813 protein-coding genes, 5 tRNA genes, 2 other RNA genes, 8 pseudogenes and 7 riboswitches (2 of these 835 running past the window's edge) are annotated in these 904,669 nt (G+C 69.5%); of the genes and pseudogenes, 426 read left to right on the top strand and 402 right to left on the bottom strand.

The window, feature by feature from the left end; translation table 11 throughout:
- On the top strand, positions 1 to 752 hold the final stretch of the coding sequence (locus QQA12_RS15365; RefSeq protein ID WP_056930940.1) for a DUF885 domain-containing protein. 1,039 nt of this gene lie to the left of the window's left edge; the window shows 752 of its 1,791 coding nt (coding positions 1,040-1,791); its start codon lies off the left edge, out of view; it ends in the stop codon at positions 750 to 752.
- Positions 753 to 853: 101 nt separating this feature from the next.
- Here QQA12_RS15365 and QQA12_RS15360 read toward each other — a convergent pair whose 3' ends face one another.
- A complete protein-coding gene (locus QQA12_RS15360; protein ID WP_226049770.1) occupies positions 854 to 1,276 on the bottom strand; it encodes a hypothetical protein in 423 nt (140 codons plus the stop codon).
- 131 nt (positions 1,277 to 1,407) lie between these two features.
- Here QQA12_RS15360 and QQA12_RS15355 point away from each other — a divergent pair, with 131 nt between their 5' ends.
- The 4 genes from QQA12_RS15355 to QQA12_RS15340 all read left to right on the top strand — a co-directional run bounded on the left by QQA12_RS15355 (position 1,408) and on the right by QQA12_RS15340 (position 3,970).
- Positions 1,408 to 1,656: a hypothetical protein gene (locus tag QQA12_RS15355; protein ID WP_054668252.1), complete on the top strand. Its 249-nt coding sequence runs from the start codon at positions 1,408 to 1,410 to the stop codon at positions 1,654 to 1,656.
- Between the two features lie 79 nt (positions 1,657 to 1,735).
- The gene (locus QQA12_RS15350) at positions 1,736 to 2,650 is read left to right on the top strand and encodes a bestrophin family protein (protein WP_226049769.1); all 915 of its coding nucleotides are present in this window, start codon (positions 1,736 to 1,738) and stop codon (positions 2,648 to 2,650) included.
- A gap of 26 nt (positions 2,651 to 2,676) precedes the next feature.
- Positions 2,677 to 3,666, top strand: a complete 990-nt coding sequence (gene hemB, locus QQA12_RS15345; RefSeq protein WP_056930937.1) for a porphobilinogen synthase — start codon at positions 2,677 to 2,679, stop codon at positions 3,664 to 3,666.
- 1 nt (position 3,667) lies between these two features.
- The gene (locus tag QQA12_RS15340; RefSeq protein ID WP_226049768.1) at positions 3,668 to 3,970 is read left to right on the top strand and encodes an SHOCT domain-containing protein; all 303 of its coding nucleotides are present in this window, start codon (positions 3,668 to 3,670) and stop codon (positions 3,968 to 3,970) included.
- Between the two features lie 178 nt (positions 3,971 to 4,148).
- On the opposite strand, the gene QQA12_RS15335 is transcribed toward QQA12_RS15340, so the two are convergent.
- Positions 4,149 to 5,030, bottom strand: coding sequence for a TolB-like protein (locus QQA12_RS15335; protein ID WP_226049767.1), 882 nt, complete (start codon positions 5,028 to 5,030; stop codon positions 4,149 to 4,151).
- Between the two features lie 53 nt (positions 5,031 to 5,083).
- Here QQA12_RS15335 and aroE point away from each other — a divergent pair, with 53 nt between their 5' ends.
- The 3 genes from aroE to dinG all read left to right on the top strand — a co-directional run bounded on the left by aroE (position 5,084) and on the right by dinG (position 8,464).
- Positions 5,084 to 5,932: a shikimate dehydrogenase gene (aroE, locus tag QQA12_RS15330; protein WP_054668819.1), complete on the top strand. Its 849-nt coding sequence runs from the start codon at positions 5,084 to 5,086 to the stop codon at positions 5,930 to 5,932.
- A 5-nt stretch (positions 5,933 to 5,937) separates the two neighbouring features.
- Complete coding sequence (locus QQA12_RS15325) at positions 5,938 to 6,291, top strand: hypothetical protein (RefSeq protein WP_226049766.1); 354 nt, start codon at positions 5,938 to 5,940, stop codon at positions 6,289 to 6,291.
- A 73-nt stretch (positions 6,292 to 6,364) separates the two neighbouring features.
- Complete coding sequence (dinG, locus tag QQA12_RS15320; RefSeq protein ID WP_226049765.1) at positions 6,365 to 8,464, top strand: ATP-dependent DNA helicase DinG; 2,100 nt, start codon at positions 6,365 to 6,367, stop codon at positions 8,462 to 8,464.
- A 63-nt stretch (positions 8,465 to 8,527) separates the two neighbouring features.
- Here the strand turns inward: dinG and QQA12_RS15315 are convergent, their stop codons facing one another.
- Both QQA12_RS15315 and QQA12_RS15310 read right to left on the bottom strand, forming a co-directional pair.
- Positions 8,528 to 8,791 carry a hypothetical protein gene (locus tag QQA12_RS15315; RefSeq protein WP_054668240.1) on the bottom strand — a complete coding sequence of 88 codons (264 nt, stop codon included), beginning with the start codon at positions 8,789 to 8,791 and terminating at the stop codon, positions 8,528 to 8,530.
- Positions 8,792 to 9,312: 521 nt separating this feature from the next.
- Positions 9,313 to 10,692 carry an amino acid permease gene (locus QQA12_RS15310; RefSeq protein WP_054668238.1) on the bottom strand — a complete coding sequence of 460 codons (1,380 nt, stop codon included), beginning with the start codon at positions 10,690 to 10,692 and terminating at the stop codon, positions 9,313 to 9,315.
- 245 nt (positions 10,693 to 10,937) lie between these two features.
- Here QQA12_RS15310 and QQA12_RS15305 point away from each other — a divergent pair, with 245 nt between their 5' ends.
- The gene (locus QQA12_RS15305) at positions 10,938 to 12,110 is read left to right on the top strand and encodes an acyl-CoA dehydrogenase family protein (protein WP_226049764.1); all 1,173 of its coding nucleotides are present in this window, start codon (positions 10,938 to 10,940) and stop codon (positions 12,108 to 12,110) included.
- A gap of 67 nt (positions 12,111 to 12,177) precedes the next feature.
- Positions 12,178 to 13,407, top strand: coding sequence for a CoA transferase (locus QQA12_RS15300; protein ID WP_226049763.1), 1,230 nt, complete (start codon positions 12,178 to 12,180; stop codon positions 13,405 to 13,407).
- Positions 13,408 to 13,425: 18 nt separating this feature from the next.
- On the opposite strand, the gene QQA12_RS15295 is transcribed toward QQA12_RS15300, so the two are convergent.
- The 3 genes from QQA12_RS15295 to QQA12_RS15285 all read right to left on the bottom strand — a co-directional run bounded on the left by QQA12_RS15295 (position 13,426) and on the right by QQA12_RS15285 (position 14,983).
- Positions 13,426 to 13,893 (bottom strand): hypothetical protein, encoded by a 468-nt coding sequence (locus QQA12_RS15295; RefSeq protein WP_226049762.1) that lies wholly within the window; start codon positions 13,891 to 13,893, stop codon positions 13,426 to 13,428.
- Positions 13,894 to 13,981: 88 nt separating this feature from the next.
- Complete coding sequence (locus QQA12_RS15290; protein WP_054668229.1) at positions 13,982 to 14,461, bottom strand: tRNA (cytidine(34)-2'-O)-methyltransferase; 480 nt, start codon at positions 14,459 to 14,461, stop codon at positions 13,982 to 13,984.
- 126 nt (positions 14,462 to 14,587) lie between these two features.
- Positions 14,588 to 14,983 (bottom strand): hypothetical protein, encoded by a 396-nt coding sequence (locus tag QQA12_RS15285; protein ID WP_056930930.1) that lies wholly within the window; start codon positions 14,981 to 14,983, stop codon positions 14,588 to 14,590.
- A 427-nt stretch (positions 14,984 to 15,410) separates the two neighbouring features.
- Between QQA12_RS15285 and QQA12_RS15280 the strand changes: the two genes are divergently transcribed.
- From QQA12_RS15280 to QQA12_RS15270, 3 genes are all read left to right on the top strand, one after another.
- Positions 15,411 to 18,269 carry a pitrilysin family protein gene (locus tag QQA12_RS15280; RefSeq protein WP_226049761.1) on the top strand — a complete coding sequence of 953 codons (2,859 nt, stop codon included), beginning with the start codon at positions 15,411 to 15,413 and terminating at the stop codon, positions 18,267 to 18,269.
- Positions 18,270 to 18,371: 102 nt separating this feature from the next.
- Complete coding sequence (locus QQA12_RS15275) at positions 18,372 to 18,683, top strand: DUF4156 domain-containing protein (protein WP_054668222.1); 312 nt, start codon at positions 18,372 to 18,374, stop codon at positions 18,681 to 18,683.
- A 217-nt stretch (positions 18,684 to 18,900) separates the two neighbouring features.
- The gene (locus QQA12_RS15270; protein WP_054668221.1) at positions 18,901 to 19,917 is read left to right on the top strand and encodes a 3-oxoacyl-ACP synthase III; all 1,017 of its coding nucleotides are present in this window, start codon (positions 18,901 to 18,903) and stop codon (positions 19,915 to 19,917) included.
- Between the two features lie 319 nt (positions 19,918 to 20,236).
- Here QQA12_RS15270 and QQA12_RS15265 read toward each other — a convergent pair whose 3' ends face one another.
- A complete protein-coding gene (locus QQA12_RS15265) occupies positions 20,237 to 20,965 on the bottom strand; it encodes a UPF0149 family protein (RefSeq protein ID WP_226049760.1) in 729 nt (242 codons plus the stop codon).
- Between the two features lie 149 nt (positions 20,966 to 21,114).
- The gene (locus QQA12_RS15260) at positions 21,115 to 21,681 is read right to left on the bottom strand and encodes a uracil-DNA glycosylase family protein (protein ID WP_054668818.1); all 567 of its coding nucleotides are present in this window, start codon (positions 21,679 to 21,681) and stop codon (positions 21,115 to 21,117) included.
- Positions 21,682 to 21,813: 132 nt separating this feature from the next.
- Here QQA12_RS15260 and QQA12_RS15255 point away from each other — a divergent pair, with 132 nt between their 5' ends.
- Positions 21,814 to 22,704, top strand: a complete 891-nt coding sequence (locus QQA12_RS15255) for an alpha/beta fold hydrolase (protein ID WP_226049759.1) — start codon at positions 21,814 to 21,816, stop codon at positions 22,702 to 22,704.
- Between the two features lie 165 nt (positions 22,705 to 22,869).
- Here the strand turns inward: QQA12_RS15255 and QQA12_RS15250 are convergent, their stop codons facing one another.
- Positions 22,870 to 23,301 (bottom strand): YkgJ family cysteine cluster protein, encoded by a 432-nt coding sequence (locus QQA12_RS15250; protein WP_054668215.1) that lies wholly within the window; start codon positions 23,299 to 23,301, stop codon positions 22,870 to 22,872.
- Positions 23,302 to 23,404: 103 nt separating this feature from the next.
- Between QQA12_RS15250 and oleC the strand changes: the two genes are divergently transcribed.
- The 3 genes from oleC to QQA12_RS15235 all read left to right on the top strand — a co-directional run bounded on the left by oleC (position 23,405) and on the right by QQA12_RS15235 (position 26,310).
- Positions 23,405 to 25,057, top strand: coding sequence for an olefin beta-lactone synthetase (gene oleC / locus QQA12_RS15245; RefSeq protein ID WP_226049758.1), 1,653 nt, complete (start codon positions 23,405 to 23,407; stop codon positions 25,055 to 25,057).
- On the top strand, positions 25,054 to 26,052 hold the full coding sequence (oleD, locus tag QQA12_RS15240; RefSeq protein ID WP_226049757.1) for a 2-alkyl-3-oxoalkanoate reductase: 999 nt from the start codon (positions 25,054 to 25,056) through the stop codon (positions 26,050 to 26,052). Before oleC ends, oleD begins: the two co-directional genes overlap by 4 nt.
- A gap of 102 nt (positions 26,053 to 26,154) precedes the next feature.
- Positions 26,155 to 26,310, top strand: a complete 156-nt coding sequence (locus tag QQA12_RS15235) for a DUF1328 domain-containing protein (protein ID WP_082394334.1) — start codon at positions 26,155 to 26,157, stop codon at positions 26,308 to 26,310.
- Positions 26,311 to 26,340: 30 nt separating this feature from the next.
- Here QQA12_RS15235 and QQA12_RS15230 read toward each other — a convergent pair whose 3' ends face one another.
- On the bottom strand, positions 26,341 to 27,552 hold the full coding sequence (locus QQA12_RS15230) for an MFS transporter (RefSeq protein WP_226049756.1): 1,212 nt from the start codon (positions 27,550 to 27,552) through the stop codon (positions 26,341 to 26,343).
- A gap of 62 nt (positions 27,553 to 27,614) precedes the next feature.
- Complete coding sequence (ddlA, locus tag QQA12_RS15225) at positions 27,615 to 28,718, bottom strand: D-alanine--D-alanine ligase (RefSeq protein WP_054668209.1); 1,104 nt, start codon at positions 28,716 to 28,718, stop codon at positions 27,615 to 27,617.
- A 169-nt stretch (positions 28,719 to 28,887) separates the two neighbouring features.
- Between ddlA and QQA12_RS15220 the strand changes: the two genes are divergently transcribed.
- From QQA12_RS15220 to QQA12_RS15205, 4 genes are all read left to right on the top strand, one after another.
- Positions 28,888 to 29,535, top strand: a complete 648-nt coding sequence (locus QQA12_RS15220) for an SCP2 sterol-binding domain-containing protein (RefSeq protein WP_226049755.1) — start codon at positions 28,888 to 28,890, stop codon at positions 29,533 to 29,535.
- On the top strand, positions 29,532 to 31,199 hold the full coding sequence (ubiB, locus tag QQA12_RS15215) for a ubiquinone biosynthesis regulatory protein kinase UbiB (protein ID WP_056930924.1): 1,668 nt from the start codon (positions 29,532 to 29,534) through the stop codon (positions 31,197 to 31,199). Before QQA12_RS15220 ends, ubiB begins: the two co-directional genes overlap by 4 nt.
- On the top strand, positions 31,196 to 31,870 hold the full coding sequence (locus QQA12_RS15210) for a Qnr family pentapeptide repeat protein (protein ID WP_226049754.1): 675 nt from the start codon (positions 31,196 to 31,198) through the stop codon (positions 31,868 to 31,870). The genes ubiB and QQA12_RS15210 overlap by 4 nt, the downstream gene beginning before the upstream one ends.
- Positions 31,871 to 31,988: 118 nt before the next feature.
- Entirely contained in the window at positions 31,989 to 32,729 is a 741-nt protein-coding gene (locus QQA12_RS15205; RefSeq protein WP_226049966.1) for a pseudouridine synthase, read from the top strand.
- A 111-nt stretch (positions 32,730 to 32,840) separates the two neighbouring features.
- Here QQA12_RS15205 and QQA12_RS15200 read toward each other — a convergent pair whose 3' ends face one another.
- Entirely contained in the window at positions 32,841 to 33,230 is a 390-nt protein-coding gene (locus tag QQA12_RS15200; protein ID WP_054668203.1) for an MAPEG family protein, read from the bottom strand.
- A 66-nt stretch (positions 33,231 to 33,296) separates the two neighbouring features.
- Positions 33,297 to 34,280 carry a tetratricopeptide repeat protein gene (locus QQA12_RS15195; protein WP_226049753.1) on the bottom strand — a complete coding sequence of 328 codons (984 nt, stop codon included), beginning with the start codon at positions 34,278 to 34,280 and terminating at the stop codon, positions 33,297 to 33,299.
- Positions 34,281 to 34,428: 148 nt separating this feature from the next.
- On the opposite strand from QQA12_RS15195, the gene QQA12_RS15190 reads away from it, so the two are divergent.
- The 9 genes from QQA12_RS15190 to dcp all read left to right on the top strand — a co-directional run bounded on the left by QQA12_RS15190 (position 34,429) and on the right by dcp (position 46,439).
- Positions 34,429 to 35,490 (top strand): HEAT repeat domain-containing protein, encoded by a 1,062-nt coding sequence (locus tag QQA12_RS15190; protein ID WP_226049752.1) that lies wholly within the window; start codon positions 34,429 to 34,431, stop codon positions 35,488 to 35,490.
- Positions 35,487 to 37,013, top strand: a complete 1,527-nt coding sequence (locus QQA12_RS15185) for a glycosyltransferase (RefSeq protein WP_226049751.1) — start codon at positions 35,487 to 35,489, stop codon at positions 37,011 to 37,013. Before QQA12_RS15190 ends, QQA12_RS15185 begins: the two co-directional genes overlap by 4 nt.
- A 17-nt stretch (positions 37,014 to 37,030) precedes the next feature.
- Positions 37,031 to 38,311 (top strand): YaiO family outer membrane beta-barrel protein, encoded by a 1,281-nt coding sequence (locus QQA12_RS15180; protein ID WP_226049750.1) that lies wholly within the window; start codon positions 37,031 to 37,033, stop codon positions 38,309 to 38,311.
- A 13-nt stretch (positions 38,312 to 38,324) separates the two neighbouring features.
- Entirely contained in the window at positions 38,325 to 40,703 is a 2,379-nt protein-coding gene (locus QQA12_RS15175) for an LTA synthase family protein (RefSeq protein WP_226049749.1), read from the top strand.
- Positions 40,700 to 41,644 carry a hypothetical protein gene (locus QQA12_RS15170; RefSeq protein ID WP_226049748.1) on the top strand — a complete coding sequence of 315 codons (945 nt, stop codon included), beginning with the start codon at positions 40,700 to 40,702 and terminating at the stop codon, positions 41,642 to 41,644. The genes QQA12_RS15175 and QQA12_RS15170 overlap by 4 nt, the downstream gene beginning before the upstream one ends.
- 34 nt (positions 41,645 to 41,678) lie before the next feature.
- Complete coding sequence (gene arfB, locus QQA12_RS15165) at positions 41,679 to 42,110, top strand: alternative ribosome rescue aminoacyl-tRNA hydrolase ArfB (protein ID WP_054668193.1); 432 nt, start codon at positions 41,679 to 41,681, stop codon at positions 42,108 to 42,110.
- 60 nt (positions 42,111 to 42,170) lie between these two features.
- A complete protein-coding gene (locus tag QQA12_RS15160; protein WP_082394210.1) occupies positions 42,171 to 42,731 on the top strand; it encodes a 1-acyl-sn-glycerol-3-phosphate acyltransferase in 561 nt (186 codons plus the stop codon).
- Between the two features lie 2 nt (positions 42,732 to 42,733).
- Positions 42,734 to 44,170 (top strand): deoxyribodipyrimidine photo-lyase, encoded by a 1,437-nt coding sequence (locus tag QQA12_RS15155; RefSeq protein WP_226049747.1) that lies wholly within the window; start codon positions 42,734 to 42,736, stop codon positions 44,168 to 44,170.
- A gap of 112 nt (positions 44,171 to 44,282) precedes the next feature.
- Complete coding sequence (gene dcp, locus QQA12_RS15150; RefSeq protein WP_226049746.1) at positions 44,283 to 46,439, top strand: peptidyl-dipeptidase Dcp; 2,157 nt, start codon at positions 44,283 to 44,285, stop codon at positions 46,437 to 46,439.
- 91 nt (positions 46,440 to 46,530) lie between these two features.
- Here dcp and QQA12_RS15145 read toward each other — a convergent pair whose 3' ends face one another.
- A complete protein-coding gene (locus tag QQA12_RS15145; protein ID WP_054668187.1) occupies positions 46,531 to 46,758 on the bottom strand; it encodes a hypothetical protein in 228 nt (75 codons plus the stop codon).
- The gene (locus tag QQA12_RS15140) at positions 46,745 to 47,242 is read right to left on the bottom strand and encodes a hypothetical protein (protein WP_056932859.1); all 498 of its coding nucleotides are present in this window, start codon (positions 47,240 to 47,242) and stop codon (positions 46,745 to 46,747) included. Before QQA12_RS15140 ends, QQA12_RS15145 begins: the two co-directional genes overlap by 14 nt.
- A gap of 165 nt (positions 47,243 to 47,407) precedes the next feature.
- Between QQA12_RS15140 and lepB the strand changes: the two genes are divergently transcribed.
- The 5 genes from lepB to dld all read left to right on the top strand — a co-directional run bounded on the left by lepB (position 47,408) and on the right by dld (position 53,522).
- Positions 47,408 to 48,037 carry a signal peptidase I gene (lepB, locus tag QQA12_RS15135; protein WP_226049745.1) on the top strand — a complete coding sequence of 210 codons (630 nt, stop codon included), beginning with the start codon at positions 47,408 to 47,410 and terminating at the stop codon, positions 48,035 to 48,037.
- 194 nt (positions 48,038 to 48,231) lie between these two features.
- Positions 48,232 to 49,890: an L-lactate permease gene (gene lldP, locus QQA12_RS15130; protein ID WP_226049744.1), complete on the top strand. Its 1,659-nt coding sequence runs from the start codon at positions 48,232 to 48,234 to the stop codon at positions 49,888 to 49,890.
- Between the two features lie 16 nt (positions 49,891 to 49,906).
- Positions 49,907 to 50,692, top strand: coding sequence for a transcriptional regulator LldR (gene lldR / locus QQA12_RS15125; protein ID WP_267913953.1), 786 nt, complete (start codon positions 49,907 to 49,909; stop codon positions 50,690 to 50,692).
- Positions 50,689 to 51,828: an FMN-dependent L-lactate dehydrogenase LldD gene (lldD, locus tag QQA12_RS15120; RefSeq protein WP_226049742.1), complete on the top strand. Its 1,140-nt coding sequence runs from the start codon at positions 50,689 to 50,691 to the stop codon at positions 51,826 to 51,828. The genes lldR and lldD overlap by 4 nt, the downstream gene beginning before the upstream one ends.
- Entirely contained in the window at positions 51,825 to 53,522 is a 1,698-nt protein-coding gene (gene dld / locus QQA12_RS15115; RefSeq protein ID WP_226049741.1) for a D-lactate dehydrogenase, read from the top strand. Before lldD ends, dld begins: the two co-directional genes overlap by 4 nt.
- Before the next feature lie 79 nt (positions 53,523 to 53,601).
- On the opposite strand, the gene QQA12_RS15110 is transcribed toward dld, so the two are convergent.
- The gene (locus tag QQA12_RS15110; RefSeq protein WP_226049740.1) at positions 53,602 to 55,668 is read right to left on the bottom strand and encodes a S9 family peptidase; all 2,067 of its coding nucleotides are present in this window, start codon (positions 55,666 to 55,668) and stop codon (positions 53,602 to 53,604) included.
- Between the two features lie 83 nt (positions 55,669 to 55,751).
- Entirely contained in the window at positions 55,752 to 56,720 is a 969-nt protein-coding gene (locus tag QQA12_RS15105) for a LysR family transcriptional regulator (protein ID WP_182335534.1), read from the bottom strand.
- 108 nt (positions 56,721 to 56,828) lie between these two features.
- On the opposite strand from QQA12_RS15105, the gene aceB reads away from it, so the two are divergent.
- The 4 genes from aceB to QQA12_RS15085 all read left to right on the top strand — a co-directional run bounded on the left by aceB (position 56,829) and on the right by QQA12_RS15085 (position 63,602).
- On the top strand, positions 56,829 to 58,469 hold the full coding sequence (gene aceB, locus QQA12_RS15100) for a malate synthase A (RefSeq protein WP_226049739.1): 1,641 nt from the start codon (positions 56,829 to 56,831) through the stop codon (positions 58,467 to 58,469).
- Positions 58,470 to 58,523: 54 nt separating this feature from the next.
- Positions 58,524 to 59,855, top strand: a complete 1,332-nt coding sequence (aceA, locus tag QQA12_RS15095) for an isocitrate lyase (RefSeq protein ID WP_226049738.1) — start codon at positions 58,524 to 58,526, stop codon at positions 59,853 to 59,855.
- Between the two features lie 182 nt (positions 59,856 to 60,037).
- Positions 60,038 to 61,084 carry a GGDEF domain-containing protein gene (locus QQA12_RS15090; RefSeq protein ID WP_226049737.1) on the top strand — a complete coding sequence of 349 codons (1,047 nt, stop codon included), beginning with the start codon at positions 60,038 to 60,040 and terminating at the stop codon, positions 61,082 to 61,084.
- 1 nt (position 61,085) lies between these two features.
- On the top strand, positions 61,086 to 63,602 hold the full coding sequence (locus QQA12_RS15085) for a putative peptide modification system cyclase (protein WP_289211191.1): 2,517 nt from the start codon (positions 61,086 to 61,088) through the stop codon (positions 63,600 to 63,602).
- A gap of 6 nt (positions 63,603 to 63,608) precedes the next feature.
- Here QQA12_RS15085 and QQA12_RS15080 read toward each other — a convergent pair whose 3' ends face one another.
- Complete coding sequence (locus tag QQA12_RS15080) at positions 63,609 to 63,896, bottom strand: NHLP-related RiPP peptide (RefSeq protein ID WP_226049736.1); 288 nt, start codon at positions 63,894 to 63,896, stop codon at positions 63,609 to 63,611.
- A 175-nt stretch (positions 63,897 to 64,071) separates the two neighbouring features.
- On the opposite strand from QQA12_RS15080, the gene QQA12_RS15075 reads away from it, so the two are divergent.
- Positions 64,072 to 65,229, top strand: a complete 1,158-nt coding sequence (locus QQA12_RS15075) for a putative peptide maturation dehydrogenase (protein WP_226049964.1) — start codon at positions 64,072 to 64,074, stop codon at positions 65,227 to 65,229.
- Here QQA12_RS15075 and QQA12_RS15070 read toward each other — a convergent pair whose 3' ends face one another.
- From QQA12_RS15070 to QQA12_RS15060, 3 genes are all read right to left on the bottom strand, one after another.
- The gene (locus QQA12_RS15070; protein ID WP_226049735.1) at positions 65,230 to 67,200 is read right to left on the bottom strand and encodes an acetyl/propionyl/methylcrotonyl-CoA carboxylase subunit alpha; all 1,971 of its coding nucleotides are present in this window, start codon (positions 67,198 to 67,200) and stop codon (positions 65,230 to 65,232) included.
- Positions 67,201 to 67,554: 354 nt separating this feature from the next.
- A complete protein-coding gene (locus QQA12_RS15065; protein ID WP_226049734.1) occupies positions 67,555 to 69,165 on the bottom strand; it encodes a carboxyl transferase domain-containing protein in 1,611 nt (536 codons plus the stop codon).
- A 160-nt stretch (positions 69,166 to 69,325) separates the two neighbouring features.
- A complete protein-coding gene (locus tag QQA12_RS15060) occupies positions 69,326 to 70,489 on the bottom strand; it encodes an isovaleryl-CoA dehydrogenase (protein ID WP_056932719.1) in 1,164 nt (387 codons plus the stop codon).
- Between the two features lie 145 nt (positions 70,490 to 70,634).
- On the opposite strand from QQA12_RS15060, the gene QQA12_RS15055 reads away from it, so the two are divergent.
- The 3 genes from QQA12_RS15055 (at position 70,635) to QQA12_RS15045 (ending at position 73,687) form a co-directional block, all read left to right on the top strand.
- Positions 70,635 to 71,261 (top strand): TetR/AcrR family transcriptional regulator, encoded by a 627-nt coding sequence (locus QQA12_RS15055; RefSeq protein ID WP_054668152.1) that lies wholly within the window; start codon positions 70,635 to 70,637, stop codon positions 71,259 to 71,261.
- Positions 71,262 to 71,362: 101 nt separating this feature from the next.
- The gene (locus tag QQA12_RS15050; protein WP_054668150.1) at positions 71,363 to 71,884 is read left to right on the top strand and encodes a c-type cytochrome; all 522 of its coding nucleotides are present in this window, start codon (positions 71,363 to 71,365) and stop codon (positions 71,882 to 71,884) included.
- A 75-nt stretch (positions 71,885 to 71,959) separates the two neighbouring features.
- Complete coding sequence (locus tag QQA12_RS15045) at positions 71,960 to 73,687, top strand: ExeM/NucH family extracellular endonuclease (RefSeq protein ID WP_226049733.1); 1,728 nt, start codon at positions 71,960 to 71,962, stop codon at positions 73,685 to 73,687.
- A gap of 47 nt (positions 73,688 to 73,734) precedes the next feature.
- On the opposite strand, the gene QQA12_RS15040 is transcribed toward QQA12_RS15045, so the two are convergent.
- Together QQA12_RS15040 and QQA12_RS15035 are read right to left on the bottom strand one after the other, a co-directional pair.
- The gene (locus QQA12_RS15040; RefSeq protein WP_226049732.1) at positions 73,735 to 74,106 is read right to left on the bottom strand and encodes a MerC family mercury resistance protein; all 372 of its coding nucleotides are present in this window, start codon (positions 74,104 to 74,106) and stop codon (positions 73,735 to 73,737) included.
- 81 nt (positions 74,107 to 74,187) lie between these two features.
- Positions 74,188 to 75,051: an EamA family transporter gene (locus QQA12_RS15035; RefSeq protein WP_226049731.1), complete on the bottom strand. Its 864-nt coding sequence runs from the start codon at positions 75,049 to 75,051 to the stop codon at positions 74,188 to 74,190.
- A gap of 62 nt (positions 75,052 to 75,113) precedes the next feature.
- On the opposite strand from QQA12_RS15035, the gene QQA12_RS15030 reads away from it, so the two are divergent.
- From QQA12_RS15030 to QQA12_RS15020, 3 genes are all read left to right on the top strand, one after another.
- Positions 75,114 to 75,785, top strand: a complete 672-nt coding sequence (locus tag QQA12_RS15030) for an alpha/beta hydrolase (protein WP_056932714.1) — start codon at positions 75,114 to 75,116, stop codon at positions 75,783 to 75,785.
- Positions 75,786 to 75,787: 2 nt separating this feature from the next.
- A complete protein-coding gene (gene zapE / locus QQA12_RS15025) occupies positions 75,788 to 76,882 on the top strand; it encodes a cell division protein ZapE (RefSeq protein WP_056932713.1) in 1,095 nt (364 codons plus the stop codon).
- Positions 76,883 to 77,011: 129 nt separating this feature from the next.
- Positions 77,012 to 78,490 carry a VWA domain-containing protein gene (locus tag QQA12_RS15020; protein ID WP_226049730.1) on the top strand — a complete coding sequence of 493 codons (1,479 nt, stop codon included), beginning with the start codon at positions 77,012 to 77,014 and terminating at the stop codon, positions 78,488 to 78,490.
- A gap of 55 nt (positions 78,491 to 78,545) precedes the next feature.
- Here QQA12_RS15020 and QQA12_RS15015 read toward each other — a convergent pair whose 3' ends face one another.
- A complete protein-coding gene (locus QQA12_RS15015) occupies positions 78,546 to 79,373 on the bottom strand; it encodes a DUF2884 family protein (RefSeq protein WP_226049729.1) in 828 nt (275 codons plus the stop codon).
- 281 nt (positions 79,374 to 79,654) lie between these two features.
- A riboswitch (cobalamin riboswitch) is annotated at positions 79,655 to 79,879 on the top strand.
- A gap of 188 nt (positions 79,880 to 80,067) precedes the next feature.
- Here QQA12_RS15015 and QQA12_RS15010 point away from each other — a divergent pair.
- The 6 genes from QQA12_RS15010 (at position 80,068) to purU (ending at position 87,161) form a co-directional block, all read left to right on the top strand.
- Positions 80,068 to 82,452, top strand: a complete 2,385-nt coding sequence (locus QQA12_RS15010; protein ID WP_226049728.1) for a ribonucleoside-diphosphate reductase subunit alpha — start codon at positions 80,068 to 80,070, stop codon at positions 82,450 to 82,452.
- Between the two features lie 146 nt (positions 82,453 to 82,598).
- The gene (locus tag QQA12_RS15005; protein ID WP_054668133.1) at positions 82,599 to 83,618 is read left to right on the top strand and encodes a ribonucleotide-diphosphate reductase subunit beta; all 1,020 of its coding nucleotides are present in this window, start codon (positions 82,599 to 82,601) and stop codon (positions 83,616 to 83,618) included.
- 101 nt (positions 83,619 to 83,719) lie between these two features.
- Positions 83,720 to 84,124, top strand: a complete 405-nt coding sequence (locus QQA12_RS15000; protein WP_054668132.1) for an acyl-CoA thioesterase — start codon at positions 83,720 to 83,722, stop codon at positions 84,122 to 84,124.
- Positions 84,125 to 84,139: 15 nt separating this feature from the next.
- Complete coding sequence (locus QQA12_RS14995) at positions 84,140 to 85,015, top strand: NAD-dependent protein deacetylase (RefSeq protein ID WP_226049727.1); 876 nt, start codon at positions 84,140 to 84,142, stop codon at positions 85,013 to 85,015.
- Positions 85,016 to 85,089: 74 nt separating this feature from the next.
- The gene (locus QQA12_RS14990) at positions 85,090 to 86,184 is read left to right on the top strand and encodes an NADH:flavin oxidoreductase/NADH oxidase (protein ID WP_226049726.1); all 1,095 of its coding nucleotides are present in this window, start codon (positions 85,090 to 85,092) and stop codon (positions 86,182 to 86,184) included.
- A 125-nt stretch (positions 86,185 to 86,309) separates the two neighbouring features.
- Positions 86,310 to 87,161 carry a formyltetrahydrofolate deformylase gene (gene purU / locus QQA12_RS14985; protein ID WP_226049725.1) on the top strand — a complete coding sequence of 284 codons (852 nt, stop codon included), beginning with the start codon at positions 86,310 to 86,312 and terminating at the stop codon, positions 87,159 to 87,161.
- A 9-nt stretch (positions 87,162 to 87,170) separates the two neighbouring features.
- Here the strand turns inward: purU and pncA are convergent, their stop codons facing one another.
- Entirely contained in the window at positions 87,171 to 87,794 is a 624-nt protein-coding gene (pncA, locus tag QQA12_RS14980; protein ID WP_226049724.1) for a bifunctional nicotinamidase/pyrazinamidase, read from the bottom strand.
- 131 nt (positions 87,795 to 87,925) lie between these two features.
- On the opposite strand from pncA, the gene QQA12_RS14975 reads away from it, so the two are divergent.
- Positions 87,926 to 89,194 (top strand): autotransporter domain-containing protein, encoded by a 1,269-nt coding sequence (locus QQA12_RS14975; protein WP_233324876.1) that lies wholly within the window; start codon positions 87,926 to 87,928, stop codon positions 89,192 to 89,194.
- Positions 89,195 to 89,571: 377 nt separating this feature from the next.
- Here the strand turns inward: QQA12_RS14975 and metE are convergent, their stop codons facing one another.
- Both metE and QQA12_RS14965 read right to left on the bottom strand, forming a co-directional pair.
- The gene (gene metE, locus QQA12_RS14970) at positions 89,572 to 91,860 is read right to left on the bottom strand and encodes a 5-methyltetrahydropteroyltriglutamate--homocysteine S-methyltransferase (protein ID WP_226049722.1); all 2,289 of its coding nucleotides are present in this window, start codon (positions 91,858 to 91,860) and stop codon (positions 89,572 to 89,574) included.
- Positions 91,861 to 92,065: 205 nt separating this feature from the next.
- Positions 92,066 to 92,304, bottom strand: a riboswitch (cobalamin riboswitch).
- 69 nt (positions 92,305 to 92,373) lie between these two features.
- Positions 92,374 to 92,706 carry an SMR family transporter gene (locus tag QQA12_RS14965; RefSeq protein ID WP_226049721.1) on the bottom strand — a complete coding sequence of 111 codons (333 nt, stop codon included), beginning with the start codon at positions 92,704 to 92,706 and terminating at the stop codon, positions 92,374 to 92,376.
- A gap of 217 nt (positions 92,707 to 92,923) precedes the next feature.
- On the opposite strand from QQA12_RS14965, the gene dusA reads away from it, so the two are divergent.
- The 4 genes from dusA (at position 92,924) to QQA12_RS14945 (ending at position 96,634) form a co-directional block, all read left to right on the top strand.
- Entirely contained in the window at positions 92,924 to 93,871 is a 948-nt protein-coding gene (gene dusA, locus QQA12_RS14960) for a tRNA dihydrouridine(20/20a) synthase DusA (protein ID WP_233324878.1), read from the top strand.
- Between the two features lie 253 nt (positions 93,872 to 94,124).
- Entirely contained in the window at positions 94,125 to 94,430 is a 306-nt protein-coding gene (locus tag QQA12_RS14955; RefSeq protein WP_313213372.1) for a hypothetical protein, read from the top strand.
- Positions 94,431 to 94,501: 71 nt separating this feature from the next.
- Positions 94,502 to 95,185: a response regulator transcription factor gene (locus QQA12_RS14950; protein WP_004136763.1), complete on the top strand. Its 684-nt coding sequence runs from the start codon at positions 94,502 to 94,504 to the stop codon at positions 95,183 to 95,185.
- A 24-nt stretch (positions 95,186 to 95,209) separates the two neighbouring features.
- Positions 95,210 to 96,634, top strand: coding sequence for an ATP-binding protein (locus tag QQA12_RS14945; protein ID WP_182212927.1), 1,425 nt, complete (start codon positions 95,210 to 95,212; stop codon positions 96,632 to 96,634).
- Positions 96,635 to 96,722: 88 nt separating this feature from the next.
- Here the strand turns inward: QQA12_RS14945 and QQA12_RS14940 are convergent, their stop codons facing one another.
- Together QQA12_RS14940 and QQA12_RS14935 are read right to left on the bottom strand one after the other, a co-directional pair.
- Entirely contained in the window at positions 96,723 to 97,526 is an 804-nt protein-coding gene (locus tag QQA12_RS14940) for a M90 family metallopeptidase (protein ID WP_226049719.1), read from the bottom strand.
- Positions 97,493 to 97,780, bottom strand: a complete 288-nt coding sequence (locus QQA12_RS14935; RefSeq protein ID WP_225546648.1) for a hypothetical protein — start codon at positions 97,778 to 97,780, stop codon at positions 97,493 to 97,495. Before QQA12_RS14935 ends, QQA12_RS14940 begins: the two co-directional genes overlap by 34 nt.
- A gap of 128 nt (positions 97,781 to 97,908) precedes the next feature.
- Here QQA12_RS14935 and birA point away from each other — a divergent pair, with 128 nt between their 5' ends.
- The 4 genes from birA (at position 97,909) to QQA12_RS14915 (ending at position 100,500) form a co-directional block, all read left to right on the top strand.
- Positions 97,909 to 98,874, top strand: a complete 966-nt coding sequence (birA, locus tag QQA12_RS14930) for a bifunctional biotin--[acetyl-CoA-carboxylase] ligase/biotin operon repressor BirA (protein ID WP_226049718.1) — start codon at positions 97,909 to 97,911, stop codon at positions 98,872 to 98,874.
- Positions 98,871 to 99,608 carry a type III pantothenate kinase gene (locus tag QQA12_RS14925; RefSeq protein WP_226049717.1) on the top strand — a complete coding sequence of 246 codons (738 nt, stop codon included), beginning with the start codon at positions 98,871 to 98,873 and terminating at the stop codon, positions 99,606 to 99,608. Before birA ends, QQA12_RS14925 begins: the two co-directional genes overlap by 4 nt.
- Before the next feature lie 9 nt (positions 99,609 to 99,617).
- Positions 99,618 to 100,382, top strand: coding sequence for an SPOR domain-containing protein (locus tag QQA12_RS14920; protein ID WP_226049716.1), 765 nt, complete (start codon positions 99,618 to 99,620; stop codon positions 100,380 to 100,382).
- Between the two features lie 42 nt (positions 100,383 to 100,424).
- Positions 100,425 to 100,500, top strand: a tRNA-Thr gene (locus QQA12_RS14915).
- Positions 100,501 to 100,797: 297 nt separating this feature from the next.
- Here QQA12_RS14915 and QQA12_RS14910 read toward each other — a convergent pair.
- The 12 genes from QQA12_RS14910 to QQA12_RS14855 all read right to left on the bottom strand — a co-directional run bounded on the left by QQA12_RS14910 (position 100,798) and on the right by QQA12_RS14855 (position 120,068).
- Positions 100,798 to 101,184 carry a hypothetical protein gene (locus QQA12_RS14910; RefSeq protein WP_226049715.1) on the bottom strand — a complete coding sequence of 129 codons (387 nt, stop codon included), beginning with the start codon at positions 101,182 to 101,184 and terminating at the stop codon, positions 100,798 to 100,800.
- A 404-nt stretch (positions 101,185 to 101,588) separates the two neighbouring features.
- Entirely contained in the window at positions 101,589 to 101,927 is a 339-nt protein-coding gene (locus QQA12_RS14905) for a hypothetical protein (protein ID WP_226049714.1), read from the bottom strand.
- Positions 101,928 to 102,339: 412 nt separating this feature from the next.
- On the bottom strand, positions 102,340 to 105,951 hold the full coding sequence (locus QQA12_RS14900; protein WP_226049713.1) for a DUF4573 domain-containing protein: 3,612 nt from the start codon (positions 105,949 to 105,951) through the stop codon (positions 102,340 to 102,342).
- 261 nt (positions 105,952 to 106,212) lie between these two features.
- Positions 106,213 to 106,854 (bottom strand): response regulator, encoded by a 642-nt coding sequence (locus tag QQA12_RS14895; protein WP_054668019.1) that lies wholly within the window; start codon positions 106,852 to 106,854, stop codon positions 106,213 to 106,215.
- Complete coding sequence (locus QQA12_RS14890; protein WP_226049963.1) at positions 106,851 to 110,009, bottom strand: ATP-binding protein; 3,159 nt, start codon at positions 110,007 to 110,009, stop codon at positions 106,851 to 106,853. Before QQA12_RS14890 ends, QQA12_RS14895 begins: the two co-directional genes overlap by 4 nt.
- A 190-nt stretch (positions 110,010 to 110,199) precedes the next feature.
- Complete coding sequence (locus tag QQA12_RS14885) at positions 110,200 to 111,420, bottom strand: EAL domain-containing response regulator (RefSeq protein ID WP_226049712.1); 1,221 nt, start codon at positions 111,418 to 111,420, stop codon at positions 110,200 to 110,202.
- Positions 111,417 to 114,188, bottom strand: a complete 2,772-nt coding sequence (locus tag QQA12_RS14880) for a response regulator (protein WP_233324875.1) — start codon at positions 114,186 to 114,188, stop codon at positions 111,417 to 111,419. The genes QQA12_RS14885 and QQA12_RS14880 overlap by 4 nt, the downstream gene beginning before the upstream one ends.
- A 347-nt stretch (positions 114,189 to 114,535) precedes the next feature.
- Positions 114,536 to 115,534: a prolyl oligopeptidase family serine peptidase gene (locus tag QQA12_RS14875; protein ID WP_226049710.1), complete on the bottom strand. Its 999-nt coding sequence runs from the start codon at positions 115,532 to 115,534 to the stop codon at positions 114,536 to 114,538.
- Positions 115,535 to 115,592: 58 nt separating this feature from the next.
- Positions 115,593 to 115,814 (bottom strand): helix-turn-helix transcriptional regulator, encoded by a 222-nt coding sequence (locus QQA12_RS14870; RefSeq protein ID WP_056932395.1) that lies wholly within the window; start codon positions 115,812 to 115,814, stop codon positions 115,593 to 115,595.
- A 1-nt stretch (position 115,815) separates the two neighbouring features.
- Positions 115,816 to 116,328, bottom strand: a complete 513-nt coding sequence (locus tag QQA12_RS14865) for a DUF2975 domain-containing protein (RefSeq protein ID WP_161809425.1) — start codon at positions 116,326 to 116,328, stop codon at positions 115,816 to 115,818.
- A gap of 531 nt (positions 116,329 to 116,859) precedes the next feature.
- Positions 116,860 to 118,014 carry a PepSY-associated TM helix domain-containing protein gene (locus QQA12_RS14860; protein WP_233324874.1) on the bottom strand — a complete coding sequence of 385 codons (1,155 nt, stop codon included), beginning with the start codon at positions 118,012 to 118,014 and terminating at the stop codon, positions 116,860 to 116,862.
- A gap of 5 nt (positions 118,015 to 118,019) precedes the next feature.
- The gene (locus QQA12_RS14855; RefSeq protein WP_226049708.1) at positions 118,020 to 120,068 is read right to left on the bottom strand and encodes a TonB-dependent siderophore receptor; all 2,049 of its coding nucleotides are present in this window, start codon (positions 120,066 to 120,068) and stop codon (positions 118,020 to 118,022) included.
- A gap of 1,197 nt (positions 120,069 to 121,265) precedes the next feature.
- On the opposite strand from QQA12_RS14855, the gene QQA12_RS14850 reads away from it, so the two are divergent.
- The 3 genes from QQA12_RS14850 to QQA12_RS14840 all read left to right on the top strand — a co-directional run bounded on the left by QQA12_RS14850 (position 121,266) and on the right by QQA12_RS14840 (position 125,227).
- Positions 121,266 to 122,639, top strand: coding sequence for an EAL domain-containing protein (locus QQA12_RS14850; RefSeq protein ID WP_226049707.1), 1,374 nt, complete (start codon positions 121,266 to 121,268; stop codon positions 122,637 to 122,639).
- 271 nt (positions 122,640 to 122,910) lie between these two features.
- Positions 122,911 to 124,107 carry a hypothetical protein gene (locus QQA12_RS14845; protein ID WP_226049706.1) on the top strand — a complete coding sequence of 399 codons (1,197 nt, stop codon included), beginning with the start codon at positions 122,911 to 122,913 and terminating at the stop codon, positions 124,105 to 124,107.
- Positions 124,108 to 124,666: 559 nt separating this feature from the next.
- The gene (locus QQA12_RS14840) at positions 124,667 to 125,227 is read left to right on the top strand and encodes a cytochrome b (protein ID WP_056932839.1); all 561 of its coding nucleotides are present in this window, start codon (positions 124,667 to 124,669) and stop codon (positions 125,225 to 125,227) included.
- A gap of 245 nt (positions 125,228 to 125,472) precedes the next feature.
- On the opposite strand, the gene QQA12_RS14835 is transcribed toward QQA12_RS14840, so the two are convergent.
- The 8 genes from QQA12_RS14835 to QQA12_RS14800 all read right to left on the bottom strand — a co-directional run bounded on the left by QQA12_RS14835 (position 125,473) and on the right by QQA12_RS14800 (position 133,752).
- On the bottom strand, positions 125,473 to 126,069 hold the full coding sequence (locus QQA12_RS14835) for an SCO family protein (protein ID WP_054668003.1): 597 nt from the start codon (positions 126,067 to 126,069) through the stop codon (positions 125,473 to 125,475).
- On the bottom strand, positions 126,066 to 126,833 hold the full coding sequence (locus QQA12_RS14830; RefSeq protein WP_226049705.1) for a formylglycine-generating enzyme family protein: 768 nt from the start codon (positions 126,831 to 126,833) through the stop codon (positions 126,066 to 126,068). The genes QQA12_RS14835 and QQA12_RS14830 overlap by 4 nt, the downstream gene beginning before the upstream one ends.
- A 14-nt stretch (positions 126,834 to 126,847) precedes the next feature.
- On the bottom strand, positions 126,848 to 127,921 hold the full coding sequence (nirK, locus tag QQA12_RS14825; protein WP_054667998.1) for a copper-containing nitrite reductase: 1,074 nt from the start codon (positions 127,919 to 127,921) through the stop codon (positions 126,848 to 126,850).
- Positions 127,922 to 128,106: 185 nt separating this feature from the next.
- Positions 128,107 to 129,333, bottom strand: a complete 1,227-nt coding sequence (locus QQA12_RS14820; RefSeq protein ID WP_226049704.1) for a hypothetical protein — start codon at positions 129,331 to 129,333, stop codon at positions 128,107 to 128,109.
- On the bottom strand, positions 129,330 to 129,581 hold the full coding sequence (locus tag QQA12_RS14815) for a DUF2249 domain-containing protein (RefSeq protein WP_182212675.1): 252 nt from the start codon (positions 129,579 to 129,581) through the stop codon (positions 129,330 to 129,332). The genes QQA12_RS14820 and QQA12_RS14815 overlap by 4 nt, the downstream gene beginning before the upstream one ends.
- Before the next feature lie 5 nt (positions 129,582 to 129,586).
- Complete coding sequence (locus QQA12_RS14810) at positions 129,587 to 129,997, bottom strand: SirB2 family protein (RefSeq protein WP_325167385.1); 411 nt, start codon at positions 129,995 to 129,997, stop codon at positions 129,587 to 129,589.
- The gene (locus QQA12_RS14805; RefSeq protein ID WP_226049703.1) at positions 129,994 to 131,223 is read right to left on the bottom strand and encodes an NnrS family protein; all 1,230 of its coding nucleotides are present in this window, start codon (positions 131,221 to 131,223) and stop codon (positions 129,994 to 129,996) included. Before QQA12_RS14805 ends, QQA12_RS14810 begins: the two co-directional genes overlap by 4 nt.
- A 252-nt stretch (positions 131,224 to 131,475) precedes the next feature.
- Positions 131,476 to 133,752, bottom strand: a complete 2,277-nt coding sequence (locus QQA12_RS14800) for a nitric-oxide reductase large subunit (RefSeq protein WP_226049702.1) — start codon at positions 133,750 to 133,752, stop codon at positions 131,476 to 131,478.
- A gap of 56 nt (positions 133,753 to 133,808) precedes the next feature.
- On the opposite strand from QQA12_RS14800, the gene QQA12_RS14795 reads away from it, so the two are divergent.
- Positions 133,809 to 133,985, top strand: coding sequence for a hypothetical protein (locus QQA12_RS14795; protein WP_226049701.1), 177 nt, complete (start codon positions 133,809 to 133,811; stop codon positions 133,983 to 133,985).
- A gap of 740 nt (positions 133,986 to 134,725) precedes the next feature.
- Here the strand turns inward: QQA12_RS14795 and QQA12_RS14790 are convergent.
- Complete coding sequence (locus tag QQA12_RS14790; protein ID WP_056932454.1) at positions 134,726 to 135,481, bottom strand: helix-turn-helix domain-containing protein; 756 nt, start codon at positions 135,479 to 135,481, stop codon at positions 134,726 to 134,728.
- Positions 135,482 to 135,500: 19 nt separating this feature from the next.
- Positions 135,501 to 136,898: an oxygen-independent coproporphyrinogen III oxidase gene (hemN, locus tag QQA12_RS14785; protein ID WP_226049700.1), complete on the bottom strand. Its 1,398-nt coding sequence runs from the start codon at positions 136,896 to 136,898 to the stop codon at positions 135,501 to 135,503.
- Positions 136,899 to 137,112: 214 nt separating this feature from the next.
- Between hemN and rocF the strand changes: the two genes are divergently transcribed.
- From rocF to QQA12_RS14765, 4 genes are all read left to right on the top strand, one after another.
- Positions 137,113 to 138,033 carry an arginase gene (rocF, locus tag QQA12_RS14780; protein WP_226049699.1) on the top strand — a complete coding sequence of 307 codons (921 nt, stop codon included), beginning with the start codon at positions 137,113 to 137,115 and terminating at the stop codon, positions 138,031 to 138,033.
- Positions 138,034 to 138,160: 127 nt separating this feature from the next.
- Positions 138,161 to 138,313: an entericidin A/B family lipoprotein gene (locus tag QQA12_RS14775; RefSeq protein ID WP_056932451.1), complete on the top strand. Its 153-nt coding sequence runs from the start codon at positions 138,161 to 138,163 to the stop codon at positions 138,311 to 138,313.
- A gap of 56 nt (positions 138,314 to 138,369) precedes the next feature.
- Entirely contained in the window at positions 138,370 to 138,504 is a 135-nt protein-coding gene (locus QQA12_RS14770) for an entericidin A/B family lipoprotein (protein WP_056932450.1), read from the top strand.
- A 192-nt stretch (positions 138,505 to 138,696) separates the two neighbouring features.
- Positions 138,697 to 138,918, top strand: a complete 222-nt coding sequence (locus QQA12_RS14765; RefSeq protein ID WP_054667983.1) for a CsbD family protein — start codon at positions 138,697 to 138,699, stop codon at positions 138,916 to 138,918.
- Between the two features lie 70 nt (positions 138,919 to 138,988).
- Here QQA12_RS14765 and QQA12_RS14760 read toward each other — a convergent pair whose 3' ends face one another.
- A complete protein-coding gene (locus QQA12_RS14760) occupies positions 138,989 to 139,771 on the bottom strand; it encodes a hypothetical protein (RefSeq protein WP_226049698.1) in 783 nt (260 codons plus the stop codon).
- 109 nt (positions 139,772 to 139,880) lie between these two features.
- On the opposite strand from QQA12_RS14760, the gene QQA12_RS14755 reads away from it, so the two are divergent.
- The 6 genes from QQA12_RS14755 to rarD all read left to right on the top strand — a co-directional run bounded on the left by QQA12_RS14755 (position 139,881) and on the right by rarD (position 146,552).
- Complete coding sequence (locus tag QQA12_RS14755; protein WP_226049697.1) at positions 139,881 to 141,173, top strand: tryptophan--tRNA ligase; 1,293 nt, start codon at positions 139,881 to 139,883, stop codon at positions 141,171 to 141,173.
- Between the two features lie 64 nt (positions 141,174 to 141,237).
- A complete protein-coding gene (locus QQA12_RS14750) occupies positions 141,238 to 141,537 on the top strand; it encodes a hypothetical protein (RefSeq protein WP_182212679.1) in 300 nt (99 codons plus the stop codon).
- 125 nt (positions 141,538 to 141,662) lie between these two features.
- Positions 141,663 to 142,661 carry an MBL fold metallo-hydrolase gene (locus tag QQA12_RS14745; RefSeq protein ID WP_226049696.1) on the top strand — a complete coding sequence of 333 codons (999 nt, stop codon included), beginning with the start codon at positions 141,663 to 141,665 and terminating at the stop codon, positions 142,659 to 142,661.
- Positions 142,662 to 142,745: 84 nt separating this feature from the next.
- Positions 142,746 to 144,398 (top strand): M28 family metallopeptidase, encoded by a 1,653-nt coding sequence (locus QQA12_RS14740; protein ID WP_226049961.1) that lies wholly within the window; start codon positions 142,746 to 142,748, stop codon positions 144,396 to 144,398.
- Between the two features lie 346 nt (positions 144,399 to 144,744).
- Positions 144,745 to 145,644 (top strand): drug/metabolite exporter YedA, encoded by a 900-nt coding sequence (yedA, locus tag QQA12_RS14735; RefSeq protein WP_054667974.1) that lies wholly within the window; start codon positions 144,745 to 144,747, stop codon positions 145,642 to 145,644.
- Entirely contained in the window at positions 145,641 to 146,552 is a 912-nt protein-coding gene (gene rarD / locus QQA12_RS14730; RefSeq protein ID WP_182212682.1) for an EamA family transporter RarD, read from the top strand. The genes yedA and rarD overlap by 4 nt, the downstream gene beginning before the upstream one ends.
- 43 nt (positions 146,553 to 146,595) lie before the next feature.
- On the opposite strand, the gene QQA12_RS14725 is transcribed toward rarD, so the two are convergent.
- The 6 genes from QQA12_RS14725 to QQA12_RS14700 form a co-directional block, all read right to left on the bottom strand.
- The gene (locus tag QQA12_RS14725) at positions 146,596 to 147,717 is read right to left on the bottom strand and encodes an alpha/beta fold hydrolase (RefSeq protein WP_226049695.1); all 1,122 of its coding nucleotides are present in this window, start codon (positions 147,715 to 147,717) and stop codon (positions 146,596 to 146,598) included.
- Between the two features lie 182 nt (positions 147,718 to 147,899).
- Positions 147,900 to 150,755, bottom strand: coding sequence for a TonB-dependent receptor (locus QQA12_RS14720; RefSeq protein WP_226049694.1), 2,856 nt, complete (start codon positions 150,753 to 150,755; stop codon positions 147,900 to 147,902).
- Positions 150,756 to 150,993: 238 nt separating this feature from the next.
- Positions 150,994 to 152,475, bottom strand: coding sequence for an ABC transporter permease (locus QQA12_RS14715; protein ID WP_226049693.1), 1,482 nt, complete (start codon positions 152,473 to 152,475; stop codon positions 150,994 to 150,996).
- Positions 152,476 to 152,485: 10 nt separating this feature from the next.
- Positions 152,486 to 153,646, bottom strand: coding sequence for an FtsX-like permease family protein (locus QQA12_RS14710; RefSeq protein ID WP_226049692.1), 1,161 nt, complete (start codon positions 153,644 to 153,646; stop codon positions 152,486 to 152,488).
- Positions 153,647 to 153,728: 82 nt separating this feature from the next.
- Positions 153,729 to 154,415, bottom strand: coding sequence for an ABC transporter ATP-binding protein (locus tag QQA12_RS14705; RefSeq protein WP_104939792.1), 687 nt, complete (start codon positions 154,413 to 154,415; stop codon positions 153,729 to 153,731).
- A 944-nt stretch (positions 154,416 to 155,359) separates the two neighbouring features.
- Positions 155,360 to 156,610 (bottom strand): efflux RND transporter periplasmic adaptor subunit, encoded by a 1,251-nt coding sequence (locus QQA12_RS14700; protein WP_226049691.1) that lies wholly within the window; start codon positions 156,608 to 156,610, stop codon positions 155,360 to 155,362.
- A gap of 203 nt (positions 156,611 to 156,813) precedes the next feature.
- On the opposite strand from QQA12_RS14700, the gene QQA12_RS14695 reads away from it, so the two are divergent.
- Genes QQA12_RS14695 through QQA12_RS14680 form a run of 4 tightly spaced genes read left to right on the top strand, consistent with a single transcriptional unit; the run spans position 156,814 to position 160,354 of the window.
- A complete protein-coding gene (locus QQA12_RS14695) occupies positions 156,814 to 157,740 on the top strand; it encodes an ABC transporter ATP-binding protein (RefSeq protein ID WP_226049690.1) in 927 nt (308 codons plus the stop codon).
- Entirely contained in the window at positions 157,740 to 158,528 is a 789-nt protein-coding gene (locus QQA12_RS14690; RefSeq protein ID WP_226049689.1) for an ABC transporter permease, read from the top strand. The genes QQA12_RS14695 and QQA12_RS14690 overlap by 1 nt, the downstream gene beginning before the upstream one ends.
- 36 nt (positions 158,529 to 158,564) lie before the next feature.
- Positions 158,565 to 159,755: a sensor histidine kinase gene (locus QQA12_RS14685; RefSeq protein WP_226049688.1), complete on the top strand. Its 1,191-nt coding sequence runs from the start codon at positions 158,565 to 158,567 to the stop codon at positions 159,753 to 159,755.
- Positions 159,752 to 160,354 (top strand): response regulator transcription factor, encoded by a 603-nt coding sequence (locus QQA12_RS14680; RefSeq protein WP_054667956.1) that lies wholly within the window; start codon positions 159,752 to 159,754, stop codon positions 160,352 to 160,354. The genes QQA12_RS14685 and QQA12_RS14680 overlap by 4 nt, the downstream gene beginning before the upstream one ends.
- 16 nt (positions 160,355 to 160,370) lie before the next feature.
- On the opposite strand, the gene QQA12_RS14675 is transcribed toward QQA12_RS14680, so the two are convergent.
- The 9 genes from QQA12_RS14675 to QQA12_RS14635 all read right to left on the bottom strand — a co-directional run bounded on the left by QQA12_RS14675 (position 160,371) and on the right by QQA12_RS14635 (position 168,258).
- Positions 160,371 to 160,907 carry a cytochrome b gene (locus tag QQA12_RS14675; protein WP_226049687.1) on the bottom strand — a complete coding sequence of 179 codons (537 nt, stop codon included), beginning with the start codon at positions 160,905 to 160,907 and terminating at the stop codon, positions 160,371 to 160,373.
- On the bottom strand, positions 160,904 to 162,010 hold the full coding sequence (locus QQA12_RS14670) for a catalase family peroxidase (protein ID WP_226049686.1): 1,107 nt from the start codon (positions 162,008 to 162,010) through the stop codon (positions 160,904 to 160,906). Before QQA12_RS14670 ends, QQA12_RS14675 begins: the two co-directional genes overlap by 4 nt.
- A 141-nt stretch (positions 162,011 to 162,151) precedes the next feature.
- Complete coding sequence (locus QQA12_RS14665; RefSeq protein WP_226049685.1) at positions 162,152 to 163,519, bottom strand: leucyl aminopeptidase family protein; 1,368 nt, start codon at positions 163,517 to 163,519, stop codon at positions 162,152 to 162,154.
- 13 nt (positions 163,520 to 163,532) lie between these two features.
- Positions 163,533 to 164,261 (bottom strand): HAD-IA family hydrolase, encoded by a 729-nt coding sequence (locus QQA12_RS14660; protein WP_226049684.1) that lies wholly within the window; start codon positions 164,259 to 164,261, stop codon positions 163,533 to 163,535.
- A 38-nt stretch (positions 164,262 to 164,299) separates the two neighbouring features.
- Positions 164,300 to 165,394, bottom strand: coding sequence for an AI-2E family transporter (locus tag QQA12_RS14655; protein ID WP_226049683.1), 1,095 nt, complete (start codon positions 165,392 to 165,394; stop codon positions 164,300 to 164,302).
- 47 nt (positions 165,395 to 165,441) lie between these two features.
- Positions 165,442 to 165,876, bottom strand: coding sequence for a protein sip-5 (locus QQA12_RS14650; protein ID WP_226049682.1), 435 nt, complete (start codon positions 165,874 to 165,876; stop codon positions 165,442 to 165,444).
- Positions 165,873 to 166,298, bottom strand: a complete 426-nt coding sequence (locus QQA12_RS14645) for a phage holin family protein (RefSeq protein ID WP_225546763.1) — start codon at positions 166,296 to 166,298, stop codon at positions 165,873 to 165,875. The genes QQA12_RS14650 and QQA12_RS14645 overlap by 4 nt, the downstream gene beginning before the upstream one ends.
- A 79-nt stretch (positions 166,299 to 166,377) precedes the next feature.
- On the bottom strand, positions 166,378 to 166,737 hold the full coding sequence (locus tag QQA12_RS14640; RefSeq protein WP_054667940.1) for a hypothetical protein: 360 nt from the start codon (positions 166,735 to 166,737) through the stop codon (positions 166,378 to 166,380).
- Positions 166,738 to 166,833: 96 nt separating this feature from the next.
- Positions 166,834 to 168,258, bottom strand: a complete 1,425-nt coding sequence (locus QQA12_RS14635) for a Do family serine endopeptidase (RefSeq protein WP_054667938.1) — start codon at positions 168,256 to 168,258, stop codon at positions 166,834 to 166,836.
- 462 nt (positions 168,259 to 168,720) lie between these two features.
- On the opposite strand from QQA12_RS14635, the gene QQA12_RS14630 reads away from it, so the two are divergent.
- From QQA12_RS14630 to QQA12_RS14570, 13 genes and pseudogenes are all read left to right on the top strand, one after another.
- Entirely contained in the window at positions 168,721 to 170,874 is a 2,154-nt protein-coding gene (locus QQA12_RS14630) for an adenosylcobalamin-dependent ribonucleoside-diphosphate reductase (protein ID WP_054667936.1), read from the top strand.
- Positions 170,875 to 171,015: 141 nt separating this feature from the next.
- Positions 171,016 to 171,735, top strand: a complete 720-nt coding sequence (locus QQA12_RS14625) for a hypothetical protein (protein WP_226049681.1) — start codon at positions 171,016 to 171,018, stop codon at positions 171,733 to 171,735.
- A 76-nt stretch (positions 171,736 to 171,811) separates the two neighbouring features.
- Positions 171,812 to 172,576: an NrdJb gene (locus QQA12_RS14620; protein WP_054667934.1), complete on the top strand. Its 765-nt coding sequence runs from the start codon at positions 171,812 to 171,814 to the stop codon at positions 172,574 to 172,576.
- Between the two features lie 34 nt (positions 172,577 to 172,610).
- A complete protein-coding gene (locus QQA12_RS14615; protein ID WP_226049680.1) occupies positions 172,611 to 173,636 on the top strand; it encodes a hypothetical protein in 1,026 nt (341 codons plus the stop codon).
- Positions 173,637 to 174,070: 434 nt separating this feature from the next.
- Positions 174,071 to 175,194 (top strand): annotated as a pseudogene (locus QQA12_RS14610) (IS3 family transposase).
- A gap of 55 nt (positions 175,195 to 175,249) precedes the next feature.
- Positions 175,250 to 175,480: a hypothetical protein gene (locus QQA12_RS14605; protein ID WP_226049679.1), complete on the top strand. Its 231-nt coding sequence runs from the start codon at positions 175,250 to 175,252 to the stop codon at positions 175,478 to 175,480.
- Positions 175,481 to 175,563: 83 nt separating this feature from the next.
- The gene (locus QQA12_RS14600) at positions 175,564 to 176,688 is read left to right on the top strand and encodes an alpha/beta fold hydrolase (RefSeq protein WP_226049678.1); all 1,125 of its coding nucleotides are present in this window, start codon (positions 175,564 to 175,566) and stop codon (positions 176,686 to 176,688) included.
- 81 nt (positions 176,689 to 176,769) lie between these two features.
- Complete coding sequence (locus QQA12_RS14595) at positions 176,770 to 177,243, top strand: hypothetical protein (protein WP_152984932.1); 474 nt, start codon at positions 176,770 to 176,772, stop codon at positions 177,241 to 177,243.
- Positions 177,244 to 177,475: 232 nt separating this feature from the next.
- Positions 177,476 to 177,748 (top strand): hypothetical protein, encoded by a 273-nt coding sequence (locus QQA12_RS14590; RefSeq protein WP_054667926.1) that lies wholly within the window; start codon positions 177,476 to 177,478, stop codon positions 177,746 to 177,748.
- 34 nt (positions 177,749 to 177,782) lie between these two features.
- On the top strand, positions 177,783 to 178,352 hold the full coding sequence (locus tag QQA12_RS14585; protein WP_226049677.1) for a DinB family protein: 570 nt from the start codon (positions 177,783 to 177,785) through the stop codon (positions 178,350 to 178,352).
- A gap of 45 nt (positions 178,353 to 178,397) precedes the next feature.
- Positions 178,398 to 179,690 carry an adenosylmethionine--8-amino-7-oxononanoate transaminase gene (gene bioA, locus QQA12_RS14580; protein ID WP_226049676.1) on the top strand — a complete coding sequence of 431 codons (1,293 nt, stop codon included), beginning with the start codon at positions 178,398 to 178,400 and terminating at the stop codon, positions 179,688 to 179,690.
- On the top strand, positions 179,687 to 180,337 hold the full coding sequence (gene bioD / locus QQA12_RS14575; protein WP_056931028.1) for a dethiobiotin synthase: 651 nt from the start codon (positions 179,687 to 179,689) through the stop codon (positions 180,335 to 180,337). The genes bioA and bioD overlap by 4 nt, the downstream gene beginning before the upstream one ends.
- Positions 180,338 to 180,460: 123 nt before the next feature.
- Positions 180,461 to 180,589, top strand: a complete 129-nt coding sequence (locus tag QQA12_RS14570) for a hypothetical protein (RefSeq protein ID WP_256363880.1) — start codon at positions 180,461 to 180,463, stop codon at positions 180,587 to 180,589.
- Between the two features lie 76 nt (positions 180,590 to 180,665).
- Here the strand turns inward: QQA12_RS14570 and QQA12_RS14565 are convergent, their stop codons facing one another.
- Positions 180,666 to 181,055, bottom strand: a complete 390-nt coding sequence (locus QQA12_RS14565; RefSeq protein WP_226049959.1) for a DUF6165 family protein — start codon at positions 181,053 to 181,055, stop codon at positions 180,666 to 180,668.
- 147 nt (positions 181,056 to 181,202) lie between these two features.
- Here QQA12_RS14565 and QQA12_RS14560 point away from each other — a divergent pair, with 147 nt between their 5' ends.
- Positions 181,203 to 181,634 carry a hypothetical protein gene (locus QQA12_RS14560; protein WP_162486466.1) on the top strand — a complete coding sequence of 144 codons (432 nt, stop codon included), beginning with the start codon at positions 181,203 to 181,205 and terminating at the stop codon, positions 181,632 to 181,634.
- 24 nt (positions 181,635 to 181,658) lie between these two features.
- Here QQA12_RS14560 and QQA12_RS14555 read toward each other — a convergent pair whose 3' ends face one another.
- Positions 181,659 to 181,859 carry a heavy-metal-associated domain-containing protein gene (locus tag QQA12_RS14555; RefSeq protein WP_226049675.1) on the bottom strand — a complete coding sequence of 67 codons (201 nt, stop codon included), beginning with the start codon at positions 181,857 to 181,859 and terminating at the stop codon, positions 181,659 to 181,661.
- 146 nt (positions 181,860 to 182,005) lie between these two features.
- Here QQA12_RS14555 and QQA12_RS14550 point away from each other — a divergent pair, with 146 nt between their 5' ends.
- From QQA12_RS14550 to QQA12_RS14540, 3 genes are all read left to right on the top strand, one after another.
- On the top strand, positions 182,006 to 184,480 hold the full coding sequence (locus QQA12_RS14550) for a heavy metal translocating P-type ATPase (RefSeq protein ID WP_226049674.1): 2,475 nt from the start codon (positions 182,006 to 182,008) through the stop codon (positions 184,478 to 184,480).
- Between the two features lie 40 nt (positions 184,481 to 184,520).
- The gene (gene cueR / locus QQA12_RS14545; protein WP_226049958.1) at positions 184,521 to 184,991 is read left to right on the top strand and encodes a Cu(I)-responsive transcriptional regulator; all 471 of its coding nucleotides are present in this window, start codon (positions 184,521 to 184,523) and stop codon (positions 184,989 to 184,991) included.
- A 138-nt stretch (positions 184,992 to 185,129) separates the two neighbouring features.
- On the top strand, positions 185,130 to 185,705 hold the full coding sequence (locus QQA12_RS14540; RefSeq protein ID WP_182335445.1) for an Ax21 family protein: 576 nt from the start codon (positions 185,130 to 185,132) through the stop codon (positions 185,703 to 185,705).
- Positions 185,706 to 185,793: 88 nt separating this feature from the next.
- On the opposite strand, the gene QQA12_RS14535 is transcribed toward QQA12_RS14540, so the two are convergent.
- Positions 185,794 to 186,264, bottom strand: a complete 471-nt coding sequence (locus QQA12_RS14535; protein ID WP_054667913.1) for a DUF1456 family protein — start codon at positions 186,262 to 186,264, stop codon at positions 185,794 to 185,796.
- Positions 186,265 to 186,505: 241 nt separating this feature from the next.
- On the opposite strand from QQA12_RS14535, the gene QQA12_RS14530 reads away from it, so the two are divergent.
- Positions 186,506 to 186,829, top strand: a complete 324-nt coding sequence (locus QQA12_RS14530) for a DUF6122 family protein (RefSeq protein ID WP_054667911.1) — start codon at positions 186,506 to 186,508, stop codon at positions 186,827 to 186,829.
- A 27-nt stretch (positions 186,830 to 186,856) separates the two neighbouring features.
- Here QQA12_RS14530 and QQA12_RS14525 read toward each other — a convergent pair whose 3' ends face one another.
- The 3 genes from QQA12_RS14525 to QQA12_RS14515 all read right to left on the bottom strand — a co-directional run bounded on the left by QQA12_RS14525 (position 186,857) and on the right by QQA12_RS14515 (position 189,117).
- Entirely contained in the window at positions 186,857 to 187,291 is a 435-nt protein-coding gene (locus QQA12_RS14525) for a hypothetical protein (RefSeq protein WP_056931022.1), read from the bottom strand.
- Between the two features lie 98 nt (positions 187,292 to 187,389).
- A complete protein-coding gene (locus QQA12_RS14520) occupies positions 187,390 to 188,601 on the bottom strand; it encodes an FAD-dependent oxidoreductase (protein WP_226049673.1) in 1,212 nt (403 codons plus the stop codon).
- A gap of 24 nt (positions 188,602 to 188,625) precedes the next feature.
- Positions 188,626 to 189,117 (bottom strand): lipocalin family protein, encoded by a 492-nt coding sequence (locus tag QQA12_RS14515; protein ID WP_226049672.1) that lies wholly within the window; start codon positions 189,115 to 189,117, stop codon positions 188,626 to 188,628.
- 131 nt (positions 189,118 to 189,248) lie between these two features.
- Between QQA12_RS14515 and QQA12_RS14510 the strand changes: the two genes are divergently transcribed.
- Positions 189,249 to 189,497, top strand: coding sequence for a hypothetical protein (locus QQA12_RS14510; protein WP_056931020.1), 249 nt, complete (start codon positions 189,249 to 189,251; stop codon positions 189,495 to 189,497).
- Positions 189,498 to 189,603: 106 nt separating this feature from the next.
- A complete protein-coding gene (locus tag QQA12_RS14505) occupies positions 189,604 to 192,051 on the top strand; it encodes a DUF3772 domain-containing protein (RefSeq protein ID WP_226049671.1) in 2,448 nt (815 codons plus the stop codon).
- 82 nt (positions 192,052 to 192,133) lie between these two features.
- Here QQA12_RS14505 and QQA12_RS14500 read toward each other — a convergent pair whose 3' ends face one another.
- A complete protein-coding gene (locus QQA12_RS14500) occupies positions 192,134 to 194,236 on the bottom strand; it encodes a phosphoglycerol transferase I (RefSeq protein WP_226049670.1) in 2,103 nt (700 codons plus the stop codon).
- Between the two features lie 327 nt (positions 194,237 to 194,563).
- Complete coding sequence (locus QQA12_RS14495) at positions 194,564 to 196,216, bottom strand: AarF/UbiB family protein (RefSeq protein ID WP_082594954.1); 1,653 nt, start codon at positions 196,214 to 196,216, stop codon at positions 194,564 to 194,566.
- A gap of 179 nt (positions 196,217 to 196,395) precedes the next feature.
- Between QQA12_RS14495 and QQA12_RS14490 the strand changes: the two genes are divergently transcribed.
- Positions 196,396 to 197,304, top strand: a complete 909-nt coding sequence (locus tag QQA12_RS14490; protein ID WP_056931018.1) for a DUF808 domain-containing protein — start codon at positions 196,396 to 196,398, stop codon at positions 197,302 to 197,304.
- A gap of 56 nt (positions 197,305 to 197,360) precedes the next feature.
- On the opposite strand, the gene QQA12_RS14485 is transcribed toward QQA12_RS14490, so the two are convergent.
- The gene (locus tag QQA12_RS14485) at positions 197,361 to 197,759 is read right to left on the bottom strand and encodes a helix-turn-helix transcriptional regulator (protein ID WP_226049669.1); all 399 of its coding nucleotides are present in this window, start codon (positions 197,757 to 197,759) and stop codon (positions 197,361 to 197,363) included.
- 252 nt (positions 197,760 to 198,011) lie between these two features.
- Between QQA12_RS14485 and QQA12_RS14480 the strand changes: the two are divergent.
- The 3 genes and pseudogenes from QQA12_RS14480 to QQA12_RS14470 all read left to right on the top strand — a co-directional run.
- Positions 198,012 to 198,410: pseudogene (locus tag QQA12_RS14480) on the top strand (hemolysin D); the annotation flags it as partial.
- Between the two features lie 64 nt (positions 198,411 to 198,474).
- A pseudogene (locus QQA12_RS14475) lies at positions 198,475 to 199,035 on the top strand (ATP-binding cassette domain-containing protein); the annotation flags it as partial.
- 294 nt (positions 199,036 to 199,329) lie between these two features.
- A complete protein-coding gene (locus QQA12_RS14470) occupies positions 199,330 to 202,047 on the top strand; it encodes a pitrilysin family protein (RefSeq protein WP_226049668.1) in 2,718 nt (905 codons plus the stop codon).
- A gap of 80 nt (positions 202,048 to 202,127) precedes the next feature.
- Here QQA12_RS14470 and QQA12_RS14465 read toward each other — a convergent pair whose 3' ends face one another.
- Positions 202,128 to 203,678 (bottom strand): GGDEF domain-containing protein, encoded by a 1,551-nt coding sequence (locus QQA12_RS14465; protein ID WP_054667896.1) that lies wholly within the window; start codon positions 203,676 to 203,678, stop codon positions 202,128 to 202,130.
- A 101-nt stretch (positions 203,679 to 203,779) separates the two neighbouring features.
- Here QQA12_RS14465 and QQA12_RS14460 point away from each other — a divergent pair, with 101 nt between their 5' ends.
- Positions 203,780 to 204,412, top strand: a complete 633-nt coding sequence (locus QQA12_RS14460) for an NAD-dependent dehydratase (RefSeq protein WP_226049667.1) — start codon at positions 203,780 to 203,782, stop codon at positions 204,410 to 204,412.
- Positions 204,413 to 204,438: 26 nt separating this feature from the next.
- Here QQA12_RS14460 and QQA12_RS14455 read toward each other — a convergent pair whose 3' ends face one another.
- From QQA12_RS14455 to pdhA, 8 genes are all read right to left on the bottom strand, one after another.
- Positions 204,439 to 205,197, bottom strand: a complete 759-nt coding sequence (locus QQA12_RS14455) for an SDR family NAD(P)-dependent oxidoreductase (RefSeq protein WP_226049666.1) — start codon at positions 205,195 to 205,197, stop codon at positions 204,439 to 204,441.
- A 52-nt stretch (positions 205,198 to 205,249) separates the two neighbouring features.
- A complete protein-coding gene (locus QQA12_RS14450) occupies positions 205,250 to 205,636 on the bottom strand; it encodes a VOC family protein (RefSeq protein WP_226049665.1) in 387 nt (128 codons plus the stop codon).
- A 30-nt stretch (positions 205,637 to 205,666) separates the two neighbouring features.
- The gene (locus QQA12_RS14445) at positions 205,667 to 206,299 is read right to left on the bottom strand and encodes a DUF998 domain-containing protein (RefSeq protein ID WP_226049664.1); all 633 of its coding nucleotides are present in this window, start codon (positions 206,297 to 206,299) and stop codon (positions 205,667 to 205,669) included.
- Between the two features lie 30 nt (positions 206,300 to 206,329).
- The gene (locus QQA12_RS14440; RefSeq protein WP_226049663.1) at positions 206,330 to 206,668 is read right to left on the bottom strand and encodes a hypothetical protein; all 339 of its coding nucleotides are present in this window, start codon (positions 206,666 to 206,668) and stop codon (positions 206,330 to 206,332) included.
- 201 nt (positions 206,669 to 206,869) lie between these two features.
- On the bottom strand, positions 206,870 to 208,222 hold the full coding sequence (locus tag QQA12_RS14435; protein ID WP_226049662.1) for a dihydrolipoamide acetyltransferase family protein: 1,353 nt from the start codon (positions 208,220 to 208,222) through the stop codon (positions 206,870 to 206,872).
- 1 nt (position 208,223) lies between these two features.
- Positions 208,224 to 208,574, bottom strand: a complete 351-nt coding sequence (locus QQA12_RS14430) for an SH3 domain-containing protein (RefSeq protein WP_054667884.1) — start codon at positions 208,572 to 208,574, stop codon at positions 208,224 to 208,226.
- Position 208,575: 1 nt separating this feature from the next.
- Positions 208,576 to 209,562 carry an alpha-ketoacid dehydrogenase subunit beta gene (locus tag QQA12_RS14425; RefSeq protein ID WP_226049957.1) on the bottom strand — a complete coding sequence of 329 codons (987 nt, stop codon included), beginning with the start codon at positions 209,560 to 209,562 and terminating at the stop codon, positions 208,576 to 208,578.
- 82 nt (positions 209,563 to 209,644) lie between these two features.
- Complete coding sequence (gene pdhA / locus QQA12_RS14420; protein WP_054667881.1) at positions 209,645 to 210,733, bottom strand: pyruvate dehydrogenase (acetyl-transferring) E1 component subunit alpha; 1,089 nt, start codon at positions 210,731 to 210,733, stop codon at positions 209,645 to 209,647.
- 277 nt (positions 210,734 to 211,010) lie between these two features.
- On the opposite strand from pdhA, the gene QQA12_RS14415 reads away from it, so the two are divergent.
- The 4 genes from QQA12_RS14415 to QQA12_RS14400 all read left to right on the top strand — a co-directional run bounded on the left by QQA12_RS14415 (position 211,011) and on the right by QQA12_RS14400 (position 215,430).
- Positions 211,011 to 211,892, top strand: a complete 882-nt coding sequence (locus tag QQA12_RS14415; protein ID WP_056932829.1) for a tryptophan 2,3-dioxygenase family protein — start codon at positions 211,011 to 211,013, stop codon at positions 211,890 to 211,892.
- A gap of 199 nt (positions 211,893 to 212,091) precedes the next feature.
- On the top strand, positions 212,092 to 213,582 hold the full coding sequence (locus QQA12_RS14410) for an oligopeptide:H+ symporter (protein WP_054667877.1): 1,491 nt from the start codon (positions 212,092 to 212,094) through the stop codon (positions 213,580 to 213,582).
- Between the two features lie 52 nt (positions 213,583 to 213,634).
- A complete protein-coding gene (locus QQA12_RS14405; protein WP_225546762.1) occupies positions 213,635 to 214,189 on the top strand; it encodes a thioredoxin family protein in 555 nt (184 codons plus the stop codon).
- A 119-nt stretch (positions 214,190 to 214,308) separates the two neighbouring features.
- Positions 214,309 to 215,430, top strand: a complete 1,122-nt coding sequence (locus QQA12_RS14400) for a hypothetical protein (protein ID WP_226049661.1) — start codon at positions 214,309 to 214,311, stop codon at positions 215,428 to 215,430.
- A 22-nt stretch (positions 215,431 to 215,452) separates the two neighbouring features.
- Here QQA12_RS14400 and QQA12_RS14395 read toward each other — a convergent pair whose 3' ends face one another.
- Positions 215,453 to 215,947: a MarR family winged helix-turn-helix transcriptional regulator gene (locus QQA12_RS14395; protein ID WP_056932825.1), complete on the bottom strand. Its 495-nt coding sequence runs from the start codon at positions 215,945 to 215,947 to the stop codon at positions 215,453 to 215,455.
- 126 nt (positions 215,948 to 216,073) lie between these two features.
- On the opposite strand from QQA12_RS14395, the gene hppD reads away from it, so the two are divergent.
- Together hppD and hmgA are read left to right on the top strand one after the other, a co-directional pair.
- Complete coding sequence (gene hppD / locus QQA12_RS14390) at positions 216,074 to 217,189, top strand: 4-hydroxyphenylpyruvate dioxygenase (RefSeq protein WP_054667871.1); 1,116 nt, start codon at positions 216,074 to 216,076, stop codon at positions 217,187 to 217,189.
- Positions 217,190 to 217,257: 68 nt separating this feature from the next.
- Entirely contained in the window at positions 217,258 to 218,556 is a 1,299-nt protein-coding gene (gene hmgA, locus QQA12_RS14385; RefSeq protein ID WP_226049660.1) for a homogentisate 1,2-dioxygenase, read from the top strand.
- A 1-nt stretch (position 218,557) separates the two neighbouring features.
- Here hmgA and QQA12_RS14380 read toward each other — a convergent pair whose 3' ends face one another.
- The 7 genes from QQA12_RS14380 to QQA12_RS14350 all read right to left on the bottom strand — a co-directional run bounded on the left by QQA12_RS14380 (position 218,558) and on the right by QQA12_RS14350 (position 225,051).
- Positions 218,558 to 219,058 carry a hypothetical protein gene (locus QQA12_RS14380; protein ID WP_226049659.1) on the bottom strand — a complete coding sequence of 167 codons (501 nt, stop codon included), beginning with the start codon at positions 219,056 to 219,058 and terminating at the stop codon, positions 218,558 to 218,560.
- Between the two features lie 97 nt (positions 219,059 to 219,155).
- Positions 219,156 to 219,527, bottom strand: a complete 372-nt coding sequence (locus QQA12_RS14375; RefSeq protein WP_054667865.1) for a Na+/H+ antiporter subunit G — start codon at positions 219,525 to 219,527, stop codon at positions 219,156 to 219,158.
- Complete coding sequence (locus QQA12_RS14370; RefSeq protein WP_054667864.1) at positions 219,524 to 219,808, bottom strand: K+/H+ antiporter subunit F; 285 nt, start codon at positions 219,806 to 219,808, stop codon at positions 219,524 to 219,526. The genes QQA12_RS14375 and QQA12_RS14370 overlap by 4 nt, the downstream gene beginning before the upstream one ends.
- Entirely contained in the window at positions 219,805 to 220,311 is a 507-nt protein-coding gene (locus QQA12_RS14365) for a Na+/H+ antiporter subunit E (RefSeq protein WP_226049658.1), read from the bottom strand. Before QQA12_RS14365 ends, QQA12_RS14370 begins: the two co-directional genes overlap by 4 nt.
- The gene (locus QQA12_RS14360; RefSeq protein ID WP_226049657.1) at positions 220,308 to 221,852 is read right to left on the bottom strand and encodes a monovalent cation/H+ antiporter subunit D; all 1,545 of its coding nucleotides are present in this window, start codon (positions 221,850 to 221,852) and stop codon (positions 220,308 to 220,310) included. Before QQA12_RS14360 ends, QQA12_RS14365 begins: the two co-directional genes overlap by 4 nt.
- Positions 221,849 to 222,223, bottom strand: a complete 375-nt coding sequence (locus QQA12_RS14355; RefSeq protein ID WP_054667859.1) for a Na+/H+ antiporter subunit C — start codon at positions 222,221 to 222,223, stop codon at positions 221,849 to 221,851. The genes QQA12_RS14360 and QQA12_RS14355 overlap by 4 nt, the downstream gene beginning before the upstream one ends.
- Positions 222,223 to 225,051, bottom strand: coding sequence for a monovalent cation/H+ antiporter subunit A (locus QQA12_RS14350; RefSeq protein WP_056932823.1), 2,829 nt, complete (start codon positions 225,049 to 225,051; stop codon positions 222,223 to 222,225). Before QQA12_RS14350 ends, QQA12_RS14355 begins: the two co-directional genes overlap by 1 nt.
- 244 nt (positions 225,052 to 225,295) lie before the next feature.
- Between QQA12_RS14350 and QQA12_RS14345 the strand changes: the two genes are divergently transcribed.
- Entirely contained in the window at positions 225,296 to 226,183 is an 888-nt protein-coding gene (locus tag QQA12_RS14345; protein WP_054667856.1) for an NAD-dependent epimerase/dehydratase family protein, read from the top strand.
- Between the two features lie 48 nt (positions 226,184 to 226,231).
- Here the strand turns inward: QQA12_RS14345 and QQA12_RS14340 are convergent, their stop codons facing one another.
- Both QQA12_RS14340 and QQA12_RS14335 read right to left on the bottom strand, forming a co-directional pair.
- On the bottom strand, positions 226,232 to 226,711 hold the full coding sequence (locus tag QQA12_RS14340; protein ID WP_054667855.1) for an Mpo1-like protein: 480 nt from the start codon (positions 226,709 to 226,711) through the stop codon (positions 226,232 to 226,234).
- Positions 226,712 to 226,767: 56 nt separating this feature from the next.
- Complete coding sequence (locus QQA12_RS14335; protein ID WP_056932821.1) at positions 226,768 to 227,694, bottom strand: phosphoribosylaminoimidazolesuccinocarboxamide synthase; 927 nt, start codon at positions 227,692 to 227,694, stop codon at positions 226,768 to 226,770.
- A 144-nt stretch (positions 227,695 to 227,838) separates the two neighbouring features.
- Between QQA12_RS14335 and QQA12_RS14330 the strand changes: the two genes are divergently transcribed.
- From QQA12_RS14330 to QQA12_RS14265, 14 genes are all read left to right on the top strand, one after another.
- On the top strand, positions 227,839 to 228,168 hold the full coding sequence (locus QQA12_RS14330; RefSeq protein WP_054667851.1) for a DnaJ domain-containing protein: 330 nt from the start codon (positions 227,839 to 227,841) through the stop codon (positions 228,166 to 228,168).
- Positions 228,169 to 228,179: 11 nt separating this feature from the next.
- Complete coding sequence (gene rpe, locus QQA12_RS14325) at positions 228,180 to 228,854, top strand: ribulose-phosphate 3-epimerase (RefSeq protein ID WP_054667849.1); 675 nt, start codon at positions 228,180 to 228,182, stop codon at positions 228,852 to 228,854.
- A 2-nt stretch (positions 228,855 to 228,856) separates the two neighbouring features.
- Positions 228,857 to 229,342, top strand: coding sequence for a GNAT family N-acetyltransferase (locus QQA12_RS14320; RefSeq protein ID WP_226049956.1), 486 nt, complete (start codon positions 228,857 to 228,859; stop codon positions 229,340 to 229,342).
- Between the two features lie 325 nt (positions 229,343 to 229,667).
- On the top strand, positions 229,668 to 229,913 hold the full coding sequence (locus QQA12_RS14315; RefSeq protein ID WP_226049656.1) for a hypothetical protein: 246 nt from the start codon (positions 229,668 to 229,670) through the stop codon (positions 229,911 to 229,913).
- 87 nt (positions 229,914 to 230,000) lie between these two features.
- A complete protein-coding gene (locus QQA12_RS14310) occupies positions 230,001 to 230,237 on the top strand; it encodes a hypothetical protein (RefSeq protein ID WP_226049655.1) in 237 nt (78 codons plus the stop codon).
- 77 nt (positions 230,238 to 230,314) lie between these two features.
- Entirely contained in the window at positions 230,315 to 230,995 is a 681-nt protein-coding gene (locus QQA12_RS14305; protein ID WP_056932818.1) for a response regulator transcription factor, read from the top strand.
- On the top strand, positions 230,995 to 232,386 hold the full coding sequence (locus tag QQA12_RS14300) for a HAMP domain-containing sensor histidine kinase (protein WP_226049654.1): 1,392 nt from the start codon (positions 230,995 to 230,997) through the stop codon (positions 232,384 to 232,386). Before QQA12_RS14305 ends, QQA12_RS14300 begins: the two co-directional genes overlap by 1 nt.
- Before the next feature lie 224 nt (positions 232,387 to 232,610).
- Positions 232,611 to 234,101 carry an anthranilate synthase component I gene (trpE, locus tag QQA12_RS14295; protein WP_054667840.1) on the top strand — a complete coding sequence of 497 codons (1,491 nt, stop codon included), beginning with the start codon at positions 232,611 to 232,613 and terminating at the stop codon, positions 234,099 to 234,101.
- 49 nt (positions 234,102 to 234,150) lie between these two features.
- On the top strand, positions 234,151 to 234,924 hold the full coding sequence (locus QQA12_RS14290) for an SIMPL domain-containing protein (RefSeq protein WP_226049653.1): 774 nt from the start codon (positions 234,151 to 234,153) through the stop codon (positions 234,922 to 234,924).
- Positions 234,925 to 234,934: 10 nt separating this feature from the next.
- Positions 234,935 to 235,519 carry an aminodeoxychorismate/anthranilate synthase component II gene (locus tag QQA12_RS14285; protein WP_056932814.1) on the top strand — a complete coding sequence of 195 codons (585 nt, stop codon included), beginning with the start codon at positions 234,935 to 234,937 and terminating at the stop codon, positions 235,517 to 235,519.
- Entirely contained in the window at positions 235,513 to 236,031 is a 519-nt protein-coding gene (locus QQA12_RS14280; RefSeq protein ID WP_225546643.1) for a DUF1543 domain-containing protein, read from the top strand. Before QQA12_RS14285 ends, QQA12_RS14280 begins: the two co-directional genes overlap by 7 nt.
- Before the next feature lie 13 nt (positions 236,032 to 236,044).
- Positions 236,045 to 237,076: an anthranilate phosphoribosyltransferase gene (gene trpD / locus QQA12_RS14275; protein WP_182212695.1), complete on the top strand. Its 1,032-nt coding sequence runs from the start codon at positions 236,045 to 236,047 to the stop codon at positions 237,074 to 237,076.
- A 52-nt stretch (positions 237,077 to 237,128) separates the two neighbouring features.
- Positions 237,129 to 237,923, top strand: a complete 795-nt coding sequence (gene trpC, locus QQA12_RS14270) for an indole-3-glycerol phosphate synthase TrpC (protein WP_056932812.1) — start codon at positions 237,129 to 237,131, stop codon at positions 237,921 to 237,923.
- The gene (locus tag QQA12_RS14265; protein ID WP_226049652.1) at positions 237,920 to 238,636 is read left to right on the top strand and encodes a haloacid dehalogenase-like hydrolase; all 717 of its coding nucleotides are present in this window, start codon (positions 237,920 to 237,922) and stop codon (positions 238,634 to 238,636) included. The genes trpC and QQA12_RS14265 overlap by 4 nt, the downstream gene beginning before the upstream one ends.
- Positions 238,637 to 238,678: 42 nt before the next feature.
- On the opposite strand, the gene QQA12_RS14260 is transcribed toward QQA12_RS14265, so the two are convergent.
- Both QQA12_RS14260 and crp read right to left on the bottom strand, forming a co-directional pair.
- Positions 238,679 to 239,437, bottom strand: coding sequence for a sulfite exporter TauE/SafE family protein (locus tag QQA12_RS14260; protein WP_054667808.1), 759 nt, complete (start codon positions 239,435 to 239,437; stop codon positions 238,679 to 238,681).
- Positions 239,438 to 239,651: 214 nt separating this feature from the next.
- The gene (crp, locus tag QQA12_RS14255; RefSeq protein ID WP_054668795.1) at positions 239,652 to 240,341 is read right to left on the bottom strand and encodes a cAMP-activated global transcriptional regulator CRP; all 690 of its coding nucleotides are present in this window, start codon (positions 240,339 to 240,341) and stop codon (positions 239,652 to 239,654) included.
- A 156-nt stretch (positions 240,342 to 240,497) separates the two neighbouring features.
- On the opposite strand from crp, the gene speD reads away from it, so the two are divergent.
- Both speD and sugE read left to right on the top strand, forming a co-directional pair.
- Complete coding sequence (speD, locus tag QQA12_RS14250) at positions 240,498 to 241,292, top strand: adenosylmethionine decarboxylase (protein ID WP_054667806.1); 795 nt, start codon at positions 240,498 to 240,500, stop codon at positions 241,290 to 241,292.
- A 166-nt stretch (positions 241,293 to 241,458) separates the two neighbouring features.
- A complete protein-coding gene (sugE, locus tag QQA12_RS14245) occupies positions 241,459 to 241,773 on the top strand; it encodes a quaternary ammonium compound efflux SMR transporter SugE (RefSeq protein ID WP_226049651.1) in 315 nt (104 codons plus the stop codon).
- 167 nt (positions 241,774 to 241,940) lie between these two features.
- On the opposite strand, the gene coq7 is transcribed toward sugE, so the two are convergent.
- The gene (coq7, locus tag QQA12_RS14240; protein WP_054667802.1) at positions 241,941 to 242,585 is read right to left on the bottom strand and encodes a 2-polyprenyl-3-methyl-6-methoxy-1,4-benzoquinone monooxygenase; all 645 of its coding nucleotides are present in this window, start codon (positions 242,583 to 242,585) and stop codon (positions 241,941 to 241,943) included.
- A gap of 193 nt (positions 242,586 to 242,778) precedes the next feature.
- On the opposite strand from coq7, the gene rplM reads away from it, so the two are divergent.
- Together rplM and rpsI are read left to right on the top strand one after the other, a co-directional pair.
- Positions 242,779 to 243,207, top strand: coding sequence for a 50S ribosomal protein L13 (gene rplM, locus QQA12_RS14235; RefSeq protein WP_056932810.1), 429 nt, complete (start codon positions 242,779 to 242,781; stop codon positions 243,205 to 243,207).
- 2 nt (positions 243,208 to 243,209) lie between these two features.
- Entirely contained in the window at positions 243,210 to 243,602 is a 393-nt protein-coding gene (gene rpsI, locus QQA12_RS14230) for a 30S ribosomal protein S9 (protein ID WP_054667799.1), read from the top strand.
- Between the two features lie 170 nt (positions 243,603 to 243,772).
- Here the strand turns inward: rpsI and QQA12_RS14225 are convergent.
- From QQA12_RS14225 to QQA12_RS14215, 3 genes are all read right to left on the bottom strand, one after another.
- A tRNA-Gln gene (locus tag QQA12_RS14225) sits at positions 243,773 to 243,847 on the bottom strand.
- A 113-nt stretch (positions 243,848 to 243,960) separates the two neighbouring features.
- Positions 243,961 to 244,035 (bottom strand) — tRNA-Gln (locus tag QQA12_RS14220).
- 31 nt (positions 244,036 to 244,066) lie between these two features.
- A tRNA-Met gene (locus QQA12_RS14215) sits at positions 244,067 to 244,143 on the bottom strand.
- Positions 244,144 to 244,263: 120 nt separating this feature from the next.
- Here QQA12_RS14215 and QQA12_RS14210 point away from each other — a divergent pair.
- The 3 genes from QQA12_RS14210 to bfr all read left to right on the top strand — a co-directional run bounded on the left by QQA12_RS14210 (position 244,264) and on the right by bfr (position 245,816).
- Entirely contained in the window at positions 244,264 to 244,884 is a 621-nt protein-coding gene (locus tag QQA12_RS14210) for an RNA pyrophosphohydrolase (protein WP_056932809.1), read from the top strand.
- Between the two features lie 106 nt (positions 244,885 to 244,990).
- Positions 244,991 to 245,200, top strand: a complete 210-nt coding sequence (locus QQA12_RS14205; RefSeq protein ID WP_054668794.1) for a bacterioferritin-associated ferredoxin — start codon at positions 244,991 to 244,993, stop codon at positions 245,198 to 245,200.
- Between the two features lie 145 nt (positions 245,201 to 245,345).
- Positions 245,346 to 245,816, top strand: a complete 471-nt coding sequence (bfr, locus tag QQA12_RS14200; protein ID WP_054667795.1) for a bacterioferritin — start codon at positions 245,346 to 245,348, stop codon at positions 245,814 to 245,816.
- Between the two features lie 169 nt (positions 245,817 to 245,985).
- Here bfr and QQA12_RS14195 read toward each other — a convergent pair whose 3' ends face one another.
- Genes QQA12_RS14195 through QQA12_RS14185 form a run of 3 tightly spaced genes read right to left on the bottom strand, consistent with a single transcriptional unit; the run spans position 245,986 to position 250,757 of the window.
- Entirely contained in the window at positions 245,986 to 248,247 is a 2,262-nt protein-coding gene (locus QQA12_RS14195; protein ID WP_226049955.1) for a hybrid sensor histidine kinase/response regulator, read from the bottom strand.
- A gap of 25 nt (positions 248,248 to 248,272) precedes the next feature.
- The gene (locus QQA12_RS14190; protein ID WP_226049650.1) at positions 248,273 to 250,087 is read right to left on the bottom strand and encodes an EAL domain-containing response regulator; all 1,815 of its coding nucleotides are present in this window, start codon (positions 250,085 to 250,087) and stop codon (positions 248,273 to 248,275) included.
- A gap of 31 nt (positions 250,088 to 250,118) precedes the next feature.
- Positions 250,119 to 250,757, bottom strand: coding sequence for a DUF4126 domain-containing protein (locus tag QQA12_RS14185; protein ID WP_226049649.1), 639 nt, complete (start codon positions 250,755 to 250,757; stop codon positions 250,119 to 250,121).
- Positions 250,758 to 250,926: 169 nt separating this feature from the next.
- On the opposite strand from QQA12_RS14185, the gene QQA12_RS14180 reads away from it, so the two are divergent.
- From QQA12_RS14180 to ampE, 5 genes are all read left to right on the top strand, one after another.
- Entirely contained in the window at positions 250,927 to 251,667 is a 741-nt protein-coding gene (locus QQA12_RS14180; protein WP_226049648.1) for a DUF6776 family protein, read from the top strand.
- Positions 251,667 to 252,095: a polymer-forming cytoskeletal protein gene (locus QQA12_RS14175; RefSeq protein WP_056932807.1), complete on the top strand. Its 429-nt coding sequence runs from the start codon at positions 251,667 to 251,669 to the stop codon at positions 252,093 to 252,095. Before QQA12_RS14180 ends, QQA12_RS14175 begins: the two co-directional genes overlap by 1 nt.
- Positions 252,096 to 252,126: 31 nt before the next feature.
- Positions 252,127 to 252,513, top strand: coding sequence for an iron-sulfur cluster insertion protein ErpA (erpA, locus tag QQA12_RS14170; RefSeq protein WP_054667784.1), 387 nt, complete (start codon positions 252,127 to 252,129; stop codon positions 252,511 to 252,513).
- Positions 252,514 to 252,599: 86 nt separating this feature from the next.
- Positions 252,600 to 253,505, top strand: coding sequence for an NAD(+) diphosphatase (gene nudC, locus QQA12_RS14165; RefSeq protein WP_054667781.1), 906 nt, complete (start codon positions 252,600 to 252,602; stop codon positions 253,503 to 253,505).
- Positions 253,506 to 253,581: 76 nt separating this feature from the next.
- Entirely contained in the window at positions 253,582 to 254,469 is an 888-nt protein-coding gene (ampE, locus tag QQA12_RS14160; protein WP_226049647.1) for a regulatory signaling modulator protein AmpE, read from the top strand.
- A gap of 114 nt (positions 254,470 to 254,583) precedes the next feature.
- On the opposite strand, the gene QQA12_RS14155 is transcribed toward ampE, so the two are convergent.
- The 5 genes from QQA12_RS14155 to QQA12_RS14135 form a co-directional block, all read right to left on the bottom strand.
- Positions 254,584 to 254,994 (bottom strand): DUF2752 domain-containing protein, encoded by a 411-nt coding sequence (locus QQA12_RS14155; RefSeq protein ID WP_054668792.1) that lies wholly within the window; start codon positions 254,992 to 254,994, stop codon positions 254,584 to 254,586.
- A 9-nt stretch (positions 254,995 to 255,003) separates the two neighbouring features.
- A complete protein-coding gene (locus tag QQA12_RS14150) occupies positions 255,004 to 255,312 on the bottom strand; it encodes a CD225/dispanin family protein (protein ID WP_054667776.1) in 309 nt (102 codons plus the stop codon).
- Positions 255,313 to 255,334: 22 nt separating this feature from the next.
- Positions 255,335 to 255,652, bottom strand: coding sequence for a hypothetical protein (locus QQA12_RS14145; protein WP_056932805.1), 318 nt, complete (start codon positions 255,650 to 255,652; stop codon positions 255,335 to 255,337).
- Positions 255,653 to 255,742: 90 nt separating this feature from the next.
- Positions 255,743 to 257,632, bottom strand: coding sequence for an MFS transporter (locus QQA12_RS14140; protein ID WP_226049646.1), 1,890 nt, complete (start codon positions 257,630 to 257,632; stop codon positions 255,743 to 255,745).
- Positions 257,619 to 258,554, bottom strand: coding sequence for a LysR family transcriptional regulator (locus QQA12_RS14135; protein ID WP_054667771.1), 936 nt, complete (start codon positions 258,552 to 258,554; stop codon positions 257,619 to 257,621). Before QQA12_RS14135 ends, QQA12_RS14140 begins: the two co-directional genes overlap by 14 nt.
- A 98-nt stretch (positions 258,555 to 258,652) precedes the next feature.
- Between QQA12_RS14135 and QQA12_RS14130 the strand changes: the two genes are divergently transcribed.
- Both QQA12_RS14130 and QQA12_RS14125 read left to right on the top strand, forming a co-directional pair.
- The gene (locus QQA12_RS14130) at positions 258,653 to 259,834 is read left to right on the top strand and encodes an MFS transporter (protein ID WP_226049645.1); all 1,182 of its coding nucleotides are present in this window, start codon (positions 258,653 to 258,655) and stop codon (positions 259,832 to 259,834) included.
- Between the two features lie 84 nt (positions 259,835 to 259,918).
- Complete coding sequence (locus QQA12_RS14125) at positions 259,919 to 260,863, top strand: IS481 family transposase (protein ID WP_226049644.1); 945 nt, start codon at positions 259,919 to 259,921, stop codon at positions 260,861 to 260,863.
- Here QQA12_RS14125 and yccS read toward each other — a convergent pair.
- Entirely contained in the window at positions 260,860 to 263,058 is a 2,199-nt protein-coding gene (gene yccS, locus QQA12_RS14120) for a YccS family putative transporter (RefSeq protein ID WP_226049643.1), read from the bottom strand. The two genes, QQA12_RS14125 and yccS, sit on opposite strands and share 4 nt — an antisense overlap.
- Positions 263,059 to 263,157: 99 nt before the next feature.
- A complete protein-coding gene (locus QQA12_RS14115; protein WP_056932801.1) occupies positions 263,158 to 264,078 on the bottom strand; it encodes a LysR family transcriptional regulator in 921 nt (306 codons plus the stop codon).
- 76 nt (positions 264,079 to 264,154) lie between these two features.
- On the opposite strand from QQA12_RS14115, the gene QQA12_RS14110 reads away from it, so the two are divergent.
- Positions 264,155 to 265,150 (top strand): aldo/keto reductase, encoded by a 996-nt coding sequence (locus tag QQA12_RS14110; RefSeq protein ID WP_226049642.1) that lies wholly within the window; start codon positions 264,155 to 264,157, stop codon positions 265,148 to 265,150.
- Between the two features lie 140 nt (positions 265,151 to 265,290).
- Here the strand turns inward: QQA12_RS14110 and purD are convergent, their stop codons facing one another.
- The 13 genes from purD to cutA all read right to left on the bottom strand — a co-directional run bounded on the left by purD (position 265,291) and on the right by cutA (position 277,605).
- On the bottom strand, positions 265,291 to 266,577 hold the full coding sequence (gene purD / locus QQA12_RS14105) for a phosphoribosylamine--glycine ligase (protein WP_226049641.1): 1,287 nt from the start codon (positions 266,575 to 266,577) through the stop codon (positions 265,291 to 265,293).
- A 23-nt stretch (positions 266,578 to 266,600) separates the two neighbouring features.
- The gene (locus QQA12_RS14100) at positions 266,601 to 267,008 is read right to left on the bottom strand and encodes a hypothetical protein (RefSeq protein ID WP_226049640.1); all 408 of its coding nucleotides are present in this window, start codon (positions 267,006 to 267,008) and stop codon (positions 266,601 to 266,603) included.
- Positions 267,008 to 267,826: a hypothetical protein gene (locus tag QQA12_RS14095; protein ID WP_233324919.1), complete on the bottom strand. Its 819-nt coding sequence runs from the start codon at positions 267,824 to 267,826 to the stop codon at positions 267,008 to 267,010. The genes QQA12_RS14100 and QQA12_RS14095 overlap by 1 nt, the downstream gene beginning before the upstream one ends.
- A 10-nt stretch (positions 267,827 to 267,836) precedes the next feature.
- A complete protein-coding gene (gene purH / locus QQA12_RS14090; protein WP_226049638.1) occupies positions 267,837 to 269,420 on the bottom strand; it encodes a bifunctional phosphoribosylaminoimidazolecarboxamide formyltransferase/IMP cyclohydrolase in 1,584 nt (527 codons plus the stop codon).
- An 89-nt stretch (positions 269,421 to 269,509) separates the two neighbouring features.
- Complete coding sequence (gene fis, locus QQA12_RS14085) at positions 269,510 to 269,782, bottom strand: DNA-binding transcriptional regulator Fis (RefSeq protein WP_054667755.1); 273 nt, start codon at positions 269,780 to 269,782, stop codon at positions 269,510 to 269,512.
- Between the two features lie 98 nt (positions 269,783 to 269,880).
- Positions 269,881 to 270,642 carry a DUF3426 domain-containing protein gene (locus QQA12_RS14080; RefSeq protein ID WP_082394166.1) on the bottom strand — a complete coding sequence of 254 codons (762 nt, stop codon included), beginning with the start codon at positions 270,640 to 270,642 and terminating at the stop codon, positions 269,881 to 269,883.
- A 29-nt stretch (positions 270,643 to 270,671) separates the two neighbouring features.
- Positions 270,672 to 271,586, bottom strand: a complete 915-nt coding sequence (gene prmA, locus QQA12_RS14075; protein ID WP_054667753.1) for a 50S ribosomal protein L11 methyltransferase — start codon at positions 271,584 to 271,586, stop codon at positions 270,672 to 270,674.
- Between the two features lie 177 nt (positions 271,587 to 271,763).
- Positions 271,764 to 273,131 (bottom strand): acetyl-CoA carboxylase biotin carboxylase subunit, encoded by a 1,368-nt coding sequence (gene accC, locus QQA12_RS14070; RefSeq protein WP_104939698.1) that lies wholly within the window; start codon positions 273,129 to 273,131, stop codon positions 271,764 to 271,766.
- 10 nt (positions 273,132 to 273,141) lie between these two features.
- Positions 273,142 to 273,630, bottom strand: coding sequence for an acetyl-CoA carboxylase biotin carboxyl carrier protein (gene accB, locus QQA12_RS14065; RefSeq protein WP_054667750.1), 489 nt, complete (start codon positions 273,628 to 273,630; stop codon positions 273,142 to 273,144).
- 61 nt (positions 273,631 to 273,691) lie between these two features.
- Positions 273,692 to 274,126, bottom strand: a complete 435-nt coding sequence (aroQ, locus tag QQA12_RS14060) for a type II 3-dehydroquinate dehydratase (RefSeq protein ID WP_054667749.1) — start codon at positions 274,124 to 274,126, stop codon at positions 273,692 to 273,694.
- Positions 274,127 to 274,348: 222 nt separating this feature from the next.
- Positions 274,349 to 274,930, bottom strand: coding sequence for a TlpA disulfide reductase family protein (locus QQA12_RS14055; protein WP_226049637.1), 582 nt, complete (start codon positions 274,928 to 274,930; stop codon positions 274,349 to 274,351).
- Position 274,931: 1 nt separating this feature from the next.
- Positions 274,932 to 277,265 carry a protein-disulfide reductase DsbD gene (locus QQA12_RS14050; protein WP_226049954.1) on the bottom strand — a complete coding sequence of 778 codons (2,334 nt, stop codon included), beginning with the start codon at positions 277,263 to 277,265 and terminating at the stop codon, positions 274,932 to 274,934.
- Positions 277,266 to 277,272: 7 nt separating this feature from the next.
- Entirely contained in the window at positions 277,273 to 277,605 is a 333-nt protein-coding gene (cutA, locus tag QQA12_RS14045) for a divalent-cation tolerance protein CutA (RefSeq protein ID WP_226049636.1), read from the bottom strand.
- Positions 277,606 to 277,814: 209 nt separating this feature from the next.
- Between cutA and QQA12_RS14040 the strand changes: the two genes are divergently transcribed.
- Complete coding sequence (locus tag QQA12_RS14040) at positions 277,815 to 278,102, top strand: co-chaperone GroES (protein WP_054667743.1); 288 nt, start codon at positions 277,815 to 277,817, stop codon at positions 278,100 to 278,102.
- A 58-nt stretch (positions 278,103 to 278,160) separates the two neighbouring features.
- On the top strand, positions 278,161 to 279,804 hold the full coding sequence (groL, locus tag QQA12_RS14035; RefSeq protein ID WP_054667742.1) for a chaperonin GroEL: 1,644 nt from the start codon (positions 278,161 to 278,163) through the stop codon (positions 279,802 to 279,804).
- An 81-nt stretch (positions 279,805 to 279,885) separates the two neighbouring features.
- Here groL and trxC read toward each other — a convergent pair whose 3' ends face one another.
- Complete coding sequence (gene trxC, locus QQA12_RS14030; protein WP_226049635.1) at positions 279,886 to 280,332, bottom strand: thioredoxin TrxC; 447 nt, start codon at positions 280,330 to 280,332, stop codon at positions 279,886 to 279,888.
- 306 nt (positions 280,333 to 280,638) lie between these two features.
- Here trxC and QQA12_RS14025 point away from each other — a divergent pair, with 306 nt between their 5' ends.
- From QQA12_RS14025 to QQA12_RS14010, 4 genes are all read left to right on the top strand, one after another.
- A complete protein-coding gene (locus QQA12_RS14025; RefSeq protein WP_056932484.1) occupies positions 280,639 to 281,712 on the top strand; it encodes a 3-deoxy-7-phosphoheptulonate synthase in 1,074 nt (357 codons plus the stop codon).
- Positions 281,713 to 281,859: 147 nt separating this feature from the next.
- Positions 281,860 to 282,303: a hypothetical protein gene (locus tag QQA12_RS14020; protein WP_152985094.1), complete on the top strand. Its 444-nt coding sequence runs from the start codon at positions 281,860 to 281,862 to the stop codon at positions 282,301 to 282,303.
- Positions 282,304 to 282,321: 18 nt separating this feature from the next.
- Positions 282,322 to 282,582 (top strand): GIY-YIG nuclease family protein, encoded by a 261-nt coding sequence (locus tag QQA12_RS14015; RefSeq protein ID WP_054667736.1) that lies wholly within the window; start codon positions 282,322 to 282,324, stop codon positions 282,580 to 282,582.
- A gap of 132 nt (positions 282,583 to 282,714) precedes the next feature.
- Positions 282,715 to 283,053, top strand: coding sequence for a YegP family protein (locus tag QQA12_RS14010; RefSeq protein WP_054667735.1), 339 nt, complete (start codon positions 282,715 to 282,717; stop codon positions 283,051 to 283,053).
- A 69-nt stretch (positions 283,054 to 283,122) separates the two neighbouring features.
- On the opposite strand, the gene QQA12_RS14005 is transcribed toward QQA12_RS14010, so the two are convergent.
- The 3 genes from QQA12_RS14005 to QQA12_RS13995 form a co-directional block, all read right to left on the bottom strand.
- Positions 283,123 to 284,637: an acetyl-CoA hydrolase/transferase family protein gene (locus QQA12_RS14005; RefSeq protein ID WP_056932486.1), complete on the bottom strand. Its 1,515-nt coding sequence runs from the start codon at positions 284,635 to 284,637 to the stop codon at positions 283,123 to 283,125.
- A gap of 304 nt (positions 284,638 to 284,941) precedes the next feature.
- Positions 284,942 to 285,370: a TA system VapC family ribonuclease toxin gene (locus tag QQA12_RS14000; protein WP_226049634.1), complete on the bottom strand. Its 429-nt coding sequence runs from the start codon at positions 285,368 to 285,370 to the stop codon at positions 284,942 to 284,944.
- Positions 285,370 to 285,723, bottom strand: coding sequence for a hypothetical protein (locus QQA12_RS13995; protein ID WP_198421471.1), 354 nt, complete (start codon positions 285,721 to 285,723; stop codon positions 285,370 to 285,372). The genes QQA12_RS14000 and QQA12_RS13995 overlap by 1 nt, the downstream gene beginning before the upstream one ends.
- On the opposite strand from QQA12_RS13995, the gene glnE reads away from it, so the two are divergent.
- Complete coding sequence (gene glnE / locus QQA12_RS13990; protein ID WP_226049633.1) at positions 285,722 to 288,541, top strand: bifunctional [glutamate--ammonia ligase]-adenylyl-L-tyrosine phosphorylase/[glutamate--ammonia-ligase] adenylyltransferase; 2,820 nt, start codon at positions 285,722 to 285,724, stop codon at positions 288,539 to 288,541. The genes QQA12_RS13995 and glnE overlap by 2 nt on opposite strands.
- A gap of 24 nt (positions 288,542 to 288,565) precedes the next feature.
- On the opposite strand, the gene QQA12_RS13985 is transcribed toward glnE, so the two are convergent.
- From QQA12_RS13985 to QQA12_RS13970, 4 genes are all read right to left on the bottom strand, one after another.
- Entirely contained in the window at positions 288,566 to 289,120 is a 555-nt protein-coding gene (locus QQA12_RS13985; protein WP_226049632.1) for a queuosine precursor transporter, read from the bottom strand.
- Positions 289,121 to 289,280: 160 nt separating this feature from the next.
- Positions 289,281 to 289,799 carry a hypothetical protein gene (locus QQA12_RS13980; protein WP_226049631.1) on the bottom strand — a complete coding sequence of 173 codons (519 nt, stop codon included), beginning with the start codon at positions 289,797 to 289,799 and terminating at the stop codon, positions 289,281 to 289,283.
- A gap of 16 nt (positions 289,800 to 289,815) precedes the next feature.
- Positions 289,816 to 290,664, bottom strand: a complete 849-nt coding sequence (locus QQA12_RS13975; protein WP_226049630.1) for a DUF2145 domain-containing protein — start codon at positions 290,662 to 290,664, stop codon at positions 289,816 to 289,818.
- Positions 290,665 to 290,700: 36 nt separating this feature from the next.
- Positions 290,701 to 291,675 carry a mitochondrial fission ELM1 family protein gene (locus QQA12_RS13970; RefSeq protein WP_226049629.1) on the bottom strand — a complete coding sequence of 325 codons (975 nt, stop codon included), beginning with the start codon at positions 291,673 to 291,675 and terminating at the stop codon, positions 290,701 to 290,703.
- A gap of 130 nt (positions 291,676 to 291,805) precedes the next feature.
- Here QQA12_RS13970 and QQA12_RS13965 point away from each other — a divergent pair, with 130 nt between their 5' ends.
- Positions 291,806 to 292,396 (top strand): malonic semialdehyde reductase, encoded by a 591-nt coding sequence (locus QQA12_RS13965; protein WP_056932846.1) that lies wholly within the window; start codon positions 291,806 to 291,808, stop codon positions 292,394 to 292,396.
- A gap of 86 nt (positions 292,397 to 292,482) precedes the next feature.
- A complete protein-coding gene (locus QQA12_RS13960; protein ID WP_226049628.1) occupies positions 292,483 to 293,172 on the top strand; it encodes a YceI family protein in 690 nt (229 codons plus the stop codon).
- A 110-nt stretch (positions 293,173 to 293,282) separates the two neighbouring features.
- Here the strand turns inward: QQA12_RS13960 and QQA12_RS13955 are convergent, their stop codons facing one another.
- The 4 genes from QQA12_RS13955 to QQA12_RS13940 form a co-directional block, all read right to left on the bottom strand.
- The gene (locus QQA12_RS13955) at positions 293,283 to 293,684 is read right to left on the bottom strand and encodes a hypothetical protein (protein ID WP_226049627.1); all 402 of its coding nucleotides are present in this window, start codon (positions 293,682 to 293,684) and stop codon (positions 293,283 to 293,285) included.
- 117 nt (positions 293,685 to 293,801) lie between these two features.
- Complete coding sequence (locus tag QQA12_RS13950) at positions 293,802 to 294,113, bottom strand: hypothetical protein (RefSeq protein ID WP_226049626.1); 312 nt, start codon at positions 294,111 to 294,113, stop codon at positions 293,802 to 293,804.
- Between the two features lie 70 nt (positions 294,114 to 294,183).
- Positions 294,184 to 294,975, bottom strand: coding sequence for a siderophore-interacting protein (locus QQA12_RS13945; RefSeq protein WP_226049625.1), 792 nt, complete (start codon positions 294,973 to 294,975; stop codon positions 294,184 to 294,186).
- Between the two features lie 32 nt (positions 294,976 to 295,007).
- On the bottom strand, positions 295,008 to 295,517 hold the full coding sequence (locus QQA12_RS13940; protein ID WP_226049624.1) for a PadR family transcriptional regulator: 510 nt from the start codon (positions 295,515 to 295,517) through the stop codon (positions 295,008 to 295,010).
- Positions 295,518 to 295,950: 433 nt separating this feature from the next.
- Between QQA12_RS13940 and aceE the strand changes: the two genes are divergently transcribed.
- The 4 genes from aceE to QQA12_RS13920 all read left to right on the top strand — a co-directional run bounded on the left by aceE (position 295,951) and on the right by QQA12_RS13920 (position 301,626).
- The gene (gene aceE, locus QQA12_RS13935) at positions 295,951 to 298,638 is read left to right on the top strand and encodes a pyruvate dehydrogenase (acetyl-transferring), homodimeric type (RefSeq protein WP_226049623.1); all 2,688 of its coding nucleotides are present in this window, start codon (positions 295,951 to 295,953) and stop codon (positions 298,636 to 298,638) included.
- Between the two features lie 79 nt (positions 298,639 to 298,717).
- Positions 298,718 to 300,493: a DUF262 domain-containing protein gene (locus tag QQA12_RS13930; RefSeq protein WP_226049622.1), complete on the top strand. Its 1,776-nt coding sequence runs from the start codon at positions 298,718 to 298,720 to the stop codon at positions 300,491 to 300,493.
- Between the two features lie 507 nt (positions 300,494 to 301,000).
- Complete coding sequence (locus tag QQA12_RS13925; protein WP_226049621.1) at positions 301,001 to 301,273, top strand: hypothetical protein; 273 nt, start codon at positions 301,001 to 301,003, stop codon at positions 301,271 to 301,273.
- Positions 301,270 to 301,626: a SymE family type I addiction module toxin gene (locus QQA12_RS13920; RefSeq protein ID WP_226049620.1), complete on the top strand. Its 357-nt coding sequence runs from the start codon at positions 301,270 to 301,272 to the stop codon at positions 301,624 to 301,626. Before QQA12_RS13925 ends, QQA12_RS13920 begins: the two co-directional genes overlap by 4 nt.
- 54 nt (positions 301,627 to 301,680) lie before the next feature.
- Here QQA12_RS13920 and QQA12_RS13915 read toward each other — a convergent pair whose 3' ends face one another.
- The 8 genes from QQA12_RS13915 to QQA12_RS13880 form a co-directional block, all read right to left on the bottom strand.
- Complete coding sequence (locus tag QQA12_RS13915) at positions 301,681 to 302,112, bottom strand: hypothetical protein (protein WP_226049619.1); 432 nt, start codon at positions 302,110 to 302,112, stop codon at positions 301,681 to 301,683.
- A 34-nt stretch (positions 302,113 to 302,146) separates the two neighbouring features.
- A complete protein-coding gene (locus QQA12_RS13910; RefSeq protein WP_226049618.1) occupies positions 302,147 to 302,953 on the bottom strand; it encodes an HNH endonuclease in 807 nt (268 codons plus the stop codon).
- Between the two features lie 87 nt (positions 302,954 to 303,040).
- Positions 303,041 to 304,438 carry a type II toxin-antitoxin system HipA family toxin YjjJ gene (gene yjjJ / locus QQA12_RS13905; RefSeq protein ID WP_226049617.1) on the bottom strand — a complete coding sequence of 466 codons (1,398 nt, stop codon included), beginning with the start codon at positions 304,436 to 304,438 and terminating at the stop codon, positions 303,041 to 303,043.
- Between the two features lie 149 nt (positions 304,439 to 304,587).
- Positions 304,588 to 305,178 carry a nicotinamide riboside transporter PnuC gene (gene pnuC / locus QQA12_RS13900; protein ID WP_226049616.1) on the bottom strand — a complete coding sequence of 197 codons (591 nt, stop codon included), beginning with the start codon at positions 305,176 to 305,178 and terminating at the stop codon, positions 304,588 to 304,590.
- Entirely contained in the window at positions 305,175 to 307,343 is a 2,169-nt protein-coding gene (locus QQA12_RS13895; protein ID WP_226049615.1) for a TonB-dependent siderophore receptor, read from the bottom strand. Before QQA12_RS13895 ends, pnuC begins: the two co-directional genes overlap by 4 nt.
- Before the next feature lie 70 nt (positions 307,344 to 307,413).
- Positions 307,414 to 307,510, bottom strand: a riboswitch (TPP riboswitch).
- A 313-nt stretch (positions 307,511 to 307,823) separates the two neighbouring features.
- The gene (locus tag QQA12_RS13890) at positions 307,824 to 308,117 is read right to left on the bottom strand and encodes a hypothetical protein (protein ID WP_226049614.1); all 294 of its coding nucleotides are present in this window, start codon (positions 308,115 to 308,117) and stop codon (positions 307,824 to 307,826) included.
- A 67-nt stretch (positions 308,118 to 308,184) separates the two neighbouring features.
- Entirely contained in the window at positions 308,185 to 308,574 is a 390-nt protein-coding gene (locus tag QQA12_RS13885) for a hypothetical protein (RefSeq protein WP_226049613.1), read from the bottom strand.
- A gap of 335 nt (positions 308,575 to 308,909) precedes the next feature.
- Entirely contained in the window at positions 308,910 to 309,647 is a 738-nt protein-coding gene (locus QQA12_RS13880) for a DUF6794 domain-containing protein (protein ID WP_226049612.1), read from the bottom strand.
- A gap of 439 nt (positions 309,648 to 310,086) precedes the next feature.
- Here QQA12_RS13880 and QQA12_RS13875 point away from each other — a divergent pair, with 439 nt between their 5' ends.
- Both QQA12_RS13875 and QQA12_RS13870 read left to right on the top strand, forming a co-directional pair.
- Positions 310,087 to 310,641: a hypothetical protein gene (locus tag QQA12_RS13875; protein ID WP_226049611.1), complete on the top strand. Its 555-nt coding sequence runs from the start codon at positions 310,087 to 310,089 to the stop codon at positions 310,639 to 310,641.
- Positions 310,641 to 311,546, top strand: a complete 906-nt coding sequence (locus QQA12_RS13870; RefSeq protein ID WP_226049610.1) for a hypothetical protein — start codon at positions 310,641 to 310,643, stop codon at positions 311,544 to 311,546. The genes QQA12_RS13875 and QQA12_RS13870 overlap by 1 nt, the downstream gene beginning before the upstream one ends.
- Before the next feature lie 379 nt (positions 311,547 to 311,925).
- Here the strand turns inward: QQA12_RS13870 and QQA12_RS13865 are convergent, their stop codons facing one another.
- Positions 311,926 to 313,050 (bottom strand): phosphotransferase, encoded by a 1,125-nt coding sequence (locus QQA12_RS13865; RefSeq protein WP_226049609.1) that lies wholly within the window; start codon positions 313,048 to 313,050, stop codon positions 311,926 to 311,928.
- A gap of 190 nt (positions 313,051 to 313,240) precedes the next feature.
- Positions 313,241 to 313,525 carry a helix-turn-helix transcriptional regulator gene (locus tag QQA12_RS13860; RefSeq protein ID WP_054667693.1) on the bottom strand — a complete coding sequence of 95 codons (285 nt, stop codon included), beginning with the start codon at positions 313,523 to 313,525 and terminating at the stop codon, positions 313,241 to 313,243.
- A 398-nt stretch (positions 313,526 to 313,923) separates the two neighbouring features.
- Here QQA12_RS13860 and QQA12_RS13855 point away from each other — a divergent pair, with 398 nt between their 5' ends.
- Positions 313,924 to 316,338 (top strand): TonB-dependent receptor, encoded by a 2,415-nt coding sequence (locus QQA12_RS13855; protein ID WP_226049608.1) that lies wholly within the window; start codon positions 313,924 to 313,926, stop codon positions 316,336 to 316,338.
- Positions 316,339 to 316,375: 37 nt separating this feature from the next.
- A complete protein-coding gene (locus QQA12_RS13850) occupies positions 316,376 to 318,466 on the top strand; it encodes an Atxe2 family lasso peptide isopeptidase (protein ID WP_226049607.1) in 2,091 nt (696 codons plus the stop codon).
- On the opposite strand, the gene QQA12_RS13845 is transcribed toward QQA12_RS13850, so the two are convergent.
- From QQA12_RS13845 to QQA12_RS13830, 4 genes are all read right to left on the bottom strand, one after another.
- Positions 318,463 to 320,205 (bottom strand): lasso peptide isopeptide bond-forming cyclase, encoded by a 1,743-nt coding sequence (locus QQA12_RS13845; protein WP_226049606.1) that lies wholly within the window; start codon positions 320,203 to 320,205, stop codon positions 318,463 to 318,465. The genes QQA12_RS13850 and QQA12_RS13845 overlap by 4 nt on opposite strands.
- Positions 320,205 to 320,891: a lasso peptide biosynthesis B2 protein gene (locus QQA12_RS13840; RefSeq protein WP_226049605.1), complete on the bottom strand. Its 687-nt coding sequence runs from the start codon at positions 320,889 to 320,891 to the stop codon at positions 320,205 to 320,207. The genes QQA12_RS13845 and QQA12_RS13840 overlap by 1 nt, the downstream gene beginning before the upstream one ends.
- Positions 320,892 to 320,942: 51 nt before the next feature.
- Positions 320,943 to 321,080, bottom strand: a complete 138-nt coding sequence (gene stcA / locus QQA12_RS13835; protein ID WP_103055248.1) for a lasso peptide StcA — start codon at positions 321,078 to 321,080, stop codon at positions 320,943 to 320,945.
- 231 nt (positions 321,081 to 321,311) lie between these two features.
- On the bottom strand, positions 321,312 to 321,947 hold the full coding sequence (locus tag QQA12_RS13830) for a GntR family transcriptional regulator (protein WP_226049604.1): 636 nt from the start codon (positions 321,945 to 321,947) through the stop codon (positions 321,312 to 321,314).
- Between the two features lie 138 nt (positions 321,948 to 322,085).
- Here QQA12_RS13830 and QQA12_RS13825 point away from each other — a divergent pair, with 138 nt between their 5' ends.
- Together QQA12_RS13825 and QQA12_RS13820 are read left to right on the top strand one after the other, a co-directional pair.
- Complete coding sequence (locus tag QQA12_RS13825; RefSeq protein ID WP_054667684.1) at positions 322,086 to 323,177, top strand: crosslink repair DNA glycosylase YcaQ family protein; 1,092 nt, start codon at positions 322,086 to 322,088, stop codon at positions 323,175 to 323,177.
- A 254-nt stretch (positions 323,178 to 323,431) separates the two neighbouring features.
- A complete protein-coding gene (locus QQA12_RS13820; RefSeq protein ID WP_226049603.1) occupies positions 323,432 to 324,628 on the top strand; it encodes a serine hydrolase domain-containing protein in 1,197 nt (398 codons plus the stop codon).
- A gap of 22 nt (positions 324,629 to 324,650) precedes the next feature.
- Here QQA12_RS13820 and QQA12_RS13815 read toward each other — a convergent pair whose 3' ends face one another.
- Complete coding sequence (locus tag QQA12_RS13815) at positions 324,651 to 324,968, bottom strand: hypothetical protein (protein ID WP_226049602.1); 318 nt, start codon at positions 324,966 to 324,968, stop codon at positions 324,651 to 324,653.
- Between the two features lie 250 nt (positions 324,969 to 325,218).
- Between QQA12_RS13815 and map the strand changes: the two genes are divergently transcribed.
- Positions 325,219 to 325,965, top strand: a complete 747-nt coding sequence (gene map / locus QQA12_RS13810) for a type I methionyl aminopeptidase (protein WP_226049601.1) — start codon at positions 325,219 to 325,221, stop codon at positions 325,963 to 325,965.
- Positions 325,966 to 326,050: 85 nt separating this feature from the next.
- Complete coding sequence (locus QQA12_RS13805; protein ID WP_226049600.1) at positions 326,051 to 326,398, top strand: hypothetical protein; 348 nt, start codon at positions 326,051 to 326,053, stop codon at positions 326,396 to 326,398.
- A 36-nt stretch (positions 326,399 to 326,434) separates the two neighbouring features.
- Here the strand turns inward: QQA12_RS13805 and QQA12_RS13800 are convergent, their stop codons facing one another.
- From QQA12_RS13800 to QQA12_RS13785, 4 genes are read right to left on the bottom strand one after another with little or no spacing between them, the layout of a single operon-like run.
- Positions 326,435 to 327,079 (bottom strand): ABC-type transport auxiliary lipoprotein family protein, encoded by a 645-nt coding sequence (locus tag QQA12_RS13800; protein WP_056931129.1) that lies wholly within the window; start codon positions 327,077 to 327,079, stop codon positions 326,435 to 326,437.
- Entirely contained in the window at positions 327,076 to 328,002 is a 927-nt protein-coding gene (locus tag QQA12_RS13795) for an MlaD family protein (protein WP_056931130.1), read from the bottom strand. Before QQA12_RS13795 ends, QQA12_RS13800 begins: the two co-directional genes overlap by 4 nt.
- Before the next feature lie 3 nt (positions 328,003 to 328,005).
- Positions 328,006 to 328,815: an ABC transporter ATP-binding protein gene (locus QQA12_RS13790; RefSeq protein ID WP_054667673.1), complete on the bottom strand. Its 810-nt coding sequence runs from the start codon at positions 328,813 to 328,815 to the stop codon at positions 328,006 to 328,008.
- Between the two features lie 12 nt (positions 328,816 to 328,827).
- Entirely contained in the window at positions 328,828 to 329,940 is a 1,113-nt protein-coding gene (locus tag QQA12_RS13785) for an ABC transporter permease (protein WP_056931131.1), read from the bottom strand.
- Between the two features lie 90 nt (positions 329,941 to 330,030).
- On the opposite strand from QQA12_RS13785, the gene QQA12_RS13780 reads away from it, so the two are divergent.
- Complete coding sequence (locus QQA12_RS13780; protein WP_054668786.1) at positions 330,031 to 331,299, top strand: threonine/serine exporter family protein; 1,269 nt, start codon at positions 330,031 to 330,033, stop codon at positions 331,297 to 331,299.
- A 136-nt stretch (positions 331,300 to 331,435) separates the two neighbouring features.
- Here the strand turns inward: QQA12_RS13780 and QQA12_RS13775 are convergent.
- The 3 genes and pseudogenes from QQA12_RS13775 to QQA12_RS13765 form a co-directional block, all read right to left on the bottom strand.
- Positions 331,436 to 331,804, bottom strand: a pseudogene (locus tag QQA12_RS13775) (H-NS histone family protein); the annotation flags it as partial.
- 222 nt (positions 331,805 to 332,026) lie between these two features.
- Complete coding sequence (locus QQA12_RS13770) at positions 332,027 to 333,721, bottom strand: proline--tRNA ligase (protein ID WP_054667668.1); 1,695 nt, start codon at positions 333,719 to 333,721, stop codon at positions 332,027 to 332,029.
- 72 nt (positions 333,722 to 333,793) lie between these two features.
- Positions 333,794 to 334,177 carry a DUF4124 domain-containing protein gene (locus QQA12_RS13765; RefSeq protein ID WP_054667667.1) on the bottom strand — a complete coding sequence of 128 codons (384 nt, stop codon included), beginning with the start codon at positions 334,175 to 334,177 and terminating at the stop codon, positions 333,794 to 333,796.
- Positions 334,178 to 334,257: 80 nt separating this feature from the next.
- Between QQA12_RS13765 and pssA the strand changes: the two genes are divergently transcribed.
- Genes pssA through rimI form a run of 3 tightly spaced genes read left to right on the top strand, consistent with a single transcriptional unit; the run spans position 334,258 to position 335,980 of the window.
- A complete protein-coding gene (gene pssA / locus QQA12_RS13760) occupies positions 334,258 to 335,037 on the top strand; it encodes a CDP-diacylglycerol--serine O-phosphatidyltransferase (protein WP_054667666.1) in 780 nt (259 codons plus the stop codon).
- A 56-nt stretch (positions 335,038 to 335,093) separates the two neighbouring features.
- Positions 335,094 to 335,486 (top strand): alanine acetyltransferase, encoded by a 393-nt coding sequence (locus QQA12_RS13755; RefSeq protein ID WP_226049953.1) that lies wholly within the window; start codon positions 335,094 to 335,096, stop codon positions 335,484 to 335,486.
- Complete coding sequence (gene rimI / locus QQA12_RS13750; RefSeq protein ID WP_056931135.1) at positions 335,483 to 335,980, top strand: ribosomal protein S18-alanine N-acetyltransferase; 498 nt, start codon at positions 335,483 to 335,485, stop codon at positions 335,978 to 335,980. The genes QQA12_RS13755 and rimI overlap by 4 nt, the downstream gene beginning before the upstream one ends.
- Before the next feature lie 9 nt (positions 335,981 to 335,989).
- Here the strand turns inward: rimI and QQA12_RS13745 are convergent, their stop codons facing one another.
- The 5 genes from QQA12_RS13745 to QQA12_RS13725 all read right to left on the bottom strand — a co-directional run bounded on the left by QQA12_RS13745 (position 335,990) and on the right by QQA12_RS13725 (position 341,996).
- Positions 335,990 to 336,814, bottom strand: a complete 825-nt coding sequence (locus tag QQA12_RS13745) for an EamA family transporter (RefSeq protein WP_226049599.1) — start codon at positions 336,812 to 336,814, stop codon at positions 335,990 to 335,992.
- Between the two features lie 118 nt (positions 336,815 to 336,932).
- Positions 336,933 to 339,773, bottom strand: coding sequence for a valine--tRNA ligase (locus tag QQA12_RS13740; protein WP_226049598.1), 2,841 nt, complete (start codon positions 339,771 to 339,773; stop codon positions 336,933 to 336,935).
- A 32-nt stretch (positions 339,774 to 339,805) separates the two neighbouring features.
- On the bottom strand, positions 339,806 to 340,006 hold the full coding sequence (locus QQA12_RS13735; protein WP_056931138.1) for a YqaE/Pmp3 family membrane protein: 201 nt from the start codon (positions 340,004 to 340,006) through the stop codon (positions 339,806 to 339,808).
- 9 nt (positions 340,007 to 340,015) lie between these two features.
- Positions 340,016 to 340,441 carry a DNA polymerase III subunit chi gene (locus tag QQA12_RS13730; protein WP_054667657.1) on the bottom strand — a complete coding sequence of 142 codons (426 nt, stop codon included), beginning with the start codon at positions 340,439 to 340,441 and terminating at the stop codon, positions 340,016 to 340,018.
- Positions 340,442 to 340,523: 82 nt separating this feature from the next.
- Positions 340,524 to 341,996, bottom strand: coding sequence for a leucyl aminopeptidase (locus QQA12_RS13725; RefSeq protein WP_226049597.1), 1,473 nt, complete (start codon positions 341,994 to 341,996; stop codon positions 340,524 to 340,526).
- 105 nt (positions 341,997 to 342,101) lie between these two features.
- Here QQA12_RS13725 and lptF point away from each other — a divergent pair, with 105 nt between their 5' ends.
- Both lptF and lptG read left to right on the top strand, forming a co-directional pair.
- Positions 342,102 to 343,184 carry an LPS export ABC transporter permease LptF gene (gene lptF / locus QQA12_RS13720; RefSeq protein ID WP_054667653.1) on the top strand — a complete coding sequence of 361 codons (1,083 nt, stop codon included), beginning with the start codon at positions 342,102 to 342,104 and terminating at the stop codon, positions 343,182 to 343,184.
- Positions 343,181 to 344,287: an LPS export ABC transporter permease LptG gene (gene lptG, locus QQA12_RS13715; RefSeq protein ID WP_226049596.1), complete on the top strand. Its 1,107-nt coding sequence runs from the start codon at positions 343,181 to 343,183 to the stop codon at positions 344,285 to 344,287. Before lptF ends, lptG begins: the two co-directional genes overlap by 4 nt.
- Before the next feature lie 227 nt (positions 344,288 to 344,514).
- Here the strand turns inward: lptG and QQA12_RS13710 are convergent, their stop codons facing one another.
- Complete coding sequence (locus QQA12_RS13710) at positions 344,515 to 344,982, bottom strand: RDD family protein (RefSeq protein ID WP_226049595.1); 468 nt, start codon at positions 344,980 to 344,982, stop codon at positions 344,515 to 344,517.
- Positions 344,983 to 345,053: 71 nt separating this feature from the next.
- Between QQA12_RS13710 and xerD the strand changes: the two genes are divergently transcribed.
- The 23 genes from xerD (at position 345,054) to QQA12_RS13595 (ending at position 381,431) form a co-directional block, all read left to right on the top strand.
- A complete protein-coding gene (gene xerD, locus QQA12_RS13705; RefSeq protein WP_226049952.1) occupies positions 345,054 to 346,064 on the top strand; it encodes a site-specific tyrosine recombinase XerD in 1,011 nt (336 codons plus the stop codon).
- Positions 346,065 to 346,768: 704 nt separating this feature from the next.
- Positions 346,769 to 347,548 (top strand): DsbC family protein, encoded by a 780-nt coding sequence (locus tag QQA12_RS13700; RefSeq protein ID WP_054667648.1) that lies wholly within the window; start codon positions 346,769 to 346,771, stop codon positions 347,546 to 347,548.
- 23 nt (positions 347,549 to 347,571) lie between these two features.
- On the top strand, positions 347,572 to 348,075 hold the full coding sequence (locus QQA12_RS13695) for a hypothetical protein (RefSeq protein WP_226049594.1): 504 nt from the start codon (positions 347,572 to 347,574) through the stop codon (positions 348,073 to 348,075).
- A gap of 105 nt (positions 348,076 to 348,180) precedes the next feature.
- The gene (purL, locus tag QQA12_RS13690) at positions 348,181 to 352,062 is read left to right on the top strand and encodes a phosphoribosylformylglycinamidine synthase (RefSeq protein ID WP_226049593.1); all 3,882 of its coding nucleotides are present in this window, start codon (positions 348,181 to 348,183) and stop codon (positions 352,060 to 352,062) included.
- Positions 352,063 to 352,253: 191 nt separating this feature from the next.
- Entirely contained in the window at positions 352,254 to 353,123 is an 870-nt protein-coding gene (locus QQA12_RS13685; protein ID WP_226049592.1) for a glycosyltransferase, read from the top strand.
- Positions 353,120 to 353,956, top strand: a complete 837-nt coding sequence (locus QQA12_RS13680; RefSeq protein WP_226049591.1) for a glycosyltransferase family 2 protein — start codon at positions 353,120 to 353,122, stop codon at positions 353,954 to 353,956. Before QQA12_RS13685 ends, QQA12_RS13680 begins: the two co-directional genes overlap by 4 nt.
- 357 nt (positions 353,957 to 354,313) lie before the next feature.
- Positions 354,314 to 354,694: a cellulose biosynthesis protein BcsD gene (gene bcsD / locus QQA12_RS13675; RefSeq protein ID WP_152984948.1), complete on the top strand. Its 381-nt coding sequence runs from the start codon at positions 354,314 to 354,316 to the stop codon at positions 354,692 to 354,694.
- A gap of 16 nt (positions 354,695 to 354,710) precedes the next feature.
- Positions 354,711 to 355,025, top strand: coding sequence for a hypothetical protein (locus tag QQA12_RS13670; RefSeq protein WP_161809398.1), 315 nt, complete (start codon positions 354,711 to 354,713; stop codon positions 355,023 to 355,025).
- A gap of 88 nt (positions 355,026 to 355,113) precedes the next feature.
- On the top strand, positions 355,114 to 357,264 hold the full coding sequence (gene bcsA, locus QQA12_RS13665) for a UDP-forming cellulose synthase catalytic subunit (RefSeq protein WP_226049590.1): 2,151 nt from the start codon (positions 355,114 to 355,116) through the stop codon (positions 357,262 to 357,264).
- Positions 357,261 to 359,579, top strand: a complete 2,319-nt coding sequence (gene bcsB / locus QQA12_RS13660; protein WP_226049589.1) for a cellulose biosynthesis cyclic di-GMP-binding regulatory protein BcsB — start codon at positions 357,261 to 357,263, stop codon at positions 359,577 to 359,579. Before bcsA (QQA12_RS13665) ends, bcsB (QQA12_RS13660) begins: the two co-directional genes overlap by 4 nt.
- 2 nt (positions 359,580 to 359,581) lie before the next feature.
- Positions 359,582 to 360,748, top strand: a complete 1,167-nt coding sequence (gene bcsZ / locus QQA12_RS13655) for a cellulose synthase complex periplasmic endoglucanase BcsZ (RefSeq protein WP_226049588.1) — start codon at positions 359,582 to 359,584, stop codon at positions 360,746 to 360,748.
- Positions 360,730 to 365,154 carry a cellulose biosynthesis protein BcsC gene (locus QQA12_RS13650; RefSeq protein WP_226049587.1) on the top strand — a complete coding sequence of 1,475 codons (4,425 nt, stop codon included), beginning with the start codon at positions 360,730 to 360,732 and terminating at the stop codon, positions 365,152 to 365,154. Before bcsZ (QQA12_RS13655) ends, QQA12_RS13650 begins: the two co-directional genes overlap by 19 nt.
- A gap of 103 nt (positions 365,155 to 365,257) precedes the next feature.
- A complete protein-coding gene (pncB, locus tag QQA12_RS13645) occupies positions 365,258 to 366,436 on the top strand; it encodes a nicotinate phosphoribosyltransferase (protein ID WP_054667635.1) in 1,179 nt (392 codons plus the stop codon).
- A 207-nt stretch (positions 366,437 to 366,643) separates the two neighbouring features.
- Complete coding sequence (bcsE, locus tag QQA12_RS13640) at positions 366,644 to 368,170, top strand: cellulose biosynthesis protein BcsE (RefSeq protein ID WP_226049586.1); 1,527 nt, start codon at positions 366,644 to 366,646, stop codon at positions 368,168 to 368,170.
- Entirely contained in the window at positions 368,167 to 368,349 is a 183-nt protein-coding gene (gene bcsF, locus QQA12_RS13635) for a cellulose biosynthesis protein BcsF (RefSeq protein ID WP_054667632.1), read from the top strand. Before bcsE ends, bcsF begins: the two co-directional genes overlap by 4 nt.
- Positions 368,346 to 369,992: a cellulose biosynthesis protein BcsG gene (gene bcsG / locus QQA12_RS13630; protein WP_226049585.1), complete on the top strand. Its 1,647-nt coding sequence runs from the start codon at positions 368,346 to 368,348 to the stop codon at positions 369,990 to 369,992. Before bcsF ends, bcsG begins: the two co-directional genes overlap by 4 nt.
- On the top strand, positions 369,989 to 370,168 hold the full coding sequence (gene bcsR, locus QQA12_RS13625; RefSeq protein WP_152984947.1) for a cellulose biosynthesis protein BcsR: 180 nt from the start codon (positions 369,989 to 369,991) through the stop codon (positions 370,166 to 370,168). Before bcsG ends, bcsR begins: the two co-directional genes overlap by 4 nt.
- The gene (bcsQ, locus tag QQA12_RS13620) at positions 370,165 to 370,920 is read left to right on the top strand and encodes a cellulose biosynthesis protein BcsQ (RefSeq protein WP_226049584.1); all 756 of its coding nucleotides are present in this window, start codon (positions 370,165 to 370,167) and stop codon (positions 370,918 to 370,920) included. The genes bcsR and bcsQ overlap by 4 nt, the downstream gene beginning before the upstream one ends.
- Positions 370,917 to 373,550, top strand: a complete 2,634-nt coding sequence (gene bcsA, locus QQA12_RS13615) for a UDP-forming cellulose synthase catalytic subunit (protein ID WP_226049583.1) — start codon at positions 370,917 to 370,919, stop codon at positions 373,548 to 373,550. Before bcsQ ends, bcsA (QQA12_RS13615) begins: the two co-directional genes overlap by 4 nt.
- Positions 373,547 to 375,886, top strand: a complete 2,340-nt coding sequence (gene bcsB / locus QQA12_RS13610) for a cellulose biosynthesis cyclic di-GMP-binding regulatory protein BcsB (RefSeq protein ID WP_054667627.1) — start codon at positions 373,547 to 373,549, stop codon at positions 375,884 to 375,886. The genes bcsA (QQA12_RS13615) and bcsB (QQA12_RS13610) overlap by 4 nt, the downstream gene beginning before the upstream one ends.
- Positions 375,886 to 379,455, top strand: coding sequence for a cellulose synthase complex outer membrane protein BcsC (bcsC, locus tag QQA12_RS13605; RefSeq protein WP_226049582.1), 3,570 nt, complete (start codon positions 375,886 to 375,888; stop codon positions 379,453 to 379,455). Before bcsB (QQA12_RS13610) ends, bcsC begins: the two co-directional genes overlap by 1 nt.
- Entirely contained in the window at positions 379,439 to 380,572 is a 1,134-nt protein-coding gene (gene bcsZ, locus QQA12_RS13600; RefSeq protein ID WP_226049581.1) for a cellulose synthase complex periplasmic endoglucanase BcsZ, read from the top strand. The genes bcsC and bcsZ (QQA12_RS13600) overlap by 17 nt, the downstream gene beginning before the upstream one ends.
- 67 nt (positions 380,573 to 380,639) lie before the next feature.
- Positions 380,640 to 381,431 (top strand): DUF3667 domain-containing protein, encoded by a 792-nt coding sequence (locus QQA12_RS13595; protein WP_226049580.1) that lies wholly within the window; start codon positions 380,640 to 380,642, stop codon positions 381,429 to 381,431.
- Positions 381,432 to 381,470: 39 nt separating this feature from the next.
- Here QQA12_RS13595 and QQA12_RS13590 read toward each other — a convergent pair whose 3' ends face one another.
- Together QQA12_RS13590 and ettA are read right to left on the bottom strand one after the other, a co-directional pair.
- Positions 381,471 to 382,787 carry an NCS2 family permease gene (locus QQA12_RS13590; protein ID WP_226049579.1) on the bottom strand — a complete coding sequence of 439 codons (1,317 nt, stop codon included), beginning with the start codon at positions 382,785 to 382,787 and terminating at the stop codon, positions 381,471 to 381,473.
- Positions 382,788 to 382,980: 193 nt separating this feature from the next.
- Positions 382,981 to 384,645 (bottom strand): energy-dependent translational throttle protein EttA, encoded by a 1,665-nt coding sequence (ettA, locus tag QQA12_RS13585; RefSeq protein ID WP_054667623.1) that lies wholly within the window; start codon positions 384,643 to 384,645, stop codon positions 382,981 to 382,983.
- A gap of 216 nt (positions 384,646 to 384,861) precedes the next feature.
- On the opposite strand from ettA, the gene QQA12_RS13580 reads away from it, so the two are divergent.
- The 10 genes from QQA12_RS13580 (at position 384,862) to thiL (ending at position 393,306) form a co-directional block, all read left to right on the top strand.
- Positions 384,862 to 385,335, top strand: coding sequence for an RcnB family protein (locus QQA12_RS13580; RefSeq protein ID WP_226049578.1), 474 nt, complete (start codon positions 384,862 to 384,864; stop codon positions 385,333 to 385,335).
- A 136-nt stretch (positions 385,336 to 385,471) separates the two neighbouring features.
- Positions 385,472 to 386,725: a serine hydroxymethyltransferase gene (gene glyA / locus QQA12_RS13575; protein WP_054667621.1), complete on the top strand. Its 1,254-nt coding sequence runs from the start codon at positions 385,472 to 385,474 to the stop codon at positions 386,723 to 386,725.
- 168 nt (positions 386,726 to 386,893) lie between these two features.
- The gene (nrdR, locus tag QQA12_RS13570) at positions 386,894 to 387,421 is read left to right on the top strand and encodes a transcriptional regulator NrdR (RefSeq protein ID WP_054667620.1); all 528 of its coding nucleotides are present in this window, start codon (positions 386,894 to 386,896) and stop codon (positions 387,419 to 387,421) included.
- The gene (locus QQA12_RS13565) at positions 387,418 to 387,894 is read left to right on the top strand and encodes a GNAT family N-acetyltransferase (RefSeq protein ID WP_226049951.1); all 477 of its coding nucleotides are present in this window, start codon (positions 387,418 to 387,420) and stop codon (positions 387,892 to 387,894) included. The genes nrdR and QQA12_RS13565 overlap by 4 nt, the downstream gene beginning before the upstream one ends.
- Before the next feature lie 34 nt (positions 387,895 to 387,928).
- A complete protein-coding gene (gene ribD / locus QQA12_RS13560) occupies positions 387,929 to 389,023 on the top strand; it encodes a bifunctional diaminohydroxyphosphoribosylaminopyrimidine deaminase/5-amino-6-(5-phosphoribosylamino)uracil reductase RibD (protein ID WP_226049577.1) in 1,095 nt (364 codons plus the stop codon).
- A gap of 459 nt (positions 389,024 to 389,482) precedes the next feature.
- Positions 389,483 to 390,085 carry a riboflavin synthase gene (locus tag QQA12_RS13555; protein ID WP_054667617.1) on the top strand — a complete coding sequence of 201 codons (603 nt, stop codon included), beginning with the start codon at positions 389,483 to 389,485 and terminating at the stop codon, positions 390,083 to 390,085.
- A complete protein-coding gene (ribB, locus tag QQA12_RS13550) occupies positions 390,082 to 391,182 on the top strand; it encodes a 3,4-dihydroxy-2-butanone-4-phosphate synthase (RefSeq protein ID WP_054667616.1) in 1,101 nt (366 codons plus the stop codon). Before QQA12_RS13555 ends, ribB begins: the two co-directional genes overlap by 4 nt.
- A gap of 112 nt (positions 391,183 to 391,294) precedes the next feature.
- Positions 391,295 to 391,762, top strand: a complete 468-nt coding sequence (gene ribH / locus QQA12_RS13545; protein WP_056932299.1) for a 6,7-dimethyl-8-ribityllumazine synthase — start codon at positions 391,295 to 391,297, stop codon at positions 391,760 to 391,762.
- A complete protein-coding gene (gene nusB / locus QQA12_RS13540) occupies positions 391,759 to 392,238 on the top strand; it encodes a transcription antitermination factor NusB (RefSeq protein WP_054667614.1) in 480 nt (159 codons plus the stop codon). The genes ribH and nusB overlap by 4 nt, the downstream gene beginning before the upstream one ends.
- 96 nt (positions 392,239 to 392,334) lie before the next feature.
- Entirely contained in the window at positions 392,335 to 393,306 is a 972-nt protein-coding gene (gene thiL, locus QQA12_RS13535) for a thiamine-phosphate kinase (RefSeq protein ID WP_226049576.1), read from the top strand.
- Between the two features lie 165 nt (positions 393,307 to 393,471).
- On the opposite strand, the gene QQA12_RS13530 is transcribed toward thiL, so the two are convergent.
- The 4 genes from QQA12_RS13530 to QQA12_RS13515 are packed head-to-tail and all read right to left on the bottom strand — an operon-like array spanning position 393,472 to position 397,496.
- On the bottom strand, positions 393,472 to 394,866 hold the full coding sequence (locus tag QQA12_RS13530) for an FAD-linked oxidase C-terminal domain-containing protein (protein ID WP_226049575.1): 1,395 nt from the start codon (positions 394,864 to 394,866) through the stop codon (positions 393,472 to 393,474).
- Positions 394,863 to 395,405: a metal-dependent hydrolase gene (locus QQA12_RS13525; protein ID WP_056932303.1), complete on the bottom strand. Its 543-nt coding sequence runs from the start codon at positions 395,403 to 395,405 to the stop codon at positions 394,863 to 394,865. Before QQA12_RS13525 ends, QQA12_RS13530 begins: the two co-directional genes overlap by 4 nt.
- Positions 395,405 to 395,779 carry a YraN family protein gene (locus QQA12_RS13520; protein ID WP_054667610.1) on the bottom strand — a complete coding sequence of 125 codons (375 nt, stop codon included), beginning with the start codon at positions 395,777 to 395,779 and terminating at the stop codon, positions 395,405 to 395,407. Before QQA12_RS13520 ends, QQA12_RS13525 begins: the two co-directional genes overlap by 1 nt.
- Positions 395,769 to 397,496 carry a penicillin-binding protein activator gene (locus tag QQA12_RS13515; RefSeq protein ID WP_226049574.1) on the bottom strand — a complete coding sequence of 576 codons (1,728 nt, stop codon included), beginning with the start codon at positions 397,494 to 397,496 and terminating at the stop codon, positions 395,769 to 395,771. The genes QQA12_RS13520 and QQA12_RS13515 overlap by 11 nt, the downstream gene beginning before the upstream one ends.
- 81 nt (positions 397,497 to 397,577) lie before the next feature.
- Here QQA12_RS13515 and rsmI point away from each other — a divergent pair, with 81 nt between their 5' ends.
- Both rsmI and rnpB read left to right on the top strand, forming a co-directional pair.
- Positions 397,578 to 398,402 (top strand): 16S rRNA (cytidine(1402)-2'-O)-methyltransferase, encoded by an 825-nt coding sequence (rsmI, locus tag QQA12_RS13510; RefSeq protein WP_226049573.1) that lies wholly within the window; start codon positions 397,578 to 397,580, stop codon positions 398,400 to 398,402.
- Between the two features lie 200 nt (positions 398,403 to 398,602).
- An RNA gene (gene rnpB / locus QQA12_RS13505) (RNase P RNA component class A) lies at positions 398,603 to 398,954 on the top strand.
- Positions 398,955 to 399,160: 206 nt separating this feature from the next.
- Here the strand turns inward: rnpB and QQA12_RS13500 are convergent.
- Positions 399,161 to 399,925: an NRDE family protein gene (locus QQA12_RS13500; protein ID WP_226049572.1), complete on the bottom strand. Its 765-nt coding sequence runs from the start codon at positions 399,923 to 399,925 to the stop codon at positions 399,161 to 399,163.
- A 375-nt stretch (positions 399,926 to 400,300) separates the two neighbouring features.
- On the opposite strand from QQA12_RS13500, the gene QQA12_RS13495 reads away from it, so the two are divergent.
- The 14 genes from QQA12_RS13495 (at position 400,301) to lpxC (ending at position 416,520) form a co-directional block, all read left to right on the top strand.
- Positions 400,301 to 400,702 (top strand): division/cell wall cluster transcriptional repressor MraZ, encoded by a 402-nt coding sequence (locus QQA12_RS13495; RefSeq protein ID WP_232528718.1) that lies wholly within the window; start codon positions 400,301 to 400,303, stop codon positions 400,700 to 400,702.
- A gap of 14 nt (positions 400,703 to 400,716) precedes the next feature.
- Positions 400,717 to 401,703: a 16S rRNA (cytosine(1402)-N(4))-methyltransferase RsmH gene (rsmH, locus tag QQA12_RS13490; protein ID WP_226049950.1), complete on the top strand. Its 987-nt coding sequence runs from the start codon at positions 400,717 to 400,719 to the stop codon at positions 401,701 to 401,703.
- The gene (ftsL, locus tag QQA12_RS13485) at positions 401,700 to 401,963 is read left to right on the top strand and encodes a cell division protein FtsL (RefSeq protein WP_054667605.1); all 264 of its coding nucleotides are present in this window, start codon (positions 401,700 to 401,702) and stop codon (positions 401,961 to 401,963) included. The genes rsmH and ftsL overlap by 4 nt, the downstream gene beginning before the upstream one ends.
- Before the next feature lie 115 nt (positions 401,964 to 402,078).
- Positions 402,079 to 403,938 (top strand): penicillin-binding protein 2, encoded by a 1,860-nt coding sequence (locus tag QQA12_RS13480; RefSeq protein WP_054667604.1) that lies wholly within the window; start codon positions 402,079 to 402,081, stop codon positions 403,936 to 403,938.
- Positions 403,935 to 405,503 (top strand): UDP-N-acetylmuramoyl-L-alanyl-D-glutamate--2,6-diaminopimelate ligase, encoded by a 1,569-nt coding sequence (locus QQA12_RS13475; protein WP_226049571.1) that lies wholly within the window; start codon positions 403,935 to 403,937, stop codon positions 405,501 to 405,503. The genes QQA12_RS13480 and QQA12_RS13475 overlap by 4 nt, the downstream gene beginning before the upstream one ends.
- A complete protein-coding gene (gene murF / locus QQA12_RS13470) occupies positions 405,500 to 406,882 on the top strand; it encodes a UDP-N-acetylmuramoyl-tripeptide--D-alanyl-D-alanine ligase (protein ID WP_226049570.1) in 1,383 nt (460 codons plus the stop codon). The genes QQA12_RS13475 and murF overlap by 4 nt, the downstream gene beginning before the upstream one ends.
- A complete protein-coding gene (gene mraY / locus QQA12_RS13465; RefSeq protein ID WP_054667601.1) occupies positions 406,872 to 407,957 on the top strand; it encodes a phospho-N-acetylmuramoyl-pentapeptide-transferase in 1,086 nt (361 codons plus the stop codon). Before murF ends, mraY begins: the two co-directional genes overlap by 11 nt.
- The gene (ftsW, locus tag QQA12_RS13460; RefSeq protein ID WP_054667600.1) at positions 407,957 to 409,264 is read left to right on the top strand and encodes a putative lipid II flippase FtsW; all 1,308 of its coding nucleotides are present in this window, start codon (positions 407,957 to 407,959) and stop codon (positions 409,262 to 409,264) included. Before mraY ends, ftsW begins: the two co-directional genes overlap by 1 nt.
- A gap of 83 nt (positions 409,265 to 409,347) precedes the next feature.
- Positions 409,348 to 410,397 carry an undecaprenyldiphospho-muramoylpentapeptide beta-N-acetylglucosaminyltransferase gene (gene murG / locus QQA12_RS13455; RefSeq protein WP_233324893.1) on the top strand — a complete coding sequence of 350 codons (1,050 nt, stop codon included), beginning with the start codon at positions 409,348 to 409,350 and terminating at the stop codon, positions 410,395 to 410,397.
- A gap of 43 nt (positions 410,398 to 410,440) precedes the next feature.
- Entirely contained in the window at positions 410,441 to 411,877 is a 1,437-nt protein-coding gene (murC, locus tag QQA12_RS13450; protein ID WP_054667598.1) for a UDP-N-acetylmuramate--L-alanine ligase, read from the top strand.
- 100 nt (positions 411,878 to 411,977) lie between these two features.
- The gene (locus QQA12_RS13445) at positions 411,978 to 412,706 is read left to right on the top strand and encodes a cell division protein FtsQ/DivIB (RefSeq protein ID WP_054667597.1); all 729 of its coding nucleotides are present in this window, start codon (positions 411,978 to 411,980) and stop codon (positions 412,704 to 412,706) included.
- Positions 412,703 to 413,938, top strand: a complete 1,236-nt coding sequence (gene ftsA, locus QQA12_RS13440) for a cell division protein FtsA (RefSeq protein WP_054667596.1) — start codon at positions 412,703 to 412,705, stop codon at positions 413,936 to 413,938. The genes QQA12_RS13445 and ftsA overlap by 4 nt, the downstream gene beginning before the upstream one ends.
- Before the next feature lie 175 nt (positions 413,939 to 414,113).
- Entirely contained in the window at positions 414,114 to 415,343 is a 1,230-nt protein-coding gene (gene ftsZ, locus QQA12_RS13435) for a cell division protein FtsZ (RefSeq protein ID WP_104939595.1), read from the top strand.
- 265 nt (positions 415,344 to 415,608) lie between these two features.
- A complete protein-coding gene (lpxC, locus tag QQA12_RS13430; protein WP_226049568.1) occupies positions 415,609 to 416,520 on the top strand; it encodes a UDP-3-O-acyl-N-acetylglucosamine deacetylase in 912 nt (303 codons plus the stop codon).
- A gap of 180 nt (positions 416,521 to 416,700) precedes the next feature.
- Here lpxC and QQA12_RS13425 read toward each other — a convergent pair whose 3' ends face one another.
- Positions 416,701 to 417,138 carry a DciA family protein gene (locus tag QQA12_RS13425; RefSeq protein WP_226049567.1) on the bottom strand — a complete coding sequence of 146 codons (438 nt, stop codon included), beginning with the start codon at positions 417,136 to 417,138 and terminating at the stop codon, positions 416,701 to 416,703.
- 12 nt (positions 417,139 to 417,150) lie between these two features.
- Between QQA12_RS13425 and QQA12_RS13420 the strand changes: the two genes are divergently transcribed.
- From QQA12_RS13420 to QQA12_RS13410, 3 genes are all read left to right on the top strand, one after another.
- Positions 417,151 to 418,101 (top strand): M23 family metallopeptidase, encoded by a 951-nt coding sequence (locus QQA12_RS13420; protein WP_054667593.1) that lies wholly within the window; start codon positions 417,151 to 417,153, stop codon positions 418,099 to 418,101.
- Positions 418,102 to 418,258: 157 nt separating this feature from the next.
- Positions 418,259 to 420,970 (top strand): preprotein translocase subunit SecA, encoded by a 2,712-nt coding sequence (gene secA / locus QQA12_RS13415; RefSeq protein WP_054667592.1) that lies wholly within the window; start codon positions 418,259 to 418,261, stop codon positions 420,968 to 420,970.
- Positions 420,971 to 421,551: 581 nt separating this feature from the next.
- Positions 421,552 to 422,505 (top strand): Nudix family hydrolase, encoded by a 954-nt coding sequence (locus QQA12_RS13410; protein WP_054667591.1) that lies wholly within the window; start codon positions 421,552 to 421,554, stop codon positions 422,503 to 422,505.
- Here QQA12_RS13410 and QQA12_RS13405 read toward each other — a convergent pair.
- From QQA12_RS13405 to QQA12_RS13395, 3 genes are all read right to left on the bottom strand, one after another.
- On the bottom strand, positions 422,495 to 423,070 hold the full coding sequence (locus QQA12_RS13405; protein ID WP_056932315.1) for a DUF4124 domain-containing protein: 576 nt from the start codon (positions 423,068 to 423,070) through the stop codon (positions 422,495 to 422,497). The two genes, QQA12_RS13410 and QQA12_RS13405, sit on opposite strands and share 11 nt — an antisense overlap.
- Positions 423,071 to 423,125: 55 nt before the next feature.
- Positions 423,126 to 423,956 (bottom strand): methylenetetrahydrofolate reductase [NAD(P)H], encoded by an 831-nt coding sequence (metF, locus tag QQA12_RS13400; protein ID WP_054667589.1) that lies wholly within the window; start codon positions 423,954 to 423,956, stop codon positions 423,126 to 423,128.
- A gap of 94 nt (positions 423,957 to 424,050) precedes the next feature.
- Positions 424,051 to 424,809 carry a hypothetical protein gene (locus QQA12_RS13395; RefSeq protein WP_226049566.1) on the bottom strand — a complete coding sequence of 253 codons (759 nt, stop codon included), beginning with the start codon at positions 424,807 to 424,809 and terminating at the stop codon, positions 424,051 to 424,053.
- Between the two features lie 231 nt (positions 424,810 to 425,040).
- On the opposite strand from QQA12_RS13395, the gene QQA12_RS13390 reads away from it, so the two are divergent.
- The gene (locus tag QQA12_RS13390) at positions 425,041 to 425,595 is read left to right on the top strand and encodes a DUF3228 family protein (RefSeq protein WP_054667588.1); all 555 of its coding nucleotides are present in this window, start codon (positions 425,041 to 425,043) and stop codon (positions 425,593 to 425,595) included.
- 6 nt (positions 425,596 to 425,601) lie between these two features.
- Here QQA12_RS13390 and QQA12_RS13385 read toward each other — a convergent pair whose 3' ends face one another.
- The 3 genes from QQA12_RS13385 to ahcY all read right to left on the bottom strand — a co-directional run bounded on the left by QQA12_RS13385 (position 425,602) and on the right by ahcY (position 428,602).
- Entirely contained in the window at positions 425,602 to 426,066 is a 465-nt protein-coding gene (locus QQA12_RS13385) for a GNAT family N-acetyltransferase (RefSeq protein WP_226049565.1), read from the bottom strand.
- 105 nt (positions 426,067 to 426,171) lie between these two features.
- Positions 426,172 to 426,990 carry an alpha/beta hydrolase-fold protein gene (locus QQA12_RS13380; RefSeq protein ID WP_233324892.1) on the bottom strand — a complete coding sequence of 273 codons (819 nt, stop codon included), beginning with the start codon at positions 426,988 to 426,990 and terminating at the stop codon, positions 426,172 to 426,174.
- 166 nt (positions 426,991 to 427,156) lie between these two features.
- On the bottom strand, positions 427,157 to 428,602 hold the full coding sequence (ahcY, locus tag QQA12_RS13375) for an adenosylhomocysteinase (RefSeq protein WP_056932317.1): 1,446 nt from the start codon (positions 428,600 to 428,602) through the stop codon (positions 427,157 to 427,159).
- Positions 428,603 to 428,634: 32 nt separating this feature from the next.
- Positions 428,635 to 428,741: riboswitch (S-adenosyl-L-homocysteine riboswitch) on the bottom strand.
- Positions 428,742 to 428,852: 111 nt separating this feature from the next.
- Between ahcY and QQA12_RS13370 the strand changes: the two genes are divergently transcribed.
- The 3 genes from QQA12_RS13370 (at position 428,853) to QQA12_RS13360 (ending at position 437,370) form a co-directional block, all read left to right on the top strand.
- On the top strand, positions 428,853 to 431,351 hold the full coding sequence (locus tag QQA12_RS13370) for a prolyl oligopeptidase family serine peptidase (protein WP_226049563.1): 2,499 nt from the start codon (positions 428,853 to 428,855) through the stop codon (positions 431,349 to 431,351).
- A 337-nt stretch (positions 431,352 to 431,688) separates the two neighbouring features.
- On the top strand, positions 431,689 to 434,400 hold the full coding sequence (gene ppc / locus QQA12_RS13365; RefSeq protein WP_226049562.1) for a phosphoenolpyruvate carboxylase: 2,712 nt from the start codon (positions 431,689 to 431,691) through the stop codon (positions 434,398 to 434,400).
- Between the two features lie 42 nt (positions 434,401 to 434,442).
- Positions 434,443 to 437,370 carry a serine/threonine-protein kinase gene (locus QQA12_RS13360; RefSeq protein WP_226049561.1) on the top strand — a complete coding sequence of 976 codons (2,928 nt, stop codon included), beginning with the start codon at positions 434,443 to 434,445 and terminating at the stop codon, positions 437,368 to 437,370.
- A 99-nt stretch (positions 437,371 to 437,469) separates the two neighbouring features.
- On the opposite strand, the gene QQA12_RS13355 is transcribed toward QQA12_RS13360, so the two are convergent.
- Both QQA12_RS13355 and metK read right to left on the bottom strand, forming a co-directional pair.
- Entirely contained in the window at positions 437,470 to 437,985 is a 516-nt protein-coding gene (locus QQA12_RS13355; RefSeq protein ID WP_226049560.1) for an acyl-CoA thioesterase, read from the bottom strand.
- 133 nt (positions 437,986 to 438,118) lie between these two features.
- Positions 438,119 to 439,354, bottom strand: a complete 1,236-nt coding sequence (gene metK, locus QQA12_RS13350) for a methionine adenosyltransferase (protein ID WP_054668775.1) — start codon at positions 439,352 to 439,354, stop codon at positions 438,119 to 438,121.
- 221 nt (positions 439,355 to 439,575) lie between these two features.
- Between metK and QQA12_RS13345 the strand changes: the two genes are divergently transcribed.
- The 8 genes from QQA12_RS13345 (at position 439,576) to QQA12_RS13310 (ending at position 448,803) form a co-directional block, all read left to right on the top strand.
- Positions 439,576 to 441,288: a GNAT family N-acyltransferase gene (locus QQA12_RS13345; RefSeq protein ID WP_226049559.1), complete on the top strand. Its 1,713-nt coding sequence runs from the start codon at positions 439,576 to 439,578 to the stop codon at positions 441,286 to 441,288.
- Positions 441,285 to 442,199, top strand: coding sequence for a UDP-2,3-diacylglucosamine diphosphatase (locus QQA12_RS13340; protein ID WP_226049558.1), 915 nt, complete (start codon positions 441,285 to 441,287; stop codon positions 442,197 to 442,199). The genes QQA12_RS13345 and QQA12_RS13340 overlap by 4 nt, the downstream gene beginning before the upstream one ends.
- Before the next feature lie 108 nt (positions 442,200 to 442,307).
- A complete protein-coding gene (locus QQA12_RS13335) occupies positions 442,308 to 443,672 on the top strand; it encodes a TolC family protein (RefSeq protein WP_226049949.1) in 1,365 nt (454 codons plus the stop codon).
- Positions 443,669 to 444,679, top strand: coding sequence for an efflux RND transporter periplasmic adaptor subunit (locus tag QQA12_RS13330; protein WP_054667578.1), 1,011 nt, complete (start codon positions 443,669 to 443,671; stop codon positions 444,677 to 444,679). The genes QQA12_RS13335 and QQA12_RS13330 overlap by 4 nt, the downstream gene beginning before the upstream one ends.
- On the top strand, positions 444,664 to 445,842 hold the full coding sequence (locus tag QQA12_RS13325; protein ID WP_226049557.1) for an ABC transporter permease: 1,179 nt from the start codon (positions 444,664 to 444,666) through the stop codon (positions 445,840 to 445,842). The genes QQA12_RS13330 and QQA12_RS13325 overlap by 16 nt, the downstream gene beginning before the upstream one ends.
- A complete protein-coding gene (locus QQA12_RS13320) occupies positions 445,839 to 446,957 on the top strand; it encodes an ABC transporter permease (protein WP_226049556.1) in 1,119 nt (372 codons plus the stop codon). The genes QQA12_RS13325 and QQA12_RS13320 overlap by 4 nt, the downstream gene beginning before the upstream one ends.
- Before the next feature lie 37 nt (positions 446,958 to 446,994).
- Positions 446,995 to 448,056 carry a metal-dependent hydrolase gene (locus QQA12_RS13315; RefSeq protein WP_226049555.1) on the top strand — a complete coding sequence of 354 codons (1,062 nt, stop codon included), beginning with the start codon at positions 446,995 to 446,997 and terminating at the stop codon, positions 448,054 to 448,056.
- A gap of 147 nt (positions 448,057 to 448,203) precedes the next feature.
- The gene (locus QQA12_RS13310) at positions 448,204 to 448,803 is read left to right on the top strand and encodes a nitroreductase family protein (RefSeq protein ID WP_056932327.1); all 600 of its coding nucleotides are present in this window, start codon (positions 448,204 to 448,206) and stop codon (positions 448,801 to 448,803) included.
- Positions 448,804 to 448,924: 121 nt separating this feature from the next.
- Here QQA12_RS13310 and dusB read toward each other — a convergent pair whose 3' ends face one another.
- The 3 genes from dusB to QQA12_RS13295 form a co-directional block, all read right to left on the bottom strand.
- Positions 448,925 to 449,929 carry a tRNA dihydrouridine synthase DusB gene (gene dusB, locus QQA12_RS13305; RefSeq protein WP_226049948.1) on the bottom strand — a complete coding sequence of 335 codons (1,005 nt, stop codon included), beginning with the start codon at positions 449,927 to 449,929 and terminating at the stop codon, positions 448,925 to 448,927.
- A 154-nt stretch (positions 449,930 to 450,083) separates the two neighbouring features.
- On the bottom strand, positions 450,084 to 451,037 hold the full coding sequence (locus tag QQA12_RS13300) for a ribokinase (RefSeq protein WP_054667573.1): 954 nt from the start codon (positions 451,035 to 451,037) through the stop codon (positions 450,084 to 450,086).
- Positions 451,038 to 451,091: 54 nt separating this feature from the next.
- Positions 451,092 to 452,390: a nucleoside transporter C-terminal domain-containing protein gene (locus tag QQA12_RS13295; RefSeq protein ID WP_054667572.1), complete on the bottom strand. Its 1,299-nt coding sequence runs from the start codon at positions 452,388 to 452,390 to the stop codon at positions 451,092 to 451,094.
- A 200-nt stretch (positions 452,391 to 452,590) separates the two neighbouring features.
- Here QQA12_RS13295 and QQA12_RS13290 point away from each other — a divergent pair, with 200 nt between their 5' ends.
- From QQA12_RS13290 to QQA12_RS13275, 4 genes are all read left to right on the top strand, one after another.
- Positions 452,591 to 453,562: an aldo/keto reductase gene (locus tag QQA12_RS13290; RefSeq protein ID WP_226049554.1), complete on the top strand. Its 972-nt coding sequence runs from the start codon at positions 452,591 to 452,593 to the stop codon at positions 453,560 to 453,562.
- Positions 453,563 to 453,703: 141 nt separating this feature from the next.
- On the top strand, positions 453,704 to 453,901 hold the full coding sequence (locus QQA12_RS13285) for a hemin uptake protein HemP (RefSeq protein WP_054667571.1): 198 nt from the start codon (positions 453,704 to 453,706) through the stop codon (positions 453,899 to 453,901).
- Positions 453,902 to 454,133: 232 nt separating this feature from the next.
- Positions 454,134 to 456,227, top strand: a complete 2,094-nt coding sequence (locus QQA12_RS13280) for a TonB-dependent hemoglobin/transferrin/lactoferrin family receptor (protein WP_226049947.1) — start codon at positions 454,134 to 454,136, stop codon at positions 456,225 to 456,227.
- 76 nt (positions 456,228 to 456,303) lie between these two features.
- Positions 456,304 to 457,239 carry a DUF6607 family protein gene (locus tag QQA12_RS13275; RefSeq protein ID WP_226049553.1) on the top strand — a complete coding sequence of 312 codons (936 nt, stop codon included), beginning with the start codon at positions 456,304 to 456,306 and terminating at the stop codon, positions 457,237 to 457,239.
- A gap of 49 nt (positions 457,240 to 457,288) precedes the next feature.
- On the opposite strand, the gene QQA12_RS13270 is transcribed toward QQA12_RS13275, so the two are convergent.
- Positions 457,289 to 457,642 (bottom strand): DMT family protein, encoded by a 354-nt coding sequence (locus tag QQA12_RS13270; protein ID WP_054667569.1) that lies wholly within the window; start codon positions 457,640 to 457,642, stop codon positions 457,289 to 457,291.
- 138 nt (positions 457,643 to 457,780) lie between these two features.
- On the opposite strand from QQA12_RS13270, the gene QQA12_RS13265 reads away from it, so the two are divergent.
- The 11 genes from QQA12_RS13265 to QQA12_RS13215 all read left to right on the top strand — a co-directional run bounded on the left by QQA12_RS13265 (position 457,781) and on the right by QQA12_RS13215 (position 466,275).
- Positions 457,781 to 458,494: a response regulator transcription factor gene (locus QQA12_RS13265; protein WP_054667567.1), complete on the top strand. Its 714-nt coding sequence runs from the start codon at positions 457,781 to 457,783 to the stop codon at positions 458,492 to 458,494.
- 102 nt (positions 458,495 to 458,596) lie between these two features.
- Complete coding sequence (locus QQA12_RS13260) at positions 458,597 to 459,916, top strand: HAMP domain-containing sensor histidine kinase (RefSeq protein ID WP_182212714.1); 1,320 nt, start codon at positions 458,597 to 458,599, stop codon at positions 459,914 to 459,916.
- A gap of 229 nt (positions 459,917 to 460,145) precedes the next feature.
- Positions 460,146 to 460,526: a diacylglycerol kinase gene (locus QQA12_RS13255; protein WP_054667563.1), complete on the top strand. Its 381-nt coding sequence runs from the start codon at positions 460,146 to 460,148 to the stop codon at positions 460,524 to 460,526.
- A gap of 50 nt (positions 460,527 to 460,576) precedes the next feature.
- Positions 460,577 to 461,326 carry a TerC family protein gene (locus tag QQA12_RS13250; protein ID WP_054667561.1) on the top strand — a complete coding sequence of 250 codons (750 nt, stop codon included), beginning with the start codon at positions 460,577 to 460,579 and terminating at the stop codon, positions 461,324 to 461,326.
- Positions 461,327 to 461,459: 133 nt separating this feature from the next.
- A complete protein-coding gene (locus QQA12_RS13245; RefSeq protein ID WP_182212716.1) occupies positions 461,460 to 462,095 on the top strand; it encodes a LemA family protein in 636 nt (211 codons plus the stop codon).
- Between the two features lie 4 nt (positions 462,096 to 462,099).
- A complete protein-coding gene (locus tag QQA12_RS13240; protein WP_082394142.1) occupies positions 462,100 to 462,969 on the top strand; it encodes a TPM domain-containing protein in 870 nt (289 codons plus the stop codon).
- On the top strand, positions 462,969 to 463,460 hold the full coding sequence (locus tag QQA12_RS13235; RefSeq protein WP_226049552.1) for a TPM domain-containing protein: 492 nt from the start codon (positions 462,969 to 462,971) through the stop codon (positions 463,458 to 463,460). Before QQA12_RS13240 ends, QQA12_RS13235 begins: the two co-directional genes overlap by 1 nt.
- Positions 463,461 to 463,524: 64 nt before the next feature.
- Positions 463,525 to 464,430 carry a prolipoprotein diacylglyceryl transferase gene (gene lgt, locus QQA12_RS13230; protein ID WP_056932930.1) on the top strand — a complete coding sequence of 302 codons (906 nt, stop codon included), beginning with the start codon at positions 463,525 to 463,527 and terminating at the stop codon, positions 464,428 to 464,430.
- Between the two features lie 22 nt (positions 464,431 to 464,452).
- Entirely contained in the window at positions 464,453 to 465,247 is a 795-nt protein-coding gene (locus QQA12_RS13225) for a thymidylate synthase (RefSeq protein WP_054667554.1), read from the top strand.
- Complete coding sequence (locus QQA12_RS13220) at positions 465,247 to 465,744, top strand: dihydrofolate reductase (protein WP_226049551.1); 498 nt, start codon at positions 465,247 to 465,249, stop codon at positions 465,742 to 465,744. The genes QQA12_RS13225 and QQA12_RS13220 overlap by 1 nt, the downstream gene beginning before the upstream one ends.
- A 153-nt stretch (positions 465,745 to 465,897) precedes the next feature.
- Positions 465,898 to 466,275, top strand: coding sequence for a VOC family protein (locus QQA12_RS13215; RefSeq protein ID WP_226049550.1), 378 nt, complete (start codon positions 465,898 to 465,900; stop codon positions 466,273 to 466,275).
- Between the two features lie 3 nt (positions 466,276 to 466,278).
- Here QQA12_RS13215 and QQA12_RS13210 read toward each other — a convergent pair whose 3' ends face one another.
- The 9 genes from QQA12_RS13210 to QQA12_RS13170 form a co-directional block, all read right to left on the bottom strand.
- Entirely contained in the window at positions 466,279 to 467,316 is a 1,038-nt protein-coding gene (locus tag QQA12_RS13210; protein ID WP_226049549.1) for a symmetrical bis(5'-nucleosyl)-tetraphosphatase, read from the bottom strand.
- Complete coding sequence (apaG, locus tag QQA12_RS13205; RefSeq protein ID WP_054667547.1) at positions 467,316 to 467,699, bottom strand: Co2+/Mg2+ efflux protein ApaG; 384 nt, start codon at positions 467,697 to 467,699, stop codon at positions 467,316 to 467,318. Before apaG ends, QQA12_RS13210 begins: the two co-directional genes overlap by 1 nt.
- 36 nt (positions 467,700 to 467,735) lie before the next feature.
- Positions 467,736 to 468,554, bottom strand: coding sequence for a 16S rRNA (adenine(1518)-N(6)/adenine(1519)-N(6))-dimethyltransferase RsmA (gene rsmA / locus QQA12_RS13200; protein ID WP_054667546.1), 819 nt, complete (start codon positions 468,552 to 468,554; stop codon positions 467,736 to 467,738).
- The gene (gene pdxA / locus QQA12_RS13195; protein ID WP_226049548.1) at positions 468,551 to 469,531 is read right to left on the bottom strand and encodes a 4-hydroxythreonine-4-phosphate dehydrogenase PdxA; all 981 of its coding nucleotides are present in this window, start codon (positions 469,529 to 469,531) and stop codon (positions 468,551 to 468,553) included. The genes rsmA and pdxA overlap by 4 nt, the downstream gene beginning before the upstream one ends.
- Positions 469,532 to 469,535: 4 nt before the next feature.
- Positions 469,536 to 470,894, bottom strand: coding sequence for a peptidylprolyl isomerase (locus tag QQA12_RS13190; protein WP_226049547.1), 1,359 nt, complete (start codon positions 470,892 to 470,894; stop codon positions 469,536 to 469,538).
- A complete protein-coding gene (gene lptD, locus QQA12_RS13185) occupies positions 470,891 to 473,323 on the bottom strand; it encodes an LPS-assembly protein LptD (protein ID WP_226049546.1) in 2,433 nt (810 codons plus the stop codon). The genes QQA12_RS13190 and lptD overlap by 4 nt, the downstream gene beginning before the upstream one ends.
- Before the next feature lie 99 nt (positions 473,324 to 473,422).
- Positions 473,423 to 474,340: a histone deacetylase family protein gene (locus tag QQA12_RS13180; RefSeq protein ID WP_054667537.1), complete on the bottom strand. Its 918-nt coding sequence runs from the start codon at positions 474,338 to 474,340 to the stop codon at positions 473,423 to 473,425.
- Between the two features lie 51 nt (positions 474,341 to 474,391).
- The gene (locus QQA12_RS13175) at positions 474,392 to 474,946 is read right to left on the bottom strand and encodes a cob(I)yrinic acid a,c-diamide adenosyltransferase (RefSeq protein WP_054668770.1); all 555 of its coding nucleotides are present in this window, start codon (positions 474,944 to 474,946) and stop codon (positions 474,392 to 474,394) included.
- Between the two features lie 13 nt (positions 474,947 to 474,959).
- The gene (locus tag QQA12_RS13170) at positions 474,960 to 475,541 is read right to left on the bottom strand and encodes a hypothetical protein (protein WP_226049545.1); all 582 of its coding nucleotides are present in this window, start codon (positions 475,539 to 475,541) and stop codon (positions 474,960 to 474,962) included.
- Between the two features lie 117 nt (positions 475,542 to 475,658).
- Here QQA12_RS13170 and ubiH point away from each other — a divergent pair, with 117 nt between their 5' ends.
- On the top strand, positions 475,659 to 476,870 hold the full coding sequence (ubiH, locus tag QQA12_RS13165) for a 2-octaprenyl-6-methoxyphenyl hydroxylase (protein WP_226049544.1): 1,212 nt from the start codon (positions 475,659 to 475,661) through the stop codon (positions 476,868 to 476,870).
- Positions 476,867 to 478,045 (top strand): UbiH/UbiF family hydroxylase, encoded by a 1,179-nt coding sequence (locus QQA12_RS13160; protein WP_226049543.1) that lies wholly within the window; start codon positions 476,867 to 476,869, stop codon positions 478,043 to 478,045. The genes ubiH and QQA12_RS13160 overlap by 4 nt, the downstream gene beginning before the upstream one ends.
- Before the next feature lie 6 nt (positions 478,046 to 478,051).
- Here QQA12_RS13160 and QQA12_RS13155 read toward each other — a convergent pair whose 3' ends face one another.
- From QQA12_RS13155 to QQA12_RS13125, 7 genes are all read right to left on the bottom strand, one after another.
- The gene (locus tag QQA12_RS13155) at positions 478,052 to 478,456 is read right to left on the bottom strand and encodes an EF-hand domain-containing protein (RefSeq protein WP_225546640.1); all 405 of its coding nucleotides are present in this window, start codon (positions 478,454 to 478,456) and stop codon (positions 478,052 to 478,054) included.
- A 50-nt stretch (positions 478,457 to 478,506) separates the two neighbouring features.
- Complete coding sequence (locus QQA12_RS13150) at positions 478,507 to 478,818, bottom strand: hypothetical protein (RefSeq protein ID WP_226049542.1); 312 nt, start codon at positions 478,816 to 478,818, stop codon at positions 478,507 to 478,509.
- Positions 478,819 to 478,944: 126 nt separating this feature from the next.
- A complete protein-coding gene (locus QQA12_RS13145) occupies positions 478,945 to 479,667 on the bottom strand; it encodes a hypothetical protein (protein WP_054667523.1) in 723 nt (240 codons plus the stop codon).
- An 81-nt stretch (positions 479,668 to 479,748) separates the two neighbouring features.
- Positions 479,749 to 480,627, bottom strand: coding sequence for an SMP-30/gluconolactonase/LRE family protein (locus QQA12_RS13140; protein WP_226049541.1), 879 nt, complete (start codon positions 480,625 to 480,627; stop codon positions 479,749 to 479,751).
- A 128-nt stretch (positions 480,628 to 480,755) separates the two neighbouring features.
- A complete protein-coding gene (gene rlmM, locus QQA12_RS13135; protein WP_056932943.1) occupies positions 480,756 to 481,805 on the bottom strand; it encodes a 23S rRNA (cytidine(2498)-2'-O)-methyltransferase RlmM in 1,050 nt (349 codons plus the stop codon).
- Between the two features lie 58 nt (positions 481,806 to 481,863).
- Positions 481,864 to 482,424, bottom strand: coding sequence for a nucleoside deaminase (locus QQA12_RS13130; RefSeq protein ID WP_054667519.1), 561 nt, complete (start codon positions 482,422 to 482,424; stop codon positions 481,864 to 481,866).
- 173 nt (positions 482,425 to 482,597) lie between these two features.
- The gene (locus tag QQA12_RS13125) at positions 482,598 to 484,349 is read right to left on the bottom strand and encodes a glutamine--tRNA ligase/YqeY domain fusion protein (protein WP_226049540.1); all 1,752 of its coding nucleotides are present in this window, start codon (positions 484,347 to 484,349) and stop codon (positions 482,598 to 482,600) included.
- A gap of 99 nt (positions 484,350 to 484,448) precedes the next feature.
- On the opposite strand from QQA12_RS13125, the gene QQA12_RS13120 reads away from it, so the two are divergent.
- From QQA12_RS13120 to QQA12_RS13105, 4 genes are read left to right on the top strand one after another with little or no spacing between them, the layout of a single operon-like run.
- The gene (locus tag QQA12_RS13120) at positions 484,449 to 485,117 is read left to right on the top strand and encodes a glutathione S-transferase (RefSeq protein ID WP_104939544.1); all 669 of its coding nucleotides are present in this window, start codon (positions 484,449 to 484,451) and stop codon (positions 485,115 to 485,117) included.
- Positions 485,118 to 485,142: 25 nt separating this feature from the next.
- Positions 485,143 to 485,409 (top strand): DUF2007 domain-containing protein, encoded by a 267-nt coding sequence (locus tag QQA12_RS13115; protein ID WP_104939543.1) that lies wholly within the window; start codon positions 485,143 to 485,145, stop codon positions 485,407 to 485,409.
- Positions 485,410 to 485,419: 10 nt separating this feature from the next.
- The gene (gene msrA, locus QQA12_RS13110) at positions 485,420 to 486,091 is read left to right on the top strand and encodes a peptide-methionine (S)-S-oxide reductase MsrA (RefSeq protein ID WP_161613847.1); all 672 of its coding nucleotides are present in this window, start codon (positions 485,420 to 485,422) and stop codon (positions 486,089 to 486,091) included.
- A 1-nt stretch (position 486,092) separates the two neighbouring features.
- Positions 486,093 to 486,605: an NAD(P)H-dependent oxidoreductase gene (locus QQA12_RS13105; protein WP_226049539.1), complete on the top strand. Its 513-nt coding sequence runs from the start codon at positions 486,093 to 486,095 to the stop codon at positions 486,603 to 486,605.
- A 314-nt stretch (positions 486,606 to 486,919) separates the two neighbouring features.
- Here QQA12_RS13105 and QQA12_RS13100 read toward each other — a convergent pair whose 3' ends face one another.
- From QQA12_RS13100 to ahpC, 5 genes are all read right to left on the bottom strand, one after another.
- Positions 486,920 to 487,879 (bottom strand): transaldolase, encoded by a 960-nt coding sequence (locus QQA12_RS13100; protein ID WP_226049538.1) that lies wholly within the window; start codon positions 487,877 to 487,879, stop codon positions 486,920 to 486,922.
- 34 nt (positions 487,880 to 487,913) lie between these two features.
- Positions 487,914 to 488,339, bottom strand: a complete 426-nt coding sequence (rnk, locus tag QQA12_RS13095) for a nucleoside diphosphate kinase regulator (RefSeq protein WP_054667508.1) — start codon at positions 488,337 to 488,339, stop codon at positions 487,914 to 487,916.
- A gap of 334 nt (positions 488,340 to 488,673) precedes the next feature.
- Positions 488,674 to 489,579, bottom strand: a complete 906-nt coding sequence (locus tag QQA12_RS13090) for a LysR substrate-binding domain-containing protein (RefSeq protein ID WP_226049537.1) — start codon at positions 489,577 to 489,579, stop codon at positions 488,674 to 488,676.
- 311 nt (positions 489,580 to 489,890) lie between these two features.
- Positions 489,891 to 491,483 (bottom strand): alkyl hydroperoxide reductase subunit F, encoded by a 1,593-nt coding sequence (gene ahpF / locus QQA12_RS13085; protein ID WP_226049536.1) that lies wholly within the window; start codon positions 491,481 to 491,483, stop codon positions 489,891 to 489,893.
- Positions 491,484 to 491,706: 223 nt separating this feature from the next.
- Positions 491,707 to 492,270 (bottom strand): alkyl hydroperoxide reductase subunit C, encoded by a 564-nt coding sequence (ahpC, locus tag QQA12_RS13080; RefSeq protein WP_104939538.1) that lies wholly within the window; start codon positions 492,268 to 492,270, stop codon positions 491,707 to 491,709.
- Between the two features lie 305 nt (positions 492,271 to 492,575).
- Here ahpC and prmC point away from each other — a divergent pair, with 305 nt between their 5' ends.
- A complete protein-coding gene (prmC, locus tag QQA12_RS13075) occupies positions 492,576 to 493,424 on the top strand; it encodes a peptide chain release factor N(5)-glutamine methyltransferase (protein WP_289211190.1) in 849 nt (282 codons plus the stop codon).
- A gap of 245 nt (positions 493,425 to 493,669) precedes the next feature.
- Positions 493,670 to 493,891 carry a SymE family type I addiction module toxin gene (locus QQA12_RS13070; protein WP_226049535.1) on the top strand — a complete coding sequence of 74 codons (222 nt, stop codon included), beginning with the start codon at positions 493,670 to 493,672 and terminating at the stop codon, positions 493,889 to 493,891.
- A gap of 122 nt (positions 493,892 to 494,013) precedes the next feature.
- Here the strand turns inward: QQA12_RS13070 and QQA12_RS13065 are convergent, their stop codons facing one another.
- The 13 genes from QQA12_RS13065 to ilvC form a co-directional block, all read right to left on the bottom strand.
- Positions 494,014 to 494,754: a toll/interleukin-1 receptor domain-containing protein gene (locus QQA12_RS13065; RefSeq protein ID WP_226049534.1), complete on the bottom strand. Its 741-nt coding sequence runs from the start codon at positions 494,752 to 494,754 to the stop codon at positions 494,014 to 494,016.
- Positions 494,755 to 495,366: 612 nt separating this feature from the next.
- Entirely contained in the window at positions 495,367 to 495,717 is a 351-nt protein-coding gene (locus tag QQA12_RS13060; RefSeq protein ID WP_226049532.1) for a hypothetical protein, read from the bottom strand.
- Positions 495,718 to 495,802: 85 nt separating this feature from the next.
- Complete coding sequence (locus tag QQA12_RS13055; RefSeq protein ID WP_226049531.1) at positions 495,803 to 496,504, bottom strand: hypothetical protein; 702 nt, start codon at positions 496,502 to 496,504, stop codon at positions 495,803 to 495,805.
- A 74-nt stretch (positions 496,505 to 496,578) separates the two neighbouring features.
- Positions 496,579 to 497,283: a DUF4145 domain-containing protein gene (locus QQA12_RS13050; protein WP_226049530.1), complete on the bottom strand. Its 705-nt coding sequence runs from the start codon at positions 497,281 to 497,283 to the stop codon at positions 496,579 to 496,581.
- Between the two features lie 296 nt (positions 497,284 to 497,579).
- Positions 497,580 to 498,929, bottom strand: coding sequence for an NADP-specific glutamate dehydrogenase (gene gdhA / locus QQA12_RS13045; RefSeq protein ID WP_226049529.1), 1,350 nt, complete (start codon positions 498,927 to 498,929; stop codon positions 497,580 to 497,582).
- Between the two features lie 75 nt (positions 498,930 to 499,004).
- Positions 499,005 to 500,066 (bottom strand): 3-isopropylmalate dehydrogenase, encoded by a 1,062-nt coding sequence (gene leuB, locus QQA12_RS13040; RefSeq protein ID WP_226049528.1) that lies wholly within the window; start codon positions 500,064 to 500,066, stop codon positions 499,005 to 499,007.
- A 72-nt stretch (positions 500,067 to 500,138) separates the two neighbouring features.
- Positions 500,139 to 500,717, bottom strand: coding sequence for a 3-isopropylmalate dehydratase small subunit (gene leuD / locus QQA12_RS13035; RefSeq protein ID WP_226049527.1), 579 nt, complete (start codon positions 500,715 to 500,717; stop codon positions 500,139 to 500,141).
- Entirely contained in the window at positions 500,717 to 502,135 is a 1,419-nt protein-coding gene (gene leuC, locus QQA12_RS13030) for a 3-isopropylmalate dehydratase large subunit (protein WP_226049526.1), read from the bottom strand. The genes leuD and leuC overlap by 1 nt, the downstream gene beginning before the upstream one ends.
- Before the next feature lie 38 nt (positions 502,136 to 502,173).
- Positions 502,174 to 503,730, bottom strand: a complete 1,557-nt coding sequence (locus QQA12_RS13025) for a 2-isopropylmalate synthase (RefSeq protein WP_226049945.1) — start codon at positions 503,728 to 503,730, stop codon at positions 502,174 to 502,176.
- Positions 503,724 to 504,773 carry a threonine dehydratase gene (locus QQA12_RS13020; protein ID WP_233324917.1) on the bottom strand — a complete coding sequence of 350 codons (1,050 nt, stop codon included), beginning with the start codon at positions 504,771 to 504,773 and terminating at the stop codon, positions 503,724 to 503,726. Before QQA12_RS13020 ends, QQA12_RS13025 begins: the two co-directional genes overlap by 7 nt.
- Before the next feature lie 159 nt (positions 504,774 to 504,932).
- The gene (locus tag QQA12_RS13015; protein WP_054667479.1) at positions 504,933 to 505,190 is read right to left on the bottom strand and encodes an ACT domain-containing protein; all 258 of its coding nucleotides are present in this window, start codon (positions 505,188 to 505,190) and stop codon (positions 504,933 to 504,935) included.
- Positions 505,174 to 506,901, bottom strand: a complete 1,728-nt coding sequence (gene ilvG / locus QQA12_RS13010; RefSeq protein WP_226049524.1) for an acetolactate synthase 2 catalytic subunit — start codon at positions 506,899 to 506,901, stop codon at positions 505,174 to 505,176. Before ilvG ends, QQA12_RS13015 begins: the two co-directional genes overlap by 17 nt.
- Before the next feature lie 45 nt (positions 506,902 to 506,946).
- Complete coding sequence (gene ilvC / locus QQA12_RS13005; RefSeq protein WP_054667475.1) at positions 506,947 to 507,921, bottom strand: ketol-acid reductoisomerase; 975 nt, start codon at positions 507,919 to 507,921, stop codon at positions 506,947 to 506,949.
- Between the two features lie 91 nt (positions 507,922 to 508,012).
- Between ilvC and QQA12_RS13000 the strand changes: the two genes are divergently transcribed.
- A complete protein-coding gene (locus QQA12_RS13000) occupies positions 508,013 to 508,339 on the top strand; it encodes a hypothetical protein (protein ID WP_226049523.1) in 327 nt (108 codons plus the stop codon).
- A 409-nt stretch (positions 508,340 to 508,748) separates the two neighbouring features.
- Complete coding sequence (locus QQA12_RS12995) at positions 508,749 to 509,567, top strand: BTAD domain-containing putative transcriptional regulator (RefSeq protein WP_226049522.1); 819 nt, start codon at positions 508,749 to 508,751, stop codon at positions 509,565 to 509,567.
- A gap of 195 nt (positions 509,568 to 509,762) precedes the next feature.
- On the opposite strand, the gene QQA12_RS12990 is transcribed toward QQA12_RS12995, so the two are convergent.
- The 15 genes from QQA12_RS12990 to QQA12_RS12920 are packed head-to-tail and all read right to left on the bottom strand — an operon-like array spanning position 509,763 to position 528,034.
- On the bottom strand, positions 509,763 to 511,097 hold the full coding sequence (locus QQA12_RS12990; protein WP_233324916.1) for a type II secretion system protein: 1,335 nt from the start codon (positions 511,095 to 511,097) through the stop codon (positions 509,763 to 509,765).
- Positions 511,097 to 512,197, bottom strand: a complete 1,101-nt coding sequence (locus tag QQA12_RS12985) for a prepilin-type N-terminal cleavage/methylation domain-containing protein (protein WP_226049520.1) — start codon at positions 512,195 to 512,197, stop codon at positions 511,097 to 511,099. Before QQA12_RS12985 ends, QQA12_RS12990 begins: the two co-directional genes overlap by 1 nt.
- Entirely contained in the window at positions 512,194 to 515,403 is a 3,210-nt protein-coding gene (locus tag QQA12_RS12980; RefSeq protein ID WP_226049519.1) for a hypothetical protein, read from the bottom strand. Before QQA12_RS12980 ends, QQA12_RS12985 begins: the two co-directional genes overlap by 4 nt.
- Positions 515,404 to 515,459: 56 nt before the next feature.
- Complete coding sequence (locus QQA12_RS12975) at positions 515,460 to 516,212, bottom strand: prepilin-type N-terminal cleavage/methylation domain-containing protein (protein ID WP_226049518.1); 753 nt, start codon at positions 516,210 to 516,212, stop codon at positions 515,460 to 515,462.
- An 11-nt stretch (positions 516,213 to 516,223) separates the two neighbouring features.
- Complete coding sequence (locus QQA12_RS12970; protein ID WP_226049517.1) at positions 516,224 to 517,480, bottom strand: type II secretion system F family protein; 1,257 nt, start codon at positions 517,478 to 517,480, stop codon at positions 516,224 to 516,226.
- Positions 517,477 to 519,183 (bottom strand): GspE/PulE family protein, encoded by a 1,707-nt coding sequence (locus tag QQA12_RS12965; protein ID WP_198421472.1) that lies wholly within the window; start codon positions 519,181 to 519,183, stop codon positions 517,477 to 517,479. Before QQA12_RS12965 ends, QQA12_RS12970 begins: the two co-directional genes overlap by 4 nt.
- Entirely contained in the window at positions 519,170 to 520,606 is a 1,437-nt protein-coding gene (locus QQA12_RS12960; RefSeq protein ID WP_226049516.1) for an AAA family ATPase, read from the bottom strand. The genes QQA12_RS12965 and QQA12_RS12960 overlap by 14 nt, the downstream gene beginning before the upstream one ends.
- Complete coding sequence (locus QQA12_RS12955) at positions 520,603 to 521,553, bottom strand: tetratricopeptide repeat protein (RefSeq protein ID WP_226049515.1); 951 nt, start codon at positions 521,551 to 521,553, stop codon at positions 520,603 to 520,605. The genes QQA12_RS12960 and QQA12_RS12955 overlap by 4 nt, the downstream gene beginning before the upstream one ends.
- Positions 521,550 to 523,304, bottom strand: a complete 1,755-nt coding sequence (gene mshL, locus QQA12_RS12950; protein WP_082394131.1) for a pilus (MSHA type) biogenesis protein MshL — start codon at positions 523,302 to 523,304, stop codon at positions 521,550 to 521,552. The genes QQA12_RS12955 and mshL overlap by 4 nt, the downstream gene beginning before the upstream one ends.
- A gap of 54 nt (positions 523,305 to 523,358) precedes the next feature.
- Positions 523,359 to 524,147, bottom strand: a complete 789-nt coding sequence (locus QQA12_RS12945; protein ID WP_226049514.1) for a prepilin-type N-terminal cleavage/methylation domain-containing protein — start codon at positions 524,145 to 524,147, stop codon at positions 523,359 to 523,361.
- A 1-nt stretch (position 524,148) separates the two neighbouring features.
- Entirely contained in the window at positions 524,149 to 524,757 is a 609-nt protein-coding gene (locus tag QQA12_RS12940; protein ID WP_226049513.1) for a hypothetical protein, read from the bottom strand.
- Complete coding sequence (locus QQA12_RS12935) at positions 524,754 to 525,272, bottom strand: hypothetical protein (protein WP_054667458.1); 519 nt, start codon at positions 525,270 to 525,272, stop codon at positions 524,754 to 524,756. The genes QQA12_RS12940 and QQA12_RS12935 overlap by 4 nt, the downstream gene beginning before the upstream one ends.
- On the bottom strand, positions 525,269 to 526,669 hold the full coding sequence (locus tag QQA12_RS12930) for a hypothetical protein (RefSeq protein WP_226049512.1): 1,401 nt from the start codon (positions 526,667 to 526,669) through the stop codon (positions 525,269 to 525,271). The genes QQA12_RS12935 and QQA12_RS12930 overlap by 4 nt, the downstream gene beginning before the upstream one ends.
- The gene (locus QQA12_RS12925) at positions 526,666 to 527,205 is read right to left on the bottom strand and encodes a hypothetical protein (protein WP_054667455.1); all 540 of its coding nucleotides are present in this window, start codon (positions 527,203 to 527,205) and stop codon (positions 526,666 to 526,668) included. Before QQA12_RS12925 ends, QQA12_RS12930 begins: the two co-directional genes overlap by 4 nt.
- 4 nt (positions 527,206 to 527,209) lie before the next feature.
- Positions 527,210 to 528,034, bottom strand: a complete 825-nt coding sequence (locus tag QQA12_RS12920) for a prepilin-type N-terminal cleavage/methylation domain-containing protein (protein WP_054667453.1) — start codon at positions 528,032 to 528,034, stop codon at positions 527,210 to 527,212.
- Between the two features lie 271 nt (positions 528,035 to 528,305).
- Here QQA12_RS12920 and ggt point away from each other — a divergent pair, with 271 nt between their 5' ends.
- A complete protein-coding gene (gene ggt, locus QQA12_RS12915; protein WP_226049511.1) occupies positions 528,306 to 530,009 on the top strand; it encodes a gamma-glutamyltransferase in 1,704 nt (567 codons plus the stop codon).
- Between the two features lie 33 nt (positions 530,010 to 530,042).
- On the opposite strand, the gene QQA12_RS12910 is transcribed toward ggt, so the two are convergent.
- Entirely contained in the window at positions 530,043 to 531,617 is a 1,575-nt protein-coding gene (locus QQA12_RS12910; RefSeq protein ID WP_226049510.1) for a BCCT family transporter, read from the bottom strand.
- Between the two features lie 244 nt (positions 531,618 to 531,861).
- A riboswitch (TPP riboswitch) is annotated at positions 531,862 to 531,963 on the top strand.
- Between the two features lie 102 nt (positions 531,964 to 532,065).
- Between QQA12_RS12910 and thiC the strand changes: the two genes are divergently transcribed.
- The 4 genes from thiC to QQA12_RS12890 all read left to right on the top strand — a co-directional run bounded on the left by thiC (position 532,066) and on the right by QQA12_RS12890 (position 540,697).
- Positions 532,066 to 533,943, top strand: coding sequence for a phosphomethylpyrimidine synthase ThiC (thiC, locus tag QQA12_RS12905; RefSeq protein WP_226049509.1), 1,878 nt, complete (start codon positions 532,066 to 532,068; stop codon positions 533,941 to 533,943).
- 506 nt (positions 533,944 to 534,449) lie between these two features.
- A complete protein-coding gene (locus QQA12_RS12900) occupies positions 534,450 to 536,777 on the top strand; it encodes a winged helix-turn-helix domain-containing protein (RefSeq protein WP_226049508.1) in 2,328 nt (775 codons plus the stop codon).
- A gap of 112 nt (positions 536,778 to 536,889) precedes the next feature.
- The gene (locus tag QQA12_RS12895) at positions 536,890 to 537,795 is read left to right on the top strand and encodes an AraC family transcriptional regulator (protein ID WP_056932692.1); all 906 of its coding nucleotides are present in this window, start codon (positions 536,890 to 536,892) and stop codon (positions 537,793 to 537,795) included.
- A gap of 46 nt (positions 537,796 to 537,841) precedes the next feature.
- Complete coding sequence (locus QQA12_RS12890; RefSeq protein ID WP_226049507.1) at positions 537,842 to 540,697, top strand: TonB-dependent receptor; 2,856 nt, start codon at positions 537,842 to 537,844, stop codon at positions 540,695 to 540,697.
- A gap of 255 nt (positions 540,698 to 540,952) precedes the next feature.
- Here QQA12_RS12890 and QQA12_RS12885 read toward each other — a convergent pair whose 3' ends face one another.
- The 3 genes from QQA12_RS12885 to QQA12_RS12875 form a co-directional block, all read right to left on the bottom strand.
- Positions 540,953 to 542,068: an HDOD domain-containing protein gene (locus tag QQA12_RS12885; RefSeq protein ID WP_226049506.1), complete on the bottom strand. Its 1,116-nt coding sequence runs from the start codon at positions 542,066 to 542,068 to the stop codon at positions 540,953 to 540,955.
- 159 nt (positions 542,069 to 542,227) lie between these two features.
- Positions 542,228 to 542,764: an inorganic diphosphatase gene (gene ppa / locus QQA12_RS12880; protein WP_226049505.1), complete on the bottom strand. Its 537-nt coding sequence runs from the start codon at positions 542,762 to 542,764 to the stop codon at positions 542,228 to 542,230.
- 303 nt (positions 542,765 to 543,067) lie between these two features.
- Positions 543,068 to 545,113, bottom strand: coding sequence for a sodium-translocating pyrophosphatase (locus QQA12_RS12875; RefSeq protein WP_054668765.1), 2,046 nt, complete (start codon positions 545,111 to 545,113; stop codon positions 543,068 to 543,070).
- A 261-nt stretch (positions 545,114 to 545,374) separates the two neighbouring features.
- On the opposite strand from QQA12_RS12875, the gene QQA12_RS12870 reads away from it, so the two are divergent.
- Positions 545,375 to 545,878, top strand: a complete 504-nt coding sequence (locus QQA12_RS12870; RefSeq protein WP_226049504.1) for a hypothetical protein — start codon at positions 545,375 to 545,377, stop codon at positions 545,876 to 545,878.
- Positions 545,879 to 545,939: 61 nt separating this feature from the next.
- Here the strand turns inward: QQA12_RS12870 and QQA12_RS12865 are convergent, their stop codons facing one another.
- The 3 genes from QQA12_RS12865 to QQA12_RS12855 form a co-directional block, all read right to left on the bottom strand.
- A complete protein-coding gene (locus QQA12_RS12865) occupies positions 545,940 to 546,479 on the bottom strand; it encodes a DUF2846 domain-containing protein (protein WP_226049503.1) in 540 nt (179 codons plus the stop codon).
- Between the two features lie 4 nt (positions 546,480 to 546,483).
- Positions 546,484 to 547,185, bottom strand: a complete 702-nt coding sequence (locus QQA12_RS12860; RefSeq protein ID WP_226049502.1) for a hypothetical protein — start codon at positions 547,183 to 547,185, stop codon at positions 546,484 to 546,486.
- A 224-nt stretch (positions 547,186 to 547,409) separates the two neighbouring features.
- On the bottom strand, positions 547,410 to 548,666 hold the full coding sequence (locus QQA12_RS12855) for a 6-phosphofructokinase (protein WP_226049501.1): 1,257 nt from the start codon (positions 548,664 to 548,666) through the stop codon (positions 547,410 to 547,412).
- Between the two features lie 149 nt (positions 548,667 to 548,815).
- Between QQA12_RS12855 and QQA12_RS12850 the strand changes: the two genes are divergently transcribed.
- The 3 genes from QQA12_RS12850 to QQA12_RS12840 all read left to right on the top strand — a co-directional run bounded on the left by QQA12_RS12850 (position 548,816) and on the right by QQA12_RS12840 (position 551,736).
- Positions 548,816 to 549,379, top strand: coding sequence for an adenylate kinase (locus QQA12_RS12850; RefSeq protein ID WP_054667432.1), 564 nt, complete (start codon positions 548,816 to 548,818; stop codon positions 549,377 to 549,379).
- A gap of 298 nt (positions 549,380 to 549,677) precedes the next feature.
- Positions 549,678 to 551,039, top strand: a complete 1,362-nt coding sequence (mpl, locus tag QQA12_RS12845; protein ID WP_226049500.1) for a UDP-N-acetylmuramate:L-alanyl-gamma-D-glutamyl-meso-diaminopimelate ligase — start codon at positions 549,678 to 549,680, stop codon at positions 551,037 to 551,039.
- A gap of 88 nt (positions 551,040 to 551,127) precedes the next feature.
- On the top strand, positions 551,128 to 551,736 hold the full coding sequence (locus QQA12_RS12840) for an LON peptidase substrate-binding domain-containing protein (RefSeq protein ID WP_226049499.1): 609 nt from the start codon (positions 551,128 to 551,130) through the stop codon (positions 551,734 to 551,736).
- Between the two features lie 48 nt (positions 551,737 to 551,784).
- On the opposite strand, the gene QQA12_RS12835 is transcribed toward QQA12_RS12840, so the two are convergent.
- Entirely contained in the window at positions 551,785 to 553,788 is a 2,004-nt protein-coding gene (locus tag QQA12_RS12835) for a bifunctional DedA family/phosphatase PAP2 family protein (protein WP_056932700.1), read from the bottom strand.
- Between the two features lie 139 nt (positions 553,789 to 553,927).
- Here QQA12_RS12835 and QQA12_RS12830 point away from each other — a divergent pair, with 139 nt between their 5' ends.
- Positions 553,928 to 554,590, top strand: coding sequence for a phosphotransferase (locus QQA12_RS12830; RefSeq protein ID WP_226049498.1), 663 nt, complete (start codon positions 553,928 to 553,930; stop codon positions 554,588 to 554,590).
- Between the two features lie 241 nt (positions 554,591 to 554,831).
- Here QQA12_RS12830 and QQA12_RS12825 read toward each other — a convergent pair whose 3' ends face one another.
- Complete coding sequence (locus QQA12_RS12825) at positions 554,832 to 555,521, bottom strand: hypothetical protein (protein WP_054667422.1); 690 nt, start codon at positions 555,519 to 555,521, stop codon at positions 554,832 to 554,834.
- A gap of 140 nt (positions 555,522 to 555,661) precedes the next feature.
- Here QQA12_RS12825 and QQA12_RS12820 point away from each other — a divergent pair, with 140 nt between their 5' ends.
- On the top strand, positions 555,662 to 556,480 hold the full coding sequence (locus QQA12_RS12820) for an NAD(P)-dependent oxidoreductase (RefSeq protein ID WP_226049497.1): 819 nt from the start codon (positions 555,662 to 555,664) through the stop codon (positions 556,478 to 556,480).
- 53 nt (positions 556,481 to 556,533) lie between these two features.
- Here the strand turns inward: QQA12_RS12820 and QQA12_RS12815 are convergent, their stop codons facing one another.
- Positions 556,534 to 557,409, bottom strand: a complete 876-nt coding sequence (locus tag QQA12_RS12815) for an ion transporter (protein WP_182335167.1) — start codon at positions 557,407 to 557,409, stop codon at positions 556,534 to 556,536.
- A gap of 68 nt (positions 557,410 to 557,477) precedes the next feature.
- Here QQA12_RS12815 and QQA12_RS12810 point away from each other — a divergent pair, with 68 nt between their 5' ends.
- Positions 557,478 to 558,704 (top strand): acetylornithine transaminase, encoded by a 1,227-nt coding sequence (locus QQA12_RS12810; RefSeq protein ID WP_054668763.1) that lies wholly within the window; start codon positions 557,478 to 557,480, stop codon positions 558,702 to 558,704.
- Complete coding sequence (locus QQA12_RS12805; RefSeq protein ID WP_054667419.1) at positions 558,704 to 559,168, top strand: HIT family protein; 465 nt, start codon at positions 558,704 to 558,706, stop codon at positions 559,166 to 559,168. The genes QQA12_RS12810 and QQA12_RS12805 overlap by 1 nt, the downstream gene beginning before the upstream one ends.
- On the opposite strand, the gene QQA12_RS12800 is transcribed toward QQA12_RS12805, so the two are convergent.
- Entirely contained in the window at positions 559,130 to 559,726 is a 597-nt protein-coding gene (locus QQA12_RS12800) for an HAD family phosphatase (RefSeq protein ID WP_226049496.1), read from the bottom strand. The genes QQA12_RS12805 and QQA12_RS12800 overlap by 39 nt on opposite strands.
- Before the next feature lie 106 nt (positions 559,727 to 559,832).
- Positions 559,833 to 561,125 carry a glutamate-1-semialdehyde 2,1-aminomutase gene (hemL, locus tag QQA12_RS12795; RefSeq protein ID WP_056931333.1) on the bottom strand — a complete coding sequence of 431 codons (1,293 nt, stop codon included), beginning with the start codon at positions 561,123 to 561,125 and terminating at the stop codon, positions 559,833 to 559,835.
- 170 nt (positions 561,126 to 561,295) lie between these two features.
- Here hemL and QQA12_RS12790 point away from each other — a divergent pair, with 170 nt between their 5' ends.
- Positions 561,296 to 562,558, top strand: coding sequence for a dipeptidase (locus tag QQA12_RS12790; RefSeq protein ID WP_056931334.1), 1,263 nt, complete (start codon positions 561,296 to 561,298; stop codon positions 562,556 to 562,558).
- A 128-nt stretch (positions 562,559 to 562,686) separates the two neighbouring features.
- Here QQA12_RS12790 and thiE read toward each other — a convergent pair whose 3' ends face one another.
- Complete coding sequence (gene thiE, locus QQA12_RS12785; RefSeq protein ID WP_226049495.1) at positions 562,687 to 563,319, bottom strand: thiamine phosphate synthase; 633 nt, start codon at positions 563,317 to 563,319, stop codon at positions 562,687 to 562,689.
- Positions 563,320 to 563,388: 69 nt separating this feature from the next.
- Here thiE and QQA12_RS12780 point away from each other — a divergent pair, with 69 nt between their 5' ends.
- Positions 563,389 to 563,580 carry a rubredoxin gene (locus QQA12_RS12780; protein ID WP_054667413.1) on the top strand — a complete coding sequence of 64 codons (192 nt, stop codon included), beginning with the start codon at positions 563,389 to 563,391 and terminating at the stop codon, positions 563,578 to 563,580.
- 42 nt (positions 563,581 to 563,622) lie between these two features.
- Here the strand turns inward: QQA12_RS12780 and QQA12_RS12775 are convergent, their stop codons facing one another.
- The 3 genes from QQA12_RS12775 to QQA12_RS12765 form a co-directional block, all read right to left on the bottom strand.
- Positions 563,623 to 564,471 (bottom strand): tetratricopeptide repeat protein, encoded by an 849-nt coding sequence (locus tag QQA12_RS12775; RefSeq protein ID WP_054667412.1) that lies wholly within the window; start codon positions 564,469 to 564,471, stop codon positions 563,623 to 563,625.
- Positions 564,472 to 564,536: 65 nt separating this feature from the next.
- Positions 564,537 to 564,989, bottom strand: a complete 453-nt coding sequence (locus tag QQA12_RS12770) for a DUF192 domain-containing protein (protein ID WP_226049494.1) — start codon at positions 564,987 to 564,989, stop codon at positions 564,537 to 564,539.
- Between the two features lie 59 nt (positions 564,990 to 565,048).
- On the bottom strand, positions 565,049 to 565,570 hold the full coding sequence (locus QQA12_RS12765) for a hypothetical protein (RefSeq protein WP_226049493.1): 522 nt from the start codon (positions 565,568 to 565,570) through the stop codon (positions 565,049 to 565,051).
- A gap of 134 nt (positions 565,571 to 565,704) precedes the next feature.
- Between QQA12_RS12765 and QQA12_RS12760 the strand changes: the two genes are divergently transcribed.
- Both QQA12_RS12760 and QQA12_RS12755 read left to right on the top strand, forming a co-directional pair.
- Complete coding sequence (locus QQA12_RS12760; protein WP_226049492.1) at positions 565,705 to 566,100, top strand: helix-turn-helix domain-containing protein; 396 nt, start codon at positions 565,705 to 565,707, stop codon at positions 566,098 to 566,100.
- Between the two features lie 81 nt (positions 566,101 to 566,181).
- Positions 566,182 to 567,159: a hypothetical protein gene (locus QQA12_RS12755; protein ID WP_226049491.1), complete on the top strand. Its 978-nt coding sequence runs from the start codon at positions 566,182 to 566,184 to the stop codon at positions 567,157 to 567,159.
- 33 nt (positions 567,160 to 567,192) lie between these two features.
- Here QQA12_RS12755 and rpiA read toward each other — a convergent pair whose 3' ends face one another.
- From rpiA to QQA12_RS12725, 6 genes are all read right to left on the bottom strand, one after another.
- Complete coding sequence (gene rpiA, locus QQA12_RS12750; protein ID WP_054667406.1) at positions 567,193 to 567,840, bottom strand: ribose-5-phosphate isomerase RpiA; 648 nt, start codon at positions 567,838 to 567,840, stop codon at positions 567,193 to 567,195.
- Between the two features lie 104 nt (positions 567,841 to 567,944).
- On the bottom strand, positions 567,945 to 568,430 hold the full coding sequence (locus QQA12_RS12745; RefSeq protein ID WP_182212726.1) for an EVE domain-containing protein: 486 nt from the start codon (positions 568,428 to 568,430) through the stop codon (positions 567,945 to 567,947).
- Positions 568,427 to 569,017 carry a 5-formyltetrahydrofolate cyclo-ligase gene (locus tag QQA12_RS12740; RefSeq protein WP_226049490.1) on the bottom strand — a complete coding sequence of 197 codons (591 nt, stop codon included), beginning with the start codon at positions 569,015 to 569,017 and terminating at the stop codon, positions 568,427 to 568,429. Before QQA12_RS12740 ends, QQA12_RS12745 begins: the two co-directional genes overlap by 4 nt.
- Before the next feature lie 104 nt (positions 569,018 to 569,121).
- A non-coding RNA gene (ssrS, locus tag QQA12_RS12735) (6S RNA) lies at positions 569,122 to 569,306 on the bottom strand.
- A gap of 86 nt (positions 569,307 to 569,392) precedes the next feature.
- Positions 569,393 to 569,692, bottom strand: coding sequence for a cell division protein ZapA (locus tag QQA12_RS12730; protein WP_054667402.1), 300 nt, complete (start codon positions 569,690 to 569,692; stop codon positions 569,393 to 569,395).
- Complete coding sequence (locus tag QQA12_RS12725) at positions 569,689 to 569,910, bottom strand: TIGR02449 family protein (protein ID WP_054667400.1); 222 nt, start codon at positions 569,908 to 569,910, stop codon at positions 569,689 to 569,691. Before QQA12_RS12725 ends, QQA12_RS12730 begins: the two co-directional genes overlap by 4 nt.
- 126 nt (positions 569,911 to 570,036) lie before the next feature.
- Between QQA12_RS12725 and QQA12_RS12720 the strand changes: the two genes are divergently transcribed.
- Both QQA12_RS12720 and pepP read left to right on the top strand, forming a co-directional pair.
- Entirely contained in the window at positions 570,037 to 570,582 is a 546-nt protein-coding gene (locus QQA12_RS12720) for a YecA family protein (RefSeq protein ID WP_054667398.1), read from the top strand.
- A 7-nt stretch (positions 570,583 to 570,589) separates the two neighbouring features.
- Positions 570,590 to 571,915, top strand: a complete 1,326-nt coding sequence (gene pepP, locus QQA12_RS12715) for a Xaa-Pro aminopeptidase (RefSeq protein WP_226049489.1) — start codon at positions 570,590 to 570,592, stop codon at positions 571,913 to 571,915.
- 573 nt (positions 571,916 to 572,488) lie between these two features.
- Here pepP and pepQ read toward each other — a convergent pair.
- The 7 genes from pepQ to rph form a co-directional block, all read right to left on the bottom strand.
- Complete coding sequence (pepQ, locus tag QQA12_RS12710; protein ID WP_226049488.1) at positions 572,489 to 573,817, bottom strand: Xaa-Pro dipeptidase; 1,329 nt, start codon at positions 573,815 to 573,817, stop codon at positions 572,489 to 572,491.
- Positions 573,818 to 573,896: 79 nt separating this feature from the next.
- Positions 573,897 to 574,244 (bottom strand): PilZ domain-containing protein, encoded by a 348-nt coding sequence (locus tag QQA12_RS12705; protein ID WP_182335155.1) that lies wholly within the window; start codon positions 574,242 to 574,244, stop codon positions 573,897 to 573,899.
- On the bottom strand, positions 574,241 to 576,739 hold the full coding sequence (locus QQA12_RS12700; RefSeq protein WP_226049487.1) for a DUF1631 domain-containing protein: 2,499 nt from the start codon (positions 576,737 to 576,739) through the stop codon (positions 574,241 to 574,243). Before QQA12_RS12700 ends, QQA12_RS12705 begins: the two co-directional genes overlap by 4 nt.
- 80 nt (positions 576,740 to 576,819) lie before the next feature.
- Positions 576,820 to 578,046 (bottom strand): radical SAM family heme chaperone HemW, encoded by a 1,227-nt coding sequence (gene hemW / locus QQA12_RS12695; protein WP_226049486.1) that lies wholly within the window; start codon positions 578,044 to 578,046, stop codon positions 576,820 to 576,822.
- Between the two features lie 26 nt (positions 578,047 to 578,072).
- The gene (rdgB, locus tag QQA12_RS12690; RefSeq protein ID WP_054667388.1) at positions 578,073 to 578,669 is read right to left on the bottom strand and encodes an RdgB/HAM1 family non-canonical purine NTP pyrophosphatase; all 597 of its coding nucleotides are present in this window, start codon (positions 578,667 to 578,669) and stop codon (positions 578,073 to 578,075) included.
- Entirely contained in the window at positions 578,666 to 579,055 is a 390-nt protein-coding gene (locus QQA12_RS12685) for a VOC family protein (protein WP_054667386.1), read from the bottom strand. The genes rdgB and QQA12_RS12685 overlap by 4 nt, the downstream gene beginning before the upstream one ends.
- Positions 579,052 to 579,780, bottom strand: coding sequence for a ribonuclease PH (rph, locus tag QQA12_RS12680; RefSeq protein ID WP_054667385.1), 729 nt, complete (start codon positions 579,778 to 579,780; stop codon positions 579,052 to 579,054). Before rph ends, QQA12_RS12685 begins: the two co-directional genes overlap by 4 nt.
- 113 nt (positions 579,781 to 579,893) lie before the next feature.
- Between rph and QQA12_RS12675 the strand changes: the two genes are divergently transcribed.
- The 10 genes from QQA12_RS12675 (at position 579,894) to QQA12_RS12630 (ending at position 591,694) form a co-directional block, all read left to right on the top strand.
- Complete coding sequence (locus QQA12_RS12675; RefSeq protein ID WP_226049485.1) at positions 579,894 to 580,754, top strand: YicC/YloC family endoribonuclease; 861 nt, start codon at positions 579,894 to 579,896, stop codon at positions 580,752 to 580,754.
- Positions 580,755 to 581,013: 259 nt separating this feature from the next.
- Positions 581,014 to 582,276, top strand: coding sequence for a serine hydrolase domain-containing protein (locus QQA12_RS12670; protein WP_161809400.1), 1,263 nt, complete (start codon positions 581,014 to 581,016; stop codon positions 582,274 to 582,276).
- Positions 582,277 to 582,399: 123 nt separating this feature from the next.
- Positions 582,400 to 583,011: a guanylate kinase gene (gene gmk, locus QQA12_RS12665; protein ID WP_054667380.1), complete on the top strand. Its 612-nt coding sequence runs from the start codon at positions 582,400 to 582,402 to the stop codon at positions 583,009 to 583,011.
- Between the two features lie 191 nt (positions 583,012 to 583,202).
- Positions 583,203 to 583,502 (top strand): DNA-directed RNA polymerase subunit omega, encoded by a 300-nt coding sequence (rpoZ, locus tag QQA12_RS12660; RefSeq protein ID WP_054667378.1) that lies wholly within the window; start codon positions 583,203 to 583,205, stop codon positions 583,500 to 583,502.
- A gap of 259 nt (positions 583,503 to 583,761) precedes the next feature.
- Positions 583,762 to 585,921 (top strand): bifunctional (p)ppGpp synthetase/guanosine-3',5'-bis(diphosphate) 3'-pyrophosphohydrolase, encoded by a 2,160-nt coding sequence (locus QQA12_RS12655; RefSeq protein WP_054667376.1) that lies wholly within the window; start codon positions 583,762 to 583,764, stop codon positions 585,919 to 585,921.
- Between the two features lie 250 nt (positions 585,922 to 586,171).
- Positions 586,172 to 586,555 carry a RidA family protein gene (locus QQA12_RS12650; protein WP_054667374.1) on the top strand — a complete coding sequence of 128 codons (384 nt, stop codon included), beginning with the start codon at positions 586,172 to 586,174 and terminating at the stop codon, positions 586,553 to 586,555.
- A 9-nt stretch (positions 586,556 to 586,564) separates the two neighbouring features.
- Positions 586,565 to 588,709 carry an ATP-dependent DNA helicase RecG gene (gene recG, locus QQA12_RS12645; RefSeq protein ID WP_056931180.1) on the top strand — a complete coding sequence of 715 codons (2,145 nt, stop codon included), beginning with the start codon at positions 586,565 to 586,567 and terminating at the stop codon, positions 588,707 to 588,709.
- A 65-nt stretch (positions 588,710 to 588,774) separates the two neighbouring features.
- Positions 588,775 to 589,716 carry a nucleoside hydrolase gene (locus tag QQA12_RS12640; protein ID WP_054667370.1) on the top strand — a complete coding sequence of 314 codons (942 nt, stop codon included), beginning with the start codon at positions 588,775 to 588,777 and terminating at the stop codon, positions 589,714 to 589,716.
- A gap of 83 nt (positions 589,717 to 589,799) precedes the next feature.
- Complete coding sequence (locus tag QQA12_RS12635) at positions 589,800 to 590,042, top strand: type B 50S ribosomal protein L31 (RefSeq protein ID WP_056931181.1); 243 nt, start codon at positions 589,800 to 589,802, stop codon at positions 590,040 to 590,042.
- A 377-nt stretch (positions 590,043 to 590,419) separates the two neighbouring features.
- Positions 590,420 to 591,694 carry a citrate synthase gene (locus QQA12_RS12630; RefSeq protein WP_054667365.1) on the top strand — a complete coding sequence of 425 codons (1,275 nt, stop codon included), beginning with the start codon at positions 590,420 to 590,422 and terminating at the stop codon, positions 591,692 to 591,694.
- Between the two features lie 381 nt (positions 591,695 to 592,075).
- Here QQA12_RS12630 and QQA12_RS12625 read toward each other — a convergent pair whose 3' ends face one another.
- Entirely contained in the window at positions 592,076 to 592,702 is a 627-nt protein-coding gene (locus tag QQA12_RS12625; protein ID WP_056931182.1) for a hypothetical protein, read from the bottom strand.
- 78 nt (positions 592,703 to 592,780) lie between these two features.
- Positions 592,781 to 595,213 carry a penicillin-binding protein 1A gene (locus QQA12_RS12620; protein WP_226049484.1) on the bottom strand — a complete coding sequence of 811 codons (2,433 nt, stop codon included), beginning with the start codon at positions 595,211 to 595,213 and terminating at the stop codon, positions 592,781 to 592,783.
- Positions 595,214 to 595,430: 217 nt separating this feature from the next.
- Here QQA12_RS12620 and QQA12_RS12615 point away from each other — a divergent pair, with 217 nt between their 5' ends.
- The 15 genes and pseudogenes from QQA12_RS12615 (at position 595,431) to QQA12_RS12545 (ending at position 612,856) form a co-directional block, all read left to right on the top strand.
- Positions 595,431 to 596,489 carry a pilus assembly protein PilM gene (locus QQA12_RS12615; protein WP_054668759.1) on the top strand — a complete coding sequence of 353 codons (1,059 nt, stop codon included), beginning with the start codon at positions 595,431 to 595,433 and terminating at the stop codon, positions 596,487 to 596,489.
- A pseudogene (locus QQA12_RS12610) lies at positions 596,489 to 597,049 on the top strand (PilN domain-containing protein); the annotation flags it as partial. The gene QQA12_RS12615 and the pseudogene QQA12_RS12610, both read left to right, overlap by 1 nt.
- 95 nt (positions 597,050 to 597,144) lie before the next feature.
- Positions 597,145 to 597,822, top strand: a complete 678-nt coding sequence (pilO, locus tag QQA12_RS12605; RefSeq protein WP_226049483.1) for a type 4a pilus biogenesis protein PilO — start codon at positions 597,145 to 597,147, stop codon at positions 597,820 to 597,822.
- Entirely contained in the window at positions 597,822 to 598,358 is a 537-nt protein-coding gene (locus QQA12_RS12600; RefSeq protein WP_054667353.1) for a pilus assembly protein PilP, read from the top strand. The genes pilO and QQA12_RS12600 overlap by 1 nt, the downstream gene beginning before the upstream one ends.
- Positions 598,359 to 598,379: 21 nt before the next feature.
- Positions 598,380 to 600,278, top strand: coding sequence for a type IV pilus secretin PilQ family protein (locus QQA12_RS12595; protein ID WP_226049482.1), 1,899 nt, complete (start codon positions 598,380 to 598,382; stop codon positions 600,276 to 600,278).
- Between the two features lie 1,119 nt (positions 600,279 to 601,397).
- Positions 601,398 to 602,372 (top strand): MoxR family ATPase, encoded by a 975-nt coding sequence (locus QQA12_RS12590; RefSeq protein ID WP_226049481.1) that lies wholly within the window; start codon positions 601,398 to 601,400, stop codon positions 602,370 to 602,372.
- Positions 602,373 to 602,410: 38 nt separating this feature from the next.
- Positions 602,411 to 603,343: a DUF58 domain-containing protein gene (locus QQA12_RS12585; protein ID WP_056931189.1), complete on the top strand. Its 933-nt coding sequence runs from the start codon at positions 602,411 to 602,413 to the stop codon at positions 603,341 to 603,343.
- On the top strand, positions 603,340 to 603,795 hold the full coding sequence (locus tag QQA12_RS12580; RefSeq protein WP_182212729.1) for a DUF4381 family protein: 456 nt from the start codon (positions 603,340 to 603,342) through the stop codon (positions 603,793 to 603,795). Before QQA12_RS12585 ends, QQA12_RS12580 begins: the two co-directional genes overlap by 4 nt.
- Positions 603,796 to 603,878: 83 nt before the next feature.
- Positions 603,879 to 604,790 (top strand): VWA domain-containing protein, encoded by a 912-nt coding sequence (locus QQA12_RS12575; RefSeq protein ID WP_225546758.1) that lies wholly within the window; start codon positions 603,879 to 603,881, stop codon positions 604,788 to 604,790.
- On the top strand, positions 604,787 to 606,550 hold the full coding sequence (locus QQA12_RS12570) for a tetratricopeptide repeat protein (protein ID WP_226049480.1): 1,764 nt from the start codon (positions 604,787 to 604,789) through the stop codon (positions 606,548 to 606,550). Before QQA12_RS12575 ends, QQA12_RS12570 begins: the two co-directional genes overlap by 4 nt.
- Entirely contained in the window at positions 606,547 to 608,214 is a 1,668-nt protein-coding gene (locus tag QQA12_RS12565) for a BatD family protein (RefSeq protein ID WP_226049479.1), read from the top strand. The genes QQA12_RS12570 and QQA12_RS12565 overlap by 4 nt, the downstream gene beginning before the upstream one ends.
- Positions 608,215 to 608,405: 191 nt before the next feature.
- Positions 608,406 to 609,728 carry a dicarboxylate/amino acid:cation symporter gene (locus QQA12_RS12560; protein ID WP_226049478.1) on the top strand — a complete coding sequence of 441 codons (1,323 nt, stop codon included), beginning with the start codon at positions 608,406 to 608,408 and terminating at the stop codon, positions 609,726 to 609,728.
- A 212-nt stretch (positions 609,729 to 609,940) separates the two neighbouring features.
- Positions 609,941 to 611,947 (top strand): transketolase, encoded by a 2,007-nt coding sequence (gene tkt, locus QQA12_RS12555; RefSeq protein ID WP_054667336.1) that lies wholly within the window; start codon positions 609,941 to 609,943, stop codon positions 611,945 to 611,947.
- A 170-nt stretch (positions 611,948 to 612,117) separates the two neighbouring features.
- Positions 612,118 to 612,498: a VOC family protein gene (locus QQA12_RS12550; protein ID WP_226049477.1), complete on the top strand. Its 381-nt coding sequence runs from the start codon at positions 612,118 to 612,120 to the stop codon at positions 612,496 to 612,498.
- Positions 612,499 to 612,522: 24 nt separating this feature from the next.
- Positions 612,523 to 612,856 (top strand): annotated as a pseudogene (locus QQA12_RS12545) (VOC family protein).
- Positions 612,857 to 612,873: 17 nt separating this feature from the next.
- On the opposite strand, the gene QQA12_RS12540 reads toward QQA12_RS12545, so the two are convergent.
- Positions 612,874 to 614,829: an acetyl-CoA hydrolase/transferase C-terminal domain-containing protein gene (locus QQA12_RS12540; RefSeq protein ID WP_226049476.1), complete on the bottom strand. Its 1,956-nt coding sequence runs from the start codon at positions 614,827 to 614,829 to the stop codon at positions 612,874 to 612,876.
- Positions 614,830 to 614,948: 119 nt separating this feature from the next.
- On the opposite strand from QQA12_RS12540, the gene QQA12_RS12535 reads away from it, so the two are divergent.
- From QQA12_RS12535 to QQA12_RS12525, 3 genes are read left to right on the top strand one after another with little or no spacing between them, the layout of a single operon-like run.
- Complete coding sequence (locus QQA12_RS12535) at positions 614,949 to 615,323, top strand: BlaI/MecI/CopY family transcriptional regulator (RefSeq protein ID WP_054667330.1); 375 nt, start codon at positions 614,949 to 614,951, stop codon at positions 615,321 to 615,323.
- Positions 615,310 to 616,566: a TonB family protein gene (locus QQA12_RS12530; protein ID WP_162486452.1), complete on the top strand. Its 1,257-nt coding sequence runs from the start codon at positions 615,310 to 615,312 to the stop codon at positions 616,564 to 616,566. Before QQA12_RS12535 ends, QQA12_RS12530 begins: the two co-directional genes overlap by 14 nt.
- Before the next feature lie 11 nt (positions 616,567 to 616,577).
- Entirely contained in the window at positions 616,578 to 617,144 is a 567-nt protein-coding gene (locus QQA12_RS12525) for a hypothetical protein (protein ID WP_056931197.1), read from the top strand.
- Positions 617,145 to 617,171: 27 nt separating this feature from the next.
- Here QQA12_RS12525 and QQA12_RS12520 read toward each other — a convergent pair whose 3' ends face one another.
- On the bottom strand, positions 617,172 to 618,008 hold the full coding sequence (locus QQA12_RS12520; protein WP_054667324.1) for a S1/P1 nuclease: 837 nt from the start codon (positions 618,006 to 618,008) through the stop codon (positions 617,172 to 617,174).
- 145 nt (positions 618,009 to 618,153) lie between these two features.
- Entirely contained in the window at positions 618,154 to 618,798 is a 645-nt protein-coding gene (locus QQA12_RS12515; RefSeq protein WP_054668757.1) for an OmpW family outer membrane protein, read from the bottom strand.
- 243 nt (positions 618,799 to 619,041) lie between these two features.
- Between QQA12_RS12515 and gap the strand changes: the two genes are divergently transcribed.
- The 3 genes from gap (at position 619,042) to QQA12_RS12500 (ending at position 624,305) form a co-directional block, all read left to right on the top strand.
- Positions 619,042 to 620,043 (top strand): type I glyceraldehyde-3-phosphate dehydrogenase, encoded by a 1,002-nt coding sequence (gene gap, locus QQA12_RS12510; RefSeq protein WP_054668756.1) that lies wholly within the window; start codon positions 619,042 to 619,044, stop codon positions 620,041 to 620,043.
- 168 nt (positions 620,044 to 620,211) lie between these two features.
- Positions 620,212 to 622,929 (top strand): DUF2339 domain-containing protein, encoded by a 2,718-nt coding sequence (locus tag QQA12_RS12505; RefSeq protein ID WP_226049475.1) that lies wholly within the window; start codon positions 620,212 to 620,214, stop codon positions 622,927 to 622,929.
- Complete coding sequence (locus QQA12_RS12500; protein WP_182212734.1) at positions 622,926 to 624,305, top strand: DUF3999 domain-containing protein; 1,380 nt, start codon at positions 622,926 to 622,928, stop codon at positions 624,303 to 624,305. The genes QQA12_RS12505 and QQA12_RS12500 overlap by 4 nt, the downstream gene beginning before the upstream one ends.
- A 38-nt stretch (positions 624,306 to 624,343) precedes the next feature.
- Here the strand turns inward: QQA12_RS12500 and QQA12_RS12495 are convergent, their stop codons facing one another.
- A complete protein-coding gene (locus QQA12_RS12495) occupies positions 624,344 to 624,943 on the bottom strand; it encodes a GNAT family protein (RefSeq protein WP_226049474.1) in 600 nt (199 codons plus the stop codon).
- Positions 624,944 to 625,222: 279 nt separating this feature from the next.
- On the opposite strand from QQA12_RS12495, the gene QQA12_RS12490 reads away from it, so the two are divergent.
- The 4 genes from QQA12_RS12490 (at position 625,223) to QQA12_RS12475 (ending at position 630,023) form a co-directional block, all read left to right on the top strand.
- Positions 625,223 to 626,401, top strand: a complete 1,179-nt coding sequence (locus QQA12_RS12490) for a phosphoglycerate kinase (RefSeq protein WP_226049473.1) — start codon at positions 625,223 to 625,225, stop codon at positions 626,399 to 626,401.
- Positions 626,398 to 627,042 (top strand): HAD hydrolase-like protein, encoded by a 645-nt coding sequence (locus tag QQA12_RS12485; protein ID WP_226049472.1) that lies wholly within the window; start codon positions 626,398 to 626,400, stop codon positions 627,040 to 627,042. Before QQA12_RS12490 ends, QQA12_RS12485 begins: the two co-directional genes overlap by 4 nt.
- Before the next feature lie 345 nt (positions 627,043 to 627,387).
- Complete coding sequence (gene pyk / locus QQA12_RS12480; protein ID WP_226049471.1) at positions 627,388 to 628,854, top strand: pyruvate kinase; 1,467 nt, start codon at positions 627,388 to 627,390, stop codon at positions 628,852 to 628,854.
- 164 nt (positions 628,855 to 629,018) lie between these two features.
- Positions 629,019 to 630,023 carry a class I fructose-bisphosphate aldolase gene (locus QQA12_RS12475; protein WP_056931203.1) on the top strand — a complete coding sequence of 335 codons (1,005 nt, stop codon included), beginning with the start codon at positions 629,019 to 629,021 and terminating at the stop codon, positions 630,021 to 630,023.
- 94 nt (positions 630,024 to 630,117) lie between these two features.
- Here QQA12_RS12475 and QQA12_RS12470 read toward each other — a convergent pair whose 3' ends face one another.
- The 3 genes from QQA12_RS12470 to cysG form a co-directional block, all read right to left on the bottom strand.
- Complete coding sequence (locus QQA12_RS12470; protein ID WP_182212737.1) at positions 630,118 to 630,699, bottom strand: O-acetyl-ADP-ribose deacetylase; 582 nt, start codon at positions 630,697 to 630,699, stop codon at positions 630,118 to 630,120.
- 178 nt (positions 630,700 to 630,877) lie between these two features.
- Positions 630,878 to 631,837, bottom strand: coding sequence for a cysteine synthase A (gene cysK, locus QQA12_RS12465; protein WP_054667306.1), 960 nt, complete (start codon positions 631,835 to 631,837; stop codon positions 630,878 to 630,880).
- Positions 631,838 to 631,856: 19 nt separating this feature from the next.
- Positions 631,857 to 633,320: a siroheme synthase CysG gene (cysG, locus tag QQA12_RS12460; RefSeq protein ID WP_226049470.1), complete on the bottom strand. Its 1,464-nt coding sequence runs from the start codon at positions 633,318 to 633,320 to the stop codon at positions 631,857 to 631,859.
- Between the two features lie 163 nt (positions 633,321 to 633,483).
- Here cysG and QQA12_RS12455 point away from each other — a divergent pair, with 163 nt between their 5' ends.
- The 4 genes from QQA12_RS12455 to QQA12_RS12440 all read left to right on the top strand — a co-directional run bounded on the left by QQA12_RS12455 (position 633,484) and on the right by QQA12_RS12440 (position 637,777).
- Complete coding sequence (locus QQA12_RS12455) at positions 633,484 to 634,467, top strand: LysR family transcriptional regulator (RefSeq protein ID WP_056931204.1); 984 nt, start codon at positions 633,484 to 633,486, stop codon at positions 634,465 to 634,467.
- Positions 634,468 to 634,747: 280 nt separating this feature from the next.
- Complete coding sequence (locus QQA12_RS12450; protein ID WP_233324883.1) at positions 634,748 to 635,122, top strand: DUF2946 family protein; 375 nt, start codon at positions 634,748 to 634,750, stop codon at positions 635,120 to 635,122.
- 69 nt (positions 635,123 to 635,191) lie between these two features.
- Positions 635,192 to 637,252, top strand: coding sequence for a TonB-dependent copper receptor (locus QQA12_RS12445; protein ID WP_182212741.1), 2,061 nt, complete (start codon positions 635,192 to 635,194; stop codon positions 637,250 to 637,252).
- A gap of 84 nt (positions 637,253 to 637,336) precedes the next feature.
- Positions 637,337 to 637,777 (top strand): BLUF domain-containing protein, encoded by a 441-nt coding sequence (locus QQA12_RS12440; RefSeq protein WP_226049469.1) that lies wholly within the window; start codon positions 637,337 to 637,339, stop codon positions 637,775 to 637,777.
- A gap of 79 nt (positions 637,778 to 637,856) precedes the next feature.
- Here the strand turns inward: QQA12_RS12440 and QQA12_RS12435 are convergent, their stop codons facing one another.
- From QQA12_RS12435 to QQA12_RS12425, 3 genes are read right to left on the bottom strand one after another with little or no spacing between them, the layout of a single operon-like run.
- Positions 637,857 to 638,588 carry a phosphoadenylyl-sulfate reductase gene (locus QQA12_RS12435; RefSeq protein ID WP_226049468.1) on the bottom strand — a complete coding sequence of 244 codons (732 nt, stop codon included), beginning with the start codon at positions 638,586 to 638,588 and terminating at the stop codon, positions 637,857 to 637,859.
- Positions 638,585 to 640,291, bottom strand: coding sequence for an assimilatory sulfite reductase (NADPH) hemoprotein subunit (cysI, locus tag QQA12_RS12430; RefSeq protein WP_226049467.1), 1,707 nt, complete (start codon positions 640,289 to 640,291; stop codon positions 638,585 to 638,587). Before cysI ends, QQA12_RS12435 begins: the two co-directional genes overlap by 4 nt.
- A gap of 37 nt (positions 640,292 to 640,328) precedes the next feature.
- On the bottom strand, positions 640,329 to 642,218 hold the full coding sequence (locus QQA12_RS12425; protein WP_054667293.1) for an assimilatory sulfite reductase (NADPH) flavoprotein subunit: 1,890 nt from the start codon (positions 642,216 to 642,218) through the stop codon (positions 640,329 to 640,331).
- Positions 642,219 to 642,424: 206 nt separating this feature from the next.
- Here QQA12_RS12425 and cysD point away from each other — a divergent pair, with 206 nt between their 5' ends.
- The 7 genes from cysD to QQA12_RS12390 all read left to right on the top strand — a co-directional run bounded on the left by cysD (position 642,425) and on the right by QQA12_RS12390 (position 652,779).
- The gene (cysD, locus tag QQA12_RS12420; RefSeq protein WP_233324881.1) at positions 642,425 to 643,336 is read left to right on the top strand and encodes a sulfate adenylyltransferase subunit CysD; all 912 of its coding nucleotides are present in this window, start codon (positions 642,425 to 642,427) and stop codon (positions 643,334 to 643,336) included.
- Positions 643,336 to 645,216, top strand: a complete 1,881-nt coding sequence (gene cysN, locus QQA12_RS12415; RefSeq protein ID WP_226049466.1) for a sulfate adenylyltransferase subunit CysN — start codon at positions 643,336 to 643,338, stop codon at positions 645,214 to 645,216. Before cysD ends, cysN begins: the two co-directional genes overlap by 1 nt.
- 443 nt (positions 645,217 to 645,659) lie before the next feature.
- The gene (locus QQA12_RS12410) at positions 645,660 to 646,682 is read left to right on the top strand and encodes an efflux RND transporter periplasmic adaptor subunit (protein WP_226049942.1); all 1,023 of its coding nucleotides are present in this window, start codon (positions 645,660 to 645,662) and stop codon (positions 646,680 to 646,682) included.
- Positions 646,679 to 649,804, top strand: a complete 3,126-nt coding sequence (locus QQA12_RS12405) for an efflux RND transporter permease subunit (protein ID WP_054667287.1) — start codon at positions 646,679 to 646,681, stop codon at positions 649,802 to 649,804. The genes QQA12_RS12410 and QQA12_RS12405 overlap by 4 nt, the downstream gene beginning before the upstream one ends.
- Positions 649,797 to 650,333, top strand: a complete 537-nt coding sequence (locus QQA12_RS12400; protein ID WP_226049465.1) for a GNAT family protein — start codon at positions 649,797 to 649,799, stop codon at positions 650,331 to 650,333. The genes QQA12_RS12405 and QQA12_RS12400 overlap by 8 nt, the downstream gene beginning before the upstream one ends.
- A gap of 88 nt (positions 650,334 to 650,421) precedes the next feature.
- Complete coding sequence (locus QQA12_RS12395) at positions 650,422 to 651,924, top strand: alanine/glycine:cation symporter family protein (RefSeq protein ID WP_054667283.1); 1,503 nt, start codon at positions 650,422 to 650,424, stop codon at positions 651,922 to 651,924.
- Between the two features lie 15 nt (positions 651,925 to 651,939).
- The gene (locus QQA12_RS12390; RefSeq protein WP_226049464.1) at positions 651,940 to 652,779 is read left to right on the top strand and encodes a TrmH family RNA methyltransferase; all 840 of its coding nucleotides are present in this window, start codon (positions 651,940 to 651,942) and stop codon (positions 652,777 to 652,779) included.
- Positions 652,780 to 652,905: 126 nt separating this feature from the next.
- Here QQA12_RS12390 and QQA12_RS12385 read toward each other — a convergent pair whose 3' ends face one another.
- The 5 genes from QQA12_RS12385 to QQA12_RS12365 form a co-directional block, all read right to left on the bottom strand.
- Positions 652,906 to 654,543: an NAD+ synthase gene (locus tag QQA12_RS12385; protein WP_054668753.1), complete on the bottom strand. Its 1,638-nt coding sequence runs from the start codon at positions 654,541 to 654,543 to the stop codon at positions 652,906 to 652,908.
- A 184-nt stretch (positions 654,544 to 654,727) separates the two neighbouring features.
- Positions 654,728 to 656,143, bottom strand: coding sequence for a M28 family peptidase (locus tag QQA12_RS12380; protein ID WP_182212752.1), 1,416 nt, complete (start codon positions 656,141 to 656,143; stop codon positions 654,728 to 654,730).
- A gap of 132 nt (positions 656,144 to 656,275) precedes the next feature.
- Complete coding sequence (gene mscL / locus QQA12_RS12375; RefSeq protein ID WP_056931216.1) at positions 656,276 to 656,689, bottom strand: large-conductance mechanosensitive channel protein MscL; 414 nt, start codon at positions 656,687 to 656,689, stop codon at positions 656,276 to 656,278.
- A gap of 55 nt (positions 656,690 to 656,744) precedes the next feature.
- Positions 656,745 to 657,452, bottom strand: a complete 708-nt coding sequence (locus QQA12_RS12370; protein WP_182212753.1) for a fumarylacetoacetate hydrolase family protein — start codon at positions 657,450 to 657,452, stop codon at positions 656,745 to 656,747.
- Between the two features lie 192 nt (positions 657,453 to 657,644).
- Positions 657,645 to 657,926 (bottom strand): hypothetical protein, encoded by a 282-nt coding sequence (locus QQA12_RS12365; RefSeq protein WP_054667274.1) that lies wholly within the window; start codon positions 657,924 to 657,926, stop codon positions 657,645 to 657,647.
- Between the two features lie 170 nt (positions 657,927 to 658,096).
- Here QQA12_RS12365 and QQA12_RS12360 point away from each other — a divergent pair, with 170 nt between their 5' ends.
- The gene (locus QQA12_RS12360; protein WP_054668752.1) at positions 658,097 to 658,438 is read left to right on the top strand and encodes a Rieske (2Fe-2S) protein; all 342 of its coding nucleotides are present in this window, start codon (positions 658,097 to 658,099) and stop codon (positions 658,436 to 658,438) included.
- Between the two features lie 33 nt (positions 658,439 to 658,471).
- Here the strand turns inward: QQA12_RS12360 and QQA12_RS12355 are convergent, their stop codons facing one another.
- The 4 genes from QQA12_RS12355 to thiS all read right to left on the bottom strand — a co-directional run bounded on the left by QQA12_RS12355 (position 658,472) and on the right by thiS (position 662,217).
- The gene (locus QQA12_RS12355) at positions 658,472 to 660,319 is read right to left on the bottom strand and encodes an SLC13 family permease (RefSeq protein WP_056931218.1); all 1,848 of its coding nucleotides are present in this window, start codon (positions 660,317 to 660,319) and stop codon (positions 658,472 to 658,474) included.
- Positions 660,320 to 660,344: 25 nt separating this feature from the next.
- Complete coding sequence (gene trmB / locus QQA12_RS12350) at positions 660,345 to 661,079, bottom strand: tRNA (guanosine(46)-N7)-methyltransferase TrmB (RefSeq protein ID WP_054667272.1); 735 nt, start codon at positions 661,077 to 661,079, stop codon at positions 660,345 to 660,347.
- On the bottom strand, positions 661,079 to 661,873 hold the full coding sequence (locus QQA12_RS12345; protein ID WP_226049463.1) for a thiazole synthase: 795 nt from the start codon (positions 661,871 to 661,873) through the stop codon (positions 661,079 to 661,081). The genes trmB and QQA12_RS12345 overlap by 1 nt, the downstream gene beginning before the upstream one ends.
- A 143-nt stretch (positions 661,874 to 662,016) precedes the next feature.
- Positions 662,017 to 662,217, bottom strand: a complete 201-nt coding sequence (gene thiS / locus QQA12_RS12340) for a sulfur carrier protein ThiS (protein WP_056931221.1) — start codon at positions 662,215 to 662,217, stop codon at positions 662,017 to 662,019.
- 138 nt (positions 662,218 to 662,355) lie between these two features.
- On the opposite strand from thiS, the gene QQA12_RS12335 reads away from it, so the two are divergent.
- From QQA12_RS12335 to QQA12_RS12310, 6 genes are all read left to right on the top strand, one after another.
- Positions 662,356 to 664,197: an autotransporter domain-containing protein gene (locus QQA12_RS12335; RefSeq protein WP_226049462.1), complete on the top strand. Its 1,842-nt coding sequence runs from the start codon at positions 662,356 to 662,358 to the stop codon at positions 664,195 to 664,197.
- 131 nt (positions 664,198 to 664,328) lie between these two features.
- Positions 664,329 to 664,402 (top strand) — tRNA-Gly (locus QQA12_RS12330).
- Positions 664,403 to 664,481: 79 nt separating this feature from the next.
- Positions 664,482 to 665,357 (top strand): 30S ribosomal protein S6--L-glutamate ligase, encoded by an 876-nt coding sequence (gene rimK, locus QQA12_RS12325; protein WP_056931223.1) that lies wholly within the window; start codon positions 664,482 to 664,484, stop codon positions 665,355 to 665,357.
- Positions 665,358 to 665,540: 183 nt separating this feature from the next.
- On the top strand, positions 665,541 to 666,005 hold the full coding sequence (locus QQA12_RS12320) for a hypothetical protein (RefSeq protein WP_226049461.1): 465 nt from the start codon (positions 665,541 to 665,543) through the stop codon (positions 666,003 to 666,005).
- A gap of 129 nt (positions 666,006 to 666,134) precedes the next feature.
- Complete coding sequence (locus QQA12_RS12315) at positions 666,135 to 666,812, top strand: response regulator transcription factor (protein ID WP_054667261.1); 678 nt, start codon at positions 666,135 to 666,137, stop codon at positions 666,810 to 666,812.
- Positions 666,805 to 668,142: a HAMP domain-containing sensor histidine kinase gene (locus QQA12_RS12310; RefSeq protein ID WP_226049460.1), complete on the top strand. Its 1,338-nt coding sequence runs from the start codon at positions 666,805 to 666,807 to the stop codon at positions 668,140 to 668,142. The genes QQA12_RS12315 and QQA12_RS12310 overlap by 8 nt, the downstream gene beginning before the upstream one ends.
- A 30-nt stretch (positions 668,143 to 668,172) precedes the next feature.
- Here QQA12_RS12310 and coaE read toward each other — a convergent pair whose 3' ends face one another.
- Genes coaE through QQA12_RS12295 form a run of 3 tightly spaced genes read right to left on the bottom strand, consistent with a single transcriptional unit; the run spans position 668,173 to position 670,973 of the window.
- A complete protein-coding gene (gene coaE, locus QQA12_RS12305) occupies positions 668,173 to 668,796 on the bottom strand; it encodes a dephospho-CoA kinase (protein WP_182212757.1) in 624 nt (207 codons plus the stop codon).
- 46 nt (positions 668,797 to 668,842) lie between these two features.
- Entirely contained in the window at positions 668,843 to 669,706 is an 864-nt protein-coding gene (locus QQA12_RS12300; protein WP_054667255.1) for an A24 family peptidase, read from the bottom strand.
- A gap of 7 nt (positions 669,707 to 669,713) precedes the next feature.
- Positions 669,714 to 670,973 carry a type II secretion system F family protein gene (locus tag QQA12_RS12295; RefSeq protein ID WP_226049459.1) on the bottom strand — a complete coding sequence of 420 codons (1,260 nt, stop codon included), beginning with the start codon at positions 670,971 to 670,973 and terminating at the stop codon, positions 669,714 to 669,716.
- Positions 670,974 to 671,385: 412 nt separating this feature from the next.
- On the opposite strand from QQA12_RS12295, the pseudogene QQA12_RS12290 reads away from it, so the two are divergent.
- From QQA12_RS12290 to QQA12_RS12225, 14 genes and pseudogenes are all read left to right on the top strand, one after another.
- Positions 671,386 to 671,478, top strand: a pseudogene (locus QQA12_RS12290) (prepilin-type N-terminal cleavage/methylation domain-containing protein); the annotation flags it as partial.
- A gap of 461 nt (positions 671,479 to 671,939) precedes the next feature.
- On the top strand, positions 671,940 to 672,266 hold the full coding sequence (locus QQA12_RS12285) for a prepilin-type N-terminal cleavage/methylation domain-containing protein (RefSeq protein ID WP_289211189.1): 327 nt from the start codon (positions 671,940 to 671,942) through the stop codon (positions 672,264 to 672,266).
- Positions 672,267 to 672,376: 110 nt separating this feature from the next.
- Complete coding sequence (locus QQA12_RS12280) at positions 672,377 to 674,302, top strand: hypothetical protein (protein ID WP_226049458.1); 1,926 nt, start codon at positions 672,377 to 672,379, stop codon at positions 674,300 to 674,302.
- A gap of 4 nt (positions 674,303 to 674,306) precedes the next feature.
- The gene (gene gmd, locus QQA12_RS12275; protein ID WP_226049457.1) at positions 674,307 to 675,425 is read left to right on the top strand and encodes a GDP-mannose 4,6-dehydratase; all 1,119 of its coding nucleotides are present in this window, start codon (positions 674,307 to 674,309) and stop codon (positions 675,423 to 675,425) included.
- Positions 675,426 to 675,430: 5 nt separating this feature from the next.
- On the top strand, positions 675,431 to 676,360 hold the full coding sequence (locus QQA12_RS12270) for an NAD-dependent epimerase/dehydratase family protein (protein WP_226049456.1): 930 nt from the start codon (positions 675,431 to 675,433) through the stop codon (positions 676,358 to 676,360).
- The gene (locus QQA12_RS12265; RefSeq protein ID WP_226049455.1) at positions 676,320 to 677,681 is read left to right on the top strand and encodes a flippase; all 1,362 of its coding nucleotides are present in this window, start codon (positions 676,320 to 676,322) and stop codon (positions 677,679 to 677,681) included. The genes QQA12_RS12270 and QQA12_RS12265 overlap by 41 nt, the downstream gene beginning before the upstream one ends.
- Positions 677,678 to 678,346, top strand: a complete 669-nt coding sequence (locus QQA12_RS12260) for a class I SAM-dependent methyltransferase (RefSeq protein ID WP_226049454.1) — start codon at positions 677,678 to 677,680, stop codon at positions 678,344 to 678,346. Before QQA12_RS12265 ends, QQA12_RS12260 begins: the two co-directional genes overlap by 4 nt.
- Positions 678,343 to 679,065 carry a hypothetical protein gene (locus tag QQA12_RS12255; protein ID WP_226049453.1) on the top strand — a complete coding sequence of 241 codons (723 nt, stop codon included), beginning with the start codon at positions 678,343 to 678,345 and terminating at the stop codon, positions 679,063 to 679,065. Before QQA12_RS12260 ends, QQA12_RS12255 begins: the two co-directional genes overlap by 4 nt.
- Positions 679,066 to 679,083: 18 nt before the next feature.
- The gene (locus tag QQA12_RS12250) at positions 679,084 to 679,890 is read left to right on the top strand and encodes a methyltransferase, TIGR04325 family (RefSeq protein WP_226049452.1); all 807 of its coding nucleotides are present in this window, start codon (positions 679,084 to 679,086) and stop codon (positions 679,888 to 679,890) included.
- A 5-nt stretch (positions 679,891 to 679,895) separates the two neighbouring features.
- Positions 679,896 to 680,588: a methyltransferase domain-containing protein gene (locus tag QQA12_RS12245; protein WP_226049451.1), complete on the top strand. Its 693-nt coding sequence runs from the start codon at positions 679,896 to 679,898 to the stop codon at positions 680,586 to 680,588.
- Entirely contained in the window at positions 680,585 to 681,568 is a 984-nt protein-coding gene (locus tag QQA12_RS12240; RefSeq protein WP_226049450.1) for an NAD-dependent epimerase/dehydratase family protein, read from the top strand. The genes QQA12_RS12245 and QQA12_RS12240 overlap by 4 nt, the downstream gene beginning before the upstream one ends.
- 1 nt (position 681,569) lies before the next feature.
- Positions 681,570 to 682,691, top strand: coding sequence for a DegT/DnrJ/EryC1/StrS family aminotransferase (locus tag QQA12_RS12235; protein ID WP_226049449.1), 1,122 nt, complete (start codon positions 681,570 to 681,572; stop codon positions 682,689 to 682,691).
- Positions 682,688 to 683,686, top strand: coding sequence for a hypothetical protein (locus tag QQA12_RS12230; protein ID WP_226049448.1), 999 nt, complete (start codon positions 682,688 to 682,690; stop codon positions 683,684 to 683,686). Before QQA12_RS12235 ends, QQA12_RS12230 begins: the two co-directional genes overlap by 4 nt.
- Positions 683,683 to 684,759 carry a glycosyltransferase family 4 protein gene (locus QQA12_RS12225; RefSeq protein WP_233324880.1) on the top strand — a complete coding sequence of 359 codons (1,077 nt, stop codon included), beginning with the start codon at positions 683,683 to 683,685 and terminating at the stop codon, positions 684,757 to 684,759. Before QQA12_RS12230 ends, QQA12_RS12225 begins: the two co-directional genes overlap by 4 nt.
- A 160-nt stretch (positions 684,760 to 684,919) precedes the next feature.
- Here the strand turns inward: QQA12_RS12225 and QQA12_RS12220 are convergent, their stop codons facing one another.
- The 3 genes from QQA12_RS12220 to QQA12_RS12210 form a co-directional block, all read right to left on the bottom strand.
- A complete protein-coding gene (locus QQA12_RS12220; RefSeq protein WP_226049446.1) occupies positions 684,920 to 686,053 on the bottom strand; it encodes a glycosyltransferase family 4 protein in 1,134 nt (377 codons plus the stop codon).
- The gene (locus QQA12_RS12215; protein ID WP_226049445.1) at positions 686,054 to 688,021 is read right to left on the bottom strand and encodes an acyltransferase family protein; all 1,968 of its coding nucleotides are present in this window, start codon (positions 688,019 to 688,021) and stop codon (positions 686,054 to 686,056) included.
- A 123-nt stretch (positions 688,022 to 688,144) separates the two neighbouring features.
- Positions 688,145 to 689,002 carry a glycosyltransferase family 2 protein gene (locus QQA12_RS12210; RefSeq protein ID WP_226049444.1) on the bottom strand — a complete coding sequence of 286 codons (858 nt, stop codon included), beginning with the start codon at positions 689,000 to 689,002 and terminating at the stop codon, positions 688,145 to 688,147.
- Between the two features lie 138 nt (positions 689,003 to 689,140).
- Here QQA12_RS12210 and galE point away from each other — a divergent pair, with 138 nt between their 5' ends.
- From galE to QQA12_RS12190, 4 genes are all read left to right on the top strand, one after another.
- Complete coding sequence (gene galE / locus QQA12_RS12205) at positions 689,141 to 690,115, top strand: UDP-glucose 4-epimerase GalE (protein ID WP_226049443.1); 975 nt, start codon at positions 689,141 to 689,143, stop codon at positions 690,113 to 690,115.
- A 223-nt stretch (positions 690,116 to 690,338) separates the two neighbouring features.
- Positions 690,339 to 692,069 (top strand): type IV-A pilus assembly ATPase PilB, encoded by a 1,731-nt coding sequence (pilB, locus tag QQA12_RS12200; protein ID WP_054667226.1) that lies wholly within the window; start codon positions 690,339 to 690,341, stop codon positions 692,067 to 692,069.
- Positions 692,070 to 692,355: 286 nt separating this feature from the next.
- Complete coding sequence (locus tag QQA12_RS12195) at positions 692,356 to 694,548, top strand: EAL domain-containing protein (RefSeq protein WP_233324879.1); 2,193 nt, start codon at positions 692,356 to 692,358, stop codon at positions 694,546 to 694,548.
- A 2-nt stretch (positions 694,549 to 694,550) separates the two neighbouring features.
- Positions 694,551 to 696,479 (top strand): ATP-binding protein, encoded by a 1,929-nt coding sequence (locus QQA12_RS12190; protein ID WP_226049441.1) that lies wholly within the window; start codon positions 694,551 to 694,553, stop codon positions 696,477 to 696,479.
- Between the two features lie 177 nt (positions 696,480 to 696,656).
- Here the strand turns inward: QQA12_RS12190 and QQA12_RS12185 are convergent, their stop codons facing one another.
- Positions 696,657 to 698,024, bottom strand: a complete 1,368-nt coding sequence (locus tag QQA12_RS12185) for a sigma-54 dependent transcriptional regulator (RefSeq protein WP_054667220.1) — start codon at positions 698,022 to 698,024, stop codon at positions 696,657 to 696,659.
- Positions 698,025 to 698,087: 63 nt separating this feature from the next.
- Positions 698,088 to 699,701, bottom strand: a complete 1,614-nt coding sequence (locus tag QQA12_RS12180; RefSeq protein WP_226049440.1) for an ATP-binding protein — start codon at positions 699,699 to 699,701, stop codon at positions 698,088 to 698,090.
- Positions 699,702 to 699,961: 260 nt separating this feature from the next.
- On the opposite strand from QQA12_RS12180, the gene sucC reads away from it, so the two are divergent.
- Together sucC and sucD are read left to right on the top strand one after the other, a co-directional pair.
- Complete coding sequence (gene sucC / locus QQA12_RS12175; protein ID WP_054667218.1) at positions 699,962 to 701,134, top strand: ADP-forming succinate--CoA ligase subunit beta; 1,173 nt, start codon at positions 699,962 to 699,964, stop codon at positions 701,132 to 701,134.
- A 24-nt stretch (positions 701,135 to 701,158) separates the two neighbouring features.
- Complete coding sequence (gene sucD, locus QQA12_RS12170) at positions 701,159 to 702,034, top strand: succinate--CoA ligase subunit alpha (protein WP_054667217.1); 876 nt, start codon at positions 701,159 to 701,161, stop codon at positions 702,032 to 702,034.
- 76 nt (positions 702,035 to 702,110) lie between these two features.
- Here the strand turns inward: sucD and QQA12_RS12165 are convergent, their stop codons facing one another.
- The 6 genes from QQA12_RS12165 to purM all read right to left on the bottom strand — a co-directional run bounded on the left by QQA12_RS12165 (position 702,111) and on the right by purM (position 706,464).
- Complete coding sequence (locus QQA12_RS12165; RefSeq protein ID WP_054667215.1) at positions 702,111 to 702,794, bottom strand: DUF3108 domain-containing protein; 684 nt, start codon at positions 702,792 to 702,794, stop codon at positions 702,111 to 702,113.
- Positions 702,795 to 702,796: 2 nt separating this feature from the next.
- The gene (locus QQA12_RS12160) at positions 702,797 to 703,528 is read right to left on the bottom strand and encodes a DUF3108 domain-containing protein (protein WP_331252872.1); all 732 of its coding nucleotides are present in this window, start codon (positions 703,526 to 703,528) and stop codon (positions 702,797 to 702,799) included.
- A 101-nt stretch (positions 703,529 to 703,629) separates the two neighbouring features.
- Complete coding sequence (purN, locus tag QQA12_RS12155) at positions 703,630 to 704,289, bottom strand: phosphoribosylglycinamide formyltransferase (RefSeq protein WP_226049439.1); 660 nt, start codon at positions 704,287 to 704,289, stop codon at positions 703,630 to 703,632.
- Positions 704,286 to 704,894, bottom strand: coding sequence for a DUF2238 domain-containing protein (locus QQA12_RS12150; protein WP_054667213.1), 609 nt, complete (start codon positions 704,892 to 704,894; stop codon positions 704,286 to 704,288). The genes purN and QQA12_RS12150 overlap by 4 nt, the downstream gene beginning before the upstream one ends.
- A gap of 43 nt (positions 704,895 to 704,937) precedes the next feature.
- On the bottom strand, positions 704,938 to 705,381 hold the full coding sequence (locus QQA12_RS12145) for a hypothetical protein (protein ID WP_054667212.1): 444 nt from the start codon (positions 705,379 to 705,381) through the stop codon (positions 704,938 to 704,940).
- A 24-nt stretch (positions 705,382 to 705,405) separates the two neighbouring features.
- Complete coding sequence (gene purM / locus QQA12_RS12140; RefSeq protein ID WP_226049438.1) at positions 705,406 to 706,464, bottom strand: phosphoribosylformylglycinamidine cyclo-ligase; 1,059 nt, start codon at positions 706,462 to 706,464, stop codon at positions 705,406 to 705,408.
- Between the two features lie 97 nt (positions 706,465 to 706,561).
- On the opposite strand from purM, the gene QQA12_RS12135 reads away from it, so the two are divergent.
- From QQA12_RS12135 to hda, 3 genes are read left to right on the top strand one after another with little or no spacing between them, the layout of a single operon-like run.
- Complete coding sequence (locus tag QQA12_RS12135; protein ID WP_226049437.1) at positions 706,562 to 707,671, top strand: DUF2066 domain-containing protein; 1,110 nt, start codon at positions 706,562 to 706,564, stop codon at positions 707,669 to 707,671.
- Positions 707,668 to 708,837: an AI-2E family transporter gene (locus QQA12_RS12130; protein WP_054667210.1), complete on the top strand. Its 1,170-nt coding sequence runs from the start codon at positions 707,668 to 707,670 to the stop codon at positions 708,835 to 708,837. The genes QQA12_RS12135 and QQA12_RS12130 overlap by 4 nt, the downstream gene beginning before the upstream one ends.
- Positions 708,834 to 709,529 (top strand): DnaA regulatory inactivator Hda, encoded by a 696-nt coding sequence (gene hda, locus QQA12_RS12125; protein ID WP_226049436.1) that lies wholly within the window; start codon positions 708,834 to 708,836, stop codon positions 709,527 to 709,529. The genes QQA12_RS12130 and hda overlap by 4 nt, the downstream gene beginning before the upstream one ends.
- Positions 709,530 to 709,584: 55 nt before the next feature.
- Here hda and murU read toward each other — a convergent pair whose 3' ends face one another.
- The 4 genes from murU to QQA12_RS12105 form a co-directional block, all read right to left on the bottom strand.
- The gene (gene murU / locus QQA12_RS12120) at positions 709,585 to 710,313 is read right to left on the bottom strand and encodes an N-acetylmuramate alpha-1-phosphate uridylyltransferase MurU (RefSeq protein ID WP_182212772.1); all 729 of its coding nucleotides are present in this window, start codon (positions 710,311 to 710,313) and stop codon (positions 709,585 to 709,587) included.
- The gene (locus tag QQA12_RS12115) at positions 710,313 to 711,323 is read right to left on the bottom strand and encodes a phosphotransferase (protein WP_226049435.1); all 1,011 of its coding nucleotides are present in this window, start codon (positions 711,321 to 711,323) and stop codon (positions 710,313 to 710,315) included. The genes murU and QQA12_RS12115 overlap by 1 nt, the downstream gene beginning before the upstream one ends.
- Before the next feature lie 89 nt (positions 711,324 to 711,412).
- Positions 711,413 to 711,682: a GlsB/YeaQ/YmgE family stress response membrane protein gene (locus tag QQA12_RS12110; RefSeq protein ID WP_182212774.1), complete on the bottom strand. Its 270-nt coding sequence runs from the start codon at positions 711,680 to 711,682 to the stop codon at positions 711,413 to 711,415.
- Positions 711,683 to 711,746: 64 nt separating this feature from the next.
- Positions 711,747 to 713,240: a M20 family metallopeptidase gene (locus tag QQA12_RS12105; protein WP_182212775.1), complete on the bottom strand. Its 1,494-nt coding sequence runs from the start codon at positions 713,238 to 713,240 to the stop codon at positions 711,747 to 711,749.
- A gap of 128 nt (positions 713,241 to 713,368) precedes the next feature.
- On the opposite strand from QQA12_RS12105, the gene QQA12_RS12100 reads away from it, so the two are divergent.
- Entirely contained in the window at positions 713,369 to 713,773 is a 405-nt protein-coding gene (locus QQA12_RS12100) for a ComEA family DNA-binding protein (RefSeq protein WP_182212776.1), read from the top strand.
- Between the two features lie 563 nt (positions 713,774 to 714,336).
- Here QQA12_RS12100 and QQA12_RS12095 read toward each other — a convergent pair.
- Positions 714,337 to 715,743 carry a GntP family permease gene (locus QQA12_RS12095; protein ID WP_054667202.1) on the bottom strand — a complete coding sequence of 469 codons (1,407 nt, stop codon included), beginning with the start codon at positions 715,741 to 715,743 and terminating at the stop codon, positions 714,337 to 714,339.
- 164 nt (positions 715,744 to 715,907) lie between these two features.
- Here QQA12_RS12095 and QQA12_RS12090 point away from each other — a divergent pair, with 164 nt between their 5' ends.
- Together QQA12_RS12090 and QQA12_RS12085 are read left to right on the top strand one after the other, a co-directional pair.
- Entirely contained in the window at positions 715,908 to 718,145 is a 2,238-nt protein-coding gene (locus tag QQA12_RS12090) for a TonB-dependent receptor (RefSeq protein WP_226049434.1), read from the top strand.
- A 241-nt stretch (positions 718,146 to 718,386) separates the two neighbouring features.
- Complete coding sequence (locus QQA12_RS12085) at positions 718,387 to 721,737, top strand: PAS-domain containing protein (RefSeq protein ID WP_226049433.1); 3,351 nt, start codon at positions 718,387 to 718,389, stop codon at positions 721,735 to 721,737.
- Between the two features lie 19 nt (positions 721,738 to 721,756).
- Here the strand turns inward: QQA12_RS12085 and QQA12_RS12080 are convergent, their stop codons facing one another.
- From QQA12_RS12080 to QQA12_RS12065, 4 genes are all read right to left on the bottom strand, one after another.
- Positions 721,757 to 722,113, bottom strand: a complete 357-nt coding sequence (locus QQA12_RS12080; protein ID WP_054667199.1) for a carboxymuconolactone decarboxylase family protein — start codon at positions 722,111 to 722,113, stop codon at positions 721,757 to 721,759.
- A 62-nt stretch (positions 722,114 to 722,175) separates the two neighbouring features.
- Positions 722,176 to 722,547: a rhodanese-like domain-containing protein gene (locus tag QQA12_RS12075; RefSeq protein WP_152984955.1), complete on the bottom strand. Its 372-nt coding sequence runs from the start codon at positions 722,545 to 722,547 to the stop codon at positions 722,176 to 722,178.
- Positions 722,544 to 722,897, bottom strand: a complete 354-nt coding sequence (locus QQA12_RS12070) for a metalloregulator ArsR/SmtB family transcription factor (RefSeq protein ID WP_226049432.1) — start codon at positions 722,895 to 722,897, stop codon at positions 722,544 to 722,546. The genes QQA12_RS12075 and QQA12_RS12070 overlap by 4 nt, the downstream gene beginning before the upstream one ends.
- 2 nt (positions 722,898 to 722,899) lie before the next feature.
- Positions 722,900 to 723,289, bottom strand: coding sequence for a rhodanese-like domain-containing protein (locus QQA12_RS12065; RefSeq protein ID WP_226049431.1), 390 nt, complete (start codon positions 723,287 to 723,289; stop codon positions 722,900 to 722,902).
- A gap of 97 nt (positions 723,290 to 723,386) precedes the next feature.
- Between QQA12_RS12065 and QQA12_RS12060 the strand changes: the two genes are divergently transcribed.
- From QQA12_RS12060 to QQA12_RS12050, 3 genes are read left to right on the top strand one after another with little or no spacing between them, the layout of a single operon-like run.
- Entirely contained in the window at positions 723,387 to 723,590 is a 204-nt protein-coding gene (locus QQA12_RS12060; protein WP_056931262.1) for a DUF2892 domain-containing protein, read from the top strand.
- A 9-nt stretch (positions 723,591 to 723,599) separates the two neighbouring features.
- A complete protein-coding gene (locus QQA12_RS12055; protein ID WP_226049430.1) occupies positions 723,600 to 724,673 on the top strand; it encodes an efflux RND transporter periplasmic adaptor subunit in 1,074 nt (357 codons plus the stop codon).
- Position 724,674: 1 nt separating this feature from the next.
- Positions 724,675 to 727,950: an efflux RND transporter permease subunit gene (locus tag QQA12_RS12050; RefSeq protein WP_226049429.1), complete on the top strand. Its 3,276-nt coding sequence runs from the start codon at positions 724,675 to 724,677 to the stop codon at positions 727,948 to 727,950.
- Between the two features lie 33 nt (positions 727,951 to 727,983).
- Here the strand turns inward: QQA12_RS12050 and QQA12_RS12045 are convergent, their stop codons facing one another.
- Positions 727,984 to 728,649 carry a response regulator transcription factor gene (locus tag QQA12_RS12045; RefSeq protein ID WP_226049428.1) on the bottom strand — a complete coding sequence of 222 codons (666 nt, stop codon included), beginning with the start codon at positions 728,647 to 728,649 and terminating at the stop codon, positions 727,984 to 727,986.
- A gap of 120 nt (positions 728,650 to 728,769) precedes the next feature.
- Positions 728,770 to 729,567 (bottom strand): 3-hydroxybutyrate dehydrogenase, encoded by a 798-nt coding sequence (locus tag QQA12_RS12040; protein ID WP_226049427.1) that lies wholly within the window; start codon positions 729,565 to 729,567, stop codon positions 728,770 to 728,772.
- A gap of 112 nt (positions 729,568 to 729,679) precedes the next feature.
- On the opposite strand from QQA12_RS12040, the gene QQA12_RS12035 reads away from it, so the two are divergent.
- The 3 genes from QQA12_RS12035 (at position 729,680) to QQA12_RS12025 (ending at position 732,641) form a co-directional block, all read left to right on the top strand.
- Positions 729,680 to 731,512, top strand: coding sequence for a 3-hydroxybutyrate oligomer hydrolase family protein (locus QQA12_RS12035; protein ID WP_082394098.1), 1,833 nt, complete (start codon positions 729,680 to 729,682; stop codon positions 731,510 to 731,512).
- A 68-nt stretch (positions 731,513 to 731,580) separates the two neighbouring features.
- Positions 731,581 to 732,180 (top strand): HutD family protein, encoded by a 600-nt coding sequence (locus QQA12_RS12030; RefSeq protein ID WP_226049426.1) that lies wholly within the window; start codon positions 731,581 to 731,583, stop codon positions 732,178 to 732,180.
- Positions 732,181 to 732,254: 74 nt separating this feature from the next.
- Complete coding sequence (locus QQA12_RS12025; protein WP_226049425.1) at positions 732,255 to 732,641, top strand: DUF1801 domain-containing protein; 387 nt, start codon at positions 732,255 to 732,257, stop codon at positions 732,639 to 732,641.
- Positions 732,642 to 732,678: 37 nt separating this feature from the next.
- Here the strand turns inward: QQA12_RS12025 and QQA12_RS12020 are convergent, their stop codons facing one another.
- From QQA12_RS12020 to QQA12_RS11935, 18 genes are all read right to left on the bottom strand, one after another.
- A complete protein-coding gene (locus QQA12_RS12020; protein ID WP_226049424.1) occupies positions 732,679 to 734,286 on the bottom strand; it encodes a flavodoxin domain-containing protein in 1,608 nt (535 codons plus the stop codon).
- Positions 734,283 to 735,251, bottom strand: coding sequence for an FAD:protein FMN transferase (locus QQA12_RS12015; protein ID WP_226049423.1), 969 nt, complete (start codon positions 735,249 to 735,251; stop codon positions 734,283 to 734,285). Before QQA12_RS12015 ends, QQA12_RS12020 begins: the two co-directional genes overlap by 4 nt.
- Positions 735,252 to 735,366: 115 nt before the next feature.
- The gene (locus QQA12_RS12010; RefSeq protein WP_226049422.1) at positions 735,367 to 736,221 is read right to left on the bottom strand and encodes a DUF4198 domain-containing protein; all 855 of its coding nucleotides are present in this window, start codon (positions 736,219 to 736,221) and stop codon (positions 735,367 to 735,369) included.
- A gap of 24 nt (positions 736,222 to 736,245) precedes the next feature.
- Complete coding sequence (locus QQA12_RS12005) at positions 736,246 to 736,764, bottom strand: DUF2271 domain-containing protein (protein WP_054667181.1); 519 nt, start codon at positions 736,762 to 736,764, stop codon at positions 736,246 to 736,248.
- Between the two features lie 28 nt (positions 736,765 to 736,792).
- Positions 736,793 to 737,437 (bottom strand): PepSY-associated TM helix domain-containing protein, encoded by a 645-nt coding sequence (locus QQA12_RS12000; RefSeq protein ID WP_226049421.1) that lies wholly within the window; start codon positions 737,435 to 737,437, stop codon positions 736,793 to 736,795.
- Positions 737,438 to 737,552: 115 nt separating this feature from the next.
- Positions 737,553 to 739,979, bottom strand: a complete 2,427-nt coding sequence (locus QQA12_RS11995) for a TonB-dependent receptor (protein ID WP_056931271.1) — start codon at positions 739,977 to 739,979, stop codon at positions 737,553 to 737,555.
- 117 nt (positions 739,980 to 740,096) lie between these two features.
- Positions 740,097 to 740,504, bottom strand: coding sequence for a hypothetical protein (locus tag QQA12_RS11990; RefSeq protein WP_226049420.1), 408 nt, complete (start codon positions 740,502 to 740,504; stop codon positions 740,097 to 740,099).
- 148 nt (positions 740,505 to 740,652) lie between these two features.
- Positions 740,653 to 741,330, bottom strand: a complete 678-nt coding sequence (locus tag QQA12_RS11985) for a Fe2+-dependent dioxygenase (RefSeq protein ID WP_054667175.1) — start codon at positions 741,328 to 741,330, stop codon at positions 740,653 to 740,655.
- Positions 741,331 to 741,339: 9 nt separating this feature from the next.
- The gene (locus QQA12_RS11980; protein ID WP_054667174.1) at positions 741,340 to 742,065 is read right to left on the bottom strand and encodes a tetratricopeptide repeat protein; all 726 of its coding nucleotides are present in this window, start codon (positions 742,063 to 742,065) and stop codon (positions 741,340 to 741,342) included.
- A gap of 90 nt (positions 742,066 to 742,155) precedes the next feature.
- A complete protein-coding gene (locus QQA12_RS11975; RefSeq protein ID WP_226049419.1) occupies positions 742,156 to 744,438 on the bottom strand; it encodes a TonB-dependent receptor in 2,283 nt (760 codons plus the stop codon).
- A 647-nt stretch (positions 744,439 to 745,085) separates the two neighbouring features.
- Positions 745,086 to 745,418: a non-heme iron oxygenase ferredoxin subunit gene (locus QQA12_RS11970; protein ID WP_054667170.1), complete on the bottom strand. Its 333-nt coding sequence runs from the start codon at positions 745,416 to 745,418 to the stop codon at positions 745,086 to 745,088.
- Positions 745,415 to 745,951, bottom strand: a complete 537-nt coding sequence (locus QQA12_RS11965) for a GNAT family N-acetyltransferase (protein WP_054668747.1) — start codon at positions 745,949 to 745,951, stop codon at positions 745,415 to 745,417. Before QQA12_RS11965 ends, QQA12_RS11970 begins: the two co-directional genes overlap by 4 nt.
- A gap of 43 nt (positions 745,952 to 745,994) precedes the next feature.
- Positions 745,995 to 747,251: a cysteine desulfurase gene (locus QQA12_RS11960; protein WP_226049417.1), complete on the bottom strand. Its 1,257-nt coding sequence runs from the start codon at positions 747,249 to 747,251 to the stop codon at positions 745,995 to 745,997.
- Positions 747,248 to 748,549, bottom strand: a complete 1,302-nt coding sequence (gene sufD, locus QQA12_RS11955) for a Fe-S cluster assembly protein SufD (RefSeq protein WP_056931276.1) — start codon at positions 748,547 to 748,549, stop codon at positions 747,248 to 747,250. Before sufD ends, QQA12_RS11960 begins: the two co-directional genes overlap by 4 nt.
- Positions 748,549 to 749,313: a Fe-S cluster assembly ATPase SufC gene (gene sufC, locus QQA12_RS11950; protein ID WP_054667165.1), complete on the bottom strand. Its 765-nt coding sequence runs from the start codon at positions 749,311 to 749,313 to the stop codon at positions 748,549 to 748,551. Before sufC ends, sufD begins: the two co-directional genes overlap by 1 nt.
- Positions 749,314 to 749,352: 39 nt before the next feature.
- Positions 749,353 to 749,811 (bottom strand): lysozyme inhibitor LprI family protein, encoded by a 459-nt coding sequence (locus QQA12_RS11945; protein ID WP_226049416.1) that lies wholly within the window; start codon positions 749,809 to 749,811, stop codon positions 749,353 to 749,355.
- Entirely contained in the window at positions 749,808 to 751,283 is a 1,476-nt protein-coding gene (gene sufB, locus QQA12_RS11940) for a Fe-S cluster assembly protein SufB (RefSeq protein WP_056931278.1), read from the bottom strand. The genes QQA12_RS11945 and sufB overlap by 4 nt, the downstream gene beginning before the upstream one ends.
- Before the next feature lie 17 nt (positions 751,284 to 751,300).
- Positions 751,301 to 751,747, bottom strand: a complete 447-nt coding sequence (locus QQA12_RS11935) for an SUF system Fe-S cluster assembly regulator (RefSeq protein ID WP_054667161.1) — start codon at positions 751,745 to 751,747, stop codon at positions 751,301 to 751,303.
- A gap of 177 nt (positions 751,748 to 751,924) precedes the next feature.
- Here QQA12_RS11935 and QQA12_RS11930 point away from each other — a divergent pair, with 177 nt between their 5' ends.
- On the top strand, positions 751,925 to 752,392 hold the full coding sequence (locus QQA12_RS11930) for an SET domain-containing protein-lysine N-methyltransferase (RefSeq protein WP_226049415.1): 468 nt from the start codon (positions 751,925 to 751,927) through the stop codon (positions 752,390 to 752,392).
- A gap of 70 nt (positions 752,393 to 752,462) precedes the next feature.
- Here QQA12_RS11930 and QQA12_RS11925 read toward each other — a convergent pair whose 3' ends face one another.
- The 3 genes from QQA12_RS11925 to QQA12_RS11915 all read right to left on the bottom strand — a co-directional run bounded on the left by QQA12_RS11925 (position 752,463) and on the right by QQA12_RS11915 (position 754,348).
- A complete protein-coding gene (locus QQA12_RS11925) occupies positions 752,463 to 753,050 on the bottom strand; it encodes a DUF1439 domain-containing protein (protein WP_226049414.1) in 588 nt (195 codons plus the stop codon).
- Positions 753,051 to 753,143: 93 nt separating this feature from the next.
- Positions 753,144 to 753,449, bottom strand: coding sequence for a DUF3861 family protein (locus QQA12_RS11920; protein ID WP_054667157.1), 306 nt, complete (start codon positions 753,447 to 753,449; stop codon positions 753,144 to 753,146).
- A gap of 500 nt (positions 753,450 to 753,949) precedes the next feature.
- Positions 753,950 to 754,348 (bottom strand): HU family DNA-binding protein, encoded by a 399-nt coding sequence (locus QQA12_RS11915; RefSeq protein ID WP_054667155.1) that lies wholly within the window; start codon positions 754,346 to 754,348, stop codon positions 753,950 to 753,952.
- A 325-nt stretch (positions 754,349 to 754,673) separates the two neighbouring features.
- Between QQA12_RS11915 and QQA12_RS11910 the strand changes: the two genes are divergently transcribed.
- The 6 genes from QQA12_RS11910 (at position 754,674) to QQA12_RS11885 (ending at position 762,883) form a co-directional block, all read left to right on the top strand.
- A complete protein-coding gene (locus QQA12_RS11910) occupies positions 754,674 to 755,108 on the top strand; it encodes an OsmC family protein (protein ID WP_226049413.1) in 435 nt (144 codons plus the stop codon).
- Positions 755,109 to 755,220: 112 nt separating this feature from the next.
- Entirely contained in the window at positions 755,221 to 755,907 is a 687-nt protein-coding gene (locus tag QQA12_RS11905; protein ID WP_226049412.1) for a glycine zipper 2TM domain-containing protein, read from the top strand.
- A gap of 124 nt (positions 755,908 to 756,031) precedes the next feature.
- A complete protein-coding gene (locus QQA12_RS11900) occupies positions 756,032 to 757,726 on the top strand; it encodes an amidohydrolase (protein ID WP_226049411.1) in 1,695 nt (564 codons plus the stop codon).
- A gap of 487 nt (positions 757,727 to 758,213) precedes the next feature.
- Complete coding sequence (locus QQA12_RS11895) at positions 758,214 to 759,197, top strand: TonB-dependent receptor plug domain-containing protein (protein WP_226049410.1); 984 nt, start codon at positions 758,214 to 758,216, stop codon at positions 759,195 to 759,197.
- 15 nt (positions 759,198 to 759,212) lie between these two features.
- Positions 759,213 to 760,904, top strand: a complete 1,692-nt coding sequence (locus QQA12_RS11890; protein ID WP_233324863.1) for a TonB-dependent receptor — start codon at positions 759,213 to 759,215, stop codon at positions 760,902 to 760,904.
- 32 nt (positions 760,905 to 760,936) lie between these two features.
- Positions 760,937 to 762,883, top strand: a complete 1,947-nt coding sequence (locus QQA12_RS11885; protein WP_226049408.1) for a prolyl oligopeptidase family serine peptidase — start codon at positions 760,937 to 760,939, stop codon at positions 762,881 to 762,883.
- A 39-nt stretch (positions 762,884 to 762,922) separates the two neighbouring features.
- Here the strand turns inward: QQA12_RS11885 and QQA12_RS11880 are convergent, their stop codons facing one another.
- Together QQA12_RS11880 and gshB are read right to left on the bottom strand one after the other, a co-directional pair.
- Entirely contained in the window at positions 762,923 to 763,813 is an 891-nt protein-coding gene (locus tag QQA12_RS11880) for an energy transducer TonB (RefSeq protein ID WP_054667146.1), read from the bottom strand.
- Positions 763,810 to 764,760 (bottom strand): glutathione synthase, encoded by a 951-nt coding sequence (gene gshB, locus QQA12_RS11875; protein WP_226049941.1) that lies wholly within the window; start codon positions 764,758 to 764,760, stop codon positions 763,810 to 763,812. Before gshB ends, QQA12_RS11880 begins: the two co-directional genes overlap by 4 nt.
- A 247-nt stretch (positions 764,761 to 765,007) precedes the next feature.
- Here gshB and pilG point away from each other — a divergent pair, with 247 nt between their 5' ends.
- The 7 genes from pilG to QQA12_RS11840 all read left to right on the top strand — a co-directional run bounded on the left by pilG (position 765,008) and on the right by QQA12_RS11840 (position 776,765).
- Positions 765,008 to 765,409 carry a twitching motility response regulator PilG gene (pilG, locus tag QQA12_RS11870; protein WP_054667142.1) on the top strand — a complete coding sequence of 134 codons (402 nt, stop codon included), beginning with the start codon at positions 765,008 to 765,010 and terminating at the stop codon, positions 765,407 to 765,409.
- A gap of 16 nt (positions 765,410 to 765,425) precedes the next feature.
- The gene (locus tag QQA12_RS11865; protein WP_054667141.1) at positions 765,426 to 765,788 is read left to right on the top strand and encodes a response regulator; all 363 of its coding nucleotides are present in this window, start codon (positions 765,426 to 765,428) and stop codon (positions 765,786 to 765,788) included.
- Positions 765,788 to 766,318: a chemotaxis protein CheW gene (locus QQA12_RS11860; RefSeq protein ID WP_054667139.1), complete on the top strand. Its 531-nt coding sequence runs from the start codon at positions 765,788 to 765,790 to the stop codon at positions 766,316 to 766,318. Before QQA12_RS11865 ends, QQA12_RS11860 begins: the two co-directional genes overlap by 1 nt.
- Before the next feature lie 41 nt (positions 766,319 to 766,359).
- The gene (locus QQA12_RS11855; protein WP_054667137.1) at positions 766,360 to 768,396 is read left to right on the top strand and encodes a methyl-accepting chemotaxis protein; all 2,037 of its coding nucleotides are present in this window, start codon (positions 766,360 to 766,362) and stop codon (positions 768,394 to 768,396) included.
- Between the two features lie 108 nt (positions 768,397 to 768,504).
- Positions 768,505 to 774,930, top strand: coding sequence for an Hpt domain-containing protein (locus QQA12_RS11850; protein ID WP_226049407.1), 6,426 nt, complete (start codon positions 768,505 to 768,507; stop codon positions 774,928 to 774,930).
- Entirely contained in the window at positions 774,917 to 776,269 is a 1,353-nt protein-coding gene (locus QQA12_RS11845; RefSeq protein WP_056931288.1) for a chemotaxis protein CheB, read from the top strand. The genes QQA12_RS11850 and QQA12_RS11845 overlap by 14 nt, the downstream gene beginning before the upstream one ends.
- 25 nt (positions 776,270 to 776,294) lie before the next feature.
- Entirely contained in the window at positions 776,295 to 776,765 is a 471-nt protein-coding gene (locus QQA12_RS11840) for a chemotaxis protein CheW (protein WP_054667132.1), read from the top strand.
- Between the two features lie 95 nt (positions 776,766 to 776,860).
- On the opposite strand, the gene QQA12_RS11835 is transcribed toward QQA12_RS11840, so the two are convergent.
- Positions 776,861 to 777,595: a 16S rRNA (uracil(1498)-N(3))-methyltransferase gene (locus tag QQA12_RS11835; protein WP_226049406.1), complete on the bottom strand. Its 735-nt coding sequence runs from the start codon at positions 777,593 to 777,595 to the stop codon at positions 776,861 to 776,863.
- 124 nt (positions 777,596 to 777,719) lie between these two features.
- Here QQA12_RS11835 and nudE point away from each other — a divergent pair, with 124 nt between their 5' ends.
- The 11 genes and pseudogenes from nudE to QQA12_RS11780 all read left to right on the top strand — a co-directional run bounded on the left by nudE (position 777,720) and on the right by QQA12_RS11780 (position 785,064).
- Entirely contained in the window at positions 777,720 to 778,268 is a 549-nt protein-coding gene (gene nudE, locus QQA12_RS11830; protein ID WP_226049405.1) for an ADP compounds hydrolase NudE, read from the top strand.
- Positions 778,265 to 779,071: a 3'(2'),5'-bisphosphate nucleotidase CysQ gene (gene cysQ / locus QQA12_RS11825; RefSeq protein ID WP_226049404.1), complete on the top strand. Its 807-nt coding sequence runs from the start codon at positions 778,265 to 778,267 to the stop codon at positions 779,069 to 779,071. Before nudE ends, cysQ begins: the two co-directional genes overlap by 4 nt.
- A 53-nt stretch (positions 779,072 to 779,124) precedes the next feature.
- A complete protein-coding gene (gene mazG, locus QQA12_RS11820) occupies positions 779,125 to 779,901 on the top strand; it encodes a nucleoside triphosphate pyrophosphohydrolase (RefSeq protein ID WP_233324866.1) in 777 nt (258 codons plus the stop codon).
- Entirely contained in the window at positions 779,901 to 780,230 is a 330-nt protein-coding gene (locus QQA12_RS11815; RefSeq protein ID WP_226049940.1) for a YnfA family protein, read from the top strand. The genes mazG and QQA12_RS11815 overlap by 1 nt, the downstream gene beginning before the upstream one ends.
- 39 nt (positions 780,231 to 780,269) lie before the next feature.
- Positions 780,270 to 780,550, top strand: a pseudogene (locus QQA12_RS11810) (DUF962 domain-containing protein); the annotation flags it as partial.
- Between the two features lie 71 nt (positions 780,551 to 780,621).
- Positions 780,622 to 781,590, top strand: a complete 969-nt coding sequence (locus QQA12_RS11805; protein WP_054667125.1) for an SPFH domain-containing protein — start codon at positions 780,622 to 780,624, stop codon at positions 781,588 to 781,590.
- 3 nt (positions 781,591 to 781,593) lie between these two features.
- Positions 781,594 to 782,025, top strand: coding sequence for an NfeD family protein (locus QQA12_RS11800; RefSeq protein WP_054667123.1), 432 nt, complete (start codon positions 781,594 to 781,596; stop codon positions 782,023 to 782,025).
- An 85-nt stretch (positions 782,026 to 782,110) separates the two neighbouring features.
- Positions 782,111 to 783,217 (top strand): glycine cleavage system aminomethyltransferase GcvT, encoded by a 1,107-nt coding sequence (gene gcvT / locus QQA12_RS11795; protein WP_226049402.1) that lies wholly within the window; start codon positions 782,111 to 782,113, stop codon positions 783,215 to 783,217.
- A gap of 86 nt (positions 783,218 to 783,303) precedes the next feature.
- Positions 783,304 to 783,699 carry a glycine cleavage system protein GcvH gene (gene gcvH / locus QQA12_RS11790; RefSeq protein WP_054667120.1) on the top strand — a complete coding sequence of 132 codons (396 nt, stop codon included), beginning with the start codon at positions 783,304 to 783,306 and terminating at the stop codon, positions 783,697 to 783,699.
- Entirely contained in the window at positions 783,644 to 784,129 is a 486-nt protein-coding gene (locus QQA12_RS11785) for a hypothetical protein (protein ID WP_226049401.1), read from the top strand. Before gcvH ends, QQA12_RS11785 begins: the two co-directional genes overlap by 56 nt.
- A 455-nt stretch (positions 784,130 to 784,584) precedes the next feature.
- Entirely contained in the window at positions 784,585 to 785,064 is a 480-nt protein-coding gene (locus tag QQA12_RS11780; RefSeq protein WP_054667118.1) for a hypothetical protein, read from the top strand.
- A gap of 344 nt (positions 785,065 to 785,408) precedes the next feature.
- On the opposite strand, the gene QQA12_RS11775 is transcribed toward QQA12_RS11780, so the two are convergent.
- Positions 785,409 to 786,821 (bottom strand): serine hydrolase domain-containing protein, encoded by a 1,413-nt coding sequence (locus QQA12_RS11775; protein WP_226049400.1) that lies wholly within the window; start codon positions 786,819 to 786,821, stop codon positions 785,409 to 785,411.
- A gap of 118 nt (positions 786,822 to 786,939) precedes the next feature.
- Complete coding sequence (locus QQA12_RS11770) at positions 786,940 to 788,550, bottom strand: choline dehydrogenase (RefSeq protein ID WP_226049399.1); 1,611 nt, start codon at positions 788,548 to 788,550, stop codon at positions 786,940 to 786,942.
- Between the two features lie 109 nt (positions 788,551 to 788,659).
- Here QQA12_RS11770 and QQA12_RS11765 point away from each other — a divergent pair, with 109 nt between their 5' ends.
- Positions 788,660 to 789,961, top strand: a complete 1,302-nt coding sequence (locus QQA12_RS11765; protein ID WP_054667113.1) for an MFS transporter — start codon at positions 788,660 to 788,662, stop codon at positions 789,959 to 789,961.
- A 36-nt stretch (positions 789,962 to 789,997) separates the two neighbouring features.
- Here QQA12_RS11765 and QQA12_RS11760 read toward each other — a convergent pair whose 3' ends face one another.
- The 4 genes from QQA12_RS11760 to QQA12_RS11745 form a co-directional block, all read right to left on the bottom strand.
- Positions 789,998 to 790,381 carry a hypothetical protein gene (locus QQA12_RS11760; protein ID WP_056931294.1) on the bottom strand — a complete coding sequence of 128 codons (384 nt, stop codon included), beginning with the start codon at positions 790,379 to 790,381 and terminating at the stop codon, positions 789,998 to 790,000.
- A gap of 3 nt (positions 790,382 to 790,384) precedes the next feature.
- Positions 790,385 to 790,861, bottom strand: a complete 477-nt coding sequence (locus QQA12_RS11755; RefSeq protein ID WP_056931295.1) for a hotdog fold domain-containing protein — start codon at positions 790,859 to 790,861, stop codon at positions 790,385 to 790,387.
- A gap of 67 nt (positions 790,862 to 790,928) precedes the next feature.
- Entirely contained in the window at positions 790,929 to 793,400 is a 2,472-nt protein-coding gene (locus tag QQA12_RS11750) for an acyl-CoA dehydrogenase (protein ID WP_226049398.1), read from the bottom strand.
- Entirely contained in the window at positions 793,397 to 794,287 is an 891-nt protein-coding gene (locus QQA12_RS11745) for an alpha/beta hydrolase (protein ID WP_226049397.1), read from the bottom strand. Before QQA12_RS11745 ends, QQA12_RS11750 begins: the two co-directional genes overlap by 4 nt.
- A 182-nt stretch (positions 794,288 to 794,469) precedes the next feature.
- On the opposite strand from QQA12_RS11745, the gene QQA12_RS11740 reads away from it, so the two are divergent.
- On the top strand, positions 794,470 to 795,072 hold the full coding sequence (locus tag QQA12_RS11740; protein WP_054667106.1) for a TetR/AcrR family transcriptional regulator: 603 nt from the start codon (positions 794,470 to 794,472) through the stop codon (positions 795,070 to 795,072).
- Positions 795,073 to 795,204: 132 nt separating this feature from the next.
- On the opposite strand, the gene QQA12_RS11735 is transcribed toward QQA12_RS11740, so the two are convergent.
- From QQA12_RS11735 to QQA12_RS11725, 3 genes are all read right to left on the bottom strand, one after another.
- A complete protein-coding gene (locus tag QQA12_RS11735; protein WP_226049396.1) occupies positions 795,205 to 798,045 on the bottom strand; it encodes a TonB-dependent receptor in 2,841 nt (946 codons plus the stop codon).
- A 247-nt stretch (positions 798,046 to 798,292) separates the two neighbouring features.
- Positions 798,293 to 799,159: a hypothetical protein gene (locus tag QQA12_RS11730; protein ID WP_054667103.1), complete on the bottom strand. Its 867-nt coding sequence runs from the start codon at positions 799,157 to 799,159 to the stop codon at positions 798,293 to 798,295.
- 119 nt (positions 799,160 to 799,278) lie between these two features.
- Positions 799,279 to 800,172: an Hsp33 family molecular chaperone HslO gene (locus QQA12_RS11725; RefSeq protein WP_226049395.1), complete on the bottom strand. Its 894-nt coding sequence runs from the start codon at positions 800,170 to 800,172 to the stop codon at positions 799,279 to 799,281.
- 74 nt (positions 800,173 to 800,246) lie between these two features.
- Between QQA12_RS11725 and mtgA the strand changes: the two genes are divergently transcribed.
- From mtgA to QQA12_RS11710, 3 genes are read left to right on the top strand one after another with little or no spacing between them, the layout of a single operon-like run.
- On the top strand, positions 800,247 to 800,978 hold the full coding sequence (mtgA, locus tag QQA12_RS11720) for a monofunctional biosynthetic peptidoglycan transglycosylase (protein WP_226049939.1): 732 nt from the start codon (positions 800,247 to 800,249) through the stop codon (positions 800,976 to 800,978).
- Positions 800,979 to 801,033: 55 nt separating this feature from the next.
- Entirely contained in the window at positions 801,034 to 802,053 is a 1,020-nt protein-coding gene (locus tag QQA12_RS11715) for a glycosyltransferase family 2 protein (RefSeq protein ID WP_054667096.1), read from the top strand.
- Positions 802,013 to 802,444 (top strand): CBS domain-containing protein, encoded by a 432-nt coding sequence (locus QQA12_RS11710; protein WP_226049394.1) that lies wholly within the window; start codon positions 802,013 to 802,015, stop codon positions 802,442 to 802,444. The genes QQA12_RS11715 and QQA12_RS11710 overlap by 41 nt, the downstream gene beginning before the upstream one ends.
- 16 nt (positions 802,445 to 802,460) lie before the next feature.
- Here QQA12_RS11710 and QQA12_RS11705 read toward each other — a convergent pair whose 3' ends face one another.
- The 4 genes from QQA12_RS11705 to QQA12_RS11690 form a co-directional block, all read right to left on the bottom strand.
- The gene (locus QQA12_RS11705) at positions 802,461 to 804,434 is read right to left on the bottom strand and encodes an AsmA family protein (RefSeq protein WP_226049393.1); all 1,974 of its coding nucleotides are present in this window, start codon (positions 804,432 to 804,434) and stop codon (positions 802,461 to 802,463) included.
- Between the two features lie 99 nt (positions 804,435 to 804,533).
- Positions 804,534 to 805,187, bottom strand: coding sequence for a hemolysin III family protein (locus QQA12_RS11700; RefSeq protein WP_226049392.1), 654 nt, complete (start codon positions 805,185 to 805,187; stop codon positions 804,534 to 804,536).
- Positions 805,188 to 805,301: 114 nt separating this feature from the next.
- Positions 805,302 to 806,906 carry a peptide chain release factor 3 gene (locus QQA12_RS11695; protein ID WP_182334956.1) on the bottom strand — a complete coding sequence of 535 codons (1,605 nt, stop codon included), beginning with the start codon at positions 806,904 to 806,906 and terminating at the stop codon, positions 805,302 to 805,304.
- A 58-nt stretch (positions 806,907 to 806,964) separates the two neighbouring features.
- A complete protein-coding gene (locus tag QQA12_RS11690) occupies positions 806,965 to 807,759 on the bottom strand; it encodes a M23 family metallopeptidase (protein WP_226049391.1) in 795 nt (264 codons plus the stop codon).
- A 146-nt stretch (positions 807,760 to 807,905) separates the two neighbouring features.
- Positions 807,906 to 808,025: riboswitch (SAM riboswitch) on the top strand.
- A gap of 67 nt (positions 808,026 to 808,092) precedes the next feature.
- Between QQA12_RS11690 and QQA12_RS11685 the strand changes: the two genes are divergently transcribed.
- The 3 genes from QQA12_RS11685 to QQA12_RS11675 are packed head-to-tail and all read left to right on the top strand — an operon-like array spanning position 808,093 to position 811,423.
- On the top strand, positions 808,093 to 809,121 hold the full coding sequence (locus QQA12_RS11685; protein ID WP_054667087.1) for a homoserine O-succinyltransferase: 1,029 nt from the start codon (positions 808,093 to 808,095) through the stop codon (positions 809,119 to 809,121).
- Positions 809,118 to 810,362, top strand: coding sequence for an O-succinylhomoserine (thiol)-lyase (locus QQA12_RS11680; RefSeq protein ID WP_226049390.1), 1,245 nt, complete (start codon positions 809,118 to 809,120; stop codon positions 810,360 to 810,362). The genes QQA12_RS11685 and QQA12_RS11680 overlap by 4 nt, the downstream gene beginning before the upstream one ends.
- Positions 810,359 to 811,423 (top strand): homoserine dehydrogenase, encoded by a 1,065-nt coding sequence (locus QQA12_RS11675; RefSeq protein ID WP_226049389.1) that lies wholly within the window; start codon positions 810,359 to 810,361, stop codon positions 811,421 to 811,423. Before QQA12_RS11680 ends, QQA12_RS11675 begins: the two co-directional genes overlap by 4 nt.
- Before the next feature lie 18 nt (positions 811,424 to 811,441).
- Here the strand turns inward: QQA12_RS11675 and QQA12_RS11670 are convergent, their stop codons facing one another.
- The 3 genes from QQA12_RS11670 to QQA12_RS11660 all read right to left on the bottom strand — a co-directional run bounded on the left by QQA12_RS11670 (position 811,442) and on the right by QQA12_RS11660 (position 816,966).
- On the bottom strand, positions 811,442 to 812,281 hold the full coding sequence (locus QQA12_RS11670; protein ID WP_226049388.1) for a hypothetical protein: 840 nt from the start codon (positions 812,279 to 812,281) through the stop codon (positions 811,442 to 811,444).
- Positions 812,282 to 812,408: 127 nt separating this feature from the next.
- Positions 812,409 to 815,432, bottom strand: coding sequence for a ligand-binding sensor domain-containing diguanylate cyclase (locus QQA12_RS11665; RefSeq protein ID WP_226049387.1), 3,024 nt, complete (start codon positions 815,430 to 815,432; stop codon positions 812,409 to 812,411).
- Between the two features lie 151 nt (positions 815,433 to 815,583).
- Positions 815,584 to 816,966, bottom strand: coding sequence for an L-serine ammonia-lyase (locus QQA12_RS11660; protein ID WP_056931307.1), 1,383 nt, complete (start codon positions 816,964 to 816,966; stop codon positions 815,584 to 815,586).
- A gap of 98 nt (positions 816,967 to 817,064) precedes the next feature.
- On the opposite strand from QQA12_RS11660, the gene QQA12_RS11655 reads away from it, so the two are divergent.
- The gene (locus QQA12_RS11655; RefSeq protein WP_054667076.1) at positions 817,065 to 817,289 is read left to right on the top strand and encodes a glutaredoxin family protein; all 225 of its coding nucleotides are present in this window, start codon (positions 817,065 to 817,067) and stop codon (positions 817,287 to 817,289) included.
- Positions 817,286 to 817,756: a hypothetical protein gene (locus tag QQA12_RS11650; RefSeq protein WP_054667074.1), complete on the top strand. Its 471-nt coding sequence runs from the start codon at positions 817,286 to 817,288 to the stop codon at positions 817,754 to 817,756. The genes QQA12_RS11655 and QQA12_RS11650 overlap by 4 nt, the downstream gene beginning before the upstream one ends.
- A gap of 24 nt (positions 817,757 to 817,780) precedes the next feature.
- Here the strand turns inward: QQA12_RS11650 and QQA12_RS11645 are convergent, their stop codons facing one another.
- Genes QQA12_RS11645 through QQA12_RS11635 form a run of 3 tightly spaced genes read right to left on the bottom strand, consistent with a single transcriptional unit; the run spans position 817,781 to position 819,599 of the window.
- Positions 817,781 to 818,347: a YceI family protein gene (locus QQA12_RS11645; RefSeq protein ID WP_226049386.1), complete on the bottom strand. Its 567-nt coding sequence runs from the start codon at positions 818,345 to 818,347 to the stop codon at positions 817,781 to 817,783.
- A complete protein-coding gene (locus tag QQA12_RS11640; RefSeq protein ID WP_226049385.1) occupies positions 818,344 to 818,922 on the bottom strand; it encodes a cytochrome b in 579 nt (192 codons plus the stop codon). The genes QQA12_RS11645 and QQA12_RS11640 overlap by 4 nt, the downstream gene beginning before the upstream one ends.
- Positions 818,919 to 819,599 carry a YceI family protein gene (locus QQA12_RS11635; protein ID WP_226049384.1) on the bottom strand — a complete coding sequence of 227 codons (681 nt, stop codon included), beginning with the start codon at positions 819,597 to 819,599 and terminating at the stop codon, positions 818,919 to 818,921. The genes QQA12_RS11640 and QQA12_RS11635 overlap by 4 nt, the downstream gene beginning before the upstream one ends.
- A gap of 313 nt (positions 819,600 to 819,912) precedes the next feature.
- Here QQA12_RS11635 and QQA12_RS11630 point away from each other — a divergent pair, with 313 nt between their 5' ends.
- Entirely contained in the window at positions 819,913 to 823,470 is a 3,558-nt protein-coding gene (locus QQA12_RS11630; RefSeq protein ID WP_226049383.1) for an ATP-binding protein, read from the top strand.
- Here the strand turns inward: QQA12_RS11630 and mdtD are convergent, their stop codons facing one another.
- The 5 genes from mdtD to QQA12_RS11605 form a co-directional block, all read right to left on the bottom strand.
- Positions 823,471 to 824,892: a multidrug transporter subunit MdtD gene (gene mdtD / locus QQA12_RS11625; RefSeq protein WP_226049382.1), complete on the bottom strand. Its 1,422-nt coding sequence runs from the start codon at positions 824,890 to 824,892 to the stop codon at positions 823,471 to 823,473.
- Between the two features lie 142 nt (positions 824,893 to 825,034).
- Positions 825,035 to 826,153 carry a uroporphyrinogen decarboxylase gene (gene hemE, locus QQA12_RS11620; RefSeq protein ID WP_226049381.1) on the bottom strand — a complete coding sequence of 373 codons (1,119 nt, stop codon included), beginning with the start codon at positions 826,151 to 826,153 and terminating at the stop codon, positions 825,035 to 825,037.
- A 14-nt stretch (positions 826,154 to 826,167) separates the two neighbouring features.
- A complete protein-coding gene (locus tag QQA12_RS11615) occupies positions 826,168 to 826,419 on the bottom strand; it encodes a WGR domain-containing protein (protein WP_054667062.1) in 252 nt (83 codons plus the stop codon).
- Positions 826,420 to 826,490: 71 nt separating this feature from the next.
- Positions 826,491 to 827,600, bottom strand: coding sequence for a 3-dehydroquinate synthase (gene aroB, locus QQA12_RS11610; protein WP_226049380.1), 1,110 nt, complete (start codon positions 827,598 to 827,600; stop codon positions 826,491 to 826,493).
- On the bottom strand, positions 827,597 to 828,139 hold the full coding sequence (locus QQA12_RS11605; protein ID WP_226049379.1) for a shikimate kinase: 543 nt from the start codon (positions 828,137 to 828,139) through the stop codon (positions 827,597 to 827,599). The genes aroB and QQA12_RS11605 overlap by 4 nt, the downstream gene beginning before the upstream one ends.
- A 98-nt stretch (positions 828,140 to 828,237) precedes the next feature.
- On the opposite strand from QQA12_RS11605, the gene QQA12_RS11600 reads away from it, so the two are divergent.
- Complete coding sequence (locus QQA12_RS11600; protein ID WP_054667057.1) at positions 828,238 to 828,441, top strand: dodecin domain-containing protein; 204 nt, start codon at positions 828,238 to 828,240, stop codon at positions 828,439 to 828,441.
- A gap of 6 nt (positions 828,442 to 828,447) precedes the next feature.
- Here the strand turns inward: QQA12_RS11600 and QQA12_RS11595 are convergent, their stop codons facing one another.
- A complete protein-coding gene (locus QQA12_RS11595; protein WP_226049378.1) occupies positions 828,448 to 829,263 on the bottom strand; it encodes a kinase in 816 nt (271 codons plus the stop codon).
- A gap of 42 nt (positions 829,264 to 829,305) precedes the next feature.
- Here QQA12_RS11595 and pdxH point away from each other — a divergent pair, with 42 nt between their 5' ends.
- From pdxH to QQA12_RS11580, 3 genes are read left to right on the top strand one after another with little or no spacing between them, the layout of a single operon-like run.
- The gene (pdxH, locus tag QQA12_RS11590) at positions 829,306 to 829,905 is read left to right on the top strand and encodes a pyridoxamine 5'-phosphate oxidase (RefSeq protein ID WP_054667053.1); all 600 of its coding nucleotides are present in this window, start codon (positions 829,306 to 829,308) and stop codon (positions 829,903 to 829,905) included.
- On the top strand, positions 829,902 to 830,267 hold the full coding sequence (locus tag QQA12_RS11585; protein WP_225546637.1) for a hypothetical protein: 366 nt from the start codon (positions 829,902 to 829,904) through the stop codon (positions 830,265 to 830,267). Before pdxH ends, QQA12_RS11585 begins: the two co-directional genes overlap by 4 nt.
- Entirely contained in the window at positions 830,264 to 831,055 is a 792-nt protein-coding gene (locus QQA12_RS11580; RefSeq protein ID WP_226049377.1) for a cobalamin-binding protein, read from the top strand. Before QQA12_RS11585 ends, QQA12_RS11580 begins: the two co-directional genes overlap by 4 nt.
- Before the next feature lie 135 nt (positions 831,056 to 831,190).
- Here the strand turns inward: QQA12_RS11580 and bla are convergent, their stop codons facing one another.
- Together bla and QQA12_RS11570 are read right to left on the bottom strand one after the other, a co-directional pair.
- Entirely contained in the window at positions 831,191 to 832,054 is an 864-nt protein-coding gene (bla, locus tag QQA12_RS11575; RefSeq protein ID WP_233324865.1) for a subclass B3 metallo-beta-lactamase, read from the bottom strand.
- 230 nt (positions 832,055 to 832,284) lie between these two features.
- Positions 832,285 to 833,508, bottom strand: a complete 1,224-nt coding sequence (locus tag QQA12_RS11570) for a citrate synthase family protein (protein ID WP_056931318.1) — start codon at positions 833,506 to 833,508, stop codon at positions 832,285 to 832,287.
- Between the two features lie 113 nt (positions 833,509 to 833,621).
- Here QQA12_RS11570 and prpB point away from each other — a divergent pair, with 113 nt between their 5' ends.
- From prpB to pbpC, 7 genes are all read left to right on the top strand, one after another.
- Positions 833,622 to 834,509 (top strand): methylisocitrate lyase, encoded by an 888-nt coding sequence (gene prpB / locus QQA12_RS11565; protein ID WP_054667048.1) that lies wholly within the window; start codon positions 833,622 to 833,624, stop codon positions 834,507 to 834,509.
- A gap of 31 nt (positions 834,510 to 834,540) precedes the next feature.
- Complete coding sequence (locus tag QQA12_RS11560) at positions 834,541 to 835,140, top strand: DUF1003 domain-containing protein (protein WP_056931319.1); 600 nt, start codon at positions 834,541 to 834,543, stop codon at positions 835,138 to 835,140.
- Between the two features lie 25 nt (positions 835,141 to 835,165).
- Positions 835,166 to 836,326 (top strand): 2-methylcitrate synthase, encoded by a 1,161-nt coding sequence (gene prpC, locus QQA12_RS11555; RefSeq protein ID WP_054667045.1) that lies wholly within the window; start codon positions 835,166 to 835,168, stop codon positions 836,324 to 836,326.
- A 154-nt stretch (positions 836,327 to 836,480) separates the two neighbouring features.
- The gene (acnD, locus tag QQA12_RS11550) at positions 836,481 to 839,099 is read left to right on the top strand and encodes a Fe/S-dependent 2-methylisocitrate dehydratase AcnD (RefSeq protein WP_226049375.1); all 2,619 of its coding nucleotides are present in this window, start codon (positions 836,481 to 836,483) and stop codon (positions 839,097 to 839,099) included.
- 51 nt (positions 839,100 to 839,150) lie between these two features.
- Positions 839,151 to 840,338 (top strand): 2-methylaconitate cis-trans isomerase PrpF, encoded by a 1,188-nt coding sequence (gene prpF, locus QQA12_RS11545; protein WP_226049374.1) that lies wholly within the window; start codon positions 839,151 to 839,153, stop codon positions 840,336 to 840,338.
- Between the two features lie 124 nt (positions 840,339 to 840,462).
- On the top strand, positions 840,463 to 845,358 hold the full coding sequence (locus QQA12_RS11540; RefSeq protein WP_226049938.1) for an alpha-2-macroglobulin: 4,896 nt from the start codon (positions 840,463 to 840,465) through the stop codon (positions 845,356 to 845,358).
- Positions 845,359 to 845,511: 153 nt separating this feature from the next.
- Positions 845,512 to 847,881 (top strand): penicillin-binding protein 1C, encoded by a 2,370-nt coding sequence (pbpC, locus tag QQA12_RS11535; RefSeq protein ID WP_226049373.1) that lies wholly within the window; start codon positions 845,512 to 845,514, stop codon positions 847,879 to 847,881.
- Positions 847,882 to 848,004: 123 nt separating this feature from the next.
- Here the strand turns inward: pbpC and QQA12_RS11530 are convergent, their stop codons facing one another.
- Positions 848,005 to 848,580 (bottom strand): ferritin-like domain-containing protein, encoded by a 576-nt coding sequence (locus tag QQA12_RS11530; protein ID WP_226049372.1) that lies wholly within the window; start codon positions 848,578 to 848,580, stop codon positions 848,005 to 848,007.
- A 31-nt stretch (positions 848,581 to 848,611) separates the two neighbouring features.
- Positions 848,612 to 849,094, bottom strand: a complete 483-nt coding sequence (locus QQA12_RS11525; protein WP_056931324.1) for a peroxiredoxin — start codon at positions 849,092 to 849,094, stop codon at positions 848,612 to 848,614.
- Between the two features lie 151 nt (positions 849,095 to 849,245).
- Between QQA12_RS11525 and QQA12_RS11520 the strand changes: the two genes are divergently transcribed.
- Positions 849,246 to 849,686 carry an Hsp20/alpha crystallin family protein gene (locus QQA12_RS11520; RefSeq protein ID WP_056931349.1) on the top strand — a complete coding sequence of 147 codons (441 nt, stop codon included), beginning with the start codon at positions 849,246 to 849,248 and terminating at the stop codon, positions 849,684 to 849,686.
- 125 nt (positions 849,687 to 849,811) lie between these two features.
- Entirely contained in the window at positions 849,812 to 850,711 is a 900-nt protein-coding gene (locus QQA12_RS11515) for a DnaJ C-terminal domain-containing protein (RefSeq protein ID WP_056931325.1), read from the top strand.
- 51 nt (positions 850,712 to 850,762) lie between these two features.
- Here QQA12_RS11515 and pilH read toward each other — a convergent pair whose 3' ends face one another.
- Together pilH and QQA12_RS11505 are read right to left on the bottom strand one after the other, a co-directional pair.
- Complete coding sequence (gene pilH / locus QQA12_RS11510) at positions 850,763 to 851,149, bottom strand: twitching motility response regulator PilH (protein ID WP_056931350.1); 387 nt, start codon at positions 851,147 to 851,149, stop codon at positions 850,763 to 850,765.
- Positions 851,150 to 851,234: 85 nt separating this feature from the next.
- The gene (locus QQA12_RS11505; RefSeq protein ID WP_226049371.1) at positions 851,235 to 852,230 is read right to left on the bottom strand and encodes a YhdH/YhfP family quinone oxidoreductase; all 996 of its coding nucleotides are present in this window, start codon (positions 852,228 to 852,230) and stop codon (positions 851,235 to 851,237) included.
- Between the two features lie 146 nt (positions 852,231 to 852,376).
- Between QQA12_RS11505 and hflK the strand changes: the two genes are divergently transcribed.
- The 4 genes from hflK to QQA12_RS11485 all read left to right on the top strand — a co-directional run bounded on the left by hflK (position 852,377) and on the right by QQA12_RS11485 (position 856,195).
- Positions 852,377 to 853,486, top strand: a complete 1,110-nt coding sequence (hflK, locus tag QQA12_RS11500; protein WP_226049370.1) for an FtsH protease activity modulator HflK — start codon at positions 852,377 to 852,379, stop codon at positions 853,484 to 853,486.
- A complete protein-coding gene (locus QQA12_RS11495; protein ID WP_056931328.1) occupies positions 853,483 to 854,346 on the top strand; it encodes a protease modulator HflC in 864 nt (287 codons plus the stop codon). The genes hflK and QQA12_RS11495 overlap by 4 nt, the downstream gene beginning before the upstream one ends.
- 139 nt (positions 854,347 to 854,485) lie before the next feature.
- A complete protein-coding gene (locus QQA12_RS11490) occupies positions 854,486 to 854,671 on the top strand; it encodes a DUF2065 family protein (protein ID WP_226049369.1) in 186 nt (61 codons plus the stop codon).
- A gap of 231 nt (positions 854,672 to 854,902) precedes the next feature.
- Positions 854,903 to 856,195: an adenylosuccinate synthase gene (locus QQA12_RS11485; protein WP_056931330.1), complete on the top strand. Its 1,293-nt coding sequence runs from the start codon at positions 854,903 to 854,905 to the stop codon at positions 856,193 to 856,195.
- Positions 856,196 to 856,498: 303 nt separating this feature from the next.
- Here the strand turns inward: QQA12_RS11485 and QQA12_RS11480 are convergent, their stop codons facing one another.
- The 3 genes from QQA12_RS11480 to QQA12_RS11470 all read right to left on the bottom strand — a co-directional run bounded on the left by QQA12_RS11480 (position 856,499) and on the right by QQA12_RS11470 (position 863,892).
- Complete coding sequence (locus tag QQA12_RS11480) at positions 856,499 to 861,409, bottom strand: hypothetical protein (protein WP_226049368.1); 4,911 nt, start codon at positions 861,407 to 861,409, stop codon at positions 856,499 to 856,501.
- Positions 861,410 to 861,655: 246 nt separating this feature from the next.
- The gene (locus QQA12_RS11475; RefSeq protein ID WP_226049367.1) at positions 861,656 to 863,509 is read right to left on the bottom strand and encodes a DUF2075 domain-containing protein; all 1,854 of its coding nucleotides are present in this window, start codon (positions 863,507 to 863,509) and stop codon (positions 861,656 to 861,658) included.
- Positions 863,506 to 863,892 (bottom strand): nucleotide pyrophosphohydrolase, encoded by a 387-nt coding sequence (locus QQA12_RS11470; RefSeq protein WP_226049366.1) that lies wholly within the window; start codon positions 863,890 to 863,892, stop codon positions 863,506 to 863,508. Before QQA12_RS11470 ends, QQA12_RS11475 begins: the two co-directional genes overlap by 4 nt.
- A gap of 304 nt (positions 863,893 to 864,196) precedes the next feature.
- Between QQA12_RS11470 and QQA12_RS11465 the strand changes: the two genes are divergently transcribed.
- Positions 864,197 to 864,823, top strand: a complete 627-nt coding sequence (locus QQA12_RS11465) for a hypothetical protein (protein WP_226049365.1) — start codon at positions 864,197 to 864,199, stop codon at positions 864,821 to 864,823.
- Between the two features lie 53 nt (positions 864,824 to 864,876).
- On the opposite strand, the gene QQA12_RS11460 is transcribed toward QQA12_RS11465, so the two are convergent.
- Genes QQA12_RS11460 through QQA12_RS11450 form a run of 3 tightly spaced genes read right to left on the bottom strand, consistent with a single transcriptional unit; the run spans position 864,877 to position 866,498 of the window.
- Positions 864,877 to 865,215, bottom strand: a complete 339-nt coding sequence (locus QQA12_RS11460) for a DUF6616 family protein (RefSeq protein WP_182334915.1) — start codon at positions 865,213 to 865,215, stop codon at positions 864,877 to 864,879.
- Between the two features lie 12 nt (positions 865,216 to 865,227).
- Positions 865,228 to 866,001: a HEAT repeat domain-containing protein gene (locus QQA12_RS11455; RefSeq protein ID WP_226049364.1), complete on the bottom strand. Its 774-nt coding sequence runs from the start codon at positions 865,999 to 866,001 to the stop codon at positions 865,228 to 865,230.
- Positions 865,998 to 866,498: a MarR family transcriptional regulator gene (locus QQA12_RS11450; protein WP_226049363.1), complete on the bottom strand. Its 501-nt coding sequence runs from the start codon at positions 866,496 to 866,498 to the stop codon at positions 865,998 to 866,000. The genes QQA12_RS11455 and QQA12_RS11450 overlap by 4 nt, the downstream gene beginning before the upstream one ends.
- Before the next feature lie 165 nt (positions 866,499 to 866,663).
- Here QQA12_RS11450 and QQA12_RS11445 point away from each other — a divergent pair, with 165 nt between their 5' ends.
- Positions 866,664 to 867,452 carry a hypothetical protein gene (locus tag QQA12_RS11445; RefSeq protein WP_226049362.1) on the top strand — a complete coding sequence of 263 codons (789 nt, stop codon included), beginning with the start codon at positions 866,664 to 866,666 and terminating at the stop codon, positions 867,450 to 867,452.
- A gap of 66 nt (positions 867,453 to 867,518) precedes the next feature.
- Here QQA12_RS11445 and QQA12_RS11440 read toward each other — a convergent pair whose 3' ends face one another.
- Positions 867,519 to 867,710: a hypothetical protein gene (locus QQA12_RS11440; protein WP_226049361.1), complete on the bottom strand. Its 192-nt coding sequence runs from the start codon at positions 867,708 to 867,710 to the stop codon at positions 867,519 to 867,521.
- A 155-nt stretch (positions 867,711 to 867,865) separates the two neighbouring features.
- On the opposite strand from QQA12_RS11440, the gene QQA12_RS11435 reads away from it, so the two are divergent.
- Positions 867,866 to 868,594, top strand: coding sequence for an AraC family transcriptional regulator (locus tag QQA12_RS11435; protein ID WP_226049360.1), 729 nt, complete (start codon positions 867,866 to 867,868; stop codon positions 868,592 to 868,594).
- 157 nt (positions 868,595 to 868,751) lie between these two features.
- On the opposite strand, the gene QQA12_RS11430 is transcribed toward QQA12_RS11435, so the two are convergent.
- From QQA12_RS11430 to gcvP, 3 genes are all read right to left on the bottom strand, one after another.
- Positions 868,752 to 869,180, bottom strand: a complete 429-nt coding sequence (locus QQA12_RS11430) for a type II toxin-antitoxin system death-on-curing family toxin (protein ID WP_226049359.1) — start codon at positions 869,178 to 869,180, stop codon at positions 868,752 to 868,754.
- Between the two features lie 7 nt (positions 869,181 to 869,187).
- Positions 869,188 to 869,409: an AbrB/MazE/SpoVT family DNA-binding domain-containing protein gene (locus QQA12_RS11425; protein WP_226049358.1), complete on the bottom strand. Its 222-nt coding sequence runs from the start codon at positions 869,407 to 869,409 to the stop codon at positions 869,188 to 869,190.
- A gap of 184 nt (positions 869,410 to 869,593) precedes the next feature.
- Positions 869,594 to 872,479, bottom strand: a complete 2,886-nt coding sequence (gene gcvP / locus QQA12_RS11420) for an aminomethyl-transferring glycine dehydrogenase (protein WP_226049357.1) — start codon at positions 872,477 to 872,479, stop codon at positions 869,594 to 869,596.
- Between the two features lie 105 nt (positions 872,480 to 872,584).
- A riboswitch (glycine riboswitch) is annotated at positions 872,585 to 872,693 on the bottom strand.
- Between the two features lie 280 nt (positions 872,694 to 872,973).
- On the opposite strand from gcvP, the gene QQA12_RS11415 reads away from it, so the two are divergent.
- Positions 872,974 to 874,197, top strand: a complete 1,224-nt coding sequence (locus QQA12_RS11415; RefSeq protein ID WP_226049356.1) for a multidrug effflux MFS transporter — start codon at positions 872,974 to 872,976, stop codon at positions 874,195 to 874,197.
- An 83-nt stretch (positions 874,198 to 874,280) separates the two neighbouring features.
- Positions 874,281 to 874,697, top strand: coding sequence for a hypothetical protein (locus QQA12_RS11410; protein ID WP_054667001.1), 417 nt, complete (start codon positions 874,281 to 874,283; stop codon positions 874,695 to 874,697).
- A 216-nt stretch (positions 874,698 to 874,913) separates the two neighbouring features.
- On the opposite strand, the gene QQA12_RS11405 is transcribed toward QQA12_RS11410, so the two are convergent.
- From QQA12_RS11405 to QQA12_RS11335, 15 genes are all read right to left on the bottom strand, one after another.
- Positions 874,914 to 875,279: a DUF4440 domain-containing protein gene (locus tag QQA12_RS11405; RefSeq protein WP_226049355.1), complete on the bottom strand. Its 366-nt coding sequence runs from the start codon at positions 875,277 to 875,279 to the stop codon at positions 874,914 to 874,916.
- 233 nt (positions 875,280 to 875,512) lie between these two features.
- On the bottom strand, positions 875,513 to 876,061 hold the full coding sequence (locus QQA12_RS11400; protein WP_226049354.1) for a hypothetical protein: 549 nt from the start codon (positions 876,059 to 876,061) through the stop codon (positions 875,513 to 875,515).
- Between the two features lie 102 nt (positions 876,062 to 876,163).
- Positions 876,164 to 876,475 (bottom strand): hypothetical protein, encoded by a 312-nt coding sequence (locus QQA12_RS11395; protein ID WP_054666997.1) that lies wholly within the window; start codon positions 876,473 to 876,475, stop codon positions 876,164 to 876,166.
- Between the two features lie 285 nt (positions 876,476 to 876,760).
- Positions 876,761 to 877,318: a dihydrofolate reductase family protein gene (locus QQA12_RS11390; RefSeq protein ID WP_226049353.1), complete on the bottom strand. Its 558-nt coding sequence runs from the start codon at positions 877,316 to 877,318 to the stop codon at positions 876,761 to 876,763.
- A 135-nt stretch (positions 877,319 to 877,453) separates the two neighbouring features.
- Positions 877,454 to 877,921, bottom strand: a complete 468-nt coding sequence (locus QQA12_RS11385) for a hypothetical protein (protein ID WP_226049352.1) — start codon at positions 877,919 to 877,921, stop codon at positions 877,454 to 877,456.
- Positions 877,922 to 878,174: 253 nt separating this feature from the next.
- Positions 878,175 to 878,939, bottom strand: a complete 765-nt coding sequence (locus tag QQA12_RS11380) for a class I SAM-dependent methyltransferase (RefSeq protein WP_226049351.1) — start codon at positions 878,937 to 878,939, stop codon at positions 878,175 to 878,177.
- A gap of 95 nt (positions 878,940 to 879,034) precedes the next feature.
- Positions 879,035 to 879,550, bottom strand: a complete 516-nt coding sequence (locus QQA12_RS11375; protein ID WP_226049350.1) for a hypothetical protein — start codon at positions 879,548 to 879,550, stop codon at positions 879,035 to 879,037.
- Positions 879,551 to 879,964: 414 nt separating this feature from the next.
- Complete coding sequence (locus QQA12_RS11370) at positions 879,965 to 880,429, bottom strand: RDD family protein (protein WP_226049349.1); 465 nt, start codon at positions 880,427 to 880,429, stop codon at positions 879,965 to 879,967.
- Between the two features lie 30 nt (positions 880,430 to 880,459).
- Positions 880,460 to 881,050 (bottom strand): hypothetical protein, encoded by a 591-nt coding sequence (locus QQA12_RS11365; protein ID WP_226049348.1) that lies wholly within the window; start codon positions 881,048 to 881,050, stop codon positions 880,460 to 880,462.
- 283 nt (positions 881,051 to 881,333) lie between these two features.
- Positions 881,334 to 881,666, bottom strand: coding sequence for a hypothetical protein (locus QQA12_RS11360; RefSeq protein ID WP_233324886.1), 333 nt, complete (start codon positions 881,664 to 881,666; stop codon positions 881,334 to 881,336).
- A 181-nt stretch (positions 881,667 to 881,847) separates the two neighbouring features.
- Positions 881,848 to 883,845, bottom strand: a complete 1,998-nt coding sequence (locus QQA12_RS11355; RefSeq protein WP_226049346.1) for a M2 family metallopeptidase — start codon at positions 883,843 to 883,845, stop codon at positions 881,848 to 881,850.
- Positions 883,846 to 883,912: 67 nt separating this feature from the next.
- Positions 883,913 to 884,347 (bottom strand): EamA family transporter, encoded by a 435-nt coding sequence (locus QQA12_RS11350; protein WP_054666983.1) that lies wholly within the window; start codon positions 884,345 to 884,347, stop codon positions 883,913 to 883,915.
- An 85-nt stretch (positions 884,348 to 884,432) separates the two neighbouring features.
- Positions 884,433 to 886,088 carry a phosphoethanolamine--lipid A transferase gene (locus QQA12_RS11345; protein ID WP_226049345.1) on the bottom strand — a complete coding sequence of 552 codons (1,656 nt, stop codon included), beginning with the start codon at positions 886,086 to 886,088 and terminating at the stop codon, positions 884,433 to 884,435.
- A complete protein-coding gene (locus QQA12_RS11340) occupies positions 886,085 to 886,852 on the bottom strand; it encodes a phosphatase PAP2 family protein (protein WP_226049344.1) in 768 nt (255 codons plus the stop codon). Before QQA12_RS11340 ends, QQA12_RS11345 begins: the two co-directional genes overlap by 4 nt.
- Before the next feature lie 101 nt (positions 886,853 to 886,953).
- Positions 886,954 to 888,600 carry a glycosyltransferase family 39 protein gene (locus QQA12_RS11335; protein WP_082394317.1) on the bottom strand — a complete coding sequence of 549 codons (1,647 nt, stop codon included), beginning with the start codon at positions 888,598 to 888,600 and terminating at the stop codon, positions 886,954 to 886,956.
- A 268-nt stretch (positions 888,601 to 888,868) separates the two neighbouring features.
- Between QQA12_RS11335 and QQA12_RS11330 the strand changes: the two genes are divergently transcribed.
- Together QQA12_RS11330 and QQA12_RS11325 are read left to right on the top strand one after the other, a co-directional pair.
- Complete coding sequence (locus QQA12_RS11330; RefSeq protein WP_054666978.1) at positions 888,869 to 889,585, top strand: response regulator transcription factor; 717 nt, start codon at positions 888,869 to 888,871, stop codon at positions 889,583 to 889,585.
- Positions 889,582 to 890,859: a HAMP domain-containing sensor histidine kinase gene (locus QQA12_RS11325; RefSeq protein WP_226049343.1), complete on the top strand. Its 1,278-nt coding sequence runs from the start codon at positions 889,582 to 889,584 to the stop codon at positions 890,857 to 890,859. Before QQA12_RS11330 ends, QQA12_RS11325 begins: the two co-directional genes overlap by 4 nt.
- 91 nt (positions 890,860 to 890,950) lie before the next feature.
- Here the strand turns inward: QQA12_RS11325 and QQA12_RS11320 are convergent, their stop codons facing one another.
- Genes QQA12_RS11320 through QQA12_RS11300 form a run of 5 tightly spaced genes read right to left on the bottom strand, consistent with a single transcriptional unit; the run spans position 890,951 to position 893,942 of the window.
- Complete coding sequence (locus QQA12_RS11320) at positions 890,951 to 891,436, bottom strand: hypothetical protein (RefSeq protein WP_226049342.1); 486 nt, start codon at positions 891,434 to 891,436, stop codon at positions 890,951 to 890,953.
- Positions 891,437 to 891,482: 46 nt separating this feature from the next.
- The gene (gene minE / locus QQA12_RS11315) at positions 891,483 to 891,740 is read right to left on the bottom strand and encodes a cell division topological specificity factor MinE (RefSeq protein WP_054666973.1); all 258 of its coding nucleotides are present in this window, start codon (positions 891,738 to 891,740) and stop codon (positions 891,483 to 891,485) included.
- A 2-nt stretch (positions 891,741 to 891,742) separates the two neighbouring features.
- The gene (gene minD / locus QQA12_RS11310; RefSeq protein WP_054666972.1) at positions 891,743 to 892,552 is read right to left on the bottom strand and encodes a septum site-determining protein MinD; all 810 of its coding nucleotides are present in this window, start codon (positions 892,550 to 892,552) and stop codon (positions 891,743 to 891,745) included.
- A gap of 36 nt (positions 892,553 to 892,588) precedes the next feature.
- Complete coding sequence (minC, locus tag QQA12_RS11305) at positions 892,589 to 893,350, bottom strand: septum site-determining protein MinC (RefSeq protein ID WP_226049341.1); 762 nt, start codon at positions 893,348 to 893,350, stop codon at positions 892,589 to 892,591.
- A 1-nt stretch (position 893,351) separates the two neighbouring features.
- On the bottom strand, positions 893,352 to 893,942 hold the full coding sequence (locus QQA12_RS11300) for a GNAT family N-acetyltransferase (RefSeq protein WP_054666968.1): 591 nt from the start codon (positions 893,940 to 893,942) through the stop codon (positions 893,352 to 893,354).
- Between the two features lie 148 nt (positions 893,943 to 894,090).
- On the opposite strand from QQA12_RS11300, the gene QQA12_RS11295 reads away from it, so the two are divergent.
- From QQA12_RS11295 to QQA12_RS11275, 5 genes are all read left to right on the top strand, one after another.
- Complete coding sequence (locus QQA12_RS11295) at positions 894,091 to 895,290, top strand: sensor histidine kinase (RefSeq protein ID WP_054666966.1); 1,200 nt, start codon at positions 894,091 to 894,093, stop codon at positions 895,288 to 895,290.
- The gene (locus QQA12_RS11290; protein ID WP_054666964.1) at positions 895,290 to 895,931 is read left to right on the top strand and encodes a response regulator transcription factor; all 642 of its coding nucleotides are present in this window, start codon (positions 895,290 to 895,292) and stop codon (positions 895,929 to 895,931) included. Before QQA12_RS11295 ends, QQA12_RS11290 begins: the two co-directional genes overlap by 1 nt.
- A gap of 367 nt (positions 895,932 to 896,298) precedes the next feature.
- Positions 896,299 to 897,429, top strand: coding sequence for an SRPBCC family protein (locus QQA12_RS11285; protein ID WP_226049340.1), 1,131 nt, complete (start codon positions 896,299 to 896,301; stop codon positions 897,427 to 897,429).
- A 172-nt stretch (positions 897,430 to 897,601) separates the two neighbouring features.
- Complete coding sequence (locus QQA12_RS11280; protein ID WP_054668735.1) at positions 897,602 to 897,973, top strand: DUF423 domain-containing protein; 372 nt, start codon at positions 897,602 to 897,604, stop codon at positions 897,971 to 897,973.
- Entirely contained in the window at positions 897,970 to 898,653 is a 684-nt protein-coding gene (locus QQA12_RS11275; RefSeq protein ID WP_226049937.1) for a DNA-3-methyladenine glycosylase, read from the top strand. Before QQA12_RS11280 ends, QQA12_RS11275 begins: the two co-directional genes overlap by 4 nt.
- Before the next feature lie 75 nt (positions 898,654 to 898,728).
- On the opposite strand, the gene QQA12_RS11270 is transcribed toward QQA12_RS11275, so the two are convergent.
- From QQA12_RS11270 to QQA12_RS11240, 7 genes are all read right to left on the bottom strand, one after another.
- Entirely contained in the window at positions 898,729 to 899,529 is an 801-nt protein-coding gene (locus QQA12_RS11270) for a M15 family metallopeptidase (protein WP_226049339.1), read from the bottom strand.
- Between the two features lie 112 nt (positions 899,530 to 899,641).
- Positions 899,642 to 900,202, bottom strand: coding sequence for a PH domain-containing protein (locus QQA12_RS11265; protein WP_226049338.1), 561 nt, complete (start codon positions 900,200 to 900,202; stop codon positions 899,642 to 899,644).
- Between the two features lie 94 nt (positions 900,203 to 900,296).
- Entirely contained in the window at positions 900,297 to 901,598 is a 1,302-nt protein-coding gene (locus tag QQA12_RS11260) for an alpha/beta fold hydrolase (protein ID WP_226049337.1), read from the bottom strand.
- A 1-nt stretch (position 901,599) separates the two neighbouring features.
- Positions 901,600 to 901,782 carry a DUF4177 domain-containing protein gene (locus QQA12_RS11255; RefSeq protein ID WP_182212789.1) on the bottom strand — a complete coding sequence of 61 codons (183 nt, stop codon included), beginning with the start codon at positions 901,780 to 901,782 and terminating at the stop codon, positions 901,600 to 901,602.
- Positions 901,779 to 901,961, bottom strand: coding sequence for a hypothetical protein (locus QQA12_RS11250; RefSeq protein WP_054666948.1), 183 nt, complete (start codon positions 901,959 to 901,961; stop codon positions 901,779 to 901,781). The genes QQA12_RS11255 and QQA12_RS11250 overlap by 4 nt, the downstream gene beginning before the upstream one ends.
- Positions 901,958 to 902,245, bottom strand: a complete 288-nt coding sequence (locus QQA12_RS11245) for a hypothetical protein (RefSeq protein WP_182212790.1) — start codon at positions 902,243 to 902,245, stop codon at positions 901,958 to 901,960. Before QQA12_RS11245 ends, QQA12_RS11250 begins: the two co-directional genes overlap by 4 nt.
- Before the next feature lie 10 nt (positions 902,246 to 902,255).
- The gene (locus tag QQA12_RS11240) at positions 902,256 to 903,137 is read right to left on the bottom strand and encodes an SPFH domain-containing protein (protein WP_226049336.1); all 882 of its coding nucleotides are present in this window, start codon (positions 903,135 to 903,137) and stop codon (positions 902,256 to 902,258) included.
- A 118-nt stretch (positions 903,138 to 903,255) separates the two neighbouring features.
- Here QQA12_RS11240 and purT point away from each other — a divergent pair, with 118 nt between their 5' ends.
- Positions 903,256 to 904,455: a formate-dependent phosphoribosylglycinamide formyltransferase gene (gene purT / locus QQA12_RS11235; protein WP_226049335.1), complete on the top strand. Its 1,200-nt coding sequence runs from the start codon at positions 903,256 to 903,258 to the stop codon at positions 904,453 to 904,455.
- Positions 904,456 to 904,533: 78 nt separating this feature from the next.
- Here purT and QQA12_RS11230 read toward each other — a convergent pair whose 3' ends face one another.
- A protein-coding gene (locus tag QQA12_RS11230; protein WP_325167387.1) for an endonuclease/exonuclease/phosphatase family protein crosses the window boundary here: on the bottom strand, positions 904,534 to 904,669 show its 3' portion. Its footprint extends 1,067 nt past the window's final position; the window shows 136 of its 1,203 coding nt (coding positions 1,068-1,203); the start codon falls outside the window, past its right edge — the gene reads right to left on this strand; the stop codon is at positions 904,534 to 904,536.

The following is a 904,669-nucleotide window of genomic DNA, read 5'->3' as shown; positions in this document are numbered from 1 at the left end:
TCATCCGCCGCCAGCGCATCGTCGACGTGCCACAGCGCCCGCTGCAGATGCGCCTGGGCAGCGAGGCTGAAAGCGCCGCGTCGCCGGCGCCGCATTACCTGCCGCCGCCGCTGGTCGGCAACACCGGGCAGCAGGGCACCTTCGTGCTGCCGCTGGGCAACCCGGCCTCGGGCGGCAAGGCGCAGTACGACGATTTCAACTTCGGTTCGGCGGCGTGGACGCTGAGCGCGCACGAAGGCCGCCCGGGCCACGACCTGCAGTTCGCGGCGATGGTCGAGCGCGGCATCTCGCTGGCGCGCACGCTGTTCGCGTTCAACTCGGTCAACGTCGAAGGCTGGGCGCTGTACGCCGAGGCCGAGCTGGTGCCGTTCGAGCCGCTGGACGGGCAGATGATCGCGCTGCAGTTCCGCCTGCTGCGCGCCGCCCGCGCCATGCTCGACCCGATGCTCAACCTCGGCCTGACCGACCGCGAGCAGGCGCGCAAGGTGCTGGTGGAAGGCGTCGGCCTGTCCGAGGCCATGGCCACCCAGGAACTGGACCGCTACACCGTGCGGGCTCCGGGCCAGGCCTGCAGCTACTTCTACGGCTATACCCGGATCATGGAACTGCGCATGCGCACCGAGCTGGCGCTGGGCGACCGCTTCGACCGCCTGGCCTTCAACAACTTCCTGCTCGACCAGGGGCTGCTGCCGCCGGACCAGCTGGCCACCGCGGTGGACGAGGTTTTCATCCCGGCGCAGCGCCGCAGGTGACGCCGCGGGCACCGGGTGGCGCCCGTGCCGGGCGGCCCCGGCCGCGAATGAGGGCGGGGCACGGCATGCCGCCGCCCGCGCCACGAGGGACGTGGCCGGACTTACCTGGCCGCGCCCGGCGGTACCCAGATCGCCACGCCGGCGGCGCGCTTCTGCTGGGTCGGGATGCCCACGCTCAGGCCACCGCCACCATGCCGGCCGTAGCTGCCGGCGCCGACCGACATGCCCACCGGCGAGCCGCCGGCGCCCACGCCCATCAGGATCACGCCGTTGGCGCCGAGCGCCGCGGCCTCGCGCTTGAGCCGGGCAATGGCCGCATCGGTCTGGCCCTGGGTGCCGAAGCCGACCGCGCTGGAGGCTTCCAGCTGGGCGATCTCCACCGCGCCCGCCGGTGGCGTGGAATAGATCTGCACGCTGGCCGGGTCCACCGGCGCGCGCGGCTGGCCGAGCATGACCCGGGAGGTACTGGCGCAGCCGCCGGTGGCCAGGGCCAGGCCCAAAGCGATGGCGAGCGGGAATTTCATGGGTTCACTCCCGGGTGGGTGATGGCTGGATCATCGGTGTGCGTGCGTGAATCGGCCGCGAACCGCGTGGAACATTTGATCGCGGGGATTTCCGGGCTATCTTGCGCGCATCAACCAGCGGAGGGAACGACATGGGACTGATCAGCCTGGTCTGGGGCATCGTGGCGCTGCTGTGGATGGTGTTGGCCTTCATCCCGCTGCTGGGCTGGGGCAACTGGTTCCTGATCCCGTTCGCCGCGGTCGGTGCGGTCATCGCCGCCATCGGCCTGCTGTTCACCCGCGAGGGCAACCGCGGCCGCGCCAAGGCCGGGCTGCTGCTCAACGTGGCGGTGATCGTGGTCGGCGTGATCCGCCTCGGCCTGGGTGGCGGTTTCGTCTGACCGGCAGGCGTAGAATTGCGGGCCCTGCCGGCACCCGGGCCCGGCGCACGGGGACCGCCGCCGGCGCGACCTTCCACCGATGATCATCCGACCCCGCCCCCGCGGCTGGCAGCTGCTGTACATCCTGCGCGGTTCGATCGTGCCTGCCATCGCCCCGCGGGTGCTGGCGATCGGCATGCTGGCGGTGGCCGTGGCGCTGCTGGCCAAGCTGCATCATCCGTTCGCCGCCGATGGCCTGGCGGTGGCGCCGTTCACCCTGCTGGGGCTGGTGCTGTCGATCTTCCTGAGCTTCCGCAACAACGCCTGCCACGAGCGCTGGTGGGAAGGCCGCAAGCTGTGGGGCCAGGTGCTGATCGAGACCCGCAGCTTCGTGCGCCAGGGCAACGCGCTGCTGGCCGACGATGCGCCGCTGCGCCGACGGGTGTCGCGGCTGCTGGTCGGTTTCGCCCACGCGCTGGCCGCGCGCCTGCGCGGTCGCGACGAGGCCGCCGCGGCCGCGCCGTGGCTGGCGCCGGGGCAGCAGGCGCTGCTGCAGCGGCAGAACATCCCCGACGGCCTGCTGGCGCTGGTCGCCGCCGAACTGGCGGTGCCGCTGCGCGGCGGCCGCCTCGACCCTTACCTGTACGCCTGTTTCGAACAGCGCCTGCATGCGCTGTCCTCGGTGCAGGCGGCGTGCGAGCGCATCGCCGGCACGCCGCTGCCGTTCGCCTACACCCTGCTGCTGCACCGCTGCGCGTGGCTGTTCTGCGTGCTGCTGCCGTTCGGCCTGGCCGGCGCGCTGGGCTGGGCCACGCCGGTGGTATCGATGCTGCTTGCCTACGCGTTCTTCGGCCTGGACCAGCTGGGCGAGGAGCTCGAGGAGCCGTTCGGCCTGGAACCCAACGACCTGCCGCTGGACGCCATGGTGCGCACCCTCGAGATCGACGTACTCGACGCACTGGGCGAGCACCCGCTGCCCGAACCGCTGCAACCGCAGGGCTACCTGCTGCAATAGCCATTCCCCCCATCCGGAGTCCCACCATGTTCCACCCCCGTTACCGCCCGCGCCGCATGCGCCACGATGCCTTCTCGCGCCGGCTGATGCGCGAGAACACGTTCACCGCCGACGACCTGATCTGGCCGGTGTTCGTGCACGAGCTGGCCGGCCGCGCGCCGGTGGCATCGATGCCGGGCGTGGAGCGCCTGTCCATCGACGAACTGCTGCGCGAGGCCGAGCAGGCGCTGGAACTGGGCGTGCCGGTGATCGACCTGTTCCCCGTGGTCGACCCGTCGTGCAAGTCGCTCGACGCCGCCGAGGCCTGGAACCCCGACGGGCTGGCGCAGCGTGCGGTGCGCGCGCTCAAGCAGCGCTTCCCGGAGCTGGGGGTGATGACCGACGTGGCCCTGGACCCGTTCACCGTGCACGGCCAGGACGGCATCATCGACGACCGCGGCTACGTGCTCAACGACGTCACCGTCGATGCCCTGGTGAAGCAGTCGCTGTCGCATGCAGAGGCCGGCGTGGACATCGTCTCGCCCTCGGACATGATGGACGGGCGCATCGGCGCGATCCGCCAGGCGCTGGACGACGCCGGCCACATCCACACCCGCATCATGGCCTATTCGGCCAAGTACGCCTCGGCCTTCTACGGCCCGTTCCGCGATGCGCTGGGCAGCGCCGGCAACCTCGGCAAGGCCGACAAGCACACCTACCAGATGGACCCGGCCAACAGCGACGAGGCGCTGCGCGAGATCGCGCTGGACCTGGACGAAGGCGCGGACATGGTGATGGTCAAGCCGGGCATGCCGTACCTGGACGTGGTGTACCGGGTGAAGCAGGAGTTCGGCGTGCCGACCTTCGCGTACCACGTCAGCGGCGAATACGCGATGCTCAAGGCGGCTGCGGCCAATGGCTGGCTGGACGAGCGCCGCTGCGTGATGGAAACCATGATCGGCTTCAAGCGCGCCGGCGCCGACGGCGTGCTGACCTATTACGCGCCGCAGATCGCGCGCTGGCTGCGGGAAGGCTGAGATGGACGCACCCGGCATGCAGCCCTGGCAATGGGCGGTGTGGGTGGTCGGCGTGACCGCGTTCGCGGTGGTGATCGGGCTGGTGATCGCCGCCGCCGTCCGCGCCGCACGGCGTCCGCCGGAACTGCCCTCGGCCGCGCAGCGGCTGCAACGGCAGTCGCCGCCGTCGCCGGAGGTCGAGGCGCAGCTGCGCGAACTGGCCGGCCTGCAGCAGGCCGGGCGGATCGGCGAAGTCGAGTACGAGCGGCGGCGTGCCGAGGTACTGGCCGGCAACCCGGCTCCCGGTAACGACCCCCAACCGTAGATGCGGTGCCCGCCCCGCATGTGGCCGTCCCGGTGAAGCCCGTGCCGGGCGAGCCCGGTACCTACGGGGCCTGCTGCCACAACCCATGCACTCCGTAGATGCGGGGCTCGCCCCGCATGGACCTTGACCGCCCTCACCGTCGCACGTCGCACGCGCGGTGCCGGGGCGTTGGCTCCCGCTAGCGGCAGTCGCCGCTGCCGTCGCTGGCCGGCGCGCGCATCCGGTACAGGTCGAAGCCACCGGCACGCGGCGCGCGCGCATGGCCGCTGACCAGCAGTTCGCCCGGGGTGCTGGCATCGACCAGCGGCGCCCGGGTATCGCCCTCGGCGCTGTTGAACGACAGCGCCAGCGGTTGCGCCGCACTCCAGCGGCCATGGCGGCAATGCGACAGCTGCAGCTGCGCGCCGCCGTTGCCGTTGCCGCGCGCGAACACCACCGCGCGCCCGCCGGCCAGCCAGGCGCCATCGAATTCGTCGCCGGCATCGTTGAGGCCGGTCATCGGCCGCGGCGCGGTGAAACCGTCGCCGGTACGGTGCGCGCGCCACAGGTCCCAGCCGCCGGCCCCGCCAGCGCGGTCGCTGGCCAGCAGCAGGCTGCCGTCCTGGTCGTGCACGGCCGGCGAGCGTTCGTGGTCGGCGCCATTGATGGCCGGGCCCAGGTTCTGCGCAGGGCCGAAGCCGCCGTCGTCCCGCAGCGCCGCCCGGTACAGGTCGAAGCCGCCATGGCCGCCCTTGCGGTTGGAGGCGAAGTACAGCCAGCGACCGTCGGCATCCAGGAACGGATCGAGCTCGTCGGCGGCGGTGTCCAGCGGCAGCGGGCGCGGGTCGCTCCAGCGCGCGTCCTGCCAGGTGGCCTGCCACAGGTCCCAGCCGCCGGCGCCGCCGTCGCGGTTGCTGGCCCAGACCAGGCGCCGGCCATCGGCCGAGCGCGTGGCGCGCAGTTCGTCGGCACGGGTGGATACCACGCCGATGCCTTCGATGCCGAACTCCGCCAGTGCCGTCACCCGCGGTGCAAAGAGTAGACTCATGGACAGCGCGAGCAGCAGCGATCGGGTCCGCATGGAGGTTCCGCAAGCCAGGGATCGCGCCAGTCTAGGTCATGCAGAGGATCACCATGAGCGTTGCCCGCTACGCCGTCTTTGGCCACCCCATCGCCCATTCGCAGTCGCCGCGCATCCAGGCCGCCTTCGCCAAGGCACAGGGAATCGAGATCGATTACCGCGCCATCGACGCCACGCCGCAGGATTTCGCCGCGGCACTGGACGCCTTCGCCGCCGACGGCGGGGTGGGCGCCAACGTCACCCTGCCGCACAAGGAAGCGGCGTTCGCGCTGTGCGCCACCACCACCTCGCGCGCGCAGCGTGCCGGCGCGGTCAACACCCTGCTGCGCAAGGGCGAACGCTGGCACGGCGACAACACCGACGGCATCGGCCTGGTGCGCGACCTCACCGGCCGCAACGGACTGGACCTGCGCGGCCGCCGCGTGCTGCTGCTCGGCGCCGGTGGCGCCGCGCGCGGCGTGGCCCCGGCGCTGCTCGACGCCGGCATCCTCGAACTGGTGGTGGCCAACCGTACGCCGGAGCGTGCCGACGCCCTGGTCGATGCGATGAGCGAGCCGGGCCGCGTCATCTCGGCCTATTGGGACGCGCTGCGCGAGCAGGGCGACTTCGAGCTGATCATCAACGCCACTTCCGCCGGTCGTGGCGACGGTGCGGTTTTCAGCCTGCCGCTGTCGCTGGTCAACAGCCTGACCACCGCGGTGGACCTGAACTACGGCGAGGCGGCGATCCCGTTCCTGGCCTGGGCGCGCGCGGCCGGGTGCCGCAATGAGTTCGACGGGCTGGGCATGCTGGTCGAACAGGCCGCCGAGAGCTTCCAGCAGTGGCATGGCGTGCGTCCTGAAACCGACGCGGTCTACGCCGCGCTGCGCGAACGCGCCGCCACCCTGGTCACCGCGGACTGAGCGGCATGGACCAGGCGCAACTGCTGAGCTCGCTGCTGGTATCGGTCGGCTACCGCCTGCCGGTGATGATCGCGCTGGGCGTGGCGCTGGTACTGCTGTTGGGGGCGCCGAAGGCGGTGGCGCGCAGCGCCGCGCTGTGGGCGCTGGCGATCCTGATGGCGACGACGCTGTTCGGGGCGGTGCTGGCGGTGTTGCCGCTGCTGTTGATCGCGGCGGGCAACTTCGATGGCATCGCCGCGCTCAATACCGCCCTGGGCATCGGCCACTTCGCGTTGTCGCTGCTGGAAGCCGGCGGCTTCGTGCTGCTGGCCTGGGCGCTGGCCCGGGCGCTGCGCGCGAACGCCGCCGCGCCCGGCTGAACCGGCGCGGTTCGGCGTCCGCGCGCCGGTATGGGAAAATGCCGGCCATGAACGGAGCAGGCGGCAGGTCGGCGTGACGGAGAAAGTGGAAGCGCCGCGTGCGTTGACCGAGGAAGTGAAGACGGCCATCCGCGACGCCTACGCGAAGCTGCAGGCCAACACGCCCGGATTCAGCACGCGGCGCTCGCAGAGCCAGATGATCGGGGTGGTCTCGCGCGCGCTGGCCAGCGGCGGCGTGGGCGTGGTCGAGGCACCGACCGGGGTCGGCAAGAGCCTGGGTTACCTGACCGCCGGCGTGCCCATCGCGCTGGCCTCGAAGAAGAAGCTGGTGATCAGCACCGGCACGGTGGCGCTGCAGTCGCAGCTGGTCGAACGCGACATCCCCAATTTCCTCAAGGCTACCGGCCTGCAGGCCACGGTGGCGCTGGCCAAGGGCCGCACCCGCTACCTGTGCACGCGCAATGCCGCCGAAGCGCAGGGCGAGGGCGCGCAGGAGAGCATGTTCGGCGACGAAGTACTGCTCTACGAGCGGCCGCTGGCGCCGATCGAGATGGACGTGGCCGGCAAGCTGATGCGCGCCTTCACCGAAGGCCGCTGGAACGGCGACCTGGACAATGCGCCCGAAGCGGTCACGCCGGGCCTGCGCCCGCGCATCACCACCCCGGCCTCGGGCTGCGCCGGGCGCCGCTGCGCCTATTCCACCCAGTGCCCGGTGCTGCGCGCGCGCAACGAGGTGCGCGAGGCGCAGATCGTGGTGACCAACCACGCGCTGCTGCTGTCGGCGCTGTCCATCGGTGAGTCCGACAACGGCCAGCCGCTGATCGCCGCGCCCGCCGACATGCTGCTGGTGCTGGACGAAGGCCATCACATCGGCAACGTCGCCATCGACCAGGGCGCGGCCAGCCTGCCGCTGGACGACATGGCGCGGCGCACCGGGCGCCTGCAGATCATCATTGCCGGTGCGTATCGCGCGGTGGACAAGGACAAGATCGGCAACCTGCTGCCGAACGAGGCCATCGACGCCGCGGCGCGCGTGGCCAAGCTGCTCAAGGCATTCGCCGACGGCATCGCGCAGGTGTGGACGCCGGCGCCGGACGAACGCGAGCCGCTGTGGCGCGCCGCCAATGGCCGCCTGCCCGAGGCATGGCGGCAGCCGATCGAGGAACTGGCCGACGAGACACGCACCCTGCTGAACTGGGCCACGGCCGCCGCCGCGCAGGTGGCCAAGGGCAAGCCCGAGGATGCCGGCCACGAGCGCCTGCAGCGCAGCCTGGGCATGGCGCTGGAGATGATCCAGCAGCAGTACGACCTGTGGGCCGGCTGGCGCCGCGAGGACAAGGAAGGCCAGCCGCCGATGGCGCGCTGGATCACCCTGACCCGCGACGGCGAGCACGTGCTGCACTGCTCCCCGGTGTCGGCGGCGATGGTGCTGCGCAAGCTGCTGTGGGACGAGGTGGATTCGGTGGTGATGACCTCGGCCACGCTCACCGGCGGCGGCGACTTCCAGGCACTGGCCATCGACAACGGCATCCCCGAAGAGGCGGAGATGGTGTCGCTGGCCTCGCCGTTCGACCTGCCCAACCAGGCGCAGCTGGTGGTGCCGCCGTTCCCGGTGACGCCCGACGACCGCGAGCGCCACCCGAAGGAGGTGGCGAAGTACCTGGCCGCCGAACTGGACTGGGACAAGGGCAGCATCGTGCTGTTCACTTCGCGCTGGAAGATGGAGAAGGTGGCCGAACTGATGCCGGCCACGCAGCGCAGGAAGGTGCTGGTACAGGGCGAGGGCGCCAAGCAGAAGATGATCGACGAGCACCTGCGCCGCACCGCCGCCGGCGAGGGCTCGGTGCTGTTCGGGCTCAATTCGTTCGGCGAGGGCCTGGACCTGCCGGGCGAGGCCTGCACCACGGTGGTCATCACCCAGGTGCCGTTCGCGGTGCCGACCGATCCGCAGACCTCGACGTTGAGCGAGTGGTTCGAGAGCCGCGGGCTGAATTCCTTCAACCTGATCGCGATCCCGCATGCGCTGCGCACGCTGACCCAGTTCGCCGGGCGCCTGATCCGCACCTCCACCGATACCGGCCGCGTCGTCATTCTCGATTCGCGGCTGCTCACCCGCCGCTACGGCAGGCGCATCATCAACGCGCTGCCGCCGTTCAGGCGGGTGATCGGCTGACGTCGCCGGCCGCGTGCGGGCGCCGCTCCGGCGGCACCGGCGCGGCGCCGCGAACGGTGCGCCTCATTCCTCGCGCTTGTTCAGCGCCGAGGTCACCGCCGCGGCATCTTCGCGCGACAGGAACAGGTATTCCAGCTCGCAGCCGCCGAACTTGTCCTCCAGTTCCTGCATGCGCACGGGATGGCTGCCGAACCGGTAGTGCTGGCTGTCGTTGTCGGTGTCCTGCACCAGGTAGACACCGAAGGAAGGGGGATTGGTGAGGGTGCCTTCCAGCTTGACGGATGAAGGGTCGATGGCGCGCTGGATGAGGTCTTCGAGGTCGGTCATGGCGTTGCGTGGGGGCGTCGTGTCGTACTTTCGGGGGCAAGTGGAATCGTTGGCGGGGCCGGCGTCAATGCCTTTCGCGCTTCCGCTGTCCGCGCGTGCCCCGGACCAGCCATCCGATGGCCTGGTGAAGCGCTGCCGGCGGCATGGGTAGCGGCGGCCGCGGGCCACGCTTGAGGGCTGGCGCACCACCCCCCGGTGCGTTGCGTGGCCTGGCGCGGCCGGGCGTACAGGCCAATGCCCTGGCCGGTGCCGCGCGCGCTGAACGCGCGGCTACGCGCCGGGCGCGGCGTGCGCGCTGAGCGGGAGGGTCGGCCGCCCCCGCCGGGTCGCCTGTCGCGCCAGCGGGACAGGCCGCGTGCACGTGCTGGCGGATCCGGCGCAGGATCGGCTCGGCGCTGCCGGCCTCGACCCGGGATCGGGCGTGGGCCTGGCGGGGCCCCGGATGCGCGGAGCCCGCCGCTACCCGTGCGCCGATACACGCCCGCCGCCAGGCCGGCCGCGGGTGGCCGGCGAGGGCGTCCTCAGCCGCGACGGAAGCGCCGCGCCAGCCCGCTCACCACGGCGATGGCGGCGGTCAGCGCGGCCATCGACAGGAACTGCAGGCGGGTCTCGGGTGCGGACAGCAGCAGCGCGAAGATCAGCACCAGGATCGCCAGCGCCAGCACCGTCAGGTAGGGGAATCCGGCCATGCGGAACGGCAACGGCGTGCCCAGGCGTTCGGCGCGGCGGCGCAGTACCAGCTGCGAGACCAGGGTGATGGTCCACACCAGCAGGCAGGTCGAGCCGACCACGTTCAGCAGCACCGGCAGCACGCGGTCCGGATACAGCAGTTCCAGCACGGTGGCGGCGAAGCCGAACAGCACGCTGGCCAGCACCGCCAGCACCGGTACCTGGCGGCTGCTGATACGCGCCAGCCCGCGTGGCGCTTCGCCGCGCGCGGCCAGCGAGTGGATCATGCGCGAGGCGCCGTAGAGATTGGCGTTGAGCGCCGACAGCAGGGCGATCACCGCGATCAGGGTGATGGCGGTGGCCGCGCCGGGGATGTTGGCGACCTGCAGCACCGCCGCGAACGGCGATTTCAGCGATTCGCTGGTCCACGGCACCACCGCGATGATCACCCCGATCGAGCCGATGTAGAACACCAGGATGCGCCAGGCCACGGTGCGGATCGCGCGTGCCAGGCTGCGTTCGGGGTCCTGGGTCTCGGCCGCGGCCACCGCCACGATCTCGGTGCCGCCGAAGGCGAACACCACCACCAGCAGCGCCGCGCCGACGCCGGCCAGGCCATTGGGCGCGAAGCCGCCATGCTCGAACAGGTTGGACAGGCCCGGCGAGGGCACGCCCGGCAGCAGCCCGCACAGCAGCGCGATGCCGACGGCGATGAAGGCGATGATCGCCGCGACCTTGAGGATGGCGAACCAGAACTCGAACTCGCCGTAGTTGCGAACCCCCATCAGGTTGATGACGGTGAACACCACCATGAACGCCAGCGAGGTCAGCGGCACCGACAGCTGTGGCCACAGCGTCGCCAGCAGGCCGGCCGCGCCGACCGACTCGGCCGCGATCACGATCACCAGCTGCACCCACCACAGCCAGCCGATGGTGGCGCCGGCGGTGGCGCCCAGCGCATCGGCGGCGTAGACCGAGAACGCGCCGCTGGCCGGGCGTGCGGCGGCCATCTCGCCCATGGCATGCATCATGATGATCACCAGCGTGCCGGCGACCAGGTAGGACAGCAGTACCGCCGGGCCGGCGGCGTGGATGCCCACGCCCGAGCCCAGGAACAGGCCGGCGCCGATCGCGCTGCCCAGGCCCATCATGATCAGCTGGCGCGGTTTGAGCGCGCGTTCCAGTTTCTGCGACGGCGGAGCCGGGGCGGCGACGGACGGGTTGGCGGGCATCGGCGGGCTTCGGAGGGCGGAAAGGGCGACACCATACCGCGTCGGCCGCGTCCCGTGCCTGTTCCGTTGGTTGGGCCTGCCGCCCCCGGCTGCGGGGGGCGCGACCGCCGGTCAGGGGGCCTCCGGGGCAAGGGTCGGACCCGCTGCCGGTCTGTCAACGTGCGGCCGCAGCAACTTTCCCGGCGCGGATGCACTACCTTATTCATCCACCCTCCCGGCCGTGATGGCAGCTTTCCGAGACAGCAATGACTTTGAAGACCCTCAACCCCTTCGACCTGTTCGATGTGCGTTCGCTGCTGAGCGAGGAAGAGCGCGCCGTGCAGGACTCCGTTGCCCGCTTCACCGACGAACGCGTACTGCCGATCATCGGCGACTGTTTCGACCAGGGCCGCTTCCCCGACGAGCTGATCCCCGAGATCGCCGACATGGGCCTGCTGGGCAGCACCCTGCCGGAGCAGTACGGCGGCGCCGGCCTCAATGGCGTCAGCTACGGCCTGATCTGCCAGGAACTGGAGCGCGGCGATTCGGGCCTGCGCAGCTTCGTCTCGGTGCAGAGCTCGCTGTGCATGTACCCGATCTATGCCTACGGCTCGGAAGAGCAGCGCATGCGCTGGCTGCCGGACATGGCGCGCGGCAAGGTCATCGGCTGCTTCGGCCTGACCGAGGCGCACGGCGGCTCGGACCCGGCCAGCATGAAGACCCGCGCGGTCAAGGACGGCGGTGACTGGGTCATCAACGGCTCCAAGATGTGGATCACCAACGGCTCGGTGGCCGACATCGCCATCGTCTGGGCCAACACCGACGAGGGCGTGCAGGGCTTCGTGGTCGAGAAGGGCACCCCGGGCTTCACCGCGCAGGAGATCAAGCACAAGATGAGCCTGCGCGCCTCGGTGACCGGCGCGCTGTTCTTCGACAACGTGCGCGTGCCCGACGCCAACCGGCTGCCCAACGTCAAGGGGCTGAAGGGCCCGCTGGGCTGCCTGACCCAGGCCCGCTACGGCATCACCTGGGGCCCGATCGGCGCGGCCATCGCCTGCCTGGACGAAGTGCTGGCCTACACCAAGGAGCGCATCCTGTTCGGTCGCCCGGTCGCGGCGACCCAGAGCGCGCAGATCAAGATGGCCGACATGGCCCGCCGCATCACCGCCGGCCAGCTGCTGGTGCTGCAGCTGGGTCGCCTGAAGGACGCCGGGGAAATGCAGCCGCAGCAGGTGTCGCTGGCCAAGTGGAACAATTGCCGCCTGGCCATCGACATCGCCCGCGAATGCCGCGACCTGCTGGGGGGGGCCGGCATCACCACCGAGCACTCCGCCATCCGCCACGCGCTGAACCTGGAGTCGGTGATCACCTATGAAGGCACCGAGACCGTGCACCAGCTGGTGGTCGGCCGCGAACTGACCGGCATCAACGCGTTCTGAGTGCGATCGGCATGAGCGCGGGACGCCCCGGAAGCCGCGCCTCCGGGGCGCAAGGGGGAACACCACGATGAACCTGCTCGACGGCGTGCGCGTACTTGACCTGTCGCGCATCCTGGCCGGGCCGTGGGCCACCCAGGTGCTGGCCGATTTCGGCGCCGACGTGATCAAGGTCGAGCGTCCGGGGGCGGGCGACGACACCCGCGGCTGGGGGCCGCCGTTCCTCAAGGACGCCGACGGCACCGACACTGCCGAGTCGGCGTACTACCTGTGCGCCAACCGCGGCAAGCGCTCGGTCGCCATCGACTTCACCCTGCCGCAAGGGCAGGCGCTGATCCGCGCGCTGGCCGCGCGCTGCCAGGTGCTGGTGGAAAACTACAAGGTCGGCGGGCTGGCGAAGTACGGGCTGGATTACCCCAGCCTGCGTGCGCTCAACCCGGCGCTGGTGTACTGCTCGATCACCGGTTACGGCCAGGATGGACCCTACGCGCGGCGCGCCGGCTACGACGCCGCCATCCAGGCCATCGGCGGGCTGATGAGCGTGACCGGCGAACCCGACGGCGTGCCCGGTGGTGGCCCGCAGAAAGTGGGCGTTGCGGCGACCGACCTGATGACCGGCATGTACGCGGCCACCGCGATCCTGGCGGCGCTGCGCCATGCCGAACGCACCGGCCAGGGCCAGCAGATCGACCTGGCCCTGCTGGACACGCAGGTGGCCTGGCTGGCCAACCAGGCCTCCAACTGGCTGGTCGGCGGCCAGGTGCCGGGCCGCCAGGGCACCGCGCATCCGAACATCGTGCCCTACCAGGTGATGCCCGCGGCCGATGGCCATTTCATGCTGGCGGTCGGCAACGACGCGCAGTTCGCGCGCCTGTGCGAGGTGATCGACGAGCCGTGGCTGGCGGCCGATGCCCGTTATGCGACCAACAATTGCCGGGTGGCGCACCGTGCCGAACTGGTGCCGCTGCTGCAGCAGCGGCTGCGCACGCGCACGGTCGCCGAATGGCTGCAGCGGCTGGAACGGGCGCTGGTACCGGCCAGCCCGGTCAACCGCATCGACCAGGTGTTCGACGATCCGCAGGTGCGCGCGCGCGGATTGCGCATCGACCTGCCGCACGCCAGCGGCGATACGGTGCCGGCGGTACGCAATCCACTGCGGTTCTCGGCCACGCCGCTGCAGTACCAGCACGCCGCGCCGTTGCTGGGGCAGCACACCGCGCAGGTGCTGGAACAGGTGCTGTCGCTGGATGCCGACCGCCTGCGGGAGTTGCAGGCGGCCGGCGTGGTCGGCGGCGCGTGAGCCCGCCGCCCCGCAGGATCAGGGAATAATTTCCGGCCGGCTGATGCCGGTCTTGCGCATCGTGTCCATGCTGCGCTCGCGTGCCGCGGCGCGTTCGGCGACCGTCATGCAGATGGTCTGCGGGCGGTTGCTGCCGGTCGGCATTTCGCGGCGGCAGACCAGGCGGCTGTCGGCCCTGGCCTTGGCAAGCAGGGTGTTGACCAGCTCCTGGTCGTTGACCACGTCCACCTGCGCAGCCGGATGCAGGCTGGACAGGACGCCGTCGCTGCCCAGTTTTTCCTGGATCCGCGACAGCGCATTTACCACCTGCGCGTGGTCGGCCGGTTTCAATTCGCTGTAGGTCTTGTGCCCGGCCAGTTCGGCCTGGATGCGCTCGATCTGCGGAGCAGTCGGCCGGGTGGTGTCGATGACCGGGGTGGTCGAGGCGTGGAGTTGGCCGATGGCCATGAAACCGATCAGCCCGACGGCGATTGCGATGCGCTGCATTGTCCTTCCATTGATTGGCGCATGGGTATGCGGAACCCTCAAGCATACCGGGCCGGCGCAGTCGCTTTGCATGTCCTGGCCGCCTTTTTTACTGGCCGCCGACAAAGCCATGCTGGCGCCAGGCTTCGAACACCACCACGGCGACCGAGTTGGACAGATTGAGGCTGCGGTTGTCCGGCTGCATCGGCAGGCGCAGGCGATGGCCGGCGGGCAGGGCGTCGAGCAGTTCCTGCGGCAGGCCGCGCGTTTCCGGGCCGAACAGGAAGGCGTCGCCGTCGGCAAAGCGCACGCTGTCGTAGCGCACGCTGGCGCGGGTGCTCATGGCGAACAGGCGGCTGGGCGCGATGCGCGCCAGCGCGGTGTCCAGGTCCGGATGGACCTGCATGCGCGCGTATTCGTGATAGTCCAGGCCGGCCCGCTTGAGCTGCCTGTCGCTGAGGTCGAAGCCGAGCGGTTCGATCAGGTGGAGCCGGGCGCCGGTGTTGGCGCAGAGCCGGATCACGTTGCCGGTGTTGGGCGGGATCTCGGGCTGGTACAGCAGTACATGGAAAACGGGAGGCGCGGTCATCGGCGCAGTTTACGCCGTGGGTGTCCGGCTAGGACCTGCCCGCGCCGCTGCAGCCTGCTGCGGGCGAAGGGAGGGCACGTGCCCGGCATGGCTGCGGCACGGACAGGTCCGGATGGTTGCGACGACTCACTTGGCGACCATCCCGTTGGCGACCTGGCCCAGGGTATCGGTGGCCAGCTCGGTGGCCAGCGCCTTGACCTGCTGGGCATCGGGACGAACGGTGATGGCCGGCAGCGAGACCATCCACTGGCCGATGCTGGCGCCGATCGCCACCGGCGTATGGGTGGCCAGCTGGGCGGCGGCCTGCTCGGCAGCGAGTTCGACGATCTGGCCGGCGGTCGGGCGCACCTGGACCGACGACAGGGTCGGGATGGTGCTGGAGCGCTCGCGTTCGGCCTGGACCAGCTGATCGGCGGACGGACGCACCTGCACGGTTTCCAGGGTGACGATGTTGGACGCATGCGCTGAGGCGGAGAAGCCGGCGACGAGGGCGATGGCGATGGCGAAGGACTTGGTGTTCATGGCGGGCCTGTTTGGTGTGTGTGAACGGTGGTGTGGTAGTAAAGTAGTACACCAAATCTCAGGATGCAAGGAATTCTTTGCATTTCTTTGATTTGTTCAGCATCCAGTCATGTTTCGTTGGATCCTGGTCTGCTGCGGGTATCCAGTAAGCAGAATGCGTGCCACATTCATGACATTGATTTAAAAGGATATTTTTGATTCTTGAGTGTCCGCTGTCCGGACGCTGCGGCCTGTGGCCGCCGTCCGCGGACATCCATGCACTGGTGGACGCAGGGCGGTTCACCGCCCGCCAGGCAGCGCGGTGGTGTGCAGGTCACCCGTCAACGGACCGCACGCGTGCCCTGCCACCCATGACCCATGGCGTATGCGGCTGGCCAGCACGCCCGGTTAGGATCGGCTTTCACATTCATTGCTCAAGGAAAGCGGGATGAACGCAGCAACTCCCCGGACCGCCCTTCTCGCCACCGCGCTGGGCCTCGCCCTGGGCGGGTTCGCCGGCATGCCACTGCCTGCCGCTGCCAAGGCCCCGGCCGCGGCCACCTCGGTGGACATTCCGTTCGAGGAATTCACCCTGCCCAACGGCCTGCGCGTGGTGGTGCACACCGACCGCAAGGCGCCGATCGTGGCGGTCAACATCTGGTACCACGTCGGTGCCAAGGACGAGCCGTCCGGGCGCACCGGCTTCGCCCACCTGTTCGAGCACCTGATGTTCCAGGGCAGCGAGAACCACAGCGGCGAGTTCTTCGAGCCGTTCAAGCAGGTCGGCGCCACCGACCAGAACGGCACTACCAACACCGACCGCACCAATTACTTCCAGAACGTGCCCACCACCGCGCTGGACATGGCGCTGTGGATGGAATCGGACCGCATGGGCCACCTGCTCGGTGCGATCGACCAGGCCGCGCTCGACGAACAGCGCGGCGTGGTGCAGAACGAGAAGCGCCAGGGCGAGAACCAGCCCTATGGCCAGGTGTGGGACAAGCTGACCCGCGCGCTGTACCCGGCCGGGCATCCGTACCACCACGGCGTGATCGGCTCGATGAACGACCTCAACGCCGCCTCGCTGGAAGACGTCAAGACCTGGTTCCGCACCTGGTACGGCCCGAACAACGCGGTGCTGGTGCTGGCCGGCGACATCGACGTGGCCACCGCCAAGGAAAAGGTCGCCCGCTACTTCGGCGACATCCCGGCCGGCCCGACCATGGCCCAGCCGAAGGTGGACGTCGCCCAGCGCGCCGCCTCCACCCGCGAGGTGATGACCGACAAGGTGCCGCAGGCGCGCATCTACCGTGCCTGGAACGTGGCCCAGGTCGGCACCACCGACATCGACCAGCTGCAGTTGTTCGCGCAGGTGCTGGGCGGTGCCAAGTCCTCGCGCCTGGACCAGCGGCTGCTGCACCAGGACAAGCTGGTGGACAACATCGGCACCATGGTCGGCCCGTCGCAGCTGGGTTCGAACTTCATCATCATGGCCACGGTCAAGCAGGGCGTGGACCCGGCCAAGGTCGAGGCGGTCATCGATGAAGAGCTGAAGCGGCTGGTGGCCGAAGGCCCCAGCGCGGAGGAGCTGGCACGCGCCAAGACCGCGTTCCGCGCCGGCTTCATCCGCGGCATCGAGCGCATCGGTGGCTTCGGCGGCAAGGCCGATGCGCTGGCCGAATGCGCCGTGTACGAGGGCGACCCGGGCTGCTTCCGCACCTCGCTGTCCAACATCCGCGACGCCAGCGTCGCCGACGTCAAGGCGGTCGGCGCCAAGTGGCTGGGCGTGGGCGACCACACCCTGGTGGTGGAGCCGGGCGAGCGCGTGGCGCTGGCCGAGCTGCCGTCCGGCAAGCCCGCGCCGTTCAACGTGCCGGCGGTCGACGCCAGGTACCGTGTGCTGCCCTCGCAGGTGGACCGCAGCGCCGGCGTGCCGCAGACCGCGACCTTCCCGGAGCTGAAGTTCCCGCAGCTGCAGCGCGCCACGCTGAAGAACGGCACGCGGGTGGTGCTGGCCGAACGCCATGACATCCCGGTGGTGCAGTTCAGCTACGAGTTCCAGGGCGGCTTCACCGCCGACCAGGGCCGCAAGCCGGGTACCGCCAACTTCACCATGGGCATGCTCGATGAGGGCGCAGGCAAGCTCGGCTCGCTGGCCTTCGCCGATGCCGCCGACGCGCTGGGCGCACGCATCGCCGCCGGCGCCTCGCTCGACGGCGCCAATGTCTACCTGTCGGCGCTGAAGGAGAACCTGGCGCCGTCGCTGGCGCTGTATGCCGACGCGCTGCGCGCGCCGCGCTTCGACCAGGGCGAGATCGACCGCATCAAGGCCACCTGGATCGCGGGCATCAAGCAGGAGAAGGTCAGCCCGAACGCGGTGGCGATGCGCGTGCTGCCGCCGCTGCTGTACGGCAAGGGCCACCCGTACGCGATCCCGTTCACCGGCAGCGGCGACGAGGCGGCGATCCAGGCGCTGGGCCGCGACGACCTGCTGTCCTTCCACAAGGACTGGGTGCGCCCGGAGAACGCGACCCTGATCGTGGTCGGCGACACCACGCTGAAGGAGATCGTGCCGCTGCTGGACCGCCAGCTCGGCGACTGGAAGGGCGAGGGCGCGGCACCCGCGGTGGGCGCGCCGTCGGCGGTCGCGCGCCCGGACAAGGCCCGCGTGTACCTGATCGACCAGCCCGGCGCGGTGCAGGCCAACCTGTTCGCCGGCCAGGTCGTGCCTTCCACCATGGACGCGGGGGCGACCCGCTTCGACATCGCCAATGGCGTGCTGGGCGGTGACTTCACCTCGCGCCTGAACATGAACCTGCGCGAGGACAAGCACTGGTCCTACGGTGCCCGTTCCAGCGCCAGCGGTGCGCTGGGGCAGCGGCCGTGGATGGCGGTGGCGCCGGTGCAGATCGACAAGACCAGCGACGCGATGAAGGAAATGCAGGCAGAGATCAGCCAGTTCGCCAGCGGCCAGCGGCCGCCGACGACGGACGAAGTCACCCGCATCCGCAACATCCAGACGCTGAGCCTGCCGGGCGCCTACGAGACCGCCTCGGCGGTGATGAACACCATCGGCGGCATCGTGCGCTACCAGCGCCCGGACGACTACGTGTTCAAGCGCAAGGCCGAGATCGAGGCGATGACCCCGGCCCAGGTGGCCGAAGCGGCCAGGACGCTGGACCCGGCCAGGCTGACCTGGGTGGTGGTGGGCGACCTCAAGCAGACCGAGGCGCCGGTGCGTGCGCTGGGCCTGGGCGAAGTGGTCGTGGTCGACAGCGACGGCAACCCGGTGCCGGCCGCCAAGTGATGTAGTACCGTCGCGGCCCGCTCCCCCGGGAGCGGGCCGCGGATCATCACCGATTCATCCACACCCGGCACAATCCGTTCCGATTCCAACAAGGACCTGTCCATGCGCGCTCTGATCCTTACCGCCCTGATTGCCAGCACGGCCGCCTGCACCTGGGTGCCGATCGAGAGCGGTGGCAAGGCGGTGCGCGTGCTGCCGGCCGGCCCGGTGGCGCCGGGCTGCGTGGCCAAGGGCGAGATCGTGGTCTCGGTCAAGAGCAAGGTCGGTTTCTACAACCGCAATCCGCTGCGGGTGCAGGAAGAACTGGAAACCCTGGCGCGCAACGAGGCGCCCAGTGCCGGCGCCAATGCCATCCAGGCCCTGGCCGCGCCGGCCGATGGCAGCCAGCGCTACAGCGCCTGGCAGTGCCGCTGACGCGCCGCGCGCGGAGCTGTGACGCTGGCGCCCGGGCGGGTGGGGTAACGCCGACACGCGGGCGCTGCCCACTGTAAAACGTGCCTGGCGCGGGGCATTCGGCCGCTGGCCTGCACGCCCGGTCCCCATACGCAACGGCCGCAAACCGTTAAAGATGCGTCAAACACGGGCAGCCGCTAGAATGGCGCCCCCTTCGCCTGAGTCCTGGCGCCTTCCGATGCCCTTCCAGAATGTCTCCATCGCGGGACTGGCGCATGTCGACGCGCCGCATACCCTGACCTCCAAGGAAATCAACGAGCGTCTGCAGCCGACGCTGGACCGTCTGGGCATCCGTGCGGACATGCTGGGCGATGTCGCCGGCATCCATGCGCGCCGCCTGTGGGACCCGGGTACGCAGGCGTCCGACGCGGCCACCATGGCCGGGCGCAAGGCCCTCGAGGACGCGGGCGTGTCGCCCGACCGCATCGGCCTGCTGGTCAACACCTCGGTCAGCCGCGATTACCTGGAGCCATCCACCGCCTCCATCGTCTCGGGCAACCTGGGCATCGGCGAGGACTGCGTCACCTTCGACATCGCCAACGCCTGCCTGGCCTTCATCAACGGCATGGACGTGGCCGCGCGCATGATCGAGCGCGGCGACATCGACTATGCGCTGATCGTCGACGGCGAAAGCTCCAACCTGGTCTATGAAAAGACCCTGGAGCGGATGAGCGCGCCGGACGTCACCGCGCAGCAGCTGCGCGACGAGTTCGCCGCACTGACCACCGGTTCGGGCGCCGCCGCCATGGTCCTGGCCCGCGCCGAGCTGGTGCCCGACGCGCCGCGCTACAAGGGCGGCGTGACCCGCGCGGCCAACCAGTGGAACAAGCTGTGCGTGGGCAACCTGGACCGCATGGTCACCGATACCCGCCTGCTGCTGATCGAAGGCATCAAGCTGGCCTCCAAGACCTTCGAGGCCACCCGCCAGGCGCTGGGCTGGGCGGTGGACGAGATCGACCAGTTCGTCATCCACCAGGTCAGCCAGCCGCATACCAACGCGTTCATCAAGGCGTTCGGCATCGACCCGAAGAAGGTGATGACCATCTTCGGCGAGCACGGCAACGTCGGCCCGGCCTCGGTGCCGATCGTACTGAGCAAGCTGCGCCAGCTGGGCAAGCTCAAGAAGGGCGACCGCGTGGCGCTGATGGGCATCGGCTCGGGCCTGAACTGCACCATGGCCGAGGTGGTCTGGTAAGCCAGCGGCTGCGCTGCCGCAATGGCCCGCCCGGCCGGTACGGGCGTGAACCCCTGAAACGCCCGCAAGCCGCACTTGCGGGCGTTTTGCGTGACAGCCCCGCCTCGCACGCCGCTGCCGATCAGGTGCCTGGCGGGGGCGGGGCTTGCCCCGCACGGTCTCTAGCGGGGCGGGAGCGCGTGGCGCGATCCCGGGACCTGTGCCCGGTCGCAGAGGCCGGGGGTGCATCCCCGGCCCGGTGTCCCGGGTTCGGGCTGGCCGTGGCTCCGTTGCCCGGCATCGCCGGGCTGGGCAGGCTGGGCAGGCTTGCCCGGCCGGCTCAGTTCAGCCCGCAGCATTTCTTGTATTTCTTCCCGCTGCCGCAGGGGCAGTCGTCGTTGCGGCCGGGTCCGGCGTCGCGGCGGATCGGCACGCGCGGGGTCAGGGCATCCACGCGGTGGTGGTTGAGGTCGGCCAGCATCGCCGGCAGCTCCATGCAGATATCCAGGCGTTCGCGATAGCTGACCCTGGCCGGCGGGGTGTCGGGGTTCTCCGGATCGATCCGTTCGCCGCTGGCCAGCTGGTCGAGCAGGTCGAAGATCTCCTCGATCCATGCGTGTTCGTCCAGCCACGTGTCCCACTCCGCTTCATGCAGCATGACCGCGGTGAAGAAGCCCATCGCCCAGTCCCGGCCGACATCGAGCTCGGACTCGTCCAGGGCTTCCTCGGCCTGCTCCGGGTCTTCCGGCAGCCACATCAGCGGGGCGAGGTGGTCGGGCAGGTCTTCGCCTTCGAACCGCGCACGCGCGGCGCACATGTTCCAGTGACCCATCAGCAGGTTCTGCACCTGGAGGGCTTCGTCCTCGTTGTTCCAGCGCGGCGGCTGGCCGCCCCAGACCTGCGGCTGCCATTGATCGGGCGGCGCAGGTACCGGCGCAACCACCAGCGCCGAGAGGAAGCCGTCCAGCGCTTCGAGGTTGAGGCCCTTGAACGGCACCGCGCGCTGCTCAAGCAGGCTGGACAGCCGTTCGATCTGGTTGTCGTCGAGGAAGGAGGGAGGCGTGGACATGGCGGCCGCTGGGTGGGGTGGGCGTGCATGGTAGTCGCTGCGGGGCCGGATCCCGCATCCGGGCGCGGGCAACGGACCGGACGGCCGCGACGTTCGGCTTCTGCATCGTCCGGCGCTGGCCAGCCCGGGAGTCGCGGCGTGCCGCCGGCTCAGCCGGCCAGCGCGTCCGCCACCCGCGCCCGCAGTACCGGCAGCAGGTCGCGCTCGAACCACGGGTTGCGGGCGAGCCACAGCCGGTTGCGCGGGCTGGGGTGGGGCAGCGGCAGCACGCCACGCTGCAGGTGCTGCCGCCACGCCTGCACGGTTTCGGTGAGCGTGCGCCCGCGCTGTTCGCCGAGCAGGCCGGCCTGCGCGTACTGGCCGATCGCCAGCGTCAGCCGCAGCCGTTCCAGTCGTGGCAGCAGCCGTGGATGCCAGGTGGGGGCGCATTCCGGGCGCGGCGGCAGGTCACCGTTGCGGCCGGTGCCCGGGAAGCAGAAGCCCATCGGCACGATGGCGACCCGGGCGGCGTCATGGAACACCGCACTGTCGATCCCCAGCCAGCCGCGCAGGCGTTCGCCGCTGGGGTCGTCGAAGGGGATGCCGGTCTCGTGCACCCGGCGCCCGGGCGCCTGGCTGACGATCAGCAGGCGCGCGCGCGGCGATGCCTGCAGCACCGGGCGGCAACCCAGCGGAAGCCGGCTCTCGCACAGGCGGCAGGCGCGGATGCGCGCCATCAGGGCATCGAAGGGTGCGTTCACGGTGGCTCGGTCTTCGGCCGCCCCATTGTGCCGCCATCGGCCGCAGGAGGGCCGGCCGGCGCATTGGCCTACAATGCGCGCCCTGTCCGCGATTGCGTGAAGCCGCCGATGCAGTTCCCCGGTTACCCCGCCACCCGCCACCGTTTCGATGTCCGCCCCGGCCTGTCGATGAACTACATCGACGAAGGCCCGCGCGACGGCGAGGTGGTCGTCATGCTGCACGGCAACCCGTCGTGGAGCTACCTGTGGCGGCACCTGGTCAACGGCCTGAGCGGCAGCTACCGCTGCATCGTGCCCGACCATATCGGCATGGGCCTGTCCGACAAGCCGGACGACAGCCGCTACGACTACACCCTGCAGTCGCGGGTGGACGACCTCACCGCGCTGCTCGACCACCTCGGCATCAGCGGCCCGGTGACGCTGGCCGTGCACGACTGGGGCGGCATGATCGGTTTTGGCTGGGCGCTGGCGCACCATGCCCAGGTCAAGCGGCTGGTCATCACCAACACCGCGGCCTTCCCGCTGCCTGCCGAGAAGCCGATGCCGTGGCAGATCGCCATGGGCCGGCACTGGAAGCCGGGCGAGTGGTTCATCCGCACCTTCAACGCGTTCTCGGCCGGTGCCTCGTGGCTGGGCGTGAGCCGGCGCATGCCGGCCGCGGTGCGCCGCGCCTACGTGGCGCCGTACGACAGCTGGGACAACCGCATCGCCACCATCCGCTTCATGCAGGACATCCCGCTGTCGCCGGCCGACAAGGCCTGGCCGCTGCTGGAGCGCGCCGCCGCGGCGCTGCCGTCCTTCGCCGACCGGCCCGCGTTCATCGCCTGGGGCCTGCGCGACATCTGCTTCGACCATCATTTCCTCGCCGGCTTCCGCAAGGCGTTGCCGCAGGCCGAGGTGATGGCCTTCGAGGACGCCAACCACTACGTGCTCGAAGACAAGCACGAAGTCATCGTGCCGGCGGTGCGGGCCTTCCTGGAGCGCAACCCGATCCGCTGATGCCGGGCCGAACGCGCGGGGACACGGCCATGGCCTGGCTCCGGTGAGACGTCCCCCTTGCGTCAAAGGGGCGCGCGCGGACAGGCACGGGCGACGTGCGCAGCGATACGCCGGGTGCCCGCGATCTGCCCGGCAAACCGTGGGGCGGCATGGCGCGGACCGCGCTTACGCCGCCACAGGCGTGTTCGGTGGCGAGGACGGGCTGTTGCCGCTGTCGTCCGGATGGTCGTCGTCGTTGTCGGCGCCATCGCGCCAGCGCCAGTCGGCCAGCGTCAGCGGCGCCATGCCATGGGCGATGCGCGCGCGGTCGCACTGCGAACTGGCCTTGCCGTACTCCCACGACGCGTCGACCTCGCGGCACACGCTGGGCCGGTTGGGATGGATGCTGCAGCGCGAATACACGCCGATCTCCGAATCCAGCGCCACGCAGCGGATCGGGTCCGAATAGGTGCCGCGCATGCACAGGCGGTGCGCATCCAGGCGTTCGGTCAGTTGGTGCGGCACACCACCGTCGGTGACCTCGTCCGACTCCATCCAGTGGAAGGCGACGCGGTACTGGGTGCAGCAGGCGCCGCAGGTGAGGCAGGGATGGAGCATGGCGGCCGGCCTTCGGGCGGCGGTGCGGGGGTGAGGGAGGCGGAAAATTTTCCACGCGCCCGGGCCGCGCGCAAGAATTTTCTTCAGCGGCGACAATAGGAAGATGAACGAACCGTGCAACATCGCCGCGCGCCTGCCGCAACTGGCGCGCGAACGGCCCGACCAGATCGCCATCCGCTGCCCCGGCCGGCCCGGCCCCGGCGGCATGGCCGCCTACGACGTCGCCCTGGACTACCGCAGCCTGGACACCCGCAGCGATGCCATCGCCGCCGGCCTGGCCGCCCATGGCATCGGCCGCGGCGTGCGTACGGTGGTGATGGTGCGCCCGGGCCCGGCGTTCTTCCTGCTGATGTTCGCCCTGTTCAAGATCGGCGCGGTGCCGGTGCTGGTCGACCCCGGCATCGACCGCCGCGCGCTGCGCCAGTGCCTGGACGAGGCGCAGCCGCAGGCGTTCGTCGGCATCGGCCTGGCGCACGTGGCGCGGCTGCTGCTGGGCTGGGCGAAATCGGCCACGCGGCTGGTCACGGTCGGCACCCGCTGGGGCTGGGGCGGCACCACCCTGGCCAGGATCGAGGCCGCCGGGGCCGGCGCCGGCAGCCAGCTGGCGGACACCGCGCCCGACGACGTCGCCGCGATCCTGTTCACCAGCGGCTCCACCGGCGTGCCCAAGGGCGTGGTCTACCGCCACCGCCACTTCCTCGGCCAGGTCGAGCTGCTGCGCAACGCCTTCGGCATCGAGGCCGGCGGCGTGGACCTGCCGACCTTCCCACCGTTCGCGTTGTTCGACCCGGCGCTGGGGCTGACCAGCGTGATTCCGGACATGGACCCGACCCGGCCGGGCAGCGCCGACCCGCGCCGGCTGCATGACGCCATCGCCCGCTTCGGCGTGACCCAGCTGTTCGGCTCGCCGGCGCTGATGCGGGTGCTGGCCGAGCACGGGCAGCCGCTGCCCACGGTGACCCGGGTGACCTCGGCCGGCGCGCCGGTACCGCCGCAGATCGTGGCGAAGATGCGCGGACTGCTGCCGGCGCACGCGCAGTTCTGGACGCCCTACGGCGCCACCGAATGCCTGCCGGTGGCGGTGATCGAAGGCCGCGAGCTGGAGGACACCCGCGAGGCGACCGAAGCCGGCGCCGGCACCTGCGTCGGCCGCGTGGTGGCGCCGAACGTGGTGCGCATCATCGCCATCGACGACGCGCCGATCCCGGACTGGGGCGACGTACGCGAACTGCCCGCCGGCCAGGTGGGCGAGATCACCGTCGCCGGCCCCACCACCACCGACAGCTATTACAACCGCCCGCAGGCCACCGCCGCGGCCAAGATCCGCGAGGTGCTGGCCGGTGGCGGCGAGCGCATCGTGCACCGCATGGGCGATGTCGGCTGGTTCGACGACCAGGGCCGGCTGTGGTTCTGCGGGCGCAAGACCCAGCGCGTGGAAACCGCCACCGGGCCGCTGTACACCGAACAGGCCGAGCCGGTGTTCAACACCGTGCCCGGCGTGCGCCGCACCGCGCTGGTCGGCGTCGGCGAGTTCGGCAGGCAGGTGCCGGTGCTGTGCTACGAACTGCTGCCCGGCACCGATGCGGCGGCGGTCGAGCCGCAGCTGCGCGCGCTGGCCGCGCGCCATCCGCACCTGGCCGGCATCGGCCACTACCTGCGCCACCCCGCCTTCCCTGTCGACATCCGCCACAACGCCAAGATCGGCCGCGAGAAACTCGCCGCCTGGGCCGCCACGCAACTGAAGGAGCACGCATGAAGATCCTGGTCACCGGCGGTGGCGGTTTCCTCGGCCAGGCGCTGTGCCGCGGGCTGGTCGAGCGGGGCCATGAGGTGCTCAGCTTCAACCGCGGCCATTACCCCGCGCTCGCTGCCTTGGGCGTGGGCCAGATCCGCGGCGACCTGGCCGATGCCAATGCGGTGCGCCATGCCGCCGCCGGCGTGGACGCGGTGTTCCACAACGCCGCCAAGGCCGGGGCCTGGGGCAGCTACGACAGTTATTTCCAGGCCAACGTGGTGGGCACCCGCAACGTGCTCGACGCCTGCCGCGCGCACGGCATCGGCCGGCTGGTGTACACCTCCACGCCCAGCGTGACCCACCGCGCCACCCATCCGGTGGAAGGACTGGGCGCGGACGAGGTGCCCTATGGCGAGGATTTCCAGGCGCCGTATGCGGCCACCAAGGCCATCGCGGAACAGGAAGTGCTGGCCGCCAACGGCCCGGAGCTGGCGACCGTGGCGCTGCGCCCGCGGCTGATCTGGGGCCCGGGCGACAACCAGCTGGTGCCGCGCCTGGCCGAGCGCGCCCGCGCCGGGCGCCTGCGCCTGGTCGGCGACGGCCTGAACAAGGTCGACACCACCTACATCGACAACGCCGCGCAGGCGCACTTCGACGCCTTCGACCACCTGGTGGCGGGCGCGGCCTGCGCCGGCAAGGCCTATTTCATTTCCAACGGCGAGCCGTTGCCGATGCGCGACCTGCTCAACCGGCTGCTCGCGGCCATGGGCGCACCGGCGGTGGAGAAGTCGATCTCGTTCAAAGCGGCCTACCGCATCGGTGCGGTCTGCGAAACGCTGTGGCCGCTGCTGCGCCTGCGCGGCGAACCGCCGATGACGCGCTTCCTCGCCGAGCAGCTGTGCACGCCGCACTGGTATTCGATGGAACCGGCACGGCGCGACTTCGGCTATGTGCCACGGGTGTCGATCGAGGAGGGCCTGCGCCGGCTGCGCGACAGCGTACGGGCGGCCGGCTGAGGCGCGCCGGCGCCCATCATCTGGCGATCACGTCCCCGTCACCGTACCGCCACCGCGGTTTGCAGAGGATGGTGCCCGGGTTCTCACACAAGGGAGATGCTGATGCTCCACTACGCCGTCGTGTTCTTCGTCATCGCCATCATCGCCGCGCTGCTGGGCTTCTCCGGCATTGCCGGTGCCGCCAGCAACATCGCCTGGATCCTGTTCGTGGTGTTCCTGATCCTGGCGGTGATCTCGCTGTTCCGCAGGAAGGGATGACCGCCGCAGGCGCAAGGCAATGGCCCCCGCTCAAGGCGTGGGGCCTGTTTTCCCCGGCATGGCGCGGCCGATGACCGGCAGGCCGGCAAGGCACAGGGCCGCGAACACGCCGCCGGCCCAGAAGGTCGCCGAGGGGCCCCAGACATCCCACAGCGCGCCGGCGATGAGGCTGGCCGCGAGCAGGGCGATGCCGCTGACCAGGTTGAACATGCCATAGGCGGTGCCGCGCAGGTCGGGCGGCGCGGTGTTGGCGACCATCACCGACAACAGCCCCTGGGTCATGCCCATGTGGATGCCCCACACCGCGACGCCGGCGATCACCATGCCCCAGTGCCGCGCCGTGGCCAGCAGCACGTCGGACACGATGAGCACGGCCAGGCCCGCGCCCAGCAGATGGATATGGCTCAGGCGGTCGGACAGCTTGCCGAACGGATAGGCGCTGGCGGCGTAGACCAGGTTCATCGCCACCATCACCAGCGGCACCAGCGCCACCGCGATGCCGGCCTGCTGCGCGCGCAGTACCAGGAAGGCTTCGCTGAAGCGTGCCAGGGTGAAGACCGCGCCCAGCGCCACCACCCACCAGTACGTCCTGTCCAGCCGGCGTAGATTGTCGCGCCGGATCGGATTGCCGGGGCGCCCCGCTTTGCCCGGAGCCGGTTCGCGCACGCCCAGCAGCAGTACCAGCACGGCCAGGACCCCGGGAATCACCGCCACCCAGAACACCGCGCGGAAATCATTGGCCCACGCCAGCATCAGCGCGACGGCCAGCAACGGCCCGACGAAGGCGCCGACGGTGTCGAGCGATTGCCGCAGTCCGAAGGCGGCGCCGCGGATCGCGGCCGGGGTGATGTCGGCGATCAGGGCGTCGCGCGGCGCGCCGCGGATGCCCTTGCCCACCCGGTCGGTGAGGCGCGCGGCCACGATGAGCCCGGCGCCGGGGGCGAGCGCGAACAGCGGTTTGCTGAAGGCGCCCAGCGCGTAGCCCAGCAGCGCCAGTCCCTTGCGCCGGCCCAGCCAGTCGCTGAGCATGCCCGAGAACACCTTGACGACCAGTGCGGTGGCCTCGGCCAGCCCTTCTATCAGGCCGACCGCCAACGCGGTCAGGCCCAGCGTGCCGACCATGAACATCGGCAGCAGGCTGTGGATCATCTCCGAGGAGATGTCGGTGAGCAGGCTGACCAGGCCCAGCGCCCAGACCATGGCCGGGATGCGCGGCAATGGGCGTGGGGGCCGGGCAGCCATGCGTGCAACTGCTCCCGGTCAGGTCCGCGGCGCGCGATGACGGGCGACGCGGGCGGCCATCATCAGGCGCCGGTGATCGAGCTGCGCAGCGCCTTGTCGGCGGCGTGGCGCTCCAGCGCCAGTTCCACCAGGCGGGTGATCAGCGCCGTGTAGTCCAGGCCGCTGGCGCCCCACAGCTTGGGATACATGCTGATGCGGGTGAAGCCGGGCAGGGTGTTGATCTCGTTGATGACCACCTCGCCGGCCGGGGTCAGGAACACGTCCACCCGGGCCATGCCGGCGCAGTCCAGCGCCTGGTAGGCGCGGATGGCGATGCCGCGGATGCGCTCCTGCGCCTCGGCCGGGATGTCGGCCGGGATCACCGTCTCGGCGCCGTTGGCGCTGATGTACTTGGTGTCGTAGGCGTAGAAGTCGTCGTGCACCACCACCTCGCCGCAGACGCTGGCCTCGGGGTGGTCGTTGCCCAGCACCGCGCACTCGATCTCGCGGCCGACGATGGCCGATTCCACCAGCACCTTGTGGTCGAAGGACAGCGCCAGCGCCATCGCCCGGGCGAACTCGCCGGCATCGCGCACCTTGCTCACGCCCACCGACGAGCCCTGGTTGGCCGGCTTGACGAACAGCGGCGTGCCCAGCTGCGCGACCAGTGCCGCGTAGTCGGCGCTGGCCGCGGTGGCGCGGCTGAAGCACACGAACGGCGCCACCGGCAGGCCGGCATCGCGCAGCAGGCGCTTGGCCACGTCCTTGTCCATCGCCACCGCCGAGCCGAGCACCCCGGAGCCGACGAACGGCAGGTTGGCCATGCGCAGCAGGCCCTGCAGCGAACCATCCTCGCCCAGCGTGCCGTGCACGATCGGGAACACCACGTCGATCTGCGCCAGCGCCGTGGCCGGGTCGCTGGGCACCAGCTGCGCCTGTTCGCGGCCGGGCAGCACCGCCAGCGCGTTGCCGGAGCGGTTCAACGCGATCTTCGCCGGGTCGCCGGGGTTGAGCAGGAACTGCTGCGGATCGCTCAGGTGCCAGTGGCCCTGTTTGTCGATGCCGATCAGGCTGACGTCGAAGCGCTCCTTGTCCAGCGCGTCGAGGATGTTCTTCGCCGACTGCAGCGAGACCTCGTGTTCGGCCGAACGACCGCCGAAGATGATGCCGACCCGGGTCTTGCCCATTGCCTGTAGCTCCTGCGCTTGCATTGATGCGCATAGCATGGGGGGAAAGCCGGCAATGGGGAACAGGCAGGCGCCGGCGCCGGTTTGCCGGGCGTCAGCCGCGGCCGTTGCGGCGCCCGCGCCCGCGGCAATGCCGTTGCCGGTTCCGCGCTTCGGTAGAATGCCGCGCATGCCTGCTTCCCCCTTCAAGTTCATCAAGCCGCTGGCCGGCCGCGCGCTGGAAACGGCGCTCAACCGTGCGCTGGCGATGGATCCGGACACCCGCGCCGCACTGGTGCCGCTGGATGGCCAGCGCATCGCCCTGACCCTGGAGTCGCCCGCGCTGGCGCTGCAGATCGGGGTGGCCGGGCAGCGCCTCACGGTCGGGCCGGTGGACACCGCGCAGGAGCCGGACCTGGCCGTGCGCAGCACCCTGGGCGGGGTGCTGGCGCAGCTGCCGTTCCTGGCCAACGCGCGGCGCAGCCCGGGCGCGGCCCCGGCCGGGCGGGTGAAGGTGTCCGGCGATGCCGAACTGGCGCGGCGCCTGCAGCAGCTGGCCACGCGCTTCGATCCGGACTGGCAGCAGCCGTTCGTGGCGGTGTTCGGCGAGGTGCTGGGGGTGCAGGTGGCGCAGACCCTGCGCGCGGCACTGGCGCAGGCCCGCCGCAGCACCGCCGACCTGGCCCGGACCGCGGCCGAGTACGTGACCGAGGAGTCGCGCGACGTGGTGCCGCGGGCCGAGCTGGACGCTTTCCACGACGATGTCGATGCGATCCGCGACGACGTCGAACGCCTGGCCGCGCGCGTGGCCAGGCTGCGCAGCGGGGGCCGGGCATGAGGACGACCCGCGCGATGTTCCGCGCCAGCCGCATCGGCCGGGTGATGCTGCGCTACCGGCTCGACGACCTGTTCGACGGCACCCCGGCCGAACGCTGGCTGCGCATCGCCAGGCCGTTCGTGCCGCGCGCCCGCGGCGACATCGCCTCGCTGCCGCGTGGCGCGCGCCTGCGCCTGGCGCTGCAGGAACTGGGGCCGATCTTCGTCAAGTTCGGGCAGATCCTGTCCACCCGCCGCGACCTGGTGCCGCCGGACGTGGCGGTCGAGCTGACCCTGCTGCAGGACCGGGTGCAGCCGTTCGACGGCGAGCGCGCGCGGCAGATCGTCGAGCAGGCGCTGGGCCGGCCGGTCGCCGAGGCGTTCGCCAGCTTCGACACCGTGCCGCTGGCGTCGGCCTCGATCGCGCAGGTGCATGCGGCGACGCTGCCCGGTGGCCGCCAGGTGGTGGTCAAGGTGCTGCGCCCGGATATCGAGCGGCAGATCGACGCCGACATCGCGCTGCTCCGGTCGCTGGCCGCACTGGTCGAGCGCACCCATCCGCGCGCGGAAAAAATCCGTCCACGCGAGGTGGTGGCGGAAATCGAGACCACCCTGGCCGCTGAGCTGGACCTGCAGCGCGAGGGCGCCAACGCCAGCGTGCTGCGCCGCTTCTGGCAGGACTCGGACGACCTCTACGTGCCCGAGGTGATCTGGAGCCACACCGCCGAGCGCGCGCTGACCCTGGAGCGGGTCTGGGGCATTCCCTCGGACGACATCGCCGCGCTGGACGCGGCCGGCATCGACCGCAGCGCGCTGGCCGCCAAGGGCGTGCGCGTGTTCTACACGCAGGTGTTCCGCGACAACTTCTTCCATGCCGACGCGCACGCCGGCAACATCTGGGTCGACACCGACCCGGCGCGGCGCGACAACCCGCGCTTCATCGCGCTCGACTTCGGCATCATGGGCCAGCTCTCTGAAGAGGACCAGTACTACCTGGCCGAGAACTTCATGGCCATCTTCAACCGCGACTACCGGCGCATCGCCGAACTGCACGTGCAGGCGCGGTGGATGCCGGCCAGCGTACGCATCGACGACCTGGAGGCGGCGGTGCGCGCGGTGTGCGAGCCGTACTTCACCCGCCCGCTGTCGCAGATCTCGCTGGCCGAAGTGCTGCTCAAGCTGTTCCGCACCGCGCAGCGCTACCAGCTGACCCTGCAGCCGCAGCTGATCCTGCTGCAGAAGACCCTGCTCAACATCGAGGGCGTGGGCCGCCAGCTCGACCCGCAGATCGACATCTGGGCGGTGGCCAGGCCGGTGCTGGAGCGCATCCTGCGCGAGCGCTACAGCCCGCGCCGCGCGCTGCGGGAACTGCGCCGCCGGCTGCCGGAGATCATGACCCGCACCCCGGACATGCCGGTGCTGGTGCATGCCTGGCTGCGCCAGCAGGTCGAGGGCCAGCACCAGCTGTCGATGCGCTCGCGCGACATCGTCAACCTCGACCAGACCCTGCAGCGCATGCAGCGGCGCGTGGTCACCGCCGTGGCCGGTGCCGGCCTGCTGGTGGTGGCGGCGCTGCTGCACGGCCTGCATGCCGGCGGCCCGCAGTGGGCCACGGTGCCGCTGTGGTCGTGGATCAGCGGCGGCGTGGGCGCGCTGGCGCTGGCCTCGGCATGGCTGCGGCGATGAACACCGGTGCCGTCGCGGCGCCGGCCATCGTCAGCAACGAGCGGATCGGCAGGGAGCGTTTCACCGGCGCCACGGTCGCCAACACGCATTTCCGCAACTGCGATTTCTCCGGCGCCGACCTGACCGGCACGACGTTCGTGAACTGCGTCTTCTACGATGCCGACACCCAGGCCGGTTGCCGCTTCAACGGCGCCCAGCTCAAGGAAGCCCGTTTCCACCAGTGCGACCTGAGCATGTGCGGTTTCGCCTTCGCCAAGGCGCTCGGGCTGGAGATCGTGGAATGCCGGGCGCAGGGCGCGGATTTTTCCAATGTCAGCTTCATGAACCAGATCACCGCGCGCAGCTGGTTCTGCAGCGCGGTGATCCGCCAGTCCAATCTTGCCTATGCCGACTTTTCCGGCGTGACGCTGGAAAAATGCGAACTGCCGGACAACCGCTGGACCGGCGCCAGCGTCGCCGGTGCGAGCTTCAGCGGTTCGGACATGTCCGGCGGGGATTTCTCTTCGCTGGACTGGCGTTCGGCCAACTTCACCCATTGCGACCTGAGCGGCTCGGAGCTGGGCGACCTGGACCTGCGCGTGGTCGACCTTGAGGGCGTCCGGCTCGATGCCCTGCAGGTCGCGCAGCTGATGCTGCAGCTGGGCATCACGGTCGGGCCGGTGAAGGCCTGACCCCGTTCCCGGCGCGGCCGGAGCGACCGCCCCGCCGCTCGCGGGGCATCCACGAAACGGGCCGCGCGGCGTGCCCTAGCAGGTGTGCCGAACCATGGATCACGACACCACGACATCGATGCCCGCGCGGGCGTTGCCGGTGCTGTACGCCGACGACTGGCTGGCCGTGGTCGACAAGCCGGCCGGGCTGATGGTCCACGACAGCAAGCTGGCGCGCGGCGAGGACGATTTCCTGGCCGACCGCCTGCGCGAGCAGCTGGGCCGGCCGATCTTCCTGATCCATCGCCTGGACCGCGCCACCAGCGGTTGCCTGCTGCTGGCCTTCGACCGCGAAACCGCCAGCGCGCTGGGCAAGGCGCTGATGGGCGGGGATGTCGGCAAGGACTACCTGGCCGTGTGCCGCGGCTGGCCGGCGGAGGATGCCTTCAGCGTCGACCACGACCTCGACGGCGGGCCGGGCAAGCCGCTGAAGAAGCCGGCCGTCACCCACTTCCAGAAGCTGCTGACCGGCGAACTGCCGGTGCCGTCCAACGGCTTCCCGACCTCGCGTTACGCCCTGCTGCGATGCCAGCCGCAGACCGGGCGGTTCCGCCAGATCCGCCGCCACCTCAAGCACGTGTTCCATCACCTGATCGGCGACACCAGCCATGGCGACGGCCGCCACAACCGCACGTTCCGCATGCACGGCGTGCACCGCATGCTGCTGCATGCGGTGCGGCTGTCGTTCCCGCACCCGCACGACGGGCGTCGCATCGAGGTGAGCGCGCCGCTGGATGCGGAGTTCCGCAAGGCATTCGCGCTGCTGGGCTGGGACGCCGACGTGCCGACCGGCGACGCACCGTCCCAGGGGCACGGCTGATCCAGCAACTGGCCGGCCGGCCCCACCCGCAACCGACGCGCCGGGGTGTGGCCCCGGGGCGGCAGCTGGGTTCCCTCCGCCTGCGGCGGGCCGTCCCTGCGCCGGCGGGAATCAGCGGCCGGCGGCCTGCGCGGCCAGCACGATCAGCGCCACGCTGCAGGCGAAACCGCCGAGCCACGCCAGGCTGCGCGGCAACGGCTTGTCGCCGACATACAGCACGCCATGCAGGACGCGGAACACCACGAAGGCGATGGCCAGCGGGTTGACCGTCGCCGGGTCCACGCCGGCCAGCTGCGCCAGGACCACGCCGGCGGCGAACGGCGCGAAGTTCTCGAACGCGTTCAGGTGTGCCGCATTGGCGCGCTGCACGACGTAGTTGTCGCTCCTGGCGACCCAGGCGCGCGGATTGCGGTTGTTGTAGCCGGGCCGCATCTTGGCCACGGCCACCCACACGTAAGGCAGGATCGCGGCGATCAACACACACCAGTAAGCGGTCGACATGGGCTGCTCCGTCCGGAAAAGGTGGAGCCTAGCCGATGCCGCCGTCACGCGCCGTCAGCGGCCGGCTCAGCGTGGCGCGTCCGCCGGCTGTTTCAGGCGCTCCAGCAGCGCGTTGACCTCGGCGTTGTCCGGCGACTCGGCGTGCAGGCGTTCGAGCAGGGCGCGTGCCTGTTGCGTCCGGTCCTGCCGGTAGAGCACCTGCGCCATGCCCAGCATCGCGTCGTTGTCGTCGGGCGAGAGCCTGAGCGCGTGCTCGAACGCGGTGGACGCACCTTCCAGGTCATCCAGGCGCAGCAGCGCGAAGCCCAGCCCGCCCCAGGCGTCGGCCTTTGCATCGGCCATCAGCGTCGCCCGCCGGAACGCATCGCGCGCCAGCACGTTGTCGCCGAGGCGCAGCTGGATCCAGCCGGTGAGCACGTGCGCGGCGTAGTCCAGCGGCTGCACGGTGGCCAGTTCGCGCAGTGCGCCCGCGTAGTCGTCCTGCTCGTACAGGCCCTGTGCGCGTTCGTTGGCGAGCTGGCGCTGGCTGCGGCCGTGTTCGAGCGAACCGTCGAACTCGCGGGTGGCGACCTGGCCCGCGTGCTGCTCCAGGTAGTCGCGCACGCTGGCGGCGCGGTGCAGGCCGAGGTAACAGTGGATGTAGACCGTGCCCGGGCTGGCGATGGCCGCCTCGGCCGCGGCGCGCGAGTTGCGCTCGTAGTCGGCCCCGAAGCGTTGTCCGAGGATGCTGCCCATCGGGAAGTTCAGGACCCGCATGCCCAGGCGCGCGGCACGTTCCTTCTCGTCCTCGAGCAACGATGCCTCGTAGGGAAGCTGCGGATTGAGCAGGCTGATGATGGTGGTGATGCCCTCGGCCTTGAGCCGGTGCATGTCCGCGTCCACCGGGTAGGGGCCGAACACGAAGCGCGCACCGGTGACCGACTGCTGCGCGCGCCACGGCTGCACCACGAAACTGGCCGGATGCAGCAGCACCCAGACCCCGGCGGCGGCGCCGAGCAGCGCCACGCACGCACCGATGGCCAGCCACTTGTTTCTTAACGATTTATTCATTTCCCCACTCCCGATGCAGTTGCACGTTGGTGAGCATGTGTGATTATTGTGACGCAAATCACAAAAACTTTGCACCTTTTTACCGGTATTAGCCCTAGAGATATTTCAACGCGGACATGGATGCCGCTTCAGCGACAGGGAGACCAGCATGGACAGTCTTTTGCACGGTTCGCCGGTAGTGGTGATTGCCTTCTGGGTTGCGGTGCTGACCATCACGATGTCCTGTCTCCTGCTGGCCGGGGTCGTGCTGCTGAGAATGCGCGCGTTGCGGCGGGAAAGGCGGGACTTGCGCGAGCGCGAGCATTGGACGCAGGTACTGAAGCAGGAGCTGGCCGGCGCGTCTCCCCCGGTGCGCAGGCTCGATGCGCGCCAGGCGCATGGTTTCATCGAGGCGTGGAACACGGTCCATGAATCGCTGCCGGAGGCCGATTCGCGCCGGCTGGCCGCGCTGGGCGAGCGGGTCGGCCTGGTCGACGCCGCGCGCCGGCAACTCGATGGACGCTACCACGACCGGGCGATGGCGATCATCGCGCTCGGCCACCTGCGCGATCCGCAGCTGTTCGACGAGCTGTCCGGCTTCCTCGAGAACCCCAGCCCGATCGTTTCGCTGTGCGCCGCACGCGCGCTGGCGCAGATCGACCCGCCGCGGGCGATGGCACTGTTCGTGCCGATGATCGCCTCGCGCGAGGACTGGTTCCCGGGCAGCGTGGCGCGGATCCTCACCGACAACCACGACGGCAGCGCGGCGCGCGAGCTGTCCAGCGTACTGATGCGCGCCAACACCGACACCGCCGCGACGCTGGTGCGCCTGCTGGCGCGCGTCGCCCCGGCGCAGGCCGCCGGCGTGGTGCGGCAACTGCTCGACGCGAAGGTGGACGACCACGTCATCTCGGTGTGCCTGCAGCTGCTCGATGACCCGCAGGACCGCGAGCGGGCCAGGCGCTTTCTCGATTCGCCACGCTGGCACGTGCGCATGCATGCGGCCGCGGCGCTGGGCCGCATGGGCGATCCGGGCGACCGCAGCCTGCTGGAACCGCTGCTGTCGGACAGCGTCTGGTGGGTGCGCTACCGGACCGCGCAGGCATTGCTGGTGCTGCCCGGCATGGGCGCGCAGGCGCTGCTGCAGATCAAGGAGCGGCTGGCCGACGCCTACGGCCGCGACATCATCGACCACGTGCTGTCCGAGCACCGCCTGGGGATCACGTCATGAACACCTTCTGGCAGCTGGTCCTCGATCATTTCTACCAGGTGCCGTGGGTGCACCTGATGATCTCGCTGCAATGGTTCTTCATGGCCTACTTCGTGGCCATCAACCTGGCCTACCTGGCGCTGAACTACATCTCCGCGTACCAGATCGTGCGCTACATGCGCGAGCACCGCGCCAACTACCTGCCCGAGGCGCTGCGCGAGTACCAGCCGCCGGTGAGCGTGCTGCTGCCTGCGCACAACGAGGAGAAGTCGGTGGTGTCCTCGGTGCGCTCGCTGCTCAAGACCAGCTACCCCGACTACGAGATCGTGGTGGTCAACGACGGCTCCACCGACGGCACCCGCGAGGCGCTGATCGCGGCGTTCGGCCTGGTGATGGTGCCCGAGGCCTACCGCGCGCGGTTGAAGACCGAGATGGTGAAGGGGGTCTATGCATCGGCGACCCACCCGCGCGTGCGCATGGTGGACAAGGCCAATGGCGGCAAGGCCGATGCGATCAACGCCGGCATCAACTGCGCACGCTATCCGCTGTTCTGCGTGATGGACGCCGACAGCATCCTGCAGCCGGAAAGCCTGTCGCGGGTGGTGCGGCCGTTCCTGGAGGACCGCCGGGTGGTGGCCAGCGGCGGCGTGGTGCGCGTGCTCAACGGCTGCACCGTCAGCGACGGGCAGCTGTCCAAAATCGGCCTGCCCGACCACTGGCTGCCCAGCTTCCAGCTGGTCGAGTACCTGCGCGCGTTCCTGTTCGGGCGCGTGGGCTGGTCGCCGATGAACGCCCTGCTGATCATCTCCGGCGCGTTCGGCGTGTTCTACAAGGAACGCGTGGTCGCCATCGGCGGATACCGCGCCGATACGGTGGGCGAGGACATGGACCTGGTGGTGCGCATGCACAGCAGCCTGCGCCGGGAACGCCGCGACTACCGCATCGTGTTCGTACCCGACCCGGTGTGCTGGACCGAAGTGCCGACCGACCTGAAGTCGCTGCGCAGCCAGCGCATGCGCTGGCAGTACGGCCTGGCCGAAAGCCTGTGGTCGAACCTGTCGCTGGTGTTCAACCGCCGCGGCGGTGCCGCCGGCTGGCTCGCATTCCCGTTCATGCTGCTGTTCGAGTTCTTCGGGCCGGCGATCGAAGTCATCGGCTACGTGGCGATGATCTCGCTGGCGATCCTCGGCCTGGTGCCGCTGGACGTGTTCCTGGTGTTCCTGGTCGCGGCGGTGGGCATGGGCGTGCTGCTGTCGGTCAATGCCATGCTGCTGGAGGAGCTCTCCTTCGGCCTGTACGCGCGCCCGCGTCAGCAGCTGCGGCTGTTCGTGGTGGCGGTGCTGGAGAACTTCGGCTATCGCCAGATCAATTCGCTCTGGCGCCTGGCCGGCACCGTCAACTGGCTGCTGCGGCCGCGCCGGCGCCACGGCTGGGGGCGCATCCAGCGCGATGGCTCCTGGCAGCAGGTGCCGGAAGAAGACATGCCGCCGGCCGCGGTGCCGGCCCACCCCCTCCGCCCGGACAGCGGCGGCCCCCTCCCGTGACCAACAGGAATCCTCCCGTGGCCGAGTCATCGCGTTTCCAATCCACCCACCGGTTGCTGGCGCAGTGCCTGGCACTGGCGTTGGCCGTCATGGCCGGGCCGGCGCTGGCGCAGGACGCCGCGCCCGACAGCCTGGCCGCGCAGATGGCGCAGATCCGTGGCCTGGCCACCGGCGGGCAGCGCGCCGAGGCGATCGAACGCTACACCGCGCTGCTGGCCGAGCACCCGGACAACGGCGACCTGCTGCTGGCACGTGGCCGCACCTATGCCTGGGATGGCCAGTACGCGGCCGCCGAGGCGGACCTGGGCGCGGTGGTGCGCAACAGCCCCGGCTACGCCGATGCCTGGTCGGCGCTGGGCGACCTGTACCGCTGGAGCGACCGCCCGCAGCAGGCCGTCGACGCCTATTCGCACTGGGTGGAACTGGCGCCGCAGGACCCGCAGGCGCGGATCGCGCGTGGCCGCGCGCAGCGCGACGCCGGCCAGGCCACCGCCGCGCGGGCCGACTTCGATGCCGCGCTGGCCATGGGCGCCGACCCGGCCGAGGTCGATTCGCTGCGGCAGAGCCTGTTGCCGCGCACGGCCAACCCCGACGCGATGATCGCCGGCGGCTACCGGTGGGGTGCCAACGTCGGCTGGGACCACACCGGCTTCAGCGGCGGGCGGCAGAGCTGGAACGATGCCAACCTGACGCTGCGCCGCTATTTCGAGCGTGGCTCGCTGGGGCTGGAACTGCTGCGCGCCGATCATTTCGGCCGCAGCGACACGGCCTGGGCCCTGGACGGCTACGCGCCGCTGTGGACGCGCGCCTACGCCAACCTGCGCTACCAGCGGGGGCCATCGTCGGGCCTGCTGCCGAAGTACGCCTGGCGCGCCGAGGTGTTCCAGGGCGTGGGCAGCGGCTGGGAACTGTCGGCCAGCGTCGATCACCTGCGCTTCTCCAGCGACACCGAGTTCTATGGCGTGGGCGTGGGCCGCTACGTCGGCAACTGGTACGGCCGCTACAAGCTGCAGCACGTCCCCGGGGCAGGGTCGGGCAGCTGGAGCCACCGCGTGCTGTTGCGCAACTACTACCGCGGCGATGCCGACGACTACTGGGAAGTGAGCGCCGGCACCGGTCGCAGCACCGACATGGACCGCTTCGGCACCGTGGTGCGCAACAGCAATGCCGCGGTCGGCGTGGCCTGGATGCACTATTTCGCGCCGCACTGGGGCCTCAAGCTCGGCGCCGGCTATTCCGACGACGATGCCGGCTTCGCCGAGAAGCGGGTATCGCTGTCGGTCTATTCGCGCTGGTAACCGGGACGCATCGATGAGCACGGAGCAGCCGGGCAGTGCCTACCAGCGGTTCTCCTCCGGCTTCAGGGCCCTGCTGCTGGCGCAGTCGGCGCTGGTCGCCGGCGCCGTGATCGGCGGCAGTGCCGGCATGGCGTGGAGCGGCGGCGAGAAGTGGACGGTCGCCGGCGTTGCGCTGGCGCAGGCGCTGCTGGTGCTGCTGCGCGCGGTGCCGGTGCTGCTGCTGCTGTCGCTGCCGCTGCTGGCACTGAAACGACCCTTGCTGCGCGCCGTGGCCGTGGCCGTGCCATGGTCGCTGCTGATCATCGCGCAGGGCATGCTCGACCAGTACTACCAGGTGGCGCGCGTGCCGCTGGGTGCCGACCTGTTCGGCTACAGCCTGGCCGAGATCCGTACCGCGCTGGGCGACGGTGCGCCGCTCGATGCCGGCAGCCTGCTGGCGATGAGCCTGCCGCTGCTGGTGCTGTGGGCCGGACTGTGGTGGTGGGTGCGGCGCGATGCGCGCGGCTCGGTGCTGTGGACCAGCTTGCTGCTGGTGACCGGGCTGCTGGCCTGGCTGGTGCCGTTGCCTGCCGGCGCCGCGACCCTGAAGGACGAATCGGCGCGCGGCCTGGCCAGCAACAAGCTGGCCTGGTTCGGTGCCGACGTATGGCGCTGGCGGGGCGGCGACGCGCCGGCGGCCGGGGTGGCCGATACCGGCGCGGCGCCGGCCGACCCCGGCGAGCCGGCGCTGGATCCGCATTACCCGTTCCTGCACGAGGAGCGCACGCCGGACGCGCTCGGCCCGTGGTTCTCGGCGACCGCCGATGGCCGCCCGCCGAACGTGGTGGTCATCGTGGTCGAGGGGCTGGGGCGCTCGTTCTCCGGGCCGCAGGCCCCGCTGGGCAGCTTCACGCCGTTCCTCGACGAACTGGCGACCCGCAGCCTGTACTTCGACAACTTCCTGGCCAACCAGGGCCGCACCTTCGGCGTGCTGCCCAGCCTGCTGGGCTCGGCGCCGTTCGCCGACCAGGGGTTCACCGCACTGGGCGCGCGCATGCCGCCGCATCCGGGGCTGTTCAGCGTGCTCGGCCAGCAGGGTTACCACACCGCCTTCTACAACGGCACCGATACCGGCTTCGACAACGAGGGCGGTTACATGCGCCTGCAGCAGGTGCAGACGCTGGTGGACATGAACAGCTTCGGTCCCGGCTACCAGCGCAACCCGCTCAGCACCTGGGGCTATCCCGACAGGGAACTGGTGTCGCGGGTACTGGCCGACAGCAGTCGCCTGCAGCCGCCGTTCCTGCTGGCGATCCAGACCATTTCCATGCACACCAGCTACCGCTTCCCCGGGCAGGACGCCTACCTTGCGCAGTTCGCCCGGCGCCTGGGCGAGTTGCGGATTCCCGAGGCGCAGCTGCCGTCCTACCAGGCGCAGGCGGACGTCTACAGCAGCATCCTCTACACCGACGACCAGCTGCGTCGCTACTTCGAAGCGGTGGCCAGGACGCCGTGGTACGCCAATACCGTGTTCGTCATCACCGGCGACCATCGCCTGCCGGAGATCCCGATGGGCGAGCACGTCGACCGCTACCACGTGCCGCTGATCATCTTCTCGCCGCTGCTCAAGCGCGCCGCGCGCATCCGTGCCGTGTCGTCGCAGCTGGATGTCACGCCGTCGCTGCTGGCCCTGCTGTCGAACACCTACGGGCTGAAGCGGCCGGCGCGGACGCCGTGGCTCGGTACCGGCCTGGACATGGCCGACGCGTTCCGCAACATCCACGCGCTGCCGCTGAAGCAGACCAAGACCAGCGCCCCGGAGTACCTGGCCGAACGCTGGTGGCTGCACGACGGAAAGCTCTACCAGCTGCAGGAGGGCATGCACCTGGCCGAAGTCGACGATGCGGCGCTGCTGGCGTGGGCCAACGCGCGCCAGCAGCGCTACGCGCAGGCCAATGCGATCTTCATGCAGCAGCAGGCGCTGGACCCGGACGCGGCCAGGCCGGCGCTGGTGGCCTACCAGGCCGCGCCGCAGATGCAGGTGCATGCGCCGGCGGGCCCGGCCATGGCCGGGCTTTCCATGGAGTCGGCGCAGGTGGCGGCCGCGGACGGCGGCCTGCGCCTGTCGGTGGTGTTCGGCAATGGCGACGGCGCGCCCAGCCGCAAGTTCGTGCCGCTGGCGGTGCTGACCGCCGCCGACGGCAGCGAACTGCAGGAGGTGTACGGCCAGGCGCTGGAACTGCCGGCGCGCGGGCGGCAGCAGGTGGAACTGCAGCTGCCGCGGCCCGGCGCCTGCAACGAGCGCTGCTACGTTTCCGTGTTTCCGTCCGACCCTGACACCGGCAAGGCCATCGGGCAGGGGCGCTACCGCCTGCCGGTGGATGCGGTCAATGCAACAGGAACCTCGCCGTGACACACCTGCGCATGAGCCTGGGCCTGCTGTTGGTGCTGTGCGTCCTGCCGCTGGCGGCATCCGCCGGCGCCAGCCGCGCCATCTGGACCTGGGAGGCGGAGTCCTACGCGATGGTCGAGGATCCGGCGGTGGCCGATGAGGCGGTGGCCTACCTGAAGTCGCAGCACATCGACACGGTGTACCTGTACGCCGACGCGTACCGCGGCCGCAACCTGATCGTCGACCGGCCACAGCTGTACCGGGCCTTCATCGAGCGCCTGCACGGGCAGTGCATGAAGGTATACGCGCTGCTGGGCTCGGCCTATCTCAACACCGAGAACTACGTGCTGCCGGCGTACCGCGCCGAGGCCGAGGCGATGTTCCGGCGGGTGGTCGAGTACAACGCCGCGGCGCCGGCGGCGGCGCGCTTCGACGGCGTCAACCTCGATATCGAACCGCACATCCTCGACGAGTGGAACGACCAGACGCGCGAGCGCCTGCTGGTCGGCTTCCTGGACATGAGCGATGCGCTGATGCGGATCAAGCGCACGGCCGGCGCGGACCTGCAGGTGGGGCCGGCCATCCCGTTCTGGCTGGACGGCATCACCCTGGAATGGAAGGGCAGGGTGCGCCCGGTCAGCGAGCATGCCATCGACACCTACGACTACGTCGCGCTGATGGACTACCGCGACCGCGCCGAGGGCCGCGACAGCATCCTCTCGCATGCCGCCGAGGAGATCGCCTACGCCAACCGCGTCGGCAAGAAGGTGGTGATCGGGCTGGAGGTGTCCTCCAACGACATCAACAAGGTCACCTTCCACGAGGAAGGCCCGAAGGTGTTCGAGCGCGAGGTGCGCAAGGTCGAGCAGGCACTGCGCGCGGAGCCGTCGTTCGCCGGTTTCGCCATCCACCACTACCGCGCCTACCGGCGCTGGGCCGCCCGCGACTGGCCGGAGCCGTAGCCGGGGCGGCGGTCGGCGCGCTTACAATGCGCCGATGGTCAGTGAAGCCCTCCATGTCTCGGCGCGGCTGGCGATTCCGGAAGCGGAGATCGTCGAGCGTTTCGTGCGCGCCAGCGGCGCCGGCGGGCAGAACGTGAACAAGGTCTCCAGCGCGGTCGAGCTGCGTTTCGACGTGGCCGGTTCGCCGTCGCTGCCGGAGCCGCTGCGCGCGCGCCTGCTGGCGCAGCGCGACCGGCGCCTCACCGACGGCGGCGTGCTGGTGATCGACGCGCAGCGCTTCCGTACCCAGGAACGCAACCGCGCCGACGCGCGCGAGCGCCTGGCCGACTTCATCCGTGCCGGGATGGTGGTGCCCAAGGCCCGGGTCGCGACCAAGCCCACCCACGGCTCCAGGATGCGCCGGCTGGAACAGAAGAAGGAGCGCGCGCAGGTCAAGCGCGGCCGCTCGCAACGCAACTGGGAGTAACGCTTGGACAACACCGCTTCGCCGGCCCGGGGGCCGGTGGTTCCGCCCGTTCCCGCGAACGTGCCGCACGTTCGCGGCAGCGGTTTCGTCCGCTGGCTGGGGCGCACGGTCCTGCGCCTGGGCGGCTGGCGCGTGCTCGGGCCGATTCCCGACCTGGGCAGGGCAGTGGTCATCGCCGCGCCACATTCGTCCAACTGGGACGGCCTGTGGGGGCTGGCGGCGAAGATGGCGCTGGGCATCGAGGCGCGCATCCTCGGCAAGGACAAGCTGTTCTGGTGGCCGCTGGGCGCGGTGCTGCGGCGGCTGGGCGTGGTGCCGCTGGACCGCAGTTCGCCGCAGGGCACGGTGGGACAGGCGGTGGCGATGATCCAGGGCAGCGAGCGCATCTGGTTCGCGCTGGCGCCGGAAGGCACGCGCAAGCCGGTGAAGGAATGGAAGAGCGGCTTCATCCGCATCGCGCGCATGGCGCAGGTGCCGATCGTGCCGGCCTATTTCCACTACCCGGACAAGGTCATCGGCTTCGGCGCGCCGTTCCACACCAGTGGCGATGATGCCGCGGACATGGCGGCGGTGCGCCGCTGGTACCGGCCGTGGATCGGCCGCAACCGCGGCACGGTGTAGCCATGGGCGTCGCACTGGTCTGGTTGCGCGACGATCTGCGCCTGGATGACCACCCGGCCCTGCGCGCGGCGCTGGACCGCGGCCTGCGGCCGCTGCCGGTCTACATCCACGCCCCGGAAGAGGAAGGCGACTGGGCACCGGGCGCGGCGTCGCGTGCGTGGCGCCGGCGCGCCCTGGCGGCGCTTGCCGAAGCGCTGCAGCGGCGCGGTTCGCGGCTGCTGCTGGCGCGCGGGCCGACGCTCGCCACGCTGCAGGCGCTGGCCGCGCGCACCGGCGCCGAGGCGGTGCTGTGGACCCGCCGCTACGAGCCGGCGGTCGAACAGCGCGACGCGCACATCAAGCGCAGCCTGCGCCAGGCCGGCCTGCACGCGGAGAGCTTCAACGGCGCACTGTTGTTCGAACCATGGGAGCTGGCGACCCGGCAGGGCGACCCGTACCGCGTGTTCACGCCGTTCTGGAAATCGGCGCGTGCGCACTGGCGGGCCCTTTCGACCTGGGATGCGCCGGAACGGCTGCCCGCGCTGGACGCGCTCGACCTGCCCGCCGGCGAGCGCCTGGACGATCTGCTGCCGGCGCCGTCCCCGGCGTGGGATGGGGGTTTCTGGCCGCACTTCACGCCCGGCGAGGACGGTGCCCGCGCGGCGATGCAGGCCTTCCTCGACGGCGCCGTGCATGGCTATGCGCAGGGCCGCGACTTCGCCGCCGAAGCCGGCACCTCGCGGCTGTCGCCGCACCTGCACCACGGCGAGCTGTCGGTGCGGCGCATCGCCGCAGCGGTGCTGGCCGCCGGCGACACCATCGCCGAACCCGACCGCGACCGCTTCCTCGCCGAACTGGGCTGGCGCGAGTTCGCCCACCACGTGCTGCACCACTATCCGCGGGTACCCGACCACAACCTCGACCCGCGCTTCGACGACTTCCCGTGGGCGGCGGCCGACGAGCCGCGGCTGGAGGCATGGCGACGCGGGCGCACCGGGGTGCCGATCGTCGATGCCGGCATGCGCGAGTTGTGGCATACCGGCTGGATGCACAACCGCGTGCGCATGGTGGTGGCCAGCTGGCTGACCAAGCACCTGCGCCAGCACTGGCTGCACGGTGCGCGCTGGTTCTGGGACACGCTGCTGGATGCCAACCTGGCCAACAACACCCAGGGCTGGCAGTGGACCGCCGGCACCGGCGCCGACGCGGCACCGTATTTCCGCGTGTTCAACCCGGTCAGCCAGGCGCGCCGGTTCGACCCGGAGGGCGCCTATATCGCGCGCTGGGTGCCGGAGCTGGCGCGGCTGCCGCTGCCGGCGCGTTTCGCGCCCTGGGAGCACCCGGAACTGGCCCGGCGGGTCGCGCCGGGCTACCCGGCGCGGCCGCAGGTGGACCTGGCCGCGGGCCGGGCCGCGGCGCTGGCCGCGTTCGCCGCGCTGCGCGGCGGGCGGGCCGGCTGAGCAGGCGACAGCCGCCGCACACCCAGGCGCCACCACCGGCACATGCCAGCGTACGGCCGAGGGAGTAGGGTGCGTGATCGCACGCATCCCCCGTCCCGCAGGAGCACGTTACATGTCGCGCACCCTCATTCTGGCCGCCGCCATCAGCCTTGCGCTGGCGGCCTGTTCCGGCAAGGAGTCCACTGCCCCCGTGACCACCGAGACCGCCCCCGCCGGCCAGCCCGCCGACGCTTCGACCAATCCGTTCATGACCGCCAGCACGCTGCCGTTCCAGGCGCCGGCGTTCGACCGGATCAAGGACGGCGACTACCTGCCGGCGTTCGAGGAAGGCATGCGCCAGCAACTGGCCGAGATCGCCCGGATCACCGCCAACGCCGAGCCGGCCAGCTTCGACAACACCCTGCTGCCGCTGGAGAAATCCGGCGCCATGCTCGACCGCACCAGCCGCGTGTTCTTCGGCGTGGTGCAGGCCGACACCAATCCGGAACGGCAGAAGATCCAGGAACAGGTGATCCCGAAGCTGGCCGCGCACAGCGACGCCATCCACCTGGACCCCAGGCTGTTCGAGCGGGTGAAGGCGGTCTATGACGCCCGCGCCGGCGCCGGGCTCGATCCGGAGCAGCTGCGCGTGGTCGAGGAAACCTACAAGGGCTTCGTCAAGGCCGGCGCCCAGCTCAGCGATACCGACAAGGAAACGCTCAAGCGCTACAACGCCGAGGAAGCCACGCTCGCCAACGACTTCCACAACAAGCTGGTCGCGGCTACCGCCGCCGGCGCGGTGGTGGTGGAGGACAAGGACACGCTGGCCGGGTTGTCCGATGGCGACATCGCCGCGGCGGCCGAAGCGGCCAAGGACCGCAAGCTCGACGGCAAGTGGGTGCTGGCGCTGCAGAACACCACCCAGCAGCCGGTGCTGGCCTCGCTGCGCGACCGCGCGCTGCGCGCCCGGGTGCTGCAGGCTTCGGAGACCCGCACCGAGCAGGGCGACGGCAACGACACGCGCGCGATCATCCAGCGCCTGGCGCAGCTGCGCGCGGCCAAGGCCAAGCTGCTGGGCTTCCCGAACTACGCCGCCTACAACCTCACCGACCAGATGGCCCAGACCCCGGCCAACGCGCTGAAACTGCTGACCGACACCGTGCCGGCCGCCACCGCCAAGGCGCGCGGCGAACTGGCCGAGATCCAGAAGGTCATCGATGCCCAGAATGGCGGCTTCAAGGCCACGGCGTCGGACTGGGATTTCTATGCCGAGCAGGTACGCAAGGCGAAGTACGACCTGGACGAGGCGCAGATCAAGCCGTACTTCGAGCTCGACAACGTGCTGCAGAACGGCGTGTTCTTCGCCGCCAACCAGCTCTACGGGGTGACGTTCAAGGAGCGCAAGGACATCCCGGTCTACCACCCGGACGTGCGCGTGTTCGAGGTCACCGACGCCGACGGCAAGCCGCTGGCGCTGTTCTACGCCGATTTCTTCAAGCGCGACAGCAAGTCCGGCGGTGCATGGATGGACGTGTTCGTCGAACAGGACGGCCTGGCCGGCACCCGGCCGGTGGTCTACAACGTGTGCAACTTCACCAAGCCCGCGGCCGGCCAGCCGGCGTTGCTGAGCTGGGACGACGTCACCACGATGTTCCATGAGTTCGGCCACGCCCTGCACGGCATGTTCTCCAACACCCGCTACCCGAGCGTGGCCGGTACCGGCGTGCCGCGCGACTTCGTCGAGTTCCCGTCGCAGTTCAACGAGCACTGGGCATCGGACCCGAAGGTGTTCGCCAATTATGCGAAGCACTACCAGAGCAGGGAGCCGATGCCGCAGGCGCTGGTGGACAGGATCGCCAAGGCCAGGACCTTCAACCAGGGCTATGCCACCACCGAATACCTGGCCGCGGCGCTGCTCGACCTGGCCTGGCACACGCAGGGCGCCGACGCGCCGCAGCAGGACGTGGGCACGTTCGAAGCCGCGGCGCTGAAGCAGTACCGCGTCGACCTGGCGCAGGTGCCGCCGCGTTACCGCAGCAGCTACTTCGACCACATCTGGGGCGGCGGCTATTCGGCCGGCTACTACGCCTATTTCTGGGCCGAGATGATCGACCACGATGCCTTCGAGTGGTTCAAGGAGCATGGCGGCCTGACCCGCGAGAACGGCCAGGTGTTCCGCGACAGGATCCTGTCCATCGGCAACACCCGCGACCTGGCCACCGCCTATCGCGAGTTCCGCGGCAAGGATCCGAGCGTGGAGCCGTTGCTGAAGAACCGCGGGCTGAAGTAAGCGATCCGGCCCGCGCCGGCAGCGCGCACGGCAGGGGCGACCCTGCCGTGCGCACGTGCATGACCGGCGGCACTGCCGGCGCCGGGAGCGCTCACAGGCGCACGAGCATCAACAGGCGCACCTGTGCCGGCGTCGCCTCGTGCCTGCGCGCCGCCAGCACGCAGATGTGCTGCAGCAGGGCCTGCGGATCGTCGCCCGGCGGATCGCCGACGCCGCTGCCGACGCTGACGGCGAGCTGCCCCCACCAGCGTGGATGGCCGTCGGCGAGGATCTCGTAACCGGCGGCGTAGTGGCGGATGCCACCATCAGGTGCCGACATGCACCCGCTCACCGGCCTCACTGCAGGCCAGGTGCTCCAATGCCACCTCCAGCGCCAGCACGTAGCTCTGCGCGCCGCACCCGTGGGCGACCGCAAGGCGGTGGCCCGCGTTCTCCGGCAGCTGCGCCGGGTTGGCATCGGCGGCGGTGTCATGTACTTCGACATAGGCGTTGCGCAGGCGCGGCAACAGCCGCCGCAGCCGCTCGCTGGAGACGCAGGCGCCGGGCGCCAGCAGCACGACGTCGGCCGGGTCGTGGTCGGCAACGCACAGGGCCTCGATGAGTTCCTGTTCGGAGCGGCAGTCGCGCAGGGCCAGCGTGGTGTCGGCCTCGAGCGCACGGCTGACCACCGACTGCAGCACCGCGGCGGGCAGCGGGGCGGGCATGTGGGGCGCGTTGCCGGGCAGGTCGGGCCCGCGCAGCAGGAAGACCGACTGCGGCCTGTGGGCCGGCGCGGGGGTGGGGTGCAGGCAGGGACGAGGCATGATGGCTGGATGTCAGGCGCGGGAAGCGCGGTGACGCCACGATGCGCCGCCGGCGCGTAAAACCGCCATGCCACCAGGCCGCTGGCGGCGTAAACAATGCGTAGCTTCGGGAACTTGCCGGCCGCCGCCGGGGTCGCATGCGGCAGTACCCGTAGGGAGCGCGCCATGCATGTCGATTCGTCCACCCGTCCCGGCCGCGTGCCACGGAGGCCGTGGCAGTGGCTCCGCAGGGAGGCGCCGCCGCTGGCGCTGATGCTGCTGTTGCTGTGCGCGGCGCGCGACACGCTGGCCAATCACTACCAGGTGCCCAGCGGCTCGATGCAGCCCACGCTGCAGCCCGGCGACCGCATCGTGGTGGACATGCGCTCCTATGGCCTGCGCCTTCCGTTCAGCAGCATCCAGTTGCTCGATACCGGCCATCCGCGGCGCGGCGATGTCGCCGTGTTCGACTCGCCGGCCGACGGCACGCGGCTGGTCAAGCGCGTGGTGGCGGTGGCCGGCGACCGGGTGGAACTGCACGATGGCTACCTGCGCATCAACGGCCGGCCGCTGAGCCGGATGCCCCGGCAGGAGGCTTTCGGCACCCGCCAGGTGACGCTGGACCTGGACGCCGGCGGTGGACCGGACATCGACGGCATCACCGTGCCCACGGGCAAGCTGCTGGTACTGGGCGACCATCGCGGCAACAGTTTCGACGGGCGCTTCTTTGGCCTGGTCGATGCCGACAAGGTGTATGGCAGGGCGCGGGCGGTGTACTGGCGGCGGGGCGAGGGACTCGCCTGGCGGCCGCTGTAGCGCTGGCCCCGCCGGGGGCTTCGGAAAATTGGTCGGTCCAATATCCTGCGGAAACCTGTGATTTAATGCGCGCTCCGCGGTGCGCACGCTTGCATCAGTGCCCGTCGGGCCACAAGCCATGCATTGGTCATACCAATTGTGGTGCCGTGGGATGCCTGCCGTGTGCAGGCGCCACCCCTCCATCGGGAGTCGACATGCAGCCCTGGCAACAACTGTACGACCCGGCCGGCAACATCTGGCTGTCCAGTCTGATCGCGCTGTTGCCCATCGCCTTCTTCTTCGTCGCGCTGGCGGTGCTGCGCATGAAGGGCTGGCTGGCCGGCACGCTCACCGTCGCCATCGCCCTGGGCGTGGCGCTGCTGTTCTACCGGATGCCGCCGCTGCAGGCGCTGGGCGCGGCGCTGTACGGCTTCGTCTACGGCCTGTGGCCGATCGCCTGGATCATTCTCGGCGCGGTGTTCCTGTACAAGGTCTCGGTCCGGACCGGCCAGTTCGACATCATCCGCGCCTCGATCCTGTCGGTGACCGCGGACCAGCGCCTGCAGATGCTGATGGTCGGGTTCGCCTTCGGCGCGTTCCTGGAAGGCGCGGCCGGGTTCGGCGCACCGGTGGCGATCACCGCCGCACTGCTGGTCGGGCTGGGCTTCAAGCCGCTGTACGCGGCGGGCCTGTGCCTGATCGCCAACACCGCGCCGGTGGCGTTCGGGGCGATGGGCATCCCGATCATCGTCGCCGGCCAGGTGACCGGGCTGGACGCGTTCGAGATCGGGCAGATGGCCGGCCGCCAGCTGCCGTTCCTGACCCTGGTCGTGCTGTTCTGGATCATGGCGATCATGGATGGCTGGCGCGGCATCCGCGAAACCTGGCCGGCGGTGCTGGTGGCCGGCGGCGCATTCGCCCTGGCGCAGTACCTGACCTCCAACTTCCTCGGCCCGGAACTGCCGGACATCACCGCGTCGCTGGCGTCGCTGGTGTGCCTGACCCTGTTCCTGCGCCGCTGGCAGCCGCGGCGCATCTTCCGCTTCGACGATGCCGGTGATGCAAGCGCCACTGCCCCGATGGTGGAAGTGCCGCGCTACAGCGCCGGCCGCATCATCCGCGCGTGGTCGCCGTTCCTGATCCTCACCGCGCTGGTCACGCTGTGGAGCATCAAACCGTTCAAGGCGCTGTTCGCCGCCGGGGGGCCGTTGCAGCACTGGGTACTGAAGCTGCCGGTACCGGGGCTGGACGGGCAGGTGAGCAAGATGCCGCCGATCGTCGACGCGCCTACCGCCTACGACGCCGTGTACAAGTTCGACTGGTTCTCGGCCACCGGGACCTCGATCCTGCTCGCGGCGCTGATCGCCATCGTCGTGCTGCGGATGCCGGCCCGGGCCGCGCTGTCCACCTTCGGCGAGACCGTGCGCGAACTGCGCACGCCCATCTACTCGATCGGCATGGTGCTGGCGTTCGCCTTCATCGCCAACTATTCGGGGTTGTCGGCGACGTTGGCCCTGGCGCTGGCGCATACCGGCGATGCGTTCACGTTCTTCTCGCCGTTCCTGGGCTGGCTGGGCGTGTTCCTGACCGGCTCGGACACGTCCTCCAACGCGCTGTTCTCGGCGCTGCAGGCCACCACCGCGCAGCAGATCGGCGTGTCCGACGTGCTGCTGGTGGCGGCCAACACCACCGGCGGCGTCACCGGCAAGATGATCTCGCCGCAGTCCATCGCCATCGCCTGCGCGGCGGTGGGGCTGGCCGGCAGGGAGGCCGACCTGTTCCGGTTCACCATCAAGCACAGCCTGGCGTTCACGGTGATGGTCGGGGTGATCACCAGCGCACAGGCATGGTGGCTGACGTGGATGATTCCCTGAGCGGCACAATGGCGGCATGAACATGCATCAGCAAACACCGCAGCGGGTATCGGACCGGGTCGCCACGCAACTGCGCGCGCTGGTGGAAGAGCGGCAGCTGCAGCCAGGCGAGCGCCTGCCCGCCGAGCGCACCCTGGCGGTGCAGCTGGGGGTGTCGCGCACCGCGCTGCGCGAGGCCATCGCCCAGTTGAGCAGCCAGGGCCTGCTGGTCGCGCGCGTGGGTGGCGGTACCTTCGTGGCCGAACCGGCGGCACGCGCGCGGCAGGCCATCGAAGAGCCGCTGGCGCCCTACCTGCCGCTGTTCCAGGGCGACCCGGAATACCGCTTCGACGTGCTGGAGATCCGCCATGCGCTGGAAGGCGCCGCGGCCTGGCATGCCGCGCTGCGTGCCACCGCCGAGGACCGCGCGCGCATCGCCCGCGCCTTCGCCACCATGATGGATGCGCACGGCAAGGACGACCCCGCCGGCGAAGCCAGCGCCGATGCCGACTTCCACCTGTCCATCGCCGAAGCCTCGCACAATCTGGTGCTGCTGCAGGTGATGCGCGGCCTGTTCGACCTGCTGCAGACCAACATCTCGCAGAGCCGCGAGCGGCTGTACACCTCGCCGCGCACCTTCTCGCCGCTGTCCGAGCAGCACCGCGAGATGATGGACGCGGTGCTGGCCGGTGACCCGCAACGCGCGCGCGCCGCCGCGCTGTCCCACCTGGAGTTCGTGCACACCACGCTGCGCACGCTCGACGAAAACGAGGCCCGGCGCGCACGGGCCTCGCGCCTGCCTTCCGCCACGGCCGACCCATGATCATCTCCGCTTCCACCGACTACCGCGCGGCCGCAAAGCGTCGCCTGCCGCCGTTCCTGTTCCATTACATCGACGGCGGCGCCTACGCCGAGCACACGCTGCGCCGCAACGTATCGGACCTGGCCGACATCGCCCTGCGCCAGCGCGTGCTGCGCGACATGGCCGACCTGAGCCTGGACACCACGTTGTTCGGCGAACGCCTGGCGATGCCGGTGGCGCTGGCGCCGGTCGGGTTGACCGGCATGTACGCGCGCCGCGGCGAGGTGCAGGCCGCGCGCGCGGCCGACAGCCGCGGCGTGCCTTTCACCCTGTCCACCGTGTCGGTGTGTCCGATCGAGGAAGTGGCGCCGGCGCTCCGGCGGCCGATGTGGTTCCAGCTGTACGTGCTGCGCGACCGGGGCTTCATGCGCAATGCGCTGGAGCGCGCGCAGGCGGCGGGCGTGAGCACCCTGGTGTTCACCGTGGACATGCCGGTGCCGGGCGCGCGCTACCGCGACGCGCATTCGGGCATGAGCGGGCCCAACGCGGCGCTGCGCCGCTATGCGCAGGCGCTGGCCCACCCGCGCTGGGCGTTCGACGTGGGCCTGCGCGGGCGTCCGCACGACCTGGGCAACATCTCCGCCTACCGTGGCCACCCGACCGGGCTGGAGGACTACATCGGCTGGCTCGGCAGCAATTTCGATCCGTCGATCTCGTGGAAGGACCTGGAGTGGATCCGTGCGTTCTGGAAGGGGCCGATGCTGATCAAGGGCATCCTCGACCCGGACGACGCGCGTGACGCGGTCAGGTTCGGCGCCGACGGCATCGTCGTTTCCAACCACGGCGGGCGCCAGCTCGACGGCGTGCCGTCCACCGCGCGCGCGCTGCCGGCAATCGCCGATGCGGTGCAGGGCGAACTGAAGATCCTGGCCGATTCGGGCATCCGTACCGGCCTGGACGTGGTGCGCATGCTCGCCCTCGGCGCCGATGCGGTGCTGCTGGGCCGCGCCTTCGTCTATGCGCTGGCGGCGCGCGGCGAAGCCGGCGTCGCCCATCTGCTGGACCTGGTCGCCAGCGAGATGCGGGTGGCGATGACCCTGACCGGCGCGCGCCGCATTGCCGACATCGGCCGCGATTCGCTGGTGCGGCGGCGGTGAGCGCCGCGCTGCTGGGGCGCCTGCGCGAAGCGGTCGGCCGGCGCCATGTGCTGACCGGCGACAAGGCCACGCGCCGCTTTCGCAGGGGCTACCGCTTCGGCGAGGGCCCGGTGCTGGCGGTGGTGCGGCCGGGCACGCTGCTGGAGTTGTGGCAGGTGCTGCAGGCGGCGGTGCAGGCGGGTGCGGCGATCATCCTGCAGGCGGCCAACACCGGGCTCACCGGTGGCTCCACGCCCGATGGCGATGACTATGGCCGTCCCGTGGTGCTGGTCAGCACGCTGCGCCTGGAAGGCATCCAACTGCTGGACGGCGGCCGCCAGGTGCTGTGCCTGCCGGGCGCCACCCTCGACCGGCTGGAGCAGGTGCTGGCGCCGCTCGGGCGCGAGCCGCATTCGGTGATCGGCTCCTCGTGCATCGGCGCCTCGGTGCTGGGCGGCATCTGCAACAACTCCGGCGGGGCGCTGGTGCGCCGCGGGCCGGCGTATACCGAACTGGCGCTGTTCGCGCAGGTCGATGCCGATGGCCGGCTGCACCTGGTCAATCACCTTGGCATCGCGCTGGGCGACAGTCCGGAGGAGATCCTCACGCGCCTGCAGGCCGGCGATTACCGCGCGGCCGACGTCGGCAGTGGCGGGGGCCGCGCCGCCTCCGACCCGCACTACGCCGCGCAGGTGCGGCAGGTGGATGCGGGCACGCCGGCGCGGTTCAACGCCGACCCGGCGCGGCTGCACGAGGCATCGGGCTCGGCCGGCAAGCTGGCGGTGTTCGCGGTTCGCCTGGATACCTTCGAGAAGGAGCCGGCCGAGGTCTTCTACATCGGCAGCAACCGCACCGACAGCCTCACCGCGCTGCGGCGCCAGCTGCTCACCGGCTTCGAGCGGCTGCCGATTTCCGGCGAATACATCCACCGTGATGCCTATGACATCGGCGAGCGTTACGGCAAGGACGTGTTCCTGCTGATCGACCGGCTCGGCACCGCACGCGTGCCGGCCGCGTTCGCCTGGAAGAGCCGCATCGATGGCTGGTTCGAGCAGTGGGGCCTGCGCGGGACCAGCGACCGGGTGCTGCAGGCGCTGGCCGGCCTGCTGCCCGCGCACCTGCCGCCGCGCATGCGCCAGTTCCGCCAGCGCTACGAGCACCACCTGCTGCTGAAGGTCTCCGCGCGCGACGCGGCGGAGACCGAGGCCTGGCTGCGCGGCTTCTTCGACGGCCATGAAGGCGGCTTCTTCCGCTGCACCGCGGACGAGGGACGCAAGGCGTTCCTGCACCGTTTCGCGGTGGCCAGCGCCGCGGTGCGCTACCGCGAGGTGCACCGCGACCGGGTGCAGGACATCGTCGCCCTGGACATCGCGTTGCGCCGCGACGACCGCGACTGGTTCGAGCGGCTGCCGGCCGAGCTCGACGCGCGCCTGCTGCACAAGCTGTACTACGGGCACTTCCTGTGCCACGTGTTCCACCAGGACTACATCGCGCGCAAGGGCGAGGACCCGCTGGCGATCGAGCACGCGATGTGGGCGCTGCTGGACGCGCGTGGTGCCGAGTACCCGGCCGAGCACAACGTCGGCCACCTGTATCCGGCCAAGCCGGCGCTTGCCGCGTTCTACCAGCGGCTGGATCCCGCCAATACCTTCAACCCCGGCATCGGCCAGACCAGCAAGCGGGCCGGCTGGCAGGGCTGCGACTGCACGCACTGAACGCCCGCCCGGCGCAGCCATGCCGATGCAGTGCGGGCGGCCCGCTCCGGTGGAGTGGGCCGCCCGTGCCGCGCCCGCCTCAGCGGCGGATGTCCTGTACGTGGGTGCCGATCGCCTCGGCCAGGCCCGGCACCCCGTCCGCACCGGTCGGCACGGTGATGCTGGAACCGTTGAAATCACCGCCGATGGGCTGCGCCCGTCCACCCAGGCACTGCGCCAGGAAGCCTTCGGCCACGGCGTTGAACGCCTTGCTGTTCTCGGGGCGCGCGAAGCCATGGCCCTCGTCCGGGAACAGCACGTAGGTGACCGGGATGTGCTTGTCGGTCATCGCCTTGACGATCTGGTCGCTCTCGGCCTGGCGCACGCGCGGGTCGTTGGCGCCCTGGCCGATCAGCAGCGGCCGGGTGATGGCGGCGACCCGGGTCAGCGGCGAGCGTTCGGCCAGCAGCTGCTTGCCGGCCGCGGTGCGGGGGTCGCCCACGCGCCGGGCGAACTGCTCGAAGAACGCGGCCCAGTAGGGCGGAATGGTGGACAGCAGGGTATCGAGGTTGGAGGGGCCGACGATGTCCACGCCGCACTTGAACGCGTCGGGGGTGAAGGTGAGCCCGACCAGGGTGGCGTAGCCACCGTAGCTGCCGCCCATGATCGCGACCTGCTCACGCGTCGTCACGCCGTTCTTCACCGCCCAGTCCACCGCGTCGATCAGGTCGTCGTGCATCTTGCCGGCCCATTCGCCGTCACCGGCATTGGTGAAGGCCTTGCCGAAGCCGGTGGAGCCGCGGTAGTTGACCGACAGGACCGCATAGCCCCGGTTGGCCAGCCACTGGTGGTAGGCGTCGTAGCCATAGATGTCGCGCGCCCACGGCCCGCCGTGCACCAGCAGCACCATCGGCACCGGCGCGTCGGCCTTGCCGTCGCCATTGGCGTCGGCGGTGCGCGGCAGGGTGAGGTAGCTGACCAGGGTCAGCCCGTCGCGCGAGCGGATTTCCTGCGGCCACTGCGCCGCCAGCGCCTTGCCTTCCAGCGCCGGTCGCGCGGAGAACAGTTTCTCCGGGGTGCCGCCACGGGCATAGCGGTAATAGGTGACCGGCGACTCGGCGGCGGAGTAGGCGACGATCCAGGTTTTGTCGTCCAGGGTGCGCGAGGTGACGCTGAAGCTGCCCGGGCCGATGGCCTTGAGCGTGTCCAGGTCCGGTGCGATGGCCGGGTCGACCGCCTTCCACTCGTTCTTCAGGTAATTGACCGCCACCGCCTGCGCGCGCTGGGTCATCGGGTGGTCGAGGGCGTCGTCGATGTCGGCGCGCGCGTCCTCGTGGACCAGCGTCTTCGCCCCCGTGCCGGCGTCGATGGCATACAGCGCCGCGGTATCGCGGCCGCGCGAGTCGAAGAAGTAGCGGGTCTTGCCGTCGCTGGTGTAGCCGCCCGGGAAGCTGGTCAGGGAGTCGGCGAACGGGATCTCGCCGGTGACCTTCCAGCCGCCCTTGCCATCGGGTTCGAGCAGGTCGTTGCCGCCGTCCTCGCGCGCGCGGCTGGCCATCCTGACCTTGAAGTCCGGGTCGGCGATGTAGCCGGCGATCCGCCCGGTGTTCTTCTCCAGCAGCGTGCGCTGGCCGCTGGCCAGGTCCACCCGGTACAGGTCGTGCCACTTCGGGTCGCGGTCGTTCATCGCCACCAGCACCGATTCCGGATGCAGGTGGCTGACCCCGACGACCTCGGCGCGGGTGGCCGGGAAGTCGCTCAGGTCGCGCGCCTGCCCGCTGGCCAGGTCCACCGAGAACAGGTGGAAGTTCTCGTCGCCGCCGGTATCGCGCAGGTACAGCAGGGTGTCGGGGCGGTGGCTCCAGACGTACTGGCGGATGCCGCGCGCCTTGTCCGCGGTGACCGCGCGTGCCTTGCCGATGTCGTCGGCCGGGGCGACCCAGACGTTCAGCACGCCGTCGACCGCGGCGACCCAGCCCAGGTACCGGCCGTCGGGGCTGATCTGCACGTTGGCGCGTTCGGGGTTGCCGAACAGGGCGTCGCGCGGGATCAGTTCGGGTGGGGCGGCCGACGCGGCCGGCGTTGCGCTGCCGGCAGGCGTGCGGTTGCAGGCGGAAAGGGACAGGGCGAGGGCGAGGCTGACAGCGAACAGCAGCGTGCGATCCATGGCAGAACTCCGGTATGCCGCGCTGGCGGGTGCGGCAACGCTAGCGCGGAACCCGGGGCGCTGCGTTAAGCCCGGCAGCGCCCCTACCGCTCCGAATGCCCGGTGTCGTCGTACTGCCGCGGAGCGAACAGGTCGGGCCGGATCAGCGCGATGAAGGCGCGCGCCTGCGGCGACAGCACCTTGCCGCGGCGCACCGTCACCCCGTAGCTGCGGGTGGGGAAGTAGCGCGCCATCGGGCGGATCGCCAGCCGCTCGCGGTCGGCGTCGTTGAGGCACAGCGCGGTCACGATGGAGATGCCCATGCCCATTGCCACGTACTGCTTGATCACCTCCCAGCCGCCGACTTCCAGTGCCACGGTGTAGGGCACGCGGTGACGCTGGAACACCAGGTCGACCAGCCGCCAGGTGATCTGCCGCTTCGGCGGCAGGATCAGCGGGAAGGCGGAGAGGTCGTCCAGGGTCAGTTCGCGCTTGCCGGCCAGCGGGTGCCCGCGCGGGGTGATCAGCACCTGCTCGAAATCGTAGACCGGCGCGTAGCTCAGGTCGCCCGGTACATCCAGCATCGAGCCCACGGCGAGGTCGGCGGCGTCGCCACGCAGCAGTTCGGTGCCGTCGGCGCTGATCGCGTCCTGCAATACCAGCCGCACGTCGGGGTGGCGCTGGCGGAACGCTTCGACGATCTTCGGCAGCAGGTACAGGATCGTCGAGGTATTGGCGGCCACGGTCAGCTCGCCCGCGTCCAGCCCGCGGACCTTGTCGCGGAAGCTGGCTTCCAGCCCGTCCAGACTCTCCACCAGCGGCTGCGCCATCTCGTACAGCAACTGGCCCTCGCGGCTGGGCACCAGGCGCCGGCCGCTGCGTTCGAACAGCACCACCCCCAGCTCCCGTTCCAGCGCCTGCAGCTGCAGGCTCACCGCCGGCTGGCTGACGAACAGCGCCTCCGAGGCACGCGACACCGAGCCCAGGCGGACCGTCTGGCAGAACGCGCGCAGCGGCTTGAGCCGGTCGGACTTGTAGGAAAAACGCGGGTTTACGGGCTTCTTCGTCGCCATCCAGCCTGATTATTAGCACAACTTATGTTGGGTATTGCAAAAACTGTTTTGATAAATAAGTGATCGCGGCGGCACGGTGGAGTCCCCCGACACACGCAGGATTCCGCCATGTCCGCCGTCGCCACCTCCGTTCCGTCCACGCCCACCCGCCCGACCCCGGGCATCACCGTGGCCGCCCGGCTCGCCGGCCAGGCGGAGCTGCTGCCGGCCGGGGTGCTGGCGCTGCTGGTGTCGCTGCACCGGGCGGTGGAGCCGGAGCGGCAGGCGCGGCTGGCCGCGCGGCGCCAGCGCCAGGCCTTCTTCGACCAGGGGGGGCTGCCGGACTTCCGCACCGACACCGCGCACATCCGCCAGGGCGACTGGACGGTGGCGCCGATCCCGGCTGCCCTGCAGGACCGTCGCGTCGAGATCACCGGCCCGACCGATCCGAAGATGGTCATCAACGCGCTGAACTCCGGCGCGCGGGTGTTCATGGCCGATTTCGAGGATTCGACCTCGCCGACCTGGCGCAACCTCCTGGCCGGCCAGCAGGCGCTGATCGGCGCGGTGCGCGGCGACCTGGAGTACACCGCGCCGGCGGCGGCCGATGGCGCGCCCGGCAAGCACTACACGCTGCGGCCGTTCGCCGAGCAGGCGGTGCTGATCGTGCGCCCGCGTGGCTGGCACCTGGACGAGAAGCACGTGCTGGTCGACGGCCAGCCGATCGCCGGCGGCCTGTTCGACGCGGCGCTGTTCGCCTTCCATAACGCCCGCGCGCTGATGCGCCGTGACCGCGGCCCTTATTTCTACCTGCCCAAGCTGCAGTCGATGGAAGAGGCGGCGCTGTGGGAAACCGCGCTGGCGCACATCGAGGGCATGCTCGGCCTGCCGCACGGGCAGATCAAGGTCACCGTGCTGATCGAGACGCTGCCGGCGGTGTTCGAGATGGACGAGATCCTGCACGCGCTGCGCGGGCGCATCGTCGGCCTGAACTGCGGCCGCTGGGACTACATCTTCTCCTACCTGAAGACCTTCCGCCGGCATGCCGACAAGGTGCTGCCCGAGCGTGGCCAGGTGACCATGACCCAGCCGTTCCTGAAGGCATATTCGGAGCTGCTGATCCAGACCTGCCACCGCCGCGGCGCGCATGCGATGGGCGGCATGGCCGCGCAGATCCCGATCAACCACGACCCGGCCGCCAACGAGCAGGCCATGGCGCGGGTGCGCGCGGACAAGCTGCGCGAGGTCAGTGCCGGCCACGACGGCACCTGGGTGGCGCACCCGGCGTTGATCCCGGTGGCGCGCGCGATCTTCGACGAGCACATGCCGGGCCCCAATCAGCACCACGTGCTGCGCCGCGACGTGCACGTCACCCGCGATGACCTGGTGGCCCCCTGCGCCGGCACCATCACCCGCGCCGGCTTCGACAACAGCGTGGAAGTGTGTGTGCGCTACATGGCCGCGTGGCTGGACGGCAACGGCTGCGTGCCGATCCACAACCTGATGGAGGACGCGGCCACCGCCGAGATCAGCCGCAGCCAGATCTGGCAGTGGCTGCATGCCGGCAACCAGCACCTGGACGACGGCACCGCCATCGACGGCGCGCTGCTCGACGCCACCCTGCGCGCGCTGCCGGCGCGCCTGGGCGACACCGCCGCGCTGCCCGGCGGCGACCGCATCGCCCAGGCCATCGAACTGCTCGGCACGCTCAGCCACGCCGACGAACTGGCCGAGTTCCTGACCCTGCCGGCGTACCGGCAGATCGACTGAGCCCTGCCACTGGCCGCCCCCTACTGCACGCCCCGCCCCCCAAGGAGTTCCACCATGAGCACCTACACGCAACAGATCGACGCCCTGCAGCACGACTGGGACAGCAACCCGCGCTGGGCCGGCATCCGCCGCCCGTACAGCGCCGCCGACGTGGTGCGCCTGCGCGGCACCGTGCAGCCCGAGCACACCCTGGCCCGGCGCGGCGCCGAGCGGCTGTGGAAGCTGCTCAACGGCGAGGCCAGGAAGGGCTACGTCAACGCCTTCGGCGCGATCAGCGCCGGCCAGGCGATGCAGCAGGCCAAGGCCGGGCTGGAGGCGGTGTACCTGTCCGGCTGGCAGGTGGCCGCCGACGGCAATACCTCCGAGACCATGTACCCGGACCAGTCGCTGTACGCCTACGACTCGGTGCCGACCATGGTCCGCCGCATCAACAACACCTTCCAGCGCGCCGACGAGATCCAGTGGAAGAACATCATCGACGGCAAGCTGAAGGCCGAGGAGGCCATCGACTTCTTCCTGCCGGTCGTGGCCGACGGCGAGGCCGGCTTCGGCGGCGTGCTCAATGCCTACGAGCTGATGAAGAACATGATCGTCGCCGGTGCCGCGGGGGTGCACTTCGAGGACCAGCTGGCGGCGGTGAAGAAGTGCGGCCACATGGGCGGCAAGGTACTGGTGCCGACCCAGGAGGCGATCCAGAAGCTGGTGGCCGCGCGCCTGGCCGCCGACGTGCTGGGGGTGCCGACGATCGTCCTGGCACGGACCGACGCCGAGGCCGCCAACCTGCTGACCAGCGACTTCGACCCCAATGACGCGCCTTTCGTCACCGGCGAGCGCACCGCCGAGGGCTTCTACCGGGTGCGCAACGGGCTGGAGCAGTCGATCAGCCGCGGCGTGGCTTACGGGCCGTATGCCGATCTGGTGTGGTGCGAGACCGGCACCCCGGACCTGGGCTTCGCCCGCGAGTTCGCCCAGGCGGTGCACGCGGCCAGCCCGGGCAAGCTGCTGTCCTACAACTGCTCGCCATCGTTCAACTGGAAGAAGAACCTGGACGACCGCACCATCGCCCGCTTCCAGGACGAACTGTCGGCACTGGGCTACAAGTACCAGTTCATCACCCTGGCCGGCATCCACATCAACTGGTTCAACACCTTCAAGTTCGCCCACGACTACGCCCGTGGCGAGGGCATGCGCCACTACGTGGAGCAGGTCCAGGAGCCGGAGTTCGCCGCGCGCGGGCAGGGCTACACCTTCGTTTCCCACCAGCAGGAAGTGGGGGCGGGCTACTTCGACGACGTCACCACGGTGATCCAGGGCGGCGCCTCCAGCGTCACCGCGCTGACCGGCTCCACCGAGGAGGCGCAGTTCCAGGCCGGCAGGGCCGCCTGAAGGCCCTGGTTTCGATACTTTTACCGTTACTTGGGTATGGAGCAGGGGCGGCCGCGACGGCCGCCCTTTCTTTCATATGGCTGAATGCGATGGGCGCCGGTTTGCGACCTGCTCCACGCTTTGTGCCGGTGCTATCCTTCCGCGCTAGCCCCCGGGGACGAAGGGGCGGTGGGGCTGAGGGAATGACCAGCGAAAGTGCTGCAATCATGGCCGATGAGCGCGAACCGGGTGTCGCCCACATGGCGATGGCCGAAATCGTGCATCCCGTCCTGTCGCCCGACGAATTCGCGCTGTTCTCGCGGTTCGCACGGCAGCGCCAGGTCGCCGCCGGCGAGGTCCTGTTCCGCCGCGGGGATTCGGGCGACGCCATGTTCGTCATCGTCAGTGGCATCGTCGATCTCAACTTCGGCGAGGACCTGGTGGTCAAGTACCTGGGCCCGGGGGAGTTCTTCGGCGAGCTGGGCCTGCTGATCGGCGACCATCGCCGCGGCGCCGATGCCCGTGCCTCGACCGAGCTGTCCCTGCTCGAACTCGGGCATCCCGATTTCCAGAAGCTGGTGGACCACGATCCGGGCCGGGTCGCCTTTTTCCTGCGCCGCACGATCATGCGCGTGGTCTCCAACGAACAGATGCTGATCCGGCAGCTGCGCCGTCGCAACCACGACCTGGAAGCGGCGCTGGACAATCTCTACACCACCACCCACCAGCTCAGCCATACCGAGGAACTGGTGCGGACCGACGAATTGACCGGCCTGTACAACCGCCGTGGCCTGACCCTCTACCTGCAGGAGTGCCGGCAGCCGTCGCGGAACCCGCCGCAGGGGCTGCTGCTGATCGACTGCGACCGCTTCAAGCGCATCAACGACGAACATGGCCACCTGGTCGGCGACCGCGTGCTGCAGGCGGTGGCCAACATCCTGCGCTCGGTGGTGCAGCCGGGCGGGCTGGCCTGCCGCCTGGGCGGCGACGAATTCTGCCTGCTGGTGCAGGAGGCAGACGCCGAGGCGCTCGAACACGTGGCCGGCTTCATCCTGCATGCCGTGCACGGCCTGCTGGAACGGTCGCAGCCGGTGCCGCGGGTGTGCCCGGTGAGCATCGGCGTCAGCCTGCTCGACCCGTCGCGCGACTGGAACGACTGGTACGCGCATGCCGACAGTGCGCTGTACGAGGCCAAGCGGCGTGGCGGCAACCGGCTGCAATGGCCGGTGGACTGGCTGGGGGCCGGCTGACATGCAGCAGGTGCCCGCCACACCGGACATGGATGCAACGGCGGGTGCCCCCGCCCCCCGCGTGCACACGCTGCTGCTGACCGACCTGTGCGACTCGGTCGCGCTGGTGGAGCGGCTGGGCGACACCGCGGCCGCGGAACTGTTCCAGGAGCACGACCGGCTGGTGCTGCGCCTGCAGCAGCAGTGGAAGGGACGCATGATCGACCGCTCCGACGGCCTGCTGCTGCTGTTCGAGCGGCCGGTCAACGGGCTGGGTTTCGCGCTGGACTACCGGCAGGGCCTGGAGCAGCTGGGCCAGCTGCGCGGCATCGGCCTGCAGGCGCGTACCGGCATGCATGTCGGCGAGGTGCTGACCTGGCACAACAGCGTCGAGGCGGTGCAGGCCGGTGCCAAGCCACTGGAAGTCGAGGGCCTGGCCAAGCCGCTGGCCGCGCGCCTGATGGCGTTGGCGCGGCCCGGGCAGATCCTGCTGTCGGCGGTGGCCGAGTCGCTGGCGCACCGTTCCGCCCGCGAGCTGGGCGCGCGCAGCGAGCACCTGCTGTGGAGATCGCACGGGCGCTGGCACTTCAAGGGCGTGCCGACCACGCAGGAAGTGTTCGAGGTCGGCGAGCCGGGGTTCGCCCCGCTGCGCATGCCGCGCAGCACGCCCAAGGCCTGGCGCGACCTGCCGCTGTGGCGGCGCCCGATGGCGCTGGTCGCCGAAGCGACATTGCTGGTGGCGCTGGGCGTCGGCGCCTGGTTCATCGCGCGGCCGGAGCCGGCCATCGCCTTCGCCGAGCGCGACTGGGTGGTGCTGGCCGACGTGATCAACGGTACCGATGAAGCGATCTTCGATGCGTCGGTCCGGCGGGCGATCATGCTTGGCCTGGATCAGTCGCGGCATGTGAATGTGCTGTCTGACGGCAAGATCCGTGAAAGCCTGGAAATGGCGAGGAAGCCCGCCGATGCGATGCTCGACCGTGCGCTGGCAGTGGACATCGCGGTACGCGAGGGCGCGCGCGCTGTCCTGTTGCCGACGATCACGCGGGATGGCACGGGCTATCGGGTAGCCGTCAGCCTGGTGGCTCCCGGTACCGATGCCACGGTGCAGACGTACCATGCGGTGGCCAGTGGCACCGACAAGATCACCACGGCGGTGGACGATGTCGTGAAACAACTCCGCGAGGGGTTGGGGGAATCGGTCGCCGAGCTGCGCAGGTCGCTCCCCCTGTCGCAGGCTTCCACCAGCAGCCTGCGTGCGCTGCGCTCTTATGCCCTGGCCGAAACCGCGATCGGACAGCGTCGCTTCGAGGAAGCGCGCAATCTCTACCAGGCTGCGGTGGAAATCGATCCCGAGTTCGCACTGGCCTACGCGGGCCTGGCCAAACTGCATGCCCGCACCGGGGACATGCAGCCGGCGCGCGAGCAACTGCAGCGCGCGCTTGCGTTCACATCGCAGTTGCCGCATCGCGAACGGCTGTATCTCAAGGCCTGGCAGGCCGAGCTGGAGCCCCATGGCTGGCCGCTGGAAGACTGGCGTGCCCTGGCCAGGCTGTATCCGGACTCATTTGCCGGTCTTTCCAATACCTCCTGGTACCTGTTCCAGGACAACCGTTTTGGCGAAGCCGAGCCTTTTGCCCGTGCGGCGTCGGTGCCGCAGGACTACCTTCGGGTCTACCCGATGGTGCAGCTTGGGCAGATCCAGATCGCGCTGAACCAACCCGAGCTTGCCCTGCAGACCCTCAGGCAGGCGCACGAGCTGCAGGGCGGGAGCAGCGCGGGTGATGCCCAGATCGACGCGCTCGTCGCCATGCGTCGTCATGCGGAGGCCGAACAGATGCTGGCCAGGTTCGACAACGGGGGGGAGTCACTGCAGGGACTCATGGGCCTTCGCGCGCGTTTGCTGGTTGCGGCCGACCAGGGCGATTGCGGTGCGATGAAGACCGCACTGCGCGCGGACGCGGCCAAGCCGGTCGTGGCCTACCAGCGCATCCACCAGGCACTGCAGCATGTCGTCGTCGGGGTCGTGTGTGACCAGAAGGGAGACCTCGGCCTGTCCACCGTGGCCGCGGAGCTTTCCCCCTTGCTGCGCAGGACCGACGATCCTGCATGGCGCGATCACAGCCTGCAGATGCTTGCGCTGATCTACCTGGCACAACGGCAGCATCAAACGCCCCTTTCCTCGCGCCTGCTGCGCGAGAACGCGCAGGTGTTCGAATCCCAGCGCAGTCCGGTCGTGGCCAAATGGCATCGTCTCGTGCAGGCGATGGAACACCTGCAGGAAGGCAGGGCGGATGCCGCGGTGGCGGCAATCCAGCCGATGCTCGATGGGAGCGAGCCGTTGCAGGCGCATGTGGTTCTGCTCGAGGCGCACCGCCTGCTGGGCGATGCCGCCGCGGCCGGGCGCGAGCAGCGATGGCTGGCCGACCATCGCGGCCAGGCGATTGCCGAACTGATGGCGATGCAGGTGCTGCAACCGCTCAACGTGCATGACGTTGCCGGGGCAGGGGCGCCGGCGGTCGCCGCCGGCGCGGGGTGAGAGCGGTCAGCCGATGGCGTCGCCGACCTTGCCGGCCTCGAAACAGAAGACCACCGTCATCGGCATGGTGCACTCGGAAGTCAGGTAGGCCTCCAGTTCGCTGCGTACCAGCTGCAGTTCTTCCGGCGATGCCAGCGCATCCACTTCCAGGCACTCGCTGTGGTCGACACTGATGCCGATGGAGGCCAGTGCAGCGACCGGATCGGTGACGAACAATGCGCGGAACACGTTATCGCCGATCAGATGGTCCAGTAGATTGGACGCTTCGGCAGGGGTCAGCTTGCTTGTGGACATGGCGGCTCTTCCAGAGGGGAGATCAGTCACCTGTATCGGCTGCAAACCGGCCGAGTTGAGCGCCCTGCGACGCGTGGTGGCCAGGCGGTGCGGGCGGCGGCAGGTCAGGGGGCTACTTGCCGGCCATGAATGCGGCGATCATGGCGTGGTCCGAGAGATATGAGCCGTGAATCCCATGCGTGTCCGTCGTTGTATGCATCTCCTGCTGGAGCCCAGCGAACGTGTTTCGTTCGGATTCGCCGCGATCCTGCGGGGCAAGGTTGAGGTGGAAAGCGAGGTGAGCTGGGTCGCGTTGGCCGCCCACCTTGGGCAGGCCGTGGTGGTGGACGCCGCCGAGCGTGCCCTGCTTTGCGCCACCAGCGCCCACCGGTGGCATGAGCCCAGCCCCGAGCAGCTCGGCTCGGCGGCCTGCATGCGCCTGCTGGAGCTGGGTTTGCTGGTCGGCGACCAGCCCGAGCATGCGGACCACCGGGCGCGGGACCAGGCCGTCCGCGACGCGCACTGGTGGTTGCCCGCGGCGATCATGCACGGGCATTCGCGTTGGCAAGGCGTGGACAGCGTCGACGAAATGCACTCACAGGGGCTTGTCACCGCAGCTGACCTGAGGCGCAGCTTTGGTCCGCCGCCGCCTGCGGTGCGCTCACATGAAGGCATTTACGCCCCCTTGCCCAGGGAAGCGGGAACCGCGTTCGACGCGATGCTCGAACGCCGGGCCACCTGCCGGAACTTCGATACCGGCCGCGCCTTGCCCCTGCCCCTGCTCGGACAGCTCCTGCAGCGCTCGGTGATGGCGCAGGCAACGCTCGAGGCCGCGCCGGACACCGTGTTCCTGAAGAAGAATGTCCCATCCGGTGGCGGCCTGCATCCGGTCGAGGCCTACCTGCTGGTGCAGAATGTGGAAGGACTGGTGCCGGGCCTTTACCACTATCATCCGCTGGAACACGGGCTGCTTGCGCTGCCATCGCCTCCGCCGCCGGACATGCGCGAGTTGGCGCGGCGGCTGCTCTCCGGCCAGGACTGGTTCGCCGACGCCCCGGCGATGGTCATTCTTGCGCCGCGTTTCGAGCGTTGCTTCTGGAAGTACCGCAACCACGCCAAGGCCTACCGTGCCATCGTCCTCGACGTCGGGCACCTGTCGCAGATGCTCTACACATGCGCCACCGAGGCGGGCCTGGGCGCGTTCGTGACCGCGGCGATCAACGAGATCGATATCGATCGGGCACTGGGACTGGATGGTGTCCAGCAGGGCGCGATGGCGGTTTTCGGTCTCGGTTGGCGCGCATCACAACAGGCGACCACCGAGTTCGATCCAGCCCACCGCGTATGGGCGTGATCAGCCCGCCTCGAAATCCACCAGCACCGCACCGTCGCCCACCTGGTCGCCGCCGCGCACGCGGTAGCCGTTGACCACGCCGTCGGCAGGCGCCTGCAGGGTGTGCTCCATCTTCATCGCTTCCATCACCAGCAGCGGGGTGCCGCGGGCGACCCTGCTGCCCGGCTCGACCAGCAGGGCGATGACCCGGCCGGGCATAGGCGCCAGCAGGCTGCCGCCATGATCGCTGCCGCCGTCGGCCTCGGCGACGGGGTCGTGCAGGGTGAAGCGGCGCTGGCTCCCGTCGGCGAAGACATGCAGCACATTGCCGTCGCGCACGACGTCGCCGCGGTGCAGCCGGTCGTCGATCTGCACGGCATAGCCGTCCGCGCGCACCCGCCCGCGCAGCCGCAGCGGGTCGCCGTCGCCATCCACCTGCCAGCCGTCCGCGTGGCGCCGTACCCGCAGCGTGCGTTGCTGCTGCTGGTGTTCCAGTGTCACCGCGCGCGCGGCGGGACCGGCCGTGCGCCAGCCATCGGCGATGGCCCAGGGCGAGGCGTCGGCCGCCGCTGTGGCGCCGTCGTCGATGGCGAGCACCGCGGCCAGTGCCCAGTCGGCCGCGCTTGCGGGATGGTGGCGCACGTCCAGTGCGTCGTGCTCGCGCTCGATCAGCGCGGTGTCGAGATCGGCCTGGCGGAACGAACCGGTCGCCACCAGCCGGTGCAGGAAGCCGGCATTGGTGGTGACGCCGACCGCCCGGCACTGCGCCAGCGCCTGCCGCATGCGCCGCAGCGCGCTGTCGCGGTCCACGTCATGCACGATCAGCTTGGCGATCATCGGGTCGTAGTACGGGGTGATGGCATCGCCCTGTTCGACGCCGGCATCCACCCGCACGTGGGCATCGGGCCGCGGCAGGCGCAGGTGGCGCAGGGTGCCGGTGGAGGGCAGGAACCCACGGTCGGCATCCTCGGCGTACAGCCGTGCCTCGATGGCGTGGCCGTGGATGGCCAGCTGCGCCTGGGTCTTCGGCAACGGCTGCCCGGCGGCGACGCGCAGCTGCCACTCCACCAGGTCGGTGCCGGTGATCAGTTCGGTCACCGGGTGCTCGACCTGCAGGCGGGTGTTCATTTCCATGAACCAGAATTCGCCCGAAGGCGAGGCGATGAATTCCACCGTGCCGGCGCCGACGTAGCCGACCGCACGCGCCGCGTCGGTGGCGGCCTTGCCCATCGCCGCGCGGCGTTCGGGCGTCATGCCCGGCGCCGGGGCTTCCTCCAGCACCTTCTGGTGGCGGCGCTGCACCGAGCAGTCGCGCTCGAACAGATGCACCACGTTGCCGTGGCCGTCGCCGAACACCTGGATCTCGATATGCCGCGGCCGCTCGATGTACTTCTCCACCAGCACGTGCGCATTGCCGAACGCCGACTGCGCCTCGCGCTGGCAACTGGCCAGGGCGGCGTCGAAATCCGCGCTGGCCTCGACCCTGCGCATGCCCTTGCCGCCGCCGCCGGCGCTGGCCTTGATCAGCACCGGATAGCCGATCGCGTCGGCCTGCGCGCGCAGGAAGGCCGGCTCCTGGCGCTCGCCGTGGTAGCCGGGAGTCAGCGGCACGCCGGCCTGCTGCATCAGCGCCTTGGCCGCGCTCTTGTCGCCCATCGCGTCGATGGCGCTGGCCGGCGGGCCGATGAACACCACGCCGGCATCGGCGCAGGCGCGGGCGAAACCGGCGTTCTCGGACAGGAAGCCGTAGCCGGGGTGGATCGCCTGCGCGCCGCTGCGGCGCGCGGCGTCGAGGATGGCCGCGCCGCGCAGGTAGCTGTCCGCCGCCGGCGCCGGGCCGATGTGGATGGCCTCGTCGGCCAGCCGCACATGCCGTGCGTCGCGGTCGGCGTCCGAGTACACCGCCACGGTGGCGATGCCCAGGCGGCGGCAGGTGGCGATGACGCGGCAGGCGATTTCGCCGCGGTTGGCGATCAGGATCTTGTCGAACATGGCGTATTCCATGACGTGCTGCGCGGTGGCAGCTTGAAGTATTGAAGAGCTTTCACTCCCCTGCCGGGGAGCGAGCTACTTTTCTTTGCCCGTGCAAAGAAAAGGTAGCCAAAAGAAAGCACGCCCTGCCTCCGCGCCCAACGCGCTGCGCGCGCCGGGTCCACTCCGCCGCCGGGATTTTTCGACACGACATCCGTGTCGTGTCGAAAAACGACGTGCATCCATGCACGTCGCCCTCGGGGTCCTCTCCGTCGGCTGCGTCGCTGCGGAAGGGAACCCGGGACAGCGAAGGCAACCGCAAGAGCCAGAGCACAAGCGCAGGCTTCCGGCTCGATGCGTGTCATGCCGACGGCCTCACATCCGGAACACGCCGAAGCGCGTGTCCTGCGCCGGCGCGTTGAGGCTGGCGGCCAGCGCCAGGCCCAGGACGCGGCGGGTGTCGGCGGGGTCGATCACGCCGTCGTCCCACAGCCGCGCGCTGGCGTAATAGGGGTGGCCCTGGCGCTCGAACTGCTCGCGGATGGGCGCCTTGAACGCCTCCTCCTCGTCGGCCGGCCACTGCCCGCCCTTGCCCTCGATGCCGTCGCGCTTGACCGTGGCCAGCACGCTGGCGGCCTGTTCGCCGCCCATCACCCCGATGCGTGCATTCGGCCACATCCACAGGAAATGCGGCGAATAGGCGCGGCCGCACATGCCGTAGTTGCCGGCGCCGAACGAGCCGCCGATCACCACCGTGTACTTGGGCACGCGCGCGTTGGCCACCGCCATCACCAGCTTGGCGCCGTCCTTGGCGATGCCGCCGTGTTCGTACTTGCGGCCGACCATGAAGCCGGTGATGTTCTGCAGGAACAGCAGCGGGATGCCGCGCTGGCAGCACAGTTCGATGAAGTGCGCGCCCTTGAGCGCCGATTCGGAGAACAGGATGCCGTTGTTGGCGATGATGCCGACGGGATGGCCATGCACATGGGCGAAGCCGGTGACCAGGGTGTTGCCGTAGCGCGGCTTGAACTCGTCGAAGCGCGAGCCGTCGACGATGCGCATGATCACTTCGCGCACGTCGTAGGGCTTGCGCGTGTCGCCGGGGATCACGCCATACAGTTCGTGCGCATCGAACAGCGGCGCCTCGCCGGGCTGCAGCGCGACGCGCGGCTCCGGCCTGCGCCAGTTGAGGCTGGCGATGATGGCGCGCACCCGCGCCAGCGCCTGCAGGTCGTTGTCGGCCATGTGGTCGGCGACGCCGGAAATGCGCGTGTGCACGTCGGCACCGCCCAGTTCCTCGGCGCTGACCACTTCGCCGGTCGCGGCCTTCACCAGCGGCGGGCCGCCGAGGAAGATGGTGCCCTGTTCGCGGACGATGACCGTCTCGTCGCTCATCGCCGGCACGTAGGCGCCGCCGGCGGTGCAGCTGCCCATCACGCAGGCGATCTGCGGAATGCCCTGCGCGGACAGGTTGGCCTGGTTGTAGAAGATGCGGCCGAAGTGGTCGCGGTCGGGGAATACCTCGTCCTGCAGCGGCAGGAACGCACCGCCCGAGTCGACCAGGTAGATGCACGGCAGGCGGTTCTGCTGCGCGATCTCCTGCGCGCGCAGGTGCTTCTTGACCGTCACCGGGTAGTAGGTGCCGCCCTTGACCGTGGCGTCGTTGGCGACGATCAGGCATTCCACGCCGGAGACGCGGCCGATGCCGGCGACCATGCCGGCGCCCGGCACCGGGTCGTCGTACATGCCGTGCGCGGCCAGCGGCGCGATCTCGAGGAACGCGCTGCCGGGATCGAGCAGCGCGTCGATGCGCTCGCGCACCAGCAGCTTGCCGCGCGCGGTGTGCTTGGCCCGCGCCGCATCGCTGCCGCCGCGCGCGGTGCGCTCCAGGGTCGCGCGCAGGTCGTCGACCAGCGCCTGCATCGCCGCGCGGTTGGCCTCGAATGTCTCGCTGCCGGGCTGCAGCTGGGTTTTCAGTACGCTCATGGCGGTGGTTCCTGCGGTTGCCTGTGTGCCGTCGGCGGAGGGGGGGCCGAAGGGCGGACGCGCGGCGCGTGGGGTCCATGATGCGGGAACCCCGCCGTTGCCGTTGCCCTTCACCTGCCGGCGCCCTCCAGGGAGAGGCCCGGCGATTGCCGGGCCTGGATCACGCGGTGCGCTGGAACAGCTCGCGCCCGATCAGCATGCGCCGGATCTCCGAGGTGCCGGCGCCGATCTCGTACAGCTTGGCGTCGCGCCACAGGCGGCCCGCCGGGTACTCGTTGATGTAGCCGTTGCCGCCGAGGATCTGGATCGCCTCGCCGGCGGCCCAGGTGGCCTTCTCGGCCGAATACAGGATCGCGCCGGCCGCGTCCTGGCGGGTGGTGCGGCCCTGGTCGCAGGCCCTGGCCACCGCATACACATATGCGCGGCACGCGTTGAGGCCCACGTACATGTCCGCGAGCTTGGCCTGGATCAGCTGGAAGGTGCCGATCGCTTCGCCGAACTGCTTGCGCTCGTGCACGTACGGCAGCACCACGTCCAGCGCCGCGGCCATCAACCCGAGCGGACCGCCGGACAGCACCACGCGCTCGTAGTCCAGGCCGGACATCAGCACCTTGACGCCACCGCCGACCTCGCCGAGCACGTTCTCCACCGGCACCTCGCAGTCCTGGAACACCAGTTCGCAGGTGTTGGAGGCGCGCATGCCCAGCTTGTCCAGCTTCTGCGCGGTGGAGAATCCCTTCATGCCCTTCTCGACGATGAAGGCGGTGATGCCGCGCGAGCCGGCGTCCGGGTCGGTCTTGGCGTAGACCACCAGCACGTCGGCGTCCGGGCCGTTGGTGATCCACATCTTGTTGCCGTTGAGCAGGTAGTGGTCGCCGCGCCGCTCCGCGCGCAGCTTCATCGACACCACGTCCGAGCCGGCGCCCGGTTCGCTCATCGCCAGCGCGCCGACGTGCTCGCCGCTGCACAGCCTGGGCAGGTACCTGTGCTTCTGCGCCTCGCTGGCGTTCTTGCGCAGCTGGTTCAGGCACAGGTTCGAATGCGCGCCGTAGGACAGGCCGATGCCGCCGGAGGCACGCGAGATTTCCTCCATCGCCACCACGTGGGCGAGATACCCCATGCCGCTGCCGCCGTATTCTTCCTCCACGGTCATGCCGAGCAGGCCCTGTTCGCCCAGCTGGCGCCAGAGCGTGTTGGGGAACTGGTTGCCGGCGTCGGCGTCGGCGGCCAGCGGCGCGATGTGCGCGGCCGCGAACTGGGCCACGCTCCCGCGCAGCATGTCGATCTCTTCGCCGAGATCGAAGGAAAGGGTGGGGACGTGCATGGGGGCGGCTCCGGTACGGCGGGACGGGTGGGCGCTCCGGGAGGGGAATGACGGACTGGCCGTCAGCACGGGCGTTCGCGCGCAGCCTAGCCGGTCTCCATGAAAAAGTGAATACAAATTCAAAAATTGAATCTAGAATCAATCCATGGCCTACAAACGTTCGGAACTGATGGAAAAGCGCCTTGCCGGCAACCGCGAGGCGATCCTGGCAGCGGCCCGGCGGCTGGTTGCCGCGGGCGGGTACCGCAACGCGCCGATCACCGCGGTGGCGGCCGAGGCCGGGGTATCCACCGGCCTGATCTACCGCCATTTCCCGTCCAAGGCCGACCTCTTCGTGGAGGTGCTCACCGCCGCGGTCGAGCATGAGCTGGACATCCTTTCGGCGATCGCCGACGGGCCACAGCCGGCGGCCGTGCGCCTGCAGCAGGCGGTGGCCTCCTTCGTGCGCCGCGCGCTGGCCGGGCCGGCACTGGCCTATGCCTTCATCGCCGAACCAGTGGATCCGGAGGTCGAGGCTGAGCGCATCCGCTGTCGCCGCCTGTTCGGCGACGTGTTCAAGCGCATCCTCGGCGACGGCGTCCGCAGCGGCGAATTCCCGGCGCAGGACCTGGACGTGGGTGCGGCCTGCATCGTCGGTGCGTTCACCGAGGCGCTGGTCGGACCGACCGCGCCCAGCCGCGACGGCCTGCGCGGCGGTGAGCCGCTGGTCGAGGCGATCGGCGCGTTGTGCCTGCGCGCGGCCGGTGCCGGCATGGCCGCGCACGGGGGATGAGGCCGCCGTCCGGCCGCTGCCCGTTGCCGGTGGGTGGGGGCGCTGGTCTATACTCCGCCGGTAGCTGTGGTCCACCGACTACTTGCCAGGGGTGTTGATACGTGCGGAATTACGACCTGCAGTTCCTGAAACGCTTCTCCATCGTGATCGCCATCTTGGCTGTCGTCACGGTCGGGCTGATCATCTTCGCGTCGTTCCTGCAGCGCGCGATTCCCACCGAAGCCTCCCCGCAGGCGGTCGCGCGCGTCGAGCAGCGCATCGCCCCGGCCGGTGCGGTCTACGCGGGCAGCACCGGTGCCGCGGCGCAGGCTGCGGCGGCCGAAGCCGCGGCTGCCCAGGCGGCTGCCGCAGGCGGCGCCTACGGCGGCACCCTGGACGGCAAGGTGATCTTCGACAAGCTGTGCACCGCTTGCCACCTGACCGGCGTGGGCATGGCACCGACCCTGGACCACGCGCATTGGGACAAGCGCATCGCCCAGGGGACCGAGACGCTCTACAAGCACGCCATCGAGGGCTACACCGGCCCGGACGGCGGGGTGATGCCGCCCAAGGGCGGCAATGCCGGCCTGAGCGACGAGCAGATCCATGCCACCGTCGACTGGATGCTGGCAAACCTGAAATAAAACGTGCCCATCATGGACACGCGGCGCCGCCCTCCCGGGCGGCGCTTTGCTTTCCGCCGTTCCGGAGTCCACCCCATGCGTCATCTCCCCGCGCTGCTCGCCCTCTCGCTGTCCGTCGCCCTTGCGCCGCAGGCGGTCGCCAGGACGCCGGCCGTCCTCGCCATCGGCCAGGTGCAGGGCAGTGGCCCGCGCAGCCCGCTGGAAGGACGCCTGGTCACCATCGAGGGGTTCGTCAGCGCCGACCTGCGCGCCGGTCTCGGCGGCGTCTTCCTGCAGGACGCGGGAGATCGCGATCCGGCCACGTCCGATGCGCTGTTCGTGCAGCTGGACCCGGCGCGCGCGCTGCCCGCGGGACAGTGGCTGCGCGTCACCGGCACGGTGCAGGAACTGGCGGCCGGCAAGGGCGGCCAGACCCTGACCGCGCTGCAGGCCGAAACGGTGGCGGCGGCCCGCGCCCGCCCCGCGCCCGGGATCACCGTGCTGGAGGCCGTGCCCGCCAGCTGGGAAGCGCTGGAAGGGATGAAGGTGCGCATCGCCGCACCGCTGACGCTGGCCGGGCAGGACCAGCTGGCGCGTCACGGCGAGCTGACCGTCGCCTTCGACGGGCGGCTGTGGCAGCCGACCGAACTGGCCGCCGCCGGCACCGCGGAGAACGCGGCGCTGGGGGCCGACAACGCGCGCCGCCGCCTGCGCCTGGACGATGGCAGCAGCCAGCGCGATCCGGGCCGCGTGTCCTACCTGCCCGAGGCCGCGCAGCTGCGCACCGGCATGGTGTTCCGCGGCGTCGAGGGCGTGGTCGACCAGCGCTACGACGGCGACTACCGGCTGCAGCTGACCGCCGCGCTGCCGGTACCGGCGATCGAGCGGCCGCAGCCGCCGGCGGTGGCCGGGGCGCTGCGCATCGCCGCGTTCAACCTGGAGAACTATTTCAACGGCGATGGCCACGGTGGGGGCTTCCCGACCCTGCGTGGGGCCAAGACGTTCGCGCAGTTCCAGGCACAGCAGGCCAAGCTGGTCGCCACCATCCGCGGCCTCGACGCCGACGTGGCCGCGCTGATGGAGCTGGAGAACGACGGTTACGGCCCGGACTCGGCGATCGCCGGGCTGGTGCGCGCGCTCAACGAAGGGCAGGACAAGGAGCGCCACTGGGCGTTCGTCGACGCCGGCAAGGGGCCGGGCGACAACCCCATCCGGGTTGGCATCATCTACCGTGCGGCACGGGTGGCGCCGGTGGGCAGGCCGGCGGTGCTGGAGCGCGAACCGTTCGGCGAGCGCAGCCGGGTACCGCTGGCGCAGGCCTTCCGCATGGGCCGCACGGGCCGGCCGTTCGTGGTCGTGGCCAACCACTTCAAGTCCAAGGGCTGCAGCGAGGCCAGCGGCGCCGACGCCGACCAGAACGACGGCCAGGGCTGCTGGACCGCCACCCGGGTGGCATCGGCGCGGCTGCTGCACCAGTGGCTGCAGCGCGATCCGACCGGCAGTGGCGGTGGCGATGCGGTGCTGCTGGGCGACTTCAATGCCTATGCGATGGAAGACCCGATCCGCCAGCTGCAGGCAGATGGCTGGCGCGACGCGTTCAAGGTCGCCGGCGTGTCCCGGCCCTACAGCTACGTCTACAACGGTTTGACCGGGCGCCTGGACCACGCGCTGCTCAACCCGGGCATGGCGGCGCGGTTGAAGGGCGCGGCCGAATGGCACATCAATGCCGATGAAGCCGACGACGCCGGCTACCAGGGGCGCAACGTGCCCGGCCCGTGGCGCAGCTCGGACCACGACCCGCTGCTGCTGGGTTTCGATCCCTGAGCCCGGGCGAAGAGGTGCCGGCGCCGTGCTCCTGACGCCGGCGACCCCTAGCGCGCGTGCCGCCGCGCCGCGTTCCACAGATGGGTGCTGGCCAGTGCCAGGCTGCCGGCGACGGTAAGCGGCGTTTCGGCCCGCTCGCCCAGGCCGCCGGACGCACCGGCCAGCAGCAGCGCCAGCCCGGTGCCCGCCAGCAGCCACAGCGCGGCGGGCAGCGGGCGATGCCGATGCGCGCGCCACAGCGCGTAGCTGGTCAGTGGCACGGCGATCAGCACGAACACCCCGTGCACCCATTCGGCCTCGCTCCAGGTGCCGAACAGCGGCAGCAGCGCGGCCAGCAGTGGCAGCGCCAGGCAGTGCAGCAGGCACAGGCCGGACAGGGCGATGGCGGAGACATCGAACAGGGCAGCTGCATTTTTCATCGGGTCGGCTCCATTTTGTTATAAAGTAACATTAAAGGAGGTGTGGATCACCCCGTTGGGCAAGGAAGCCGTGCTGGAACTTCAGCCCTGCGCGCCGCGCGCGATCAGGGCGATCGCCACCACCGCCAGGCCCAGGCCCACGCGGTTCCAGGCGCTGGTCTTCTCGCCGAAGACCAGCACGCCGACCAGCGCGCCCAGGCACACCACGCCGATGTTCATGCCGGCGAAGATGGTGGCCGGGCTGTGCGGCAACGCCTGGTGCGCGCGCACGTAGAACAGGATGTTGCCGAAGTTGATGGCACCCAGCAGCAGGCCGAAGCCAAGGTTGCGCGCCTGCAGCCGCTGGCGGCCGCTGTAGTGGCGCAGCAGCTGCCAGGCCAGCATCAGCACGAAGGCGATGGCGAAGCTGGCCAGCAGCGCGGCGGTGGCCGGGGTGCCGGCCAGCGCCACCTGCTTGAGCAGGATGTCGATCAGCGCGAAGCCGGCCCACACCGCCAGCAGCCAGCGCCAGCTCGATGCCGTGCCGGCGCCGCGCCCGCCGCTGCGCGCACTGACGCCGACGATGGCCAGCAGGCCCAGCCCCAGCCCGGCCAGTTTCCAGCCATTGGCGTGCTCGCCGAACAGTACGAACGCCGCGCCCAGCGACAGCAGCAGCGACAGCCGCTGCGCCACGTCGCTGCGCACGATGCCGGCTTCGCGCACGGCACGCGCCAGCACCAGGAAGATGCCCGGCAGGGCCAGCGCCAGCCCAAGCAGTGCCGGCCACGGCGCGTGTCCGTCGCGCAGCGACTGCAGCGAGGGCCTGAGCAGCAGCAGCGACAGCACGCTGGCGGCCAGGTAGTTCCAGGTCACCGCCTGGGCGATGTCGATGCCGCGCCGCGGCGCCAGCTTCAGCAGGACCGAGACCAGCACGCTGCAGATCACGCTCAGGATCAGGAAGTGCATCGCATTCGTTGCCGTGCGGTGGTGGCGGTGAAGCCGCTGGATGGGGCCGCTATTATGGCGCCATGAGCAATCCTTCCTTTCCCCGCGAACCGGCGGTGCTGATGCTCGAGGGCCCCTGCGGGCCGCTCGAGGTCGCGGTCGATCCGCCCGAGGGCGATGTCGCCGCGCGGCCGGTCGTCGCCGTCATCTGCCACCCGCTGTCCACCGAAGGCGGCAGCATGCACAACAAGGTGGTGACGATGGCCGCGCGCGCGCTGCGCGAACTGGGCATCACCACCGTGCGCTTCAATTTCCGCAGTGTCGGCGCTTCCGCCGGCAGCTACGACAACGGCGAGGGCGAGCAGGACGACCTGCGCGCGGTGGTGGCATGGGTGCGCGCCCAGCGCCCGGACTGCGCGCTGTGGCTGGCCGGTTTCAGCTTCGGCGCCTACGTATCGCTGCGCGCCAGTGGCGCGCTGGCGCCGCAGGCGCTGATCTCGATCGCGCCCCCGGTCGGTCGCCGCACCTGGGATTTCGACGCGCTGCAGCCGCCGGCGCAGTGGCTGGTGGTGCAGGGCGACGCCGACGAGGTGGTCGACGCGCAGGCCGTCTATGCGTGGCTGGAGACGCTGGCCGACCCGCCGCAGCTGGTGCGCATGCCCGATACCAGCCATTTCTTCCATCGCAAGCTGATCGACCTGCGCGGCGCGATCCAGCACGAAGTGCGGCGCTGGCTGCCCGACGGCAGTTGCTGAGCATGGATGCGACGACCCCCTCGCAGCGCTACGCCGCCGGCGTGGCCCGTGGCGACTGGCGCGACGATCCGGCCCAGCATGCGGCACTGGCCGAGCTCGACCGCATCCACGAGGCCATCGTCGATTCGGCGCAGGACGGCTGGCTCGACCGGCTGTCGGCCTTCTGGAAGAAGCCCGAGCCGGTCAAGGGCCTGTATTTCTGGGGCGGCGTCGGCCGCGGCAAGACGTTCCTGGTCGACCTGTTCTACGACGGCCTGCCGATCGAGCAGAAGTACCGCACCCACTTCCACCGCTTCATGCGCGGCATCCACGAGCGGCTGCGCGAACACCAGGGCCAGAGCGACCCGCTGGCGAAGATCGCCCAGGAATGGCGCAGCAGACTGCGGGTGCTGGTGCTGGACGAGTTCTTCGTCACCGATATCGGCGACGCGATGCTGCTGGCGCGCCTGCTCGAACGGCTGTTCGCCGAAGGCGTGACCCTGGTGACCACCTCCAACACCGCGGTGGAGAACCTGTACCTCAACGGCCTGCAGCGCGACAGTTTCCTGCCGGCCATCGCCCTGCTGCAGAAGTACTGCGTGGAGCTGTACGCCGAAGGCACCGAGGACTACCGCATGCGCGCGCTGACCCGCTCGCCGGTGTACCGGGCGCCGCTGGAAGGCGACAGCGATGCCTGGCTGGAGCGGCGCTGGAAGGAGCTGAGCGGCGGCCAGGACGCGCGCGCCGGCAACATCCAGATCGAGGGCCGCAAGATTCCGGTGCGCGGGCGTGGCAAGAGCATCGTCTGGTTCGACTTCGCTGCACTGTGCGAAGGCCCGCGCGGTCCCTCGGACTACATCGAGATCGCGCGCGAGTTCAATACCGTGCTGCTGGGCGGCATCCCGCACTTCGACCGCCTGAACGAGGATGCCGCGCGGCGCTTCGTCAACCTGATCGACGAGCTCTACGACCGCCAGGTCAACCTGGTGTGCACCGCGCAGGACCCGCCGCCGCTGCTCTACTCCGGCACCCGCCTGGCCGGCGCGTTCGAGCGCACCGCCAGCCGCCTGATCGAGATGCAGAGCGCCGAGTACCTGGGAACCGCCCACCGCCTGTAGCCCGCTGGCCGCGTGCCGGGGCTGACCCCCGGCCGCGGTGTGCGCCGCCAACCCCGTTCTTTGCCACCATCCGTTCTGTTCCGTGCCTGCCGCCGCGGCGGCCCACCCCGCAAGCAACGGAGTACGCAGATGAAGCACGCAAGCATGGTCTTCCGGCGCCCGCCGGTACGTTCGATGGCGTTCGCGTTGACGCTGCTGGCCGGCCTGCCGGCACTCGCCGGCGAGCCGCGGTGGCCGCAACCGGCGCCCGCACCCGCCGTGCAGCCGGACATGCAGGCGCCCGTGTCCACGCGCCGGCGCCAGACCACCGCGGATTTCCGCGCGCCGGCAGCCAGCGTGTGCAGCGACATGCCGCGGATGCGCGAGGTGCCGGACCCGGACCCGCAGCCGCCGGAGCGGGTGCGCGAGATCCCCACCCTGGTCGGCAAGGTTCCGCATCGCATGGAGTTGCGCGAGATGGCGCCACCGCCGCCTCCACCGGCGCCGATGATCGCTGCCGACGCGGTGGCGGCGAGGGCATCGGAGGTGCGGGACGCGCCCGCTGCGTCGTCGCCGCCGGCGGTGCGGCGCCCGGCCACGCCGGTGACCGCCGGCGTGGTCGATGACAACGCCGATTTCGGCGGCTTCCGGCAGTTCCTGCAGCGCCACCCCGAGGCGGCGCGGCTGGGGCGCGACGTGTCGGTGCGCCAGCGGCTGCGGGTGGTCGACGCGCAGGGCCGGCCGGTACCCGATGCCGAAGTCGCGGTCTCCGCGGCCAATGGCGCGCGCATGTGGGCGCGCACCGATGCCGGCGGCCAGGCCTGGCTGCACCTGAATGCCTTCGACGACCGCGATTCGGCCAGCTACCGGGTCGACGTGCGCCGTGCCGGGCAGCAGGCCCAGGCGCAGTTGCGGCGCGGGCAGAAGGACGCGCTGGAAGTCCGCCTGCCCGCCGCCGCGGCGACCCCGCGCGCGCGCCTGGACCTGGTGTTCATGGTCGATGCCACCGGCTCGATGGGCGACGAGATCGACAAGCTGCGCGCCTCGCTGCGGGACATCGTGCGCGGCATCGAGCAGCTGCCGTCGCGCCCGGACGTCTGCCTCGGCCTGGTCACCTATCGCGACCGCGGCGACGCGTATTTCGTGCGCAGCTGGGACCTCACCGGCAACGTCGCCGCGTTCCAGCAGGTGCTCGACGGGGTGCGTGCCGGCGGTGGCGGCGACATGCCCGAGGCGATGAACGAAGCCTTCGCGCATGCGGTGCAGGCGCTGGACTGGCGCGGACCGGCCACCACGCGGCTGCTGGTGTCGCTGGCCGACGCGCCGCCGCACATGGACTATCCGCCGCCGCACTACGACCAGACCATGCTCGCGGCGCTGGGCAAGGGCATCAAGGTGTTCAGCGTGGCCGCGTCGGGACAGGACACCACCGGCGAGATCGTGCAGCGACAGATCGCCCAGTACACCGGCGGGCGCTTCATCTTCCTCACCTACAAGGATGGGTCCGATCCGGGTAGCGGGCCCGGCCGCGAGACCGTGCACGACGTGGCCGGCTACTCGGTGGATACGCTGGACGCGCTGGTGCTGCGGCTGGTGCGCGAGGAACTGGCGCAGCTGCCCGGGGGATGAGCGCCGGTTCCGGCGAGCGGCCCGTCGCCGCCCGGTCCCGGACGCGGCGCGTGGATCAGGGGTGTCCGGGCAGGGCGATGCGGTTGTCCGGGCCCTGTTCCTTCGCCACCGGCGTCGCTGGCGGCGCCTGGCCGTTGTCGCCGCTGACGCTCATCATCCGCAGCGGCTGGCCGTCGTAGCGGAACTCCAGCGCCGACTGCAGCCGGTCCAGCGCCAGGACCTGGGTGCACAGGGACTGCGCATGCTGTTCCAGGGCGCGTGCGCGCGCTTCGATCTTCGGCTCGAGTTCGGCTTCGATCTTCTCGGTGCGTTTCTCGATGCGCTCCTCGCTGCCGGTGAGCAGGGTCCACAGCAGGCCGCGGGCGATGGAGCCCTTGAGCGATTCGGCCGCGTCCTGCACGCGCTGGTCGAAGCCCTCGCCGAACAGGTCCTGCTCCCAGCGTCCGCGGCCGATGGTCGAGGCGACGAAGCGCTCGGCGTCCCTGCGCAGCGCGCGCACCTTGCGCGAATCGAAATTGCCGGTCAGCGAGCCGTAGACGACGTCCAGCACATCGAAGCTGATCCCCACCGATTCATTGGCGATCCCGGTGACCGCCGGCATCAGCTGGCGCACCCCGGCCTCGAGCACGCGCAGGCGCTGCGCGTCGTCGGCGCTGACCGCCTGCATGCGCCCGTCGATGCTCAGCTGGCCGTCGTGGAACACGATCTCGCGCGGCGTGGCGTCGTGCTGGCGCAGCCAGATGCCGCCGCCATCGACCAGCACGTCGTAGTCGGTGCTGACCCCGCACTGGGTGGAGGACAGGGTCGGTGACTTCATCGTGCCGGCCTGCGCGGCGAGCGCCGGCAGGACGAGCAGGGCGGCAGCGAGGGCCAGGCGGCGCATGCGCGGAATCCATTCGGAGGACCCACAGGATCGCCGGCCGTGCCGGATCGGGCCTCCGCCGGAAGTCATGGCGGCGCATCGGGCATTGGATCGCATCGGGCTTTGGATTATGAATGCGTGCGGCGTTTTCCTACCCGCCAACCAGTCTCCCAAGGCTTGACTGCGCAGCCTCGATAGGCTGGTTGCGGTGGCCCCGCCGGGCACCGGCGACGGGATCGCTTGTGCCGCAAGGGAAATGCGATCACCCACAAGATTTGGCGTTGACCGGGTCGTTTACCCCCACTATCTTGTGTCCCGTCGGTTCTGGCGGGTTGCTCCCCGCCGGATTGAAAGGGAAGCCGGTGACGCCTTCGATGGCCAGTCCGGCACTGCCCCGCAGCGGTAATTGGGAACGAACCCGCCACCAAGCACTGAGGCCCGATGCCTTGGGAAGCGGCGGAAGTAGGAGGAGGCCCCCGCCTCCGCGCCCATGAGTCCGAAGACCTGCCGACAGCCGCGCGAAGCACAGCGCGCGGTGCCGGCTGCGGAGTCTTCGAGGGGAAGACGGCTGGCGACGCGGCAGCGCCGGTGGCGACCTCGGGTCGTGTCCGTCGCGGATGCTGCGACGCCGTCCTTCCATGCTTGTCGCCCGCCACCGGCCCTGGTTCCTGCGAGGGCAGGCGCCGCGTGCACCACGCCATGAGGACGCATTGCCGTGACCGCCACCGATACCGCCGTTGTCCCGACCGAGACCGGCTTCGAACTGACCCCGCCGCCGACCGCCACCGCCATGAGCGTGACCAAGCGCAATGGCGGCACCGAGCCGGTGGACCTGAACAAGATCGTCCGCGCCATCCAGCGTTGCTGCGACGGCCTGCATGCGGTCGATCCGATGCGCGTGGCCACGCGCACCATCTCCGGGCTGTACAACGGCGCCACCACCCAGGAGCTGGACGAACTGTCGATCCGCACCGCGGCGCTGCTGATCGGCGAGGAGCCCGAGTACGGCCGCCTGGCCGCGCGCCTGCTGGCCAACTTCATCGCCAAGGAGGTATCCGGCCAGGAGATCCACGCGTTCTCGCAGTCGGTGGGCCGCGGCCACGAAGTGGGTCTGATCAACGAGCGCCTGCTCAACTTCGTCCAGGTCAACGCGCGCAAGCTCAACGATGCGGTCAACCCCGACTACGATCTCAACTTCGACTACTTCGGCCTGCGCACGCTGTACGACCGCTACCTGCTGCGCCACCCGCACACCCGCAAGGTGATCGAAACCCCGCAGCAGTTCTTCCTGCGCATCGCCAGCGCGCTGTCCGAGGACGTGCCCGAGGCGCTGGCGCTGTACCAGCGGCTGGGCAACCTGGACTACCTGCCGTCCAGCCCGACCCTGTTCAACGCCGGCACCAGCCACGAGCAGCTGTCGTCGTGCTTCCTGCTGGATTCGCCGCAGGATTCGCTCGAGTCGATCTACGCCCGTTACGGCGACATCGCGCAGCTGTCCAAGTTCAGCGGCGGCATCGGCGTGAGCTACACCCGGGTGCGTTCGCGCGGCTCGCTGATCCGGTCCACCAACGGCCATTCCAACGGCATCGTGCCGTGGCTGAAGACGCTCGACTCCTCGGTCGCGGCGGTCAACCAGGGCGGCAAGCGCAAGGGTGCGGCCTGCGTCTACCTGGAGACCTGGCATGCCGACATCGAGGACTTCCTGGAACTGCGCGACAACGCCGGCGACGATGCCCGCCGTACCCACAACCTCAACCTCGCCAACTGGGTGCCGGACCTGTTCATGCAGCGGGTGGAGGCCGACCAGCCATGGTCGCTGTTCGATCCGCGCGTGGTGCCGGAGTTCACCGACCTGTACGGCGAGGCGTTCGAGCGCGCCTACGTGCAGGCCGAGGCCCAGGGCAAGGCGGTCAAGGCGGTGCCGGCGCGCAAGCTGTATGCGCGCATGATGCGCACCCTGGCCGAGACCGGCAACGGCTGGATGACGTTCAAGGACAAGTGCAACAAGGCCAGCAACCAGACCCTGCGCGCCGGCAACGTCATCCACCTGTCCAACCTGTGCACCGAGATCCTCGAGATCACCTCGGCCGAGGAGACGGCGGTGTGCAACCTGGGCTCGATCAACCTCGGCAACCACCTGGATGCACACGGCGATTTCGATTTCGACAAGCTCGCCGAGACCGTGCGCCTGGCCGTGCGCCAGCTCGACCGGGTGATCGACCTGAACTTCTACCCGATCGAGACCGCGCGCGGCGGCAACCTGCGCTGGCGCCCGGTCGGCCTGGGCTGCATGGGCCTGCAGGACGTGTTCTTCCGCAAGCGCCTGCCGTTCGACTCGGACGCCGCGCGCGCGCTGTCGGCGAAGATCGCCGAGGCGATCTACTACCACGCGCTGGAAACCTCGTGCGAGCTGGCGCAGGAGCGCGGCCGGCATCCCTCGTTCGCCGATACCCGCGCCGCCAGCGGCGAACTGCAGTTCGACGCGTGGGGCGTGGTGCCAGCCGATGGCGCGCGCTGGGAAGCGCTGCGCGGGCGCATCGTCCAGCACGGCCTGCGCAACTCGCTGATGATCGCCATCGCCCCGACCGCGACCATCGCCTCGATCGCCGGCTGCTACGAATGCGTGGAACCGCAGGTGTCCAACCTGTTCAAGCGCGAGACCCTGTCCGGCGACTTCCTGCAGGTCAACCGCTACCTGGTCGGCGAGCTCAAGCAGCTGGGGCTGTGGACACCGGAGATGCGCGACGCGATCAAGCTGGCCGACGGCTCGATCCAGAACCTGCCGCAGATTCCCGAGGCGCTGCGCACCGTGTACCGCACCGCGTGGGAACTGCCGATGCGCTCGCTGATCGACATGGCCGCCGACCGCGGCGCGTTCATCGACCAGTCCGCCTCGCTCAACCTGTTCATGGAGAGCCCGAACATCGGCGCGATGTCGTCCATGTACATGTACGCCTGGAAGAAGGGCGTCAAGACCACCTACTACCTGCGCTCGCGCCCGGCCACCCGGATCGCCAAGACCACGGTCAGCAGCTACACCCCGGCCGAGGCCGTCGCCTGCTCGCTGGAGAACCCGGAAGCCTGCGAGGCCTGCCAGTAACCGCCCGCGCCCCGCCCCCGCCAGGGCAGGGGCCGCGACGGGGCAGGACGAAGCCGGCTTCGCCACCCCGCCCAATTCCCGCCCGGCGCCATGCGCCGCCAGCTCCCGGGGCACCTGTTCCCCGGGGGCCAGAAATGGAGTCAACCATGTCCGCACAACCCCGCCAGATGCTGCTCGACCCGGGCTTCGAACTGACCCTGCGCCCGATGCGCTATCCGCAGTTCTATGACATGTATCGCGACGCGATCAAGAACAGCTGGACGGTGGACGAGATCAACTTCCAGATCGACATCACCGACCTGCACCACAAGATGACGCCGGCCGACCGCCACCTGATCCACCGCCTGGTCGCCTTCTTCGCCACCGGCGACTCGATCGTCTCCAACAACCTGGTGCTGAACCTGTACCAGCACCTCAACGCGCCGGAAGCGCGCATGTACCTGTCGCGCCAGCTGTATGAGGAAGCGCTGCACGTGCAGTTCTACCTGACCCTGCTGGACAACTACCTGCCCGACCCGGAGGAGCGCTTCAGGGCCTTCGCCGCGGTGGAGAACATCGCCTCGATCAAGAAGAAGGCCGATTTCTGCTTCAAGTGGATCGACTCGATCCAGGGGCTCAAGCGCATCGAGAGCCGCGAGCAGCGGCGCCAGTTCCTGCTCAACCAGATCTGCTTCGCCGCCTGCATCGAGGGCCTGTTCTTCTTCGCCGCCTTCGCCTACGTGTACTACTTCCGTTCGCGCGGGCTGCTGCCGGGCCTGGCCTCGGGCACCAACTGGGTGTTCCGCGACGAGAGCTGCCACATGGAGTTCGCCTTCGAGTGCGTGCGCACCATCCGCGCCGAGGAGCCGGAGCTGTTCGACGCGGCGATGGAGCGGCAGGTCTACGAGATGCTGGCCGAGGCCATCGAGTGCGAGGTGCAGTTCGCCGAGGACGTGCTGTCCGGCGGCGTGGCCGGCATCTCCACCCGCGACATGCGCCAGTACCTGCAGCACTGCGCCGACAACCACTTCGTCAAGCTGGGCATGGCCAGGCAGTACAACGTGCGCAACCCGCTGCCGTTCATGGAGCTGCAGGACGTGCAGGAGCTGACCAACTTCTTCGAGCGCCGGGTCTCGGCCTACCAGGTCGGCGTGCAGGGCGAGGTCGCCTTCGACATGAACTTCTGAGCCCGTCCGCCGGCGCGGGGATGGCGTGGCGCAGGCGTCACGCCGCCCGCGCCCGGCGCTGCGTATCATCCGCTCCTGCCCCCGCTGCCGCGACCGTCGCCATGAATGCCCTGCCCCCCGTCGTCCCGCCCACCGAAGTACGCATGGTGGAAATCGTCTTCCCCAACCACACCAACCACCTGGGCACCCTGTTCGGTGGCCAGGCGATGGCGTGGATGGACAAGGCGGCGTTCCTGGCCGCCGCGCGCTACTCGCGGCGCACCGTGGTCACCGCGCATTCGGACCAGGTGGACTTCAAGCTGCCGATCCGCATCGGCGAGATGGTCGAGACCGTCGGCCGGGTGGTCGAGGTCGGGCGCAGCTCGATGACGGTGCAGGTCGAACTGATTGCCGAGGACCTGCACAGCGGCGAGCGCAAGCTGTGCACGCGCGGCCACTTCGTGATGGTGGCGCTGGATGCCGACGGCCGCCCGACCTCGGTGCCGCCGCTGCCGCCGCAGGCCTGAGCCGGGGCGCGCGCCATGGCGCTACGACCGGACGATGCGGGCCTCCACGCCCATGCGGCAACGGACCCGCGGCTGGCGGCGTTCATCGCCGGCCACCGCCGCCTGCTGCTGCTGACCGGCGCCGGCTGCAGCACCGATTCGGGCATTCCCGATTACCGCGACGCCGACGGCCAGTGGAAACGCACCCCGCCGGTGGACTACCGCGCGTTCATGGCCGATGCCGCGGTGCGCCGGCGTTACTGGGCGCGCAGCCTGGTCGGCTGGCCGCACATCGGCCGTGCCCGGCCCAACGCCACCCATCATGCGCTGGCCGCGCTGGAGGCCGTCGGCCGGGTCGAGCTGCTGTTGACCCAGAACGTGGATGGCCTGCACCAGCGCGCCGGCAGCCGCCAGGTGATCGACCTGCATGGCCGCCTGGACGCGGTGCGCTGCATGGACTGTGGCGCGCACTCGCCGCGCGAGGCGCTGCAGCAGCGGATGCTCGATGCCAACCCGGGGTGGGTGGCGCTGCAGGCGGTCCAGGCCCCCGATGGCGATGCCGACCTGGAGCGCGACTTCAGCCGGTTCGTGGTGCCCGGCTGCACGGCCTGCGGTGGCCTGCTCAAGCCGGACGTGGTGTTCTTCGGCGAGAACGTGCCGCGCGAACGGGTTGCCAGCGTGCACGCGCATCTGGAGCGCGCCGACGCGGTGCTGGTGGTGGGCTCGTCGCTGATGGTCTATTCCGGCTTCCGTTTCGTCGATGCCGCGGCCCGGGCCGGCCTGCCGGTGGCGGCGGTCAACCTCGGCCGTACCCGCGCCGATGCCCTGTTGTCGCTGAAGATCGAACAGCCCTGCGCGCAGGCGCTGGGGTTCCTGCTCGACGGCGCATGGGCGGCGGCCAAGACGCAGTGATCCATCACGCCGGTTGAATCGCCCCGCCGCGCGGGAGTGCAATGGGCACCCCCCACAAAGCGGATCACCCCCACGTGAGCCATCTGTTCTCGCCGCTGTCGCTCGGCCCGTTGTCCCTGTCCAACCGCATCGTCATCGCGCCGATGTGCCAGTACTCGGCCGATGACGGCCGTGCGTCCGACTGGCATGCCCAGCACCTGGGCACGCTGTCGCAGTCCGGCGCCGGACTGCTGATCCTGGAGGCCACCGCGGTGGAACCCCGGGGCCGCATCAGCTGGGCCGACCTGGGGCTGTGGGACGACGCCACCGAAGCGGCGCTGGGCGTGGTGCTGGCCTCGGTACGGCGCTGGTCGAAGATGCCCATCGGCATCCAGCTGGCGCACGCCGGGCGCAAGGCGTCCACCGCGCGGCCCTGGGACGGCGGTGGCGCCATAGCGCCCGGCCAGGCGCATGGCTGGCAGGTGCTGGCGCCGTCGGCGCTGCCGTTCAACGCCGGCGATCCGGTCCCGCAGGCGCTGGACGCGGCCGGCATCGACGCGGTGGTGGAGGCGTTCGCCGCGGCCGCACGGCGCGCGGCGCGGCTGGGCCTGGAGCTGATCGAGATCCATGCCGCGCATGGCTACCTGCTGCATCAGTTCCTGTCGCCGCTGAGCAACCGCCGCGACGACGACTACGGCGGCTCGCTGGACAACCGCATGCGCCTGCTGCTGCGGGTGTTCGATGCGGTACGCGCAGCGGCACCCGCCCATGTCGCGGTGGGCGTGCGGATCTCCGCGACCGACTGGGTGGAGGGCGGCTGGGACGTGGCGCAGAGCATCGCGCTGGCCGGCGCGCTGGAGGCGCGCGGCAGCGACTTCATCCACGTTTCCAGCGGTGGGCTGGACCCGCGCCAGCAGATTCCGGTGGGGCCGGGCTACCAGGTACCGCTGGCCAGCGCGATCAAGGCGCAGGTCGCCACGCCGGTGATCGCGGTGGGGCTGATCACCGAGCCGCGCCAGGCCGAAGCGATCCTGGCCGCGGGCCAGGCCGATGCCATCGGCATCGCCCGCGGCATCCTCTACGACCCGCGCTGGCCCTGGCATGCGGCCGCCGAACTCGGCGCACGGGTGCAGGCCGCGCCGCAGTACCTGCGCTGCCAGCCACACGGGCTGCGCGACCTGTTCGGCTGATCGCGGCACCGGCGGCGCTCGCGTCGCCGGTGACTGCAGCGCAGGCGTCGCCGTGGCCGCCGCAGCGACCTGCGAGGGCAGTAAAGGTTTCCCCGGAAAATGTCGTCCGTCGCTAGACTCCGTCGATGCGACCCGATTACATCCTCACCCTTTCCTGCCCGGACCGTACCGGCATCGTCTACCGCGTTTCCGGCCTGTTGTTCGAGGCCGGCTGCAACATCCTCGACGCCCAGCAGTTCGGCGACGAGGAAAGCGGCCGTTTCTTCCTGCGCGTGCACTTCGACATGGCCGCGGCCGGCGAGGCGGCCGCGCTGCGCGGGCGCCTGGGGCAGCTGGGCGCGGAATACGCGATGGACTGGCAACTGCACGACGCGCGCCGCCGCGCGCGGCTGCTGGTGCTGGTCAGCAAGCAGGGGCATTGCCTGAACGACCTGCTGTTCCGCGCGCACAGCGGCCACCTGCGGGTGGACATCGCCGCGGTGGCTTCCAACCACCCGGACTTCGCCACGCTGGCCGGTTCCTACGGCGTGCCGTTCCACCACCTGCCGGTGGATGCGGCCAACCGCGCGCAGCAGGAACGGCAACTGCTCGACCTGGTCGAGCGCGAGCGCATCGACCTGGTGGTGCTGGCGCGCTACATGCAGATCCTCTCGCCGCAGCTGTGCCAGGCGCTGGCCGGCCGCGCGATCAACATCCACCACAGCTTCTTGCCCAGTTTCAAGGGCGCCCAGCCGTACCACCAGGCGCACGCGCGCGGGGTCAAGATCATCGGCGCCACCGCGCACTACGTCACCAGCGACCTGGACGAAGGCCCGATCATCGAGCAGGACGTGGCCCGCGTGGACCATGCCATGACGCCACGCGACCTGGTGCGGCTGGGCAGCGACACCGAATCGCTGGTGCTGGCCCGCGCGGTGCGCCGCCACGTCGAGCACCGCATCCTGCTCAACGGCCACCGCACCGTGGTGTTCCGCTGAGCGGCGGCATCACGCCGCGATGTCGATCCCGCCTTCGATCAGCGCGATGCGGGTGGCTTCGTCGCCGTCGGGCGATACCGGCCGCGTCAGCTCCCACAGCACGCGCACGCGGAAGCCGCTGATCGCCGCGTCCTGCGCGCTCCACAACACGCAGTAGTCGCGTGCCAGCCCGCATACGTGCACCTCGGTGATGCCGCGTTCGTGCAGCCAGCCGGCCAGGCCGGTGGCCGGGCGGTCGCCCCGGGGGCCATGGTTCTCGCGGAACGCGCTGTACGAATCGACCTGGCGGTGGGTGCCCTTGCGCAGGATCAGGTCGGCGTTGTTCCAGTCCACCTGCGGGTGCAGCGCCGCGCCCGCGGAACCCTGCACGCAGTGGTCCGGCCACAGCGTCTGCGCATGCCCGTGCAGCTGGATCGACTCGAACGGCCTGCGGCCGGCATGCTGGCTTGCGAACGATGCATGGTCGGCCGGGTGCCAGTCCTGGGTGGCCACGACGGTGGCGTAGTGGCGCCGCGCCAGCAGCGCGGCGATGCCCGGCACGATGGCGTCGCCCTGGTGGCAGGGCAGCGCACCGCCGGGCATGAAGTCGGGTTGCAGGTCGATCACCAGCAGGGCGGTGTCATTGCCGTACATCGCAGGTTCCGGTGCGGGGAACCTTGGAGTGTAACGCCGCAATGGATGGTGCCGGCCGGCGGCGTCCACCGCGCGGCGCGGGCACCGCGCCCTACACCTATGCGATCGGCACGGGCGCGCTGCCCACGGGCATGAGCCTGGCTGCCAACGGTGTCCTCAGCGGCACGCCGAACGTGGCGGGCGCCTACGCGTTCACCGTGCAGGTGACCGACGCGCTGGGCTTCAGTGGTACCCGTGCCTACACGGTCAACATCAATGCGCGCCCCGATCCCAGCCAGGACCCGGAGGTCCGTGGACTGATCGAAGCCCAGCAGGCCACCAGCCGCCGGTTCGCCGAGGCGCAGACGATGAACGTCCTGCGTCGCATGGAAAGCCTGCACCGGCAAACGGACGGGCATGGCTTTACCAATCAGCTGAGCATGTCCTTTACCCGGGCCTGCGTCCGCGACCTGCAGAATCCGGACGAGCGCGGCTGCGCGGCGATGCCGGTTGGCGGGCCCTCGGGCACGTACGATCCCTCGGGTACGGCGATGCAGGGAACCGCGAACGCCCGCGAACGCGGAGGCAAGGGCGGGCTGGCGCTGGGAGCCTGGGTCGGTGGCAGCGTGCGTTCGGGCAACGTGGATGCGCGCACCGGACGCGATGCGCTGGATTTCGAAACCGACGGCCTCAGCGCAGGCGTGGACTACCGGTTCTGGCCGTCGCTCGCGGCGGGTGCCGGCGTGGGCTACGGCCGCGACCGTACCGACGTCGGCAATGACGGGGCACGCCTGGATGCCAAGGCCAAGGTGGCGTTCATGTATGCCAGCTACCACCCGGGGCAGGTGTACTACCTGGATGGCATGGTCGGCTTCCAGCAGCTGGACTACCGGATGGCGCGTGCAGCCGTCAGTGGTGGCAACCTGCATGGCCAGCGCGATGGCAGCCAATGGTTCGGGTCGCTGACCTTCAGTGGCGAATTCGGTGGCGATGCCCTGCTGTTCTCCCCGTATGGACGGCTGGACCTGGCCCGTACCGCACTGGATGCCTATGCCGAGCAGGGCGATGCGGTCTACGCACTGCGCTACGACAGCATGGACTTCGACAGCAACACCGGTACGCTCGGCCTGAGGGTGGAGTTCCGCAGGCCGACCACGTGGGGCGTGCTGCAGCCGCAGCTGCGGGTGGAGTACCAGCACGACTTCAGCGCCGACAGCTTTGCCATGCTGCAGTACGCAGACGGCTTCGGGCCGGTTTACCGGGCGGATTTCACCGGGTTCGACCGCAATCGCCTGGTGATCAACCTGGGGAGCGTGTTCCGCACCGATCATGGCTGGAGCACCCGCCTGGAGTACAGCGGGATGTATGGCAGCGACGGCAAGGACCACGGGGTGTCGATGAACGTCGAGAAGGCGTTCTGACGCCGGCGCGGGCGGCATCCAGGTGCCGCCCGCCCTGCCCGCATCGTCGTTGCCGCAATCCCGCAGGGGATGGCCTTGCCCGCGCATTGATGGCCGGGCCGTATCCGCCCGCTGCATTGGCACGGCAAACGCGTGGAGCGGCGCCCGACCGGGATTGGCAGGTCGACCCGAGTGCATCGTGGCGGGTGCATCGCCCGCCGGATTGCCGGGCCCCGGCACCGCGGGCCGGGTGCCCGCCCGTATCGCGCTTCGGCCGTCATCCGCGGCGTACCGCGCGGTGAAGTGCCCATGGCTTCGCCCTCCCGTGGACCGTGGGCCGAAGCGGCGCCGGGCAAGATAGTGCGTCCTGGCCCGGCGCCGCGCCGCCATGGCGTCCGTCAGGCGGCGGAGAGTTCGGCGCGCAGCATCTGCGCCGCGTCGACCATCGCCTCCAGCGCGGCGCGGGTCTCCGGCCAGGCGCGGGTCTTCAGGCCGCAGTCCGGGTTCACCCACAGCTTTTCCGCCGGCAGCACCTCGCTGGCTCTGCGCAGCAGCTCGACCATCTCGGTGCGGTCGGGCACGCGCGGGGAATGGATGTCGTACACGCCCGGGCCGACCTGGTTGGGGTAGTCGAAGCGCGCGAACGCATCCAGCAGTTCCATGCGCGAGCGCGAGGTCTCGATCGAAATCACGTCGGCGTCCAGCGCCGCCACCGAATCGATGATGTCGTTGAACTGCGCGTAGCACATGTGGGTATGGATCTGGGTGGCGTCGGCCACGCCGCTGGCGGCGATGCGGAAGGCTTCCACCGCCCATTCCAGATACCGCCGCCGCTGCGCATTGCGCAACGGCAGGCCCTCGCGCAGCGCCGGCTCGTCGATCTGGATGGCGGCGATGCCGGCCGCTTCCAGGTCGGTTACTTCATCGCGCAGCGCCAGCGCGATCTGCCGGCAGGTCTGCGCACGCTCCTGGTCGTCGCGCACGAACGACCATTGCAGCATCGTTACCGGGCCGGTGAGCATGCCCTTCATCGGCCGGCGGGTCAGCGACTGCGCGTACCGCGACCAGCGCACCGTCATCGGCGCGGGACGGCTGATGTCGCCGTAGATCACCGGCGGCTTCACGCAGCGCGAGCCGTAGCTCTGCACCCAGCCGTTGCCGGTGAAGGCGAAGCCGTCGAGCTGTTCGCCGAAGTACTCGACCATGTCGTTGCGCTCGAACTCGCCGTGCACCAGCACATCCAGCCCGATCTGCTCCTGTACGCGCACGCACTGCTCGGTCTGCACGGCGAGGAAGGCCTCGTAGTCGGCGTCGGAGAGCCTGCCCGACTTGTTGCGGGCGCGGGCCTCGCGCACGTCCCGGGTCTGCGGGAAAGACCCGATGGTGGTGGTGGGGAAGGGGGGCAGGCGCAGCGCCGCGGTCTGCAGCGGCAGGCGCCGTGCATGCGGCGTGGCGCGGGCGGTGTCGGCGGCGGTGAGCGCGGCCATGCGCGCCTTGACCGCGGCGTTGTGCACGCGCGACGAGCGCCGCCGCGCATCGGCCGCTTCGCGCGCTGGCGCCAGCGCCGCCTCGGCGCCAGCGCGCCCATCGAGCGCGTCGGCCAGCAGCCGCAGTTCCTCCAGCTTCTGCCGCGAGAACGCCAGCCAGCCACGCAGTTCGGCGTCAAGCTTCTTCTCCAGCGCCAGGTCGACCGGGCAATGCAGCAGTGAACACGACGGTGCCAGCCAAAGTGGATCGTCGCCGCGATGGCCGCGCGCATAGCGAGCAAGGATCAGCGCGTTGTCCAGCGGGTTGCGCCAGATGTTGCGGCCGTCCACCAGCCCCAGCGACAGCACGCGCCCTCCCGGCAGCGCGCGCAGCACGGCGTCGAGCTGTTCGGGTGCGCGCACCAGGTCCACGTGCAGCCCCTGCACCGGCAGCGACGCGGCCAGGGCGAGGTTGTCGTCGAGCGCGCCGAAGTAGGTGGCCAGCAGGATGTCCGGATGTGGGCCATCGGCAAGGCGGGCATAGGCCTGCCTGAAGGCGGCGCGGGCGGCATCGTCCAGATCCTGCACCAGCACGGGCTCGTCCAGCTGCACCCACCGCGCACCTTCGGCCTTCAGGGCTTCGAGCAACTGCGCATACACCGGCAGCAGGGTGTCGAGCAGGTCCAGCGGTTCGCTGCCGTCGGTGGTCTTTGACAGCCGCAGGAAGCTCACCGGCCCCAGCAGGACCGGCCGCGTCTCGATGCCCAGCGCCTTCGCCTCGCGGTATTCGGCCAGGGGCTTGTCGCCGCGCAGCGCGAAGCGCTGGCCGGCCTGCAGTTCCGGCACCAGGTAGTGGTAGTTGGTATCGAACCACTTGGTCATTTCCAGCGCATGCAGGTCGATGCCGGGACGTTGCAGGCCGCGTGCCATCGCGAAGTAGGCCGCCAGCGGGGCGCATACGGCCAGCGTGCGGTAGCGTTCGGGTATCGCGTCGAACAGGAACGCGGTGTCGAGCACGTGGTCGTACAGCGAAAAGTCGTTGCTTGGCGGCAGGTCAACGCCGGCCTCGCGTTGCAGCTTCCAGTGGCGCACGCGCAGCTCGGCGGCGGTGGCCTGCAACTGCGCGGCATCGCTCTCGCCGTGCCAGTAGCTTTCCAGCGCGCGCTTGAGTTCGCGGCGCGCGCCGATGCGGGGAAACCCCAGGTTGGTAACGATCGTCATGAAACTTTCCTCATTGCGTGTGCATTGAGGAACGAAGGAACCGCACGGTGCCGCGCCGGCCCTCCGGGCAGGCCTCCACCATGCCAGCGACCTCCGCCCCCGCGGGCGAACCGGGTCCCTTGACGGAGGCAGGCGGCACCGCCACGCCGATGCGCGGACGGTTCCGGCCGCCTCCCCGCGGAGACGCCAGGTCGAAACAGGAGGCGACGCGCCTCCCGGCCCAGGCCGGTGTTCGGGCTGATGGACATGGACGCGGCTGCGTCCGCCTAGTGGCCGTCGCTTCCCGGGCCTCGGCCCAGTGCTCGATGACGGCGGTCGTTTCCATTCACCGCTGCGGGGCAGCTCCGGAATGGCGGGCCTTGCAGGCGCGCTTCACCGGATTCCCATTTAATCCCATCCCTTCATGCGAATGAAGCGATGAATACCTTTGGCGAGCACACGATAGGCGGGCGCGCGCTGCCGGTCAAGCGACGGCCGGGCATGGATCCGGAAAGCGGACGGGGATGCCGCGGCTCAGGGCGCGGTCGAACGCGAGAACACGTTGATCACCACCACGCCGGCGCAGATCAGCGCGATGCCGATCAGCGCCGGCAGGTCGAGTTTCTGCCGGAACACGAACAGGCCGATCAGCGAGATCAGCACGATGCCCACCCCGGACCAGATCGCATAGGCGATCCCGGTGGGTATCGATTTCATCACCATCGACAGCAGCCAGAAGCACAGGCCGTAGCCGACCAGCGAACCGAGCGTCGGCCACAGCCGGCTCATCCCGTCGGAGGCCTTGAGCAGCGAGGTGGCGATGACTTCCAGGACGATGGCGCAGGCGAGCAGGAGGTAGGCGTTCATCGGCCCATTCTCGCCCGGCGTGGCGGCGCGCGTTGGCGCGTGCGCCCGCATCCCCGGCTACGGGGAACGGCCCCGTTCAGGCGCTTCGTTTACCCTTGGCATCCCCTGCATCGCCCTCGGGCCGCAGGCGGAACCGATTCAACGCCCGGAAGAGTCCGTTTTGCAGCCGAACCACGACCCGCGCCATGCCGCCTCCCTGCGCCTGTCCGTCGCCCCGATGATGGACTGGACGGACACCCATTGCCGGGTATTCCACCGCATCCTCGCACCCGGTGCACGGCTGTATACCGAGATGGTCCACGCCAATGCGGTCATCCACGGCGACCGCCAGCGGCTGCTCGGTTTCGACGCCAGCGAGCATCCGCTGGCACTGCAGCTGGGCGGCAGTGACCCGGCGCTGCTGGCGCAGGCCGCGCGCATCGCCGCGGACTGGGGCTACGACGAGGTCAACCTCAATTGCGGCTGCCCGTCCGACCGGGTGCAGGCCGGGCGCTTCGGCGCCTGCCTGATGCGCGAGCCGGAACTGGTGGGCGAGTGCGTGGCGGCGATGGTCGCCGCGGTGGACATCCCGGTCACGGTGAAATGCCGGCTGGGCGTGGACCAGGACAACGATTACGCGGCGTTCGCCGGTTTCGTCGACCGCCAGGTGCAGGCCGGTGCGGCGATGGTCGTCGTGCATGCGCGCAATGCCTGGCTGCAGGGGCTGTCGCCCAAGGAAAACCGCGAGGTCCCGCCGCTGCGCTATGACTGGGCCTACCGGCTCAAGGCCGAGCGCCCGGCATTGCCGGTGGTGCTCAACGGTGGCCTGGCCACGGTCGAGGCGGCGCAGGCGCAGCTGGCGCACGTTGACGGAGTCATGCTGGGCCGGGCGGCCTACCACGACCCCTACGTCCTGCACCTGCTCGAAGCGGCGCAGACCGGCGCGCCGCTGCGCAGCCGCGAGGAGCTGCTGCAGCAGATGCGCCCCTATGTCGAATCGCAACTGCAGGCAGGGCTGGCGCTCAAGCACATCACCCGCCACCTGCTCGGCCTGTACCACGGCCAGCCCGGTGGCCGCGGCTTCCGCAAGGTGCTCAGCGAGGGTGCCCACCGGCCTGGTGCCGACTGGGCGCTGGTCGAGCAGGCGGTGCAGGTCACCCGCGACCAGGCGGAGCGTGCGGCGTAAGGCCTGGGCACGCATTCATTTTGCTCATGTAACTGAACGGGGCAGTTGTGGGGCGGGGAGGGTTCAGACCGGATTCACCCCTAAAAATCAAGAATTTGCCTCGATTTCGTAAGTCTCGTGAAAAATTCCGTGGGTCTTTTTTTTCACGGATTTTGAACGATCCGCCGCAGTCCGATAGGATCACGCCATGCTTCCGGTTCCGCGTCATATTCTTGCCTTCGCTGCCGCGGCCGTCTTCGCGGCCGGTACGCCGATGGCACAGGCCTGGGCGCAGGATGGCCGGCAGCAGCACATGCATGGCGGCGAGCGCGACATCCCACGCCCGCGCATGCGCGACAACGCCGGTTCGCTTTCCGATGCGGTGCGGCGCGTCCAGCGCGAGACCGGCGGCCGCATCCTCGGTGCCGAGCGCGTGCCTTACGACGGCCGCGACATCAACCGGGTGAAGTACATGGACGACCGCGGCCGGGTGCGCTACATGGACGACGCGCCGCCGTCGCCCCGGGCTCCCCGCGGGCCGCGCCAGGTCGAGCAGCCACCACGCGGCGATAACCCCTGAACAGCGATAGTTGTCCCGCAATCCGCTTACCCATGCCGGTGAATGGCCGGCCAAGCAACTAGGGAGAGTTCATGCGTATCCTTCTGGTCGAAGACGAAGCCCCGCTGCGCGAGACCCTGGCAGCCCGGCTCAAGCGTGAAGGCTTTGCCGTCGATGCCGCGCAGGACGGAGAGGAAGGCCTGTACATGGGACGTGAGGTGCCGTTCGATGTCGGCATCATCGATCTGGGCCTGCCCAAGATGTCGGGCATGGAGCTGATCAAGGCGCTGCGCGACGAGGGCAAGAAGTTCCCGGTGCTGATCCTGACCGCCCGCTCCAGCTGGCAGGACAAGGTCGAGGGCCTGAAGCAGGGCGCCGACGACTACCTGGTCAAGCCGTTCCACGTCGAAGAGCTGCTGGCCCGCGTCAACGCGCTGCTGCGCCGCGCCGCCGGCTGGTCCAAGCCGACGCTGGAGTGCGGCCCGGTGGCGCTGGACCTGGCCGCGCAGACGGTCAGCGTGGCCGGCAGCAACGTCGACCTGACCAGCTACGAATACAAGGTGCTCGAGTACCTGATGATGCATGCCGGTGAGCTGGTCTCGAAGGCCGACCTCACCGAGCACATCTACCAGCAGGACTTCGACCGCGATTCGAACGTGCTGGAAGTGTTCATCGGCCGCCTGCGCAAGAAGCTGGACCCGGACGGCGAGCTGAAGCCGATCGAAACCGTGCGCGGCCGTGGTTACCGCTTCGCCATTCCGCGCAACGAGGGCTGATCCGCCGCGCGCGGTACGGGCATGATCTACGGCCGTCTGTGGTTCTTCCGGCGCTGGCGGCCGCGTTCATTGCAGGCGCGCCAGCTGCTGGCCGCCTCGATAGGCCTGGTGGCCTTCCTGGCGCTGGCCGGCTATGCGCTGGACGCCGCCTTCGCCGGCACCGCCCGCGCCAACCTTTCCGAGCGGCTGAAGAACTACGCCACTTCCTACGCGGCCGGCATCGACTTCACCCGTGACCGCTCGCTCTACATCCGCGAACAACCGCCGGACCCGCGGTTCGACGTGCCCGGCAGCGGCCTGTACCTGCAGGTGGTGATGCCGGGCCACTCCGGCAACTCCATGTCCGCCGAGGGGCCGATCCTGCCCGACGTCAGCGCGCGCATGCTCGAACCGCGCGAGGAGACGTTCGAGGGCCCGCTGCCGATCACCCAGATCGACGGTACGCCCGGCGAGGTCTACCGCTACGGCATGGGCCTGGTCTGGGGCGGTGACGGCAGCCCGGAGAGCGAGTTTCCCTACACCATCTACGTGCTCGAGGATTCGCGCGCGCTGGGCAAGCAGCTGCGCGTGTTCCGCAGTGCGGTGTGGTTCTGGCTCGGCGTGACCGGCCTGATCCTGCTGCTGCTGCAGACCCTGGTGCTGCAGTGGAGCCTGCGCCCGCTCAAGCGCGTGATCAACGAACTGACCCGGGTGCAGCGCGGCGAGCGCGAGCGCATGAGCGAGATGCACCCGCGCGAGCTGGAGCCGCTGACCGACAGCATCAACGCCTTCATCGAGAGCGAGCGCGAGAACCTCGAGCGCCAGCGCAATACCCTGGCCGACCTCGCGCACAGCCTGAAGACGCCGATCGCGGTGCTGCGCACGCAACTGGACAGCGGTGCCGGCGACGGTGCGCTGCGCGAGGAGCTGGACGTACAGCTGCAGCGCATGAACAACCTGGTGTCCTACCAGCTGGCGCGGGCGGCCTCGTCCGGGCACAAGCTGTTCTCCGCGCCGGTGCCGATCGAGGCCAGCGCCGAGGAGATCGTGCGCGGGCTGGAGAAGGTCTACGCCAGCAAGGGCGTGCTGTGCGAGTTCGAGATCGAGCCGGGCGTCAATTTCTACGGCGAGCCCGGCGACCTGCAGGAACTGCTTGGCAACCTGCTGGAGAACGCGTTCAAGTGGGCCCGGCGCCGGGTGCTGCTCACGGTCCGCTCCATTCCCTCCGCGCCCGGGCGGCGCGCGGGCCTGGAAATGGCGGTGGACGACGACGGACCGGGCATCGCCGAGGACAACATCGCCAAGGTCCTGCAGCGTGGCGTGCGCGGCGACGAACGCGTGCAGGGCCATGGCATCGGCCTGTCGATCGTGCAGGACCTGATCAAGGACTACCGCGGCGAACTGCAGGTCAAGCGCTCGCCCGAACTGGGTGGCGCGCGTTTCGAAGTGACCCTGCCGCCGGGGCTGTGACCCGGCCCGGCCGGCCGCCCGTGGGCGCTGCATCGTGGCGGTCCGCGGCGTTGGCCAGCCCGGCCATGCCGGCGTCGCGCCGTACTGCCTATGGCTGTTGCAGCGTCTGGCCGGCGAACGGCGAGGGCCCGTAGAAGCGGCGCAGGTGCGCGGCCACCTCCGGCATGTCCCGCTCCAGCAGGTGCGGGGCGGAGAAGTGGTACTCGGTGGCGACCGCGAAGAATTCTTCAGGCGCTTCGGCCGCGTACGGGTCGATCGCGGTATCGCGGCCGGCATCCACCCGTGCGCAGAAGGCGTCGTAGCTGCGCTGGAAATCGCGTGCCCATTGCCGCTGCCAGTCGCGCGGCAGCGGCGGCGTGCCGTCCAGCGCGCCATCGAGCACGTCGATCTTGTGCGCCATCTCGTGCACCGCCACGCAGAAGCCCGCCTGCGGGTCGGCGATGTCGGCCTGTACGTCGGCCCATGACAGCAGCAGCGGGCCGCTGTCCCAGGCTTCGCCGATCAGTTCATCGTCCCATTCATGCAGCACGCCGGCAGCGTCCACGTGGTTGCGGCGTACCCGGAACGCATCCGGGTACACCACCAGTTCCGACCACCCAAGCAGGCCCTGCTCACCGAACTCCAGCAGCGGCAGGCAGCACAGTGCGGCCAGCACCAGGCGCTGGCCTTCGTCCAGCACCAGGCCGGCTACCGGGGTGATGGCCTTGCGGTGCAGGAAATGCGCCGCAAGCCCGCGCAGCCGCTCCTGGCGCGTGGCATCCAGGGCATGCAGCCACGGGCATGCCTGGCACGTGCTGCGCCAGAGGGCTTCGTCAATGGAAGGCGGCGGGCGCCGCCAGCGGCGCAGAAACGACTGGATCAGCGGAACATACCGGGCAGCAGGCGGTGCCATTTCGGTGCGCGCAGCCGCGGGATGATCTCCTCGTCGCTGCCGCCGCCGGCCTGTTGCGGTGCCGGCACCGTGTGCTTGGGTTGCGACGGCGGAACGGCGTTGGCCAGGCTCACCGATGCGGCCGGTGCCGCCACGCGCTCCACTTCGCCCGGGGCATAGGTGCAGCCGCTGCGGGCCGGGGTGTCGATCGCCTCCGCGGCATGCGCGGCCACCGGGGCCAGCAGCAGGATCAGGCAATGGGCGGTACGGCGCATCGTCGACATCCGGGGGCGGTTGAGCTCCCGATTCTAGCCTGCTTTCCCGGCGGGATTGGAAGCCCCCATGGGCGGTCCGGGTGCCTTCACGCATAATCGGGCGATCTGTTGCGATCAGAAGATCCATCGTGGACGACCGAGAATTGCTGGCCAAGCTGGGCGAGGGCGCCTTTTCCGGCGACGCCCTGGCCCGTGAACTCGGCCAGACCCGCGCCGCCGTGTGGAAGCGTATCCAGGGGTTGCGGGCAGCCGGCGTGGCGATCGACGGCCGTGCCGGCGACGGCTACCGACTGGCCCAGCCGCTGGAACTGCTGGATCGCGCGCGCATCCTGGAGCAGCTGGCGCCCGGGGTGGCGGGCTCCGTCGCGGCGCTGGAAATCGGCTGGACGGTAGGGTCCACCAATAGCGAATTGCTGCGACGCAGCGCGCCTTTGCGCGGCGTCGAGGTGCTGCTGGCCGAGCGCCAGACCGGCGGCCGCGGCCGTCGTGGCCGGCACTGGGCTTCGCCGCTGGCGGCCAATATCTATCTGTCGGTGTCGCGGTCCTTTGCCGGTGGCCTGTCGCGCATGGGCGGGCTGAGCCTGGCCGCCGGGGTGGCGGTGGGCGAAGCGCTGCATGCGCTCGGCTTTGCCGCGGCCGGCCTGAAATGGCCCAACGACGTGCTGGTCGATGGCCGCAAGCTCGGTGGCCTGCTGGTGGAAGGTGGCGGCGAGTTCGCCGGCCCAGCGCGCGCGGTGATCGGGCTCGGCCTGAACGTGCGCATGCCCGCCGGCATCGCCGCGGACATCACCCAGCCCTGGGCCGACCTGGACACGCTCGCCGGAGCGCCGGTATCGCGCAACCGGGTGGTTGCGGCCGTGCTGTCGCAGCTGCTGCCGGCGCTGGACCTGTTCGAGCAGCAGGGGCTGGGCCCGTTCCTGCCGCGGTATGCGGCGATGGACGTGCTGGCCGGGCGGCCGGTATGCGTGGAGGAGGCGGGTACCCTGTACGAGGGCGTCGCCCGCGGCCTGGCCGAGGACGGTGCCCTGCGCCTGTCCATCGGTGGCGGCGAGCGTCATTTCCATGCCGGCGAAGTCAGCGTGAGGGCGCAATGAGCGACTGGCTGTTCGACCTGGGCAATTCGCGTTTCAAGTTCGCACCGCTCGACGGTGCCACCGCCGGCAGTGTGCAGGCGTGGGCACACGGTGCCGAGGCCATGACCGCGGCCGCGCTGGACGCCCTGCCACGCGGGGACACCGCCTGGGTGGCCAGCGTCGCGGCGCCGGCATTGACCGCGACGGTGATGGAACTGCTGCATGCCCGCTTCGCACGCGTGCAGGTGGCGCGGACGCTGCCGGCATGCGCCGGCGTCACCATCGGCTATGCACGCCCGGAGAAGCTCGGCGTCGATCGTTTCCTGGCCCTGCTCGCCGCGGCCACCGGCCAGCGGCCGGTGCTGGTGGTGGGGGTGGGCACGGCGCTGACCATCGACCTGATGGATGCCGGCGGCCGCCACCTGGGTGGCCGCATCGGCGCCTCGCCCACGGTCATGCGCGAGGCCCTGCACGCGCGCGCGGCGCAGCTGCCGGCCAGCGGTGGCGACTATGCGGAGTTCGCCAATGACACCGCCGACGCGCTGGCGTCCGGGTGCGACGGCGCCGCGGTGGCGCTGGTCGAACGCAGCCTGCGGCATGGCGCCGACCTGCTAGGGACCGCGCCGTCCCTGCTGGTGCACGGCGGCGGCGCGGTCCCGCTGTTGCCGCTGCTGCCCGGCGCCGAGTACCGGCCAGCCCTGGTGCTGGACGGGCTGGCCCGCTGGGCCGTGCACGCGCAGGCGCCGGGGCGCTAGGATCGCGCCATGCTGATTCGTTTCCTGATCGTCGCACTGGCCATCCTCAACCTTGGCGTGGCGCTGTGGTGGATGACGCCGCGGCCGGCACCGGCCGCCGCGCCCGAAGTCCGCGAAACCGGCGTTGCGACGCTGGAACTCGTGCCCATGGATGCGGTGGATGCAGGCGCGCCGGCCGTACCGGCGCCAGCCGCCGTTGCCGCGGCGCCGGCACCGGCCGCGTTGCAGGACGCAGCCAAGGCCACCGCCACGAGCGCGGTGGCCACGCCAGCCCCCGCCACCCCGGAGCCCACCGCGGCCGCGCCGTCGCGGCCATTGCAGTGTTCGAGTTTCGGACCGTTCCAGAGCCGCGAGCAGGCGCAGGCCGCCGCGGCCGCGCTGGGAGCGGATCTGTCCCGCTCGCAGCTGCGCGAGGTGCAGCCCAAGGCGGCCAGCTACCGCGTGCTGACATCGCAGGCCGCGAGCCGCGAGGAGGCACAGGCCATGGCCAGGCGCATCGTGGAGGCGGGCTTCAGCGACTACTTCATCATCGCCCAGGGCGACGACGCCAACGCGGTGGCGCTGGGCCAGTACCGCAACCGCGAGGGCGCCGAGCGGCGCATGGCCGCACTGGCGGCAGCGGGCTTCCCGGTACGGATTGTCGGCAACGGCGTGGAAGCCGGCGCCAGTTGGTGGCTGGACGTGGCCCATGCCGCTACCGTCGCCGCGGACGATCTGCACAGGCGCAGCGGTGCCGCGCAGCGGCAAGCGCTGGAGTGCGCGCGCCTGCGCTAGAATGCCGCCCGGGCGCATCGCGAGTGCGCCGCGTGAAGCCTTGCCGCTTTAGCTCAGTCGGTAGAGCAACTGTCTTGTAAACAGTAGGTCATCCGTTCGATTCGGATAAGCGGCACCATTAACTCTTTGAATTCAAATTACTTGCTGGCGAATCGATAGCGCCAGAAAGTAGGTTTGCCGGCAATAATGCCGGTAAAAATAATCAAGAGTTCATGTCCCACGAAGCCCTGAACACTGGCAGCACCAAGGCTTTTTGGGCTTGTGATGATTGGCAGGCCAACTGTCTATTCATCGCACCTATCAGGCATCAGGGCTATGCCCAAGCTCTTGCCCTGCGACTGCTGTCGGCCAGGAGCGGACGTTCACTGCTCAGAGGTTATGCCGCGGCGCGAGGCGGCTCGGCTTGAATGAATTGTCAGGTTGCGGCTGTATTTTTTGTGCGGTGAATCGCCTGTGCTTGACCAATATATGCGCCCGCAACAGTCGCCAAGCCGGAGAACAAGAAGGCCACCCAGTTGTGCTGGGCGATTGAAGAGACAGTGGCATGACCGGTAGGCGCCGCGATTAGGTACAGCATGTAGCCAATTGCTGCCCAGAGTACCGCCCAGACCCCCAGAGCGATGAGGATGAAGCGCTCGCGTGCGATGAAACCTCCGGCAAAACTCGCGAGGAAGGAAATCACGATGGGTTGGACGGTGATTGCGGTGATAGTTTGAGGCACGATTGCAGTAGCCAGGTTGTTAAGTGCGACATTGACCGCGATCAACGAAGCAAATCCAAGCCACAAGTTCTTGCGAGACATGCGCACATCCTCCTTGAGCAACCTAAACACCTGAATTAAGCCGACCCGCGAAGCGGGTTCGGCTTGAATGAACTGCTAGGCCGCTTGGCCAAGATAGCTGGTGGCCAGACTTTGAGCAGACTCCAAAGTATCAGTGATGGATGCTGCACCATGCTCAAGCCACCACTCTCCCTGCCACTGAGGCTCCATCTTGCCACGATAGTGACGTTGTACGCGGAACCCGCCCAAAGTCTGATAGATGCAAGCGAGCCGTTGAGAATCCGTTGATGCTTGGACGGACACGCGCTCCCAACTCCTTGGAACGGATAGGAGCAGATTGGCGCCTCCGACATCGATTGCTTCCATAGAGGCCTAACGCCGGAATTAAGCCGCGTGGCGATAGTAACGTCGGCTTGAATGAACTGTCAGGCGCCATCCGACGAACTGCGGGCAGCAACCTCTGCAAGATTACGATACGACTTAAACAAGAGAGCAGTGCCCAAGACGGCGAGTAGAGCACTCATAGCGCCGACAAGTGCTCCAATCGCAGTGACGGACACCAGCATGGATGCGTCCAAGGGAACGATGTACGGGATGCCCATAAGACATGCATAGATCAGTCCCAGGACACTGGCTATGCAAAGTATGAGAAAGCTCTTGTGGCCATGCCTCCGGTATGCGGCAGATTGCAAACCAAGCATTGTGAGTTGCACGAACAATGCAAAGGCCGCAATCCCGGCGCCGAGCGAGTAATAAGTATCCATGATGTCCCCCCCTGTGGTGCCTAACTACCTAATAGACGAACCCACGGGTCCGGTTATGTGACTTGTCTACAAAGCACCGTATGGCGAGCTTCTCCCTTGCGATAGCTCGATCTTAGGGCGGCTTGGTCAGGCTAACAAGCCAGCATATAGCCGGACCCAGCGATAGGCCCGCCCACGCGCCAATGTCCGCTATGGGGCGGAAGTAGCCGCTCGAAGTACAGTCTTCTCTTTCCCAAAGAGGGTGCGGGTGCCCAATCCATTTGGAGCCACTGCCCAGATCCTCCTCTGCGCACGCCCGTGCGGCTTCTCCACGTGAGGTGAGTTGGCCGCTGCAAGAGCTGCGCTGTGACGGGCATGCAGATCTGCGCTGGGCTCGCGCAGCTCCCACCGGGTTTTTGGCGCGGGGTTGCATTCACCATCTGTACTGGACGCCCATCTGTGCGTTGACGTCGCGGAAGCCCATGCCACCGCTCTGTCGGCTCAGTTCACCCCAACCGCGCCAGCCGGCGGACAGTCCCATCTGCACGCCCGCCTTGGCTTCGTAGATGTCGTGCGGCAGCTGTCGCCGCAACCGCTCGCCGTCCATCGCCAGGCCTGCGCCATTGCCGCCGGACCACCAGTTCACCACCACATAGGGATGTACCTGGCCCTGCGCCGGGCTCAACCCACGGCTGTACAGGCGCAGGCCGAGACGGGTGCTGGTTTCGCCATTGCCGCGATCTTCGACCACCGTGCCGTTGGCCTCGACCACCCGCTCGCTGTCATAGCGGCTGTGCACCAACTGCAGTTGGGGTTCCAGGTAGATGCCACGTTGCGCGCTGTGCCGCAGCGGCAGCACGTAGCCGGCCTCGGTCGAAGCACTCCAGCTGCGGGCGCCATAGCGTTCCTTCTGCAGGCCTTCGCCCTGCACGCTGTTGCGGAAACGGCCGTACTGCAGCCAGCCATCCACATAGGCGCCGCCTTCCATGCGTGCGTCCTGCAGCCAGGTCGCGTACGCGCCAACGCTCGTGCCGGTGACCACGCCACGTGCGGTGTAGCCGGTCACCTTCGAACGGCTGTCATTGCGTGCACGGCCATGGCCGACCATCGCGCCGGCCTGCAGTTCGCCGCCGCCCGCCTCGAATCGACGCCCCACGCCCAGGAGCATGCTGCTGATCTGCGCATCGACCTGGACCTGCCGTCCTTGGTCATGGCTGTCGGGCTGCGCGTTGCGAAGATGCAGCCAGCCCACGACTTCACTGCTGCTGCTGTCGATTCCGGTGGCGGGGTCACCGGCACGGTCGTGCAGGCCATGCCGGAACATGCCCAGCGCAGCGGCACGGTTGGCCAGGTAGACCGCCGGCTCGGGACGTTCCACTTTGGGACGCGGCGGATCCACCGGGTCCACGGGATCCACAGGGTCCACAGGGTCCACTGGGTCCACGGGATCCACGGGATCTACCGGATCCACAGGGTCCACCGGGTCCACGGGATCCACAGGGTCCACGGGATCCACAGGATCTACCGGGTCCACGGGATCCACAGGATCTACAGGATCCACGGGATCCACTGGGTCCACAGGATCCACTGGGTCAACCGGGTCCACCGGGTCCACCGGGTCAACGGGATCTACCGGGTCAACGGGATCCACCGGGTCAACGGGATCCACCGGGTCAACCGGGTCAACCGGGTCCACGGGATCCACCGGATCCACCGGATCCACCGGGTCCACCGGGTCCACCGGGTCCACGGGGTCCACGGGGTCCACGGGATCCACCGGATCCACGGGATCCACCGGGTCTACGGGATCCACGGGATCCACGGGGTCCACAGGGTCCACAGGATCCACCGGGTCTACGGGATCGACCGGATCCACAGGATCCACGGGAGGCACATACTCCGAGCGTAGGTACCAGTTGCCGTCGTCCGGGCTCGACACGCCTCCCTTGAACAGGAAGTAGTCGTACGCACCGGCCACGGCGCGGCCCTGCAGAACAAACTGCGCATCCGACTGGCCACCGACGGTGATCAGGCGGATACCCTCTTGGGTCAGGGCGCCGGCACCGCCGGCATTGCGCACGCTCACGCTGGCGGTGCCGCTGCTGTTGCCGTTGATCACCAGCCGATCGCCCGGGGATGTGTCATCGCCCAGCGCGCGGTTGAAGATCCACGCGCCGCCATTGCCCACGTAGTCGCCACTGACAGTGACGGTCTTGAAGTCGCCCGCCGCCCCCGTATCGAAGGCGATGGTGCCGGCATGTTCGAGCATGCCGACGCTGGAGTCGGCGCGTACGTTCCATTGGCTGCTGCCATCCATCGTCAACCGTGCGACCTGGTGGCCGGAGTCGTCGCGCAGCGCGCCGCCGAACGTGGTGCCGTTGCGCAGCATCATGTGTACGTCAGCCGTCGCGCTGTCGACCACCACGTCACCGTGCAGCGTGCTGGCATCGGCAGTGAACTCGATGCGGCTGGTCGCCACGCTGCTGCCATCGGAAAACACGGTATCGCTGACCCGCAGCAGGCGGCCGCTACCGTCGCCTGCGGTGACGTTGCCGCCATTGACGGTCAGCGCATGGTTGCTGCCCTGCAGCCAGAACGCGGTACCGTTGGTGGTCTCGATGTGGCTGTCGTTGAATACGGCGCGGTTCCAGTACGCGCCGAACGCGGTCAGGTAGGAGCGGTAGCCGACGCTGTTGCTGCCGCTCATGCGGATGTCCAGGCGGTCGGCCTGGGACAGTCGTGCCGTGTTCATCTGCACGATGCCGAACACATTCTCACCGTCGCCGCGGATCGTGACGTTGTCGAGCAGTGCGCTTGCGGCGGAGCCGCCGAGAAACACGCCGCCACCCCCGTTGCCGCGTACTTCGATCACATTGCCGGTGGCTTCGATGCGGCTGGCGGTCGAGCCGGTGGAGCCGGTCACGCGTATGCCATACGTCGAATCGCCGTGCGTGGTGATCCGGCCGCCCTGCACGGTGGCGACGCCACCGGCGATCTCCACGCCGTAGCCGTAGATGTCCGTCCAGGTGTCGACGGTGCTGTCGATCAGCTGCAGGCGCGACTCATCGCTGGACAGCCAGAATCCGGAGTTGCCTGCGCGGACATCGAACGCCGCGTCGCGGGCGGTCAGCTTGCCCCAGCTGTTGATGTTCACGCCGTAGCCGCCGACGGTATGGAAGCTGCCGCCGTTGATCACCGCGCTGGAATAGGTCTTGTCGAGGCTGCTGCCCAGCAGGCGCATGCTGCCACCCACCGAATGTGCCTCCACGTTCTCCAGAAGGATGCTGCCGCCGCTGTCGATGTCGAACAAGCCACCTTCCAGGAAGGTGTCGTAGAGCTCGGCACGACTGCCCACTCCATCGACGGCGATGCCGGCGAGGATGCCACCGGGGGCTATGCTGATCCGGCTGCTGCGGATTGTCAGGATGCCGGCGCGGTCGGCGCGCAGGCTGCCGCCCTTGCCGGCACTCATCACAAGATCGGACATATGCAGCTCGCTGCCACTGCCCGATGCACCGGCCAGCGTTCCGCCACCGGTCGTCGCCAGGCGGCCCCCGGTGTAGCGGATGATGCCGCCGTTGTACGCTTGGACGCTGCCGTACCCACTGCCGTTTCGCGTGGCATCGATCTCGACGTCGTGTGCTTCGATCACGCTGCCAGCGCCGTTGGCGTACAACGCATAGAAGCCCGTGCCGGTGGCTGGCGCTATCGACAGCGTCGCACCGCGCAGTTGTACATGGCCGCCATTGGCAGCGGAGACGGCGCTGCCATTGCCGGTCACGTTGATGCGGCTGCCATCGATCAGTGCATTGCTGCCGGCACCGGTGACGGTCAACGCGAAGCTTCCCGCGGCCTGGGTCAGCACGTCATCCTCACCGAGCTGGAGGCTGTTGCCGTCGCTGACCTGCACGGGACCGGTGAGTTCGGCAGCGTGGACCGGCAGCGCCGCCCACAGGGAGGTGGCCAGCATGCTCGGAAGGAGCGGGGCAGGCGCGAGGCGCGCGCGTCCGGGCGCACGGTGGCGCCGTGTGGGGGAGGCGTACATGCTGATGTGCTTCCTGTGGCTGTGCGCAGCACGGCTGCGCGAACGGGTGCGGCTGGGCCGGGTCGCCGCGCAGGCCCCTGGTGGTGGTGGCAGCGCGCAGGCGCCCCCGGCACCCCACCCTCCGGTGGCATGGCGACGGAGGGCAGGCGCAGCGTGGCGGGATACGCCCAGACTAGGAATCGGCACCGCCGGATGGAATCAGGCGTTTCCTAAAGCCTCCGCAGGGCCGCCAGCGGAGGCAGGTTCAACCCGTAGCGGGGCTCAGGCGAACAGCGAGGCCTGCAGGCAGTACTCAATCAGCGCCTGGTCGCTTTCCACGCCAAGCTTGCGCATGGCGCTGATCTTCTGCGTACTGACCGTCTTGGCGCTGCGCTGCAGCTGGCGTGCGATGTCGCCCACGCTCATGCCGCCGGTGAACAGCCGGATCACTTCCAGCTCGCGGGGCGACAGGCGCGCACGGACCGCATCGGCATCAGCCGGCTCGCCAGCAGCCAGCGGCAGCAGCCCCGGGGGGCGATAGGCGCGGTCGGCCAGCACCACGCGCAGGGCCTGCACCAGCTTGCCCAGGCCATGGCTCTTGAGTACCACGCCGCCGGCACCGGCGGCATACATCGCGGCCACCAGCGATGGGTTGGACACCATGGTCAGCACCAGCAGGCGTGTGTCCGGGAAACTGCGGCGCAGGAACGAGATCAGCTTGATGCCATCGCCGAAATGGTCGCCACCGGGCATGCTGTAGTCGGTGATCACGGCCTGTGGCCGGGTCCGTGTCATCAGCTCGATCAACGTGGCCGGATCGGCGGCCTCGCCCACGATTTCCAGATCCAGTTCCCCGGCCAGCACATCGCGGATGCCGGCGAGCACGATCGGGTGGTCGTCGGCGATGAGGATCCGTGTGGTCATGGCGGGGTCGTGTCGTCAGGAGAGGATGGCATCGCGTCGTCGAGCAGGGGAGCCAGCAGCCGCAGCAGCCCGTGCTGGAATCCATCCAGGCGACCGGCCAGCGCAGCCAGTCCGTCACCCTGTGCGATGCGCTGCTCGATATGCAGGCCGCTGTCCACCAGCGCGGGTGCGCCGACGATGACCAGTGCGCCGCGGATGCGGTGCAGCACCTGCGCCACGCGGCCTGGATCAGCCGCGTTGATGGCGTCCCGCAGGCTGTCCAGATCGGCCTGCATGGTCTGCACGAACAGCGCCTGCATCTTCGGATTTACCTGGAGCGGAGGATTGGCGTCGTTCGCGATGACGTGCGCGGGCTGCGCCTGATGGTCTGCAACCGGTGGCTGGCCGTTCGTGATCCGGGTCAGCAGGCGCTGCAGCGCCTCCAGGGTGATCGGCTTGACCAGCACGCCCTGCATGCCGGCCTCCTCGCAGCGCTGCCGTTCGGCCGGGTCGGCATTGGCGGTAGCGCCGTGGATCGGCACGCTGACGCCGCGCGCGCGCAGTGCCCGGGCCAGGCCGTAGCCGTCCAGCCCGGGCATGTTGATATCGGTCAGCACCAGCGCGAACGCGCCCTGCTGCCAGTAGCCCAGCGCTTCGTTGCCATCGCAGGCGACCACCGCATGGCAGCCAAGTTGTTCCAGCTGGTCACGCAGGATCGCCTGGTTGATCGGATTGTCCTCGGCCACCAGTACCTGCAGGCCGAAGCGCCGGGTCGGTGGCAGGCGTCCCGCGGCATCGGTCGTCGACGGTTGCCCGCTGGCCGCGGCCAAGGCCATCACGATGGCATCGAGCCGATGCAGGCCGACCTGCCAGGTACCGTCGATCAGCTGCGGTTGCGTGCCGCCCTCGCGGCAGGCCGCCACGCGCGGGCTGCTTCCCTCCCACGCAGGCAGTGGGCCGTCCAGCACGAGATCGAGCAGCACCGCCGTCGGTGCCATGCCGGCCGCGGTGTCCTCCCGGTACATGCTGGCATGCGCGCCGCGTTGCTGCAGGCGCTCGCAAAGCGACTGCACCATTTCGCGCACGGCACCGCGTACCTGCACCTGCAGCTGCGGTGGCAGCCGCGGCGGCGGTGATTGCTGTGGATCCGGCTGCGCGGGTGGCAGCGGCAGGTCGACGCTGAAGCTGCTGCCCAGGCCGCTCTCGCTGACCACGCGCAGGTGGCCGTCCATCAGTGCCACGAGGTGCGCGCAGATGGCCAGGCCCAGGCCCGTGCCACGCATGGCGTCGGTCCCCGGGTTGGCCTGGAAGAACGGCTCGAACAGGTGCGCCTGGTGTTCACTGGCGATGCCGATGCCGGTATCGGCCACCTGCCACTGCAGCCAGCAGCGTTCGTCCTGCCAGCGTGCGGACAGACGTACCACCACGCGGCCGCTGTCGGTGAACTTCAGCGCATTGCTGAGCAGATTGTTGAGCACCTGGCGGATCCGAGCCGCATCGCCGCACACCGCATCCGGCACATCGGCGTCGATGCAGGCGTAGAACTGCAACCCGCTGTTGGCGGCTACGGCGGCGTACGAGTCCAGTGCATCCTCGGTCAGCCGCACCGGATCGAACGGGCTGGGCTCCAGGCTCAACTGGCCGGCCTCGGCCTTGCTCACATCCAGGATGTCGCTGATCAGCTGCATCAGGGTCGAGGACGAGCGCTGGATCGTGGCCAGGTAGTCCTGCTGCTTCGCGTCCAGTGGCGTCAGGCCCAGCAGTTCAAGCGTGCCGAGCACGCCGTACAGCGGGGTGCGGATCTCATGGCTCATCGTTGCCAGGAACTGGCTCTTGGCGCGGTTGGCCTGGTCAGCGGCACGCCGCGCCTGCTGCAGAACCTGCTCGGCTTCGTGCTGGCTGCTGAGGTCGATGAACAGGCACAGCACCGCGGGCTCGCTGCGATACCGCGCCTGTGTGGCGGTCACCAGCAGGTGGCGGCCTTCCGGCGTGGTGTAGGCCACGCCATCGCCGGCCGTGGTACCACCGGCGGCCAGCACGCTGCGGCGCCATGGGCCGTGCCAGCCGTCCGCGTTATGGTCTTCGCCCAGCCAACGGCGGGCGAGGGTGTTGTCCAGCAGGACATCGCCATCGGCACGCCGCAGCAGGCACAGCCCGATCGGTGCGTTGTCCAGGATGGTACGGCTGAAGGCCTCGCTTTCCAGCAGGCGTTCGTGGTTGCTGCGCAGCGGTTCGATGACCGACTGCCTATACGCGCGAAGGACCAGCGTGCCGCCCAGCGCCAGCAGCAGAGCGACAAGCGTCGCGCCCAGCAGCGGCCCCTGCGGATGCTGGAATATCTGTTGCCAACCGACGTGGTAGACCGCCAGCCAGCCGCGCTCGCTGCGCATGCGGAAGCGCAGGCCGTGGGCATTGGCCTGCCAGGACGTGCCGGCGTCGCTGGCATCGGCGGCATCTCCCAGAAGGCGCTGGCCGGCGGGGTCGAACAGCGACAGCCGCTCGAAAACCGGAACGCCCAGTACCTGCTGGTAGTCATCGACACGGGAGGGATCGAGCAGGCACGCCAGTGCCGCCAGCGAGCCGTCGTCGTCGTCGCTCCACAGGCGTGCATCCTGCGGCGCATGGGCGACGGCCAGCAGGCGGGTCTGGCCATCGCGCCAGGGCACGGGCATCCAGGCGATGCCGCCGCGCTGCAGGGCGGGTTGGTCGATCAGCGCCCGGTGGATGTCGCCGATCTGCGGGCGCAGGTGGTGCGGACTGTTCGGGCTGAGATCGGTATCGGTCATCTGCATCGGCGCCAGCAGGCCACGCGTGCCCTGACCATCGACCAGCAGGCATTGCGGCGGCGGAAAGTGCGAGGCCGACCAGAACGTGCCGTAGAAGCGCACGAAGCGATCCCCGAGTTCGGTCTGGGACGGGGTGATGTTCCTGTTGTTCCCGATCAGCACGAAGTTGGCGAACAGCGGGCCGCGTTGCTGCCCCATGCTGCCATCCGCCACCGGCTGCCCCTGGGTGCCGACATCGTGCAGGCGCCATTGCTGCAGGAAGCGTTCCTGCTCGCGCAGCGTGCCGTCCAGGCGGCGGAAGTGGAACTCGATCTTGCTGCGCTCGTCATTGAACAGCCGCGCGCCCACCGACAGCAGCAGCCCGGCCTGCAGCGTGGCCAGCACCACCACTGCGATCAACAGGGCATGGACGCGCAGTGAGCGGCGCGCGAGTCGGCGTACGGGAGCGGCCTCGGCCGGCATGGCAGGTCTCGGAGCAGTGGGCGGTCAGTGGCAACCGACGGCGCCCGGTGGGCGCCGCAGCACAGACAGGATCGTCAATGTCGCTTGACGGCTCCGTGAAGCCGGCATGCAGCCCACCTCAACGCAGGGCCGCCTGCGCCGCCTCGTCGGCGCGCGGCGCTTCATCGTCCAGCAGGCGGGTGAACTCCTCCGGGGGCAGCGCCTGGGAGATCAGGAACCCCTGCACCTGGCTGCAGCCGAGCTGGCGCAGCACCGCCAGGTCGGCATCGCTTTCCACACCTTCGGCCACGATGACCAGGCCCAGCTGATTGGCCAGCGCGATGATGGTCGCCAGGGTCAGATGCAGGGCCAGATCACGGGCACAGCCGCTGACCAGGGCCCGGTCGATCTTGACCTCGGTGAAGGGTGTGTTGACCAGGTTGTGGACCGAGCTCAGGCCCTGCCCGAAATCGTCCTGCGCCAGGCCGAAGCCCTTCATGCGCAGGCGGCAGGCACCGGCGTAGAAGTCGCTGACGTGCCGCGTGGTGCTGTTTTCCATCAGTTCGAAACACAGTTCGCCCGGCGTGCCGCCCAGTGCCAGGGTCATCGCCAGCAGCTCATCGGGCAGGTCGGACTGCTCCAGCAGATGCGGCGGAAGGTTGATCGAAACCGGCACCCGGAAGCCCTGCCTGCGCCAGCGTGCCTGCGCCTTGATGCTGGCCTCGAGCATCATCCGCAACAGCTCACCCTCGAGCCCGTGGCGGCATATCGCCGGCAGGAAGCTGCCCGCGGTGAGCGTACCCAGCTGCGGATGGCGCCAGCGTACCAGGGCTTCGGCAGCCACCACGCGGCCGGACTGCAGCGACTTCTTGGGCTGGAACCAGGCCGTGAGACTGCCGTCGACCATCGCCTGGCGCAGTTGCCGGGCGTCGGGCTCGGGCAGCACCGCGGCCTGCGCCGGCTTGGCATCCGTCGACGGTCGCGCCTGTGCCAGGGCTTCAAGCAGGCCCTCGACGTCGGCCGCCGCGACCGGCTTGGACACCACGCCGAGCACCTCCAGACCGAGCGACTCGGCCATCAGGCGTGCCGAAGCCATCATCCGCCGGGATGCCGTGCTGGCCACGGCCAGGCGTGGGGGTCGCGGTTGCGCGGCCAGTGCCTGGATGAACTGGATTCCGTCCTGGCCAGGCATCAGCAGGTCGCTCACCACCAGATCGTAGGAATGGCAGGCGCACAACGCGATCGCCGCCTCGACGTCCTCGCAGGCGTCGACCTGCACGCCGCCGCGGCTGCCGAATAGGTTGGCGAGGTAGCCGCGCTGGAATGGCTGGTCTTCCAGGATCAGGACACGCTGGGTCATGCGGGGTCTCCTTGGCATAGGGCGGTGATCGCCTTGCGCAGGCGGGCAATGTCGATGGGTTTGCTCAAGTAGCCCTGCATGCCACTGGCCAGGTAGCGCTCGCGTTCTTCGGCGGTGGCATTGGCAGAGGCACCGATCACCGGCACCGTATTGCCCTCATCGCGCAGCTGCCGGGTCAGTGCGTGGCCATCCATGCGCGGCATGTTGATGTCGGTGACCACCAGGTCGAAGGCCTGCTCGCGGCACCGCTGCAGTGCTTCCGCGCCGTCCTGGGCCAGGTCCACCTCGCAGCCCAGGGTCTGCAGCTGTTCGGCCAGGATCACCCGGTTGATCGGGTTGTCCTCGACCGCCAGCACCCGCATGCGCAGCGGCATGAGCGGTGCGGTGCCGTTGCTTTCCGGCAGCTCGGTACGTCGTTGCTGGAGGCTGGCCAGGGCGTTGCCGATCGCCGCCATGCAATGCAGGGACACCACCAGTCTGCCGTCGGCCGCCACCGTCGGCTGGTCACCGCCATCGATCGATGCCACCACCCGGGGGCCCGACCACGCCAGCGGCGGGGCCGCCTCGCCTTCCACCAGGATTGCGCCATCGTGGTCGAGCAGGGCCGGATCGCCCAGCAGCGGCTGCGCGTTGGCGCCCCACCGCTGCAGCCAGCCGCAGGCACAGTCGACCAGTTCGCGATCACGGCCACGTACCAGGATCGGAGGTTCCGGCTGCAGCGAAGGGCCATCGTCGGCCACCGGCAGCACCGGCAGCGGCAGGCGTACGCTGAAGCTGCTGCCCAGCCCGGGTTCGCTGACCACCTGCAGTTCGCCACTCATCAGCCGTACCAGGTGATCGCTGATGGAAAGGCCCAGGCCGGTGCCCTGCGCGCTGGCCGCGCCGCGTACCTGGCGAAACGGTTCGAACAACCGCGCCTGCTCCTCGGCGGGGATGCCCACGCCGGTGTCGGTCACCTGCCAGACCAGGATGCTGGACTCGGCTTCACGCTGTACCTGGCGCACGCGCAGCATCACACGGCCATGCTCGGTGAACTTGATCGCGTTGCTGAGCAGGTTGCCCAGCACCTGGCGGATCCTGTCGGCATCGCCGAGCACGCGCGTGGGCACGCCCGGATCGGTGCATACCAGGATCTGCAGCCCCTTGCAGGTGGCAGAAGCCGCGAAGCTGCGCAGCACGCTCTCGGTCAGCTCGCGCGGCGAGAAGGAAGTTGGCTCCAGGCTGAGCTGGCCCGACTCGATCTTGGTGACATCCAGCACGTCGCTGATCAGCTGCAGCAGCACCGAGGAGGAACTCTCGATGGTGCGCAGGTACTGCGACTGTCGTGCATCCAGTGCGGTGTGGCCAAGCAGTTCGAGCGTGCCCAGTACGCCGTACAGCGGCGTGCGGATCTCGTGGCTCATGGTGGCCAGGAAGGCGCTCTTGGCCTGGTTCGCGGCGTCGGCCGCCTGCCGTGCCGACGACAGCGCCGCTTGCGCCTGGCGATGCCGCGAGATGTCGTGGAAGGCACACAGCAGCACGTCATCGCCCTGGTAGCGGCAGGCGGCATGCAGTACATGCAGCTGCCGGCCGTCACGCGTGGTGAACTCCAGGCCGCGTCCACGCTCGCCGGCATGGCTGCGCCACGGTGCCTGCCAGTCGCTGTCCTGGCCATCCTCGCCAAGCCAGTCACGCAGCAGCTGGTTGGAGAGCAGCAGGTGGCGGTCATTGCGGCGCAGCACGCAGATGCCGACAGGTGCCATGTCGATCACCGTCGAATTGAAGTCCAGGTTCTCCAGCAGTTGGCGATGCTGCTGCAATGCCGGCTGGATGAGCGTGCGATCGACGCGATGGCGCAGCAGTCGCAGCGCGACGCAGGCCGGCAGCAGCAGAAGCGCGCAGAACAGCAGGGGCACGGCCAGGTCGCCCAGCAGCTGCCCGGGCAGCAGGTGGTAGACCAGCCGCCAGCCATCATTGCCGACGCGTTTCACCAGTGCCACGCCACGCGGCAGCCCGCCGCTCCACACCATGCCGACGCTGTCGTCCTGGCGCTCCGAGAGTGTCTTCCAGCCCGCGCTGTCCAGCCGCGGCGCCTGGCTCGACAGCGCGGGCCGCCCGCCATCGTCCAGCAGCGTGTAGCCGCCGATGCCGGGGCCATCGATCACGTCCGCCGTAGCGTCGCCATCGAGCAGCAGCATCAGCCACTGCATCGGATGGGGGCCGGCCTGTATCGGCTGGGCCAGTGCGATGCCACTGTCACCTGCGCGCAGCCAGTACACCGGGTCGGCACCCTCGAGGCTGCCGCCGCGCGCCTGCAGCACGCGCAGTGACGGCATGCGCGCCAGGTCGACGTCGGCGTCGCCTCCGGCAAGCCAATGCACGCCCATTGCATCGACCAGCAGCAGGCGCGTCTGCAGCGCCTGCAGCCTGTGCTCCATGCGGGCTGACAGCAGAAGTCGCTGGCCGGGCTGGCCGCCAGCCGCATCGAGTGGCAGCGGGCGCGTGCCCTCACTGTCCGCCGTGGATTCGTCCGGGTTGCCTGCCAGCACCGAATCGCCCAGGTGCCGCAGCAGGGCTTCGCGCTGGTCGAAGTAGTTATTTGCCTTGTGTGCGGCGGTGCCCGCTTCCTGGAGCCGCGTTGAGACGCTCGCCGTCCCCCTGATGAGGACATAGGACGAACATGCCAGGATGAACAGGAGAAATACAAGAATGGTCAGCAGGCGAGTGCACCTTGCCGCAAGTGTCAGCACTTCGGCACGTCCGTGACTCTGGCAATCACCCTTCAGCATCGTTGCAGCCTAGAGTGCAACTGCTCATGCCCACATCAGACGTTTCCTAAAGTCCGCCCATGTCTCTTCGCCCCAGTCAGTGAAATGCCCGGGAAGCGTCGAGCATGCCCTGGATGCTGCCTTTTCCAGGTGCACGGGACGGCCGGTCGACGCCGAGGAAGCCCATGCAGGGGTCCACGCCCTGTGCGGCGCAGTGGGCCATACAGGCGCACGCGGAGATCCTCGCGGCCGGTGCAGGGAATCGAAATTACGTCGTTCAATCCGGCGCGAACGGGTGCCTGCGGCAAGGCGTGGGCCCGTCGGTGCTGCCGCCAACGTTGCCGCGGCAGTCCGTCAATCCGGCTGCATCAGCGCGTCCCGCGCGGATGGGTTCCGGCGCCTTTGAACCACTCCAGAATCTCCGCGTGGGCACTGCGCCAGCTACCCCGGAGTCCATGGTCATCACCCGGGTAGACGACCAGCCTGTGGGGACGGCCAAGTTGCTGCAGCCGGGCAGCCATTGCGATCGGGTCCTGGACGCTGACGCGATCATCGGCTTCGCCGTGCAGCAGCAGCACCGGCATGCCGGCGGGTAGCTGCTCCGCCCAGTGAAACGCGGAGCGGGCTGCCAGCGCGGCCTGCCGATCATCTTCGTAACCGGGAATGCGGGCGCTGTACACGCGCTCCATCTCCGGACGGGAGGCCAGTCCGGCGAGCAGATCCGAGACCCCGCCTATCGTTGCCATGGCGGTGATGTCGCTCCGTTGGCGCGCGACCAGGTAACTCATCATCGCCCCGCGGCTTTGTCCCAGAAGAAAGATGCGCTGGGCATCCACACCGGGCATCTCCAGTGAAAGATCGATCAGGCGCATGACATCGTTGACGTCGTTCCCCCCGAACTCGTCCGCATCCCGGTACTGGCTCGCCACCACCATGAAGCCCGACTTCGCAAGAGGCAGGAGTTTCATGAACACCTGGAGAGGATCGAGCTTGCCGTAATTGCCGTTTCCGCCGCGGTTGTAGACCAGCAGCGGCAGCTTCCCGGAGGCGTCCATCATGCGTGGCCGGATGACATAGGCGAGGACGATCTGGCCATCGCTCGAGTACGAGACAATGCGGCAGTCGAACGCGGAACGCGCGAAGGAGAATGCCCTGGCCGGGACCAGGGACTGCAGCAGTGCCTTGGGTATCGGCTTGTCCCCGGCGTTTTTGTGGACCGAATCCAGCCAGCTTTCATGGTCCGGCGTGGACGCAAAGCAGTCGGTTTGCGACAGGAAGGTGGGCGAGGTTGCGACCGGACTGCCGGCAGCCGTGGGCACGGCAAGGACCAGCGTCGCCGCGAGCACGGCAATCAAAGTGCGAAACATGCGGGGTTCCCCGTTGGAAATGGAAGCGGCGGAAGCTGGCGGCTGCCAGTGCGCCGCGTCAGTCGTCAGTGGTGAGCGAGGGGTCGTGGACGAGAAGATCGCCAGGCTGGCAGTCCAATGCCGTGCAGATCGCTTCCAGGGTGGAGAATCGAATGGCCTTGGCCTTGCCCGTCTTCAGGATCGACAGGTTCGCCAGCGTGATGTCGACGCGTGCGGCAAGCTCGGTGAGGGTCATTCGACGGGCGTGCAGGAGTTCGTCGAGGCGCACGACTATGGCCATGTCAGATGGTCCCTTCGAGATCCGTGCGCATGCGTGCTCCGTGCGTGAACACGCCGGACAGCACGAACAGAAGCAGCACGGCAAGCCACGGCGTCGGCGATAGACCGTCCATTTTCCCCGGTATCGAAGCGAACTTGGTGATGGCAAGCACTGCCAGCCGGAGCAGCTCGATGGCCAGCACGCTCCAGGCGATGGCACTGAGCCGCTGCGCGTTGGGCAGTATGAAGGCTTCGCCGCCGCGTACGCTGTCGACGATCGCAAGCAGGCGCCGCAGGATCGTATGCACTATTGCAGCGCCGACGATGCCAACGAGCATGATCGCGCGCATGCCGAGTGGCGCCCGGGGGTCCATCGTGGCGAGGTCGAAGCCCAGTGGCTTCCACGGCCAGCCTTCAATGAAGAAGCTCGCGCAGAGCAGGCAGAGAATGGACACGGCATAGAGCAGGTTGAGGACGGTGAGCCCGAGGATGATGGGGCGGGTCACGGCCAGGGCTCTGGCGGGCATGCGATTCATGGCGGGCTCCGTGCGATGTGTTGTTAAACGATATGTGAGATATCGTATATCAATAAATATGCAGGAAGTCATGCCTGTACACAACGGCCAGGATCGCTGTTCCACGGAGGACCGGCGGCACGCCGGCACCCGGAGCTCGCAGGTCGCAGGTGGAGCCGGCTCCGGCGGTTCCATCCTGCGGCGGCCGCCGCCTGCCCGGCAGTGCCTGTTCTGTCTGTGGCAACAGCCGGAGCATTACGGGGAACGGACTGCCCGGTCCGTTGCGGTTCGCGCATGGACACAACGGACGCCGTGCAAGGGCATGGCCGCAGTGCCCGGCGACGTCGGGCACCGCGTGTCGCAAGCGTCACCTGGGCGGTCGAGAGCCATTTCCTGGCGCACCGGTCATCCCGCGCACTGCGGGACCCGCCGGCGGACGGTGACTATTTCATCGCTTCGAGCGGAATCAGCGCGAGCCAGGCCAATGCAAGGGCGAGCCACAGCCATCGCCATGCACCCATGCCGCGCCAGGCAAGCCGCCAGGGACCGTGCTCAGGTTTCATGACTTCTCCGCTTGCGTGCCGAACGGAACGCGTCCGCCACCCGCAGCCCGTACAGATAGACCCCCGTAAAGCTGAGCGCGGTGAGCGCCGTTCCCGCCAGGAACCAGAGCAGGCGCACCGGCCACCCGCCGAATGAGCCGAAATGCAGCGGGTCGGCCATCTCGGCGATACGCTGGTGGAGGTCCAGGGTGCGGCCGTCCTGGATCCCGAGCAGGCGGCCATCGCGCAGATCGAAGCCGGCCACGTTGGCGCGATCGCGCACGAGCCAGGCCTGTGCCTGTCCATCGATGAGCAGGCCGGTCCCTGCCGTGCCGGGCTGCATGCCGGCCACGCGCAGTTCCGGCCAGTGTTGCCGCAGCAGGGCCACGGCGCGGTCGATGGCTGCCGGGTCGGCCGGTGCGGATGCCGCGCTCCCGTCGTTGCCAGGCAGGGAGATCTTCGGGGGCGGTGCGGCCTTGCCGCCCAGCGATTCGACGAGATACCACCCGCCCGTCAGCGCGATCAGTGCCACGAACCAGAGGCTCCACACGCCACACAGGCGGTGGATGTCGCCCCACAGGCGGCGTGGCCGGTCCGCGCGCGGCCAGCTGAAGAAGCCACGCCACCAGCGCTTGTAGATGAAAAGACTGCTGACCAGCGAAAGCAGCAACGGGATCGCCAATGCCGCCACCAGGGGCACGCCGTACTTGACGGGCAGCATGAGGTGGCGGTGGGTGTTGCGCAGCAGACGGTGGACGTTGAACCAGTGCGTATCGCCGGTCACCTTGCCGCTGTACGGATCGACCCAGACGAAGCGCAGCCGGCCGTCATCGGTACGCATCTGCGCGCGTGCGGCGAAGCGTGAGGCATGCGGCGCGCTGAGTCCCTGCAGTGTCCAGGTGGGATGGGCACGCTGCACGGCGTCCACCATCGTGCCCCAGCTCGCACGCTGGCCGCCCGGCGTGACGCGCATTTCCGCGTGCAGCAGCCAGTCCAGTTCCTGGGCGAACACGGCCAGCGTTCCGGTGAAGCAGACAAAGCCCATGAACAGGCACAGTTTGAGTCCGATCCAGCTGTGCAGATCAAACCAACGGCGCCTGCCGGCCGCTTTGCGGGGCGGCTCGGGCATGGACGGAAACGCGCTTGCTGGCGATGGCTGGCGCATGCGGTTCAGAACGCGTACGCCGCCTGCAGGTAGAGCCGTCGCGGCTCGCCCGGGAAGTGGCCATTGCGCTTGATGAAGCCACTGGCCGCATAGACCCTGTCGAACAGGTTCTTGATGTTGGCCTGGAACTTCCAGTCGCGCCATTGCGTCTGCCAGCTCAGGTCGAAGACCGCGTAGGACTTGACCCGCTGCCCGTCCAGGCTGACGCGCTCGCCGGTGTAGTCGGCGCCGAAGCCCAGGGCCGATGCAAGCGCGGGAATGTCATAGCGCGTCCACAACCCCAGCTTGTTGCGTGGCGCGTTGGCGAAGCGGTCGCCCGATGCATTGGTGATGCCATTGCTGCCCGCATCGACCACGCGCGCGTCGTTGTAGGCGTAGGCCAGGTTGACGACCCAGCGATCGGTCACGTCCGCCAGCAGGTCGACCTCCAGTCCTTCGCTGCGTACCAGGCCCAGCGTCGCCAGCTGGTTGACGCCGCCCACCACCTCGCCGGTGGCCTGGACGATGTTGCTGCGCTCGATCCGGTACAGCGCCGTGTTGAGCGTCAGCCGTCCCCCGGCCAGCAGTGTCTTCAGGCCGACTTCCCACTGCCGGCTCTGTTCGGCATCGAACGGTCCGCCCGCGGCCGGGTCCTGGTTGCCGGTGGCCTGCGGCACGAAACCACTGGCCACGCTGGCGTAAGCGTTCAGGCCTTCGCGCAGGACGAAAGTGCTGCCCAGGCGCCAGCTGAGATCGTGGCCATCCACGCGGGTGCCGGCGATCAGGTCTTCGTCGCGGAAGCCGTCCCAGCGCAGCCCGGCCAGCACGTACCAGCGCGGCGTCAGCGTCACCTCGTCCTGCAGGTAGCCGCCGTAGCGCAGGCCGCGGGCACGCGTCTGGCGCCAGGGCAGGGCGTCCAGGCCGTAGTCGTTGTGGGAGGTGACACCGTAGGCCGGGTCGAACAGGCCGATGCCCGGCACCGGGCCGGCATTGCGCGGCAGATCCGCGCTGTTGGCCGTCTGTGCGCGGAAGTCGGCGTCGGCGCGATAGTAGTCGGCACCGAACAGCAGTTTGTGCTCGGCGCCGCCGGCGGAAAAGCGCCAGACCGCATTGCCGTTGGCGGCATAGGCATCATTGTCGCGGTACTGGTTGCGCAACTGGCGCGTCATCCACTCGGCCGTGCCGTCGCCGTCGCGGTCAATCAGTCCCATCGGTTCGTGGTAGATCTGGTGCTCGCTGTTCTCGAACCAGCGGGCGGCGAAGTCCACATCCCACGCCGGCGCTGGCGAGAACCGGTATTGCGCGAGCACCACCTTGGCCTGCATGTCGAGGAAGTCGGTCGCCTCGTTGTGGTTCCAGCGGCGGCTGGCAAGGAAATCGCCGCTGTCGTTCACCGGAACGCCGCGCAGCCGGTTGCCGCCCAGGGTCTGCGTGATGTCGGTGTACTGCAGCGTCAGCTCGCCCGTCCCGCCGACCTCGAACGCGACCGAGGCGTCGCCGATCACACTCTGGCTGTCCGCATTCCAGCGCACGCCTTGTTCACCGTCGGCATAGGCGCCAAGCCGGTAGCGCACGCTGCCGGACGCGGTGATCGGACCGGTTGCCTCCAGCGACCCGGCGGCGAAGTTCTCGTTGCCGACCTGGATCTCCGCCCGCCGCTGTGCCTGGGCCTGCGGCTTGCGGGTGACGTAGTTGATCACGCCGCCTGCATCGCCGCCGCCATACAGGGCGCCGGCCGGGCCCTTGAGTACTTCCACGCGTTCGATGTTGAACAGTTGGGGCACCGAGAAGCCGGCATAGGGATCGCCGCGCAGGCCGTCATAGAGCACGTTCTCCTGGCGGAAGCCGCGCAGGGTGACGCCGGCATAGCTGAAGAAGCTGATGCCGCTGATGCTGCGGTAGAGGTCGGTGACCTGGCGGGCCGCCTGGTCGTCGATCAGTTCCCGCGGCATGACCTGCACCGACTGCGGTACCAGCGCGAGAGGCGTGTCGGTCCGGGTAGCGACCACCGCATCATCCGTCTTGTACAGGGTCAGCGCCCGACCCAGCACCCGGACCGAATCCAGCTCCGTCACATCTGGGGCCGGCGCATCCACGGGGGCCGACTGGGCATGCACCTGGAAAAGGGCCAGGGAAAGCGACGCGGCCAGCAGGGCGCGCGGAAAGGGGCGGTGTTGCATTGGGGAATAATAATGCGAATGATTATCAAGACTATCAGTCTAGCACCTGTCCCTGCCGATGGCAGCAACGACAGCCCAAAAGATGGCGCCGGCCCGGGCGGATGCACCCCGACGGGCAGCCAATGCCGCCGTTCCCACACCGCCAGAACCGGAGGATCGGCATGTCTGCCGGCGACCAGGAGTACCCACCCGCCAACGCGTGCGCCGAGGCGCACGGCGACGCAGCGTCGACTCCGGTGGGGATGCTGTGCATCGCTGCAGCCAGCCTGGCCATCGAGCGCCTGCGGAAGACGCCGGCGGTCTTGAGCGTGCCCATGGGGGAGCGGCCATGCATCGGGGGAACGTGACGAAGCCATCACCGCTGGCGATACCGCCCGGTCGGTTGTTGGCGCCGGCTCGAGGCCGCGATGGAGAACTGTGCGGCGCGGGTCGCAGATTGCCCGCGCCCGGCCATGCGCCGGACCAGGCATGGCTGCGGCCTGCGGCCCGTCTGCGGGGGCCGGTAGTGCGGTATGCCACAGCCGCAGCTGTCGGCAGCCTAGAGCCGGGAAGCGGCTCTTTGCGCGCATGGCCCCTACGCTGCTGTGGAGTGGCTGCAGGCGCGGCGTCCTGCGCGCGCCACGAGCGTCCGCCCCCTGTTGTCCGGCAACGCTCTGGCCCTCTCTTGCCGGGAGCGGCATTGCCAGCGTGCGATGGCTCCGGTGCCTGGCGCCGGAGCCATCCAGCCCGCCGAGATCCACGTCGCGCCGACACTGCTGATGCAGGACCGCGGAACGGCGCCTGCATCGAAGTGCCAACAGCGATCCTTCCCGGCACAGCGATGGCCTGTCCGTCGCAAGAACGCTTCCTCGTATCCATCGCGGATCTCGATGCGGACCCTGCCCAGGCCGGGTCGACCATGAGAACCGTGGCGACCCGGCGCGCCGCATGCAGGCAGCACTTCGACCATGGTTGGGCGTGGCTTTCGTAATGCCATTGCCGTGTCCTGGCCTGTCGCCGCGTGTCGCGTGGGGACATCCATCGCGCGGGAAAACAAACTGTCCGTTCGTGACGCGGACGTAAAATGGAAGGCGATTCCAGAAGGATTTGGTTGTGCTCCAGATACCGCCGTCCCGCACCAGTTCACGTCGATCAATGCGGCAGGAAAGGACCAGGACCATCCTGTCCATTGCGGGGGGAACCTGCATCAGCCTGGGACTGGCGTGGACGTTCTGCTATCTCCACTTCGGGCGTGGCGACCTGTCGCTGGTGTTCGTTGGATTGATCGCAGTCGGGATATTCGCCCTCCATCGCGTTCCGCGCAGTGACACGACATCGCTGCTGATCGTCGCCAACGGCATATTCCTGGTGGTCTGCGTGATCTCGTTGATCGATGCCCCGGTCGCGTGGGTGCCGCGCTCGGCCCACTTGTTCCTTCTGCCGCTTGCCGCCGGGGCGGCGTCCACGTTTGACGCGCGCGAAAGGTATGGCTCGCTCTTCTTCCCGCTGGCATGCCTGGGCATGTTCTCGGCGTTCGCGATCGGGGCACTCGACCCGCTTGCACCTGGCGTGTCTCCTCCGCTGGAAGTGCGCGCCTGGGGCGCCAGGCTCAACACGGCGTTCTCGATGGCACTGCTGGTGGTGGTCTTTGCCATCTATCGGAACGACATAGGCAGGCGGCTGCGTCTGGAGCGCGAACTTGCGCGTGCCGTCCGGAAAGGGGAGTTCGAAGTCCACTATCAGCCGCAGCTGCTCAGTAGCGGTGCCATTACCGGCGCGGAAGCACTGGTACGCTGGCGTCATCCCTCCGGCACCCTGCTTGCACCCGATTCATTCATCCCGGTGGCGGAGGACAGTTCCCTGATCTGTGACCTTGGGCTGGAAGTCCTGCGTCAGGGCTGCGAGACCTTGAATGACTGGTCGCGCGACCCGGCAACCCGCGGGTTGAAGCTGGCGGTGAATGTCAGTCCCATGCAACTGCTGGACGATGAGTTCCTGGCCGCGGGGGCCGCGCTCATACGCTCTTCCGGCATCAACCCCGGGCTCCTGGAACTCGAGCTGACCGAGTCGGCACTGTCGGCGGATGCCACATTGGTGGCCAGCAGGATGACCGCGTTCGAAAAGATGGGCGTTACCTGGGCCCTGGACGATTTCGGGACGGGATATTCCTCCTTGTCCACGTTGCGCGCGCTGCCGGTCCGGAAGCTCAAGATCGACAGGCGATTCGTCGATGAAGCGGTCAAGCAGGAGGGCGCGCGGCGGCTGCTGGGCAAGATAGTCGAGATATCGCAGGTGATGGGCATGGATGCGCTGGCCGAGGGCGTGGAGACCATCGAGCAGCGTGACCTGCTGGTCAGTCTCGGCTGCACGCACTTCCAGGGCTATCTCTTTGCCCGCCCCATGCCGGGTTCCGCCTTCAGGCAGTGGCTGGTCGAACACCAGCCCCTGCATCGAACGGCGGGTGCGGAGTATGCGGCGGCGGAGTGACCCGGCAGCGCCGCACCGTCCATGATCGCCGCGCGCGTGGAGCGCCGAGGTGCGCGTGAAAGCCGCCAGAGCGCATGTACCCCGGGGATCGGACGGTATGGCCGGCAGGCCTGCGCACGCACGGTGCGGCAGCGTCGCCAGGAAACGGGGAGCCGCCCTGTTCCATCGGTCCAGACGGCAGCGCCATCAGGGGTGACTACAACCAATGGCACGGTTGGGTGACACGCCTGTCTCCTAGACTGCTGATGCTTGCAGAATGGAAGGACACGCCATGGGTCAATCACGATGGATATCCGCGGCGATGCTGTGCACGGCGTTCGTCGCTGCGGCCGCTGCCAACGACGCGAAAACGAAGGTCATCGTTCTCGGGGTCGATCATGCAGCCCAGCTTGTGGCCCCGGCCGACAGCCCGGCGCACCTGGCCGCGTTCCTCGCACGTGCCGATCCTGACGCGATCTGCATCGAGCGGTCTCCCGACGAGTTCGCCCGGAACAGCTATTACGAGTTCACCTATGAGGTGCAGGACGTGGCGGTCCCGTTCGCCAGGGAGCATGGGGTGGCGCTGTGCCCGGTTGACTGGCAGCCATCGGCGGAGGATGCCCGGCTGGGGTTCGACCTGGATCTGTCATCGATCCCCGAAATACGGCCGAGCTCCGGCTACCAGCAGTTCCTTTCCTTCCCACAGCCCGCTCAGCTGAAACGCACCCTGTTCCATGCCGACGACCCCGGCAACACGCAGCGGATCGCAGACTGGGCCGCCACGCCCGCGGCAAAGGCCGAGCACGACATGCCCCGGAGGATGTACCTGTACCGGACATTCCTGCAGGCCAGGCGCCTGGCGAGTGCGGCCAAGGCACGCCCCGGATCGACCGTGGTGCTCATCGTCGGTGAGTTCCACAAGCGCGACATAGAGAATGTCCTGTCCGCCGATGCGGGGATCGAGATCGTCCAGCCATCGACCGTTGGAAATCCGACCGCGGACGAACTGGCGGCCGCGTCGCGGCGTGAGTTCCATGCCGCGATCGCCACGTTCAACCTGCTCGGTGTGCAGGCGGATACGGGGAACATGGACCATGCCTACGTGGCCAGCGCCCTGGAGTCACTGGCAGAGCATGGGCAGACGCACGAGACGCGGTTGCTGGAGACGCGCTTTGCCCTCCTGGCCGGACGCATGAGTGCGCGCGAAGCGATAGAGGCGTATCAGCGGGTGGCGGACCAGGCGGGCGCCGAGGCCTTTACCTGGACAGGGGTCCAGGACCATACCCGGTTGGATTCCTACTTCGACCCGTTTGGAAACCTGACCGTTCGGCAACGTGCCCTGCTGGAGATCGCACGTGAGCGGGCCTGGCTGGGGATGCCGGACCAGGGCAAGACGATGAGACAGCTCGGCAGTGAACTCGGCGCGCGCAAGGCGATCCAGCTGGCTGCCTACTGGGATCGGCACATCGCTCAGCCGGCGCGGAACTGAGGCGAGGGCGTTCGACCCTGGTGCCCGTCACCCGGGTTTACGGCCAGCCTGCATGAGCAGGCCGGGGCGTGGGCCGCCGGCAACCGAGGGGCCGGGGATGCATCCCCGATGACGGGAATATCGCGGTGACCGGGCCGGCCGTGCCCGCGTCCACTGGAATCGGCGCGCCCCGACGGCACGATGCATGCGCCGGGCCAGCTGACCCTCGCGGTTGGGCGGCTGCCCACGTGCGTGGACGCGGCCGGCTGCATGCAGCGGCGGGCCGCCGCCGCCGTCCAGCGGGGCGGGCACGATGGGCGTATCGTGTCCGGGTAGATGCACGGTCGTGCGCGTGCAACCGGTGGCTGTCAGTGCCAGTGGCGTGCCGCGCGCTCGGCTGTGAGGGGGGTCAACGGCGGGGACGGCCGCATGACCATGAAGGCGGTGTCCGGCGCGGATGGCCGGCATCGTGACGCATGCAGCACGGGGAGCGCCGGGCGTGGCGCCGGTCTGGCGCGTGGCGCCGCTTCCCGGGGCGATGGCCTTGGCAGAACCGCAACAGACACAGGAGCCGGAATCCATGAAACACGAAACCTACAACCGCTGGTCGATCGGGCTGCATTGGCTGATGCTGCTGCTGTTCGTGCTGGCGTATGCCTCCATCGAACTGCGCGGGATCTTCGAGAAGGGCACCGCGCAGCGCGAGCTGATGAAGAGCGCGCATTTCTCGATGGGCCTGGCGATCCTCGCGCTGGTGTGGGTGCGGATGATCGCGCGCATGCTGACCACCACGCCGCCCATCGTCCCGGCACCGCCGGCCTGGCAGCGCTGGGCGGCCACGGCGGTCCACCTGCTGCTGTATGTCTTCATGATCGCCCAGCCGCTGCTGGGCTGGCTGGTGCTGAGCGCTGCGGGCAAGCCGGTACCGTTCTTCGGCCTGACCCTGCCGCCGCTGGTGGCGACGGATACCACGCTGGCCGGCACCCTCAAGGAACTGCACGAGACCCTCGGTAGCGTCGGCTATTGGCTGATCGGCATCCACGCGCTGGCTGCGCTGCTGCACCACTACGTGATGAAGGACAACACGCTGCGGCGGATGATGCCGTCCGCTGGGCGACACGCCGGCGCACACCGCGCCTAGGCCGGGAATCCGGATGGAGCGGCGGCCTGACCGGTCCCGCTCCACCGCTTGCCACCGGGCGCGGCCGCAACCCAGGCTTGTTCTTCCGGGCGGTCCTGCGGCAGGCGCATGCCGCGGACGACACCCGGTGCCGCCCGTTGCGCGGCAGGCCATGTCGGCTGCGGGGTGGTCGGTGTACCCCGCAAGGGGAGAAATGCGCCGGCGCGGCACCGGCAGCATCGAAGAATGCGACGGGATGACGGGTGTCAGCGCCCGTCGAGTACGGCGCTGATGGCGGCCACCATTTCCGGGTCGGCGGCCACGCCCTGCACTTCGCTGCGCGCGCGTACGCGGCCTTCCGCGTCGAGCAGCACCAGCACGCTGGTGTGGTTGATGCTGCCGTCGTCGCGGAAGCGGTAGCGCACGTCCAGCAGGTTGGCGAGGGCGCGTACGTCGCCCTCGGCCGGGCGCAGGAAGCGCCACTCGTCGGGCGCGCGGTGGCGCTGCGCGATCTCGGCCAGCGCGGCGGGGGTGTCGCGTACCGGATCGAGGGTCAGCATGTCCACGTCCAGGCGCGTGCGCTGGTCTGCCGGCAGTTGTTTCTGCACCGCCTTGGCGCTCTCGATGATGAGTGGGCACATCAGGTGGCAGTTGCCGTAGAACATGGATACCAGTTGCGGACGGCCGCGCAGCGACGCCCACGGCACGGACGTCCCGTGCTGGTCGGTGAGCGTGACCTGCAGGTGGTACAGCGACTGGCCGGGCAGGCTGGCCGCCGGCGCAACCGGCGCGTCGGCGGCGTTGAGCACGGGCGACACGCCCAGCGCCAGGCCGAGCAGCAGGAATGCGATGGATCTGTTCATGGCTGGCTCCTTGCGCAGCGGAAACCGAGATTGCCCAGGGTGGCCCCGGGTTGAAGCGCCGACAGCAACACGAAGCGCTTGACCACGCCATAGTCGCCCGGATCGTTGAAAGCCATGGCGCTGGCGCCGCAATAGCGCAGCGCATCGCCATCGGCCTGGCCACGGCGGTCGCCGCCGGCCAGCAGCGAGGCGAAATCCTCGCTCCACTCCCAGTGCGCGCCGTGCAGGGCATGGATGCCATGGACGTTGGCCGGTGCGCCGGCGGCGGCATCGGGGGCGCGTGGGGTTCCGTCGTTGACCTGGCGCAGGCGCCAGGCGCGGTCGCCACGCGCATCAGCGCGGGTGGCGTCGGCGGCCGCTGCGTACTCCCATTCGAGGAAAGTCGGCAGGCGCGCCTGGTCGGCACGGCAATAGGCGTCGGCCGCGTACCAGTTCACGTGGGTGACCGGCGCCTGTGGGTCGAGCGCGTCGCCGGGCGCATCCGGGTGCGCCCAGTGGCCGAGGTAGCCGGGACTGGAGAACACCGCTGGAACCTGGTCGCGCCGCCACTGCGGGTTGCGCGCCAGGAATGCGGCGAACTGCGCGTTGCTGACCGGGCGTGCCATCAGCGAGAAGTCCGCCACGACGCGCGTGGCGGAGGTCTCCTCGAACCGCACGGAGGAACGGAACGGACCGCCGGCAACGTTGCGGTAGCCGTCATCGGCCTCCACGGCAGCGGCGGTGGCCGATGCCAGGAGCAACACCAGGAAGAGCGTCCGTTCCATGTGCGTGGTCCTGTTTACTTGTGCTGGCTGCCCTGCGGCACGCCTTCCTTGTAGTCGATGTCGTGCTGCTGGCCGGTGTAGATCTCCGGGTTCTTCTCGCCCTCGACCTTGAGGATGCCCAGCGAGCCCTTGTGGAAGGTGCGGAAGATGCTGTGGTCGACCAGCACGAAGTTGCCGGGTACGTCGGCCTTGAACTCGACGATGGCCGAACCACCGGCCGGGACCAGCGTGGTCTGCACGTTCTCCTGGTACTTCGAGCCGCCCTCGGTATAGACCTTGTCGAAGATCTCGCCGATGACGTGGAAGCTCGACACCAGGTTCGGGCCGCCGTTGCCGACGAAGATGCGGATCTTCTCGCCGGCCTTGGCGGTCAGTGCCTTGTCGCCCTGCAGCGAATCGACCGAACCGTTGAACACCACGTAGGTCGGGTGTTCCTCGATGGCCTTCTCCAGGCTGAAGGGCTGCAGGCCCGGCTCACCGTGCGCGCCTTCGGTGTAGAAGTCGCCCTGCACCACGTAGAACTCCTTGTCCACCGGCTCCATGCCTTCCTCCGGCTCGACCAGGATCAGGCCGTACATGCCGTTGGCGATGTGCATGCCCACCGGCGCCATCGCGCAGTGGTAGATGTACAGGCCAGGATTGAGCGCCTTGAAGGTGAACTGCGTCTCCTTGCCCGGCAGCGTGAACGTGGCCTCGGCGCCACCGCCCTGGCCGGTGACCGCATGCAGGTCGATGTTGTGCGAGAAGTGCGAGCTGTGGTGGTTCTTCAGCTTGAACTCCACCGTATCGCCCTTGCGCACGCGGATGAAGCTGCCCGGCACCGTGCCGCCGAAGGTCCAGTAGTTGTAGGTCACGCCATCGGCCATGCGCATGTCCTTCTCGACCATTTCCAGGTCGACGACGACATGGGCCGGCGTCTTGCGGGTGATCGGTGGCGGTGCGAACGGCGGCGCGGTCAACACGGCCTGGATCGTTTCCAGTGGTGCTTCGGCGACGTCTTTCTTTGCTGCGAAGGCATTGCCGGCGAAGGCGGCGGCGATGGCGCCAGCGAGTGCGCAGGCGACGAATGGGTGGTGCAGGCGCTTCATGTTGTTACCCCGTGAATGGCCTCAGGCCGATGGGTCCATGTTCCCGGCGCGGACTGCCCCGCAGCGTTGATCCGGATCAATCCAGCCCCGCCGGAAAGCCGCGAAATAGGCCCAATCACACGCGACTTGACCAAGGTCAAAAGCCCGGCCGATCGCGCCTCCATGCAGTCCCGCCAACGCCGTGCTCAGGCCTGCCAGGTCGATGCCGAACGCCAGCAGCGCCACAGCGCATGGGCGGCGCCCAGCCATGCCAGCAACAGCAGGGCGCCGGCCACGCGCGCCAGTCCCGGCAGCACGCAGGCCACGGCCAGCGACAGCGACGCGGCCGCATGCAGCCACCACACCCGTCGCTTGTGCCGCTCGTCGAACAGGCTGCCGACGCCGGGGACGCGGGTGCCGCGTGGCATGCGCCGGCGCAGCTCGATCCAGGCGAGGAAGCCGGTGATTTCCATCGCCATGCCCAGCACGAGTGCGGGAAAGCCCACCGCCACCACCAGCGTGCCGGCAAGCACGTCCCGGCCCGGCAGCCACATCGCCAATGCGCCGCAGCCGAGCGCCACGCCGCCCAGCGCCCAGAACCGCCGCAGCACGGTACCGCGGCGATGCGGCGCGCGCAGTTGCAGCACGATCACCGTGGTGGCGAACAGCAGCAACGGCAATGTGGCCAGGGCGCGCGCCGCTGCCGCGGGCAGCGTGGCGCCGAGTCCATCGGCCGCCGCGGCCAGCATCACCCCGGCCAGCAGCACCAGCCACGCCCACAGCCATGCCGGCGCGATGCAACGCACGCCCTGCAGCATCGGCATGACCATGCTGCCCACTGCGGCCAGCAGTCCCAGCACCCAGCCCAGCAGGCCGAATCCGGCATGTGCAGCGGTCAGTGGCCTGGCCGGAGCCAGCCACCCCAGCCGCATCGACAGCAGCGCGGCACCCAGCACGAGCGCCGCCAGCAGAGACGCCGCGGCCAGGCCGATGCCGATACGTACCGCGCGTGCACCGCTGCCGCGCACCACCGCGACCAGTACCGCGCCTGCTGAAAGTGCCAGCGTGCCCAGCAGCAGCGGCGCTGCGAGCATGCCGCACAGGATCGAATGCGTGGCGATCGCCGGCAGCAGCAACACCACGCCCAGGTTGAACGTGGCGTGCAGCGGTGCGACGCCGCGCGCCACCGGCAGCGGACTGGCTGCGGCCACCGGCAGGAACTGCACCAGGCTGCCGAGCATCGCGTTGCCCAGCAGGCCCAGGGTGAACACATGCACCAGCGCGATGGTGGCCGGTGCATGCACGGACAGCAGCAGGGCGTCGCCCCCGGCCAGCAGCCAGGCGCCGGCCAGTGCGCCCCAGAGCAGCGAGGTGGCGAGGAAGCGCAGCGGGTACGACGGCGGCGGCGCCTGGGCGAATGCCAGGCCGCTCATGGTGCCGGCGGCGCGTCCAGAAGGTGTCGGTCGGCTGCGTGGCAGACCACCAGGCAGGCGCCGTCCGTTGTGGTATGCGCATCCCAGGCGAAGCCCATCTGCTCGAGCATCGGCAGCAGTGGCGCGGGATACATCGGCGTCAGCGCCACCAGCCGTTGCCCCGGAGGCAGTGTATGCAGGCAGGTGATGATGCGCTCCATCGGCTGCGGAGCCGGCAGGCCGCGCAGGTCCAGGCGCGGTGCCGTCACCGTGTTCAACCGCCCAGCCACAGCAGCCAGCCCAGCGGGTGATGTGTCCGCGCGATGCCGTAGATCTGCAGGAAGCACAGTGCCGCCGCAGTCACCAGCACGGCGCGCGCGCGCGCGTTGCGTCCACGCCGGAACGCGGCCATGCCCAGCCCGACATAGGCCACCAGGAAGGCGAGCTTGGTCCACAGCCAGCCGTTGGCGAACAGGGCCGAAGGCAGCAGGGTCAGCAGCATCATCGCCGCGGTCAGCAGCACGGTGTCGATGGTGTAGCTCAGGTAGCGCACCGCGGCCAGCCGCGGCCAGCGCATGCCGGCCATCAGCGCCAGTGCGCGCAGCGCGAACAGGGTGCCGCTGCTCATCGCGGCGCTGATATGGACAAGCTTGATGTCCGGGTAGAAGACCAGCATCGCGCTCATCCGGGGCGCCCGTCCGCACGCGGTGCCAGGTAGATCCGGCCGATGCGCGTGACCCACGGCGCCAGTGCCAGCAGCCAGCCGAAGGCGGCCGCAGCCTGCCACGCCAGCGCGTCGGGCGCGATGTCGGCGACGATGCGCATCACCGCCACCACCTGCAGCAGGCCGAACGCGAACCACGCGACCTTCGGCATCACCAGCGGCCGCCCGGAGTGGCCCTGGGTCACCCGCGTCACCATCGCCACCAGCAGGCTGCCGAAGAAGCCGATGAACAGCGCATGCATCGGTGCGCGGCCGAGGATGAAATCGCCGCTCGCCAGGTACGTCACGCTCTGCACGACGTACAGCGCGAAGGTCACCGGCAGCCAAGCGGTGCCGACGAACAGCACCGCCAGCAGGCCGGGCATGCGCCGCCGCGGCCACCAGCGCCATACCGCCCAGCCGGTCAGCAGCAGCAGCGGCGCATCGGCCAGCCACAGCCAGGCATAGCCGTGCACCAGTTCCAGTCCAAGGTGCACCAGCAGCAGCACCCATACCGCGCCCAGCCACGGCAGCGGCCGCCACGGCTGGTAGCCCGGCACGATGTTGCTGGCGAAGAACGGGAACATGCGGTGCGCCACGGTCACGTACACCGGCAGCAGCAGGCCCATGCCGCCGATCTTGATGCTGGCGAAGGCCCAGGCAGGCGAGGCGCCGAGCACGAAGGCGATGAACATCGCCAACCCCAGCCAGCCCAGCACCAGCCCGGCGAAGCATGAGCGCGCATGCCAGGTGCGGCCCTTCTCGTCGGCCAGCAGGCGGCCCAGGGTGAACAGCGCCGAGGTCCAGCCGGCCAGCGCCATCCACAGGCCCACGGTCAGCCCCGCCTGCCATCCCGCCGCGCCGAGCAGGATGGCCAGCTGCCCGCCCATCAGGCCCAGGCCCACCGGCACATAGCGCCAGCGTTCCAGCTCGCGCAGGCCCATCCAGCGCGGGAACACGGTCAGCAGGAAACCGAAGATGAAGCTGGGCAGCACCAGGTACTGCATCACGAAGGCATGCAGCCAGCCGGCGGGTACCGCCATCTCGGGCATCGTCCAGCCGCCCCAGCGCGCCGCCGCCAGCCACAATGCCCACCACGCCATCGCCAGCAGGACGTTGCCGGCACCGACGAAGAACATCAGCCGGTGCGGTGCATGGCCGAGCCAGGCGGGAGACAGGCGGGGGGGCGGCGGGGCGTGGTTTTCCATGGGCGCAGCTTGCTACCGGGGGGCGGGTGGTGCCTTGACGTGGGTCAGGTTTGGGGGTGGTCGCGGGCCGGGAGGCCCGGCTGCCGATGCCCCAGGCCCTGGCTTCGGCGCCGCTTGAGCAGCGACGGGCCGCAGGTCGAAAGCGGAAAAGGAAGGATCACGGCAACAACGACGGGCTTCCGGATCGCCGTGCACAAAAAGGAAGAGCCGCATGCGCGGCTCTTCCCCGGTTGCATCATGCGATGCGTCGGCTCAGGCCTGGTCGGCCTCGCCCACCGGCAGTGCCGCCGCCTTGCGCGGCGCCACCCACAGGCGGAACACGAACCAGGCCAGCGCCAGCGCGCCAACACTGAACAGCGTATCGGCCGGGACGCGCATCCACACCAGCATGTCCACGATCGGCTGCTGCATGAACTCGGCCGAGCGCGCATACCAGTAGCCGTGCTTGAGCGCGGCGCTGAGCTGCAGGATGCCCAGCGGCAGCAGCGTGAAGGCGGCCATGCCGGCCAGGCCCAGGTTCAGTGCCCAGAAGCTGGCCTTGAGCAGCTTTTCGTTCCAGACGACGTCCGGCTTGAGCCCGCGCAGGCAGAACAGCATCAGGCCGATGCCGAGCATGCCGTACACGCCGAACAGCGCGGTGTGGCCGTGGGTCGGGGTCAGGTTCAGGCCCTGCATGTAGTACAGCGACAGCGGCGGGTTGATCAGGAAGCCGAACAGGCCGGCACCGACCAGGTTCCAGAACGAGACCGCGATGAAGAACAGGATCGGCCACTTGTACTTGGCCATCCACGGCGTGGCCTTGCCCATGCGGTAGTTGTGGTACGCCTCGAAGCCCACGTAGGCCAGCGGCACCACTTCCAGCGCGCTGAAGCTGGCGCCCAGCGCGATGACCGCGGTCGGGGTGCCGGTGAAGTACAGGTGGTGCAGGGTGCCGAGCACGCCACCGGCCATGAACACGATGGTGGCGAACAGCACGGCCACGGTGGCCGACTTCACCTGCAGCATGCCCAGGCGGGTGAACAGGAAGGCGATGACCGCCACCGCGAAGACCTCGAAGAAGCCTTCCACCCACAGGTGCACCACCCACCAGCGCCAGTATTCGACCATCGACAGGTGCGTATGCTCGCCCCACATCAGGCCGGCCGCATAGAACAGGCCGATGGCGACCACCGACAGGAACAGCAGGCTGACGATCGACTTGGACTCGCCCCCGTTCCTGATCGCCGGCCACAGCGCACGGCCGACCAGGGTCAGCCACAGCACCAGGCCGATGAACAGGAACCATTGCCAGAAGCGGCCCAGGTCCACGTATTCCCAGCCCTGGTGGCCGAACCAGAAGTTGTGCTTCAGGCCCAGCTTCTGCATGACCGCGAACCACTGCCCGGCGAACGAGCCGACCACGATCACGATCAGACAGATCCACAGGAAGTTCACCCCCAGCCGCTGGAACTTCGGCTCGTGGCCGGAGATGGCCGGTGCGATGTACAGGCCCATGCCCAGCCACGCGGTGGCGATCCACAACACCGCCAGCTGCGTGTGCCAGGTGCGGGTGAGCGAATACGGCAGCACGTCGGCGATGGCGAAGCCGTAGGCCTGCTGGCCTTCGACCTGGTAGTGCGCGGTGATGGCACCGAGCAGGATCTGGGTGAGGAACAGCGCGATCACCACCCAGAAGTACTTGGCGGTGGCGCGCATCGACGGGGTTACCTTGATCGCGGCCAGCGGGTCGGTCTTCGGCAGCACCGGGGCCATCTCATCACCGTGGTTGACCGCGTAGTGCCAGCCAAGCAGGGCGATGCCGGCGATCAGGAACAGCACGCTGAACACCGTCCAGATGAAAGTACTTGGCGGCGCGGTGTTGCCGACCAGGCTGTCGGCCGGCCAGTTGGCCGTATAGGTGATGTCCGAGCCGGGGCGTTCGGTCACCGACGCCCAGGCCGCCCACCAGTAGAAGGCGGTCAGCTGGCGGCGATGCTCGGCGTCGGGCACCGTGTCGTTGCGCATGGCATAGGCTTCGCGCAGCTCGCCGGTGGCCGGATCGGCCGAGAACAGGCTCTCGTAATGCGCAGCCACCGTGGCGATCGCCGCGGCGCGGTCGTTGTCGACGATGATCGCGCCGTCCGCGGCGTCGTAGGTGTTGGGCCGCAGCAGGCTCTGCACGCGCTTGGTGTAGGCGGCCTGGGTGGCGGCGTCGAGCTGCTTGTAGTTCTCGGCGCCGGCCTCGCGCCGGGCCCAGATGTCCAGCACGGCCTCGGCTTCGCGATGCAGCCAGTCCGCGCCCCAGTCCGGGGCGACGTAGCCGCCGTGGCCCCAGATCGAGCCCAGCTGCTGGCCACCGATCGATTGCCAGACCTGGCGACCGGTCTCGATGTCCTTGCGGGTGAAGATGACCCGGCCGTCCTCGGTCACGACCTTTTCGGGCAGAGGGGGGGCCTGGCGATGGACCTCGCTGCCGACCCATAGCAGGACGGCGAACGAGGCGATGAGCAGGGCCGCCAGCCCTACCCATAGCTTGCGTGTGGAATTCATGTTGCGGCTCTCCTGAGGATACCGGCGCATCATCGGCGTGGCCGCCAGGGGGCTCCATGACGCAGGTCAAGCACCGCGGCAATTGCATCGGGGCGCCGCGGGCGGTGTTTCATGCGGGTGCGGTGAGCGCGCATTTTCCGGCTTGTTTCCTGCGTCCTGCGGCGTCCGGCGACGGTGCATCGAGCCGTGCAGCGCTGCCGCCGAAGGGCGACGTGGAGCACGCGTCCGGGTGACGCGGGGTGTACGCCGTGCACGCGCCGCGAGACCCGCGCAGGGAGCCGGCGCACGCAGCCCGACCGTTCGCGTGCGGGTCAGTGCCTGTCCGTGTCCAATGCTCTTCGCGCGCGCACGGACACGTCTTTCGAAACCGTATGGCGGATCAGGGTGACCCGTCACCTGCCCAATGATGGAATCCCTGACCCTGCTTCTGCTGTCGTACGGGCTGTACAGGGCAAACCACGGCACCGCCATGACCGCTCACGCGAACAGGGGATTCGGTGCTGTCGGCCGGAACGGAATGCCTGTTCCTTCGCGTGCATGGAGAAGCCGCCGGGCGCGCGATGCGCCGTTCGCAGCACAACGCGGGGTCACGCGCGCAGCGGCTCTGCAGCCGCGGTACGACGTGCCGCCAGCCGCCAGCCGCCAGCCGCCAGCCGCCAGTGGCATCTACTACGCGTGCCGATGGCGAGGCGGCGAGGGAGGCGGCAGTTGCCTGGCGGCGTCGGCCCACTCACCGCGGCGAAGCCGCGCGTCGGCGCCTTCCGGTCCGTTGTTGTTGCCTGGAAGAGCGGCGTGCATCGTCCCGCGCTGCCTTCGGGTTCATACCCCCGGCTCCGGTGCGGAACGAGCAGCCCGCGCAGCAAATACCGGGCACGATCACCGTTGCCGCACGCGTGATGGCGTAAGCAGGCGAGCGCCCGCGCGGGGGTGGGCTCCAGGGGTTGGGTTGTACTGAAACGCGCCGCCAGTGGACTCAGTCGCGCAGGACCGTCAGCGCCATTGCCTCCAGGCGCGGCAGGTCGAGGATCTCCACGTCGCGCTGCTTGATGTGCAGCAGGCCTTCCTGCTCGAAGCGGCGCAGCACCCGGCTCACCGTCTCCGGCGCCTGCCGCAGGTAGTTGGCGATATCGGTGCGGGCCATGGTCAGCTGGAACCGGCGCGGCGAGAAGCCGCGTGCGGCCAGGCGCCGCGACAGGCCGATCAGGAATGCCGCCATGCGCTCGTCGGCACTGTTGTCGCGCGCGAACAGCGACGCCACGCCGATGTCGCGGCTCATCAGCTTGAACAGGTGCTGCTGCAGGTTGGGCAGGCGCGTGGCCAGCAGGGCGATGCGCGGGAACGAGAAGCGGCACAGCATCACCGTATCCAGCGCCACCGCGTTGCACGGGTAACGGTCGCCGTGGATCGCATTCAGACCGATCACCTCGCCCGGCAGGTGGAAACCCAGTACCTGCTCGTGGCCATTGCGGTCGGTCTGGTAGGTCTTGACCGTGCCGGCGCGGACCGCGGCGATCGCGCTGAACGAGTCGCCCTCGCGGAACACGTGCTCGCCGGCACGCAGCGGACCGACGTGTTCGACCAGTACGTGCAGGTCGGCCAGCGCGCCCTTGTCCATGCCTTCGGACAGGCATGCCTGCGAAAACGCGCAGGTGGAACAGAACGTCAGGGCGTCGCCGTCGTCGGCGACGATGCGCGCATCGGTGCGCGGGAAGACCAGCGGGGAACTCATTCGGGCACTCCCGTCGGGGTCACACCGTACGCGAGAAGCACGGTGTTGCTGCGGCGGCGGTGGGCAGGTGGCGATCGAAGCACATGGCGATGATACGCAACAGCAGCCGTCCCCGCGAGGTGGCCGCCAGCCCATCGCCCGAAAGCTCCACCAGCCCGTCCTCCTGCAGTGCCTGCAGGCGCTCCAGCGCCGTGGCGAAGTAAGTTGAGAAGTCGATCACATGCCGCTGCTCGATGTCGCGGAAATCCAGGGTGCCATGGCACATCAGGCGCTGGATCACATCGGCGCGGATCACGTCGTCCTCCTCGAGGCGCAGGCCGCGCCATACCGGCAGGTGGCCGCGGTCGATGGCCTGCTCCCAGCTGCCGAGGTCGCGCGGGTTCTGGCTGAAGCTGGGGCCGATATGGCTGATGGCGCTAACGCCCAGGCCGATCAGGTCACTTTCGGCGTGGGTGGTGTAGCCCATGAAGTTGCGGTGCAGGCTGCCGTTGCGCTGGGCCACGGCCAGGCTGTCGTCGGGCAGGGCGAAGTGGTCCATGCCGATGTAGACGTAGCCGGCCTGGCCGAGCTTGTCGATTGCGCATTGCAGCAGCGCGAGCTTGGCTTCCGGTGCGGGCAGTTCGCTGGCGTCGATGCGCTGCTGCGGGCGGAACATCGAAGGCAGGTGCGCATAGCCGTAGATCGCCAGCCGCTCCGGCCGCGCCTGCAGGGTGATGTCCAGGGTGCGCGAGAAGCCTTCCAGCGTCTGCCGCGGCAGGCCGTAGATCAGGTCCACGTTGACCGAGCGCAGGCCATGCTGGCGGCAGGCGTCGATGATCGCCAGGGTCTGCTCCACGCTCTGGATGCGGTTGACCGCGCGCTGCACCTCGGGGTCGAAGTCCTGCACGCCGAGGCTGGCGCGGTTGAAGCCGGCGGCGGCCAGCTCGCCGATCTGTTCGGGGCTGATGAAGCGCGGGTCCAGTTCGATCGAGCAGTCCAGGCGCGCGGCCGGGGCGAAGGAGAAATGCCGGCGCAGCACGTCCATGGCCTCGGCGATCTGCGCCGGGGTGAGGAAGTTGGGGGTGCCGCCACCGAAGTGGACCTGCTCGACGTCGCGGTCGCGGTCGAACAGCGCGGACATCATCGCCATCTCGCGGTACAGCCGGGTCAGGTAGGCGGCGCCGCGCGCGGTGTCGCGGGTGATGATGCGGTTGCAGCCGCAATAGAAGCAGGGGCTGGCGCAGAACGGGATGTGCAGGTACAGCGACAGGGGGCGCGGGATCGGGTCACCGTTGCTGGTTGCCGCCATCTCGACAAGGTCGGCCTCCTGGAACCCGGGAGTGAACTGCGGGGCGGTCGGATAGGAGGTATAGCGCGGCCCAGGTGCGTCATAGCGCCGCAGCAGCTCGGGGTCGAACAGGGGGGGCGGAGTGGCCATTGCGGCAGCCTAGCAGGCGCCGCGGGCTTGTCCTTGACGTGCGTCAATCGCCGCCCTGCGCCTTGCCCGGGCTGGGTTGCGGAGCCTGGAAACCGCCGTGCGTCCGGGCTGTCAGGCAGGGGCGCGAGCCCCGCCAGGGGACCGTGCTGTTGCGTTGCCGCGGGCGGCCGCACCCGCCGCTCGCTAGACTGCATCGCTTTGCTCCGGAGGAATCATGGCCACTCATCGTCCCGTTTCGCTGATCGGCGTGCCCACCGACGTCGGTGCCGGCCACCGCGGCGCGCGCCTGGGACCGGAGGCGCTGCGCATCGCCGGCCTGCCCGAGGCGCTGGCCGCGCGTGGCGTGGACGTGCGCGACATCGGCAACCTGCAGGGGCCGCGCAACCCGTGGACCGGGCCGGTGGACGGCTACCGGCACCTGGACGAAGTGGTCGCGTGGAACCATGCGCTGATGGAGGCGACCCTGGTCGAGCTGGGCGATGGCCGCCTGCCGATCATGCTGGGCGGCGACCACTGCCTGGGCATCGGTTCGATCACCGCGGTGGCGCGCTGGTGCCGCGGGCAGGGCAAGCAGCTGCGGGTGCTGTGGCTGGACGCGCATTCGGATTTCAACACCTCCGAAGTCACCCCTTCGGGCAACATCCACGGCATGCCGGTGGCGTGCCTGTGCGGGCTCGGCCCGGACGCGCTGACCCGGCTCGGCGGCGACGCGCCGGCGATCTCGCCGCAGCAGGTGCGGCAGATCGGCATCCGCTCGGTGGACCAGGACGAGAAGCGCCTGATCAAGCAGCACCACGTGGATGTGTACGACATGCGCTACATCGACGAGAGCGGCATGAAGCGGGCCATGGAGGCCGCGCTCGAAGGCATCGACGCCAATACCCACCTGCACGTCAGTTTCGACGTGGACTTCCTCGACCCGAGCATCGCCCCGGGCGTGGGTACCACGGTGCCGGGCGGGGTCAACTACCGCGAGGCGCAGCTGGTGATGGAGATGATCGCCGACACCGGGCTGATGGGCTCGCTGGACATCGTCGAGCTCAACCCGCTGCTGGACCGCCGCAACCGCACCGCCAAGCTGGCGGTGGACCTGGTCGAAAGCCTGTTCGGCAAATCCACCCTGATGCGCGATTGACGGCGGCACCACCTCGCTGAACCTGCGCCGGTGGCGTTCACGCGCGCTGCACGTGAATGCCGCCAGATTCCTCTCCACACGCGGCGTCGCCACCCGGCGGCCGCCAGTCGAGCAGAGGAGAAACCTGATGAAGCGAGTACTGATGCTGGCCCTGCTGGCGGTGTTTTCGGCGGGGATGCTCAGCGCCTGCAACACCGTCGCCGGCGCCGGCAAGGACATGCAGAAGGCCGGCGAGAAGGTCGAGGACAAGGCCCACGACTGCAGCGACGGCAAGTGTTGACCCCCGCCGCGGCCCGCAGCGGGCCGCGCCATCCAAGAGCCATCCAGGAGATAGACATGAAGCGCACGGTTGCCCTGATGATGCTGTCGTTGTTCTCGATCGCGGTGCTGTCCGGCTGCAATACCGTTGCCGGTGCCGGCAAGGACGTGCAGAAGGCCGGCGAGAAGGTGGAGGACGCAGCCAAGCGCTGATGCCCGGCGACTGGCAGACGCGGAAAAGGCCGGCTACATGCCGGCCTTTTTCGTTGTCTCGGCCGGTGCAAGCTGAAGCGCCGTTCAAGAACGTCGTCGCTTGCATACAAATCGTCGATCTCCTGCCAACATCCGCGCCGGCATGCTGTTCGTGCGGCGGAGCTGCCGCCAATCCCCCGAAAGGAGACACGCATGAACAAAGACATCATTTCCGGCAAGTGGAGCCAGCTCAAGGGCAAGGCGCAGGCCAAGTGGGGCGACCTGACCGACGACGACTTCAAGGTGGCCGAAGGCAATGCGGAGTACCTCGCCGGGCGCCTGCAGGAGCGTTATGGCTGGGCCAAGGATCGCGCCGAGAAGGAAGTGCGCGATTTCCAGGATACGCTGCACCGCGACCACCCCGACTGGCGCTGAGCCACAGCACGCTCCCCCTGGGCTGTATCCGGACGGGCCGCATCATGCGGCCCGTCTGCTGTCTGCGCCATCAGCGCCAGCGCGGTGGCGGATCGGGTACGAAACCGCCCGGGAACGCGCGTGGCGCGGGGTCGCTGCGCTGGCCCGGCACGATACCCATCGCCGCCAGGCGCGAACGGGTGTCGTAGCGGATCTGGCTGACCTGTACCGGCGTGCGGCTGGCGCGCTCGAAGCCGGTGGCATGGCTGGCCGATGCCTCGCGCCCGCCATGGCCGGTGCCCAGTTGCTGGCGCTCGGCACCCGCGGCTCGTGCTGCCGATGCGTCCATCGCGCGGTCGGCGCCTGCCTCCTGCGCGCGCAATGGCGCCGGTCGTGGCGCCGGTGCCGGGGCGATCGACAGCGGCCGCGCCTCGCCGAACACGGCGATGCCGACCACGCCCACGTTGGCCGGGCGGCCGGTGCGGCTGGCATAGCTGTCGCCCGGGTCGGTGAACACGAACTGCGCCACCTCCGCCGACGATTTGCGCCAGCCGGTGATGTCGCTCTCCTGCCAGGGCTCGAGCACGTAGCCGGCCTGGTCCGGCACCGCGGTCTGGCCGCTGATGGCGTTGACCCCGTCCACCGACAGCACCACCAGCACGCGCTCGCCGCTGAGGTTGCGCAGGCGCACGGCATAGCGGTGGCCCGGGGTGCCGGCGACCCACTGCTGCCCGCGATGCAGGTATGCGGTGGCTTCATCGCCGCTTTCGCGGTCGACCAGCGACAGCGCCACCGGCGTGGGTGGAAGGGGCGGCGCCGGGCGGAAGCCGCACAGGGCCAGGAGGGGCAGCAGGCAGGCGAGGAAACGGTACATGGCGGGCTCCGTGGCGGGGGACGGGGCCATGAACGGATGGATGCGGGCGGCGGGGTTGGCGCGTGGCGGTTACACTGGGCCGGTTAATCCGTCCGTCACGTTTGCGTTCATGACTACCCGCGTCCTTACCGGCATCACCCCCTCCGGCACCCCCCACCTAGGCAACTACGTCGGCGCCATCCGCCCGGCCATCGCTGCCAGCCGCGCGCCCGGGATCGAGAGCTTCTTCTTCCTGGCCGACCTGCACAGCCTGATCAAGTCGCAGGAGCCCGAGCGTACCCAGCGTTCGACCCTGGAGATCGCCGCCAGCTGGCTGGCCTGCGGCCTGGACCCGGACACGGTGTGGTTCTACCGGCAGAGCGACATCCCGGAAACCACCGAACTGATGTGGTTCCTGACCGTGGTCGCCGGCAAGGGCATCCTCAACCGCGCCCACGCCTACAAGGCGGCGGTGGACAAGAACCGCGAGGAACAGCTGGACGACGATGCCGGCATCACCGCCGGGCTGTTCATGTACCCGGTACTGATGGCCGCCGACATCCTGATCTTCAATGCCGACAAGGTGCCGGTCGGCCGCGACCAGATCCAGCACATCGAGATGGCGCGCGATTTTGCCCAGCGCTTCAACCACATCTATGGCAAGGAGTATTTCGCCCTGCCGGAAGTGATCATCGACGAGCAGGTGGCGACGCTGGCCGGCCTGGACGGCCGCAAGATGAGCAAGAGCTACCACAACACCATCCCGCTGTTCGCCCCGCGCGAGGAGCTCAAGAAGCTGGTGTTCTCCATCGTCACCGACTCGCGCGCGCCGGGCGAGCCGAAGGACACCGAGGGCTCGGCGCTGTTCCAGATGTACCAGGCCTTCGCCACCGCGGAGCAGACCGCGGCGTTCGCCGCGGCGTTTGCCGCCGGCATCGGCTGGGGCGATGCCAAGCAGCAGCTGTTCGAGCGCATCGACAGCGAGCTGGCGCCGCTGCGCGAGCGCTACAACGCGCTGATGGCCGAGCCGGAGAAGATCGAGGCGATCCTGCGCAGGCGCGGCCAGCAGCTGCGCGAGCAGTTCGCCATCCCGCTGTTGAAGGAACTGCGCCACGCCGTGGGCCTGCGCGACCTGTCCAGCGCCGGTGACGCGCCGAAGGCCGTGGCCGCGGCCAAGGCCGCGCTGCCGCTGTTCAAGCAGTACCGCGAGAAGGACGGACGTTTCTACTTCAAGCTGCTCGACGGCGAGGGCACGCTGCTGGTGCAGAGCGAAGGCTTCGACTCGCCGCGCGATGCCGGCCAGTTGATCGCCGTGCTCAAGCAGGCCGAGCAGGGCGACGCGCTGCAGAGTGAGTTGTTCCGCCTGGAGGCCAGCGTCGACGCGGTGCTGGCGGCATTGCGCCAACTGCGCGAAACGGACTGATACGGCGCGCTGCGCCGCCTGCCACGGCGCGCGCCATGCCGGTGTGCGCCCAACGGAGCTGACGATGGCCTGGTTGTCGTTGTTGCTGTTCCTGCCCTGGTTCGCGGTGGTGGCCGCGCTGTACTGGTGGTTCCCGCGGCAACCGCGGCACCGCGCGCGCAGCGTGTACGACGCCACGATGCTGCTGCTGGCGCTGCTGGTCAGCATCGGCTTTATGCATTGGGGGTACCGCATCGGTGCGGCCGAAGTCGATGCGGACAGCCTGTGGCGGCAGATCCTGGCGGTGCTCTACGCCTATGGCGGATTCCTGGCGATGATGGTGCTGGCGCTGCTGCTGCGGCCGCGCGTGCTGTACCGCGCCTGACATGACATGACGTGGCCGCGGGCACGACGACGGTCGCGATCCGCGGGTTCCGGCGCGACGAAAGCCGTATTGCCGTGCAGTCCATGCCAATGACAGCATCGGGTGTGCATCCAGGGAGCCAGCGCATGCGTGCCGAACACGATATCCATGTCATCGACACCGCCTTCCAGCGCGATCATTTCGATGCCGCCTACCTGTTGGTCGGCAATGGTCGCGGTGCCTTCATCGACTGCGGTACCAGCCACGCGCTGCCGCGCCTGCTGGGCGCCATCGCCGACGCCGGGCTCGGCGTGGACGCCATCGACTGGGTGATCCTGACCCACGTCCACCTGGACCACGCCGGCGGGGCCGGTGCGCTGATGCGGCAACTGCCCAACGCACGGCTGCTGGTCCACCCGCGCGGCGCGCCGCACATGATCGACCCGGCACGGCTGGTGGCCGGTGCCACCGCGGTCTATGGCGAGCAGGAAATGGCGCGCAGCTACGGGCAGATCGTGCCGGTGGCGGCCGCGCGCGTGGTGGTGGCCGCCGATGGCCACCGCCTTTCCCTGGGCGGGCGCGAGCTGTCATGCATCGATACGCCGGGCCATGCCCGCCACCACCTGTGCGTCTGGGATGCGGCCAGCCACAGCTGGTTCACCGGCGATACGTTCGGCCTGTCCTACCGCGAACTGGACAGCGCCCGCGGGGCGTTCATCATTCCCACCACCTCGCCGGTGCAGTTCGAGCCCGATGCCCTGCATGCCTCGATCGAGCGGCTGATGGCGCGGGCCCCGCAGGCGATGTACCTGACCCACTACGGCCGCGTGCAGGACGCCGCGCGGCTGGCGGCCGACCTGCACGCGCAGATCGACGCGATGACCGCCATCGCGCGTGCCTGCGATGGTCGCGGCGACCGCCACGATGCACTGGTGGCGGCGCTGGGCGCGCTGTACCTGGAGCGCGCCCGCGCGCATGGCTGCCGGCTCGACGACGCCGGCGTGCTGCGGGTGCTCGACATGGACATCGAACTCAACGCACAGGGGCTGGCGTGCTGGCTGGACCGCGGGCGCAGCCAGGCACGTGGCGAGGGCGTGCAGGCGGCGCCTTCGACGATGCCGGGAGCCGGGATGGGCGGCGCGTGAACCGCAGCACAGGCGTGCGCGCCACGCTGCGCTGCTGCGGGTAAAATCGCGGCTTTCCCCGCTGTTGGTACCGCCGTGAACCCGATGCGCATGCTGTTGTTGTCGTCCTGCCTGTTCGTCGGCGGCATCGCCAGTGCGGCCAACGACCTGCCTGGCGGCGGCATCGATCCGGAGGCGCTGTCGCGGCATGTGCGGGTGCTGGCGTCGGACGAATTCGAGGGCCGCGCGCCGGCCACCGCCGGCGAGCAGCGCACCGTCGACTACCTGGTCGAGCAGTTCCGCAAGGCCGGGCTGCAGCCCGGTGGCAAGGACGGCAGCTGGGTGCAGGAAGTGCCGCTGGTGCGCGCGCAGGTGGACGGCGAGGTCGAGGCCTGGCTGCAGCTGGGCACGCAGCGCACGCGTCTGGTCAACGGGCAGGACGTGACCCTGCAGAGCCTCAGTCCGCAGGGCGTGGTCGACAGGCAGGACCTGCCGCTGGTGTTCGTCGGCTACGGCATCCACGCGCCGGAACGGCACTGGGACGACTACAAGGACGTGGACCTGGCCGGAAAGATCGCCGTGGTGCTGATCAACGACGCCGACTTCGAGGCCGACGCGCCCGGCGCGTTCGACGGCAAGGCGGTGACCTACTACGGCCGCTGGACCTACAAGTTCGAGGAAGCCGCGCGGCGCGGCGCCGATGGCGTGCTGATCGTGCACGAGACCGCGCCGGCAGCCTACCCGTGGGCGACGGTGAAGGCCTCGGGCACCTCGCCGCTGTTCGACATCCAGCGCAGCGAGGCCGATGCGCGCGCGCTGCACACCCCGCTGCGCGGCTGGATGCAGCGTACGCTGGCCGAGCGGATCTTCGCCGCCGCCGGGCTGGATTTCGAGACGGAGAAGCGCAAGGCGATGCGCGCGGACTTCCGCCCGGTGCCACTGGGCGATGCCCGCCTGTCGGCCAGTTTCTGGATCAAGCGCGAGCCGGTGGTGACCCGCAACGTGGTGGCGAAGCTGGAAGGGGCCGCGCACCCGGACGAGTCGGTGATCTTCTCCGCGCACTGGGATGCGTTCGGCATCGGCCAGCCCGACGCCAACGGCGAGCGCGTGCGCCACGGCGCCATCGACAACGCCACCGGCGTGGCTTCGGTGCTGGAACTGGCGCGGGTGTTCGCCGCCGGCCCGCGCCCGCAGCGCACGCTGTACTTCATCGCCCTGACCGCCGAGGAGAAGGGACTGCTGGGCGCCAGTTACTACGCCGAGCACCCGCTGGCGCCGCTGGAGACCACGGCCGCGGTGCTGAACATCGAGATGTTCAGTCCCGACGGCGAGACCGCCGATATCGCCACCTGGGGCAAGGGCCGCGTTTCGCTGGAAGCGGACGTGGACCGCGTCGCGCGGGCGCGCGGCCGCCGCTGGTCGCCGGATCCGAACCTGGAGGCAGGCTTCTTCTACCGCGCCGACCACTTCGCCTTCGCCCGCAAGGGCGTGCCGGCGATCACCCTCGGCGCCGGCCTGGACAAGCGCGACGGCGGCATCGCCGCCGGCCGCGCGCTGCGCGATGCCTATTTCGCCCGCTGCTACCACCAGGCCTGCGACGCGTGGTCGCCGCAGTGGGACGCGCGCGGTCTGGCCGCCGACACGCTGCTGGTCTACGACCTGGGCCTGGAACTGGCCAACAGCCGGCACTGGCCGGCCTGGGACAAGGGTGCGGAGTTCGAGGCCGCGCGCGAGGCGAGCGACACCGCCAGGCGTTGACCGCAGCACGCCCGGCGCGTGCCATCGCGTGCCTCGCGGTTTCGTCTGCGAGGCGGAACGCGCGGTCGGCTGGCACGCACCGCGCATGCGCTCAGATACGGTGGCACGTCTCGATCCGCAGGCGGGCATGCCGCCGGGTGCGTTGCCGGTGGAGCGTGGCAACGTGCCGTGCCGCGCCGTGTGCGGAGACGGAGACGGAGGCGGAAATGCGCATGCCGGAAGGTGGCCGCGGGGGTGACGCATGCGCGGGGCCGGCCACGGCGGATACAGCATGCCGTTTTTCGGGCTGATCGCCGGCGCCGCGGTGTCCTAGAATCCGCATTCCCCGGATGGCGGTACCTGCCCCATGTCTGCGCCCCCCACCACGTCGGCTGCTCCACGGAGCGGCCTTGTCGTACTGGCCCTGCTCCTCGTGTACGTGGTCTGGGGCTCGACCTATCTCGGCATCCACCTGGCGCTGGAAGGCGGCATGCCGCCGCTTTCGGTGATTTCCGGTACCCGCTTCGTGATCGCCGGCGGCGTGCTGTACGCGCTGCTGCGCTGGCGCGGCGTGCCCGCGCCGACCCGCGCGCAGTGGCCGACCCTGGCGGTGATGGGCTTCAGCCTGTTGTTCCTGGGCAACGGCATGGTGGTGATGGCCGAGCGCGACGTGTCGTCCGGGCTGGCCGCGGTGGCGGTGGCCTCGGTGCCGTTGTGGATGGCGCTGTTCTCGGCATTCCGCGGACAGAAGGTGGCCGGTGGCGAATGGCTGGGCATCGCGGTCGGTTTCGCCGGCGTGCTGTGGCTCAACGCCGGCAGCAGCCTGACCGCCACGCCGGCCGGGCTGGTGTTCCTGCTGGTGGCGCCGCTGGGCTGGGCCGCCGGTTCGATCTGGTCGCGCGGGCGCGACCTGCCGTCGCCGTTCATGACCGCCGCCGGGCAGATGCTGTGCGGTGGTGCGATCCTGGTGGTGGCCGGCCTGCTGCGCGGTGAGCGCATGGACGGGCCGCCATCGCTGCAGGGCGTGCTGGCGGTGGGCTACCTGACCGTGTTCGGTTCGATCGTCGCCTTCACCGCCTATGTGTGGCTGCTGCACAACGTGCGCCCGGTGCTGGCCAGCAGCTACGCCTACGTCAACCCGGTGATCGCGGTGGCGCTGGGCGCGTGGATCGCGCACGAGCGCTTCAGCGCCGCCGACATCGGCGCGATGGCGGTGATCCTGGCCGGCGTCGTGGTCATCACCCTGGCCCGGCTGCGCCGCGCATGACGCCCGCCCGCGAGCACCGCAACGGCCTGCTGGCCACCACCCTGGCGTTCGTCATCTGGGGCCTGTTCCCGCTGTACTGGCGGTTGCTGATCGAGGTGCCGTCGTTCCTGATCATCGCCCACCGGGTGATCTGGAGCGCGGTGCTGCTGATCGGCGGCCTGGCCATCGTGCGCGGCTGGGGCTGGCTGCGCGAGGTGTGGGCCACGCCGCGGCGGTTCTGGCTGCTGGGCCTGTCGAGCCTGCTGATCGGTGCCAACTGGAGCCTGTACATCTGGGCGGTGAACGCCGGCCACGTGGTCGAGACCAGCCTGGGCTATTTCATCAACCCGCTGCTGAGCGTGGTGCTGGGCGTGGTGGTGCTGCGCGAGCGCCTGGGCCGCCTGCAATGGCTGGCGGTGGCGCTGGCGGCGCTGGGCGTGGCCTGGCTGACCTGGCAGAGCGGGCGCGCGCCGTGGATCGCGATCGGCCTGTCCATCACCTTCGGCCTGTACGGACTGCTGCGCAAGCTGGTGGTGGTCGAGGCGGTGACCGGGCTGGGCGTGGAAAGCCTGTTCATGGTGGCACCGGCGCTGGCCTATGCGCTGTGGGCCGAGAACGGCCATGGCGGCGGCTTCATTTCCGGCTGGGGCTGGCGCAACGACGCGCTGCTGGTGATGGCGGGCGTGGTCAGCGCGGTGCCGCTGATCGCCTTCGCCTACGGCGTGCGCCGCATCCCGCTGTCGGTGGTCGGGTTGCTGCAGTACATCGGCCCGACGTTGCAGTTCCTGATCGGCGTGCTGGTCCTGCACGAACCGTTCGCGTCCTCGCAGCTGGTCGGCTTCGGCCTGATCTGGGCCGGGCTGGCGGTGTTCGCCGTCGCCGGCGTGCGCGCGGCCGCGCGCTCACGCCAGCGGGCGGCCGCGGCCTAGGCGCCCCCCGGTCGCGACGCGCCGGCCACGCGACCGGCCGCGATCATCGATGCCGCTCCGGCGGAGTCGTTGCCGCCATGCGCGTCGGCCCCGGCGCGGTGGGCAGCGGGCAGGGCGCGTCATTGTTGCCGGCGCGTGCGAACCAGTCCTGGACCACGCCGCCAAGGCGATCCAGCCGCAGCGGCAGGGTCAGGTGGTCCTCGCCCTGCAGCTCCAGGTAGCGCGCGCGTGGCGCGGCGGCGGCCAGCGCGCGGCCCTGCGCGACCGGGATGTGGGCATCGTCGCGGCCGTGCAGCAGCAGCACGCAGGCCGGCACCTGCGCCAGCGCCTGGCCCACGTCCACGCGGTCCAGGTCGAGGCCGAGCCGGCGGTCGGCGGCGGCGATGGCCGCGTCCAGTCCACTGCCGCCGTACTGCCAGCGGGCCAGTGGCAGCGCGAGGTAGTCGCCCAGGCGCTCGGGCGGCCGCGACAGCATGTGCGGGACCATCGCGCGGATCGCCTGGCCGGCGTTGTCGAAGGATTCCATCGCCACCACGCTGCGCAGCCGCGGGCCGAGCTCGCGCGCGGCGAAGATGGCCGTGGCTGCGCCGTAGGACACGCCGAGCAGGTGCACCGGGCCGCTGATCTCGCCGCGGGCGTCGAGCGCGCGCAGCGCGGCGGCCACATCCTCGCCCTCGCGAGTGCCGTAGCCGGACGGCGCCTGCCCGGAGCGGCCATGGTTGCGCAGGTCCAGGGCGATGGTGCGGTAGCCGCCCTGCGCCAGCTGCAGCGCCCACGGCAGCAGCGAGCCGCCGTCCATCATCCAGCCGTGCAGCAGGATCACCGTGCCGCGCGGTGCGGCCGGTGCCACGTCGGCCGCCGGTGCGCTGGCCTGCATCGAGAACTCGGGGAAGCGCTCGCCCTGGCCGAGATAGCGGTAACGCAGGCGGTAGTCGCCGGGATCGAAGGCGAGCCAGTGCAGGGCCACGCCACCGCTGCCGGCGACCATGCCCTGGCGGTGCGGCAGGCGCGCGAGCAGGGCGTCGATGCGTGCGCTGGGCACCATCGGCGAAGTGCCGCCGGGCGCGGCCAGGCGCGCGCTGAGCGACAGGGGGGGCATAGGCGAGGACAGGGCGAAGCCGGCCAGCATCACGCAGACGCCGGCCAGCGCCAGCGAACGCAGCATGGCGGAGATCCGGAAAGGGGAGGGCCGCCACGGTAGCGCCTGCGTCGCGGCGGCTCTACCGCGCGTCGATGACAGGTGCATGACCGTTGTGTGGTGTTTGGTTTCGCGCCGCGCCGGGCGCCGGAAAAAGCAAAGGCACCTTGCGGTGCCTTTGCTAGATGCAACGGGTCGGGATCCGGGGATCAGAAGCGCTGCTGGTACTTCATGTACATGAAGCGGCCGATGTCGAAGCCGCCGTAGTAGGTGAAGCTGCTGTTGGGCTGGCTGTACATCACCGGGCCGACGTGCTTGAAGACGTTGTTCACGCCCAGCGACACGGTGCCGTTCCACGGCAGGCTGTAGCGCACCTGCAGGTCATGGAAGGTGTTGGCGCCGACCTTGCGGCTGGGCTGCACGTCGGTGTACGGGGAACGGAAGTCCGGCAGGTTGCACTCCGGGCCGCCATCCAGGTCGTACGAGCACTTCTCCTTCATGCCCGAGTAGTAGCGCGTGGTCCAGCCGATGCCCAGGTCGCCGTACTGCCAGTCGAGGTTGAGGTTGGAGCGCACGCGGAAGTTGCCACCCCAGCCGGTGAACTCCTCGACCGGGGTGCTGTCCACGTTGTCGCTCTTGCGCGACAGGTAGTCGACGTAGGTCGTGTTCCAGCTGACCGCGAAGCGGCCGATGGCCAGTTCCGGCAGGCGGTAGCGCACGCCGAGGTCGTAGCCGGCGGTTTCCTGGTAGCCGGCGTTGTTGAGCGAGCGGTTCATGCCGCTGACCTGGCCCTTGTTGCTGCCGGAGGTGTAGCGGGTGAAGCGCGAGCATGCCGAGGCGATGCCCTGCACATAGCACTGGTTGAGGATGTCGGTGGCCGATTCGCCGACGATGACGTTGTCGATGCGGATCTTCCACCAGTCCAGGCTCAGGTCCAGGCCGCTGACGAAGTCCGGGCTGTAGACCACGCCCACCGTCCAGGTCTTGGCGGTCTCGGGCTTCAGTTCCGGGTTGGAGCCGGAGGTGAAGTCGGTCACCGCCTGCACGCCGGAGGTGCTGGCCAGTTCGCCGTCGCCGGTCTTCTGGCGGAAGCCGGCGCCCAGGCCGGCGGCGGTGCAGCGTGCGGCCACTTCGGCATTGCGCGCGGCGGCGCCGAACGAGCGGTCGCACGGGTCGGTGATGCGGTCGCGGGTGGTCACGGTGCCGCCGTACAGGTCATCCACAGTGGGCGCGCGGAAGCCGGTGCCGTAGGTGGCGCGGACCAGCAGGTCGTCGACCGGCTTCCACTTCAGGCCGAACTTGCCGTTGGTGGTGCCGCCGAAGTTGTCGTAGTCCGAATAGCGCCCGGCCACCTCCAGCGACAGCTCGCGTGCGAACGGCAGGTCGGCCAGCAGCGGCACCTGCAGTTCCAGGTAGACCTCGTCCAGCGTGTAGTCGCCGCGGGTCGGCTGGCCGCTGGTGCCGGCGATCTCGCCGTTCTGCACCATCAGGTCCGGGGTATAGCTGGCTTCCTCGCTGCGGTGCTCCACGCCCATCGCGGCCATGATGTCGCCAGCCGGCAGGCTGAACAGCGAGCCGGAGATGTTGGCGCTGACCACCTTGGTGGTGCTCTGGATGTCATCGACGAAGCTGCGGAACAGGTAATCGCGCACGGCCGGGTCGCCGCTGAGCGAGCCGGGGCTGTTGCTGCCCATCGGCGCCAGCGGGTTCCACGGCACGCAGCCCTGGATCACGTTGTCCGGGGTGCCGCAGCGGGCCACGCCATTGGCATCGATGAAGGACGCGCCCACCGCCTTGTTGACGTTGGGCTGGTACATGCTCTGCAGCGTGCGGCGCTCGCCCTCGTTGCGGTTGAACATGTAGCCCACGTTCCAGTCCCAGAAGCGCGAGCCGGTCTCGAAGCTGCCTTCCAGGCCCACGCTGGCGCGCTTGGTGGTCAGGCTGTTGTTGGTCGCGCGCGGGAATTCCTCGGTGCGGTGCGAGAACAGCACGTCCTTGCCCCAGTGGTTGAACGCGCTGTCCTTGGACAGCATCGCCCGGGTGCCGCTGGCCGCCTGCGCCGAAGACACCGAGTAGGGGTAGCCCGCCAGCTGCTTGACCGATTCGCGCTCGCTGTACAGCACGTCGGCGACCACGCGCAGGTCGTCGGTGATCTGGAAGCCGCCGTTGGCGAAGGCCGAGCGGCGCTCCAGGCCCGACAGCAGCGTCATGTTGGTCTTGGTGTTGGCGTAGGCCGAACGGTCGAGCGGCTTGAAGTCCTCCACCTTCGACGGGTCGCCGCCGGGGCCGACGCTGAGCACCTTGCCATCGACCGTGACCGAGCCCCATGCGGTGGTGCCGTTGAGGCCATCGGCGGGGTGGTAGGGGCCGTTCGGATAGGCGGTGAACTCGCGTGCGCCGCCCAGCACCGGGTCTTCCTTCACCTTCTCGGCGCCGAGCGTGACCCAGCCGCGCTCGAAGGTCTTGCCCCAGGTGGCGCTGTAGGCGCGCTTCTGGCCGTCGCCTTCGCCGTACTGGCCGACGTAGGCATTGGCCTGGCCGCCGTCGAAGTTCTTGCGGGTGATGATGTTGACCACGCCGGCGATGGCGTCCGAGCCGTACAGCGCCGATGCACCGTCGGTCAGCACTTCCACGCGCTCGACGATCGCCGACGGGATCGAGCCCACGTCGGAGTAGCCGCCGGCGCTCACGCCCATGCGGCGGCCGTCGACCAGCACCAGGCTGCGCTCGGGGCCCAGGTTGCGCAGGCTGACGAACATGCCGCCGTAGTCGCGCGCCGAGGACAGTGCCGATGCACGGCTCAGCGCCGGCGCGCCGGCGGCGGTGACGTCCTGCAGGATGTCGGCGACGTTGACGTAGCCCTTCTTCTCGATCTCGGCGCGGCTCAGCGCGATGACCGGCTTGGCGCTCTCGACGCTGGCCTGGCGGATGCGCGAGCCGGTGATCTCGACGCGGTCCAGGGTGGTGGTGCCGTCATTGCCGGACTGCGCCAAGGCGGGGGCGCTGCATGCGGTGGCCAGGGCCAGCGCGATGGCGGAACGAAGCGGGGTCGACTTCAGGTACATCGGTTTTCCTTTACTGACTACGAAAAAAAAGCGCCCGTGAAGGGCGCCCTGAACAGATGCGATCACCGTTGGGGGAGGGACGCGGCATCCGTGCCATGCAGCTGCGCTGCCCACCGGCTTCCCGGCGGGCGCGCATCATGGACCAAACGGATCGATGCGTGAAGGGGGAGATTCCGCCATTGCCGGCCGGTCGTCGTCACCCAAGTGGGCGGTGCGCGCGCACCGCCCCCCTTGGCCGTCAGGTCTCGCGCAACGCGGTGGTGATCGGCAGCCGCGCCGCGCGCAGTGCCGGGAACAGGCCGCCGACCAGGCCGATGCCCAGCGCCCACTTCAGGCCGCTCCACAGCAGCTCGGGCGAGACGTGGAACTTGAACACCACCGCGCTGAAGTTGCTGCCGATGGTGGACACGCTGTAGCCGTTGAACACCAGCCACGCCACCGTGCAGCCGAGCAGGCCGCCGACCAGCGCCAGCAGCATGGTCTCGAGCATCACCGCGGTCACCACCGGCAGCCCGCGGAAGCCGATCGCGCGCATGGTGGCGATCTCGCGGGCCCGGGTGGCCACGGCCGCGTACATGGTGTTGAGCGCGCCGAACACCGCACCGATGGCCATGATCGCGCCGATCACCGTGCCGAGGATGCTGATCAGGGTGTTCAACCCGCCGCCCTGCTTGCGGTAGTAGGCACGGGTGGTCTCCACGTCCAGCTTCAGGCGCGGGTCGGCCGCCACCGCCGCCTTGAACTGCTCGAAGCCGGGCTTGCCCTCGGTACGCACGCTGATCGACTGGTAGGCGCCGCGCTGGTAGGTGGTGGCCAGCGTCTGCACGTCGGTCCACAACTCCGAATCGTGCGCGTCGCCGGAGGCGAACACGCCCACCACCGTCCACGTCTGGTTGCCCAGGGTGAGGGTCTTGCCCACCTCCATGTCGCGGAACTGGCCCTGCGCGCCTTCGCCGACCACGATCTCGCGCAGGCCCGGCTTGAACTGCCGGCCCTTCACGATCCTGACCTTGTCGTGCACCGCCCAGCCCATGTCGCCGACGCCGCGGAACTGCGCGTTGACGTCGGTGCCGTCGGCGCGCGACACCAGGTTGACCACCTGCGACAGCTCGGCCGACAGCAGCGGCCGGCCCTGCGCGTCGCGCGCCACCCCCGGCAGCGTGCCCAGCAGCGGCACCTGGTCGCGGGTGATGACCGAATTGGTCTCGGCCTGCGAGCCGCCGCGCAGCACGATGGCGGTGGTGTCGTCGCCGGTGCTGTTGAGCGTGGCCTGGAAGCCTTCGCCCATCGCCAGCATCGCCACCAGCACGCCGACCACGCCGGCGATGCCGACCACGATCACCGACGACGCGCCCCAGCGCTGCGGCAGGCTGGAAATGCCGATGCGGGTGGCGGCCAGCGCCAGCCGCCCGCTGCGGGTGAGCGGCAGCCACAGCGCGATGAGCACGGCCACGGCGGCGACGCCGAACCAGGGCAGTGCGATCCAGGCGCCCAGGCCGATGGCGAGCAGCAGGATGGTCAGCAGGTTCCAAAGCCAGTTCCGCGAACGTTGCCGCGGCTGCCGCGGCCTGGGCTTGCGCAGCAGCTTCCATGCGCCGAGGGCGGAGGCGACCAGCAGGGCGATGCCGAGCAGGTGCAGCGATCTGTGCGTGCCGAACTGCAGCAGCGCGAAACCGAGCAACGCGATCAGGCCAGGGACCCACTTCAGTTTGTTCTTCATGGTCTGCTCCTCAGCGTCCGGCCAGCGCGTCGACGATCTTCAGCCGCTTGGCGCGCAGCGCCGGCAGCACGCCCACGACCAGGCCGATCAGCACGATCAGGCCCAGCCCCATCAGCCAGGTCTGCAGCGGTACCTGCGGCGGCAGCATGCCCATGGTCTTGGGGGCCATCAGCGGCAGCGCCAGCGCCGCCAGGCCCAGGCCGAGGGCGCCGCCCAGGCCGACCAGCAGCACCGATTCGACCATCACCAGCATCAGCACCGTACCGTCCTTGAAGCCGAGCGTCTTGAGCGTGGCCAGCTCCGGGATGCGCTCGCGCACCGCCTGCGCCATGGTGTTGCCGGTCAGCAGCAGCAGGGTGAAGAACACCGCGCCCATGATCGAGGTGACGATCATGCCGATGTCGGCGAACTGCTTGATGAAGGCCTGCTGGAACGCCGACTCGGTCTGGCTCTTGGTCTCGTGGTCGGAGTTGGCCGAGATCGCGTCGATCGCCTGGGCCACGCGCGAGGCGTGGTCGGCGTTGTCCAGCGTCACCGTGTACCAGCTCACCTGGTTCTTGATGTAGTCGTTGGATTCGTCGAAGTACTTCCAGTTCATCATCAACTGGCGCTCGTCGTTGGCCGCGGTGGCGGTGTTCTTCGAGTGGAACACGCCCACCAGCTGCAACGGCCAGTCGTTGCTGCCGCCACGCGGGAAGATCGTGGCCTGCAGCGGGATGGTGTCGCCGATCTTCCAGCCGAACTGATTGGCCAGGCTGGCGCCGACGATGGCGCCGGTGCGGGTGTTGTGGAATGCGTCCAGCTGCTCCTTCGGGATCTCGAACTCGCGGTAGACGTCGAAATAGTTGGGCGCCACCGAGAAGTTGGGGAAGAAGTTCTTCGGGTCCTGGTAGATGCCGCCGAACCACATGCCGTAGGTGACATCGCGCACGCCCTGTACCTGGCGGATCTGCGATTCCAGGCGGATCGGCAGCGACTGGGTGATCGACAGCCGCGAGGCGACGACCAGGCGGTTGGCGCCGGCCACGCTGCTGCCGCCGCTGCTGAAGGCCACGCGGACCGAATCGAGCATGCCGAACAGCAGGAATGCGGTGACCACCGACAGCAGCGTGAACAGGGTGCGGGTGCGGCTGCGGAACAACTGCGCCCAGATCAGCGAGAAGTACTTCATGACGCACCTCCCTGTGCGCCGCGCTGCGGGCGGCTTTGCGGTGAAGGGCCGCGATCGTGTTGTCTGTTCATGGCCGCGCTCCTCAGTGCACCGGGGCGTCGACCAGCTCGCCCTTGTCCAGATGCACGGTATGGGTGGCGTACTCGGCCGCCTTCGGGTCGTGGGTGACCATGATGATGGTCTTGCCGTGCTCGCGGTTGAGCAGCTGCAGCAGGCCGAGCACCTCCTCGGCGCTCTGCCGGTCGAGGTCGCCGGTCGGCTCGTCGCAGATCAGGAACATCGGGTCGGAGACGATGGCGCGGGCGATGGCCACGCGCTGCTGCTGGCCGCCGGACAGCTCGTTGGGGCGATGGTCGCGGCGGTCGGCCAGGCCGACCAGGGCCAGCGCGATCTGCGCACGGCGCCTGCGTTCGCCGGCCGACAGGTTGGTCAGCAGCAGCGGCAGCTCCACGTTCTTCTGCGCGGTGAGCATCGGCATCAGGTTGTAGAACTGGAACACGAAGCCGACGTGGTGGCTGCGCCAGGTCGAAAGCTGGCCGGCGCCGAGCTGGTCGATGCGCTGCCCTTCGATGGCGATCTCGCCGCCGCTGGGCGTGTCCAGTCCGCCGATCAGGTTGAGCAGGGTGGTCTTGCCGGAACCGGACGGGCCCATCAGCGCGACGAAATCGCCGCGGTCGATGTCCAGGTCGATGCCGTGCAGCACCTGCACCTTCTCGGGGCCGCGCTGGTAGGTCTTGGTGATGTTGCGGAGGGTGACGAGGGCGGTCATGGGTGGTCCTCTGCGCTGGTGCGGTGGGTGGCGCTGCCGCGCCGTTCTACTTTTTTCTCCCGCCTGGGGCGGGAGCGGGTGAATGGGGGCGATGCTGCGGCGGTTGCGGTTGCGGTTGCGGTTGCGGTTGCGGTTGTTGCTTTTGCTTCCTGCTTCTGACTTCCCCGGCCGTAGAGCGGGCCGAGCACCGCAGCGGGACAGGGAGCGTAGAGGCGCACGTGTCTGAGCGAAGCGAGTTGTGCGCCGCCCCCTGGCCCGCGAGGAGCGCAGGGAACCGGCGGGCGCAGCCCGGCGGATCGCGTCCCGGCCCGTGTTTCTCTTGGTTACTTCTCTTTGCACGGGCAAAGAGAAGTAACTCGCGCCCCGCAGGGGAGCGAAAGCTCTTGATCCTGCCCTTGCCGTTGCTTCAGCTTTCCAGAACTACACGACAACAGCCAAGACGCAGAGCCAAAGCGGGAGCCTGAAAGCAGAGCTTTCACTCCTGCTACGCAGGAGCGAGCCACCTTTCTTTGCTCGTGCAAAGAAAGGTGGCCCAAAGAAAGCACGCCCTGCCTCCGCGCCCGACGCGCTACGCGCGCCGGGTTCACTCCGCCGGCGGGATTTTTCGACGAGACATCCCTGTCTCGTCGAAAAACGACGTGCATCCATGCACGTCGCCCCTTGCGGGGTCCTGTCCGTCGGCTCCGTCGCTGCGGAAGGGAACCGGAAATCAAAAGCGAGAGCAGAGTCACGAGCAACAGCAACAGCAACAGCAGAAATTCAGTTTTCAGGCCCCTCTCCCCTCCGGGGGAGAAGGCACGGCCTGCGCGCCACTGGCGCGCGTGCCTTGGAGCGCCCACGCCGCCAGCGTGGGCCGGGGCGCGGAGCGGGGGTGCGGTGAGGAACGATGGAGCCCGGACGGATCAGCCATCCCCGGCGCCATGCGTCCTCATCCGGGCGCCCGGTCACTGCGCCGCGTCGCCGGCCAGCGTCACCTTGTCGCCGTCCTTCAACGCCGGCGGCGGGTTCACCACCACCGTCTGTCCCGCCGACAGGCCCGACAGCACCTGCCGGTCCTTGCCCATTTCCATGCCGGTCTTCAGCGCCTGCGCCTGCACCGTGTCGTCGCCGTTGACCACGAACGCCACCGCGTCCTGCCCGCGCTGCACGATCGCCGTTGCCGGCACGCGCACGCCCTCGGGCTTCTTCTCACCGGCGGCCGCCGGCTTTTCCAGGAAGCTCACCCGCACGCCCATCTCCGGCACGATGCGCGGGTCCTTCACCTTCAGCGCCACGCGTACCTTGACCGTGGCCTTGCCGCGGTCGGCGGTGGGGATGATGGCGATCACCTCGGCCGGGATCTTCCAGTCCGGATAGGCGTTGAGCACCGCTTCCACCGGCATCTTCGGCTGCACCCGGCCGATGTAGGCCTCGCCGACCTCGACTTCGATCTCCAGCGAGTCCATGTCGACGATGGTGCCGATGCCGGTGCGGGTGAAGCCGCCGCCGGCCGACAGCGGCGAGACGATCTCGCCCGGCTGCGCCGCCTTGGCGGTGACCACGCCGGCGAACGGTGCGCGCACCACGTTGTTGTCCACGCCCAGGTCGGCGATGGCCAGCGCGTCGCGGGCGACGCTGGTGTTGTGGCGGGCGGTGGCCAGCTGCGCGCGCAGGCTGTCGCGCTGGGCCACGGACTGGTCGTACTGCGAGCGCGACACCAGCTGCCGGCCCACCAGCTGCTGCAGGCGCTGGGCGTCGGCCTCGGCCTGGCGCAACTGCGCCTGCAGGCCTTCGACCTGGCTGCGCGCGGCGTCGAGCTGGGCAGCGTTGAGCGCGCGCTGCGCGTTGGCGTCGATCGGGTCGAGGGTGGCCATGACCTGGCCCTCCTCCACGCGCATGCCTTCCTCGATCATCACCTCGCGCACCTTGCCGGTGATCTTGGCCGACACGGTGGCCATGCGCCGCGCCACCACGTAGCCGCTGGCGTCGAGCACCGAGGTGCTGGCGCTGTCCTGGCCGATGGCGACCACCGGCGCGGTCTCCACCACCACCGGCTTGCCGCGGCTGAAGAAGATGCCGGCGACGATCGCGAGCACCAGCAGCGCCAGCAGTCCAAGCACCCACCACAGCCAGCGGCGCGGGGCGGATGGGCCGGTCGGCGGCGGGGCCGAGCGGTCGATGCGGAGTTCCTTGAGCAGGTCGGCGGAGGTGTTCATCGGTACCGGAACGGGAGGCGGGAAGAAGTGACGGAAGGTAACCCAAACCGGCCCTGGCGGGCTGCCGGTGGCGGGGACCGATTCTAGGTGGCGCGCTTCCACCGCGCAGGTGACGGGTGTCACCCGCCTGGCCTGACCGCCGCCACTGCGGAACCGCGACGCGGCTGGATACCGTGGCGCCATCGATCACGGGAGGCGAGCGGATGGACGCGAGCGGTGAAGTACTGGCGAGCCTGCGCGGGGTGCGCAAGCGCTATGGCGCGCTGCAGGCGCTGGACGGCGTGGACCTGGACCTGCATGCCGGGCAGGTGCTGGCCCTGCTTGGGCCCAACGGCGCCGGCAAGACCACCACCATCGGCCTGTTGCTGGGCCTGCTGCGCGCCGACGCCGGCCAGGTACGCCTGTTCGGGCAGGATCCGCAGCAGGTGGCGCCACGTCGCGGCATCGGCGTGATGCTGCAGGACGCGGCGCTGCCGCCGACGCTGAAGGTCGGCGAGCTGCTGCGGCTGACCGCCAGCTACTACCCGGCACCGCGTCCGCTTGCCGACAGCGCGGCGTTGGCGGGGATCGGCGATCTGCTCGGGCGGCCCTACGGCAAGCTGTCCGGCGGGCAGCAGCGGCGCGTGCAGTTCGCCATCGCCCTGTGTGGACGCCCGCGCCTGCTGTTCCTGGACGAACCCACGGTGGGCCTGGACCTGCCGGCGCGGCAGCGCCTGTGGGCCACCGTGCGCGCGTTGGCCGGCGAGGGCGTGGCGGTGGTGCTGACCACCCACTACCTCGAAGAGGCCGCGCAGCTGGCCGACCGCGTCTGCGTGCTGGTGCGCGGGCGCATCGTCAGCGACGGCAGTGTCGATGCGCTGCGCGCACGGGTGGAAACCCGGCGGGTGCGTTGCCGGTCCGCGCTCGAGTCCGCGGCGGTGGCCACCTGGCCGGGGGTACGCCAGGTACACCGCGACGGCGCCTGGCTGCAGCTCGCCAGCGACCAGGTGGAGATGGTGGTGCGGCGACTGCTCGAGGCCGATCCGGCACTGGCCGGCCTGGAAGTGCAGGCCGCCGGCCTGGACGAGGCGTTCTGCGACCTGACCCGCGACCAAGCCGTCGCTTCCTTCGACCCGCGCGAGGCGGCCTGATGGATACCCTGCGATCCTCCTTCACCGGCGCGCTGGCGCCCATGCCGCGCGGCCGGGTGTTCGCCGCCTACCTGCAGGAAACACGCGCCGAATGCCTGCGCTATCTGCGCAGCCCGTCGTTCCTGCTGCCGACGCTGCTGTTCCCGGCGGTGTTCTTCGTGATGTTCGGGGTGGTGCTCGGCGGGCACGGCCCGGCGGAGGCGCCGCGCTACCTGCTGGCGTCGTACTCCAGCTTCGGGGTGATGGCGCCGGGCCTGTTCGGCTTCGGCATGTCGCTGGCGCTGGAACGCGACAACGGCCTGCTCACCCTCAAGCGCGCGCTGCCGATGCCGCCGGCCGCGTACCTGGCCGGCAAGATGGTGATGGCGATGCTGATGGCCGCGCTGATCAGCGCCGTGCTGCAGGCGCTGGGGCTGGCCCTGGCGCACGTGCAGCTGCAGGTCGCGCAGATGCTCCAGCTGGGCCTGGTCTGCGTCCTGGGCGCGATCCCGTTCTGCGCACTGGGGCTGCTGCTGGGCACCCTGGTCAAGGGCCATGGCGCGCCGGCCGTGGTCAACCTGCTGTACCTGCCGATGGCGTTCCTGTCCGGGTTGTGGTTCCCGCTGCAGATGCTGCCGCCGCTGGTGCGCGCGCAGGCCCCGCTGTGGCCCAGCTACCACCTCAATGCGCTGGCGCAGTCGGCGCTCGGCTTCGATACCGGCAGCGCCTGGCCGCACGTGCTGTGGCTGGCCGTGTTCACCGCCGGGGTGCTGGCCATCGCCGTGCGCCGCCTGCGCCGCCATGGCTGATGGCATGATCGACGCCTGCGCGACAGGAACCGCCCCGTGAACCACCGCCATATCCCCGCCTGGCTGAAGCCCGCCCCCGATTCGGTGGTGGCCGACAACCTCAAGCTCGGCAAGTGGCCCTGGATCGACGCCGTGCACCTGTTGTGGACGGTGTGGGTGTTCCTGACCCCGATGTTCGGCGCGGGCTTCACCCTGCACTGGGCGCTGATCACGTTGTGGTCGTATCCGCTGTTCATCGTGCTGTTCGTGATGACCCTGGTGGCGTCGCGGCGCAACGCACCGCTGTTCGCACTGGCGATGATCGTGCTGTCGATGGCACTGCTGCGCAGCTATCCATCGGGCATGAACTACTTCGTGTTCGGATGCGTGATGCTGCGCTCCAACCGCTGCATCAGCGTGCGCCGGTACCTGCTGGAGCTGGCGCTGCTCAACGCCGGCTTCGTCGCGCTGGCCGCGTGGATCGGCTATCCATGGCAGGTCGTGGCCTGGATCCCGGCGCTGACGGTGATCATCGGCCTGATCGTCAACGTCGAGCGCGCCAGCAACGAGAAGGACGCCGCGCTGCGCTTGTCGCACGAGGAGGTGCGGCGGCTGGCGGCCACGGCCGAACGCGAGCGCATCGGCCGCGACCTGCACGACCTGCTCGGGCATACGCTGTCGCTGATCACGCTGAAGATGGAGCTGTCGCGCAAGCTGTTCGAGCGCGACCCGGTGCGTTCGCGCCGTGAGCTGGCCGAGGCCGAGCAGATCGCGCGCGATGCGCTGGCCCAGGTGCGCAGCGCGGTGACCGGCTTCCGCGCCGCCGACATGGCTGCCGAGCTGGCGTCGGCGCACCTGCTGCTTGAGTCCTCGCACGTGCACCTGCGGCATGCGCCGCCACCACCGATGCCGGCCTGGATCGAATGCGGGCTGGCGATGGTGCTGCGCGAGGCGGTCACCAACATCGCCCGCCACGCGCAGGCCAGCGAGGCGATGATCGCACTGCGGGTCGAGGCCGGCACGGTGCTGCTGGACGTGACCGACAATGGCCGTGGCGGCGTATCGGCCAACGGCAATGGCCTGGCCGGCATGCACGAGCGGGTGGCGGCGCTGGGCGGCACCCTGCGCATCGATTCGCCGCGCGGTGGCGGCACCCGCCTGACGGTGGCCGTACCGATCGGGGAGGCCGTGGCCGCGCCTGCCGCCAGCGACATGCCGGGACCGCCGGCGCTGGAGGCGCGCGCATGATCCGCATCCTGCTGGCGGAGGACCAGGCGATGGTGCGCGGCGCGTTGTCCGCGCTGCTGGGCCTGGAGCCCGACCTCGAGGTGGTGGGGACCGCCGCCGATGGCGAGGCGGCGTGGCGCGAGCTGCAGCGGCTGGGCCCGGACGTGCTGGTCACCGACATCGAGATGCCGGGGCTGACCGGGCTGGAGCTGGCCCAGCGCGTGCAGCGCCACGGGCTGGCGGTGAAGGTGGTGATCGTCACCACCTTCGCCCGCGGTGGCTTCCTGCGCCGCGCCCTGGATGCCGGCGTGCAGGGCTACCTGCTCAAGGACGCGCCGGCGGAAAAACTGGCCGATGCGCTGCGCCAGGTGCATCGCGGCGGCCGCGCCATCGATCCGCAGCTGGCGGTGGAGGCCTGGTCGGAGGCCGATCCGCTCAACGACCGCGAGCGCCAGGTGCTGCGGCTGGCCGGCGAGGGCCGTTCGGCCAACGAGATCGCCGAACAGCTGGGCCTGTCGCACGGCACCGTGCGCAACTACCTGTCCGAGTGCATCGGCAAGCTGGGCGTGGCCAACCGCATCGAGGCACACCGGCTGGCACGGCAGAAAGGCTGGCTGTAGCCGCGGCCGCGTGCGTTCAGTCGCGGCCGCGCGCCATCGCCTGGAACACGCCGTCGCGGCGCACCCACAGGTGGAACAGCGCCGCGCCGACGTGCGCCAGCACGGTGGCGAACAGCACGTAGGCCAGCAGGCCATGCGCGCCACGCAGCGCCGCGTACAGCGCCGGGGTATGCGGCACGATCGCCGGCAGGTGCACGCCACCCCACAGCACGATGGGATAGCCGCCGGCCGAGAGCATGGCCCAGCCGATCAGCGGCATCGCCAGCATCAGCGCGTACAGCATCGCGTGCGAGGCCCGTGCCGCCCGTGCCTGCCACGCCGGCAGGTCGGCCGGCAGCGGTGGCGGGCGGTGGCGCAGCCGGTTGTACAGGCGCAGCAGTGCCAGCACGCCGATGGCGATGCCCAGCGGGCGGTGCAGGTCGATCAGCAGCGGCCGCAGGTGCAGCGAGGCGACCATGGTCACGCCGATGAACAGCATGGCGACGATCATCACCGCCATGGACCAGTGCAGCACCCGCGCCAGCAGGTTGAAATGGCCGTTGCCGGTGCTCATCGCGTGGCCTCCTGCGGCTGCGCCGGGGCGCCGGCGGCGCGTTCGCGCTCGCGGCGGTTGAACGACTGCGAATAGATCGCCGAGCGCGCCGCCAGCACCGGGTCATCGCTGCCGCGCATGCCGTCGGGCAGGATCAGCGGATCGAAGTTCAGTTCGCCGCAGGCGCCCTGTTCCTGCGACTGCATGCGGTCCAGGCTGAGCACGCCGGCCATCACTTCCGTGCGCGATGCCGGCCAGGGAACCGAGGGATCGTCGATCGCATCGCCGGGGCCGGCGAGGCTGACCACCAGGTTCCAGCGCAGTGGCCCGGCAGCCAGCCGGCGCTGCAGGTCCTGGCTGAGGAAATCCGCGTCGACGCGCCCGCGCGCCGCGGCGTCGAGCTCGACCACCGGTGCCTGCGGCTGCCAGCGCCAGCGCACCGCGCGCTTCTGGCCCTGCGCATTGGTGAACCAGAAGCTGTTGATGCCGTTGAACGTGGTGTTGGCCCAGCTGTCGGTCCACGGCGCGGTCCGCGCCCATTGCTGGAACGCCTGCGCGCTGGGGTACTTCGCCAGCACCGTGGCCATCTTCGCCGGATCGGGCTTGCCGGTGGCAGGATCCGGCACCTGCGCGCGGGTCTGTTCGAAGAAGGCCTCGGGCGTGGGTACCGCGAAGAACGGGAAGCTGTTCATCGCCATCCGCCATTCCTGGCCATCGTCGCCGACCAGCTGCAGGGCGATGCTGCGCACCCGCGCATTGCCGTCGGCGCCATGTGGGTCGCCGCCGCCGATCGACAGGCGGCCGAGCACCGGCACCCGCGGCTGCGCGAACACGCGCGCACGCGACAGCGACGGCGCCTGCGCGCTGGGTTCGAACCAGCCGCCCACGCACACGCCCTTGCTGTGCGCGCGGCGGAAGCCGGGATGGGCCGCGCCGGTCGCCTCGATGGTGTCGGTGAAGCGTTGCGCGGTCAGCCGCTCGCGGCCGATCCAGCCGGCCAGCCAGGCGAAGGCCAGGGCGATGGCGCCCAGGATCAGCGCGATCAGCGCGATCCAGGGCAACGGCGTGTGCCGGCGCGGGGCCGGCGGCTGGCGGCCGGCGCGGGTGTAGGGGAACAGTGGCATGTCGCGGTCCTGCCTGGGTCGAGCATGGGAAGGGCCCGCACATCGTCGCAGAACCGGGCAGCCGGAAAAATTCAATTTTTCGTCAGATCTTCCCCACTCCGGGCAGCAGCGGCCGGACCACGCCGGCCGGCAATGCCGGCGTCAGCCGTAACGCGCCTTGAGCATCGCCCACGCCGAGCGCAGCGCCAGCGCTTCGCCACCGGCCGGGCGGCCCGGGCGGTCGCTGTCGTTCCAGGCGTAGACGTCCAGGTGCGCCCAGGTCCGGCCTTCGTCGACGAAGCGTTCCAGGTACAGCGCGGCGGTGACGCTGCCGGCCATGCGCGAACCGGCATTGGCCATGTCGGCGATGCCACTGTTGAGGTAGCGCTGGTAGGGGCGCCACAACGGCATGCGCCACACCGGGTCGCGGGTCTGTTCGCCGGCGTCCAGCCACTGCCGGGCGAGCGTGTCGTCGTTGGCGAACAGCGCCGGCAGGTCCGGCCCCAGGGCGATGCGCGCGGCACCGGTGAGAGTGGCGAAATCGATGATCGCGTCGGGTTGCATCTCGCTGGCGTATGCCAGTGCGTCGCACAGGATCAGGCGGCCCTCGGCGTCGGTGTTGTCGATCTCCACCGTAAGGCCCTTGCGCGTGGTGATGACCTCGCCCGGACGGAACGCATCGGGGCCGACCGCGTTCTCCACCGCCGGCACCACCAGGGTGAGCCGCACCGGCAGCTGCCGGGCCATGACCAGCCCGGCCAGCGCCAGCGCGTGCGCGGCGCCGCCCATGTCCTTCTTCATGTTGCGCATGCCGTCGGCCGGCTTCAGGTCCAGTCCGCCGGTGTCGAAGCACACGCCCTTGCCGACCAGCGCCAGGTGCGGGGCGGTTTCCTCGCCCCAGCGCAGCACGATCAGCCGCGGTGCGCGGTGCGAGGCGCGGCCGACGGCATGGATGGTGGGAAAATTCATCTCCAGCAGCTCGTCGCCGGCGATCACTTCCAGCGTGCCGCCGTGGGCTTCGGCCAGTGCGCGCGCGGCGTCTTCCAGCTGCTGCGGGCCCATGTCCTCGGTCGGGGTGTTGACCCAGTCGCGCACGCGCAGGCAGGCGGCGAGCACGTCCAGCACTTCCGGCGACGGCGTGGCGGCCAGCTGCGCCGGCAGCCGCGCCGGCTTGCGGTAGCGGGCGAAGCGGTAGCTGCCCAGGCCCCAGCCCAGGTGCAGGTTGGCGAGCTCGGCGGCATCGAGCGTGTTGGCCAGCTGCCAGCGGCTGCCGGCCGGCAGTGCGAACGGGGCGTGCGCGTAGGCATGGGCATCGGCGCGGTCGCCGACGCCCAGCACCGCGCCGGCCAGTCCGTCGCTCCCGGGCAGCAGCGCCACGCTGCCGGGCGCGGCGGCGAACTGCTGGCTCCTCAGCCACGCCTGCGTGGCGGCCGGCTGGGCGTCCAGCCATGCAGCGAAGGTCGCCTTGTCGAGCACGTGCAGCGGCAGGGCACCGGCGGAATCGGAGGTGAAGGCGTTGATGGGGGTCATGGCAGGTCTCGTATCAGGCGCCGGGGCCGGCGGGGAGCGGCGGCAGCGGTGCGTTGCCGTCCAGCCAGTCGGCCAGTCCGGTGAGGGTGTCGAACTGCAGGTCCGGCTGCAGGCCGGCGTGGGTCCAGGGGTGGGAGTCGCGGTTGATCCAGCAGCCGCGCAGGCCGGCGCGCATGGCCCCGGCCACGTCCATCTCGGCGTGGTCGCCGACGTGCAGGACATGGGCATGGTCCACGCCCAGCCGCGCGCAGGCGGCGTGGAAGATGCCCGGGTCCGGCTTGGCCGCGCCGAATTCGCGCGAGCCCAGCTGGAAGGCGAACAAGCCGCCGATGCCGATGCGCTGCAGGTCGGCGTTGCCGTTGCTGACCGCCGCGACCGGTACCCGCGCGGCGATGCGGTGCAGGGCATCCAGGGCGTCGGGGTAGAACTCCACCTGGTTGCGCGCGGCGTAGAACGCCTCGTAGGCCGGCTCCAGCAGATCCAGGCCGGCACCGCTGTTCTCCAGCGCCTCGGCCAGGGTCAGCCGGCGCAGCGCGCTCAGGTCATGGTGCAGGTGCGGGTTGTCGTCGAAGGTGCGCACGCGCAGCTCGCGCATGGCTTCCACCGGGTACATCGCCGCCGTGGCCGGGCTGTGGACGCGCATCCAGTCGTGCAGCACCTGGTCGATGCGGGCGCCGATGGGAGCGAACGGCCACAGCGTGTCGTCCAGGTCGAGGGTGATGGCTAGGACAGGAAAGTTCACCGGCCCATTTTACGGCAGCGCGGCGGGCGGCGCCTTGCCTATTCCAGCAGCCGGGCCCAGCCCTGCATGCCGTCCAGCCGCGCCAGCACCAGCTTGGCGCAGACCAGCAGCGGTACCGCCAGCAACAGGCCGACGATGCCCCACAGCCAGCCGAACAGCATCAGCGCCAGCACCAGCATCAACGGCGAGATCGCCATGCGCCGGCCCAGCACGATCGGCGTGACCAGCTGCCCCTCCAGGGTGTGCAGGGCCAGGTAGGCCAGCGCCGGCGCCGCCACCGCCAGCGGCTCGCGGAACTGGGTCAGGCCGACCAGCAGCATCAGCGCGATGCCGATCAGCGGGCCCACGTACGGCGCGAAGTTCAGCAGCATGGCGACCGTGCCCCACAGCAGCGCCTCGGGCGCGGCGATGCCCAGCAGCACCAGCACCCCGGCCAGGGCCAGCCCGACCAGCGCATTGATGATGGTGATGGTCAGCACGTAGCGCGAGACCTCGCGTTCCATCGCGCGCAGGATGTCGGTGGTGAAGCGCTTCTGCTGGCGGTTGGGCAGCAGCGCGATCACGTGCCGCTGCAGGGTTTCGCCGTAGATCATGAAGAACAGGGTCAGCAGCACCACCGCCAGTGCCGAGGCGGCCAGCCGCGGCGTGCGCACCAGCACCTTGTAGGGGTCGTCGAGGCGGGTGCGGATCACTTCCACCTTGCGGTTGTCCTCGCCGCCGGCGGCGCGGGCGAAGCTCTCGGCGGCCTGGTTGGCCTGCTGCACCGGGCGTACCAGGTCGCGGACCTTGCGCGAGACCTCGCGCAGCTGCTGCGGCGTCTCGGCGAACCAGTCGGCGGCCGGCCCGGCCAGCTGCACCGCCAGCGCGCCGGCGCTGGCCAGGCCCAGTGCCAGTACCAGCAATGCGGCCAGGAAGCGCGGCAGGCGCAGTTTCTGCAGCAGGCGGATGATCGGGTTGCCGACCAGGGCGAAGAACATCGCCAGCAGCACCGGCAGGATCACGTCCTGCGCCGCCCACAGCGTCGCACCCACCGCCAGCGTGGCCAGCACCAGCAGGGCGGTGGACGCGCGCGGGCGCGGCGCGGGTGGGGCCAGGTCGGGTGCCGTGGACGTGTCGGGCGACAGGGCGGACATCGGGCGGCACTCCGGGGCGGTAGGGGCGCGGCCGCTGGCCGCGCGGATCAGGGTTCGGACAGTTCGGTGGCGGCCGCGGCCGCCTGCGGCGGCGTGCCGGGCGCCGGTTGCGGCTGCGCAGGCTGCGCGGGTGCCGGCTCGTCCGGGTGCGTGGCGTCATCGCTGGCCGCTTCCGCGGTCGCCGCGGCAGCCGCGGCCAGCCCCGCTTCCTGCAGGGCGGCGATCGACGCCTGCGCCGATGCCACCAGCCCGGAGACCGAGCCGATCATCTGCAGCCAGCGAGCGCCGCTGAAGGCGCCGCCGGGTTCCAGCTTGCCGGCGACGAAACCGCCGGCCAGCCCGGCGATGACGATGCGGCCGGGCGTCCAGCTGCGGCGCCAGGTCGCCTGCAGCGTGTCCCATTGCTGCACGGTTTCGTCCATGCGCACCTGCACGACGGCTTCGGTGCGGCGCACGCGGCGCTGCAGGGCCTCGAAGTTCATGGTGTCCGCTCCCCGGGTACCTCGACGTCGGCGTCCGGGTCGTCCTCGGCCGGTTCGTCGAACAGGCCCAGCCGCGACAGCTGCCGGCGGGTGGCGTGCATGCCGGTGTGGTGGAAGAAATAGGTGACCCGCCAGATCGCGTAGCCGGTGACCGCCAGGCTGGTCAGCGAGGTGACCAGCAGCGACACGAACCAGGACAACCCCAGGGAATGCAGCAGGGCGATCAGCGTGGCCGCCAGCAGCAGCCACGCCGAGGCGCCGAACACGATGGCCACGCCGCTCCAGGCCAGGCCGCGGCCGAAGGCGCTGCGGGCCAGGGCGAAATCGGCCGAGGCCAGTCGCCGCAGCGAGCGCAGCGTGTGGGTCGCCGAGTCCAGCGTCTGCCGGCCGGCGCTGCCGACCTGGCGGATGCTCTCCTCCAGCCCCGGCGCCGTGTTGCCGGCCTCGTCGTTGCCGTTTCCGGTGGCGCCGGATGGTGGCGCGTTGTCGCCCACGCCCGCGTCAGTCGTTGCTGCGGGCGAGCTTGGCGATGATCCAGCCGGCGGCGAAGGCCACGCCGAACGAGGCCAGCGGGCGCTCGCGGATCAGGTCGGCGGCGCTGTCGATCAGGTCCTTGCCCTTGTCCATCAGCGCGTCCATCTGCTCCTTGGCGGCGGCGCCGGACAGCTCGGCGGCTGCCAGCCCGGACAGGGCGCTGTCGGACAGCTCGGCCTTGACGTTGGCCTTGCCCAGGCGCAGTTCGTCGCCGGCCAGGCCGGCCGCGTCCTTGACCGCCGAGCCGGCGGCGCGCGCGGCCGATTTCAGGTGCGATCCGGCGTCGCCCAGATGGTCCTTCATGGTGTCGGTGTTGGTGGGGCTCATTGTTTCGTCTCCTTCGGTTCGGGGGGACGCCAGCGTGGGGCGCAGGGAAAGCAATACCAGCGGCCGGGTGTAAGGAACGTTACGGGCGCCGGCCGATCATCGCATCACCAGCTGTCCCTGCGTGTTGCCGCGCACGATGCTCAGCACCAGCTGCGGCGGGCGCGGGCTGAAACTCGCGCGCCAGCTGGCCAGATCGACGAACTCGCCGCTGCTCGCGGCAAGCACGATATCGCCACCGGCCAGCCCGGACTGCGCGGCGCGGCTGCCGCGCGCCACCTCGCTGACCAGTACGCCGTTGAGGCCGGACTGGCGTGCCGATTCGGGCAGGTCGACGAACGTGGCGCCGGACAGGCGCGGGTCCAGCGTATCACCGGTCACCGCGCGCGGCTGTTCCTTGAGCGTGGCCTTGAGCTGCAGCGGCTTGCCGTCGCGGCGCACGTCGAGCTCGACGACCCGGCCCACCGGCTGCAGGCCCTCGAAGTTGTGCAGTGCCTGGGCGTTGTCCACGCGCTGACCGTTGATCGCGGTGACCACGTCGCCGGCGCGCAGCCCGGCGGCCGCCGCGGCCGAGCCGGCCAGCACCCGCGTGACCAGCGCGCCGCGCGCTTCGGCCAGGCCCAGCCCCTGCGCGATCTGCGGACTCAGGTTCTGGGTTTCCACGCCCAGCGTGCCGCGCACCACCACGCCCTTGGTGATCAGCTGCTCGACCACGTCGCGGGCGAGGTTGGAGGGAATGGCCAGGCCCAGGCCGATGTTGCCGGCCATGCTGCCCTGCGGGTTGAAGCTGGCGGTGTTGATGCCGACCAGCTGGCCGGCCAGGTTGACCAGCGCGCCGCCGGAATTGCCCGGGTTGATCGAGGCGTCGGTCTGGATGAAGTTCTGGTAGCCCAGCCCGCGGATGCCGCTGCGGCCCACCGCCGAGACGATGCCCGAGGTCACCGTCTGGCTGAAGCCGAACGGGTTGCCGATGGCCACCACGAAGTCGCCGGTGCGCAGCTGGTCGCTGTCGCCCAGCGGCAGCGCGGTGAGCTTCTCCGCGGGGATGCGGATCAGCGCGATGTCGGTGTCGCGGTCCGAACCCAGGAACTCGGCCTTGACCGTGCGCCCGTCGGCCAGCGTCACCTGCACGTCGTCGGCGTTCTCGATCACGTGGTGGTTGGTCAGCACGTAGCCCCTGGCCGCGTCGATGATCACGCCCGAGCCCAGCGACTCGTTGATGCGCTCCTGCGGTACCTGCGGGAACAGGCGGCGGAAGAACGGGTCGTCGAAGAACGGGTTGCGCACCCGTACCACCTGCTTGGTGTTGACGCTGACCACCGCCGGCATCACCCGTTCCAGCATCGGCGCCAGCGACGGCACCGGCTGCCCGGCGACGGAGGCCGGCAACGCCGCGGTGGCGGGCAGCATGGCACCGGTGGACGCCTGGGCGCGGTTGTCCAGGTGGGCGTTGATGGCGCTGGCGGTGAAACCACCGAAGGCGGCGGCCAGGGCGAGGGTGAGCAGGGTCGGGAGCGGTCGCATAAGGGCCGGGGTTCCATGCGGGGACGCCGCGCGGGGCGTCCGGGTGGGGCGGGAGTGGCTGAATGGAGTGTGGCGGCAGCGACCTAAATCGACAATGAAACATTCCGCAGCGCCGCAATCGCAGGGACGCCAAGCCCTGCGCGGATTGCAAGATCCCGGGGGCAGATTTTTCGTTTGACATCACCCATGCGGTGGGTAAGCTTGGCATCGCCATCAGCCACTAGATGTTGGGTTGATGTGAAATGCGTCCCCAAGAAGTAGGGTTGAGGCCCGGGGTGCAGGCACCCCATAGGAAGGCGTGCAATGACGACGGAAGCGATGCAGACCCCCGGCCCTCGCCGGACCAATCCCCGCCCGCCCGCAGGCGCGTGACCACGCGCCGGCATCGTCGTCGTTGCAGCCCCGCCCGACCGGGGAAACGGTAAACGCACCGCAAGGTGCACAAGGAGAGTTTCCACCATCATGAGCACGGTGCGTCTGGAAGTGGTCAGCAACCCAACCCGATCGGACCTTATCCCCCTGCAGCCCGCCTCGCAGGACATCTGGGACAAGAAGTACCGCCTCAAGACCAAGGCCGGGCAGGCGCTGGATGCCGATATCGACGGCACCTACCAGCGCGTGGCCCGTGCCCTGGCCGACGCCGAGGGCAGCGACGAGAAGCGTGCCTACTGGTACGAGCGCTTCGTCTGGGCGCTGCGCCGTGGCGCGATCCCGGCCGGCCGCATCACCTCCAACGCCGGCGCGCAGGAACACAAGCCGGCCACCAGCACCATCAACTGCACCGTGTCGGGCACCATCACCGACTCGATGGATGGCATCCTGGAGAAGGTCCACGAAGCCGGCCTGACCCTGAAGGCCGGCTGCGGCATCGGCTACGAGTTCAGCACCCTGCGCCCGCGCGGTGCGTTCGTCGCCGGCGCCGGCGCCTACACCTCCGGGCCGATGTCCTTCATGGATATCTACGACAAGATGTGCTTCACCGTGTCCTCGGCCGGTGGCCGCCGCGGCGCGCAGATGGGCACCTTCGACGTGTCGCACCCGGACGTGAAGGACTTCATCCGCGCCAAGCGCGAGGACGGCCGCCTGCGCCAGTTCAACCTGTCGCTGCTGATCACCGACGGCTTCATGGAGGCGGTGGACAAGGACGCCGACTGGCCGCTGGTGTTCCCGATCAACACCAAGGAGCAGGCCGAGCTGGATCCGGCCAGCGGCGAGGAAGTGGTCTGGCGCGAATGGCCGACCCACGAGAACTACATCGTCCGCGACGACGGCCTGGTGGCCTGCAAGGTGTACGGCCACATCCGTGCCCGCCACCTGTGGGACATGATCATGGTCTCGACGTACGACTACGCCGAGCCGGGCTTCATCCTGATCGACCGCGTCAACGAGATGAACAACAACTGGTGGTGCGAGAGCATCCGCGCCACCAACCCCTGCGGCGAGCAGCCGCTGCCGCCGTACGGCGCCTGCCTGCTGGGCTCGGTCAACCTGACCAAGTTCGTGCGCGACCCGTTCACCGACAAGGCCTCGTTCGACTGGGACGAGTACAAGGAAGTCGTGCGCGTGTTCACCCGCATGCTCGACAACGTGGTCGAGGTCAACGGCCTGCCGCTGGAACAGCAGCGCAACGAGATCATGCGCAAGCGCCGCCACGGCATGGGCTTCCTCGGCCTGGGCAGCACCCTGACCATGCTGCGCATGAAGTACGGTTCGCCGGAGTCGTGCGAGTTCACCGAAGCCATCGCCCGCGACATGGCCGTGGCCGGCTGGGAAACCGGTCTGGAACTGGCTCGCGAGAAGGGCCCGGCGCCGATCATGGAGGAGGCCTTCGAGGTCACCGCGGCGATGCTGCGGCAGCGTCCGGAGATGCGCAAGGACGGCTGGAAGGTCGGCCAGAAGATCCAGGGCAAGGTGCTGCACGCGCGCTACAGCCGTTACATGCAGCGTATCGCCTCGGTCGCCCCGGAACTGGTGGACGAACTGGCCGAGACCGGCGCGCGCTTCACCCACCACAGCTCCATCGCGCCGACCGGCACCATCAGCCTGTCGCTGGCCAACAACGCCTCCAACGGCATCGAGCCCTCGTTCGCGCACCACTACAGCCGCAACGTGATCCGCGAAGGCAAGAAGAGCAAGGAGAAGGTGGACGTGTTCTCCTTCGAACTGCTGGCCTACCGCGAACTGGTCAACGCCAAGGCCATGCCGTTCGCCGAGGACGCCGAATCGCGCCTGCCGGACTACTTCATCGCCGCCGATGACATCTCGCCGAAGGAGCACGTCGACGTGCAGGCCGCCGCGCAGAAGTGGGTGGACAGCTCGATCTCCAAGACCGCCAACGTCCCCACCGACTATCCGTACGAGCAGTTCAAGGACATCTACCGCTACGCCCACCAGCAGGGCCTGAAGGGCTGCACCACGTTCCGCTTCAACCCGGCCGCCTTCCAGGGCGTGCTGGTCAAGGAAGCGGACCTGGAGAACACCACCTACCGCTTCGAACTGGAAGACGGCCAGGTGGTGGAGGTCAAGGGCAACGAGCAGATCGAGTACGACGGCGAAATGCACACCGCCGCCAACCTGTTCGACGCCCTCAAGGAAGGCTACTACGGCAAGTTCTGAAGTCGCCTTCGCACGCCGTCCCGTCGCAGCGCGGGGCGGCGACGGTGGCCGCCGCCACCGGGCTGTCGCGCTGCTTCGTGTTGCACCGGCTTCAACCCAGCATCGCCAACGTTACCGATTCAATGCCCCCAGGAGGGCTTTATGAGCAATGGCAATGGTGTGACGGCGACCGTGTCCCAGGTCGCCGAGAACGTGAAGGAGAGCGCAGCCAGCCTGGGTGACGCCATGGCCGCCACCGCCGGCGATGCCGTTGCCGCGGTCAAGACCCGCGCGCGCAAGGTCGAGGCGGGCGCCACCCGGCAGGTCGCCAAGGTGAAGAAGGCGGTCAAGAAGGCCGAGAAGGTCGTCGCCAAGAAGGCCGCCGCCGCGAAGAAGGAGGTCGGCAAGACCGTTTCCCGCGTGCGCCGCAAGCTGGAAGCCGCCAAGGCCAGCGCCAAGGCCGAGGCCGTGGCCCTGAAGAAGAAGGGTGCCGGCAAGAAGGCCGCCGCCAAGAAGGCCGTCGCCGCCGCCGAGAAGAAGGCGGTCAAGAAGGTCGCCTCGGCCAGGAAGACGGTGAAGGCCGCCGAAAAGAAGGTGGCCAAGGCCGTCGCCAAGAAGACCGCCGCGGTGAAGAAGGCCGTCGACAAGGCCGGCAAGAAGGTCGCCAAGAAAGTCGCCAGCCGCACCGCCGCCGCCAGGAAGGCGGTGAAGAAGGTCGAGAAGAAGGTGGCCGGCAAGGCGGCCTCGGCCAGCAGGACGGTGGCCAGGAAGACCGCTTCCGCAAAGAAGACGGTGGCGAAGAAAGCCGCTTCGGCGCGCAAGACGGCCGTGAAGAAGACCGCGACCGTGAAGAAGGCGGTCAAGAAGGCCGCCCGCAAGTAAGCCGCACCCGCGTCCCCGCCCGCAGCGGGCGGGGACGCTGCAACCCGCATCACAACGCATAACCAGGACCCGCACCATGGCCGTCAAGATCGACAAGAAAATCAAGGGTTATTCCGTCATCACCCCGGACGACAAGGCCCGGGAAGCGACGGCCAAGGCTCCGGTCGCACAGGCGCAGGACGATGCCCAGGACAGCAACATCGTGCACATGCACGAGCGCATCGAGCGCCCCGACGTGCTGATCGGCAGCACCTACAAGATCAAGTCGCCGCTGGTGGAGCACGCCTTCTACGTGACCATCAACGACATCGTGCTCAACGCCGGCACCGAGCACGAACTGCGCCGTCCGTTCGAGATCTTCATCAACTCCAAGTCGATGGAGCACTTCCAGTGGATCGTGGCGCTGACCCGCATCATGTCCGCGGTGTTCCGCAAGGGCGGCGACGTCACTTTCATCGTCGACGAGATGAAGGCCGTGTTCGACCCCAAGGGCGGCTATTTCAAGGCCGGCGGCGTGTACATGCCGTCGCTGGTCGCCGAACTGGGCTCCATCGTCGAGGACCACATGAAGTCGATCGGGCTGCTGCACGATCCGGAAATGAGCGCCCACCAGCGCGCGCTGATCGCCGAGAAGCGCAAGCAGTTCGAGGACCGCTCAAAAAAAAACACTGACGCCGTAGTCGCCGCCCCAGCCGGGCGCGATGAGGACGTCCAGGTCACCGGCGAAGGCACCAGCTTCCCGCCCAGCGCCACCATGTGCCACAAGTGCAGCACCAAGGCGCTGGTGGTGATGGACGGGTGCGCCACCTGCCTGAATTGCGGCTACAGCAAGTGCGGTTGAGGAAGTAGGTATCAACTATAAGGAGAGGGGTGGTATGGCTGTAGAGGTAACGTTTATTGAGCAAAATGCTCCGGTGGATGAGCGTGGGCGCGCAATGTATGCGATTGCGAGATCAATTATTAGGGCTCATATCGATTCTCTCACAGAAGAGGATCTTCGCGACCTCAATACACCTCTTAAAAAAGTGACAATGCGGCAATTGGCGAAACTCGCGCGAATTGAGAGGGATAAAGGTATAAGAGGTGATGGGTTTGAATGGGCGGTGCATGAGGCCATTGTTGGTGGTGAGCCGACAGTGACAAACTCCGTGGCCGCGGCATTAAAGAAGGCATCGCGATCAGTAAAAGATGATGCCCCTGCTTCAATCCTTTTCGGTCAAGAGAGGGCGAAGTTTCTTGGTTTTCTTGATGCTGTTGTCACCGAGGCTGGTGAAGATTCTTATCTCTTGCCGCAGGGAAATGGGCGACCATTTGGATTTGGCAAGTGGGTATCAGTAGCAGCCAAGGGGCATGTTGCAGAGCCCGAGCTTCAGGAGCGAATTAAGAAGATATGGAAAACGGATCTTTTTCTTTCAGCTAAGGGGGATGTTCGTCACTTTGCTGCAACGATCAAGTCGAATTACGGTCTTTTGGAAGGTGGTAAGGGGTTGCGAGTCGGTATTGTTCCGGAGTCCAAAGATCGCGCGAATGCAAAGCGGATTGAGTGGGATGCGAATAAGCAACTTTGGGTAGTAACGCTGGCGGATCCCTCCGGATTTATGGGCTTATATAATGATGCTTATCATGCTGTTTCACGGGCTATCATTCGTATAGGCAAGCATCAATTGCCTCCTTATTTTCTAAAGCCAACCCCGATGGCGCAGAGAATTGAAGATCAATTGGTAAAGTATGAATCGGCGTCTGCGCTAGATATTGAGTATGAGCTCGATAGGGCTGCGCAGCAGGACCTTGTGAAACAAACGCATTCGTTGTTGAGCGTCAACCCGCCGGATTGGCTTCATGTGAAAGAAATGGCGACAAAGGTTATTTCGCCAAAGCCAAGGTTTGAGCGCTTGGATTAACAGGGTGGGGCTGGGTCAATTGCTTGCTTTGGTCTTATCGTGTATGGCTCTTTGACATTTTGAGTCGGACCTTTCTACGTTGATTCCCATTTGTTTCTTTGATGCAGCGAGTTGGTGTGGCGGGGCTGTGCGGCACGTTACGCGCAGGAGCTCGAAACTACTTTGGTATTAATTAATCGCTCGTTTGATGTGAGTGAAACTGACTCAGGCCCTCTGCGAATACACGATGAGGGTGCACGACTAGTCGCCGTTTACCCCAGTAGGAAGCGCGAGCATGTGGTGTGCGACGAGTCTACGGGTGTTCGCTCAATGGATATATCGTTCGACGGCGATGCTGCGTCAGCCTGGGCCGGTGTGTTGAATCACGGATGTCGGTGCCTAGGCGACGTCCCCCCCTATTTTGAGTAGTGCGGTGATTTGGAGTTCAATCCCCAATGATACGGAGATTGGACGTGAAGAAGCGCTTTCCCGAAGAAAAGATCATTGGCTTCCTGTGTGAGGCAGCGGCCGGCATGGCGGTGAAGGAGCTGTGCCGCCGACACGGGTTCAGTGATGCGTCCTGCTACCTGTGGCGCAGCAAATTCGGCGGCATGAGTGTGCCGTAGGCCAAGCGGCTCAAGGGGCTGGAGGCGGAGAATGCCCAGCTGAAGAAGTTCCTGTCCGAGCAGTTGCTGGAGAGCGACGTCATCAAGGACGCCCTGCGAAAAAAGTGGTGAGCGCACCGGTGCGCAGGACGCTGGTGCGACATTTGATGGAGCGCGGGCTCACAGAGCGGCGGGCACTAGTCGCGGTACGGGTTAGCTCAAACGGACTGCTCAATGCCCGCGCCCAGATCGCAATATCGAACTTCGCGAAAGGATCCTGGTGCTGGCACAGCGACACAGGCGTTACGGCGTTGGGATGATCTACCTGAAGCTGCGGAAGGAACAGTGGCCGGTGAATTGCAAGCGGGTGGAACGCTTGTATCAGGATGCCAAGTTGCAGGTGCGTCGGCGCAAGCGGAAGAGAGTTCTGCTGGGCGAGCGTCAACCGTTGCTGCGGCCGGAGGCAGCCAAGCAGGTCTGGTCAATGGAGTTCGTGTTCGATCGCACCGCCGAGGGGCGTGTAATCAAGGCGCTGACTATCGTCGACGATGCCACACATGAGGCGGTAGCGATTGATGTGGAGCGGGCGATCTCCGGCTACGGTGTGGCACGGTGCTGGACCGGCTGGCACTGACCCGAGGCCTGCCGCGGGTGATCCGGACCGACAACGGCAAGGAGTTCTGCGGCAAGACGATGGTGACGTGGGCCTACGAGCGAGGCATGCAGTTGCGCTTGATCCAGCCAGGAGAGCTCAATCAGAGCGCCTACATCGAGAGTTTCAACGGCCGCCTACGCGACGAATGCCTCAACGAGCACTGGTTTTTCCCACACTGCTGCACGCCCGTACCGAGATCGAAACCTGGCGACGGGAATACAACGAGAAACGACCTAATAAGATACTGGGAGGTCTGACGCCGGCCGCCTATGCCCAACAACTCGCGGCCAAAGCCGCTACGATTAAATCTAGACTCTAAAGGGCCCCGCTACTGAAAGCGGGGGGACGTCGACTCTATCGGACAGACGTCGCCGTTGGGCAGCGACTACACGGTGCGTGCGGTGTATGACTACCAGGGCACGCCGGTCAGCGGCATGATACCCACCGGTTACGCGATTGCCGACGGCGGCAGCACGCTCGCCGTGGTCGACGTGCTCAACCGCGGCCGCGTGCACCTGGACCGCCGGCTCGACGATGACCAGCGTGTGTACTTCGCCGCAGCCGCCGCCGCGCTCCTGTTGCTGGATCCGGAACTGGGCGAATGATCCGGCGCCGCCGTCACTGCGATGGTGCTGTAGGACCGTCGCTTTCCGGCGCTGCCACCAAGCCGGCGTGGAGGCCGACCACGATGATCGAATACAGCCGCCGCATGCTGGCCGTGCTCATGTTGGCCGTGGCGCCCCTGGCGGCTGCCGCGCAGGATGCCTGCCCGGACCGCTCCAGCTACGCGCCAGCGCGCGGGATCATCGCCGACCTGGGGCGCATCGTCGCGCCCAGCGGCGTGCAGGAGGATTACGCGGCGCAGATCGGCGGCATCGCGCAATGGGTGAACGTGCGCGGCCAGGACCGCGACAACCCGCTGCTGCTGTTCGTGCACGGCGGGCCGGCGTCGCCGCTGATCCCGACGCTGTGGCAGTTCCAGCGGCCGCTGGAGGAGTACTTCACGGTGGTCAATTACGACCAGCGCGGGGCTGGCCGGACGCTGCTGCTGAATCCACGGGAGGAGGTGGCCGGCACGCTGCGCATCCAGCGCTACGTGGACGATGCCATCGAGCTGGCCGACTACCTGCGCAGGCGCCATCACAAGCGCAAGGTCGTGCTGGTCGGCCACAGCTGGGGCACGGTGGTGGCGATGCAGGCGGCATTGCAGCGCCCGGACCTGTTCCATGCCTATGTCGGCATCGGCCAGGTGATCGACGTGCGCACCAACGAGCGGGTCAGTTTCGATTACGGCCTGCGCACCGCGCGCGAGCGCGGCAATGCCGAAGCGGTACGCGAGATGGAGGCCATCGCACCCTATCCGGGCGACGCGCCGATCACCCGCGAGCGGATCGTCGTGGCCCGCAAATGGCCGCAGTACTACGGCGGCCTGAGCGCGTTCCGCAGCGAGTCGGATTACTTCTTCCAGGGGCCGCGGTTGTCGCCCGACTATGACGATGCGGCGCGCTGCGCGATCAATGCCGGCAGCGAATTCACCCTCGGGCGGCTGCTCGATGAGTTCCTGCAGGTGGACTACCGCGGGGTGAAGCGGTTCCCCATCCCGGTGCTGATGTTCATGGGGCGCCACGACTACACCACGCCTTCGGAACCGACCGCGGCCTGGCTGGCGCAGGTGCGCGCGCCATACAAGCGCGGCGTCTGGTTCGAGCATTCCGCGCACATGATCCCGTGGGAGGAACCGGGCAGGACCCTGGTCAGCCTGATGGAGCAGGTGCGGCCACTGGCGCTGCGGGGCGAAGCCGACGGGCGCTGACGGCCCGCACCCCGGTGCCCGCGCCATCGAAGGACACTCGCGCACGCTATGATCGGCCTTCACCGGATGAAGGAGCATTGCATGGCATCGGCATGGCGACAGGGAAGGGCATTGGCGTTGACCGGCGCGATGATCGTGCTGGCGGCCTGTGGCGCGCCGGACGCGCCTGCGCCGGCGACACCGACGGATGCGCCGGTGGAGACCGCGGCTGGGGCGGGGTCGGAGGGCGGTGCCACGCACGCCTGCATGATTGCCGGCGAGTTCCAGCTTTTCGGCCAGGTCATCCGCTCCCGCGACTGCGTGCAGACCGCGGGGGCCGCCACCGAGGCCCAGCTCAAGCGCGTGTGCGAGGGGCTGGCGCAGACCTCGGCGCAGATGGGGGGCAAGGCGGGCGAGATCACCTACATGGACGCCTGCCCATCGCCCTCGCAGGGCAGCTGCCGGCGCCTGTTCGGCCAGGATTTCGACGGTTACTACTACGAACGCTCGGCCGACGACCTGGCAGGTCTGCCGGCCAGCTGCGCGCAGGGCGGCGGCACCTGGGCGGCGGACTGAGCGCCGCCACGGCGCGGCCTTGCCAAGGCCGTCCGCTGTCCGCCTGACATTGCCCGATCCGTGCGGCCGCTGTGCGCGGCAGGGCGCGCTGGCGCGGACCCTGCCGTGACAGCGCGGGCCTGGCTGCCTGCGCCGGCCGGGGGCGGAAAGCGGGATGAACCGGTGCGCCGCGATTGCGTTGGCCATGCGCTTCGCGCAAGCTCTGGGGCTCAGTCAATCCTGGTGACCGTCCATGCAAGACAACATCATCCAGATCATGCCCGCGGCCGGCTGGGTGGCCGTGTTCGACGAAGACGGCGAGGAAAGCGCGCAGGGCGTGGTGTGCTTCGCACTGGTGGAAAGCGCGATGAAGCGCGAGGTGCGGGCGATGATCGCCGATGGCGCGCAGATCGGCTTCGCCGACGCACTGCCCAACTTCGTGCGCGTGCAGGAGCTGGACGCGTTCGAGGAGGAAGACGACGAGGACGAGGAAGGCGAGGAAGACGAGGACGAAGACGAGGCATGATGCCCGCTTCGCGCCGCGCCCCCGACCTGCCGCGATGACGTCGTCGGCGGCGGGCGTGCACGGCGGCCTGTTCGACGACGCCTTCGCCTACAAGCGCTGGGCGATGCAACGCACGCTGGAGGCGATACGCGCCGTGGACGCACGGGCGTTCCCCGCCAGCGTCGCCTTCGCGCGGCAGCAGTTGAACCACATCGTGATCGTGGAGGAACTGTTCCGCGCGCGGCTGCTGGGCGAGGCGCAGCCGCATGCGGCCACCAATACCGCCGAAGTGCCGGCCCTGGAGGCGCTGGCCATGCGGCTGGAAGCGTCCGACCAGTGGTATGCCGCCCATCTGGCCGCGCTGGCGCCGGCGCAATGGGACCAGGCGCTGCGGTTCCGCTTCGCCGACGGTCGCGACGGCTGCATGACGCGGCGTGAAATCCTGTTCCACGTGCTCAACCATGCCACCTACCACCGCGGCGCCATCGGCCACGCGCTTGACCTGGCCCGGGTGCCGCACCCGGCCGACACCTATACCGTGTTCATCCACCAGCACCAGCCCGGGCGGCGTGAAGGCGCCCTGCCCACGGCGGATCCGGATGCGGGCCCGCGGACGAAGCGGTAAGGTACGCGCCCGCACGCCGCCGCGCCGGTGGCAGTCCATACGTACATGCTGACCGATCCATTCGACAGGGAGCACCTGTGGCATCCCTACAGCGCACTCGGCCACGCGCCGCCGGCGCTGAAAGTGGCGCGCGCCGATGGCGTGCTGCTGGAGCTGGCCGACGGCACCCGCCTGATCGACGGCATGGCCTCGTGGTGGTGCGCGATCCACGGCTACAACCATCCGCAGCTGAACCAGGCGGCGATCGAGCAGCTCGGGCGCATGGCGCACGTGATGTTCGGCGGGCTCACCCACGAACCGGCCATCGCCCTGGGCAAGCAGCTGCTGGCGATGGTGCCGCAGCCGCTGGATGCGGTGTTCTACGCCGACTCCGGCTCGGTGTCGGTGGAAGTGGCGCTGAAGATGGCGATCCAGTACCAGGCCGCGCGCGGTCGTCCGCGCCGCCACGACATCGCCACCACGCGCTCGGGCTACCACGGCGATACCTGGAACGCGATGTCGGTGTGCGACCCGGTCACCGGCATGCACGGGCTGTTCGGCGCGGCGCTGCCGTCGCGTCGCTTCGTGCCGGCGCCGGCCACGCCGTTCGACGGGGCATGGGACCCGGCCGAGATCGCGCCGCTCGAACGCCTGTTCGCCGACCACGGCGACGAACTGGCCGCCTTCATCATCGAGCCGGTCGTGCAGGGTGCCGGCGGCATGCGCTTCTACCACCCGCAGTACCTGCGCGAGCTGGCACGGCTGTGCCGCGCGCACGACGTGCTGCTGATCTGCGACGAGATCGCCACCGGCTTCGGCCGCAGCGGCCGCCTGTTCGCCTGCGAGCACGCCGGCATCGCACCGGACATCCTGTGCATCGGCAAGGCGCTGACCGGCGGCTACATGACGCTGGCCGCGACCATCACCCGCCGCGACATCGCCGACACGATCGCCTCCGGCGAGGCCGGCGTGTTCATGCACGGGCCGACGTTCATGGCCAATCCGCTGGCCTGCGCGGTGGCGCTGGCCTCGACCCGGCTGCTGCTGGCGCAGGACTGGCAGGGCAACGTGCAGCGCATCGAACAGGCCCTGCGCGAATGGCTGTCGCCGGCGCGCGTACTGCCGCGGGTGGCCGACGTGCGTGTGCTCGGCGCCATCGGCGTGATCGAGCTGACCGCGCCGCTGCGGCTCGAACGCATCCAGCAGCGCATGCTCGAGCAGGGCATCTGGATCCGCCCGTTCGGGCGGCTGGTGTACGCGATGCCGCCCTACGTGATCGACGACGCGCAGTTGCGGCAGCTGTGCGATGGCATGCTCGCGCTGGTGGAAGGACTGCAGGACGAGGACATGCGGGCATGAACGGCGAGGTGATCTTCGTCGGTGGCATCGACACCGAGATCGGCAAGACCGTGGTGACCGGCTGGCTGGCGCGGCAGTGGCTCGAACAGGGCGGCGAGGTGATCACCCAGAAACTGGTGCAGACCGGCTGCGCCGGCGCGTCGGACGACATCCTGCTGCACCGCCGGCTGATGGGCTGCGGCCTGTTCGAGGAGGATCGCGACGGCACCACCATGCCGGCGCTGTACGCCTACCCGGCCTCGCCGCACCTGGCGGCGCGGCTGGAGGGGCGCGCGCTGGACCTGGATGCCATCGGCGCCGCCACCGCGCGCCTGCGCGCCCGCTACGCCACGGTGCTGGTGGAAGGCGCCGGCGGGCTGCTGGTGCCGCTGACCCCGGAACTGCTGACCCTCGATTACGTGGCGCGGCAGGGCTGGCCGGTGATCCTGGTCACGTCGGGGCGCCTGGGCAGCATCAACCACACCCTGTTGTCGCTGGAAGCCATCGCCGCGCGCGGCGTCGCCCTGCACGGCATCGCCTGGAACAGCCGCGACGATGGCAGCGACGAGGTCATCGCCGCCGAAAGCCGCCGCTACCTGCGTGGCTGGATGCAGGCGCGCTTCCCGCAGGCGCGCTGGTACGACGTGCCGGTACTGGCCCTGGAGTGAGCCGGCAGCGGGCAGGCGATGCCCACCCCCTTGAAAAGGCCGCCTGCCACCCCGATATTGCCGGATCGAGCAACGACAAAGAGAGGGCTTATGGAAGCCATCACGACTGGAATGGTCCAGTGCATGAAGTGCAATACGGTGTATCAACCGGCGATCAAGGTGCTGGAAAGCGTGTGCCCCATGTGCCTGTCGATCAAGACCGCACCGGTACCGGCCGAACAGGCGCGCGGCACCCCGGCCGCCCTGCACTGAACCGCATCTGCGCTGTATCCCGCGGGCCAGGTCATCGACCTGGCCTTTTCATTTCCATCGCGCCGGGCCGGGCGGCTTATTCGCCCTGGTACTGCTTTTCCTCGACCAGCGCCGAGCCGGCGATGCGGTTGATCTCGTTCTTGACCGCCACGCGCTCGCCATTGGTGCGGTAGACGCCACGCGCCAGGGCGATGAAGGCCTCGCCGAAGTCCTGCGCGGTTTCCCTGGCGCGCAGCTGGTCCTGGATGTCCCACATGCGCTCGTTGATCGCCTTGAGCTGCTGCTTGAGCGCGGCCAGTTCCGGGCGCGCGGACTGCTGCTGCAGCCACAGCGGCCACAGCCCGTCCAGCTCGGTACGCACGTTGCCCAGCTTGCCCGCGTCGGCAATGCGCTCGGCCTTGATTTCGAGGATGGTGATCTTGTCGATCAGTTCGCCGATCGATACCGGGGTGAGGATGGTCTGCACGTGCATGCCGCCGAGGAAGATTCGGGCGCCATGATACCGCCCCCCCGCCAGTGCCGATGGCCGAGCGCGGAAGTTGCCGGTGAACCGATGCCGGCGGGCAACGCCGGTGCCGTGCACAATGCCGCTTTGCCCTGTGCCGAGAGCGCGATGCCGATGCCCCCGATCCTGCGCCTGATGACCATTACGCTGCTGTGTGCGGCGGCCACCGCCACTGCCAGCGCCGCCACCGGCCTGGCGCGGCTGCAGGGTGCCTGGCAGCTGCAGTCGGGCGAGTCCGTCGACGGCGACGGCGTGCGCATGGACTATGCCCGGCAAGGCCTGGCCGGTACCAAGGTGCTGGCCGACGGCCGCTTCGCCTTCACCAGCACCCGCAACGGCGCGTTCTGGGCCGCGGGCTCGGGCACCTACGAGGGCGACGCCACGCGTTACCTGGAGCGGCCGCTGATGGCGTCCTATCCGCTGGAGAACGGCGGCAGCTACGAATTCCGCTACACGCTGGAGGGTGACACCTGGACCCTGGAGCGCTGGGACGGCGGGCGCCGCGTCGAGCGCGAGGTGTGGACGCGCGTGGGCCGATAGCGCGGCCACGCGCGTCCTGGAACCTCAGGCGGGCTCCACCTGCGGCGGAAAGCCGGCCTCGTCCAGCGCCGCGGTGAAGCGTTCGGCCGGCTGTGCCGATTCGATGTGCACGCGTTTGCCGGCCAGGTCGATCGCGACCGTGGCGGCCGGGTCCACGTCCTTGATGGCGGCGGTGACGCTGCGCGCGCAGCCGCCGCAGGTCATGTTCTCGATATGCAGCTTCATGGCGGTTCTCCTTGGAGGGAGGGCAGTCTGGAGCTTGCCATGGTGGCAAGGTCAAGCGCCGCGGCACGGCAGCCCGGGGTGTTGACCTTCCCATGATGGGAAGCTTTAAGGTGCCGCCATCATGGACAACCCCAGGTGAGCCGGTGATGACCCCGAACAGCCAGAACCCCGTCGCTGCGGGCGCGCAGGTGCACGAGCTTGCCGTCGAGGGCATGACCTGCGCTTCGTGCGTGGGCCGGGTGGAGCGCGCGCTGGCCGCCGTGCCCGGGGTGGCCAGCGCCGCGGTCAACCTGGCCACCGGCCGCGCCACCGTGCGCGGCACCGGCGTGGACCGGCAGGCGCTGGTGCGGGCGGTGCACAAGGCCGGCTACGAGGTGCCCGCGCCCGCGCCGCTGGAGCTGGACATCGAGGGCATGACCTGCGCCTCGTGCGTGGGCCGGGTCGAGCGGGTGCTGGCCAAGGTGCCCGGGGTGCGCTCGGCCAGCGTCAACCTGGCCACCGGCCGCGCGCAGGTGCAGGGCGAGGCCGGGCTGGATCCGGCCGCGCTGACCGCCGCCGTCGCCAGGGCCGGCTACCAGGCGCGGGTCCTGGCCTCGGCGCTGGACGAGGAACGCCAGGCGCAGCGCCGCGACGAGGAGCTGCGCGTGCTCAGGCGCGACCTGCTGCTGGCCGCGGCGTTGACCCTGCCGGTATTCGTGCTGGAGATGGGCGCGCACCTGGTGCCGGCCTTCCACCACGCCATTGCCGCCACGCTGGGCACGCGCAACAGCTGGCTGCTGCAGTTCGCGCTGACCACCCTGGTGCTGGCGATCCCGGGCCGCCGCTTCTACCTGGCCGGCATTCCCGCGCTGCTGCGCGCCGCGCCGGACATGAATTCGCTGGTCGCGGTCGGCACGCTGGCCGCCTATGGCTTCTCGCTGGTGGCGACCTTCCTGCCGCGGCTGCTGCCGGCCGGTACGGTCAACGTGTACTACGAGGCGGCGGCGGTGATCGTCACCCTGATCCTGCTCGGGCGCATGCTCGAGGCGCGGGCCAAGGGGCGCACTTCCGAGGCGATCCGGCGCCTGCTCAAGCTGCAGCCCCGCACCGCGCGCGTGCGCCGCGAGGGCGGGGCGGTGGACGTGCCGCTGGCGCAGGTGATGGCCGGCGAGGTGGTCGACGTGCGCCCCGGCGAGCGCATCGCCGTCGATGGCGAGGTGGTCGACGGCAACAGCTACGTGGACGAATCGATGATCACCGGCGAGCCGGTGCCGGTGGCCAAGGCCCCCGGCGCCCGCGTGGTCGGCGGCACCGTCAACCAGACCGGCGCGCTCGGCGTGCGCGCCACCGCCGTCGGCGGCGCCACCGTGCTGGCGCAGATCATCCGCCTGGTGGAGCAGGCGCAGGGCGCCAAGTTGCCGATCCAGGCGCGGGTGGACCGCATCACCCTGTGGTTCGTGCCGGTGGTGATGGCACTGGCGTTGCTGACCTTCGCCGCGTGGTGGGCGTTTGGCCCGTCGCCGGCGCTGACCTTCGCCCTGGTCAATGCGGTGGCGGTGCTGATCATCGCCTGCCCGTGCGCGATGGGCCTGGCCACGCCGACCTCGATCATGGTCGCTACCGGCCGTGGCGCCGAGCTGGGCGTGCTGTTCCGCAAGGGCCAGGCGCTGCAGTTGTTGAAGGAGGCGCGGGTGGTGGCGGTGGACAAGACCGGCACCCTGACCGAGGGCCGGCCGCTGCTGACCGACCTGCACGTTGCCGCCGGATTTACCCGCGCGCAGGTGCTGGCGCGGGTGGCGGCGGTGGAGGACCGCTCCGAGCACCCGATCGCCCGCGCGATCGTCGCCGCCGCGCACGGGGAGGGCCTGCTGCTGCCGCCGGTGCAGGCGTTCGAATCGGTCACCGGCCACGGCGTGCGCGCACAGGTGGACGGGGTACGGGTGGACGTGGGCGCGGACCGCTTCATGCGCGCGCTCGGGCTGGAGGTGACGGCGTTCGCCGATGTCGCCGCACGGCTGGGCGGCGAGGGCAAGACCCCGTTGTACGCCGCCATCGACGGCACCCTGGCGGCGATCATCGCCGTTTCCGATCCGATCAAGGCCGACACCGCCGCGGCCATCGCCCACCTGCACGCGCTGGGGCTGAAGGTGGCGATGATCACCGGCGACAACCGCCGTACCGCCGAGGCCATCGCACGCCAGCTGGGCATCGATGAGGTGGTGGCCGAAGTGCTGCCCGAGGGCAAGGTCGAGGCGGTGAACCGGCTGAAGGCCGCGCATGGCCGCCTGGCCTACGTCGGCGACGGCATCAACGACGCCCCGGCGCTGGCCGCGGCCGATGTCGGCATGGCCATCGGCACCGGCACCGACGTGGCGATCGAAGCGGCCGACGTGGTGCTGATGTCCGGCAGCCTGCAGGGCGTGCCCAACGCCATCGCGCTGAGCCAGGCGGCGATGCGCAACATCGGCCAGAACCTGTTCTGGGCATTCGCCTACAACACCGCGTTGATCCCGGTGGCGGCCGGCGTACTGTATCCGCTGTGGGGCGTGCTGCTGTCGCCGGTGTTCGCCGCCGGCGCGATGGCGCTGTCCTCGGTGTTCGTACTGGGCAACGCGCTGCGGCTGCGGCGCTTCGCGCCCTGATCCCGCCCGCGCGCAACCGGAGACGACGATGGATGGCGCCATGAACATCGGCCAGGCGGCGAAGGCCACCGGCATCTCGGCCAAGATGATCCGCTACTACGAGGACAGCGGGCTGATCGGACCGGTGGCGCGCACCGGCTCGGGCTACCGCGTCTATGGTCCCCGCGACATCCACACGCTGGGCTTTATCAAGCGCTCGCGCGACATGGGCTTCAGCGTGGAGCGCATCGGCGAACTGCTGGAGTTGTGGCGTGATCGTTCGCGCCACAGCGCCGACGTCAAGCGCCTGGCGCTGGAGCACGTGGAAGTGCTGCAGCAGCGCATCGCCGAACTGCAGGAGATGGTCGCCACCGTCCGCACCCTGGCCGACTGCTGCGCCGGCGACGAGCGCCCGGACTGCCCGATCCTGAGCGATATCGCCACCGGCGCGCCCTTGCACCCCGCGCCGCGGACGGACGCCCCGCCGGCAAGGCGCGGCGCGTTGCGCGCGTGCCAGAAAACGCCTCAATAAAGGCCAAAAAACGCCGGATTGGCGGGACGGCGACTTCAGCGATCGTTGAGCTGGATAACGGAAAAATTACATCCGGACGCAGGTGGCAGAACGTGCCGCCGCGCCACCAGACAGTAATTCCTGAAGGTGTACCCCCCCATGAAGACGTCCCTGATTGCCCTGGCCCTGGCGGCCGCCCTCCCGTTCGCCGCTTCCGCTGCCGACACCCTTTCCTACAACTATGTCGAAGGCGACTACGTCAAGACCGACATCTCCGGTCCCGATGCCGACGGCTGGGCGCTGAAGGGCTCCTGGGCCTTCCATCCGAATTTCCACGTGTTCGGCGATTTCACCCAGCAGGAAATCGACCACAGCAACGCCAGGTTCGACCAGTGGCGCATCGGCGCCGGCTACAACCGCGCCATCGCGCCGGGCACCGACCTGGTCGCACGCGTGGCCTACCAGAAGTTCGATCCGCACCACAGCCGCCTGGACCTGGACGGTTACAACGCCGAAGTGGGCCTGCGCAACGCGTTCGGCGAGCACGTCGAGGTGTATGCCTTCGCCGGCTACCAGGACTACACCCGCACCCATGGCGTCAACCCGGACGGTGCCTTCTATGGTCGCCTCGGTGGCCAGGTGAAGTTGAACCGCAACTGGGGCATCAACGGCGACCTGAAGATGGACCGCCACGGCGACAAGGAGTGGTCGGTCGGCCCGCGTTTCAGCTGGTAACCCACCTGGCAGACGCGGAACAGCACAAAGCCCGGCATTGCCGGGCTTTGTGCCGTGTGCCCGCGCTGCGCACGGGCGTGCCGCGGTTTCAGGCCGCGCGCACGCGTGCGGTCAGGCCCTTGAGGAAATTGCGCAGCAACTGGTCGCCACAGGCGCGGTAGTTCTTGTGGTCCGGCTGCCGGAACAGCGCCGACAGTTCCGGCTTGGACAGCGGAAAGCCGGCCGCGGCGAAGATCTCGTGCATGTCCACGTCCTTGAGCTGGAAGGCGACGCGCAGCTTCTTCAGCACCAGGTTGTTGGTGATGCGCGCTTCCGGCGCACGCTGCGGCTGCGAGTCGTCGCGGCCGCGGAAGTGGTAGATCAGCCCGTCGAGGAAACGCGACAGCGCCGCATCCGGGCAGGCCTCGAACAGCGGCTCGTCGTCGCGGCGCAGGAAATCGTGCACCTGCGCCGGGTCCACGTCGAACGCCGGGTCGGCCAGGTGGATCAGGTCCACCACGTGCTTGTCGCCCAGGTCGAGCATGTAGCGGATGCTGCGCAGTACGTCGTTGTTGATCATCACCACTCCGGAACAGCCGTGGCGCGACTGCCCGGCAGGGTGCACAGTGTAACGCTGGCGCCAGCGGCGGCCGGTACACTGGGGGGCGATTCCCCTGGCCGCACCGTCATGCCTGTTCCCGCTTCCGCCGCTCCTTCCGCCGCCGCCCCGCTGCCGCTGGCTACCCCCAGCCATACGCCGTGCGCGGGCAGGGCGTGTGGTGCCGGCGTCGACCGGGCCTGGCCGGCGGGCGCCTGAGCGCATGGGGCTGCGCGCGATCCTGCACCTGTGCCTGCACGCGGCGGTGCCTGCCCTGCTGGCGTGGATGTTCTGGCGGCCCCGGTTCGGCCGCGCCTGGTTGCTGCTGTTGCTGGGCTGGGTGATCGACCTGGACCACCTGCTGGCCGATCCGATCTACGCGCCGGACCGCTGCAGCATCGGCTTCCATCCGCTGCATACCGCCCCGGCGGCCGCCGTCTACGCGGGATTGCTGCTGCCGCGCCGCACGCGGCTGTTCGGCATCGGCCTGCTGCTGCACCTGGCGCTGGACGCCATCGACTGCGTCTGGATGCGCTGCGGCGGTTGATGCCGCCGGGGCCGGTCCGGTCCGGGCTTACCAGCCGTACCAGGGGCCCGGGCCGTAGCCGAACGGACCCACGCCCTTGCCCTGGCTGACGTGGATGTTCACGTCCACCCGGCGGGTCTTGCCCTCGTCGGTCGTGTAGTTCTTGCCGAGGTTGATGTCGGCCGCGCTCCAGTGGCTGTTGCCGAACGCCTTGGAATAGCCGATGCCGGTGCTGAGCGTGCCGTGCACCTGCAGCTTGTCGTCGGTGACGGTCGCCGTGCCCGCATCCCGGCGCGGCAGTGGGCCGCTGTGGTCGCCGTAATAGGTTCCCGGGGCGTCGGCCTGGTAGGACGGGTCGTTGAGGTAGCGCAGCGGCGCCTGCGGCACGCTCAGGTCCAGCGAACCCGGCGTGGTGCCCGCGGTCTGCGCCGCGGCCAGGGGCGATGCCAGCAGGCAGGCAAGGATCATGAGGAACCGGTTCATCGTGCTGGCGCTCCTGGCTGGGGCCGTCATCGTGGCAGGTGGGACACGCCGACGCTACCGTGGCGGCGGTGAACCGGGGCTGTCATGGCGGCGGCGGTTCACCCCGGGCGGGTGAATCCGAACAACGTGGCCAGCCGGTGCCGGCGCCGCTCGATGGCCGCGCGCAGCAGGCCGGCGCCGATCATCGAATAGGTGATGCCATTGCCGCCATAGGCCATGGCGAACAGCACGCGGGGGCCCCACTGCGGGTGCGCGCCGAAGAACGGCAGGCCGTCCCGGGTTTCGGCGAAGGTCCCGGCCCAGGCGAAGGCAGGAGTCACGGGCAGCTGCGGGAACAGCCGCTGCACCTTGGCCGCGAGCCGGCGCGCCTTGCGCTCGACGCGCGCGTCGCGGCGCGCCGGTATGTCGATGGCATCGTCCTCGCCGCCGACCAGCAGCCGCAGGTCGGCGGTGCTGCGCAGGTACAGGTACGGCCGCGCCGACTCCCACAGCATGGTCCGGCGCAGTGGGCCGAGCATCGTGGCCGGCAGCGGGTCGGTGACGAACGCATAGCTGCTGCGGTTGCGCGCCACGCGCTGGTCGAGCCAGTGCGCATTGGCGTAGCCGGCAGCCAGCACCACATGGCCGCAGCGCACCTGCATGCCGTCGGCGGTGGTCGCCACCACGCCCCGCGACGTCGGCTGCAGGCGGGTGATGGTGGTGCGGTCGAACACCTGCGCGCCGCGCCGCTGCAGTCGTGCCAGCAGCCGGTGCGCCATGCGGTACGGGTCGACGCTGGCGGCCAGGTCGCTCAGGATCGCCGCCGGCGCCTGGAACCCGTAGCCATCGCCGATCTCGCCCGGTTCGAGCCAGTGCACGCCGAAGCCGTGCTTCCTGCGCAGTTCGTACTCGGCGCGCAGGGCGCCGCGGTGGCGGTGGCGGCTGGCGTAGTAGAGGCTGTCGCCGCGGCGGAAATCGACGCCGCGCAGTTCCGCGGAAAGGGCCTGCAGCTGGCCGATGGCGTCGGCGCAGGCGCGATAGGCCAGTACCGCGGCGTGCTCGCCGTAGCGCGTGGCCAGGTCGACCATGTGGGTGTCGATCTCGTACTGCAGCAGCGCGGTGCTGGCGGCACTGGAGCCCCAGCCGATGTCGCGCTGCTCGACTACCGCCACGTCGTGCCCGTGCCGCGCCAGTTCGTCGGCGATCAGTGCGCCAGTGATGCCGCCGCCGACTACCAGCACGTCGCAGCGCAACGCCTGCGCCAGCGGCGGGTAGGCGTGCATCAGGCCGTTCCTGATCGCCCAGAAGGGATAGCCGCTCTTCAGGTCCATGTGCCGGTTCCGCCGCGGTGCCGGTCAGGCAGTGGGGTGTCCGGTATGCGGCGTGTGGATCATGCGGTCCACGTCGAAGCCCTGCTGGCGCGCGTAGGCGATGTAGTGCTGGCGGGTGATCTCGTCCATCCGCGGCTCGCGCGACAGCAGCCACAGGTACTTGCGATCGGGGCTGCCGACCAGCGCCGCGGTGTAGCCGCCATCGACCAGGATCACCCAGTAGTCGCCCCTGGTGAAGGGAATCCAGCGCAGCCCTTCAGGCAGGAAGCTCACCTCCAGGCGGCTGTTGGAGGCATCGATCGGCTTGGCCTGGCCGATCGCCTCCACCAGCTCGCCATCGCGCAGGCAGCGGTTGCGCACGCGGATGCTGCCGTCCTCGTCGAGCGTGTAGTGCGCGCTGACGTCGGTGGCGTCCTCCGGCTCGTGGCGCATCGGCAGGCGGTCGATCTCGTACCAGGTGCCGAGATAGCGCGGCAGGTCGAGAGCGGGAACGGTGGGCAGTGGCGGCTGGTCCATGACGGCTCCTGGTCGGGAAGGGCGATGCAGCTATAGGACAGCGCCGGTGAATGCGGCGTGGGCGCCGCCGGTGGCGCACCCCCGGCCGCGCGCTTGCGCTAGGCTTGCCGTTCCGAAAACGGGAGAGGCCCATGTACGCGGTGATCCTTCTCAAGGACCCGGAGCGCTACGCGCGCGAAAGCTGGGAGCAGGTGCCGGACCTGGTCGAGTACGAGGGCGCGAGCTACTCGCTGCGCGCCGGGCCGCGGCAGCCGCTGGCGACCGACCGGCAGTGGGACCCGGTGGCGGTGTATGCCCCCGATGAGTTCACCGAAGAGGAATTCCAGGACCTGTACGCGGCGCATCGCCCGCACGTCGCCGAGCTTGGCCTGAAGTACTGAGGGCCGCCCTGGCGCGGGCCGGCGCGCCGTTGGCGGAGCGTGGACGCGGGCTGTCTTATAGTCCGCACACGCGCGGTGGTCCGCGCATGCCTGCCGGTCCACCGCCTTGTCCTTCCGCTACCGTTTTTCGTTGCCGCGCGCGTTGTTGCTGGTGTTCCTGCTGGTCGGCAGCGGGGTATCGGCCGGGGTGGCCGCGGCGGTCGATACCACCACCGGGGCACCATCGCCGCAGGCCCGCATCATCCAGGCCGAGCGCGCGCTGCAGGCGGTACGCCGCTCGCTCGACGACGCCGACGCGCCGGAAACGCTGCGGACGCTGTCCGAGCAGGCGCTGCAGGCCAGGCGCGATGCCGATGCGGCGGTGGCTGCGCTGGCGCCGCAGCTGGAACAGATCGACGCCCGCATCGCCCAGCTCGGGCCGCTGGACGACGGCGCCACCGAGGAACGCAGCATCAGCCGCCAGCGCGGCGCGCTGGACCAGCAGCGCAGCCAGCTCGATGCGGATATCAAGCGCGGCAAGCTGCTGGCCGAGGATGCGCGGCAGCTGAGCGATTCGATCGAGAAGACGCGCGCCCAGCAGTTCGGCGAGCAGCTCGGGCGCAAGGTCGGCTCGCCGCTGTCGCCGGCGCTGTGGCGGCAGTTCGCCGCCAGCCTGCCCGACGACCTGGCGCGGCTGCAGGGGCTTTACCGGCAGGCCGCCGGCGGCCTGAAGGCGGCGGTGGCGGCGCACGGCTGGACCGCGCCGCTGGTGGGCGCGGGACTGGCATTGCTGATGGTGTTCCCGCTGCGCTTGTGGCTGCGCCGCCTGGGCCGCCGCTACGCTGCCTCCGAGCGGGCCCCGGACGGGCGCCTGCGGCGCTCCGGGCTGGCGGTGTGGCTGCTGCTGGTCGGCACCCTGTTGCCGGGCTTCGCGGCGATGGTCGTGGTCGCCAGCCTGCGCGGCATCTCGGCGATTCCACCGCGGCTGGAATCGGTGGCCGACATCTTCGTCCTGGCCAGCTTCGTGGCCGCCTTCTACGCCGCGCTGGCGGCCAGCCTGCTGGTGCCGCACCGGCCGTCATGGCGGCTGCTGGGCATCGACGACGTCGCCGCACTGCACCTGCGCCGGTTCGCCTGGGGCGCGGCCGGACTGACCTGGCTGTCCGCGCTGCTGCGCGAGATCAACCGCTCGGCGCGCACCTCCACGGTGAGCACGGTCACGCTCGATGGCCTGGTCGCGTTGAGCTACGTGGCGTTGATCATGGCGGCACTGGTGACGCTGGCGCGGCTGCACCGGCGCCGTGCCGCCGCGGCCGCGCAGGCCGAGCAGGAGGCGGGCGCCGCCGCCGATGGCAGGCCGCCACGCGCCACACGCAGCGGCTGGCTGGTGCTGGCGCGGCTGGGCGGGCACCTGACCGTGCTGTCGGCGCTGGTGGCCACGCTGCTGGGCTATCTCAACTTCGCGATGTTCCTCGCCCAGCAGATGGTGTGGGTCACCGTGGTGGTGATGGCGGTGGCGCTGCTGACCCGCTTCGCCGACGACCTGTCGCTGTGGCTGTTCGCGCCGGACAGCGCTTTCGGCCGTACCCTGCGGCTGTCCACCGGCGTGTCGCCGGCACGCATGGAACAGGCCGGCGTGCTGCTGTCGGCGGTGCTGCGGATCGGCGTGGTGTTGCTGGGCATCGCCGCGGTGGTGGTGTGGTTCGGCAATACCGCGGCCCTGTCGGCCTGGGCGGACACGTTGAACACCGGGCTGACGATCGGCGGGCAGACGCTGCGCCCGTCGGCGCTGCTGTGGGCGCTGCTGGTGCTGCTGCTCGGCCTGGGCCTGATGAAGGTGCTGCAGCAGTGGCTGGTGGACACCTGGCTGCCGCGGACCGGCCTGGACAGCGGCGCGCGCAATTCGATCAGCACCGTCGCCCGTTACCTGGGCATCGCGCTGGCGGTGCTGTGGTCGCTGGCCACGCTGGGCATCGGGTTCGAGAAGCTGGCGCTGCTGGCCAGCGCGCTGTCGGTGGGCATCGGCTTCGGCCTGCAGGCGATCACCCAGAACTTCGTTTCCGGGCTGATCCTGCTCGCCGAGCGCCCGGTGAAGATCGGCGACTGGGTGAAGATCGGCGACCAGGAGGGCGACATCCGCCGCATCTCGGTGCGTTCGACCGAGATCCAGGTGGGCGACAAGTCCACCCTGATCGTGCCCAACTCCGAGCTGATCACCAAGACCATCCGCAACATGACGATGGCCAACGCGCTGGGCCGCGTGCAGATCCAGTTCTCGGTGCCGCTGGGCGCCGACGTGGGACGCGTGCGGCAGTTGCTGCTCGAGCTGTTCGCGGGCCACGAGAAGGTGCTGGACGAGCCGGCGCCGTCGGTGTTCATCGATTCGATCAGTGGCGGCCTGGTGGCGCTGAACTGCTTTGCCTACGTGTCCAGTCCGCGTGCGGTGTATGGCGTGCGCTCGGACCTGCTGTTCGCATTGCTGCAGGCCACCGCCGAGCAGGGCATCGCGCTGGTGACCCCGACCGACGTACGTGTCCTGCACGCCGATCCGCAGGCCGACGACCCCGTGCAGTAAACCGCGGCCGGCCCCGGCGCCACCCGCGGCGGGGCTGCGTCGGACGCGTTCGCCGCGTTCGCCGCGGAGGCCGCGCCGTGGCTCAGGAACGCGGGCGGCCGCCGATCGCCGGCACCAGCGCGTAGCGCTCCACCGCCAGCGTCTCGGCGTGGCCCAGCCAGGCGCGGATCTCCAGGTCGTCGATCTGTTCCTCCAGGCCCAGCGGCAGACTGATGCGGCCGTCGCTGTCCGGCTGCACCCATTGCTGTGCCACCACCACCTTGCGCTGCGCCGACACCGCCTCGACCCAGAACGCGCGCGCGGGGCGCTGGCTGGCGTACAGCTCCAGCACGTACTGGCCGGGGCGGGTGGGTTGCGCGGTGCGGCTGATCATGCGCGACTGGCGCACGCTCGGGCGTGGACCTTGGAACGGCTCCAGCGGGGCGTCCACGGCGATGCCGCGGCGCAGCTGCGCGTCGCGGTACAGGCGCATGCCCTGGTCGCTGTCCACCAGCAACGCGCACCAGTGGCCATCGGCGGAGGCGTCCTCGAAAGCGGTGCAGCGATCCACATAGGCGAGGCGATGGCTGGGGTCGGCCTCGTCGAAGCGGCGCGAGGTGTTCTCCAGGTACACCGATTCCAGCGCCCATTGCGCGTCGTACTCCAGCAGCACCGGCGGCTTCACCTTCTGAACGCCGACAAGTACCTGGTCGTCCTCCAGGCGCAGCATGCGGGTCTGTTCGCCCAGCCACAGCGAACGGGCGAACGCTCGGTAGCGTGCGTAGTCCGCCGGATCGGCCTTCAGTGCGGCGACGCTGGCACTGGCCGCGCGCGGGGTGGCCAGCAGCGAGCGGCCGAAGCCGATCGCGTCGATGGCCGGGTCCAGCAGCTGCAGCAGGGTGGCGCCCGAGTCCAGGGTCGTGCCGGCGCTGGCGGCCAGCTGGCGCGGGGCGATGTCCTTGCCGAGGAACAGCAGCAGGTTCTCGCGCTGCAGGGTTTCCAGCACGTGGCTCAGGTCGTTGGGCATGGCCAGGTGGTCGGAGGCGACCACCACCAGGGTGTCGTCGCCGAACTCGCTGGCGCGGATCCGGTCCACCAGCCGCGCGATCAGCCGGTCGGTGCATTTGAGCGCATTGAGCAGGCCGATATCGCCGTGGGCGCTGCGGTAGCGCGTGCCCTTGCACGCGACCGGCAGGTGCCCGGCCGGATGGTGGGTATCCATGGTCAGCGCGGTGAGCATGAACGGCTGGCCGGCACGCGACAGCTCGATGAAACGGTCGAAGGCGCGTTCCAGCAGCACGTCGTCGTGGATGCCCCAGTTGGAGAAGTGCCGGGCGGCGATGCGCTGCTGGTGGAACCACGCCAGGTCGCGGATGTCGTCGTAACCGTGGCTGGCGAGAAAATCGGCCTTCGCCGCGAACTGACCGTTGGCGCCGCCCATGTAGTGGTTGCTGTAGCCCTGCTTTCTCAGATAGTCGCCCAGGCAGAATGCTTCCGGCAGGAAGCTGCCCATGCGGCCCATGCTGTTCTCGTCACCCTGCGCGGTGGTCAGCGGCACCCCGCACATGGATGACACCAGCCCGGCGATGGTCCAGCCGCTGCCGTCGGCCGAGGCGATGCCGCGCAGGTCCAGCGCCTGCCCGGCCAGCCGTTTCAGGTTGGGCATCAATCCGGGGAAAACGGTCTCGTCCAGGTAGGTGCGCTCCAGGCTTTCGCCGTAGATCCACACGATGTTCCGCGGGCGCGCCAGCGTCCGGGTGGGCACCACGTACTCCGGCGCCACCGCGCTGTAGTCGACCGGCTTCATCTGCTGGTACATGCGCCGCGCATCGCCATACAGCGGGCTGCCGATCACGGCGACCGCCAGCAGCACCGCGAATCCCGCGCTCAGCACGCCGCCATGCCGTGGCAGGTGGAAGCGGCGCACCCGCACCAGCAGCAGCGGAACCAGCGAAAGTACGACCAGCACGGCGAACGCGGCGATGTACCCCGTGAAGTCGCCGACGCCAGCACCTTCCATGTCGCTGCGCAGGTGGTAGAGCGTGGCCGAGTTGATGCCGTCACCGCTGAGCCGGTCGATCAGCCACCAGGCGCTGAATGCCAGCAGTGCCAGCGACAGCAGGCCCGCCTTGAGCCGCGCCAGCATGGGCGTGGACAGCAACAACACGAACAGGGCGGGCAGGTACAGCCAGAAGGTCCAATGCATGCGGTCGCTTGGGTAGTGGAAACGGAAGGCGCCTCGCTGCCAGGGGAGCAAAGGCGCGATCCACAGGCCCATGTCAGGCTCATGAAGCGTGGATGACAGAAATCATGCACAGACGAACCTGACTGAAATGTTTGCAGGAAGCGGCACACTGCACGCTGGCGTGCGGCGGATGCCCGCGCGGGTGCATTTCCCGCGGAGCGCATGTGTGCGCGGCTCTGCGCGCCCCGTTCTGGTGCGCTGCGTCATGCCGTCATGCCGCGACGATGCGCCGCTACCTGCCGGATACGGCCGGCTTCAGGACGATGGCGCGCGTGCCGCGCGTACTGCTCAGCGGTGTCCGCGCTCTTCGCGCGCGCGGGCACGGGTGCGGCGGTCGAACAGCAACGCGCTGACGATCAGGCCCAGGCCGATCACCACGCCCACGAGGAACAGCAGCATCGCGAACGCCGGGTAGCCGAACAGCGAGAAGTGGCTGGGCACCCGCATCAGCAGCGCCGACGACAGCAGCAGCGCGGCCGTGATCAGGCCGGCGGCGATGCGGTTGGCCACCTTCTGGATGTTCTCCATCAGTCGCGATTCCTCAAGCCCGGTGACCTTCATCTGCAGCCGGTTCTCGGCCACCAGGCTGAGGATGTCGGACACCCGCCGCGGTCCGGTGCGCAGCAGCTGCTGCAGCTCCATCGCCTCGCTGGCGACGTTGGCCATCGACAGTGACTTGACCAGGCGCGCACGCATCACGTGCTGCAGCTGGCGCTCGACCACGCCGCGCGTATCCAGCTCCGGCGCCAGCAGCCGGCACGCGCCTTCCAGGTTGAGCAGGGCCTTGCCGAGCAGGCTCAGTTCCGGCGGCGTGCGCAGGTCGCAGGCAGTGGCGATGCGCACGATCTCCAGCACAACGCGGCCCTCGGACAGGGTGTCGTTGGCGGCGTAGCGGGCGATCATCTGCCCGGTCAGGCGCAGGTAGCGCTCTTCGTCGTAGTCCTCCAGGCGCGTGCTGATGCCGATGATCTCGTCGGCCACTTCCTCGCCACGCCCGTCCACCGCCGCGAACAGCACCTTGAGCAGACGTTCGCGCAGGCGCGGCGGCACATGCGCGACCATGCCCAGGTCGAACACCGCCAGGCGCTGGTCGTCGGTCACCCGGAGGTTGCCCGGATGCGGGTCGGCATGGATCTCGCCATGCACGAAGATCTGGTCCAGGTAGCCGCGTACCAGCGCCGCGGCCAGCGGCTGCATCGACTGTTCGGTGCGGCGTACCGGCGGGATCGCGTCCACGCGCACGCCGTGCACCAGTTCCATGGTCAGCACCCGCCGCCGGCACAGGTCCCACAGCGGCTGCGGCACCCACAGCTCCGGATACGGCGCCAGGTGCTGGCCGAAGCGCGCCAGGTTGGCCGCTTCGGCCTCGTAGTCCAGCTCCATGCGCAGGGTGGTGGCGAACTCGTCCAGCCAGTCGGCGAAGCGCACCCGGCGGCCGACCCGGGTCAGGTGGTCGGCGGCGCTGGCGAAGCTGCGCAGTACGGCGATATCCGAGCGCAGCTGTGCGGCGACGTCGGGCTTCTGCACCTTGATCGCCACCTCGCGGCCGTCATGGAGCACGGCGCGGTGGACCTGGGCAATGGACGCGCAGCCCAGCGGCTCCGGGTCGAACACGGCGAACAGCTTGCCGACCGGCGCCTCCAGCTCTTCCTCGATCACCGCGCGGACCTGTTCCACCGGGATGGGCGCCACCTGCTCCTGCATGCGCTCCAGCGCGGCCACGTACTCCAGCGGGATCATGTCCGGGCGCGTGGACAGTACCTGGCCGAGTTTGACGAAGGTCGTCCCCAGCGCCTCCAGGTCGGCGACGAACTGCGCCGGGTCGGCGTCCTCGGGCAGCGGGGTGCCACGCGGCGGCTCGCCGTCCAGCTGCAGCCCGGAGAACACTCCGGAATTGCGATAGCGCAGCAGCAGCCGCAGGATCTGCTGGCGCCGGCTCATGCTGCCGACGGTGGCGGGCGTGGCCGGATCGTGTTTCGCTGCAGTCAAGGCGTTCTCCCGTGCGGCATGGTCGGGCAGTGTCACTGGCCGCAGGTGGTCGGCGGGTGAACGCGAACGGCCATGTCGCCCGGGCCCGGGATGCGTGACAATCGCCCCCTTCCCACTCTCCACGGTGCCCCATGGCTGGAGCCGGCCTGTTCGCCCTGCTCGACGATATCGCGACCCTGCTCGACGACGTTTCCATCCTGACCAAGGTCGCGGCCAAGAAGACCGCCGGCGTACTCGGCGACGACCTGGCGCTCAATGCGCAGCAGGTCACCGGGGTCAGTGCCGTGCGCGAGCTGCCGGTGGTATGGGCGGTGGCCAAGGGCTCGCTGCTCAACAAGGCGATCCTGGTGCCGGCGGCACTGGCGATCAGCGCATGGCTGCCGTGGGCGATCACGCCGCTGATGATGCTCGGCGGTGCGTTCCTCTGTTACGAGGGCGTGGAGAAGCTGGCGCACAAGTTCCTCCATGGCAAGGAGGACGAGCAGCGCCACGCCGAGCGGATCCAGGCGCTGGCCGATGCCGAGGTGGACATGGTCGCCTGGGAAAAGGACAAGGTGCGCGGCGCGATCCGTACCGACTTCATCCTCTCGGCCGAGATCATCGTGCTGTCGCTGGGCGTGGTCGCGCACGTGCCGTTCCTGCAGCGGGTGCTGGTGCTGGTGGCCATCGCACTGGCGATGACCGTGTTCGTCTACGGACTGGTCGCAGGCATCGTCAAGCTCGACGACATCGGCCTGTGGCTGCTGCGTCGCGGCCGTGCCGCCGCTGCGCTGGGCCGCGGCATCCTGCGCGCCATGCCGTGGTTGATGCGCGGCCTGTCGATCGCCGGCACCGCGGCGATGTTCCTGGTGGGTGGCGGCATCCTGGTGCACGCGATACCGGCGTTGCACCACCTGCTGGTGGGCTGGATTCCCTCGCCGTCCTGGGAAATCGCGGCCAACGCACTCGGCAGCGTGGTGGTCGGCGTCCTTGTCGGCGCGCTGGTGCTGGCGGCGGTAACGCTGGTGCAGCGCCTGCGGGGTGGCAAGCCGGCGCACTGAGCCGCTTGTCCCGCACCGGTTGAAGGTCGGGCAGCACGCAGGATTGCGCTGGAGTTTCAGGTGCGCGACGTCGCGCCTGCCTCCAGCATCTGCAGCACCATCTTGCGTGTGGCCGGGCGCGCGTGGCGGAACGCGCGCAGCACGCGTCTTTCCACTGGATCGTCGACCAGGTCGGCATCGGCGGCGGGCGTCCAGTCCTCGCACAGAGAGGGCTCTCCGCGGCCCGTCGCCAGCCATTCGTACGAGACGTCCGTTGCCAGCGCGATGGCGATCAGGCGCGCACTGCTGGGCGAAATTGCGCTGACGGCCTCCCAGTTCCCGACAGCGCTGCGGCTGACGTGCAACACCGAGGCCAGCTGGCGCTGCGTCATTTCCTTCCGCCGTCGTGCCATGCGGATTCGTATGCCGAGGCTTCCCGCCATTCGGTTTTCTCCCCCTTCCAGCAACGTTGCCATTATAGGCATGGTGGGGAAATGGCCCGCGCATCGCGATCGATGCCTGGTTGCGCCATTGCATGACGGAATATCAAAAGCGCATGTCAGCAACAATGACGCAATTGGTCATTAATGCTGGCAGCGTTCGCGTGATCGCTTTCGTGCCGGTCGGATGGGTCGGCGGTGTCATTGAATAAGGCGCGCATCAGGGCTTGTCGTAGCGCGGTGGATGGAAAAGGTGATTCCCCTCCGATGACGATGCATGGGGATGCAATGTCGCAACCGTTGTTCCGCGATGAAGTGCTCAAGGCTCGCCGCACCAGCTGGCTGGGCGGCATTTCGCTGGCGCAACCGCTGCGGCTGTGGGTATTGACCGGGCTGGCAGTATTGGCTGCATCCACCATCGTGCTGTTCGTCACCTTGGGGACCTATACCCGCCGTTCCACCGTCACGGGTCAACTGGTGCCAACGCAGGGGTTGGCGACCGTAGTGGCGCCTGCCAGTGGCGTAGTAACGCGCATGGATGTTGCCGAGGGTGGGCAGGTTATCGCCGGCAATATGCTGGCCCTGGTCACCGTACCGCGTGCCACCCAAGGCAGCGGCGACACGCAGGCGGCCCTGGAACAGCACCTGCAGCAACGGCAGGACGGTCTGGTCGCTACACAACAGGCCGGCACGCACAGTTGCGGGCGCAGGCGCAGGCGCAGGCGCAGGCGCAGGCGCAGGCGCTGGGCATCTGCTGGGCCTGCTCAAGCCCAGCGAAGGCAGCATCCACGGCGGCGGCCATGACCTGCACAAGCTGGGTGCGCGCAACGTGCGCGCCATCGTCGGTGCGGTGATGCAGGACGATCAGCTGTTCGCCGGCAGCATCGCCGACAACATCGGCTTCTTCGACCCAGAGTTCGATCTTGGGCGTGTCGAGCAGGCGGCGCGGCTGGCGGCGGTGCACGATGATATCGCCGCGATGCCGATGGGCTATCACGGCCTGATCGGCGACATGGGCAGCTCGCTCTCCGGTGGGCAGAAGCAGCGCATCATCCTGGCGCGCGCGCTGTACCGGCAGCCGAAACTGCTGTTCCTGGACGAGGCTACCAGCCATCTGGACGTGGGCAACGAACAGCTGGTCAATGCGGCGATCCGGCGCCTGCAGGTTACCCGCGTGATCGTCGCGCATCGCCCCGAAACCATTGCCAGCGCCGATCGCGTGCTGGTGATGGAGCAGGGCCGGATCGTGCAGGAACTGCGCCCGCAGCCCGCATGCGATGCGCCGGCCGGGGAAGTCGAGCATGCGATGTAGGCTTGTCCGATGCATGCCTTCTGGAATGGAAAAGCGTCATGACTACATGCAGGATGGTCATCGGTGTGGGTGGATTGCGCTGGACATGACCGTTTCAGGCGGCCGCGTGGATGACGTGGCGAAGCGACGCTGTCAGCTCTGACAGTTGCATGCATGCGCGCGTTGCGGATCAAATCGTTGTTTTGCGGTACATGGGTGCCGTGCAGTGAGCGTCGGTGCGATGCAGGCCGGCGTGTCGTGTCGATCATCAGACAAGGGGAAATGATGCTGAAACTTTCTTCCTGCGCCCTGGGCGTGGCTCTTTCGTTTGCGTTGATGCCGGCGGTATACGCCAAGGGTGAACCGGCGACGCTGCCGCGGGCGGTGACGGCCGGGCCGTGCATCGAGGGCATCTGCGAATACCGCCTGCCCAACGGCCTGCGGGTGCTGCTGTTCCCGGATGCGAGCAAGCCCACCGTCACCGTCAACCTGGTCTACGGCGTGGGCTCGATGCAGGAGAACTACGGTGAGACCGGCATGGCGCACCTGCTGGAGCATCTGCTGTTCAAGGGCACGCCGAAGCATCCGGACATCCCCGGCGAGATGCAGCAGCGCGGGGTGAGCAAGAACGCCACCACCTCGCTGGACCGCACCAATTACTTCGCCTCGTTCCCGGCCAACGACGACACGCTGGACTGGCTGCTCGGGCTGGAGGCGGACCGCATGGTCAATTCCAGGGTGGCCAAGGCCGACCTGGACAGCGAGATGACCGTCGTCCGCAACGAGATGGAAGCCGGCGACAACAGTCCCGCGGGCGTGCTGATGAAGCGCATGCGCTCGGTCGCCTACGACTGGCACAACTATGCCAACCTGCCCATCGGCGCGCGCTCGGACGTGGAGAACGTGCCGATCGGCAACCTGCAGGCGTTCTATCGCACCTGGTACCAGCCGGACAATGCGCTGCTGATCGTGGCCGGCCGCATCGACGCCGACACCACGCTGTCGCGCATCGCCGCGCATTTCGGGCCGCTGAAGAAGCCGGCCCGCACGCTGCCGGCGTTCCATACCGCCGAACCGACCCAGGACGGCGAGCGCGAGGTGACGGTGCGCCGCAGCGGCGATCTGTCGCTGGTAGCCACCACCTACCACGTGCCGGCATTGGCGCAGGCCGACAGCGCGGCGCTGGCCGTGCTGGGCAACGTGCTGGGGCACACGCCCAGCGGGCGCCTGCACAAGGCACTGGTGGAGACCAAGCTCGCTGCCGGCACCGGTGCCGGCAGCATGAGCATGCGCGATCCGGGGTTGTTCAATGTGATCGCGGTGCTGCCTAGGGAGGGCGATGCGGCCAGGGCCGAGGCCGAACTGCTGCTGCAGGCCGAAGCGATCGCCGCCCGCCCGGTGACCGCGGACGAGGTGGACGCGGCCAAGCAGCGCATCGGCAACGACCAGGAGAACCTGTTCAACAACGTCAACGCAGTGGCGATGGCGCTGTCGGAGTACCAGGCGGCCGGCGACTGGCGCCTGTTGTTCGTGCAGCGTGATGCCATTGCCAAGGTGACGGCCGCGGACGTCAACCGGGTGGCGGCGGCGTACCTGAAGCCGAGCAACCGCACGCTTGGCCGGTTCGTGCCCACCGACGCGCCGGATCGCGCGGAGATTCCCGCCGCCCCGGCGATCGCCAGCGTGGTCGACGGTTACACCGGCCGGGCGGCGGTGGAGGCGGGCGAGGCCTTCGAGGCGACGCCGCAGAATATCGCCGCGCGGACGCAGACGTTCACCCTGGGCGACGGCTTGAAGGTGTCGCTGCTGCCGCGGCGCACGCGCGGGCAGACGGTCACCGTCAACGCCCATTTCGAGTTTGGCAGCGAGCAGGCCATCAGCGGTCGCGATACCGCCGCGCAGTGGGTGGGGTCGATGCTGCTGCGCGGTGCCGGCGGGCAGAGCTACGAGCAGCTGGTTGCCCGGTTCGATGCGCTCAAGACCGAGGCCTCCATCGGCGGCAGCCTGCAGGGTGCGCAGATCCGCCTCAGCGGAAAGCGCGAAACCCTGGCCGAGGCGCTGGCGCTGGCCGCGCAGGTACTGCGCCAGCCGGACTTTCCGCAGGCGCAGTTCGAACAGCTGCGGTTGCAGGCGATCACGGGTATCGAAGCGCAGCGCAAGGAGCCGGGCATGCTGGCATCGATGGCGATGGCGATGTACTTCGATCCGTGGCCCGCGGGGCATCCATTGCATGCGGATTCGCTGGACGAGTCGCTGGCCAAGCTCAATGCGCTCAAGCTCGAGGACCTGCGTGCCTGGCACCGTGATTTCTACGGCACCGCGAACGGCCGCATCAGCGTGGTCGGCGACTTCGATCCGGAGGTGGTGAAGACGCAGCTGCAGGCGTTGTTCGCGGGCTGGAAGTCGCCGGCACCCTATGCGCCCATCGCCACCCGCTACCAGCCGCGCGCCGCGCACCGGGAGAGCTTCAGCACTCCCGACAAGCCCAACGCGGTATTGCTGGCGCGGCAGAACCTGTCGCTCAACGTGACCGATGCCGACGCACCGGCGCTGAGCATCGCGGTCGACATCCTGGGGGGCGATCCGCTCAAGTCGCGACTGGCCGATCGCATCCGCCAGCGCGAGGGACTGAGCTACGGCGTGAGCGCCGGGCTGCGTGCGGACGACAGCCGCAGCGGCCGCGACGACAATGGCAGCCTCACGGTGCAGGCCATCGCCGCGCCGGAGAACATGGGCAAGGTAGAGCGTGCCCTGCGCGAGGAGCTGGCGCGGTTGGTGGCCGACGGCGTCACCGAGCAGGAACTGCGCGACGCCGTAGCCGCGCGCATGGTCCAGCGCGAGCAGTCACGGGCCAGCGATGGGGCGGTCGCCGGACTGCTGCAGGAACTGCTCGACTACGATCGCTCCATGGCGTTCGTGATCGAGCGCGACGCAGCCTACCGGTCGCTGACCGTCGACCGGGTCAATGCCGCGATCCGCACGCACCTCAAGCCCGAAAGCCTGAGCGTGTTCGTGGCCGGCGACTTCAAGTAGGTGGATGCCGGGGCGGCCCTGCTGGCCGCCCCGGTCGCATGGAGGGGGCGGCACGGCCGCGGTCGATGCCGGTGGCGGGTTCAGTCGGCGTTGCCGACCCGGTCGCGGCCGGCCTGCTTGGCGGCGTAGAGCGCGCGGTCGGCCCGCTGCAGGAGGGTCTCGGCCGATTCGTCGGGGCGCCATTGCGCGACGCCGGCGCTGAAGCGCACGTGCACGCGCTGGCCGTCGTGCAGGAACGGGCGATGGGCCAGCGCTTCCTGCAGCCGGCGCAGCTGCGCGTCGGCCTGCTCCTGGGCCATGCCGGGCAGGACCAGCACGAACTCGTCACCGCCCAGGCGTGCGACCTGGCCCTGGCTGCCCAGCCGCGTCTGCGCGGTGGCCACCAGGTGGCGCAGTGCATGGTCGCCGCCGGCGTGGCCATAGTCGGCGTTGGTCTGGCTGAAATGGTCCAGGTCCAGCATGGCGACGCTGAGCAGCGGCTGCGCGCCCCCCATCGCATCGGCAAGCAGCTCCTGCAGGCCGCGCCGGTTCATGGCCCCGGTCAGCGGATCGGTACGCAGCTGGCTGCCGGCTTCCTCCAGCTCGCGTTCGAGCTGCTGCACGCGCTGTTCGGCCGCCAGTGCCTCGGCGCGGGCGCTGGCCAGGCGGTCGCGCGCGCGCAGTGCCTGCGCCTGGACGCGCGCGGTGTCCTGCAGCACGTTCTGCAGCAACTGGCCCAGATCGGCCAGACTGCGCGCCTGGCGTACCGCGACCGCGTAGCTGGCGATCCGGTCGTGGTAGTCGCCGGTCTCCGAGGCCATGCCCTCGACCTGCTCGACGAAATCGACCATCAGCTCCTTCATCGCCTCCTTGGATTCCTCGATGCCCTGCCGCAGCACGCCCTGGCGGTAGATCACCGCGCGCAGGTCATTGCGGGTACGTTCCAGCGAGGTGCGATCCAACGGGCCGGCCAGTACCTGCCGCACGTTGCCGATCTGGCCGTGGAGCCAGCTGCCGCCGTCGACCAGTTCGGCGATGTTCTGCAGCAGCAGGTCGAACAGGTTGAGCAGCAGGTCGTGTTGTTCGTGCAGCACGTCGTTGCGTACCCCGACCTGGTGGCAGAGTTCGCGCAGGTGCTGCTCCACCGGCTCCAGCGATTGCCCGGATTGCCAGCCGTGCAGTTCGTCGCCCATGCGCCGGGCCTGGGCTTCCAGTTCCGGTGCCTGTTGCAGCAGGCTGGACAGTACCGCGCCGAGGGTGTTGCGCAGCATGTCGCGCAGGCGCTCGGCCTCGCTGTTGCCCCCGGGTGCCGGCTCCAGTTCGATGGTGCGGATGTACTTGTCGATCAGCTGGCGCAGCAGGCGGCCATAGCGTTCCCACTCCTGGCGGTCGCAGGCACTGTGCAGCAGCCGGCCGAGGTCGCCCAGCTCCCCGGGCAGGCTGGACATGCCCTGGGCGAAGGCATGCAGCAGCGCATCGGGAGAATGGGCGTGGCTGAAGATCCGCTGCAGCGGCGTCGTGCCGTGGCCGTGCGCGGTGGCCTTGTGCGCAGGCGCGCCCGGTGCCGGGGCTTCGGCCATGACCTGCCGGCGTGACAGGATGCGTCCCAGTCCGGCAGGCTTGGAGGGCGGGGTGTCGTTGCTGTCGGCCATCGCGAGGCGTTTCCGGACGGGCTGTGCGGGCAGGGGATCGGTGTTCCCCATTATCGGCGAGGCGGATGCCGGCTTGAACTGCCGGGCGAAGGAGGAACGGGATGCGTGTACTGCTGGCTGGCGCCACCGGGCTGGTGGGGTCACAGGTGCTGATGCGGTTGCTGGCCGATGCGCGCTGCACGGCCGTCGTCGCGCCGGCGCGGCGGCCATTGCCGTTGCAGCATCCGCGCCTGCTCGGGCCGCTGCTGGATTTCGATGCGCTGCCGCTGGAGGCGCCCTGGTGGCAGGTGGATGCGGCGATCTGCGCACTGGGCTCGACCCTGAAGCAGGCCGGCTCGCGGCAGGCGTTCGCGCGCATCGACCACGGCTACCCGCTGGCCATCGCCCGCGCGGTGAAGGCGCACGGCTGCCCGGTCTTCGCACTGAATTCGGCGATGGGCGCCAACCCGCGTTCGCGGTTCTTCTACAACCGGGTCAAAGGCGAACTGGAACAGGATCTGCGCGCGCTGGAGTTCGCGTCGCTGGCGCTGGTGCGACCGGGGCTGATCGGTGGAGAGCGCAGCGAGCCACGCCCCGGCGAGCAGGCGGCCGCATGGGTGCTGGGTGCGCTGGCACCGGTGCTGCCGCGCGCATGGCGCATCAATCCGGCCGGACGGATTGCCGCCGCGCTGGTCGAGGCGGCGCTGGCGCCGCGGCCGGGCGTGCAGGTGATCGGGTCGGCGCAGCTGGGGTAGCCGCCGCGCGCCGGTAGCGACGGCGCTCAGGCCGGTAGCGACTGGCCGCCATCCACCGCCAGTACCTGCCCGGTGATCCAGCGGGCGGCGGGCGAGCACAGGAACACCGCGGCCGCCGCCACGTCGGCAGGGTCGCCGAAGCCACCGAACGGAATCCGGTCGCGGACGCTTGCGTACAGCGCCGGCTCGGAGGTGCGGCGCTGGTCCCACAGCCCGCCGGGAAAAACGATGGAGCCGGGGGCGATGGCATTGACGCGGATGCGCTCGCGGGCCAGTTCGGTGGCGAGCGTGACGGTGTAATAGTCCAGCGCCGCCTTGGCGGTGGAATAGGCGGTGGCGCGCGGTGTCGGCACGCGCGCGTTGATCGAGCTGACGTTGAGGATGGCCGGTAGCGCGCTGCGCCGCAGGTACGGCAACGCCAGGCGATTGGTGCGCACCGCGGCCATCAGGTCGATGTCGAAGCCGGCCTGCCAGCTGGCGTCGTCGTTGCCGTGGCCGAACCCGGACGCGTTGTTGACCACGATGTCGATGCCGCCCAGCGCGGTGGCGGCCGCTTCCACCCAGGCCTGGATCTGCACCGGATCGGCCAGGTCGCAGGCCTGCACGTGCACCTGCGCGCCCCCGGCCTGCAGCGTGTCGCGCGCGCGTTGCAGGCCGTCGATCCCGCGTGCGCACAGCCCCAGGCGTGCGCCGTGCCGGGCGAACGCGGTGGCGATGGCCAGGCCGATGCCACGGCTGCCGCCGGCGATCAGGACGCGGGCGTCGCCCAGCTGGTGAACCGTCATCGTGGCATCTTCCGTGGGAACCGGTGGGTATTGTCGCCGCAAAGGCGGCGGTTCACGCCCAGGTCGTGGCCGGCTGCCCGTTGTCGGGGTGCTTCATGCGCACCACGCAGAAGCGGTGGCCGGTCGGCGCCTCCATCACCCACCAGCGCTTGACGAAGCCGATGCGGCGCGCGCCCAGCGCCTCGAGCCGGTCGGCTTCGGCGTCGATGTCGTCCGCTTCGATGTCCAGGTGAACGCGCGGGGGATGGCTGACGCGCTGCACCTCCACGTGCAGGCCGCCGGGCGCGCCGGACAGTCCGGCGTACTGCGTGCCGTCGGTATCGGTCTCCGCGGCGCGGGGCACCAGCCCCAGCGCGGCGCTCCAGAACCGGGCGGCGGTGCCGGCGTCGGTGTCCTGGCAGTCGATGATGAAGCCGGCCAGGCGGCTGCGATGGGCCATGCGCGTGCTCCTGCGGTGGGAGCGGCGAGCTTACGCCCCTGTCGCGGGCGTGCGTGTGGAGGTCGTGGCCCGCGCCGGTCCACCGAGCCGCCACGCAGCGACGCACAGTGCGCCATAGACCAGCCATTCGGCCAGCCGCTGCAGCAGCCCGCGCCAGGCCTGCAGCCCGGGTGCGGCCATCAGCACGAACAGCAGCAGCCAGGTGGCCGCCAGCCCGGCCCACAGCAGGCGGATGCCGGCCGGCAGTCGTGGCGCGGTGGCCAGCAGCAGCAGTCCCAGCGCGGTTCCGCCGTAGGTGAGCACGCCCAGCAGGGTATGCAGTTGCTGGCGGTCACTGCCGCTTGCCGGACAGCCGAGGTCGCAGGGTGCCAGGGCCGAGCCGATCCAGGCCAGCGGTTCGCACAACAGCAGCCAGTAGCCGACACGACTGGCGCCGCTTACCGGCACCAGGCGCGCGCAGGCCAGCAGCAGCCAGGCGGCGAGCAGACCCACCGGAACGAAACCGGCCAGGCTGATCAGCCGTGCGTGCGGGCTGCCGCTGGCGCCCAGTTCGCTGATGTACTGGGCCATGTGCGAATAGCCGGGCTTGAGCAGCGCGCCGCCGAACAGCATGCCGAGATAGACGAGCGCGAACAGCGGCACGATCCGGCGGGGATGGGACATGGCGGCTGCGGACGGGGCGAGGGCGCCGGGTCAGCGGGGGGCACTGCCGAGGAACAGCTCGACCTTGCCGCAGGATGGGCAGGCATGCAGGTCGAATGCTTCGCGGTTCACCAGCAGTTCGCCGAGGTTGCCGAGCAGGAACGGCAGCGCCTGGGAACCCTCGTGGAAGCGCTTGCGGCCAGCGAACACCATCGGCGTGCCCGGGCAGCGCAGGCAATCGATCAGGCGCGGCGGCCAGGCCGCCGGATCGGCGTTGTCGGGGCGGAAACCCGGGTCCGTACTGCCATCGACGCGGGTGCCGCATTTCCAGCACTGGTCGAAGGTGTCCTCGCTGCTTTCCCTGCAGTGGCTACAGCTCCAATGGGTCATGGTCACGCCTGTCCTGTGCGCTGCGGACGTCGTAGCGTAGCCGCGGGCGTCGTGGTGACCGCGCACGGGGGAACTGCCCGAAGCAATTGCCGGGGTCGCCCGCCGCCGGCGCGAGGCGCTGCGGTCATCGGGGCGGGCAACAAAAAAGAGCCCGCATCGCTGCGGGCTCAGGTCCGGCTGCAGAACCGTTGCGGCGGCCGGTCAGTGCGGCCGGGCCAGGTCGTCGATCAACACGCGCAGGAAACGCGCGGCCTCACCGCCGGTGCAGGCGCGGTGGTCGAACGTGACCGACAGCGGGATCACCTTGTGCGTTTCCACGCCGCCCATCACCGGGGTCACCTGGAAGCGGGCGCGGCCGGCGGCGACGATGGCCACGCACGGCGGCACCACCACCGGGGTGGCATAGCGGCCGGCAAACATGCCGAAGTTGGACAGGCTGATGGTGTAGCCGCCCAGTTCCGACGGCGCGATGCTGCGCTCTTCCACCTGCTGGCGCAGGCGGTTGATGCCTTCGCGCACGCCGCGTGCGTCGAGCATGTCGGCGTTGCGCAGTGCCGGCACGAACAGGCCGTCGTCGGTGTCCACGGCGATGCCGATGTCCACCTGCGCGTGCAGGGTGCGGGTGAGGGTGTCGCCGTCGAACCAGGCGTTCATCGCCGGCACCGCCTGGCAGGCGGCGACGATGCCGCGCACCAGCCGCGAGGTCATGTCGTTGCCCGGTGCCCAGGCATGGATGTCGGCGTCGTCGGTCAGCGTGGTCGGCACGACCTTGCTGTGCGCGTCGGCCATAACCCGCGCCATGTTGCGGCGCACGCCCTTGAGCGGCTCCGGCTGGCCCTTGGCGACCACGCCCGGGGGCGCGGTGCGCATCGGCTTGCCGGCGGCCGACAGTGACGTGCGCGCGGCTTCGGCGCGCACGGCCGGCGCTGCCGCGGCGGCGGCCTGGACCGCCTGCGGTGCGGCTGCAGGCGCGCTGCCGACCTTGGCGGTGCCGGCTTCGGCGGCCTGCTTCACATCGCTCATCGTCACCGCGCCGTCGGCACCGGTGGCGCGCACCCGTGCCAGGTCCACGCCGAGCTTGCGCGCCATCGCGCGCACCGCCGGCACCGCCTTGACCCCGCCCACGGCCACGGCCTGTTCGGTGTGCACGGCATTGGAGCTGACCATGGCCCCGACCACGGTGCCTTCGTCGGCACGCTCGGCCGCGCCTGCAGCCGGAGCCGGAGTAGGAGCCGGTTCGGGAGCGGGAGCGGCAGGTGCGCCATGGTGATGGCCGGTGTCCTGGCCTTCGGCGCGCTGCGGCAGGTTCGGATCGATCTCGAACTGGGCCAGCATGTGCCCGGTCACCACGATGTCGCCGGCACCGCCGGCCAGCTTCAGCACCTTGCCGGAGACCGGCGAAGGCACTTCCACCACGGCCTTGGCGGTCTCCATCGACACCAGCGGCTCGTCCAGCTTGATCACGTCGCCTTCCTTGACGAACCACTCCACGATGGTCGCGTCCGGCAGGCCTTCGCCTAGGTCGGGCAGGTTGAAATTCTTGGTCTGGCTCATCTCAGGGGGTTTCTTCCAGTAGTTCCAGGTCGCGTGCCGGCAGCCAGCCAAGCGCGCCGTTGGCGCGTTCGGCCCACCACCAGCCACCATGTTCGTGATGCAGTCGCACCAGTTCGCCGCTGTCCACGTCCAGTTCCTGCGCGGTGTAATCGCGCAGCGCCTCGGCGCGGCCGTCGCCGAGCACGCGCAGCCATGCCACCGGCGCCCAGCCGGCGCGGTTGTCGGCGGTGCGCACCCAGGCGAAGTCCGGCCATTCCTCGTCGCGCACGCCGAGTTCGACGATCTCCCCGGCGTGGAAACGCAACGGCACCGGGTACTGGCTGCGGTAGGCGTTGAGCAGTCGCGCGCGCATGTCAGCCGGCCGCCACCGCGCGCTTGGCCGCCGCCACGATCCGCTCCACGCTCGGCAGGTACTTCATTTCCAGGCGGAACAGCGGGATGTGGGTATCGTAGCCGGTGACGCGCTCGACCGGCGCCAGCAGGTCGTACATCGACTCCTCGGCCAGGCGGGCGGCGATCTCGGCGCCGAAGCCGGCGGTCTTGGGTGCTTCCTGCACGATCACGCAGCGACCGGTCCGGGCGACCGATTCGGCAATGGTGGCGAAGTCCAGCGGGCGCAGCGTGGCGACGTCGATGACCTCGGCGCTGATGCCGTCGGCGGCCAGCTTGTCGGCCGCTTCCAGCGCCTCCTTGACCTGTGCGCCCCAGGCCACCAGGGTCACGTCGGTGCCGTCGCGCAGCACGAAGCACACGTCCAGCGGCAGCGCCTCGCCGTCGTTGGCGACCACTTCCTTGTACTGGCGGTAGATGCGCTTGGGCTCCATGTAGATCACCGGATCCGGCTCGCGGATGGCGGCCAGCAGCAGGCCGTAGGCGCGCTGCGGGCTGGACGGCAGCACCACGCGCAGGCCCGGCACGTTGGTGAAGATGGCTTCGTTGGCCTCGCTGTGGTGCTCGGGCGCGCGGATGCCGCCGCCCCACGGCACGCGCAGCACCATCGGGCAGTGCAGGCGGCCGCGGGTGCGGTTACGCATGCGCGCGGCGTGGCAGATGATATGGTCGACCATCGGGTAGACGAAGCCGTCGAACTGCGCTTCGGCCACCGGCTTCATGCCCTGCACGGCCAGGCCGACGGTGAGCCCGGCGATGGTGGTCTCGTCCAGCGGGGTGTCGAGCACGCGCTGCGCGCCGAACTTCTGCTGCAGGCCGGCGGTGGCGCGGAACACGCCGCCGTTGACGCCCACGTCCTCGCCCAGCACCAGTACCGACGGGTCGTGTTCCATCTCCCAGGCCAGCGCCTGGGTCACGGCTTCGATCAGGGTGATGGGGGTGGCGGTCATGGTGTTCTCTCCGCTGGCGCCGGCGGCGCCGTGGTCGCTGACAAGTTCGTGGCCGGCCTGCGCGCCGGTGCTGCGCTTGATGTCATCCATGGCGCTGCTCCAGGGCGATGGCGGCCGCGCGCTGGGCCAGCAGGTCCGGCGGCGGGTCGGCATACAGATAGTCGAACATGGCTTCCACCGGCTGCACCGGGCAGTTGAGGTAGGCGTTGACCTCCTCGTCCACGCGGGCGCCGCATTCGGCGATCCAGTTCTTTTCCTCTTCCTCGCTCCACACGCCCTGCGCGGTCAGGTACCTGCGCAGGCGGATCAGCGGTTCCTTGAGCCACGCGGCCTTGACCTCGGCGTCGTCGCGGTAGCGGCGCGCGTCGTCGGCGGTGGTGTGGTCGGACAGGCGGTAGGTGAGGAACTCCAGCACCGTGCCGCCCTGGCCGGACAGGGCGCGCTCGCGCGCCTGTTCCATCGCCGCCAGTACCGCGATCAGGTCGTTGCCGTCCACCTGCAGGCAGAACAGGCCGCCGGCCAGGCCCTTCTGGGCCAGGGTCTGGGCGCCGGTCTGCGCCGAGCGCGGCACCGAGATCGCCCAGCCGTTGTTGACCACGCACAGGATCAGCGGCAGCTGGTAGGCGCCGGCCGAGTTCACCGCGGCGTAGAAATCGGTCTTGGAGCTGCCGCCATCGCCGCAGACGGTCACCGCCACCTGCGGCTTGCCCTGCAGCTTGAACGACAGCGCCGAGCCGGCCGCGTGCAGGCACTGGGTCGAGATCGGCACGCAGATCGGGAAGTCGCGCGCCGCGTCACTGTCGCGGTCGTAGTCGCTGCCGCGCTCGTCGCCGCCCCAGTACATCAGCACGTCGCGCGGACGCACGCCGCGCATGAACATGGCGCCGTATTCGCGGTAGCTGGGGGCGAACACGTCGCCGGGCTTCATCGCCGCGCCGATGCCGACGTGGGCCGCTTCATGGCCCAGGCAGGAGGCGAAGGTGCCGAGCTTGCCGGTGCGCTGCAGGGCCACGGCCTTGGTGTCGAACACCCGGGTGGCCAGCATCTGCCGGAACAGGGGCAGCAGCGCGCGCGGATCGCGCAACGAAGCCGGCAGGTCGTCGCGTACCAGGGTGCCGTCGGCATCCAGGTACTGCAGGTATTCGATGTGGAACTGGGCGGAAACCGTCATTGCAGCAACACCTTGGACAGATGGTTTCAAATGATAGGAATTGCGCATGGTAAGGAATCGGACGGGAAAAGCCGTCCTGCGCCGCAGCACGAAATCCGTCCGCCGGCCCATGCGCGGCCGCCGCGGCACGTGGATCCAACGCATTCAGCCGGCCGCCGCGGCCACGGACGGATTGTCGCGCCGGTTGCAATCGCAAGTGTTCGCTTTCCGTTTGCGCGGGCAGCGGCCGCCCGCCGCGCCGGGTTACCCTTTGCGACCCGCGCAGATGGCAAGGCCGATGACCGTAGAACAGAACCAGCGTGAGCTCGAAGCCGGCATCCACACCGACCTGCACGGCAGGCTCACCTATGGCGGCTATCTGTGCCTGGACCGGCTGCTGTCGGCGCAGCAGCCGTTGTCCAGCCCGGCCCACCACGACGAGATGCTGTTCATCATCCAGCACCAGACCTCGGAGCTGTGGCTGAAGCTGCTCGACCACGAACTGCGCGCGGCCATGGGCTTCCTGCAGCGCGACCAGGTCTGGCAGTGCCGCAAGGTACTGGCGCGCGGCAAGCAGGTGCTGCGCCAGCTGACCGAGCAGTGGTCGGTGCTGGAGACCCTGACCCCGTCCGAGTACCTGGGATTCCGCGACGTACTCGGCCCGGCCTCGGGCTTCCAGTCGCTGCAGTACCGCTGCATCGAGTTCCTGCTGGGCAACAAGAACGCGGACATGCTGGCGGTGTTCGACTACGACCCGGAGGGCCAGGGGCGCCTGCGCCGGACGCTGGAGGCGCCGAGCCTGTACGAGGAGTTCCTGCGCTACCTCGCCCGCTTCGGCCATGCGGTCCCGCCGGAGTACGCCGGCCACGACTGGACCCGTCCCCATGTCAGCGACGCCGCGCTGCGGCCGGTGTTCGAGCGCATCTACCAGGACACCGACCGTTACTGGCGCGAGTACTCGCTGTGCGAGGACCTGGTGGACCTGGAGTCGGCGTTCCAGCTGTGGCGCTTCCGCCACATGCGCACGGTCATGCGGATCATCGGCTTCCGCCGTGGCACCGGCGGTTCCAGTGGCGTGGGTTTCCTCAAGCAGGCGTTGGAACTGACCTTCTTCCCGGAACTGTTCGAGGTGCGCACCAGCATCCGCGGCGATACCGGGGCGGTGCCCGCCGGAGCCTGAAACACCAACGTATTCAGTATTCTGGGCGGGGTCGCGGCGGGCCATGGCCGCCGCCGCCCGGCCGCCGCCCGGGCCGCCGGCGCGGCGTTTGTGGATTTGACGTGAAGCCGGCGCTTCGGTGATCCTCGCGCGTCGTGCCGATTCCGGCCGACTTCATTTGCATCATCTGCCCAACGAATCACTCAGGGGGAAACCCAGCATGAGCGCTGCCGCGCCGAATTCCGCATCCACCCCGGCGCCCGTGCCGGAGTTCAAGAACCTCCTCGGCCACCCGCGTCCGCTGTGGATGCTGTTCATGACCGAGTTCTGGGAACGCTTCGCGTTCTACGGCATCCGCTGGGCACTGGCGCTGTACATCGTCGCCCAGTTCGCCGAGAGCCAGGCCGGGGCCAGCAAGCTCTATGGCGCCTACCTGGCGCTGGTCTACGCGGCGGCGCTGTTCGGCGGCTTCGTCGCCGACCGCATCATCGGCTACCAGCGCTCGATCCTGATCGGCGCGGCGGTGATGTCGCTGGGCCTGTTCCTGATCGCCATTCCCGATGACCGGGTGTTCCGCATCGGCCTGGCCACGATCATCGCCGGCAACGGCCTGTTCAAGCCCAACATCTCCAGCATGGTCGGGCAGCTGTACGGCATCAACGACTCGCGCCGCGACTCGGGCTTCACCATCTTCTACATGGGCATCAACGCCGGCGCGCTGCTCGCCCCGGTGCTGACCGGCATCCTGGCCGACAAGCTGTTCGGTACCGAGGCCATGCCGGCCTACAAGTACGTGTTCATCGCCTCGGGCATCGGCATGCTGATCAGCCTGGTGTGGTTCTGGATCGGCCGCCGCCAGCTCGGCGGCGTCGGCGCGGCCCCGGCCGGGGCCGGCATCGGCCGCACCATCGCGGTGCTGGTCGGCGCGCTGGTCGCCGTGCCGGTGGCTTATGGCCTGCTGACGATCGACGCCGGCATCCTCGGCTGGATCCTGGGCGCGCTGTTCACCGCGCTGTGCGTGATGATCCTGGTCGAGGGCGTGCGCGAGGGCAAGGTGGCGCGCGACCGCTCCATCGCCATGCTGATCATCTTCGTGTTCAACGTGCTGTTCTTCATGTTCTTCGAACAGGCCGGCAGCTCGTTCAACTTCCTGGCGCAGAACATCGTCAACCGCGACCTGGGGGGCTGGATCTTCCCGATCGGCTGGTTCCAGTCGGTGAACTCGGTGGCCATCCTGGCGCTGGGCCCGATCTTCGTGTGGCTGTGGACCGCGCTGGGCAAGGCCAACCCGTCGATCCCGCGCAAGTTCGGCCTGGGCCTGATCTTCAACGGCCTGGCCTTCCTGCTGCTGATGTACGCCCTGTCCTCGCTGGTCGACGACGCCGGCAAGATCCCGTTCTGGACCCTGTTCATGGTCTACGTGATCCAGACCGTGGGCGAGCTGTGCCTGTCGCCGATCGGGCTGTCGATGACCACCAAGCTGGCCCCGCTCAAGGTCGTCGGCCTGGCGATGGGTGGCTGGTTCCTGTCCACCGCCATCGGCAACAACCTGTCGGGCATCTTCGCCGCGGTGGTCAGCGGTGAAAGCGGCATGACCGTCGAATCGGCCCTGAAGGGGTATACCTTCGGCTTCTGGTCGCTGCTCGGCGCCGGCGTGCTGCTGTTCCTGATCGCGCCGCTGGTGCAGAAGCTGATGCACGGCGTGAAGTGAGGAAACGACGATGAAGCGGATGTCCGGTGGAGTATCCCTGCTGCTGGTGGCGATGCTGGGGGGCTGTTCGCAGCCACCGGCTCCGCCGGCGGAGAAGGTGCAGCCGCTGGACACCTCCGAACAGAAGGCGCCGGTGGCCGATACCAGCCAGCCGGTCGCCTCGGGCAATACCCCGGCCGCGGCGGACATCGCCGCCGTGGCCGCGCTCAACGCGCAGTTCGACCCGGCGCGCGACCCGGTCGCCGACCTGGAGACGGCCAAGGTCGAGGCCCAGCGCGGCGGCAAGCGGATCGTGCTGGACGTGGGCGGCGAGTGGTGCTCCTGGTGCCACCTGATGGACGCCTTCATGGAAGGCGATTCGGAGATCCGCCGTTTCCGCGACGCCCATTACGTGTGGATGAAGGTCAACTACAGCGAGGACAACGAGAACGCGGCGTTCCTGTCGCGCTTCCCGGCCATCACTGCCTATCCGCACCTGTTCGTGCTCGATGCCGAGGGGCGGCTGCTGCATTCGCAGTTCACCGGCGAACTGGAGAAGGGCAAGGGCTACGACCGCGCCCGGTTCTTCGCCTTCCTCAAGGAATGGGCGCCGCCGGCCACGCCCTGAGCGGGCCACGGACGCGGGAGAGGACGGCGCCGCAGGGCGCCGTTTTCGATCCGGGCTTCATTTCCGGGGCGCACGGCCGCTAACGGGAGCATTCCCTTGCTCGCCGGGGCCGATTCCCGATGTCGCTTCCTTCCGATGCCTCCCCCGACGCCGCCGCTCCGGCCGCCACCGCTGCGACCGCCGGTACCGGCCTGCCCACGGTGGATGCGCTGCTGGACGAGCAGCCCCTGGCCGACGCCGGGGAGGGGGCGCCGCGCTACCGGCTGCCGCAGGCGGCGGTGCCGCCGACCATCATGCTGCAGGCCGCGGTGGCGCGGCTGGTGGAGCAGAAGGAGCGCATCGACCGGCTGGCCCGCGAAGGCCTGCTCGACGGGCTGTTCCCCGCCGAGTGGAGCGCGGTGCCGGGCAACGAACTGCGCGCCTTCGTGGCCTCGGTGGTGCCGTTCGCTTCGGACAGCGTGCGCGGCGAGACCATCGCCGCGCGGGTGCCGCTGAAATACCTGCTGGGCCAGTCGCATCGCTGGGGCAGGGACGACGTCGCCGAGCCGCGTTCGCTGAGCGCGTTCCTGGCCAGCGACGAACGCGCCACCGCCGGCGCGGCCGACGCGGCCGAGGTGATGCTGCTTGGGCCGCTGGGGTTGGGCTGGGCGCAGGTGGGCCGCAGCCGGGTGGGCTTCCTGCGCGCGATGGGGACCGAATCGCTGGCTGCGCGGGTCACCGCGTTGCCCTATCCGGCGCCGGAGCAGCTGGCGCTGTACCAGGTGAGCGTGGCCGGCGCATCACAGGTGTGGTGCGTGCTGGACAACCGCCGGCTGCGCGCGTTGTCGGCGCCGTCGCTGACAGTCCCGCTGTTGACCGCCTATGGCGTGGGCGCGCCACAGGCATGGCCGGCACAATGGCCTGATCCGGTCGAAGTGGATGCCGAGATTGGCGTGGCAAGGTCCGGCAAGGGAGGCAACGAGGTTGACCTGGTCAGGCTGGTGGACAAGATCCAGCGTAACCGGGCCGGCGAGGCCTGGAGCAGCGCGAGCCTGATGCAGCTGCATACCTGGGTGCCGCGCTGGCGCTTTTTCCTGGCCTCGTTCATCGGCCTGCCGGCGGCGCTGCTGCTGATCGCGGCGCTGGCCCTGCCCGGGCGCGTCGAGGCCGCTGCGGTGGCGGCGGCGCTCGGCTTCGCCGGTGGCGCCATTGCCGCGCTGGCCGCGCCGTGGATCTACGCGCGCCGCAAGTTCCTGAGCTGAGCCGGCCGCGACAGGCCCGGCTTCAGTCGGTGCTCATCTGCGCGAGGCCGGCATCGGCCAGCCGGGTGATGAGCCGTTCCAGTACCTGCTCTTCTTCCTCGGTGAGCACCGACATCAGCTTGCGGGTGATCTCCATCACCATCGGCGCGACGGTCTCGTAGACCTCGAAGCCCGCCGCCGACAGCGCCAGCACCGAGCGGCGGCGGTCGTCGCCATGGGTCTCGCGGCGGATGAAGCCGCGCTCGAGCAGGCGCGCCACCGCACGGCTGACGGCCACCTTGTCCATCGCCGTGCGTTCGGAAACCTCGCTTGCCGACGAGCCCGGATACAGCGCCAGGATGGTGATCACGCGCCATTCCGGGATCGATAGGCCGTAACGCTCGCCGTACAGGCGCGCGATGTTGCTGCTGACCCGGTTGGACAGGACGCTGATGCGATACGGCAGGAATTGTTCGAGATCGAGCAGCACGTGCGAGGCACGGATGCTGGTGGACTTGCTGTAATCGGAAGCGCTCATGCTGCAGTGCACCTTGATGGTGGTTTCATGTGAAACTATAACCTTCGGTCCGGACCCGCGTTTTTCGCGTGTCTTCCTGTACTCCGCCGCCGGCTGCGGCGACGACCCCACTCCCGGAGGCAACCCATGAATACCCAAGTCCACGCCGCATCCAACGCGCCCAACCTGGGCATGCAGGTGACCACCTTCGAGAACCCGATGGGCATCGACGGTTTCGAGTTCGTCGAATTCGCCGCGCCCGCCGGGCAGGCCGCGCAGCTGCACGACTACTTCAGGAACATGGGATTCACTGCCGTGCTCCGCCATCGGCAGCGTGCTATTACCGTCTACCGTCAAGGCGGCGTCAACTTCCTCGTGAACGAGGAGCCGGATTCGTTCGCCGCCGACTTCGCCGCCAAGCACGGCCCCTGCGCCTGCGGTTTCGCCATCCGCTTCAAGCGGCCGGCCAGCGAGGTCCTGTCCGCCGCGCTGGGCAACGGTGCCGAGGAAGTCACCCTGCTGGCCGACACCCGCGCGGTGCCGGCGCCGGTGATCAAGGGCATCGGCGACTGCATGCTGTACCTGGTGGACCGCTACGGCGACGCCGGCAGCATCTACGACGCCGACTACGTGCCGGTGGAAGGCGCCGAGCAGGACCCGAAGGGTTTCGGGCTGACCTTCATCGACCACCTGACCCACAACCTGTACCTGGGCAACATGCAGCAGTGGTCGGACTACTACGAGCGCCTGTTCAACTTCCGCGAGATCCGCTACTTCGACATCAAGGGCGCCAAGACCGGCCTGGTGTCCAAGGCGATGACCGCGCCGGACGGCATCGTGCGCATCCCGCTGAACGAGTCGTCCGACCCCAAGAGCCAGATCAACGAGTACCTGGACGCGTACAAGGGCGAGGGCATCCAGCACATCGCCTGCTTCACCGACAACATCTATGACACCGTCGAGGCCATGCGCGCGCGCGGCATCGAGTTCCTGGATACGCCGGACGCCTATTTCGACGTGATCGACCTGCGCATCCCCGACAATGGCGAGGACGTGCCGCGCCTGCGCCGGAACAAGATCCTGATCGACGCCGATCCGGAAACCAAGCAGCGCAAGCTGCTGCAGATCTTCACCCAGAACTGCATCGGCCCGATCTTCTTCGAGATCATCCAGCGCAAGGGCAACGAAGGCTTCGGCGAAGGCAACTTCCAGGCGCTGTTCGAGAGCATCGAGCGCGACCAGATCAAGCGCGGCGTACTGTAAGGCATGTGCTCCAGCCCCCTCTCCGGGAGGAGAGGGGCTTTGAAAACACGAAACGGGCGGGCAAATCCATGGTCAGCAACGCGTATCAAACCGGCTTCGGCAACGAGTTCGCCACCGAGGCGGTGCCCGGCACCCTGCCGCTGGGGCGCAACTCGCCGCAGCGCGTGGCCCACGGCCTGTATGCCGAGCAGCTGACCGGCACCGCGTTCACCGCGCCGCGCGGCAGCAACCGCCGCAGCTGGCTGTACCGCATCCGCCCGGCGGCGATGCACGGCGAGTTCACCCCGTTCGCGCAGCCGTGCCTGCATGGTGACTTCAGCCACGTGGCGGTATCGCCGAACCAGCTGCGCTGGAACCCGCTGCCGCTGCCGCAGGCGCCCACCGATTTCATCGAAGGCCTGTACACCATGGGCGGCAACGGCTCGCCCGAGGCGCATGCCGGCGCCGCCATCCACATGTACGCGGCCAATGCCGACATGCGTGGCCGCTATTTCTACAACGCCGATGGCGAACTGCTGGTGGTGCCGCAGCTGGGCCGGCTGCGGCTGCGTACCGAGATGGGCGTGCTGGAGGTCGAACCGCAGCAGATCGCGGTGATCCCGCGTGGCGTGCGCTTCGCGGTGGACCTGCCGGACGGGCAGGCGCGCGGCTATGTCTGCGAGAACTTCGGTGCGCTGCTGAAGCTGCCCGACCTCGGCCCGATCGGCAGCAACGGCCTGGCCAACCCGCGCGATTTCGAAACGCCGGTGGCCGCCTACGAGCAGCTCGAAGGCGATTTCGAGCTGGTCGCCAAGTTCCAGGACCGGCTGTGGCGCGCCGCCATCGGCCATTCGCCGCTGGACGTGGTCGGTTGGCATGGCAACTACGCGCCCTACCGCTACGACCTGCGCCGCTTCAACACCATCGGCTCGATCAGCTACGACCATCCGGACCCGTCGATCTTCCTGGTGCTGCATTCGGCCAGCGACACCCCCGGCACCAGCAACCTGGACTTCGTGATCTTCCCGCCGCGCTGGCTGGTGGCGCAGGACACGTTCCGCCCGCCGTGGTTCCACCGCAACATCGCCAGCGAGTTCATGGGCCTGGTGCACGGCGCCTACGACGCCAAGGCCGAAGGCTTCGTGCCGGGCGGGGCGTCCATCCACAACTGCATGACCGGCCACGGCCCGGATGCGGCCACGTTCGACAAGGCCTCCGGCGCCGACCTGTCGCGGCCGGACGTGATCACCGACACCATGGCCTTCATGTTCGAGACCCGTGGCGTGATCCGCCCGACCGAGCAGGCCATCGCCGCCGCGCACCGGCAGCGCGACTACCAGGCGTGCTGGAGCGGGCTGGGCGACCACTTCGCGCCGCCGCAGGGGTGATTCAGGCCGGCAGCGGCGCGTCCAGCACCGCCGCCAGGTGCGGTTCGGGCAACACTTCGCGCAGGCGCTCGCGCACGCGCCCCACGTAGCCGTCCGAGGCCATCGCCGGCAACTGGGCCAGCGCCAGCCGCAGCGCATGCACGGTGTCCGCGTCCCCGCGCGTGGCCTGCAGCAGCTGGTGCAGGCGCGCGGCGGCCGGATGCCGCTGCAGCGCGAGCATGTCCAGCAGGTAGATGCGCGCGGCCAGCAGCGAGCGGCGCCGCGTGGCGGGCACGGGCGTGGTTTCGGGCGAGGGCGCCGGGTCCGGCTGCTCCGCGTGCAGGTAGCCATCGCGCTGCAGCTGGGCGATCAGGGGCGCGGCATCGTCGCCGAGCAGCGCCCCCAGTTCGGCGAGGTCGCGCTTGCCGTCGCACAGGATCAGGGCGCGGCGCTGGCGCAGGTCCAGCGGGGCGCGGTGGGCCTGGAGTGCGGCATGCGCGAGGTCGGTCTTGCGCGGTTGCATGGGCGGAAGGGCGATGCGGCGCGGAGCCCCAAGCCTGTCGGCCGCAGGTGAAAGCCTGATGACAGGCGACTTGCCACCGCCGGCACCGGTGCCGGCGTCAGTCGCCGCCGCGGTCGTCCGCGGGCGGCAGCTGCTCCTTGCGCGCGCTGTCATCGCCCGGCACTTCCGGGCGGCTCTCCATCATCAGCGACAGCGCCGCCTTGGCCATCATGTGCGCGCTGACCGGCGCGGTGATGAACAGGAACACGGTGATCAGCAGTTCGCGCGGCTGCGGGTCTTCGCCGAGGAAGATGTGGTACGCCACCGAGCACACCAGCACGCAGCCCACGCCCAGCGTGCTGGCCTTGGTCGGCGCATGCAGGCGTTTGAAGAAGTCGGACAGGCGCACCAGCCCGAGCGCGCCGACCAGGATGAAGAAGCAGCCGGCCAGCAGCAGCAGCGACAGCAGGATCTGGAGGAAGGTCATCATTCGACGATGTCCCGGCGCAGCACGAACTTGCTCAGCACCACCGTACTGCAGAAGCCGAGCATGGCGATCACCAGCGCGGCCTCGAAGTAGACCGCCGAGTTGATGTACATGCCGAACAGCATCAGTTCGGCGATGGCGGTGACCGAGAGCGTGTCCAGGGCGAGGATGCGGTCGGGCACGGTGGGGCCGCGCAGCAGGCGCCACAGCGCCAGCAGCATCGCCAGCCCGACCATGTGCATGCACACCACCAGCGTGGTCTGGAAAACCAGGAGTCCGGTCACGGGAAGATCTCCATCAGCGGGGCTTCGTAGCGGGACTTGATCTCGTCGATCAGGGCCTGCGGGTCCTCCAGGTGCAGCACATGCACCAGCAGGTAGCGACGGTCGTCGGACAGCGCCGAGGACACCGTGCCCGGGGTGAGGGTGATCAGGCTGGTCAGCGCGGCGATGCCGTGGATGTTGCCGATGTCCAGCGGCACCCAGATGAACCCCGGGGTGAGCCTGCGTTCCGGTCCCAGGACCTGGGCGGCGACGCGGAAGTTGGACAGCAGGATGTCCCACAGCACCACGCATGCCAGCCGCGGCAGCGGCCGCAGCGTGCCGATGCGGGCGAACTCGCGGTCAAGGCGCGCGGCGAACAGCGGCACCACCACGCCCAGCAGCATGCCCAGCAGCAGCTGGCCGAGGTCGAAGCTGGCGGACATCACCAGCCAGAACGCGACCACGGTGATCGACAGTACCGGCGACGGGAACAGCCGCCGCAGCAGGGGCCGGCGCGCGCTCATGGCTGCCTCGACTGCGGCATGGTGCCGCGTACGTCATGCAGGTACTGCTGCGGCGCCAGCAGCTGCGCGGCGATGGCGTCGGTCTGCCGCATCAGCGGCGCGGCGAACACGCTCATCGCCAGTGCGCAGACCAGCAGCGCGCCGGTGGCGGCGGTCTCGAACGGACGCGTCGGCACCTCGCCCTCGGGCGGCGGTGGCGCGTCGTCCTCGCCAGGCACGTGCCAGAACAGGCGGATGCCGCTGCGTACCAGGCCGATGATCACCAGCAGGCTGCTGCCGAGGACCGCCGCCCATACCACTCCGGTATGCGCGTCCGGCACCGCCGACAGCAGCGCGGCCTTGGCGAGGAAGCCGGCCAGCGGCGGCAGCCCGGCCACCGCCACCGCGCCGACCAGGAACAGCAGGCCGGGCACGGTCTTGCCCGGCAGCGCCGCGGCCAGGTCGCGCTCGCCGCGTTCGCCGGCGCGCCAGCGGCGGCGGCGGATCAGGTCGGCGACCAGGAACAGGGCCGCCGCGGTGAACGTGCTGTGCGGCAGGTAGTACAGCCCGGCCGAGATCGTGCCGGCCTTGCCCAGCGCGAAGGCGATGAACAGCGTTGCCGCCGAGACCACCACCAGGTAGGCCACCTGCACCCGCAGCCGGGTGGCCGCCAGCGCGCCCAGCGCGCCCAGCAGCAGCGTGCCGATGCCGGCCCACAGCAGCCAGTCGGCGCCATAACCGGCCAGTGCGCCGGCGCCCTCGCCGAACCACAGCGTGCCCACCCGCAGCACCGCGTACAGGCCGACCTTTGTCATGATCACGAACAGCGCCGCCACCGCCGCCGGTGCGCGCGCATACGACTCGGGCAGCCACAGGTACAGCGGCAACAGCGCGGCCTTGGCGCAGAACACCACCAGCAGCAGGCCCAGCGCGGCCTTGGCCAGCTTCAGGTGCGAGGGCGGCAGCTCGGCGATGCGCTGGCCGATCTCGGCCATGTTGAGCGAGCCCAGGGTGGCGTAGAGCATGCCCAGCGCGACCAGGAACACGGTCGAGGCCGAAACGTTGAACACCACGTAGTGCAGGCCGATGCGCAGGCGCAGGCCGCGGCCGCCGGACAGCAGCAGGCCATAGGAGGCGATCAGCAGCACCTCGAAGAACACGAACAGGTTGAAGATGTCGCCGGTCAGGAACGCGCCGTTGAGGCCGACCAGCTGGAACTGGAACAGCGCGTGGAAATGCGGCGCGCGGCGGTCCCAGCCGGTGCAGGCGTGCAGCAGGCAGGCCGCGGCCAGTAGCAGCGTGGTGCCGAGCATCCAGCCGGCGAGGCGGTCGGCGACCAGGGCGATGCCCAGCCGCGCCGGCCAGTCGCCGAGCAGGTACACCATCGTCTCGCCCTGGCTGGTGGCGGCGATCAGCAGCACTTCGACCAGCGCCAGCAGCAGCATGCTGGCCCATGCCACGCTGCGCTGGACCTTCGGCCCGTAGCGACGGTGCTCGACGAACAGCGACAGCGCCGCGCCCAGCAGCGGCACCAGGACCGGCAGGATCGGCAGGTGGTTCATGCGCCGCCCCCGTTGCCGGCTTCGCGGCCGTCGTCCGGCTCGTGCGCGTCGACGTGGTCGCTGTGGTTGTCGCTGCGGCTGCGTATCGCCAGCACGATGCTGACCGCGGTCATGGCGAAGGCGATGACGATGGCGGTGAGCACCAGCGCCTGCGGCAGCGGGTCGGTGTAGTGCGCCAGGTCCGGCGGTACGCCGTCCCTGAGCACCGGTGGCTTGCCGCTGGCCAGTCGCCCGGCGCTGAAGATCAGCAGGTTGGTGGCGTAGGACAGGAAGGTCATGCCGAGGATGACGTCGAAGCTGCGTGCGCGCAGCAGCAGGTACACGCCGATCGCGGCAAGTACGCCGATCGCGCTCGCCAGGGCCAGTTCCATCAGTGCATCTCCCCGGTGCGTGCCGAACGGCGGTGGATGTCGATCTCGCCATGGCGCGCGCTGCGCGTGCGCGACGGCTTGACGGTGCCCATCATCGACAGGATCAGCATCACCCCGCCGAACACCACCAGGTACACGCCGGTGTCGAAGCCCATGGCGCTGGCCAGCGGCAGCTCGCCGATCAGCGGCAGGTGCAGGTCGAGGTGGCCACTGGCCAGGAACGGCACGCCGAACAGCATCGACGCCATGCCGCTGAGCACCGCGATCAGCAGGCCCACGCCGATGCAGCGGACGTAGTCGAAACCGAAGCGCGACTCGACCGACGCCGTGCCCTGGATCACGTACTGGATCAGCAGCGGCACCGCCAGCACCAGGCCGGCGATGAAGCCGCCGCCCGGCGCGTTGTGGCCACGCAGGAACAGGAAGATCGACACCGTGAGGGTGAGCGGGAACATGATCTGCGCCAGGTCGGCCGGTACCGGCAGCTTGACCGGCGGGCCGGGCATGATCTGCTCGGGGGCCATGCGCGAGCGGCGCAGCAACGCGTGCACCACCAGCGCGGCGATACCGAACACGGTGATCTCGCCGAAGGTATCGAAGCCGCGGAAGTCGACCAGGATCACGTTGACCACGTTGCGGCCGTAGGCCTCGGGCAGTGCGCGCTGCAATATCTCGCCGGCCACGGTGTTGGGCGGCAGGGTCATCATCGCGTAGGCCAGCGCGGCCAGGCCGCCGCCGGCGACCACCGCGATCAGCGCGTCGCGGCGCTTGCGCCACGGCGCGCGCTCGGGTGGCGACTGCGCCGGCAGGTAGTTCATGCCCAGCAGCATCAGCACCAGGGTCACCATCTCCACCATCAACTGGGTCAGTGCCAGGTCCGGCGCGGACAGGAACACGAAGGCCAGCGCCACCATCAACCCGCTGCCGCCCACCACGATCACCGCCAGCAGGCGCTGCCGGTACAGGAACAGCCCGCCCAGCGCGCAGGCCAGCATCACCAGCCACAGTACCCAGCCCAGCAGCGGCATCGGCTGCGCCGCCGGCCAGGCCGGCCACGCCGGGGCGGCGGCATAGGGCGCGGCGGCCACGATCACCGCCACCAGCACCAGCGCCAGCAGCATCCGCTGCAGGCTGCCGTCCGCCAGCGCGTGGGTGATGCGCTGGGCCAGCCCGAACAGCGCGTCCATGCCGCGCTGGAACATCTGCTTGCCCACGGCACGGTTGCGGGCCGCGTACAGGTCGGTGTGGCGACGCAGGCCGAAGTACAGCGCGATGCCACCGGCCACGCCGATCGCGCTCATCGCCAGTGGCAGGTTGAAGCCATGCCAGATCGACAGGCTGTAGGCGGGCATCGCGGCGCCGAGGATGGACTGCGCGGCGGCGTGCAGTACCGGCGCCACGGTCAGTGCCGGGGCGATGCCGACCGCCAGGCAGATCAGCACCAGCACCTCGACCGGTACCTTCATCCAGCGCGGCGGTTCATGCGGCACCACCTCGATGTCGACCGGGCCCCTGCCGAAGAAGGTGTCGTGGACGAAGCGCAGGCTGTAGGCGACGCCGAGGATGCCGGCCAGCAGTGCCGCCGAGCTCATCGCCGTGCGCATCCACTGCGGGCCACCGGTGGCCAGCGCCTCGGCGAACAGCATTTCCTTGGACAGGAAGCCGTTGAGCAGCGGGATGCCGGCCATCGCCAGCGAGGCGATGATCGCCAGCGTGCTGGTGATGGGCATCAGCCGGCGCAGGCCGCCGAGGCGGCGCATGTCGCGGGTGCCGGTTTCGTGGTCGATGATGCCCGCGGCCATGAACAGCGAGGCCTTGAACGTGGCGTGGTTGAGGATGTGGAACACGCCGGCGACCACCGCCATCGGCGTGGACAGGCCGAACAGCAGGGTGATCAGGCCCAGGTGCGAGATCGTCGAGTAGGCCAGCAGGCCCTTGAGGTCATGCTGGAAGATCGCGTTCCAGGCGCCGACCAGCAGGGTCAGGGCGCCGATGCCGCTGACCAGGTAGAAGAACAGCTCGCTGCCGGCCAGCGCCGGGTGCAGCCGCGCCAGCAGGAACACGCCGGCCTTCACCATGGTCGCCGAGTGCAGGTAGGCCGATACCGGGGTCGGCGCGGCCATCGCGTGCGGCAGCCAGAAGTGGAACGGGAACTGCGCGCTCTTGGTGAAGATGCCGGCCAGCACCAGCAGCAATGCCCATGGGTACAGCGCGCTGCCGCGGATCAGGTCGCCGGAGGCCAGCACCACGTCCAGGTCGAAGCTGCCGACGATGCGTCCGATCAGCAGCACGCCGGCCAGCAGCGCCAGGCCGCCGCCGCCGGTGATGACGAAGGCCATGCGCGCGCCCTCGCGGGCGTCGCGGCGGTGCGACCAGAAGCCGATCAGCAGGAACGAGCTGATGCTGGTCAGCTCCCAGAACACCATCAGCAGCAACAGGTTGCCGGACAGCACCATGCCCAGCATCGCGCCCATGAACAGCAGCAGGCTGCTGTAGAAGCGGCGCGTGCTGTCCTGCGCGGAGAGGTAGTAGCGCGCGTACAGCACCACCAGCGCGCCGATGCCCAGTACCAGCCCGGCGAACATCCAGGCCAGCCCGTCCAGCCGCAGGGTGGCTTCCAGCCCGATCTGTGGCAGCCAGGGCCAGCTCTGGCGCAGCACCGCGCCGTCGAGCACCGCCGGCGTCATCGCTCCCAGCAGTACCAGGCCCAGCAACGGTGCGGCGCCGGCCAGCCATGCCGCGGCCGTGCGCGACAGGCGGCCATGCAGGGCGATGAGCGCGGCCATCAGGAATGGCAGCGCGAGCAGCAGGGGGAGAACGGATGTCATGCAGGGAATGCGGGATTCGCGAGCAGGTTTTGCAGTCTAGCAGGCGCTTTTTTGCCACCGGAACCCCGTAGATGAACGAGCCGTTCGGGTTCGCGCCCGGCGTCGCCGGCCGTCCCGCGAGCCTCGGCCGCTGCCGCCCCGGGGGTGCATGGCGGCCGGCATCACCGGGCCGGCCCGGGCCGGGCAGCCGCTCACGCGTGCATCGGTCGGGCGCCGGCGCACTCCCATCGCCTATGCTTCCACGATGGAAGCAGGGCAATACGAACGGGACACGCCGCCACGGGCACTGGTATTCGGTGGCAGTGGACAGATCGGCGAACGGCTGCTGGCGGGCCTGCTGGCGCAGGGCTGGCAGGTGAGCGCGGTGTCGCGCGTGCCACGTGCGCCGGCGCCGGGGCTGGTATGGCGGCAGGGCGACCTGTCCGGCCACTGGCGGGACGATGGTCCGTTCGATGCGGTGTTCAGCTGCGGCCCGCTCGACCACTTCGCGCGCTGGTACCAGGCCTCGGACATCGCCGCGCCACGGGTGGTCGCGTTCGGCTCCACCAGCGTCGAGGTCAAGGGCGATTCGAGCGAACCGGCCGAGCGCGACGTCGCCCACCGCCTGCGCCAGGCCGAGGCCACCCTGTTCGCCGCTGCCCACGCGCGCGGCGTGGCGGCCACGGTGCTGCGCCCGACCCTGGTCTATGGCGCCGGGCGTGACGCCACGCTCACCGCGATCGCCCGGCTGGCCAGGCGCGCCGGCTTGTTCGTGCTGCCCGCGGGCGCTGATGGCCTGCGCCAGCCGGTGCACGTGCAGGACCTGGCCGACGCCGCGCTGCAGGTGCTGCGGCACCCGGCCACCGCCGGCCGCGCCTATGCGCTCGGTGGCGGTGAACGCCTGGGTTATGCGGAGATGGTGCGGCGGGTGCTGGCTTCGCTGCAGCCGCCGCCGCGCCTGCTGCGGGTGCCGGCGCCGCTGTTCCGCGGGGCGTTGGCGGCAGCCCATGGCATCGGTCGCCTGCGCGGCATGAACACCGCGGCGCTGGCGCGCATGCGCGAACCGCTGGTGTTCGATATCGCACCGGCGCAGCGCGACTTCGGCTACGCCCCGCGCCCGTTCAACCCGACCCGGGACATGTTCGGGCTGTAATGCCGGGCCTGGCGCCTTGCCAGCGCCGTCCGCGGCGGCTGTGCCGGCTCAGTACTTCCAGCCGAACTGCCGGTACAGCTTGGCCAGTACCCAGATCGGCCCGATCAGCAGGTAGGTCAGGTCGGTGAGGAAACTGGGCCTGCGGCCTTCGACATGGTGGCCGACGAACTGCGCGATCCAGGCCACCACGAACACGCCGATACCGGAGAAGAGCAGGCCGCGCACGCCGATACGGTCCTCCAGCAGCCGGCACAGGCAGCCGGCGACGAAGAACAGGATCAGCATGCCGATGCCCAGTGGCCGCGACAGGCGGTTGTAGTACGCCCACGCGCCAAACATCGCCAGCGCCGCCCAGATGCCGTTCTGAAACCAGGGCAGCAGCGGCGGGACGCACCACAGCAGGGCGACCACCGACCACAGGATGGCTGGTACCGCGACCACGTGGATGGCCTGGTTGACGGGGTTGCGGTGGTCGCCGGAATAGCTGGCGAACCAACGGTCGATGGGGCGTGCGGCGCTCATGTCCATGCTGCCTCTTCTCCCGGCAGGGCCTGTGGTGCGCGCCCGGGCGGGCGCGCCGGTGCTCAGTCTATGTGGATGCCCGCCAGCTTCTGCAGGGCTTCGGCGTACTTGTCGCGGGTGCGCGAGATCACCTCGGCCGGCAGCGCCGGCCCGGGGGCGGTCTTGTCCCAGTCCAGCGTTTCCAGGTAGTCGCGCACGAACTGCTTGTCGTAGCTCGGCGGGCTGGTGCCGACCGCGTACTCGTCGGCCGGCCAGTAGCGCGAGGAATCCGGGGTCAGCATCTCGTCCATGATGTACAGGCGGCCATCGGCGTCGGTGCCGAACTCGAACTTGGTGTCGGCCAGCAGGATGCCGCGTTCGGCCGCGTACTCGGCGGCGAACTTGTAGATGCGCAGGGTCGCGTCGCGCACTTTCTCGGCAAGCTCGGCGCCCACCGACTTGACCATCGCGTCGAAGTCGATGTTCTCGTCATGGTCGCCCACCGCGGCCTTGGTGGACGGGGTGAAGATCGGCTCGGGCAGCTTCTGCGCCTGCTGCAGGCCGTCGGGCAGCTTGATGCCGCTGACCTGGCCGGTGCGCTGGTAGTCCTTCCAGCCGCTGCCGATCAGGTAGCCGCGGGCGATGGCTTCCACCGGCACCGGCTTGAGCCTGCGGGTCACCACCGCGCGCCGGGCGTACAGCGCCGGGTCCACGCCTTCCGGCAACACGCTGGCCACGTCGATGCCGGTCAGGTGGTTGGGCATCAGGTGCGCGGTCTTGGCGAACCAGAAATTGGAGACCTGGCACAGCATCTCGCCCTTGCCGGGGATCGGGTCGGGCAGCACCACGTCGAACGCGGACAGGCGGTCGGTGGCCACGATGAGCAGGTAATCGCCGGCAGGCGTGTCGGCCGGCAGGCGTTCGCGCGGGATATCGAATACATCGCGCACCTTGCCGCGGTGGCGCAAGGGCAGGCCGGGAAGATCGGATTGCAGCAGCGTGGTCGGCACGGGCACTCCTGGAACTTGGCGATGAGGCCGTCGGCACAGGACCCGGGGGGCCCGCGGCGGGACGGCGGGCGGCCTAGTGTAAGGCCGTCCGGGGCCGCTGTGGCATAAAATGCGGGTCCGATCTTCGAGGCCACGGCCCTGCCCATGCGCTGGTACGGAAAACTGCTGGGATTCATCGCCGGCGCCCTGCTGTTCAGGCCCAACCCGCTGTTCGGCGCGGTGGTGGGCGTGCTGCTGGGGCATGCGTTCGACAGCGACTGGTTCAGGCTCGGCAAGGACCTGCCCTACCGCGAACTGGGCGTCACCCGCGAGGCCAGCGACGCCGAGATCGACCTGGCCTACCGCCGCCTGATGTCCCAGTACCACCCCGACAAACTGGCCGGGGCCGCGCCCGAGCTGCGCGCCCAGGCCGAGAAGAAGGCCCGGCAGATCAACGCCGCCTACGACCGCATCAAAACCCTGCGCAAGCGCTGAAAGGCCCCGTCATGTCCAACTGCATCATTGCCCCGTCCATCCTCTCGGCCGATTTCGCCCGGCTCGGCGAGGAGGTCGACACCGTCCTCGCCGCCGGTGCCGACTGGGTCCATTTCGACGTGATGGACAACCATTACGTGCCCAACCTGACCATCGGCCCGATGGTCTGCCAGGCGCTGCGCAGGCATGGCGTGACCGCGCCGATCGACGTGCACCTGATGGTCGAGCCGGTGGATCGCATCGTGCCGGACTTCGCCGAGGCCGGCGCCAGCCTGATCAGCTTCCACCCGGAAGCGTCGCGGCACGTCCACCGCACCATCCAGCTGATCAGGTCGCACGGCTGCAAGGCCGGCCTGGTGCTCAACCCGGCGACCCCGGTGGAAGTGCTCGACTGGGTGCTGGAGGATCTGGACCTGGTGCTGCTGATGTCGGTCAACCCCGGCTTCGGCGGCCAGGCCTTCATCCCCTCGACCCTGGAGAAGCTGCGCGCGGTGCGGGCGATGATCGACAAGCTCGGCAAGCCGGTGATCCTGGAAGTGGACGGTGGCGTGAAGGCCGACAACATCGGGCAGATCGCCGCCGCCGGTGCCGACGCCTTCGTCGCAGGCTCGGCCATCTTCAACGCCCCGGACTACGCGCAGGTCATCGCGCAGATGCGCGCCAACGTCGCTGCGGCGCGGGGGTGAGCATGGCCGCCGGCCTGCATATCCGTCCGGCCATCGCCGATGATGCGGGCCTGATCCTGCACTTCATCCGCGAGCTGGCGATCTACGAACGGGCCGAATCGTCGGTGCAGACCGACGAGGCCGGGATCCGCGCCAGCCTGTTCGGTGCCGATGCCAAGGCGCAGGCGCTGGTCTGCGAGCGCGACGGCCAGGCCATCGGCTACGCGGTCTACTTCTACAACTATTCCACCTGGCTGGGCCGCAACGGCATCTACCTGGAAGACCTGTACGTCAGCCCGGAACATCGCGGCTGCGGGGCGGGCAAGGCACTGCTGCAGCACATCGCGCGGCTGGCGGTGACGCAGGGCTGCGGCCGCTTCGAGTGGTCGGTACTGGACTGGAACACGCCGGCGATCGACTTCTACCGCGCCGCCGGCGCGCTGCCGCAGGACGAGTGGACCGTGTACCGGCTGCAGGGCGACGCGCTGCGGCGGTTCGCCGAGGGCTGATTCCCGGCGCCGTCCGTCCGTGGTGGACGTCCCGGGCCGGCCTTGCGGCAGTAAAAAAAGGCCGTGGCGTCGCCGCCACGGCCGGGGGAATTCGTGGGAGGCTGATCCTGCCTCCATCCATCGTCCCTGCTATGGACTTCCATGTTCCGGGGGTTTGATGACGCGGCGATGACGATCGCGTTGCCGTTGCATGGCGGGCGCACATTACAGAGCGTTCATGCGTGCGCCACGCTCCCGTTAGCCGGCGCGGCGCAATCTGTCGGCGATGGTTGGAAACGCCATCTTCCCGAACCTTCCCGACATAGCCCGCCCAAGGATCACGCATATGAAGACTTCCGCCCTGCTCCTCGCCGTCGGCCTGGCCCTGGGGGCCGGCACCGCGTTCGCCGCCCAGTCGACCCCGCCGGCCACCCCCGCCACGCCTGCAACCCCGGCGGCCCCGGCCATGCAGATGGCGCCGGCTGCCAAGACCGCCGCCGCCCCGGCCGCCAAACACCACGCCAAGAAGCACCATCACCACGCCGCCGCCGCCAAGCCGGCAACGCCTGCCGCCCCGGCAGACGGCAAGTAAGTCCCCGGCCCGGGAGGGTCACGCCGGTCCTTCGGCCGGCGTGATCGGCCTGCGTCCGGTCGGGTCACCGTGACGGAGGGCAGGGCAATGGACACCGCTACCCATCGCCCGTATCGCGTGATGGTGCTGGTCGTGATGGCCGTGCTTGGCGGCGCAATGCCGCAGGCCGCCGGTCCCGTGCCCACCATCGCTGCTGCCCCGGCCGCGGGGGCGCTGCCGGCACGGGCCAGGCCGCCGCTGCGGTGCCTCAAGCGCAGCGCCCTGGGCAAGTGCGAACGCCGCGTGCCGTCCACGGTCCGCTCCCCCGCCAGCCCCGCGCACTGAGCGGCAACCGCGGGCATGACGGCCGCCACCGGTGGCGGCGCTATGCTTGCCCCCAATCAGGCCACAGCCAAGCCGCCATGCGCATACTGGTCGTCGAGGACGATACCCAGATTTCGGCTTTCATCGCCAAGGGGCTGCGCGAGGACGGACACGTCGTGGACTGCGTTGGAAACGGCCGCGATGGCCTGTTCATGGCCACCACCGAGGCCTATGCCGCGGTCGTGCTCGACCGCATGCTCCCCGGCCTGGACGGCCTCACCGTGCTGCGCACGCTGCGTGGCGCCGGCAACACGGTGCCGGTGCTGCTGCTGACCGCGCTGGCCGATGTCGACCACCGGGTGGAGGGCCTGCGCGCCGGTGCCGACGACTACCTGGTCAAGCCGTTCGCCTTCGCCGAACTCAGCGCCCGGCTCGACGGCCTGTCGCGGCGCGGCCCGGGGGCGCCGGCGGCCGCGCCATCGACGCGGCTGCAGGTGGCCGACCTGGAGCTGGACCTGCTGCGCCGCACCGCCTCGCGCGCCGGCCGTACCATCGAACTGCTGCCGCGCGAGTTCATGCTGCTCGACTACCTGATGCGCAACGCCGGCCGGGTGGTCACCCGCACGATGCTGCTGGAAGCGGTGTGGAACTACCACTTCGATCCGCAGACCAACGTGATCGACGTGCACATCAGCCGCCTGCGGCAGAAGATCGACCATGGCTTCGCCAGCACGCTGCTGCATACGGTGCGCGGTGCCGGTTACCGGCTCGACGGGTGATGCGCCTGCTGCGCTCCACCACCTCGCGGCTGGCGCTGGCGGTGTCCGTCGCCTTCCTGTTGTCGTTCATCGTGCTCGGCACCGGCGTCTATGCCGCGGTGTCGACGCTGCTCGAGCGCGACGCGCGCGAGGTCGTGCGCACCGATGCGGCGGGGCTGCGCGATCTGTACCGGCATGCGGGCTACGCGCGCCTGCGCGAAGAGCTGGAGGCGCGCATCGGCACCCCGGACGATCCGGACATGGTGTACATGCTGCTGGACAGCCATGGCAGGGTCATCGCCGGCACCCTGGCCGACGTGCCCGGCTGGACCGGGCGCGCGCGCTGGCTGCAGTTCGTCGACGCGGCGTCCGACGACACCCCGCGGGTGATCGCGCAGCAGCAGGTGCTGGACAACGGCCAGTACCTGCTCACCGGCCTGCGCATGCGCTCGGAAGATGGCTTCCTGCGCCTGATCCTGCACTCGGCGCTGGCGGCACTGCTGGCCGCGGCGGTGATGGGTGCGATGGTCGGGCGCTGGACCTCGCGCTGGGTGGCGCGGCGGCTGGGCAACCTCGACCGTACGGCCGAACGTGTGGCCGCCGGTGAAATGGGCCTGCGCGTGCACAGCGATGGCAGCGGCGATGCGTTCGACCGGGTCGCGCTGCGCTTCAACGGCATGCTTGACCGGATACAGGCGCTGCTCGATGCGGTCCGCCATGCCACCGATCACATCGCCCATGACCTGCGCACGCCGCTGAGTCGCCTGCGCACGCGGCTGGACGCGATGCGCGAGGTGCCGGCGATCGCCGCCTCGCCCGTGGCGATCGCCGAGCTGGATGCCGGGCTGGCCGAAACCGACGGCCTGCTGCAGTCCTTCTCCGCCCTGCTGCGGCTGTCGCGGATCGAGGCACAGCCGGCGACTGCCGACGATGCCACCGTGGTCGACCTGGACCAGCTGGTCGAGGACGTGGCCGAGCTCTACCAGCCGGTCGCCGCCCAGCGCGGCATGCGCCTGCATGTCGTGGGTGCGCCGCTGCAGGTGGCGGGCGACCCGGACCAGCTGTTCCAGCTGCTGGTGAACCTGCTCGACAACGCGCTCAAGTACGGGCCGGCCGGCGGTACCGTCACCCTGGCCATGGCGGCCGCGGGCGGGCAGGTCGAGTTGAGCGTCCGCGATCAGGGGCCCGGCATTCCCGAAGGCGACCGCCAGCGTGTGTTCGACCGTTTCGAGCGCCTGCAGGCCGACCGCGGCCAGGCCGGTACCGGGCTGGGATTGAGCCTGGTGCGGGCCATCGTCGCCCGCCACCGCGGCAGCGTCGTCCTGTCCGATGGCGACGCCGGCCCCGGCGGCGCGCCGGGGCTGTGCGTGACCGTGCATCTGCCGCGCCGGCCTCCCGCTGCCGTGACCTGAGGCCAGTGGAGGGGTACCCACACGCCCGGGCGGGCGCGGACAGTTGCCCCTGCAAGCGTTCCCGCCGGGTGCCGCGGCCCCCGCTGGGGCCCATTTGCGGTACAGTTGCGCGGTGCCCATTCTGACGACCAAGCGTTCCCTTTCTTCCGCTCGCCGCTGGTGGCGATGGTGGCCCGTTGCCGTCGTCCGTACCGCCACCGTCGATTCCCGGAAGGAAAGCCGTCTTGATCACGCAAGAGCAGTTCCAGCAGCTGGCCACTGAGGGCCACAGCGCACACCCGCATAATTTCGTTCCCGTCGTCCGCGAAGTGCTGTCCGACCTGGACACGCCGCTCTCGGTCTACCTCAAGCTCGCCGACGGCCCGCATACCTATCTGTTCGAATCGGTCGAGGGTGGCGAGCGCTTCGGCCGTTATTCCATCATCGGCCTGCCGGCGCGACGCATCTACAGCTTCCGCGGGCACACGCTGGAAGTGAGCGAGCTGGGCGAAGTCGTCGAGCGCCGCGAGGTGGCTGACCCGCTGGCCGAGGTGGAAGTGCTGCGCAGGCAGTACTCGGTGCCGCAGCTGGATGGCCTGCCGGGCTTCACCGGCGGCCTGGTCGGCTGGTTCGGCTTCGAGTGCATCCAGTACATCGAGCCGCACCTGGGCGCGGGCGACAAACCCGATGAACTCGGAACGCCGGACATCTACCTGATGCTGTCCGAAGAGCTGGCGGTGTTCGACAACCTCAAGGGCCGGCTGTACCTGATCGTGCATGCCGACCCGTCGCAGCCGCAGGCCTGGGCGCGCGCCAACCGGCGCCTCGACGAACTGGCGCACCGGCTGCGCCAGGGCGGTGCCGGTTACCCGCAGGCGCAGGTGTCCGACGCCATCGACGAGCAGGATTTCCAGTCGTCCTTCACCCGCGAGCAGTACCACGCGGTGGTGCGCAAGGCGCAGGAATACGTGCGCGCCGGCGACATCTTCCAGGTGGTGCCGAGCCAGCGCCTGCGCGTGCCGTTCCGTGCGCGGCCGATCGATGTGTACCGCGCCCTGCGTGCGTTGAATCCGTCGCCGTACATGTACTTCATCGACGTCGGCGGCACCCAGGTGGTCGGCTCCTCGCCGGAAATCCTGGCGCGCCTGCGCGATGGCATCGTCACCGTGCGTCCGATCGCCGGCACCCGCCCGCGCGGCGCCACGCCGGAGCTGGACAAGGCCCTGGAAGTCGAACTGCTGGCCGATCCCAAGGAGCGCGCCGAGCACGTGATGCTGATCGACCTCGGCCGCAACGATGTCGGCCGCGTCGCCGAACCGGGCACGGTCAAGGTGGGCGAGCAGTTCGTGATCGAGCGCTACAGCCATGTCATGCATATCGTCAGCGAGGTCACCGGCACCTTGAAGGCCGGGTTGAGCTACAGCGACGTGATGCGTGCGACCTTCCCGGCCGGCACCGTCAGCGGCGCACCGAAGATCCGCGCGCTGGAGATCATCCGCGAGCTGGAGCCGGTCAAGCGCAACGTCTATTCCGGCGCGGTCGGCTACATCGGTTGGAACGGCGATGCCGATACCGCCATTGCCATCCGCACCGCGGTCATCCAGGACGGCTACCTGTACGTGCAGGCGGGTGGTGGCGTGGTCTACGACTCCGATCCGGATGCCGAGTGGCAGGAAACCATGAACAAGGGTCGCGCGCTGTTCCGTGCGGTGGCGCAGGCGGCGAAGGGGCTGTGAGCGGGCACTGCCCGCTCATTGCGACGTGCATGGAAACGGAGAGATCAGGATGAAGAGCACAATCGTGTTGTCCTTGTTGTTGGCCCTGGCGCCGGTGCTGTCGTTCGCGCAGGCCAATTCGGTGCCATCGCAGCCGCATTTGCTGGTGAAGGGGCAGGCTGCGCGCACAGTGGTGCCGGATCGCTTCACCGTCGAGTTCCTCGCGCAAGCCACGGACATGGCACCGGAGCAGGCACGTTCCCGGGTCGAGCAGAACGTGGTGGCGGTGCTGGCTGCGTTGAAGAAGCACCGCGCGCTCGCGGAACACACCCACGCCTCGTCCATGTCGATTTCCGCCGAGAATGCGTACGAGGATGGCAAGCAGGTGTTCAAGGGCACCAAGGTCGTCCGTCGCGTGCGTGGCAGTTTCGATGATCTGGAGAAGCTGCGCGGATTACTGGCCGATGTGAATGCCGGGCCGGGCCTGCAGATCACCTCGTTGCGTTCCGGTTACGCGCAGGCCAGCTCGCTGCGCGCCGAACTCAAGGCCGAAGCTGCCCGCCAGTCCCGCCGTTCCGCCGAAGGGTTGGCAGCGGCCTATGGCACGCGCATCACTGGCCTGTACACCATCTCCGACGTTGCGCCGAGCTTCGCCTACGGAGTGCAGGCGGTTACGTGGCAGTCGGCAAACGAGGAGGCCGGGGAAGACGCCGTCCCGCCGCCGGCTCTCCCTGCGCCTGCGGCAACCGGCGTATCCGGCTCCCGGCTTGCGGCCGAGAGTCTGGAAACCGGGACGATCACCTTCACCGAAAACGTCTACGCGATCTTCCTGATCGCTCAATGAGTGCCATGCCATGCTGTTGATGATCGACAACTACGACAGCTTCACCTTCAACCTCGTGCAGTACCTGCAGATGCTGGGCGCCGAGGTGAAGGTGGTGCGCAACGACGCGCTGAGCGTCGAACAGATCGCCGCGCTCAATCCCTCGCACATCGTGGTGTCGCCGGGGCCGAAGACCCCCGACGACGCCGGGGTGTCGCTGGAGGTGATCCGCCGGCTCGGCCCGACCATCCCGATCTTCGGCGTGTGCCTGGGCCACCAGAGCATCGGCCAGGTGTATGGCGGCGACGTGATCCGCGCCGGCAACATCATGCACGGCAAGACCTCGCCGATCCGCCACGAGGGCAAGGGCGTGTTCGCCGGGCTGCCCGACCGCTACGAGGCCACGCGCTACCACTCGCTGGTGGTGGACAAGGCCACGCTGCCGGACGTGCTGGAGATCACCGCCTGGACCGAGAACGCCGACGGTTCGATGGAGGAGATCATGGGCCTGCGCCACCGCCAGCATCCGGTGGAAGGCGTGCAGTTCCATCCCGAGTCCATCCTCACCCAGCACGGCCACGCGCTGATGAAGAACTTCCTGGACCGCACGTGCTGAGCGGGACCGAAGCGCTGCGGCTGTTCGTGGTGATGCTCGGCGGCCGCCATGCGCGCGCCAACACCGAAGTGCACGACGTGGTGCTGGCGGTGGCGCCGGGCATCGAACGGACCCATGCCCAGCTGCGCCAGCAGTGGTTCGGCGAGACGTCCGGGCTGCACATCGATTCGTGGATGACGGTCGATGGCGTCGAACAGTGGCAGGTGCGCCTGTCCGCGGACGCGCCCGCCGCCGATGCGCCGCGGCTCTACTTCGTGAATCTGGGCGGCTATGTCGCCGGCGAGTTCGGCGAGGCCCACCGTTACCTGCTGGTGGTCGCCGACGACACGGCCGACGCCAAGCGCAAGGCGCTGCGCCAGGCCGGCGCGGAGTGGATCAAGCCGCACCGCGATGCCCTGTTCGACGTCGACAGCTGCCTGCCCGTCGGCCCCATCGGCGGCCTGCACGTGCACCTGGTTCCCGGCCCCCACGCCGGCATCCGCAGCCAGAGCGACTACATCGTCATTTCCTGATCCTGGAGTTTTCATGACCATCACCGCGCAGGAAGCCCTGCAACGCACCATCGAACACCGCGAGATCTTCTTCGACGAGATGGTCGACCTGATGCGGCAGATCATGCGTGGCGAAGTGTCCCCGACCATGACCGCCGCCATCCTCACCGGCCTGCGGGTGAAGAAGGAGACCGTCGGCGAGATCGCGGGCGCGGCCACGGTGATGCGCGAGTTCGCGCTGCCGGTGGCGGTGGCCGACAAATCGCACCTGGTCGACATCGTCGGCACCGGCGGCGATGGCTCGCATACCTTCAACATCTCCACCTGCTCGATGTTCGTGGTGGCCGCGGCTGGTGCCAAGGTGGCCAAGCACGGCAACCGCAGCGTGTCGTCCAAGTCCGGCAGCGCCGATGCGGTGGAGGCGCTGGGTGCGGCGATCGAGCTCAACCCGGAGCAGGTGGCGCGGGTCATCGAGCAGACCGGCATCGGCTTCATGTTCGCGCCGATGCACCACCCGGCGATGAAGGTGGTGGCGCCGGTGCGGCGCGAGATGGGCGTGCGCACCATCTTCAACATCCTCGGTCCGCTGACCAACCCGGTTGGCGCCACCAACATCCTGATGGGCGTGTTCCACCCCGACCTGGTCGGCATCCAGGCGCGCGTGCTGCGCGAGCTGGGCGCGCAGCGCGCGCTGGTGGTGTGGGGCCGCGACAACATGGACGAGATCTCGCTGGGCGCCGGCACCCTGGTCGGCGAGCTGCGCGACGGCAAGGTGCGCGAGTACGAAATCCACCCGGAGGATTTCGGCATCGCCATGTCGGCCAGCCGCAATCTCAAGGTGGCCAACCCGGAAGAGTCCATCGCCATGCTGCGCGGCGTGCTCGACAACCAGCCCGGCCCGGCCAACGACATCGTCGCGCTCAACGCCGGCGCCGCCCTGTACGTGGCCGGCGTGGCCGACAGCATCGCCGACGGGCTGGCGCGCGCGCGCGCGGTCATCGCCGACGGCAGCGCCCGTGCCCGCATGCAGCAGTACGTCGCCGCCAGCCGCGCCTTGGCCGGCTGAGCGCCAACCCGTCTTCCCTTCCCGCCGTACCGTCTTCCAGGAAAGCAGAGTCATGAGCGACATCCTCAACACCATCCTCGCCCGCAAGACGCAGGAGGTGGCCGAGCGCAGTGCCCGCGTGCCGCTGGCCGAACTGAAGGCGCGCGTTGCCGATGCGTCGCCGGTGCGTGGTTTCGCCAGCGCGCTGCAGGCGGCCATCGCCAACGGCGACCCGGCGGTGATCGCCGAGGTCAAGAAGGCCAGCCCGTCCAAGGGCGTGATCCGCCCGGATTTCCGCCCGGCCGAGATCGCGGTCAGCTACGAGCTGGGCGGCGCCAGCTGCCTGTCGGTGCTCACCGACGTGGATTTCTTCCAGGGCGCCGACGCCTATCTGCGCGAGGCGCGCGAGGCCTGCACGCTGCCGGTGCTGCGCAAGGATTTCGTCATCGACCCCTACCAGGTGGTCGAGGCCCGCGTGCTGGGCGCGGACTGCATCCTGCTGATCGTCTCGGCGCTGGACGACCGCCAGCTGGCCGGATTGTCCGACCTGGCGATGCAGCTGGGCATGGACGTGCTGGTGGAAGTCCATGACATCGACGAGCTGGAGCGCGCCATCCAGGTGCCGGTGCCGCTGGTGGGCATCAACAACCGCAACCTGCGCACCTTCGAGGTATCGCTGGACACCACGCTGTCGATGCGCGCGGCGGTGCCGCGCGACCGCCTGCTGGTCACCGAGAGCGGCATCCTCGGCCCGGCCGACGTCAGGACCATGCGCGAGGCCGGCGTCAACGCCTTCCTGGTCGGCGAGGCCTTCATGCGCGTGGAGGAGCCGGGCGAGGGCCTGCGTCAGCTATTCTTCAGCGCATGACCGAGTCCTACCCCGCTCCCCGCGACGACGCGCAACTGGTCGTCTTCGATTTCGACCACACGCTGTACGACGGCGATTCCGGCAGCCACCTGTTCGCCTGGCTGATCCGCCGCAACCCGCTGCGGATGCTGGCGGCAGTGCTGATCACGCCATTGTTCGGCCCGCTGGTGGCGCTGCTGCCGACGCGCCGCTTCGGCATTTCCGGCTACGTGTGGATCGCGACCTTCGGCCTGCACCGGGCGCGGGAGTTCAACGGCATCATCGACCAGTACGTGCGCGCGCACGAACCTGCGATCCGCGCGCGGCTGCTGCCACGGGCGCTGGACGTGTTCGCCGCGCATCGCCGCGCCGGCGACCGGGTGGTGGTGGCAACCGGTGCGCCGCCGGAGCTGGCGCGTGCCATCCTGGCCTTCGTCGCGCACCAGGACGTGCCGGTGGTCGGCAGCGAAGTGGGGCCGCGGCTGGGCGCGATGGGCGCCACCCGCCACTGCCACAACGAAGAGAAGATGCGCATGTTGCGCGAGCGCGGCTATGGCGCCATCGCCATCGCCTACTCGGACAGCACCGCCGACCTGCCGCTGCTGCGCGCGGCGCAGGCGCCGGTGGTGGTCAACCCCAAGCATTCGCGGGTGGCGTACTTCCGCCGTGTGTTGCCGGCCGGCACCCGCATCCTCAACTGGGGCTGTGCCGAGCGCGGCGGCGAGCCGGCCTGAACGGCGCCGCCGGCCATTGGCCGGCGGTGCGCCTGCCGGGCGTCAGCCCAGCCAGCGGTGCAGTGCGTGGCCGATCTGGAACAGGCTGATCGACAGCACCAGCACCCCCACCGCGATGAGTACCCAGCGCTCCTTGAGGCGCTTGACCAGCAGCGCCGCCACCGGTGCGGCCATCATCCCGCCGACCAGCAGCCCGGCGACGATGGACAGGTGCTGCAATCCCATCGACAGCAGGAACGTGGTCGAGATCGCCAGGGTGACGATGAATTCGGCCGCATTCACCGTACCGATGGTGGTGCGTGCCTTGCCGCCGCGCGCGAGCAGGGTCGAGGTCGCCACCGGCCCCCAGCCGCCGCCGCCACTGGCGTCGAGCAGGCCGGCGAAGAAGCCCAGCACCGGTACCCGCTGCACCTCGCTGCGTGGGGTGAAGCGGCCGGCCGCGCGGGCAAGGATGAAGATCGCCAGCGCCAGCAGGTAGAGATAGATGAAGGGGCGGATGAACTCGCCGGGCAACTGGGTCAGGACGTAGGCGCCGAGTGCGCCGCCAACCGCACCGGGCAGCGCCAGGCGCAGGAACAGCCGCCGGTCGACGTTGCCGGCCGCCAGATGCGATACCCCGGACGCGCCGGTGGTGAATACCTCGGCGGTATGGATGCTGGCGCTCACCGCCGCCGGTGGCAGCCCCATGCTCAACAGAACAGACGAGGACACCAGCCCGAATGCCATGCCCAGGGCGCCATCGACCAGCTGCGCCCCGATCCCGATCAGGATGAACCAGTAGAACTCGCTTCCAAATTCCATTGGTGGAGACTGCTGGGTAAGGAAGGCAACCGTCAAGGCCGCGGGATTGCCCCGCGGTGCCGGACTCGGGGGCTGGAGACGTCAGGTTTCCGCTGAGGCAGCCCGCTTTTGTTGTCAAAGGGGCGCGCGCGGACAGGCGCAGGGATCTGGAGGCCGATGCGCCGGGGCCCCGGGGTCTGCGGAGCAGACTCTGGGGTTTATGCGTGAGTACGTATCAACGCGTTCCGTACAGCACGATGGTCTTGCCGCGCGCGTGCAGGATGCCGTCGGCCTGCAGCTTCTTGAGCACGCGCCCGGCCATTTCCCGCGAGCAGCCCACCAGCCGGGCGATCTCCTGCCGCGAAACGCGCAGCTGGGTGCCCTGCGGGTGACTCATCGATTCCGGCTCGCGGGCCAGGTCGTGCAGGGTGCGCACGATGCGGTCGGTCACGTCCAGGAACGCCAGGCGGCTGGCCTTGCGGCTGGTGTGCAGCAGGCGCCGGGAAATCTGCGAGCCGATCGCGTACAGCAGCCGCGGGGCGTCGCTGGACAGCGGCCCCAGGAACAGCTGGTGCAGCCGTTCGTAGCTGATCTCGGCCAGTTCGCAGGGGGTGCGGGTGCGCAGGATCACCTCGCGCTTGTCCGATTCGATGAACAGCCCCATCTCGCCGACGAACTCGCCGGCGCCGAAGTAGCCCAGCACCAGTTCCCGGTCCTCGTCCTCCTCGGCGATGATGCTGACCGAGCCGCTGACCACGTAGTACATGGTGCCGGCCGGGTCGCCGGGGCGGAACACGTCGGTGCGCCCCGGGTAGCGGCGGCGGTGGCTGTGGGCCAGGAACCGATCGATGGTGGCGATATCCAGGGCCAAGGGGCTGGAGGCGAGGCGCACGTTAGGCACGGTGTTGGCGATCCCTGGACTCATGATGACGTTCATGTTCGTGTTTATGAACTTGTCTTAACGGACAAGCTTAGCGACGCAGGCCACAAGGGGCAAACGCCTGTTGGCCGCGCACGTTTCGCCGGGGGGCGGTTTGCCCCATAATTGCCCCCTTTCCCACCATTCACAGGACCGACCGCCGTGGTCAAGCCGTTGCCTCGCCTGAGGTTGCAGGGTTTCAACAACCTCACCAAGGCGCTGAGCTTCAACATCTATGACGTCTGCTATGCGCGTACCGAAGAGGAGCGCCAGCGTTACATCGAGTACATCGACGAGGAATACAACGCCGATCGACTCACGCAGATCCTCACCGATGTGGCCGAGATCATCGGCGCCAACATCCTGAACATCGCCCGTCAGGATTACGATCCGCAGGGCGCGTCGGTGACCATCCTCATCTCCGAGGAGCCGGTGATCGACAAGAAGGCCGCCGGCAAGGAGCTGATCTCCGACGCGGTGGTCGCGCACATGGACAAGAGCCACATCACCGTCCATACCTATCCCGAGACCCACCCGCAGGAAGGCATCGCCACCTTCCGCGCCGATATCGACGTCGCCACCTGCGGCGTGATCTCGCCGCTGAAGGCGCTGAACTACCTGATCGAGAGCCTCGAGTCGGACATCGTGATCATGGACTACCGCGTCCGTGGCTTCACCCGCGACGTGAAGGGCAAGAAGCACTTCATCGACCACAAGATCAACTCGATCCAGAACTTCCTGGCCAAGAACATCAAGTCGCGCTACGAGATGTTCGACGTCAACGTCTACCAGGAGAACATCTTCCACACGAAGATGCACCTGAAGGACTTCGACCTGGACCAGTACCTGTTCGAGGAGAAGGCCAAGAACCTCTCGTTCAAGGAGCGCATGAAGATCGAGGCGCTGCTGCGCCGCGAGATCGAGGAGCTGTTCCACGGCCGCAACCTGGCCGAGTGACGGTTACATGCGGTTCGGGGAGCGGTTGCTAGCCTGCCGCTCCTGAAATACCCGGCGGGACGGCCCGCCCCGTGGTCCGATCCACGGAACACAGCCGACGGCGGCCCGGTGCTCACCAGCACCGGGCCGCTTTTTTTGTGCCCAAACCTTTAAGGAGTAAACCCCCATGGCCTGGATCTACCTGCTGGTGGCCGGTCTGTTCGAAGTCGTCTGGGCGATCGGCCTGAAGTACACCGAGGGCTGGACCCGGCCGTGGCCCAGCGTGGGCACCCTGGCGGCGATGGTGGTCAGCTTCTGGTGCCTGTCGCAGTCGCTCAGGTCGATCCCGATCGGCACCGGCTATGCGATCTGGACCGGGATCGGCGCGGTCGGCGCCGCCGCGCTGGGCATCGTGCTGTTCGGCGACAGCGCCTCGTGGCCGCGGCTGCTGTGCATCGGCCTGATCGTGGCTGGCGTGATCGGGTTGAAGATCGTGTCGTAGTCACGTCCGCGGAGCGGGCATGCTGTCCCGGGTCCGCTGCGCAAACCTTGGGTCCCGGCTCCGGGTTCACCCATTCCCGCGCCTTCGGTGCGCCGGCTTGACCCGTGGGCCCTGCAGCAGACGGAATGCGTGCTTCGCCCGTTCCGCCATGAGGCCGGGGCGTGGGTTCAGAGCCGGTAGGCGATGGTTTTCATTGCCCGGGAGGCCAGTGCCATCACCGCCGGGATCGGTGCCGGCAGGATCCGCGCGCCGGCGTGTTCGGCATGGTCGGCGTGGCGTGCCTCGTCGATCTTCATCACCTTGAGGATCTCGCGGCTGCGCTGGTCGGCCGGTGGCAGGGTCTCAAGGTGCTCGTCCAGGTGCGCCTCCACCTGGCGCTCGGTCTCGACCACGAAACCCAGGTTCCAGCCGTCGCCGCGCAGCCCGGCGAGGGTGCCGATGGCGTAGCTGCCGGCATACCACAGCGGGTTGAACAGGCTGGGGCGGCTGTCGAGCTCGCGCAGGCGGTCCGCGCACCAGCCCAGGTGGTCGGTCTCCTCCTGCGCCGCTTCCAGCAGGTGCGCGCGGGTGGACGGGTCGCGGGCAACGGCCGCCTGTCCGAAATACAGCCCCTGAGCGCACACTTCGCCGACGTGGTTGATGCGCATCAGGCCTGCGGCGTGGCGCCTTGCGTCCGGTTCCAGCACCACGTCCGGGGTATCGCCGGCGGGGTTGGGGCGGCGCGCCGGCGGGTTGCCGAACACCGTGTCCAGCGCGCGCTGGGCCTCGGTCAGCAGGCGATCCAGGGGCGTGAAGGCGCGGTCGGTGGTCATGGCGTCCAGACGGGGTGGGGGAGAGCCGGATTCTCGCCGCTGTCCCCGGGGCTGCCAAGGCCGGCCGGGTGGCGGCTTGCGTGGGCCGGCCACGGCCGGTACAATCCCGCCTCTTGTGTTTCACCTTCACAACGCGTGGCAGAGTTCCGGCAGTGCAGCGCCGCAATGAGCCCGACCTAACCTGAGTTCTTTCATGAGCACTTTCACCGCAAAGAACGAGACCGTCCAGCGTGACTGGTATCTCGTCGACGCCTCGGGCAAGACCCTGGGCCGTCTGGCCACCGAGCTGGCCCGCCGCCTGCGTGGCAAGCACAAGCCGGTCTACACCCCGCACGTCGATACCGGCGACTACCTGGTTGTCATCAACGCAGAGAAGATTGTCGTCACCGGCAAGAAGCTGCAGGACAAGCAGTACCACCGCTTCACCGGCTACATCGGCAACCTGAAGACCGAGACCCTGGCCCAGGCGCTGGAGCGTCACCCGGAGCGCGTGATCGAGATCGCTGTCAAGGGCATGCTGCCGAAGGGCCCGCTGGGCCGCGCCATGTACCGCAAGCTCAAGGTCTACGCCGGCGCCGAGCACCCGCACGCCGCCCAGCAGCCGCAAGTTCTGGATATCTAATCATGGCTATCACGCAAAACTACGGCACTGGCCGCCGCAAGTCCTCCACCGCCCGCGTGTTCCTGCGCAAGGGTTCGGGCAACATCACCGTCAATGGCCGTCCGCTGGACGAGTTCTTCGGCCGTGAGACCGCGCGCATGATCGTGCGCCAGCCGCTCGAGCTGACCAAGAACACCGAGAGCTTCGACGTCATCGTCACCGCCACCGGCGGCGGCACCACCGGCCAGGCCGGTGCGATCCGCCTGGGCATCGCCCGCGCCCTGGTCGAGTACGACGAAGGCCTGAAGTCCGAGCTGCGCAAGGCCGGCTTCATGACCCGTGACGCCCGCGAAGTCGAGCGCAAGAAGGTTGGTCTGCACAAGGCCCGCCGCGCCACCCAGTTCTCCAAGCGCTGATCCATCGCGCCTGGCGTGGGGTCCTCCGGGATCCCGCTGGGAAAACAAAAGCCCGGCCTCGGCCGGGCTTTTGTCGTTCCGGGGTGGCGTGAAGCCCATGGCGGCTGCCGCGCCGGCATCCGCTGGGGGCAAAAAGAAAGGCCTGATCTTTCGATCAGGCCTTTGGTATTTGGCAGCCCCGGAAGGATTCGAACCTCCGAATGCCTGAGTCAGAGTCAGGTGCCTTACCGCTTGGCGACGGGGCTAGGCAGGGGGTGGATTATCGCATGCCGCGGCGGTCGAGGCCAACAGGCGTGGCGGCGAGACCGTTGGAGCAGGCAAAAAAAGACCAGATCTTTCGATCTGGTCTTTTGATATCTGGCAGCCCCGGAAGGATTCGAACCTCCGAATGTCTGAGTCAGAGTCAGATGCCTTACCGCTTGGCGACGGGGCTGTGGTTTTCAGGAGCCGGGCTCCTGCTCCCTTGGTGGCTATGGGTGGACTCGAACCACCGACCCCAGCATTATGAGTGCTGTGCTCTAACCGGCTGAGCTACATAGCCTCAGGGAGCCCGCAATTCTGCGTATCGCCGGCTTGCCTGTCAACTGTTTTTTCCGCGCTTGTGGCATTGCAGCGGCCATGGCAGAGTCCAAGCCAGTAGAAATATTTAGGAGTCCGCATCGTGATCGATCCGGACGGCTATCGACCGAACGTCGGCATTGTGCTGATGCGGGAAGACGGACAGGTGTTCTGGGCACGACGCGTGCGCCGGGACGGCTGGCAGTTCCCGCAGGGTGGGATGAACTCCGACGAGACCCCGGTCGAGGCCATGTATCGCGAGCTGCAGGAAGAAACCGGCCTGTTGCCTGAACATGTCGAAGTGCTCGGGGCTACCCCGGGCTGGCTTCGCTACCGGTTGCCCAGCCGCGCCATCCGCCGTACCGAGAAGCAGGTCTGCATCGGCCAGAAGCAGGTCTGGTTCCTGCTGCGGCTGACCGGCGACGAAGGCCATGTGCGCCTGGACCATACCGAGGCCCCCGAGTTCGACCATTGGCGCTGGGTGGATTTCTGGTATCCCGTCGAGCATGTGGTCATGTTCAAGCGGGGTGTCTATGCGCGCGCGCTGCGGCATCTGGCGCCGTTGGCGCGGGGCATCGCCGGGCAAGGGGTGACGGCGATGCCGAAGAGCGCCCAGGAGGCGTGGATGCCCGGCCATGCGGCAGGCCATGAGCGCCCGCGCAAGCGTTCGCGCAAGCGCGGCTATTGGCCGCGGAAGGCGCAGGGCGAGGGGCCGACGGCCTGACGGCCGCCATCTGATCGAGAACGATTCAGAATTTTAATTGACAATCGTTCTCGTTTTCGTTGAAATGGCTTCCGGCCACTCCCGGCCGGTCCTGCCCATCGCCCCCGTGTACGTCTGCATCTGCAACGGTGTCACCGACCACCAGATCCGCGAAGCGGCCGACAACGGCTGCAGTTCGGTTGCCGAGCTGACGATGCGCACCGGCTGCGGTTCCAGCTGCGGTTCCTGCCTGGAGATGGCCGGCGAGCTCCTGGCCAAGGCGCGCGCGGTGCACGACCTGCCGCTGCCGGTACTCGGCCTGGCCAGGGTGGCCTGAACTCCGTCGCGGCGCGTGGCCGCGGCGTGAGCGCATGCGTCAGGTCCGCCGTTGCGGCCGGACCAATGCATACGATTCGCGTTCCTTCATCGACGCATCCGTGACGCTACAGTGCGCGCGTTCAATGCGTGCAGGAGCAACTCCCATGAAAGGCGACGTCAAGGTCATCGAATTCCTCAACAAGGTGCTCTACAACGAGCTGACCGCGATCAACCAGTACTTCCTGCACGCCAAGATGCTGAAGAACTGGGGCCTGAAGGAGCTGGCCGAGCACGAGTACAAGGAATCCATCGACGAGATGAAGCATGCGGACGCGTTGTCCGACCGCATCCTGTTCCTCGAGGGACTGCCGAACTTCCAGGCGCTGGGCAAGCTGCGCATCGGCGAGAGTCCGGTCGAGATCCTGCGCTGCGACCTGGCGCTGGAAACCTCGGCGGTGGCGGTGCTGCGCGAGGCCGTGGCCTACGCGGAGAGCATCGGCGACTACGTCAGCCGCGAGCTGTTCGTGAAGATCCTCGACTCCGAGGAAGAGCACATCGACTGGCTGGAAACCCAGCTGGACCTGATCGAGCGCATCGGCGAGCCGAACTACCTGCTGACCAAGCTGGACGACTGAGCGCCCGCCCCGGCGCTGTGCCGGGCACTTGCGGGCCCAGGCCACGGCGGCCGCGTCGCCGTGCTGCCACGGCATCGCTCATCTACCCAGGGCCGCGCCGTCTGCTCGGTGGTGATCCCGCTCCCTTTTCCGCACGCGCGTCCGGGCGCGACATGCGCGCGAGCCGGGCTCAGGCCTGCAGGGCCCGTTCGCCGCGCATGTCCGACTGGTAGCCGATCAGCGCCAGCCGGGCGCGGGCGAACTCGGCAATGATCAGTGCGACCATCACCGCCGGGCGTTCCAGCTTGCCCGAGCGGGCGGCCAGTTCGACCCGGCGCGCCGCCGCCGACAGGGCCAGGGCACCGACATTGGCGCTGGCCGACTTGAGGCTGTGCGCCAGTTCGCGCAACTGGTCCAGGTCGGGTGTGACCGCGGCCTCCTGCAGCTGGCGCACCAGCGGGGTGGTGTCGTCGAGGAACACGTCGATGATGGTGGCGGTCTCGGCGCCGGCGATCTCGCGCAGTTCGTCCAGCACCTCGCGGTCGAGCACCGGCAGGGCGGTGGACTGCGCGGCCGAGGCCGGGGCTTCCTCGAGCTGGGCCGGTGCCGCCTGCGGCGGTTCGTCGCCGGCGGTCGGCGCGGTCCCGCACCAGCGCAGCAGGCAGGCCTGCAGGCCTTCGCGCGAAATGGGCTTGGAAAGGTAATCGTCCATTCCCGCGTCCAGGCAGCGCTGGCGGTCGCCGGCCATGGCGTTGGCGGTCATGGCGATGATCGGCAGGCGCGCGGCCGGGGTGGCGGCCTCGTGCTCGCGCCAGCGGCGGGTGGCGGCGTAACCGTCCAGCACCGGCATCTGGCAGTCCATCAGCACCGCCTGGTAAGCGCCGGCGTGCAGCTTGTCCAGCGCGAGCTGGCCGTTGATGGCGGTTTCCACTTCGCAGCCGAGCACGCCCAGCAGCTTCTGCGCCACGAGCAGGTTGACCGGGTTGTCCTCGACCAGCAGCACCCGTGTGCCGATCAGTCCGCGCGTCCGTTCCAGCGATGCCGGGGCAGCGGGCGGCGCTTCCGGCGCGACGGAGGGCGCGGCCGCGCCGGTGTCCGGCGCAGGGCTGGCCGGTTCCGTCAACGCCGCGCGCAGGGCCGCATCCGCCGCCTGCCGCGATACCACGCGTGGACTGTCGCGCAGCTCGGCCGGCAGCGGTGCGTCGTCCTGCAGCCAGACCAGGCGGTGGTCGCCGCCGGCCCGCTGCAGCGCCGCGACACCCAGGCGCAGCGATGACAGGTCGCCGATGACGGCGTGCCAGGGCTGTGCGGTGCCGCCGGTGCGGAGCAGGTCCAGCGCTTCCTGCACCGTGTCCACGCTGCGGACCTCGAACCCCCAGTTCGGCAGGATCAGCTCCAGCCGCTGGCGCAGGCGCGCGTCGGTGGACACCAGCAGCACCCGCGGGTGGGCACCGTGCGCCGGTGCGCGCAGGTCGCCGATCACCTTGAGCAGTGGAATCTCGAACCAGAAGGTCGAGCCCTGGCCGGGCACCGAGTCGAGCCCGATCCGGCCATGCATCAGGTCGATGATGCGCTTGCAGATGGCCAGGCCCAGGCCGGTGCCGCCATACAGGCGGGTGGTCGAGGCATCGGCCTGGGTGAAGGCGCTGAACAGGCGTTGCTGCTGTTCCGCATCGATGCCGATGCCGGTGTCGCGGACCTCGAAGCGCAGCAGGTGCTGCGCGTTGGTCTCGCCCATGCGCCGCACCTGCACCTGGATGCCGCCGCGTTCGGTGAACTTGATCGCGTTGACCATCAGGTTGCTGAGCACCTGGCGCAGGCGTACCGGGTCGCCGCGCACCGCCAGCCGCACCGCCGGGTCGAGCGCCAGGGTGATGTCCAGCCCCTTGTGCGCGGCCGAGCGCTGCATCAGCTGCAGCAGCGAGTCCAGCAGCTCGCGCAGGTTGAACGTGGTGATCTCCAGTTCCAGCCGCTGCGCTTCGAGCTTGGAGTAGTCGAGGATGTCGTCGACGATGCGGAACAACGCCCGCGAACTCTCGCTGGCGGTGTTGAGCATCTCGCGCTGTTCGGCGGCCAGCGGACCCTGCGCGACCATTTCCAGCATCGGGATGATGCCGTTGAGCGGGGTGCGGATCTCGTGGCTCATGGTGGCCAGGAACTCGCCCTTGGCCAGCATCGCCGCCTCGGCATCCTGCTTGGCCTGCAGCAGTTGCTGCTCGAGCTGGACATGGCGCTGCTGTTCCTGGCGCAGCCGCTGCAGCTCGCGCTCGTTGTCGCGCGAGCGCTGCGCGAACGCGGCGGACGTGTCGGCCAGGGCGCGTGCGGCGAGCGCGGCCAGCAATGCGCACAGGCAGGCGAGCGCGGCCAGGACGGTGGTGATGATCTGCGCCGGTAGCGGCGGCGGCAGCCACTGCGCCGCGCCGGCGGCGACCGCGAGCATCGCCGAAGCCATGGCCCAGCGGTTGGCTGCCTGCATCTCAGAGCACCGTGTTCTGGAAGTCGAAGTCCAGCTCGCTGCCGACCGACTGCACCACGTTGCCCTGGATGAAGTCGATGCCGCTCATCCACATCGCGGCGGCGGCCTGCGGGTCCTCGATCTGCTGGCCGATGATCTGCAGCCCGGCGCGGTGCGCGGCATCGATCGCGCCGCGCAGTTCGTCGCGCAGCTGCTGGCTGGCGTGGCTGCCGGCGAAGCGTCCGGCCATGCGCACGAAGCCCAGCGGCAGCTGGGTCATCAGCGCGTTGGCCTCGTCGCCGGGTTCGAACTGGCTCAGGCAGAACTGCACGCCCGCGGGCATCAGCCGTTCGCAGAACTGCTGCAATGTCACCGCGTGTACCAGCGCGTCGCCCAGGCGCACGTCGATGACCAGCGAGCTGCCGGCGATCTGCCGGTCGGCGATGGCCTTGAGCAGCCAGCCGGCGAACGCCTCGCGGGCGAGGCTGCGCAGCGATTGCGACACGAACAGACGCATCGGCGGCACGGCGTGCTGGTAGCGGTGCAGCAGCCCCAGCGCATGGTCGAGCACCTGCTGGTCGAGATCGCCGATGCGCCCGGCCGCCTCGGCCGCCGGAATCACCTGGCCGGCCGAGAGCAGGGTGCCGTCGTTGCGCCGCAGGCGCAGCAGCACCTGGTACTGCGCGGTGTCGCTGCCGGCGACGGCCACGATCGGCTGGTAGGCCAGCTCGATCTGCCCCTCCAGCAGGGCCAGGTGTTCCTGCGCGGCGGCATCGCCGTTGCCCTGGTGGGCAGCCACGCCGTCGGCGAGCAGCCGCGCCTGCAGGGCGGTGCGTTCGACCGCCTCCAGGGCGATGCCGGCGTCCTCGAAACCCTGCGACAGGCGTGCATGGCCCACGGCGCAGCGCAGGTGCAGCGATTCGTCATCGCGCACCACGAACGGGTGCGCGGACAGTGCCTGGCGTACCGAGCGCGCCAGTGCATCGACCGCGTCCTCGTCCATGCCGCGGCCCAGCAGCAGGAAGCTGTTGTCGTTCAACCGCGCCAGCAGGTGCGGGCGCGCGGCTTCGGCCAGGCGCCGGCCGGCCTGCATCATCAGCCGCTCGAAGGCGGCATAACCATAGCGTTCGCGCAGGCCCAGCGCGCTGGCGATCTCGATGAACATCAGCCCGCCATGCTCGGCCGCGGCCAGCGCCGCATCCAGTTGCAGCATCAGGTTGTGCCGGGTTGGCAGCCCGGTCTCCGGGTTGCTCAACGCCACCCCTTCGGCCGTGCCCTGCGACTGCTGGCGCGAACGGCGGATGCGGTTGGCCACCGCCGCGACCAGGTGGCGCGGGCGGATCGGTTTGGTGAGGAAATCGTCGGCGCCGCTGTCGAGCACCTCGAACTGGCGCTCGGGGTCGGGGTCGCCGGTCAGGAACACGATGGGCAGCAGCTGCTGCTGCGGGTTCTGGCGGATCAGCGCGGTCAGCCGCATGCCATCGAGCCCGGGCATGTGCAGGTCCATCAGGATCAGGTCGGGGCGGTGCTCGGCGATGGCCTGCTGCACGCCTTCGGCGTCCATCTGCACGATCGCCTGCATGCCGGCACCGTGCAGCACGCTCTGCGCGAACAGCGCCTGCGAGCGGTCGTCCTCGACGATCAGCACCCGATAGGGCGTTTCGGCGGCCGCGGGCTGGCCTGCTTCGGGTGCCGCGGCCGGGGCGGCGGCGATATGCGCGCGGACCGCTTCGGCCGGCGGCGCGTTGCCCACGCTCCAGCGCTGCCAGTAGTCTGCCGGCGGGACCTCCGCGCGCGACAGGCGGGCGGAGGAGATAGGTGTGTCGTTGCTTGCCATCGGTACTCCCCGTATGCCGTGGATTATGCGGTCAACGAGCCGGTGGCAGCGAATGGTCCCTGGCCGTTGCCGCTGGCGCGGCCGGCGCTGGTGCGGCGAACAGGCGCTTGACCCCGCGCCAGAGCGTGCGCCAGACCAGCCATACGGTCAGCGCGCCCAGCAGGCTTGCGCCGACCACCAGCGCCAGCGCCAGCCACGGGTGGGCCAGTGCCAGCGCCAGGCCGGCGATCACCACGCCGTCCTCTGCCACCGATGCGGCCCAGTTGCTGGCCGGCTCCGGGGAAGTGTTCAGCAGTGCCCGGGTGCCGGCCTTCAGGCCATGGCTGGCCAGCGCCACGCCGGCGCCGGCGGCGAGCGCGCCGGCGCCGAGCTGGCCGTCGGGGGACAGGGTCGCCGCGGCCAGGAAGGCGCCGGCCGGTACCCGGGCCAGGGTCTGCAGCAGGTCCCAGATCGAATCCACGCCGGGGATCTTGTCGGCGAAGAACTCGGTGGTCGCCAGCGCGGCCGAGGTGCCCAGCACCCACCATGACTGCGTGGCCTGCAGTGCCGGCGGCAGCTCGACCCAGCCCAGCACGCCGGCCAGGCCGACGCCGAACACGGTCAGGTACACGCGGATGCCGGCCAGCCAGGCCAGCAGGATGCCGATGACGAAAACGTGGGCTTCGGTCATGGTCGCGGACTCGCGCGGGAACTGTGAGCAGGATCGCAACTATCGACCATGCCCCGGGGGATTGCCAGTTCCCGGCGGGCCGTGCCGGGAGTCGTTTACACTGCCCAGCCGTTTCAACCGGAGCGAAGGTGCCGCTTCGCGCAGGATCCGGCACCGGTCATGTAACGCCATGAGCAATCGATCCCCCTCGCGTTTCCAGATCACCCTGCGGGGAACGCCGCAGCGATCGGCGTGGGTGCGGCTGGCCGTCCTCGCCGTCGCCTGGCTGCTGTCGCTGCTGCTGGTGGGCTGGCTGGCCGCCCGCTACGCCTCGCCCGATGCCGGCGGGTTGCGCGAGCGCCTGCGCCAGAGCGAGCGTACCGTCGCCGCGCAGCGCGCCCAGATCGAGGAGCTGCGGCAGCGCCAGGCCACGCTGGAGGCGTCGGACAAGATCAGCCGCGCGGCCAATACCGAGGTGCAGGCATCGCTGGCCGAGCGCGACGAGGAGATCGCCGGGCTGCGCGCGGATGTCGCGTTCTACGAGCGCCTGGTGGGCGCCACCAGCCAGCGCAAGGGGCTGAATGCGCATTCGGTGGAGTTCTCCGCCGAAGCGGCGGGCACCTGGCACTACAGCGTGGTGCTGACGCAGAACCTGAACAGGGGCGCCATCAGCCAGGGGCAGATGCGGTTCTCGGTGGAAGGGGTCAAGGGCGGCAAACTGGCGACGGTGACCTGGGACGAGCTCCACCAGCGCCGTGAGGTGCCCGGGCAGGCCTATTCGTTCCGGTATTTCCAGCGCCTGGACGGCAGCGTGATGCTGCCCAAGGATTTCACCCCGCAACGTGTGCGAGTCTCGTTGACCGGGCCCGGGGGGAGCGCGACACAGACTTTCGATTGGAAACTCGCCGGCAACGGCAGAGGGGAGCAGTGATGTTCAAGAACAAGTCCAGCCGCGACAGCCACCTGGTCGTGGACGCCCTGATCGGGCCGCAGGTGGTGATCCGTGGCGACGTGATGTTCAGCGGCGGCCTGTACGTGGAAGGGCGCATCGAGGGCCGGGTGATCGCCGAGGAGGGCGCCAAAGCGGTGCTGACCCTGGCCGAGCAGGGCCACATCGACGGCGAGGTCCGTGCCTCGGTGGTGGTGCTCAGCGGGCGCATGGACGGCGACGTCCATGCCGGCGAGCGCATCGAGCTGACCCCCACCGCGCGGGTCAACGGCAACGTCCACTACCAGGTGGTCGAGATGGGCGCCGGCGCCCAGCTCAACGGCCGCCTGGTGCATGCCACGGCGATGGCCGCGCTGCCTTCGCCCGAGGCGGCGGCGCTGCAGGAGCAGGCTGAAGCGGCGGAGGCTTGAATCGGCGCGCGGCCGTCCCCATGCTGGTCGCATGAGCACGCTCGTTTCCCTGCCCGGCGCAACGGCCGCCCCCGATTACCAGTCCCTCGATCGCCCGCTGAACTTCACCCCGGCCGCCGCGGCCAAGGTGAGCGAGCTGATCCGCGAGGAGGGCAACGCTGCCCTGGCCCTGCGCGTCTATATCCAGGGCGGTGGCTGTTCCGGCTTCCAGTATGGCTTCGAGTTCGACGAGAACCGGGCCGACGACGACCTGGCGGTGGTCACCGACGGCGTGACCCTGCTGGTGGACCCGCTGAGCCTGCAGTACCTGATGGGCGCCGAGGTCGATTACTCGGAAAGCCTCACCGGGGCGCAGTTCGTGATCCGCAATCCCAACGCCCGCACGACCTGCGGCTGCGGCAGCAGTTTCGCCGTCTGAGTCCTGCGCCATGCCGCGGACACGCGCGCATCCCCGCGGACGCGGGCAGCTTCTCGCCACGGTGGTTTGCCGGTAGTCTGCCGACGATGCCTGTTTTCGACTCTTCCTTCCACGCACACGCCTTTGCCGGCGCCGCGCTGGATCGCGCCGATGCGCTGCGCGACGACGCCGATGCGCTGGCGCGGCTGTGGCCCGACGCCCGGGTGCTGGTACTCGATGCCGACGGCACCGCTTTCGCCGATGCCGACGGCCAGCCGTTCCTGACCAGTGGCCGCGAACTCGGCGGCGGCCCGGGCACGGCCATCTTCCTGGGCATGCAGCACGAGCGCGCCTGGTTCGTGGTCGAGGCGGCGATGGTCGGGGCGCGGGCGCCAGGACGCATCGACCTGCGCCGTGCCGCCGCCGAATGGCCGGCCGACGCGTCGGGCGTGTTCTGCTACGCGCGTGGCATGTCGTACTGGCATTCGCGCAACCGCTTCTGCGGCGTCTGCGGTGCCGCGGTGGTGTTCGGGCGTGGCGGTTTCATCGGCCGCTGCGGCCAGTGCGGCACCGAGCATTACCCGCGGGTGGACCCGGCGGTCATCGTCGCGGTCGAGCACGACGGCCGCCTGCTGCTCGGGCGCCAGGCCAGCTGGGCGCCGCGGCGCTGGTCGGTGGTGGCTGGTTTCGTCGAACCGGGCGAGACCTTCGAGCAGACCGTGGCGCGCGAAGTGTTCGAGGAAACCCGGGTGCGGGTGATCCAGGCCGAGTACCTGTGCACCCAGCCGTGGCCCTTCCCGGGCGCGCTGATGGTCGGTTTCCGGGCCACCGCGCATGGCGACGTCCCCCAGGTGGACGGCGAACTCGAGGACGCGCGCTGGTTCGACGCCGAAGAAATCGGCGCCGCGCTGCGGCGCGAACAGGCCGACGACGGCCAGGGCATCCTGCTGTCGCCGCCGATCTCGATCGCACGTACGCTGATCGAAGACTGGTACCGGCGCCGGCAGCCATGAGGCCGGCAGCGGGCCGTCGCGGGCATCGGCACGCGCGGCCTTGGCGGGGCCTACAATCAGGACCCGGAGGAATCGCATGTTCACGACCCTGGTAGCAGTGATCGCGGCACTGGTCCTTGGCCATCTGGCGCCCGCGCCGATGGCGGCCCTGCGCGACTGGCGCTGGTTCGGGCGCTGGCTGGGCTGGCTGCAGGTACATGAAGGCGGCAGCAATGCCGGCCGCTTCGGGCTGCTGCTGGCCATCGCCCCCTGCGTGCTGCTGGTGGCGGCCGTGCAATGGCTGCTGGCCGGGCACCTGCACGGGCTGCCGTCGCTGCTGTTCGGCATGGCGGTGCTGGCGCTGTGCTGGGGGCCGCGCGACCTGGACCGCGACGTCGAGGCGGTCATCGACGCGGAGGATGCGGCGGCCCACGACGCAGCGGTCGCCCAGCTCCAGTCTGCCGGCGGCAGCCTGCGCGAGGATATGCCCACGCTGGTCGACGCGACCCTGTACAACGCGCTGCGGCGCTGGTTCGCGCCGCTGTTCTGGTTCCTGCTGCTGGGCCCGCTGGGCGCGGTGCTGTACCGCCTGCTGGTGCAGTCCGTACACGGCCCGATCGCCGCTGGCGTGGCCGCCGAAGCCCGCGGGACGGGCGCCTGGGCGCTGGCCGTGCTGGAATGGCCGGTGGCCCAGCTGATGACGCTGTCGATGGCACTGGTCGGCAATTTCGACACGGTGTTCTCGGCCTGGCGCCGTGCCGGTGGCAACCGCTGGGCGCTGGACCTGGGCTTCCTGGGCGAGGCCGCGCGTGCAGGCGTCGGCATGGAACTGGCCGAGGACGCGGCCGATGCGCGCGAGGCCGGTCTGGTTCCGCACGCCGAACGTCATCCCGAACTGCGCGATGCGATGAGCATGGTCTGGCGCATGCTGCTGTTGTGGATGGCGCTGCTGGCGCTGTTGATCATCGCCGGCTGGGTGGGGTGAGTCCCTGCGGCGGATAGAGTCGCGAAGCACTGGTAGCCGGTGCCACGGCATTGGCCGGTGGAGGTGCCGGGTACGTCGCGCGGATGGGAGTGCCGGCGCGCAGCGCTGTTCTTTTCAGCCCGGTGCGAGCAGGGTGAACGGGTACCAGGGCAGGTTGCGGGCGACCCAGTAGGCCGGCAGTACCGCCAGCCACAGCTTCGGCGCCATCACCACCCTCATCAGCGGCTGCAGCCAGCGCGGGTTCCAGCCGGCGGACCAGAGCACCATCAGCGGGACCAGGGCGAGGGTCACCAGGCCCAGTGGATTCATCGAGAACGCGCGCAGCAGGTCGCCGTGGGCCAGGGCGTGCAGCGCGCGGGTCAGTCCGCAGCCGATGCAGTAGTAGCCGGTGAAGGCCAGGAACATGCAGGGCGGGAACGGGTTGCCCTCGACGTTCGGATCGAAATGCCACAGCAGCCAGATGCCGGCGGGGATCGCCAGTGCGACCCCCGCCAGCGCGAGCTTGTGCCGGGTTTCGAGCAGCAGCGCCACGGCTTACTGGTATTGCTGCAGCATTTCCATGTAGGCGGCGGCACCGCCCATGGCGAAGTAGATGGCGTTGAACACCACGCCGATGATGGCCAGCGCGGTAGCCACCCAGCACCAGGTCTTGGCGTTGTTGGAGGCGCGGCGGGCGCCCTCGATGTCGCCCTGGCTCAGCAGGTTGTTCACCTTGCTGGAGAACACGATGGCGACGATGCCCACCAGGCCCAGCGGGCAGCACAGGCAGGTGGCCAGGACGGTGGCGATGATCGACCAGGCCAGGTGGTTGGGGATGCTGCCGGCGGGATTGACGGTATTCATGGGTTCTCCGATGGGGTTGCGATCAGCGTGACTTGCAGGCGTTCGCCGCGGTCAGCGACGAGAGGATCATGGCCGCGACCCAGCACAGCGGCCAGGTGATGAAGCCGATGAAGACGAAGCACAACAGGACGTTGACGAAGGTCAGCGCCCAGTAGCCGAACATGATGATCAGGCCGGTGCCGACATTGCCGGCGTACATGTGGCCGATGCCGAACGTCTGCAGGAACAGCCCCGGCAGCACTTCCAGCAGGGCCGCCACGCCGCCGGACTTCTGCGGGTGGTAGTAGTGGTGCACCTGCTGCGGCGCGGGAGCGGCGGGAGGGGGCGGTGGGATGTCCATGTTTCCTCGGTGTCGGCGGGTGCCGTGCAATCCCTGCAGCCGCGTCTGGATGGATAGCGTAGCGATTTGCCGGGCAGGCGGTAAAGCCGGTCAGGCCTCGCCGCCGCGCAGCGCCCGTACCCGGGCCTCCAGCGCCGCCGCGTCGGTGGCCGTACCGTCGATGGCGGGGGCGGCTGCCACTTCGATGTGGGCGCGGAAGCGGCGCGGTACGCGCATCCGTCCCAGGCGCGTGTCGCGCCGGCTCCACATGCTGCTCCACATGCCTTTCAGCGCCAGCGGCACCACCGGCACCGGCCGCCGGGCCAGGATCTTCTCCACCCCGGAGCGGAACCGGGCGATGTCGCCGTCGCGGGTCAGCGCGCCCTCGGGGAAGATGCAGACCAGCTCGCCTTCCGCCAGCGCCGCATCGATGGCGTCGAACGCGCGCTGCATCAATTCGGCGTCTTCCTTGGGACTGGCGATGGGAATGGCCTTGGCGGTGCGGAAGATCCAGCGCATCACCGGGATGTTGAAGATCCGGTAGTACATGACGAAGCGCACCGGGCGCGGGATCACCGCGGCCAGGATCAACGCGTCCATGTAGCTGACGTGGTTGCAGACGATCAGTGCCGCGCCCTCGTCGGGCACGTGTTCCTCGATGCCGGTCCGGCGCAGGCGGTACAGCGCGTGCACCATCACCCAGCTCAGGAAGCGCATCAGGAACTCGGGCACGATGCTGAAGATGTAGCCGGCCACCAGCACGTTGGCGATGGCCAGTGCCAGGAACAGCTGCGGCACGCTCCAGCCCAGCACGCTCTGGGTGAGCAGGCCGGCCATCGCCGCCAGCACGATGAAGCCCGAGTTCTGGATGTTGAGCGCGGCGAACACGCGCGACATCTCCGACTTCGGCGTGCGGCTCTGGATCAGCGCGAACAGCGGCACCACGAACAGGCCGGTGAACAGGCCGATGCCGAGCAGGTCGACGACGATGCGCAGGCTGCCGGGCTGGCCCAGGAAGCCGGCCACGCCCAGCCCGCTCGCCGCCACCGCGCCGGTGCGGGCGAAGTACAGGTCGAACAGGAACGCGCTCATGCCGAACGCGCCCAGCGGCACCAGGCCGATCTCGACGGTGCGCGCGGACAGCTTTTCGCACAGCAGCGAGCCGGTGCCGGTGCCCACCGAGAACAGCGCCAGGGCGAAGATGTACAGGGTCGAGCCGCCGCCCAGGTTGATCTCGGCGTAGGTCGGCAGCTGCGAGGTCAGGATGGTGCCGACGAACCAGAACCAGGACACGCCCAGTACCGCGTTGCGCACCGCCTTCTGCTTCCTGGCCATCCGCAGCACCGCCAGCGATTCGGACAGCGGGTTCCAGTTGATCTTCAGGTCCGGCGCGCCGGCATCCACTTTCGGGATCAGCCGCGCGGCGATGTTGCCGGCCACCGCCAGCGCGATCACCGCCACCGAGGCCACGACCGGGCCGTGGCTGCCGGCCAGGGTGAAGATCATGCCGCCGACGATCATGCCGCCGAGGATGGAGATGGAGGTGCCCATCTCGACCAGGCCATTGCCGCCGGTCAGCTCCTCCGGCTTGAGGATGGACGGCAGCACCGAGTACTTCACCGGGCCGAACAGGGTGGACTGCATGCCGGTGCAGAACAGCGCCACCAGCAGCACCGGCATGCTCTGGGTGAGGAAGCCCAGCGCGGCCAGCGACATGATCACGATTTCCATCGTGGTGGTGATGACGATCAGCCGCTGCTTCTCCAGCTTCTCGGCGAACTGACCGGCCAGCGCCGAGAACAGGAAATAGGGCAGGATGAAGATCGCCGGCGCGAGCATGGCGTAGATGCTGCGTTCCTTGGTGCTGACGCCGAGGAAGAACAGCAGGCCGATGATCGCCTGGCGGTACACGTTGTCGTTGAAGGCGCCCAGCGCCTGGACGACGAAGAACGGCAGGAAGCGGCGCTGTCCGAGCAGCGCGAACTGGTTATGGCCGGCCACGTGGGTTCCTTGGTTTGCGGCGCACCTTAGCAGGTTCGATGCGCGGCCCGTGCGTCGCGGCGGCGGGCAACAGGTCGAGCAGGGCGCGCGCGGCGGGCGTTGGATCGGCGCGCCAGACCGCGCAGGTGCGGAAGCGGAACGGCTCGGCCAGCGGGCGCACGTCCACCCCCTGCATGCGCGCGGCCATGCTGTCCGGGATCGCCGCGACCGCCAGCCCGGCGGCCACCAGTTGCCGCAGCAGTTCGCCATGGCTGACCTCGTACTGCAGCCGCGGCGCGACGCCGCGCTCGCGCAGGGCGTCGTCCATCATCCGGCGCACGCCGGCGCCGGGAACCAGCGCCGCCAGCGGGACGCCGTCGAGCGCGGGCAGCGGCACCCGCTGCATCGCCGCCAATGCATGCCCGCGCGGCAGCAGCAGCGACAGGCCTTCCTCGTCGAGCAGGCGGTGCTGCGCCGGCAGTGGCACCTGCGGGCCGACGCCGACCAGGGCCACGTCCAGCCTGCCCTCGGCCAGCTCGGCCAGCAGTTCCTCGCTCATGCCCACGCGCAGGTGCACGTCCACGGCTGGATACGCGCCCCGGAACCGGGCCAGCAGGTCGGGGACGTCGACCACGGTGAGCGCGGTGATCTGGCCGATGCGGATGCGCCCGCGCACCGTGCCCAGCGCCAGCGCCATCTCCTCCTGCAGGCGGTCGGCGGCCTGCAGGGTGAGCCGGGCGTTGCGCAGGAACACCTCGCCGGCGGCGGTGGGCCGCACCTGGCGGTGGCCGCGCTCGAACAGGCGCGCACCGAAGGCCTCCTCCAGCCGCGCCACCTGGTGGCTCAGCGCCGACTGCACGGTGTGGCAGCGCGCCGCCGCCGCGGTGAACCCGCCTTCCTCGGCGACGGCGACCACGAATTCGAGCTGGCGCAGGGTGAACATGCCATCACTAAAACAGATGAAATGGATGATGACAATACATTTGTGTCATGGAAGGCCCCGCCACAGACTTGCCGCCTGCTCCCCCGACCGAGACCGTGATGTCCACCCACTCCCCCCATGCCAACGCGCTCAGCCAGCGGCGGGTCATGCTGCTGGCGGCGGCCACCGGGCTGATCGTGGCCAGCAACTACTACGCCCAGCCGCTGCTGCAGCTGCTGGGCGGTGCGTTCGGCCTGGGCGCCGGCACCGTGGGCTGGGTGGTGACCGTCGCGCAGCTGTCCTATGCCGCCGGCCTGCTGCTGATCGTGCCGCTGGGCGACCGCCTGGAGCGGCGGCGGCTGATCGTGGCGCTGTTCGTGCTGGCGGCGCTGGGGCTGCTGGTCAGCGCCAGCGCCGGCCATTTCGCGCAACTGCTGGCCGGTACCGCGCTCAGCGGCCTGTGTGCGGTGGCCGCACAGGTGATCATCCCGCACGCGGCGACGCTGGCGGAGCCGGAACGGCGCGGGCGCGTGGTCGGTACGCTGATGGCCGGCCTGCTGCTGGGCATCCTGCTGGCGCGCACCGCCTCGGGCGTGCTGGCCGGGATCGGCACCTGGCAGACCGTGTACTGGGTCGCCGGCGCGGCACTGCTGCTCATGGCGCTGGCGCTGGCCCGCGCGCTGCCGGCCTACCGGCCGCAGGCGACGCTGTCGTATCCGCGCCTGCTCGCCTCGGTGCTGGCGCTGCTGCGCGACGAGCCGGTGCTGCGCCGGCGCGCGTTGCTGGGTGCGCTGCTGTTCGCCGGCTTCAGCGTGTTCTGGACGCCGCTGGCGTTCCTGCTGTCCGGGCCGGCCTATGGCTACTCCATCGCCAGCATCGGCCTGTTCGGGCTGGTCGGTGCGGCCGGTGCGCTGGCCGCCAGCCGCGCCGGGCGCCTGAGCGACCGCGGCCATGGCCGCCTGGTGACCGGTGGCGGCCTGGTGGTGTTGCTGCTGTCATGGGGGGTACTGCTGCTGGCGCCGGTCTCGCTGGCCGCGCTGGTGGTCGGCGTGCTGGCGCTGGACGTGGCGGTGCAGGCGGTGCACATCGACAACCAGAGCACGATCTACCGGCTGGACGAAAGCGCCCGCAGCCGCATCACCGCGGCCTACATGACCTGCTATTTCATCGGCGGCGCGGCCGGTTCGGCGCTGGGCACGCAGGCCTGGACCCGGTACGGCTGGAACGGCGTGTGCGCGGTGGGCATCGCGCTGGCGCTGGCGGCGCTGCTGGCGATGCCGCGCGCGTCCGGGCGGCGCTAGGTGTGATCTCTCAGTAGGTTGTTCATCCGGGGCATCGCTGGAAGATGGGGGTTACGACACCAACCCAGCCCCCAGGAGCCCCGGATGAACCTGCATAAACATGCCCGTTTGACGCCTCGCGGTCGAGCCCTGCTTGTGGAGCGCATCCTCGTGCAGGGCCTGCGCATCGAAGAGGCCGCCCACGCGGCCGGCGTGAGCGTGCGCACGGCCTACAAGTGGCTCAAGCGATACCGGGAGGAAGGCCCTGCGGGTCTGGTTGACCGCAGCTCCCGGCCGCAGACCTGCCCCCATGCCACGCCGCCGGCCATCGTGGCGCAGGTGCTGGAGCAGCGTCGCTCGCGCCGGACCTATCGCCAGATCGCCCAGCGGCTGCCCGTGGCGCCCAGCACCATCGCCCGCTTACTGCGCCGTGCCGGGCTGCATCGCCTGGCCGAACTGGAACCGGCGCTGCCGCAGAACCGCTACGAGTACGCCCGGCCCGGCCAACTGCTGCATCTGGACATCAAGAAGCTGGGGCGGATCGGTTCCCCGGGCCACCGTGTGACCGGCGACCGCTCGCATCGGCACCGGGGCATCGGCTGGGAATACGTCCACCTGGCCATCGACGACCACTCGCGCATGGCCTTCGCCTCCATCGCGCCGGACGAGCGCGGAACCAGTGCCTGCAAGGCCCTGATCCGCACGGTGCGTTACTACCGCAGCCTGAGCGTGCGCTTCGAGCGGGTGTTGACCGACAACGGCACGTGCTACAGGTCGCGCCGCTTCCAGCGCCTGGTCCGCCGCCTCGGCCTGCGCCACCTGCGCACGCGTCCCTACACCCCCCGCACCAATGGCAAGGCCGAGCGCCTGGTGCAGACCAGCCTGCGCGAGTGGGCCTATGCCCGCGCTTACAACAGCTCAGAGCAGCGCACCGGCGCCCTCCATGGCTGGCTGCACCACTACAACTGGCATCGGCCCCACGCCAGCCTCGACTACAAGCCGCCCATCTCCCGAATCCCGCTGAACAACGTGCTGGGTTTACACAGCTAGGCCAGCGGTGTCGCCGGCGTGGCGGGCGCCGGCGCCCCCACCGCTTCGTCCGCGGCCGCGCGCAGCCGCGGCAGCAGGCGCAGGATCAGCGCCAGCTGGGTGCGTACCAGCCGTGATTTGTCGTCGCTGTCGCCGGGCAACTGCTCCAGCGTATCGGCCAGCGCGGCCTCGTCGACCTCGGCCGCCGGCACCGGCCGCCGCTCGCCGAGTGCGGCCGACAGCCCGGCCAGCGCCTGTTGCAGGTACTGCTGGGCATGGCTGACCAGCGGGTCGTCGGTCACCGTGGTGCGCGCGCGGTGCGCGCCGAGTGCGGACAGGTAGCCGAGCAGGGTGTTGGACAGCGCCAGGAAGCGGAACCCCGCATCCAGGTTGCCGCGCGCGTAGCCCGGCTCGCGCAGCATGTTGGACAGCGCCACCGACAGCGCGACGTCGGCGTTGTGCATGTCGCGGCGGGCGATGCGGTAGGGCAGGTCGTCGCGCATGCCGCTGCGGTACTGGCCTAGCACCTCGTCCAGGTAGCGGGCGCTGGTGGCGATCACCTGCGCCATCACCCGGTGCAGGCGCCGCCCCTGCCAGTCGGGCAGGATCAGCAGCGAGGCGGCGGCGGCGATCACGCAGCCGATCAGCGTGTCCAGCAGCCGCGGCCAGATCAGCACGAAGCCGTCGCCGAGCAGGTTGAAGCACAGCAGCGCCATGGTGGTGATCGCGGCGGTGGCGATCACGTAGCGGTCGGTGCGGGTGACGAAGAACAGCAGCGCCGCGGCCAGCGCCAGCAGCAGCTGCACGGTGGTGCCCGGGAACAGCTGCATCAGCGCCCAGGTCGCGCCCAGCCCGAACAGGGTGCCGCCGATGCGCTGCACCAGCCGCAGCCGGGTCGCGCCGAAGTGCGGCCGGCACACGAACACGATGGTGAGCAGGATCCAGTAACCGTTGCTCGGGTGCACCAGCTTGAGCACGGCGTACCCGGCGATCAGCGCCAGCGCGATGCGCACGCCATGGCGGAACAGCACCGAGCCGGGCGTCAGCGCCTGGCGCAGCCGGGTGGCCATCTCGCGCAGGGTGTGCGGCGAGGAATCGCGCAGGCGGGTGTCGATGCCCTCCAGTGGCGTGTCGGCCAGCGACGCCTCGGACAACTGCCGCGCGATGCTGGACAGGTTGGTCGCCAGCAGCTGCAGCGAGCCGAGCAGCCGCTGCCAGTGCGGGTTGTGCTGGTCGCGCAGGTACTGCAGCGAGTGTTCCAGGTCCTGCCCGGCCTGGCGGTTGCGTTCGCCGTAGTCGAACGGCTGGCGCAGGCGGATGGCCTGGCCCAGCGCCATGCACGCGCCGCCCTGCAGCGACAGCAGGCGCCGGCAGCGGTACAGCACGTCGCTGTGGAAAAACGCCTCGGTCAGCGCCTCGTAGGGATAGTGCGAAGAGCTGGCGCGTTCGTGGAAATCCTGCGCCATGTAGTACAGGCGGAAATACAGCCCGGACTGCACCCCGGGGCGCCCGGAGCGGCCGAAGCGGCTGAGGATCGCGGTCTTGGCCGCGTTGAGCGCCTCGACCACGCGCACGTTCTGCTCGGCCAGCGCCAGCCGCCGCGCCTCGAGGTCGCCGTGGCGCACCGGTTCGAACAGGTCCGCCTTGAGCTGCAGGTAGCGCCCGAGCTCGGCGAACAGCCGTGCCAGCCGCTCGCGCACCGGCCGGTTGGCGAACATCACCGTCCACAGGATCGACAGCGCGCCATACCACGCCGCGCCGGCGAGCATCTGCGCCACGTCGCGCCAGGCCGCATCGGTGCCGGCGCCGCGGTGCTGGTCCATCGCGATCATGGTGTAGATCGCCAGGGTCACCGTGGCCTGGCCGATGGAGGCGTAGCGTTCGCCCAGCGCGCCGAGCAGGGTCAGGGCGAAGGCGGCCAGCGCCAGCGCCGCGACGAACGGCAGCGGCCAGTCGAACAGGTGGATGACCGCCGCGGCGGCGGCGACGAAGCACAGCAGCGACAACAGCACCGATTTGCTGCGGCCCCAGCCGTTGTCGTCGGTCTCGGCCACGGCGCTGGCGATGGTGCCCAGGAACAGCGACGGCAGCGGCTGCAGGTCGCCGCGGTACCAGCACACGGCCATCAGCGTGGACAGCGCGATCGACACGCGCAGGCCGTAGCTGGCCTTTTCATGGGCCCAGAGCCGGTTCAACAGGCGTTCGGTGGGGCGCATGCCGGTGCGGTGGATCGTCAATGGGGAGAGTGCGCAAGCTTGCAGTGCCGGCCACCAGGCGACAAGGCCGTGCCGCTCGTGGACAGGTGTGCGCGCACGTTACGACGACACCGCGTTGGCGTCGCGCATGAAATCGACGAACACCCGCAGCTTGGGCGCGAGCTGCTCGCGTGACGGGTAGTACAGGTGGAAGCCGGGGAACGGCGGCTGCCACGCGTCGAGCAGGCGCAGCAGGCGGCCGGCGGCCAGGTCCTCGGCCGCCGCCGCCTCGAACACCTGCGCCAGCCCGAGGCCGGCGATGGCCATGCGCCGGCCCAGCCCGCTGTCGTTGAAGATCGGCCCGCCACCGACCTCGATGCTGAAATCGTGCCCGTCGCGGGTAAACTCCCACGGCATCAGCCGGCCATCGCTGCGCCGGTAGCGGATGCAGGCATGCGCTGCCAGCGCCTGCGGCGTTTCCGGTGGCCGGTGCCGGCGCAGGTAGTCCGGCGCGGCCACGACCACCAGGCGCTGCGGCGGGCCCAGCGGCACCGCCACCATGCCATCGGCCAGCGATTCGCCCAGCCGGATGCCGGCATCGAACCCCTCGGCCACCAGGTCGGTCAGCGCCGCCTGCACCGCCAGTTCCACCTCGACATGGGGAAAGCACGCGGAGAACGCCGGCAGGTGCGGCAGCAGCATCTGTTCGACCACGATCCGCGGCGCGGTGATGCGCAGGCGCCCGGCGGGCACGTCACGGCTTTCCTCCAGTGCCTGCAGCGCGCCGCCGATGCGCGCCAGGGCCGGCGCGGCTTCGCGCAGCAGGCGTTCGCCCGGCTCGGTCAGCCCGACCCGGCGCGTGGTCCGGTGCAGCAGGCGCACGCCCAGCCGCCGCTCCAGGGTGCGCACCGACTGTGACGCTGCCGAAGCCGACATGCCCAGTTCGATCGCCGCCTGGCTGAAGCTGGCGTGGCGCGCGACGCAGGCGAAAGCCGCCAGCGCCGGCAGCAGGGAGGGGGCTATTGTGAAGTCCTGCTTCATTGATGTTGCAGATTACCCGGATTTATCGCGATGTTCCCGCGCCCTACAGTGGCCGTCCCCCATCTGGAGCATTGCCATGCAGACCCGCACCCTTGGCCGCAACGGTCCCGTGGTTTCCGCCCTCGGCCTCGGCTGCATGGGCATGAGCGCGTTCTACGGCGGCCGCGGCGACGATGCCGCGGCCATCGCGGTGATCCACCGCGCGCTGGAACGCGGCGTCACCCTGCTCGACACCGCCGACATGTACGGCCCGCACACCAATGAAATGCTGGTCGGCCGTGCCATCGCCGGGCGCCGCGGGCAGGTGGTGCTGGCCACCAAGTTCGGCGTGCGCCTGGACCCGTCCGACCCGCAGGCGCGTGGCGTCGACGGCCGCCCCGATTACGTGCAGGCCGCCTGCGAGGCCAGCCTGAAGCGGCTGGGCGTGGAGCATATCGACCTGTACTACCAGCACCGGGTGGATCCGCAGGTGCCGATCGAGGACACCGTGGGCGCGATGGCGCGGCTGGTCGAGCAGGGCAAGGTGCGCTGGCTGGGCCTGTCCGAGGCGGCGCCGGAGACGATCCGCCGCGCGCATGCGGTGCACCCGCTCACCGCGCTGCAGACCGAGTACTCGCTGTGGTCGCGCGAGCCCGAGGACAACGGCGTGCTGGCCACCGTGCGCGAACTGGGCATCGGCTTCGTGCCGTACTCGCCGCTGGGCCGCGGCTTCCTGACCGGTGCGATCCGTACGCCCGCGGATTTCGACGCGGACGACTACCGGCGCCATTCGCCGCGTTTCCAGGGCGACAACTTCGCCCGCAACCTGACGCTGGTGGAACAGGTGCGGGCGCTTGCCGCCGCGCGCGGTGTCAGTGCCGGGCAACTGGCGCTGGCCTGGGTGCTGGCGCGTGGCGAGGACCTGGTACCGATTCCCGGCACCAAGCGCCTGGCGTACCTGGAGGAAAACCTGGGCGCGCTTGACATCGTGCTGGATGCCGCCGACCTGGCGCGGATCGAGGCGGTGTTCCCGCCCGCCGCCGCGGCCGGCGCGCGCTACCCGGCGGCCAGCATCGGCAGCGTGCACCGCTGAAGGGTCGGGGCGAGGGCCGAGGGCCTCCACGCACCTCGTATTTCCCGCCCCATGGGCCGTGTCCCATCGCGCCGGCAGATGCAGGCAACGGAAAAGGGCGGCCGCAGGCCGCCCTTTTCATCTTCCGTCGCACCGATGGCTTACTGCTGTTCGCGGGCGATCGCGCGCCAGCCGATGTCGTTGCGGTGGAATTCGTTGGCCCAGTGGATCTTCGCCACGCCGGCGTAGGCGTGGGCCTGTGCATCCCGGACGCTGTCGCCCAGCGCGGCCACGCACAGCACGCGGCCGCCGGCACTGACGACATTGCCGGCAGCGTCCAGCGCGGTACCGGCATGGAACACCTTGGCGCTGGCCGGCACGTCGTCCAGGCCGCTGATGACATCGCCGGTGACCGGCGTTTCCGGGTAGGGCCTGGCGGCCATCACCACGCCCAGCGATGGGCGCGGGTCCCACTGCGCCTGGACCCCTGCCAGCGCGCCGTCGATGGCCGCTTCGAGCAGGTCGACCAGGTCCGACTGCAGGCGCAGCATCACCGGCTGGGTTTCCGGGTCGCCGAAGCGCACGTTGAACTCGATCACCTTCGGTGCGCCCGTGGCGTCGATCATCAGGCCCGCATACAGGAAGCCGGTGAACGGCACGCCGTCGGCGATCATGCCGGCCACGGTCGGCTCGACCACTTCGCGCATGACCCGGGCGTGCACCTCCGGCGTCACCACCGGCGCGGGCGAGTACGCGCCCATGCCGCCGGTGTTGGGGCCGGTGTCGCCATCGCCCACGCGCTTGTGGTCCTGGCTGGTGGCCATCGGCAGCGCGACGCGGCCATCGACCATGGAAATGAAGCTGGCTTCCTCGCCCTCGAGGAATTCCTCGATCACCACCCGCGCGCCGGCATCGCCGAAGGCGTTGCCGCTGAGCATGTCGCGCACCGCGGCCTCGGCTTCATCCAGCGTCATCGCCACGATCACGCCCTTGCCGGCGGCCAGGCCATCGGCCTTGATCACGATCGGCGCACCCTTCTCGCGCAGGTAGGCCAGCGCCGCATCGACCTCGGTATGCACGGCGTAGAACGCGGTGGGGATGCCGTGGCGGGCAAGGAAATCCTTGGCGAAGGCCTTGCTGCCTTCCAGCTGCGCGGCGGCGGCGGTCGGCCCGAAGATGCGCAGGCCGGCCGCGCGGAATGCATCGACCACGCCGGCCACCAGCGGCACTTCCGGACCGACCACGGTCAGGCCCACGGCTTCGTCGCGGGCCAGCGCGAGCAGGCCGGCGATGTCGGTGACCTTGACCGCCACGTTGCGGCACTTGCCTTCGGTGGCGGTGCCGGCGTTGCCGGGGGCGACGATCACTTCGCTCACGCGCACGGACTGGGCCAGCTTCCAGGCCAGGGCGTGTTCGCGGCCGCCGGAGCCGATGACGAGGATTTTCATGGGGCAGTTCCTGTAGGGGGCATTCAAGGGGAAGGGCAATCGGAGGCTTTCAGCGTGGCGTCGAAGAACACGGCGCCATCGGCGTCGACGAAACGGCGGCGGGCTCCACCGCCGGCGGCGCGCACCGGCGCCAGCGCCGGCTCGTCGCACAGCGCCAGCATCGCGTCCTGCTCGTCGGCGCGCAGCGCGTCGAATACCTCGGGCCTGGCCCGGGCCATGGCCACGGTGATGTCCGCCGAACGGATCACCAGCACCAGGTCGTCCCCGTCACGGCGTACCGATTCGACCACCAGTCCATCGCGATAGGGGCGGGGAAGCTGCGCGCCGATCTCTTCCACGGCCCTGCGCTGCGCCTGCTCCAGCGCATGGTTGCCGCAGCCGGCGGTCACCACCAGGGTCGCCGCCAGGAGCAGGGGCCGGCGCCACCGCATCAGTCGCAGGCCTCCAGCTGCATGCGCGCCGGGACCAGGTAGCGCGATTGCGCCGGATCGTAGGCGATGGCATGCACGGCATCCACCGCGCCGGTGCAGCCGTTGCCGGTCTCGTGCACGCGCAGTGGCCAGTAGCGCAGGCCGGGCTGGCTGTCGTCCGGACGGGCATCGAAATCCAGGTCCAGCGTCCCGGGCCGGCAGCTGCCGGTGGTGACGCAGTCGATCGCATTCTGGTTGTCCAGGTGGGTACGCAGCCAACCCGCCTCGGCCACCGTGCCGCCGCCATCGAATACCAGCCAGGCCCGGTCGCGCATCCTCGAGCCCACCACCACCAGTTCGTCGTCGATCTGGTAGGCCCAGGCGCCGGCGCCCACCTGCAGGGTGCTGACCGCACCTGGCCGGCCACCGCTGCCGCTGGCCCGGCCGGGCAGTTCGGCCGCGACGCCCAGGGTGCCGTCGGTGGCCTGGCGCAGCACGATGAAATCACTGCTGCCCAGTTCCACGGGCGTCGCATCGAGGTAGCGGGTGCACACGGCCAGCATGCGATAGCGGCCATCGGCGAGGGTGATGTCGCGGTCGGCGCACAGCTCGCGCTGGACCTGCCGTGCCGGGTCCAGCTGCGGGTCGTCCAGGGGTTGCGTCCAGGTGCCCTTCAGCTGCGCGGGCGCGCCGTAACGCGCCTTGAGCAGCGACAACACGGCCGCATCGTGGCCGTGCGGCAGCTGCCCCTCGCCTTGCGCGGGCACATCCTGCCGGCACGACGCCAGCACCAGCGCGGCGAGCAGCGACGCCAAAGCCCGGAATACGCCCGCCGCCATGCCTGCGGCCTCAGTGGCGGAAGTGGCGCACGCCGGTGAACACCATGGCGATGCCGTGCTCGTCGGCCGCCGCGATCACCTCGGCATCGCGCATCGAACCGCCCGGCTGGATCACCGCGGTGATGCCCGCTTCGGCCGCGGCGTCCAGCCCGTCGCGGAACGGGAAGAACGCATCGGAGGCCATCACCGAGCCCGGTACCACCAGCCCCGCGTCGGCGGCCTTGATGCCGGCGATGCGCGCCGAATAGACGCGGCTCATCTGCCCGGCGCCGACGCCGATGGTGCGCTCGTCCTTCGCATAGACGATGGCGTTGGACTTGACGTACTTGGCCACGCGCCAGGCGAACAGCAGGTCACGCAGCTCGGCGGTGGTCGGTGCGCGCCGGGTCACCGTCTTCAGCTCATCGGTGGTCATGCCGCGGTTGTCGGCGCTCTGGATCAGCAGGCCAGAACCAATGCGCTTGGTGTCGTAGTTGTTGCGCGCGTCACCGGCCGGGATGCGCAGCACGCGAACGTTGGCCTTCCTGGTGGCGTACTCCAGCGCGGCCGGCTCGTAGTCCGGGGCGATCAGCACCTCGACGAACTGGCGGTCGAGGATGGCCTTGGCGGTGGTCGCATCCAGCGTGCGGTTGAACGCCAGGATGCCGCCGAAGGCGCTGGTCGGATCGGTGTTGTAGGCCATTTCGTAGGCGGCGCCGACATCGGCGGCCACGGCCACGCCGCACGGGTTGGCGTGCTTGACGATGACGCAGGCCGGCACGTCGAACTGGCGCACGCATTCCCATGCGGCATCGGCGTCGGCCAGGTTGTTGTAGCTCAGTTCCTTGCCCTGCAGCTGCACGAAGGTGGCCAGCGTGCCCGGTACCGGCCACAGGTCACGGTAGAACACGCCACTCTGGTGCGGGTTCTCGCCGTAGCGCAGGTCCATCACCTTCACGAAGGTGGAGTTCATCTGCGCCGGGTACTCATCGCGCACCGGCACCGCGGCGGTGGTGTCGGTGATCGCCGACAGGTAGTTGCTGATCGCCGCGTCGTACTGGGCGACGCGGTTGAACGCGGCCACCGACAGCGCGAAACGGCGGGCGGCCGAGAGCTTGCCGTCGTTGGCGGCCAGTTCGGCCAGCAGTGCGTCGTACTGGTCCGGGCTGGTGGCCACGGCGACGCGGGCGAAATTCTTGGCGGCGCTGCGCAGCATGGCCGGGCCGCCGATGTCGATGTTCTCCACCGCATCGGCCAGGCTGCAGTCGGCGCGCGCGGTCACCGACTCGAACGGGTACAGGTTCAGCACCAGCAGGTCGATCGGGGGAATGCCGTGCGCGGCCATCACCGCGTCGTCGGTGCCGGCGCGGCCGAGCAGGCCGCCGTGCACCAGCGGATGCAGGGTCTTGACCCGGCCATCCATCATTTCCGGGAAGCCGGTGAGCTCGGATACGTCCTTGACCGGCAGGCCGGCCTCGCGGATCGCCTTGGCGGTGCCGCCGGTGGACAGCAGTTCGACGTCGTGCGCGGCCAGCGCGCGGGCCAGTTCGACCAGGCCGGTCTTGTCGGAAACGGACAGCAGGGCCCGGCGCACGGGCAGCAGATCAGCGGACATGGGGGTGGGGAGGGAAGCGGAAGCGGGCCCGTATTGTAGCCGCGCGTTCACCTGCCTGCCCCCGGCAGGCGCGCCCGCCGGGCGAGGGCTCAGGCCAGCCCGTATTCCTTGAGCTTCTTGCGCAGCGTGGCGCGGTGGATGCCCAGCAGCGCCGCGGCACGGCTCTGGTTGCCCTCGCAGTGGTTGAGCACTTCCACGAACAGCGGAATCTCCATCTCACGCAGGACGATTTCATAGACATCGTCGGCGTCGCAGCCATCCAGATCGCGCAGGTAGCGGCGCACGGACTGGGCGACGTGTTCGCGCAGCGGCGGCTTCGGAGCGCCACGACTGTTGTCAGGACGGGGTGGGGCAGCGTTCAAGGGATTTCCCGGATTCAGCGGAGCCGGCGCGGCCGCGCCCGGCATGGGGAGGGGAGTCTAGCGCGTGGACGAGGGGGCCGCCACGGCAGGCGGCGCGGTCAGCGGAACTCGAACGCGTAGGCCACGGTGGCCGCCGAGGGTTCGCGCAGCAGGAACGCGATCTGCGCGCTCTGCCCCGGTTCCAGCCGCTGCGCGGGGTCGTGCGCGGCGCCCAGGTAGTCGCGCGGCTGCAGCAGGCGGCGCCCGATGACGCGGCCGTCGGCATCGGACAGCGACAATGACAATGCCGGCCAGGCCTGCGCCCAGCGCGCGTCGTTGCGGAAGCTGGCCTGCACCTGCAGCACGCCCGGGCGCCCGGGCAGCGGCCGCACTTCGCGCTGCAGCATGGTGTAGGCCGTGGGCTGGTGCCAGGGCGGCAGGGTGCAGCGCAGGACCGTGCACAGCCCGGCCACGAGCGGGCGCCAACCTGCGCGGGCGGCCAGCGTGGCGCGGTCGGCGAGCACCACCTGGACGGCGAGCAGCAGCGCCAGTGCGAGCAGCAGCAGCCATTGCCAGCGCGGCGTGCGGCGGATCGCCGCCGGCGCCATCGCCGGGCGGCGCAGGAAGTCCGGTGCGATGCCGCCTTCCAGTGGGGCGCTGTCCCCGTCCTGCCGCGCATCCGGCTCGCCGCCGCCGATGTCCTGCGCCTCGGCCGGTGGCTCCGCGGCCGCGGGCGGGATCGTGTTCGCGGCACCGGCGTCGGCACCGGCATCGACCTGGCTGCCGGTGTCCATGGCGTCCGCCCCGGCGGGCCGCGGCGTGGCCCCGCTGCGCAGCAGCGTGGCCAGCGAAGGGCGGGGCGGCGTGGTTTCTTCGCTCATGGCAGGTCGGTCCTGGACACTGCGCTCATTCAAGCACGGCGTACGCCGGTAATGCGCATCCAGTCGCCGTCCTGCACGGCTTCCAGTTGCTCGAACCAGGGGGCGTAGCGTTCCAGCAGCTCGCCTTCCTGGCCGTGCAGGATGCCGGACAGGGCGATGCGCCCACCGGGTGCCACGCGTGCGGCCAACAGCTCGGCCAGTGCGTCCAGCGCCGAGGCCAGGATGTTGGCGACCACCACCGGATAGGTCGCCGCCGGCTCGTCCTGCGGCAACCAGGCGGCGATGTGCACGCCATTGCGCTCGCCGTTGTCGGCGGTGGCGGTGAGCGCCTGCGGGTCGTTGTCCACGCCTACCGCGGCGGCGGCGCCGAGCTTGAGCGCGGCCAGGGCCAGGATGCCCGAGCCGCAGCCGAAGTCGAGCACGGTGCGGCCCTGCAGTTCGCCCTCGGCCGAGAGCTGGTCCAGCCAGCGCAGGCACAGCGCGGTGGTCGGGTGGGTGCCGGAGCCGAACGCCAGGCCCGGGTCCAGCCGCACCACCGCGGCGTCGGCGGCCTGCGCCGCTTCGGGCAGTTCATGGTTCCACGGCACGATCCAGGTGCGCTGGCCGAACCGCATGGGCTGGAACTGGTCCAGCCAGGCGCGCTCCCAGTCTTCGTCTTCGACCGCGCGGAACCCGGCACTGCTCCAGTCCAGGCCGGCGTCGAACGCCTCCAGCGCGGCCAGCAGCGCCAGCGCGTTGGTCTCGGCCGGGAACAGCGCGGTCAGCACCAGCTCGTTCCACAGCGGCGTCTGCCCCACGCCCGGCTCCAGGATCGCGCGCTCGTTGCTGGTGTCGGCATCGGCGTCGAGCATCGTCACCGCCAGCGCGCCGACGTCCTCCAGGGCGTTTTCGTAGCGGGGCTGGGTGGCTTCGGTGCAGCGCAGGGTGAGTTCGAGGAAAGGCATGGGGATGGCGGCGACAGCGGAACGGAAGCGGGCATCCTAGACGAGGCTGCGGATGTTTTCCTTCTCCTGCCGGCCACGGGTGCCGTGGTGCCCGTCGCCGCGGCGCGTGCGTGCGGCCGCGCAGACGGAAGAAGGCGGGTTTCCCCGCCTTCTTCCTTCACCCTCGACGAGCCGCGCTCAGGTCAGCGCGATCGACTGGTTCTTGCGCTCGGCCAGGCGCTTTTCCAGGTAGTGGATGTTCTGTCCACCGGCCTGGAAGCCCTTGTCGCGCATGATCCGCTGCTGCAGGGCGACGTTGGTCTTGATGCCGTCCACGACCATCTCGCTCAGCGCCACCCGCATGCGGGCGATGGCGGTGTCGCGGTCCGGGCCGTGCACGATCAGCTTGCCGATCATCGAGTCGTAGTTGGCCGGCACGCGGTAGCCGCCGTAGATGTGCGTGTCCACGCGCACGCCGGGGCCGCCCGGCGGGTAGAAGCCGGTGATGGTGCCCGGGCACGGGAAGAAGGTTTCCGGGTCCTCGGCGTTGATGCGGCACTCGATCGCGTGGCCGTTGATCTTGATGTCGCTCTGCTTGATCGACAGCTTGTGGCCGGCGGCGATCTTCAGCTGCTCGGCGACCAGGTCGATGCCGGTGATCATCTCCGTCACCGGGTGCTCCACCTGGATGCGGGTGTTCATCTCGATGAAGTAGAAACGGCCGTTCTCGAACAGGAACTCGAAGGTGCCGGCGCCGCGGTAGCCGATGCGGATGCAGGCCTCCACGCAGACCTTGCCGATCTCCTCGCGCAGTTCCGGGGTGATGCCCGGTGCCGGTGCTTCCTCCACCACCTTCTGGTGGCGGCGCTGCATCGAGCAGTCGCGCTCGCCCAGGTGGATGGCGTTGCCCTGGCCGTCGGCCAGCACCTGGATCTCCACGTGGCGCGGGTTCTCCAGGAACTTCTCCATGTAGACCATGTCGTTGCCGAACGCGGCCTTGGCTTCCTGCTTGGTGGTGGCGATGGCATTGACCAGCGCACCCTCGGTGTGGACCACGCGCATGCCGCGGCCGCCGCCGCCGCCGGCCGCCTTGACGATGACCGGATAGCCGATCTCGCGGGCGATCTTGACGTTGGTCGCCGGGTCGTCGCCCAGCGGGCCGCCCGAGCCGGGCACGCACGGCACGCCGGCGGCCTTCATCGCGCGGATCGCCTCGACCTTGTCGCCCATCAGGCGGATGGTGTCGGCCTTGGGCCCGATGAAGATGAAGCCGGACTGCTCCACGCGCTCGGCGAAATCGGCGTTCTCGGAGAGGAAGCCGTAGCCGGGGTGGATGGCCTGGGCGTCGGTGACCTCGGCCGCGGCGATCAGCGCCGGGATGTTGAGGTAGCTTTCCGACGACGGCGCCGGGCCGATGCAGACCGACTCGTCGGCCATGGCCACGTGCTTGAGGTTGCGGTCGACGGTGGAGTGCACCGCGACCGTGCGGATGCCCAGGGTGTGGCACGCGCGCAGGATGCGCAGCGCGATTTCACCCCGGTTGGCGATTACGACCTTGTCGAGCATGGCCGGCGCCTCAGGCGATCACGAACAGCGGCTGGTCGAACTCCACCGGGTTGCCGGTTTCGCCGAGGATGGCGACCACGGTGCCGGACACCTCGGCCTCGATCGGGTTGAACATCTTCATCGCCTCGATGATCGCCAGGGTCTCGCCGGCCTTGACCTGCTGGCCCACGCTGACGAACGGCGGCTTGTCCGGGGACGGCGACGCATAGTAGGTGCCGACCATCGGCGCGCGCTGCACGTGGCCGTCCGGCAGGGCGTTGCCCGGCTTGGCGGTGCCGCCGGTGGACGCCTCGGTCGGCGAGCTCATCGGCATCGACGGCGCGGCCACGGCGGCCGGCGCGGCGACATGGGCGGGGGCGGCCATCACCGGCGCCGGCACGTAGCCGCCGACCGGGGTGCGCGACAGACGCACGGATTCCTCGCCTTCCTTGATCTCGATCTCGGCCAGGTTCGACTCTTCCAGCAGGTCGATCAGCTTCTTGATTTTGCGCAGGTCCATAGGATGCCTCTTGGGTGGTGTAGGCGGTGGCGCGCTCGCGCCCACCGCCCGGGAATGGGGGTCACAGCCGCAGCAGTGCCGCGTCCATGGCGTAGCGGTAACTGTCCGCGCCGAAGCCGCAGACCACGCCGACCGCCTTGTCGCTGAAATAGCTGTGCTGGCGGAAGGGCTCGCGGGCGTGGGGGTTGGACAGGTGGATCTCGATGAACGGGATGGCCACCGCGGCCAGCGCGTCGCGCAGCGCCACCGAGGTGTGGGTGAAGGCGGCCGGGTTGATCAGGATGAAACCGGTACCATCGCCACGCGCGGCCTGCACCCGCTCCACCAGCACGTGCTCGGCGTTGGACTGCAGGCTCTCCACCGCGTGCCCCGCCGCCTGTGCCTGCCGCGCCAGCGCGGCATCGATGTCGGCCAGCGTGGTGTGTCCATAGACCTCCGGCTCGCGCGTGCCGAGCAGGTTCAGGTTGGGGCCGTGGAGGACCAGCAGTTTTGCCATGGGCCAGCGGTGGGCGGGAAAGGGCGGCAGTGTGAGCGAACCGGGGAATACTGTCCAGTTCGGCGAAATTGGCGGCGTTTTAATCGATTGTTTGAAATTGCCGGGAGCCCCCGCCGGGTGCCCGGGGCGTCGTGTGGACGCATGTGCGTGGCGTCCGCGGGGCGCTGTGCCGGCGCCATGGGGGCGGCCTGCTGGCGGATGTTGGCGTCACGTTCGCCGCGGTTAGCGCGCTTCTTCGTCCAGCCCGGCCCACGCCTCGATCTCCCCGGCCTTGAAGGGGCCCAGCTTCTGCCGGACCACGCGCCCCTGCGCGTCGATCAGCACGCTGTAGGGCAGCAGGCCCTGGCGGTTGCCGAGCTTGACGCTGGCGTCGGCCGGGCCGGGGGGCTCCAGCACGATGGGGTAGTAGACCGGCACGTTGCCGAGGAAATCGAGCACCGCTTCGTGCGTGTCCAGTGCCAGGCCCACCACCTGCGGGCCGCTGTCGGCGTGGCGGGCGGCGAAGCGCGCCAGTTCCGGCATTTCCTCGATGCACGGCGCGCACCAGCTGGCCCACACGTTGATCAGCAGCGGCCGGCCCAGGAAGCGGTCCGGGAACCGAACCGGCATGCCGTCCAGGTCGGGCAGGGTGAAGGCGGGCACCCGGTCGCCCGGGGCAAGCGCCGCGGGTGCCGCGGCCGGCGTGGCCGGACGGGCCGTCGACGGCTCGGTCATCGACGGCAGCGCGGGCCGGGTCAGCCAGGCGCCGGCGGCCAGTCCGGCCGCCGCGGCGATGCCCACCACCCACCATGCCGCGCTGCGCATCTCAGCGTGCCGCGCGCAGCAGCGCGTCCTCGACGATGGCCTGGGTCAGCACGGTCGGCAGCACGCGCGGCGGCGCGCCCGGCCCGTACACCACGTACAGCGGCACGCCCACGGCCTTGTGCTGTTCCAGGAACGCGCTGATCTGCGGATCGACATTGGTCCAGTCGCCGTGCATGTACACCGCGTCCACCCGCTTGAGGGTGTCGCGGAACGTGTCGCGGTCGAGCACGTTGCGTTCGTTGGCCTTGCAGGTCACGCACCAGTCGGCGGTCATGTTGACGAACACCACGCGGTTGTCCGCGCGCAGCCGGTCGAGCATTTCCGGCGAGTACGCCACGGTGCCTTCGCTGGCCGCGCGTGCCGGCGGTTCCATGCGGGTCACGCCCCACACCGGCACCAGCGCCAGCAGCACCAGCACCACGCCCAGCGCCATGCCCGCGCGGCGGCTGCGCCAGCGGTTGCGCTCGAACCACCACAGCCCCAGCGCCAGCAGCGCCGCACCGGCCAGCAGCAGCGCCATCGCGTCGATGCCGCGCTGCTTGCCCAGCACCCACAGCAGCCAGATCGCGGTCAGGTACATCGGGAACGCCAGCACCTGCTTGAAGGTTTCCATCCAGGCGCCGGGCCTGGGCAGGCGCCGGGCCAGCGCCGGCACGAAGCCGATCAGCAGGAACGGCAGCGCCAGCCCCAGCCCCAGGGCCAGGAACACCAGCATCGCCACTGCCGCCGGCGCGGTGAAGGCATAGGCCAGCGCCGGGCCCATGAATGGGGCGATGCACGGGCTGGCGACCACGCAGGCCAGCACGCCGGTGAAGAAATCGCCGGCCGCGTCCTGGCGCTGCGCCAGCGACTGGCCGACGCCACCGAGGTTGCCGCCCAGGGTGAACACGCCGCTCAGGCTCAGGCCGACCACGAACATCAGGTAGACCAGCGCGGCGATGAACCACGGGTGCTGCAGCTGGAAGCCCCAGCCGGCGGCCTGCCCGGCCGCGCGCAGTGCAAGTACCAGTGCGCCGATGGCGGTGAACGCGACCAGCACCCCCAGCGTGTACCACAGCGCATGGCGGCGGGCGTGCTGGCGGCTCTCGCCGCTCTGCGCCAGCCCCAGCACCTTCAGCGACAGCACCGGCAGCACGCAGGGCATCAGGTTCAGGACCAGGCCGCCGGCCAGCGCCAGCAGCAGGATCCACGCCAGCGAATCGCCTTCACCGGCGTTGCCCGGCGGCTGGCTGCGCCCGGCGTTGTCGGCCGAGGCATCGGGGGTGGTCGCGGGCACGCCGCCGCCGTTGTCGTTGGAGCGGACCACCAGCGGCTGCGGGGCGGGCGGGTTGGCCGGGTCGATGGCCGCCGGGTCGGCCGGCTTGCGGCCGCTGGGCAGCGGCGTGATCACCAGCGGGGTGACCATCGCCTCGCCGCTGGGCGAGACCTTGCCGGCCGGCAGCGCCAGTCGGACCCGCCGGGTCATCGGCGGATAGCAGATGCCGTCGGTCTGGCAGCCCTGGAAGGTGGCCACCAGCGTCGCCGGGCTGGCATCGGCGCGTTCGCGGTGCAGCGGCAGCGGTACATCGACCTGGTCGAAGTACACCACCACGTTGCCGAAGTGCTCGTCGCGGTGCGAGGTGCCTGCCGGCCACTGCGGCTTGCCGGTGCGGATCCCGGCCGCGCCCTCCAGCGCCAGCGAGGTGCGGTCGCGGTACAGGTAGTAGCCCGGCGCGGGGGTGAACCGCAGCAGCAGGCGGTTGCCGTCATCGACGATCGCCTCGAAGCCGAACGCCTGTTCCGAGGGCAGCGGCAGGGACTGGGTGGCGGCGCTGCCCGGCAGCTTCAGGCCGCCGCCATCGTTGCGCGCCAGCGGGTTGAACAGCGGTGCGCCGCCGGCCGGCGCGGCCGCGGCACCGGCACTGGCGCCGGGCAGCCGGACCTCGACGGTGCGCTTCTGCGGGGGGTAGCACACCCCGGCATCGGCACAGCCCTGGTAGCGCACCTCCAGCGTCACCGTCCCGGCGCCGGGGTCGGCGGTACCGGGCAGGGTGGCCTTGAGCTGCCGGTGGTAGGTCTCGACGTCGCCGAAGAACTCGTCGTGCTTCTTCTCGCCGGCCGGCATCTGCAGCGCGCCGGCGCTGAACCCGGGCCCGGCCTTGACGCTGGTGCGGTGGCGGTAGAGGTAGTAGCCCGGGGCGATGTCCCAGCGCAGCTCGATGCGGTCGCGCGTGTCCGCCTGGACCTGGAGGACGAAGGCCTTGTCGACCGGCAGCAGGTCCTTTTCGTCCAGGGCCAGGGCCGGGAAGGCACAGAGGGTGAGCAGGCACAGGGCGGTGAAACGGCGCAACAGCATCTTCAAGTCAGGTGTCCTCGCGGGTCTGGGCCCGGATCCAGTCCAGGTAGGCCGGCAGGCCGGCGCTGGGGGAAACCGCCAGAATTTCCGGCAATTCGTACGGATGGTGCTGCAGGAGCGCCGCCGTCAGCGCTTCCAGGCGGTCGGCGGTGGTCTTGATCAGCAGTTGGACTTCCTCCGCCTGCTCGATCCGCTCCTGCCAGCGATACACAGACTGTATCTGCGGCAACAAGTTCACGCAGGCGGCCAGGCGCCGCTCGACCAGCAGCCGGGCCAGTGCCTGGGCCGTGGCGGCGTCGGGGCAGGTGCAGAAGACAAGGCGGGCGTCCATCCGGGGCATTGTCGCAGATGCCGCCGCCGCCGCCGCCGGGGCCAGCGGTGGCGGCGGCGCAGGAAGTTGGGTTCAGGCACTTGAAAGCCCGCCGGCGGTCCCCATTTCCCAGCCAAGCCCGGTGACGGGCGTTTTTAGGCGTGGCGTCGCCGCTGCCGCCCGGCGGGGTGGCGACCACCGGACTTTCCAGACCAATCAACAACATCAAGAGGTCTCACATGAGCATCAAGCCGCTGCACGACCGCGTCGTGGTCAAGCCCATCGAAGCCGAGGAAGTCTCTGCCGGTGGCATCCTGATCCCCGATTCGGCCAAGGAAAAGTCCACCAAGGGCGAAGTCGTGGCCGTCGGCCCCGGCAAGCCGCTGGACAATGGCAGCGTCCGCGCCCCGGCGCTGAAGGCCGGCGACAAGGTGATCTACGGCCAGTACGCCGGTTCCACCTACAAGGCCGATGGCGTCGAGTACAAGGTGCTGCGTGAGGACGACGTGCTGGCCGTGATCGGCTGAGCCGCGTTCCAGACGACTCCACAAGACCCCTTAAACCCTGATCCACTGAGGTAAAGCAATGGCTGCCAAGGATATCCGTTTCGGTGAAGACGCCCGTTCGCGCATGGTGCGCGGCGTCAACATTCTCGCCAATGCCGTCAAGGCGACCCTGGGCCCGAAGGGCCGCAACGTCGTGCTCGAGAAGAGCTTCGGCGCCCCGACCATCACCAAGGACGGCGTGTCCGTCGCCAAGGAAATCGAACTGGCCGACAAGTTCGAGAACATGGGCGCGCAGATGGTCAAGGAAGTCGCTTCCAAGACCAACGACAACGCCGGTGACGGCACCACCACCGCCACCGTGCTGGCCCAGGCCCTGATCCGCGAAGGCGCCAAGGCCGTGGCCGCCGGCATGAACCCGATGGACCTCAAGCGCGGCATCGACAAGGCCGTCGTGGCCGCCGTCGCCGAGCTGAAGAACATCTCCAAGCCCACCGCCGACGACAAGGCCATCGCCCAGGTCGGCACCATCTCGGCCAACTCCGACGAGTCGATCGGCAACATCATCGCCGAAGCGATGAAGAAGGTCGGCAAGGAAGGCGTGATCACCGTCGAGGAAGGCTCGGGCCTGGAGAACGAGCTGGACGTGGTCGAGGGCATGCAGTTCGACCGCGGCTACCTGTCGCCGTACTTCATCAACAACCAGCAGGGCCAGTCGGCCGACCTGGACGACCCGTTCATCCTGCTGCACGACAAGAAGATCTCCAACGTCCGTGACCTGCTGCCGGTGCTGGAAGGGGTGGCCAAGGCCGGCAAGCCGCTGCTGATCGTCGCCGAGGACATCGAAGGCGAGGCGCTGGCGACCCTGGTGGTCAACACCATCCGCGGCATCGTCAAGGTCGTGGCGGTCAAGGCCCCGGGCTTCGGCGACCGTCGCAAGGCGATGCTGGAAGACATGGCCGTGCTGACCGGCGGCACCGTGATCTCCGAGGAAGTGGGCCTGTCGCTGGAGAAGGCCACCATCAAGGACCTGGGCCGCGCCAAGAAGGTGCAGGTCTCCAAGGAAAACACCACCATCATCGACGGTGCCGGCGATGCCGCCGCCATCGAATCGCGCGTCAAGCAGATCAAGGTGCAGATCGAGGACACCACCTCCGATTACGACCGCGAGAAGCTGCAGGAGCGCGTGGCCAAGCTGGCCGGTGGCGTTGCCGTGATCAAGGTCGGCGCCTCGACCGAGATCGAAATGAAGGAGAAGAAGGACCGCGTCGACGACGCCCTGCACGCCACCCGTGCGGCGGTCGAGGAAGGCGTGGTGCCGGGCGGCGGCGTCGCCCTGATCCGTGCGGTCACCGCGCTGGCCGGCCTGAAGGGCGCCAACGAAGACCAGGACCACGGCATCCAGATCGCCCTGCGCGCGATGGAAGCGCCGCTGCGCGAGATCGTCGCCAACGCCGGCGAAGAGCCGTCGGTCATCGTCAACAAGGTCAAGGAAGGCTCCGGCAGCTTCGGCTACAACGCCGCCTCGGGCGAGTTCGGCGACATGCTGGAGTTCGGCATCCTGGACCCGACCAAGGTGACCCGTTCGGCGCTGCAGAACGCCGCCTCGATCGCCGGCCTGATGATCACCACCGAAGCGATGGTGGCCGAGGCCCCGAAGAAGGACGAGCCGGCTGCTGCCGGTGGCATGGGCGGCATGGGTGGCATGGGCGGCATGGACTTCTAAGTCCGCCGCAGCCTCACCGCTGCCGTTGTACGAAAGAACCCCGCCGCGAGGCGGGGTTCTTTTTTTGCCCGCGCCCGCCGCTCAGCGCGGCAGGTACGGGCGTACCCACTGCACGATGGCGCTGGCGGGCATGGCGCCGGACTGGCGCGCGAGCTCGCGGCCGTCGTGCAGCAGCACCATCGTCGGGATGCTGCGGATGCCGAAGCGCGAGGCCAGGGCCGGTTCGGCCTCGGTGTCGAGCTTGCCCAGGCGCACCAGCGGCTCCAGCTGCGCGGCCGCCTTGGCGAACTCCGGCGCCATCTGCCGGCAGGGGCCGCACCAGGCCGCCCAGAAATCGACCAGCAGCGGCAGTTGCGAGCGCTGCGCGTGGGCCTCGAAGGCGGCGGCGTCGAGCACCACCGGCGTGGCGGCGAACAGCGGCCGGTGGCAGCGTCCGCACGCGGGCGACTGCTCGCGCCGTGCGGCGGGCAGCCGGTTGATGGCATTGCAGTGCGGGCAGGCGATCTGCAGCAGGGTGTCGTTGTTCATGGCCGGGCCTCGCGGGGCATGGCGGGTGGAGATGGCCACAAGTATCGCGCCCCGGTGGTGAATCCCGGTTGCGGTTGAAACTGTCGCATCGCACAAAAAACCGTGTTATCAATGCTGCCCATGAACGCAACCCGCGCCAGCTTTTACTTCTGGTACTACTTTCCGAAGCCGCTGGCGGAGGAAGGACTGCGCTCACCCTGAAGAAACTTTCAGACGCATTCCCGAAAAGCCGCCAGCGAACCTGGCGGCTTTTTTCATGCCGCCTTCCGCTGGGGCCCCATCACGCTTTGAACCGGAGACCCCGCAATGCCCCCCCACACAGACGACCTTCGCATCCGCCGGCTCGACCCGCTGACCCCGCCGGCCCAGCTGATCTCGCTGCTGCCCTGCGACGAGCAGGCCTCGCAGACGGTGGCCGACGCCCGCGCCGCGCTGCACCGCATCCTGCATGGCCATGACGACCGCCTGGCGGTGGTGGTCGGCCCCTGCTCGATCCACGACCCGGTGGCGGCGATGGACTACGCCCAGCGCCTGCGCCCGCTGCGCGACGCGCTCGGCGGCGAACTCGAAATCGTCATGCGCGTGTACTTCGAGAAGCCGCGCACCACCGTCGGCTGGAAGGGGCTGATCAACGACCCGGACCTGGACGGCAGCTTCAACATCAACAAGGGCCTGCGCGTGGCGCGCGGCCTGCTGCGCGACATCAACAGGCTGGGCCTGCCGGCCGGCGTGGAATTCCTCGACGTGATCTCGCCGCAGTACATCGCCGACCTGGTGGCCTGGGGCGCGATCGGCGCGCGCACCACCGAAAGCCAGGTGCACCGCGAGCTGGCCTCCGGGCTGTCGTGCCCGGTGGGCTTCAAGAACGGCACCACCGGCGACGTGAAGATCGCCGCCGACGCGGTGGGCGCGGCCTCGCATCCGCACCATTTCCTGTCGGTCACCAAGGACGGCGGCACCGCCATCGTCGCCACCCGCGGCAACCCGGACTGCCACGTCATCCTGCGTGGCGGCAAGCTGCCCAATTTCGACGCGGCCAGCGTGCAGGCCGCCAGCGAAGTACTGGCCCGGGCGCAGCTGCCGGCACGGCTGATGATCGACGCCAGCCACGCCAACAGCAGCAAGAAGCCGGAGAACCAGCCGCAGGTGATCGAGGACATCGCCGGCCAGCTGGAGGCGGGCCAGTCGCGCGTGGTCGGGGTGATGATCGAGAGCCACCTGGTCGGCGGCCGCCAGGACCTGGTCGAAGGCCAGCCGCTGGTCTACGGCCAGAGCATCACCGACGGCTGCATCGGCTGGGACAGCACCGTGCAGGTGCTCGAGCGCCTGGCCGACGCGGTGCGCATGCGGCGCCGTGCGCGGCTGGAGGCGGCGGCCTGAGCGGATGTGACGCCTGTGCTGGCATGCCCGGGCCAGTCACAGTAATTTAAGCAGCGGGAGGCGGCATGCCTCCCGCCTGCTTTGGGGAACAGGGCGCCTCGCGTCCGGCAGGAAGCCGATCAATCACCGTACCAGGGAGAAGGAATGATGCGTACCCTCAGTTTCGCCGTCGCTGCTGCATTGATGCTGGTGCCGGCACTGGCCATGGCCAAGAAGCAGGTCCAGGACTCGGGCAGCGGCTGCCTGCAGAATCTCTCGGTGACCGGCGGCTTCACCACCGGCAAGCAGTTCCTGGCAGCGACCGAACACGAAGGTGTGAGCTACGCCGAAGCCTTCCGCAAGACCGTCGCCGCGATCGAGGCCGAGGGCATGGTTTCGGTGTCGCCGAACGAGCGCACCGGCTACATCGCCGCCGAGAACCCGGTGCGTGGTGGCGGTGGCTCGACCGTGCCGCTGCGCACCACCGTGCGCCGCCAGGACGACGGCAGCATCCGCGTGGAAGTGCGCTTCAGCATCAAGGGCGGGCAGATGACCTCGAACAAGGCGGTGGGCGAGGGCATGTGCAAGATCGCCGACGCCGCCAGCCTGTAACCCACGCGGGCCTGCGCCATGGCCACCGGCTCGTGGTTCCTGTACCTGCTCGAGTGCAGCGGCGGCAGCTACTACGCCGGCATCACCACCGACGTGCAGGCGCGCTTCCAGGCCCATGCGACCGGCAAGGGCGCGCGCTACACGCGCGCGCATCCGCCGCTGCGCGTGCTCGGTTTCCGCGAGTACGCCGACCGTGCCGCCGCATCGCGCGCGGAGTGGCAGCTGAAGCGGCAACCGCGCGGGCGCAAGCTGGCCTGGCTCGAACACGGTGGCCAATGAGGTAGATTCGGGGCATGGCCGTGGTGTCGCGCGGCCATAGCAGCCCGGTTTTTTGCGGGCGTCCGGCCGGACCGGGGCGGCTGCCATGCCGCGGCCCCGCATGCCGGCAACCCCAGCAGCGGAGGAACCCCGATGAATGGTTGGTTCGAATTGCAGCGCAGCAGTGACGACCAGTTCCACTTCGTGCTCAAGGCCGGCAATGCCGAAGTCATCCTGGGCAGCGAGCGCTACACCACGCGCGCGGCGGCGGAGAACGGCATCGCCTCGGTACGCGCGAACAGTGCCGACGACGCGCGCTACGAGCGCAAGACGGCCAGCGATGGCCGTTACCATTTCAACCTCAAGGCGGCCAACCACCAGGTGATCGGCAGCAGCCAGCTGTACGCCTCGCAGGCCGCGCGCGAAGCCGGCATCAACAGCGTCAAGGCCAACGGCCAGACCGCGACGGTCAAGGACAAGACCGCCGGCTGAGCCGGGCGCGCCCGCAAACGCATGAAGCCCGGGAATCCCGGGCTTCATGCGGTGCGGCAGGCGTGGGCCTCAGGCCTTCATCGTGCCGGTATCCAGCCAGCGCTGGTGCCAGGACAGCGCCTCGGGCAGCAGGTGCGGGGTGTGCTTGCCGTAGCTGTCGCGGCAGGCGCGCTCGAAGTAGTCGCTGAGCTGGTCGCGGAAATCCGGGTGCACGCAGTTGGCGATCAGCGTGCGCGCGCGGGCGCGCGGCGGCAGGCCGCGCAGGTCGGCCAGGCCCTGCTCGGTGACCACCACCGCCACGTCGTGTTCGGTGTGGTCGACGTGGCTGACCATCGGCACGATCGAGGAAATGCTGCCGTTCTTGGCGGTGGACGGGCTCAGGAAGACCGACAGGAAGCCGTTGCGCGCGAAGTCGCCCGAACCGCCGATGCCGTTCATGATGCTGCTGCCCATGACATGGGTGGAATTGATGTTGCCGTAGATGTCGGCCTCGATCATGCCGTTCATGCCGATGCAGCCCAGCCGGCGCACCAGCTCCGGGTGGTTGGACACTTCCTGCGAACGCATGATGATGCGCTGCCGGTAGAAGTCGATGTTGCGCATGAACTCCTCGGTGGCGGCCGGGCTCAGCGCGAAGCCGGTGCACGAGGCATAGCGCAGCACGCCGGCGCGCAGCAGGTCGAGCATGCCGTCCTGGATCACCTCGGTGAACGCTTCCAGGTCGCGGAAGCCGCTGTTGGCCAGCCCCGCCAGCACCGCGTTGGGGATGTTGCCCACGCCCGACTGCAGCGGCAGCAGGTTGGCCGGCAGGCGGCCGCGCGCCACTTCGTGCTTGAGGAACTCGATCAGGTGTCCGGCGATGCGCTGGCTGTCGGCATCGGGCGGATTGAACGGGCTGTTGCGGTCCGGTGCATGGGTCAGCACCACCGCGGCGATCTTGTCCGGGTCGCAGCGCAGCGTGGTCTGGCCGATGCGGTCGTCGCCGCGCACCAGCGGGATCGGCTTGCGGTGCGGCGGCAGCGCGGTGCCGTAGTAGACGTCGTGCATGCCGTCCATGCCCAGCGGCTGCCACCCGTTGACCTCGATGATCACCTTCTTGGCCAGGTCCAGCCAGGTCTTGTTGTTGCCCACCGAAGTGGACGGCACCAGCGAGCCGTCGGCGTGGATGGCGGAGACTTCAACCACCGCGGTGTCGATCTCGTTGTAGAAGCCGAACCACACGTGCTGGGCGACGTGCGACAGGTGGATGTCCAGGTAGTCCAGCTTGCCGGCGTTGATGCGCTTGCGCGCGTCCGGGTCGCTCTGGAACGGCATGCGCATGGCGATGCCATCGACCTTGGCCAGCGCGCCGTCCAGCTCCGGCGCGGTCGAGGCGCCGGTGAGCAGGTTGATGCGGAATTCCTCGCCGCGCCCGTGCGCCTGCTCGATGCGCTGGGCCAGGCACTGCGGCACCGCCTTGGGGTAGCCGGAACCGGTGAAACCGCTCATCGCGACGGTTTCGCCCGGCTGGATCAGGCTGGCGGCGTGTTCGGCGGAGACGACCCGTTCGCGCAGGCGTGGGTCCAGGATGCGTTCTACAGACATGGAAACGACGTTGGCTCGTGGGGATGGCCGATTATCCCGGATGGCGGGCGCCGAAGGTGTTCTACCTTCGTGGGATGGCATTCGCCCCCGGGGTGCGGTGGTGGCAGGACCGGCCGCAGGCCGTTTCCGGGCCCCGGGCGGTGCCACCGGATTTTTTGCACTGCAGCGTGCAACTTGTACGCCGACCCCGCACGATCGCCCTGCATCCCGACGTGGGGGAGGGAGCAAAGCCCGCTGGCAGTTCGCTGCCAGCGGGCTTTTTATTTGCGGTCTCCCGGTGCCGTGCCCCGTGCCGCGGTCGGCCTTACAACTGCACCAGGTGCTCTGGCCGCGCGCCCGCTACCGCACTCAGCGCAATGTGCCGGTCGAACGTCACCAGCCGCCCGCCGTGGTGCACCGCGAGCGCGAGCAGGTACAGACCGGTCAACTGTCGCGGACTGTGGATGTAGCCATGATGGAAATGCGTGCGATCCAGCACGCTGATGGCGTCCGGCCAGAACGCATGGAAGCGCGTGGACGTGGAACGCGCCAGCATGCTCACCAGGCTGGCCAGCGGTTGCGGCTTGGCGTATCCGGGCTGGGACATGATGCGCAGGCAACCGTTCTGGGTAAGTGGACAACTGGCCCAGCCATGCGCGATGTGCGTGCGCAGCCAGGCCGAGGCAGGGTGATGGTGGACGTGGTCGCTGTCGTGCAGTGCGATCAGCACGTTCACGTCAAGCAACGCACGCATCAGATGCCCTCTTCGTCGCGCAGGCGATCGATGAGTTCATTGCTGACCACCACGCCGCGTGGTGGCAGCGGATGAATGCCGTAATCGGCCAAGGGTTCGGCCACGCCGGTCGTGTCCCAGGGCGCATCGGACTGGGCGAACGCCCGCCGCGCCAACTCGCTGATCACCTGGCCAAGTGGCTTCTTCTCGCGGCGTGCCAGCTCCTTGGCGGCAAACAGCACGTCGTCGGCAATGTCGAGGGAGGGCGCATGCGGCTCTCCCTGATGATTGATGCATGATGCTGCCCCACATGACCTGTCGAGCGCCTCCGCTTTCTGTGGGGCAGGCGCCCGGCAATGCCAGAATTGGCCCATGACCTTCCCGACTCCCGACCTGCCCCCGCCCGTGGCCGCCCTGCTCGACCGCGCCATCGCCCGCCTCAGGCTCGCCGCGCCGGACCCGGCGCAATGGCCGCAGGCCCCGGACTTCGAGGCCGGCCTGCGGCGGCTGGCGCTGGCCAGCGATTTCGCCATCGACACCCTGTGCCGGCAGCCGGAGCTGCTGGCGCAACTGGACGCCGGCGCGCCGCTGCCGTTGCCCGTGCTGGATCCGCTGCAGCCCAGCGCCTGGCCGGTGCAGCTGCGCCGCTACCGCGCCGCCGCCTCCACGCGGCTGGTCTGGCGTGACGTGAACGGGCGCGACGACGTCGACGCCACCCTGCGCGGCGCCACCCGCCTGGCCGAGGACTGCCTGCAGCTGGCGCTGGCCGCGCTGGAGCAGGAGTTCGCCCAGCGCCACGGCGTGGTCCGCGCCGACGACGGCAGCGCACAGCGGCTGGTGGTGTTCGGGCTGGGCAAACTGGGCGGCGGTGAGCTGAATTTCTCCTCCGACATCGACCTGGTCTACGCCTACCCGCAGGCGGGCGAGTCCGACGGCGCGCGCGCGCTGGCGGCAGAGGAATACTTCGCGCGGCTGGGCCAGCGCCTGGCCCGGCTGCTGGACGAGACCACCGCCGACGGCTTCTGCCACCGCGTCGACCTGCGCCTGCGCCCGTTCGGCAGTGCCGGGCGGGTGGCGCTGTCCTTTGCCGGCATGGACCAGTACTTCCAGCGCGAGGGCCGCGACTGGGAGCGCTATGCGTGGATCAAGGCGCGCGCGGTGGCCGGCGACATCGCCGCCGGCGAGGCCTGGCTGGACACCCTGCGCCCGTTCGTCTACCGCCGTTACCTGGACTTCACCGCGCTCGACGGCCTGCGCGAGATGAAGGCCGCGATCACCGCCGAAGTCGCGCGCAGCGACCGCTTCGACGACATCAAGCGCGGCCCCGGCGGCATCCGCGAGATCGAGTTCCTCGCCCAGGCGCTGCAGTTGATCCGCGGTGGCCGCGAGCCGGCGCTGCGCGAACGGCGGCTGCTGCCGGCGCTGCAGGCACTGGTGGAGTCCGGGCAGATGGATGCGGCCGATGGCGCCGCGCTGGTCCATGCCTACCGCTTCCTGCGCCGGCTGGAGAACCGCCTGCAGATGCTGCGCGACGCGCAGACCCACCGCCTGCCGGCCGATGCCGACGACCGCCTGCGCATCGCGCTGGGCCTGGGGCACGCCGACTGGGACGAACTGCTGGCGGCGCTGGACCAGCAGCGCCAGTGCGTGGGCACCGAATTCGCCGCGCTGCTGGCGCCACGCCGCGGCCAGGCCGCGCCCGATGCCCTGTCCAGCTACTGGCGGGTGCTGCCCGACGGTGGCGACGCGGCGGTGCTGGCCGAGGCCGGCTTCGCCGACGCCACCGGCGCCGACCAGTCGCTGCGCGAGTTCGCGCAGTCGCTCGGGGTGAAATCGCTGTCCGACGCCGCGCGCGCGCGCCTGGACCGGGTGCTGCCGGCGCTGCTGCACGCCGCGACCCGCTCGCCGCAGCCCGATGCCGCGCTGCGGCGCGTGCTCGGCCTGCTGCAGGCGATCCTGCGCCGCACCAGCTACCTGGCGCTGCTGGACGAACAGCCCAGCGCGCTTACCCGGCTGGTCAACGTACTGGCGCGCAGCGCGCTGTTGTCCGAACGCCTGGTGGCCTTCCCGCTGCTGCTGGACGAACTGCTGGACACGCGCGTGGCCGGGCCGTTGCCGGAGCCGCAGGAAATGCGTGACGCCTGCGCCGCGGCGCTGGCCATCGACGACCCGGAAGCCGCGCTGCGCGCGCTCAACGAAGTGCGCCTGGCGCTGAGCTTCCGCATGGCGCTGGCCTTCCACGATGGCCGCCAGCGCGCGGTGGACTGCACCCGGCAGCTGGCGCAGCTGGCCGACGCCGTGGTCGACACCGTGCTGGCGATGGCGCGTGCCGACCTGGCCGCCGCGCACGGCCAGGTGCCCGGCGGGCGCTTCGCCATCATCGGCTACGGCAGCCTGGGCGGGCTGGAGCTGGGCTTCGGGTCCGACCTGGACCTGGTGTTCCTGTACGACCACCCGCCCGCGGCCGAGGAAAGCGACGGCCGGCGCCCGCTGGAGAGCAGCCGCTGGTTCGCGCGCCTGGCGCAGAAGGTGATGGCGCTGCTGTCGGCGGTCACCGCCGCCGGGCGCCTGTACGACATCGACGTGCGCCTGCGCCCGGACGGCGGCAAGGGCGCGCTGGTGTCCTCGCTGGCCAGTTACACCGAGTACCAGCGCGAGCGCGCCTGGACCTGGGAGCACCAGGCGCTGGTGCGCGCCCGCGGCGTCGCCGGCGATGCCGGCCTGCTGGCCGATTTCGAACAGGTGCGCGGCAGCACGCTGGGCCGCGCCCGCGACGCCGACACCCTGTTCGGCGACGTGCTGAAGATGCGCGCGCGCATGCGCGCCGAGCTGGACCGCAGCGATGCCGCGCGGCTTGACCTCAAGCAGGGCGCCGGCGGCCTGGTGGACCTGGAGTTCCTGCTGCAGACCGGCGTGCTGGCCGGGGCGGCCAGCGACCCGGCGCTGTGCGGGCCGCGCGAAACCCCGCGGCTGGTCGATGCGCTGGCCGCCAGCGGCTGGCTGCCGCCGGCCACCGCCACCGCCCTGCACGCCGCCCATGCCACCCTGCTCGATGCCGGGCTGTCGTGCACCCTGGACCGGCGCCCGCGCATCACCGTGCCCACCCCGGAGATCGAAAGCGCGTGTGCGGCGATCACCGCCGCGGCGGTTGCGCAGGGGCTGCCGTTCGAACCGGGCAGGGCGGCGGATTGACCGACCGGCCGGCCCCGCGTCGCGCTACATCCGCGCCGGGGCCATCTTCCACAGCAGCGCGCGGAACGGCACCAGCAGGCACAGGCCGATGCCCAGCTTGACCAGCCAGTCGCCCACCGCCCAGCTCACCCACGGCAGCGGCGCACCGGCGAAGGCAATGGTCCAGAAGATCGCCGTGTCCAGGGTCGCACTGCAGCTGGTGGCCACCGCCGGCGCGCGCCACCAGTTGCCGCGGCGCAGCCGGTCGAACACGGTGATGTCCAGCAGCTGCGCGCAGATGAAGGCCATGCACGAGGCGATCGCGATGCGCGGCGTGGCCACCCATACCGACAGCAGCACCGCCGCCGCGAAGCCGGCCCAGGCCACGCGCCGCGCGGCCTGCGGGCCGAAGCGGCGGTTGATCAGGTTGCTCACCAGGAACGCCACCGGGTAGCTGAAGGCGCCCCAGGTCAGCCAGTCGTTGATCGGGTACTGCACCAGCACGTTCGAACCCAGCACCACCGCGCCCATGGCCAGCACGGCCAGCAGCAGCGACAGGGGAGTGAGCGGGGCGAAACGGATCGGGGGCGTCGGGGACATGGCGGCAGACGGGCAACGGGCGGCAACGCCAGGGGGCGTGGCCGCCGGCGGGCGGGAAAAGTGGGTGGCGGTGCCGGAACAGGCAGGCGACAACGGGCCGGCATTGTACCGGCCGCCGGCTTTACCGCCCTTCACCCGTTCCCGGTGGCCGGGTACGGGCCTACAGCGTGGCGCTGTGGCTGTCGTCGGCCGCCTCGATGCTCGGCACGAAGGTCAGCACCGCGCCATCCTCGGCGCGCAGCATCCAGCCGCTCCCGCGCGGGCTGGCGGTGAAGGCCACGGTCTGGCCGGGCACGAAGTTGGCGGCCGGGTTGTCCTCGCGCTGCGGCCACTGCAGGCGCGCGCTGTTCGCCGGGTCGCGCGGGTCCACCAGGGTCACGCTGCGGCCGCCGTCGGCGGTCTGCGCGATCTCCTTGACCTGCATGTCCGGCAGCGGCCCGGCGCTGATCCGGCGGCGGCCGTCGCCGGGCGCGTTGTTGCCCCTGGACAGCTCGCTGGCGCGGTTCATGCCCTCCGCCGACAGGAACACCGGCCCGGAGACCACCATCACCGCGCTGCCGCTGACCAGCAGCACCGAGACGTCGGAGGTGTTCAGGTTGTCGCCGGCGCGTGCCGGGGCGCCGGGCAACAGCAGGGCCAGGGCGAAGGTCAGCGCGGCAGTGGTGGACAAGGGCTTCATGGGGGCTTTCCTGGGGTCACGGGGAAGAAGGGGCGGGCGCGGGGGCCGCGTCGCCTTGGTGGGGAATGCTCAACTCGCGCTCCAGCGCGCCACGGTGGTGCAGGAAATCGAACACCGATTCGACCGTCACCACCGAATAGTTGCCGGAAATGCGCTCGCTGGCCGGGTGGTCGGTGACCGCCACGTTGTCGGCGAACAGGCGCGCGCCCAGCCGCTTGCCCAGGCCGATGTGCAGCCGTGCGGGGCGGTAGTCGTTGTGCTGCAGCCAGTCGCGCGTCGCGCTGCGCCCGTCCAGCACGCGGCCGTCGCCGGCCCGTGCCATCGCCGCGGCCAGCACTTCCAGCACCCACTGGTTGGAGTTCTGGTAGTCGGTGCTGCCGGGGTAGGCCAGCATGCTGTAGCGCGGCTGGTGCAGGGCACGTGCCGGCGCGGCGTCGCCCTCCAGCAACTGCGCCAGCGCCGCGCGCACCGCGGCGGTGGGAATGCCCACGCGCAGGTCGGTACGGATGGCGCTTTCGCCCACCAGGTTCACCAGCCCCTCGCGATACAGCGCCGAAGTACCGCCCTGGCAGCGGTTGAGCAGGTGCAGTACTTCCCAGCGGCCGGCCGCGTCGCGCCGCAGCAACGCCAGGTGGCTGTGGCGCAGCCCATACCGGCTCAGGTCCTGGCCGCCGCGCGCGGCAATGGCCACGTCCACCCCGGGCAGGGCATCCAGGGTGTCGGCGGTGAGCGCGGCCATGTCGAACATCGCCGCCATCGTGGTGGGCGGCGGGTAGCGCGGGGCGCAGGCCGGCGGCTGTGCGGCCGCGGCCGGTGCCAGCGTGGCTACGCACAGGGCCAACAGCGCGGGAAGGCGGGGGATCATCGGGGCGCATCCTTGCAGGGGCGGCGTAAGGAAGGGTTACAGGCCGAGCCGCGCCTTCACCTCGGCGGCGATGCGCGGGGTTTCGCGCAGCGGTTCGATCGGCTGCAGCGGATCGGCCTGCAGCGCGTCCAGCCCGTCCAGCAGGCGGCCGCGCGCGCGCAGGGCGCGCTGGAAGCGCTGCATGCGCGCCTGTGCGCGCTGGCCCAGCAGCACGCCCACCGGTACCCGGGTGGCGCAGGCCTCGGACAGCAGGTTCACCGAATCGGGCGTGCACACCACCCGGTCGGCCCAGCCCAGCAGGCCGGCATACGGGTTGCTGCCGTCGCCGCCGTCGCTCCAGATCACCCCGGGCACGTCATCGAACGCATGCAGCAGCGCCTGGGTCACCGGCCGCGGCGTGCGCCGCGAGGTGGTGGCCAGCACGCTGCCGCCCTCGGCGCGGATGCGCGCGGCCAGTTCGCGCAGCACCGGCACGATCTCCGCCTGCTGCCACGGCGCATGGTCGGTGGGGCCGCCCACCAGCAGCGCGGTACGCGGCCCGGGCAACTGCTCGAAGCTGGCGAACGCGGCGCGGCCGCAGGCCAGCCAGTCGTCGGTCACCGGGTTCAGGCTGCCCAGCAGGGTCAGTACGTTGCCGCCGCGCAGGTGGTCATGCTCGGGCACCACCACCAGGTCCCAGTGGCGGGCGTTGATGCGCGGGTCCAGGATCTGCACCGTGCGCGTGCCACGCCCGCCCAGCACCCGCAGCGCACCGGCCGCCTGGCGGCCGCAGCCGATCGCCAGCGCCGGTGCCGGCCCGGTGGCCAGCTGTTCGAAGGTCGCCCCAAACCCGCGTGCGGCGCCGGGCAGGGTGCGCGGCGCCAGCCAGCGCCACGGCGCGCGCGGCTCCAGCTGCAGCCGCTGCTGGCCGCCCAGGCGCAGCGCCGAAGCCAACGCCACGGCCTGGCGCACGTTGCCGGCGCGGCCGTCGGTGATCGTCCAGGGAAGCGTCGATCGTTTCGCGTGTGGCATTAATTCGTTTCAGTCAGGCCGGGTGTTGCAACAGTCGCGACGCCCTACACTGCGCCCTCTGCTGCGGTGGCATTGTCCGGGGCTTGCCCGCACAAGGCCACGACCGTAGCCAATCCATCACGGAGTTTCCATGTCTGATGTTCTTGCCGATGCCGCGCTCGACCAGCTGTTCCGCACCGCGCGCACCCAGAATGCCTTCCAGGACCGCCCGGTCGAAGACAGCCAGCTGCGCGCGCTGTACGACCTGCTGAAGTGGGGCCCGACCGCGGCCAACTCCACGCCGGCGCGCTTCGTGTTCGTCAAGTCCGCCGAAGCCAAGCAGAAGCTCGCCCCGGCCCTGTCCGAAGGCAACCTGGCCAAGACCCTGGCCGCGCCGGTCACGGTGATCGTCGGTTACGACGAGGATTTCCACGAAAAGCTGCCGTACCTGTTCCCGCACACCGACGCCAAGTCCTGGTTCGACGGCCCGCGCGAAGGCCGCCACGAGGCCGCCTTCCGCAACGGCAGCCTGCAGGGCGCCTACCTGATGATGGCCGCGCGCGCGCTGGGGCTCGACGCCGGCCCGATGTCCGGCTTCGACAACGCCAAGGTCGACGCCGCCTTCTTCGCCGGCACCGCCATCAAGTCCAACTTCCTCGTCAACCTGGGCCATGGCGATCCGTCCGGCGTGTTCCCGCGCCTGCCGCGCCTGTCCTTCGACGAAGCCGCGCGTATCGTTTGACCGCTCCACCCCGGCGCCGTCGCGCCTGCGCCGGCATGCTGAAAAGACCGCTCCCGCCTTCTCATCCCGCATCCCAGGAGACACCCATGTCCACCGTCACCAAGCTGCTGCTCCCGCTGGCCCTGGCCGCCGCCATCACCGCCTGCTCCAAGCCGGCCGACACCGCTGCCCCGGCCGCGCCGGCCGACACCACCGCTGCCGCCCCGGCCGAAGCCGCCGCCCCGGCCGCGCCTGAAGTGGCACCGATCCAGGTCGCCTCCGGCACCTACAAGCTCGACCCGACCCACACCGACGTGCTGGTGCAGTGGACCCACATGGGCTTCTCCAACCCGAGCGCGCACTTCGGCAACGCCGACGGCACCCTGGTCTACGACGCCGCCGACGTCAGCAAGTCCAGCGTGGAAGTGACCCTGCCGCTGTCGGGCCTGAACGCCTTCACCGCCAAGTTCGACGAACACCTGCGCAGCGCCGATTTCTTCGACGCCGCCAAGTTCCCGACCGCCACCTTCAAGAGCACCAAGGTCGAAGCCGCCGGCACCAACAAGCTCACCGTCACCGGCGACCTGACCGTCAAGGGCACCACCAAGCCGGTCACCCTGGACGTCACCATCAACGGCGCCGGCGAACACCCGATGCTGAAGCTGCCGTCGGTGGGCTTCGACGCCACCACCACCCTCAAGCGCAGCGACTTCGGCGTGGGCGCCTACGCCCCGGCGGTCAGCGACGAGGTCAAGGTGCGCATCACCACCGAAGCCTCGATCCCGAAGGCCGAGTAAGCCGCCGCCGGGCACGTCCCGGCCGGCAACACGCACAAGGCCCGCCAATGGCGGGCCTTGTGCTTTTCATCGCGGCCGCATCGGCGCCGCGCCGTGGTGGCGGCGGTGGCTCAGCGCAGCGCCTGCAGCCACGCCACCACCGCCTCGCTCGGCGACTGCTTCGGCTTCAGCGCCAGCCCGCTGGCCTGCACGAAGGTCTGCGCCACCTGCGCCAGCCGCTGCCGCGCGATCAGCATTACCTGCTTTGCGGCCGCCTGCTGCTTGCGCAGCTGCACGATATGGATCGACGGCCGCCCGGCCGGCGCGTACTTCTGGTCGCGGCGCAGCACGTCGGCCACCTGCGCCACCTCGTGCTCGGCCTGCAGCAGCTGCTGCTGCGCCTGCACCAGCGCCCGCAGCGGCGCGCGCAGCGCCTGCGGCTGCGCAAACCCGGCCAGCAGCGTGTCGCACTGGCCATCGTCGGCCACGCGTGCCTGCAGGGTATCCATCACCGCCATCGTCAGCTTGCCCACGTTGCCGCCTGTTCCGTCATGACCGGGCGCGATTGTCGCATCGCCCATGTGCAAAAGGCCCGCCGGGGGCGGGCCTTTGCTCGTTCGTCGTTCGTCGCTGGTCGTGCCGCGCGGCGCTTATTCGCAGCGCACCGCGGTGATGGTGTTGCCTGCGTCCAGGAATACCCGCAGCCGGTCCTGGCGGATATCGCGGCTGACGATGGTGGCCGGGCCGATCGGATTCACCAGCCCGGCGCCGCTCTCGCGCGCCAGCCGGCGCATGTTGGCCTCGTTGCCCGGTTGGCCCACCGCCCACTGCAGCTGCGTGTCGCTGCAGCGGCCGTCGCCGGCCACCGTCGGGCCGGGGGTGGACAGGCAGCCACCCAGGCCGGCGGCGAGCAGCACGGCGGTGGCGGGAACACGCAGCAGGTTCAGCGGGCGCGGGGTCATGGCAGGCAACCGGATCAACTGCCCGCAGCATAGCAGCGCGCGTCCGCGCCGGCGTCGTGGCGCGGGCGGCTCAGTCGGCATCGCCGGGGTGCGCCTTCCAGTACCCGGTGGCGCGGATCCAGTCGGCCGGCACCTGCAGGTGCCCGGTAAAGAACTGCCGCATCGCCCGCGCGCGCCGCGATTCCAGCGCGATCCAGTAGAACGCATCGCCGTCGGGCACTTCGAAATCCACCAGCGCGTCCTCCAGCAGGGTGCTGCTGGCCGCGTCCACGCCATTGCGCTCCAGCCACGACACGCGCACCTGCGCGGCGCTGGGCAGCGGCTGCCGGTCGGCCTCCTCGGGGATCTCGATCAGCACCTCGGCCTGCGCGTGTTCCGGCAGTTCCGCCAGGCGCCGGGCGATGGCCGGCAGCGCGGTCTCGTCGCCGATCAGCACATAGGCGTCGTAGTCGTCGGCCACCTGGTAGGAACCGCGGGGCCCGGCCACCACCAGCGCATCGCCCGGCTGCGCACGCAGCGCCCAGCCCGATGCCACGCCGTGGCCGTGCAGCACGAAATCCAGCACCAGCTCACCGGCCGCGGCATCGTGCAGGCGCGGGGTGTAATCGCGGCTGGGCGAGGGCGCCAGCCCGTCCGGGTAGCGCGGGCCCTGCGCGGTCAGCTCCGGCAGCACGAACGCGCCCTGCGCATTGGGGAAGAACAGCTTGACGTGGTCGTCCGGCCCGGGGCTGTCGAAACCTTCCAGGGCATCGCCGCCCAACACCACGCGCTGCATGTGCGGGGTCAGGCGCTCACTGCGCAGCACCTGCAGCTGGCGGAATCGCGGGGTCAGGGAAATCCGTCGGTTTTCGTGCAATGACATGGGGATGGCTCGTCAGAAGTTCAGAAGTAGGGTCAGAGTCGGTTTTTCGCCGCGTCGCCGTGCGCATGCGCGGCCGCCTGGTCCAGCAGCGCGGCCACGTGCGCGGCATCGGCGTCCTGCCAGCGGCCGTTGCGCGCCACCAGCGCCTTCTTCAACCGCTGCATGGCCGCGCGCACCGGCGGCGGCAGGCTGGCCTTGGCCATGGCGCGCGCGCGCTCACGGGCGCGCCGCTGCGCCGCCTCCACCTCGGCCGCGTGCAGCGCCAGCTGCGCCAGCCCGGTTGCGGTGATGCGGTAGCGCCTGCGGCCGCCATCGGCCTCGGCCACCACCCAGCGCTGCTTCTCGAAATCGGCCAGCAGCGGGTACACCGAGCCGGCACTGGGCACGTACACGTGCATGAACATCTCGCTCACCTGCTGGATCAGCTCATACCCGTGGCGCGGCGCCTGCCCAAGCAGCGCCAACAGCAGCAGCCGCAGATCGCCACGGCCGAGCGCGCGGGCGGCGGGGTGCTGGCGGGGGCTGGGCGAGGCGGCGGGCATGGGTTTTCGATATATCGAACAAGCCAATGACGATATATCGAAAACTACCCGTGCGCAAACCTGCCGCAGCCCCGGCCCGGGCCGCTGTCGTCGCGCTGACCCGCCGCCGCGGCAGTGTTGCCCTTTGCCTGCATGCCCGCGGCAGGGCGTGCCGACGGGACACGCTGTTCCGCCGCCACGCGCCGCAGTGGCCGCGCGCTGCCGTTGCCAACGCCGGTGCCGGGGCGTGCGGGCAAGCCAGTGCGGGGCGTCGCGGCTGTCCGCCGCTGTCCCGGCAACGGCCATTGCGCTGTCGCGTGCTGTCCGCCAGACACCGCGATCGGCAAGCCCATACGCAGGCGTAGCCAGCTTCGCGGGCGGGCGGGTGCGCTACACTTTGTGGCTCAAAACTACTGAACAAGCGCGCGCGTGCGTGCCGTAACTGGGAGCGCCAATGAACTGGTTGAATGAAGTGCTGAACAACGACCCGAACCCCCTGGAAACCCAGGAGTGGATCGAGTCGTTGAAGGCCGTTATCGATGTCGAGGGCCCCGAGCGCGCGCATCAGTTGCTGGAAGGCATGGTTGAACTGACCCGTCGTTCGGGCGCGTTCCTGCCGTTCTCCCCCACCACCGAATACGTCAACACCATCGAGCCGCAGCTGGAGGCCAAGAGCCCCGGCAATGCCGAGCTGGAATGGCGCATCCGTTCCATCATCCGCTGGAACGCCATGGCCACCGTGGTGCGCGCCAACCGCAAGCCGGGCGACCTGGGTGGCCACATCGCCTCCTTCGCCTCCGGCGCCACGCTGTATGACGTGGGCTTCAACCACTTCTGGCGCGCGCCCAGCGACACCCACCCGGGCGACCTGCTGTTCATCCAGGGCCACAGCGCCCCGGGCATCTACGCCCGCGCCTTCCTGGAAGGCCGCATTGACGAGCAGCAGCTGGACAAGTTCCGCATGGAAGTGGACGGCGGCGGCCTGTCGTCCTACCCGCACCCGTGGCTGATGCCGGACTTCTGGCAGACCCCCACCGTGTCCATGGGCCTGGGCCCGCTGGCCGCCATCTACCAGGCGCAGTTCATGCGCTACCTGGAAAACCGCGGCCTGATCGAGAAGTCCGACCGCAAGGTGTGGTGCTTCATCGGCGACGGCGAGAGCGACGAGCCCGAGACCCTGGGCGCCATTGCCCTGGCCGGCCGCGAAGGCCTGGACAACCTGATCTTCGTGGTCAACTGCAACCTGCAGCGCCTGGACGGCCCGGTGCGTGGCAACGGCAAGATCATCCAGGAACTGGAAGGCGTGTTCCGTGGCGGCGGCTGGAACGTCATCAAGCTGCTGTGGGGCTCCTACTGGGATCCGCTTCTGGCCAAGGACACCAACGGCGTCCTCAAGAAGCTGATGATGGAAACCGTCGACGGCGAATACCAGAACTGCAAGGCCTTCGGCGGCGCGTACACGCGCGAGCATTTCTTCGGCAAGTACCCGGAAACCGCGGCCATGGTGGCCAGCCTGTCCGACGACGACATCTGGCGCCTGAACCGCGGCGGCCATGACCCGCACAAGGTGTACGCCGCCTACCACCAGGCCGTGAACACCAAGGGCATGCCCACCGTCATCCTTGCCAAGACGGTCAAGGGCTACGGCATGGGCAGCGCCGGCGAGGCGCTCAACCCCACCCACCAGACCAAGAAGCTGGACGACGAAGCGGTGCGCCACTTCCGCGACCGCTTCAACATCCCGGTCACCGACGAACAGCTCAAGGACGGCCAGGTGCCGTTCTACCACCCGGGCCCGGATTCGCCGGAAGTGCAGTACCTGCAGGAGCGCCGTGCCGCGCTCGGCGGCTACCTGCCGCAGCGCCGCCGCAAGGCCGACAAGTCGTTCAACGCGCCCAAGCTGGAAACCTACGAGCGCCTGCTCAAGGATTCGGGCGAGCGCACCTACTCCACCACCATGGCCTTCGTGCAGACGCTGAACATCAGCCTGCGCGACAAGGAACTCGGCCCGCGCCTGGTGCCCATCGTCGCCGACGAAGCCCGCACCTTCGGCATGGAAGGCCTGTTCCGCCAGATCGGCATCTACGCCCCGTACGGCCAGAAGTACAAGCCGGTCGACGCCGACCAGCTCATGTACTACCGCGAAGACCAGAGCGGCCAGGTGCTGCAGCAGGGCATCAGCGAGCCGGGCGCCATCGCCTCGTGGATGGCCGCCGGCACCAGCTACTCGGTCAGCAACGTGCCCATGCTGCCGTTCTACATCTACTACTCGATGTTCGGCTTCCAGCGCGTGGGCGACCTGGCCTGGCAGGCCGCGGACATGCGTACCCGCGGCTTCCTGCTGGGCGGCACCGCCGGCCGCACCACGCTCAACGGCGAAGGCCTGCAGCATGAGGACGGCTTCAGCCACATCGTGGCCGGCGGCATTCCGAATGTGCGCAGCTACGACCCCACCTTCGGCTACGAAGTCACGGTGATCCTGCAGCATGGCACCAAGGCCATGATGGAAGACCAGATCGACGAGTACTACTACATCACCCTGATGAACGAAAACTACACCCACCCGGCCATGCCGGAAGGTGCAGCCGACGGCATCATCAAGGGCATGTACCTGCTCACCGACGCCGGCAAGCCCAAGAAGGGCGAACTGCGCGTGCAGCTGCTGGGCAGCGGCACCATCCTGCGCGAAGCCATTGCCGCGGCCGAGCTGCTGGACAAGGACTTCGGCGTCACCGCCGACATCTGGTCCTGCCCCAGCTTCAACGAGCTGCGCCGCGACGGCTTCGACGTCGAACGCTGGAACCGCCTCCACCCGGAAGCCGAACCGCGCAAGGCCTACGTCACCCAGCTGCTGGAAGGCCGCCAGGGCCCGGCCATCGCCGCAACGGACTACGTGCGCGCCTACGCCGACCAGATCCGCGCCTTCGTGCCGATGACCTACTCGGTACTGGGTACCGACGGCTTCGGCCGCTCCGACACCCGCGCCAACCTGCGCCGCTTCTTCGAAGTGGACCGCTACTACATCGCCCACGCTGCCATCGCGGCGCTGGCGAAGGACGGCAAGATGACCGCGAAGGATGTGGCCCGGGCGATCAAGCAGTACAACATTGATCCGGAGAAGGCGAACCCTGTTGGGGTTTGATTGATCGGCAAATCAATTGGGGGCTCAGCTACGAGCCCTCAATAACATCTGATGTCACTAACTGGAAAGGAATTACAGAGTGGCCGAGCTAGCATCTCAACCGACTTCGATCCAATCTGCATATGGCTGGTATTCAAACGATAAGTTGATTGTTAATCGGCGATATCAGCGGAAACTAGTATGGACTCTTGAAGAAAAGCAGCGCCTTATTGAGTCTATTCTCAAGAAGTATCCGATTCCCGCAGTGCTTGTGGCAGAGCGCGATGGTGCTCTTGGATCCTACGAAATAATTGACGGCCTTCAGCGCTTGCATGCAATTTTTTCGTTTATCGAATGTTCTTTTCCTACGCTCGATGGGCGATATTTCGACGTTCAGCACTTCCCTACGGCAAAGGCTGGTGCCGACGCGGGGAAGTTTGACCCGAATACGGACGCCAAAAAAATAAGCCAGGACGAGGTTGGTGTAATTCTAGACTATAACCTTGCCTTGTCTGTGATGCGGGGTGCTACCGAGCATGAGGTTAACGATGTCTTCGGGAGAATTAACACCTACGGCCATCGTCTGAGCGATCAGGAGCGGCGACAAGCAGGCGTGCAGAACTCTTTCTCAAATATGGTTCGGTCAATTGCCTGTACGATCCGTGGTGATGAATCTGCTGGAATAATTAATCTCGGAAAAATGCCATCGATTAGCATCGATTTGCCGATGACTAGGCACGGTTATGACGTGCAGGCCGATGAGGTCTTCTGGGTTAGACAAGGTATTCTCCGATCTACTGAGCTGAGGGATAGCTTGGACGAACAATGCATAGCTGACTTGGCAGCTTGCATTGTCGGTGGTCAGCTAATCGAACGATCAAAAGACGCTCTGGACTCTATTTATGAGGTGGGTACCGAGGAGTCGGCAAGGATCGAGAATGCTCTGGAGGTTTATGGTGAAGATAAGTTTTCTCAGGAACTGAAATATTGTCTTGATGAGATACTCGGAATCTGTGGGTGCAATGGCGATGAAAAACTGAGGGATATTCTTTTTAGTAAAAGAAATACTAATTCGTTCCCGGCTGTTTTTGCCGCCATTTTTATCGCAGTCCATGAGCTTATTGTGAAGGACGGAATGCGTCTTTCAGATTATGCGGCTGCTCGGAAGGCGATCGATGGATTGCATGATCGGATTGAAACCTCTCGCAAAGCGACCTCGCCTGATGAACGAAGAAAGAATATCGACACCATCAAAGGCTTGCTCGCCGGGGCATTTGTCAAAGATCCTTCACTTTCTAAGAGGATCTACAATAATCACGCCATCACCGATATTGAGTCGACCATAAGGCGTTCTGAGATCGAGACACCATCCTACGAGTTGAAGCAAGGTATGCTTACGCTCGCTCCGAAAGGACGGGATGTAGACGCGAACGTTGTTGAAAAGGTGATCAAGACGATATGCGCTATCGCAAACAATGGAAAGGGCCAATCGGGGACGATACTTATCGGCGTGACTGATAAGGATGCGGACTCAGTCCAAGTAGCCAAGCTTGATGGCATTAAACCAAACAAGGTTGGTAGGCGATACGTCGTTGGGGTGGATAGAGAGGCGAAAGTGCTTGGGATTTCGGTCGAACAGTATTTTTCTAGATGGAAAGATGCTGTGAAAAATTCTTCTCTGTCTGAGCCTCTGAAAACTTCGGTTCTCTCAAGTTTTGATTACAATTCGTACTATGGGCTTGGGGTCATAGTAATCTCCATTCCGCCGCAGGCAGAGATTTCTTATCTCAATAATGAAGTGTATTGGAGGAATGGTGACTCCACCGAGCTTGCTGCGACCCCGGTGCAGATTGCTGGGATTGCTAAGCGCTTTTAAGGTCGGATAGGTTTTCAGCTGTCACCGGATTTATTACGGAACAGAGTCAGGGCTTTGGATAACGGGGTCAGGTTTCTTATCAGCTGGTGTGGTGAAGGCTGGGGGCGCCAACTATTTGCCAGCCTGACTTTCCTGCTTGATCGATGGGCTTGCTTGGGGTTTTACGAAGAGTAGTTGCCTGTCAGATTTCAGGAAGTAGTGGAGTAGGAAATCATTGCGCATTTGCTCATCTGCTCGGATCATGGTTGACATTGCTTCAAAGCAACAGCACTCTCGCCACCAAGGAGCGTCGAAACTCCTCAGAGAGCGGTACCCACCTCCGTCAAACCGGTGGGTTTTTTGTGCCCAATCCTGCGGGCATAAGCCGACGCGATGCCTGCGTCGGGAGGGCGGCTAATACAACACCCTTCGGGGAAATACGCCCGCCGGCTCTCTGCGGTTTCGAACCTCCCGACATCCCGTCGCCTTCGGGCGGCGGTACTTGGCGTATTCCAGGAGGGCGTTGCCATGTACACCGCACCATCCCCGCCGGCCCACGCGCCGGGCTATCTGTTCCCCGAGGGCGCGCACGCGCTGCTGCTTGAAGTGGGCGACGTCATGCAGCGGCTGGCCGCACTGGCGGCCACCGAGCAGGGCAACCACGACCTCACCGCGCATCTGCTGTGCCAGCCCGGCGTGCTGGCGCAATGCCTGCGCAGCCTGTCCGCCCGCATCAATGCCGCCCTGCGCGAGTGCAGCGGTGTGGCCCATTCCGCCCGCAACCCGCAGGGGGCGCCATGAGCCGCCGCGCATCCGCCGCACCAGCCGCTAAGCGGCCGCCCCGCCGCCATGCACGCACAACCGCGCAAACGCTGCTCGACGCCTTGCCGCCGCTGCCACCGCCGGAGCTGCAGCCCGACCCGCTCCCCACCGGCCCCGGCCGCCTGAGCGCACCGCGCCGCCCGCGCCAGCCCCGCCAATGCACCGTCAGCTACACGTATTACCCTGGCGCCCACGGCCACGGCGGCGACCAACCCGTCCCGCACCTGCGCTTGAGCGGCCTGTGGCTGGAGCAGCTGGGCTTTGCCATCGGCGCCAAGCTGCGCATCACCGCGCAGGAGGGGCGGCTGGTGATTGAGTTGCCCGCTGGCTAGAAATAGATGGTGCGGCATCCCTACAAAAGCGGGCCGGCTTTATAGGCCGGCAGCTCACGTGCGCTTGTACGAAGGCAAGGTGAACTCGCTGTAGAGAAAGGAAGCAAGCAGCAAGGCAACTCCCACCGCAACCGGCAAGGGGGCTTCTGCGGTGATAGGCGCACTTACTGCCCAAATGCCAAGTCCAAGGCCCGGCGCCATGAAGAGCGCTGCAAGCAAGCGATCTGCAAAGCCTTGTCCAAACGAATTGAGCAGCCGGCCAAGCACTGCACGGGGGCTCTTGATCGCTTCAGCAACAAGGTGCAGGAACATGGCCGTCCAGAACCCAATGCCATAGGCCACCAGTGCGCGGCTGCAGGGGGACCACTCTGCCTTCGTCGCCACCAGGAAGTAGCCAAGCGCAGTGGTCAGTACGGCCGACCCTGCAGCGAGGACGCCGATAAGATCAGTTGCGTCCAGGCGCAGCAAGTTCTTGATTACTTTCATGGAACTCCATTTCCCGAAGGGTCGAAGGGAGCAGCTAGAAGTTGGCGTGGTGCGTTGCTGCTGTCAGCATCGCTTCCCGGTGGCTACTTATGAAATCCACCCCTGGGCGGAAGCGGTCGGGCAGCTCAATCTGGCGATCTTCGACAGGCCAGAAGACCTCACGTAGAAAGGTGTCCTTGCTGGCCCGCAGGCTTGCCGATAGCACGATGCGGTGGTCGTCAGTCAATGAGAAAAGATGCTGGTCGAATGCCTTGTCATGGAGTGCGGAAAGGCACAGCCCATTACTCGGGTTAAGCCGGTTGGCTTTGTCCTGCCGCCAAGGGACGATATGGCTGGCGACCAGCAAGCGCGCATCGCTAACGCCAGAGACACAGCAGCGGCCGCGGTAGCTGGCTAGTACCGCGCGGCGGAAGAAGGCTTGCTTGATGCGCTGCTGCACGAGGGTATGGCGCGTGTTGCCGCTGTAGTCGTCTAGTACGAAGTCATCTTCATCGGTTGCTTGGCGGGTCGCTACCTCGCCCTTTGCTTCCGACAGCGCAGCGCGAAGTTGCTCACACTCCACGGCCAGCCGCCCCCAATCGGCATGGAAGTCACTCCACACCTGTCGATCCAGCGCCGAAGCGCCACTTAGGCCGCTACGCCCACTGTCCGTGATCGACGGATCAAGGCTGGCGAAGTTGACCAACTTCATTGCCAGCGCACCGGGCGTGCGGCCGATGAGCCTTGCCAGTTCAATGATCTGCGGATTGCGGCTATGCAGCTTGCCGAAGGGCGTTTGGCAATAAAAGTGGAAGGCAAGCTTAAGTTGTTCGCTGCTCCAGTTCCCGTTGTTGGGAAACATGCGGGCTGCTTCTTGCATGAAGGGCGTTCCCTGACCTGACGCAAGGATTATGTCCACTTTCGTACCGCTTGCTACGGCATATAGCCGCTAGCCCGCAAACCTGCGCGCAAACGTAGCCACGGCCGTGTGGTTCTCGCGCGCGAGCTGGTTGAGTTCGGGCGAGGTGATGTGGTCGTTGTCGGCCACGGCACCCCAGAAGCGCAGTGCGGCGTCTGCGGCCCATGCAATGTGGGGCAGTTGGCCGCCGCGGGCCGGGGCGGCCAGTGGCAGTGGGCTGGCCGGGCGCACGATGCCGGTGCGCGAGGGGGCCAGGTACATGGGCAGCATGTCGTAGGCGGGGCACAGCGGCAGCGGGCCGGTGTCCGGCAGGTGGAAACCCAGGTTGCCCAGATGCATGTCGCTGTTGCCGATGAAGCGGCCAAACCAGTGCAGGCGGGCCATGGTGTCGGCGGTGCCGCGTTCTATCCAGCGCGCCGCCAGCAGTTGTTCACCGGCCAGGCCCCAGTCGCGCGTGCCTTCGCCGATAAACGCGGCGTCCAGCGCCAGCAGCGAGACGAAGCCGCGCCGGCCCAGCGTGCCGGGCATGCGGTCGAAACGGCGCACTTCGAGAAAGGTGTGGCCGTCGGTTTGGATCAGTTCCGATTCGGCGGCATCGAGGCCGGCGTCGCGCAGGCAGTTCAAGGCGAGGTGCTCGCAGGCCAGTAGTTCGGCCCAGCGCCGTGCGGCCTGGCCTTCATCGGGCGGGGCGAACTTCACCAGCGCGGCGTAGCGGCTGCGCCCGGTGTCCACCGTGGCGGTGAACTTGGGTTGCTCGCCGCCCGGGGACGAGCCTATTTCTTCGCCCGCCAGCGCTTCCCGCGCCCACGCCGGGTAGCGCTGGGCGCGTTGCGCGGGGGTGACCGCATCGGTGGGGGTGTCCAGCTCGGCAAGCGCGCGCTCGACTGCGAACTGCCCCAACAACAGGTCACCCATGCCGGTGCCGCCATGGAGGATGGCGGTGAGGGTGTCGCGTACCTGCCAGCGGGTCAGGTCTTCCGGCACACCCAGTTGCCGGCCCATGCGATGGGCCAGGGTGCGGCCGAGGAAGCCTTGAGGACGCAGGTCATCGAGGAACCATGGCAGGCCGGGGAAGTACCCGCTGACGGTATCCACCGGCCGCGTCAGGTTGGGGCATTCGCCGGAGGGCTGGAAGTGGAAGCGGTCGCCGCGCAGGGCGTGCAACGTGCCCAGCTCCTGCAGCGTGGCGTCAGCACGCATGCGGAACAGTGGCCATGCGTTGGAAGTGCCCGCAGTGGCGCGGGCGGCGTAGTGCGTGGCCCGCGCCTTACCCAGGCGCAGTATCCGTTCGCCTGCCTCGGCTACCAGCCGCGCGAGCACCGGGCGGCTGACACCCAGTTGCTCAACCAGGACACCGGCAGGCACGGGGTCGCCGTCCCCCAGCAGGGCGAGCAGGTCGGCAACCGTGGCGGCAGTTTGGCGTGGCATGGGTTCGTTTCTTTACGATTTTCGAACCATATTTCATGTGTGATTGTTTTTCAACCAATTGTTTTCAAATAAATATCCAGGAAAATTTCTGTATTGCGCGGATTATTTCTTTACGATCCTGGAACGATAAATCGTGCGATGCCGTCCCCTCACGGATGCGCGGCACCGGGCGTTCCTTCCAGCCGCGCCGCCTTCTTCCACGCCTGCAGGCCGCTGGCTGCCAACCCCACGAACACCAGGTACAGCGCCGCGGTGGCGTGCAGCGATTTCACCGCATACATGCCCACGTAGACCACGTCCACAATGATCCACAGCCACCAGGTGGCGGTGTGGCGGCGCGCCTGCCACCACTGCGCCACCAGGCTGAGCGCGGCGAGCATGGCGTCCAGCCAGGGTAGGGCGGCGTTGGTCCAGGTGTGCATGGCCGCGCCCAGGGCCAGGCCGAAGGCCACGCCCACGGCCAGGTGGAGGGCGCCGGTGCGTGCGGCTAGCGGGGCGATGGCGACGCGGCCGTCGGGCTTGTCCTGGCGGTGCCAGGTGGCCCAGCCGTAGGCCAGGAACGCGGCGAACGCGCCCTGCAGCAGCATGTCCGAGTACAGCCGCGCCTGGAAGAACACCAGCGCGTACAGGCCCACCGACACCAGCCCCACCGGCCAGGCCAGCATGCGCCGCTGTGCCATCAGCCACACGCCCAGGGCGCTGGCGATGACCGCGGACCATTCCAGAAGCGCCGGGCTCATAGCGCCAGGGTCACCGTCAGCCGCGCCTGGCGTGGGGCGCCCGGGAACAGGTAGTAGTCGCCCGAGCTGCTGCCGGTGTCGCGCCAGTAGAAGCGGTTGAACACGTTGTCCACGCTCAGGTTCCAGTCCAGTGCGCGGCCGTGCAGTTCATGCCGGAAGCGCAGGCCGGCATCGACCACGCTGTAGGCGGGCGCGCGCACGCGGCCGTCGGCGGTGGCGACGTTGGACGAGGCGTAGCGCCAGCCGCCGGTCACGCCCAGCCCGGGCACGAACGGCAGTGCGTAGTCGGCATGCACGCTGGCGCGGGTGGTGGGTACGTTGATCAGCGGGTGGCCTTCGTAGGCCGGGGTGCCGGTGTCGCGCGCACGCGCGCGCAGCACGCTGGCGCTGGCGGTGAGCTGCAGCGCGTCGCCGATGCGCCCGCGTGCGCTCAGTTCCAGCCCGGTGTGGGTCTGCTGGCCTTCCTGCACGAAGGTGTAGCCGTAGTCGCTGGCATCCGGCTTGGCGTACTGGAACGGCCGGCTGATGCGGAACAGCGCCGCGCCCAGGCTCAACGCATCGGTGGGCGCGTACTTGGCGCCCACTTCCAGCTGGCGCGACAGCACCGACGGCAGGAAGCTGCCTTCGTTGCTGGTCCAGAACGGCGCCTCCTGGCCCAGGGCAATGCCGCGCACGTAGCTGGCATACAGGTTGAGCTGCGCGTTGGCGCTCCAGATCAGCGCGGTCTGCGGCAGGAAGCGCGACACGCGGCTGTCGCGCTCGGGGTTGCCGCGCTTGTCCCAGGCGCGCTCGTCCAGGCGCACGAAGCGGCCGCCGGCCAGCCACTGCCAGTCGTCGGCCAGCTGCATGCGGTCCAGCACGAACAGCGCCTTCTGGCGGCTGTCCACGCGCCGTACCGATGGGCCCGGCTGCAGCGGCGAGGGGTCGAACTGCGGCACCGCGTCGTCGTGGATGTTGCCGGTGCCGACGTATTCGTTGACGTTGCGGCGCTTGTCCACCGAGCGGCGGAAGTAGTCTGCGCCGAGCACCAGCTGGTGCCCGACCGCGCCGGTGGCGAAGCGGCCGCGCAGTTCGGCGCGCAGCTGCTGGTTGCGGCGGGTGTCGTCGGGGCTGCGGTAGTCGTAGATGTCGTAGTCGCCGTTGGGCGCGAAGTAATTGCCCGGCACGCTGCCGTCCCAGCAGGCTTCGGCGTAGTAACAGCCGTAGGCGAAGGCGACGTTGTCGTCGATCACCGAGCGGCTGTGGCTGGCCGACACGCGCGACTGCCATGCCGGGCTGAAATCGTAGGTGTGCAGTGCGCTGAGGTTGGTGCTGTCGATGCCCACCGGCTGCTGCCAGCGCTGGTAGCCCAGCATCTGCGTGCGGTCCACGTGCTGCGGCAGCATGCTGGCGCCCAGCAGCTGGTAGCCCGAGGCCGAGCGCTGCGCGCTGGTCTGGTAGTTGGCGTCCACCTCGAGCTTGGCGCGCTCGCCGATCAGCCAGTCGGTGGCCAGCGCGTAGAAGTTGCGGCGGCCGTCGGCATGGTCGATGTAGGAGTGGTTGTCGTCCCAGGCGGCATTGAAGCGCACGCCGATGCGCGGCGTCAGCCAGTGGCCCACGTCCACCGCGGCGTAGCGCGCGCCTTCGGCGTCGGTGCCCAGGGTGACATTGCGTACCTCGGCCGGGCGCTTGCCCACGTAGTTGATGACGCCGCCCGGGGCGATTACGCCGGCGGCCAGCCCGGCCTCGCCCTTGAGGATTTCCACCTGCTGCACGTTCTCCAGCGCCAGCCGCTGTTCGCCGGCGATGGTCAGGCCGTTGAAGCGGTAGCCGGTGGCGGTGTCCAGCGCGAAGCCGCGGATGGCGATGTTCTGGTAGTAGCCCACCGGCGCGTAGCTGTCGCCCAGCGAGGCATCGTTGTCGGCCAGTTCGGACAGCGTGCGCACCACGCGGCGGTCGAGCAGCCCGCGGTCCAGCACGCTGATCGAGGCCGGGGTGTTCTTCCAGTCGCCACTGCCGAAGCTGTTGGACTGGGTGTCCCTGGCGCCGGGCTGCTTGGCCTGCACGCGCACGGCATCGAGCTCGGTGGGCGAGCGGTCGGCGGCGGTGTCCAGGGCACGGGCGTGCAGCGGCAGGGCCGCGGCCAGCGCGGCGGTCAACAGCGAAAGGGTATGGCAGCGGTTCATTCGTTTCGTCATCAGCCGTAGGGGGAGACGAAGCGAAGGCGCGCACGCGCGACCGGCCACGAAGGCGGTGTGCCTGCTGCTCAAAGCTCCCTACGCCGGTGCAAACCGGATCAGGTTCCAAGGGACTCTCTCAGCCTGGACAAGCCCAGGCACCCCCGCTTCAGGCCGGTATTTGACCACAAATGCCGCGGTTTGGCCCGTGGGTGGGGTGGGGCCTGCCGCGCAGGGAGCCTGGCATTTCGTGGAGGCGGGGCTGTGGCCCTGCATGGGGCCGTCCCGGCAAAGCCCCGTGCATGCAGCCAAGGCGCCGGAAGGCCCTGCCAACAGGATTGGACGCCGCCAGTGGTGGGATGCGGGAAGAGCGCTTGTGGACTGAGGAGCTGACTACTGGCGGAGGTCGGCCAGAAGCGGACGTTCACGGCTCATAGGTTGTGCCGCGGCGTGAGGCGGCTCGGCTTGAATGAATTGTCAAGCAGCAATCTAGTCCTCTTGGCAGTAGAAGGTATAGCCAGAAGGCTTACGTCCAAGGGTACCGGCCAGCCAACCCACAGGTAACGACTGCTCGACGGATAGCGCAGGTATAGATCCGCGATTGGCTTGGGCGTATGTGCCGCCAAAACACCACTCGGACAACACAAGCTCTTTTGCCAAAGATTCGGCACTCGCCATGTCAGCAGCCCGAACCAGCCTGGTGGTGAAAAACCCAACAACCGAATCACCTTCGAATGGCAGGTCAATGCCGCGGCCGGAAAGAATGACTTTGAAGTGCGGCATTGCTCGGTCTGATGCCTATTGCTGGAGTCAAGCCGAGCCGCGAAGCGGCTTCGGCTTTAATGAATTCTCAAACTTGGGATGGCGTGCCATAGGGAACCAGGCTTTGGATTGGCGTCAGGGCATCCGGAGTGGCTTGACCATCAATGGACCACAGGTCCAAGCCGGCCAGCAAGCCATCCTGCTCAAAGACGAGTGCGCCGCACAGGTGTCCATCGCTGGTGCGCCATTGGAAGTCTGAAAGAACCCGCATGGCGGTTGGTCCGGGACGCTTGCCCCCAATGGAGAGGTAGATGCTCGCGCAACCGCAGTCACAAAGGCGTGCAACGCGTGCCTGGCTCAACTGATGCAAGAACTCGGAGTTGTCACCATCCCCATGGTCAAGGAGCCATTGGACAATGGATTGCTCCTCTGCCGTGAGGGGGCGGTCTATCTCGGTTTTAGATGGAATGTGGCTCACGGGTCCAACTACCTAATAGGCGGACCCCAAGGTCCGGTTGTATGGCTTGTCCACAAAGCGCCGTATGGCCGGCTTTCATGTTGATACAGCTCGATTTTGGACCGGCGAGGCCCGGCTGGCCAGCCAGCGGATAGCCCTGGAAAAAGGTTCCCTCTGCGCTGCAGCGCTGAAGGGCGCCACTAAAAGCAGAATACCTGCGCGCGGCATCGGCACCATCCTTGTACACGAAGACGGTGAGCGTATGAGACGAGAACTATGCCACCAAGTCAGAAGGCTGACGCGGCGTGTTCAGCAAAGGCAGCGCTGCCGTCACGGTCAATCTGTCGCTCCCAGTCTCAGTGAGTGGAATTTCCGGGTGTGGGCGCGAAGTGGGCCGGTCGTTCGGGCCATGCGCATGCCTCGTGGAACCTGAACTCCAGGTCGGGCGGCGCATGGCGGGGGGTGAGTTGGTTTCGAAATCCGAGCCACACCAGTGTGGCGTCGAGCGGTTCCTCATTTTCGAGTTCCGCGCGTACGAAGCATTGGCGGTTCAAATCGCCCACGGGCACGATGCGCAACTGGGTGGGGCAGCCGGGTGCAGCCGCGCTGGCCACCTGGCGATCGATCTGCGCTTGCATGGCGTCAAGCATTTCGCCGAGGGTGAGCAGATACCAGCCCGTCGTGTTGATCCGGATCTTGTGCGCTGTTGCGAACTGGCATTGCAGGGACGCGCGCAACGCAGGATCAGTCTGCGCCTGAACTTTGTCCCACATTGCCTCGAGGATGACGACCGAGCATCCCTCCGGATCTTCAGTTCCGCAGGACTTGAGCAAGGCATCGTTGCCGCTCCACAAGCCGAACCGGTTGCGCACGCCTGTGCCGTATCCCATGTAGAGATGGCTGGTGACACTGTCCTTTGGGTTTCGCCGCATCCAATCGACGTCATCGGCGGGCAGGTCGCTCAGAAGTCGATCGACGGCTTCGTCAACCGTGCTCGGCAAAGCGGCGTTTTGCGGCGCATCGGCCACGCGCAGCGCGCATGCGGCGAGCACCAGTGAAAGTAGCGCGATCGTCCCAATCAAAGCCTTGCGCATGCGTTTCATTCTTGTGGTCGCGCGATCTGGCAGCAGATGGCCCCATGAGGCCCAGCCACCCGATGGAAGTTGCTTGAGTCTATCTACAGCCGGATCGCTCGCCTAATGCCCACCCTTAGGCCGCACGACGTCCTTCGGCCATGAGCAGAAGTTCGCAGTCACGGAGTATGCGGAACCACGCTGCGCCTCCCATCGCTTGACCTGTTCCAGCACATTGCTCATCGGTGTCTTCTTCGGAATGCTGTAACACCTGTGCAGGCTGTCAGCGGAGCGTTACATGACAGCAGTGGAGCGAGACATCCAGATGCGCAATCTCAAGGATCACTCCCCAAGGCTGCGGGCACAATTTGCAAAATGCGCTCATCCGGATTAAAACCAGCGTCGCGCCCGCGTTAGTTATCGGCGCAAATTAATGCATTCATATTAAAGGAAATTTTTTATGAAATCGCATCTATTCCTGTTATATGCAACATCAGTAGTTGGCCTTTTATCGAATGGCGCAGCGTTGGCGAACGACCAGCCTGACCACGGAGCCAATGAAACGATTGCTATGCAATTGGCCAGTTCTTACGTTGAGCAGCAGCAGGTATTGCGTAGAAATGCGCCAGTACATTCCGCGACGCAACTCGCGGCTTTTCTTGCCAAGGCCAGAATCAGTGAATCTCCTATAAATGCGCTATCCCCTGCAGCCAAGGCGCGGTTTTTGAATTCGCTGCGATTCAATGAAACCGGCGTGACTTCCTTCTATTACGCCGACATAGAATCCGAGTTGTCCAGCAGCCAGGCTTACGATCTTCTTTCGATATTTGGCCTGCAAAGTACGCTATCCATCATGTCGAAGCTCCGAGCAGATACGCCAGAAGACAGGCAGGTCAGGTCTGCATTCGGCAGTCAAACAACCTTCAAAATCATGGCGGACCACGAGAACTACTGGTGCTCGGGCCGTGCAACGTGCTCCAGGGACGTCGGTTCCATCTGCATGAGCGGTTGTTGATGCAACTCCATGCACCAGTTCGCACCGCCATCTTATGGATGGCGGTGCTTCCGATCTTCGGATTGATGGCAAGTCCACCAGCCAAGGACGCTCATCCGCTATACGGTCGACTGGTGGAACTGAATCTCCAATTGCGCGGCGAGAGTGGAGAACGACGCTCGGAAGCCGTCATTTCGAGCTATCGAAAGCTCACTACCGGCATCTCTGTCTGCTCGCGCCCAATTGGTGACGTTGAACTTACCGACGACCTCTTCAGGGCTACTGCGTTCGCCGAGTTCTATTCGCTGGCGGAAGCCGACGTGGAAACTCTAGGTTGCCTGTACCAGGAGCTGCTGAGAAACGGCGGGGCTACTGACTGGCATACCCGCACCTATGCGGGTGCGCTTGTTACGGTCGCCCGCTTCGACGATGCCAACCGTCTCTTGGAACAATCGGGTGATGGACAGGCCGCCTTGCTGCCTCGTATCTCAATCGCCGCCAGCGGCGCTCCGGACGGACCTTGGCGATACCTTTCACTGGATGGCGACAATACCGCTGCCACCCGCACCTGGACGCCAGTGGCTGGGCACCTGCAGGTCATCGCTGTTGTCCATCCCTCATGTGTCTTCTCGACACGCGCCCTGGCCGACATCGAGTCAAATGAGGATCTACGCTGGCTGCGTGAGCGCTTGCTCTTGCTTGTCCCTCCAGACCCCTCGCTACCCAGAAAAGGAATCCTTGACTGGAACGATGCGCATCCGGACCTGCCCATGCAACGGATGTACACCTTGGATGACTGGCAGCCGCTCACCCGTCTCGACACTCCGACGTTCTATTTGATGCAAGGTGATCGTGTGGTGCAGACATTCGAAGGATGGCCGAATGTCGAAGGCATGCTGCGCATGCGGGCCGCTCTTGTCCGCTGAAGTGGGAACAGCAGGTCCAAGATGGGCCGGCCAGCATCGCTAACCCGTTGCCGATACAGCGCGCAAGCAACATGTCGCGCCACCAGATGCATGGTCAGCAGTTGCAGCAAACACCGAGAAATCAGGACTGAATCTGCAAACCTTCCGTAGACACTGAATGTCCGCTTCTGGTCGATTGCCGCCGGTCAGCAAAAGGAAGCCGGACTCCGTTCGTTGGTCCTGCCTGGCATTTCAACGGCCGTCGGTATTCGACCAGATTGGCTGGAAGTATCCAATTAACCGGCGTTCCTTAGTCCCCATGCCGGGCGGGCCCGGCACCTACGTGCTTCACCGCAAACTTCGCACTCGACGGAGGTGGGGTTTGTCTCCGCATGCGGATTCAGGCGGCCGCGTGCAGTGCGGCCAGCAGCGCCTGGCCGTGCGCGCTGCCGAACCATTGCGCATGGCCGAGCAGGAACGGCTGCCAGGCGACGTCGGCGTTGGCGGTGGAGCCGGTGACGCCTTCGAAGTACTCCACTTCCGACAGCGCGAAGTCCAGGTGCACCACCGGCAGCAGGTCGGCCAGCAGGTGCATGCGCGTGGCGGACAGCGGCAGCACCTGGCGGTAGCCGTCGAGCAGTGCCAGCGCGGTATCGATGCGTACGGCGTCCGCGCCGCGTTCCAGTTCCAGCCAGGCGACCGCATTGCGCTCGATGGCGGTGGCCAGGTCGAACAGCGCGCTGGTGGGCGAGGCCAGGCCGAGGTCGAGCACGGTACTCACCGTGTCGCCCTGCCAGAGCAGGTTGGAGGCGTGCCAGTCGTTGTGCGCCCACAGCCGCGGTTCGTCGCGCAGGCGCTCGGCCAGGCCCGCATGCCAGGGCAGCACGATCCCGCGTAGTTGGTCTTCCCACGGAATGCGCGCCAGGTAGCGGGCAAGGCCGGGGCGGTTGCCCAGGTCGGCGGTGAGTGCGGCGATGGGGTCGTGGCTGCGGATCAGGTCGTCGCGCGCCACCAGCAGGTGGGTGCCGCGCTGCGGGGCGTGGTAGCGGGCGGCAGCGTGGTGCAGGCGCGCCAGCATGCGCCCGGCGTCGCGTGCCTGGGCGACGTTGGTCAACGGTGTCCACGACACCGCGTCGCGATACAGGTCCTCGCCGTTGCCCGGTGTGTGCAGTTCGTAGGTCCAGCCGTCGTGTTCGATCGCGGTGGCGCCGTCGCGGTCGCGCAGCAACTGCACCACCGGCACGCCAGCAGCGGCCAGGTGGGCGATGAAGCGGTGTTCCTCGCCCAGTGTCGCCGCGTCGCGCACGCTGTGGTGGTGGCGCTTGACGAACACGCGCCCGGCCGCGCCCTCGACCAGCGCCGCGGCCGACATCGGCCGCGGGCTGTGCCACAGCGCGGCAGCCGCGCCGCGCAGCTGCGGGAAGCGCCCCGCCAGCCATGCGATCTCGCGCGGGCTGATGGCGGGCCAGTCGGCCGGCACCTCGTCGTTGTTGAGGCCCTGGACGCGGTGGGAGGAAGCGGTCATGGACGGGACAGCCGGTAATGCGGGGGAGTGCGGGGCGACAGGGTAGCGCGCGGCGCGCTGGCGGGCGCCTTGGGGGCAAGGAACACGACCCGTGCGGTGCAATAGGGCCTGGACTCGGGAGCCCGTGTTGTCCGGTGTAGGAGGTTGCCGCACAGGGCTGTAGGAAAACTACGTGCAGTAGCGTCGGCGATCAGCTTTTGCGCGACTTGCCGCGCCTGTATTCCTTGATCAGTTCCGCCAGCGCGTCGTCCTCGGCGAAGAAGTACGCCACCGGCAGGTCGAGCACTTCGGCGATGCGCTGCAGGGTCTGCAGGTCGGGCTGGTGTACGCCGGTTTCATAGCGGTTTACGCGGGTGCTGGCGACGAAATCATCCAGTCCGGCCTTGATGCCGAGATTGCGCTGCGAGATGCCATAGGTCTCCCGCGCTTCGCGCAGACGCACGCTGTAGACGGGGAGCTCTCTTTTCTCGGACAAGGCCGTGTACGTCCCGGGCTTCGGTGATCGAAAGCTTCCGGAAGGGCGCTTGACACCGATACTACGTTAAACGTAGTGTGCGTATCGAGTTAATAAATAAACTATTCGAGTGCATGCGCTCCCGCCCCTCGGGTGGAGCGCGACGCGGTACGGCAGGGCGACGGCGCCTGGGTAACGCACAGGCCACGCCCGGACACGGCATCGGGAACACCACGAAGGAATTGCCAGCACGGCCGACGGGCTCCGTCTGTGACCGGACACGTTGTGACGGAGCACGTCGTGATGGAGCGCGTTGTCATGGAGCGCGCCCGCCCGTGGCCGGCCCGGTGTGCCCAGCGCCTGCGTCCCTGCACGGACCGCACCCCCGAGTACCCACCCTGGAAACCAAAGGACGCCGCATGAAGACCCGTGCTTTACGCAACGCCATTTCCATCGCCCTGTTCGCCACCCTGCATGGCCATGCAGCCACGCTCCCGAACCCGGAACCGTTACCGGGCAGCCCCGATGCGGATGCGCAGCAGGACAGCGCGCAGCGCGAGGACGCCGCGGGGCAGGGCGCCGCCGCCGCGGGCACGCCGCCGGTGCAGGACGCGGCCGCGACCGAACTGGAGACGGTGACCGTCACCGGTACCCGGCTGCGGGGTGGCATCACGCCCTCGCCGGTGATCGCCATCGGCAGCGAGCGGATCCGCCAGGAAGGTTTCAGCACGCTGGGCGAGGTGGTGCGCAGCCTGCCGCAGAACTTCAACGGCGGGCAGAACCCGGGGGTCGTCAGCGCGACCGGCTCGGGCAACATGTACAACCAGAACGCAGGCGGCGGCTCCAGCCTCAACCTGCGCGGGATCGGCCCGGACGCGACCTTGACCCTGCTCAACGGCCGGCGCCTGGCCTACGGCGGGTTGATGCAGGCGGTGGACATCAGCGCCATTCCGGTGGCCGCGGTGGAGCGCGTGGACATCGTTGCCGACGGCGCATCGGCGATCTACGGCTCGGACGCGGTGGCCGGCGTCGGCAACGTGATCCTGAAGCGCGACATGGAAGGGGCGGTGCTCAGCGCCCGCTATGGACGCGCGGACGGCGGTGGCCTGGACACGCGCGATTACGACGCCACCGCCGGTACGACATGGAAGGACGGTGGCCTGATCGCGACCTTCCGCGATACCCGCGTCGACCCGATCGATGCCGGCGAGCGCTCGTACACGCAGCACATGGCCCGGCCCTTCGTGCTTTACCCCGGCGGCAGCACGCGCAGTGGGCTGGTGAGCGCCTACCAATGGCTGGGCGAAAGGACCGAACTGCGCCTGGATGCGCTGCGCACCGAGCGCGACCAGGTCTACTACCAGACCGGTCGCGGGCTCCATTACGACCAGCGCTCGGACAGCACGGCGTGGTTCCTGGCGCCGTCGCTGGAGATCGGGCTGGCGCACGGCTGGACCCTGCAGGCCGGTGCGGTGCGGGCCCGCGACGAGAACATTGGCCGGGCGTGGCTGGTTGTCGATGCCGGTGGCGACCCACGGCAGGTATCGGGCGTGTGCCGCTGCAACGAAAGCCGCTCGTATGAAATCGGCGCCGAAGGGCCGCTGCTGGCGCTGGACGCGGGCGAGGTGCGACTGGCGGTGGGCGCCGGCTACCGCAGCAACGAACTGCTGAACCGCAATCTGCTGTCCAATGCGCAGGCGCGCAGCCAGGACAGCAGCCGCTTCGCGTATGCGGAAGCGAACGTGCCGCTGCTCGGTGCGGGAACGGTGGCACCGGCGCGGCGGCTGGAACTGACCGCCGCCGCAAGGATGGAGGATTACGACAGCTTCGGCCGGGTGACCACCCCCAAGCTGGGCCTGCTCTATGCACCGGGCCGCGACGTCACGCTCAAGGCATCGTGGGGCCGGTCGTTCAAGGCGCCGACGTTGAACGAGCGCTACGGCAGCCTGGTGGCCTACCTGGTGCCGCCGGCGATGATCGGCGGCACGGGGTACGGTGCCGGCGACGCGGTGCTGTTGTCGTGGGGCAGCAACCCGCGGCTCGGCCCGGAACGGGCGACTACGCGCACCGTGTCGCTGGCCTTCCACCCGGACCGCGTGCCCGGCCTGCAGGCGGACCTGACCTGGTTCGACATCGATTACCGCGAGCGCGTGGTGCAGCCGTTCGCCGCCTTCGGCCAGGTGCTGAGCGATCCGGCGGTGGCCGAGTTCCTCGAGTTCTCGCCCACGCTGGAGCAGCAGGCCGCCCTGCTTGCCACCTACTCCGGCGGTTTCTACAACTGGACCGGCAAGCCCTACGACCCTGCCACCGTGGTGGTCATAGGGCGTGGCGAGTACGTCAACGCGCGCACGCAGCGGATCAAGGGGCTCGATCTTTCCGGCGCATACGGGCGTGCGCTGGGCCGCGGCCACCTGGACCTGCGCGGTTCGGCGAGCTGGCTGGACAGCACCCAGCAGAACACGCCGGGGCAGGCGCCGTTCGACCTGGCCGGTACCATTTTCTATCCGGCCAGATTGCGCGGCCGGCTGGGGCTGGTGTGGAACGACGGCGGGTTCACCGCGTCCTCGTTCGCCAACTACACCGGGGGCGCGACCTATCCGGCGTTGCGCCAGGACCTGGCCTCGTTCACCACCTTCGACCTGGCCCTGCAGTACTCCACTGCCCGGCGCAACAACACCCGCGCCGGCTTCGAGGTGGCGCTGTCGGTGCAGAACCTGCTCGATCGCGCACCGCCGCTGTACCGGCCCGCGGCGGCGACCGACGTGCCCTACGACTCGACCAACGCGTCGGCGATAGGGCGCTACGCCAGCCTCACCGTATCCCGGCGCTGGTAGGCCGGACGTGGCCCGGACCCATGGGGAGGACCCAACGATGAACCCAGTGACGCGGTGGGCCCGGCGGCTCCTCGCGCCGGTGCTGGCCGGCATGCTGCTCGGCGGCGGGCTGCACGCGCAGGGGGTTTCGCCGCGCCAGCTGGTGGAAGTCAGCGACCTGGGCGAACTGGCGGTCTCGCCCGACGGCAGCCACGTGGCGTTCCGGCTGCAGCGTGCGTCGGTCGAGCGCAACACCCACGACACCGCCTGGTACGTGCAGCGCATGGATGCGAGCGCCCCGGCACGCCGGGTGGGCGAGGGCGGCCAGCTGCTGCGCGAGTCGGATGGGGCATCGCTCGCCCCGGCCGGCGTGGCGTGGTCGCCGGATGGCCGCTTCATCTACTACCGCGCGCTGCTCGATGGCCGCGTCGCGGTGTGGCGGGCCCGTGCCGATGGTTCGGACGCGCGTGCGCTGACGCGCGATCCGGCCGACGTGCGCCGCTTCCGGCTCGCTGCCGATGGCCGGTCGCTGCGCTACAGCGTCGGCGCCACCCGCCAGCAGGTGCGCGACGCCGAGCAGGCCGAGTACGACCGCGGCATCCACATCGACCAGACCGTACCGCTGGGCCAGCCGTTGTTCCGCTCGGGGTATCTCGACCGGCGCGGCTCCACGCAGCGCCTGCTCGGCAGCGACGTCATCCGCTCGCCGTTGCTGGCTGGCGCTGCCGACCGCTGGCGCGAGATCGCGCTGGCGACGGGGCAGGTACGGGACGTGGCCGGCGAGGACACTGCGTCGGCGTCGCCGCCGGGCTGGGTGGCGGCGTTCACGCCCTGGAAGCTGGCATGGGATGCGCAAGCCCGCCGCGCCGCGATGCTGGTGCACGTGGGCGGGTGGCAGGGCGTGGGGCCGCGGCCGGAGGTCGAGCTTGTGGCGGCCACGGGCAAGGGCAGGCGGCCGCTGCGCTGCCGCGATGCGCTGTGCACCGGGCAGCCGATCACCAGCGTGCAGTGGCGGCCCGGGCACGACGAGGTGGTGTTCACGCTGACCGACCCGGACGACAGCCAGGCCCAGTCCATCTTCCGCTGGGACATCACCACCGGCCGGGTGCTCCCGGTGGTCCGCACCCCCGGGCTGGTGAACGGCGGGCGCGCGGCACCCGGCGGTTGCGGTGCGTCGGCCGCGGCGCTGGTGTGCGTCGCCGCGGACGCGCGCCATCCGCCGCGGCTGGAGCGGATCGATCTGGAGTCGGGTGCCAGGCAGGTGCTGTTCGATCCGAATGCGGCGTTGGCGGCGGAGATGGCGCACGTGCCGGTACAGCGCCTGCACTGGCAGGATGCGACGGGGCACCGGTTCAACGGGCTGTACTTCCCTGCCCGCCGCGCAGGCCATGGCCGGCCGCCGCTGTTCCTGACGTATTACCGGTGCACGGGCTTCGTCCGCGGCGGGGTCGGCGACGAGTGGCCGCTGGCGACCCTTGCGGATCGTGGCATCTCGGCGCTGTGCATCAATGCGCCGCCGAGCGTGCAGGACGCGGTCACCCGGTTCGAGACCGGCCGCCTGGCCATCGAGAGCGTCATCGACCTGTTGTCGTCGCGTGGGGAAATCGATCGCGACAGCGTCGGCATGGGCGGGCTCAGCTACGGCACCGAAGTGACGTTGTGGATGGCGATGAACACGGACAGGCTGGCGGCCGCATCGGTCAGCAGCATCGCCTTCTCCCCGCTCGCGTACACGCTGATGAGCCTGTCCGGCGATACGTTCTTCTCGCGCCTGCGCACCTACTGGCAGCTGGGCGACCCGGAAACGACGGCCGCGCAATGGAAGCGCCTGTCGCCGGTGTTCAACCTGCAGCGGATCGACGTGCCGGTACTGATGCAGCTGCCGGAGCAGGAGTATCTGCACACGCTCGACTATGCGGTTCCGCTGATCCGGGATGCGCGTGCGGACCTGTACGTCTACCCGAACGAAGCGCACCAGAAGTTCCAGCCCCGGCACAAGTTGGCGGTGTACGAGCGCAACCTGGACTGGTTCCGGTTCTGGCTGCAGGGCATCGAGGACCCGCACCCGTCCAAGGCCGGGCAATACGCGCGCTGGCGGGTGATGGCCGCCAGGCAGGGCGCAGGGGACCGGGGGGACGCGCGTCGCTAGGACTGATGCCGTGCCCAGTTCTCCACCGCGCACAGCTCCAGGATGCGGCCGATGGAGCGGTCGCGCGGGCTGGGCTCGCGTTCGAAGCAGTGCTCCAGCGAGGCGCCGTCCACGAGGCCCTGCGCGTGCAGCATGCCGTCGAGCAGGAACTCGCGCAGGCGCGGCCGGTGCCGGGCGTGCAGCGCGCCGATGTAGCCGGTGAAGGAGCCCTTGCTGCGGCGCGCGAAGACCGCCTGCGGAAGGACGTCCGCGTATGCCTGGCGCACCAGCGAGCGGTTCTGCGCGCCGGCGATCCACATCCAGCTGGGCGCGCGCAGGGTCGCTTCCATCACCGGTTGCGACAGCAGTGGCAGCCGCAGGTGCGCGCGCATCGCCCGGGGCGCGGACTCCCTGTATATCTGGGTGGCGGCCAGGGCGAAGATCCGTTCGCGTTCGCCGGGAAGCGCATGCCCGGGCAGCTCAAGCCAGGGGTGAAGATCGGGCGCGCAGGGGGCACGCGCGGGCGCGATGAATTCGTCCGTGGGCCTGCAGGGCGGCCCGTGAGCGCGTAGCTGCCTGCGCAATGCGAGCCTGCCTGCCTTCCAGACGGTGCACTGGTGCAATCCGGCCAGGTCGCGGATCGCGCGTATCGCCTGCGCCGCGCCCCGTTGCCGGAAGGCATCCACCGCCGGGGCGGCCGAAGTCAGGTAGCAGAAGACGGTGTCGCCACCACCGCCGGAGAAAAAGCTGGTGGCGCCATGGCGGTGCCGGGCCTGTTCCATGATGGCGTCGGTGGCGTGCTGCAGCATTCCCACCCGCGGCGTTGCGGTCCATGGCGCAACGTCGAAATCGTGCGCCACCGATTCCAGGCCCATGACCTGTGCATCCAGCGGTGCGCCGATCAGGGCCGCCACCTGGCTGGCGTAACGTCGCTCGTCCGCGCCCGGCACCGGCGTCACCAGCGTGCAGCATGCCACCGCGGCAGCGCTGTCTTTCAGGCTGATGCCGACGACCGATGAATCCAGCCCGCCGGAAAGTTCGAGCAGGATCGACCGGTCGACGCCGGCCCAGGCGCGGGTGACCATGCCGACCGCGGCGCGCACGGCATCGGCCGCCTCGCGCGCACTGGCGTACGGATCCTGCCGGTTGATGACGTCCCAGGGCGACCATTGCGCGTGCAGGGTTGTGCGCCCTCCCTGCACGTCCATGCGCGTGCCGGGGAGCAGTTCGCGGATGCCGGCCAGCCCGGTGCGCGCGGTCTTGATGTCCGGGTACAGCAGCCGGTGCCCGATGGCATCCCAGTCGATGCTCCTGCGGTAGCAGCCCAGGCACACGGGCAGTTCCACGTCCGAGGCGACGAAGCCGCTGCCATCGGCGATGCGATGGAGGCAGGGCATCCCGCCCTCGGGATCGCGCTGGAAGGTGAGGCGGTCGGCGTGCGTGGGATCCGCCTGGACGATGAGGTAGGCGCCCCAGCAGTTGTCCAGGATGTGCCGGCGCAGATCGCCAGGGGTGGTGCAGGGCGGAAACTGCCGCGCATGCGTCAGCGGCGTGCCGCTTCGCGAAAAGACATGGCCCAGCACCAGGCCTTGCCCCGGCAGCACGATCACCGGCGTGTCGACGCTGGCATACAGCGTGCAGCCGGTGGTTGGTCGGTGGCATTGCATGCGCAGCGGGTGCAGCCGATGCGTGGCTTCATCGATGGAAGGCGCCTGGGCGCCAGCGGCCGGGTGCAGCAGCGCGAGGTACCGGTAGGCCATCACACCACCCGTATCGGGGTGTGGGCACAGGCGTTGCCGACGGTGTCGTTCACCACCAGGTGCCGCGCCTGGACCCAGCAATGCGCCGACAGCGGATTGGCCATGACGCCGAACACCAGGCGCGCGAACAGGCCATGCCTGGACAGGTACCGGACCAGGGCGATCGAATCGGGCAGGCAGCGCGTGGCAGCGGGAACATACAGGCGGGCGTCGCGGAATGCGCCTGCCGCGGCGCACAGGCGCTGCAGCAGGGCAGGGGACAGGCCGGCATGGGGCTGGCCGGCATGATCGCGGCGGTAGGCCGCCATCGCCGCCAGCGTGTCCTTGAGCGTGCGGTGTTTCAGTTGCAGGCGTACCGTGCAGACATCACGCAGGACATCCAGCGGCAGCGCGCGGCCGCCTGGCGGGCCGTGCGGCGCACGCTCCATCGCGCTTTCGGAGGGGGGATCGAGGGTCGCGGCGCCCGCCGCGGCATCCGGCGATGCCTGCTCCGCAGCCGGCGCGATGCCGCGCGCAACCAGCATCCGCGCAGCGGCCGACGCAAGCGGCGCCCCGTCGAGATGCGCGAGGAACGCCTGTTCCGTCGTCGCGGACAGCCTGAAATAGCGGTCGCCGGCCAGATCGAGGAAGAGCGGGTGGCCGTCGATCAGGCAGTAGGACAGGTCGGGGTCAATGCAGGCGGGCATGGGTGCGTCCTCGAAAAGAAGAGGGGCGCACCTGGTGGTGCGCCCCGTGTTTCACTCTTCGGAAATACCCGGCACGGGCTCGCCGCCCATCGGCTCGTTGCCCTGCAGGATGCCCTGGGTCTCGACGCTGGCGACGCCGAGCACGATCACTTCGTCGGCGTGCACGCCGGTGTTGTCGTTGCTGTTCATCGTTGCCTCTCCTGTGGTTGCGCCATGGCCGTTCCATGGCGAGCGCCAGCCTGTGAGGCAGTGGATTTGATTTTCAAATGATTATTGCGTTGCCAGGCGATGATTATCCGAAGACGTGCCGGCGGTCATGGATCGGGTGGGTGCAGCAGCACGCCATGGCGCGCAGGCGCGTGGCAGCGCCGCATCGCACGGGCCCGCGCGCATGCGGATGCCGTGGCCGGAATGCCGCGGCTACAGGTGACGGTCGCGGTGGTCGACGAGAAAGGCCACGATCCGCGGCACCAGTTGTTTGCGGCGTGCGTGGTAGCCGCGCACGGCGGCCTTCAGCGCCGGCATGTCGCGGTTCTGCCAGTGGCCGCTGAGCCTGGCCAGTTCGTCGCCGACATGGTCGATCAGTCCGCGCTTGGCGCGACGCACCGGTGCCAGCCGGTCGTTACCCTGTCTGACCGCGTCGTGCAGGGGGCGGAATCCGGATGCGCCGGCGATCGCGTCGAACAGCTGCCAGGTTCCCTTGACCAGGTCCTCGTGGCTGTACAGCGCTGCGCCCACCGGTTCGCGCGGCGGGCCGTCGGTCGCGTTGGCCCCCAGCTCGCAGGCCCTCAGCAGCAGGTGCTCCATCCAGTCGTAGAGCTCGCGCAGGGCGACTTCGGTGAGCAGCGGCACATGCAGCCCGTTGCGGGCATGATCATCGATGAGCCTTTCGCCGACCAGGCGGTGCAGTGCGAACCGCACGGGCGTGGGGCTGGTGTTGAATTCCTCGGCCAGCGTGCCCGGATCGATCCGCTGCCCGGGCAGGTAGCGCCCCGACTGCAACGCGCGCCGGACCTGGCGGTAGAGCAATGCGCTCTTGGAGTGGTTCGCGCACATGGCCGAACTCCCTGTCTGCGTATGGCGTCCTTTCCCGCACCGATAGTACAGGAGCCGCCCGCATGCCCCGCGGTGCGTCCGCCGGCGCGGGCACCGCCATGCACCGCCGGCGGCAGCGGCAACTGGCATCATGCCTCCATGCCGCCCAGCCTCGACCAGCTCCGTCGTTACGCCATCGCCCGAACGCTGTTCACGCCGACCACGTTGATGCGTGCGATCGACCGGCTCGGCTTCGTCCAGGCCGATCCCATCCGTGCGCCGGCGCGGGCCCAGGACCTGACCCTGCGCCACCGGGTCAGGGCGTACCGTGCCGGCGACCTGGAACGGCGCTACCCGCGCCTGCCGCTGGAAGAGGACTTCTTCGTCAACTACGGTTTCCTGCCGCGCGCGCACCAGGCGCTGATGCATCCGCGCAAGGCGCGCGTGGCATGGACGCCGGCACGCTGGAAGCAGGCGCATGCGGTGCGCGAGTTCGTCGCCGCACGCGGTGCGGTGCATCCGCGCGAGGTCGACGCCCATTTCGCCCACGGCAAGACCACCAACTGGTTCGGCGGTTCATCCAATGCCAGCACGCAGCTGCTCGACGGCATGCACTACCGCGGCCTGCTGCGGGTGGCGCGGCGCGACGGCGGCACCCGCGTGTATGCGGTTCGCGAGGATGCACCACCGGTGGCGGCGCAGGAGATCGACGCGCGGCTGGATGCGCTGATCGACCTGATCGTGGGGACTTACGCGCCGCTGCCGGCCGCCAGCCTCCGGCAGCTGGTCGGCTACCTCGGCAACGGCGTTCCGCAGTGGCGCGATGCGTGCCGGCCGGCGCTGCTGCGTGCCCGCCAGCGCCTGCAGTGCGCGCGGGTGGATGGCGTGGACTGGCTGTGGCCCGATGCCGAACGCGTGCAGAGCCGGCGCTGGCAGGCCGACGCGCAGGTGCGCCTGTTGACCCCGTTCGACCCGGTGGTGTGGGACCGCCGCCGCTTCGAACTGCTGTGGGGCTGGAGCTACCGCTTCGAGGCCTACACCCCGGCGCCGAAGCGCAAGCTCGGCTACTACGCGATGCCGTTGCTGTGGCGCGAGCACGTGATCGGGTGGGGCAACCTGTCGGTGCTGGCCGGTACGCTGCAGGCGCAGCTGCACTACGTGGCGGGCCGGCCGCCGCAGGATGCCGCCTTCGATGCGGCACTGGAGGCGGAGCTGGCGCGGATGACGGCGTTTCTCGGACTCGAGGGCTGAGCCGCGGCCGGTTGTCGATGCGCGCCGCTGCGCACCTGCGTGCAGCGCCCATGCAGCCTGGCACTGATCGATGGCCAACCCGATGTGGCCTCTGCGTCCGATGCACCCGGCGCGGCCATCGCGCGCCCGTGCCCGCCGCCCCGCGAAACGGCCCCGGCGCCGGGTGCGGAGCGCCGCTGATGCATGCCATCGTGCACTCGACGCCATCGTCGTTCTTGCCTATGGTCGGCGCTTCGGCAAACGGGGGAACGGGAATGCGCGTCGGGTATCTGCTGGGGATGTGGCTGGTCGCGGCAAGCCTGCAGGCGGCCGAGCCGGTGGCGACGGTGCGGGTGGACTTCGACCGCAATGGCGTCACCGCCACCCAGGTGCACGGCATGGCCGATATCGCCGCCGGGCGCGCGGTCAGTGCCGATGATCCGGTGCGGATCGCGTCGATCTCCAAGCTGGTCACCGCGCTGGGGGTGATGCGCATGGTCGAGGCCGGGCAACTGGACCTGGACGCCGACGTGTCGCGCTGGCTCGGCTGGCCGCTGCGCCACCCGCAGTTCCCGGATACGCCCATCACCCTGCGCCTGCTGCTGTCGCACCGCGCCGGCCTCACCGATGCCGCCGGCTACTACGCGGTGCCGCTGGGCGGGCAGCTGCGCGAGGTACTGGACGATCCGCGCGCCTGGGATCCGATGCATGCGCCGGGCACGTACTTCCGTTACGCCAACATCGATTTCCCGCTCGTCGCCTCGGTGATGGAAAAGGCCAGCGGCGAGCGCTTCGACCGGCTGATGCAGCGCCTGGTGCTGCAGCCGCTCGGCATCGCCGCCTGCTACAACTGGGCCAGCTGCGACGATGCCAGCGTGGCGCGCGCGGTGGTGCTGTACGACGCCGCCCAGCAGCCGGTGCGCGACGACAACCGCGGGCGTCGCCCGGATTGCCCGGTAGTGGCTGCCGCCGACGGCAGCTGTGACCTGGGCCGCTGGCGCGCCGGCGACAACGGTGCGCTGTTCGCACCGCAGGGCGGGTTGCGCATTTCCGGCAACGGCCTGGCCAGGATCGGGCGGCTGCTGCTGGGCGAGGGCGAGGTCGATGGCGTGCGCCTGCTGCGCGCCGAATCCGTGCGCGCACTGGCGCGTCCGCAGTGGACCTATGCGCCGGGTGACGGCATGACCACCGAAGAGGACGACAGCGGCCAGGGCGGCGACGGCTTCTTCTGCCGCTATGGGCTGGCGATGCAGACCCTGGCCACGCCGGTGAAGGGCTGCCGCGACGATCCGTTCGGCGACGGCGTGGCGCGCATCGGCCATTCCGGCTCGGCCTACGGCCTGCTGTCGGGGCTGTGGGTCGACCCGGCCAGCGGCACCGGCGTGGCGTTCTTCGCCACCGGCCTGCCGGACGCGCGCAAGGGCGGGCACTCGGCGTTCTCCGCGGTCGAGGAACGCCTGGTCAAGCCGTGAGGCGCGGCGTCGTTGCGCGCTATCAGGCGGACCGGGCGCCACGCAGGTAGCCGAGCAGTTGGCTGATGCCGCCGACGGCCAGCTCCACCCAGATCGCGAGCACCACGCCCAGCGTGGCGATGCCCAGCAGCCAGCGCTGCCACCGGCTGCCCAGCCGCCGCGCGGCGTACGCATGGCCCAGCCCGGCCCCGAACAGCAGCGCCGCCATCACCACGAAGTCGAGCGGGCCCCAGTGCCAGCCCTGGCCGGCAGGCAGGTGGCGGTCGCGCACGGACAGGGCCGCCGGTACCAGAAGCAGCAGGCCGGTGCCGATGGCCGGCCGGATCGCGAGGTGGTCCACGTCGTACTCCACGGGTGATGGGTGGGCCTGCAGTATCGGCCCGCTGCGCGGAGCGTCGATGGTGGCGCGGTGAAACCATGGCGAAGCCCAGGCCGCCGGGCCAGGCGCGGCCGCGCCGGTGTGCCGGGGGCGGCGTGGCCGGGATCCGCGCCAAGCCTTCGGGGTGCCAGATTAATCCTTGAAAATCAATGTCCTGCAGAAAATCCCCGCGGCACTGCTAGCCTGTGCCGATTGCCGGGAGGAAAACGCCATGACCATCGGATCGCAGTCGGACATCGACGGCCTGCAACGCATCGGCCGGCTGGTCGCGCGCGTGCGCGAGGCGATGCTCTCCGCCGCCTGCCCCGGCATGACCACCGGCGAGCTCGACCTGATCGGCGAGCGCCTGCTCGCCGCGCACGGCGCGCAGCCGGCGCCGCGCCTGGTCTACGGCTTCCCCGGCGCGACCTGCATCAGCGTCAACGAAGAGGCCGCCCACGGCGTGCCGGGCGCGCGGGTGCTGGCTGCCGGCGACGTGGTCAACGTGGATGTCTCGGCCGAACTGGAAGGCTACTTCGCCGACACCGGCGGTACCCGCGTGCTGCCCACGGCCGCGGCGCGCGACCTGCGCCTGTGCCACGCCGCACGCAGCGCGCTGACCAACGCGCTGAAGGTCGCGCGTGCCGGGCAGCCGCTCAACCGGATCGGTGCGGCGATCGAGCGCACCGCGCGCCAGGCCGGCTTCCGCGTGATCGAGAGCCTGGGCAGCCACGGCGTCGGCCGCGCGCTGCACGAGGAACCGGACCACATTCCCGGTTACCACGACCCGCACGACACGCGGCGGCTGCACGAAGGCATGGTCATCACCATCGAGCCGTTCCTGTCCACGCGCAGCCGCGTGGTCGAGGAGGGCGACGATGGCTGGACCCTGAGCGGTGCGCCCGGCAACCGCTCGGCGCAGTACGAGCACACGCTGATCGTCACGCGTGGCGAACCGATCGTGGTGACGCTGCACTGAGCACTGGGCACGGCACGCGGCATCGACACGGCGTGCACGCGCCGGCGGCGAGGGTGGCGGAGTTCCCCTGCACTCCCTGTCCGGCATGAGCGAGCCGCCACTGCGTACCCCTGATGGCCGTTACCTGGTGGTGCGTGGCCGGCTGTGGCGCGCGACCAACCCGGCGCTGCCGGAGGAACAGCGGCAGGCGGCGGTGCGGCAGCTGATGGCCGCGCGCCGCGAGGTGGGGCGGGCACGCCGCGCGGGAGACCGCCAGGCGCTGGCGCGGGCCGGCGAAGCGGTCGATGCGGCCAAGCGCGCGCTCGGCGAGCGCGGCCCGGTGTGGTGGGCCGATGGCGCGCCGGACTACAATCGCCACCTGGCCAGGAACACGCCCTATGCCGCGTGGCATGCGCAGGCAACCGCCGCCGGGGCGGAGCCGGCGGATGACTGAAGACCGGGTGCGGCCGCCTGCGCCGGCGGCGCCGCCTCAGTGCTGGTCGGGATGGGCCTGCCAGTCCGCCTGGCCGGCGGCCAGGGTCCAGCCGATCAGCTCGCCGGTGGTGCGCCCCAGCGCGGTCTCGAAGGCGGTGGTCACGCTGGCCACGGTGGTGTCGGCCGCGGGCTCGGCGACGAGGAAGGTGCGCGAGGCGACCACGCGCTGGTCCAGGCTGTGGATCAGCTTGGCATTGAGCTCGATGGTCGCGGCCGGGCGCGCGTTGCCGGCGTAGTCCGATTCGAACCGGCGCAGGTCGATGGCGAGCTTGTAGTCCGAGCGGATGCCGGTGGCGATGCGCGCCACCGCGCCGATCCGGCCGGAATCCTCGAAGCCGCGCAGCAGCGCGTCTTCGAGCATGTCGGTGGCCGGCTGCGACCAGGTCGCGCCGCGGTACACCTCCAGCTCGCCGGGCGTGGGCCGCACGTTGATGCGCGGGCTGTCCACCAGGCGCGCGGCGGCGGGCTTGGCCACGGCCAGCTGCCAGTCCACCCGCGGCCACGACGGGTCCACGGCCACCCGCGCCTGCGGTGCGTAGATGGTGATCGGGTGGCGGTCGCCGCTGGCCAGCACCGAGCAGCCGGCGAGGGCCAGGACGCAGAGGGGGGCGAGCAGTCGCATCGACGGGAAGCGCTTCATTTGGGTTCGAACTCCTTCGGTGCATCGCGGCCGAGCAGGTAGCGCGCCGGGTTGTTCTCGAGGCGGTCGCTGACCCGGCGCAGGTCGCGGATCAGCCCCCGCAGCTCGGTCAGGGTCGGGCCCAGCTGGGCCAGGCCGTCGTTGGCGAAACTGTTGATGGCGGCGCGGTTCTCGCCAAGGATGGCATTGGCGTTGCCGGCCGCCGAATCGAGCTTGGAGAGGCTGGCGTCGAGCTTGTCCAGCGTGGCCGGCAACTGCCGCACCACGTTCTCGTCGAGATGCTGGATGGTGCCGTTGGCGGTGGCCAGGGTGGTATTGAGGTTGCGCGCGGCGTCGCGCGCCTCCAGCAGCAGCGCGCGGGTGCCCTGGTCGCGGTCGGCCAGGCCGCCGCTGACGGTCTCCAGGTGCGCCAGGGTGTTGGAGATGCGCTCCACGTTCTGGTCGCTGAGCAGCTGGTCCATGCGCTCGACCACGCGGTTGGCCACGTCGGTGATGTTCTGCAGCGCCGACGGCGAGGTCTGGATGGTGGGCACCGCCTCGCGGTCGACCGTGGTCAGCGCCGGCGCCTGCGGGCTGCCGCCGCTGAGCTGGATGATGGCCGGGCCGGTGATGCTGGTGATGGCCAGCTTGGCGCGGGTATCGGTCTTGACCGGGGTGGTCGAGTTCAGCCGCAGCCTGGCGATCACCTTGCGCGGGTCGTCCGGCGCCAGCGACAGGTCGGTGATCGAGCCGACCGAGATGCCGTTGTACTGCACCGGGCTGCCGACCGACAGGCCGGTCACCGCTTCGTCGAACACGACGCGGTATTCCTGCCAGGTGCGGTCGGAGGAGTATTTGGCCGCCCACAGCCCGAACCCGAGCAGGGCCAGCGAGACGATGAGGGTGAAGGCGCCGATCAGGACGTAATGGGCTTTGGTTTCCATGGCTCAGGCATGCTCGGGCGGGAGGCCGCGCGCGGCGCGGGCACGGGGGCCGTGGAAGTACTCGCGGATCCACGGGTGGTCGAGGCGTTCGATTTCGGTCAGCGGCGCGGCGGCGACCACCTTGTGGTCGGCCAGCACCGCCACCCGGTCGCAGATGGCGTAGAGCGTGTCCAGATCGTGGGTGATCAGGAACACGGTCAGGCCCAGCGCCTCCTGCAGGGTCTTGATCAGCCGGTCGAAGGCGGCCGCGCCGATCGGGTCCAGGCCGGCGGTGGGCTCGTCCAGGAACAGCAGCGGCGGATCAAGCGCCAGCGCGCGTGCCAGCCCGGCGCGCTTGCGCATGCCGCCGGACAGCTGCGAGGGCAGCTTGTCCAGGGCATCGGCCGGCAGGCCGGCGAGTTTGACCTTCAGCAGCGCCAGTTCGTAGTGCCAGCGCTCCGGCAGCTCCGGGTGGTGCTCCTTCAGCGGCACCTGCACGTTCTCGCCCACGGTGAGCGAGGAGAACAGCGCGCCGTCCTGGAACAGCACCCCGGTGTTGCGCTCGACGTGCAGGCGCGCGGCCGCGTCGTCCGAACGCGCGTCCACGCCCAGCACCTCGATCTGCCCGGCGTCGGGCGTGCGCAGGCCGAGGATGGAGCGCATCAGCACCGACTTGCCGGTGCCCGAGCCGCCGACCACGCCGAGGATCTCGCCGCGGCGCACGTCCAGGTCCAGGCCGTCGTGCACGGTCTGGCTGCCGAAGCGGTTGACCAGCCCGCGCACGCGGATGGCCAGCTCATCGTCGTCGCCCGTGGTCCGCGAGGGAATCGCCATCGTGCCGTCCCCTTACCAGTCCATGTGCATGAACCACAACGCGGCCAGCGCGTCGAGGACGATGACCAGCGAGATCGTCTGCACCACGCTGGAAGTGGTGCGCTCGCCCACCGACTGCGCCGTGCCCTGCACCTTGAGCCCTTCCAGGCAGCCGATCAGGGCGATGATCAGCGCGAACACCGGTGCCTTGGACAGGCCCACCAGCAGGTGCCGCAGCTGCATGGTCTCGTGCATGCGGGCGATGTACATCTGCGGCGGGATGCCCAGGTCGAACGCGCCCACGGTGACGCCGCCGGCGAGGCCGGCGATCATGGCGATGAAGGTCAGCAGCGGCAGCATCACCACCAGCGCCAGCACCCGCGGCAGCACCAGCAGGTCGATCGGGTCCAGGCCCAGGGTCTGGATCGCGTCGATCTCCTCGCGCGCCTTCATCGCGCCGATCTGCGCGGTGAACGCGCTGGCGGTGCGCCCGGCCAGCACGATGGCGGTCAGCAGCACGCCGAACTCGCGCAGGAAGGCGATGTTGACCAGCTCGACCACGTATATCTCGGCGCCGAAGTCGCGCAGGATGGTCGAGCCGAGGAAGGCGATCACCGCGCCGACCAGGTAGGCCAGCAGCGCGATCAGCGGCACCGCGTCCAGCCCCACCTCTTCCATCTGGTGCACGGTGGCGGTCAGGCGCAGGCGCCGGGGCTGCCGCAGCAGCCGTGCCAGCTTGGCCAGGTTCTCGCCGAAGAAGCCCAGCAGCACCCCGATGTTGGCGCCGATGGCGTGCACCGAGCGGCCGAGCCGCTCCAGCGCCGCGGCCACGCCGTAGTCGCGCTGCGGCGGCGGGCGCTCGTCGGCGACCTCGTCGATGGTGCAGACCAGCGCGCGGTGCTCCTCGCGGAACAGCAGCGCGTCGTCGCTCAACCCGGCGCTGCGCGAATACCGCAGCAGCTGCAGCACGCCGGCCGAATCGAGCTGGTCGATGCCGCGCGCGTCCATTTCGCGCACCTGCGCATGGATGCCGCCCAGTACCTGCGCCGATTGCAGGGCGGTGGACAACGTCCAGCTGCCCGACAGCCTGAGCTGGCCGTCGGCATCCGGGTCCATCGTGCAGTGGGGCGGTTCGGCGTTCTTCATGGGGGCGTCCGGCGCCGAGCATACCCTGTCGCCCCGTCGCGGGCCCATGAAGCGATCAAGCCGGCGCACTTCCGGGTGATACTAATGCGCATGTCCGCCGAATCCATCGCACCCGCTTCCATCGTCCCCGGACGCGCCACGTATGCGCAGCGCGTGGCCTTCGTCACGGAGATCGCGGGCCGCCTGCATACCTACGGCACCACCGCGCAGCGGCTGGAAGCGGCGGTGGTCGCGCTGGCGCAGCGGCTGGACCTGGACTGCGAGCCCTGGTCCAACCCCACCGGCCTGATCCTCAGTTTCAGCGACCCGACCCAGGCGATCGGTTCCAGCGACATCACCCGCGTGGTGCGCCTGGATCCCGGCAGCAACGACCTGCACAAGCTGACCCTGGCCGACCAGATCGCCGATGCGGTGGCGAGCGGGCAGATGAGCATCGCCCAGGGCCATACCGCGCTGCGCCGGCTCGACAAGGCGCCCACCTGGCGCGACAACGCGCAGATGCTGCTGTCCTTCTGCCTGGGGTCGGCCGGCGTGGCCGGCATGTGGCGGCTGCCGTGGCTGGATATCGTCACCGCCGGTTTCACCGGCCTGCTGATCGGGCTGATGCTGTTCTACACCGACCGCCGCGTGGCCACCCGCGAGGCCAGCGACGCGCTGGCGGCGATGCTGGCCGGTTTCGTCGCGGTACTGGTGGCCAGCTTCATCGGCCCGCTGAACCAGAATTCGGTGATCATCGCCTCGCTGGTGGTGCTGCTGCCGGGCATGGCCTTGACCAATGCGGTCAACGAGCTGGCCAGCCAGCACTGGGTTTCGGGCACCGCGCGTTTCGCCGGTGCGCTGACCACGATCATGAAACTGACCGTGGGCGCGATGATCGCGGTGACCATTACCGACCTGATCGGCCTGGAGCCGCTGGTGCGCGGCTCGCGCCCGCAACCGGAATGGGTGGAATGGGCCTCGGTGATGCTGGCCGCGTTCGCCTTCGCGATGCTGTTCCGCGCCTCGCGCCGGGATTATCCCTGGGTGATGGCCGCGTCGCTGGCCGGATATGCCATTTCCCGTTATGGCGGGCAGCAGTGGGGCGGGCCGGCGGGGATATTCCTGGCGGCGATGATGCTGACCGCCGCCGGCAATCTGTTCGGCCGGGTGGTGCAGCGGCCGGGCGCGATCATCCGCCTGCCCGGCATCATCATGCTGGTGCCGGGCAGCATCAGCCTGCGCGGGGTATTGAGCCTGATCCAGCAGCAGAGCGTGAATGCAGGCGAATCGGCGCTGCTGACCGTGCTGAACGTGGTGATGGCGCTGGTGGCGGGGCTGCTGTTCGGCAACCTGCTGGTGCCGGCGCGGAAGAATCTCTGAGGCGCGAGCAGCCGGCAACAGGGCAGGGCGCGCGGTTGTAGCGCGGGAATTGCCGCACGATCGCGGCCCGCGTCCCACAATAAAAAACGCCGGCATGGGCCGGCGTTTCATTACGCGATGATTCCCGTCCCGATCACTTCTGGATCAGGAAATCCTCGACCTTGCGGCCGCCGGCGGTGTATTCGGCCAGCCAGCGCGGCTGCTTGCCACGGCCGGTCCAGGTATTGGCGGCGTTGGCCGGGTCGCGGTACTTCGGCGCGACCTTCACGCCCTTGCTGGCGCTCTTGGCCGGGGCCTTGGCGGCGCGCGGGGCGCGGGTCGCCTTGGGCGCGCCGGTGCCGAACAGTTCCTCGATGGTGTAACCGGCCTTCTGCGCGGTCTTAACCAGCTGCGCGCGGACCTTGGTGATGGGCTGGCGCTTGGCGACCACGCTCTTGCGCTTCTGCGCGTCGCGGATCAGGGACGCCAGTTCTCGGGCCGACAGGCCGCTCAGGTCGATACTCATCGAATTGCTACTCCGGATAATGGGTTGGGTATTGCCGGTCCGTGGCAGCGCGCAAAGCATAGCGGCTGTTCCACGGTAACGGCAACGATAATGTGGGCCATGTATTGATTACATGAGAAAAGGCCGGGTTTCGACCCCGGCCTTTTCCATCACGCACATCCCTGTACGTCGCCCTGCGGGCGGCATTGCCGTGAAAAACGGCTGTCCTGCCGTTTTTGGGTATCACCCGGCGATTCTATGCAGCAGCCCGGCCTTGTCCAGGTTTTCGGCCTCGCTGGCCGCGCGCGCGCGGTATTCGTAGGTACCCGCGGCCAGGCCGCGCTCGGAGACCACGATGCGGTGCGGGATGCCGATCAGTTCCATGTCGGCGAACATCGCGCCCGGGCGCAGGCCGCGGTCGTCCAGCGCCGCGTCGATGCCGGCGGCCTGCAGTTCGGCCAGCAGCGCCTCGGCGGCGGCGGTCACGGCCGCGTCCTGCTTCGGGTTGATCATGCACACCACCGCCTGCCACGGCGCCATCGCCACCGGCCAGATAATGCCGGCCTCGTCGTGGTTCTGTTCGATGGCGGCGGCGACGATGCGCGATACGCCGATGCCGTAACAGCCCATCGCCATTACCGTGGCCTTGCCGTTCTCGTCCAGCACCGTGGCCTTGAGCGCCTCGGCATATTTGCGGCCGAGCTGGAATACATGGCCGACCTCGATGCCGCGCGCGAGCTTGAGTTCGCCGCCGTCGCGGGCGCGGTCGCCGGCGACCACGTTGCGGATATCGGCCACCTCCGGTTCGGCCAGGTCGCGGCCCCAGTTGACCCCGGCGATGTGGAAGCCCTTTTCGTTGGCGCCGACCACGAAGTCGGCCAGCGCCGCCACTTCGCGGTCGGCGACGATGCGGATGGCCTTGCGCGGGTTCAGCGGGCCGAGGAATCCAGGTTCGCTACCCAGGTATTCGGCGATCTCCGCCTCGCTGGCCATGCGGTGGTCGGCCAGGCCCGTCACCTTGCCCAGCTTGATCTCGTTGACCTCGTGGTCGCCGCGCACCAGGGCCAGCACGAACGCACCATCGGCGCTCATCACCGCCACCGACTTGACCGTGCGCGCCAGGGCGATGCCCAGCAGCGCGGCGACGTCCTCGCAGGTCTTCTGGGTCGGGGTCTCGACCTTGCGCAGCGTTTCGGTCGCGGCCGCGCGCGGTGCCGGGTCTGCGGCGATGGCGGCCTCGACGTTGGCGGCGTAATCCGAGCCGGTGGAGAACGCCAGCGCGTCCTCGCCGGAATCGGCGATCACGTGGAATTCCTGCGAGGCGTCGCCGCCGATCGCGCCGGAATCGGCCTGCACCGCGCGGAACTCCAGCCCCAGGCGGGTGAAGATGCGGGTGTAGGCGGCCTTCATGTTCTCGTATTCGGCCACCAGGCTGGCGTCATCCAGGTGGAAGGAATACGCGTCCTTCATCAGGAATTCGCGCGCGCGCATCACCCCGAAGCGCGGGCGGATCTCGTCGCGGAACTTGGTCTGTATCTGGTAGAAGTTGACCGGCAGCTGCTTGTAGCTGGACAGCTCCTGGCGCGCGAAGTCGGTGATCGCTTCCTCGGCGGTGGGGCTGTAGCAGTATTCCTGCTCCTTGCGGTCCTTGATCTTCAGCAGCTGGCCGCCGAATTTCTCCCAGCGCCCGGTTTCCTCCCACAGCTCCCTGGGCTGGATGGTCGGCAGCTGCAGTTCCACCGCGCCGGCGCGGTTCATTTCCTCGCGGACGATGCCCTCCACCTTGCGCAGCACGCGCAGGCCCAGCGGCGACCAGGTGTACAGGCCCGAGGCCAGCTTGCGGATCATGCCCGCGCGCAGCATCAGCTTGTGGCTGACCAGCTCGGCGTCGGCGGGTGTTTCCTTGGTGGTGTGCAGGTGGAAACGGGAAAGGCGCATGGGGAGGCTTCACGGGACGGCGGACCGCCTATTCTGCCAGAAGCCCAAGCGCCACAAGGGCCGGGGTGGCGCCTACTTCTTGCAGTAGGCCGCCGCGGCGGCCTCGGCGAGCTGCTTCTGCGCGCTGCGCTGGGCATCGTCCAGCTGGGTGTCCGGCTTGCCGTCGCCGTTGGTGTCCTGCATCAGCGGGCCGCTGCCCTGCAGCAGCTCCAGGTTGCGCCGCGCCGCGGTGCACTCCGGCGCCTCGTCGGCCTTGGCCGGCTCGGCCGCGGCCACCGGCTCGCCGGAGGTGGTGATGCGGCGGGTTTCGTACTTCTGCCCGGTCGGCGGGCGCTCGGAGTACTGGGTCACGCCATTGGCGTCTTTCCACTTGTACAGGTTGCCGGTACCGGCAACGGCACCGCTGGCGGCGCCGGCCAGGGCCAGCAGGCAGCAGAAACGGGGCAGGGCGCGCATGGCGACTCCGGTCGCTTGACGGGACAGAACCCGATTGCAGCACCCGGTGACGCGGCTGGCAAGTCGATTAAACTGGCCGCATGGACGAAACCAGACCGCCGCCACGCTCGCGCAGCATCTACCTGCTGCCGAACCTGTTCACCACCGCCGGGCTGTTCGCCGGCTTCTACGCCATCATCGCCGCCTCCAACGGCGACTTCGTCAACGCCGCCGTCGCGGTGTTCGTGGCCGGGGTCATGGACGGGCTGGACGGGCGGGTGGCGCGCCTGACCGGCACCAGCAGCGAGTTCGGGGTGCAGTACGACTCGCTGGCCGACCTGGTCAGTTTCGGCATGGCGCCGGCGCTGGTGATGTACCACTGGTCGCTGTCCTCGCTGAAGTTCGACGGCGACGTGCTGGGCCGCATCGGCTGGCTGGCGGCGTTCCTGTACGCGGCCTGCGCGGCGCTGCGCCTGGCGCGCTTCAATACCCAGGTGGGCACCGTGGACAAGCGCTGGTTCGTCGGCCTGGCCAGCCCGGCGGCCGCGGGGCTGATGATGTCCTTCGTCTGGGCCTTCGCCGACGGCAGCCTGGGCTGGAGCGGCGAGGAACTGCGCTACGTGGCGCTGGTGGTGTCCATCGTCGCCGCCCTGCTGATGGTCAGCCGCATCCGCTTCTGGAGCTTCAAGGGCGGCAGCGAGAAGGGCCCGCGCTCCGAGCGCGTGCCGTTCATGGTGCTGGCGCTGGTGCCGATCGTGATCGCCATCATGGTGATCGACCTGCCGCGCACGCTGTTCGTGGTCGGCGTGCTGTACGCGCTGTCCGGGCCGGTGATGTGGCTGTGGCAGCGGTGGCGGCAGCCGGCCAGCAGGGTGCAGTGAACGCGGCCGCGTCCACACCGGTGTGGTCGCCGCAGCAGCAGGCATGGCTGCAGGCGATGGGCTATGCGGTGTATCTGGAAGGTGGCGCGCTGGACGCGCCGCTGCCACAGCCGGAGACGCGTGCCGCGGCGCCGGCGGCGTTGGAGGCTGCTCCCGCGGCTGCGCCCACGCGCGCGGCGCCGCCGGTACGCCGCGAGGCGCCACCGCGGCTGCCGCCGGAGGCGCCGGCCACCGCGCCGCAGGCACGGCCGGCGTCGCGTCGCGGCGGGGTGCGGCTGCCCGACCGCCTGCAGATCGCGCTGCTGCGCGCGTCCGGCTGCAACCCCAACGATCCGCAGACCCGCGCGCTGATGGACAGCTGGCCGCTGGACGAGCTGCGCGCGAACCCCGCGGCCAAGCGTGCGCTGTGGCCGCAACTGCGCGAACTGCGGCGGATGCAGCGGCAATGAACGCGGTGGCGGCGACGCCAGCGCCGGTGCTGCGCCCGATGCACGAGGGCGATCTGGACGCGGTGATGGAGATCGAGCTGCGCGCCTACCCGTTCCCGTGGACCCGCGGCATCTTCCAGGACTGCCTGCGCGCCGGTTACCCGAGCCGGGTGCTGGCCGGGGGCGACGGCCTGTTCGGCTATGGGCTGCTGAGCATCGCCGCCGACGAGGCCCACGTGCTCAACGTATGCGTCGATCCGCGCCGGCAGTCGCGCGGGCTGGGGCGGCGCCTGTTGCGCGACCTGGTGCAGGTGGCGCGGCAGCACCGCGCGGCGCGGGTGTTCCTGGAAGTGCGCCCGTCCAACGCCGCGGCCATCGCGCTGTACCACAGCGAGGGATTCAACGAGATCGGCCGCCGCCCGCGCTACTACCCGGCGGTGACCGGGCGCGAGGATGCGCTGGTGATGGCGATGGAACTGGTGGACGAGGACATCAGTTCCATGCCGCCGCTGTAGGCGGCCTGCTCAACCCAGCCGCAGCACCACCACGCCGGCCACGATCAGCGCTGCGGCGCACAGGCGCGCGCGCCCGATGCGCTCCTTCAGCACCCAGGCCGAGATCAGCAGCGCGAACAGGATCGAGGTTTCGCGCAGCGCGGCGATGACCGCCACCGGCCCCTGGGTCATCGCCCACAGCGCGATGCCGTAGGAGGCGGTGGTGCCGGCGCCGCCCACCAGGCCGCGTCCCCAGTTGCCGCGCAGGTACCGGCACAGCTGCGCGCGGCGGGTGGCCAGCGCCCACAGCGGCAGCGGCAGCCCGGACAGCAGGAACAGCCACAGCGTATAGCTGGCGGCATTGCCGGACAGGCGCGCGCCGCGCGCGTCGACCAGGGTGTAGGTGGCGATCAGCACGGCGATGGACAGCGGCAGCCGCAGGTGGCGGCGGGCAACCCCGCCGGCCATGCCGACGACGCCGGCGCTGACCACGGCGATGCCCAGCCAGGCGCCGGCCGTCAGCTGTTCGTCGAATGCCAGGCTGCCGGCCAGCGCCACCAGCGGCGGTGCGCAGCCGCGCATCAGCGGGTAGGACAGGCTCATGTCGGCAGCCCGGTACGCGCGTGCGACCAGCACGTAGTAGCCGGCCTGCAGCAGCGTGGAGGCGGCCAGCCATGGCCAGCTGGCCGGTGCCGGCAGCGGCAGCCACGGCAGTGCCAGCGCGGACAGCAGCGCGGCACTGCCGGTGACCAGGATCGTGGTCAGCAGGGTGTCGCCGCTGCGCTTGACGATGGCGTTCCAGCCGGCGTGCAGCAGGGCCGCGAACAGCACCGCGCAGAAGATCGCCAGCGACATCGCATGCCCGGGGTGCGGTGGAGCGTGCAGGATAGCCGCAAACGCAAACGCAAACGCAAACGCAAACGCAAACGCAAACGCCGCCCGCAGGCGGCGCTTGCGTCACCGCGGGGGCGGCTTACAGCTTGGCGCGCTGTGCCTGCAGCCCGGCCAGCTGGCCGTTCCAGTCGGCCAGGCGCACGCGCTCCTGTTCGACCACCGCGGCCGGCACCTTGTCGGTGAATTTCGACAGCTTGGTCTCGCTCTTCTCCTTCTCCGCCGACACCCGCGCGATCTCCTTGTCCAGGCGCGCGCGCTCGGCATCCAGGTCGACCAGGCCTTCCAGCGGCACCAGCAGCTTCAGCTCGCCGACGATGGCGGCCGCGGCCGGCGGTGTCTGCGCGTCGGCGGCCAGCCACTCGATGCTCTCCAGCTTCAGCAGGAAACGCAGCTGCGAGGTGAAACGCTCCACGCGCGCCTGGTCCACGGCCTGGCCCCCCTGCAGCAGCAGCCGGACCTGCCGGGACGGCGGCACGTTCAGCTCGCTGCGCACCCGGCGCAGGGCGTTGACCATGGTCTTGAACCACTCCACGTCGGCCTCGGCCTGGGCGTAGTCGCCGCTGAACTCCGCTGCGGTCGGATAGGGGCGCAGCGACAGCGTGTCGACGGTGATGCCCAGGCGCGGCGCCACCTGCTGCCACAGCTGTTCGGTGACGAACGGGATCAGCGGGTGCAGCAGGCGCAGCACCGCTTCGAGCACGTACAGCAGGGTGTGGCGGGTGCTCTGGGCATCGGCCGCATCGCTGCCGTTGAGCGCCGGCTTGGTCAGCTCCAGGAACCAGTCGCAGAACTCGTTCCAGACGAACTCGTACAGCGCCTGCGCCAGCAGGTCGAAGCGGTAGTCGGCGAAATGCTGCTGCGCCTCGGCCGATACCGTGGCCAGGCGCGCCAGGATCCAGCGTTCGGCATCGGTGCGCGGCATCGGCGCGCCGCTGAAGCCCGACCCTTCGGTGTTCATCAGGGTGAAGCGGCTGGCGTTCCACAGCTTGTTGCAGAAGTTCTTGTAGCCCTCGGCGCGGCCCATGTCGAACTTGATGTCGCGGCCATGGGTGGCCAGCGCGGCGATGGTGAAGCGCAGCGCGTCGGCACCGTGGGCGATGATGCCGTCCGGGAATTCCCTGCGGGTGGCCTTCTCGATCTTCTCGGCCATCTTCGGCTGCATCAGGCCATGGGTGCGCTTGGCGACCAGGTCGTCGATGCTGATGCCGTCGATGATGTCCAGCGGGTCGAGCACGTTGCCCTTGGACTTGGACATCTTCTGGCCCTGCGCGTCGCGGATCAGGCCGGTGATGTAGACGTCCTTGAACGGGATGTGCCCGGTGAAGCTGTCGGTGGCCATGATCATGCGCGCCACCCAGAAGAAGATGATGTCGAAGCCGGTGACCAGCACGTTCGACGGCAGGTAGCGCGCGAACCCGCGCTGCGCCATCGCCGCCTCATCCGGCCAGCCCAGCGTGGAGAACGGCCACAGCTGCGAGGAGAACCAGGTCTCCAGCACGTCGCTGTCCTGGGTGAGCAGCACGTCGTCGCCGAGCCCGGCACGGGCGCGGGCGTCGGCCTCGTTGCGGCCCACGTAGCAGTTGCCGGCGTCGTCGAACCAGGCCGGGATGCGGTGGCCCCACCACAGCTGGCGGCTGATGCACCAGTCCTGGATGTTCTCCATCCAGTGGCGGTAGGTGTTGATCCAGTTGCCCGGCACGAATTTGATGCTGCCCGGCTTTCCATCAGTACCTTCGACCAGCTCCAGGCCGCGCCTGGCCAGCCCGTCCATCTTCACGAACCACTGGTCGGTCAGGTACGGCTCGATCACCTGGCCGGTGCGGTCGCCGCGCGGCACCTGCAGCTTGTGCGCCTTGGTCTCGACCAGGATGCCCAGGCTTTCCAGCTCGGCCAGGATCACCTTGCGCGCTTCGTAGCGGTCCAGCCCGCGGTACTGCTCCGGCGCGTTCTCGTTGAGCGCGGCGGTCGGGGTGAACAGGTTGATCATCGGCAGGCCGTGGCGCACGCCGACCTGGTAGTCGTTGAAGTCGTGCGCCGGGGTGACCTTGACCACGCCGGTGCCGAACGCCTTGTCGACGTAGTCGTCGGCGATCACCGGCACGCTGCGGCCGGTCAGCGGCAGGGTGACGCGCCTGCCGACCAGGTGCGCATAGCGGCTGTCTTCCGGGTGCACCATGACCGCGGTGTCGCCCAGCAGGGTTTCCGGGCGGGTGGTGGCCACCACCAGGTAGTGGCGGGTTTCGCGAAGGGTCTCGTTGCCGTCGGCGTCGAGCTCCACGTGCTCGTAGCTGGCGCCGTCTTCCAGCGCATAGGCGATCGACCACAGGAAGCCGTCTTCCTCGACGCTTTCCACCTCCAGGTCGGAGATGGCGGTCTTCAGCACCGGATCCCAGTTGACCAGGCGCTGGCCGCGGTAGATCAGGCCCTGCTCGTGCCAGCGCACGAACGATTCGATCACCGCCTCGCTCGGGCCCGGGTCCATGGTGAAGGTGCTGCGCGACCAGTCGGCCGAGGTGCCGAGGCGGCGCATCTGCCCCTCGATCACGTTGCCCGAGTGCGCCTTCCACTCCCACACCTTGTCGATGAAGCCGTCGCGGCCCAGCGAATCGCGGGTTTCGCCCTTGCCTTCCATCGCCAGGTTGCGGCTGACCACCATTTCGGTGGCGATGCCGGCGTGGTCGGTGCCGACCTGCCACAGCGTGTCGTAGCCGCGCATGCGGTGGTAGCGGATCAGCGCGTCCATCAGCGTCTGCTGGAACGCGTGGCCCATGTGCAGGGTGCCGGTCACGTTCGGCGGCGGCAGCAGGATGGTGTACGGCTCGCCCTTGCCGGACGGCTTGAAATGGCCGGCTTTCTCCCACGCATCGTAGAGCGCGGTTTCGAAGGACTTCGGGTCGTAGCTGGAGGCGAGTTGGGTCATGCGGGGAAACCGGGTGGAAGGCGGGGAGGGGATCAGCGGGACGCGCCGGTTTTCAGCGCGCGCCTGATCTTCTGGTCGGTGTGGTACTGGCTGACCGCGTAGGCGGCCCAGATCGCGGCCGGGACCCAGCCGATCAGGGTGACCTGCAGGACCAGGCAGACGATGCCGGACAGCGGCCGGCCGATGGTGAAGAAGGCCAGCCACGGCAGCAGCAGGGCAATGAGCAGGCGCATGCGGGTCCCTTACATGTCGTGCTTGTTGAGCGCGTAGCCGGCGGCCTTGTACTGGCGCCAGCGTTCGCGCAGCGGTTCGCGCGCGGCCGGGTCGGCCGGCACCACTTCCAGTACCCGTTCGCAGCTGCCCAGGTAGGGGTCGTCGCGCAGGTTGATCACCAGCGGCCGTTCCGGCGCCTCGGCGCCCGGCGCGGCGATCAGCACGATGGCCTCTTCCTCGTCCACGTCATCGCCCACGATCTGGTGCGGGATGTAGGCGTCCGGGTCGAACGACCACAGCAGTTCGTCCAGTTCCTCGGCCTGCGCCGCGTCGCGCGCCAGCACCAGGGTGTACTGGCTGGTGTCGTTGGCCTTGCGCGCCAGTTCGCACACCAGCTTGAGCGGCTCGGTGAGGAAGCGGGGCTTGGCGATCAGGTAGAAGTCGGCGCGGGGCATCGGGCAACCAGGAAGGGGAAGGAAGAACCGGGGCCGGCGTCGGTCGTTCCAGGTGGAACCCGATGCCGCCCCCGGTTTTGCGTCACGCCGCGCGGTCCAGCAGCCACTGCGCCAGCAGCCCGACCGGGCGGCCGGTGGCCATGCCGCGCTTGCCTTCGTCGCTGGCCACGCCGGCGATGTCCAGGTGCGCCCAGCGCTGGCCCTCGGCGAAGCGCGACAGGAAGCAGCCGGCGGTGATGGCGCCGGCCCAGCGGCCGCCGATGTTGTAGACGTCGGCGAAGCTGGAATCCAGCATCGGCTGGTACTCGTCCCACAGCGGCAGGCGCCAGGCGCGGTCGAACACGTGCTCGCCGGCGGCCAGCAGTTCGTTGGCCAGGTCGTCGTGCTTGCTCATTAGGCCGGCGGTCTGGTGGCCCAGGGCAACCATGCAGGCGCCGGTCAGGGTGGCCACGTCGACCAGCGCGGCCGGCTCGAAGCGCTGCGCATAGGTCAGCGCGTCGCACAGGATCAGGCGGCCCTCGGCGTCGGTGTTGCCGACCTCGATGGTCTTGCCGGACATGGAGGTGATCACGTCCGACGGGCGGTAGGCGTTGCCGTCGATGGCGTTCTCCACCGCCGGCACCACCACCACCAGGTTCAGCGGCAGCCGGGCCTTGACCGCGGCGACGAAGGTGCCGATGACGTTGGCGCCGCCGCACATGTCGTACTTCATCTCCTCGATGCCGCCCTGGGTCTTCAGGTTGACGCCGCCGGTATCGAAGGTGATGCCCTTGCCGACCAGCACGTAGGGCTTGGCGTCGCCGCCGTTGTTCCACTTCAGCACCACCAGCTTCGGCCGGTTGGCCGAGCCGCGGGCCACCGCCAGCAGCGAGCCCATGCCCAGGGCTTCCATCTGCTGTTCGTCGAGGATCTCGGCCTGCGCGCCCTCGTGCTCGGCGGCGAACCGGGCCGAGCTTTCGGCCAGGTAGGCCGGCGTGCACAGGTTCGGCGGCAGGTTGCCCAGCTCGCGGGCGTACTCGACGCCGGCGGCGATGGCCTGGCCCTGGGCCAGCGCGGTCTCGTCGCTGCCGCTGATGGCCAGGGTTTCCAGGCCCGGGGCGTCGGGCTTCTTCTTGCCCAGGGTGGCGGTGTAGCGGTAGCTGGCGTGGTTGGCGGCGATCACCGCCTGGCGGATGTTCCAGGCGGCATCGCGGCCCTTCACTTCGAGTTCGGACAGGGTGAACAGCGCGCTGCGGGTGATGCCGCTGCGCAGCGCGCGGGCGGCGTCGCCCACCGCCTTGATGTACTGCGGCACGCCGAACTTGGCGGCGTCGCCCAGGCCGACCACCAGCACGCGCGGCGCGGCCACGCCGGCCAGGTCGTGCAGCACGGTGGTGTTGCCGGTCTTGCCGCCGACGTCGCCGCGCTCCACCAGCGCCGCGATGCGGCCGCCCGAGGCGGCGTCGAGCGCCTGTGCCGCCGGCGACAGCGACTTGTCAGAGAAGGCGCCAACGATGACGCAGTCGACCGCGGCCGAGGCCGGGGCGGCGTGGTTCAGGGTGAATTGCAGAGACATTGATCAGATTCCATTGCCAAATCCGTACAATCGCGGACTGTTTCCACCCCTCCAGACCGGCCGGGCGCGCCGCGAACGAAACCGGGAGTTTAAACCACCCACCCCATGGCGAAGCTTGACCGCTACCTGCTGAGCGACTTCATCCAGAGCTTCCTGGCGACCCTGACCGTGCTGCTGGTGGTGAGCGTGGGCGGGGTCCTGGTGGACATCCTGGGCCGGATTGCCGACGGCCGCATGCCGGCCGGGCTGCTGCTGTCGCAGCTGGGTCTGCAGTTCATCGTCTACCTGCCCATCATCCTGCCGCTGGCGCTGCTGCTCGGCCTGTCGCTGGCCATCGCCCGGCTCTACCGGGATTCGGAGATGGCGGTGCTGACCGCGGTGGGGGTCGGCCCGCGGCGCCTGCTGCGGCCGGTCATGATGCTGGTGGCGCCGGTGGTGGCGCTGGTCGGGGCCTGCTCGCTGTGGCTGGGGCCCTGGGCCAACCGCACCGCCGACGCGATGGTCGAGGCCGCCAGCCGCAGCGTGGTGGTGGCCGGGCTGGAGCCGGGCAAGTTCACCCAGCTCTCCGGCGGCGGCATCGTCTACCTGTCCTCGCTCAACGAGGACGGCACCCGGATGGGCAAGGTGTTCATCCAGCGGCAGGAGGACGGGCGCATCGACGTGGTCTCTGCCAACAGCGGCGCCATGTTCTTCGAGGGCGATCGCCAGCGCTTCCTGCGGCTGGAGGACGGCCACCGCGTCGAAGGCCCCGAGAACGGCGGGCTGGATTACCGCCTGATGCGCTACGCCAGCAACGAGGTGGCGTTGCCCGACCGCGATGAACCGCGCGGCCAGGACGACCCCGAGGTGCTGCCGACCCTGCGCCTGCTCGGCGACGACCGGCGCGAGGCGCAGGCGCAGCTGCACTGGCGCATCACCCCGCCGCTGCTGGCGCTGGCCTTCGCCCTGCTGGCGCTGCCGCTGTCGCGCAGCACGCCGCGGCAGCAGCGCTATGGAAGCGTCATGCTGGCCTTCCTCGGCTACGTGGTGGGCATCAGCCTGATGATCAGCGGTCGGCAATGGTTGGCCAGCGGCAAGCTGCCGGTGGAGCTGGGCATGTGGTGGCTGACCGTGCCGCTGCTGGTGCTGGCGCTGTGGCTGTACTTCCGCGATGGCCGGCTGTCTCGCCGCAAGAGGGCACGCGCATGATGCTGCGCCCGCGCATCCACGATTTCTACGTCGGCCGCACGGTGCTGGTCACGGTGCTGCTGGCGTGGGCGGTGCTGACCGGGCTGGACGCGATGCTGTCGCTGTCCGGCGAGGCCAAGAACATCGGCACCGGCAGCTATACCTTCGGCCACGCGGTGGCCTGGAGCGCCTACACCCTGCCGCGCCGCGCCTACACGCTGTTCCCGATGGCCGCGGTGATCGGCGCGCTGATGGGGCTGGGGCAGCTGGCGGCGACTTCGGAGCTGACCGCGCTGCGTGCGCTTGGCCTGTCGCGCCGCCGCATCGCGCTGTCGGTGGCCATCGCGACGTCGATGCTGACCGCGATGATGGTGGTCAACGGCGAAACCCTGGCGCCCTGGGCGCAGGAAAAGGCCGATGCGCTGAAGGCCAGCGCCAAGTTCAACACCGACATGGCCATGGCCCGCTATTCCGGGCTGTGGGCGCGCGAGGGCGACACCTTCCTCAATGCCCAGAGCGGCGAAGAGCAGCTCACCGAGGACGGCGGGACGCGCCTGCTGCTGCATGACGTCCGCCTCTACCGGCTGGACGCCGATGGCCGCCTGGCCAGCCTGACCCATGCGGTCACCGCCCGCCACGACGCCCGGGGCTGGACCCTGGAGCAGGTGCGGCGCGACACCTTCGGCGAGCGCTCGGCCACCCGCCAGACGGTGGCCAGCGAGCCCTGGGACTCGGACCTGGACGCAGCGGCGCTGGCCTCGGGCCTGGCCAAGCCACGCAGCCTGACCGCCGCCGAGCTGCGCACCAGCATCGAGTACCGCAAGCGCAACGGGCTGGACGCGCGCGACTACGAGGACACCTACTGGAGCCGCTGGTTCTATCCGGTGAACGTGCTGGCGCTGTGCCTGGCCGCGGTGCCGTTCGCGTTCGGTTCGCTGCGCAGTGGCGGCATGGGCAAGCGCCTGTTCCTGGGCATGCTGTTCGCGCTGGGCTTCCTGCTGCTGCAGATGTTCTTCGGGCGCATGGCCGGCGCGCTCAAGTTCGACTACCGCATCGCCTACGCGCTGCCGCCGGTCATCATGCTGGCCGTATCCGGCTGGCTGTTCAAACGACGTTCGAGCTGAGTCCGCTTCGCGCGCCGCAGGCAACCGCAGGCACCGCTTGCCCTGCCGCGCCGCCGCGCGCAGGGGCAATGAAGCGAGGGCTGTTTGCGCTGGTTACCGGTCGGGGACATGCACCAGCCGGGTGTTGCTGAGGCGGTCGTGCCGCGCCGCAGGAAACCGCGGGCCCCGGTTTCCCTGCCGCGCCGCTGCGCACCGGGAGCAACGACGGGTGTGCTGTTCCGGGGCGGTTACCGGTCGGGGACGTGCACCAGCCGGGTGTTGCTGAGGCGGTCGTGCCACGTCAGCCCCTCCCGATCCAGCAGCGCCCACCAGAATCCCAGGCCGCCGCACAGCAGCGACAGCGTGCCCAGCGCATAGCGCTTCCACAGCAGGGCCATCGACGGCGCGCCATTGGTGCCCTGCACATACAGTCGCCACGGGCGCATGCCCAGGGTCTGCCCGCCGCGCTTCCAGCTGAGCGTGGCGTACACCCCGGCCACGGCCCAGCAGCACAGCCACAGCAGCCATTGCAGCGGGCTGTACGGGGCGATGTTGTGGTGGGTGTTGCCGCCGCTGGCAACCACGTCCAGCAGGGTGAACGGCACCGCGGTGAGCATCCACAGCGCCAGCACCGGCCACAGGTCGTAGAACAGTGCCGCCAGGCGGCGCAACAGCAGTGGCGAGGGGCGGGGCGGGACGGCGGAATCGGCGTTCATCGCGCGAGCATACGGGCTGGCGTGCGCGATGTGGATGGGCAGCGGCGCCGGCAATGCCTATCCTGCGCGCGATGAGTTCGCCTTCCACCGCCGCCGAACGCCGCCAACGGGTGATGCAGCTGCCGCCGCTGCGCGAGGCCGACGGCCGCCGCATCCAGCGCTTCCTCGACGCGATCTGGGCCGAACAGGGGCTGGCGCGGGCGACCCTGGACAGCTATCGCCGGGACCTGGAGGGACTGGCCCGCTGGGCGGCCTCCCAGGCCGGCGAGCCGCCCCGCCAGGCGCCGGCGCCGCGGAGCACGCTGGCCGGCATCGATCGCGCCGGCCTGTTCGACTACCTGGCCTGGCGGACCCGCCACGGCTGGTCGCCGCGCAGCAACGCGCGCCTGCTGTCGGCGCTGCGCGCGTTCTTCGCCGACTGCCTGCGCCGCGGCGAGCGCGACGACGATCCGTCCGCGCTGCTGGAGCCGCCCCGGTTGCCGCGGCCGCTGCCCAAGGCCCTGGCCGAGAGCCAGATCGAGGCGCTGCTGGCCACGCCGGATATCGCCACGGCCGAGGGCCTGCGCGACCGCGCCATGCTGGAACTGATGTATGCCGCCGGCCTGCGCGTGAGTGAGCTGGTCGACCTGCCGGCCAACGCGGTCAACCTGCGCCAGGGCGTGCTGCGGGTGACCGGCAAGGGCAGCAAGGAGCGGCTGGTGCCGCTGGGCGAGGAATCCCGGCACTGGCTGGAGCGCTACCTGGCCGACGCACGCCCGGCACTGGCGGCGGGACGGCCGGTGCAGGCCACGGCCGACGGCCAGGTGCCGCTGTTCCTGGCCCGCGGGCAGAAGCCGCTGACGCGGCAGCAGTTCTGGGCGCTGGTGAAGGCCAGCGCGGCGGCGGCCGGCATCGACCCGGCGCGGATCAGTCCGCACGGCCTGCGCCACAGCTTCGCCACCCACCTGCTCAACCATGGCGCCGACCTGCGCGCGCTGCAGATGCTGCTGGGCCACAGTTCCCTGTCCACCACCCAGATCTACACCCTGGTCGCCCGCGAACACCTGCAGAAGCTGCACCGCAACCACCACCCGAGGGGGTGAGGCAGGCCGCTTGCGCGGCACTGCCGCGCGGCCTGTCGAACGCCCGGCCACGGATGGCCGGGCCGGAGCATCAGCAGGCCATTGAAGTCCCGCCAGGGAAGGCAGCAGCGAACCCGCGCCACTGGCGCGCGCGGTCGCGAACGCCCGGCCGCGCCAAGCCGCAACAAGGGCGCCGGTACGGCCTGCCGCGCCGCCGCGCCCGGATCCAACCGCACCCCGGCATGTCTCTGACGGCGTCCCATCCGTAGCGCTGGCCAGCGCTGCGTGCGCCAGCGGGGCAGGCCGCATCGGAGTTCCAGCGCCGGAGTATCCGCAAGCCATTGAAGTCCCGCCAGGGAAGGCAGCAGCGAACCCGCGGCACTGCCGCGCGGCCTGCTGAACGCCCGGCCGCGCCGCGTCGAGACCCGGGCGCCAACATACCTGCCGCGCGTCCGTATCCCGCCATCTCCTGCGATGCTCCCGGCGGCCGGGAGTACCGCCGGCACCGCGCAGCGCCCGGCGGCACCGGCCGCGATGGCACCCCGGCCTGTTCTACAGCGGGTCACCAAGCCCGGATGAGCCGCACGGCCGCTTCCCGCAGCAGCGTCGCGCCCTTTCGCCTGGGCGCGGCGAGTGCGCCGCCGCAGCGGCACCCGGAACGTCCCGTCCCCCGGGTATGCGAGAATCGCCCGGCTTTCCGCCAATCTCTTTTCCCTGGAATCCCCATGCTCCGATTCGCCACCGCCGCGCTGCTGGGCGCGATCAGCCTGACCGCCTGCGCGCAGCCGAAGGCGCCTGAAACCACTGCCGCTGCCGCACCGGCCACCGCGGACGGCGCGGTCGAGAAGCGGGTGCGCGACGCGCTCAGGCAGCTGGACCCGAATTTCAATCCGGACTACATCGGCGCCGCGCCGTTCGCCGGCTTCCGCGAGGTGGTGGTGTCCGGCCAGGTGCTGTACGTCACCGACGACGGCCGCTACCTGATGCAGGCCCAGCCCTACGACATCGGCAAGCGCGCGCTGGCGACCAGCGAGGGCCTGCTGGCCCACCGCCGCAAGCTGCTGGCGTCGCTGCCGCATTCGGACCGGATCGTGTTCGCGCCGCCGAATGCCAAGTACACCATCAGCGTGTTCACCGACATCGAGTGCGGTTACTGCCGCAAGCTGCACCAGGACATCGCCGAGCTGAACCGCCAGGGCATCGCCGTCGAGTACCTGGCGTTCCCGCGCATGGGGCTGGGCAGCAAGGACCACACCGACATGGTTTCGGTGTGGTGTGCCAGCGACCGCAAGGCGGCACTGACCGCGGCCAAGTCCGACCGCCCGGTGGAGGCGAAGAACTGCACCAATCCGGTGACCATGCAGTACAACGTCGGCCAGCAGCTGGGCATCAGCGGCACCCCGGCGATCTTCGCCGCCGATGGCACCCAGCTGGGCGGTTACCTGCCGCCGGCGCAGCTCAAGGCCGCGCTGGAGCGGCTGCCCGGCGCCGTCGGCAGTCCCTGATCCGTCGGCCCCGGGGCAGCACGATGCCGCTGGCGCTCCGCCGCCGTCCGCCCGCTGCGTGGTGGACGGCGGTTGCCCGGCGCGCGGCGCTGCTTGCGCCGCTGCTCCACGCCGGCTGCGCGTCGGCACCGCCCACGTTCGAGGCCCATCGCGTCCCGCTGAGCCGCATCGACCATCCGGTGCCGGCGAAGCTGCCGCGCACGGACATCGGCTGGAAGCTGGAACAGTACCTGCAGTTCGATGGCGAGGCCCCGGAGCCGCCCAACTTCGCTGACCACTTCACCCTGTTCCTGGTCGGCTGCGGCAGCGGTTGCCGCCAGTACGCGCTGATCGACCGCCGCAGCGGCAAGGTCCACCCCGGCCAGGCGTTGAACAACGTCCGCTTCGACTACCGGCGCGACAGCCGCTTGCTGGTCGTCACCCATACCGAGGGGTACCGCTCCCCGGACATCGTCGACTACATGGTCTGGAACGGGACGCGGTGGCGTCGCGTCGCCCGCGAGATCAGGCCGGCGCCCGAAGAATAGGCCGTCGCCGGCCCCGGGGACCGGCGGCACACGCCGCCGCCGGGCACGGCCGGAAGCCGGCTCCGGTACAATGGCGGGCCCGACTCCCACCATGGTCTCCCGGACATGATCGTCCTCGAGGGCGCAGCCGCCCTTTCGCCGTTCCGCCGCGAACGTCTTGAATCCCGCCTGCAGTCCATCGCCGCCGATCTGCGCATCACCGGTGCCTGGCACGTCTATTTCACCCAGGCCACCGATGCCGCGGCCGTCGACCAGGCCACGCTGGGCCGCATCCTGCAGGCCCAGCCGCAACCGGCCGAGGCCGCCGCCGGCAGCCTGTCGCGTTACGTGGTGCCGCGCCTGGGAACGCTGTCGCCGTGGTCGAGCAAGGCCACCGAACTGGTGCGCGGCGCCGGCCTGGCGATCCAGCGCGTGGAGCGCGGCACCCGCCTCGACCTGGCTGGCTGGCCGTCCGACCCGGCCCTGCAGGCGGCCGTGGCCCGGCTGCTGCACGATCCGATGACGCAGTCGCTGCTGGCCGACATCGCGCAGGCGCGGGCGTTGTTCGACAGCCCGGCGCGCAAGCCGCTGCAGCGCATCGCGCTGGCCGACCTGGAAGGCGCCAACAAGCGCCTGGGCCTGGCCCTGGCCGAGGACGAGATCGAGTACCTGCGCCAGCGCTACGGCGAACTCGGCCGCGACCCGTCCGACGTCGAGCTGATGATGTTCGCGCAGGCCAATTCCGAGCATTGCCGGCACAAGATCTTCAACGCCAGCTGGACCATCGACGGACAGGCGCAGGAGCGCTCGCTGTTCCGGATGATCAAGAACACCCACCAGCAGACCCCGCAGCACACGCTCAGCGTCTACAGCGACAACGCCGCGGTGATCGAGGGCGAGCCGGCCGCGCGCTACCGCCCCGATCCGGCCAGCGGCCGCTACCGCAGCGAGGCGGTGGTGCCCAGCGCGTTCCAGATCAAGGTCGAGACGCACAACCACCCCACCGCGATCGCGCCGTTCCCGGGCGCCTCGACCGGTGCCGGCGGCGAGATCCGCGACGAGGGCGCGACCGGCCGCGGCGGCAAGCCCAAGGCCGGCCTGACCGGCTTCTCGGTCTCGCACCTGCGCATCCCGACCCTGCCGCAGCCGTGGGAGGCGCCGCGCGCGCTGAACCCGCGGATGGCGCCGGCGCTGGACATCATGCTCGACGGCCCGCTCGGCGGCGCCGCGTTCAACAACGAGTTCGGGCGCCCGAACCTGCTTGGCTACTTCCGCAGTTTCGAGCTGCCTGAAGACGGCATCACCCGCGCCTATGACAAGCCGATCATGCTGGCCGGCGGCCTGGGTGCGATCGACCGCGTGCAGGTGGACAAGCTGAAGCTGCAGGATGGCGACGTCGTCATCGTGCTCGGCGGCCCGGCGATGCTGATCGGCCTGGGCGGCGGCGCCGCCTCGTCGGTGGCCTCGGGCGAGAGCGCAGAGGACCTGGATTTCGCCAGCGTGCAGCGCGACAACCCGGAGATGGAGCGCCGCTGCCAGGAAGTGATCGACCGCTGCGTGGCCATGGGCGCCGACAACCCGATCAAGTTCTTCCACGACGTCGGCGCCGGCGGCCTGTCCAACGCCATCCCGGAACTGCTGCACGACTCCGACGTCGGCGGCGTGATCGACCTGGGCAAGGTGCCGACCGACGATCCCTCGCTGTCGCCGCTGGAACTGTGGTGCAACGAATCGCAGGAGCGCTACGTGCTGGGCATCCCGGCCGGGCGCCTGGCCGAGTTCGGCGAGATCTGCGCGCGCGAGCGCTGCCCGTTCGCCGCGGTCGGCGTGGCCACCGCCGAGGAGCGGCTGGTGGTGGCCTACGGCGCGACCCCGGGCAACATCCCGGCCGATGCGCCGATCGACCTGCCGATGGACGTGCTGTTCGGCAAGGCGCCGAAGATGCACCGCGACACCACGCACCCGGCCGCGCCGCGCTGGCCGCAGCTGAAGACCGCCGGCATCGACCTGCATGACGCCGGCCTGCGGGTGCTGTCGCACCCGACCGTGGCGGCCAAGAACTTCCTGGTCACCATCGGCGACCGCAGCGTCGGCGGCCTGACCGCGCGCGAGCAGATGATCGGCCCGTGGCAGCTGCCGATGGCCGATGTCGCCATCACCCTGGCCGGGTTCGACACCTACGCCGGCGAGGCGATGGCGGTGGGCGAGCGCACCCCGCTGGCGCTGCTCAACGCCGCCGCCTCGGCGCGCATGGCGGTGGGCGAGGCCATCACCAACCTGTGCGCCGCGCCGCTGATCTCGCTGGACACGGTCAAGCTGTCGGCCAACTGGATGGCCGCCTGCGGCCACGACGGCGAGGACGCGCTGCTGTACGACGCGGTCCGGGCGGTAGGCATGGAACTGTGCCCGCAGCTGGACATCAGCATCCCGGTGGGCAAGGACTCGCTGTCGATGCAGGCGCAGTGGCAGGCCGACGGCAGGACCGAGAAGTCGGTGTCGCCGGTGTCGCTGGTGATCTCGGCGTTCGCGCCGGTGGCCGACGCGCGCCAGCAGCTGACCCCGCTGCTGGAACGCGAGGGCGAAAGCGAGCTGTGGCTGATCGGGCTGGGCGCGGGCAAGCAGCGCCTGGGCGGCTCGATCCTGGCCCAGACCCAGGCCGACCACAGCGCGCTGCCGGCGTTCGCCGGCGAAGTGCCGGACCTGGACGACCCGCAGCGCCTGCGCGGCTTCTTCGAGCTGATCCGCGACGCGCGCCAGGCCGGGCTGCTGCTGGCCTACCACGACCGCAGCGACGGCGGCGCCTTCGCGGCCCTGTGCGAGATGTCGTTCGCCTCGCGGCTGGGCCTGGACATCGTGCTCGATGCCTGGGGCGACGATCCGTTCCGCAGCCTGTTCAACGAGGAACTGGGTGCGGTGGTGCAGATCGCCAGGGAAGACCGTGCCGCGTTCGCCGACCTGGTCGAACGCCATGCGCTGACCGAATGCGCGCAGCGCATCGCACGCCCGACCACCGCGCCGGTGGTGCGCGTGCAGCTGGGCGGGCAGAGCCTGGCCGAGTGGCGCTGGGAAGAGCTGTTCGATGCCTGGTGGTCGGTGACCCACGCCATGCAGAAGCTGCGCGACAACCCGGAGGCGGCCGACCAGGAGCGCGCGGTCGCGCGCAATTTCAATGCCCCGGGGCTGAAGCCGAAACTGGCGTTCGACCCGGCCGAGGATGTCGCCGCGCCGTTCGTCGCCACCGGGGCGCGGCCGAAGGTGGCGATCCTGCGCGAGCAGGGCGTCAACGGCCAGATCGAAATGGCCAATATCTTCGAGCGCGCCGGCTTCGATGCCTTCGACGTGCACATGAGCGACCTGATCGAAGGCCGCGTGCAGCTGGCGGACTTCCGCGGGCTGGCCGCCTGCGGCGGCTTCAGCTACGGCGACGTGCTGGGCGCGGGCCGCGGCTGGGCCACCTCGATCCTGGAGCGCCCGGCGCTGCGCGAGGCCTTCGCCGCGTTCTTCGCGCGGCCGGACACCTTCGCCCTGGGCGTGTGCAATGGTTGCCAGATGATGAGCCAGCTCAAGGCCATCATCCCCGGCGCGGAGCACTGGCCGGTCTTCCTGCGCAACCGCAGCGAGCAGTTCGAGGCCCGCACCGCGCTGCTGGAGGTGGTGGAGTCGCCGTCGATCCTGCTGCGCGGCATGGCCGGTTCGCGGCTGCCGGTGGCGGTGGCGCACGGCGAGGGTCGCGCCGAGTTCGACAGCGCGGTCGACCAGGCCGCGGTCGACGTGGCGCTGCGCTACGTCGATGGCGACGGCCGCGTGGCCGAACAGTACCCGCTGAACCCGAATGGCTCGCCCGACGGCATCACCGGCCTGACCACCCGCGACGGCCGCGTCACCATCCTGATGCCGCACCCGGAGCGGACCCCGCGCACGCTCAACCTGAGCTGGGCGCCGAAGGGCTGGGGCGAGGACGCACCGTGGCTGCGCATGTTCCGCAACGCGCGGGTGTGGTGCGGCTGATCGCGCCGTGCCATCAACGGGCCCGTGGCGACACGGGCCCGCTGCGACGCCGCGGCTGCAGCGCGGCGTCATGTGGCTTGCGGGTACGCGCTGCCGCGGGCGACTGCTAGAGTTCGCTGCGTCAGCCTCAGGGAATCGCCGGCCGTGACCAGTTCCGCACCCTCCATTCCACGCCGGGCCGGGGACGCTGCGTGCGCTTGCCGGTGATCCTGTTGCCGGTCGGCGTGGACGACGTGGCGCTCGATGCCTGCCTGGCGGCGCTGGAAACCGCCACCCCCGCCGGTACCCCGATCTGGCTGGCCGACGATGCCCAGGGCGGGCCGCGGGTGCAGGCGGTGATCGAACCGTGGCTGGCGCGCACCCGGCTGCAGGCGGAGTACACCCGGCGCCCGCGCTCCATTGGCGAATCGGCGCACCTGGAGCAGATGCTGCAGGCCTGCGGCGACGCCGACGTGGCGGTGCTCGCGCCCGATGCGCTGCCGCTGCCGGGCTGGCTGCAGCAGCTCTCCGATTGCCTCGCGCGCGATGCGTCCATCGCCACCGCCACGCCGTGGAGCAATGCCGGCGAGACCGTAGCCTGGCCACGCGCCGGCGAACTCAATCCGCTGCCGTCCGATGGCGCACGGCTGGCGCGCGCCTGCGCGTCGATGCCGCTGCTGCACCCGGAACTGCCTTCGGCGGTCACCCACGCCGTGCTGGTGCGCGGCAGCGCGCGGCGCCGCGCCGGTGGACTGGACACGCAGAGCTGCGGCTCGTGGTACGCGGCGCTGGTGGACCTGAGCCTGCGCATGAGCGGGCTGGGCTGGCGCAACGTGCTGTGCGACAACGCCTTCGTCGGCCGCCATGACGAGGGCCGCCCCGCCGACGGCGACATGGAAGTGCTGGGCAACCGCTGGCCGGCCTGGACCGCGCGCCTGGCCGGGTTCCTGATGGACGACCCGCTGCATGGCCACCGCCAGCACCTGCAGCAGCTGTGGGAGCTGGCGGCGCTGCCGGCGCGCCAGCCCGACCTGTTCGGCGACGACGACGGCGACGATGCGGCGGCGGAGGCCGCCTCGTGAGCGGCGCGATCGCGGTCGTCGTGGTCAGCTACCAGAGCGCGGCGACGCTGGACGAATGCCTGGCGCGGCTGCGTGGCGCGCACGACGTGGTGCAGATCCGGGTGGTGGACAACGCCTCCGACGATGGCTCGCTCGGCATCGTCCAGCGCCATGCCCTGGCCGATGCGCGGGTGCGCTTCATCGCCAATCCCGACAACCCCGGCTTCGCCACCGCCTGCAACCAGGGCGCGCGCGACAGCGATGCGCCGTGGCTTGCGTTCGTCAATCCCGACCTGATGGTCGAACCCGACACGCTGGCGCGCCTGCGCGATCTGGGCCTGCCGCTGGGCGACTGCCTGCTCGGCGTGGAGCAGGTGGACGCGCAGGGGCGGCCGGATGCGGCGGTGCGGCGCCGCGATCCCGACTTCGCCGCGATGCTGCGCAACCCCGCCGCCGGTGCGCGGCTGGCGCTGGCGCCCGATCCGGCGCAGCCGCTGCAGGAGGTGCCGGCGCTGTCCGGCGCGCTGCTGCTGATGCCGCGGGCGCTGTTCGACCGCATTGGCGGCTGGGACACGGGCTACCGGCTGCATGCCGAGGACCTGGACCTGTGCCGGCGCGCGCGCCAGGCCGGGGCGACGGTGGCCATCGCCAACCGGCTGGCGGTGCTGCACGTGCGCGGCGTCTCCAGCCGCGCACGGCCGTTTTTCGTCGAGTGGCACAAGCACCGCGGGCTGTGGCGCTATTTCCGCAAGTTCGAGGCGCCGCGCCGCGGCCTGCCGGTACGCGCCGCGGTGTGGTGCGCGATCTGGGCGCATGCGCTCGTGCAGGTGCCACGGCTGCTGCTGCGCCGCTGACGGCGCCGTCCACGCGCGGGCCGTTGCCCGGGTTCCCGTGGGGTTCTGCCGCGGCTGCCTGCAAAGGCAGCGTCATCCGGCCATGGTCTTCTTACGGTCGTGTGCTTTGCTGTCTGCATCCCCGGGAGTGCGTTGGATGCGGCTGTGTGCACCGCTGCATCGGCAGGTCGCTGGGTATTGGCTTGAAATGTGATCTAATTCACAATATTCAGTGGTATCAAATGTCGCAGGAGGCGGGATGCGTTGCGTAGGTGGGGTGCGGATGCGCAGGGGAATGGCCTGGTGAACCCGGCAGAGTTGCTCGATGGTTATCGCGACCGTTCCTGTGCCCGGCAATGGCGGGGCTTCCTGCAGGCGATGGCGGCGGAGTTCGACCAGGCGCTGCCGGAGGAGGAATCGGCACGGCTGATGGCGCGCATCGGCCAGCGCTTCGCCGACGCCCATGGCCTGCCGCCGGTGGCCACCGTCGAGGCCCTGCAGGCCTCGGTCAACGCGGTGTGGGCGGACTGCGAGTGGGGATGGGCGAGGTTCGAGGAGCGCGCCGACCAGTTGCGCATCGTGCATGCGGCCTCGCCGCTGGCGGCGGCGCTGGGGGGCGGCGCCTGGCATCACGGCTTTCTCGAGGGGGCCTACCGCCATTGGCTGCGCGGCGCCGGCATGCTTGCCGTGCTCGATGTGCGCCACCTGGCGACCGGCAATCGTGACGTTTCGATTTTTACCGTGGGGCGGGTGTTTTGACGATGGACGAGATGCGTTGGGCATGAGCAGCAACCGACCGGCGGCAGCGCCGCAATGCGATGACGATGTGGCAGGCCTGTTCATGAAGCTGGGTGACGGCAAGGGACGGCCGGAGTACCGGGAGTTCCCCGAGGCCAGGTTGCCCGCTGCGGCGACCCGGCCGGCAGCGCCGGCGGCAGTGGAAGCGGTGGTCGCGGCGCAACCCGCGCCGGCACCCGACCTGCCTGCCGCGCAGGCGGACACGCCACTGTCGCAGTTGTTCCGCAGGCTGGCAGAGGCCGGCGGGACGATTCCGGACGACAGCCCCCTGATCCGCTTGCGCAGGCAATAGGAACGGGGCACGAACGCCGCGCCGGACCGCGATGACGCGCGATCCGGCCGGCAAGGCCGCCCGCAGGGGCGGCGCACAGGGGAAATCCATGAGACTTTCAATCAGGCCCGAGGGCTCGCAGGCCCTGGCTCGCCTTGGCTTGGCCGCGCTGGTGCTGGTGGGCATGCTGCTCATCGGCTTCGTCGTCACCGTGCCGCTGGACGTGACCCGGCAGCTGCTGTTCTCGCTGGCGGTGTTCGCCATCGGCCTGTGCCTGCGGCGCGCCCGCAACCGCATCGTGCCGCTGCTGCTGATGGGGCTGTCGCTGGTCATGTCCAGCCGCTACATGTGGTGGCGGCTGACCGAGACCATGGGCATGGGCAGCGTGGTCGACCTGACCCTGGGCTTCGGCCTGGTGATGGCCGAGGTCTACGCGTTCGTGGTGCTGGTGCTGGGCTACTTCCAGGTGGCCTGGCCACTGCACCGGCGTTCGCTGCCGTTGCCCGAGGACCAGTCGCTGTGGCCGACGGTGGACGTGTTCATCCCCACCTACAACGAACCGCTGTCGGTGGTGCGCACCACCGTGCTGGCGGCGACGGTGATGGACTGGCCGGCCGGCAAGTTGAAGATCCACCTGCTCGATGACGGCCGCCGCGAGGAATTCCGCGCGTTCTGCGAGGAAGTCGGGGTGAACTACGTCACCCGCACCAACAACAACCACGCCAAGGCCGGCAACATCAACGCGGCGCTGAAGAAGTCCGATGGCGAGTACGTCGCCATTTTCGACTGCGACCACGTGCCGACGCGCTCGTTCCTGCAGATGTCGATGGGCTGGTTCCTGCACGATGCGCGGCTGGCGGTGGTGCAGACGCCGCACTACTTCTTCTCGGCCGACCCGTTCGAGCGCAACCTCGGCACCTTCGGCAAGGTGCCCAACGAAGGCGAGCTGTTCTACGGGCTGCTGCAGGACGGCAACGACGCCTGGAACGCGACCTTCTTCTGCGGGTCGTGCGCGGTGATCAAGCGCGCGCCGCTGGAAGAGGTGGGCGGGGTGGCGGTGGAGACGGTCACCGAGGATGCGCATACCGCCATCCGCCTGCACCGCGCCGGCTACCGCAGCGCCTACATCCCGGTGCCGCAGGCCGCCGGACTGGCCACCGAGAGCCTGTCGGCGCACGTGGGCCAGCGCACGCGCTGGGCGCGCGGCATGGCGCAGATCTTCCGCGTCGACAACCCGATGCTGGGCCGCGGCCTGAGCCTGGTGCAGCGCATCTGCTACACCAACGCGATGCTGCACTTCTTCTACGGACTGCCGCGCATCATCTTCCTGACCGCGCCGCTGGCGTTCCTGTTCTTCGGCGCGCACGTGATCCACGCCTCGGCGCTGATGATCTTCGCCTACGCGCTGCCGCACCTGGCGCAGGCCAGCCTGACCAACCTGCGCATCCAGGGCGGGCATCGCCACCTGCTGTGGAACGAGGTCTACGAGACCGCGCTGGCCTGGTACATCCTGCGGCCCACGCTGATGGCGGTGTTCAACCCGCGGCTGGGCAAGTTCAACGTCACCGCCAAGGGCGGCCTGGTCCACAACAGCTATTTCGACGCGCAGATCGCCCGCCCGTACCTGTTCCTGCTGCTGCTCAACCTGGCCGGCGTGGTCGCCGGCATCGTCCGCCTGGTGATGGCCGACAGCAGCGGCGAGGTCAACACGATCTGGCTCAACCTGGGCTGGACCTTCTACAACATGGTCATGCTCGGCGCGGTCATCGCCACCTGCAGCGAGCAGCGCCAGATCCGCCGTGCGCACCGCGTGCCGCTGGAAATGAAGGCGCTGCTGCACCTGCCCGACGGACGCGCGCTGGCCTGCAGCACGGTCGATTTCTCCACCGGCGGCATGGCCATCCGCCTGGACCAGCCGCAGCCGGTGCAGCCCGATACCCCGGTGGAGATCGAGCTGCGCCATCGCCAGCGCAGCCAGCGCCTGCCGGCGCAGGTGCGCCACGACCGCGACGCGCAGGGCCTGAGCCTGCAGTTCGGCGAGCTGAGCATCGAGCAGGAGCGTTGGCTGATCGCCTCCACCTTCGCCCGCGCCGACATCTGGGTCTCGCTGTGGGGCCGGCACGAGCGCGACACCTTCCTGCGCTCGCTGTCCGATGTGCTCCGCGCCAGCCTGCGCGGCTTCCACCGCCTGGGCCGATTCGTCATCACCAGGGGGCGGAATGACGGCAACGCCCAGCCCGCTCCCGGAGAAACCGCATGAAGCATTGCCTGCCTGTTCCGCCGACCCCCGCCGCGCGCGCGCGCAGCGCCACGCTGGCGTTCGCCCTGGCCCTGCTGGCGGGCACCGCCCACGCGCAGGTGCCGGCCGCCGCGCCGCTGCCGCCGGGCCTGCAGCCGGACGTCGCCGCCGCCGCGCCCGTACCGGGCGCGCTGCCGCTGCAGCGCAGCCGTTCCACGCTCAAGCAGCTGGGACTGGACTATGAAGTGACGCTGCGCGGCGTGCAGGGCACGGCCGGCATCCCGTTCTCGATCCGCAGCGACCAGGTCGTCGACCACGCCGCGCTGCACCTGAAGTACACCTATTCGCCGGCGCTGCTGCCGGATCTGTCGCACCTGCGCGTCACCGTCAACGACGTGACCGTGGCGACGCTGCCGGTCTCGGCGGAGGAGGCCGGGCGGCCGGTCGAGCGCGACGTCGCCATCGATCCGCGCCTGGTGACCGGCTACAACCGGGTCAACCTGCAGCTGATCGGCCACTACACGCGCGAGTGCGAGGATCCCGACCACAGCAGCCTGTGGGCCAACATCGACAGCGCCAGCTACCTGGAGCTGGGCTGGCTGCCGCTGCCGCTGAGCAACGACCTGGCGCTGCTGCCGGTGCCGTTCTTCGATGCGCGCGATACCCGCCGGCTGGAACTGCCGTTCGTGTTCGCCGGGCAGCCGGCCAACGGCCAGCTGCAGGCCGCCGGCATCGTGTCGTCGTGGTTCGGCGCGCTGGCCGGCTACCGCGGCGCGATGTTCCCGGTGTCCACCGGGGTGCTGCCGGCGCGCGGCAATGCGGTGGTCGTGGCCACGCCGCGCAACCTGCCGGCCGGCGTGGCGCCGGTCGAGGTGTCCGGGCCGACGCTGGCGGTGGCCAGCAACCCCAACGATGCCGGCGGCAAGCTGCTGCTGGTGCTGGGCCGCGACGATGCCGAACTGCGCGCGGCGGCCACCGCGCTGGCGCTGGGCGCGCCGCTGTCCGGCGCCAGCGCGACCCTGCGCGAGGTCAAGGACGCCGCGCCGCGCAAGCCCTACGACGCGCCCAACTGGGTGCCCAGCGACCGCCCGGTGCGTTTTTCCGAACTGGTCCGCAGCACCAGCGAGCTCAACGTGGTCGGCTACAACCCGGACCTGATCCGCATCGGCCTGCAGTTGCCGCCGGACCTGTTCGTGTGGCGCAAGGACGGCATTCCGGTGGACCTGCGCTACCGCTATACCCTGCCCGAAGGCGCGGACAAGTCGGCGCTGAACATCAGCATCAACGACGCGTTCGTGACCACGCTGCCGCTCAACGGCCGCCCGCTGGCGACCTCGGTGCCGCGGCAGCTGTGGCAGAAGCTGGGCGCGCGCGGCGCGATGCCGATCCAGCAGCCGCTGCTGCTGCCGACCGGGCCGCTGTCGGCCAGCAGCCAGCTGCGCTTCCACTTCTTCTTCGACCGCCCGCGCGCCGAGGAGTGCAAGAACACCTTCCCGGACGTGTCGGCGTCGATCGACGACGCGTCCACCATCGACCTGAGCGGTTTCGCGCACTACATGGCGATGCCCAACCTGGCCGCCTTCGGCAATGCCGGCTTCCCGTTCACGCGCATGGCCGACCTGTCCGACAGCGCGCTGGTGATGCCCGACAACGCCAGCGGCGACGACGTGGCCAACGCCCTGGCGCTGCTCGGCCGCATGGGTGCCTCGACGGGGTATCCGGCGCTGCGCACGCGCGTCATCCACGCGCGCCAGGTCGACGAACACGCCGACCAGGACCTGCTGGTGCTCGGTTCGCGCCGCAACCAGCCGCTGTTCGCGCGCTGGGCCGCGGCGATGCCGGTCGGCGACGGTGTCCAGGCCCGCCGCTTCGGCCTGTCCGACTGGCTGTTCAACACGCTGCCGGCGTTCCTGTCGCCCGACGCGCGCCGTACCGACCTGCCGACCGTGGCCGAGGTCGGCGTGCGTCCGCAGCCGGGCGACGTGCTGCTGCTGGGCTTCGAATCACCGCTGCGCAAGGGCCGCAGCGTGGTGGCGCTGATGGCCGACGAGCCGGGCCACGTGAACCGCCTGTTCGAGGCGTGGTTCGATCCGGCGCGTCTGCGCCAGTTCCAGGGCAGCGTGGTGCTGCTGCAGGGCGACACGGTGCGCAGCCTGGCCGGCAACCAGACCTACTACGTCGGCGAGCTGCCGCCGCTGCTGGCGCTGCGCTGGTTCTTCGCCCATCACCCGCTGTGGCTGGCGCTGGGCGTGGGCCTGGTGTGCCTGCTGCTGGCCATGCTGGCCGGCTGGCTGCTGCGGCGCCATGCGCGTGCGCGCCTGAAGGTCGCGGGCTGAGCATGGCGGCGGAGGTTGCGCGCATGCTGTCGCGGCGCGAGGCGCTGGGGCTGATCGCCGCGGCCGCGGCGGTCGCCGCCTGCCCGGTGCGGGCGGCAACCGCCTGCGGCATGCCGTGGCGCGACTGGCATGGCTTCGTGCAGCGGCACCTGCAGGACGACGGGCGGGTCATCGATTTCTCCCATCCGGACCAGCGCAGCACCTCCGAGTCGCAGTCCTATGCGCTGTTCTTCGCGCTGGTGGACAACAACCCGGTGCTGTTCGACCGCATCCTGGCGTGGACCCGCCGCCACCTGTGCGGCGGACGCCCGGACCTGAACCTGCCGGCCTGGCTGTGGGGACGCGCCGGCGACGGGCAGTGGCGCGTGCTCGATGGCAATACCGCGTCCGACGGCGAGCTGTGGATCGCCTACGCGCTGCTCGAGGCCGGGCGCCTGTGGAACCGGCCCGGGCTGGTCCAGGCCGGCCGCCAGGTGCTGGGGCTGATGCGCGCCGCCGAAGTGATCGAGCTGCCGGGCTTCGGGCCGATGCTGCTGCCCGGCAACCGTGGCTTCGTGCAGCGCGACCGCTGGCTGCTCAATCCCAGCTATCTGCCGCTGTTCGTGCTGCGCCGGTTCGCCATGGTCGATCCGCGCGGGCCATGGGCGCGGCTGGCCGAACGCAGCGTGGCGATGCTGCGCGCCGCGGCGCCGGGCGGCTTCGCGCCGGACTGGATCGCCTGGAACGGCGAGGCCTTCGTGACCGATCCCGGCAAGGGCGCGGTCGGCAGCTACGACGCCATCCGCTGTTACCTGTGGGCCGGCATGACCGACCCCGGCGAACCGCTGCGGCGGCGCCTGCTCGACGCGCTGCCGGGTCCGGCGCGGCTGCTGCGCGCACGCGGCGGCTTCGCCGAGAAGATCCAGACCCGCAGCGGTTCCGCCGACGGCACCGCGCCGGCGGGCTTTTCCGCCGCGCTGCTGCCGTACCTCTCGGCGCTGGGGCAGACGGCCATGGCGAGCGCGCAGGCCGGCCGCATTCCGGCGGCCGGCGCGGCCGCCGATGCCCTTGGCTACTACGACCGCGTCCTGGTGTTGTTCGGGCGTGGCTGGATGGACCGCCGTTTCCGTTTCGCTGCCGACGGGCGCCTGCTGCCCGCGTGGAGTACGACATGTTCCGCAAAAACCTGAAACCCCTGTGCCTGCTCGGCCTGTGCGTACTGACCGCGCCGGCATGGAGCCAGAACGCCGCATCCACCCGGCAACTGGTCAACCAGGGCAACTACTGGCTCGACCAGGGGCGCGAGGACCTCGCCGCCGATACCTGGCGCAAGCTGCTGGCCGCCGACCCGGCGCAGCCCGACGCGCTGCTCGGGCTGGGCCTGATCGACCTCAACCAGGGGCGTCGCGCGGAGGCGCAGCGGCGCCTGCAGCAGCTGCAGGCCCGGCATCCATCGGCGGCGCAGACCGCGCGGTTGCGTGCGGCACTGGCGGGCGGCGGCAGCGCTGCCGGCGGTCCGCTGCAGGCGGCGCGCAGCGCGGCCGCTGGCGGCCGCTATGCCGAGGCGGTCAAGGCCTACGACGAGGCGTTCGGCGCCGGCGGTCCGCCGGACAATCTCGCGCTGGAGTACTACCAGGTGCTGGCCGGTACCCAGGACGGCTGGACCCGGGCGCGCGACGGCCTGCGCCGGCGGGTGGCCGCCGAACGCGACAACGGTGCCGCCGCACTGGCCCTGGCGCAGGTGCTGACCTACCGCGAGCCGAGCCGGCGCGAGGGCATCGCCCAGCTCAGGACGCTCAGCCAGCGCCAGGACACCGCCGCAGCGGCGCGCGTGGCCTGGCGCCAGGCGTTGCTGTGGCTCAACGCCACCCGTGCCGACGCGCCGTTGTTCCAGGCGTTCCTGGAGCTGCAGCCGGACGACCGCGAAATCGCCGCGCGGCAGGCGCAGCTGCGCGACCAGGCGGTGCGCGCCGACACCGCGCCGGACCCGAACCAGCGCCTGCTCGGCGAGGGTTTCCGCGCCTTGCAGGGCGGCACCCTGGAGGTTGCCGAGGCGCGCTTCGCGCAGGTGCTGCGTGCGCAGCCGAAGAACACCGAGGCGATGGGCGGGCTGGGCTCGGTGCGGCTGCGCCAGGAACGGTTCGGCGAGGCCGCCGAGCTGCTGCGCCCGGCAGCCGCGGCCAATGGCAAATGGCGCGGCGCGGCCAATGCCGCCCGCTACTGGCAGGTCCTGCAGGAAGCGCGGCGGCAGCCGGGGACGGAGGCGGTGGCGAAGGTCCGCGAGGCCATCGCGCTGCAGCCCTCCGAACCCACCGGCCACGTGCTGCTGGGCGACCTGCTGGGTGCCGGTGACGCCGCCGCGGCCGAGACGAGCTACCGCAGGGCGCTGGAACTGGATGCCGGCAACGCCGGTGCCCTGCAGGGCCTGGGTACGCTACTCGGCCGGCTGGGGCGCGCCGACGAGGCCGCCGCGTTGTTCGAGCGGCTCACCCCCGAGCAGCAGGAACGTGCAGGCGGTGCCGCGGTGCTGCGTGCCAACCTGGCGCGCGCACGCGCGCAGCAGGCGATCGCTTCGGGCAGCCTGGAGATGGCGCAGATCGAACTGGAGGACGCGGTGCTGCAGCAGCCGCGCGATCCCTGGCTGCGGCTGGAACTGGCGCGCCTCTACCAGCGCCAGGGGCGCCCGGACCAGGCCGACGGCATCATGGCCGGCCTGCGCGCGCAGGACGTCGACGCGCCGCAGTCGCTGTTCGCGCAGGCGTTGTTCGCCCGCGAACGCAATGACTGGAATGGCGCCTGGGCCCTGCTGGAGCGCATCCCCGCTGCATCGCGCGATGCGGAGATGAGCGCATTGCATGACACCGCCTGGGTGCAGCTGCAGGCCGCGCAGGCGCGCACCCTGGTGCAGGGCAACCGCGTCGGCGAGGCGCAGCTGCTGCTTGCCCGCACCGAGTCGACGCTGGGCGAGCGCATTGCCCGGCCCGGCATCGCCGCCGCCCTGGCCGGGGCCTACGCCGACATCGGCAGCCAGCAGCGCGCGCTGGCGCTGGCGCAGCGGCTGATGCAGGGCAACCCGGACGTGGACAACCGCCTGCAGTACGGCGAAGTGCTGCTGCGCGCGCGCCAGGACGCCGAGCTGGCGGCCCTGCTGCGGCAGCTGGGCGATGCCAGCCTGGACCCGGCGCAACGCAGGCGCCTGCAGGAACTGCGCAGCGGCTACGTGCTGCGCCAGGTCGATGCGCTGCGTGAACTCGGCAACCTGGAGGGTGCCTACGACGTGCTGGCGCCGGTACTGGCGCAGCAGCCGCAGGATCCGCAGACCATTGCCGCGCTGGCGCGCCTGTACGCCGCCGCCGACGACCCGGGCCAGGCGCTGGCGCTGTACCAGCAGTTGCTGCAGCTGGCGCCGGGCGACGTCGATGCGATGCTGGCCGCCGCCGGCAGTGCCGCGGCGATGCGCGATCTCGACACCGCCGAGCACTACCTGGAGCAGGCGCTGGCACGCGCGCCGCAATCGCCGGAGGTGCTGGCCGCGGCCGGGCGGGTCTACCGTGCGGCCGGCAAGAACCGCCGCGCCGAGAGCTACTTCAAGGCCGCCATCGCCGCCGCCGCGCGCGGCGCAGGGCAGCCGGACAATGGCTATCCGCACGCCAGCACCGCGCTGGCCGGCGCCGGCCGCGCCTTCAATCCCTTCGCCGGGATCACCCGCGGCAACACCCGGCCGGTCGCGCTGCGCGCCGATCCGGCGCCGCTGCCGGCCAGTGTCGCCGCGCTCGCCGCCACGCCGCTGGCCACCGCCGCGCTGCCGTCGCCGCAGATCGACGCCGATGGCCTGCCGGCCCCGGTGCTGGCGCTGTCCGCCGCGCCGGCCGCGGCCATCCCGGCGCCGCGTCGTGTCGCCGCTTCGACAGCGCCGGCCGCGGTGTTGCCGGCCCCGGCCCATGGCCCGGCCCCGGCACGCGGCGTGATCGACGAACTGCGCGAACTGCGCGCCGACAGCAGCAGCGCGCTGGCGGCCGGTGCCGCCTACCGCAGCCGCGACGGCGAGGCCGGGCTGGGTCAGCTGGCCGACCTGCAGGTGCCGCTGCAGGCCCGTTTCGGCATTGGCGACGGCAAGCTGCAGGTCGCGGTGACGCCGACGGTGCTGGATGCCGGGCGTGCCGACGACGGCTATGCCTCGGCCAGCCGCTTCGGCGCCGGCCCGCAGCTGGCGCTGTCCGGGGCACTGGCCGCCGATCGCGCCCCGGTCGACGACCTGGTCGGCTCGTCGCTGTACCAGGCGCTGCTGACCAATGGCGCCACCACCGCGACCCGCAACCTGATCTACGAACGCGCGCTGGACAGCGGCCGTTACCAGGAACTGTTCAACCAGACCGACGCCACGCTCACCGCGGCCGAGCGCCGCAAGGCCACGCTGGAACTGCTATACGCCGATCCGCTGCCCGACTACATGCTGGGCCGCGACCTCGGCAACACCCCGATCGCCGACATCGCCCGGCAGGTGCTGGGAAGCACCGCGCTGCTGCGCGGGCTCAGCGCCGGCGAGCAGGCGCAGTTGAAGGCGCTTGCCGGCGGCAGCAGCGCCTCGCAGACGCCGCTGGCGTTCCAGGACACGCTGTACGCGATGGTGGCCAACGCCGCCGGCGCACGCCGGCTGGGATCGCAGGACGCCAGTGGCGCCGGCGTGTCGGTGGGCTTCGAGCAGGGCGGTTTCCGCGCCGACGTCGGCACCACCCCGCTGGGCTTCGGCGAGACCGGCATCGTCGGCGGGGTCGGCTATCGCGGCCGCATCGGCGATGCGCTGACCTGGTCCGGCGAAGCCTCGCGGCGCGCGGTGACCGACAGCCTGCTGTCCTTTGCCGGCGTCAGCGACGCGCGCAACGGCCTGCAATGGGGCGGGGTGACCGCCACCGGCGCGCGCATGGCCGCGACCGTCGACAACGGCCTGCTCGGCGGCTACGCCAACCTGGCGTGGCACCGCCTGCAGGGTACCCACGTGGCCGGCAACGACCGCCAGGAGCTGGGCGCGGGCGTCTACGTGCACGCCCTGGAAACGGCCAACCAGTCGCTGACCGCGGGCCTGAACCTGACCGCGATGCAGTACGACCGCAACCTCAGTGGCTTCACCTACGGCCATGGCGGCTACTTCAGTCCGCAGCGCTACGTGGACGTGAGCGTGCCGCTGCACTGGAACGGGCGCAGCGCCGCGCAGCGGCTGGCCTGGCAGGTCGATGCCAGCGTCGGCGTGCAGAGCTTCAAGGAGGATCCGGCGGATTACTTCCCGCTGGACCCGGCGATGCAGCAGGAGGCCTACGATGCGGCATCGCTGGCCGCGCTGCTGGGCCTGACCCCGCGCTACATCGAACCGGTCTACGCCGGGCAGACCAAGACCGGGGTGTCCTACAACCTGAGCGCGGCGGCGGAGTGGCAGTTGTCCAACCAGCTGTTCCTGGGCGGGCGCATGGAGTTCAACAACGCCCGCGACTACCGCCAGTTCGGCACCAACCTGTACCTGCGCTTCCTGCTCGACCGCCTGGGCGCGGGCCTGGGCCGGCAGCCGCAGCCGCTGCGCTCGCCCTACGCCGGCGACGAATGACCGCAGCACGGTGCGCCCGGCCGCGGCCGGGTGCGCCGGTCGCCTGCGGGCGCCACGGCGGCGGGCCCGTGGCCGGGCGGGGAGGGCGGCGCATAATGCGCCCATGATCATCCAGTCCCTGCTCGATACCGACCTCTACAAGTTCACGATGATGCAGGCGGTGCTGCACCAGCACCCCGGGGCCATCGTCCAGTACCGCTTCAAGTGCCGCACGCCGGGCATCGACCTGGCCCGCTGCCTGGACCAGATCAACGCCGAGATCGACCACCTGTGCAGCCTGCGCTTCGCCGCCGACGAGGTGGACTACATGCGCCAGCTGCGCTTCGTGAAGCCGGATTTCGCCGATTTCCTCGGCCTGTTCCACCTGGACCGCAAGTACATCGACCTGCGCGCCTCGGCCACCGTGCCCGGCGAGATCGAGCTGGACATCACCGGCCCGTGGCTGCATACCATCCTGTTCGAGGTGCCGCTGCTGGCGATCATCAACGAGGTCTGGTTCCGCACCACCAGCACGCCGGATTTCGCCGAGGGCGAGCGCCGGCTGCGCGCCAAGACCGCGCTGCTGCGCGATACCCCGGGCTTCGGCAACTGCCGCATCGCCGATTACGGCACCCGGCGCCGCTATTCGCGCGACTGGCATGCGCACATGCTGCCGCTGCTGCGCGATGCGCTGGGCACCCAGTACGTGGGCACCAGCAACGTGTATTTCGCCCGCCGCTATGGCATGACCCCGCACGGCACGATGGCGCACGAGTACCTGCAGGCGTTCCAGGCGCTGGGCCCGCGCCTGCGGGACTCGCAGGTGGCCGCGCTGGAGTCGTGGGCCCGCGAATACCGCGGCGACCTCGGCATCGCGCTGTCCGACGTGGTCGGGCTGGAGGCCTTCCTGCGCGACTTCGACATGTATTTCTGCAAGCTGTTCGACGGGGTGCGCCACGACTCCGGCGATCCGTTCGCGTGGGGCGACCGCATGCTGGCGCACTTCAAGGCCAACCGCGCCGATCCTTCCAGCAAGATCCTGGTGTTCAGCGACGGCCTGAACATCGAGAAGGTGATGCGCCTGTACGATTACTTCCGCGACCGCTGCCAGGTCGCCTTCGGCGTAGGCACCCACCTGACCAACGACCTGGGGCCGACGCCGCTGAACATCGTGATCAAGATGGTCCGCTGCAATGGCCAGCCGGTGGCCAAGCTCAGCGACTCGCCGGGCAAGAGCATGTGCGACGACCCGGGGTACCTGGCCTATCTGCGGCAGGTGTTCGGCCTGCCCGCGGTGCCCTGAGCCACGCTGCGTGGCGGGGGTGTGGCCCCGGCCGGCGGACCTGTGCATGCGTCGTGGCGTCCGTTCATGGCAGGCTTGTGGTGAGCAAGTGACATTGAGATGAAGGGCGGATCGGGTTTTACTGTGACGTCCGTCATGGATTGTGGTGAGGGCCGAAGGATGGAAAACGGTGGTGCGCAGGGTGCGCCTGCCGACGGGAAAACGAGTTTGAAGACCATTTCACTTGCCATCGATGGCCTGCCGTTCGAGCTCACCCGTCTGCGCGTGGGCGGGGTGTACTGGGTCGCCTGTGCCGATGCCGGCCACGCCGACCTGTTCGCTGCCGGCGTGCTTGCCGGATCCGATGCCCTGCCGCTGGCGGTGGTGGCCGCGCTCGGGCGCCCGCCGGCGTCGATGGTCGCGCCGCTGACGGCCGAGCAGGGGCCCGCGCGCATCCGCCTGCACGAAGCCGCCGTCGCCGACCTGGCGCCCGCGGTGCGCGCGCTGCCCGCCGACCTGGCGCGCTGCGCGGGCGCGCACGGCACCCTGTGCGTGGTGCAGGTGCCGGCGACCGCGCTGGAGAGCCTCGAGGGCGCCCACCTCGCCCGCTGGTGCCGGCAACTGCACGACTGGGCCAGCGCCGGTGGCCATTGCGTGCTGCTGCTGTGCCACGGCGAGGCGGCGACGCTGGCGCCGCGGCTGCTGCCGCTCAACCCGCTGTGCAGCGGGGTGGCCCAGCTGTACCCGCACCGCGGTGCGCTGCAGTACCTGGTGCACTACTGGAGCAACGCCGAAGGCGTGTTCGCGCATCGTGATTTCGAGGCCCGGTGGAGTGGCTTCCGCCTCGGCGTGGTCGCCGACGGCGATGGCGCGGTGGCCGCGGCGCTGGCGCAGGAGGGCGGCGACCGTTTCCTGTACCTGGCCCAGGCCGACGCGCTGGAAGGCGCACCGCCGTTCTCGCCCGCCTGGCGCCTGTTCGAGAACTGGTCGGCGCTGGTGGCCGCCGCGCTGCAGGCGCAGGCGGCCACGGTGGTGCTGTCGATCGGCGAGAACGCCGATGTCGATGCGCTGGCGCGGATCGTGTTCGAGCTGCGCAGCGAGCGCGGCAACGGCCTGAAGCTGGTGGTGCGCGAGATGCAGCCCTGCCTGCGCTATGCCGACGAGCGGCTGCTGCTGGAATCCGGGGCCAGCCTGGTGGCCCCGGCCAACCTGCCGCTGGCGCGCTTCCTGACCCTGCTGGAAACGATCCAGGGCCAGACCTGGCAGGGGCGCCTGCCGGACGACCCGGAGCGGCTGATCCGCCTGCACCGGCCGCCGGATGTCGGCGGCATCGTCACCCCGGCGCAGTTCAGGCAGCTGGCCGTTGAACTGCTCGACCAGCGCGGCGGGGTGGTGGAAAGCGCGGTGCTGGTGCTGCAGCCGGTGGCCGGGGTGAGCCCGGTGCAGGCGCTGCAGCAGCTGCAGATGCGCCGCCGCGGCGATTTCGCCTGCATGTATGCCGGCCAGGTGTGGCTGTTCCTGTTCGCCTGCCGCAGCGACGGCGTCGAGCGCGCGCTGGGCAACCTGTTCCGGTTGCCGTGGCGGGAGCTGTTCGATGGCTACGAGCGCCAGGCCGGGCACGACGTGGCCGCGATGAGCGCGGCCGCTGGCGGCTTTGCCGCCGCGCCAATGCAGCAGATGCCGCCGCCCGAGCCCGCGGCACCCGCGCCGTCATGGACGGCGCCGCGCCCGATCCGCCTGGGAGGGGAAGGATGAACGACCAGCAGGTATGGAGCCTGGTGGCCGCATGTGCGTTGGTGATGATTCCCCTGGGCGTGATGCTGGGGTCGATCGTGCGCGCGCTGCGCGCGCGCCTGCGTCGTGGCCTGCCGCCGCGCTACCTCAAGCGGGTCGGCGAACGCCGCCGTCAGCCCGCTCCACGGAGCCAGACATGAGCGACGCCCCTGCCGCCGCGACCGTACCCGCCGCGCCCCAGGCATGGCCCGACCTGCGTGGCTGGAACCTGTATTTCCTGTCCAAGGTGATCCTGGCCTGGATGGGCGCGCTCGACCTGCACATCTTGCCCAACCTGCTGCTGCTGGCGGCGCTGCTGGTGCCGCTGCCGTGGCGCGGCGCCCGCATCGCGCGCACCGTGGTCGCGATCCCGGTGGCGGTGGCGCTGTACTACCAGGACACCTGGTGGCCGCCGTTCGAGCGCCTGCTGGCGCAGCCGGGGGTGCTGGATTTCTCGGCCTCGTACTGGCTGGAGCTGCTCGGCCGCTTCATCAACTGGCAGATGGTCGCGCTGCTGGCCCTGCTGGTCTGCGGTTACCTGCTGCTCAAGCCGTGGCTGCGGGTCACCACGCTCAGCGTGCTGGGAATGCTGGGCATGGCGGCGATGGCGCTGCCGCTGCCGGCCGGCCTGCAGTTCGCCGGCGGCGGCGATGCGACGGCGGCGCAGGGGGAGGGCGCAAGCGGTGCGGCGGCACGCGGCGGTCCTGCCAGCAACGAAACCCTCGATGCCTACCTGGCCGGCTTCTACCAGCAGCAGGCCGGCTTGAAGACCACCTTCCCGCCGGCCCACGAGGGCACTCCCTTCGACGTGATCGTCCTCAACATCTGTTCGCTGGCCTGGAGCGACCTTGATGAAGTGGGCATGCGCCAGAACCCGCTGTTCGACGGGATGGACGTGGTCTTCGACGCGTTCAATTCGGCCACGTCCTACAGCGGACCGGCGGCGATCCGCCTGCTGCGCGCCAGTTGCGGGCAGACCTCGCACACCGCGCTGTTCGATCCGGTGCCGGCGCAGTGCCAGCTGTTCGCCAACCTGCAGGCGCTGGGCTTCCAGAACGAACTGGCGATGAACCACGACGGCCACTTCGACGATTTCATCGGCGACCTCACCCGTTATGGCGGGCTGGCGGCCAAGCCGCTGCCGATCGAAGGCTATCCGCGCGCGCTGATCGCCTTCGACAAATCGCCGCTGCGCCGCGACAGCGACGTGCTGGCCGGCTGGCTGAAGCAGCGCCAGACCGCCTCCAACGCACAGGTGGCGCTGTTCTACAACACGATCTCGCTGCACGACGGCAACCGCATCGTCGGCGCCGACGGGCGCGCGATGGCCAGCGACTACAAGGCGCGCGCGCAGATGGTGCTGGGCGACCTGCAGGGCTTCATCGACGCCCTGGAGAAGAACGGCCGCCGCGCGGTCGTGGTGGTGGTGCCCGAGCACGGCGCGGCGCTGCATGGCGACCGCATGCAGATCCCGGGCATGCGCGAGATTCCCAGCCCGTCCATCACCCATGTCCCGGTTGGCGTGAAGCTGGTCGGCATGGGCATCCCGGCCGCGGCCGGCCCGCGCCACGTGACCGCGCCGAGCAGCTACCTGGCGCTGTCCGAACTGGTGGCGCGGATCTACGCGCTCAACGCCCAGGCGACGGCCGGCGACCGCAACTGGGACGGCCTGCTGCAGGGCCTGCCGACCACACCGTCGGTGTCGGAGAACGAAGGCGCCAAGGTGATGGATTACGACGGCAAGCCGTGGCTGCAGCTCAAGGGCAGCCCGGCCTGGACGCCCTACCCGGAGGACAAGCCGTGACGAGCGACCGGTTGCCCGCGGGCCTGACCTCGGAACAGGACGACATCGACGTGCTGCGCGCGCACCTGCACATGCCCGAACTGCCGTACCTGGACTTCTCGGCGCAGCGTGCGCGTGCGCAGGCGCTGGCACGCTGGCCGCTGTTCGCCGAACTGGCGTCGGAGCCGCGGCGATGAGCACCACGCTGTCCCTGCAGGGCGTGCGCGGCGGCGTCGGGGTGACCACGATGAGCGCCGCGCTGGGCCACGCGCTGCATGCGCAGGGCGAACGCGTGCTGCTGGTCGAGTGCAACCCCGACCACCTGCTCGGCCTGCACCTGGGCCTGCCCGCCGCCGAAGCGCGCGGCTGGGCACGGGCATGGCTGGACGGCGGCGACTGGCGCGAGGCGGCGTTCGAGGCGATGCCCGGGCTGGCGCTGCTGCCGTATGGACTTGCCGGCGACGCGGAGGTGGCCGAGGTCGAGGAGCGGCTGCGGCGCTCGCCGCGGTTCTGGGCCGAACGCCTGCCACTGCTGGCCACGCAGTTCGACTGGATCCTGTTCGACCTGCCGCAGCGGCTCGACGCGCACGTGGACGCGGTCAACCAGCACGCCGCCTGCGCGCTGCCGCTGCGGCTGGCGACGGTGGACCCGGGCTGCCACGTGCTGCTGCAACGGCGCCCGCATGATGCGCGCCGGGTGCTGTGCAACCGCTACGACCCGGCGCTGGCGGTGCAGCGCGACCTGATGCAGCTGTGGATCGACGGCGGTCCGCCGCTGGTGCCGCAGCCGCTGCACGAGGACGCCAACGTCGCCGCGGCGCTGGCGCGCAAGCGGCCGTTGGGCGCCGATGCCGATGGCGCGCAGGCCGCGGCCGATGTCGCCAGCCTGGCGGTGTGGTGCCTGGCCGAACGCGGGCGCCTGCGCGCCCGCGCGGGGCGGGCGCCATGAGGCCGCGCTGCCTGCGCTACCTGCGCTGGCCGCAGCTGCGCGAGGCCGTGCGTGCGTCGCTGCCGACCCTGTGGCTGTTGTGGCTGCTGCAGGCGATGGGCTGGGCGCTGCTGCGGCTGGAAGGTCCGGCGTGGCAGTCACTGGCGCCGCGCCTGCCCGATGCGTTCCCGCAGCTGCGGGTCTACCGCCGCTGGCGTTTCGGCGACCCGCTGCGGATGCTGATCCAGGCCGGCTGGCTGCTGCTGGTGCGCATCACCCCGCAGACGTCCCAGCGCCGCCACCGGCTGGCCGCGGCCCGGCGCCGCCATGTCGCCGGCCTGCGCGGCGCCGCCGACCGCGGCTGGCGGCGGTACCTGGACACGATGCGCGGGATGCCGCGACGGGTCTGGAACAGCGCCGCGTGGCAGCGCGCACGCGCGACCCTGGGGTCGCTGTCCAGGCGCACGCGCCGGTGGCTGACGTACGGCGTCGGCGTGGCCACGCTGGGCCTGGCGCTGCTGTGCGTCACCCAGCCGTTCAGCTACTTCGCGCAGTTCGTGTTCGTGCTGCTGCTGTGGGCCATCGCGCTGCTGGTGCGGCGCATGCCCGGGCGCTACGCCACGCTGATCCTGGTGGTGCTGTCGATCACCGTGTCGTGCCGCTACCTGTGGTGGCGCTACACCGCCACGCTCAACTGGAACAACAATTTCGACCTGGCCTGCGGCCTGGTCCTGCTCGCGGCCGAAACCTATTCGTGGCTGGTGCTGATGCTCGGCTACGTGCAGGTGGCCTGGCCGCTGCAGCGCAGGCCGTCGGCGCTGCCGGCCGACCCGCGCGACTGGCCGACGGTGGACGTGCTGATCCCGACCTACAACGAGGAGCTGTCGCTGGTGCGGCACACGGTGCATGCGGCACTGGGCCTGGACTGGCCGGCGGACAAGCTGCGCATCCACCTGCTCGATGACGGCCGGCGCCCGGAGTTCCGCGAGTTCGCCGCGCAGGCCGGGGTCAACTACATCACCCGCAGCGACAACCGCCACGCCAAGGCCGGCAACCTCAACCACGCCTTGACCCTGCTAGACGGCGAACTGGTGGCGATCTTCGACTGCGACCACCTGCCGGTGCGCTCGTTCCTGCAGATCACCACCGGCTGGTTCCTGCGCGATGCGAAGCTGGCGCTGGTGCAGACCCCGCACCACTTCTTCTCGCCGGACCCGTTCGAGCGCAACCTGCGCGTGTTCCGCCGCGATCCCAACGAGGGCGAGCTGTTCTACGGCCTGGTGCAGGACGGCAACGACCTGTGGAACGCGGCCTTCTTCTGCGGCTCGTGCGCGGTACTGCGGCGCGCGGCGATCGACGACATCGGCGGCTTCGCCACCGAGACCGTCACCGAGGACGCGCACACCGCGCTGCGCCTGCACCGCAACGGCTGGAACTCGGCCTACCTGCGCATTCCGCAGGCCGCCGGCCTGGCCACCGACAGCCTCGGCGCCCACGTCAACCAGCGCATCCGCTGGGCACGCGGCATGGTGCAGATCTTCCGCATCGACAACCCGCTGCTGGGCAAGGGCCTGAGCCTGTTCCAGCGCTTCTGCTACGCCAACGCGATGCTGCACTTCCTGGCCGGCATCCCGCGGCTGGTGTTCCTGACCGCACCGCTGGCGTTCCTGCTGCTGCACGTCTACATCATCTATGCGCCGGCGGTGGCGATCCTGCTGTTCGTGCTGCCGCACATGGCGCATGCCAACCTGACCAACTCGCGGATCCAGGGGCAGTGGCGCCGGCCGTTCTGGGGCGAGGTCTACGAGACCGTGCTGGCCTGGTACATCGCGCGGCCGACCACGGTGGCACTGTTCAGCCCGGGCAAGGGCAAGTTCAACGTCACCGAGAAGGGCGGCACCCAGGCCGGCGACCGCTTCGACTGGAAGGTCGCCCAGCCCTATCTGGTCCTGGCGGTGCTCAACGTCGCCGGGCTCGGGTTCGCGGTGTGGCGCTTCCTGCACGGCCCGGCCGACGAGCGCGGTACGGTGATCGTCAGCTCGCTGTGGGTGCTGTACAACCTGCTCATCGTCGGCGGTGCGCTGGCGGTGGCCGCCGAGGTCCAGCAGGTGCGCCGCACCCATCGCGTCAGCCAGCGCCTGCCGATGGCGCTGCGCCTGCCCGACGGCCGCACCCTGCGCGGGGTCATGCACGACTACTCCAACGACGGCGTCGGCCTGGAACTGGCGCAGGTGCCCGAACAGGAGCTTGCCACCGGCACCCGCGTGACCCTGCTGCTCGGCCGCGGCCGCCGCGAGTTCGCGTTCGCCGCGGTGGTCCAGCGCAGCGTCGGCGCGCGCCTGGGCCTGCTGCTGCGCTTCGAGGACGAGTCGCAGCGGGTCGAATTCGTGCAGTGCACCTTCGCCCGTGCCGATGCCTGGCTGGACTGGCACGCCGGCTACCAGCCGATGAGCCTGCCGCGCAGCCTGTGGAGCGTGGTCAAGCTCGGCTGGCAGGGCTACCGCCGGATCAGCGATTTCTCGCCCATCGATCTCGACCGGCCGATGCACTGGAGCCGCCGCGCCCTGCGCTGGGTGGCCAGTTTCGCGCCGCAACGTCCGCTTCCTTCCTACCCGGCTGACCCAGCCGCTGACCCGGGGCTTCGTCCATGAGCATTTCCACTTCACTGCGCTGGTTGCTGCTGCCGCTCTTGGCGCTGCCCGTCGCCAATGGTTCCAGCGCGCCACAGGCGGCAGCCCCGGTAGCCGATGCCACGCCTGCCCCCGCTGCGGCCGCGACCACGCCGTCGCCGGCAGCGGCGACCGCGGCACCGGTCTGGTCCGGTGCCAGCTGGCCCTGGCAGCGCGCCAGCACCCTGGCTCAGCTCGGCCGGCGCCAGGACACGCTGCTGTCCGGCATCCGCAACACCACCACCTTCGAGTTCCAGGTCCGGCGCGACCGCCTGGTGCGCGCGGCCGAGCTCGACCTGGGCTTCACCCCGTCGCCGTCGCTGCTGCCGACGCTTTCGCACCTGCGCGTCTACCTCAACGATGCGCTGATGGACGTGGTGCCGATCGGCAACGACCAGCTCGGGCGTCCGGTGCAGGCCAAGGTGCCGCTGGACGCGCGCCTGATCGCCGACTTCAACCAGGTCCGGCTGGAGTTCGTCGGCCACTACACCGATGTCTGCGAAGAGCCGACCCACAGCTCGCTGTGGGTCAACCTGTCCAGCAACACCACCCTGCGCCTGGGCGGCCAGCCGCTGGCGATGCAGGACGATCTGGCCAATTTCCCGCTGCCGTTCTTCGATCCGCGCGACAGCGCGCGGCTGGAACTGCCGGTGGTGTTCGCCGGCTCGCCGTCGCTGGCGCAGCAGCGCGCGGCCGCGCTGATGGCGTCGTACTTCGGCAGCATGGCCGGCTGGTGGCGGCAGGCGCGGTTCCCGGTCAGCTTCGACCGGCTGCCGGCGCAGGGCCACGCGGTGGTGATGGCGGTGAACGGCCGGTTCCCGTCGGTGATCGCCGACCACGCGCCGGTGAAGGGGCCGGTGATCGAGCTGCTGTCGCTGCCCGACGACCCGCAGCGCAAGCTGCTGCTGGTGCTGGGCCGCAACGACGCCGACCTGCAGACCGCGGTGTCGGCCATCGCCGCCGGCAACGTGCTGTTCCGCGGTACCCGGGTGCAGGTGGACGAGGTCAAGCCGCTGGTGCCGCGCCAGCCGTACGACGCGCCGAACTGGGTGCGTACCGACCGCGCGGTGCGCTTCGCCGAACTGCTCGACTACCCGCAGCAGCTGCGCGCCAGCGGCATCGCGCCGCAGCCGATCGTGCTCAACCTGAACCTGCCGCCGGACCTGTTCATCTGGCGCAACCAGGGCATCCCGCTCAACCTGCGCTACCGCTACACGCCGCCGTTCAGCAGCGACGAGTCGCGCTTGAGCGTGGGCATCAACGACCAGTTCATTTCCAGCTTCCCGCTGATCCACCGCTCGGGCAAGCAGGGCCTGGAGGAAATCCGCCTGCCGGTGCTCAGCGGCGATGCCGGCGCCGGCGACGGCAAGCTGCTGATCCCGGCGCTGAAGATCGGCGACCGCAACCAGCTGCGCTTCGACTTCAACTTCGCCAGCGTCATGGGCAGTGCCCAGCGCGACCATTGCCAGACGGTGCTGCCGCCCAACCTGCAGGCGGCGATCGAGGAGGACTCGACGATCGATTTCTCCGGCTTCCACCACTACATGGGCCTGCCGGACCTGGCGGCGTTCGCGCTCAGCGGCTTCCCGTTCACGCGCATGGCCGACCTGTCCGAGACCGTGGTGCTGATGCCGCCGCGCGCCAACCCGGCGCAGGTCGGCCTGCTGCTGAACCTGGTCGGCGGCCTCGGCGTGCAGAGCGGCTATCCGGCCTATGGCCTGCGCGTGAGCGACGACTGGAAGCAGGCCGCGCGGCTGGACGCCGACGTGCTGATGCTGGGCGAACTGCCGCAGGAGCTGCGCGGCAGCGACCAGCTGTCGCTGATGATCGACAACCAGCGCACCACGCTGCGCAATGGCCGGGTGGGCTCGCCGCAGGAAGCGGTGATCGAGGCCCGCCTGGGCAGCAGCGGCAGCGATGCGGCGATCAACCGTGTCGGCGTCACCGCCGATGCGCCGTTCGCCGCCATCATCGGCCTGCAGTCGCCGCACCACGCCCAGCGCAGCATCGTCTCGCTGGCCGCCAGCAAGGACGCGGACTACGCGCTGCTCGACGACGCGCTCAGCGACATCGGCAAGCGCGAGGCCATCGCCGGCTCGGTATCGATCCTGCGCAGCTCCGGCATCCACAGCCAGTTCGTCGGCGAGCACTACTACGTCGGCTCGCTGCCCTGGTGGCTGCTGCTCTGGTATCACCTGGCCGACCACCCGGTGCTGCTGGCGGTGCTGGCCACGGTGGTGGTGCTGATGGTCGCGTTCCTGCTGTGGCGCGCGCTGCGCTGGGTATCGCGGCGGCGCCTGGAAACGGCGGAGCACTGATGCCCCGTCGCCTTCCGCTGCCGCTGGCGTTGCTGGTCGGCCTGGCCGCGATCGGCCAGGCGGGCGCGCAGGAACTGCCGCCCACGCCTGGCGGCAGCCTGGCATCGCAGCGGCAGTGGCTGCTGCAGCAGGTGCGCATCGGCGAGGCCACCGGCCGCCAGCGGCTGATCGAGGATGCGCTGGCGCGGCTGCGCCTGCTGGCCCCGGACGACCGCGCCACGATGCTGGCGATCCTGGAAGTGCAGCTGTCGCAGCAGAAGATCGACGATGCCACCGCGACCCTGGGCCGGCTGCGCCAGGTGGGCGCGGGCAGCCGCGAGCTGGTGGCCGGCGAACGCCTGTGGTCGGCGTATCGCGGCGACATGCAGGCGCAGCTGCAGCAGGCGCGCATGCTGGCCACCGGTGGGCGCAACGCCGAGGCGCTGGCGATCTACCGCCGGCTGTTCAACGACGACCCGCCGGGCATGCAGCTGGGCCTGGAATACTGGCGCCTGCGTGGCGCCGAGCCGTCCGGGCGGGCGTTGGCGATCCGCCGCCTGGGCGCGCTCGATGCGGCGTACCCCGGCAACACCGCGCTGCTGCAGGCGCTGGCCCAGTTGCTGTTCGCCAGTGGCCGCGACAGCGAGGCGCTGGCCGCCCTGCAGCGCATGGGCAACAACCCCGAAGCGCTCACCTACGCCGCCGATGCGGAATGGAACTACCTGTCCGCACGCCAGGCCGATGCCACCAACGTGCGCCGGCTGCAGTCCTTCATCGCCCGCTATCCGGGCTGGGCGAACATCGACGAGGCGCGCACGCTCTACGACGAGCAGCGCAGGCGCGTGGGCAACCCCGCCTGGGTCGCCGGGCTGCGCGGCGCGCAGCTGCTCGATGCCGGCCGCAACGCGGAGGCCGAGGCCGCGTTCCGCCAGGCCCTGGCCGGCTTTCCCGGCGAGGCCGATTTCCACGGCGGGCTGGGGTTGGCGCTGATGCGCCAGGGCCGGCGCGAACAGGCGCTGGAGCAGTTCCAGAAGGCGCAGCAGCTGCAGGCCGATACCAGCAACAGCGACAAGTGGCGCGACCTGATCGCCAGCACCCGCTACTGGCTGCTGATCCAACAGGCCGATGCCGCGCTGGAAGCCGGCGAGCTCGACCGCGCGCAGTCGCTGTACGCGCAGGCGCGCCGCCAGCAGCCGCGCGAGATCAACGCCCAGCTCGGGCTGGTGGACGTGGCGGTGGCGCGCGGCGACGATGACGCGGCCAGCCGCGAACTGCAGGCCGCGCGGCGCATCGCGCCGAACGATGCCAACGTGGTGCGCAAGCTGGTGCAGTTCTACGGCCGCACCGATCCGCAGCGGATGGAGGCCTACATCGCCGGCCTGCCCGCCGCGCAGCGCGGGCTGTATGCCGACGAACTGCGTGCGCTGCAGCTGGCGCGGCTGCGCGAGCGGCGCGAGCGCGCGCTGGCCGCGGGCGACATGGCCGAGGCCATCGCGCTGGGCCGGGAACTGCGCCGCGAACAGCCCGACGACCCATGGCTGGCCTACTCGCAGGCCAACGCGCTGCGCGCCGGCGGCGCGAGCGACGAGGCCGACGCGGTGATCGCCGACATGGCCGGCAGGGCCGGCAACACGCCGGCGGCGCGCTACGCGCAGGCGCTGTACCTGTCCGGCGCGGACCGCATCGCCGCGGCGCTGGCCGCGCTGGACGAGCTGCCGGACCCGCAGTGGGACGACGACATGCGTGCGCTGGCCACGCGCCTGCGCCGCCAGCAGGCCACCGCGCGCGCCTGGGAACTGCGCGCGGCCGGCCGCGAGGACGAGGCCATCGCCCTGCTGCGGCAGCTGCCGCAGGATGTGGACGTGGTGCTGATGCTGGCCGACTGGGCGCGGCTGCGCGGCGACACCGCCCAGGCCCTGCAGCACTACCAGCAGGTGCTGCAGGCGCAGCCCGGCAACGTCGATGCGCAGCTGGGCAGCGTGCAGGCGCTGATCGACGGCGGCGACCTGGCGGCCGCGCGCACGCGCATGGCCTCGCCGCCGGTGCCGGAGCCCGGCAACATCGGCCAGCAGCGGCAGCTCGCCACGATCTGGTCCGGCCTCGGCGACGACGCCCGCGCGCTGGACGTCCTGCGTGGCGTGCTGGCGGCGCTGACCGGGCCCGATCCGCAGTCCTGGCGCGACGCGGCGCGGCTGCTGCGCGCCGACGACCCGCAGCAGGCGCTGGACATGTATGCCCGCGCGATGGCCGACAACGGCCTGCTCGCGCCGCAGCAGGCGCAGCCGCGCGACGACCGCGCGCTGACCCGCGCCAGCCGCGAGACCGCCGGCGACGACTGGCTCCGGCGCAGCCTGCGCAGCGACGTGGAAACGCTGTACCTGGAGCAGAATCCGACGCTGACGGTGATGCAGGATTCGGGACGGCGCAGCGACGGCACGCCGGGCATCTCGAAGCTCTCGCGTGACACCCGCATCGTCCACCTGGACGCGCCGTTCGCCGGCGGTCTGGGCTGGGCGCGGCTGGAACAGGTGCGGCTGGACGCGCGCGGTTTCGAAACCGACGCCAATGGTTTCCACGACCAGGACTTCGGTAGCTGCCAGCTGTACCTGCTGCGCGAGGACGGCAGCCGCCTGCAGGCACCGGGCTGCGACACCCGCCTGCACCAGCGCATGAACTCCGGTGCGGGCCTGGCGCTGGGCTGGCGCACGCGCGACGACCGCTGGAGTTTCGACATCGGCCACACGCCTTCCGGCTACGTGGTCGGCAACTGGCTCGGCGGCGCCACCGTCAACGGCGACATCGGCCGTTTCGGCTGGGGCGCGACGCTGTCGCGGCGGCCGATGACCAACTCGCTGCTGTCGCAGGCAGGGGCCATCGATCCGCGCAGCGGCATCGCCTGGGGCGGCGTGACCGCCAACGGCGCCACCTTCAGCCTCGGTTACGACCAGGGCGGCCGCAACGGCATGTGGTCGAACTGGAGCTGGCATCGCCTGCTCGGCCGCAACGTCATGGACAACGACCGCGCGCGCGCGATGGCCGGCTGGTACCACAAGCTGGTGCAGCGCCCGGACCTGCGGGTGGACGTCGGCCTGACCGGCATGTACTGGCGCTATGCGCACGACCTGGGCGGCTATTCGCTGGGGCAGGGCGGCTACTACAGCCCGCAGCAGTACGCCTCGCTGAGCGTGCCGGCGAGCCTGGCCTGGCGCAACGACGACTGGTCGCTGCGGGTGGATGCCTCGCTGAGCGTTTCGCGTGCGCGCAGCCGTTCGATCAGCCGCTTCCCGGAGGCCTCGCTGATCGATCGGGTGCTCGCCCAGCTGCAGCCGTTGTACGGCCCGCTCACGCTGGACCCGGCCGGGCTGTACAGCGCCGATTCCAGCAGCACCGGGACCGGCCACCGCCTGTACCTGGCGCTGGAACGCCGGCTCGGCGACCATCTGGTGCTCGGCGCCGCCGGCACCGTGCAGCGCAGCCAGGATTACTCGCCGAACACGTTCCAGCTGTATCTGCGCTATACCCTCAAGCCCTGGCAGGGCAATCTGCCGCTGCCGGTCACACCGCTGGTGCCCTATGGCGAATTCCGCTGACCCCGCGCGTCGCGTGCTGTTGCAGGCGCTGGCCGCCGCTCCGCTGCTGGGGCTGTTGCCGGCCGCTGCCTCCGCACCGGGCTGGCCGCGCTGGCAGGTCCTGGTGGACAGCAGCCTGAGCGCCGACGGGCGCATGATCGACCGCAGCCAGGACGACCTGCGCAGCACCTCCGAAGGCCAGTCCTACGCGCTGTTCTTCGCACTGGTGGACAACGACCAGGCGCTGTTCGACCGGATCCTGGCCTGGACGGTGGACAACCTTGCCGCCGGCGACATGGGCAAGCGCCTGCCGGCCTGGCTGTGGGGGCGCGATGCCAAGGGCGGCTGGGGCGTGCTCGACGCCAACCCCGCCGCCGATTCGGACCTGTGGCTGGCCTACGCCCTGCTCGAAGCCGGCCGGCTGTGGCATCGCCCGGCGCTGCAGCGCATCGGCGAGGACATGCTGGAACAGGTGCGCGCTGCCGAGATCGTCGATCTGCCCGGACTGGGGCCGATGCTGCTGCCCGGCCCGCAGGGCTTCGTCGAGGACGGCGCGACCCGGGTCAATCCCAGCTACCTGCCGCTGCCGCTGCTGCGCCGGTTCGCCGCGGTCGACCGCGGCGGCCCGTGGTCCGCGCTGGCCGTGAACACGCTTGAACTGCTGCGCCAGACCGCGCCGCACGGCTTCGCCCCGGACTGGGCGGCATGGCGCGACGGCGCCTTCGTCGCCGATCCGGTCAAGGGCGCGACCGGCAGTTACGACGCGATCCGCTGCTACCTGTGGGCGGGCCTGCTGTCTCCGCGCGACCCGCTGTCCGGCGCGCAGCTGCAGGCGCTGTCGGGCCCGTTGCGGCGGCTGCGCGCGGCGGCGCCGATGTGGGAGAAGGTCGACACCCGCAGCGGGGTGGGCAGCGGCGAAGGCGGCTATGGGTTCCGCGCCGCGCTGGTGCCGTACCTGCTGGCGCAGGGCGAACGCGGGTTGGCGCAGTCGCTGCGGGCCAGCCTGCCGCCCCCCGACCGGCAGCGCGGCGACGCGCCCGCCTACTACGCGCAGATGCTGACCCTGTTCGGCGACGGCTGGGCCGAGGAACGTTACCGTTTCGGCGCCGACGGGCAGTTGCAGCCGCGCTGGCGCTGAGGCGGCCGCCGCCGCCAACCGCCGGCTGCGTTCTGGCTAGAATGCGTCCCTTCCAACAGGCGCGGGCATGGGGATGCACGACACCGACCACTGCATCAACTGCGCACGCGCAGTCACCGGCCCGGCGCAGAAGTTCTGCCCCGGCTGCGGCCAGCCCACGCCGGTCCACCGCATCGACTGGCATTTCCTGGGCCACGAGTTGGAGCACAGCGTGCTGCACATGGACCGCGGCATCCTGTATTCGCTCAGGGAATTGATGCTGCGCCCGGGTAGGTTGATGCGCGACTACATCGACGGGCGCCGCGGCAACCACGTCAAGCCGCTGCTGCTGGTCATGGTGACCGCGGCGGCGGTGGTGCTGCTCAGCCGGCTGTTCGCCGACGGCACGGTGATGGACACGGATGCGCCCGCAGGCATGACGCAGGGGCTCGAGCCGGGTGCCGCGGCGCTGGTGGCGCGGTACATGGCCGCGAGCAAGGCGGTCGCCGGCTGGATCGATGCGCATTTCGCCGCCTTCACGCTGGCGCTGCTGCCGATCGAAGCCTGGGTGCTGCGGCTGGCGTTCGGCCGCTATGGACGCCTGAACTATCCGGAGTGGCTGGTCATCACCGCCCTGCTGACGGTGCAGGTCTTCGTGGTCTGGAGCGTACTGATCCCGTTCGAGCGCTGGGTCCCGCATACCCAGCTGTGGGTGGGGCTGGCCAGCGTCGCCTATGCGGTGTACTCGCTGCTGCAGTTCTTCGAAGGGCGCCCGGCCTGGTCGACGATATGGCGTGCCCTGCTGGGCTACGGCGTGTTCTCGGTATTGAGTTCCGTGGCCGTGGCCATGGCCATCTTCGTGCTGATGCTGGTGTCGTGAGCGGCCGGCGCGCTGGCCGCGAACCGGCAGGCGCCGGCTTCACTCCAGCGCGAAGCGCAGCACGAACAGTCCCGCCACCAGCCACAGCGCCGGCCTGGCCTCGCGCCAGCGGCCGGTGCCGGCCTTGAGCACGGCATAGGCGATGAAGCCGAAGGCCAGGCCGTTGGCGATGGAGTAGGTGAAGGGCATGGCCAGCGCGCACAGCGCCGCCGGCACCGACTCGGTGAGGTCGCCCCATTCGACGTTGACCAGCTCGCGCAGCATCAGGCCGGCCACGAACAGCAGCGCCGGCGCGGTCGCATAGGCCGGCACCATGCCCGCCAGGGGCGAGAACAGCAGCGCGGCCAGGAACAGGGCCGCCACCACCAGCGCGGTCAGCCCGGTGCGGCCACCGACCTGCACGCCGGAGGCGCTCTCGGCGAAGGCGGTGGTGGAACTGGTGCCCAGCAGCGAACCGGCGACGATCGCGCTGCTGTCGGCCAGCAGCGCGCGGCCGAAGCGCTTCCTGCCATCGGCCAGGTCGAGCAGGCCGGCGCGGCCGACCACGCCGTACAGCGTGCCGGTGGCGTCGAACACCTCCACCAGCACGAACACCAGCACCACCTGCAGCAGCACCGCCAGCGGCGCGCCGCCGTCGTGGTGCAGCAGGCCGGGCAGGTCCAGCTGCAGGAAGGTCGGCGCCAGGCTCGGCGGCAGCGATACCAGACCCTGGTACTGCACGTCGCCGGCCAGCCAGCCGGCCGCGGTGACGGCGAGGATGCCGATCAGGATGGCGCCGCGCACGCGTCGCGCCTCAAGCACCGCGATCAGCAGGAAGCCGGCGAGCGCCAGCAGCGGCGGCACCGTGTTCAGCGGGCCCAGCGCCAGCATCGTGTCCTGGTTGCCGATGATCACGTTGGACTTCTGCAGCGCGATGATCGCCAGGAACAGGCCGATGCCGGCGACGATGGCCGAGCGCAGCGAGGCGGGAATGCCGGCCACCAGCCAGGCGCGGACGCCGCTCAGCGACAGCACCAGGAACACCAGGCCGGAAATGAACACCGCCGCCAGCGCCTGCTGCCATGGCAGCCCGGCCGAGCCGACCACGGTGAAGGCGAAGAACGCGTTCAGGCCCATGCCCGGCGCCATGCCGACCGGGAAGTTGGCCGCCAGTGCCATCACCGTCGAGCCGATCGCCGCGGCCAGGCAGGTCGCCACGAACACCGCGCCCGGATCCATGCCGGTGGTGCCGAGGATGTCGGGGTTGACGAAGACGATGTAGGACATCGTCAGGAAGGTGGTCAGCCCGGCCAGCACTTCGGTGCGGACATCGGTGCCGTGCTGGCGGAGCTTGAACAGGCGGTCGAGGAGGCGCATGGGGGAATCCGGGATGCCGGGGGCGGGCGCGCGCCCGGGCGGGAGGGGGCGCTGCGCCGGGCGCGGACGCCACGCATATCCTGCGGCCGCGGCCATGACGAAGGTGTCGCCACGCCGCGGTCGGGGCGCGGGCCCTGGCCGGCGGCGGGCTGGAAAGCGGACGGCCGCATCGCTGCGGCCGTCCCGGTGCTGCTTACTTCAGTGCCTTGAACCGCAGGCGCTTGGGACCGGCGTCGTCGCCGAGGCGGCGCTTCTTGTCCTCTTCGTACTCGCGGTAGTTGCCCTGGAAGAACTCCACGTGCGAGTCGCCCTCGAAGGCGATGATGTGGGTGGCGATGCGGTCCAGGAACCAGCGGTCGTGCGAGATGACGAACGTGTTGCCCGGGAACTCCAGCAGCGCGTCTTCCAGCGCGCGCAGGGTTTCGATGTCCAGGTCGTTGGACGGTTCGTCGAGCAGCAGCACGTTGCCGCCCTGCAGCAGGGTCTTGGCCATGTGCAGGCGGCCACGCTCACCACCGGACAGCGAACCGACCATCTTCTGCTGGTCCTGGCCCTTGAAGTTGAAGCGGCCGATGTAGGCGCGCGACTGGATCTCGACGCCGTTGATGTTGAGGATGTCCAGGCCGCCGGAGATTTCCTGGAAGACGTTGTGGTTGCCTTCCAGCTTCTCGCGGCTCTGGTCCACGTAGGACAGTTTCACGGTCGGGCCGATCACGATCTCGCCCGAGTCCGGCTTCTCCTGGCCGGTGATCATCTTGAACAGGGTCGACTTGCCGGCGCCGTTGGGGCCGATGATGCCGACGATGGCGCCCGGCGGGATGATCATCGACAGGTTGTCGATCAGCAGGCGGTCGCCGAACTTCTTGGACACGTTCCTGAACTCCATCACCGAGTTGCCCAGGCGCTCGCCCGGCGGGATGAAGATCTCGTTGGTCTCGTTGCGCTTCTGGTAGTCGACCGACTGCAGTTCTTCCAGGCGGGCCAGGCGCGCCTTGCCCTTGGAACGGCCGCCCTTGGCGTTCTGCCGCGACCATTCCAGTTCCTTGGCGATCGCCTTCTGGCGGGCCTTTTCCTGGTTCTCTTCCTGCTTGAGCCGCTCTTCCTTCTGCTCCAGCCACTGGGTGTAGTTGCCCTTCCACGGGATGCCGCGGCCGCGGTCCAGCTCCAGGATCCACTCGGCGGCGTTGTCCAGGAAGTAGCGGTCGTGGGTGACCGCCACCACGGTGCCGGTGTAGCGGTGCAGGAACTGCTCCAGCCATTCCACCGACTCGGCGTCCAGGTGGTTGGTCGGTTCGTCGAGCAGCAGCATGTCCGGCTTCTGCAGCAGCAGGCGGCACAGCGCGACGCGGCGCTTCTCGCCGCCGGACAGCTTGCCGATCACCGCGTCCCACGGCGGCAGGCGCAGCGCATCGGCGGCCACGTCCAGCTGGTGTTCGACGGTGTGCGCGTCACCGGCGGCCAGGATCGCCTCCAGGCGCTCCTGCTCCTTGGCCAGCGCGTCGAAATCGGCGCCTTCCTCGGCATAGGCAGCGTATACCGCTTCCAGCGCGGCCTGCGCCTGCAGCACGTCGCCCACGCCTTCTTCCACGGCCTGGCGCACGGTGTGCTCCGGGTTCAACTCCGGTTCCTGGGCCAGGTAGCCGACCTTGATGCCGGGTTGCGGGCGGGCCTCGCCCTCGAAATCGGTGTCCACGCCGGCCATGATCTTCAGCACGGTGGACTTGCCGGCGCCGTTCAGGCCCAGCAGGCCGATCTTGGCGCCCGGGAAGAACGACAGCGAGATGTCCTTGATGATCTGCCGCTTGGGCGGGACCACCTTGCTGACGCGGTTCATGGTGTAGATGTATTGCGAGGACATGACGTCTCCGTAGCGCACGCCCGCGCCCGGTCCGCAAGGCGGACGAGCCCGAGGCAAAAGGGAATGGGCGATTATAGCGGGAAGCCGCCCCGCACCGGCGGTCGCGGCATGGCTGGCCGATTGATGAATGGCGCTATCGGTAACCGTTTCCAGCCGGAAGCCGTTCAGATCGCGTGAGCATGATGGGATGCGTCCATCAATACCGCGAGGGCCACCATGAAGATGCACCGACTTGCAGTCGCCGCGATGACCACCCTGCTGGCCTTCGGCGCCACGGCCCCGGCCTTCGCCGCCGGCGATCGCGACCACGATCGCGGCCGCCACGGCTGGGACGACCGTGGCCGCGGCCACGGCCATGACCGCCGTGACGACCGCCGTGACCGTCGCGACTGGCGCGACGACCGCCGCCATTACAACGCCGGCTACCGCGAGGGCTACCGCGACGCCCGCCACAACGACCGCCGCTACTACGCCCCGCCGCCGCGCGTGGTCTACCGTCCCTACGGGTTCGAGCGCGGCTACCGCTACAACAACTACTACGGCGGCCCGGTCTACGTGGTCAACGACTACGACCGCTACCACCTGCGCCGGCCGCCGCACGGCCACCGCTGGATCCGCGACGACCGCGGCAACATGCTGATGGTGGCCATCGCCACCGGCATCATCGCCGACATCGTGTTCAACCACTGAGGCGGCTGCGGTCGCGTGACGGCAGGGCGCCCCCGGGGCGCCCTTGCTTTTCTGGCGCGGCGCGGGCGGCGGCCGGTGCGGGGCCGGGGAAGCGCTACAATCGGCATTCTCCCCGCCCACCCTCCCAGGAGCCGAGATGTTCCCGCGTGACGCCCGTATCGAGTCCTACGACCCCGAGTTGGCCAAGGCCATCGCCGCCGAATGCCAGCGCCAGGAAGACCATGTCGAGCTGATCGCCAGCGAGAACTACGCCAGCCCGATGGTGATGGAGGCCCAGGGCAGCCAGCTGACCAACAAGTACGCCGAGGGTTACCCGGGCAAGCGTTACTACGGCGGCTGCGAGTACGTGGACATCGCCGAGAAGCTGGCCATCGACCGCCTCAAGCAGCTGTTCGGCGCCGATTACGCCAACGTCCAGCCGCACAGCGGCTCGCAGGCCAACCAGGCCGTGTACTTCGCGCTGCTGCAGCCGGGCGACACCATCCTGGGCATGAGCCTGGCCCATGGCGGCCACCTGACCCACGGCGCCAAGGTCAACGCTTCGGGCAAGCTGTTCAATGCCGTCCAGTACGGCGTGAACGAGCAGGGCCTGATCGATTACGACGAAGTCGAGCGGCTGGCGCTGGAGCACAAGCCGAAGATGGTCGTGGCCGGGTTCTCGGCCTATTCGCAGATCGTCGACTGGGCGCGCTTCCGCGCCATCGCCGACAAGGTCGGGGCCTACCTGTTCGTGGACATGGCGCACGTGGCCGGCCTGGTCGCCGCCGGCGTCTACCCGAACCCGATCGAGCACGCCCACGTGGTCACCTCGACCACCCACAAGACCCTGCGCGGCCCGCGCGGCGGCATCATCATCGCCAAGGGCGCCGGCGAGGAGATCGAGAAGAAGCTGCAGTCGATCGTGTTCCCGGGCATCCAGGGCGGCCCGCTGATGCACGTCATCGCGGCCAAGGCGGTGGCCTTCAAGGAAGCGCTGGAGCCGGGGTTCAAGGCCTACCAGGAGCAGGTGGTCAGGAACGCGCAGGCGATGGCCGACACGCTGATCTCGCGCGGCTACAAGATCGTCTCCGGCGGCACCCGCAACCACCTGATGCTGGTGGACATGATCGGCAAGGACGTGTCCGGCAAGGACGCGGAAGCCGCGCTGGGCAAGGCCCACATCACCGTCAACAAGAACTCGGTGCCGAACGACCCGCGTTCGCCGTTCGTGACCTCGGGCCTGCGCCTGGGCACCCCGGCCATCACCACCCGCGGCTACAAGGAGCCGGACTGCGTGGCGCTGGCCAACTGGATCGCCGACGTGCTGGACAACCCGAACGACGACAACGTCATCGCCGGCGTGCGCGAGAACGTCACCCTGCAGTGCCGGAAGTTCCCGGTTTACGGCTGATCCGGCGCCGCCGCCGGCAGCCCCGGTGGCGGCCTTGCCATGCGTCCGCCACCGCAGCGGTGGCCTCGCCCCGGGCCGGGCAGTCTTGCTCCGTCCCGGGGTTTGCTGTATCTGCGTTGTAGTGAAGGGATGCCGCAGCCGCGGCGCCTGATGTCCAAGGCGAGATAGATGCACTGCCCGTTCTGCCAGCACACCGATACCCGCGTGATCGATTCGCGCGTTTCCGAGGATGGCGCGACCATCCGCCGCCGGCGTGGCTGCGAAGCCTGCGGCGAGCGTTTCTCCACGCTGGAAACCATCGAGCTCAAGCTGCCGGTCATCGTCAAGAGCGATGGCGGGCGCGAGGCGTTCGATGCGCGCAAGCTGCGGGTCGGCTTCGACCGCGCGCTGCAGAAGCGGCCGGTGGCGGAGGAGCGGATCGAGGCGGCGGTGCGCGCGGTGGTCCACCAGCTGCGCATGAGCGGCGAGCGCGAGGTGCCGTCGATCCGCGTCGGCGAGTTCGTGATGGACGAGCTGCGCAAGCTCGACCACGTGGGCTACGTGCGCTTCGCCTCGGTGTACCGCAGTTTCGAGGACGTGGCCGATTTCCGCGACGAGATCGAGAAGCTCGAGCGCGACCACCCGGCCGGCGACGAGCAGCTGTCGCTGCTGGATGCCGCCACCGCCGCACGCCGCGAGCGCAAGGCATCGCGCTGACGCCGGTGCGCATCCTCGGTCTGCAGGCGCGGCCCGGGTGGCTGCCGGCATTGGCGCGGGCGCATGTGCAGGCCTTCGGCACGCTGCTGCCGGCGTGGACCGTCGAGCAGGCCGAGGCCGAGCTGCGCATGCAGCGCGATGACACCATTCCCTGTACCTGGGTGGCCGAGGACGACACCGGCTGGCTGGGCTCGGTGAGCCTGCTGCATGACGACCACGAGCAGATCCGTGGCTGGTCGCCGTGGCTGGCGTCGCTGTACGTGCGGCCCACGGCGCGGGGCCACGGTGTCGGCGCACGGCTGGTCGGGCACTGCGTGGCGCATGCCGCGCAGCTGGGCGTGCCGCGCCTGTATCTTTACTGCGAGGCGGCGATGGTGCCGTGGTACCGCGCGCTGGGCTGGGCGCCGCACACCCGGCTGCAGCTCGGGCCGCTGGCCGTCACCGTGATGCAGATCGATCCGGCGCCGCCCTGAGGCGGTACGCCACCTGTTTCCGATGAGGTTTTCCATGCATGAGTTCACCGCCACCGACCACCAGCTGATGGCGCGCGCACTGCGCCTGGCCGAACGCGGGGCGTGGACCACCCGGCCCAACCCGATGGTCGGCTGCGTCATCGCCCATGGCGGGGAGGTCGTGGGCGAAGGCTTCCACCAGCGTGCCGGCGGCCCGCATGCCGAAGTGTTCGCGCTGCGCCAGGCCGGCGCGCGCGCGCGCGGTGCCACCGCCTATGTCACCCTGGAGCCGTGCGCGCACTACGGGCGCACGCCGCCGTGCGCGCTGGCGCTGATCGAGGCGGGGGTGGCGCGGGTGGTGGCGGCCATGGGCGATCCGTTCCCGGATGTCGATGGCGGTGGCTTCGCGCTGCTGCGCCAGGCCGGGATCGAGGTGGCGGTGGGGCTGATGGCGGACCGCGCGCGCGCGCTCAACCGCGGCTTCCTGTCGCGCATCGAGCGCGGCCGGCCGTTGGTACGGGTCAAGCTGGCGGCCAGCCTGGACGGGCGCACCGCCATGGCCAGCGGCGAATCGAAGTGGATCACCGGTGAGGCCGCACGCGCCGATGTGCAGCGCTGGCGTGCCCGCGCCGGCGCGATCCTGACCGGGGCCGCGACGGTGCTGGCCGACGACCCGGCACTGACCGCGCGCCCGGAGGCCGGCGATTTCCTGCCGCCGCTGCGGGTGGTGCTCGATGCGCGGCTGCGCACGCTGGCCTGCGCACGGGTGCGCGAAGGCGATGCGGCCACGCTGTACCTGCACGATCCGGCGCTGGCCGCGCCGGTGCTGCAGGGTGCGGAGTTCGCCGCTGTGCCGCTGCTGGCCGATGGCCGCTTCGACCTGGCCGCGGTGATGGCGCTGCTGGCTGCCCGCGGCATCAACGAAGTCCATGTCGAGGCCGGCCCGACCCTGTGCGGGGCGCTGCTGCGCGCCGGCCTGGTCGACGAGCTGCTGCTGTACATGGCGCCGCTGCTGATGGGCGAGGGCGCCCGCCCGCTGCTGGCCGGGCTGGGGATCGGGCGCATGGCGCAGGCCTGGCCGCTGGAGGTGGCGGACCTGCGCATGGTCGGCGGGGACCTGCGCCTGCTGCTGTGCCCGGACCCGCGCTGACGCCCGCTGCTGCAACACTGCCATCCATCTGCCGGACAGGTCCGCCGCGGACGGACTGGTACAATGCGCCGGCCGGTTAGCCGGCAACCACGAACGTCTTCAGGGCGGGGTGTAATTCCCCACCGGCGGTAGGTACGCGGTTCCCCGAGGGGAGCGCGCACGAGCCCGCGAGCGCCGAGGCCGGCGCGCGAATCATTCGCCGGAACCCACGCGCTGGCGTGCGGGTTCCACGGCCAAGGGTCAGCAGATCCGGTCCGATGCCGGAGCCGACGGTTGGCGACGCCGCGAATGCGGTGCCGCCTAGAGTCCGGATGAAAGAAGACGGCCCGCGCGCGGCCCCGCCGTGCGTGCGCCTGTATGCCTTGCGGCGTTTTTCGCTCTCCAACCGCGGGAAACGTTCATGAAAACCCTCTCCATTCCCCATCCGTACTCCCGGCCGCTGGCCATGGGGGTGCGCTGATGTTCACCGGCATCATCGAAGGCGTCGGCCGCCTGGCCGCGCACGAGCCCGTTGGCGGCGACGTCCGCTTCACCTTCGAGGTCGGCAGCCTGCCGTTCGAGCAGGTGCGGCTGGGCGAAAGCATCGCGGTCAATGGCGTGTGCCTGACCGTGATCGCGTTCGACGCCAGCTCGTTCCAGGCCGATGCCTCCACCGAGACCCTGGGCCTGACCACGCTCGGCCGGCTGGCCCCCGGCGCGGCGTTGAACCTGGAGCGCGCCATGCGCCCGAGCGACCGCCTCGGCGGCCACCTGGTCAGCGGCCACGTCGATGGCATCGGCACGGTGCTGTCGATCCATGACGACGCCCGCGCCCAGCGCTGGCGCTTCGCCGCGCCCGCGCCGCTGCTCAGGTACATCGCGAAGAAGGGCTCGATCTGCGTCGACGGCGTCAGCCTCACCGTCAACGAAGCCGACGACGCCGGTTTCGAGGTGGCGCTGATCCCGCACACCGTCGCCCATACCCGTTTTGCCCATACCGGCGTCGGCGACGCCGTCAATCTGGAAATCGACCTGGTGGCGCGCTATGTCGAGCGCCTGCTGGGCCAAGGAGCCGCCGCATGAACTTCGCCCCCGTTCCCGAACTGCTGGAAGAGATCCGCGCCGGCCGCATGGTGGTGATCGTCGACGACGAGGACCGCGAGAACGAAGGCGACCTGATCATGGCCGCCGAGCTGGTCAAGCCGTCGGACATCAACTTCATGGTCACCCACGGCCGCGGCCTGGTGTGCCTGCCGCTGACCCGCGAGCGCGCCGGCCAGCTCGGGCTGGCGCCGATGGTGCGCGCCAACACCGCGCAGTTCCAGACCAACTTCACGGTCAGCATCGAGGCCGCCGAGGGCGTGACCACCGGCATCTCCGCCGCCGACCGCGCCCACACCATCCGCACCGCGGTCAGGCCCGGTGCCCGGCCCTCGGACCTGCACCAGCCCGGCCACATCTTCCCGCTGATCGCACAGCCCGGCGGCGTGCTGACCCGCGCCGGCCACACCGAGGCCGGGGTCGACCTGGCGATGCTGGCCGGGCTGGAGCCGGCCGGCGTGCTGGTGGAGATCCTCAACCCCGACGGCACCATGGCGCGGCGTCCCGAGCTGGAGGTGTTCGCGCGCGAGCACGGGCTGAAGATGGGTTCCATCGCCGACCTGATCGCCTACCGCCTGGCCACCGAACACACCGTCGAGCGCGTGGACGAGCGCGAGATCGACACCGAGTTCGGCGCCTTCACGCTGGTCACCTACCGCGACCGCATCGCCCACGACCTGCATTTCGCGCTGGTCAAGGGCCAGCCGCACAAGGACACCCCGACCCTGGTGCGGGTCCAGGTCGAGAACCCGCTGGCCGACCTGCTGCACTGGCGTCGCGACGATTTCGGCGTGGCCGCCACCGATGCGCTGCGCGCCATCGCCAGCGAAGGCCAGGGGGTGATGGTGGTGCTGTCGGCCCCGCGCGATTCCGACGCGCTGCTGGCACGCCTGCGGCGCGAGCCGGAAGTGCGTCCGGCCGGCAAGGACAAGGACGTGGGCCAGTGGCGCCGCAACGGTGCCGGCGCGCAGATCCTCGCCGACCTGGGCCTTGGCAGGCTGCGCGTGCTCGGTACCCCGCGCCGGCAGATCGGCCTGGCCGGCTACGGCCTGGAGATCGTCGAGACCCTGCAGCCCTGAGCCTGCACGCGGGTGTGGGGCCGGCCCCCATACCCGCTGCGGCCGCGTGCGGTGCGGGGCAAGCCACGCACCTACACGGTAAACTGACCCACCTTTTGGATCGCACCGCCCCATGAGCCACTACGAAGGCGACCTCCGCCCGGCCGGAACGGCCCGTTTCGTCATCATCGCCAGCCGCTGGAACGCGCGCATCACCGACGTGCTGGTGGCCGGCGCGCGGCAGAGCCTGGCCGGAAACGGCATCGGCGAGGACGCCATCGACGTGGTGCGCGTGCCGGGCGCCTGGGAGATCCCGCTGGTCGCCACCCGCCTGGCCGCCGCCGGCCGGCATGCGGCCATCATCACCCTGGGCTGCGTGATCCGCGGCGACACCCGCCACTACGAGCACGTGGCCGACCGCTGCGCCGAGGGCCTGATGCGCGCGCAGCTGGATTTCGGCGTGCCGGTGCTCAATGGCGTGCTGGCGGTCGAACGGGTGGAGGATGCCGAGGCCCGCGCCGGCGGCAGCCACGGCAACAAGGGCGAGGAAGCCGCGCTGGCGGCGTTGGAAATGGTCAATCTTCTGGAGCAGCTGCCATGAGCAACAAGAACCACGGCAAGCCTGCCGGCAAGCCCTTCCGCCGCGACGGCGTCGACCCGGTGCTGCGTTCGCGCGCGCGCCGCCGTGCGCTGCAGGCGATCTACGCGTGGCAGATTTCCGGCGGCAACGCCGAGTCGCTGCTGGCCCAGTTCGCCCACGAGCAGGCGCACGAAGTGGCCGACCTGGCCTACTTCGAGAACCTGCTGCGCGGGGTGCTCGACCATCGCCGCGAGCTGGACGAGGCGCTGGTGCCGTTCCTCGACCGCCCGGTCGAAGAGGTCGACGCGATCGAGCGCGCGGTGCTGCGCGTGGCCGCCTACGAACTGCGCCACCGCGTCGACGTGCCGTACCGGGTGGTGATCAACGAGGCCATCGAAACCGCCAAGCGTTTCGGTTCCGAGCATGGCCACACCTACGTCAATGGCGTGCTCGACCGCGCCGCCGTGGAATGGCGCAAGGTCGAATCGGGCCAGTGACGCCGCTGCCGGTGCCTGGGTGCGCCGGCCGCTTCCAGCACGACGCCGGGGCCGGCAGCATCGGCGCCGGCGTTTTCGTTCCAGGAATGCCTGCCCATGAGCCTTGACGAGTTCGCCCTGATCGAACGCATCGCGCGCCGCACCCGGGCGCGCGCCGACATCGTGCTGGGCATCGGCGACGACGCGGCGCTGCTGCAGCCGGCGCCGGGGCAGCAGCTGGCGGTCACCGCCGACACCCTCAATGCCGGCGTGCACTTCCCGGCCGAGAGCGCCCCGGCCGACATCGGCTGGAAGGCCCTGGCGGCCAATCTGTCCGACCTGGCGGCGATGGGGGCCGTGCCGGCCTGGTGCACGCTGTCGCTGTCCCTGCCGCAGGCCGAGGGCGACTGGCTGGATGCCTTCGCCGACGGGCTGTTCGCACTGGCAGACGCCAGCGGCATCGCCGTGGTCGGCGGCGATACCACGCGCGGGCCCCTGTCGATCTCGATCACCGCGATGGGGCAGGTGCCGGCCGCGCAGGCGCTGCGCCGCGACGGCGCCCGGGTGGGCGACGACATCTGGGTCAGCGGTCATCCCGGCGAGGCCGCCGGCGCCCTGCGGCTGTGGCAGCAGGGCCGGCTGGACGTACGCGGCGTGGTGGCCGATGCCGCCCACGAGCGCCTGCGCCAGCGCCTGCAGCGGCCGATGCCGCGGCTGTCGCTGGGGCTGGCGTTGCGCACCTGCGCGCACGCGGCCGCCGATGTGTCCGACGGCCTGCTCGCCGACCTGGGCCACATCGCGTCGCGCAGCGGCGTGGCCGCGGTGCTGCAGGCCGACGCGATGCCGCTGTCGGCCGCGCTGCGTACCGCGCTCGGCGATGCCGCCGCCCTGGACTGCGCCCTGCGCGGCGGCGACGACTACGAACTGTGCTTCACCGCCGCGCCGGAACGGCGCCAGGCGGTGCAGGCCCTGGCAGCGGATCTCGCGCTGCCGCTGGCGCGCATCGGCGTGATCGCCGAAGGCCGTGGCGTGCACTGCGAAGGCGATGCCGGCGCGGGTCGCAGCGGCTACCGCCACTTCGCGGAGTAGGGCGGCGGCTGGCGTATCCCGGGCGCGCCCGGTTGCCGGTGCCGGCACGCCCCCGCGGCAGGCGAAGGCGGCGTGTGGCCGCGCCGCGGGCCGTCCGCCCGCTGGCTTCCAATCCTGCGCACGACACCTGCCGGGGCCCGGTACCTGCGCCACGCGGTGGCGCCGTCAGCGATGCGCGGCTTCGGCATCGGGCAGCACCTTGCCCGGATTGAGGATGTCGTCCGGGTCCAGCGCCCGCTTGATCGCGCGCATCGCCGCCAGCGTGGCCGGGGTGAAGGCCTGCGCCATGAACCCGCGCTTGGCCAGGCCGATGCCGTGTTCGCCGGACAGGGTGCCGCCCAGCGCCAGCGCCAGCGCGAACACTTCCGGCAGCGCCGCATGCGCGCGCGCGTTCTGCCCGGCATCGTCGGGGTGGTAGAGGATGTTGACGTGCAGGTTGCCGTTGCCGGCATGGCCGAAGGTGACGATGGGCAGCTCGAAACGCGCCGACAGCGCCTGCACGCCGGCCACCAGCTCGGGGATGCGCGAGACCGGCACCACCACGTCTTCGTTGATCTTGCCGGGGGCGATGCGCCTGAGCGCCGGCGACAGTGCGCGCCGCGCCGCCCACAGCTGTTCGCGCGCGCTGCCGTCCATTGCCACGTCCAGCGCCAGCAGGCCCTCGCCTTCGGCGGCCTGGGCCAGCGCGTGCAGGATGTTGGGCAGGGTGTCGTCATCGCCGTCGGCGTCGATCAGCAGCATCGCGCCGGCATCGGGCACCTGCGCGCCGTTGCCGCGCAGCAGCTCCAGGCTGCGCGCGTCCATGAATTCGAGCGTGGTCGGCGTGGCCGGCTGCGCCATCACCCGGGACACCGCCGCCGCCGCGCTGGACGCGTCGCGGTAGAGCACGCGCAGCCCGGCCTGCGCGCGCGGCCGCGGCGCCAGCCTGAGCGTGGCTTCGACGATCAGCGCCAGCGTGCCCTCGCTGCCGACCAGCAGGTGGGTGAGGTCATAGCCGGTGGCGTCCTTGGTCCACGGGCCGCCGCATTCGATCAGTTCGCCGGCGCCGGTCACCGCCACCAGCCCGAGCACGTTGTCGCGGGTGGTGCCGTACTTCACCGCGCGCGGGCCGCCGGCATTGGTGGCCAGGTTGCCGCCGATGCTGCAGCTCTCGAAGCTGGACGGATCCGGCGGCCAGAACAGGCCGTGCGGCATCAGCGCCTGCTGCAGGTCGCCGTTCAGCACGCCCGGCTCGACCACCGCGCAGCGGTCGCCGGGGCGCAGCGCGAGAATGCGGTTCATGCGCGCGAACGACAGCACGATGCCACCTGCGACCGGCACCGCGGCGCCGGTGGTGCCGGTGCCGGCACCGCGCCCGACCAGCGGCACGCCGTGCGCGCGGCACGCCCGCACGATGGCCTGTACCTGCGCGCGGTCCTCCGGCAGCGCCACCCCCAGCGGCAGCGCGTGCCGCCAGGAGTTGTCCTGCGCGTGCGCGGCCAGGGCGGCGGTGTCGGTGCGCCAGTGCGCGCCGAGCAGGTCGGAGAGCGTCTGGTCGAATGCGGCGGGCAGGCAGGTCATGGGGTGCGGGAACCGGCAGGGGAACGGTGTGGGAGCAGGCGCCAGCCGAGCACCGCCAGGGTCAACGGCAGCCACACCCAGCGCAGTTCGGACAGCACGGTCTGCAGGCCGCGTGCGCTGAAGAAGCCATTGGCGAAGGGCGAGACCCGGATCGGCCGCCACGGGGCGAACAGGCGTGCCTCGCTCCATGGCCACCACAGCGCGACGCCGAGGCCACCGGAGGTGAACGCGTCCAGCAGCGGGTGCGACAGCGCGCAGGCGAAGACGAAGGCCGCCGCCTGCGCCGGTCCCGCGCGCAGCGGCCGGTGCAGGGCCAGTGCCAGCGCCGCCAGCACGGCCGAGAACAGCAGCGAATGGCTGGCACCACGATGGCCGAAGGCATCGGCGTACGGGACGTGCAGGGCGAAGCCCAGCACGTCGGCGTCGGGCAGCACCGCGGCGGCGACGCCGGCGGCAAGCAGCCGCGTGGACACGCGCCCGCGCGCGCTGGCGCACCACAGGGCCAGCGGCACGGCGGCATGGGTGAAGACGCTGGGCATCAGCCGTCGTCGGCGCGGAAGGCGTCGCGCAGCCAGTGCAGCTGCGGCGGTTCGCCGCTGGCTTCGACCACGTCGAAGCGGCACGGCGCCTGGGCATGGGCCGGGTGCGCGCCCAGATACAGCTGTGCGGCCAGCAGCAGGCGCCGGCGCTTGCCGGCATCCACCGACGCGGCGCCGCCGCCGAACGCGCGGCTGCGGCGGTAGCGCACTTCCACGAATACGATGCCGCCGCTGGCCGGGTCCGCCATCACCAGGTCGAGTTCGCCACCGCGGTAGCGGACGTTGCCCGCAAGCCAGCGCAGGCCGGCCCGCTCCAGGTGGCGGCGCGCGGCGGCTTCCACCGCGGCGCCGCGTGCGGCCTGGTCAGCGGCCATCACCGATCGGCACCGGCTGGCCGGCGCTGAAGGTGGACCACGCCGGGGTGCGCAGCACGTTGCCGAAGCCGTCCAGGTGCAGGGTGCCGGTGGCGCCGGCCAGGCCCCCCTGGGTGCTGTTGGCCAGCTTTTCCAGGTAGGCGGAGATCTTCCAGGCGTCGAAACCGAAGGCGAACAGGCGCGCGGCGGCACCGCGCGCGGTCGGCAGGGTAGCGGCCAGTTCGGCGGCTGCCGGCAGCCCCGGCGCACCGCGCACGGCCCATGCCTCGCTCGGGAAGGCGATGCCGTCCAGCGCCATGTCCTCGTCGGCCTTGCCGGTACCCGACACCAGCTGCGAGGTGCCCACCCGCGTAGCCCCGCCGATGCCGGCCAGCGCCAGCTGCGGCGCCAATACCCGCGCCTGCGAGCCCTTGACCGCCAGGAACACCGCATCGACCGTGCCGGCCTGGCGCAGGCGCGCGCCGATGTCGCCGGGGGCGTCGCCGACGGTGAGGCTGGCGACGACCTTGCCGCCGCGCTCGGCGAAGCGCTCGCCGAAGGCGGCGGTGGCGCGGCGGCCGTTGTCGTCGTTGCTGCCGATCACCAGCACCTTGCCGCGCTCGCGGGCCAGCAGGTACTCGGCGGCCATGATGCCGTCGTCCTCCGGTGCCAGCGAGAAGCCGGCGCTGCCCGCCGGCGGCGTGTCCTTGCCGCGGTTGAGCGCGAGCAGCGGCACCTGCAGCTGCGCGCGGCCGAACAGCGCGTCGACCTCGTCGCGGCCCAGCGGCCCGACCACGAAATCGGCGCCGCCGGCCACGGCCTTGTCGTAGGCGGCGATGGCGCCGGCCGGGGTGCCGCGGGTGTCGATGAAATCGACCTGCGGGCGGCGGCGGTACTCGCCGTAGTAACCGGCCAGCAGGCCATCGCGCACCGGCGCGGCGGCAGTGGCCAGGGTGCCGGACAGCGGCAGCAGCACCGCCATCTTCAGCGGCGGGCGATAACCGTCGGTGTCGGCCGGCGGGCGCTTGCTGGTGTCCAGCTGCCACGCGGCATCGCGCTCGAACGGCCGCGGCAGCGGCAGGCCGCGGCCGATCAGCGCGCGGCCGGCATGGTTGTACAGCGGGTCACCGGCCGGCAGCGCGGCGCTGCGGCTGGCCAGGGTGGCATCGTCCAGTCCTGCCAGCAGGCGGGTGATGGCGCGCTGGTTGTCGGTGCGCGCAGCGCCGGCCAGCAGCACGCCGGCACGGGCGCGGGCACCGGCCGCGGCGAAGGCATCGCCATTGGCTTCCAGCGCCTGGCCGCGGGCCAGGTGCCAGCGCGCCTGCTGGGCGGCCGCGAGCAGGTCCGGCTGCTGCGTGCCCAGCGCCTGCAGCACGGCGGCCGGCTGCTTGTCGGCCAGGGCCAGTTCCGCGACGAGCAGGGCATGGCGCTGGCGGCTGGCGCCGCTCAGCTGGCGCGCCTGCACCTGCGGCAGCAGCATGCGCGCGCGCGCATCGTCGTTGGCTTCGTGCCAGGCGAACGCGGCATCGGCCAGCAACTGCGACCTGGCGGCACCGCGGACCAGCGCGGCTTCGGCTTCCAGCTGCTGCGCGGCTTCGCGCGGTTTGCCCTGTTCGAGCAGGGCGATGGCGGCCTGCTGCCCCGGCGAGGTGGTCGGTGCCGGGCCGGTGGTGGCGCAGGCGGCCAACAGCAGCAGCGACAGGGACAGGGCGGTGATCCGTGCGGCGGGCTTGTTCATTCGGGGTCCGTTCAACGGCACGCGGCGGCGCCGGGTGGGTGACACGGTAGGATTCTACCCTTGCCCATGGAAAAGCCGATGATGCCCGCTGCCCCCGCCACCCTGTACGTTGTCGCCACGCCGATCGGCAACCTTGCCGACCTGAGTCCGCGCGCGCAGGAGGTGCTGCGGTCGGTTGCCGCGATCTGCGCCGAGGACACGCGCCATACCGGGCAGCTGCTGTCGCACTTCGGCATCAGCCGGCCGCTGGTGGCGCTGCACGACCACAACGAGGAGGCGATGGCCGAGCGCGTGGTGGCGCGCCTGCTCGGCGGCGAATCGATGGCGGTGGTGAGCGACGCCGGCACCCCGCTGGTCAGCGACCCCGGCTTCCGGCTGGTGCGCGCGGCGCGTGCGGCCGGGGTGAAGGTCAGCCCGGTGCCCGGCGCGTGTGCGGCGATCGCGGCACTGAGCGTGGCCGGCCTGCCCAGCGACCGGTTCGTGTTCGAGGGTTTCCTGCCGGCCAAGGCCGTGGCCCGGCGCGAGCGCCTGCAGCGCCTGGCCGGCGAAACCGGCACCCTGGTGTTCTACGAATCCTCGCACCGCATCGCCGAATCGCTGGCCGACATGGCCGCCGCGTTCGGCGATGAGCGCCCGGCGGTGGTCGCGCGCGAACTGACCAAGCTGTTCGAAACCGTGCTCGACGGCACCCTGGCGCAGCTGCGCGCGGCGGTCGAGGCCGACGACAACCAGCGCAAGGGCGAGTTCGTGGTGATGGTGCAGGGCGCGGCCGACGATGAAGCGGCGAAGATCGCCGAAGGCCGCCGGCTGCATGCCCGGCTCAAGGAATACCTGCCGCCGTCCACCGCGGCCAAGCTCGCCGCCGAACTGAGCGGCGCGCCGCGCAAGCTGCTGTACGGCGGTTAGGCCGGGCCATGAAGCGGGAGGGGCCGCGGCATGGCACAGGTGAAGCGCCGCTTTCTGCGCGAGGGTGGGGCAAACGGCCGCGGCGACGGGCGACGGGCGACGGGCGACGGGCGAGGCGCACGCCGGAACCTGAAGTCTGTCCGGCGGACTTTCGCGGCGATGCCCGCAGCGCCGGCGCCAGCACGTACACTATGCGCGGCGGAGTCGGCCGGGCAGTCGCGTCGTTCCTTCGGGAACGCCGAGGAAAGTCCGGGCTCCACAGGGCAAGGTGCCAGGTAACGCCTGGGCGGCGCGAGCCGACGGAAAGTGCAACAGAAAGATACCGCCTACGTCTCTTTCGGGAGGCCGGTAAGGGTGAAATGGTGCGGTAAGAGCGCACCGCGAGTCCGGCAACGGACCGGCACGGCAAACCCCACCTGGAGCAAGACCAAATAGGGACCTAATGGCGTGGCCCGCGTCGGGTCCGGGTAGGTTGCTCGAGCGTCACGGTGACGTGGCGCCTAGAAGAATGACTGTCCACGACAGAACCCGGCTTACAGGCCGGCTCCGCCGCTTTTCCCGCCTGCCGGGCGGGAAAAGCCCCATTGTTCCGTACCGCGGAAGCGGTACAGAACAATGGGCCCCGGGCCCTCTGCCCTCCACAACCCCGCGCCTGTCGGCGCGTCCCCTTTACTAAAGGGGGCTGTGGCTCCGGCGGCATGGCCTGCCCGCTTCGCATCCCGTCTGGTGCGTGGGTCGACAGGCGCACTGCGGTGTGGTCAGGGCGCGATATCTACCCGGCTGTGGCCGAGGAACACGCCTTCCGGGCCGAAGCGGCGTTCGGCGATGAAACCATGGCCGTCGTGGTCGATGGCGATCACGGTGCTGGCGCGGGTGCCGTAGTCCCGGCCGCGGATGAAGGCGGCCGAAAGCTGGCGTTCCAGTGGCAGGGCGATGCCGGTCGCCGGCAGCTCGGCGTCGTCCGGTCGCCATTCGTCGGCCAGCGCCGCCCACAGCGGGTCCAGTGGCGGGTCGTTCCGTGCCAGCCAGTCGTCCAGTGCCGCCATCAGGCGCCGCGTCTTCGGCCACGGCGCGTCGAGCGCGCCGTTGGACATGCCGTGCACGCCGGGCGCCAGGGCCTGCCGCGCCGGTGGGTGGTTGCCCAGGTAGTGGCAGCCGTCGGCGTCGGCCAGCAGCAGGTTGAACGGGGCGTAGTCGCCGGCCCGGGCCGCCAGTTGCTCGATCTGCCCGGCTGCGGAGGTGCTGGTACCGCCCAGGTAATCGGCTACCAGGGCACCGCGCGACGGTCCGCCGCTGGCCGCGCGCGGGTCGCGCACGTTGGTGATCACCGCGGCGCGGCCGCTGCCGCCGATGCCCATCCAGGTGCCACCCGAGCGCAGGTCACGGCCGGCGACCACGTCGCCGTGCGGTGGCGGCCAGCGGTCCAGCGCGGCGGTCGGGCGGGCGTGGAACTCGTCGCGGTTGCCCGCCATGAACAGGCGCCAGCGGGGGTGGGACTTCCAGGCGAGAGCGACCAGGCACATGCGGCCAGTGTGCCTTCCCGCGCGGTCAGCGGCCACGCCCACCTGAACAGCGGCCCGACCGGATCGGCGTTTTCACATGCCCTCCACACGCCTGAATTTCCTTGAAATCTCAAAATTTGAGACGAAACAGCAACTTGTGGATAAAGTTTGAACAAGTCTCTAAAGATTGGCGCAAACCCTTGATGCGAATGACGATTTTGCCCACGAAAAGTTGTTGACAAGCCTTCGGCCGCTGCTAAGGTGGTCATCCGAGGGAAAACCGGGTTTTTTGTGGTTTTCCGTGGTTCAATGACCGCCCAGGCGACATCAGGCACTGAAGGTAGAGACGGCGTGTTTCAAGGCGAGACGGCCATCACGGTTGACGACAAGGGACGCATGGCGGTGCCAACCGCCTACCGCGACCTGGTCGCGCGTGCGAGCGGCAACCGCCTGGTGCTGACCTACAACCCGTTCGAAGCCGGGTGCCTGTGGCTGTACGCCGAGCAGGAGTGGGAGCGGGTGCGCGACGACGTGATGGCCAAGCCCAACACCCAGCGCGTGGTGCGCACCCTGCAGCAGAAACTTGTCGGCTCGGCCGCCCATCTGGAACTGGATGGCAATGGCCGCATCAGCCTGCCGTCCAGCCACCGCAACGCGGTCGGCATCGAGAAGAAGGCGGTGCTGATGGGCATGGGCGACAAGTTCGAACTATGGAGCGAGCAAGCGCATCGCGCACTGATCCAGCAGACGTTGTCTGACGAGGATCTGGGCGATGGGCTGCTCGATCTGAAGTTGTGAGCCGGGGTGCCCGGGTGCGCGGTCAAGCGCAGGCCGGTCACCCTCCGGTGTCGCAGCCGCCGGCGGCTCACCTGCCGGTGCTGTACACCCAGGTCCTGCAGGGCCTGAGGGTGATCGAGGACGGTACCTATCTGGACGGCACGTTCGGCCGTGGCGGCCACGCCGGCGGCGTGCTGCGCCAGCTCGGTCCCCATGGCCGCCTGCTGGTGATGGACAAGGATCCGGAAGCCATTGCCGTGGCCGAGCGCGATTTCGCGCCGGACCCGCGCGTGGCGATCCATCGCGGCAGCTTCGCCGACCTGCTGGACTGGAGCGAGACCGCCGCCGGCCTGGACGGCGTGCTGTTCGACCTGGGCGTGTCCTCGCCGCAGCTGGACGTGGCCGAGCGCGGTTTCAGCTTCGGCAAGGACGGCCCGCTGGACATGCGCATGGACCCGGATTCGGGCGAGAGCGCGGCGCAGTGGCTCAACCGCGCCGAGGAACGCGAGATCGCCGACGTGCTGTGGACCTACGGCGAGGAGCGGCAGAGCCGCCGCATCGCCCGCGCCATCGTCCAGTACCGCACCACCAGGCAGCCGTTTTCGCGTACCGCCGAACTGGCCGAGCTGATCGCTTCGGTGATGCCGCGCGGCAAGGACAAGATCCACCCGGCCACGCGCAGCTTCCAGGCCATCCGCATCCACATCAACCGCGAGCTGGCCGACCTCGAGGCCGGGCTGGACGCGGCGATGGCCCGGCTCAAGCCCGGTGGCCGGCTGGCGGTGATCAGCTTCCATTCGCTGGAAGACCGCATCGTCAAGCAGTTCATGAACCGCCATGCCAAGGCGCCGCCGAGCAACCGCCGGCTGCCGGAAGTGCAGGCGTTCGTGCCGACGCTGGACCTGGTCGGTGGCGCCATCAAGGCCGAGGACGACGAGCTGGCGGCCAACCCGCGTTCGCGCAGCGCGGTGCTGCGGGTGGCGGAAAAGCGCGCGCCGGCCACCGGGGGAGGCGCCGCATGAGCCGCCTGCTGCTGGTGGTGCTGCTGGCCTGCACGATCGCCTCGGCGATCGGCGTGGTGTTCATGCGCCACCGCCATCGCCAGTTGTTCGTGGAGCTGTCGCGGCTGGAACACGCGCGCGACGAACTCAACATCGAATTCGGCCGCCTGCAGCTGGAGCAGGCCACCCTGGCCCAGGCCACCCGCGTGGACCAGGAGGCGCGTGGGCGCCTGGGCATGAAGTTCCCGGAAGCCGGCGACATCGTGGTGGTGCGGCCATGACCAAGCGGCAGGACAGAGGTTTTGCACGGCGAAGCCGCCCGCAGGGCGGCGCAGGGTCGGTTTGTGCTCCTGCAAAACCGGCATTCCCGCCGTCCATGGCGGTCAGAGGTGCGCCATGAGCGCCCCCCGCCGCAACCGCAACCGCAGCCAGTTCAACCTGCGCAACCGCATGCTGATGGTCGGCGCCGGGCTGGGCCTGTGCGCGGTGACCCTGGTCGGCCGCGCCGCCTACGTGCAGCTGGTCAACAGCGATTTCTACCAGCGCCAGGGTGAAGCGCGTTACCTGCGCGAGGTGCCCATCGCCACCTCGCGCGGCATGATCACCGACCGCAATGGCGAGCCGGTGGCGGTATCCACCCCGGTCGCCTCGATCTGGGTCAACCCGCAGGAGCTGCTGCGCGCGCCCGGGCGCATCCCCGAGCTGGCGCAGGCGCTGTCGCTGCCGGTGGACGAGCTGACCGCCAAGCTCACGCAGAAGGCCGACAAGGAGTTCATGTACCTGCGGCGCCGGATGAACCCGGACGTGGCCGAGCAGATCGTCGCGCTGAAGATTCCCGGCGTGTTCGCGCAGCGCGAGTTCCGCCGCTATTACCCGCAGGGCGAGGCGATGGCCCACGTGCTAGGCTTCACCAACATCGACGACCACGGCCAGGAAGGCCTGGAGCTGGCGTTCGACGAATGGCTGCGTGGCAAGCCCGGCGCCAAGAAGGTGATCCGCGACCGCAAGGGCGCGATCGTGGAGAGCATCGACCTGGTGCGCGCGGCCGAGCCGGGCAAGGACCTGACCCTCAGCATCGACCGCCGCATCCAGTTCCTGGCCATGCGCGAGCTGCGCAACGCGGTCACCGCCAACGAAGCGGCCGGCGGCTCCATCGTGATCATGGACGTGGCCACCGGCGAGATCATGGCCATGGCCAACCTGCCGACCTACAACCCGAACTCGGTCAGCGGGGCGACGCCGGATGCGCGCCGCAACCGCGCCGTGACCGACCTGGTCGAGCCGGGTTCGACGATGAAGCCGCTGACCATCGCCACCGCGCTGCAGAACCGCGTGGTCACCCCGGACACCATCATCGACACCAACCCCGGCTACCTGTCGCTGGGCCGCTATACGATCCGCGACGTGCCGCGCAACAACGGCGTGCTCAACGTCACCGGGGTGATCACCCGCAGCTCCAACATCGGCGCGGCCAAGATCGTGGCGCGGCTGCCGGACCAGACCTTCTACAACGCGGTGCGCGCCTTCGGTTACGGCGTGGCGCCGCACAGCGGTTTCCCGGGCGAGTCGGCCGGCGTGGTGCCGTCGCCGGGCAGCCCGGGCTGGTACGGCACCACCAAGACCACCATGTCCTACGGCTACGGCCTGTCGGTGACGCCGCTGCAGATCGCGCAGGCCTACTCGGCGCTGGCCAACGGCGGGCGCGTGATCCAGCCGACCTTCGTCAAGGGCCAGCACAACGAAGCGCGCCAGGTGATCGAGCCTGCGGTCGCGCAGGAAGTGGTGCGGATGATGGAGACGGTGGTGACCCAGGGCGGTGCCAAGCAGGCGGCGATCCTGGGCTACCACGTCGCCGGCAAGACCGGCACCGCGCGCAAGAACGGCCCCAACGGCTACGAACGCGGCCACTACAACCTGCTGTTCGCCGGCGTGGTGCCGGCCACCAACCCGCGCTTTGCCGCGGTGATCGTGGTCAACGACCCGCGCGGCAGGCTGCAGTACGGCGGCCTGGTGTCCGCGCCGGTGTTCCACCACGTGATGGAGGGCACGCTGCGGCTGATGGACGTGCCGCCGGACGACATCCAGTCGTGGCTGGCGGCGCAGGCGGCCGGCAAGGTCGGCGGCAACCCGGTCCACAACCCGGCGGTGCTGCCGGTGCCGCAGGATCCGGCCGAGCCCAATATCGATGCCGAATTCAACGCGGCCATCCCCACCGCCACCGCGCCGCAGCCGGCCACGCCGGAGGTGCGCCAGTGAGCCGCACGATGCCGCTGTCGCAGCTGTTGCCCGACCTGGCGCTGGCGTCCGACCCGCAGATCGGCGGGCTGGTGCTGGACTCGCGCCAGGTGCGCCCCGGCGACGCCTTCGTCGCCATCGCCGGCTTCGGCGCGCATGGGCTGGGTTTCGTCGAGCAGGCCCGCGCGGCCGGTGCCAGCGCCATCCTGTTCGATCCGCCGGCGCCGGCGCAGCTGCCGGCACCGGCCGACGCCATCGCCGTGCCCGGCCTGCGCCAGCGCATGGGCGCGATGGCCGACCAGTTCCATGGCCACCCCTCGCGCGCGATGACCATGGTCGGCGTGACCGGCACCAACGGCAAAACCTCGACCGTGCAGCTGCTGTCGCAGGCCTGGCACCTGCTGGGTACCCGCAGCGGCAGCATCGGCACGCTCGGCGTCGGCCTGTACGGCGACGTGGTGCCCACCGGCTTCACCACGCCGCTGGTGCTGCAGATGCACGAAGTGCTGGCGCGGCTGCGCGACCAGGGCGCGCAGGCGGTGGCGATGGAGGTCAGCTCGCATGCGCTGGACCAGGGCCGCGTCGATGCCGTGCACTACGACGTGGCGGTGTTCACCAATCTCACCCGCGACCATCTGGACTACCACGGCGACATGGCCAGCTACGGCGCGGCCAAGGCGCGGCTGTTCCACCGTGACGGCCTGAAGGCGGCGGTGATCAACCTCGACGACGGGTTCGGCCGCGAACTGGCCGGCACCCTGGCCGGCGGGGTCCGCGGCATCGGCCTGAGCTCGACCGGGCAGGCGGGCGCCAGCGTGCGCGCCGAGGCGCTGGTGCTGGATGGGCAGGGCATCGGCTTCGACCTGGTCATCGGCGGCGAGCGCCACCCGCTGCGCTCGCCGCTGCTGGGCCGCTTCAACGTCGACAACCTGCTGGCCGTGGCCGGCACGCTGCATGCGCTGGGCCACCCGGCGGCGACCATCGCCGACGTGCTGGGCCGGCTGCAGCCGATCCGCGGCCGCATGAACCGCCTCGGCGGGCACGGCGAGCCGACCGTGGTCATCGATTACGCGCACACCCCCGACGCGCTGGAGCAGGCGCTGCGCAGCCTGCACGGCCACCTCGACGGCCGCCTGCTGTGCGTGTTCGGCTGCGGTGGCGAGCGCGACACCGGCAAGCGTCCGCAGATGGCGGCCATCGCCCAGGCGCATGCCGACGTGGTGTTCGTCACCGACGACAACCCGCGCGGCGAGGACGGCGACGTCATCGTCGCCGACATCATGGCCGGCTTCGCCACGGGCGAAAGCACCCGCAGCGCCGCCGCGGGCAGCGCTGTGGCGTACCGGCCCACCGAAATTCACGTACAGCGCGACCGTGCGCGCGCCATCGGCGCGGCCATCGCCCAGGCCGGCCCCGGCGACATCGTGCTGGTCGCCGGCAAGGGGCACGAGCCCTATCAGGAGATCGCAGGCATCAAGCATCCTTTCGACGACACCGACGTCGCCTCGCGCGCGCTGGCCAGCCGCCAAAGCGCACGCGCCGCACAGGGTTCCAGCGGCGACGCGGCCGCGGGAGGCGCCCGATGAAGCGCACCCCGCTGTCGCTGATCGCGCACTGGGCCGGCGGCGAGCTGCATGGCGAGGACGCGAGCATCGATGCCATCGGCAACGACAGCCGCACGCTGGCACCGGGCAGCCTGTACCTGGCCCTGCGCGGCGAGCGCTTCGACGGCCACGACTTCGCCGCCGGCGCCGTGGACAACGGCGCCAGCGCATTGCTGGTCGAGCGCCTGCTGCCGCTGGACGTGCCGCAGGTGGTGGTCGCCGACGCCGAGCGCGCGCTGGCCCGGATCGCCACCGCGATGCAGCGCGACCGCGCCACGCGCGTGTTCGCCATCACCGGCAGCAATGGCAAGACCACCGTCAAGACCCTGCTGCTGGCGATCCTGCAGCACGTGGCGATGGTCGAGGGCCGCCAGGTCTACGCCACCCCGGGCAACCGCAACAACGAGATCGGCATGCCGCTGGCGGTGATCGACGCGCCGGAAGACGCCGATTTCGCGATCTACGAGATGGGCACCGGCAAGCCGGGCGACATCGCCTACCTGACCGCCATCGCCGCGCCGGACGTGGCGCTGGTCAACAACGTCGCGCCCGCGCACCTGGAGCGGATGGGCAGCCTGCTGGAGATCGCCAACACCAAGGCGGCGGTCTACGACGACCTGCGCGAGGGTGGAGTGGCGGTAGTCAACGCCGACGACGCGTTCGCCCCGTTCTTCGCCGAGCGCGCCGGTGCCCACCGCGTGCTCCGCTTCGGCCTGGAAGCCAGCGCCGACGTCACCGCCAGCGCCATCGTGCTGGCCGAAGCCGGTTCGCGCTTCCGCCTGCATGCGCCGCAGGGCGAGGCCGAGGTGGCGCTGCAGCTGCCGGGCCGGCACAACGTGCTCAACGCGCTGGCCGCCGCGTCGCTGGCGCTGGCCGCGGGCATCGCCCTGCCGCGGGTCGCCGAAGGCCTGCAGCAGGCGCGTCCGGTGGCGGGCCGCCAGGTCGCCCATGCGCTGCCCGGCGGCGCGGTGCTGGTCGACGACAGCTACAACGCCAACCCGGGGTCTCTGGCTGCGGCGATCGCCGCGCTCGCCGCGGCCAGCGAAGAAGGCTGGCTGGTGCTGGGCGACATGCGCGAACTCGGCCCCGATGCCGAGGCGCTGCATGCGCAGGCCGGCACGCGTGCGCGCGAGGCCGGGCTCAAGCGGCTGTACGCGCTGGGGCCGCTGAGCGCTGCCGCCGCCGCCGCGTTCGGCGAAGGCGGGTGCCATTTCGACAGCCACGCCGCGCTGGCCGCCGCGCTGGAAGCCGACCTTCATGCTGGCGTGCGTTGCCTGGTCAAGGGCTCGCGCGGCAGCGCCATGGACAAGATCGTGACCGCGCTGCTCAAGCGCGGCGAGGACACACCGCATGTTGCTTGAACTGGCCCGCTGGCTGCAGCAGCTGGACGACCTGTTCCGGTTGTTCAACTACCTCACGTTCCGCGGCATCCTCGCCGCGTTGACCGCGCTGGGCCTGTCGCTGTGGCTGGGGCCAGCGGCGATCCGCCGCCTGGCGCAGCTCAAGGGCGGGCAGCCGATCCGCAAGGACGGCCCGCAGTCGCACTTCTCCAAGGCCGGCACCCCGACCATGGGCGGCGGCCTGATCCTGCTGTCGGTGCTGATGGCGGTGCTGCTGTGGGGCGACCTGCGCAACCGCTACGTGTGGCTGGTGATGGCGGTGATGCTGTGCTTCGGCGCCATCGGCTGGTACGACGACTGGATCAAGATCGCCCGGCGCGACCCCAACGGGCTGAAGTCGCGCTGGAAGTACCTGCTGCAGTCGATCTTCGGTCTCGGCGCCGGCCTGTTCCTGTTCCATACCGCCGACGTGCCGGCGGCGCTGACCCTGTACATCCCGATGTTCAAGGCGATCGCGCTGCCGCTGGCCGGGATCAGCTTCGTCGCCATCGCCTACTTCTGGATCGTCGGCTTCTCCAACGCGGTCAACCTGACCGACGGCCTGGACGGGCTTGCGATCATGCCGACCGTGCTGGTCGCCTGCGCGCTGGGCGTGTTCGCCTACGCCTCGGGCAACGCGGTGTTCTCCAGCTACCTGCAGATCCCGCAGATCCCCGGGGCGGGCGAGCTGGTCATCATCTGCGCGGCGATCGCCGGCGCCGGCCTCGGCTTCCTGTGGTTCAACACCTACCCGGCGATGGTGTTCATGGGCGACGTCGGCGCGCTGGCGCTGGGCGCGGTGCTGGGCACCATCGCGGTGATCGTGCGCCAGGAACTGGTGCTGGTGGTGATGGGCGGCGTGTTCGTGATCGAGACGCTGTCGGTGATGATCCAGGTGGCCAGCTTCAAGCTGACCGGCAAGCGCGTGTTCCGCATGGCGCCGATCCACCACCACTTCGAACTCAAGGGCTGGCCCGAACCGCGGGTGATCGTGCGCTTCTGGATCATCTCGGTGGTGCTGGTGCTGATCGGCCTGGCGACGCTGAAGGTGCGCTGATGGACGATACCGCGCGCCAGGCAACCCGGCTCGAAGCGATCGGCGGCCACTACGACAAGTGGCTGCTGGGCGCGGCCGTGGCGCTGGCGTCGCTGGGCATCGTGATGGTCGCCTCCAGCTCCATCGCGCTCACCCAGAGCCCGTTCTACTACCTGACCCGGCACCTGGTGTTCATCGGCATCGGCGTGGCGCTGGCGGCGGTGGCGATGCGGGTGGAGCTGCGCGAGGTCGAGAAGTACAACCACCTGCTGCTGCTGGGCTGCTTCGCGCTGCTGGTGGTGGTGTTCGTGCCCGGCCTGGGCAGCACCGTCAACGGCGCCCGCCGCTGGATCAACCTGGGCGTGTCCAAGTTCCAGACGGTCGAGGCGGTGAAGGTGCTGTACATCGTCTGGCTGTCCAGCTACCTGGTGCGCTTCCGCGACGAGGTCAACGCCACTTGGCAGGCGATGCTCAAGCCGGTGGGCGTGGTCGGGGTGCTGGTGGTGCTGCTGCTGCTGCAGCCGGACTTCGGTTCGTCGATGCTGCTGCTGGGCATCACCACCTGCATGCTGGTGCTGGGCGGCGCGCAGCTCAAGCGGATCATGCTGCCGCTGCTGCTGATGCTGCCGGCGCTGGTGCTGCTGGTGATCTTCGAGCCCTACCGCATGCGCCGCGTGACCTCGTTCATGGACCCGTGGGAAGACCAGCTGGGTTCGGGTTACCAGCTGTCCAACGCGCTGATGGCGATCGGTCGCGGCGAATGGACCGGCGTGGGCCTGGGTGCGTCCATCCAGAAGCTCAACTACCTGCCCGAGTCGCATACCGACTTCATCTTCTCGGTGATCGCCGAGGAACTGGGGTTCGCCGGCGTGTGCACCATCGTCGCGCTGTACGCGCTGCTGGTCGGCCGTGCGTTCTGGCTGGGCATGCGCTGCATCGAGATGCGCCGCCATTTCTCCGGCTACATCGCCTTCGGCGTGGGCCTGTGGATCGGCCTGCAGACCTTCGTGTCGATCGGCGTGAACCTGGGCATGCTGCCGACCAAGGGCCTGACCCTGCCGCTGATTTCCTCCGGCGGTTCCAGCGTGATGATGACCTGCGTGGCGGTCGGCGTGCTGCTGCGCGTGTCGTGGGAATACAACCGCGCGGTGCGCCGCCAGGAAGTGCGCGATGATGCCGACGTGGCCGATGCGCCGGCGGAGACCGGCGCGCAGCCGGCCGAGCCGGCCACCGCCAGCGCGATCGCCGCGGCCATGCAGGCCGGCACCACGCGCGGCACCAGCCGCATGCAGCAGCGTGTCGAACCGACCTTCGGGAGGATCGCGTGATGACGCATCCCTCGCAGCCGCAGGCCGTGACCGAACGGCAAGGCAGCCCGAGGCCGTCGCATGACGCGCGCCCGGTGCTGATCATGGCCGGTGGCACCGGCGGGCACATCTTCCCGGGGCTGGCCGTGGCCCGGGTGCTGCGCGAGCGCGGCGTCCCGGTCACCTGGCTCGGCGCCGAGGGCGCGATGGAGACCCGGCTGGTGCCGCAGCACGGCATCGCCATCGACACGCTGGCGATCTCCGGCCTGCGCGGCAAGGGCAAGCTGGCGCTGCTGGCCGCGCCACTGCGGGTGCTGCGCGCGATCCGCGCCGCCGGCTTCATCCTGCGCGAGCGCAACCCGCGCGCGGTGGTGGCGTTCGGCGGCTTCGCCTCCGGCCCTGGCGGCATGGCCGCGCGCCTGCACGGCTTGCCGTTGCTGGTGCACGAACAGAACCGCGCGCCGGGCATGACCAACCGCATCCTGTCGCGCTTCGCGCGGCGCCTGCTGACCGGCTTCCCCGGCAGCTTCGCCACCGGCGAAGAGGTCGTCGGCAATCCCGTGCGCGCCGAGATCGCCGCGCTGCCGGCGCCGGAGCAGCGCCTGGCCGGCCGCAGCGGCCCGATGCGGGTGCTGGTGCTGGGCGGCAGCCAGGGCGCGCGCGCGCTCAACAACGCAGTGCCCCGGGCGCTGGCCGCGCTTGCCGGCAGCGTCGCCATCGAGGTCTGGCACCAGTGCGGCGAGAAGCTGCTCGACGAAGCCCGGCGGTCTTACCGCGAGGCCGGCGTCGACGGCCGCGTCGATGCCTTCATCCAGGACATGGCCGCGGCCTATGCCTGGGCCGACCTGGTGGTGTGCCGTTCGGGCGCCTCCACCCTGGCCGAGCTGTGCGCGGTGGGCGTCGGCAGCGTACTGGTGCCGTTTGCCGCGGCGGTCGACGACCACCAGACCCGCAACGCCGAATACCTGGTCGAGCGCGGCGCCGCTGAACTGCTGAAGCAGGACGACGCGCTGGCCACCAACCTGGAGGGCGTGCTGCGCGCGCTCGCCGCCACTCCCGCCCGACGCATGCAGATGGCCCAGGCCGCGCGTGCGCTGGCCAAGGCCGATGCGGCCGAACGCATCGCCGACATCATCCTCGAGGAAGCAGCATGAACACGGCACCGCGCACCCGCGCCCGCCTTGCCGGAGGCCGCGCATGATCCGCCGCCTCCACGACACCACCGACCTGGTCCGGGCGTTCCCGCGGGTGCATTTCGTCGGCATCGGCGGCACCGGCATGAGCGGCATCGCCGAGGTGATGCTGACCCTGGGTTATGAAGTCTCCGGCTCGGACAACGCCGACAATGCCGCCACCCGCCGGCTGGCGCGGCTGGGCGCGCGGGTGATGCGCGGGCACTCGGCCGCCAACGTGCTCGGCACCGACTGCGTGGTGGTGTCCAGCGCCATCCGCGAGGACAACCCGGAACTGATGGAGGCGCGCAGCCAGCGCATCCCGATCATGCCGCGCGCGGCGATGCTGGCCGAGCTGATGCGCTTCCGCCGCGGCATCGCCGTGGCCGGTACCCACGGCAAGACCACCACCACCTCGCTGACCGCCGCGGTTCTGAGCGAAGGCGGCCTGGACCCGACCTTCGTGATCGGCGGGCAGCTGCTGGCCGCCGGTGCCAACGCCAAGCTCGGCGGTGGGCAGTGGCTGGTGGCCGAAGCCGACGAGAGCGACGGCAGCTTCCTGCGCCTGAACCCGCTGGTGGCGGTGATCACCAACATCGACGCCGACCACCTGGAGAACTACGGCAACGACTTCGCCCGCGTGCAGGCGGCGTTCGCCGAGTTCCTGCAGCGGCTGCCGTTCTACGGGCTGGCGGTGCTGTGCATCGACGATCCGGAAGTGGCCGCGCTGGCGACACAGACCCCGCGCCACGTCATGACCTACGGCATGAGCGGCAACGCCGACGTGCGCGCCGAGGACGTGGAGCAGGACGGCGCGCGCATGCGCTTCACCCTGCGCCTGCCCGAAGGCAGCAGCGTGCCGGTGACGCTGGCGCTGCCCGGCCGCCACAACGTGCTCAATGCGCTGGCCGCCGCCGCCATCGGCTGGCAGCTGGGCGTGGCCCCGGACACCATCGCCGCGGCGCTGGAGAAGTTCGAAGGCGTGGGCCGCCGCTTCAACGACCTGGGCGTGGTCACCACCGCCAAGGGCGCCCGGGTGCGGCTGATCGACGACTACGGCCACCATCCGCGCGAGCTGGCCGCGGTGTTCGCCGCGGCCCGCGGCGGTTGGCCCGAGCAGCGCCTGGTGGTGGCGTTCCAGCCGCACCGCTACAGCCGTACCCGCGACCAGTTCGACGCGTTCGCCGCGGTGCTGTCGGAAGTCGACGCGCTGGTGCTGAGCGAGGTGTACCCGGCCGGCGAGGCGCCGATCCCCGGTGCCGATTCGAAGTCGCTGGCCCGCGCCATCCGCGCCCGTGGCCGCAGCGAACCGGTGGTGGTCGGCCATGCCCACGACCTGGTGTCGGTGCTGCCGGACGTGCTGCGCGACGGCGACCTGTTGCTGATGATGGGCGCCGGCGACATCGGCCACGTCGCCCAGCAGATCGCCAGCGGCGGCTTCCAGGAGGCGCGGGACGAATGATCGCCTGGCTGCTTCCGTCGGCATGCACCCCGTCCAGGGCCGCGCGCGGCCAGGGCGCGGTGCGGCCGTGCGGAACCGCCCGGGCGCACGGAGGCCGGGCATGAGCGCGCTGCTGCGCATGCTCGCCTGGCTGCTGGCCATCGCCCTGGTGGCGCTGCCGGTGGTCGCGGTGCTCAACGGCTGGGTCGGCGCCGAGCGCTGGCCGCTGACCCGCCTGCGCGTGCACGGCGAGTTCAAGCGCGTGCCCGGTGAGGACCTGCGCAGGGCGCTGCTGCCGTATGCGCGTGCCGGCTACTTCGCGGTCAAGCTGCAGGACGCGCAGCACGCGGTGGAGCGGTTGCCCTGGGTGGAGAGCGCGCAGGTGCGCAAGCAGTGGCCGGACGTGCTGGAAGTGAGCGTGGTCGAGCACAAGCCGTTCGCGCGCTGGGGCAAGGACCGGCTGCTGTCCGAGCAGGGGCGCCTGTTCGCCACCCCGCACGGGCTGGAGAACGCGCCGTTGCCCGAGCTCGACGGGCCCGACAGCAAGACCGCCGAGGTGGTCGAGCTCTACAACGATTCGCGCGCGCTGTTCGCGCCGGTGGGCATGGACGTGCGGCGGGTGGCGATGGACGCGCGCGGCAGCTGGTCGCTGGCGCTGGACAACGGCACCGAAGTCATCGTCGGCCGCGACGACGCGCGTTCGCGGCTGGGCCGCTTCGTGCGCGTGCTGCCGCAGCTCACGCGCACCCAGGTGCCGATCGTGCGTGCCGATCTCCGCTACACCAACGGTTTCACGCTGAGCTGGGGAACTCCGCCGCCGGCAGCAAAGCAGACGCAGGACAGGACATGAATCGCAAGGGTGACAAATCACTGATCGTCGGCCTCGACATCGGCACCTCCAAGGTGGTGGCGCTGGTGGGCGAGTACTCGCCGGGCAGCCCGATCGAGGTGATCGGCATCGGCTCGCACGAATCGCGCGGGCTCAAGCGCGGCGTGGTGGTCGACATCGAGTCGACGGTGCAGTCGATCCAGCGCGCGATCGAGGAAGCCGAGCTGATGGCCGGCTGCGAGATCCGCTCGGTCTATGCCTCGATCTCCGGCAACCACGTGCAGTGCCGCAACTCGCAGGGCATCACCCCGATCCGCGAGGGCGAAGTGACCTGGGGCGACCTGGACCGGGTGCTGGAGGCGGCCAAGGCGGTGGCGATCCCGGCCGACCAGAAGATCCTGCACGCGATCCCGCGCGAGTACGTGCTGGACGATTCGCAGGAAGGCATCCGCAACCCGGTCGGCATGACCGGCGTGCGCCTGGAGGTGCACGCGCACCTGGTGGTGTGCGCGCAGTCGGCCGCGGCCAACATCAGCAAGTGCGTGCAGCGCTGCGGCCTGCAGGTGGACGACCTGGTGCTGTCCTCGCTGGCGTCGTCGGTGGCGGTGCTGACCGCCGACGAGCGCGAGCTCGGCGTGGTGATGGTGGACATCGGCGCCGGCACCACCGACATCGCGGTGTTCGTGCAGGGCGCGATCTGCCACACCGCCTCGCTGCCGATCGCCGGCGACCACGTCACCAACGACATCGCGCACATGCTGCGCACGCCGACCCCCGAGGCCGAGCAGATCAAGGTGCGCTACGCCTGCGCGCTGGCGCAGCTGGCCACCGCCGAGGAGAGCATCCAGGTGCCGTCGGTCGGCGACCGCCCGCCGCGGCGCATGCCGCGCGCCTCGCTGGCGCAGGCGGTGCAGGGCCGCTACGAGGAGATCTTCGAGATGGTGCAGGCCGAACTGCGGCGCTCGGGCTTCGAGGAAATGGTGCGCGCCGGCATGGTGCTCACCGGCGGCGCCTCGAAGATGGAAGGCGTGGTCGAGCTGGCCGAGGAAATGCTGCAGATGCCGGTGCGCGTGGGCATCCCGCAGCACGTCACCGGGCTGGGCGAGGTGGTCGGCAACCCGGTGCACGCCACCGGCGTCGGCCTGCTGCTGATGGGCAGCCAGATCGAACACCCGCGGCGTCCGTCGCTGCCCACCGGGCGCGCCGGCACGCTGTTCAACAAATTGAAGAACTGGTTCCGCGGAGAGTTCTGACGCGGAGCGGGCGGTAACGCCGGCCGCTGGCCGGTGATTGAAGCAGGGCGGTACCCCGTAGTGGCGCAGGCCACGAGGGATTCCAACGACAACTGCCGCAATGGCGGCGCGGTGACCAAGGGCAGGACGCCTGCGGGGCCACGCCAACGGAAGCGGTTATAACGAGGACATGGACATGGCACATTTCGAACTGATCGAGAAGATGGCACCCAATGCGGTGATCAAGGTGGTGGGCGTGGGCGGCGGCGGCGGCAACGCCGTGGCGCACATGGTCAACTCCAGCGTGGACGGCGTCGAGTTCATCACCGCCAACACCGATTCGCAGGCGATCAAGAACTGCGGCGCCAAGCTGCAGCTGCAGCTCGGCACCAATGTCACCAAGGGCCTGGGCGCCGGCGCCAACCCGGAAGTCGGCCGCCAGGCCGCGCTGGAAGACCGCGAGCGGATCATGGACGCCCTGCAGGGCGCGGACATGGTGTTCATCACCGCCGGCATGGGTGGCGGCACCGGTACCGGCGCCGCGCCGGTGGTGGCGCAGCTGGCCAAGGAAATGGGCATCCTGACCGTGGCCGTGGTCACCAAGCCGTTCCCGTTCGAGGGCCGTCGCCGCATGCAGGTGGCGCTCAAGGGCATCGAGGAGCTCAGCCAGCACGTCGATTCGCTGATCACCATCCCCAACGAGAAGCTGATCACCGTGCTCGGCCGCAACGCCACCATGGTGCAGGCCTTCCGCGCGGCCAACGACGTGCTGCAGGGCGCGGTGCAGGGCATCGCCGACCTTATCGTGCGCCCGGGCCTGATCAACGTCGACTTCGCCGACGTGCGCACCGTGATGTCGGAAATGGGCCTGGCGATGATGGGCACCGGCACCGCCCGCGGCGACGACCGCGCCCAGGCCGCCGCCGAGGCCGCCATCCAGAACCCGCTGCTGGACGACGTGAACCTGGCCGGCGCCAACGGCATCCTGGTCAACATCACCGCCGGCCCGGACTTCACCATGAGCGAGTTCGACGAGATCGGCCGCACCATCGACGGCTTCGCCTCGGAAGACGCGACCGTGGTGGTCGGCACCGTGCTCGACCCGGACATGCAGGACGAGGTGCGGGTGACCGTGGTCGCCACCGGCCTGAACCGCGCCGTGGCCAAGAGCGCGCAGCGCCCGGGCGAGCGTGCGCCGATCAAGCTGGTGCGCAATGCCACCACCGGCCAGGCCGAGTTCGGCGGCGACTACGAAAGCCCGGCCGACGCCGTGGCCAAGGCGGTGGGCAGCTCGCTGGGCATGGGCCTGCGTCGCCCGAGTTCGGACACCGTGGCCGCCTCGGCCCCGGCGGCCGCACCGGCCGCGGCGGAGCTGCCGAGCGACTACCTGGACATCCCGGCGTTCCTCCGCCGCCAGGCCGACTGACCGGCCGGTCGCCATCGCCGGGCGTCCCGACGGGGCGCCTTCGGCGGGCGGCATGGCCGGCAGGTGGTGAGTTGTCGTAGACGCCGGGGTTGTCCTCCCCGGTGGCAGCATCCATGTCCGTTGCTGCCGGGCCAGGATCGGCCCGGCGGCAGCTTCGCCTCCCCGGAGGAGGCGTGGTGGCCGCGCGCCAGGGACGGATGTTGATGCGTGTTATTCTTGTTTGGTTATGGCCGCGCTCCGGGCGGTCCCTCCAGAACGTACCCCGATGATCCAGCAGCGCACCCTCAAGAACACGATCCGCGCCACCGGCGTCGGCCTGCACAGCGGCGACAAGGTCTACATGACCCTGCGCCCGGCGCCGGTCGACCACGGCATCGTGTTCCGCCGCGTCGACCTGGACCCGGTGGTGGAAGTGCCGGCGCGCGCCGACCTGGTCACCGAGGTGACCCTGTGCACCGGCCTGACCTGCGAAGGCGCCAAGATCCAGACCGTCGAGCACCTGATGTCGGCCATGGCCGGGCTGGGCGTGGACAACGCCATCGTCGAGCTGTCCTCGGCCGAACTGCCGATCATGGACGGTTCCTCGGGTCCGTTCGTGTTCCTGCTGCAGTCGGCGGGCATCGTCGAGCAGCCGGCGCCCAAGCGTTTCCTGCGCATCCTCAAGACCGTGGAAGTGCGCGACGGCGACAAGATCGCCCGTTTCGAACCGCACGAGGGCTACCGGCTGGGCTTCACCATCCAGTTCGACCACCCGATGATCCCGGCCCGCCAGTCGCGGGTGGAGATCGACTTCTCCACCGCCGCCTACATCAAGGAAATCTCCCGCGCGCGCACCTTCGGCTTCATGCGCGACCTGGAGTACATGCGCGAGCGCAACCTGGGGCTGGGCGGTTCGATGGACAACGCCATCGTGCTGGACGAGTTCCGCGTGCTCAACGACGACGGCCTGCGCTACGCCGACGAGTTCGTGCGGCACAAGATCCTCGATGCGGTCGGCGACCTGTACCTGGCCGGCGGCCCGGTGCTGGCTGCCTACGAGGGCTACAAATCCGGCCACGCGCTCAACAACAAGCTGGTCCGCGCCCTGCTGGCCGACGCCAGCGCCTGGGAGTGGGCGAGCTTCGATTCGCCGGCTGTCGCCGACCCGATCGTCTACGGGGCGACGGCCTACGCCTGAATGGGCGGTCTACCGATAGGCGTAGACAAAATGTGAATCCAGGCGCCATTTCAGCCTGAATTTAACGATTAATTAACAAAAGACTAACTCCTCCACTGCAAGTCGCGGCTAGGATTCCTGCCGGCTTGGTGCTGGGGTCCTTCGGGATGCCCGGATGTGGTGGAGCAACCCCACCCGCATTCAGGAACGGGTGCCCTTCACATCCGCCAGACAAGCCAGGGCGTCGCGCAGGCCTTTGTGCGTGGCGGCCGTTACTGCGTGAGTGCTGCGCTGGTCGTTGTGCACCGGGGAGGGTGCAGGCGCGGTTGCAGTCTTGACGGTCACCCGGGTGGCCTTCAGCCCGATGGATCGGGCCGCGTCGAGCAGCTGGTTTTCGGCAAGCCTGACCTTGGCATGCCAGACCGGCGATTCGACGAGAAAAACGAGGTGTTCGCCGTCCACATTGGCCAGCCGGCAACGGTTGGCCAGCGCAGGCGGCAGATGGGGGCGCAACTGCCGGTCCAGCGCATCGAGCCACAGGGCTCGTCGCAGCGGGTTCCCGGCCTTGTCCGCCATGACCGCTTCCAGCGCCTGTTTGGGCGCGCTGCGGGAACGAACGCTGGATTTCGGCTCAGACATAAGAATTCTTCGATGGCATTCAAAAAGATCGTAATCAAAACACGGGGGCAGCAGGCAAAAACGCCGTTGGCGCGCCTGCAGATGTTTTTCGAGGATAGGCCAAAGGCCCTGCTGGGCAGCGTGATGGGCCTGGGTTGCCTGGTCGGCGTGGGGCTCACCCTCGGCGTCGGCGCGGCCGGCGACGCGGCGCTGCGCGCGCAGGTCGAACGCCAGGAGCGCGAGCTCGCCAAGGTGCAGGCCGACGCGCAGACCCAGGTCAACGCGCTGGCGGCGCGGCTGGGCGAGCTGCAGGCCCAGGCCACCCGCCTGAACGCCCTGGGCGAACGCCTGACCCAGATGGGCAAGCTCGAGGACGGCGAGTTCGATTTCAACGAGACGCCCGGCCTGGGTGACGGCGATGCCGGCCCGGCGCAGGACATCCCGCTGAGCGCGGTCAACAGCGACTTACAGGTGCTGGAGCAGCGCTTCGCTGCTTCAGGCAGGCAGTTGTCGGTGCTCGAGTCGCTGCTGTTCGACCACCAGCTGGAACAGAACGCCGTGCCCTCGCGCATGCCGATCCGCAACAGCTACGTGACCTCCGGCTTCGGTACCCGCGCCGATCCGTTCGGCCGCGGTGCCGCTACCCACAAGGGCATGGATTTCCACGCCCGCGTCGGCGACCCGGTGACGGCGGTGGCCGAAGGCGTGGTCAGCTTTTCCGGGGTCAAGGGCGGCTACGGCAACGTGGTCGAGGTCGACCACGGCAATGGCTACAAGACCCTGTACGCGCACAACTCGCGCCTGAGTGTGCGCGAGGGCGACCTGGTCCGGGTCGGCCAGGAAGTGGCCAAGGCCGGTTCCACCGGGCGCTCCACCGGCGCGCACGTGCATTTCGAGGTCTGGCAGGACGGGCGCGTGGTCAACCCGCGCAAGTTCCTGGGCGACGGCGGCACCACCCCGGTGGGCCGCGTCCAGCGTGGCTGACGGGCGCCTGCGGGCGCTTGAATCGCCAGGCGCCCGCCCCAAGCTACAATAGGCGTTGCCATCGACAGGGCGCATTGCGCCCTGTTTCGTTTGTGCCCGGCTGGTCCCGCTTGGGGTGGGGTCCGCGCACGGCATTCCATTCAAACCGGTTCCTTCAATGATCAACAGCCTGCTTACCCGCGTTTTTGGCAGCCGCAACGAGCGCCAGCTCCGCCAGCTCAACCGTATCGTCGCCAAGATCAATGCCTTGGAGCCGGAAATCCAGAAGCTTTCCGACGACCAGCTGAAGGCCAAGACCCCTGAGTTCCGCGAGCGCATCGCCGCCGGCGAGGCGCTGGACAAGGTGCTGCCGGAAGCCTTCGCGGTCTGCCGCGAGGCCTCGCTGCGCGTGCTGGGCATGCGCCACTACGACGTGCAGCTGATCGGCGGCATGGTGCTGCACCTGGGCAAGATCGCCGAAATGCGCACCGGTGAAGGCAAGACCCTGGTCGCCACCCTGCCGGTGTACCTCAATGCCCTGGAAGGCAAGGGCGTGCACGTGGTCACCGTCAACGACTACCTGGCGCGGCGCGACGCCGCGCAGATGGGCCGGCTCTACAACTGGCTGGGGCTGAGCGTGGGCGTGGTCTATCCGGGCATGCCGCATGGCGACAAGCGCGAAGCCTATGCCGCCGACATCACCTACGGCACCAACAACGAGTTCGGCTTCGACTACCTGCGCGACAACATGGCGCTGACCCGCGCCGACCGCTACCAGCGCGGCCTGCACTACGCCATCGTCGACGAAGTCGACTCGATCCTGATCGACGAGGCCCGCACCCCGCTGATCATCTCCGGCCCGGCCGACGATTCGCCGGAGCTGTACATCCGCGTCAACCGCGTGGTGCCGCAGCTGGTCAAGCAGGAGACCGAGGAAGGCGAAGGCGATTTCTGGGTCGACGAGAAGGGCAAGCAGGTGCACCTGTCCGAAGCGGGCATGGAGCACGCCGAGGACCTGCTGCGGCAGGCCGGCATCATCGACGCCGACAACGACGGCGGCCTGTACGCCGCGCAGAACCTGACGGTGGTCCACCACCTCAACGCCGCGCTGCGCGCGCACGCGATCTACCAGCGCGACGTGGACTACATCGTGCGCGACGGCGAAGTGGTGATCGTCGACGAGTTCACCGGCCGTACCCTGGCCGGTCGCCGCTGGTCCGACGGCCTGCACCAGGCGGTGGAAGCCAAGGAAGGGGTGCCGGTACAGCGCGAGAACCAGACGCTGGCCAGCATCACCTTCCAGAACCTGTTCCGCATGTACAAGAAGCTGTCCGGCATGACCGGCACGGCCGACACGGAAGCCTACGAGTTCCAGAGCATCTACGGCCTGGAAGTGGTGGTGATCCCGACCAACAAGCCCACCATCCGCAAGGACCACCCGGACCAGGTGTTCCTCAACCGCAAGGGCAAGTTCAACGCGGTGCTGGCCGACATCGAGGAATGCGCCAAGCGCGGCCAGCCGGTACTGGTCGGCACCACCTCGATCGAAACCTCGGAGATGCTGTCCGAGCACCTGCGCAAGGCCGGCGTGAAGCACGAGGTGCTCAACGCCAAGCAGCACGACCGCGAAGCGACCATCGTCGCCAATGCCGGCCGCCCGGGCTCGGTGACCATCGCCACCAACATGGCCGGCCGCGGTACCGACATCGTGCTCGGCGGTTCGCTGGAGACCGAGCTGCAGGAACTGGGCGAGGAGGCCAGCGCCGAGCAGAAGGCCGCGGTCAAGGCGGCCTGGCAGGAGCGCCACGACGCGGTCAAGGCCGCCGGCGGCCTGCACATCGTCGGCACCGAACGCCACGAATCGCGCCGCATCGACAACCAGCTGCGCGGCCGTTCCGGCCGCCAGGGCGACCCGGGTTCCTCGCGCTTCTACCTGTCGCTCGAAGACAACCTGATGCGCATCTTCGCCTCCGACTGGGTGCAGAAGGCGATGCGCCTGATGGGCATGAAGGAAGACGACGTCATCGAGGACCGCCTGGTCAGCCGCCAGATCGAGAAGGCGCAGCGCAAGGTCGAGGCGCACAACTTCGACATCCGCAAGAACCTGCTGGACTTCGACGACGTCAACAACGACCAGCGCAAGGTGATCTACGCGCAGCGCGACGAGCTGCTCGACGCCGAGTCGGTCAAGGACAACATCGATGGCATCCGCGGCGACGTGATCTACGACCTGGTGGCCCGCTTCGTGCCGCCGAACTCGGTGGACGAGCAGTGGGACCTGCCGGGCCTGCAGGCCACGCTGGAGTCCGACCTGGGCGTGCAGATGGACCTGGTGGGGCTGTTCAAGCAGCACGAGGAACTGGATGCCGAGGGCATCGCCCAGGCCGTTGCCGACCACATCGAGCGGCACTTCGAGCAGAAGGAAGCGGCGGTCGGCGCCGAGACCATGCGCGCGCTGGAGAAGCACGTGATGCTGACCGTGCTCGACCAGAGCTGGAAGGAGCACCTGGCGCGCATGGATTACCTGCGCCAGGGCATCTACCTGCGCGGCTACGCACAGAAGCAGCCCAAGCAGGAATACAAGAAGGAAGCCTTCGAACTGTTCTCGGAGATGCTGGAGAACGTCAAGCGCGAAGTGATCCAGCTGCTCTCGCGCGTGCGCATCCGCAGCGAGGAGGAAGTGGCGGCGATGGAGGCGCTGGAACGCCAGCAGGCCGAAGCGCGCCTGCAGATGTCGCAGTTCCAGCACCAGGACAACGGCGGCTACGGCGCCGACGAGGAGGCGGCCGAGGTGCAGGCCGCGCTCGCCGAGCCGAAGGTCGGCCGCAATGATCCGTGCCCCTGCGGCAGCGGCAAGAAGTACAAGCACTGCCACGGCCAACTCAACTGAGTTGAGTTGACCGTGATGTAGCCCGCGCGGCGGGCTACACACCCATGATCCGTTGCACGGATCATGGGCACACGGTCTTTGTCCCCGATCCCCCGCGCCTTCGGCGCGCCCCCCTTGCCAAGGGGCGCCCTCATCGGGTGGATACCCGCACTGCCGGCCATTGGCCGCGACATGCCATCGCTGCGTGCCGTTGTTCCATGATCTGCGCCGGAGGCCGCGGCCACGCGTTGCTTTCTTCCTCCCCGGACCGGCGTAGTGCACCGGGCGCCCGGCTGGCCTGCCCGGTGGTGTCGCGCAGGCAGGTCACGCCCACCCCGCGTCTTGACTTGCCGCACGTGGTTCGCTCTTCGGGCCGGCTCCGCCATTCGCGCTTCGCACACCGACGCGCCCAGGCGCAGGCGGCTCCTCCAAAGGTGCTCGCCGGTGATACCGCCCGTTGACCGTGGCGCGCGTCCCTGGGCTCAGCGCATGACCGCAGGTGCGGGGCTCGCCCCACACCGGGCCTCCGATGACCGCCCAGCCCGGAAATGCACGCATGCAGGCGATTGCGCCGTCCCCCGGGTTTTCGGCATTCTCGGCGCATGACTCCTCCGTTGCGCTCCATCCATGTCGTGGCCGCCGTCATCACCGACGCGCGTGGCCGCATCCTGCTCAACCGCCGCAATGGCACCAGCGACATGGCCGGGCTGTGGGAATTCCCCGGCGGCAAGCGCGAGCCGGGCGAGACCTCCGAGCAGGCGCTGGCGCGCGAGCTGCACGAAGAGCTTGGCATCGAGGCCGAGGTCGGCGACTGGCTGATGGAAGTGCCGCAACTCTATCCGGACAAGCGCCTGCGCCTGGAAGTGCGCCTGGTGCAGCGCTGGAAGGGAAGCGCGCGCGGGCGCGAAGGACAGGCCATCACCTGGGTGGCGCCTGACAGGCTGGGCCGCTATTCGATGCCGCCGGCGGACCTGCCGGTGGTGGCCGCGCTGCGCCAGGCCGATCGTTACCTGGTCACGCCCGAGCCCGCGGCCGGCGGCGAAGCCTGGCTGGAGGGCGTGCAGGCCGCGGTGGACGCCGGCATCCGCCGGGTGCAGCTGCGCACGCCGCAGGCCGGCGACCGCGCAGCGTTGGCGCGCGACGCGGTGGACCGCCTCGGCCGCCAGGCCGAACTGTTGCTCAACCGCGACATCGCGCTGGCCAGGGAGCTGGGGGTGGGCGTGCACCTGGGCAGCGAGCAGCTGCAGCAGCTGCAGCAGCGACCGTTGCCGGAAAGCGTCCTGGTCGGTGCCTCCTGCCACGACCTGGCGCAGCTGCAGGCCGCGCAGCGCCTGGGCTGCGACTTCGCCGTGCTCGGCCCGGTGCAGGCCACCGCCAGCCATCCGGCGGCGACGCCGCTGGGGTGGGCCGCGTTCGAGCAGCTGCGCGAGCAGGTGTCGCTGCCGATCTACGCCATCGGCGGGTTGGCCGCCGCGGATATCGACACCGCGCGCCGGCACGGTGCGCAGGGCGTGGCCGCGATCCGCGCGTTGTGGCCGCGGCCGGTTACAGGCTGATCCAGAAGCAGTTGTACTGCCGGCGCAGTTTCAGCAGCGTACGCGACGGCGTGGCGCCCTGCCCGAGGGTCTGCTCAAGGCGCAGCGCCACCGGGCGCGGGCGCCGCGCCGGCATCTCGGTGGACATGGCCGCAGCGTCGCCGGCGGCATGGTCGCCTTCGCCCTCGGGCAGCAGCTCCGGGTCACGCGGGAACACCGGCGCGATGTCGACCAGCGGACGCTGCACGATGGCGTCCAGGCGGTCCATGACCCGCGTGGCTTCGGTGCTGGACAGCCCGCTCCAGGCATAGATGCCGGACAGGTGGTTGGGGTCGCGCGCCTCCACCGCGGCGCGGATCTGCGCCACCACCTCGCTGAGCCTGCGCGCGCAGCTGTCGCGGTACAGGCCGCTGGCGCCGGCAGGACGCGCCTCGGGCAGCAGGCGCGCGCGCGCGCCCATCGCCTCGCAGGGCTTGTCGCCGTATACCGTCCGCCCCTGCGGGTCGGTGCAGCGGTTGACGTGCTGCGCATGCGCGGCACCCGCCCACAGGGCGGCAGGGAGCAGCAGGAGCGGCAGTGATCGCATGGGCCAAGCCTAACCCGCGGGCGGGTGACGGGATGTGTACCCGTGCGGCGGGGGATCAGCCGTGGCCGAGCCGCTGCAGCACCGCGCTGGTCGGCCTGGCCAGGTTGAGCGTGTAGAAGTGCAGCGACGGCGCACCGCCGGCGATCAGCCGCTCGCACAACGCCGCCACCACGTCGGCACCGAATGCGCGCACCGAGTCGACATCATCGCCATAGGCCTGCATGCGCTTGGCGATCCAGCGCGGGATCTCCGCGCCGCACTGCTCGGAGAAGCGCCGCAGCTGGCTGAAGTTGGAGATCGGCATCACCCCGGGGACGATCGGCACGTCCACGCCCAGCTTGCGGGTGGCATCGACGAACTGGAAGTAGGCGTCGGCGTTGTAGAAGTACTGGGTGATGGCGGCGTCGGCGCCGGCGTCGATCTTGGCCTTGAAATGGCGCAGGTCGGCGAGCGCGTCGCTGGCCTGCGGGTGCGTTTCCGGATACGCGCCGACCTCGATGCGGAACGCGTCGCCGTGCTCGGCGCGGATGAACGCGATCAGCTCCGAGGCGTAGCGCAGGTCGCCGGGGAAGCCCATGCCCGAGGGCAGGTCGCCGCGCAGGGCGACGATGCGGCGCACGCCGATGGCGCGGTACAGCTTGAGCAGCTCGCGGATCTCCTCGCGGGTACCGCCCACGCAGGACAGGTGCGGCGCGGCCTGCAGGCCATGGTGCTGGTTGAGGTGGCGCACCGTCTCGGAGGTGTAGCTCAGGGTCGAGCCACCGGCGCCGAAGGTACAGGACACGTACTCGGGGGCATGCACCTTGAGCTTGCTCGCGGTGCGGTCCAGCTGCGCGCGCTGGTCATCGGTCTTGGGCGGGTAGAACTCGAAGCTGAGCGCGGTCATGGCGGGGCGGTGAGTGGGCCTGGCCGAGATTATATCTCTCCATCAAGATGGATGTGCAATTGTTTCTGTTGTCACCGGGCGCCCGTGCATGGGTTCAGTGGGCCCGCCGTGCGGCGCGCTGCGGCAACAGCGCGATACAGGCCACGATCGCCATCAGCAGCACCAGCGAGGCGGCATAGCGGCTCAGCGCCAGCCCTCCGTGATCGAGCGGCTTGTCGAGGAAGTCGCCGACCACCGCGCCCAGTGGCCGGGTGAGGATGAAGGCGGCCCAGAACAGCAGGGTCCTGGACAGGCGGGTCGTCAGGTGCAGCGCCGCGACCAGTGCCAGCAGGCCACCGAACAGGACCATGCCACCGGCATAGCCCAGCCCCCGGGTATCGGCCGCCCAGTCGCCCAGCGCGGTGCCCAGGGTCTGCGAGAAGGTGATGGTCAGCCAGTAGAACAGCTCGCTGCGCCGCGAGTTGATGTCCACCACCGAGACGCTGCCGGTACTGCGCTGCCAGCAGAACAGGGTGCCCAGCAGCAATGCCAGCAGCACGCTGCTGCCGCCGCCGTAACCGATGCCGAGCGAGCGGTCCAGGTAGTCGGCCAGGGTGGTCCCGACGATGGTGCTGGCGATGATCGCCGCCCAGTACAGCCAGGGGCGGAAGCTGCTGGCGCGGATCTGCGCGGCCACGGCGGCGGCGAACACCACGGCGAACAGCGCGGTGCCGGCCAGGTAGCCCAGGCCCATCGACATGGTGACCGCGTCGCCGCCGACTTCGCCCAGGGTGGTGGCAAGGATCTTGGTGATCCAGAAAGCGAGGGTGACTTCGGGAACCTTGCTGGCGCCCAGGTGGGGACGGGTCTGCATGACGGCGGTCCGGTGTGGAGGCGACAACGCCACCGTGCGCGGGCGGCGGTCGGAGCCGTGTCGGAATCCCGTGTGCGGCGCCAGCGGTTCACGCTGCGGACGGCGCCGGGGCCGGCATGCGCTGCGCGTGCCGGTCGCGTCGCGCATCCACCACCGGCGCGGACCCGGCCGCAGCGTGCGCGGGCGGGCGGCGATGGCCGACAATGACCGGGTTTTCCGAACGTCCCGGCCATGTCGATCTTCCTCACCCCCTTCGCCCGTACCCGCCTGTTCCCCCGCACGCCGCGCCCGAACACGATCCGCGACTGCACGCCCGAGCAGTTCGAGCGGCACCTCAACGCACATGCGCCGCTGCGCGTGCTCGACGGCTACGCGCCGTTCTGCAAGCTGCACGTGCACCGCAACTGGACCTCCACCCGCTGCCTGACCGTGCCGGTCACCGATGGCAACCGCCACCTGCTGCGCTCGGCCTACGAGGCGCGCACGCGCGAGGAACTGCCGGTGCTGGTGCGCTGGTTCGAAGGCGTGGAGCCGCCGGTGGCCGACTACCTGGTCGTCATCCTCTACAGCCGCGAACAGCTGGCCAAGGAGGGCGCGCCCATCGAGGCCGACTGGGGCGTGGTCGGCTGCCTGTACACCGCCGAGCCGGCGGAAATCCCGATGGCGCCGATCACCATGATGCGCAATGCGCTCGGCGTGGAGGAGGGTGGCTCGGGCGTGCCCATCGACCGTGATGCCTACCGGCGCGCGGTGGAATTCTGGGAAGCGAACGCGAACTGGCGCTGAGCGCGCTCAGTGCGCCGGGCGGTAGTCGAGCGCCAGGCGCAGCATGTCGCGATGCTGGATGCCGTCCTCGACGATCGCTTCGTCGTAGTTGCGCAGGAAGAAGTCGCGGTCCACCTCGAACACGCGGAAGCCATGCCGCTGGTAGAACGCGAGCGGGTAGCCGAAGGCGCCGGTGCCGACTTCAAGCCGGTCCGCGCCTTCGCGCCGGTACGTGTCGATCACGTGCACCAGCAGCCGCGAGCCGATGCCGCGCTGCTGCCAGGCCGGATCGACGGCGATGTTGATCAGCTCGTGGCGGCCCTGCGCGTGCGTCACCACCGCGCAGATGCCGGCGATGGCGCCGTCCACGCGCGCGGCGAAACAGCGTGCGCCCGGCAGGTAGGTGCGTACCTTGGACTCGGAAGGATCGGCCAGCAGGAGCAGCGCCAGCGGCGCATCGGTCGGCGGTACTTCGTGGATCGAAAGAGACATGCGTGAACCGGGGTCAGGGTAAACCGGGGTCGGCGTCGGATTCTCCACCGGAAGCCGAATCCGTGCCCGCTTGCGGCCATGCGCCTGGTCGCCTCCCGCGTAGGGTCAGCGCCTGCCGTCGCCGTTGCCGGGGGTGGCCGGATACATGCGCTCGATCGCCATGGCTTCGAGCGCGGTGTAGATGGTGTCGTGGCGCAGGTCCGGGCGCGGCAGGGCCTGCCACTGCAGGTGCGCAGGACCGGCACGCTTCACCGTGTCCGACAGCGCCTGCGCGTGCGGGCCGATGGTGTCCTCGTCGCCCCAGGCCAGCAGCATCCGGCCCTTCAGGCCGGGCATGCCCTGCAGCCGCCCGCCGGCGCTGCGGGTGAGTGCCGCTTCGTTCCACCACAGGCTGGGGCTGAAGGCGATCCAGGTATCGAACAGGGTCGGCTGCTCGAACAGGGTTTCGACGATGAACAGCCCGGCCAGCGACTCGCCGATGATGCCGCGCGAGCCCGTGGTGCGGTAACGGCGCTCGATCTCGGGCACCAGCTCTTCGGCAATGAACGCACGGAACGCGGCCGAGCCGCCGACCACCGGCGCGATGCGGCGGTCGCTGTCGACCTGGGTCGGGCCGGTCATGTCGCGGCGGCGCTGGGTGTTCTCGATGCCGACCACCAGCAGCGGCGCGATCCGCCCGGCGCGGATGCCGGCATCGACCGTGGCGGCCACGTGCGGGAAGTCCTCGGCGATGCCGCCATCGGGCATGTACAGCACCGGATGCGCCGTTGCCGCGTCGGCGGGCGGCAGGTAGACGTTGATGGTGCGCGCCTCCTGCAGGCGCTGCGACTGGATGACGAAGCTGTCGTGTGCCGGCAGCGCCGGTTGCGCGCTGGCGGTGCCTGGCAGGGCTGCCATCAGCAGGGCCGCGATGGCGGGAAGCATCGATCTCATCGTCATGTCGGTGGACGGCGTCGGGACAGGGTCGCGCAGGGTAGCAAGCGCGCGTGGCCGGCGAGAACACGTGCCGCGGTCGTGGGCGTCCGGCGAAAGCAGGACGGGCGCCCTGCGGCGCCCGTCGTGGTGCTTCACGCGATGACCGGCGCGCCGGTCAGTAGCGGTAGTGCTCCGGCTTGAACGGGCCGTCGACCGGCACGCCGAGGTAGTCGGCCTGTTCCTGGGTCAGGGTGGTCAGCTTGACGCCGATCTTTTCCAGGTGCAGGCGAGCCACTTCCTCGTCCAGCTTCTTCGGCAGGCGGTAGACGTCGGCCTTGTAGCTGTCCTTGTTGGCCCACAGGTCGATCTGCGCCAGGGTCTGGTTGGCGAAGCTGTTGGACATCACGAAGCTCGGGTGGCCGGTGGCGCAGCCCAGGTTCACCAGGCGGCCCTCGGCCAGCAGGAAGATCGCGTTGCCGTTCGGGAACACGTACTTGTCCACCTGCGGCTTGATGTTGATCTTCTTCACGCCGGTGTAGCCGTTCAGCGCATCGACCTGGATCTCGTTGTCGAAGTGGCCGATGTTGCAGACGATGGCCTGGTCCTTCATCGCGCTCAGGTGCTCGATGCGGATGATGTCCTTGTTGCCGGTGGTGGTGACGTAGATGTCGGCGCGGCCCAGGGTGGACTCGATGGTGTTGACCTCGAAGCCCTCCATCGCCGCCTGCAGGGCGCAGATCGGGTCGATCTCGGTGACGATCACGCGCGCGCCATAGGCGCGCAGCGAGTGCGCCGAGCCCTTGCCGACGTCGCCGTAGCCGCAGACCACGGCGACCTTGCCGGCCAGCATCACGTCCATCGCGCGCTTGAGCCCGTCGGCCAGCGATTCGCGGCAGCCGTACAGGTTGTCGAACTTGCTCTTGGTGACCGAGTCGTTGACGTTGATCGCCGGGACCAGCAGGGTGCCGGCTTCGGCCAGCTGGTACAGGCGGTGCACGCCGGTGGTGGTCTCCTCGGAGACGCCCTTCCAGTCCTTGACCACGCGGGTCCAGTAGCCCGGGCGCTCGGCGTGCACGCGCTTGAGCAGGTTCTTGATGACCTGTTCCTCGTGCGAGCCGGACGGGGTGTTCACCCAGTCGCTGCCGTTCTCCAGCTCGTAGCCCTTGTGGATCAGCAGGGTGACGTCGCCACCGTCGTCGACCACCAGTTCCGGCCCCAGCAGGGTGCCGTCGGCGGCCTTGAAGGTCAGCGCTTCCAGGGTGCAGTCCCAGTACTCCTCCAGGGTCTCGCCCTTCCACGCGAACACCGGCGTGCCGGTGGCGGCGATGGCCGCGGCCGCCTGGTCCTGGGTGGAGAAGATGTTGCACGAGGCCCAGCGCACGTCGCCGCCGATGTCCTTGAGCGTTTCGATCAGCACCGCGGTCTGGATGGTCATGTGCAGCGAGCCGGTCACGCGCACGCCCTTGAGCGGCTGCGCGGCGGCGTGCTTGCGGCGGATCGCCATCAGGCCGGGCATCTCGTGCTCGGCGATGTCGATTTCCTTGCGGCCCCAGTCGGCCAGCGAGATGTCGGCGACCTTGTAGTCGCCTTCCTGGGAGAAGGTCTTTGCAACAGCGTTCATGTGAGGCTCCGGTGTGGTGCGAGCAGGCTCGCGTTCGCCGGGCGCCGTTGTTGCATGCGGTGCCGTCCGAGCCTGGCCGCCGTGCCGGTCCGGCCCTTGCGGGGGACTCCACACGGCGGTCGCAGCGCCCCTCGGACGGGGGCGCCGATTATATCGCGCGCCGGCCCTGCCCAACCAAAGGCAGGGGAGCCGGCAGCCGGGGATTGTTAACGTGTGCGGTTGAGACCGCACCCAGAGGATTGCCATGACGATGTTCGCTTCCCGCCGCCCCCGCCGCGCGTCCGCGGCGCTGGTGCTGTGCGCCGGCCTGCTGCTGGCCGTGCCGCCGTTGCTGGCGGCCGCCCCGGCCGCCAACGCCGCCGCCAGCGATGCCCAGGGCTACCGCCTGCCGTCGGCGGCGCTGCAGGCGGTGGTCGACGCCCCGCGCGCGCCGACCCTGCGGCTGTCGCCGCGCCGCGACCTGGCCGCGATGCTGCAGACCCCGCCGCTGCCGTCGATCGCCCAGGTGGCGCAGCCGGAACTGAAGCTGGCCGGTCTGCGGATCAACCCCAGGACCTTTTCCGACAGCCGCTTCTCGTTCGGCAGCAGACTGTGGCTGATCTCCACCGCCGATGGCGCCGAGCGCCAGATCAGCGGCCTGCCGCAGCCGCTGTCGGTGGCCTCGCTGGCGTGGTCGCCGGACCAGAAGTACCTGGCGTTCAACCAGGTGGATCCGGCCAGCGGCAGCAACGAGCTGTGGCTGGTGGACGTGGCCGCCGGCAGCGCGCGCCGCGTGGCCGAGCGGCTGAACTCGGTGGTCGGCAACGGCTATGCGTGGGCGCCGGGCGGCGATGCGCTGCTGGTGATGCAGCGCCCGGCCGGCCAGGGCGCCGCGCCGGTGGGCGACGGCATCCCGACCGGTCCGGCGGTGCAGCAGACCGAGGCCGGCGCTGGCGTGCGCTCGGTGCGTACCTACCAGGACCTGCTGAAGAACGAGCATGACGCGCGCCTGTTCGAGTACTACCTGCAGGCGCAGCCGGTGCGGGTGGCGATCAACGGCGAGAGCCGGCCGCTGGGCATGCCGGGCCTGTACCTGGGGCTGTCGCCCTCGCCGGACGGCAACTACCTGCTCAGCCAGCGCGTGGAGCGGCCGTTCTCCTACGCGGTGCCGGTGAACCGTTTCCCGCGCCGCATCGAGGTGCTGGACGCGCAGGGTCGGGTCGCGCACACGGTGGCCAGGCTGCCGCTGGTCGAGGGCCTGCCGACCGGCAACGACGCGGTGCCGACCGGGGTGCGTTCGATCTCCTGGCGCGCCGATGTGCCGGCCACCCTGGTCTGGGCCGAAGCGCAGGACGATGGCGATCCGGCGCGCGAGGCGGCGATCCGCGACGCGGTGCTGGTCCAGGCCGCGCCGTTCGAGCGGCCGCCGGTGACTCTGGCGCGGCTGGGCTCGCGCTACGCCGGCATCACCTGGGGCCGCGGCGACGTGGCGCTGCTGGACGAGTACTGGTGGAAGACCCGCCAGGTGAAGCAGTGGAAGATCGCGCCGGACCATCCCGAGCAGGCGCCGGCGTTGCTGTACGCGCGCTCGGAGGACGACCGCTACGGCGATCCGGGCGAGCCGCTGCTGCAGCCGGACGACAGCGGCCGCGCGCGCCTGCAGTTCAGCGCCGACGGCAAAGGCTTCTACCGCGTCGGTGACGGCGCCTCGCCGCAAGGCGACCGCCCGTTCCTGGACCGGATCGACCTGGACAGCGGCAGCGCCGAGCGCCTGTTCCATTCGCAGGCGCCGTACTACGAGGCACCGGTGGCGGTGATCGAGGGCCCCATGCCGCGCGTGCTGTACAGCCGCGAGTCCAACGACGAGCCGTCCAACCTGTACACGCGTGCGCTGGGCGATGCGACGGCGCCGCTCGCCCTGACCCGCAACACGCATCCGCTGCCGCAGCTGCGTGGCGTGAACAAGGAACAGATCCGCTACACGCGCAACGACGGCGTCGAACTCACCGCCGACCTGCTGCTGCCGCCCGGTTACGACCCGAAGAAGGACGGTCCGCGCCCGCTGCTGATGTGGGCCTACCCGGCCGAGTTCAAATCGGCCGGCGACGCCAGCCAGGTCAGCGGCTCCCCGCACCGTTTCAATGCGATCAGCTACTGGGGCCCGCAGGCGTTCCTGGCCAAGGGCTACGTGGTGCTCAACAACCCGACCATGCCGATCGTCGGCGAGGGTGATGCCGAGCCCAACGACACCTACGTGCAGCAGCTGGTGGCCAGCGCGCAGGCGGCGGTGGACGAGGTGGTGCGCCGTGGCGTGGCCGACCGTGGCCGCATCGCCGTCGGCGGACATTCGTATGGCGCATTCATGACCGCCAACCTGCTGGCGCACACGCGCCTGTTCAAGGCCGGCATCGCCCGCTCCGGCGCCTACAACCGCACGCTCACCCCGTTCGGCTTCCAGGCCGAGGAGCGCAACTACTGGCAGGCGCAGGACACCTACCTGAAGATGTCGCCGTTCAACTACGCCGGCGACATCAAGGACGCGATCCTGTTCATCCATGGCGTGGACGACAACAATTCGGGCACGTTCCCGATGCAGAGCGAGCGCATGTTCGCCGCGGTCAAGGGCCTGGGCGGCAACGCGCGGCTGGTGATGCTGCCCAACGAATCGCACGCCTACCGCGCACGCGAATCGATCATGACCATGCTCGCCGAGAGCGAGGACTGGCTGGACCGCTGGCTGGCGGCACCGGCGAAGGACGGCAAGCGGTAATCCCGCCGCGGGCCGGCGCATGCCGGCGCTCCGCGCGCCCGCCCCACGGTCTGCGTCGCAGGCCGTGGGGCCTGTTCCCGGCTGCCGCGGCGCCGTGTCTTCGCGGCGCCCTCTCCAGCATTCATGCCGGGAGCGAGTGCTGCTGCAGGAATCCCGCCGTCACCCCGGTCATCCGCTGTCCACGGTGAGGCGCCTGCGGCGCCATTGCGATGTCCGCAACGACAGCCGCCGGACAACATGCAGATGCAACCATTTTCCCGGTTGATGCACTGCAAAAAACGCGGAATTTTTCAGTTAGGCTTGGGGACGTTCCCGCTTCCGAGGTTCCGGTTCCTGGATGAACGAGTACCGCAGCAGCGTCGTCTTCGCCACCCCCGACCTGCCCCTGCGCGACGATGTCCGTCGCCTCGGCGCGATGGTCGGCGATCTCCTTTCCGAGCAGGTCTCGCCCGCGTTCCTCGATGAAGTGGAGGAGGTGCGCACCGCCGCGATCGCGCGCCGCGAGAGCCAGGCGCCGCTGGCCACGCTCAGCGCGCAGCTGGCCGGGCGCACGCCGCGCCAGGCCGAGGCCCTGGTGCGTGCGTTCAGTACCTATTTCCAGGTGGTGAACATCGCCGAGCGTGTGCACCGCATCCGCCGCCGCCGCGACTACCAGCGCGCCGGCACCAAGCGTCCGCAGCCCGAAGGCCTGCAGGATGCGCTGCAGCAGCTCAAGGCGCAGGGCGTGACCCTGGAAGAGCTGGTGCAGTGGTTGCCGCGCATCGACATCGAACCGGTGTTCACCGCCCATCCCACCGAGGCGGTGCGCCGCGCGCTGCTGGAAAAAGAGCAGCTGATGGTGGCGAGCCTGGTGGACAACCTCGATGGCCAGCGCACGCCGGGCGAGCAGGCCGCCGATGCCGCGCGCCTGCGCATGGCGCTCACCGCATCGTGGCAGACCGCCGATTCATCGCCGGTGCGGCCCGGCGTGGAGGACGAGCGCGAACACGTCGGCTTCTACCTCACCCGGGTGCTGTACCGGGTGATGCCGGTGTTCTACGAATCGCTGGAGCAGGCGCTGCGCGACACCTGGGGCCGCACCCTGCCGCTGCCGCGGCTGGTGCGCTTCGGCACCTGGGTGGGCGGCGACATGGACGGCAACCCCAATGTCGATGCGGGCACCATCGCCGCCACCTTGAACGCGCAGCGCGCCGCGGTGCTGGAGCTCTACCAGAAGGACCTGCTCAAGCTTGCCAGCCTGCTCAGCCAGTCCACCGAACTGGTCGGGGTGAGCGAGGCGGTGCGCGCGCGCGTGGATGCATATCGCGCGCTGCTGCCGCAGGTGCAGTCGCGCCCGCGCCACGCCGACATGCCCTACCGCCTGCTCAACGACCGCATGCGTGCGCGGCTGCAGGCCACGCTCGACGATGCCGAGGGCGCATACCGCTCGCCGGATGAGCTGGCCGACGACATCCAGTTGATCCTCGACAGCCTGGACGCGAACCGCGGCCGCCACGCCGGCTGGTTCTCGGTGCGGCGCCTGCTGTGGCGCGTGCGCACCTTCGGCTTCCACCTGGCGCGGCTGGACGTGCGCCAGGAATCGAGCGTGCATGCGCGCGCGCTGGCCGAGGTGCTGGGCGGGCAGGCGGCGTTCGAGGCGCTGGACGGCGCGGCGCGCGCCCGCCTGCTGGCACCCTACGCCGCCGGCGAGACCACCTTGCCGCGCGGCGACGACGAAGCCGGGCAGCGACTGGACGAGGTGTTCGCGGCGCTGGCCGATGCGCGCGCCCGGCACGGCGCCGACGCGCTGGGCAGCTACATCATCTCGATGGCCCACGACCGCGGCGACGTGCTTGCGGTGCTGGCGCTGGCGCGCCGTGGCGGCCTGGTCGACGCCGGCAACGCGGTGCCGCTGGACATCGCGCCGCTGTTCGAGACGGTGGACGACCTGCGCCACGGCACCGCGACCCTGGGCGATCTGCTGGACGACCCGGTGTACCGCGCGCACCTGGCCGCGCGCGGCGATGTGCAGATGGTGATGCTCGGCTACTCGGACAGCGGCAAGGACGGTGGCATCGCCGCCTCGCGCTGGGGGTTGCAGCAGGCGCAGGTGGAACTGCTGGCCGTGGCCGCCGCCCACGGCGTGCGCCTGACCTTCTTCCACGGCCGCGGCGGTTCGATCAGCCGTGGCGGCACCAAGACCACGCATGCGGTCGACGCCTCGCCGCCGGGCAGCATCGACGGCCGTCTGCGGGTCACCGAGCAGGGCGAGGTGATCCATCGCAAATACGGCATCCGCGCGCTGGCGCTGCGCTCGCTGGAGCAGGCCGCCGGCGCGGTGCTGCGGGCCAGCCTGCGCCCGCGCGCGCCCGAGCCGCGCGAGCGGCTGTGGACGCCGGTGATGGACATCGTCGCGGCCGAGAGCGCACGCCGCTACCGCGGCTTCGTCGGCGACGCGCAGTTCATGGATTACTTCCGCAACGCCACTCCGATCGACGTGATCGAGCGCATGACCCTGGGCTCGCGGCCCTCGCGCCGGCTCGGCCAGGACGCGGCCCTGTCCAACCTGCGCGCGATCCCGTGGGTGTTCGCCTGGAGCCAGGCGCGCGCGGTGATTCCCGGCTGGTTCGGCGTGGGCAGCGGCCTGCAGGCCGCCGCCGATGCGGGCCACGAGGAGCGGCTGCGCGAGATGGCGCACGACTGGCCGTTCTTCGCCACCTTCCTGGACGACATGGCGATGGTGCTGAGCAAGGGCGACATCCACATCGCCGAGCAGTTCTCGCGCCTGGCCGGGCCGCTGCACGCGCGCTTCTTCCCGGTGATCCGCGAGGAGCTGGCGCTGACCGCGCACTGGGTCAAGCGGCTCAGCGGGCAGCAGGAACTGCTCGCGCACGATCCGCGGCTGGCGCTGTCCATCCGCCTGCGCAACCCCTACATCGACCCGATCAGCACCCTGCAGGTGGACCTGCTGCAGCGCTGGCGGCACAGTGGCCGCGAGGACGAGGCGCTGCTGCGCGCGCTGGTGGCCTGCGTGAACGGAGTGTCGCAGGGCGTGCAGAATACCGGCTGACGGCGGCCTGCCGCACGGGGAGGGGAACGGGGAATGGGGACGATGCGCGAAGGGGAGGAGAACGCTGGCGACGCGGCGCGTTACCACCGGATCAAGCAGATCGTGCTGCAGGCGCTGGACCTGCAGGGCAGCGCCCGCGAGGAACTGATCGTCCGCGAGGCGGGCGGTGACGCGACGATCGCCGATGAAGTGCGGGCGCTGCTCGCCGGCATGGAGGCCGACCAGACGCTGGTGGTGTCGTGCCGCTCGCCCGGGCTGCCGCCGCCCGACCCGGGGCAGGACCTCAGCGGCCAGGAGGCATCGGCCGACGCCAGCCGCGAATACCGCCTGCTGCAGCGCCTGGGCGCCGGCGGCATGGGCGTGGTGTACCTGGCCGAACGCAGCCACGGCGGCTTCGTGCAGAAGGTCGCGCTGAAGCTGCTCAACCCGGTCGCCGAGGCGTCGCCGGAACTGCGCGAACGCTTCGCCCGCGAGCGCGAGCTGCTGGCACGGCTGGACCACCCCGGCATCGCGCGCCTGCTCGACGGCGGCATCCTCGCCGACGGCCGTCCGTTCCTGGCGATGGAGTACGTCGAAGGCGAGCGCGTTGACGTGCATGCCGCGCGCCTGCCGCTGGACGAGCGCATCGCGCTGTTCGTCAGGATCTGCGAAGCAGTGGCCGAGGCGCACCGCTGCCTGGTGATCCACCGCGACCTCAAGCCGGCCAACATCCTGGTCGACGCCCGCGGCCAGCCGCGGTTGCTGGATTTCGGCATCGCCCGCCTGATCGACGAGGACAGTGCGGCGGCCGGCGATACCCGTACCGGCCAGCATGCGCTCACCCTGGCCTATGCCAGCCCCGAGCAGCTCGCCTGCCAGCCGCTGACCACGGCCACCGACGTCTACTCGCTGGGCGCGGTGCTGTACCAGCTGGTCTGCGGGCAGTTGCCGTTCGCCGAGATCGACAATCCGGCCGGCCTGTACAACGCCATCGCCAACACCGACGTGCCGCCGCCCAGCCGGCGGCTGCGCGACGCCGGCACGCCGCGGCCGCGCGCCCGTGCGGTGCCGGCCGACATCGATGCCATCGTGCTCAAGGCGCTGCGCAAGGAGCCGGAGCGTCGCTACGCCTCGGTCGCGGCACTGGCCGAGGACCTGCGCCGTTACCTGGCCCATCGCCCGGTCAGCGCGCGCGCGGGCGAGCGCGGTTATCGCGCGCGGCGGCTGCTGCGGCGCAATGCCTGGCCGCTGGCCGCCGCCGCGCTGGTGCTGCTGTCGGTACTGGGCGGCCTGCTGGCCTCGGTGCTGGCCCTGCGCGAGGCGCGGGCGCAGCAGGCGCTGGCCGAACGCCGCGGCCACGAGCTGCAGCGGATCGTCGATTTCCAGCGGAGCACGCTGGAAAGCGTGGACATCCAGGCAATGGGACGCTCGCTGGCCGAAGCGCAGAAGGACATGCTGCTCAAGGCCGACGCGGCATCCGGGCGGCAACTGGCCTCGCCGCAGGTGCTGCAGCTGGTGGATGCCGCGGCCGCGCGCGGTGCCACCGACCTCGCCCGCGATGCGCTGGAGACCTACGTGGTGGCGCATGCGCTGGACCGGATCGGCAACGAGGTGGACGACGACGCCGCGCTGGCGGCGGAGCTGAGGCAGTCGCTGGCCGGCGTGCTGCATGCGATCGGCAGCAACGTCAGCGCCGAGGCGCAGTTGCGGCGGGTGCTGGAGCAGCGGAAGTCGCTGGCAGCGGACAGCCCGGAGCGGCTGTCTACGGAACTGGCGCTGGCGGGGGTGCTGGTCACCCTCGGGCGCCCCGACGAGGCGCTGCGCCTGTATACGCAGGTGCACGCCGCCACCGCGGCACGGCCGATGAGCGATCCGCAGCGGCTGGAGGCCGAACTCGGGCGGGCCATCGTGATGATCATCCAGGGCCGCTTCGACGACGCCATCGCCGCCTACGACGCGATCCGCACGGGTGTCGGCAGCGCGCTGCCGGAAAGCGACGAGCGCATGCTGCGGCTGCGCCGTTACCGCATCGACGCGCTGATCCAGGCCGGCCGTCGCGAGGAGGCCGGGCCGGAGGCCGAGGCGTTGTTGTCGCTGTACCAGCGGGCCCTGGGGCCCACGCATCGCGACACGCTGTACGTGGCGCTGGTCCAGGCCAAGCTGCTGCGCGAGCAGAAGCAGTTCGAACAGTCGCAGGTGCTGGCCCGCAGCGTGGCCGACGTGCTGGCGCGGCGCTACGGCGAAGGCCATCCGGACACCGTGTCGGCGCGCTACCTGGTGGCGACCAACGGCTTCGCACTTGCGCGGGACGATGCGGCGCTGGCCCAGGTGCAGGCCGATATCGAGCGCGTCGTCGAGTACCGGCGCCAGCAGCAGGGCGAAGGCAGTGCCCAGACCATCTCGCCGATGACCGGGCTGGTCGGCGTGCTGAGCAAGCGCGCCGCGCTGGCCGACGACCCGGCCGCCAGTGCAGGGTTCATGGCGCAGGCGCTGCGGGTACAGCAGGCCGTGCTGGATTCGCACCTGCAGCACCGCGGTCCGGATCATCCCAATACCCTGCTGGCGCAGGGCAGCCTGGCGAGCCTGCTGCACCGGCAGGGGCGCCATGCGCAGGCGTTGCCGCATGCGCAGCGCTGCCTCGAGGGCCAGCGGCGCACGCTCGCGCCGGACCACCCGATCATCGCCGGGACCTGGAACCTGAACGGCGACATCCTGCTCGCCCTGGGCCGGCTGGAACCGGCGCGCGCGGCCTATGCGACGGCCCTGCAGCTGCGTACGCAGAAGCTGGGCGCCCAGGCGCCGAACACGATCGAAAGCGCCGCGCGCCTGTACGCGTTGCTGCAGCGCCTGCAGCGCACGGACGAGGCCAGCGTGCTGCGCACCCGCTACCTGGACCCGGTGGTGAAGATGGACCCCGCGAACCTGGATGCCGGGATGCGTTCGGTCCGTGACAAGGCAAGGGACGTGATCGCCGCGGCCGGCGGCCGCTGAGGGCGTGGTGGCCATGACGGGATTGGCCGGCGCCGCGCTTGCGGTGCCCGCCCGCGTCCCCGTTCCGGTTGCGGCGACCGGCAGCGCGCCGGCGCGGCGCTACGGGGACCGCGGCTGCGTGGCGGGGGCGGGGCTGCTGCCGAGCAGTTCCCGGTGGCGCTGCTCCATGTCCTGCCGCAGCTGGCGGCGGATCTGCGCGGCGGCGTAGCGGCGCGTCTCGTCGCCGCTCGCCGGCTGCAGCGGCGGCACCGGCGTGGGCCTGCCGTCGTCGTCCACCGCGACCATGGTGAAGAAGCAGCTGTTGGCGTGGCGCACGCTGCCCTTGCGGATGTCCTCGGCCACCACCTTGATGCCCACCTCCATCGACGAGGTGCCGGTGTAGTTCACCGACGCCAGGAAGGTGACCAGTTCGCCCACCGCGATCGGCTGGCGGAACATCACCTGGTCCACCGACAGGGTGACCACGTAGTTGCCGGCATAGCGGCTGGCGCAGGCATAGGCGACCTGGTCGAGCAGGCGCAGCACCGCGCCGCCGTGCACCTTGCCCGAGAAATTGGCCATCTCCGGGGTCATCAGCACGGTCATCGACAATTGGTGGGGCGTGGGTGCGGACATGGGCGGCGGCGCGATGGGCGGAGCCGCAGGCTAACCCGGCATGGTGGCTGGATGCACGCGCCGCTGGCCCACCCGCAAATGGAAAGGCCGCCCGTGCGGGCGGCCTTTCCGGTCGGTACCTGCCGGGCCGGGCTTACTTGAGCTTGGCGGCCTTGCGCAGCGCCTCGGCGCGGTCGGTCTTCTCCCACGAGAACGCGGTGGCGTTCTGGGTCTTGCCGTCGCCGTCGACGTACGAGAACTCCTTCGGCTTGCGGCCGAAGTGGCCGTAGGCGGCGGTCTGCTGGTACATCGGGTGGATCAGGTCGAGCATCTTGATGATGCCGTACGGGCGCAGGTCGAAGTGCGCGCGGATCAGCTTCTCGATCTGCGCGTCGGCGATCTTGCCGGTGCCGAAGGTGGTGACCGAGATCGAGGTCGGCTCGGCCACGCCGATGGCGTAGGAGACCTGCACTTCGCACTTGTCGGCCAGGCCGGCGGCGACCACGTTCTTGGCCACGTAACGGGCGGCGTAGGCGGCCGAGCGGTCGACCTTGGACGGGTCCTTGCCGGAGAACGCGCCGCCACCGTGGCGGGCCATGCCGCCGTAGGTGTCGACGATGATCTTGCGGCCGGTCAGGCCGCAGTCGCCCACCGGGCCGCCGATCACGAAGATGCCGGTCGGGTTGATGTGCACCTTGTTCTTCGGCAGCGCGTCCAGCCACGCCTTGGGCAGGACCGGCTTGAGGATGTGCTCGCGCACGGCCTCGATCAGGTCCTTCTGCTTCACGCCCGGGTCATGCTGGGTCGACAGCACCACCGCGTCCAGGCCCTCGATCCGGCCATCCTGGCCGTAGCGCAGGGTGACCTGGCTCTTGGCGTCCGGGCGCAGCCACGGCAGCGGCGAATTCTTCTTCTTGCGGACCTTGGCCTGCTGCTCGACCAGGCGGTGCGAGTAGTAGATCGGCGCCGGCATGAATTCCGGGGCTTCGTTGCAGGCATAGCCGAACATCAGGCCCTGGTCGCCCGCGCCCTGTTCTTCCGGCTTCTTGGCCTTCCTGTCGGTGCCGTCGACGCCGGCGGCGATGTCCGGCGACTGCTTGCCGAGCATGTTGATGATGGCGCAGGTGTGGCCGTCGAAGCCGACGTTGGAGTTGTCGTAGCCGATCGCGTTGATGACGTTGCGGGTCAGCTCTTCGATGTCGACCCAGGCCGAGGTGGTGACCTCGCCGGCGACGATCGCCGCACCGGTCTTGACCAGGGTTTCGCAGGCGACGCGGGCGCGCTTGTCCTGGGTCAGGATCGCGTCCAGCACCGCATCGGAAATCTGGTCGGCGATCTTGTCCGGATGGCCTTCGGAGACCGACTCGGAGGTGAAGAGATAGCTGGACATGAGCTTGTATCCCTGTATGCGGATGAAAAGATAGCCGCGCATGATACACGGCCGGGGCACGGCTGGAATAGTGCAGGGCCGGTTGTTGCCATCCGGTTAATAAACCGGTTCACCCACCCCGCCGCTCCCGGGCGGGCGTCACCGAACTGCCGCAAAACCGCAACCGCGCTGCCGCGTGGCGGGCGCAGGCTGCCGGCCAACCGGGCCGTCGGACAACCGCCATGCACCAGATCGAGCAACGCCTGCAGCAGCGCTATCCCGAGTGGTTCCATGGCCCACGCGGGCACCTGGCGCGGCCGCTGCTGCGCGGCGTGGGGCGCTGGTCGCGGCTGGACCGGGTGCAGGCGTTCCTGCGCCACAACGGCGAGCGCCGCGGCTTCGCCTTCGTCGAGGCCGCGCTGGACTTCCTGGGCAGCCGCTACCAGCTGGAGCCCGGCGCGCTGGCGCGGATCCCCGCCAGCGGGCGGCTGCTGGTGGTCGCCAACCATCCCTCCGGCGCGCTCGACGCGCTGGCGCTGCTGGACGCGGTGGGCCAGGTGCGGCGCGACGTGCGCATCATCGCCAACGACCTGCTGGCCGAGCTGGAGCCGCTGCGCGAGCTGCTGCTGCCGGTGCGGATCCTGGGCGGCCGCGCCCGCCGCGACAGCCTGCGCGCGGTGGAACAGGCGCTGGCCGCCGAACAGTGCGTGATCGTGTTCCCGGCCGGCGAAGTGTCGCGGCTGTCGCTGCGCGGCATCCGTGACGGCCGCTGGAACCGCGGCTTCGTGCGCTTCGCCAATGCCACCCGCGCGCCGGTGCTGCCGGTGCGGGTGCAGGCGCGCAACTCGGCGCTGTTCTACGGGGCCTCGGCACTGTTCAAACCGGCCGGCACCGCATTGCTCGCGCGCGAGATGTTCGCCCGCCGCGGGCGGCCGCTGCGCCTGTGGGTAGGGCAGGCCATGCAGCTGGACCCCGCGCTGGACCCGGCGCTGCAGCTGCAGGCGGTGCGGCACGCGCTGTATGCGCTTGGCGGTGGCCACGGGCAGGCGGGCGGCGCCGGCGGCGGGCCCGAACCGCTGGCCGCGGCGATCGCCGCCGAGCGGGTGGCGGCGGACATCGAAGCCGCCGAACTGCTTGGCCAGACCGGCGACGGCAAGCAGATCCGGCTGGCGCGCTGCGCCGCCGGCTCGCCCCTGCTGCTGGAACTGGGCCGGTTGCGCGAGCTGACTTTCCGCCGGGTCGGCGAAGGCACCGGGCGCAGCCGCGACCTGGACGACTTCGACCTGCTGTACCAGCACATCGTGGTCTGGGACGCGACGCAGCAGCGCATCGCCGGCGCCTATCGCGTCATGCGCGGCGCCCAGGCGCTGGCACGCAGCGGGTTGGCCGGGCTCTACACCGCGGCGCTGTTCCGCTACGCGGACGATGCCATCAGCCGCATCGCCGAGGGCATGGAGCTGGGCCGCAGCTTCGTCGTGCCCGACTACTGGGGCAGCCGCAGCCTGGACTACCTGTGGCAGGGCATCGGCGCCTACCTGCGCTGCCAGCCGGGCGTGCGCTACCTGTTCGGCGCGGTGTCGATCAGCGCGGCCTTGCCGCGCGAGGCGCGCGAACAGCTGGTCGCCTACTACCAGCGCTACTACGGTGGCGGCCACGGCCTGGTCGAATCGACCCGGCCGTTCCAGTACTTCGCCGCGCCGCCGAGCTTCGGCGACATGGATGCCGATGCCGCGTTCGAGCTGCTCAAGGCCAACCTGGCCGCGCTGGGCACCAGCGTGCCCACCCTCTACCGCCAGTACACGGACCTGTGCGAGCCGGGCGGCGCGCGCTTCCTGGCGTTCGGCGTGGACCCGGATTTCAGCGATTCCATCGACGGCCTGATCGAAGTGGACCTGCAGGCGATCCGGCCGAACAAGCGCAGGCGCTACCTGCGCGACGCCGGGGCCGTGGCATGAGCGCGCCGGCGGCGCTGCTGCCGCGCCGGCGCGCGGTGTTCATCTCCGACACCCACCTGGGCGCGCGCCATTGCCATGCCGCCGAACTGGCACGCTTCCTGTCCACGCTGCGCTGCGAACGCCTGTACCTGGTCGGCGACATCGTCGACCTGTGGTGGCTGGCGCAGCGGCGCGCCAGCTGGACCGCGGCGCACAACGCGGTGATCGAGGCGCTGCACGCATTGCGCCGTGCCGGTACCGCGATCATCTACATCCCCGGCAACCACGACGCCCCGCTGCGTCGTACCTGCGGACTGATGCTGCCGGCGATGCAGGTGCGGCGGCGCGCCATCCACGTCACCGCCGATGGCCGCCGCCTGCTGGTGGTGCATGGTGACGACTACGATGCGGTCACGCGCTGGCATCGGCCGGTGCCGACGCGTGCCGCGCGCCCCACTGCGCCGGCCCATGCAGCGGATGGCGCCGGTGCTGCGTCCGCCGCCGCACTCCGGCACCGCTGGCGCCGCCTGGGCACCGATCTCCAGTACGCGGCGGGCGACTGGCTGTACGAGCGCATCCTCACCGGCAACCGCCTGCTCAACGCGCTGCGCCGCCGCCTCGGCCTGCGCTACTGGTCGCTGGCCGAGTTCCTCAAGCGGCGCAGCGGCGCGGCCGAGCGCTACATCCAGCGGTTCGTGCAGGCCGGGCTGGACGACGCCCGCCGCCGCGGCCTGGACGGCATCGTCTGCGGCCACATCCATCGCGCCGCGCTGGTCGAACGCGATGGCCTGGTGTACGCCAACGACGGCGACTGGGTCGAAAGCCTCACCGCCCTGGCCGAGGATCACGATGGCAGCCTGCGCCTGCTCGACCATGCCGGGCGCAGCCTGGCGTGGCTGCCGCCACGCGCGTCGCTGGCGCGGGCCGCCTGAGGCGGTGTGCATGCTTCTTCCTCACGATGGCGGCGCTATGCTGGCCGGGGGCTGGGGAAAGGAGCATCCGCGGTGGTACACACGCAGTCGACGACCGGGGCACGGGCGGTGCTGCCGGTGTTGTTCGCGGTCTGGGTTCTGCTGGCAGCCACCGGCACCGCTGCCGCCAGCGTCGATGACCCGCCGGCATTGAGTTTCGAGCAGGCGCGCGAGCGCCTGGAGCAGGTCTCCGACGCGCTGGCCGCGGCCGACGCGGGAGTGCGCGGCAAGCAGGACCTGCAGGACGCCACCCGCTACCTGCGGCTGCCGGAAATCACCGGCGACATACGCCGCATGCAGTTCCAGAAATCGCTGGAGCTGCCGCTGGGTTCGCTGGCGCCGGTGGCCGAGGCGTTCGGCATCGAATCGCCGCTGCGCTTCGCCGAGCGCGACTGGCGCACCCGCCCGATCGTCACCGCCAGCGTGCCGCTGTACAGCGGCGGGCTGATCCCGGCGGCGCAGCAGGCGGCGCAGGCGGCCACCGCCCAGGCGCAGGCCGAGCGCGAGGCGCAGCGGCAGTCGCTGGCGCTGCAGCTGGTGCAGGCCTATTTCGGCCAGCAGCTGGCCGAGCGCGCGGCGCAGGTGCGGCGCGAGGTCCGCGATGGCCTGCAGCGGCACCTGGACGACGCCCTCAAGCTCGAGCGCGAAGGCTTCGCCAGCCGCGCCCAGCGCCTGCAGGCCAGCGTCGCCCGCGACAAGGCCGAGCGCGATTACCAGAAGGCGCTCAACGACCTGGCCACCCTGCAGCAGGCGCTGGCCACGCTGCTGCGCAGCGGCGGCAACGTCGGCACCACCTCGCCGCTGTTCGTGATCGACGCGCCGCTGGGCGCGCGCGAGGATTTCGAGCGCAGCGCGCTGCAGCGCCACCCGCAGATCGAACGCCTGCGCGCGCTGGGCCTGCAGGCCGAGCAGGGCGTGCGCGTGCAGCAGGCCAGGCTCAAGCCGCAGCTCTACCTGTTCGGGCAGTACGACCTGCACCGCCGCGACGCGCTGCTCACCGACGCCGACTGGGCGTTCGGCATCGGCCTGCGCTACACCTTCCTGTCGCCGACGGCGCGGCCGCTGCAGGTCAGCGCGGCGCGGGCGCAGCTGGAACAGGCGCGTGCCGGCCTGGGCGAGGCGGAGAACCAGGTGCGGCTGGGCGTGGGCAAGGCCTGGAACGAGCTGGACACCGCCCGCACCCAGTTCCGGCTGCTGGACAGCAGCATCGCCCAGGCCGAGGAGAACCTGCGCCTGCAGGAACTGTCCTTCCGCGAAGGGCAGGCGACCTCGCTGGACGTGATCGACGCGCGCCTGGGGCTGGGTGCGGCGCGGGTGGAACGGGCGCAGGCGGCCTACCAGTTCGACGTGGCCCTGGCGCAGCTGCTGGAAGTGAGCGGGCAGATGCAACGGTTCGACGACTACCGCCGGCGGGCGGACAAGGTGCTGGAATGAGCGATACACCGGGACAGGCCACGGGACCGCGGCAGCGCCGCGTTTTTGCCATCGCTGGCGTGCTGTTGCTGGCGTTGGTGGCGCTGGGCCTGTGGCTGGGCCTGCGCACGCCGCCCGACCAGGTGCAGGGCATGGCCGACGCCGACAGCGTCAACGTCGCGGCCAAGGTCACCGCGCGGCTGCACGCGCTGCACGCGCGCGAGGGCGACCGGGTCGCGGCCGGGCAGGTGCTGTTCGAGCTGGACAGCCCGGAAGTCGCGGCCAGGGAGCGCCAGGCCGCCGCGGTGGTCGCGGCCGCACAGGCGATGGCGGACAAGGCCGAAGAGGGCGCGCGCAGCGAGGACATCCGTGCCGCCGAGGCCAACTGGAAGCGTGCCAGGGCCGGCGCCGAGCTGGCCACGGCCACCTTCCGGCGGCTGGACACGCTGTTCAACGAGGGCGTGGTCACCCGGCAGAAGCGCGACGAAGCCCAGGCCCAGGCGCGCAGTTCGGAGGAGCTGGCGCGTGCGGCGCGGGCGCAGTACGACCAGGCGCTGGCCGGCGCGCGGCGCCAGGACAAGGCCGCCGCGCTGGCGCAGGTACGGCAGGCCGAGGGCGCCAGGGCCGAGGTCGATGCCGCGCGCCAGGAAACCCGCGGCCACGCGCCGCTGGCCGGCGAGGTGAGCAAGCGCATGGCCGACATCGGCGAACTGGTGCCGGCCGGCTACCCGGTGTTCACCCTGGTCGACATCGACCACATGTGGGTGGCGCTGACCCTGCGCGAGGACCAGCTGCACGGGCTCGCGACCGGCGCCACGCTGCACGGCACGATCCCGGCGCTGGGCGGGCGCAAGGCCGCGTTCGAGGTCTATTTCATCAGTCCGGCCGGCGACTACGCCACCTGGCGCAGCACCCGGCAGTCATCCGGCTACGACGTACGCAGCTTCGAGGTGCGGGTGCGTCCGCGGCAGCCGATCGAAGGGTTCCGCCCGGGCATGAGCGTGCTGTTCGCATGGCCGCAGGGCTGACGGCGGGCGCCGGGGCCGCGTTCGTTGCGTCGCTGCGGCGCGAGCTGCGCCATTGGCGCGGGGATCGCTGGGAACTGGCGCTGGTCACGCTGATGCCGTTGCTGGCGATGGCGCTGATGATGGCGCTGTTCTCCGGCTCGGTGCTGCGCCAGGTGCCGGTGGCGCTGGTGGACCTGGACGGCAGCGCCGACAGCCGCGCGCTGGCACGCGCCATCGATGCCAGCCCCGGGGTGGCGCTGGCGCGGCAGCCTGCATCGCTGCAGCAGGCGCAGGCGCAGCTGCGCGCACTGGAGGTGTTCGCCATCGTGCTGGTGCCGCGCGACATGAGCCGGCGCGCGCTGCGCGGCGAAGCGGCACCGGTCTACGCGTTCTACAACGCCACCTACATGGCCACCGGGCAATCGGCCGCGCGCGACATCGCCGAGGCGGTGGGCGCGTACAACGCGCGCATGCTGAAGGAGCGGATCGGCCTGCAGGCCGGGCCGGCGCGCCTGCGTGCGGCGCCGGTGACGGTGCAGGCCACGGTGCTGTACAACCCGGCGCGCAGCTATGAACTGTTCCTGCTGCCGCTGATCTTCCCCGCGGTGCTGTCGCTGCTGGCGGCACTGGCTGCCGGCGGCGCCTTCGGCCGCGAGCGCCGCGACGGCCTGCTGGCCCCCTGGCTGGGGCGGCGGCCGTGGGCCGCCATCGCCGGCAAGCTGGCGGCGTACGTGGCGCTGTTCTCGCTGTATGGCGCGCTGGGTGTGCTGTACGTGGCATACGTGCGCGGCGATGGCGTGGCCGGCAGCCTGTGGCTGCTGTTGCTGGCACAGCCGCTGTTCTACCTGGCCTGCTGCTGCTTCGCGCTGTTGTTCATCGCCCTTGCCCGCGACATGTGCACCGGGCTGTCGCTGGTGGGGCTGAGCATCGGCACCGCGCTGGCGTTCTCCGGCGCCACCTTCCCGGTGATCGAAGCGCCGCTGTTCACCCGCGTGTGGAACGCGCTGCTGCCGCTCACCGCCTATGTGCAGGTGCAGATGCAGCAGTTGTTCATGGGGGCGGCGTGGACGGTGTCGCTGCGCCCGCTGGGCGTGCTGCTGCTGATGGCGGTGGTGGCCGGCGGCACCGGGTCGCTGCTGCTGGCGCGCGCCGCGCGCGGCGCACCGCGGCCGCTGCCGGCATGAGCCGGGTCGCCGCCAGCTTCGGCGCCACCCTGCGGGCGGTGTTCGCCGACTCGGCCGCGTGCACGGTGATGATCGGCGCGGTGCTGTTGTATTCGTTCTTCTACCCGGCGGCCTACCGTCACCAGGTCGCCAGCGACCTGCCGCTGGCGGTGGTCGACGCCGACCGCAGCGCCACCAGCCGCGCGCTGGTCCGGCATGTGGACGCGCTGCGCGCGGTGCGGGTGGCGACCCAGCCCCGGGACCTGGCGCAGGCGCGCGCGCAGCTGGAAGCCGGGCAGGTCGACGGCATCGTGCTGATCCCGGCGCGGCTGGAGCGCGACATCCTGCGCGGCGGCAGCGGCCAGCTGGTGTTGCTGGGCAATGGCGCCTATCTGAGCCGCGCCAGCGCCATCCTGAGCGGCCTGGCCGAGGGCATCGGCGCCTTCGGCCGCGACCAGGCGGTGCGCCAGGCCGGCTTCATGGGGCCGCCGCTGGCGGCACCGCTCGAACTGGTGCAGCGGCCGCTGTACAACACCCGCGAGGGCTACGGCAGCAGCGTGGTGCCGGGCGTGGCCGAGCTGATCGTGCACCAGACCCTGCTGCTGGGCATCGGCGTACTGCTGGGCACCCGTCGCGCGCAGTCGGGGCGGCGCCTGCAGGTGGCGCCGCCGGTGCTGCTGGGCATCGCCGCGGCCTTCACCCTGGTGGCGGTTGCCGGGCTGCTCTACTACGCCGGTTTCAACGCCTGGGTGCAGGACTACCCGCGTGGCGGCAACGTGCCGGGCCTGCTGCTGGCGGTGCTGCTGTTCGCCCTGGCGTCGGTGGCGTTCGGCCTGTTCGTCGGCAGCTTCTTCACCACCCGCGAGCGCGCCTTCCAGTACGTCACCGGGGTCTCGATCCCGCTGTTCTTCCTGTCCAACCTGTCATGGCCGGCGCTGGCCTCGCCAGCGGCACTGGTGGCGCTGGCCACACTGCTGCCGACCACCGCGGGCATCAACGCCATCGTGCGCACCCAGCAGATGGGCGCGCGCGTGCCCGAGGTCGGCGGCGAGCTGCTCAACCTGCTGCTGCTGGCGCTGCTGTACGGCGCGCTGGCGGCATGGCGGCTGCGCGTGCCGGCGCGGCCACCGGCATGACCCGGGCGAATGCCGCGGGCGACGGCATAATGCGGGCATGGATTCCCTCAGCCAGATCGTCCTCGGCGGCGCCGTCGCCGCCGCCATCGCGCCCGCCGGCCACCGCCGCGCGGCGCTGCTCGCCGGTGCCGCCCTGGGCACGCTGCCCGATCTCGACGGGCTGCTGATCATCGCCTTCACCCGCGACCCGGTGAGCCTGATGACGGTGCACCGCAGTTTCAGCCATTCGCTGTTCGTGCTGCCGCTGCTGGGCACGCTGATCTGGTGGCTGTACCGGCGCTTCGGCCACGGCCGGGTGGCGCAGGCGCCGCTGCGCTGGTGGTGGGCGATGGTGCTGGCGCTGGTCACCCATCCGCTGCTGGACGCGTTCACCGTATACGGCACGCAGTTGTGGTGGCCGCTGATGCCGCATCCGACGATGTGGTCGAGCGTGTTCATCATCGATCCGCTGTACACGCTGTGGCTGGGCCTGGCCTGCGCGGTGGCGTGGTTCGCGCGGGCGCGCCCGCTGGCGCAGCGCGCGCTGGTCGCCGGGCTGGTGCTCAGTTGCGGCTACCTGGGTTGGTCGCTGCTGGCCAAGCACCTGGTCGAGCGCGATGCCGGCCGCGCGCTGGCGGCGATGGGGCTGGCCGACGCACCGCGGTTCTCGGTGCCGATGCCGTTCAACACGCTGCTGTGGCGGGTGGTGGCGATGACCCCGCAGGGTTACGTGGTCGGCGACCGCTCGCTGTGGGCCGACCACGGGCCGATGCGCTTCACCGGCCATCCCTCCAACGTGCAGGCGCTGCGCCAGGCCGCGGCGATCCCGGCGGTGGCGCGGCTGCAATGGTTCAACCGCGGTTTCATGCGCGCGCAGGTGCGCGATGGCGAACTGGTGCTCAGCGACCTGCGCATGGGCCTTGAGCCGGACTACAACTTCAGTTTCGCCGTGGCCCGCGAGCAGGGGGACCGCTGGGCGCCGATTGCGCCGCGGCAGCTGCGCCCGGTGTACCGCGACGCCGGTGGTCGCGCGGTGCTGGAGCAGCGGCTGGCGCAGGTCTGGCGCCGGATATGGAACGATGAGGGCGTGATGCCGGCGGCGGAGGTGACGGGCGGCTAGGCGGGAGATTCCGGCGGAAGGTTCGTTGTGCTGAATTTGGAACAAATAGTGATTTTTTTAATATTTGTTCTGAATTTGTAGCCAATTACACTGGCGCCCATTCCACGAATGGCCGCCTTGTCGGCTTTCCTTCCTTCCGGAGTCACCATGAACAGCCAAGCCATTGCCCTGTACAAGCAGCGTCGTTCCCAATACGCGCTCGGCCGCAACCTGCCCATCGGCCAGGACCAGGCCACCGACCTGATCAAGCAGGCCATGCGCGAGGCGCCGTCGGCCTTCAATTCGCAGCCCACCCGCGCGCTGATCCTGCACGGGGCGCAGAGCGTGAAGTTCTGGGAGCTGGTCAAGGACGCGCTGCGCCCGATCGTGCCGGCCGCCGCCTTTGCCGCCACCGAGGGCAAGCTGGACAGCTTTGCCGCCGGCGCCGGCACGGTGCTGTTCTTCAACGACGTGGACGTGACCCGCGGCCTGCAGGACCAGTTCCCGCTGTACGCCGACAACTTCCCGGTCTGGGCCGAGCACGCCAACGGCATCGCCCAGTTCGCGGTGTGGACGGCGCTGGCCGAAGCCGGCGTCGGCGCCAGCCTGCAGCACTACAACCCGGTGGTGGACGAGGCGGTGCGCCGCGAGTGGGGCATCGCCGGCAACTGGCAGCTGCGCGCGCAGATGCCGTTCGGCTCCAACGAGGCGGCCATCGGCGAGAAGAGCTACATGGAAGACGAGGCCCGCTTCAAGGTCTTCGCCTGAGCCTTCCGGCGCGCTCCTCCCCCCGCGCCGACCCCGGCCCGTCCGCTTCGCGGGCGGGCTTTTCAATGCCCCGGGCCGGCGCTTGGACAGTGCCGCCACCAGGTGCAGGACGTGGCGGCTCTCAGGCCGCAGCCAGCGGCTGCGCTGCGATCAGCCCGTCGAAGTAGTCGCGGGTCAGCCGCAGCTGCGCGTCGGCGCTTTCGGCGGCGTTGACCACGGCGCGGAAGACCGCGCGCTGTTCATCGGTGTGTTCGGGCCGGTCCTTCGCGTACCAGCCCAGGTGCTTGCGGGCGATGCGCACGCCCTGCGGTTCGCCGTAGAAGGCGTGCAGGTCGGCGAGGTGGCCGAGCAGGATGTCGCGCACTTCCTGCAGCGACGGCGGCGGCAACTCCTGGCCGGTGGCCAGGTAGTGGGCGATCTCGCGGAAGATCCACGGCCGGCCCTGCGCTGCGCGCCCGACCATGACCGCGTCGGCACCGGTGTGGGCCAGTACCTGCGCGGCCTTGCGTGGTGAGTCGACGTCGCCGTTGGCCAGCACCGGGATGTCCAGCATGGCCTTGATCGCGGCGATGGTGTCGTATTCGGCGGTGCCGGTGTAGTGCTGGTCGCGGGTGCGGCCATGCACTGCCAGCGCGGCGATGCCGCTGTCCTGGGCGATGCGGGCGATGGCCGGGGCATTGCGCACCTGCGCGCACCAGCCGGTGCGGATCTTCAGCGTGACCGGTACGTCCACCGCGCCCACCACCGCCTCCAGGATGCGCGCCACCAGCGCTTCGTCGCGCATCAGCGCCGAGCCGGCCCACGCATTGCACACCTTCTTGGCCGGGCAGCCCATGTTGATGTCGATGATCTGCGCGCCGTGGTCGACGTTGTAGCGCGCGGCCTCGGCCAGCTGCCGCGGTTCGGTGCCGGCGATCTGCACGCTGATCGGCGCCGGCTCGCCGGCATGGTCCATGCGGTGGATGGACTTGCGGGTGTTCCAGAAGCGCGGGTCGGAGATGGTCATCTCCGAGGCGGCCAGGCCCGCGCCGAGCCGCTTGCACAGCTGCCGGAACGGTTTGTCGGTGACGCCGGCCATGGGCGCGAGCACCACATTGGGCGCGATGGTGTAGGGGCCGATCTGCATGCGGCGCATTGTAGTGCCCGGCGCGGCGCCGATGCCGGCGCCGGCCCGGTGCGCGGGCGTGGCTTCAGCCATCATCCGGTTTGCCGGTGGCGGCGCCGCGCCATCGCCGCGCCGCCGTGAGCGGCCGCGGCCAGTGGAGCGGCGGCCCGGGGACTCAGGCGGCGTCGGCCGGGGTCATCCGCGGCATCGCCGCGGCGGCACCTTCGCTCTCGGTGGAGCGGGCAGCGTACTGGTTGGCGAAGCGCACGTGCTTGATGAAGGCCGCGTCCGGCGCCTGCGCCAGCGAGGCCGCCAGGGCGCCGTTGAAGGCGTCGCCGGCGCCGGTGGTATCGACCACCTGCGCCGCCTCGGCGGCCACGCGGTAGTAGGGCTGGCTGTCGCCGCGCAGGCGTTCCTCGTCGTGCGAGACGAACACGCCGACCGCGCCGAGGGTGACCACCACGGTGTTGCCCGACAGCTTGCGGCACAGCGCGTGCAGGCTGGCGCCGTCCAGCGCCGCCACGTCGTCGGCCTCCACTCGCTCGCCGACATGGCGGCCGAGCAGGGCCGCGAACTCGGTTTCGTTCGGGGTCAGCACGTCGGCCAGCTTGAGCAGGCCGATGGTCGACGGCGCGTTGGCCGGGGCGGCGTTGAGCACGGTCAGCACGCCGGCCTCGCGGGCGATGCCCAGGGCCGCCTCGATCGACTCCACCGGCGACTCCAGCTGTGCCAGCAGCACCCCGGCGGCGCCGATCAGCGCCGCGTTGGCGGCCATGAACCCGGTGCTCAGCGAGGCATTGGCGCCCGGGCCGATGACGATGGAGTTGCGGCCGCGGCTGTCCACGTAGATGCCGGCGGTGCCGGTGGGCTCGCTGCTGGCCTCGGCAGCCAGCACGATGCCGTCGGCCGCGGCCAGCTGCCGCGCCAGCGCGCCGCCGGCGTCATCGCCGAGCGCGCAGACGAAGGTGATTCCGGCGCCGGCGCGCCGCGCGGCCACCGCCTGGTTGAAGCCCTTGCCGCCAGGACCGGTGCTGTAGCGCCCGGCAATGGTCGCCCCCGGCGCGGGCAGGGCATCGCAGCGCCAGACGTGGTCGACATTGAAGGAACCGGCAACAACAACAGACTTCATGGAATCAATTTCTCTTCAGGTGGCTTGGGGGAGCCGAAGGGGGAGCGCGTGGGCTCAGCCGAAGTGGCTGAGCACGCCGGCGATGGTCGCCGTCATCAGCGTGGCGATGGTGCCGCCGAGCACCGCGCGCAGGCCGAACTTGGCCAGGTCGTGGCGACGGTCCGGGGCCAGCCCGCCGATGCCGCCGATCTGGATGGCGATCGAGCTGAAGTTGGCGAAGCCGCACAGCGCGTAGGTGGCGATCAGGCGGCCTTCGTCGCTCAGGCTGACGCCGGCGACATTGCCCTTGATGATCTCCGACAGCTGCAGGTAGGCGACGAACTCGTTGATCACCACCTTCTGGCCGATCAGCGAGCCCACGGTGGTGGCGTCGGCCCACGGCGTGCCGATCACCCAGGCGATCGGCGCCAGCACGTAGCCGAAGATGGTCGCCAGGTTGGTCGGCTTGCCGATGGCCTGGGCCAGGCCGGTGACCTCGCCCAGCCAGGTCAGCGGCGCGTTGAGCAGCGCGATCAGGGCGATGAAGGCCAGCAGCATGGCGCCGATGTTCAGTGCCAGCTTGAGGCCGTCGCCGGCGCCGGCGGCAGCGGCGTCGATGATGTTGGACGAGGTCTTCTCCACTTCCATCTTCACCGTGCCGCGGGTCAGCGGGGTGCCGGTCTCGGGCACCAGCAGCTTGGCGATCACCAGCGTGGCCGGTGCGGCCATGATCGACGCCGCCAGCAGGTGCTTGGCGTAGAAGGCCTGCGCCACCGGGTCGCCGCCGCCGAGCATGCCCACGTAGGCGGCCAGCACGCCGCCGGCGATGTGCGCCATGCCGCCGATCATCATGGTGATCAGCTCGGACTGGGTCATCTTCGGGATGTAGGGGCGCACGGTCAGCGGCGCCTCGGTCTGGCCGATGAACACGCTGGCGCAGACGCTGGTGGTTTCCGCGCCGGACACCCGCATCACCTTGGTGATCGCCCAGGCCATGACCTTGACCACCGCCTGCATCACCCCGACGTGGTAGAGCACGCCCATCAGCGCCGAGAAGAAGATGATGGTCGGCAGCACCTGGAAGGCGAAGATGAAGCCGTACTTGGACACGTCCATCAGGCTGCCGAAGATGAAGCCGGAGCCTTCGTTGACGAAGCTGAGGATCTTGACGAAGCCCTGGCCCAGCCAGTCGAACACGTCGCGCCCGCCCGGCACCAGCAGCACCAGCGCGGCGAAGGCGATCTGCAGGCTGATGCCGGTGGCGACCAGCTTCCAGTCCACTGCCTTCTTGTTGTTGGAAAACAGCCAGGTGATGCCGATCAGCACCGCCAGACCGAACAGGCCGAAGCCGATCCTGCCCAAACCTTCGACCATGAGTATTCCCCGGGCGAGCCCGCAAAAGCGGCAAGCCTAGAGCAGCGGCCAGTGGCGGGCAACAATCCCGATGCCGGGCGGGGGCAACGGCGGCGATCAGGCCGCCATCGGCAAGGTCCCGGACGCTATCGGTCCGGTGGCGGCGGTTACACTGGCGGCTGTCCGCGCCACCGGCGCGCGCCGTGTTCCAGGAGCCAGCCATGCAATACCGCCGCCTCGGGTCGTCCGGCCTGCAGCTTTCCGCCCTGTCCTTCGGGGCCTGGGTCACCTTCGGCAGCCAGATCGCCCGCGGCGAGGCCCGCAACCTGATCGCCGCGGCCTGGGACAACGGGGTCAACTTCTTCGACAACGCCGAGGTCTACGCGCAGGGCCGGGCCGAGCAGGTGATGGGCGACGTGATCGCCGACCTGCGCCTGCCGCGCGACGGCTACTGCGTGTCCAGCAAGGTGTTCTTCGGCGCGGTCGAGGCACCCAACCCGCTGCAGCGCGGGCTCTCGCGCAAGCACGTGCACGATGCCTGCCATGCCGCGCTCAAGCGCCTGCGGGTGGACTACCTGGACCTGTATTACTGCCACCGCCCGGACCCGGAGGCGCCGATCGCCGAGACCGTGCAGGCGATGGACGTGCTGATCCGCCAGGGCAAGGTGCTGTACTGGGGGACGTCGGAGTGGTCGGCCGCGCAGATCGCCGAGGCGGTGGCGTTCGCCCGCGGCAACGGCCTGCACGCGCCGAGCATGGAGCAGCCGCAGTACAACCTGCTGCACCGCACCCGGGTGGAGCAGGAATACGCGCCGCTGTACGCCGACGCCGGGCTGGGCACGACCATCTGGTCGCCGCTGGCCTCGGGCCTGCTGACCGGCAAGTACAACGACGGCATCGTGGCCGGCTCGCGGCTGGCGCAGCCGTCGCTGGGCTGGCTGCAGTCGGCGGTGCTGGGCGAACCGGCCGATGCGCGGCTGGAAAAGGTGCGGCGCTTCACCGCGCTGGCCGCGGAGCTGGGCGAATCGCCGGCGCAGCTGGCCATCGCCTGGTGCCTGCGCAACCGGGATGTCTCCAGCGTGATTCTGGGCGCCAGCCGGGTCGCACAGCTGGAGGAGAACCTGCGCGCGCTGGAGGTGTTCGAGCGCCTCGACGAGGACGCGTGGGGCAGGCTGGAAGCCGCGTTCGACTGATGGCGGCGACGGGCCGGGGGCGTTGCCGCCGGCCTGGACGCGCGGTGGGATGGGCGCGCGTGGCAAAAGCGTGCGCGACCCTCTTGCGTCGCGGATGAGAATCATTATCATCAATTCCGTCCCCGCCACGGAACCGCCGCGATGTTCGCCCAACCTGTCCTGCTCCGTCCCCGTACCCTGCACCTGCCGCAGCGTCCCGCCCCGCGCCCGCTGCCCGTCGACGACGCCATCGACAGCGGCGCGCTGCTGAATGGCCAGCGCGAGATCCTGATCCGCCATGGCGACCGCGTTTACCGCCTGCGCCATACCAGCAACGACAAGCTGATCCTCACCAAGTAATTCCCGGCCGCAATCGCCGCCAGCCGGCGCGTCCGCGCGTCATGCCCGCCTGAATCGCATCTTCTCTCCCCCTCGGCCGCGGCCGGGCCGCTGCGGCGGCCGGCCGCTGTGCCGCGGGCCAACCTTTCGATTCCAGGTACCCATGATCCGTCCCACCGCCTTGAGCGTCGCCCTGTGGGCGACGCTGTTTCCCGCCCATGCCGACCCCGCCGCGCCGGCCGATGCCCACCAGATGGACCGCGTCCAGGTCACCGCCACCCGCACCGGGCGCGCGGTCGGCGACGTCGCCGCCACGGTCGACGTGATCGAACGCGAACAGCTCGACCGGCAGCTGGTCCATGACATCGACGACCTGGTCCGCTACGAACCGGGCATCTCGGTGACCCGCAGCGTGGCCCGCTTCGGCCTGGGCGGCTTCCGCATCCGCGGGCTGGACGGCAACCGCGTGCTGATCCAGACCGATGGCATCGCCATGCCGCGCAGTTTCGCCATTGGCAGCTTCGCCAGTGCCAACCGCGACTTCACCGACCTGGAAACGCTCAAGCGGGTGGAAATCGTGCGTGGTCCGGCCAGTTCGCTGTATGGCTCCGACGCGCTGGGCGGCGTGGTCGCCTTCGTCACCAAGGACCCGGCCGATTACCTGGGCGACGGCAAGCACAGCCACGTCGGCCTGAAGCTGGGCTACGACGGCGACTGGCAGGGTCTGCTGGGCGGGGTGACCACCGCCTTCGGCGGCACGCGCTGGAGCGGCATGGTCAACGTCAACCACCGCCAGGGCCAGGAAACCGGCAACAAGGGCCGGGTGCGCAGCGCCGACAACACCCGCACCGCGGCGAACCCGCAGGAGCGCGACGGGCGCAGCGTACTGTCCAAGCTGGTCTATGCGCCGGACCCGGACCAGCGCCTGCGGCTGACCGTGGAGGGCAACGAGGACATCACCGACACCGACGTCCTGTCGGCCATCGACCATGCCACCACCACCGGCATGAAGGCGCACGACAAGCAGACCCGCGCGCGGGTGTCGTTCGCCCATGAAATGGACGCCCTGGACGCGGCCTTCGCCGACAGCCTGCGCTGGCAGCTGTACCGCCAGGACAGCGAAACCACCCAGGTCACCGACGAGGCCCGCGCCAACCGCAGCCGCCGCCACCGCGTGTTCGATTTCGACCAGCGGGTGCATGGCGCGCAGGCGCAGTTCGACAAGCGCCTGGCCACCGGCGCGGCGGAGCACGCGCTGACCTGGGGCTTCGATGGCACCTGGACCCGGATCCGGCAGAAGCGCGACGGCTACCAGGTGCTGGCCAATGGCGGCACCAGCAGCACGATCCTGCCCGACGCGTTCCCGGTGCGCGACTTCCCGGTCAGCCGCACCACCGAGCTGGGCCTGTACCTGCAGGACGAGGTGCGGCTGGCCGACGGCCGCCTGTCGCTGGTGCCCGGCGTGCGCGTGGACCACTACCGGCTCGAACCGCAGGCCGACGCGATCTTCAGCGACGACAACCCCGGCGTGGCGCTGGCCTGGCTGCGCAAGACCAGCGTGTCGCCGAAACTGGGCATGGTCTGGCGCCTGGATCCGCGCTGGTCGCTGTTCGCCGGCTACGCGCGCGGCTTCCGCTCGCCGCCTTACAACGACGTCAACCTGGGTTTCACCAACGTCATGTTCGGCTACACCGCCATTCCCAACCCGGACCTGAAACCGGAAACCAGCAATGGCCTGGAACTGGGCGTGCGCTACGTGGGGCCGGCACTGTGGGCCAGCCTCGGCGGCTACCGCAACGACTACCGCGACTTCATCGAATCGCAGCGCTACGTCGGTACCAACGCACAGGGGCTGATGGTGTTCCAGTCGCAGAACATCGCCGACGCCCGCATCCATGGCGCCGAACTGAAGGCGGGGCTGGAGCTCGGCGCGCTGGATGCACGGCTGGCCGGCTGGTCGCTGCGCGGCGCGGCGGCCTGGTCGCGCGGGCGCAACCTCAGCGAGGGCGTGCCGCTGGACACGGTGGACCCGCTGCGCGGCAGCCTCGGGCTGGCCTACGACCGCGACGACTGGGGCATGCAGCTGGCCGGCAGCTTCGCCCGCCGCAAGGGCCGGGTCGCCAGCGCCGACGCGTTCCGCCCGGCCGGCTACGGCGTGCTCGACCTGATGGCGCACTGGCGCTTCGCACCGGGCGCCACCGCCCACGCCGGCGTGTTCAACCTGGCCGACCGCCGCTACATCGAATGGTCCGGCCTGGCCGGGACCCTGGCCGCCTCCAGCAGCGTGGTCGACCGCTACAGCAACCCCGGCCGCACGCTCTCGGCCAGCCTGTCGCTGGCCTGGTGAGCGGCACCGGCCGCCTCCCCCGATGGAGCGTCACCCGGCCATGGACGGCCTTCCCACCGCCCCCGAGGAACCCATGATGAAACCGCATTGCGCCAGCCTGCTGCTGGTGTGCGCCGCCAGTGCCGGCGCCTCCGCCGCGCCCGCCGACCCCGTCCGCGACCACGACACCATCGTGCGCATGCAGGGCGAATACACGGTGGATTTCGCCTTCGACGAAACCGTGCTGCTGCAGCCCGGCTATGCGCGCGCGCCGGCGATGCGTAGCGGCGGCAACGAACTGGTGGTCGTGGTCGAGGACACTCCCACCCGCATCGTGCTGCAGCACCTGCTGGTGGATCCGGCCAGCGGCCACGTGACCAAGCACTGGCGCCAGGACTGGACCTACGAAGCGCCGGTGCGCTTCGAGTTCAGCGCCGACCAGACCTGGCGGGTGCGCCCGCTTCCCGCCGACCTCACCCGCGGCGCGTGGACCCAGTGCGTCTACGAGGTCAGCGACGCGCCGCGCTATTGCGGCACCGGCCGCTGGCGCTACGACAACGGCGTGCCCAGCTGGACCAGCGACCCGGGCTGGCGCCCGCTGCCGCGCCGCGAGTACACCCGGCGCAGCGACTACAACGCGCTGGCCATGGTCAACCGCCACACCCTGACCCCCGATGGCTGGACCCACGAACAGTTCAACACCAAGGTGCGCCGCGACCCCGGTGGCGGGCAGCATGAGATCGCGCGCGAGTTCGGCTTCAACGACTACGTGCGCAGCACCGACGTGGATTTCAGCCCGGCGCGCGACTACTGGAGCGCCACCGCCGGCTACTGGGCGCGGGTGCGCGGGTACTGGGACCGGTTCCTGGCGCAGGCGCCGGGGGTACGCATGAAGACCCCGGTCGATGGCATGGCGATGATCGTGCCGCTGTTCACCCAGGCCGAGGCCGTGCAGGCGGGCCGCGCGGTCGACGCGCGCCAGATCGGCGAGGTGTTCGCCGCCTGGGTCGAAAAGGCGCCGGCCGCGGACTGAGCGCCGGGGCAGCGGCGTCCGTGCGGCGGCATGGCGCCGCCGCGCGGGCTCATTCCTTGAACATCAGCAGCGCCGCGACCACGATCAGCGCGAACGCCGCCCAGTGGTTCCATTTCAGCGGCTGCCCCAGGTAGACCGCGGAGAACACCGCGAACACCACCAGGGTGATCACTTCCTGCATGCCCTTGAGCTGCGGGGCGGAATAGACCGCCGCGCCCAGCCGGTTGCCCGGCACCTGCAGGCAGTACTCGAAGAAGGCGATGCCCCAACTGACCAGGATCACCGTCAGCAGCGGCGCCGAACGGTACTTCAGGTGGCCGTACCAGGCGATGGTCATGAATACGTTGCTGGCAACCAGCAGCAGTACCGGGTACAGATAGGCGGTGAAGGGCGGGGCGGGCATGTCCGGATCCGTGGGAAGGCGCGCATAGCATAGGTGCAGCACGGCCGGCCGGACCGGCCCTGCCGTCGCGGACTTTCTTCACATGGGATCCACTCGGGGTACGGCATATTTCACAAAGCTGAAGAACGAGGAGGCTCCATGCGACAGACCAAGGAATCGTCCGGACTGGTGCTCGTCATCGAGGACAACCGCAACATTTCCGAGATGATCGGCGAATACCTGGAAAGCAAGGGATTCGAGGTGGACTATGCCTGCGATGGCCTGGACGGCTACCGGCTGGCGGCGGAAAACAGCTACGACGTGGTGGTGCTGGACCTGATGCTGCCGCGCCTGGACGGCATCGAGGTATGCCGCCGCCTGCGCAACGAGGCGCGCAAGTCCACGCCGGTGCTGATGCTGACCGCGCGCGACACGCTCGACGACAAGCTCACCGGGCTGGGGTTCGGCGCCGACGACTACCTGACCAAGCCCTTCGCCATCCAGGAGCTGGAAGCGCGCCTGCGCGCGCTGATCCGCCGCGAACGCCGCCAGGTGGGCGCCGAAGTGCTCAAGGTGGCCGACCTGGTGCTGGATCCGGTCAGCATGCGCGCCACCCGCGCCGGCACCGAGCTGCAGTTGTCGCCGATCGGCCTGCGCCTGCTGACCATCCTGATGCGCGAATCGCCGCGGGTGGTGACCCGGCAGGAAATCGAGCGCGAAATCTGGGGCAACGGCCTGCCGGACTCCGATACCCTGCGCAGCCACCTGTACAACCTGCGCAAGATCATCGACAAGCCGTTCGACCGGCCGCTGCTGCACACCGTGCAGAGCGCGGGTTACCGCATTGCCGATATCGCCCAGCCGATGGGCTGAGCCATGCGGGGGAGCGTACTCCGTCGCGACCGGGAGGGCCGTGCCGCGGCCCGCCCCGGGGTGCACTTCTCCTAACCGCTCTGGACCATCCACGGGACCGCAATGCTGCACGGGTTGCCGCGCAAGATCAGGACCGCATTCATGCTGCAGGCGCTGCTGGCCGGCCTTGCGGTGCTGCTGGGCGGCTACCTGGTGCTGCTGGTGGTCAAGTTCGGGCTGGTCAACGCGCTGCTCAAGCAGGAGGCCGCGCACTACTGGGAGCTGTACCAGGCCTCGCCGGTGCAGCCGCCGCCCAATACCAGCAATGTCCGCGGCTACCTGCTCGAGGCGGGGCAGTCGCCGCTGAGCCTGCCGCCCGCGCTGCGCGGGCTGGCACCGGGCTTCCACGAGGTCGGCGATGCCGACGAACTGGTGCTGGTGGACCAAAAGCCCGCCGGGCGGCTGTACCTGGTGTTCCTGCGCTCGCAGGCCCAGCACCTGGCGTTCTGGTTCGGGGTGGTGCCGGTGCTGCTGGTACTGCTGGCGGTCTATGGCGCGTCGTGGTTGACCTACCACGTCTCGCACCGGGTGGTGTCGCCGGTGACCTGGCTGGCGCGGCGGGTGTCGCAATGGGACCCGCTGTACCCGGATGCGAGCGAACTGGCGCCGGAGCGGTTGCCGGCCGACGTGCAGGGCGAGGTACGGCAACTGGCCGGCGCCCTGCACACCATGGCCGGGCGCATCGGCGACCACGTCGCCCGCGAGCGCAATTTCACCCGCGATGCCAGCCACGAGCTGCGCACCCCGCTGACCGTGATCCGCATGGCCAGCGACATGGCGCTGGGCGCGCAGGAGCTGAGCCCGGGGCTGCAGCGCAGCCTGCAGCGCATCCAGCGCGCCGGCCGCGACATGGAAGCGCTGATCGACGCGCTGCTGATCCTGGCGCGCGAGGCCAACATCGAGCCGCAGGCCGAGTGGGTCGAGGTGGCCGACGTGGTCCGCTACGAGGCGGCCAACGCCCGCGGCAGCCTGGCCGGGCGGCCGGTGGAGCTGGAAGTCCATGTCGCCGCCGCCAGCCCGCTGCGGGTGCCGCCGCAGGTCCTGCACGTGGTGGTCGGCAACCTGCTGCGCAACGCCTGCAACTACACCGACAGCGGCCGCGTCGATGCGTACGTGGAGGCCGACCGGGTGGTGGTGCGCGACACCGGCATCGGCATGTCGCCCGAGGCGCTGGCGCGGATCTTCGAGCCGTTCTTCCGGGTCGAGCCGGAGCGGCGCCAGGGCCACGGCCTGGGCATGCCGATCGTGCATCGCCTGTGCGAGCGCTTCGGTTGGCGCATCGAGCTGGAAAGCGAACCCGGGCACGGGACCACGGTGACGGTGCGTTTCGCGCGCGATGCCGGGCAGCCCGACCGGGGCGTGGACGACGTCGCTTCGCCCTGATCCCGGCGCCGCCGGCTGCGTCTGCCGGGGCGGCCCGCGTGCCCGCAGCGCGCATGCCCGGTGGCGCTGCGGCCGGCCGCGGGCGAGGGTGTGCGAGCAGGCGACAGGGCGCCGGCAGGGCGCCTGTGGCAAAATCCCGCGCTGTTCATCGCCACGGCCGCCTGCATGGATATTTCCCGCTCCCGCTCTGTTCCGGCCGCCCGTGCCGGCTCGACCGAGGGTCGCGCGCATGGCTGACGAGATCGGCAACCTGCCGCGCGGCCCGATGCGCGTGCTCAAGGCCGCGGTCTGGTCCTGGCAGGGACTGACCGCGGCCTGGAAGCACGAATCCTCGTTCCGGCTGGAGGTCTACCTGTTCGTGCTGCTGGCCCCGCTGGCGCTATGGCTGGGGCAGACCCCGGTCGAGCGCGTGCTGCTGGTCGGCTCGATGCTGATGGTGCTCGCCATGGAACTGGCCAATTCGGCCATCGAGGCGGTGATCGAGCGTTACGGCCCGGAGTTCCACGTGCTGGCAGGGCGGGCCAAGGACATGGGCTCGGCAGCGGTATTCATGATGATGATGAATGTCCTGCTGTGCTGGGGGCTGATCCTGGTGCCCCGGATTTTCTGAACCACCCGCCGCGCGATGGCGCGCTTTGTCTTCGTTGAAGGATTGCCTGCATGTCTTTTGAGTTTCTTGCCGACCCGAACGTATGGGTCACCCTGTTCATGCTCAGCGCACTGGAAATCGTGCTCGGCATCGACAACCTGGTGTTCATCTCCATCGCCGTGGGCCGCCTGCCCGAGCACCGGCGCCCGCTGGCACGCCGGGTCGGCATCGCCGTGGCCTGCATCACCCGCATCATGCTGCTGGTCTCGCTGGCCTACCTGGCGCACATGGAGAGCAACCTGTTCACCGTGGCCGGCATGGGCATCTCGATCCGCGACCTGGTGCTGATCGTCGGCGGCCTGTTCCTGCTCTACAAGGGCATCAAGGAAGTGCGCGAACTGGTCAGCGGCGGCGAGGACCAGGACCCCACGACGACCAAGGCATCGGCCGCGTTCGGCACGGTGATCGCGCAGATCGCGATCATCGACATCGTGTTCTCGCTGGATTCGGTGATCACCGCCGTCGGCATCGCCGACCACGTCCCGGTGATGGTCTGCGCGGTGCTGCTGTCGGTGGCGGTGATGCTGCTGGCGGCCAACCCGCTGGGCCGCTTCATCGACGCCAACCCGACCGTCAAGCTGCTGGCGCTGGCCTTCATCCTGCTGGTCGGCGCGGTGCTGGTGCTCGATGGCCTGGAAGTGCACGTGCCCAAGCCCTACATCTATGCCGCGATGGGCTTCTCGGTGATGGTGGAGTGGCTGAACCTGCTGATGCGCCGCAACGCCAAGCAGCACCACATCCCGGGCTCGGACAACTGGTGAGCCCCTGCCCGCCGCCGGCCCGATGCCGGTCGCGCGCTGCTGACGGGGCCGGCACGCGCCGGCCCCTGTCGTATGCACACGTTGCACGGCGGTGGTGGCATGCTTGGGATTCCAGCCACCCCAGGACCCGCCCATGCGCCAGTTCCTCCGCCTCGTGTTGCTCGCCATCGTGGCGGGCTCGATTTCCGGCTGCGGTTACAACGCCATCCAGCAGAAGGACGAGGCGGTCAAGGCCGGCTGGTCCGAGGTGCTCAACCAGTACAAGCGCCGCGCCGACCTGATCCCCAACCTGGTCAATACCGTGCAGGGCTACGCCCAGCAGGAGCGCCAGGTGCTGACCGAGGTGACCAATGCGCGTGCCAAGGTGGGGCAGATCCAGGTCAACGCCGACGATGCCGCCTCGCTGCAGCAGTTCCAGCAGGCGCAGGGCGAACTGGGCAGCGCGCTGTCGCGGCTGCTGGTGGTCAGCGAGAACTACCCGACGCTGAAGTCCGACCAGAACTTCCGCGACCTGCAGGCACAGCTGGAAGGCACCGAGAACCGCATCACCGTCGCGCGCGGGCGCTACATCCAGCTGGTGCAGGACTACAACACCTATATCCGCTCGTTCCCGCAGGTGATCACCGCCAAGCTGTTCGGCTACGCGGCCAAGCCGAACTTCAGCGTGGAGAACGAGGCGCAGATCGCACAGCCGCCGACGGTGGATTTCGGCAACCGCCCGGCACCGCAGCCGCAGACGCCGCCGCCGGCACCCGCGCCGGCGCAGTAAGCCGATGAGCCGCCTGCTGCGCCTGTTGCTGCTGGCATTCCTGCTCGGCCCGGCCGCGCTGGGCACGGCCGTGGCGCAGCAGCTGGCGCCGATCCCGCCGCTGGACTCGCCGGTGGTGGACACTACCGGCACCCTCGATGCGGCCCAGCGCCAGGCGCTGGTGCAGCAGGCGCTGGCCCTGCAGCAGCGCAAGGGCAGCCAGCTGCAGATCCTGATCGTGCCCAGCACCCGGCCGGAGGATATCGCCCAGTACACCACGCGCGTGTTCGAGCAGTGGGGCATCGGCCGCAAGGGCGTGGACGACGGCGTGCTGCTGGTGGTGGCCAGGGACGACCGCCGCGTGCGCATCGAGCCCGGCTATGGCCTGGAAGGCGCGATTCCCGACGCCATCGCCAACCGGGTGATCCAGGAATACCTGGTGCCGCGCTTCCGCAACGACGACTACGCCGGCGGCATCGCCGAGGCCACCGCGGTGCTGGTGCGGCTGATCGACGGCGAGCCGCTGCCGGCGCCGGTGGCCAGCAACCGCGAGCCGGACGGCGGCAATGCCACGTTCGGCATCGCGCTGTTCATCGGTGGCTTCGCCGCGGTGCTGGTGCGGCTGCTGTTCGCGCGGCGCTCGCGGCCGATGCGCGGCGCACTGGCGGCGCTGCTCGGTGGCGCCGCCGGCTGGCTGCTGCTGTCGCTGGCCGGTGGCGGGGTGGCCGCGGCAGTGGCCTTGTTCATGTCCCTGGGCGGGATGTCGCCCGGCGGCTTCGCCCGCGGCGGCGGCTTTGGCAGCGGTGGGTTCGGCGGTGGCGGCTTCGGCGGCGGCGGGGGCTGGTCCGGCGGTGGCGGGCGTTCGGGGGGCGGCGGCGCCTCGGGGAGCTGGTGATGCGTTGGCTGCGCCATCTTTTTTCGCCTTCCGCGCATGCGCGGTTCCCTGCCGCGAGCCTGGACCGCATCGCCGGTGCCATCGCCGCCGGCGAGCGCGCGCATGCCGGGCAAGTGATGTTCGCGGTCGAATCCGACCTGCCGCTGGCCGCGCTGTGGCGTGGGGTGTCGCCGCGCGAACGCGCCGAACACGCCTTCGCCGTGCTGCGCACCTGGGACACCCGCGACAACAACGGCGTGCTGCTCTACCTGCTGCTGGCCGACCATGCGGTCGAGATCGTGGCCGACCGCGGCCTGCATGGGCGCATCGCCCCGGCGCAGTGGCGCCAGGTCTGCGAGGAGTTCGGCCGCCGCCGGCGCGAGGGCGACCTGGAGGCCGCGGTGCTGGCGGCCATCGCAACGATCTCGGCGCTGCTGGCCACGCACTTTCCGGCCGAGCCCGGCCAGGCCCGTGGCAACGAGCTGCCCGACCGCCCGCAGCTGCTCGGGTGAGGCGACGGTTGAGCCCCGCGGGCGCTGCGCCGAGAATAGGGGTTCGTCCGCCGGACCTGCCTGCATGATCTACCTTCACGACATAGACCCCATCGCCTTTTCCCTGGGGCCGATCAAGGTGCACTGGTACGGCATCATGTACCTGCTCGGTTTCGCCGCGGCATGGTGGCTGGGGCGTGTCCGCATCCGCGCCGGGCGCCTGCCGGGCGTGGACATGAACGCGTTTTCCGACCTGCTGTTCTACGCCATGCTCGGCGTGGTGCTGGGCGGGCGCATCGGCTACATGCTGTTCTACGCCACCGCCGATTTCCTGCACAACCCGCTGATCCTGCTGCGCGTCTGGGAGGGCGGGATGAGCTTCCACGGCGGCCTGCTCGGGGTCATGGCCGCCGGCTGGTGGTGGACCCGCAAGCATGCGCTGCATTACTTCGACACCATCGATTTCGTGGCGCCGCTGGTGCCGCTGGGGCTGGGCTTCGGCCGGCTCGGCAACTTCGTCGGCGGCGAGTTGTGGGGCAAGTTCACCCATGCCGGCTGGGGCGTGGTGTTCCCGCATGCGCCGCTCAAGGACGTGCCGGCCGGCCTGCCGACCATGGAGCAGCTGCTGTCGGCCGCGCAGATCCGCCAAGACTACGCGGCGGGCCTGCTGACCCAGTACGCGCGCCATCCCTCGCAGCTGTACGAAGCGCTGCTGGAAGGCCTGGTGATGTTCGTGGTGCTGTGGGCGTACTCGATGAAGCCGCGCCCGCGCTACGCGGTGTCCGGCCTGTTCGCGCTGATGTACGGCAGCTTCCGCTTCCTGGTGGAATTCGTGCGCATGCCCGACAACGGCGTCTACCTGGCCTTCGACTGGTTCACCCGCGGCCAGCTGCTGAGCCTGCCGCTGATCGTGCTGGGGCTGGTGCTGCTGGCGATGTCGCGGCGCGCGCCGACGCTGCAGCCGGCGCTGCCGGCCGGAGGCAAGGCGTGAAGCCCTGCGCCGGAGGCGAAGAATGAAGCAATACCTCGACCTGCTGCGGCACGTGCTTGAACACGGCACCGACAAGGCCGACCGCACCGGCACCGGCACCCGCAGCGTGTTCGGCTGGCAGATGCGCTTCGACCTCAATGAAGGCTTCCCGCTGGTCACCACCAAGAAGCTGCACCTGCGCTCGATCATCCACGAGCTGCTGTGGTTCCTGAAGGGCGACACCAACATCGGCTACCTGAAGGACAACAAGGTCGGCATCTGGGACGAATGGGCCGATGCCAACGGCGACCTCGGCCCGGTCTACGGCAGGCAGTGGCGCAGCTGGGCCGCGGCCGACGGCCGCCAGATCGACCAGATGCAGTGGCTGCTGGACGAGATCCGGCGCAATCCGGACTCGCGACGGCTGGTGGTCAGCGCCTGGAACGTGGGCGAGCTGCCGCAGATGGCGCTGATGCCCTGCCACACCCTGTTCCAGTTCTACGTCGCCGACGGCAAGCTCAGCTGCCAGTTGTACCAGCGCAGCGGCGACATCTTCCTGGGCGTGCCGTTCAACATCGCCAGCTATGCGCTGCTCACCCACATGGTGGCGCAGGCCACCGGGCTGGGCGTGGGCGATTTCGTGCACACGCTGGGCGACGCCCACCTGTACACCAACCATTTCGAGCAGGCCCGCGAACAACTTGCGCGCGCGCCACGCGCGCTGCCGACGCTGTGGCTGAACCCCGAGGTGACCGACCTGTTCGGCTTCGCCTTCGACGACATCCGCATCGACGGCTACGACCCGCATCCGGCAATCAAGGCGCCGGTGGCGGTGTGATGAAGCTGTCGCTTATCGCCGCGCTGGACCGCAACCGTGGCATCGGCCGCGACAACGCCATGCCCTGGCACCTGCCCGACGACTTCAGGCATTTCAAGGCGCTCACCCTCGGCAAGCCGATCCTGATGGGGCGCAAGACCGCGCAGTCGCTCGGTCGCGCGCTGCCGGGCCGGACCAACCTGGTGCTGACCCGCGGCGGCCAGGTGCCGTTCGAGGGAATGCGTGCGGTGGCGTCGGTGGAGCAGGCCCGGGAGATTGCCGCCGCGGAGGCCGCCGGGGAGCTGTGCGTGATCGGTGGCGGCGAGATCTACCGGCTGCTGATCGACCAGGCCACCGACCTGCACCTGACCTGGGTGGATGCGGACGTGGCGGCCGACACCCATTTTCCCGAGGTCGACCCCGCGCTGTGGCAGGAAGTGCGCAGCCAGGCGCGCCCGGCCGATGCGCGGCACGCGTTCGCCTTCCGTTTCGCCCATTACCTGCGCCGGCGCTCCTGAGCGGTACCGCCGCCGTTCCGGCACGTCGCCGCGATGCGCCGGTCCGGGTGCGCCGCGCGGGCCGCTGATCCCAGGCCTGCCGTACCTGTACCTGCCGGCGTGCCTGGCACGGCCCGCGCAGGCATCGAAACCCTGCACCCCGGGGAGAAGGGCATGACCGCACTGTTCGATCGGATCGACACGTTCATCCTGCCGGTGGACGATTACCAGGCGGCCGTTGCCTGGTATGCCGCGAAACTCGGCCTGCAGGCCACGTACGTGGATGCGGGCCAATGCCTGGCGGTGCTGCCGTTGGCGGAGGGCGCGAGCCTGACCCTGTGGCAGCGCAAGGCCGGCGCGCCGGCGGTGGATCCACGCGCGCAGGCGGCATTTCCGATTTTCGCCACGTCCGATGCGGCGGCCGCCCTGGCGACGTTGCAACGGCGCGGCGTGCATGTCGGCGAACTGGAGCGTGGCGACGGCGTGGTGTATTTCCGCTTCCACGACGCCGATGGCAACTGCCTGGAGGCCTGCCAGACGCTCGCCTGCTGAAGGTTACGCGGTGGGCGCGGCGCCGCCGTTGTTGCCGGGCGTGCCCGCCGGGTTGCCGCCGTTACCGCCGCTGTTGCCGCCCGTGTTGTTGCCGCCAGCGTGTGGCCGATGCCGGCGTGGCCGGCGGCGCTCGCGGCGTTCGCCCTGCGCCTCGGTACCTGCTTCGGCGCGGCGCTCGGACGGTGGCCGCCGCGGCGGATGTGCGCCGGGCACCGGCGCCGGCACGTCGCGGCCGGGTACCTGCACCACGCGCAGTTCGTCGCTGTCCAGCTGCAATGCGGTGAGCTTGCCCCCCCACACCGCGCCGGTGTCGATGGCGTGCACGCCCTGGGTGATGGTCAGGCCCAGCGCCGACCAGTGGCCGCAGACCATCTTCAGTTCGCGCTCGACCCGGCCCGGTACTTCGAACCACGGGTACATGCCCAGCTGCTGGGTGCCCGGCGTGCCCTTGTCTTCCATGCTGATGCGCGCGCGCGGCGTGCAGTAGCGCATGCGGGTGAAGATGTTGATGATCGCGCGCGAGCGGTCGTAGCCGGTGAGGTTGGGCGCCCAGCTGGGGCCGTCGCCGTACATGTTGCGCAGCAGCTTGCGGTAGCCATTGCCGTGCAGCTGCAGCTCCACTTCGCGCGCATGCCGCTCGGCCATCGCCACCGTCCACTTCGGCGCCAGGCCGGCATGGAACATCATCCAGCCCAGGCTGCGGTCCACGTGCACCAGCTTCTGCTGGCGCAGCCAGTCCAGCAGCGCGTCGCGGTCCTCGGCCAGCACCACGCGCTGCAGGTCGGGGTTGACCTTGCGCTGCTCCTCGGCGCTGCGCGCGCCGACGGCCAGCAGCGACAGGTCGTGGTTGCCCAGCACCACCACGCTGTGCTCGCGCAGCGAATGCACCAGGCGCAGGGTTTCCAGCGACTGCCCGCCGCGGTTGACCAGGTCGCCGCAGAACCACAGCCGGTCCGCGGCCGGGTCGAAGTTGATCTTCTCCAGCAGCCGCTGGGTAACGTCGTAGCAGCCCTGCAGGTCGCCGATCGCCCAGGTCGCCATCAGTGCAGGGTCCTGGGAATGGACAGCACGAACGGCGCGACCGGCGCGGCGAATTCGGTGCCGTCGTCGGCCAGCATGTCGTAGTGGCCCTGCATGGTGCCGCGCTCGGTGCCGAGCATCACCCCGGAGGTGTAGCGGAACTCCTCGCCCGGGCGCAGCCGCGGCTGCTCGCCGACCACGCCGTCGCCATCCACGTGCTCGGTGCGGCCGTTGGCGTCGGTGATGCGCCAGTGGCGGCTGATCAGCCGCGCCGGCACGTTGCCGCGGTTGTGGATGCGGATCGTGTAGGCGAACGCGTAGCGCCCGTCCTCGGGCGCCGACTGTTCGTCGATGAAACGAGGCGATACCTCGATCTCGATCGCGTACTGGCGGGAATCGTCCATGCGGGCAAGTGTAAGCAAAAGCGGTGTGAGCGGATGTCAGGCAGTGGTGGCGGTGGCGTTGGCCAGGGCGATGAAGTCGGCCACCTCCAACTGCTCGGCACGCGCGTCGCTGCGCACGCCGGTGGCGGCGAAGCCGGCTTCATCGACGATGCCGTTCAGGGCGTTGCGCAGGGTCTTGCGGCGTTGCCCGAAGGCGGCCTTGACCAGGTGCGCGAAGTGCTGCGGATCGGCGATGCCGACCGTGGCCGGGTCGCGCGGCACCAGCCGGACCACCGCCGAGTCGACCTTGGGCGGCGGCCGGAACGCGCCCGGCGGCACCACGAACAGCGAGGTCACCTGGCACCAGGCCTGCAGCATCACGCTCAGGCGGCCGTAGACCTTGCTGCCGGGGCCGGCGGCCATGCGGTCCACCACTTCCTTCTGCAGCATGAAGGTCATGTCCGAGATCGCCGCGGCGTGTTCCAGCGCATGGAACAGGATCGGCGAGGAGATGTTGTAGGGCAGGTTGCCGACCAGCCGGATCGGCGAACCGCCGGCCAGTTCGGTGAAATCGACCTGCAGCACGTCGCGGTGGACGATGGTCAGCTCGCCCAGCGGCGCGGCCGCGGCGGTGAGCGGCGCGATCAGGTCGCGGTCGAACTCGATCACCGTCAGCTGCGGATGCCGGCGCAGCAGCGGGAAGGTGATGGCGCCCTGGCCCGGGCCGATCTCGACCAGGCGGTCGCCGGGCCGGGGGTTGACCGCCAGCACGATCTTCTCGACGTAGTGCGCGTCGGCCAGGAAGTGCTGGCCGAGCTGCTTCTTCGCCGGCGCGGTGAAGCCGGCGCCGGCGCGCGGGGAATGGGAGGGATTCATGGGGCGATTTTACGTTGTGCGGCCAGCCGCGCGCACAGCGAGGTGGCGGCCTGCAGGCTGGACGGGTCGGCCGTGCCCTTGCCCGCCAGGTCCAGCGCGGTGCCATGGTCGACCGCCACGCGCGGGTAGGGCAGTCCCAGGGTGACGTTCACCGCCTGCTCGAAGCCGCTGTACTTGAGCACCGGCAGGCCCTGGTCGTGGTACATCGCCAGCACCGCGTCGAAACCGCGCAGCCTGGCCGGCAGGAAGGCGGTGTCGGCAGGCAGCGGCCCGGCCAGGTCCAGGCCTTCGCCGCGCAGGCGTTCCAGCAGCGGGATGATGACGTCCAGTTCCTCGCGGCCGAGGTGCCCGTCCTCGCCCGCGTGCGGGTTCAGGCCGAGCACGGCGATGCGCGGCCGCTCCAGCCCGAAGTCGCGGCGCAGCGCGGCGTGGGTGGTGCCGATGACCGTACGCAGGCCCGCGGCGGTGATCGCATCGGGCACGGCGCGCAGCGGCAGGTGGGTGGTGGCCAGGGCCACGCGCATGTGCGCGTTGGCCAGCATCATCACCACCTCGACGCCGGCCTGCCGGGCCAGCAGTTCGGTGGTGCCGCTGTAGGCGATGCCGCCTTCGTTGATCGCCGCCTTGTGCACCGGTCCGGTGACGACGCCGTCGAGTCTGCCATCCAGGCAGGCCTGGCCGGCGCCGAGCAGGGCGTCGATCACCGCGCGCGCGTTGGCCGGGTCGGGCTGGCCGAAGCGGCACGGCGCGGCGTTGCGCACGTCGCGCAGGCGCAGGTCGCCCGGCGCCGATGCGTGGGCGTCTTCGGGCAGCAGGTTCAGTGGCAGGTCGAGCGCGGCGGCGGCGGCGCGCAGCGTGTCGGGGTCGGCGAATGCCAGCAGCCGGCAATCGCTGCGCGGCTGCTGGACGAGCCGGACGCAGAGTTCCGGGCCGACCCCGGAAGGCTCGCCCGGGACCAGAGCGAGCTGGGGAACCATGGGATCAGGGCTTGGCGGGTTCGGCCGTGCCGGCGGCCGGCTCGGCGGTGCCCTCGGCGCGGTCGCCGGTGCGGAAGCTGACGTACGCGTCGCCACGCAGCTCCTGCAGGAAACGGTTGTACTCGTCGTCCAGCTTGCGGCGGCCGATCTGGTCGCGGATCTGCGCGCGCTTGTTGTCGTCGGTCACGTCGGTCTGGCGGGTGGCCACGCGCTGCACGATGTGCCAGCCGGCATCGGTGCGGAACGGCGCGGTGACGCCGCCGTCCTGCACGCTCTCGACCTGGCGGCCGAAGTCCGGGCCGAACGCATCGGCCGGGAACCAGCCCAGGTCGCCGCCCTGGCCACGGCTGTTGGTGTCCTCGGACGACTCTTTGGCGACGGCCTCGAAATCGGCACCGCCGGCGATGCGCGCGCGCAGGGTCTCGATCCGGGCCTTGGCCGCGGCATCGTCCACCTGGTCGGTCACCCGCACCAGGATGTGGCGGGCGTGGTACTCGGTGACGGTATGGGTGCCGGCCGCGTTGTCGCTGTCGCGCACTTCCACCAGTTTCAGCAGCTGGAAGCCGCTCGGGCCACGGATCGGGCCGATCACGTCGCCGGCCTTCATCGCCTTGATCTGCACGGAGAACGCATTGGGGATCTCGTCCAGGCTGCGCCAGCCCAGGTCGCCGCCTTCCAGCGCGTTGGGGCTGTCCGAATAGCGCACCGCGGCGGCGGAAAAGTCCAGCTCGCCCTTGCCGATCAGGTTCTTGATGCCGTCGATCTTGCTCTGGCCGGTGGCGATCTGCTCTGCGCTGGCGCCATCCGGCAGGGCCACCAGGATGTGCGCCAGGTGGTACTGCATGCCGCCGGCATTCTGCTGCGCCAGCGCCGCGTCGACCTCGCCCTCGCTGACGCTGATCCGGCTCTGTGCGAAGCTCTGGCGCAGGCGCTGGGTGATGATCTCTTCGCGCACGGAGCTGCGGAAATCCTCGAAGCCGATGCCGTCCTGGGCCAGGCGCTGGCGCAGGCCGTCCACGTCGGTGCCGTTCTGCTGGGCGATGCTGGCCACGGCGTGGTTCAGTTCCTCGCCATTGACGCGGATGCCGCTGCTCTCGGCGCGGGCGACCTGCAGCTTGACCAGTACCAGGCGTTCGAGCACCTGGCGTTCCAGCACGCCCTGCGGCGGCAGCTGGTGCTCGCGGCCGGCGTACTGGGACTTGATGTTGTTGACCGCGCGCTGCAGTTCGCTCTGCAGGATCACGTCCTCGTCGACGACGGCGGCGATGCGGTCCAGCGGCTGCGTCTGCTGCGCGGCGGCCGGTGCGGACACGCCGGCAAGCGCCAGCAGGGTGGCGAGGACTGCGGGTAGGGTCTTGGTCATGGAATCAGGTTCGGATCGTAGTCGTCGTCGTTCGCCTCGATGTTGCTGGGCGGAACGAGGTACAGGTCGTCTCGGTTGTAGCCGAGAATAGCACGGCGCAAGGTGCGGTCCGTGTCCTGCCCGACCGAGCTCAGGCCCTTGAGCACGAACTCGACCTGCAGGGAATTGTTCATCTCGCCCTCGCGGTTGCGCACGTAGCGCCGGGCCAGCGCGCGTACCGCCAGGCAGCAGCTGTCCCACTGCACGCCGCCGATGATTTCCAGCGGCTTGTTGTCGAGCATCGAGTAGTAGTAACGGCCGACGATGCTCCAGCGCGGGTTGATCGGGTACAGGAACGACAGGTCGGCCTGCTTGAGCTGGTCGACGTTGGTGCTGGGGTTGCGCCGGTAGCGGTAGGTCAGGTTGACCACGCCGTCCTCGGGCAGCAGGTAGCGCGCGCGCACGCTGGACAGGTCTTCCTTGCGGTACTTCGGGTTCCACTGGTACGTGCTGCCCAGGGTCCAGCGGTCGTTGATCGCCCAGTTGACGTCGGCGACCCAGGCCGAGTTGCCCTGCTGGACGATCGCGTCGCCGCTGCCGAGGGTGATCCGGGAATCGTCGAAGTAGGAGATCTGGCCGATGCTGGCCGACAGCTTCTCGCGGCCGTCGGCCTGGCGGATCAGGCGCGTGGTCAGCGCCGTGGTCAGCTGGTTGGCGTCGTTCTGGCGGTCGGCGCCGGTGAAGCGCGAGTCGCGGAACAGCTGGCCCCAGCTGAAGGTGAAGGCACGGGTGTCGAACAGCGGCAGGTCGCGCTGGTCGCGGTACGGAGTGTTCAGGTAGAACAGGCGCGGCTCGAGGGTGTGCAGGTAGGACTTGCCACCGATATCGGTCTCGCGGTCGAAGAACAGCCCCATGTCCAGGCTGGCGATGGGCAGGCTGCGGTGCGGCGAGGTGTTGCCGCGCAGCTGTTCCGGGGTGGCCGTGGCCGGGTCGATGCCCGCGGCCACCAGCTGGTTGCGGCGGATGCCGTCGGCCAGGCCGCGGTCCAGCGTGTAGGCGGTATAGCGCCAGGCCAGGGTCGGGGTGATGTACCACGCGGCGCCGGCCAGCGGCATCGACACGTAGGGCTTGATGTCCAGGCGCGAGCCGCCGTCGACCCGGGTCAGGCTGCCGTCGCGCACGTATTCGCCGTCGACGATGGTCTTGCCGCGGATGTCGTCGTGGGTGAAGCGCACCGCCTCGGCGTAGACGCCGGTTTCCAGCCAGCGGCCGAAGCTGTCGTCCCAGGTGCCGAACAGGCGCGGCTGCCGGCTGTAGGGCAGGGCGGCCTCGGTCAGGGTGTAGTCGGTCAGCTGCCACTGGTCGGCCATCAGGCCGGCGGTCCAGGTACGGCCGGTGCCGTACAGGCCGGCGGTGCTCTGCAGGTTGGAGGCGGTCACCCCGAGCAGGCGGCTGGCGAAATCCTCCATGTAGCGCTCGTCGCTGACCCAGGCCAGGTTCGCGCGTGCCTGCCAGTGCCGGTCCACGTTGTGGTAGCCGTTGTAGGTGATCTTGCCGCGTTCCCGGTCGCGCAGCGAATCGCTCGGCATCCATTCGGTGTCGAGCTGGCCACGACCGCCGCCGTAGAGGTAGCGGAACTCGTTGTCCAGCATCAGCCCGCGCTGGCTCATCCAGCGTGGGGTCAGGGTGTCGTCGTAGTTCGGCGCCAGGTTGAAATAGATCGGCTGCGCATAGTCGAAGCCGTTGCGCCCGGACTGGCTCAGCTTGGGATAGAGCAGGCCGGTCAGGCGCCGGTCGTCGATCGGGAACTTGAACCACGGCATGTACATCACCGGCACCTTGCCGACGCGCAGCACCGCGTTGCGGGCGGTGCCGAAGCCTTCGTCGTTGTCCACCTCGATCTGCGGCGCGGCCAGCTTCCACACCGGTTGCGACGGATCGCAGGTGGTGTAGGTGGAACGGTGCATCTGCCCGACCGAGCCCTGCAGGTCGATCGAGTCGGCGCTGCCGTTGCCACGGCGCGAGACCAGCTGGTACTCGATGTCGCTGATCTTGTGGCTGTCGGTTTCTTGGTTGCCCTCGGCGCGCCGGGCGGTCAGGCGGATGGATGAATCCGAATAGCGCACGTTGCCGTCGGCGATGTAGTTGCCGGTTTCGGTATCGAAACGCAGGTTGTCGGTGCCCATGAACTGGTCGCCGCGCTTGAGCGCCACATTGCCCTTGTACAGGGGGATGGTGCTGGTGCCGGAGAGCTGGTCGCCCTCGATGTCGGTCGGCAACTGGTCGCGGGTGGCGGCCGCGGCCGGGTCGGCCTTGGGCGCCTCGTCGAAGGCCGGCAGCACGTCGGTGGCCGGGCACAGGTTCCAGTTCACCGGCTTCTCGCTGGCCATCGCCGACAGTCCGAAGGCGATGCTCAGGGGCAGGGGAAGCAGGCGGAGGGCTGGGCGCACGCGGATCGGATTCAGGAAAAATGGCCGCTAGCTTGCCGCATCGCCTGCATGGGGGCAATGAAGATCAGCCGGGGGCGCGGGAGCGGGTTCATGCGTCCGTCACCGGGCGAGCAGGGCATCGACGTGGGCCACGCTGGATTCGGCCAGCGCCTGCAGGTCGTAACCGCCCTCGAGCATGGAGACCAGGCGGCCGTCGGCATGGCGGTCGGCCAGTGCCGCCAGCTCGGTCGTCAGCCAGCCGAAGTCCTCGGTCTCGACCATCAGGTCGGCCTGCGGGTCGTGCAGGTGGGCGTCGAAACCGGCCGACACGAACAGCAGTTGCGGGCGGAAGGCGTCGACCAGCGGCAGCAGCTCGTCGGCCCAGGTGTTGCGGAAGCGGAACCCGCCGCTGCCCGGCGGCAGCAGGATGTTGCAGACATTGCCCACGCCGCGCTCGCGCATGTTGCCGGAGTACGGGAACAGGCCCGATTCGTGGCTGCTGTAGTAGGCCACCCGCGGGTCGGTCTCGAAGATCGCCTGGGTGCCATTGCCGTGGTGGACGTCGAAATCGACGATGGCGATCCGTTCCAGCCCGTGCACGTCGCGGGCGTAGGCCGCGGCCACGGCGATGTTGTTGAACAGGCAGAAGCCCATCGCGGTGTCGGCGGTGGCGTGATGCCCGGGCGGGCGCACCGCGCAGAACGCGCGCCGGTCGGGGCCGCGCATCACCGCGTCGACCGCGGCCACGCCGGCGCCGGCCGCGTGCAGCGCGGCGCTGGCCGAGCCCGGCGAGGTGAAGGTGTCCAGGTCGATCCGCCGCAGCGGCGCGGTCTGCGCCTGCAGCATGTCGTCGATCAGCTCGCGGGTGTGGACCCGGGCCAGTTCGCCGAGCTTGGCCGGCGGCGCCTCGCGCCAATCCAGCTGGTCCGGGAACGCGGCACGCAGTGCGTCCAGCACCGCGCGCAGCCGTTCGGGCGATTCGGGATGGTCGGGGCCGGGGTCATGGCCCAGGCAGGCCGTGTGGGTGAATACGAGCATGTCGGCACTGTAACCGGCCGCGCCCAGGTGTGCGCGGCACCCCGGGGGGCGTCAGCCGTGCCGGCGCTCGTGGTTCCACAGCACTTCGCCGTGGCCGTCGGCCCGCGCCAGCACCCGCGCCAGCACGAACAGCAGGTCGGACAGGCGGTTCAGGTAGCGCACCGCCTCGCCACGCACGGCCTCGACCCGGGACAGGGCCACGGCCTCGCGCTCGGCGCGGCGCACGATGGTGCGCGCCAGGTGGCAGCGCGCCGCCGCCTCGCCGCCGGCCGGCAGGATGAAATCCTTGAGCGGCGGCAGGTCGTCGTTGTAGCGGTCCAGGTGCCGTTCCAGTGCATCGATGTCGGCGGCCTGGATGGCGGCATGGCCGGGAATGCACAGCTCGCCGCCCAGGTCGAACAGCTGGTGCTGGATCGTGGTCAGCAGCGCGCGCACGTCGTCCGGCAGTGCCACCGCCAGCAGCACGCCGATGGCCGAGTTGGCCTCGTCCACGGTGCCGTAGGCATTGACCCGCAGCGAGTCCTTGCCGGTACGGCTGCCGTCGCCCAGGCCGGTACTGCCGTCGTCGCCGGTACGGGTGTAGATCCTGGAGAGCCGGTTGCCCATGGTGCGCGGCCGCTCAGTGCGCGATGCGGTCGGCGGCCGACTGGCGCGCGAACGCCTCGGCGGCGACCTGTGCCAGCGCCGCCATGCCGGTGTACAGGGCCGCGGTGCGCATGTACGGCAGCAGCCAGTCGGTGTAGTTCTTGAACCAGCCGGCGACGGTCGGCTCGGCGACGACTTCGCTGGTCCAGTAGAAGCCGCCCTGCGCGAACAGGTGGCACACCACCACCGCGCCGACCAGGGTCGCGGCGAACAGGCCCAGCGCGCGCCAGCTGGCGCCGGTGTAGGCGCGGCGCAGCAGCATGCCGCCGGCCCACATGGCGAAGTAGGCCGGGACCAGCGCCCAGTAGCCGGCCGACACGCAGTAGTGCGCCCAGAAATCCATGCCCTGGCCGCTGATCACGGCCCAGTCGACCGCCACCGCCAGCGCCATCAGCAGCGGGAACGCCCAGCGGGTCCAGCTGCGCAGGTAGAAGCCGCCGATGAAGAACACCGCCCAGGACGCGTCCGGGATCGGCGCGAAATGGTTGATGCGGGTGCCGACCATCAGCAGCACGAGCAGGGTCAGGACGAAGGTGCGTTGGACGTTGGCGGTCATGATGATGAAGGATCTGGCGGAATCAGACCGCCATTCTAGCCGCAGTCGCGCCGGGGCCGCGGTTGCGGCGCGGCATCGCGGCGGCGATCGCGGCGGCCGAGCCTTTATCATGGCGGCATGAGCGACCTTCATGATGTGGTGATCGTCGGTGGCGGACTGGTCGGTGCCAGCCTGGCCATCGCCCTGGACCGGCTGGGGCTGGACGTGGGGCTGGTGGAAGCGACCCCGGCCGGGGCGCTGCCGGCGGTGTTCGACCAGCGCAACCTCAGTTTCGCCGCGGCCACGGTCAACGCGCTCACCGCGCTGGGCGTGATGCAGCGCCTGCAGGGGCCGCCCGGCCCGATCCGCCGCATCCACGTCAGCCGCGCCGGCGATTTCGGCCGCGTGCTGCTGGACGCCGGCGACTACGGCCGCGATGCCTTCGGCCAGGTGGTGGTGGCGCGCGATTTCGGCCACGCGCTGGAGGCGCGCCTGGGCGACCTGCAGCGGTTGACCCGCTACCGCCCGGCGACGTTCGTCGGCCTGGGCGACTGCGCAGATGGCCGCCGCGAGGTGCGCATCGCCGATGCCAGCGGCGAGCGCCGCCTGCGCGCGCGGCTGGTGGTCGGCGCCGACGGCACCCGCAGCGCGGTGCGCCAGGCGCTGGGCATCGAGGCCAGCGAGCACGATTACCTGCAGACCCTGTTCGTGGCCCGGGTGCGCACCGCCAAGGCACCGGACGGCACCGCCTGGGAGCGTTTCACCGACACCGGCCCGACCGCGCTGCTGCCGCGCGGCGACCGCCACTACGGCCTGGTCCATGGCGTGGCCCGCGACGCGGCCGACGCGGTGCAGGCGTTGGACGACAGCGCCTGGCTGCAGCGCGTGCAGGCGGTGCTGGGCTGGCGCGCCGGGCGGCTGCTGGAAAGCGGCCCGCGCAGCGCCTACCCGCTGGTCCAGGTGCTGGCGCGGCACCTGGTCGGCGAGCGCGCACTGCTGCTGGGCAACGCCGCGCAGACCATCCACCCGTTGGGCGCGCAGGGTTTCAACCTGGGCCTGCGCGATGCGCTGACCCTGGCCGAGCTGATCGGCGATGCCGCGCGCGACCCGGGCGCCGACGACCTGCTGCAGGCCTATGTGCAGCGCCGCGCGCCCGACCGCGAGCAGACCCTGGCCTTCTCCGACGGGCTGGCGCGCCTGACCGGCAACCCGGCGCCGCTGCTGCGGCCGCTGCGCAGCCTCGGGCTGGTGGCCGCCGCGCAGGCCGCGCCGCTGCAGTCTTTCCTGGTCGGCGGCGCGATGGGATTCCGCGGGCAGGTGCCCGCACTGTGCAGGAGCCAGGTGCAATGAGCCGGCGTGGCGGATTGGATGCGGTTGTGGTCGGTGCGGGCGTGGTCGGCAGCACCTGCGCGCTGGCGCTGGCACGGGAAGGATTGCAGGTGGCGCTGGTGGAAGGGCGCGAGCCGGCGCCGTGGTCGGCGCAGCGGCCGGACCTGCGCGTGTTCGCCTTCGCCCACGACAACGCCGCGCTGCTGGCATCGCTGGACGTGTGGCCGCAGGTGGCGCAGGCCCGGGCGCACCCCTACCTGCGGATGCGGGTGTGGGACGCGGCCGGTGGTGGCGAACTGGCCTTCGATGCCGACGCCCTGGGGCGCCGCGAGCTGGGCTGGATCGTCGAGAACGGCCTGCTGGTGGACCGGCTGTGGGCGGCACTGCCCGGTGCCGGCGTGCACCTGCATTGCCCGGCGCGGGTCGAGGCGATGGAGCAGGACGAGCGCGGCGTGCGCCTGCGCCTGGACGACGGCCGCCGGGTCGACGCGGCGGTGGCCATCGCCGCCGATGGCGGCGAGTCCACCCTGCGCGCGCTGGCCGGGCTTGAGGTGTCGCGCCACGACTACGGCCAGCGCGGCGTGGTTGGCTACGTGGACAGCGAGCGCCCCAACGAAGCCACCGCCTGGCAGCGTTTCCTCGATACCGGCCCGCTGGCGGTGCTGCCGGTGGACACGCACCGCAGTTCCATCGTCTGGACCCTGCCCGACGCCGAGGCCGAGCGGGTGCTGGCGCTGGACGACGAGGCCTTCGGCCGCGAACTGACCAACGCCTTCGCCGGCCGCCTGGGGGCGATGCGCCCGGTCTCGCCGCGCGCGGCCTTCCCGCTGCGCCGGCAGCTGGCCAGCGACTATGTCGCCGGCCGCGTACTGGTGCTGGGCGACGCCGCGCACGTGGTGCACCCGCTGGCCGGGCAGGGCGTCAACCTCGGCCTGCGCGACGTGGCCGCGCTGCGCGGATTGGTGCGCGACGCGCACCAGCGCCGCGCCGACTGGGCCGCGCCGCACCGGCTGCGGCGCTGGGCGCGGGTGCGGCGCAGCGACAACACCGTCGCCGCGTATGGCTTCGACGCGATCAACCGGGTGTTCTCCAACGACGAGATGCACCTGACCCTGGCGCGCGGCGCGCTGCTCGGCCTGGCCGGGCGCATGCCGCCGCTGCTGTCGCTGTTCTGGAAGCGCGCCTCCGGCCTGTAGCCGGGTTCAGTCCACCAGCCAGCCGGCCAGTTGCTCGCGCGCCAGCTTGCCGCGCCGGGCGCTGTCGAGCGCGTTGAACTCGTCGGCCAGCGCCGGGTTGGCCTGCGCTTCCTCGCGGCTGATGAAGCCGTCGCCGTCCACGTCCAGCGCCTGGAAATCGATGCGGTAGTTGCCGGCCACGCTGTCCGGCTGGATCGAACGCACGATCACCGTGGCCTGGCCGGGTTCGCCCGGCAGGCGCACCTGGTGGGTGACCGCGCCGCTGGCCAGCGGCTGCGCGCGCACCCCGGCCGGCGCCGCCGGCAGCGGTGCGGTGACGGCGCTGTCGCGCGGGGCATGCTGCGCCAGTGCAGGCAGGGCCGCAGTGGCGGCCAGCAGCAGGGCAAGGGTAGGCAGGCAGGGACGGATCACGGCAGACCTCGGGGACGGACGACGGGGCTCGCCTGCCGGGCCGCCCGCCCTCACTGCGTCATCCAGCCTTCCAGCTGCGCCTTGTCCGGGCGGCCGCTGCGGTGGGTGTCGAGCGCATCGAACTCGCGCGCGAGCGTGGGGTTGGCCTGGGCTTCCCGGCGGCTGATGAAGCCGTCGTGGTCGCGGTCCAGCGTGGCGAAGTCGATATGGTAGTCGCCACGGACCGGATCGGGTTCTTCCGGGGTCACCGTGGCCGGCGTGCCCTTGTCGATGCGCGTGGTGCTGCCGGTTTCCCCGGCCTGCGCCGGGGCACTGGCCGCGCAAAGTGGCAGGGCGGGAAGCAGCGGGCGGGAAACGTTCATGGGCGCACTCCAGTGAGGGAAAACGCGCCCCCGAATGCCTGGCCCGCCGCGGTTGAACCTGCCGCAAGAACCCATGCAGGCCGGCTGAATGTCGCCGCCGGTTCAGCGCCGGCCGGGTTTGCCGCCTCAGCCCGGGATGAACGGAAAGGCCAGCTTCAGCAGGCCCTTCAGGCCGCCCTCTACCGTGGAACTGACCGCCTTGGCGCCGAGGCTGTTCAGGGCGCGGCGCACGTCGTCCCAGCGCAGCTGCGCGACGTCCTTCTTCAGCAGGTCGGCCACTTCCTCCGACGTCGGGGCCAGCTTCTTCAGCGCCGCCACCGTCGCCTGCGGGTCGGGCTGCAGGAAACCCCAGCGCTCGGCGATCTTCAGCAGCGTGTCGAAGCGCACCGCCACCACCTCGCGGTTGCGCTCGTAGACCGGCAGCGCGCCGACTTCCAGGATCGCCTGCTCGAAGCGCTGGGCATCGTCGGGGTGCTCGATGCGCACGGCCAGGAAGCCATCCTTGCGGCTGCGCTCGCTCACGTGCTTGGCCCCCGAGCGCAGGTTGGCTTCGGTCAGCACGGTGGCGACGATGCGCTGCAGCGCGGCGTCGGCGTCCTCGGGCACCAGCGCCCGCCAGCGCGCGTAGCCGTCGCGGCGCAGGCCCTTGACCTTGGCCGGGGTCACCCGCAGCTGCAGCGCCACCGTGGCGTTGGAGGCGCCGCGGTCGACCGCGCCGTCGCGTTCGAGCAGCACGAAGATCAACAGCTCCAGGTCGCGCTTTGTCAGCGACTGGAAGCCCTGCAGCAGGGTCAGGCGCAGGAATTCATTGCCGAAGCCGGCCGGGTCCTTCAGTTCGATGGCATGCATGCGTGTCCTCCCAGGGTCCACAGCATGCCTGATCGCGGTTGCGTGGGATGAGACGCCGCGCGGCCGCCCGGCGCCGCGGCCTCACTGCCCGTATTCACGCCCGCGGCGGTCGGCGCGGAAGGTCTCGATGGCGCCGCGGTCCTGCAGGGTCACGAACACCTGCCGGCCATCGGCACCGCCGAAGGCGACATTGGTGGGCTTGCGGCCGCGCAGCGGCACCTCGCGCAGCAGCTGGCCGGCGGGCGAGACGATGGCCACCACCCCGGCACCGTAGCGGGCGATGTACAGGTTGCCGTCGGCGTCGCAGCGCATGCCGTCCATGCCGTGGTCGTCGAAGCGGATCAGCAGGCGCTTGCTGGACAGCGCGCCGTCGTCGCCGCGGTCGTACACCCACACCGTGCGCTGCACGCTCTCGTTGACATACAGGCGGCGGCCGTCGGGGCTGACCTCGATGCCGTTGGTGGTGCCCATGCCGGTCTCGAGCAGCGATGCGCGGCCGTCGCGGTCGATGCGCCACAGTTGGCCGTTGTCCGGGTTGGCCCAGTCCGGGTCGCTGGCATAGAGCGTGCCGTCGGGCGCCTGCGCGATGTCGTTGGGCTGGTGCGCGCCGTCCAGGCGGGCGAACACCGACACCGCGCGCGTGGCCGGGTCCACCCGCAGCACGGCATGCCCGGAATAGTCGGCCACCAGCAGCGCGCCGTCGCCGGCCACGCGGATGCCGTTGCCGATGCTGCCCGCGGGCAGGCTGACGAACAGCTCGGCGTTGCCGTTGGCATCGACGCGGCCGATGGTGCCGTCGCGGCCGAGGTTGACCACGTACAGCGCGCCGTCCGCGCCGCTCGCCGGGCCTTCGATGCCGGCCGTGAACACGCCGTCGCCGACATGGTCGCGGACCACGAAATCGGAGGCGGCCGCGGCGGCGCACAGGGCCAGGCCGAGCGTGGTGGCGGCATGGCGCAACAGGACGTGACGGACGATGGCGGCGCTCTCCCGGCGGGCAAGGGCCGCAGTGTGCCAGAGCCGCGCCGCCGCGCGGCCGGCGGTTGCAGGCGAAAGTCCCGCGCCGCCGGGGCGGCCGCCAGCGCCGCTCAGGCGCGTGCCGGCATCGCCAGCACGGTGATCTCTTCGCGGTCGTGGTACAGCTGCTTGGCGCGCACGGTCAGCGGCCGCCCGGCCTGCGCGGCGAACAGGTCCAGGCACAGGCGGGTCTCGTCCCAGCGCTTCTTCATCGGCAGCTTGAGGTTGAAGATCGCATGCCGGCACCAACCTTCGCGCATCCAGGTGGCCATGCGCTCGGCCACCCGTCGCGGCTGTTCGACCATGTCGCAGACCATCCAGTCCAGCGGCGTTTCCGGCTGCCAGTGGAAGCCGTCGGCGCGCAGGTGGTCGACCAGCCCGGTGTCGAGCACGTGCTGGCGCAGCGGGCCGTTGTCGATGCTGGTCACGCGCAGGTGCTGGCGGGTCAGTACCCAGGTCCAGCCACCGGGCGCGGCGCCCAGGTCGGCCGCGCGCATGCCCGGCTTGACCAGCGCCTCGCGTTCCTCGGGCGTGAGCAGGGTCAGCAGTGCCTCGTCCAGCTTCAGCGCCGAACGCGAGGGCGCCTCGGGCAGCAGCTTCAGGCGCGGGATGCCCAGCGCCCACGGCGCGCTGTCGCGGGTGTCGGCGACGCCGACGAAGGCATGCGTGCCATCGACGAACACCACGTGCAGGCGCGGCAGCCGGGTGTTGTCCTTGTCGGTCAGCAGTCCGGCCTTGCGCAGCGCCGGGCGCAGCGCGTTGCCGAAACTGCGTGCCAGCCCGGCCAGCGGCTTGCCCGCGTCCGAGTCGGGGTGTTCCACCCACAGCTCGCCGCAGCGCGGCTGGCCCTGCAGTGCGGCGATGATCGGGCTGATGCGGTCGGCCGGGTCCAGCTGCGGCAGTTCGGCCAGCAGGCGCAGCTTCTGCCGCGCGAAGATCAGCCCGCGCCACGGCAGCGCGCGGTCGAGCGCGTCGGCGTCGTCGCTGGCAAACACCACGTAGCCATCGTTGCGCCGGGTGCGCGCGTAGCCGGCGATGCCGGCATGGGCCGCGCGCTCGGTCAGTTCGGCGGCCAGCTCCGGCTCGAAGCCCTGGCGGCAGTAGCACAACAGGCCGGTCATGTAAGTCCCTGGAGTGAGGCGGAAGGCAAGCCCGCGCGCATCGCGCGGGTGCGCCGGATCAATAGCGCGCGCCGTCGCTGTGGCCGTAATGGCGCAGCACCGCGCGCGCGGCATCGCGGTGCAGGCCCTGCACCACCTCGATGCCGCGACGGTTCAGTTCGCCGACCCAGTCGGCCGGCAGCGGGCCCTCGTCGAATTCGGTCAGCTCCTCGACGTCGGCGGCGCTGGCGCCGATCAGCAGGCGGTCGATGCCGGCCCAGATGGTCGCGCCGTAGCACTGGCAGCACGGCTGCGAGGACGTGGCCAGGGTCACCGGCGACAGCACGTCGTTCAGGCGCGGGCTCTGCAGCCGCTGCTGCGCCAGCATGTAGGCCATGTTCTCGGCATGCGCCAGCGAGGTGCAGTGCGGCACCACCCGGTTTACCGCCGCGGCGATGACGCGGTCGTCCGGGCCGAACACCGCCGCGCCGAACGGGCCACCGGTCTGCGCGTCCACGTTCAGCCGCGACAGCTCGATCGCCAGCGCCACCTTGGCGTCATCGCCGGGGTACGCGCGGCTGGTATCGACGACTTCGTGGATCCAGGCGGGGAGGGTCAGGTGGACTTGCGCGTACAGCATGCGTGGCGGGGCCTCGTGAGCATGGGACAGGGGAAAGCGGCGGCCAGTGTAGCCCGGCGCGCCGCGGCCGGCCGCGCATGGCGCGGCCGCGCGCCCCGGGCCGCGGCGCGGGCGGGGGCGTGGGGTGCGGGCTGGCAGGGGGGCGGCGGGCATCGCGCGCGCCGCCCGCCGGATCAGCCGGCCCAGGTGTCGCGCAGGGTCACGCTGCGGTTGAACACCGGCGTGTCCGCCGTGTGGTCGCGGCGGTCGGCGACGAAGTAACCGGTGCGCTCGAACTGGAACGACTGCTCGGGCACCGCGCTGGCCGCGGCCGGCTCGACGTAGCCGGTGACCACCCGGCGCGATTCCGGGTTGAGGTAGTCGCGGTAGCTCTTGCCGTCGGCTTCGTCGTCCGGGTCCGGCACCGAGAACAGGCGGTCGTACAGGCGGATTTCCGCTTCCACCGCATGCCGCGCGCTGACCCAGTGGATGGTGCCCTTGACCTTGCGGTTGGCGCCTTCCATGCCTGGGCGCGACTCGGGGTCCAGCCAGCCGCGCAGCTCGACGATCTCGCCTGCCTCGTTCTTCACCACCTCGTCGACGCGGGCGATGCCGGCGCCGCGCAGGCGCACTTCGCCGCCCGGCACCAGCCGCTTCCAGCCCTTGGGCGGGACTTCGGCGAAATCCTCGCGCTCGATCCACAGCTCGCGCGAGAACGGCACCTGGCGCTCGCCGAACGCTGCGTCCTTGGGGTGGTTGCTGAAGGTCAGCATTTCCTCGTGGCCTTCGGGCAGGTTGCCGAGCACCAGCTTCAGCGGCTCGATCACCGCCATGCGGCGCGGCGCGGCGCTGTCCAGGTCCTCGCGCAGCGCGCCTTCCAGCACGCTGAAATCGATCAGCGAGTTCTGCTTGGAAATGCCCACGCGCTCGGCGAACAGGCGCATCGCCGCCGGGGTGTAGCCGCGCCGGCGCAGGCCCTGCAGGGTCGGCATGCGCGGGTCGTCCCAGCCGTCCACCAGCTGCTCGGTGACCAGCGCCATCAGCTTGCGCTTGCTCATCACCGTGTAGTTGATGTTCAGCCGCGAGAACTCGATCTGGCGCGGCTTGGCCGCTTCGCGCGGCAGGCCCTTGTCCACCAGCGGCTGGGTCAGCGCCGGGTCGTGGGCGAAATCGACGTTGTCCACGCACCAGTCGTACAGCGGGCGGTGGTCCTCGAACTCCAGCGTGCACAGCGAATGGGTGATGCCTTCCAGCGCGTCGCCCAGCGCGTGCGCGTAGTCGTACATCGGGTAGATCGGCCACGCATTGCCGGTGTTCTGGTGCTCGACGTGCTTGATCCGGTAGATCGCCGGGTCGCGCAGGTTGATGTTGCCGCTGGCCATGTCGATCCTGGCGCGCAGGGTGCGGGTGCCGTCGGCGAACTCGCCGGCGCGCATGCGCGCGAACAGGTCCAGGTTCTCCTCGACGCTGCGCTCGCGGTAGGGCGAGGGCCGGCCCGGCTCGGTCAGGGTGCCGCGGTAGGCGCGCACTTCCTCGGCCGACAGGTCGCAGACATAGGCCTTGCCGTCGCGGATCAGCTTCTGCGCGCCCAGGTAGTAGGCCTCGAAGTAATCCGAGGCGTGGCGCAGCTCGTTCCACTCGAAGCCCAGCCAGCGCACGTCGTCCTGGATCGCGGCCACGTACTCGGGGTCCTCGCGCGCCGGGTTGGTGTCGTCGAAGCGCAGGTTGCACACGCCGCCGAATTCGCCGGCGATGCCGAAGTTCAGGCAGATCGACTTGGCGTGGCCGATGTGCAGGTAGCCGTTGGGCTCGGGCGGGAAGCGGGTCTTGATCGCGGTGTGCTTGCCGCTGGCCAGGTCCTCGCGGACGATCTGGCGGATGAAGTCCCGCTTTTCGGCGGGAGCCGTCTCCGGCGTGGCAGCAGCGGCAGGCGTGTTCTCGGACATGGGGGCGCAGGGTATTGAAATAGAACGCAAGTTTAGCCGAGCCGGGCGCCGGCTGCCGGACCGGCGCTATGCTGGGCGTCCCGCCCGCAGGTAGCGCCCATGCCCCGCCCCGTCCTGGTGATCGGCAACCGCAACTACTCCTCCTGGTCGCTGCGCCCCTGGCTGCTGCTGCGCCAGTTCGGCGTCGAATTCGACGAGGTGGTGCTGGCGCTGGACACGCCGGAGTTCGCCGCCCAGGCCCTGCGCCACTCGCCCACCGGCAAGGTGCCGGCGCTGCGCGATGGCGAGCTGGTGCTCTGGGATTCGCTGGCGATCTGCGAGTACGCCAACGAGCGTTGGCTGGGCGGCCGCGGCTGGCCCGCCGAGCTGCAGCGGCGCGCGCTGGCCCGTGCCGCCGCGGCCGAAATGCACTCGGGTTTCGCCGCGCTGCGCACCCAGTTGCCGATGAACAGCCGGCGCCGGCCCGACGGCTACCGCTGGGACGCCGCCGCCCAGCGCGACATCGACCGGGTGCAGGCGCTGTGGCGTACGCTGCGCCGCGAACACGGTGCCGGCGGCGATTTCCTGTTCGGCGGCTTCGGCATCGTCGATGCCATGTTCGCGCCGGTGGCGATCCGCTTCGACGGCTATGGCGTGGCGCTGGACGACACCGCCGCGGCCTACCTGCAGGCGCTGTCCGCGCTGCCGGCACTGCAGCAGTGGCGCCAGGCGGCCGAACAGGAAAGCGCGCGCGTGGCCGCCACCGACGCCCTGTGCCGCCCGGGCTGAGCCCGCCCTTCCCGGAGACAACCCCATGCAACTGGTCTACCAGACAAACAACCTGTTCGACGCGCACCTGGTCAAGCACGCGCTGGAGGACGCGGGCATCCCGGCCTTCGTGTTCGGTGAATCGCTGCTGGGCGCCGGTGGCGAGCTGCCGCTGTTCGGGCTGCTGCGGGTCTGCGTGCCGGACGCGGCCAAACCCGAGGCCGACGACATCGTCGCCGCGCTGGGCTTGGACGACGCCGCGGCCGGCCCCATCTGTGACGATGAGCAAGCGCCGGGAATCCTGCCGGCCTGAGGAGCGGACCATGCTGGGTATCGGACACGGGCGGTTGGGCATCGGCGCGTTCAAGCAGCGCCTGCCGCGACCGGAAGAAGCGTTGCCGGGGCGCGAGGCGCCGTTGCCGCTGCACAACGTGCACTACGTCAACGGCCAGCCACTGCGTGGCGATTTCGCCGGGCTGGCCGTGCTGGACGTGGGCCTGGGCTGCTTCTGGGGCGCCGAACGCAAGTTCTGGCAACTGCCGGGCGTGGTGACCACCGCGGTCGGCTACCAGGGTGGCACCACCCCCAACCCCACCTACGAGGAAGTCTGTTCCGGGCTCACCGGCCACACCGAGGTGGTGCGGGTGGTGTTCGACCCGGCGCGGGTCGCGCTGGACACCGTGCTGCGCACCTTCTGGGAAAACCACGACCCCACCCAGGGCATGCGCCAGGGCAACGACACCGGCACCCAGTACCGCTCGGCGCTGTACTGCCACACGCAGGCACAGTTCGATGCCGCCATCGCCAGCCGCGATGCCTACCAGCAGCGCCTGGGCGCCGCCGGCTACGCCGACATCACCACCGAGATCGTGTACCCGGCGCCGCCGTTCTACTACGCCGAGGACTACCACCAGCAGTACCTGGCAAAAAACCCGAACGGCTACTGCGGCATCGGCGGCACCGGCGTGAGTTGCCCGATCGGGCTGGACGCCTGAGGTGGCGGAGGCCGCGCCACGCCGGTTGCTGGTGGTGTGGCACGGCTTCACCGGCGCCACCCGGGCCATGGCCGGCGCGGTCGCCGAGGCGGCGCGCGAGGGGGGCGGCGACGCGCTGGACGTGCGCCTGCTGCGCGCGGCCGACGCCGCGGCCGACGACGTGCTGGGCGCCGATGCGGTGGTGTTCGCCACCCCGGAAACACTGGCCTCGATCAGTGGTGCGATGAAGGATTTCTTCGACCGCAGCTACTACCCGCTGCTGGGCCGCTGCGACGGCAAGCCGTACGCGCTGGTGGTCTGCGCCGGTTCGGACGGGCAGCCGACCATCGCCCAGCTGCGGCGCATCGCCACCGGCCTGCGCCTGCGCGAAGTGGCCGAACCGCTGCTGGTGCGCACCCATGCGCAGACGCCGGAAGCCATTGCCGCGCCCAAGATGCTGCCGCAGGCCGACCTGGCGCGCGGCCGCGAACTCGGCGCGCTGCTCGCGGCGGGGCTGGAACTGGGAATCTTCTGAGCCTGGATGCGGGGCTTGCCCCGCATGCATCTTCGCGGCCGGACATTCTTCGGGCATGGCCCGGGCGTCTGCAGGCACGCACCTGGAGGCGCGGCCGGCCTTGCCGGCAAAGCCCCATCGCCCACGAAGGCGCGCGTCTGCGAGGGGCGGCGGTTCAGCGCGGCGGCGATGCGCCGCCGGCAGGGCGGGAGCCCGGGATCTTCTGCAGCCACCCGGTACCGTAGATGCGGGGCTTGCTCCGCATGTGCATTGACACACCCGGGGCGTGGCCCGGGTGCCCGCAGGAGCGCACCAAGGTGCGCTCCTACGAAGGCTCAGCGGGCCAGTTCGTCGGCAATGCGCTGGCGCAGCGCCTGCAGGTCCTTGGCGAAGGCGTCGATGCCCGTGGTCAGCTTCTCGGTGGCCATCGGGTCGGCGGCCATGTCCGCGTCGAACTTCGCCTGGTCGATCGGCGCGACGTGCACCGCCTCGGCGGCGCCCGGCACCAGCCTGCGCGGCAGCTCGCCCAGGTCGGCGTCGAGCTTTTCCAGCAGGTCCGGCGAGATGGTCAGGCGGTCGCAGCCGGCCAGCGCCTCGATCTGCGCGGTCGAGCGGAACGAGGCGCCCATCACCACCGTCGGCGAACCGCGGCGCTTGAACTCGGCGTACACCCCGCGCACGAACCGCACGCCCGGGTCCTCGTCGATGCTGGCCGGCGCCTGGCCATTAGCCACGTACCAGTCCAGGATGCGGCCGACGAACGGCGAGATCAGGAACGCGCCGGCTTCCGAACAGGCCAGCGCCTGGGTCGGGTTGAAGATCAGCGTCAGGTTGCAGTCGATGCCCTCGGCCTGCAGCACGCGGGTGGCTTCCACCCCGGCCCAGGTGGCGGCGATCTTGATCAGCACCTTGTCGCGCGGCACGCCGGCCGCTGCGTACATGGCGATGAACTGGCGCGCCTTGGCGATGGTCGCGGCGGTGTCGTGGGCCTGGTCGGCATCGACCTCGGTGGAAACGCGGCCCGGCACCAGCGCGGCCAGCATCGTGCCCACGCCGATGGTCAGGCGGTCGACCACCGCCTTGGCGACCTCGGCGCGGTCGCCGGGCTGGGCGCGGCCCCATTCCAGTTCGCGCTCGATCAGCCCGGCGTACACCGGCAGGTCCAGCGCCTTGCGCACCAGCGTCGGGTTGGTGGTGCAGTCGACCGGGCGCAGGCGCTTGATGGCGTCGTAGTCGCCGGTATCGGCGACCACGACGGACAGTTCACGCAGCTGGGCGAGCTTGGATCGGGTCATTGCAGGTTCCTGTTGCGGGGCCGGCGCACGGCGCTCAGCGGTGGAAATCGCCCGCGGCTTCGGGCTGGTAGTGGACGGCGGTCACGCGCAGGCGCAGCTGGCGGCCACCGGGGGCGGTCCAGTCGATGGTCTGGCCCACGGACAGGCCCAGCAGGGCGCTGCCCACCGGCGCGAGCACCGAGACACGGCCCTTGTCGAAATCCGCCTCGTGCGGATAGACCAGGGTCAGGGAATGTTGTTCGTCGTGCAGTTCGTCCACGCAGTCCACGCGCGAATGCATGGTGACGATGCCTGCGGGGATTTCCTCCGGCGGCAGCACCTGCGCGCGTTCGAGCTCCTGGGACAGGGCGACGGCGGCCGGGTGCCGGCTCAGGGCCGGGGAATCGAGCATGGCCTCGAGGCGGGCCATGTCACGGCTGGAGACGACGATCGATGGCGGCAGGCCGCTGTTGGTCGGCATGGAAAAAACTCCTGCAATTGTTGAGAGACATGCAAAAGGCGGCGCCAATCCGGCACCGCCCGGGGCCTATTGTGCGGGGATTGTGAAACGGAAGCGACCCACCCCGATCATGGGGGCGGGGCGGCGGCGTTGCAATGTGTCCGCGGCGCCGGTTCAGGCGCGCGCAGGTGGCACGCGGGCACGCGGACGGGTGCGTTGCGGGCACGGCTCCACACCGGGCGCAGCGCCGGATCCATGGCCCGGCGCGCCCCCGCGCGCCCTGGCGTGCCGGTAGCTGCCGGGCGCGCCCGGCACACGCTTGCCGGGTCGCCGCGCCGCGCAGCCAGGCCGGCGCCTACAAGGCCAGCAGGTCCGGCGGCAGGCGCTGGAAAATGCCCGCCAGCTGCTGCAGGAACTCGCTCATCGCCGAGCTGCGGCGCCAGACCATGGCAATGCGTCGGCTGGGCGCGTCGTCGCCGGCAAAGCCGAGCAGGCGGATGTTCTGCGAGCGCGCCACCGGCGGCTTCACCGCCAGCATCGGCAGCAGGGTGACGCCGACATCGGCCGCGACCATCTGCCGCAGCGTTTCCAGGCTGGTGGCCTGGAATTCGGATTTTTCCAGCGCCCCGGCCAGGTGGCAGACATCCAGCGCCTGGTCGCGCAGGCAGTGGCCGTCCTGCAGCAGCAGCAGGCGCTGGTCGGCCAGGTCGGCCATGCGCAGCGTGGCGTGCGTGGCCAGCGGGTGGCCTTCGGGCGCGGCCAGCACGAACGGCTCCTCGAACAGGAACTCGGCATGCAGCTGGTCGTCGTGCAGCGGCAGCGCCAGCAGCGCCGCATCGAGCTGGCCGTTGCGCAGCTGGGTCAACAGCACGTCGCTCTTTTCCTCCACCAGCAGCAGTTCCAGCTGCGGGAAGCGCGCGCGGATCGCCGGCACCACGTGCGGCAGCAGGTACGGCCCCAGCGTGGGGAAAATGCCCAGGCGCACGGTGCCGGCCTCCGGGTCGCGGCTGCGGCGCGCGGCCTCCTTCATCTGCTCGACCTCGGCCACGATGCCGCGCGCGCGCGCGGCGGCCTCGCGCCCGGCCGGGGTCAGCATGACCTTGCGCGGCGCGCGCTCCACCAGCGGCACGCCCAGCTCTTCCTCCAGCTTCTTGATCTGGGTGGACAGCGTGGGCTGGCTGACGAAGCACGCCGCCGCCGCGCGGCCGAAGTGCTTGTGCTCGGCCAGCGCCACCAGGTACTTGAGGTCACGCAGGTTCATTCCGGCCTCCAAACGTCGTTTCCTGCTCCGTCGGCAGCCAGCCTGGCAGGGCGGCCAGGCCGCACGGCAACGCCGCCCGGAGGGTGCGGCACGGGGATGCGCCGCATGCAGGTGCCCCGCAGGGGCGGATGAGGGCAGGGGCACAGCGTCGTGCATGCAGACAGCACAGGGCGCTGCGCCTTGCCTTCACCCCGGCCTCCGCTTCGTGCCCCGGCCCCGGCCCCTGCGCTGGCGCAGGGGCGTTCGGCGGGCCGCGAAGCCGGGGTTCGCAAACCGCCCCTCTCACCGCAAAGCGAGAGGGGCGGTGAACATCAGGCGGTCTCCGCCACCGCCGGCGCCGGCTGCGGTGCCGACGTGCGGATCAGGTGGTCGAACGCACTCAGCGCCGCGGTGGAGCCGGCACCCATGGCAATGATGATCTGCTTGTACGGCACCGTGGTGCAGTCGCCGGCGGCGAACACGCCCGGCACGCTGGTCTGGCCACGCTCGTCGATGACGATCTCGCCGCGCGGGCTCAGCTCCACGGTGCCACGCAGCCACTCGGTGTTCGGCAGCAGGCCGATCTGCACGAAGATGCCTTCCAGCTCCACCCGGTGCGAATCGCCGCCGACGCGGTCGGTGTACACCAGGCCGGTGACCTTCTGGCCGTCGCCCAGCACCTCGGTGGTCTGCGCGTTGAGCACCACGGTCACGTTCGGCAGGCTGTGCAGCTTGGCCTGCAGCACCTGGTCGGCGCGCAGCTTGCTGTCGAACTCGAACACGGTGACGTGGCTGACGATGCCGGCCAGGTCGATGGCCGCCTCGACCCCGGAGTTGCCGCCGCCGATCACCGCCACGCGCTTGCCCTTGAACAGTGGGCCGTCGCAGTGCGGGCAGTAGGCCACGCCCTTGTTGCGGTACGCGTCCTCGCCGGGCACGTTCATCTGCCGCCAGCGCGCACCGGTGGACAGGATCACGCTCTTGGACTTCAGCGACGCGCCGTTTTCCAGCTCCACTTCCACCAGGCCATCGGCACCGGCCGGCACCAGCCGGGTGGCGCGCTGCAGGTTCATGATGTCCACCTCGTACTCGCGCACGTGCTGCTCCAGCGCCGCGGCCAGCTTCGGGCCTTCGGTGTACTGCACCGAAATGAAGTTCTCGATGGCCATGGTGTCCAGCACCTGGCCGCCGAAGCGCTCGGCCGCCACGCCGGTGCGGATGCCCTTGCGCGCGGCGTAGATCGCCGCGGCCGCGCCGGCCGGGCCACCGCCCACCACCAGCACGTCGAACGGGTCCTTGGCGGCGATCTTCGCGGCTTCGCGCCTGGCCGCGCCGGTGTCCAGCCGCGCCAGGATCTGCTCCAGGGTCATGCGCCCGGAGTCGAACATCTCACCGCCCTGGAACACCATCGGCACCGCCATCACCTGGCGCTGCTCCACTTCCTGCTGGAACGCGCCGCCCTCGATCACCGTGGTGCTGATCTTCGGGTTGACGATGGCCATCAGCGCCAGCGCCTGCACCACGTCCGGGCAGTTGTGGCAGGTCAGCGACATGTACACCTCGAAGGCGAACTCGCCGTCCACCGCCTTGATGCCGTCGATCACCTCCGGCGCCACCTTCGGCGGATGGCCGCCGGTCCACAGCAGGGTCAGCACCAGCGATTCGAATTCGTGGCCCAGCGGCAGGCCGGCAAAGCGCACGCCGTGGCTTTCGCCCTCGCGGGCAATCACGAACGACGGCCGGCGCGCATCGCTGCCCGTGGTGTCCAGGCTGATCTTGCCGTTGCCGGCGGCCACGATGTCCGCCAGCAGGCTGCGCATGTCGTTGCTGGCGGCGCTGTCGTCGAGCGAGGCGATCAGCCGCAGCGGCTGGCGCAGCAGGCCCATGTACTGCTGCAACTGGGTCTTGAGGGTGTCGTCGAGCACGGCGCAACTCCTTGTTCGAGGCAAAACGGGGGGAGGACGCGGTTGCCAGGGCAACCCGCCGGGAAAGTAGGGGTGAACCGAAACCGCGCCTGGCGGGCAGAACCACGGGCTGGCGCGGCGCGGTTTCGGTTCACCCCCACACCCGCCGCAGGGCGGGGTGGGAGTGCAGGGAGCGGAACCTGGCTGCTACTGCCTGCTGGTTCCCTCCACCGGTTGCCGGCGCTTAGATCTTGCCGACCAGGTCCAGCGACGGGGTCAGGGTCTTTTCGCCTTCCTTCCACTTGGCCGGGCACACTTCGTTCGGGTGCGCGGCGGTGAACTGGGCGGCCTTCAGCTTGCGCAGGGTCTCGGACACGTCACGCGCGATCTCGTTGGAATGCACTTCCATGGTCTTGATCACGCCTTCCGGGTTGATCACGAAGGTGCCGCGCAGGGCCAGGCCTTCTTCCGGAATGTGCACGCCGAAGGCGTTGGTCAGCTGGTGGGTCGGGTCGCCGATCAGCGGGAACTTGGCCTTGCCCACGGCCGGCGAGGTCTCGTGCCACACCTTGTGCGAGAAGTGGGTGTCGGTGGTGACGATGTAGACCTCGGTGCCCGCCTTCTGGAACTCGGCGTAATGCTCGGCCGCGTCTTCGATCTCGGTCGGGCAATTGAAGGTGAAGGCCGCCGGCATGAAGATCAGCACCGACCACTTGCCCTTCAGGCTTTCCTCGGTGACTTCGATGAACTTGCCGTTGTGGAAGGCGTTGACCTTGAACGGCTGGACCTGGGTGTTGATAAGGGACATGGAACTTCCTCTTGGTTGAAGGGACGGGTGGTGAACCGTGGAGCACAGGCTAATAGGCAGCGCCTAATAAAACAAATGAATTGAATGCATCGCATCAATAGGTATTGGCTATTGATTCGGCCCCGGCAGCGGGCCCTCACCCCGATATCGGGCGCGTTTTACGGCTTTCCAAGCCAGCATCTGGCCCAAACCTGAACGGGCGGCATAGGCAGGCTCGATCCCGGACCCGCGCCGCCGCGGTAGGCAGCGGCAGGCCGGGTGACTATCCTCCCGGTCCCGGAAACGTCCCGCGAAGAGGTAGTGAAGTGTCCACCCCCCAGGTTGCCGCGCTGTTGCGGGAAGGCGCCGCCCGGCTGCCCGGCGAGGACGCCCGGCACGAGGCCGAACAACTGCTGCTGCACGTGCTGGGCGTGGACCGCGCCTGGCTGTTCGCCCACGCCACCGACCCGGTGGACGACGACGCCCGCCAGCGCTTCGAACTGCTGCTGCAGCGCCGCGCCGAAGGCCACCCGCTGGCCTACCTCACCGGCCGCCGCGGCTTCTGGACCCTGGACCTGCAGGTCAACGTCGCCACCCTGATCCCGCGCCCGGAAACCGAGCTGCTGGTGGAACAGGCGCTGGCGCGCCTGCCGCCCGACCACATGGCCCGCGTTGCCGACCTGGGCACCGGCAGCGGCGCCATCGCCCTGTCCATCGCCAGCGAACGCCCGCTGGCCACGGTGATGGCCACCGACCTGCTCGGCCCCACCCTGGCCGTGGCGGTGAAGAATGCCCAGGCCCACGGCCTGGACAACGTGTGGTTCCGCCGCGGTCACTGGTACGCCGCGCTGGGCGCGGACCGCTTCGACATGATCGTCAGCAACCCGCCCTACATCGCCGCCGGCGACCCGCACCTGCAGCAGGGCGACCTGCGCTTCGAACCGCCCCCGGCGCTGGCCTCCGGCGCCGACGGCCTGGACGCCATCCGCGAAATCATCGCCGGCGCCCCCGACCACCTCGTCCCCGGCGGCTGGCTGCTGCTCGAACACGGCTGGGACCAGGGCCCGGCCATCCGCGCGCTGCTGGAGCAGGGCGGCTTCGGCGAAGTGGAAACCGTGCAGGACCTGGAGCAGCGGGATCGGGTAACTCTGGGGCGGCTGCGGGTGATTGGCTGACGTTGACCCTGCCGAAAGGCGGTGTTTACATCCTACCTAGGTGCTGAACACACCTTCGTAGGCGGAAGCCACTCCCGACAGCACAGTGGCATTTTTGTGCCCCGCGTTTTCTATGGCCGGGTGGCGCGCAGTCATGCAAGACCCGAAAGGGAAAAGCTGCGGGCGGCCCTACGACCGTGTTCAAGCACCCGGCCGCCTCTCTGAACAGGAGGCGAAATAGACAGAACGAATCGTAGGAGATCGTCATGACCAAGCAGGTCGGAACCCCGCTCAAATCGCGCACCCTGAAAGTCGGCTGCCAGTACTACGAAAGCCGCGCCAAGGAAAAGGACCGCCGCTTCAAGCCCCGGCAGGTGCCCTACCTGCGACTGTGCGGCGACTGGCTGGAGGCCGCCGGCCTCAAAGTCGGCCAGAACGCGCGGGTGATAGTGACCCCGCGCGGCATCGTGATTGCTGCTGAGGAATAGCCTTGCTTGATGGTCATGGGCGGGCTAAACCCGTCCATGACTATTTCGATGTAAATCTGGCAGCTAACGCCTGAATTAATTCGCGCCGCGAAGTGGCGTCGGCTTGAATGAACTGCTATGTGCTAGATGTGAACTAAGCGATGCTCTACCGCGTATTGTTTGCCACGCTCAGACAGATACAAGTCACCGTCTCGGTCGGCAGTGACGAGCCTTCTTTCAATGGCCTGTGTAACAAGAATATCCAAGTAGACTCGCGATATACCTAGTGCACCAATAAGATCCTTATAGATCGTGTAATCAGCGCCAGCTTCAAAGTCAGCTACTATTTGCGCCATCAACGTCTTCATCGGGTCGCCCGTCTTGTCGGGCCGTACCTCCGAGACTGGCTGAAATGGGTTGTTGCCAATTGGCGGCTTTTCATAGAGTGGTGCGCTGTGGATGGCGCGAACGAGTTCGTCGAAGGCAAATTCGTCTTGGTCATGACGCGAGAAATCGATGTAAAGCTTGCTTTTAAGAAAAGTCGGTACATCTGCAGTTCCGGCCTGCCTAATGACTGGGATAACTTTACTGGATTCGATATTTCGAAGTAGGTCAGACGTGATGATCATCTTCTCGTAGCCAACGCCGCCTTTTCCTGAATTTGCTTTCTCTACATATTTCGTCGTGCAGACCATCAGCACTCGATCTGCGGACCTCAGATTCCTCTCCATGAAGGCTGGCAGGTCGTCTCCCGGACGGAGGTCCCATTGATCCAGGCTGGCATCAATGCCGTTGTTGCGGAGGCGTGTGGCGAGATCGAGTACCCACTTCTTGTGCTCCATGCTGTCGTGGGAGTAGGAAACGAAGACTTTCGGAATGCTCATCGATTTGTCCATAGCGCATAACGTCTGAATTAAGCCGCGCCGCGAAGCGGCGTCGGCTTGAATGAATTGTTAGCCCGCACTAGTGATTGTCGAAGTCATTGTAGGGTGCCTCTAATGACACGGCGACATACATCTCTAGCAGGGCTTGCCGAAGCGGATTGCTCTCCTCTACGACGCGGATGTGCATGGCGCGCAGGCGGGCCTTGGCCGCGGTAAATGCTTTAGCAAACTCCGGATCTTGGATGAGGTGGGCGCGTGATCCCTCCTTCTTGTACGTGGCTTTGAGAGCGTTGCGAGCCTCACGTGCAAGGCGAAAAGCAAACGGAGCGCTGTTATGCGTGGAGCCTGGCCGGCAGTGTTGCTGAAGCCGTTTGCGAATGCTATTGGTGCGGCCTACGTAAAGATGTCTGTCAGCCTCGCTAAAGAGGTAGATGCCAGCTCTGGGCAAATCCTTGGGTAGCAAACCAAAGGTGAAGTGCGCGCTACGAAGAAGTGACTCAAACGAGGGGTGAAGGAATTCTACGTGCTGCCGAAAGCGCTCATGCATGGGGGCTAATGCCTGAATTAAGCCGCGCCGCGAAGTGGCGTCGGTTTGAATGAATTGTTATATGGCTAGTTAAAGAGTTGATCCAACAGCCACTTGAACTCCTCTATGGCGAGCATCCTTAAGAAAAGTGCCGCATAAATTAGTCCCCAGACGGCTAGTGCACATGATATGGCACAAACTAGAATTGATGCGCTTATGCCAAATTTTACCGAAACAATGCGGCGCAAGGCGTCTATGCCATAAAGGCATATTCCGGCAATACAGAGAAACAGAGTCGCCGACATTGCATAAGAAATCACTAGCGATGCTTGGATCGCGCTGACGTTTCTTGCTGTTGCCAGTAGAGTAATGCCAGTAATTGAAGCGATGGAGCCGGCAATGTTAATTGCATTAACAATTCTGGAACGCACAATCATATGTCCTGCCGTATAATGAGTTAATTAATTCGCACCGCGAAATGGTGTTGGCTTGAATAAATTGTTAGGGTGCAGGGCCTCATTACTACACCCTTGTAAGATTAATCTTCTTGTTGCCACCCTTCCGCTGGCGAAAAATCTCGATTCTGTAATGCTGAGGGATCGGCAATTCGGGACGGCGGGGAGGTTTTGGCTTGGGCGGGCGTGTGGGCTTTTCGACTTCTTCGCACGGCTCCCAGAACTCGTCCGACATGGGAAGCTGCTCAGGATGCCGTGGAGCCTTATCCAAGCTTGACGCGAGATCCTTCAGCAGTTCTGGTGAGTTGGCCACCTCTTGCCCCCAGCGGTCCTGGACCTCAGCTACTGCCTGATCAGATGTGAGTTGGCCGGCCTGAACACGATCAAAGAGGCTCTTAAGGTAGTAAATCTCTCCGCCACTTTGCTTCGAATTGCCCCGCGCGCTTCCGCAGCCAAAGTTCTGCTTTGCTTGATCAAAGAGCGCGTTTGTAACATATGACGCATGCTCCCGAATCGCTTGAACGCCGGACACGAACCCGCCGTAGTTGCCGATCGCGATATAGAGCGCTCCCGCAGTAGCCGCTATCTTGCCCAGGCCCTTGATAGAGCCTTCCTCAACTACAAGAGTAACCGCGTAATCAGGTAGGTTGAGATAGGTTTCAACATAGCCGTCCCACTGATCAAACAGCTGCGTGGAGTAGTGCGCAAAGTCGTCCTTATCGAAGACAGGAGACTTGATGTAAAAGGATGTTGTTACGACATCAAGCATCAGATCCCCCTGACCTGCCCTGCACCCTAGCGCCTGAATTAAGCCGCGCCGCGAAGCGGTGTCGGCTTGAACGATTAGTTAGGCCCCTTCTCGCGACGGGCCAAGCGCCGCTCGTTGGCAATGCGAAGCCGCGCCGGCTCCGTAAAGAGCCGCTCCAGCAAGACGAACGTGAAATCCAGTAGGTCCTCAGCGTCCTGTTTTGCTAGCGTTCCATCGTGCGCCCCGTCGTTTCCATCGTCTTTGATGCACGAAGACAGCTCACGGAGGGCCTCGGGCAGCAGGGCGGCGTCTATTAGCCAAGGCAGCCGCAGCCCTAAATTTCGCCTGATTTTGGCGTTTAGGCCGCCGGCATCGTCAGGCGGTAGTAGCGCACGAGTTGCCTTGTCGACGCAAAGGCGGAACATCGTTCCCGCGGCGTTATAGCAGTTGACCGCCAAGCAAGTTGCGCCCTCGACGAAAGCGGCATGTATCTCTGGGGGCAGGTGCTCGGGAGGAGGCGTCGCATCTCGATCCTTGGCTGTTACGTAACCCTGAATCCTGATGATCTTGTTGATTGAGCCGGGAAGGTTGCTTAGCCCCTTCTGCGAAATATATTCAGCTTCTCTAACGCCTTCGTCAGCAACGACGAAAACAGTAGAGCGCCCGCAGTGCCGGCAAACACAGAAGGCCTCCCGCCAGTTCTGCCAGCCGTATTCGTTGCGTATAAGCGTGGCCTCAAGAACGTCAAATGTCGTCTTGGCCGATCCGCATCGTGGACAGTCCGTTACTAGTTCAGCCACATTCTCTCCCAGAGGGGCCTAACGCCTATTCGACCGCCTAATCGCGGCGTTGCTCAAGTGTCTCGCTTTCTGGCGCCAATGTGAAGATGCGATGATGCCGGGAATATCAGTGGCTTGGGAGGAATGGGGGGGCGAGGTTCCGAGGCCGACAGTAAACACCGCGCGTTTGCGATCATATCGATTACACCCCGAATTGCTCTGCATAGCGCAAGCGCTCATGCCCTTGAAGGGGTGTGTTGCTTGAACCAGGTACAGCGGCGTCCCTCCTCCCGATCAAAAGAAGGGACGCGCAAACCTCAATACAACCCCTGCGCCAACATCGCATCGGCCACCTTCACGAACCCCGCGATATTCGCGCCATCGACATAGTTGACGCTGCCATCGGCACGCTTGCCATGCTGCACGCAGTTGGCATGGATTTCTTTCATGATCACGTGCAGGCGTTCGTCCACGTCGGCGTGGCGCCAGGACAGGCGCAGTGCGTTCTGGCTCATTTCCAGGCCGGAGGTGGCGACGCCGCCGGCGTTGCTGGCCTTGCCGGGGGCGTAGAGGGTGCCGGCCTGCAGGAACACGTCCACCGCTTCCAGGGTGGAGGGCATGTTGGCGCCTTCGGCCACGCACAGGGCGCCGTTGTGCACGAGGGTGCGGGCGTCGGTCTCGTCCAGTTCGTTCTGGGTGGCGCAGGGCAGGGCGATGTCGGCGGGGATGTGCCATGGGCGGCGGCCTTCGAGGAATTCGAAGCGTTTGTCGCCGGCCAGTTCGGACAGGCGGCCGCGGCGGTCGTTCTTCAGCGTCATCACGTCCTGCATGGCCTGTTCGTCGAAGCCGTCGCGGGCGTAGAGGGTGCCGCCGGAGTCGGAAAAGGTGAGGACCTTGCCGCCGAGTTCGGCGGCCTTGAGCGCGGCGAACTGGGCGACGTTGCCGGAGCCGGAGATCAGCACCCTGGCGCCGTGGGTTTCGCGGCGGGCGTGGTGCAGCATCTGCTCGACGAAGTAGACGGTGCCGTAGCCGGTGGCTTCCGGGCGCATCAGGCTGCCGCCGTAGGCCAGGCCCTTGCCGGTGAACACGCAGGCGGCGTCGTTGCTGAGTTTCTTCATCATGCCGGCCATGAAGCCGACCTCGCGCGCGCCCACGCCGATGTCGCCGGCCGGCACGTCGGTGTCCGCGCCGAGGTGGCGGTACAGCTCCAGCATCAGCGCCTGGCAGAAGCGCATCACCTCGCCTTCGCTCTTGCCCTTGGGGTCGAAGTCCGCGCCGCCCTTGCCGCCGCCCATGGGCAGGGTGGTCAGCGCGTTCTTGAAGGTCTGCTCGAAGGCCAGGAACTTCAGGATCGACAGGTTCACCGAGGGGTGGAAGCGCATGCCGCCCTTGAACGGGCCGATGGCCGCGCTGTGCTGCACGCGGAAGGCGCGGTTGACGTGGGTGCGGCCGCTGTCGTCGGCCCAGGCCACGCGGAACTGGATGACCCGTTCCGGTTCCACCAGGCGTTCGAGCAGGCCATGCCGCACGTACTGCGGGTGCTGCTGCAGGAACGGCCAGAGGCTGAGGGTGACTTCCTTGACCGCCTGCAGGAACTCGGGCTGGTCAGGGTCGCGGCGGGCGACGTACGCAAGGAACGCGTCGGGACTGCGGTGGTTCAAGGGCATTCCTCCTGAAGGTGGGGAAAGGACAACAACAGGACAGCCATAACGAAAAACGCGGCCCGGGGGCCGCGTCGTGGGTCATTGCAGGCGGGCGAGCACCGCCTGCGCCGCCTGGGATGTGGAAAGCGCTCGTCCCCGCGCGGCCAGGTCGGCGGTGAACAGGCCGTCGTCCAGCGCGGCGGCCACCGCCTGCTCGACGGCGGCGGCTTCGGCCTCCAGACCCAGCGAGTGGCGCAGCAGCATGGCCGCGCTGAGGATGGTGGCGTAGGGGTTGGCGATGCCCTTGCCGGCGATGTCCGGCGCCGAGCCGTGGATGGGTTCAAAGATACCCACCTTGCCCTGTTCGCCCAGCGAGGCGGACGGCAGCAGGCCCAGCGAGCCGGCCAGCATCGAGGCCTCGTCGGTGAGGATGTCGCCGAACATGTTCTCGGTGACGATCACGTCGTAGGCGCGCGGCTTGGCGATCAGGTGCATGGCCATGGAATCGACCAGCTGGTGTTCCAGTTCCACGTCCGGGAATTCCTCGCGGCCGATGCGCGCGGCGACGTCGCGCCACAGCCGCGAGGTTTCCAGCACGTTGGCCTTGTCCACCGAGGTCAGCTTGCCGCGGCGCTGCCGGGCCAGGCGGAAGGCGCTGCGCAGCACGCGCTCGATCTCGGCCACGGTGTAGCGGCACAGGTCGCTGGCGCTGTCGGCGTCGCGGGTCTTGTCGCCGAAGTAGATGCCGCCGGTCAGCTCGCGCACCACCACGAAGTCCACGTCCGCGAGCAGCTCGGGCTTGATCGGCGAGGCGTGCAGCGCGGCCGGGTGGGTGCGCACCGGGCGCAGGTTGGCGAACAGGCCCAGCGCCTTGCGGATCGCCAGCAGGCCCTGTTCCGGGCGCACCCTGGCGTTGGGGTCGGACCACTTGGGCCCGCCGACGGCGCCGAGCAGCACCGCGTCGGCTTTGCTGCACGCGTCCAGGGTGGCGGCCGGCAGCGGCTCGCCGTGGTTGTCGATGGCGATGCCGCCGATGTCGTGTTCGCTGAAAGTGAAGTCATGGCCGAAGCGCGTGGCGATGGCCTTGAGCACGTCCACCGCGGCGACGGTAATCTCGGGGCCGATGCCGTCACCCGGCAGTACGACGATGTTGGCTTGCATGGGGGTTCCGGTTGTCCTGTTGCTGTCGTTCGGCCCGGCACCCGTGGCGGCGGGTGCGGGCGGTAGGGGGCGTCACGCCGCGCGCGCGGCCTCGTAGCGTTCGATCTCGTCCACGCGGCCGAGCAGCCAGCCCAGCTGGTCCACGCCTTCCAGCAGGCAGGTCTGCGAGAAGCCGTCCAGCGGGAAGGTGTACACCTTGCCGGCGGGGGTGCGCAGTTCGCGCGCGGCCACGTCGATGGTCAGCTCGTCGTCCGGGCGCTGCATCAGTTCCTGCACGTCGGCTTCGTCCAGCACGATCGGCAGCAGGCCGTTCTTCAGCGCATTGCCGCGGAAGATGTCGGCGATCTCGCTGCTCACGATTGCGCGCAGGCCCAGGTCGGTCAGCGCCCACGGCGCGTGCTCGCGCGAGGAGCCGCAGCCGAAGTTGCGCCCGGCCAGCAGGATCGAGCGACCGGCGTTCTGCGGCTGGTTGAAGGCGAACTCCGGGTTCGGCGCGCCATCGGCCTGCCAGCGCCAGTCGTTGAAGGCGTTCTTGCCCAGGCCGGCACGCTCGGTGGTGGACAGGAACCGCGCCGGGATGATCTGGTCGGTGTCGATGTTGGTCTGGCGCAGCACCACGCTGCGCGAGGTCAGGGTACGGAAACCGGCCATCACGCCACCTCCTGGTCGAACAGTTCGCGCACGTCGGCGACCTTGCCGTTCACCGCGGCCCAGGCCGCGCTCAGCGGCGAGGCCAGCAGGGTGCGCGAGCCGGGGCCCTGGCGGCCCTCGAAATTGCGGTTGCTGGTGCTCACCGCCAGTTGCCCCGGCGCGACCAGGTCGCCGTTCATGGCGATGCACATCGAGCAGCCGGGTTCGCGCCATTCGGCGCCGGCGGCGCGCACGATGTCGTGGATGCCCTCGGCCTCGGCGTCGCGCTTGACGATTTCCGAGCCGGGCACCACCAGCATGCGCACGCCGGCGGCGACGCGGCGGCCGCGCAGCACCTGCGCCACCTCGCGCATGTCGCTCAGGCGGCCGTTGGTGCAGGAGCCAACGAACACCACGTCCACCGGCGTGCCGGCCAGTGCGTGGCCGGCCTCGAACTTCATGTAGTCCAGGCCCTTCTGCGCGGCGGCGTCGTTGGCGGCCGGGATCGGCGCGTCCACCGCGATGGCGGTGCCCGGGTGCGTGCCCCAGGTCAGGGTGGGGCGGATGTCGGCGGCGTCGATGCGCACTTCCACGTCGAAGCGTGCGCCGTCGTCGCTGCGCAGCGTCTTCCAGTAGGCGACCGCTTTGTCGAAGTCGGCGCCCTTGGGGCCACGCGGGGTGCGGGCGACCCAGTCGAAGGTGGTCTGGTCCGGTGCGACCATGCCAGCGCGGGCGCCGGCCTCGATGGACATGTTGCACAGGGTCATGCGCTGTTCCATGTCCATCGCGGCGATGGTGGAACCGCGGAATTCCAGCACGTGGCCGGTGCCGCCGTTGACCCCGATCACGCCGATGATGTGCAGCACCACGTCCTTGGCGCCGACGCCCGGTGCCAGTTCGCCGTCGACGGTGATCGACATGGTCCTGGCCTTGCGCTGCAGCAGGCACTGCGTGGCCAGCACGTGGCCCACTTCGCTGGTGCCGATGCCGAAGGCCAGCGCGCCGAACGCGCCGTGGGTGGAGGTGTGGCTGTCGCCACAGACAATCGTCATGCCCGGCTGGGTGAAGCCCTGCTCGGGGGCGATGACGTGGACGATGCCGCGGCTGCTGGAGGCCATGTCGAACAGTTCGATGCCGTACTCGGCGCAGTTCTTCGCGAGCATCTGCACCTGCGCCTCGGAGGCCTTGCTCGCATACGGCAGCCTGCCGTCGGCAGCGGCCGGCAGGGTCGGGGTGGAGTGGTCCATGGTCGCCTTGGTGCGGTCCGGGCGGCGCGGTTTCAGTCCGCGCTCGCGCAGCTCGGTGAACGCCTGCGGCGAGGTGACCTCGTGGATCAGGTGCAGGTCGATGTACAGCACGGCCGGGGCGCTGTCGCTTTCGGGGACGACGACATGCGCGTCCCACAGTTTGTCGTACAGGGTCTTGGGTGCGGAGCTCATTGCGTGTTGGTTCCGTTGCCTGTGAGGGGCCGTCGCGCTCAGGCGCTGACGGCTTCCTGGGTCTTGCTGCCTTCGCGCTGGCGCAGCAGGCGGTTGGTGACGTCCAGCCAGGCCAGCGCGCTGGCCTCGATGATGTCACGGCTGGTGCCGGTGCCCTCGTAGATGTTGCCTTCGTGGCGCACGCCCAGGTTGGCCTCGCCGCGCGCGTCGGCGCCGATGCCGACGCTGTGCACGTGGTAGCTGTCCAGGGTGAGCTGCACGCCGGTGGCGGCCGACAGCGCCGAGAACAGCGCATCCACCGGGCCGTCGCCCTGCGCGGTCTCGGCCACGCGGTTGCCTTCCGGATCGGACAGTTCGACCAGTGCGTTGGCGCGGCTGCCGACGTCGCTGATGGTCATCGACGCCAGGCGGTAGCCGTCGCCGCCGGAGTTGCCCTGCATCAGGGTCTGCAGGTCGGCGTCGGTAACCACGCGCTGCTGCTCGCACAGCGCCTTGAACTGGTCGAACACCAGCTTCAGCTCTTCCTCTTCCAGCCAGTAGCCCAGCGCACGCAGGCGCGCCTCGACCGCGGCGCGGCCGCTGTGGCGGCCCAGCACCATCTGCGAGGACTCCCAGCCCACGTCTTCCGGGCGCATGATCTCGTAGGTGTTGCGGTTGCGCAGCATGCCGTGCTGGTGGATGCCCGACTCGTGCGCGAACGCGTTGGCGCCGACGATGGCCTTGTTGCGCTGGACCGGCATGCCCACCAGCCGCTGCAGCAGCTGCGAGGTCGGCACGATGCGGCGGGTGTCGAAGCCGGTATCGAAGTTGTAGAACGCGTTGCGCACCTTCAGCACCATGGCGATCTCTTCCAGCGCGCAGTTGCCGGCGCGCTCGCCGATGCCGTTGACCGAGCCTTCCACCTGGCGCGCGCCGCCTTCGATGGCGGCCAGCGAGTTGGCCACGGCCAGACCCAGGTCGTTGTGGCAGTGGGCGCTGAAAATGACCGTGTCGGCGCCGGCGGCGTTGCCGATGACGTGCTTGAACATCGCGCGGATCTCGTCCGGCGTGGTGAAGCCCACGGTGTCGGGCAGGTTGATGGTGCGCGCGCCGGCGGCGATGGCCACCTGCGCCACTTCGGTCAGGAAATCCAGCTCGGTGCGGGTGGCGTCCTCGGCCGAGAACTCGACGTCGTCGATGTAGCCGCGCGCCATGCTCACGTGCTTGTGCACCGATTCCAGCACCTGCTCCCGGCTCATGCGCAGCTTGTGCTCGCGGTGCAGCGGGCTGGTGGACAGGAACACGTGCAGGCGCGGCCGTGCCGCGGCTTCCAGTGCCCTGGCCGAGGTCTCGATGTCGCCGGGCAGGCAGCGCGACAGCACCGCCAGCACCGGGTCGCGTATCTCGCGGCCGATCAGCGCCATGGCCTCGCGGTCGGATTGGGAACTTGCCGGGAAGCCGGTTTCGATCACGTCCATGCCCAGCTCGGCCAGGGCGCGCGCCATCACCAGCTTCTGCGGTGGGGTCATGCTGCAGCCCGGTGACTGTTCGCCATCGCGCAGGGTCGTGTCGAAGATGGTAATTCGCGGGGTGTTGATGGTTGGAGTAGTCACCAGAGGGTCTCCTCGACAGCGGGTGCGATGATGTTGGGATGTTCGTTTCGGGAGGGCCGCGGCGCGTTGGGGGCGACGCGGCTTCTAAGTCGTTCGGCGTTGCGCCGCCGGGGTTTGCGCGGCGGGCTGGGGCGCACTTCGGACAGCAGCGTGGACAGCACGGTGGCGTCGATGTTGCCGCCGGACACCACCGCGCACTTGCGCTTGCCGGCGACGCGGCGGCCGGCGGCCAGCGCCAGCGCGCCGGCGCCTTCGGCGATGACGTGTTCTTCCAGCGCCAGCCGCACCAGGGTTTCGCGCAGTTCGGCTTCGCGCACGATGACCACGTCGTCGAGCAGGCTGGCGCACAGGCGGCGGGTGATGAAGCCGGGGATCTTGACCTTGACGCCGTCGGCCAGGGTGGCGACCGGGGCGATCTCGCGCACGTCGCCCTTGATCGCGCGCGCCATCGAGTCCACGCCCTCGACCTGGGCGCCGATGATGCGCACGCCCTGCGACTTCAGTGCCAGCGCCACGCCCGAGGCCAGGCCGCCGCCGCCGATGGGCACGATCACCACGTCCGGCGCGTGCGGTGCGATCTCGATGCCCAGCGTGCCCTGGCCGGCGATCACGTCCGGGTCGTCGAACGCGGACAGGAAGCGGTAGCCGTTCTGTTCGGCCAGCTCGCGGGCGAAGGCATAGGCCTCGTCGTAGCTGTTGCCGTGCTGGCGCACGGTGGCGCCCCAGTGCTGCACGCCGGCGATCTTGGTGGCCGGCGCGCCGTGCGGCATCACCGTGATGGCCTGCACGCCCAGCCGGAACGAGGCCCAGGCCACGCCCTGGGCGTGGTTGCCGGCCGAGGCGCAGATCACCGGCCGCTCGTCGCCGCGTTCCAGTGCGGCCAGCATCGCGTTCAGCGCGCCGCGCACCTTGTAGGAGCCGGTGCGCTGCAGGTTCTCCAGCTTCAACCAGGTGCCGAAGCGCTCGGCGTAGTGCAGCGGGGTGGGCGGCAGGAAGCGCCGCAGCCGCGCCTGCGCGGCCAGCACGTCGGCGACGCTGACATTGATCGCGCCAGTGTCCGCGGCGGCGACGACGGGGCGGCCAAGGTCAGGCATGTACGTGGCCAAGGCCCGGGGCGTGCGGCGGGCGTCGAAGAAGACGCCTCCGCGCGCGGGCCCTGCCCCGGGCGGGACAGGGAGTGCGCCGTACGTCGCCTACGTCGGGATTCATGCCGCCACTCCGGCAGGTTCCAGCGGCACGATCCGCACCGATTCGCAGTCGTAGACCTTTTCCAGCTGCCGGCACAGGGTCTCCGGCGGGCGCTCGCCGCTGACTTCCAGCTGCACGTGCCAGCGGCCGGCGTCGGCGGGCTGGCGGCTGCCGGCGATGTTGCAGGGCGCGAAGCCCCGGCGCTCGACCATGCCCAGAACGCGCAGCAGCGCGCCTTCGGCGGGGGTCAGCACCAGGTCAAGCCGGTATTGCATTGGAACTCTCCTGCGTTGCCTTGGCATGGGCGGGGTTGCTTTCCAGCATGGTGCTGTTGGCGTTGTTGGGCGGCACCAATGGCCACACGTTGGCGCGCGCGTCGATGGCCACGTGCAGCAGCGCCGGGCCGGGAGTGTCGAGCAGCGCGGCCAGCGCGTCCTCGACGTCGGCGCGCTGGGTGATGCGCGTGGCCGGGATGCCGAACACCTGCGCCAGCGCGGCGAAGTCCGGGTTGTCGGACAGGTCGATCTCGCTGTAGCGCTCGGCGAAGAACAGTTCCTGCCACTGCCGCACCATGCCCAGCGAGGCGTTGTCCAGCAGCACGATCTTCACCGGCAGGCGGCAGCGGGCGATGGTCGCCAGCTCCTGCACGTTCATCATGAAACTGCCGTCGCCGGAGACCAGCACCACGGTGCGGTCCGGGCAGGCGAACTGCGCGCCCATCGCCGCCGGCAGGCCGAAGCCCATGGTGCCCAGTGCGCCGGAGGTCAGGTGGTTGCGCGGGTGGTTGAAGCGGCAGTGCTGGGCCACCCACATCTGGTGCTGGCCGACGTCGCAGGCGATGACGGTGTCCGGCGGCGCGATCTCGCTCAGCCGCTTGAGCAGCGCCGGGGCGTAGATGTCCTGGCCGGGGGCGTCGTAGCGCGCGGCGAACTTCTCGCGGTTGGCGGCGCAGCGTGCGCGCCAGCCGTTGCAGTTGCCGCGGATGCCGGACAAGGCGCGCAGGCCGGCCTTGAGGTCGCCGGGCAGGGCAATGTCGGCGCCGCGCAGCTTGTCGATCTCGTAGGCGTCGGCATCCAGGTGGATGACGCGCGCGAACGGCGCGAACTCGGCCAGCTTGCCGGTGGCGCGGTCGTCGAAGCGGGCGCCGACCACGATCAGCAGGTCCGATTCCTGCACCGCCATGTTGGCGGCGCGGGTGCCGTGCATGCCCAGCATGCCCAGGTACTGCGGGTGGTTGGCCGGCAGCGCGCCCAGCCCGCGCAGGGTCAGCACGGTGGGGATGCCGGAGGCCTCGACGAACCGGCGGAAATCCTCCACCGCGCCGCCCAGGGCGATGCCGCCGCCGCCGTAGACCACCGGCTTGTCGGCGGCGGCGATCATCTCCAGCGCCGCGGCCAGGCGCTGCGCGTCCGGCGCCGGCACCGGGTCGACCGTGGCCGGCACGTGCTCGGGCAGGTGCGAGGCGTCGGCCAGCTGCACGTCCTTGGGCAGGTCGATCAGCACCGGGCCCGGGCGGCCCTCGCGGGCCACGCGGAACGCCTCGGCCACCACCTGCGGCAGGTCGTCGACGCGGCGCACCAGCCAGCTGTGCTTGACGATGGGCAGGGTCATGCCGAACACGTCCAGCTCCTGGAACGCATCGGTGCCCAGCAGCGGCGTGCCGACCTGTCCGGTCAGGCACACCATCGGTACCGAGTCGAGCATCGCGTCGGCGATGCCGGTGACCAGGTTGGAGGCGCCGGGGCCGGAAGTGGCCACGCACACGCCGACCTTGCCGCTGGCGCGGGCATAACCGTTGGCGGCCAGCGCCGCGCCCTGCTCATGGCGCACCAGGATGTGCTTGAGGGTGGAATCCACCAATGCGTCGTAGAACGGCATGATGGTGCCGCCCGGGTAGCCGAACAGCGTCTGCACGCCTTCGGCCTCCAGGGCCTGCGTCAACCAGCGTGCGCCATTGCGTGGCGCGCCGTGGGCGGGAGTGTTCATGCAGCGACCTTGACCTTTGCTCTGTGCGGGTGGGGGACCGCGCGGTTACGCGTTCTGCGCCTGCAGCCAGACCATCTTGGCGCGCAGTTCCTTGCCGACCTTCTCGATCGGGTGCTCCAGGTCGGCCTGCTTGAACCGGTTGTAGTTCGGCAGCCCGGCTTCGTACTCGGCCACCCAGTTCTTGGTGAAGGTGCCGTTCTGGATGTCGGTGAGCACGTCCTTCATGCGTGCCTTGGTGCTGGCGTCGATCACCCGCGGGCCGCTGACGTAGTCGCCGTACTGCGCGGTCTCGGAGACGAATTCGAGCATCCGGGTGATGCCGCCTTCGTAGAACAGGTCGACGATCAGCTTCAGCTCGTGCAGCACTTCGTAGTAGGCGATCTCCGGCTGGTAACCGGCTTCGACCAGGGTCTCGAAGCCGGCCTGCACCAGCGCCGAGGCGCCGCCGCACAGCACCGCCTGCTCGCCGAACAGGTCGGTCTCGGTCTCTTCCTTGAAGGTGGTCTTGATGATGTTGGCGCGGGCGCCGCCCAGGCCGGCCGCATAGGCCAGCGCGAACTGCTCGGCCTTGCCGCTCCTGTCCTGGTAGACGGCGTAGATGCACGGCACGCCGCGGCCGATCTCGTACTCGCGGCGCACCAGCGCGCCCGGGCCCTTGGGGGCCACCAGCACCACGTCCAGGTCCTCGCGCGGGGCGATCATGCCGTAGTGCACGTTCAGGCCATGGGCGAACAGCAGGCAGGCGCCCTGCTTCATGTTCGGCGCCAGCACGTCCTCGTAGAGCTTCTTCTGCACCATGTCCGGGGTCAGCACGGCGACCAGGTCGGCGTCCTTGACCGCCTCGGCCGGGGTCCTGACCGCAAAGCCGTCGGCCTGGGCCTTGGCTTCGGTCGGGCCGCCCGGGCGCAGGCCCACGGTTACGTCGAAGCCCGATTCACGCAGGTTCAGGGCATGGGCGCGGCCTTGGCTGCCGTAACCGATGACGGCGATCTTGATCTGGGGCAGTTCGTTGGAGCTCATGGGACTCGGTTCCTTGCAGTGATAGAGGGAGCGCAAAAGAAAACGGCCGTCGCGTCAGGACGCGGCGGCCGCCGGGGGAGGGATCAGGGCCATGCACGCCGCAGCGGCGCGCATGGCGTCGCGGGTGCTGTGTTTGTGCGTGGCGGTATCGGTGGTGAACATGGTTTCAGTTGAAATGGATGCTGGAAACGAAAAACCCCGCACCGGGGTCGGCGCGGGGTCTTTGATCGAATCTGGCTTTTTCTGCTACGCGCCAGCTCGTCCCGCACCTGTGGGCTCGGTAATAAGCACGAGTACGAGCAGCGACGCCGCGGCGGTGGCCGGGGTGCGGGTCGGGTTGGCGGTGGTGTGGCGTTGCAGCATGGCTCGAGATAACCACGCCACTTTCCGTGTTGTCAAGCAGGTCGGCCAATCTTGATCGCGTGTCCGGCCGCGATCGCCGCAAACGGTTGTCGCGGCGGCATGGTTGCCGATGAAAGTTGTTTGCCGGCGATGCGCGACGCCGCCGCCAGCGGGCCGCTTGCGCGGATCGGGCACCGCTGCGCGGGTACGGGCTGTCGGGTCGTGCGCTCGCGTGGGGGCCGTTGCCGGTCCGGTCTGCACGGCGGTGGATCCGCACGCGGGCGCCATCGCGTCCGCCCATCGGTGCCGACAGCGAGCGAAAGCGAGTGATAGGAAGTGGACGCTTTTCACGGTTTTGTAAGTGAGGCCCGGAAAAACAGCGGGTCGCCAATCCGAAAGCTGGGGAACCACATGAACCGCCTTCTCGCCTGCCGTACGGGGAGTGGAAACCTGTGTCCATCGAACCGCACCCGGGGAACACTGCCATGAGCGCATGGCCGGGTGACGCACAGCCGCTGATCCGCCTGCTCGGGCAATGCCGCATCGGCGATGCCGGGCGCCTTGCCTACCGCAAGGGCTGGGCACTGCTGGCCTATCTGGCGATCGAGCGCCCGCGTATCCATCGTCGCAGCCGGATCGCGGCGATGCTGTGGCCCGACCTGGAGCAGGGGGCGGCGCTGACCAACCTGCGCCAGGTGCTGGCCGACCTGAACCGGGTGATCGTCGCGGCCGCGGGTGAAGGCGTGCTGCTGATCGACCGCGAGAACGTGCACCTGTGCCCGGAGGCGTCGCAGGGGTTGTTCGACATCGATCTGCTGGAACCGGTGCAGGGCATCGGCAACCGCGCGCGCGAGTGGCTGGAGGATGCCGGCGAACTGCTCGAAGGTGTTGCCCTGGAGCACTGCGACGAATTCTGCGAATGGCTGCCGGGTGCAAGGGCCTGGGCCCTGCAGCGCCTGCTCAAGGCACTGGAGCGGGCACGCGAGGACGCGGCCGCCTGCCAGGACCTGGACGTCGCTGTGAACCTGTGCCGCCGCCACGTGATGCTCGATCCCTGGAACGAATCGCAGCAGCGCAGCCTGATGCGCCTGTACGCGCAGCGCGGCGAGCCGGACATGGCGCTGCACTGCTACCAGACCCTGGCCCGCGGCCTGGAACAGGAGCTGGCGGTGAAACCGCAGACGGCGACCCACACCCTGGCCCTGGAGATCGCGCAGCGGCACGCGCACGCGGCCTCCCCGCGCGGCTATGGCCGCACCCGGCTGGCGCACGCGGCATGGCTGGACAAGGCGATGCGCGCGTGACCCAGGCGCCGGCGTACCGCTAGTCAGGACAGCGCCATTTGCCTTGCACCATGAAGCCGCCATCGCCGACCGATGGCGGCTTCTTCGTTCCGGGCCGTTGCCGCGCGCGGCGATGCGCAAGCGGCTGAGGCAGCAAGGCGGCGGGGGCTGCAGCGGGCCACCGCCCGTGTCGTCGCGGTGGCCGCCGCGCTGCGCTCAGGGGCCGGTGTACTGGAGGTTCTTCGCGGCGGTGCGCACGGTGTCGTCGGGGAATCCGCCGAGCATGTCGGCGCGCCGCGCATTGCTGACGATCTCCACTTCCAGGCGCCTGGCCTCGTCGGGGAAACGGGCGGCGAACTGGTCGCGGTACTGCCGCGACGTGGCGGCGTAGGTGCCTGCCGCGGCCAGCGCCGCACCGGCGGCGATGGTGCTGCCCACGGCGGTGCCGATGCTGCCGCCGGCAACGGCGACGCGCCAGTTCCAGCCGCCATAGGTCTCGAACATCTCGGCGATGGTGTCCAGGGTCTCGGAGGTGGTGTTGATCAGGTCGGCGGTCGCGTCGATGAGCGCCACCGAGGCGTTCATGGCTTCGGCCACGCCCAGCTCGACCATGATGTCCAGCTGGACCTCGTGGTTGACCATGGCCGGCGTGGTCAGGCGCGCGGCCATCGCCACATTGGCGTGTGCGTACAGCGCCGGGGCGTAGTGCTCGCCGCAGCGCAGGCGGCCCCACAACTGGTCGATGCCCACCGCCAGCACCTTGTCCTGGTAGTTGTCGGTGCCGCCGCCGGGGCGGCGCGGCGACTGGAACACCGGCGAGGTGGCGTCGTGCGCCGGGGCAAGCGGATTGACCACGGCCAGGGCATAGGCGACGTTGCCGGCGATCTGCGCCGGCGCCTGCTCGCGCCGGGTATGCACGTGTTCCATGCTGGCCGGCAGCATCGCCGCGTTGCGCAGGGCATCGCAGAAATCCATGCTGTTCAGGCTGTTGAGGCCGCTGTGCGGCAGGTTGGCGCAATCGACGACGCTGCAGTTGTCCCACGGCTGGATCTTGCTGAAGGGCACGAACCGCGGCGCGTTGATGGTCACCTGCAGCGGAACGGCCTGGTCCGCCACCTGGGCCAGGTCGGCGGGCAGGGCGGTATCGACGTCGGCCACGCGCTGTGCGGCAGTGCTCCAGCCGGCCAGCGACGCGCTGTCGCCGCTGCGGCGCAGTACGCCGTAGCGGATGTTGCCGGCGCGGGTGTCGGGCAGGCTCAGCGTGCGCCAGGGCAGGGTGCCGACTTCGCCCTGGGCGCAGTCCTCGCGGCCGTCGCTGAGCGGGCTGGCCGGGCAGGGCAGGCGCGCGTGGATGGTGGCGTAGCCCATCACCGCGTCGTCGGCGCGCTGCAGCAGGTCGCGCTGCGCCACCTGGCTGCGCTCATGCGCGGTGTCGCTCAGCCAGCGCGTGAGCAGGACGCCGATGATGCCGAGGATCACCAGGGCCACGGTCAGTTCGATCAGCGAGAAGCCGCGCTGGCGCGCGCGGGCGAAGGGGGCGGAAGTGGGCATCATGGGTTCAGTCCTGGGCGATCCAGGGTGAGGGCGGTGTCGCGGGCGTCCTGGTAGAGCGTGTCGACCCGGTTCATGAAGTTCCTGACCTGGTCGCGCCGGGTTTTGGCGTCCTCGACTGCGTCCTGGGCGTCCTTCAGGGCGATGGCCGCGCTGGCCAGGCTCTTGGCCGCCATGGCCATGGACACCACCGATTTGGCCAGCTGCTTGGCGCCGGCGGCCATGGTCAGGCCGTCCGGCGGCCAGCCCGAGGCCAGCAGGGTGAGGGCGATGGCCTCGTTGGTGATCGACTCGGCCATGGCATAGACCGCCAGCGCCAGGCTGACGGCGGCCTGGTCGCGGGTGGTTTCGGCGATGTGGATGTCGAACTCGCGGAACTCGAAGTTGAAGCGGGTCAGTTCCAGCGAACTCCAGGCCGATTGCGCGGCCTGAGCGCTGCCCTGGGCACGGGCCAGGCGATCGGTGCAGGACAGGCGGCTGGCCAGTTCACCCGGGCCGGCGGCGAGCGTGGCCAGGTCGGTGTCGGAGGGGGCGCCCGGCATGGCCTGCGCCGCCGGCTTCCATTGTGCGTCGGCGTCGGCGCGCCCATGCCCGGCCATGCCGGAGTGGCCCAGGTAATAGGCCACCGGCATGCCCAGCCCGGCCATCGGCGTGTTGCTGCGCTGTTCCAGCAGCAACTGCATGCACAGGTCCAGGCCATTGTTGTTGCCGGTGACCGCCAGCGGGTCGCCCGGCGGCAGCAGCGGGTCGAACGCATTGCCGGGAGGCAGCGCCAGCCGCGGCTGCACCTGGTAATGGATGCGCATGCGCGCCGGCAGCCCGAGTTCGGCCACCGGCAGCCAGCCTTCGGCGGCGCCGGTGGCGCGGCCGTTGCCGTCGCCGTCGGCCGAGGGCAGGTGGCCGGTGCTGCGCATGTAGCCCAGCAGCGCCTGTTCGGCCTGTGCCAGTTCCTGCTGCTGGCGTTCGGCATCGAGCACCTTGTTGCCGAGCGGCAACAGGGTGAACAGCAGGACGGTCAGCAGTGCGGCGATGGCCAGGGCCACGGCCAGCTCCACCAGGGTGAAGCCGGCGGCGGCCGCGCGGCGCGGAACGCGCCTCATGGCCGCACCAGCGGCTGCGGGCCGGCCGAGCCACGCGAATCGGCCCATTCCAGCGCCGGTTCGGCGCCGAACGCCATGGGGATCTCGTCGCCGCCACTGACGCTGCCGCTGCGCATATCCTCGTACTCCTGCTTCAGCTTCTCGTACTGGGCCTTGAGGTCCTCGTAGTGCTTCTTGGCATTGCTGGCGCCGAGCTTGGCGCGCTTCCAGTCCTCGAAGGCGCGGCTGTAGGGGTAGCGCTGGCAGTACAGGCCCATCTTGTAGGTGTCGCCCCAGGCGGTACTGCCGGGCCACCACCACTGGCTGCCGTTCCACTGCCGGCTGGTGAAATACGCGCAGGCTTTTTCCGGGAGCAGTTCGTACAGCTGCAGTGTCCCGAACAGCGGGACATTGGCCGGGCTGGTGATCAGCAGCGGCGGGCGGCTGCCGGCGTAGGGCTCGGGCGCGTAGAACGGCAGCCGGCGGTTGGCGGTGCAGGTGCTGTCCACTTCCACCCAGTTGTCCTGCCAGTAGCCGGCGGTCGGCGGAGTGGCGTTGGCGTCGCCGGGCACCCAGATCGGGTGGTTCTCGGACTTCTTGCAGGAATAGGTGTAGGTCTCGACGATCGGCGACTGCTTCCAGGCATAGCTGACCGGGTTGTCGTCCTTGTCGCGGGTGATCTCGATGGCCCACTGGAACCAGTTGTAGCTGGCGCTGGTGGGGTACGTCAGCCACGGCGCTTCCTTGCGGTTGATCCGCCCGTTGTAGGCGTCGCGCGCATTGTCCATGCCCTGCTGCAACCCGGACTGTTCGGCCTTGAGCTCGTTGATCCGGTCCTGCATGTTGGGCTTGCAGACCGCATCCGGCGTGGGGTCGCGCGGATAGGGCGGCGGCGACAGGGTTTCGACCCAGCCGTAGTTCTTTTCGGCATCGCTGCCGCTGCGGTCGGTGCACGCCGCGTCCCGGTAGCGGCCGGTGCCGGGGCTGACCGCCTTGCACTCGCGTACCGGCTCGGGCTTCTGGCAGGTCTCGATGTACAGCACCGTGAGCTGGGCGTTCTCGCACTTCTGCCGGGTCATGGCGGTCGCCGGGCTGGCGCCGCAATGCTGGCTGTCGTCACGCTGCGCCTTCATCTTCGACAGGATGGAGTTGCCGCCGTTGAACCAGCTGTTGAAGTTGTCCTCGCGCAGCTTGATCTCCTTGTCCAGCTCCTCCTTGCGCATGCGCAGGCTGGACCAGTCCTGGGCCAGGTTGCGCAGGGCGATGGCGTCGGTCACCGCCTGGTCCTGGTTGTAGACGTAGTCGGTGACTTCCACCCGGTCGCGGTCGCCCCTGGGGCGGGTGACGGTGATGGTCTTGGTGGCGTCGTTCGGGTCCGGCTCGGTGACGGTCTCGGTGCCGACATGGGTGCACGTGCCGCCATTGAGCACGTACTCGCCGGCATTGGCGCCGACGTAGCGGCACTCCACGCGGACCTGGGCCTTGCCGTAGCGGCAGTTCTTCCAGTCGCCGCTGCAGATCTGCAGGCGCGTGGCCTCCACGTCGATGCGCTCGACGATGCGGCCGTTCTCGCTCAGGTCGCCATTGGTGGCCACGCCCACGCCCCACGGCGCCAGCCGCCACGCTTCCAGCGCATCCACCTGCACCTGCAGGGTTTCCCAGTTCTTCCTGGCTTCGTCGGTTTCCTGTTCCAGGCCCTTGCGCGGGGCGCCGGCTTCGTACTCGGGCTCGTAGAGCGGGTTGCCGCTGCTGTCGTGCATGGGCTTGCCATCGGCATCGAGCCTGGGGATCAGGTTGCCGTTGGCGTCGCGCCGGTAGACGATGCGGTACTTGTCCTTGGGGTCGTCGCCGTCCTTCCAGTCCGGGTTGAGCTCGGTCTTGACCACGCCCTCGTCGTCGGCGCAGTTGCGCGCCCAGAGCGTGCATTCCAGTTGCCGGCGGGCTTCCTCAGGGTTGCTGACCGGCGGGATGACCGATTTCCTGGCCAGGTCGCGCGCCTTGATCGTGGCCGCCAGTGCCGCGGTGACCAGCGGCAGCGAGGCGGCCTTGGCCGCCAGGGTCACGCCCTTGGTGCCGAGACCGACGATGGAGGTCACCACGGCGGCGGTCTTGACCGGCACTTCGGCGCAGGTGGTCCCCAGCGATGCGATGCAGGTGACGATGGAACGGACCAGCGACACCGAGGAGGTGATCAGCGTGGTGATGTTGTCGGACAGGCTGACGGCGGTGGCCACCAGCTTGAAGATCACAGAGATCTGCGCCGCGACCGCCCCCTGCACCGCCGACTCGGTGGCGTCGATGTTGCTGGCCTGCAGCTCGCCCAGCGCATCGTGCAGGGTGACCGCGGCGGCCAGCACGTCCATGCCGGCCAGCGAGACGTTGTAGGGCGTGGCGGTGGCGGCCGCCGCGCCGGGCAGGCCCAGCGGCGTGGCATAGGCGCGGGCCAGCGGTGCCGGCGCGGTGCCGCCGAGCAGCCGGCACCCCAGCATCTGCCCGGCGCCATCGAAGGTGCGCACGCGCACGCGGTCGTCGTAGCCGCCGTCCCATTCCTGCCAGGGTGCGGCCATCTGCGCGCCACCGGCCGCGTTGGCGTCATCCAGGCGCGACGCGCCCGACTGCGGGCCGGCGGCGGCGATGCCATAGGCGACGTTCCAGGGCACGCCGGTGCTGCCGGCGCGCAGCGGATCGTGCGGCTGCACCTGCGCCAGCTCCAGCGTGCGGCACAGGTCCAGCCCGTTGATGGCGACAAAGCCGCGACGGCCGGTTTCCTTGCCGTCCTCGTCGCGCGAGATGATCTCGCGGACGCTGCCATCGGTCAGGGGCGGCTGGTAGGTATTGCCGGGCGCGGTGAGGTCCAGGTGCGCGGCGGCGTCGCCGCGATAGACCATGTAGGCCACCGGGCCGAAGCGCATGCCGTTGCCGGATGCGCCGAGCAGGGTGCGCGCGGGCAGCCAGCCCTTGGCGTTGCCGGACGCGCAGTTTTCCTCGCCGTTGGCGGTGTCGGCCGGGCATGGCAGGCGCGCGTTGGCCGCGGCGAAGGCGGCGATGGCCTCGTCCGCCCAGCGCAGTGCCTGCTCCTGGGCGACGGCCTGTGCCGGCGCGCGCTTGGATTGCCACAGCATGGCGCCGGCGGCCAGCGCGCTGCCTACCAGCAGCAGGATCAGCATGACCTGGAGCAGGCCGAAACCGGATTGCGTGGCGGTCGGGGCCGCGGGCGGCAGACGCATGGGCTGGTTCATGACGGATGTCCTGAATGGCCGTGGGGAAAGAGCGGAAGCGGGACTCACTGGTTCATCCGCAGGTAGCCGGTCATCACCTTGACCAGGCCGTCCTCGCGGCCGTCGCGGGTCTGGGTGTCGTCCTCGGTCCACGGCCGCGGTTGCGACGGGGTGCTGCTGCCGACGGCGACATTGCACAGGCTGCTGCCGCCGCTGTACTTCGGGATCGGCGCCTGTTCGCGCAGGCGGCCGAAGCAGGCGTCGATGCGGCCGTCGATGCGCGCGTCGAGCTGGTTGGCCAGTTCCGGGGTCAGGCCCTTGAGCACCATGATGTTGCGCACGCGCGGCTGGTAGCCGCCGGTGGGCGTGGGCTCGGACCAGTCGACGACGGTGTCGAAGCACACCTGCAGCTGCTGCGGGTTGCCCTGGCTGTCGCGATAGACGTAGAACGACTCCATGCCCTCGGCGCGCCCCTGCGGCAGCGCGACGCCGCGTTCGAGCATGGCCTTGCGCAGGGCGAAGTTGCCCGGGTCGTCGCACAGCTCGCGGCCGTTGCGGTCGAGCTGGCCGTTGATGCGCCCGCTGGGATTGGCCGGGGTGTCGCCGGGAACCACGCCGCTCTGCTGCACGTAGCGGTCGTAGGCGACGATCCAGCCCTGCACGAACTCGCTGCCGATGCGTTCGGCCTCGGCACTGCGGTAGACGTCGCGGCCGACGCTGACCGCGCCGATGATCAGCGCGATGATCACCAGCACCACCGACATCTCCATCAGGGTGAAGCCGGCTGCCGACGGAAGGGGACGGGTAGGACGGTGCATGACGGGGATCCTCAGAACTGCGGGGAAGCGATGGCCTGCTTGACCAGGTCGTAGACGGGCAGCAGCAGGGCGACGATCAGGAACACGAACATGCCGCCGGCCAGCAGCACGACCACCGGCTTGATGACTTCGGAGAGATTGGTGATCAGGCGCTGCAGGCGCAGGCTGTACTCGGCCGACAGGCGTGCGAACTGCGAATCGAGCGTGCCGGTTTCCTCGCCGACGCCGATCATGCGCACCATCATCGAAGGGAATCCGCCGACCTGGCGCATCGCCGCGGACACGCGGTCGCCGCGCTCGAGCACCTGGCGGATGGCGATGATGCGGTCGCGGTAGTACTCGTCGCGCATCGCCCGTTCCATCACCTGCAGGCTGCTGACCATGTCCACGCCGGCCCGGATCAGCAGCGCCATGTACTCGGTGAAGAACGCCAGCCCCGAGGAGTACATGATGGTCCTGGCAATGGGCAGCTTGTGCAGTGTGTAGTGCGCGGCGCGGCGGAAGCCGCGGCTGTAGCGCCAGGCCACCCACAGCACGAAGGCCGCCACCACCATGGCCACGGCGATGAAGCCGATGTGGCCGATCAGCCATTCCGATCCCTTCATCACCGCGATGGTCAGCGGCGGCAGCTTGGCGTTCATCTGCTTGAACAGGTCGGCCAGGTTGGGGATGACGTAATAGATCCAGAAGCCGCCGGCGGCGAAGATCGCCGAGAACACGAATGCCGGGTAGATCAGCGCCTGGCGGGTGTCGGCGGTCATCTTGGAGATGCGTTCGATGTGGTCGGCCGACTCCATCAGCATCTTGTCCATGGTGCCGGTCTCGTCGCCGATCATCAGCAGGTTGCGCACGGTCTCCGGGAACGCGTCCGGGTAGCGCGACACCGCGTCGCTGAGCGAGGCGCCGGCATCGAGCTCGTCCAGCAGCCGGCGCGCCAGCCTGGCGGCGTTGGAGGTGCGGCCACCGCCGACTTCGTTGGCGACCGCGCGCAGCGATTCCATGATCGGGATGCCGCTGGAGGTCATCACCGCCAGGTCGCGCAGCATGCCGGCCAGCTCCACCGAGCGGATGCTCGGCTTGACCAGCTGGGTGATGGTGCGCTGCGCCTCGGCCAGCCAGCCGGGGAAGCGGTACAGGGTGAGCACCACCGCGTCGAAGTTTTTTTCCAGCCACATCCGTGCCGACGAATCGTGTTCGACCGACAGCTGGGTGACGCCGGCACGCACGCGGCCGCTTGAGAGCAGCAGGCGGTAGTAGTAGACGTTCATGGCGCCGGCCCCACGCCGGCCACGCGCATCACTTCCTCGCTGGTGGTCTGGCCGGCGAGGACGCGCGCCCGGGCGACGTCCTCGATGCTGCGGAAGCCGGCGTTCATGGCCAGATTGCGCAGCGTCTCGCGGCTGACGTCGTCGGCGATGCCGTTGGCCAGCGCTTCGTCGACCAGCATGATGTCGTATACCGGCAGGCGGCCATGGAAGCCGCTGCCGCGACAGCGCTCGCAACCGGCGCCGCGCTTGCCGCAGCTGCCCGGCGGCAGGTCCAGCCATTCCAGTTCGCGTTCGCTGAAGGGCACGTCGTGGGTGCAGAACGGACAGTTCTGGCGGACCAGGCGCTGGTTGACCACGGCCAGCAGGTTGTCGGCGATGACCTGCGCCTCAAGGCCCAGCGGGCGCAGGCGCGGGACCACGCCGAACACGGTGGTCACGTGCAGGGTCGAGAGCACCAGGTGGCCGGTGGCCGCCGCTTCCAGCGCGGCCTGCGCGGTTTCGGCGTCGCGCATTTCGCCCAGCAGGATCACGTCCGGATCGTGGCGCAGGAAATGCCGCAGCGCCGAGCTGAACTCGTAACCGGCGCGACGGTTCACCTCGGTCTGGCCGGCACCGGGCACGCGGTACTCGATCGGGTCCTCGACGGTGAGCACGTTGCGCTCGATCAGCGACTGCATCCTGAGCGCGGCGTGCAGCGAGGAGCTCTTGCCCGAGCCGGTGGGGCCGGTGATCAGCACCAGCCCGGCCGGGCGCGCGAACAGGCGCTCGAGCACCGCCACGTCCTCGGCGAAGAAGCCCAGTTCCTCCAGCCCGGCCAGGTCGCTGTGCTCGGGCAGCAGGCGCATGACGGTGCGCTCGCCGGCATCGGTGATCAGGGTGGACACGCGCACGGTAACCGCCGAATCCAGCACCGTGGCGCGGAAGCTGCCGTCCTGCGGGCGGCGCTGTTCGGAGATGTCCATTTCCGCGGTCAGCTTGATGTAGCCGAGCAGGCGGTTGAGGGTCAGCGGCATGGCGAACATCGGCCGCAGCACGCCGTCGACGCGGAACAGCACGTGCAGGCTGTCGTCGGACGGCGCCAGGTGGATGTCGGTGGTGCGCTCGCGCACCGCGTAGTGCAGCAGGTAGTCCAGCAGCTTTTCCGGGCTGTAGGCATGGTCGTTGTCGGTCGACAGCCGCTTGATCTCGCGCTCGAGCAGGCTCTCGACCGGGTTCTGCGCGAAGTAGTAGGTGTGGCGGATCAGCCGCGCGACCTTGCCGTACTCGCCCTGCAGGAAGCGGCAGCGCAGGCCGCAACGCTGCAGTACCAGCTGCCCCACGGCCTGGGTGTCGGCGTCGCCGAGCAGCACCTCGAGCGCATCGCCGGAACGTCGCAGCGGCAGGAACTGGCGCAGCTGGCACAGCTCGCGGTTGAACATCGCCAGCACCTGCGGGTCGGCGTGCGCCAGGGTGTCCACCTGCACGTACTCGATGCCGTTCATCTCGGCCAGCACGCGCACGATGTCCGATTCGTTGGCCAGGCCGTGGCGGATCAGGATCCGCCCAAGGCGCTGCTTCTCGACCTCGTTCTTCTGCAGCGCGTACTGCAGCTGGGTGGCGTCGATCAGGCCGCGTTCGAGCAGGCGTTCGCCCAGGCGCGTGCCATCCCGCTGGACGGCGGGCGGGGACGCGGGGCGGGCGGGGGTGGGATCAACCGTTGCCATGGTGTTGCGTTTCCGGGGAAGTGGACGAGGCGGCGGCGGGGGCCGCCAGCAGGGTGTCGAACAGGAACAGGGTCGCCGGGTCGGGCGCGCCGCTGGCGGGCAGCCCGCTGCGTTGCTGGAAGTGCGCGATGGCCGCGCGCATCCGCGGCCCGTACAGGCCGTCGAGGGTGCCGGCGTACAGGCCTTCGGCATGCAGCAGCGCCTGCACCGCACGCACGCGCGCATGCTGGTCCTGCGCGGCAAGGAAATCCTCCGCGCGCAGCCGCGTGCGCCATCCCGCCTGCCAGCCGCCGGCCAGCTGGCGCAGGCACAGGCCGTCGCGCGTGGGCACCTGTGCCAGCCAGGTATCGGTGACCGCCTGCACCTGCACGTCGGCCTGGCCGAGGCGGCGCAGGCAGGCGTTCCAGTCGGCGTCATCGGCACGGGTGGACGGGCCGCTGGACTGCGCCGGCACGGGCGTGGGCGGCGTGTCCTCGGCGCGCGAGTCGGTGCCGCGCAGGGCCAGGAAAAGCACGGTGGCGGCGAGCGCCCCGGTGAGCGAGGCGGCGGTCGCCAGTGACGGCCTGGCACGCCGCAGGCGGCGGGCCAGGGGGCGGGCGCCGGCCTCGGCGGCGGCGGTGCGCACCAGTGCCGGATCGATCACCCGCGCATGCGCCGGCAACGCGTACAGGCCGTACAGGCAGCGGTCCATGATCTGGTGGATGCGCCGCGGGTTGCCGCCGCTGGCGCGGTGCAGCGCCTGCGCGGCATCGGCGCGCAGGCGGATGCCGGGGCTGGGGTTGCCGGCCGCATCCAGGCGGTAGTGCACGTAGCGCTGTACTTCGTCGGCGGCCAGGACGTCGAGCTGCACGTGCTTGCAGATGCGGCTGGTCAGCTGGCGGATGCCGGGTTGCTCCAGGTTGTCGCGCAGCTCCGGCTGCCCGGCCAGGACGATCTGCAGCAGCTTCTCCTGGCCAGTCTCCAGGTTGGTGAGCAGGCGCAGCAGCTCCAGGCTTTCCAGGGTCAGGTTCTGCGCGTCGTCGATCATCAGCACGCAGGTGACCTGCGCGCGCCATTGCTTGACCAGGAAGCGGTTGAGCGTGTCGATGTCCGCCGCCGGGGTGCCGCGCGCTTCCAGCCCGAAATCGCGCAGCACCGCGGCCAGCAGGTCCGGGCCCTGCAGGAAGGTGTTGAACACCAGCGAGGTGACCATGCCCTCGCCGCCGAGCGCGCCGAGCAGCCGGCGCAGGAAGGTGCTCTTGCCGGTGCCGATCTCGCCGGTCAGCAGCACGAATCCGGCGCGGGTGCGCAGGCAGTGCGCCGCTTCGACCCGTTCGGTCTCCAGCCGTGCGGTCTGGAACCACGCCGCCGCATCGGGCGTGGGTGGGAACGGCGCGCGTTCCAGTCCCAGCGTCTGCAGGTGGCGGGCGAGGGCCGGGTTCATGGCGCGGTGCTGCCCAGTTCGGCCAGCGCACGGGCGACCTGCGGTGAGCGCGGATGGCGCCCGGACAGCCGCACCAGCCGCGTGCGGGCGGCGTCGGCATCGCCGCGGCGGGCGTCGAGCAGGGCGATGTTGACGCCGGCATTGACGTCTTCGGGAACCCGCTCGGCGATCCTGCGGTACAGCGTTTCGGCCCGTGCGGTGTCGTTGCCGGCGTGCGCGACCCAGGCCTGCATGCGCAGCAGGGTCAGGCTTTCGGGCGCCAGCAGGCCATCCAGCCGCGCCAGCGCCTGGCGGGCGTTGGCCAGGTCGCCGCCGGCCATTGCGCGCTCGACGTCGGCCACGGCCTGTTCCACCGCGCGGCCGTCACGGCCACCATCGGCGGGTGCCGCGCCGTTGCGGCGTTCGACCTCGATGCGGATGGCGGGCGCGGTGCCTTCGCTGGCTGTGGCCATCGGCTGCGGCGCGGTGCGGGCGGGGGCCGGAGTGGCGGCGACCGGCACAGCAGCAACCGCCGTGCTGGCGGCGTGGGTGTCGGCCACGGGCGGTTCCTGCACGGCGATGGCGGGCGGCGCGGGATCCGGCGATTGCGCCGGCCGCGGCACCGCGGCACTCGCCGTTGCCGGCGCCGCGGCGGGTGCGCGGATCACGTCCGGCATGGAGGGCGGCGGCGCGCTGGCCGTCGTGGGAAGCGTGACGACGGGCGCGGTGGCGGGCAGTGCCGGGGCGGGCGCCTCGGCGGCGTGCGCCGGCGGTGCGCTGGTACCGCGCCCGCCGAGCCCAAGCAGCACCGCACCGGCCAGTACGAAGCCGCCCAGGCCGGCCGCCGCGAACAGCGCGGTGCCGCGCGCGCGCGGCGACTGCCGTGCCCACCAGGACGCGCGGGGCGCCGGGCGCACCGGCAGCGCCGGCCCGTCCTGTTCCCGCAGCGCGTCGTGGATCAGGCTCATATCACCTTCACCCGCAGCACCAGCACCAGTTCGCGGGTGCTCTGCTGCTTGGCGCGCGAGCCGAACAGCTTGCCGAAGGCCGGCACGTCGGACAGGCCGGGGATGCCGCTGTCGTTGAGGTTGGCTTTCTGGTCGATCAGGCCGCCGAGCAGCACGGTGTCGCCATCGCGCAGGTTGAGCGTGGTGGTGATGCCCTTGACGTTGACCACCGGCAGGGTGACGGCGTTGCCGTTGGGGAACTTCTGCAGTTCCAGGCTGCCGGGCACCACCTCGGTCTGCATCGGGTGCACCAGCAGTTCGACGCCGCCGTTGTCGTGCACGACCGGGGCCACGCCGATCACCACGCCGGAGAACAGCGAATCGGTCTGGATGTCGGTGGACTGGTTGTAGGCGCTGCCGCCACCGGTGTTGGAGAAGTTGCTGGTGGACTTGGTGACGTAGCGGATGTTGGAGCCCACGCTCAGGTAGGCCGGGCTGCCGTTGCGCACGCGCACGCTGGGGTTGGACAGCACCTTGACGTTGCCGAAGGTGCGCAGCGCGTTGAGCGCGGCCGAAAAGGTGTCCGTCAGGTAGCTGATGCCCAGCCCGCGCCCGGCCACCGAGCCCAGCGTCTGGTTGGGGAAGATGATGTTGCGGGCCTGGTCGCCATAGCGGCCATAGCGCTGGTACGGCAGCAGGTTGGGGTTTTCCGGGATGCCGAGGTCGGGATTGGCGGGCGTGCCGGGCATCGGCGCGATGGTGGCCGGGCTGTCGCCGTAGATGCCGGCAACGCGGTTGCGCAGCAGGTTCCAGTCCACGCCGTACTGGAAGTTGTCGTTGAGCGACACGTCCAGGATCTGCGCTTCGACCAGGACCTGGCGGCGCATCTTGCTGGTGGTGTGGCCAACCAGCTCCTCCACCGCGCGGATCTGCGACGGGCGGGCGCGGACGAACAGCGTGCCGGAACTGGGATCCAGGCTGTAGCGGCTCTTTTCCGGCGCCGGCGGCGCATCCGGTCCGCCGGCGGTGGTGGCCTGTTCGTCGCTGCCCAGGATCACCTTGATCGCGGCGTCCAGCTGCTTGTAGGGGTCGTTGTCCTTGCCGACGCTGCCGCTCATGGTGAGCGTGCCGCGCAGCGACTGGCCGCCGCCGCCGGCACTCTGGATGCCAGCGCCGAACACGTCGCCGCCGGTGGACAGGTCGAAGGAGGTGCTGGAGTTGAGCAGGTCGACGTTGAAGATGCGTTCGCGCATCTGCCCCACCACCAGCGCGCCGCCGCGGATCTCGCCGTGCAGGTCGAACGCGTCGAGGATGTGGTTGTAGACCTCGCGTGCGCTGACGTTGCGCAGGTGCAGGCTGGTGCGCTGGCGCTGCTCCAGCACCTGCGGGTCGACGATCAGGTTCATCTTCAGCTCGTCGGCCAGCGCCCACAGCAGCTGGCCGACGTCGGCGTTGAACATGCTGATGCTGACCACGGTGTTTTCCAGCGGGTCGTAGGCCGGCGCCACCGGCGCGACGGCGTCGGCCTGCTGCTGCAGGCGCTGCTCGACCTGTTCGCGCATGCGGTCCTGCTGGCTGGCGAGCTTCCTGGATTCCTCGACGATGGCGTTGCCGCTGCGTTCCAGCGCCTTGTACTCGGTCGGCGGGAGTTCCTGGACGCTGCGTGGCGGCATGTTGCTGCAGGCGGTCAGCGCCAACGCGCCGATCGCGCTGACGAGCGTTCTGACCGTGGGGCGGCGTGGGACGCGGGCGGTGCGGGCGTTGGGATTCATCGGTTCTGTACCTTGGAAGGATGCGGTGGAAGGCAGAGGGAAGGGCATCGGCGGTCAGCGCGTGGTGGCCATCAGCCAGCCGAGCAGGGCGGTGGCGCTTTCGGCGACGACGAGATCGTCGTAGCGCTCATCGCCGGGGTAGTCGGGAGGGGTGACGCAGGTGCCGTTGCCCTGGGCGAAAGCGCGGTTGTTGGCGCCATCGAAAGCGGCATCGCCACTGCCGCCGTCGCGCGCGCCGACCGGGGCCACCAGCACGAAGGCGGGGTTGACCATGCGCGTGCCGGTACCACCGCCGGCGCACTGCGTGGGCGTGCCGCCACTGATGTAGTGCGGCTGGCTGGGCAGCGGGGCGATGGTGTTGGCGGCGACGATGCGCGACAGCGCCGAGCCGAAGCCGCCGGCGTACTCCAGGTCGGGCTGGTCGGCCGATTCGCGTACCGGTACCACCAGGTCGGTGCTGGCGGTCCCGCGATGCACGCCATAACGCAGGCGTTCGCCGCGTACCGGAACGTCCAGCCCGAGGCTGGCATAGGGCAGCCAGCCGACATTGCCGTTGGCGCTGCAGGTGCCGTTGCTGCCCTCGAAGCCGGTGTCGCCGGTGCTCGACTGGTCGGGGCAGGGCAGCCGCTTGTTGCGCAGCGCGAAGGCGTGCAGCGCCTGCCGTGCGATCTCCGCATGGGCGCGGGCGGCATTGTGGCGGCGTGCCTGGCCGAGATTGTCGAAGGCTGACAGCGCGGTCATGGTCAGCAGCCCGAGCACGCTGACGACCACCGCCAGCTCCACCAGCGAAAAGCCGCTGCGGGTGCCGGGGCCGAGCCGTGCGGGGCGGTGGCGTGGCTGCATGTCACTGCGCCCGGCCCGGTGCCGCGGGCAGGTTGGCCGGCGCCACGTCGTAGCGCAGCTGGCCCTGCATCTGCTGCAGTTCGGCCAGGATGGCGGCATTGCGCTGGCGCTGCTCCGGGCTGTCCGGCTTCTGCGTGGACTCGGCCAGCTCCACGGCCAGGGCCTGCGCGCGCTTGGCGATCAGCAGGTTGTTGCGCAGTGCGTCCAGGCGCACGTCCGCGGGCGCCTTGCCGGATTTCTCCAGCTGGTCGAGCTGGGCCAGCAGGTCGTCGGCCATGCGCATGTTGTTGCCGGACTTCAGGCGGATGTCGGCCAGCGAGCGGTGGATGTCCGTGGCCGTGGCGGCGGCAGGCGGCGACGCGGTGGCCGTGGCGCGTTGTATGGCGGTGCCGGCGGCCGCGGGTTCTTCGGCCTGCATCCACGGCGGCGTGTCCGCACCCGCTTGCGCGGCCTGCCGTTCGGCGGCGGCCGGTTGGGCTTGTGCCGCGGCCGCCACCGTGGCGGCGGGCGCGGCGTCGCCGCCAAAATGCCGCACCGCCAGGATCGCCAGGGTGCCGCCGGCGATCAGGCCTGCACCCCACAGCAGGGGCTTCCTGTAGCGGGCGTTCATCGACGTTCCCCCGTGCCGTTGCCATAGGGCGAGGGCACCGGCAGCGTGGCCAGCTCGCCGGCGGCGTTGCGGATGCGCACCCAGTCCGGGCCGATGGCGTCCACGCGCGCACCGCTGGCCAGCCGCGAGCCGCGCTGCACGCGCTGGCCGTCGATGACCGCACTGGGGCGGCCATTGGTGATCAGCACCAGCGAGACGGCGTGCGCGACGGCCGTTTCCGCACCGCCAGCGAGGGCGGACGACGGGCCGCCTTCGCTGGCGGGCGGCGTGGCCAGCGGCAGGGCCAGCAGGGGCTGGCCGTCGCCGATGGGGGCGCTGCGGCGCAGCCGTTCGACCTGCGCCTGCATCTTCTGGTTGTGGGCGATGGCGCCGCGCAGTTCCACCATGGCGGCGGTTTCGTCGGCATCGTTGCCCAGCTGCAGCACGGCGGGCTTGACCACGACCATCGTCGCCAGCCAGCCGGTGACCGCCAGCCAGACCACGAGCGCGAAGGCGGCGATGAACTTGATCTTCATGGACGGACCTCTGCCGCCGGAACCGACGGGCGCTTGAGCAGGTAGGAGAAGAAGCCACCGGCCGAACGGGTGTTCATGCCACCGCCCTGCGGGTCGACGGGCTGCGGGTCGAACCCGGCCCGGCGCAGGCCTTCGACGAAGGCCGGGACCTGCATTCCCGGCGTGCCGCGCCAGGGATCGGCCACGCCGTCCACGCGCAGCGTGTAGTCGCCCGGCGGCGGGGTGGGTGCGGCCGGCATGCCGGGATTGCGCGGTGCGACTGGCGGCTCTTCCAGCTTCACCCGCAGGATGCGCACCTGCCCGGCGGCGGCATCGCGCACCTGGGCCAGGCTGGCGCTGGGATCGGCGCCGTCATGCAGGCGCGTGGCGCGTTCGATGAACGCCTGCACGCTGGCGAAGCCCTCGGGCATGGCCTGCTGCGCCTGCATCGCGGCGATGCGTTGCTCGATCGCCTCGATCTCGGTCCCCACCTGGTCGGCACGGGCGCTGGCCTCGCTGCCGGTCAGTGCCCAGCGGGCGCCCAGCGCGGCGAGGATCAGGGTGAACACCAGCGACGCGGCACTGGCTATCGGCAACAGCAACTCGGCGCTCCAGGCCAGGCGGCTGGATGCCGGGTTGATGGCGATGCCCGGCCGGGCCTGGGACTGGATCCAGCCGATGCCGCTGCGGTATTCGTTGCCATGCTCGTCGCGCACCACGCGCAGCGGCACGCTGTCGACCCGCAGGCCGCTGCGCACGGCAAAGACCTCGCGCAGTGCGTCGTCGCTCCAAGGCTGGCCTTCGTCCGGGCGCGGCACCAGTACCGGGCACCATTGCAGGGCCAGCGGCTCCAGGCTGTCCTCGCCGTTGCCGAGGTCCTCGGCGAACTGCTCGGCGAGCGCGCCGACGGTCATCGCCATGTCCGACGGGTCTTCGCTGTAGGCCAGCGCGGTGCGGTAGATCATGTCGTGCTTGAGCACGGCCAGCACGCTGACCTGGCGACCCGACTGCAGTACCAGCCCCACGCCCGGCTTGAGCGACTTGAACAGCAGCGAGGTGAAGGGAATCAGCAGGCAATGGTCCGGCTGCGCCTCGGCCCAGGCATACGTCTGCTGCCACAGGTCCAGCGGGACCGCGGTGAACAGGGTCTGGTAGCCGGCGCCGATGCTGCGCGTGCGGTGGATCAGGATCTTGCTTTCGCCGTCGATCATGCCGTCCGAACGCAGCCGTCGTTCGATCAGGGCCACCGCATGCGCGGGGCTGCCTTCGAGCGAAATGACGTTGCTGACCGCATTCTCGAAATCACTGACCACCACCGCAGCGCCGGCCAGCCGCGGGCGGCCCTCGCTGCGGGTGACGGTGGCGCCGTCGAACAGCAGCCAGTGGCCCTGTTGCTGGATGACGTGGAGCAGGCTCATGGCAGGGGATTCCCGTGGGTGCCGGCGTCGTCGGCGGTCTGGAACAGCAGGCTGCCGCGCAGGGTCAGCGACAGCGGCGCGGGCCGGCGGTCGAGGCTGCCGGGCGGGTCGAACAGCCCCTCGTCCGGATGGGTGACGGCGATCTCGAAGGATTCGGCGCCGAACAGGTGGTCGGGCGAGCGCTGCACGGTGGCCAGCAGCGGCAGCGCTTCCTCGCGGTGCATCTGGCTCTGGCGCAGGTTGATCAGGCGTTCGCCCCATGCGCCCGGCACCAGGCCGTTGGCCTGGGCGCTGGCCAGCAGCTGGCGCGCGGAGTTGGCGTGCTCCACGCGCAGCCGCGTCTCCTGTTCGCGCACCTTGGCCTCGGACAACAACTGGTTGCGGTCGCCCAGGCGCTGGTAGGCGTCGGCCAGGGCCGAGCGTTCCTTGATGAACCACACCGCCGCCACCACCAGCGAAGCCAGGGTGGCGGCGAACAGCAGCAGCGAGGTGCGGCGCGAGTGGCGCAGGCGTGCGAGCAGGGAGGGCCGGCGCATCGGCTTACTGGTTCATCTTGTAGCTGGCGACGACGGTCATGACCTGGTCGTCGTCGGTGCCGGTGCCGAAGGTCTGGCCGTCGGTGACGGCCGAGGACATCGAACCGGTGTTGTTGCCGCCCCATTCGGCGCCGATGGCGTTGGCCGAGGTCGCGCCGCCGGACGCGGTGGCGGTACGGGCCTGGATGCCGACCTGGCGGAAGGCGCCGTTGCTGGCGTCGGGCTTGCCGTCGATCATCTGGTCCAGCGCGCGCGCCAGGTCCGGGGTCAGCCCGGTGATGATCATCGAGTTGCCCGAGCCCCACAGCGTGCCGGGCCGGTTCCAGCCGAAGCACACGCGGATTTCCTGCGGGTTGCCGTTGGTGTCCAGGTAGGCGTAGCGGTCTTCCTTGCCCTCGCCGCGGCCTGGCGGCAGGGTGATGCCGGCCTTGCGCACCAGGTCACGCAGGTCGAAGCCGGTGTCGCCCTCGCGGGTGCGGGTCAGGCCGTTGCTGGTCGGCAGCGCATCGGTGCCGGAGCAGATCAGCGCCGGTTCGGTGGCGTTCTGGCTCATGTCGCCGCCGGAGAAGCCGGTGAAGTGGCTGCCATTGACCATCAGCTGCGGCGCGGACTGGTTGTCGCCGATCGGCGCGCCGTAGCGCTGGTGGTAGCTGTTGTAGGTGACCACCCACTGGTCGACGAACTTCTGCTTGATGCGGGTGTACTCGGCGTTGCGCTGCACGTCGCGGCCGATCATGACCGCGCCGATGATCACGCCGATGATGACCAGCACCACGGCCATCTCGACGAGGGTGAAGCCGCCCTGGCGGCGCTGGGAAGACATTTGCATTGGATTGCCCCTTTGATGGAAACCTGCGCTGCCCACCGGTGCAGCGGGCACCGGCAGGCGTGTGTTGTTTCGGGGCAACGTGATAGGGCACCGACGTAAGAGGAACGTAAGAGCACCGCGCCGGTCATCCTGCGTGCAGCGGCGGATGCTGTACCCGCGCCGCGCGGGGCGCGATGCCTGGATGTGGACACGGTGGCGTATGGGGTGGCACATGCGCAGGCAGCGGTGGCCCGGTTATCGTCGGCATCCGTCCTGGTTGCCGGTTCCGCCGATGAAACGCTTGCCGCTGTTGCTGCTGTCCTGTCTTGCCATTCCTGCCCTGCATGCCGCCGACCGCATCACCGGGCCGGGCTTTGCCACCCGTTCGGAAGTGATCGCGCCGCATGCGATGGCCGCGACTTCGCAGCCGCTGGCCACGCAGATCGCGCTGGACGTGATGAAATCCGGCGGCTCGGCGGTGGACGCGGCGATCGCCGCCAACGCCGCGCTCGGCCTGATGGAGCCGACCGGCAACGGCATCGGTGGCGACCTGTTCGCCATCGTGTGGGACCCCAAGACGCAGAAGCTGCATGGCTACAACGGCTCGGGCCGCTCGCCGAAGTCGCTCACCCTGGCCGAGTTCCAGCGCCGCGGGCTCAAGGAGATCCCGGCCACCGGGCCGCTGCCGGTGTCGGTGCCGGGTGCGGTCGATGGCTGGTTCGCGCTGCACGCGCGCTTCGGACGCAAACCAATGGCCGACAACCTGGCTCCGGCCATCCGCTATGCGCGCGACGGCCACCCGGTGGCCGAGGTGATCGCGTACTACTGGGACCGCTCGGTGCCGCGCCTGTCGCATTACCCCGGCTTCAAGGAACAGTTCACCGTCGACGGCCGGGCGCCGCGCAAGGGCGAGCTGTGGCGCAACCCGAACCTTGCCGACACCCTGCAGAAGATCGCCGACGGCGGCCGCGACGCGTTCTACAAGGGCGAAATCGCCCGCACCATCGACGCCTATTTCAAGGCCAACGGCGGTTTCCTTTCCTATGAGGACATGGCCGGCCACCATGGCGAATGGGTCGAGCCGGTGAGCAGCAATTACCGCGGCTACGACGTGTGGGAACTGCCGCCCAACAGCCAGGGCATCGCCGCGCTGCAGATCCTCAACATCCTGGAAGGCTACGACTTCACGAAGATCCCGTTCGGCTCGCCCGAGCACGTGCACCTGTTCGTCGAGGCCAAGAAGCTGGCGTTCGCCGATCGCGCGCGCTTCTACGCCGATCCGGCATTCTCGCCGGCGCCGGTAGAGCGGCTGGTGTCCAAGGACTATGCCGCCCGGCGGCGCGCGCTGATCTCGATGGACTCGGCGCTGAAGGAGGCGCAACCGGGTACGCCGAAGCAACTGGAGGAGGGCGACACCATCTACATGACCGTGGCCGATGCCGACGGCATGATGGTCTCGCTGATCCAGTCCAACTACCGCGGCATGGGCAGCGGCATGGCGCCGCCGGGGCTGGGCTTCATCCTGCAGGACCGCGGCGAGATGTTCGTGCTGCAGGACAACCATCCCAACGGCTATGCGCCGGGCAAGCGTCCGTTCCAGACCATCATCCCGGCCTTCATCACCCGCGACGGCAAGCCGTTCGCCAGCTTCGGCGTGATGGGCGGGGCGATGCAGCCGCAGGGCCATGCGCAGATCGTGATGAACCTGGTGGACTTCGGCATGAACCTGCAGGAAGCCGGCGACGCGCCGCGCATCCAGCACGAGGGTTCCACCGAGCCGACCGGGCAGGGCACGGCGATGCGCGATGGCGGCGAGGTCAACCTGGAGACCGGGTTTCCCTACGAGACCATCCGCGCGCTGATGCGCAAGGGCCACCGCGTGGTGTTCGCCGATGGCCCGTACGGTGGCTACCAGGCGATCATGCGCGACCCGGTGACCGGCGTGTACTACGGTGCGTCGGAAAGCCGCAAGGACGGCCAGGCGGCGGGCTACTGAGGCGCCCGCCGCGCGCGTCGCCGGGGCAGGGCGTCAGTCGTGCTCCGGTGCCCGCGCCGCGGTGCGGGCGTCGTCCTGCGCGGCCATCTCGCGTTCGATCCAGGCCTGCACGGCATGCCGCGCGCGCTGCGCGCGGCGCCGCTCGAGCTGGTATTCCAGGTCCAGCACGCGGTACAGGCAGACCATCACCACCACCATCAGCAGCGCGAACGGCAGGGCGGCAATCGTGATCATGCCCTGCAGCGCGTCCAGCCCGCCGGCCAGCAGCAGGACCGCGGCGATCAGCGCCACGGCCACGCCCCATACCGCCTTGCGCGCCGGCGGCGGGTCGCCGGCCTCGTCGGTGGACATGCTGGCCAGCACCAGCACCGCCGAGTCGGCCGAGGTGACGAAGAAGATCACCAGCAGCACCAGCGCCACCGCCGACAACAGCACGCCGCCGGGCAGGCTGTCGAACAGCGCGAACAGTACCGTCTCGTAGCCGTTGCCCAGCGCCTGCAGCAGGTCGGCATGGCCGGTGAGCTGCGCCCACAGCGCGCTGCCGCCGAACACCGAGAACCACAGGAAGCCGAGCAGTGTCGGCGCCAGCACCACGCCGACCACGAACTCGCGCACGCTGCGCCCACGCGACACGCGGGCGATGAACGCGCCCACGAACGGCGCCCACGCGATCCACCAGGCCCAGTAGAAGATCGTCCAGTCGGCCACCCAGGTGCTGCCGGAGAACGGCGACATGCGCAGGCTCATCGTCACAAGCTGGTTGAGGTAGGCGCCGAGCGTGGTGGTGAAGGTGTCGAAGATGAAGCCGCTCGGGCCCAGCACCAGCACCGCGGCCAGCAGCAGTGCCGCCAGCAGCAGGTTGCAGTTGGACAACCACTTGATGCCGCGGTCCACGCCGCTCAGGGTCGAGGCCATGTACAGCACGAAGGCGGTGGCGATGATGACCAGCTGCACGGTAACGCTGGCGGTGATGCCGAACACGCGCTGCAGGCCGGCGGCGATCTGGATGGTGCCGAAGCCCAGCGTGGTGGCCACGCCGATCGCGGTGGCCACGACCGCGGCGATGTTGACCGCGTGGCCGATGGCGCCGCGGTGATGGCGGCCGATCAGCGGCTGCAGCATGTCGCTGACCAGGCCGCGGCCGTTGCGGTTGTACTGGAACCAGGCCATCGCCAGCCCGATCAGCGCGTAGATCGCCCATGGGTGCAGGCCCCAGTGGAAGAATGCGTAGCGCATCGCCGCACGCGCCGCGTCCACGCTCTGCGGCGCCAGCCCCTCGGGCGGCGTGGCGAAATGCGAGATCGGCTCGGCCGCGCCCCAGAACACCAGGCCGATGCCCATGCCGGTGGCGAACAGCATCGCCAGCCAGCTGGCGCGGGAGAAGTCCGGTTCGGCGTCCTCGCCACCGATGCGCAGGTTGCCGAAGCGGCCGAACGCCAGATACAGCAGGAAGCTCAACGTCAGGAACACGATCAGCAGGTACAGCCAGCCGACGCTGCGCACGACCTCGGCCAGCGCGGTCTGCACCACGTCGTTGAACGGGCCGGGAGCGATGCCGGCCAGCAGCACCAGTACGGCGACCAGCGCGATGGAAACACGAAACACCATGGAGGAGCTTCTCCGATCTGGGGATGGGGGAGCGAGCCAGGGCTTGCAGCGGAACCGGCCACGAACAGGCGCGGAAGAGGCGGTGCCGGCATGGCGGCACGGGGCTGCATGAATGCGGCAGCGGCGCATCCTACTGAATGCGATGTCACGATTCCGTTAGTGGCCCCGGCCCGCCGCGCCGGAACGGGCATGGCCACGCATCGGCCGGGTTTTCCACCCATGTGACCGCTTCATGTTCTAATGCCGCCCGAAGCGGGGGTACCGCGGCCATGTCGCCACGGTTGAGACAGTCCCTTGGAACCTGATCCGGTTGATACCGGCGTAGGGAAGCTTCGCATTGCCCCGTCGCGTGGATGCCTGCCCAAGGTGCGTCCATGGGCTGGCGGCAGTGCGCCTTCGCTTCGTCCGGCCCGTGCATCCGCGCGGGCCTCCAACAGGACGACGCCCGATGAATGCACCGCTTTCCGCCCTGCAGCAGCAGGCACAGCAACTATCCGGATCGGTCACGCAGCCGATCCCCGGCTCACGCAAGATCCACGTGCCCGGCACGCGCCCGGACCTGCGTGTGCCGATGCGCGAGATCGTGCTGACCCGCACGCCCACCCTGTTCGGCGGCGAGCACAACCCGCCGGTCACCGTGTACGACACGTCCGGCCCGTACACCGATCCGGACGTGCGGATCGACCTGTGCGCCGGCCTGCCGGCGCTGCGCAGCGCATGGATCGAGGAGCGCGGCGACAGCGAATGCGTGGAGCAGCTCGGTTCGGCGTTCGGCCGTGGCCGCGAGCGTGATCCGGCGCTCGACGCGGTGCGCTTTCCCGCGCGCAGCCTGCCGCGCCGTGCGCGCGCCGGCGCCAACGTCACCCAGATGCACTACGCGCGTCGCGGCATCATCACCCCGGAGATGGAGTTCGTTGCGATCCGCGAGAACCAGCGACTGGAGGCGGTGCACGAAGCGCATCTGCTGAAGCAGCACCCGGGCGAGCACTTCGGCGCCGCCATCCCGCCCCGCATCACCCCCGAGTTCGTGCGTGACGAAATCGCCCGCGGCCGCGCGATCCTGCCCTGCAACATCAACCACCCGGAAAGCGAGCCGATGATCATCGGTCGCAACTTCCTCACCAAGATCAACGCCAACATCGGCAACAGTGCGGTGTCCTCGGGCATCGCCGGGGAGGTGGAGAAGCTGGTGTGGGCGATCCGCTGGGGCGGCGACACGGTGATGGACCTCAGCACCGGCAAGCACATCCATGAGACCCGCGAGTGGATCATCCGCAACGCGCCGGTGCCGATCGGCACGGTGCCGATCTACCAGGCGCTGGAGAAGGTCGATGGCCGCGCCGAGGAACTGACCTGGGAGATCTTCCGCGACACCCTGATCGAGCAGGCCGAGCAGGGCGTGGACTACTTCACGATCCACGCCGGCGTGCTGCTGCGCTACGTGCCGCTGACCGCGAAGCGCACCACCGGCATTGTTTCGCGCGGCGGCTCGATCATGGCCAAGTGGTGCCTGGCGCACCACAGGGAGAACTTCCTCTACACCCATTTCGAGGATATCTGCGAAATCATGAAGGCTTATGACGTGGCCTTCTCGCTGGGCGATGGCCTGCGCCCCGGGTGCATCGCCGATGCCAACGACGCGGCGCAGTTCGGCGAGCTGGAAACGCTGGGCGAACTGACCAGGGTCGCCTGGAAGCACGACGTGCAGACCATGATCGAAGGTCCCGGCCACGTGCCGATGCAGTTGATCAGGGAAAACATGGACAAGCAGCTGCGCGAGTGCGGCGAGGCGCCGTTCTACACCCTCGGCCCGCTGACCACCGACATCGCACCGGGCTACGACCACATCACCAGCGCGATCGGTGCGGCGATGATCGGCTGGTACGGCACCGCGATGCTCTGCTACGTCACGCCGAAGGAACACCTCGGGCTGCCGAACCGCCAGGATGTGCGCGATGGGATCATGGCCTACAAGATCGCCGCGCATGCGGCCGATCTGGCCAAGGGCCACCCCGGTGCCCAGGTCCGCGACAACGCGCTGTCCAAGGCCCGCTTCGAGTTCCGCTGGCAGGACCAGTTCCACCTCGGCCTGGATCCGGAAAAGGCGCAGGAGTTCCATGACGAGACCCTGCCCAAGGACGCGCACAAGCTCGCCCATTTCTGCTCGATGTGCGGTCCGCACTTCTGCTCGATGAAGATCACCCAGGACGTGCGCGACTACGCCGCCGAGCACGGACTGGATGACACCCGGGCGCTCGAGGCGGGAATGGAGGAGATGTCCAAGGCGTTCCGCGACCAGGGCGCGCAGGTGTACCGCGTCGAGTGAGGATGCGCCGGGCACGGCACATGCATGCCGCGTTGCCCGGGTGCAGGCGCGTCGTCCAGCGACGACGTGCCTGCATCACGCGCCTGTCGCGGTTCGCGCCGTGAACGCATCTTTAGGTTTTCTTCAGCTAGTTGAATCGCGTGCGCCGACGGCGATTGCGTGGAGATGGCGTGGCGATGCGTCGATGGCCGGATACGCTGCGATCCCATGGGTTTGCGGCGTGTCGACCCTGGGCCCGTGCTGGCCAAAGGATGAACGGAAGATAAAAAAAACGCGCCCGGGGGCGCGAATTCTGAAGCGGATTATGTGCGTTGCGTCGGCGAGAGAGGGCCTGATGTCGTCCCGCGTGGGTACACGGGTAACTGCCATAGGCTAATATCCGCGCGCCTTGAAACATTTGCTCATAGCGTTGACGCCATTTGCGGAATTTGGCGGTTCACTGGCGGCATCACCACCAGGGGGCGGGCACAGGACGATGCCCTCCAGCGATTTACTCCCTGACCGGCATGGAACCCATCGACAGCGATCTTTCCAACATTGAACGCCTGCATATCGGCGATTGCCTGATCGTCCTGCCGTCGCGCGAGGTGCATGCGCCCGGTGCCCGTCGCAGCGTGCGGCTCACCCCCAAGGCGATCGGCGTGCTGCTGGTGCTGGCGCGCGGTGCCGGCAATGTGGTGACCCGCGACGAGCTGTTCGCCCAGGTATGGCCCGATACCCTGCCGACCAACGACGTACTGACCCAGGCGGTGACCCAGCTGCGCAAGGCGTTGTCTGCCGGCGGTGCGTTCCCGCAGGGACAGGAGTACATCGAGACGATCGCCAAGACCGGCTATCGCCTGCGCGCCCCTGTGGCATGGGAACCGGAGGATGAGCGGGAAGCGTCGGCGGTCGGTGCGCAGGCGCAGGAACCTGACGGAAGCGCGGTGGCTGCGGCCGGGCCGGCGCCGGTCGTTGAGTTCTCCAGCGCCGCGGCACCCCCGCGCAGCGGATTCTGGCGCCGGGCACGCCGCAGGCTGCTGCTGGCGGCGGGGCTGCTGTTGCTGTTCAGTTCGCTGACGATGGCCTGGTTGCTGTGGCAGCGCCCGGCGCCCGAGAGTGCGCTGGACGCGGCCACGGCCGACGGCACCGGCGTGGTCGGCAGTCCGCAGCGGCCCTACCGCCTGATCACCGCAAGACAGGGGTTCGGGACGTTCCCGGCGTTGTCGCCCGACGGCGCACTGGTGGCGTTTGCCGACGAAAGCGATGGGGGCTCCACGCTCAAGGTGCAGAGTACCGGCAGCACTACCTCGGCGACGCTGGTGAAGGCACCCGCCGGGGCCAAGGACAGGTTCCCGGCATGGTCGCCGGACGGGCGCGAGATCGCGTTCGCACGTTTTCGTGCCGATGGCAGCTGCGAGGTCCTGGTGGTCGGCGCCACCGGCGGCAGTGCGCGCCGCGCCACCGCGTGCGATGGCGCCGAGATGCTGAGCTTCAGCTGGATGCCCGACGGGCGCGGATTGGTGTTCGGCTCGATGACCGGCCGCCATGGCGCGCCCGGCATCCGTACCCTGGACCTGGCAACCGGGCGCTGGACGGCGCTGGATTACGAACGCGGCGAAGGCGATTTCGACTATGCACCGCGCTATTCGCCCAGCGGCCACCAGCTTGGATTCATCCGTAACCCGCAGGTGGGCGGGGTGTGGGTGATGGCCGCCGACGGCGGCGGTGCCCGCCGCATCACCAGCGGCAGTGCGGAGATGCGTGGCTGGGCCTGGCTGGACGAGCACGCCATCGTGTTCGGACGGCGGATCGACAGCGAGTCCCGGCTGTACCAGGTGGACCTGCGTTCGGGCCTGTTGAAGGACCTGGGCGTGGACGATGCGCAGAGCCCGAGCGTGGCCGGCATGGGCAAGCTGCTTGCCTTCGTGCACCGCGCACCGCAGTTCGGCCTGTTCCGGGTACCGCTCGATCATCCCGAGCGCAAGGAGCGGCTGTTCGCGTCGATGGGGCGCGATGCGCAGCCGATGATCGCGCCCGATGGCCAGCAACTGGTGTTCACCTCCAACCGCTCCGGCGCATTCGCGCTGTGGTGGGCACGCCTGGGGCAGCACGATTCGCTGCGCCCTGTGGAGGGCTTTCGCCCGGAAGCACGTCAGTCGCCGGACTGGTTGGCCGACAGCCAGCAGGTGCTGGTCAGCGGGCGCGATGATGATGGGCGACCGGGCATCTACGAGGTGACGCCCGAGCAGGGGCAGTGGAAGCGCCTGCCGGTTCCCGTCGGCGAACCGTTGCAGGCCGTCTACGGCCCCACTGCCAACCTGGTCTTCGTGATCGGCAGCGAGGATGACGGGCTGGTCACGCTGTCGTTGTTCGACCGTGGCGGCGACCGCTGGCGGCGCCTTGCGCAGGTGCCCGGTGCGTCGCAGGTGCGCTACGACCGCGCCACGCAGCGGGTGTTGTTCACCCGGCTGGCGGAGGGCGGCCTGTGGTCGGCCGATGCCGCCCTCTCGCAGGCCAGCTTTCGCGAGCTCAGCGGGGAAGTGCCGACCCGCTGGCGCTTCCGCACCTGGGCCCTCGGTGCCGAGGGCGCGGTGGCCTATCTGCGCCAGGACGGCGGCTGCGCGGTGCAGCTGAGCCGGCTCGACCAGTCGCAGCCGTCACGCTGTCTGGAGGCGTGGGCAGCCAGCGCCACCAATGGCTTCAGCGTAGCTCCCGATGGTGATGCGGTGTATGTGGCGCTGGCGGTTTCCGATGGCACCGACATCGGCATCATGCCAGTGCCGGAGAGCGCTTCGCGGCCATCGCTCGGCGTGCTCAAGTGGTTGCCGGTATTGGGAAAACCGGATTCGTGATTTCTTCGTCCGCGGTTCCGGAAGAATTCGGAAGGTTATCGTCGTAACTTCCTGACTGCTGCCGCCAGAGTTGGCAAAACCATCGGCCATTGAAGGCAAATGATGGTGAGTCATGCGACAGGTGGCCTGGGTCGATCGCGGTCAGTCGGTTTCGTTCGAGAAGCAGCCCGAGGACGGTCCGCGTCCGAACTGCGTGGGGGTGGCCCGCCTGGGCAGCCTGCAGACCTCGGGAACCGTATTCACCGTGTGGATGCAGTTGCGCGGCAGCGCCTGGGTCGAATCCAGGGAAGGCCGCTTCCGCCTGCGCCAGCGTGAATGGATCGCGTTCGAGAAGGACTCGCGGCCGCTGATCCAGGCCAGCCGCGACGGGCTGTGCATCGGCGTGGCGCTGGATGCCAATGCGCTGCGTACCCTGGGCGACCTGGCCGACAGCGGGCTGTACGCCGGGCATGGCCTCATGAGCCGTGCCGAGGCGCGCACGGCGCTGCACCTGTGGCGCGAGGCGCAGGCCAGGGAGCCGGGCTCGCATGTCCTGCGCCCGCTGCTGCTGCACGTGGCGTCGCTGCAGCGGGACTATTCCGAGGGCGTGCAGCGCTGCCCGGGACGGTCGCGCCTGCGCAAGCGCCAGGTGTTCAGCCGCATGCAGCGCGCGCGCATGTACCTGGAGGGCAACAGCCACCGCGTGGTGCGCATCGGCGAGCTGGCCGAGCTGACCAACTTCTCCAGCTGGTACCTGTCCAAGACCTTCCAGTGCCTGTACGAGGAAAGCCCGCAGTCGCTGTCCGCGCGCCTGCGCCTGGAGCGTGCGGCCATGCTGCTGCGCGATACCGACATGATGATCAGCGAAGTCGCCGCGGCCAGCGGTTTTGACAACTGCTGCAGTTTCGCCCGCGCCTTCCGCGCCCGTTTCGGGGTCCCGGCAAGCCGTTACCGCGAGGCGGTCTGTGCCGGCCTTCCGCCACAATCGGCAAAGTCTGCGACTGCTTCGCGCAAACCCATGGCTTCGGTACGAACGTAACGTTCGGGGGTGTTTTAACGCACCACTAACGTAATCGGAGAGATTGATGAATTTTCGTACTCCCGCCGTGCGGTTGGGCCTGCTCCCGGCTGGCATTGCCATTGCGCTGACTCCTGCGTTCGCTTCGGCGCAGGACGCCGCTGCCGGCGCCACCACCCTGGACCGCCTGGAAGTCACCGGTTCGCGCATCCGCGGCGCCAACATGGAGACGCAGCAGCCGATCCTGACCCTGACCCGTGAAAACCTGGAAAAGCAGGGCTACACCTCGGTCGCCGACGTACTGCAGAACATGACCTCGGCGGGTTCGCCGGCAATCTCCCGTTCCGAAGCCCTGGCTTCGGGCGAGAACGTGGGTGGCTACTACATCGACATCCGCAACCTGGGCGCCAACCGCACCCTGGTGCTGATGAACGGCAAGCGCCTGGGCGCCACCACGGGTGGTTACCAGGATCTGAGCCAGATCCCGATGTCGGCCATCGAGCGCATTGAAGTCCTGAAGGACGGCGCCTCGGCCATCTACGGTTCCGACGCCATCGCCGGCGTGGTCAACGTGATCACCCGCAAGCGGTTCGACGGGGCCGAAGCGCAGGTCTACCTGGGCCAGTACGGCGAGGGCGACGGTGAAACCAACCAGTACTCCTTCACCATGGGTTCGGAAGGCGAGCGTGGTGGCATCACCCTGTCCGCCGAGTACTCGAAGCAGGACCCGGTGATGGCCAAGGACCGCTGGTTCTCCCGCGACGGCGGCAAGGGTCCCAACACCACCCCCGCTGACCTGAGCCCGATCGGTCCGAACGGCGTGTGGTGCGATCCGCGCGTGTTCGGCGACTGCAAGCCGACCAAGGACAAGACCCCGATCTGGCAGACGCTGAATCCGGGTGGCGATCCGACCAACCCGAACGACTACCACCCGATCACCCCGGCCGAGTACGCCAACGCCAACCAGCAGATGATGCTGCAGACCGGCATTGAGCGTAAGTCGGTCTACGTGAACGGCAACTACGATTTCACCGACAACGTCTCGTTCAACGCGGACATCCTGTACAACGAGCGCACCACCGATCAGCAGATCGCCGGCTACCCGTACCAGTCGCAGTCGTTCGGCACCCCGCTGTCGGCCGACAGTGCGTTCAACCCGATCGGCCAGGACGTCGAGTTCCGCCGCCGTCTGTGGGAAATGCCGCGTACCACCGAAAGCAAGCTCAAGACCCTGCGCTTTGCGCCGACCATCAGCGGCTTCTTCGAGTTCGCCGACAAGTCGTTCGACTGGAACGTCGGTGCGCTGTTCAACCGCAACGAGTCGACCAAGACCAACCACGGCGACATGAGCCTGATCGCCGCGCGCCAGGCGCTGGGCCCGTCGTTCATCGACGCCAACGGCGTTGCCCGCTGCGGCACCGCTGCCAAGCCGATCGAAGGCTGCTATGCGTGGAACCCGCTGCTGCCGGCCGGCGTCGCCGGCCCCGGTTCGCTGGACAACAAGGACCTGCAGAACTTCCTGTTCCCGTCCTTCACCACCACCGGCGTGACCAAGACCACCTCGTTCACCGCTGACCTGGCCGGTTCGATCATGACCCTGCCGGCGGGTGACCTGGGCTTCGCCATCGGCGTCGAACACCGCGAGGAAGAAGGCCGCTTCGTGCCGGACGCCTTCATGCAGTCCGGCGAGTACACCGGCCTGGGCCAGACCACCACCAACGGCAAGTACGAGCTGGACGAGGTCTACCTCGAACTGAACATCCCGGTGCTGGCCGACATGGCCTTCGCCAAGGAACTGACCGTCAACGTCGCCGGCCGTTACTCGGACTACAGCAACTTCGGCGGCACCATGAACGGCAAGTTCGGCGTCACCTGGCGTCCGCTCGATGAGCTGCTGGTCCGCGGTACCTACGCCCAGGGCTTCCGTGCGCCGTCGGTCGACAACATGTACGGCGGCCTGGGTTCCAGCTTCGAGAAGTACACCGATCCGTGCTCGGTCGGCGTGGCCGGCAGCGTCGCCGGCAATGCCGCCTGCACCGCCGCGGGCGTCGCTCCGGACTACAAGCAGCTGGGTCAGGGCCTGATTCCGTGCACCACCTGGCCGTGCGCGACCCCGGACCAGTTCATCTCCGGTTCCAACCCGAACCTCAAGCCGGAAACCTCCACCAGCAAGACCGTCGGTCTGGTGTGGAGCCCGCGCTGGGTGCAGGGCCTGGACATCTCGCTTGACTGGTACAACTACCAGATCAACGACATGATCATCTCCGACAGCGTCGACCGCATCCTGCGCGACTGCTACGTGCTGGGCAACAGCAGCCGTTGCGCCGGTATCGTGCGTGCCGCCGATGGTCACATCACCGAGATGTTCTACGGCCTGGCCAACCTGGGCCAGATGGAGACCGAAGGCTACGACCTGGGCGTCAAGTACCGCCTGCCGGAACTGGCCATCGGCCAGATCTCGCTGGATTGGCAGACCACCTACACCGCCAAGTACGATGAAGTCGGCCAGAACAAGGCCGGCGACAAGATCATCATCGGCAACGTCGGCAGCCCGGGCATCTTCCGCGTGCGTTCGAACCTGGGCGTGAACTGGGAGTACGGCAGCTTCGGTGCCACCTACACCGCGCGTTACTACTCGGGCATGAAGGAAGGCTGCGTCAGCCTGGCTGACGGCTGGTGCGACCTGTCCGACCGTTACGCCAATGGCGAGTGGGAGCCGCTGCGCAGCACCGGTTCCAACACCTTCCACGACCTGCAGGTCAACTACAAGGCACCGTGGAATGCCACCATCGCCCTCGGTGCGAACAACGTGTTCAACCACCGTGGCTCGCTGCAGTACTCGGCACCGAACAGCGATTTCGCCTACTACGGCGGCTTCGACATCGGTCGCTTCATCTACATGAAGTACACCCAGCGCTTCTGATCCATCGAAGTTCTGTGCAGCATGAAGAAGGGCGGGCCGCAAGGCCCGCCCTTCTTCTTTTGTGCGGGTGTCCGCATGCGGACGATGGCGGCGCGCCGGCAGGGTGCGTCATCCGCCGGCGGCTGTGGTCGCGCCGCTGCGTGCGCACGGATCGCTACGAGGGCCATGGCCGCGCAGGTTCGGCTGATGGACACGCAAACGGAAACGGCCGCATCGGGTGCGGCCGTTCCAGGCAAGGCGGGGGGAGATCCCGCCTCAGGCGATGTCGGACAGCCCGGCGAGGTCGCTGGCCATCTCGCGCCAGCCTTCGAGCCGCGGCAGCACCGCGGTGCGTTCCAGGTACTGTTCGTCCACCGGGTTGCCGCTGGCCAGTGCCGTTGCCACGTGCACGGCGCCGGTGACCCAGAAGCTGCGTACGTTCGAACGCTGCGGCTGCAGGTGGAACGCGACCGCTTCGATGATCGGCATCGGCAGGCCCCACAGCCCCAGCAGGTAGGCGCCGGCCTCGTCGTGGCCCGGGCGGTCGTCGCCCTCGGCCGCCGGCTCGCGCGCGTCGCGCACGCCGGGCAACAGCAGGCCGATATCGGCCAGCAGGGCAGCAGTCGAGCCCAGCTCGGCGCTGGAGGACGGGAGCATCCTGGCGGCCAGGCGCGATGCGGTCAGCGCGCGTGCCTGCAGTGCGTTGCGCTCGGCCGGGGACACCGACGGCACCGAGAAAACCTCGCTGGCGAGCACCAGGTCGCGCAGCGTGGACAGGCCCAGCCGGGTCACCGCGCCGCGCAGGTCGGAAATCGCCCGGCCAGTGTTGAAGAAGGCGGAGTTGGACAGCTGCAGCACCTTGGCGGCGATGGCCGGGTCGGCCGACACCAGCTTGGCGATATCGCTGGCATCGCTGTTCTCGTCCTCCTCCAGCGCATGCATCAGGCTCAGGTACAGGTGCGGCGGCGACGGCAGTTTCTCGATGCGGCCGATGGCCGCGCGCAGGCGCGGGCTGTCCAGCAGGTCGCGCAGCTCTTCCAGGCTGGTCAGCGCCTCCAGCAGCACCTCGGGCGACAGCGGCAGCGGCAGGAAGCGGTGCGCCACGCCGATGATGCGGGCCGAGGGCGCGCGCTGGCTGTGCGCGGCTTCGATCAGCGCGATGCGGATCGTCTCCGGGCGCAGGGTGCGGATCTGGCCGAGCAGGGTGGCGGGCGTGAGGTCGGGCAGCGCCGGGGCGACGATGACGGCGTCGATGGGGCTGGACGCTACCGTGGCGATGGCGGCATTGCCGTCCGGAGCGGTCTGGACCTGCCAGTCCTCGCCCAGGTCGGTGATGTACTCGAGGAGTTCGGCCGACAGGCTGGCTTCGTCGCCGACTAGCAGGATACGCAAGACATTTCCCCCAATGGAACCGTCCGGCCGCAACTGGAACAGGCCGGAAAACCGGCCTGCCAATGTAACGGAACACCCCGCCAAGGTCATGCACCCCGCGGATGAAACGTGATGGTCGTCGCTGGCGGCGGCGCGGCGTGGCACCGCCGCCGGCGTGACTCAGTCCTGCTGGGCGACGAAGGCTTCGTGCGCCTGGACCAGGATGCGCTTGGCCTCGGCGGCGTCACCCCAGCCTTCGATCTTGACCCACTTGCCCTTTTCCAGGTCCTTGTAGTGCTCGAAGAAGTGGCCGATGCGTTCCAGCCAGTGGCTGGACACCTGGGCGATGTCCTCGACGTGGCCGTAGCCGCTGAAGATCTTCGCCACCGGCACGGCCAGGATCTTCTCGTCGCTGCCGGCCTCGTCGCTCATCTTCAGCACGCCGACCGGGCGGCAACGCACCACCGAACCGGGCACCAGCGGCAGCGGCAGCACCACCAGCACGTCGGCCGGGTCGCCATCGCCGCACAGGGTGCTGGGGACATAGCCGTAGTTGCAGGGGTAGCGCATCGGCGTGGAGAGGATGCGGTCGACGAAGATCGCGCCCGATTCCTTGTCCACTTCGTACTTCACCGGCTCCGAGTCCTTCGGAATCTCGATGATGACGTTGATTTCTTCCGGGGGGTTCTTGCCCGCGGAAACGAGTTCCAGACCCATGCGCTGCTCCGAATCGTGCGTTTGACAGAGGGACGCCATTCTACGCCGGCTGCTGGTGCGGCGCACCAAACGGCCGCCGGTCGTGAGGCCGGGCGTGGGGGCTGCCGGGGCCGCGCCGGTGGTTGCGGGCAGGCGGGGCTGACGGTTGGCCGGGCCGGGGCGGGCGCCGTGCTGCCGGCTGCCTGCGGCCAGGTGCCGGCCAGCGTGCCGGCGCGAAGCCCGGCAGTGGCGCCCTGGCGCGGCCCGGCGCCGGCCCCCGTCCGCACGCGCTGGAGGGGCCGGCGGCCTGCCAACCGGGCGGGCCTACAGCAGCGGCACCAGCAGCAGCGCCACGATGTTGATGATCTTGATCAGCGGGTTGATCGCCGGGCCGGCGGTGTCCTTGTAGGGATCGCCGACGGTGTCGCCGGTCACCGCGGCCTTGTGCGCCTCGCTGCCCTTGCCGCCGAAGTGGCCGTCCTCGATGTACTTCTTGGCGTTGTCCCAGGCGCCGCCGCCGGTGGTCATCGAGATCGCCACGAAGATGCCGGTGACGATGGTGCCGATCAGCAGCCCGCCCAGCGCTTCGGGCCCGAGCAGCAGGCCGACCACGATCGGCACCGCCACCGGCAGCAGCGACGGCACGATCATTTCCCTGATCGCCGAGCGGGTCAGCATGTCCACCGCCCTGTCGTACTGCGGCTTGCCGCTGCCATCCATGATCCCGGCGATCTCGCGGAACTGGCGGCGTACTTCCTCCACCACCGCGCCGGCGGCGCGGCCCACCGCCTCCATCGCCATCGCACCGAACAGATAGGGGATCAGGCCGCCGACCAGCAGGCCGATGATCACCCGGTGGTCGGACAGGTCGAACACGAACGACCTGCCGGGGTGTGCCGCCTGCAGGTTGTGGGTGTAGTCGGCGAACAGCACCAGCGCGGCGAGCGCGGCCGAGCCGATCGCATAGCCCTTGGTGACAGCCTTGGTGGTGTTGCCCACGGCATCGAGCGGGTCGGTGATGTCGCGGATCTCCGGCGGCAGCTCGGCCATCTCGGCGATGCCGCCGGCGTTGTCGGTGATCGGCCCGTAGGCATCGAGCGCGACGATCATGCCGGCCATCGACAGCATCGCGGTGGCGGCGATGGCGATGCCGTACAGGCCGCCGTGCAGGAACGCGAACCAGATCGCCGCGCACACCGCCACCACCGGCAGCGCGGTGGACTTCATCGACACGCCCAGCCCGGCGATGATGTTGGTGCCGTGGCCGGTGGTGGAGGCCTTGGCCACGTGCTGCACCGGCTTGTACTGGGTGCCGGTGTAGTACTCGGTGATCCACACGATCAGGCCGGTCAGCAGCAGGCCGATCAGCGCGCAGATGTAGAGGTTCATCGCGCCGTGGGCGTTGTCGCCCATCAGCGCGGTGGTGATCGGGTAGAACGCGATCGCGGCCAGCACGCCGGAGACGATCACGCCCTTGTACAGCGCGCCCATGATGTTGGGCTTGCTGCCGGAGACCTTGACGAACATCGCGCCGATGATCGAGGCGAGGATCGATACGCCGCCCAGTACCAGCGGATACAGCACCGCGTTCTTGCCAGCGAAGTCGGCCGAGCCCGGCACCATCATCATGCCGCCCAGCAGCATGGTGGCGATCACCGTCACCGCATAGGTTTCGAACAGGTCGGCGGCCATGCCGGCGCAGTCGCCGACGTTGTCGCCGACGTTGTCGGCGATCACCGCCGGGTTGCGCGGGTCGTCCTCGGGAATGCCGGCTTCGACCTTGCCCACCAGGTCGGCGCCCACGTCCGCGCCCTTGGTGAAGATGCCGCCACCCAGGCGCGCGAAGATCGAGATCAGCGACGAGCCGAAGGCCAGGCCGACCAGCGCGTGCAGGTTGTCGGCCTGCGGCAGGCCCAGCTTCTGCAGCACGAAGAAGTAGCCGGCCACGCCCAGCAGGCCCAGCCCCACCACCAGCATTCCGGTGATCGCGCCGCCCTTGAAGGCCACGTCCATCGCCGCGCCCATGCCGTTGCGCGCGGCTTCGGCGGTGCGCACGTTGGCGCGCACCGAGACGTTCATGCCGATGTAGCCGGCCACGCCGGACAGCACCGCGCCAACCGCGAAGCCGACCGCGGTGTACCAGCTCAGGAACACGCCCACCAGCACGAACAGCACCACGCCGGCGATGGCGATGGTCAGGTACTGGCGGTTGAGATAGGCGCGCGCGCCCTCCTGGATCGCCGAGGCGATCTCCTGCATGCGTGCGTTGCCGGCCGGCTGGCGCAATATCCAGCGGGCGGCGAACAGACCATAGGCGATGGCGATGACCGCGCAGGCCAGCGCGAAGACGAGACCGTAGTGTTCCAGCATGAACCCCTCCAGCACAGGTGGATGTCGTCCAGCAGCGCTGAACGCGGGACACGCCGGGATGAAGCACTGGAACAGACCCGGAGCCATGCAGCGGCCGTGGTACGTGTCGCGGTGTTCAACGATTCCTGGAGCTGCGGCGAGTATGGGTCAGCTGCCGTTCACTGTCACGGCCCGCACGCGCTTGCCATGCCGTTCAGCGCCGCGCTGGCACCGTGCGCTCTGGACGAAAAGCGAGGCTGGACGATGAAGATGCGGGGTGGAATGCGGTCGATACCGTTGCTGGCGCTGTTGCCGCTGGCCGCAGGCGCACAGGCGCCGGCGGCCGCGCAACCGGAGATCCAGCGCCCGCCGGGCACGGCGCAGGCGGTGGGGGCGGTGCATACCGTACGGCAGATTCCCGAGGCCTGCGTGCGCATCGAGGGACGTTTCACCGGCCAGGCCGACCCACCCTACGCCATGCAACTGGTACGCACCGATGCGCGCTGCCAGCCGCGCGCGGTACTGCGGGAAGCAACCCGGGTCACGCCGGGCGAGGACGGGTGGCGGCTCAATGACCGCATCCGCATACCGTCCGCGGCCTGCCCGGGCCAGCAGGCGGTGGTCGAGGTCTGGCGGCGCCCGGTCGAGCAGCCGCTGGCGCGCGACGGGCAGGGGCAGGTGCGCGTGTACCTGGGCGAAGCGCGGCAGCAGGCCGATGCCGGCAAGCTGGCATCGCTGCCGGCGTTCGCGGTGGACATGCGGGTGCAGGGCACGCCGTGCCGCTGAGGCGGGCGGTGGCGCGAATGCAAAGGGGGGCGGGGATGCCGCCCCCGTTGGTGAGGCTGGGTCACTCGCGGAGCTTGAGCTTGTCCGCCATGCCGTTGAAGGTCGCTTCGTCGGACGGGGACAGGTTGGGGCGGCCGGCCAGCACGCCCATCGTGATCGTCCCCTGCACGAAGTAGGTTTCGCCCTCCTCGACCTCCATGGTCAGCACGTCCTTGGCTTCGGAGTGGACGGTGTAGTGGTGGGTGCCGGGCTCGGCGAAGTGGATGAAGTAGTTGCCGCTGCGGAGCTTGCCCAGCTCCTGTTCGCCTTCGCGCACCTTGAAGCCGATTGCGCCACCAGCGAACTTGCTGGGGCGGAAGAACACGATCTGTGCCTTGTCGGCCGGGGCCGGCGCGATCCTGCCATTGCTTGCCACGGTTTCGGGTGCCGCTGCCGGGGTGCTGGCCGCGGCGTTGACCTCGGCCGCTTCGTTGCCTGCCTGCGTGTCGGCAGCCGGGGCGGCCGGAGGGGGCGTCAGCGCTTCTTCCACCTGCTGCGCCGCACCACTGAACGGGATCAGCAGTGCCGCGGAAAGCGTCAACGTGCACAAGCGTACTTGCATGGAACTACTCCTTGGGTTGGTCCCGGGTGTCGGGTGTGGGTGAAAGGGAAGGATCGGAATCGAGAGTCGGAGCCGGGCCGGTGGCCGGTGGCGCGACGGGGGCCGGGATGGGGGCGGAGTCCGCGGCGGCGCCTGGCTCGGCCCGCGGCTGGGCACGGATTCTGGCGATGCCACGGGTCCCTTCGGGTATCACTACTTCGCGGCCGCGGATGAACATCGCGAACGGTCCCGCAGCGAATGAAACGCCCAACGCCATGCCGCTGTTGTCGTCACCGCTGGCCCCCACTTTGAAGCCTCGCAGCAGCAGTGGACCGGCGGGTGTTTCCAGCATGCGCGCGGCAATGATCAGTTCGCCGGGAGCACCGCCTCCCCGCGCGGGGGCGGCGTGGACGACCTGGCCGGTTCCGCGGGTGCCGGCGGCAACCCGCTCGATGCCATCGAGCAGCAGTGGTTCGACCAGCACGATCGGAAAAACGTCGCCGCGCTTGTGTGTGGATGAGGCCAGCGATTCGCCGAGTTCGATGGTTACCGGCATGCCGGCTGGAAGCGGGGTGGCGGCACCATCCGGCGCGGCGGAGGCTGCAGGTGCGGCAGGCGGGTCGGGCGCCACGCTGGCGGCCGTGCCCGGTTGCTGGCCGGAGATGGCACTGGACAGCACGTGCAGAAGCAGCGCCAGAATGGCGCCGGGTGGTGCGTCGCTGGACATCCTGTCGGCCCCCTGCCTGTGGGCACGATCGTAGCCGTGGGCGGGCGCTTTGGGAACACGTCGGTGCCGTGGGCCTGGCCGGGTGCCGGCGCCGTGGCCAGCGCTCCTCCATGGTGCCGGCAATGCCGCTGCCGGCATGCGTCGCGATCAGTCGCGACGCATCTGTCCACTGGCCGCTGCAGCTGAGGGCTGGGCGATGGCCTGGCGCCGCCGCATGGATGGGCTCAGCCCTCCCAGGCCGGGAGCTTCCTGGCGACCGCCACGTTCTTCAGGGTCACGTACTTCGGCAGTCCGTCGCGGCCCCACGGCAGCGGCGCTTCGCCACGGATCAGCGGCTGCAGGTAGCGGCGCGCCTTGTCGGTGATGCCGAAGCCGTCGCGGCGGATGAAGCCGGCCGGCATCTTCTTCTCGTGGTTGGCCACCCTGGACAGCGGCGCGGCCTCGATCTTCCAGCGGTAGGGGGCATCGGAGGTGCGCGCGATCACCGGCATCACCGAGTTGCGCCCGGCCAGCGCGAACCGCACCGCCGCCCTGCCCACGGCCTGCGCCTGCTCCCAGTCGGTCTTCGAGGCGACGTGGCGGGCCGAGCGCTGCAGGTAGTCCGGCAGGGTCCAGTGCACCTTGTAGCCCAGCTCGGCCTTGACCCGGCCGGCGAGGTAGGAGGCCACGCCGCCGAGCTGGGTGTGGCCGAACGAGTCGGTGGCGCCACCGGCGTCGGCGACGAAGCGGCCATCGGCGCTCTGGATGCCCTCGCTGGCGACCACCACGCACCAGCCCACCCTGGCCACCACCTGCTTCACCTTCGCCAGGAAGGTGGCCTCGTCGTAGGCGCGTTCGGGCAACAGGATGATCTGCGGCGCATCGTAGGGGTTTTCCCCGGCCAGCCCGGCCGCGGCGGCCAGCCAGCCGGCATGGCGGCCCATCGCCTCGTAGATGAACACGCGGGTGGAGGTCTCGGCCATCGCCGCAACGTCCAGCGCGGCCTCGCGCACCGACACCGCGGTGTACTTGGCCGCCGAGCCGAAGCCGGGGCAGGTGTCGGTGACCGCCAGGTCGTTGTCGATGGTCTTGGGCACGCCGACGCAGGTCAGCGGGTAGTCGAACTCGCGGGCCAGCTGCGAGACCTTCAGCGCGGTATCGGCCGAATCGTTGCCGCCGTTGTAGAGGAACCAGCGCACGTCGTGCGCCCTGAACACCTCCAGCAGGCGCGCGTAGCGGGCCCGGTCCGCCTCCAGCGACTTGAGCTTGTAGCGGCACGAGCCGAACGCGCCGCCCGGGGTATGGGCCAGCGCGGCGATACTGGCGGCCGACTCGCGGGAGGTGTCGATCAGGTCCTCGCGCAGCGCGCCCAGGATGCCGTTGCGAGCGGCCAACACCTTGATTCTGCTGGCCCTTGCTTCGGCGATGACGGCCGACGCGGTGGCGTTGATGACGGCGGTCACGCCACCTGACTGGGCGTAGAGCAGGGTACCTTTGGACATGGGCGGGATTCTCCGGGCGGGGGACATTTCCGGGACATTGGCCGGATGCGGTAAGCTGCGTTATTGCGGTGCAGCGTGAATCGGCCCATGAGTCTAACGCCGCTGTCCGTCCCTGAAAGAAACGTCCTCTACATACAAGGGAGTCAGGAATGCGATTGGTTCTGTTGGGACCGCCCGGTTCGGGCAAGGGCACGCAGGCGACCCGCCTGAAGGAAGAGCTGCGGATTCCGCACATCTCCACCGGCGACCTGCTGCGCGCCGAAGTGGCTGCCGGCACCGAGCTGGGCAAGCAGGCCAAGGCGGTGATGGATGCCGGCAACCTGGTGTCCGACGACATCCTGCTGGGCATGCTCGAAGCCCGCCTGGCCCAGGCCGACGTCGCCAACGGCTTCATTCTCGACGGTTACCCGCGCAACGTGGCCCAGGCCAACGCGCTGGGCGAACTGCTGGCCCGCCTGCAGCAGCCGCTGGACGCCATCGTGCAGCTGGACGTGCCGACCGAGCTGCTGGTCGAGCGCATCGCCGGCCGCGCCAAGGAGCAGGGGCGCGCCGACGACAACCCCGAATCGGTGCGCCAGCGCCTGCAGGTCTACAACGACTCCACCGCGCCGGTGATCGATTTCTACGCCGGAAAGGGCACGCTGGCCCGTGTCGACGGCGTCGGCGCGCTGGACGAAGTGCTGGCCCGCATCCTGGCGGCGATCAAGCGCTAATGCCTTGCCTCCCGCTCCGGGCCCGCGCCGGAGCGGGCGCACAAGCGAACGCCCCGGACCATCGGCTGGTCCGGGGCGTTCGTCGTACAGGGGCCAGCAGGTGGGCGTGCTCAGAGCCCCGCAGCATGAGCTCCCTGGGGATGGCCTCTTGGGGAGTAGGACCTGAGGGATACTGCGGCTGGCCCGTGTATTCTCGGTATGAATGCCCCCCAGCGGTATAGGAGTTTCCCCTACAGGCGGGTAGGGGTAATGCCGGGATGACATACCCGCGCGCCGCCGCATCGGCGACAATCGGCGCATGAGCAAGCTCCATATCCTCGGCATCGCCGGTACTTTCATGGGCGGCGTGGCCGCCCTGGCCCGCGAACTCGGCCACGCGGTCGAAGGCAGCGACCAGGCGGTGTACCCGCCCATGTCCACCCAGCTGGAGACGCTGGGCATCAGCCTGGCGCAGGGCTACCTGCCCGGCAACATCGGCGCCGATTGCGACGAGATCGTGATCGGCAACGCGCTGTCGCGCGGCAACGCGGCGGTGGAGGCGGTGCTCGATGGCGGCCGCCGCTACACCAGCGGTGCGCAGTGGCTGGCCGAAAACGTGCTGCCGGGCCGCGACACGCTGGCGGTGGCCGGTACCCATGGCAAGACCACCACGACCACCATCCTGGCCTTCCTGCTGCAGGCGGCCGGGCGCGAGCCGGGCTTCCTGATCGGCGGCGTGGCCGAGGACTTCGGGGTTTCGGCACGCCTCGGCGGCGGTCGCGAGTTCGTGGTCGAGGCCGACGAATACGACACCGCGTTCTTCGACAAGCGCAGCAAGTTCGTCCATTACCGGCCGCTGGTGGCGATCCTCAACAACCTGGAATACGACCACGCCGACATCTTCCCGGACGTGGCCGCGATCCAGCGCCAGTTCCACCACCTGGTGCGCACCGTGCCCGGGCGTGGCCGGCTGATCGTCAACGGCGAGGACGAGCGCCTGGCCGAGGCGTTGGCGATGGGCTGCTGGACGCCGGTTGAGCGCTTCGGTTTCGACCCCGCGCTGGAATGGAGCGCGCGCCTGGTCGAGCAGGACGGCAGCGCGTTCGTGGTGCTGCACCGGGGCGTGGAGGTGGCGCAGGTGCGCTGGCCTCTGCTGGGCCGCCACAACGTGCTCAACGGCCTGGCGGCGCTGGCCGCCGCGCATGCGGTGGGCGTGGACCTGGCCGCGGTGGCGCCGGCGCTGGCCGGCTTCCAGAGCGTCAAGCGCCGGCTGGAAGTGATCGGCCAGGCGCGCGGCGTGACCATCTACGACGACTTCGCCCACCATCCCACCGCCATCCACACCACGCTGGAAGGCCTGCGCGCGAAGGTCGGGCCGGCGCGGATCGTGGTGGCGATGGAGCCACGCAGCAATTCGATGCGGCTGGGCGCGCATGCCGCGGCGCTGGCGCCGTCGCTGGACATCGCCGACGCGGTGGTGTTCCTTGCCCGCCCGGAGCTGCCGTGGGATGCGGCCGCGGTGATCGCGGCGGTGCGCGGGCAGGCGCAGGCGGTGGCCGATACCGACGCGCTGCTGGCGCGGCTGGGCGAAGCGGTGCGTGATGGCGACCACGTGGTGTTCATGTCCAACGGCGGCTTCGACGGCGCGCCACGCCGTTTCCTGGCGCGACTGCAGGGCTGATACCGCTGCCGGGCGCAGCGCGGGGGTGGCGCGGGACATGCGCTACCCTCGTTGTGGATTTTTCCGCCCGTGGAGCCCGGCCCGGCCGATGACCGATACCCAGACCCTGCCCCTGTTCCCGCTGCACGGCGTGTTGTTGCCCGGCGCCGCGCTCGGCCTGCGCGTGTTCGAGCCGCGCTACATGGACCTGGTGCGCGAATGCGGCCGCCACGGCGGCACCTTCGGCATCTGCCTGATCCTGGACGGCGAAGAAGTCGGTGCGCCGGCCACGCCCGCGGCGTGGGGCGTGGAGGCGTTGATCGAGGATTTCGATGTCGGTGCCGACGGCGTGCTGCTGCTGCGCCTGCGTGGCGGCCGCCGCTTCCACGTCGAGCGCACGCGGGTGCGCGACAACGGCCTGGTGGTGGGCCAGATCCAATGGCGCGAGCCGGACCACGACGACGAGCTGCGCCCGGAGCATGCGCTGCTGGGCCTGCTGCTGGAGCGCATCCTGGAACAGGCCGGCGGCGAGTTCGCCGGCGCCGGCCCGGCGCAGCTGGACCAGGCCGCCTGGGTGGGCTGGCGGCTGGGCGAACTGCTGCCGCTGGACGAGGAGCAGCGGCTGGTGCTGCTGCAGGAAGACGATCCGCACCTGCGGCTGGAGCGGCTGATCAGCTGGATTCCCGATTTCGAACCGCCCGCCGGGGCGGAGCCGTAGCCGCGCCACGAGACGCGCCGCGGGCAGGCCCGCACCGCGCCGCCGTGGTCACGGGGCGCGGTCGCTGCGGATCATCAGCAGCTGCATTCCGTTCTCGGGCATGGGCTGGGTGCGGGTTTCCATTCCGTCCAGCGACTGCGTCACCGCCTCCAGCGCCGGGTCCACGCCGCGCAGCGGCAGCCACAGCCCGAACAGCTTGAAGTGCCGCTGGTAGCGCAGGGTCTGCGCGCTGCCCAGCCACAATGGCGCCTGGCCCGGTTGCAGCCGCACCGGTGCCGGCCACAGGCGCAGCGCATACAGCTCGTCCGGGCGCGTGCCCCGGCGCAGCATCAGCAGCGATTCGACATGGGTGTCCAGCGTTGCCGGCAACACCGGCACCTGGTCCGGCGTGGCCTTGCTGTCGAGCATGCTCAATGCCTGTTGCCAGCCGGCCTGCGGCTGCAGCGTCCAGCCATTGCGTTCCAGCTGTTGGCGCAGCGGCGCCAGCGGCCCGGCCACCTGCACGTCCAGCGGCCAGCGCTGGTCGTCGTCGAATTCGTTGCGGCGCGCCGGCAGCTCGCGCCAGCCGTCCTGCCACCACCACGCCGCATCCATCATCCGCGGCGCCTCGGCCGCCGGTTCGAACTTGGCCAGCTTGGCGGCCACGTTGCGCGGCGCATACCAGAACCCGGCCAGCAGGAAGACGCCGTAGAACAGCCAGGTCACCGGCTTGACCCAGAACGAGCGGTTGAAGCGGCGGCGGTAGGCGATGCCCAGCACCAGCAGCCAGAAGATGCCGAACAACATGCCGCCGATGACGTCGCTGAGCCAGTGCGCGCCCAGGTACAGGCGGGCGAAGCCGATGATGGTGACCACGATGCCCGACACCAGGTACGGCCACACCCGCGTGCGCCCGGGCAGCTCGCGGCTGATCAGCACGGCGAAGAAGCCGAAGGTGATGGTGGCCATGGTCACCGACACCGACGGGAAGCCGAAGCCGCTGCTGGCGGCCGGTGGCCGCACCACGTCCACGGTGGCGCCCAGCAGCTTGGTCAGCGCCAGGCCGAACGCCAGCGCCGCCAGCCAGTGCGCGGCGGCCATCCAGCGCCGCCGCCAGGCCAGGTAGCCCATGCCCGCGGCGATCGCCGGCAGCAGCACCTGCCAGTCGCCCAGCGAGGCCAGCGCCGCCATCGGGTAGTCGGCCAACGGGTTGCGCAGGGCCAGCATCAGGTGGTGCACGGCCAGGTCCAGCGACAGCGGCTCGCCGTGGCCGACCACCACCATCAGCAGCACGAACCAGCCCCAGCCCAGCAGCAGCAGCATCAATGCCAGCATCGCCAGCGGCACCGATTCGCGCCGGCGCGGGTCGAACAGGTCGTTCCAGTAGCGGCCGAGCAGGTGCGGGTGGCGCTGCGACCAGCGCAGCAGGCGCGCCAGCCAGCCGTCCATGCGCGCGGCCGACCAGCGGTAGCCATACAGCACGATGGCCCATACCAGGCCCAGCATCACCCCGAGCAGTGCCACCACCACGAACAGTCGGCCGGCGACCGCGGCCACCGCGTCGTAGGCCTGTCCCAGCGCCCAGCCCGGCAGCAGGAACAGCACCGCCCACGACAGACTGGCGACGGCGCTGGGTTGTGCGTAGCGCGCCAGCGGCATCCTGGCCATGCCGGCGATGGCCGGCACGAACGGACGGATCGCGCCGACATAACGCGCCACCAGGATGCTCTTGAAGGCGTTGCGCCTGAACAGCAGTTCGCCGCGTTCCAGCAGCTGCGGGTAGCGGCTGAACGGCCAGACCCCGCGCAGGCGGTCGCCCCAGCGCCGGCCGACCCAGTAGCTCAGGCCGTCGCCGCAGAAGGCACCGAGCGCGGCGCAGGCCACCGCGTAGGGGCCGGAGATTTCGCCCATGCCGATCAGCACGCCGACGGCGATCATCAACGGCAATGCCGGCACGATCGCGCCGAGGATGATCACGGCGTCGCAGAAGGCGATGGCGAAGACGGCGCCGCCGGCCAGTACCGGGTGCGCGGCGATCCAGGCCAGGAGGGAGTCGATCCAGGAAGGTTGCATCGCGGGATTATAGAAGGGCGCGGGTGTCTGACCGCTCGCTTGCGCCGCGGTTCCCGACAGCGGCCATGCAGGTAGCGCGGTGCCCGTGCAGGGCCGCGGCCGGTCCGGCCGGCGACGGCCAGCGGCTAGAATGGCGGCGATGGCCACTCCCCACGACGACGGCGTCCAGATCCTCAAATCCGACAGCTTCGGCCGCATCCTGGTGGTGTGCGAGGGCGGCCGCCGCTTCGTGCGCCGCGATCTCGGCGCCACCGCGTGGTGGCTGCGGCTGCCGGCCTGGTGGCTGGCGCGGCGCGAGGCGCGCGCGCTGGCGAAGCTGGGCGGAATGGAGGCCACCCCGCGGCTGCTGGCCTGGGACGGGCGCTGGCTGGACCGCAGTTACATGGAGGGGGCGGCCATGCACCTGCGCCCGCCGCGTGGCGACGTGGCCTGGTTCCATGCCGCGCGCCGCCTGCTGCAGCAGGTGCACCGCCAGGGCATCGCCCACAACGACCTGGCCAAGGAAGCCAACTGGCTGGTGCGCGCCGATGGCTCGCCGGCGCTGATCGACTTCCAGCTCGCGGTCTGCGGCGACCCGCGCTCGCGCTGGATGCGCCTGCTCGCGCGCGAGGACCTGCGCCATCTGCTCAAGCACAAGCGCATGTACTGCCGGCAGGCGTTGACCCCGGTGGAGCTGCGCCTGCTCAAGCGCCATTCGTGGGTGCGCGAGCTGTGGTTCGCCACCGGCAAGCCGGTGTACCGCTTCGTGACCCGGCGCATCCTGCACTGGGAAGACAACGAGGGGCAGGGCCCGAAGATGTGACGGGGCCGGCGTGGCGGACTGCATCCCAGAACCCTGCCGTGCGGCTTTGGGCTCCGACTCGCCGCCTTGCCTGTCCCCCGCGGCTTTGGCGCGCCCTCTCGACAGAATGGGGGGCGCTGCTCCATCACGTTGGCAATACGCGTGGAGCGGCGCTTGCTCCGCTCCACGGTGGGTTCGTTGCAGCGTTGCGATCCTGCGCGGCTGCCTTGCGCCGGCCTGGCGGACAACGCGCTGGCGCGGCTCAGCGCACCTCCACCACCTGCCGGCCGATGTAGCGGCGCCCGGCGTCGAAGTCGTAGCCCAGCGTGAGCGTGCCGTCGTCGGCGCAGGCGTGGCAGCCGCGCAGTGGCATGGCGTACAGCAGGCGCACGCCGCCGTCGGGCAGCGGCGCGGTGCCGGCGGGCTGCGCCGGTGCGAATGGCACGGCCTGCGGGTGCCTGTCGAAAAATGCCCTGGCCTGCGCCTGGCTGCGGGCGCTGTCGGGCAGCACGTCCGCATCCACGTCGATGGTCCGGCCGCTGGCGTCCACCAGCCAGGTGCCCTGGTTGGTGTTGGCGCGCAACGGGAACTCCAGGGTCGCCACGCCCACCCCGGACTGGTCGTCCCAGGCGCTGACATAGCCGGACTCGCCCTGTGCCGCCAGGCGCTGCGCGGCGGCGATCGCGGCCGGTGTCGCGCCGGCGCTGCGCATCGCATCGACCACGCAGTGGCTGCCCGCCGGCGTGGCCGCCTGGCGGCAGGCATCGGTCGAGCCGCTCCATACCGCGCTGGCGTCGATCCGCACCGGCGTGGCATCGCCGTTGCCCAGGCCGGTGGTCTGCCCGGCGACGTCGCGCGGGTATGTCGCCTCGCCGGGCGACGCGGCGCGCTTCTGGCAGGCGGGCAGGGACAGGGCGAGCAGCAGGCAGACGGCAACAGGCAGGGATTTCATGGCAACGCACGACAACTGTGGAAGGGCGCCAGTATCGGCATCGCGGATTAACGGCAGGTGTTCGCGCGCTGCCGGAAGGGGGGGGGCGGTGCCGGTGGCGCATAATGCGCTCCGCTTCCATCGGCATCGCGGAGTCGCGCATGAGCACCCTGCAAGGCAAGACCCTCTTCATCACCGGCGCCTCGCGCGGCATCGGCCTGGCGATCGCGCTGCGCGCCGCGCGCGACGGCGCCAACGTGGCCATCGCCGCCAAGTCGGCGGTGCCCAACCCCAAGCTGCCGGGCACCATCCATACCGCGGTCGACGCGGTGAACGCGGCCGGCGGCCGCGGCCTCGCACTGAAATGCGACATCCGCGAGGAAGACCAGGTGCGCGCGGCGGTGGCGGCCACGGTCGACACCTTCGGCGGCATCGATATCCTGGTCAACAATGCCTCGGCGATCTGGCTGCGTGGCACGCTGGACACGCCGATGAAGCGCTTCGACCTGATGCAGCAGGTCAACGCGCGCGGCAGCTTCCTGTGCGCGCAGGCCTGCCTGCCGCACCTGCTGCAGGCGCCGAACCCGCACATCCTGACCCTGGCGCCGCCGCCGAGCCTGGACCCGAAATGGTGGGGGCCGCATACCGGCTACACCCTGGCCAAGATGGGCATGAGCTTCGTGACCCTGGGCCTGGCCGCCGAGTTCGGCCCGCAGGGGGTGGCGGTCAATGCGCTGTGGCCGCGCACGGTCATCGCCACCGATGCGATCAACATGATTCCCGGGGTCGATGCCGCCGGCTGCCGGCGCCCGGAGATCATGGCCGATGCCGCGCATGCGGTGCTGGTGCGCGAGGCGGCCGGTTTCAGCGGCCACTTCCTGATCGACGACGAGGTGCTGGCGCAGGCCGGGGTCGGCGACCTGTCCGGCTATGCGGTCGATCCGTCGCGGTCGCTGCTGCCCGACCTGTTCCTGGACTGAAACAGCGCCGCCGGCCGCGGCGTTGCGCCCGGCAGCGCCGTCGCGCGCGTCGCTCAGGGCTCCAGCGGCTCCGGCAGTTCATGCCCGCAGTGGTTGCAGTAGCGTGCTTCCTGCTCGTGGCCCTCGTGGCCGCAGACGATGCAGCCGCGGTCGTCGCGGCGGCGGCGCCAGGCTTCGGCCTGGCGCATGCCGTTGGCCAGTTCGGCGGTGTAGATGCCGGTGGGCACGGCGATGATGCTGTAGCCGATCAGGATCAGCACCGAGGTGACGAAGCGCCCCAGCGTGGTCTGCGGCACGATGTCGCCGAAGCCGACCGTGGCCATGGTCACCACCGCCCAGTACATGCTGGCCGGGATGCTGCTGAAGCCGTGGCTCGGGCCCTCGATGACGTACATCAGCGAGCCGGCGATGATGGCGATGGTGATCACCATCGACAGGAACAGCAGGATCTTGCGGCGGCTGCGCCACAGCGCCTGCATCAGGATGCCGCTCTCCTCGATGTAGCGGGTCAGCTTGAGGATGCGGAACACGCGCAGGATCCGCAGCGCGCGTACCACCAGCAGCGACTGCGCGCCCGGCAGCAGCAGCGAGATGTAGGTGGGCAGGATCGCCAGCAGGTCGATGACGCCCCAGATGCTGAGCGCATAGCGCAGCGGCCGCCGCACCACCAGCAGCCGCAGCACGTACTCGGCGGTGAACAGCAGGGTGAAGCCCCACTCGACCACGTAGAACCACGACGCCCAGGCGGCATGGATGTGCTGCACGCTGTCGAACATCACCACCAGCACGCTGGCGACGATGGCGTAGACCAGCAACAGGTCGAAATTGCGCGAGGGGCGGGTGTCGCGCCGATGGATGATGTCGAACCATCGGCGGCGCCAGCCGGTCTCGGAGGCGGGGTTCAGCTGCGGGGTGGAGAACAGTCGCATGGGCCTATTGTGCCGCAGCCCGGTTAATGGGGGAGAATGCGCCTTTCGCCCACCTCTACCGGAACGCCATGACCGCTGTCGCCGAGCCGCTGTTGTCCCTGTCGCAGTACTACCTGCCGGTGTACCGGCCCCGCCAGCTGGTGCTCGAGCGCGGCCAGGGAGCGCGGCTCTGGGATACGCAGGGGCGCGAGTTCATCGACCTGGCGGCCGGCATCGCGGTGTGCAGCCTCGGCCACAACAACCCCGACCTGAAGGCCGCGCTGCTGGCCCAGGCCGACAAGCTCTGGCACACCAGCAACATGTTCTACAGCGAGCCGCCGCTGCACCTGGCGCAGGAGCTGGTGGAGGCCTCGCGCTTCGCCAGCCGCGTGTTCCTGTGCAACTCCGGCGCCGAGGCCAATGAAGTGGCGATCAAGCTGGTGCGCAAGTGGGCCGCGGCGCAGGGCCGGCCGCCGGAGAAGCGCGTCATCGTCACCTTCCGCGGCAGCTTCCACGGCCGCACCCTGGCCACGGTGACGGCCACCGCCCAGCCCAAGTACCAGGAGGGCTACGAGCCGCTGCCCGGCGGTTTCCGCTATGCCGATTTCAACGACGTGGCGCAGCTGGAAGCGGCCATGGCCGGCGGCGACGTGGCCGCGGTGATGTTCGAGCCGGTGCAGGGCGAGGGCGGGGTGATGCCGGCTTCGGCCGAGTTCATGCGCCGTGCCCGCGAGCTGTGCGACCAGCACGACGCGCTGCTGGTGCTGGACGAGATCCAGGTGGGCATGGGCCGTACCGGCCAGCTGTTCGCGCACTGGAACTGGGGCGTGACCCCTGACATCGTCAGCCTGGCCAAGGCGCTGGGCGGCGGCTTCCCGGTCGGCGCCATGCTGGCCGGCCCGAAGGTGGCCGAGGTCATGGGCGTCGGCGCCCACGGCACCACCTTCGGCGGCAACCCGCTGGCCGCGGCGGTGGCGCGGGTGGCGCTGCGCACGCTGGCCTCGGATGCGATCAAGGCCAACGTGGCCCGGCAGTCGGCCGCGCTCAAGGCCGGGCTGGAGGCGATCGGCGCCGAGTTCGGCGTGTTCGAGCAGGTGCGCGGCATGGGCCTGATGATCGGCGCGGTGCTCAAGCCCGAGTACGTGGCCGATATCGGCGCGCTGCTCGACCTGGCCGCCGAAAAGCAGGTGCTGATCCTGCAGGCCGGCACCAGCGTGCTGCGCTTCGTGCCGCCGCTGAACATCACCGACGAGGAGCTGGCCGAGGGCCTCAAGCGCGTGCGCGAGGCGATCGCGGCGTACGTGGCTTCGCGCTGATGCAGGGATGTGTATTCTGCGCCATCCTGGCCGGCGAGTTGCCGGCCAGGATGGTGTGGGAAGACGCGCAGGTGGTGGCCTTCATGGACCTGCGCCAAGCCGTGCCCGGGCATGTGCTGGTAGTTCCCCGGCAGCATGCCGAAACCCTCTACGCGCTGGACGAAGCCCTTGCGGGGCAGGTGATGCGCGTGGCCCATCGGGTGGCGCGGGCGTTGCGCGACACGCTCGCACCGGACGGGCTCAACCTGTGGCAGTCCAACGGCGAAGCCGGCGGACAGGAAGTGCCGCATTTCCATCTGCATGTGCAGCCGCGCAGGCATGGAGACGGCCTGCTGGAGGTCTACCCGATGGGCGTGCCGGCCCCGTCGACGATGGCGCAACTGGAGCCGTTGGCGGCGCGGCTGCGCAATGCGCTGGGTGGCGGTTCACAGCAGGTGCCAGCGCCGCAGCACGCGGCGCAGTGATTGGGTGTGGTGCGCGGTGTCGGCGTGCAGGCCGGCGCTGCGTGCGCCCTGCACGTTGCGGAACAGATGATCGATGAACAGCGTGCGCGCCGGTGCGCAGCCCAGCCTTTCGGCGGCGGCCAGGTAGATGCGCGGGTCGGGTTTGCGCACGCCCAGCGTGGCGCTGCACAGCACTTCGATGCCGGGCAGCAGTGCGGCGATGGCGGCCGCGCTCAAGGCGCCGTTGTTGGTCAGTACGGCGACGCGGACATCGGGGCGCAGCCGTTGCAGCAGGGCGAGCGTGTCGCGGCGCAGGGTGCTGGCCCGGGTGCGTGCGGCCAGCCAGTCGGCGGCGGCCAGGCCGGTGCCGAGGCGGGTGTTCAACGCCCGCAGCAGCGCGTCGCCATCCAGCTCGCCGCGCGCGTGCGCCAGCTCCAGGCCGGCGCCACGCAGCTGTGCGTCGATCACCGCCGGCGTGCATCCCGCGGCCTGCGCCAGATGCCGGAGATGGCGCGGATGGTCGTAGTCGGCCAGCAGACCGTCGAAGTCGAGTAGCAGGGCGTGGATCATCGGAATCATGGATGCCGTCTCCGTGGGAGCGGCATCCGTCGCGACCGGAACATGCCTGCGAAAGCCCCGGTCGTGGCCTGCATCGCCACCCCTGCACGGAAGCGGTGAAGGGCGATCAACCGGCCGCGACCACCTTGAACGCCTCGCGTGCGGCGGCCAGGGTGGCATCGATCACCGCATCGTCGTGCGCGCTGGACAGGAAGCCGGCCTCGTAGGCCGACGGCGCCAGGAACACGCCGCGCTCCAGCATCGCGTGGAAGAAGCGGTTGAACGCGGGGATGTCGCAGGCGGTGGCCTGGGCGTAGGTTTCCACCTTTTCCGTGGTGAAGAACAGCCCGAACATCGCCCCGACGCAGGTGGTGGTGACGGCGACGCCGGCGTCGCGCGCGGCCGCTTCCAGGCCCTCGCACAGGCGTGCGGTGCGTGCGGCCAGGTCGGCGTGGAAGCCCGGCTGCTGGATCAGTTCCAGCATCGCCAGGCCCGCGGCCATCGCCACCGGATTGCCGCTGAGCGTGCCGGCCTGGTAGATCGGGCCGGCCGGGGCGATCTGCTGCATCAGCGCGCGGCGGCCGCCATAGGCGCCCACCGGCATGCCGCCGCCGATGATCTTGCCGAAGGTGGTCAGGTCCGGGGTGATGCCGTAGTGCGCCTGCGCACCGCCCAGCGCCACGCGGAAGCCGGTCATCACTTCGTCGAAGATCAGCAGCGCGCCATGCCGCGTGCACAGTGCGCGCAGGTGCTGCAGGTAGCCGTCGCGCGGCGGGATGCAGTTGGCGTTGCCGACCACCGGCTCGATGATCAGGCCGGCGATCTCGCCGCCCTGCTGCTCGAACAGCGCGGTGGCCGCCTCGAAGTCGTTGTAGGGCAGGGTCAGGGTGAGTTCGCTGAGCCCGGCCGGCACGCCCGGCGAGGTCGGCACGCCCAGAGTCAGCATGCCGCTGCCGGCCTTGACCAGGAACGAATCGCCATGGCCGTGGTAGCAGCCTTCGAACTTGACGATCTTGCTGCGGCCGGTGGCGCCGCGCGCCAGGCGGATCGCCGACAGCGTCGCCTCGGTGCCGGAGTTGACCATGCGCACCATCTCGCACGACGGCACCAGCCGGGTGATGGTCTCGGCCATGGTCACCTCGGCCGGGCACGGCGCGCCGAACGACAGGCCGTTGCCGATGGCCTGCTGCACCGCCTCGCGCACCGCCGGGTGGTTGTGGCCGACGATCATCGGGCCCCACGAGCCGACGTAGTCGATGTAGCGGTTGCCATCGACGTCGTGCAGGTAGGCGCCGTCGGCGCGCTGCACGAAGAACGGCTCGCCGCCGACCGACTTGAACGCGCGCACCGGCGAGTTGACGCCGCCGGGCAGCAGTTGCTGCGCGCGGGTGAACAGGGCATGGGAGTGTTCGTGGTTCAGGGTCGGGGACATGGCATCGCTGCGTGGCAGGGGAATATGCCTATTGTCCGCTTTCGCGCCGGGCGCTGCCACGCGCCGCCGGATCCATGACCAATGGCCTGCTGGTGCGCGCCGGGCGCATGCAAGAATGCGCCACGATCCGTCCCCAAGGGAGAGCCATGAAGTTCGACATGACGTTCAAGGCCGGTGCGCTTTCCGCCGCGCTGCTGCTGGCTGTCGCCGCCACCGCCCAGGCCGGTACCGGCCCGGCGAAGATCTCCGAGCGCGCGCGCGCCGTCCAGGCCGGGGCGATCAACCTCGACACCCATCTCGATACGCCGGCGCTGTTTTCCAGGCCGGGCTGGAAGATCACCGACCGCCATTCCTTCCAGGAAGACGGTTCGCAGGTCGATTACCCGCGCATGGTCGAAGGTGGGCTCGATGGCGGCTTCTGGGTGGTGTTCACCAGCCAGGGCGAACGCGATGCCGGCGGCAACCTGAAGGCGCGCGACGCCGGGCTCAGGCGCCTGTCCGAGATCCGCGAGATGGTGGCCGCCAACCCGGACAAGTTCGAACTGGCCACCACCGCCGACGACGCGGCGCGGATCAAGGCCGCGGGCAGGAAGTCGGTCTACATCAGCATGGAGAACGCCTACCCGCTGGAGGCCGACCCCAGCCTGCTCAGCTTCTACTACAAGCAGGGCCTGCGGATGATCTCGCTGGCGCACATCAGCCACAACGATTTCGCCGATTCGGCCGGCATGGGCGTGGCCCCGGAAGGCGAGCACGGCGGCCTCAGCGAGAAGGGCAAGGCGTTGATCGCGCAGGCCAACCGGCTGGGCATCATCATCGACCAGTCGCATGCGTCCAACACGGTGTTCGACCAGATGCTGGCGCTGAGCAAGGCGCCGATCATCCTCTCGCACAGCGGCGCCTCCGACGTGTTCGCGCATTCGCGCAACATCGACGACGCGCGCATCCGCGCACTGGCGAAGAAGGGCGGCGTGATCCAGGTGAACTCGCTGGGCGGTTACCTGATCGACACCGGCGCCACCCCGGAGTACCGCGCCGAGCGGCGCAAGCTCTACGACGCCTTCGACGACCGCACCGCCCCGACCGATGCCGAGCGCGCGCAGCTCAAGGCGCAGCTGGCCGCGCTGGACGCCAAGTACAACATCCGCAAGGCCGATTTCGACGACTACATGCGCCACCTGCTGCACATCATCAAGGTGGCCGGCTGGGAGCACGTCGGCCTGGGCGCGGACTGGGACGGCGGCGGTGGCGTGGAGGGTTACGAGGACATCGCCGCGCTGCCCAAGGTGGTGCAGGCGCTGCTCGATGCCGGCTATGACGAACGCCAGGTCAGCGCCATCCTCGGCGGCAACACCGTGCGCCTGATCCGCCAGGTGCAGGCGCTGGCCGATCCGGCGGCGGTCAAGGCGGCGCTGGAGTAAGCGCCGTCCAGGCCCTTCTCCCGCCGGGAGAAGGGCGCCGTTGGACGACGAAGTGGAGGCCGCGCTGTGCGCGGCATGCCGCGCCTTGCCGGTTCGTGCGTGGCACCCGCCGGCGGCGCCGCCGCCGCTCAGGGCGCCGGGAAACAGGCCTGGTAGCCGCGCAGCGCGGCCACCGGGTCATCGGCGGCGAACACGCTGCTGATGACCGCCAGCAGGTCGGCGCCGGCCGCGACCAGCGGCGCGGCATTGTCCGCGGCCAAGCCGCCGATGGCCACGCGCGGCACGCCGAGCGCCGCGGCCTCATGCAGCAGCCGCGGATGCGCGCGCCGGGTGGTGGCCTTGCTGCGGCTGGGGAAGAACGCACCGAACGCGACGTAGCTGGCGCCGGCAGCCACCGCCCGCCGCGCCAGTTCCAACTGGTCGTAGCAGGAGGCGCCGATGAGGGCGCCGGGGCCGAGCAGCGCGCGCGCGGCGGCGATGTCGCCGTCGTCTTCGCCCAGGTGCACGCCGGCCGCGCCGACGGCGGCGGCCAGGGCGGCATCATCGTTGATGATCAGCGGGACTCCGGCGGCCGCGCACACGTCCTGCAGGGCCCGGGCCTGTACCCGCCGGGTGCCGGCATCGGCGGCCTTGTTGCGGTACTGCAGCCAGGTGGCGCCGGCGCCGAGCAGCGGCTGCACGCGTTCGAGCAGGCGCGCGGTGTCGGCCTCGTCGGGAGTGATCAGATAGACGCCGCGGGCGGCGCGAGCAGGCTGGGGCATGGATGGCTACCTGTACGGCGGCGGGAATGGGACAATCAGCGACCGCCCTCGTGTTGCCGTGATTATCCGATGTCCGACGCTTCCGCCTCCACCCTGCGCACCTGGATGTGCGTCGTCTGCGGCTTCATCTACAACGAAGCCGAAGGCCTGCCCGAAGAAGGCATCGCCGCGGGCACGCGCTGGGAAGACGTGCCCGAGACCTGGACCTGCCCGGACTGCGGCACCACCAAGGACGATTTCGAAATGGTGGAGCTGGACTGAGTCCGGCCCGGTCGTGGCGGCCACGGCGCCGCCGCGGTCGCCTCAATGCAGCTGCGGCCGCCCGGCACCGGTGTCGATCAGGCGTTCGCGCACCTGCGCCGCGTCGGCGGCATCGGGTTCGCGCCGCAGGTACAGCGACAGGTCCGCGCGCGCACCGGCCAGGTGGTCCAGGCGCAGGTAGGCCAGGCCGCGGTCGCGCAGCGCCTCGCTCTGCTCCGGGGCCAGTTTCAGGATGCGGTCGGCGCTGCGCGCGGCGCGGTCCCACTCTTCGCGTTCGGCATACACGCCATACAGGTTGCGCAGCATGCGCATCAGGATCGCGCGCGCCGGCGCCGGGTCGAGGATCTGCGCCAGCACCTGGTCGTCGGGGGTCTCGCCGCCCAGGTTGTTGCGGGCGCGCTCGCGCAGTTCGTCCACGCCCAGCGGGCGGCCGCCGTTGAACGGGTCCATGACCAGCACCCCTTCCTCCACCGGCAGCCGCACCAGGAAATGGCCGGGGAAGGAGATGCCCTCCAGCGGCAGGCCGAGCCGCCGGCAGACATCCATCTGTACCAGCGCCAGCGAGATCGGGTTGCCGAGCCGGCGCGTGACCACCTCGTTGAGATAGCTGTTGCGCGGGTCGTAATAGGCGTCGTGGTTGCCGCTGTAGCCCAGCTCGTTGAACAGGTGGTGGTTGATGGCGGCGACTTTCAGCGGCCATTCGGCAATGGCCTCCACTTCCACCCGCAGGTGGTCGGCATGGGCCTGCAGCAGGCGGTCGTAGCGGCCCGGGTCAAGGTGCGGGTATTCGTCGCGCGCGATCAGCAGCGCGGTCGGCAGCAACGGCAACGCGTCGTCGGCCAGCTCGGCCAGCGCGTCCCACTGCGGCAGGGTAAGGCGTGTGTCGGACATGCCCCAAGACTGGCGGCAAAGCGCGGCCGGTTCAAGGCATGCGGCGGCCCGGCGTGGGTGCGCGGTTACCTGCCCTTGGCAATGCCGGGGCCGAACACCAGCTCGGTGCCGTCCTGCAGTTTCAGCTTCGCCGCCTGGCCGGCGTTGAGTTCCAGCACGTAGCGCGCCGGCTTGAAGCTGGGGTACGGCGGGCAGGCATCGCCGGCCGAGCAGGGCGGCACGTCGCGCTGCTGGCTGACCAGCCGGCGGGCGTCGTCGAAGTAGAGGATGTCCAGCGGGATGCGGGTGTTCTTCATCCAGTACGCCAGCGGTTCCACGCGGTCGTGGATGAACAGCATGCCGCGGTCCGCGTCCATGTGGTCGCGGAACATCAGGCCGCGGGCGCGGCTGGCGTCGTCCTGCGCCAGTTCCACGTGGTAGCGCGCGCCGCCCAGTTCCACCCAGTGTTCGCCGGCGCTGGCGCAGCCGCCCAGCAGCAGCAACACGGACAGGCAGGCGGCAAGGCGTGGCAGGGACATGGCGTGATCCACGAAGCGAAAGGAGGCGCTGCGCACCTTCACGGATGCGCCGCGCGACGTCAAGCATCACCCGCTGCCCAGGCGTGCGTGTGCGGCGTGGTGGCGAATGCGGCGTGCAGCATGCGGAACAGCGCGTGCACCTCGCCGCGCAGCCAGGTGCGGGTGGTGGCGCTGGGCTGCACGAACAGCTGGCATGACAGCGCCAGCGCCGCCGCATCCAGGCCGAGCGGGTCGTCGCGGTTGCGGCCCAGCTGGAAGAAGCGGTCGTACAGGTCGAAGCGGCTGTCCAGCAGATGACCCGGGCAGGCGTCCAGGGCATGGCCGATGTCCACCCCGGCGGCCTGCCGTGGTGGCGTCCAGTGCGGCGGCAGGTACAGCGGCGGTACCGGTGCCGGCGTCGCGCCCGAATGCGCGTAGGCGCGGCAGGCCAGCCAGAAGCGGAACAGGCACAGCTCGGCGATCGCTTCGGATGGTGCCGGGTGCGGCCTGAGCACGGCGGCGTAGTGGAAGCGGTAGTCCACATCCATGTAGCGGCGGAGGAATGGCTGCGATGCCGCAGCGGCGGTGGAGGCGCTTTCCATGGGGCTTCTCCCGGGCTGGGGCGCGGTGCGGATGGGCGCCGCGCGTGGTTCCGGGACCAATGAAAGCAATTAGTTAACTAAAATGAAAGTAACAGGTGATCCCGTCGTGGGCGTGGTCCGTAACGTTTCCGGCCATGAGCGACGAACGCTTCGAATTTTCCCGCCGCTTGGGGCAGGCGATGAGCGCGGCCGGCTATGAGCCGCGGCCGGCGGTCCTCTTCCGCCTGTTCAACGCGCGCTATACCGGGCGTTCGGTGAGCTTCCAGAGTGCGTCGCGCTGGCTGTCCGGCCGCTCCATCCCGGAGCAGGACAAGCTGCAGGTGCTGGCCGAATTGTTCGGGGTGGCGCCGCAGACCCTGCGTTTCGGCGAACCGGCGCGGGTTGCCGAGGCCCGTGGCGAATGGAACGCGGTGGGCGCGCGCGAACGCGCGGTGATCGATACCTTCCTGGCCCTGCCGCCGCGCCAGCGCGAACTGGTGGGCGAGCTGGTGAAGGTGCTGGCGCAGAACGGCAAGCGGCCCGCGCGCTGAGGCCGTCGCCGGGCCCGCGCCCGGGTGGACACATTTGCCGCGCGCATGCGTCAGGGAAGCATCCCAACCGGAGATGCGTGCATGGCCCTTTCCCGTTCCCCCGCTCCCGTCCTGTTGCCGGTGCTGCTGCTGTTGGCCGGCGCCGCACGGGCCGATACCGGCTGCCCGCCGCTGCCGGGCCTGGACCACTGCGTCGCCGGCGCGCATGGCTGGGTCTACGGCGCCGACGCCGCGCAGGTGCGCATGCTCGGCGGCGACCTGGCCGCCAGCGCCGAGGCGTTCGAACGCCATTTCGCGCGCGCGCCACTGCGCCTGGCCGTGCTGCTGGATGCGCCGCAGGGCCGCATCGGCGCCGATGCGCGCGGGCGGCTGCTCGCCGCCGGTGCCGCGCAGGTGGTTGACTGGCCCGGCATGCAGGCCTTCCAGGCTGCCCGCGAGTCGACCCAGCCGGCCGACGATCCCGGCCGCCGCCTGCTCGCCGCCAACCCGGCCATCGGCCAGGCGATCTGGCGCAACCTGACCCGCCACGAACTGGGCCACGTGCTGTTCAACCTGGCCTACTGGCCGGACCTGGGCCGGACCTCGGGGCATGGCCATGCGCGCAGCCCGGACTGGCTCAACGAGGCGGCGGCAATGGTGCTGGAGGCCGATGAACTGGTGGCCCAGCGGCGGCGCCTGCTGCGTGGCATGGGCGGCGATCCGGCGCAGCCGCTGCCTGCGCTGGCCGAGTTCCTGGCCATGGCCAATCCGGCGCGCCCGGTGGGACAGGCCGCGCCCGCGGCCCGCGGCGTGAGCTTGGTCTATCGCAGCCCGGCCGAATCCGGCGACGCGGCGGCCGGGGCGCGCTACTACGCGCAGGTCCAGGGCTGGGCCGATTTCCTGGTGCAGGCCACCGCGGCCACCCGCGCCGGCGTGCTCGGCAGCATCAGCGGGCGGATCGCCGCCGGTGGCAGTTTCGAGGACTGGCTGGGCGACACCGGCCCGGCGTTCGGGCTGCCGGGCACGCTGCCCGCGCTCGACCGCCAGTGGCAGGCCTGGCTGCAGGCCGCGGCGCGCTGACGGGCAGCCGCGGCGGTGGTCGCATGCCCGTGCTTACAGTACCTGCGGCGGCTGCCCGCCGACGATGACCACGTCGGCCGGGCGGCGCGCGAACAGGCCGACGGTGACCACGCCCGGGATCTGGTTGAGCTGCTGCTCCAGTTTCACCGGGTCGGTGATGGACAGGTTGTGCACGTCCAGGATCAGGTTGCCGTTGTCGGTGACCACGCCGTCGCGCCACACCGGCTGGCCGCCGGTCAGGGCCACGATCTCGCGCGCCACCAGGCTGCGTGCCATCGGGATCACTTCCACCGGCAGCGGGAACCTGCCCAGCACCTGGACCTGCTTGCTCGGGTCGACGATGCACACGAACTGCCTGCTGGCCTCGGCGATGATCTTCTCGCGGGTCAGCGCGGCGCCGCCGCCCTTGATCAGGTTCTTGTGCGGGTCGCACTCGTCGGCGCCGTCCACGTACAGCGACAGGCCGCCGGTGTGGTTCAGGTCCAGCACCTCGATGCCATGGCTGCGGAGCTGGGCGGTGCTCTGTTCGGAGCTGGAGACGGCGCCTTCGATCTGGTCCTTGATGCGCGCCAGCGCCTCGATGAAATAGGCGACCGTGGAACCGGTGCCGACCCCGACGATCATTCCCTTCTGGACGTACTCGATGGCTTTTTCGGCGGCCAGGCGCTTGGCTTCGGACATGGTGGACTCGATGGCGTTGGAGGAGGGGGAGCAGGCGTGGCGGCAACCGGTCCGGCGCTGCCCGGCAGCGCCCGTCGACGGCGGCAGCGGCCGCGCTGGCGGGATCAGGCCGGCAGTTTCTTTTCCAGCGACAGCAGCAGCTTCCACTGCGCGCCGGTGACCGGGAACACCGACAGTCGGTTGCCCCTGGCGGTCAGCGGGAAGCCCTCGCCCAGTGCATCGGCGTGGCGCTTGATCTCGTCCAGCGCGATCACCTGCGCCAGCTTGCGCTCGAAGGCCACGTCCACCAGGTACCAGCGCGGCTGCTCGCGGCTGGCCTTGGGGTCGTAGTAGTCGGAACCGGGATCGAACTGGGTGTCGTCCGGGTAGGCGTCGCTGGCCACCGTGGCGACGCCGACGATGCCCGGCACCTTGGTATTGGAGTGGTAGAACAGGATGCCGTCGCCGACCTTCATGCCGTCGCGCATGAAATTGCGCGCCTGGTAGTTGCGCACCCCGTTCCACGGTTCGGTACCCACCCGCTGCAGGTCGTCGATGGAAAAGGCGTCCGGTTCGGACTTCATCAGCCAGTAGCGCTTGCGGGCGGTCATGCGTGCGACGGTTCCGGGTAGAGAATGGCTTGCTCGGTGCAGATGGCATCCACCGCCACGTCCCAGTCCTCGACCGGCAGCGCCGGTACCTGCTGGGCGGCGAAGCCGGCGCCGACCAGCCAGGGCGGCGCGCTGCGCCGCTGGCGGAAAGCGAAGCTGCGATCATACCAGCCGCCTCCCATGCCCAGCCGCCGGCCAAGCGGGTCGAAGCCGACCAGCGGCACCACCACCAGCGCCATGTCCTGCGCCGGCAGCGCGTGCGTGGGGTCGATGTCCGGCTCCGGGATGCCATAGCGGTTGGCGCGCAGCGGCTGCCCCGGCCGCCATGGCGCGAAGCGCAGCAGCGTGTCGTGCAGCACCGGCAGGCAGTAGGTCTGGTGGGCGGGCAGCTGCATCTGCCAGCGGTACAGGGCGATCTCGCCATCCATCGCCCAGTAGCCGGCCACCGGGCCGTCGACATCGGCGAAGGGCAGCGCGCGCAGGTGGGCGGCCAGCGCATCGGCGGCCGCGATGTGTTCGGCGGCAGGGATGTCGCGGCGGCGCTGGCGCAGTTGTCGGCGCAGGGCCTTGCGGGCGTCGGCAGTCATCGGCGGCGTTGGTCGGGGCCTGGCGGCATTATCGGCCGATGTGCCGGCCGGTGCATGGACCTGCAAAGAAGAACGGCGCCTTGCGGCGCCGTTCCGGAATAATTGCATTCTCCGCCATGACGATGCGTGCGAAACGACCTTGAACCCGGGGTTCAAGTGGGGACGCTGGGGAACCATCGGGCTTCCCGCTGCAAGGCGGACCTGCACACCCGGTACCGTCGCGCCCCCGTGGTCGTCATTAAGGGACAAGGCGAATGTTTGCACACGCCGTCGTTCACGGCAGAGAACGCGACGCCAGTATAGCCGTGTTGCAGGCATATGGCAGCGGTTGGACGCGGCAAAAAATGAACCGTCCGTCGGATGAATGCGACGGCTTCAGCGGCCTTCGTCGATCGCGCTGTCCAGGCGCCTGTTGAGATCGTTCATCGCGCTCTGGAAACGCTGCTGCTGCTGCGCCAGTTCATCGCGCATGAGGTGCAGCTCATGGGCCAGGTTGAGCGCGGCCAGTACCGCCACCCGGTCCACCGCGGCCATGCGGTTGTTGCCGCGGATCTCGCGCATGCGCGCATCGAGCATGCGCGCGGCGGCGGTGAGGCTGTCGCGCTCGGCCGGCTCCACGCCGACGGTGTACTCGCGATCGAGGATGCGGACGCTGACCGGCTCGTTCTGGCTCACGTGTGCTGCTCCAGCGACTTGAGGCGGGTGATCATCGCTTCCACCCGCGAGCGCGCCTGCTCGTTCTTGGTCAGCAGTTGCGCGCGTTCGGCCACCAGCTGTTCCTGCTGCTGGCGCAGGCTGCGGTTCTCGTCGGCCAGGCGCTGGTTGCGTTCGAACAGCAGTTCGAGGCGGGCGGCCAGGGCCTGCAGCTGGGTGGCGGGGTCGAAGGAATCCATGCCCGGCACGATAGGCATGCGCGTCGGGGGTGGTCAAGATGGCCGACACCCTGCCGTTGCTACACTGTGCGGCCGTTGCCGCGCGGTGCGCGGCGGCCTTTCCCGCTTTTTGCAGACCCAGGTGACATGACCGATCTTCCCGCCGTCAACGACATCCTCCGGGCCAGCCAGTCGCTGGACCTCGGGGCCACCCCGGCCGAACTCCACGGTGGACTGTGCGGCTGGCTGGCCGCCGGCGGCGCCGACCTGCAGGCCTGGCCGGGCAGGGTGCTGGCCGACGACAACCTGCCCGTGCCGGAACCGGGCAGCGTGCTCGACCGCCTGCGCGAGGCGGTGGTGGCGCAGCTCGAGGACCGCGATTTCGCCTTCGAACTGGTGCTGGCCGCACCGGCGGCATCGCTGCAGGAGCGCACCGATGCGCTGTTCGACTGGTGCCGCGCGTTCCTGGGCGGTTTCGGCCTGGCCGCCGGCAAGCGCCCGGTGCTGAGCGAGGAGGGCGAGGAGGCGCTGCAGGACCTGGCGCGGCTGGCGCAGGCCTCCAGCGACGAATTCGACAGCGCCGACGAGGACGAGGACGCGCTGGCCGAGATCGAGGAGTTCGTGCGCGTGGCGGTGCTGCTGCTGCACGGCGACTGCGTGATGGGCGCGCGCCACCGCCAGCGCCTGAACTGAGCCGGCCATGCACACGCTGACCGGTATTGCCGCCGCCGAATACGCCCAGCGCCGCCGCCAGCTGATGGAAGCGGCCGGGGACGACGCCATCCTGGTGCTGCCGGCCGCGCCCGAGCGCGTGCGCAGCAACGACACCCATTACCCGTACCGGCAGGATTCGGACTTCTGGTACCTGTGCGGCTTCCCCGAGCCGGAAGCGGTGCTGGTGCTCATCCCCGGGCGCCGCCATGGCGAGACGATCCTGTTCTGCCGCGAGCGCGACCCCGAGCGCGAAGCCTGGGACGGCCCGCGCGAAGGCCAGGAAGGCGCGGTGGCGCGCTACGGCATGGACGACGCCTATCCGATCGAGGACCTGGACGACATCCTGCCGGGCCTGCTGGAAGGGCGTTCGCGGGTCTACTACCACTTCGGCCGCGACGCCGACTTCGACCTCAAGCTGATCGGCTGGGTGAACCGGGTGCGTTCGCAGGTGCGCCACGGCGCGCAGCCGCCGCACGAGTTCCTGGAGCTGGGCCACCTGCTGCACGAGCAGCGCCTGTTCAAGTCGCCGGCCGAGATCGCGCTGATGCAGCGCGCCGCCGACATCAGCGTGCAGGCGCACCGCGCGGCGATGCGGCTGGCGCGCGCCGGCATCCACGAGTACGAACTGCAGGCCGAACTGGAACGCGAGTTCCGTCGCCACGCCGCGTGCCCGGCCTACAACAGCATCATCGGTGCCGGCGCCAACGCCTGCGTGCTGCATTACCGCGCCAACAGCGGCGGCAGCGGCGAGGGCGACCTGGTGTTGATCGACGCCGGCGCCGAGTACCACGGCTACGCCAGCGACATCACCCGCACCTTCCCGGTCAACGGCCGCTTCAGCGCCGAACAGCGCGCGCTGCACGACCTGGTGCTGGCGGCGCAGGCGGCGGCGCTGGAGCAGGCGCAGCCGGGCATCGCCTACGAGGAAGGCCACCTGGCCGCGGTCGAGGTGCTCACCGAAGGCCTGCTGCGGCTGGGGCTGCTCAGGGGCGACCTGGAGGAGAACCTGATCGAGGGCCATTACAAGCGCTTCTACCGGCACAAGACCGGCCACTGGCTGGGCCTGGACGTGCACGATGTGGGCGACTACAAACTCGCCGGCGAATCGCGGCTGCTCGAGGCGGGCATGGTGTTCACCATCGAGCCGGGGCTGTACGTATCGCCGGACGACCACAGCGTGGAGCCGCGCTGGCGGGGCATTGGCATCCGCATCGAGGACGATGTGCTGATCACCGCGGACGGACACCGGGTATTGACCGCTGCGCTGGAACGCAGCGCCGACGAGATCGAAGCGTTCATGGCCAGGGGCTGACCCGCCCGCACTGCGGTGCCGGCCCATGCGCCTTCCTGCGCATCGCACGTCGCGGGCGGCGCAGCGCGGCCGCAGCGCCTGTCTTCGCGCCGGAGGTTGCCGTGGCTTCTGTTGGCGCCCGCGCTTTTGCTGCTGCGCCTGTGCGGTTGGCTTTCCCGTCGTGGAACGGGCTGGGCTGTGCAGCGGCGGCGCCCAGGCGCACGTGTCCGCACGGAGCGAGATACGCGCCGGCCCCGTGTTCCGCGAGCGCGCAGGCAATCGGCGGGCGCAGCCCGACGGATCGCGTGCGGCCATGCGTGCCGCGCCATCCGGTGGTTGGAAAAAGCGCTTCCCCGGGCTGCTTTTTGTTGCACCACCACAGATAAAGTGACGCGCGCCTGCGGAGCAGGCATGAACGCGGCTGGTTGCGTCGCTGCGGAACGGGGCCCGGCAGGCCAAAGGCCGGCGATCAGCCGCCGCTTTCAGGCGCAATGCGGCCTGCGGCCTGCGTGCTGGCGGGGCGCAGGCAAATGAAAAGCCCGGCCGCATGGCACGGCCGGGCCTGGATCCCGATGAGGGCTGGCGCGGACGCCGTCAGCCCTGCGCCGCGAACACCGGGCGGGTCAGGTTGTCGGCCTCGCCGTCGGTGCACAGCACCTCGTCCTCGATGCGGATGCCGCCATAGGGGCGGAAAAAGTCCACCCGCTCCCAGTTGACGCTGGCGGCGTTGCCGGCCTTCTTCACCTCGTCCAGCAGCATGTCGATGAAGTACACGCCCGGCTCGATGGTCACCACCATGCCGGGTTCGAGCACCCGGGTCATGCGCAGGTAGGGGTGGCCGGCGGGGCGCTCGATGCGGCCGCCGCGGTCGCTGGCGGCGAAGCCAGCCACGTCGTGCACCTGCGCGCCGATCAGGTGGCCGATGCCGTGCGGGAAGAACGCCGCGCTGACGCCGTTGGCCAGCGCCGCTTCCGGCGACACGGTGATGACCCCGAACTCGCGCAGGATGCCCATCAGCGCCAGGTGCGCATCGACATGCAGTTGCTTGTAGTCGAAGCCGCTGCGCACCGCCGCGCACATCTGCCGCTGCGCGGCGTCCACCGCGTCGATCATGGCCTGGAATTCGTCGTGGCCGGCGGCGGCGTAGGTGCGGGTGATGTCGCTGGCATAGCCGTGTGCGGAGGCGCCGGCATCAATCAGGAAGCTGCGCGCCGGCGTCGGCGCGGCGTGGCCGAGGTCGGTGTAGTGCAGCACCGCGGCGTGCTCGTTGAGGGCGATGATGTTGCCGTACGGCAGTGCGTTGCTGTCCTGGCCGGCGGCGCTGCAATAGGCCATGTGGATGGCGAATTCGCTGGCGCCGGCGCGGAACGCGGCCTCGGCGGCACGGTGGCCGCGCACCGCGGGCACCTGGGCCTGGCGCATCAGCGCGATCTCGTAGGGCGTCTTGAACGCGCGCCGGTAGTCCAGGTAGTCGATCACCGGCTGCGGGTTGTTGGGCACGAAGCCGCCCAGCGCGCTCTGCGGTTCGCCGAGGATCGCGCAGCGCGCCGGGTCCTTCGGCAGCAGCGCCAGGGCCTGTTCCGGGGTGCGGATGACGTGGATGTCGAAATGCTCGACCCACCAGCCGTTGGGCGCGGCCGGGACCGCGTGCCAGTAATCGTGCGGCTGGTGGTAGACCAGCTGCGGGCGGCGGCCGGGGGTATGGATCAGCCAACTGTCGGGCACGCGGGTCAGTGGCAGCCAGGCCTTGAACTGCGGGTTGACCGCGTACGGATAGTCGCGGTCGTCGAACACCTGGTAGTGCAGGCGGCCACTGGGCACGACCAGGTGGTCGAAACCGCCGCGGGCCAGCGCTTCGTCGGCGCGGCGGACGAGGGCATCCAGGTGGTCGGCGTACAGGGGGCCGGGATCGGGCAGGTTCATGGCGGGGCTCGCGGCAAGGCTGGAATCGGGCCACGATTCTGCCGCAATCGCTGCCGCGCCGCTGTGCCGTTTTCGTCGCTCAGGATGCCGGAAGGCTGGATTCGATCCACTGCCGCAGGCGTTCGCGATGGCCCTTTTCCAGGGTCAGGAAGCGGAAGCCGGCCCAGAAGTGGCCCGGCGCCTGCGCCGCCTCGCGCCACAGCAGGTGCACGCCGACATCGATCGGCACGTCGCCGCCGCGGCCATCGGGGACCGGGAAGCGCAGCTGGTAGAGCGCGTCCTCGTTGAGCGGTTCGGAGGCGATCAGCAGCATGCCGGTTTCGGACACGTTGCCGAGCCGCCCGATCACGCCGGCGGTCATCGTATCGGTGACCGGCACCAGCGCGGGCACCTGCAGGCGCGGGGCGCGCCGGGTATCGGGGATCATGCGGACTCCGGAGCGGCGCTGCCGCCGGCAAGCGCGCGCAGGGCGCGCAGGGTGGCCTGCCAGGCGCGGTCGATCAGCCGGCCGCGGTCCTCGGTGACCACGCGCAGCTGGTCGCGCGCCATCAGCCGCGCCAGCGCGTCGAGCGAATGCTCGGCCATCTTCTGCCCGCGCTGGTTGACGAACAATGCGTTGTCGGTGACCAGGCTGTACCAGGACAGGCGCAGGCGGCGGGCGTCGCCCTGCTGGTTGATGGTGAACTCGAACCAGGTGCCGAACGGCAGCGTGCGCAACTGCCGGTAAAAGCCTTCCTCGGCCGGCGTGCGCTCGGCCGCGGGCGGCGCCTGCGGATCCGCCCCGTCCCGGCTGTCGCCGCCGAGCCGGGCGCGGGCCTTGAGCCGGGCGGCCAGTTCGGTGCGCGAGGTGATCTCGTCCTCGCCGCCGGGCGTGGACAGGCGGCGGGCGATGGCCCCGGCCTCGTCCTCGTGGTAGCCGACCTGCAGCAGCGATTCCTCGATCTGGCCGCACAGCGCCGGGTCGGCGGCACCGTCGCCGCGGGCGGTGATCTCGCCGATGCGGCGGGTGGCCTCCTGGCGCTGGCGCCATTCCTCCGAGTCCTCGCCCTGGCGCAGCAGGGTCAGGGTCAGCACGTCGCTCCAGGCTTCGTGCAGCAGGGTCTGCACGAACTTGGGCGGATTCGCCGCGCGGCACAGCTGGCCGATGGTGCGCCCGGCCAGCTGCTTGGCCGCCTCCAGCCGTTCCTTGCCGCGCGCGGCTTCGATCTGCCGGCGCTCGGTGACCTCGGCCTTGCGCACCGCCGCCTGCAGGTGCGACTGCACCTGGCGGTTGGCGGCGGCGAACACCGCCTCGTCGCCCTGGTACTCGGCGACGACGCGGTCCACCGCTTCGCCGAGCTTCTGCAGCAGCGCCGGGTCGCCGTCGTCGTCGCCCAGCCATACCGCGCCGGATTCGGCCACGGTGTTGAGCAGCTCGCGCGCCGGGTGCTGGTCGCGGATGAAGAACGCCTCGTCGCCGACGGCCGCACGCGCCAGCGGCACCTGCAGGCGGTTGAGCAGGTCGGTGGCCGGGCCATTGCTGCGCACTTCGCGCTGGATCTGCCCGTAGAGCATGCCCAGCAGGTCCAGGGTGTTGCTGTCGCGGGACGACAGCGTGGCGCTTTCGCCATGCTCGGCGCGCACCTGCGACAGCAGCGCCTTCTGGATGTCGCCGAAGCTGCGGCGCGCGCCCGCTGCCGCGGCCTGCGGCTGCAGTCGTGCGAGCACGTCCATCACCGCCTGGCTGGGCACTGCGCGTGTCGCCGGCGCGGCACCGGCCTGCGCCCTCGGTGCCATGCCGGGCGGGTCGGCGGGTGCGGCGCCCGGCGGCGCTCCGGCAGGGCGCAGCTGGCCTCCGAGGGCGGCCAGCTGCTGAACGATGTCGGTGGAGCCGGCGATGCCGCCGCCGGTGCCGGTAGCGCCAGCACCGCCGCTGCCGGCCTGCAGTTGCTGTGCCAGCAGCTGGCGCGCGGCATCGAGCAACTCGTGCAGCGAGGCCATGCTGGCCGCTGTCGGGGCGGTGGCTGCGGTCGTGGCGGGGGCCGCGTCCGACCTGGCCGGCTGGGCCGGCCCGGCAGGCGGTGGCGCGGACATGGCGTCCATCGTCGCCTCCGCCCATGACGCCGCCGGTGCCTGTCCCTGCCACTGGGTCAGCGGCCGCGGCGTCGCCGCGGACGGGCCCTCGCGCGCGGCCGTGGTGGGCCCGCCGGTGGTGCGGCGTTGGCCGGCCGGCCGTGGCAGGTAGGGAATGTAGACCAGCCCCGGCAGCACGCCTTCGCGCGCCAGCAGGATGTTCAGGCGGTCCAGCAGCTCGACGTGCCGCGCCATCGCCTGTCGTTCGAACACGTGGTAGAGCTGCTGCTGCGCCTCCAGGTTCAGCCCCAGCCGTTCGCCGCAGGCACGCAGGATCCTGCACAGCGCGTACGGCCCCACCGGCAGGCTCTCGGCGTCGAACGCCGGTTGCGCGGCAAGCACGCCGAAGCGCTGCCCGAGCAGCTGCAGATGCGACTGCGCGCGGTAGCTTTCGCGCCGTGCCATCTCGTGCAGCACGATGTCGCGGTTGATGTCGGTATCGGTGACCAGGGTCATCGCCGGTATCGCCGGCGCCGGCGCGGGTGCGCCAGCGGTCGTGGACGGACTGCGCAGCCGCGCCAGGTCGTCGGCCAGCGCGTCCAGGAACCAGCCCGGGAACTCGGCCGCATGCACGCCCAGCTGGCGGATCTGCGCATAGACATCGGCCTGGGCCTGGCTGCTGCGTGCCTTGTCGGCGAGGCCGAACAGTTCACGTTCCAGCTGCACCATGGTCAGCTGCAGCGGCGACGCCAGTACCTGCGCGGCGATGCCGTGGACGGCCTGGAGCAGGTGGCGGACCCGTTCGGGGACCGGCGCGCCGGCAAGTCGTGCCGACGCCTGGCTGGAAAAGGGTGCTGTGGTGCCTGACATCCGCTGTACGTTCCGCCCCTGGTGGGCGATTTCTATCACTTCGCCGGTGCTGCCGCTACTTGCGCGGCCGAATGCCCTGTTCAGGCCAGGAACAGCTCGACCACGTCGTTGGTGAAGCGCCGCCCCAGTTCGGTGGGAACGACGCGGCCGCCGTCGCGGTGCAGCCAGCCGCGTTCGACCGCGGTGGCCAATGCCGGCTGCAGCACGGCGCGGCCCAGCCCGGTGCGGGCTTCGAAGTCGCGCAGGTCGAAGCCTTCATGCAGGCGCAGCAGGTTGAGCATGTATTCGAACGGCAGCCGCGCGGCGTCGATCACGTCGTCGCCGCCGATCGCCGCGGGCGTACCGGCGGCGTCCATGAACGCCTGCGGGTGCTTGTGCTTCCAGCGGCGCAGCACCTGCTGCTGCGCGCCGGAGCTGATCTTGCCGTGCGCGCCGGCGCCGATGCCCAGGTAGTCGCCGAAGCGCCAGTAGTTGAGGTTGTGCGCGCATTGCCAGCCATCGCGGGCGTAGGCGCTGACCTCGTAGTGGCCGTAGCCGGCCTGCGCCAGCAGCGCCTGGCAATGCTCCTGCATGTCCCAGGCGCCGTCCTCGTCGGGGATGCCGCGCGGCGGCCGCGCGAAGAACACCGTGTTCGGCTCCAGCGTCAGCTGGTAGTGGGAGATGTGCGTGGGCTCCAGCGCGAAGGCGCGCTCCAGGTCGTGTTCGGCCTGGGCCAGGGTCTGTTCCGGCAGCGCGTACATCAGGTCGATGTTGAAGTTGCGGTAGCCGGCGTCCTGCGCCAGTTTCACCGCACGCTCGGCTTCGCTGCTGTCGTGGATGCGGCCCAGGCGCCTGAGCGCGTCGTCGTTGAAGGTCTGGATGCCGAAGCTGATGCGGTTCACGCCGGCGGCGCGGTAGCGGTCGAAGCGGCCGTGCTCGGCGGTGCCGGGGTTGGTCTCCAGCGTCACCTCCAGGTTCGGCGCGAACCGCAGCCGCGCGCTGGCCTGCTGCAGGAAACGGTCGATCGCCTCGGGCGGGAACAGGCTGGGCGTGCCGCCGCCGAAGAACACGCTGTTGACCACCCGGCCCCAGACCAGCGGCAGGTCCTGGTCCAGATCGCGGACCAGCGCGTCGATGTAGGCGTCGAACGGCAGCGCGCCCTTGCCGGCATGCGAGTTGAAGTCGCAGTACGGGCATTTGCGCACGCACCAGGGCAGGTGCACGTACAGCGACAGCGGCGGCGGCACCAGCTGCACGGCGGCATGCGCGTGATCCCCGGTGCAGGCCTCGCCGGGCCGGTGGTGGCAATGGTCGTGGGAGTGCGGCATGGACGGCTGCAACTTGGCGGTGGAGGTCAGTGCCAGGCGGCGAGCTGCCGCTTGAGCTGCTGCAGGGCGATCGCGCGGTGGCTGATGGCGTTCTTCAGCGCCGGCTCCATTTCCGCGGCGGTCAGGCCATGGCGCTCGTCCAGGAACACCGGGTTGTAGCCGAAGCCGTGGTGGCCGCGCGGCGCGTGGGTGATGCGTCCTTCCCAGCGGCCCTCGCAGATCAGCGGCTGCGGGTCGGTGGCATGGCGCAGCAGCACGATCACCGCGTAGAAGCGGGCGCCGCGCTCGCCGTCGGGGATGCCGGCCATCGCCTCGAGCAGCTTGGCGTTGTTGGCCGCGGCATTGCCCGGGAGGCCGGCGTAGCGCGCGCTGTACAGGCCGGGCGCACCGCCCAGGGCGTCCACGATCAGGCCCGAGTCATCGGCCAGCGCCGGCAGGCCGGTGGCCTGGCAGGCCGCACGGGCCTTGAGCAGCGCGTTCTCGACGAAGGTCAGGCCGGTCTCCTCGACGTCGCCCAGGCCCAGCTCGGCGGCCGAGGTGACCTGCAGCGGCAGGTCGGCGAGGATCTCGCGCATCTCCGCCAGCTTGCCGGCATTGTGGCTGGCCAGTACCAGGGTCTTCATCGGCGGGGCTCCAGCAGGTCCCAGGTGTTGCCGTACAGGTCGCGGAACACCGCGACCGTGGCATAGGGTTCTTCGCGCGGCGCTTCCAGGAACTGCACGCCGGCGGCGAGCATGGCCGCGTGGTCACGGTGGAAATCGTCGGTGTGGAGGAAGAAGCCGACCCGGCCGCCGGTCTGGTTGCCGATGCGGCTGCGCTGCGCCTCGTCGCTGGCGCGCGCCAGCAGCAGCGCCGCGCCACCACCCTCGGCCGGCCCGACCACGACCCAGCGCTTGTGGCCCTGGTCGACATCCTGCAGCAGCTGGAAACCGAGCTTGCCGGTGTACCAGGCGATGGCTTCGTCATAGTCGGCCACCACCACGGTGACCAGGGCGATGCGCCGGTTCATGCCTGCGCCAGCGCGGCCTGCTGTGCGGCGAACAGTTCGCCGATGCCCTTCTCGGCCAGCGCCAGCAGCGCATCCAGCTCGTCGCGGCGGAAGGCATGGCCTTCGGCGGTGCCCTGCAGCTCGATGAAACCGCCGCCATCGTTCATGACGACGTTCATGTCGGTGTCGCAGTCGCTGTCCTCGGCGTAGTCCAGGTCCAGTACCGGCACGCCCTTGTAGACCCCGACCGACACCGCGGCGACCGCGCCGAACACCGGGTTGCGCTTGATCTCGCCGCGCTTGAGCAGCGTGTTCACCGCATCCACCAGGGCCACGTAGGCGCCGGTGATGGCGGCGGTGCGGGTGCCGCCATCGGCCTGCAGCACGTCGCAGTCCAGGGTGATGGTGCGTTCGCCCAGCGCGTTGCGGTCGATGCACGCGCGCAGGGTGCGGCCGATCAGGCGCTGGATCTCCAGCGTGCGCCCGCCCTGCTTGCCGCGTGCGGCCTCGCGGTCGGAACGGGTATGGGTGGAGCGCGGCAGCATGCCGTACTCGGCGGTCACCCAGCCTTCGCCCTTGCCGCGCAGGAACGCCGGCACGCGGTTCTCGATGCTGGCGGTGCACAGCACGCGGGTGTGGCCGAAGCTGACCAGCACCGAGCCTTCGGCATGGCGGGTGAAGCCGCGCTCGAGGGTGACGCTGCGCAGCTGGTCGGCCTGGCGGCCGCTGGGACGGGAAAAGGTCATGGAGAATCCGGGAGTCGGTGGAGCGTCGTGGGGGGCACCCGGGCGGCCTGCGGGGCCGGCATCCGGGGACGCCTAGGGTACCATTCGCCCTTTGCAACGCACCGGAAATCCACATGATCCGAAGCATGACCGCCTATGCTGGCGGCGAACGCGGCACGCGCTGGGGCACCCTCGGCTGCGAGCTGCGCTCGGTCAACCACCGTTTCCTCGAAGTGGGGGTGCGGTTGCCGGAGGAGCTGCGCGCGCTGGAGCCGCAACTGCGCGAACGCGTGGCCGCGCGCATCAGCCGTGGCAAGCTGGACCTGGTCATGCGCCTGCGCGCCCCGGAAGCGGCGCCCACGCTGGCGGTGGACGAGGCGCTGGTGGAGCAGCTGGGCGACCTGGCGCGGCGCCTGCATTCGCGTTTTCCGGACATGCGCATCGGGTTCACCGAGCTGCTGGCCTATCCGGGCGTGCTGCGTGGCGAAGCGGTCGATGCCGTGGCGCTGCATGCCGAGGCGCTGGCACTGCTGGACGAGACCCTCGACGGCTTCGTCGCCGCGCGCGAGCGCGAGGGCGCCAAGCTGACCGCGGCGATCAGCGAGCGGGTGGATGCGATCGAACGCATCGCCGGCGAGGTGCGCGAACTGATCCCCGCCATCCGCGAAGGCCAGCGCGCCAAGCTGGCCGCGCGCCTGGCCGACCTGCCGCACCCGGTCGACCCGGGCCGCGCCGAGCAGGAACTGGTGATGTGGCTGCAGAAGCTCGATGTCGACGAGGAACTGGACCGCCTCGGCAGCCACATCGGCGAGATCCGCCGCGTGCTGCGCCAGCGCGAGCCGGTCGGCCGCCGCCTGGACTTCCTGCTGCAGGAGTTCAACCGCGAGGCCAACACCCTGGGCTCCAAGTCGGTGGACAGCCGCACCTCCAATGCCGCGGTCGAGCTGAAGGTGCTGATCGACCAGATCCGCGAGCAGGTGCAGAACCTGGAGTAACCCTGCCGGAGCCGCCGCGCTTCGCGTTGCGTTTCCCGCGCAGGTCGCCGCATTCCTGCGGCCGGCAGCGCGTTGCCATGCGCGGGATGGGCCTGGATGTGCCGGCCCGCGCATGGGCCGGGGCGGCCCGTCCGCACGGCCATCACCGCGCCTGCGGCCGCACCCGATGCCGGCAGGCGGCATGCGCAGCGGCCGGCCGCGCTTGCCGCCGGGGGCGGCGACTGCTATGCAGTCCGTTCCTTGGCGCAGAGGTATGGGCATGCACGCAACCGTTGTTGATCCGATCCATCGACGCAGATTCCTGGCAGCCGCCGCGGGCAGTGCGGCGTTGACCCTGTTGCCGGTGGCCGGGCGCGCTGCGGCGCCTGCGCGCGACGACCCGCGCTGGATCCCGTCCGATGCCTTCCTGGCCACGTTGCCGGAATGGATGCGCGCCTTCGGCGTGCCGGGTGTCGCCATCGCCGTGGTCGAGCAGGGCGAACTGGCGTGGCACCGCGGATTCGGCGTGGCCGACCTGGAAAGCGGTGCGCCGGTGGATGCGGACAGCGTGTTCGAGTGCGCTTCGTTGAGCAAGCCGGTGTTCGCCTATCTGGTGCTGCAGCTGGTGGATGCCGGCGCGCTGCAGCTCGACCGCCCGCTGGTGGACTACCACCGCCCCGATTTCCTGGCCGATGACGATCCGCAACTGGCGCGGATCACTGTGCGCGACGTCCTGCGCCACAGCAGCGGCCTGCCGGACTGGCGCGCGTACCCGGACAGCGACCCGCTGCGCACGGTGGCGACGCCGGGACAGCGCGTGAACTATTCCGGCGAAGCCTTCTTCTGGCTGCAGCGGGTGGTGGAGACGGTCACCGGCCAGAGCCTGGACCAGTTGGCACGGCAGCGCCTGTTCGTGCCGGCCGGCATGCAGGCCAGCACCTATACCTGGAACGCGCACGCCGCGCGCCATTCGGTGGTCGGCGTGCCGGCGCCCGGGGCCCGGCCGGGGGTGCAGACGTTCGGTGCGCAGTGGCCGCTGCTGCAGCCGCTGGCCGAGGCGCGTGGCAAGCCGCTGTCGGACTGGACCTGGGATGACGCGGTGCAGGCGCTGCCACAGGCGCAGGCCGCCGCGCCCGCGGGCATGTTCGTGTGGCCCGGCGACCTGCTCGCCAATGCCGCCGCCAGCCTGCGTGGCCCGGTGCAGGACTATGCGCGTTTCATCGCCCACGTGATGCGGCGCCCGGCGCGGCAGGACTGGGAGATCGCCGAGGCGACCCGGCAGGCGATGCTGGCGCCGCAGCTGGCGGTGCGGCCGGGCTGGCTGGACAAGGGCCTGGGCTGGAACCTGGAGCGTGTCGATGCCGGCAACCGCTGGTTCTTCCATGGCGGCTCCAACGCCGGCCGCTACAAGACCTTCGCGGTCGGCGACCCGCAGCACGGGCGCGGACTGGTGGTGATGACCAATGGTGGTGGCGGTACCGGCGTCTACCAGCGCATCGTGCGCGCGGCGACCGGCCGCGACATGCTCGCCTTCGACCTCTGATCCGGAGTGGCCGGTGGGGCCGGGCGCCGGCGTGGGCGCGTCGCCGCCGGCCCCCGCATTTGCAGCCGCGGCCCGGGCTGGTTATCGTGCGCCGCCCGAACCATCGACCCGGAGATCCGCGCGATGCGTGGCACCCTCTACATCGTCGCGGCCCCCTCCGGCGCCGGCAAGAGCAGTCTCGTCAACGCCACCCTGGCGCGCGACGCGCAGATCGCGCTGTCCATTTCCTTCACCTCGCGGGCGATGCGCCCGGGCGAGGTGGACGGCCGGCATTACCACTTCGTCAGCGCCGCCGAGTTCGAGCGCATGATCGCCGCCGGCGATTTCTTCGAGTACGCCCGCGTGCATGGCGACTGGAAGGGCACCGCGCGGCAGTCGGTGGAGCCGCAGCTGGCCGCCGGCAAGGACGTGCTGCTGGAGATCGACTGGCAGGGCGCGCGCCAGGTGCGCGCCAAGGTGCCCGATGCGGTCAGCGTATTCATCCTGCCGCCGTCCAAGCAGGCGCTGGATGACCGCATGCGCAAGCGCGGCCAGGACAGCGAGGCGGTGATGGCGCAGCGGCTGGCGGCCGCGCGCGAGGAAATGCTGCATTACGACGAGTTCGACTACGTGATCGTCAACGAGGTGTTCGACACCGCGGTGGACGAGATGTGCGCCATCTTCACCGCCAGCCGCCTGCGCCGGGCCCAGCAGCAGGTCCGCCACGACGGCCTGATCCGTTCGCTGCTGGACTGAGGCGCGGCCCGGCGGCCCGGCGGCCCGGTACAGGCCCTGGCAGCGCCCGATCCCGTTGGGGCGGGCAGGCAACTGATTGATTCCAAAGGACCCGGGGATGCGGTCATTTGTATCCCCCGGCGTCCGCCTGTACAATCCCCGGCCTTTCCCTCATCCGATCGAGCGGCCGCTGCTGGTCGCCGGGAGCTCGCATGGCCCGCATTACCGTAGAAGATTGCCTGGAAGTCGTTAACAACCGTTTCGAGCTGGTCATGATGGCGTCCAAGCGCGCCCGTCAGCTGGCCAACGGCGTGCAGGCCACCCTCGACAACAGCGAGACCGAGGACAAGCCGACCGTGCTGGCGCTGCGCGAGATCGCCGCCCGCAAGATCGACAACGCCCTGATCGAGGAAGTCGAGAAGGCCGAGCGTGAGCGTGCCGAGCGCGAGGCGCTGGAATGGGCCGCCGCCGAAGTCGTCGCCGACGAGGACATGTCCAAGAACGACGACTGATCCACCAGGTCATCGTTGTGCACCGACAGCCCGCCACGTGCGGGCTGTCTGCTTTCCAGGCATCCGCCACCCTGCAGGTCCGCACCCGGTGCGTGTGCAGGAAAGCCCCCGGGTCAGGGGCGCCGCGAAGCGGCGGGGTGCGGATGAGCGAAAGACGGGCCCGGCGGTCTGCAATGCAAACCGTGGGGCGGCAGCGCGAGAGCGATGTCGCGCGTCTCCGGCGTTGCCGTGTTGGTGCTGCTGGCATATCTTCCCAGCCATGAACCCAGGCCCCTCTGCCCAGGTCGCTGCGCCCGCGGGTGGCGCGGTGCCGGACTACGTACTCCAACTCGAACGCGCAGCCAGTTACCTGCCCGCCGAGCAGCTGCCGATGCTGCGCCGTGCGTGGGAAGTGGGTGCGGCCGCGCACGCGGGCCAGACCCGCAAGTCCGGCGAACCCTACATCACCCATCCGGTCGCGGTGGCCGGCATCCTGGCCGAGCTCGGGCTGGACGTGGAGGCGCTGGTCGCAGCGATCCTGCACGACACCATCGAAGACACCCCGCTCACCCATGACGAGCTGGCCGGGCAGTTCGGCCAGACCGTGGCCGAGCTGGTCGAGGGCGTCACCAAGCTGGACAAGCTGCGCTTCCGCGACCGCCAGGAAGCGGCCGCCGAGAGCTTCCGCAAGATGCTGCTGGCCATGTCGCGCGACCTGCGCGTGATCATGATCAAACTGGCCGACCGCCTGCACAACATGCGCACCCTGGGCGCGCAGAGCGCCGAGGCGCGGCGCCGCATCGCGGTGGAGACGCTGGACATCTACGCGCCCATCGCCCAGCGCCTGGGCATGAGCCTGATCAAGTCCGAGCTGCAGAACCTGGGCTTCAAGGCGCTGTACCCGTGGCGCCACGCGATCCTGGAAAAGCACATCCGCAGCCAGCCGGTGGTGCGCCGCGAGGCGATGGCGCAGGTCGAGGTGCAGTTGTCGCAGCGGCTGGCGCGCGAAGGGCTGGAGCACCGCCTGGTCAGCCGCATCAAGACGCCCTGGAGCATCTACACCAAGATGCGCGAGGAGAACAAAACCTTCGACCAGGTGATGGACGTGTTCGGCTTCCGCCTGGTGATGCGCTCGGTGCCCAGTTGCTACCACGCGCTGGGCGCGGTGCACGCGGCGTTCAAGCCGCTGGACGGGCGCTTCCGCGATTTCATCGCCATCCCCAAGGCCAACGGCTACCAGTCGCTGCACACCGTGCTGTTCGGGCCCTACGGTTCGCCGATCGAGGTGCAGATCCGCACCGAGGAGATGGACCTGATCGCCGAGCGCGGCGTGGCCGCGCACTGGACCTACAAGTTCGGCGGCGATTCGCCCAACAGCGCACAGAGCCGCGCGCATGCATGGATCGTCGAGCTGATCGATTCGCAGCGCTCGGCCGGCTCGTCGCTGGAGTTCCTGGACAACGTCAAGGTCGACCTGTTCCCGGACGAGGTCTACCTGTTTACGCCCAAGGGCAAGATCCTGGCGTTGCCGCGCAACTCCACCGCGCTCGACTTCGCCTATGCGGTGCATACCGACATCGGCAACCGCGCGGTGGCCTCGCGCGTGGACAAGAAGCTGGTGCCGCTGCGCACCAAGCTGGTCAGCGGGCAGACGGTGGAAGTGATCACCGCGCGCTCGGCCACGCCCAAGCCGCAGTGGCTGGAGTTCGTGGTCAGCTCCAAGGCGCGTACCGCGATCCGTCACCAGCTCAAGCAGCTCGAGCACGAGGATGCCGTGCAGCTGGGCCACCGCATGCTCGACCGCGCGCTGGAGGCGATGGACAGCTCGATCGAGCGCCTGCCCAAGGGCCGGCTGGATGCGTTCCTGGCCGAACACCGCTACCCGCGCCTGGAAGCGTTCCTGGCCGATGTCGCGCTCGGCAACTGGATGCCGACCCAGGCCGCGCAGGCGCTGATGGCGCATGGCGAACCGCGCGCCGGCGGCAGCAGCCAGCGGGTGCAGGAGAAGATCCTGATCAACGGCAGCGAGCGCGGCGTGGTCAGCTTCGCCGGCTGCTGCCAGCCGATCCCGGGCGACGAGATCATGGGTTACCACACCGCCGGCAAGGGCATCGTGGTGCACCGCATGGATTGCCCGAACCTGGCCGAGCTGCGCAAATCGCCCGAGCGCTGGGTGCCGATCGGCTGGGACAGCAGCGTGGTCGGCGACTATGACACCGCGCTGGTGGTGGAAGTGGAGAACGGCACCGGGGTGTTGGCGCAGCTGGCCGCGGCCATCGCCCAGAGCCAGTCCAACATCGAGCGGGTGGACTACCTGGACCGCGACTTCAACGCCGCGGTGCTGTGTTTCAACATCCAGGTGCGCGACCGTACCCACCTGGCCGAGGTGATGCGCCGGCTGCGGCGCCTGAGCGTGGTGCAGTCGGTGCGCCGCCAGTAAGCGCGGTGCGCCGGCGCGGCATGCCCTGCTGCGACCGGGTGCGCCGCGCGGTGCGTGCGCGGTTCTCCACAGCCGGTGTGCAACGGCATGCCGACAACCTGTGGATAAGCCCCCGGGCACCTTGCCGGGCATGCGTTTGCAGCTGCTGGTGAAAAATTGTCCAGCGCCGCGACGCCTGGCATCGCCGGGAAGCCGGTGCGGCGGGGGCGGACGCTACAATGCGGGGCCATTTCCCAACCGGAGTTCCCCCATGTCCCGCCAGATCATCAACACCGCCAACGCGCCGGCCGCCATCGGCCCGTATTCGCAGGCCGTGCGTGCCGGCAACACCGTGTATTTCTCCGGCCAGATCCCGCTGGACCCGGCCACCGGCGAGATCGTCGCCGGCGACGTCGCCGCGCAGGCGCGGCGCGCCTTCGACAACCTCAAGGCGGTGGCCGAGGCGGCCGGCGGTTCGCTCGACAGGATCGTGCGCCTGGGCCTGTACCTGACCGACCTGGGCGAGTTCGCCAAGGTCAACGCGGTCATGCAGGAGTACTTCCAGGCGCCGTTCCCGGCCCGCTCCACCATCGAAGTGTCGGGCCTGCCCAAGGGGGCCGCGTTCGAGGTCGACGCGGTGATGATCCTCGACTGATCCACCGGCATGGCGCGTACCCGTCCGGCCGCCCCGGCGCTGGCGGCCAGTGGCGAAACACCGGTGACGGTGCTGGCGGGCGTGGGCCCGGCGGTGGCCGCCAAGCTGCAGGCGCGCGGCATCGGCAGCCTGCAGGACCTGTGGCTGCACCTGCCGCTGCGCTATGAGGACCGGACCCGGCTCAGCGCCATCGCCACGCTGCAGCCGGGCAGCGCCGCGCAGGTCGAAGGGCGGGTGGTCGCGGTGGAGCGCGGCTTCCGCTACCGGCCGATGCTGCGGGTCGCGGTGGAAGACGACTCGCGCGGCACCCTGGTGCTGCGCTTCTTCCACTTCCGCGCCGCGCAGGTGGCGCAGTTCGCCGTCGGCGCGCGCCTGCGCTGCTATGGCACCCCGCGCCCCGGCCAGCATGGGCTGGAGATCGTGCATCCCAGCTACCGCATGCTCGGCGACGGCGAAGAGGCCGGCCTTGGCGACGCGCTGGATCCGGTCTATCCGGTCGTCGACGGCATCGGCCCGGCGACGCTGCGCCGGTTGATCGGGCAGGCGCTGGAGCGGCTGCCCGGCGAAGCCGCGCTGGAGGTGTTGCCGGCGCACCTGCTGGACGGCCTGGCCCTGCCGTCGCTGCGGCAGGCGCTGCTGACCATGCATCGCCCGCCTGCCGATGCCGATGTCGCCGCGCTCGCTGCCGGCACCCATCCGGCGCAGCGGCGGCTGGCGCTGGAAGAACTGCTCGCCCACCACCTGAGCCTGCGCCGCCAGCGCATCGCCCTGCAGCAGCACCATGCCCCGGCCTTGAGCGGCGGCGACAGGCGCGTGCGGCAGTTGCGCCAGTCCCTGCCGTTCCGTCTCACCGGCGCGCAGCAGCGCGTGTTCGCGCAGATCCGCCAGGACCTGGCGCGGCCGCACCCGATGCTGCGCCTGGTGCAGGGCGACGTCGGTTCCGGCAAGACCGTGGTGGCCGCGCTGGCGGCGATGCTGGCGGTGGAGCAGGGCAAGCAGGTGGCGCTGGCGGCGCCGACCGAACTGCTCGCCGAGCAGCACCTGGCCAATCTGCGCGGCTGGCTCGAGCCGCTGGATGTGCAGGTGGCCTGGCTGGCCGGCAAGGTCACCGGCAAGGCGCGGGCCAGGGTGCTGGAGGACATCGCCTCCGGGCGTGCGCAGGTGGTGGTCGGCACCCATGCGCTGATGCAGGACAGCGTGGTGTTCCATGACCTGGCGCTGGCCATCGTCGACGAGCAACACCGCTTCGGCGTGCACCAGCGGCTGGCGCTGCGCGACAAGGGCGCCGACGGCCGCAGCGTGCCGCACCAGCTGGTGATGACCGCGACCCCGATCCCGCGCACGCTGGCGATGGCGGCCTATTCCGACCTGGACGTGTCGGCGATCGACGAGCTGCCGCCGGGCCGTACCCCGGTGCAGACCATCGTCATCAGCGCCGAGCGCCGGCCGGAGCTGGTCGAGCGCATCCGCCTGGCCTGCGCGCAGGGGCGCCAGGCCTACTGGGTATGCACGCTGATCGACGAGAGCGAGGACGCCGACGGCAGCCCCGCGGCAAACGCCGGGCGCATGGAGGCGGTCGCCGCACAGGCCACCTTCGAGGCGCTGTCGGCGCAGTTGCCGGGCGTGCGCGTCGGGCTGGTGCACGGGCGCATGAAGGCCGCCGAGAAGCAGGCGGCGATGCGCGCCTTCAAGGCCGGCGAGACCGGCCTGCTGGTCGCCACCACGGTGATCGAAGTGGGCGTGGACGTACCCAATGCCTCGTTGATGATCATCGAGAACGCCGAGCGCCTGGGCCTGGCGCAGCTGCACCAGCTGCGCGGCCGGGTCGGGCGCGGTGCGGCCGCATCCAGCTGCGTGCTGATGTACCAGGCGCCGCTGTCGGCGATGGCGCGGCAGCGGCTGGAGACCATGCGCCAGACCAGCGACGGTTTCGTGATCGCCGAGAAGGACCTGGAACTGCGTGGCCCCGGCGAGCTGCTGGGCACCCGCCAGACCGGCCTGGCCGCCTTCCGGGTCGCCGACCTGGCCCGCGACGCGGCCCTGTTGCCGGGCGTGCATGCCCTGGCCGAGCGGTTGCTGGCCGAAGCGCCGGCCGTCGCCGACCGGATAGTGGCGCGCTGGGTGGGCGGGGCGGCGCGCTACGCCTCGGCCTGAGCGCGTACTTCCCCTGTCATGGTCCAGGTGCCAGACTCCATGGCCGACCAGAAGACAAGCATGAGATGAGCAAGAAGATTCCGTTGCTGATTGATACCGACCCGGGCGTGGACGATGCGCTGGCGCTGCTGATGGCCTTTGCCGACGAACGCCACGAGGTGGTCGGGTTGACGGTGGCGGCGGGCAACGTCGGCCTCGGCCATACCGTGCGCAACGCGCTGAAGCTGTGCGAGGTCGCCGGCCGCGGCGACGTGCCGGTGTTCGCCGGCGCCCCCGATCCGCTGGTGCACCCGGCCGAGGATGCCGCGCACGTGCATGGCCGCGATGGCTTCGGCGACGTCGACCTGCCTGCCGCCGCGCGCGCGGCCGAGAGCGAGCATGCCGCGCTGGCGATCCTGCGCCTGTCGCACCAGTACGCCGGCGAGCTGCTGCTGGTCGCACTGGGCCCGCTGACCAACATCGCGCTGGCGCTCAAGCTCGACCCGACCCTGCCGCAGCGGGTGAAGCGCTTCCTGGTGATGGGCGGGGCGATCACCGGCCACGGCAACATCACCCCGGTGGCGGAGTTCAACATCGCCTTCGACCCGGAAGCGGCGCACATCGTGTTCACCGCGTTCCCGCACGTCGAAGTGGCCGACTGGGAAGCCACCGTCGCCCATGGCCTGCTGCACCGGAACGTGGAGCAGTGGCTGGCCGCCGATACCGACAAGGCGCGCTTCTACGAGCTGATCTCGCGCCAGACCCGGCTGTGGTCCGAGGACAGCCGCGGCGAGCACTGGTACGCCGCCGATGCGCTGGCGATGGCCTGGGCACTGCAGCCCGAGGGCGCGACCCGGCTGGAGCAGCGCCCGCTGGCGATCGAGATGGCCGGCGGGCGTACCCGCGGTGCCACCGTGGTGGACTGGAACCGGCAGACCGGGGCGGCGGACAACACCACCCTGCTGATCGGCTACGACCAGGCGCGCTTCGAAAGCCAGGTGCAGCGGGCGTTGGGACTGGTTTCCTGATTTCCTGCAATCCCGGCTTGCCCCGACGGGCCGGCCGGGACTATAATGCCGCTCTTGACCACCAGCCCACACGGTGTGAGCCCATGAAGGCCGACATTCATCCCGATTACCACAACGTCGTGTTCCACGACGTCACCTCCGATTTCAAGTTCCTGACCCGTTCGACCATGTCCTCCAAGGAGACGGTCAAGTGGGAAGACGGTGAAGAGTACCCGCTGATCAAGGTCGAAATTTCCTCGGCCTCGCACCCGTTCTACACGGGCAAGCACAAGGTCATCGACACCAGCGGCCGCATCGACAAGTTCCAGAAGCGCTACGCGCGCTGATCGCAACTGTCGTTCCGCCCGGACAACGGCCGCGCCCTGCGCGGCCGTTGTTTTGTCATGGTCGGTCCCTGCGGTAAAGCCATGCGTGCCATTCCGGGCGGCTGCCTTGTGCGCCGTTGCCGGCGGGTCGTTCCGGGTCGTGCCGCGGCCATGGGCGTGGTGCGTGGCGCGGCTGAATCCCGGCGCAATGCCGCCCGGCGCGCGCGCGACGCTGTGTCGCGTGCATGCGGAGTCCATAGGACTTTAGTCTGCGCAAACGGCAAATGCTGCTGTGCGATAATGGCCTGAACCGCGGTGCAAAACCGTGGAACTTCCTTCACGTGCCTGCCCGTCATTCCTCGTCGGGGCCGGCGCCATCCACTTGAGGAGCGCACACTGTGTCCGATCTTGATCAGGTCACGCTCAACGCCGGCGACACGTCGGTCGTTCTGCCTGTAGTCAAACCCGTCCTGGGCAACGACTGTGTCGATATCTCGAAGCTGACCAAGGAAACCGGTCTCTTCACCTACGACTCCGGTTACACCGCCACCGCCAGCTGCAAGTCGGCCATCACCTACATCGATGGCGACAAGGGCGTGCTGCTGTACCGCGGTTACCCGATCGAGCAGCTGGCCGAGAAGTCCAGCTTCGTCGAAGTCGCCTACATGCTGGTCAACGGCGAGCGTCCGGATGCCGCGCAGCTGAAGGCCTTCGAGGCCGAGCTGGCCGAGGAAGCTGGTGTCGACGCGTCGATCAACACCCTGATCGGCAGCTTCGCCAGGGACGCGCACCCGATGGCGATCCTGGCCGCCTCGATCGCGCAGCTCTCGGCCAAGTACCACGATTCGCTGGACCTGGCCGATGCCGAGCAGCGCCGCAAGGCCGCCGTGCGCCTGATCGCCAAGGTGCCGACCCTGTCGTCGCTGATCTACCGCCACGGCAAGGGCCTGCCGGCCAATGCCCCGGACACCTCGCTGGATTACGTCAGCCGCTTCCTGAAGCAGACCTTCGAGTCGGCCGACGGCAAGTACGAGCTGAACCCGCACGTGGTGAAGGCGCTGGACCTGCTGTTCATCCTGCACGCCGACCATGAGCAGAACGCCTCGACCTCGACCGTGCGCCTGGTCGGCTCGACCGGTGCCAACCCGTACGCGTCCGTCGCCGCCGGCGTCACCGCGCTGTGGGGCCCGGCGCATGGCGGCGCCAACGAAGCCGTGCTGAAGATGCTGGAAGAGATCGGCAGCGCCGACAACGTCGAGTCCGCCGTGCTCAAGGCCAAGGACAAGACCTCGGGCTTCCGCCTGATGGGCTTCGGCCACCGCGTCTACAAGAACTTCGACCCGCGCGCCAAGGTCATCGGCGAGATGACCCGGCAGGTGCTGGGCCAGCTGGGCGTGACCGACCCGCTGCTCGACGTCGCCATCAAGCTGGAGCAGGCCGCGCTGCAGGACGACTATTTCGTCGCCCGCAAGCTGTACCCGAACGTCGATTTCTACAGCGGCATCATCTACAAGGCGCTGCAGATCCCGACCGAGATGTTCACCGTCATGTTCGCCCTCGGCCGCACCGCCGGCTGGGTGTCGCACTGGCTGGAGCAGCAGGTCGATCCGGAAATGAAGATCGGCCGTCCGCGCCAGGTGTACACCGGCCACGCCGTGCGCGACTACACCTGAGCCTGGGCGCGGCGGCGCAGCGATGCGCCGCCCGCGCGACCGAAAGCCCCGCTCCGGCGGGGCTTTTTCGTATCCGCACGTCACGCGGTACGTGGCCGGCACCGTCGCCGCGTAGCGCACTGCCGGCCCGGCGCGCGTGGTCGCTGGTGGGCCCGGGCAATGCGTGGGGCCATCCGGCCGAGGGTGCCGGTGGGCGGGCTTTCCACTTTTCCACAACGCCTGTGCGGTACCTCCGGCAAAAGCTGTGGACAACGTGGCCGCCGCCGGTAATGGCGGGCCTGGCCGGGACGTGGTGAAAATCTGTCCAGCGCGAAGCGGGCCGGGCCTTGGGGCAGCAGCGCCGTGGCGGAGCGCGGGCGGGCACGCCGCCAGGCGGCTGGATCAGCCGGCGTCGTCGGCCAGGAGCTGGCGCAGCTGGGCCAGCGTCGCCCGTGGCAGCGGCTTGCCGTCGTCGCTGGACACCGGCGGATGGCGCAGGCCGTTCTCCGGAAGCACGACCAGCTCGAAGGCGATGCCGTCGGCCGCGAACTCCCAGGCCGGATAGCGCTGCCGCGATGCATGACCGGCGAGCTGCAGCTGTGCGGTGCGCGCTTCGGCGGGAATGTGCTGGTCGTGCAGGAAGCGCTGCACCGCATCGGTGTCGTCGCAGTGCAGGTGCAGCGTCACCGGGGTGCCGGCGCCGGCGGTGCCGGCCAGCACCGCACCGGCCAGCCGCGGCTGGAACGCGTGCAGGAACTGCATCGCCAGCACCGCCGCCTCGCGGTGCTGGCGCAGCGCCGCCGGCTGTACGCGCGTGTCGAACAGCCGCTGCTGTTCGCGCAGCATCTCCTCCACCTCGGCCTGGCGCGGCCACAGCGCTTCGTCGTGGATGCCCAGGCGGCTGGCGGCCTTGCGCCGTGCCTGCTCCGGATCGTGGATGCCGCCCTCACGGATCAGGCGGGCGGCCTCCTGGGCGATCAGCCGCCGTTCGCGGCTGCCGCGCTGGGCGTTGGGTGCCGGACGTGGCATCGCGGTTCTCCGGTTGTCGGCAGCCCGCCGGATCCGGGCCGATGCGGGAAGGCGACGGCTGCCGCCTTCCCGGGTGGGTCAGAAGATATCGAACGCGGCGTCGTCGGCCTTCGGGTCGTGCTGGTCGAAATCGAATTCCTGCATCCGGTCCAGGTCCTCGACCTTGATCCATTCGGTGGCGCCGTTGAGGGTCGCCTGCACCATGCCCGAGGGCGGGTCGTTGCGCGCGATCGGCGCGTCCTTCAGCGCCACCCGCATGTAGTCGATCCAGATCGGCAGCGCGGCGCGGCCGCCGTACTCGCGGTAGCCCAGCGAACGGAAGTCGTCGCGGCCGACCCACACGGTGGTGGCCAGCGGGCCGCCGAAGCCGGAGAACCAGGCGTCGCGGTGGTCGTTGGTCGAGCCGGTCTTGCCGCCCACGTCCTCGCGACCCAGTACCTTGGCCGCGGTACCGGTGCCGCGCTGGACCACGTCGCGCATCATCGACACCAGCTGGTATGCGGTGCGCTCGTCGATCGCGCGCGGGGCGGCATGGGTGTTGGCATCGACCGCTGCCGGCGCGGCTTCGGTCCCGGTCTCGGCGTTGCCGGTACCGGCTGCGGGCTTGGCCGGCGGGGCTTCGGCGCCGAAGTTGAAACCGTCCACGACCTGGCTGGCCGGCGCCATGCCACCGGCGCCACCGCCGCAGCCGCGGCAGGCCAGCGCCGGATTGGCCTTGAACACCACGTTGCCATCGCGGTCCCTGACCTCGTCGATGGTCCAGGTGTCCACCCGCGAGCCGCCATTGGCGAACACGGCATAGCCGCGCGCGACCGACAGCGGCGTCAGCGAGGCGGTGCCCAGCGACATCGACAGGTTCGGCGGCAGCTCGGCTTCCTGGAAGCCGAACTCGCTGATGTACTTGCGGGCGAAATCCACGCCGATGCTGTCCAGCAGCCGCACCGACACCAGGTTGCGCGACTGCACCAGGGCCTCGCGCAGGCGCATCGGGCCGCGGAACCCGCCGCCGTCGTTCTTCGGCTCCCAGGTCTTGCCGCGGCGGTCGCGGAACACCACCGGCGCGTCGAGCACGATCGAGGCCGGGTTGAAGCCCTTGTCGAACGCGGCCGCGTACAGGAACGGCTTGAAGCTGGAGCCGGGCTGGCGCCGGGCCTGGGTGGCGCGGTTGAACTTGTTGCCGGCAAAGCTGAAACCGCCGACCAGGGCGCGCAGGGCGCCGTTGCCGGCGTCGAGCGAGACCAGTGCGGCCTGGCCGAGCGGCAGCTGTTCGATCAGCCACTCGCCTTCCTTCTCGCCGGTACGCACGCGGATGACGTCGCCACGGGCAGCCAGCTTGGCCGGCGCCCGCGTGGTCCAGCGGCTGGCCGCCACCGGCAGGACCAGCTCGGTGCGGTCGGCCAGCACCACGCTGATGCCGCCGTCGGCATGCACCGCCGACACGATCGCCGGCAGCAGCCCGGACTGCGAGGGGATCGCGGCGATGTGGCGGGCAAGCGTGGCCGCATCGGCGTCGGCGGCCACGTCGATATGCTGCTCCGGCCCGCGCCAGCCGTGGCGGTGGTCGTACAGCAGCAGGCCATCGCGCACGGCGATGTTGGCCGCTTCCTGCGCCTGGCTGTCGATGGTGGTGGTGACCCGGTAGCCCTTGTTGAGTACGTCGCCGCCGTGCAGGGCGATCATTTCCTGGCGGACCATCTCCGCCACGTAGGGCGCGTTGACCTCGATCGGCGGCTCGTGCGGGGAGGCGTGCATGGGCACCGCCTTGGCCGCGTCGGCCTCGGCCTGGCTGATGAAGCCCAGGTCGGCCATGCGCTGCAGCACGTAGTTGTCGCGGCGCTGGCGCGCCCGTTCCGGGTTGCTGATCGGGTTGCCGCTGGACGGGAACTTGGGAATGCCGGCCAGCGAGGCCATCTCGTCCAGGTCCAGCTCGCCGAGCTTCTTGCCGTAGTAGTACTCGGCGGCGGCGCCGATGCCATAGGCGCGGTTGCCGAAGAAACTTTTGTTCAGGTACAGCTCGAAGATCTCGTCCTTGCTCAGCTCGCTCTCGATCTTGCGCGCGAGCAGGATCTCGGCCAGCTTGCGGGTGTAGCTGTACTCGGAGCTGAGGAAGAACTGGCGGGCCACCTGCTGGGTGATGGTCGAACCGCCGGGTACGCGCTTGTCGCTGGTGGTGGCCAGCAGCCAGACCGCGCGGGCGATGCCCTTGTAGTCGACGCCGCCATGTTCGTAGAAGCGGGCGTCCTCGGTGGCCAGGAAGGCCTGCTTCAGGCGCTCGGGCACGTCCTTCATCTCGATCGGATAGCGCCGGGTCTCGCCGAACACGGCCATCAGCTTGCCGTCGCTGGCATGGACGTACATCGGCTCCTGCAGCTCCACCTCGCGCAGGGTCTGCACGTCGGGCAGCCTCGAGGAAATCACGTAATAGAGGGCGCCCGCGGCGATGGAACCAACCAGGGCGAGGGCGACGAACAGTGCCAGCAGCCAGCGCAGCCAGCGACGGAAACGGGGCATCAAGCAGGATCCCGATTGCGGATTTCGTGGCCGCAGAGTATAGAGTACGCGGGGGAACGGCTGGGGCCGTCCCTTGGGGAAAGGGGGTCGGGGATGGCTCTGAGGGCGTGACGGATTTCTCGGCCTGCGCGCGGAGCGGTTGCCAACCACCGGAAATTCATTATTAATGCGCGGGCGCAACAAGTGCGTCCAAGTGCCCGTCGGCAGGGGAGAAACCGTGGGGCTTATCCCAAAGAGTCAACCACCGATCATCGGTGTTGACATCAGCTCGACTGCGGTAAAGCTGCTTCAGCTTGCCCGCAGCGGCAATCGTTTTCGCGTGGAACATTACGCCGTGGAACCACTTCCGCCGAATGCGGTGGTGGAGAAGAACATCGTCGAGGTCGAGGCGGTCGGCGAGGCCATACGCCGGGCCGTGGCGCGCTCGGGAACCCGGGCCAAGGGGGCGGCTGCCGCGGTCGCCGGTTCGGCGGTGATCACCAAGGTGATCCCGATGCCGGCCGACCTGGACGAGGCCGACCTGGAAGCCCAGGTCGAGCTGGAGGCGGTGAACTACATCCCGTATCCGATCGAGGAAGTGAGCCTGGACTTCGAGGTGCTCGGGCCGGTGCCCAACAACCCGGAAATGGTCCAGGTGCTGTTGGCGGCCTCGCGTTCGGAGAACGTCGAACTGCGCCAGTCGGCGCTGGAGCTGGGCGGGCTGGTGGCCAAGGTCATGGACGTGGAAGCGTTCGCGATCGAGAACGCCTTCGCGCTGGTGGCCAGCGAACTGCCGGTGGCCAGTGACGGCGTGGTCGCGCTGGTGGACATCGGCGCCACCATGACCACGCTCAACGTCCTGCGTGGCGGGCGCAGCCTGTACAGCCGCGAACAGGTGTTCGGCGGCAAGCAGCTCACCGACGAGGTGATGCGCCGCTACGGGCTGAGCTACGAGGAAGCCGGGCTGGCCAAGCGCCAGGGCGGGCTGCCGGAGAGCTACGAGGTGGAAGTGCTGGAGCCGTTCAAGGAGGCCACGGTCCAGCAGATCGGCCGCCTGTTGCAGTTCTTCTATGCCGGCAGCGAGTTCAATCGCGTCGATCACATCGTGCTGGCCGGTGGCTGCGCTTCGCTGCCCGGGCTGCCGGTGATGGTCGAGGAACAACTGGGGGTGAGCACGTCGGTGGCCAATCCGCTGGCGCAGATGACGCTGGGACAGAAGGTGCAGGCGCATGCGCTGGCCCAGGATGCCCCGGCGCTGATGATCGCCACCGGCCTGGCCCTGCGGGGGTTCGACTGATGGCACGCATCAATCTATTGCCTTGGCGCGCCGAGCGGCGCAAACAGCGCCAGCGCGAGTTCTACACCATGCTCGGCCTGGCCGCCGCCGTCGGCGTGCTGATGTCGCTGCTGCTGTACTTCTACTACGACGGGCAGGTCAGCGGCCAGAACGAGCGCAATGCCTATCTCGAGGCCGAGATCGCCAAGGTCAAGGAGCAGAACAAGGAGATCGAGCGGCTCGGCAGCCAGAAGAAGCGCCTGCTCGACCGCAAGCAGGTCATCGAGGAACTGCAGGGCAAGCGCTCGCAGATGGTGCACCTGTTCGACGCGCTGGTGCGCACCATCCCCGATGGCGTGGTGCTGACCGCGCTCAAGCAGGAAGGCGAGACGCTGACGCTGGAAGGCCGCACCCAGTCCAACGCGCGGGTCAGTACCTACATGCGCAACCTGGAAAGCTCGGGCTGGATGTCCAATCCGGAGCTGTCGGTGATCGAGGCCAAGGCGCAGGAAGCTTCGGGCTCTGCGGTGGACATCAAGTCGCTGCCGTACGTGTTCACCCTGAAGGTGAAACTGCCGGCACCGGGTGAGAACGCAGCGCAGACGTCGGAAGCGGATGCCGCGCCTGCTGCCGCACCGGCGCCTGCTGCGGACACGGCGCAGAAGGAGGCCCGCCCATGAGCCAGAAGAAGAGCGGTTTCAACAATCTGGACCTCAACAACATCGGCAACTGGCCGCAGGGCCCCAAGCTGGTGTTCTGCGCGCTGCTGGCACTGCTGATCCTGGGCTTGTCCTACCTGCTGGTCATCCGCGGCACGGCCGAGGAGCTGGACGGGCTGGAGACCAAGGAGGTCGAGCTGCGCAGGAGCTTCGAGGAGGAGCAGAAGCGTGCGGTCAACCTCGAGCCGCTCAAGCAGCAGCTTGCGCAGATGGAGCAGGTGCTGCAGCAGATGCTGCGCCAGCTGCCCAGCAAGACCGAGATGCCCGACCTGATCATCGACGTGTCGCAGACCGCGCTGTCCAGCGGACTGAACAACGAACTGTTCAAGCCCGGCGACGAGCAGCTCAAGGAGTTCTACGCCGAGAAGCCGATCGCGCTGCGGCTGGTGGGCAGCTACCACCAGTTCGGTGCCTTCGTCAGCGGCGTGGCCTCGCTGCCGCGCGTGGTGATCCTGACCATGCACGACATCAACCTGAAGCCGAAGGATCCCAAGGCCGGCATCTCCGCGCGCAGCGGCGCGCTGGAACTGTCGGGCACGGTCAAGACCTACCGCTACCTGGATGACAACGAGCTGGCGGACCAGGAAAAGAAGGCCGCCGATGAAGAAGCGGCGCGCAAGAAGGGGGGCAAGTGATGAAGGGTTCCCTCCGCATCCGGGCGCTCTGCGCGGTGGTTCTGGTGGTGGCCGCGACCGGTTGTTCGCGCGGCATCACCAGCACCCCGGGCGATGCGCCCAATCTTGAGAAGTGGGTGGCTGACGTACGTGCACGCCCGGCCACGCCGCTGGATCCGCTGCCGGTGATGCAGCAGTTCGAGACCTTCGAGTACTCGGCCCAGGGGCTGCGCGATCCGTTCAGCGATGCCTGGGCCAGTGCGGACGGCAACAGCGCCCTGCGCCCGGATCCGAACCGGCGCAAGGAGCCGCTGGAAGCCTTCCCGCTCGACAGCCTGGACATGGTCGGGACGATCGGCAAAGGCGCTGCCATGGTCGCGCTGGTGATGGGGCCGGACAAGGTGACCTACCGTGTCCGTCCGGGCGTGTACCTGGGGCAGAGCGATGGCCGCGTCACCAGTGTGCGCGAGGACGGCATTGAGCTGATTGAACTGGTGCCCGATGGTGCTGGCGGCTGGCTGGAACGCCCGGCCTCGCTGGCGCTTGACGATCGATGAATGATTATTGGGGATAGCACGATGACTTTTTCCAAAGCCCTGAGCCTGCGTCCCGCCCGGCGCCATGCGATGGTCCACGCCCGCGCACTGGGAGTTGCGCTGGCACTGGCCTGCGGCTCTCCGTTGGTGGCCTTCGCCGCCGACCTCGCTCCGCCGGCCGCCGCACAGCCCGCGGCTACCGTCGCGGTCACCAAGGTCGACTTCAAGCGCGGCGATGACGGCGCAGGCCGCCTGATCCTGCAGTTCGACGGCCAGGGCGCCAGCCCGGACCTGAGGACCCAGGGCAACAGCGTCGTGGTCGACATGGGCAATGCGACCCTGCCGGCCGAACTGCAGCGTCCGCTGAACGTGGTGGACTTCGCCACGCCGGTGCAGCGCATCGATGCCAAGCCGTCTGGCCATGGCTCGCAGCTGGTGCTCAGCACCCAGGGTGCGTTCGAGTCGCTGGCCTACCAGTCCGGCAACGAGTACGTGGTGGAGATCTCGCCACGCCAGGAACAGTCCGCGACCGGTGCGGTGACCGCCCAGACCGTGGCCCAGGCCGCGGCCACGGTGGCCGCGCGCGGTTACAGCGGGCGCCCGGTGACGTTCAATTTCCAGGACGTGCCGGTGCGTACCGTGCTGCAGCTGATCGCCGAGGAATCCAACCTCAACGTGGTCGCGTCCGATACGGTGCAGGGCAATGTGACCCTGCGCCTGGTCAATGTGCCGTGGGACCAGGCGCTGGACATCGTCCTGCGCGCCAAGGGCCTGGACAAGCGCCGCGATGGCGGGGTGATCTGGGTTGCACCGCAACCCGAGCTGGCCAAGTTCGAGCAGGACAAGGAAGACGCCCGCATCGCGATCGAAGAGCGCGAGAACCTGGCCACCGATTACATCCAGATCAACTACCACAGCGCCGAGGCGATCTTCAAGGCACTGACCGAAGCCAAGGGCATCGGCAACGCGGGGGCCGGTGGTGGCGGTGGTGCCGGCGGCAGCGCGCAGCGCGAGAACGGCTTCCTGTCCAAGCGCGGCATGATCGTGGCCGACGAGCGCACCAACACGCTGATGATCAGCGACATCCCGAAGAAGATCGCGCAGATGCGCGAACTGATCGCGGTGATCGACCGGCCGGTCGACCAGGTGCTGATCGAAGGGCGCATCGTCATCGCCTCTGACACCTTCGCACGTGACCTCGGCGCCAAGTTCGGCATCCAGGGCCGTCGCATCGGTGACCGTACCCAGGCCATCAGCGGCTCGCTGGGGGGCAACAGCAGCATCATCAACAACGGCATCGTCACGAACGAGGGGCTGAACGTGAACCTGCCGGCGAAGACCTTCACGGACAGTCCGGCAGGCGCGATCGCCTACACCCTGCTGGGCGCCAACTTCTCCCTGGACGTCGAGCTGTCGGCGATGCAGGAGGAGGGACGCGGCGAAGTGGTATCCAATCCACGCATCGTCACCGCCAACCAGCGCGAAGGCGTGATCAAGCAGGGCAAGGAAGTCGGTTACGTCACCATCTCCGGCGGCGGTGGCGCCGGCGGTGCGCCGACGGCCAACGTGCAGTTCAAGGAAGTGCTGCTGGAGCTGAAGGTCACCCCGACCATCACCCAGGACAACCGTGTCTTCCTCAACATGAACGTGAAGAAGGACGAGATCGACCGGATGCTGGAAGTGACCGACTTCGGCACCGTGCCGATCATCAACCGCCGCGAGATCAATACCGCGGTGCTGGTGGATGATGGCCAGACCGTGGTGATCGGCGGCGTGTACGAGTTCAATGACCGCAGCAGCGTGGCCAAGGTGCCGTTCCTGGGCGACGTGCCGTTCCTGGGCAATCTGTTCAAGAAGCGTGGCCGTAGCAAGGACAAGGCCGAACTGCTGGTGTTCGTGACGCCCAAGATCCTGCGCGTGGCCAAGCCGCACACGAACTAATTACATTAATTTGACTGAAGAAATAGCCGCTCCTTTGCAAAGGAGCGGCTATTGTGCTATTAGCGGAACCGCATGTCGCTTTTTTCTGATGACGGGGGCGTGGATATTATTCCCCCTAGTGAAGGGCGATGAGCAGGTGGTTGCGGATTGTACGGATTCTCTGAAAAATGAGTTTCAATTTATACAAGGATTGGTATATGAAAATCAGATTATCAGTCTGTTCTCCCGCAGTTTTTGCTTTCGGATTGCTTTTTATGGATCCCGCGGGTGCGGCGGTCCAAAATATTACGGCTAGGTCTTCCAGCAATGGCCCTGTGCAGGGTAATGCGATTACAACATCTTCCGCGGTGGTTACTTGCACTGAGGCATCAGGAGGTTCCGCTGGCACGACTACATATTGTTACATCCAGTCACCAGGGTGGAATGGCCTGGTTCCGAAGGGGCAGTCTATAGGGACGAGTGGTGGTGGAGTTATTTCCCTCAACTGTAATGGCCAGTATTCGGCAAACGGTGGGCGGTTGGAGTGCGCGGCGCGAATCGATGATGTGATTTGCTCGCCGGAGCAATCCATATCGGCCTCTGCGAGAGGGGGGGGCTCGACGGCTGGTTATGCGCCGATAAAAGGGGCGGCGCTCGTTCAATGCATGCAGGCTACAGGAGCAAGTGCAGCCAATGGCGGGGCGCGATGCGGTATCCGAGCTCCTGGATTCACTGGCGATTTGACGGTTGGTCAAACGATAGCTGCTAGCGGCGCGGGAACCGTTCGGCTTACTTGTGCAGGGATGTATTCCGCGAATGGCGGTGGGTTGGACTGCACGGCTCAGGTCAGTCAGGTTTGCCCGTAAAGCACTTTTTTGCAGGTAATTTCCAGTGTCTTTATGGTCGTAGTACCTGATAAGGATTTTGATTTTTGGTGAAGACAGATGCCGCCGTTTGGCGGCATCTGTCTTGTAGGGCATCATTCATATGATTAAGGCAATGCAATGGTAGCGGGTGGAGGCGGTGCGACGGAATGGGGCTCGCCCAGAGCTTGCTCAGAGGCCTAGCTCGTTGAGCTTGTTTTGGTTACGGTCCCTGTTGTGCTTTTTGACTCACCCTTCAGATAGCAGAGAGACCAACGTGCGGGACGCTCTACATCGGGAATTTGTTCACCTGCGCGATGCCCTGGCCGGCGAGATCGTCGGCCAGTCGGTACTGATCGAGCGCCTGCTGGTCGCGCTGTTGGCCGATGGCCACCTCCTGGTGGAAGGCGCACCCGGACTGGCCAAGACCACGGCGATCCGCGCGCTGGCCTCGCGCATCGACGCCAGCTTCGCGCGCATCCAGTTCACGCCCGACCTGCTGCCGGCCGACCTGACCGGCACCGACATCTGGCGTCCGCAGGAGGGACGCTTCGAGTTCCAGCCGGGTCCGGTGTTCCATCCGATCCTGCTGGCCGACGAGATCAACCGTGCACCGGCCAAGGTGCAATCGGCGCTGCTGGAGGCGATGGGCGAGCGCCAGGTGACGGTGGGCCGCACGACCTACCCGTTGCCGTCGGTGTTCCTGGTCATGGCCACCCAGAACCCGATCGAACAGGAAGGCACGTTCCCGCTGCCCGAGGCGCAGCTGGACCGTTTCCTGATGCACGTGCGCATCGGCTATCCCGATGCCGCCGCCGAGATCGACATCCTGCGACTGGCCCGCGAGCGTGCGCTGCGCGAAATGGACGCGATGTCCGTGCCGATGCAGAGACTCTCCCTGGAACAGGTCGAGCAGGCACGACGGGCGGTCCTGGAACTGCACATGGCGCCGCAGCTGGAGCGCTATCTGGTCGAGCTGGTGCTGGCCTCGCGCGACGCATCGGCCTACGACGCCTCGCTGGCACGGCGCATCGCATGGGGTGCCAGTCCGCGCGGGTCGATTGCCCTGGAGCGCTGCGCGCGGGCCAGGGCGTGGCTTGCCGGACGCGACTACGTGACCCCGGACGACGTGCGTGCAGTCGCGCCGGACGTGCTGCGGCACCGGGTGCTGCCCAGCTACGAAGCGGCGGCCGAAGGCTGGGACGGCGAACGCCTGGTCGCGGCACTGCTCGACCGCGTGCCGTTGCCGTGATGCGGCCGGGAAGTGGCAACGCGGAGCGGACGACGGCCATGCCCGGCGACGTCTCTTCCCATGGCGTGGCGCCACTTCCCGCTGCCGACGGCATCGTCCCCTCGCTGGCCGAGCTGATCGCGCTGCGGCGTGCGGCGATGTCCACGCGCGGGCCGCGCCGCGGGCGACGCGGTGTATCCGCGCGGGCGACCTCCGCGCAGCGCGGGCGCGGCATGGAGTACGCCGAGTCGCGCGAGTACGTGGCCGGCGACGACGCCCGGCACATCGACTGGAAACTCAGCGCACGCACCGGCTTCACCCACACCAAGACCTTCCAGGCCGAGCGCGAGCGGCTGACCCTGCTGGTGGCCGATACCGCGCCCGCGTTGTATTTCGGTACCCGTGCGCGATTCAAGTCGGTGCAGGCCGCGCGTGCCGGCGCGATCGCGGCCTGGTCGGCATTGCGCGACGGTGACCGCGTGGCGGCGCTGTGCGCTGGCCGGGCAGACGGGCTGGTGCCACCGGCGGGCGGCATGCGCGGCGTGCTGCGCGTGCTCGATGCCCTGGTGCGCTGGTATGGCGCGCCCACGGCCGATGGCACGGGCCTGCAGGCGGCGCTGGAGCGCGCTTCGCGTCTCCTGCATCCGGGCGCACGGGCGCTGGTGCTGGCGGATCCGGGCAGTGCCCTGGCCGTGGCGCCGGCCACCTGGTCGGCGTTGTCGATGCATGTGGACGTGCGCCTGTTGCTGCTGGTCGATCCGCTGGAGATGCAGCCACCCCGATGCCTGTTGCCGGTGGTGGCGCCGGGCGGGCGCATGGAGCTGGACCTGGCTGCCGGTGCGGTGCGCGATGCCTGGCACACGGCCTTCGTCGGCCCGGTGGAGGCGCTGTGCCGGTCGTTGCCCGGTCGCAGGATCCAGGTACAGGTACTGGCATCGGACGACGCCAGCGATGCCTGGCTGGGGGCTGCCACGGTGGCGGCGGGCCGATGATCGGCGCCACGCTGCCGCTGCGCGACGTACACCTGCCGGCCGCTCCGGGCGGGTGGCCGCCGGCGCCAGGCTGGTGGCTGCTGCTGGGCGCGTTGCTGCTCGGGCTCGGCGCGGTCGTGGCACTGCGGCTGCGTCGCCGGCGCCGGCGGCAGCGCTGGCAATCGCTGTTCGATGGATCGCTGGCCGCGGCGCCCGGCGCGGCTGCACGCATCGGCATGGCCTCGGAGCTTTTGCGGCGCGCGGCACGCCGCCGCGACCCGGCCGCGGCACTGCTGCAGGGCGAGGACTGGCTGCGGTTCCTCGATGGCGGTGATGGCCACGAATTCAGTACCGGCGACGGACGCGTGCTGCTCGATGGCGGCTTCCGCCGCGCGGTGGACGAGGCGGAAGCGACACGTGCATGTGCGCTTGCGCGTGGTCGCTTCATCGCGCTGATGGAGCGCGGCCGGTGATCGAGCGCCTGCACGTGCTGCTCGGCGGTCTTCCGGAATTTGCCTGGCCCTGGCTGTGGCTGGCGCTGCCGGTGCCGCTGCTGATGCGGCTGTGGCCACTGCCCGTGGGCAACGGCCCGGCGCTGCGCGTGCCATGGGAGCCGGCGCGGCTGCAGGTGGCGCCGCCAACCCGGCGCATGCCTGCGCCGCGCACGCTGCTGCTGTGGCTGGCGTGGCTGTGCCTGTGTGCCGCGGCCGCGCGGCCACAGCAGCTGGGCGATGCGGTGGAACCGCCGCGCGAGGCGCGGCAGATGATGCTTGCCGTGGACCTGTCCGGCAGCATGGGCGAGGACGACATGCTGCTCGGTGGCCGCGTGGTGGACCGGCTCACCGCTGCCAAGGCGGTGCTGGCCGACTTCCTCGACCGCCGCGAAGGCGACAGCATCGGCCTGCTGGTATTCGGCCAGCGGGCCTACGCGCTCACCCCGTTGACCCGCGACCGTGCCAGCGTGCGCGAACAACTGCGCGACAGCGTGGTCGGGCTGGCCGGGCGCGAGACCGCGCTGGGCGATGCCATCGCGCTGGCGGTCAAGCGCCTGCGTGCGCAGCCCGAAGGCCAGCGCGTGCTGGTCCTGCTCACCGATGGCGTCAACACCGCCGGTGTACTCGATCCGCTGAAGGCGGCCGAGCTGGCCAAGGCCGAGGGCGTGCGCGTGCATACCATCGCCTTCGGCGGCACCGGCGGTTTCTCGCTGTTCGGCATGCAGCTTCCCGGAGCCGAGGACCCGATCGACGAGGACACGCTGGCGCGCATCGCGCGGGAAACCGGCGGTCGCTTCTTCCGCGCACGCGATACCGGCGAACTGGTCGGCATCTATGCCGAGCTGGATCGCCTGGAGCCGATACACAGCGCCGGGCCGGCGCTGCGCCCGCGCCTGGAGCGGTATGCGTGGCCGCTGGCGGCGGCCCTGCTGCTGGGCGTGCTGGCGCTGGCGTGGCCGCGGGGACGACCATGACCGCGCTCTGGGACACCCTGCATTTCGTCCGTCCCGGCTGGTTGTGGGCGCTGTTGCTGCTGCCGGTCGCGTTGCTCGGTGCAGGTTACCGGCGCCGGCGCGGTGGCGACTGGCGCGACGCGGTGGATCTGCATCTGCTGCCGCACCTGCTGGTGGGTAGGGGCCGGCGCGGCATCGGCGGCAGGCTGGCCCTGCTTGCCGGCCTGCTGCTGGCGGTGTTGGCCCTGGCCGGGCCGAGCTGGCGCCAGGTCGAGCAGCCGTTGTGGGAATCGAAGACCCCGCTGGTCGTGGTGCTGGACCTGTCCAGCCGGACGGCCGCGGCGGACCTGCCGCCCAGCCGGCTGCTGCAGGTGCGCGCCAAGCTGGCGATGCTGCTGCGCGAGCGCCGCGGTGGCGAGGTGGCGCTGGTCGCCTATGCCGACGAACCGTTCACCGTGGCGCCGTTGACCGACGATGCCGCCAATGTCGCGCTGTTCCTGGACGCGCTGGCGCCGGAGGTCATGCCGGTGGACGGGCAGCACGCCGCCAGGGCATTGCAATGGGGTGGCGACCTGCTGCGCCAGGCCGGCGCGCGCGCGGGCGTGATCCTGCTGGTCAGCGACCAGGCCGATGCCCAGGCCGATGCCGAAGCCGTGCGCCTGCGCGCGGCCGGCTACCGGGTCTCGGCGCTGGGGCTGGGAACGCCGCCGGGTGCCGCCTATCGCGACCGCGAAGGCCGCATCGGCCATGCCCGGCTGGACGAACCCTCGCTGTGTGCGCTGGCCGTCGCCGGCGGCGGCCGCTACGCGCGGATGTCGGCAACCGACGCGGACCTGCAGTCGCTTGACCTGCTGCAGCCGTCGGCCACTGCGGACGACCGTCCCGGCCGCACCGATACGAGCTGGCAGGACGAGGGCTACTGGCTGTTGCCGCCGCTGATGCTGGTCGCGCTGCTGGCGTTCCGGCGGCGCCGGCAGGTGCTCGCCGCACTGGTGCTGTGTGCGTGCCTGCCGCTGGCGCAGCCGTCGCATGCATCGGAAAGCGGCGGCTGGTGGCAGCGCGCCGACCAGCGCGAGCACCAGCGCCTGGCCGAGGGCGTGGAGGCTTACCGCAAGGGTGACTTCGCGCAGGCGCAGCGCCACTTCGAAGGCATCGACACCGAACAGGGCTGGTACAACCTGGGCAATGCACTGGCGCGGCAGGGCCGTTACGACCAGGCGATCGAAGCCTACGACCGCGCGTTGCGACGGCGGCCGGACATGGCCGACGCGAAGGCCAACCGTGCCGCGGTCGATGCCGCGCGCAGGCGCAAGCCGCCGCCGGGGCAGCAGGGTGGCGGCCAGGACCGGCCCGATCCACGCCAGGGCAAGGACGCGTCCGGCGGGCAATCGCCGGGCCAGGCGCAGGCCGACCCGGCACAGGGCGCGTCATCGCAGGGACAGTCCCGGCCGCAGGACCGGCAGCAGGCGCCCTCCCGACCACAGGACGGGCAGCCCGCCTCGGCGGGGGCGCGGCAGCAGGCGCCCGAAGTGGAAAATGCACGGGACCAGCGCCAGGCCGACCAGGCCCAGCGCGCACGCATGGCCGAGGCGCTGCGGGCGCGCCAGCCTGCCGAACGCGCCGCCGGCGAGCGCGCCGCGCAGGTGTCGATGAGCCCGCAGGAGCGCGAGCGTCGGCAGGCGATCGAAGCGTGGATGCAACGGGTGCCCGACGAACCGGGGGATCTGTTGAAGGCGAAGTTCCAGCTCGAGTACGAGCGGCGCAGGCAGGAAGGTCGATGAAGCGGCGAAGCGTACTGATGGGTGTGTGGCTGCTGGCATGGCTGGCCTGCGTCGCCAGCGTGCAGGCGCAGACGCGGGCGTGGCTGGACCGCGACCGTATCGGCGAGGGCGACGTGGTCACCCTCAACATCGAGACCGACCAGGCCGGTGCGGCGCCGGACTACGCACCGTTGCAGGCCGATTTCAGCCTGGGCGGGCGCACCAGCGGGCGGCAGACGCGCATGGTCAACGGCAGCATCAGCAATACCGCCCTGTTCGGCGTCGTGCTCACGCCGCGCCGCAGCGGGGTGCTGCAGGTGCCGGCATTGCGCGTCGGCACGGTGCGGACCCGGCCGCTGCAACTGGTGGTCGATCCCGCGCCGGTGGCCAGCGGCGGCGATGCACTGGCGTTCGTGGAAACCGAGGTCGACGACCCGCAGCCCTACGTGCAGCAGAGCGTGGGCGTGGTGGTACGGCTCTATTTCGCGACCCAGCTGGCGTCCGGCGAACTCGACCTGGCGACACCGGCATCGGCCTCGCTGCAGCGGGTGGGCCAGGACCGCACGTCCGCGCGCGAGGTCGGCGGCCGCCGCTACAACGTGGTCGAGCGCCGCTTCCTGCTGATCCCCGAGCGCAGCGGTCCGCTGCGGCTGGAGGGGGCGCGTTTCAGCGGCCGCGGGGCCGGTGGCCTGTTCGACGATTTCCTCGGGCGCGGTGGCGGCACGCTCAGTGCCCGTTCGCCGGACCAGACCCTGCAGGTGCGCGCCGTGCCCGATGCCGCACCGCAGCCATGGCTGCCGCTGAAGGACCTGCGCCTGCGTTACACCGCCGCGCCGCAGTCGGCGCGGGTCGGCGAGGCGCTGACACTGGAGGTGGAGGCCACCGCCGTCGGCGCGACGCGCGCGCAGTTCCCCGACCTGCCGCTGCCGGCAGCCGGCGATGCCGCGCAGGTATTCGCCGAGCCCGCGCAGTACGACGAGAGCTTCGATGGCGCCGGCCCCCGGCTGAAGCTGACCCGCCGCTATTCCATCGTGCCGCAGCGGCCCGGCACCCTGGTGTTGCCGGGTATCGGCCTGCGCTGGTGGGACGTGGGCGCGGCCGAAGCCAGGACCGCCACGCTGCCCGGGCTGAGCCTGGCGGTGGCGCCGGGGAGCGCGGTGCCGGCGCCCGTGCCGGCCGCATCCGCCGCTTCGGCGGCGGCCCCGGCGACGCAGGTCGATCGTGCGATCGCCCTGCCGGGTGCCGGGCATCTGCCGCAGCGGCTGTGGCCACTGCTGGCAGCGGGATTCGCCCTGCTGTGGCTGGCCACCCTGGTGTGGGCGTTGACCCGGCGGCCATCGGCATCTCCCCGGGCCGCATCGGTGGCGGAGGCCGCACCGGGCATGGCCACGCACTCGCTGGCCGACCTCAGGCGCGCCCTGGACAGCGGCGACCTGGATGATGTCGAGCAGGCGCTGCGTGGCATGGTCCGGCCCCCGGTCGCCGACCTGGATGCGCTGGCCGCACGCCTGGGCAGCGCCGTGCAGCGCGAGGCGCTGGAAGCGTTGCGCCGTGCCCGCTGGGCCGGTGGCAGCGGGCCGGTGGCGCGGGCCGCGCTGCGCGCCGCGTTCGCCAACGGACCCGAATGGCGGGGGCAGGCGCGGGAACCGGCGGCGCCACTGCCGCCGCTCTATCCCGGGCGCTGATCCGGCTGACCGCAGCGGTCGCGCGGGCGCCGGCCGACCACCGCACGGGTCGTCGGCAGCCGCCCGGGCAGCAGCGCGTCGGCGGCCCGGAAGCGACTTTCCGGGCACCGCGAAACCGGGCCAAATGGCAGGGTTGGACGGCGTGCAGCTTTTGTTAAGCTACGCGATCTTTCGCCCGCGAGAACTGCCGCATGCCCCACGCCCAAGCGTCAAGGAAGCCCTCCATGCCGTTGCACATCAAGGTGCTCCTGGGGTTCATGCTGGGCACGATCGTGGGCCTGGTGGCGCACGCCACCTCCGCCGACGCGGCATGGGTGAATACCACCATCGACTATGTCACCCAGCCGTTCGGCCAGATCTTCCTCAACCTGCTGTTCATGCTGGTGGTGCCGCTGATGTTCTCGGCGCTGGTGCTGGGCGTGGCCGAGCTGGGCGACATCGCCTCGCTGGGCCGGCTGGGCTGGAAGACGCTGAACTACACCGCGGTGGTGACCGCGCTGGCGGTCGGCATCGGCCTGCTGTGCGTCAACCTGCTGCAGCCCGGCACGCACATGGAGCCGGCCCTGGTCGCGCAGGCCATGAGCAGCGCCAAGACCGGCGAGATCGTCAGCAAGGGCAACGAACTGCGGCTGATGGACCTGCTGGTCAACATCGTGCCGCACAACATCGTCAACGCGATGGGCGACGACAGCAAGAAGCTGGGCATCGTGTTCTTCGCGCTGATGATCGGCATCGGCCTGGTGATGAAGCCGACCGCGGGCACCACCGCGTTCAAGAACGCGGTACAGGGCCTGTTCGAGGTGTGCATGCACCTGATCGGCATGTTCATCAAGCTGGCGCCGTTCGCGGTGGCGGCCTTCATGTTCAACCTGACCGCCCGGCTGGGCTGGGACGTGATCCAGAGCCTGATGTGGTTCGTGGTCACCGTGCTGCTGGCGATCGCCATCCACGGCTTCATCGTGCTGCCGCTGTGGGTGCGGCTGCTGGGCGGCATGTCGGCCCGCACCTTCTTCCGCGGTACCCAGGAGGCCACGCTGACGGCCTTCGCCACCGCTTCCTCGTCGGCCACCCTGCCGGTGACCCTGCGCGTGGCCGAGGAGAACCTGAAGCTGCCGCGCAAGGTCTCGCGCTTCGTGCTGACCGTCGGTGCCTCGGCCAACCACCATGGCACCGCGCTGTTCGAGGGCATCACCGTGCTGTTCCTGGCGCAGGTCTATGGCCTGGACCTGGGCATGCCGCAGCAGCTGATGGTGCTGCTGCTGTGCATCCTGGGCGGCATCGGCACCGCCGGCATCCCGTCCGGTTCGCTGCCGGTGATCGCGATGATCTGCGGCATCATCGGCATCAAGCCCGAGGGCATCGGCATCATCCTGGGCGTCAATACGTTCCTGGACATGTGCCGCACCTCGCTCAATGTGACCGGCGACCTCGCCACCGCGGTGGTGGTTTCGCACCGCAGCGGCGTGACCGACGACGAAGTGCCGGAAGTGGCCGACAACGCCGGCCACCACTGAGCCACCGGCGAAGCCGATACCACGAGGGTCGCCCAAGGGCGGCCTTCGCGTTTTTCCGCCCGGTGGAAGCCGGCGCCCGCCGCCGGTGGCGGCATGCCGCCCCAGGCCTTGCGCATGCCCTGCGTCGTGCCGCCGCCGGCCTGACCTGCCCGGTGCTCTGTGGGACAATAGGCCGCCCGCAGCTCCGCGGGAGCCTCCCGACCCGACGAACCATGACGCAGCCCACCCGCCGCCAGTTGGCGAACGCCATCCGTTTCCTCGCCGCCGATGCGGTGCAAGCCGCCAACTCCGGCCACCCCGGCATGCCGATGGGCATGGCCGACATCGCCGAAGTGCTCTGGAACGACTACCTCCGGCACAACCCTAACAACCCGAAGTGGTTCAACCGCGACCGCTTCGTGCTGTCCAACGGCCACGGCTCGATGCTGCAGTACGCGCTGCTGCACCTGAGCGGCTACGACCTGCCGATCGAGCAGCTCAAGGCCTTCCGCCAGCTGGGCAGCAGGACCGCCGGCCACCCGGAGCGCCATGAAACCCCGGGCGTGGAAACCACCACCGGCCCGCTGGGCCAGGGCTTCGCCAATGCCGTGGGCTTCGCGCTGGCCGAGAAGCTGCTGGCACAGCGCTACAACCGTCCCGAGTTCGAGGTCGTCGACCACCGCACCTGGGTGTTCATGGGCGACGGCTGCCTGATGGAAGGCATCTCGCACGAAGCCGCCTCGCTGGCCGGCACCTGGGGCCTGGGCAAGCTGGTCTGCTTCTGGGACGACAACAACATCTCCATCGACGGTGAAGTGGAGGGCTGGTTCACCGACGACACGCCTGCGCGCTTCGAGTCCTACGGCTGGAACGTGGTGCGTGGCGTCGACGGCCACGATCCGGAGAGCATCAAGGCCGGCATCGACGCGGCGCTGTCGCAGTTCGACAGGCCGACCCTGATCTGCTGCAAGACCACCATCGGGTTCGGTTCGCCGAACAAGGCCGGCCAGGAATCCAGCCACGGCGCGCCGCTGGGCAAGGACGAGCTGGAAGCCACGCGCAAGGCACTGGGCTGGGCGTACGGCCCGTTCGAGATCCCCGAGGAGATCTACGCCGGTTGGCGCGCGGGCGGTACCGGGACCCTGCGCCAGGCCGAGTGGGAGCAGCTGTTCGACAAGTACGCCGCGCAGTTCCCGGCCGAGGCCGAGGAGCTGACCCGCCGTTCGCATGGCGAGCTGCCGGCCGACTTCATCGCCCGCGCCGATGCCTACATCGCCCAGGTCCAGGCCGAAGCGCCGAACATCGCCTCGCGCAAGGCCTCGCAGAACGCGATCCAGGCCTTCGCGCCGCTGCTGCCGGAAATCGTCGGCGGCTCGGCCGACCTGGCCGGTTCCAATCTGACCCTGTGGAAGGGCGCGCAGAGCGTGGTCGGCGACGACCCGCAGGCCAACTACGTGCACTACGGCGTGCGCGAGTTCGGCATGAGCGCGATCGCCAACGGCCTGGCCCTGCACGGTGGCTTCCTGCCGTTCGACGCCACCTTCCTGGTGTTCAGCGACTACGCCCGCAACGCGCTGCGCATGAGCGCGCTGATCCCGGCGCACGTCATCCACGTGTTCACCCACGACTCCATCGGCCTGGGCGAGGATGGCCCGACCCACCAGCCGGTCGAGCACATCGCCTCGCTGCGCTACATCCCCAACAACGACGTGTGGCGCCCGTGCGACGCCACCGAGTCGGCGGTGAGCTGGAAGGCGGCGATCCTGCGCCGGGACAACCCCAGCTGCCTGATCTTCAGCCGCCAGAACCTGGCGCCGCAGGCGCGCAGTGCCGAACAGGTCAAGCTGATCGAGCGCGGCGGCTACGTGCTGGCCGACGCCGCCGGCACCCCGGACGTGATCCTGATCGCTACCGGCTCGGAAGTGGGACTGGCCATGGCCGCCAAGGCCGAGCTGGACGCGGCCGGCATCAAGACCCGCGTGGTGTCGATGCCGTCCACCAACGTGTTCGACCGCCAGGACCCGGGCTACCGCGAATCGGTGCTGCCGCACGCGGTGCGCGCACGCGTGGCGGTGGAAGCCGGCGTCACCGGCTTCTGGCGCCAGTACGTGGGCCTGGACGGCGCCGTGATCGGCCTGGACAGCTTCGGCGCGTCGGCACCGGCCGACAAGCTGTACCAGCACTTCGGCATCACCACCGAGGCAGTGGTCGCCGCGGCCCGGGCGCAGCTGGCGAACTGACGCGCCGCAGCGCTTCGTGATGGGAAAAGGCCGGGATTTCCCGGCCTTTTTTCTGGCGACAGGCAGCGCTTTTGCGGTCCGCACCTGGTCGCCCCTGCTCGCCGCCGCGGCATGCGCGTGCGAGCATCGGGCCATGCGTCCCGCGGGGGCGGCACTTCCGGAGAACCAGCATGAAGCGCGTGACCGGTATTGGCGGCATTTTCTTCAAGGCGAAGGACCCGGCCGCGCTGGCGGCGTGGTACCGCGACCATCTGGGGCTCGACGTCGGCGGCTGGAACGGCGCGGTCTTTCCCTGGGGAGGTGAGGGCAGCGCCCCGGGCGTGACGATCTGGAGTCCGTTCGCGGCCGACACCGCCTACATGGCGCCGGGCACCGCGTCGTTCATGGTCAACTTCCGCGTCGCCGACCTGGATGCGCTTCTCCCCGTGCTCCGTGCCGAAGGCTGCGATGTCATCGACAGGACCGAGGCCTCGGCGCAGGGAAAGTTCGGCTGGGTCATCGACCCGGAAGGCAACAAGATCGAGCTCTGGGAGCCTGCGCCGGGGCAGTAGCGCGCCGGGGAGAAGCCGAGGAAAGTGAAGCGTATCGTCGCCAACATCCGCACCGGCGAGCCGGACGCGGCCGACGCGTTCTACCGCGCGGTCCTCGGCCTGGAAGTGGTGATGGACCATGGCTGGATCGCGCATGACCACGCAGGTTAGCTTCGCCGTTGAAGGCGGATCAGGGACGCCGGTGCCGGACCTGTCGGTGGAGGTCGACGACCTGGACGAAGCGCTGGCCCGTGTCCGTGCCGCCGGCATCGCCATCGAATAGGGGCCGGCGCACGAGCCGTGGGGCGTGCGCCGGTTCTTCGTGCGCGATCCGTTCGGCAGGCGGGTGAACCTGCTGCAGCACGACTGGCCCGATTGAATGCGGCGCGTTGAAGTTCAGGTCCGCGCCGTGCGCGCCAGTGCCAGCCGCAGCAGGCGCGCGTCGAGCCATTCGCTGAAGCCGGCAGCCCGCTCCAGCCGCATGCGCTGCAGGTACATTGCATCGTTGTCGCCGGGACCCTGGCGCAGGGCGGCAAGCACGGTACGCAGCTTGCCGCCGGCACTGCCGGTGTTGGTCTTCAACCAGCCCAAGGCCCGCAGCAGGTCCTGCTCGAGCGGGGTGAAGTCGCTGCCCAGCGGGTAGTCGGGCAGGCTGCCGTCGCGACGGAACGGTGCCAGTGCCGCGGACAGGACCTGCGCGCGGTTGCGCTGCCAGTGTGCCGGCGCCACGAAGTCGCCCGCCAGCTTCTTCGCGGCCCTGGCCTGTTGCAGCAGCGGTGCCTGGAAGGCGGCGTCGGTAATGCCGGCCATCGCGATCACGCAGTCCTCGTCGGTCATGCTGCGCAGGTCGGCGATGCCGTATTCGTTGATGAAGATATCGCGCAGGTGCCGCGGGATGGTGGTGTGCCCATAGTTCCAGCGCACATTGGACTGCGCCTTGCCGGCATCGTCGCGCAGTGCGCGGAACATCAGCACGCCGCGGGCATCGTCCAGCGCGTGCGCCATGGCCACGAAGTTGTACTGGCCGCCGACCCCCGACACCACCCGGCCATCGTCCAGCGCGTCGGATACCGCCGCGCCGAGCGCGGTGGCCATCATGCAGGAGTTGAAGAAGCGCGCCTGCCGGCGCTGCAGCCGCTGCAGTGTTTCGTCGCCGCTGCGGAACTGGTTGATCTCGCTGATGCGGCGCATGCCGATGGCACGGCCCTGGTCGGCGGGCAGCTGCCGCAGCCAGTCGTAGAACTCCGGCGAGCCGAGATAGAACGCGCCATGCAGGTACTCGCCCTCCTCGGCCAGCCGCGCATGGTCGGCGGTGTAGGCGCTGCCGTTGGCCAGGCGTTGCATCAGCGCCAGGTCGTCATGCACCTTGCGACGGATCACGCCGCTCTGCACCAGCTTGCGGAAGCCCTCGTTGAGCATTTCGCTGCAGCCGTACAGGCCGATGTCGAACGGTTCCAGTCCACCGATGGCGTGCACCAGCGGATGCTGCTCCAGCGCCGGGTCCAGTGCGTGCAGTACCCTGCGGTAGCAGGCGTTGTCGGTGTGGCGCAGGACCAGGGCATGGCTGAGCGCGTCGGCCAGCGCACCGATGCCGATCTGCAGGGTGCCGCCGTCGCGCACCAGGGTGCTGGCATACAGGCCGATGGCGTAGTCGGCGTCGCTTACCGGTTGCCGCGGCAGGCCGAACAGTTTCGGATACGGACCGGGCGGGGTCAGTACCAGGTCGAAGAACCCGGCCTCGACCGTGGCGCTGCCGCCCATCCAGGGCAGTTCCGGGTCGACCTCGGCGATCAGCAGCGGGCGTGGCAGCCCGCGTGCGATGACGGCATCGATCGTGTCCTGGGTGAGATCGTTGTTGCACGACAGCGACAGCCGCGTACTGCCCTCGTGGCGGACCACTTTCTGCACGATGGCATGCGGCGCGCGCTGCGCCAGCGCATCGGCGACGTGGGTGTAGTTGAGGCTGGTGTAGGCGCGTTGCGCCTGCGCCGAACCCAGCAGTGCCCCGGACTGCATGTAGAACTCCTCCACCTGCACATGCGCGGGCAGGGCGTCGCGCGCGATCGCCAGGGCATAGGCCAGGCGCGGGAAATCCGTGCCGAAATGGCGCTCGACGAACGGCCGCAGGAAGCGCGCCTGCAATCCGTCGCCGGCGGCATCGGGCGGATCGAGCGAGAGCGCGGTGTAGAGCTGCAGCGGATGCGATGGATCGTTCTCGATGCGGGCGTACAGCGCATTGAGCAGGCGGTGCGGCTTGCCCAGCGCCAGCGGCGCGGCGATGCGCAGGGGGCCGCCGACATGGGCCAGCAGCCACGCCACGGCGGCATCGGGATCGGTCACATGATGGGGCATGGCGGGTGCATCGTTCGTGGGGAGCGGCATTACAGCATCGCTGCGATGAAGCCATGGTCGGTGCGCTTGACAGGCGTTTCGATTACTCGTGTAATCGTTGAAAATCACGGATGTAAACGATGATCCGGATCAGCGAAGCCGAAGCGGTGGTGATGGAGGTCCTGTGGGAGGCGCACCCGCTCGCGGCCGAGGACGTGATCGCGCGCGTCGCCGGGCGCAACGATTGGGCCGAAGCCACCGTCAAGACCTTGCTCAACCGCCTGCTCAACAAGGGCGCGATCAGTGCGGTGAAGGAGCGGCGGCGCTATCTGTATGCGCCGCGGGTGCAACGCGATGCATGGGTGCTGGAGGAAAGCAGCAGCCTGCTGGAGCGCCTGTTCGACGGCCGCGTGGCGCCGCTGGTGGCGCACTTCAGCCAGCACCGGAAGCTGGGTCGCGACGACGTGGCCGAACTGCGCAGGCTGCTGGAGGAGCTCGATGATGACCAGCCTTGAGTTGATGCGGGCCTTGCTGGCCACCGCCCTGGCCGGCAGTGCGGCGATGGCGGTGGTGCTGGCCCTGCGCGGCATGGTGCGGCGCCGGCTGGGTGCCAGCGCGGCGTATCTGCTGTGGCTTGCGGTGCCGGCCGCGCTGTTGGCGGTGCTGTTGCCGGCGCCGCACATGGCGGTTCCGCCGATGACGGCCATCGGCACGGCGATGTCGAATGCGGCAACGCGTACCGCGACCGGCATGTCGCCGGTACTGCCGTGGTCGGCACTGCTGGGCGCGACATGGCTGGTCGGCGCCCTGGCGACGGCCGCATGGCTGCTGCGCCAGCAGCATCGGTTCGCCCGGGGACTTGGGCGGCTGCGGCGGCGCGACGATGGGTTGTGGCAGGCGCAGGCCACCACCGGCCTGCCGGCGATCATCGGCCTGTTGCCGCCGCGCATCGTGCTGCCGGTGGATTTCGAACAGCGCTATACCGCGCAGGAGCGACGGCTGGTACTGCTGCACGAACGGGTGCACCTGCGCCGCGGCGACATCGTCGTCAACGCGCTTCTGGCGGCGATGCAGTGCCTGTACTGGTTCAACCCGCTCGTGCCGCTGGCAGTGCGCCGCTGCCGCGAGGACCAGGAATTCTCCTGCGACGAGCGTGTCATCGCCGGCGGCGGCGCGCGCCGCAGTTATGGCAACGCCATGCTCAAGACCGGGCTGGTGTCGTCGTCCCTGCCGGTGGGGTGCCCCTGGCAGGGCGAGCATCCATTGAAGGAGCGGATCGCCATGTTGAAGCATCCCGTGCCCGGCAAGAAACAATGGTTGGCGATGGTGCTGTTGTCGGCGGGCCTGTCGTCGGGGCTGGGCTTGGCGGCCTGGGCGGCGCAGCCGCTGGCGCTGCCACAGGTCGCTGCCGGCGCCGGGGCGGGGTCGACGGCGATGCAGCCCGCCACCGGGGAAACGCCGGACGCGCCGGCGCGCATGCCGGGCTTCGCCGCCATGACGCCGCCGCGCTATCCGCCGAGCATGCACACCGGGCAGGTGCTGCTGAAAGTGGAAGTGGCCGCCGACGGCACGGCCACCCGGGTCACCGTCGACCGCAGCTCCGGGCATGACGACCTGGACGAAGCGGCAATGGCGGCAGCCCGTGGGTGGACGTTCGTCCCGGCCTACAGGAATGGCAGCGCCGTGGCCGGGGAGGTTAGCGTGCCGGTGCGCTTCGAGATGGACGCCCCCTCTCCCGGCACGGGTGACGCCTCGTGATGCGGCGGCCCATGGCTGCAGCGCTGTGGCTGTCGCTGGCCGTGGCCGGCTGCGCGACGCGGCCGCCTGCCAGCGAGGCGGTGGCCGATACCTACAATGTCGGCCAGCGCCTGCTCCTGGCCGAAGCCGGCAGTGGGTCGGCAGGCGGCGTGCAGCCGTATACCCTGTCTGCCAGCGAGGTGTTCCGCATGCCCGTTCCAAGGCATGCGCCGTTGCCGGAACTGCCCGGCCTGCCGGTGCGGAACTCGCTGCCGCCGGTGACGGTCTGCCTGAATGTCGTGGTCGATGCACAGGGCGGGGTACAGCGCAGCTTCCCGCTGCTGGGCCACAGCCAGTGCGGCGCCGGCAATGACGCGGGCAACGGGTATCTGCTGCAGGCCGCGGACGATGCCGTACGGCAATGGCGCTTCGCGCCCGCGGCGATCTGCCGCTTTGACGCCGGCACCACGCCGGCGGCGCCTGACGATTGCAGCGGTGCCGCGCAGGTACAGGAGGTGCCGGTGACGCTGCCCTATGCCTTCACTTTCGAGATCGTGCAGGGACAGGCACGGGTACGCATCGAACGGACGCCCCGGTGAGCCCGGCCGGGCCGGGTGACCGTTCGATCAGCGTTGCCCGGGTGCCGTGTCCAGCAATTCGTTGAGCAGCGCCGCCAGCCGTTCGCCGGCCAGGCGCAGCTGCGCTTCGGCCAGCGGGCGCCAGGTGTCGGCATAGTCCTGGCCGATCTTGCGGTTGGCCGGGTAGATGCCCTCGCGGGTGGCGATGCGGCAGCTCTGTTCGGCCCAGCGCGTGGCGTCGCGCTGCAGTTGCGGCGCAACCACGCCCGACGGGGCGGGCAGCGCCTGCAGGCGCTGCAGGTAGTGCTCGTCGTCCAGCTGCAGGGCGTAGAACATGCCGCTGTCCCACAGCGAGTGCAGGTTGGTGCCGCGCTCGTTGAACTGCAACTGGTAGGTGTTGCCGCCCTTGTCATGGCCGTAGCCGGCATGCATGGGCTGGTGTATGTCGCCGACCAGGTGCACGACGAACTTGAGTGCCTGCAGGCGCTCGCCGTCGGAGAGGCTGCGGTCGGCCAGGCGCGCGCTCTGCGCCTTCAGTGCCTCGATCACGCAGTCGCCGTTGCGGCAGTGCCTGTGCCGGTCATAGGCGCAGCCATCCTCGGCCATGTTGATGTAGTGCCAGCCGGCCGAGCGCCTGCCCAGGCCCGGGTCCTCGGCGCGCAGCTGGTCGGCCCACGGCGCGATACCACCCAGGGTGGCGCCGTTTTCAGTGGCGAGCAGGCGCTCCACTTCCGCTTTCGCGACAGGGTCCAGGCGGGTTTCGGCAATGCGTGCGACAAGGCGGTGGCCCTGTGCGCCCCACGCGAAGGCCGGTGCGCTGGTCAGGGATGCGGCGGCCAGGATGATGCCGGAGAAGAGCAGGGGGATGCGGACGCGGATTTTCATCGCCGCATTCTAGCGGCGCGGTGGCGGATGCCGTGTGCCGAAAGTGGCGGGCCTGTCCACGAGCCCACCGCGCTTGGCTCGCGGCAGGTCATGAACAGGCCCTGGGAAACGCCCTTCCCCCTCGGTACCGGGGGAGAGGGGGGGATCAGAACGAGCGGACGTAGGCCACGCCGTAGACCAGCGGGTCGATGTTGGCGGTGCCCAGCTTGTTGCCGTTGACCTTGACCTTGGTGTCGATGTCGGCCCAGCGCAGGTCAACGCGCAGCGCATCCTTCTTGGTCAGCGCGAAGTCCAGGCCGGCATGCGCGGCCAAGCCCCACGAGTCTTCCAGCTTCAGGCGGGTACCGGCCAGCGCGCCCTTGCTGTCGGTGCTGAAGAACTTGGTGTAGTTCACGCCCAGGCCGACGAACGGGGTGACCTTGCTGCTGTTGGCGAAGTGGTACTGCAGCGAGACCACCGGCGGCAGCTGCTTGGTGCGGCCCACGGTGCCCACGCCGTCGATGCTGACGTCGTGCTGGAACGGCAGTGCGGCCAGCACTTCCACGCCCACGTTGTTGGCGACGAAGTACTCGAAGGTCACGGTCGGACGCACGCTGCTGTCCACCTTGGTCGGCAGGGCGCCCAGGCCCAGGGCCGAACCGTTGAGGTCGCCAGCGCTGGACTTCGGATCGACGTTGTGGACGCCGACGCCCAGGGTCCAGTCACCCTTGGACTGCGCCATGGCGGGGGCGGCGGACAGAACCAGGGCGGCGGCGAGGCCGGACAGCAGCAGGGCGGGGGTCTTGCGCATGGTGCGTTTCCATTGCTTGGTGAGGATGGCGCAAGTCTCCGCGTGGCGGCGGGGGCCTGCCTTGATCCGGATCAAACCCGCGTCCGCGCTCATGGCGCGTTCACGATACGGACAGCGGCGGGCGGGCTGTCCGGCGCCGGCCGGGGCCGGGGCCGCCACGGCCAGCGCGCTGGGCCCGGCTGCTACAATGAGCCCCCTTTCCACCCCCGCCGCAGCGGTCTGCGGCCGCAGGAGTTCGTGAACATGGCAATCAAGGTCGGCATCAACGGTTTCGGTCGCATCGGGCGCAACGTGCTGCGCTCGGCAGTGTTGAACTTCGGCAACGACATCGAAGTCGTGGCCATCAACGATCTGCTGGAGCCGGATTACCTGGCCTACATGCTCAAGTACGACTCCGTGCACGGCCGCTTCAAGGCCGATGTCGCCATCGAGGGCGGCCACCTGCTGGTCAACGGCAAGAAGATCCGCCTGACCCAGGAGCGCGACCCGGCCAACCTGAAGTGGGACGAGGCGGGCGTCGACGTGGTGATCGAATCCACCGGCCTGTTCCTGACCAAGGAAGCGGCGCAGAAGCACATCGATGCCGGCGCCAGGAAGGTGATCATGTCGGCACCGTCCAAGGACGACACGCCGATGTTCGTGTTCGGCGTCAACGACAAGACCTATGCCGGCCAGGCGATCATCTCCAACGCCTCGTGCACCACCAACTGCCTGGCGCCGCTGGCCAAGGTCATCAACGACAAGTGGGGCATCAAGCGTGGCCTGATGACCACCGTGCACGCCGCCACCGCCACCCAGAAGACCGTCGACGGCCCGTCCAACAAGGACTGGCGCGGTGGCCGCGGCATCCTCGAGAACATCATCCCCTCGTCCACCGGTGCGGCCAAGGCCGTGGGCGTGGTGATCCCGGAGCTCAACAAGAAGCTCACCGGCATGAGCTTCCGCGTGCCGACCTCGGACGTGTCGGTGGTCGACCTGACCGTCGAGCTGGAGAAGCCGGCCACCTATGCCGAGATCTGCGCCGAAGTGAAGGCCCAGAGCGAGGGCCCGCTGAAGGGCGTGCTGGGCTACACCGAGGACAAGGTCGTGGCCACCGATTTCCGTGGCGAGACCCACACCTCGGTGTTCGACGCCGAAGCCGGCATCGCGCTGGACTCCACCTTCGTCAAGCTGGTCAGCTGGTACGACAACGAGTGGGGCTACTCCAACAAGTGCCTGGAAATGGTGCGCGTGGTCGCGGCCTGATCCGCACCGCAGGGGTATGAAGGAAGGGCGCCGCGGGCGCCCTTCTTTTTGCCCGCGGCGGCGCGGATGCGGCAGGGCGCAGGGCGCCGTCGGGGCGGTTGTGCGGCTTGCGTTTCGACGGGGCGTGGATGAAGGTGGCGTGGCACCTTCCGGTGACAGGGACGGCGAATGGACGACGAGATCGTGTTGTTGGGGTTGCTGCTGCTGGCTGTGGTGCTGGCGGTGCCGGTGCTGCTGGTCATGGCGCTGGTATCGGTGGCCTCGCTGAAGCGGCGCGTGGCCGCGCTCGAGGACGCGCTGGCGCGCGGGCAGGCCGGCGAAGCCGGCCGCGCCGCCGATCCGGGCAACGCGCGGCATGGCCTGCCGCAGGCACGCGAGCTCCCGCCCGCGCCGGTCGAGCCCGCGCCGGAACCCGCGGTGGATGCGCCGGAGCCATTGCCGCCCACGGTTGCGCCGCCGCTGCCGCCGCTGCGCGAACCCCTCGCGCCGCTGCATGTCCGCAGCGCGCCCGCTCCCGGTCCTGCGCCCGCGCCGGAAACGACGGCAGCGGCCGGGCCGAACCTCGTCGAGCGCGGCATCGCGTACATCAGGCAGTGGTTCACCCGCGGCAACGTGCCGGTCAAGGTCGGCATGCTTGTACTGCTGGCCGGCGTGGCGGCGCTGCTCAAGTACGGCAGCGATGCCGGCTGGTTCAGTTTCCCGCCTGCGTTCCGCCTGGCCGGCATCAGCCTGGCGGCATTGGCCGGGCTGGCGTTCGCCTGGCGCAAGCGCGGGAGCCACCGTGCGTTCGCGCTGGCCCTGCAGGGCGGTGCGATAGGCGTGCTGCTGCTGGTGGTGTTCGCCGCGTTCAAGAACCACGGCCTGATCGACGCGCTGCCGGCGTTCGCGATCAGCGTGGTGCTGATCGCCGGGCTGTGCGTGATGGCGGTGCTGCAGGAGTCGCGCACGCTGGCCATCCTCGGCGTGCTGGCCGGGTTCATGGCGCCGGTCTGGCTGTCCGATGGCAGCGGCAACCATGTCGGCCTGTTCTCGTACTACGCGCTGCTCAACGCCGGCATCTTCGCCATCGCCTGGGTACGGCCGTGGCGCATCCTCAACCTGCTTGGTTTCGTCTTCACCTGGGGCATCGGCACGTTCTGGGGCGTGCTCGATTACGCGCCGGCCAAGTTCGCCAGCACCGAGCCGTTCCTGCTGCTGTTCTTCGCGTTCTACCTGTTGTTGCCGCTGCTCCATGCACGCAAGGCGGCGACCCCGGGCGGGGCGCGCATCGATGGCTGCCTGCTGTTCGGCACGCCGCTGGTGGCGTTCTCGCTGCAGGCCGCCCTGCTGCTGGGCGAGCGCATGCCGCTGGCACTGTGCGCGCTCGGCGTGGCGGTGGTCTATGCGGTGCTGGCGCGTGCATTGTGGCGCCGCGAGCGGCTGCATCTGCTGGCGCAGGGGCATGCCATCCTGGCGGTGGGCTTCGCCACGCTGGCGGTGCCGCTGGCGCTGTCGGCGCAGGCCACGGCCTCGGTCTTCGCGCTGGAAGGCGCCGGCCTGGTCTGGCTGGGCCTGATGCAGCAGCGCCGGCTGGCGCGCTGGACCGGCATCGGCCTGCAGCTGGCGGCGGCATTCGCGCTGGCGGTGGGCATCGCGGGCGCCCATGCCATCCCTGGCGGTGCCGGGCACGCCGTCGCCAACGCGACTTTCATGGGCGCGCTGCTGGTCGCGCTGGCCGGTTTCGCCAGCGCGTGGCTGTACCGCGGCGCCGGCAACAGGCTGCTGGCCGTGATCGCCTATGCCTGGGGCCTGGCCTGGTGGATGGGCAATGCCGGTACCGAGATCGCGCGCTTCGTGGAGCCGCGCAGCGTCCTGCACGCGATGCTGCTGCTGCTGGGCGTGAGCGGCTGGCTGGCGGCCGAGGTGCACCGCCGCCGGCCGGCGCTGGCACTGTCGCTGACCACGCTGGGGTACCTGGTACTGGCGTTCCCGCTGGCGTTCCTGCAGCTCGGCGCATACGGCCAGCCGTTTGCCGGCCATGGTGCCTGGGCTTGGCCGCTGTTCGCCGCACTGGGCCTGCGCAGCCTGTTGTGCCTGCGCGCGGCGGGCGATGCCATCGCCGGCGCGGCGCAGCTTGCCTGGTGGCTGCTGTGGCCGACGGTGCTGTCGCTGTTGTCCTGGCACCTGGGCACGCGCTTCGAACTGGCCGGGGGCTGGGTCGGCATGCTGCTGGCGCTGCCGTGGCTGCTGCTGGCGGCGATATCGATCCACCGCTGGCGCTGGCTGGCGCAGCCGCTGGGTGCCGCGTTCGACCGCTACCGGCCGGTCCTGCAGGCGGCGATCTTCGCGGTGCTGGGCCTGTGGTGGCTGGTCTCGCTGGCCAGCGCCGGGGCTGCGGCGCCGTTGCCGTGGATCGCGCTGCTCAACCCGCTGGACCTGGCGCAACTGGCGGTGCTGGTACTGGCGGCGATGGTGCTGTGGTCCGCCGATGCGGGCCCGCGGCTGGCGGGGCTGCGCCGGGGGCTGCTGCCGTTGGCGGCGCTGCTGCTGGTCAGCACCATCACCCTGCGCGCCGTGCATCACTGGGGCGGCATCGACTGGAATGGCCGCCTGATCGACACCAGCCTGGCGCAGACCAGCCTGACCGTGGTGTGGAGCCTGCTGGGCGTGATCGGCTGGGTAAGCGGCTCGCGCCGCGGGCAATGGGCCGTGTGGCTGGCCGGTGCGATCCTGATGGGCGTGGTACTGGCCAAGCTGCTGCTGATCGACCGCGCCAACCTGGGCGACCTGCTGGGCATCGGTGCCTTCATCGCCTACGGACTGCTGTGCACGCTGGTCGGCTGGCTGGCGCCGGCCCCGCCGCGCCACCGTGGCAACGACCCGCAACCGGAGGAGGCATCCGCATGATCAGGCGTTTGTGGTGGATGGCGCTGCTGCCGCTGGCGGCACAGGCGGCCGACGATTTCGCCATGCAGTGGCCGCTGCAGCCGGCGCATCCCGATGCCGGCGCGTATCGCGTGGTGCTGGATGCCGGGGTCTACCGTGCGGCGTACTGGCGCGACCTGCGCGATGTGCAGGTGATCGACGCCGACGGCAAGCCGATGGCCAGCGCGGTACAGGCCGCGGCCACGCCGATCGCCGGGCCGGCACGGCAGGTGGAACTGGATTGGTTCGCCGTGCCCGCCGGTGCCGCCACGACCATGGGTGGAGACCTGAGCGTGGTGGTGCAGCGCGATGCCGGTGGCAACGTGGTGTCGGTGCGCAATGCGCTGGGCACCGCCGCCGCGGGCCAGGGCGACCCGGCATTGCTGGTGGACCTGGGACGGCAGGCCGGGCAGGTGCGGGCATTGCGCGTGGAATGGGAAGGCGAGCCGGCGGCGCTGGACCTGGGCTACCGGCTGGAGGGCAGCGATGACCTGCGCCGCTGGCAGGTGCTGGACCCGGAAGTACGGCTGGTACGGCTGCGCAACCAGGGGCGGCAGCTGAGCAGCGACCGCGTGGCGGTGCCCACGGCGTCGCGTTACCTGCGGCTGGTGCCGCTGCAGCATGAAGGCGCGCCGCCGCTGCGTGCGTTGCATGGCGAGCTTGCCGGCGATGCGGTCGCCGACGATTGGCAGTGGGTCGAGCTGGCCGCATCGGCACCCGGCGACGACCCGGCGGCCCGGTTCGGCTATCAGGTCCAGGGCCGTTTCCCGGTGCAGCGGGTGGACGTGGCGATGCCGGCCAACACCGCGGTGGCATGGACCGTGTCCAGCCGCGACGAGGATCGCCGGCAGGCCGGTGCGGAGCCGGCCTGGCAGGTGCATGCCCGCGGCTGGAACACCTGGACGCTGCAGGAAGGCGGGCGCCGGCAGGCCTCGGCACCGCTGCAGCTCGGGCAGGAAACCAGTGACCGCGACTGGCAGCTGCAGGCCGAACCGGCCGTGGCCGGCACGCCCGCGCCGACCCTGAAACTGGGCTACCGGCCGGGCAGCGTGGTGTTCCTGGCCCAGGGCCGCGCGCCGTATCGGCTGGTTGCCGGCAACGCGCGGGCGGCCACCCGCGAAAGCAGCCTGGAGCCGATGCTGGCCGCGCTGCGTGCGCGCAACGGCGCGCAGTGGCAGCCGACGGTGGCGCGTCTCGGCGAAGGCGCGGTAAGCGCGGGCGACAAGGCCTATGCGCCGGCGGCACCGGTACGCGACTGGAAGAGCCTGCTGCTGTGGGCGGTGCTGGTGGCCGGCGCGCTGGCGGTGGCCGGCTTTGCGATCAGCCTGCTGCGCGGCGCCCGTCCCGCGAACGGCTGAGGCGGACACCGCGGGCGTCCCGTCTGCCGCGGCGGGCCTCAGCGGGCAGGTACCCCGGCATGCCCCTGCGCGTACGTGGCCTGCGGGTCGATGAAGTCCCGCCGCAGCAGTCCGTAAAGCGCGCTGTCGGCGCATTCGCCGTTGACCTGCCAGCGTTCGCGCAGCGTGCCTTCGCGGACGAAGCCCAGCTTTTCGACCAGCCGGCACGAGGCCAGGTTGCGCGGGTCGATGTCGGCTTCGATCCGGCGCAGGCCCATGCCGTCGAACAGATGGCGCAGGATCATGCGCAGCGCCTCGCTGGCCAGCCCGCGCCCCTGCCAGTCGCGATGCAGGCTGTAGCCGATCTCGGCGCGACCCTGCTCCAGGTTCATCGCGAACACCGCGCTGCTGCCGATGAGCAGGTCGCTGCGTGCATCGGCGATGGCCCAGACCAGGATGTCCAGTTCGCGCCTCTGGCGGCGGATCTCGGCCAGCTTCTGCTCGGCCTGGGCCGGCCGGGTCCAGGCCGGACAGCTCCAGTAGCGCATCACCTGCGGATCGCTGTGGATGGCGAACAGGGCCGGCGCATCGTCCTCGCGCGGTTCGCGCAGGCGCAGGCGCAGGCTGGACAGTTCCGGTTGCGGCAGGCGCGTCGGCATCGGGCGTACCTCGGGTTTGCCCCGCCAGCGGGGGCGGGCGAGAATCACGGTTTACCGACAGTCTTCCGGAGCCGACCCGCCCTGTCCATCGTCCGCAAGGCCCAGTTCGACCCCGCCGGCAAGCGCCTGCGGGTTGAGCGGGGCACGAGGCGGCCAGGGTGGACTGCCGCGTCGGCCAGCCGCGCTGCCGGGACCGACGTTCCCAGCCCGGCATGCCGTGCCATGGCCGGCGGCTCCACGACGTCCCCCACTCCTTCCCGAGAAGCCAGAGAATTGCCCATGTCCATCGTTCGCATGACCGACCTTGATCTTTCCGGCAAGCGTGTCCTGATCCGCCAGGATCTCAACGTGCCGATCGACGACAACGGCACGATCACCTCCGAACAGCGCATCACCGCCTCGCTGCCTACCCTGAAGCTGGCGCTGGAGAAGGGCGCCGCCGTGCTGGTGACCTCGCACCTTGGGCGACCGAAGGAAGGCGTGTGGAGCGAGGCCGACTCGCTGGCGCCGGTGGCCGCGCGCCTGTCCCAGCTGCTGGGTGTCGAGGTGCCGCTGGTCAAGGACTGGGTGGACGGCGTGGACGTGGCCCCGGGCAGGATCGTGCTGCTGGAGAACTGCCGCATGAACGTGGGCGAGGGCAAGGATGACGAAGCCCTGTCGAAGAAGTACGCCGCGCTGTGCGACGTGTTCGTGATGGATGCCTTCGGTACCGCGCACCGTGCGCAGGCCTCGACCCATGGCGTGATCCGCTTCGCCCCGGTCGCCGCCGGTGGCCCGCTGCTGATGGCCGAGCTGGATGCGCTGGACAAGGCGCTGGCCAACCCCGCGCGGCCGCTGCTGGCGATCGTCGCCGGCTCCAAGGTCTCGACCAAGCTCGAGCTGCTCTCCAGCCTGGTCGGCAAGGTCGACCAGCTGATCGTCGGCGGCGGCATCGCCAACACCTTCATCGCCGCCGAGGGCCATGGCGTGGGCAAGTCGCTGGTCGAGAACGACCTGCTGGAAACGGCCCGCAGCATCGACGCGGCCGCCCGGGCGCGCGGTGCCGAGATCCCGCTGCCGGTCGACGTGGTCGTGGCCCCGGCCTTTGCCGCCGATGCGCCGGCCACCATCAAGGCGGTCGATGCGGTGGGTGCCGACGACATGATCCTGGACATCGGCCCGCAGACCGCCGCGCAGTACGCCGTGCTGATCGCCAGGGCCGGCACCGTGGTGTGGAACGGCCCGGTCGGGGTGTTCGAGTTCGATGCCTTCGGCAAGGGGACCGAAGCGCTGGCCCGCGCCATCGCCGCGTCCAGCGCATTCTCCATCGCCGGCGGTGGCGACACCCTGGCCGCGGTGGACAAGTACGGCATCGCCGACAAGGTCAGCTACATCTCCACCGGCGGCGGTGCGTTCCTGGAGTTCCTCGAGGGCAAGACCCTGCCGGCGGTGGCGGCGCTGGAGGCCCGCGGGGCGTGAGCCGCGATGTGCTGTTCTTCGATCTCGACGGCACGCTGATCGATTCGGCCGTCGGCATCACCCGCTGCGTGGCCTACGCTTTGGAGCGGATGCAGCAGCCGGTGCCGCCGCCGGCCGAGCTGCGCCGCTGGATCGGACCGGCGCTGCGCACCAGCTTCACCCCGCTGTTCGGCGATGCGCAGCGCGTCGAACAGGCGGTGGCGCTGTATCGCGAACGCTTCGAACTGCACGGCTGGCAGGAACATGACGTCTATGCCGGCATCGGCGAGGTGGTGCAGGGGCTGCATGCCGCCGGCCACCGGCTGGCGGTGGTCACGGCCAAGAACGAGCCGCACGCGCGGCGGATCGTGGAGCACCTGCCGTTCGGCGGCTGTTTCGAGGACGTGATCGGTGCCACCGCCGACGGCGTGCGCAGCCACAAGCCGGAGTTGATCGCCGAAGCCCTGCAGCGGTTGTCGCTGGCGCCCGCGCAGTGCTGGATGATCGGCGACCGGCGCATGGACATCGAGGGCGCGCGCCACCATGGCATGCGCAACGTCGGCGTCCTGTGGGGCTTCGGTGGCCGCGAGGAACTGAGCGCTGCCGGTGCCGGTTCGCTGGCCGGCACGCCCGCCGAGCTGGCGCGGCAGCTGGCGCGCTGACCTCACCGCAGCGGCGGGCGGAGCGCGGCGTACGCTGAAGCCGCGCGCGCCGTGTATGCGCGCCGGCGGGCTACAGCCGCAACCGGTCCGTCGCATGCGCCGGTCGTTGCCGTCGCGTTGTCCTGGCTGGCCGCCGGGCTGTCCCATGCCGACAAGTCGAGACTCGTGCGTGTCTGGTTGCTGCTTGGTTGGCGACAGCGCGGTGCAGGGTGATGGCGATGTCCGGACATGCTGTCCGCGCTGTCTGCGGGACAGCGTGGAAAGTGTCTTCTGAAATCGTATGCGACATCGTTGTCATGCACTGGATATGCTAATTTCGGCGGCCTTTCAGGGAGTTTTTGCACCATGATCGAACGCCAGCGCCGCACCAAGATCCTCGCCACCCTCGGACCGGCCACCGATGCGCCGGGCGTGCTCGACGATCTGTTCCGCGCCGGTGTCAACGTGGTGCGCCTGAACTTCTCCCATGGCGATCCGTCCGGCCAGGCCAAGCGCGCCGCCGAAGTGCGTGCCGCCGCGAACCGGGTCGGTGTGGAAGTGGGCATCCTGGCCGACCTGCCGGGCCCGAAGATCCGCATCGAGCGCTTCGCCGAAGGCAAGGTGCAGCTCAAGGCCGGTGACCGCTTCGACCTGATCGCCAAGGCCGACGCGGCGCCCGGCGACGCCACCCAGGTGGGCGTGAGCTACTTCGGCCTGCCGCAGGACGTGGGCCCCGGCGACGTATTGCTGCTGGACGATGGCCTGATGCAGCTGCAGGTGGTGGAGGTGCAGGGCGAGCGCATCATCAACACCGTGCTCAACGACGGCGTGTTGTCCGACCGCAAGGGCCTGAACAAGCAGGGCGGCGGCCTGTCGCTGGGCGCGCTGACCGAGCGCGACAAGGAGCTGATCGGCATCGTGGCGAAGATCGGCGTGGACTTCATCGCCGTCTCGTTCTGCCGCAACGCGCAGGACATGAACGATGCCCGCGCCATTGCCCGCCAGCATGGCTGCGATGCGGCGCTGGTCTCCAAGATCGAGCGTACCGAGGCGATCGAGAACCTGGAGGAGATCGTCGAGGCCAGCGACGTGGTGATGGTCGCGCGCGGCGACCTGGGCGTGGAAATCGGCGACGCCGAACTGCCGGGCCTGCAGAAGAAGATCATCAAGGCCGCGCTGGCGCAGAACAAGGTGGTGATCACCGCCACGCAGATGCTGCAGTCGATGGTCGAAAGCCCGATCCCGACCCGCGCCGAAGTGCTGGACGTGGCCAATTCGGTCATCGACGGCACCGACGCGGTGATGTTGTCGGCCGAGACCGCCGCCGGCGCCTATCCGGTCAAGGCGGTCGAGGCGATGGCGCGCATCTGCCTCGGTGCCGAACGCCAGTTCCAGATCGACACCGATTTCAACGCCTCGCCGCGCAACCTGGAGCGCGCCGACCAGGCCATCGCCATGGCCACCATGTTCCTGTCCCAGCACGTGGGCGTGCGCGCGATCGTGGCGATGACCGAGTCCGGCGGCACCGCGCGTTACCTGTCGCGGTTCCGCGCCAAGGCGCCGGTGTTCGCGGTGACCCGCCACGATGGCGCACGCCGGCAGATGGCGTTGATGCGCGACGTGTTCCCGATCAACTTCGACAGCCGTGGCTTCACCCCGCGCGAAGCCGCGCGCGGCAGCATCCGCCTGCTGGTCGAGGCCGGCCTGCTGCAGGCCGGTGACCGCGTCGTTTTCACCAGCGGCGAGCACATGGAAACCCACGGTGCCACCAACACCCTGCGCCTGCTCGAAGTCGGCAATGACGGCCGCGCCAGCGGACTGGGCGAACTCTGACCGACATGCCTGCACGGGCCACCACGGTGGCCCGTGCGTGACCGCGGTGGACAGGAATTGTCCTGGCGGGTGGATTGAAACCGGTTCCAGTGCGTCCTCACGGCCGGCCAACGACGGCCGCGGGCTATAATCCGGGTTTTCCCGCACCCCGTCACAGGAACTTCATGAGCATCGAACTGCTGGCTGAAACCGCCCAGGCCATGGTCGCCCCGGGCAAGGGCATCATCGCCATCGACGAATCCACCGGCACGATCGCCAAGCGCTTCGCCAGCGTCGGCATCGAGAACACCGAAGAGAACCGCCGTGCCTACCGCGAGCTGCTGCTGACCACGCCCAAGCTCAACGAGCACATTTCCGGCGCGATCCTGTACGACGAAACCATCCGCCAGAGCACCCGCGACGGCGTGCCGTTCGCCAAGTACATGGCCGACCACGGCATGATCCCGGGCATCAAGGTCGACAAGGGCGCGCACCCGCTGGCCGGCTGCCCGGGCGAACTGGTCACCGAAGGCCTGGACGGCCTGCGCGAGCGCCTGCAGGAGTACTACAAGCTGGGCGCGCGCTTCGCCAAGTGGCGTGCGGTCATCAACATCGGCGAGAGCATCCCGTCGGGCACCTGCATCGAGTCCAACGCCCACGCGCTGGCCCGTTACGCCGCGCTGTGCCAGGAATGCGGCCTGGTGCCGATGGTCGAGCCGGAAGTGATCATGGACGGCGACCACGACATCGAGACCTGCTACGAAGTCACCGAAGCCACCCTGCGCTCGCTGTTCGACGCGCTGTACCAGCAGAACGTGCTGCTGGAAGGCACCATCCTGAAGGCCTCGATGGTCATCTCCGGCAAGGACTGCGACGAGCAGGCCGATGTCGAGGAAGTGGCCGAAGCCACCGTGATGTGCCTGAAGAGCACCGTGCCGGCGATCCTGCCGGGCGTGGTGTTCCTGTCCGGCGGCCAGAGCGACGAGCAGTCCACCGCGCACCTGAACGCCATGAACCAGCTCGACAAGCTGCCGTGGCCGCTGAGCTTCTCCTACGGCCGCGCCATGCAGCAGGCCGCCTTGAAGCTGTGGGCCAAGGACATGAAGGGCAACTACGAGGCCGCGCAGAAGACCGTGTACGAGCGTGCCCGGGAAAACGGCCTGGCCGCGCTGGGCAAGTGGGAAGGCTGACCGGCCCCTGCCCGTGATGGATGTGGAAACGCCGGCCCTGTGCCGGCGTTTCCATGTATGCAGGCCCGCAGCGTGACTGGCGGCCAGCGCGCCGCTAACGCGCGAACGATGGCAGCGGATGATCGTCCATGGCCACCGCCGCATGTGCCTGGGCGGCAACGGCCAGTGCCTGCTGGTAGGCCTTGAAGGTGGCGGTGTTGTAGGCCACCAGCACGATGCGCACCGGCCGCGCGTGGCTCTTCTGCCAGGTCACGGTTTCGGTGACGGCGATGGCGGCGGCCTGGTGCATGGGGTAACCGTAGACGCCGCAGCTGATCGCCGGGAAGGCGATCGATTCCAGCCGCATCTGCTCGGCCAGCCGCAGCGATTGCCAGTAGCAGTTGGCGAGCAGGGCGGCTTCGTCGCGCTGGCCGCCGTGCCAGACCGGGCCGACGGCGTGGAACACATGACGCGCCGGCAGCGCATGGCCGGCGGTGGCGCGGACCTCGCCCGGCGGGCAGCGCACGCCCGGGCGCAGTTCCGGCAGGCGCGCGCATTCGGCCAGCAGGCCCGGCCCGGCCGCGCTGTGGATCGCGCCGTCGACACCGCCGCCGCCGAGCAGGCTCTCGTTGGCCGCGTTGACGATGGCGTCCACGTCGAGGGTGGTGATGTCGCCGTGCCAGATGTCGATGTTCATGCCCGTGATCTTCCCTTTCCGTATATGAGCAAAACGTGACGGATGCACGGCTTGCGCCGGCCCGCGGCAAAGTCTGAGGAACACGCGTCTCCGCGGCTGCGACGCGGTGCCCGGCAAGCAGCAAGGCCGCCCGGGGGCGGCCTTGTGCAGGGGAGAGGGCGGCGTGTGGAGCGCGGGGTTACGGCAGGCCGGCCAGCCAGTCGTCGTCGCTGCCTTCGTTGATGTCGGCGAACAGCGGGGTGGAGAAATAGCGTTCGCCGGTATCGGGCAGCATGGCCAGGATCACCGAGCCGGCCGGTGCGGTGGCGGCGACCTCCAGCGCGGTGGCGGCGGTGGCGCCGGAGGAGATGCCAACGAAGATGCCCTCCTCGGCGGCCAGCCGGCGCGAAGTCTCGATCGCGCGTTCGTCCTGCACCGTGTACAGCGCGTCGTAGACGTTGCGGTTGAGCACGTCCGGCAGGAAGTCCGGGGTCCAGCCCTGGATCTTGTGCGGCTTCCACTCGTCGCCCTTGAGCAGCGCCGCGCCGGCCGGCTCGGTGGCGATGATGCGGGTGTCCGGGCGCGCCAGCTTCAGCACCTCGCCCACGCCGGTCAGGGTGCCGCCGGTGCCCCAGCCGCTGACGAAGTAGTCCAGCCGCTTGCCGGCGAAGTCGCGCAGGATCTCGGCGGCGGTGGTGTTGCGGTGGTAGGCCGGATTGGCCGGGTTGGCGAACTGGCTGGCCAGGAACCAGCCGTGCCTGGCGGCCAGCTCCTTCGCCTTTTCCACCATGCCGGTGCCACGTGCCGCGGCCGGGGTCAGGATCACCTTGGCGCCGTACGCGCGCATCGCCTTGCGGCGTTCCACCGAGAAGGTCTCGGTCATCACCGCCACGAACTTGTAGCCGCGCGCGGCCGCGACCATGGCCAGGGCCACGCCGGTGTTGCCCGACGTGGCCTCGACGATGGTGTCGCCGGGCTTGAGCACGCCGCGCTTTTCGGCGTCGAGCACGATCGCCAGCGCCAGTCGGTCCTTGACCGAGCCGCCGGGGTTGAACGACTCGACCTTGACGTAGACGTCCACCCCGGCCGGCGCCAGGCGGTTGAGCTTGACCACCGGGGTATTGCCGACGGTGTCGAGGATGTTGCTGTAGATGGCCATGGGGATCTCCTGGAAGGAATCAGGCGGCGTCGGCCAGTGTGGCCGCCGGCGTCTTTGCTGAAAGTGAGGATGTGCGGGGAGCGGCTGGCAGCGGCGCCTGGCCGTACCAGTGCAGTTCGTTCGCCAGCGCGGCCACCTCGCCGACGACCAGCAGCGCCGGCGACTGCACCGCGTGCGTGGTGGCGGCATCTGCCAGTTGCCGCAGGTGCCCGCTGACCACCCGCTGGCCCGGGCGCGAGCCGTTCTCCACCAGCGCGAACGGCGTGGCGGCGGGCAGCCCGGCTTCGAGCAGGCGCGCCTGGATCTGCGCCAGCGCGGCCACGCCCATGTAGAACACCAGGGTCTGCCGCGGCGCGGCCAGCGCGCGCCAGTCGAGCGTGTCCAGCGAATCGCGGCAATGCGCGGTGACCAGACGCAGCTGCTGGGCGTGGTCGCGGTGGGTGAGCGGGATGCCGGCGTGCGCGGCGCAGGCCAGTGCCGCGGTGATGCCCGGCACCACCTCGTAGGCGATGCCGTGCGCACGCAGGAACTGCAGCTCCTCGCCACCGCGGCCGAACACGAAGGCATCGCCGCCCTTGAGCCGTACCACGCGGCGACCGGCGCGGGCGTGTTCCAGCATCAGTGCGTGGATATGCTCCTGGCGGGTGCTGTGGCCGCGCGCGGACTTGCCGACTTCGATGCGGTCGGCGTCGCGGCGGGCGAGCTGCAGCACCTCGGCGCTGACCAGGCGGTCGTACAGGATCACGTCGGCCTGGTTGAGCGCGCGCAATGCGGCCAGGGTGAGCAGGCCGGGGTCGCCGGAACCGGCACCGACCAGCACCACCGAGCCGGCCGCTGCCGGCGGTTCGTCGGCCATCGCCTGCCGCAGCGCGGATTCGGCGTCGGCAGGGCGATGGCGGCGCAGCAGCTCCAGCACCGGGCCGTCGAGCAGGCGGTCGAAGAAGCGGCGGCGTGCGGCGGTGTCCGGGAAGCGCGCGCGGATGGCCGGGCGGTGGCGCCCGGCCAGTGCGGTCAGCTGGCCCCAGGCGCCATCGAACAGCTCTTCCAGCCGGCGGCGGACATGCCGCGCCACCATCGGCGCGGCGCCGCCGCTGGAGATGGCGATCTGCAGGGCGCCGCGCTCGACCACGGCCGGCACGTGGAAGCGCGACAGCTGCGCGTCGTCGACCACGTTCACGAACAACCGCTGCGCCTCGGCCGCGCGGGCGACTGCCTGGTTCACCGTGGCCGTGTCGGTGGCGGCGACCACCAGCCACACGTCTTCGGCCAGCCAGCGCGTGTCGAACAGGCCGGGCAGCCAGTCGATGCGGCCGGCCTCGGCCAGCTCCCGCAGTGCCGGCGACAGGTGCGGCGCACCGACCCGGGGCCGCGCCCCGGCGTGCAGCAGCGCCTCGACCTTGCGTCCGGCCACCGCGCCACCGCCGACAACCAGCACGGCGCGGCCGTTGAGATCGGCGAACAGCGGGAACAGGGGGGCGTCCAAGGTGGCAGGAGCGGCGGTCGTGGCAGGGATGCTGACCGTAGTCCCGCCCCGCGGACCCCGGAAATGACTTGCCCCGCCTATCAAATTACTTTCGGTTATAAGTGGGTCGTGCGATCTGACCTACAGTGGACCGGTCCCCGCCGAGCCACCGCCCCGACCCTCGATGACCCTGACCCAACTGCGCTACCTGGTGGCAATCGCCGATGCCGAGCTGAACATCACGCTGGCGGCCACGCGCGTGCACGCCACCCAGCCGGGGCTGTCCAAGCAGCTCAAGCAGCTGGAGGACGAGCTGGGCTTCCTGCTGTTCGTGCGCAAGGGGCGCAGCCTGGAGTCGGTGACCCCGGCCGGCGCGGAAGTGATCGCGCGGGCGCGGCTGGTGCTGGCCGAAGCCAACAACATCCGCACCTACGCCGCCAACCAGCGCCGCGAGAGCCACGGCCAGCTGGTCCTGACCACCACCCATACCCAGGCGCGCTTCGTGCTGCCGCCGGCGGTGGCGCGGATCAAGCAGGCCTATCCGCAGGTCAGCGTGCACCTGCAGCAGGCAGCCGAGAGCGATGCGCTGGACCTGCTCAGCCAGGGCGACGCCGACATCGCCATCGTCAGCACCGCCGGCGGCGAACCCAGCACCGGCATCGCGGTGCCGCTGTACCGTTGGCGGCGGCTGGTGCTGGTGCCCAAGGGCCATGCGCTCGACCGTGCCGGCAAGCTGCCGGACATGGCCGCGCTGGCCGCCCATCCGCTGATCAGTTACGAATCCTCGACCCGGCCCAGCTCCTCGCTGCGGCGCGCCTTTGCCACCCATGGCCTGGAGCCGGACCTGGCCCTGACCGCGCTCGACGCCGACCTGATCAAGACCTATGTGCGCGCCGGCCTGGGCGTGGGGCTGCTGGCGGAGATGGCGGTCAGCGCCGGCGACGGCGACCTGCGCGCCTGGCCGGCGCCATCGGCGATTCCCGAGTGCACCGCGTGGGCGGTGTTGCCGCGCGACCGCGTGCTGCGCGACTACGCACTGGAGCTGGTGCACGTGCTGGCCCCGCAGATCGACAAGCGCGACCTGCGGCGCGTGCTGGACGGCAACCAGGCGGCCGACTGGCCGGTACCGCCGAGCTGGGAAGAACTGACCCAGACCATCACCAATTGAGGCCGGCAACAATTGAGGCCGGCGACCGGCCGCGGATGCCGGGCGCGCCAGCTGCGTCGATGCGCACCAGGATCGCGCGGCCTGGCGGGGCGTGGCGCCCGGCGGCCCGCACCGGCGAGGATCCCGGGCCGTCGTCCGCGGCCTTCCGTCGGTACCGGTTCCCCCTGCGGCGATGTGTCGCACATGGACTGCCGCGGCGGGGTCTTAAAATCGTGCCGTGATCCGATCCCCGCACATGCACCGCTGGATGTTGCTGCTTGCGCTGGCAGCCGCGCTGCTGATGGCGCTGGCGCCGGTGGTGAGCCGCGGGATGCAGGCCGTGCAGGGAGCGCATGCGTCGATGGCGCATGCGATGCCCGCGATGGCCATGGCGGGCGGCACGCAGGCGCTGCCGCCTGCGATGGATGCGCATGCCGGGCATGCCGATGCCGTCGGCGCCACCGGCAAGACCCCCGCGCCTGATCCGCATGCCGCCCATGGCGAGGCCTGCGACTACTGCACCATGGCGTCGCGGCTGCTGCCGTGGCTGGCGGTACTGCTCCTGCTGGTACCGCTGCTGTACCGCATCGCGCCGCAGCCGCTGCGTGCCTCGCTGTTCAATGCCGGCCTGCGCTGGCCGGCGCATCCGGCGCGCGGGCCGCCGTTGTTCTCCTGACGACAGATCCCCTTTTTCCCGCTGCCTGTCGCTTCATGCGGCACGTGGCATGTCGTACCGGAGAATTCCATGTATCCCGTTTCCCGTACGCCGGGCGCCCCGGCGTGCCTGGCCGCCTGCGTCTGCCTGGCGCTGTTTCCCCTGCTCGCGCACGCCGACGAGCCCGATTCGATCAAGACCCTGGACACCCTGGTCGTGACCAGCGCCGCGCCGTCCTCGCCGCTGAACTGGGTCACCGACCCGCGCCTGCCGCGGCAGCCGGTGCCCGCCAGCGATGGCGCCGACTACCTCAAGACCGTTCCCGGCTTCTCCGCTATCCGCAACGGCGGCACCAATGGCGACCCGGTGCTGCGCGGCATGTCCGGCTCGCGGCTGAACATCCTCACCAACGACGGCAACCTGCTCGGCGCCTGTCCCTCGCGCATGGACAATCCGCTGTCCTACATCGCGCCGGAAACCTATGACCGGCTGACCGTCATCAAGGGGCCGCAGAGCGTGCGCTGGGGGGCCGGCGCTTCGGCCGGCACGGTGCGCTTCGAGCGCGACATGCCGCGCTTCGACGCACCGGGCATGGAGCTGCAGGCCAGTGCGCTGGGCGGCTCCAACAGCCGCAACGACCAGATGCTCGACGCCAGCTTCGGCAGCCGCCCGGGCTACGTGCGGGTCAACGGCAACCGCTCCGAGTCCGGCGACTACCGCGACGGCAACGGCGAGGTGGTGCCGTCGCGCTGGCGCAAGTGGAACGCCGATGTCGCCGTCGGCTGGACGCCGGATGCCGACACGGTGGTCGAACTCAATGCCGGTACCGGCGATGCCCTGGCCCGCTACGCCGGCCGTGGCATGGACGGGGCGGCGTTCAAGCGCAGCAGCTACGGCCTGCGTTTCGAGCGCGGCAACCTGCCGGGGGCATGGGACAAGCTGCAGGCCAGCCTGTATTACAACGAAGCCGACCACCTGATGGACAACTACACGCTGCGCACGCCCAACCCGAACGGCAGCATGCCGATGCCGATGGCGTCCAACGTGGCACGGCGCACCAGCGGCGGCCGCATCGCCTCGGAGTGGCGCTGGCAGGACGTGGCCATCGTCGCCGGCATCGACGCCCAGGACAGCCGCCACCGCAAGCGCAAGGGCATGGGCCGCGACACCTGGAGGCAGATGCCGTGGACCCGCGATGCCGAACTCAGCAACACCGGCGCATTCGCCGAACTGACCTTCGGCGAGGACACGCCGCGGCGCTGGGTGAGTGGGTTGCGGGTGGACAAGGCGCAGGCCAAGGACCTGCGCCTGACCAGCGGGATGATGTCCATGCCCAACCCCACCGCCGGGCAGACGCGCGAGCAGACGCTGGGCAGCGGCTTCCTGCGCTACGAGCGCGACCACGGCCAGGCCTGGACCTGGTATGCCGGGCTCGGCCACAGCGAGCGCATGCCCGATTACTGGGAGTTGTTCTCGGCCGACGCCGGCCCGGCCGGCAGCGTCAACGCTTTCGCCGGGGTGAAGCCGGAGAAGACCACCCAGCTCGACCTCGGCCTGCAGTTCCGCGGGCGCACGCTCGATGCCTGGGTGTCGGCATACGCGGGGCGCCTGCAGGACTATATCCTGTTCACCTACCGCAGCGGCGGCATGATGGGCAGCAGCACGCGTGCGGGCAATGTCGATGCGCGCATCGCCGGCGCCGAGGCCGGGCTGGAATGGCGGCCGGCACAGGGCCTGAAGCTGGGCAGCACGCTCGCCTATGCCTGGGGCGAGAACCGCGACGAGCAGCGGCCGCTGCCGCAGATCCCGCCGCTGGAAGGCCGTTTCAGCGCGTCCTGGGAACACGCGCGCTGGTCGACCGGGGCGTTGCTGCGGGTGGTCGCCGGGCAGGACCGGGTGGCGCAGGACGAAGGCAACGTGGTCGCGCGTGATCTCGGCCCGAGCGCCGGCTTCGCCACGCTGTCGCTCAATGCTGCCTACCGCATCAGCGACGGCCTGCGGGCCAGTGCCGGCGTGGACAATCTGTTCGACCGTGCCTATGCCGAGCACCTGAACCTGGCCGGCAGCGCCGACTTCGGCTTCCCCGCCGACCCGGTGCGGATCAACGAGCCCGGCCGCACGCTCTGGTTGAAGCTGGATTATCGCTACTGACGCCACGGTTCCCGCTGCCGGACCACCGGCGGCGGGAGACCTGTGTCATGCTTGCGCGACCAGGGACGGAGCAGGGAACCGCAGATGACGCACCGGGCCGTGGCCTACACCAGTACCGCCGTGGCCGGGTTGACCCCGGCCGACCTCGACCACCTGCTGGTCGACGCGCGCGCACACAACCGCATGGAAGGCGTCACCGGCGTGCTGCTCTACGATGGCCAGCGCTTCTTCCAGTATTTCGAAGGGCCGGACGCCGGCGTGGAACGGATCTACGCACGCATCCGCGAGTCGCGCATGCATGTCGAACTGGACGTGCTGCAGGACGGGCCGGTGGAGAAGTTGCATTTCATGCAGTGGCACATGGGCTGTGCGCGTACCGACGGCAGCGTGCTGCTGCAGTTGAGCAGCCGCCAGTGGCAACAGGAAGCGCGTTATCTGGAAGAGGACCTGGCACACGCCGGCGATACCCCGGGGCTGCGCGGGTTGCTGGCGTTCTGGGAGCAGCAGGAAGCCGCGCTCTGCTGAGCCCGCTCCAGGTGGGCAACGCCCACACGGCGGCTGCCCACAGCGTCCCCCGGCGGGCACCATTGCCCGCCCGCAGTGCTTACATCTCGTGCAGCCCGCACTCGCGCTTGAGGCCGAAGAAGCGGGTGTCTTCCTCGCGCATGCCCGGCTCCCAGCGGCGGGTGGTGTGGTAGTCGCCGATGGAGACATAGCCCTGTTCCCACAGCGGGTGGTAGGGCAGGTCATGCTGCTTGAGGTACTGCCACACGTCGCGGTCGCTCCAGTCGGCGATCGGGTTGACCTTCCAGCGCGCATCGCGACGCTGCAGCACCGGCGTGGCGGCACGGCCGGCCGACTGGCTGCGGCGCAGGCCGGTGAACCAGGTGGCGGCCTGCAGTTCGTCCAGGGCGCGCTTCATCGGCTCGACCTTGCGCAGGTTGTTGTACTGCTCGATGCCGACCAGGCCCTGTTCCCACAGGCGGCCGTGGCGGGCCTCCATCCACGCGCGGCTGACCAGCGGCCGGTACACCTTCAGGTTCAGGCCCAGGCGCTCGGTCAGCGTATCGGCGAAGCGGTAGGTTTCCGGGAACAGGTAGCCGGTGTCGATCAGGATCACCGGGATGTCCGGCTGCTGGCGGCTGAGCAGGTGCAGGGTCACCGCCGACTGTGCGCCGAAACTCGAGGACAGCACGTGTGTGCCCGGCAGGTGCTGCAATGCCCAGCGCACGCGCGCGGTTGCGTCCATCGCCTCGAGCCGCGCGTCGAGCGTGGCGACGTCCTCGGTGGCGGCAGTGCTCGCGGGGTCGCGGGAAGACAGGGGCAGGGCGCTCATGCGTGCAGTTCCACGGCAATCTGGCGGTGGGTGGGGTAGGGCGGCAGTTCGACCAGCCCGCTGCGGTGCAGGAAGTCGCCGAAGCGCTCGCCGGCCTCGCGGTCGCTGGCATAACGCGCCAGCAGCGGCTCCAGTGCCTGCAGGATCTGCGCCTCGGTGACGTTGTCGCGGTACAGCGTGTTCAGGCGCTGGCCGCGGTGGTCGCCGCCGAGGAACAGGTTGTAGCGGCCCGGTGCGCGGCCGACCAGGGCGATCTCGGCCAGGTACGGACGCGAGCAGCCGTTGGGGCAGCCGGACACGCGCAGCAGGATCGGCGCCTCGCGCAGCCCATGCCGGGCCAGCAGCGGTTCCAGCGCGGCGAGGAAGCCGGGCAGGTAGCGCTCGGCCTCGGCCATGGCCAGCGCGCAGGTCGGCAGCGCCACGCATGCCACCGCAGTGCGCGCGGTGGCGGTGGGCGCGTTGTTTTCCAGGTCCAGCGCATGCTCCACGACCAGCGCGTCGATGAGCGCGCGCTGCGCCGCCGGCACGCCGGCGATGATCACGTTCTGGTTGGCGGTCAGGCGGAACTCGCCCAGGTGGACGCGGGCGATCTCGCGCATGCCGGTCAGCAGCGGCCGGCCCGGGGTGTCGGCGATGCGCCCGCTGGGCAGGGACAGGGTGAGGTGCCACAGCCCGTTGCCGCCCTCGACCCAGCCGAAACGGTCGCCGTTGTGCTCGAAGCGGAACGGCCGCGCCGGTTGCAGGACGACGCCGGCCCGTTCCTGCATCAGCGCCACGATCGCATCGGTGCCATGGTCGTCGATGGTGTACTTGAAACGCGCATGCTTGCGTTCCTCGCGGTCGCCTAGGTCGCGCTGCACGGAGATGGCGGCCTCGGCGATGGCGAACACCTGTTCCGGCGTCACGAAGCCGATCACGTTGCCCACCCGCGGGTAGTGCGCGGCGATGCCGTGGCTGGCGCCCATGCCGCCGCCGATGGCGACGTTGAAGCCGGAAAGGTTGCCGGCGCCGTCGACGATGGCGACCAGGCCGAGGTCGTTGGCGAATACGTCGACGTCGTTGTGCGGCGGCACCGCCACGGCGATCTTGAACTTGCGCGGCAGGTACGTCTCGCCGTACAGCGGTTCATGCTCGACCCCGCTTTCGGCCACCTTCTCCTCGTCCAGCCAGATCTCGTAATAGGCGCGGGTGGCCGGGCGGAAGCGCAGCGACAGCTGCTGCGCCCATTCGTGTACCTGCGCATGCAGGTCCGACTGCAGCGGGTTGCTGGCGCCGAGCACGTTGCGGTTGACGTCGCCGCAGGCCGAGACCGTATCCAGCGCCGCGGCGTTGATCGCCTGCATCGTCGCCTTCAGTTCGCGCTTGATCACGCCGTGGAACTGGAAGGTCTGGCGCGTGGTCACCCGCAGCGAGTGGTTGCCCCAGGTGGTGGCGATGCGGTCGAGCGCGAGCCACTGCTGCGGGGTGAAAACGCCGCCCGGCGCGCGGATGCGGATCATGAACTGGTGCGCGGGCTCGAGCTTCTGCCGGCGGCGCTCGTCGCGCAGGTCGCGGTCGTCCTGCTGGTAGCTGCCGTGGAACTTGATGGTGCGCTGGTCCTCGAAGCCCAGCGAGCCGGTGCTGGCATCCAGCAGGCCTTCGCTGATGGTGCCGCGCAGGCGCCGGCTTTCGCGTTTGATCTTTTCGACGGAAGGGTGGCTCATGGTCTGTCCAATGGCTGTGTGGGCCGCGGCGGCGGCTTCAGTACACGTCGCGGGCGTAACGGCCTTCGCGCTGCAGCGCGGACAGGTAGTCGGCCGCGGCGTCGGCATCGCCGCCGTTGTGCGCGGCGATCACCTCCAGCAGGGCGGCGTGCACGTCCCTGCCCATGGCGATGGCGCCGCATACGTACAGGTGCGCGCCACCCTGCAGCCAGTCGTACAGGTCGCGGCCGCGCTCGCGCAGGCGGTGCTGCACGTAGATTCGTTGGTGCGGGTCCCCCGCAGCAGCCCGCACATCCATGTGCGGGGATTTCAGATGGTCGCGGGAGAAGGCCAGGTCGAGGCGATGCAGCTGCCGGCTCTGCAGTGCCTCCTGCCACTCGACCTGGTAGAGGAAGTCGCTGTTGAAGTGGCGCGCGCCGAAGAACAGCCAGTTGCGGCCGCTGGCGCCGGTCTCGGCGCGCTCCTGCACGAAGCCACGGAATGGCGCCACGCCGGTACCCGGGCCGATCATGATGATGTCGCGGCTGGCGTCGGCAGGGACGCGGAAGCGTTCGTTCGGCTCGACGAACACCGGCACCTGCGCGCCTTCCTCCAGCGCGGCGAGGAACGCGCTGGCGGCGCCAACATGGCCGCGGCCATGCGCGTCGTAGGCCAGTTCGTCGACGGTCAGGTGCACTTCCTCGCCCACCCGCTTGCGGCTGGAGGCGATCGAATACAGGCGATGCGCGGCCGGGCGCAACGCGGCGACCAGGGCGGCGGCATCCCAGTCGGCCGGCCAGCGCTGCAGCACGTCGACCAGCTGGTGGTCGGCGAACACCGCGGCCAGTTCGTCGCCGCGGGCCGGCTGCAGCAGGCCGGCCAGGTCGGCGTTGCCGCTGCGTTCGGCCACGCTGGCCAGCAGCGGGCGCGAGATGCGGGTCAGTTCGCGGTGCCCGCCCAGCCACTGCGCCAGTGGGCGCTCGTGGCCGTCGTGGCTGACGCCGGTGTCGCCATCCAGCCCGGTGGCGGCGAGGATGGCATCGACCAGTTGCGGCGGATTGCGGTGGACGATGCCCAGCGCGTCGCCCGGCTCGTAGTGCAGGCCACTGCCTTCCAGCGACAGTTCGAGGTGATGCACGCGCTTGTCGATGCGGCCGTACTGGCCATAGCCCGGGCCCTTGAAGTCGCGGCCGCTGATCAGTTGCCGCGCTAGCAGTTCGGCGGGGAACGGATGCGCGGCGCCATGTGCGCTGCCCTGGGCATGACGCAGCGGGGTGACGTTGCTGGTGGCCGCCGCGACGCCTTCGCCCAGCACCTGGCGCGCATCGGCCAGGGCCCGGGTCCGCCAGGGCACGGCCACGCTGTCGATGTCCAGGTCGGCCTCGCCCAGCGGCTGCAGGCGCTGCGCGCCCAGTTCGGCCAGGCGCGCATCCAGCCTGCGGCCGATGCCGCAGAAATCGACGTAGCTGGAATCGCCCAGGCCGAGCACGGCATACCTGAGTCCGGGCAGCTTCGGTGCGCGCCTGCCGGCGATGAATTCGACCAGGCCGATGGCGTCGTCCGGCGGATCGCCCTCGCCCTGGGTGCTGATGACGATGTACAGCAGGCGCTCGCCGGCCAGCTCGCGGGTGGGGTAGGCATCGGCGCGCAGCAGCCGTACCGCCAGTCCCGCGGCCTCGGCATCGCCGGCCAGCTGCTCGGCGGCACGGCGTGCGTTGCCGGTCTGGCTGCCGTAGACGATGGTCAGGCGTCCCGCGGCCTGCGCGGCGGGCGGGCCGCCGGGAATCACCGCCAGCGACGGTGGCGGATGGCCCTGGGCCATCCCGGCGGCGAAGCCGGACAGCCACCACAGGCTGTTGCCGTCCAGGCCCTCGACCAGGCGCGCCAGCAGCACCCTGCGGTCCTCGGGCAGGGGGCTGGGGGGCACGGCGGTGGCGACGGCGGTCATGTGCTGTCCGGTCTGGGATGGGATGACCGATGCTAGGGAGTGGCGTGATGCACGTGAAAGGATGCGCGGTTATCGGTTCATGCCCTGCGTTTATTTCTGCGCGGGGTGGGTGGGGCGCACACTCGCCGTCCCGTCGGGGGACTAGCGCCTGCCTGCGCTGTTACCCTTCCACCGTTCTTACACGTGCAGCCGCTGACACTTCCGCAATGACCGTTACCGTCCCTTTGTCGCACCTCGACCGGCTGGAAGCCGAGAGCATCCACATCCTGCGCGAGGTCGCGGCCGGCTTTGCCAACCCGGTGCTGCTGTATTCGGTCGGCAAGGACAGCTCGGTGCTGCTGCACCTGCTGCTCAAGGCATTCGCGCCCGGGGTGCCGCCGATTCCGCTGCTGCACGTGGATACGCGCTGGAAGTTCCGCGAGATGATCGCCTTCCGCGACCGCCGTGTCGCCGAGACCGGCGTGGACCTGCGCGTGCACATCAATCCCGATGGCATCGCCCGCGACATCGGCCCGGTGAGCCATGGCGCGTCCGTGCATACCGACGTGATGAAGACCCAGGGCCTGAAGCAGGCGCTGGACAAGTGGAAGTTCGATGCGGCCATCGGCGGCGCGCGGCGCGACGAGGAGAAGTCGCGGGCCAAGGAGCGCGTGTTCTCGTTCCGCAACGACCGCCACCGCTGGGACCCCAAGAACCAGCGCCCGGAGCTTTGGAACCTGTACAACGCGCGCATCCACCCCGGCGAGAGCGTGCGCGTGTTCCCGCTGTCCAACTGGACCGAGCTGGACATCTGGCTCTACATCTACCGCGAGAAGATCCCGGTGGTGCCGCTGTACTTCGCCGCCGAGCGCCCGGTCGTCGAGCGTGACGGCAGCCTGATCATGGTCGACGACGAGCGCCTGCCGCTGCTTCCGGGCGAGGTGCCGCAGCAGCGCAGGGTGCGCTTCCGCACGCTGGGCTGCTACCCGCTGACCGGCGCCATCGAATCGCAGGCCGACACGCTGGAGAAGATCATCGCCGAAATGCTGGTGTCCACCAGTTCCGAGCGGCAGGGCCGGGTGATCGACCACGATCCGTCCGCGTCGATGGAGAAGAAGAAGCTGGAGGGCTATTTCTGATGAACGCACCGGCAACGTCTTCCGATATCGCCACGTACCTGCAGCAGCACGAATCCAAGCCCCTGCTGCGTTTCATCACCTGCGGCAGCGTCGATGACGGCAAGAGCACGCTGATCGGGCGGCTGCTGTACGAGAGCAAGCGCCTGTTCGACGACCAGCTGGTGGCGCTGGAGGCCGACAGCCGCCGCCATGGCACCCAGGGCGAGCGCATCGACTATGCGCTGCTGCTGGACGGGCTGGCCGCCGAGCGCGAGCAGGGCATCACCATCGACGTGGCCTACCGCTATTTCGATACCGACCGGCGCAAGTACATCGTCGCCGACTGCCCGGGCCACGAGCAGTACACCCGCAACATGGCCACCGGCGCCTCCACCGCCGACCTGGCGGTGGTGCTGGTGGACGCGCGCAAGGGGTTGCTGCAGCAGACCCGCCGCCACAGCTACATCATCTCGCTGCTGGGCATCGGCCAGGTGGTGCTGGCGGTCAACAAGATGGACCTGGTCGATTACGACGCGGCGGTGTTCGAACGTATCGCCGGCGAGTACGCGGCATTGGCCGCGCAGATGGGCATCGCCCACGTGCAGGCCATCCCGCTGTCGGCGCTGGAAGGGCAGAACCTGTCCGCGCGCTCGGCGTTGATGCCGTGGTATGCCGGCCCGACCCTGCTCGAACACCTGGACACGGTGGCCATCGCCGGCCATGACGCCGGTGGCGGCCTGCGCCTGCCGGTGCAGTGGGTGAACCGTCCGCACCAGGATTTCCGTGGCTTCGCCGGCACCCTGGCCGCCGGCCAGGTGCGTGGCGGCGACCCGGTGGTGGTGCTGCCGTCGGCGCGGCGTTCGACGGTGCGCGAGGTGCTGGGCCCGGATGGGCGGCTGGACGTCGCCCGTGCCGGCCAGGCGGTGACCCTGGTCCTGGCCGACGAGATCGACGTCAGCCGTGGCGATGTCATCGCCGCCGCCGGCGACCCGCCCGAGGTGGCCGACCAGTTCGCCGCGCACGTGCTGTGGATGGACGATGCCGCGCTGCTGCCCGGGCGGCCGTACTGGCTGCAGATCGGCAGCCGCACCGTGGCTGCCAGCATCAGCGAGATCAAGCACCGCATCGACGTGAACACGCAGGACAAGCTGGCGGCCAAGCGGCTGGAGCTGAACGAGGTCGGCTACTGCAACCTGTCGCTGGACGAGCCGATCGCCTTCGAACCCTACGCGCGCAACCGCGCGCTGGGCGGCTTCATCCTGATCGACCGCCAGAGCAACGCCACCGTCGCCGCCGGCACCCTGGACTTCGCCCTGCGCCGTGCCGGCAACGTGCACTGGCAGCACCTGGACGTGGACCGGGCCGCGCGTGCGCGGATCAAGGGGCAGGCCCCGCGGGTGCTTTGGTTCACCGGCCTGTCCGGCGCCGGCAAGTCCACCATCGCCAACCAGGTCGAGAAGCGCCTGCATGCGCGCGGTTGCCACACCTTCCTGCTCGATGGCGACAACGTCCGCCATGGCCTGAACCGCGACCTGGGCTTCACCGACGAGGACCGGGTGGAGAACATCCGCCGCGTGGCCGAGGTGGCCCGGCTGATGGTCGACGCCGGGCTGATCGTGCTGGTCAGCTTCATCTCGCCGTTCCGTGCGGAGCGGCAGATGGCACGCGAGCTTTTCGCCGAGGGCGAGTTCATCGAGGTGTTCGTCGACGTGCCGCTGGAGGTCGCCGAATCGCGCGACGTGAAGGGCCTGTACCGCAAGGCGCGGGCCGGGCAGATTCCCAACTTCACCGGCATCGATTCGCCCTACGAGCCGCCGGAAGCACCGGAGCTGCACCTGTATGCCGACGGCGAGGCGCTGGACGCGATGGCCGACCAGGTGGTGCGGCTGGCGCTGCGCTAAGACGCCGGCCCGGGTTGGTCCGCCCCTGGGGGGGCTGGGCCGGGTTGCACATGCGCCGTCGATGCTGCCCGCGCCATCGGCCTGGCCATGGCCTGCGGCGCCCGCCCGCCTCCCGACGGATGCAGGCCCCCGGTCAGGGGGAATGGGCGCTGGCCCGGCGCGCACCGGGCGTCCCTCCAGCGGCGCCTGCATCCGTCACGCCCCGCGCGGGCCCCGCGCTGCCCGTCGCGGCGGCCCGGCTTCCCGGCCACGCGTCGCGGGGCCGTCCCCGGCCATAACGCCAGGCAATGGATGCCCAGCCCCGGGTTGTGCCATGGCCCCACCCAATGGCACATCCGGCCCTTCACCGGTGCCGGCTAGACTGCCCGATCGTGTATTGGACGGAACTGCGTATGTTGGGGCGTTTTGCGGCCACCCTGGCCGGTGGCACTGTCGTGGTGCTGATGTTGGCAGGTTGCGGTCGGGGTGCCGGCGATGCGCCGCGCGCACAGGGCGGCACCGTGCCGGTGACCACCCAGGTGGTCACGCACTCGGCCTGGAACGACACCCTGCAGGCGATCGGCACCACCAAGGCGCGGGAGTCGGTGGCGGTCACCGCCAAGGTCAGCGAGATCATCGACGCGGTGCATTTCGACAGTGGCCAGGAAGTCGGTGCCGGCGCGCCGCTGGTGACCCTGCGCATCGAAGCGCAGCAGGCCGCGCTGGCCCAGGCCCAGGCCACCTTCGATGAAGCCGACCGCCTGTACCGGCGCCAGAGCGAGCTGGCCACCCAGCAACTGGTCGCCAGTTCCACCCTGGACACCCAGAAGTCGATCCGTGACGCCGCCGAGGCGCGGGTGCGGCAGATGCGCGCGGACGTGGCCGATCGCCAGGTGCGGGCGCCGTTCGCCGGCGTGCTGGGCATCCGCCAGGTCAGCCCCGGCTCGCTGGTCACCCCGGCTACGGTCATCGCCACGCTCGACGACATCTCGCGCATGCATGTCGATTTCCAGGTGCCGGAAGCCGAGCTGGCCTCGCTCAAGCCCGGCGACAAGGTCAGCGGCAGCAGCATCGCCTACCCGGGGCGCAGCTTCGAAGGCGTGGTCAGCACCATCGATGCGCGCGTCGACCCGGGCAGCCGCGCGGTCACCGTGCGCGCCGATTTCTCCAACCCCGACCATGCGCTACGCCCGGGCATGCTGCTGGACGTGCGCGTGTTCCGCCCCGAGCGCAAGGCGCTGGTGATCCCCGAGATCGCGGTGGTCCAGGTCGGCCGTGATTCCTACGTGTTCCGGGTCAAGGGCGACGCCACCGTCGAGCGCGTCGACGTGAAGACCGGCACCCGCCGTTCCGGCGTGGTCGAGATCATGCAGGGCCTGGAAGCCGGGCAGCGCATCGTGGTCGACGGTACCGGCAAGCTGCGCCCGGGCCTGCGCATCGCCGATGCCAAGGCCGAACCGGCCGCCGCCGGGGCCCGCACCGAATGAAGCTGTCGGACCTGTCGATCAAGCGGCCGGTACTGGCCGTGGTGATGAGCCTGCTGCTGGTGGTGCTGGGGCTGATGTCCTTCAACCGCCTGACCCTGCGCGAGCTGCCGGCGATCGACCCGCCCATCGTCTCGGTGTCGGTCGACTACACCGGCGCCTCGGCCGCGGTGATCGAGAGCCGCATCACCCAGGTGCTGGAAGACGCCCTGGCCGGCATCGAGGGCATCGACACCATCAACGCGCGCAGTACCAACGGCCGCGCGTCGGTGAGCATCGAATTCACCGCCAACCGCGACATCGAGGCTGCCGCCAATGACGTGCGCGATGCGGTCAGCCGCGTCGCCGACCGCATGCCCGAAGAGGCGCGCCCGCCGGAGATCGCCAAGGTCGAGAGCGACGCCGACCCGATCATCTGGTTCAACATGAGCTCCTCAACGATGGACACGCTGGAGCTCAGCGACTACGCCGAGCGCTACGTGGTCGATCGTTTCTCCAGCATCGACGGCGTGGCCCAGGTGCGCATCGGCGGGCGCCAGCGCTATGCCATGCGCATCTGGCTGGACCGCGACCAGCTGGCCGCGCGCGGCCTGACCGTGGGCGAGGTGGAAGCGGCGCTGCGCAGCGAGAACGTGGAACTGCCGGCCGGCCGCATCGAATCGACCGACCGCGACTTCACCCTGCGCGTGGAACGCAGCTACGTGGCCCCGGCCGATTTCGCCAGCATCCCGCTGGGCAAGGGCAGCGACGGCTACGTGGTGCGGCTGGGCGACGTGGCCAAGGTGGAACTGGCCTCGGCCGAGCGCCGCGCCTACTACCGCAGCAACGGCGAGCCCGGCATCGGCATGGGCATCGTCAAGACCTCCACCGCCAACGCGCTGGACGTGGCCCGCGCCACCCGCGCCGAGGCCGAACGCATCGCCAGGACACTGCCGGCCGGCACCCGGATCTTCGTCGCCTTCGACAACACCACGTTCATCGAGGCGGCGGTCGAGCGCGTCTACGCCACCCTGGTGGAGGCGATGCTCCTGGTGCTGGTGGTGATCTGGCTGTTCCTGGGCAGCCTGCGCGCGGCGCTGATCCCGGCGGTGACGGTGCCGGTGTGCCTGGTGGCGGCGTTCATCGCGCTGTTCGCCTTCGGCTTCTCGATCAACCTGTTCACCCTGCTGGCGCTGGTGCTGTGCATCGGCCTGGTGGTGGACGACGCCATCGTGGTGGTGGAGAACGTGCAGCGGCGCATCGACCTGGGCGAACCGCCGCTGGTCGCCGCGCGGCGCGGCACCACGCAGGTGGCGTTCGCGGTGATCGCCACCACCGCGGTACTGGTGGCGGTGTTCCTGCCGGTGGGGTTCCTCGAGGGCAACACCGGGCGCCTGTTCCGCGAGCTGGCGGTGGCGCTGGCCGCGGCGGTGGCGCTGTCGGCCTTCGTCGCGCTGACCCTGACCCCGATGATGGCCTCCAAGCTGCTCAGGCCGCACAGCGAGCGCCGGCCCAGCCGCATCAACCGCTTCGTCGACCGCCAGCTGGCGCGCGTGGCGGCGGCCTACGGCCGCGTGCTGGACCGCCACGTGCAGCGCAGCTGGGTGTTCGGGCTGGTGATGCTGGCCGCGCTGGGTGCCAGCTGGGGCCTGTTCCGGCTGCTGCCCTCGGAGCTGGCGCCGGCCGAGGACCGTGGTTCGTTCCAGATCATCATCGACGGCCCGGAAGGCGCCGGTTTCGACTACACCGTCGGCCAGGTGCAGCAGGTCGAGCGCATCGTCGACCGCTTCGTCGGCCCCGAGGAGCCCATCGTGCGCGCCAACCCGCGCGTGCCGGGCGGCTGGGGCAACAGCGAGGAAATGCACACCGGCCGCATCAGCGTGTTCCTGCAGCCGTGGCGGCAGCGCGAGGAGGCCACCGCCGATGTCGCCGGCGCACTGCAGAAGGAACTGGATGGACTGAGCGGGGTGCGCGTGCGTACCCAGGTCGGCGGCGGCCTGGTGCGCAGCTTCGGGCAGCCGTTCCAGGTGGTGCTGGGCGGACCGGAGTACGCGGAGATCGCGCAGTGGCGCGACCGCCTGCTGGCACGCATGGCCGACTACCCGGGCCTGGTCGGCGCCGATTCGGACTACAAGGAAACCCGGCCGCAGATGCGGGTCAACATCGACCGCCAGCGTGCCGCCGACCTGGGCGTGAGCGTGACCGACATCGGCCGCGCGCTGGAAACCATGATGGGCTCGCGCCGCGTCACCACCTTCGTCGACAACGGCGAGGAATACGACGTACTGGTGCAGGCCGGCCGCGAGGGCCGCGCGTCGCCGGCCGACCTGGCCGCGATCCAGGTGCGTGCGCGTTCGGGCGAACTGGTGCCGCTGTCCAACCTGGTCAGCCTCAGCGAGGTGGCCGAGGCCGGCACCCTGAACCGCTTCAACCGGCTGCGCTCGATCACCATCAGCGCCAGCGTCGCCCCCGGCCACACGCTGGGCGAGACCATCGCCTGGGTGCAGCAGGTGGCGCGCGAGGAACTGCCCGAGTACGCGCAGATCGACTGGAAGGGCGAGTCGCGCGAGTACCAGAGCGCCGGTGGCGCGGTGCTGCTGACCTTCGCCATGGCGCTGCTGGTGGTCTACCTGGTGCTGGCCGCGCAGTTCGAGAGCTTCATCCACCCGCTGGTGATCATGCTCACCGTGCCGCTGGGCGTGCTTGGCGCCTTCATCGGCCTGTACGTCAGCGGCGGCACGCTCAACCTGTTCAGCCAGATCGGCATCGTCATGCTGGTCGGCCTGGCGGCGAAGAACGGCATCCTGATCGTGGAGTTCGCCAACCAGCTGCGCGACGAGGGCCGCAACGTGCACCAGGCCATCGTCGAGGCATCGACGGTGCGCCTGCGCCCGATCCTGATGACCTCCATCGCCACCGTGGTCGGCGCGGTGCCGCTGGTGCTGGCCGGCGGCCCGGGTTCGGCCAGCCGCGGCACCATCGGCATCGTGGTGATCTTCGGCGTCGCCGTCTCCACCTTCCTGTCGCTGTTCGTGGTGCCGGCGTTCTACGCGCTGCTGGCACCCTACACCCAGTCGCCGGAAACGGTGGCCAACGAGCTGGCCAGGCAGGAACGCGACACGCCATCGGTGGGCGGGCATGCGTGAGCCGCCCGCCATCGGCGCGGTACGGCTGCGCCACTGGCGGGCGGACGACCTGGAGTCGCTGCTGCGGCATGCCGATGATGCGGCGGTGTCGCGCGGGCTGGGCACGCGCTTCCCCTATCCCTACACCCGTGCCGACGGCGAAGCGTTCCTGTCCGGGCAGGTGCTGGACCTGTCCGGGCAGGTGTTCGCACTGGAGATCGACGGTGAGGCCTGCGGCGGCATCGGCGTGCAGCAGGGCAGCGGCGAGCGCCGGCATGGCGCGACCCTGGGCTACTGGCTGGGGCGGCGCCACTGGGGGCAGGGCATCATGACCACGGTCGTGGACGGTTTCGCGCCGTGGGTGATGGACGAACTGGGCCTGTACCGGCTGGCGGCACAGGTCATGGCCGGCAATCCCGCCTCGGCGCGGGTGCTGCTCAAGACCGGTTTCATCGAGGAAGGCCTGGAGCGCCAGGCCGTGTTCAAGGATGGCGTACTGCACGACATGCGCTGCTTCGCCCGCCTGCGGGCGTGGCCGCCGGGGTCGTGACCGCCCTGCACAGGGCCCTGCAATCGTGGAAGAATCGCCGGTTCCTGAAGCCGGCACCCGCCTACCTTCAGCCATCCGGGGAGATCGTGTGGAATCCATCGTCGAATATGTAAATGGCATCATCTGGAGCAATGCGCTGATCTTCATGTGCCTGGGCGCAGGGCTGTGGTTCACCCTGCGCACCCGTTTCATGCAGATCCGCGGCTTTGCGGAGATGTGCCGGCTCACCGTGCGCGGGCAGAAGTCCGATGCCGGTGTCTCCTCGTTCCAGGCGCTGGCCATGTCGATGGCCGGGCGCATGGGCATCGGCAACATCGCCGGCGTGGCCACCGCCATCGCCTACGGCGGCCCGGGCGCGATCTTCTGGATGTGGGTGATGGGCTTCCTCGGCGCCTCCACCTCCTACGTCGAGTCGACCCTGGCGCAGATCTACAAGACCAAGGATGCGGAAGGCCGCTACCGCGGCGGCCCGGCGTACTACATCGAGAAGGCGATGGGCCTGAAGTGGTACGCGGCGGTCTTCGCCGTGGCTACGGTGATCGCCGCCGGCTTCCTGCTGCCGGGCGTGCAGGCCAATGCCATCGCCGACAGCGCGGTCAACGTGCTGTGCACCGGTGCCGATGCCTGCGCTTCGCTGGGCGGCGCCGCCAGCATGAAGCTGTGGATCGGCATCGCGGTCGCGGCGCTGCTGGGCGTGATCATCTTCGGCGGGGTCAAGCGCATCGCCAGCTTCGCCGAAGTGATCGTGCCGTTCATGGCGCTGGGCTTCATCCTGATGGCCGTCGTGGTGATGATGCTCAACGCCGGCAAGGTGCCGGCGATGTTCGCCGACATCTTCTCCAGCGCCTTCGGCGCGCATGCGGCCTTTGGCGGCATCATCGGCCAGGCCATCGCCTGGGGCGTGAAGCGCGGCATCTATGCCAACGAGGCCGGCCAGGGTACCGGCCCGCACGCGGCCGCCGCGGCCGAGGTCTCGCACCCGGCCAAGCAGGGCTACGTGCAGGCGTTCGCCATCTACTTCGACACCATGCTGGTGTGCACCTCCACCGCCTTCCTGCTGCTGTCCACCGGCATGTACAACGTGTTCCGCGAGGTCACCGAAGGCGGCGTGCAGAAGCTGGAGGCGATCGTGAGCGGCGTGCCCGGCGTGGCGCCCTCTGAGGGCGCGCTGTTCACCCAGGCCGCGGTCGAGTCGGTGCTGCCGGGCTGGGGCGCGGGCTTCGTGGCGCTGGCGCTGTTCTTCTTCGCCTTCACCACCATCATGGCCTACTACTACATGGCCGAGACCAACCTGACCTACCTGGCCGGCAGCAACCGCACGCATCCTGCGGCGACGCTGTTGCTGCGCCTGGGCATCATGGGCATGGTGGTGTTCGGCGCCTTCCACAACGCCAAGATGGCGTGGGCGCTGGGCGACATCGGCGTCGGCCTGATGGCCTGGCTCAACGTGATCGCCATCCTGATCCTGCAGAAGCCGGCGATGCTGGCGCTGTCCGACTACGAGCGGCAGAAGAAGCTGGGCCTGGACCCGACGTTCGACCCGGATGCGCTGGGCATCCGCAACGCCGATTTCTGGCGCGGCAACAAGTAAGCGAGTGCAACGGCAGTGAACAGCCCCTGGAACAACCGTCGTCCCTCCGCGCGCCCGCCGCGCGCCACGCCGCTGCCGCCTTCGGGCGCGCGCGGCGATGGCTCCGGTCCGGTGCGTGGCAACGACGAACTGCGCCTGTATGGCGTCAACGCGGTGCTGGCGATGCATGCGCGCCGCCCTCAGGCATTGCGCAAGCTGTACCTGGCCGAGGCGCTGATCCCGCGCCTGCAGCCGTTGCTCAAGTGGTGCGTGGGCAACCGCGTCGGCTACCGCGTGGTGGGCGAGGGCGACCTCAACAAGCTCGCCGCCACCACCCACCACGAAGGCGTGGTGGCCGACGTGCTGCGCGCCGAGCCGCAGCCGCTGGCCGCCTGGCTGGCGGCGCTGGATGAGGGCCCGGTGCTGGCGCTGTGGCTGGACGGCGTGGGCAACCCGCACAACTTCGGCGCGATCCTGCGCTCGGCCGCGCATTTCGGTGCGGCCGGCATCCTGTTGCCGGCCGAATCGACGCTGAGCCTGTCCGGGGCCGCCGCCCGTGTCGCCGAGGGCGGTGCCGAAGCGGTGCCGCTGGTGCGTCTGCCGGCGCTGCCGCAGGCGCTGTCGCAGCTGCGCGATGCCGGCTTCGCGCTGGCCGCGACGCTGGTGGAGGGCGGGCAGGACCTGTTCGCCACGCCGTTGCCGCCGCGCATGGTCTACGTGATGGGCGCCGAGGGCGAGGGCATGGACCGCGGCTTCGCGCAGAGCTGCGACCTGCGCCTGTCCATTCCCGGCACCGGCGCGGTGGAAAGCCTCAACGTCGCCGCGGCCACCGCGGTGTTCCTGGCCGGCTGGCGCAGCCGCCAGGCGAGGGGCTGAGGCGCGCGGCCACGCCGCCGCTGCATGCCCCGGCCTGCCGGCAGCACCGCCTCCGGCCGTGGCTGTCCGCCACGCCGGCTTGCCGCGGCGGCAGCGGGGCGCCGCGGCGCTGGACGAACCCGGTGACTAGCCGCGGTAGCCGTTGCTGATCGGATAGCGCCGCTCGCGGCCGAATGCGCGGCGCGAGATCTTCGGGCCGGGCGCGGCCTGGTGCCGCTTCCATTCGCTGGTGCGTACCAGCCGCAGTACCCGGTCCACCACCTCCGGCGCATAGCCGGCGCCGACGATGTCCTCGCGCGACTGCTCCTGGTCGATGTACCGGTACAGGATGCCGTCGAGCACGTCGTAGGCCGGCAGCGAATCCTGGTCGGTCTGGTTCTCGCGCAGTTCGGCCGAGGGCGCGCGGGCGATCACCGCCGGCGGGATCACCGGCGCGCCGCCGACGGTGTTGCGCCACTTCGACAGGCCATAGACCTCGGTCTTGTACAGGTCCTTCAGCGGCGCATAGCCACCGCACATGTCGCCGTAGATGGTGGCGTAGCCGACCGCGTATTCGCTCTTGTTGCCGGTGGTCAGCAGCAGCCCGCCGAACTTGTTGGACAGCGCCATCATGATCACGCCCCGGCTGCGCGACTGCAGGTTCTCCTCGGTCACGTCGGCGGCCTGGCCCTGGAACAGGGTCGACAGCGACTGCATCAGGCCCTGGAAGGCGGGCTCGATCGGCACCGACTCCAGCTTCACGCCGAGCGCACGGCACTGCTCGGCGGCCAGGTCGTTGGACAGGTCGGCCGTATAGCGCGATGGCAGCGCCACCGCGGTGACGTTGTCCGCGCCCAGCGCATCGACCGCCAGCGCCAGCACCAGCGCCGAATCGATGCCGCCGGACAGGCCCAGCCAGACCTTGCCGAAGCCGTTCTTGCGGCAGTAGTCCTGGATCCCGCGGGTAATGGCGCGCCAGGCCAGCGCGTCCATGCTCTCGTCGCCGTCGTCGATCCAGCGCATCGGCACGAACGAGCGCGTGTCGGCGTCGTAGTCGACCACCAGCATTTCCTCGGCGAAGGCCAGCGCCGCCGGGTGTACCGTACCGCTGCCGTCGGCCACGACCGAGGCGCCGTCGAACACCAGTGCGTCCTGGCCGCCGACGAGGTTGACGTAGGCGATGGCGGCGCCGCTGTCGCGGCTGCGTTCGGCCAGCAGCGCGTCGCGCTGGGCATGCTTGCCGCGCTCGTAGGGCGAGGCATTGGCCACCAGCACCAGTTCGGCGCCTTCGGCCACGGTGGCGGCCAGCGGCTCGGCGAACCACAGGTCCTCGCAGACCAGCAGTCCCAGCTTGATTCCGCCGACCTCGAACACGCAGTTGCCGCCATCCGGGTCGACGTCGAAGTAGCGGCGCTCGTCGAACACCGCGTAGTTGGGCAGTTCGCGCTTGCGGTAGGTGGCGGCAACGGCGCCGTCGCGCAATACGCTGGCGGCGTTGTACACCACCGCGCCGGCACTCTGCGGCCAGCCCAGCACCGCGACGATGCCCTGGACCTGCGACGCGATGCGGGCGACCGCCTGCTCGCACTCGCGCAGGAACGCAGGGCGCAGCAGCAGGTCTTCCGGCGGGTAGCCGCTGACCGCCAGTTCGGGGAACAGCACGACGTCGGCGCCGTACTCGTCGCGGGCGATCTGCGCCAGTTCGATGATGCGCGCGCTGTTGCCGGCCACGTCGCCGACCGGGAAGTCGTACTGCGCCAGGGCGATGCGGAGGGATCGGGACATGATGTCGGCTGCCTTGTCGTTGCAGGCGTCCACGACGGACGCGGGGTGGGACGATGCCGGCATTATCCCAGATGTGCCGTTGACGCCAGCTGATGCCGGCGATGCCCGTATGCGACAACGCCCCCGGCGACGGGGGCGCTGCTGTGTTGCCACGCCCGCGCCCGCTGCCGGGCGCGTGTCGCGGTCATTCCTTGGGCGGCACCACGTCCCTGGCTTCGCTGCCGAAGCTGCCCTCGGACTCGGCGGCCAGGTAGGCGAACACGGTATAGGCGGCCACGTTCTGCGCCAGCGCCTTCGGGTCGATCTTGTCCAGGGTGTCGTCGGCGGTGTGGTGCAGGTCGAAGTAGTCGGTTCCATCCTGGGCCAGCCACGCCCACGCACCGCCCTTGGCCGCCAGCGGGCCCACGTCCGGGCCTGGGCCGCCCTGGTCCGGGCGGTACTCGATGCCCAGCGGCGCCAGTACCCGGGCGATCTGCGCGGTGGCCTCCCGCGATCCGGCGGGGTTGCCCGAGCCGGTGTTGAAGGCGTAGATGCGGCCGGCACCGAAGTCGCTCTCGGCGGCGATGTGCTGCAGCGGGATTTCCCTGGCCTTCACGCGTGCGGCGGCATAGGCGAATCCGCCATGCAGGCCCTGTTCCTCGTTGGCGAAGGCAATCACCCGGATGCTGCGCCTGGGCGCCTGCCTGAGCTGGCCGATCAGGTGGCCGGCGGCCATGGTGATGCCGATGCCGGCGCCGTCATCAACTGCGCCGGTGCCCAGGTCCCAGGAGTCGAGGTGGCCGCCGATCACCACCACTTCCTTCGGCAGCTCGCGGCCGGTGATTTCGCCGATCACGTTCTGCGAGGTGTAGCTGCCGTCCCAGCCGCAGTCCAGGGTCATGCGGATCCGGGTCGGGCCGCGCGCGACCAGCCGCGCCAGCTGCTCCGCGTCGGGCACCGACAGCGCTGCCGACGGCACCGGGGTCAGGCCTTCGTCGAACCGGGTGATGCCGGTATGCGGCACGCGGTGCGAATCGGTGCCGGCCGAGCGCATGATGTAGCCGAGCGCGCCCTTGCGGATCGCCTCGGAGGGGCCGCGGCTGCGCACCGTGCCGCCGATGCCGTAGTCCTCGCCGCTGCGGCTGCGGGTCATCTGGTAGTCGATGAAGGCGATCTTGCCGGCCAGCGACCCTGCCGGTGCCGCCTTCAGCGCATCCAGGCTTTCGAAGCGCACCACCTCGCCCTCGGCGGTACCGGCCGGGCTGCCGCCCAGGGCGGTGATCGCCAGCGGCTGCGCATGCGCGCCCAGCACCTGCGCCTGCTCGCTGCGGCGCTCCCACTTGGGGAAGGTGACCGGTTCGGTCCATACCCTGTCGAAGCCCAGCGCCCTGAACTTCGCCTTGGCCCATTCCACCGCGCGCGCATCGGCTTCGCTGCCGGCCAGGCGCGGGCCGACTTCGGTGGTCAGCGATTCGACCACCTTCCAGCCGGTATCGTCGGCCAGCGCCTGCTCGCGCAGTTCCGCCGCCCTGGCGAGCGCCTGCTCGGGAATGCGGGTGGGGGCGGCCTGCACGCTGGCACAGGCGAGCACGGCGGCGATGGCGAAGGTGAGGCGGCGCATGACGGGCTCCAGGTCGGGGGCGCACCGGTGCGTGCGCGGCGGCTGCGAGGGGTTCGCAGACAAAGAAGCCGCGAGCATACGCCCGCGGCTTCCGGTGCAACCGTGCTGGAGGTCACCGCCCCGGCAGGCGCATCACTTCCTGAGGGTGTCGCGGATCTCGCGCAGCAGCAGCACTTCCTCGCTCGGCGCGGCCGGTGCAGCGGGCGCCTCTTGCTTCTTGCGCGACAGCCGGTTGACCACCTTGACCACCATGAAGATGGCGAAGGCGACGATGACGAACTGCACCACCGTGTTGATGAAGTCGCCATAGCCGACCACCACCGCCGGGATCTCGGTGCCGTCGGCGGCTACCCGCGCCGGCGCCAGCGTCCAGGCCAGCTTGGAGAAATCGACATTGCCGATCATCCAGCCGATCGGCGGCATGATCACCTTGTCCACCAGCGAGGTGACGATCTTGCCGAACGCGCCGCCGATCACGACACCGACCGCCAGGTCGATGACGTTGCCGCGCATCGCGAACTCCTTGAACTCACTGATCATTCCCACGGGTTTCTCCTGTAAAGCGTGAAGGGGGGGCAGGCACAGACTACCCCGACACCGGTCATCCGGCGATCATGCCGTCGCGGCGCGCGATGTTGCCCAGCCGCGCGCTGAAGCGGTCGCCGGGCCGCAGCGCGGCCACGCCCGCCGGAGTGCCCATGAACACCAGGTCGCCGGCGCGCAACGCATAGAGCCTGGACAGTTCGTGCAGGATTTCCGGCACGTTCCAGATCATGTTGTCCAGCGTGGAGTGCTGCCGGGTCTGGCCATTGACCTCCAGCGACAGTTCCAGCGGCGCCAGCTCGCCCACCTGCGTGGCGGGTACCAGCATGCTGACCGGTGCCGAATGATCGAAACCCTTGGCGATGTCCCACGGCCCGCCCTTGGCCTTGGCCGCGGCCTGCAGGTCGCGGCGGGTCAGGTCCAGGCCGACGCCGTACGCCAGCACCAGCGACATGGCCTGGTCGACCGGCAGCACCCCGTCCGGCGCATCCTGGCCCAGTGCGACCACCAGCTCGACTTCATGGTGCAGGTCGGAGGTGGCCGGCGGGTAGGGAACCGGCGCATCGCCGGTGACGATGGCGTCGGCCGGCTTCATGAAGAACATCGGCTGCCCACGCTCGGCAGCCGATGCAGGTGCATTGGCGCCCATCTCGCGTGCATGGTCGGCGAAGTTGCGGCCCACGCAGTAGATGCGGCGCACGGGGAAGGTGCCGCCACCGGCCACCGGGATGCGGGGAACGGGCGGAGCGGGAATCAGGTCGGTCATGGTCGGTCCGGAAACGGGGCTGGCCGCATCATGCCGGACGTCGCCGTCGCGTTGGTAGTACCGGAGGCGATGCGGGCGGTGCAGCTGGAATGCCTGCACCTCGTGCGCGGGCGGTGGTCGCGGCCGGGCCGGATGCAACACGCCCGGCAGGAGCCGGGCGCGGGTGTCCAAGCCTGGCGGGGACGCCCGGCGTCAGTGGGCGTGCGGCAGCGCCGGCTTGCGTACCACGCGGTACTCGCCATCCATCACGTTGCCGGCGGCCTTGCCCACGGCACGCGCCTTGCGCGCGGCCAGCAGCTTCCAGGTCAGGCCGACCAGGATCATCGCCGCGCCGACGAACAGCCCGGCCACGACCAGTACCGCGAGGATCGCCAGGCCCAGCAGGCCCAGCGCGATCCGCAGCAACGGGTTGCGCGGCTTGCGCGGCGCGAACAGGTTGCGGAGGGTGGCGAACTGGAAATAACGGATCTGCATGTCGGTGGTATGACGATTTGACTGGCCGAAGTATCGGTGGGGATGCGGGCCGATGAGTGAATTTGTCGTTAAATTAAGGCGCGCATTCATGCTGTCCCCTGGCCGGGCGGGCCTGGTCGGCATGCGACAATCGACGCAATTCCCTGCTGTCATGCGGTCCCGCGATGTCCATGTCCGTACCTTCCGCCGTCGAGCTGGCCCGGCTCGACGCCCTGTCCGATCCGGGGTTCCTCCTGGTGGAGGCGGTGGTCGAGGGCGATGCAGAGCCGGTGATCCTGTACCGCGAAGGCGCCCAGGTACGGGCGTGGCTCAATGTCTGCCCGCATGCCGGCCGTCCCCTCGACTGGGCGCCGGGGCAGTTCCTGAAGAGTCGCGATGGCCACCTGGTCTGCGCGGCGCACGGCGCCGCGTTCGAGCTGCAGGGAGGCAACTGCGTGTCCGGGCCGTGCAAGGGCGACGCGCTGCGCGCGGTGCCGGTGCGGGTGGAGGACGGCAGGGTGCTGCTGGGCTGATCCCGCTGCCGCGCCACGCGTGCGGCGCGGCGCTCAGAACATCAGGTTGACCATCACCACCACCACCAGCGTGTAGATCAGCGACAGCGGGCCGCCGACGCGCCACATCTCGCGCGGGGTGTACTTGGCCGGCCCCATCACCATCGAGATCACCGGGTTGGAGGCGGTCATCAGGTTGTTGGAGGCCGACAGCGCCACGATCAGCGCGAACGCGGTGGGGTTGCCGCCGGCGGCCAGCGCCAGGTTGACCGCGATCGGTACGGTGACGATGGTGGCGCCGACATGGCTGATCACCAGCGAGAACGCGGTGGTCAGCACCGCCAGCGCCAGTTCCAGCACCCAGATCGGGATGCCGGCCGGCAGCTTGTCGATGGTGTGGCCGGCGACCCAGGCCGCCGCGCCGCTGGAATCCATGGCCCAGCCCAGCGGGATCAGCCCGGCCATCATGAAGATGGTCTTCCAGTTGATCGAGGCGTAGGCCTCGTCCATGCGCAGCACGCCGGTGAGCAGCATGCCGGCCACGCCGGTGAGCAGGGTCAGCGCCACCGGCAGGTGCGAGGTCAGCGCGATGATGATGGTGATGGCGAAGATCGCCATGGCGATCTTGAACTTGTGCGGGCGCTGCTCGCCCTTGGGGTAGTCGGTGACCACCACGAAGTCGCGGCTCTCGGCGGCGGCGGCCAGGTCCTGCCAGATGCTGTGGAACACCAGCATGTCGCCGGCGCGCAGCGCCACGTTGCGCACGTCCTCGCGGATCACCTGCTTGTCGCGGTTGATCGCCAGCAGGCTGATGCCGCGTTCCTTGCGCAGCCGCAGCTGGCCGGCGGTCTTGCCGATCAGCTTCGAGGTCGGCGGGACCACCGCCTCGGAGATGCCGGCGCGGCTGGGATTGAACAGGTCGCCGAGGTTGCGCAGGCGCGAGGACATGCGCAGGAACTGGTTCTGGGCGAAGTCTGACACCAGCCGGCGCGGGCCCATCGCACCGATCACGCTGCCGACCCAGATGCGCATGTCCGCCGGCGGCGCCAGGCGGGTGTCGTTGCCGGTCTTCAGCGCCAGCAGCAGCGGCGCCTCGAACAGGCTCTCGACCTCGCTCACGGTCATCCCGACCAGCGGGCTCTCGGCGGTCACCGCCAGCTCGAACACCTCGCCCTCGATGCCGTAGGCCTTGGCGAAGTAGCTTTCGGTGCGCGCCGGGGTCTGGCCATCGCCCTCCTCGGCGCCTTCGCGGGACAGCTTGCGGTCGCCGAAGAAGCGGAAATACAGCAGCGAGGCGACCAGCAGCGCGATGCCGATCGGCAACGGCGCGAACATCCGCAGCGGCTCGATGGTGGCGGTGCCGGAGGGCAGGTTGTTGTTGGCCGAGATCAGCAGGTCGTTGAGCAGGATCAGCGGCGAGTTGCCGACCATGGTCAGGCCGCCGCCCATCACGATGGCGGCTGTGATCGGCAGCAGCAGCCGCTTGAGGGTGAGCCCGGTATGCGAGGCCAGCCGCGAGGCCACCGGCAGGTACAGCGCCATCACCGACGGGTTCTGCATGAACGACGAATTGAGCCCGGCGGTGGCGCTGGTCAACAGCAGCAGGCGCTGCTCCAGCCCGTGCGAGCGGCGCAGCAGCCAGCCGGCCAGCCGGTTCAGCGCGCCGGTGCGGTCCAGCCCGGCGCCGAGGATGGTGGTGGCGATGATGCTCATCACCGCGTTGCCGGAGAAGCCGCCGAAGATCTCCTCCGGCGCGATCAGGCCGGTGACGCCCAGCACCACCATCACCACCAGCGCCACCACGTCGGCGCGGATGCGCTCGAACAGGAACATCGCCATCGTGAAGCCGACCAGCCCGAGGACGAGCTTCATGTCGGTCGTCAGCGTGAGGGCGGTATCCATGCGTGGGCGGTTCCTTCAGTCCCGGTCAGGTGCGGTCGTAGAGCAGGTCCCAGACGCCATGGCCGAGTTTCTGGCCGCGGGTCTCGAAATGGGTCTGTGGGCGCCAGTCCGGGCGCGCCACGCTGCCGCGCGGGCCGGCGCGGTTGGTCAGGCCTGCGGTGGCGTCGAGCACGTCCCACATCTGTTCGGCGTAGTCGGCCCAGTCGGTGGCGCAGTGCAGCAGCCCCCCGGGGCGCAGCTTGCGCACCAGCAGCGCGGCGAACGCCGGCTGCACCAGGCGCCGCTTGTTGTGGCGCTTCTTGTGCCACGGGTCGGGGAAATAGATGCGTACCTCGTCCAGCGCGCCGTCTGCGATCTCCTTCTCCAGCACTTCCACCGCGTCATGGTGGTAGAGCTTGACGTTGCCGGCATCGTCGTCGGCCAGCGCGTTGAGCAGCCGGCCCACGCCCGGGGCGTGCACTTCGATGCCGATGTAATCCTTGGAGGGGTCGAAGCGCGCAGCATGGCGCAGCGCGGCGCCGTTGCCGAAGCCGATCTCCAGCACCTTGGGCGCGGCGCGGCCGAAGGTGGCATCGAGATCGCGCGGCTCGCCGTTGAAATCGATGCCGAAACGCGGCCAGCGCTCGTCGAACGCGCGCTGCTGGGCCGGGGTGAAGCGGCCCTGGCGCAGCACGAAACTGCGGATCTCGCGGCGGCCTTCGGTGACGGTGAAGGGCTTGGGCGGCGCCTTGGCGCCGGCGCTGTCGAAGGGGTTGGTCATCAGCCGATCAACCCGTCCACCGGCGAGGATGCGCTGGCGTAGCGCTTGCGCGGGATGCGCCCGGCCAGGAAGGCCTCGCGTCCGGCCTCGACCGCCTTGCGCATGGCGCTGGCCATCAGCACCGGGTTGCGCGCGCCGGCGATGGCGGTGTTCATCAGCACGCCGTCGCAGCCCAGCTCCATGGCGATGGCGGCGTCCGAGGCGGTGCCGACGCCGGCGTCGACGATGATCGGCACCCTGGCGTTCTCGATGATCTCGATCAGGTTGTAGCGGTTCTGGATGCCCAGGCCCGAACCGATCGGCGCGGCCAGCGGCATCACCGCGACGCAGCCGATTTCCTCCAGACGCTTGCACAGGATCGGGTCGTCGGAGGTGTAGACCATCACCTCGAAACCGTCCTTGACCAGCTGTTCGGCGGCCTTGAGGGTCTGCACCACGTCCGGGTACAGGGTTTTCTGGTCGCCCAGCACTTCGAGCTTGGTCAGATTGTGGCCATCGAGCAGTTCGCGTGCCAGGCGGCAGGTGCGCACCGCGTCCTCGGCGGTATAGCAGCCGGCGGTGTTGGGCAGGATGGTGTAGCGGTCCGGCGGCAGCACGTCGAGCAGGTTCGGCTCGCCGGGGTTCTGGCCGATGTTGGTGCGGCGGATGGCGACGGTGACGATCTGGGCGCCGGCGGCCTCAGTGGCCAGGCGGGTTTCTTCCAGATCCTTGAACTTGCCGGTCCCGGTCAGGAGCCGGGATGCATAACTCTTGCCGGCGATGACCAGCGGATCGGTGGGGACGTGTGCGTTCATGGGGCGATTATCGCGCATCGCGCCAGGCGCCGCCCCGTTTTCCGCTGGCGCCATCCCGCGCGGCGGTGGCATCGGTGCTTTCCGGGCGGTGTCGGCACAGGCATCGCCGCCATCGTCGCGCCGCTGTCCATGCCCGTTGCCGGTCAGCCGCCACCCAGTGCGTGCACGATCTCGACCACGTCGCCCGGGTGCAGTTGCCACTGCTCGTGCCGGCTCCGGGAAACGATTTCGCCGTTGACCTCCACCGCGACGCGGCGTTCGGCCAGGCCTTCGGCGGCCAGCAGGGCAGCCAGGGTCAGCGGTGACGGGAGCTGGCGGGTTTCGCCATTGAGCTGGATATCCATGCCGTCATTCTCGCCAGCACGGCCGCAAAAGCCCAGCCCATGCGGCAGTGCAGCGTGAGCCAGCCGTGGGGCGGTGAAAAACTAGTTCCATGCGGCAGCGTACGCTGTCGTCTTCCTCGTCCGTGCAGGAGTCTCCCCATGCGTGTCACTTCCCGTCCACTGCGCACCGCGCTCGCCCTGGCGCTGGCCGCCGCCGCCGTTCCGGCAATGGCGCAGTCCCCGTTTTCGAGGACCGTGTTCTTCGGCGACAGCCTGACCGATACCGGCTACTTCCGTCCCATCCTGGTGCAGGTCAATCCCGGCGCCTCGGCCGCCGGCCGCTTCACCACCAACCCCGGCTGGGTCTGGTCCGACTACCTGGCCAACTACTACGGCACCAATGCCCAGCCCAACGGCAACGGCCAGGTGGGCGACAACTACGCTGCCGGCGGTGCGCGCGTGGACGTGGATGTCGGCAATCCGCTGAGCCCGCTGCTGCCGCCGATTCCGTCGCTCAAGAGCCAGCTCAACAGCTACCTGGCGGCCAATGGCGGTCGCGCCGATGCCAATGCGCTCTACACCGTGTGGGGCGGCGCCAACGACGTGTTCGCGGTGGCCGGCGGCGCACCGGCGCAGGCCACCATCGGCGCGGCGGTCGCCAGCCAGGTGGGCATGGTCGCCACGCTCAAGGCGGCCGGCGCCCAGTACGTGATGGTGCCCAGCCTGCCCGACATCGGCCTGACCCCGGCCTCGCGCGCCGGTGGCCCGGTGGCGATGGCGCAGGGCACCGCGCTGGCCAAGGCCTACAACGACGCGCTGTTCGGCGGCTTGAAGCAGGCCGGCCTGCAGGTCATCCCGATCGACACCTTCGGCATCCTGCAGGAAATCGTCGCCAACCCGGGGGCATACGGCTTCAGCAACGTGTCCGGTACCGCGTGCCAGCCGCAGGTCACCGCCCAGTCGCTGACCTGCACCCCGCTGAACTACGTCACCCCCAACGCCGCCGATACCTATGTATTCGCCGATGGCGTGCACCCGACCACCGCTGCCCACCAGATCCTCGGGCAGTATTCGATCTCGGTGCTCGAGGGCCCGCGCCTGCAGCAGGTGCTCACCCATTCGGCGCAGACCACCGGCCGTGCGCGTGCCGCCCAGGTGGGCGGCCATCTCGCGGGCCGTCCGGCCGACGGCATGAGCTGGTGGGGCAACGTGCGCGGCGACATGCAGCGCTACGACCATGCCAACCTCTACGACGGCATGGCGCCGGCCGGCCTGTTCGGCATCGACTGGGCGCGCGACGGCATGGTGGTCGGCGGCTTCGCCGGCTACGGCCGGATGGACGCGGACTTCGGCAACAGCATGGGCGATTTCACCCAGTCCGATACCACCCTGGGCGTGTTTGCCGGCTGGTATGGCGACCGTGCCTGGGTCAACGGGCAGGCGAGCTACAGCTGGCTGGGCTATGACGTGACCCGCAAGGTGCAGCTGGGCCCGGCTACCCGCGAGCACAAGGGGTCGCCCGACGGCAGCAACCTGGCCGTCGCGCTCGATGCCGGCTATGAATTCGGGCAGCAGGGCGGCTTCCGCCACGGCCCGGTGGCCGGAGTGGTGTGGCAGAAGGTCAAGCTGGACGGCTACCTGGAGAGCAACCCCAGCGCCACCGCACTGGGCTATGGCAGCCAGAACGTGGATTCCACCGTCGGCCGCATCGGCTGGCAGGCGCGTTTCGACGGCGGCAGCGTCCACCCCTACGTGCAGGTCACCTACGACCATGAGTTCGAGGATGGCGGCAAGCAGGCCAGCGCCTGGCTGCAGACCATGGCCGACGTCGGTGCCTACAAGGTTCCGGGGCTGCAGTTCGACCGCAACTACGCCACCGCGGTGCTGGGTGCGCGGATGGACATGTGGGGGCTGCAGAGCAATATCGGCGTGAGCACCACCGCGGGCCAGAAGTCGGCACGCGACGCCACGCTGTTCGCCACGTTCAGCGGCGGATTCTGAGCCGGCCGCGGCGGGTTGCAGGGCGGTGCCGCATCCCGGCGCCGTCCCTGTCCCGGACCGGCATCGGGCCTGCGCGCTGCAGATTGGCATTGCGCGGCAGGCCCCGGTCCACATAGACTGCGCATCGCCGCGCGGGTGTAGCTCAATGGTAGAGCAGAAGCTTCCCAAGCTTACGACGAGGGTTCGATTCCCTTCACCCGCTCCATCTTCCAGGTGCCGCACAGGCACCGAGGCGGCAGCCCAGGGCAGGGCGTGATGTCCCGGCCTGTCTTCCAGGCCCCGCGATGAAGCTCGCCATCCTTTCCCGCAACAGCAAGCTGTACTCGACCCGCCGTCTGGTCGAGGCGGCGCGCGCGCGCGGCCACACCGTGCGCATCCTCGACCCGCTGCGCTGCTACATGCGCATCAACGCGGGCGATTTCAGCATGCACTACAAGGGCCGGCCGCTATCCGGCTTCGACGCGGTGATCCCGCGCATCGGCGCCTCCATCACCCGCTATGGCACCGCGGTGCTGCGCCAGTTCGAAATGATGGGCACGCGCACGCCCAATCCGTCCGACGCGATCCTGCGCGCACGCGACAAGCTGCGCGCGCACCAGGTGCTGGCTGCCAAAGGCATTGACATGCCGGTGACGGTGTTCGGCGACAACCCGGACGATACCCATGACCTGCTGTCCATGCTGGGGCCGCCGCCGCACGTGGTGAAGCTCAGCGAGGGCACCCAGGGCCGCGGGGTGATCCTCACCGAAAAGCTCAGCGCGTCCAAGGGCACGGTGGAGGCGCTGCGCGGGCTGTATGCCAACTTCCTGGTACAGGAGTTCATCGCCGAGGCCCAGGGTGCGGACCTGCGCTGCCTGGTCGTTGGCGACCAGGTGGTCGCGACCATGCGGCGCCAGGCCCAGGATGGCGATTTCCGCTCGAACCTGCATGCCGGCGGCAGTGCCGGCCCGGTGGTCTGCAGCCGGGCCGAGCAGCAGGTCGCGGTGCGTTCGGCCAAGGCCCTGGGGCTGGGCATCGCCGGGGTGGACATGATCCGCTCCCGGCGCGGGCCGCTGGTGCTCGAGGTGAACTCCACCCCCGGCCTGGAGGGCATCGAGAGCGTTTCCGGTGGCGACGTCGCCGGGCGGATGATCGACTACGTGGTCAACCTCAGGCGCTGAGCCCGGATTCCGAATTGCTTGCACGGATTTAACGGGTCTTTAATTCCCCCGGTCCTACGCTTGCTCCACTGCGACCAGCCCTCCTCAGCGGGTCCGGTGATCGGGAATCTTCAGGCCCTGGCGGTGTTTGCCGGGGCCTTGTTTTTATTTGCTACAGTGGGCCGAATCAGGGAGAGATTTTCCATGTTGCCAAGACTGCTGTTGTCGCTCGTTTTCATGGCGCCCATCGTTGCGGCCGCCGGGCAGCCGGAACTGCCGTTGCAGACCACGTCTGATTTCCAGGTCCAGCAGGCCAAGGTCCGTTCGGACCTGCTCGCCGGAGAGATCTACAGCGAGATAACGGCTTCGGACCGCGAGCGCGTGATCGCGGCACTTGACCGCATGTCGGGAGTGATCGGCGATGGCAGTATCGACCGCCTGTCGCCCGAGAGGAAAGTGCAGGTGTTCAACGACCAGGAGCTGGTCAACGGCGTTCTGACCAAGGCGCGTGCCGATAGTCGCCTGATCTGCAAGCGGGAAAAGCCCGTGGGCTCGCAGATGGCCACAAGGCAGTGCTTCACCGTGGCGCAACGCGAGCGCATGAAGAACGATTCTGACCGTTTCATGAGGTCCGTGCAGGGTGGCAAGGATGCGAAGGTCGGTAACTGAGCTGCCGGTAGTCGGTGGCGCTGGCATTCCGTTATGCCGATTGTGAGAATTTAATGATTGCTGTGCTGTAATCCTTAGCGTGATGGTGTTGCGCCATCTTGCACTTCCAAGACAAAGGTACCTGCACACGTGCGCATTCTCGTAATCGAAGACAACAGCGACATCGCGGCCAACCTCGGGGACTACCTCGAGGACCGCGGGCATACCGTGGATTTCGCGGCCGACGGTGTCACCGGCCTGCACCTGGCGGTGGTGCACGATTTCGATGCGATCGTGCTCGACCTGAACCTGCCGGGCATGGACGGCATCGAGGTCTGCCGCAAGCTGCGCAACGACGCGCGCAAGCAGACCCCGGTGCTCATGCTCACCGCGCGCGACTCGCTGGACAACAAGCTGGCCGGGTTCGACTCCGGTGCCGATGACTACCTGATCAAGCCGTTCGCGCTGCAGGAAGTCGAGGTGCGGCTCAACGCGCTGTCGCGCCGCGGCAAGGGCGGGCATACCCGCGTGCTGGAGACAGGCGACCTGGAGTACAACCTGGACACGCTGGAGGTTCGCCGCCAGGGCAAGCTGCTGCAGCTCAATCCGACCGCGCTGAAGATCCTGCAGGCGTTGATGGAAGCCTCGCCGGCGGTGGTCACCCGGCAGGAGCTGGAAACCCGGGTGTGGGGCGAGGAACTGCCCGATTCGGACTCCCTGCGCGTGCATATCCACGGCCTGCGCGCGGTGGTGGACAAGCCGTTCAACGCGCCGATGATCCAGACCCGCCATGGTATTGGATACCGGATCGCCGCACCCGATGCCTGAAAACGGCGCGCCGGCGGTCGTCCGCAAGCAGGGGCGGTATCGGCGGCGCCTGCGCAGCCGCATCATCGTCTCGTTCGTGCTGTTGGGCTTCTGCCTGACGGCATTGTTCGCGTTCGCCACCACCTGGGCACGGACCCGGGTGGAGAACCAGCTTGTCGAAGACGTGATGAACCGCAATCTGGATGCCTCCTGGCAGAGTTACATCCAGAGTGGTGGGCGCGAAGTGGTGGCGCCGGTGCAGCAGATGCGTGCATTCCTGTATCGCCCGGACAAACTGGAAGGGTTGCGCCGCGATTACCCCGAGTGGGAACACCTGCAGGACGGGATCCATAATTTCAGCGGCCAGGATGCGGACGGCAAGGCGTTCTCCTACAAGGTCGGGGTGCGCAAGACGGACGATGCCTGGTTTTTCGTCGCCTACGACATGAGCCAGTCGGTGCGCGGCGAGCAGCAGCTGAAGCGTGCGCTCTTCCTGTCCGTGCTGGTGTTCAGCCTGTTGTCGTGGGTGCTGGGGTGGTGGTCCGCTTCGCGGGTGATGCGGCCGGTTTCGGATCTCGCCGCGCGCCTGCAGGCCTATCGTGGAGGCAACAGCCATCCCGAACCCCTTGCGCCGCGCTTCCCCGACGATGAGGTGGGGCAGTTGGCCGTGGCGCTGGACGACTATTCCGCGCGCCTGACCGAAGTGGTGCAGCGCGACCGCGAGTTCAATGCGGACGTGAGCCATGAACTGCGCACGCCATTGGCGGTGATCCGTGGCGCGACCGAGTTGCTGCTCGCGCGCCCGGGCCTGGACGAGAAGATGCTGCAGCGCCTTCAGCGCATCCAGCGTGCCGAGCAGCAGTGCAGCGACCTGATCGGCTCGCTGCTGCTGCTCTCGCGCAACGAACGCGGGCAGGGCAGCAGCAACGTTGCCAAGGTTGCCGAGCAACTGCTCGAGGCGCACCGGGCACAGCTCGGTGGCAAGCCGCTGGAACTGGTGCTGGAGGGCGTCCGGGACCTGGTGATCGACGCGCCGGAAGCGGCGCTGTCGGTGGCGCTGGGCAACCTGATCGGCAATGCCGTGAAGTACACCCAGGAGGGCCAGGTCCGGGTGCGGGTGCTGGACGACGCGGTCGAAGTGATCGACACCGGCCCCGGGTTGAGCGAGAAGGATGCGGCGAGCCTGTTCCAGCGCGGTTACCGGGGTACCCACGCCGGCCATTCGCAGGGCGGTGGCATCGGCCTGTCCATCGTCAGCCGGCTGTGCGCGCTCTATGGCTGGCAGGTCAGCATCCGGCCCGGGGCCGAACGTGGCGTGGTCGGCAGGCTGACGTTCGCGCCCGCGGACTGAGCGCGCGGGAAGCCATCGCGCCCTGCCGCGTCAGGGTGGCGGGTTTCCGGCAGCCAGGCGCCGGTACAGGCGATCCAGTGCTTCCACCTGCGGCTGCAGGTGTTCGGGGTGCCCGTCGTTGACGATCACGTCGTCGGCCAGTTCCAGCCGCTGCGCGCGGCTGGCCTGGGCCTGGATCATGCGTGTCGCCAGGGCGGTGTCGATGCTGTCGCGCTGGAGCAGGCGGGCGTGGCGCACTGTTTCGGGGGCGTCGACCACCACGATCCGGTCCAGCCAGGGATAGGTGGCCCGGCCACCGGCTTCGGCCAGCAGCGGGACCGCGGCGATGGCATAGGGGCTTTCCGCGGCCTGGCAGGCCTCCCGCACGCGGGTGCGGATGGCCGGGTGGGTGATGGCTTCCAGTGCCCGGCGTTCCTCGTCGTTGCCGAACACGTGCTCGCGCAGTCGTGCCCGGTCGAGCGTGCCGTCGGCCAGCAGCATCGCGCTGCCGAAGCGGCGGCTGATCTGTTCAAGTGCGGGGCTGCCCGGGGCCACGACCTCGCGCGCGGCGACGTCCGCGTCGGCCACCACGATGCCCAGCGCCTCGAAGCGCCGCGTGACCTCGCTCTTGCCCGAGGCGATGCCGCCGGTAAGCCCGACGATGAACCTGCTCATGCGCAGCGTCCCGCCGCCATGGGGTGGCCGCGGTCGCCGGGCGTGGTCACGCCAGGCCGGCCCACTGCCGGTAAGCGGCGATCATCGGGTCACCCCACATGAAGACCAGCCAGCCGGCGATGGCCAGGTAGGGGCCGAACGGGATGGGCGTGGCGCGGTCGCGTCCGCGTGCGTACAGCCAGACCGAGCCGACGATGGCGCCCACCAGCGAGGACAGCAGGATGATCGGCAGGATGCCCTTCAGTCCGCACCAGGCGCCCAGCGCCGCCAGCAGCTTGAAATCGCCGTGGCCCATGCCTTCCTTGCCTGTGATCTGCTTGAACAGCCACCACACGGTCCATAGCGACAGGTAGCCCACCGCGGCACCGATCAGTGCAGGTTTGGTGGGCATGTACAGGTTGTCCATGCTGCCGATCAGGCCCAGCCACATCAGTGGCAGGGTCAGCTGGTCGGGCAGCAGCTGGGTGCGCAGGTCGATGCCGGACAGTGCGATCAGGAAGCAGGTCAGCACGATCGCACCGAAGCCCTGCCAGCCGAAGCCGAACTGCCAGACGCTGGCCAGCACCAGTACGGCGGTCAGCAGTTCAACCAGCGGGTACTGGATGGAGATCGGCGCCTGGCAATGGCGGCAGCGTCCCCGCTGCAGCAGCCAGCTGAACAGCGGGATGTTCTCGTACCAGCTCAGCTTGTGCTTGCAGTGCGGGCAATGCGACGGCTCCACCACCACGCCCGGCGGGGGGGGCTCGTAGATGTCCGGCTCACCGAGGATCTCGCGCGCATCGCGCTTCCATTGCCACTCCATGCGCCGGGGCAGGCGCAGGATCACAACGTTGAGGAAGCTGCCGATCAGCAACCCCAATCCGGCAGCGGCCGGGTAGCCGATGCCGGGATGCTGGTCGAGAAATGCCATGGGTCAATTATCCAACGGTGGAGGCGAGCTTGAAGATGGGCAGGTACATGCCGACAACCATGCTGCCGACCACGATGCCGATGAAGACCATGATCATGGGTTCGATCAGGCTGCTCAAGGCATCCACGGCATTGTTCACTTCCTGCTCGAAGTACTCCGCCACCTTGAACAGCATGGTGTCCAATGCGCCGGCTTCCTCGCCGATGGCGGTCATCTGGATCACCATGTGCGGGAACAGGTTCACCTGTTTCATCGCCATGTTCACCGGATAGCCCACCGCCACGTCGTCGCGCATGTGCAGGACGGCATCTTCATAGGTCTTGTTGCCGGTGGCGCCGGCCACGATGCCCAGCGCCTCCACCAGCGGCACGCCTGCCTTGAACGTCACTGCCGTCGTGCGTGCGAAACGGGCGATGGAGCTGTTGTGCATGATCTGGCCGATCACCGGCACCTTCAGGATCACCCTGTCCATCGCGTACTGCATCTTGGGAGAGCGCTTGTAGGCGAAGATGGAGCCGCCGATGCCCACGATCGCGACCAGCAGTATCAGCCACCACCAGCCGACCATGAAGCGCGACGCCGCCACGATCATCTGGGTGAACACGGGCAGATCGGTGCCGAAACTCTTGAAGATGTCCTCGAACTGCGGCACGACCCAGACCAGCAGCACCGCGCTGACCAGCAGGGCCACGGTGATGACCATGGCCGGGTAGAACAGGGCCTTCTTGATCTTGCCTTTCAGTGTTTCCAGGTTTTCCTGGTAATTGGCTATGGTCTCAAGCACGGTCTCGAGTACGCCGGCACCTTCGCCGGCCCGAACCAGGTTGCGGTACAGCTCATCGAACTGCACCGGGTGCTTGCCGATGGCCTCATAGAGCGAGGAGCCTCCCTCCAGATCGGCGCGGACCTGCCCGACCAGCTTCGCCATGCGCGGATTCTTGTGGCCGCTGCCGATGATCTCCAGCGAGCTCACGATGGGCACGCCGGACTTCATCATCGTCGCCATCTGCCGGCTGAAGAAGGCGATATCCTTGGATTTGATGGGCTTGCCGGCGGCACCGAACAGCGGCTTGGGCTTGGGTTTGACCACCGTAGGCATGATGCCCTGCTTGCGGAGTTCGGCGCGCAGCAGGTTGGCATTGCGGGCATCCTGTTCGCCCTTCATCTTCACGCCACGCTTGTCGGTCCCCTCCCAGACAAACGGCTGCATCTGGCTGGTGTTGCGTGCAACGGGCTCTTTGTTCACTGCGCTACGGGTAACGGACATCGATCTTCTCCCCATCCGGCCACTCCCCGGGCCGGACAACCACCGCATGGTAACTGGTCCAGCGGGGAGCGACACGTCGCGCCTCCGCCAAGCGTGCCGGTCATCACGCTCCACCCGGATGGCAGGCCCGGTGGGTCCGCGGAAGGCGCGACTGCCATCGGTTCGGGTTGGGTCTGCTCCCCGGGAGTCAGGGATGTGGCCATCCAGGGGCTAAATGTGACGCGTTGCGTCACCTTGACGGGTTTGTCGCAGAACGATCAACCCGGACTTTTCTTCCTGGTGAATGCTGCCATCATGTCGCAGGGGACATGACGGGCTGCTGCTGGCTTGGCACGTATCCTGCTGTGCAACTCCATGCCGGATGGGCGACGGTCCTCCGCGTTTCACCATCAAACCTCTAGGGGATGTACCAATGAAGAAGCTGCAGAAGGGCTTTACCCTGATCGAACTGATGATCGTGGTCGCGATCATCGCCATCCTGGCCGCCATCGCGCTGCCGGCTTACAACAACTACCGCATCCGCTCGGCCAACAACGCCTGCCTGGCCGAGGCGAAGGCCTATGCCAACTCGTGGCTGTCGGCGTCGGTGTCCTCGATGCCCATTCCTGGCTTCACTGCCAAGGCGTGCTCGAGCGGCAGCATGCCTGGCGGTACCTTTAGCCCGAAGGCCCCGGGCGACAAGGACACCACCTGCAGCAGCAGCACCGCTACCTGTACGGTTGCCCCGTAATCGGGCAGTGCAGCTGTCGTGTGTCGGAAAAACCCCTCGTACGAGGGGTTTTTTTTCGGAACGACCCCTTCTGCCCTGTGGCAGGTATTCCGTGCCGGTTCAAGTCGTGATGTCCGGACATGGCCGGATTTTGCGACGCGTATTGCGCTTTCGCCTGTAATCCGCCACGTGGAAGGAACTCTGGCCTGACTCTTGCTGTGGCTTTTCGACGATCGGTAATTTGCTGAGACACTTCCATGCGTACAGTACGTGGCTTCACCCTTATCGAGCTGATGATGGTTGTTGCGATCATTGCCGTCCTGGCGGCAATCGCATTGCCGGCATACAACAACTACCGCGTCCGTTCTGCCGAGAACGCGTGCCTGGCGGAAACCAAGAACTACGCCAGTTTCTCGCTGGTCGCGATCTACAACAACATGACCCCGGCGGCACCGACCATCTCCGCGTGCGACTCGATTTCCACGGCGACCGACATGGCGACCCCCGTCACCGGAACGCCGAAATCTCCGGGAAACAAGGGCACCACCTGCACCATGGACAACGCCAACTGCGTACTCAATTGAGTATTGCCACGGTTGGCTGGTGGCCATAGGAGGGGGGCGGCCCACGTCCGCATGGGATCGGCGTAGTCGACGTTGACGCATGTGCGACATGCGGCAGAATCCCGTCACTCGTGTATCTTCACGAACGCTCGCCGCAACTTCACGTCATCACCATGCCCACGCCCACTGGCCGGTCTCTGTTGCCTCGCCTGTTCATCACCCTGGTCATCGCGCTGGTGGCTGCATTGCCGTTCACGGCCGGGCTGCCTGGCGATTTCGTTTTCGACGATATCCCCAGCATCGTCAACAACGATGCCATCAAGCTGCAGGAGCTGAATGGCGAAAGCCTGGTGAACGTAGCCACCGCGCCCCAGATCTCCGGAAGCCTGCGGGCGCTGCCAACACTGACGTTCGCACTGGACTTCTGGCGCTCGGGTCACCTTGACCCTGCTGCCTTCAAGTCCACCAATATCCTGATCCACGCGCTGACCGCCTGCGCGCTGGCATGGTTTTTCCATGCATTGCTGCTCACCGCCGGGGTCAAGGCGGGGCGTGCCCGCTGGGCTGCCGTTGCGTTGTCCCTGGCATGGGCGCTTCATCCCCTGCAGGTCTCCTCGGTGTTGTACGTCGTGCAGCGGATGCAGACGCTGGGCACGCTTTTCCTGGTGCTGGCGCTGCTGGCGTACCTGCAGGCAAGGCGGGCCCATCTTGCGGGCCGTAGTGGGCGGACGGGCCTGCTGGCCGCGGTGCTGATGTGGGTCGTTGCCATGGGGTGCAAGGAAGACAGCGTGCTGTTTCCCGTCTATGCACTTGCACTGGAATTGACCGTGTTGGGATTCGGTGCTGCCGACGTGGCGCTTGCGTGCCGTCTGCGGCGCGGCTATCTGGCGGCCTCCGTGGCTGGCATCGTGGTCTACGCACTGATCCTGGTCCCGAATTACTGGCACTGGGAGGCCTACCCCGCACGCGACTTCTCCAGCATTGAGCGGCTCCTGACCCAGGCCCGGGTGCTGTGCATGTATTTGTGGCAGATCGTCGTGCCCATGCCGTCGCACATGCCGTTCTATTACGATTGGCTGCAGCCGTCGCGCGGCCTGCTGCAGCCGTGGACAACCCTGCCATCGATGCTCGTGGTGCTTGCCCTGGTGGTGCTGGCCTGGCGACTGCGCGCGCGCTGGCCATTGTTCTCCCTGGGCCTGCTGCTGTTCTTCGGCGCGCATCTGATCACCAGCAACGTCATCGGGCTGGAGCTGGCCTTCGAGCATCGCAATCATTTTGCGCTGATCGGGGCGGTTCTGGCGCTGGGCAGCCTGCTGGCACGTGCCGCGGTGGCCCTGCGAATGCCTGCGTGGGCCCAGGTCGTCATCTGCGTTGGCATGCTTTCGGTGCTGTGCGGCGGGCTCGTGCTGCGTGCCCGTGACTGGGCTACGCCCTATGCCTTCGCCGTCGCCAGCACGAAGCTGGCCCCTAGTTCTGGCCGTGCATGGTTCGGCCTTTGCCTGTTCCAGCTGGAAGCGGGCGGCGGGGCGGTAGCCGGCAACCCGAAGCTTGACCAGGCCATTGATGCCTGCGGCCGCGGTGCCCAGGACGCACCTTATGCATTGAACAGCTTTGTCACGCTGATGGTCCTGAAGACCCTCCGCGGTGACGTAACGCCCGAAGACTGGGCGCGCTTCCAGCAGCGCCTGGAGACCGTGAACATGAATTGGGAGAATCGGCGCGCTCCACTCGCGTTCTCCCATCACGCCAGGAACGGCGTGGCGCTGGACAAGCAGCAGATGCTGAAGGCGTTCGCCACGTTGTCCCGCAGGGTCCCGATAGCTCCATTCAACAGTGCGTCGCTAGGCTACTTCATCATGAATGACCTGGATGAGCCGGACCAGGCGATGCCGTATTTTCTGGTTGCGGTCGGTTCTGCAAATCCACTGGATCCATTTCCGTGGAGGCTTGCAGATGAACTGAGGGAAAAGAACAGGCCTGATCTTGCCGCGGAGATCATGCGGCACGCATCGGCCACGCGCGATGCGGGCGACACCGCGGTTCAGGCAGGGGACTAGCCACATGACACAAGCAAAACGAGCCCTGATCTCGGGAATCACCGGTCAGGACGGCGCCTATCTGGCGGAATTTCTGCTGGAAAAGGGCTACGAGGTCCATGGCATCAAGCGTCGTGCCTCCTCCTTCAACACCGAGCGCATCGATCACCTCTACCAGGATCCGCACGAGCCTGGCCGGCGCCTGATCCTGCACTACGGCGACCTGACCGATGCCACCAACCTGATCCGCATCATCCAGCAGGTGCAGCCCGACGAGGTCTACAACCTTGGAGCGCAGAGTCACGTGCAGGTCTCGTTCGAGACTCCCGAGTACACCGCCAACGCCGACGGGATGGGTACGCTGCGCATGCTGGAGGCCATCCGGATCCTGGGTCTCGAGTCGAAGACCCGCTTCTACCAGGCGTCCACGTCCGAGCTGTATGGACTGGTGGCGGAAACCCCGCAGACAGAGCGTACGCCGTTCCACCCGCGTTCGCCCTACGGCGTCGCCAAGCTCTACGCGTACTGGATCACGGTGAACTACCGTGAGGCATATGGCATGTATGCTTGCAACGGCATCCTGTTCAATCACGAGTCGCCCCTGCGTGGCGAGACCTTCGTGACCCGCAAGATCACCCGTGCGTTGGCGCGCATGCACCTCGGCCTGCAGGACTGCCTGTATCTCGGGAATCTGGACGCGCGCCGCGACTGGGGGCACGCCCGTGATTACGTCGAGGCGCAATGGTTGATGCTGCAGCAGGCGCAGCCGGATGATTATGTCATTGCGACCGGGGTACAGCATTCCGTGCGCGATTTCGTTTCCCGCGCCGCCCAGGAGCTGGGCGTGGCCATCGAATGGCGCGGGAACGGGGTGGATGCGCACGGCGTAGTCAGCGTCGCGCCTGCTGGCTCTGCGTTGCGGCAGGGACAGAAGGTTGTAGCCATCGATCCGCGCTATTTCCGCCCGGCGGAGGTCGATACCCTGCTGGGTGATCCAGGCAAGGCGCGCGACCAGCTCGGTTGGACGCCGCGTACCGGCTTCGATGAACTCGTGGCCGACATGATGCGGTCCGACCTCGCGCATGCAACGCGTGATGCAATGGTTGCGCAGTCGGGATATCGGGTGGCGCGGCACCACGAGTGATGAACATGAACCCCGGGTCGAAGATCTACGTTGCTGGTCATCGTGGCATGGTGGGCTCGGCGATCGTGCGCCGGTTGCTTGCGGATGGATTTTCCAATCTCGTGTTGCAGACGCGTCAAGACCTCGATCTCACCAATCAGGCGGATGTGGATGCGTTCTTTGCCAGAGAACGGCCGGATTATGTGTTCCTGGCGGCGGCAAAGGTCGGTGGCATCCATGCCAACGACACCTATCCAGCCGAGTTTCTGCGCGACAACCTCGCCATCCAGGCCAATGTGGTCCACAGTGCTTGGAAGCATTGCGCGAAAAAGCTATTGCTCTTGGGCTCTTCCTGCATCTATCCGCGCGACTGCCCGCAGCCGATCAAGGAGGATTACCTGCTGACCGGCCCGTTGGAGCCGACCAATGAGTGGTACGCCATCGCAAAGATCGCGGGTCTTAAAATGTGCCAAGCCTATCGCAAACAGTATGGTTTCGATGCGATATGTGCAATGCCAACCAATCTCTACGGGCCAGGTGACAACTACCATTCGGAGAACTCACATGTGGTGCCGGGCTTGATCCGACGTATCCATGAGGCGAAAGTGGCAGGTAAGTCGGAAGTGGTAATCTGGGGCACGGGTACGCCGCTGCGGGAATTCTTGCACGCCGACGATCTTGCCGAGGCACTTGTGCTCCTGATGCGAAAGTACAGCGAGGATGAGATAATTAACGTCGGCTCTGGCAAGGAAATCCGTATTGCGGAACTTGCTGTGCTGGTTTCCGAGGTGGTGGGCTATCGCGGATGGCTGCGCTTTGATGCTTTGAAGCCGGATGGAACGCCACGCAAGCTGTTGGATTCATCCCGGCTCGCTGAGATGGGGTGGTGTCCTTCAATCAGCTTGCGCGAAGGGCTTGAGCGTATTTATCGTGCTTGGACCGATGGCAGAGGTTGAGGCTCGACCAAGGCGCATGGGCTTGCGGGGCTGGCGTCGCGACACGCTCTGGCAAATAGCCGAGCGCGGAGTGCGTGCTGGACTGGGATTTGTGATCAGTGTGGCCATCGCGCGTAGCCTTGGTCCCGATGGTTTCGGCATCTATTCGTATGCTCTTGCAACTGTCGCTCTATTTGCTTTTATCGCCCAAGCGGGTCTAGACGCATTGCTGATCCGCGAACTGGTTCGCGCGCCGCAGCATGCTGCAAAATTACTATCAGAAGGGCTCGCGCTTCGTCTTGTCGGCGCCATATGTGCGGGCATCGCGTCCATGGCCGCGGCTTTGCTTGTCTCGTCGGCAGGCATGCGGCAAGCGACACCACTTGTGGTCATTTTTGCAATCGCTGGCATGCTGCAGTCAGGATGGGTGGCTGAGTCTTGGCTGCAGGCGAACCGCTGTTTCTCGGATACGGCGCGAATCAAGATCATTACTTACGTCTTTACTGCCAGCCTAAGGCTTGGGGCATTGCTGTTTGCATCGCCTCTGATCCCACTAGCTACAGTTTCCTTGATTGAAGTGCTTATTATCGGGGTATTGCTATGGCGTGCCTCGAAACGCCGAATTTCGCTCGGCTTCGGTGCACTGTCGCTCCCCAATCCTCGGCGCGCAATCTTATTGGCACGCCTTGCGTCACCGATGCTTTTTTCGGCATTTGCCATTGCCATTTACAGTCGTATCGACATCTTTATGCTGGGATACATGCTCGGTGGCGATGCTGTTGGTCTTTACAGTGCCGGCACCATGCTCTCGGAAGGGCTTTATCTAGTGCCCGCTGCCGTAATGGCGGCAGTGGCGCCGCGACTGGCCGACCTTTATCTGCATGATCGCCAGGCCTTCGATGTAGGTGTGCACAGTTTCCTGCGGATTCTCTCGCTCAGCGGTCTATTCTTTGCAGCGATCACAACACTACTGGCGCCGTATGCCATTTTTCTGTTGTTTGGTGATCGCTATGCGCCAGCGGCGGGCGTATTGCAGATACATGTCTGGTCTACGTGGGCTGTCTTCCTGAGTTGCGCCAGTGATCCGTGGTATATCAATCATGATCTGCGGCGCTTCTATCTGATCAAGACCTCGGTCGCAGCCGTCCTCAATATCCTGCTCAATTTTGTATTAATTCCTGCCTGGGGGATCAATGGTGCCGCCTGGGCAACCACGATTTCCTACATCACCTCCGCGCTCCTCGTTGGAGCCTGCTTCACAGATACGCGGGTACTGTTTGTTATTCAACTGCGGGCAACGATGGGCCTTTCGCATCCTGCACGTATCAAGGAAACCCAATGAAAGAGCATGGTGCCTATACAGAAGAAGAGGCTGCCTCCTATGAAGCAGACCGGGCAGTTGAGCCGCTCTGGCACATCGAAAATGCCTACGTTCGCGACCTCGTGATGCGCCGGTGTGATGTGTCGATCCTCGACGTGCCTATCGGGACTGGTCGCTTCTTGGAATTCTATGGCGACAGGAAGGTCAGTGGCGTCGACCTGTCCCAATCGATGCTCGACATGGCGCAAGAGCGCGCAGCTTACTTGGGCATCCGTGACATAACCCTGATGAAAGGCAGTGTGGTCCAGCTGCCTTTCTCTGATGGGGAATTTGACCTGGTAGTATGTTGGCGTTTATTGCACCTACTGCCGCCTGAATCGCTTGCTCCAGCGCTGATCAGCATGGCCCGAGTATGTCGGGGCACTTTGTGCGTACAAGTGTATGAGCGCGCCACTTTCCTGAGACGAGTGGTCGCCAAGACTGTACGATGGGTGCGTCGAATAGGATTGATTGCCGCGCGTAAGCGAAAGTTGACGCCTTGGAGCCACATCTATGCATACAGTCATACACGCCAAGATGTCGAATCCGCTGCCCAGGCTGCTGGGCTGGGGTTGCCGACTATTTGCGACAATCTAGGCTCCTACGAAGGTACCAATGTGATCGTTTTGCAGTGGATACGTGAATGAAATCATTCGCGACGGGAATTTCAAATATTTTTGCAGCTGTACGGGAAGTTCCTATCAAGGATTGCGTGCATTACTGTGCCTATCGTTACGGTCGCGACGAGCCGAATCCGTACGAGCGCTATGCTGTCTCACTTGCTAGAAAAGTACCGGTTGCCGAAATCCGTGCAGCTTTTGTCGATGCCGTATCCAGGTACCGGCCACGCAACCTTGGCGAGGCTTTAGGTGCACAGCTCTCAAAGTCTTACCCTCTCTGGTGGCTGCCTTGGCGCACACCCAGGCAAGTGAAACAATCATCCGGCTGGGTTGATACTCCTAATGAGGTTGTTGACATCATGACCCATTTCGCCGAGGAAGGTGTGCCGCGTGGTCTACTGGAAAATGAGTTTCATTGGCATGAGAGTGCTTTTTTGAGTATCAGGGACAGGGGGTATCTTCCGGATAGCTATGGCTATATCACTGCTAGAGAGTTGCAGGCGGAGAGGACTTCATATCTTCTGATCGATGGTAATCACCGGCTCAGTTCACTGTCTGCACTCGGCAGTGAGTTCGTCAGGGTGAAATTGCCGCGCGGAACTAGAATTGTCCGTTCAGATGCGGAGAAGTGGCCGTTAGTCCGTGCTGGTATGATGACCTTGGATGACGCACTTTCAATTTTTGATGCTTATCAGGTCGGTAATCGCTCGCCCATATCGACGGAGCCGGCGAAAATAGCCTATTGATAATCAGAAGGCGAACTGATGTCGAACAAATTCGTACATCTCTGGCTTCCACCTGTGCTGCGAACAGCGGTAAATCGCCTAATGGGTGCCCGCATAATTTATCGGGGGGAATTCGCATCGTGGAGCGAAGCATGCGGATCGTCCTCTGGATATGATCATGGGGCAATCCTTCGGCGCATTTCCGATGCGACACAGCGTGTGCTGCGCGGCGAAGCGCGCTATGAACAGGATGGCATCACATTCCGAGGGGAGCCGCCCGCATCCCATGCACTTTCGGGATTGATGTTGGCAGCAGGTCGCCGTAGCGGACATCTTTCGGTGCTTGATTTCGGTGGCGGCCTTGGTTCTCACTATCTACGCTGGCGCCCACTTCTGGAGTGCCTGCCGAGCCTGCGCTGGGCCATCGTCGAGCAACCCTGTTTCGCCGCAGAGGGAAGCAGGTTGTTTGCGTCCGAGCCGTCTGTCTCGTTCCATGAAAGTGTGGCCCAGGTTGAATCGCGGCCAAGTGCGATCCTGGCCTCTAGTGTCCTGCAATATCTTCCAAACCCTCATGTCGTGCTACATGAGCTGGTTGCACTGGGCGCCGAAATTATCGTGCTCGATCGTATGCCCTACGGGGACAGGGAGGTGATTGCCACACAGTTTGTGCCGGTGAACATGGGGGGGGCAAGTTATCCGATACGGATACTATCGCGCAAGGCGATCCATGGCTTGCTGGGGGGCGCATATGGACTGGTCGCTGAATTTGATGCTCCCGACCAGCCATTCCGGATTTCCGGGGTGAGCGCAACCTACCACGGTTCCATTTGGCTGCGTCGAACGTGAATCCCATGCGAATTGCTGATCCATTTTTTCTCGCACAACGCGCACTCCGCAAGGAGGTCGCACGAATGGCCGCGCAAACCACTGGGTCGGTTGTGGATGTCGGCTGTGGGATGGCTCCCTACCGCGACCTGTTTCAGCATGCTCAATACCTTGGTATTGATAGGATCGTTGGGTCACGCTTCGGTAGTGCAAGAGCTGGGGCCGACGTATTCTATGACGGAAAGCATCTGCCCCTAGCCACCGAAAGCATTGATAACTTGTTGTGCAATCAGGTTCTTGAGCATGTGTTCGAACCCGTTGCTTTCCTGTCCGAGTTGCATCGTGTACTCCGGCCGGGAGGTAGGCTCATGGTTACGGCTCCCTTCGTATGGGATGAGCATGAGCAGCCCTACGACTATGCCCGGTACTCTTCATTTGGGCTTCGCTATCTCGCCAGTAAGTGTGGGTTCGAAGTCGTTGATGCGCGGCGTACGCTGCCGGATGCGAGCCTGTTCGCGCAGCTGTGGCTCGCCTACTGTTTTAAGGTGATGCGACTCAAGGGGGGGGGAGGCATCTACGGCAAGCTCTTCATGGCTGCGTTGAGCATTCCTGTGAACATTGCAGGCATGATGCTTGCACATCTACTGCCTTCCAATGAAGATCTCTACCTTGACAATGCAATGGTCCTAATCCGGATGCCAGAAGGAAAGCCACAATGACATATGCTCAATGGTTAGATAGGCGTGTGTTGATCACCGGTGGGGTCGGCTTCATCGGTTCCAACCTCGCGCGCCGCCTCGTTAAGCTCGGCGCGCGAGTCACTCTGGTGGATAGCCTCATACCTGAATATGGTGGCAATCTGCGTAATATCGCAGACATCCGTGGCCGAGTCACAGTGAACCTTTCTGATGTGCGCGATGGTCACGGGTTCCGAGCAATCGTGCGTGACCAGGATATATTATTCAATCTCGCAGGGCAGACTAGTCACCAGGATTCGATGACGAATCCATTTGCGGATCTGGAAATTAACTGTGCTGCGCAGCTTTCGATCCTCGAAGCCTGCCGCGAGGTCAACCCCGACATCCGCATCGTGTTTGCAAGCACGCGCCAGATCTATGGCCGACCAGATTATCTACCGGTTGACGAGCGGCATCTCCTGAGACCGACGGACGTCAATGGCATCAATAAGATGGCGGGGGAGTGGTACCACATTCTCTACAACAACGTGTACGGCATCCGTGCCTGCGCCCTGCGCCTGACCAATACCTATGGACCAGGTATGCGCGTCAAAGACGCACGTCAGACTTTCCTTGGTATCTGGATCAAGCTATTGCTTGGCGGTACGCCGTTCTCAGTATGGGGTGGCGAGCAGTTGCGCGATTTCAATCATGTGGATGATGTCATCGATGCGATGCTGCTCGCGGCGACCGATGATCGCGCGATCGGCAGTATCTTCAATCTCGGGGATAGTGAGATCGTGTCGCTGCGCGCGCTAGCCGACAAGTTGGTAGAGGCGAATGGCGGCGGGCGTTATGAGATTCATGCCTTCCCGGAGGATCGCAAGCGGATCGACATCGGCGACTACTACGCCGATTTTTCGCGCTTTGCCGCGCTTGGTTGGTTGCCAAAAGTCCGATTGGGTGATGGGCTGCGCGGCACGCTTGAGTATTATCGGGCTAACCTCTCTGACTACGCTTGAAATGACGCCTTCCATACCCCAATGCAATCCGCTTGCGGCCTATCGTGCCCAAGCCGCCGACATCGATGCGGCGATTTCCGACACTCTGGCTTCAGGGCGCTACGTACTTGGCCCACGCGTGGCATCATTCGAATCGCACTTTGCGCAGTGGGTCGGCTGCAGGCATGTCCTCGGCGTCGCCAGTGGCACAGACGCGCTGGAGATGGCCTTGCGCGCATTGGAAATAGGCTCCGGTGATCTCGTCCTTACCACCTCGATGAGTGCAGTCGCGACTGCTGTCGCGATACGTGCAACGGGAGCATCGCCAGTGTTTGCGGACATTGACCCTGATCATGGGCTGCTTGATCCATCCAGTGCAGAAGCATTGTTCAGAATGCACGGCGCACGTATACGAGCGATTGTTCCTGTGCACCTATATGGTCGCTGCGTCGACATGAACGCAATCATGTCGATCGCACGGCGCTATGGTGCACACGTGGTGGAGGATTGTGCGCAGGCCCATGGTGCACAATGGGAGGGGCGCGCAGCAGGCACGTTCGGTGCATTCGGAAGCTTCAGCTTTTACCCGACTAAGAATCTGGGGGCGATCGGCGACGGTGGCGCGATAACTACTGACGACGCGGGTCTTTATGAGCGAATACGTCTACTACGGGAATATGGATGGCGCCAGCGCTACGTCAGCGAGATCGAGGGTGGCAACAGTCGTCTTGACGAAATCCAAGCGGCTGTCTTGGGTGTCAAGCTTTTGCGTCTGCATGAAGACAATGCCGCACGTCGCCGTATCGCGCAGCTGTATCGTGACGGAATTTCGCATCGCTATGTCGAAGTATTCCAAGGCGGCGATGAGGGGCATGTATACCACCAGTTTGTCATACTGTCGGACATGCGGGACGCACTGCAGGCGTACCTTGCGGCTTGCGGCATAGGGTCTCTGGTGCACTACCCGGCCGCCATCCACCAGCAACCAGCCTATGCAGTGACCGACTATATTCCCTTGCCATTACCCAATACCGAGCGTTGGGCCGCGAAGGTGTTGAGCTTGCCTATGTATCCACAGATGCCACTGGAGGATGCGCATCGCGTCATCGATGCGATTAACGCATGGAATGCAGGCGCTCCATGACGCACAGGCACTACTGCACCTACTTCGACCACCGGTACTTACCACTTGGATTGGCACTTCATGCATCGCTACTACAGTATGGCGATGAGTTCACTTTGTGGGTGCTGGCATTGGACGAGATTACAGCCGGCTTCCTGGAAACGATCGGCTCTCCCTCGATACAGGTCGTGCGACTGGCGCAACTTGAAGCATTTGATCCGGCCCTGAAGGCCATCGAGAGCACCCGTTCGCGAGTGGAATACTATTTTACCTGCTCACCTTGTCTGCCGCGGTACGTGATGGCAAACAAGGATGTTAATGAGATTACCTACCTGGATTCCGATCTGTGGTTCTTCGCTAGCCCAGAGCGGGTGTTCGACGAGTTAGCTGGCGCCTCCATCGCGATCGTGCCGCATCGATATTCGGGGTCGGCGGCACGCACGCATGTAAAATTTGGTCTATACAACGTAGGATGGCTGACCTTCCGCGATGATGTGAATGGTAGCGCATGTCTGGAATGGTGGCGCTCGAAGTGCATTGAATGGTGCTACGACCGCGTTGAACCGGAACGCTATGCGGATCAAAAATACTTGGACTATTTTGAGGGGCGTTTCCATGGCGTTCATGCCATTGCCCATCCTGGTGCGAACCTGGCGCCGTGGAATGTGGCCGGCCATGTTGTGACGCGAGGCGAAAATGGCGTCTTGGTTGACGATAGGCAGCTGGTATTTTTCCATTTCCAAGGGCTGCGGCAGATTACGCCGCGAACATACGATTCGAATCTGGCCAGCTATGGCGCGCGCATGACGCCAGACTTGCGTCACGGTGTTTTCGAACCCTATCTGATGGCACTGCAGGAGGCTGAAGACTTCGTTGCAGCGCGATTGCTCAGTTGGGGTGGAACACGGAGCCTACGTCGTGCCGGTCTACATAAATTGCACCTGCACATGTCAAATGCGTGGCGGACATTCCGCGCGCGTGTTAGTGGTGTTCTGGTTGACGTGCCCGACTCATGAGACTATTGTTCGTCGCCAAGCGCGAGCCGCAGCAGCGGGATCTGGTGCATCGTCCTTATGGACGCTTCCACTGGCTGCCCATGGAGCTGGCACGGCGTGGCCATGCTGTTTCGCTGCTGTTGGTCAGCCATCGAGGCTCGGCGCCGGAATCGCTCGAACGAGGGGGCGTGCGCGTGTCCACCTTCAATCTGCGAGGCGCGGGAATCCTGCGCACGCTTGCCGCAGTGGAGGCCGGGGCCAGCGCATTCGGGCCGGACTGGGTCATTGGTTGCTCGGACTGCTGGTACGGATGGCTGGCCGCACGCCTGGCCGGGCGTACAGGTGCACGCCTGGCCATTGACGCCTACGACGACTATGAATCCTACATGCCGTGGAACCTGCCGCTTCACTGGGCATGGCGCAGTGCGCTGCGTAGCGCCGATCTGGTGACCGCCGCAGGTCCCCACCTGGCGAGCCTTTTGAATCGCGAGCGCATGGGCAAGGCGCCGGCCGTGGTGCTGCCGATGGCGGCGGACCCCGAGTTCACGCCCATGGATCGTGCCGCCTGTCGTCAGACGCTCGGCCTGGATATCGCGGGACGCTACCTGGGGTACGTGGGCAGCTGGTCCGGCAGTCGTGGTTCCAACGCGCTTCTGGAGGCATTCCGGATCGCCCGGCTGCAGTACCCGGATCTGCGCCTGGTCGTCAGCGGGCGCCCCCCTCCGGCGGTGCAGGCCGAGCCCGGCGTAGTCACCACCGGATACCTCCCTGATGCGCAGATGCCATTACTCCTGAACGCGCTTGACGTCGCCTGCGTGGTGACGGCGGATACCGCGTTCGGGCGATCCAGCTATCCTGCCAAGCTGTGCGAGGCCATGGCCTGCGAAGTGCCGGTGGTGGCGACCGAGACCGCGCCGGTGGCTTGGATGCTGGATCAGAACCCAAGGCACCTGGTCCCCCTGGGCGATCCGGTGGCCTTCGCAAACCAGATCATCGCGCAGCTTGAATCCCCCTCAGCAGCCTATCTGACGCGTCCATCATGGACCGAGATCGCACTTGGCCTGGAGCAGGCGCTGCTGCAACCGGCAGATTGAACGGCCTTTCGGGAGGCGCCGGCCGGCACGGCCGCTGAAAGTCGTTGGCCACGGCCCAGGCCGCGGGGGATGCACAATGGGCGGCAGCATCTGAGCGACTCGAAACAACGCCTGCTCGGCACGGCGCGACGGGTGGATTGGTTGGTCAGGCGCGGTTGCATCACCTGCTCAGCGCATCCATCAGGCGCCCGCCGAAAACCGGCCATGCGAAGTCATCGGCGAATGCGGTTGCACGATGGTCCCATCCGGCCTTGCCGTCGGCGAGGACCTGCAGGACCGCGCTGGCAAATGCCGCGTAATCGCCTTGCGTGATCAGTCGTCCAGACCGACCGTCCGCCACCGCGTCGACGATTCCTCCGGTAGCGAAGGCGACGGTTGGCAACCCGTGCGCGGCGGCTTCTATCGCCACCATGCCGAAGCCCTCGGGATCGCCGGGGATGTTGCGCACCGGAAATACATGCAGCGCGGCGCATTCGTACGCGCACGCCAACTCTGCCGGATCGGTAATGACGCCGACAAATCGCAGATGCTGCCCGATACCCAGCCCATCGGCGATGGCCTGGATGCTCGTCATGCTCTGCACGCTGGCATGCAGCGAATCGGTGGGAGCGTCGCCGACTACGACCAGCTTGGTGTCCGGTGCGGCCTGCACGATTGCAGGCAGGGCCTGCTGCACGAACTCACGCAGACCCTTGCGCGTGGTCAATCTGCCGACGGAAAGCAGGAGCCGGCCATGGCCCAGGCCGTGTCGCTCGCGGAATGCACGAAGGTCGTCAACGGACTGAGGGGCAGTCGGTATACGTACGCCTGGCGGCACAATGCGCAGGCGGGATTCCAGTACTCCAACATCACGGGCGAGCCCTGCGGTCGGCGCGCTGTTTGCGATCACGACATCCATATGGCGAATGGCGGGGTGCCACACGCAGCGGTAAACGGGATGCCGTACAGCGGCGTCCAGTCCGTGCAGATAGGTGCAGGCGCGCGCCTTCGCGGCGCGTGCCGCCATCAGCGCCGCCGGCGCGGTCAGGCCGCTCCCGGCAATCACGATGTCGGGCTTCCAGCTTCGCGCGATGCGCAGCGCCTGCCATGAAGAGGCCGAAAGGAATCGCCACAGCGGGCGGAGCGGCACTTCGCTTGCCTCCACCTGCGCGGGGCGCAGTGATGCCGAGCCGGCAGGGCCGACCATCCGCACCTGGGCCAGACGCGACAGCTCGTCGGCGATGTGCCAGTTAAGGCGCTCCATGCCGCCCACCAGGGGGGGCAGGTTGCGGGTTATGAGCAGTATCTTCGCCATCTAGTTCTGCGGTGTCCCGGCCGTCGGCATCTGCCGCCTGAAATGATCGGCGGCGGTCGCGGCAAAGGTCGCCGTCAAGTGTTGATTGTCGCGGAAGACCACGACTCCGTCACGGATGGCATCGCATCTGCCGGCGGGGCACACCCAGCTGGCCGTCTCCAGCCAGGATGTCTTGGGCATGCTGTTGGCAGTGCCCTTGAGTATGCGGCTCACGCGATCGTAGCGCGGATTGTGCGCGTCGCTATGGCAGGATTCCGCAGGATCTTCCGCACCCCGATGTTCGGAAAGGCACTGTGGTCCATGGAAGTCGAGCACCGGATTCGCTTCGATCAGGTACACGTGGCCGGCATTGCGGGAGAGCCTTTCCAGGATACGCGTGCTGCCCTCGCTCCATTGCCGGTCGGTGAATTCGCTGGATGCGGTGCCGCCGATGAAAATGACATCCACATTCCGCTGGTTTATCCAGTCGATGGCCTTGTTCCGCCACGAGGTGCATTCGGTGAATTCCCGGCCGATCCGTTGATAGAAGAACGGCTCGTCCACCATCGGGCATGAGGACTTGGTCAGGACGATGATCTGCCACTGTGCCGGATCGAGCATCGCCTGCACCGCGGGGAACCACTGTGCGCCGATGCTGTCGCCAATCAGCACGGCGGTCCGGGTGGGCTCCTTGGCGCCGTAGATGCAGGGTTTCAGGACATCGCCGTGATACCAGTCATCGCATCTGTCCCTGTAGATGGGCGGCAGGTCCGTTGCCGGTCCTGCATGGCCTGGCTGTGTCGCCAATGCCGCTTCGCTGGAAGTTGACCACTGCAGGAGCTTGCTGCCCATCACGATCATCAGGCACATGGCGATGCCTGTCTGGATCCATGGCCGAAGCCGCGCCATCCGCCCGTAGCGAATGGGGTTCTCGACAAGAACATGGGTTGCCACGGCCAATGCGAACGAAAGCAGCAAGGCAACGGTGATGCCGAAGAACTGTCCCTTGACCGGGAAAATGCTCTCGCACAGGATCAGGACCGGCCAATGCCAGAGATAGAGCGCGTACGAAAGCCTGCCGGTAAACTGCATTGGCGGAAGCGACAGCCATTTCGCAGGAAGGGTCCGCACTCCGGGGTCCTGGCCGGCCCACAGGACCGCGCATGTGCCAAGCGTCGGCAACAACGCCCATCCGCCGGGATAGTGGGTGCCCGGGCCGATCAACCACACCCCGGCGATCAATGCCAGGATGCCGCTCCAGATGGCCAACTGGATGGAGGCCATGCCACCGCGGCGGGCCAGAAGCCAGACCGCGCCGCCGGCAGCGAACTGCCAGGCCCGCGTGGGCATCATGTAGTAGGCCAGCATGGGCTTTTCGATGGTCAGCAGCATGCTGGCAATCAGCGATGTGGCACCGATGCTGACCAGTGCCGTTGCCAGCCAGGCGGTCCTGCGCTTCGCCCTGCTTGCGAAGACGAGGATGAGCAGTGGCCATATGAGATAGAACTGCTCCTCGACACCCAGCGACCAGGTATGCAGGAATGCGTTGCCGGTGGCCTCTTCGGCGAAGTAATCAGTGTCGGAGAATGCAAAATAGAGGTTGCTGGCCCATAGGGAAGCCCATGCACCGGCCTGGCGCAGCTCGACGTTGCGGGATTCCGACAGCAACAGGCTCGCCGCCAGGGTGGTCGCGACCAGCATGGTGGCCAGTGCCGGCAGCAGGCGGCGCAGGCGATTGGAATAGAACCGCATCAACGCCAGATTTCCCGTTGCTTCGTATTCGCACACGAGCAGTCGTGTGATCAGGAAGCCGGAAATCACGAAGAAGATGTCGACGCCGATGAAGCCACCGGCGAAACCGGGGACGCCATAGTGGCAAAGGACGACGAGCAGGACTGCGACGGTGCGCAGTCCATCGATGTCCGGCCGGAAAGGCAGGGAGAGGTGCTGTCTGTCAGCCATCACCTTGGCCTTCCCTGGCAGGCGCATGACGAGGTATCCGCATGCTTTGCGGGCCAGACGGCCGGGGGATTGCGCGCATGGAGCCCATGCCATGCCGGTGGGGGACAGTTCTGGAGGCGCTTTTCCCGGGCCTGCCCGCCCCGGCTGCCATCAGCTGTCACGCCGATACGTCAGATTGGTGATCTGCTCGGAGATCAATCCGATCAGGAAGATGATGACCGAGGCACTGAACAGCAGCGTGCTCATGTTGGTCAGCCGGTGCATCGTGGCGAAGGTATAGCCGTAATACCCGAGCCCGGTAAGGAAAAAACAGGCGGCGATCGGCGCGAACAGCTTCAACGGCGAGTACAGCGTCGCGATCTTGAAGATGATCAACAGGAAGCGGATGCCGTCCTTGATCGGGCGGATATGGCTGCTGGTGCCCACGCGCCGTGCGACCGGTATCGGGACGTAGGCCACCGGGTAGGCACTGCGGAAGAACGCCATGGTGCTGGTGGTGGGGTAGCTGAAGCCGTTCGGCAGCAGGTGCAGGAACTCGCGGAAGCGCTCGGCCCTCACGGCACGGAAGCCGGAGGTGAGGTCGTCGATGCGATGGCCGGTCATGTGGCTGGCGAGGCGGTTGTAGAAGCCGTTGGCGAGGCCGCGATGCAGGTTGGCCTGGCCGCTGCGGTCGCGCGCCCCGACCACCATGTCGTAGCCTTCTTCCAGCTTGGACAGCAGGGCGCCGATGTGCTCGGCGCTGTGCTGGCCGTCGGCGTCCATGAATACCAGGATCTCGCCGGTGGCGGTGCGTGCGCCGCGCTTGATCGCCGCGCCATTGCCCATGGAGTACGGGTGGCTGACCACCAGGGCACCGTGGCCGGCCGCAATGGCGGCGGTAGCGTCGGTGGAGCCGTCGTCGACGACGATGATTTCCGCCCGCGGCCAGGCCTGGCGCAGTGCCGGAAGGGTGCGCTGCAGCCCCTCGGCCTCGTTCTTGGCCGGCAGTATGATGCTCAGTCGCTGCACGTTCTGTACCTGTCGTTCTCCCCGGCGGACATGGTAACGGGAAGCTGCCGCCAGGGTATGGAGTCGGTTCTCATTCCTTGCGCGCGGGCATCGGAATAGAATTGCGTCCATGCCGTCGTTATCCACCCGGGGTACCCGTTGAAAGCTCTTGTCTGCGGCGGCGCCGGCTATATCGGCAGCCACATGGCACGGCTGCTGGCGGCGCATGGCCACGAAGTAGTGGTGCTCGACGACCTGTCCACCGGGCACGCGCAGGCGGTGCAGTGGGGGCGGCTGGTCGAGGCCGACGTGCTGCACCCCCCGTCGCTGGAGGCCGCGTTCGCGGGGCAGCGGTTCGACGCGGTGTTCCATTTCTGCGCGCGCTCGCTGGTCGCCGAGTCGATGGCCCAGCCCTACGATTACTACGCCAGCAACGTGGTGGGCACGCTCAACCTGCTCGAGGCGATGCGTCGGCACGGGGTGCGGCGGCTGGTGTTCTCCTCCAGCGCGTCGGTGTACGGGCAACCGGCCAGCGGTATGGTCGACGAGGACCGCCCGACGCAGCCGACCCACCCCTATGGCGCCAGCAAGCTGATGGCCGAGCGCATCCTGGCCGATGCGGCGGTGGCCTACGGGCTGGACTCGGTAGCGCTGCGGTACTTCAACGCGGCCGGCGCGACAGCCGATGCATGCATCGGCGAGTCGCATGCCTGCGAGACCCACCTGATCCCCAACGTGCTGCGCGCGGTGCTCGGGAGCGGGCCGGCGCTGAAGATATTCGGTGGCGACTATCCCACGCCCGATGGCACCTGCATTCGTGATTACGTGCATGTCGAGGATCTGGCGCAGGCGCACCTGCTGGCGCTGGATTACCTGGATGCCCATCCGGGCGCGCATGCGTTCAATCTCGGCAACGGGCGCGGCTTTTCCGTGCGCGAGGTCATCGCCGCGGCGTCGGCGATCACCGGTTGCGCCGTGCCCTGGGACATGGCGCCGCGCCGCGCAGGCGATCCCCCCATGCTGGTGGCCTCCAGCCAGCGGGCGAGGGCCGAACTGGGCTGGTCGCCGGCCTGGACAGGGTTGGAGAGCATCATCGAAAGCGCCTGGCGCTGGCATCGCGCGCAACCCTGGTAGGGGGGCGCAGGCATCGGCAGGCAGGTCCCGCGCCGGCTCCCCCGGCCAGGCGCCCTGCCGGCCATGATCGGCAGCGTGCCTTCACGAGTGCAGGGTGGCTGCGGCGTGCGGTCGTCGCCGCTGGCGGGAGGGCTGGAGCGCTGGCCATGCCGGCGGAAGGCCACTGGCAGGCGCGGAAGCCACGGGTACAATCGCTGGACTGTCGTCCGTGCCGGGGAACACCATGAATACAGCCGTTGCCGCCAATCTCGTGGGCATCACCGGGATTGCCCGCCGCCTGGTTCAGGACGGTGCGCTGGACGAGACCGCGGCGCGCAACGCGATGGCGCAGGCGGCGACGGCCAAGGTGCCTCTGGCGCAGTGGCTGGCCGAGAAGAAGCTGGTCAACGCCGCGCAGCTGGCCGCGGCCAACGCCGTCGAGTTCGGCATGCCGCTGCTGGATGCCTCGGTATTCGACGCCAACCACAACGCGATGAAGCTGGTCAGCGAGGAGCTGCTGCGCAAGCACAACGTGCTGCCGCTGTTCAGGCGCGGCGGCAAGCTGTTCATCGGTACCAGCAATCCGACCCAGTCGCTGGACGAGATCAAGTTCCACACCAACCTGGTGGTCGAGCCGATCCTGGTCGACGAGGACCAGATCCGGCGCACGCTCGACCTGTGGGTGGCGAGCAACGAAAGCCTGACCGGCGGACTGGGCGACGACGAGGAGGGCATGGGCGACCTGGACGTCGCCGCCGGCGACGAGGACATGGGGGGCGGTGGCGATACCGGCATCGACGCCAAGGGCGACGACACCCCGGTGGTCAAGTTCGTCAACAAGGTGCTGGTGGACGCGATCCGCCGCGGCGCCTCGGACATCCACTTCGAGCCCTACGAAGACGACTACCGGGTGCGCTTCCGCATCGACGGCCTGCTCAAGACCGTGGCCAGGGCGCCGGTGAAGCTGCGCGAGCGCATCGCCGCGCGCCTGAAGGTGATGTCGCAGCTGGACATCGCCGAGAAGCGGGTGCCGCAGGACGGCCGCATCAAGCTCAACCTGTCCAAGACCAAGCAGATCGACTTCCGCGTCAGCACGCTGCCGACGCTGTTCGGCGAAAAGATCGTGCTGCGTATCCTCGATGGCAGCGCGGCCAAGCTGGGCATCGACAAGCTGGGTTACGAGCCGGTGCAGCAGAAGCTGTTCCTGGATGCCATCCACAAGCCCTACGGCATGGTGCTGGTGACCGGCCCCACCGGTTCGGGCAAGACCGTGTCGCTGTATACCGCGCTGGGTATCCTCAACGACGAGACGCGCAATATCTCCACCGCCGAGGACCCGGTCGAAATCCGCCTGCCGGGCGTGAACCAGGTGCAGCAGAACAACAAGCGCGGCATGACCTTCGCCGCGGCGCTGCGCTCGTTCCTGCGCCAGGATCCGGACGTGATCATGGTCGGCGAAATCCGTGACCTGGAGACCGCGGAGATCGCCATCAAGGCGGCCCAGACCGGCCACATGGTGCTGTCCACCCTGCATACCAACGACGCGCCGCAGACCATCGCGCGCCTGATGAACATGGGCATCGCCCCGTACAACATCACCTCTTCGGTCACCCTGGTCATCGCCCAGCGCCTGGCGCGCCGGCTGTGTCCCAACTGCAAGAAGCCGGCGCACCTGCCGGAGAATGCGCTGCTGGCCGAGGGGTTCACCCAGGCGCAGATCGACAAGGGCATCCAGCTCTACGAGCCGGTCGGCTGCGAGGAGTGCACCGAGGGCTACAAGGGGCGTACCGGCATCTACCAGGTGATGCCGATGACGGACGAGATCGCCACCATCGTGCTGCAGGGCGGCAACGCGCTGGACATCGCCGAGGCCGCGCAGAAGATCGGGGTCAACGACCTGCGCCAGTCGGCCCTGCTCAAGGCCGCGCAGGGCATCACCAGCCTGACCGAGATCAACCGCGTCACCAAGGACTGACCGCTCCGTCCGCTGCTTCCTGATCCCTCCCGCACTGCGTGCCGGGGGGCGGGGCACGGGCGGCCAGCCGCCGTCGCATGGGTGTCTTGCCGGGCCTGTCCCGGGACAGCCGCCGCCCCTGCCATGCCGGTCCCGGAGCCTGCCGGCGGGCCGCCCCGGGGGCGGGCAACGGCAGTTCCACGGCCGGCCAGGATTGCGCTACGCTGGCGCGGCACGTGTCGGTCCAGGGCAGCCAGGTCTGGGGGGAAGGGGCATGAGCGGTAGCGCATGGTCGGGCGAAGACAGGATGTTTGAGTTCCGCCAGGAACTGGTCGACAGTGGCCAGCCGCCGGACAGTCCTGCTTTTACCGTTTTGAGCGTCGATGACGATCCGGGCTTCCAGCAGTCGCTGCGGATGGCGTTGTCCGATTTCCGTTTCAACGAAAGCCCGCTGCGGCTGCTGACGGCGTCATCGTCCATCGAAGCACGCGACGTGATGGCCGCCAATCCGGGCATCTCCGCGATCCTGCTCGACGTGGTGATGGAAACCGACGACGCCGGCCTGCAACTGGTACGCGCGGTTCGCGAGCAGCTGGGCAACTCCGAAGTGCGCATCGTGCTGATCACCGGGCAGCCCGGCATGGCGCCGCTGCGCAAGACCCTGCAGCAACTGGACATCAGTGAGTACTGGCTCAAGACCGACCTGTACCGGGAACGCCTGCAGGGCATCGTCACGGGTTCGCTGCGCACCTGGAGCGAGATCCACGCGCTGGCGCGGGCCAAGCGCGGGTTGAAGCACATCGTGCAGGCCGGCAGCCGCCTGGCCGGGCTGCGCGATCCGGACGATTTCTCGCGCCAGCTGCTGTGCGAACTGGCGGCCCTGCTGGAAGTGCCGCTCGATGGCCTGGTATGCATGCACGACGGCTCGGTCGACCTGCCGGTGTCCGAGGCGATGGTGACCGCGGCCGACGGCGGCTTCGCCGAGCTGCAGGGGTGCCGCGTGCAGGACATCGCCGACACCATGGTCCGCGACCTGCTGCTGGACGCGTTCACCCGCCGCTGCAGCATCGGCATGCCCTCCAGCCAGGTGCTGTTCCTCGATGGCGGCGGCACCGTGGCGCCGATGGCCATCTACCTGGCGACCGAGCGCTCGCTCGATGCCGAGGAGCACGAACTGCTGCAGGTGTTCGTCACCCATGCCAATGCCGGCCTGGTCAACGTCGATCTGGCGGCGCGGCTGGAACGCGTCGCCTACCGCGACAGCCTGCTGGACATCCCCAACGGCAATGCGCTGCGCCGTGACCTGCGGCAGGTGCTGGAACAGCCAGGGCCCTGCGGGCAGAGCCTGCTGGTGGTCGACCTGGGGCACTACAGCGACGGCAGCCTGGCGCTGGGGCCGGAGCAGGGCGACCTGCTGCTGCAGCGCATGGCCGAACGATTGGCGCAGATGTACCCGCCGCCCTGCAGCATCGCGCGGCTGCACGAGGGCACGTTCGCCGTGCTCGGGCCGTCGGAGCGGCTGGCGTCCGACCCCGTCGATGCGCTGGAACAGAGCGAAGACACCGGCGAACTGCCTTTCCTGCGGGTCGATGCGGCGCGGGTCGACCTGGACCAGTACCGGGGCGGTGCCGGCGGCGCGGTGGCTGCCGGCCTGCTGCTGGTGACCCGGATCCGTGCCAGCGGCGGGCACGGCGTGGCCGAGTACCAGGTCGAGAGCGAGCAGGAGAACCTGTGCCGCTTCATGGAGTCGCGCGCACTCTACCGCGCGCTGCGCGAGGACCGCGTCGGTATCGCGCTGCAGGCGCAGGTGGACCTGGAGAGCGGGGCCATCGTCGGGGCCGAGGCGCTGGCGCGCTGGACCGAGGACGGGCGCCCGCAATCGCCTGCCAGCTTCATCCCGGTGGCCGAGGCCAGCGGCCTGATCGTGCCGCTGGGCGGACGCGTGATCGAACTGGTCTGCGATGCCCTGCGCGCGATGGAACGGGCCGGCTTCCCGGACATCCCGCTGTCGGTCAACGTGTCGCCGCTGCAGCTGGGCCGTCGCGAGTTCATCGATGAGCTGGCCGCCATGGTCGCGCGCCATGGGATCGAGCCGCGACGGATGGAGATCGAGATCACCGAGGGCGCGGTGATGAGCGATTACCAGGACGGCCGCGAGCTGCTGGCACGCCTGCGCCGGCTCGGGTTCGGGATCGCGGTGGATGACTTCGGAACCGGCTACTCGTCGCTGCGCTACGTGCATTCGCTGCCGGTCACGCGGCTCAAGCTTGACCGGCAGTTCACCGCGGGCGTCGGCGAGCAGGGCGGCAGCGCCAACGTGGCGGACATGATCATCGCGCTGGGCCGGCGGCTGGGCCTGGACATCGTCGCCGAAGGCGTGGAAACCCCGGACCAGGTCGAATGGCTGCGCCGCCATGGCTGTCCCTGCGCACAGGGCTACCTGTTCGCGCATCCCGAACCGGTGGAGGATTTCATCGCGCGGCTGCGTGGCCAGGGCTGAACATGCGCCGCCTCTGGAAGTGGCCGCGGCTGCGTCTGCGGGAAGCGTGGGTCGCGTTGCGCGCGCACCCGTGGCGGGTGACCCTGATCGCCGCCCCCTGGTTGCTGGGCCTGCTGACCACGGTGCCGATGCTCTGGTACGAGATGGACCGGGCCGTGCGCCTGCCCGAACGCCAGGCTGCGCAGGACGCGCTTGAGAATGCCGCGCAGACGATGCTGCGCCGGCTGGGCCGGTTGCGCGACGACACGCGTTTCATCGCCTTCCTGACCCCGCGACTGCTGGAGTCCGGTTCCGAGGCGCAGTTGCTGGAGACCTATACCAGCTTCCTGATGGCAGGGCGCGATTACCACAAGGTGCGCTGGATGGACGCGACCGGGCAGGAGCGCCTGCGCGTGGACCAGGAAGGCGGCAGCATCCTGCGTGTGCCGGGCGGCGCGCTGCAGGACAAGCGCGGCCGGCCATTCTTCGAGAACGCGTTGCTGCTGCAGCCGGGCGAGATCCATCTTTCCCCGCTGGACCTCAATTTCGAGAACGGGCGCATCGAACAGCCGCTGCGGCCGACGCTGCGCGCCTCTTCACCCTTCGTGCTGGCCGACGGCACGGCCGGCGTGGCGGTGGTGAACCTGCACGGCAACCTGCTGCTCAAGCGCCTGCGCGAGCGTGCGTCGCAGTCGGGTTTCAGCCTGTACCTGGTTCACCCGGAGGGCTATTGGCTGCTGGGCCCGACACCCGGCGAGGCCTGGGGCTGGCAACTGGGCCACGCCGAGCACACTGTGGCTACATTCGATCCTGCGCTGTGGGCAGCCATGCAGCAACGGCCTGCCGGCAACTGGCAGGACTGGAGTTTCTCGACCCTGCAGGCGGCCTGGCGCGGCACCGAGGGCGACCTGCTTGCGCACGCCGACCCGACGGTAGGGCAGCTGCGTCTGCTCGTGCACCGTTCGCGCCCGCCGACCGCGCGCTGGAAGGCGGTGCTCGGCGGCCTGGCCCTGCTGGGTGGGGCGCTGGTGCTGTGGCTGGTGCTGGCCCAGGCGCGCGGAATGGCGCGCGAACTGGCCTACATGCAGCGGCTGCGCGACAGCAACGCCGCGCTGGAACTGGCGAACGAGCACCTGCAGGCCGCCCAGGAGGAACTGGCGCGCGCCGAGCGTCTGTCTTCGCTGGGGCTGATGGTGGCTGGCGTCGCCCATGAAATGAACACCCCGCTGGCCAGCGCGCAGCTGGCGCTGGGGACGTTGCGTGGCGGCATCGCGCGGCTGCAGGCGCAGGTCATGGCGGGCCTGCGCCGCTCCGAGCTGGACAGCTTCCTGGACGAGGCCACGGATGCGTGCACGCTGGCCGACGGGGAACTGCGGCGCACCTCGGCGCTGGTGCAGCGGTTCAAGCAGGTGGCGGTGGACCGCGCGTCGCTGGAGCGCCGTGACTTCGACCTGGCCGAGGTCCTGCTCGATGCCGACCCGCGCCTGCGTCGGGGCAGCCTGGAAGACGGCATCGCGCTGGACCTGGACCTGGAGCCGGGCATCGTCATGCACAGCTATCCCGGCCCCCTGGAACAGGTGGTCGCCAACCTGTTCAACAACGCGCTGCTGCACGCGTACCCGCAGCCCCGGCACGGGCGCATCCGCCTGTCCGCCCGCCGCGATGGCCAGGCGCTGGTGCGGATCGAGGTTGCCGATGATGGCCGCGGCATCGCCGCGGAGCACCTGTCGCGCATTTTCGAGCCGTTCTTCACTACGGCGCGTAACCGCGGCGGCACCGGTCTGGGGTTGCATATCGTCCACCAGATCGTGACCGAGGTGCTGGGTGGACGGATCGAGGTGAGCAGCCACCGTGCAGGTGGCCCGGACGGTCTGCCGGCGGGGACCTGTTTCACCCTGATCCTCCCGCGCGAAGCGCCCGAGCGCCCGCAGGACAAGGCGTCCTGGCCGTAAGCGGGGCAGGCTGGCGCCTGGCATGAGTGGTCGGCCAGCGTCGGACAGGGGCGGTGCGTCGGGAGCGCCGCGTGCAGGGCCATGCATGCGGCAATGGCGGGCGACAGGCGTCGCCCGGTTGGCCCGGGGGGCACTTTCCGCGAAGCGTGCGCCGTTCCCGCCGCGCCGCGTGGCGGCTCAGTCCATGCCCAGCTTCTTGAGCTTGTAGCGCAGCGCCCGGAAGGTGATGCCCAACTGCGCGGCGGTGCGGGTCCGGTTCCAGCGGTTTTCTTCCAGCGCCTTCTGGATGGCCGCGCGTTCCATCTGTTCGATGTACGAGGGAAGGGCGGCATTGCCGGCATCGATGTCGGCCGGAGCTTCTTCGCTCGCGCTGCCGGCATCGCCGCGCGGGGTCGGCAGGCGCAGGTCGCTGGCGCCGATGCTGTCGCCATCGGCCAGGGCGAGCGCGCGTTCCAGTACGTTCTCCAGTTCGCGCACGTTGCCGGGGAAGGCGTAACCGCCCAGGGCGTCCAGCGCCGAGGGCGACAACAGCGGCGTGGGCAGCTGCTGCGAGCGCGCCAGCCGGCTGAGGATGGCCGCGGCCAGCTGCGGCAGGTCGCCGCGCCGCTCGCGCAGCGGGGGGACGCGCAGTTCGATGACGTTGATGCGGTAGTACAGGTCGTGGCGGAAGCGGCCGTCCTGCACCAGCACCGCCAGGTCCTTGTGCGTGGCCGACAGGATGCGCACGTCCACCGGTACCTCGGTGGCCGAGCCGACCGGGCGCACCGACTTCTCCTGGATCGCACGCAGCAGCTTGACCTGCATCTGCAGCGGCAGCTCGGCGACTTCGTCCAGGAACAGGGTCCCGCCATGCGCGGCCTGGAACAGTCCCGGTTTGTCCGCGTGCGCGCCGGTGAAGCTGCCCTTCTTGTGGCCGAAGAACTCGCTTTCCATCAGTTCGCCCGGGATGGCGCCGCAGTTGACCGGGATGAACGGCCCGGCCGCGCGCGCGCCCTGGTCGTGGATGGTGCGCGCGACCAGTTCCTTGCCGACGCCGGATTCGCCGACGATGTAGACCGGCGCCTGGCTGCGCGCGACCTTGGCGATGGTGCTGCGCAGGTCGGACATCGCCTGCGATTCGCCGAGCAGGCGCGAGGCGCTTTCCGGTGCGGCGGGCTGCGCCACGCGCTCGCTGTTGTTGAGCTCCAGCGCGTGCTTGACCATGCCGCGCAGCACGCCGATGTCCACCGGCTTGCTGACGAAGTCGAAGGCGCCTGCCTTCAGCGCCTCCACCGCCAGGTCCATGCTGCCGAACGCGGTGATCATCGCCACCGGCGTGCGCGGATGGTCGCGTGCGATCTCGGTGACCAGCTCGATGCCGTTGCCGTCGGGCAGGCGCATGTCGGTCAGGCACAGGTCGAAGCTGTTGCTGCCCAGCAGTTCGCGGGCTTCGGCCAGATTGGCGGCGGTACTGATGCGCAGTCCCATCCTGCCGAGGGTGAGGACCAGGAGTTCGCGGATGTCCCGTTCGTCGTCGACGACCAGCGCGCTATGCGTCACGTTCATGTTGAAAACGATAGCCGAGTCGGGCCCCGGGCGTCATCTTCCGGTCACCACTGCCGCATCGGATCAGGTAGCGAAAGCACCGTGCGGCGCAGGCATGACGATGCGGAAACAGGCGCCGCGGGTAGGAATCGGGATGTATTCCAGCCGCGCCTGGCTGGCGCGGCACAGCTCCTGTGCGATGTACAGGCCGAGCCCGGTGCCGTGTTCGGAGGTGGTGTAGAACGGCCGGAACAACTGCGTGGCCACCGCTTCGGGGATGCCGGGGCCACGGTCGATCACGTCGATCAGCGCGTGCCGGCCCGCGGATGCGACGCGTATGCGCACCTGCGCCGGTTCGTCGCCGGCGCGACCGTATTTGAGCGCGTTGTGCACCAGCGCGGTCAGGACCTGGTGCAGGTGGCGCGGATCCATCAGTGCCGGTACCGAGGATTCGCGGATGATGGATTCGACGTTGTCGGTCTCGGTGGACAGGGTCTGCCGGTAATCGAGCACGAAGCGGCGCACGAAGCTGGCCAGGTCCAGGTTCTCGGGGCTGGCACGTTCGCGGCGGGCCAGCGCCAGCACGCTCTCGACGATGCCGTTGGTGCGCTGGCACTGCTGGTGGATGATCTGCAGCAGACGGCGGTCGGCGTCGCCCAGATCACTGGACTCCTCCAGCAACTGGGTGGCGTAGTTGATCGCCGCCAGCGGATTGCGGATCTCGTGGGCGAGGCTGGCCGAGAAGCGCCCCAGGGTGGACAGGGTGAGCGACTCGGCGCGGCGCGAGACCACGCTGGTGTCGTCCAGGAACAGCAGGGTCTGGTCGCTGTCGGCCAGCAACCGGGCGAAGCGCGGCTGCACTTCGGCCTGGCCGTTGGCCAGGTGCAGCGGGAGCTCTTCCTCGCACCCGCCATTGCGCCAGCGTTGCAGGCGCCGGGCCAGTTCGGGCGCGACCTGGCCCAGCCGCGCCTGGCCGCCGGCCAGGCCGTCGCCGGCCTCGCCGAGCAGGGCGGTGGCGGCCTCGTTGGCAAGTGCGATGCGGCCGCCGCCGTCCACCACCAGTACCCCGGTGCGCATGCGGCGGATGATCAGTTCGTTGATCTCGAACAGGTTGGCGACTTCGGCGCCGCGCCGCTCGGCGAGCTGCTGGTTGCGGCGGGCGCGGTTGCCGATCTGGTAACTGATCCAGGCCAGGGCGAGGTAGCTGGTGATGAACATCGCCAGTTCGGCCAGCGTGCGGGTGCTTTCGGCACCCTCCAGTTCGCGCCAGCCGAACTCGGCCACGGTGGCGATGCTGGCGACGATCGCCAGCAGCATGCCGCCGGACAGCGGCAGCATCATCGCCGCGGCGGAGATGCTGAACATCAGCGTCATCGAAATGCCGGCACTGGCACCGGGCAGGGCATGGACCAGCAGGATGGCGGCAAGGATGTCGCTCACCGCACCCCAGAACACCAGCGGCTGCAGCCAGCGCTCGTTGCGGCCCCACGCCAGCAGGCCCAGCGCGATCGCCAGGTAGCCGATGCACACCGCGCGCGCCAGCAGCGGGTGGTGGGCCTCGCTCATCAGCGCGCTCAGCGGGCTGAACAGCAGCGCCGCGATCAGGCTGGCGATCAGCACCCGGTACAGCGCGAAGAAATAGAGCTCGCGGCGCGGTATCGATTCGATGCGGTCGATCAGCGAGGAACGGGAGAGCAAGCGCGGGGCTCCGGCGGGGGCGGCAGGTTGGAGTATAGGTGCGCGGTGGTGGCCGCCGTGGCCGCTCGCCGGGACAATCCGCCGGCGGTCGCCAAGTGACTGAAATGACGCGCGATTCCGCGGTCCGGCGGGCGCCTGGGGTGGCGTTCTTTGCGCCACGGGCCGCGGTCGGCGACAATGGTGGGCCCGCCCGCCCTGCAGGAAGGCCATCCATTGGCCCTGTGGACTCGTGGCGGTTGTTCCCATTCCCACGGTGACACATGAATTTCCACGAATACCAGGCAAAACAACTGCTTGCCGAGTACGGCATCCCCGTCCCGGCCGGCAAGGTCGCGGCTACCCCGGACGAGGCGGTCGCCGTTGCCCAGTCGCTGGGCCAGGGCCCCTGGATGGTCAAGGCGCAGATCCACGCAGGCGGCCGCGGCAAGGCCGGCGGCGTCAAGTTCTGCAAGACCGTCGAAGACGTCAAAGCCGCCGCGGCCAAGATGCTTGGCACCAAGATGGCGACCTACCAGACCGCCGGCGTCGAGCTGCCGATCAACCTGGTGCTGGTCACCACCGCCGGTGAGATCGTCAAGGAGCTGTACCTGTCGGTGCTGGTCGACCGTGGCACCCGCACCATCAGCTTCATCGCCTCTTCGGAAGGCGGCATGGAGATCGAGCAGGTCGCCGCCGAGACCCCGGACAAGATCCACACCCTGAACGTGGACTTCGTCGAGGGCGTGCAGGGTTACCACGGCCGTGACATCGGCTTCAAGATGGGCCTGACCGCCAAGCAGGCCGGCCAGTTCGCCAACATCATGGTGAACCTGTACCGGATCTTCAACGAGAAGGACCTGGCGCTGGTCGAGATCAACCCGCTGGCGATCCTGGACGACGGCAACCTGTACGCGCTGGACGGCAAGTTCAACAGCGACGACAACGCCAGCTTCCGCCACAAGGAACTGGTCGCCATGCGCGACAAGTCCCAGGAAGACGAGACCGAAGTCACCGCTTCGGAGCTGGACATCAACTACGTGACCATGGACGGCAACATCGGCTGCATGGTCAACGGCGCCGGCCTGGCCATGGCCACCATGGACGTCATCAAGCTCAACGGCGGCGAGCCGGCGAACTTCCTGGACGTGGGCGGCGGCGCGAACAAGCAGCGCGTGATCGAGGCGTTCAAGCTGATCCTGTCCTCGGACAAGGTCGAGGGCATCTTCGTCAACATCTTCGGCGGCATCGTCCGCTGCGACATGATCGCCGAAGGCATCATCGCCGCGGTCAAGGAAGTGGGCGTCAAGGTCCCGGTGGTGGTGCGCCTGGAGGGCACCAACGTGGAAGAAGGCAAGCAGCTGCTGCGCGACAGCGGCATGGCCATCATCCCGGCCGACAACATCAACGACGGCGCCAAGAAGGTCGTTGAAGCGGTCAAGAACGCCGCCGCCTGATCCACGACACCGAAGGAAATTCCCATGTCTGTTTTGATTAACAAGAACACCAAGGTGATCGTGCAGGGCTTCACCGGCCAGCAGGGCACCTTCCACGCCACCCAGATGATCGAGTACGGCACCCAGGTCGTCGGCGGCGTCACCCCGGGCAAGGGCGGTACCACCCACATCGACCTGCCGGTGTTCAACACCGTGGCCGATGCCGTGGCCAGCACCGGCGCCGATGCGTCGGTCATCTACGTGCCGCCACCGTTCGCCGCCGATGCCATCCTTGAAGCCGCTGCCGCCGGGATCAAGGTCATCGTGTGCATCACCGAGGGCATCCCGGTGCTGGACATGCTGCGGGTCAAGAACGTGCTGACCCGCACCTACCCGGAGACCGTGCTGATCGGGCCGAACTGCCCCGGCGTGATCACCCCGGGCGAGTGCAAGATCGGCATCATGCCGGGCCACATCCACAAGCCGGGCAAGATCGGCATCGTGTCGCGTTCGGGCACCCTGACCTATGAAGCGGTCAAGCAGACCACCGAAGTCGGCCTGGGCCAGTCCACCTGCATCGGCATTGGTGGCGACCCGATCAACGGCCTGAACTTCGTCGACTGCCTGAAGCTGTTCAACGAAGACCCGCAGACCGAAGGCATCATCATGGTCGGCGAAATCGGCGGCGACGCCGAGGAAGCCGGTGCCGAGTACATCAAGGCACACGTGAAGAAGCCGGTCGTCGGTTTCATCGCCGGCGCCTCGGCCCCGGCCGGCAAGCGCATGGGCCACGCCGGTGCGATCGCCTCGGGCGGCAAGGGCACCGCCGAAGGCAAGTTCGCGGCGATGGAAGCCGCTGGCGTCGTCACCGTGCGTTCGCCGGGCGACCTGGGCGCCGCCATCGCCAAGCTGGTCAAGTAAGACCGGCCGCGATGCGCAACGAAAAGGCCGCCTCCGGGCGGCCTTTTCGCATTCCCAAGGGCCGCGTCGGCGGCGTTCAGCGCAGCGATTTGATCGTCAGGTCCAGGGCGTCGCGGCCGCCTTCGCGCTGCAGCAGGCGCACCGGGACCGGCATGCCGGGGGCGACCCAGGCGATCTGTTCCTTGTTGCCGTCCACGCGCGAAACCTTGGTGGCTTCCACGGTCTTGCCGTCGACGGTCATGTTTTCCTTGCCGACGACGCGGTAGGACAGGGTCTTGACCCGGCCGTCGTCCACCATGCGGTAGTTGAGCGGCTTGCCGGCGGCGACATCGCGGGCGATGGCGAGGTTGATCAGCAGCCCGTCCATGTCGCCGTTCTGCAGCGTCACCGGCCCGCGCCGCTCCGGCTTGACGTCGCCGCTCCAGGTGGCCTGGCTGCTGCCCCAGTCGTAGCGTGCCTCGACCGCGCGGCGCTTGAACGGAATCACCGAGGCGTCGCGGCTGCTCAGCGGCCGCAGGCGGCCGTTCTGTTCGTCGAACAGCGTGCTCTGGCTCAGCTCGGCCAGCTGGTTCTTGACCTGCAGCGTATAGCGCCACTTGCCGCCGTTCTCCGCGGCCAGGGTCATCACGCCGTTGGCCTGCAGGCCCATGTAGCTGGCCTGGTAGTCGGCGGTGAATGGCTGCATCGCCAGCGCGGGGGTGCTGGCCAGCGCGGCCAGGGCCGCGGCCGCCAGGGGTAGATGGCGCAGGATGGGCTTCATGCTCAGGCTCCTTGGTATTCGGTCAGGCGCAGGTCGATGGCGTCCTCGCCATCCTCGCGCTGCAGGATGCGCACCGGGGTCGGCACGCCGTTGGCGATCCACAGGATGGTTTCGTCGTTGCCGCCATTGGTGCGGTAGACGCGCAGCGCGTCGTAGCTGAGGTCGCCGACCTGCACGGTCTCGGTGGCGGCCGCGGCCTGGTATTCGTACTGGCGGACCCGGCCCACGTCGACGTAGCGGTAGCGCAGCGGCTGGCCGGGGCGGGCATCGCGCATCAGCGACAGGTTGAGCAGCAGCGCGCTCTGGTCGCCGGGCTGCAGGGGGATGGGGCGCTGCCGCTCCTTCTTGAGGTCGCCCTGCCACTGCGCGGTGCCATCGCGCCAGTCGTAGGTGCCGGTGACCTTCTTGCCGAGGAACAGCGCCTTCTTCACCGTGCTCTGGCTCAGCGGCACGTACACCGCGCCCTGGTTGTCGAACACGGTGCTCTGCTCCAGGTTCAGGCCCAGCACGCCGGCGAACCCGCGGCGGCCGCGCACGGCCATGTCCACGCGCCAGCGCACGCCGTCGTCATGGACCACGCGCATGGTCGCGTCGCCCGCCTCCTTGCCCTTGTAGAAGGCCTGGTAGGTGGCGACGAACGGTTCCAGCGCAGGCGGGTCCCATTCGGCCGGCGGCAGCGCCGCGGCCCCGGTGGGGGCGGTTTCCTGGGCCACGACCGGGAGGGCCGTCAGCAGGCTTGCCAGCACGACTGGTTTGAGGAAGGCGATGGTCATGCTCGGATCAGGGCGGATGGGATGGTCATCATGCCAGCCAGCGCATCAGCGGCATGTGCGGATCAGCGCCGAAGGGTCCCGTCGGAATCTAGGCGCAATGGATTAAACAGGGACTGACCGTCGAACAGCACCGTGCCGTCCCGTTCAGCCACGCGCCCGTCGATGAGCACGCGTACGGTCGCCAGCAGCAGCGGGTGCTCGACCGCCAGGACCCGCGCGGCCAGGGCATCGGCGTCGTCGCCGGCCAGTACCGGCACCCGCGCCTGCGCGATCACCGCGCCCGCATCCAGCTCGGGGACGACGAAATGGACGCTGGCGCCATGTTCGGCGTCGCCGGCCTCGATGGCGCGGGCATGGGTATGCAGGCCCTTGTGCAGCGGCAGCAGCGAAGGATGGATGTTGACCAGGCGGCCGGCGAAGCGCTGGACGAAGCCGGCGCCGAGTATGCGCATGTAGCCGGCGCAGACGATCCAGTCCGGTGCGCTGGCGGCCACGGCATCGCCGAGCGCGGCATCGAAGGCCTCGCGGCTGGCGAATTCCCCTGGCTTGCGCGCCCAGCGCTGCGCCGCGGCGACCTTGTCCAGGGCCGCGGCGCCGGGCCGGTCGGAGAACACGCCGGCGATGCGCGCGTGCAGTTGCCCGCCGGCGATGCCGTCCAGCAGGCACTGCAGGTTGCTGCCGCGGCCGGAGGCGAGCACGGCGATGCGGGACGGCGCGCTCATTGGGGTGCCCGCCGCGCCAGTGGCCATGCCAGCAGGCTGCCGATGGTGGCCAGCAGCATGTCCGCGTGCGCGTCCCAGACATCGCCCTGCTGCCCGTTGTAGGCCTCGGCGGCTTCCGGCGACAACGCCAGGGCGATGCCCCATTCCAGCCATTCGTAGACCAGGCTGGAGCACATGACCATCATCACCGCCAGCACGAACGCCTGGCCGCCACGCAGCGCCGGCCAGGCATGGCGCGCCAGCTGCGCCAGCGCCGGGGTGAAGCAGGCGCCATACAGGAGGTGGATCAGGCGATCGAAATGATTGCGCTGCCAGCCGAAGGCCGCGCCGGGCGACCAGCCGGTCAGCGCCTGCAGCCACGCCTCGTACGGCACGTTGGAATACAGCCAGCGCGCACCGATGCAGTGCAGCGCGACGAATCCGCAGATCGCGGCGAAGGCGCCGCCGCCCAGCGGCCAGCGCCGGTCCACCCACCACAGCGCGGCCAGCCCGACCACGGTCAGCGAGCTGTGCAGGGCCTGTTCCAGCGGCCACATGGGTTTGATCCAGGTGAGCAGGAACACGGCGAGCACGCCGGCGAACGCGGCCTTCTTGGCAGGGCTCATGCGGCGTGGCCCGGACGTGGAGTGAAGGGCGGTGGCGTGCCGTTCAAGCGAAAGCCGCCTTGACCGAAGGGCGCATCAGCACGATCAGGGTGAACACGCCCAATACCGTGCCGAAGGGCATCATCATGCAGGAGATGGCGGCGACCACCAGGCACAGCGTGTAACGCCGGCGCCGCCGCAGGCAGCGGCCGGCATGGACCATGAAACCCGCCAGGGCCAGGCCGCAGGCGATGAAGACGCCGGCGAAGGCGACGAAGAACCAGCCGAACAATCGCGGATCGACGGCCTGCGCACCGGATGTGCCCGTGTCCACCGGCAGCTTGCCGGTGACCATGGCCAGCCCCATCACCAGGTGCAGCACCGGGATCAGCGAAAACAGCCCGGTGATCGCCGCCACCACGTAATGGAAGATCGACAGCAGGCGCAGTTGGCTGGCGTCCTCGTCGGTCAGCTCGGGCGGCGGGGCGGGGGCGGTCACCGGGTCCATGGGGCAGCTTGCGGTCCGGAAACCTCAGCCGATGCGCACGCGCTCGCCGCCGTCGGCCGCGACCACCTGGCCGATCCGCCAGTGCGCCAGCTGCATCGCGTCGAGCGAGGCACCGATGGCGGCGGCCTGTTCGGCCGGCACCAGCAGCACGAAGCCGATGCCGCAGTTGAAGGTGCGCCACATCTCGCTGTCGGCGACGTTGCCTTCGCGCTGCAGCCACTGGAACACCGGCGGCAGGGTCCAGCTTGCGGCATCGATGTCCAGGCCCAGGCCGTCGGGCACGACCCGGATGATGTTCTCGGTCAGGCCGCCGCCGGTGATGTGCGCCATGCCGTGGATCGCCGCGCCGTGCTCCCGCAGCAGCGACAGGATCGGCTTGACGTACAGGCGGGTCGGCGCCATCAGCGCGTCGACCAGCTTCACGCCATCCTCCAGCACCAGGTCCGCCGGCTGGCCGGCGCGGTCGTAGATGCGGCGCACCAGCGAGTAGCCGTTGGAGTGCGGGCCGGAGGAGGCGATGCCGATCAGCACGTCGCCCTGGCGCACGCTGGAGCCGTCCTTCAGCTCGCTCTTTTCCACCGCGGCCACGGTGAAGCCGGCCAGGTCGTACTCGCCGGGGGCGTACATGTCGGGCATCTCGGCGGTTTCGCCGCCGATCAGCGCGCAGCCGGCCTCGGTACAGCCGTTGGCGATGCCGCCGACCACGGCCGCGGCGGTGTCGATGTCGAGCTTGCCGGTGGCGAAGTAATCCAGGAAGAACAGCGGTTCGGCGCCCTGCACCAGCACGTCGTTCACGCACATGGCGACCAGGTCGATGCCGATGGTGTCGTGGCGGCCGAGCTGCTGGGCCAGCTTGAGCTTGGTGCCGACGCCATCGGTGCCCGAGACCAGTACCGGCTCGCGGTACTTGCCCGACAGGTCGAACAGCGCGCCGAAACCGCCCAGCCCGCCCATCACCTCGGGACGGAAGCTGCGCTTGACCAGCGGCTTGATGCGCTCGACCAGTTCGTTGCCCGCGTCGATGTCCACGCCGGCGTCACGGTAGGTCAGGGGAGAGTTGGCGGAAGTCGGGGAACTGGTCACGGGCGGCTGCACTGGCGGGGTGAACGGGCGATTTTAACAGGCCACGTTGGCGCCAAGGCCGCATTCGGGCAACAATTCCCACCGGAACCGCCGAGCAATGGAACCCTCAATGCGTCGCAGCCTGGCCTTTTACCTGTTTCTGGCGCTCTGCCTGTCCGTCCCGGCGGCGCTTGCGCAGTCCGGCGTGCGCACCGAGGGCGATATCGCCAGCGCCCAGAATGCCTACGAGGCCGAGGTGCCGGTCAACAGCCAGAGCGACGCCGACCGCAACGGCGCCCTGGCGCGCGCGCTCGGCGCGGTGCTGGGCAAGCTGTCCGGCGACCGCAGCGCCATGACCCGCCCGGGCGTGGCCCAGGCCATGCGCAGCGCCAAGGACCTGGTCGAGAGCTACGACTACCGCCAGGACCAGAGCGTCTCCGCATCCGGCGCGCCGAGCTTCCGGACCATGCTGGTGGCGCGTTTCCGCCAGGACGACGTGGACGGGCTGGTCGCGGCGCTGGGCCTGCCGATATGGCCGCAGCCACGGCCCAAGCCGGTGGTGTGGATGGCGATCGACGACGGCAGCGGCCCGCGCCTGGTGGGGGTACAGCAGGCCAACGCGGCGCGCCCGCTGCTGGATCGCGCCATCGAGCGCGGTTTCCGCCTGGGCCTGCCCGGTGGCGGCGCCGCCGAGCAGGCGCTGGTCGGCGCGATCTGGCGCCAGGACACCGCCGCCATCGCCCGCGCCTCGGCGCGTTACGCCCCGCCGATGCAACTGGTCGGCAAGCTGTACCGCGCCAGCGGAGGCGGCTGGATGGCCGACTGGGTGTTCGTCGACGACGGCCGCGAGCTGGCCCGCTGGAGCACCCGCGACGGCGACGCCCGCCGTGCCATGGCCGGCGGTGCCGACGGTGCCGCCGACGCGCTGGTCAAGCGCTACGCCAAGGCGCCGGTGACCGGGGCCGCCGGTATCTACCGGATCCGGGTCAGCGGCCTGCGTACCGCGGCCGACTACCTGCGGGTGGCCGCGACCCTGCAGTCGGTGGCGGTGGTGCGCTCGATCGTGCCGGTACAGGCCTCCGGCGACCGCCTGGAGCTGGACCTGGAGCTCATGAGCGGGCTGCAGGGCCTGAACCGCATGCTGGGCGCCGATGCCGCGCTGCAGCCGGTGGCGCCGCCTGCCGAGGGCGCGCCGGCGTCCACCACGGCCGAGTACCGCGTCCGATGAACGGCAGCGCCGATACCGAAATCGCGCTGTTCCTGCGCCGCGTGAAATGGGCGGTGATGGGCGCGTTCGCACTGTGGGTGCTGTGGTTGCTGGCACCGATCCTGACCCCGTTCGTGGTCGCGCTGATGCTGGCCTGGCTGGGCGACCCGCTGGTGGACCGGCTGGAGGCCCGCGGCCGCTCGCGCAACACCGCGGTGATCCTGGTGTTCGCGTTGATGGTGCTGCTGCTGGCGCTGGCGCTGCTGATCCTGGTGCCGATGATCCAGCGTCAGATCACCACCCTCGTGGCCGCGCTGCCGCAGGCGCAGGAATGGCTGCTGGGTACGGCGCTGCCGTGGATCGAGCGGCGCACCGGCGTGGAGATCCTCGGCTGGCTGGAGCCCGAGCGCCTGTTCGAGTGGGTGCGCGCGCACTGGCAGCAGGCCGGCGGTGCGGCGAGCACGCTGTTCGGCTACCTGTCGCGTTCGGGCTTCGCGATGGTGGCCTGGGTGGTGAACCTGGCGCTGCTGCCGATCCTGGCCTACTACTTCCTGCGCGACTGGGACCGGCTGGTCGAGCGCGTGGCCTCGGTGATCCCGCGCAACCATATCGAGACCGTGTCGCGGCTGGCGCGCGAGTCCAACGACGTGCTGGGCGCGTTCATCCGTGGCCAGATCGCGGTGATGATCGCGCTGGGCGTGGTGTACGCGGTGGGCCTGTCGGTGGTGGGGCTCAATCTCGGCCTGCTGATCGGCCTGGTGGCCGGGCTCATCAGCTTCATTCCCTACCTGGGCGCCACCACCGGCGTGGTGCTGGCGGTGCTGGCGGCGCTGGTGCAGGCGCAGGGCTTCGACCTGAAGCTGCTGGCGCTGGTCGGCGTGGTGTTCACCGTCGGCCAGTTGCTGGAGAGCTACGTGCTCACCCCGCGCATCGTCGGCGACAAGATCGGCCTGCACCCGGTGGCGGTGATCTTCGCGGTGATGGCCGGTGGCCAGCTGTTCGGCTTCCTCGGGATGCTGCTGGCGCTGCCGGCGGCGGCAGTGATCAACGTACTGCTGCGCTACGCGCACGAGCGCTACCGGCAGAGCGAGCTGTACGCCGGGCATGGCCCGACCATCGTGCTGCAGTCCAGTGGCGAGCCCGCCCCGGGCATGGGCATCGTGCCGAAGGACGTGGAGCCGAAGTGAGCGTGCCGCAGTTGCCGCTGGCCCTGCGCTACCCGCCGGACCAGCGATTGGAGAGTTTCATCGGCGCCCCGGACGGGGCGCTGGCGCAGTTGCGCGCCGCCGCCACCGGCGGCAGCCGCGACTGGGTGTACCTGGTCGGTCCCGCGGGCAGCGGCAAGACCCACCTGGCGCTGGCCGTGTGCGCGGCCGCCGAGCAGGCCGGGCGCGGTTCGGCCTACCTGCCGCTGCAGGCCGCCGCCGGGCGCCTGGGCGATGCGCTGGAGGCGCTGGAAGGGCGCGACGTGGTCGCGCTGGATGGCCTGGACGCCATCGCCGGCCAGCGCGGGGACGAGGTGGCGCTGTTCGATTTCCACAACCGCGCGCGTGCCGCCGGCGTGACCCTGCTCTACACCGCCAGCGCCGCACCCGACGCGTTGGGGCTGGTGCTGCCGGACCTGCGCTCGCGGCTGTCGCAGTGCGGACGCATCATGCTCGACGCGCTGGACGACGACGGGCGCGGCGCGGTGCTGCGCGAGCGCGCGATCCGCCGCGGGCTGGCGCTGGACCAGGCGGCGATCGACTGGTTGCTCACCCGCACCGGGCGCGACCTGGGGGGGCTGGTGGTGTTGCTGGACCGGCTCGACCGCGAATCGCTCGCGGCCAAGCGGCGCGTCACCGTGCCGTTCCTGCGCAAGGTGCTGGACGCGTCCTGAGCCGCTCGCCCCGGCCAGGCGACGTGGCCGGCGATGTGCTCGCCGGAGCCGGGGATCAGCGGGCGGGGAGCGGGCCCGCGTCCGCGCGCAGCGCGTCTTCCAGCGCCTGCAGCCGCTGCGGGGTGCCGACGTCGGTCCACTGGCCGCGGTAGTGCTGGCCGCTGATGCGGCCCTGCGCCATGAAGTGCTTCTGCAACGGCACCACGCTGAAGCGCGGCGGCGTGCGCTCGCTGCCGGGCGCATCGCCGATCACCGCGCGCCAGCCGTCGAGGATCGACGGGCGGTACATGCCGATGCCGGCGTAGGTCAGGCAGGGCGCGTCGCGGTCGTCGTGCAGCACGCCGTGCGCGTCGAGGTGGTAGTCGCCCCGCGGGTGCTGCGGCGGGTTGTCCACCAGCAGCAGGTGCGCTTCGCCTGCAGGCTCGCGCGGCAGCAGCGAGAAATCGAAGTCGGTCCAGATGTCGCCGTTGACCACCAGGAACGGCGCATCGCCCAGCAGCGGCAGCGCGTTGAGCATGCCGCCGCCGGTTTCCAGCGGCGTCGGCCCTTCGTGGGCGTAGTGCAGGCGCAGGTTCCAGCGGCTGCCGTCGCCCAGCGCCAGCGGGAACTGTTCGGCCAGCCACGAGGTGTTGATCACCACCTCGCGCACGCCGAGCGCGGCCAGCTTTTCCAGGTGCCATGCGATCAGTGGCTTGCCGCCGGCCAGCAGCAGCGGCTTGGGCGTGTGCTCGGTCAGCGGGCGCATGCGCTCGCCCAGCCCGGCGGCGAAAACCAGGGCTTTCATCAGGCGGCCCGCGCGGCGAGTGCCGGCTTGATCCGCGATTGCAGCAGTACCTGCAGCGGAGCCAGCTGCGGGTGGCGCGGCAGGACCTCGTCCAGATAGGCGATGAAGCGCGGCACGTCTTCCAGGTAGTGGCTCTTGCCGTCGCGGTAGTGCAGGCGCGAGAAGATGCCGAGGATCTTCAGATGCCGCTGCACGCCCATCCAGTCCGCATCGCGCAGGAAGGTGGCGCGGTCGGGCACCGGCAGGCCGGCCGCGCGCGCGCGCTCGTGGTAGCGCGCCAGCCAGCCGTCCACGCGTTCCAGCGTCCAGCTCAGGAAGGCGTCCTTGAACAGGCTCACCGGGTCGTAGGCGATCGGGCCCCGCACCATGTCCTGGAAGTCCAGGACCGCCGGGCCGTCGGCCACCGGCATCAGGTTGCGCGGCATGAAATCGCGATGCGCCATCAGCTGCGCCTGGCCCAGTGCGTTGTCCATCAGCCGTCGTTGCACCAGCTGCAGGCCTTCGACCTCGCCGCAGTCCAGCTGCAGCCCGAGGTGGCGCTGCAGGAACCATTCGTCGAACAGGCCGGCATCGCGTTGCAGCAGCGCCTCGCCGAATTCGCCGAACCCGTCCGGCACCGGGATCGACTGCAGCCGGACCAGCTGGGTCATGGCGCGCTCGAACCACGCATCGGCATTGTGCTCGTCCAGGATCCGGGCCAGGGTCGGCGCGCCCAGGTCCTCCAGCAGCAGGAAGCCGGCATCCAGGTCCTGTGCGAGCAGCGCGGGTACCCGCAGCCCGTGCGCCAGCAGCAGCTCGCGCATGCGCAGCCACGGCCGTGGATCCTCCAGCCCGGGCGGGGCGTCCATGACGATGTGGCTGCCGCCGCGGCCGCTGACGCGCCAGTAGCTGCGGAAGCCGGCATCCACCGAGGCGCGCTCGATGCTGGCGGTGTCGTCGGCCAGGCGTTCGCGGGCCCACTCCAGGCGTTGCCGCGCGCGCTGCGGTTCGAGGGAAATGTCCGGGATCATCGGTGGAGCGTGCTCGCAGGTGCCAATGGCCCGGCCGCCGGGCGCCTGCGCTCCGGGGACGTGCCGTGTTCGAAGGAAAAAGCGGGGCTTCAGCGCTTGCCGCTGACCAGGCGCAGCAGCGCCAGCAGGGCGATGGCCCCGACGATGGCGCCGACGAAGCCGGCCGGCTGCCCGGCGGCATACCAGCCCATCTCGCGGCCGAACCAGCCGGCGAACACCGCGCCGGCAATGCCCAGCACGATGGTCAGCAGGCAGCCCATGCGGTTGTTGCCGGGCATGAAGAAGCGCCCGAGCAGGCCGACCACGAAGCCGACCAGGATGATGTACAGCCAGCTGTCGCTGCCAAACAGTCCGCTCATGTGCCCGCCCGCTCCGGTAAAAAACGCAGCCTAGCAAGGCCAGGCTGCGTCGTCATCGCGCCGCTCAGCAGCAGCCGTGGCCGCCGTGGCGGGTGCCGCTGTCGGCATGCACCATGGAGCCGCTGGTCTCGCCGCGCAGGCTGGCCGCGTGGTGGTCGAACAGCACCTTGGATACGCAGGCGGTGACCCGCTTGCCCATCGGGATGTGCAGGAACTCGTTGGGGCCATGCGCGTTGGAGTGCGGGCCGAGCACGCCGGTGATCATGAACTGCGCGCCGGGGAACTTCTCGCCCAGCATGCCCATGAACGGGATCGAGCCGCCTTCGCCCATGTACATGGCCGGCTTGCCGAAGAAGGCCTGGCTGGCCGCGTCGATCGACTGTTCCAGCCACGGCGCCATGGCCGGCGCGTTCCAGCCGGTGGAAGCCTTTTCCAGCTCCAGGGTGACGTGCGCGCCGTTCGGCGGGTCGCGCAGCAGCGCTTCCTTCAGCAGCTCGCCGCAGGCCTTGCCGTTGGCGGTCGGCGGCAGGCGCAGCGACAGCTTCACCGAGGTCTCCGGGCGCAGCACGTTGCCGGCCGACTCCAGCGGCGGCATGCCGCCGATGCCGGTGACCGACAGCGCCGGGCGCCAGGTGCGGTTGAGCACCAGCTCGGCCAGGTCCTCGTTCATCGGCTTGAGCCCGTCGACCAGCGGGAACTTGTCGAAGATGGCGGTATCGACCACCTCGGCCGCGCGTTTGGCCTGCTCCAGGCGCTCGGCCGGGATCTCGGTGTGCAGGCCGTCGAGCAGGATGCGGCCGGTGTTCTCGTCCTCGATCCGCGAGAGCAGCTGGCGCAGCAGGCGGAAGCTGGACGGCACCACGCCGGAGGCGTCGCCGGAGTGCACGCCCTCGTTGAGTACCTTGACGGTGAAGTTGCCGCCGGTCAGGCCGCGCAGCGAGGTGGTGCACCACAGCTGGTCGTAGTTGGCGCAGCCCGAGTCCAGGCACACCACCAGCGACGGCTGGCCGATGCGCCCGGCCAAGTGGTCGACGTAGGCCGGCAGGTCGTAGGAGCCGGATTCCTCGCAGGCCTCGATCAGGATCACGCAGCGCGCGTGCGGCAGGCCCTGCTCCTGCAGGGCGAGCACGGCGGCCAGCGAACCGAACAGGGCATAGCCGTCGTCGGCACCACCGCGGCCGTACAGCTTGTCGCCGCGCAGCACCGGCTTCCACGGGCCCAGGTCGGCATCCCAGCCGGTCATCTCCGGCTGCTTGTCCAGGTGGCCGTAGAGCAGCACGGTGTCGTCGCCCGTTTCCGGGCCGGAGGCCGGGATTTCCAGGAAGATCAGCGGGGTCCGGCCTTCCAGGCGGACCACTTCGACCTGCAGGCCCGGGATCTTCTGCGCCCTGGCCCAGTCCTCCATCAGCGCCACGGCCTGGTCCATGTAGCCATTGGCAACCCAGTTCGCGTCGAACATCGGCGACTTGTTGGGGATGCGGATGTAGTCGACCAGCTGCGGGACGATGTCGTTGTCCCACTTGTCACTCAGAAATTGGCCGAGCTTGGCGCTGTCCATTCAGGAACTCCGGTTGCGAAGGTTTCAGATGCGCCCATTCTACGCCGTCCGTCTTGTAGGGATTTTCCTACAAGGAATCGGGAGGTTTGCCGGCTGCGGCGTGAAGGCGCGCCGGATAGGCTGTATTCATGTGGCGCGGAACACTGGTCTGGCCGGCGGGGATGCCGGCATTCCAGTCCAAGCCACAAGGAGTAGCAGCGATGAAGCTTTTCACCGTGATGCTGAAGTCACTGGTTCTGGCGTTGTTGTTGACCGCATCGGCACATGCCACGGACAAGGTCGACATCAACACCGCCACCGCGGCGGAGCTGGACCGGGTACTGGTGAATGTCGGCGCCGCCAAGGCGCAGGCGATCATCGAGTACCGACAGGCGAACGGTCCTTTCAAGAGTGTCGAGGAACTGGCACTGGTGAAAGGCATCGGATTGAAGACGGTCGAACGGAATCGTGACCTGATCGGCGTGGGCGCAGGAACCGCCTCCGCCGCCAGGAGTGCCAAGGCGGCAACGGCCAAGCCGGTCGAAAGGCGTTGAGCTTGAAGGAGTTGCACTATGTGAGTCGTCTGGACGACGGCCACACGGAGAACCCCGCATAGCCAGGAGGCAGGGGAGAGGCAGGAAGCCTACAAGGACGTGAATATCGCCCGGTGTTGCACAGTGACGTGCAGCTGGGCGATTTTTTTTGGGCCGTGGTGGACACCCGATGCCAGGCATCGAGTGCCGCATTCCCGATCAACGCCAGCCGCCAGCGCCAGCCGCCAGGCCGGGCTGCGCCTCCTGCCGGCCATGCAGACAACGCGGGTGCCTCGTCCTGCGCAGCGGAGCGGGCGGGGTTCGGCGCCCGTACAGTGGCCCGGGCGCGCACGCAGTGGCTGGCGATGCTTGCCCGACCCGACCCGACCTTTGCCCAGCCATCGGTCACCATGTCCCGTCGCGCCTGGCAAGGGGCGGCGGCACGCACTGCGACCGGTACCGGTGACGCTGCCCCCCGGTGGCAGGGGCAGGGGCAGGGGCAGGGGCAGGGGCAAGGACAGGGGCTGAGCGGTTGACTGTGGAAAGTCGCCGGTCCGCGCCCGCGTGATGCCGGTGCCCGGGCCTCAGACCACGCCGGTGGCGTAGTACACGCCGATGATCGCGAACACCGCCAGGGTCTTGATCACGGTGATGGCGAAGATGTCCTTGTAGGACTGGCGATGGGTCAGGCCGGTGACGGCGAGCACGGTGATGACCGCGCCGTTGTGCGGCAGCGTATCCATGCCGCCGGAGGCCATTGCCGCCACCCGGTGCAGTACCTCCATCGGGATGCCGGCGGCCTGCGCGTTGGCGATGAAGCTGTCGGCCATCGCCGCCAGGGCGATGCTCATGCCGCCCGAGGCCGAGCCGGTGATGCCGGCCATGGCGGTGACGGAAATGGCCTCGTTGACCAGCGGGTTGGGAATGGAACCCAGGGCGTTGGCCACGACCAGGAAGCCGGGCAGGGCGGCGATGACCGCGCCGAAGCCGTACTCGGAGGCGGTGTTCATCGACGCCAGCATGGCGCCGCCGATCGCCGATTTCGTGCCTTCGGCGAAGGCGGCCACCACCGGCTTCCAGGCGAGGACGACGACGCTGAGGATGCCCATCAGCAGCGCACCCTGCACCGCCCAGATGGCGGCGACCTTGGACACTTCCTGCACCACCGGCGCGGGGTTGCCGATCACCGCCGGCAGGAACGACTGGCTTTCGCCGTAGAAGCCGGGGATCCAGCGGGTGAACAGGAAATTGGCCACGCCCACCAGCAGCAGCGGCAGCACCGCCAGCAGCGGGTGCGCGAGGCGGTCGCCCTGGAACGGTTCGGGCTCGTTGCGCAGCGCCTCGTCGGCACCGGCGTATCCCTCGCCGCGGGCGATGGCGACCCGGCGCCGCCATTCCAGGTAGCTCATGCCCAGCACCAGGATCACCACCGTGCCGATCACCCCCAGCCACGGCGCGGCCCAACTGGTGGTGCCGAAGAACGAGGCCGGGATGATGTTCTGGATCTGCGGCGTGCCCGGCAGCGCGTCCATGGTGAAGGTGAAGGCACCCAGGGCGATGGTGCCCGGGATCAACCGCTTGGGAATGTTGCTCTGGCGGAACAGCTCGGCGGCGAACGGGTAGACCGCGAACACCACCACGAACAGCGACACGCCGCCGTAGGTCAGCAGGGCGCAGACCAGCACGATGGACAGCATCGCGCGCTGTGCGCCGACCAGGCGGATGGTGGCGGTGACGATCGATTTGGAGAAGCCGGAGATTTCGATCAGCTTGCCGAACACCGCGCCGAGCAGGAATACCGGGAAGTACAGCTTCAGGAAGCCGACCATCTTGTCCATGAACAGGCCGGTGAACATCGGCTGCACCAGCGTCGGGTCGGTCAGCAGCACCGCGCCCAGCGCCGCCACCGGCGCGAACAGGATCACGCTGTAGCCGCGGTAGGCCACGAACATCAGGAAGCACAGCGCCGCCAGTACGATCAGAAACGACATCCCACGGCTCCCCGGCCAGACACGATGCCGGCGAGTATCGGGAGCCCGGCCGGACCGGCCCACTGTACGAACGGACGATACGCCTGGTCCTAACGCCCCGTTAACGTGCGCAGCGTGGGCGGCATCCGTGTGCCGCCGTGTCATACCCGGGAGGAGGGAGACCAATGAAGCGCAAGTATCTGAGCATGGCCGTGGGCTGTGCACTGCTGGCCCCGGCCGCGTTCGTGCAGGCCCAGGAACAGCAGCCGCCGGCCGGCCCGCAGGCCACCCAGCTGGATGAAGTCACCGTGACCGCGCGCCGTCGCACCGAGTCCATCCAGGACGTGCCGGTGGCGGTGTCGGCCTTCGGCGAGGAGCAGATCAAGGACCTGCAGGCCTCGACCGTGGAGGGCCTGCAGGGGGCGGTGCCGAACATGAACATCGCCCAGGGCCGCGGCTCGGCCAACAGCGTCAACGTGTTCATCCGTGGCATCGGCCAGCCGGATGCGCTGCAGACGTTCGATCCGGGCGTGGGCATGTACGTGGACGACGTCTACTACTCGCGCATCAACGGCGCGCTGTTCTCGCTGTTCGACATCCAGCAGCTGGAAGTACTGCGTGGTCCGCAGGGTACCCTGTACGGCAAGAACTCCACCGGCGGCGCGATCAAGCTGACCACCAAGAATCCGTTCGACAACGAGGGCGGCGCGGTGGAAGTCACCGCCGGCGACTATGGTCGCCTGGAAGGCCGCTTCTACGTCTCGGGCAAGCTCAGCGACACCGTCGCCGCCAGCGTTGCCGGCGCCAAGATCACCAACGACGGTTACGTCAGGGATGCGGCCACCGGCAAGCGCTACAACGACGACGACACCGAGGCGCTGCGGGTCAAGCTGGCGTTCAATCCGACCGACAGCTTCAGCGCCACGCTGTCGCTGGACACCACCAAGCAGGACGCGGCGCTGACCCTGGGCCGGCCGATGGCGGACCTGCGCCAGACCAGCCTTGCACCGGCCGGCGTGATCGTGCTCAAGCCGGGCGAGACCGGCGAATGGGACCGCCGCGCCCTGACCTCGTTCAAGAATGGCGAAGGCCAGTACCTGAAGCACTCCGGTGCGTCGCTGGCGATGGACTGGGACATCAACGCGCAGTGGACGCTGAAGAGCATCAGCTCCTACCGCAAGCTCAAGACCAAGTCGTACATCGACATCGATGCCTCCGAATACGAGCTGGGCGACGTGCTGGTCGCGCTGGACCAGAACCAGAAGAGCCAGGAATTCCAGCTGCATTACGACAACGGCTCCAACCTGCACGCCACCTTCGGCGCGTACTACATGAAGGAGAACGTGCCGTCCTACCAGGAGGCCTACGCCGACGACCTGTTCTCGTTCCTGGGGGCGAAGGTGCCGTTCCTGCGCACCATCAACGATGACCTGACCACCACCTCCACCGCCGCCTTCGCCCACCTCAACTGGGAGTTCGTGCCGAGCTGGACCGTGGCCGCGGGCGTGCGCTGGACCAAGGACAAGAAGGACTACGCGCGTTCCACCAGCACCTTCTGGGGTGCACCGTTCACCGCCCTGAACGAAACCGTGGCCTTTGCCGCCAATGCCTCGTGGACCGCGGTCACGCCGTCGATCAGCCTGCAGAAGGCCTTCAGCGACAACCTGATGGGCTACGTGTCGGCCAACCGCGGCTTCAAGTCCGGCGGCTTCAACGGCCGCGCCAACACCAGATACGACACCCAGCACGCCAAGTTCGATCCGGAATACGTGTGGACCTACGAGCTCGGCCTGAAGGGCAGTTCGGCCGACCACCGCTTCCGCGGCAGCGCGGCGGCGTTCTACAGCAACTACAGCGACTTCCAGGCGCGCGTCTCGCAGGACGTGGGCACCTTCCCGGTGCTCAATGCGGCCAAGCTCAACATCAAGGGCATCGAGCTCGAGGGTAGTGCGCTGCTGGGCGAGGCCACCACGCTTAGCGCGCAGATCGGCTGGATGGACGCCAAGTACGACAAGTTCGAGGACTTCCGCCTGGATCCGTCGTACCCGGGCTTCGATCCGAACGTGAACCATGACAACGTGCCGTTCTCGCCGGACTGGACCGCGCGCGTGGCCCTGCAGCACGTGTTCGCGCTGGGCGACAACGGCAACCTGACCTTCGGCGGCGATGTCTCCTACCGCGGCAAGACCTGGCTGAGCGTGGACAACCGTGCCGTGCTGAGCCAGGACGCCTACACCCTGCTGGGCGTCTACGGCGTGTGGGATTCGCCGCAGATGGCCTGGCAGGTGCGCGCCGGCGTGCGCAACCTGACCGACAGGGAATACAAGACCGAAGGCCAGGAGTTCGCCAGCGTGGGCAACATCCAGACCGCCTACTACGGCCTGCCGCGCAACTGGTACATGTCGCTGCGCTACAACTTCTGAGGCGCGTGCCGCAGTTCTGCGATCCAGCCCTCCCTGCCCCTGCAGGGAGGGCTTTTTCGTGTGCGGGCCCGCACCCGCGGCGCGGCTGTGGCGGGGCGCGTCCACATGCCGCGCACGGGAGCGGCGCACGCCGCGCGTGGGCGCCGGCCACCGTGCCGCCGCCGGGCCGGCGCCCGCACGGTTCCGCCACGCGGCGCGTGCGCCGTATCCTGCCCGCCATGCATACGGGGAATGCTTGCGCATGTTGAGTCTGGTGACGGTGGCATTGGCCGGAGTGGCCTGGCTGGTGCTGATGTTCGGTGTCGCGCTGTACGGCGAACGCCGGCCGACTGTGTTCGCGCGCCACTGGCGCCATGTCTACGCGCTGTCGCTGGCGGTGCACTGCACCTCGTGGACGTTCTACGGCACGGTGACCCAGGCCGCGCGCTACGGCTGGCCACTGCCGCCGACCTTCGTCGGTGCGATCCTGTTCTACGCACTGGGCATCGGCATGATGGTGCGGCTGGTGCGGCTGGCCCGCGAGACCAATGCGACCTCGCTGGCCGACCTGATCGCCGCGCGGCTGGGGCGCGATGCGTGGCTGGCGGCCACGGTGACGCTGATCGCCGCGCTCGGGCTGATCCCCTACATCGCGCTGCAGCTCAAGGCGGTGGCGATGAGTTTCGCCATGCTCACCCTGCGCTCGGCCGATGCGGTGGACGCGGCGCCCTGGCGCGACAGCGCGCTGTACGTGGCGCTGGCGATGGCGCTGTTCGCGATGCTGTTCGGCGCGCGCCGCGCCGACGTGTCCGAGCACAACCGCGGGCTGGTGCTGGCGATGGCCGCCGAGTCGCTGTTCAAGCTGGGTGCGATGCTGGCGCTGGGCGCCTTCGTCTGGTTCGGGCTGGATGCGGTGGCGGTGCCGCCGCCCGCACCCGTGGCGGATGCGCCGGCCGGCGGCTTCATGCCGCTGGTGCTGCTCGGCGCGCTGGCGATGTTCCTGCTGCCGCACCAGTTCCACGTCGGCGTGGTGGAGTGCCGCGATCCGGCCGACATCCGCACCTCGCGCTGGCTGTTCCCGCTGTACCTGCTGCTGATCGCACTGCCGATCCTGCCCCTGGCGCGCGCCGGCAGCGCGCTGCTCGGCGACAGCGTGCCCAGCGACATGTACACCCTGGCCCTGCCGTTCTCGGCCGGGCATACCGGGGTGGCGCTGTTCGCCTTCCTCGGCGGGCTGAGCGCGGCCACCGGCATGGTGGTGGTCAGCACGTTGACCCTGAGCCTGATGATCGGCAACCACTGGTTCGCGCCGGGCCTGCTGCGCAGCACCTGGGCCCGCGCCGGCGGCGACCACCGCCGCGAGCTGGTGTGGCTGCGGCGCGCCGGCATCTGCGTGATCATGCTGCTGGCCTGGGCATACAGCCGCCTGATCGGGGGCGGCAACGTGCTCGCCGACATCGGCGCGATCTCGTTCTCGGCGATGGCCACGCTGGTGCCGGTGCTGGGGTTCGCCATCTGGCGGCCGCAGACGCCACCGCGCGCGGCCATCGCCGGGGTGCTGGCCGGCTTCGCCACCTGGGCCTGGGTGCTGCTGCTGCCGAGCCTGCTGGAGAGCAGCGGCAGGGTGCCGGCCTGGCTTGCCGATGGGCCGCTGGGCTGGCGCTGGCTGGCGCCGGAGGCGTTGTTCGGCCTGACCGGCTGGAGCCCGCTGGGGCGTGCGGTCGGCGCCAGCCTGTTCGTCGGCACCGGGGTGACGCTGCTGGCGATGGCCTGGCGCCGCGACACGCCCGACCGCGCCCGGCGCAACCTGGATGCCGATGCGCTGCGCGACGCCGGCCGTCGCTTCCTGCCGTGGGAGAAGGTGCAGCGGCTGCTGGCCGATGCGCCGCGGCAGGGGCCGGTGCCGGCGGCGACCGAGGCCAGCATCGAGCGCGAGTTGTCCTCGGTGCTTGGCGCGGCGTCGGCGCGGCTGCTGCTCGATGCCGCGCGCCGCGAGAGCGGCGAGCTGGCCACGGTCGCGGCCATCGTCAGCGAGGCCTCGCTGGACCTGCGCTTCAACCAGCAGGTATTGCAGGCGGCATTGCAGAACATGAGCCAGGGCATCAGCGTGATCGACCGCGAGCAGCGGCTGGTGGCCTGGAACCGCCCGTATGCGCAGTTGTTCGGTTTTCCCGATGAACTGCTGCAGGTCGGCCGGCCGATCATCGACCTGACCCGTTGGGCGCTGCAGGCGATGCCGCAGCGTGGCAGCGACGAGCGTGCGGTGGACCGGCGCCTGGCGTTCATGCGTGCCGGCACCGCGCACCTCACCGAGCGGGTGTTCCCGGACGGCCGCATCGTCGAGATCCGCGGCAACCCCATGCCCGGCGGTGGTTTCGTGGCCACCTTCACCGACGTCACCGAGTTCCGCCGCACCGAACAGGAACTGATGCGCAGCAACGAGACGCTGGAGCAGCGCGTGGGCGAGCGCACCGCGCTGCTGGAGTCGGCCAAGCGCGAGGCCGAGCGCGCCAACGACGCCAAGAGCCGGTTCCTGGCCGCCATCGGCCATGACCTGCTGCAGCCGCTGCATGCCGCGCACCTGTTCACCGATACCCTGGCGCAGCAGGTGGAGGCGCCGTCGCAGCGGCAGGCGGTGGTGCAGATCCGCGGGGCGCTGGATTCGACCACGCAGTTGCTCACCGGCCTGTTCGACATGTCGCGGCTGGAGGCCGGCGGACTGGTGCCGCAGCCGCGCGAGATGCCGCTGGCCGAGGTGCTCGACCCGCTGGCCTCCGAGTTCCGTGCCCTGGCGGCGGCGCGTGGGCTGGCCTTCCGCTACGTGCCGACCCGGGCCTGGGTGAACAGCGACCCGCAGCTGCTGCGGCGGGTGCTGCAGAACTTCCTGGCCAATGCGGTGCGCTATACCGCGCGCGGTGGCGTGCTGCTGGGCGTGCGCCGCGAGGGCGGGCGCCTGCGCATCGAGGTGCACGACACCGGGCCGGGCATCGCCGTGGCCGAGCAGCGGCGCATTTTCGAAGAGTTCCGGCGCGGCGAGGACAGCGGCGCGCAGGGGCTGGGCCTGGGCCTGGCGATCGCCGATCGCATCGCCGGCCTGCTGGATGCGCCATTGCGGCTGCGCAGCGAACTGGGGCGCGGCACGGCGTTCTCGGTGGCGGTGGGTGGGGTTCGGATGCCGGCGCCAGCGGCGACCCCGGCCGCGCCATTGCAGGCGCCGGACACGGCCGCGCGCGGGGCGATCCGGGTGCTGGTCGTGGACAACGACCCGGCGGCACTGGCCGCGCTGGCGGCGCTGCTGCGCGGGTGGGGCTATGACGTGGCCGAGGCCTCGGCCGAGGCCGGTGCGGTCGCGGCGATGCAGGCCGCGCCGGCGGCACTGTGGCTGTTCGACTACAACCTGGACGACGGCGACACCGGCACCGCGCTGCAGGCGCGGCTGGGGGCGCGCTTCGGCACCCGGCCGACCCTGATCCTCAGTGCCGACGACAGCCTGGCCACCCGCCGCGATGTGCTGGAGCAGGGCCTGACCCTGCTGCACAAACCGGTGCGGCCGCTCGCGCTGAAGTCGATCATGGACCGGCTGCTGGCCGCGCGCGCGGTGGCCAGGCCATAGCGCGCGCGGTGGGGCGTGCTCAGCCCTGCGCGGTGCTGAACTCCTCGAACGCCGCCAGCGCGTTGGCCGCGTACATCAGCGACGGGCCGCCGCCCATATAGACCGCCACGCCGAGCATCTCGCGGAACTCCTCCGGGGTGGCGCCCAGCCGGACCAGCGCCTTGGCATGGAAGCCGAGGCAGCCGTCGCAGCGGTTGGCCACGCCGATCGCCATGGCGATCAGTTCCTTGGTCTTCTCATCCAGCGCGCCGGCCGCCATCGCCGCCTTGCTGAGCGCGCCGAAGCCCTGCATCACATCGGCGTTGTGGGTGCGCAGCGGGGTGAGGTTGCGCGAGATGTCGCGGGTCAGGTCGGTGTAGGACGGAATGGCGCTCATCGGTGTTCTCCTTGGGGATCGGGGGCGCACGGTAGCTTGTGCGCAGGGAATAAACGGTACGTTCAACCGCGCGGCGTGGTCATCGGCAGGCCGGCGTCGACCCAGGCCTGCATGCCGCCGGCGACGTTGACGCAGCGCACGCGCCGGTGCCCGGCCAGCGCCGCCTGGGCGATGCGCGAGCGCATGCCGCTGTGGCAGATCAGCAGCAGCTCGTCGGTGGTGTCGGGCAGGTCCAGGGTCGCCAGCGCGCCGGCCGCATCCGCGCGGATGCGCGACAGCGGCAGCAGGCGTGCGCCGGGTGCGTGGCCGCGGGCGAACTCGGCCGCTTCGCGCACGTCCACCAGCACCGCGCCCGCGCGCAGCCGCGCGGCCGCCTCATGTGGCGCGAGCTGTCCGCCGCGGCCGCCGAACAGGGCCCGGAGCAGCGCGATCATGGCTTGCCCGCCTTGCCGCGGGCCGTGGGGCGGCCGCAGTAGATGCCGTGCAGGGTATGCATCACCGCCGCTGCCGGGCCGTCGGCCAGGGCGTAGACGATGGTCTGCGCTTCGCGCCGGGTCAGCACCAGGCCTTCCTCGCGCAGCACGGCCAGGTGCTGGGACAGGGCCGACTGGCTCAGGTCCAGCAGGGCGTTGATCTCGCCGACCGAACGCTCGCCTTCGGCCAGCAGGCACAGCACCTGCAGCCGATTTTCGTTGGCCAGCGCCTTGAGCAGCTGCACGGCGTCGCCGGCATGCGCGCGCATCGCGGTCACGTCGAACGGCGGGCGGGAAGCGGTGTCGGCCATCATCATTCCAGTTCCAGGGGAAGCGCATCATTGCGCCATGCGTTGACGCCGCCGGCAAGCGAACGCACGTCGCTGAAGCCGAGCTGGCGCAGGCTGTCGGCGGCGAGCGCCGAGCGGCCGCCGGTCAGGCAGTACAGCAGCAGCGGACGGTCGGGGCGGGTCAGTTCCTGGCTGGTGGAACACGCCAGCGCCGGGTGGGCGTGGATGCGGAACTCCAGCACCCCGCGCGGGATGTTGACCGCGCCGGGCAGGTGGCCGGTGGCATATTCGTCCGGCTCGCGCACGTCGATGATCGCGACGCTGCCGGCCGGCCAGGCGGCGACTTCCTGCGGGGATGCCTCGCGGATGCGGGCGCGGGCGGCGGCGACCAGGTCGTTGATGGAGGCAGGCATGGCGGTTCCTTATATCAGTTGACGCTAATATTAGTAGATGCTAATGTTCATCGCAACCCGGCATCCATGCCGTCCCGTGCAGCCCAGGAGAATCCGTATGAACCTCGATCGTGCCGTCCTTGCCTTCGCCGGCGTGATGGTCCTCGCCAGCGTCGCCCTCGCGCATTTCGTATCGCCGCTGTGGCTGTGGCTCACCGTGTTCGTCGGTGCCAACCTGCTGCAGGCCAGTGTCACCGGCTTCTGCCCGGCCGCCATCGTGTTCCGCAAGCTGGGCGTGCCCGGCGGCTGCGCGTTCAAGTAAGGCGGCGCCGTGGAACAGAACACCATGCGCGTGCGCCATGCCCTGGCATTGCTGCTGGCCGCCTCCTTGGCGGCCTGCGGCGGGGGTCAGCCGCAGCCCGCCCCGATCAAGGTCGAGGGCCTGTCCAGCATCGAAGTGCGGTCCGCCGACGCCGGCGAAGGGCGCGGCTGGGATGGCGTGGTGGAGGCCGTGCGCCAGGCCACGCTGTCGGCGCAGACCAGCGGGCGGGTGGCGCAGGTGGAGGCCGATGTCGATGACCGGGTGGCTGCCGGGCAGGTACTGTTGCGGCTGACCGCGGTCGAACAGCAGGCGGGGGTCGATGCGGCGCGTGCGCAGGTGCGTGCCGCCGAGGCCGCCGCGCGCGAGGCCGAGCTCGACTATCGCCGCCATGCCGACCTGGCGCAGGGACAGTACGTGTCGCGGGCGCAGCTGGACCGCGCACGCGCCGCGCGCGACACCGCCGTGGCCGCACGCGATGCGGCCCGGGCGCAACTGGCCAGCGCCGGCCAGCAGGGCAGCTACACCCTGGTGCGCGCGCCCTATGCCGGCATCGTCAGCAGTCGCGACGTCGAGCCGGGCGAGAGCGTGAACCCGGGCCAGCCGCTGATGACGGTGTTCGCACCCGACGCGCTGCGGGTGGAAGTCAGCGTGCCGCAGTCCGAGGCCGATGCGATCCGTGCCGATGCCGTGGCACAACTGCGCCTGGGCGACGGGCGCCAGGTCAACGCGGCGCAGGTGACGGTATTCCCGGCCGCCGATGCCGCTACCCATGCGGTGAAGGTGCGGGTGCTGCTGCCGGTGCTGGACGCGGCGCCCGTGCCCGGCAATACGGTGCGGGTGGTGTTCCCCGCGGTGAAGGGGGGCGCGTATCCGCAGATACCGGTCTCGGCGCTGCTGCAGCGGGGCGAGGTCGATGCCGTCTACGTGCTGGCCGATGGGCGGCCGTCGCTGCGGCAGCTGCGCCTGGGCGAACGGCGCGGCGACTGGGTGGAAGTGATCGCCGGAATCAAGGCGGGCGAGCGCGTCGCCGCCGATCCACTGGCCGCGATGCAGGCGCTGGCCGCCGCCCGCGGGGAGCGTTGACATGGCGCCGCACGATACGCCGCGGCTGGGTGTTTCCGGTCGCCTGGCCCGCATTTTCCAGGACAACCCGCTGACCCCGATCCTGGCGTTGCTGGGGTTGCTGCTGGGCCTGGTCGCGGTGGCGATCACCCCGCGCGAGGAAGAGCCGCAGATCGACGTGACCATGGCCAACGTCATCGTGCCGTTCCCCGGCGCCGACGCGCGCCAGGTGGAGCAGCTGGTGGCGTATCCGCTGGAGCGCAAGCTGGCCGGGATCGAGCAGGTCAAGCACACCTATTCGGTCAGCCGCCCGGGGCTGGCGGTGCTGACCGTGGAATTCGAAGTCGGCGTGCAGCGGCAGCCGGCGCTGGTGCGCCTGTACGACAAGGTGTTTTCGAACATGGACTGGATGCCGCCGGACGTGGGCGTCGGCCAGCCGATCATCAAGCCCCGCGGCATCGACGACGTGCCGGTGATGGCGCTGACGCTGTGGGCCGACACGGCCGCGTCACCGGCGGCGGACCGTGGCGCCGGCTGGCGTGGCACGCTGGAACTGTCCGAAGTCGCGCATACGCTGGAAACCGAGCTCAAGCACATCCCCGGCACCCGTGACGTCTACACCATCGGCGCGCCCGAGCGGGCGATGATGGTGACGCTGGACCCGGCGCGCCTGGCCGCGCATGGCCTGGCGGTGAACGACCTGGCCGCGGCGCTGCAGGCGGCGAACCTGGCGCGCCAGGCCGGCGAACGCATCGGTGGCGACGGCGTGGTGCAGGTCAGCGCGGGGCGCTTCCTTGCCGACCGCACCGACGTGGCCGGACTGGTGCTGGGCGTGGCCGGCGGGCAGCCGGTGCGGCTGGCCGACGTGGCCACGGTCAGCGATGCCACCGACCTGCCGTCGAGCTACGTCTGGCACGGCGCGCCGGCCGGGCGCGACGGCCCGCGCACCGGCGTGGCGCCGGCGGTGACCCTGGCCATCACCAAGCAGCCGGGCAGCAATGCGGCCGACATCACCCGCGCGGTGCTGGACCGGGTCGAGGCGCTGCGCGGGCAGGCCATTCCCGAAGGCGTGGAAGTGGCCGTCACCCGCGACTACGGCGCGACCGCCAGCGACAAGGCGCAGACCCTGATCAAGAAGCTGGTGTTCGCGACCGGTTCGGTGGTGCTGCTGGTGCTGTTCGCGCTGGGCCGCCGCGAGGCGCTGGTGATCGGTTCGGCGGTGGTGCTGACCCTGGCGGTGACGTTGTTCGCGTCCTGGGCCATGGGCTTCACCCTCAACCGCGTTTCGCTGTTCGCGCTGATCTTCTCGATCGGCATCCTCGTCGACGATGCCATCGTGGTGGTGGAGAACATCCACCGGCACATGGCGCAGGGCGGAAAGACCCTGCGCGAGGCGATCCCGCCGGCGGTCGACGAAGTGGGCGGGCCGACCATCCTGGCGACCTTCACCGTGATCGCCGCGCTGATGCCGATGGCCTTCGTCAGCGGGTTGATGGGGCCGTACATGCGGCCGATCCCGATCAATGCATCGGTCGGCATGGTGCTGTCGCTGCTGATCGCGCTGGTGGTCACGCCGTGGCTGTCGCTGAAGCTGCTGCGCCGCCATGCCGGTGAAGCGGTGGCTGGCGCCCACGGCCATGTCGAAGGCGGCATGGCTGCGCGCCTGCACCACGTGTTCGAGCGGGTGATGACGCCGTTCCTGGCCGGTGACGGCGCCGCGCGCCGGCGACGCCTGCTGTTCCTCGCCATGGCCGTGCTGGTGGCGCTGGCCGCGAGCCTTGCGGTGTTCCGCCTGGTGGTGCTGAAGATGCTGCCGTTCGACAACAAGTCCGAACTGCAGCTGGTGGTGGACATGCCCGAAGGCAGCACCCTGGAGGCCACCAACGCGGTGCTCGCCGAGCTGGCCGGCGTGCTCGACCGCACCCCGGAGGTGCTGCACTACCAGGGCTACGCCGGCACCGCCGCACCGATCAATTTCAATGGGCTGGTACGCCAGTACTACCTGCGCGAGGGTGCCAACGCCGGCGACCTGCAGGTCAACCTGGTCGACCGCCACGCGCGCAGCCGCAAGAGCCACGACATCGCCGTGGCGCTGCGCCCGGAAGTGGCGCGGATCGGGCGCCGCCATGGCGCCTCGGTGAAGGTGGTGGAAGTGCCGCCGGGACCGCCCGTGCTGTCGCCGATCGTGGCCGAGCTGTACGGCCCGGACTATGCGCGCCTGCGCCAGATCGGGCGCACGCTGACCCAGCGCTTCCTCGACACCGACGGCATCGTCGACGTCGACAGCAGCGTCGAGGCCGATGCCGCGCGCGAGGTGCTGGTGGTGGACCGCGAGCGCGCGGCGCGGCTGGGCGTGTCGCAGGCGGACATCGTGCAGACGATCGCCGCCGGGCTGTCGGGCAGCGACGCCAGCCACGTCATCGACAGCGGCTCGCTGTACCCGCGCCCGATCCGGCTGCGGCTGCCGGCCACCGGCCAGGCCACGCTCGACGGCGTGCTGGCGCTGCGGGTACGCGGCGGCAACGGCCAGCTGGTGCCGTTGTCGGAGCTGGTGACGGTGCGGCGCGCGCAGTGGGATGGCGCGATCCAGCACAAGGACCTGCTGCCGGTGGTGTACGTGATGGGCGACGAGAGCGGCAGCATCGACAGCCCGCTGTACGGCATGTTCGACCTGGTCGGCCAGGTCGGCGACAAGGCCATCGACGGCCAGCGCCTGTCGCAGTTCTTCGTGCGCCAGCCGACCGACGGCGCCGGCTTCGGCATCAAGTGGGACGGCGAATGGCAGATCACCTACGAGACCTTCCGCGACATGGGCATCGCCTATGCCGCCGGCATGGTGCTGATCTACCTGCTGGTGGTGGCGTACTTCCGCAACTACGCGGTGCCGCTGGTGATCATGGCGCCGATCCCGCTGACCGTGATCGGGGTGATGCCGGGCCATGCCCTGCTCGGGGCGCAGTTCACCGCGACCAGCATGATCGGCATGATCGCGCTGGCCGGCATCATCGTGCGCAACTCGATCCTGCTGGTGGATTTCATCAACCACCTGGTCGAGCGTGGACAGACCCTGGAGCAGGCGGTGGTCGATGCCTGCGCGGTGCGCGCCCAGCCGATCGCGCTCACCGCGCTCGCGGCGATGGCCGGTGCGTTCTTCATCCTCGACGACCCGATCTTCAACGGCCTGGCGATCGCGTTGATCTTCGGCATCCTGGTGTCGACCGTGCTTACGCTGGTGGTGATCCCGCTGCTGTACTACGCCCTGTTGTCGCACCGTCGCCGGCGCCAGGCGCAGGCATGATCCGCGGCGCGGCGCGTACCGGCGCGCCGCGCGTTACAGGTCGCTTTGCCGGCTGGGGTCGCTCAGTTCCAGTTCGCGCAGCACCACGCTGGCCTGGGTGCGGTTGCGCACGCCCAGGCGCTCGAAGATCGCCGACAGGTGCGCCTTGACCGTGCGCTCCTGCACGTCCAGGCGGTCGGCGATCTGTTTGTTGAGCAGGCCCTGGGCGACCAGCGCCAGTACCCGGAACTGCTGCGGCGACAGGCTGGCCAGGCGTGCGGCCAGTTCGCTGTCGTGGCTGGAGGACTGCGCCCGCGCCACCGCCGCGCGCAGCGACGCCGGCAGCCATTGCTCGCAGGCCATGACGCTGCGGATCGCCTCGCGCAGCTCGTTCAGTCCCGAGCTCTTGGGCAGGTAGCCGGCGGCGCCGTGGTCGAGCGCGCGCCGCACCACGCGCGGGTCGTCATTGGCCGACACCACGATCACCGCCACGCCCGGGTGCTGGGCGCGGATCGCCGCCAGCCCGGCCAGCCCGTGGTTGCCGGGCATGTGCAGGTCGAGCAGGATCAGGTCGGTGTCGGGCGCGGCGTCCAGCGCGGCAAGCACGCCCTCGAGCGACTCGGCTTCGCGCACCTGCAGGTCGGCCACCGCCTCGCCCGCGGCCTGGCGCAGCGCGGCGCGGAACAGCGGGTGGTCGTCGGCGATCAGCAGGCTGGGCATGGGGCAGGAAGGGGCGGGTGATGCCTGCATTGTCGGCCAATGTGTGGCGGCGGCGCATCCCGGCCGGCGGCGGCGCCGCCGGCGCGGTCGCGGTGCCCGGCAGGCTGCGCTGCCATGCGCTTACTGCGCGGTCCAGGCGCCATCCATCGGCAGCGCCGCGCCGGTGAGGTTGTGCGCTTCGCGGCGGCACAGCCACACCACCATCGCGGCGATGTCCTCGGGCAGCGACATGCGCAGGCTTGGCTGCTTCTCCTCGAGCAGGGCGCGCACGCCATCGTCGCGGCTGCCGCCGTTGCGGTGCGCCTGGATCTGCGGCTCGATCAGGGGGGTCTCCACCCAGCCCGGGCATACGCAGTTGACCGTGACCCCGCCGCTGTCGCGGCTGCCGGCCGCGGCGTACTCCAGCGCGGCCACCTTGCTCAGGCCGACGATGCCGAACTTGCTGGCCACGTAGGGCGCCTTGTTCTTCGACGCCACCAGCCCGTGCACCGAGGCGATGTTGACCACCCGGCCATAGCCGCGCGCGGCCATGCCCGGCAGCGCCTGCTGCATGGTGTGGAAGGCGGCGCTGAGGTTGATGGCGATGATGTCGTCCCACTTGCCCGCCGGCTGCTCGGCCAGCGGCGCGGCATGCTGGATGCCGGCGCAGTTGACCAGCACGTCGAGCGCGCCCCAGTCCTGCACCGCGGCCATCATCGCCTCGATCTCGGCCGGGTTGCGCAGGTCCGCGCCGAAGTGGCGCGACTGCCCGCCGGCCGCGGTGACGCTGGCCAGCGCGGCATCGATCTGCCCGGCCGTGCCCAGGCCGTTGATCGCCACGCGCGCGCCGGCGGCGGACAGGGCCTGGGCGATGGCCAGGCCGATGCCCGACGTGCTGCCGGTGACCAGCGCGGTGTGGCCCTGCAGGAAGCGGTCCATGGGAACTCCGTGAAACAGTGGGGAAGGCTGCAGAACGTAGCAGCCGGAACGTAAGCGCCGCGTGGTACGAAAGTACGATGGGCCGGGCGGAGCGCTCTGCTAGTGTGGGGACATGACTACTTCCCTCCTGCGCGCCGCCTGCGGCCTCATCGTCGGATTCGGCCTGGCGTCGTGCGCCAGCGGCCCTGCGTCCAAGTCCGTGGAGTCTTCCATGTTCAGCAACGAACTGCGCAGCGAGCATCGCGGCAACGACGACCTGTTGACCGCCGGACTGGGCCTGGCCGGGCTGCGCAGCCTGGCGCCGCCGGCGTTCGCCGATGCCAGCGCGCCCACCGTGGAGGAACTGCGCCGGCGCGCGCTGTGGGGCAGTTGGCGCGGCATCGCCGATCTGGCCCCGGGCGGTGGCTATGGCGACCTGTTCGGCGACCTGGCCCCGGTGCCGGGGCGCGAGTATTCGGCCTATGCGCGCCTGCCCGGCGCCCGCCAGCCGCACCGCGTGCTGGCGCAGGTGCCCGATGGTTTCGACACCAGCCGGCGCTGCGTGCTGGTGGCACCGGCGTCCGGTTCGCGCGGCATCTACGGCGCGGTGTCGGTGGCGGCGGCCTGGGGCCTGCCGCGCGGCTGTGCGGTGGTCTACACCGACAAGGGCGCCGGCAGCGACTATTTCGACCTGGATGCGCAGATGGGCGTGCGTGCCAACGGCATGGTCGGCGCGCTCGGCGAGGCCGCCGACCTGGCCTTCGTTCCGGATGCGCCGGTCAATGCGTCCGGCGTTGCGTTCAAGCACGCCCATTCGCGGGACAACCCGGAAGCGGACTGGGGCCGCCACGTGAAGCAGGCCGCCGAGTTCGCGTTGTTGGCGCTGGACCAGGCGTTCCCGCAGGCCGCGCCCTTCACTTTCGCCAATACCCGCGTGATCGCGGTGGGCATCTCCAACGGCGGCGGCGCGGTGCTGCGCGCGGCGGAGATGGAGGGCGACTGGCTGGACGCGGTGGTTGCCGGCGAACCGAGCGTGCTGTCCAGTGGTGCCGGTTCGCGCGCGCTGTACGACTACGCCACCGAGGCCGCACTGCTGATGCCGTGCGCGCAGCTGCACATGGCCGACCTGCCGCAACCGCCGCTGACCGCCGCGCTGCAGGCCGGTGCGGCCGTGCGCTGCGCCACGCTGGCGGCCGAAGGCGTCATCGCCGGTGCCACCCCGGCGGCGCAGGCGCGGTCGGCCTACGAACTGATGCTGGACAAGGGCTGGACCGACGCCGCGCTGCGTGCCGGCGCGTTGTCCACCGGCTTCGACCTGTGGCGCGCGGTCGCCGCCGGTTATGCCTCGGCCTATGGCCGCTATGGCGTGGGCCAGCATCCGTGCGGCTTCAGCTTCGCCGCGCAGAACCCGGATTTCTCGCCGCGTGCGGCCACCGCCGCCGAACGCGCGGCGTGGATCGCCGATGGCAGCGGCATCCCGCCGGGGGCCGGGGTCGGCCTGCTCGACAGCAAGATGCAGCTGCCGGACCTGACCTACCCTGGACTGAAGTGCCTGCGTGGCCTGTGGGACGGGCAGGGCGAGGATGCCCGCCGCGTGCGGGCCGGCATCGAGGCCACCCGTGCCGGGCTGCCGCGCAGCGGCCTGCCGGTGATGGTCGTGCACGGCACCGACGACGGCCTGATCCCGCCGGCGTTCAGCAGTGCCCCCTATGTGGCCGCGGCCAAGGCCGCCGGGCGCGAGGTGAACTACTGGCAGGTGCGCCATGTGCAGCACTTCGACGGCTTCCTCGGGTTGCCCGACTACGGCGCGCGCTACCTGCCGCTGCTGCCCTACGTGCATGCCGCGCTGGACCGCGTGCAGGCGCGCCTGGACAAGGGCACGCCGTTGCCGGCCGACGCGGTGATCCAGACCACGCCGCGCATGGGCAAGCCGCTGTCCGCGGAGAACCTGGCACTGCCGAAGTAAGCGGCGCGCACACAATCCGGGCCGTGGCCGCGCCGCGGCCATGGCGGGCGGCGTGGCATCATGCGCCGATGGATATCCTGACGACACCTTCCCGGGTGATCCCGGCCGCCGACTACCACCGCGAGCGGTGGCGCAACGGCCTGGGCTGGACCCGCGAAATCCTGCGCCTGCCGGAACATGGGCAGTGGCAGCTGCGCCTGTCCATCGCCGAGATCGAGCGCGACGCGGCGTTCTCGGCGTTCGCCGGCATCGAACGCGAACTGGTGCTGCTGGAGGGCGAGGGCCTGCGCCTGCGCTTCGCCGATGGCCGCTGCGAAACCCTGTTGCCGCCCTACCAGCGGCTGCGCTTTGCCGGCGAGGATGAACTGACCGGCGAACTGGTCGATGGCCCGAGCCGCGATTTCAACCTGATGTGGCGCCGTGACGACCTGCACGCCGAACTGCTGCACCGGCCGCTGGTCGGCAGCATGCTGTTCTTCTGCGAACCGCAGGCGGCGTGGGCGATCCACCTGCTGGCCGGGCAGGCGGCATTCGAGGACCCGATGCTGCCGCCGCTGGAGGCCGGCGATACCGCCTGGCTGGGCGCGGGCGAGCGCCGGCGCCACGCGCTGCACGGTGGTGGCGAGCTGCTGGCGATACGGGTGACGCCGGCCGCGGACGTCGCCTGAGGCGCTGGCGACGCATCGACAGGGGCGCGTGTGCCGGTCGATGATGGGGCCTGGCGGCGCGACCGGGAGCGATGATGGGCGGAACCACGCGCAAGGACGTCGATGCCTTCATCGATGCGCTCGATCACCCGCTGCTGCCGCTGATACGCGCGCTGCGCACGCTGCTGCTGGCGCTGGACCCGGCGATCAGCGACGAGATCAAGTGGAACGCGCCGAGCTTCCGCACCACCGGGCACTTCGCCACGATGCAGCTGCGCAGGCCCGACGCGGTGCGCCTGGTCCTGCACCTTGGGGCCAGGCCACGCAGCCTGCCGGCGGCGGCCATCGCCGATCCCGACGGCCTGCTCACCTGGCTCGGTCCGGACCGTGCGTTGCTTGAATTCCGCACCGTCGCCGAACTGGACAGCCGCCGCGCCGCGGTGACGGCGCTGCTCCGGCAATGGATGGCGCAGCTGGGGTGAAGCAGGGCGCGCGCCTGCCGCCGCCAGCCCGGTGCCGTCAGTACACGTCGCGGCGGTAGCGCCGCTGCATCACCAGTTGTTCCTTGCACTGGCTTCCCAGCGCCTGCGCGATCACCGCGTCCACCGCCGGTGCCATGCCCTGCAGGCTGCCGCAGACCAGCACGGTGGCGCCGTCGTCGACCCAGCGCCGCAACCGCGCCGCCTGCGCGGCCAGTGCGTCCTGCACGTAGCGGTGGGGGCCGCCATCGCGGCTGAACACGGCATCCAGGTGTTCGATCCAGCCATCGCGGCGCCACTGTTCCAGCTCTTCGCCGAAGTGGAAATCGTGCGCGCGGTTGCGTTCTCCGAACAGCAGCCAGTTGCGCCGCGCGCCGGCGTCGATGCGTGCGCGCAGGTGCGCGCGCAGGCCGGCGATGCCGGTGCCGTTGCCGATCAGCACCAGCGGCGCGTCGCCGGCCGGCGGGTGGAAGTTGGGGTTGGAGCGCAGGCGCAGGTCGATGCGCGCGCCGATGGCGGCGTGGTCGCACAGCCAGCCACTGGCCAGGCCCGGGGTGCCGTCCGGATGCGACTGCCGTCGCAGCAGCAGCCGCAGGTGGTTTTCCGATGGCAGCGAGGCGATGGAGTATTCCCGGTGCGGCAATGGCTGCAGCGCCGCCGCGATCGCCTCGGGCGCGTTGCCGTCGAGCGTGTCGGGCAGCCGGGCGGTGGCCAGCCGTTCGCGCAGCAGGCGGCCATCGGCCAGCGTCGCCTGCGTGTCCAGCGCATGCGCGCGCATCCATTGTTCGACCGTGGCCGGCGCATGCCGCGGACCGATCTCGGCGATATCGCCGGCCTGCCAGGCGGGCAGCTCGCCGTCGGCCGGTTGCAGGCACAGCTGGAACACCGGGCCGCCGACGCTGCCGGGATTGGAGCGGGTGCGCGCCTGCAGCACCCAGGGCTGGTAGTCGGGCGTGCTCCAGTCGGCCTGGATGCTGCCGTCGCCGAACTGGGCGAGCAACTGCTGCCAGTGGCGCAGCGCGGCCGGATCGGCGTTGTCCACTTCCACCGTATCGAACAACGGCTGCGCGCCCTGCCGGCGCAGCCAGTCGTCGAGGCGGTGGCCGAACGCGCAGTAGTCCGCGTAGCTGCGGTCGCCCAGGGCCAGCACCGCGTATTGCAGCTCCGGCAGTGCCGGTGCCTGCCGCATCACCTGGCCGAGGAAGGCCAGCGCGTGGTCGGGCGGGTCGCCTTCGCCGGTGGTGCTGGCGATGAACAGCGCCTTGCGGGTGCCGGCCAGCAGCGCCGCATCGACCTGGTCGAGCGCCCGCAGGCGCACCCGGCAACCGCCATCGCGCAGGCTCTGCGCGGTATGCCCGGCCAATTGCCGGGCGAAGCCGGTCTGGCTGGCCCAGACCACCAGCAGCGGGGGGTGCCCGGCCTCGCCGGTATCGTCCTGGCGCGGGCGTGCCCGCCACCACAGCGCCGCGCACCACGCCGCATAGCCGAGCACCGCGGCCAGCGCGATCCAGCGCCGCGCCGGCAGCGGCGTGGGCTGCCAGCCGTCTTCACCCAGGTGCAGGCGCAGCAGCAGCCAGGCGATGGCCAGCAGCGCGGCGATGACCGCGGCATTGCCGGCGATGACGCGCATGGAGTCCGTGCGGTTCATGCGTTGCCCGCATCCAGCTGTTGCCGGAAGCCGCGCGACAGCGTTTCCACGTGGCCTTCGGTACCGCGCTGGAGGAAGCGCGCGGCCAGGCCATGGGCATCGGCGAAAGCGCATCCCTGGTCGGCGCCCATCACCGTCAATGCGGTGGCCCAGGCGTCGGCCAGCATCGCCTCGCGGTGGAGCACGGTGACCGCGGCGGCGGCGCGCGCCACCGGCGCATGCCGGCGCGGGTCGAGGGTGTGGCTGTAGCTCACCCCGTCGTGCTCATAGCGGTGCCAGCGGTCGCCGGAGGTGGCCACGGCCAGGTCGTCGAGTGCCAGCACGCGCGGCGGCTGCCCGCTGCCGGCATCCTCGTCCGGTGCCGATTCGACCAGTACCCGCCACGGCTGGCCGTCCGGCTTGCGGCCACGGCCATGCAGTTCGCCGCCGACCTCGACCAGCGCCGCTTCGATGCCCTGGCCGTGCAGCCAGCGGCTGACCGCGTCCACGCCGTAGCCCTTGGCGATCGCCGACAGGTCCAGTTGCAGGCCGCCGGGCTGCAGCAGCGCCTGCGCCTGCGCGTCCAGCTGCAGCCGCTGCCAGCCGCAGTGCGCGGCGACACGGGCGACCTGCGCGGCATCGGGCGGGTCGCGGTGCCGCGCGTCGGCACCGAAACCCCACAGCGCCACCAGGGGGCCGACGGTAGGGTCGAAGGCGCCGTCGCTGCGCTCGGCCACGGCATGCGCGGCCAGCAGCACGCGCCAGAAGTCGTCCGGCAGCGCCTGCCAGTGGCCGCTGTGCGCACGGTTGTAGCGGCTGATGTCCGAGCCGGGCTCCCAGGTGCTCATCTGCGCGACCACGCGGTCGAGCTGCGCCTGGATGCCGGCATGCAGCGGATGCAGGTCGCGGTCGCGCGGCACCACCAGCTTGACGCTCCAGGTGGTGCCCATGGTGTGGCCGCCGAGTGCGGCGATGTCCGATGACATGGCGTCGGGGAGGGATGCGGGGGAGCAGGGGAGGTCGGAGGCGGCCACCGTTGTCGCGGCGGCCGGCGGGAACGGGAGGAGCGGCGCGGGCGGCTCCTCCCCACGTGCCAGCGCCTTACTGCGGCAGCACTTCCAGGGTGGCGACGTAGCTCAGCCGGCGCTGCCTGGCCTGCGGCGTGCTGGTCTTGCCGTCGCTGGTCGAGGTCTCCAGCCAGTACATGCCCGGCTCCGGCCAGGTCACCTTGAAGCTGCCGTCGGCGCCGGTGGTCACCTTGATCTCGTCCTGCGCGTTGCGGTAGCGGGTGGCGCCACGCACGATTTCCACTTCCAGCCCACTGGCGGGCTGGCCGTCGACCACCAGCGTGAACGTGGCTTCCTCGCCGGCGAACAGGTCGTTGGGATGGGTGACCGGCACCAGTTCCAGGCCCTTGCCGGTGGCCGCGACGGTGCTCGGCTTGCCCTTGGTGACGAAGGTCTCCACCCGGCCGATGCCTTCGGTGACCTGCAGGTTCTGCGCGTTCTTCGGGATCTTGGTGGCCAGGTCCTCGGCCGTGGCGTTGCGCAGGAAGCCGCCACGGGCGCCGCCCATGCCGCCGGCCGCCGGCTTGTCCTTGGCCGCGGCCAGGCTCTCCGGGGTATCCCAGCGTGCGGACAGGCCACGGTTGAGGTTGGCGATGCGGTAGGTGCCTTCCTGCGCCAGCGGCACGTCGAACACGCTGCGGTACTTGCCGGTGGCCGGATTCTGCGGCGGCAGCGTGCTGCCGTCGGGCGCGGCGATGCTGACGTTGTCCAGGCGCATCGCCACGTGGTCGGGGTAATAGAGCTGGTTGGACACCGCGGCGTCGACCGTCACCCAGGCATCGTTGCCGGCGACGACGGTGGCCGAGGGCAGCAGCCACTGTTTGTGGGCAAGGGCGGAGAACGGGAGCGAGGCGGCGATCAGCGCGGCGAGCAGGGTGGTGCGTTTCATGCGGGTTTCTCCTTGTCCGGAACGTCAGGGCTTGGTGGCGAGGGTGACCAGGCCGAGCTCGCTCTGGCCCCGGGCGCTGCCGTTGCCGGCCTTGCCCTTCCACTCGAATGGAATCTTCAGCAGCTCGCGGCCACCGACTTCGCGCACGGCTTCCACCACCAGGGTGTACTGGCCGGCAGGCAGGGCGCGCAGCTGCGGCTGGCTGTCACTGAAGCCCAGCGCGTGCTTGCCGGCCGGCCGGGTCGGGCCGGTCACGCCGTCCACCGGCACCTGCAGGGTGCGGCCGCTCTTGCGCCACCACTGGCGCAGGTCGGGCAGCCACTTGGTGCCATGGCCTTCGGCGTTGGAGGTCTGCTGGTACCACACCGACAGGTTGGCCACGGACTTCTGCCCGCCATCCTCGATCCACACCGCCACGTAGGGACGGTGGTACTCGGCCACGTTGAGCCTGGGGATCTCGACGTTGATGTCCAGGCTTGCAGCGTAGGCCGCCGGGGTGGCGGCGAGCAGCCCGCTCAGGGCGATGGTGAGGGTGACGCGCATGGTGCGACTCCGATAGGGGAAGCGTGTGTCAGTGGATGAGGAGCAGGGCGATCAGCAGCGGGACCAGCAGGCCCAGCCCGACCAGCGGCCAGGTCATGCGCCGTTGCCGCGCATGCAGGTGCAGCAGGAACAGGCCGGTGATGCAGAACACCAGGCAGGCCACCGCGAACAGGTCGATGAACCAGCCCCAGCCGGCGCCGGCATTGCGGCCCTTGTGCAGGTCGTTGAAGTACGACACCCAGCCGCGGCGGGTCCGTTCGAACTCCACCGCGCCGGTCTCGCGGTCGATGCTCAGCCAGGCGTCGCTGCCGGGGCCGGGCAGCGACAGGTAGACCTCCTGCGGCGACCATTCGGCCGTGCGCCCGCCGATGGCCAGGTCCAGTTCGCGCGCCAGCCAGTCGGCGACCCGCGCCGGCAGCGGCGCATTGCCGTCTTCCTGCGTGGCCAACGCCTGCAGCAGCGGCGGCGGCAGTTCCAGCTGGCGGTTGCTGACCTGGGGCTTGCCCTCGATCTTCGCGGCATGGTTGAGGGTGATGCCGGTGGCCGCGAACAGCAGCATGCCGATCAGGCAGACCGCCGAGCTGATCCAGTGCCACTGGTGCAGCGTGCGCAGCCAGAAGCCGCGGCTGGCCTGGTGCTGGACGAGATCGGCGGGGGAGCGTTCTGTGGACACGTGTGTGGTGCGGTGCAAAGAGATGGAATTAGAACATTGATGAGAATGATTCGCAATTTGTATCACTCTGTGTCCCGGCCCGGCGGGTGGAGCAGGCGCCACCCGCCAGGGCGGATCAGAAGCGTACGTTCAGGCTCATCCAGATGCTGCGCGCCTTGTCCTTGTTGTTGTAGTCGTCCTCGAACAGCACCTCGTTGGTCACGTCGCCGTAGATGCCGTTGCCGTTGAGGTCGTTGAACGAGGTCTGGTACGTGGTGAAGTCGCGGTCGAGCAGGTTGTTGATGCGCGCGTTGATGGTCAGCCAGCCGGTGGCCTCGTACGACGCCCCCAGGTGCAGCACCGTGTAGTCCTTGTAGTACAGCTCCTTGCCGGTGACGGCGCTGACGCCGCGGTAGCGCCTGGAGCGTGCCTCGGCTGTCAGGAACAGGCTCAGGCGGTCGCTGGCCTGCCAGTCGAACGTGGCATTGGCCATGTGCCGGGCGCTGTTGCCCAGCGGCAGCCCCTTCTCCGCGCCGCTCTTCTGCTCGCTGTCGGTGAAGGTGTAGTTGGCGCGCAGGCCGAAGGCGTCGCTGATCGCCCAGCGCCCGGCCAGCTCGGCCCCCTGGATCACGACTTCGTCGATGTTGACCGTGCGGCTGCTGCTCGAATAGCCCAGCTCGGCGTACTCGCCGCTGCTGCTGCAGCTCAGGGCCAGGCCGGCGCCGCACGGCTGGCTGTCGATCTTGTCGTCGAAGCGGTTGTGGAACAGCGTGGCGTTGAAGTTGTGGCCCTGCGGGTGCTGCCAGTACACCGCCAGCTCGGTGCTGGTGCTGGTTTCCGGCTTCAGGTCCGGGTTGCCGAAGAACGGCAGCGTGCCCTGGCCGCCGAAGCCGATGACGCCGTCATACAGGTCGGTGGTCCTGGGCGTCTTGAAGCCGGTGCTGACGCCGCCCTTGATCGTCCACTGCTCGTTCAGGGCATAGACGCCGTACAGGCGCGGGCTCAGGTGGTCGCCGAACACCTTGTGGTCGTCGTAGCGCAGGCCCGCGGTGAGGGTCAGCGGCGCGCTCACCTTCCAGTTGTCCTCGACGAACAGCGAGTACATGTCGTGTTCCTGCTTCAGCCCGGGCGTGCCCTTCTCGGTGCCAAACACGCCGTCGGTCAGTTCGCCGCGGATGACCTGCGTGCCGGCCACCAGGGTGTGCTCGCCGGCGGCCTGGAACGGAATGTCGAGCTTGGCGTCCAGGGTGTACTGCGCGCTCTCCAGGGTGCGCTTGGGGCGCGGCAGGAAGGTGGACTCGGCCAGGGCGCGGCGCTCGGCCAGGCCCATGCCGGCGTAAGCGCCGGTACCGTCGATCATCGCCAGCAGGCGTTCGCGCTCGGCCACGGTGAACGGCAGGGTGCGGCCATCGTTGTTGGTGGCCACCCGTGCCAGCGAGACGAAACTGTTGCCGATATCCCACTGGCCTTCGTGGGTCAGCGCCCAGGCATCGCGGGTGAATGCCTGCGACGCGCTGTAGCCGACCCGCGGGTCGGCGCGGCGCGCCCAGGTGCCGCCGTTGGCGCGGCAGGCGGCGGCGTTGGCGCCGGTCGCGCCGCTGCAGTAGTTGGATGCGCGCCAGATACTGTTGATGTTGTCGACGGTACCGACGGGATACTCCTCCACGCCGCTGTCGTTGATCTTGATCTTGTTGTCGTAGGTTTGCCGCGAGGTGTCGTAGTCCAGCGACAGGGTCTGGTTGTCGGACGGCATCCAGGCCAGGGTGATGCCACCGGCCTTGTTGGTGTTGTCCACGGTCTTGCCGCCGCTGCCGAAGCCCAGCGGGCGGGTGTGCAGGCCGCCGGCCGGATCGGTGGCCGGCGCGTAGGTCGGGTTGGAGGCCTTGCGCTCGTACCAGCTGCCGCGTGCGCTCAGGTTGAGCACCCCGGGCAGCAGCGGCCCGGTGACGAAGAAGTCCACGGTGCTGTCGTCGCCGAACTCGTCGTCGGTCTCGACGGTGCGGGCGATGCTGGCCGAGCCGTGCCAGCTGTCGAGGGTGCGCCGGGTGATGATGTTGATCACCCCGCCCATGGCGTCGGCGCCATACAGCGTGGACATCGGCCCGCGGATCACTTCGATGCGCTCGATCGCGTCCAGCGGCGGGATGTGGTTGAACTGGTTGCCGCCGAAGTTGTTCGGGTAGATGTCGCCGTGGTTGTTCTGGCGGCGGCCGTTGACCAGGATCAGCGTGTAGTCCGCGCCCATGCCGCGCATGGAGATGGTGCCCTGGCCGGTCTTGTCGCGGGTTTCGCCCACATCCACGCCTTCCAGGTCACGCACCGCGTCCAGCAGGGTCATGTACGGACGCCTGGACAGCTCCTCGTGGGTGATCACCGAGATGCTGGCCGGTGCGGCGGTGATCTTCTGCTCGAAGCCGGACGCGGTGACCACCACGGTGTCCAGCGTGGACGGCTGCGGGGCGGGGGCGCCGGAGGCATGGGCCAGCGCCGGCAGTGCGGCGAGCAGGGCGAGGGCGAGGGAAGTGCGCGCGGCGGGCGCGCGGAAGCGATGGCGCAGAGCCATGGGAAGACCTCGGGAACGGAACGGGAAAAGGGGCACGGCGGGCCGCTGGCGCGCGGGCGCCACGGCAGCAATGGATGGGGCGGCGGAACAGGCGCGGCGTGGCCGCGCGGCGACGGCTCAGCGCGGAGGGGGCGCCTGGCTGCGCTGCGACCGCCAGTGGGTGGGCAGGGCGGTCGGCGGTACGGGCAAGGCGCCCGGCCGGAGAGGCTGGAGGTACGCGGCCATGTCCACGGTGCGGGCCACCGGGCGCGGGGACGCAGCGCGCAGGCAGGCCGCGCGCGGCACCTGCAGCGTGGTCACGCGGCGCAGTTTGGCGGGTGTTTCCTGCTCCGCCGATCCGCCCGCGGGCGCTTCTTCGCCCGCGCCTGCCGCCGCTGCCACCGCCAGGCGCGCGGCCGCTGCCGGCTGGGTGCCGGCAGGCCCCAGCAGCAGGCACAGTGCCATCAGCACCCACAGCGGTGCACGCAGGCCGTTGCGCAGGTGCGCAAGGGCGGGCAGGCAGCGGTGTTGGAGCAGGTGGTGCATCGAATCCCCGGTTGGCGCGCGTGCCGCCGGGTCAACCGGGCGGCGTCGTCATGCAATTGTAGTTGGGATTCGTTATCTGATGCAAATAAGAACTTCTTTCATTTGAAGCTGGGTTGACGCGGATCAACCCGGCCACCGCGCCGTCGTGTCAGACCTCGGCCCATTGCCGCAGCAGGTTGTGGTACACGCCGGTCAGCTGCAGTACCGCGCCGGCATCGGCGTTGCCCTGGCGCAGGGTTTCGATGGACGTATCCATCTCGAACAGCAGCCGTCGCCGCGCATCGTCGCGGACCATGCTCTGCACCCAGAAGAACGACGCCAGCCGCGCACCACGGGTGACCGGCGTCACCTGGTGCAGGCTGCTGGAGGGATACAGCACCAGGTCGCCCGCCGGCAGCTTCACCGCGTGCTCGCCATAGGTGTCGCTGATGACCAGTTCGCCGCCTTCGTACTCGTCCGGCGGGTTGAGGAACAGGGTGCACGACACGTCCGAGCGCAGCTGTTCGCCGTGGGACAGGTTCATCACCGCGCCGTCGACGTGGAAGCCGTAGGTGCCGCCGCCGGTGTAGCGGTTGAAACGGGGCGGCAGGTACTTCAGCGGCAGGGCGGCGCTGAAGAACAGCGGGTGCCTGGCCAGTGCCAGCAGGATGGTTTCGCCCAGTTCGCGCCGCAGCGGCGAATCCTCCGGCAACTGCTCGTTGCGCTTGGCCTGCGCACCGAGGTGGCCCACCGTCTGGCGGCCATCGGTCCATTGCGCGGCGTCGAGACTGGCGCGGAATCCGGCGACCTGCGCCGGTGTCAACACGTTGGGGATATGCAGCAGCATGGGGGTTCCTCAGTCTGCGGGGTGTTCGACCAGCGCGCGTACCCGCGGGTGCGGCGATGCGGCCAGTTGCGGGACGATGTGCGCCATGAACGCGGGGCTGCCGTGCGCGAGCGCGAGCCGCAGCCAGTGCAGGGCTTCGTCGATGCGGCCCTGCTGCAGCACGATGGAGGCGTAGTTGGCCTGTCCGCGGAAGTCGCCGGCTTCGGCCGCGCGCCGGTACCACGCCAGCGCCGCCTGCGGGTCGCGCGCGGTCTCCAGCCCGTCTTCCAGGTGGCGCGCCAGCAGGTTCATCGATTTGGCGTGGCCCAGGTGGGCGGCACGGGTGTAGAGCGCGAGCGCCTGGCGCCGGTCCTGGGCCACGCCGCGGCCGGTGGCGAGCAGGTTGGCGTGGTTGTACATGCCCCAGTCCAGCCCGGCGTCGGCCGCGCGGCGGTACCACACGGCGGCCAGCGCCAGGTCGATGGCGGTGCCCTGGCCCAGCTCGTGGCAGCGCCCCAGCATGTTCATCGCCACCGCGTCGCCGTTGTTGGCCGCGGTGGCGTACCACAGCAGCGCGGCCTCGGCGTCGCGCGCGGTCCCCTTGCCGTCCATGTACATCTGCGCCAGCAGCAGCTGCGCGCCGACCTGTCCGTGCAGGGCGGCATCGCGGACTTCGGCGAAGGCCGCCTGTGGATCGGAACGCAGGCGCGCGGCCAGCGCGTCGGCATCGAGCGGGGGGCGGGAGGGCGTGGACATCGCGGGCCTGGGTCGAGCCTGGCAGTGGCGTGGGGAACGATGCGCCGGAGACGGCGGCGGGAAACCGGCCACCGTCCCGGCGCGCGGGCATCAGAACCTGACGTTGAGCGCCAGCGTGGCCGAACGCCCCGGCGCGATGCTCGCGTAATGCGAGGCATAGGCCTTGGTGAAGTAGATCTTGTCGGTCAGGTTCTGCAGGTTGAGCTGCAGGCTGATGTTGTCCTGGATCGCGTAGCTGGCCATCGCGTCCCAGCGCGTATAGGCCGGGATCCACTTGCTGTTGGCCGCATCGCCGTACTGCTTGTCGACATAGCTGGCGCCGCCGCCGATGGTCAGGCCGAACGGGAACGCATAGGTGGTCCACAGCGTGGCGGCATGCCTGGGCGTGTTCGGGAAGACGTTGCCGTTGTTCGGCGAGACGATCCACACGCCCGGGGCCGGGCAGCCGGTGCGGCTGGGGACCGAGCAGACGTAGCCGTTGTCCTTCAGTTCCGAATCCATCCAGGTGTAGCCGCCGGCGACGCTCCAGCGGTCGCTGATCTGGCCGTTGACGCCGATCTCCACGCCGTTGATCGCCTTGCTGCCGGCGTTCTGGGTGCTGCCGTTGTCGAGCACGACGCGGGCATTGTTCATCTCGGTATGGAACAGCGCTGCCGTCAGGTTCAGGCGGTTGCCGAACAGGTCCCACTTGGTGCCCAGTTCGTAGTTCTTCGTCTCCTGCGGCTTCAGGTTCTGGATCGCGGCACTGATCGAATCGTTGCCCTCACCGCTGTCCATGCCCGGCGGGGTGGACGAGGTGCCATAGGAGAGATAGATGCTGCCGTTGGCCGTCGGCTTGAACACCACGCCGGCCTGGTAGTTGAGGAAGGCCTCGCTGTTGCCCAGCACGGTCGGCGCCTTGCCGGCGACCGGGGTGACCTGTTCGGTATCGTAGTCGTCCCAGCGCAGGCCGAGGTTGAGCAGCCAGCGCGGGCTCAGTTCGATGGTGTCGAACGCGTACACCGAGGTGGTGCGGGTGGTCTGGCGGATGTCCAGCGCCTTGTCGCTGCGGGTGACCGGGTGGCTGGCGGCCCACGGGTCGTTCGGGTCGGGGGCGTAGAAATCGGTGCAGTTCCAGCCGGTCGCCGCGCCGGTGGTCGGGCAGGACTGGGTGCCGTCGATGGCGTTGTTGGTGCCGCCGCCGCCGATCAGGTAGCGGCCCTTGCTGCTCTTCTCCTCGCTGTACTCGACCCCGGCGCTGTAGCTGTGCGCCAGCGCGCCGGTGCGGAACGCGCCGGTCAGGCTCAGCTGGTCGGCGAAGGTGCGGGTGTCGATGGCGCGGTCGTTGGTGCGGCGCCACAGGGTGCCGTACTTGTTGGGGTTGTTCTTGCTGTCGTCCGGCTGGGTCCACAGGTAGTCGTTGCTGGTGTTGCCCAGGCGCGCGATGTTGCGCAGCTTGTGGCCGCCCAGGTCGTAGCTGGCATCGATGGTGCTGATGTCGGCGCGGGTACGCTGGAAGTCGCGGTCCTTCAGCCCGTAGTAGTTGTTGCGGTCGGGCACCAGCGGCCGGCCGGTGGTGGTACCGGTGGCCGGGTCGGCATACGGGAAGCCGCCGGCGTCGGGCAGGTCGTCGGTTTCCAGGTGGTAATGGCTGGCGATCACCTGCAGCGGACCGTTCAGGCCGAACGCGACCGACGGGGCGATGCCCCAGCGGCTGACATTGGCGGCGTCGCGGCCGGGGACGTCGGCGGCGTGCCTGAGCAGGTTCAGGCGCGCGGCAATGCCATCGCCCAGCACGTAGTTGGCGTCCACGGTACCGCGGGCGTAACGGTCGCTGCCCACGCCCATGCTGACGCTGGTCTCGTTCTTCAGCTTCGGGGTCTTGCTGACCAGGTTGATGCTGCCGCCGCCGGAATCGCGGCCGCCATAGGCCGAGCTTGGCCCCTTGACCACTTCCAGCTGCTCCAGGTCGAACACCTCGCGGGTCTGCGTGCCGACATCGCGCAGGCCGTCCACGAACATGTTGCTCTGGCCGTCGAAGCCGCGCAGGAACGGGCGGTCACCGGTGGAGTTGCCGCCCTCGCCGGCGCCGAAGGTGATGCCGGGAACCATGCGCAGTGCGTCCACCAGGTTGGTGGCGCCGATTTCCTGGAGGGTCTTCTCGGTGACGACCGCCACCGACTTGGGGGTGTCCAGCAGCTCGGCGGTGAACTTGGGCGAGGACGGTGCGAACCAGCTGCCGCGGACCTGGACCTTGTCCAGGTCGGTGGCCTGTACGGCGCCGGCATCCGCGTCCGCGGCCTGGGCGGTCAGCGGGGAAAAGCCGGCGGCCAGGGTGGCCGTGGCCAGCACGGTGGCGCGCGGCGCGTACTTGCGGGTCTTGATGTGGTTCATGGATGACGATGTCCGGGGAAAAGTGAAGACGAAAGCGGCAGTGCAGGCGCCGGCAGTGCGGACGCCCGGGAAGCGGATCAGCGAAGCGGGGTTGGCCGGCGGGCGCCCATGGCCCGTGGCCGGCGTCCGCGCGGGACTCAGCCGTGGCGGCTGGCGGGTGGCGCATGCGCCGGTGGCGACCGGTACGTCCGTGCGCCGGGCGTCGCGGGAACGCCGGTCGGCAGCCGCGGCGAGGCCAGCCGGGGTGCATGCCTGGCTGGCCAGTGCGCACCCCATGCCTGCGCCGGGCGCGCGCTGCCGGGCGCTTCGGCGTCGGCCTCGGCCATCGCAGGCACGTGCATCGCCTGCCCGCCCGGGGCCATCGGCTGGCCGGCGGACGTGGCAACGGGGACGTCAGCGGTGGGGCGTGCGCTGGCGTGGGCCGCGGGAGCCAGTGCCGCCACCAGCAAGGTGGCGAGGAAAAAGCCGGCAAGCAGCCACAGGCGCCAGTACCGCCGGACCGGGACGGTCGGCAGGCAGGGCGGGGCTCCGTTGCAGGAGCTCCGCGGGTAGGCGCGGGCGGCATGCATAACGGTAAATTAAACGATAATGATTCGCATGTCCACAATCATGCGAGGCGCCCCCGGCCCAGGGCGCCATTGCCCGGCTCAGTCGCGGTCGTCGCGGGCCCAGATGCCGCCGTTTTCGCGCTTGACCGGGAACTTGGGCACTGCGGTATAGGCCGGGGCGCACAGCGCACGGCCGTCGCGGACGTCGAAACGGGCGCCGTGCAGAACGCACTCGATGCTGCCCTCGACCGGATCGATGCTGCCGGAGGACAGTTCGAACTCCTCGTGGGTGCACTGGTCTTCCAGCGCGTACAGCTCGCCGTCCAGGTTGAACACGACGATCGGGGCGCCGGTGACGTCGTCGAACGCGGTCTTCATCTCGCCCGGCAGCAGTTCCTCGCTGGCGCAGACGTAGGTCCAGGCCGCGCTCATGCCGCGCCCTCCAGCGGCTTCTCCAGTACCTCGAAGCGCAGGTCGTCGCGCTTCGGCAGGCCGAAGCGCGCGTCGCCGTAGGGGAACGGCTTCTTGATCCCGGTGCGGGCATAGCCGCGGCGCTCGTAGAAGGCGATCAGCTCCTCGCGGCAGTCGATCACCGTCATCTGCATGCTCGGCAGCCGCCAGTGCCCGGCCACGTGGCGCTCGGCCTGCAGCATGACCTGCTTGCCGACCCCGCCGCCCTGCGCGGTGGGGCTGACCGCGAACATGCCGAAGTAGCCATGGCCGTCCTCGTCGGCGACGTGGCAGCAGGCCAGCAGCCGGCCGCCCTGCTCAGCCAACAGGATCGCGCTGCGCGGCCGCTGGATGTCGGCGAGGATGCCTTCGGCATCCACCCGCTGGCCGTCCAGGAGGTCGGCTTCGGTGGTCCAGCCCACGCGCGAGGCGTCGCCACGGTAGGCGGAGGTGACCAGTTCGATCAGGGCCGGAACGTCGTCCGGGGTGGCGGTGCGGAAGGTGAGGGCGTCCATGCCCGCATTGTAGGACGCGGCCACGCCCCGCTCCATGCAATGCTCAGCCCAGCAGGGCGCGTACCTTCTTCAGCGCGGCCATGAACGCCTCGATCTCCGCATGCGTGTTGTAGAACGCCAGCGAGGCGCGGCAGGTCGCGGCCACCCCGTAGTACTGCAGCAGCGGGTGCGCGCAGTGCTGGCCCGAGCGCACCGCCACGCCCTGCAGGTCGAGCAGGGTGGCCAGGTCGTGCGCGTGCGCGCCCTCGACCAGGAAGGAGACCACGGCCGCCTTGTGCGGGGCGGTGCCGAAGATGCGCACGCCTTCCACGCGCTGCAGCTCCTCGGTGAAGTGCGCCAGCAGTTCCTGCTCGCGGGCGGCGATATGGCCGCGGCCGAGGCCGTCCAGGTAGTCGACCGCCACGCCGAGGCCGACGAAGCCGGCGATGTTGGGTGTGCCGGCCTCGAACTTCTGCGGGGCGTCGTTGAACACCGTGCCCTCGAAGCTGACTTCCTTGATCATCTCGCCACCGCCCAGGAACGGCGGCATGTCCTGCAGCAGTTCGCGGCGCGCGCACAGTGCGCCGGTGCCGGTGGGCCCGCACATCTTGTGGCCGGTGACGGCATAGAAGTCGCAGCCGATGGCGGCCACGTCCAGCTCCAGGTGCGGCGCGGCCTGGGAACCGTCGATGACGGTGACGATGCCGCGCCGGCGCGCTTCGCGGCAGATCTCGCGGACCGGGTTGACCGTGCCCAGCACGTTGGAGACGTGGGTCAGCGCCAGCAGCTTCACGTCCGGCGTCATCGCCGCGTGCAGCGCATCCATGTCCAGGCTGCCGTCCGCGGTGATCTCGGCCACGCGGATGCGGGCGCCGGTGCGCTCGGCGACCAGCTGCCAGGGCACGATGTTGGCGTGGTGCTCCATGCGCGAGACCAGGATCACGTCGCCGGCTTTCAGCCGCGGCAGCGCCCACGAGTAGGCCACCAGGTTGATGGCGAAGGTGGTGCCGCTGCACAGCACCAGTTCGTTGGCGCGCACGTTGAGGAAGCGCGCCAGCTTGGTGCGCGCGCCTTCGTAGGCATCGGTGGCCTCGGTCCCCAGCGCGTGCACCGCGCGGCTGACGTTGGCGTTGTAGCGGCGATAGAACTCGTCCACCGCGCCGATCACCGGCACCGGCTTCTGCGCGGTGTTGGCGTTGTCGAAATACACCAGCGGCTTGCCGTTGACCTCGCGCATCAGCAGCGGGAAATCGGCGCGCACGCGCTCCCAGTCGGGGGCGCTGCCGGTGGCGGGAATCGGGCGCGGGGAGGAAAGGTTCATGCCATGCCTGCCTGTTGCAGCGCCTGGCCCAGGTGGTGGACCAGCTTCTCGGTGAGGATGTCGTCCACGGCCGCCAGCGGCTCGTGGCAGAACGCGGTGCTGAGCATGGCGCGCGCCTGTTCGGCCGGCACCCCGCGCGAGCGCAGGTAGAACAGCGCGTTGGCATCGAGCTGGCCGACGGTGGCGCCGTGCGCGGCCTTGACCTCGTCGGCGTCGATCACCAGCGTCGGCTGGGTGTCGATCTCGGCGTCGGCGGACAGCAGCAGGTTCTTGTTGGACAGGTTGGCGTCGGTGCCGTCGGCGCCTTCGCGGATGTGGATGCCACCGTGGAACACGACCCGGCTGCGGTTGGCGGCCACGCCCCGCCACAGCAGTTCGGCGCGGGTGTCGCGGGCGATGTGCTCGATGCCCAGGCGGGTGTCGATGTGGCGGCGGCCGGTGCCCAGCAGCACGCCGTTGGCGACCAGCCGGGCGTTGTCGCCTTCCAGGCGCACGTTGAGTTCGTGGCGGCTCAGCGCGGCGCCCAGTTCCAGGTCGATGCGGCGGTACTCCGCATCGCGCGCCAGCACCGCGTCGGTGCGCAGCAGCGAGGTGGCGCGCGCGCTGTCGGCCTGCGCGCGGGCGTGCGCGAGCCGGGCGTCCTGCGCCAGGTGGACGTGCACCAGGGTGTTGTCCAGGTGCGCGCTGTCGCCGGCCTGCAGGTGGTGCTCGACCAGGTTCAGCGAAGCGCCGCGGCGCAGCTCGAACAGGTGGCGGTGGTGCCAGGCGATGTCGTTCGCGTCCCTGGCCCCGGCGGTGGCATCGGCGTGCGTGGGGCCCAGCGGCGCGCTGATGAAGACCAGGTGCAACGGCGTCGCCGCGGCGATGCCTTCGGCCACCTGCACCAGCACGCCCTCGTCGGCAAGCGCGGCGTTGAGCTGGGCGAAGACCTCCTCGGCGCGGTCGAAGCGGCGGCCGAGGAAACCGGCGGCCAGCGGCTCGTCGCGGCGCACGGACGACAGCGTGCGAACCTGCACGCCGGCGTCCAGCCCGGACAGGTCGCTGTGGGCGTCGCTCGGGCGGCCGTTGACGAAGACCAGCCGCGGCGCCGGGATGGCGGCCAGCAACGCGTCATCGACGCTCGGCGCCTGCAGCGGCGCGGCACCGAAGCTGCGGCGTTCGAGCTGGCGCAGCGAGGTGTACTTCCAGGCTTCGCTGCGCGCGGCGGGCAACCCGCTGCGCAGCGCGGCATCGAGCGTGGCGCGACGCTCGTCGTTGCCGCAGAACGCGGCGGCCAGCGATTGCAGGAGCGGGCTCATTACTTGGCCGCCTCGCGCACCACGCGGTCCTTGAGGAAGTCGTAGCCGTGCGCTTCCAGCTCCAGCGCCAGCTCCGGGCCGCCGCTCTTGACGATGCGGCCGTCGGCCAGCACGTGCACCACGTCCGGCTTGATGTAGTCGAGCAGGCGCTGGTAATGGGTGATGACCAGGAACGAGCGTTCCGGCGAGCGCAGCGCATTGACGCCGTCGGCCACGCTCTTGAGCGCGTCGATGTCCAGCCCCGAGTCGGTCTCGTCGAGGATCGCCAGCTTCGGTTCGAGCACCGCCAGCTGGAAGATCTCGTTGCGCTTCTTCTCGCCGCCGGAGAAGCCCTCGTTGACGCCGCGGTGCAGCAGCTCGTCCTTCAGGTGCAGCACGGCCAGCTTCTGCCGCACCAGCTTGAGGAACTGCATGGAGTCCAGTTCCGGCTCGCCGCGGGTCTTGCGCTGGGCGTTGAGCGCGGCGCGCAGGAAATAGGTGTTGTTCACGCCCGGGATCTCCACCGGGTACTGGAACGCCAGGAACAGGCCGGCGGCGGCGCGCGCTTCCGGCTCCAGCTCCAGCAGGTCGTTGCCTTCGAAGCGCACGCTGCCGTCGGTCACCTCGTAGCCGTCGCGGCCGGACAGCACATTGCCCAGGGTCGACTTGCCGGCGCCGTTGGGGCCCATGATGGCGTGGACTTCACCGGGCTTCACGTCCAGCGACAGGCCCTTGAGGATTTCCTTGTCGCCGATGCTTGCGTGGAGGTTTTCGATCTTCAGCATGAGGGTGCGGTCTTCAAATTTGAATGTGGGGCGGGGCGATCAGAGCTCGCCTTCGGCGCGATCAAGGAAGGTGGCGCGCAGCCAGTGGGTGCGCTGCCGGGTGAGCTCGGCCTTGTTGGCCGAATACAGCATCGGGTACATCGAGCCGTACAGGACACGTGGGTTCTCGCCCTTGCCCACCGGGTAGCGTGCCTGGATGTCGGCGTCACGCAGCTGGATCCACAGGCGCTGGGCGTTGCGCAGCTTGTCGATGGCCACCGGCTGGCCCTGCAGCTTCTGCATCACCTGCCGGTACACGGCGTTGAGCTCGGCATCGCTGGCGTCGGCTTCACGCGCGGCGCATTCGTTGATGTCCAGCTGGGTGCGGGCATCGTCGCAGGCCTTGCCCGGCGAGGCGGCCGAGGCAGCCACCGGCAGCAATGCCAGCAGGAGCAAGGGCAGGAGCAGGGGCAGGGGCAGGGGCAGGGGCAGGGGCAGGGGCAGGGGCAGGCGGATCATCCGACCGAGCCTTCCAGCGACACTTCCAGCAGCTTCTTGGCTTCCACCGCGAACTCCATCGGCAGCTCCTTGAACACCTGCTTGCAGAAGCCGTCGACGATCATCGACACCGCGTTCTCCTGGTCGATGCCGCGCGCGCGGCAGTAGAACAGCTGGTCGTCGGAGATCTTGGAGGTGGTGGCCTCGTGCTCGACGGTCGCGGCGGGGTTCTTCACCTCGATGTAGGGGAAGGTGTGGGCGCCGCACTTCTTGCCGATCAGCAGCGAATCGCACTGGGTGTAGTTGCGCGCGCCCTCGGCCCCGGCGGCGACCTTGACCAGGCCGCGGTAGGTGTTCTGGCCGTGGCCGGCGCTGATGCCCTTGGAGACGATCTTGCTCTTGGTGCGCTTGCCGACGTGGATCATCTTGGTGCCGGTGTCGGCCTGCTGGCGGTGGTGGGTCAGCGCCACCGAGTGGAACTCGCCCACCGAGTCGTCGCCCAGCAGCACGCACGACGGGTACTTCCAGGTGATCGCCGAGCCGGTCTCCACCTGGGTCCAGGTGACCTTGGAGCGGGCGCCGCGGCATTCGGCGCGCTTGGTGACGAAGTTGTAGATGCCGCCCACGCCGTTCTCGTCGCCCGGGTACCAGTTCTGCACGGTGGAGTACTTGATCTCGGCGTCTTCCAGCGCCACCAGCTCCACCACCGCGGCGTGCAGCTGGTTCTCGTCGCGCATCGGCGCGGTGCAGCCTTCCAGGTAGGAGACGTGGCCCTTGTCCTCGCAGATGATCAGCGTGCGCTCGAACTGGCCGGTGTTGTTGGCATTGATGCGGAAGTAGGTGCTCAGCTCCATCGGGCAGCGCACGCCCTTGGGCACGAACACGAAGCTGCCGTCGGAGAACACCGCCGAGTTGAGCGCGGCGAAATAGTTGTCGCCCACCGGCACCACCGAGCCCAGGTACTGGCGGACCAGCCCGGGATACTCGCGGATGGCCTCGGAGATCGAGCAGAAGATCACGCCCTTGTCGGCCAGTTCCTTGCGGAACGTGGTGCCGACCGAGACCGAGTCGAACACCGCGTCGACCGCCACGCCGGCCAGCTTGGCGCGCTCGTGCAGCGGCACGCCGAGCTTGTCGTAGGTGTCCAGCAGCTCCTTGGGCACTTCGTCCAGCGACTTGTACTTGGGCCCCTTGGGCGCGGAGTAATAGCTCAGCGCCTGCAGGTCGATCGGGCCGATCTGCAGCTTGGCCCAGTCCGGCTGGCGCATGGTCAGGAAGTGGCGGTAGGCGTCCAGGCGCCACTGCGTCATCCACTCCGGCTCGTCCTTCTTGGCCGACAGGGCGCGGATGATGTCCTCGTCCAGGCCCGGCGGGAACGACTCGGATTCGATCTCGGTGACGAAGCCGGCCTCGTACTTGCGGCCCAGCTGTTCGTGGATCTCGCGGTTTGGGGTGTCGGCGCTGCCGACGCTTTCGGTGGTCTCGGTGGCCATGAGGCTGCCTACGGAATTCAGGAAACGATGCTGACGTCGATGCGCCGACGGTCAGCAAGTGGGAGGGGGTGCAGCATCTGCGCCAGCGTCACCCCGCGCAGGGCGTCGGCGACCACGTCGTTGATCAGCCGCCAGTTCGAGCGCACGCCGCACTGGCCGGCGATGCCGCACTGGCTCTCGCCCTGGCTGCACTCGGTGATCGCCAGCGGGCCTTCCATCGCCTCGACGATCTCGATCAGGCTGATCTCGGTGGCCGGACGGGTCAGGCGGTAGCCGCCGCGCACGCCGCGCAGGCCCTCGACCAGCCCGGCCTGCGCCAGTGGCTTGAGCAGCTTGCTGACCGTGGGCGGCTCGAGCCCGGCGGCCTCGGCCAGCTCGGTCGCGCTGAGCACCTCGTCCGGCCGCGTGGCGAGCACGGTCATGACGACGCTGGCGTAGTCGGTGAGCTTGGTGACGCGGAGCATGGGAAGGCGGGGGGAATCAATGTGGACCGAAATTGTACGCTTTTGTGGGCGGAGCCTCAAATCCGCTTCCCGGCGATGCGTTGATGCAGGTCAAGCCGTTGGCATCCGGCGCCCGGGCTTGGGAAGCCTGCGCGACTGCGCGAGAATCCCCCTTCCCATCGTTTCCCGGCCATGTACATGCCCAAGAAGATCCAGGCGCGCAGATCCACCATCCACGGCAATGGCGTGTTCGCGCTGGCGGCCATCGCCAAGGGCGAGCGCATCATCGAGTACAAGGGGCTGCGCCGGACCCACGCCGAGGTGGACGCCGACGATGCGGGCGATGTGGAAAGCGGCCATACCTTCCTGTTCACGCTCAACGACGATTACGTCATCGATGCCAGCTACAAGGGCAATGACGCGCGCTGGATCAACCACAGCTGCGACCCCAACTGCGAGGCGCTGATCGAAGAGGCCGAGGGCGACGACCGTACCGCGGACAAGGTGTTCATCGAGGCGATCCGCGCGATCCGCCCGGGCGAGGAGCTGACCTACAACTACGGCATCACCCTGGCCGAGCGCCACACCCCGCGCTTGAAGAAAATCTGGGAGTGCCGCTGCGGTTCGCCCAAGTGCACCGGCACCATGCTGCAGCCCAAGCGCTGAGGCTGGCGCGCGGGTCGTTCCCGGACCGGGCCGCAGGCGCGGCCCGGGTCCACGCCCGGCAGGACAGGCGTCAGTTGCCGGGCAGTCCCTGCGGCAGCAGCGCGCCCAGGTTCTGGTTGAAGTCCACCGCGATGCGGCCGTTCTCGATGCCCACCGACTTCACCTGCAGCGCGCCCATCACGTTGGCGATGGCCGGTTCGATGCGGTAGATCGGCTCGCGGCGTGCATAGTCGGCCAGCCAGGTGTTGAGCAGGCTGCGCGTGCCGGCATCGAGTTCGGCGCCGGCCATGGCCGGGCGGAACGCGTCGACGGTCGGCTGTTCCAGGTGGAAGCCACGGCTCTGCGCGTCGTAGCGCAGGCCGCTGCTGAGCTGCACGTTGCCCACCGGCATCGGTGCACCGCCGGCGGCGGCCATGGCCAGGTCGAACTGCAGGTTCAGGCGGCTGCCCGCCGGCAGCGTGAGCCGCGGCTGGCTGACGGTCATCGCGAGCAGCCCGCCCAGCGCCTTCTGCGAGCGCGGGAAGCTGCCATCCAGGTAGTGCTGCACGTCGGCTGCATCGACCAGCAGCTTGCGGCCGCTGACCTGCGGCGAGGCGTGGGCGCTGGTGGCCATGACCACGCAGGCGACGGCGGGCAGCAACAGGGCGCGGAGGTTCATCGTGTCGGCCTGCGAAGAGTGTGGCGGGGGAAGCGACGCACGATACCCGGAAACGGTGAATGGCCGGTTAGCGCGACGGCGTCGCCTCCGCGCTCAGCGTGCCTGGCGCAGTGCCTGCAGCTTCGCGATCAGCCCGTCGAGTTCCGGCTGCAGTGCCGCCAGCGGGTGGGCGTCGTCGCGCGCGGCCACGGCCAGTGCTTCCAGCAGGCCGGTGGCGACCACCGCGCCTGCAGCCTCGTTGCACGACAGGCGCCGCTGCCGCTGCGCGTCCTCCAGTTCGTGCATCCAGTTGCGCGGACTGCGTTGTTCGAACTCGATGGTGCAACGGCCGCTGCACTGCAGGCCATCGGCTTCGATCGGCGTGACGGTGATGCGGTAGCGGTGCTTGCTGCTGGACATGGTGTGGCGTGTGAGCGTGGGGCTTGGCGACCACCATAGGCCCGCTGGGCGGCCGGGGCGAGGCGCCGGCCCATGACGCTGTGTTCCAGTCGATACCGCATCGCGCCCGCCATCGCTGGCGCGCACCCCGCGGCAGGGGCCTGGCAATGCCGGACGTCGCCCCGGCGATGGCCGTCACGCCGGGGCCGCGGGGCATGCGGCGCACGCCATGGACCCGATTCCGGGGAGATGCATGGCCCACGCTCCAGGCAGGCCACGTCACCCGGGCGCGCACCTGAAGATGCCTCCCGGCGGGGGGATTGCGCTTGTTCCGGCAGCGGATTGGCGTGGCTGGCGGACGAACCGCCTCCGCAGGCATGCCGCTTGCCGCGCAATCGGCGCGCAATGCCGCAGGGTGCGGCCTTGGCAGTGCGCGGCGACGATCCGTGCGCGCACCGGTGGCGCCGCAAAAAAAAACGGGACGGCATGGCCGTCCCGTTCTCTCGCCCAGGGCGCGCGGATCAGATCGCGGCGTCCTTGAGCTTCTTGAGCGGACGCACCTTGATCTTGGTGGAGGCCGGCTTGGCGGCGAACCACTGCTCTTCCTTGGTGAACGGGTTGATGCCCTTGCGCTTCGGCTTGGCCGGCACGTTCACGGTGGAGATCTTCAGCAGGCCCGGCAGGGTGAAGCTGCCAGCGCCCTTCTTGTTGACCGATGCGGCAACGGCGCCTTCCAGCGCGGCCAGGACGGAGCGGACATCCTTGGCAGCGACGCTGGTCGCCTCGGCCAGGTGTGCAACCAGACCCGACTTGGTCAGGGCTTCCTTGATCGGCTTGGGAGCGGCCGGCTTGGCGGCGGCCTTCGTAGCGACTTTCTTCGCTGCCTTCTTCGGGGCAGCCTTCTTAGCGGTCTTTGCCATGGTTTCCTGTTCCGTGAGCGGGTGGTTGTGGTCATGCCGACCCCGTCGGCAAGCGAAATGTAGGGCATGCGCGGTGCATCGCCAATAGGTCGGGGCACAAAAACCCCATAAAAATTGCTTCCAACCGCCCTTCCGGCGTGCCGTCGGGCCACGATCGCGGGAAAACCGGCTGCAAAGCCCGGGGCCGCGCACCGGTCGCGGCCCCGGCCATGCGCGGCGGCGGCAGGGGGCGGCCGCGATGCGCGCTGCCGCCGCGGCGCACAGGGCGCTAACGAACGCTCGCCTAGGCTGGGTCTCCCTTCAACGCACGTACAGGAGACTTGCCATGGGTATTTCGCGCCACGCCACCGCGCACTGGGAGGGGGATCTCAAGAGCGGGCAGGGGCGGCTGAGCACGCCGCAGAGCGGGTTGATGGAGAACACGCGCTACGCGTTTTCCAGCCGTTTCGGCGACGAGAAGGGCACCAATCCCGAAGAACTGATCGCCGCCGCGCACGCGGGCTGCTTCACCATGGCGCTGTCGGCAAAGCTGGCGGAAGCAGGCTTCCCGGCGCGCTCGCTCGACACCCGCGCCGATGTCGACCTGTCGATGGACGGCGGTCCGCAGCTGTCGCGCATCCGGCTGAAGGTGAAGGCGGTGGTGCCCGGCATGGACGAGGTGAAGTTCCGCGCGGTGGCCGACGATGCCAAGCAGAACTGCCCGGTGTCCAAGGCGCTCAGCGCGGTGCCGATCAGCCTGGAGACCGAGTTCGCCGGCTGATCCGGCGGCCGGGGCGGTGCCGTTGCCGCCCCGGCGTTCCGGTTCAGGGGCGTTTCACGCGCCGCGCCGGAGCATCCGCCCATCCTCCATCCCATACGCCGGTGCGGCCGCCATGTCCCGATCATTGACTCTTGCAGGTGTCCTGGTCTTCGGTTGCCTGCTGGCGTTCACCGCCTCCGCGCAGCGCTACGACGACGGCAGCTATCGCCCCTACCCGGGCAGCGGCCAGTGGCGCGACGATGATGGCCGTTACGGCCGCGACGACAACGGCCCGGTCTACGACTATGCGCGCGTGGTGCGGGTGGACCCGATCATCGTCGACGGCGGCGGCCGCCGGGGAGACTGCTACGCGCGCAGCGAGGGCGACTACGTGTACGGCGCGGACGGCTACCGCCAGGAGCGCGACGACGTCCGCGATCATGGCGACGGGCGTTACGTCGACGGCTATCGCCAGGGCAACGATGGCGGGCGCCAGGTGGCCACGGTGATCGGCGGCCTGGCCGGCGCGATCATCGGCAGCCGCATCGGTGGCGGCGATGGCCGCTACCTGGGCACCGCGATCGGCACCGTGGCCGGCGGCGCCGCCGGGCGCGCGATCTACGATGCCAACAACCGCCCGGTCTACCGCCGCTCGGACGTGCGCGTATGCGAGCCGCAGCGCGAGGGCTACGGCTACGAGAGCGAGCGCGTGGCCGGTTACGACGTCACCTACGAATACGCCGGCCGCGAGTACCACACCCGCCGCGATTACCACCCGGGCGAGCGCATCCGGGTGCGGGTGGACGTCAGCGCCGACTGACCTGCGCGCGGCGCGGGCCGCGCGCGTCTGGCCGCGGCCCTGCGGCAGCGTGCCCTGGCGTTCGTTGTCAGCCCTGGCCGATGGCGGCATAGTCGCCGTTTCCGTTGGCCAGGAGTGTCCCCGCATGCGCCGTACCGCCGCCTGTCTCGCCGTCCTGCTTCCCTGTCTGCACGTGGCGCCGGCCGCGGCCGGAGTGCGGGTGCTGCTCGCCGACACCATCCATACCGGCGATCCGCAGCAGCCCACGGCCAATGCGCTGGCGTGGGACACCGACGACGGCCGCCTGCTCGCGGTGGGCGAGCGCCAGGCCGTGCTGCAACGCTATCCGCAGGCCCCGCGCGTCGATGCCGGCAAGGCCACCGTGGTACCGGGCCTGATCGACGCGCACGCGCACCTGGTCGGCCTCGGCAACACCCTGGCGCAGGCCGACCTCAGTGGCGCGCGCAGCCGTGCCGAAGTGGTGGAACGGCTGCAGGCCTTCGAGAAGACGCTGGCGCCGGGCGAGTGGCTGCTGGGCGCCGGCTGGGACCAGAACCGCTGGGACGACACCGCGTTCCCGACCGCGGCCGACCTGGACGCGGCGTTCCCCGAACGGCCGGTGTACCTGGAGCGCATCGACGGCCACGCCGGCTGGGCCAACGGCGCCGCGTTGCGGATCGCGGAAAAGAAGGCGGGCAGGTCGTTGTCCGGCGACTGGCAGCCCGAAGGCGGGCGTATCCTGCGCGACGCCGCCGGCAAGCCGGCCGGCGTGCTGGTGGACGCCGCATCCGCGCTGGTCAGCGCGCACATCCCGGCACCTGACGCGGCGGTGCGCGAGAAGCGCCTGCACGCGGCGCTGCAACTGGCGGTCAGCAACGGGCTGACCGGCGTGCACGACATGGGCGTGTCGCGCGGGGACCTGGCGGTGATGAAACGGCTGGCCGACCAGGGCAGATTGCCGCTGCGCATCGACGCCTACGCCGACGGCAACAACGCGGCGCTGGACGACCTGTGCGCCAACGGGCTCTACACCCATCCGGGCGGACGCCTGCAGATGCACGGGGTGAAGCTGTTCATGGACGGCGCGCTGGGCAGCCGCGGCGCGGCCCTGCTGGCCGACTACAGCGACGACCCGCACAACCGCGGGCTGCTGATGACATCGCCGGAGGAATTCGAGGTGGCCGTGCGCAGGGCCGATGGCTGCAAGGTGCAGGTGGCCACGCATGCGATCGGCGACCGCGGCAACCGCATCGTGCTCGACACCTACGAAAAGGTGCTGGGCGCGCACAAGGACAACGACCACCGCTGGCGCGTGGAGCACGCCCAGGTGGTGGCGCTGGAGGACATCCCGCGCTTCGCCCGGCTCGGCGTGATCGCCTCGATGCAGCCCACCCATGCCACTTCGGACATGGGGTGGGCCGGGCAGCGCGTGGGGCCGGAGCGGATCAAGGGTGCCTATGCCTGGCAGCGCTATCTGCACAGCGGTGCGCGGCTGGCGCTGGGGTCGGATTTCCCGGTCGAGCAGGTCGATCCGCGGCTGGGCCTGTACGCGGCGGTGACCCGCCAGGACCGCGATGGCCGGCCGCCGGGCGGGTGGCAGCCGGAGCAGCGCCTGAGCCCGGCCGAAGCGCTGCGTGGCTTCACCAGCGACGCGGCGTATGCCGGGCATGACGAAGCCCGGGTCGGGCGCCTGCGCGCGGGCCTGCATGCGGACTTCGTCGTACTCGACCGCGATCCGCTCGATGCGGCCGCCGGCCGCCTGGACGGGTTGCAGGTGCTGTCCACCTGGGTCGATGGCGAAGCGGTCTACACCGCGGCACCGCCGGCCAGCGAGGGCTGACGCCGCCGCGGTGCCGCGGCGATGACGGTTCGGCAGCGCCGCGCGGCGGTTGCCAGGTCGCCGCGCATGCATGCCGCACCGGACTCCAGGGTGCGCCGCCATGCCGCCGCACATCCATGCCACCTGCGGGTGGCATGGGCGGAAAAGCCGCGCAATTGCGGGCGATATCCGCTACCGCAGCCGAGGTTGCGGAAGAAACGATCCGATCTTCGGCGCTTCATCGACTGCGATTCACGTCGCCCTGCGAAGCAGTACGGCGCTGGAAACAGCGTCCGGCCAGGTGGCATCGCGCCCCTTGGAACAAGCGCTTGCGCGCGCCTGCGCCGCGCTCGCACACCGGCCCCGACAAGCAGATGCATCCGGTTGCATCGGCAATGAAATTTGTCTTCCCGTAGACATTGCGCATTGTTCGTTCACGAGTTGGCACTGTCGGTACGCCCCATGCGGGGCGTCCCCCAGTCATAGCGAATTCGGGTAACGAACAAAAATGCGCAAGCCACTCCCGCTTCATCCCCTGACGTTGTGCGTTCTGGCAAGCCTGGCCGCCTCTGCCGGCGTCCATGCCCAGACCAAGGAAGAAGGCAGCGATCGCAAGATCAGCGATCTCGCCACGGTCAGCGTCTCCGCCTCGCGCATCGACCGCCCCGACCTGGTGGCGCCGACGCCGACCCTGCCGATCACCGCCGAGGAGCTGAAGCTCGATTCGCGCACCAACATCGGCGCCGCGCTCAATGACCTGCCGCAGTTCCGCGCGACCAGTTCGCCGCAGACCACCGGCTCAAATACCGGTGCCGGCAACGCGCCGGTCGATCTGCGCGGCCTGGGCATCTCGCGCACCCTGGTGCTGCAGGACGGTCGCCGCATCTCCAGCGACAACGACCTGAACACGATCCCGTCGATCGTCGTCAAAAGCGTCGACGTGGTGACCGGCGGTGCCTCCGCGGCATGGGGGTCGGGTGCGGTCGGCGGCGTGGTCAACATCAGCCTGGATCACGATTTCGTAGGCTTCAAGGCGGGCGCCCAGGCCGGGCAGTCCACCTACAACGACGGCAAGGAAAAGCGCTTCGAGGCAGCCTGGGGCACGGATTTCGCCGATGGGCGCGGCCATTTCCTGGTCGGCGGCGAGTTCCTCGACAACGACGGCATCGTGCCGCGCAGTTCGCGCAGCCGGGCCGGTCGCTGGTCGACGTTGTCCATCGGCAACGGCCAGTACCAGTTGATGCCCGATGTCGGCTTCGCCGACGCGGGTTACGGCGGCCTGATCCTGTCCGGCGTGCTCAAGGGCAAGGCGTTCAACCCGGACGGTTCGCTGCGCGACTTCCAGTACGGCCGTGTCGTCGGTGCGCTGATGAGTGGCGGCGAGGGACCGTCGAACGACGACTACAGCCCGCTCAGCGCGCCGCAGAAGCGGTATTCGGTGCTCGCCAGCGGCCGCTACGATCTGAACGATGATGTGCGCCTGACAGCCTAGGTGCGCCACTCGCGGATGTACAACAACTACATCTGGTTCGGCGACCACAACCGCAACAACCTGGATATCGGCATCGACAACGCGTTCCTGCCGCAGCAGGTGCGCGAGGCGATGCAGCAGGCCGGCGAGACCAAGTTGCGCATCGGCCGCTTCAACAACGACATCAATTACCCACACATCGATTTCGAGCGCAAGACCACGCAGGCCACGCTCGCGCTGGACGGCTATGCCGGCGACTGGCGCTGGAGCGCGTACTACAGCCACGGCGAGGCCGAGGCGAACTTCGATACGCCGGGGTTCATCCTGCGCGAGGCATGGGCCAATGCCATCGATTCGGTGATCGATCCGTCCACCGGCAAGCCGGTGTGCCGCGTCAGCCTGGCCAACCCGGCGGTGCACTGCGTGCCGATCAACGTGTTCGGCGAAGGCGCGCCGTCGCAGGAGGCGATCGACTACGTCACCGGTACCCCGCAGCAGCGCGCCAGGACCACGCTGGACGTGTTTGGCGCCAGCCTGCGCGGCGAACCCTGGGAGCTGCCCGCGGGCCCGGTCTCGGTGGCGTTCGGCGTGGAGGGCCGGCGCGAGGCGATCGACCAGCGCGTCGGCGAACTGGACGCGGCCAAGGCGTTCCGTTCGTTCAATTTCAGTGCCATGAAGGGCTCGTTCAATGTCAAGGAGGCCTTCGGCGAGGTACTGGTGCCGCTGGTCAGGGACGTGCCCGGCCTGAACAACCTGGCGCTGAGTGCGGCCGCGCGCATCTCCGACTACAACACCACCGGCTCGATCTGGTCGTGGAAGCTCGGCTTCACCAATGAGTTCGTCGACGGCTTCCGCGGCCGCGTCGCCCGTTCCCGCGATATCCGCTCGGCCAACCTGGGCGAGCTGTTCACCACCACCACCACCACCGGCTGGAGCTACGTCACCGACCCGACCAACAACCAGACCGTCTATGCGTTGAGCAACGGCGGCGGCAACCCGGGGCTGCGTCCGGAAACGGCCGACACCCTGACCGCGGGGCTGAGCTGGTCGCCGCGGGCGGTCGAAGGGCTGGACCTGTCGGTGGACTATTTCAACATCGAAATCAAGGACGTGATCACCACGATCGGGCTGCAGGACATCCTCAACCGCTGCGCCGCCGGCAATGCCGAGCTGTGCAGCCGGGTCGAGCGCGACGCGGGAGGAAACATCACCCGCATCGTCTCCACCTACACCAACCTGTCCCAGTACAAGACCGACGGCGTCGACCTGGAAGCTTCCTACCGCCGCGACGCCCGCCTGTTCGGCGTGCCCGGGCGCCTGCGCCTGCGCACCCTGGCGACCTGGGTCAACAGTCTGAGCACGGACGACGGGGTCAAGCGGATGGAGTACGTGGGCTCGCAGGGCTACGCGTTCGGGCTGGGCGTGCCGAAGTGGCGCGCGGTTTCCAGCATCGCCTTCGACAGCGACGCCTTCTCGCTCAACGCGCGTGCGCGCTACCTGTCCGCAGGCGACTACGACCGCAACCAGAACATCGTCAACAACCGGATCGGCAGCTACGTGTACTACGACGTGGGCGGCGCCTACCGGCTGGGCGGCGAGGGCAGGGTCGAGCTGTATGCCAGCGCCAACAACGTCTTCAACAAGAAGGCGCCCATCGCCGCCACGTTCTCGCCCTATTACGACGTCATGGGGGCCTACTACACCGCCGGCGTGCGGGTGAAGTTCTGAGCGGCGCGGCCGCATACCGACAAGGAGCAGAAATGAATCATGCACTCCGTACCCTGCTGGCGGCGGCATTGGCCGTCGCCGGCAGTGCGGCCGCAGCGGTTCCGGTGCCGCCGGCGATCCATGCCGACGGCGTTCCCGCCATTCCCGCGGCGACCGCCGAGGCCAGCGCCCGCTACCTGGAGTACCGCCGTGCCGCCTTCCTTGGCTGGGACCCGCAGAACCGCTCGGTCCTGATGAAGACCCGCTTCGGCGGCACCGACCAGCTGCACAGCGTGCAGTCGCCCGGCGCCGCTCGCACCCAGCTCAGCTTCGAGGCCGAGCCGGTCCCCTTCGCCAGCCACGCCCCGGGCGACAGCGACCACCTGGTGGTGCAGAAGGACATCGGCGGCAACGAGTTCTTCCAGCTGTACCTGCTGAAGGACGGTCGCCTGGAGCTGCTGACCGACGGCAGGTCGCGCAACTGGTTCGGCAGCTGGAGCCGCGATGGCCGCCTGCTCGGTTACGCCTCCTCGCGGCGCAACGGCGCGGACATGGACCTCTACGTGCTGGACCCGGCCCGGCCAGGCAGCGACCGGATGGTCGCGCAGGTCAGTGGCGGCGGCTGGAACATCTCCGACTTCTCGCCCGACGGCGCGCGTGCGCTGGCCATCAACCGGCTGTCGATAAACCACGCCGTGCTGGCCGAGGTCGACCTGCGCAGGGGCGGGATGAAGGTGCTGACCCCGGCGCGCGGGCGCGCGTCCTATGCCGATGCGCGCTACGCCCGCGACGGCCGGATCTGGGTGCTGTCCAACCGCGATTCGGATTTCGTCCGGCTGGGCAAGCTGGACCCGCGCAGCGGTGCATTCGCCCCGGTCAGCCGCGAACCGCGCTGGGACGTGACCGACTATGCGGTATCGGACGACGAGCAGGTGCTGGCCTATGCGATCAACGACGCCGGCGTGTCGCGGCTGCGCGTGGGCGATGGCCAGGGTGCCAACCTGCGGCAAGTCGACGGCCTGCCCGACGGTGTCCTGGACTGGAGCATCGGCCAGCTGCTGCAGATCGCGCCATGGGGCGAGATCGGCCTGAGCCTGTCGTCGGCCAAGGTGCCCGGCGATGTCTATTCGGTGGACGCCAAAACACTGGAGGTCCGCCGCTGGACCCGCAGCGAGGCCGGTGGACTGGACCTGGAGCGCAACCGCGAGCCGGAGCGGGTGGAGGTCACCAGCTTCGACGGCGAGAAGGTGTCCGGCTTCCTGTACCGCCCCGATCCCGCCCGCTTCCCGGGCAGGCGTCCGTTGATCATGGACATCCATGGCGGCCCGGAAGGGCAGAGCCGGCCGGGTTTCCTCGGCGCCGACAACTATCTGCTCAATGAGCTCGGCGTGGCCCTGTTCCTGCCCAACGTGCGCGGTTCCTCGGGCTACGGCACCCGCTTCCTGGACCTGGACAACGGCCCCTGGAAACGCGAGGACTCGGTCAAGGACGTGGGGGCGTTCATCGACGCGCTGGCGGCCGATCCGGCACTGGACGCGGCCCGGTTCGCGGTCTACGGCTTCAGCTACGGCGGCTACATGTGCTACGCCTCGGCGGTGCATTACAGCGACCGCCTGCGCTCGGCCAGCTGCGCCGTCGCCATTTCCGACTTCGTCACCTTCCTGGAGAACACCCAGGCGTACCGGCGCGACCTGCGGCGCGTGGAGTACGGCGACGAGCGCGATCCGGCCCAGCGTGCCCGGCTGGCGGAGATATCGCCGTTGCGCAATGTCGGGAAGATCCGGATTCCGCTGATGGTCGCCGCCGGCGGCAACGATCCGCGGGTGCCGGCCTCCGAGGCCGAGCAGATCGTCAAGGCGCTGCGCGCGCAGGGTGGCGACGCCTGGCACGTGCTGGCGCGCAACGAAGGCCATGGCTTCCACAAGCGCGAGAACCGCGACTACATCTTCTGGGCCGGGATCGAGTTCTGGAAGAAGACGCTGCTCGCCCCGGCGGAGTAGGCGCCACGGCAGGCGTCGGCATCGGCCGGCGCCTCCGCTTCAGCGGTCGTCGTGCAGCTGGCCGCCGGGCAGGAACACCCAGGTGCGGGTGACCTGCAGGATGTCGATGTCGTCGCTGGTGCGCGGCAGCGGCGGGAACGGCTGCGCCAGTTCCACCACGCGCAGCGCGGCGGCGTCGAGCAGCGGCGTGCCGCTGCTGCGCAGGATGCGGCTGCTCTCCACGCTGCCGTCGCGGCGCACGCCCACGGTGATCACCACCTGGCCGCCGAGGCGGCGCTGGCGCGCTTCGTCCGGGTAGTTCAGGTTGCCCACGCGCTCGGCGCGGTCGACCCAGGCGCGCAGGTAGTTCGCGTACGCATATTCACGGGTGCTGGCCGAGACGAACTTGCGGTTCGGGCGCCTGGCGTACTGTTCCGAGCGCAGGTGCACCTCGGCGGCCAGTCGAGCCATCTCCGCGTCGCGCTGCTCGCGCGCGGTCATCGGCGCGTCCGGCTCGGGGCGTTCGGGCAGCGGCCGCGGCTGCGCCTGGGCCACCACCTCCTCGCCTTGGGTGCTGCTGACCACGCGCGCCTGCGGCGGTGGCGGTGCGGCGGCGGCCTGGCGTTGGGTCGGGACCGGCGCGATGCCGTCATCGGGGCGTGGCACGATGCCGGCCTGGCTGTCGCGCGGCCGTTGCGGCGTGTCGTGGTCGCCGCCGCCCTGCTGGTTGGCCTGGGCCAGGAAGTCGGCCTGCTCCGGCGTCAGCGGCGTGCTGGTCTGGCTGAAGATGACGTCCAGCGTCGGCACCAGCGGCGCGTTGCCGCCGACCGCGAAGCCCACGCCCAGGATCAGCAGCCCGTGCACCAGCAGCGAGAGCGTCAGCGTGGCGCCCAGCCGTTGCTGCTCGGTGATGCGTGCCGGCGGCGGCAGGGCATCCACGGGTACGCTCATCGCGGCAGGCTGGCCTCGATCGCGTCGAACAGCTGGCCGGCGATGTTCAGGCCGAACTGGGCGTCGAGTTCGCGGGCGCAGGTCGGGCTGGTGACATTGACCTCGGTGAGATAGTCGCCGATCACGTCCAGGCCGACGAAGCGCATGCCGCGCCGCTTCATCTCCGGGCCGACCTGGGCGGCGATCCAGCGGTCGCGCTCGCTCAGCGGGCGGCCTTCGCCACGGCCGCCGGCGGCGAGGTTGCCGCGGAATTCGTCGCCCTGCGGGATGCGCGCCAGGCAGTAGTCGACCGGCTCGCCGTCGATCAGCAGTATGCGCTTGTCGCCGGCGCTGATATCGGGGATGAAACGCTGCGCCAGCGCCAGCCGGCGGCCGCCGTCGGTAAGCGTCTCCAGGATCACGTTGAGGTTGGCGTCGCCGGTGCCGCTGCGGAAGATCGAACGCCCGCCCATGCCGTCCAGCGGCTTGAGCACGACCTGGCCGTGCTCCAGGGCGAAGGCCTTGAGCGCTGCGGCGCTGCGGCTGACCAGGGTCGGCGGGCAGCACTGCGGGAACAGCAGGGCGGCCAGCTTCTCGTTGTAGTCGCGCAGCCCCTGCGGGTCGTTGACCACGCAGGCGCCGGCGGCCTGGGCCACCGACAGCACCTGGGTGTCGTACAGGAACTCGCCGTCGAACGGCGGGTCCTTGCGCATCAGCACGATCTGGCCGGGGCCGAACGCGGTGCGGGTGTAGCTGCCCAGGGTGAACCAGCCGGCCGGGTCGTCGCGCACCTGCAGCGGCGCGGTGTCGGCCACGGCGGTGCCGCCTTCCAGCGCCAGCCCGCCGGGGCGCACGTAGTGCAGGCGGTGGCCGCGCCGCTGGGCCTCCAGCAGCATGGCGAAGGTGGTGTCCTTGGCGATCTTGATTTGGGCGATGGGGTCCATCACCACGATGACGTCCAGCATGATCCACGGCCTTTCGGGTCAGGCGGCGATGGTAGCGCCCCGGCACGACGGGCGCCCAGCGCCATGCGCGGTCCGGAGCGTTGCGGGGCTGAATGGCCCTGCGCAACGACTGCGATGGGGTTCACACTGCGCGCGGCGACGGCCCCGCGATGACGGCGGCCCTTGACAGTTTGCGGCCGGACTGGGATATAGACCGCTTTCGCAGCAGCTCCACGTTCAGATGGCGCGCTGCGCGCCCGGGGAAATCGCAATGGTTGAAAACATGGCTGCGGGTGGGGAACTCGCAGGGTTGAAGGTGATGGTCATCGACGATTCGAAAACCATCCGCCGCACCGCCGAGACACTGCTCAAGCGCGAGGGCTGCGAGGTCGTGACCGCGACCGACGGTTTCGAGGCATTGGCCAAGATCGCCGACCAGCAGCCGCAGATCATCTTCGTCGACATCATGATGCCGCGGCTGGATGGCTATCAGACCTGCGCGCTGATCAAGGGCAACCAGCTGTTCAAGTCCACGCCGGTGATCATGCTGTCCTCCAAGGATGGCCTGTTCGACAAGGCGCGCGGGCGCATCGTCGGCTCCGAGCAGTACCTGACCAAGCCTTTCACCCGCGAAGAACTGCTGGGCGCCATCCGTACATACGTCAACGCCTGACCAGGGGGTAAGGCACATGGCTCGAATCCTGTTGATCGAGGACTCACCGACCGACCGGGCGGTGTTCACGCAATGGCTGGAGAAGGCCGGGCACGAAGTGCTCGCCACCGACAATGCCGAGGATGGCCTGCAGCTGGCACGCAGCCAGGCGCCGCAACTGGTGCTGATGGACGTGGTGCTGCCGGGCATGAGCGGGTTCCAGGCCACGCGCGCGCTGTCGCGCGACGAGGCCACCCGCGGCATCCCCGTCCTGATCGTCAGTACCAAGAGCATGGAGACCGACATGGCCTGGGGCATGCGCCAGGGTGCGTCGGATTACGTGGTCAAGCCGCCGCGCGAGGATGACCTGATCGCGCGGATCAACAAACTGGTGGGTTGATGCGATCTCCCTTCGACATCCTCGAAGCTTATGAGCGGCGCAGCCTGGCGCACGCGGTGCAGCTGCCGGAACGGCATTTCTCGACGGACGTCTGGCGCGGCGTGGGCTACCGCATCGGCAGCCGGCGCCTGGTGTCCGATTTCCGCGAGGTGGTCGAGATCGTGCCGATGCCGCCGGTGACCCCGGTGCCGGGGGCACAGCCGTGGCTGCTGGGCGTGGGCAACCTGCGCGGCAACCTGTTTCCGGTGGTGGACCTGAAGTACTTCCTGGAAGGGCAGCGTACCGTCCAGCAGGAAGGCCACCGGGTGCTGATCATGCGCCAGACCGGCGGCGACGTCGCCATCAGCATCGATGAGCTCTACGGACAGCGCAGTTTCGAGCTGTCCACCGAGGTCCCGGCAGGCGACATCGCCCAGGGCCGCTACGCCCATTTCGTCGAGCGTGCCTTCAATGACGGCGACCACGACTGGGGGGTGTTCTCGCTTTCCCTGCTGTCGCGCACGCCTGAATTCCGGCAGGCCGCCGCCTGAGTGCGGGCCCGCCTTTCCGTATTGGATACCGAGGTCGAAACATGAGTACTGCTCCGGACGCCGCCAAGACCAGCAAGCTTGGCAACGTAAGTACCAATTTCTGGCTGGGCCTGCTGGTACTGTCGATGATCGTGTTCGGTGCCAACACCGGCGTGGCGACCTGGCAGGGCAGTCGCCTGGCCGGCGCCGGCACCGGTGCGGCCGACCTGCAGGTGCTGTCGCAGCAGCTGGCCAACCAGGGCCGCGAGGCGGTGGCCGGCAACCGTGCGGCCTACGCCGCGTTCAAGGACACCCGCGCCCGGGTCGACCGCACCGTGGGTGAGCTGCAGGGCCGGTTCGGCCAGGAGGCCGGCGTGGCCACGCCGCTGCGGCAACTGGTCGAGACCTGGCAGCCGCTGTCCAAGAACGCCGAGCAGATCGTGGCCAGCGAGCCTGCGGTGCTGGCGCTGGCCGGCAATGCCGACAATTTCGTCGGCGCGGTGCCGCAGCTGCAGGCGCAGCTGAACGAAGTGGTGCGCGCGATGACCGCCGGCGGCGCCCAGTCCAGCCAGATCTACAACGGCCTGCAGCAGGTCGTGGTGGTCGGCTCGATGGCCCGCCGCGTCACCGAAATCCGCGCCGGTGGCCCCGGCGCCAGCGGTGCCGGCGACGCGCTGGCACGCGACATGACCGTGTTCACCCAGGTGCTCGAAGGCCTGCGCAACGGCAGCGAGGAACTGGGCATCACCGCGGTGCGCAATCCCAACGCGCAGGTCGCGCTTGAGCAGTCGGCCACCCAGTGGGCCAAGATGAAGAAGGACGCCGACGCGATCCTGGCCAGTTCGCGCAACCTGTTCGCCGCGCAGTCCTCGGCCGCGGCGCTGGCCAGCGGTTCGGACCGCATGCTGGACAACAGCCGCAAGCTGTTCGACGCGTTCTCCGCGTTCGGCTCCACCCGCGACACCCGCATCTTCCCCAACTTCTGGTGGAGCGTGGTGTTCGGTGCGCTGTCGGTGCTGTCGATCATCGGCTTCGTTTGGAGCACGGTGCGCAGCCGCTCGCGCGAACAGGAGCTGCGCTACCAGACCCAGGTGGAATTCAACAGCCGCAACCAGCAGGCGATCATGCGGCTGCTGGACGAAATCAGCTCGCTGGGTGAAGGCGACCTGACGGTGAAGGCCTCGGTGACCGAGGACATGACCGGCGCCATCGCCGACGCGATCAACTACGCCGTGGACGAACTGCGTCACCTGGTGACCACGATCAACGACATCTCCAGCAAGGTGGCGGTGTCGGCGCAGGAAACCCAGGCCACCGCCATGCAGCTGGCCGAGGCCGCCGGCCACCAGGCCGACGAGATCACCAGCGCCTCGGACCGCATCGGCGAAATCGCCTCGTCCATCGAACAGGTGTCGCGCAACTCCAGCGAGTCGGCCGAAGTGGCGCAGCGCTCGGTGGTCATCGCCACCGAGGGTGCCGGCGTGGTGCGCCAGACCATCCAGGGCATGGACCAGATCCGCGACCAGATCCAGGAAACCTCCAAGCGCATCAAGCGCCTGGGCGAGTCGTCGCAGGAGATCGGCTCCATCGTGGAACTGATCAACGACATTTCCGAACAGACCAACATCCTGGCGTTGAACGCGGCCGTGCAGGCGGCATCGGCCGGCGAGGCGGGCCGTGGTTTCGCGGTCGTGGCCGACGAAGTGCAGCGACTGGCGGAACGCACCTCCGGCGCGACCCGGCGTATCGAAGGCCTGGTGCAGGCCATTCAGGCCGATACCAACGAGGCGGTGACCTCGATGGAGCAGACCACCGCCGAGGTGGTGTCGGGCGCGCGCCTGGCCGAGGACGCCGGTACCGCGCTGACCGAGATCGAACGCGTGTCCAACGCGCTCAACACCCTGATCAAGAACATCTCCATTGCCGCCCACCAGCAGGCCGCCGCCGCCACCGACATCACCCAGACCATGGGCGTGATCCGGCAGATCACCGGCCAGACCTCGCAGGGTGCAGGGCAGACCGCCGATTCGCTTGGACAGCTGAACCAGCTGGCGGCGGACCTGCGTCGTTCGGTGGCCGACTTCAAGCTTCCGGCCTGAACCGGTTGAACGGGCGGGGATGGAAAGGAACCAGCAGATGAAGTGTCGTCATACCGCACAACAGGGCCGCCCGGACGGCAAGCGAACCATGCTGCACGGGAGGGCGCGATGAATACCCTGCGCGATGCGATGAGCCACGCGGCGCTGGGCTGGGTCAAGCCGGAGCTGGACGAGACCCTGCGCCAGGCGCGCAGCGAGATCGAGTACTTCGTCGAGGATCCGGCCGACGCCAGCCGCATGCGCTTCTGCGCCGGCTACCTGCACCAGGTGCAGGGCACGCTGCGGATGGTCGAGCTGTATGCCCCGGCGATGGTGGCCGAGGAACTGGAACTGCTGGCCGACGCCGTGCGCGATGGCGCCGTGCCGGACCGCGACGAGGCCTGCGCCACCCTGATGCGCGGCACCGTGCTGCTGCCCGATTACCTCGAACGCCTGCAGAACGGCCACCGCGACATTCCGATCGTGCTGCTGCCGCTGCTCAACGAGATCCGCGCCGCGCGTGCCGCCGAAGGCATCAACGAAGGCGTGCTGCTGGCGTTCGATCCGGAAGCGGGCAAGGCCAGCGAGGCCGAGCTGGAGCATGCGCGCGGCAGCCTGCAGGGGCGCAACCGCGAGCTGCTGGATACGGTCGGCAATGCGGTCAAGGAAGAACTGCTGCGCATCAAGGACGCGCTGGACCTGCACGTGCGCATGGGCGGGGCCACCGCCGACCTGCAGACCCAGGTCAACGAGCTGGGCGCGGTATCCGACACGCTGGGCGTGATGGGGCTGGGCGTGGCCCGCGGCGTGGTCGCGCAGCAGCGCGACGCGCTGCGCGAGGTGGTCGATGGCAGCCGTCCCATCGACGACAACCTGCTGCTGGACATCGCCGGGGCGCTGCTCTACGTCGATGCCTCGCTGGACGACCAGGTCGCTTATCTCGGCGCCGCCCTGGAGGGCGACGAGGATCCTGCCGCGCTGGAGACCCGGCGCACGGTCGAGGTGCTGGCCCACGAGGCCATTGCCAACTTCGCCGCCGCGCGCGAGGCCTTCGTCGCCTTCATCGAGACGAATTGGGACCATGCACGCCTGCAGGACGTGCCGCGCCTGCTTGACGAGGTGTCCGGCGCGCTGCGCATGCTCGACCTGCGGGTACCGGCGGACTACATGAACGGCATCCGCCAGTACATCGGCGTGGAGCTGATCGGGCGCAAACGCATCCCCGGCGGGCGCCAGCTGGACACGCTGGCCGATGCCATGGCCAGCCTCGAGTACTACCTGGAAGCGCTGCGCGAGCGGCGTCCCGGTCGCGAGGAGATCCTCGACATCACCCGCAGCAGCCTGGAGGCGCTGCGCTACTGGCCGGTACCCGCTGCAGGCCGGTACGAGGACGCCGCCCCGGCGTTCACCATGGACGCCGCCCGCGAAGCACCGGAGCCGGCATCCCCGGTCGTCGCCGCCCCGGCACCGTTCGAAGCGCCGCAGGCGCCGGTCGAGGCACCCGCGCCATCCGCGCCATCGGCACCCACGCCGCTGGTGTTCGGCGACGCCATCCATGCGCCGCCGCCGTCGATTGCGCCGGCAGCGGCCGCCGAGCCGCCCGCATTGCCGTCGTGGAATACGGCCGACGGCTTCGGTGCCTTCGATCCTGTCGCTGCCGAAGGCGTACCCGCCAACGCCGAGGCGGACTTCAACGTCGCCCCGCTGGATTTCTCTGCCGATTCCGGCCTGGCGCTGGAGCCGTTCGCCGCCGGGTCCACCGGCGATGCGCGCGCGACCGATGCCGGTGCCCCGGCATTCCCCGGCATCGACGCAGGCGATGCCGAGCCGGAGGAATCCGTCGCACCGCTGTCCCTTGATGCAGCGGCGTTCGATTTCAGCGACGACGAGCCGGCCGCCAAGGCCGCGGCGGACCCGGCCGCAGCCGATGGCAGCAACGAAGCCGCCGCACCCGACCATGAGATCGCGGCGTTCCTGGCCGAGCTGGACAAGGCCGCTGCCTCGTTCGATCCGCTTGCCATCGAGACCAGCGTGCCCGCGGTCCCCCTCGTGGACGCGCCGGTGGCATCGGCCATGGAGGCCGGCGAAGGCGTGGACGGCGGGTTCGACAATGATGCCGAGCAGATCGACCAGGACATCCGCGATGTGTTCATCGAGGAGTTCGACGAGGAGCTGCAGAACCTGGGCCGGCTGCTGCCGGCATGGCGCGCCGCGCCCGAGAGCATGGAGCGCCTGCGCCCCGTGCGGCGCGTGTTCCATACGCTCAAGGGCAGCGGCCGGCTGGTCGGTGCGCGCATGCTGGGCGAGTTCAGCTGGAAGATCGAGAGCATGCTCAACCGCGTGCTCGATGGCAGCCGCCCGGCCAGCCCGGCGGTGGTCACGCTGGTGAGCCAGGCCTACGACGTGCTGCCGCAGTTCAATGCCGCCCTGCGCGGCAACGGTCGCATCCATGCCGATGTGGCGGGCATGCAGGACATCGCCGATCGCGTCGCGGCCGGCGAGGAAGCCTTCCACGTCGCCGGTGCGCCTGCCGCCGCGGCCACGCCTCCGCTTGCACCCGCAGCGCCTGCGCCCGCGGCCACCGGCGGTACGCCGGCTTCGGTGGACAGCGTACTGCGCGAGATCCTCGAAGCCGAGGTCGGCCAGCACCTGGCCACCGTCGAAGCGTGGCTGTCGCAGTCGCAGCCGCAGCCGCAACCGGTGAGCGAACAGCTGCTGCGCGCCGTGCACACCATGAGCGGCGCCTTCGCCATGACCGAGGTGCCCGAGATCACCGCGGTGACCGCGCCGGTCGAGTCGTTCGTCAAGCGCTCGCTCGCCAATGCCGTGGTGCCCAGTGCCGATGGCGTCGCCGCGCTCGGCGAGGCCGCCACCGCGGTGGCCACCACCATCACCGCGCTGCAGGCCCCGTCGCCGTTGATCCCGTCGTTCGCGCCGCTGGCCGCACGCCTGCGTGAGCTGGCCGACGCCCTGCCGGAGGCGCCATGGCCGCCGCAGGCGCACGAGGAATTCGACGCCCCCGCCGATGCCATGCCGGTTGCCTCCACGCCGGATGCAGCCGCGGAACCGGAGCCGCTGCCGGTGGCCGAGGAACTGGCCAGCATCAGCGACCTTTCCGCTTATTTCGATCCGGCACTGCTGGAGGCCTCGTTCGCGGATGTTCCCGCGCACGACGCCAATGCCCGCCAGGACGCGCCCGCCACTGCGGTGGACGAGACGATTGCGCTGCAGGTCTTCGAGTGGCCGGAGGAAGATGCCGGCGCAGGCGAGGCGGAAGCCACGACTGCCGCCGCAACCGGGACCGACTCCGGGTTCTCCAGTGCGCTGCAGGACGGGGCGGCAACCGGACCGGAGCAGGACGACACGGTCGATGACGCCGGTATTCCGCTGCAGCTGGATGACATGGAGCAGGAAATCCAGATAAGCGCCGACTTCGTGTCGGAGCCGGTGCTGGACGCCACTCCGATTGCTTTCGAGTCGATCGAGCCGAACGAGCCGATGCAGGCGACGCCGCCTGCGGACGGGATCGACGCCGTTGCGACCGATGCGGAACTCGCCTCCGTGCAAGTGGCGACGGACGGCACCTTCGCAGTGCAGGACGAAGCACACCACGACGACACCGTCGCCGGGTCTGAGGCCGCTGCCGCGGCGCCGATCGAGATCGAACAGGAGATGGCCGCCATGCCGACGCCGTCGCTGGATGCCGTCGAGCCGGTGGAGCCACCGACCGGGCAGGGCGAGGCTGCGGCCGACGCCGTGCCGGCGGAGACCGTCCTCGAGGCCGGAATCGAAACCGAAGCTGCGAGCGAAGCCGAGGCAGAAGCCGAACCCGGACCCGAACCAGAAGTCGAAGCGCAGGCAGGAGTGGAAGCGGAAGCCGAGGCCGAGGCCGAGGTACAGGTCGAGCTGGCGCCGCTGACGCCGCCGGTGCAGGAGGCCGAGTCGCCTGCGGTCGCCGCGGAAGCGGCGGCATTCGATGCCGGCCCGCTCGACTTCGACGACCTTGACCGCGAACTGGTCGATATCTTCGTCGAGGAAGGCAAGGACCTGCTCGACCATTGCGACCGTCTCATCAGCGAGCTGCGCTCGGCGCCGGAAGACCGCGAACTGCTGGCCGGGCTGCAGCGCGACCTGCATACGCTCAAGGGCGGTGCGCGGATGGCCGGCATCAACGCCATCGGCGACCTCGGCCACGGCATCGAGTCGCTGCTGGAAGCGGTGGCGGCCAGCCGTACCGAGATCGGCCGCGGCGATGTGCAGTTGCTCGAGCGCGGCTTCGACCGCCTGCACCAGTTGCTGATCCGCACCGGCGCACACCGCGCGGTGCAGATGCCGGTCGATCTCATCGAGGCGTTCGAGGCGCGTACCGCCGGTGGCGAAGCGCTGGAAGCGGCCGCGCCGGTGGACGCCGTGCCGCAGTCGCCGCAGGCCGTTGCAGCGACCCCCGTCGAGGTGCTCGAGGCAGCGGCCGAACCGGAATGGCAGGCGGCGAGCGCCGCAGCCGATCCGGCAGCGCCGTCGCCGGCCGATGCCGCAGTCGATGTGGCGGCGGACAGCGAAGCTGTTGCCGAAGTTGAAGCCGTCACCGAAGTCGAAATCGAAGTCGGCGCCGACGCCGACGTCGTTGCAGCGCCGGCGACCGCGGTCGAATCCCGGCCGCTGCCTGCCGCGGCCATCGCCAGCGAACCGCTGTCGCCGCCCGTGGTCGAGGCCCAGGCCGTGGACGAGGAGGGGACGACCCGCACCCAGGAACAGGTGCGTGTGCGCGCCGACCTGCTCGACCGCCTGGTCAACCACGCCGGCGAGGTCGCGATCTACCGCTCGCGCCTGGAGCAGCAGTTGGGCGCGTTCCGCAGCGCCATGGGCGAGCTGGACCGCACCAACGCCCGCCTGCGCGACCAGCTGCGCCGCCTGGACCTGGAAACCGAGGCGCAGATCGTCGCCCGTTACCGTCGCGAGCAGGAGCAGGCCGACCAGGCGTTCGATCCGCTGGAGCTGGACCGCTTCTCGACCCTGCAGCAGCTCAGCCGCGCGCTGAACGAATCGGCGGCCGACCTGGGTGGCCTGCAGGGCGTGCTCGACGACCTGTCGCGCAACTACGACGCCCTGCTGCAGCAGCAGTCGCGCGTCAGCTCGGAACTGCAGGACGGCCTGATGCGCGCGCGCATGGTGCCGTTCGATGGCCTGGTGCCGCGCCTGCGTCGCGTGGTGCGGCAGGCCGCGCAGGACATCGGCAAGCAGGTGCACCTGAACCTGGAAGGCACCCACGGCGAACTCGACCGCAACGTGCTCGACCGCATGGTCGCCCCGCTGGAGCACATGCTGCGCAACTCCGTGGCCCATGGCCTGGAAACGCCGGAGCAGCGCCTGGCCGCCGGCAAGCCGGAAGAGGGCGCCATCACCCTGCGCCTGCGCCGCGAAGGTTCGGAAATCGTGCTGGAAGTGGCCGACGACGGCGCCGGCCTGGACCGCGAGGCGATCCGTCGCCGCGGCGAGCAGCGTGGCCTGATCCAGCCCGGCGAGCAGGTGGAAGACGCGCGCCTGGACAACCTCATCTTCGCCTCCGGTTTCAGCACCAGCGAGCAGGTCAGCCAGCTCGCCGGCCGCGGCGTGGGCATGGACGTGGTACGCAACGAGGTGCGCCAGCTCGGTGGTTCGGTGGACATCCACTCGGTACGCGGCGAAGGCGTCACCTTCACCCTGCGCCTGCCGCAGACCCTGGCCGTCACCCAGGCCGTGTTCGTGCGCATCGGCGAAACCACTTTCGCGGTGCCGGTGGCATCGGTCAGCGGTATCGGCCGCATCGCCCGCGAGCGTTTCGAGTCGGGCCAGGGCGGTTACCACTACAACGGCGAGGACTTCGCGCTGCACGATCTCGGTACGCTGGTCGGGCAGGCCGCGGCCAAGGCCGAAGGCCAGCCGCAGATCCCGCTGCTGCTGGTGCGCGCCGGCGACCTGCGCGCTGCCGTGGCGATCGACCAGGTGCTGGGCAACCGCGAAATCGTGGTCAAGCCGGTGGGCCTGCAGATCGCCTCGGTTCCGGGCATCTACGGTGCCACCATCACCGGCGAAGGCAATGTCGTGGTGATCCTGGACGTCGCGCCGCTGGTGCGTCGCCACCTGTCGCAGCCGCAGCAGCCGGTGGAAGTGGCCACGGTCGGCCAGCAGCGCCATGTGCCGCTGGTGATGGTGGTGGACGACTCGCTGACCATGCGCAAGGTCACCGGCCGCGTGCTGGAGCGCCACAACTTCGAAGTGGTGGCCGCGCGCGATGGCGTCGAGGCGCTGGAACGGCTCGAAGAACGCGTGCCGGACCTGATGCTGCTGGACATCGAAATGCCGCGCATGGATGGCTACGAGCTGGCCACCGCGATGCGCGCAGACCCGCGTTACAAGGAAGTGCCGATCGTGATGATCACCTCGCGCAGTGGCGACAAGCACCGCCAGCGCGCATTCGAGATCGGCGTGCAGCGCTATCTCGGCAAGCCGTACCAGGAGCTGGATCTGATGCGTAATGTCTACGACCTGCTGGGGATCGCCCGTGTCCGCGAGTGACCGCTCCACCGCCAGGCCCGTGGCCCTGCTGGCGCGGCCCGGCGTGGCCCGCGACCGGCTGAGGGAAGCCGTGCTCGCCGCCGGCGGCGCACTGGTCCTGGAAGAGGACCCGGGCGCGCTGGACCCGGCCGTGTTGCAGGCGGTGGGGCCGGCGATGGTGCTGGTGGCGCTCGAACCCGCGCTCGAAGACGCGCTGGAGCGCCTTGCCCCGGCCCTGGAGGCTCCGCAGCTGGAGCTGATGTTCGAGGAAGCCGAACTGGCCGCGCGCCGCGAAGGCTGGGATGCGCAGCGTTGGACGCGCCACCTTGCCGCCAAGCTGCAGGGCCACGACCAGGTGTTGCCGCCCGGGCAGGAAGACGAAGCCTTGCCGCTGCCCGAGCCGGGCATGCCCGAGCGCCCGGCCGAGCGCCATGCCGACGCACCGCTGCAGTTCCATGTCGAGGAAGCGGCGCAGCACCTGGACGAAGTTCCGGTCGACACGCTCTATGCGCCGCCGCCGGCTGGCCACGAGCGTCCCGAGGTGCTGAGCTTCGAGGAACTGATGGCGATGGCGCCGGCCAGGGCCGAACCTGCCACCGGGCCGGCCGTGCCGCCCGAACTGCCACCGCTGGAGGATGCCCCGGCGCCGGCCGCCGCTGGCAACCCCACCCTGCCCGGCAGTTTCCATGAATGGTCGCTGCTCGACGACGATGCCTATGTCGCGCCCGCTGCGGCCGTCCCGCCGGCCGTGGCCGTCGCCCCGGCGCAGATCGAGGCCGCGGACGCGATCGACACCGGCGCGCTGTCGCTGGTCGCGCTGGAAGCGGACGCCGGGGCCGCCGCGCAGGGCGCGGTGCTGCTGCTGGCCGGCATCGGCGGGCCGGACGCGGTGCGGCGCCTGCTGGGCGCGCTGCCGGACGATTTCCCGCTGCCGGTCCTGGTGCAGATGCGCCTGGACGGTGGCCGCTACGCCAACCTGGTCAAGCAGATGTCGCGCGTCGCCGTGTTGCCGGTCGGCCTGGCCGAAGCCGGGCAGGCGCTGGAAGCCAGCAATGTCTACGTGCTGCAGGACGGTGTCGGGGTGACCGCGCAGGCCGGTGGGCTGCGCTTCGCCGATGGAACGGCGCCGGTGCTGCAGGCGTTGGCGGCGGATCGCTCGGCGGTGGTGATGCTCAGTGGCGCCGACCCGTCGCTGGTGCCGGAGGCGCTGGCATTCGCCGAGCGCGGCGGCTGGGTGGCGGGACAGAGCGGCGATGGCTGCTACGACCCGGAAGCCGCCAGCCAGCTGGCCGTGGCCGGGCATCCGGCCGGGCCGCCGGAGTACCTCGCCGGCGAGCTGGTCCAGCGCAGCTACGGCTGAGCCGCACACGATCAAGGAACCGACCATGAGTTATGCAAGCAACGACGAAGTCCGCGGCGTCCTGATCCAGGCGGGCGCCGAGCGCGTGCTGCTGCCCAATGCCACCGTCGCCGAGATGATGTCGCGGGTGGCGGTGCAGCCCATCGAGGGCGCACCCGACTGGCTGGCCGGCTACATCGCCTGGCAGGGCTGGGAGGTGCCGCTGCTGTCCTATGCCCGTTTCAACGGCGGCGACGAGCCGGTCTCCGCCAGCAACAAGGTGGTGGTGCTCAAGGCGCTGGGTGGCAACCCGGAGATGCCGTACTTCGCGCTGCTGACCCAGTCCTTCCCGCAGCTGATCGCGGTGCCGCGCGATGGCCTGCTGGCCGACGCCTCCGAGGAAAGCCTGCCGCAGGGCGTGCACATGCGCGTGTTGCTGGGCGAACAGAGCGCGCTGCTGCCGGACCTGGATGCGATCGAAAGCGCGGTGGTCGCCGCACTGGCGGCGGCGGCCTGAGCCCCGCCCGGCTGTCGGCCGGGTTCCACGACAGATGTTCCGCAGAGCCGCCGGGGGATCGCCACCGACGGCCACCGCAGTGCCCGTGGCGGTCGCTACAGGTCGCCCAGCCGTGCCTGCAGTGCCGCGATCGCGGCCAGACCAGCGGTCTCGGTGCGCAGGATGCGCGGCCCCAGTTGCAACCCCTGGAAGCCGGCATCGGCCAGTTGCTGGCGGTCGCGTGGCGACCAGCCACCTTCCGGACCGATGGCGATCACCACGCCGCCGGCTGGCGCGGACGGCAGCGCGGACAGGCGGTGCTCGCCCAGGGGATCCAGGGTCAGGCGCAGGCTCTGCGCCGGCAACGCTGCTGCCGCCGCGGCCAGCGCCTGCGGGGGCGACAGCGCCGGAATGCAGGCGCGGCCGGACTGGCCGCAGGCCGCACCGACCACGCTGCGCCAGTGTGCGAGGCGCCTCTCGGCGCGTGCGGCATCGAGCTTCACTTCGGTGCGCTCGGCGTTCACCGGCACGATGGTGGTCACGCCCAGCTCGGTGGCCTTCTGCAGGATCAGGTCCATCTTCTCGCCGCGGGCGATGCCCTGCAGCAGGGTGATGGCCAGCGGTGATTCGTTGTCCAGCGCGCGTGCGGCGTCGATGCGTACCTGCACCTCGCGCTTGCCCACCGCCAGCAGCGTCGCCGTGTAGTCGCTGCCGTCGCCGTTGAACAGCACGCAGGCATCGCCCTCGCGCAGGCGCATCACCCGTACCAGGTGGTTGGCGGCCTCCTCGGGCAGCGCCAGGGTCTGCCCGGGCTGCAGCGGCAGTGCGACAGGACAGCGGGTCAGGCGCATGCGCGGCTCCGGCAAGGCGGGTTCAACGGCGCGACGGCGGGGTCTGCTAGCATTTCGGGCTCATGGAAACGTATCTGCCAGTGCGCATTCTAGCGATCCGCCCGTCCTCCGCCCGGGGGCGTGCATGAGCCGCCCGCTTCCGCTCATCCATCACGTGCGCGGCGAGGACATCGGCCCGTTCCACCAGGAACACCTGGACCTGGAGTTCTCCAACGGCGAGCGCCGGCATTTCCAGCGGCTGGTCAGTCGTGGCCATGGGGCGGTCGTGGTGGTGCCGATGCTGGACGAGGACACCGTGCTGCTGGTGCGTGAATACGCCGCCGGCCTGCACCGCTACGAACTGGGGCTGGTGAAGGGCCGCATCGATGCCGGCGAGACGCCGGAGCAGGCCGCCGACCGCGAGCTCAAGGAAGAAGCCGGCCATGGTGCCCGCCGCATCGACGTGCTGCGCACGCTGACCCTGGCGCCGACCTACATGAGCCACCAGTCGTGGCTGGTGCTGGCGCGCGATCTCTACCCCGAGCGCCTTGCCGGCGACGAACCCGAGGAGCTGGAAGTGGTGCCCTGGAAACTGGCTGACCTGGATGCGCTGATGCTGCGCGAGGATTTTTCCGAGGGGCGCTCGCTGGCGGCCTTGTTCATTGCCCGCGAATGGCTGGGGAAGACGCGATGAGCCTCGTTGACGCAGCGCTGCGCGAAGCGGTCATCGACGTCGCCCGTCAGGCCGGTGCGGCGATCATGCAGGTCTATGCCGACGGGTTCGACGTCGAGCACAAGGACGACCTGAGCCCGCTCACCAGCGCCGACCTGGCCGCCCACCATGTGATCGTGCACGCCCTGGCGCAGCTGACCCCGGACCTGCCGGTGCTGTCGGAGGAGTCGGCGCAGCTGCCCTGGGACGCGCGCCGGCAATGGCAGGACTACTGGCTGGTCGATCCGCTGGACGGCACCCGCGAGTTCATCAAGCGCAACGGCGAGTTCAGCGTCAACATCGCGCTGATCCGCGACGGCGTGCCGGTGTTCGGCGTGGTCCAGGCACCGGTGGGCGATGTCGTCTGGCACGCCATGCGTGGCGACGGCGCGTGGCGCCGCGAGGGCGGGCGCGAGGACGCGATCCTCACCCGGCGGCCGCCGGCGCTGCCGCTGCGGGTGGCGGCCAGCCGCTCGCACCGCGATGCGCGCACCAGCGAACTGCTTGCGCGCATGGGCGAGATCGAGCTGGTGGCGCAGGGCTCCTCGTTGAAGTTCTGCCGCATCGCCGAGGGCACGCTGGACGTGTACCCGCGGCTGGGGCCGACCAGCGAATGGGATACCGCCGCCGGGCAGTGCGTGCTGGAAGCGGCCGGTGGCGTGCTGCTGGCCGCCGACACCGGTGAGCCGTTCCACTACAACCGCCGGCCGCGCCTGCTCAATGGCGACTTCATCGCCCTGGGCGATCCCTCGCTGCCCTGGCGCGACTGGCTGGCCGCGCCGTGAGCGGCAGCGGCGACCTGGGCGAGCCGGGCGACATCGGTACCCTGCTGCGGATCATGGCGCGCCTGCGCGATCCGCACGGTGGCTGCCCGTGGGACCTGCAGCAGGATTTCTCCAGCATCGCGCCGTACACGATCGAGGAGGCCTACGAGGTCGCCGACGCGATCGACCGCAACGACCTGGCCGACCTCAAGGACGAACTGGGCGACCTGCTGCTGCAGGTGGTGTTCCATGCGCAGATGGCCAGCGAGCAGGGCGCGTTCGCCTTCGCCGACGTGGTCGCGGCGATCAGCGGCAAGATGCTGCGCCGGCACCCGCACGTGTTCGGCGATGCCCAGGCCGATGACGCCGGCCAGGTGGTCGCCAACTGGGAGCAGATCAAGCAGCGCGAGCGTGCCGATGCCGGCGATACCGATGGCTCGGTGCTGGCCGGCATCGCCCGCGGCCTGCCCGAGTGGCAGCGGGCGCTGAAACTGCAGAAGCGCGCTGCCCGCACCGGCTTCGACTGGCCCGACGTCGCGCCGGTGCTGGACAAGCTGCGCGAGGAAGTCGACGAGGTGCAGGCCGAGTTCGAAAGCGCCGCGCACCCGGGCAGCCACGCGCGGCTGGAGGACGAGATCGGCGACCTGCTGTTCGTCTGCGCCAACCTGGCCCGCCACGCGCGGGTGGACCCGGGCAGCGCGCTGCGCCGTGCCAACCTCAAGTTCGAGCGTCGCTTCCGCGCCATGGAAGCGCTGGCCGCCGCGCGTGGGCAGGCGATGTCCGCGCTGGACCTGGAGCAGCAGGAAGCGCTGTGGCAGGCGGTCAAGCGTGGGGAGCAGGGCGCGCCGTGATCAAGACCCTGGCGCTGTTCGCGGTGACCGCGCTGGCCGAGATCGTCGGTTGCTACCTGCCGTGGCTGTGGCTGCGCCAGCAGGGCAGCGCCTGGCTGCTGCTGCCGGCGGCGGCCAGTCTGGCGTTGTTCGTCTGGCTGCTGACCCTGCACCCGACCGCCAGCGGCCGCGTCTATGCCGCCTATGGCGGCGTCTATGTCTGTGTCGCACTGCTTTGGCTGTGGCGCGTGGATGGCGTGGTGCCGACCCGCTGGGACCTGCTCGGTGCCGCCCTGTGCCTGCTGGGTATGGGCGTGATCATGGCCGCCCCGCGAGGCGCTGCGCCCTAGGGCGCCATGCTGCGCGCAGTACCCGCCCCGGGTGCGCCAATGGTCCGCTTCGCCAGCTTCCGCGAGTTCTGTCCGTTCTACCTCGGTCAACACCGCAACCGCACCTGCCGCCGGCTGCATGTGCCGGGCAGCGGTGCCGCGCTGCCGTGCCTGCTGGCGGCGTTGCCGAGCGGGCGCTGGCGGCGCTGGGCTGCGGCTATGGATTCGCCTGGGTGGGTCATTTCTTGTTCGAGCACAACCGTCCGGCCACGTTCAGTCATCCGCCGTATTCATTCGCCGGCGACTGGATGATGTTCGTGCAGGTGCTGCGCGGCCGGCTGCCGTCCCAGCCTCCGCGGGCTGGCTATACTCGCTGCATACCCGGGGATCGGGTTCCACAAGGAGCGTACTGATGGGCGGCGGCTTTTTTCTCGCGGCGGTGATACTGGTGGGCGGTGCGATCGTGCTGTTCAAGACGGTGCGCATGGTGCCGCAGGGGTATGAGTGGACGGTGGAGCGTTTCGGCCGCTATACCCACACCATGTCGCCCGGACTGCATTTCCTGATCCCGGTGGTCTACGGCGTCGGCCGCAAGGTCAACATGATGGAACAGGTGCTGGACGTGCCCAGCCAGGAAGTCATCACCAAGGACAATGCGGTGGTGCGGGTGGACGGCGTGGTGTTCTTCCAGGTGCTGGATGCGGCCAAGGCCGCCTACGAGGTCGCCAACCTGGAGGTGGCGATGATCGCACTGGTGCAGACCAACATCCGCACGGTGATCGGCTCGATGGACCTGGACGAATCGCTCAGCCAGCGCGAGACCATCAACGCGCAGCTGCTGAGCGTGGTCGACCATGCCACCAATCCCTGGGGCATCAAGGTCAACCGCATCGAGATCCGCGACATCCAGCCGCCGCGCGACCTGGTCGATTCGATGGCGCGGCAGATGAAGGCCGAGCGCGAGAAGCGCGCGCAGATCCTCGAGGCCGAGGGCCTGCGCCAGGCCGAGATCCTGCGTGCCGACGGCGAGAAGCAGGCGGCGGTGCTGGAGGCCGAGGGCCGCAAGGAGGCCGCGTTCCGCGATGCCGAGGCGCGCGAGCGCCTGGCGCAGGCCGAGGCCAAGGCCACGTCGATGGTGTCCGAGGCCATCGCCCAGGGCGACGTGCAGGCGATCAATTATTTCATCGCGCAGAAGTACGTGGAGGCCTTCCGCGAACTGGCCAGCTCGCCCAACCAGAAGCTGGTGCTGATGCCGATGGAAGCCAGCGGCGTGATCGGTTCCATTGCCGGTGTCGCCGAGCTGGCCCGCGAGGCCTTCGCCAAGCAGGAAGAGCGCAAGGCATCGCCGTCGCGCGGCAACCCGCCGCCGCTGGGGCGCTGAGCCATGCGCTGGGAAGTGGTGGGCTGGGCGGCGCTGGCGGTGATCCTGTTCGCTGCCGAAGCGATGGCTCCGGGCGCATTCATGCTGTGGATGGGCTTCGCCGCGGCCGCCGTGTTCCTGGTGGTGTGGGCGTACGACGGGCTGCCCGTGCTGATGCAGGTGGTGCTGTTCGTGGTGCTCAGCTTCGTCTCGATCCAGGTCTACCGCACCTGGTTCCGCCGGCGTGCGCGGCCCAGCGACCAGCCATTGCTCAACCGCCGCGCCGAGCAGTTGATCGGGCGGGTGGTGGTGCTGGACCAGGCCATCGCCAACGGCGTTGGCCGGGCCAGGCTCGACGATGCGTTCTGGGTGGTGGCCGGCCCGGACCTGCCGGCCGGCCGCCATGTGCGGGTGGTGGCGGTGGACGGCATGACGCTGAAGGTGCAGGAGGCCTGAGGCAGGGCGGCGCGGGTTCCGTGCCGCCATGGGCTTTGCCCCGGGCCATCTGGGATAATGGCGTCTTTCCTCGCATGGAACGGCCATGACCCTGAAGACTCTCCTCAACGAAACCCACCGCTCGCTCGGCGCCAAGATGGTCGATTTCGGCGGTTGGGACATGCCGATCCACTACGGTTCGCAGATCGACGAGCACCACCTGGTGCGTCGCGCCGCGGGCATGTTCGACGTCAGCCACATGACCGTGGTCGACCTGAAGGGCGAGCGCACCCGCGAGTTCCTGCGCCAGCTGCTGGCCAATTCGATCGACAAGCTCAAGGTCACCGGCAAGGCGCTGTATTCCTGCATGCTCAACGCGCAGGGCGGGGTGATCGACGACCTGATCGTCTACTTCCTGGCCGACGACTTCTTCCGCATGGTGGTCAACGCCTCCACCCGCGAGAAGGACCTGGCCTGGATCCGCCAGCATGCCCAGGCCTTCGGCGTGGAGGTGATCGAGCGCGAGGACCTGGCGATCGTCGCGGTGCAGGGGCCGCAGGCGCGCGCGCTGGTCGCCGGCCTGGTCGCCGAGGGCGACCGTGCCGCGCTGGACAAGCTCGGCCGCTTCGCCGCGCTGGACGTCGCTTCCGCCGATGGCGTGCCGCTGTTCGTGGCGCGCACCGGCTACACCGGCGAGGACGGTTATGAGGTGCTGCTGCCGCAGGCGGCGGTGGTCGGGTTCTGGAACGCGCTGCTGGCCGCGGGCGTGAAGCCGGCCGGTCTTGGTGCGCGCGACACGCTGCGCCTGGAGGCGGGCATGAACCTCTACGGCCAGGACATGGACGAGGGCGTCACCCCGTACGAAGCCGCGCTGGCCTGGACCGTTGCCCTCGACGAGGGCCGCGCGTTCATCGGTCGCGACGTGCTGGAGGCGCAGAAGGCCGCCGGCAACGCGCGGCAGATGATCGGCCTGGTGATGGACGACAAGGGCGTGCTGCGCCACGGGCAGAAGGTGCTCACCGCCAACGGCGAGGGCGAAATCCTGTCCGGCACGTTCTCGCCGACGCTGGGCAAGGCCATCGCCTTCGCCCGGGTGCCGGCCGGCGAACCGGGCGACGTGCGCGTGGACATCCGCGGCAAGGAAGTTCCGGTGCGCGTGGTCAAGTTCCCGTTCGTGCGCGACGGCCAGCCGCAGCCCGGCATCAACGGCTGACCTTCCATGGGCGCGCGGGGCATCGTCCCGCGCCGTCCGTTAAACTAGACGTCCATCCCGTCCACCGTTTCTTCCGGAGCAGTTCCATGAGCGAGATCCCCGGCGACCTCAAATTCCTCAAATCCCACGAATGGGCACGCGCCGAAGGCAACGGCCGCGTCACCGTCGGCATTTCCGACCACGCGCAGGGCCTGCTCGGTGACCTGGTCTATGTCGAACTGCCCGCCGTCGGCGACACGGTGCAGGCCGGCAACGCCGCGGCCGTGGTCGAGTCGGTCAAGGCCGCCTCCGACGTGTACAGCCCGGTGTCGGGCACCGTGGTCGAAGTCAACGAAGCGCTGGCCGACAAGCCGGAAACCATCAACGAAGATGCCTACGGCGAAGGCTGGCTGTTCGTCGTCGAGATGTCCGAGCCGGAGCAGGTCAATGAACTGCTGGGTCCGGACGACTACGCCGAACTGCTGGAAAACGACGACCACTGATCCGGTCGCCTCGGGTAAACGGAAACGGCCGCCTTGTGCGGCCGTTTCCGTTTCCGGCATCCGCGAGTCCGGTGGCGTGTCGCCGGTCGGTCGCCTTGCTGATGCGGCGGGCGGGTGCTGGTACGACGCCGGTGATCGGCCGTCGGGTTCCGGTGCATGGCCGGCGTCGAGCGATGTCCGCACGCGATGCCTCGACCGCCCGACGAAGTGGCAACCGAAGGCCGCGTTCGCGATCGGCGGGACGTCCGCGATGGCTCTCGCGGGTGCGAAGTGTTTGCGCAAAACCTTCCCCGCGGTGCGCACGGGCACGTCCGCAGCGGATCGAAATCAGGTCGCGCCGACATTTTTTTTTCACACGCCCGGAACTGCGCGGCCGTCGGCGGCGCGCACGCGACGCACGACGTCGCGCGTGCCGGTCGAAAACGAATAGTGCTTTTTTTACGGTGTTTTTCGCGCGCGCAGGCATTGCACGCGCGATGCGCGCGGCGGCATCGATGGATGCGCGGGTGGCGAAGACGGGTGTTGCCGGCAGGGTCGACGTGAAGCTTTCCGTAAAAAGTTGCGCGCGGGTAGTTGACAGTAAAAAAAACCGTGATTAGGTTTCGCCCAGCAGACCTTTGCTGCGGAAGCGAGTGAGCCGGATCAACATTCAGATGCGAAGCACAACCTGGACGTCCGCCACGATTGCGCAGATGGTGGAGCAGGAGTCGCTTCCTTCCGCGAAACACCCCCCGAACAAGACATGGCACCCGTGGCGGGAATCGTTGCGGGTGTTTCTGTATCCGTCACGATGCGGCTGACGCATCGTCGGTCCTCCGCGATACACCGCGGATTTGCTTCAACTGGGCATTTCAATTCCATAGATCACTGACGAGGAGCCATCCAATGGCCACGAAGAAAGCTGCGAAGAAGCCGGCCGCCAAGAAGGCGGTGAAGAAGGTCGCGAAGAAGGCTGCTGCCAAGAAGGCAGTGAAGAAGGTCGCGAAGAAGGCCACCGCCAAGAAGGCAGTGAAGAAGGTTGCCAAGAAGGCGACCGCCAAGAAGGCAGTGAAGAAGGTCGCCAAGAAGGCCACCGCCAAGAAGGCGGTGAAGAAGGCGGCGAAGAAGGTTGCCAAGAAGACCACCGCCAAGAAGGCAGTGAAGAAGGTCGCCAAGAAGGCCACCGCCAAGAAGGCGGTGAAGAAGGTCGCCAAGAAGGCGACCGCCAAGAAGGCCACCGCCAAGAAGGCGGTGAAGAAGGTCGCGAAGAAGGCTGCTGCCAAGAAGCCGGCCGCCAAGAAGGTTGCTGCCAAGAAGAAGCCGGCTGCCCGCAAGAAGAAGGCGGCTCCGGTCGCGCTTCCGGCCACCCCGGCGCCGCTGATCTGATCCAGCGCTGAAGCTGTACCTGGAACTCCTTCCCCGACTGCCCAGCGGGGAGGGAGTTTTTTTATGCGCGCGCGTTACCCGGCGCGCGGCCGGTGTGCCACCTGCTGCCAGGGATGACAGGCGCCGCATGCGGACGCCTGCTGGCGAAGGTCGCGGTGGCGCGGCGCATCGCCAGCCGCTCGCGCCGGTCCGCTCCCGGTGGCCGAAGGCGCAGATGCGCCGATCCCGGGAAACGCCGGGCGATTGCACCCGGGGCGCGGGACCGGTCGCGGGTACCGTTCCGGATGCGGGGCAACGAAAAAGGCGGCCGAAGCCGCCTTGTCGGTGCGTACCGGAGCGCCGGCTCAGTGCGGAGACGCGGTGGCCCGGTCGGAGGCGACGCCCTTCCGCCCGCGCGGCGGATTGGCCGGCGTGTCCTCGGCCATCAGGTTGTCGCTGCCGAAGTCGGTATCCACGTCCAGCCAGCGCTGCGTCGGCAGGCCGATGGCGCGATCGAGGATGGTCGGCATCAGCCCGCTGGGTACGCTGCTTTCGCCATTCCACATCACGGCGATGCCGAGATCGCGCTCGGGCAACAGGGCGACCAGGCCGCGATAGCCCTGTACCGCGCCGGCATGGAACACCACGGTATGGCCGGCGTAGTCGAACACGCGCCAGCCCAGCGCATAGCCGGCCGAGTCCAGCCGCTGGCGGCGCCAGCCCGAACGCATCTCGCCGGGCGTGTTGACCAGCGGTGCATGCAGGGTGGCCAGCAGCGGTGCCGGCAGTACGTCCTGGCGGTGGCCGGTATGCGCCAGCAGCCATTGCGCCATGTCGCTGGCGCTGGCGTTGACGCCGGCGGCCGGGGCGACGCGGTAATAGGTGGGCTTGGGTGACAGCGACACCCAGCCGTTGCGGCTGCGCACGTGCGGGCGCGCCCAGCGCGGGCTGGCCTGGATGCCGGCCAGGCCGAGGCTGGCGTCGTTCATGCCCAGCGGCTTGAGGATGCGGCGCTCGACGGCCTGCTCGTAGAAACTGCCCGAGGCCGCGTAGACCACGTCGCCGATCAGGCTGAAGGCGACGTTCTGGTAGGCGTAGCAATCGCCCGGCTCGCACTTGAGCGGCGCACTGGCGAGCTTGCGGGTCAGCGTGTAGTAGTCGGCGTTGGCCTCGATGTCGCGGTCGTAGGCGTTGTACGGCAGGCCGACGCGGTGGCTGAGCACGTCGGCCACGGTCAGCCGGCGGGTCGCTTCGGGCGTGCCCAGCTGGAAGCCGGGCACATAGTCGGTGACCTTGCTGTCCCAGCGCAGGGTGCCGTCGTTGACCAGCAACCCGGCCATGGTGCCGGCGAAGGCCTTGGACAGCGAGGCCAGGCGGAACACGGTGTGCGCGTCCACCGGCTGCGGGTTGCCGATGTCGGTGACGCCGAAGCCGCGCGCGGACAGCACGCGGCCGTTCTGCACGATCGCCATGGCGATGCCGGGCACGCGGTTGCCGTAGGTGAGCTGCTCTGCCATCGATTCGATGGCGGCGACGTTGAAGCCGTCGGGCAGTGCCTGCACCTGGTCCGGACGCAGCGCGACCCGGTAGGGCATCGGCTGCGTCGGCGACTGCATCGGCGCGTTCTCGAGGTTGATCGGCAGCTGCGGGGGCGATTCCGGCAGCGGCTGCGTAGCGGTGGGTGTCTGGGCGGTGGTTGACAGTGCGAAGGGCATCAACACACCGAGCAATCCCGATGCCACCGGACGGAAGCGCCGGCGTCTGCTGTTGTCTTTCATCGTGATCGATGCCTGCTAGCTAAGGCTGTCGCCGATTCTAGCGCCGCTTTTCTCGATTGCACAAACGGGGAGAAGATGAATAGGCATCATCTTGATATTGCTGGGTTTTGTCGCTGGATCACGACCAGGGCGCTGATCCCGCCTGTGGATCGAGGATCAACGCCGCCGCGCGCTCGGCCATCATGATCACCGGTGCGTTGGTGTTGCCGCTGACCAGCGTGGGCATCGCCGAGGCATCGATCACGCGCAGTCCCTCCACGCCGCGCAGCCGCAACTGCGGGTCGAGCACCGCCGCGTCGTCGCTGCCCATGCGGCAGGTGCCGATCGGGTGGTAGATGGTTTCGGCCTTGGCGCGGATGAACGCTTCCAGCCCGGCATCGTCCAGGTCCTCGCGCGCGGGGAAGACCGGTGCGCGCCGCCAGCGATCGAACGCGGGCTGGCGCAGGAGGTCGCGGCTCAGGCGTGCGGCTTCGATCATCATCCGCAGGTCGAAGCCGTCGCTGTCGCCCAGGTAGTTGGCGTGGATCCTGGGCGGTAGCGACGGGTCCGCGCCGGCCAGGGCGATGTGCCCGCGGCTGCGCGGGTGCAGGTAGCAGGCGTGCAGGGTGTAGCCGTCGCCAGGCAGCCGGTGGCGGCCGTGGTCGTCGAGCATCGCCGGTACGAAATGGAACTGGATGTCGGCGCGCTCGTCGGCGGCGAGGTGCGAGCGCACGAAACCGCCGGCCTCGGCGATGTTGCTGCTGCCGGCGCCGCGATGGCCGCGCAGGAACCAGTCGAACGCGATCTTCAGCTCGCTGGCGCGGTCGTAGCTGACCCCGGGAACGGTGCGGTACAGGGTGCAGATGTCCAGGTGGTCCTGCAGGTTGGCGCCGACCTGCGGCTGGTCGAGCTGCACCGCGATGCCGTGGGCGCGCAGGGCATCGGCCGGGCCGATCCCGGAGAGCATCAGCAGCTGCGGCGAATTGACCGCGCCGGCGCTGAGCAGGACCTCGCATCGCGCGTGCAGGTGCCGGCGTTGCCCGCCGTGGCGCAGGGCGATGCCGTGCGCGCGGCCGGCGTCGACAAGGATGCGCTCGACCTGGGCCCCGGTCAGTACCTGCAGGTTGCGACGCTGCCGTACCGGCGCCAGATAGGCGGCGGCCGACGAACAGCGCGCACCTTCCTTCTGCGTCACCTGGTACAGGCCGACGCCGATCTGGGTTGGTCCGTTGAAATCCTGATTGTGCGGATGGCCGGCCTGCACGCCGGCTTCGACGAAGGCATGGCTGAGCGGGTTGACGTGGCGCAGGTCCGAAACATGCAGCGGGCCGTCGTCGCCGTGCAGCGCGTCGCCGCCGCGGCTGTTGTGCTCGCTCCGGCGGAACCACGGCAGCACCCCGGCCCAGTCCCAGCCGGTGGCACCGGCCGCGGCCCAGCGGTCGTAGTCGCCGGCGACGCCGCGCACGTAGCACATCGCGTTGATCGAGCTCGAGCCACCCAGGACCTTGCCACGCGGCCACCACAGCCGCCGTCCCTGCAATTGCGGTTCCGGTTCGGTGTGGTAGCTCCAGTTGAGGCGGCGGTTGCCGGCCAGTCGTGCCAGCCCGGCCGGCATGTGGATGAACGGGTTGCGGTCGCGCGGGCCGGCCTCGACCAGCAGCACCTGCACCTGCGGATCGGCACTGAGCCGGTTGGCCAGCACGCAACCGGCCGAACCGGCACCGATGATGATGTAGTCGAATTCCCGCATCGCGCTCCCCCCCTGGCGTGTCGCCAGCATAGCCGGGACACAGGCCCGCACTGGCGATGTTGCAGTGCATCGGATACCGTGCGCGCTTTGTTGCGACGGGTGCAGGCCGATGCGGTCCGGTCAGGGCAGGGTACATGCGGGGGAGCGGCTGGCGGTCGCGCTGTCCTTCGCCTATTTCTTTTGCGTGCTGGCCGCGTACTACGTGATCCGCCCGCTGCGCGAGCAGCTGGCCGCCGCGGTCGGCTCGACCCAGCTGCCCTGGTTCTACGGCGCCACGTTCATCGGCACCCTGCTGCTGTCGCCGCTGTTCGCCGCGCTGGTGACGCGCTGGCCGCGACGGGTGGTGATGCCGGTGGTCCAGGTGTTCTTCATCGCCTGCCTGCTCGGCTTCGTCCCGCTGTTCGCATGGCCGGAGCTGCTCGGGCCGAAGACGCTGGGGGTGATGTTCTTCGTCTGGGTGAGCGTGTTCAACCTGTTCGTGGTGTCGGTGTTCTGGAGCTTCATGTCCGACATCTGGGACAGCGGGCAGGCGCGGCGCCTGTTCCCGGTCATTGCCGTGGCCGGTACGGTGGGCGCGGTCGCCGGCCCGATGCTGACCCGTTCGCTGGTCGGCGTGATCGGCGTGGCGCCGCTGCTGGTGGTATCGGCGGCGCTGCTGTGCCTGGCGCTGGGGTGCGTGGTCGCGCTCGGCCGCTGGGCGCGTCGGCATGGCGCGCGCCGCAATGAACCCGGCCACGAGGCCGCGGTCGGCGGTGGCATGTTCGACGGGCTCAAGCAGGTGTTCGCCGACCCGTTCATCCGCAACATGTCGATCCTGCTGCTGCTGGCCGACGGCATCGGCACGGTGAACTATGCGCTGGTGACCGACTATTCAGGCGCTACGTTCGCCGACGCGGTGGCGCGTACCCGCTTTGCCGCCAACATCGACCTGGCCGGCAACGTGCTGACCGCCATCACCCAGCTCACCCTCACCCGCTGGCTGCTGCCGCGCAGGGGGCCGGGCATCGTCATCATGATCTGGGCGCTGGTCAGCGTCTGCGCGCTGTCGCTGGTGCTGTTCGCGCGCGATCCGCACGCGCCGTTGCTGATGGGCATGCCGGCGGTGGCGATCGCACTGATCGTCAGTCGCGGCCTGGCCTATGGCATGGCCGAGCCGGCGCGGCACAGCCTGTACACCCGGGTGCCGCGCAACGTGCGCTACAAGGGCCAGAACGCCGTGGACACGGCGGTATGGCGGTTCGGCGACATGTCCATCGCGCTGGGCATGAACTGGCTGCGCGTGCTGGGCGTGGGCACCGCCGGTTTCGCCGGCGTCAGTGCGGCCGCCGCGGTGATCGCTGCCGGCATCGGCTGGCGGCTGTCGCGTCGCCCCGAGGGCGTGCCGGCGGCGGAGGCGCCACGCTCCCGCTGATGCCGGTGCAGGGCGCGCGCGGCTCGACCGCGCGCCTCAGGCCAGCGACAGCGGCACGGCATGCAGCGCCGCGCCCAGCGCGAACAACGCGCTCAACAGATGCACGCGCCAGTCGTGGATGCGCAGGAATACGAACTGCTCCAGCAGGCGTCCCACCCAGAACAACGTCATGAATCCCAGCAGCGCCCGTCCCAGCGGCGTGGCGGGCAGTTCGCGGCCGAACGCCAGCGCCAGTACGCCCATGCCCAGGAAGACGTAGACCAGGCGCAGATTGAGGATCTGCATGATCGCGCGGTTGGCTCGGCTGTTGCGGGCGAGGTCGCGTTTCCAGTCGAACAGTTTCCAGAAGGCCAGGTGGAAGGCCGCGAAGCCCAGGCTGTGCACGCCCCCCAGGCGCACCAGTAGTTCGGCGGTGTCCATGGCTCACCCGTTTCCGTGGCGCGGCGACACCCACATCGCGATGTGGGCGACGAACACCTCGGTGCCGGCGGCATCGCTGATGCCCACGCGCACGGGCAATTCGTAGCCGACGGTGCCGCTGGCGATCGGGCGTTCCGGCACGGCGACCGCGTGCAGTCGACCGCGCGCCTTGGCCAGGTAGCGTACCTGCATGCCCTTGGGGATCCAGCGCATGCCGGCCGGCAGCGAGGCGTCGGTCATCAACCCGGCGGTCAGCTCGGCGAGGTTGCACAGCGCGATGGCATGCACGGTGCCGAGGTGGTTGCGCACTGCGCGGCGGTCGGCCAGCGTGCCTTCGCAGCGGCCTGTTTCGAGCACGGTGATGCATGGTCGGATACTGGCGAAGTAGGGCGCCTTGAAGCACACCGCGCGGGTGAACAGCCAGCGCCCGCCCGGCCAGCGCGCCAGGCGCCGGTACAACGTCAGCAATGGGAGTGTCATGCCTGCCTCGTTGAAAAGGAAACGGCGGGCATGCGCCCGCCGTTCCGGTTGCGTCCGATGGCCCGGGTCAGGCCACCTGCTGCGGCTGCCGGTCCTGGCGGTCGTAGTACGACGCCGCGCGCAGCTCGTGCGGGTCGAAGTCGTCCACGGTGATGGTATCCAGGGTGATCGCGCGCAGTTCTTCCAGCAGGGTGCGCTCGTCCTGGGTGATGACGCCCTCGGCCACCGCCTCGTCCAGCTGCGCCGGGAAGGTCAGTGCCTCGATGCCCTTGGTCTTGAGCGCCTTGAGGAACTTGCGCTCCACCGGCTCGGCCATGACCGCCTTGGTCAGGTAGCTGGCGATGCGGCCACCGGGGTTGTTCTCGCACGGGGTCAGGAACACGCCCTGGGCGAGCCGGTCGCGGGCTTCGTTGGGCGACATCAGGGTGGCGGCGACGCGGCGGCTCAGGCGGTCGCCCGGGGCTTCGGCGCGGCGGCCGAACGGGAAGATCAGCGCCCACATCAGCCAGCCGATCGGGCGGATCGGGAAGTTGCGCAGCGCCGCCGACAACGCTTCCTCGATGCGGTGCACGCTGTCGTGGAACGCCCACGCCAGCAGCGGCTGGTCGGCCGTCGGCGCGCCTTCGTCGTGATAGCGCTTGAGCATCGCGCTGGTCATGTAGATGTGGCTGAGCACGTCGCCCAGGCGGCCGGACAGTGATTCCTTGAACTTGAGCTTGCCGCCCAGGGTCATCATCGAGATGTCGGCCATCAGCGCCAGGTTGGCGGAATAGCGGTCCAGCTTGCGGAAGTAGCGGCGGGTGTAGGCGTCGCCCGGGGCGGCACCGAAGCGTGCGCCGGTGAGCCCGAACCAGAACGAACGCACGGCGTTGGAGATGCCGAAGCGCACGTGGCCGAACAGCGCCTGGTCGAACTCGCGCAGGCCGGCCTTGCGGTCCTCGTCCTGGGCGGCCTTCATTTCCTTCAGCACCCACGGATGGCACAGGATCGCGCCCTGGCCGAAGATCAGCAGGCTGCGGGTCATGATGTTGGCGCCTTCCACGGTGATCGCGATGGGCGCGGCCTGCCAGCTGCGGCCGGCGAAGTTGCGCGGGCCGAGGATGATGCCCTTGCCGCCGATGACGTCCATCATGTCGCTGATGCACTCGCGGCTCATGTTGGTGCAGTGGTACTTGGCGATGGCCGAGGGCACCGACGGTACGTCGCCGCGGTCCACCGCCGCGGCCGTGGCCTGCGACAGCGCGCTGATCTTGTAGGCCTTGCCACCGATGCGGGCCAGCGCTTCCTCCACGCCCTCGAAGCGGCCGACCGACAGGCCGAACTGTTTGCGGATGCGGGCATAGGCGCCGGTGATCACCGCGCCGGCCTTGGCACCGCCCGAGGCGGTGGACGGCAGGGTGATCGAGCGGCCCACGGCCAGGCATTCGTTGAGCATGTTCCAGCCCAGGCCGCGCTTCTCCGGGCCGCCGATGATCTGGCTGAGCGGGATGAACACGTCCTTGCCGCGGATCGGGCCGTTCTGGAACGGCGAGTTCAGCGGGAAGTGGCGGCGGCCGACCTCGACCCCGGGGGTCTCGCGCGGCAGCAGCGCCAGGGTGATGCCGATGTCCTTGGTATCGCCGAGCAGGCCGTCGGGGTCGTACATGCGGAACGCCAGGCCGATCAGCGTGGCTACCGGCGCCAGGGTGATGTAGCGCTTGTCGAAGGTCAGCCTGAGGCCCAGGACGTCCTCGCCGTTCCAGGTACCCCGGCAGACGATGCCGAAGTCGGGGATGGAGGTGGCATCGGAACCGGCGAACGGACCGGTCAGGCCGAAGCAGGGCACTTCGGTGCCTGCCGCCAGCCGCGGCAGGTAGTAGTCCTTCTGTTCCTGCGTGCCGTAGTGGTTGAGCAGTTCACCCGGGCCCAGCGAGTTGGGCACGCCGACGGTGGAGCTGACCACGCTGGAGATCGAGGCCAGCTTCTGGATGACCTTGTGGTGCGCCAGCGCGGAGAAGCCCAGGCCGCCGTACTGCTTGGGGATGATCATGCCGAAGAACTTGTTGTTCTTGATGAAGGTCCACAGCTCCGGCGGCAGGTCGGCATGGACGTGGGTGATCTCCCAGTCGTTGACCATCCGGCACAGCTCCTCGACCGGGCCGTCGAGGAAGGCCTGTTCCTCGGCGGTGAGCTGCGGCCTGGGGTAATCCAGCAGCTTCTGCCAGTCCGGGTCGCCGGTGAACAGTTCGCCTTCGAAGCCGACCGAGCCAGTCTCCAGGGCGATGCGCTCGGTCTTGGACAGCGGCGGCAGCACCTTGCGGAACACCCCCATGAACGGCGAGGTGATCAGCGGCCTGCGCAGGAACGGCAGCAGCACCAGCGCGCTGACCAGGGCCAGGATCGCCGCGGCGACGATGACCGCGGTCGGGTTGACGCCGGTGAACCAGCAGATGCCCAGCAGCACGGCACCGATCACCGTCCAGGTGACCAGCCGCATGCGGTGGTAGGCAACGAAGGCCGCTGCCAGCAGCAGGGCCAGGAAGGGAACGACAGTACTCATTGACTTGCTCCGGTAACGTGCTCGGTTCGGGCGGACGCTGCGGCGGCAGCCGGGGGCAGTGCGTCCAGATAGTTCAACACGGCGGCGGTAAACGCGTCGTTGTCATCGCCTGCCACCATATGCGTGGCGTCGGGCAGATGCACGTGCCGCGCATGCGGCACCAGCGCCAGGAATTCTGCCACCGTCTGCGGAGTGACGAGGTCGCTGCGGCCGCCGCTGACCAGCATCACCGGGCATTCGACGCGGCGTGCGGCCTCGGCGATGGCGTCCTGGTGCTGCTCGCTGTCGCGCGCCAGTTCCTCCACCAGCCGCGGATCCCAGTGCCAGCTCCAGCGGCCGCTGCCGGTGGGGCGCAGCAACGCGCGCAGCGCGTCCTCGCTCTTGCGCGGGCGGTGCGGCAGATAGCGGGCGATGCTGTCGGCGGCCGCTTCCAGCGATGCGAAGCCGTCCGGATGCGCGCTCATGAAGGCGAGGATGCGCTCGACGCCGCGGGTTTCCCAGCGCGGGGTGATGTCCACCAGCACCATGGCCGCGAACAGGCCCGGCCAGCGCGCTTCGGCCATCAGCCCGAACAGCCCGCCCATCGAAGCGGCGACCAGCACCGGCGGCCGCCGCAGCTCGCCGGCGACCACGATCAGGTCATCGGTGAATTGTTCGCCGTGATAGGGCAGGTCGGCCGGATTCCAGTCCGAGCCGCCGTGGCCGCGTGCATCGAAGGCCAGCGTGGGATGGCCGGCGGCATGCAGCGCCGCGGCGGTCGCGGTCCAGGCGCCACGGGTCTGGCCGAAGCCATGCGCGAGCAGGATCGGCGACTTGCTTCCGGTGGTTTTCGAAGCAGCCAGTCCGATGCCGTGGGCACCTTCCAGCCGGGTGTCTTGCGCGTGCATGCGGTTCTCGGGGATATAACCGTACCCGATGGTATGGATATGGTCAGGCGCCGTCAATACTGGTGGGTATGGATTGGCGCGCCTTGTCCGGCAGGGCGTTGCCGGGCGGCGATGGGCCGTCGCGCGGGGCGCTGGCGCGGCGCATACTGCAACCAGTCCCCGGCGTATGGTTAAATCAACGGATGAACGAATCTTCAGCTTCCCCGGCGGAACCCCGCGGTACACGCAACAGCCGCCTCAGCGCGGATGACTGGGCCCAGGCTGCCCTGGACCTGATCGCGGAGCAGGGGGTCGGCGCGGTCGCGGTGGAGCCGCTGGCCCGCCGCCTCGGTGTCACCAAGGGCAGCTTCTACTGGCACTTTCCCTCGCGCGACGCGCTGCTGCAGGCCGCGCTGGAACGGTGGGAGCTGGTCGAGCAGCAGCAGGTGTTCGGCAGCCTGGAGGAAGTGCCCGATCCGCGCACGCGCCTGCGCGCGCTGTTCCAGCTGGTCGCGCATGAAGTGACCCCGCATGTGATCTACAGCGAGCTGCTCAAGGCGCTCGACAACCCGCTGGTGCGGCCGGTGATCGACCGCGTTTCGCAACGCCGGCTGGAGTACCTGATGGCCTCGTTCCGCCAGGCCGGGCTGAGCTCCACCGACGCGCGCCACCGCGCGCGCCTGGCCTACGCGGCCTACGTGGGCTTCCTGCAGCTGTCGCTGCAGCTGCAGCAGCCGCGGCAGGCGCGCGAGGAATTCGAGTCCTACGTCGAGCACGTGATCGAGACGCTGATCCCGAACGGGTGAATGCAGACGAGATGGACGATGGAAGAGCCGCGCATGCCGCGGCTTTTTTTGTGTCTTCGCAGTGTTCTGCTTCCCGCAAAAGACAACGGCCCCTTTCGGGGCCGTTGCTTGAAACGCTGATCAATCAGCCGATCAGAACTTCTGGTTGTAGCGCATGTAGAAGAAGCGCCCCGGAATTTCGTACTGCGGATCGAACGTATTGGCAAACGTGGTGTACGACTTCGGCGGGTCACGATCGAACGCATTGTTGACGCCGAGGGTGATCTGCCCGTTCCACGGCGTCTTCCAGTAGGCGCTGAGGTCGGTGTAGGTCGCACTCGGGATGGCGTTGCGCGGATCAGGCTTGCCGCCCAGGCCGATACGATCCTTGTCCGAGCACAGCAGGGCGAAGTTGCCACCGGTGAAGTTGCTGCCGGTGCACTTCTCGGTCTGTGCAGAGTAGTAGCGCACCATGGCGTTGGCACCGAAGTCGCCCATCTGCCAACCCAGCAGCAGGTTGGAGCGGATGCGCCAGTAGTTGTCACGGCTACGATACTGGCCGACACGGTTCGCGCCCGGGTTGAGCGGATCGGCGACCGAGTAGTTGGAGGTGTAGGTCGAGTCCCAGACCACGTTGAAGCTGCCGAAACGGGTCTCCGGCAGGCGGTAGCCCAGGGTCAGATCCCAGCCTTCAACCTTCATGGTGGCGACGTTGTTCGGCACCGCCAGCATGTTGGAGATCTGGCCGGTCGCATCACGGGTGATCAGGTTGCAAACGGCGGAGATGCCAGCCTTGTAGCAGCTGTCCAGCATTTCCTGCGCGTCCTGGGCATAGATGGCGCCCTCGATCTTGATGTTCCACCAGTCAAGCGACACGTCCAGGCCCTGCACATAGCTGGGGCTGTAGACGAAGCCCAGCGTCTTGGAGGTGGAGGTCTCCGGGCCGAGGTTCGGGTTGCCACCTTCCGTGGTGCGGATCTGCGAGTTGGCCTGCGGATAGCGCGGAATGCCTGCGCAACCCGCCGGGCTGGCCGGGTTCGGCACGCCTTCGACCGAGCCGGCACACGGGTCGGCCACGTTCTCGAAGGTGTCGCTGACGCCGGAATACAGCTCGCTGATCGACGGGGCGCGGAAGCCTTCGGACCAGTTGCCGCGGATCATCAGGTCGTTGATCGGCTTCCAGCGGAAACCGAACTTGCTGTTGACGGTCTTGCCGAAGTTGCTGTAGTCCGAGACGCGGGTCGCGACGCTGAAATCAAGCAGCTGGGCGCCGGTGACGCCGGACAGCAGCGGAATCGCCAGTTCCAGGTACGCTTCGTCCAGGCTGTAACCGCCGGCAGTGGCGGTGCGCGCGTTGCCGGTGGTGTCGCCGGAGTTGATCAGGCCGTCCGGATCGTCGAAGCCCGATTCATTGCGATGCTCGAAGCCGGCCGAGAAGGCGAATGCGCCGCCCGGCAGGTCGAACAGTTCGCCGCCGACGTTGGCGTAATAGGTCTTCTGCTCGTACCCGTACACGTCGTGCGCGGTGAAGCTCGCGTACTTGATCATCTCGGGCGTCATCGACCCCTTGCCGCTGAGCATGTTCATGGGAACGCAGCCGTCGATCACATTGCCGGCGGTTCCGCAACGTGCCACGCCGCCGGCGTCGATGAACGACGGGCCCAGGGCGCTGCGCAGGGCGGAGATGTTGAAGAAGCCGGTGGTGATGTCGGTCTGGTCGTTCTTGCCGTAGAACATGCCGGCTTCCCAGCTCCAGAAGCGGTCGTTCACTTCGAAGTCGCCTTCGAAGCCGCCATTGAAGGCGTAGGTCTTGACGTTCTGCTTGTAGATGCGGCCGCCGGTCTCGGTCGCACGATACTGGATGTAGTCGATGTCACGGCCGGTGTTGTTGTAGATGTTGTCCTTGCTGATGACGATGTTGGCACCATTGGTGCCCGGCGCCGCGCGACCCAGCACGATCGGCATGGCCGCCAGGATCTGCTCCGACTTGCGCTCGTTGTAGGTGACGGTGCTCTTGAAGCGGACATTGTCGGTGATCGACAGGCCGGCGTCAGCGAACAGCGAGGTGCGCTCCTGCGGGGTGATCAGCAGGTTGCCCGGAGCATGGTTGAAGCTGTCGGCGCTGGTGTAATTGCGCCAGGTGCTGCCGCCATTGCCGGTGACGAAATAACCTTCCGCGCCGTTCGGGCGGGTCGAGCCGTACACCGGGTTGCCGTCATCATCCAAGCCGGTCTGGCCGTAGAAGCCGAAGCGGCCGTCCGGGGTGGTGCTGCTGTTGCCGGTGTTGGGCAGTGCGCCGTAGGTCGGTACGGCCGAGATCTTGCGATCACCCGCCCACACCGGCTCTTCCTTCACGTAGCCGACGCCCAGGGTGGCGTGCCAGCGATCACCGGTGGAGCCGATGGTGAAGTCATAGGACTCGCGATTGCCGTCGCCCTTGTCGTACTGACCAAAGTAGGCATTGGCCTCGGCGCCATCGAAATTCTGGCGCAGGATGATGTTGACCACGCCGGCGATGGCGTCCGAACCGTAGATGGTGGACGCGCCATCCTTCAGGACCTCGATACGCTCCACGGCCGCCGACGGGATGGTGTTCAGATCGACCGCGCCGCCCAGACCGGTGCCGCCGATCCAGCGACGGCCGTTGACCAGGACCAGGGTACGGTTCGAACCCAGGTTGCGCATGTTGACGCGGGTTTCACCGTTGCCGCCGTTGTTGTAGGTGCTGTTGAGGGTAGAGCCGTTGGTGCTGATGCTCTGGATGATATCGCCGATCGAGGTCTGGCCCTGGGCCTGAATCTGCTCGCGGCTCATCGTGAACACGGGCTGCGAAGTTTCGAGGTCGACGCGCTTGATGCGCGAACCGGTGACCTGGATGCGGTCGAGGTTGGTGGCGCCGCTGTTGTCCTGGGCGAAGGCAGTGCCGGTGCTGCCGACACCCGCGACCAGGGCCAGCACCACTGCGTCACGCAGCTTGTTGGACTTGCAATACATGGGCTCTCTCTCTCCAAGTGGTCTTGGTAGTTACATGTGGTATCGCCTGCGCGGTGGGCCCGAAAGGACGGTCCCAAAACCGTGTGGCTGACCCGATAGTACTTCCGTCTCTTCTGAAATTAAAGCTTCGTTAATGAATTGCGTGGGTTTGGTGAAATTCGGCAAAGTGAATGTTGCAGGTGCAACAAAAAACGCCTCCTTGCGGAGGCGTTCTGATAAATGCGGGGGGCGCTCTATCGCGGTGGACTCAGAGGTCCTGCTCGTAGCGCACGTAGGGAATCGCCCCTTCGTCATTGCTCTCGTTGCGCGGGGAGAACGGGTTCTTGCCGCGGGTGACGACGTTCTCGGCGCCAACGGTGAGCTGCCCGCTCCAGGGCGTGCGCCAGGTCAGGCCCAGGCCGATGCCTTCCCACTTGCCGGGCTGGCCGGGGGCGTCGACGACGCGACCGATGATGTTGGCGCTGAATGGCCCGTAGCCGCCGCCGATGCTCAGGCTCTTGCTGTCCCATTGGTCGACGAGGGCGGGCGAGGCGTCGCTGAGCGGAACCAGGCGCGCCTTGGCGTAGGTGCCGCCGATGGAGACGAAGCCCTCGCGGCCGATGTTCTTCTGGCCGAATACGGTCAGGTCGTTCTGTTCCACGCGCGCGGCCGGTGCCTTGGCATTGCCCGACAGCCACGCCGGCAGCGTGTCGCGGCCGGTGCCGGCGCTCAGGCCGACGCGTCCGCCGGGGCGGTTGAAGGTAGTGGTCGCCGACAGGTGGCGGGCGGGGCCGGCGTCGTCATCGTCGTCGCCCAGGCTGGCCAGCATGCAGTGGCTGGCCAGCCCGCTGATGCTGCTGCCGCGGCTGCTGTTGCACAGCAGGCCGAGCGAGTCGCCGGACGAGAGCCCGAACGCGGTATCGAGTGAATTGCGGCCGAAGTGCCAGCGCGCCCCGGCCATCTGTTCGCCGGTGGGTTCGAGATACAGCAGGGCCTCGACCTTGCCGCTGCCCTTGTTCCAGACCGGCAGCACGGTGCTGTCCTGGGGAGCGCGCGGCTTGCTCTGCGCGTGCGCGCCCGTGGCCACCCCAAGGGCGATCAGCAAGGCCAGCGGCAGGCGCAGGAAAGTGTTCATGGACTCAATCAGACAGGACAGGGGCCGGGAAGTTCCCGGTGCGTGAGATTCTGATCGTATGTTGTTTATGTTTTCTTAACAAGTCTCCGTCCTCCCCGGAACGCAGCTCGTCGGTGCCGTTACTGCAGCCGCTCTGGAGCGGCCTGGCTGGCAGGTATGACTGCAAACAATACGCCGAATTCGGTCAAAGGGAAGTGATACTCGCGCCCGCAGAACTCGCAGCGCACCTCGACCTGGCCGCTGTCGGCGGCGGCGGCGCGGGCTTCGTCCTCGCCCAGCGACTGCAGCATGCCGATCACCCGCTCGCGCGAACAGGAGCAGCCGAAACGCAGCGGCTTGCCGCCCATGGTCTCGACCTGCTCTTCGTGGAACAGGCGCTGCAGCAGCTCGGGGCCGCCTACCGCCAGCAGCTCGTCGCGTCCCAGGGTGTCGAACAGCGCCCCGGCGCGGGCCCAGCCGTCCTCGTCGCCCTGGTCGCCCGGGAGCTTCTGCAGCAGCAGGCCCGCGGCGCGGTCGCCGTCGGCGGCCAGCAGCAGGCGCGTGGGCAACTGCTCGGAATGGCGGAAGTAGTCCTCGAACGCTTCGTCCAGGCTGCTGCCCTGCAGCGCCACAAGGCTCTGGTAGCGCTGCGGTTCGCGCGGGTCCAGGCCCGGGTTTTCGATGGTGATGGCCAGCAGCGCGCCGTCACCGAGCCGGGACAGGTCGGGCGGGGCGTCCTGGCCGTCCTCGACCTGGGCGATGCCGCGCAGGGTGCCGGCCGAGGTGCACTCGGCGAACAGGGTGCGCAGCGACGAACTGCTGCGCAGCTGCACGGACAGGCGGCCGTCGATCTTGATGTGGCCGGTGAACAGGGCCGAGGCGACGCAGGCCTCGCCGAGCAGGCGCGTGGCCGAGGGGCGGTAGCTGCCGTGGGACAGGATTTCACGCCAGCTGCCGGAGAGCTGGACATGGACGCCGCGCACGCCGGCCTCGGGCAGGAGGAAGCGGACAAGGAGGTCGGACGTTTCGGTCATGGGAATCTGCACGTATGGGGACGCCGGTGCCGGATAATGCGCCGATGTCGGGATTCATGGGGTCGGGCAAGCAGATGGGGACGGAACAGGACGAGCGCAAGGTACGGCCCCGGCGCAGGTGGCGGCGCTGGTTGTGGATCACCCCCTGCGCGCTGGCGCTGTTCAGCATCGTGCAGGTGGCGGTGTTGCGGTTCGTCGATCCGCCGTTTTCCACGGTGATGGCGCTGCGCCAGGTCGAAGCCTGGGGGCAGGGCGACTGGGGGTTCCGGATCCACTACCAGTGGCGCGACCTGGACGCGATGGCGGCCAGCGTGCCGATCTCGCTGGTGGCGGCCGAGGACCAGCGGTTCCCGCTGCACAACGGGTTCGACCTGGAAGCGATCGAGAAGGCGATGGACCACAACGCCCGTGGCAAGCGCCTGCGCGGCGGCAGCACGATCAGCCAGCAGGTCGCCAAGAACCTGTTCCTGTGGCAGGGCCGCAGCTGGCTGCGCAAGGGCCTGGAGGCCTGGTACACGGTGCTGATCGAAGCGCTGTGGTCGAAGCGGCGGATCCTTGAGATGTACGCCAACGTCGCCGAGTTCGGCGATGGGGTCTACGGCGTGCAGGCCGCGTCGCGGCAGTTCTGGGGCAAGGATGCGGCGCGGTTGTCGCCGGCCGAGAGCGCGCGCCTGGCGGCGGTGCTGCCATCGCCGCGGCGCTACAGCGCGACCCGGCCGGGCCCGTTCGTACAGCGCCGCGCCGCCTGGATCCAGCGCCAGGCACGGCAGTTGGGCGGTCCGGGCTATGCCGTGGATGGAGAGTGACACCACCGCCGCGGCGGCGCGGGGGCATGCGTTCGATCTTCCGTAGAATGCGCGCATGACACACCGCGACCGGCTGACCGTCGTCATCGCCGCCTGCAACGAACAGGACGCCCTGCCGTTGCTGCACCAGCGCCTTGGCGCCGCGCTCGAATGCCTGCCCGACATCGATGGCCGGGTGCTGTACGTGGACGATGGCAGCACCGATGCGACCTGGGCGCTGATGCAGCAGCTGGCGGCGGGCGACCCGCGGGTGGCGGCGCTGCGGCTGTCGCGCAACTTCGGCAAGGAGGCCGCGCTCACCGCCGGGCTGGACCTGGTGGACGAAGGTGCGGCGCTGATCCTGGATGCCGATGGCCAGGACCCGCCGGAGCTGATCGCGCAGTTCGTCGCGCTGTGGCGGCAGGGCCATGACGACGTGTATGGCGTGCGTCTTGCGCGCGAGGGCGACGGATGGGTGAAGCGCGCCACCGCGTCCGCCTTCTACCGGGTGATGGGGCGGCTGTCGAAGACGCCGATTCCCGCCGATACCGGAGATTTCCGCCTGTTGTCACCGCGCGCGCTGGCGGCGCTGCGGCAACTGCGCGAGCGCCAGCGTTTCATGAAGGGCCTGTTCGGCTGGGTCGGCTTCCGCCGGGTTGCGCTGCCGTACCGGCGTGCGCCGCGCGTGGCCGGGCGCAGCAAGTTCGGGCTCTGGAAGCTGTGGAACTTCGCGCTGGAAGGCATCACCAGTTTTTCCACCGCGCCGCTGCGGGTGGCGACCTATCTCGGGCTGCTGACCGCGGCCTCCTCCTTCGTTTTCGCCGCCTGGGTGGTGGGCAAGGCCGCGCTGTACGGCGACCGCGTCGCCGGCTGGCCGACGATGATGGCGGTGATCCTGTTCCTTGGCGGCGTGCAGCTGATCGCGCTGGGCCTGATCGGCGAGTACCTCGGCCGCCTCTACGTGGAGGCCAAGCAGCGGCCGTTGTACCTGGTTGACACCTGGCGGCCGGCCGACGTGGCACTATCGGACGCATCCGCCAGCAAGGGAGAACGCCATGCAGACCGTTCGTCAGTTGCTCGGGACCAAGTCCCCTGAGATCCACGCGGTAGCGCCGGACAGCGCGGTGATCGATGCGATCCGGCTGATGGCCGAAAAAGGCATCGGCGCGGTGCTGGTGATGGACGGGGCACGGCTGGCCGGCATCCTTTCCGAGCGCGACTACGCGCGCAAGATCGTGCTGCGCGACCGCTCTTCGCGCGATACCCCGGTGGCGGCGATCATGACCGCCGAGGTGGTCACCGTGACGCCTGTGGACACGGTCGAGGACTGCCTGCAGCTGGTGACCGACCGCCGCATCCGCCACCTGCCCGTGGTCGAGGGCGGTGCGGTGCTCGGGGTGATTTCCATCGGCGACCTGGTCAAGTCGGTGATCGAACAGCAGCGCCGCGAACTGGGCCAGCTGCAGCAGTACATCGTCGGCGGCTGAGCCGGCAGCAGCGGCCTTACCGGGCGTACTGGCCGCCGCAGTCGACGTCCTTGCCGGGCCCGGTCTCGAAGGTGGCCAGCAACGCCGCCGGCGGGGTGATGCTGCCCAGGGTCACGGCGATGGCGCCGCGCAGTCCCAATGCCTTGAAGTCGGGGCGGAACGACGGGTCCTTGAAGGTGCCGCCGATGCGCAGCGGCGAGCGCAGGGCGAGGATGCTCCTGTCCTTGGGCCGCGGCCGCAGCAGCAGGTCCAGGGTTTCGCGCCCGAGGCTGACGCTGCCTTCGCCCACCACCAGGGTATCGCTGGTGTCGAAGGCCAGTGCGCGCGCCTGCATCAGGCCGTCCTGCACCTGGAAGTCGGCGAAGGCGCAGCGCAGCGGGATCTGGCGGTCGCCGGTGAACAGGAACTTCAGCGATTCGGCCACGTCCAGCCCGGCCAGTTCCATCAGCAGGTTGCCGACATGGCCGCGGCCCATGCCGATGGCCACCTCGCCATCGCTGCTGCCGAGCATGGCGGCCACCGAATTGCCGTGGCCGGACAGGCGCAGGTGGCCGCCGATGCCGCCGGAGGCCTGCTGCGCAAGGCGCGCATCGGGAAACAGCCGCCCCAGCTGCACGCCGCGCACGCGGGCGTCGAGCGTGGTGGCGATGCGTGGCTGTCGTGCATCCATGCGCACGGTGCTGCGGATGTCGCCGCCGGCGACGCCGAAGTTCAGCGGTTCCAGGCGCAGCAGGCCGTCGTCCAGCAGCAGGTGCGCATCCATGTCGTCCAGCGGCAACGACGGTGAATCGATGCGATGGGCCTTCCAGCGCACGTCCGCGTCCATCGCACGCAGCTTGCCCAGGTTGTAGGGCGTATCGGGCAGTACCGTGGGCCTGGCGTCCAGTGCCGCGGCCGCGGCCTTCTGCCCGGGGTTGGCGCTCTCGCCGCCACCGGTTGCCGGGGGCGCGCCGACGAAACCGGCGAGGTCGTCGAAGTCGAGCCGGCGCGAGACCAGCTCGGCGGTCAGCCGCGGGCGTTCGCCGCCGACGTCGATGCGCACATTGCCGGCCAGATCGCTGTCGCCCACCTGGCCGCTGAACTTCTCGTAGCGCCAGGTGTCATGGTCGCGCCTGAGCCGGCCGTCGAGACGATACGGAGGCGAGGAGGGCATGGCGATGCCGAGCAGGGGATACAGGTCGTCCAGGTCCTTGCCGCCGAGGCGGAAGCGCAGGTCGAACACCTGCAGCTGGAACGGATTGGTCAGCGTGCCGCTGGCCGTGGCGTGGGTGTCGCCGGCATGGGCATCGAGGTGCAGGCGGAACGGGTGGTCGCTGTCGGCCAGTTGCAGCGGCGATTCGGTGCCGCCGCGCACGCTGAACGAGACGCCGCGCCAGCGCCCATTGCCCTGCAGCAGCAGCGGTGGCGCGGCGTTTGCCTGCTTCGGCGCACCGCTGTGGACGGCAAGCTGGATGTCGGTGCGTCCCGCCGCGTCCACGAACCGCAGGGTGCCGTCGTCCACGCGCAGCCGCTTGAGCGGCAACGGCCGGTCTGCGTCGCCGCCGCCGAGGAAATCCCAGTTGCCCGGCTCGCCGGGGCGCGGTGCGGTCTGCAGCAGCACGTCCGGGCGGACCAGGCGCACCTCCGGCAGCTGCAGGTCGCCACGCAGCAGTGGCCACAGCCGCAGGTCGATCTCCACGCGCGCGGCGCGCGCCATGTCCGCCCGTTGCGCCCACGGCGCATTGGCGAAATCGACGCGGTCGGCGCGCAGCGTGCTGGTGCTGCCCAGGTCTACATCGATGTGGCCGATGTGCAGGGCGCGGCCGGTGCGCGCCTGCACCATGCGTTCCAGCGGCCCCTTGAACCAGTTCCAGTCCCACAGCAACAGCAGCACGACGAGTGCGGCGAGCAGCAGGCCGGCCACGGCCAGCCAGCGCTGGCCACGCATGCCGGGACGGCGGAGGCGCCAGCGCGACGCGCGCGGTGCGGCGGGGGCAGGTGCGGTATCCACGCGGCCATGGTTGCCGCGCGCTCGTGCACGCGGCGCGAAGCGTTCATTGGCGTGGCGTGCAGGTGATGTTGCCCCGGCGTGTGCGGCGCGCGCCGGGTGCTACAGGATCTGCGCGGTGACCGAGACGAAGTGGCACACGCTGCCTGCGATCACGAACAGGTGCCAGATGGCGTGCGAATAGCGCACCGACTCGCGGTGGTAGAAGTACGTGCCCAGGGTGTAGGACACGCCGCCGGCCAGCAGCCAGCCCAGGGTGAATCCATCCAGCGAATTCCACATCGGCTCGATCGCCACCACCACCAGCCAGCCCATGGCGATGTAGATGGCCGTGGACAACCGCTTGAAGCGGCCGGTGTAGAACAGCTTGAAGATCACCCCGCCCACGGCCAGCGTCCAGATCGCGGCGAACAGCCCCCAGCCCCACGGCCCGCGCAGGCCGATCAGGGTGAACGGCGTATAGGTGCCCGCGATCAGGATGTAGATCGCGCAGTGGTCGAAGATCTTCAGCCTGCCCTTGGCCACCGGGTGCTGGATGGCGTGGTACAGGGTCGAGGCGGTGTAGAGCAGCAGCAGCGCGATGCCGAAGACGATGGCGCTGGCCAGTTGCCAGCCGTCGCCATAGATCGCGGCCAGCGTGATCAGCACCGCACTGGCGCCCAGGGCGGTGACTGCGCCCAGGCCATGGGTCAGGGCGCTGGCGATTTCCTCGCGGATGTCCACGGCGTGCTGCGGCAGGGGGGCGGCGGTAGGCATGGACAGCAACTTACCGCAATGCAGCACGGGGTGCACCCCCATGCCCGCCGGCGGTTGGGGGGGCCGTCATCCAGGCGGCAGGAGCGCGCCGGGGGCGCGCCTGCCGCCCGCCGCTTACGCCACCGAGACGGTGTGCGCGGCTTCGCGCGTGGCCGAGAAGCGCACGTCCGGTGCCCGTTCCTGCGCCAACTGCAGGTTGACCCGGGTCGGGGCGAGGTAGACCAGCTGCCCGGCGGCGTCCACGGCCAGGTTGTTGGCGTTCTTCTCGCGGAACTCCTCCAGCTTCCTGGCGTTGTCGCAATGCACCCAGCGCGCGGTGACCACGCCGACCGGTTCGAAGATGGCTTCCACCCCGTACTCGTCCTTCAGGCGGTAGGCGGCGACGTCGAACTGCAGCACGCCCACCGCGCCCAGGATCAGGTCGTTGCTCATGATCGGGCGGAAGAACTGGGTGGCGCCTTCCTCGGACAGCTGCGCCAGGCCCTTCTGCAGCTGCTTGAGCTTGAGCGGATCCTTCAGGCGCGCGCGCCGGAACAGTTCCGGGGCGAAGTTGGGGATGCCGGTGAAGGTGACCGGCTCGCCCTCGGTGAAGGTGTCGCCGATGGAGATGGTGCCGTGGTTGTGGATGCCGATCACGTCGCCCGGCCAGGCCTCGGCGGCGATCTCGCGGTCGCTGGCCATGAAGGTCAGCGCGTTGGCCAGCTTCATCTCCTTGCCGGTGCGCACGTGGAAGGTCTTCATGCCGGCGCTGAACCGGCCCGAGCACACGCGCATGAACGCCACGCGGTCGCGGTGCTGCGGGTCCATGTTGGCCTGGATCTTGAACACGAAGCCGCTGAGCTTGTCTTCCTGCGGGGCGATGGTGCGGCCGGTGGTGGCGCGCGGCTGCGGCGCCGGCGCGTGCTCGACGAAGAAATCCAGCAGCGGCTGCACGCCGAAGTTGTTAACGCCCGAGCCGAAGAACACCGGGGTCTGCTGGCCGCGCAGGTAGGCGTCCTTGTCGAACGGGTGGCTGGCGCCCTGCACCAGCTCCAGTTCCTCGCGCAGGTCGGCCAGCATCTTCTCGCCGATGCGCGCGGCCAGGCCGGGCGCGTCCAGCGACGGGAAGATCGTCGAATCCTGGCGGGTGAAGTTGCGGCCCGGCTCGTACAGGTGTACTTCGCCGGTCAGCAGGTGCACCACGCCCTTCAGGCGCTGGCCCATGCCGATCGGCCAGGTGACCGGCGCGCACTGGATGCCGAGCACGGTTTCCACCTCGTCGAGCAGCTCGATCGGGTCCTTGCCCTCGCGGTCGAGCTTGTTGATGAAGGTCATGATCGGGGTGTCGCGCAGGCGGCACACCTCCATCAGCTTGATGGTGCGCTCCTCCACGCCCTTGGCCACGTCGATCACCATCAGCGCCGAGTCCACCGCGGTGAGCACGCGGTAGGTGTCCTCGCCGAAGTCGGCGTGGCCGGGGGTGTCGAGCAGGTTGACGATCTTGCCTTCGTACGGGAACTGCATCACCGAGGATGTGACCGAGATGCCGCGCTCCTTTTCCAGCGCCATCCAGTCCGAGGTGGCGTGGCGGCTGGTCTTGCGCGACTTCACCGAGCCGGCCATCTGGATCGCGCCTCCGAACAGCAGCAGCTTTTCGGTCAGCGTGGTCTTGCCGGCGTCGGGATGGGAAATGATGGCGAAGGTGCGGCGGCGCGCGGCTTCGGATGCGACTTCGGACATGGCGGCTGCGCCCGCGGCGGGCGCGCATTGGGAAAGGGAAGCCGCCGATTATAGCCGTTCAGGGCGGGGCGCCCGTCTCGCGGGCGAAGCGCAGTTCGCCGCGCGGGCCGGCCATGCGGAACGGGATCGAGGCCAGCGCCAGCCCGGTGTTGGCCTGTACCGCGAAGTGCAGGTGCGGGCCGGTGCTGCGGCCGGTGTTGCCGGAGCGGGCCAGCACCTGCCCGGCCAGCACCGCCTGCCCGGGCCGGACCGCCAGGCTGCCCGCCTGCAGGTGGGCATACAGCGCCATGCCGCCGTCGGCGTGCAGCACCCGGACCAGGCAGCCGTCGACGGGCGCATCGGCCAGCACCTGCATCACCGTGCCGGCGCGGGCGGCGAGCACCGGCGTGCCTTCGGGCAGGGGAAAGTCGATGGCATGGCGGTTCTGCGCATCGCGGTGGCTGTGCGCGCCGTCAATGCCCTGGCTGACCCGGACCGGCACGCCGGCGAACGGCAACCGGTAGAGGTGGTCGCCGGGGCGCGCGGACGGGTCGCCGGGAAAGGCATCGAGCAGCAGGCGCGCGCCGCCGCCGGTATCGGCCAGCCACAGCAGGTCGCGCTGCCCGCCGGGTGGCAACAGTACCGGCGCGGCCATCGTCCTGCCGTCGGCGGCATCGCGCAGGCGCACCTGCAGCGGGCCGGCCAGCAGGTTGCGCACCTGCGCTTCGCGGCCGCCGCCACGGGCCTGGAGCAGCAGCTGCGCGAAACCGGGGGCATGGCCGCCGGCGCTTTCCGTCGGGGCCGTGCCGGTCAGCCCCCAGCCCTGGCGCCAGCGCGGCGCGGGGCCATCGCCCCGGGCGGGCAGGGCGACCATTGCTGACAGGAGCAGGAGCGTCAGGCGGTGCATGCGGTGGCGGCGGAGGTGGTGCCGGGATTATGCCGGCATGGTTGCATCGGAAACTCCATCGCTCCATCCGAATAAAGAGATTGACATGGGCCTGGGCAGCTGGCATCGTGTGTCCACCATCGAGACCGGCGGAGGGACAGGCCCTTTGATGCCGGGGCAACCAGCAGGTGCGCAAGCGCCTGTGCCTGGTGCCAAATCCTGCGGGGACCACCGCGTCCGCCGAAAGATGGTTCGATCCGTGCCCTGCACGGCGAACACGGGCCCGCGAAGCTCGATGGCTGCTCCTTACCGGATATCGCCATGCGTTTCGCCACTGCCACCGCCATCCGCGACTACCCGCCCGCCGCGCCCGACAGCGCGGCGCTTGCCCCTGCCGCCGTGCGCGGTGAAATCGACGTGCGCCTGGCCATGCGCCATGCCGGCGAGCGCACGCTGCGGCTGCGCTATGAACTGGTCGGCCGTGTCGATGCGCCGGTGGTGCTGGTGGCCGGCGGTATTTCCGCGCACCGCCACATCGCCGCCAACGCCGTGTTCGGCGAGAAGGGCTGGGCCGACGGACTGGTCGGCTGCGGCCGCGCGCTGGACCCGGCGCACCGCCGCCTGCTGGGCCTGGATTTCATCGGCGCCGACGGCGAGCTCGACGTGCCGATCGATACCGCCGACCAGGCCGACGCGGTGGCCCTGCTGCTGGACGCGCTGGGCATCGACAGCCTGCACGGCTGCGTCGGCTATTCCTACGGTGCGCTGGTCGGCCAGCAGCTGGCCATCCGCCACCCGCAACGGCTGGGCCGGCTGGTGGCGGTCAGCGGCGCGCATCGCCCGCATCCCTATGCCTCGGCCTGGCGCGCGCTGCAGCGGCGCGCGGTGGCGCTGGGCCAGCTGCAGTGCGCCGAAAGCCATGGGCTGGCGCTGGCGCGGCAGTTCGCCATGCTCAGCTACCGCACGCCGGAAGAATTCGGCGAGCGCTTCGACGCCCAGCCCGAAGTGGTGAACGGCCGCGTGCGCGTGGCCGCCGAGGACTACCTCGACGCCGCCGGTGCGCAGTACGTGGCGCGCACCCGGGTCAATGCCTACCTGCGCCTGTCCGAATCCATCGACCTGCACCGCGTCGAACCGGCCGCCATCGGCGTGCCGACGCTGGTGGTCGCGGTCGAGGGCGATCGCCTGGTGCCGTTGTCCGACCTGGTCAGCCTGGTCGAGGGCCTGGGCACGCGCGGAAGCCTGCGCGTGCTGCGTTCGCCCTACGGCCATGACGCCTTCCTGAAAGAGACCGATCGCATCGACGCGATCCTCGCCAACGCCCTTCGCCTTCCCGGAGAAAACGCATGAGCCTGTCCACCGCTTCCGATGTGTCCTGTTGCCGCGCCACCGCGGCCGTGCGTGCCGGCATCGATCGCGATACCGCCTATGGCGCCGTGACCCCGCCGCTGGTGCTGTCGTCCAACTTCAGCTTCGACGGCTTCGGCAACAAGCGCCAGTACGACTACACCCGCAGCGGCAACCCGACCCGCGACCTGCTCGGCGAAGCGCTGGCGGAACTGGAAGGCGGCGCCGGCGGGGTGGTCACCTCCACCGGCATGGGCGCGATCAACCTGGTGCTCAACGCGCTGTTGCAGCCGGGCGACAGGCTGGTGGTGCCGCATGACGCCTACGGTGGCAGCTGGCGCCTGTTCAACGCGCTGGCGAGCAAGGGCCATTTCGAGCTGATCACCGCGGACCTGACCGATCCGCGCGCACTGGCCGAAGCGTTGGCGCAGGCGCCGAAGCTGGTGCTGGTGGAAACCCCGTCCAATCCGCTGCTGCGCATCACCGACCTGCGTTTCGTGATCGATGCCGCGCACCGGGCCGGTGCCCGGGTAGTGGTGGACAACACCTTCCTGTCGCCGGCGCTGCAGAACCCGATCGCCTTCGGCGCCGACCTGGTGCTGCACTCGACCACCAAGTACGTCAACGGCCACAGCGACGTGGTCGGCGGCGCGGTGGTCGCGCGCGACGCCGAGCTGCACCAGCAACTGGCGTGGTGGGCCAACGCGCTGGGCCTGACCGGCTCGCCGTTCGATGCGTTCCTGACCCTGCGCGGCCTGCGCACGCTCGATGCACGCCTGCGCGTGCACCAGGAGAACACCCGCGCGCTGGTCGACCTGCTCGCCACCAGTGAAGTTGTGGCCAGGGTCTACTACCCGGGGCTGGAATCGCACCCGGGCCATGCGCTGGCCGCGCGCCAGCAGAAGGGTTTCGGCGCGATGCTGTCCTTCGAACTGGCCGCATGCGACGGTGCCGATCCGCATGCGGCGGTGCGCGCCTTCGTCGAAGGTCTGCGCTATTTCACCCTGGCCGAATCGCTCGGTGGCGTGGAGAGCCTGGTCGCGCACCCGGCCACCATGACCCATGCGGCGATGACCCCGGAAGCACGGGCCAAGGCCGGCATCAGCGATGGCCTGCTGCGGCTGTCGGTCGGCATCGAGGCCTGCGAGGACCTGGTGGCCGACCTGCAGGCCGGACTGCTGCGCGCCGCACGGGCGCTGGCCGACAGCCGTAGCGAGGCACTGCGGAAAACGGTGGACGCATGAGCGCGCAGTTGCGTCCGCAGGCGGCAGCGGCGCGGCTGGTGCTGCTGGGTACCGGCACGGTCGGCTCGGCCTTCATCGCCCGCTACCAGGCCCTGCGGCAGCGACAGCTCGACCTGCCGCTGCTGCACGTGGTGGCCAATTCGCGCATCGCGCTGGCCTGCGGCGACGCACCCGAGGCGGTGCTGTCGCGCGCGAGAGAGGCGACCCGGCAGGGTGACGCGCCGGCCCACGCCGAGGAAACCGGGCGCCTGCAGGCCGGCGACATCGTGGTCGACGCTACCGCCAGCGAGGACATCGCCGCCGAACATGCGCACTGGCTGGCACGGGGCATCCATGTGGTCACCGCCAACAAGCTGGGCAATGGCACCACGCTTGCGCGCGCGCGCCGGATCGGCGGGATCGTGGCCGCGGGCAGTGTGCGCTATGGCGATTCGGCCACCGTCGGCGCCGGCCTGCCGCTGCTGTCCAGCATCCGCGCGCTGGTGGCCGGTGGCGACCACGTGCATGCCATCGAAGGCGTGCTGTCCGGTTCGCTGGCATGGCTGTTCCATCGTTTCGACGGCAGCCAGCCGTTCTCCGCCTGCGTGCGCGAAGCGGCGGCGGCCGGTTACACCGAGCCCGATCCGCGCATCGACCTGTCCGGCGAGGACGTGCGCCGCAAGCTGCTGATCCTGGCGCGCGCGGCCGGGGTGGCGCTGGAGCCGGAACAGGTGGAGGTCGAGTCGCTGCTGCCGCCGGCGCTGGCGGCATTGCCGGCCGCGCAGGTCGATGCCGCGCTGGCGCAGCTGGACGCGCCCCTGGCGGCGCGCCTGCAGCAGGCGCGCGGGCAGGGGCTGTCGCTGTGCTTCGTGGCGCGCCTGGACGGGCACGGCGCCAGCGTCGGCCTGCGCGCGTTGCCGGCCGACCATCCGCTGGCCGGTGGCCGCGGCACCGACAACCGGGTGGCGATCCGCAGCGACCGCTACCGCGGGCAGCCGCTGCTGATCAAGGGGCCGGGTGCCGGTGCCGACGTCACCGCGGCGGCGCTGCTGGACGACGTGCTGGGCATCGCCAGGCGCTGACCGCCGCGCGCATGCGCTTCAGTGGCCCGCCGAGCGCGCGGCGAGGCGGCGTTCGACTTCGGCGCGGCCGAGGCGTGTGCCATCGCGGTCGACGACGCTGAATTCCACGCCGTTGTCCCACAGCAGCGGCGCGCCGAGCACCGCGATGTCTTCCGAGGCGGTGCGCGCCTGCAGGTCGAGCAGGTGCTGGTTGAAGCCTGCCGCCTGCAGCCAGGCACGGTAGCTGGAGTCGTGCTCGGTGGCGAACTGGTCCTGGTAGTGGCACTCCTCGCGCTCCGGCGAGGGTAGGGCGTCGCACTGCGCGTTGCGCTGGTGCAGGCCGATCACCGCATCCGGCTCCATCTGCCGCTGTGCGGCCGCGGCCCAGAGCGCGACGCAGATGCTGGCGCAGTAGCCGTGCACGCGCACGGTGAGGTTGTTCCTGCGCACGATGCGCGCCGCTTCCAGGCCGGTGATGGCGTAGCCGCCGCCGCTGGTGATGTCGATCCGCCGCACCGACGGCGCCGCGTCCAGCCATCTCGCCAGCTCGCTGGCGAAAGTGCGGCCGACGCCGCCTTCCACCCGCAGCGCGGTGCCCTGGTCGTGCAGGGTCATGCGGGCTTCGCCGATCTCCGCCAGCATGGTCGACTTCTCGCCACGCACGACCTGCGCCTGTGCCCGGGGCGCGGCCACGGCGGCCGCATCGGGTGCATCGGGCGTGGCCGCGGTGGCGGGCGGGTCCACCGCCGGCGGCCGCTTGCCGATGAACCAGGCAAGCACCAGCAGCGCGATCGCCGCCAGTACCAGCCGGGTCAGGGTCAGGCCACCGCCGCGGCGCGGCGCGGCCGCTGTCGCGGTGCGCGGACGCCGGGGTGGCAACGGTCCGTCGGGTTGCTGTACGCCCTGCATCCTTGCCCCGCTGCTGGCTGGTGATGGGTGATTCTGGTGCGCTGCCGGCCGCCGGTGCAACACGCCGCGTGCGTGGCCGGCCAGCGGTGTGTGGCGGTTACGGCGGGGCGCCGACGTCGATCCTGCCGTCGATGCCGAACATCTCCAGCACGCCGTTCTCCACCAGCCACCATGGATCGCCGGCCGCTACCGACAGGTCGTCGGGCGGCTGCGCGCCGGGGGCCGGCTGGTAGGCGATCCAGCCATTGCGCCCGGCGGTCTTGGCCCGGTACAGGGCGCGGTCGGCAAGGGTGACCAGTTGCTCCCAGCCCAGCAGCCGCGGACGGCTGGGGAACAGCGGGCATTCGATCAGGCCGACGGAGGCGGTGAGGCGATGCTGCTGGCCATTGCCCAGGTCGAAGCTGTGCGCGGCGATGCGGGTGCACAGGCGCTGGCCCAGCCGCCCCAGGCTGCCGCGCGGCAGCGGGCGGAACACCAGCAGGAATTCCTCGCCGCCCCAGCGCGCCACGTAGTCGCCGCTGCGCTTGAGCTCGCCGAGCAGCTGGCCCATCTGTTCCAGTACGCGGTCGCCGGCGGCGTGGCCGTGGGTGTCGTTGATCGACTTGAAATGGTCCACGTCGAGCAGCGCGAACACCACCGCCTCGCTGCCGTTGGCGTAGCCCTCGTCGCGTTCGTAGAACGACAGGTCGGTGGGGATCTGCTGGGTCAGGTAGCGCCGGTTGTGCAGGCCGGTGAGCGGGTCGGTGAAGCTGATGGCCTTCAGCTGCGCGTTGGCCGCCTGCAGGTCGCGGGTACGCTCCTGCACCAGGCGCTCCAGCTGCGCGCGCTGGCGCGCGTAGCGATGCTGCAGGCCGAGGTAGCCCAGCCAGATCAGCCCCGCCAGCCCGAGCATGGCCAGCAGGCGGAATGCGAGGGTTTCGTACAGCCGCCGCGGAATCTCCACCGCGACATGGGCGGCGTTGCGCAACGGTTCGGCCTGGCTGAAGTCGGCGACCTCGAAGGTGTAGTACCCGGGCGGCAGGCTGGCGTAGCTGGCGCTGCGCAGGGTCGGGTTGTCCAGCTCGTGCCAGTCCTTCTCGTAGCCGGCCAGCCGGTAGCGCAGCTGCGGAGCGTGCATCGGCTGGAAGTCGGGCAGGCTGAACTCGAAGCGCAGGTCGCGCGCGTCCAGCGGCAGCTTGAGCGTGCCGTGGCCGGTGGCCAGACGCCGGCCCTGGACCTGCACGTGGTCGATTCTGATATTGCGCGGCGCGCTGTCGGTGTCCGTGTCCACGTCCACCAGCAGGGTGCCGTCGCGGGTGGGCAGCCACAACCGGCCCTCGCGCAGCACCCCGCGGCTGTTGCCGGCGCCGTTGCAGCACTTGTCCTGCTGTCCGCCGGTGCGGTCGGTGCCGGAATTGATGACGATCTGCGCCGCCAGCGGCTGCCGCGGGTTGGCCAGGGCCCGGTCCAGCGAGGCCAGCGGCAGGCGGTAGACGCCGCGCATGCCGGCGACCCACAGGTCGTTGCCGTTCTGCGCCAGGTGGAATGCGACATTGGCCGGCAGCTCGCGCTCGCGGTCCAGCCAGTGCCAGCCATGGCCGTCATGGATCCGCAGGCTTTCGCCATTGCTGGTGCCCAGTACCCAGCGCCCGTCGCCAAGCTCGAGGAAGGCGGTGACCGGGGTTTCGTCGGAGAGTCCGCCGAGCCGGCCGGTAGGCAGGATGCGGCCGTCGCGCCATTCGTACAGGCCCTTGTAGGTGCCCAGCAGGATGCGCCCGTCGCGGGTCTCGTAGACCAGGCGGATGCGCGCATCGGCCAGTCCCTCGCGTTCGCCGTAGCGGGTCAGCTGCTTGCCGTCCTCGAGCAGGAACAGCCCTTGGGTGGTGGCGAACCACAGCCGTCCGGCGCGGTCGCGGACGATGCCGTTGATCTGCGCATCGCGCAGCGGCGCCAGTTCGGCTGGTTGCTCGAGGCGCTCGCCGCGCAGCACCGCGACCCCGGCGCGGGTGCCGATCCAGGTCTGGTCGCGCTCGGGCAGCAGGCTGTAGGCCTCCGGGTGCGGCAGCCGGTTGCCGGCCACGCGACTGGTGAAGCGCCCCTGCCGCCAGACGGCCACGCCGTTGCTGCTGCCGACCCAGATGCCGCCGTCCGGCGCCGCGGCGACCGACCACAGCAGCGGGTCCTGCAGCCCGTCGGCCTGGCTCAGGCGCCGGGTCCAGCCGTTCCATGCCCGGGTCACGCCCTCGACCATGCTGCCCAGCCACAGGTTGCCGTCGCGGTCCTCGAAGATCGCGCGGACGGCGATGGCGCCGGGCGTGTTGTGGATGCGTTCGGGCGGCTGGCCGGGGCGCAGCCGTTCCAGGTATTGCGGCGTGGCCACCCACAGGTTGCCGTCGCGGTCGGCGTGCATCGCTTCGACGGTCAGCACGTCGTCCGGATGCGGGTCCGCCGCCTGCCAACTGCCGTTGCGCAGGCGGAAGAGGCCGTTGCGGGTGCCGGCCCACAGGTCGCCATCGGCGTGTGCCAGCGCGATCACCGCGGCGGTCCCGGCGGCCGCCGGCAGCGGCAGGGTGCGTACCTTGCCGCCGGCGATGTGGAACACCCGGCCCTGGCCGCCGGCCCATAGCCCGTCCCCGCGCGCCAGCAGGCTCAGCGCCGGATCGGGCAGGGCCTGCACGCGCTGCAGCTTGCCTTCCCGCGGCGTGCAGATGCCCTCCGCGCAGCCGGCCAGGATGCGGCCGTCGAGCTTCAGCAGCGCGCTGGCGGGTGCCGGATGGTCGGCGACGGTGGGGGCGATGGCATGGAAGCGCTGGTCTTCCAGCAGCAGCAGCCCCTGCGCGGTGCCGATCCACAGCCGGTCGTCGTCGTCGGCCAGCAGCGCCAGGATGTTGTTGCCCAGTTCCGGGGCGTCGCGCTGGGTGTAGCGCACGAAGCGCACGCCGTCGAAACGCGCCAGCCCGGTCTGGGTGCCGAACCACAGGTAGCCGGCCGGGTCCTGGGTGATGGCCAGCACGCTGATCTGCGGCAGCCCCTGGTCCACCCCCCAGGTATCGGTGACGTAGTCGCGGAAGGGCTTGCCCGTGTCCAGGGCGGCAACGGGCTGGGAAACCGCCAGCAGGAGCAGCAGCCACAGGCGAGCCAACAGTCCGGTGCCGGTTGCCAGTGGCCGGCGCGGGTGGCGGATGATGGATGGATGGTCGATCGAGATTCCCCCTGAATCCCGCACTGCCGTCAGGTTACAACGAAAGCCATAGCGGCCCGGCCCGTGCCCACTTGAATGGAGGCGGTCGCGTTCAGCATTCGATGACGTTGACCGCCAGTCCGCCGCGGCTGGTTTCCTTGTACTTGTCCTGCATGTCGCGGCCGGTGTCGCGCATGGTCTTGATGACCTTGTCCAGGCTGACCTTGTGCTTGCCGTCGCCGCGCATGGCCATGCGTGCGGCGTTGATCGCCTTGACCGCGCCCATGGCGTTGCGCTCGATGCAGGGGATCTGCACCAGCCCGCCGATCGGGTCGCAGGTCAGGCCCAGGTTGTGCTCCATGCCGATCTCGGCGGCGTTCTCGATCTGCCCCGGCTTGCCGCCGAGGGCGGCCATCAGCCCGCCGGCGGCCATCGAACAGGCCACCCCGACTTCGCCCTGGCAGCCGACTTCGGCGCCGGAAATCGAGGCGTTCTCCTTGTACAGGATGCCGATCGCCGCGGCGGTCAGCAGGAAGTCGAACACGCCCTGCTCGTTGCTGCCCGGGCAGAAGCGGTCGTAGTAGTGCAGCACCGCCGGGATGATGCCGGCCGCGCCGTTGGTGGGCGCGGTGACCACGCGGCCACCGGCGGCGTTCTCCTCGTTGACCGCCAGCGCGTACAGGTTGACCCAGTCCAGGGTGGTCAGCGGGTCGCGCATGGCCGCTTCCGGGCGCGCGGACAGTTCGCGGTGCAGCGCCGGGGCGCGGCGGCCCACGTGCAGGCCGCCCGGCAGCGTGCCTTCGGAACGGATGCCGCGCGCCACGCAGGCCTGCATGGCGTCCCAGATCTCGCGCAGGCCGGAGCGGATCTCGTCCTCGCTGCGCCAGCACTTCTCGTTCTCGAACATCAGCGCGGCGATGCTCAGGCCGCTGCGCGCGGCCTGGGCCAGCAGTTCGTCGCCGCTCTTGAACGGATACGGCAGCGGCGTCTGGTCGGGCACGATGCGGTCGTCGGCGGCATCGTCGGCATTGACCACGAAGCCGCCACCGACGGAGTAGTAGTCGCGGGTGGCGATGACCGCGTCGTTGGCGTCGAACGCGGTGAAGCGCATGCCGTTGGTGTGGTACGGCAGCTTCTGGCGCTTGTTCAGGGCCAGGTCGCGCTTCTCGTCGAAGGCGATCTCGTGCTGGCCCATCAGGTTGATGCGCCTGGACGAGCGGATGCGCGCCAGCGTGGCCGGGATCACGTCCGGGTCGATCAGGTTGGGGCGGTGGCCTTCCAGGCCGAGCAGCACGGCGGTGTCGGTGCCGTGGCCGCGGCCGGTCAGGGCCAGCGAGCCGAACACCTCGGCGCGGATGCGGCTGACACTGGCCAGCTGGCCGGGGTCGAGCAGCCAGCGGTGGACGAAACGCTCGGCCGCGCGCATCGGGCCCACGGTGTGCGACGAACTCGGGCCGATGCCGATCTTGAACAGGTCGAACGTGCTGACGGACATTGCGTTGTGCGTGCTGCCTGGAGGAGTGGCTATTCTACGGGTTCGCCGCTGACGGCCCTGCCCGCAGCGCAGCATCGGACCTGGATGGGGTGTGGGGAATGGGCTTGATTCTGTACCAGCGCGACGATTGCCACCTGTGCGACCTGGCGCTGGAGGTGCTGGCGCAGGCCCGCGCGCCGGCGTTCGACAGCGTGTTCATCGACGACGACGACGCGCTCGAAATGCGCTACGGCACGCGCGTGCCGGTGCTGCGCGACAGCGCCAGCGGCGCCGAGCTGGAGTGGCCGTTCGATGCCGATGGCGTGCGCCGGTGGTTGCGGTGAGCGTACGCGCCTGCTCGCCACTGCTTGCCGTGCTGGGCATGGCCGCGGCCGGCGCCGGTGCGGCGGACGTGGACCTGGCCAAGGCGCTGCCGGCGGATCGTGCCGGTTTCGCGTGGCAGGGGCGCACCCTGGCGCAGGTGCTGCCGGTGGAAGGCATCGAGCGCCTGGTGCTGTTGAAGGCGGTCACCAGTGCGCCGGCAGGGCTGGACATGCGCAACCTGCGGCGCATGCTGCACGAGGCCGCGGCCATGCCCCTGCAGGCGCCGGTGCAGGGCGAGCGGCAGCCGCTGCAGGCCGGCGGCCCGGACACGGTGTGGGAGGCGGTGCTGCTGATGCGCGACGGCGGGGTGTTCGGCCTGGCCGTGCGTCCCGGCCAGGACGGGCAGGCGCACCGGCATCGCGCCTGCCTGACCGACGCCTCGGGCCGGCGCGGTTGCTTCGACATCCCGGGCCAGGCCCCCGGCTGAGCGCGGTGCCGGGGGCGCGTGCGCTTACCTGGCGCGCAGCACGACCTTGGTGCTGATGGCGGTTTCGTCGGGAATGGTCTTGGTGTCGGCCCAGTCGCCACCGCCGACGCCGAAGTCCAGGCGCTTGACCGTGGCCTTGCCGGTCAGCACCGGCTGCGCGCCGGGCGTCCAGGTGAAGGTGAGGGTGACCGGCTTGCTGACCCCGCGCAGCTGCAGCGTGCCGTCGGCCGCGAACTGGTTCCCGCCCACGGCGCGGAAACCGCTGGCGGTGTAGCGCGCCTGCGCGAACTGGGCGACGTTGAAGAAGTCCTTGCCCTGCAGCGTCGAATCGCGGTCGCTGTTGCCGCTGCGCGCGCCGGCCAGCGGGATGGTGACGTCGAGCTTGCCTGCGGCCGGGTTGGCCGGGTCGAAGCTGAGCTGCGTCTGGAAGCCCGGGAAGGTGCCGGTGAACACCTCGCCGTCGTACTTGGTGGCGAACACCAGGATCGAACCGGGCGCCTGTTCGTAGTCCGCGGCCATGGCCGGGGCGGCGGCCAGCATGCCGGCCAGGGCGGCCGCCACGGCGGCCGGGGTGGTGAGCTTGATGTTCATGCGGATTCCTTCTGTGGGGTATCGAGCCAGCCCTGCGGCAGCATGCGTACAAGCGTGGCGTCGCGCTGCTGGATATGGTGGTAGAGGGCGGCGCCGGCATGCGCCAGCACCACCAGGATCAGCAGCCAGAAGCCCCATTCGTGGAGCGCGTGCGAGAGCTGCGCGGCGCCTTCGTCGGGTGCCACCAGCTTGGGCATTTCCAGCAGTCCGAACAGCTTGAACGGGCGCAGCCCGCTGGCCGAGTCGTACAGCCAGCCCGACAGCGGGATGGCGAACATCATCACGTACAGCAGCCAATGGGTGGCACTGGCGATGCGCTCCTGCCAGCCCGGGGTGCCCGGGACCGGCCGCGGCGCGCCGGCATACAGGCGCCACGCCAGCCGCAACACCACCAGCACCAGCACGGTGATGCCGATCGACTTGTGCGCGGTGTAGACCCAGAAATACTTCGGCGTCCTGGGCAGCTCGCCCATGAGCAGGCCGACGATGCCCAGGGCGAGGATCAACAGGGCGATCAGCCAGTGCAGGCTCTTGCTGACGCTGCCCCAGCGGTCAGGCGTGTTCTTCAGGCTCATGGACGGGATTCCGGTTGCGGGGAAAGTCGGGTGGCGGCCTCGGCCGCGGCGTGCGTGTCGTCGGCGGCGGCCGGCGCCGGGTCAGTGGCCTCCGGCGCCCTGGCATCGTCGTCGCGTACCGCCTCGGCTTCGATGCGCAGTTCGACGCGGTTGCCGATCACCGACTGCCAGGCGTCGATGCCGAAGTCCGAGCGCTGCACGCTGGCGGTGGCGGAAAACCCGGCGGTGCGGCGGAACGGCGGCAGCGGATGCCGCGCGACCGCGTTGAGGTGGACGTCGAGCACGACCTCGCGGGTGACGCCACGCAGGGTCAGCAGGCCATGCACGCGCGCGTTGCGCGCATCCACCGGCTCGATGCGGGTGGAGACGAAGCGCGCCTGCGGGTAGCGCTGGCCGTCGAGCAGGTTGCGCGCCAGCGTGGCCTGGTTCCACTTGTCGTTGCCCAGGTCGAGCCGGGCGACCGGCACCACCACCTCCAGGCGCGCGCCGGACCAGTCGTCGGGATCGAACTCCAGCACGCCCTCGCTGCCGGACACGGTGCCCAGCGCCTGCGAGAATCCGGCATGTTCGACCGCGAACAGCACCCGCGTATGCACCGGGTCCAGCCGGTAGCGGTCGGCGGCCGGTGCCGACAGCGGCAGCAGGCAGGCCAGCAGCAGGACGAGGGAACGGGGCAAGGGTCGGCTCCGGCGGGGGTTGGGGGATTCTAGGCACATGCCCGTCATGGTTTGTTGCCTGGCGGCGCAATGGATTGTTGCGCGTTTCCTGCTGTGCCGGCCTGGCCAAGTGCCCGCGGCGTGGTGCCGTGGCGGCGCCTGCCGGCGCGGAGCGGCCATCGTGCGGCGCGGATGGTATTTTCCCCGCTGACAGGGAGCGCGACGGGCGACGGATGGGAACCAGGGGCAGCAACGAAACCAGCGGACCGGCACCGGCGTGCACGGCCGCCGCCGCCGTGTGCCTGCCCGCGACCGCGCGCGCGGAGAGCCGGCGATGAGGGCGTGGTGGCGCGGGTTGCTGTGCCTGTTGCTGATGCTGGGGGCGGCGCAGGCCGCGGCCGAGGTGCCGATCACCCCGCAGCCGCGTCGGCTGGGCGTGGCCGATGGGCTGCCGTCGGCCAACATCAATGCGTTCGCCGAGGACCGGCGCGGCTACATGTGGCTGGCCAGCCACGACGGGCTGGCGCGCTTCGACGGGCGCAATTTCCGCATCTGGCGCGCCGAGGACGGCCTGCGCGACAACCTGATCTGGAGCCTGCACGTGGACGCCGGCAACCGGCTCTGGTTCGGCACCCAGAACGCGGGCCTGGGGATGCTGTCGGCCGATCGCCGCAGCTTCCGCTTCTTCGACCGCGAGACGTATCCGCAGATCGCCAGCAATACCGTGTGGAGCATCGCCTCCACGCCCGATGGCAGCGTCTGGTTCGGCACCCCGACCGCCGGCCTCTACCGGGTGGCCGTGGATGGCACGCTCCAGCGCTTCATGCCGGTCCCCGGGCAGCCCGACAGCCTGCCGTCGGCGTCCATCGCCTACCTGGCGGTCACCCCGGACGGCGTGCTGTGGGTGGGCAGCAAGGGCGGGCTGGCGCGCTGGACCGGCAGCGGCTTCGAGCGCGAGGGCGAGGCGGTGCTGCCGTCGCCACGGATCAACGGCCTGAAGGTCGACGGCGCCCAGCGGCTGTGGATCGCGACCAACGGCGGGGTGGTGGTGCGCCATCGCGACGGGCGTTTCGAGCGCATGCAGTGGCCCGGTTCGGAGTACGGCCACGTGCTCAACGTGCTGCAGTACGCGAGCGACGGCAACTACTGGCTGGACACGCTGCAGGGCCTGGGCCGCAGCCGCAACGGCGCGGAGGTCAACAACGTGCCGCTGTACAGCGCGCAGGAACGCGGGATGGTCAAGCCCAACTGGAGCACCGCCTACGAGGACCGCGACGGGGGCCTGTGGTTTGCCAGCACCAATGCCGGCCTGTGGCACCTGTCGCCGAACTGGCGGCAGTTCTCGGTGTTGGCGCGGCACCTGGACGACCCATCCTCGCTGCGCAATCCGTATGCGCTGGCGATGGCCGCCTCCGCTTCCGGCGGCATCTGGGTGGTGGGTACCCGCGGCGCGCTGGACCGGCTCGATCCGGCCAGCGGCGCGGTCGAACACCACCTGCAACCGGTGGACGGCATCCACTGGCCGCAGTCGGTGGCCGAAGACCCGCAGGGCCGGGTCTGGATCGGCAGCCTGGACACGCTGGTGCGCTACGACCCGCGCGGCGGAGCGGTGCGCCGCTGGCAGCATGGCGATGCGGTGGATGCGGCGATGGTCGGCGATGGCGACATCGTGCGGATCTGCGATGGCCAGGTGTGGATCTATTCGGAGGACGGCGGCATCCAGCAGCGCGATGCGCAGGGCCGCGTCATCCTGCACCTGGCGCCGGGCCAGCACGGCCTGCCGCAGGGCGCGCTGCAGGACATGCAGTGCGGACCCGGCAGCGGGGTGTGGCTGTCCGGCGCCACCGGGCTGTTGGCGTGGCAGCCGCAGGCCGGCGCCTTCGCGCCGGTGCCGGGGGGACCGCAGGTACCGGCGCACGCCTTCAACGTCGGCGCCAACGGCACGGTGTGGGTGGCCCTGCTCGGGCGCTTGGAGCGCTACCGCTGGGACGGCGGGCAACTGCACTGGGAGGACGGCATCGGCGCCGACCAGGGCTACCCCATGCTGGCCGCCGGCGGGCTGGTCATCGACGACCGCGGCATTGCCTGGGCGAGCAGCGCGCGCGGCCTGATCCGGGTCGATCCGCAGCGGCGTTCGGTGCGCCTGTATGGCGTGCACGACGGCCTGCCGGGGCAGGAGTTCCGGCGCCGTGGCCTGGTGCAGGCGCGCAGCGGCCAGATTGCCGGCGGCACTCCCGAAGGCGTGGTGCTGTTCGACCCGGCCCAGGTCGGGCCGCCGGCGCGGCGGCCGCCGTTGGTGATCGAGCGGATCAGCGTGCACCGCGGCGACCGCATGCACGACCTCTCCGGGCAGCCGGTGCTGCGGATCAAGGACGGAGACCGCGACCTGCATGTGGTGGCGCGGTTGCTGGCGTTCGCCGACTCCACCAACAACCAGTACCGGTTCCGGCTGAGCGGCTACGACCCGGACTGGGTCAATGCCGGCGCCAGCGGCGAACGCGTATTCCCGCGCCTGGCGCCGGGCAGCTACACCCTGCAGATCCAGGGCGCGGTGCCCGGCGGCGGCTGGATCGCCACCCCCGACGTGCGGATCGAGGTCGCGCCGCCCTGGTGGCGCAGCGGCTGGGCGATGGCCGCCTACGCGCTGGCCGCGGCCCTGGCGCTGGGCATCGCGGTGCTGGCCTACCGCGCGCGCCTGCAGCGGCGCAGTGAATGGCAACTGGCCGAACAGCGGCGCGAACTGGCCGAACAGGCCTCCTCGGCCAAGACCCGCTTCCTGGCCACGTTCGGGCACGAGGTGCGCACGCCGATGACCGGCGTGCTGGGCATGACCGAACTGCTGCTCGATACCCGGCTGGACGATACCCAGCGCCGCTATGCCGGTTCGATCCAGCAGGCGGGCATCCACCTGCTGCAGCTGGTCAACGATTCGCTCGACCTGGCGCGCATCGAGGCCGGCCGCCTGGAGCTGGACAGCCAGCCGTTCGAGCTGGCGCCGCTGCTGGACGAGGTCGCCGCGCTGATCGCGCCGGTGGTGCGCAAGCGCGGGCTGCTGTTCGTGCAGGAGCCGCGCCTGCCGATGCCGGTGCGGGTGACCGGGGACGCCATGCGCCTGCGCCAGATCCTGATGAACCTGCTCGGCAATGCCGCCAAGTTCACCGGGCATGGCCAGGTCGGGCTGGGGGTGGAGCTGCTGCCGGAAGGCGCCGGCATCCGCCTGCAGGTCAGCGATACCGGCCCGGGCATCACCGCCGAGCAGCAGGCGCGGCTGTTCCGCCGCTTCGAACAGGCCGAAGGGCCGCAGACCGCCTCGCGCTACGGCGGCAGCGGGCTGGGGCTGGCGATCTGCCAGGAGCTGGCGGCGGCCATGGGCGGCAGCATCCGCATCGACAGCCGGCTGGGCGCGGGCGCGCGCTTCATCGTCGAGCTGCCGCTGCCGTGGACGCCGCTTGCCGGCGAAGGGTCCGGACCGGCACGTGCGCCGGGGCAGGGCCCGGAAGGCAGCCTGTGCATCCTGCTGGTCGAGGACGACCCGACCGTGGCCGATGTCATCGCCGGCCTGCTGCGCGCGCGCGGCCACCAGGTGGTGCATGCGCTGCATGGCCTGGCGGCGCTGGCCGAAGTGGCGGCGTGGCCGTTCGACATCGGCCTGCTCGACCTGGACCTGCCGGCGCTCGATGGCATGGCGCTGGCGGCGCAGCTGCGCGGCCAGGGCCATCACTTTCCGCTGGTGGCGGTGACCGCGCGTGCCGATGGCGCCGCCGAGCAGCAGGCGCGCGCGGCGGGCTTCGACGGGTTCCTGCGCAAGCCGGTGACCGGCGAGATGCTGGTGGCGGCCATCGCCGCGGCCTGGCGCCCGAAGGGCGCACCGGCGGCGCCGGCCGCGGACTGACTACTCCACCACTTCCTCGACCGCGCGCGGGTGCGGTCGGTTTTCCGGCAACTGCCAGAACACCAGGGTCGAGCTGAGCGTGATCGCGCCGACGCAGACGAACGTGGCGTGCAGCGCGGCGCTGGCACCGTGGCCAACGAGATGGGTGCCGAAGGCGGACAGCAGGCTGCCGGCGGCGGCCGCGCCGAAGCCGGTGGCCAGCATCATCACCATCGACAGCAGGCTGTTGCCGCTGCTGGCCTGCCCGGCATCGAGGTCGCGCAGGGTGACCGTGTTCATCACCGTGAACTGCATCGAGTTGAAGGCGCCGAACAATGCCAGCTGCAGCAGTTGCAGCGGCAGCGGCTGTCGTTCGCTGACGAACATGAAGCTGGCCATCGCCAGGCCCACGCACACGGTGTTGATCATCAGGATGCGGCGGTAGCCGAAACGTTCCACCAGGGTCACCGCCATGCGCTTGGCGGCCATGCCGGCCAGTGCCACCGGGATCATCATCATGCCCGCCGTCATCGGGCTCATGCCCAGGCCCACCTGCAGCAGCAGCGGGATCAGCAGGGGCATGGCGCCGCTGCCGATGCGCGAGAACAGGTTGCCTAGGATGCCGATGCGGAAGCTGGCGATCCGGAACAGGGTCAGCGGAAACAGCGCATCGCTGCGCCCGGCCGCGTGCAGCCAGTAGCCGGCCAGCGCGGCGATGCCGACCACCGCCAGCAGCAGCACCAGCGCATGCGCCGAGCCGAAGCCGGAGGCGCCGTCCAGCGCCAGCGACAGCGCGACCATGCCGAACGCCAGCATCAGGTAGCCGGCCAGATCGAAATGATGCCGTTCCTGGCCGTAGTGGTCGGGCATGATCCGCAGCGCGGCCAACAGCCCGGCCAGCCCGATCGGCAGGTTGATCAGGAAGATCCAGTGCCACGATGCGGCCTGCACCAGCCAGCCGCCCAGCGTCGGCCCCAGCAGCGGACCGACCAGCGCCGGGATCGCGATGAAGCTCATCGCCGACAGGAACTGCTCGCGCGGCACCGAGCGCATCACCGCCAGCCGCCCCACCGGCAGCAGCATCGCGCCACCGATACCCTGCAGCACGCGCGCGGCCACCAGCCAGTGCAGCGTCGGCGACAGCGCGCAGGCCAGCGAGCCCAGGGTGAACAGCACGATCGCCGCCAGGAACGTGCGGCGGGTGCCGACCCGGTCGGCGATCCAGCCCGAGGCCGGGATGAAGCTGGCCACCGCCAGCGCATAGCTGAATACCACCGACTGCATCTGCAGCGGGCTCTCGCCCAGGCTGCGCGCCATCGCCGGCAACGCGGTGTTGACGATGGTCGAATCCAGCATCTGCATGAAGATCGCCAGCGAGACCAGCCACAGCAGTGGCTTGTGCGGATCAGCGGCGGGCAGTGGGCTGGACGGGGGCGTGGACATCAGGCGCGCTCATGGCCGGGGTGGGGCCGCCATTGTCCGGGTCCGCGCGTGCAGGTACCGCGCATGCGCCGGTGCCGGGGCGCGGCGCCGGGTGTGGATCGGGACGGCCCGGGCGGGCCTGGCCGCGCCCGGGCCCGGGCGCTCAGCGGCGGCTGAGCCGGTGCACGGCGTCCACCAGCACCGCCACGTGCTCGGGGTTCATGTCCGGCGACATGCCGTGGCCCAGGTTGAACACGTGGCCCTCGCGCGAGCCGCCGTTGCCGGCGGCATAGCTGTCCAGCACCTTGCCGGCCTCGCGGGCGATGGCCTCCGGCGAGCCGTACAGCGTGGTCGGGTCCAGGTTGCCCTGCAGCGCGACCTTGCCGGCGGTGGCGCGCGCGGCGTCCTCCAGCGAGATGGTCCAGTCCACGCCCACGCCTTCGGCGCCGGTGGCGGCCAGCTCGGCCACGTACTGGCCGGTACCCTTGCCGAACAGGATCAGCGGCGTGCGCTGCGCGCCCTGGCCGCGCTCCAGCTCATGGGCGATGCGCGCCAGGTAGGGCAGCGAGAATTCGCGGTACATCGCCGGCGACAGCACGCCGCCCCAGGTGTCGAAGACCTGCAGCGCCTGCGCGCCGGCCGCGCGCTGCGCCGCCAGGTAGGCGACGACCGCGTCGGTCACCACCCGCAGCAGCTGGTGCAGCGCCGCCGGTTCGTTCAGCGCCATCGCCTTGATCCGCGCGTAGTCCTTGCTGCCGCCGCCCTCGACCATGTAGCAGGCCAGCGTCCACGGACTGCCGGAGAAGCCGATCAGCGGAACCTTGCCGTCCAGCTCGCGACGGATCAGCCGCACCGCGTCCATCACGTAGCCCAGCTCGGTCTCCATGTCCGGCACCGCCAGCCGGGCGATGGCCGCGGCGTCGCGCACCGGATGGTGGAACTTCGGGCCCTCGCCCTCGGCGAAGTACAGGCCCAGGCCCATCGCGTCGGGCACGGTGAGGATGTCGGAGAACAGGATGGCCGCGTCCAGGTCGAACCGCTGCAGCGGCTGCAGCGTCACCTCGCAGGCGACCTCCGGGTTCTTGGCCATCCCCAGGAAGCTGCCGGCGCGGGCGCGGGTGGCGCGGTACTCCGGCAGGTAGCGGCCGGCCTGGCGCATCAGCCAGACGGGCGTGCAGTCCACCGGCTCGCGGCGCAGGGCGCGCAGGAAGCGGTCGTTGCGAAGGGGGCTGGTCACGGAAAACTCCTTGGAACGTGGCCGTTGGGCCGGGGCGGCGCGCATGGCGCCGGGGCCGGTCAGGGGTGCGGCTCGCCGCTGGCGAACACGACCTGGAAACCGCGCTTGATCTGCGCGTCGCGTGCCTTCTCGAAGGCGTGGCGGGCTTCGTCCTGCTGCAGGAACAGCTCGCGGCGCAGCTGCGCGCGGCCGCCGGTCTGCCCGGTCTCGCGCAGCAGCTCCCAGCCGCCGAGCAGGTCCGGCAACAGCGAAAGCTGCACGTAGCGGGGGGATTCGTTGCCGCTGGGCGGCTGCTGCAGGTAGACGCGCATGGTGCTGATTGTAGCCGGCCGCGTCGGGGCCGGGTGGCATTGCCACGCCAGCGCCGGCCGCCAGCGCGGCGTCAGCCGGCGCGCAGCACCGCCAGCACCGCCGCCTCGTCCACGTCCGGCACCACTTCGGCCCGGCCGATGCCGCGCCACAGCACCAGGCGCAGGCGCCCGGCGATGTTCTTCTTGTCCAGGCGCATGTGCGCGAGCAGGGCTCCGGGGTCGAGCCCGGCCGGGATCGCCACCGGCAGGCCGTAGGCCCGCAGCAGGTCGCGCAGCCCGTCGGCGGCATCGGCGCCGGCCATGCCCAGCGCGGCCGACAGCCGCGCCGCCAGCACCATGCCCACCGCCACTGCTTCGCCGTGGTTGAGGTTGTCATTGCCCGGCGCGCCGTAGCCCTGCGCGGTCTCGATGGCGTGGCCGAAGGTGTGGCCGAGGTTGAGCAGGGCGCGCTCGCCCTTCTCCAGCGGGTCGCGCGCGACGATTTCGGCCTTGTGCTCGCAGCTGCGGGCGATGGCCTGCGCCAGCGCCGCGTCGTCGCCGGCCAGCAGCGCGTCGCGTTCGGCCTGCAGCCACTGGAAGAACAGCGGATCGCGGATGCAGCCGTACTTGATGACCTCGGCCAGCCCGGCGCGCAGTTCGCGCGCGGGCAGGGTGCGCAGCGCGGCGGTGTCGGCGATCACCGCGCGCGGCGGGTGGAACGCGCCGACCAGGTTCTTGCCCTGGGCGATGTCCACCGCGGTCTTGCCGCCGACCGAGGAGTCCACCATCGACAGCAGGGTGGTGGGCAGCTGCACGCAGTCCACGCCGCGCATCCAGCAGGCCGCGGCGAAGCCGGCCAGGTCGCCGACAACGCCGCCGCCCAGCGCCAGCACGCAGGCGTCGCGGGTGGCGCCGAGCGTGGCCAGCGCGTCGATCGCGCCGCCGAAGTGGTGCAGGGTCTTGGATGCTTCGCCGGCGGGAATCAGGTACTGGCCGATCGCCAGGTCCGGACGCGCCTGCAGCAGCGCGGCGCGCACCCGCGCCAGGTACAGTGGCGCCACGGTGTCGTCGCTGACCAGCAGCACGTGGCGGCCGCGGATGGCGCCGGCCAGCAGGTCGCCCGCGCCGAGCAGGCCGGGGCCGATGTGGATCAGGTACGGGCAGTCGCCGCCGACGGCGACGGTGCGGGGGGCATGGCTCATGCGCGGAGTTCCGGGTTCTGCCACTGCGCGGCCAGGCGCACGACCAGGTGTGCGGTGGCCTCGGCGGGGGAATAGGGATCGGTGTCGACGACCAGGTCGGCGACCTCGTGGTACAGCGGATCGCGCAGCGTGGCCATGGCTTCGAGCACCTGTTCGCGGTCCTCGCGCTGCAGCAGCGGGCGGGTCTTGTCGCGCTGCAGGCGCTGCAGCTGCGCGGCCACGCCCACCCGCAGCCACACCACGAAGCCACGCTGGCGGATCCGCTGGCGGTTGTCGGCATCGAGCACCGCGCCGCCGCCGGTCGAGACCAGCTGCCCGCCACGCTCCAGCAGCCGGGCCAGCACGCGCTTTTCGTGTGCGCGGAAACCGGCCTCGCCGACGTTCTCGAAGATGGCCGGGATCGACGAACCCACCTCGTCGACGATGGCCTGGTCGGCATCGACGAACTCCAGCCCGAAACGCTCGGCCAGGCGGCGGCCGATGCAGGTTTTGCCGGCGCCCATGGGGCCGACCAGGATGACGTTGGGGGCGGGATTCATTGCCGGTCGATGCTAGCACCGTGTCGGTGCGTTAACACGGTAGCAGCCAAGCTCGCGGGCACCACGAGTGGTTCGTGGTGCAACCAACGGAGGCGGACATGGCAGTGGCGAAAATCATCGAAGTCAGCGCGTCGTCGAGCGCCAGCGTCGAGGACGCGGTGCGCAGTGGCCTGAAGAAGGTGGCCGAGACGGTCAAGGGCATCCAGGGCGCATGGATCAACGAGACCAAGGTGGTCACCGATGGCGACGGCAACATCACCGAATGGCGGGTCAACCTGCGGGTGACGTTCCTGGTGCAGTAGCCCGCGCTACAGCACGCGGCGTTGCGCATCCAGCGCGATGCTGCGGTCGGCGATGCCCGGCAGGCAGCGCAGCGCCTGCCGGCTGACGCGTTCGTAGAACTGCACGAACCGCTCGACCTGCGCGCGGTTCATGCCGGTGCGCCCGGGCGCGGCCTGCTGCAGCGCCTGCTCCTGCTGCCAGCGCCAGTTGGGTACCACCGAGAAGCCCGGTGGCTGCAGGAACCACAGCCGGTCGCAGCGCTGCCACAGCGCGGGGTAGCCGTCGGCCAGCGCCTGGTTGCACCAGCGCCGCCAGGTGCCGTCCGCATCGGCATCGCGCTCCAGCGCGTTCAGCGGCGCGCGCAGGGCGTCGTCGGTTTCCGGCGGCGTGCCCAGGAACCAGCCTTCGAACACCAGCAGGTCCAGGCGCTGGACCTGCTGCCACTGCGCCTGCGCCACGCGCTCGTCGGCAAGCTTGTCGAAGCGCGGCAGCGCGAATGGCCGGCCGGCGCGGGCCGCGTCCAGCGTTGCCAGCGCCAGCGGCAGGTCGTGCGTACCCGGCGGGCCGCGCGTGGCCAGCAGCGGATGCACGCGCCCGGCCAGGCGCTGGCGCTCGGCGCGGGTCAGGTAGACATCGTCGATCGACAGCGCCGCGGCGCGCAGCCCGCGCGCCTGCGCCAGCTCCACCACCTGTGCCGCCAGCGTGGATTTGCCGCTGCCCTGCAGGCCGCTGATCGCCAGTACCGGGGTGTCGCCGCCGCTGGCCAGCGCCTCGTCCAGCGCCTGTGCGGCCAGGGCCTGCGGGAAGCGGCGTGCGGAGAAGCGGTGCGGAACGGACGACATGGCGCCACAATAGCCCAAACCCGTGCCGTACGAAGTGGAGCCATGACCGATCTGTACGCAGAAGCGCTTTCGACCTTCGCCGACTTGTTCGAGGAGGCCAAGGCCAGCAATGAAATCGAGCCCGGCGCGATGACCGTGGCCACGGCCGACGTCGATGGCCGGCCATCGGCGCGCACCGTGCTGCTCAAGGCCTTCGACGAACGCGGCTTCGTGTTCTACACCCACCTGGACAGCCGCAAGGGCCGCGAACTGCACGCCAACCGCCAGGCGGCGCTGCTGTTCCTGTGGCGCAGCCTGCGCGCGGCCGGCATCCAGGTGCGGATCGACGGCGATGCGCAGCTGGTGTCCGCGGCCGAGGCCGACGCCTATTTCGCCTCGCGCCCGCGCATGAGCCAGATCGGCGCATGGGCCTCGATGCAGTCGCAGACGCTGGGTTCGCGCGAGGAGTTCGAGGAGCGCCTGCGCAACTTCGAGGCGCGCTTCGAGGGGCGCGACGTGCCGCGCCCGGATGGCTGGAGCGGCATCCGCGTGGTCCCGCAGCGCATCGAGTTCTGGTACGGCGTGAGCTTCCGCCTGCACGAGCGCTGGTGCTACGAGGCCGATGCCGCCGGTGCCTGGAGCAAGCGGCTGCTGTATCCGTGAGCGGCCTGCGCCTGCACCCGGTCTACCGCGTCACCGTGTTCGTGCCGCCGGCGCACCTGCAGGCGCTCAAGCGCGGCATCCTCGCGGTCGACGACCTGGCCGCCGGCGGTTATGCCCACGGCATGTGGGAGTCGGCGCCGGGGCGTGAGCAGTTCCGCGCGCTGCCCGGCACCGCCAGCGTGGTGGGCGAGGTCGGCGAGCTGGTGAGCGAACCGAGCGTGCGGCTGGAGTTCTGCCTTCCGCGCGGGGTGCCGGGCGACCGCGCGCGGCTGCAGCGCGTGCTCGACCAGGGCATCGCCGCGCATCACCCGTGGAACAGCCCGGCGGTGTTCGTCGAGGCGCTGGAGTTCGCCACGCCATGAGCGGACCGCGCCGCATCGTCTGCCTGACCGAGGAGCCGACCGAGACCCTGTACGCACTGGGCGAACAGGACCGCATCGTCGGCATCAGCGGCTTCACCGTGCGCCCGCCGCAGGCGCGCCGCGACAAACCCAAGGTCAGCGCCTTCACCAGCGCCAAGGTGGAGGAGATCCTCGCGCTGCGGCCGGACCTGGCGATCGGATTCTCCGACATCCAGGCCGACATCGCCGCCGAGCTGATCCGCCGCGGGGTGGAGGTGTGGATCGCCAACCACCGCAGCGTGGCCGGCATCCTCGACTACATCCGCCGGCTCGGTGCGCTGGTCGGCGTGGGCGCGCGCGCCGACGCCTATGCCGGCGAACTGCAGCGCGGGCTGGACGCCATCGCCGCACAGGCGGCGCGGCTGCCGCGGCGGCCACGGGTGTACGTGGAGGAGTGGGACGAGCCGATCATCACCGGCATCCAGTGGGGCGCGGAGCTGGTGGAGATCGCCGGTGGCATCGACGTCTTCCCCGAGCTGTCGCGCGAGCCGCTGGCCAGGGCGCGGATCCTCGCCGATGGCGCGCCGGTGATCGCGCGCGACCCGGAAATCATCATCGGTTCGTGGTGCGGCAAGAAGTTCCGCCCCGAACGCGTGGCCGCACGCCCGGGCTGGGCGGCGATCCGCGCGGTGCGCGACGGCGAGCTGCACGAGATCAAGTCGCCGCTGATCCTGCAGCCGGGGCCAGCGGCACTGACCGATGGCGTGCAGGCCATCGCCGCCATCATCCAGCGCTGGGCGCAGCGGTAGCGCGTCCGCCGGGCAGCGATCCCATGCCGTTGTCGGGCGTGGGCCGGCAGGGGTGCCCGGCGCCGTGGCAGGTACTGGCGTGCGCCCATCGCGCGTGAGCGCGCCGCCGCCGGATACGCGGCCCGCAGGCCGGGCTCAGGGCAGGCTGCCGGTGCGCTCGGCCGCGAGCCGTGTTTCCAGGTTGGCGCGGCCCGTGTCGGCGTAGCGCCGGCAGGCGCCGGGATCGACCAGCGGCGCACCATCGCTGCCCTGCATGCGTGCGAACAGGTTGCTGGCCAGCGGATGCGGGGTGATCTGGATGTCGCAGGGCAGGGCGGCGAGGGTGTCCAGGCCGCGGCGGAAGGCGGCGACCATCGCCGGATGATCGCCGTAGCGGTACTCCCGGTCGGAGAGTGCGCTGACGCTGTCGGTATAGGCCATGTCCAGGCAGCGCGTGCCCTCGCAGGCGCGCCAGGTCCAGCTGGTGCCGCCGGGGGTGTGCCCGGGGGTCGCGTGCGGGGTGAGGACCAGGGCGCCGACCCGCACCGGCTGGCCATCGTCGAGCGCGCGCACCACCGGTACCGCCGGGAAGCCGGTCTTGAACTCCAGCTGCTGCGGATCGCTGCGCCCGCTCACCCCGGTATGCAGGGTGTGGACGGCCGGCGCGCGCGCCAGCAATGGGGCGCCGGTCACGCCCTGCAGGTAGGCCAGGCCCGCCGCATGGTCATGGTGTTCATGCGAGTTGAGCAGGTACTTCACGTCGCCGGGGTCGAAGCCCAGGGCGCGGATGTTGGCGTCGATCAACGGTCCGGCCGGTGCGGTGGCGCCATCGATGAGGACGTGGCCCTGGTCGGAGGTGACCAGCAGGGCGGTCAGGCCGCAGGTGCCCACGTACCAGGTGTTGCCGAAGATGCGGCGCGGCGGCGCGCGCTCGTTCCAGCCGTCCATGGCGCTGTCGCTGGCCGCGCAGGCCGGCACGTCGGTGCCGCGGGTTGCGGAGGGTGCACGTGCGGCAGGCACGGGCGTGGCGACTGCAGTGGCCGGCGTGGCGTCCTGCGGGGCGTGGCAGGCGGCCAGCAGGACCAGGCCGAGGACGGGTGTGGCAAGGAGGCAGGGCCGCCGCGGGGCTGGGCGCATGGCTGGCATCGGCATGGGGCAACAGGTGCAGCAGCATAGGCAGCCCGCGCCGCGGCGACCAACGCGAATAAGCTGCGGCAGGCATGAGCCCGATGCATGCCTGGGCGCAGGGGTCAGCGCCCAGGCGCCAACCCGGTGTAGCGTGCGCGCGGTCGGATCAGGGTGCCCAGCGCCTGCTGCTCCAGCGCGTGCGCCAGCCAGCCGGTCAGGCGCGCGGCGGCGAACATCACCAGCGCGTGCGCGCCAGGCAGGCCGTGCACGTAGCAAATTGCCGCCAGCAGGCCGTCGATGTTCGGGTGCTGGCCGCTGTGCTCGGCGGTGGCGGCCAGTACCGCTTCGACGTGGCGCATGCGCGGTTGTTCGCCGCACAGTTCGCGCAGCTGGCGCAGCACCTCGGTGCCGCGCGGGTCGCCGTCGGGATAGAGCAGGTGGTTGAAGCCGGGCAGTTCGTCGCCGCGGCGCCAGCGTTCGGCGATGAACGCGGCCGGCGCGCCGCTGGCCTCGGCATCGAGCAGCAGCGCATGCGCGCGCGCGGTGGCGCCGCCGTGGCGCGGCCCGGACAGCGCGGCCAGGCCGGCGCTGACGGTGGCGTGCAGGTGCGCGCCGGTGGAGGCGACCACGCGCGCGGCGAACGCTGAGACGTTCAGCTCGTGGTCGGCGCACAGCACCAGTGCCGAGCGCACCAGTTCGGCGAAGCCGGCATCGCCGGGCCGCCACGCATCGGCCAGCAGGCGGTGCACCGGCCGTGCATCGGGCTGGACGCCGACCAGCAGCGCGGCGTTCTGCCGCAGCAGCATCGCCGCCACCTCGCGCCGCACCGGCGCGGCGGCGTTGAGCGACTGCCGCTGCTCCAGCGCCAGCAGCGGAATGCAGGCCATGGTGCGCTCCAGCGGCGGCAGGCCGGTATCCAGCGCCAGCGCCGCCACCCGCGGCGGCCAGGCCGGCGGCGGCGCCGCGGCGAACGGGTCCTGTTCCTCGCATTCCCACAGCAGCCGCGCGATGTCCTCCAGGGTGGCGCCGGTGCGCGCCGCCGCCACCGCCGAACGGCCGCGGTAGTACGGGCCGTCCGGGCGGATCAGCGAGATCCGCGTCTCCAGCACCGGCAGGCCGCGGTCCAGGCTCTGCGCCGCGCCGCGTGCCGCGCCGCGGCCGGCGCGCTTGCGCTGCGCCAGCCGTTCCACCTCGGCGCGCAGATAGACGCGGCTGCGCGGGTCGGGCCCGGGCCGCGAGCTGAGCTGGCCGCGGCTGACATAGGCGTACAGCGTGGCCGGGCTGATCCCGAGCAGGGCGCAGGCGTCGCTGGCGGGGATCAGTTCGGGGTCGGCGGGCTCGGTCATGGCGCTGTATATGTTGATTGTTTGAATCAAGATTGATCAATGGTTTGGATGGTGCCAGATTGTGCGCCATCGCGGAACGGCGCTTTCGCCACCGCCATACCAGGAGTCCCGCCATGTCCGTTTCCTCCGCCGGCGCCGCGTTCCGCGCCGCCCTGGCCGCCGAAAAGCCCCTGCAGGTGATCGGTGCGATCAACGCCAACCACGCGCTGCTCGCCAAGCGCGCCGGCTACAAGGCCATCTACCTGTCCGGCGGCGGCGTCGCGGCCGGCTCGCTGGGGCTGCCGGACCTAGGCATCAACACCCTGGAAGACGTGCTGGTCGACGTGCGCCGCATCACCGACGTGTGCGACCTGCCGCTGATGGTGGACATCGACACCGGCTTCGGCCCGAGCGCGTTCAACATCGCGCGCACGGTGAAGTCGCTGATCAAGGCCGGTGCCGCCGCCTGCCACATCGAGGACCAGGTCGGCGCCAAGCGCTGCGGCCACCGCCCGGGCAAGGAAATCGTGTCGCAGGGCGAGATGGTCGACCGGGTCAAGGCCGCGGCCGATGCCAAGACCGACCCGGGCTTCTTCCTGATCGCCCGCACCGACGCCATCCAGATGGAAGGCGTGGACGCGGCCATCGAGCGCGCCATCGCCTGCGTCGAGGCCGGTGCCGACGGCATCTTCGCCGAGGCCGCCTACGACCTGGACACCTACCGCCGTTTCGTCGACGCGGTGAAGGTGCCGGTGCTGGCCAACATCACCGAGTTCGGCAAGACCCCGCTGTTCAGCCGCGACGAGCTGGCCTCGGCCGGCGTCGCCATCCAGCTGTTCCCGCTGTCGGCGTTCCGCGCCGCCAACAAGGCCGCCGAGAATGTGTACGAGGCGATCCGCCGCGACGGCCACCAGCGCAACGTGGTCGATGCCATGCAGACCCGCGAGGAGCTGTACGACCGCATCGGCTACCACGCCTTCGAAGCGCAGCTGGACAAGGTGTTCGCGCAGAAGGGCGCATGATGGCCGTTCCTGCGGCCACCTGATACCTGCCATGGCGACCCCGTCCTCCCACCGCACCCGTGTCGACCGCCGCGATACCGCGCGGCGCCTGCTGCAACGCGACCTGGAGCAGCTGACGCCCGAGGAACGGGTGGTGGTCGAACGCTTCATCTCCGGCGGGCGGGTCTCGCGCAACGTGCGCCGCGAGCTGCACGAGTCGCGCACGCTGGGCGAGCGGGTCGCCGACCGCGTCGCCGAGGTCGGCGGCAGCTGGACCTTCATCCTGTGCTTCGGCGTGGTGCTGGTGGTGTGGATGGTGGTCAACACCTTCCTGTTGGCCAGGGCGTTCGACCCGTACCCCTACATCCTGCTCAACCTGGTGCTGTCGTGCCTGGCCGCGGTGCAGGCGCCGATCATCATGATGAGCCAGAACCGGCAGGCGGCGGTGGACCGCATGCGTGCCGAGAACGACTACCAGGTCAACGTGAAAGCGGAGCTGGAAGTGCTGCAGATCCACGAGAAGCTGGACGTACTCCGCTCCCACGAATGGGCGCTGCTGGTCGAACAGCAGAACCGCCAGATCGAAATGCTGCAGCGACTGCTGGAATGCGCCACCGCGGCGCCGGCTGGCGACCCGCAGAAACAACCGTAAACCTTCCCTCGAAAGGCAGAAGACCATGTCAGAACAGACCACCGCCACGCCCGGCTTCAAGCCCAAGAAGTCCGTCGCCCTGTCCGGCACCGCCGCCGGCAACACCGCGCTGTGCACCGTCGGCCGCAGCGGCAACGACCTGCACTACCGCGGCTACGACATCCTGGACCTGGCCAACACCAGCGAGTTCGAGGAAATCGCCCACCTGCTGGTGCACGGCAAGCTGCCGAACAAGGCCGAGCTGCGCGCCTACAAGGCCAAGCTGAAGGCGCTGCGCGGCATCCCCGCCGCGGTCAAGGCCGCGCTCGAGGAACTGCCGCCGTCGGCGCACCCGATGGACGTGATGCGCACCGGCGTGTCGGTGCTCGGCTGCGTGTCGCCGGAAAAGGACGACCACAACCATCCGGGTGCGCGCGACATCGCCGACAAGCTGATGGCCTGCCTGGGCTCGATGCTGCTGTACTGGTACCACTGGAGCCACAACGGCCGCGCCATCGACGTGGAGACCGACGACGACTCCATCGGCGGCCACTTCCTGCACCTGCTGCACGGCGAGCAGCCGCGCGCGTCCTGGGTCAAGGCGATGCACACCTCGCTGATCCTGTACGCCGAGCATGAGTTCAACGCCTCCACCTTCGCCTGCCGCGTCATCGCCGGCACCGGCAGCGACATGTACAGCGCCATCACCGGCGGCATCGGCGCGCTGCGCGGGCCCAAGCACGGCGGCGCCAACGAGGTCGCGTTCGAGGTGCAGAAGCGCTACGAGACGCCGGACGAGGCCGAGGCCGACATCAAGGCGCGGGTGGAGCGCAAGGAAGTGGTGATCGGCTTCGGCCACCCGGTCTACACCGTGTCCGATCCGCGCAACAAGGTGATCAAGGACGTGGCGCGCGAACTGTCGGCCGAACAGCAGAACCTGAAGATGTACGACATCGCCGAGCGCCTGGAAACGGTGATGTGGGACATCAAGAAGATGTTCCCGAACCTGGACTGGTTCAGCGCCGTCAGCTACCACATGATGGGCGTGCCGACCGCGATGTTCACCCCGCTGTTCGTGATCGCCCGCACCGCCGGCTGGAGCGCGCACATCATCGAGCAGCGCATCGACGGGAAGATCATCCGCCCCAGCGCCAACTACACCGGTCCGGAAGACCAGGCCTTCGTGCCGCTGGACCAGCGCGGCTGACGCGCCCGCGCCCTCTCCCCCCTGCGGGGAGGGGGCGTCGCCATTCCCCGGGAGCGGGCCCTGTCCGCTCCCCGCCGGCACCCCGGCGATCACCGCGAAGCACGGGCGTGTCGCTGCCGCCCCCCACGCAAGCCACCCGACCCACAGGCCAGCCATGAACACCGATCACCGCAAGCAACTTCCCGGCACCGCGCTGGACTACTTCGACGCCCGCGAGGCGGTCGATGCCATCGCCCCCGGCGCCTACGCCACCTTGCCGTACACCTCGCGCGTGCTGGCCGAGAACCTGGTGCGCCGCTGCGATCCGGCCGCCCTGGCCGATTCGCTGAGGCAGCTGGTCGAGCGCCGCCGCGACCTGGATTTCCCGTGGTTCCCGGCGCGCGTGGTGTGCCACGACATCCTCGGCCAGACCGCGCTGGTGGACCTGGCCGGCCTGCGCGACGCCATCGCCGAGAAGGGCGGCGACCCGGCCAAGGTAAACCCGGTGGTGCCGGTGCAGCTGATCGTCGACCACTCGCTGGCGGTGGAGTGCGGCGGCTTCGACCCGGATGCGTTCGCCAAGAACCGCGCCATCGAGGACCGCCGCAACGAAGACCGCTTCCACTTCATCGACTGGACCAAGCAGGCCTTCGAGAACGTGGACGTGATCCCGCCGGGCAACGGCATCATGCACCAGATCAACCTGGAGAAGATGTCGCCGGTGGTCTACGTGCAGGACGGGGTGGCGTTCCCGGACACCTGCGTCGGCACCGACAGCCACACCCCGCACGTCGATGCGCTGGGCGTGATCGCCATCGGCGTCGGCGGGCTGGAGGCCGAGAACGTGATGCTCGGCCGCGCCTCGTGGATGCGCCTGCCGGACATCGTCGGCGTCAGGCTCGGCGGCAGGCCGCAGCCGGGCATCACCGCCACCGACGTGGTGCTGGCGCTGACCGAGTTCCTGCGCAAAGAGCGCGTGGTCGGGGCCTACCTCGAATTCTTCGGCGAAGGCGCCGCGGCGCTGACCATCGGCGACCGCGCCACCATCTCCAACATGTGCCCGGAATACGGCGCGACCGCGGCGATGTTCTACATCGACCAACAGACCCTGGACTACCTGCGCCTGACCGGCCGTGAGGAAGCCCAGGTGGCGCTGGTGGAGAACTACGCCCGCACCACCGGGCTGTGGGCCGACGCGCTGGCCACCGCGCAGTACGAGCGCGTGCTCGAGTTCGACCTGTCCGCGGTCGTGCGCAACATGGCCGGCCCGAGCAACCCGCACCGGCGCCTGCCGGTGTCCGACCTGGCCGAGCGCGGCATCGCCGACGAGGCCAAGCTGGAAAGCGGCAAGGGCGAGGAAGCCCAGGGGCTGATGCCCGACGGCGCGGTGATCATCGCCGCCATCACCAGCTGCACCAACACCTCCAACCCGCGCAACGTGATCGCCGCCGGCCTGCTGGCGCGCAACGCCAACGCGCGCGGGCTGGTGCGCAAGCCGTGGGTGAAGTCGTCGCTGGCGCCCGGTTCCAAGGCGGTGCAGCTGTACCTGGAGGAGGCCGGCCTGCTGCCAGAGCTGGAAAAGCTGGGCTTCGGCATCGTCGCCTTCGCCTGCACCACCTGCAACGGCATGAGCGGCGCGCTGGACCCGAAGATCCAGCAGGAGATCATCGACCGCGACCTGTACGCCACCGCCGTGCTGTCGGGCAACCGCAATTTCGACGGCCGCATCCACCCGTACGCCAAGCAGGCGTTCCTGGCCTCGCCGCCGCTGGTGATCGCCTACGCCATCGCCGGTACCGTGCGCTTCGACATCGAGAAGGACGTGCTGGGCGTGGACGCCGACGGCAACGCCGTGCGGCTGAAGGACATCTGGCCGTCGGACGCCGAGATCGACGCGGTGGTCAAGGCCTCGGTCAAGCCGGAACAGTTCCGCAGCGTCTACAACCCGATGTTCAACGTGCGCGTCGAGCATGGCGGCAAGGTCAGCCCGCTGTACGACTGGCGGCCGCGCAGCACCTACATCCGCCGCCCGCCGTACTGGGAGGGCGCGCTGGCCGGCGAGCGCACGCTGCGCGGCATGCGTCCGCTGGCCGTGCTGCCGGACAACATCACCACCGACCACCTGTCGCCGTCCAACGCAATCCTGCCGTCCAGCGCCGCCGGCGAGTACCTGGCGAAGATGGGCCTGCCGGAAGAGGACTTCAATTCCTACGCCACCCACCGCGGCGACCACCTCACCGCGCAGCGCGCCACCTTCGCCAACCCGAAGCTGTTCAACGAGATGGTGCGCAACGACGACGGCAGCGTGAAGCAGGGCTCGCTGGCGCGGGTGGAGCCGGACGGCAAGGTCATGCGCATGTGGGAAGCGATCGAGACCTACATGGCGCGCAAGCAGCCGCTGATCATCATCGCCGGTGCCGACTACGGCCAGGGCAGCTCGCGCGACTGGGCCGCCAAGGGCGTGCGCCTGGCGGGCGTGGAAGCGATCGTCGCCGAGGGCTTCGAGCGCATCCACCGCACCAACCTGATCGGCATGGGCGTGCTGCCGCTGGAGTTCAAGCCGGGCACCGACCGCAACACCCTGGGCATCGACGGCACCGAGACCTTCGACGTGGCCGGGCAGCGCACCCCGCGCGCCGACCTGACCCTGGTGATCCACCGCCGCGATGGTGGCCGCGTCGAGGTGCCGGTGACCTGCCGCCTGGACAGCGACGAGGAAGTGGCGATCTACGAGGCCGGCGGCGTGCTGCAGCGCTTCGCCCAGGATTTCCTGGAAGGCGCCCGGGTGGCCTGATACCCCCGACGGCCCGGCAACGGGCCGTCTTTCATTGCAAGGAACCGTTCCATGGCATTTCTCCCGCAACTCCGCATTCCCGCCACCTACATGCGCGGCGGCACCAGCAAGGGCGTGTTCTTCCGCCTGCAGGACCTGCCGGAAGCGGCGCAGGTGCCCGGCCCGGCGCGCGACGCGCTGCTGCTGCGGGTGATCGGCTCGCCCGACCCGTACGGCAAGCAGACCGATGGCATGGGCGGGGCGACGTCGAGCACCAGCAAGTGCGTGATCATCGCCCCGGCCTCGGTGCCGGACCACGACGTCGACTACCTGTACGGCCAGGTTTCCATCGACAGCGCGTTCGTCGACTGGTCGGGCAACTGCGGCAACCTCAGCACCGCGGTGGGGCCGTTCGCCATCGCCAACGGTTTCGTCCCGGCCGCGCGCATCCCGCGCGACGGCACCGTGGCGGTGCGGGTGTGGCAGGCCAACATCGGCAAGACCATCATCGTGCACGTGCCGGTGCGCGACGGGCAGGTGCAGGAAACCGGCGACTTCGAACTGGACGGGGTGACCTTCCCGGCGGCCGAGATCGTGCTGGAGTTCATCGATCCGTCCGACGACGAGGGCGACGGCGGCTCCATGTTCCCCACCGGCAACCTGGTGGACGACCTGCAGGTGCCGGGTGTCGGCACGCTCAAGGCGACGATGATCACCGCCGGCATCCCCACCGTGTTCGTCGACGCGGCCGCCATCGGCTACGACGGCACCGAGCTGCAGCCGGCGATCAACGAGGACAAGGCCGCGCTGGCCCGGCTGGAGGCCATCCGCGTGGCCGGCGCGCTGCGCATGGGCCTGATCCGGGCGCCGGAGGAAGCGGCCACCCGCCAGCACACCCCCAAGGTCGCGTTCGTGGCGCCGGCCAGGGACTATGTCGCCTCCAGCGGCAGGCACGTCGCCGCCGCCGACATCGACCTCAACGTGCGCGCCATGTCGATGGGCAAGCTGCACCACGCGATGATGGGTACCGCCTCGGTCGCCATCGCCACCGCCGCGGCGGTGCCGGGCACGCTGGTCAACCGCGCCGCCGGTGGTGGCCTGCCCGAGGCGGTGCGCTTCGGCCACCCCTCCGGCACCCTGCGGGTGGGCGCGGCGGTGGCCAGCGTCGATGGCCAGTGGGTCGTGACCAAGGCGGTGATGTCGCGCTCGGCGCGGGTGCTGATGGACGGCGCGGTGCGGGTGCCCGGCGACACGCTCTGAAGGGGCCGGGCGCAGCCGGCACGCCGCAGCGGGCGTGCCGTCGCGCACACGAGGTGTTCCCGGGCGGCGGCTATACTCGCCGCGTCTGCAGGAGAACGCCATGGGCAACAGGAAGTGGAAGCACATGCGCTGGGGCGCCGCCGCGCTGGTGGCGCTGGCGGTGCTGGCCGGCTGCAAGCGCAACGAGACCGGGCAGCTGCCCGGCGCCAGCGGCGAGGCGATCCAGGCCAAGCGCGACGAGGTCAAGGGCTTCGCGCTGGTGCGCGTGTGGCCCGACCAGAAGGGTGGCGACGGGCTGTCGCTGGCGGTGGAATTCTCGCAGCCGCTGGTCGGCACCCAGGATTTCGACAAGCTGCTGCGCTTCGAGGAGAAGGTCGGCACCGAGGACAGCAGCTGGTCGCTGTCCGATGACGGCAGGACCCTGCGCTATCCCTACGTCGAGGCGGCCCGGGACTACACCCTGGTGGTGTCGGCCGACCTGCTCGCCGCCGACGGCAGCCGCCTGGGCCGCGAAGTGCGCCAGCAGGTGTTCACCGGCGAACTGAAGCCGGCCGCCGGCTTCGCCTCGCAGGGCAGCGTGCTGCCGGCGCGCGAGAGCCGCGGCCTGCCGGTGGTGTCGGTCAACGTGCCGGAAGTGGACGTCGAATTCCTGCGCGTGGGCGAGAAGAACCTGCCCACCTTCTTCAGCCAGTACCAGCGCGGCGGCCGTCGCGGCAGCTGGGAACTGGACAGCGAATACGGCGAGCACACGCCGATCTCGCAGCTGGCCGAGCCGGTCTACCTGAACCGCTTCGTGCTCGGCGGCAAGCCCAACGAACGGGTGCTGACCTACCTGCCGATCCAGGAGATCCGCGAGCTGCAGCAGCCGGGCCTGTACTTCGCGGTGATGAAGCGCGCCGGCCGGTTCGAGGGCGAGTACGACACCGCGTTCTTCACCGTCAGCGACATCGGCCTGCACACCCGCGCCTACAAGGAGCAGTTGTTCGTGCACACCGCCTCGCTGGCCTCGGGCGCGCCGCTGAAGAAGGTCGAACTGCGGGTGCTCGACGGCAAGGGCGAGACCGTCCTCAAGGGCCAGACCGATGCCAACGGCAACGCGCTGCTGAACTACACCCTGGACGCATCGCACGTGCTGGTGGCCACCAGCGGTGCCGACACCACCCTGCTGCCGTTCAACCAGCCGGCGCTGGACCTGAGCGAGTTCGCCGTGGCCGGGCGCCAGAACGCCTGGTTCGACGTGTTCGCCTGGTCCGGCCGCGACCTGTACCGCCCCGGCGAGACGGTGCGCGTATCGGCGCTGCTGCGCGACAACGACGGCAAGCCGGTCGCCGGCCCGGACAAGGGCGCGCAGCCGGTGTTCCTGCGGCTCAAGCAGCCCGACGGCAAGGTGTTCCGCGAAACCCGCCTGCAGCCGGGCGCGCAGGGCTATTTCAGCTTCGAACAGGCGATCCCGGCCGAGGCCCCGACCGGCCGCTGGCAGGTCGAGTTCCGTACCGACCCGGCCAGCAAGGAAGCGGTGCAGGGCCTGACCCTGCGCATCGAGGAATTCCTGCCCGAGCGCATGAAGCTGGACCTGGACAGCGCGCAGAAGACGCTCAAGCCGGGCGAACCGCTGAAGCTGCAGGCCGATGCCGCGTACCTGTACGGCGCGCCGGCCGATGGCAACCGCTTCACCGCCAAGCTGGCGGTGGCGGTGGAGCAGCACCCGCTGGAATCGATGCCGGGCTGGTTCTTCGGCGACCCGACCGTGAGCTTGCCGCGCGAAGCCAACGACGTGATCGACACCACCCTGCCCAGGGACGGCAGGCTGCGCCAGGACATCGCCCTGCCGGAAGAGGTCGGCAAGGGCACGCCGGTGGCGGCGCTGGTCTCGGGCAGCGTCTACGAGACCGGTGGCCGCACCGTCACCCGCACCCTCAAGCGCGTGCTGTGGCCGGCACCGGCGCTGGTCGCGGTGCGCCCGCTGTTCAGCGACACCGATGGCGCCGATGCCAACGCCAACGCGCGTTTCGAGCTGCAGCGCGTGGATGCCGATGGCAAGCCGCAGCCGGCCAAGGGGCTCAAGGTCACCCTGGTGCGCGAACTGCGCGACTACCACTGGACCTTCACCGACAACCGCTGGGACTACGATTTCACCCGCCGCTTCGAGAACAAGGAAACCCGCACCCTCGACGTCGGCGCCACCGCCGCCCGGTTCGACTTCCCGGTGGAGTGGGGCGAGTACCGGGTGGACGTGTTCGACCCGGCCACCGGGCTGACCATGCGCTACCCGTTCCGCGCCGGCTGGAGCTGGAACGACGACAACCGCGGGCTCGACGCGCGCCCGGACAAGGTCAAGCTGGCCCTGGACAAGACCGGTTACAAGGCCGGCGACACGCTGAAGGTGACCCTGACCCCGCCGCATGCCGGGCGTGGCGTGCTGATGGTCGAAGGCGACCGCATGCTCTACGTGCAGGACATCCAGGCCAAGCCGGGCAGCACCTTCGAGATCCCGGTCACCGAGGACTGGGAGCGGCACGACGTGTACGTCACCGCCCTGGTGTTCCGCGGCGGCAGCGCGTCCAGCAAGATCACCCCGGCGCGCGCCGTGGGCGTGGCGCACGTGCCGATGGACCGCCGCGACCGCCGCATCGCGGTCGGCCTGGTGGCGCCGAAGCAGATGCGCCCCGAACAGCCGATGACGGTCACCGTCAGCGCGCCGGAGCTGGCCGGCAAGCCGGCGCACGTCACCGTCTCGGCGGTGGACGTGGGCATCCTCAACATCACCCGCTTCGCGGTGCCCGACGCCAACGCGCATTTCTTCGCGCAGCGCCGGCTGGGGGTGGACGCCTACGACATCTACGGGCGCGTGATCGAGAGCTTCGAGGGCAACAGCGGCAAGCTCAAGTTCGGCGGCGACATGGCGCTGCAGGCGCTGCCGCAGGCGCGGCGCCCGACCGCCCGGGTGCAGACCGTGGACCTGTTCTCCGGCCCGGTCGCGCTCGATGCCCGCGGCAATGCGCGCATCACCCTGCCGGTGCCGGATTTCAACGGCACGCTGCGGGTGTCGGCGCTGGTGTATTCGGATACGCGCTACGGCAACCGCGACGTTGAAACGGTGGTGCGCGCGCCGATCCTGGCCGAGGCCAGCATGCCGCGGGTCATGGCCCCCGGCGACCGCAGCACGGTGACGCTGGACGTGCAGAACTTCACCGGCAAGCCCGGCGAGTTCACGGTGCGCGTGGACGGCGAGGGCCCGCTGGCGATCGGCGAGGCCGCGCGCCGGCTGCAGCTGGCCGCCGATGCCAAGCAGACCCTGAGCTTCCCGCTCACCGCGCAGGAGGGCTACACCGTGGCCAAGGTGCGGGTGCGGGTGGACGGCAACGGCTTCAAGGTCGACCGCCGCTACGACCTGCCGGTGCGCGCGGCCTGGCCGCAGGTGCTGCGCTCGCAGACCCGCACGCTCGACCCGCTGGCGCCGGTCACCCTGGACAGCGCCTTCGCCGGCGGGCTGATGGCCGGCTCGGTCAACGCGCGCATGCTGGTCAGCCCGCTGCCGCCGATCCCGTTCGCCTCGGCCCTGCAGGGGGCGCTGAACTACCCCTACGGCTGCGCCGAACAGACCACCAGCAAGGGCTATGCGGCACTGCTGCTGGACCAGGCCACCTCGGCCATGCTCGGCGCCGACGGGCTGGACGCCAAGGCCCGCCGCGAGCGCATGGAAGGCGCGTTCGGGCGGCTGGCCTCGATGCAGGTGGCCAACGGCAACTTCTCGATGTGGGGCAACGACGACTACGTCAACCCGGCGCTGACTCCTTACATCGCCGAGTTCCTGCTCGACGCCAAGGACGCCGGCTTCGCGGTGCCTGACAACGTGCTGCAGAAGGCGTTGAACCGGATCAGCGAGGACCTGCTCAGCGGCGGCAACCAGTTCTACGGGCAGGAGCGCCGCGATGCGCTGAAGTTCGCCAACCAGGCGTATTCGGGCTACGTGCTGGCGCGGGTTAACCGCGCCCCGCTGGGCACGCTGCGCGCGCTGTACGACAACGAGCGCGGCAAGGCCGCCACCGGCCTGTCGCTGGTGCACCTGGGCGCGGCGCTGTCGCTGCAGGGCGACGGCAAGCGCGGCCAGGCCGCCATCGCCGCCGGCTTCGGCATGGCCGGCAAGGACCGCCCGGCGTATTTCGGCGACTACGGCAGCCCGCTGCGCGACGACGCGCTGATGATCGCGCTGCTGCACGAGCGCGGCCTGGCCAAGCCCGAGTACGACGCGCGCGCGGTCAGCCTGGGCCGCGAGCTGGACGCGCGCCGCAACGGCGGCTGGCTGTGGCTGAGCACCCAGGAGCAGGTGGCGCTGGCGCGGCTCGGCAAGGCGCTGATGGTCGACCAGAAGAAGCAGGTGTCCGGCGAGCTGGCGATCGGCCAGGCGCGCGAAGCCATCGACGCGCGCAAGCTGTTCGCGCGGGTGTTCGACGCCACGCAGCTGGCGCAGGGCGTGCGCTTCACCCCACAGGGCCAGGCGCCGATGTTCGCCAGCCTGGAAGTGGCCGGGATTCCGCGGCAGGCGCCGGCGCCGGACAACAGCGTGATCGGCATCGAGCGCGCCTGGTTCACCACCGACGGCAAGCCGTGGACCCCGCGGCCGCTGAAGGAAGGCGAGGCGCTGATCGTGCGCCTGAGCGTCACCGCCAACACCGCCATGCCCGACGCGCTGCTGACCGACCTGCTGCCGGCTGGCCTGGAGATCGAGAACTTCAACCTCGGCGATGCCAGGCAGTGGGCCGACGTGGTGGTGGACGGCATCCAGATCAACGACCGCGCCGGCGCCGCCGATGCCCGCCACGAGGAGTTCCGCGACGACCGCTACGTGGCCGCGCTGAACCTGTCGCGCGGCAGCACCGCGCGGGTGTTCTACCTGGTGCGCGCGGTCACCCCGGGCACCTACACCGTGCCGCCGCCGCTGGCCGAGGACATGTACCGTCCCGAGCTGCGCGGCGTGGGCCGGTCCAACCCGACCACGATCACCGTCGTGCAGCCGTGACGATTACCGCGGGCGCGTGCCACCGCACGCGCCCGCGCTGCAACGAATGGACGATGGATGGCGAGCGCTACACCACGCACACCGGCACCCTCCGGCCCCGCTCCTGGCGTGAGCGCCGCCGGCGCCGGACGCGGGCGCGGCACTGATCCGGCAATGCGCCCGCCGCGCGGGCGCCTGCGGCGCTGGGTGCGGTACCTGCTGCCGTGGCTGCGCTGGGGTACGGTGGCGGTGCTGTCGCTGCTGCTGGTGCTCGACCTTGCGTTCCCGCCGCCGCTGCCACGATCCCGCGACACCGGCACCCTGGTGGTGGCCGGCGACGGCACGCCGCTGCGCGCCTTCGCCGATGCGCAGGGCGTGTGGCGTTACCCGGCCGACGCGCGCAGCGTGTCGCCGCTGTACCTGCAGGCGCTGCTGACCTACGAGGACCGCTGGTTCTGGCGCCATCCGGGCGTCAACCCGTGGGCGCTGCTGCGCGCCGGCGGGCAGATGCTGGCCGAGCGCCGCATCGTCTCCGGCGGCTCCACCCTGACCATGCAGGTGGCGCGCATCCTCGATCCGCACACGCGCACGCCATGGGGCAAGGCCAAGCAGCTGCTGCGCGCGCTGCAGCTGGAAGTACACCTGGACAAGGCGCAGATCCTGGGCCTGTACCTGGAACGGGCGCCCTACGGCGGCACCATCGAAGGCGTGGAGGCGGCCAGCTGGGCCTACCTGGGCAAGCCGGCGGCGCGGCTGTCGCATGCCGAGGCGGCATTGCTGGCGGTGCTGCCGCAGTCACCGAGCCGGCTGCGCCCGGACCGCCATCCCGAGGCCGCGCGCCGCGCCCGCGACAAGGTGCTGGCGCGCATGGCCGAACTGGGCGCCTGGTCGGACGAAGCGGTGGCCGACGCGCGCATCGAGCCGGTGGTCGCGCGCTCATTGCAGCAACCGCTGCACGCGGCCCTGCTGGCGCAGCGGCTGCGCAGTGCGCAACCGCGCGCGGCGCACATCCAGACCACCCTGGACAGCGGCCTGCAGCGCACCCTGGAAGAGCGCGTGGCCGCGTATTTCTCGCAGTTGCCCGAGCGCACCTCCGCCGCGCTGCTGGTGATGGACAACGCCTCGCTGGAGGCCCGCGCCTATGTCGGCTCGGTGGCGTTCGGCGACAAGGCGCGGCTGGGCCACGTGGACATGGTGCAGGCCTGGCGCTCGCCCGGCTCCACGCTCAAGCCGTTCCTGTACGGCATGGCGCTGGACGACGGGCTGATCCATTCCGAAAGCCTGCTGGTCGATGCGCCGCAGAGCTTCGGCGGCTACCGTCCCGGCAACTTCGACGCCGCGTTCAACGGCCCGGTCGGCGCGGCCACCGCGCTGCGGCTGTCGCTGAACGTGCCGGCGGTGGACCTGCTCGACCGCGTCGGCCCGTCGCGCTTCGCCGCGCGGCTGGGCAACGCCGGCATCAAGCTGCGCTTCCCGCACGGGGTGCAGCCCAACCTGGCGCTGATCCTGGGCGGCACCGGCGCGCGCCTGGAGGACCTGGTCGGCGCTTTCGCCGCGCTCAACCGGCAGGGCATCGCCGGGCGCGTGCGCTACACCCCCGACGACCCGCTGATCGAACGCCGGCTGGTGTCGCCGGGCGCGGCGTGGATCGTGCGCGACATCCTGCAGTCCAACCCGCGCCCCGGCTACGGCCTGGGCACCTTCGACACCGGCAGCCGCCCGCCGGTGGCATGGAAGACCGGCACCAGCTACGGCTACCGCGACGCCTGGGCGATCGGCAGCACCCGCCGCTACACCGTCGGCGTCTGGGTCGGGCGCCCGGACGGCACGCCGTTGCCCGGCCAGTACGGTGCGGTGACCGCGCTGCCGCTGATGTTCGAGGTGATCGACAGCCTGCCGCGCCAGCCCGGCGACGGCGACGCACCGCCGATGCCGGCCAGCGTCGGCGCGGTGGACGTGTGCTGGCCGCTGGGCCTGGCCGCGGCCGCCACGCCGCCGGCGCTGTGCCAGCGGCGGCTGCAGGCGCTGGCGCTGGACGGCACCGTGCCGCCGACCTTCGCCGAGCGCGATGCGCGGCTGTGGCAGTCGGGGCAGGTGCGCTTCGAGGTGGATGCGCGCAGCGGCCAGCGCCTGTCGGCCGGCTGCGACGGCCACCCGCAGCGGCAGGCGCGCGAGGTGGCGCGCTGGCCGGCGCTGGCCTCGCCGTGGCTGTCGCAGGCGCAGCGGCAGGCGCAGCAGCTGCCGCCGCTGGCGCCGGATTGCCCGGACGACGGCCGCGGCCATGCTGCGGCGCTGCATATCGACGGCCTCACCGACCGCGCCACGCTGGCGCGTGCGCCCGGCGCCACGCATGGGCCACGCCTGCAGCTGCGGGCGGTCGGCAGCGAGGCGACGGTGCAGTGGCTGCTGGACGGGCGCTGGATCGCGCAGACCGAGGGCGCGCGCAGCTTCGTGCGCGATTTCGACGAACCCGGCGAGCACAGCCTCACCGCGCTGGCCGCGGACGGCGCCTGGACCCGCATCCGCTTCCGCGTGGCGCATTGAGCGCGCCGCTGCCGGCACGCGCGGCCAATGCGGTCGTGCGCGGCCGAGGCTGAGATCGGGACTTGGGCTGAGGCTGAGGCCAGCGTGGCGTGGCGGACGGCGTTCAGCCGTCCGCCCTCACGGTTACTCGCCGATCCAGCCGTCGAGCAGGTCGGCGAAGTCGTCGGCGTGTTCTTCTTCCTGCGCCAGGATCTGCTCGAGGATGCGCTTGGTGGTGGTGTCCTTGTCGCCGACGAAGTTGATCATCTCGCGGTAACTGTCGATGGCGATGCGCTCGGCGATCAGGTTCTCGCGCACCATGTCGCGCAGGTTGCCGCCTTCCTTGTATTCGGCGTGGGCGCGGGCGGTGAGGGTGTCCGGGTTGAAGTCCGGCTCGCCGCCCAGCTGCACGATGCGCTCGGCCAGCATGCCGGCGTGCGCCTGCTCCTGCTGCGCATGCTCCAGGAACTCGGCCTTCACCGCGTCGGCGAGCATGCCCTTGGCCATGTAGTAGTGGCGGTAGTAGCGCAGCACGCACACCCACTCGGTGGCCAGCGCGTCGTTGAGCAGCTTGATCACCATCTTGCGGTCGGCGGCATAGCTCGGCGTGATCGCGCCGTCCTCGATGCTCCTGCGTGCGTTGGCGCGCAGGGTCTTGCGGTCGCTGATGCCGCTGGCCGGGACGGTCGTGGCCTTCTTGCTGGCGGGCTGCTTGCTCATGGCGGGCGTGCTCCTTGGTGGAAGGGAATCGCTACTCCGGGAGGTGGGCCAGTACGTAATCGGCCGAGGACACCTCGAAATTGCCGGGCTCCTCCACGTGCACCGCGCGCACGATGCCGTTGTCCACGTACAGCGCGAAACGGCGCGAACGCATGCCCATGCCCGAGCCGCTGGCGTCCATCTCCAGGCCCAGCGCACGGGTGAGGTCGCCATTGCCATCGGACAGCATCAGCAGCCCGTCCGGCACCGACTGCGCCTTGCCCCAGGCCTGCATCACGAACGGGTCGTTCACCGCCATGCAGAACACGTCGATGCCGCGGCTGCGGAACTGCTCGAAGCGCTCGACGTAGCCGGGCAGGTGGCGCGCCGAGCAGGTCGGGGTGAACGCACCGGGCACCGCGAACAGCACCGCCTTGCGGCCATCGAACAGCGCCTGCGTGTCGATGGTCTCCATGCCCTCGCGGATGCGCTTGAGGGTCACTTCCGGGATGCGGTCGCCGACGTGGATGGTCATGGGCTTCTCCAGAGTCTGAATCGAAGTTTAGTGAGCGGGGGTTGAGGGCCGCGTCAACGGCTTGAAAGCGCGGCCTTCACGCAGCATTTCCCGTGCATGGGCGCCAGGGCGCCATTCCGGCCGCCCGCCCGCATCCTTGCAGGAGGAGATGATGAGCATCGTACGTTACCGCCAGTGGCCGACCCAGTCCGATATCCGCCATCTGCTCGCCCCGTTGCTGGACATGCCGGGCGACGCCGCGGCGGCAGGCGCCTGGCTGCCGGCCGTGGACATCCGCGAACACGACGCGCAGTTCGTGCTGCACGCCGACCTGCCGGGCGTGGACCCGGCCTCGATCGAGGTGCAGATGGACAAGGGCGTGCTGTCGATCAAGGGCGAGCGCCGCGCCCCGGAACCGCTGGAGGGCCAGCGCCTGTCGCGCATCGAGCGCCGCCACGGCGCGTTCGAACGCCGCTTCGCGCTGCCCGACAGCGCCGACGCCGAGGGCATCGTCGCCAGCAGCCGCGACGGCGTGCTGGAAATCCGCATCCCCAAGCGCGCCGAAGCCGCGCCGCGCCGCATCCAGGTGGCCAGCGCCGGCGGCACCGCGTAAGCACGCGCCGCGCGCACATCGGCAGCGCCGTGGCCCGCTAGAATGGCGCCACGGCGGCAGCCGAACCCGTATCGGCCCGTTCGCCGCAAGGCGGCGGGCCCGACTCTTTCCGAAAGGGTGTCTGGATGGAATTCAAGGATTACTACGCGACATTGGGCGTGGAGCCCACGGCCGGCGATGCCGAAATCAAGACCGCCTACCGGCGGCTGGCGCGCAAGTACCACCCTGACGTGAGCAAGGAGGCCGGCGCCGAGGAGAAGTTCAAGGCCGTCAACGAGGCCTACGAGGCGCTGCGCGACCCGGCCAAGCGCCAGGCCTACGACCAGCTGCGCGCCCAGGGCTACCGGCCCGGCGAGGAGTTCCACGCGCCGCCCAACTTCGGCGGCGGGCAGGGCTTCGACTTCGAGGAGGTGTTCGGCGGCGCCGGTGCCGGCGGCGGCTTCAGCGATTTCTTCGAAAGCCTGTTCGCGCGCCAGCGCGGGGGCGGCCGCGCGCGCAGCGGTTTCGATGGCTTCGGCGGCAGCGCCGGGCCGCAGCCGATGCGCGATACCCGCGCCAAGCTGTCGGTACCGCTGGAAGCGGCCTACAACGGCGACACGCTGCGCATCAACGTCGATGGCCGCCAGCTCGACGTGCGCGTGCCCAAGGGCATCCGCCCGGGGCAGGTGATCCGCCTGGCCGGGCAGGGCAGCGGTGGCGGCAACCTGATGCTGGAAGTGGAATACGCCGCGCACCCGCAGTTCGAGGTGGACGGCCGCAACATCCTCTACACCCTGCAGGTCACCCCCTGGCAGGCGGCGCTGGGCACCAGCATCAGCGTGCCGACCCTGGGCGGGGCGGTGGAACTGAAGGTGCCGGCCGACTCGGACAGCGGCCGCAAGCTGCGCCTGCGCGGCCGCGGCCTGCCGGGCAAGCCCGACGGCGACCAGATCGTGGAACTGGAAGTGATCGCCCCGGTGGCGACCAACGAGGCCCAGCAGAAGGCCTACCGCGCGCTGGCCAAGGCGTTCGGCGAGAAAATCTGAGGCATCACCGGCGGCAGGCGCGTACCCGGGAGGGCGCGCCTGCGGCCGCAATCAGGCTTCGGGCAGGTCGCCGCCGCCTTCGAACACCCGCGCGATCACCTCGGACAGCTCGTCCTCCGAAAACGGCTTGGTGATGTAGGCCTTGGCGCCCTGGCGCATGCCCCACAGGCGGTCGGTGTCCTGGTCCTTGGTGGTCACCAGCACCACCGGGATGTGCGCGGTGCTGGCCTCGCGCTTGAGCGTGCGCGTGGCCTGGAAGCCGTTGAGATTGGGCATCACCACGTCCATCAGCACCAGGTCGGGCAGCACCGACTTGGCTGCTTCCACGCCGGCGGCACCGTCGGTGGCGGTGAAGGTTTCATGCCCGAGTTTTTCGACGATGCGCTGGATGCCGAGCAGCTGCGATGGCGAATCGTCCACGATCAATATGCGCGCCACGTTCTTCCCCAAGATGATGTCGCGGCCATAGTGTCGGGCCGGCTGCGGTGTGAAGCAACCCGCAGCGCCGTACCCGGTGCCGCATTCAGTCGATCCGCACCAGGGTGCGCCCGAACGAGCCGCCGCCCAGCATGGTGGCGAACACCTCCGGCAACCCGTCCAGGCCCACCTCGCGGGTGCAGATGGTGTCCAGGTGGCGCGGCTTCCAGTCGTCGCCCAGGTGCTGCCACACCTGCACGCGGATGTCGCGCGCGGTGCCGGCCGAGGCCACGCCCAGCAGCGACACGCCGCGGATGATGAACGGCATTACCGTCATGTCCAGCTCCGCGCTGGCGGCCAGCCCGGCCGAGGCCACGTTGCCGTACGGCGCGGTCTGCGCCAGCAGGCTGGTGAGCATGGCGCCGCCGACATTGTCCAGGCCGCCGCCGAAGCGCGCCGATTCCATCGGCCGGGTGGTGGCCAGCGCCTCGCGGCCCAGCACCTGGGTGGCGCCCAGCGTGGTGAGGTATTCCGTCGCTTCGGCCTTGCCGCTGATGGCGTGCACCTCGAAGCCGGCGCGGCTGAAGATGTCCACCGCCAGCGAGCCGACCCCGCCGGTGGCGCCGGTCACCGCCAGCGGGCCGTGCGCCGGGGTCTGCCGGTTGTCCTTCATGCGCAGCAGGGCCAGCGCGGCGGTGAACCCGGCCGTGCCCAGCACCATGGCCTCGCGCAGGCTCAGCCCGGGCGGCAGCGGGATGGCCCACTTCGACTCCAGCCGCACATACTGGCTGTAGCCGCCGTCGCGGGTTTCGCTCAGCCCGCAGCCGGTGGCCAGCACCGCATCGCCCTCGCGGAAGGCCGGGTCGCGGGAGGCCACCACCTCGCCGGCCACGTCGATGCCGCCCACCAGCGGGAACCGCCGCAGGATCTTGCCCTGCCCGGTGCCGGCCAGCGCGTCCTTGTAGTTGACCGAGGACCAGCGGGCGCGCACCACCACCTCGCCCGGGCTCAGCTGGTCCAGGGCGACCTGCTCCAGCCTGGCGCGGTAGCCGGCGTCGTCGTTGTGGATGCGGAAGGCGGTGAACGGGGCGTTGGTGGACATGGCGCGGCCTGCGGCGGAACGGGAGACAACCAAGATAGCGGTTGCGAAACGTCAGGTCTGCCCCATCTAGTAGAATCCGGATTCGATTGACCACGGCCAGGACTGCGGGAACGCCCCGCATACAGGCCCTGACAGATGGAGCATGCATGGCCTGGAACACACCTGGCGGCAACGATAGTGGCGGCCCCGCCGACAACCGGCGCGGATCGCGCTCGCCGCGCGGCGGCAATGGCGGTGGCGGATGGGGCGGATTGCCCGGCCCGCTGCGCGACCTGTTCGACGGCGGCATCTGGCGCTGGGTACTGCTGGGGCTGGCGCTGCTGGTGCTGCTGTCCAGCTTCCAGCTGATCGGCGAACAGCAGCGCGGCGTGGTGCTGCGCTTCGGCCAGTTCTCGCGCATCCTGCAGCCGGGCCCGAACTTCAAGCTGCCGTGGCCGATCGAATCGGTGGTCAAGGTCAACGCCACCCAGATCAAGACCTTCAGCAGCAACGTGCCGGTGCTCACCCGCGACGAGAACATCGTCAACGTGGCGCTGAACGTGCAGTACCGCGTGGACGACCCGCGCCTGTACCAGTTCGGCACCATCGACGCCGACCAGGTGCTGGAGCAGTCGGCGCAGAGCGCGGTGCGCGAGCAGGTGGGCCGTGCCGACCTCAACACCGTGCTCAACAACCGCGGCCCGCTGGCCGTGGCCGCCGAGCAGCGCCTGGAAGCCTCGCTCAAGGCCTACCGCACCGGCCTGGTGGTCACCGGCCTGACCCTGCCCGACGCGCGCCCGCCGGAAGAAGTGAAGCCGGCCTTCGACGAGGTCAACGGCGCCCAGCAGGTCAAGGAACGGCTGATCAACGAAGCCCAGGCCTACGCCGCCAAGGTGGTGCCCGAAGCGCGCGGCCAGGCCTCGCGTGCACGCACCACCGCCGAAGGCTACAAGCAGGCCATCGTGGCCCGCGCCGAAGGTGACGCGCGCCGCTTCACCCTGCTGCAGGCCGAGTACAAGAACGCCCCGGAAGTCACCCGCAAGCGCCTGTGGCTGGAAACCGTGCAGGAAGTGCTGGCCGAGAACCGCAAGGTCATCGGCGGCGACGGCCGCCAGCTGATCTACGTGCCGATGCCGGCCGACGCCGGCAAGACCGCCAACGCCCCGCAACTGACCCCGGAAATGGCGGTACCGGCGCTGCCGGCCGCCACCGACAGCATTCGCAACGCGGACCGTTCCGGTTCGCGCTCGGCAAACCGTGAGGAGGCCGGCCGATGAAGAATTCCCTTGTGATCGGCCTGCTGGTCGCCGTGCTGCTGGGCCTGCTGGGCTCGGTGTACGTGGTGCGCGAAGACCAGACCGCCATGGTGCTCAACCTGGGCAAGGTGGTGCGCTCGGACATCAAGCCCGGCCTGCACTTCAAGGTGCCGCTGGTGGAAACGGTGCGCGTGTTCGACCGCCGCTTCCAGGTGCTGGACACCGCCCCGGCGCGCTACTTCACCGCCGAGCAGAAGGACGTGAGCGTCGACTTCTTCGCCATCGGCTACATCTCCGACGTGCGTGCCTACTACCGTGCCACCGGCGGCGACGGCAAGGTGGCCAATGCCCGCCTGGCGCCGATCATCACCGACTCGCTGCGCAACCAGATCAACGCGCGCACCCTGCAGCAGCTGGTTTCCGGCGACCGCGGCGAGCTCATCGCCGGGCAGCTGCAGGGCATCAACGAGGCGGTCAAGACCCTGGGCATGCAGATCATCGACCTGCGCATCAAGCAGATCGACCTGCCCACCGACAGCCAGGTGATCACCGACGTCTACGAGCGCATGCGCGCCCAGCGCAAGCAGGAAGCGGCCAAGCTGCGCGCCGAAGGCGAGGAGCAGTCGCTCACCATCCGCGCCCAGGCCGACCGCGAAAGCACCGTGCTGGTGGCCGAGGCCGAGCGCGACGCCCAGCAGCTGCGCGGCGAGGGCGACGCCCAGGCCGCGGCCATCTACGGCAAGGCCGGCTCGGCCGACCCGGCGTTCTACGCCTTCTACCGCAGCCTGGAGGCCTACCGCGCCTCCATGACCGACGGCAACGGCGTGATCGTGCTGGACAAGAACGACCCGTTCCTGCAGTACCTCAAGAACGACCGCTGAGCCCAGGCCCGCGCCGCCCCGCCCCTCTCCCGCCGGGAGAGGGCAGGGGCCAGGCCCTTACAGGAAACAGGAAGCCGCGGCCGCGGCGCTGCACTGGAATGCGCCCCCGGCCGCGGTGTTCCCCCGCCTCGCCATCCCCATGCAAGACTTCTTCTGCGCGCTCTGCCTTGTCGCCGTCCTCGAAGGCCTGTTCCTGTTCGCCGCGCCGCTGGCGTGGAAGCGCATGGCCGCGCGCCTGCTGGAACTGCCCGCCGCCGCCCTGCGCCAGTCCGGCGCGGTGGTGCTGGCCCTCGGCCTGGCCGCGCTGTGGTGGCTGCGCCACTGAACCGCGGCCGGCCGCCCGCCCCGGCCGGGGCCGGCGGGGGTGGTAGCCGTCAGCCAAAACCCGGATAATCCAGAAAAGCCGGCCGGGGCACTCCCGTTCGGCTTTTTCCGTGTAAGGCCCTGGCGTTTGCCCGGCACTCCCCGATGGAGCGCCACCCCGGCAGGCCCGCCGGCCCCGCGCGGTCCCGTCCGCGGCCCCGATGGCCGCAGCCAACTCAGGAGTTCACCCGCCATGGGTCAATCAGTTGTTGTTCTCGGCGCCCAGTGGGGCGATGAAGGCAAGGGCAAGATCGTCGATCTGCTCACCGAGGAAATCGGTGCCGTCGTGCGTTTCCAGGGCGGCCACAACGCCGGCCACACCCTGGTCATCAACGGCAAGAAGACCGTCCTGCACCTGATTCCATCCGGCATCCTGCGCGACGACGCGCTGTGCCTGATCGGCAACGGCGTGGTGATTTCCCCGGCCGCGCTGCGCAAGGAAATCGAAGAACTGGAAACGGCCGGCGTGGAAGTGCGCTCGCGCCTGAAGATTTCCCCGGCCGCGCCGCTGATCATGCCGTACCACATTGCCCTGGACCAGGCGCGCGAAAAGGCCGCCGGCGGCAAGGCCATCGGCACCACCGGCCGCGGCATTGGCCCGGCCTATGAAGACAAGGTGGCGCGCCGCGGCATCCGCATCGCCGACCTGCACTACCCGGAACAGCTGGCCGAAAAGCTGCGCACCGCGCTGGACTACCACAACTTCGTGCTGACGAAGTACCTGGGCGTGGAGCCGGTGGATTTCGACAGCGTCTACGCCGAAGCGCTGGCCTTTGGCGAGTACGTCGAGCCGATGAAGAGTGACGTGGCCGGCATCTGCCACGACCTGCGCAAGCAGGGCAAGCGCGTGCTGTTCGAAGGCGCGCAGGGCGCGCTGCTGGACATCGACCACGGCACCTACCCGTACGTCACCAGCTCCAACACCACCGTGGGCGGCGCGCTGGCCGGCGCCGGCGTGGGCGCCGACGCCATCGACTACGTGCTGGGCATCGCCAAGGCCTACGCCACCCGCGTGGGCGGTGGCCCGTTCCCGACCGAACTGGACGATGAAATCGGCCAGGGCATCCGCGACCGCGGCGCCGAATACGGCGCCTCCACCGGCCGCCCGCGCCGCTGCGGCTGGATGGACATCGTCGCGCTCAAGCGCGCCGTGGCCATCAACGGCATCACCGGCCTGTGCATCACCAAGCTGGACGTGCTCGACGGCATGGAAAAGCTCAAGGTGTGCATTGCCTATGAATACCGCGGCAAGCGCACCGAATACGCCCCGCTGGACGCGCAGGGCTGGGAAGAGTGCACCCCGGTGTATTTGGAGTTCCCGGGCTGGAGCGAGAACACCCACGGCATCACCGAGTGGGACCAGCTGCCGCCCGCCGCCCGCGCCTACCTGCGCGCACTGGAAGAACTGGCCGGCTGCCCGATCAGCATCGTCTCCACCGGCCCGGACCGCGACCACACGATGGTGCTGCAGGATCCGTGGGGTTGAGGTGCTAGCTCCACAGGAGCTGGGGCACTAGCTCCGAAATGATGATGTTGAACTAAGAAGCCCCGCATCTGCGGGGCTTCTTAGTTGCTGTCAAGATCAAATTTCTATCTAATGCTGGGTGATAAGTGTTTCACGCTATCAAGCTGGTGCAAGAGCTTGGTAGATGCATCTGCATTCTGGCATCGCCCCTAAGATTGAACGGTGTGATAGAACTCGAGTCGCCCACCGGGTGTTCTCCTTGCAGGATGCTCCAAAAAGCGAATGAGCAAAATGCCGCTTCTTGGGAAGCGGCCTCCCTCGAAATCATAGGGTTACTGAGTTGTATTGTGCTCGCACGCCATTGACCAGCCGATTCTTGTTTTTGTACTTAAGGACTTCTTCGAGTACAGCTGGCGACTCGTTCGCGTGGACCGGTGAAAGCTCACTGAGCTTGCCAATGCCTAGACTGTTGTATGAGGTGCCCAGTCGAAGAGCTGCCGTGCCGCTGATCAACCAGCGGTCGTGTATTAAAATCTGTCCCCTATTGTCGTATTCCGCCATTGCAATGATTTCTGTAGCAGGCGGCTCGTCGTCTGACACTAGCTTCCACTGCCCGAGGAAGCTGTCGCGATCAAAGTCGATTTGGCTCACGCCGCGCATGCTGGTAAGTACCGTCACCTGAGCAGTTGGGCACTCCGCCAATACCAACTGTAGAAACTCACAGTCCGCATTTGAAAAGTACGCATCGCAAAGGATGATTGAATCTGAGGGGTTGTTTCTTAGCCAGAACCTCAGAAAATCGATGGCCTCTTGACGTTGGCCAGGTCTAACAATGAGTGCGCCATCTGACGTCATGCCTATGGCGGGAATCGGTGCGCGGCTCTTTGTGGCTCCTATGCGATTGGCTGTGCTAAGCGCTATTTCACTGGATAGCGTAATGACCTCAAGTAATGGTCGAATCCGAGACTCCGTATCAATATCACGCATGCATTTTGACGCGGAGTTCTCAATATACCAAGCGAGTACCGGATATGCCTCGGGTAAATACATTTCTCCGGATTTAATAAGGGTGCCAATCATTCTTTCGGGGTCCTTGGGCCGCATCCTGCCGCTGACCAATGAGCAAAGGTTGCGCTGCGCGGCATCAGACAGCTCGGAAGCGCTGCTCTGCTCGTCCTTTGCGTCTCGGTCGTCGCAAAGTCGCTTGCGTATATCTTGGATCGCGATATCTCGATCAAATCCTCTTTTCATCTCCAATCTTGCGGGGTCTTCATCTGAGAGTTCTGAGACCATCTGGGAAAGGTCTGCACTGACCATGTCCGCAAGATCAACAAGATTCCGCCGCCACCGAGAAGCTACGTCACGATGCCCACTGTCGAGTGAAATTTTAAGTGCGTCCCTTAATGCGTTTTTTGCTAATGCCGGTACGACTTGACGCACGGCGCGGATGTAGCTCTCTAGCCGCATGAACCTGTCGTACGATGAAGGGAGATCATCAATAGTCGCTCTGGCATCTGCTAATAGCTGCTTCCTCGAATCAAGCAACTTAGCGGGAAGACATTTCGATATTTCTATAAGAACATATGCCCGGTCAGCCTTATTGCTCACCGAGCGCGCTCGCTCAATCAGTTTATCCCAATCGGGCGACTTGGCCTCAAGTATTCGCATCGTCTGTGCGAGGCAAACGATAAGATATCCGTCGTGCTGAATATTTTTCTTGTCGGGAAGTTTGGCCCGGGCTAGCTCTTGAGCCTTTACTGCGAAGTCGCGCTTTTGTTGGCCAGTTAGGCACGCCCTGTTCTCTTTGGATGAAATTGCTCGGCAGGCCGCTTCAATAAGAACCCAAATTAACCAGTCTTCGCTCACGTTCTCCAATAGTGCAAGAATATCCATGAGGTCTTCATGGTCGGGAATGATGCGGGCATCATCCAGGTCCTGCCAAGGCTCGCCGGAGCTCTTCCGCATAAGGATCATCTTCCCTGCTCGGTAGAGTGCCGATGTTCTTTGTTGGGGTGAGAGCTTGGCGAAATCTTGTAGGGCAGTCGCAGTGTGCGCAACGTAAAGCGCAGGAGCCGCTAATGAAATCAGGGTCGCTCGGTCGGCCTCATTCCCCGCATCGCTTGCACTAATAAGGGGGCGTATCTTTTCCCTAACAACCATCTTGCACTCATCTGTACGACGCTCACACCAGAACTTCGTGGCGAGATCGGTGTAAATGTTAACTCGGGTGGATGCGCATGGTATCGCATCGCAAAGCCTGTACATCCTTTCTAGGTCCTGTCCTCCCACGCGGCCGTACTTCATGAGTGGCCTGAACGCACGTGACATGAGTGCAAGACAATGTGCGACAACATCAGCAACGGCTCGCTTGCCAAGCGTCTCGCTACGATTAAGTAAGAGGGCAGATTCGTAGATGGATTCAGCTAAGGCAAAATCCTTCTTTGCCACAATTGGGACTAGTTGGTACTGATACTCTACTCGAGCAAAGAGTGATTCTATGGTGTCGATCGCGGACCTGAAGGTCGTCATAAGGTCGTCAATGGTGTCTTCCGGGGCTTCAGCCACCGAAAATTCCATGACGTCTATGACAATGGCGCAGATGAAATGCGGGTCGCTCGCGCGCAAGGGGAGCTTTCGGAGAAATGATCTCCATTGCAAAGGGGATTTTGCTGTAACGACAGAACGCGCCGCCGCTAGAAGGGCCAAATCTCGTCTGGCAGGATCTTCTATGGATTCGATAGCGCCATTGATATCGCTCTCCAGTGCGGCGGTCCACGGCCTCTTGCATGCTGCGTTTATTACGTTTAATCGCGCGTCGTCACGCGACATCACGGAATTCAGCCTATTCACGACTTCAAGTGCTTGTGTAACGCTATACGTAGCAAGGGAGTGAATGGGTCTTTTTAAAACGCGACCTTGGTTTGCGCTATCTTGTATCAGAGCATCAATATTTGAGAGAAGGTCCTTCCGAAACACCTCACTGAAGCCATCGCTTTCTTCAAGCTTTCGCTCAGTGTCCACATCGTCAAGAGCGGATAACATGATAGCCAAGCAATCTACTTTGGTTTCAATGCTCCCGATGTTGTCTACGTCAAAGTAGGCATCATTCATGCGCGCTGAACATCGATCCAAGCTGATGCTGAACTCGGCATGTGCTAGCCTCATCTGCAAAAGTGTTAGGTCCTTAGATAGCGATGATCGTTCAATCAGCGGAATTTGCCCCTCGATCCTCCTTAATAAACTTAGGCGAAGACTTTCGTCCTGTATTAGACGCAGTGGTGCCGCCAGGTCCGCAAGGTCTCCGGCCTTTGGTACATATTCGGAATTGGCTACGAGCTGGTCGAGCGCGTATGACACCACTTCCGCAGCATTCTGCTCGTCACCACATAGGCCTATCACCCATCTTAAAAACTGCATTCGAGGGCCAATCTTCATTCCGCTCGCGAGAGAAAGGACTTGTTTTGTGGATGATTGGTCAATCACCGAGCGCAAGGAGGAAAGTAGCTTTTGGAGGCGTTCGTCGGTAATTTCGGAGGTTATCTTGTCGCCCTCGCCCGAATCGCCTCTTTGCCCCATGCTGGCGGCGAATGACATCCTCGCTAGGACTTCATTTTTTGATTTATCCTTCGCCCATCGACCGCTCAGGCCGGAGTCAAGGATCTGCAATGCAAGATCTGGCATTACAAATATAAGATTTTCTGCTATCGAAACAGCAGCGTCGCCGAGCTCGTCGAAGTTTACCGCTCTGGCGACTTCCCCGATGTACTCAATGATTTGGGGGTCTACAGTTCCCTCTCTCTCGCGTACTCGACGACAGTACTCCGCAAGCAGTGAGATGCGTGCCTCCTGTGTGGGGGCATTGATCGCGACATCTAAAGCCTTATCGTCCTTTCCAAGGGCGGCTAACGCGCCAACTTCCGCTTGAAGATCTTCGGTCGCGATGAGAGCGCCAAACATGCTGCGCTCCATTGAGAAGCGATACACGTCTACGGCATCCTTAAGCTCGGATGCTGCGCGGACGCCGAGTGATGCTCTTCCTCTCAATGCAGATATCGACTGGGTTTCTTTGAGTAGGCTGTCGTAGTGATCAGCAGATATGCAGCTGACAATCTCTTTTCTCTGTCCCATGAGTCTGTAGTAGGTCGGGAGAAATTGTAGCGCGATTGAGCTATTTGGATTTGCGGAGAGGTAGTCTATAAGTGAATTTAGCGCTCGCTCGCGATAGTCATCCAGTAGGCCGGCCGCGATAGCGCGATGTGCTTCAGATGTAAAAGAGACAATAGATGTTCCGGGATCTTCCACAAGGAAAGGGAGTTCAGAACAAGTAGAGTGCAGCGTATCAGCGCTGACGCTTGATACAATGCTCGCAAGGTCTATCCAAGTAAGCTCTTGCTTTGACTGGCCCAGTACGGCGAGTGCTAGCTTTATGCTTGGGTCGAGATCCGGCAATGCACTGAACTCCAATCGAACGAAGTCCAGGTGCTGATCGATGTTGGCAGAAAGTAGCTCGTCCGCTGTCCGTCCCGATGCGATCAGGCGTTTAAAGGACGCAAGGTTTCCTATGTTGCCGCGACATAATCTCTTTACCTGATCTCGTTGAGAAAGTGTAAGCGCTAGATCTGATAGGTATCCCTCTGCCTCGTAGTCTCCAAACTTTGGCAGAGGGAATGACTTGCTTCGAACACCGCCGATGTGTTTGGCCATTACGTCTTCCGGAGCGCTGACCAAGAAAGAAAAATTCTCAACACCGATAGGTAGAAGGTCAGTAAAGATCTGGCGGGCCTCCTCAGGCGGAACCTGCTGAAGTCCGTCTACCACTATGAATAGACGTGACCCTCGGCTCTTTTTTCTCACCTGTAGAATGAGTCGCCTGAAAGCTCCTTCGTCAAACTGGTTGTCGGGGATGGGGGAGTCCGAAACAAAGGTCCAGAACTGCTCAGCCAGAAGTTGCTGCAAATACTCCAGCGAATAGGAGATTTTGCTTGTGGCTTTGATGAAAAGTGAGAATGTTACTGAGGGGTACGTTCTGCAGAAGTGCGAGAGAAGCATGGTTTTTCCCGCACCTTGATCGGCTTCAAGAAAAACCACTAAGTCATCATTGTTAAGAAGATCTCGTAGGCTTTCAATGTAGTGGCCGCGCGAAACAAAATCGTTGGGAAGCTGCGGTGGTGAGCCGAATTTTGTTTCGATTGTTCCTGTTAATGGCTTTTGATCCGAAGTGGCTGAGGCTGTCATTTCGTTTCTCCTAACATTAATTGATCTCCCTATCTTTCCCCATGTCGCGTGGGGCTCTCATGTGGAACGCTATCACCTTCGCTTTTGTTTTTGATCGTGTCTAGGTGTGTGCGTGACATGCGGGGCATAGTGAGTGAGTTGCAAGATTCCTTGAGTGGCGCGCCGGACATTTGCAGGGGGGGCGGCCGTATTTTGATTCGTTCATGGTTTCGCGGACGCAAAATGCCTGCTTTGAGTTGAAATCGATCATCCGCGTATCGCTGTTTTTAAGGCTTGGTCACTGACATGGACATAGCAACCCTTCATTCCCCGGCTCATCAGCGTCTTGTAGGTATTCCGGATGATCCGATCCACCCGGTTATGAACCTCGGGGTTGCTCTTGGCCTGCGACTTGTAGCCCCAAATCGAACGGTCCTGCTTTGAGCGCTTGCTGGGGTCGGTAACGAGCCGGCCATCGCGCCAGGCCAGATCGGGGCCAATGATCACGCCCACGTAGTCCATCTCCAGGCCTTGGCTGGTGTGGATGCAGCCGACCTGCTCGACGGAGTTGTCGGCGATGGCCCACAGGCTGCCGTCACTGCCCAGGTTCCACTGGGCGCGGTAGTCGTGTTCGGGGATTTCAATGTCCCAGGCGTTGGGGTCTTTCTTGCTCTTCCAGTCCCAGCAGTAGCCGGCGACCATGCGCGATTTGTTGTTGTCGCGGTTCTTCTCGCGGATCAGTTGGTGCAGATCGCGTGGGGAGTCGACGATGCCGAATTCGAAGGCGCCGCGGTCGAAGTCGGTATTGGCGGTTTCGCGGATGCCAAGCAGGTTGTCCAACCACGCGATGTAGCTGTCCGAGCCGGCGCAGCGGAACTGGGACGACAGTTCAAGCAGGCTGACCCCGGCGTCGAAGTAGGCCGCCCAGCGGCGCAGTTCTTCTGTATGGCCGATGTCGGACAGGGTGACTATCTGGTCGTCGTCCACGAAGAACACGGTGCAACGGGCGCTGCGGATCAGCTCCATGACCTGGTTGTCGCCGAGGTTGCCGTACAGGCCACTCTTTTCATTGAGGCGGTGGGCCTCGTCCACCACCAGCACGTCGAAGACGTGGGGCTCGGTGGTATGGAAACCGCCGGAGCCGGAGAACAGGCTGGCGATTTCGTACTTGCGGAGGTGCCCGGCCAGCTTCTGCGCGTAGACGGCACGCGGCGCGGCGTTCTTGGAAACGTACTTGGTGGTCAGGCCGCGCTTGGTCAGTTCCACCAGCAGGTTGACCGCCACCACCGATTTGCCGGTGCCCGGGCCGCCCTTGACGATGACGACCTGCTTGCGGGTGTCGCTGGCCTGTGCGGCGCGGGCGAGGCAGTTTTCGTAGACCAGTTTCTGGTCGTCGATCAGTACGAACTCCTCGTTGCCCTTGAGCATGCCGGCAACGCTGTCGGCCAGCATCTTGGACGGGCGCACGCGGCCGTTCTCGATGCGGTACAGCAGCTCGGCGTTGTCGCCACGCTTGACGTGTTGCTTGATGAAGGCGCGCAGCTTCTGCTTCTCGCTCGGTCCACGCAGGAATACCGGTGCCTTGTCCAGATGGGCGGTATAGCGGGGGTCGTCGATGGCGCCATTACGAACATGGTTGTGCAGGTAGGCGCAGGGCTTGAGCTGGATGCCGCCTTCGTGCACGGCCGTGTTGAAGCCTTCCAGCAGCGCGGCATAGGACCACGCCTGGTAGCTGGGGTGGATGCCCTCGCTTTCCGCCGGGCCGCCGCGCTGGGCAATGATGATGCCGTCCTTGTCGGTGACCCTGGACTCGGACCACTGCTTGAGTTCGACGATGATCGCGCGCGGTTCGCTGTCGGCGGCATGGCCGCTCAGGATGAAATCGATGCGCTTGTTGCTGTAGGGAATGCCGAACTCGATGCCCACGCCCATGTCATCGGGCAGGTCGTCATCGGCGAGCACGTCCACCATCTGCATCAGCGAATGGCGCCACGCGCGGAATTCCGGGGTGGGGGCATATCGCTTGGTCTTCTGAAGGAAGGCCTGCGCCACGATTTCCTCGATGGCGTTTTCTTCCGAATCCCTTAGGAATCCGGCCCGTGTGGACTGATAGACAATCACGCTGGATCTTTCCCTGATGTTTCCCCGCTTCCGTGAAGCTCGGTGTACTTGTCGCTGCGCCCTTTTGCAAGTTCAACCGGGTATTTCTTCGCGTTGAGCGCGAGCTTGCCGCGTGCGGCGTCGGCCGGGTCGATCTGCAATACATCGCACAGGCGCAGCAGGTAAAGCAGGACATCGGCAATTTCCGTGCCGACTTGAGCCTTGCGCTCGTCGCTCAGGTTCCGGCTCTGGGTTTCGGTGAGCCACTGGAAGTGCTCCATCAGCTCGCCGGCTTCGATGCTCAGGGCCATGGCAAGGTTCTTGGGGCTGTGGAACTGCTCCCAGTCGCGTTCCTGCGCAAACTGGCGCATGGCAGACTGGAGTTCATGGAGTGCGTCGGGCATGGCATCGAGTTGCTGTAGGAAATTCCTGATAATGGTAATCCGCCATTGACCCCGGTGGGGCCCGCTCGCATGCTGGGGCTCGGAGCCTAGAAACTCCTCACGAAGCGGTCCCCACCTCCGAAAAACCGGTGGGTTTTTTGTGCCTGCCTTGCGGGTACAACCGACGCGATGCCTGCGTCGGGAGGGCGGCTAATACAAGACCCGCAAGGGGAATACGCCCGCCGTCTTCGTGCGGTTTCTAGCCTCCCGACTTCCCGTCCGCCGTTCGCGGCGGGCGGCCACTTCATGGAAGGAGGCGGCAACGATGGCGATGCACACGTTGGACGATGACAGGCCGGGCTACTACCTGCCCGAAGACAGCCAGCAACGGCTGGTGCGGCTGAGCGACCACATCAAGTTCCTGCTGCGGTTGATGCAGCCGCTGGCCGATGCGACGGATTCGCCGGCGCGCGAGGTGCGCCTGGCCGAGGTGGCGTTCTGCCTGGAACTGTTGGGCGACCAGGTGGACCTGGTGCTGGATGATGTGTCGTGGCCCGCGCAGCGTGCGGTGCAGGCGGGCGCGCCCGCGCGCGATGCCGCGGACCAGGCGCAGGGCTACGCCTTCGGCGTCACGCTGGCGCAGGTGGATGCGCTGGATGGCTGGGTGCGCACGCTGGCGGCACAGGGCGATGTGCTGGCCACCGGCAATGCGGCCGGGTGGGCGCGCGGTACGGTGCCGTCGATGGGGCGTGCGGTGTTCGATGCGGCGGCGGCCATGCGCGGGGTGCTGGATGCGGTGGAAACGCAGCGGCTGGCAGCCGGCGCGGGTGCGCGCTTGCGGGTGGAAGAGGCGCAGGCGGTGTATGCGGTGCCGCGTGCGCTGCCGGCAAGGGTGTCGCGTGACCCGGCGCGGGTGGAGGCGGAACTGGCGTACGGCGATTCCCTGCACTGAGGGGGCGCAGCACGCGCACGGCGCACGGCCAATGGCCATGCGCCGGCGTGGGCTCAGGCCGCGGCCAGTTGCTGCAGGTGCGTTGCGAAGCCGCCTTCGTCGCTGGCGGCGTTGATGTGGTCGAAGTAGGTGTACCAGCCGCTGGCGTGGATGCCGGCGAGCAGGGCATCGCGCGCCTGCGTGTCCGGGAAGCGCCAGATGCCGAGGAAGCGGTGCGCGCTGGCGTGGTCGATGCCGGGGTCGGTGGGGCCCAGCGCCAGCACGTCGATGCCGTGGCTGGACAGGCCGCCCATGGCGGCGCCGATGGCGTCGAGGAACTGCTGGCGCTGTGCGGCGGGCAGGGCGGTCCAGGCGGCGTTGGGCGTATACAGTTCCACGAGGTAGTGGGGCATGCGGGGCTCCTTTCAGGCGAGGTTGCGCAGGGCGCGTTGGCAGATGCGGGCGGTGGCGGCGCCGGGGGTGTCGCGTTGCCACTGGGCGCAGTGTTGGCGCACCCAGTGCGGCTGGTCCTTGGCGGCGTCGTTGAGCCAGTTGCCCACCGAGTCCTGCACGTAGGTGGAGGGGTCGGCGCGCAGCGGGGCGAGGATGGGCAGCATGCGCGCCGGTTCGCGCTTGAGCGCGGCGATATGCGCGCACCACACGCCGCGCGGGCGCAGGGCTTCGCAGGCGAAGCGGCGCAGGCGGTCGGACGGGTTGTCGGTCCACGCCGCCAGGTGCGCGATGGCCGTATCCAGGTCCGCGGCCAGGTGCGGGCGCACGGCCATCCATGCCCATTCGCGCACGCCGAAGTGCGGGTCGTCGGCCAGCGGGCGGATGGCCTGCAGCCGCGTGGGCAGGTCCAGCCCGGGCTGGCGGCCGATCATGAAGCAGGCCCAGCCACGCACGGTATCGGCGGCGTGCAGGCGGCAGGTGGCGATGGCAGCGGCGCCGTGGTGGGCGAGCACCACGGCGGCAATGGCGTCCATGCGCTTGAGGATGCCCAGGGTGCAGGCCGTGTCCGCGGCCGCCAGCGCCGCCGGGGGCAGGCCGGGGAACACGGTGCGCAGCAGGGTGGCCTGGTCCAGCGCGAGCGCTTCGGCGAGGGTGGCGCTGGGCAGTTCGCCGCGGGACAGTGCCTGCAGCACCGGGACAGGAATGTCGGCGGCGCGGCTGGCGCCTTTGCGTGCGGCAGTGGTCATGCGGCGGCGCCGTCGCCACCGCTGAGGTGGGTGGCGACCTTGCCGAGCAGCGCACCCAGTTGCGTGCGTTCGCTGGCCGACAGCCCGCCGAACAGGCTGGCGATCCAGCGGCCGTGCTGCTCGAACACGGTTCTGGCCACGCGCTTGCCCTTGCGGGTGAGCGTGACCCGCAGGGCGCGGCGGTCGCTGGCGTCGGCCTGGCGCTCGGCCAGGCCTTCGCGCTCCAGCCCGTCGAGCAGGCCGGTAACGGTGGCGCGGGTGATGCCGGCCTGTTCGGCCAGTGCGTTGGGCGCCAGCCCGTCCGGCGCGGCATCGAGCAGGAACAGCAGCACGAAGCGGCCTTCGGACAGGCCGTGCGGCGCCAGCAGCGCGGCGCAGTCGCGGTCGATCGCGGTGGCCAGCGACAGGGTGCGGAAGCACAGCTGGATGCCTTCCACGTCGGGCAGCTGCCGGCGCTGCGCTTCCTGCAGCAGGGCAAGGTATTTCTGTTCGAGCATGAAAGTAGCGCGGCTTATTGTAAGGCGGCTAACTATATCCGCATGGATAGACGCGCGCCAGTGCGGTTTCGCCAGGGGCGGGTGTGCCATGCCAGCGGGTGCTGGCCCGTCGCTTCCCTCGGGTGGGGCAAATAGGCGATGCTGCGGCAGCAAAAGGGGGAGTGCATGACGCACGCAGGGCAGGACGACAAACAGGCGGTGCCGGCTGGCGCGCCGCCCGCCACGCCGATGAACTGGTCGCCGATTCCCGACGTGGGCACGGGCGATGAATCGTGGGTGCTGAACCTGTGGCGGCGCGGGTGCCGCGAGCCGGCGCTGATGTTTTCAGCGGCGTACGTGCTGGTGGGTTTCCTGGGGCTGTGGTCGAGCGCGTGGTTCTACCACGGCTTCGGCATCAGCATTGCCGATTACCTGCAGGCCAGCGATTACCTGGTGGCGGGCCTGCGCGACCCGGGCAGTGTGCTGATCTTCGCCATCGGCGTGCTGCTGGCGGTACTGGTGAGCTGGCCGGAGGCACTGCGCCGCCGTTACCCGGACTACGTGGCCGACCTGCGCCGGCGGCGCTGGTGGGCGCGCATGGCGTTTCCGAAGGCGCGGATCATGACCTGGGACGGCATTGGCATCCACCCCATCACCGGGGTGAGCCTGGTGGTGGCGTTGTTCATGCTGTTGGGCTCGGCGGTGTACATGCAGACCAAGGGCGAACTGGTGCGCGAGAAGGGCCGCGGCACGCCGGTGCGCGTGCACATGCTGGGCGATGCGGCGCCGCAGCCCGGCCAGGCGCGCTTGCTGGGTACCAGCAGCGCCTTTGTCTACCTGTGGTGGCCGGCGCAGCAGCGCGCCGAGGCCGTGCCCATCACCTCGGTGCGCCAGGTGCAGGCCGTACCCAGAAGAGTGCGCGGCGCCGCGGCGGCGGCACCGCCTGCGGCACCGGCGGCGCCAGCCACGCGCTGAGTCGGGCAGGGCCAGGACGCGCCGGCCGTTGCGTACCTGCCGGGTGCCGGCGCCGCGCTGGCGCGTTCAGTGGCGGGTGTCGTGCGGTTTGCGCCCGCTGCCGGATTTCTTGCCACCGCCATCGTGCTTGTTGACCGTGGCCCAGGCGATGCGCTCGGCGGTTCGGGGGCTGGCACCGCGGGCTTTTTCGCTCTTTTCGATGTGCGCGGCCTGGCGCTTCTGCTTGTCGGTGTAGCTGGATTTGTCGCCCTGGGTCATGGCGGTACTCCCGTGGGTGTGGGCTTGCAGGTATAGGCCGGGCGATGCGGGCAGAAGGTGAAGCGGCCGTTGCCGGTGCGTTATGCCGGCCCGTGCCCGGCGGCGACGGAGGGCTTGGCTAGAATGCGGTTACTGCACTGCTGCCGGACCCCCGCTTGATGCGTATCGACCCCGCCGAGATCGAAGCCCTGTTCGACGCCATTCCCAGCGTGCTGTTCTTCGCCAAGGACGCGCAGGGCCGCTACACGCACGTCAACAAGACGATGATGCAGCGGCTGGGGGTGAAGTCGCGCGGCGAGGTCATCGGCAAGCGCGCCGACGAGCTGTACCCGGCGGGCATGAGCGAGGCCTACGTGGCCCAGGACGCGCGCGTGCTGGGCGGCGAGGTGATCGAGAACGTGATGGAGCTGCAGCTGTTTGCCAACCGCCAGCCGGGCTGGTGCCTGACCTGCAAGCGGCCCATCGTGGAGAACGGCAGGGTGGTGGGGCTGATCGGCATCTCGCGCGACCTGGGCCAGCGCGGCGGGCTGGAATCGCAGTACGAGCCGTTGCGGCTGGCGCTGGATTACCTCAACACCCATTACGCCGAAAACGTGCGCATGCAGACCCTGCTGGACATCACCGGGTTTTCGCTGAGCAAGCTGGAGCGCAGTTTTCGCAAGGTGTTCCAGATGACGCCGCAGCAGGTGCTCACGCGCCTGCGCATCCAGATCGCCCTGCACCTGCTGCACGGGCAGGACAGCGTGGCCAGCATCGGCCAGGCCTGCGGCTTTACCGACCAGAGCGCGTTCACCCGCAAGTTCAAGGCCGAGGTGGGCATGGCCCCGCGCCAGTACCGGGCGATGATTGCGGCGCGGCAGCAGGAAACCGCCGCGCCGGAGTGACGTCCGGCTGTGCGCTGCGGCGCGGGAGTCCAGCCTGCGGCTATGCAGGCAAAGAGGCGGGCTGCGCGTGGGGCGCATGCCACAAGCCGATGCCGGGTTGAAGAAGAGCGGTTGCTGGGGCCGGTGATGGGCCGGTGCGCGGCGGTGGTGCCGCGCTTCAATCGGCGTGGCCCGCGCGCGGTTCCTGCACGTGGCCGCCGGCGTCGATGCGGATGCGCGGGCGCAGCCAGGCGGCGAACTCGGCTTCGCTGGTGGCGCCTTCGGCCAGGCCCAGCATGGCGATGTACTTCTCTTCGTCGGTCGCGGTCAGCTGGCCGTCATTGAGGGCGATGAACACGCGGTAGCAGACATGCGCGGTGCGCTTGTTGCCATCGACGAACGGATGGTTGCGCGCCAGGCCGTAGGCCAGGCTGGCGGCAAGATCGGCCAGGTCTGGCGGTGGCTCGCCATAGGCGTGCAGCTGCTGCGCGCGTGCGAGCGCGGAGTCGAGCAGGGCGTCGTCGCGCACGCCGCTGCCGCCGCCATGTTCGGCGAGCTGGCGGTCGTGGATGGCCAGTGCCAGTGGCTTGCTGATCCAGCGGATCATGACCGCCTCACTGCGCCAGCTTGTGCAGCACCTGGCGGTCTTCGCGCATGATCGCCTCGGCCACCTCCATCTGCGCGGCAAGCTCCGGGTCGAATATGGTCAGGCGGATGCCGTCGGGCGTTTCCAGCGCATGCAGCTCGTCGCCTTTTTCCAGGCGCAGGCGTGCAAGCAGTTCCTTGGGCAGGATGATGCCGGACGAGTTGCCGATGCTGGTGATCTTGAGCTTCATGGTGGGACTCCGCCGTTTGTTATAACGGACGTTATCACTGGGTGGCCGGGCGGACAAGCGGACGACCGGGTGCGCTGGCCGTAGGCGCGCGCCGCATGTTCACGTCAGACGTACGCACGCAAAGCGAACGGCCCGCTTGCGCGGGCCGTTGCCTTTTACCTTTTACGTGGCATCGCTGCCCGGGTCAGGCTTCGACGTCTTCCTTGTAGGCATCCACCGGGATGCAGGCGCACATGATGTTCTTGTCGCCATAGACGTTGTCCACGCGCGCCACCGGCGGCCAGTACTTGGACTGCTTGAGCGAGGCCAGCGGGAACGCCGCCAGCTCGCGCGGGTAGGCGTGGGTCCACTGGCTGGCCGACACCGCGGTGGCGGTGTGCGGGGCGTGCTTGAGCGGGTTGTCCTCGCGGTCCAGGCGGCCGTCCTCGATCGCCTGGATCTCGGCGCGGATCTGGATCATCGCGTCGATGAAGCGGTCCAGTTCGTACTGCGACTCGCTCTCGGTCGGCTCGACCATCAGCGTGCCGGCCACCGGGAAGCTCAGGGTCGGGGCGTGGAAGCCGAAGTCGATCAGGCGCTTGGCCACGTCCTCGGCGCCGATGCCGGAGGTCTTCTCCAGCGGCCGCACGTCGAGGATGCACTCGTGCGCCACCAGGCCGTTGCGACCGGTGTACAGGGTCTTGTAGTGCGGGGCCAGGCGCGTGGCGATGTAGTTGGCGTTGAGCAGGGCGACCTGGGTGGCCTTGCGCAGGCCGGCCGCGCCCATCAGCGCGATGTACATCCAGCTGATGGGCAGGATCGAGGCGCTGCCGAAGGTGGCGGCCGAGACCATGGCGCCGTTGCCCACGCCCTGGGTGCGCAGGCCGTCGGCGACCAGCGCGCCCGGCAGGAACGGCGCGAGGTGCGACTTGACCGCGCACGGGCCCACGCCCGGGCCGCCGCCGCCGTGCGGGATGCAGAAGGTCTTGTGCAGGTTCAGGTGCGACACGTCCGAGCCCCACTTGCCGGGCTTGGCCACGCCGACCAGGGCGTTCATGTTGGCGCCGTCGGTGTACACCTGGCCGCCGTGCTTGTGGATGATCTGGCAGATCTCCACCACCTCTTCCTCGAACACGCCGTGCGTGGACGGGTAGGTCATCATGATCGCGGCCAGGCGGTCGCTGTACTTCTCGGCGTTGGCGCGGATGTCCTCGACGTCGACGTTGCCGTTGGCGTCGGTCTTGGTGACCACCACCTTCATGCCGCACATCTGCGCCGAGGCCGGGTTGGTGCCGTGCGCCGAATCCGGGATCAGGCAGATGTCGCGGTGGCTCTCGCCGCGCGAGGCGTGGTAGGCGCGGATTGCCAGCAGGCCGGCATATTCGCCCTGCGCGCCGGAGTTCGGCTGCAGGCTCACCGCGTCGTAGCCGGTGCATTCCACCAGCATCGCTTCCAGCCCGTCGATCAGTTCCTTGTAGCCCTGGGCCTGGTCGGCCGGGGCCAGCGGGTGGATGTTGGCGAACTCCGGCCAGGTCACCGGGATCATCTCGGCGGTGGCGTTGAGCTTCATGGTGCACGAGCCCAGCGGGATCATCGTGCGGTCCATCGCCAGGTCCTTGTCGGCCAGCGAGCGCAGGTAGCGCAGCAGTTCGTGTTCGCTGTGGTGGGTGTTGAACACCGGGTGGGTCAGGAACGCGGACCGGCGCACCAGGGCGGCCGGCAGCGCGTCGGCGGTGGTCGCGTCCAGCGCGTCCACGTCGACGCTGGCGCCGAACAGCGCGCCCAGCGCGACGATGTCCTCGCGGGTGGCGGTTTCGTCCAGGCTGATGCCCACCGCCTCGCTGTCGATCACGCGCAGGTTGATGCCCGCGGCCACGGCCCTGGCCTGCAGCGCGGCGGCGTCGACGTTGCGCACGTGCAGGGTGTCGAAGAAGTGCTCGCCCACGTCCACGCCGTTGCCGCGCAGCGCCGCGGCCAGGATGGCGGCCAGGCGGTGGGTGCGGCGGGCGATGCGGGTCAGGCCTTCCGGGCCGTGGTAGACGGCGTACATGGAGGCCATCACCGCCAGCAGCACCTGCGCGGTGCAGATGTTGGAGGTGGCCTTCTCGCGGCGGATGTGCTGCTCGCGGGTCTGCAGGGTCAGGCGGTAGGCCGGCTTGCCTTCGGCGTCGACCGACACGCCGATCAGGCGGCCTGGCATCGAGCGCTTGTAGGCGTCGCGGCAGGCCATGAACGCGGCGTGCGGGCCACCGAAGCCGAACGGCACGCCGAAGCGCTGGCTGTTGCCGACCACGATGTCCGCGCCCCATTCGCCGGGGGCGGTGATGAGGGTCAGCGCCAGCAGGTCGGTGGCCACCGCCACCAGGCCCTGGCGGGCATGCACGGCCTCGACCAGCGCCTTGTGGCCGCCGATGTGGCCGAAGGTGTCCGGGTACTGCAGCAGCACGCCGAAGCAATCGGCGTCCAGCGCCTCGGCCGGGGTGCCCACGCGCAGGGTGATGCCCATCGGCTCGGCACGGGTGCGCAGCAGCTCCAGGGTCTGCGGGTGCACCGCGTCGTGCACGAAGAACACGTCGGACTTGGACTTGGCCGAACGCTTGGCCAGGGTCATGGCTTCGGCCGCAGCGGTGGCTTCGTCCAGCAGCGAGGCGTTGGCGATCTCCATGCCGGTCAGGTCGGCGACCATCTGCTGGAAGTTGATCAGCGCTTCCATGCGGCCCTGCGAGATTTCTGCCTGGTACGGGGTGTAGGCGGTGTACCAGGCCGGGTTCTCGAGGATGTTGCGCAGGATCACGTTCGGCGTATGGGTGCCGTAATAGCCCTGGCCGATGAAGCTGCGCAGCACCTTGTTCTTGCTGGCGATGGCGCGGATCCTGGCCAGTGCCTGCACTTCGGTCAGCGACTCGGGCAGGGCCAGCGGGGCGGGCGACTTGATCGCGGCGGGGACGATGGCGTCGGTCAGCGCGTCGAGCGAGTCATGGCCGACCACGCGCAGCATCTGCGCGATTTCGGCATCGTTGGGGCCGATATGGCGGTCGACGAAGGCGGAGGCGTGTTCGAGTTCGCGCAGCGAAGGCGTGTTCTGGGGCATGACGGACGTCCGGAGGGTGGCGTGCGGGGCTGGGTCGGCGAGCCCATGCCTTCCGGCGGCGGTTCCGCGCACGCGGCACCACGGCCGGCAAGCCGGTGGCTCGCCTCGTGCCCCTCTGTCCTTTTGCCTGAGAGTTTGGAAGGCACGACCTGCGGGTCGCGCGCCTCGTGCACCTTCGGCGCCGGATTGAACCGGTCTCTCCAGAGTTTTGACGCAGGTGGTATCGGGCCTGAGCGATTGCGGGCGTTTGCGCCTTCGGCAGCGATGAACCGCTTCTCCCACCGTGTAGCGCGCCGATTATAGCCGTTGCCCCGGGCCACCGGCGTGGCCGCCAGGCTGAACGGGCCGCGCTCCCGCGGCCCCCCGGGTGCCCGCCTGCATGGCGCCGCCGCCGCCACGGGCCTATCATGGACGGCTTCCCGTTTTTCCCAGGCGCCGCCCGCACAGGGCCGGCGCCCGTCGTGCGTCGCCGCGCACGCCCCGCCGGATACGCCATGACCACCGCTTCGCCGTCCACCCGCCGCCTGGCCCTGCTGCTCGCCGGGTTGTCCATGTTCGGGCCGTTTTCCATCGACACCATCTTCCCGGCGTTCCCGCTGCTGGCGCGGGAGCTGGCGGTGGACGAGGTGGCGGTGCAGCAGACCATCAGCGTCTACCTGCTGTTCTACGGCCTGATGAGCCTGGCGCACGGCCCGCTGTCCGATGCGTGGGGGCGCAAGCGGGTGATCCTCGGCGGGCTGGTGCTGTTCGCCGCCGCTTCGGTCGGCTGCGCGCTGTCCACCCACCTGGGCACGCTGCTGGTGTTCCGCGCGCTGCAGGGCGTTTCCGCCGGCGTCGGCATGATCGTCGGCCGCGCGGTGATCCGCGACCTCTACCACGGCCCCGACGCGCAGCGGCTGATGAGCCAGGTGTCGATGATCTTCGGCATCGCCCCGGCCATCGCCCCCATCATCGGCGGCTGGATCCTGCTCGGCGGCGGCGACTGGCCGCTGATCTTCTGGTTCCTGGTGGTGTTCTCGCTGCTGCTGGTCGCCACCACCGCGCGCTGGCTGCCGGAAACGCACCCGCCGGCGGCACGCACCGCGCTGTCCCCGCGTGGCCTGCTGCGCGATTACCTGCGCATCGGCTTCAACCCGCGTTTCCTGCGCCTGGCCCTGGCCGGCAGCATCAACTTCGGCGGCATCTTCCTGTACATCGCCTCGGCGCCGGTGTTCGTGATGCAGCACCTGCGCCTGGGCGAAGGCGGCTTTGCGTGGCTGTTCATTCCCACCATCGGTGGCATGACCACCGGCGCGTTCCTGTCCGGGCGCATGGCCGGGCGCACGCCGCCGGTGCGGCAGATCAGCATCGGCTTCGCCTGCTGTGCGCTGTCGGCGGTGTTGAACATCGCCTATGCGGCCTCGGTGGCGCAGTTGCAGCTGCCGTGGGCGGTGCTGCCCATCTTCCTCGGCGGGCTGGGCATGGCGCTGATCTTCCCGGTGCTGGCGCTGGCGGTGCTGGACATGTACCCGCAGCAGCGCGGCCTGGCCTCGTCGCTGCAGGCCTTCGTGCAGCTGATGATCAGCACCGTGGTGGCCGGCGTGGTGTCGCCGCTGCTCAGCGGCAAGCCGCTGCACCTGGCGCTGGGCATGGCCGGTTTCATGCTGCTGGGTTTCGCGTTCTGGTACTGGGAACACCGCCGCGAGCGCCACCTGGCCGGCCCGCACATGCACATCTAGGCCAGGCATCCCTTCCCGCATCACCCCGCCTGCGTCACTCTCCCCCTTACCGGCCAGCATGGCCGCCACCGGAAGCTGCAACCATGTCCATCCACTCCAAGGGCCGCCGCGAGGCGAAGAAGAAGCTGGCCGAGCGCGAGCGCAACCAGGCCGCGGCCAACCCGGCGCCGAAGCCCGCGGTGGAACCGCATGCCGAACTGCGCGACCAGCAGCGCACGCTGCTGGCCGGCATCGTGCGCCGCGATGGCGAGTGGGTGCTGGGCATGGACGGCAAGATCGCCGGCGAAACCCCCAGCGCCGCCCGCGTGCTGGCGCTGATCATGCAGGCCGCCGAGCTGCACGAGCGCAGCGGCACCCCGGTGCGGCTGATGTACTCCGATGCGCTGAAGGACGCCGCGCACGCCGAAGCGGCGGAGCAGGGCATCGACTTCGACACCTGGAAGCGCAACCTGGCCACGGAACTTGGCCTCGGCGCGAAGGACGCCGCGGCCACGCATTGAGTTCCTGATGCGTAGTGAACGGACAAGGGCGCCGCGTGGCGCCCTTGTTGTTCGCGCATGGGTGATGGATCGGGCAGGGCCACGGCGCGCGCCGCACGATGGCATGCCGGCATCCGCGGTGCCCGACGCAGAGCGCGTTGTGGCCTGGGGAACGGGCGTCGACGATTGCCCGGATGGCAGGTGCTGCAGCGTTGCCGGCAGCCTCACCGCGAAGCGTCAATGGCGTGATGGTCGAAGCCGAAAACACGGGCGAGACGCCATCCCATCGTGCAGATGCCACACGCTGACGAACTGCGCCGGCGTGCTGGCAGCCACGCCACGCTCGTCGAACCTGTGTTTCCCGGCCTGCATGGCGCCGTAGTCCTGGATGGGGCAAGTGCGCAGGGTGCCGGGAACGACCGTGTGGGTGATGCCGCGATCCGCCGGGCATGAGGCGGCCGGTCGACGGGTGTTTTTCCGCACCTGCCCGCCTACGGACAGGCCATCGGTGCCGTGATGGAACTCGACATCATCCTGAAAAATGGCATCGGCCTCGTCGGCGTCGCACGACACGGACGATGCATCGAAAAGCATGCCGTCCATTCGCGCCGGCTCTTCGAACAGGGGACCCGCGCGCAGACCGCCATCGTCATCGGGAATGGGCGGCGCCCGGAGGACGCCGCTGACCGCTGCCAGGAACTGCGACGGCGGGAGCGAGGGCTTCTGGTGCCGTGCGCACATGAGCCTGGACCTGTTCCGTCCGGATGCGGTAGCTGGTCGTACTGCCGTCATCTGCGGTCGCCAGGCCGGAACGCCGGTGCGCCGCAGGGCCGCAATCAGGCGGGGTCCGAAGGCACGCCAGCGCCGGCTGGTTGCGCACCGGGCCGGGACGCAACCAGCGCTGCCAGTGCCTTGCGGATCAGTCTCCAGTGGATCACCCACATGACCAGCGCCAGCAGGGCGAACAGGGAGCCGACGTCATTGGGAATCAAGGAGCCGATCTGCGCCGCGCACCAGCCGAACCCGGTGCGGGCACCAAACGATTTCATCTGCCCCAGCCCGCCGCGGCATTGCGCTTCGCGCCGCAATGACGTCGTGACGGCGTGGATGATGAAGAAGTCCTCGATGAAGTTGTAGGGAAGTACCAGCATCCACCAGACAGAGCGGGGCGTCGCCGTCCTGTTGCCGGCGGAAACACGCGCCAGCACCCGGCGTAGATCATTCGCGTACGCCGCCACCAACGCCAGGAAGACGAGGCCGAGGAACAGGGCGCCGTATATGCCAAGCACGGAAAGCTCTTTCGCCAGGCCGACGGGTTCGGGCTGGAGGAACGGATACGCCAGTGCCCATGCCACAAGGGCCGATAGAAGTACCTTGATGGCCACGAGTAATGCCGGGTGTATGGGGCGAAGCATGGTTGCAGGCTCGGGTATCCGGGACGGGTTGGCCCACGGGTCGGGCGGCTGGGGTGAATTATCGGGCCCGATTCACGAACTGGCGAATACCGCCATGTAGAACGCCGCTGCGCCGAGGGGCAGAGCCAAGCGCATGTGGCGTACATGGCGTGCGGCAGAGTGTGTGGTGAGCTGGCGGGCCCTGGAGCTGAAGGCGACCTTCAATACCTGGAACTGGACATTGGCCAGAAGGATCCGCGGGATGCCCGCATAAAACCGTGCCGATGGCTGCCCGACCGGGATCCACTCCGGCCTCTCGGCGGCAATGATCCGGTACAGGCGAAACGACGCATGCAGGAGCAGCAGCGTCGAGAAGACAGCGATCAATACCAGCAGATGCAGCATGCAGGGCCTGTCGTCTGGACTGGGCCGCGCCGCGAAGCGGTGCCGGCGTGAGTGGACTGCCAGGCTCGCCGCGATTTGCCCGGGCACCTGATCCCCGCGCGCAGTCCTGGATCATCTGCGCCCTGGTCGATGAAATCCTGCCGGGAAGGCGCGGACGAACTCCGCCCGCGCTCAGGCCCGTGGCAGGACGACGCGTGGCCGGATCGCGGGCAAGGCGCCCGGATCGAGCGTTGCGGCAAGGCGGGATCGGCTCGAAATGCCCGGCCGGCAGCGTCCTTGTGCGGCTCAGGGGGCGCGTCGGTAATGCATGGCCACCGCACCGCAGCGCATGGGCTGCGCAGCGACCAGCTCCAGCCGCCGCGTACAGGGCAACCCGCTGCCGTACAGGGCAGGGCCATGGCCAACGATCCTGGGGTGGACCAGGAACCTGTATTCGTCGATCAGATCCAGCCGGTCCAGCTCGGTCGCCAGCTTGCCGCTACCGAGCAGTACCCCGGCCGGCGTCGCGTCCTTGAGCCGCTGCACGCCCGCACGCAGATCGCCGGTGATGAGGTGGCTGTTCGCCCAGGGAAACGCCTTCCGCGTCGTCGACACCACGTACTTCGGCTTGGCGTCCAGTTTGACCGCCCATTCGCGCATCGACGCGGGCGCCTCCACGTCGCCACGGGCGACTGCCGGCCAGTGGCTTTCCATCATCTCGTAGGTGACACGGCCCCACAGCATCGCGCCGCTCTCGTCCATGAGGCGGGTGAAGAAGGCATGGGTTTCGTCGTCGACGACGCCCTCGCGGTGATCGATGCAGCCGTCCAGGGTGACGTTGATGCTGAAGGTCAGAAGTCCCATGGTGCCCTCCGTTGGAGATGCGCGATGCGTTGCTATCCACCCGGCTCCAGGGGGCGGACACGAGCGGTGATGCGCGCGCCCGCGTCGCCTTGTGCCTGGATCAGGCTGGGATGCCCGGCTGCGCCGGCAGGCGTCTCACCATTTTCCGAAGAAGGATGTGACGTCGAAGTAGTAGGCCATGCGCTTGCCATCGGCCGTGGTGATCTCGATCAGGTCGTAGGCCCTTTTACCTTCCAGCAGGAGTGACTGGCTCTCCCGCTTGAAGCCGGGGTGCTTCCGGGCAGTCCAGGCATACTCGGCGGCAACCCCCTCCGCGCTGTTCGTGGCTTTGATGGGGACGGCGGTCTGGATGGAGGTTCCCTCCTGGCCGATGGATGCATGTGACGATGTGCGCTCGGGGCCGGTGGATGCGCACGATGAGCAGAGCAACGCCAGGACGATTAGTGAGTTGCGCATGATTTCCCCTGTGGAGCCTGATGTGTGAACCATGCCGGCGCGTTCCATGCGCGCCGGCGTGAGTGAACGGCCTGGCCGCAGATCAGATCGGGCCAGGGCCCCGCTCCAATCGTCCGCCAAGATGCTGTCCGTTACGGGCAGCTCCATTGGTGTCCGGCGCTTCATTGGCAGGGATCGCCTGAGCCGCAATGGCCTACGCCAGATTGAATGACCAGCCCGTTGCAACGGCGATCAAGGCGGTGAAGAAGCCATGTAGGCGGGAGCGAGGACGGAATGGCAGGAACACGATGGAGGGAAGCGCCAGGGGTGAGCCACGGAACGGAGATGGCGAACTTTTCCATATGAGCCCTGGCGTCTGGATTGGGCTGCGCCGCGGGGCAGCATCTGCTTCAACAAGTTGTCAGGTCTTCCCGGGGCTGATTCCTGGCATGAGTGCAAACACGCCCCAGCCCAGATATTCGCGCGTGTAGGCGGCGTGGCGCCCAGGCTCTGTGCTGAGTTTGGAGCGGATCTCATCCGCCAACTCATCGTCGGGGTTTTTCTCCAGCCATCGGCGCATCGTAAGCCACTTGGCGGCCTCGTATCTGTCCCAGCCATCCTGATTGGCCAGAACCATCTCAACGACGTCGTAACCAAGCTTGCCGAAGGATGCGAGAAGCTCCGGAAGAATGAGGAAGTTGGAGATTGAGTTGGCAAGACATTTCCTGGCGATATCTTCCGTTGGCGGCAACTGCCGCCAGTATGGCTCGCCAATCAGGATGACTCCGCCGGTACGCAGGCTCCTGGCCAGAAGCTCGATGGTTCCAGCGACGCCTCCGCCAATCCAGGTGGCACCGACACAAGCCGCAACGTCAGCTTTATCGTCAGCGATGTAGCCGCTTGCATCGCCGTGGATGAAATTGACCTGATGGGCGACGCCGAGTTCTTCGGCGCGCTGTCTGGCGTGTGCGGTGAACAGCGAACTCATGTCGATGCCGGTGCCGACGATGCCGTGGTCGCGTGCCCAGGTGCATAGCATCTCGCCCGAACCGCTACCAAGATCAAGCACGCGGTCTCCGGACTTCAGGCGCAGTGCCTCGCCAAGCGTTGCGAACTTTTCTGGCGTGAACGGATTGTGGATTCGGTGCGCACTTTCCGTGATGTTGAAGAATCGCGGGATGTCCAAGTCGGAGATTTCCTGAAGATTGCGAGAAGATTGGGTAGGAGGCTTGGCGCCGGAACTAGCCCGGCCCACGAGACGGCTTCGGTTTGAATGAATCGTTAGGCATCATGGACCAGCCAACTCGACCAAGGAACGTTGCTGTCTGCGATACCTGCTTGCGCGGCGGAGATGAGACAACGCATTGACTCACTCACGACCCCTTGGCCGTCCTGCGTAATCTCCAATTGACCCAGTAGCCTGAAATTACCAGTCTGGGCCGGGCTGAAGGCCTGAAGCAGCACGAGCGGCTCGTCCATGTCTGGCGCCCAGGAAGAGACAACCAGTACATCAATCTTCGATGGCAAGTCCGGGCCTGACCACAGACCTTCCCGTGCGAATGCCCAGGCTTCAACTTGATCTTTCAGGTGTACGAGGCTGGCCTTGCCTCTCTCAACTGCCTCAGCTTGCGTGTCCGCCTCAAAATCGAAGACTTGGCGTCTGTCACCCTTTTTTACTACAGCGAAAGGACAGATCAACTCGCCGCCGCTGAGTGTCGATGCAATCATTGCGGCGTGAGCCAGTACGAAGCCACCAAAGCTGGCTGCGGTCTCCGATGGTAAGGATGCTTTTTCCATGATGCCTGACCCCTGAGTAGAGCTGTGCCGCGAATCGGGTCCGACTTGGACGAATTGTTAGGCCTCATCTTCGCGGGGTTGATGAAGCGCTTGAATTCCTGCCGAGTGGTACACCGGTTAGGCGGCATCTCGGCCAGCCCGGCAATAGTAGAATCTTTTCGGTAATGCAGCTCAGGCGGACGAGTTTTAGATCTTTCTCATCCAGGGGCGCGGCGCACAAGAATTGCCAGTCGCCGTCGGGTCATGGTGGATCTCGCGGATCGGCTCCAAGTCCTCCATGACCTGGCGGATGGTGATAACGCCAGCTTAAAAGTGAAGGCTGAAGGGCCAGGATTAAAATGCGTGAGGGTGGCTCATGCGGTTTAACGCCTGAATTGATCCGCGCCGCGGAGCGGCTTCGGCCTGGACGGACTGCTAGCTTGCTCGTCGGACGCGCAACACCTTGGTCTTGCTGAGCGAGTCATGCCACCAGGTGTCGGCGAGTGTAAAAGATACGGGCTCAAGGGGTATCAGGCGGGAAAGTGTTCGAACAAGGACCGCAGATAACGATGGTGTGGTGCCGGATTCGGTCACCACCCTGGTGCCCAAGAGCACTTTTCCAAGTGTGCGTCCGAAGATGGACTCCAATGCGAGGTAGTAGAGGACGTACAGAAGCACAAATGCCACAGATGACCAGGCCGAGCTGGTTGCTGCGTCGTATGCTTCCGGCCCATAGACGACCACGTAGGCGACTTCGCCGACAAAGAAGGTTGAGCGGACGACGAGGAAGTCGACCATGAACGTCAGAAAACGGCGGCCAGCAGAGGCGGCTTCGCCGACGATGCGCTCGGTGCCAACGACTGATTCACCTGGCGCATAGGGATTGTTCTGTGATGACATGCAAGCTCCAAAAGCAAGCTGACACCTGGGTCAAGCCGCGCGAAGCGGCGTCGGCTTGAATGAACTGTCAGGTGCCTGGCCAGGATGCGCCAGCGCTATGCCGAGTGTCATTGGCGGCATGATGTGGCGGAAGACAATGCATGAACCGCTGCGGCTGCCAAGGTCGATCTCACTCACAGCGCCCTCCCCAAGTGGGTCTGACTCCGTTAAAGACTGTATGGAACAGGGAACGAAGGCTGCGGCGGCGGGAAGGCGCTGCATGACGTAGGCCTTGCCACTGGATGCCTGCCATTGGAGGGCAGTGGCATCGCACTCCATGGCCTCAAGGTCGAGCGATGGGTGCTTGCCCGAATCCAGTTCTACCTCGCAGGGTGCGCCCCGTGCCGCGCGTCCATCGGAAGGTTGCATTACGGCTATTGCCGTTGCCATTGGCGTCGTGAGCGCGTTTACCCATGCGCGGCGAACGGGACCACAAGCGAAGGTGTGAATCGCTTCTATCGTTGTATCGGTGAGCGAGGAAACGTCCACAAGCACCTGACACCTGTTCGGCCGCCTGGGCGCGGCGTAGTGCGGATAATGGCCGACTTCACCACCACTCGCAATCTGTGGTTTTTCTTCCATTCCATACGCTTGGAAGGGCAAGGAAGGCGCAGGAAATGCCGTGCCGGGTTTATGCCGCAAGCATTACGCTGCAACGACTACGCCCCGCGGTCTGCAGGGGTAACGGCGGATGCGGAGCGTCAATGCGCGCTGTAGGGCGGGAGCATGGGATGCGGAATGCACGAAGGGCGCCATCGGCGCCCTTCGGTCTACTGCATGCCCTTCGATGCGGCGCTGCCGGTCTGCTGGCATCCCTGCGCGCATGGCGTCCGTCCCAGACTGCGCGAGGTGGCTCGGCACGTGCCTACAGCACAGACATCAGCTGGATCATCGGCAGGTAGGCTGAAACGAGAACCAGCGGTACGCCGGCGAACAGGGTGAGCAGTCCGAATACGCCCGCTGCGATCGCGCGGCTGGCCTTGCCCGGCCAGCCCAGCCGGACCAGGAGCACCAGCGCCGGGGCGAGCCAGATGGCGGGGTAGAAGCGCATGGCCAGCCGGGTCGGCAGCGGCAGGTCGGTGCCGCGCAGGGTGAAGGCGGTGAAGGTGTCGGCGAACTGCGGGTAGACCACCATGCCGATCACGGTGATGGCCACGGCGGCCAGCACGCTGCCGGCCAGGCCGGTAAGCAGCCACACGGTGTCCCTGGACGGCCCGGGCGCGGGTTGGGCGCGGGGCAGGGCGGGTGGTCCGCTTGCGGGTAAGTCGGTCATGGGCGTGTGCGGGAGCGTCGCGTTGGCATGCGCTGCATGCATGGGGATGCGAACGAAGGGCGCCTTGCCGGCGCCCTTCGTGTTGATGCCTGAACCGGAACCGGGGTTACGGCGCGGCCGGCTTCACCGGCTGCGCGGGACCGGCCTGCCAGCCGCACATCTGGCCTTCGTTCTGCTGCTTGAGCCATTCCTGCAGCGGGGCGAAGTATTCCAGCATCGGGGCGGCGTCGAGTTTCTCGCTGCCGGTCAGTTCCTTGAGCGTGGCCTGCCACGGCTGGCTGGCGCCCTTGCTGAGCATGGCCCAGTACTTCTGGCCGGCTTCCTTGTTGCCATAGAAGGTGCACTGGTTGAGCGGGCCGGTGTAACCGGCGGCGTCGCACAGGCCCTTGTAGAACTGGTACTGCAGGATGCGCGCCAGGAAGTAGCGCAGGTACGGGGTGTTGCCCGGCACGTGGTACTTGGCGCCGGCGTCGAAGAACTCCTCGCCGCGTGCGCCGGCCGGGGCCACGCCCTGGTACTGGGCCTTCAGTTCCCACCACTTCTGGTTGTACTGCTCGGGCTTGATCGAGCCGTCGAACACGCCCCAGCGCCAGCGGTCGATCATCAGCCCGAACGGCAGGAACGACACGCCGCTCAGGGCCATGCGCATCTGCGCGTTGATGGTGGCCTCGCGGCTTTCCTGCGGCTTGTCGACCAGGCCGATGGAGTTCAGGTACTGCGGGGTCATCGCCAGCACGATGGTGTCGCCGATGGCCTCGTGGAAGCCGTCGTTGGCGCCGCCCTGGAACAGCGGCGGCAGCGGGTTGTAGGCCAGGTCGTAATAGATGTGGCCCAGCTCGTGGTAGATGGTGGTGAAGTTCTCTTCGGTGGGCGTGATGCACATCTTGGTGCGCACGTCCGCGCCGACGTCCTTGCCGTCGCCGCCCATGTTCATGTCCCAGGCGCTGGCGTGGCAGACCACGTTGCGGTCCAGCGGCTTGATGAACTGGGTGTTCTGCCAGTAGCTCGGCGGCAGCTTGGGCATGCCCAGGGACACGTAGAAGTCCTGCGCGCGCTCGGTCATCTGCCTGGCGGTGGCCAGTTCGGCCTCGCGCTGGGCCTTGAAGCGGGCGGCGACGTCGGCATTGGCGCCGGCCTTGGCCAGGGCCGCGCTCAGGTTGCCCTGGTGCTGCTTCTCGAGCGCGGCGGTGATGTCCAGGCTGCCGGCGCCGGGGTAGGGCTGCAGCTGGTCCCACAGGTTGCTCCAGTCCTGCTGCCACATGTTGCCGGTCAGGTGCGCGGCGATCAGGCCGCCGCCGACTTCGGCCTTGTCCTTGCCGTATTCCTTGTCCAGCTTGGCGCGGGTGTAGCAGTGCAGCTGTTCGTACAGCGGCTTGACCTGCTCCCACAGGCGGTCGGTTTCCGGGCCGACCCGTTCGGCCGGCATGTCGTAGCCGCTGCGCCACATCTGCCCGGCATCGGCGTAGCCCAGCTCGCGCGCGCCTTCGTTGACCAGCTCGACGAAGCGCTGGTACGGCTTGCGCGAGGCCACGGCGGTGGAGTGCCAGCCCTGCCAGGCGTCGAGCTGCTTGTCGTAGTCGTGCGAGCGCGCCAGTACCTGTTCCAGTTCGCCGAGCTGGCGGCAGTTCTGCTGGTCGCCTTCACCGGTGCAGTAGGTGCCGGCGCCGTAGTCGCCCTCCAGCTTGGTGGCGATGGCGGCCAGCTCGGCCAGCTTGGCCGGGTCGCGCGGGGCCGGCATGGCGGTCATCAGCTTGAGCAGGTGCAGGGCACGCCTGGTGTCCTCGCTCATCGGCTGGCCTTCGTACTTGCCGGCCTGTTCGATCCAGCCGTTGAGCGTGGTCAGCCAGCGCTCGTTGGCCTTGGCCGCCACGCGCGCGGAATCGTCGTTGATGTAGGTGGAGGACAGCCACTGCGCCGAGGTCATTTCCGGGTACATCGCCTTGAACTCGGCGTTGATCCGGGCGACGAACTGGTCGGCGCTCTCGGCCGGTGCGGCCTGTGCCGCCGGCGCGGCGGTGTCGGTGGCGGCTTCCTTCTTGCAGGCGGCCAGCGACAGCACGCTGGCGCTCACGGCAAGGGCCAACAGCAGATGACGTTGTTTCACGCGATTCCCCGATGGTGTTCGATCGGCGAAGGCTAGAGGGCCGCGGCGGTCGCGGCAAGGGGGTGGGTCAGCGCCTGAGCGCCATCAGCAGCACGCCGCCGCCGATCATCGCCACCCCCAGCCATTCGCGCCAGGCCAGGCGCTCGTGCAGGAAGGCGAAGGCGAACACCGCCACCAGCACCACGCTGAGCTTGTCCACGGGCGCCACCTGCGAGGCGGGGCCGCGTTGCAGGGCGCGGAAGTAGCACAGCCACGATGCGCCGGTGGCCAGCGCCGAGAGCAGCAGCCACAGCAGGGTCCTGCCCGGCAGCGCCAGCGGGTTGCTCCACTTGCCGGTGGCTGCCACGAACAGGCCCAGCACGGCGACGATGGCGATGGTACGCAGCAGCATCGCCAGGTCGGCATCGACCTGCTGCAGGCCGAGCTTGGCGAAGATCGCGGTCAGCGCGGCGAAGGCCGCCGACAGCAGGGCCCAGGGCAGCCATTGCGGAAAGGTGGCCATGGCGGGTTCTCGCAATGCCGGTTGGATGATCCGCGACGCTTTGCCGCGGGAACGACGGGCGTCGCTCCCGCGGCGGGACAGGTTGCTAGCCTTCGCACCCGGCGAACACGTCGCGCTCGCGCTCGTACACCGAGGTGGTGACCTGCATCAGCCCCAGGACCGAGGGGAACAGGTTGTCATGGTCGGCGCGGCGGCGCGCACGTTCGCGCACGCACTGCAGGTCCAGTCCGCGGTTGGCCGCGAACTGCGGGGAGAACCACATCACCATCGGCACCCGGGTCTGTTCGTCCGGTGCGATGGCGTACGGCATGCCGTGCAGGTACAGGCCCTTTTCGCCCAGCGACTCGCCGTGGTCGGAGAGGTAGATCATGGCGCTGTCGTAGTCGTCCATGCCGCGCAGTGCGGCGATGGTCTGGGCCAGGAAGTGGTCGGTGTAGCGGATGGCGTTGTCGTAGCTGTTGACGATCTGCCCGCGGCGGCACTTGCCCAGGTCCGGGGTGTCGCAGGTCGGCACGAACTGGCGGAACTGCGCCGGATAGCGCTGGAAGTAGCTGGGGCCGTGGTTGCCCAGCTGGTGCAGGACGACCACGCGGTCGCCCGGCTTGGCGCGCACCTGCGCGGCAAGGTCGTCGAGCAGGATCTCGTCCATGCAGCGGCCATCGGCGCACAGGCCCGGCTTGGTGGCGTCGCCCAGGCGCTGGATCTCCAGGCCCTCGCACACGCCCTTGCAGCCGGACTGGTTGTCGCGCCACAGCGTGGGGATGCCGGCGTGCTCGAGCACGTGCAGCAGCGACTGGTGGGCGCGGATCTTCTTGGCGTCGTAGTCGTGGCGTCCGAACGGCGAGAACATGCACGGCAGCGATACCTCGGTGCTGGTGCCGCAGGCATGCATGTCGGGGAAGTTGATCACCCCGGCCTTGGCCAGCTCCGGCGTGGTCTGGCGGGCGTAGCCGTTCAGGCCCCAGTTCTGCGCGCGCACGGTCTCGCCGACCACCAGCACCAGCAGGCGCGGCTTGCTGTCGGCCGCGCGCGGCGTGGCCTTGGCATCGGTGCCGAGCGGCAGCTTTGGCTTGTTCTTGATCGGGTTGGAGCTGATCAGGTTCTGCTTCAGTGCGATCAGGTAGTTGGCCGGCGTGGCCAGGTAACGGACTTCGCGGTGGTTGCGCATCAGCGCCGATACGTTCTGGAACGAGGCCAGCGTACCGGCACCGGACACCACCACCACGCCCACCAGGAACAGCAGCCGCCACAGCAGGGCGCGGCCCCAGCTGCGCCGGCGCAGGCGCAGGCGCCACAGCAGCACGCAGGGCACCAGCGCGTAGACCAGCAGCGGCAGGAGCAGGGCGGGCGTCATCAGCTCGCTCGATTCCTTGTGGTCGGTGGCCAGCACGTTGCGCAGCATGTCCGCGTCCAGGTAGACGTTGAAGCTGTTCATGTAGTGCGTGGCGAACGCGGTGGTGACGAACAGGACCGTCAGCAGCACCTTGGCGTTCCAGCGCCACACCAGCAGGCCGAGCAGCAGCGCGTGCGCGCCCATCAGCAGCGCGAACAGCGACAGCGCGAACAGCACGCTGCCGGGGTTGGTGGCCATGGCGTTGCGCCAGAACAGGCCGTTGCAGACCAGGGCGAAGAACGCGCTGGCCAGCAGGATCAGTGCTTCGGTGGAGATTTCCGGGCGCCAGCGGCGCAGCCGTGCCAATGCGCTGGTCGATGCGGGCAGATGCGGGGAAGCGGTGCTCATGCGTGGGGTTCTTCCTTGAGCGTGGAGGCCGTGGCCGGTGGGAACATCAACAGGTAGAGCAGTACCGCCACGGTCCAGCTGACCGCCAGCGACCACACATCATGCGAGAGAAAGTGTGCGCCGCGCAGTTGCTGGGAAAAGCCGAACGCCAGCCCGGTGGCCACGGCCGTGGCCAGTGCCACCCAGCGCCAGCGTGGGCGCACCTGCAGGGCGAAGAAATACAGCGCCACCCAGCCGTAGCCGGCGCTGGCATGGCCGGCGGGGAAGCAGGCGGCGCGGCCGAGCAGCTCCGGGCGCGCTTCGAACAGGCCGATGAACGGGCGCAACCCGCCGTAGCGCTGCAGGTCCCAGGGGCAGTCCATCTGGGTCATGGACTTGAGCAGGGAGACCAGGCCGGTGGACAGGCCCACCGCCAGCAGCAGGTACAGCAGCGGCCGGCACAGCGCCTTCCAGCGGGCGTCCAGGCAGGCCCGCAGCAGCGCCAGCATCACCAGCACGCCGGCCAGGGTGCTCAGGTTCTTGCCGCCGCGATGGATGACATGGGTGGTCCACCAGGCGTCCTTGAAGGCCCAACGGCTGCCTTCCCAGCGGTAGAGCTGGTCGGCCAGCCACTGGTCGCCGTTGCCGGCCATCAGCACCACGCTGGCGGCCACCGCGAGCAGCAGGGGAATCAGCAGGTGGCGGCCGAGGAAGCCGCGCCGGGTGGCTGCGAGCCCGGGGGCGGGCAGGGCGCAAGGAGGCGGCGAGGAGGGAGCGGCAGGCACGGGAGCTGTACGCCATCGACGATGAATGGCGGCATGGTGGTTGCCGCCATGTCGGAGACTGGTCGGAGGCGCGTTGGCCGGGCGTTAACGCCCCGCCGGCTTCAGTCCTCGTTGTCCTCGTCCGGCGTGCCGGCGACCTGGCCGTGGGTGGTGGCCACGCAGGCCGTATCCAGCGCGGTGCCCGGCAGCAGCTGCCACTGGTTGCGGTTGGCACTGCCGATATCGATCACCCGTGCCGGGTCGGCGCAGGGGGTCATCGCCTGCTTGAGGACGAACAGCCAGCGGCGCTCCGGGGCGGCGGCCACCCATTGCCCGGCCATCTCCCACTGCTCGGGCCAGGGGCGCTTGAAGCCGAAATCCATCGCCTGCGGGTGGGTCTGCAGCAGGTTCTGCTCGCGCCAGGCGACCATGCCCAGTTCGCCGTCGCCGATGCGCTGGCGCACCTTGTCCATGACCCCCGAGGCCGAACTGTAGGGGTCCAGCGCCGGCATCAGCCCCAGCCCGTACATCGCCCACAGCAGCACCGTGGCCAGTACCGCCGCCAGTCCGGCGCGGCGCAGGCGCAGCGCCGCCACCAGCGCCAGCGCGGCGACACCGAAGCCCACCAGCCAGGCGCCGACCCGTGGTACCACCGAGGGATCGATCGCGCGCTTGGCCGCGCTGCGCTGTGCCCAGCCGTCGCCGTGCTGCAGTGCGTCGTAGCCGACCGCCAGCATCGCCACCGCCAGCAGCGCCACGTACAGCAGCAATGCCCAGCGCACGCCGGTGCGCCGCAACAGGCCGGCCAGCAGCGGCGCGGCCGCCACCGCCAGCGCCGGCAGCATCGGCAGGATGTAGACCTCGCGCTTGCCGGGGCTGGCGCTGAAGAACAGCAGCACCAGTACGGCCCAGCCCAGCAGCACGACGTAGCGCGGATCGGCCCGGCGCAGGCGCCGCCACCAGGCCGGCACCAGCCACGGCAGCAGCAGGCTGCCCGGCAGCCACAGCGTGGCGATCACCTGCAGGTAGTACCAGGCCGGCTGGTGGTGGTGCCAGGCATTGGCGTAGCGGGTGCCGGTCTGCTTGAACAGCAGCTCCTGCGCATAGGACTGCAGGCCCGGGTCGGGGTTGCGCAGCAGGGCGATGCCCAGTGGCGCCAGCCACACGCAGGTGCCGGCGATGAACAGCGGCAGGACCAGCCACCAGCCCCAGCCGCGCCCGGCGCCGGCCGCACCCGGATGGCGCCAGCGCCAGATGGCCCAGGGCAGCAGCGCCAGCAGCGGCAGGAAGCCCACGCCCTTGGTCACCGTGCCCACCCCGGCGGCGAAGGCGCCCAGCGCCAGCAGTTTCCAGTTGGGCCCCAGCAGCATGTGCCGCAGCAGCGCCCACAGCGACAGCGTGGTCATGCCCACCAGCACCATGTCGATCTGCGCGCGCTTGGCCATCAGCCCGAACTGGATGCATACGAACAGCCCGAGCACCGCGTAGCGCGCCACGCGCCGGTTCCAGAGCCGCCGCGACAGGTCCCAGGTCAGCCACAGGGTCAGCAGTGCGGCCAGCAGCGACGGCAGCAGGAAGGCGATGTTCCAGTTGCCCAGCACCTTGTAGGTGGCGGCCTGGATCCACATGAAGGTCGGCGGCTTCTCGGCGTACAGCTCGCTGCCGCGGTGCGGCAGCAGCCATTGCCCGGTCTCCACCATCTGCCGTGCGGCCAGCACGAAGCGCGGCTCGTCGGGCGGGGAGGGCTCGCGCATGCCGAGCCCGGCCATAAGGCTGGCCACGACCAGGGCCAGCAACAGCAACCAGGGGGCGGAGGATCGTAGGCGGGTCGGGCGCACGCTGGGCTCGTCTGGAGAGTGGATGGAGAGGATCGCGCGGCCGGCGTGGGAAGCGCGTCGTAGTACGCATTGTGACCTGTTTCGACATCGCTCCGACCAGCGCTGGGGCTACGATGGGCGGGTACTGCCGTCCCGCCGGCGCCCATCGATGGGTCCGGCGCGTGTCCACCGGCGAAGCGTTCTTCCAAGGGTTCTGCACATGCGGCTGCTGGTCATCGAAGACAATCGCAACCTGATCGCCAATCTTTTCGACTATTTCGAGGCGCGCGGGCATGTGCTCGATGTCGCGCCCGATGGCATCACCGGGCTGCACCTGGCCGCCACCCAGGCCTACGACGCGATCCTGCTGGACTGGATGCTGCCGCGCATGGAGGGGCCGGAAGTGCTGCGGCGCCTGCGCGAGGAGCACCGTTCCGAGGTGCCGGTGATCATGCTCACCGCGCGCGACGAGCTGCCGGACAAGATCGCCGGCTTCCGCGCCGGCGCCGACGACTACCTGACCAAGCCCTTCGCCCTGCCCGAACTGGAAGTGCGGCTGGACGCGGTGCTGGCGCGCCTGCGCGGGCGCAACCCGCGCAAGGTGCTGGAGGTGCACGACCTGCGCCTGGACCTGGCCACGCTGGAAGTGCAGCGCGGCGGCCAGCTGCTGCACCTGTACCCGGCCTGCCGCAAGCTGCTGGAAGTGCTGATGCGCGCCAGCCCGGCGGCGGTGCCGCGCGACCAGCTGGAGTACGCGTTGTGGGGCGACGAGCCGCCCGACGGCGACATGCTTCGCTCGCATATCTACGAGCTGCGCCGCAGCGTCGACGGGCCGTTCCAGGACAAGCTGCTGCATACCCTGCCGCGGGTCGGTTACCGCCTGTGCGCGCCGGATGCGTCGCCCCTGGCCGGTGCACCCGGGAACGGCGAGCGATGAAGCGGCGAACCCTGCGGCGCAAGCTGCTGGTCTGGCTGGCCAGCTACCTGGCGCTGTTGACCCTGGTGGTGTTCAGCGCCGCCAACTACGTGCACGAGCGCGCCGAACACTCGGTGTGGCGCGCGCTGCTCAACTCCGAGCTGGACAGCGTCATCGCCAGCAAGCGCACCGACCCGGACTACCGCTGGCAGGACTCCGATACCCTGCATTTCTTCAGCGACCACGATGCCCACGGCATCCCGGACATGCTGGCGCACCTGAAACCGGGCCTGCACGACGGCGTCCGCCTGGAAGGCCACCGCAGCGCGGTGATGGTGCGCCATACCAGCGATTTCGGGCGCACGATGCTGGTGCTGGACATCACCGATTTCGCAGAGCTGGAGCATTTCATCACCCGCTGGGCGGTGCTGGCCGGCATCGCGATGGTGGTCGTCACCCTGTTGATGGCGTGGGTCGGCATGAACCGCCTGGTGCGGCCGCTGGCCGGGCTGGCCGCCGACATCGCCGGGCTGCAGCCCGAGCGTAGTGGCCAGCGGGTGCAGGTCACCGCCCGCGGCAGCGCCGAGATGGAGGTGATCGCCGACTCGGTGAACGACTACCTGGAGCGCAACGAGCGTTTCGTCGAGCGCGAACGGGCCTTCATCAGTACCGCCAGCCACGAACTGCGCACGCCGATCGCGGTGATCACCGGGGCGGCCGAGCTGGCGCTGGAGCAACCCGGCCTGCCGCCGCGCGCGCGCCAGCAGTTGCTGCGGGTGTGCAGCACCGCGTCCAGCATGGAACAGTTGATCCAGCTGATGCTGGTGCTGGCGCGCGAGCCGGCGCGGTTGGCGGCGTTGAGCGAACCGCTGGCGCTGGAGCAGCTGTTGCCGGAGATCGTGGCCGACCATGCGTACCTGGCCAGCGGCAAGGAGTTGTCGGTCGAGGTGGTGGACGTGGCGCCGTGCACGATCGTGGCGCCGGTGGGCGTGGTGCAGGCCGCGGTCGGCAACCTGCTGCGCAACGCGCTGGAAAACAGCGACCGCGGGGTGATCCGCCTGTGGCTGACGCCGCAGGCGGTGGTGACCATCGAGGACCCCGGGCATGGCATGAGCCCGGAGGAAGTGGCCGTGGCCTATGCCAAGACCGCGCGCGGCGAGCGCAACATGCGCACCGGCATCGGCCTGGACCTGATCGGTCGCCTGTGCGAGCACCTGGGCTGGAAACTGGACATCCATTCCGGCCCGCAGCGCGGCACCCGGGTCACCCTGGACATGGGCGCGTCGCTGCCGTAGCGCGTCGTGCCGGCGCCGGCATGCCTCTCTGCGGCCAGGCGTGCTCAGCGTGCCGTGAAGGCGTTCGGGCCGGGCGGCAGGCGCCGCCGGCTCATGCCGGCAGCAGGCCGCGCTCGGCCAGCCATCGCCTGGCGTCGTCGGCGTCGTGCTCGAACCAGGCGCGGGTGGAACCCAGCCGGTAGGTGTAGCCCCAGGCATCCATGTCGGCCATCAGCCGCGCGCTGCCGACCCCGGGCAGCTGCCCGGCGAGCACGATCTGCAGGTAGCAGGTGGCGTCTTCCTCGGGCACCGAATCGGTGGCGTCGGTATGCACCAGGGCGCGCCGCTCCGGTGGCAGCACGATCAGGTGGCAGGCTTCGTGCAGCATCGAGTGCACCGGGGTGTCGGCGCGCACGTAGACGTCGCTGGCGATGATGCCGGCTTCGGGTTCGCCCCAGTAGCTGCCGGGAATCTGCTGCCCGTCCCCGACCCGGTTCAGGCGCAGGCCGTGGCGCGCCAGCAGGGCGGCGATGGCGTCCCAGGCGATATCGCCCACGCACAGGACGGCGGCGGGCGCGGTGGCGGGCGAAGTCGGCATCGCTATGGAAGGTGCCGGGGCCGTCGGCCGGTCCCGGTCGTCGCAATCAGTCCTGCGGGCCTTCGGGCAGGGCCACGGAAATGTCGAGCACGTCGTGCTCGCCGTCCTTGACCAGGTCGACCTTGACCGCGTCGGCGTCGATGTTGACGTACTTCTTGATCACTTCGAGCAGTTCGCGCTGCAGCAGCGGCAGGTAGTCCGGGCCGCCGCGGGTACTGCGTTCCTGGGCAATGATGATCTGCAGGCGGTTCTTGGCGGTTTCGGCCGTGCTCTTCTTTGCCTTGAAGATGTCGAAAAGTCCCATCGTCACCCTCCGAACAGCTTGCTGAAGAAGCCTTTCTTCTCCACGGAAATGAAGCGCATCGGGCGCTCCTCGCCGAGGATGCGGCCGACCGCGTCCTCATAGGCCTGGCCGGCCATGGATTCGGTGTCCAGGATCACCGGCTCGCCCTTGTTGGAGGCGTTGAGCACGTCGCCGGACTCGGGGATCACGCCGATGGCCTTGAGCCCCAGCACTTCCTCCACGTCGCCGATGCTGAGCATCTCGCCGCTTTCCACGCGCACCGGGCTGTAGCGGGTCAGCAGCAGGAACGCGGGCACGTTCTTGCCGGCCTCGGCGTTGGCGGTCTTGGAGTCGAGCAGGCCGATGATGCGGTCCGAGTCGCGCACCGAGGACACTTCCGGGTTGACCACCACCACGGCGCGGTCGGCGAAGTACATCGCCAGGAACGCGCCCTTCTCGATGCCGGCCGGCGAGTCGCAGATGATGAAGTCGAAGCCGTCGGCGGCCAGGTCCTTGAGCACCTTCTCGACGCCTTCCTTGTTCAGCGCGTCCTTGTCGCGGGTCTGCGAGGCGGCCAGCACGTACAGGTTGTCGAAGCGCTTGTCCTTGATCAGGGCCTGCTTGAGCGTGGCCTCGCCGTGGACGACGTTGACGAAGTCGTACACCACCCGGCGCTCGCAGCCCATGATCAGGTCCAGGTTGCGCAGGCCGACGTCGAAGTCGATGACGGCGACCTTCTTGCCGCGCCGGGCCAGGCCGCACGCGATGCTGGCGCTGGAGGTGGTCTTGCCGACGCCGCCCTTGCCGGAGGTGACTACGATGATTTCAGCCAAAGGATTTCTCCTGAATGTTCCGTGGTGGGCTGCGCGTCAATCCAGCGCAGCGATCATGATCTGGTCCTGCTCCAGCCAGACCTGCACGGCCTTGCCGCGCAGGTTGTCGGGAATATCGTCCAGCACCTTGTATCGTCCCGCAATCGCGACCAGTTCAGCGTGGAAGTCGCGGCAGAAGATGCGGGCGCCGGTATTGCCCTGCGCGCCGGCCAGGGCGCGGCCACGCAGCGTACCGTAGATGTGGATGCTGCCGTCGGCGATCACCTCGGCGCCCGCACCCACCGTTGAGAGTACGGTCAGGTCGCAGTTCTCGGCATACAGCTGCTGGCCCGAGCGCACCGCGCCCAGCTGCATGCGTCCGGGTTGCGCGGCGGGCGCTGGTGCCGGTGCCGGTTCCGGCGCGCGGCGTGCGGGGGCCGGCGCCGGTGTCGGCGCGGGCGGCGGGGCGGCATCGGCGCGTTCGTACTGGGCGCGGAACTTGGCCAGCAGCGGCAGCCCGAGCTGGACCGAGAGCTGCTCGACTTCCGTGGTGCCATAGGCCAGCGCCACCGGCAGCACGCCGGCATCGCGCAGCCCGTCCAGCAGCGCCTGCGCGCTGGCACGGTCGGGGACGCGGCTGAGGCCGCCGAAATCGAGGATGACCGCCGCGCGCCCGAACAGCTTGGGCGCGCGCGCCACGCGCTCGCGCATTTCCTGTACCAGCCGCTCCACGTCGAGGGTGCGGATGCGCAGGTTGGCGATGCCCACCTGCCCGATCTTCAGTTCGCCTGCCTGTTCGTAATCCGGATTCACTGCCATCTCAGGTTCCCGTCGGCCGCTGCTGCACGGGCCGGCGTGTGTGGCCCGCCCACGGAACGTCGGGCAGGTTGTCGCCATAGGTTTCCTTCACCCACTCGTAGCTGCACAGGTCCTTGAGCAGCATGCTGGCACGCACGTCCACGGCCGGCATGGTGTTCTGCCCGACCTCGCGGAAGCCGAAGCTGCCATGGAACAGCAGGGCGGCGTCGGCGCCGTGGTCCAGGAACACCTCGCATGCCATCTGCGGGTAGCGCAGCTCGGCGTAGCTCTGGGCGTCTGCGTAGAACGCACGGCCGACACCGCCACCGCGGCGGCGGCTGGCGACCACGATGCGGTCGATATAGAAGAAGCTGGGGTAACGCTGCTGGAACCAGGCGAAGTTGCTGCTGTCGTGCTCGGCGTTGCTGCCATAGCCGACCAGGAAACCGGCCATGTTGCCGTCGCGTTCGGCGACGCGGAAATACTCGGCGGTCTCGTAGAAGCGGCGGATCTTGGCGGCATCCAGCGGCAGGATGGCCAGGCCGGCGTTGTTGTTCAGTGCCAGGACGGAATCGAGCTCGTGCTCGCGCACGTCGCGGATGACGATCGACATTGTGACTCCGTGGGTGAAGCGGTCGGCCCCGAGTGAGGGGTGGGGGCTGGCCGGCGATTATCGCATGGCCGGCCTGACCGGGCGAGCGCCATCCGGGCATGACTTCCGTGGGAGGGCGCAAAGCCGCCGGCCTCCTTACCATGCACCCATGTTGGGATATCTCAGCCATACCCGCGTCCTGCGCCTGGCCGGCCTCTTCACCTGGGGCCTGGTCAGCCTGCCGCTGCTCTACACCCAGTACGCGCCGGCCGAAGGCGAGCTGCCGCCGAGCCTGGGCGAAGCCACCTGGCTGCTGGCCGCCTACCTGGCGTTCGGCGTGTGCTACTTCTGGCTGACCCGCGGGCTGACGGCCGGTGGCCACACCAGCTGGTACGACCGCCTGGCGCTGCTGGTGCTGACCCTGTCGGGGCTGGCGGTGAGCTACCTGAGCGTCACCGGGCTGGGCAGCATCCTGCTGATGGTCGCAGCCGGGGTGATCCCGTGGCTGCTGAGCAAGCGGGTCGGGGTGGTCTGGCTGGTGCTCAGCCAGCTGGCGGTGCTGCCGGTCTACCACCTGATCATGGGGCTGCCGCTGTTCGAGGCGCTGCTGCAGTCGCTGTTGTATGCCGGATTCTCGATGTTCATCTTCGTGACCAGCCTGGTGGCGCGGCAGCAGACCCAGGCCCGCGAGGAGCAGCGCAGGCTCAATGCCGAACTGCGCGCCACCCGCCTGCTGCTGGCCGAGAGTGCGCGGATCAACGAGCGCACCCGCATCTCGCGCGAACTGCACGACCTGCTCGGCCACCACCTGACCGCGCTGAGCCTGAACCTTGAAGTAGCCGGCCACATCACCGAGGGCCAGGCGCAGGAACACGTGCGCCAGGCGCATACCCTGGCCAAGCTGCTGCTCACCGACGTGCGCGAGGCGGTCAGCCAGCTGCGCGAGAGCGGTGCGATCGACCTGGCCGCGGCGCTGCGGCCACTGGCCGAGCGGGTGCCTTCGCTCGAGATCCACCTGGACATGGACGACCCGCTGAGCGTGGAAGACCCGGAGCGCGCGCACGTATTGCTGCGCTGCACCCAGGAAGTGATCACCAACGCGGTGCGCCATGCCGGCGCCCGCAACCTGTGGATCCGGGTCGAGCGCGAGCACGGGCGGATCGTGATCGACGCCCGCGACGACGGGGTCGGCGGCGAGGTGGAGGACATCCTGCCCGGCAACGGGCTGCGCGGCATGCGCGAACGCCTGGCGCAGTATGGCGGCGTACTGGACGTGTCGGCACGGCGCGGCGAAGGCTTCCACCTTCGTGCCTCGCTGCCGGTGGCAACCCATATGATGCTGGCCTCCGGGCCGCAAGGAGTGAACTGATGATCCGCGTCTGTCTGGTCGATGACCAAACCCTGGTACGGCAGGGCATCCGTTCGCTGCTGGCGCTGGACGACGGCATCGAGGTGGTGGCCGAGGCCACCGACGGCCGCCAGGCCGTGGAGATGATTCCGCAGGTGGCGCCGGACGTGGTGCTGATGGACATGCGCATGCCGGTGATGTCCGGGCTGGAGGCGCTGCAGACCCTGTCGCGGCTGGGGCAGCTGCCGCCGGCGATCATCCTGACCACGTTCGACGACGACCAGCTGGTGCTGGCCGGGCTCAAGGCCGGCGCCAAGGGCTACCTGCTCAAGGACGTGACCCTGGAGCAGCTGGTCGGTGCGATCCGCACCGTGGCCGAAGGCGGCTCGCTGGTGCAGCCGGCGGTGACCCAGCGCCTGCTGTCCGGGCTGGAGCACATGCGCAATGAATTCGTCAGCCTCGACCGGCCCGATCCGCTGACCGACCGCGAGACCGAGATCCTGCGGCTGATGGCCAGCGGCTTTTCCAACAAGGAGATCGCCAATTCGCTCGGCGTGGCCGAGGGCACCATCAAGAACCACGTCTCCAACATATTGAGCAAGCTGGGCGTGCGCGACCGCACCCGCGCGGTGCTCAAGGCGTTCGAACTGCAGCTGGTGTGAGCGGGAAGCCCGCCGCGGGCCCGTGCCATACGGACGCGTCCGGTGGCGCGTCCGGTGGCGCGTGCAGTGGCCGGCGAGGCCGATATGGTGGAACCTGCTTTCGAGTGAATCTCATGGAACGACTGGTGCGGAGGCCGCCGGTGGAGGGAAAATAACCGGCGTCGCACCCCTCGCCAGCCTGGCCGTCGCATGGCATCGTGCATGGCACTGGCGGCAAGGCGGCAGCCTTTACGGCCTTCGGCGCGCATGCCTGCACCGGACACGGAAACCGGTGCGCCAAATCCGTCAACAACCTGCGCAAAGCCTGATAGGATGGGGGCTTCGCTTCAATCAACCCGGCCGTGGGATCGGCCCCGGAGACTCCTGAATGACCCGTATTATCGAGTTCCTGATCGCCTTGGGGATCGTGGCTGGCCTGTTCGTCATCATTGGCGTGTGCCTGCCGGGCGAGCGCCATATTTCCGAAAGCATCGAAACCAACCGCAAGATGACGATCGTGTACGACACGGTCAACAGCCTGCGCCGCTTCAAGGACTGGAACCCGCTGGTGCTGCGTGACAAGGGCATCGAGCTGAAGTACAGCGGTCCGGACGCAGGCGTGGGCGCCAGCATGGAGTACACCTCCAAGGAGCTGGGTTCGGGCAGCTGGAAGATCACCGACAGCGAGCAGAACAAGCGCGTCGTGATCGCCATCGAGGACCAGACCAAGGGCAAGGACAAGGTCACCACCTTTACCCTGGAGCCGACCGGCAAGGACGGCCGCAACGTCAAGATCACCCAGGACTATTCGGTCAACTACGGCTTCGACCTGTTCGGCCGCTATGCCGGCCTGTACGTGAGCCGCCACATCGGCGACGACCTGAAGCTGGGCCTGTCGCGCATGGCCAACATGCTGGCCTCGGTGCCGAACGTCGACTACCGCGCCGCCGAAATTCCGCTCACCGACCTGAAGCTGGTGGACGTTCCGGTCGAGGACCTGCTGGTGGTCAACGCCGGCAACATCGACCGCAGCAACGAGAGCATCCGCAAGTCGATCCTGGACAACCAGGAGTGGATCAAGCGCGCGATGGAAGCCAATGGCCTGGAGCCCGCCGGCCCGGTGCGCATCGTGACCACCGACTTCGGCGCCGAGAAGTACGCCTTCGACGTGGCCCAGCCGGTCCGCAAGAAGAGCGGCGCCGCCGCTGCCGGCGACAAGAAGGACGGCGAGGCCGACAAGGCCGAGGCCGCCCCGGTCGCCAGCGCCGATGGCAAGCTCGACGTCAAGATCCCGTCCGGCAACCCGGTCACCTACGTGCAGGCGGCTGCCCGCCGCTCGGCGTTCGCCTCCTACACCGGCCACATGGCGGGCCTGGACTTGGTGCGCAACGCGCTGCGTGCGTGGGCGACCACCGCCGGCTACGAGGTCACCGACCGTCCGTACGAGTCGTGGAAGGGGGGCGTGGACAAGGCCTTCACCACCGACGGCACCTACGATGTGTACTGGTCGGTCAAGTAACCGACCCGTCGCGGAAGAATGAAGTGATGCACAGAAAACGCGCCGCCCACAGCGGCGCGTTTTTTGTTGCCTGCTGCCTGGAGGCGACCGGACGCCGGCCCGGGCAGGCGATGCGATCGGCGTCCGCATGTTCATGGCCACGCCGTGGTGGCCGACCAACCGGGGGAAGATGATGCTGGGACTGGAACGGAGGGTGCGCAAACCCTCGGCGCTGGCGTTCTGCGGGGCGCTGCTGGCGGCATCGGCGGTGGGCCTGTCCGCCTATGCTTCGCATGCGGTGAGCGACCCGCTGGCGCAATCCCACCTGGAGACCGCCGCGCTGTATGCCTTCGGCCATGGTGCCGTACTGGCGATACTCGGCCCGGCGTCGTTGAATGCCGCCGGGCGCACCGCGCTGTACGTGCTGCTGCTGGGCGTGCTGCTGTTCTCCGGCAGCGTTGCCGGCGGGGCGCTGGGCTGGTGGCCGACGCGCCTGGCCCCGGCCGGTGGCACCGCGCTGATGGCCGGCTGGTTGCTGCTGGCGTTCAGTGCGTTGAGGCGCTGAGCCCGGTGCCACTGCACCGGCGCGGCTTCGACGTGGAGCAGGCGCTGGCGCACCTGCGGCGCCATGATCGGCGCCTGGCCCGCTGGATCGACCGCGTCGGCCCGCTGGACGCGCCGCCGGGGTGGCGGCGTCCGTTCGACCCGGTCGATGCACTGGCACGCGCGATAGTGTTCCAGCAGCTCAGCGGCAAGGCGGCCGCGACCATCGTCGGGCGGGTGGAGGCGGCGATCGACAGCAGGCGCCTGCATGCCGCGACGCTTGCCCGGATCGACGACGCCGGGCTGCGCGCCTGTGGCGTTTCCGGCAACAAGGCGCTGGCGCTGCGCGACCTGGCGCGGCGCGAGCTGGCCGGGGAAATCCCTTCCACGCGGCAGATGGCGTGGATGCACCACGACGCCATCGTCGAGGCGCTGGTGCCGGTGCGTGGCATCGGCCGCTGGACGGTGGAGATGATGCTGGTGTTCCGGCTCGGCCGGCCGGACATCCTGCCGGTGGACGACCTGGGCATCCGCAAGGGCGCGCAGCGGGTGGATGGCAGCCAGCGGCTGCCCACCCCGCGCGAGCTGCAGGCACGGGGCCAGTGCTGGGGGCCATACCGCACCTGGGCCAGCCTGTACCTGTGGCGCATCGCCGACCTGGCCGATGCCGGCGGCGCGACGACCCCGCGCTCGCAGACGTGAGCGGCCCCGGCGATCGCCGGGCTGGATCGAGGCATCAGCCCCAGGGCTCGCTGTGTGGTGCGGCCGGCGCGTGGCTCAGGCAGGCGTGCCGCCGAAGCGCCAGTGCCAGGGCTCGTAGACGATGCCGTGCGGGTTGCCGCGCGGGTAGCTCATGTGGAAGCCGAAACCGCCGGCATGCGCCTGCAGCCAGGAGAAGGCCGCGGTGCGTTCGAACGATTCTTCCGCCGGCGGCTCGCCGGGCGCGCCGATATCCAGCGCATTGCCGCCGTGGTGCTCGCTGTAGCCCGGCGCGGCATTGACGCTGAGGATCTCCGCCACGCGCTGGCCGCGTGCGAGTTTGCGTTCGAAGATGCCCAACTGGTAATCGTGGCTGCGATAGCCGGAAATCGCATCCAGCGCGATGCCATCGGCCGCGGCGGCGGCGCGCAGGTTGTGCCAGGCGCGAGCGGCGCCGCGGGTCAACCACAGCGCGCGGCGGTAGCGGTCCAGCCCGGCGAAATGCAGGCAGGCCGGTTCCGCGACGCGTGGCAGTCCGCTGTCCGCGGCATAGCGGTGGTCGAGCCCGAGGCGCTGCAGGCGTTCGTCGAGCCGGTCCAGCGGCAACTGCGTCTCCGCGGGTGGGCCGCAGCGGGGCAGTGCGGTTTCAAGGCGCTGCAGCGCCGCGTCGATGCCCGGCTCGCGGGCCAGGCGTTCGACCATCGGCATCAGCCCTTCCGGGAGCAGCGCGGCCAGGTAGCGCCCGTCGCGTTTGCGACGCAGCACCGTGCGTGCCCGCGAAAGCAGGCGCGCGTCGTGGTTGCTGCGCGCGCGCAGCAGGCCGCCCGGCCACAGTTCGATATCGGGGGTATTGAGCAACAGGCGTGGAGCGGTACGCATGGCGGTAGCTTGGGGCATCGCCGCGGGCCTGTCGATTGCCGGCCCGGTGCCGCGCGCCGGCGCGCGGCCGCCCAGGGCACGCGGTGCCATGCGCGGCGTGGAAGCCGGGTCTCTACGGCGCGGCGTCGCCGGCCGTCTGCTTCAGCGCATCGAGCAGGGCGCGCGGCTGCTCCGGCGACAGCAGCAGCTGCGAGCCGTCGCGCAGTGGCAGCACCAGCACGCGGCTGTGGTCGGTGATCAGGCAGAACGCCTTGCTGCCGTCGCCCATGCGGTAATGGCCCGAACGGAAACCGGGCAGGCCGTAGCCATTGGTCTTGATCGCCGGCTTCAACGCGCGGTGTTCGGCCAGGTCGACGATGCGCGCGCGCTCCAGTTGCAGCGAGCCGATGGCCACGGTCCGGGTATAGAAGGTGGAGCGGACCACCAGGTTGCCGGCCTCGAGCGCGATGCGCTTGCGCAGGTAGCCCAGGCTGACCACCACGCCGGCCAGCGACAGCAGCGCCGGGCCCAGCCAGGCGCGCGGGCTGGCCAGCTGCGCCAGGCCCTTGTCGCCGATCATGAAGGCCAGCGGCAGCACGGTCGCCGCCAGCAGGATGGCCCACAGGATCAGCAGCGGCATGCCGCTCTGCGGCGCGACGGGGTACTCCTTCGGCGGGTGTGTCGCGGTGACCATTGCCCGGGTTCCTCCTTGGGTGTTCATGGCGTGTTGGCGTGCGTTACCGGTGCCGGCACACGCGGCACGGCGGTGGTATCCGGATGTCGCGGATTCACCCCTGCGCATCCACCCAGCGGGCGATGTCCTCGATCAGCGCGGTGTCGACATGGCCCGGCTTGCCGTATTCGTCCAGCGTGCCCTTGCCTTCGCCGGCGATGCCCAGGTGGTTGAGCGCGGGGTAGAGGTGGAAACGGTAGCGCGGCCCCTGCAGTCCCTGTTTCCAGCGCTGCCAGTCGGCATCGACCACCTGGAAGTCGCGGCCGCCCTGCAGCAACAGCACCGGGAGTTTGCTGTCGCGCGCATCGGCCACCGGGTCGATGCGTTCAAGCTGCTGCCAATAGTGGCCGGGCAGCTCCAGCAGCTTCGCCGCCGGATCGTGGCGGACCTTGGCGATGGCCGCGTCCAGGGCGTCCAGGTGCGCCTGTTCCTCGGCGCTGACGCTGCCGTCGAGATCGGCCAGGTAGCGGTTCTGTTCGCCCAGCAGGTCGAGGATCGGGCGCGCCGGTGCCGCCAGCAGGATGAGCCCGGCCACCTTGCCCTGGCTCCTGGCGGCGATGCGGCCGGCCAGCAGGCCGCCCTGGCTGTGGCCGAGCACGTGGATGCGGTCGTGGGCGATGGCGGCATTGCCGGCCAGCGCGGCGACGGCGGCGACGGCATCGTCGGTGGTTTCGTCGTCGATGCCTAACGTGCCGCTGAAATCCTGCGGCCGCGCCCGGGTGCGCTTGTCGTAGCGCAGCGAGGCGATGCCCTGTGCGGCCAGGCCGCGGGCGATGTCGAGGAACGGGCGGTTGCCGCCGATGGTCTCGTCGCGGTCCTGCGGGCCGGAGCCATGCACCAGTACCACCGCGGGGAACGGACCCTTGCCATGCGGCAGGGTCAGCGTGCCAGGCAGTCCGGGCTTGCCCGACGCCAGCGCAGGCAGGGTGATGGCCTGTTCGCTGAAGGACGCATCCGCGGCCGGCGGCGGTGGCGGGGGCGGCGGGGGCTGCACCAGGAAGCCGGCGATGCGGTCGTCGCTGTCCAGCACCACGCGCGCCAGCACGTTGTCGCGTGCGTAGGCCAGCGGGATTGCCACTATGCGGAAGCCGTCGGCCTCGCTGACGGTCGCTTCGCCGCGCGCACCCGCCGCGCCCAGCAGCACGGGCAGCGATTCCCACATGGCCTTGAGCTTGTGCGCAGGGACCGCGGCCTTCATCTGCGGCGAGAACGTGGCCTCGGCCGCGGCGTACTGGCCGGCGTCGAGCTGGTCGAGCAGTCGCGTGGCCAGCGCGGCGGGGGAATCGGCGGCCGCTGCACCGGCCGCGATCACGACCGCGGTCGCCATGCCGGCGATCCATGCCTGCAGTCGCTTCATCTCAGGCTTCCTTCTTGAAGATCAGGGTGGGCGAGGAGATGGTGGGCGTGGCGTGTACCACGTTGACCAGTTCCCAGCCGAGCCGGCCATGCCGGTCCAGCTCTTCCTGCAGCGTCTCCATCTTGAAGTCGCCGAGCATGCCGGTCTTCACTTTGACGACGAGATACTTCCATTGCGTACTCATGGTTCTTCCTCGGTGGATTCGTTCCTGGGTGTGGGCAGCCGCCCGGCCTTGCGCAGCGCATCGCGTATCACGTACTCGATCTGCGCGTTGAGGCTGCGCAGCTCGTCGTCGGCCCAGCGCTGCGCCGCCGCCAGCACGTCGGCGTTGATGCGCAGCGGGTAGGCCTTCTTCTCGCTCACCGGCGTCCCGTCCCCACCGGTGCGCGGCGCAGGTGCAGGACCAGCGCCACGCCCAGCGCGTTGACCACCACCACCAGCGCGATCACCACGGCATAGGTGGCCATGCGGTTGCCGGCGGCCAGGTAGAGGCCGATGGCACCCAGGAACAGGCTCAGCGCGATCAGCGCCCAGCGCAGCCCGAGGCCGCGCGCGTGGCGGCTGCCGTCACGGCTGCTCCAGGCGGCGATGCCCAGGGCGGGCAGGCCGGTGACGGCGACGATCAGCGCGGCGAGCAGGTCATTCATCGACGGTGCCTCAGTACAGCGAGCCGGTATTGACCACCGGCTGGGTGCCGCGGTCCGAGCACAGCACGGTGAGCAGGTTGCCGACCATCTGCGCCTTGCGTTCCTCGTCCAGCGCGACCAGGCCACTCTTCTGCAGCTCGGACAGGGCCATCTCGACCATGCCCACCGCGCCGGCGACGATGCGCTGGCGCGCGGCGATCACCGCGTTGGCCTGCTGCCGCTGCAGCATCGCCTGGGCGATTTCCGGTGCGTAGGCCAGGTGGCTGATGCGCGCGTCGAGCACCTGCACGCCGGCATCGGCCAGGCGTTCGGCCAGCTCGTCCTTCAGGTGCTGGGAGATCTCGCTGGCATGGCTGCGCAGCGACAGCTGGCCGTCCTCGTGCTGGTCGTAGGGGTAGCTGGTGGCCATCGCGCGCAGCGCCGACTCGGACTGGATGTGCACGAAGCTCTCGTAGTCGTCGACGTTGTAGACCGCCTCGGAGGCATCCACCACCTGCCACACGATCACCGCGGCGATCTCGATCGGCGAGCCGTCCAGCTCATTGACCTTGAGCTTGCCGCTCTCGAAGTTGCGCACGCGCTGGCTGACCTTCTTCTTGGTGAAGAACGGGTTGTTCCAGCGCAGGCCGTTGTCCTTGACCGTGCCCACGTACTTGCCGAACAGGCTCACCACCGCGGCCTGGTTGGGCTGGACCATGTACAGCCCGCAGCTCAGGAGCAGGCCGGTGACCGCCAGCAGCAGGCCGCTGACGACCAGCAGGCCGGCCCCGCCGGCGCCGGACTTGGCCAGTACCACCGCGTAGACCAGGGCGGCGACGCCGGCCAGCATCAACAGCAGCGAGCCCAGCAGGCTGGGAATGCCGGGCAGGGAACCGAGGGCTTTCTCTTTCATGGCGCGTCTTCCGTGGTGGTTGCAGTAAAAGATATCAAATTGATATCAACATGCAAGAGGGGTCGGCCGCCCGCCCGCGGCTAGAATGTGCGCCCCCGTTGCCCTCCGGATCCGCCCGATGACCTCGCTTGGTACCCCGCTGTCGCCTTCCGCCACCCGCGTGCTGCTGCTCGGTTCGGGCGAACTGGGCAAGGAAGTGGCGATCGAACTGCAGCGCTTCGGCGTGGAAGTGATCGCCGTGGACCGCTATGCCGATGCCCCGGCGATGCAGGTCGCGCACCGCAGCCATGTGATCGACATGCTCGACCCGCAGGCGCTGCGCGCGGTGATCGCGCGCGAACAGCCGCACCTGGTGGTGCCCGAGATCGAGGCCATCCACACCCAGACCCTGGTGGAGCTGGAGGCCGTGCAGGGCCTGCGGGTGATCCCCACCGCGCGCGCCGCGCGCCTGACCATGGACCGCGAGGGCATCCGCCGCCTGGCGGCCGAGACCCTGGGCCTGCCGACCTCGCCGTACCGCTTCGTCGATACCGAGGCCGAGTACCGCGCCGCGGTGCAGGCCATCGGCCTGCCGTGCGTGGTCAAGCCGGTGATGTCGTCCTCGGGCAAGGGCCAGAGCACGGTGCGCGGCGAGGCCGATATCGGCCCGGCCTGGGACTACGCGCAGACCGGTGGCCGCGCCGGTGCCGGGCGCTGCATCGTCGAGGGCTTCATCGATTTCGACTACGAGATCACCCTGCTCACCGTGCGCCACGCCCGCGGAACCGCGTTCTGCGCGCCGATCGGCCACCTGCAGCGCGACGGCGATTACCGCGAAAGCTGGCAGCCGCAGGCGATGTCGGCCACCGCGCTGGCGCGCGCGCAGACGGTGGCGCGCGCGATCACCGACGACCTCGGCGGCTGGGGCGTGTTCGGGGTCGAGTTGTTCGTGAAGAACGACGAGGTGTGGTTCAGCGAAGTCAGCCCGCGCCCGCACGACACCGGACTGGTGACGCTGGCGTCGCAGGAACTGAGCGAGTTCGCGCTGCACGCGCGCGCCATCCTCGGCCTGCCGGTCGGTGCCGGCGACAGCGGGGTGATCCGTAACCACGGCCCGTCGGCGTCGTGTGCGCTGCTGGCGCAGGGCAATGGCGTGCCGTTCTTCAGCAACGTGGCCGATGCGCTGGCGCACCCGGATTCGGCGCTGCGCCTGTTCGGCAAGCCGGTGGTGCAGGGCCAGCGCCGTGTCGGCGTCACCCTGGCCCGTGCCGCGGACGTGGACCAGGCCCGCGCCATCGCCCGCGACGCGGCCGCGGCCATCGGCATCGCGCTGCGCTGACCTGCCGGCCCGCGCGGCAACGGAAAACGCCGGCGACCGCCGGCGTTTTTTTTCAGCCCCTGCCGCCTTCGGGCAGGCTCAGCGCACGTCCACCCATACCAGGTGGTGGTCGCTGCCGTCGGCGATCGCGGCTTCCGGGGTGCCGGCCACGGGCCAGAAGACGCCGCCGTCGAGATAGCTGAAGCCGGTCGAAGGCAGCACGTAATCCAGCCGC

Source organism: Stenotrophomonas sp. 17(2023), from assembly GCF_030345315.1.
GTDB classification, from domain to species: domain Bacteria; phylum Pseudomonadota; class Gammaproteobacteria; order Xanthomonadales; family Xanthomonadaceae; genus Stenotrophomonas; species Stenotrophomonas acidaminiphila.
This window is presented reverse-complemented; position numbering and strand designations above follow the sequence as displayed.

Coding starts and splice junctions, on each gene's coding strand:
- QQA12_RS15360 (WP_226049770.1), bottom strand. CDS start 1,276: ATGAAATTCCCGCTCGCCATCGCTTTGGGCCTGGCCCTGGCCACCGGC.
- QQA12_RS15355 (WP_054668252.1), top strand. CDS start 1,408: ATGGGACTGATCAGCCTGGTCTGGGGCATCGTGGCGCTGCTGTGGATG.
- QQA12_RS15350 (WP_226049769.1), top strand. CDS start 1,736: ATGATCATCCGACCCCGCCCCCGCGGCTGGCAGCTGCTGTACATCCTG.
- hemB (WP_056930937.1), top strand. CDS start 2,677: ATGTTCCACCCCCGTTACCGCCCGCGCCGCATGCGCCACGATGCCTTC.
- QQA12_RS15340 (WP_226049768.1), top strand. CDS start 3,668: ATGGACGCACCCGGCATGCAGCCCTGGCAATGGGCGGTGTGGGTGGTC.
- QQA12_RS15335 (WP_226049767.1), bottom strand. CDS start 5,030: ATGCGGACCCGATCGCTGCTGCTCGCGCTGTCCATGAGTCTACTCTTT.
- aroE (WP_054668819.1), top strand. CDS start 5,084: ATGAGCGTTGCCCGCTACGCCGTCTTTGGCCACCCCATCGCCCATTCG.
- QQA12_RS15325 (WP_226049766.1), top strand. CDS start 5,938: ATGGACCAGGCGCAACTGCTGAGCTCGCTGCTGGTATCGGTCGGCTAC.
- QQA12_RS15315 (WP_054668240.1), bottom strand. CDS start 8,791: ATGACCGACCTCGAAGACCTCATCCAGCGCGCCATCGACCCTTCATCC.
- QQA12_RS15310 (WP_054668238.1), bottom strand. CDS start 10,692: ATGCCCGCCAACCCGTCCGTCGCCGCCCCGGCTCCGCCGTCGCAGAAA.
- QQA12_RS15305 (WP_226049764.1), top strand. CDS start 10,938: ATGACTTTGAAGACCCTCAACCCCTTCGACCTGTTCGATGTGCGTTCG.
- QQA12_RS15300 (WP_226049763.1), top strand. CDS start 12,178: ATGAACCTGCTCGACGGCGTGCGCGTACTTGACCTGTCGCGCATCCTG.
- QQA12_RS15295 (WP_226049762.1), bottom strand. CDS start 13,893: ATGCAGCGCATCGCAATCGCCGTCGGGCTGATCGGTTTCATGGCCATC.
- QQA12_RS15290 (WP_054668229.1), bottom strand. CDS start 14,461: ATGACCGCGCCTCCCGTTTTCCATGTACTGCTGTACCAGCCCGAGATC.
- QQA12_RS15285 (WP_056930930.1), bottom strand. CDS start 14,983: ATGAACACCAAGTCCTTCGCCATCGCCATCGCCCTCGTCGCCGGCTTC.
- QQA12_RS15280 (WP_226049761.1), top strand. CDS start 15,411: ATGAACGCAGCAACTCCCCGGACCGCCCTTCTCGCCACCGCGCTGGGC.
- QQA12_RS15275 (WP_054668222.1), top strand. CDS start 18,372: ATGCGCGCTCTGATCCTTACCGCCCTGATTGCCAGCACGGCCGCCTGC.
- QQA12_RS15270 (WP_054668221.1), top strand. CDS start 18,901: ATGCCCTTCCAGAATGTCTCCATCGCGGGACTGGCGCATGTCGACGCG.
- QQA12_RS15265 (WP_226049760.1), bottom strand. CDS start 20,965: ATGTCCACGCCTCCCTCCTTCCTCGACGACAACCAGATCGAACGGCTG.
- QQA12_RS15260 (WP_054668818.1), bottom strand. CDS start 21,681: ATGGCGCGCATCCGCGCCTGCCGCCTGTGCGAGAGCCGGCTTCCGCTG.
- QQA12_RS15255 (WP_226049759.1), top strand. CDS start 21,814: ATGCAGTTCCCCGGTTACCCCGCCACCCGCCACCGTTTCGATGTCCGC.
- QQA12_RS15250 (WP_054668215.1), bottom strand. CDS start 23,301: ATGCTCCATCCCTGCCTCACCTGCGGCGCCTGCTGCACCCAGTACCGC.
- oleC (WP_226049758.1), top strand. CDS start 23,405: ATGAACGAACCGTGCAACATCGCCGCGCGCCTGCCGCAACTGGCGCGC.
- oleD (WP_226049757.1), top strand. CDS start 25,054: ATGAAGATCCTGGTCACCGGCGGTGGCGGTTTCCTCGGCCAGGCGCTG.
- QQA12_RS15235 (WP_082394334.1), top strand. CDS start 26,155: ATGCTCCACTACGCCGTCGTGTTCTTCGTCATCGCCATCATCGCCGCG.
- QQA12_RS15230 (WP_226049756.1), bottom strand. CDS start 27,552: ATGGCTGCCCGGCCCCCACGCCCATTGCCGCGCATCCCGGCCATGGTC.
- ddlA (WP_054668209.1), bottom strand. CDS start 28,718: ATGGGCAAGACCCGGGTCGGCATCATCTTCGGCGGTCGTTCGGCCGAA.
- QQA12_RS15220 (WP_226049755.1), top strand. CDS start 28,888: ATGCCTGCTTCCCCCTTCAAGTTCATCAAGCCGCTGGCCGGCCGCGCG.
- ubiB (WP_056930924.1), top strand. CDS start 29,532: ATGAGGACGACCCGCGCGATGTTCCGCGCCAGCCGCATCGGCCGGGTG.
- QQA12_RS15210 (WP_226049754.1), top strand. CDS start 31,196: ATGAACACCGGTGCCGTCGCGGCGCCGGCCATCGTCAGCAACGAGCGG.
- QQA12_RS15205 (WP_226049966.1), top strand. CDS start 31,989: ATGCCCGCGCGGGCGTTGCCGGTGCTGTACGCCGACGACTGGCTGGCC.
- QQA12_RS15200 (WP_054668203.1), bottom strand. CDS start 33,230: ATGTCGACCGCTTACTGGTGTGTGTTGATCGCCGCGATCCTGCCTTAC.
- QQA12_RS15195 (WP_226049753.1), bottom strand. CDS start 34,280: ATGAATAAATCGTTAAGAAACAAGTGGCTGGCCATCGGTGCGTGCGTG.
- QQA12_RS15190 (WP_226049752.1), top strand. CDS start 34,429: ATGGACAGTCTTTTGCACGGTTCGCCGGTAGTGGTGATTGCCTTCTGG.
- QQA12_RS15185 (WP_226049751.1), top strand. CDS start 35,487: ATGAACACCTTCTGGCAGCTGGTCCTCGATCATTTCTACCAGGTGCCG.
- QQA12_RS15175 (WP_226049749.1), top strand. CDS start 38,325: ATGAGCACGGAGCAGCCGGGCAGTGCCTACCAGCGGTTCTCCTCCGGC.
- arfB (WP_054668193.1), top strand. CDS start 41,679: ATGGTCAGTGAAGCCCTCCATGTCTCGGCGCGGCTGGCGATTCCGGAA.
- QQA12_RS15155 (WP_226049747.1), top strand. CDS start 42,734: ATGGGCGTCGCACTGGTCTGGTTGCGCGACGATCTGCGCCTGGATGAC.
- dcp (WP_226049746.1), top strand. CDS start 44,283: ATGTCGCGCACCCTCATTCTGGCCGCCGCCATCAGCCTTGCGCTGGCG.
- QQA12_RS15145 (WP_054668187.1), bottom strand. CDS start 46,758: ATGTCGGCACCTGATGGTGGCATCCGCCACTACGCCGCCGGTTACGAG.
- QQA12_RS15140 (WP_056932859.1), bottom strand. CDS start 47,242: ATGCCTCGTCCCTGCCTGCACCCCACCCCCGCGCCGGCCCACAGGCCG.
- lepB (WP_226049745.1), top strand. CDS start 47,408: ATGCATGTCGATTCGTCCACCCGTCCCGGCCGCGTGCCACGGAGGCCG.
- lldP (WP_226049744.1), top strand. CDS start 48,232: ATGCAGCCCTGGCAACAACTGTACGACCCGGCCGGCAACATCTGGCTG.
- lldR (WP_267913953.1), top strand. CDS start 49,907: ATGAACATGCATCAGCAAACACCGCAGCGGGTATCGGACCGGGTCGCC.
- lldD (WP_226049742.1), top strand. CDS start 50,689: ATGATCATCTCCGCTTCCACCGACTACCGCGCGGCCGCAAAGCGTCGC.
- QQA12_RS15110 (WP_226049740.1), bottom strand. CDS start 55,668: ATGGATCGCACGCTGCTGTTCGCTGTCAGCCTCGCCCTCGCCCTGTCC.
- QQA12_RS15105 (WP_182335534.1), bottom strand. CDS start 56,720: ATGGCGACGAAGAAGCCCGTAAACCCGCGTTTTTCCTACAAGTCCGAC.
- aceB (WP_226049739.1), top strand. CDS start 56,829: ATGTCCGCCGTCGCCACCTCCGTTCCGTCCACGCCCACCCGCCCGACC.
- aceA (WP_226049738.1), top strand. CDS start 58,524: ATGAGCACCTACACGCAACAGATCGACGCCCTGCAGCACGACTGGGAC.
- QQA12_RS15090 (WP_226049737.1), top strand. CDS start 60,038: ATGACCAGCGAAAGTGCTGCAATCATGGCCGATGAGCGCGAACCGGGT.
- QQA12_RS15085 (WP_289211191.1), top strand. CDS start 61,086: ATGCAGCAGGTGCCCGCCACACCGGACATGGATGCAACGGCGGGTGCC.
- QQA12_RS15080 (WP_226049736.1), bottom strand. CDS start 63,896: ATGTCCACAAGCAAGCTGACCCCTGCCGAAGCGTCCAATCTACTGGAC.
- QQA12_RS15075 (WP_226049964.1), top strand. CDS start 64,072: ATGCGTGTCCGTCGTTGTATGCATCTCCTGCTGGAGCCCAGCGAACGT.
- QQA12_RS15070 (WP_226049735.1), bottom strand. CDS start 67,200: ATGTTCGACAAGATCCTGATCGCCAACCGCGGCGAAATCGCCTGCCGC.
- QQA12_RS15065 (WP_226049734.1), bottom strand. CDS start 69,165: ATGAGCGTACTGAAAACCCAGCTGCAGCCCGGCAGCGAGACATTCGAG.
- QQA12_RS15060 (WP_056932719.1), bottom strand. CDS start 70,489: ATGCACGTCCCCACCCTTTCCTTCGATCTCGGCGAAGAGATCGACATG.
- QQA12_RS15055 (WP_054668152.1), top strand. CDS start 70,635: ATGGCCTACAAACGTTCGGAACTGATGGAAAAGCGCCTTGCCGGCAAC.
- QQA12_RS15045 (WP_226049733.1), top strand. CDS start 71,960: ATGCGTCATCTCCCCGCGCTGCTCGCCCTCTCGCTGTCCGTCGCCCTT.
- QQA12_RS15040 (WP_226049732.1), bottom strand. CDS start 74,106: ATGAAAAATGCAGCTGCCCTGTTCGATGTCTCCGCCATCGCCCTGTCC.
- QQA12_RS15035 (WP_226049731.1), bottom strand. CDS start 75,051: ATGCACTTCCTGATCCTGAGCGTGATCTGCAGCGTGCTGGTCTCGGTC.
- QQA12_RS15030 (WP_056932714.1), top strand. CDS start 75,114: ATGAGCAATCCTTCCTTTCCCCGCGAACCGGCGGTGCTGATGCTCGAG.
- zapE (WP_056932713.1), top strand. CDS start 75,788: ATGGATGCGACGACCCCCTCGCAGCGCTACGCCGCCGGCGTGGCCCGT.
- QQA12_RS15020 (WP_226049730.1), top strand. CDS start 77,012: ATGAAGCACGCAAGCATGGTCTTCCGGCGCCCGCCGGTACGTTCGATG.
- QQA12_RS15015 (WP_226049729.1), bottom strand. CDS start 79,373: ATGCGCCGCCTGGCCCTCGCTGCCGCCCTGCTCGTCCTGCCGGCGCTC.
- QQA12_RS15005 (WP_054668133.1), top strand. CDS start 82,599: ATGTCCGCACAACCCCGCCAGATGCTGCTCGACCCGGGCTTCGAACTG.
- QQA12_RS15000 (WP_054668132.1), top strand. CDS start 83,720: ATGAATGCCCTGCCCCCCGTCGTCCCGCCCACCGAAGTACGCATGGTG.
- QQA12_RS14995 (WP_226049727.1), top strand. CDS start 84,140: ATGGCGCTACGACCGGACGATGCGGGCCTCCACGCCCATGCGGCAACG.
- purU (WP_226049725.1), top strand. CDS start 86,310: ATGCGACCCGATTACATCCTCACCCTTTCCTGCCCGGACCGTACCGGC.
- pncA (WP_226049724.1), bottom strand. CDS start 87,794: ATGTACGGCAATGACACCGCCCTGCTGGTGATCGACCTGCAACCCGAC.
- QQA12_RS14975 (WP_233324876.1), top strand. CDS start 87,926: ATGAGCCTGGCTGCCAACGGTGTCCTCAGCGGCACGCCGAACGTGGCG.
- metE (WP_226049722.1), bottom strand. CDS start 91,860: ATGACGATCGTTACCAACCTGGGGTTTCCCCGCATCGGCGCGCGCCGC.
- QQA12_RS14965 (WP_226049721.1), bottom strand. CDS start 92,706: ATGAACGCCTACCTCCTGCTCGCCTGCGCCATCGTCCTGGAAGTCATC.
- dusA (WP_233324878.1), top strand. CDS start 92,924: ATGATGGACTGGACGGACACCCATTGCCGGGTATTCCACCGCATCCTC.
- QQA12_RS14955 (WP_313213372.1), top strand. CDS start 94,125: ATGGCACAGGCCTGGGCGCAGGATGGCCGGCAGCAGCACATGCATGGC.
- QQA12_RS14950 (WP_004136763.1), top strand. CDS start 94,502: ATGCGTATCCTTCTGGTCGAAGACGAAGCCCCGCTGCGCGAGACCCTG.
- QQA12_RS14940 (WP_226049719.1), bottom strand. CDS start 97,526: ATGGCACCGCCTGCTGCCCGGTATGTTCCGCTGATCCAGTCGTTTCTG.
- QQA12_RS14935 (WP_225546648.1), bottom strand. CDS start 97,780: ATGCGCCGTACCGCCCATTGCCTGATCCTGCTGCTGGCCCCGGTGGCC.
- QQA12_RS14925 (WP_226049717.1), top strand. CDS start 98,871: ATGAGCGACTGGCTGTTCGACCTGGGCAATTCGCGTTTCAAGTTCGCA.
- QQA12_RS14920 (WP_226049716.1), top strand. CDS start 99,618: ATGCTGATTCGTTTCCTGATCGTCGCACTGGCCATCCTCAACCTTGGC.
- QQA12_RS14910 (WP_226049715.1), bottom strand. CDS start 101,184: ATGTCTCGCAAGAACTTGTGGCTTGGATTTGCTTCGTTGATCGCGGTC.
- QQA12_RS14905 (WP_226049714.1), bottom strand. CDS start 101,927: ATGGATACTTATTACTCGCTCGGCGCCGGGATTGCGGCCTTTGCATTG.
- QQA12_RS14900 (WP_226049713.1), bottom strand. CDS start 105,951: ATGTACGCCTCCCCCACACGGCGCCACCGTGCGCCCGGACGCGCGCGC.
- QQA12_RS14895 (WP_054668019.1), bottom strand. CDS start 106,854: ATGACCACACGGATCCTCATCGCCGACGACCACCCGATCGTGCTCGCC.
- QQA12_RS14885 (WP_226049712.1), bottom strand. CDS start 111,420: ATGACCCAGCGTGTCCTGATCCTGGAAGACCAGCCATTCCAGCGCGGC.
- QQA12_RS14880 (WP_233324875.1), bottom strand. CDS start 114,188: ATGCTGAAGGGTGATTGCCAGAGTCACGGACGTGCCGAAGTGCTGACA.
- QQA12_RS14875 (WP_226049710.1), bottom strand. CDS start 115,534: ATGTTTCGCACTTTGATTGCCGTGCTCGCGGCGACGCTGGTCCTTGCC.
- QQA12_RS14870 (WP_056932395.1), bottom strand. CDS start 115,814: ATGGCCATAGTCGTGCGCCTCGACGAACTCCTGCACGCCCGTCGAATG.
- QQA12_RS14865 (WP_161809425.1), bottom strand. CDS start 116,328: ATGAATCGCATGCCCGCCAGAGCCCTGGCCGTGACCCGCCCCATCATC.
- QQA12_RS14860 (WP_233324874.1), bottom strand. CDS start 118,014: ATGCGCCAGCCATCGCCAGCAAGCGCGTTTCCGTCCATGCCCGAGCCG.
- QQA12_RS14845 (WP_226049706.1), top strand. CDS start 122,911: ATGGGTCAATCACGATGGATATCCGCGGCGATGCTGTGCACGGCGTTC.
- QQA12_RS14840 (WP_056932839.1), top strand. CDS start 124,667: ATGAAACACGAAACCTACAACCGCTGGTCGATCGGGCTGCATTGGCTG.
- QQA12_RS14835 (WP_054668003.1), bottom strand. CDS start 126,069: ATGAACAGATCCATCGCATTCCTGCTGCTCGGCCTGGCGCTGGGCGTG.
- QQA12_RS14830 (WP_226049705.1), bottom strand. CDS start 126,833: ATGGAACGGACGCTCTTCCTGGTGTTGCTCCTGGCATCGGCCACCGCC.
- nirK (WP_054667998.1), bottom strand. CDS start 127,921: ATGAAGCGCCTGCACCACCCATTCGTCGCCTGCGCACTCGCTGGCGCC.
- QQA12_RS14820 (WP_226049704.1), bottom strand. CDS start 129,333: ATGAGCGGCCTGGCATTCGCCCAGGCGCCGCCGCCGTCGTACCCGCTG.
- QQA12_RS14810 (WP_325167385.1), bottom strand. CDS start 129,997: ATGAGCGCGATGCTGGTCTTCTACCCGGACATCAAGCTTGTCCATATC.
- QQA12_RS14805 (WP_226049703.1), bottom strand. CDS start 131,223: ATGGAAAACCACGCCCCGCCGCCCCCCCGCCTGTCTCCCGCCTGGCTC.
- QQA12_RS14800 (WP_226049702.1), bottom strand. CDS start 133,752: ATGAATTCCACACGCAAGCTATGGGTAGGGCTGGCGGCCCTGCTCATC.
- QQA12_RS14795 (WP_226049701.1), top strand. CDS start 133,809: ATGACGCAGGTCAAGCACCGCGGCAATTGCATCGGGGCGCCGCGGGCG.
- QQA12_RS14790 (WP_056932454.1), bottom strand. CDS start 135,481: ATGAGTTCCCCGCTGGTCTTCCCGCGCACCGATGCGCGCATCGTCGCC.
- hemN (WP_226049700.1), bottom strand. CDS start 136,898: ATGGCCACTCCGCCCCCCCTGTTCGACCCCGAGCTGCTGCGGCGCTAT.
- rocF (WP_226049699.1), top strand. CDS start 137,113: ATGGCCACTCATCGTCCCGTTTCGCTGATCGGCGTGCCCACCGACGTC.
- QQA12_RS14775 (WP_056932451.1), top strand. CDS start 138,161: ATGAAGCGAGTACTGATGCTGGCCCTGCTGGCGGTGTTTTCGGCGGGG.
- QQA12_RS14770 (WP_056932450.1), top strand. CDS start 138,370: ATGAAGCGCACGGTTGCCCTGATGATGCTGTCGTTGTTCTCGATCGCG.
- QQA12_RS14765 (WP_054667983.1), top strand. CDS start 138,697: ATGAACAAAGACATCATTTCCGGCAAGTGGAGCCAGCTCAAGGGCAAG.
- QQA12_RS14760 (WP_226049698.1), bottom strand. CDS start 139,771: ATGTACCGTTTCCTCGCCTGCCTGCTGCCCCTCCTGGCCCTGTGCGGC.
- QQA12_RS14755 (WP_226049697.1), top strand. CDS start 139,881: ATGACTACCCGCGTCCTTACCGGCATCACCCCCTCCGGCACCCCCCAC.
- QQA12_RS14750 (WP_182212679.1), top strand. CDS start 141,238: ATGGCCTGGTTGTCGTTGTTGCTGTTCCTGCCCTGGTTCGCGGTGGTG.
- QQA12_RS14745 (WP_226049696.1), top strand. CDS start 141,663: ATGCGTGCCGAACACGATATCCATGTCATCGACACCGCCTTCCAGCGC.
- QQA12_RS14740 (WP_226049961.1), top strand. CDS start 142,746: ATGCGCATGCTGTTGTTGTCGTCCTGCCTGTTCGTCGGCGGCATCGCC.
- yedA (WP_054667974.1), top strand. CDS start 144,745: ATGTCTGCGCCCCCCACCACGTCGGCTGCTCCACGGAGCGGCCTTGTC.
- rarD (WP_182212682.1), top strand. CDS start 145,641: ATGACGCCCGCCCGCGAGCACCGCAACGGCCTGCTGGCCACCACCCTG.
- QQA12_RS14725 (WP_226049695.1), bottom strand. CDS start 147,717: ATGCTGCGTTCGCTGGCGCTGGCCGGCGTCTGCGTGATGCTGGCCGGC.
- QQA12_RS14720 (WP_226049694.1), bottom strand. CDS start 150,755: ATGTACCTGAAGTCGACCCCGCTTCGTTCCGCCATCGCGCTGGCCCTG.
- QQA12_RS14715 (WP_226049693.1), bottom strand. CDS start 152,475: ATGAAGAACAAACTGAAGTGGGTCCCTGGCCTGATCGCGTTGCTCGGT.
- QQA12_RS14710 (WP_226049692.1), bottom strand. CDS start 153,646: ATGAAGTACTTCTCGCTGATCTGGGCGCAGTTGTTCCGCAGCCGCACC.
- QQA12_RS14705 (WP_104939792.1), bottom strand. CDS start 154,415: ATGACCGCCCTCGTCACCCTCCGCAACATCACCAAGACCTACCAGCGC.
- QQA12_RS14700 (WP_226049691.1), bottom strand. CDS start 156,610: ATGAACACCTCCGCCGACCTGCTCAAGGAACTCCGCATCGACCGCTCG.
- QQA12_RS14695 (WP_226049690.1), top strand. CDS start 156,814: ATGGACGCGAGCGGTGAAGTACTGGCGAGCCTGCGCGGGGTGCGCAAG.
- QQA12_RS14690 (WP_226049689.1), top strand. CDS start 157,740: ATGGATACCCTGCGATCCTCCTTCACCGGCGCGCTGGCGCCCATGCCG.
- QQA12_RS14680 (WP_054667956.1), top strand. CDS start 159,752: ATGATCCGCATCCTGCTGGCGGAGGACCAGGCGATGGTGCGCGGCGCG.
- QQA12_RS14675 (WP_226049687.1), bottom strand. CDS start 160,907: ATGAGCACCGGCAACGGCCATTTCAACCTGCTGGCGCGGGTGCTGCAC.
- QQA12_RS14670 (WP_226049686.1), bottom strand. CDS start 162,010: ATGCCACTGTTCCCCTACACCCGCGCCGGCCGCCAGCCGCCGGCCCCG.
- QQA12_RS14665 (WP_226049685.1), bottom strand. CDS start 163,519: ATGACCCCCATCAACGCCTTCACCTCCGATTCCGCCGGTGCCCTGCCG.
- QQA12_RS14655 (WP_226049683.1), bottom strand. CDS start 165,394: ATGTCCGCCCTGTCGCCCGACACGTCCACGGCACCCGACCTGGCCCCA.
- QQA12_RS14650 (WP_226049682.1), bottom strand. CDS start 165,876: ATGAACTTCGAGGCCCTGCAGCGCCGCGTGCGCCGCACCGAAGCCGTC.
- QQA12_RS14640 (WP_054667940.1), bottom strand. CDS start 166,737: ATGAGCCCCACCAACACCGACACCATGAAGGACCATCTGGGCGACGCC.
- QQA12_RS14635 (WP_054667938.1), bottom strand. CDS start 168,258: ATGCGACCGCTCCCGACCCTGCTCACCCTCGCCCTGGCCGCCGCCTTC.
- QQA12_RS14630 (WP_054667936.1), top strand. CDS start 168,721: ATGAGCACGGTGCGTCTGGAAGTGGTCAGCAACCCAACCCGATCGGAC.
- QQA12_RS14625 (WP_226049681.1), top strand. CDS start 171,016: ATGAGCAATGGCAATGGTGTGACGGCGACCGTGTCCCAGGTCGCCGAG.
- QQA12_RS14620 (WP_054667934.1), top strand. CDS start 171,812: ATGGCCGTCAAGATCGACAAGAAAATCAAGGGTTATTCCGTCATCACC.
- QQA12_RS14615 (WP_226049680.1), top strand. CDS start 172,611: ATGGCTGTAGAGGTAACGTTTATTGAGCAAAATGCTCCGGTGGATGAG.
- QQA12_RS14600 (WP_226049678.1), top strand. CDS start 175,564: ATGATCGAATACAGCCGCCGCATGCTGGCCGTGCTCATGTTGGCCGTG.
- QQA12_RS14595 (WP_152984932.1), top strand. CDS start 176,770: ATGGCATCGGCATGGCGACAGGGAAGGGCATTGGCGTTGACCGGCGCG.
- QQA12_RS14590 (WP_054667926.1), top strand. CDS start 177,476: ATGCAAGACAACATCATCCAGATCATGCCCGCGGCCGGCTGGGTGGCC.
- QQA12_RS14585 (WP_226049677.1), top strand. CDS start 177,783: ATGACGTCGTCGGCGGCGGGCGTGCACGGCGGCCTGTTCGACGACGCC.
- bioA (WP_226049676.1), top strand. CDS start 178,398: ATGCTGACCGATCCATTCGACAGGGAGCACCTGTGGCATCCCTACAGC.
- bioD (WP_056931028.1), top strand. CDS start 179,687: ATGAACGGCGAGGTGATCTTCGTCGGTGGCATCGACACCGAGATCGGC.
- QQA12_RS14570 (WP_256363880.1), top strand. CDS start 180,461: ATGAAGTGCAATACGGTGTATCAACCGGCGATCAAGGTGCTGGAAAGC.
- QQA12_RS14560 (WP_162486466.1), top strand. CDS start 181,203: ATGCCGATGCCCCCGATCCTGCGCCTGATGACCATTACGCTGCTGTGT.
- QQA12_RS14555 (WP_226049675.1), bottom strand. CDS start 181,859: ATGAAGCTGCATATCGAGAACATGACCTGCGGCGGCTGCGCGCGCAGC.
- QQA12_RS14550 (WP_226049674.1), top strand. CDS start 182,006: ATGACCCCGAACAGCCAGAACCCCGTCGCTGCGGGCGCGCAGGTGCAC.
- cueR (WP_226049958.1), top strand. CDS start 184,521: ATGAACATCGGCCAGGCGGCGAAGGCCACCGGCATCTCGGCCAAGATG.
- QQA12_RS14540 (WP_182335445.1), top strand. CDS start 185,130: ATGAAGACGTCCCTGATTGCCCTGGCCCTGGCGGCCGCCCTCCCGTTC.
- QQA12_RS14535 (WP_054667913.1), bottom strand. CDS start 186,264: ATGATCAACAACGACGTACTGCGCAGCATCCGCTACATGCTCGACCTG.
- QQA12_RS14530 (WP_054667911.1), top strand. CDS start 186,506: ATGGGGCTGCGCGCGATCCTGCACCTGTGCCTGCACGCGGCGGTGCCT.
- QQA12_RS14525 (WP_056931022.1), bottom strand. CDS start 187,291: ATGAACCGGTTCCTCATGATCCTTGCCTGCCTGCTGGCATCGCCCCTG.
- QQA12_RS14520 (WP_226049673.1), bottom strand. CDS start 188,601: ATGGACCTGAAGAGCGGCTATCCCTTCTGGGCGATCAGGAACGGCCTG.
- QQA12_RS14515 (WP_226049672.1), bottom strand. CDS start 189,117: ATGGACCAGCCGCCACTGCCCACCGTTCCCGCTCTCGACCTGCCGCGC.
- QQA12_RS14510 (WP_056931020.1), top strand. CDS start 189,249: ATGTACGCGGTGATCCTTCTCAAGGACCCGGAGCGCTACGCGCGCGAA.
- QQA12_RS14500 (WP_226049670.1), bottom strand. CDS start 194,236: ATGCATTGGACCTTCTGGCTGTACCTGCCCGCCCTGTTCGTGTTGTTG.
- QQA12_RS14495 (WP_082594954.1), bottom strand. CDS start 196,216: ATGAGCCGGCGCCAGCAGATCCTGCGGCTGCTGCTGCGCTATCGCAAT.
- QQA12_RS14490 (WP_056931018.1), top strand. CDS start 196,396: ATGGCTGGAGCCGGCCTGTTCGCCCTGCTCGACGATATCGCGACCCTG.
- QQA12_RS14485 (WP_226049669.1), bottom strand. CDS start 197,759: ATGGCAACGTTGCTGGAAGGGGGAGAAAACCGAATGGCGGGAAGCCTC.
- QQA12_RS14465 (WP_054667896.1), bottom strand. CDS start 203,678: ATGGCCGACAGCAACGACACCCCGCCCTCCAAGCCTGCCGGACTGGGA.
- QQA12_RS14460 (WP_226049667.1), top strand. CDS start 203,780: ATGCGTGTACTGCTGGCTGGCGCCACCGGGCTGGTGGGGTCACAGGTG.
- QQA12_RS14455 (WP_226049666.1), bottom strand. CDS start 205,197: ATGACGGTTCACCAGCTGGGCGACGCCCGCGTCCTGATCGCCGGCGGC.
- QQA12_RS14450 (WP_226049665.1), bottom strand. CDS start 205,636: ATGGCCCATCGCAGCCGCCTGGCCGGCTTCATCATCGACTGCCAGGAC.
- QQA12_RS14445 (WP_226049664.1), bottom strand. CDS start 206,299: ATGTCCCATCCCCGCCGGATCGTGCCGCTGTTCGCGCTCGTCTATCTC.
- QQA12_RS14440 (WP_226049663.1), bottom strand. CDS start 206,668: ATGACCCATTGGAGCTGTAGCCACTGCAGGGAAAGCAGCGAGGACACC.
- QQA12_RS14435 (WP_226049662.1), bottom strand. CDS start 208,222: ATGAGCCAGACCAAGAATTTCAACCTGCCCGACCTAGGCGAAGGCCTG.
- QQA12_RS14430 (WP_054667884.1), bottom strand. CDS start 208,574: ATGCGCGCGCGACTGCTCAACGCCTACCGCAGCCAGTACCCGGTGCCG.
- QQA12_RS14425 (WP_226049957.1), bottom strand. CDS start 209,562: ATGACCGCCACCCCCATCACCCTGATCGAAGCCGTGACCCAGGCGCTG.
- pdhA (WP_054667881.1), bottom strand. CDS start 210,733: ATGACGGTTTCCGCCCAGTTCCACATCGAATACCTGCAGTACCTGGAT.
- QQA12_RS14415 (WP_056932829.1), top strand. CDS start 211,011: ATGACCGTAGAACAGAACCAGCGTGAGCTCGAAGCCGGCATCCACACC.
- QQA12_RS14410 (WP_054667877.1), top strand. CDS start 212,092: ATGAGCGCTGCCGCGCCGAATTCCGCATCCACCCCGGCGCCCGTGCCG.
- QQA12_RS14405 (WP_225546762.1), top strand. CDS start 213,635: ATGCTGGGGGGCTGTTCGCAGCCACCGGCTCCGCCGGCGGAGAAGGTG.
- QQA12_RS14400 (WP_226049661.1), top strand. CDS start 214,309: ATGTCGCTTCCTTCCGATGCCTCCCCCGACGCCGCCGCTCCGGCCGCC.
- QQA12_RS14395 (WP_056932825.1), bottom strand. CDS start 215,947: ATGAGCGCTTCCGATTACAGCAAGTCCACCAGCATCCGTGCCTCGCAC.
- hppD (WP_054667871.1), top strand. CDS start 216,074: ATGAATACCCAAGTCCACGCCGCATCCAACGCGCCCAACCTGGGCATG.
- hmgA (WP_226049660.1), top strand. CDS start 217,258: ATGGTCAGCAACGCGTATCAAACCGGCTTCGGCAACGAGTTCGCCACC.
- QQA12_RS14380 (WP_226049659.1), bottom strand. CDS start 219,058: ATGCAACCGCGCAAGACCGACCTCGCGCATGCCGCACTCCAGGCCCAC.
- QQA12_RS14375 (WP_054667865.1), bottom strand. CDS start 219,527: ATGATGACCTTCCTCCAGATCCTGCTGTCGCTGCTGCTGCTGGCCGGC.
- QQA12_RS14365 (WP_226049658.1), bottom strand. CDS start 220,311: ATGAGCGCGCGCCGGCCCCTGCTGCGGCGGCTGTTCCCGTCGCCGGTA.
- QQA12_RS14360 (WP_226049657.1), bottom strand. CDS start 221,852: ATGAACCACCTGCCGATCCTGCCGGTCCTGGTGCCGCTGCTGGGCGCG.
- QQA12_RS14355 (WP_054667859.1), bottom strand. CDS start 222,223: ATGGAACTGGCCCTGGCGAGCGCGATCGGCGTACTTGCCGCGATCGGC.
- QQA12_RS14350 (WP_056932823.1), bottom strand. CDS start 225,051: ATGACATCCGTTCTCCCCCTGCTGCTCGCGCTGCCATTCCTGATGGCC.
- QQA12_RS14345 (WP_054667856.1), top strand. CDS start 225,296: ATGGAAGCAGGGCAATACGAACGGGACACGCCGCCACGGGCACTGGTA.
- QQA12_RS14340 (WP_054667855.1), bottom strand. CDS start 226,711: ATGGACATGAGCGCCGCACGCCCCATCGACCGTTGGTTCGCCAGCTAT.
- QQA12_RS14330 (WP_054667851.1), top strand. CDS start 227,839: ATGCGCTGGTACGGAAAACTGCTGGGATTCATCGCCGGCGCCCTGCTG.
- rpe (WP_054667849.1), top strand. CDS start 228,180: ATGTCCAACTGCATCATTGCCCCGTCCATCCTCTCGGCCGATTTCGCC.
- QQA12_RS14320 (WP_226049956.1), top strand. CDS start 228,857: ATGGCCGCCGGCCTGCATATCCGTCCGGCCATCGCCGATGATGCGGGC.
- QQA12_RS14315 (WP_226049656.1), top strand. CDS start 229,668: ATGAAGACTTCCGCCCTGCTCCTCGCCGTCGGCCTGGCCCTGGGGGCC.
- QQA12_RS14310 (WP_226049655.1), top strand. CDS start 230,001: ATGGACACCGCTACCCATCGCCCGTATCGCGTGATGGTGCTGGTCGTG.
- QQA12_RS14305 (WP_056932818.1), top strand. CDS start 230,315: ATGCGCATACTGGTCGTCGAGGACGATACCCAGATTTCGGCTTTCATC.
- QQA12_RS14300 (WP_226049654.1), top strand. CDS start 230,995: ATGCGCCTGCTGCGCTCCACCACCTCGCGGCTGGCGCTGGCGGTGTCC.
- QQA12_RS14290 (WP_226049653.1), top strand. CDS start 234,151: ATGAAGAGCACAATCGTGTTGTCCTTGTTGTTGGCCCTGGCGCCGGTG.
- QQA12_RS14285 (WP_056932814.1), top strand. CDS start 234,935: ATGCTGTTGATGATCGACAACTACGACAGCTTCACCTTCAACCTCGTG.
- trpD (WP_182212695.1), top strand. CDS start 236,045: ATGACCATCACCGCGCAGGAAGCCCTGCAACGCACCATCGAACACCGC.
- trpC (WP_056932812.1), top strand. CDS start 237,129: ATGAGCGACATCCTCAACACCATCCTCGCCCGCAAGACGCAGGAGGTG.
- QQA12_RS14265 (WP_226049652.1), top strand. CDS start 237,920: ATGACCGAGTCCTACCCCGCTCCCCGCGACGACGCGCAACTGGTCGTC.
- QQA12_RS14260 (WP_054667808.1), bottom strand. CDS start 239,437: ATGGAATTTGGAAGCGAGTTCTACTGGTTCATCCTGATCGGGATCGGG.
- crp (WP_054668795.1), bottom strand. CDS start 240,341: ATGAGTCCAGGGATCGCCAACACCGTGCCTAACGTGCGCCTCGCCTCC.
- sugE (WP_226049651.1), top strand. CDS start 241,459: ATGGCCTGGATCTACCTGCTGGTGGCCGGTCTGTTCGAAGTCGTCTGG.
- coq7 (WP_054667802.1), bottom strand. CDS start 242,585: ATGACCACCGACCGCGCCTTCACGCCCCTGGATCGCCTGCTGACCGAG.
- rplM (WP_056932810.1), top strand. CDS start 242,779: ATGAGCACTTTCACCGCAAAGAACGAGACCGTCCAGCGTGACTGGTAT.
- rpsI (WP_054667799.1), top strand. CDS start 243,210: ATGGCTATCACGCAAAACTACGGCACTGGCCGCCGCAAGTCCTCCACC.
- bfr (WP_054667795.1), top strand. CDS start 245,346: ATGAAAGGCGACGTCAAGGTCATCGAATTCCTCAACAAGGTGCTCTAC.
- QQA12_RS14195 (WP_226049955.1), bottom strand. CDS start 248,247: ATGGCTTCGGCGATGCTCGCGGTCGCCGCCGGCGCGGCGCAGTGGCTG.
- QQA12_RS14190 (WP_226049650.1), bottom strand. CDS start 250,087: ATGGCAAGCAACGACACACCTATCTCCTCCGCCCGCCTGTCGCGCGCG.
- QQA12_RS14185 (WP_226049649.1), bottom strand. CDS start 250,757: ATGACCGAAGCCCACGTTTTCGTCATCGGCATCCTGCTGGCCTGGCTG.
- QQA12_RS14180 (WP_226049648.1), top strand. CDS start 250,927: ATGAGCAATCGATCCCCCTCGCGTTTCCAGATCACCCTGCGGGGAACG.
- QQA12_RS14175 (WP_056932807.1), top strand. CDS start 251,667: ATGTTCAAGAACAAGTCCAGCCGCGACAGCCACCTGGTCGTGGACGCC.
- erpA (WP_054667784.1), top strand. CDS start 252,127: ATGAGCACGCTCGTTTCCCTGCCCGGCGCAACGGCCGCCCCCGATTAC.
- nudC (WP_054667781.1), top strand. CDS start 252,600: ATGCCTGTTTTCGACTCTTCCTTCCACGCACACGCCTTTGCCGGCGCC.
- ampE (WP_226049647.1), top strand. CDS start 253,582: ATGTTCACGACCCTGGTAGCAGTGATCGCGGCACTGGTCCTTGGCCAT.
- QQA12_RS14150 (WP_054667776.1), bottom strand. CDS start 255,312: ATGAATACCGTCAATCCCGCCGGCAGCATCCCCAACCACCTGGCCTGG.
- QQA12_RS14145 (WP_056932805.1), bottom strand. CDS start 255,652: ATGGACATCCCACCGCCCCCTCCCGCCGCTCCCGCGCCGCAGCAGGTG.
- QQA12_RS14135 (WP_054667771.1), bottom strand. CDS start 258,554: ATGTTCACCCTGCGCCAGCTCGAATTCGTGGTCGCCGTCGCCGAGGAA.
- QQA12_RS14130 (WP_226049645.1), top strand. CDS start 258,653: ATGTCCACCCACTCCCCCCATGCCAACGCGCTCAGCCAGCGGCGGGTC.
- QQA12_RS14125 (WP_226049644.1), top strand. CDS start 259,919: ATGAACCTGCATAAACATGCCCGTTTGACGCCTCGCGGTCGAGCCCTG.
- yccS (WP_226049643.1), bottom strand. CDS start 263,058: ATGCGCCCCACCGAACGCCTGTTGAACCGGCTCTGGGCCCATGAAAAG.
- QQA12_RS14115 (WP_056932801.1), bottom strand. CDS start 264,078: ATGAAGCAGGACTTCACAATAGCCCCCTCCCTGCTGCCGGCGCTGGCG.
- QQA12_RS14110 (WP_226049642.1), top strand. CDS start 264,155: ATGCAGACCCGCACCCTTGGCCGCAACGGTCCCGTGGTTTCCGCCCTC.
- purD (WP_226049641.1), bottom strand. CDS start 266,577: ATGAAAATCCTCGTCATCGGCTCCGGCGGCCGCGAACACGCCCTGGCC.
- QQA12_RS14100 (WP_226049640.1), bottom strand. CDS start 267,008: ATGCGGTGGCGCCGGCCCCTGCTCCTGGCGGCGACCCTGGTGGTGACC.
- QQA12_RS14095 (WP_233324919.1), bottom strand. CDS start 267,826: ATGGCGGCGGGCGTATTCCGGGCTTTGGCGTCGCTGCTCGCCGCGCTG.
- purH (WP_226049638.1), bottom strand. CDS start 269,420: ATGTCCGCTGATCTGCTGCCCGTGCGCCGGGCCCTGCTGTCCGTTTCC.
- QQA12_RS14080 (WP_082394166.1), bottom strand. CDS start 270,642: ATGAGCGAAGAAACCACGCCGCCCCGCCCTTCGCTGGCCACGCTGCTG.
- prmA (WP_054667753.1), bottom strand. CDS start 271,586: ATGCCTTTCCTCGAACTCACCCTGCGCTGCACCGAAGCCACCCAGCCC.
- accC (WP_104939698.1), bottom strand. CDS start 273,131: ATGCTCGACAAGGTCGTAATCGCCAACCGGGGTGAAATCGCGCTGCGC.
- accB (WP_054667750.1), bottom strand. CDS start 273,630: ATGGACCTGCGCAAAATCAAGAAGCTGATCGACCTGCTGGAAGAGTCG.
- aroQ (WP_054667749.1), bottom strand. CDS start 274,126: ATGGCAAAACTGCTGGTCCTCCACGGCCCCAACCTGAACCTGCTCGGC.
- QQA12_RS14055 (WP_226049637.1), bottom strand. CDS start 274,930: ATGCGCAGCGCGGCATGGTGGGTGGTGGGCATCGCCGCGGCGGCCGGA.
- QQA12_RS14050 (WP_226049954.1), bottom strand. CDS start 277,265: ATGCTGTTGCGCCGTTTCACCGCCCTGTGCCTGCTCACCCTCTGTGCC.
- cutA (WP_226049636.1), bottom strand. CDS start 277,605: ATGCCCCGGATGGACGCCCGCCTTGTCTTCTGCACCTGCCCCGACGCC.
- QQA12_RS14040 (WP_054667743.1), top strand. CDS start 277,815: ATGAGCATCAAGCCGCTGCACGACCGCGTCGTGGTCAAGCCCATCGAA.
- groL (WP_054667742.1), top strand. CDS start 278,161: ATGGCTGCCAAGGATATCCGTTTCGGTGAAGACGCCCGTTCGCGCATG.
- trxC (WP_226049635.1), bottom strand. CDS start 280,332: ATGAACAACGACACCCTGCTGCAGATCGCCTGCCCGCACTGCAATGCC.
- QQA12_RS14025 (WP_056932484.1), top strand. CDS start 280,639: ATGCCCCCCCACACAGACGACCTTCGCATCCGCCGGCTCGACCCGCTG.
- QQA12_RS14020 (WP_152985094.1), top strand. CDS start 281,860: ATGCGTACCCTCAGTTTCGCCGTCGCTGCTGCATTGATGCTGGTGCCG.
- QQA12_RS14015 (WP_054667736.1), top strand. CDS start 282,322: ATGGCCACCGGCTCGTGGTTCCTGTACCTGCTCGAGTGCAGCGGCGGC.
- QQA12_RS14010 (WP_054667735.1), top strand. CDS start 282,715: ATGAATGGTTGGTTCGAATTGCAGCGCAGCAGTGACGACCAGTTCCAC.
- QQA12_RS14005 (WP_056932486.1), bottom strand. CDS start 284,637: ATGTCTGTAGAACGCATCCTGGACCCACGCCTGCGCGAACGGGTCGTC.
- QQA12_RS14000 (WP_226049634.1), bottom strand. CDS start 285,370: ATGCGTGCGTTGCTTGACGTGAACGTGCTGATCGCACTGCACGACAGC.
- glnE (WP_226049633.1), top strand. CDS start 285,722: ATGACCTTCCCGACTCCCGACCTGCCCCCGCCCGTGGCCGCCCTGCTC.
- QQA12_RS13995 (WP_198421471.1), bottom strand. CDS start 285,723: ATGGGCCAATTCTGGCATTGCCGGGCGCCTGCCCCACAGAAAGCGGAG.
- QQA12_RS13985 (WP_226049632.1), bottom strand. CDS start 289,120: ATGTCCCCGACGCCCCCGATCCGTTTCGCCCCGCTCACTCCCCTGTCG.
- QQA12_RS13980 (WP_226049631.1), bottom strand. CDS start 289,799: ATGAAGCCCTTGTCCACCACTGCCGCGCTGACCTTCGCCCTGGCCCTG.
- QQA12_RS13975 (WP_226049630.1), bottom strand. CDS start 290,664: ATGATCCCCCGCCTTCCCGCGCTGTTGGCCCTGTGCGTAGCCACGCTG.
- QQA12_RS13970 (WP_226049629.1), bottom strand. CDS start 291,675: ATGCCACACGCGAAACGATCGACGCTTCCCTGGACGATCACCGACGGC.
- QQA12_RS13965 (WP_056932846.1), top strand. CDS start 291,806: ATGTCTGATGTTCTTGCCGATGCCGCGCTCGACCAGCTGTTCCGCACC.
- QQA12_RS13960 (WP_226049628.1), top strand. CDS start 292,483: ATGTCCACCGTCACCAAGCTGCTGCTCCCGCTGGCCCTGGCCGCCGCC.
- QQA12_RS13950 (WP_226049626.1), bottom strand. CDS start 294,113: ATGACCCCGCGCCCGCTGAACCTGCTGCGTGTTCCCGCCACCGCCGTG.
- QQA12_RS13945 (WP_226049625.1), bottom strand. CDS start 294,975: ATGTCATTGCACGAAAACCGACGGATTTCCCTGACCCCGCGATTCCGC.
- QQA12_RS13940 (WP_226049624.1), bottom strand. CDS start 295,517: ATGCCCGCCGCCTCGCCCAGCCCCCGCCAGCACCCCGCCGCCCGCGCG.
- aceE (WP_226049623.1), top strand. CDS start 295,951: ATGAACTGGTTGAATGAAGTGCTGAACAACGACCCGAACCCCCTGGAA.
- QQA12_RS13925 (WP_226049621.1), top strand. CDS start 301,001: ATGTACACCGCACCATCCCCGCCGGCCCACGCGCCGGGCTATCTGTTC.
- QQA12_RS13920 (WP_226049620.1), top strand. CDS start 301,270: ATGAGCCGCCGCGCATCCGCCGCACCAGCCGCTAAGCGGCCGCCCCGC.
- QQA12_RS13915 (WP_226049619.1), bottom strand. CDS start 302,112: ATGAAAGTAATCAAGAACTTGCTGCGCCTGGACGCAACTGATCTTATC.
- QQA12_RS13910 (WP_226049618.1), bottom strand. CDS start 302,953: ATGTTTCCCAACAACGGGAACTGGAGCAGCGAACAACTTAAGCTTGCC.
- yjjJ (WP_226049617.1), bottom strand. CDS start 304,438: ATGCCACGCCAAACTGCCGCCACGGTTGCCGACCTGCTCGCCCTGCTG.
- pnuC (WP_226049616.1), bottom strand. CDS start 305,178: ATGAGCCCGGCGCTTCTGGAATGGTCCGCGGTCATCGCCAGCGCCCTG.
- QQA12_RS13895 (WP_226049615.1), bottom strand. CDS start 307,343: ATGAACCGCTGCCATACCCTTTCGCTGTTGACCGCCGCGCTGGCCGCG.
- QQA12_RS13890 (WP_226049614.1), bottom strand. CDS start 308,117: ATGCCGCACTTCAAAGTCATTCTTTCCGGCCGCGGCATTGACCTGCCA.
- QQA12_RS13880 (WP_226049612.1), bottom strand. CDS start 309,647: ATGCGCAAGGCTTTGATTGGGACGATCGCGCTACTTTCACTGGTGCTC.
- QQA12_RS13875 (WP_226049611.1), top strand. CDS start 310,087: ATGAAATCGCATCTATTCCTGTTATATGCAACATCAGTAGTTGGCCTT.
- QQA12_RS13870 (WP_226049610.1), top strand. CDS start 310,641: ATGCAACTCCATGCACCAGTTCGCACCGCCATCTTATGGATGGCGGTG.
- QQA12_RS13865 (WP_226049609.1), bottom strand. CDS start 313,050: ATGACCGCTTCCTCCCACCGCGTCCAGGGCCTCAACAACGACGAGGTG.
- QQA12_RS13855 (WP_226049608.1), top strand. CDS start 313,924: ATGAAGACCCGTGCTTTACGCAACGCCATTTCCATCGCCCTGTTCGCC.
- QQA12_RS13850 (WP_226049607.1), top strand. CDS start 316,376: ATGAACCCAGTGACGCGGTGGGCCCGGCGGCTCCTCGCGCCGGTGCTG.
- QQA12_RS13845 (WP_226049606.1), bottom strand. CDS start 320,205: ATGGCCTACCGGTACCTCGCGCTGCTGCACCCGGCCGCTGGCGCCCAG.
- QQA12_RS13840 (WP_226049605.1), bottom strand. CDS start 320,891: ATGCCCGCCTGCATTGACCCCGACCTGTCCTACTGCCTGATCGACGGC.
- stcA (WP_103055248.1), bottom strand. CDS start 321,080: ATGAACAGCAACGACAACACCGGCGTGCACGCCGACGAAGTGATCGTG.
- QQA12_RS13830 (WP_226049604.1), bottom strand. CDS start 321,947: ATGTGCGCGAACCACTCCAAGAGCGCATTGCTCTACCGCCAGGTCCGG.
- QQA12_RS13825 (WP_054667684.1), top strand. CDS start 322,086: ATGCCGCCCAGCCTCGACCAGCTCCGTCGTTACGCCATCGCCCGAACG.
- QQA12_RS13820 (WP_226049603.1), top strand. CDS start 323,432: ATGCGCGTCGGGTATCTGCTGGGGATGTGGCTGGTCGCGGCAAGCCTG.
- map (WP_226049601.1), top strand. CDS start 325,219: ATGACCATCGGATCGCAGTCGGACATCGACGGCCTGCAACGCATCGGC.
- QQA12_RS13805 (WP_226049600.1), top strand. CDS start 326,051: ATGAGCGAGCCGCCACTGCGTACCCCTGATGGCCGTTACCTGGTGGTG.
- QQA12_RS13800 (WP_056931129.1), bottom strand. CDS start 327,079: ATGAAGCGCTTCCCGTCGATGCGACTGCTCGCCCCCCTCTGCGTCCTG.
- QQA12_RS13795 (WP_056931130.1), bottom strand. CDS start 328,002: ATGGAAACCAAAGCCCATTACGTCCTGATCGGCGCCTTCACCCTCATC.
- QQA12_RS13790 (WP_054667673.1), bottom strand. CDS start 328,815: ATGGCGATTCCCTCGCGGACCACGGGCGACGACGATGAGCTGGCCATC.
- QQA12_RS13785 (WP_056931131.1), bottom strand. CDS start 329,940: ATGAAGAACGCCGAACCGCCCCACTGCACGATGGACCCGGATGCCGAC.
- QQA12_RS13780 (WP_054668786.1), top strand. CDS start 330,031: ATGTCCGCCGAATCCATCGCACCCGCTTCCATCGTCCCCGGACGCGCC.
- QQA12_RS13770 (WP_054667668.1), bottom strand. CDS start 333,721: ATGCGCCTTTCCCGTTTCCACCTGCACACCACCAAGGAAACACCCGCC.
- QQA12_RS13765 (WP_054667667.1), bottom strand. CDS start 334,177: ATGCGCGCCCTGCCCCGTTTCTGCTGCCTGCTGGCCCTGGCCGGCGCC.
- pssA (WP_054667666.1), top strand. CDS start 334,258: ATGGACGAAACCAGACCGCCGCCACGCTCGCGCAGCATCTACCTGCTG.
- QQA12_RS13755 (WP_226049953.1), top strand. CDS start 335,094: ATGGGCTATGCGGTGTATCTGGAAGGTGGCGCGCTGGACGCGCCGCTG.
- rimI (WP_056931135.1), top strand. CDS start 335,483: ATGAACGCGGTGGCGGCGACGCCAGCGCCGGTGCTGCGCCCGATGCAC.
- QQA12_RS13745 (WP_226049599.1), bottom strand. CDS start 336,814: ATGTCGCTGGCGATCTTCTGCGCGGTGCTGTTCGCGGCCCTGCTGCAC.
- QQA12_RS13740 (WP_226049598.1), bottom strand. CDS start 339,773: ATGACCCAACTCGCCTCCAGCTACGACCCGAAGTCCTTCGAAACCGCG.
- QQA12_RS13735 (WP_056931138.1), bottom strand. CDS start 340,006: ATGCGCCTGCTCATTGCCCTGCTGCTGCCGTGGCTGGCCTTCTTCACC.
- QQA12_RS13730 (WP_054667657.1), bottom strand. CDS start 340,441: ATGCCCCGCGCCGACTTCTACCTGATCGCCAAGCCCCGCTTCCTCACC.
- QQA12_RS13725 (WP_226049597.1), bottom strand. CDS start 341,996: ATGTCTCTGCAATTCACCCTGAACCACGCCGCCCCGGCCTCGGCCGCG.
- lptF (WP_054667653.1), top strand. CDS start 342,102: ATGGCGAAGCTTGACCGCTACCTGCTGAGCGACTTCATCCAGAGCTTC.
- lptG (WP_226049596.1), top strand. CDS start 343,181: ATGATGCTGCGCCCGCGCATCCACGATTTCTACGTCGGCCGCACGGTG.
- QQA12_RS13710 (WP_226049595.1), bottom strand. CDS start 344,982: ATGAACGCCGATTCCGCCGTCCCGCCCCGCCCCTCGCCACTGCTGTTG.
- xerD (WP_226049952.1), top strand. CDS start 345,054: ATGAGTTCGCCTTCCACCGCCGCCGAACGCCGCCAACGGGTGATGCAG.
- QQA12_RS13700 (WP_054667648.1), top strand. CDS start 346,769: ATGCTCCGATTCGCCACCGCCGCGCTGCTGGGCGCGATCAGCCTGACC.
- QQA12_RS13695 (WP_226049594.1), top strand. CDS start 347,572: ATGCCGCTGGCGCTCCGCCGCCGTCCGCCCGCTGCGTGGTGGACGGCG.
- purL (WP_226049593.1), top strand. CDS start 348,181: ATGATCGTCCTCGAGGGCGCAGCCGCCCTTTCGCCGTTCCGCCGCGAA.
- bcsD (WP_152984948.1), top strand. CDS start 354,314: ATGGCGGCGGAGTTCGACCAGGCGCTGCCGGAGGAGGAATCGGCACGG.
- bcsA (WP_226049590.1), top strand. CDS start 355,114: ATGAGACTTTCAATCAGGCCCGAGGGCTCGCAGGCCCTGGCTCGCCTT.
- bcsB (WP_226049589.1), top strand. CDS start 357,261: ATGAAGCATTGCCTGCCTGTTCCGCCGACCCCCGCCGCGCGCGCGCGC.
- bcsZ (WP_226049588.1), top strand. CDS start 359,582: ATGGCGGCGGAGGTTGCGCGCATGCTGTCGCGGCGCGAGGCGCTGGGG.
- QQA12_RS13650 (WP_226049587.1), top strand. CDS start 360,730: ATGTTCCGCAAAAACCTGAAACCCCTGTGCCTGCTCGGCCTGTGCGTA.
- pncB (WP_054667635.1), top strand. CDS start 365,258: ATGATCATCCAGTCCCTGCTCGATACCGACCTCTACAAGTTCACGATG.
- bcsF (WP_054667632.1), top strand. CDS start 368,167: ATGAACGACCAGCAGGTATGGAGCCTGGTGGCCGCATGTGCGTTGGTG.
- bcsG (WP_226049585.1), top strand. CDS start 368,346: ATGAGCGACGCCCCTGCCGCCGCGACCGTACCCGCCGCGCCCCAGGCA.
- bcsQ (WP_226049584.1), top strand. CDS start 370,165: ATGAGCACCACGCTGTCCCTGCAGGGCGTGCGCGGCGGCGTCGGGGTG.
- bcsA (WP_226049583.1), top strand. CDS start 370,917: ATGAGGCCGCGCTGCCTGCGCTACCTGCGCTGGCCGCAGCTGCGCGAG.
- bcsB (WP_054667627.1), top strand. CDS start 373,547: ATGAGCATTTCCACTTCACTGCGCTGGTTGCTGCTGCCGCTCTTGGCG.
- bcsC (WP_226049582.1), top strand. CDS start 375,886: ATGCCCCGTCGCCTTCCGCTGCCGCTGGCGTTGCTGGTCGGCCTGGCC.
- bcsZ (WP_226049581.1), top strand. CDS start 379,439: ATGGCGAATTCCGCTGACCCCGCGCGTCGCGTGCTGTTGCAGGCGCTG.
- QQA12_RS13595 (WP_226049580.1), top strand. CDS start 380,640: ATGGGGATGCACGACACCGACCACTGCATCAACTGCGCACGCGCAGTC.
- QQA12_RS13590 (WP_226049579.1), bottom strand. CDS start 382,787: ATGCGCCTCCTCGACCGCCTGTTCAAGCTCCGCCAGCACGGCACCGAT.
- ettA (WP_054667623.1), bottom strand. CDS start 384,645: ATGTCCTCGCAATACATCTACACCATGAACCGCGTCAGCAAGGTGGTC.
- QQA12_RS13580 (WP_226049578.1), top strand. CDS start 384,862: ATGAAGATGCACCGACTTGCAGTCGCCGCGATGACCACCCTGCTGGCC.
- glyA (WP_054667621.1), top strand. CDS start 385,472: ATGTTCCCGCGTGACGCCCGTATCGAGTCCTACGACCCCGAGTTGGCC.
- nrdR (WP_054667620.1), top strand. CDS start 386,894: ATGCACTGCCCGTTCTGCCAGCACACCGATACCCGCGTGATCGATTCG.
- ribD (WP_226049577.1), top strand. CDS start 387,929: ATGCATGAGTTCACCGCCACCGACCACCAGCTGATGGCGCGCGCACTG.
- QQA12_RS13555 (WP_054667617.1), top strand. CDS start 389,483: ATGTTCACCGGCATCATCGAAGGCGTCGGCCGCCTGGCCGCGCACGAG.
- ribB (WP_054667616.1), top strand. CDS start 390,082: ATGAACTTCGCCCCCGTTCCCGAACTGCTGGAAGAGATCCGCGCCGGC.
- ribH (WP_056932299.1), top strand. CDS start 391,295: ATGAGCCACTACGAAGGCGACCTCCGCCCGGCCGGAACGGCCCGTTTC.
- nusB (WP_054667614.1), top strand. CDS start 391,759: ATGAGCAACAAGAACCACGGCAAGCCTGCCGGCAAGCCCTTCCGCCGC.
- thiL (WP_226049576.1), top strand. CDS start 392,335: ATGAGCCTTGACGAGTTCGCCCTGATCGAACGCATCGCGCGCCGCACC.
- QQA12_RS13530 (WP_226049575.1), bottom strand. CDS start 394,866: ATGACCTGCCTGCCCGCCGCATTCGACCAGACGCTCTCCGACCTGCTC.
- QQA12_RS13525 (WP_056932303.1), bottom strand. CDS start 395,405: ATGCCCAGCGTCTTCACCCATGCCGCCGTGCCGCTGGCCCTGTGGTGC.
- QQA12_RS13520 (WP_054667610.1), bottom strand. CDS start 395,779: ATGGCCGCTGACCAGGCCGCACGCGGCGCCGCGGTGGAAGCCGCCGCG.
- QQA12_RS13515 (WP_226049574.1), bottom strand. CDS start 397,496: ATGAACAAGCCCGCCGCACGGATCACCGCCCTGTCCCTGTCGCTGCTG.
- rsmI (WP_226049573.1), top strand. CDS start 397,578: ATGCCCGCTGCCCCCGCCACCCTGTACGTTGTCGCCACGCCGATCGGC.
- QQA12_RS13500 (WP_226049572.1), bottom strand. CDS start 399,925: ATGTGCCTGGTCGCTCTCGCCTGGAAGTCCCACCCCCGCTGGCGCCTG.
- QQA12_RS13495 (WP_232528718.1), top strand. CDS start 400,301: ATGGCGGTGCCAACCGCCTACCGCGACCTGGTCGCGCGTGCGAGCGGC.
- ftsL (WP_054667605.1), top strand. CDS start 401,700: ATGAGCCGCCTGCTGCTGGTGGTGCTGCTGGCCTGCACGATCGCCTCG.
- QQA12_RS13480 (WP_054667604.1), top strand. CDS start 402,079: ATGAGCGCCCCCCGCCGCAACCGCAACCGCAGCCAGTTCAACCTGCGC.
- murF (WP_226049570.1), top strand. CDS start 405,500: ATGAAGCGCACCCCGCTGTCGCTGATCGCGCACTGGGCCGGCGGCGAG.
- mraY (WP_054667601.1), top strand. CDS start 406,872: ATGTTGCTTGAACTGGCCCGCTGGCTGCAGCAGCTGGACGACCTGTTC.
- ftsW (WP_054667600.1), top strand. CDS start 407,957: ATGGACGATACCGCGCGCCAGGCAACCCGGCTCGAAGCGATCGGCGGC.
- murG (WP_233324893.1), top strand. CDS start 409,348: ATGGCCGGTGGCACCGGCGGGCACATCTTCCCGGGGCTGGCCGTGGCC.
- murC (WP_054667598.1), top strand. CDS start 410,441: ATGATCCGCCGCCTCCACGACACCACCGACCTGGTCCGGGCGTTCCCG.
- QQA12_RS13445 (WP_054667597.1), top strand. CDS start 411,978: ATGAGCGCGCTGCTGCGCATGCTCGCCTGGCTGCTGGCCATCGCCCTG.
- ftsA (WP_054667596.1), top strand. CDS start 412,703: ATGAATCGCAAGGGTGACAAATCACTGATCGTCGGCCTCGACATCGGC.
- ftsZ (WP_104939595.1), top strand. CDS start 414,114: ATGGCACATTTCGAACTGATCGAGAAGATGGCACCCAATGCGGTGATC.
- lpxC (WP_226049568.1), top strand. CDS start 415,609: ATGATCCAGCAGCGCACCCTCAAGAACACGATCCGCGCCACCGGCGTC.
- QQA12_RS13425 (WP_226049567.1), bottom strand. CDS start 417,138: ATGTCTGAGCCGAAATCCAGCGTTCGTTCCCGCAGCGCGCCCAAACAG.
- QQA12_RS13420 (WP_054667593.1), top strand. CDS start 417,151: ATGGCATTCAAAAAGATCGTAATCAAAACACGGGGGCAGCAGGCAAAA.
- secA (WP_054667592.1), top strand. CDS start 418,259: ATGATCAACAGCCTGCTTACCCGCGTTTTTGGCAGCCGCAACGAGCGC.
- QQA12_RS13410 (WP_054667591.1), top strand. CDS start 421,552: ATGACTCCTCCGTTGCGCTCCATCCATGTCGTGGCCGCCGTCATCACC.
- QQA12_RS13405 (WP_056932315.1), bottom strand. CDS start 423,070: ATGCGATCACTGCCGCTCCTGCTGCTCCCTGCCGCCCTGTGGGCGGGT.
- metF (WP_054667589.1), bottom strand. CDS start 423,956: ATGACCGCGCTCAGCTTCGAGTTCTACCCGCCCAAGACCGATGACCAG.
- QQA12_RS13395 (WP_226049566.1), bottom strand. CDS start 424,809: ATGCAGACCCGTCCCCACCTGGGCGCCAGCAAGGTTCCCGAAGTCACC.
- QQA12_RS13390 (WP_054667588.1), top strand. CDS start 425,041: ATGTCGATCTTCCTCACCCCCTTCGCCCGTACCCGCCTGTTCCCCCGC.
- QQA12_RS13385 (WP_226049565.1), bottom strand. CDS start 426,066: ATGTCTCTTTCGATCCACGAAGTACCGCCGACCGATGCGCCGCTGGCG.
- QQA12_RS13380 (WP_233324892.1), bottom strand. CDS start 426,990: ATGCTTCCCGCCATCGCGGCCCTGCTGATGGCAGCCCTGCCAGGCACC.
- ahcY (WP_056932317.1), bottom strand. CDS start 428,602: ATGAACGCTGTTGCAAAGACCTTCTCCCAGGAAGGCGACTACAAGGTC.
- QQA12_RS13370 (WP_226049563.1), top strand. CDS start 428,853: ATGTTCGCTTCCCGCCGCCCCCGCCGCGCGTCCGCGGCGCTGGTGCTG.
- ppc (WP_226049562.1), top strand. CDS start 431,689: ATGAACGAGTACCGCAGCAGCGTCGTCTTCGCCACCCCCGACCTGCCC.
- QQA12_RS13360 (WP_226049561.1), top strand. CDS start 434,443: ATGCGCGAAGGGGAGGAGAACGCTGGCGACGCGGCGCGTTACCACCGG.
- QQA12_RS13355 (WP_226049560.1), bottom strand. CDS start 437,985: ATGTCCGCACCCACGCCCCACCAATTGTCGATGACCGTGCTGATGACC.
- metK (WP_054668775.1), bottom strand. CDS start 439,354: ATGTCCAGCTATCTCTTCACCTCCGAGTCGGTCTCCGAAGGCCATCCG.
- QQA12_RS13345 (WP_226049559.1), top strand. CDS start 439,576: ATGCACCAGATCGAGCAACGCCTGCAGCAGCGCTATCCCGAGTGGTTC.
- QQA12_RS13340 (WP_226049558.1), top strand. CDS start 441,285: ATGAGCGCGCCGGCGGCGCTGCTGCCGCGCCGGCGCGCGGTGTTCATC.
- QQA12_RS13330 (WP_054667578.1), top strand. CDS start 443,669: ATGAGCGATACACCGGGACAGGCCACGGGACCGCGGCAGCGCCGCGTT.
- QQA12_RS13325 (WP_226049557.1), top strand. CDS start 444,664: ATGGCCGCAGGGCTGACGGCGGGCGCCGGGGCCGCGTTCGTTGCGTCG.
- QQA12_RS13320 (WP_226049556.1), top strand. CDS start 445,839: ATGAGCCGGGTCGCCGCCAGCTTCGGCGCCACCCTGCGGGCGGTGTTC.
- QQA12_RS13315 (WP_226049555.1), top strand. CDS start 446,995: ATGGATTCCCTCAGCCAGATCGTCCTCGGCGGCGCCGTCGCCGCCGCC.
- QQA12_RS13310 (WP_056932327.1), top strand. CDS start 448,204: ATGAACAGCCAAGCCATTGCCCTGTACAAGCAGCGTCGTTCCCAATAC.
- dusB (WP_226049948.1), bottom strand. CDS start 449,929: ATGCAGATCGGCCCCTACACCATCGCGCCCAATGTGGTGCTCGCGCCC.
- QQA12_RS13300 (WP_054667573.1), bottom strand. CDS start 451,037: ATGAAGTCTGTTGTTGTTGCCGGTTCCTTCAATGTCGACCACGTCTGG.
- QQA12_RS13295 (WP_054667572.1), bottom strand. CDS start 452,390: ATGGTCGAAGGTTTGGGCAGGATCGGCTTCGGCCTGTTCGGTCTGGCG.
- QQA12_RS13290 (WP_226049554.1), top strand. CDS start 452,591: ATGCAATACCGCCGCCTCGGGTCGTCCGGCCTGCAGCTTTCCGCCCTG.
- QQA12_RS13285 (WP_054667571.1), top strand. CDS start 453,704: ATGTTCGCCCAACCTGTCCTGCTCCGTCCCCGTACCCTGCACCTGCCG.
- QQA12_RS13280 (WP_226049947.1), top strand. CDS start 454,134: ATGGACCGCGTCCAGGTCACCGCCACCCGCACCGGGCGCGCGGTCGGC.
- QQA12_RS13275 (WP_226049553.1), top strand. CDS start 456,304: ATGAAACCGCATTGCGCCAGCCTGCTGCTGGTGTGCGCCGCCAGTGCC.
- QQA12_RS13270 (WP_054667569.1), bottom strand. CDS start 457,642: ATGCCCGCCCCGCCCTTCACCGCCTATCTGTACCCGGTACTGCTGCTG.
- QQA12_RS13265 (WP_054667567.1), top strand. CDS start 457,781: ATGCGACAGACCAAGGAATCGTCCGGACTGGTGCTCGTCATCGAGGAC.
- QQA12_RS13260 (WP_182212714.1), top strand. CDS start 458,597: ATGCTGCACGGGTTGCCGCGCAAGATCAGGACCGCATTCATGCTGCAG.
- QQA12_RS13255 (WP_054667563.1), top strand. CDS start 460,146: ATGGCTGACGAGATCGGCAACCTGCCGCGCGGCCCGATGCGCGTGCTC.
- QQA12_RS13250 (WP_054667561.1), top strand. CDS start 460,577: ATGTCTTTTGAGTTTCTTGCCGACCCGAACGTATGGGTCACCCTGTTC.
- QQA12_RS13245 (WP_182212716.1), top strand. CDS start 461,460: ATGCGCCAGTTCCTCCGCCTCGTGTTGCTCGCCATCGTGGCGGGCTCG.
- QQA12_RS13240 (WP_082394142.1), top strand. CDS start 462,100: ATGAGCCGCCTGCTGCGCCTGTTGCTGCTGGCATTCCTGCTCGGCCCG.
- QQA12_RS13235 (WP_226049552.1), top strand. CDS start 462,969: ATGCGTTGGCTGCGCCATCTTTTTTCGCCTTCCGCGCATGCGCGGTTC.
- lgt (WP_056932930.1), top strand. CDS start 463,525: ATGATCTACCTTCACGACATAGACCCCATCGCCTTTTCCCTGGGGCCG.
- QQA12_RS13225 (WP_054667554.1), top strand. CDS start 464,453: ATGAAGCAATACCTCGACCTGCTGCGGCACGTGCTTGAACACGGCACC.
- QQA12_RS13220 (WP_226049551.1), top strand. CDS start 465,247: ATGAAGCTGTCGCTTATCGCCGCGCTGGACCGCAACCGTGGCATCGGC.
- QQA12_RS13215 (WP_226049550.1), top strand. CDS start 465,898: ATGACCGCACTGTTCGATCGGATCGACACGTTCATCCTGCCGGTGGAC.
- QQA12_RS13210 (WP_226049549.1), bottom strand. CDS start 467,316: ATGGCGACCTGGGCGATCGGCGACCTGCAGGGCTGCTACGACGTTACC.
- apaG (WP_054667547.1), bottom strand. CDS start 467,699: ATGGACGATTCCCGCCAGTACGCGATCGAGATCGAGGTATCGCCTCGT.
- rsmA (WP_054667546.1), bottom strand. CDS start 468,554: ATGAATCCCTCCCATTCCCCGCGCGCCGGCGCCGGCTTCACCGCGCCG.
- pdxA (WP_226049548.1), bottom strand. CDS start 469,531: ATGGTTCCCCAGCTCGCTCTGGTCCCGGGCGAGCCTTCCGGGGTCGGC.
- QQA12_RS13190 (WP_226049547.1), bottom strand. CDS start 470,894: ATGACCAAGACCCTACCCGCAGTCCTCGCCACCCTGCTGGCGCTTGCC.
- QQA12_RS13180 (WP_054667537.1), bottom strand. CDS start 474,340: ATGCTCGTATTCACCCACACGGCCTGCCTGGGCCATGACCCCGGCCCC.
- QQA12_RS13175 (WP_054668770.1), bottom strand. CDS start 474,946: ATGGGCAACCGGCTCTCCAGGATCTACACCCGTACCGGCGACGACGGC.
- QQA12_RS13170 (WP_226049545.1), bottom strand. CDS start 475,541: ATGACCGCCAACGTCCAACGCACCTTCGTCCTGACCCTGCTCGTGCTG.
- ubiH (WP_226049544.1), top strand. CDS start 475,659: ATGAGCGACCTTCATGATGTGGTGATCGTCGGTGGCGGACTGGTCGGT.
- QQA12_RS13160 (WP_226049543.1), top strand. CDS start 476,867: ATGAGCCGGCGTGGCGGATTGGATGCGGTTGTGGTCGGTGCGGGCGTG.
- QQA12_RS13150 (WP_226049542.1), bottom strand. CDS start 478,818: ATGAACGTTTCCCGCCCGCTGCTTCCCGCCCTGCCACTTTGCGCGGCC.
- QQA12_RS13145 (WP_054667523.1), bottom strand. CDS start 479,667: ATGCATGCCATCGAACTGAAGGACCCGGCCGGCTTCGGCAATGAATTC.
- rlmM (WP_056932943.1), bottom strand. CDS start 481,805: ATGACCGGCCTGTTGTGCTACTGCCGCCAGGGCTTCGAGCCGGAGCTG.
- QQA12_RS13130 (WP_054667519.1), bottom strand. CDS start 482,424: ATGCTGTACGCGCAAGTCCACCTGACCCTCCCCGCCTGGATCCACGAA.
- QQA12_RS13125 (WP_226049540.1), bottom strand. CDS start 484,349: ATGTCCGAGAACACGCCTGCCGCTGCTGCCACGCCGGAGACGGCTCCC.
- QQA12_RS13120 (WP_104939544.1), top strand. CDS start 484,449: ATGCCCCGCCCCGTCCTGGTGATCGGCAACCGCAACTACTCCTCCTGG.
- QQA12_RS13115 (WP_104939543.1), top strand. CDS start 485,143: ATGCAACTGGTCTACCAGACAAACAACCTGTTCGACGCGCACCTGGTC.
- msrA (WP_161613847.1), top strand. CDS start 485,420: ATGCTGGGTATCGGACACGGGCGGTTGGGCATCGGCGCGTTCAAGCAG.
- QQA12_RS13100 (WP_226049538.1), bottom strand. CDS start 487,879: ATGACCCGATCCAAGCTCGCCCAGCTGCGTGAACTGTCCGTCGTGGTC.
- rnk (WP_054667508.1), bottom strand. CDS start 488,339: ATGCCGACCAACAGCGGCCTGCCGCCATCGATCGTCGTCTCCAGCCGT.
- QQA12_RS13090 (WP_226049537.1), bottom strand. CDS start 489,579: ATGAACCTGCGTGACCTCAAGTACCTGGTGGCGCTGGCCGAGCACAAG.
- ahpC (WP_104939538.1), bottom strand. CDS start 492,270: ATGTCCCTTATCAACACCCAGGTCCAGCCGTTCAAGGTCAACGCCTTC.
- QQA12_RS13070 (WP_226049535.1), top strand. CDS start 493,670: ATGACCAAGCAGGTCGGAACCCCGCTCAAATCGCGCACCCTGAAAGTC.
- QQA12_RS13065 (WP_226049534.1), bottom strand. CDS start 494,754: ATGAGCATTCCGAAAGTCTTCGTTTCCTACTCCCACGACAGCATGGAG.
- QQA12_RS13060 (WP_226049532.1), bottom strand. CDS start 495,717: ATGATTGTGCGTTCCAGAATTGTTAATGCAATTAACATTGCCGGCTCC.
- QQA12_RS13055 (WP_226049531.1), bottom strand. CDS start 496,504: ATGCTTGATGTCGTAACAACATCCTTTTACATCAAGTCTCCTGTCTTC.
- gdhA (WP_226049529.1), bottom strand. CDS start 498,929: ATGCCCTTGAACCACCGCAGTCCCGACGCGTTCCTTGCGTACGTCGCC.
- leuB (WP_226049528.1), bottom strand. CDS start 500,066: ATGCAAGCCAACATCGTCGTACTGCCGGGTGACGGCATCGGCCCCGAG.
- leuD (WP_226049527.1), bottom strand. CDS start 500,717: ATGGCCGGTTTCCGTACCCTGACCTCGCGCAGCGTGGTGCTGCGCCAG.
- leuC (WP_226049526.1), bottom strand. CDS start 502,135: ATGAGCTCCGCACCCAAGACCCTGTACGACAAACTGTGGGACGCGCAT.
- QQA12_RS13015 (WP_054667479.1), bottom strand. CDS start 505,190: ATGCAATACCGGCTTGACCTGGTGCTGACCCCCGCCGAAGGCGCGCTG.
- ilvG (WP_226049524.1), bottom strand. CDS start 506,901: ATGAACACTCCCGCCCACGGCGCGCCACGCAATGGCGCACGCTGGTTG.
- ilvC (WP_054667475.1), bottom strand. CDS start 507,921: ATGAGCTCCAACGAACTGCCCCAGATCAAGATCGCCGTCATCGGTTAC.
- QQA12_RS13000 (WP_226049523.1), top strand. CDS start 508,013: ATGCACGCCGCAGCGGCGCGCATGGCGTCGCGGGTGCTGTGTTTGTGC.
- QQA12_RS12995 (WP_226049522.1), top strand. CDS start 508,749: ATGAGCGCATGGCCGGGTGACGCACAGCCGCTGATCCGCCTGCTCGGG.
- QQA12_RS12990 (WP_233324916.1), bottom strand. CDS start 511,097: ATGCCCACTTCCGCCCCCTTCGCCCGCGCGCGCCAGCGCGGCTTCTCG.
- QQA12_RS12985 (WP_226049520.1), bottom strand. CDS start 512,197: ATGAGGCGCGTTCCGCGCCGCGCGGCCGCCGCCGGCTTCACCCTGGTG.
- QQA12_RS12980 (WP_226049519.1), bottom strand. CDS start 515,403: ATGCGTCTGCCGCCCGCGGCCCCGACCGCCACGCAATCCGGTTTCGGC.
- QQA12_RS12975 (WP_226049518.1), bottom strand. CDS start 516,212: ATGCACCGTCCTACCCGTCCCCTTCCGTCGGCAGCCGGCTTCACCCTG.
- QQA12_RS12970 (WP_226049517.1), bottom strand. CDS start 517,480: ATGAACGTCTACTACTACCGCCTGCTGCTCTCAAGCGGCCGCGTGCGT.
- QQA12_RS12965 (WP_198421472.1), bottom strand. CDS start 519,183: ATGGCAACGGTTGATCCCACCCCCGCCCGCCCCGCGTCCCCGCCCGCC.
- QQA12_RS12960 (WP_226049516.1), bottom strand. CDS start 520,606: ATGAACCCGGCCCTCGCCCGCCACCTGCAGACGCTGGGACTGGAACGC.
- QQA12_RS12955 (WP_226049515.1), bottom strand. CDS start 521,553: ATGAGCCTGATCCACGACGCGCTGCGGGAACAGGACGGGCCGGCGCTG.
- mshL (WP_082394131.1), bottom strand. CDS start 523,304: ATGAATCCCAACGCCCGCACCGCCCGCGTCCCACGCCGCCCCACGGTC.
- QQA12_RS12945 (WP_226049514.1), bottom strand. CDS start 524,147: ATGCAGCCACGCCACCGCCCCGCACGGCTCGGCCCCGGCACCCGCAGC.
- QQA12_RS12940 (WP_226049513.1), bottom strand. CDS start 524,757: ATGAACGCCCGCTACAGGAAGCCCCTGCTGTGGGGTGCAGGCCTGATC.
- QQA12_RS12935 (WP_054667458.1), bottom strand. CDS start 525,272: ATGAAGATCAAGTTCATCGCCGCCTTCGCGCTCGTGGTCTGGCTGGCG.
- QQA12_RS12930 (WP_226049512.1), bottom strand. CDS start 526,669: ATGAGCCTGCTCCACGTCATCCAGCAACAGGGCCACTGGCTGCTGTTC.
- QQA12_RS12925 (WP_054667455.1), bottom strand. CDS start 527,205: ATGCGCCGGCCCTCCCTGCTCGCACGCCTGCGCCACTCGCGCCGCACC.
- QQA12_RS12920 (WP_054667453.1), bottom strand. CDS start 528,034: ATGCAAATGTCTTCCCAGCGCCGCCAGGGCGGCTTCACCCTCGTCGAG.
- ggt (WP_226049511.1), top strand. CDS start 528,306: ATGAAACGCTTGCCGCTGTTGCTGCTGTCCTGTCTTGCCATTCCTGCC.
- QQA12_RS12910 (WP_226049510.1), bottom strand. CDS start 531,617: ATGGTGTTTCGTGTTTCCATCGCGCTGGTCGCCGTACTGGTGCTGCTG.
- thiC (WP_226049509.1), top strand. CDS start 532,066: ATGAATGCACCGCTTTCCGCCCTGCAGCAGCAGGCACAGCAACTATCC.
- QQA12_RS12900 (WP_226049508.1), top strand. CDS start 534,450: ATGGAACCCATCGACAGCGATCTTTCCAACATTGAACGCCTGCATATC.
- QQA12_RS12895 (WP_056932692.1), top strand. CDS start 536,890: ATGCGACAGGTGGCCTGGGTCGATCGCGGTCAGTCGGTTTCGTTCGAG.
- QQA12_RS12890 (WP_226049507.1), top strand. CDS start 537,842: ATGAATTTTCGTACTCCCGCCGTGCGGTTGGGCCTGCTCCCGGCTGGC.
- ppa (WP_226049505.1), bottom strand. CDS start 542,764: ATGGGTCTGGAACTCGTTTCCGCGGGCAAGAACCCCCCGGAAGAAATC.
- QQA12_RS12875 (WP_054668765.1), bottom strand. CDS start 545,113: ATGCTGGAACACTACGGTCTCGTCTTCGCGCTGGCCTGCGCGGTCATC.
- QQA12_RS12870 (WP_226049504.1), top strand. CDS start 545,375: ATGCGGTCGATACCGTTGCTGGCGCTGTTGCCGCTGGCCGCAGGCGCA.
- QQA12_RS12865 (WP_226049503.1), bottom strand. CDS start 546,479: ATGCAAGTACGCTTGTGCACGTTGACGCTTTCCGCGGCACTGCTGATC.
- QQA12_RS12860 (WP_226049502.1), bottom strand. CDS start 547,185: ATGTCCAGCGACGCACCACCCGGCGCCATTCTGGCGCTGCTTCTGCAC.
- QQA12_RS12855 (WP_226049501.1), bottom strand. CDS start 548,666: ATGTCCAAAGGTACCCTGCTCTACGCCCAGTCAGGTGGCGTGACCGCC.
- QQA12_RS12850 (WP_054667432.1), top strand. CDS start 548,816: ATGCGATTGGTTCTGTTGGGACCGCCCGGTTCGGGCAAGGGCACGCAG.
- mpl (WP_226049500.1), top strand. CDS start 549,678: ATGAGCAAGCTCCATATCCTCGGCATCGCCGGTACTTTCATGGGCGGC.
- QQA12_RS12840 (WP_226049499.1), top strand. CDS start 551,128: ATGACCGATACCCAGACCCTGCCCCTGTTCCCGCTGCACGGCGTGTTG.
- QQA12_RS12835 (WP_056932700.1), bottom strand. CDS start 553,788: ATGCAACCTTCCTGGATCGACTCCCTCCTGGCCTGGATCGCCGCGCAC.
- QQA12_RS12830 (WP_226049498.1), top strand. CDS start 553,928: ATGGCCACTCCCCACGACGACGGCGTCCAGATCCTCAAATCCGACAGC.
- QQA12_RS12825 (WP_054667422.1), bottom strand. CDS start 555,521: ATGAAATCCCTGCCTGTTGCCGTCTGCCTGCTGCTCGCCCTGTCCCTG.
- QQA12_RS12820 (WP_226049497.1), top strand. CDS start 555,662: ATGAGCACCCTGCAAGGCAAGACCCTCTTCATCACCGGCGCCTCGCGC.
- QQA12_RS12815 (WP_182335167.1), bottom strand. CDS start 557,409: ATGCGACTGTTCTCCACCCCGCAGCTGAACCCCGCCTCCGAGACCGGC.
- QQA12_RS12810 (WP_054668763.1), top strand. CDS start 557,478: ATGACCGCTGTCGCCGAGCCGCTGTTGTCCCTGTCGCAGTACTACCTG.
- QQA12_RS12805 (WP_054667419.1), top strand. CDS start 558,704: ATGCAGGGATGTGTATTCTGCGCCATCCTGGCCGGCGAGTTGCCGGCC.
- QQA12_RS12800 (WP_226049496.1), bottom strand. CDS start 559,726: ATGATTCCGATGATCCACGCCCTGCTACTCGACTTCGACGGTCTGCTG.
- QQA12_RS12790 (WP_056931334.1), top strand. CDS start 561,296: ATGACGTTCAAGGCCGGTGCGCTTTCCGCCGCGCTGCTGCTGGCTGTC.
- thiE (WP_226049495.1), bottom strand. CDS start 563,319: ATGCCCCAGCCTGCTCGCGCCGCCCGCGGCGTCTATCTGATCACTCCC.
- QQA12_RS12780 (WP_054667413.1), top strand. CDS start 563,389: ATGTCCGACGCTTCCGCCTCCACCCTGCGCACCTGGATGTGCGTCGTC.
- QQA12_RS12775 (WP_054667412.1), bottom strand. CDS start 564,471: ATGTCCGACACACGCCTTACCCTGCCGCAGTGGGACGCGCTGGCCGAG.
- QQA12_RS12770 (WP_226049494.1), bottom strand. CDS start 564,989: ATGTCCCTGCCACGCCTTGCCGCCTGCCTGTCCGTGTTGCTGCTGCTG.
- QQA12_RS12765 (WP_226049493.1), bottom strand. CDS start 565,570: ATGGAAAGCGCCTCCACCGCCGCTGCGGCATCGCAGCCATTCCTCCGC.
- QQA12_RS12760 (WP_226049492.1), top strand. CDS start 565,705: ATGAGCGACGAACGCTTCGAATTTTCCCGCCGCTTGGGGCAGGCGATG.
- QQA12_RS12755 (WP_226049491.1), top strand. CDS start 566,182: ATGGCCCTTTCCCGTTCCCCCGCTCCCGTCCTGTTGCCGGTGCTGCTG.
- rpiA (WP_054667406.1), bottom strand. CDS start 567,840: ATGTCCGAAGCCAAGCGCCTGGCCGCCGAAAAAGCCATCGAGTACGTC.
- QQA12_RS12745 (WP_182212726.1), bottom strand. CDS start 568,430: ATGACCGCCCGCAAGCGCTACTGGCTGATGAAGTCCGAACCGGACGCC.
- QQA12_RS12740 (WP_226049490.1), bottom strand. CDS start 569,017: ATGACTGCCGACGCCCGCAAGGCCCTGCGCCGACAACTGCGCCAGCGC.
- QQA12_RS12725 (WP_054667400.1), bottom strand. CDS start 569,910: ATGGATTCCTTCGACCCCGCCACCCAGCTGCAGGCCCTGGCCGCCCGC.
- QQA12_RS12720 (WP_054667398.1), top strand. CDS start 570,037: ATGACCGATCTTCCCGCCGTCAACGACATCCTCCGGGCCAGCCAGTCG.
- pepP (WP_226049489.1), top strand. CDS start 570,590: ATGCACACGCTGACCGGTATTGCCGCCGCCGAATACGCCCAGCGCCGC.
- pepQ (WP_226049488.1), bottom strand. CDS start 573,817: ATGAACCTGCCCGATCCCGGCCCCCTGTACGCCGACCACCTGGATGCC.
- QQA12_RS12705 (WP_182335155.1), bottom strand. CDS start 574,244: ATGATCCCCGATACCCGGCGCGCCCCGCGCCTGCAGGTGCCCGCGCTG.
- QQA12_RS12700 (WP_226049487.1), bottom strand. CDS start 576,739: ATGTCAGGCACCACAGCACCCTTTTCCAGCCAGGCGTCGGCACGACTT.
- hemW (WP_226049486.1), bottom strand. CDS start 578,046: ATGCCGCACTCCCACGACCATTGCCACCACCGGCCCGGCGAGGCCTGC.
- rdgB (WP_054667388.1), bottom strand. CDS start 578,669: ATGAAGACCCTGGTACTGGCCAGCCACAATGCCGGCAAGCTGGCGGAG.
- QQA12_RS12685 (WP_054667386.1), bottom strand. CDS start 579,055: ATGAACCGGCGCATCGCCCTGGTCACCGTGGTGGTGGCCGACTATGAC.
- rph (WP_054667385.1), bottom strand. CDS start 579,780: ATGACCTTTTCCCGTCCCAGCGGCCGCCAGGCCGACCAGCTGCGCAGC.
- QQA12_RS12675 (WP_226049485.1), top strand. CDS start 579,894: ATGATCCGAAGCATGACCGCCTATGCTGGCGGCGAACGCGGCACGCGC.
- QQA12_RS12670 (WP_161809400.1), top strand. CDS start 581,014: ATGCACGCAACCGTTGTTGATCCGATCCATCGACGCAGATTCCTGGCA.
- gmk (WP_054667380.1), top strand. CDS start 582,400: ATGCGTGGCACCCTCTACATCGTCGCGGCCCCCTCCGGCGCCGGCAAG.
- rpoZ (WP_054667378.1), top strand. CDS start 583,203: ATGGCCCGCATTACCGTAGAAGATTGCCTGGAAGTCGTTAACAACCGT.
- QQA12_RS12655 (WP_054667376.1), top strand. CDS start 583,762: ATGAACCCAGGCCCCTCTGCCCAGGTCGCTGCGCCCGCGGGTGGCGCG.
- QQA12_RS12650 (WP_054667374.1), top strand. CDS start 586,172: ATGTCCCGCCAGATCATCAACACCGCCAACGCGCCGGCCGCCATCGGC.
- recG (WP_056931180.1), top strand. CDS start 586,565: ATGGCGCGTACCCGTCCGGCCGCCCCGGCGCTGGCGGCCAGTGGCGAA.
- QQA12_RS12640 (WP_054667370.1), top strand. CDS start 588,775: ATGAGCAAGAAGATTCCGTTGCTGATTGATACCGACCCGGGCGTGGAC.
- QQA12_RS12635 (WP_056931181.1), top strand. CDS start 589,800: ATGAAGGCCGACATTCATCCCGATTACCACAACGTCGTGTTCCACGAC.
- QQA12_RS12625 (WP_056931182.1), bottom strand. CDS start 592,702: ATGCCACGTCCGGCACCCAACGCCCAGCGCGGCAGCCGCGAACGGCGG.
- QQA12_RS12620 (WP_226049484.1), bottom strand. CDS start 595,213: ATGCCCCGTTTCCGTCGCTGGCTGCGCTGGCTGCTGGCACTGTTCGTC.
- pilO (WP_226049483.1), top strand. CDS start 597,145: ATGAGCCAGAAGAAGAGCGGTTTCAACAATCTGGACCTCAACAACATC.
- QQA12_RS12600 (WP_054667353.1), top strand. CDS start 597,822: ATGAAGGGTTCCCTCCGCATCCGGGCGCTCTGCGCGGTGGTTCTGGTG.
- QQA12_RS12595 (WP_226049482.1), top strand. CDS start 598,380: ATGACTTTTTCCAAAGCCCTGAGCCTGCGTCCCGCCCGGCGCCATGCG.
- QQA12_RS12585 (WP_056931189.1), top strand. CDS start 602,411: ATGCCCGGCGACGTCTCTTCCCATGGCGTGGCGCCACTTCCCGCTGCC.
- QQA12_RS12580 (WP_182212729.1), top strand. CDS start 603,340: ATGATCGGCGCCACGCTGCCGCTGCGCGACGTACACCTGCCGGCCGCT.
- QQA12_RS12575 (WP_225546758.1), top strand. CDS start 603,879: ATGCGGCTGTGGCCACTGCCCGTGGGCAACGGCCCGGCGCTGCGCGTG.
- QQA12_RS12570 (WP_226049480.1), top strand. CDS start 604,787: ATGACCGCGCTCTGGGACACCCTGCATTTCGTCCGTCCCGGCTGGTTG.
- QQA12_RS12565 (WP_226049479.1), top strand. CDS start 606,547: ATGAAGCGGCGAAGCGTACTGATGGGTGTGTGGCTGCTGGCATGGCTG.
- QQA12_RS12560 (WP_226049478.1), top strand. CDS start 608,406: ATGCCCCACGCCCAAGCGTCAAGGAAGCCCTCCATGCCGTTGCACATC.
- tkt (WP_054667336.1), top strand. CDS start 609,941: ATGACGCAGCCCACCCGCCGCCAGTTGGCGAACGCCATCCGTTTCCTC.
- QQA12_RS12550 (WP_226049477.1), top strand. CDS start 612,118: ATGAAGCGCGTGACCGGTATTGGCGGCATTTTCTTCAAGGCGAAGGAC.
- QQA12_RS12540 (WP_226049476.1), bottom strand. CDS start 614,829: ATGCCCCATCATGTGACCGATCCCGATGCCGCCGTGGCGTGGCTGCTG.
- QQA12_RS12535 (WP_054667330.1), top strand. CDS start 614,949: ATGATCCGGATCAGCGAAGCCGAAGCGGTGGTGATGGAGGTCCTGTGG.
- QQA12_RS12530 (WP_162486452.1), top strand. CDS start 615,310: ATGACCAGCCTTGAGTTGATGCGGGCCTTGCTGGCCACCGCCCTGGCC.
- QQA12_RS12525 (WP_056931197.1), top strand. CDS start 616,578: ATGGCTGCAGCGCTGTGGCTGTCGCTGGCCGTGGCCGGCTGCGCGACG.
- QQA12_RS12520 (WP_054667324.1), bottom strand. CDS start 618,008: ATGAAAATCCGCGTCCGCATCCCCCTGCTCTTCTCCGGCATCATCCTG.
- QQA12_RS12515 (WP_054668757.1), bottom strand. CDS start 618,798: ATGCGCAAGACCCCCGCCCTGCTGCTGTCCGGCCTCGCCGCCGCCCTG.
- gap (WP_054668756.1), top strand. CDS start 619,042: ATGGCAATCAAGGTCGGCATCAACGGTTTCGGTCGCATCGGGCGCAAC.
- QQA12_RS12505 (WP_226049475.1), top strand. CDS start 620,212: ATGGACGACGAGATCGTGTTGTTGGGGTTGCTGCTGCTGGCTGTGGTG.
- QQA12_RS12500 (WP_182212734.1), top strand. CDS start 622,926: ATGATCAGGCGTTTGTGGTGGATGGCGCTGCTGCCGCTGGCGGCACAG.
- QQA12_RS12495 (WP_226049474.1), bottom strand. CDS start 624,943: ATGCCGACGCGCCTGCCGCAACCGGAACTGTCCAGCCTGCGCCTGCGC.
- QQA12_RS12490 (WP_226049473.1), top strand. CDS start 625,223: ATGTCCATCGTTCGCATGACCGACCTTGATCTTTCCGGCAAGCGTGTC.
- pyk (WP_226049471.1), top strand. CDS start 627,388: ATGATCGAACGCCAGCGCCGCACCAAGATCCTCGCCACCCTCGGACCG.
- QQA12_RS12475 (WP_056931203.1), top strand. CDS start 629,019: ATGAGCATCGAACTGCTGGCTGAAACCGCCCAGGCCATGGTCGCCCCG.
- QQA12_RS12470 (WP_182212737.1), bottom strand. CDS start 630,699: ATGAACATCGACATCTGGCACGGCGACATCACCACCCTCGACGTGGAC.
- cysK (WP_054667306.1), bottom strand. CDS start 631,837: ATGGCCATCTACAGCAACATCCTCGACACCGTCGGCAATACCCCGGTG.
- QQA12_RS12455 (WP_056931204.1), top strand. CDS start 633,484: ATGACCCTGACCCAACTGCGCTACCTGGTGGCAATCGCCGATGCCGAG.
- QQA12_RS12450 (WP_233324883.1), top strand. CDS start 634,748: ATGGCGCTGGCGCCGGTGGTGAGCCGCGGGATGCAGGCCGTGCAGGGA.
- QQA12_RS12445 (WP_182212741.1), top strand. CDS start 635,192: ATGTATCCCGTTTCCCGTACGCCGGGCGCCCCGGCGTGCCTGGCCGCC.
- QQA12_RS12440 (WP_226049469.1), top strand. CDS start 637,337: ATGACGCACCGGGCCGTGGCCTACACCAGTACCGCCGTGGCCGGGTTG.
- QQA12_RS12435 (WP_226049468.1), bottom strand. CDS start 638,588: ATGAGCGCCCTGCCCCTGTCTTCCCGCGACCCCGCGAGCACTGCCGCC.
- cysI (WP_226049467.1), bottom strand. CDS start 640,291: ATGAGCCACCCTTCCGTCGAAAAGATCAAACGCGAAAGCCGGCGCCTG.
- QQA12_RS12425 (WP_054667293.1), bottom strand. CDS start 642,218: ATGACCGCCGTCGCCACCGCCGTGCCCCCCAGCCCCCTGCCCGAGGAC.
- cysD (WP_233324881.1), top strand. CDS start 642,425: ATGACCGTTACCGTCCCTTTGTCGCACCTCGACCGGCTGGAAGCCGAG.
- cysN (WP_226049466.1), top strand. CDS start 643,336: ATGAACGCACCGGCAACGTCTTCCGATATCGCCACGTACCTGCAGCAG.
- QQA12_RS12410 (WP_226049942.1), top strand. CDS start 645,660: ATGTTGGCAGGTTGCGGTCGGGGTGCCGGCGATGCGCCGCGCGCACAG.
- QQA12_RS12405 (WP_054667287.1), top strand. CDS start 646,679: ATGAAGCTGTCGGACCTGTCGATCAAGCGGCCGGTACTGGCCGTGGTG.
- QQA12_RS12400 (WP_226049465.1), top strand. CDS start 649,797: ATGCGTGAGCCGCCCGCCATCGGCGCGGTACGGCTGCGCCACTGGCGG.
- QQA12_RS12385 (WP_054668753.1), bottom strand. CDS start 654,543: ATGTCCCGATCCCTCCGCATCGCCCTGGCGCAGTACGACTTCCCGGTC.
- QQA12_RS12380 (WP_182212752.1), bottom strand. CDS start 656,143: ATGCGCCGCCTCACCTTCGCCATCGCCGCCGTGCTCGCCTGTGCCAGC.
- QQA12_RS12370 (WP_182212753.1), bottom strand. CDS start 657,452: ATGACCGACCTGATTCCCGCTCCGCCCGTTCCCCGCATCCCGGTGGCC.
- QQA12_RS12365 (WP_054667274.1), bottom strand. CDS start 657,926: ATGCAGATCCGTTATTTCCAGTTCGCCACCCTCCGCAACCTGTTCGCG.
- QQA12_RS12360 (WP_054668752.1), top strand. CDS start 658,097: ATGTCCGTACCTTCCGCCGTCGAGCTGGCCCGGCTCGACGCCCTGTCC.
- QQA12_RS12355 (WP_056931218.1), bottom strand. CDS start 660,319: ATGGATACCGCCCTCACGCTGACGACCGACATGAAGCTCGTCCTCGGG.
- trmB (WP_054667272.1), bottom strand. CDS start 661,079: ATGACCAACCCCTTCGACAGCGCCGGCGCCAAGGCGCCGCCCAAGCCC.
- QQA12_RS12345 (WP_226049463.1), bottom strand. CDS start 661,873: ATGAACGCACACGTCCCCACCGATCCGCTGGTCATCGCCGGCAAGAGT.
- thiS (WP_056931221.1), bottom strand. CDS start 662,217: ATGGATATCCAGCTCAATGGCGAAACCCGCCAGCTCCCGTCACCGCTG.
- QQA12_RS12335 (WP_226049462.1), top strand. CDS start 662,356: ATGCGTGTCACTTCCCGTCCACTGCGCACCGCGCTCGCCCTGGCGCTG.
- rimK (WP_056931223.1), top strand. CDS start 664,482: ATGAAGCTCGCCATCCTTTCCCGCAACAGCAAGCTGTACTCGACCCGC.
- QQA12_RS12320 (WP_226049461.1), top strand. CDS start 665,541: ATGTTGCCAAGACTGCTGTTGTCGCTCGTTTTCATGGCGCCCATCGTT.
- QQA12_RS12310 (WP_226049460.1), top strand. CDS start 666,805: ATGCCTGAAAACGGCGCGCCGGCGGTCGTCCGCAAGCAGGGGCGGTAT.
- coaE (WP_182212757.1), bottom strand. CDS start 668,796: ATGAGCAGGTTCATCGTCGGGCTTACCGGCGGCATCGCCTCGGGCAAG.
- QQA12_RS12300 (WP_054667255.1), bottom strand. CDS start 669,706: ATGGCATTTCTCGACCAGCATCCCGGCATCGGCTACCCGGCCGCTGCC.
- QQA12_RS12295 (WP_226049459.1), bottom strand. CDS start 670,973: ATGTCCGTTACCCGTAGCGCAGTGAACAAAGAGCCCGTTGCACGCAAC.
- QQA12_RS12285 (WP_289211189.1), top strand. CDS start 671,940: ATGCGTACAGTACGTGGCTTCACCCTTATCGAGCTGATGATGGTTGTT.
- gmd (WP_226049457.1), top strand. CDS start 674,307: ATGACACAAGCAAAACGAGCCCTGATCTCGGGAATCACCGGTCAGGAC.
- QQA12_RS12270 (WP_226049456.1), top strand. CDS start 675,431: ATGAACCCCGGGTCGAAGATCTACGTTGCTGGTCATCGTGGCATGGTG.
- QQA12_RS12260 (WP_226049454.1), top strand. CDS start 677,678: ATGAAAGAGCATGGTGCCTATACAGAAGAAGAGGCTGCCTCCTATGAA.
- QQA12_RS12255 (WP_226049453.1), top strand. CDS start 678,343: ATGAAATCATTCGCGACGGGAATTTCAAATATTTTTGCAGCTGTACGG.
- QQA12_RS12250 (WP_226049452.1), top strand. CDS start 679,084: ATGTCGAACAAATTCGTACATCTCTGGCTTCCACCTGTGCTGCGAACA.
- QQA12_RS12245 (WP_226049451.1), top strand. CDS start 679,896: ATGCGAATTGCTGATCCATTTTTTCTCGCACAACGCGCACTCCGCAAG.
- QQA12_RS12240 (WP_226049450.1), top strand. CDS start 680,585: ATGACATATGCTCAATGGTTAGATAGGCGTGTGTTGATCACCGGTGGG.
- QQA12_RS12235 (WP_226049449.1), top strand. CDS start 681,570: ATGACGCCTTCCATACCCCAATGCAATCCGCTTGCGGCCTATCGTGCC.
- QQA12_RS12230 (WP_226049448.1), top strand. CDS start 682,688: ATGACGCACAGGCACTACTGCACCTACTTCGACCACCGGTACTTACCA.
- QQA12_RS12225 (WP_233324880.1), top strand. CDS start 683,683: ATGAGACTATTGTTCGTCGCCAAGCGCGAGCCGCAGCAGCGGGATCTG.
- QQA12_RS12220 (WP_226049446.1), bottom strand. CDS start 686,053: ATGGCGAAGATACTGCTCATAACCCGCAACCTGCCCCCCCTGGTGGGC.
- QQA12_RS12215 (WP_226049445.1), bottom strand. CDS start 688,021: ATGCGCCTGCCAGGGAAGGCCAAGGTGATGGCTGACAGACAGCACCTC.
- pilB (WP_054667226.1), top strand. CDS start 690,339: ATGAATACAGCCGTTGCCGCCAATCTCGTGGGCATCACCGGGATTGCC.
- QQA12_RS12195 (WP_233324879.1), top strand. CDS start 692,356: ATGTTTGAGTTCCGCCAGGAACTGGTCGACAGTGGCCAGCCGCCGGAC.
- QQA12_RS12190 (WP_226049441.1), top strand. CDS start 694,551: ATGCGCCGCCTCTGGAAGTGGCCGCGGCTGCGTCTGCGGGAAGCGTGG.
- QQA12_RS12185 (WP_054667220.1), bottom strand. CDS start 698,024: ATGAACGTGACGCATAGCGCGCTGGTCGTCGACGACGAACGGGACATC.
- sucC (WP_054667218.1), top strand. CDS start 699,962: ATGAATTTCCACGAATACCAGGCAAAACAACTGCTTGCCGAGTACGGC.
- sucD (WP_054667217.1), top strand. CDS start 701,159: ATGTCTGTTTTGATTAACAAGAACACCAAGGTGATCGTGCAGGGCTTC.
- QQA12_RS12165 (WP_054667215.1), bottom strand. CDS start 702,794: ATGAAGCCCATCCTGCGCCATCTACCCCTGGCGGCCGCGGCCCTGGCC.
- purN (WP_226049439.1), bottom strand. CDS start 704,289: ATGAGCGCGCCGTCCCGCATCGCCGTGCTCGCCTCCGGCCGCGGCAGC.
- QQA12_RS12150 (WP_054667213.1), bottom strand. CDS start 704,894: ATGAGCCCTGCCAAGAAGGCCGCGTTCGCCGGCGTGCTCGCCGTGTTC.
- QQA12_RS12145 (WP_054667212.1), bottom strand. CDS start 705,381: ATGGACCCGGTGACCGCCCCCGCCCCGCCGCCCGAGCTGACCGACGAG.
- QQA12_RS12135 (WP_226049437.1), top strand. CDS start 706,562: ATGGAACCCTCAATGCGTCGCAGCCTGGCCTTTTACCTGTTTCTGGCG.
- QQA12_RS12130 (WP_054667210.1), top strand. CDS start 707,668: ATGAACGGCAGCGCCGATACCGAAATCGCGCTGTTCCTGCGCCGCGTG.
- murU (WP_182212772.1), bottom strand. CDS start 710,313: ATGAAAGCCCTGGTTTTCGCCGCCGGGCTGGGCGAGCGCATGCGCCCG.
- QQA12_RS12115 (WP_226049435.1), bottom strand. CDS start 711,323: ATGATCCCGGACATTTCCCTCGAACCGCAGCGCGCGCGGCAACGCCTG.
- QQA12_RS12110 (WP_182212774.1), bottom strand. CDS start 711,682: ATGAGCGGACTGTTTGGCAGCGACAGCTGGCTGTACATCATCCTGGTC.
- QQA12_RS12105 (WP_182212775.1), bottom strand. CDS start 713,240: ATGGACAGCGCCAAGCTCGGCCAATTTCTGAGTGACAAGTGGGACAAC.
- QQA12_RS12100 (WP_182212776.1), top strand. CDS start 713,369: ATGTGGCGCGGAACACTGGTCTGGCCGGCGGGGATGCCGGCATTCCAG.
- QQA12_RS12095 (WP_054667202.1), bottom strand. CDS start 715,743: ATGTCGTTTCTGATCGTACTGGCGGCGCTGTGCTTCCTGATGTTCGTG.
- QQA12_RS12090 (WP_226049434.1), top strand. CDS start 715,908: ATGAAGCGCAAGTATCTGAGCATGGCCGTGGGCTGTGCACTGCTGGCC.
- QQA12_RS12085 (WP_226049433.1), top strand. CDS start 718,387: ATGTTGAGTCTGGTGACGGTGGCATTGGCCGGAGTGGCCTGGCTGGTG.
- QQA12_RS12080 (WP_054667199.1), bottom strand. CDS start 722,113: ATGAGCGCCATTCCGTCCTACACCGACCTGACCCGCGACATCTCGCGC.
- QQA12_RS12075 (WP_152984955.1), bottom strand. CDS start 722,547: ATGATCGCGCTGCTCCGGGCCCTGTTCGGCGGCCGCGGCGGACAGCTC.
- QQA12_RS12070 (WP_226049432.1), bottom strand. CDS start 722,897: ATGGCCGACACCGCTTCCCGCCCGCCGTTCGACGTGACCGCGATGCGC.
- QQA12_RS12065 (WP_226049431.1), bottom strand. CDS start 723,289: ATGCCTGCCTCCATCAACGACCTGGTCGCCGCCGCCCGCGCCCGCATC.
- QQA12_RS12060 (WP_056931262.1), top strand. CDS start 723,387: ATGAACCTCGATCGTGCCGTCCTTGCCTTCGCCGGCGTGATGGTCCTC.
- QQA12_RS12050 (WP_226049429.1), top strand. CDS start 724,675: ATGGCGCCGCACGATACGCCGCGGCTGGGTGTTTCCGGTCGCCTGGCC.
- QQA12_RS12045 (WP_226049428.1), bottom strand. CDS start 728,649: ATGCCCAGCCTGCTGATCGCCGACGACCACCCGCTGTTCCGCGCCGCG.
- QQA12_RS12040 (WP_226049427.1), bottom strand. CDS start 729,567: ATGGACCGCTTCCTGCAGGGCCACACCGCGCTGGTCACCGGCAGCACG.
- QQA12_RS12035 (WP_082394098.1), top strand. CDS start 729,680: ATGACTACTTCCCTCCTGCGCGCCGCCTGCGGCCTCATCGTCGGATTC.
- QQA12_RS12030 (WP_226049426.1), top strand. CDS start 731,581: ATGGATATCCTGACGACACCTTCCCGGGTGATCCCGGCCGCCGACTAC.
- QQA12_RS12025 (WP_226049425.1), top strand. CDS start 732,255: ATGGGCGGAACCACGCGCAAGGACGTCGATGCCTTCATCGATGCGCTC.
- QQA12_RS12020 (WP_226049424.1), bottom strand. CDS start 734,286: ATGAACCGCACGGACTCCATGCGCGTCATCGCCGGCAATGCCGCGGTC.
- QQA12_RS12015 (WP_226049423.1), bottom strand. CDS start 735,251: ATGTCATCGGACATCGCCGCACTCGGCGGCCACACCATGGGCACCACC.
- QQA12_RS12010 (WP_226049422.1), bottom strand. CDS start 736,221: ATGAAACGCACCACCCTGCTCGCCGCGCTGATCGCCGCCTCGCTCCCG.
- QQA12_RS12005 (WP_054667181.1), bottom strand. CDS start 736,764: ATGCGCGTCACCCTCACCATCGCCCTGAGCGGGCTGCTCGCCGCCACC.
- QQA12_RS11995 (WP_056931271.1), bottom strand. CDS start 739,979: ATGGCTCTGCGCCATCGCTTCCGCGCGCCCGCCGCGCGCACTTCCCTC.
- QQA12_RS11990 (WP_226049420.1), bottom strand. CDS start 740,504: ATGCACCACCTGCTCCAACACCGCTGCCTGCCCGCCCTTGCGCACCTG.
- QQA12_RS11985 (WP_054667175.1), bottom strand. CDS start 741,330: ATGCTGCTGCATATCCCCAACGTGTTGACACCGGCGCAGGTCGCCGGA.
- QQA12_RS11980 (WP_054667174.1), bottom strand. CDS start 742,065: ATGTCCACGCCCTCCCGCCCCCCGCTCGATGCCGACGCGCTGGCCGCG.
- QQA12_RS11975 (WP_226049419.1), bottom strand. CDS start 744,438: ATGAACCACATCAAGACCCGCAAGTACGCGCCGCGCGCCACCGTGCTG.
- QQA12_RS11970 (WP_054667170.1), bottom strand. CDS start 745,418: ATGAGCGCGGCCTGGACCTACGTCTGCGCCAGCGAGGAACTGCTGCCG.
- QQA12_RS11965 (WP_054668747.1), bottom strand. CDS start 745,951: ATGGACGCCCTCACCTTCCGCACCGCCACCCCGGACGACGTTCCGGCC.
- QQA12_RS11960 (WP_226049417.1), bottom strand. CDS start 747,251: ATGAACCTTTCCTCCCCGCGCCCGATTCCCGCCACCGGCAGCGCCCCC.
- sufD (WP_056931276.1), bottom strand. CDS start 748,549: ATGAGCCCGCTCCTGCAATCGCTGGCCGCCGCGTTCTGCGGCAACGAC.
- sufC (WP_054667165.1), bottom strand. CDS start 749,313: ATGCTGAAGATCGAAAACCTCCACGCAAGCATCGGCGACAAGGAAATC.
- QQA12_RS11945 (WP_226049416.1), bottom strand. CDS start 749,811: ATGATCCGCCTGCCCCTGCCCCTGCCCCTGCCCCTGCCCCTGCCCCTG.
- sufB (WP_056931278.1), bottom strand. CDS start 751,283: ATGGCCACCGAGACCACCGAAAGCGTCGGCAGCGCCGACACCCCAAAC.
- QQA12_RS11935 (WP_054667161.1), bottom strand. CDS start 751,747: ATGCTCCGCGTCACCAAGCTCACCGACTACGCCAGCGTCGTCATGACC.
- QQA12_RS11930 (WP_226049415.1), top strand. CDS start 751,925: ATGCCCAAGAAGATCCAGGCGCGCAGATCCACCATCCACGGCAATGGC.
- QQA12_RS11925 (WP_226049414.1), bottom strand. CDS start 753,050: ATGAACCTCCGCGCCCTGTTGCTGCCCGCCGTCGCCTGCGTGGTCATG.
- QQA12_RS11920 (WP_054667157.1), bottom strand. CDS start 753,449: ATGTCCAGCAGCAAGCACCGCTACCGCATCACCGTCACGCCGATCGAA.
- QQA12_RS11915 (WP_054667155.1), bottom strand. CDS start 754,348: ATGGCAAAGACCGCTAAGAAGGCTGCCCCGAAGAAGGCAGCGAAGAAA.
- QQA12_RS11910 (WP_226049413.1), top strand. CDS start 754,674: ATGGGTATTTCGCGCCACGCCACCGCGCACTGGGAGGGGGATCTCAAG.
- QQA12_RS11905 (WP_226049412.1), top strand. CDS start 755,221: ATGTCCCGATCATTGACTCTTGCAGGTGTCCTGGTCTTCGGTTGCCTG.
- QQA12_RS11900 (WP_226049411.1), top strand. CDS start 756,032: ATGCGCCGTACCGCCGCCTGTCTCGCCGTCCTGCTTCCCTGTCTGCAC.
- QQA12_RS11895 (WP_226049410.1), top strand. CDS start 758,214: ATGCGCAAGCCACTCCCGCTTCATCCCCTGACGTTGTGCGTTCTGGCA.
- QQA12_RS11890 (WP_233324863.1), top strand. CDS start 759,213: ATGTACAACAACTACATCTGGTTCGGCGACCACAACCGCAACAACCTG.
- QQA12_RS11885 (WP_226049408.1), top strand. CDS start 760,937: ATGAATCATGCACTCCGTACCCTGCTGGCGGCGGCATTGGCCGTCGCC.
- QQA12_RS11880 (WP_054667146.1), bottom strand. CDS start 763,813: ATGAGCGTACCCGTGGATGCCCTGCCGCCGCCGGCACGCATCACCGAG.
- pilG (WP_054667142.1), top strand. CDS start 765,008: ATGGTTGAAAACATGGCTGCGGGTGGGGAACTCGCAGGGTTGAAGGTG.
- QQA12_RS11865 (WP_054667141.1), top strand. CDS start 765,426: ATGGCTCGAATCCTGTTGATCGAGGACTCACCGACCGACCGGGCGGTG.
- QQA12_RS11860 (WP_054667139.1), top strand. CDS start 765,788: ATGCGATCTCCCTTCGACATCCTCGAAGCTTATGAGCGGCGCAGCCTG.
- QQA12_RS11855 (WP_054667137.1), top strand. CDS start 766,360: ATGAGTACTGCTCCGGACGCCGCCAAGACCAGCAAGCTTGGCAACGTA.
- QQA12_RS11850 (WP_226049407.1), top strand. CDS start 768,505: ATGAATACCCTGCGCGATGCGATGAGCCACGCGGCGCTGGGCTGGGTC.
- QQA12_RS11840 (WP_054667132.1), top strand. CDS start 776,295: ATGAGTTATGCAAGCAACGACGAAGTCCGCGGCGTCCTGATCCAGGCG.
- QQA12_RS11835 (WP_226049406.1), bottom strand. CDS start 777,595: ATGCGCCTGACCCGCTGTCCTGTCGCACTGCCGCTGCAGCCCGGGCAG.
- nudE (WP_226049405.1), top strand. CDS start 777,720: ATGAGCCGCCCGCTTCCGCTCATCCATCACGTGCGCGGCGAGGACATC.
- cysQ (WP_226049404.1), top strand. CDS start 778,265: ATGAGCCTCGTTGACGCAGCGCTGCGCGAAGCGGTCATCGACGTCGCC.
- mazG (WP_233324866.1), top strand. CDS start 779,125: ATGGCGCGCCTGCGCGATCCGCACGGTGGCTGCCCGTGGGACCTGCAG.
- QQA12_RS11805 (WP_054667125.1), top strand. CDS start 780,622: ATGGGCGGCGGCTTTTTTCTCGCGGCGGTGATACTGGTGGGCGGTGCG.
- QQA12_RS11800 (WP_054667123.1), top strand. CDS start 781,594: ATGCGCTGGGAAGTGGTGGGCTGGGCGGCGCTGGCGGTGATCCTGTTC.
- gcvT (WP_226049402.1), top strand. CDS start 782,111: ATGACCCTGAAGACTCTCCTCAACGAAACCCACCGCTCGCTCGGCGCC.
- gcvH (WP_054667120.1), top strand. CDS start 783,304: ATGAGCGAGATCCCCGGCGACCTCAAATTCCTCAAATCCCACGAATGG.
- QQA12_RS11785 (WP_226049401.1), top strand. CDS start 783,644: ATGAACTGCTGGGTCCGGACGACTACGCCGAACTGCTGGAAAACGACG.
- QQA12_RS11780 (WP_054667118.1), top strand. CDS start 784,585: ATGGCCACGAAGAAAGCTGCGAAGAAGCCGGCCGCCAAGAAGGCGGTG.
- QQA12_RS11775 (WP_226049400.1), bottom strand. CDS start 786,821: ATGAAAGACAACAGCAGACGCCGGCGCTTCCGTCCGGTGGCATCGGGA.
- QQA12_RS11770 (WP_226049399.1), bottom strand. CDS start 788,550: ATGCGGGAATTCGACTACATCATCATCGGTGCCGGTTCGGCCGGTTGC.
- QQA12_RS11765 (WP_054667113.1), top strand. CDS start 788,660: ATGCGGTCCGGTCAGGGCAGGGTACATGCGGGGGAGCGGCTGGCGGTC.
- QQA12_RS11760 (WP_056931294.1), bottom strand. CDS start 790,381: ATGGACACCGCCGAACTACTGGTGCGCCTGGGGGGCGTGCACAGCCTG.
- QQA12_RS11755 (WP_056931295.1), bottom strand. CDS start 790,861: ATGACACTCCCATTGCTGACGTTGTACCGGCGCCTGGCGCGCTGGCCG.
- QQA12_RS11750 (WP_226049398.1), bottom strand. CDS start 793,400: ATGAGTACTGTCGTTCCCTTCCTGGCCCTGCTGCTGGCAGCGGCCTTC.
- QQA12_RS11745 (WP_226049397.1), bottom strand. CDS start 794,287: ATGCACGCGCAAGACACCCGGCTGGAAGGTGCCCACGGCATCGGACTG.
- QQA12_RS11740 (WP_054667106.1), top strand. CDS start 794,470: ATGAACGAATCTTCAGCTTCCCCGGCGGAACCCCGCGGTACACGCAAC.
- QQA12_RS11735 (WP_226049396.1), bottom strand. CDS start 798,045: ATGTATTGCAAGTCCAACAAGCTGCGTGACGCAGTGGTGCTGGCCCTG.
- QQA12_RS11730 (WP_054667103.1), bottom strand. CDS start 799,159: ATGAACACTTTCCTGCGCCTGCCGCTGGCCTTGCTGATCGCCCTTGGG.
- QQA12_RS11725 (WP_226049395.1), bottom strand. CDS start 800,172: ATGACCGAAACGTCCGACCTCCTTGTCCGCTTCCTCCTGCCCGAGGCC.
- mtgA (WP_226049939.1), top strand. CDS start 800,247: ATGGGGACGGAACAGGACGAGCGCAAGGTACGGCCCCGGCGCAGGTGG.
- QQA12_RS11715 (WP_054667096.1), top strand. CDS start 801,034: ATGACACACCGCGACCGGCTGACCGTCGTCATCGCCGCCTGCAACGAA.
- QQA12_RS11710 (WP_226049394.1), top strand. CDS start 802,013: ATGCAGACCGTTCGTCAGTTGCTCGGGACCAAGTCCCCTGAGATCCAC.
- QQA12_RS11700 (WP_226049392.1), bottom strand. CDS start 805,187: ATGCCTACCGCCGCCCCCCTGCCGCAGCACGCCGTGGACATCCGCGAG.
- QQA12_RS11695 (WP_182334956.1), bottom strand. CDS start 806,906: ATGTCCGAAGTCGCATCCGAAGCCGCGCGCCGCCGCACCTTCGCCATC.
- QQA12_RS11690 (WP_226049391.1), bottom strand. CDS start 807,759: ATGGTCGCCCTGCCCGCCCGGGGCGATGGCCCCGCGCCGCGCTGGCGC.
- QQA12_RS11685 (WP_054667087.1), top strand. CDS start 808,093: ATGCGTTTCGCCACTGCCACCGCCATCCGCGACTACCCGCCCGCCGCG.
- QQA12_RS11680 (WP_226049390.1), top strand. CDS start 809,118: ATGAGCCTGTCCACCGCTTCCGATGTGTCCTGTTGCCGCGCCACCGCG.
- QQA12_RS11675 (WP_226049389.1), top strand. CDS start 810,359: ATGAGCGCGCAGTTGCGTCCGCAGGCGGCAGCGGCGCGGCTGGTGCTG.
- QQA12_RS11660 (WP_056931307.1), bottom strand. CDS start 816,966: ATGTCCGTCAGCACGTTCGACCTGTTCAAGATCGGCATCGGCCCGAGT.
- QQA12_RS11655 (WP_054667076.1), top strand. CDS start 817,065: ATGGGCTTGATTCTGTACCAGCGCGACGATTGCCACCTGTGCGACCTG.
- QQA12_RS11645 (WP_226049386.1), bottom strand. CDS start 818,347: ATGAACATCAAGCTCACCACCCCGGCCGCCGTGGCGGCCGCCCTGGCC.
- QQA12_RS11640 (WP_226049385.1), bottom strand. CDS start 818,922: ATGAGCCTGAAGAACACGCCTGACCGCTGGGGCAGCGTCAGCAAGAGC.
- QQA12_RS11630 (WP_226049383.1), top strand. CDS start 819,913: ATGAGGGCGTGGTGGCGCGGGTTGCTGTGCCTGTTGCTGATGCTGGGG.
- mdtD (WP_226049382.1), bottom strand. CDS start 824,892: ATGTCCACGCCCCCGTCCAGCCCACTGCCCGCCGCTGATCCGCACAAG.
- hemE (WP_226049381.1), bottom strand. CDS start 826,153: ATGCGCGCCGCCCCGGCCCAACGGCCACGTTCCAAGGAGTTTTCCGTG.
- QQA12_RS11615 (WP_054667062.1), bottom strand. CDS start 826,419: ATGCGCGTCTACCTGCAGCAGCCGCCCAGCGGCAACGAATCCCCCCGC.
- aroB (WP_226049380.1), bottom strand. CDS start 827,600: ATGAGCCATGCCCCCCGCACCGTCGCCGTCGGCGGCGACTGCCCGTAC.
- QQA12_RS11605 (WP_226049379.1), bottom strand. CDS start 828,139: ATGAATCCCGCCCCCAACGTCATCCTGGTCGGCCCCATGGGCGCCGGC.
- QQA12_RS11600 (WP_054667057.1), top strand. CDS start 828,238: ATGGCAGTGGCGAAAATCATCGAAGTCAGCGCGTCGTCGAGCGCCAGC.
- QQA12_RS11595 (WP_226049378.1), bottom strand. CDS start 829,263: ATGTCGTCCGTTCCGCACCGCTTCTCCGCACGCCGCTTCCCGCAGGCC.
- pdxH (WP_054667053.1), top strand. CDS start 829,306: ATGACCGATCTGTACGCAGAAGCGCTTTCGACCTTCGCCGACTTGTTC.
- QQA12_RS11580 (WP_226049377.1), top strand. CDS start 830,264: ATGAGCGGACCGCGCCGCATCGTCTGCCTGACCGAGGAGCCGACCGAG.
- QQA12_RS11570 (WP_056931318.1), bottom strand. CDS start 833,508: ATGACCGAGCCCGCCGACCCCGAACTGATCCCCGCCAGCGACGCCTGC.
- prpB (WP_054667048.1), top strand. CDS start 833,622: ATGTCCGTTTCCTCCGCCGGCGCCGCGTTCCGCGCCGCCCTGGCCGCC.
- QQA12_RS11560 (WP_056931319.1), top strand. CDS start 834,541: ATGGCGACCCCGTCCTCCCACCGCACCCGTGTCGACCGCCGCGATACC.
- prpC (WP_054667045.1), top strand. CDS start 835,166: ATGTCAGAACAGACCACCGCCACGCCCGGCTTCAAGCCCAAGAAGTCC.
- acnD (WP_226049375.1), top strand. CDS start 836,481: ATGAACACCGATCACCGCAAGCAACTTCCCGGCACCGCGCTGGACTAC.
- prpF (WP_226049374.1), top strand. CDS start 839,151: ATGGCATTTCTCCCGCAACTCCGCATTCCCGCCACCTACATGCGCGGC.
- QQA12_RS11540 (WP_226049938.1), top strand. CDS start 840,463: ATGCGCTGGGGCGCCGCCGCGCTGGTGGCGCTGGCGGTGCTGGCCGGC.
- pbpC (WP_226049373.1), top strand. CDS start 845,512: ATGCGCCCGCCGCGCGGGCGCCTGCGGCGCTGGGTGCGGTACCTGCTG.
- QQA12_RS11530 (WP_226049372.1), bottom strand. CDS start 848,580: ATGAGCAAGCAGCCCGCCAGCAAGAAGGCCACGACCGTCCCGGCCAGC.
- QQA12_RS11525 (WP_056931324.1), bottom strand. CDS start 849,094: ATGACCATCCACGTCGGCGACCGCATCCCGGAAGTGACCCTCAAGCGC.
- QQA12_RS11520 (WP_056931349.1), top strand. CDS start 849,246: ATGAGCATCGTACGTTACCGCCAGTGGCCGACCCAGTCCGATATCCGC.
- QQA12_RS11515 (WP_056931325.1), top strand. CDS start 849,812: ATGGAATTCAAGGATTACTACGCGACATTGGGCGTGGAGCCCACGGCC.
- QQA12_RS11505 (WP_226049371.1), bottom strand. CDS start 852,230: ATGTCCACCAACGCCCCGTTCACCGCCTTCCGCATCCACAACGACGAC.
- hflK (WP_226049370.1), top strand. CDS start 852,377: ATGGCCTGGAACACACCTGGCGGCAACGATAGTGGCGGCCCCGCCGAC.
- QQA12_RS11495 (WP_056931328.1), top strand. CDS start 853,483: ATGAAGAATTCCCTTGTGATCGGCCTGCTGGTCGCCGTGCTGCTGGGC.
- QQA12_RS11490 (WP_226049369.1), top strand. CDS start 854,486: ATGCAAGACTTCTTCTGCGCGCTCTGCCTTGTCGCCGTCCTCGAAGGC.
- QQA12_RS11485 (WP_056931330.1), top strand. CDS start 854,903: ATGGGTCAATCAGTTGTTGTTCTCGGCGCCCAGTGGGGCGATGAAGGC.
- QQA12_RS11480 (WP_226049368.1), bottom strand. CDS start 861,409: ATGACAGCCTCAGCCACTTCGGATCAAAAGCCATTAACAGGAACAATC.
- QQA12_RS11470 (WP_226049366.1), bottom strand. CDS start 863,892: ATGCCCGACGCACTCCATGAACTCCAGTCTGCCATGCGCCAGTTTGCG.
- QQA12_RS11465 (WP_226049365.1), top strand. CDS start 864,197: ATGGCGATGCACACGTTGGACGATGACAGGCCGGGCTACTACCTGCCC.
- QQA12_RS11460 (WP_182334915.1), bottom strand. CDS start 865,215: ATGCCCCACTACCTCGTGGAACTGTATACGCCCAACGCCGCCTGGACC.
- QQA12_RS11455 (WP_226049364.1), bottom strand. CDS start 866,001: ATGACCACTGCCGCACGCAAAGGCGCCAGCCGCGCCGCCGACATTCCT.
- QQA12_RS11450 (WP_226049363.1), bottom strand. CDS start 866,498: ATGCTCGAACAGAAATACCTTGCCCTGCTGCAGGAAGCGCAGCGCCGG.
- QQA12_RS11445 (WP_226049362.1), top strand. CDS start 866,664: ATGACGCACGCAGGGCAGGACGACAAACAGGCGGTGCCGGCTGGCGCG.
- QQA12_RS11440 (WP_226049361.1), bottom strand. CDS start 867,710: ATGACCCAGGGCGACAAATCCAGCTACACCGACAAGCAGAAGCGCCAG.
- QQA12_RS11430 (WP_226049359.1), bottom strand. CDS start 869,180: ATGATCCGCTGGATCAGCAAGCCACTGGCACTGGCCATCCACGACCGC.
- QQA12_RS11425 (WP_226049358.1), bottom strand. CDS start 869,409: ATGAAGCTCAAGATCACCAGCATCGGCAACTCGTCCGGCATCATCCTG.
- gcvP (WP_226049357.1), bottom strand. CDS start 872,479: ATGCCCCAGAACACGCCTTCGCTGCGCGAACTCGAACACGCCTCCGCC.
- QQA12_RS11415 (WP_226049356.1), top strand. CDS start 872,974: ATGACCACCGCTTCGCCGTCCACCCGCCGCCTGGCCCTGCTGCTCGCC.
- QQA12_RS11410 (WP_054667001.1), top strand. CDS start 874,281: ATGTCCATCCACTCCAAGGGCCGCCGCGAGGCGAAGAAGAAGCTGGCC.
- QQA12_RS11405 (WP_226049355.1), bottom strand. CDS start 875,279: ATGGACGGCATGCTTTTCGATGCATCGTCCGTGTCGTGCGACGCCGAC.
- QQA12_RS11395 (WP_054666997.1), bottom strand. CDS start 876,475: ATGCTGCATCTGCTGGTATTGATCGCTGTCTTCTCGACGCTGCTGCTC.
- QQA12_RS11390 (WP_226049353.1), bottom strand. CDS start 877,318: ATGGGACTTCTGACCTTCAGCATCAACGTCACCCTGGACGGCTGCATC.
- QQA12_RS11385 (WP_226049352.1), bottom strand. CDS start 877,921: ATGGAGCTGCCCGTAACGGACAGCATCTTGGCGGACGATTGGAGCGGG.
- QQA12_RS11375 (WP_226049350.1), bottom strand. CDS start 879,550: ATGGAAAAAGCATCCTTACCATCGGAGACCGCAGCCAGCTTTGGTGGC.
- QQA12_RS11370 (WP_226049349.1), bottom strand. CDS start 880,429: ATGTCATCACAGAACAATCCCTATGCGCCAGGTGAATCAGTCGTTGGC.
- QQA12_RS11365 (WP_226049348.1), bottom strand. CDS start 881,050: ATGGAAGAAAAACCACAGATTGCGAGTGGTGGTGAAGTCGGCCATTAT.
- QQA12_RS11350 (WP_054666983.1), bottom strand. CDS start 884,347: ATGGCCACCTTTCCGCAATGGCTGCCCTGGGCCCTGCTGTCGGCGGCC.
- QQA12_RS11345 (WP_226049345.1), bottom strand. CDS start 886,088: ATGAGCACCGCTTCCCCGCATCTGCCCGCATCGACCAGCGCATTGGCA.
- QQA12_RS11335 (WP_082394317.1), bottom strand. CDS start 888,600: ATGGCCGGGCTCGGCATGCGCGAGCCCTCCCCGCCCGACGAGCCGCGC.
- QQA12_RS11330 (WP_054666978.1), top strand. CDS start 888,869: ATGCGGCTGCTGGTCATCGAAGACAATCGCAACCTGATCGCCAATCTT.
- QQA12_RS11325 (WP_226049343.1), top strand. CDS start 889,582: ATGAAGCGGCGAACCCTGCGGCGCAAGCTGCTGGTCTGGCTGGCCAGC.
- QQA12_RS11320 (WP_226049342.1), bottom strand. CDS start 891,436: ATGCCGACTTCGCCCGCCACCGCGCCCGCCGCCGTCCTGTGCGTGGGC.
- minE (WP_054666973.1), bottom strand. CDS start 891,740: ATGGGACTTTTCGACATCTTCAAGGCAAAGAAGAGCACGGCCGAAACC.
- minC (WP_226049341.1), bottom strand. CDS start 893,350: ATGGCAGTGAATCCGGATTACGAACAGGCAGGCGAACTGAAGATCGGG.
- QQA12_RS11300 (WP_054666968.1), bottom strand. CDS start 893,942: ATGTCGATCGTCATCCGCGACGTGCGCGAGCACGAGCTCGATTCCGTC.
- QQA12_RS11295 (WP_054666966.1), top strand. CDS start 894,091: ATGTTGGGATATCTCAGCCATACCCGCGTCCTGCGCCTGGCCGGCCTC.
- QQA12_RS11290 (WP_054666964.1), top strand. CDS start 895,290: ATGATCCGCGTCTGTCTGGTCGATGACCAAACCCTGGTACGGCAGGGC.
- QQA12_RS11285 (WP_226049340.1), top strand. CDS start 896,299: ATGACCCGTATTATCGAGTTCCTGATCGCCTTGGGGATCGTGGCTGGC.
- QQA12_RS11280 (WP_054668735.1), top strand. CDS start 897,602: ATGCTGGGACTGGAACGGAGGGTGCGCAAACCCTCGGCGCTGGCGTTC.
- QQA12_RS11270 (WP_226049339.1), bottom strand. CDS start 899,529: ATGCGTACCGCTCCACGCCTGTTGCTCAATACCCCCGATATCGAACTG.
- QQA12_RS11265 (WP_226049338.1), bottom strand. CDS start 900,202: ATGGTCACCGCGACACACCCGCCGAAGGAGTACCCCGTCGCGCCGCAG.
- QQA12_RS11260 (WP_226049337.1), bottom strand. CDS start 901,598: ATGAAGCGACTGCAGGCATGGATCGCCGGCATGGCGACCGCGGTCGTG.
- QQA12_RS11255 (WP_182212789.1), bottom strand. CDS start 901,782: ATGAGTACGCAATGGAAGTATCTCGTCGTCAAAGTGAAGACCGGCATG.
- QQA12_RS11245 (WP_182212790.1), bottom strand. CDS start 902,245: ATGAATGACCTGCTCGCCGCGCTGATCGTCGCCGTCACCGGCCTGCCC.
- QQA12_RS11240 (WP_226049336.1), bottom strand. CDS start 903,137: ATGAAAGAGAAAGCCCTCGGTTCCCTGCCCGGCATTCCCAGCCTGCTG.
- purT (WP_226049335.1), top strand. CDS start 903,256: ATGACCTCGCTTGGTACCCCGCTGTCGCCTTCCGCCACCCGCGTGCTG.